General features: G+C 57.1%; 870 protein-coding genes, 18 tRNA genes, 7 pseudogenes and 3 riboswitches (2 of these 898 cut by a window edge). Of the genes and pseudogenes, 387 read left to right on the top strand and 508 right to left on the bottom strand.

All coding sequences use genetic code 11. The features are described 5' to 3' along the window. The 5 genes from H1Y61_RS09705 to H1Y61_RS09725 form a co-directional block, all read left to right on the top strand. On the top strand, positions 1-1,800 hold the 3' portion of the coding sequence (locus tag H1Y61_RS09705) for a methyl-accepting chemotaxis protein (RefSeq protein ID WP_180572478.1). Its footprint begins 168 nt before the window's first position; the window shows 1,800 of its 1,968 coding nt (coding positions 169-1,968); its start codon lies off the left edge, out of view; it ends in the stop codon at positions 1,798-1,800. A gap of 375 nt (positions 1,801-2,175) precedes the next feature. Beyond that, positions 2,176-2,958, top strand: coding sequence for a competence/damage-inducible protein A (locus tag H1Y61_RS09710; RefSeq protein WP_180572479.1), 783 nt, complete (start codon positions 2,176-2,178; stop codon positions 2,956-2,958). 224 nt (positions 2,959-3,182) lie between these two features. Beyond that, the gene (locus tag H1Y61_RS09715; protein WP_180572480.1) at positions 3,183-4,022 is read left to right on the top strand and encodes a universal stress protein; all 840 of its coding nucleotides are present in this window, start codon (positions 3,183-3,185) and stop codon (positions 4,020-4,022) included. A gap of 334 nt (positions 4,023-4,356) precedes the next feature. Further along, positions 4,357-4,854, top strand: a complete 498-nt coding sequence (gene gpt / locus H1Y61_RS09720; RefSeq protein WP_015916290.1) for a xanthine phosphoribosyltransferase — start codon at positions 4,357-4,359, stop codon at positions 4,852-4,854. Positions 4,855-4,953: 99 nt separating this feature from the next. Then, complete coding sequence (locus H1Y61_RS09725) at positions 4,954-5,532, top strand: hypothetical protein (protein ID WP_180572481.1); 579 nt, start codon at positions 4,954-4,956, stop codon at positions 5,530-5,532. A gap of 126 nt (positions 5,533-5,658) precedes the next feature. Here H1Y61_RS09725 and H1Y61_RS09730 read toward each other — a convergent pair whose 3' ends face one another. Continuing rightward, positions 5,659-7,560, bottom strand: a complete 1,902-nt coding sequence (locus H1Y61_RS09730) for a methyl-accepting chemotaxis protein (RefSeq protein WP_087728438.1) — start codon at positions 7,558-7,560, stop codon at positions 5,659-5,661. Positions 7,561-8,363: 803 nt separating this feature from the next. Here H1Y61_RS09730 and H1Y61_RS09735 point away from each other — a divergent pair. Beyond that, a complete protein-coding gene (locus H1Y61_RS09735; protein ID WP_180572482.1) occupies positions 8,364-12,134 on the top strand; it encodes a vitamin B12-dependent ribonucleotide reductase in 3,771 nt (1,256 codons plus the stop codon). 395 nt (positions 12,135-12,529) lie between these two features. Beyond that, positions 12,530-13,045 carry a hypothetical protein gene (locus H1Y61_RS09740; RefSeq protein WP_180572483.1) on the top strand — a complete coding sequence of 172 codons (516 nt, stop codon included), beginning with the start codon at positions 12,530-12,532 and terminating at the stop codon, positions 13,043-13,045. 240 nt (positions 13,046-13,285) lie between these two features. Here H1Y61_RS09740 and H1Y61_RS09745 read toward each other — a convergent pair whose 3' ends face one another. The 8 genes from H1Y61_RS09745 to H1Y61_RS09780 all read right to left on the bottom strand — a co-directional run bounded on the left by H1Y61_RS09745 (position 13,286) and on the right by H1Y61_RS09780 (position 20,117). Next, positions 13,286-13,981 (bottom strand): glycosyltransferase family protein, encoded by a 696-nt coding sequence (locus H1Y61_RS09745; RefSeq protein WP_180572484.1) that lies wholly within the window; start codon positions 13,979-13,981, stop codon positions 13,286-13,288. Positions 13,982-13,986: 5 nt separating this feature from the next. Next, positions 13,987-15,471 (bottom strand): glycosyltransferase family 2 protein, encoded by a 1,485-nt coding sequence (locus tag H1Y61_RS09750; RefSeq protein WP_180572485.1) that lies wholly within the window; start codon positions 15,469-15,471, stop codon positions 13,987-13,989. Beyond that, entirely contained in the window at positions 15,468-16,097 is a 630-nt protein-coding gene (locus tag H1Y61_RS09755) for an HAD family hydrolase (protein ID WP_015916283.1), read from the bottom strand. The genes H1Y61_RS09750 and H1Y61_RS09755 overlap by 4 nt, the downstream gene beginning before the upstream one ends. A 30-nt stretch (positions 16,098-16,127) precedes the next feature. Further along, the gene (locus H1Y61_RS09760; protein WP_235680679.1) at positions 16,128-16,748 is read right to left on the bottom strand and encodes a phosphatidylinositol-specific phospholipase C/glycerophosphodiester phosphodiesterase family protein; all 621 of its coding nucleotides are present in this window, start codon (positions 16,746-16,748) and stop codon (positions 16,128-16,130) included. Between the two features lie 62 nt (positions 16,749-16,810). Further along, positions 16,811-18,007, bottom strand: coding sequence for a hypothetical protein (locus H1Y61_RS09765; protein ID WP_180572487.1), 1,197 nt, complete (start codon positions 18,005-18,007; stop codon positions 16,811-16,813). 308 nt (positions 18,008-18,315) lie between these two features. Then, positions 18,316-19,329, bottom strand: a complete 1,014-nt coding sequence (locus H1Y61_RS09770) for a GlxA family transcriptional regulator (protein WP_015916280.1) — start codon at positions 19,327-19,329, stop codon at positions 18,316-18,318. A 253-nt stretch (positions 19,330-19,582) separates the two neighbouring features. Beyond that, complete coding sequence (locus H1Y61_RS09775) at positions 19,583-19,804, bottom strand: hypothetical protein (RefSeq protein ID WP_071205023.1); 222 nt, start codon at positions 19,802-19,804, stop codon at positions 19,583-19,585. Positions 19,805-19,883: 79 nt separating this feature from the next. Further along, positions 19,884-20,117 carry a hypothetical protein gene (locus H1Y61_RS09780; RefSeq protein WP_180572488.1) on the bottom strand — a complete coding sequence of 78 codons (234 nt, stop codon included), beginning with the start codon at positions 20,115-20,117 and terminating at the stop codon, positions 19,884-19,886. A gap of 116 nt (positions 20,118-20,233) precedes the next feature. On the opposite strand from H1Y61_RS09780, the gene H1Y61_RS09785 reads away from it, so the two are divergent. Together H1Y61_RS09785 and H1Y61_RS09790 are read left to right on the top strand one after the other, a co-directional pair. Continuing rightward, positions 20,234-21,172 (top strand): LysR family transcriptional regulator, encoded by a 939-nt coding sequence (locus tag H1Y61_RS09785; protein WP_235680680.1) that lies wholly within the window; start codon positions 20,234-20,236, stop codon positions 21,170-21,172. Positions 21,173-21,282: 110 nt separating this feature from the next. After that, positions 21,283-22,662 (top strand): cytochrome P450, encoded by a 1,380-nt coding sequence (locus H1Y61_RS09790; RefSeq protein WP_180572489.1) that lies wholly within the window; start codon positions 21,283-21,285, stop codon positions 22,660-22,662. Positions 22,663-22,678: 16 nt separating this feature from the next. On the opposite strand, the gene H1Y61_RS09795 is transcribed toward H1Y61_RS09790, so the two are convergent. Beyond that, positions 22,679-23,458, bottom strand: coding sequence for a formyl transferase (locus H1Y61_RS09795; RefSeq protein WP_235680681.1), 780 nt, complete (start codon positions 23,456-23,458; stop codon positions 22,679-22,681). Positions 23,459-23,674: 216 nt separating this feature from the next. Here H1Y61_RS09795 and H1Y61_RS09800 point away from each other — a divergent pair, with 216 nt between their 5' ends. From H1Y61_RS09800 to H1Y61_RS09810, 3 genes are all read left to right on the top strand, one after another. Further along, complete coding sequence (locus tag H1Y61_RS09800) at positions 23,675-23,833, top strand: entericidin domain-containing protein (protein ID WP_070165145.1); 159 nt, start codon at positions 23,675-23,677, stop codon at positions 23,831-23,833. An 82-nt stretch (positions 23,834-23,915) separates the two neighbouring features. Next, the gene (locus H1Y61_RS09805; RefSeq protein WP_180572490.1) at positions 23,916-24,068 is read left to right on the top strand and encodes a hypothetical protein; all 153 of its coding nucleotides are present in this window, start codon (positions 23,916-23,918) and stop codon (positions 24,066-24,068) included. 254 nt (positions 24,069-24,322) lie between these two features. Then, positions 24,323-24,985: a phosphodiester glycosidase family protein gene (locus H1Y61_RS09810; protein WP_180572491.1), complete on the top strand. Its 663-nt coding sequence runs from the start codon at positions 24,323-24,325 to the stop codon at positions 24,983-24,985. Positions 24,986-25,007: 22 nt separating this feature from the next. Here the strand turns inward: H1Y61_RS09810 and H1Y61_RS09815 are convergent, their stop codons facing one another. Together H1Y61_RS09815 and H1Y61_RS09820 are read right to left on the bottom strand one after the other, a co-directional pair. After that, positions 25,008-26,759, bottom strand: a complete 1,752-nt coding sequence (locus tag H1Y61_RS09815; protein ID WP_180572492.1) for an O-linked N-acetylglucosamine transferase, SPINDLY family protein — start codon at positions 26,757-26,759, stop codon at positions 25,008-25,010. Continuing rightward, positions 26,756-27,106, bottom strand: coding sequence for a hypothetical protein (locus H1Y61_RS09820; protein WP_409050044.1), 351 nt, complete (start codon positions 27,104-27,106; stop codon positions 26,756-26,758). Before H1Y61_RS09820 ends, H1Y61_RS09815 begins: the two co-directional genes overlap by 4 nt. Before the next feature lie 403 nt (positions 27,107-27,509). On the opposite strand from H1Y61_RS09820, the gene H1Y61_RS09825 reads away from it, so the two are divergent. Continuing rightward, positions 27,510-28,532: a glycosyltransferase family 2 protein gene (locus tag H1Y61_RS09825; protein WP_180572493.1), complete on the top strand. Its 1,023-nt coding sequence runs from the start codon at positions 27,510-27,512 to the stop codon at positions 28,530-28,532. A 95-nt stretch (positions 28,533-28,627) separates the two neighbouring features. Here H1Y61_RS09825 and H1Y61_RS09830 read toward each other — a convergent pair whose 3' ends face one another. From H1Y61_RS09830 to H1Y61_RS09840, 3 genes are all read right to left on the bottom strand, one after another. After that, positions 28,628-29,680, bottom strand: a complete 1,053-nt coding sequence (locus tag H1Y61_RS09830; protein ID WP_180572494.1) for a quaternary amine ABC transporter ATP-binding protein — start codon at positions 29,678-29,680, stop codon at positions 28,628-28,630. Further along, entirely contained in the window at positions 29,673-30,587 is a 915-nt protein-coding gene (locus tag H1Y61_RS09835) for an ABC transporter permease (protein ID WP_180572495.1), read from the bottom strand. The genes H1Y61_RS09830 and H1Y61_RS09835 overlap by 8 nt, the downstream gene beginning before the upstream one ends. A gap of 199 nt (positions 30,588-30,786) precedes the next feature. Next, the gene (locus H1Y61_RS09840; RefSeq protein ID WP_180572496.1) at positions 30,787-31,785 is read right to left on the bottom strand and encodes an ABC transporter substrate-binding protein; all 999 of its coding nucleotides are present in this window, start codon (positions 31,783-31,785) and stop codon (positions 30,787-30,789) included. A gap of 567 nt (positions 31,786-32,352) precedes the next feature. Here H1Y61_RS09840 and H1Y61_RS09845 point away from each other — a divergent pair. Further along, positions 32,353-33,807 carry a cobyric acid synthase gene (locus H1Y61_RS09845; protein ID WP_180572497.1) on the top strand — a complete coding sequence of 485 codons (1,455 nt, stop codon included), beginning with the start codon at positions 32,353-32,355 and terminating at the stop codon, positions 33,805-33,807. Here the strand turns inward: H1Y61_RS09845 and H1Y61_RS09850 are convergent, their stop codons facing one another. From H1Y61_RS09850 to gltA, 7 genes are all read right to left on the bottom strand, one after another. Next, entirely contained in the window at positions 33,808-34,512 is a 705-nt protein-coding gene (locus tag H1Y61_RS09850; RefSeq protein ID WP_234903336.1) for a phosphatase PAP2 family protein, read from the bottom strand. It abuts the gene before it with no gap. Positions 34,513-34,586: 74 nt separating this feature from the next. After that, positions 34,587-35,804, bottom strand: coding sequence for a molybdopterin molybdotransferase MoeA (locus tag H1Y61_RS09855; RefSeq protein WP_180572498.1), 1,218 nt, complete (start codon positions 35,802-35,804; stop codon positions 34,587-34,589). Continuing rightward, on the bottom strand, positions 35,804-36,289 hold the full coding sequence (gene moaC, locus H1Y61_RS09860) for a cyclic pyranopterin monophosphate synthase MoaC (protein WP_180572499.1): 486 nt from the start codon (positions 36,287-36,289) through the stop codon (positions 35,804-35,806). The genes H1Y61_RS09855 and moaC overlap by 1 nt, the downstream gene beginning before the upstream one ends. Next, positions 36,286-37,101, bottom strand: coding sequence for an indole-3-glycerol phosphate synthase TrpC (gene trpC, locus H1Y61_RS09865; protein WP_180572500.1), 816 nt, complete (start codon positions 37,099-37,101; stop codon positions 36,286-36,288). Before trpC ends, moaC begins: the two co-directional genes overlap by 4 nt. After that, positions 37,098-38,120, bottom strand: coding sequence for an anthranilate phosphoribosyltransferase (gene trpD, locus H1Y61_RS09870; protein WP_180572501.1), 1,023 nt, complete (start codon positions 38,118-38,120; stop codon positions 37,098-37,100). The genes trpC and trpD overlap by 4 nt, the downstream gene beginning before the upstream one ends. Before the next feature lie 21 nt (positions 38,121-38,141). After that, positions 38,142-40,031 (bottom strand): peptidylprolyl isomerase, encoded by a 1,890-nt coding sequence (locus H1Y61_RS09875; RefSeq protein WP_180572502.1) that lies wholly within the window; start codon positions 40,029-40,031, stop codon positions 38,142-38,144. Between the two features lie 197 nt (positions 40,032-40,228). Next, positions 40,229-41,518: a citrate synthase gene (gltA, locus tag H1Y61_RS09880; RefSeq protein ID WP_015916260.1), complete on the bottom strand. Its 1,290-nt coding sequence runs from the start codon at positions 41,516-41,518 to the stop codon at positions 40,229-40,231. A 307-nt stretch (positions 41,519-41,825) separates the two neighbouring features. On the opposite strand from gltA, the gene H1Y61_RS09885 reads away from it, so the two are divergent. Then, the gene (locus H1Y61_RS09885) at positions 41,826-44,891 is read left to right on the top strand and encodes a ComEC/Rec2 family competence protein (RefSeq protein ID WP_180572503.1); all 3,066 of its coding nucleotides are present in this window, start codon (positions 41,826-41,828) and stop codon (positions 44,889-44,891) included. On the opposite strand, the gene lexA is transcribed toward H1Y61_RS09885, so the two are convergent. From lexA to H1Y61_RS09900, 3 genes are all read right to left on the bottom strand, one after another. Next, positions 44,872-45,591 carry a transcriptional repressor LexA gene (lexA, locus tag H1Y61_RS09890; protein WP_060717064.1) on the bottom strand — a complete coding sequence of 240 codons (720 nt, stop codon included), beginning with the start codon at positions 45,589-45,591 and terminating at the stop codon, positions 44,872-44,874. The genes H1Y61_RS09885 and lexA overlap by 20 nt on opposite strands. A 390-nt stretch (positions 45,592-45,981) precedes the next feature. Then, on the bottom strand, positions 45,982-46,905 hold the full coding sequence (locus H1Y61_RS09895; protein ID WP_180572504.1) for a pseudouridine-5'-phosphate glycosidase: 924 nt from the start codon (positions 46,903-46,905) through the stop codon (positions 45,982-45,984). Continuing rightward, on the bottom strand, positions 46,902-47,867 hold the full coding sequence (locus H1Y61_RS09900; protein WP_087728387.1) for a carbohydrate kinase family protein: 966 nt from the start codon (positions 47,865-47,867) through the stop codon (positions 46,902-46,904). Before H1Y61_RS09900 ends, H1Y61_RS09895 begins: the two co-directional genes overlap by 4 nt. A 246-nt stretch (positions 47,868-48,113) precedes the next feature. Here H1Y61_RS09900 and recA point away from each other — a divergent pair, with 246 nt between their 5' ends. Then, positions 48,114-49,202, top strand: coding sequence for a recombinase RecA (gene recA, locus H1Y61_RS09905; protein ID WP_015916255.1), 1,089 nt, complete (start codon positions 48,114-48,116; stop codon positions 49,200-49,202). A 169-nt stretch (positions 49,203-49,371) separates the two neighbouring features. Further along, positions 49,372-52,035, top strand: a complete 2,664-nt coding sequence (gene alaS / locus H1Y61_RS09910; protein WP_180572505.1) for an alanine--tRNA ligase — start codon at positions 49,372-49,374, stop codon at positions 52,033-52,035. A 69-nt stretch (positions 52,036-52,104) separates the two neighbouring features. Here alaS and H1Y61_RS09915 read toward each other — a convergent pair. The 5 genes and pseudogenes from H1Y61_RS09915 to H1Y61_RS09935 form a co-directional block, all read right to left on the bottom strand. Further along, positions 52,105-52,754: pseudogene (locus H1Y61_RS09915) on the bottom strand (glutathione S-transferase family protein). 318 nt (positions 52,755-53,072) lie between these two features. Next, positions 53,073-53,843, bottom strand: a complete 771-nt coding sequence (locus H1Y61_RS09920) for an amino acid ABC transporter ATP-binding protein (RefSeq protein WP_070164915.1) — start codon at positions 53,841-53,843, stop codon at positions 53,073-53,075. Between the two features lie 111 nt (positions 53,844-53,954). Then, a complete protein-coding gene (locus H1Y61_RS09925) occupies positions 53,955-55,109 on the bottom strand; it encodes an amino acid ABC transporter permease (protein WP_174110945.1) in 1,155 nt (384 codons plus the stop codon). A gap of 4 nt (positions 55,110-55,113) precedes the next feature. Beyond that, the gene (locus H1Y61_RS09930; protein WP_174110944.1) at positions 55,114-56,310 is read right to left on the bottom strand and encodes an amino acid ABC transporter permease; all 1,197 of its coding nucleotides are present in this window, start codon (positions 56,308-56,310) and stop codon (positions 55,114-55,116) included. Positions 56,311-56,442: 132 nt separating this feature from the next. Next, positions 56,443-57,468 (bottom strand): amino acid ABC transporter substrate-binding protein, encoded by a 1,026-nt coding sequence (locus tag H1Y61_RS09935; protein ID WP_071204988.1) that lies wholly within the window; start codon positions 57,466-57,468, stop codon positions 56,443-56,445. A gap of 438 nt (positions 57,469-57,906) precedes the next feature. Between H1Y61_RS09935 and H1Y61_RS09940 the strand changes: the two genes are divergently transcribed. Then, positions 57,907-59,097, top strand: a complete 1,191-nt coding sequence (locus tag H1Y61_RS09940; protein WP_174110943.1) for a cystathionine beta-lyase — start codon at positions 57,907-57,909, stop codon at positions 59,095-59,097. A 24-nt stretch (positions 59,098-59,121) separates the two neighbouring features. Here the strand turns inward: H1Y61_RS09940 and H1Y61_RS09945 are convergent, their stop codons facing one another. Both H1Y61_RS09945 and H1Y61_RS09950 read right to left on the bottom strand, forming a co-directional pair. Continuing rightward, positions 59,122-60,318 carry an FAD-dependent monooxygenase gene (locus H1Y61_RS09945; protein ID WP_180572506.1) on the bottom strand — a complete coding sequence of 399 codons (1,197 nt, stop codon included), beginning with the start codon at positions 60,316-60,318 and terminating at the stop codon, positions 59,122-59,124. A 38-nt stretch (positions 60,319-60,356) separates the two neighbouring features. Beyond that, positions 60,357-60,602: a zinc-finger domain-containing protein gene (locus tag H1Y61_RS09950; protein WP_015916247.1), complete on the bottom strand. Its 246-nt coding sequence runs from the start codon at positions 60,600-60,602 to the stop codon at positions 60,357-60,359. Between the two features lie 326 nt (positions 60,603-60,928). Between H1Y61_RS09950 and H1Y61_RS09955 the strand changes: the two genes are divergently transcribed. Then, positions 60,929-61,714 (top strand): alpha/beta fold hydrolase, encoded by a 786-nt coding sequence (locus H1Y61_RS09955; protein ID WP_071205312.1) that lies wholly within the window; start codon positions 60,929-60,931, stop codon positions 61,712-61,714. 6 nt (positions 61,715-61,720) lie between these two features. Here the strand turns inward: H1Y61_RS09955 and H1Y61_RS09960 are convergent, their stop codons facing one another. Next, on the bottom strand, positions 61,721-62,524 hold the full coding sequence (locus H1Y61_RS09960; RefSeq protein WP_180572507.1) for an enoyl-CoA hydratase-related protein: 804 nt from the start codon (positions 62,522-62,524) through the stop codon (positions 61,721-61,723). A gap of 72 nt (positions 62,525-62,596) precedes the next feature. On the opposite strand from H1Y61_RS09960, the gene cysE reads away from it, so the two are divergent. The 7 genes from cysE to H1Y61_RS09995 all read left to right on the top strand — a co-directional run bounded on the left by cysE (position 62,597) and on the right by H1Y61_RS09995 (position 69,005). Beyond that, positions 62,597-63,421, top strand: coding sequence for a serine O-acetyltransferase (gene cysE, locus H1Y61_RS09965; protein ID WP_180572508.1), 825 nt, complete (start codon positions 62,597-62,599; stop codon positions 63,419-63,421). Positions 63,422-63,766: 345 nt separating this feature from the next. Then, positions 63,767-63,970 (top strand): DUF3126 family protein, encoded by a 204-nt coding sequence (locus H1Y61_RS09970; protein WP_041698049.1) that lies wholly within the window; start codon positions 63,767-63,769, stop codon positions 63,968-63,970. Between the two features lie 190 nt (positions 63,971-64,160). Next, positions 64,161-64,514: a phasin family protein gene (locus H1Y61_RS09975; RefSeq protein ID WP_156547621.1), complete on the top strand. Its 354-nt coding sequence runs from the start codon at positions 64,161-64,163 to the stop codon at positions 64,512-64,514. A gap of 411 nt (positions 64,515-64,925) precedes the next feature. Beyond that, positions 64,926-65,273: an ATP-dependent Clp protease adapter ClpS gene (gene clpS / locus H1Y61_RS09980; RefSeq protein WP_041698048.1), complete on the top strand. Its 348-nt coding sequence runs from the start codon at positions 64,926-64,928 to the stop codon at positions 65,271-65,273. A gap of 10 nt (positions 65,274-65,283) precedes the next feature. Further along, positions 65,284-67,770 (top strand): ATP-dependent Clp protease ATP-binding subunit ClpA, encoded by a 2,487-nt coding sequence (gene clpA / locus H1Y61_RS09985; RefSeq protein WP_087728373.1) that lies wholly within the window; start codon positions 65,284-65,286, stop codon positions 67,768-67,770. Between the two features lie 129 nt (positions 67,771-67,899). Continuing rightward, positions 67,900-68,676: an AzlC family ABC transporter permease gene (locus tag H1Y61_RS09990; RefSeq protein WP_071205220.1), complete on the top strand. Its 777-nt coding sequence runs from the start codon at positions 67,900-67,902 to the stop codon at positions 68,674-68,676. Continuing rightward, a complete protein-coding gene (locus H1Y61_RS09995; protein ID WP_015916238.1) occupies positions 68,673-69,005 on the top strand; it encodes an AzlD domain-containing protein in 333 nt (110 codons plus the stop codon). The genes H1Y61_RS09990 and H1Y61_RS09995 overlap by 4 nt, the downstream gene beginning before the upstream one ends. A 96-nt stretch (positions 69,006-69,101) precedes the next feature. Here the strand turns inward: H1Y61_RS09995 and H1Y61_RS10000 are convergent, their stop codons facing one another. Genes H1Y61_RS10000 through H1Y61_RS10015 form a run of 4 tightly spaced genes read right to left on the bottom strand, consistent with a single transcriptional unit; the run spans position 69,102 to position 72,001 of the window. After that, complete coding sequence (locus H1Y61_RS10000) at positions 69,102-69,527, bottom strand: HIT family protein (RefSeq protein WP_180574469.1); 426 nt, start codon at positions 69,525-69,527, stop codon at positions 69,102-69,104. 55 nt (positions 69,528-69,582) lie between these two features. Next, the gene (locus H1Y61_RS10005) at positions 69,583-70,791 is read right to left on the bottom strand and encodes a GNAT family N-acetyltransferase (RefSeq protein WP_180572509.1); all 1,209 of its coding nucleotides are present in this window, start codon (positions 70,789-70,791) and stop codon (positions 69,583-69,585) included. A gap of 17 nt (positions 70,792-70,808) precedes the next feature. Beyond that, on the bottom strand, positions 70,809-71,534 hold the full coding sequence (locus H1Y61_RS10010; protein WP_180572510.1) for a glycerophosphodiester phosphodiesterase: 726 nt from the start codon (positions 71,532-71,534) through the stop codon (positions 70,809-70,811). After that, the gene (locus H1Y61_RS10015) at positions 71,531-72,001 is read right to left on the bottom strand and encodes a RidA family protein (RefSeq protein WP_156619032.1); all 471 of its coding nucleotides are present in this window, start codon (positions 71,999-72,001) and stop codon (positions 71,531-71,533) included. Before H1Y61_RS10015 ends, H1Y61_RS10010 begins: the two co-directional genes overlap by 4 nt. Before the next feature lie 124 nt (positions 72,002-72,125). On the opposite strand from H1Y61_RS10015, the gene H1Y61_RS10020 reads away from it, so the two are divergent. The 14 genes from H1Y61_RS10020 to lpxB all read left to right on the top strand — a co-directional run bounded on the left by H1Y61_RS10020 (position 72,126) and on the right by lpxB (position 86,592). Further along, entirely contained in the window at positions 72,126-72,944 is an 819-nt protein-coding gene (locus H1Y61_RS10020) for a cell envelope integrity EipB family protein (protein WP_180572511.1), read from the top strand. A gap of 181 nt (positions 72,945-73,125) precedes the next feature. Further along, positions 73,126-73,893: a 30S ribosomal protein S2 gene (gene rpsB, locus H1Y61_RS10025; RefSeq protein ID WP_041696674.1), complete on the top strand. Its 768-nt coding sequence runs from the start codon at positions 73,126-73,128 to the stop codon at positions 73,891-73,893. A 292-nt stretch (positions 73,894-74,185) separates the two neighbouring features. Then, on the top strand, positions 74,186-75,112 hold the full coding sequence (gene tsf, locus H1Y61_RS10030; protein WP_174110930.1) for a translation elongation factor Ts: 927 nt from the start codon (positions 74,186-74,188) through the stop codon (positions 75,110-75,112). A gap of 218 nt (positions 75,113-75,330) precedes the next feature. Next, positions 75,331-76,053: a UMP kinase gene (gene pyrH / locus H1Y61_RS10035; protein ID WP_015916230.1), complete on the top strand. Its 723-nt coding sequence runs from the start codon at positions 75,331-75,333 to the stop codon at positions 76,051-76,053. 87 nt (positions 76,054-76,140) lie between these two features. Further along, entirely contained in the window at positions 76,141-76,701 is a 561-nt protein-coding gene (gene frr / locus H1Y61_RS10040; RefSeq protein WP_015916229.1) for a ribosome recycling factor, read from the top strand. 44 nt (positions 76,702-76,745) lie between these two features. Continuing rightward, on the top strand, positions 76,746-77,492 hold the full coding sequence (locus H1Y61_RS10045; protein WP_180572512.1) for an isoprenyl transferase: 747 nt from the start codon (positions 76,746-76,748) through the stop codon (positions 77,490-77,492). 6 nt (positions 77,493-77,498) lie between these two features. Further along, complete coding sequence (locus tag H1Y61_RS10050) at positions 77,499-78,341, top strand: phosphatidate cytidylyltransferase (RefSeq protein ID WP_174110929.1); 843 nt, start codon at positions 77,499-77,501, stop codon at positions 78,339-78,341. 111 nt (positions 78,342-78,452) lie between these two features. Then, on the top strand, positions 78,453-79,574 hold the full coding sequence (rseP, locus tag H1Y61_RS10055) for an RIP metalloprotease RseP (RefSeq protein WP_180572513.1): 1,122 nt from the start codon (positions 78,453-78,455) through the stop codon (positions 79,572-79,574). A gap of 194 nt (positions 79,575-79,768) precedes the next feature. Then, positions 79,769-82,105, top strand: a complete 2,337-nt coding sequence (gene bamA / locus H1Y61_RS10060; protein WP_180572514.1) for an outer membrane protein assembly factor BamA — start codon at positions 79,769-79,771, stop codon at positions 82,103-82,105. 51 nt (positions 82,106-82,156) lie between these two features. After that, the gene (lpxD, locus tag H1Y61_RS10065) at positions 82,157-83,221 is read left to right on the top strand and encodes a UDP-3-O-(3-hydroxymyristoyl)glucosamine N-acyltransferase (RefSeq protein WP_180572515.1); all 1,065 of its coding nucleotides are present in this window, start codon (positions 82,157-82,159) and stop codon (positions 83,219-83,221) included. Next, positions 83,218-83,682 (top strand): 3-hydroxyacyl-ACP dehydratase FabZ, encoded by a 465-nt coding sequence (gene fabZ, locus H1Y61_RS10070; RefSeq protein WP_015916223.1) that lies wholly within the window; start codon positions 83,218-83,220, stop codon positions 83,680-83,682. The genes lpxD and fabZ overlap by 4 nt, the downstream gene beginning before the upstream one ends. Next, positions 83,679-84,494: an acyl-ACP--UDP-N-acetylglucosamine O-acyltransferase gene (lpxA, locus tag H1Y61_RS10075; protein ID WP_156619037.1), complete on the top strand. Its 816-nt coding sequence runs from the start codon at positions 83,679-83,681 to the stop codon at positions 84,492-84,494. The genes fabZ and lpxA overlap by 4 nt, the downstream gene beginning before the upstream one ends. Before the next feature lie 3 nt (positions 84,495-84,497). Then, positions 84,498-85,370, top strand: a complete 873-nt coding sequence (locus H1Y61_RS10080; RefSeq protein WP_180572516.1) for an LpxI family protein — start codon at positions 84,498-84,500, stop codon at positions 85,368-85,370. A gap of 46 nt (positions 85,371-85,416) precedes the next feature. Then, entirely contained in the window at positions 85,417-86,592 is a 1,176-nt protein-coding gene (lpxB, locus tag H1Y61_RS10085) for a lipid-A-disaccharide synthase (RefSeq protein ID WP_180572517.1), read from the top strand. 111 nt (positions 86,593-86,703) lie between these two features. Here the strand turns inward: lpxB and fghA are convergent, their stop codons facing one another. The 15 genes from fghA to ilvA all read right to left on the bottom strand — a co-directional run bounded on the left by fghA (position 86,704) and on the right by ilvA (position 102,421). Beyond that, positions 86,704-87,534, bottom strand: a complete 831-nt coding sequence (fghA, locus tag H1Y61_RS10090) for an S-formylglutathione hydrolase (RefSeq protein WP_180572518.1) — start codon at positions 87,532-87,534, stop codon at positions 86,704-86,706. A 19-nt stretch (positions 87,535-87,553) separates the two neighbouring features. Continuing rightward, positions 87,554-88,225, bottom strand: a complete 672-nt coding sequence (locus H1Y61_RS10095) for a DUF1345 domain-containing protein (RefSeq protein WP_015916218.1) — start codon at positions 88,223-88,225, stop codon at positions 87,554-87,556. After that, positions 88,222-88,686, bottom strand: coding sequence for a YaiI/YqxD family protein (locus tag H1Y61_RS10100; protein ID WP_015916217.1), 465 nt, complete (start codon positions 88,684-88,686; stop codon positions 88,222-88,224). The genes H1Y61_RS10095 and H1Y61_RS10100 overlap by 4 nt, the downstream gene beginning before the upstream one ends. A 5-nt stretch (positions 88,687-88,691) precedes the next feature. After that, the gene (locus H1Y61_RS10105) at positions 88,692-89,165 is read right to left on the bottom strand and encodes a GNAT family N-acetyltransferase (RefSeq protein WP_180572519.1); all 474 of its coding nucleotides are present in this window, start codon (positions 89,163-89,165) and stop codon (positions 88,692-88,694) included. Continuing rightward, entirely contained in the window at positions 89,165-90,292 is a 1,128-nt protein-coding gene (locus H1Y61_RS10110; RefSeq protein ID WP_015916215.1) for an S-(hydroxymethyl)glutathione dehydrogenase/class III alcohol dehydrogenase, read from the bottom strand. Before H1Y61_RS10110 ends, H1Y61_RS10105 begins: the two co-directional genes overlap by 1 nt. 87 nt (positions 90,293-90,379) lie before the next feature. Next, a complete protein-coding gene (locus H1Y61_RS10115) occupies positions 90,380-90,787 on the bottom strand; it encodes a hypothetical protein (protein WP_180572520.1) in 408 nt (135 codons plus the stop codon). Between the two features lie 327 nt (positions 90,788-91,114). Next, complete coding sequence (locus tag H1Y61_RS10120; protein ID WP_180572521.1) at positions 91,115-92,053, bottom strand: DMT family transporter; 939 nt, start codon at positions 92,051-92,053, stop codon at positions 91,115-91,117. Between the two features lie 93 nt (positions 92,054-92,146). After that, positions 92,147-92,788 (bottom strand): RBBP9/YdeN family alpha/beta hydrolase, encoded by a 642-nt coding sequence (locus H1Y61_RS10125; RefSeq protein ID WP_174110917.1) that lies wholly within the window; start codon positions 92,786-92,788, stop codon positions 92,147-92,149. 203 nt (positions 92,789-92,991) lie between these two features. Continuing rightward, positions 92,992-96,525 carry an urea carboxylase gene (uca, locus tag H1Y61_RS10130; protein ID WP_180572522.1) on the bottom strand — a complete coding sequence of 1,178 codons (3,534 nt, stop codon included), beginning with the start codon at positions 96,523-96,525 and terminating at the stop codon, positions 92,992-92,994. A gap of 3 nt (positions 96,526-96,528) precedes the next feature. Next, positions 96,529-97,179: an urea amidolyase associated protein UAAP2 gene (locus H1Y61_RS10135; RefSeq protein WP_180572523.1), complete on the bottom strand. Its 651-nt coding sequence runs from the start codon at positions 97,177-97,179 to the stop codon at positions 96,529-96,531. An 11-nt stretch (positions 97,180-97,190) separates the two neighbouring features. Next, positions 97,191-98,021, bottom strand: coding sequence for an urea amidolyase associated protein UAAP1 (locus H1Y61_RS10140; RefSeq protein WP_180574470.1), 831 nt, complete (start codon positions 98,019-98,021; stop codon positions 97,191-97,193). A 7-nt stretch (positions 98,022-98,028) separates the two neighbouring features. Further along, positions 98,029-98,844: an ABC transporter ATP-binding protein gene (locus H1Y61_RS10145; protein ID WP_180572524.1), complete on the bottom strand. Its 816-nt coding sequence runs from the start codon at positions 98,842-98,844 to the stop codon at positions 98,029-98,031. After that, complete coding sequence (locus H1Y61_RS10150) at positions 98,841-99,659, bottom strand: ABC transporter permease (protein WP_180572525.1); 819 nt, start codon at positions 99,657-99,659, stop codon at positions 98,841-98,843. Before H1Y61_RS10150 ends, H1Y61_RS10145 begins: the two co-directional genes overlap by 4 nt. Before the next feature lie 73 nt (positions 99,660-99,732). Continuing rightward, on the bottom strand, positions 99,733-100,806 hold the full coding sequence (locus H1Y61_RS10155) for a putative urea ABC transporter substrate-binding protein (protein ID WP_180572526.1): 1,074 nt from the start codon (positions 100,804-100,806) through the stop codon (positions 99,733-99,735). A 70-nt stretch (positions 100,807-100,876) separates the two neighbouring features. Continuing rightward, a riboswitch (guanidine-I (ykkC/yxkD leader) is annotated at positions 100,877-100,985 on the bottom strand. A 185-nt stretch (positions 100,986-101,170) separates the two neighbouring features. Further along, positions 101,171-102,421 carry a threonine ammonia-lyase gene (gene ilvA, locus H1Y61_RS10160; protein WP_180572527.1) on the bottom strand — a complete coding sequence of 417 codons (1,251 nt, stop codon included), beginning with the start codon at positions 102,419-102,421 and terminating at the stop codon, positions 101,171-101,173. A gap of 690 nt (positions 102,422-103,111) precedes the next feature. Between ilvA and H1Y61_RS10165 the strand changes: the two genes are divergently transcribed. Both H1Y61_RS10165 and H1Y61_RS10170 read left to right on the top strand, forming a co-directional pair. Continuing rightward, positions 103,112-104,149 (top strand): glycosyltransferase family 2 protein, encoded by a 1,038-nt coding sequence (locus H1Y61_RS10165; RefSeq protein WP_180572528.1) that lies wholly within the window; start codon positions 103,112-103,114, stop codon positions 104,147-104,149. A 149-nt stretch (positions 104,150-104,298) separates the two neighbouring features. Then, positions 104,299-104,625, top strand: a complete 327-nt coding sequence (locus tag H1Y61_RS10170) for an HlyU family transcriptional regulator (protein WP_060717018.1) — start codon at positions 104,299-104,301, stop codon at positions 104,623-104,625. 76 nt (positions 104,626-104,701) lie between these two features. On the opposite strand, the gene H1Y61_RS10175 is transcribed toward H1Y61_RS10170, so the two are convergent. The 5 genes from H1Y61_RS10175 to H1Y61_RS26690 all read right to left on the bottom strand — a co-directional run bounded on the left by H1Y61_RS10175 (position 104,702) and on the right by H1Y61_RS26690 (position 109,948). Further along, positions 104,702-106,705, bottom strand: a complete 2,004-nt coding sequence (locus tag H1Y61_RS10175) for a bifunctional 2',3'-cyclic-nucleotide 2'-phosphodiesterase/3'-nucleotidase (protein WP_180572529.1) — start codon at positions 106,703-106,705, stop codon at positions 104,702-104,704. Positions 106,706-106,867: 162 nt separating this feature from the next. After that, positions 106,868-107,149, bottom strand: a complete 282-nt coding sequence (locus tag H1Y61_RS10180) for a PilZ domain-containing protein (protein ID WP_235680682.1) — start codon at positions 107,147-107,149, stop codon at positions 106,868-106,870. A gap of 203 nt (positions 107,150-107,352) precedes the next feature. After that, positions 107,353-108,966, bottom strand: a complete 1,614-nt coding sequence (locus H1Y61_RS10185) for an asparaginase domain-containing protein (protein ID WP_180572530.1) — start codon at positions 108,964-108,966, stop codon at positions 107,353-107,355. A gap of 20 nt (positions 108,967-108,986) precedes the next feature. After that, the gene (locus H1Y61_RS10190; RefSeq protein ID WP_174110907.1) at positions 108,987-109,496 is read right to left on the bottom strand and encodes a DUF1203 domain-containing protein; all 510 of its coding nucleotides are present in this window, start codon (positions 109,494-109,496) and stop codon (positions 108,987-108,989) included. A gap of 89 nt (positions 109,497-109,585) precedes the next feature. Continuing rightward, a complete protein-coding gene (locus H1Y61_RS26690) occupies positions 109,586-109,948 on the bottom strand; it encodes a lysozyme inhibitor LprI family protein (RefSeq protein ID WP_409363934.1) in 363 nt (120 codons plus the stop codon). Positions 109,949-110,203: 255 nt separating this feature from the next. Between H1Y61_RS26690 and H1Y61_RS10200 the strand changes: the two genes are divergently transcribed. From H1Y61_RS10200 to H1Y61_RS10210, 3 genes are read left to right on the top strand one after another with little or no spacing between them, the layout of a single operon-like run. Further along, positions 110,204-111,607 carry a DegQ family serine endoprotease gene (locus H1Y61_RS10200; RefSeq protein ID WP_174110905.1) on the top strand — a complete coding sequence of 468 codons (1,404 nt, stop codon included), beginning with the start codon at positions 110,204-110,206 and terminating at the stop codon, positions 111,605-111,607. Continuing rightward, positions 111,604-112,911 (top strand): replication-associated recombination protein A, encoded by a 1,308-nt coding sequence (locus H1Y61_RS10205; protein WP_180572531.1) that lies wholly within the window; start codon positions 111,604-111,606, stop codon positions 112,909-112,911. The genes H1Y61_RS10200 and H1Y61_RS10205 overlap by 4 nt, the downstream gene beginning before the upstream one ends. Position 112,912: 1 nt before the next feature. Continuing rightward, positions 112,913-113,452 carry an MOSC domain-containing protein gene (locus H1Y61_RS10210; protein WP_180572532.1) on the top strand — a complete coding sequence of 180 codons (540 nt, stop codon included), beginning with the start codon at positions 112,913-112,915 and terminating at the stop codon, positions 113,450-113,452. A 201-nt stretch (positions 113,453-113,653) separates the two neighbouring features. On the opposite strand, the gene H1Y61_RS10215 is transcribed toward H1Y61_RS10210, so the two are convergent. Beyond that, positions 113,654-113,803, bottom strand: coding sequence for a DUF1127 domain-containing protein (locus H1Y61_RS10215; protein ID WP_015916194.1), 150 nt, complete (start codon positions 113,801-113,803; stop codon positions 113,654-113,656). Positions 113,804-114,435: 632 nt separating this feature from the next. Here H1Y61_RS10215 and H1Y61_RS10220 point away from each other — a divergent pair. The 5 genes from H1Y61_RS10220 to H1Y61_RS10240 all read left to right on the top strand — a co-directional run bounded on the left by H1Y61_RS10220 (position 114,436) and on the right by H1Y61_RS10240 (position 119,141). Continuing rightward, positions 114,436-115,545 (top strand): DUF2157 domain-containing protein, encoded by a 1,110-nt coding sequence (locus tag H1Y61_RS10220; protein ID WP_180572533.1) that lies wholly within the window; start codon positions 114,436-114,438, stop codon positions 115,543-115,545. Then, positions 115,545-116,126 carry a GDYXXLXY domain-containing protein gene (locus tag H1Y61_RS10225; protein ID WP_180572534.1) on the top strand — a complete coding sequence of 194 codons (582 nt, stop codon included), beginning with the start codon at positions 115,545-115,547 and terminating at the stop codon, positions 116,124-116,126. Before H1Y61_RS10220 ends, H1Y61_RS10225 begins: the two co-directional genes overlap by 1 nt. Before the next feature lie 133 nt (positions 116,127-116,259). Then, a tRNA-Leu gene (locus H1Y61_RS10230) sits at positions 116,260-116,344 on the top strand. Between the two features lie 385 nt (positions 116,345-116,729). After that, a complete protein-coding gene (tig, locus tag H1Y61_RS10235; protein ID WP_015916191.1) occupies positions 116,730-118,211 on the top strand; it encodes a trigger factor in 1,482 nt (493 codons plus the stop codon). A gap of 177 nt (positions 118,212-118,388) precedes the next feature. Next, positions 118,389-119,141: an MBL fold metallo-hydrolase gene (locus H1Y61_RS10240; protein ID WP_180572535.1), complete on the top strand. Its 753-nt coding sequence runs from the start codon at positions 118,389-118,391 to the stop codon at positions 119,139-119,141. A 57-nt stretch (positions 119,142-119,198) separates the two neighbouring features. On the opposite strand, the gene sthA is transcribed toward H1Y61_RS10240, so the two are convergent. Next, complete coding sequence (gene sthA / locus H1Y61_RS10245) at positions 119,199-120,623, bottom strand: Si-specific NAD(P)(+) transhydrogenase (protein WP_180572536.1); 1,425 nt, start codon at positions 120,621-120,623, stop codon at positions 119,199-119,201. Positions 120,624-121,052: 429 nt separating this feature from the next. Here sthA and H1Y61_RS10250 point away from each other — a divergent pair, with 429 nt between their 5' ends. After that, the gene (locus tag H1Y61_RS10250; protein WP_180572537.1) at positions 121,053-122,234 is read left to right on the top strand and encodes an aminotransferase; all 1,182 of its coding nucleotides are present in this window, start codon (positions 121,053-121,055) and stop codon (positions 122,232-122,234) included. Between the two features lie 25 nt (positions 122,235-122,259). Further along, complete coding sequence (gene speB, locus H1Y61_RS10255) at positions 122,260-123,315, top strand: agmatinase (protein ID WP_180572538.1); 1,056 nt, start codon at positions 122,260-122,262, stop codon at positions 123,313-123,315. A 176-nt stretch (positions 123,316-123,491) separates the two neighbouring features. Here speB (H1Y61_RS10255) and H1Y61_RS10260 read toward each other — a convergent pair whose 3' ends face one another. The 4 genes from H1Y61_RS10260 to H1Y61_RS10275 form a co-directional block, all read right to left on the bottom strand. Beyond that, positions 123,492-124,040 carry a hypothetical protein gene (locus H1Y61_RS10260; RefSeq protein WP_180572539.1) on the bottom strand — a complete coding sequence of 183 codons (549 nt, stop codon included), beginning with the start codon at positions 124,038-124,040 and terminating at the stop codon, positions 123,492-123,494. A gap of 152 nt (positions 124,041-124,192) precedes the next feature. Further along, complete coding sequence (locus tag H1Y61_RS10265) at positions 124,193-125,290, bottom strand: YcjF family protein (protein WP_180572540.1); 1,098 nt, start codon at positions 125,288-125,290, stop codon at positions 124,193-124,195. Next, the gene (locus H1Y61_RS10270) at positions 125,287-126,756 is read right to left on the bottom strand and encodes a YcjX family GTP-binding protein (protein ID WP_180572541.1); all 1,470 of its coding nucleotides are present in this window, start codon (positions 126,754-126,756) and stop codon (positions 125,287-125,289) included. Before H1Y61_RS10270 ends, H1Y61_RS10265 begins: the two co-directional genes overlap by 4 nt. 135 nt (positions 126,757-126,891) lie before the next feature. Next, the gene (locus H1Y61_RS10275; protein WP_156597988.1) at positions 126,892-127,392 is read right to left on the bottom strand and encodes a SixA phosphatase family protein; all 501 of its coding nucleotides are present in this window, start codon (positions 127,390-127,392) and stop codon (positions 126,892-126,894) included. Between the two features lie 296 nt (positions 127,393-127,688). Between H1Y61_RS10275 and dksA the strand changes: the two genes are divergently transcribed. Continuing rightward, on the top strand, positions 127,689-128,108 hold the full coding sequence (gene dksA, locus H1Y61_RS10280) for an RNA polymerase-binding protein DksA (RefSeq protein WP_041696655.1): 420 nt from the start codon (positions 127,689-127,691) through the stop codon (positions 128,106-128,108). A gap of 521 nt (positions 128,109-128,629) precedes the next feature. On the opposite strand, the gene H1Y61_RS10285 is transcribed toward dksA, so the two are convergent. Then, positions 128,630-130,123, bottom strand: coding sequence for a flagellar biosynthetic protein FliO (locus tag H1Y61_RS10285; protein WP_210282106.1), 1,494 nt, complete (start codon positions 130,121-130,123; stop codon positions 128,630-128,632). A gap of 393 nt (positions 130,124-130,516) precedes the next feature. On the opposite strand from H1Y61_RS10285, the gene cckA reads away from it, so the two are divergent. Then, entirely contained in the window at positions 130,517-133,135 is a 2,619-nt protein-coding gene (gene cckA / locus H1Y61_RS10290; protein ID WP_180574472.1) for a cell cycle histidine kinase CckA, read from the top strand. Between the two features lie 284 nt (positions 133,136-133,419). Further along, a complete protein-coding gene (locus tag H1Y61_RS10295) occupies positions 133,420-134,292 on the top strand; it encodes a DUF3313 domain-containing protein (RefSeq protein ID WP_409363935.1) in 873 nt (290 codons plus the stop codon). A gap of 55 nt (positions 134,293-134,347) precedes the next feature. Here the strand turns inward: H1Y61_RS10295 and H1Y61_RS10300 are convergent, their stop codons facing one another. Next, positions 134,348-134,908: a TetR/AcrR family transcriptional regulator gene (locus tag H1Y61_RS10300; protein ID WP_180572543.1), complete on the bottom strand. Its 561-nt coding sequence runs from the start codon at positions 134,906-134,908 to the stop codon at positions 134,348-134,350. Positions 134,909-135,238: 330 nt separating this feature from the next. On the opposite strand from H1Y61_RS10300, the gene H1Y61_RS10305 reads away from it, so the two are divergent. From H1Y61_RS10305 to H1Y61_RS10320, 4 genes are all read left to right on the top strand, one after another. Next, entirely contained in the window at positions 135,239-135,712 is a 474-nt protein-coding gene (locus H1Y61_RS10305) for a (2Fe-2S)-binding protein (RefSeq protein WP_180572544.1), read from the top strand. Next, complete coding sequence (locus H1Y61_RS10310; protein WP_180574474.1) at positions 135,712-136,695, top strand: FAD binding domain-containing protein; 984 nt, start codon at positions 135,712-135,714, stop codon at positions 136,693-136,695. Before H1Y61_RS10305 ends, H1Y61_RS10310 begins: the two co-directional genes overlap by 1 nt. Further along, positions 136,692-138,983, top strand: coding sequence for a xanthine dehydrogenase family protein molybdopterin-binding subunit (locus H1Y61_RS10315; protein WP_180572545.1), 2,292 nt, complete (start codon positions 136,692-136,694; stop codon positions 138,981-138,983). Before H1Y61_RS10310 ends, H1Y61_RS10315 begins: the two co-directional genes overlap by 4 nt. 75 nt (positions 138,984-139,058) lie before the next feature. Continuing rightward, on the top strand, positions 139,059-139,991 hold the full coding sequence (locus H1Y61_RS10320) for an XdhC family protein (protein WP_180572546.1): 933 nt from the start codon (positions 139,059-139,061) through the stop codon (positions 139,989-139,991). Positions 139,992-140,130: 139 nt separating this feature from the next. Here the strand turns inward: H1Y61_RS10320 and H1Y61_RS10325 are convergent, their stop codons facing one another. Together H1Y61_RS10325 and H1Y61_RS10330 are read right to left on the bottom strand one after the other, a co-directional pair. Next, entirely contained in the window at positions 140,131-140,718 is a 588-nt protein-coding gene (locus tag H1Y61_RS10325) for a DUF1349 domain-containing protein (protein ID WP_180572547.1), read from the bottom strand. 100 nt (positions 140,719-140,818) lie between these two features. Further along, positions 140,819-141,574, bottom strand: a complete 756-nt coding sequence (locus H1Y61_RS10330) for a metallophosphoesterase (protein WP_180572548.1) — start codon at positions 141,572-141,574, stop codon at positions 140,819-140,821. Between the two features lie 338 nt (positions 141,575-141,912). Here H1Y61_RS10330 and H1Y61_RS10335 point away from each other — a divergent pair, with 338 nt between their 5' ends. Continuing rightward, entirely contained in the window at positions 141,913-142,200 is a 288-nt protein-coding gene (locus H1Y61_RS10335) for a hypothetical protein (RefSeq protein ID WP_235680683.1), read from the top strand. 13 nt (positions 142,201-142,213) lie between these two features. On the opposite strand, the gene tgt is transcribed toward H1Y61_RS10335, so the two are convergent. From tgt to coaD, 5 genes are all read right to left on the bottom strand, one after another. Then, a complete protein-coding gene (gene tgt, locus H1Y61_RS10340) occupies positions 142,214-143,344 on the bottom strand; it encodes a tRNA guanosine(34) transglycosylase Tgt (protein WP_070164716.1) in 1,131 nt (376 codons plus the stop codon). 2 nt (positions 143,345-143,346) lie between these two features. Next, positions 143,347-144,405 (bottom strand): tRNA preQ1(34) S-adenosylmethionine ribosyltransferase-isomerase QueA, encoded by a 1,059-nt coding sequence (gene queA / locus H1Y61_RS10345; RefSeq protein ID WP_180572549.1) that lies wholly within the window; start codon positions 144,403-144,405, stop codon positions 143,347-143,349. Between the two features lie 78 nt (positions 144,406-144,483). Then, complete coding sequence (locus H1Y61_RS10350; RefSeq protein WP_041696653.1) at positions 144,484-144,993, bottom strand: peptidylprolyl isomerase; 510 nt, start codon at positions 144,991-144,993, stop codon at positions 144,484-144,486. A gap of 100 nt (positions 144,994-145,093) precedes the next feature. Continuing rightward, positions 145,094-145,672 (bottom strand): peptidylprolyl isomerase, encoded by a 579-nt coding sequence (locus tag H1Y61_RS10355; RefSeq protein WP_180572550.1) that lies wholly within the window; start codon positions 145,670-145,672, stop codon positions 145,094-145,096. A 27-nt stretch (positions 145,673-145,699) separates the two neighbouring features. Continuing rightward, positions 145,700-146,194: a pantetheine-phosphate adenylyltransferase gene (gene coaD, locus H1Y61_RS10360; RefSeq protein ID WP_015916166.1), complete on the bottom strand. Its 495-nt coding sequence runs from the start codon at positions 146,192-146,194 to the stop codon at positions 145,700-145,702. A gap of 219 nt (positions 146,195-146,413) precedes the next feature. On the opposite strand from coaD, the gene H1Y61_RS26950 reads away from it, so the two are divergent. Both H1Y61_RS26950 and H1Y61_RS10365 read left to right on the top strand, forming a co-directional pair. Next, positions 146,414-146,539, top strand: a complete 126-nt coding sequence (locus H1Y61_RS26950; protein ID WP_267889559.1) for a hypothetical protein — start codon at positions 146,414-146,416, stop codon at positions 146,537-146,539. A gap of 122 nt (positions 146,540-146,661) precedes the next feature. Further along, a complete protein-coding gene (locus H1Y61_RS10365) occupies positions 146,662-146,814 on the top strand; it encodes a hypothetical protein (protein ID WP_156536474.1) in 153 nt (50 codons plus the stop codon). A gap of 285 nt (positions 146,815-147,099) precedes the next feature. Here the strand turns inward: H1Y61_RS10365 and sufA are convergent, their stop codons facing one another. The 9 genes from sufA to H1Y61_RS10410 all read right to left on the bottom strand — a co-directional run bounded on the left by sufA (position 147,100) and on the right by H1Y61_RS10410 (position 155,014). Further along, positions 147,100-147,486, bottom strand: coding sequence for a Fe-S cluster assembly scaffold SufA (gene sufA / locus H1Y61_RS10370; protein WP_015916165.1), 387 nt, complete (start codon positions 147,484-147,486; stop codon positions 147,100-147,102). A 141-nt stretch (positions 147,487-147,627) separates the two neighbouring features. Next, entirely contained in the window at positions 147,628-148,008 is a 381-nt protein-coding gene (locus tag H1Y61_RS10375) for an SUF system Fe-S cluster assembly protein (RefSeq protein ID WP_015916164.1), read from the bottom strand. A 26-nt stretch (positions 148,009-148,034) separates the two neighbouring features. Further along, positions 148,035-149,285 carry a cysteine desulfurase gene (locus H1Y61_RS10380; RefSeq protein WP_180572551.1) on the bottom strand — a complete coding sequence of 417 codons (1,251 nt, stop codon included), beginning with the start codon at positions 149,283-149,285 and terminating at the stop codon, positions 148,035-148,037. Then, positions 149,275-149,667, bottom strand: coding sequence for a VOC family protein (locus H1Y61_RS10385; RefSeq protein ID WP_180572552.1), 393 nt, complete (start codon positions 149,665-149,667; stop codon positions 149,275-149,277). The genes H1Y61_RS10380 and H1Y61_RS10385 overlap by 11 nt, the downstream gene beginning before the upstream one ends. Further along, positions 149,660-150,934, bottom strand: coding sequence for a Fe-S cluster assembly protein SufD (sufD, locus tag H1Y61_RS10390; RefSeq protein WP_180572553.1), 1,275 nt, complete (start codon positions 150,932-150,934; stop codon positions 149,660-149,662). The genes H1Y61_RS10385 and sufD overlap by 8 nt, the downstream gene beginning before the upstream one ends. A gap of 24 nt (positions 150,935-150,958) precedes the next feature. Then, positions 150,959-151,714, bottom strand: a complete 756-nt coding sequence (sufC, locus tag H1Y61_RS10395; RefSeq protein ID WP_015916160.1) for a Fe-S cluster assembly ATPase SufC — start codon at positions 151,712-151,714, stop codon at positions 150,959-150,961. 116 nt (positions 151,715-151,830) lie between these two features. Then, on the bottom strand, positions 151,831-152,172 hold the full coding sequence (locus tag H1Y61_RS10400) for a GIY-YIG nuclease family protein (RefSeq protein WP_180572554.1): 342 nt from the start codon (positions 152,170-152,172) through the stop codon (positions 151,831-151,833). Positions 152,173-152,236: 64 nt separating this feature from the next. Continuing rightward, positions 152,237-153,706, bottom strand: coding sequence for a Fe-S cluster assembly protein SufB (sufB, locus tag H1Y61_RS10405; protein WP_174110855.1), 1,470 nt, complete (start codon positions 153,704-153,706; stop codon positions 152,237-152,239). 144 nt (positions 153,707-153,850) lie between these two features. After that, complete coding sequence (locus tag H1Y61_RS10410; RefSeq protein WP_180572555.1) at positions 153,851-155,014, bottom strand: cysteine desulfurase family protein; 1,164 nt, start codon at positions 155,012-155,014, stop codon at positions 153,851-153,853. A 296-nt stretch (positions 155,015-155,310) separates the two neighbouring features. Here H1Y61_RS10410 and H1Y61_RS10415 point away from each other — a divergent pair, with 296 nt between their 5' ends. From H1Y61_RS10415 to H1Y61_RS10430, 4 genes are all read left to right on the top strand, one after another. Beyond that, complete coding sequence (locus H1Y61_RS10415; protein WP_015916157.1) at positions 155,311-155,988, top strand: alpha/beta hydrolase; 678 nt, start codon at positions 155,311-155,313, stop codon at positions 155,986-155,988. 132 nt (positions 155,989-156,120) lie between these two features. Continuing rightward, the gene (locus H1Y61_RS10420; protein ID WP_180572556.1) at positions 156,121-156,744 is read left to right on the top strand and encodes a LysE family translocator; all 624 of its coding nucleotides are present in this window, start codon (positions 156,121-156,123) and stop codon (positions 156,742-156,744) included. Between the two features lie 141 nt (positions 156,745-156,885). Further along, on the top strand, positions 156,886-158,460 hold the full coding sequence (locus H1Y61_RS10425) for a DEAD/DEAH box helicase (RefSeq protein ID WP_180572557.1): 1,575 nt from the start codon (positions 156,886-156,888) through the stop codon (positions 158,458-158,460). 1 nt (position 158,461) lies between these two features. Next, a complete protein-coding gene (locus tag H1Y61_RS10430) occupies positions 158,462-158,866 on the top strand; it encodes an NUDIX domain-containing protein (RefSeq protein ID WP_180572558.1) in 405 nt (134 codons plus the stop codon). Here H1Y61_RS10430 and H1Y61_RS10435 read toward each other — a convergent pair. The 4 genes from H1Y61_RS10435 to H1Y61_RS10450 all read right to left on the bottom strand — a co-directional run bounded on the left by H1Y61_RS10435 (position 158,858) and on the right by H1Y61_RS10450 (position 162,613). Next, the gene (locus H1Y61_RS10435; protein ID WP_180572559.1) at positions 158,858-159,703 is read right to left on the bottom strand and encodes a copper chaperone; all 846 of its coding nucleotides are present in this window, start codon (positions 159,701-159,703) and stop codon (positions 158,858-158,860) included. The genes H1Y61_RS10430 and H1Y61_RS10435 overlap by 9 nt on opposite strands. 5 nt (positions 159,704-159,708) lie before the next feature. Beyond that, complete coding sequence (locus tag H1Y61_RS10440; protein WP_180572560.1) at positions 159,709-161,229, bottom strand: DUF7868 domain-containing protein; 1,521 nt, start codon at positions 161,227-161,229, stop codon at positions 159,709-159,711. A 564-nt stretch (positions 161,230-161,793) separates the two neighbouring features. Then, positions 161,794-162,138: a TfoX/Sxy family protein gene (locus tag H1Y61_RS10445; RefSeq protein ID WP_180572561.1), complete on the bottom strand. Its 345-nt coding sequence runs from the start codon at positions 162,136-162,138 to the stop codon at positions 161,794-161,796. Positions 162,139-162,160: 22 nt separating this feature from the next. After that, the gene (locus tag H1Y61_RS10450; protein ID WP_180574475.1) at positions 162,161-162,613 is read right to left on the bottom strand and encodes a flavin reductase family protein; all 453 of its coding nucleotides are present in this window, start codon (positions 162,611-162,613) and stop codon (positions 162,161-162,163) included. A 203-nt stretch (positions 162,614-162,816) separates the two neighbouring features. Between H1Y61_RS10450 and H1Y61_RS10455 the strand changes: the two genes are divergently transcribed. Beyond that, positions 162,817-163,902: a branched-chain amino acid ABC transporter substrate-binding protein gene (locus tag H1Y61_RS10455; RefSeq protein ID WP_180574476.1), complete on the top strand. Its 1,086-nt coding sequence runs from the start codon at positions 162,817-162,819 to the stop codon at positions 163,900-163,902. Between the two features lie 10 nt (positions 163,903-163,912). Here the strand turns inward: H1Y61_RS10455 and H1Y61_RS10460 are convergent, their stop codons facing one another. Then, a complete protein-coding gene (locus tag H1Y61_RS10460; RefSeq protein WP_180572562.1) occupies positions 163,913-164,674 on the bottom strand; it encodes an SDR family NAD(P)-dependent oxidoreductase in 762 nt (253 codons plus the stop codon). A 193-nt stretch (positions 164,675-164,867) separates the two neighbouring features. Between H1Y61_RS10460 and rpe the strand changes: the two genes are divergently transcribed. The 3 genes from rpe to purB all read left to right on the top strand — a co-directional run bounded on the left by rpe (position 164,868) and on the right by purB (position 167,663). Next, positions 164,868-165,545 (top strand): ribulose-phosphate 3-epimerase, encoded by a 678-nt coding sequence (rpe, locus tag H1Y61_RS10465; protein WP_180572563.1) that lies wholly within the window; start codon positions 164,868-164,870, stop codon positions 165,543-165,545. Beyond that, positions 165,542-166,273: a DUF2259 domain-containing protein gene (locus tag H1Y61_RS10470; protein WP_180572564.1), complete on the top strand. Its 732-nt coding sequence runs from the start codon at positions 165,542-165,544 to the stop codon at positions 166,271-166,273. Before rpe ends, H1Y61_RS10470 begins: the two co-directional genes overlap by 4 nt. An 88-nt stretch (positions 166,274-166,361) precedes the next feature. After that, a complete protein-coding gene (purB, locus tag H1Y61_RS10475; protein WP_180572565.1) occupies positions 166,362-167,663 on the top strand; it encodes an adenylosuccinate lyase in 1,302 nt (433 codons plus the stop codon). 60 nt (positions 167,664-167,723) lie between these two features. Here purB and H1Y61_RS10480 read toward each other — a convergent pair whose 3' ends face one another. From H1Y61_RS10480 to H1Y61_RS10490, 3 genes are read right to left on the bottom strand one after another with little or no spacing between them, the layout of a single operon-like run. Then, on the bottom strand, positions 167,724-168,290 hold the full coding sequence (locus H1Y61_RS10480) for a hypothetical protein (RefSeq protein WP_180572566.1): 567 nt from the start codon (positions 168,288-168,290) through the stop codon (positions 167,724-167,726). Continuing rightward, entirely contained in the window at positions 168,277-168,645 is a 369-nt protein-coding gene (locus H1Y61_RS10485) for an STAS-like domain-containing protein (protein WP_180572567.1), read from the bottom strand. Before H1Y61_RS10485 ends, H1Y61_RS10480 begins: the two co-directional genes overlap by 14 nt. A gap of 11 nt (positions 168,646-168,656) precedes the next feature. After that, positions 168,657-169,517: an STAS domain-containing protein gene (locus tag H1Y61_RS10490; RefSeq protein ID WP_180572568.1), complete on the bottom strand. Its 861-nt coding sequence runs from the start codon at positions 169,515-169,517 to the stop codon at positions 168,657-168,659. 215 nt (positions 169,518-169,732) lie between these two features. On the opposite strand from H1Y61_RS10490, the gene H1Y61_RS10495 reads away from it, so the two are divergent. Next, positions 169,733-170,692: an Lnb N-terminal periplasmic domain-containing protein gene (locus H1Y61_RS10495; protein ID WP_180572569.1), complete on the top strand. Its 960-nt coding sequence runs from the start codon at positions 169,733-169,735 to the stop codon at positions 170,690-170,692. A gap of 15 nt (positions 170,693-170,707) precedes the next feature. On the opposite strand, the gene H1Y61_RS10500 is transcribed toward H1Y61_RS10495, so the two are convergent. Together H1Y61_RS10500 and ilvD are read right to left on the bottom strand one after the other, a co-directional pair. Next, entirely contained in the window at positions 170,708-171,307 is a 600-nt protein-coding gene (locus H1Y61_RS10500) for an HD domain-containing protein (RefSeq protein WP_180572570.1), read from the bottom strand. 98 nt (positions 171,308-171,405) lie between these two features. Then, positions 171,406-173,241: a dihydroxy-acid dehydratase gene (gene ilvD / locus H1Y61_RS10505; protein WP_156553358.1), complete on the bottom strand. Its 1,836-nt coding sequence runs from the start codon at positions 173,239-173,241 to the stop codon at positions 171,406-171,408. Between the two features lie 258 nt (positions 173,242-173,499). Here ilvD and msrP point away from each other — a divergent pair, with 258 nt between their 5' ends. From msrP to H1Y61_RS10525, 4 genes are all read left to right on the top strand, one after another. Continuing rightward, positions 173,500-174,447 (top strand): protein-methionine-sulfoxide reductase catalytic subunit MsrP, encoded by a 948-nt coding sequence (gene msrP, locus H1Y61_RS10510; protein ID WP_015916141.1) that lies wholly within the window; start codon positions 173,500-173,502, stop codon positions 174,445-174,447. Between the two features lie 2 nt (positions 174,448-174,449). Continuing rightward, complete coding sequence (gene msrQ, locus H1Y61_RS10515) at positions 174,450-175,097, top strand: protein-methionine-sulfoxide reductase heme-binding subunit MsrQ (RefSeq protein ID WP_180572571.1); 648 nt, start codon at positions 174,450-174,452, stop codon at positions 175,095-175,097. A gap of 142 nt (positions 175,098-175,239) precedes the next feature. Further along, positions 175,240-177,063 carry an O-linked N-acetylglucosamine transferase, SPINDLY family protein gene (locus H1Y61_RS10520; RefSeq protein WP_235680685.1) on the top strand — a complete coding sequence of 608 codons (1,824 nt, stop codon included), beginning with the start codon at positions 175,240-175,242 and terminating at the stop codon, positions 177,061-177,063. After that, the gene (locus H1Y61_RS10525; RefSeq protein ID WP_180572572.1) at positions 177,060-178,934 is read left to right on the top strand and encodes an O-linked N-acetylglucosamine transferase, SPINDLY family protein; all 1,875 of its coding nucleotides are present in this window, start codon (positions 177,060-177,062) and stop codon (positions 178,932-178,934) included. Before H1Y61_RS10520 ends, H1Y61_RS10525 begins: the two co-directional genes overlap by 4 nt. On the opposite strand, the gene H1Y61_RS10530 is transcribed toward H1Y61_RS10525, so the two are convergent. The 9 genes from H1Y61_RS10530 to H1Y61_RS10570 all read right to left on the bottom strand — a co-directional run bounded on the left by H1Y61_RS10530 (position 178,919) and on the right by H1Y61_RS10570 (position 190,826). Then, positions 178,919-180,544: a glycoside hydrolase family 43 protein gene (locus tag H1Y61_RS10530; RefSeq protein WP_180572573.1), complete on the bottom strand. Its 1,626-nt coding sequence runs from the start codon at positions 180,542-180,544 to the stop codon at positions 178,919-178,921. The genes H1Y61_RS10525 and H1Y61_RS10530 overlap by 16 nt on opposite strands. A gap of 259 nt (positions 180,545-180,803) precedes the next feature. Beyond that, positions 180,804-181,835 (bottom strand): L-glyceraldehyde 3-phosphate reductase, encoded by a 1,032-nt coding sequence (gene mgrA, locus H1Y61_RS10535; protein WP_180572574.1) that lies wholly within the window; start codon positions 181,833-181,835, stop codon positions 180,804-180,806. A gap of 56 nt (positions 181,836-181,891) precedes the next feature. After that, positions 181,892-183,025 (bottom strand): Gfo/Idh/MocA family protein, encoded by a 1,134-nt coding sequence (locus H1Y61_RS10540; RefSeq protein ID WP_180572575.1) that lies wholly within the window; start codon positions 183,023-183,025, stop codon positions 181,892-181,894. Between the two features lie 27 nt (positions 183,026-183,052). Continuing rightward, positions 183,053-183,814, bottom strand: a complete 762-nt coding sequence (locus H1Y61_RS10545; RefSeq protein WP_180572576.1) for a sugar phosphate isomerase/epimerase family protein — start codon at positions 183,812-183,814, stop codon at positions 183,053-183,055. Positions 183,815-183,878: 64 nt separating this feature from the next. Continuing rightward, complete coding sequence (locus H1Y61_RS10550) at positions 183,879-186,326, bottom strand: beta-mannosidase (protein ID WP_180572577.1); 2,448 nt, start codon at positions 186,324-186,326, stop codon at positions 183,879-183,881. A gap of 178 nt (positions 186,327-186,504) precedes the next feature. After that, on the bottom strand, positions 186,505-187,602 hold the full coding sequence (locus H1Y61_RS10555; RefSeq protein WP_322790767.1) for an ABC transporter ATP-binding protein: 1,098 nt from the start codon (positions 187,600-187,602) through the stop codon (positions 186,505-186,507). After that, on the bottom strand, positions 187,602-188,546 hold the full coding sequence (locus tag H1Y61_RS10560) for a carbohydrate ABC transporter permease (RefSeq protein WP_180572579.1): 945 nt from the start codon (positions 188,544-188,546) through the stop codon (positions 187,602-187,604). The genes H1Y61_RS10555 and H1Y61_RS10560 overlap by 1 nt, the downstream gene beginning before the upstream one ends. After that, positions 188,539-189,441 (bottom strand): carbohydrate ABC transporter permease, encoded by a 903-nt coding sequence (locus H1Y61_RS10565; protein WP_156536371.1) that lies wholly within the window; start codon positions 189,439-189,441, stop codon positions 188,539-188,541. The genes H1Y61_RS10560 and H1Y61_RS10565 overlap by 8 nt, the downstream gene beginning before the upstream one ends. 149 nt (positions 189,442-189,590) lie before the next feature. Beyond that, positions 189,591-190,826: an ABC transporter substrate-binding protein gene (locus H1Y61_RS10570; protein ID WP_180572580.1), complete on the bottom strand. Its 1,236-nt coding sequence runs from the start codon at positions 190,824-190,826 to the stop codon at positions 189,591-189,593. Between the two features lie 419 nt (positions 190,827-191,245). Between H1Y61_RS10570 and H1Y61_RS10575 the strand changes: the two genes are divergently transcribed. Continuing rightward, on the top strand, positions 191,246-192,295 hold the full coding sequence (locus H1Y61_RS10575; RefSeq protein ID WP_235680686.1) for a LacI family transcriptional regulator: 1,050 nt from the start codon (positions 191,246-191,248) through the stop codon (positions 192,293-192,295). A gap of 34 nt (positions 192,296-192,329) precedes the next feature. Here H1Y61_RS10575 and H1Y61_RS10580 read toward each other — a convergent pair whose 3' ends face one another. The 6 genes from H1Y61_RS10580 to ccoG all read right to left on the bottom strand — a co-directional run bounded on the left by H1Y61_RS10580 (position 192,330) and on the right by ccoG (position 199,532). Continuing rightward, a complete protein-coding gene (locus H1Y61_RS10580; protein ID WP_180572581.1) occupies positions 192,330-193,181 on the bottom strand; it encodes an MBL fold metallo-hydrolase in 852 nt (283 codons plus the stop codon). A 74-nt stretch (positions 193,182-193,255) separates the two neighbouring features. Beyond that, on the bottom strand, positions 193,256-194,686 hold the full coding sequence (gene gndA / locus H1Y61_RS10585) for an NADP-dependent phosphogluconate dehydrogenase (protein ID WP_180574479.1): 1,431 nt from the start codon (positions 194,684-194,686) through the stop codon (positions 193,256-193,258). A 262-nt stretch (positions 194,687-194,948) separates the two neighbouring features. Next, on the bottom strand, positions 194,949-195,098 hold the full coding sequence (gene ccoS, locus H1Y61_RS10590; RefSeq protein WP_180572582.1) for a cbb3-type cytochrome oxidase assembly protein CcoS: 150 nt from the start codon (positions 195,096-195,098) through the stop codon (positions 194,949-194,951). Further along, positions 195,095-197,458 (bottom strand): cation-translocating P-type ATPase, encoded by a 2,364-nt coding sequence (locus H1Y61_RS10595; RefSeq protein WP_180572583.1) that lies wholly within the window; start codon positions 197,456-197,458, stop codon positions 195,095-195,097. Before H1Y61_RS10595 ends, ccoS begins: the two co-directional genes overlap by 4 nt. Then, positions 197,455-197,949 (bottom strand): FixH family protein, encoded by a 495-nt coding sequence (locus H1Y61_RS10600; protein ID WP_174110827.1) that lies wholly within the window; start codon positions 197,947-197,949, stop codon positions 197,455-197,457. Before H1Y61_RS10600 ends, H1Y61_RS10595 begins: the two co-directional genes overlap by 4 nt. Then, positions 197,946-199,532, bottom strand: a complete 1,587-nt coding sequence (gene ccoG / locus H1Y61_RS10605) for a cytochrome c oxidase accessory protein CcoG (RefSeq protein ID WP_180572584.1) — start codon at positions 199,530-199,532, stop codon at positions 197,946-197,948. Before ccoG ends, H1Y61_RS10600 begins: the two co-directional genes overlap by 4 nt. Positions 199,533-199,738: 206 nt before the next feature. On the opposite strand from ccoG, the gene H1Y61_RS10610 reads away from it, so the two are divergent. Continuing rightward, a complete protein-coding gene (locus tag H1Y61_RS10610) occupies positions 199,739-202,198 on the top strand; it encodes a heavy metal translocating P-type ATPase (protein ID WP_180572585.1) in 2,460 nt (819 codons plus the stop codon). A 478-nt stretch (positions 202,199-202,676) separates the two neighbouring features. Here the strand turns inward: H1Y61_RS10610 and gyrA are convergent, their stop codons facing one another. Further along, entirely contained in the window at positions 202,677-205,469 is a 2,793-nt protein-coding gene (gene gyrA / locus H1Y61_RS10615; RefSeq protein WP_174110824.1) for a DNA gyrase subunit A, read from the bottom strand. Positions 205,470-205,747: 278 nt separating this feature from the next. On the opposite strand from gyrA, the gene H1Y61_RS10620 reads away from it, so the two are divergent. Continuing rightward, entirely contained in the window at positions 205,748-206,377 is a 630-nt protein-coding gene (locus H1Y61_RS10620; RefSeq protein WP_180572586.1) for a MarC family protein, read from the top strand. Positions 206,378-206,452: 75 nt separating this feature from the next. Here H1Y61_RS10620 and H1Y61_RS10625 read toward each other — a convergent pair whose 3' ends face one another. Both H1Y61_RS10625 and H1Y61_RS10630 read right to left on the bottom strand, forming a co-directional pair. Next, positions 206,453-206,707 carry an RDD family protein gene (locus H1Y61_RS10625; protein WP_180572587.1) on the bottom strand — a complete coding sequence of 85 codons (255 nt, stop codon included), beginning with the start codon at positions 206,705-206,707 and terminating at the stop codon, positions 206,453-206,455. A gap of 42 nt (positions 206,708-206,749) precedes the next feature. After that, positions 206,750-207,277: a single-stranded DNA-binding protein gene (locus H1Y61_RS10630; RefSeq protein ID WP_156547719.1), complete on the bottom strand. Its 528-nt coding sequence runs from the start codon at positions 207,275-207,277 to the stop codon at positions 206,750-206,752. 278 nt (positions 207,278-207,555) lie between these two features. Between H1Y61_RS10630 and uvrA the strand changes: the two genes are divergently transcribed. From uvrA to H1Y61_RS10645, 3 genes are read left to right on the top strand one after another with little or no spacing between them, the layout of a single operon-like run. Then, positions 207,556-210,477, top strand: a complete 2,922-nt coding sequence (gene uvrA, locus H1Y61_RS10635) for an excinuclease ABC subunit UvrA (RefSeq protein ID WP_180572588.1) — start codon at positions 207,556-207,558, stop codon at positions 210,475-210,477. Between the two features lie 21 nt (positions 210,478-210,498). Then, positions 210,499-211,302: a DUF72 domain-containing protein gene (locus H1Y61_RS10640; RefSeq protein ID WP_180572589.1), complete on the top strand. Its 804-nt coding sequence runs from the start codon at positions 210,499-210,501 to the stop codon at positions 211,300-211,302. A gap of 7 nt (positions 211,303-211,309) precedes the next feature. Then, positions 211,310-211,849 (top strand): GNAT family N-acetyltransferase, encoded by a 540-nt coding sequence (locus tag H1Y61_RS10645; RefSeq protein WP_174110881.1) that lies wholly within the window; start codon positions 211,310-211,312, stop codon positions 211,847-211,849. Here the strand turns inward: H1Y61_RS10645 and H1Y61_RS10650 are convergent. Further along, positions 211,846-213,327 (bottom strand): NAD(P)H-hydrate dehydratase, encoded by a 1,482-nt coding sequence (locus H1Y61_RS10650; protein ID WP_174110819.1) that lies wholly within the window; start codon positions 213,325-213,327, stop codon positions 211,846-211,848. The two genes, H1Y61_RS10645 and H1Y61_RS10650, sit on opposite strands and share 4 nt — an antisense overlap. 336 nt (positions 213,328-213,663) lie before the next feature. On the opposite strand from H1Y61_RS10650, the gene H1Y61_RS10655 reads away from it, so the two are divergent. The 3 genes from H1Y61_RS10655 (at position 213,664) to hspQ (ending at position 215,991) form a co-directional block, all read left to right on the top strand. Continuing rightward, on the top strand, positions 213,664-214,002 hold the full coding sequence (locus H1Y61_RS10655) for a P-II family nitrogen regulator (RefSeq protein ID WP_015916113.1): 339 nt from the start codon (positions 213,664-213,666) through the stop codon (positions 214,000-214,002). A 61-nt stretch (positions 214,003-214,063) separates the two neighbouring features. Continuing rightward, the gene (gene glnA / locus H1Y61_RS10660) at positions 214,064-215,473 is read left to right on the top strand and encodes a type I glutamate--ammonia ligase (protein WP_087728247.1); all 1,410 of its coding nucleotides are present in this window, start codon (positions 214,064-214,066) and stop codon (positions 215,471-215,473) included. Between the two features lie 188 nt (positions 215,474-215,661). Further along, entirely contained in the window at positions 215,662-215,991 is a 330-nt protein-coding gene (gene hspQ, locus H1Y61_RS10665; RefSeq protein ID WP_041697996.1) for a heat shock protein HspQ, read from the top strand. 81 nt (positions 215,992-216,072) lie between these two features. On the opposite strand, the gene H1Y61_RS10670 is transcribed toward hspQ, so the two are convergent. Next, positions 216,073-216,708, bottom strand: coding sequence for an invasion associated locus B family protein (locus H1Y61_RS10670; protein WP_015916110.1), 636 nt, complete (start codon positions 216,706-216,708; stop codon positions 216,073-216,075). A 350-nt stretch (positions 216,709-217,058) separates the two neighbouring features. Between H1Y61_RS10670 and H1Y61_RS10675 the strand changes: the two genes are divergently transcribed. From H1Y61_RS10675 to H1Y61_RS10690, 4 genes are all read left to right on the top strand, one after another. Further along, on the top strand, positions 217,059-218,879 hold the full coding sequence (locus H1Y61_RS10675; protein ID WP_409363936.1) for an extracellular solute-binding protein: 1,821 nt from the start codon (positions 217,059-217,061) through the stop codon (positions 218,877-218,879). Between the two features lie 75 nt (positions 218,880-218,954). Continuing rightward, positions 218,955-219,626: a DsbA family oxidoreductase gene (locus H1Y61_RS10680; protein ID WP_180572590.1), complete on the top strand. Its 672-nt coding sequence runs from the start codon at positions 218,955-218,957 to the stop codon at positions 219,624-219,626. A 92-nt stretch (positions 219,627-219,718) separates the two neighbouring features. Then, positions 219,719-220,642: a DMT family transporter gene (locus tag H1Y61_RS10685; RefSeq protein WP_174110818.1), complete on the top strand. Its 924-nt coding sequence runs from the start codon at positions 219,719-219,721 to the stop codon at positions 220,640-220,642. Then, positions 220,642-221,412, top strand: a complete 771-nt coding sequence (locus tag H1Y61_RS10690) for an alpha/beta hydrolase (RefSeq protein WP_180572591.1) — start codon at positions 220,642-220,644, stop codon at positions 221,410-221,412. Before H1Y61_RS10685 ends, H1Y61_RS10690 begins: the two co-directional genes overlap by 1 nt. A gap of 50 nt (positions 221,413-221,462) precedes the next feature. Here H1Y61_RS10690 and mfd read toward each other — a convergent pair whose 3' ends face one another. Both mfd and H1Y61_RS10700 read right to left on the bottom strand, forming a co-directional pair. Then, entirely contained in the window at positions 221,463-224,990 is a 3,528-nt protein-coding gene (gene mfd / locus H1Y61_RS10695; RefSeq protein WP_180572592.1) for a transcription-repair coupling factor, read from the bottom strand. Further along, complete coding sequence (locus H1Y61_RS10700; RefSeq protein ID WP_180572593.1) at positions 224,987-225,334, bottom strand: FAD assembly factor SdhE; 348 nt, start codon at positions 225,332-225,334, stop codon at positions 224,987-224,989. The genes mfd and H1Y61_RS10700 overlap by 4 nt, the downstream gene beginning before the upstream one ends. Before the next feature lie 411 nt (positions 225,335-225,745). On the opposite strand from H1Y61_RS10700, the gene recG reads away from it, so the two are divergent. From recG to H1Y61_RS10710, 3 genes are all read left to right on the top strand, one after another. Next, a complete protein-coding gene (gene recG, locus H1Y61_RS10705) occupies positions 225,746-227,851 on the top strand; it encodes an ATP-dependent DNA helicase RecG (protein ID WP_180574481.1) in 2,106 nt (701 codons plus the stop codon). A gap of 112 nt (positions 227,852-227,963) precedes the next feature. After that, positions 227,964-228,095 carry a hypothetical protein gene (locus H1Y61_RS26955; RefSeq protein ID WP_267889558.1) on the top strand — a complete coding sequence of 44 codons (132 nt, stop codon included), beginning with the start codon at positions 227,964-227,966 and terminating at the stop codon, positions 228,093-228,095. 233 nt (positions 228,096-228,328) lie between these two features. Beyond that, entirely contained in the window at positions 228,329-228,568 is a 240-nt protein-coding gene (locus H1Y61_RS10710) for a hypothetical protein (protein ID WP_180572594.1), read from the top strand. A gap of 167 nt (positions 228,569-228,735) precedes the next feature. On the opposite strand, the gene H1Y61_RS10715 is transcribed toward H1Y61_RS10710, so the two are convergent. The 5 genes from H1Y61_RS10715 to H1Y61_RS10735 all read right to left on the bottom strand — a co-directional run bounded on the left by H1Y61_RS10715 (position 228,736) and on the right by H1Y61_RS10735 (position 230,491). Beyond that, positions 228,736-228,812, bottom strand: a tRNA-Arg gene (locus H1Y61_RS10715). A 43-nt stretch (positions 228,813-228,855) separates the two neighbouring features. Continuing rightward, a complete protein-coding gene (locus H1Y61_RS10720; protein ID WP_015916058.1) occupies positions 228,856-229,161 on the bottom strand; it encodes an ETC complex I subunit in 306 nt (101 codons plus the stop codon). A gap of 85 nt (positions 229,162-229,246) precedes the next feature. Then, positions 229,247-229,323, bottom strand: a tRNA-Pro gene (locus H1Y61_RS10725). Between the two features lie 96 nt (positions 229,324-229,419). Continuing rightward, complete coding sequence (locus H1Y61_RS10730; protein ID WP_235680687.1) at positions 229,420-229,887, bottom strand: DUF192 domain-containing protein; 468 nt, start codon at positions 229,885-229,887, stop codon at positions 229,420-229,422. Between the two features lie 25 nt (positions 229,888-229,912). Then, the gene (locus tag H1Y61_RS10735; RefSeq protein WP_015916056.1) at positions 229,913-230,491 is read right to left on the bottom strand and encodes a cold-shock protein; all 579 of its coding nucleotides are present in this window, start codon (positions 230,489-230,491) and stop codon (positions 229,913-229,915) included. A gap of 308 nt (positions 230,492-230,799) precedes the next feature. On the opposite strand from H1Y61_RS10735, the gene gloA reads away from it, so the two are divergent. From gloA to H1Y61_RS10760, 5 genes are all read left to right on the top strand, one after another. Continuing rightward, positions 230,800-231,240 (top strand): lactoylglutathione lyase, encoded by a 441-nt coding sequence (gloA, locus tag H1Y61_RS10740; protein ID WP_180572596.1) that lies wholly within the window; start codon positions 230,800-230,802, stop codon positions 231,238-231,240. A gap of 163 nt (positions 231,241-231,403) precedes the next feature. After that, a complete protein-coding gene (locus H1Y61_RS10745) occupies positions 231,404-232,342 on the top strand; it encodes a hypothetical protein (protein ID WP_180572597.1) in 939 nt (312 codons plus the stop codon). Between the two features lie 102 nt (positions 232,343-232,444). Beyond that, positions 232,445-232,519 (top strand) — tRNA-Glu (locus H1Y61_RS10750). Between the two features lie 213 nt (positions 232,520-232,732). Then, positions 232,733-232,807 (top strand) — tRNA-Glu (locus tag H1Y61_RS10755). Positions 232,808-232,983: 176 nt separating this feature from the next. Beyond that, positions 232,984-233,058 (top strand) — tRNA-Glu (locus H1Y61_RS10760). Between the two features lie 103 nt (positions 233,059-233,161). Here H1Y61_RS10760 and recJ read toward each other — a convergent pair. From recJ to H1Y61_RS10780, 4 genes are all read right to left on the bottom strand, one after another. Beyond that, a complete protein-coding gene (gene recJ, locus H1Y61_RS10765) occupies positions 233,162-234,964 on the bottom strand; it encodes a single-stranded-DNA-specific exonuclease RecJ (protein WP_180572598.1) in 1,803 nt (600 codons plus the stop codon). Between the two features lie 40 nt (positions 234,965-235,004). Beyond that, the gene (locus H1Y61_RS10770) at positions 235,005-236,327 is read right to left on the bottom strand and encodes a homoserine dehydrogenase (protein WP_180572599.1); all 1,323 of its coding nucleotides are present in this window, start codon (positions 236,325-236,327) and stop codon (positions 235,005-235,007) included. 69 nt (positions 236,328-236,396) lie between these two features. Next, positions 236,397-237,614, bottom strand: coding sequence for an LL-diaminopimelate aminotransferase (locus tag H1Y61_RS10775; protein ID WP_015916051.1), 1,218 nt, complete (start codon positions 237,612-237,614; stop codon positions 236,397-236,399). 281 nt (positions 237,615-237,895) lie between these two features. Beyond that, a complete protein-coding gene (locus tag H1Y61_RS10780; RefSeq protein WP_174110810.1) occupies positions 237,896-238,273 on the bottom strand; it encodes a hypothetical protein in 378 nt (125 codons plus the stop codon). A gap of 433 nt (positions 238,274-238,706) precedes the next feature. Between H1Y61_RS10780 and H1Y61_RS10785 the strand changes: the two genes are divergently transcribed. Further along, the gene (locus H1Y61_RS10785) at positions 238,707-240,509 is read left to right on the top strand and encodes a PHA/PHB synthase family protein (protein WP_180574482.1); all 1,803 of its coding nucleotides are present in this window, start codon (positions 238,707-238,709) and stop codon (positions 240,507-240,509) included. A 24-nt stretch (positions 240,510-240,533) separates the two neighbouring features. Continuing rightward, entirely contained in the window at positions 240,534-241,241 is a 708-nt protein-coding gene (gene sfsA, locus H1Y61_RS10790) for a DNA/RNA nuclease SfsA (RefSeq protein WP_180572600.1), read from the top strand. Between the two features lie 16 nt (positions 241,242-241,257). Here the strand turns inward: sfsA and H1Y61_RS10795 are convergent, their stop codons facing one another. Then, positions 241,258-242,289: a YeiH family protein gene (locus H1Y61_RS10795; RefSeq protein WP_409363977.1), complete on the bottom strand. Its 1,032-nt coding sequence runs from the start codon at positions 242,287-242,289 to the stop codon at positions 241,258-241,260. A gap of 70 nt (positions 242,290-242,359) precedes the next feature. Here H1Y61_RS10795 and H1Y61_RS10800 point away from each other — a divergent pair, with 70 nt between their 5' ends. The 4 genes from H1Y61_RS10800 (at position 242,360) to H1Y61_RS10815 (ending at position 245,534) form a co-directional block, all read left to right on the top strand. Then, the gene (locus H1Y61_RS10800) at positions 242,360-243,274 is read left to right on the top strand and encodes a LysR family transcriptional regulator (protein WP_322790768.1); all 915 of its coding nucleotides are present in this window, start codon (positions 242,360-242,362) and stop codon (positions 243,272-243,274) included. Between the two features lie 125 nt (positions 243,275-243,399). Beyond that, positions 243,400-244,236, top strand: coding sequence for a type I methionyl aminopeptidase (gene map / locus H1Y61_RS10805; RefSeq protein ID WP_174110807.1), 837 nt, complete (start codon positions 243,400-243,402; stop codon positions 244,234-244,236). 3 nt (positions 244,237-244,239) lie between these two features. Continuing rightward, positions 244,240-245,076 (top strand): RadC family protein, encoded by an 837-nt coding sequence (gene radC, locus H1Y61_RS10810; RefSeq protein ID WP_235680688.1) that lies wholly within the window; start codon positions 244,240-244,242, stop codon positions 245,074-245,076. A gap of 131 nt (positions 245,077-245,207) precedes the next feature. Continuing rightward, on the top strand, positions 245,208-245,534 hold the full coding sequence (locus tag H1Y61_RS10815) for a flagellar basal body rod protein FlgC (protein WP_180572602.1): 327 nt from the start codon (positions 245,208-245,210) through the stop codon (positions 245,532-245,534). A gap of 122 nt (positions 245,535-245,656) precedes the next feature. Here H1Y61_RS10815 and H1Y61_RS10820 read toward each other — a convergent pair whose 3' ends face one another. Further along, on the bottom strand, positions 245,657-246,283 hold the full coding sequence (locus tag H1Y61_RS10820) for a LysE family translocator (RefSeq protein ID WP_015916042.1): 627 nt from the start codon (positions 246,281-246,283) through the stop codon (positions 245,657-245,659). A gap of 446 nt (positions 246,284-246,729) precedes the next feature. On the opposite strand from H1Y61_RS10820, the gene H1Y61_RS10825 reads away from it, so the two are divergent. Then, entirely contained in the window at positions 246,730-248,049 is a 1,320-nt protein-coding gene (locus tag H1Y61_RS10825) for an MFS transporter (RefSeq protein ID WP_180572603.1), read from the top strand. A 353-nt stretch (positions 248,050-248,402) separates the two neighbouring features. After that, the gene (locus tag H1Y61_RS10830; protein WP_174110803.1) at positions 248,403-248,708 is read left to right on the top strand and encodes a DUF1883 domain-containing protein; all 306 of its coding nucleotides are present in this window, start codon (positions 248,403-248,405) and stop codon (positions 248,706-248,708) included. Between the two features lie 19 nt (positions 248,709-248,727). Here H1Y61_RS10830 and H1Y61_RS10835 read toward each other — a convergent pair whose 3' ends face one another. The 4 genes from H1Y61_RS10835 to crcB form a co-directional block, all read right to left on the bottom strand. Continuing rightward, a complete protein-coding gene (locus H1Y61_RS10835; RefSeq protein WP_180572604.1) occupies positions 248,728-249,513 on the bottom strand; it encodes an ATP12 family chaperone protein in 786 nt (261 codons plus the stop codon). A 9-nt stretch (positions 249,514-249,522) separates the two neighbouring features. Beyond that, a complete protein-coding gene (locus H1Y61_RS10840) occupies positions 249,523-250,176 on the bottom strand; it encodes an HAD-IA family hydrolase (RefSeq protein WP_180572605.1) in 654 nt (217 codons plus the stop codon). Beyond that, the gene (locus H1Y61_RS10845) at positions 250,173-251,165 is read right to left on the bottom strand and encodes an RluA family pseudouridine synthase (RefSeq protein WP_015916037.1); all 993 of its coding nucleotides are present in this window, start codon (positions 251,163-251,165) and stop codon (positions 250,173-250,175) included. The genes H1Y61_RS10840 and H1Y61_RS10845 overlap by 4 nt, the downstream gene beginning before the upstream one ends. 130 nt (positions 251,166-251,295) lie before the next feature. Further along, positions 251,296-251,673 (bottom strand): fluoride efflux transporter CrcB, encoded by a 378-nt coding sequence (gene crcB, locus H1Y61_RS10850; RefSeq protein ID WP_156547744.1) that lies wholly within the window; start codon positions 251,671-251,673, stop codon positions 251,296-251,298. 217 nt (positions 251,674-251,890) lie between these two features. On the opposite strand from crcB, the gene H1Y61_RS10855 reads away from it, so the two are divergent. Continuing rightward, positions 251,891-252,187, top strand: a complete 297-nt coding sequence (locus H1Y61_RS10855) for a hypothetical protein (protein ID WP_041696588.1) — start codon at positions 251,891-251,893, stop codon at positions 252,185-252,187. Between the two features lie 208 nt (positions 252,188-252,395). Further along, positions 252,396-252,608: a hypothetical protein gene (locus tag H1Y61_RS10860; RefSeq protein ID WP_180572606.1), complete on the top strand. Its 213-nt coding sequence runs from the start codon at positions 252,396-252,398 to the stop codon at positions 252,606-252,608. Between the two features lie 99 nt (positions 252,609-252,707). Here H1Y61_RS10860 and H1Y61_RS10865 read toward each other — a convergent pair whose 3' ends face one another. Beyond that, positions 252,708-253,220: a copper chaperone PCu(A)C gene (locus tag H1Y61_RS10865; protein WP_180572607.1), complete on the bottom strand. Its 513-nt coding sequence runs from the start codon at positions 253,218-253,220 to the stop codon at positions 252,708-252,710. A gap of 264 nt (positions 253,221-253,484) precedes the next feature. Continuing rightward, positions 253,485-253,571, top strand: a riboswitch (glycine riboswitch). 151 nt (positions 253,572-253,722) lie between these two features. Between H1Y61_RS10865 and gcvT the strand changes: the two genes are divergently transcribed. Genes gcvT through gcvP form a run of 3 tightly spaced genes read left to right on the top strand, consistent with a single transcriptional unit; the run spans position 253,723 to position 258,102 of the window. Beyond that, positions 253,723-254,862: a glycine cleavage system aminomethyltransferase GcvT gene (gene gcvT / locus H1Y61_RS10870; RefSeq protein WP_180572608.1), complete on the top strand. Its 1,140-nt coding sequence runs from the start codon at positions 253,723-253,725 to the stop codon at positions 254,860-254,862. 16 nt (positions 254,863-254,878) lie between these two features. After that, positions 254,879-255,241 carry a glycine cleavage system protein GcvH gene (gene gcvH, locus H1Y61_RS10875; RefSeq protein ID WP_180572609.1) on the top strand — a complete coding sequence of 121 codons (363 nt, stop codon included), beginning with the start codon at positions 254,879-254,881 and terminating at the stop codon, positions 255,239-255,241. Continuing rightward, positions 255,238-258,102: an aminomethyl-transferring glycine dehydrogenase gene (gene gcvP, locus H1Y61_RS10880; protein WP_180572610.1), complete on the top strand. Its 2,865-nt coding sequence runs from the start codon at positions 255,238-255,240 to the stop codon at positions 258,100-258,102. The genes gcvH and gcvP overlap by 4 nt, the downstream gene beginning before the upstream one ends. 101 nt (positions 258,103-258,203) lie before the next feature. On the opposite strand, the gene H1Y61_RS10885 is transcribed toward gcvP, so the two are convergent. The 3 genes from H1Y61_RS10885 to H1Y61_RS10895 are packed head-to-tail and all read right to left on the bottom strand — an operon-like array spanning position 258,204 to position 260,633. After that, a complete protein-coding gene (locus tag H1Y61_RS10885; RefSeq protein WP_180572611.1) occupies positions 258,204-259,400 on the bottom strand; it encodes a M10 family metallopeptidase C-terminal domain-containing protein in 1,197 nt (398 codons plus the stop codon). Continuing rightward, positions 259,309-260,076 (bottom strand): calcium-binding protein, encoded by a 768-nt coding sequence (locus H1Y61_RS10890; protein ID WP_180572612.1) that lies wholly within the window; start codon positions 260,074-260,076, stop codon positions 259,309-259,311. Before H1Y61_RS10890 ends, H1Y61_RS10885 begins: the two co-directional genes overlap by 92 nt. A 44-nt stretch (positions 260,077-260,120) precedes the next feature. Beyond that, positions 260,121-260,633 (bottom strand): hypothetical protein, encoded by a 513-nt coding sequence (locus tag H1Y61_RS10895; RefSeq protein ID WP_180572613.1) that lies wholly within the window; start codon positions 260,631-260,633, stop codon positions 260,121-260,123. A 412-nt stretch (positions 260,634-261,045) separates the two neighbouring features. Between H1Y61_RS10895 and H1Y61_RS10900 the strand changes: the two genes are divergently transcribed. Further along, positions 261,046-261,333: a hypothetical protein gene (locus H1Y61_RS10900; RefSeq protein ID WP_180572614.1), complete on the top strand. Its 288-nt coding sequence runs from the start codon at positions 261,046-261,048 to the stop codon at positions 261,331-261,333. A 316-nt stretch (positions 261,334-261,649) separates the two neighbouring features. On the opposite strand, the gene folK is transcribed toward H1Y61_RS10900, so the two are convergent. From folK to folP, 3 genes are all read right to left on the bottom strand, one after another. Further along, a complete protein-coding gene (gene folK / locus H1Y61_RS10905) occupies positions 261,650-262,126 on the bottom strand; it encodes a 2-amino-4-hydroxy-6-hydroxymethyldihydropteridine diphosphokinase (RefSeq protein WP_235680891.1) in 477 nt (158 codons plus the stop codon). Positions 262,127-262,187: 61 nt separating this feature from the next. Beyond that, entirely contained in the window at positions 262,188-262,556 is a 369-nt protein-coding gene (gene folB / locus H1Y61_RS10910; RefSeq protein ID WP_060715509.1) for a dihydroneopterin aldolase, read from the bottom strand. Continuing rightward, a complete protein-coding gene (gene folP / locus H1Y61_RS10915) occupies positions 262,549-263,442 on the bottom strand; it encodes a dihydropteroate synthase (RefSeq protein ID WP_180572616.1) in 894 nt (297 codons plus the stop codon). Before folP ends, folB begins: the two co-directional genes overlap by 8 nt. Before the next feature lie 278 nt (positions 263,443-263,720). Here folP and H1Y61_RS10920 point away from each other — a divergent pair, with 278 nt between their 5' ends. Further along, complete coding sequence (locus H1Y61_RS10920) at positions 263,721-264,377, top strand: DUF922 domain-containing Zn-dependent protease (RefSeq protein ID WP_235680689.1); 657 nt, start codon at positions 263,721-263,723, stop codon at positions 264,375-264,377. A 72-nt stretch (positions 264,378-264,449) separates the two neighbouring features. On the opposite strand, the gene H1Y61_RS10925 is transcribed toward H1Y61_RS10920, so the two are convergent. Then, the gene (locus H1Y61_RS10925; RefSeq protein WP_015916026.1) at positions 264,450-264,770 is read right to left on the bottom strand and encodes a 2Fe-2S iron-sulfur cluster-binding protein; all 321 of its coding nucleotides are present in this window, start codon (positions 264,768-264,770) and stop codon (positions 264,450-264,452) included. Between the two features lie 215 nt (positions 264,771-264,985). Next, positions 264,986-265,354 carry an Hpt domain-containing protein gene (locus tag H1Y61_RS10930; protein WP_015916025.1) on the bottom strand — a complete coding sequence of 123 codons (369 nt, stop codon included), beginning with the start codon at positions 265,352-265,354 and terminating at the stop codon, positions 264,986-264,988. 493 nt (positions 265,355-265,847) lie between these two features. On the opposite strand from H1Y61_RS10930, the gene H1Y61_RS10935 reads away from it, so the two are divergent. Further along, positions 265,848-272,624: an apolipoprotein A-IV repeat region-like domain-containing protein gene (locus H1Y61_RS10935; protein WP_180572618.1), complete on the top strand. Its 6,777-nt coding sequence runs from the start codon at positions 265,848-265,850 to the stop codon at positions 272,622-272,624. A 94-nt stretch (positions 272,625-272,718) separates the two neighbouring features. Here H1Y61_RS10935 and H1Y61_RS10940 read toward each other — a convergent pair. From H1Y61_RS10940 to tpiA, 5 genes and pseudogenes are all read right to left on the bottom strand, one after another. Then, positions 272,719-273,630: pseudogene (locus tag H1Y61_RS10940) on the bottom strand (agmatinase). A gap of 23 nt (positions 273,631-273,653) precedes the next feature. Further along, a pseudogene (locus tag H1Y61_RS27085) lies at positions 273,654-274,666 on the bottom strand (serine hydrolase domain-containing protein). 189 nt (positions 274,667-274,855) lie between these two features. Beyond that, positions 274,856-276,493, bottom strand: a complete 1,638-nt coding sequence (locus H1Y61_RS10950; protein WP_322790769.1) for a CTP synthase — start codon at positions 276,491-276,493, stop codon at positions 274,856-274,858. 116 nt (positions 276,494-276,609) lie between these two features. Further along, positions 276,610-276,996, bottom strand: a complete 387-nt coding sequence (gene secG, locus H1Y61_RS10955; RefSeq protein WP_015916020.1) for a preprotein translocase subunit SecG — start codon at positions 276,994-276,996, stop codon at positions 276,610-276,612. A gap of 97 nt (positions 276,997-277,093) precedes the next feature. Continuing rightward, positions 277,094-277,864, bottom strand: a complete 771-nt coding sequence (tpiA, locus tag H1Y61_RS10960; RefSeq protein ID WP_174110785.1) for a triose-phosphate isomerase — start codon at positions 277,862-277,864, stop codon at positions 277,094-277,096. A 360-nt stretch (positions 277,865-278,224) separates the two neighbouring features. On the opposite strand from tpiA, the gene H1Y61_RS10965 reads away from it, so the two are divergent. Beyond that, positions 278,225-279,421, top strand: coding sequence for a GGDEF domain-containing protein (locus H1Y61_RS10965; protein WP_174110784.1), 1,197 nt, complete (start codon positions 278,225-278,227; stop codon positions 279,419-279,421). Positions 279,422-279,460: 39 nt separating this feature from the next. Here the strand turns inward: H1Y61_RS10965 and H1Y61_RS10970 are convergent, their stop codons facing one another. Further along, entirely contained in the window at positions 279,461-280,354 is an 894-nt protein-coding gene (locus H1Y61_RS10970; protein WP_180572620.1) for a dienelactone hydrolase family protein, read from the bottom strand. Positions 280,355-280,657: 303 nt separating this feature from the next. On the opposite strand from H1Y61_RS10970, the gene parE reads away from it, so the two are divergent. Then, entirely contained in the window at positions 280,658-282,781 is a 2,124-nt protein-coding gene (gene parE, locus H1Y61_RS10975) for a DNA topoisomerase IV subunit B (RefSeq protein ID WP_409363937.1), read from the top strand. A 242-nt stretch (positions 282,782-283,023) separates the two neighbouring features. Here parE and H1Y61_RS10980 read toward each other — a convergent pair. Then, positions 283,024-283,491, bottom strand: a pseudogene (locus tag H1Y61_RS10980) (GNAT family N-acetyltransferase); the annotation flags it as partial. Positions 283,492-283,624: 133 nt separating this feature from the next. On the opposite strand from H1Y61_RS10980, the gene H1Y61_RS10985 reads away from it, so the two are divergent. Then, positions 283,625-284,023 carry a hypothetical protein gene (locus H1Y61_RS10985; RefSeq protein ID WP_180572621.1) on the top strand — a complete coding sequence of 133 codons (399 nt, stop codon included), beginning with the start codon at positions 283,625-283,627 and terminating at the stop codon, positions 284,021-284,023. 37 nt (positions 284,024-284,060) lie between these two features. Here the strand turns inward: H1Y61_RS10985 and H1Y61_RS10990 are convergent, their stop codons facing one another. Continuing rightward, complete coding sequence (locus H1Y61_RS10990) at positions 284,061-285,197, bottom strand: DUF2336 domain-containing protein (RefSeq protein ID WP_235680695.1); 1,137 nt, start codon at positions 285,195-285,197, stop codon at positions 284,061-284,063. A gap of 74 nt (positions 285,198-285,271) precedes the next feature. On the opposite strand from H1Y61_RS10990, the gene H1Y61_RS10995 reads away from it, so the two are divergent. Next, entirely contained in the window at positions 285,272-286,012 is a 741-nt protein-coding gene (locus H1Y61_RS10995; RefSeq protein WP_180572623.1) for a hypothetical protein, read from the top strand. Here H1Y61_RS10995 and H1Y61_RS11000 read toward each other — a convergent pair. Together H1Y61_RS11000 and H1Y61_RS11005 are read right to left on the bottom strand one after the other, a co-directional pair. Further along, positions 285,985-286,590 carry a flavin reductase family protein gene (locus tag H1Y61_RS11000; RefSeq protein WP_180572624.1) on the bottom strand — a complete coding sequence of 202 codons (606 nt, stop codon included), beginning with the start codon at positions 286,588-286,590 and terminating at the stop codon, positions 285,985-285,987. The genes H1Y61_RS10995 and H1Y61_RS11000 overlap by 28 nt on opposite strands. After that, on the bottom strand, positions 286,590-287,174 hold the full coding sequence (locus H1Y61_RS11005) for a nitroreductase family protein (protein ID WP_174110779.1): 585 nt from the start codon (positions 287,172-287,174) through the stop codon (positions 286,590-286,592). Before H1Y61_RS11005 ends, H1Y61_RS11000 begins: the two co-directional genes overlap by 1 nt. 222 nt (positions 287,175-287,396) lie before the next feature. On the opposite strand from H1Y61_RS11005, the gene H1Y61_RS11010 reads away from it, so the two are divergent. Beyond that, positions 287,397-288,383 (top strand): hypothetical protein, encoded by a 987-nt coding sequence (locus tag H1Y61_RS11010; protein WP_180572625.1) that lies wholly within the window; start codon positions 287,397-287,399, stop codon positions 288,381-288,383. Positions 288,384-288,389: 6 nt separating this feature from the next. On the opposite strand, the gene nadC is transcribed toward H1Y61_RS11010, so the two are convergent. From nadC to H1Y61_RS11030, 4 genes are all read right to left on the bottom strand, one after another. Next, positions 288,390-289,247: a carboxylating nicotinate-nucleotide diphosphorylase gene (gene nadC / locus H1Y61_RS11015; protein WP_180572626.1), complete on the bottom strand. Its 858-nt coding sequence runs from the start codon at positions 289,245-289,247 to the stop codon at positions 288,390-288,392. Position 289,248: 1 nt separating this feature from the next. Then, positions 289,249-290,796, bottom strand: a complete 1,548-nt coding sequence (locus H1Y61_RS11020) for an L-aspartate oxidase (protein WP_180572627.1) — start codon at positions 290,794-290,796, stop codon at positions 289,249-289,251. Further along, positions 290,793-291,764 carry a quinolinate synthase NadA gene (gene nadA / locus H1Y61_RS11025; protein ID WP_180572628.1) on the bottom strand — a complete coding sequence of 324 codons (972 nt, stop codon included), beginning with the start codon at positions 291,762-291,764 and terminating at the stop codon, positions 290,793-290,795. Before nadA ends, H1Y61_RS11020 begins: the two co-directional genes overlap by 4 nt. 169 nt (positions 291,765-291,933) lie before the next feature. Further along, the gene (locus H1Y61_RS11030) at positions 291,934-292,830 is read right to left on the bottom strand and encodes an NUDIX hydrolase (protein WP_180572629.1); all 897 of its coding nucleotides are present in this window, start codon (positions 292,828-292,830) and stop codon (positions 291,934-291,936) included. Between the two features lie 334 nt (positions 292,831-293,164). Here H1Y61_RS11030 and H1Y61_RS11035 point away from each other — a divergent pair, with 334 nt between their 5' ends. After that, entirely contained in the window at positions 293,165-293,653 is a 489-nt protein-coding gene (locus H1Y61_RS11035) for a hypothetical protein (RefSeq protein ID WP_235680697.1), read from the top strand. A gap of 50 nt (positions 293,654-293,703) precedes the next feature. Here the strand turns inward: H1Y61_RS11035 and thrS are convergent, their stop codons facing one another. The 3 genes from thrS to H1Y61_RS11050 all read right to left on the bottom strand — a co-directional run bounded on the left by thrS (position 293,704) and on the right by H1Y61_RS11050 (position 296,735). After that, entirely contained in the window at positions 293,704-295,704 is a 2,001-nt protein-coding gene (gene thrS, locus H1Y61_RS11040) for a threonine--tRNA ligase (protein ID WP_180572631.1), read from the bottom strand. A gap of 189 nt (positions 295,705-295,893) precedes the next feature. Then, positions 295,894-296,280, bottom strand: a complete 387-nt coding sequence (gene yidD, locus H1Y61_RS11045) for a membrane protein insertion efficiency factor YidD (protein WP_180572632.1) — start codon at positions 296,278-296,280, stop codon at positions 295,894-295,896. An 11-nt stretch (positions 296,281-296,291) separates the two neighbouring features. Next, positions 296,292-296,735, bottom strand: coding sequence for an iron-sulfur cluster assembly scaffold protein (locus tag H1Y61_RS11050; RefSeq protein WP_180572633.1), 444 nt, complete (start codon positions 296,733-296,735; stop codon positions 296,292-296,294). Between the two features lie 272 nt (positions 296,736-297,007). Between H1Y61_RS11050 and folE the strand changes: the two genes are divergently transcribed. The 3 genes from folE (at position 297,008) to H1Y61_RS11065 (ending at position 299,423) form a co-directional block, all read left to right on the top strand. Further along, a complete protein-coding gene (folE, locus tag H1Y61_RS11055; protein ID WP_015916000.1) occupies positions 297,008-297,613 on the top strand; it encodes a GTP cyclohydrolase I FolE in 606 nt (201 codons plus the stop codon). A 98-nt stretch (positions 297,614-297,711) separates the two neighbouring features. Further along, positions 297,712-298,170 carry a phosphoribosyl-AMP cyclohydrolase gene (gene hisI, locus H1Y61_RS11060; RefSeq protein ID WP_180572634.1) on the top strand — a complete coding sequence of 153 codons (459 nt, stop codon included), beginning with the start codon at positions 297,712-297,714 and terminating at the stop codon, positions 298,168-298,170. 302 nt (positions 298,171-298,472) lie between these two features. Continuing rightward, complete coding sequence (locus H1Y61_RS11065; RefSeq protein ID WP_071206657.1) at positions 298,473-299,423, top strand: patatin-like phospholipase family protein; 951 nt, start codon at positions 298,473-298,475, stop codon at positions 299,421-299,423. Positions 299,424-299,595: 172 nt separating this feature from the next. Here H1Y61_RS11065 and H1Y61_RS11070 read toward each other — a convergent pair whose 3' ends face one another. Both H1Y61_RS11070 and H1Y61_RS11075 read right to left on the bottom strand, forming a co-directional pair. Then, positions 299,596-300,030 carry a CBS domain-containing protein gene (locus H1Y61_RS11070; protein WP_070164678.1) on the bottom strand — a complete coding sequence of 145 codons (435 nt, stop codon included), beginning with the start codon at positions 300,028-300,030 and terminating at the stop codon, positions 299,596-299,598. A 138-nt stretch (positions 300,031-300,168) separates the two neighbouring features. Further along, entirely contained in the window at positions 300,169-300,960 is a 792-nt protein-coding gene (locus H1Y61_RS11075) for a rhomboid family intramembrane serine protease (RefSeq protein WP_180572635.1), read from the bottom strand. Positions 300,961-301,287: 327 nt separating this feature from the next. On the opposite strand from H1Y61_RS11075, the gene H1Y61_RS11080 reads away from it, so the two are divergent. The 8 genes from H1Y61_RS11080 (at position 301,288) to H1Y61_RS11115 (ending at position 309,649) form a co-directional block, all read left to right on the top strand. Beyond that, the gene (locus H1Y61_RS11080) at positions 301,288-303,213 is read left to right on the top strand and encodes an acid phosphatase (protein WP_180572636.1); all 1,926 of its coding nucleotides are present in this window, start codon (positions 301,288-301,290) and stop codon (positions 303,211-303,213) included. A gap of 219 nt (positions 303,214-303,432) precedes the next feature. Continuing rightward, a complete protein-coding gene (locus tag H1Y61_RS11085) occupies positions 303,433-304,044 on the top strand; it encodes a PilZ domain-containing protein (protein WP_015915994.1) in 612 nt (203 codons plus the stop codon). Positions 304,045-304,662: 618 nt separating this feature from the next. Continuing rightward, a complete protein-coding gene (locus H1Y61_RS11090) occupies positions 304,663-305,277 on the top strand; it encodes a transglutaminase-like cysteine peptidase (RefSeq protein ID WP_180572637.1) in 615 nt (204 codons plus the stop codon). A gap of 285 nt (positions 305,278-305,562) precedes the next feature. Beyond that, the gene (locus H1Y61_RS11095; protein WP_180572638.1) at positions 305,563-306,318 is read left to right on the top strand and encodes a hypothetical protein; all 756 of its coding nucleotides are present in this window, start codon (positions 305,563-305,565) and stop codon (positions 306,316-306,318) included. 279 nt (positions 306,319-306,597) lie between these two features. After that, a complete protein-coding gene (locus tag H1Y61_RS11100; protein WP_234894365.1) occupies positions 306,598-308,022 on the top strand; it encodes a D-alanyl-D-alanine carboxypeptidase in 1,425 nt (474 codons plus the stop codon). Between the two features lie 87 nt (positions 308,023-308,109). Next, positions 308,110-308,409: a hypothetical protein gene (locus H1Y61_RS11105; protein WP_235680699.1), complete on the top strand. Its 300-nt coding sequence runs from the start codon at positions 308,110-308,112 to the stop codon at positions 308,407-308,409. A 183-nt stretch (positions 308,410-308,592) separates the two neighbouring features. After that, entirely contained in the window at positions 308,593-308,946 is a 354-nt protein-coding gene (locus H1Y61_RS11110; protein ID WP_180572639.1) for a hypothetical protein, read from the top strand. Positions 308,947-309,103: 157 nt separating this feature from the next. Further along, positions 309,104-309,649 (top strand): gamma carbonic anhydrase family protein, encoded by a 546-nt coding sequence (locus tag H1Y61_RS11115; protein WP_071206662.1) that lies wholly within the window; start codon positions 309,104-309,106, stop codon positions 309,647-309,649. 93 nt (positions 309,650-309,742) lie between these two features. Here H1Y61_RS11115 and H1Y61_RS11120 read toward each other — a convergent pair whose 3' ends face one another. The 3 genes from H1Y61_RS11120 to H1Y61_RS11130 are packed head-to-tail and all read right to left on the bottom strand — an operon-like array spanning position 309,743 to position 311,871. Further along, entirely contained in the window at positions 309,743-310,141 is a 399-nt protein-coding gene (locus H1Y61_RS11120; RefSeq protein WP_041696564.1) for a Fur family transcriptional regulator, read from the bottom strand. A gap of 7 nt (positions 310,142-310,148) precedes the next feature. Continuing rightward, entirely contained in the window at positions 310,149-310,961 is an 813-nt protein-coding gene (gene znuB / locus H1Y61_RS11125; protein ID WP_180572640.1) for a zinc ABC transporter permease subunit ZnuB, read from the bottom strand. After that, complete coding sequence (locus H1Y61_RS11130; RefSeq protein ID WP_180574486.1) at positions 310,951-311,871, bottom strand: ATP-binding cassette domain-containing protein; 921 nt, start codon at positions 311,869-311,871, stop codon at positions 310,951-310,953. Before H1Y61_RS11130 ends, znuB begins: the two co-directional genes overlap by 11 nt. Before the next feature lie 185 nt (positions 311,872-312,056). Between H1Y61_RS11130 and znuA the strand changes: the two genes are divergently transcribed. Together znuA and H1Y61_RS11140 are read left to right on the top strand one after the other, a co-directional pair. Continuing rightward, the gene (gene znuA, locus H1Y61_RS11135; RefSeq protein WP_322790783.1) at positions 312,057-312,989 is read left to right on the top strand and encodes a zinc ABC transporter substrate-binding protein ZnuA; all 933 of its coding nucleotides are present in this window, start codon (positions 312,057-312,059) and stop codon (positions 312,987-312,989) included. Between the two features lie 84 nt (positions 312,990-313,073). Next, complete coding sequence (locus tag H1Y61_RS11140; protein WP_180572641.1) at positions 313,074-314,288, top strand: GTP-binding protein; 1,215 nt, start codon at positions 313,074-313,076, stop codon at positions 314,286-314,288. A gap of 113 nt (positions 314,289-314,401) precedes the next feature. Here H1Y61_RS11140 and H1Y61_RS11145 read toward each other — a convergent pair whose 3' ends face one another. Continuing rightward, on the bottom strand, positions 314,402-315,550 hold the full coding sequence (locus H1Y61_RS11145) for an ROK family transcriptional regulator (protein ID WP_180572642.1): 1,149 nt from the start codon (positions 315,548-315,550) through the stop codon (positions 314,402-314,404). Positions 315,551-315,688: 138 nt separating this feature from the next. Here H1Y61_RS11145 and H1Y61_RS11150 point away from each other — a divergent pair, with 138 nt between their 5' ends. The 5 genes from H1Y61_RS11150 (at position 315,689) to H1Y61_RS11170 (ending at position 320,634) form a co-directional block, all read left to right on the top strand. Further along, complete coding sequence (locus tag H1Y61_RS11150; protein ID WP_180572643.1) at positions 315,689-316,918, top strand: extracellular solute-binding protein; 1,230 nt, start codon at positions 315,689-315,691, stop codon at positions 316,916-316,918. A 40-nt stretch (positions 316,919-316,958) separates the two neighbouring features. Further along, the gene (locus H1Y61_RS11155) at positions 316,959-317,999 is read left to right on the top strand and encodes an ABC transporter ATP-binding protein (RefSeq protein ID WP_180572644.1); all 1,041 of its coding nucleotides are present in this window, start codon (positions 316,959-316,961) and stop codon (positions 317,997-317,999) included. Next, on the top strand, positions 317,999-318,853 hold the full coding sequence (locus H1Y61_RS11160; RefSeq protein WP_180572645.1) for an ABC transporter permease: 855 nt from the start codon (positions 317,999-318,001) through the stop codon (positions 318,851-318,853). The genes H1Y61_RS11155 and H1Y61_RS11160 overlap by 1 nt, the downstream gene beginning before the upstream one ends. Next, positions 318,853-319,716, top strand: coding sequence for an ABC transporter permease (locus H1Y61_RS11165; RefSeq protein ID WP_180572646.1), 864 nt, complete (start codon positions 318,853-318,855; stop codon positions 319,714-319,716). The genes H1Y61_RS11160 and H1Y61_RS11165 overlap by 1 nt, the downstream gene beginning before the upstream one ends. Positions 319,717-319,818: 102 nt before the next feature. Beyond that, a complete protein-coding gene (locus H1Y61_RS11170) occupies positions 319,819-320,634 on the top strand; it encodes a glycerophosphodiester phosphodiesterase family protein (RefSeq protein ID WP_180574488.1) in 816 nt (271 codons plus the stop codon). A 255-nt stretch (positions 320,635-320,889) separates the two neighbouring features. On the opposite strand, the gene H1Y61_RS11175 is transcribed toward H1Y61_RS11170, so the two are convergent. The 9 genes from H1Y61_RS11175 to pcsA form a co-directional block, all read right to left on the bottom strand. Beyond that, complete coding sequence (locus tag H1Y61_RS11175; protein ID WP_180572647.1) at positions 320,890-322,365, bottom strand: esterase-like activity of phytase family protein; 1,476 nt, start codon at positions 322,363-322,365, stop codon at positions 320,890-320,892. 157 nt (positions 322,366-322,522) lie between these two features. After that, positions 322,523-323,230, bottom strand: coding sequence for a DUF502 domain-containing protein (locus tag H1Y61_RS11180; protein ID WP_015915975.1), 708 nt, complete (start codon positions 323,228-323,230; stop codon positions 322,523-322,525). Positions 323,231-323,346: 116 nt separating this feature from the next. Beyond that, positions 323,347-325,173 (bottom strand): glutamine--fructose-6-phosphate transaminase (isomerizing), encoded by a 1,827-nt coding sequence (glmS, locus tag H1Y61_RS11185; protein ID WP_180572648.1) that lies wholly within the window; start codon positions 325,171-325,173, stop codon positions 323,347-323,349. 176 nt (positions 325,174-325,349) lie between these two features. Next, positions 325,350-326,708 carry a bifunctional UDP-N-acetylglucosamine diphosphorylase/glucosamine-1-phosphate N-acetyltransferase GlmU gene (gene glmU, locus H1Y61_RS11190; RefSeq protein ID WP_180572649.1) on the bottom strand — a complete coding sequence of 453 codons (1,359 nt, stop codon included), beginning with the start codon at positions 326,706-326,708 and terminating at the stop codon, positions 325,350-325,352. A gap of 113 nt (positions 326,709-326,821) precedes the next feature. Continuing rightward, entirely contained in the window at positions 326,822-327,895 is a 1,074-nt protein-coding gene (locus H1Y61_RS11195) for a BMP family ABC transporter substrate-binding protein (protein ID WP_180572650.1), read from the bottom strand. Between the two features lie 53 nt (positions 327,896-327,948). Then, on the bottom strand, positions 327,949-328,866 hold the full coding sequence (locus tag H1Y61_RS11200; RefSeq protein WP_156636611.1) for an ABC transporter permease: 918 nt from the start codon (positions 328,864-328,866) through the stop codon (positions 327,949-327,951). Next, positions 328,863-329,960, bottom strand: coding sequence for an ABC transporter permease (locus tag H1Y61_RS11205; RefSeq protein ID WP_174082953.1), 1,098 nt, complete (start codon positions 329,958-329,960; stop codon positions 328,863-328,865). Before H1Y61_RS11205 ends, H1Y61_RS11200 begins: the two co-directional genes overlap by 4 nt. Continuing rightward, positions 329,950-331,548, bottom strand: coding sequence for an ABC transporter ATP-binding protein (locus H1Y61_RS11210; protein ID WP_235680704.1), 1,599 nt, complete (start codon positions 331,546-331,548; stop codon positions 329,950-329,952). Before H1Y61_RS11210 ends, H1Y61_RS11205 begins: the two co-directional genes overlap by 11 nt. 169 nt (positions 331,549-331,717) lie before the next feature. Continuing rightward, complete coding sequence (gene pcsA, locus H1Y61_RS11215; protein ID WP_180572652.1) at positions 331,718-332,443, bottom strand: phosphatidylcholine synthase; 726 nt, start codon at positions 332,441-332,443, stop codon at positions 331,718-331,720. Positions 332,444-332,640: 197 nt separating this feature from the next. Here pcsA and H1Y61_RS11220 point away from each other — a divergent pair, with 197 nt between their 5' ends. After that, on the top strand, positions 332,641-333,849 hold the full coding sequence (locus tag H1Y61_RS11220; RefSeq protein ID WP_180572653.1) for a UbiH/UbiF family hydroxylase: 1,209 nt from the start codon (positions 332,641-332,643) through the stop codon (positions 333,847-333,849). Between the two features lie 23 nt (positions 333,850-333,872). Here the strand turns inward: H1Y61_RS11220 and H1Y61_RS11225 are convergent, their stop codons facing one another. Beyond that, a complete protein-coding gene (locus tag H1Y61_RS11225) occupies positions 333,873-334,619 on the bottom strand; it encodes a cytochrome c biogenesis CcdA family protein (protein ID WP_174110750.1) in 747 nt (248 codons plus the stop codon). Between the two features lie 295 nt (positions 334,620-334,914). Here H1Y61_RS11225 and H1Y61_RS11230 point away from each other — a divergent pair. Then, positions 334,915-334,990: transfer RNA gene (locus tag H1Y61_RS11230), tRNA-Lys, on the top strand. A 44-nt stretch (positions 334,991-335,034) separates the two neighbouring features. Here H1Y61_RS11230 and H1Y61_RS11235 read toward each other — a convergent pair. From H1Y61_RS11235 to metG, 4 genes are read right to left on the bottom strand one after another with little or no spacing between them, the layout of a single operon-like run. After that, a complete protein-coding gene (locus tag H1Y61_RS11235) occupies positions 335,035-336,819 on the bottom strand; it encodes a chloride channel protein (protein ID WP_180572654.1) in 1,785 nt (594 codons plus the stop codon). Positions 336,820-336,853: 34 nt separating this feature from the next. Further along, positions 336,854-337,672, bottom strand: a complete 819-nt coding sequence (locus tag H1Y61_RS11240; protein WP_180572655.1) for an MBL fold metallo-hydrolase — start codon at positions 337,670-337,672, stop codon at positions 336,854-336,856. A 7-nt stretch (positions 337,673-337,679) separates the two neighbouring features. Further along, positions 337,680-338,462, bottom strand: a complete 783-nt coding sequence (locus H1Y61_RS11245; protein ID WP_180572656.1) for a TatD family hydrolase — start codon at positions 338,460-338,462, stop codon at positions 337,680-337,682. Positions 338,463-338,465: 3 nt separating this feature from the next. Further along, positions 338,466-340,043 carry a methionine--tRNA ligase gene (gene metG, locus H1Y61_RS11250; protein WP_180572657.1) on the bottom strand — a complete coding sequence of 526 codons (1,578 nt, stop codon included), beginning with the start codon at positions 340,041-340,043 and terminating at the stop codon, positions 338,466-338,468. Between the two features lie 211 nt (positions 340,044-340,254). Here metG and H1Y61_RS11255 point away from each other — a divergent pair, with 211 nt between their 5' ends. Beyond that, a complete protein-coding gene (locus H1Y61_RS11255) occupies positions 340,255-341,028 on the top strand; it encodes a sulfite exporter TauE/SafE family protein (RefSeq protein ID WP_180572658.1) in 774 nt (257 codons plus the stop codon). A 13-nt stretch (positions 341,029-341,041) separates the two neighbouring features. Here H1Y61_RS11255 and H1Y61_RS11260 read toward each other — a convergent pair whose 3' ends face one another. The 10 genes from H1Y61_RS11260 to cysG all read right to left on the bottom strand — a co-directional run bounded on the left by H1Y61_RS11260 (position 341,042) and on the right by cysG (position 351,656). Next, a complete protein-coding gene (locus H1Y61_RS11260; RefSeq protein ID WP_180572659.1) occupies positions 341,042-342,064 on the bottom strand; it encodes a DNA polymerase III subunit delta' in 1,023 nt (340 codons plus the stop codon). 1 nt (position 342,065) lies between these two features. Then, entirely contained in the window at positions 342,066-342,731 is a 666-nt protein-coding gene (gene tmk, locus H1Y61_RS11265; RefSeq protein WP_180572660.1) for a dTMP kinase, read from the bottom strand. A gap of 221 nt (positions 342,732-342,952) precedes the next feature. After that, on the bottom strand, positions 342,953-344,125 hold the full coding sequence (locus tag H1Y61_RS11270) for a D-alanyl-D-alanine carboxypeptidase family protein (RefSeq protein ID WP_235680706.1): 1,173 nt from the start codon (positions 344,123-344,125) through the stop codon (positions 342,953-342,955). Positions 344,126-344,331: 206 nt separating this feature from the next. Further along, positions 344,332-345,441, bottom strand: a complete 1,110-nt coding sequence (locus H1Y61_RS11275; protein ID WP_180572661.1) for a septal ring lytic transglycosylase RlpA family protein — start codon at positions 345,439-345,441, stop codon at positions 344,332-344,334. Positions 345,442-345,698: 257 nt separating this feature from the next. Next, positions 345,699-346,403 (bottom strand): SDR family oxidoreductase, encoded by a 705-nt coding sequence (locus tag H1Y61_RS11280; protein WP_180572662.1) that lies wholly within the window; start codon positions 346,401-346,403, stop codon positions 345,699-345,701. A 117-nt stretch (positions 346,404-346,520) separates the two neighbouring features. Next, entirely contained in the window at positions 346,521-347,333 is an 813-nt protein-coding gene (locus H1Y61_RS11285; RefSeq protein ID WP_180572663.1) for a ferredoxin--NADP reductase, read from the bottom strand. A gap of 240 nt (positions 347,334-347,573) precedes the next feature. Next, positions 347,574-348,080 carry a DUF934 domain-containing protein gene (locus H1Y61_RS11290; protein WP_174110738.1) on the bottom strand — a complete coding sequence of 169 codons (507 nt, stop codon included), beginning with the start codon at positions 348,078-348,080 and terminating at the stop codon, positions 347,574-347,576. An 11-nt stretch (positions 348,081-348,091) separates the two neighbouring features. Further along, positions 348,092-349,765 carry a nitrite/sulfite reductase gene (locus tag H1Y61_RS11295; RefSeq protein WP_180572664.1) on the bottom strand — a complete coding sequence of 558 codons (1,674 nt, stop codon included), beginning with the start codon at positions 349,763-349,765 and terminating at the stop codon, positions 348,092-348,094. Between the two features lie 116 nt (positions 349,766-349,881). Next, complete coding sequence (locus tag H1Y61_RS11300; protein ID WP_070164641.1) at positions 349,882-350,196, bottom strand: DUF2849 domain-containing protein; 315 nt, start codon at positions 350,194-350,196, stop codon at positions 349,882-349,884. A 2-nt stretch (positions 350,197-350,198) separates the two neighbouring features. After that, positions 350,199-351,656, bottom strand: a complete 1,458-nt coding sequence (gene cysG, locus H1Y61_RS11305) for a siroheme synthase CysG (protein WP_180572665.1) — start codon at positions 351,654-351,656, stop codon at positions 350,199-350,201. A 274-nt stretch (positions 351,657-351,930) separates the two neighbouring features. Here cysG and H1Y61_RS11310 point away from each other — a divergent pair, with 274 nt between their 5' ends. The 3 genes from H1Y61_RS11310 (at position 351,931) to H1Y61_RS11320 (ending at position 354,665) form a co-directional block, all read left to right on the top strand. After that, positions 351,931-352,518: a deaminase gene (locus tag H1Y61_RS11310; protein WP_156547807.1), complete on the top strand. Its 588-nt coding sequence runs from the start codon at positions 351,931-351,933 to the stop codon at positions 352,516-352,518. Between the two features lie 23 nt (positions 352,519-352,541). Continuing rightward, positions 352,542-353,384 (top strand): nucleoside triphosphate pyrophosphohydrolase, encoded by an 843-nt coding sequence (mazG, locus tag H1Y61_RS11315; RefSeq protein ID WP_180572666.1) that lies wholly within the window; start codon positions 352,542-352,544, stop codon positions 353,382-353,384. A gap of 210 nt (positions 353,385-353,594) precedes the next feature. Next, positions 353,595-354,665 (top strand): hypothetical protein, encoded by a 1,071-nt coding sequence (locus H1Y61_RS11320; protein ID WP_180572667.1) that lies wholly within the window; start codon positions 353,595-353,597, stop codon positions 354,663-354,665. 22 nt (positions 354,666-354,687) lie between these two features. Here the strand turns inward: H1Y61_RS11320 and hflX are convergent, their stop codons facing one another. The 7 genes from hflX to dusB all read right to left on the bottom strand — a co-directional run bounded on the left by hflX (position 354,688) and on the right by dusB (position 364,045). After that, positions 354,688-356,037 (bottom strand): GTPase HflX, encoded by a 1,350-nt coding sequence (gene hflX, locus H1Y61_RS11325; RefSeq protein WP_180574490.1) that lies wholly within the window; start codon positions 356,035-356,037, stop codon positions 354,688-354,690. A 142-nt stretch (positions 356,038-356,179) separates the two neighbouring features. Then, the gene (gene hfq, locus H1Y61_RS11330) at positions 356,180-356,422 is read right to left on the bottom strand and encodes an RNA chaperone Hfq (RefSeq protein ID WP_003539403.1); all 243 of its coding nucleotides are present in this window, start codon (positions 356,420-356,422) and stop codon (positions 356,180-356,182) included. A 193-nt stretch (positions 356,423-356,615) separates the two neighbouring features. Continuing rightward, entirely contained in the window at positions 356,616-357,980 is a 1,365-nt protein-coding gene (gene ntrX / locus H1Y61_RS11335; protein ID WP_180572668.1) for a nitrogen assimilation response regulator NtrX, read from the bottom strand. Further along, entirely contained in the window at positions 357,970-360,249 is a 2,280-nt protein-coding gene (locus H1Y61_RS11340) for a sensor histidine kinase NtrY-like (protein WP_180572669.1), read from the bottom strand. Before H1Y61_RS11340 ends, ntrX begins: the two co-directional genes overlap by 11 nt. A gap of 207 nt (positions 360,250-360,456) precedes the next feature. Further along, on the bottom strand, positions 360,457-361,908 hold the full coding sequence (ntrC, locus tag H1Y61_RS11345; RefSeq protein WP_174110731.1) for a nitrogen regulation protein NR(I): 1,452 nt from the start codon (positions 361,906-361,908) through the stop codon (positions 360,457-360,459). Then, a complete protein-coding gene (locus tag H1Y61_RS11350) occupies positions 361,905-363,050 on the bottom strand; it encodes a two-component system sensor histidine kinase NtrB (protein ID WP_174110730.1) in 1,146 nt (381 codons plus the stop codon). Before H1Y61_RS11350 ends, ntrC begins: the two co-directional genes overlap by 4 nt. After that, positions 363,047-364,045 carry a tRNA dihydrouridine synthase DusB gene (gene dusB / locus H1Y61_RS11355; protein WP_174110729.1) on the bottom strand — a complete coding sequence of 333 codons (999 nt, stop codon included), beginning with the start codon at positions 364,043-364,045 and terminating at the stop codon, positions 363,047-363,049. Before dusB ends, H1Y61_RS11350 begins: the two co-directional genes overlap by 4 nt. Before the next feature lie 165 nt (positions 364,046-364,210). On the opposite strand from dusB, the gene H1Y61_RS11360 reads away from it, so the two are divergent. From H1Y61_RS11360 to H1Y61_RS11370, 3 genes are all read left to right on the top strand, one after another. After that, positions 364,211-365,434 (top strand): bifunctional 2-C-methyl-D-erythritol 4-phosphate cytidylyltransferase/2-C-methyl-D-erythritol 2,4-cyclodiphosphate synthase, encoded by a 1,224-nt coding sequence (locus H1Y61_RS11360; RefSeq protein ID WP_180572670.1) that lies wholly within the window; start codon positions 364,211-364,213, stop codon positions 365,432-365,434. Next, positions 365,431-365,922: a CinA family protein gene (locus tag H1Y61_RS11365; protein WP_180572671.1), complete on the top strand. Its 492-nt coding sequence runs from the start codon at positions 365,431-365,433 to the stop codon at positions 365,920-365,922. Before H1Y61_RS11360 ends, H1Y61_RS11365 begins: the two co-directional genes overlap by 4 nt. 67 nt (positions 365,923-365,989) lie before the next feature. Beyond that, the gene (locus H1Y61_RS11370) at positions 365,990-366,778 is read left to right on the top strand and encodes a hypothetical protein (RefSeq protein WP_180572672.1); all 789 of its coding nucleotides are present in this window, start codon (positions 365,990-365,992) and stop codon (positions 366,776-366,778) included. 72 nt (positions 366,779-366,850) lie between these two features. Here the strand turns inward: H1Y61_RS11370 and H1Y61_RS11375 are convergent, their stop codons facing one another. After that, positions 366,851-367,303: a type II toxin-antitoxin system RatA family toxin gene (locus H1Y61_RS11375; protein WP_180572673.1), complete on the bottom strand. Its 453-nt coding sequence runs from the start codon at positions 367,301-367,303 to the stop codon at positions 366,851-366,853. Between the two features lie 243 nt (positions 367,304-367,546). Between H1Y61_RS11375 and H1Y61_RS11380 the strand changes: the two genes are divergently transcribed. After that, positions 367,547-368,872 carry an MFS transporter gene (locus tag H1Y61_RS11380; protein WP_180572674.1) on the top strand — a complete coding sequence of 442 codons (1,326 nt, stop codon included), beginning with the start codon at positions 367,547-367,549 and terminating at the stop codon, positions 368,870-368,872. A 17-nt stretch (positions 368,873-368,889) separates the two neighbouring features. Here H1Y61_RS11380 and H1Y61_RS11385 read toward each other — a convergent pair whose 3' ends face one another. The 19 genes from H1Y61_RS11385 to H1Y61_RS11475 all read right to left on the bottom strand — a co-directional run bounded on the left by H1Y61_RS11385 (position 368,890) and on the right by H1Y61_RS11475 (position 385,843). After that, positions 368,890-369,459, bottom strand: coding sequence for a P-loop NTPase family protein (locus H1Y61_RS11385; RefSeq protein ID WP_180572675.1), 570 nt, complete (start codon positions 369,457-369,459; stop codon positions 368,890-368,892). 14 nt (positions 369,460-369,473) lie between these two features. Further along, positions 369,474-370,037 carry a P-loop NTPase family protein gene (locus tag H1Y61_RS11390; protein WP_180572676.1) on the bottom strand — a complete coding sequence of 188 codons (564 nt, stop codon included), beginning with the start codon at positions 370,035-370,037 and terminating at the stop codon, positions 369,474-369,476. A gap of 10 nt (positions 370,038-370,047) precedes the next feature. Then, positions 370,048-370,464 carry a DUF4279 domain-containing protein gene (locus H1Y61_RS11395; RefSeq protein ID WP_235680893.1) on the bottom strand — a complete coding sequence of 139 codons (417 nt, stop codon included), beginning with the start codon at positions 370,462-370,464 and terminating at the stop codon, positions 370,048-370,050. Positions 370,465-370,500: 36 nt separating this feature from the next. Further along, on the bottom strand, positions 370,501-371,472 hold the full coding sequence (gene lipA, locus H1Y61_RS11400; protein ID WP_015915933.1) for a lipoyl synthase: 972 nt from the start codon (positions 371,470-371,472) through the stop codon (positions 370,501-370,503). A gap of 38 nt (positions 371,473-371,510) precedes the next feature. Then, positions 371,511-371,759 (bottom strand): GlsB/YeaQ/YmgE family stress response membrane protein, encoded by a 249-nt coding sequence (locus tag H1Y61_RS11405; RefSeq protein WP_015915932.1) that lies wholly within the window; start codon positions 371,757-371,759, stop codon positions 371,511-371,513. Positions 371,760-371,856: 97 nt separating this feature from the next. After that, positions 371,857-373,302, bottom strand: coding sequence for a dihydrolipoyl dehydrogenase (gene lpdA / locus H1Y61_RS11410; protein ID WP_087727988.1), 1,446 nt, complete (start codon positions 373,300-373,302; stop codon positions 371,857-371,859). A gap of 78 nt (positions 373,303-373,380) precedes the next feature. Continuing rightward, positions 373,381-373,647: a YdcH family protein gene (locus tag H1Y61_RS11415; RefSeq protein ID WP_180572677.1), complete on the bottom strand. Its 267-nt coding sequence runs from the start codon at positions 373,645-373,647 to the stop codon at positions 373,381-373,383. Between the two features lie 98 nt (positions 373,648-373,745). Then, the gene (locus tag H1Y61_RS11420; protein ID WP_087727986.1) at positions 373,746-374,384 is read right to left on the bottom strand and encodes an SGNH/GDSL hydrolase family protein; all 639 of its coding nucleotides are present in this window, start codon (positions 374,382-374,384) and stop codon (positions 373,746-373,748) included. Continuing rightward, positions 374,381-374,836, bottom strand: a complete 456-nt coding sequence (locus H1Y61_RS11425; protein WP_180572678.1) for a hypothetical protein — start codon at positions 374,834-374,836, stop codon at positions 374,381-374,383. Before H1Y61_RS11425 ends, H1Y61_RS11420 begins: the two co-directional genes overlap by 4 nt. A gap of 14 nt (positions 374,837-374,850) precedes the next feature. Continuing rightward, the gene (locus H1Y61_RS11430) at positions 374,851-376,200 is read right to left on the bottom strand and encodes a pyruvate dehydrogenase complex dihydrolipoamide acetyltransferase (RefSeq protein WP_180572679.1); all 1,350 of its coding nucleotides are present in this window, start codon (positions 376,198-376,200) and stop codon (positions 374,851-374,853) included. Between the two features lie 15 nt (positions 376,201-376,215). Then, positions 376,216-377,601 carry a pyruvate dehydrogenase complex E1 component subunit beta gene (locus tag H1Y61_RS11435; protein ID WP_180572680.1) on the bottom strand — a complete coding sequence of 462 codons (1,386 nt, stop codon included), beginning with the start codon at positions 377,599-377,601 and terminating at the stop codon, positions 376,216-376,218. A gap of 20 nt (positions 377,602-377,621) precedes the next feature. Then, positions 377,622-378,668, bottom strand: coding sequence for a pyruvate dehydrogenase (acetyl-transferring) E1 component subunit alpha (gene pdhA, locus H1Y61_RS11440; RefSeq protein WP_015915926.1), 1,047 nt, complete (start codon positions 378,666-378,668; stop codon positions 377,622-377,624). A 201-nt stretch (positions 378,669-378,869) separates the two neighbouring features. After that, entirely contained in the window at positions 378,870-379,181 is a 312-nt protein-coding gene (locus H1Y61_RS11445; protein WP_015915925.1) for an FtsB family cell division protein, read from the bottom strand. Positions 379,182-379,361: 180 nt separating this feature from the next. After that, the gene (gene eno / locus H1Y61_RS11450; RefSeq protein WP_174110717.1) at positions 379,362-380,636 is read right to left on the bottom strand and encodes a phosphopyruvate hydratase; all 1,275 of its coding nucleotides are present in this window, start codon (positions 380,634-380,636) and stop codon (positions 379,362-379,364) included. Positions 380,637-380,722: 86 nt separating this feature from the next. Continuing rightward, on the bottom strand, positions 380,723-381,577 hold the full coding sequence (gene kdsA / locus H1Y61_RS11455) for a 3-deoxy-8-phosphooctulonate synthase (protein ID WP_070150871.1): 855 nt from the start codon (positions 381,575-381,577) through the stop codon (positions 380,723-380,725). After that, the gene (locus H1Y61_RS11460) at positions 381,574-382,425 is read right to left on the bottom strand and encodes a VOC family protein (protein WP_180572681.1); all 852 of its coding nucleotides are present in this window, start codon (positions 382,423-382,425) and stop codon (positions 381,574-381,576) included. The genes kdsA and H1Y61_RS11460 overlap by 4 nt, the downstream gene beginning before the upstream one ends. Positions 382,426-382,547: 122 nt before the next feature. Continuing rightward, positions 382,548-383,228 (bottom strand): hypothetical protein, encoded by a 681-nt coding sequence (locus tag H1Y61_RS11465; protein ID WP_197971639.1) that lies wholly within the window; start codon positions 383,226-383,228, stop codon positions 382,548-382,550. A gap of 99 nt (positions 383,229-383,327) precedes the next feature. Beyond that, positions 383,328-384,548: an amidohydrolase family protein gene (locus H1Y61_RS11470; RefSeq protein WP_180572682.1), complete on the bottom strand. Its 1,221-nt coding sequence runs from the start codon at positions 384,546-384,548 to the stop codon at positions 383,328-383,330. 95 nt (positions 384,549-384,643) lie between these two features. Then, positions 384,644-385,843: an amidohydrolase gene (locus H1Y61_RS11475; protein WP_180572683.1), complete on the bottom strand. Its 1,200-nt coding sequence runs from the start codon at positions 385,841-385,843 to the stop codon at positions 384,644-384,646. Positions 385,844-386,090: 247 nt separating this feature from the next. Between H1Y61_RS11475 and H1Y61_RS11480 the strand changes: the two genes are divergently transcribed. Next, positions 386,091-387,650, top strand: a complete 1,560-nt coding sequence (locus H1Y61_RS11480; protein WP_180574492.1) for a gamma-glutamyltransferase family protein — start codon at positions 386,091-386,093, stop codon at positions 387,648-387,650. Between the two features lie 288 nt (positions 387,651-387,938). Here the strand turns inward: H1Y61_RS11480 and uvrB are convergent, their stop codons facing one another. Beyond that, positions 387,939-390,944, bottom strand: a complete 3,006-nt coding sequence (uvrB, locus tag H1Y61_RS11485; RefSeq protein WP_180572684.1) for an excinuclease ABC subunit UvrB — start codon at positions 390,942-390,944, stop codon at positions 387,939-387,941. A gap of 139 nt (positions 390,945-391,083) precedes the next feature. Beyond that, positions 391,084-393,021: a putative bifunctional diguanylate cyclase/phosphodiesterase gene (locus H1Y61_RS11490; RefSeq protein WP_180572685.1), complete on the bottom strand. Its 1,938-nt coding sequence runs from the start codon at positions 393,019-393,021 to the stop codon at positions 391,084-391,086. Positions 393,022-393,351: 330 nt separating this feature from the next. On the opposite strand from H1Y61_RS11490, the gene H1Y61_RS11495 reads away from it, so the two are divergent. Further along, positions 393,352-393,705 (top strand): VOC family protein, encoded by a 354-nt coding sequence (locus H1Y61_RS11495; protein WP_180572686.1) that lies wholly within the window; start codon positions 393,352-393,354, stop codon positions 393,703-393,705. Between the two features lie 118 nt (positions 393,706-393,823). Here H1Y61_RS11495 and ccoP read toward each other — a convergent pair whose 3' ends face one another. Genes ccoP through ccoN form a run of 4 tightly spaced genes read right to left on the bottom strand, consistent with a single transcriptional unit; the run spans position 393,824 to position 397,244 of the window. Further along, on the bottom strand, positions 393,824-394,687 hold the full coding sequence (ccoP, locus tag H1Y61_RS11500; RefSeq protein ID WP_070150881.1) for a cytochrome-c oxidase, cbb3-type subunit III: 864 nt from the start codon (positions 394,685-394,687) through the stop codon (positions 393,824-393,826). A 2-nt stretch (positions 394,688-394,689) separates the two neighbouring features. Beyond that, positions 394,690-394,851: a cbb3-type cytochrome c oxidase subunit 3 gene (locus tag H1Y61_RS11505; RefSeq protein ID WP_049777167.1), complete on the bottom strand. Its 162-nt coding sequence runs from the start codon at positions 394,849-394,851 to the stop codon at positions 394,690-394,692. A 10-nt stretch (positions 394,852-394,861) separates the two neighbouring features. Next, entirely contained in the window at positions 394,862-395,593 is a 732-nt protein-coding gene (gene ccoO, locus H1Y61_RS11510) for a cytochrome-c oxidase, cbb3-type subunit II (protein ID WP_070150883.1), read from the bottom strand. A gap of 10 nt (positions 395,594-395,603) precedes the next feature. Further along, positions 395,604-397,244 carry a cytochrome-c oxidase, cbb3-type subunit I gene (gene ccoN, locus H1Y61_RS11515; protein ID WP_041697930.1) on the bottom strand — a complete coding sequence of 547 codons (1,641 nt, stop codon included), beginning with the start codon at positions 397,242-397,244 and terminating at the stop codon, positions 395,604-395,606. A gap of 733 nt (positions 397,245-397,977) precedes the next feature. Here ccoN and H1Y61_RS11520 point away from each other — a divergent pair. After that, entirely contained in the window at positions 397,978-398,484 is a 507-nt protein-coding gene (locus H1Y61_RS11520; protein ID WP_180572687.1) for a hemerythrin domain-containing protein, read from the top strand. Positions 398,485-398,634: 150 nt separating this feature from the next. On the opposite strand, the gene H1Y61_RS11525 is transcribed toward H1Y61_RS11520, so the two are convergent. The 4 genes from H1Y61_RS11525 to rpiA all read right to left on the bottom strand — a co-directional run bounded on the left by H1Y61_RS11525 (position 398,635) and on the right by rpiA (position 403,255). Next, positions 398,635-400,011, bottom strand: coding sequence for a class II 3-deoxy-7-phosphoheptulonate synthase (locus tag H1Y61_RS11525; protein ID WP_174110705.1), 1,377 nt, complete (start codon positions 400,009-400,011; stop codon positions 398,635-398,637). 196 nt (positions 400,012-400,207) lie between these two features. Next, positions 400,208-401,596, bottom strand: coding sequence for a glutathione-disulfide reductase (gene gor, locus H1Y61_RS11530; RefSeq protein WP_180572688.1), 1,389 nt, complete (start codon positions 401,594-401,596; stop codon positions 400,208-400,210). A gap of 227 nt (positions 401,597-401,823) precedes the next feature. Beyond that, a complete protein-coding gene (locus H1Y61_RS11535) occupies positions 401,824-402,417 on the bottom strand; it encodes a DUF2059 domain-containing protein (protein WP_180572689.1) in 594 nt (197 codons plus the stop codon). A 139-nt stretch (positions 402,418-402,556) separates the two neighbouring features. Next, entirely contained in the window at positions 402,557-403,255 is a 699-nt protein-coding gene (rpiA, locus tag H1Y61_RS11540) for a ribose-5-phosphate isomerase RpiA (protein ID WP_180572690.1), read from the bottom strand. 221 nt (positions 403,256-403,476) lie between these two features. On the opposite strand from rpiA, the gene H1Y61_RS11545 reads away from it, so the two are divergent. Then, positions 403,477-404,190: an HAD family hydrolase gene (locus H1Y61_RS11545; protein ID WP_180572691.1), complete on the top strand. Its 714-nt coding sequence runs from the start codon at positions 403,477-403,479 to the stop codon at positions 404,188-404,190. Between the two features lie 65 nt (positions 404,191-404,255). Here H1Y61_RS11545 and H1Y61_RS11550 read toward each other — a convergent pair whose 3' ends face one another. After that, positions 404,256-406,100 (bottom strand): L,D-transpeptidase family protein, encoded by a 1,845-nt coding sequence (locus H1Y61_RS11550; RefSeq protein WP_180572692.1) that lies wholly within the window; start codon positions 406,098-406,100, stop codon positions 404,256-404,258. Positions 406,101-406,495: 395 nt separating this feature from the next. Here H1Y61_RS11550 and fumC point away from each other — a divergent pair, with 395 nt between their 5' ends. Then, complete coding sequence (gene fumC, locus H1Y61_RS11555; RefSeq protein WP_180572693.1) at positions 406,496-407,887, top strand: class II fumarate hydratase; 1,392 nt, start codon at positions 406,496-406,498, stop codon at positions 407,885-407,887. Here fumC and H1Y61_RS11560 read toward each other — a convergent pair whose 3' ends face one another. After that, the gene (locus H1Y61_RS11560) at positions 407,888-408,223 is read right to left on the bottom strand and encodes a hypothetical protein (protein ID WP_180572694.1); all 336 of its coding nucleotides are present in this window, start codon (positions 408,221-408,223) and stop codon (positions 407,888-407,890) included. Between the two features lie 211 nt (positions 408,224-408,434). Here H1Y61_RS11560 and H1Y61_RS11565 point away from each other — a divergent pair, with 211 nt between their 5' ends. Further along, a complete protein-coding gene (locus H1Y61_RS11565) occupies positions 408,435-410,039 on the top strand; it encodes a fumarate hydratase (protein ID WP_180572695.1) in 1,605 nt (534 codons plus the stop codon). Between the two features lie 183 nt (positions 410,040-410,222). Next, complete coding sequence (locus tag H1Y61_RS11570; protein ID WP_071206728.1) at positions 410,223-411,290, top strand: GGDEF domain-containing protein; 1,068 nt, start codon at positions 410,223-410,225, stop codon at positions 411,288-411,290. A 48-nt stretch (positions 411,291-411,338) separates the two neighbouring features. On the opposite strand, the gene H1Y61_RS11575 is transcribed toward H1Y61_RS11570, so the two are convergent. After that, positions 411,339-411,704 carry a gamma-butyrobetaine hydroxylase family protein gene (locus tag H1Y61_RS11575; protein ID WP_180572696.1) on the bottom strand — a complete coding sequence of 122 codons (366 nt, stop codon included), beginning with the start codon at positions 411,702-411,704 and terminating at the stop codon, positions 411,339-411,341. Positions 411,705-412,036: 332 nt separating this feature from the next. Here H1Y61_RS11575 and moaA point away from each other — a divergent pair, with 332 nt between their 5' ends. The 4 genes from moaA (at position 412,037) to mobB (ending at position 415,305) form a co-directional block, all read left to right on the top strand. Further along, positions 412,037-413,038, top strand: coding sequence for a GTP 3',8-cyclase MoaA (moaA, locus tag H1Y61_RS11580; protein ID WP_180574493.1), 1,002 nt, complete (start codon positions 412,037-412,039; stop codon positions 413,036-413,038). 102 nt (positions 413,039-413,140) lie between these two features. Further along, positions 413,141-414,034 carry a DMT family transporter gene (locus H1Y61_RS11585; protein WP_180572697.1) on the top strand — a complete coding sequence of 298 codons (894 nt, stop codon included), beginning with the start codon at positions 413,141-413,143 and terminating at the stop codon, positions 414,032-414,034. A 115-nt stretch (positions 414,035-414,149) separates the two neighbouring features. Next, entirely contained in the window at positions 414,150-414,791 is a 642-nt protein-coding gene (gene mobA / locus H1Y61_RS11590) for a molybdenum cofactor guanylyltransferase MobA (protein ID WP_180572698.1), read from the top strand. Then, positions 414,778-415,305 (top strand): molybdopterin-guanine dinucleotide biosynthesis protein B, encoded by a 528-nt coding sequence (mobB, locus tag H1Y61_RS11595; protein ID WP_180572699.1) that lies wholly within the window; start codon positions 414,778-414,780, stop codon positions 415,303-415,305. The genes mobA and mobB overlap by 14 nt, the downstream gene beginning before the upstream one ends. A 47-nt stretch (positions 415,306-415,352) precedes the next feature. Here the strand turns inward: mobB and H1Y61_RS11600 are convergent, their stop codons facing one another. Beyond that, positions 415,353-417,986: an OmpA family protein gene (locus tag H1Y61_RS11600; RefSeq protein ID WP_180572700.1), complete on the bottom strand. Its 2,634-nt coding sequence runs from the start codon at positions 417,984-417,986 to the stop codon at positions 415,353-415,355. Positions 417,987-418,274: 288 nt separating this feature from the next. Here H1Y61_RS11600 and H1Y61_RS11605 point away from each other — a divergent pair, with 288 nt between their 5' ends. From H1Y61_RS11605 to H1Y61_RS11635, 7 genes are all read left to right on the top strand, one after another. Then, positions 418,275-419,051, top strand: a complete 777-nt coding sequence (locus tag H1Y61_RS11605) for an ABC transporter substrate-binding protein (protein WP_180572701.1) — start codon at positions 418,275-418,277, stop codon at positions 419,049-419,051. Between the two features lie 94 nt (positions 419,052-419,145). Next, entirely contained in the window at positions 419,146-419,949 is an 804-nt protein-coding gene (locus H1Y61_RS11610; RefSeq protein ID WP_180572702.1) for an ABC transporter permease, read from the top strand. After that, the gene (locus tag H1Y61_RS11615) at positions 419,946-420,776 is read left to right on the top strand and encodes an ABC transporter permease (protein WP_180572703.1); all 831 of its coding nucleotides are present in this window, start codon (positions 419,946-419,948) and stop codon (positions 420,774-420,776) included. Before H1Y61_RS11610 ends, H1Y61_RS11615 begins: the two co-directional genes overlap by 4 nt. 233 nt (positions 420,777-421,009) lie before the next feature. Then, entirely contained in the window at positions 421,010-421,276 is a 267-nt protein-coding gene (locus H1Y61_RS11620; RefSeq protein WP_041696536.1) for an usg protein, read from the top strand. Between the two features lie 195 nt (positions 421,277-421,471). Next, complete coding sequence (locus H1Y61_RS11625; RefSeq protein ID WP_180572704.1) at positions 421,472-422,281, top strand: methyltransferase domain-containing protein; 810 nt, start codon at positions 421,472-421,474, stop codon at positions 422,279-422,281. A gap of 21 nt (positions 422,282-422,302) precedes the next feature. Next, positions 422,303-423,277, top strand: coding sequence for a prolyl aminopeptidase (pip, locus tag H1Y61_RS11630; protein ID WP_180572705.1), 975 nt, complete (start codon positions 422,303-422,305; stop codon positions 423,275-423,277). 106 nt (positions 423,278-423,383) lie between these two features. Next, on the top strand, positions 423,384-424,253 hold the full coding sequence (locus H1Y61_RS11635; protein WP_180572706.1) for an NAD(P)-dependent oxidoreductase: 870 nt from the start codon (positions 423,384-423,386) through the stop codon (positions 424,251-424,253). Between the two features lie 37 nt (positions 424,254-424,290). On the opposite strand, the gene H1Y61_RS11640 is transcribed toward H1Y61_RS11635, so the two are convergent. The 3 genes from H1Y61_RS11640 to H1Y61_RS11650 form a co-directional block, all read right to left on the bottom strand. Next, positions 424,291-424,779: an Lrp/AsnC family transcriptional regulator gene (locus tag H1Y61_RS11640; protein WP_015915887.1), complete on the bottom strand. Its 489-nt coding sequence runs from the start codon at positions 424,777-424,779 to the stop codon at positions 424,291-424,293. A gap of 65 nt (positions 424,780-424,844) precedes the next feature. Continuing rightward, positions 424,845-425,480: a uracil-DNA glycosylase family protein gene (locus tag H1Y61_RS11645; RefSeq protein WP_180572707.1), complete on the bottom strand. Its 636-nt coding sequence runs from the start codon at positions 425,478-425,480 to the stop codon at positions 424,845-424,847. After that, entirely contained in the window at positions 425,477-425,992 is a 516-nt protein-coding gene (locus tag H1Y61_RS11650) for a thermonuclease family protein (RefSeq protein ID WP_180572708.1), read from the bottom strand. The genes H1Y61_RS11645 and H1Y61_RS11650 overlap by 4 nt, the downstream gene beginning before the upstream one ends. A gap of 130 nt (positions 425,993-426,122) precedes the next feature. On the opposite strand from H1Y61_RS11650, the gene H1Y61_RS11655 reads away from it, so the two are divergent. After that, on the top strand, positions 426,123-427,658 hold the full coding sequence (locus tag H1Y61_RS11655) for a sensor histidine kinase (protein WP_180572709.1): 1,536 nt from the start codon (positions 426,123-426,125) through the stop codon (positions 427,656-427,658). Positions 427,659-427,688: 30 nt separating this feature from the next. Here H1Y61_RS11655 and H1Y61_RS11660 read toward each other — a convergent pair whose 3' ends face one another. Next, complete coding sequence (locus H1Y61_RS11660; protein WP_174110867.1) at positions 427,689-427,967, bottom strand: hypothetical protein; 279 nt, start codon at positions 427,965-427,967, stop codon at positions 427,689-427,691. A gap of 205 nt (positions 427,968-428,172) precedes the next feature. Here H1Y61_RS11660 and H1Y61_RS11665 point away from each other — a divergent pair. Further along, a tRNA-Asn gene (locus tag H1Y61_RS11665) sits at positions 428,173-428,247 on the top strand. Positions 428,248-428,329: 82 nt separating this feature from the next. Here H1Y61_RS11665 and H1Y61_RS11670 read toward each other — a convergent pair. The 3 genes and pseudogenes from H1Y61_RS11670 to H1Y61_RS11675 form a co-directional block, all read right to left on the bottom strand. Further along, positions 428,330-428,593 (bottom strand): hypothetical protein, encoded by a 264-nt coding sequence (locus H1Y61_RS11670; RefSeq protein WP_174110684.1) that lies wholly within the window; start codon positions 428,591-428,593, stop codon positions 428,330-428,332. A 123-nt stretch (positions 428,594-428,716) separates the two neighbouring features. Then, entirely contained in the window at positions 428,717-429,226 is a 510-nt protein-coding gene (locus tag H1Y61_RS26705; RefSeq protein WP_235680894.1) for a GNAT family N-acetyltransferase, read from the bottom strand. Positions 429,227-429,235: 9 nt separating this feature from the next. After that, positions 429,236-430,336, bottom strand: a pseudogene (locus H1Y61_RS11675) (anhydro-N-acetylmuramic acid kinase); the annotation flags it as partial. Between the two features lie 141 nt (positions 430,337-430,477). Between H1Y61_RS11675 and tyrS the strand changes: the two are divergent. From tyrS to H1Y61_RS11690, 3 genes are all read left to right on the top strand, one after another. Further along, complete coding sequence (gene tyrS / locus H1Y61_RS11680) at positions 430,478-431,734, top strand: tyrosine--tRNA ligase (RefSeq protein ID WP_180572710.1); 1,257 nt, start codon at positions 430,478-430,480, stop codon at positions 431,732-431,734. 139 nt (positions 431,735-431,873) lie between these two features. Then, positions 431,874-432,410, top strand: a complete 537-nt coding sequence (locus H1Y61_RS11685; protein WP_180572711.1) for a GNAT family N-acetyltransferase — start codon at positions 431,874-431,876, stop codon at positions 432,408-432,410. 51 nt (positions 432,411-432,461) lie between these two features. Beyond that, positions 432,462-433,262 carry an endonuclease/exonuclease/phosphatase family protein gene (locus H1Y61_RS11690; protein WP_180572712.1) on the top strand — a complete coding sequence of 267 codons (801 nt, stop codon included), beginning with the start codon at positions 432,462-432,464 and terminating at the stop codon, positions 433,260-433,262. Here H1Y61_RS11690 and bluB read toward each other — a convergent pair whose 3' ends face one another. The 3 genes from bluB to H1Y61_RS11705 all read right to left on the bottom strand — a co-directional run bounded on the left by bluB (position 433,263) and on the right by H1Y61_RS11705 (position 436,769). After that, complete coding sequence (gene bluB, locus H1Y61_RS11695; RefSeq protein ID WP_180572713.1) at positions 433,263-433,970, bottom strand: 5,6-dimethylbenzimidazole synthase; 708 nt, start codon at positions 433,968-433,970, stop codon at positions 433,263-433,265. It abuts the gene before it with no gap. A gap of 79 nt (positions 433,971-434,049) precedes the next feature. Further along, a riboswitch (cobalamin riboswitch) is annotated at positions 434,050-434,230 on the bottom strand. A gap of 18 nt (positions 434,231-434,248) precedes the next feature. Further along, positions 434,249-435,082 carry a TolB-like translocation protein gene (locus tag H1Y61_RS11700; protein ID WP_180572714.1) on the bottom strand — a complete coding sequence of 278 codons (834 nt, stop codon included), beginning with the start codon at positions 435,080-435,082 and terminating at the stop codon, positions 434,249-434,251. Positions 435,083-435,089: 7 nt separating this feature from the next. Continuing rightward, entirely contained in the window at positions 435,090-436,769 is a 1,680-nt protein-coding gene (locus H1Y61_RS11705; protein WP_180572715.1) for an NAD+ synthase, read from the bottom strand. Between the two features lie 841 nt (positions 436,770-437,610). Here H1Y61_RS11705 and H1Y61_RS11710 point away from each other — a divergent pair. Next, complete coding sequence (locus tag H1Y61_RS11710) at positions 437,611-438,417, top strand: hypothetical protein (protein ID WP_235680710.1); 807 nt, start codon at positions 437,611-437,613, stop codon at positions 438,415-438,417. Here H1Y61_RS11710 and H1Y61_RS11715 read toward each other — a convergent pair. From H1Y61_RS11715 to hemN, 7 genes are all read right to left on the bottom strand, one after another. Next, positions 438,401-439,333, bottom strand: coding sequence for a lipid A biosynthesis lauroyl acyltransferase (locus H1Y61_RS11715; protein WP_180572717.1), 933 nt, complete (start codon positions 439,331-439,333; stop codon positions 438,401-438,403). The two genes, H1Y61_RS11710 and H1Y61_RS11715, sit on opposite strands and share 17 nt — an antisense overlap. 2 nt (positions 439,334-439,335) lie before the next feature. Continuing rightward, positions 439,336-440,364, bottom strand: a complete 1,029-nt coding sequence (locus H1Y61_RS11720) for a zinc-binding dehydrogenase (RefSeq protein WP_180572718.1) — start codon at positions 440,362-440,364, stop codon at positions 439,336-439,338. Between the two features lie 76 nt (positions 440,365-440,440). Further along, complete coding sequence (locus H1Y61_RS11725) at positions 440,441-441,742, bottom strand: beta-ketoacyl-ACP synthase (RefSeq protein ID WP_015915870.1); 1,302 nt, start codon at positions 441,740-441,742, stop codon at positions 440,441-440,443. A gap of 10 nt (positions 441,743-441,752) precedes the next feature. Continuing rightward, positions 441,753-442,958 carry a beta-ketoacyl-ACP synthase gene (locus H1Y61_RS11730; protein ID WP_180572719.1) on the bottom strand — a complete coding sequence of 402 codons (1,206 nt, stop codon included), beginning with the start codon at positions 442,956-442,958 and terminating at the stop codon, positions 441,753-441,755. Between the two features lie 289 nt (positions 442,959-443,247). Further along, positions 443,248-443,721 carry a 3-hydroxyacyl-ACP dehydratase FabZ family protein gene (locus H1Y61_RS11735; RefSeq protein ID WP_174110674.1) on the bottom strand — a complete coding sequence of 158 codons (474 nt, stop codon included), beginning with the start codon at positions 443,719-443,721 and terminating at the stop codon, positions 443,248-443,250. Positions 443,722-443,762: 41 nt separating this feature from the next. Continuing rightward, positions 443,763-444,041 (bottom strand): acyl carrier protein, encoded by a 279-nt coding sequence (locus H1Y61_RS11740; protein ID WP_015915867.1) that lies wholly within the window; start codon positions 444,039-444,041, stop codon positions 443,763-443,765. A 107-nt stretch (positions 444,042-444,148) separates the two neighbouring features. Then, positions 444,149-445,501, bottom strand: a complete 1,353-nt coding sequence (hemN, locus tag H1Y61_RS11745; protein ID WP_180572720.1) for an oxygen-independent coproporphyrinogen III oxidase — start codon at positions 445,499-445,501, stop codon at positions 444,149-444,151. Positions 445,502-445,821: 320 nt separating this feature from the next. On the opposite strand from hemN, the gene H1Y61_RS11750 reads away from it, so the two are divergent. The 3 genes from H1Y61_RS11750 to H1Y61_RS11760 are packed head-to-tail and all read left to right on the top strand — an operon-like array spanning position 445,822 to position 447,681. Further along, complete coding sequence (locus H1Y61_RS11750) at positions 445,822-446,547, top strand: Crp/Fnr family transcriptional regulator (protein ID WP_156535114.1); 726 nt, start codon at positions 445,822-445,824, stop codon at positions 446,545-446,547. Between the two features lie 18 nt (positions 446,548-446,565). Then, a complete protein-coding gene (locus H1Y61_RS11755; protein WP_180572721.1) occupies positions 446,566-447,066 on the top strand; it encodes a peptide deformylase in 501 nt (166 codons plus the stop codon). A gap of 27 nt (positions 447,067-447,093) precedes the next feature. Then, positions 447,094-447,681 carry a BON domain-containing protein gene (locus H1Y61_RS11760; protein WP_174110671.1) on the top strand — a complete coding sequence of 196 codons (588 nt, stop codon included), beginning with the start codon at positions 447,094-447,096 and terminating at the stop codon, positions 447,679-447,681. A gap of 53 nt (positions 447,682-447,734) precedes the next feature. Here H1Y61_RS11760 and H1Y61_RS11765 read toward each other — a convergent pair whose 3' ends face one another. The 5 genes from H1Y61_RS11765 to cobT form a co-directional block, all read right to left on the bottom strand. Next, positions 447,735-449,168, bottom strand: a complete 1,434-nt coding sequence (locus H1Y61_RS11765) for a carbohydrate porin (RefSeq protein WP_174110670.1) — start codon at positions 449,166-449,168, stop codon at positions 447,735-447,737. 151 nt (positions 449,169-449,319) lie between these two features. Beyond that, complete coding sequence (locus H1Y61_RS11770) at positions 449,320-449,655, bottom strand: hypothetical protein (RefSeq protein ID WP_180572722.1); 336 nt, start codon at positions 449,653-449,655, stop codon at positions 449,320-449,322. A 269-nt stretch (positions 449,656-449,924) separates the two neighbouring features. Next, positions 449,925-450,167, bottom strand: coding sequence for a hypothetical protein (locus H1Y61_RS11775; RefSeq protein WP_015915860.1), 243 nt, complete (start codon positions 450,165-450,167; stop codon positions 449,925-449,927). Between the two features lie 32 nt (positions 450,168-450,199). After that, the gene (locus H1Y61_RS11780; RefSeq protein ID WP_180574495.1) at positions 450,200-450,589 is read right to left on the bottom strand and encodes a diacylglycerol kinase; all 390 of its coding nucleotides are present in this window, start codon (positions 450,587-450,589) and stop codon (positions 450,200-450,202) included. A gap of 43 nt (positions 450,590-450,632) precedes the next feature. After that, the gene (gene cobT / locus H1Y61_RS11785) at positions 450,633-451,655 is read right to left on the bottom strand and encodes a nicotinate-nucleotide--dimethylbenzimidazole phosphoribosyltransferase (protein ID WP_180572723.1); all 1,023 of its coding nucleotides are present in this window, start codon (positions 451,653-451,655) and stop codon (positions 450,633-450,635) included. A gap of 313 nt (positions 451,656-451,968) precedes the next feature. Here cobT and H1Y61_RS11790 point away from each other — a divergent pair, with 313 nt between their 5' ends. From H1Y61_RS11790 to H1Y61_RS27015, 7 genes are all read left to right on the top strand, one after another. Further along, positions 451,969-452,748 (top strand): adenosylcobinamide-GDP ribazoletransferase, encoded by a 780-nt coding sequence (locus H1Y61_RS11790; protein WP_180572724.1) that lies wholly within the window; start codon positions 451,969-451,971, stop codon positions 452,746-452,748. Positions 452,749-452,757: 9 nt separating this feature from the next. Further along, on the top strand, positions 452,758-452,955 hold the full coding sequence (locus H1Y61_RS11795; RefSeq protein WP_180572725.1) for a DUF1289 domain-containing protein: 198 nt from the start codon (positions 452,758-452,760) through the stop codon (positions 452,953-452,955). A 3-nt stretch (positions 452,956-452,958) separates the two neighbouring features. Continuing rightward, positions 452,959-453,666, top strand: a complete 708-nt coding sequence (locus H1Y61_RS11800) for a retropepsin-like aspartic protease family protein (RefSeq protein WP_180572726.1) — start codon at positions 452,959-452,961, stop codon at positions 453,664-453,666. Positions 453,667-454,092: 426 nt separating this feature from the next. Continuing rightward, positions 454,093-454,455, top strand: coding sequence for an IS66-like element accessory protein TnpA (gene tnpA, locus H1Y61_RS11805; RefSeq protein ID WP_180572727.1), 363 nt, complete (start codon positions 454,093-454,095; stop codon positions 454,453-454,455). Then, positions 454,452-454,799, top strand: coding sequence for an IS66 family insertion sequence element accessory protein TnpB (tnpB, locus tag H1Y61_RS11810; RefSeq protein WP_012478058.1), 348 nt, complete (start codon positions 454,452-454,454; stop codon positions 454,797-454,799). Before tnpA ends, tnpB begins: the two co-directional genes overlap by 4 nt. Before the next feature lie 72 nt (positions 454,800-454,871). After that, positions 454,872-456,437 carry an IS66 family transposase gene (gene tnpC, locus H1Y61_RS11815; protein ID WP_180572728.1) on the top strand — a complete coding sequence of 522 codons (1,566 nt, stop codon included), beginning with the start codon at positions 454,872-454,874 and terminating at the stop codon, positions 456,435-456,437. Continuing rightward, entirely contained in the window at positions 456,437-456,742 is a 306-nt protein-coding gene (locus H1Y61_RS27015; RefSeq protein ID WP_322277743.1) for a hypothetical protein, read from the top strand. The genes tnpC and H1Y61_RS27015 overlap by 1 nt, the downstream gene beginning before the upstream one ends. 45 nt (positions 456,743-456,787) lie before the next feature. Here H1Y61_RS27015 and H1Y61_RS11825 read toward each other — a convergent pair. Beyond that, positions 456,788-457,048 (bottom strand): annotated as a pseudogene (locus H1Y61_RS11825) (transposase); the annotation flags it as partial. A gap of 135 nt (positions 457,049-457,183) precedes the next feature. Between H1Y61_RS11825 and H1Y61_RS11830 the strand changes: the two are divergent. From H1Y61_RS11830 to H1Y61_RS11840, 3 genes are all read left to right on the top strand, one after another. After that, positions 457,184-458,134 carry an IS481 family transposase gene (locus H1Y61_RS11830; protein ID WP_180572729.1) on the top strand — a complete coding sequence of 317 codons (951 nt, stop codon included), beginning with the start codon at positions 457,184-457,186 and terminating at the stop codon, positions 458,132-458,134. A gap of 617 nt (positions 458,135-458,751) precedes the next feature. Beyond that, positions 458,752-461,166: a glycosyltransferase family 2 protein gene (locus tag H1Y61_RS11835; RefSeq protein ID WP_180572730.1), complete on the top strand. Its 2,415-nt coding sequence runs from the start codon at positions 458,752-458,754 to the stop codon at positions 461,164-461,166. Between the two features lie 54 nt (positions 461,167-461,220). Beyond that, positions 461,221-463,038, top strand: a complete 1,818-nt coding sequence (locus H1Y61_RS11840; RefSeq protein WP_174110659.1) for an HAD-IA family hydrolase — start codon at positions 461,221-461,223, stop codon at positions 463,036-463,038. Positions 463,039-463,142: 104 nt separating this feature from the next. Here H1Y61_RS11840 and H1Y61_RS11845 read toward each other — a convergent pair whose 3' ends face one another. Next, a complete protein-coding gene (locus H1Y61_RS11845; protein WP_174110658.1) occupies positions 463,143-464,180 on the bottom strand; it encodes a hypothetical protein in 1,038 nt (345 codons plus the stop codon). 397 nt (positions 464,181-464,577) lie between these two features. On the opposite strand from H1Y61_RS11845, the gene H1Y61_RS11850 reads away from it, so the two are divergent. From H1Y61_RS11850 to H1Y61_RS11870, 5 genes are read left to right on the top strand one after another with little or no spacing between them, the layout of a single operon-like run. Continuing rightward, on the top strand, positions 464,578-466,638 hold the full coding sequence (locus H1Y61_RS11850) for a hypothetical protein (protein WP_180572731.1): 2,061 nt from the start codon (positions 464,578-464,580) through the stop codon (positions 466,636-466,638). Between the two features lie 16 nt (positions 466,639-466,654). Continuing rightward, positions 466,655-467,344, top strand: a complete 690-nt coding sequence (locus H1Y61_RS11855; RefSeq protein WP_174110656.1) for a PI-PLC domain-containing protein — start codon at positions 466,655-466,657, stop codon at positions 467,342-467,344. Beyond that, complete coding sequence (locus H1Y61_RS11860) at positions 467,337-467,957, top strand: HAD family hydrolase (RefSeq protein ID WP_071205064.1); 621 nt, start codon at positions 467,337-467,339, stop codon at positions 467,955-467,957. Before H1Y61_RS11855 ends, H1Y61_RS11860 begins: the two co-directional genes overlap by 8 nt. 14 nt (positions 467,958-467,971) lie before the next feature. After that, positions 467,972-469,483 (top strand): glycosyltransferase family 2 protein, encoded by a 1,512-nt coding sequence (locus H1Y61_RS11865; protein ID WP_197971640.1) that lies wholly within the window; start codon positions 467,972-467,974, stop codon positions 469,481-469,483. Next, positions 469,480-470,172 carry a glycosyltransferase family protein gene (locus H1Y61_RS11870; RefSeq protein WP_174110655.1) on the top strand — a complete coding sequence of 231 codons (693 nt, stop codon included), beginning with the start codon at positions 469,480-469,482 and terminating at the stop codon, positions 470,170-470,172. Before H1Y61_RS11865 ends, H1Y61_RS11870 begins: the two co-directional genes overlap by 4 nt. A gap of 39 nt (positions 470,173-470,211) precedes the next feature. Here H1Y61_RS11870 and H1Y61_RS11875 read toward each other — a convergent pair whose 3' ends face one another. The 4 genes from H1Y61_RS11875 to H1Y61_RS11890 all read right to left on the bottom strand — a co-directional run bounded on the left by H1Y61_RS11875 (position 470,212) and on the right by H1Y61_RS11890 (position 472,160). After that, complete coding sequence (locus tag H1Y61_RS11875; RefSeq protein WP_174110654.1) at positions 470,212-470,535, bottom strand: phage holin family protein; 324 nt, start codon at positions 470,533-470,535, stop codon at positions 470,212-470,214. Positions 470,536-470,875: 340 nt separating this feature from the next. Further along, on the bottom strand, positions 470,876-471,316 hold the full coding sequence (locus tag H1Y61_RS11880; protein ID WP_180572732.1) for a secretion protein HylD: 441 nt from the start codon (positions 471,314-471,316) through the stop codon (positions 470,876-470,878). Beyond that, positions 471,313-471,555, bottom strand: a complete 243-nt coding sequence (locus H1Y61_RS11885; RefSeq protein ID WP_180572733.1) for a hypothetical protein — start codon at positions 471,553-471,555, stop codon at positions 471,313-471,315. The genes H1Y61_RS11880 and H1Y61_RS11885 overlap by 4 nt, the downstream gene beginning before the upstream one ends. Then, positions 471,552-472,160, bottom strand: a complete 609-nt coding sequence (locus H1Y61_RS11890; RefSeq protein ID WP_180572734.1) for a glycoside hydrolase family 19 protein — start codon at positions 472,158-472,160, stop codon at positions 471,552-471,554. The genes H1Y61_RS11885 and H1Y61_RS11890 overlap by 4 nt, the downstream gene beginning before the upstream one ends. 85 nt (positions 472,161-472,245) lie before the next feature. Between H1Y61_RS11890 and H1Y61_RS11895 the strand changes: the two genes are divergently transcribed. Next, positions 472,246-472,497, top strand: coding sequence for a type II toxin-antitoxin system RelE family toxin (locus H1Y61_RS11895; RefSeq protein WP_015915847.1), 252 nt, complete (start codon positions 472,246-472,248; stop codon positions 472,495-472,497). A 9-nt stretch (positions 472,498-472,506) separates the two neighbouring features. Further along, positions 472,507-472,860: a helix-turn-helix domain-containing protein gene (locus tag H1Y61_RS11900; protein ID WP_156556254.1), complete on the top strand. Its 354-nt coding sequence runs from the start codon at positions 472,507-472,509 to the stop codon at positions 472,858-472,860. A 4-nt stretch (positions 472,861-472,864) separates the two neighbouring features. On the opposite strand, the gene H1Y61_RS11905 is transcribed toward H1Y61_RS11900, so the two are convergent. Genes H1Y61_RS11905 through H1Y61_RS11950 form a run of 10 tightly spaced genes read right to left on the bottom strand, consistent with a single transcriptional unit; the run spans position 472,865 to position 484,154 of the window. Continuing rightward, entirely contained in the window at positions 472,865-473,104 is a 240-nt protein-coding gene (locus H1Y61_RS11905) for a hypothetical protein (protein ID WP_180572735.1), read from the bottom strand. A 3-nt stretch (positions 473,105-473,107) separates the two neighbouring features. Next, a complete protein-coding gene (locus H1Y61_RS11910; protein ID WP_180572736.1) occupies positions 473,108-473,713 on the bottom strand; it encodes a hypothetical protein in 606 nt (201 codons plus the stop codon). Between the two features lie 16 nt (positions 473,714-473,729). Beyond that, positions 473,730-474,092, bottom strand: a complete 363-nt coding sequence (locus H1Y61_RS11915) for a hypothetical protein (protein WP_180572737.1) — start codon at positions 474,090-474,092, stop codon at positions 473,730-473,732. Beyond that, positions 474,092-474,604 carry a hypothetical protein gene (locus H1Y61_RS11920; RefSeq protein ID WP_180572738.1) on the bottom strand — a complete coding sequence of 171 codons (513 nt, stop codon included), beginning with the start codon at positions 474,602-474,604 and terminating at the stop codon, positions 474,092-474,094. The genes H1Y61_RS11915 and H1Y61_RS11920 overlap by 1 nt, the downstream gene beginning before the upstream one ends. Beyond that, positions 474,601-475,071: a hypothetical protein gene (locus tag H1Y61_RS11925; protein WP_180572739.1), complete on the bottom strand. Its 471-nt coding sequence runs from the start codon at positions 475,069-475,071 to the stop codon at positions 474,601-474,603. The genes H1Y61_RS11920 and H1Y61_RS11925 overlap by 4 nt, the downstream gene beginning before the upstream one ends. Before the next feature lie 17 nt (positions 475,072-475,088). After that, positions 475,089-479,660, bottom strand: a complete 4,572-nt coding sequence (locus tag H1Y61_RS11930) for a phage tail protein (protein WP_180572740.1) — start codon at positions 479,658-479,660, stop codon at positions 475,089-475,091. A 13-nt stretch (positions 479,661-479,673) separates the two neighbouring features. Then, the gene (locus H1Y61_RS11935) at positions 479,674-480,105 is read right to left on the bottom strand and encodes a GNAT family N-acetyltransferase (protein ID WP_180572741.1); all 432 of its coding nucleotides are present in this window, start codon (positions 480,103-480,105) and stop codon (positions 479,674-479,676) included. Next, positions 480,098-480,784 (bottom strand): hypothetical protein, encoded by a 687-nt coding sequence (locus H1Y61_RS11940; protein WP_180572742.1) that lies wholly within the window; start codon positions 480,782-480,784, stop codon positions 480,098-480,100. The genes H1Y61_RS11935 and H1Y61_RS11940 overlap by 8 nt, the downstream gene beginning before the upstream one ends. Further along, positions 480,784-481,410, bottom strand: coding sequence for a hypothetical protein (locus tag H1Y61_RS11945; RefSeq protein WP_180572743.1), 627 nt, complete (start codon positions 481,408-481,410; stop codon positions 480,784-480,786). The genes H1Y61_RS11940 and H1Y61_RS11945 overlap by 1 nt, the downstream gene beginning before the upstream one ends. Next, positions 481,407-484,154, bottom strand: a complete 2,748-nt coding sequence (locus H1Y61_RS11950; protein ID WP_174110644.1) for a tape measure protein — start codon at positions 484,152-484,154, stop codon at positions 481,407-481,409. The genes H1Y61_RS11945 and H1Y61_RS11950 overlap by 4 nt, the downstream gene beginning before the upstream one ends. A 175-nt stretch (positions 484,155-484,329) precedes the next feature. Between H1Y61_RS11950 and rfbA (H1Y61_RS11955) the strand changes: the two genes are divergently transcribed. After that, positions 484,330-485,193 (top strand): glucose-1-phosphate thymidylyltransferase RfbA, encoded by an 864-nt coding sequence (gene rfbA / locus H1Y61_RS11955; RefSeq protein ID WP_174110643.1) that lies wholly within the window; start codon positions 484,330-484,332, stop codon positions 485,191-485,193. 177 nt (positions 485,194-485,370) lie between these two features. Here rfbA (H1Y61_RS11955) and H1Y61_RS11960 read toward each other — a convergent pair whose 3' ends face one another. From H1Y61_RS11960 to H1Y61_RS12065, 22 genes are all read right to left on the bottom strand, one after another. Then, positions 485,371-485,556 (bottom strand): hypothetical protein, encoded by a 186-nt coding sequence (locus H1Y61_RS11960; protein ID WP_174110605.1) that lies wholly within the window; start codon positions 485,554-485,556, stop codon positions 485,371-485,373. Continuing rightward, positions 485,553-485,936, bottom strand: coding sequence for a gene transfer agent family protein (locus H1Y61_RS11965; RefSeq protein ID WP_180572744.1), 384 nt, complete (start codon positions 485,934-485,936; stop codon positions 485,553-485,555). Before H1Y61_RS11965 ends, H1Y61_RS11960 begins: the two co-directional genes overlap by 4 nt. Next, positions 485,933-486,376 (bottom strand): phage tail tube protein, encoded by a 444-nt coding sequence (locus H1Y61_RS11970; protein WP_156538139.1) that lies wholly within the window; start codon positions 486,374-486,376, stop codon positions 485,933-485,935. The genes H1Y61_RS11965 and H1Y61_RS11970 overlap by 4 nt, the downstream gene beginning before the upstream one ends. A 26-nt stretch (positions 486,377-486,402) precedes the next feature. After that, complete coding sequence (locus H1Y61_RS11975; protein WP_180572745.1) at positions 486,403-486,810, bottom strand: DUF3168 domain-containing protein; 408 nt, start codon at positions 486,808-486,810, stop codon at positions 486,403-486,405. Further along, positions 486,807-487,268, bottom strand: a complete 462-nt coding sequence (locus H1Y61_RS11980) for an HK97 gp10 family phage protein (protein ID WP_180572746.1) — start codon at positions 487,266-487,268, stop codon at positions 486,807-486,809. Before H1Y61_RS11980 ends, H1Y61_RS11975 begins: the two co-directional genes overlap by 4 nt. After that, entirely contained in the window at positions 487,265-487,627 is a 363-nt protein-coding gene (locus H1Y61_RS11985) for a phage head closure protein (RefSeq protein ID WP_174110641.1), read from the bottom strand. Before H1Y61_RS11985 ends, H1Y61_RS11980 begins: the two co-directional genes overlap by 4 nt. Then, complete coding sequence (locus H1Y61_RS11990; RefSeq protein ID WP_174110640.1) at positions 487,602-487,799, bottom strand: hypothetical protein; 198 nt, start codon at positions 487,797-487,799, stop codon at positions 487,602-487,604. The genes H1Y61_RS11985 and H1Y61_RS11990 overlap by 26 nt, the downstream gene beginning before the upstream one ends. Continuing rightward, entirely contained in the window at positions 487,799-488,347 is a 549-nt protein-coding gene (locus tag H1Y61_RS11995; protein ID WP_180572747.1) for a head-tail connector protein, read from the bottom strand. The genes H1Y61_RS11990 and H1Y61_RS11995 overlap by 1 nt, the downstream gene beginning before the upstream one ends. Next, on the bottom strand, positions 488,344-488,625 hold the full coding sequence (locus H1Y61_RS12000) for a hypothetical protein (protein ID WP_180572748.1): 282 nt from the start codon (positions 488,623-488,625) through the stop codon (positions 488,344-488,346). The genes H1Y61_RS11995 and H1Y61_RS12000 overlap by 4 nt, the downstream gene beginning before the upstream one ends. Positions 488,626-488,685: 60 nt before the next feature. After that, a complete protein-coding gene (locus tag H1Y61_RS12005; protein ID WP_071204488.1) occupies positions 488,686-489,957 on the bottom strand; it encodes a phage major capsid protein in 1,272 nt (423 codons plus the stop codon). 40 nt (positions 489,958-489,997) lie between these two features. Then, entirely contained in the window at positions 489,998-490,594 is a 597-nt protein-coding gene (locus H1Y61_RS12010; protein WP_180572749.1) for an HK97 family phage prohead protease, read from the bottom strand. Next, complete coding sequence (locus H1Y61_RS12015) at positions 490,569-491,846, bottom strand: phage portal protein (protein ID WP_180572750.1); 1,278 nt, start codon at positions 491,844-491,846, stop codon at positions 490,569-490,571. The genes H1Y61_RS12010 and H1Y61_RS12015 overlap by 26 nt, the downstream gene beginning before the upstream one ends. 12 nt (positions 491,847-491,858) lie before the next feature. Further along, on the bottom strand, positions 491,859-493,673 hold the full coding sequence (locus H1Y61_RS12020; protein WP_180572751.1) for a terminase large subunit: 1,815 nt from the start codon (positions 493,671-493,673) through the stop codon (positions 491,859-491,861). Beyond that, complete coding sequence (locus tag H1Y61_RS12025) at positions 493,657-494,124, bottom strand: P27 family phage terminase small subunit (protein ID WP_180572752.1); 468 nt, start codon at positions 494,122-494,124, stop codon at positions 493,657-493,659. Before H1Y61_RS12025 ends, H1Y61_RS12020 begins: the two co-directional genes overlap by 17 nt. Positions 494,125-494,256: 132 nt before the next feature. Continuing rightward, positions 494,257-494,475 carry an HNH endonuclease gene (locus H1Y61_RS12030; protein ID WP_174082890.1) on the bottom strand — a complete coding sequence of 73 codons (219 nt, stop codon included), beginning with the start codon at positions 494,473-494,475 and terminating at the stop codon, positions 494,257-494,259. A 317-nt stretch (positions 494,476-494,792) separates the two neighbouring features. Beyond that, a complete protein-coding gene (locus H1Y61_RS12035; RefSeq protein ID WP_180572753.1) occupies positions 494,793-495,449 on the bottom strand; it encodes a transcription termination/antitermination NusG family protein in 657 nt (218 codons plus the stop codon). After that, positions 495,436-496,719, bottom strand: coding sequence for a helix-turn-helix domain-containing protein (locus H1Y61_RS12040; RefSeq protein WP_180572754.1), 1,284 nt, complete (start codon positions 496,717-496,719; stop codon positions 495,436-495,438). Before H1Y61_RS12040 ends, H1Y61_RS12035 begins: the two co-directional genes overlap by 14 nt. After that, a complete protein-coding gene (locus H1Y61_RS12045; RefSeq protein WP_174110631.1) occupies positions 496,716-497,009 on the bottom strand; it encodes a hypothetical protein in 294 nt (97 codons plus the stop codon). The genes H1Y61_RS12040 and H1Y61_RS12045 overlap by 4 nt, the downstream gene beginning before the upstream one ends. Then, positions 497,006-497,563, bottom strand: coding sequence for a hypothetical protein (locus H1Y61_RS12050; RefSeq protein WP_180572755.1), 558 nt, complete (start codon positions 497,561-497,563; stop codon positions 497,006-497,008). Before H1Y61_RS12050 ends, H1Y61_RS12045 begins: the two co-directional genes overlap by 4 nt. Before the next feature lie 85 nt (positions 497,564-497,648). Continuing rightward, positions 497,649-497,885 carry a hypothetical protein gene (locus tag H1Y61_RS12055; RefSeq protein WP_180572756.1) on the bottom strand — a complete coding sequence of 79 codons (237 nt, stop codon included), beginning with the start codon at positions 497,883-497,885 and terminating at the stop codon, positions 497,649-497,651. Beyond that, the gene (locus tag H1Y61_RS12060; RefSeq protein ID WP_180572757.1) at positions 497,882-498,379 is read right to left on the bottom strand and encodes a hypothetical protein; all 498 of its coding nucleotides are present in this window, start codon (positions 498,377-498,379) and stop codon (positions 497,882-497,884) included. Before H1Y61_RS12060 ends, H1Y61_RS12055 begins: the two co-directional genes overlap by 4 nt. Positions 498,380-498,469: 90 nt before the next feature. Then, positions 498,470-498,727 carry a Cro/CI family transcriptional regulator gene (locus H1Y61_RS12065; RefSeq protein ID WP_174110665.1) on the bottom strand — a complete coding sequence of 86 codons (258 nt, stop codon included), beginning with the start codon at positions 498,725-498,727 and terminating at the stop codon, positions 498,470-498,472. 65 nt (positions 498,728-498,792) lie between these two features. Here H1Y61_RS12065 and H1Y61_RS12070 point away from each other — a divergent pair, with 65 nt between their 5' ends. From H1Y61_RS12070 to H1Y61_RS12085, 4 genes are all read left to right on the top strand, one after another. Then, positions 498,793-499,608 (top strand): S24 family peptidase, encoded by an 816-nt coding sequence (locus H1Y61_RS12070; protein WP_234903313.1) that lies wholly within the window; start codon positions 498,793-498,795, stop codon positions 499,606-499,608. Between the two features lie 283 nt (positions 499,609-499,891). Then, positions 499,892-500,137 (top strand): hypothetical protein, encoded by a 246-nt coding sequence (locus tag H1Y61_RS12075; RefSeq protein ID WP_174110629.1) that lies wholly within the window; start codon positions 499,892-499,894, stop codon positions 500,135-500,137. Between the two features lies 1 nt (position 500,138). Further along, on the top strand, positions 500,139-500,345 hold the full coding sequence (locus tag H1Y61_RS12080; RefSeq protein ID WP_174110628.1) for a hypothetical protein: 207 nt from the start codon (positions 500,139-500,141) through the stop codon (positions 500,343-500,345). Between the two features lie 6 nt (positions 500,346-500,351). Continuing rightward, the gene (locus H1Y61_RS12085; RefSeq protein ID WP_234903312.1) at positions 500,352-501,419 is read left to right on the top strand and encodes a tyrosine-type recombinase/integrase; all 1,068 of its coding nucleotides are present in this window, start codon (positions 500,352-500,354) and stop codon (positions 501,417-501,419) included. A 29-nt stretch (positions 501,420-501,448) separates the two neighbouring features. Here H1Y61_RS12085 and H1Y61_RS12090 read toward each other — a convergent pair whose 3' ends face one another. The 3 genes from H1Y61_RS12090 to H1Y61_RS12100 form a co-directional block, all read right to left on the bottom strand. Beyond that, positions 501,449-502,279, bottom strand: a complete 831-nt coding sequence (locus H1Y61_RS12090) for an ABC transporter permease (protein WP_174110627.1) — start codon at positions 502,277-502,279, stop codon at positions 501,449-501,451. A gap of 255 nt (positions 502,280-502,534) precedes the next feature. After that, a tRNA-Leu gene (locus tag H1Y61_RS12095) sits at positions 502,535-502,619 on the bottom strand. After that, positions 502,584-502,832 (bottom strand): hypothetical protein, encoded by a 249-nt coding sequence (locus tag H1Y61_RS12100; RefSeq protein WP_180572758.1) that lies wholly within the window; start codon positions 502,830-502,832, stop codon positions 502,584-502,586. The genes H1Y61_RS12095 and H1Y61_RS12100 overlap by 36 nt, the downstream gene beginning before the upstream one ends. Before the next feature lie 283 nt (positions 502,833-503,115). On the opposite strand from H1Y61_RS12100, the gene lipB reads away from it, so the two are divergent. Next, a complete protein-coding gene (lipB, locus tag H1Y61_RS12105) occupies positions 503,116-503,847 on the top strand; it encodes a lipoyl(octanoyl) transferase LipB (protein ID WP_180572759.1) in 732 nt (243 codons plus the stop codon). Positions 503,848-503,868: 21 nt separating this feature from the next. Here lipB and H1Y61_RS12110 read toward each other — a convergent pair whose 3' ends face one another. Together H1Y61_RS12110 and H1Y61_RS12115 are read right to left on the bottom strand one after the other, a co-directional pair. Further along, positions 503,869-504,573 carry a hypothetical protein gene (locus tag H1Y61_RS12110; protein ID WP_180572760.1) on the bottom strand — a complete coding sequence of 235 codons (705 nt, stop codon included), beginning with the start codon at positions 504,571-504,573 and terminating at the stop codon, positions 503,869-503,871. Positions 504,574-505,083: 510 nt separating this feature from the next. Further along, positions 505,084-505,677 carry a DnaJ domain-containing protein gene (locus H1Y61_RS12115; RefSeq protein WP_085946625.1) on the bottom strand — a complete coding sequence of 198 codons (594 nt, stop codon included), beginning with the start codon at positions 505,675-505,677 and terminating at the stop codon, positions 505,084-505,086. A 365-nt stretch (positions 505,678-506,042) separates the two neighbouring features. Here H1Y61_RS12115 and purL point away from each other — a divergent pair, with 365 nt between their 5' ends. The 5 genes from purL to H1Y61_RS12140 all read left to right on the top strand — a co-directional run bounded on the left by purL (position 506,043) and on the right by H1Y61_RS12140 (position 510,671). After that, a complete protein-coding gene (gene purL / locus H1Y61_RS12120) occupies positions 506,043-508,280 on the top strand; it encodes a phosphoribosylformylglycinamidine synthase subunit PurL (RefSeq protein WP_180572761.1) in 2,238 nt (745 codons plus the stop codon). Between the two features lie 38 nt (positions 508,281-508,318). Beyond that, positions 508,319-508,555: a BolA/IbaG family iron-sulfur metabolism protein gene (locus tag H1Y61_RS12125; protein WP_015915812.1), complete on the top strand. Its 237-nt coding sequence runs from the start codon at positions 508,319-508,321 to the stop codon at positions 508,553-508,555. Positions 508,556-508,570: 15 nt separating this feature from the next. Next, positions 508,571-508,771, top strand: coding sequence for a hypothetical protein (locus H1Y61_RS12130; protein WP_071204469.1), 201 nt, complete (start codon positions 508,571-508,573; stop codon positions 508,769-508,771). A 101-nt stretch (positions 508,772-508,872) separates the two neighbouring features. Then, on the top strand, positions 508,873-509,208 hold the full coding sequence (grxD, locus tag H1Y61_RS12135) for a Grx4 family monothiol glutaredoxin (protein ID WP_015915811.1): 336 nt from the start codon (positions 508,873-508,875) through the stop codon (positions 509,206-509,208). 257 nt (positions 509,209-509,465) lie between these two features. After that, positions 509,466-510,671, top strand: a complete 1,206-nt coding sequence (locus H1Y61_RS12140; RefSeq protein ID WP_174110662.1) for a multidrug effflux MFS transporter — start codon at positions 509,466-509,468, stop codon at positions 510,669-510,671. Between the two features lie 75 nt (positions 510,672-510,746). On the opposite strand, the gene H1Y61_RS12145 is transcribed toward H1Y61_RS12140, so the two are convergent. The 6 genes from H1Y61_RS12145 to rpsD form a co-directional block, all read right to left on the bottom strand. Further along, the gene (locus tag H1Y61_RS12145) at positions 510,747-511,568 is read right to left on the bottom strand and encodes an inositol monophosphatase family protein (RefSeq protein WP_180572762.1); all 822 of its coding nucleotides are present in this window, start codon (positions 511,566-511,568) and stop codon (positions 510,747-510,749) included. Positions 511,569-511,595: 27 nt separating this feature from the next. Beyond that, complete coding sequence (locus H1Y61_RS12150; protein WP_174110624.1) at positions 511,596-512,432, bottom strand: inositol monophosphatase family protein; 837 nt, start codon at positions 512,430-512,432, stop codon at positions 511,596-511,598. Positions 512,433-512,475: 43 nt separating this feature from the next. Continuing rightward, positions 512,476-513,363, bottom strand: coding sequence for a tRNA 2-thiocytidine(32) synthetase TtcA (gene ttcA, locus H1Y61_RS12155; protein WP_180572763.1), 888 nt, complete (start codon positions 513,361-513,363; stop codon positions 512,476-512,478). 96 nt (positions 513,364-513,459) lie between these two features. Further along, positions 513,460-514,254, bottom strand: coding sequence for a ChbG/HpnK family deacetylase (locus H1Y61_RS12160; protein ID WP_235680895.1), 795 nt, complete (start codon positions 514,252-514,254; stop codon positions 513,460-513,462). A gap of 140 nt (positions 514,255-514,394) precedes the next feature. After that, complete coding sequence (locus tag H1Y61_RS12165) at positions 514,395-515,321, bottom strand: glutaminase (protein WP_070150317.1); 927 nt, start codon at positions 515,319-515,321, stop codon at positions 514,395-514,397. 155 nt (positions 515,322-515,476) lie between these two features. Next, the gene (gene rpsD, locus H1Y61_RS12170; protein WP_015915804.1) at positions 515,477-516,094 is read right to left on the bottom strand and encodes a 30S ribosomal protein S4; all 618 of its coding nucleotides are present in this window, start codon (positions 516,092-516,094) and stop codon (positions 515,477-515,479) included. A gap of 330 nt (positions 516,095-516,424) precedes the next feature. Here rpsD and H1Y61_RS12175 point away from each other — a divergent pair, with 330 nt between their 5' ends. Beyond that, complete coding sequence (locus tag H1Y61_RS12175; protein WP_180572765.1) at positions 516,425-517,414, top strand: TerC family protein; 990 nt, start codon at positions 516,425-516,427, stop codon at positions 517,412-517,414. 81 nt (positions 517,415-517,495) lie between these two features. Here H1Y61_RS12175 and H1Y61_RS12180 read toward each other — a convergent pair whose 3' ends face one another. Next, complete coding sequence (locus tag H1Y61_RS12180) at positions 517,496-519,022, bottom strand: SulP family inorganic anion transporter (RefSeq protein WP_180572766.1); 1,527 nt, start codon at positions 519,020-519,022, stop codon at positions 517,496-517,498. Between the two features lie 4 nt (positions 519,023-519,026). Continuing rightward, positions 519,027-519,731: a carbonic anhydrase gene (locus H1Y61_RS12185; protein WP_180572767.1), complete on the bottom strand. Its 705-nt coding sequence runs from the start codon at positions 519,729-519,731 to the stop codon at positions 519,027-519,029. A 797-nt stretch (positions 519,732-520,528) separates the two neighbouring features. Between H1Y61_RS12185 and pepT the strand changes: the two genes are divergently transcribed. Next, positions 520,529-521,764: a peptidase T gene (pepT, locus tag H1Y61_RS12190; RefSeq protein ID WP_180572768.1), complete on the top strand. Its 1,236-nt coding sequence runs from the start codon at positions 520,529-520,531 to the stop codon at positions 521,762-521,764. A 46-nt stretch (positions 521,765-521,810) separates the two neighbouring features. On the opposite strand, the gene H1Y61_RS12195 is transcribed toward pepT, so the two are convergent. The 3 genes from H1Y61_RS12195 to H1Y61_RS12205 all read right to left on the bottom strand — a co-directional run bounded on the left by H1Y61_RS12195 (position 521,811) and on the right by H1Y61_RS12205 (position 525,800). Next, positions 521,811-522,773 (bottom strand): alpha/beta hydrolase, encoded by a 963-nt coding sequence (locus H1Y61_RS12195; RefSeq protein ID WP_235680713.1) that lies wholly within the window; start codon positions 522,771-522,773, stop codon positions 521,811-521,813. A gap of 77 nt (positions 522,774-522,850) precedes the next feature. Next, complete coding sequence (locus H1Y61_RS12200) at positions 522,851-524,365, bottom strand: helicase HerA domain-containing protein (protein WP_174110617.1); 1,515 nt, start codon at positions 524,363-524,365, stop codon at positions 522,851-522,853. Positions 524,366-524,507: 142 nt separating this feature from the next. After that, positions 524,508-525,800, bottom strand: a complete 1,293-nt coding sequence (locus H1Y61_RS12205) for a hemolysin family protein (RefSeq protein WP_180572770.1) — start codon at positions 525,798-525,800, stop codon at positions 524,508-524,510. Between the two features lie 829 nt (positions 525,801-526,629). Between H1Y61_RS12205 and H1Y61_RS12210 the strand changes: the two genes are divergently transcribed. Further along, on the top strand, positions 526,630-527,091 hold the full coding sequence (locus H1Y61_RS12210; protein WP_180572771.1) for an SRPBCC family protein: 462 nt from the start codon (positions 526,630-526,632) through the stop codon (positions 527,089-527,091). Between the two features lie 30 nt (positions 527,092-527,121). Here H1Y61_RS12210 and murI read toward each other — a convergent pair whose 3' ends face one another. Next, complete coding sequence (gene murI / locus H1Y61_RS12215; RefSeq protein WP_180572772.1) at positions 527,122-527,931, bottom strand: glutamate racemase; 810 nt, start codon at positions 527,929-527,931, stop codon at positions 527,122-527,124. Continuing rightward, positions 527,912-528,772, bottom strand: a complete 861-nt coding sequence (locus H1Y61_RS12220) for an RNA methyltransferase (RefSeq protein ID WP_071585267.1) — start codon at positions 528,770-528,772, stop codon at positions 527,912-527,914. Before H1Y61_RS12220 ends, murI begins: the two co-directional genes overlap by 20 nt. A 221-nt stretch (positions 528,773-528,993) precedes the next feature. Here H1Y61_RS12220 and H1Y61_RS12225 point away from each other — a divergent pair, with 221 nt between their 5' ends. Both H1Y61_RS12225 and H1Y61_RS12230 read left to right on the top strand, forming a co-directional pair. Further along, positions 528,994-530,208: an NADP-dependent isocitrate dehydrogenase gene (locus tag H1Y61_RS12225; RefSeq protein WP_015915793.1), complete on the top strand. Its 1,215-nt coding sequence runs from the start codon at positions 528,994-528,996 to the stop codon at positions 530,206-530,208. Positions 530,209-530,410: 202 nt separating this feature from the next. Continuing rightward, positions 530,411-531,034, top strand: coding sequence for a glutathione S-transferase family protein (locus H1Y61_RS12230; RefSeq protein ID WP_180572773.1), 624 nt, complete (start codon positions 530,411-530,413; stop codon positions 531,032-531,034). A gap of 110 nt (positions 531,035-531,144) precedes the next feature. On the opposite strand, the gene H1Y61_RS12235 is transcribed toward H1Y61_RS12230, so the two are convergent. Next, positions 531,145-532,386 (bottom strand): GGDEF domain-containing protein, encoded by a 1,242-nt coding sequence (locus H1Y61_RS12235; RefSeq protein WP_180572774.1) that lies wholly within the window; start codon positions 532,384-532,386, stop codon positions 531,145-531,147. Positions 532,387-532,865: 479 nt separating this feature from the next. Next, positions 532,866-534,536 carry a tannase/feruloyl esterase family alpha/beta hydrolase gene (locus H1Y61_RS12240; protein ID WP_180572775.1) on the bottom strand — a complete coding sequence of 557 codons (1,671 nt, stop codon included), beginning with the start codon at positions 534,534-534,536 and terminating at the stop codon, positions 532,866-532,868. A 142-nt stretch (positions 534,537-534,678) separates the two neighbouring features. On the opposite strand from H1Y61_RS12240, the gene H1Y61_RS12245 reads away from it, so the two are divergent. From H1Y61_RS12245 to H1Y61_RS12270, 6 genes are all read left to right on the top strand, one after another. Next, positions 534,679-535,239, top strand: a complete 561-nt coding sequence (locus H1Y61_RS12245; protein WP_015915789.1) for an RBBP9/YdeN family alpha/beta hydrolase — start codon at positions 534,679-534,681, stop codon at positions 535,237-535,239. Positions 535,240-535,534: 295 nt separating this feature from the next. Continuing rightward, positions 535,535-536,299, top strand: a complete 765-nt coding sequence (purC, locus tag H1Y61_RS12250) for a phosphoribosylaminoimidazolesuccinocarboxamide synthase (RefSeq protein ID WP_015915788.1) — start codon at positions 535,535-535,537, stop codon at positions 536,297-536,299. Between the two features lie 16 nt (positions 536,300-536,315). After that, a complete protein-coding gene (gene purS, locus H1Y61_RS12255; RefSeq protein WP_015915787.1) occupies positions 536,316-536,558 on the top strand; it encodes a phosphoribosylformylglycinamidine synthase subunit PurS in 243 nt (80 codons plus the stop codon). A gap of 196 nt (positions 536,559-536,754) precedes the next feature. Next, positions 536,755-537,429, top strand: a complete 675-nt coding sequence (gene purQ / locus H1Y61_RS12260) for a phosphoribosylformylglycinamidine synthase subunit PurQ (protein ID WP_180572776.1) — start codon at positions 536,755-536,757, stop codon at positions 537,427-537,429. 44 nt (positions 537,430-537,473) lie between these two features. Continuing rightward, positions 537,474-537,860, top strand: a complete 387-nt coding sequence (locus H1Y61_RS12265; RefSeq protein ID WP_234903310.1) for a hypothetical protein — start codon at positions 537,474-537,476, stop codon at positions 537,858-537,860. A 149-nt stretch (positions 537,861-538,009) separates the two neighbouring features. Beyond that, entirely contained in the window at positions 538,010-538,567 is a 558-nt protein-coding gene (locus H1Y61_RS12270) for an acyloxyacyl hydrolase (RefSeq protein WP_174110610.1), read from the top strand. 25 nt (positions 538,568-538,592) lie between these two features. Here H1Y61_RS12270 and H1Y61_RS12275 read toward each other — a convergent pair whose 3' ends face one another. Continuing rightward, positions 538,593-538,922 (bottom strand): DUF1127 domain-containing protein, encoded by a 330-nt coding sequence (locus H1Y61_RS12275; RefSeq protein WP_180572777.1) that lies wholly within the window; start codon positions 538,920-538,922, stop codon positions 538,593-538,595. A 96-nt stretch (positions 538,923-539,018) separates the two neighbouring features. Here H1Y61_RS12275 and H1Y61_RS12280 point away from each other — a divergent pair, with 96 nt between their 5' ends. Further along, positions 539,019-540,443, top strand: coding sequence for an aminotransferase-like domain-containing protein (locus H1Y61_RS12280; RefSeq protein WP_180572778.1), 1,425 nt, complete (start codon positions 539,019-539,021; stop codon positions 540,441-540,443). A gap of 18 nt (positions 540,444-540,461) precedes the next feature. Here the strand turns inward: H1Y61_RS12280 and H1Y61_RS12285 are convergent, their stop codons facing one another. From H1Y61_RS12285 to H1Y61_RS12305, 5 genes are all read right to left on the bottom strand, one after another. Beyond that, positions 540,462-541,076, bottom strand: a complete 615-nt coding sequence (locus tag H1Y61_RS12285) for an ABC-type transport auxiliary lipoprotein family protein (protein ID WP_409363978.1) — start codon at positions 541,074-541,076, stop codon at positions 540,462-540,464. Positions 541,077-541,105: 29 nt separating this feature from the next. Then, positions 541,106-542,473 carry an MlaD family protein gene (locus H1Y61_RS12290; protein ID WP_015915781.1) on the bottom strand — a complete coding sequence of 456 codons (1,368 nt, stop codon included), beginning with the start codon at positions 542,471-542,473 and terminating at the stop codon, positions 541,106-541,108. A gap of 6 nt (positions 542,474-542,479) precedes the next feature. After that, a complete protein-coding gene (locus H1Y61_RS12295; RefSeq protein ID WP_015915780.1) occupies positions 542,480-543,340 on the bottom strand; it encodes an ABC transporter ATP-binding protein in 861 nt (286 codons plus the stop codon). Between the two features lie 24 nt (positions 543,341-543,364). Then, entirely contained in the window at positions 543,365-544,495 is a 1,131-nt protein-coding gene (locus H1Y61_RS12300) for an ABC transporter permease (protein WP_180572779.1), read from the bottom strand. A gap of 187 nt (positions 544,496-544,682) precedes the next feature. Continuing rightward, complete coding sequence (locus H1Y61_RS12305) at positions 544,683-545,543, bottom strand: UDP-2,3-diacylglucosamine diphosphatase (protein ID WP_180572780.1); 861 nt, start codon at positions 545,541-545,543, stop codon at positions 544,683-544,685. Positions 545,544-545,724: 181 nt separating this feature from the next. Here H1Y61_RS12305 and H1Y61_RS12310 point away from each other — a divergent pair, with 181 nt between their 5' ends. From H1Y61_RS12310 to H1Y61_RS12325, 4 genes are all read left to right on the top strand, one after another. Then, positions 545,725-548,031: an NADP-dependent malic enzyme gene (locus tag H1Y61_RS12310; RefSeq protein ID WP_180572781.1), complete on the top strand. Its 2,307-nt coding sequence runs from the start codon at positions 545,725-545,727 to the stop codon at positions 548,029-548,031. Between the two features lie 363 nt (positions 548,032-548,394). Continuing rightward, a complete protein-coding gene (locus tag H1Y61_RS12315; protein ID WP_015915776.1) occupies positions 548,395-549,135 on the top strand; it encodes a helix-turn-helix transcriptional regulator in 741 nt (246 codons plus the stop codon). A gap of 300 nt (positions 549,136-549,435) precedes the next feature. Next, positions 549,436-550,080 (top strand): acyl-homoserine-lactone synthase, encoded by a 645-nt coding sequence (locus tag H1Y61_RS12320; protein WP_087727812.1) that lies wholly within the window; start codon positions 549,436-549,438, stop codon positions 550,078-550,080. Positions 550,081-550,297: 217 nt separating this feature from the next. Beyond that, positions 550,298-551,470 carry a DUF2865 domain-containing protein gene (locus tag H1Y61_RS12325; protein WP_180572782.1) on the top strand — a complete coding sequence of 391 codons (1,173 nt, stop codon included), beginning with the start codon at positions 550,298-550,300 and terminating at the stop codon, positions 551,468-551,470. A 63-nt stretch (positions 551,471-551,533) separates the two neighbouring features. Here the strand turns inward: H1Y61_RS12325 and H1Y61_RS12330 are convergent, their stop codons facing one another. Next, on the bottom strand, positions 551,534-554,965 hold the full coding sequence (locus H1Y61_RS12330; RefSeq protein WP_180572783.1) for a YhdP family protein: 3,432 nt from the start codon (positions 554,963-554,965) through the stop codon (positions 551,534-551,536). A 220-nt stretch (positions 554,966-555,185) separates the two neighbouring features. Here H1Y61_RS12330 and bcp point away from each other — a divergent pair, with 220 nt between their 5' ends. The 8 genes from bcp to sseA all read left to right on the top strand — a co-directional run bounded on the left by bcp (position 555,186) and on the right by sseA (position 563,326). After that, positions 555,186-555,659 (top strand): thioredoxin-dependent thiol peroxidase, encoded by a 474-nt coding sequence (gene bcp, locus H1Y61_RS12335; RefSeq protein ID WP_180572784.1) that lies wholly within the window; start codon positions 555,186-555,188, stop codon positions 555,657-555,659. 101 nt (positions 555,660-555,760) lie between these two features. Further along, the gene (locus H1Y61_RS12340; protein ID WP_409065472.1) at positions 555,761-556,543 is read left to right on the top strand and encodes a ferritin-like domain-containing protein; all 783 of its coding nucleotides are present in this window, start codon (positions 555,761-555,763) and stop codon (positions 556,541-556,543) included. Between the two features lie 143 nt (positions 556,544-556,686). Continuing rightward, entirely contained in the window at positions 556,687-557,988 is a 1,302-nt protein-coding gene (locus H1Y61_RS12345) for a M23 family metallopeptidase (protein WP_409363979.1), read from the top strand. 167 nt (positions 557,989-558,155) lie between these two features. Further along, positions 558,156-558,380, top strand: a complete 225-nt coding sequence (locus tag H1Y61_RS12350) for a hypothetical protein (RefSeq protein ID WP_180572786.1) — start codon at positions 558,156-558,158, stop codon at positions 558,378-558,380. A gap of 119 nt (positions 558,381-558,499) precedes the next feature. Next, a complete protein-coding gene (locus H1Y61_RS12355; protein ID WP_180572787.1) occupies positions 558,500-559,951 on the top strand; it encodes a cryptochrome/photolyase family protein in 1,452 nt (483 codons plus the stop codon). A 143-nt stretch (positions 559,952-560,094) separates the two neighbouring features. Beyond that, positions 560,095-561,132: a cysteine synthase A gene (locus H1Y61_RS12360; protein WP_180572788.1), complete on the top strand. Its 1,038-nt coding sequence runs from the start codon at positions 560,095-560,097 to the stop codon at positions 561,130-561,132. 5 nt (positions 561,133-561,137) lie between these two features. Then, on the top strand, positions 561,138-561,875 hold the full coding sequence (locus tag H1Y61_RS12365; protein WP_180572789.1) for an alanyl-tRNA editing protein: 738 nt from the start codon (positions 561,138-561,140) through the stop codon (positions 561,873-561,875). A gap of 17 nt (positions 561,876-561,892) precedes the next feature. Then, a complete protein-coding gene (gene sseA / locus H1Y61_RS12370) occupies positions 561,893-563,326 on the top strand; it encodes a 3-mercaptopyruvate sulfurtransferase (RefSeq protein ID WP_180572790.1) in 1,434 nt (477 codons plus the stop codon). Positions 563,327-563,538: 212 nt separating this feature from the next. On the opposite strand, the gene H1Y61_RS12375 is transcribed toward sseA, so the two are convergent. The 33 genes from H1Y61_RS12375 to rpsL all read right to left on the bottom strand — a co-directional run bounded on the left by H1Y61_RS12375 (position 563,539) and on the right by rpsL (position 585,293). Further along, on the bottom strand, positions 563,539-564,051 hold the full coding sequence (locus tag H1Y61_RS12375; protein WP_180572791.1) for a P-loop NTPase family protein: 513 nt from the start codon (positions 564,049-564,051) through the stop codon (positions 563,539-563,541). A gap of 397 nt (positions 564,052-564,448) precedes the next feature. After that, positions 564,449-565,474 (bottom strand): purine-nucleoside phosphorylase, encoded by a 1,026-nt coding sequence (locus tag H1Y61_RS12380; protein ID WP_409363980.1) that lies wholly within the window; start codon positions 565,472-565,474, stop codon positions 564,449-564,451. A 279-nt stretch (positions 565,475-565,753) separates the two neighbouring features. Next, on the bottom strand, positions 565,754-566,179 hold the full coding sequence (gene rplQ / locus H1Y61_RS12385) for a 50S ribosomal protein L17 (protein WP_015915763.1): 426 nt from the start codon (positions 566,177-566,179) through the stop codon (positions 565,754-565,756). A 119-nt stretch (positions 566,180-566,298) separates the two neighbouring features. Continuing rightward, positions 566,299-567,309, bottom strand: coding sequence for a DNA-directed RNA polymerase subunit alpha (locus H1Y61_RS12390; protein ID WP_015915762.1), 1,011 nt, complete (start codon positions 567,307-567,309; stop codon positions 566,299-566,301). Between the two features lie 99 nt (positions 567,310-567,408). Then, on the bottom strand, positions 567,409-567,798 hold the full coding sequence (rpsK, locus tag H1Y61_RS12395; RefSeq protein WP_015915761.1) for a 30S ribosomal protein S11: 390 nt from the start codon (positions 567,796-567,798) through the stop codon (positions 567,409-567,411). 132 nt (positions 567,799-567,930) lie between these two features. Further along, positions 567,931-568,299, bottom strand: coding sequence for a 30S ribosomal protein S13 (gene rpsM, locus H1Y61_RS12400; protein ID WP_015915760.1), 369 nt, complete (start codon positions 568,297-568,299; stop codon positions 567,931-567,933). 229 nt (positions 568,300-568,528) lie between these two features. After that, positions 568,529-569,179, bottom strand: a complete 651-nt coding sequence (locus H1Y61_RS12405; protein WP_015915759.1) for an adenylate kinase — start codon at positions 569,177-569,179, stop codon at positions 568,529-568,531. Further along, positions 569,176-570,516, bottom strand: coding sequence for a preprotein translocase subunit SecY (gene secY / locus H1Y61_RS12410; RefSeq protein WP_015915758.1), 1,341 nt, complete (start codon positions 570,514-570,516; stop codon positions 569,176-569,178). The genes H1Y61_RS12405 and secY overlap by 4 nt, the downstream gene beginning before the upstream one ends. Before the next feature lie 341 nt (positions 570,517-570,857). Continuing rightward, a complete protein-coding gene (gene rplO / locus H1Y61_RS12415; protein WP_180572793.1) occupies positions 570,858-571,337 on the bottom strand; it encodes a 50S ribosomal protein L15 in 480 nt (159 codons plus the stop codon). A 16-nt stretch (positions 571,338-571,353) separates the two neighbouring features. Beyond that, a complete protein-coding gene (gene rpmD, locus H1Y61_RS12420) occupies positions 571,354-571,557 on the bottom strand; it encodes a 50S ribosomal protein L30 (protein ID WP_015915756.1) in 204 nt (67 codons plus the stop codon). 11 nt (positions 571,558-571,568) lie between these two features. Further along, on the bottom strand, positions 571,569-572,138 hold the full coding sequence (gene rpsE, locus H1Y61_RS12425) for a 30S ribosomal protein S5 (protein WP_015915755.1): 570 nt from the start codon (positions 572,136-572,138) through the stop codon (positions 571,569-571,571). A gap of 145 nt (positions 572,139-572,283) precedes the next feature. Continuing rightward, positions 572,284-572,646: a 50S ribosomal protein L18 gene (rplR, locus tag H1Y61_RS12430; protein ID WP_015915754.1), complete on the bottom strand. Its 363-nt coding sequence runs from the start codon at positions 572,644-572,646 to the stop codon at positions 572,284-572,286. Between the two features lie 12 nt (positions 572,647-572,658). Next, positions 572,659-573,192, bottom strand: coding sequence for a 50S ribosomal protein L6 (gene rplF / locus H1Y61_RS12435; RefSeq protein WP_015915753.1), 534 nt, complete (start codon positions 573,190-573,192; stop codon positions 572,659-572,661). 42 nt (positions 573,193-573,234) lie between these two features. Beyond that, positions 573,235-573,633: a 30S ribosomal protein S8 gene (gene rpsH, locus H1Y61_RS12440; protein WP_015915752.1), complete on the bottom strand. Its 399-nt coding sequence runs from the start codon at positions 573,631-573,633 to the stop codon at positions 573,235-573,237. 12 nt (positions 573,634-573,645) lie between these two features. Then, positions 573,646-573,951: a 30S ribosomal protein S14 gene (gene rpsN, locus H1Y61_RS12445; protein WP_015915751.1), complete on the bottom strand. Its 306-nt coding sequence runs from the start codon at positions 573,949-573,951 to the stop codon at positions 573,646-573,648. Between the two features lie 33 nt (positions 573,952-573,984). Beyond that, positions 573,985-574,542, bottom strand: coding sequence for a 50S ribosomal protein L5 (gene rplE / locus H1Y61_RS12450; protein WP_015915750.1), 558 nt, complete (start codon positions 574,540-574,542; stop codon positions 573,985-573,987). After that, on the bottom strand, positions 574,535-574,843 hold the full coding sequence (gene rplX, locus H1Y61_RS12455; protein WP_015915749.1) for a 50S ribosomal protein L24: 309 nt from the start codon (positions 574,841-574,843) through the stop codon (positions 574,535-574,537). The genes rplE and rplX overlap by 8 nt, the downstream gene beginning before the upstream one ends. A 15-nt stretch (positions 574,844-574,858) precedes the next feature. Beyond that, a complete protein-coding gene (gene rplN / locus H1Y61_RS12460; RefSeq protein WP_015915748.1) occupies positions 574,859-575,227 on the bottom strand; it encodes a 50S ribosomal protein L14 in 369 nt (122 codons plus the stop codon). A 233-nt stretch (positions 575,228-575,460) separates the two neighbouring features. After that, positions 575,461-575,697 carry a 30S ribosomal protein S17 gene (gene rpsQ / locus H1Y61_RS12465; RefSeq protein ID WP_015915747.1) on the bottom strand — a complete coding sequence of 79 codons (237 nt, stop codon included), beginning with the start codon at positions 575,695-575,697 and terminating at the stop codon, positions 575,461-575,463. Positions 575,698-575,712: 15 nt separating this feature from the next. Then, complete coding sequence (gene rpmC, locus H1Y61_RS12470; RefSeq protein ID WP_015915746.1) at positions 575,713-575,913, bottom strand: 50S ribosomal protein L29; 201 nt, start codon at positions 575,911-575,913, stop codon at positions 575,713-575,715. A gap of 10 nt (positions 575,914-575,923) precedes the next feature. Then, on the bottom strand, positions 575,924-576,337 hold the full coding sequence (gene rplP, locus H1Y61_RS12475; protein ID WP_015915745.1) for a 50S ribosomal protein L16: 414 nt from the start codon (positions 576,335-576,337) through the stop codon (positions 575,924-575,926). A gap of 37 nt (positions 576,338-576,374) precedes the next feature. After that, on the bottom strand, positions 576,375-577,088 hold the full coding sequence (gene rpsC, locus H1Y61_RS12480) for a 30S ribosomal protein S3 (protein ID WP_041696471.1): 714 nt from the start codon (positions 577,086-577,088) through the stop codon (positions 576,375-576,377). Beyond that, positions 577,088-577,477, bottom strand: a complete 390-nt coding sequence (gene rplV / locus H1Y61_RS12485; protein WP_015915743.1) for a 50S ribosomal protein L22 — start codon at positions 577,475-577,477, stop codon at positions 577,088-577,090. Before rplV ends, rpsC begins: the two co-directional genes overlap by 1 nt. Positions 577,478-577,479: 2 nt before the next feature. Beyond that, on the bottom strand, positions 577,480-577,758 hold the full coding sequence (gene rpsS, locus H1Y61_RS12490) for a 30S ribosomal protein S19 (protein WP_015915742.1): 279 nt from the start codon (positions 577,756-577,758) through the stop codon (positions 577,480-577,482). Positions 577,759-577,773: 15 nt separating this feature from the next. Beyond that, the gene (gene rplB, locus H1Y61_RS12495; protein ID WP_015915741.1) at positions 577,774-578,610 is read right to left on the bottom strand and encodes a 50S ribosomal protein L2; all 837 of its coding nucleotides are present in this window, start codon (positions 578,608-578,610) and stop codon (positions 577,774-577,776) included. Positions 578,611-578,621: 11 nt separating this feature from the next. Further along, complete coding sequence (locus H1Y61_RS12500) at positions 578,622-578,915, bottom strand: 50S ribosomal protein L23 (RefSeq protein ID WP_015915740.1); 294 nt, start codon at positions 578,913-578,915, stop codon at positions 578,622-578,624. Continuing rightward, positions 578,912-579,532, bottom strand: coding sequence for a 50S ribosomal protein L4 (gene rplD / locus H1Y61_RS12505; RefSeq protein WP_015915739.1), 621 nt, complete (start codon positions 579,530-579,532; stop codon positions 578,912-578,914). The genes H1Y61_RS12500 and rplD overlap by 4 nt, the downstream gene beginning before the upstream one ends. 12 nt (positions 579,533-579,544) lie before the next feature. Then, entirely contained in the window at positions 579,545-580,186 is a 642-nt protein-coding gene (gene rplC / locus H1Y61_RS12510; RefSeq protein ID WP_015915738.1) for a 50S ribosomal protein L3, read from the bottom strand. A gap of 171 nt (positions 580,187-580,357) precedes the next feature. After that, positions 580,358-580,666, bottom strand: coding sequence for a 30S ribosomal protein S10 (rpsJ, locus tag H1Y61_RS12515; RefSeq protein WP_006728688.1), 309 nt, complete (start codon positions 580,664-580,666; stop codon positions 580,358-580,360). A gap of 321 nt (positions 580,667-580,987) precedes the next feature. Continuing rightward, on the bottom strand, positions 580,988-582,163 hold the full coding sequence (gene tuf, locus H1Y61_RS12520) for an elongation factor Tu (RefSeq protein WP_015915721.1): 1,176 nt from the start codon (positions 582,161-582,163) through the stop codon (positions 580,988-580,990). Between the two features lie 71 nt (positions 582,164-582,234). After that, positions 582,235-584,334, bottom strand: coding sequence for an elongation factor G (gene fusA / locus H1Y61_RS12525; RefSeq protein ID WP_015915737.1), 2,100 nt, complete (start codon positions 584,332-584,334; stop codon positions 582,235-582,237). A 34-nt stretch (positions 584,335-584,368) separates the two neighbouring features. Then, entirely contained in the window at positions 584,369-584,839 is a 471-nt protein-coding gene (gene rpsG, locus H1Y61_RS12530; protein WP_015915736.1) for a 30S ribosomal protein S7, read from the bottom strand. An 82-nt stretch (positions 584,840-584,921) separates the two neighbouring features. Beyond that, positions 584,922-585,293 (bottom strand): 30S ribosomal protein S12, encoded by a 372-nt coding sequence (gene rpsL, locus H1Y61_RS12535; RefSeq protein WP_003507760.1) that lies wholly within the window; start codon positions 585,291-585,293, stop codon positions 584,922-584,924. 679 nt (positions 585,294-585,972) lie between these two features. On the opposite strand from rpsL, the gene H1Y61_RS12540 reads away from it, so the two are divergent. Beyond that, on the top strand, positions 585,973-586,266 hold the full coding sequence (locus H1Y61_RS12540) for a hypothetical protein (protein WP_015915734.1): 294 nt from the start codon (positions 585,973-585,975) through the stop codon (positions 586,264-586,266). Positions 586,267-586,276: 10 nt separating this feature from the next. Then, positions 586,277-586,711, top strand: a complete 435-nt coding sequence (locus tag H1Y61_RS12545; RefSeq protein ID WP_180572794.1) for an NUDIX hydrolase — start codon at positions 586,277-586,279, stop codon at positions 586,709-586,711. Positions 586,712-586,860: 149 nt separating this feature from the next. Here the strand turns inward: H1Y61_RS12545 and rpoC are convergent, their stop codons facing one another. From rpoC to H1Y61_RS12620, 15 genes are all read right to left on the bottom strand, one after another. Further along, positions 586,861-591,072, bottom strand: coding sequence for a DNA-directed RNA polymerase subunit beta' (gene rpoC / locus H1Y61_RS12550; RefSeq protein ID WP_015915732.1), 4,212 nt, complete (start codon positions 591,070-591,072; stop codon positions 586,861-586,863). Positions 591,073-591,256: 184 nt separating this feature from the next. Then, on the bottom strand, positions 591,257-595,396 hold the full coding sequence (gene rpoB / locus H1Y61_RS12555; protein WP_015915731.1) for a DNA-directed RNA polymerase subunit beta: 4,140 nt from the start codon (positions 595,394-595,396) through the stop codon (positions 591,257-591,259). 253 nt (positions 595,397-595,649) lie between these two features. Next, positions 595,650-596,024: a 50S ribosomal protein L7/L12 gene (rplL, locus tag H1Y61_RS12560; RefSeq protein WP_015915730.1), complete on the bottom strand. Its 375-nt coding sequence runs from the start codon at positions 596,022-596,024 to the stop codon at positions 595,650-595,652. Between the two features lie 69 nt (positions 596,025-596,093). Then, complete coding sequence (gene rplJ, locus H1Y61_RS12565; protein WP_015915729.1) at positions 596,094-596,612, bottom strand: 50S ribosomal protein L10; 519 nt, start codon at positions 596,610-596,612, stop codon at positions 596,094-596,096. 344 nt (positions 596,613-596,956) lie between these two features. Then, complete coding sequence (gene rplA, locus H1Y61_RS12570) at positions 596,957-597,652, bottom strand: 50S ribosomal protein L1 (protein WP_015915728.1); 696 nt, start codon at positions 597,650-597,652, stop codon at positions 596,957-596,959. Positions 597,653-597,654: 2 nt separating this feature from the next. Next, positions 597,655-598,086 carry a 50S ribosomal protein L11 gene (rplK, locus tag H1Y61_RS12575; RefSeq protein WP_070167176.1) on the bottom strand — a complete coding sequence of 144 codons (432 nt, stop codon included), beginning with the start codon at positions 598,084-598,086 and terminating at the stop codon, positions 597,655-597,657. Positions 598,087-598,232: 146 nt separating this feature from the next. After that, positions 598,233-598,763: a transcription termination/antitermination protein NusG gene (gene nusG, locus H1Y61_RS12580; protein WP_015915726.1), complete on the bottom strand. Its 531-nt coding sequence runs from the start codon at positions 598,761-598,763 to the stop codon at positions 598,233-598,235. Positions 598,764-598,779: 16 nt separating this feature from the next. Then, on the bottom strand, positions 598,780-598,980 hold the full coding sequence (gene secE / locus H1Y61_RS12585; RefSeq protein ID WP_015915725.1) for a preprotein translocase subunit SecE: 201 nt from the start codon (positions 598,978-598,980) through the stop codon (positions 598,780-598,782). Between the two features lie 182 nt (positions 598,981-599,162). Further along, positions 599,163-599,238: transfer RNA gene (locus H1Y61_RS12590), tRNA-Trp, on the bottom strand. A 121-nt stretch (positions 599,239-599,359) separates the two neighbouring features. Further along, the gene (locus H1Y61_RS12595; protein ID WP_180572795.1) at positions 599,360-600,013 is read right to left on the bottom strand and encodes a hypothetical protein; all 654 of its coding nucleotides are present in this window, start codon (positions 600,011-600,013) and stop codon (positions 599,360-599,362) included. A 137-nt stretch (positions 600,014-600,150) separates the two neighbouring features. Then, positions 600,151-601,008: a 3-deoxy-manno-octulosonate cytidylyltransferase gene (locus H1Y61_RS12600; RefSeq protein ID WP_235680718.1), complete on the bottom strand. Its 858-nt coding sequence runs from the start codon at positions 601,006-601,008 to the stop codon at positions 600,151-600,153. Between the two features lie 2 nt (positions 601,009-601,010). After that, positions 601,011-601,700, bottom strand: a complete 690-nt coding sequence (locus H1Y61_RS12605) for a glycosyltransferase family protein (RefSeq protein WP_180572796.1) — start codon at positions 601,698-601,700, stop codon at positions 601,011-601,013. A gap of 269 nt (positions 601,701-601,969) precedes the next feature. Beyond that, positions 601,970-603,145, bottom strand: coding sequence for an elongation factor Tu (gene tuf, locus H1Y61_RS12610; RefSeq protein WP_015915721.1), 1,176 nt, complete (start codon positions 603,143-603,145; stop codon positions 601,970-601,972). Positions 603,146-603,355: 210 nt separating this feature from the next. After that, a tRNA-Gly gene (locus H1Y61_RS12615) sits at positions 603,356-603,429 on the bottom strand. A 26-nt stretch (positions 603,430-603,455) separates the two neighbouring features. After that, a tRNA-Tyr gene (locus H1Y61_RS12620) sits at positions 603,456-603,540 on the bottom strand. A gap of 218 nt (positions 603,541-603,758) precedes the next feature. Between H1Y61_RS12620 and rlmB the strand changes: the two genes are divergently transcribed. The 3 genes from rlmB (at position 603,759) to H1Y61_RS12635 (ending at position 605,431) form a co-directional block, all read left to right on the top strand. Next, positions 603,759-604,640: a 23S rRNA (guanosine(2251)-2'-O)-methyltransferase RlmB gene (rlmB, locus tag H1Y61_RS12625; RefSeq protein ID WP_180572797.1), complete on the top strand. Its 882-nt coding sequence runs from the start codon at positions 603,759-603,761 to the stop codon at positions 604,638-604,640. 226 nt (positions 604,641-604,866) lie between these two features. Further along, positions 604,867-605,058, top strand: coding sequence for a hypothetical protein (locus H1Y61_RS12630; RefSeq protein ID WP_174110589.1), 192 nt, complete (start codon positions 604,867-604,869; stop codon positions 605,056-605,058). A gap of 223 nt (positions 605,059-605,281) precedes the next feature. After that, positions 605,282-605,431, top strand: a complete 150-nt coding sequence (locus H1Y61_RS12635; RefSeq protein WP_180572798.1) for a hypothetical protein — start codon at positions 605,282-605,284, stop codon at positions 605,429-605,431. A gap of 64 nt (positions 605,432-605,495) precedes the next feature. Here H1Y61_RS12635 and H1Y61_RS12640 read toward each other — a convergent pair. Next, positions 605,496-605,571, bottom strand: a tRNA-Thr gene (locus H1Y61_RS12640). A 241-nt stretch (positions 605,572-605,812) separates the two neighbouring features. Between H1Y61_RS12640 and H1Y61_RS12645 the strand changes: the two genes are divergently transcribed. Beyond that, positions 605,813-606,586: an NAD kinase gene (locus H1Y61_RS12645; RefSeq protein WP_041696464.1), complete on the top strand. Its 774-nt coding sequence runs from the start codon at positions 605,813-605,815 to the stop codon at positions 606,584-606,586. 42 nt (positions 606,587-606,628) lie between these two features. Continuing rightward, positions 606,629-607,174: a hypothetical protein gene (locus H1Y61_RS12650; protein ID WP_235680719.1), complete on the top strand. Its 546-nt coding sequence runs from the start codon at positions 606,629-606,631 to the stop codon at positions 607,172-607,174. Between the two features lie 6 nt (positions 607,175-607,180). On the opposite strand, the gene pyrF is transcribed toward H1Y61_RS12650, so the two are convergent. From pyrF to H1Y61_RS12670, 4 genes are all read right to left on the bottom strand, one after another. Then, positions 607,181-608,080, bottom strand: a complete 900-nt coding sequence (gene pyrF, locus H1Y61_RS12655) for an orotidine-5'-phosphate decarboxylase (RefSeq protein ID WP_180572799.1) — start codon at positions 608,078-608,080, stop codon at positions 607,181-607,183. Positions 608,081-608,209: 129 nt separating this feature from the next. Continuing rightward, positions 608,210-609,338, bottom strand: a protein-coding gene (gene prfB / locus H1Y61_RS12660; protein ID WP_174110585.1) for a peptide chain release factor 2 whose coding sequence is annotated in 2 segments (ribosomal slippage) — positions 608,210-609,268 and positions 609,270-609,338 — 1,128 coding nt in all. Because the reading frame shifts where the segments join, the coding sequence is not laid out codon by codon here. Between the two features lie 99 nt (positions 609,339-609,437). After that, positions 609,438-611,894, bottom strand: a complete 2,457-nt coding sequence (locus tag H1Y61_RS12665; protein WP_180572800.1) for a penicillin-binding protein 1A — start codon at positions 611,892-611,894, stop codon at positions 609,438-609,440. Between the two features lie 325 nt (positions 611,895-612,219). Then, a complete protein-coding gene (locus H1Y61_RS12670) occupies positions 612,220-613,464 on the bottom strand; it encodes an N-acetylmuramoyl-L-alanine amidase (RefSeq protein ID WP_409363981.1) in 1,245 nt (414 codons plus the stop codon). 716 nt (positions 613,465-614,180) lie between these two features. Here H1Y61_RS12670 and H1Y61_RS12675 point away from each other — a divergent pair. Further along, positions 614,181-617,258: an Rne/Rng family ribonuclease gene (locus H1Y61_RS12675; protein WP_180572802.1), complete on the top strand. Its 3,078-nt coding sequence runs from the start codon at positions 614,181-614,183 to the stop codon at positions 617,256-617,258. A gap of 105 nt (positions 617,259-617,363) precedes the next feature. On the opposite strand, the gene H1Y61_RS12680 is transcribed toward H1Y61_RS12675, so the two are convergent. Together H1Y61_RS12680 and H1Y61_RS12685 are read right to left on the bottom strand one after the other, a co-directional pair. Beyond that, positions 617,364-617,936, bottom strand: a complete 573-nt coding sequence (locus tag H1Y61_RS12680; protein WP_180572803.1) for a GNAT family N-acetyltransferase — start codon at positions 617,934-617,936, stop codon at positions 617,364-617,366. 123 nt (positions 617,937-618,059) lie between these two features. Next, positions 618,060-619,217, bottom strand: a complete 1,158-nt coding sequence (locus H1Y61_RS12685) for a pyridoxal phosphate-dependent aminotransferase (protein ID WP_180572804.1) — start codon at positions 619,215-619,217, stop codon at positions 618,060-618,062. Between the two features lie 312 nt (positions 619,218-619,529). Between H1Y61_RS12685 and H1Y61_RS12690 the strand changes: the two genes are divergently transcribed. From H1Y61_RS12690 to aat, 5 genes are all read left to right on the top strand, one after another. Then, positions 619,530-620,285: a DsbA family protein gene (locus H1Y61_RS12690; RefSeq protein ID WP_409363982.1), complete on the top strand. Its 756-nt coding sequence runs from the start codon at positions 619,530-619,532 to the stop codon at positions 620,283-620,285. A gap of 125 nt (positions 620,286-620,410) precedes the next feature. Then, a complete protein-coding gene (gene aroQ / locus H1Y61_RS12695) occupies positions 620,411-620,848 on the top strand; it encodes a type II 3-dehydroquinate dehydratase (protein WP_180572806.1) in 438 nt (145 codons plus the stop codon). Between the two features lie 25 nt (positions 620,849-620,873). Beyond that, positions 620,874-621,362, top strand: coding sequence for an acetyl-CoA carboxylase biotin carboxyl carrier protein (gene accB / locus H1Y61_RS12700; RefSeq protein ID WP_180572807.1), 489 nt, complete (start codon positions 620,874-620,876; stop codon positions 621,360-621,362). Positions 621,363-621,366: 4 nt separating this feature from the next. After that, the gene (gene accC / locus H1Y61_RS12705) at positions 621,367-622,719 is read left to right on the top strand and encodes an acetyl-CoA carboxylase biotin carboxylase subunit (protein ID WP_015915706.1); all 1,353 of its coding nucleotides are present in this window, start codon (positions 621,367-621,369) and stop codon (positions 622,717-622,719) included. Between the two features lie 9 nt (positions 622,720-622,728). Then, positions 622,729-623,367: a leucyl/phenylalanyl-tRNA--protein transferase gene (gene aat / locus H1Y61_RS12710; RefSeq protein ID WP_015915705.1), complete on the top strand. Its 639-nt coding sequence runs from the start codon at positions 622,729-622,731 to the stop codon at positions 623,365-623,367. A gap of 30 nt (positions 623,368-623,397) precedes the next feature. On the opposite strand, the gene H1Y61_RS12715 is transcribed toward aat, so the two are convergent. The 5 genes from H1Y61_RS12715 to gatB all read right to left on the bottom strand — a co-directional run bounded on the left by H1Y61_RS12715 (position 623,398) and on the right by gatB (position 627,177). Continuing rightward, entirely contained in the window at positions 623,398-623,754 is a 357-nt protein-coding gene (locus tag H1Y61_RS12715) for a DUF2155 domain-containing protein (protein WP_409363983.1), read from the bottom strand. Between the two features lie 290 nt (positions 623,755-624,044). Then, positions 624,045-624,443, bottom strand: a complete 399-nt coding sequence (locus H1Y61_RS12720) for an NADH:ubiquinone oxidoreductase subunit NDUFA12 (RefSeq protein ID WP_156597678.1) — start codon at positions 624,441-624,443, stop codon at positions 624,045-624,047. Positions 624,444-624,543: 100 nt separating this feature from the next. Continuing rightward, positions 624,544-625,005: a GNAT family N-acetyltransferase gene (locus H1Y61_RS12725; RefSeq protein ID WP_180572808.1), complete on the bottom strand. Its 462-nt coding sequence runs from the start codon at positions 625,003-625,005 to the stop codon at positions 624,544-624,546. Between the two features lie 144 nt (positions 625,006-625,149). Beyond that, positions 625,150-625,668, bottom strand: coding sequence for a GNAT family N-acetyltransferase (locus H1Y61_RS12730; RefSeq protein WP_156553493.1), 519 nt, complete (start codon positions 625,666-625,668; stop codon positions 625,150-625,152). A 6-nt stretch (positions 625,669-625,674) separates the two neighbouring features. Further along, positions 625,675-627,177, bottom strand: coding sequence for an Asp-tRNA(Asn)/Glu-tRNA(Gln) amidotransferase subunit GatB (gene gatB, locus H1Y61_RS12735; RefSeq protein ID WP_015915700.1), 1,503 nt, complete (start codon positions 627,175-627,177; stop codon positions 625,675-625,677). Between the two features lie 349 nt (positions 627,178-627,526). Here gatB and H1Y61_RS12740 point away from each other — a divergent pair, with 349 nt between their 5' ends. From H1Y61_RS12740 to H1Y61_RS12750, 3 genes are read left to right on the top strand one after another with little or no spacing between them, the layout of a single operon-like run. Then, positions 627,527-628,276, top strand: coding sequence for a glycosyltransferase family 2 protein (locus H1Y61_RS12740; protein WP_180572809.1), 750 nt, complete (start codon positions 627,527-627,529; stop codon positions 628,274-628,276). Further along, positions 628,269-628,592, top strand: a complete 324-nt coding sequence (locus H1Y61_RS12745; RefSeq protein WP_015915698.1) for a lipid-A-disaccharide synthase N-terminal domain-containing protein — start codon at positions 628,269-628,271, stop codon at positions 628,590-628,592. The genes H1Y61_RS12740 and H1Y61_RS12745 overlap by 8 nt, the downstream gene beginning before the upstream one ends. 15 nt (positions 628,593-628,607) lie before the next feature. After that, a complete protein-coding gene (locus tag H1Y61_RS12750; RefSeq protein ID WP_180572810.1) occupies positions 628,608-630,050 on the top strand; it encodes an ArnT family glycosyltransferase in 1,443 nt (480 codons plus the stop codon). Positions 630,051-630,186: 136 nt separating this feature from the next. On the opposite strand, the gene H1Y61_RS12755 is transcribed toward H1Y61_RS12750, so the two are convergent. From H1Y61_RS12755 to H1Y61_RS12775, 5 genes are all read right to left on the bottom strand, one after another. After that, a complete protein-coding gene (locus tag H1Y61_RS12755; protein ID WP_015915696.1) occupies positions 630,187-630,705 on the bottom strand; it encodes a GNAT family N-acetyltransferase in 519 nt (172 codons plus the stop codon). A gap of 96 nt (positions 630,706-630,801) precedes the next feature. Beyond that, the gene (locus tag H1Y61_RS12760; RefSeq protein WP_180572811.1) at positions 630,802-631,281 is read right to left on the bottom strand and encodes a GNAT family N-acetyltransferase; all 480 of its coding nucleotides are present in this window, start codon (positions 631,279-631,281) and stop codon (positions 630,802-630,804) included. A 4-nt stretch (positions 631,282-631,285) separates the two neighbouring features. Further along, positions 631,286-632,767 carry an Asp-tRNA(Asn)/Glu-tRNA(Gln) amidotransferase subunit GatA gene (gatA, locus tag H1Y61_RS12765; RefSeq protein WP_156553497.1) on the bottom strand — a complete coding sequence of 494 codons (1,482 nt, stop codon included), beginning with the start codon at positions 632,765-632,767 and terminating at the stop codon, positions 631,286-631,288. 71 nt (positions 632,768-632,838) lie between these two features. Further along, complete coding sequence (gene gatC / locus H1Y61_RS12770; RefSeq protein WP_015915693.1) at positions 632,839-633,126, bottom strand: Asp-tRNA(Asn)/Glu-tRNA(Gln) amidotransferase subunit GatC; 288 nt, start codon at positions 633,124-633,126, stop codon at positions 632,839-632,841. A gap of 163 nt (positions 633,127-633,289) precedes the next feature. Then, on the bottom strand, positions 633,290-633,994 hold the full coding sequence (locus H1Y61_RS12775; protein WP_180572812.1) for a metal-dependent hydrolase: 705 nt from the start codon (positions 633,992-633,994) through the stop codon (positions 633,290-633,292). 144 nt (positions 633,995-634,138) lie between these two features. Between H1Y61_RS12775 and ruvX the strand changes: the two genes are divergently transcribed. Then, positions 634,139-634,615 (top strand): Holliday junction resolvase RuvX, encoded by a 477-nt coding sequence (gene ruvX / locus H1Y61_RS12780; protein ID WP_015915691.1) that lies wholly within the window; start codon positions 634,139-634,141, stop codon positions 634,613-634,615. On the opposite strand, the gene H1Y61_RS12785 is transcribed toward ruvX, so the two are convergent. The 5 genes from H1Y61_RS12785 to H1Y61_RS12805 all read right to left on the bottom strand — a co-directional run bounded on the left by H1Y61_RS12785 (position 634,570) and on the right by H1Y61_RS12805 (position 637,789). Continuing rightward, positions 634,570-634,890: a DUF6105 family protein gene (locus H1Y61_RS12785; RefSeq protein WP_070150373.1), complete on the bottom strand. Its 321-nt coding sequence runs from the start codon at positions 634,888-634,890 to the stop codon at positions 634,570-634,572. The genes ruvX and H1Y61_RS12785 overlap by 46 nt on opposite strands. After that, positions 634,887-635,087, bottom strand: coding sequence for a hypothetical protein (locus tag H1Y61_RS12790; protein WP_180572813.1), 201 nt, complete (start codon positions 635,085-635,087; stop codon positions 634,887-634,889). Before H1Y61_RS12790 ends, H1Y61_RS12785 begins: the two co-directional genes overlap by 4 nt. 181 nt (positions 635,088-635,268) lie before the next feature. Next, a complete protein-coding gene (locus tag H1Y61_RS12795; RefSeq protein ID WP_180572814.1) occupies positions 635,269-635,523 on the bottom strand; it encodes a hypothetical protein in 255 nt (84 codons plus the stop codon). A gap of 92 nt (positions 635,524-635,615) precedes the next feature. Next, positions 635,616-636,098, bottom strand: coding sequence for a hypothetical protein (locus H1Y61_RS12800; RefSeq protein WP_180572815.1), 483 nt, complete (start codon positions 636,096-636,098; stop codon positions 635,616-635,618). A 47-nt stretch (positions 636,099-636,145) separates the two neighbouring features. Then, complete coding sequence (locus H1Y61_RS12805; protein WP_015915688.1) at positions 636,146-637,789, bottom strand: acyl-CoA dehydrogenase family protein; 1,644 nt, start codon at positions 637,787-637,789, stop codon at positions 636,146-636,148. A 307-nt stretch (positions 637,790-638,096) separates the two neighbouring features. Here H1Y61_RS12805 and H1Y61_RS12810 point away from each other — a divergent pair, with 307 nt between their 5' ends. The 4 genes from H1Y61_RS12810 to dprA are packed head-to-tail and all read left to right on the top strand — an operon-like array spanning position 638,097 to position 642,147. Next, positions 638,097-639,053 (top strand): aspartate carbamoyltransferase catalytic subunit, encoded by a 957-nt coding sequence (locus tag H1Y61_RS12810; protein ID WP_060715742.1) that lies wholly within the window; start codon positions 638,097-638,099, stop codon positions 639,051-639,053. Next, on the top strand, positions 639,050-640,339 hold the full coding sequence (locus H1Y61_RS12815; protein ID WP_180572816.1) for a dihydroorotase: 1,290 nt from the start codon (positions 639,050-639,052) through the stop codon (positions 640,337-640,339). Before H1Y61_RS12810 ends, H1Y61_RS12815 begins: the two co-directional genes overlap by 4 nt. A gap of 20 nt (positions 640,340-640,359) precedes the next feature. Further along, positions 640,360-640,989 (top strand): glycerol-3-phosphate 1-O-acyltransferase PlsY, encoded by a 630-nt coding sequence (plsY, locus tag H1Y61_RS12820; protein WP_015915685.1) that lies wholly within the window; start codon positions 640,360-640,362, stop codon positions 640,987-640,989. A 6-nt stretch (positions 640,990-640,995) separates the two neighbouring features. Continuing rightward, positions 640,996-642,147, top strand: coding sequence for a DNA-processing protein DprA (gene dprA, locus H1Y61_RS12825; protein ID WP_174110566.1), 1,152 nt, complete (start codon positions 640,996-640,998; stop codon positions 642,145-642,147). Between the two features lie 34 nt (positions 642,148-642,181). Here dprA and H1Y61_RS12830 read toward each other — a convergent pair whose 3' ends face one another. Beyond that, positions 642,182-642,388, bottom strand: a complete 207-nt coding sequence (locus tag H1Y61_RS12830) for a hypothetical protein (RefSeq protein WP_071204388.1) — start codon at positions 642,386-642,388, stop codon at positions 642,182-642,184. Positions 642,389-642,638: 250 nt separating this feature from the next. On the opposite strand from H1Y61_RS12830, the gene topA reads away from it, so the two are divergent. The 5 genes from topA to rpmG all read left to right on the top strand — a co-directional run bounded on the left by topA (position 642,639) and on the right by rpmG (position 650,029). Further along, positions 642,639-645,353 carry a type I DNA topoisomerase gene (gene topA, locus H1Y61_RS12835; RefSeq protein WP_180572817.1) on the top strand — a complete coding sequence of 905 codons (2,715 nt, stop codon included), beginning with the start codon at positions 642,639-642,641 and terminating at the stop codon, positions 645,351-645,353. A gap of 98 nt (positions 645,354-645,451) precedes the next feature. Then, the gene (rnr, locus tag H1Y61_RS12840; RefSeq protein WP_235680897.1) at positions 645,452-647,728 is read left to right on the top strand and encodes a ribonuclease R; all 2,277 of its coding nucleotides are present in this window, start codon (positions 645,452-645,454) and stop codon (positions 647,726-647,728) included. A 146-nt stretch (positions 647,729-647,874) separates the two neighbouring features. Next, a complete protein-coding gene (locus H1Y61_RS12845) occupies positions 647,875-648,330 on the top strand; it encodes a DUF983 domain-containing protein (RefSeq protein ID WP_180572818.1) in 456 nt (151 codons plus the stop codon). A 253-nt stretch (positions 648,331-648,583) separates the two neighbouring features. After that, positions 648,584-649,768: an MFS transporter gene (locus H1Y61_RS12850; RefSeq protein WP_060715750.1), complete on the top strand. Its 1,185-nt coding sequence runs from the start codon at positions 648,584-648,586 to the stop codon at positions 649,766-649,768. A 93-nt stretch (positions 649,769-649,861) separates the two neighbouring features. Beyond that, positions 649,862-650,029: a 50S ribosomal protein L33 gene (rpmG, locus tag H1Y61_RS12855; protein WP_015915679.1), complete on the top strand. Its 168-nt coding sequence runs from the start codon at positions 649,862-649,864 to the stop codon at positions 650,027-650,029. 1,025 nt (positions 650,030-651,054) lie between these two features. On the opposite strand, the gene H1Y61_RS12860 is transcribed toward rpmG, so the two are convergent. Next, the gene (locus tag H1Y61_RS12860; RefSeq protein WP_174110563.1) at positions 651,055-652,425 is read right to left on the bottom strand and encodes a PleD family two-component system response regulator; all 1,371 of its coding nucleotides are present in this window, start codon (positions 652,423-652,425) and stop codon (positions 651,055-651,057) included. A 187-nt stretch (positions 652,426-652,612) separates the two neighbouring features. Then, positions 652,613-652,984 (bottom strand): response regulator, encoded by a 372-nt coding sequence (locus H1Y61_RS12865; RefSeq protein ID WP_015915677.1) that lies wholly within the window; start codon positions 652,982-652,984, stop codon positions 652,613-652,615. 335 nt (positions 652,985-653,319) lie between these two features. Between H1Y61_RS12865 and H1Y61_RS12870 the strand changes: the two genes are divergently transcribed. From H1Y61_RS12870 to H1Y61_RS12885, 4 genes are all read left to right on the top strand, one after another. Continuing rightward, entirely contained in the window at positions 653,320-653,535 is a 216-nt protein-coding gene (locus H1Y61_RS12870) for a DUF3572 domain-containing protein (RefSeq protein ID WP_235680898.1), read from the top strand. Continuing rightward, positions 653,535-654,182: a hypothetical protein gene (locus tag H1Y61_RS12875; RefSeq protein ID WP_180572820.1), complete on the top strand. Its 648-nt coding sequence runs from the start codon at positions 653,535-653,537 to the stop codon at positions 654,180-654,182. The genes H1Y61_RS12870 and H1Y61_RS12875 overlap by 1 nt, the downstream gene beginning before the upstream one ends. Positions 654,183-654,290: 108 nt before the next feature. Continuing rightward, positions 654,291-655,577: a DNA polymerase IV gene (locus H1Y61_RS12880; RefSeq protein WP_180572821.1), complete on the top strand. Its 1,287-nt coding sequence runs from the start codon at positions 654,291-654,293 to the stop codon at positions 655,575-655,577. Between the two features lie 249 nt (positions 655,578-655,826). Continuing rightward, on the top strand, positions 655,827-657,062 hold the full coding sequence (locus tag H1Y61_RS12885) for a L,D-transpeptidase family protein (RefSeq protein WP_235680724.1): 1,236 nt from the start codon (positions 655,827-655,829) through the stop codon (positions 657,060-657,062). A 73-nt stretch (positions 657,063-657,135) separates the two neighbouring features. Here H1Y61_RS12885 and dnaE read toward each other — a convergent pair whose 3' ends face one another. The 5 genes from dnaE to H1Y61_RS12910 all read right to left on the bottom strand — a co-directional run bounded on the left by dnaE (position 657,136) and on the right by H1Y61_RS12910 (position 665,427). After that, positions 657,136-660,624, bottom strand: a complete 3,489-nt coding sequence (dnaE, locus tag H1Y61_RS12890; protein ID WP_180572822.1) for a DNA polymerase III subunit alpha — start codon at positions 660,622-660,624, stop codon at positions 657,136-657,138. Between the two features lie 581 nt (positions 660,625-661,205). Continuing rightward, positions 661,206-661,895, bottom strand: coding sequence for an ABC transporter ATP-binding protein (locus H1Y61_RS12895; protein WP_071585282.1), 690 nt, complete (start codon positions 661,893-661,895; stop codon positions 661,206-661,208). 14 nt (positions 661,896-661,909) lie between these two features. Further along, positions 661,910-663,217, bottom strand: a complete 1,308-nt coding sequence (locus H1Y61_RS12900) for a lipoprotein-releasing ABC transporter permease subunit (protein ID WP_180572823.1) — start codon at positions 663,215-663,217, stop codon at positions 661,910-661,912. 19 nt (positions 663,218-663,236) lie between these two features. Next, the gene (gene proS / locus H1Y61_RS12905; protein WP_174110557.1) at positions 663,237-664,559 is read right to left on the bottom strand and encodes a proline--tRNA ligase; all 1,323 of its coding nucleotides are present in this window, start codon (positions 664,557-664,559) and stop codon (positions 663,237-663,239) included. Between the two features lie 598 nt (positions 664,560-665,157). Continuing rightward, positions 665,158-665,427 carry a DUF1467 family protein gene (locus H1Y61_RS12910; RefSeq protein WP_174110556.1) on the bottom strand — a complete coding sequence of 90 codons (270 nt, stop codon included), beginning with the start codon at positions 665,425-665,427 and terminating at the stop codon, positions 665,158-665,160. 105 nt (positions 665,428-665,532) lie between these two features. Here H1Y61_RS12910 and H1Y61_RS12915 point away from each other — a divergent pair. Then, a pseudogene (locus H1Y61_RS12915) lies at positions 665,533-665,843 on the top strand (RidA family protein); the annotation flags it as partial. Between the two features lie 30 nt (positions 665,844-665,873). On the opposite strand, the gene mce reads toward H1Y61_RS12915, so the two are convergent. The 21 genes from mce to H1Y61_RS13020 form a co-directional block, all read right to left on the bottom strand. Further along, positions 665,874-666,278 carry a methylmalonyl-CoA epimerase gene (mce, locus tag H1Y61_RS12920; RefSeq protein WP_015915665.1) on the bottom strand — a complete coding sequence of 135 codons (405 nt, stop codon included), beginning with the start codon at positions 666,276-666,278 and terminating at the stop codon, positions 665,874-665,876. Positions 666,279-666,399: 121 nt separating this feature from the next. Then, positions 666,400-668,067: a ribonuclease J gene (locus tag H1Y61_RS12925; RefSeq protein WP_180572824.1), complete on the bottom strand. Its 1,668-nt coding sequence runs from the start codon at positions 668,065-668,067 to the stop codon at positions 666,400-666,402. Then, on the bottom strand, positions 668,064-668,852 hold the full coding sequence (locus tag H1Y61_RS12930; protein ID WP_180572825.1) for a biotin--[acetyl-CoA-carboxylase] ligase: 789 nt from the start codon (positions 668,850-668,852) through the stop codon (positions 668,064-668,066). Before H1Y61_RS12930 ends, H1Y61_RS12925 begins: the two co-directional genes overlap by 4 nt. Beyond that, the gene (gene nuoN / locus H1Y61_RS12935) at positions 668,849-670,288 is read right to left on the bottom strand and encodes an NADH-quinone oxidoreductase subunit NuoN (RefSeq protein WP_180572826.1); all 1,440 of its coding nucleotides are present in this window, start codon (positions 670,286-670,288) and stop codon (positions 668,849-668,851) included. Before nuoN ends, H1Y61_RS12930 begins: the two co-directional genes overlap by 4 nt. Before the next feature lie 17 nt (positions 670,289-670,305). Beyond that, positions 670,306-671,817, bottom strand: coding sequence for an NADH-quinone oxidoreductase subunit M (locus H1Y61_RS12940; protein WP_180572827.1), 1,512 nt, complete (start codon positions 671,815-671,817; stop codon positions 670,306-670,308). Continuing rightward, positions 671,817-673,808: an NADH-quinone oxidoreductase subunit L gene (nuoL, locus tag H1Y61_RS12945; protein ID WP_087727774.1), complete on the bottom strand. Its 1,992-nt coding sequence runs from the start codon at positions 673,806-673,808 to the stop codon at positions 671,817-671,819. Before nuoL ends, H1Y61_RS12940 begins: the two co-directional genes overlap by 1 nt. A gap of 7 nt (positions 673,809-673,815) precedes the next feature. After that, entirely contained in the window at positions 673,816-674,124 is a 309-nt protein-coding gene (nuoK, locus tag H1Y61_RS12950) for an NADH-quinone oxidoreductase subunit NuoK (RefSeq protein ID WP_015915659.1), read from the bottom strand. A 32-nt stretch (positions 674,125-674,156) separates the two neighbouring features. Then, on the bottom strand, positions 674,157-674,771 hold the full coding sequence (locus H1Y61_RS12955) for an NADH-quinone oxidoreductase subunit J (protein ID WP_015915658.1): 615 nt from the start codon (positions 674,769-674,771) through the stop codon (positions 674,157-674,159). 154 nt (positions 674,772-674,925) lie between these two features. Further along, positions 674,926-675,417 (bottom strand): NADH-quinone oxidoreductase subunit NuoI, encoded by a 492-nt coding sequence (gene nuoI / locus H1Y61_RS12960; RefSeq protein ID WP_015915657.1) that lies wholly within the window; start codon positions 675,415-675,417, stop codon positions 674,926-674,928. A gap of 40 nt (positions 675,418-675,457) precedes the next feature. Then, positions 675,458-676,501 carry an NADH-quinone oxidoreductase subunit NuoH gene (nuoH, locus tag H1Y61_RS12965; RefSeq protein ID WP_015915656.1) on the bottom strand — a complete coding sequence of 348 codons (1,044 nt, stop codon included), beginning with the start codon at positions 676,499-676,501 and terminating at the stop codon, positions 675,458-675,460. Between the two features lie 12 nt (positions 676,502-676,513). Further along, positions 676,514-678,595: an NADH-quinone oxidoreductase subunit NuoG gene (gene nuoG, locus H1Y61_RS12970; RefSeq protein WP_180572828.1), complete on the bottom strand. Its 2,082-nt coding sequence runs from the start codon at positions 678,593-678,595 to the stop codon at positions 676,514-676,516. A gap of 282 nt (positions 678,596-678,877) precedes the next feature. Then, entirely contained in the window at positions 678,878-679,615 is a 738-nt protein-coding gene (locus tag H1Y61_RS12975; protein ID WP_180572829.1) for a 5' DNA nuclease, read from the bottom strand. A 44-nt stretch (positions 679,616-679,659) separates the two neighbouring features. Further along, on the bottom strand, positions 679,660-680,964 hold the full coding sequence (nuoF, locus tag H1Y61_RS12980) for an NADH-quinone oxidoreductase subunit NuoF (RefSeq protein ID WP_015915653.1): 1,305 nt from the start codon (positions 680,962-680,964) through the stop codon (positions 679,660-679,662). Between the two features lie 3 nt (positions 680,965-680,967). Beyond that, positions 680,968-681,768: an NADH-quinone oxidoreductase subunit NuoE gene (gene nuoE, locus H1Y61_RS12985; RefSeq protein ID WP_180572830.1), complete on the bottom strand. Its 801-nt coding sequence runs from the start codon at positions 681,766-681,768 to the stop codon at positions 680,968-680,970. 18 nt (positions 681,769-681,786) lie between these two features. Then, positions 681,787-682,026 (bottom strand): hypothetical protein, encoded by a 240-nt coding sequence (locus tag H1Y61_RS12990; RefSeq protein ID WP_180572831.1) that lies wholly within the window; start codon positions 682,024-682,026, stop codon positions 681,787-681,789. Next, entirely contained in the window at positions 682,026-683,216 is a 1,191-nt protein-coding gene (locus H1Y61_RS12995) for an NADH-quinone oxidoreductase subunit D (RefSeq protein WP_180572832.1), read from the bottom strand. Before H1Y61_RS12995 ends, H1Y61_RS12990 begins: the two co-directional genes overlap by 1 nt. 19 nt (positions 683,217-683,235) lie before the next feature. Next, entirely contained in the window at positions 683,236-683,838 is a 603-nt protein-coding gene (locus H1Y61_RS13000) for an NADH-quinone oxidoreductase subunit C (protein WP_180572833.1), read from the bottom strand. 17 nt (positions 683,839-683,855) lie between these two features. Then, a complete protein-coding gene (locus tag H1Y61_RS13005) occupies positions 683,856-684,443 on the bottom strand; it encodes a NuoB/complex I 20 kDa subunit family protein (RefSeq protein ID WP_015915649.1) in 588 nt (195 codons plus the stop codon). After that, entirely contained in the window at positions 684,434-684,799 is a 366-nt protein-coding gene (locus tag H1Y61_RS13010; RefSeq protein WP_041697832.1) for an NADH-quinone oxidoreductase subunit A, read from the bottom strand. The genes H1Y61_RS13005 and H1Y61_RS13010 overlap by 10 nt, the downstream gene beginning before the upstream one ends. 225 nt (positions 684,800-685,024) lie before the next feature. Further along, positions 685,025-685,101, bottom strand: a tRNA-Asp gene (locus H1Y61_RS13015). Between the two features lie 62 nt (positions 685,102-685,163). Continuing rightward, positions 685,164-685,240, bottom strand: a tRNA-Asp gene (locus tag H1Y61_RS13020). A gap of 504 nt (positions 685,241-685,744) precedes the next feature. On the opposite strand from H1Y61_RS13020, the gene H1Y61_RS13025 reads away from it, so the two are divergent. Further along, positions 685,745-685,820: transfer RNA gene (locus H1Y61_RS13025), tRNA-Val, on the top strand. 157 nt (positions 685,821-685,977) lie between these two features. Here the strand turns inward: H1Y61_RS13025 and H1Y61_RS13030 are convergent. After that, a complete protein-coding gene (locus H1Y61_RS13030; protein ID WP_174110547.1) occupies positions 685,978-686,811 on the bottom strand; it encodes a p-hydroxycinnamoyl CoA hydratase/lyase in 834 nt (277 codons plus the stop codon). An 11-nt stretch (positions 686,812-686,822) separates the two neighbouring features. Further along, entirely contained in the window at positions 686,823-688,421 is a 1,599-nt protein-coding gene (locus H1Y61_RS13035; RefSeq protein ID WP_180572834.1) for an AMP-binding protein, read from the bottom strand. Between the two features lie 219 nt (positions 688,422-688,640). Here H1Y61_RS13035 and H1Y61_RS13040 point away from each other — a divergent pair, with 219 nt between their 5' ends. Beyond that, on the top strand, positions 688,641-689,159 hold the full coding sequence (locus H1Y61_RS13040; protein WP_071204612.1) for a MarR family winged helix-turn-helix transcriptional regulator: 519 nt from the start codon (positions 688,641-688,643) through the stop codon (positions 689,157-689,159). Here H1Y61_RS13040 and H1Y61_RS13045 read toward each other — a convergent pair whose 3' ends face one another. From H1Y61_RS13045 to clpP, 6 genes are all read right to left on the bottom strand, one after another. Further along, entirely contained in the window at positions 689,160-690,497 is a 1,338-nt protein-coding gene (locus H1Y61_RS13045; protein WP_087727765.1) for an MFS transporter, read from the bottom strand. After that, a complete protein-coding gene (locus H1Y61_RS13050) occupies positions 690,494-690,757 on the bottom strand; it encodes a DUF2256 domain-containing protein (RefSeq protein ID WP_409363938.1) in 264 nt (87 codons plus the stop codon). The genes H1Y61_RS13045 and H1Y61_RS13050 overlap by 4 nt, the downstream gene beginning before the upstream one ends. A gap of 115 nt (positions 690,758-690,872) precedes the next feature. Then, a complete protein-coding gene (hupB, locus tag H1Y61_RS13055) occupies positions 690,873-691,148 on the bottom strand; it encodes a DNA-binding protein HupB (RefSeq protein WP_015915641.1) in 276 nt (91 codons plus the stop codon). A gap of 327 nt (positions 691,149-691,475) precedes the next feature. Continuing rightward, positions 691,476-693,896, bottom strand: a complete 2,421-nt coding sequence (gene lon / locus H1Y61_RS13060) for an endopeptidase La (RefSeq protein WP_041696436.1) — start codon at positions 693,894-693,896, stop codon at positions 691,476-691,478. A gap of 586 nt (positions 693,897-694,482) precedes the next feature. Further along, positions 694,483-695,760 (bottom strand): ATP-dependent Clp protease ATP-binding subunit ClpX, encoded by a 1,278-nt coding sequence (clpX, locus tag H1Y61_RS13065; protein ID WP_015915639.1) that lies wholly within the window; start codon positions 695,758-695,760, stop codon positions 694,483-694,485. A gap of 289 nt (positions 695,761-696,049) precedes the next feature. After that, positions 696,050-696,682, bottom strand: a complete 633-nt coding sequence (gene clpP / locus H1Y61_RS13070) for an ATP-dependent Clp endopeptidase proteolytic subunit ClpP (protein WP_015915638.1) — start codon at positions 696,680-696,682, stop codon at positions 696,050-696,052. Between the two features lie 396 nt (positions 696,683-697,078). Here clpP and H1Y61_RS13075 point away from each other — a divergent pair, with 396 nt between their 5' ends. Both H1Y61_RS13075 and H1Y61_RS13080 read left to right on the top strand, forming a co-directional pair. After that, positions 697,079-698,314: a diguanylate cyclase gene (locus H1Y61_RS13075; protein ID WP_180572836.1), complete on the top strand. Its 1,236-nt coding sequence runs from the start codon at positions 697,079-697,081 to the stop codon at positions 698,312-698,314. 44 nt (positions 698,315-698,358) lie between these two features. Next, positions 698,359-699,603: a cytochrome P450 gene (locus tag H1Y61_RS13080; RefSeq protein ID WP_180572837.1), complete on the top strand. Its 1,245-nt coding sequence runs from the start codon at positions 698,359-698,361 to the stop codon at positions 699,601-699,603. A gap of 11 nt (positions 699,604-699,614) precedes the next feature. Here the strand turns inward: H1Y61_RS13080 and H1Y61_RS13085 are convergent, their stop codons facing one another. After that, positions 699,615-699,959, bottom strand: a complete 345-nt coding sequence (locus tag H1Y61_RS13085; RefSeq protein ID WP_180572838.1) for a cupin domain-containing protein — start codon at positions 699,957-699,959, stop codon at positions 699,615-699,617. Positions 699,960-700,347: 388 nt separating this feature from the next. On the opposite strand from H1Y61_RS13085, the gene H1Y61_RS13090 reads away from it, so the two are divergent. Next, complete coding sequence (locus H1Y61_RS13090; protein WP_180572839.1) at positions 700,348-701,478, top strand: metallophosphoesterase; 1,131 nt, start codon at positions 700,348-700,350, stop codon at positions 701,476-701,478. 65 nt (positions 701,479-701,543) lie between these two features. Here the strand turns inward: H1Y61_RS13090 and H1Y61_RS13095 are convergent, their stop codons facing one another. Both H1Y61_RS13095 and H1Y61_RS13100 read right to left on the bottom strand, forming a co-directional pair. Further along, the gene (locus tag H1Y61_RS13095) at positions 701,544-702,827 is read right to left on the bottom strand and encodes an O-acetylhomoserine aminocarboxypropyltransferase (protein WP_015915633.1); all 1,284 of its coding nucleotides are present in this window, start codon (positions 702,825-702,827) and stop codon (positions 701,544-701,546) included. A gap of 139 nt (positions 702,828-702,966) precedes the next feature. Then, a complete protein-coding gene (locus tag H1Y61_RS13100; protein ID WP_087727758.1) occupies positions 702,967-703,419 on the bottom strand; it encodes a CoA-binding protein in 453 nt (150 codons plus the stop codon). A gap of 242 nt (positions 703,420-703,661) precedes the next feature. Between H1Y61_RS13100 and H1Y61_RS13105 the strand changes: the two genes are divergently transcribed. Further along, entirely contained in the window at positions 703,662-704,006 is a 345-nt protein-coding gene (locus H1Y61_RS13105; RefSeq protein ID WP_322790770.1) for a hypothetical protein, read from the top strand. Between the two features lie 63 nt (positions 704,007-704,069). On the opposite strand, the gene H1Y61_RS13110 is transcribed toward H1Y61_RS13105, so the two are convergent. Then, the gene (locus tag H1Y61_RS13110) at positions 704,070-704,534 is read right to left on the bottom strand and encodes a CoA-binding protein (RefSeq protein WP_180572840.1); all 465 of its coding nucleotides are present in this window, start codon (positions 704,532-704,534) and stop codon (positions 704,070-704,072) included. A 1,307-nt stretch (positions 704,535-705,841) separates the two neighbouring features. Between H1Y61_RS13110 and rplM the strand changes: the two genes are divergently transcribed. From rplM to H1Y61_RS13155, 9 genes are all read left to right on the top strand, one after another. Next, complete coding sequence (gene rplM / locus H1Y61_RS13115; protein ID WP_015915628.1) at positions 705,842-706,306, top strand: 50S ribosomal protein L13; 465 nt, start codon at positions 705,842-705,844, stop codon at positions 706,304-706,306. Positions 706,307-706,308: 2 nt separating this feature from the next. Then, positions 706,309-706,776 carry a 30S ribosomal protein S9 gene (gene rpsI / locus H1Y61_RS13120; RefSeq protein WP_015915627.1) on the top strand — a complete coding sequence of 156 codons (468 nt, stop codon included), beginning with the start codon at positions 706,309-706,311 and terminating at the stop codon, positions 706,774-706,776. 146 nt (positions 706,777-706,922) lie between these two features. Then, entirely contained in the window at positions 706,923-707,255 is a 333-nt protein-coding gene (locus tag H1Y61_RS13125; RefSeq protein WP_235680726.1) for an antibiotic biosynthesis monooxygenase family protein, read from the top strand. A gap of 70 nt (positions 707,256-707,325) precedes the next feature. Further along, a complete protein-coding gene (locus tag H1Y61_RS13130; protein WP_180572842.1) occupies positions 707,326-708,171 on the top strand; it encodes a CgeB family protein in 846 nt (281 codons plus the stop codon). A gap of 118 nt (positions 708,172-708,289) precedes the next feature. After that, complete coding sequence (locus tag H1Y61_RS13135; protein WP_180572843.1) at positions 708,290-709,135, top strand: hypothetical protein; 846 nt, start codon at positions 708,290-708,292, stop codon at positions 709,133-709,135. Between the two features lie 58 nt (positions 709,136-709,193). Next, positions 709,194-710,147 carry an agmatinase gene (gene speB, locus H1Y61_RS13140; RefSeq protein ID WP_174110535.1) on the top strand — a complete coding sequence of 318 codons (954 nt, stop codon included), beginning with the start codon at positions 709,194-709,196 and terminating at the stop codon, positions 710,145-710,147. Positions 710,148-710,216: 69 nt separating this feature from the next. Next, positions 710,217-711,149, top strand: coding sequence for an N-acetyl-gamma-glutamyl-phosphate reductase (argC, locus tag H1Y61_RS13145; RefSeq protein ID WP_180572844.1), 933 nt, complete (start codon positions 710,217-710,219; stop codon positions 711,147-711,149). Positions 711,150-711,165: 16 nt separating this feature from the next. After that, positions 711,166-712,032: an aminoglycoside phosphotransferase family protein gene (locus tag H1Y61_RS13150; RefSeq protein WP_180572845.1), complete on the top strand. Its 867-nt coding sequence runs from the start codon at positions 711,166-711,168 to the stop codon at positions 712,030-712,032. A gap of 62 nt (positions 712,033-712,094) precedes the next feature. After that, a complete protein-coding gene (locus tag H1Y61_RS13155) occupies positions 712,095-712,922 on the top strand; it encodes a DODA-type extradiol aromatic ring-opening family dioxygenase (RefSeq protein WP_180572846.1) in 828 nt (275 codons plus the stop codon). On the opposite strand, the gene H1Y61_RS13160 is transcribed toward H1Y61_RS13155, so the two are convergent. Then, positions 712,902-713,996, bottom strand: a complete 1,095-nt coding sequence (locus tag H1Y61_RS13160) for a COX15/CtaA family protein (RefSeq protein WP_180572847.1) — start codon at positions 713,994-713,996, stop codon at positions 712,902-712,904. The genes H1Y61_RS13155 and H1Y61_RS13160 overlap by 21 nt on opposite strands. 155 nt (positions 713,997-714,151) lie before the next feature. Between H1Y61_RS13160 and H1Y61_RS13165 the strand changes: the two genes are divergently transcribed. Continuing rightward, positions 714,152-714,361, top strand: coding sequence for a DUF2842 domain-containing protein (locus H1Y61_RS13165; RefSeq protein WP_041696430.1), 210 nt, complete (start codon positions 714,152-714,154; stop codon positions 714,359-714,361). Positions 714,362-714,440: 79 nt separating this feature from the next. Then, the gene (locus H1Y61_RS13170; RefSeq protein ID WP_180574504.1) at positions 714,441-715,655 is read left to right on the top strand and encodes a GNAT family N-acetyltransferase; all 1,215 of its coding nucleotides are present in this window, start codon (positions 714,441-714,443) and stop codon (positions 715,653-715,655) included. Between the two features lie 51 nt (positions 715,656-715,706). Here H1Y61_RS13170 and H1Y61_RS13175 read toward each other — a convergent pair whose 3' ends face one another. Further along, positions 715,707-717,947, bottom strand: coding sequence for an exopolysaccharide transport family protein (locus H1Y61_RS13175; RefSeq protein WP_174110530.1), 2,241 nt, complete (start codon positions 717,945-717,947; stop codon positions 715,707-715,709). Between the two features lie 177 nt (positions 717,948-718,124). Here H1Y61_RS13175 and H1Y61_RS13180 point away from each other — a divergent pair, with 177 nt between their 5' ends. The 6 genes from H1Y61_RS13180 to H1Y61_RS13205 all read left to right on the top strand — a co-directional run bounded on the left by H1Y61_RS13180 (position 718,125) and on the right by H1Y61_RS13205 (position 724,251). Then, a complete protein-coding gene (locus tag H1Y61_RS13180) occupies positions 718,125-718,694 on the top strand; it encodes a polysaccharide biosynthesis/export family protein (protein ID WP_015915615.1) in 570 nt (189 codons plus the stop codon). Further along, positions 718,694-719,830, top strand: coding sequence for a glycosyltransferase family 4 protein (locus tag H1Y61_RS13185; protein ID WP_180572848.1), 1,137 nt, complete (start codon positions 718,694-718,696; stop codon positions 719,828-719,830). Before H1Y61_RS13180 ends, H1Y61_RS13185 begins: the two co-directional genes overlap by 1 nt. A 100-nt stretch (positions 719,831-719,930) precedes the next feature. Further along, complete coding sequence (locus tag H1Y61_RS13190; protein WP_174110528.1) at positions 719,931-721,481, top strand: undecaprenyl-phosphate glucose phosphotransferase; 1,551 nt, start codon at positions 719,931-719,933, stop codon at positions 721,479-721,481. Continuing rightward, positions 721,478-722,704, top strand: a complete 1,227-nt coding sequence (locus H1Y61_RS13195; RefSeq protein WP_180572849.1) for an O-antigen ligase family protein — start codon at positions 721,478-721,480, stop codon at positions 722,702-722,704. Before H1Y61_RS13190 ends, H1Y61_RS13195 begins: the two co-directional genes overlap by 4 nt. Before the next feature lie 31 nt (positions 722,705-722,735). After that, complete coding sequence (locus H1Y61_RS13200; RefSeq protein ID WP_180572850.1) at positions 722,736-723,995, top strand: glycosyltransferase; 1,260 nt, start codon at positions 722,736-722,738, stop codon at positions 723,993-723,995. A gap of 106 nt (positions 723,996-724,101) precedes the next feature. Continuing rightward, positions 724,102-724,251, top strand: a complete 150-nt coding sequence (locus H1Y61_RS13205) for a hypothetical protein (protein ID WP_015915610.1) — start codon at positions 724,102-724,104, stop codon at positions 724,249-724,251. Positions 724,252-724,450: 199 nt separating this feature from the next. Here H1Y61_RS13205 and H1Y61_RS13210 read toward each other — a convergent pair whose 3' ends face one another. The 5 genes from H1Y61_RS13210 to H1Y61_RS27020 all read right to left on the bottom strand — a co-directional run bounded on the left by H1Y61_RS13210 (position 724,451) and on the right by H1Y61_RS27020 (position 728,552). Beyond that, positions 724,451-725,479 (bottom strand): extracellular catalytic domain type 1 short-chain-length polyhydroxyalkanoate depolymerase, encoded by a 1,029-nt coding sequence (locus H1Y61_RS13210; RefSeq protein ID WP_180572851.1) that lies wholly within the window; start codon positions 725,477-725,479, stop codon positions 724,451-724,453. Between the two features lie 503 nt (positions 725,480-725,982). Continuing rightward, positions 725,983-726,059 (bottom strand) — tRNA-Pro (locus H1Y61_RS13215). Between the two features lie 101 nt (positions 726,060-726,160). Continuing rightward, complete coding sequence (locus H1Y61_RS13220) at positions 726,161-727,537, bottom strand: sensor histidine kinase (protein WP_174110494.1); 1,377 nt, start codon at positions 727,535-727,537, stop codon at positions 726,161-726,163. Positions 727,538-727,770: 233 nt separating this feature from the next. Beyond that, positions 727,771-728,298, bottom strand: coding sequence for a PRC-barrel domain-containing protein (locus H1Y61_RS13225; RefSeq protein ID WP_322790771.1), 528 nt, complete (start codon positions 728,296-728,298; stop codon positions 727,771-727,773). A 14-nt stretch (positions 728,299-728,312) separates the two neighbouring features. Continuing rightward, complete coding sequence (locus H1Y61_RS27020; RefSeq protein WP_322790772.1) at positions 728,313-728,552, bottom strand: hypothetical protein; 240 nt, start codon at positions 728,550-728,552, stop codon at positions 728,313-728,315. A gap of 306 nt (positions 728,553-728,858) precedes the next feature. Between H1Y61_RS27020 and H1Y61_RS13230 the strand changes: the two genes are divergently transcribed. Then, positions 728,859-729,122 carry a DUF982 domain-containing protein gene (locus H1Y61_RS13230; RefSeq protein ID WP_060715801.1) on the top strand — a complete coding sequence of 88 codons (264 nt, stop codon included), beginning with the start codon at positions 728,859-728,861 and terminating at the stop codon, positions 729,120-729,122. A 112-nt stretch (positions 729,123-729,234) separates the two neighbouring features. On the opposite strand, the gene H1Y61_RS13235 is transcribed toward H1Y61_RS13230, so the two are convergent. The 6 genes from H1Y61_RS13235 to H1Y61_RS13260 all read right to left on the bottom strand — a co-directional run bounded on the left by H1Y61_RS13235 (position 729,235) and on the right by H1Y61_RS13260 (position 733,693). Next, positions 729,235-729,780 carry a MerR family transcriptional regulator gene (locus H1Y61_RS13235; RefSeq protein WP_015915593.1) on the bottom strand — a complete coding sequence of 182 codons (546 nt, stop codon included), beginning with the start codon at positions 729,778-729,780 and terminating at the stop codon, positions 729,235-729,237. Positions 729,781-729,973: 193 nt separating this feature from the next. Then, positions 729,974-730,312, bottom strand: coding sequence for an integration host factor subunit alpha (locus H1Y61_RS13240; RefSeq protein WP_015915592.1), 339 nt, complete (start codon positions 730,310-730,312; stop codon positions 729,974-729,976). Positions 730,313-730,409: 97 nt separating this feature from the next. Then, positions 730,410-731,381: a beta-ketoacyl-ACP synthase III gene (locus H1Y61_RS13245; RefSeq protein ID WP_180572852.1), complete on the bottom strand. Its 972-nt coding sequence runs from the start codon at positions 731,379-731,381 to the stop codon at positions 730,410-730,412. 19 nt (positions 731,382-731,400) lie between these two features. Further along, on the bottom strand, positions 731,401-732,468 hold the full coding sequence (plsX, locus tag H1Y61_RS13250; protein WP_041696419.1) for a phosphate acyltransferase PlsX: 1,068 nt from the start codon (positions 732,466-732,468) through the stop codon (positions 731,401-731,403). A 110-nt stretch (positions 732,469-732,578) separates the two neighbouring features. Further along, complete coding sequence (locus tag H1Y61_RS13255; protein WP_180572853.1) at positions 732,579-733,142, bottom strand: YceD family protein; 564 nt, start codon at positions 733,140-733,142, stop codon at positions 732,579-732,581. Next, the gene (locus H1Y61_RS13260; RefSeq protein ID WP_180572854.1) at positions 733,139-733,693 is read right to left on the bottom strand and encodes a ubiquinol-cytochrome C chaperone family protein; all 555 of its coding nucleotides are present in this window, start codon (positions 733,691-733,693) and stop codon (positions 733,139-733,141) included. Before H1Y61_RS13260 ends, H1Y61_RS13255 begins: the two co-directional genes overlap by 4 nt. A 335-nt stretch (positions 733,694-734,028) precedes the next feature. Here H1Y61_RS13260 and H1Y61_RS13265 point away from each other — a divergent pair, with 335 nt between their 5' ends. Next, entirely contained in the window at positions 734,029-734,535 is a 507-nt protein-coding gene (locus H1Y61_RS13265) for an outer membrane protein assembly factor BamE (RefSeq protein ID WP_174110523.1), read from the top strand. Positions 734,536-734,612: 77 nt separating this feature from the next. Here H1Y61_RS13265 and H1Y61_RS13270 read toward each other — a convergent pair whose 3' ends face one another. The 5 genes from H1Y61_RS13270 to H1Y61_RS13290 form a co-directional block, all read right to left on the bottom strand. Further along, positions 734,613-736,751, bottom strand: coding sequence for a sodium-translocating pyrophosphatase (locus H1Y61_RS13270; protein ID WP_180572855.1), 2,139 nt, complete (start codon positions 736,749-736,751; stop codon positions 734,613-734,615). Between the two features lie 195 nt (positions 736,752-736,946). After that, positions 736,947-738,173 (bottom strand): MFS transporter, encoded by a 1,227-nt coding sequence (locus H1Y61_RS13275; protein ID WP_180572856.1) that lies wholly within the window; start codon positions 738,171-738,173, stop codon positions 736,947-736,949. A gap of 26 nt (positions 738,174-738,199) precedes the next feature. Further along, positions 738,200-738,682: a transcription antitermination factor NusB gene (nusB, locus tag H1Y61_RS13280; RefSeq protein ID WP_174110489.1), complete on the bottom strand. Its 483-nt coding sequence runs from the start codon at positions 738,680-738,682 to the stop codon at positions 738,200-738,202. Between the two features lie 4 nt (positions 738,683-738,686). Continuing rightward, positions 738,687-739,145 (bottom strand): 6,7-dimethyl-8-ribityllumazine synthase, encoded by a 459-nt coding sequence (gene ribH, locus H1Y61_RS13285; RefSeq protein WP_015915583.1) that lies wholly within the window; start codon positions 739,143-739,145, stop codon positions 738,687-738,689. Between the two features lie 230 nt (positions 739,146-739,375). After that, entirely contained in the window at positions 739,376-739,609 is a 234-nt protein-coding gene (locus H1Y61_RS13290; RefSeq protein ID WP_180572857.1) for a hypothetical protein, read from the bottom strand. 66 nt (positions 739,610-739,675) lie between these two features. Here H1Y61_RS13290 and H1Y61_RS13295 point away from each other — a divergent pair, with 66 nt between their 5' ends. Further along, positions 739,676-740,050: a hypothetical protein gene (locus H1Y61_RS13295; protein ID WP_180572858.1), complete on the top strand. Its 375-nt coding sequence runs from the start codon at positions 739,676-739,678 to the stop codon at positions 740,048-740,050. A gap of 61 nt (positions 740,051-740,111) precedes the next feature. Here H1Y61_RS13295 and H1Y61_RS13300 read toward each other — a convergent pair whose 3' ends face one another. From H1Y61_RS13300 to H1Y61_RS13330, 7 genes are all read right to left on the bottom strand, one after another. Next, positions 740,112-740,723 (bottom strand): riboflavin synthase, encoded by a 612-nt coding sequence (locus H1Y61_RS13300; protein ID WP_156553546.1) that lies wholly within the window; start codon positions 740,721-740,723, stop codon positions 740,112-740,114. Next, complete coding sequence (gene ribD / locus H1Y61_RS13305) at positions 740,723-741,823, bottom strand: bifunctional diaminohydroxyphosphoribosylaminopyrimidine deaminase/5-amino-6-(5-phosphoribosylamino)uracil reductase RibD (RefSeq protein WP_180572859.1); 1,101 nt, start codon at positions 741,821-741,823, stop codon at positions 740,723-740,725. Before ribD ends, H1Y61_RS13300 begins: the two co-directional genes overlap by 1 nt. Before the next feature lie 2 nt (positions 741,824-741,825). Beyond that, positions 741,826-742,302, bottom strand: coding sequence for a transcriptional regulator NrdR (gene nrdR / locus H1Y61_RS13310; protein ID WP_015915579.1), 477 nt, complete (start codon positions 742,300-742,302; stop codon positions 741,826-741,828). Positions 742,303-742,311: 9 nt separating this feature from the next. Further along, entirely contained in the window at positions 742,312-743,601 is a 1,290-nt protein-coding gene (gene glyA / locus H1Y61_RS13315) for a serine hydroxymethyltransferase (protein WP_060715809.1), read from the bottom strand. Between the two features lie 207 nt (positions 743,602-743,808). Next, the gene (locus tag H1Y61_RS13320) at positions 743,809-745,134 is read right to left on the bottom strand and encodes a L,D-transpeptidase family protein (protein WP_041696415.1); all 1,326 of its coding nucleotides are present in this window, start codon (positions 745,132-745,134) and stop codon (positions 743,809-743,811) included. A 414-nt stretch (positions 745,135-745,548) separates the two neighbouring features. Continuing rightward, positions 745,549-746,061, bottom strand: a complete 513-nt coding sequence (gene ldtR / locus H1Y61_RS13325) for a transcriptional regulator LdtR (RefSeq protein WP_015915576.1) — start codon at positions 746,059-746,061, stop codon at positions 745,549-745,551. Positions 746,062-746,209: 148 nt separating this feature from the next. Further along, a complete protein-coding gene (locus tag H1Y61_RS13330) occupies positions 746,210-746,629 on the bottom strand; it encodes a DUF6163 family protein (RefSeq protein WP_235680728.1) in 420 nt (139 codons plus the stop codon). Between the two features lie 209 nt (positions 746,630-746,838). Here H1Y61_RS13330 and hemB point away from each other — a divergent pair, with 209 nt between their 5' ends. The 3 genes from hemB (at position 746,839) to H1Y61_RS13345 (ending at position 749,531) form a co-directional block, all read left to right on the top strand. Beyond that, positions 746,839-747,852, top strand: a complete 1,014-nt coding sequence (gene hemB / locus H1Y61_RS13335; protein WP_071204651.1) for a porphobilinogen synthase — start codon at positions 746,839-746,841, stop codon at positions 747,850-747,852. A 122-nt stretch (positions 747,853-747,974) separates the two neighbouring features. After that, positions 747,975-748,433, top strand: a complete 459-nt coding sequence (locus H1Y61_RS13340) for an RDD family protein (protein WP_174110486.1) — start codon at positions 747,975-747,977, stop codon at positions 748,431-748,433. Positions 748,434-748,769: 336 nt separating this feature from the next. Further along, on the top strand, positions 748,770-749,531 hold the full coding sequence (locus H1Y61_RS13345; protein WP_015915572.1) for an arginyltransferase: 762 nt from the start codon (positions 748,770-748,772) through the stop codon (positions 749,529-749,531). A gap of 81 nt (positions 749,532-749,612) precedes the next feature. Here H1Y61_RS13345 and H1Y61_RS13350 read toward each other — a convergent pair whose 3' ends face one another. Together H1Y61_RS13350 and H1Y61_RS13355 are read right to left on the bottom strand one after the other, a co-directional pair. Next, positions 749,613-751,394: a sensor domain-containing phosphodiesterase gene (locus H1Y61_RS13350; protein WP_180572861.1), complete on the bottom strand. Its 1,782-nt coding sequence runs from the start codon at positions 751,392-751,394 to the stop codon at positions 749,613-749,615. Between the two features lie 471 nt (positions 751,395-751,865). Next, positions 751,866-752,912, bottom strand: coding sequence for a class I SAM-dependent methyltransferase (locus tag H1Y61_RS13355; RefSeq protein WP_180572862.1), 1,047 nt, complete (start codon positions 752,910-752,912; stop codon positions 751,866-751,868). Positions 752,913-753,229: 317 nt separating this feature from the next. Here H1Y61_RS13355 and H1Y61_RS13360 point away from each other — a divergent pair, with 317 nt between their 5' ends. After that, positions 753,230-755,254 (top strand): putative bifunctional diguanylate cyclase/phosphodiesterase, encoded by a 2,025-nt coding sequence (locus H1Y61_RS13360; RefSeq protein WP_180572863.1) that lies wholly within the window; start codon positions 753,230-753,232, stop codon positions 755,252-755,254. Positions 755,255-755,362: 108 nt separating this feature from the next. Here H1Y61_RS13360 and parC read toward each other — a convergent pair whose 3' ends face one another. Further along, positions 755,363-757,639: a DNA topoisomerase IV subunit A gene (parC, locus tag H1Y61_RS13365; protein WP_174110482.1), complete on the bottom strand. Its 2,277-nt coding sequence runs from the start codon at positions 757,637-757,639 to the stop codon at positions 755,363-755,365. A gap of 304 nt (positions 757,640-757,943) precedes the next feature. On the opposite strand from parC, the gene H1Y61_RS13370 reads away from it, so the two are divergent. Then, positions 757,944-759,167, top strand: coding sequence for an AsmA family protein (locus tag H1Y61_RS13370; protein WP_180572864.1), 1,224 nt, complete (start codon positions 757,944-757,946; stop codon positions 759,165-759,167). 80 nt (positions 759,168-759,247) lie between these two features. Here the strand turns inward: H1Y61_RS13370 and H1Y61_RS13375 are convergent, their stop codons facing one another. Together H1Y61_RS13375 and aspS are read right to left on the bottom strand one after the other, a co-directional pair. Continuing rightward, on the bottom strand, positions 759,248-759,778 hold the full coding sequence (locus H1Y61_RS13375) for an FUSC family protein (RefSeq protein ID WP_180572865.1): 531 nt from the start codon (positions 759,776-759,778) through the stop codon (positions 759,248-759,250). A gap of 4 nt (positions 759,779-759,782) precedes the next feature. Continuing rightward, complete coding sequence (gene aspS / locus H1Y61_RS13380; protein ID WP_180572866.1) at positions 759,783-761,588, bottom strand: aspartate--tRNA ligase; 1,806 nt, start codon at positions 761,586-761,588, stop codon at positions 759,783-759,785. Between the two features lie 219 nt (positions 761,589-761,807). Here aspS and H1Y61_RS13385 point away from each other — a divergent pair, with 219 nt between their 5' ends. The 6 genes from H1Y61_RS13385 (at position 761,808) to H1Y61_RS13410 (ending at position 768,479) form a co-directional block, all read left to right on the top strand. Then, positions 761,808-763,043 carry an MFS transporter gene (locus H1Y61_RS13385; protein WP_087727712.1) on the top strand — a complete coding sequence of 412 codons (1,236 nt, stop codon included), beginning with the start codon at positions 761,808-761,810 and terminating at the stop codon, positions 763,041-763,043. 87 nt (positions 763,044-763,130) lie between these two features. Then, complete coding sequence (locus H1Y61_RS13390; RefSeq protein WP_180572867.1) at positions 763,131-764,543, top strand: multicopper oxidase family protein; 1,413 nt, start codon at positions 763,131-763,133, stop codon at positions 764,541-764,543. Between the two features lie 235 nt (positions 764,544-764,778). Next, complete coding sequence (rnd, locus tag H1Y61_RS13395) at positions 764,779-765,933, top strand: ribonuclease D (protein WP_015915562.1); 1,155 nt, start codon at positions 764,779-764,781, stop codon at positions 765,931-765,933. Next, complete coding sequence (locus tag H1Y61_RS13400) at positions 765,933-766,427, top strand: GNAT family N-acetyltransferase (protein WP_180572868.1); 495 nt, start codon at positions 765,933-765,935, stop codon at positions 766,425-766,427. Before rnd ends, H1Y61_RS13400 begins: the two co-directional genes overlap by 1 nt. Positions 766,428-766,482: 55 nt before the next feature. After that, on the top strand, positions 766,483-767,460 hold the full coding sequence (locus H1Y61_RS13405; RefSeq protein ID WP_180572869.1) for a small ribosomal subunit Rsm22 family protein: 978 nt from the start codon (positions 766,483-766,485) through the stop codon (positions 767,458-767,460). Next, a complete protein-coding gene (locus H1Y61_RS13410) occupies positions 767,460-768,479 on the top strand; it encodes a DUF2891 domain-containing protein (protein WP_180572870.1) in 1,020 nt (339 codons plus the stop codon). Before H1Y61_RS13405 ends, H1Y61_RS13410 begins: the two co-directional genes overlap by 1 nt. Here the strand turns inward: H1Y61_RS13410 and H1Y61_RS13415 are convergent. Beyond that, positions 768,463-769,824, bottom strand: coding sequence for an Nramp family divalent metal transporter (locus H1Y61_RS13415; protein WP_174110472.1), 1,362 nt, complete (start codon positions 769,822-769,824; stop codon positions 768,463-768,465). The two genes, H1Y61_RS13410 and H1Y61_RS13415, sit on opposite strands and share 17 nt — an antisense overlap. A 234-nt stretch (positions 769,825-770,058) precedes the next feature. On the opposite strand from H1Y61_RS13415, the gene mntR reads away from it, so the two are divergent. After that, positions 770,059-770,592 (top strand): manganese-binding transcriptional regulator MntR, encoded by a 534-nt coding sequence (mntR, locus tag H1Y61_RS13420; protein WP_235680730.1) that lies wholly within the window; start codon positions 770,059-770,061, stop codon positions 770,590-770,592. A 17-nt stretch (positions 770,593-770,609) separates the two neighbouring features. On the opposite strand, the gene ppx is transcribed toward mntR, so the two are convergent. The 4 genes from ppx to H1Y61_RS13440 form a co-directional block, all read right to left on the bottom strand. Continuing rightward, positions 770,610-772,130, bottom strand: coding sequence for an exopolyphosphatase (gene ppx / locus H1Y61_RS13425; protein WP_174110471.1), 1,521 nt, complete (start codon positions 772,128-772,130; stop codon positions 770,610-770,612). 75 nt (positions 772,131-772,205) lie between these two features. After that, complete coding sequence (locus H1Y61_RS13430) at positions 772,206-774,410, bottom strand: RNA degradosome polyphosphate kinase (RefSeq protein ID WP_174110470.1); 2,205 nt, start codon at positions 774,408-774,410, stop codon at positions 772,206-772,208. 165 nt (positions 774,411-774,575) lie between these two features. After that, positions 774,576-775,298 carry a DnaA regulatory inactivator HdaA gene (gene hdaA / locus H1Y61_RS13435; RefSeq protein WP_180572871.1) on the bottom strand — a complete coding sequence of 241 codons (723 nt, stop codon included), beginning with the start codon at positions 775,296-775,298 and terminating at the stop codon, positions 774,576-774,578. After that, on the bottom strand, positions 775,299-776,438 hold the full coding sequence (locus H1Y61_RS13440; RefSeq protein ID WP_060715830.1) for an AI-2E family transporter: 1,140 nt from the start codon (positions 776,436-776,438) through the stop codon (positions 775,299-775,301). 270 nt (positions 776,439-776,708) lie between these two features. Here H1Y61_RS13440 and purM point away from each other — a divergent pair, with 270 nt between their 5' ends. Next, positions 776,709-777,782 (top strand): phosphoribosylformylglycinamidine cyclo-ligase, encoded by a 1,074-nt coding sequence (gene purM, locus H1Y61_RS13445; RefSeq protein WP_180572872.1) that lies wholly within the window; start codon positions 776,709-776,711, stop codon positions 777,780-777,782. Next, complete coding sequence (gene purN / locus H1Y61_RS13450) at positions 777,779-778,468, top strand: phosphoribosylglycinamide formyltransferase (RefSeq protein ID WP_180572873.1); 690 nt, start codon at positions 777,779-777,781, stop codon at positions 778,466-778,468. Before purM ends, purN begins: the two co-directional genes overlap by 4 nt. Here the strand turns inward: purN and H1Y61_RS13455 are convergent. The 7 genes from H1Y61_RS13455 to H1Y61_RS13485 form a co-directional block, all read right to left on the bottom strand. Then, positions 778,458-779,237, bottom strand: coding sequence for a sulfite exporter TauE/SafE family protein (locus H1Y61_RS13455; RefSeq protein WP_174110468.1), 780 nt, complete (start codon positions 779,235-779,237; stop codon positions 778,458-778,460). The genes purN and H1Y61_RS13455 overlap by 11 nt on opposite strands. Continuing rightward, positions 779,234-779,668 (bottom strand): YeeE/YedE family protein, encoded by a 435-nt coding sequence (locus H1Y61_RS13460; RefSeq protein ID WP_180572874.1) that lies wholly within the window; start codon positions 779,666-779,668, stop codon positions 779,234-779,236. The genes H1Y61_RS13455 and H1Y61_RS13460 overlap by 4 nt, the downstream gene beginning before the upstream one ends. Next, positions 779,665-780,072: a YeeE/YedE family protein gene (locus tag H1Y61_RS13465; protein ID WP_174110520.1), complete on the bottom strand. Its 408-nt coding sequence runs from the start codon at positions 780,070-780,072 to the stop codon at positions 779,665-779,667. Before H1Y61_RS13465 ends, H1Y61_RS13460 begins: the two co-directional genes overlap by 4 nt. After that, complete coding sequence (bigR, locus tag H1Y61_RS13470; RefSeq protein WP_174110466.1) at positions 780,072-780,416, bottom strand: sulfite-sensing transcriptional repressor BigR; 345 nt, start codon at positions 780,414-780,416, stop codon at positions 780,072-780,074. The genes H1Y61_RS13465 and bigR overlap by 1 nt, the downstream gene beginning before the upstream one ends. After that, complete coding sequence (blh, locus tag H1Y61_RS13475; protein ID WP_174110465.1) at positions 780,410-781,696, bottom strand: bifunctional sulfur transferase/dioxygenase Blh; 1,287 nt, start codon at positions 781,694-781,696, stop codon at positions 780,410-780,412. The genes bigR and blh overlap by 7 nt, the downstream gene beginning before the upstream one ends. A 149-nt stretch (positions 781,697-781,845) precedes the next feature. Next, a complete protein-coding gene (locus tag H1Y61_RS13480; protein WP_174110464.1) occupies positions 781,846-782,430 on the bottom strand; it encodes an NUDIX domain-containing protein in 585 nt (194 codons plus the stop codon). Further along, a complete protein-coding gene (locus H1Y61_RS13485) occupies positions 782,427-784,583 on the bottom strand; it encodes a molybdopterin-containing oxidoreductase family protein (protein WP_180572875.1) in 2,157 nt (718 codons plus the stop codon). The genes H1Y61_RS13480 and H1Y61_RS13485 overlap by 4 nt, the downstream gene beginning before the upstream one ends. Before the next feature lie 33 nt (positions 784,584-784,616). On the opposite strand from H1Y61_RS13485, the gene H1Y61_RS13490 reads away from it, so the two are divergent. Together H1Y61_RS13490 and H1Y61_RS13495 are read left to right on the top strand one after the other, a co-directional pair. Beyond that, entirely contained in the window at positions 784,617-785,468 is an 852-nt protein-coding gene (locus tag H1Y61_RS13490; RefSeq protein WP_180572876.1) for a 23S rRNA (adenine(2030)-N(6))-methyltransferase RlmJ, read from the top strand. 32 nt (positions 785,469-785,500) lie between these two features. Next, complete coding sequence (locus H1Y61_RS13495; protein WP_180572877.1) at positions 785,501-786,097, top strand: glutathione S-transferase; 597 nt, start codon at positions 785,501-785,503, stop codon at positions 786,095-786,097. A 69-nt stretch (positions 786,098-786,166) separates the two neighbouring features. Here the strand turns inward: H1Y61_RS13495 and H1Y61_RS13500 are convergent, their stop codons facing one another. Further along, positions 786,167-786,805: an outer membrane protein gene (locus H1Y61_RS13500; protein WP_174110461.1), complete on the bottom strand. Its 639-nt coding sequence runs from the start codon at positions 786,803-786,805 to the stop codon at positions 786,167-786,169. Positions 786,806-787,215: 410 nt separating this feature from the next. Here H1Y61_RS13500 and H1Y61_RS13505 point away from each other — a divergent pair, with 410 nt between their 5' ends. From H1Y61_RS13505 to H1Y61_RS13525, 5 genes are all read left to right on the top strand, one after another. Beyond that, complete coding sequence (locus H1Y61_RS13505) at positions 787,216-787,995, top strand: SDR family oxidoreductase (protein WP_180572878.1); 780 nt, start codon at positions 787,216-787,218, stop codon at positions 787,993-787,995. Next, positions 787,992-790,052, top strand: coding sequence for an excinuclease ABC subunit UvrC (uvrC, locus tag H1Y61_RS13510; RefSeq protein WP_180572879.1), 2,061 nt, complete (start codon positions 787,992-787,994; stop codon positions 790,050-790,052). Before H1Y61_RS13505 ends, uvrC begins: the two co-directional genes overlap by 4 nt. Positions 790,053-790,164: 112 nt before the next feature. Continuing rightward, positions 790,165-790,755: a CDP-diacylglycerol--glycerol-3-phosphate 3-phosphatidyltransferase gene (gene pgsA / locus H1Y61_RS13515; protein ID WP_174110458.1), complete on the top strand. Its 591-nt coding sequence runs from the start codon at positions 790,165-790,167 to the stop codon at positions 790,753-790,755. Next, complete coding sequence (gene moaD, locus H1Y61_RS13520) at positions 790,752-791,009, top strand: molybdopterin converting factor subunit 1 (RefSeq protein WP_180572880.1); 258 nt, start codon at positions 790,752-790,754, stop codon at positions 791,007-791,009. The genes pgsA and moaD overlap by 4 nt, the downstream gene beginning before the upstream one ends. A 4-nt stretch (positions 791,010-791,013) precedes the next feature. Beyond that, positions 791,014-791,472, top strand: a complete 459-nt coding sequence (locus tag H1Y61_RS13525) for a molybdenum cofactor biosynthesis protein MoaE (protein WP_180572881.1) — start codon at positions 791,014-791,016, stop codon at positions 791,470-791,472. Positions 791,473-791,542: 70 nt separating this feature from the next. Here H1Y61_RS13525 and ndk read toward each other — a convergent pair whose 3' ends face one another. The 4 genes from ndk to H1Y61_RS13545 all read right to left on the bottom strand — a co-directional run bounded on the left by ndk (position 791,543) and on the right by H1Y61_RS13545 (position 794,430). Further along, a complete protein-coding gene (gene ndk / locus H1Y61_RS13530) occupies positions 791,543-791,965 on the bottom strand; it encodes a nucleoside-diphosphate kinase (protein WP_041696404.1) in 423 nt (140 codons plus the stop codon). Positions 791,966-792,071: 106 nt separating this feature from the next. Further along, positions 792,072-792,752: a glutathione S-transferase family protein gene (locus H1Y61_RS13535; protein ID WP_180572882.1), complete on the bottom strand. Its 681-nt coding sequence runs from the start codon at positions 792,750-792,752 to the stop codon at positions 792,072-792,074. 77 nt (positions 792,753-792,829) lie between these two features. Next, positions 792,830-793,522 (bottom strand): hypothetical protein, encoded by a 693-nt coding sequence (locus H1Y61_RS13540; protein WP_180572883.1) that lies wholly within the window; start codon positions 793,520-793,522, stop codon positions 792,830-792,832. Between the two features lie 188 nt (positions 793,523-793,710). Continuing rightward, positions 793,711-794,430 (bottom strand): hypothetical protein, encoded by a 720-nt coding sequence (locus tag H1Y61_RS13545; protein ID WP_070167368.1) that lies wholly within the window; start codon positions 794,428-794,430, stop codon positions 793,711-793,713. Positions 794,431-794,651: 221 nt separating this feature from the next. Between H1Y61_RS13545 and H1Y61_RS13550 the strand changes: the two genes are divergently transcribed. Beyond that, the gene (locus tag H1Y61_RS13550; RefSeq protein WP_180572884.1) at positions 794,652-795,374 is read left to right on the top strand and encodes a Crp/Fnr family transcriptional regulator; all 723 of its coding nucleotides are present in this window, start codon (positions 794,652-794,654) and stop codon (positions 795,372-795,374) included. A 118-nt stretch (positions 795,375-795,492) separates the two neighbouring features. Here H1Y61_RS13550 and H1Y61_RS13555 read toward each other — a convergent pair whose 3' ends face one another. Then, a complete protein-coding gene (locus tag H1Y61_RS13555; protein WP_139190323.1) occupies positions 795,493-796,371 on the bottom strand; it encodes a hypothetical protein in 879 nt (292 codons plus the stop codon). 160 nt (positions 796,372-796,531) lie between these two features. Here H1Y61_RS13555 and H1Y61_RS13560 point away from each other — a divergent pair, with 160 nt between their 5' ends. From H1Y61_RS13560 to H1Y61_RS13570, 3 genes are all read left to right on the top strand, one after another. Next, positions 796,532-798,415: an ABC-F family ATP-binding cassette domain-containing protein gene (locus tag H1Y61_RS13560; RefSeq protein WP_174110454.1), complete on the top strand. Its 1,884-nt coding sequence runs from the start codon at positions 796,532-796,534 to the stop codon at positions 798,413-798,415. Positions 798,416-798,496: 81 nt separating this feature from the next. Then, positions 798,497-800,548, top strand: a complete 2,052-nt coding sequence (locus H1Y61_RS13565) for a prolyl oligopeptidase family serine peptidase (RefSeq protein WP_180572885.1) — start codon at positions 798,497-798,499, stop codon at positions 800,546-800,548. 105 nt (positions 800,549-800,653) lie between these two features. Next, the gene (locus tag H1Y61_RS13570; RefSeq protein WP_180572886.1) at positions 800,654-801,496 is read left to right on the top strand and encodes a polysaccharide deacetylase family protein; all 843 of its coding nucleotides are present in this window, start codon (positions 800,654-800,656) and stop codon (positions 801,494-801,496) included. 39 nt (positions 801,497-801,535) lie between these two features. On the opposite strand, the gene H1Y61_RS13575 is transcribed toward H1Y61_RS13570, so the two are convergent. Next, a complete protein-coding gene (locus H1Y61_RS13575) occupies positions 801,536-801,985 on the bottom strand; it encodes a DNA polymerase III subunit chi (RefSeq protein ID WP_180572887.1) in 450 nt (149 codons plus the stop codon). A gap of 14 nt (positions 801,986-801,999) precedes the next feature. Then, a complete protein-coding gene (locus H1Y61_RS13580; RefSeq protein ID WP_180572888.1) occupies positions 802,000-803,493 on the bottom strand; it encodes a leucyl aminopeptidase in 1,494 nt (497 codons plus the stop codon). Positions 803,494-803,861: 368 nt separating this feature from the next. Between H1Y61_RS13580 and H1Y61_RS13585 the strand changes: the two genes are divergently transcribed. From H1Y61_RS13585 to rsmA, 7 genes are all read left to right on the top strand, one after another. Next, a complete protein-coding gene (locus H1Y61_RS13585) occupies positions 803,862-804,668 on the top strand; it encodes a phosphatase PAP2 family protein (protein ID WP_180572889.1) in 807 nt (268 codons plus the stop codon). Between the two features lie 126 nt (positions 804,669-804,794). Then, positions 804,795-805,979 (top strand): LPS export ABC transporter permease LptF, encoded by a 1,185-nt coding sequence (gene lptF, locus H1Y61_RS13590; protein WP_174110449.1) that lies wholly within the window; start codon positions 804,795-804,797, stop codon positions 805,977-805,979. Then, complete coding sequence (lptG, locus tag H1Y61_RS13595) at positions 805,976-807,064, top strand: LPS export ABC transporter permease LptG (protein WP_174110448.1); 1,089 nt, start codon at positions 805,976-805,978, stop codon at positions 807,062-807,064. The genes lptF and lptG overlap by 4 nt, the downstream gene beginning before the upstream one ends. Further along, positions 807,064-809,397, top strand: a complete 2,334-nt coding sequence (locus H1Y61_RS13600) for an LPS-assembly protein LptD (RefSeq protein ID WP_180572890.1) — start codon at positions 807,064-807,066, stop codon at positions 809,395-809,397. The genes lptG and H1Y61_RS13600 overlap by 1 nt, the downstream gene beginning before the upstream one ends. A 553-nt stretch (positions 809,398-809,950) precedes the next feature. Next, positions 809,951-810,898 carry a SurA N-terminal domain-containing protein gene (locus tag H1Y61_RS13605; protein WP_180572891.1) on the top strand — a complete coding sequence of 316 codons (948 nt, stop codon included), beginning with the start codon at positions 809,951-809,953 and terminating at the stop codon, positions 810,896-810,898. A gap of 8 nt (positions 810,899-810,906) precedes the next feature. Then, positions 810,907-811,947 carry a 4-hydroxythreonine-4-phosphate dehydrogenase PdxA gene (gene pdxA / locus H1Y61_RS13610; protein WP_180572892.1) on the top strand — a complete coding sequence of 347 codons (1,041 nt, stop codon included), beginning with the start codon at positions 810,907-810,909 and terminating at the stop codon, positions 811,945-811,947. Then, positions 811,947-812,774: a 16S rRNA (adenine(1518)-N(6)/adenine(1519)-N(6))-dimethyltransferase RsmA gene (gene rsmA / locus H1Y61_RS13615; RefSeq protein ID WP_180572893.1), complete on the top strand. Its 828-nt coding sequence runs from the start codon at positions 811,947-811,949 to the stop codon at positions 812,772-812,774. Before pdxA ends, rsmA begins: the two co-directional genes overlap by 1 nt. 28 nt (positions 812,775-812,802) lie before the next feature. Here the strand turns inward: rsmA and H1Y61_RS13620 are convergent, their stop codons facing one another. The 8 genes from H1Y61_RS13620 to fabD all read right to left on the bottom strand — a co-directional run bounded on the left by H1Y61_RS13620 (position 812,803) and on the right by fabD (position 820,593). Beyond that, entirely contained in the window at positions 812,803-813,483 is a 681-nt protein-coding gene (locus tag H1Y61_RS13620; protein ID WP_235680734.1) for a class I SAM-dependent methyltransferase, read from the bottom strand. Between the two features lie 68 nt (positions 813,484-813,551). Next, a complete protein-coding gene (gmk, locus tag H1Y61_RS13625) occupies positions 813,552-814,214 on the bottom strand; it encodes a guanylate kinase (RefSeq protein WP_015915521.1) in 663 nt (220 codons plus the stop codon). A 3-nt stretch (positions 814,215-814,217) separates the two neighbouring features. Beyond that, entirely contained in the window at positions 814,218-815,108 is an 891-nt protein-coding gene (locus H1Y61_RS13630; protein WP_180572895.1) for a YicC/YloC family endoribonuclease, read from the bottom strand. Between the two features lie 55 nt (positions 815,109-815,163). Further along, positions 815,164-816,408, bottom strand: a complete 1,245-nt coding sequence (gene mltG / locus H1Y61_RS13635; RefSeq protein WP_409363939.1) for an endolytic transglycosylase MltG — start codon at positions 816,406-816,408, stop codon at positions 815,164-815,166. A 333-nt stretch (positions 816,409-816,741) separates the two neighbouring features. After that, positions 816,742-818,004: a beta-ketoacyl-ACP synthase II gene (gene fabF, locus H1Y61_RS13640; RefSeq protein WP_180572896.1), complete on the bottom strand. Its 1,263-nt coding sequence runs from the start codon at positions 818,002-818,004 to the stop codon at positions 816,742-816,744. Positions 818,005-818,247: 243 nt separating this feature from the next. Continuing rightward, entirely contained in the window at positions 818,248-818,484 is a 237-nt protein-coding gene (locus H1Y61_RS13645) for an acyl carrier protein (RefSeq protein ID WP_015915517.1), read from the bottom strand. 295 nt (positions 818,485-818,779) lie between these two features. Beyond that, positions 818,780-819,517, bottom strand: coding sequence for a 3-oxoacyl-[acyl-carrier-protein] reductase (gene fabG / locus H1Y61_RS13650; RefSeq protein ID WP_015915516.1), 738 nt, complete (start codon positions 819,515-819,517; stop codon positions 818,780-818,782). Between the two features lie 131 nt (positions 819,518-819,648). After that, positions 819,649-820,593 carry an ACP S-malonyltransferase gene (fabD, locus tag H1Y61_RS13655; RefSeq protein WP_180572897.1) on the bottom strand — a complete coding sequence of 315 codons (945 nt, stop codon included), beginning with the start codon at positions 820,591-820,593 and terminating at the stop codon, positions 819,649-819,651. Positions 820,594-820,800: 207 nt separating this feature from the next. On the opposite strand from fabD, the gene H1Y61_RS13660 reads away from it, so the two are divergent. From H1Y61_RS13660 to H1Y61_RS13755, 20 genes are all read left to right on the top strand, one after another. After that, positions 820,801-821,844 (top strand): aldo/keto reductase, encoded by a 1,044-nt coding sequence (locus H1Y61_RS13660; RefSeq protein ID WP_180572898.1) that lies wholly within the window; start codon positions 820,801-820,803, stop codon positions 821,842-821,844. Between the two features lie 168 nt (positions 821,845-822,012). Next, positions 822,013-822,918, top strand: a complete 906-nt coding sequence (locus tag H1Y61_RS13665; protein WP_180572899.1) for an RTX toxin — start codon at positions 822,013-822,015, stop codon at positions 822,916-822,918. Positions 822,919-823,073: 155 nt separating this feature from the next. Then, positions 823,074-824,117: a M4 family metallopeptidase gene (locus H1Y61_RS13670; protein WP_235680736.1), complete on the top strand. Its 1,044-nt coding sequence runs from the start codon at positions 823,074-823,076 to the stop codon at positions 824,115-824,117. A 54-nt stretch (positions 824,118-824,171) separates the two neighbouring features. Beyond that, positions 824,172-824,456 (top strand): protealysin inhibitor emfourin, encoded by a 285-nt coding sequence (locus H1Y61_RS13675; RefSeq protein ID WP_071204693.1) that lies wholly within the window; start codon positions 824,172-824,174, stop codon positions 824,454-824,456. A 307-nt stretch (positions 824,457-824,763) separates the two neighbouring features. Next, entirely contained in the window at positions 824,764-825,216 is a 453-nt protein-coding gene (rpsF, locus tag H1Y61_RS13680; RefSeq protein WP_180572901.1) for a 30S ribosomal protein S6, read from the top strand. Positions 825,217-825,228: 12 nt separating this feature from the next. Continuing rightward, positions 825,229-825,477, top strand: a complete 249-nt coding sequence (gene rpsR, locus H1Y61_RS13685; RefSeq protein WP_015915510.1) for a 30S ribosomal protein S18 — start codon at positions 825,229-825,231, stop codon at positions 825,475-825,477. A 147-nt stretch (positions 825,478-825,624) separates the two neighbouring features. Next, complete coding sequence (locus H1Y61_RS13690) at positions 825,625-826,644, top strand: DUF2232 domain-containing protein (protein ID WP_180572902.1); 1,020 nt, start codon at positions 825,625-825,627, stop codon at positions 826,642-826,644. A gap of 45 nt (positions 826,645-826,689) precedes the next feature. Then, positions 826,690-827,265, top strand: a complete 576-nt coding sequence (gene rplI / locus H1Y61_RS13695; RefSeq protein WP_174110436.1) for a 50S ribosomal protein L9 — start codon at positions 826,690-826,692, stop codon at positions 827,263-827,265. Between the two features lie 253 nt (positions 827,266-827,518). Then, positions 827,519-829,015 (top strand): replicative DNA helicase, encoded by a 1,497-nt coding sequence (locus H1Y61_RS13700; protein ID WP_174110435.1) that lies wholly within the window; start codon positions 827,519-827,521, stop codon positions 829,013-829,015. Positions 829,016-829,163: 148 nt separating this feature from the next. Then, positions 829,164-829,946: a transporter substrate-binding domain-containing protein gene (locus tag H1Y61_RS13705; protein WP_180572903.1), complete on the top strand. Its 783-nt coding sequence runs from the start codon at positions 829,164-829,166 to the stop codon at positions 829,944-829,946. A gap of 115 nt (positions 829,947-830,061) precedes the next feature. Continuing rightward, complete coding sequence (locus tag H1Y61_RS13710; RefSeq protein ID WP_180572904.1) at positions 830,062-830,733, top strand: amino acid ABC transporter permease; 672 nt, start codon at positions 830,062-830,064, stop codon at positions 830,731-830,733. Then, positions 830,730-831,389 (top strand): amino acid ABC transporter permease, encoded by a 660-nt coding sequence (locus H1Y61_RS13715; protein ID WP_180572905.1) that lies wholly within the window; start codon positions 830,730-830,732, stop codon positions 831,387-831,389. The genes H1Y61_RS13710 and H1Y61_RS13715 overlap by 4 nt, the downstream gene beginning before the upstream one ends. A 329-nt stretch (positions 831,390-831,718) precedes the next feature. Beyond that, positions 831,719-832,882, top strand: coding sequence for an alanine racemase (alr, locus tag H1Y61_RS13720; RefSeq protein WP_180572906.1), 1,164 nt, complete (start codon positions 831,719-831,721; stop codon positions 832,880-832,882). Between the two features lie 126 nt (positions 832,883-833,008). Next, a complete protein-coding gene (radA, locus tag H1Y61_RS13725) occupies positions 833,009-834,409 on the top strand; it encodes a DNA repair protein RadA (protein WP_180572907.1) in 1,401 nt (466 codons plus the stop codon). 135 nt (positions 834,410-834,544) lie between these two features. Continuing rightward, positions 834,545-835,570, top strand: coding sequence for a UDP-glucuronic acid decarboxylase family protein (locus tag H1Y61_RS13730; RefSeq protein WP_180572908.1), 1,026 nt, complete (start codon positions 834,545-834,547; stop codon positions 835,568-835,570). Beyond that, positions 835,567-836,541, top strand: coding sequence for a UDP-glucose 4-epimerase GalE (gene galE, locus H1Y61_RS13735; RefSeq protein WP_071204701.1), 975 nt, complete (start codon positions 835,567-835,569; stop codon positions 836,539-836,541). The genes H1Y61_RS13730 and galE overlap by 4 nt, the downstream gene beginning before the upstream one ends. Before the next feature lie 112 nt (positions 836,542-836,653). Next, complete coding sequence (locus H1Y61_RS13740) at positions 836,654-837,970, top strand: UDP-glucose dehydrogenase family protein (protein ID WP_180572909.1); 1,317 nt, start codon at positions 836,654-836,656, stop codon at positions 837,968-837,970. A gap of 190 nt (positions 837,971-838,160) precedes the next feature. Then, entirely contained in the window at positions 838,161-838,760 is a 600-nt protein-coding gene (locus H1Y61_RS13745) for a CvpA family protein (RefSeq protein WP_015915497.1), read from the top strand. 216 nt (positions 838,761-838,976) lie between these two features. Continuing rightward, entirely contained in the window at positions 838,977-840,467 is a 1,491-nt protein-coding gene (purF, locus tag H1Y61_RS13750; RefSeq protein WP_180574508.1) for an amidophosphoribosyltransferase, read from the top strand. Between the two features lie 44 nt (positions 840,468-840,511). Further along, positions 840,512-841,252 carry an SDR family NAD(P)-dependent oxidoreductase gene (locus H1Y61_RS13755; RefSeq protein WP_180572910.1) on the top strand — a complete coding sequence of 247 codons (741 nt, stop codon included), beginning with the start codon at positions 840,512-840,514 and terminating at the stop codon, positions 841,250-841,252. 56 nt (positions 841,253-841,308) lie between these two features. Here H1Y61_RS13755 and H1Y61_RS13760 read toward each other — a convergent pair whose 3' ends face one another. The 7 genes from H1Y61_RS13760 to H1Y61_RS13790 all read right to left on the bottom strand — a co-directional run bounded on the left by H1Y61_RS13760 (position 841,309) and on the right by H1Y61_RS13790 (position 849,904). Next, entirely contained in the window at positions 841,309-842,391 is a 1,083-nt protein-coding gene (locus tag H1Y61_RS13760) for a glycosyltransferase family protein (RefSeq protein WP_180572911.1), read from the bottom strand. Next, complete coding sequence (locus H1Y61_RS13765; protein ID WP_180572912.1) at positions 842,388-844,313, bottom strand: glycosyltransferase family 2 protein; 1,926 nt, start codon at positions 844,311-844,313, stop codon at positions 842,388-842,390. The genes H1Y61_RS13760 and H1Y61_RS13765 overlap by 4 nt, the downstream gene beginning before the upstream one ends. 253 nt (positions 844,314-844,566) lie before the next feature. Further along, positions 844,567-845,430: a glucose-1-phosphate thymidylyltransferase RfbA gene (rfbA, locus tag H1Y61_RS13770; protein ID WP_156637677.1), complete on the bottom strand. Its 864-nt coding sequence runs from the start codon at positions 845,428-845,430 to the stop codon at positions 844,567-844,569. 77 nt (positions 845,431-845,507) lie between these two features. Continuing rightward, positions 845,508-846,413 (bottom strand): dTDP-4-dehydrorhamnose reductase, encoded by a 906-nt coding sequence (gene rfbD, locus H1Y61_RS13775; RefSeq protein WP_180572913.1) that lies wholly within the window; start codon positions 846,411-846,413, stop codon positions 845,508-845,510. Next, on the bottom strand, positions 846,410-847,468 hold the full coding sequence (rfbB, locus tag H1Y61_RS13780) for a dTDP-glucose 4,6-dehydratase (RefSeq protein WP_174110425.1): 1,059 nt from the start codon (positions 847,466-847,468) through the stop codon (positions 846,410-846,412). The genes rfbD and rfbB overlap by 4 nt, the downstream gene beginning before the upstream one ends. 54 nt (positions 847,469-847,522) lie before the next feature. Next, on the bottom strand, positions 847,523-848,086 hold the full coding sequence (gene rfbC, locus H1Y61_RS13785) for a dTDP-4-dehydrorhamnose 3,5-epimerase (protein ID WP_180572914.1): 564 nt from the start codon (positions 848,084-848,086) through the stop codon (positions 847,523-847,525). A gap of 183 nt (positions 848,087-848,269) precedes the next feature. Continuing rightward, positions 848,270-849,904, bottom strand: a complete 1,635-nt coding sequence (locus tag H1Y61_RS13790; RefSeq protein ID WP_180572915.1) for a glycoside hydrolase family 28 protein — start codon at positions 849,902-849,904, stop codon at positions 848,270-848,272. Between the two features lie 345 nt (positions 849,905-850,249). Between H1Y61_RS13790 and cysS the strand changes: the two genes are divergently transcribed. From cysS to rarD, 10 genes are all read left to right on the top strand, one after another. Continuing rightward, on the top strand, positions 850,250-851,635 hold the full coding sequence (gene cysS / locus H1Y61_RS13795; RefSeq protein WP_180572916.1) for a cysteine--tRNA ligase: 1,386 nt from the start codon (positions 850,250-850,252) through the stop codon (positions 851,633-851,635). Positions 851,636-851,668: 33 nt separating this feature from the next. Next, positions 851,669-852,061 (top strand): VOC family protein, encoded by a 393-nt coding sequence (locus tag H1Y61_RS13800; protein ID WP_180572917.1) that lies wholly within the window; start codon positions 851,669-851,671, stop codon positions 852,059-852,061. An 81-nt stretch (positions 852,062-852,142) separates the two neighbouring features. Further along, positions 852,143-852,394, top strand: a complete 252-nt coding sequence (locus H1Y61_RS13805; RefSeq protein WP_322790773.1) for an antitoxin — start codon at positions 852,143-852,145, stop codon at positions 852,392-852,394. Then, entirely contained in the window at positions 852,391-852,816 is a 426-nt protein-coding gene (locus H1Y61_RS13810; RefSeq protein ID WP_015915484.1) for a type II toxin-antitoxin system VapC family toxin, read from the top strand. The genes H1Y61_RS13805 and H1Y61_RS13810 overlap by 4 nt, the downstream gene beginning before the upstream one ends. A gap of 3 nt (positions 852,817-852,819) precedes the next feature. Next, positions 852,820-853,308, top strand: a complete 489-nt coding sequence (locus H1Y61_RS13815; RefSeq protein ID WP_174110420.1) for a GFA family protein — start codon at positions 852,820-852,822, stop codon at positions 853,306-853,308. Continuing rightward, positions 853,305-853,772 (top strand): GFA family protein, encoded by a 468-nt coding sequence (locus H1Y61_RS13820; RefSeq protein WP_180572918.1) that lies wholly within the window; start codon positions 853,305-853,307, stop codon positions 853,770-853,772. Before H1Y61_RS13815 ends, H1Y61_RS13820 begins: the two co-directional genes overlap by 4 nt. After that, positions 853,769-854,281 (top strand): GFA family protein, encoded by a 513-nt coding sequence (locus H1Y61_RS13825; RefSeq protein ID WP_180572919.1) that lies wholly within the window; start codon positions 853,769-853,771, stop codon positions 854,279-854,281. Before H1Y61_RS13820 ends, H1Y61_RS13825 begins: the two co-directional genes overlap by 4 nt. After that, positions 854,274-855,239, top strand: a complete 966-nt coding sequence (gene pip, locus H1Y61_RS13830) for a prolyl aminopeptidase (RefSeq protein WP_174110418.1) — start codon at positions 854,274-854,276, stop codon at positions 855,237-855,239. The genes H1Y61_RS13825 and pip (H1Y61_RS13830) overlap by 8 nt, the downstream gene beginning before the upstream one ends. 23 nt (positions 855,240-855,262) lie before the next feature. Beyond that, on the top strand, positions 855,263-856,879 hold the full coding sequence (gene cimA / locus H1Y61_RS13835) for a citramalate synthase (RefSeq protein WP_180572920.1): 1,617 nt from the start codon (positions 855,263-855,265) through the stop codon (positions 856,877-856,879). A 147-nt stretch (positions 856,880-857,026) separates the two neighbouring features. Beyond that, complete coding sequence (gene rarD / locus H1Y61_RS13840) at positions 857,027-857,950, top strand: EamA family transporter RarD (RefSeq protein ID WP_180572921.1); 924 nt, start codon at positions 857,027-857,029, stop codon at positions 857,948-857,950. Here the strand turns inward: rarD and H1Y61_RS13845 are convergent. Then, a complete protein-coding gene (locus H1Y61_RS13845; RefSeq protein ID WP_180572922.1) occupies positions 857,939-858,559 on the bottom strand; it encodes an LOG family protein in 621 nt (206 codons plus the stop codon). The two genes, rarD and H1Y61_RS13845, sit on opposite strands and share 12 nt — an antisense overlap. A 349-nt stretch (positions 858,560-858,908) precedes the next feature. Here H1Y61_RS13845 and H1Y61_RS13850 point away from each other — a divergent pair, with 349 nt between their 5' ends. The 5 genes from H1Y61_RS13850 (at position 858,909) to H1Y61_RS13870 (ending at position 865,124) form a co-directional block, all read left to right on the top strand. After that, complete coding sequence (locus tag H1Y61_RS13850) at positions 858,909-860,891, top strand: Ig-like domain-containing protein (protein ID WP_180572923.1); 1,983 nt, start codon at positions 858,909-858,911, stop codon at positions 860,889-860,891. Between the two features lie 177 nt (positions 860,892-861,068). Beyond that, a complete protein-coding gene (locus tag H1Y61_RS13855) occupies positions 861,069-862,955 on the top strand; it encodes an ABCB family ABC transporter ATP-binding protein/permease (RefSeq protein ID WP_180572924.1) in 1,887 nt (628 codons plus the stop codon). Between the two features lie 121 nt (positions 862,956-863,076). Beyond that, positions 863,077-863,775, top strand: coding sequence for a phosphatidylserine decarboxylase (locus H1Y61_RS13860; RefSeq protein WP_015915474.1), 699 nt, complete (start codon positions 863,077-863,079; stop codon positions 863,773-863,775). A 37-nt stretch (positions 863,776-863,812) separates the two neighbouring features. Next, positions 863,813-864,721, top strand: coding sequence for a CDP-alcohol phosphatidyltransferase family protein (locus H1Y61_RS13865; protein ID WP_180572925.1), 909 nt, complete (start codon positions 863,813-863,815; stop codon positions 864,719-864,721). Between the two features lie 244 nt (positions 864,722-864,965). Continuing rightward, positions 864,966-865,124 carry a hypothetical protein gene (locus H1Y61_RS13870; protein WP_174110412.1) on the top strand — a complete coding sequence of 53 codons (159 nt, stop codon included), beginning with the start codon at positions 864,966-864,968 and terminating at the stop codon, positions 865,122-865,124. A 22-nt stretch (positions 865,125-865,146) separates the two neighbouring features. On the opposite strand, the gene H1Y61_RS13875 is transcribed toward H1Y61_RS13870, so the two are convergent. Next, positions 865,147-865,902, bottom strand: a complete 756-nt coding sequence (locus H1Y61_RS13875) for an SOS response-associated peptidase (RefSeq protein ID WP_180572926.1) — start codon at positions 865,900-865,902, stop codon at positions 865,147-865,149. Between the two features lie 95 nt (positions 865,903-865,997). Here H1Y61_RS13875 and H1Y61_RS13880 point away from each other — a divergent pair, with 95 nt between their 5' ends. The 7 genes from H1Y61_RS13880 to H1Y61_RS13910 all read left to right on the top strand — a co-directional run bounded on the left by H1Y61_RS13880 (position 865,998) and on the right by H1Y61_RS13910 (position 870,298). Beyond that, positions 865,998-866,438, top strand: coding sequence for an NUDIX hydrolase (locus H1Y61_RS13880; protein ID WP_180572927.1), 441 nt, complete (start codon positions 865,998-866,000; stop codon positions 866,436-866,438). A 69-nt stretch (positions 866,439-866,507) separates the two neighbouring features. Continuing rightward, positions 866,508-866,942, top strand: a complete 435-nt coding sequence (locus tag H1Y61_RS13885; protein ID WP_235680738.1) for a TIGR02301 family protein — start codon at positions 866,508-866,510, stop codon at positions 866,940-866,942. 99 nt (positions 866,943-867,041) lie between these two features. Then, positions 867,042-867,299, top strand: coding sequence for a hypothetical protein (locus H1Y61_RS13890; RefSeq protein WP_015915468.1), 258 nt, complete (start codon positions 867,042-867,044; stop codon positions 867,297-867,299). Positions 867,300-867,316: 17 nt separating this feature from the next. Further along, complete coding sequence (locus tag H1Y61_RS13895; RefSeq protein WP_174082351.1) at positions 867,317-868,093, top strand: hypothetical protein; 777 nt, start codon at positions 867,317-867,319, stop codon at positions 868,091-868,093. 177 nt (positions 868,094-868,270) lie between these two features. Beyond that, positions 868,271-869,110: a CAF17-like 4Fe-4S cluster assembly/insertion protein YgfZ gene (gene ygfZ, locus H1Y61_RS13900; protein WP_180572929.1), complete on the top strand. Its 840-nt coding sequence runs from the start codon at positions 868,271-868,273 to the stop codon at positions 869,108-869,110. A 1-nt stretch (position 869,111) separates the two neighbouring features. Beyond that, positions 869,112-869,759, top strand: coding sequence for a YfbR-like 5'-deoxynucleotidase (locus tag H1Y61_RS13905; protein WP_180572930.1), 648 nt, complete (start codon positions 869,112-869,114; stop codon positions 869,757-869,759). Further along, a complete protein-coding gene (locus H1Y61_RS13910) occupies positions 869,756-870,298 on the top strand; it encodes a tyrosine phosphatase family protein (RefSeq protein ID WP_180572931.1) in 543 nt (180 codons plus the stop codon). The genes H1Y61_RS13905 and H1Y61_RS13910 overlap by 4 nt, the downstream gene beginning before the upstream one ends. A 249-nt stretch (positions 870,299-870,547) precedes the next feature. On the opposite strand, the gene H1Y61_RS13915 is transcribed toward H1Y61_RS13910, so the two are convergent. Continuing rightward, positions 870,548-871,168, bottom strand: coding sequence for an EF-hand domain-containing protein (locus tag H1Y61_RS13915; RefSeq protein ID WP_060715901.1), 621 nt, complete (start codon positions 871,166-871,168; stop codon positions 870,548-870,550). 361 nt (positions 871,169-871,529) lie between these two features. Between H1Y61_RS13915 and H1Y61_RS13920 the strand changes: the two genes are divergently transcribed. The 3 genes from H1Y61_RS13920 to H1Y61_RS13930 all read left to right on the top strand — a co-directional run bounded on the left by H1Y61_RS13920 (position 871,530) and on the right by H1Y61_RS13930 (position 873,824). Then, positions 871,530-872,174: an HD domain-containing protein gene (locus tag H1Y61_RS13920; RefSeq protein ID WP_180572932.1), complete on the top strand. Its 645-nt coding sequence runs from the start codon at positions 871,530-871,532 to the stop codon at positions 872,172-872,174. 4 nt (positions 872,175-872,178) lie between these two features. After that, on the top strand, positions 872,179-873,030 hold the full coding sequence (locus tag H1Y61_RS13925) for an MOSC domain-containing protein (RefSeq protein ID WP_180572933.1): 852 nt from the start codon (positions 872,179-872,181) through the stop codon (positions 873,028-873,030). A gap of 530 nt (positions 873,031-873,560) precedes the next feature. Further along, positions 873,561-873,824, top strand: a complete 264-nt coding sequence (locus H1Y61_RS13930; protein ID WP_070167428.1) for a hypothetical protein — start codon at positions 873,561-873,563, stop codon at positions 873,822-873,824. Here the strand turns inward: H1Y61_RS13930 and recO are convergent. Beyond that, positions 873,743-874,537, bottom strand: a complete 795-nt coding sequence (gene recO / locus H1Y61_RS13935) for a DNA repair protein RecO (protein WP_180572934.1) — start codon at positions 874,535-874,537, stop codon at positions 873,743-873,745. The two genes, H1Y61_RS13930 and recO, sit on opposite strands and share 82 nt — an antisense overlap. A 255-nt stretch (positions 874,538-874,792) precedes the next feature. Between recO and H1Y61_RS13940 the strand changes: the two genes are divergently transcribed. After that, positions 874,793-875,884 carry an AbrB family transcriptional regulator gene (locus tag H1Y61_RS13940; RefSeq protein ID WP_409363984.1) on the top strand — a complete coding sequence of 364 codons (1,092 nt, stop codon included), beginning with the start codon at positions 874,793-874,795 and terminating at the stop codon, positions 875,882-875,884. Between the two features lie 12 nt (positions 875,885-875,896). Here H1Y61_RS13940 and era read toward each other — a convergent pair whose 3' ends face one another. The 6 genes from era to rpoZ all read right to left on the bottom strand — a co-directional run bounded on the left by era (position 875,897) and on the right by rpoZ (position 882,137). Continuing rightward, positions 875,897-876,880: a GTPase Era gene (gene era, locus H1Y61_RS13945; protein WP_071204731.1), complete on the bottom strand. Its 984-nt coding sequence runs from the start codon at positions 876,878-876,880 to the stop codon at positions 875,897-875,899. A gap of 10 nt (positions 876,881-876,890) precedes the next feature. After that, complete coding sequence (gene rnc, locus H1Y61_RS13950) at positions 876,891-877,610, bottom strand: ribonuclease III (RefSeq protein ID WP_156619643.1); 720 nt, start codon at positions 877,608-877,610, stop codon at positions 876,891-876,893. Beyond that, on the bottom strand, positions 877,607-878,350 hold the full coding sequence (gene lepB, locus H1Y61_RS13955; protein ID WP_087727723.1) for a signal peptidase I: 744 nt from the start codon (positions 878,348-878,350) through the stop codon (positions 877,607-877,609). Before lepB ends, rnc begins: the two co-directional genes overlap by 4 nt. A gap of 535 nt (positions 878,351-878,885) precedes the next feature. Continuing rightward, complete coding sequence (locus H1Y61_RS13960; RefSeq protein ID WP_015915454.1) at positions 878,886-879,038, bottom strand: DUF3563 family protein; 153 nt, start codon at positions 879,036-879,038, stop codon at positions 878,886-878,888. Positions 879,039-879,339: 301 nt separating this feature from the next. Next, a complete protein-coding gene (locus tag H1Y61_RS13965) occupies positions 879,340-881,580 on the bottom strand; it encodes a RelA/SpoT family protein (RefSeq protein WP_060715908.1) in 2,241 nt (746 codons plus the stop codon). A 158-nt stretch (positions 881,581-881,738) separates the two neighbouring features. Then, positions 881,739-882,137, bottom strand: coding sequence for a DNA-directed RNA polymerase subunit omega (rpoZ, locus tag H1Y61_RS13970; RefSeq protein ID WP_015915452.1), 399 nt, complete (start codon positions 882,135-882,137; stop codon positions 881,739-881,741). Between the two features lie 311 nt (positions 882,138-882,448). On the opposite strand from rpoZ, the gene H1Y61_RS13975 reads away from it, so the two are divergent. From H1Y61_RS13975 to H1Y61_RS13990, 4 genes are all read left to right on the top strand, one after another. Next, entirely contained in the window at positions 882,449-883,027 is a 579-nt protein-coding gene (locus H1Y61_RS13975) for a LabA-like NYN domain-containing protein (protein WP_015915451.1), read from the top strand. 651 nt (positions 883,028-883,678) lie between these two features. Then, positions 883,679-885,193, top strand: a complete 1,515-nt coding sequence (locus tag H1Y61_RS13980) for a methyl-accepting chemotaxis protein (protein WP_180572936.1) — start codon at positions 883,679-883,681, stop codon at positions 885,191-885,193. Between the two features lie 111 nt (positions 885,194-885,304). Then, complete coding sequence (locus H1Y61_RS13985; RefSeq protein WP_180572937.1) at positions 885,305-886,378, top strand: bifunctional transcriptional activator/DNA repair enzyme AdaA; 1,074 nt, start codon at positions 885,305-885,307, stop codon at positions 886,376-886,378. Positions 886,379-886,610: 232 nt separating this feature from the next. Continuing rightward, entirely contained in the window at positions 886,611-886,889 is a 279-nt protein-coding gene (locus H1Y61_RS13990) for a hypothetical protein (protein ID WP_156553616.1), read from the top strand. A gap of 162 nt (positions 886,890-887,051) precedes the next feature. Here H1Y61_RS13990 and smpB read toward each other — a convergent pair whose 3' ends face one another. Both smpB and dapA read right to left on the bottom strand, forming a co-directional pair. After that, positions 887,052-887,528 carry an SsrA-binding protein SmpB gene (smpB, locus tag H1Y61_RS13995; protein WP_015915448.1) on the bottom strand — a complete coding sequence of 159 codons (477 nt, stop codon included), beginning with the start codon at positions 887,526-887,528 and terminating at the stop codon, positions 887,052-887,054. Between the two features lie 152 nt (positions 887,529-887,680). Continuing rightward, on the bottom strand, positions 887,681-888,565 hold the full coding sequence (gene dapA / locus H1Y61_RS14000) for a 4-hydroxy-tetrahydrodipicolinate synthase (protein ID WP_180572938.1): 885 nt from the start codon (positions 888,563-888,565) through the stop codon (positions 887,681-887,683). Positions 888,566-888,788: 223 nt separating this feature from the next. On the opposite strand from dapA, the gene H1Y61_RS14005 reads away from it, so the two are divergent. After that, complete coding sequence (locus H1Y61_RS14005) at positions 888,789-890,888, top strand: lytic transglycosylase domain-containing protein (protein WP_235680742.1); 2,100 nt, start codon at positions 888,789-888,791, stop codon at positions 890,886-890,888. Between the two features lie 42 nt (positions 890,889-890,930). Beyond that, complete coding sequence (locus tag H1Y61_RS14010; protein ID WP_180572940.1) at positions 890,931-891,818, top strand: alpha/beta fold hydrolase; 888 nt, start codon at positions 890,931-890,933, stop codon at positions 891,816-891,818. Positions 891,819-891,890: 72 nt separating this feature from the next. On the opposite strand, the gene H1Y61_RS14015 is transcribed toward H1Y61_RS14010, so the two are convergent. Next, a tRNA-Ser gene (locus tag H1Y61_RS14015) sits at positions 891,891-891,980 on the bottom strand. Positions 891,981-892,755: 775 nt separating this feature from the next. Between H1Y61_RS14015 and H1Y61_RS14020 the strand changes: the two genes are divergently transcribed. Together H1Y61_RS14020 and H1Y61_RS14025 are read left to right on the top strand one after the other, a co-directional pair. After that, positions 892,756-893,802 (top strand): porin, encoded by a 1,047-nt coding sequence (locus H1Y61_RS14020; protein WP_174110397.1) that lies wholly within the window; start codon positions 892,756-892,758, stop codon positions 893,800-893,802. 136 nt (positions 893,803-893,938) lie between these two features. Continuing rightward, the gene (locus H1Y61_RS14025) at positions 893,939-894,973 is read left to right on the top strand and encodes a porin (RefSeq protein ID WP_174110396.1); all 1,035 of its coding nucleotides are present in this window, start codon (positions 893,939-893,941) and stop codon (positions 894,971-894,973) included. Between the two features lie 420 nt (positions 894,974-895,393). Here the strand turns inward: H1Y61_RS14025 and H1Y61_RS14030 are convergent, their stop codons facing one another. Together H1Y61_RS14030 and H1Y61_RS14035 are read right to left on the bottom strand one after the other, a co-directional pair. Next, positions 895,394-896,611, bottom strand: a complete 1,218-nt coding sequence (locus H1Y61_RS14030) for an NAD(P)/FAD-dependent oxidoreductase (protein ID WP_180572941.1) — start codon at positions 896,609-896,611, stop codon at positions 895,394-895,396. Continuing rightward, positions 896,593-896,766, bottom strand: a complete 174-nt coding sequence (locus H1Y61_RS14035; protein ID WP_174110394.1) for a hypothetical protein — start codon at positions 896,764-896,766, stop codon at positions 896,593-896,595. Before H1Y61_RS14035 ends, H1Y61_RS14030 begins: the two co-directional genes overlap by 19 nt. A gap of 134 nt (positions 896,767-896,900) precedes the next feature. Between H1Y61_RS14035 and H1Y61_RS14040 the strand changes: the two genes are divergently transcribed. From H1Y61_RS14040 to H1Y61_RS14050, 3 genes are all read left to right on the top strand, one after another. Next, the gene (locus H1Y61_RS14040; protein ID WP_060715919.1) at positions 896,901-897,254 is read left to right on the top strand and encodes a hypothetical protein; all 354 of its coding nucleotides are present in this window, start codon (positions 896,901-896,903) and stop codon (positions 897,252-897,254) included. A 170-nt stretch (positions 897,255-897,424) separates the two neighbouring features. Further along, positions 897,425-897,838, top strand: coding sequence for a PilZ domain-containing protein (locus H1Y61_RS14045; RefSeq protein ID WP_180572942.1), 414 nt, complete (start codon positions 897,425-897,427; stop codon positions 897,836-897,838). A gap of 157 nt (positions 897,839-897,995) precedes the next feature. After that, positions 897,996-899,114: a pyridoxal phosphate-dependent aminotransferase gene (locus tag H1Y61_RS14050; RefSeq protein WP_180572943.1), complete on the top strand. Its 1,119-nt coding sequence runs from the start codon at positions 897,996-897,998 to the stop codon at positions 899,112-899,114. 124 nt (positions 899,115-899,238) lie between these two features. On the opposite strand, the gene H1Y61_RS14055 is transcribed toward H1Y61_RS14050, so the two are convergent. Next, positions 899,239-899,505, bottom strand: a complete 267-nt coding sequence (locus tag H1Y61_RS14055) for an SEL1-like repeat protein (RefSeq protein WP_015915438.1) — start codon at positions 899,503-899,505, stop codon at positions 899,239-899,241. A gap of 531 nt (positions 899,506-900,036) precedes the next feature. Between H1Y61_RS14055 and H1Y61_RS14060 the strand changes: the two genes are divergently transcribed. Then, the gene (locus tag H1Y61_RS14060) at positions 900,037-900,375 is read left to right on the top strand and encodes a DUF2147 domain-containing protein (RefSeq protein WP_180572944.1); all 339 of its coding nucleotides are present in this window, start codon (positions 900,037-900,039) and stop codon (positions 900,373-900,375) included. A 57-nt stretch (positions 900,376-900,432) separates the two neighbouring features. On the opposite strand, the gene H1Y61_RS14065 is transcribed toward H1Y61_RS14060, so the two are convergent. Beyond that, entirely contained in the window at positions 900,433-901,125 is a 693-nt protein-coding gene (locus tag H1Y61_RS14065) for a glutathione S-transferase family protein (RefSeq protein ID WP_180572945.1), read from the bottom strand. Positions 901,126-901,285: 160 nt separating this feature from the next. On the opposite strand from H1Y61_RS14065, the gene H1Y61_RS14070 reads away from it, so the two are divergent. Together H1Y61_RS14070 and H1Y61_RS14075 are read left to right on the top strand one after the other, a co-directional pair. Further along, the gene (locus tag H1Y61_RS14070; RefSeq protein WP_041696379.1) at positions 901,286-901,480 is read left to right on the top strand and encodes a hypothetical protein; all 195 of its coding nucleotides are present in this window, start codon (positions 901,286-901,288) and stop codon (positions 901,478-901,480) included. A gap of 59 nt (positions 901,481-901,539) precedes the next feature. Beyond that, positions 901,540-903,054 (top strand): AMP nucleosidase, encoded by a 1,515-nt coding sequence (locus H1Y61_RS14075; protein ID WP_015915435.1) that lies wholly within the window; start codon positions 901,540-901,542, stop codon positions 903,052-903,054. A gap of 37 nt (positions 903,055-903,091) precedes the next feature. On the opposite strand, the gene H1Y61_RS14080 is transcribed toward H1Y61_RS14075, so the two are convergent. Continuing rightward, positions 903,092-904,063, bottom strand: coding sequence for a lysylphosphatidylglycerol synthase domain-containing protein (locus H1Y61_RS14080; protein ID WP_180572946.1), 972 nt, complete (start codon positions 904,061-904,063; stop codon positions 903,092-903,094). 176 nt (positions 904,064-904,239) lie between these two features. Between H1Y61_RS14080 and H1Y61_RS14085 the strand changes: the two genes are divergently transcribed. From H1Y61_RS14085 to H1Y61_RS14100, 4 genes are all read left to right on the top strand, one after another. Beyond that, positions 904,240-905,175 (top strand): glycosyltransferase family 2 protein, encoded by a 936-nt coding sequence (locus tag H1Y61_RS14085; RefSeq protein ID WP_235680899.1) that lies wholly within the window; start codon positions 904,240-904,242, stop codon positions 905,173-905,175. 1 nt (position 905,176) lies between these two features. Continuing rightward, positions 905,177-906,703 (top strand): glycosyltransferase family 39 protein, encoded by a 1,527-nt coding sequence (locus H1Y61_RS14090; RefSeq protein WP_180572947.1) that lies wholly within the window; start codon positions 905,177-905,179, stop codon positions 906,701-906,703. 89 nt (positions 906,704-906,792) lie between these two features. After that, positions 906,793-907,395, top strand: coding sequence for a PadR family transcriptional regulator (locus tag H1Y61_RS14095; protein WP_180572948.1), 603 nt, complete (start codon positions 906,793-906,795; stop codon positions 907,393-907,395). Between the two features lie 2 nt (positions 907,396-907,397). Next, positions 907,398-907,685, top strand: a complete 288-nt coding sequence (locus H1Y61_RS14100) for a DUF2218 domain-containing protein (protein WP_070149436.1) — start codon at positions 907,398-907,400, stop codon at positions 907,683-907,685. Positions 907,686-907,816: 131 nt separating this feature from the next. Here the strand turns inward: H1Y61_RS14100 and H1Y61_RS14105 are convergent, their stop codons facing one another. After that, positions 907,817-909,187: an aspartate aminotransferase family protein gene (locus H1Y61_RS14105; RefSeq protein WP_180572949.1), complete on the bottom strand. Its 1,371-nt coding sequence runs from the start codon at positions 909,185-909,187 to the stop codon at positions 907,817-907,819. Positions 909,188-909,312: 125 nt separating this feature from the next. On the opposite strand from H1Y61_RS14105, the gene H1Y61_RS14110 reads away from it, so the two are divergent. From H1Y61_RS14110 to H1Y61_RS14130, 5 genes are all read left to right on the top strand, one after another. Next, positions 909,313-910,668 (top strand): glutamine synthetase family protein, encoded by a 1,356-nt coding sequence (locus H1Y61_RS14110; protein ID WP_180572950.1) that lies wholly within the window; start codon positions 909,313-909,315, stop codon positions 910,666-910,668. Between the two features lie 304 nt (positions 910,669-910,972). Continuing rightward, the gene (locus tag H1Y61_RS14115; RefSeq protein ID WP_180572951.1) at positions 910,973-912,571 is read left to right on the top strand and encodes a peptide ABC transporter substrate-binding protein; all 1,599 of its coding nucleotides are present in this window, start codon (positions 910,973-910,975) and stop codon (positions 912,569-912,571) included. Between the two features lie 63 nt (positions 912,572-912,634). Then, complete coding sequence (gene oppB / locus H1Y61_RS14120) at positions 912,635-913,558, top strand: oligopeptide ABC transporter permease OppB (protein WP_015915426.1); 924 nt, start codon at positions 912,635-912,637, stop codon at positions 913,556-913,558. Next, positions 913,551-914,672: an ABC transporter permease gene (locus H1Y61_RS14125; RefSeq protein ID WP_087727626.1), complete on the top strand. Its 1,122-nt coding sequence runs from the start codon at positions 913,551-913,553 to the stop codon at positions 914,670-914,672. Before oppB ends, H1Y61_RS14125 begins: the two co-directional genes overlap by 8 nt. 2 nt (positions 914,673-914,674) lie before the next feature. Continuing rightward, a complete protein-coding gene (locus H1Y61_RS14130; RefSeq protein ID WP_180572952.1) occupies positions 914,675-916,279 on the top strand; it encodes an ABC transporter ATP-binding protein in 1,605 nt (534 codons plus the stop codon). A 63-nt stretch (positions 916,280-916,342) separates the two neighbouring features. On the opposite strand, the gene H1Y61_RS14135 is transcribed toward H1Y61_RS14130, so the two are convergent. Continuing rightward, entirely contained in the window at positions 916,343-917,251 is a 909-nt protein-coding gene (locus tag H1Y61_RS14135; protein ID WP_180572953.1) for a diacylglycerol/lipid kinase family protein, read from the bottom strand. A gap of 390 nt (positions 917,252-917,641) precedes the next feature. Between H1Y61_RS14135 and H1Y61_RS14140 the strand changes: the two genes are divergently transcribed. The 4 genes from H1Y61_RS14140 to H1Y61_RS14155 form a co-directional block, all read left to right on the top strand. Continuing rightward, positions 917,642-918,871 (top strand): MFS transporter, encoded by a 1,230-nt coding sequence (locus H1Y61_RS14140; protein WP_139191424.1) that lies wholly within the window; start codon positions 917,642-917,644, stop codon positions 918,869-918,871. 505 nt (positions 918,872-919,376) lie between these two features. After that, positions 919,377-920,753, top strand: coding sequence for a magnesium transporter (gene mgtE / locus H1Y61_RS14145; RefSeq protein ID WP_071204753.1), 1,377 nt, complete (start codon positions 919,377-919,379; stop codon positions 920,751-920,753). A gap of 233 nt (positions 920,754-920,986) precedes the next feature. Further along, positions 920,987-921,750 (top strand): IS5-like element IS869 family transposase gene (locus H1Y61_RS14150; RefSeq protein ID WP_139192301.1). Its coding sequence is split into 2 segments (ribosomal slippage): positions 920,987-921,302 and positions 921,302-921,750, totalling 765 coding nucleotides; the frame shifts between segments, so codons are not numbered across the junction. 263 nt (positions 921,751-922,013) lie between these two features. After that, positions 922,014-922,746, top strand: partial view of a hypothetical protein gene (locus tag H1Y61_RS14155; RefSeq protein ID WP_174110375.1) — the 5' portion only. It continues 188 nt past the right edge of the window; the window shows 733 of its 921 coding nt (coding positions 1-733); its start codon is at positions 922,014-922,016; its stop codon lies beyond the right edge, outside the window.

Raw genomic sequence — 922,746 nt, forward strand, 5'->3', positions numbered from 1 at the left:
AATCGGTCGATGCAGTCTGCACGAGCCTCTTTGGCCGATATCATGCTGTCGCGTACCGACGCGCTCAATCAAGCCGCGACAAAGGAATTCGAAAAGGCTCGAGATTCTTTCTTGACGTTCATGGATACAGCGGCAAAGGCTCTTCCTAATAATGCCGACATCGCAGGGCTTAAGGCGGATACCTTGAAAATTCTTGACCAGACCTGTGGCAATGCCATGCAGCTGGGGAAAGCCGCCACTACTGATGATGAGGTCGCTAGATCCCAGTCGGTTTTCCTGAGGGAATGCCAGCCTGAGTTTGCAAAGATTTCGCCGCGCTTTACCGAAGTCGTCACGACAATCAGCAAGGCTGCCGATACAGAAAGTAACGACCTTACTGATATGACCAATAGCACGGTGATGACGACTGTGCTTGGCGTGCTGGTAGGTTTGGTTCTGGTTCTGACAATTGGCTTTTTCGCCATCCGCGCCTGGCTGGTTGTGCCGATCCGCGAACTGGCCAGCAAGATGGGCATTCTGTCCGGCGGTGATCTCTCGGCATCGGTCGAGGGAACAGATCGTCGTGATGAAGTGGGGATCATGGCGCGTGCCGTGCAGATCTTCAAGGATAACGGCCTTGCCGCTCGCGAGCTGGAAAAACAGGCCGCTGCGGTTCGCGACATGAGCGAAGTGGAACGCCAGCGCGTTGCTGAGGCCGATGCCAAGCGCGCCTCTGAGATGGCCCAGGCGACCGCTGGACTTGCAGAGGGATTGAAGCGGCTTTCGGCTGGGGATCTCACGTTCCAGCTTACCCAGAATTTTGCTAGTGAATTCGAAGGTTTGCGGACTGACTTCAACAGCACGGTTGAGCAATTGCGTGACACGATGTCGTCCGTTGCCATCTCGACCAGCTCGATTGACAGTGGTTCGCGAGAAGTGAGCCAGAGCGCCAACGACCTGTCGAAGCGTACTGAACAACAGGCAGCTTCGCTGGAAGAAACCGCAGCGGCACTGGATCAGATCACCACCAATGTCTCCAATTCCTCCAAACGTGCGGAAGAGGCCCGGGCTATGGCCGTTCAGGCCAACCAGTCAGCCCGGCAGTCCGGCGAAGTGGTCTCGAATGCCGTCAACGCCATGCAGCGGATCGAGCAGTCGTCCAGCCAGATCTCCAACATTATCGGTGTGATCGACGAGATTGCCTTCCAGACCAATCTTCTGGCGCTGAATGCTGGTGTGGAAGCGGCGCGGGCAGGTGAGGCTGGTAAGGGCTTTGCCGTGGTCGCCCAGGAAGTGCGCGAACTTGCCCAGCGCTCTGCCCAGGCTGCCAAGGAAATCAAGGACCTGATCCGCAATTCTGCCAGCGAAGTTGAAAACGGTGTGAAGCTGGTGACGGCAACCGGTGAAGTTCTGAAGGTGATCGAAGGCCATGTCGTCGCCATCAATGGCCAGCTCGATGCCATCGCCATTTCGGCTCGCGAGCAGTCTGTCGGCCTCTCCGAGGTCAATATCGCCGTCAACCAGATGGACCAGGTCACCCAGCAGAATGCCGCCATGGTGGAAGAAGCCACCGCTGCCAGCTCATCGCTGGCCAATGAAGCGGAAAAGCTGCGCCATCTGGTCGGTCAGTTCCAGATTGGTTCTGGTTCATCAGGCTTAGTGGCCAATGCCGCCCCTTCTGGAGGCAGATCCGCTGGTCCTGTTCCAGCCAGCGCCGGGCAAAGGCCTGTCGCGTCACCCGCCCGCCGCATGGTCGGTCAGGTCGCCAAGGCACTCGGCATGAATACCGCAGCCAAGCAGGAAAGCTGGGAAGAGTTTTAAGACCAAGTGACAGCATCGGATTTTCCGAAAACCGGTGCTTATTTTTCTGCCCTATCGTCTCATTGCTCAAGCCGCCCTGCGTTTTCCCGCACGCAGGGCGGCTTGCTGTTTGGTGGATGGAGGGACAAGAGCCCGGGCGAGGGGCAAGGACGAAAAAATGGCGTAGCCGATAATTTCGTCTCTCTGTTTGGTCCAGTCTCGCAAAAATGACGTTACATCGATATGCATCGAATAAATGCACGAAAGCCGCCGCAAGATTTCCGATCCGTTGCCTGGTCGTCACCTTAAATCGGACCCGATTGAGGGAATTATGCGGTTAGCCAAAGATAGTTCCAGTTCGTCCCAGCTTGTCAAAGTCCGTTAGAAGGCCCTCCTATGTCCGATTCCACCGCCGCTTCCCCGTCTCAAGTCGTCACCGCCGCCATGCTTGCCATAGGTGATGAATTGCTGTCCGGCCGCACCAAGGACAAGAATATCGGCCATCTGGCCGATGTGCTGACCCTGGCCGGTATCGACCTCAAGGAAGTGCGGATTGTCGCCGATGAGGAAGAGGCAATCGTCGAGGCGCTGAATGCGCTGCGAAGCCGTTATAACCATGTGTTCACCTCGGGTGGCATTGGCCCGACCCATGACGATATCACCGCCGATGCCATCTCAAAGGCTTTCGGCCTGCCTTGCCTGCATGACGAAAAGGCCATGGCGCTGATGGCGGAAATGTATGCCCGCCGTGGCCTGGAATTTACCGAGGCGCGCCAACGGATGGCCCGCATGCCGCAAGGCGCGGAGCATATTGCCAATCCGGTTTCCACCGCGCCGGGATTCCGGGTGGAGAATGTCTATGTCATGGCCGGTGTCCCGCAGGTGTTTCAGGCCATGCTCGAAAATGTCGTCAAGACATTGCCCGGCGGCGTCCGTGTTCTGTCGCGGGCAATTGCCTGCCCCTATGGCGAGGGCGAGATCGGCACGGCGCTGGCCGCCGTTCAGAAGGCGCATCCGCAGACCAGTATCGGTTCTTATCCCCGCTATGACGGCGCCAAGGGGTTTCATACGGAACTCGTGGTGCGGGCGAGGGCCGAAGATGTTCTGAACGCCGCTGTTCTTGATGTCGAGGAGATGATTGCGGCAATTAGCGGCGGCAAGACCGTGCTGGAGGCCTGAGACTGTCCCGCGTGGCTGAGACTTGAGTGGGACTCCAGATCAGCCTTGAGCGAAATCCCAGTTCAGCCTTGAGCGAAATCAAGGAACCGGCGTGGTTTCGGCGCATTATCTTTTTCGGTGGTTGGGCGGGATGACGCAAGCGTGTCTTCCTGTCGCCCAGACCACGATGCAGTATGCTTTTGCTCGGACGGTGTTCGGTCGGAGCAATTTGCGGGGAGATGACAATGGCTTACAAGACAATTCTGAGCGTTCTCGACAACCGCCGTACGGCAGCGCAAGTTTCTGATTTTTCCATTGCACTGGCCGAACAGTTTGGGTCCCACGTCATCGGCGTTCATTGCGAAGCGGTCGCCGGCATGCCCTTGATCGCGCCGATGGAAATACCCGATCCGGTCGCGGTGCAAGCCATGCAGGATCTGGCCCATAAGGAAACCGGAGCCATCGAGGCGATCTTCGCCGAGGTGTCACGGCGCGAAGGGGTATCGACCGAATGGCGCAATTTCGTAACTTCCGTCGGCTCGACGGGTTCGTTTATCGACAGCGCCCGTTGCGCTGATCTGGTGGTGGTTGCTCAGGGCGAAAGTGGTTCGCTGTCAGACAATCGCAGCGAATTGGAAACAGCTTTGTTCGACAGTGGTCGGCCCGTGCTTCTCGTTCCTTACATCCTGAAGACGCCGCGGCCGATCAAGCGGGTGCTGATTGCCTGGAATGGGTCGCGTGAAGTGGCACGCGCCACATTTGATGCTCTCCCTTTCCTGAAACAGGCGGAAAGCGTTGAAATCTTCTCTGTGGTCGATAGCAGCGGTGACGATCTTTCACGCAGCCTGCCCGGCGCCGAAATCGCCGCGACGCTGAGCCGCCACGATATCAATGTCACCGTGACCCAGCAGGATCAGGAGCAATTGAAGGCGGCGGCACATATCGAAAACCGTTTGTCCGACCAGAGTATCGATCTTCTGGTCATGGGGGCCTATTCCCATAAACGCTGGTGGGAAGTGTTGTTTGGTGGTGTGACCCGCACCGTGCTGGATTCCATGACGGCACTGACTTTGCTGTCACGCTAAAAGACTTGGGTTTTTGGGCTGGGTTGAAAAATATGATGAGGCAAGGCATTCGGTATCGAGCCGGATGCCTTGCTGTTTCCGGCATCCTCTTTCCATCTCTTGCCTTCATGGGCAGATTGCCGCTATAGCACCGAGAAAGACAAGGAGCCGAAAGGGCTTTTGCGCAAGGTCTGCTGCGCCTATGGCTCTCCCAGCCAGGCGGTTTTCGGGTCGATGCGCAAGCTGAATGGCGTCACTGTCTTCGTTTTTGCTGCGATGACGCGGCGGGCGGTTGAAACGCGAAGCGCTTCGGTTGCCTTTCCTTCTGTCTTTTCTTGATGCGCGGAGCCCTTGCATGTCTCTTCCCGATAAAGCCTTTCCCGTTGCCTGGGATCAATTCCATCGTGATGCCAGGGCGCTTGCCTGGCGCCTGGCCGGGCTTGGGCAGGAGTTTCGCGCCATTGTCTGCATCACCCGTGGCGGTCTGGTTCCGGCGGCGATCATTTCGCGTGAGCTGAATATCCGCCTGATCGAGACGGTTTGCGTCGCCTCCTATCACGACTATGTCAACCAGGGCGAATTCAACCTGCTGAAGGGCATTACGCCTGAGCTGCTCACCAATGGCGGCGAAGGCGTGCTTGTTATCGATGACTTGACTGACACCGGCAAGACCGCCACCGAAGTGCGCTCGATCATCCCGAAGGCGCATTTTGCCTGCGTCTATGCCAAGCCGAAAGGCGTGCCGACGGTCGATACATTTGTCACCGAGGTCAGCCAGGATACGTGGATCTATTTCCCCTGGGATATGGGTTTCACCTATCAGGAACCAATCGCCAAGGGCCATAAGGGCTAAAAGCCTTGCAATCTATGGATCGGCGCAATTGATCGCTGTCAATGCGTCGGCCATGGTTCCCATGCAAAAGGCAATCTGTTGTTGATAATGGATTGACTGATGATGATTGCAACCTTTCTTCCCGCCGTCCTGGCGCTGCTTCTGGCGCCAGGGCCGACCAATACCTTGATGGGCGTTGCCGGTGCTCAAGGCGGTTTAGGGCGCGTGTTGCGTCTTGTGCCAGCAGAACTGGCGGGCTATCTCACGACCATCCTGCCGCTGGTTTATCTGGGAGATCAGCTGATGGCGCACTGGCCTGCCGCTGCCGTCCTGCTGAAAATCGCCGCGGCGATCTGGGTGATGGTCATCGCCTTCAAGCTTTGGCAGATGCCGGGGCAGGGCAATGCGCTCAATCCCATCACAGCGGGCCGGATCTATCTGACGACCGCGCTCAATCCCAAGGCATTGGTCTTCGGTCTCGTTCTTCTTCCCGCTCCTGGCAATCCGAATTTCCTGCCTTGTCTTGGCCTGTTCTGCCTGTTGGTTGCAGCAGTGGCCTTGCTTTGGGGCTCTGCCGGGCGATTGACCCAGGCAGGGCATGGCGGCCAGGGCAGATTGCATATCCTCCAGCGTGTCGCCGCTGTCTGGCTCACTTTCGTCTCGGTTTCTCTTATCGTTGGCGTTGTGACGACGGTTTAGTCAGCTAAATAGCCCCTTCCATCATTTGCCTGACCCAAAATGCCAAAAGCCCCTGCGCTTTTTCAAACGCAGGGGCTTTTTGATTTCGTGGCTTTTGGAGGAAGAATAAAAACTTCTGCGCCCTGATTACGCCACCGCGCGATACTCACCCCGTCTGTTATCCTCCAGCCGGAACCGTTCAAGCTGCACCAGCAGCTGTCGGGATTCACTGGCCAGGACCTGGCTGGCAGCCGTGGTTTCTTCGACCATGGCGGCGTTCTGCTGGGTCATCTGGTCCATGTGGTTGACGGATGTGTTTATTTCAGCAAGCGCTGCCGACTGTTCCTGAGCGGCGCGGGCGATGCTCGCCACATGGCCGTTGACATGATCAACCAGGCCGACGATTTCGTTAAGAGCTTCGCCGGTGGACAGAACCAGTGAGACGCCGCCCTTGACTTCATCGGCGGAGGTGTTGATCAGCGCCTTGATTTCGCGGGCCGCATTGGCGGAGCGCTGGGCCAGTTCGCGGACTTCCTGGGCAACAACGGCAAAGCCGCGTCCGGCCTCTCCGGCGCGGGCGGCTTCGACACCGGCATTCAGCGCCAGGAGATTGGTCTGGAAGGCGATTTCGTCGATCACCGAAATGATCTGGCTGATCTTTTGCGAGGATTGCTCGATCCGGCCCATCGCATCAATGGCGCTGCGGACGATCTCGCCGGATTTTCCGGCACTGTTGCGGGTCTGCTCCACCATCTGGTTGGCTTCATGGGCGCGTTCAGTGGAGGTGCGAACCGTCGTGGTGATTTCTTCAAGCGCTGCTGCTGTCTCTTCCAGGGCCGCAGCCTGCTGTTCGGTCCGGCGGGCCAATTGGTTGGCGGCTGAACTCAGTTCGCCGGAATTGTCGGTAATCGTACCCGAAGCGCCGCGAATGCTTTGCATGGCTTCGCGAAGCGTTGCCATCGCGTGGTTGACGTTGCTCTGCAATTCGGCGAAGGCGCCCTGGAAATTGCCGCGCATATCCTGGGTGAGATCGGAAGAGGAGAGGGCGGCAATCACCCGCCGCACTTCGGTGACGCCGAGATCGACATTGGCCACCAACTCGTTGACGCTGGAGGCGAAGCGTTGCAGGTCGGCATCCTCGTAGGATTTGGTAATGCGCTGCGAGAAATTACCCGCGGCTGCCGAGGCGACAATGCTGCTGATGCTGGATTGCAGATCCTTGCTCTGACTGTTGAGCGCGGCTTCCTGGGCTTCCATTTCCTGCATCTGCAATCTGTTGGCCCGGAAGATTTCCAGGGCGCGGGCCATCTCACCGATTTCGTCGCCGCGCTCTGTGCCCGGAATGGTGTCACCCAGGGCGCCTTTGGCAATCCGGTTCATGTTATCGGTCAAAAGGCGGATCGGATTGACGATGCCGCGACGGGCAATCAGCGTGCTGACCGCAACGCCGAGAACGATGCTGATCGCAGCGGTCGACAACAGCGCGATCATCGTCAGCTGCGAGTCGGCAATGGCATTGCTGCGGGCCGCAGACAGGGTTTTGGCGGAATAGGTACTGTAGACCTTGACCGCCGCCGTCACCGCTTTTTGTCCGTCAAGTGCCTTGGAAAGCTCCTTGGCCATCACGCCGGGTTCCTTGGCGGCGTCGGTACCGGCCACCTTCACCATCTGGCGGATCTGGTCGAAATAGGTGTTGAGTGTCGTGCGAACGTCCTGCAGTTGCTTCTGCTCGTTCTCATCGGCGGTGGCCGCGATCTTTGGCAGGCGCGCCAGCATTTCGCTGGAGCGCGTTTCGGTTTCCTTGGCGAAATCGGCGGCCTTTTCCGGCGCGAAAGCCAGCTGATAGGTCATGCGGCTGATGGCGATAATGTCGACGCGCAGGTCCATGGCCTCGCGGGCCACTTCTTCACGCTGTCCGGTGTTTTGAAGCGAGGCACCAAGCGAAGACAGGCCGAAGGCGCCAGCAGCGGCGATAGCGCCTGCCGCAACGCCCATCAGCACCACAAGAAGACTGACCTTCTTCAGGATAGACAGATTACTGATGGTCATGACCAAACCTTAAGCGCAGCCCGGCGCTCTCATAGCGACTGGCGCAGCATATCTAGGCATGGACATCATTCCAGACCCTGGTGCCGATATAGTTGTCCACAAACATTAATATCCCTTTAGTTCGTTTGGAAATTAGCAAGACCTATTCCCCGCGTATTAAAGGGTTTCCTGATGGAAGTGAGCACGGTCAGAGCGTTCTTGGGTACAAAAAACCTCCGATTCGTTTCGGGATACAGGCAGGCATGCGGCGGCAGGCCTCTGTCGTCTTGCTTGCGTGCCATGATGTGACGGTGGATAAAAAAAACCTTCACCCAGCGTTAATCATGAAGCTTTTCCGCCAAGCCTATGAATTCTCTAGGCTAGCCTCTTTCCCCGTTTTCCACAGATGCTGACCACAACATATAGGGTTCATATTTTCGATACAGACCAGCTCTTGCGCTTGCCCGCAGGCAGGGTTAATGAATTGATTGTTGCGGCGGCGGCTGAACCGAGATGTCTACGAGGTCGGTTCAAATCAGCGAACATCATCAGGTTTGAAACGGTCATGGCTTCCACGCTTTGACCGCACGGATATCCTTGTGAATTTTTCTGGCACGCTGCGGCCATTTGCTCTGGCATGAAAACGCTGTTGATACTATATTTAGTGTCTAGCGGATAAGGCTGGCGCAAGATACAGAGCGGACCATCATTATGATCGGCCTCGCTCCGAAGAGAGCGAACCAACGGCAAGCCGCTTGAACGTGGTGCCGTAAAACCTATTTTGCGCCCTTTTCCGGGTGCTTGGACCAACGAGGACTAGCCAGATGCGCATCGAACGCCGTTTCACCAAGCCCGGCCAGTCGCCCTATGCGGAGATTGAATTCCGCAAGGCGGTAAGCGAAATCAAGAACCCGGATGGCTCTGTCGTCTTCCGGCTGGCGGATATCGATGTGCCCGCGCAGTTCAGCCAGGTGGCGGCCGATATTCTGGCCCAGAAATATTTCCGCAAGGCTGGCGTGCCGAAGATCTTGAAAAAGGTCGAGGAAAACGATGTTCCGTCTTTCCTGTGGCGGTCGGTTGCCGATGAAAAGGCCATGAAGGATCTGCCTGAAGACGAGCGCTACGGTTCGGAAACCGATGCGCGTCAGGTCTTTTCGCGTCTGGCCGGCACCTGGGCCTATTGGGGTTGGAAGGGCAAATATTTCACCTCAGAAGAAGACGTACTCGCCTTCCGGGATGAACTGGCCTATATGCTCGCCACCCAGCGCGTTGCGCCGAATTCCCCGCAATGGTTCAACACTGGCCTGCATTGGGCCTATGGCATCGATGGTCCCGGCCAGGGCCATTTCTATATCGATCCTTTCACCGGCAAGCTCACCAAGTCCAAGTCGGCCTATGAACATCCGCAGCCGCATGCCTGCTTCATCCAGTCCGTCGAAGACGATCTCGTCAACGAAGGCGGCATCATGGATCTGTGGGTGCGTGAAGCGCGCCTGTTCAAATACGGCTCCGGCACCGGCTCGAACTTCTCCCATCTGCGCGGCGAGGGCGAAAAGCTGTCGGGCGGTGGTAAGTCGTCCGGCCTGATGAGCTTCCTGAAGATCGGCGACCGCGCCGCTGGTGCCATCAAGTCCGGCGGCACCACGCGCCGCGCCGCCAAGATGGTGGTTGTAGATATCGACCATCCTGATATCGAGAACTACATCGATTGGAAGGTGAAGGAAGAGCAGAAGGTTGCCGCTCTCGTCACCGGCTCCAAGATCGTCGCCAAGCATCTGAAGGCGATCATGAAGGCCTGCGTCAATTGCTCAGCCGATAACGACGCCTGCTTCGACCCCAATGAAAACCCGGCCCTGAAGCGCGAAATCCGTGCTGCCAAGAAGGATATGGTGCCGGAAAACTACGTCAAGCGCGTCATCCAGTTCGCCCAGCAGGGCTATAAGGATCTGGAATTCAAGACCTATGACACGGATTGGGATTCGGAAGCCTATCTGACTGTCTCGGGCCAGAATTCCAACAATTCCGTTTCGCTGCGGGATGACTTCCTGCGGGCTGTCGAAGACGATGGCAACTGGAACCTGACCGCCCGCCGCGATGGCCGGGTGATGAAGACCCTTAAGGCGCGTGATCTCTGGGAAAAGATTTCCTACGCCGCCTGGGCGTCTGCCGATCCGGGTCTGCATTTCAACACCACAATGAACGACTGGCACACCTGCCCGGCGGCTGGCCCGATCCGCGCTTCCAATCCGTGCTCGGAATATATGTTCCTGGACGACACCGCCTGCAATCTGGCGTCGCTGAACCTGTTGCAGTTCAAGGATGCCGATACAAAGAAGATCGACATTGCCGATTACGAACATGCCGTTCGTCTCTGGACGGTTGTGCTTGAAGTCTCCGTGATGATGGCGCAGTTCCCTTCACGCCAGATTGCCGAACTGTCCTATGAATACCGCACGCTCGGCCTCGGCTATGCCAACATTGGCGGCCTGTTGATGTCTACCGGCATTCCCTATGACTCGGCTGAAGGCCGCGCCATCTGCGGTGCGCTGAGCGCCATCATGACCGGCGTTTCCTATGCCACGTCAGCTGAAATCGCCTCCGAGCTTGGCCCGTTCCCGGGCTATGCACCAAACCGCGACAACATGCTGCGCGTTATCCGCAACCATCGCCGCGCTGCCCATGGCCTGTTTGAAGGCTATGAGGGTCTTGCTGTCGATCCCGTGCCGCTGGTCCATGCTGAATGCTCCGATCCGGCGCTGATTGCCCATGCCAAGGCGGCCTGGGACAAGGCGCTGGAACTGGGCGAACAGCATGGCTACCGCAATGCTCAGGTCTCCGTCGTTGCCCCAACCGGCACGATCGGTCTGGTCATGGATTGCGACACGACAGGTATCGAGCCGGATTTCGCCCTGGTGAAGTTCAAGAAGCTGGCTGGTGGCGGCTATTTCAAAATCATCAACCGCGCCGTTCCCGAAGCCCTGCGCACGCTTGGCTACACGGAAAGCCAGCTTGCCGAGATTGAGGCCTATGCTGTCGGCCACGGCAATCTCAACCAGGCACGGGGCGTCAATCCCGGCTCGCTGAAGGCCAAGGGCTTTACCGATGAGAAGATCGAGGCTGTCAACGCTGCGCTTGGCGCTGCCTTCGACATCAAGTTCGTCTTTAACCAATGGACCTTAGGCGCTGATTTCCTGAAGGAAACGCTTGGCGTCAGCGCTGAACAGCTGACCGACATGAGCTTCAACCTGCTGGAGCATCTGGGCTTTGCCAAGAAGGACATCGAGGCTGCCAATATCCATGTCTGCGGGGCGATGACGCTGGAAGGCGCGCCGTTCCTGAAGAAGGAACATCTGGCGGTCTTCGATTGCGCCAATCCTTGCGGCAAGATCGGCAAGCGGTATCTGTCTGTCGAAAGCCATATCCGCATGATGGCAGCGGCCCAGCCGTTCATCTCGGGTGCGATTTCCAAGACCATCAACATGCCAAACGAGGCAACGGTGGAAGATTGCGGCGCAGCTTACATGCTGTCCTGGAAACTGGCGCTGAAGGCCAATGCCCTGTACCGCGATGGCTCCAAGCTCAGCCAGCCACTGAATTCCTCGCTGATCGAGGATGAGGATGATGAGGACGCGGTTGAGGAACTGTTGGCCCAGCCGCAGGCTGCCCAGGCCGTGACCATTACCGAACGGATCGTTGAGCGCATTGTCGAGCGGATCGTCCGCGAACAGGAAAAGCTGCCGACCCGCCGCAAGGGCTATACCCAGAAGGCCAAGATCGGCGGTCACACCATCTTCCTGCGCACCGGCGAATATGATGATGGCCGTCTTGGTGAAATCTTCCTCGACATGAACAAGGAAGGCTCGGCTCTGCGCGCCTTCATCAACAACTTCGCGATTTCGGTATCGCTCGGCCTGCAATATGGCGTGCCGCTGGAAGAATATGTTGATGCCTTCACCTTCACCAAGTTCGAACCGGCGGGCATGGTAACCGGCAATGACGCCATCAAGAACGCCACGTCGATCCTCGACTATGTGTTCCGCGAACTGGCGATCTCCTACCTTGGCCGCAACGATCTGGCCCATGTCGATACGTCCGACTTCTCCACCACGGCGCTTGGCCGCGGCGTGAAGGAAGGCAAGGCTGATGTGGTCTCCAAGGGTCTGACCCGTGGCTACAAGCCGACCCTGGTCTCCAGCAGCCAGGCCGGAACCGCCGAACCTCGTGGCGCCGCAACCGGCACTCCGGCCAAGGCATCCGCGAATGTCACGTCGTTTTCCGGCAATGCAGCCCGCAAGCTGGAAGTGACGACAGCCATTTCCACCTCCGAAGTCGTGTCCTTCAAGCGCGATTACGAGGAACGGGCAGCTGAATTGGTCGAGGACGTCGCAACCGAAGCCCTGTTCTCCGACGCCGCCACCGACGAAGCCGAAGCCGCCAAGGCCGAAGCCAAGAAAGTCGAAGCTGCCCGCCGCATGCGCTCCATCGCCCAAGGCTATACCGGCAACATGTGCTCCGAGTGCCAGAACTTTACGATGGTACGGAATGGGACGTGTGAAAAGTGCGACACTTGCGGAAGCACGAGTGGGTGCAGCTGATTAATGCACTCATATGTGAAAATTAAATTTTGATTGCAATTTTTATGTAAAGCGAACCCGTTCCGATTGATTTCGGGGCGGGTTTATTTGTATAAATTTGCAAAATGCACAATGAGAAATTATTTTCTGATTTGAAGATAGTCTCAAGGAAACAAGATATAATTAATATTACTTATAAATCGACTTACATTTAATAATGCTTATAAAAAATTATTAATACTAGAGAGTTGGGCCAAAAATTGGGGACAGATTTTCGGATAAATCCGATGTGTAAGCAATAAATTAAAGTATCATGCTAATTCCAACTTTTTGTACGATGCAGTAAAGTTTGTTCTTGAATTGTTCTGAGGATGTGGCATCTAATATGTTTAGTATCTTAATGGTGGAGAAGCGATTTGAGCAATCTAGAGCTGAATGAATTTCACTCATTTCTTGAAGAACTTATTGAGAAGTCCTCGCGAGGCACTCGATTCAATGCTGACAAAATTATTGAAACAATCATGTCAAAGCATCCTAGTCGTTTGGAAAAGGTTCAAAATCAGGTGATGGTCCTCGGACTGAGAGCGCTGATCAAAAACAATAATCGCTCAAAGACCAGCAAGATAAGCGACGGCCCTGATTTGTTCGGTAACTATGGCATCTCAAAACGCATCTCTGTTCCCTACCGAGACGAGAAAGGGGGGCTACACTGGGATCAAAAAGGACGCGATGAGCTTTCGTTTGAAGACTTGGATGAGATCATAGCTCGGCTAGAAGATCGCGAAAAAAAACCATCGAAAAATCGGAAAAATATGGACGAAATTGTCAAAAAGGTCGCTCCATATCGTGATAAGGCAAAAACGGTTGCTGAGGCTCTAAAAATGGCGGAACGCGATAGCGTTTTAGATCCTATCGAAACCTCACACTCTTAGGGCATTGGTGTGCGAGCCTGAGCAACACGCACAAGCTTATCTGAAGGTCATTGCTGACGAACCGGAAGACCAGCAAAATGGCGGTTTGTAGAAGAACATTTCCATCTTACCTCTTCCCTTGCGGGAGAGGACAAAAAATCATGATCTTAGCGACCGCTACGATCATGATTTTTTAGGTGAGGGATGCACTCATTGATCCTTGAAAGATTTGAATCCGTCATCACCCATAGGTGAGCGACTCTATCGTTCGTGAAAAATCTTTCCCACGGGCCGGCAATTTTCAATAGTGGGTGCCAGCACGGTGTGGCCGTCAGCGATGACGCCGTTGACCATGGGGCAGATGAAAAGCACGCCTTTATAGCTCATGGTCTGGCGGTTGTTGATACTATGAACGGCTGCACTGAGGAATATCTGGATGTTTCGGAACATGTATACGCCTGCGGAGGCGTTTTCCGAGATCACCTGTTTTTCCCGCGCTTCAACCACCACGCCGTCGGTCATCTTCAAATAGCTGTAGCAGTTTTCCCTTGAGGTAAAGACCGGCACGACTGCGCCGCATCCTTCCGTCGAAAACAGTGTCTCCGGGTCGTCTGGTCCGCTCGTGAACAGGATGTCGGCCAGATCGATGATGACGGGCTCGTCTGGCGCAACGAGCGCCATTGCTGCGAGCACAGAGAACAAAGCCCCGCCGGTCAGGTCGGAGAGCGTCACGATGCGGCAGCCGGGCCATCTCAGGCGCAGGTATTCAACAAGCTCTGCGAGGTTCGCAACCTCGCGGAGGACGAAGATGTAATCCTCTGGCCGAAGCCGGTTCGCCCACACCCTGTCACCCAAGGCAGCGTCGATCAGCGGCTTTCCGCTGAGATCCACGAGCGGTCTAAAGCCATATTTTTGGGTCCACAAATCAGGCCCGGCAAGGGGTACGATGCATTTCATGCTTATCAAATCAGCCTAAGATAGGCCTCCAGATCGGGAGGCGTGCCTATACCGTGCATGGCGTCGGGAGCGACATGATAGACGCCGACCCTGGCTCCCTGCTTGATCAGGTAGTTGTAAACCGGGCAAACATAGAACTCGTTGTTGGACCGGTCATTGTGGGCAATCATATCGGTCGCGGCATCGATGAAATCGCGGGCGCGCCTGAAATAATAGATGCCAACGGTCGCGTTGTCGGAAATCGCCACCTTCTCCTTTACCTCATCGACCAGGCCGTCATCGTTCAAATGAGCGAACGACCATTTCGGGTCCCGATCCTTGTCCTTGAAGCAGAGAATTGAGCCATCCAGATCGCGCTCCAGTGCATCTTGAATGTAATCCGCGCATTCGAAATCGACGATCTGGTCGCAATTGGCAATCAATAATGGGGCATCGGGATCAAGATGTGTCCGCGCCGTCAAGACGGTGCAAGCAGCACCCTCGGTTACGAAGTTGATCGGCGAAAATGCGAGATCGCCATGAGCTTTCAAACCACTGACGACATCGGGTTCCGCATCCAGATGGTCCTGCCGGGCGATCAGGACGAAGCGCGCATGATCGAGGCGCAGATTGTCCATGACACGCTCGATCATCGTCTTGCCTTTCACATCAATGAACGGCTTTGGCTTGAGATAACCGACTTGCGCAAACCGGCTGCCAAGGCCCGCCATCGGAATGACGACCTGAACCTGCCGGGCTGGCTTGGTCATCGCGGCAACCTTGTCCCGGATCTCGTTCTGATAGAATTCGATGCGCTTGGGCGAATAGAACGAGATATAGCTGTCGGATGGAATCTCGTGTTGGACGATTTTGCCACCGGCGAGAATGACCTCGTTCAGAACCGGGGAAAGATAGTATTTTCCACCAAACGGGTCGGCTTTCAGCAAATAATTCTGGGCAAATTCCACAAATAGACTGCCGCTTCTAAAATAATAATATCCAGCAATCGCCTTGCGGCTCAGAACGCGCTTTTCCGCCGTTTCTATGACATATCCAGACTTATCCTCACGGATATAGGACCAGCGGGGGTGTACGGAATTGAAGGTCACGACACCGGCATCGGCCTGCGAGCGCGTAAAATCTCGTGCAATGCCCGCCAGATCCGCATCGATAATCTGGTCGCCATTGCAGATCACCAAAGGGTCGTCGTCCACAATATGATCGACGGCCATCAGAGCGGAGCAGACAGCGCCCATGGTCGGATTGTTCAGTTTGATGACAACGGTGCTTTCGCCAGCCAGTAATTTCAAAATTGAATCGAGACTGTATTCAAGTGCATCCTGATTAAGAACGATGAAGATGAACTTCGCGGATGCATCGCGGTTGCGGATACTGTTGACGACGAGCGAGATCATCGGCGAACCGTCGATTTCGATCAGAGGCTTGGGGAAATGAAACTCGTCCTTTGGGAAAAGATCATCCTTCGACGCGATGGGAATAAGATATCTCATGTGAGGGCCGACTCGATCTTGGTGATTTCGTTCATGATACGCTCATAGGTGACGTCGTTGGTCGATCCCACCACCAGGACATGGGCGCCTGAGGAGCGGGCGGCCTGTATGCCGTGATCGTTATCTTCCAGGATCAGGCATTCCTCCGGCTGCAATTGCAGTCGATCGATTGCCGTCAGGTAGATTTCGGGATCAGGCTTCGCCTTGCCGACATCCTGATTGGATAGAAAGAAATCCAGGTATTTCAACAGGTCAGCCTGGCGCATCATCGCTTCTACGCTCGACCTGACGGAGTTTGAGCAGACGACGATATGCTTTCCCTCCCGCTTCAGGCGCGCGAGGGCGTATTCGTGATGAAAGACCGGTTGGCATTTTTCGACGATGACCTGATAGGTCATCTTCTGTTTGAGCGTGTTGAGAAAATCGTGCAGCCTTGGCGGCAATCCCCGCGTCTTGGTCAGCATTTCCAGTTTTTTGCGTGTTGGCAGGCCGTCATAGACGGCGAGATGTTCGGTGCGGCTGATATTGAGCCCGAGAAGCGCCAGCGCGTCATTCAGCGTCTCGTAATGCCATTCCTTGGCATCAATCAGAACGCCGTCCATGTCGAAAAGCACTGCCTTGATCATAATGTCCTGTCCGTCTGGTTCATGGCTGGCTTATCCCCATTTCTCGGCGGCGAGGTGCGGCAAGTCGGTGCAGATTGAGATGTCGTCACCTGTCAGATCACCCCAAACATCCCATGCGGCGGCATGATCACGCCCGTGTAGTTCTGGAGAGACGAGCGCCACTTTCTTGCCGGCATCGAGATGCTTCTGGATGACATCTGAAGTGATCCAGTCAGAATAGAAGGCATCCAGCCACACGCCTTGGGCCTTGTCATAAAAGGGAGGCAGCGGTTCGAGTTCGGAATGGCGGGTATAGGTTATAAAGCCATTATTGAGATAGCCGATGGCATCAGGAACAGCCATATCGAAGCAGAACAGATCGGTTATCCCGGCACCCTCCAACGAGGCGCGGAGCGCCTTGTGCAGGCCGTCTGCCTTGATGTTCATGGCAATCGTGCCTGATCCGGCATAGCTGTTGTGCAGATCCAGAAAATAGTCGAGATCCATCACTTGGTCGCCGACGGGCATGTCATGCGCGATTTTCAGCACGCCATTCTGGTCGCGCGTGTCCGTCTCGACCCCGAATCCATTTTCAAAGGCACGCCTGAAAGCCGTTTCACTGTTTTTTTCGACAGGTTCCAGCCACCAGCCCCTGTGCGCGAGAATTTTCATCGCTCTTTCCATTCAAACGTTGCGAAATAGATGCTTCACCGGCCACTGCAAATTCCTGGGAATTAGCCGGGGTTGAATTGAGGAAAGCTCTTCCTGTCGATGTGATAGACGGCAAGATAGTTGTTCTCTCGGAAAAAGTTCGGGTTCTGGGTATAGGCAAAGGCATTCGTCCATCTCATTGGATGGATCTGTTGATGCACCTTGGAGACAATCCCGGCGTTGCAGAATTCCATCGCATGGGCGATGCCTTCGACCATCGTGAACGAGAAACCACCGTAAAGAGCCATGTAGAACTGGTAGGTGATATGGTCGAATACGCTGTGGACGAGCCGTTCCACAAATTGCAGGCTGGTGTCCCAGCCAATCCACTCCAGAAAGCCCGGTATGCTCTTGCCCGAATAGACCGGAATATCCCACCACCAGGTATAGATGCCCCAATTGCCGGAAATGGCCTGAATTTTTTCATGATCGACCGCCGGTGCCAGCATGATGGACGAGGCGTGCATGATCTGCCTTTCGGCCGAGTGGTTTGCAGTCAGAGTACCGCCGTACCAGCGTGCTGCGGAAACAACGCTTGCGGCGGCCTCGGTCCAGCCCGTTTTATTGAGAATGAAGGTCTCGGCATCGACGCACAGGAGATAGTCGTAAAGCTTATGGGCGAGAGAAAGCGCCAGGAATTTCTTGACCGTCGGCCAGGTTCTACCCTCAGCGACGACCGACAGCGCACTGCCTGAGAAATAATCCGACAGCACGATGGACGAGTAGTTCAGGAAAGGGGATGCCTGATGCATCTCTCTGAACTGCAGGCGATCGGCATCGGTGGAGAAGACGAAAATGATGTCGTAGTCGGCACCAATGCTCTGAAACAGCAGGTTGATGCCATAGATGAAATAGGCGTCGTGAATGGGCACGATAAGAGCGGTTCTGTTCCGCGGCTTCCGTGCCTCGCCGCATTCCGTCAAGAGATGAACGCCACGCTCTCCCGGCAGACGGAACTGTCCCTCCATTTCGATGCGTCCGTCGATAGACCTTACGGTATCGAATCGCGTGGTGACGGCAGCGTTCTGGTTCAGAAACTCGACCGCCCCGCCTTTCACGCGCCAGGAGTTTTCATTGGTATGGGAATATCCGCGCAGCCAACCGCCGCTCTCGAAGGATATCTGCGATGCAAAAACCTGTTCGGCGCCAGCTTTACCGAAGGTCCACACACGCTCCTTCATCAGTCGCTCAAGCGACAAATCATCAAGGCCGATCGTCATTGTTGCACTCCTATCCGCAGTTACAAGGCACGGTAGGAAGGCAAACTTGTATGAAGCTGTCGGTCTTCGTTTCACTTGCCTGAGTGGTTGAAGCCGACAAAGTTTATGCGGGACCCTATGCAACCAATAGCGAGCTACAGCTTAGCTTTGAGCATTTCCAGGAAAATTGGAAACTGGTTTTGCCACCCGGAAATGGGCAAAAACAAAGAGCGTTGCTGCGATTCCATGAAAATCAGAAACGCCCTCGTGTACCAAATATGGTGCACGAGGGCGTGTTGTAAAAACCGGTAGGCTGTGGCGAATTATACTTATGCGGCGACCGCCGCTTTTGCCGTTGCCAGTTTGCGTTCGGCGCGTTCCTGCTGGGGCGAGCGATTGTAGAATTCGCGGTAGCATTTGGAAAAATGCGAGGCGGAGACAAAGCCGCAGGCGACGGCGACTTCCACCACTGGCATCGAGGATTGCACCAGCAGATGCCGGGCGCGGTCAAGGCGGATTTCCAGATAGTAGCGCGCTGGCGAGCGGCCCATTTCCTGGCGGAACAGCCGTTCGATCTGGCGGCGTGACAGATCCACCTTGTCGGCGATATCAAGCAGGGACAAGGGCTCGGCCAGACTTGCCTCCATCAATTCGATGATCTGCAAGACCTTGTTGTTCTGCACGCCAAGGCGGGCGCGCAGCGGCAGGCGCTGGCGGTCTCCGGCAGCCCGGACGCGGTCGGTCAGATGCTGTTCGCAGACCCGGTTGACGAGGCCCTCGCCAAAATCCTGGCCAATCAGGTTGAGCATCATGTCAAGCGAAGCGGTACCGCCCGCGCAGGTATAGAGATTGCTATCGACTTCATAGAGATCGGCATAGACCTCGGCCTGGGGAAAGGCTTCGGAAAAGCCCGGCAGGTTTTCCCAGTGGATCGCGCAGCGCTTGCCGTTCAAAAGTCCGGCCTGGGCCAGCACGTGGGCGCCCGTGCAAAGGCTGCCGACCGCGACGTTGCGGTTATAGGCTTCCCGCAACCAGGCGTTGACGGATTTGTTGTTAAACTCTTCGACAAACACGCCGGAACAGACAATCGCCATATTGGGCCGGTTCTCACCGGCCAGGAAACGGCGCTCATCGGCAAGCGACGAATCAACCTCGATGCTGATGCCCGACGAAGACGACACCTTGTTGCCATCGACTGAACAGAGCCGCCACTCATAAGCCGCATAGCCCAGCATCCTGTTGGCAATGCGCAATGTTTCGATGGCGCCCGCAAACGGCAATAGCGTGAAATTCGGGACAAGAAAAAAGACGATATTGCGTTTTTTGACAGGCGTTTTGCTCATGATGCCACCGTGCTGAGGAGATCTGCTAGAATTGACAGTTTTTAATTCCGCCAATAGCTCAAAAACGACAATAGCACGATAGAAACCGACTACAACAATTTGACCTCGTTATTGCTAGATCATTTGTGGGTGTTTCATCAGCAAGGTATCACTGGGCACGGCGAGCAAGCGAAAGCATCAACTTATTGAAGAAAAACGATATTCTTATTAACGGCCCTCGGAAACAAGGCCTGAAACAGCCGTTTTAAGCCGTTTAAACCATGTCGCGTCGGGTCTGCCACGTGTCGTGTGCAGGCCAGCCAAGATCCTTGCGCATATCGAAAGGGGCTTCTGCCAGCGCCTTTTCCATGGCGCGGTGTTGCCGCCAGGATTCTAGCTGACTGAACCACGTGGCAATGGCATGAAAAGCCGACTCGGCGAGGATAATACTGCTGGTAAACAGCCGCGAAGGGCTGGAATGAGAAATGTAGGCCATGGAAAGTTCCTTTCGTTGATCTCGCCTAAGGACTTTCTGGTCCTGAGGCGGCAGAGACATCATCTGCCGTATTCATTGATCAATAAAGCGAATGTTTGTGATCTATCGCATCGCATATTGTGATCGGTTTGCTGTCCGGCTGTTCCGGCACGACGATGCCCACATCCGCCCGCAGGTATTCAGGCAAGCCATTAAGATGAGCCATCGCCTTTTCACGTGCCTGGCGTAGATGGCGTCTCTCCCGCCAGTGATGAAAGGCCAGCCAGAGCCGCAGCATGGGTGGAACGCGGCGGGGTGTTGTTTCGAAGACCATGCTTTTCACTCCTCCTGATGCCGATCGGCTTCGTTGCAAACAGTGTCAGGCGGAATTGACATTCAATCAAACGAAACGATATGATCTTTATGTTGAGAAAAATTGATGGTTGTCCAATGACCCTTTCCCAGTCTCCCTCCATGCCTTCCACCGTTCTGGCGGCGGCCAGTTTGCCGCTTCTGGATAATGATGTGCTGCGCACCTTCGTGGCGATTTCCGAGGTCGGCAGCTTTACCGCTGCCGCAGACATGGTGTTTCGCACCCCCTCGGCGGTATCGATGCAGATCAAGAAGCTGGAGGATCAACTGGGCGTTTCGCTGTTTCGCCGTGACGCTCGCTCCGTCACGCTGACTCCGCATGGGGCTTTGCTGCTCAGCTATGCCAAGCGCATTCTCGCCCTGAACAATGAGGCGGTGGCGCGGTTTTTGGCGCCCGAGATGAATGGTGTGGTGCGGCTGGGATCGCCTGATGATATCGGCGAACTGGTCCTGCCCGGTATTCTCACTCATCTGGCGCGCACATGGCCGCATCTGGCCATCGAGGTGACGATTGCCGGTTCTGTGGAGCTGCGCAAGGCGGTGAATGAGAAGCGGCTGGACGTAACACTGTTCAATTTTCTAAACGGCATCGCCGCCGATCCCACAATGACAGTGATGAGCGAAAAGCTGGTCTGGGCCGGAAAAAAACACGGTCAGGCCCATCTGAAAACGCCGCTGCCGCTGTCTGTCTGGGATGAGAGCTGTGTGTGGCGCAAGCGCGCCATGAGCGAATTGACCCGCCAGGGCAAGGAATTCCGCATCGCCTATTTCTGCGGTCACCACGTCGGGCAATATGCGGCGATCCGCGCCGATATCGCCGTCGCGCCGCTTGCCCGCTTCCTGTTGCAGGAGGATATGGTGGAACTGACTGAGCAGGATGGAATGCCGGATCTTGGCAGTTATGAGGTCGGTCTTGCCGTGTGTGAGGATGCGTCGCCGCCGGTCAAGGCTGTTGCCGATTACGTGCGTTGCGTGCTGGGAAATCGCGGCTGTGTCGGCACGGCGGTGGCCGCCTGAGCGGATAAAGGCTATTTAGCGACAGGGCTTGGAACCGCCTCGTTCGATCTCTACATCCTGAAGGTCGCCCCAAAAGGGTTATGCAAGGGTCTACGCAAAGGAGATGGCAGATGAACATGCCGGTCTTGTCCGCGACGAGTGAAGGTGTCGTTGCTAGCCGTCGTTCGCCGGTGCGGGTGATTGCTGATCTGATCCGCAATCCGCTGGATGCCCTGCCGCCGCAGATCTATGATCATAAGCTGGTCTATTCGCAGTTTGGCGATGAGGTGCGGCTGCATGTGATGGACCCTGAACTGATCCATGAGGCTCTGGTCAAAAATGCAGCTGTGCTTGGCAAGGGTGAAGACGTTCGCCGTGCGCTGGGTCCTGCCTTGGGGCAGGGGTTGTTGACCGCTGATGGCGCCCATTGGAAATGGCAGCGACAATCCGTTGCCGCCGGTTTTCAATGGGAAAAGCTGAGAGGCTTCCTGCCGGCGATGGTTGCCGCAGCCGAACGCCGCCGTGATTCCTGGCAGGCTGGCGAGACTGTCGATATCGGTCATGAAATGATGCAGACGACATTCGACATCATTGTTGAGACGATGATGACAGGGCGCGACAGGATCGATGTCGCGCGGGTCGAGCAGAGCGTTACCGATTACCTCGAACCGACGGGCTGGATGTTTGCACTTGGTATGTTGAAGGCGCCGGAATGGATACCCTATCCCGGCAAGGGAAAAGCAAGTCGCGCCGTGGACTATTTGCGGTCCGCTATGGCCACAATGATTGCCGAGCGGCGCGCTGAAGGCGTGGAACGTGCCGATCTGATCTCGATGTTGCTATCGGCTCACGATCCGGAAACAGACCGCGAAATGAACGACGAGCAGATCATCGACAACCTGCTGACCTTCATTTCCGCCGGGCATGAAACCACCGCCCTTGGGCTTGCCTGGACATTCCATCTGCTGGCAAAGCACCCGGCTATCGAGCAAAAGCTACTGGACGAGTTGGGCCGTGTGGTGGGGGATGGTCCGGTTCTGGCCGAGCATGTCGAGAAATTGACCTATACCAAACAGGTTTTCAACGAAGCCATGCGGCTCTATCCGCCAGCGCCGGTCATTACCCGGACCGCGAACGAGGCGTTTACGTTGGGCCAACACCATATCCAGGCGGGTACGATATTGCTGGTGCCAATCCATGCCATTCACCGCCATAGCCTGATCTGGGATAGGCCTGACGTGTTCGATCCCGACCGTTTTGCGCCCGAAGCGGTTAAAGCACGGCATCGTTACGCCTTTATGCCGTTTGGGGCAGGGCCGCGCATCTGTATCGGCAGTGCTTTTGCAACCATGGAGGCCGTTGCCATTCTGGCGGTGCTGGCCAAGACCTTTCGTCTGCGCAACAAGAGCGAGGTGACACCGGAGCCGACGATGCGCATTACCCTGCGGCCGAAGAAAAAACTGATCATGGAGATTGAGAACCGGCGGGAGGACGTGCCGGTTTCAAGCTGAACCAGAGTGCTCTTCGCTACCATATGCCTTTGGTGAGGCCCGTCCACAGCCAGCGCCAGAGGGTCGGCGGAAAATAGAGGGCGGACGGCCCGCTCGGCGCGATAGGGGTCAGCTTGCCTTCCAGGGCGTCGCCAACCGCCTGGCAGGCGATGGGAAGGGCTGCTGCGGTCAACAGCATTGGATAGGTGGAGATGAAATCGCCGGAGCTAGGCTGCGCACGCACTTGGTAGAGGACCGCGCCTGTATCGGTGCCCTGATCGACCAGATGCACCGTTGCGCCGAAATTGCCGCGATCGCCTTTTGCCAGCGCCCAATAGCCACCCATCTGACCGCGATAGGCCGGATTGATGCCAGCATGAAGATTAAGCACGGGGCAGGGCATGCTAGCCAGAACTTTTGCCGTCATCAGCCGGGTGCTGACCAACAGGATCACACCGGGAGAGAGCTGTTGGATCGCCTCCTGGGCCTCGGGACTGTTGATGCTGCGCACCGTAGTCACTGGGATCTGCGGATTGAAATGGGGATTGGCGGCAAAGTCCCGGCAGATCGTTTCTGTGCGTTTTTGGGCTGCCCGGCGCATGAATTTGCCGGCGGCCATGGTGGCGAGCTGACCAAGTGCTGCCACGGTTCCAACCCGCCGTTGACGGCGTCGAAAAATCTCCGCCTTGCTTTCCTGTTCTTCCAAGAGGACCTGCACGTCACCGAAACGGGCTTTCAGCGCGTTGACCACCATCCACGGGTTTGGCCCCCCGGCGGTCATCACCAGAATTGCGCCTTTGCCCTGCTGCTGCCCCATGATCAATCCCCTCAAGCGCTGCTTTAGCCCATGTTATCTATTGTGCTCGCGAGCAGGCTGAACCAAACTTTCATAGGCGCGGATATCAGTTGGCGTAAATGTTTGGTTAAAAACGCCGAAAACTTTGGGTGCGAATGAACTTTTTTCGAGTTGCCGCGTTCATGCCAATGCGAGGCACCTGTGGTGCCCGATTATCATAATAGGGGTTTATCCAATATGAACACGAAAAAGCTCGCTGCCGTTGCTGCTCTCTTTGTTGCCGCTGCCGCATTGTCGTCATGCGGTAACACGATCCGTGGTATGGGCAAAGATACAGCCAATACCGTGAACGCCACGCAGTCGGCGGGCAACAATGTCGCCAAGGCTGCTAAATAACGCAACCTAACAGCAGTTTTGCTTCACGCCCTTAAAGGGATGAAGCAAAGCTGCTTCGGGAGAGGGAAGAGGAGTTAGGTTCATGTCCATGCATCTGGTTGCCAAAGTGAGTGCTGCTTATATTCTGGCGGTTGTCGTTTCGGCCGCTGGGCATGTCGCCTTCCAGGGTCCGCCGATTCAATTTGCGGGCCAAACTCAGGAAGTGGGCGTTCTGACCGCTTCCGCCCAGCAGTAAGAGTGGCGTCAACGGCGGGATACAGCTAACTTTTTTGCTCTACTCCCTCGTGAAACTTGCGTATTGGTGTCCGTGCCAGAAGACGGACCAGAAGGGGTGCGCCTTCAAATATTTGATGTGAGAGTTCACTTTTGAGATTTTGCTCGGAAAACGCGCTCCGTTTGAAAATAGTCATTGGGCTTTTTGCGTTACTGTCTCCGCTTGTCGTTTCTCTAGAGCGCGCTGAGGCAGAAGAACAGAATTGTCGTGACCAGATGGAAAACGGCGTTGCTTATCGTGTCTGTCGATTTGATCCCGCCACGCGCACAATTCGCATCTTCAACCGTAATGCTGACGGCGTGATATATGGTGGGTTCGATGCGTTGCGAAACCAGCTTTGGCAGCAAAGACTGATCCTGACCTTCGCCGTCAATGGCGGTATGTATCACTCCGACCTCAGTCCCGTTGGCCTGTTCGTGGAATATGGCGTGATGCGCAAGCCAGCCGAAACCGCCGATGGCTGGGGCAATTTTTACCTGAAGCCGAATGGCGTGTTTTTTCTCAAAGACGGCCATGCTGGCGTGCTTGAGACCGGACAATTCGAAGCCCGGAAGATTGATGTGGATTTCGCCACTCAATCCGGCCCGATGCTGGTCATCGATGGTGTTCTTCACCCGAAGTTTCTCCCCGCCAGCGACAGTTTGAAAATCCGCAATGGTGTCGGTATCGATGCCAGCGGACAGGTGGTGTTTGTGTTGAGCAAAGACCCTGTGCGTTTCTACGATATGGCCGCGTTCTTTCGCGACCGATTGGGCGCGGCCAATGCACTTTATCTGGACGGGACGATTTCAAGCCTTGCCGAGCCGCTGGCTGGCCGAATCGACCGGGCCTATCCGCTCGGGCCGATCATTGCGGTGGTGGAACCGCGCCCCAACTGATACATGTGATGCTGATAGGGTGTCAGTCGGCATCCGGCCTGAACGGTTCCTGTCGCAGTGGCAGGGCTGGTACGTCGATGTGATCCGGTTCCAAGCCAGCCTTTTCTCGCTCCACCATCATCTCAAAAGCGCGTTCCAGATGGCGGGTGAAGCGTTGCGTATCAAACAGTGGCGCGCGCAGCCGGTTGTCGGCAATCGTCTGACTGAGTGCGGCGAGCCTGGAACGATCCTGCGCCAGATCTGCGGCCAGACGCACCATGTCGTCCGGCGTTTCGGCCACCAGTTGTGGAACGCCGAGCGCCGTCAGCAGGCTTTCAGAGACCCTTGATGCGAAATTGCTGCCCTTGAAAGTAATGACCGGCAGGCCCGCCCATAGCTTGTCCGAGGTCGTGGTGTGGCCATTATAGGGATAGGTATCAAGACCGAGATCGGCCGCCTGCATTCGGGCAATATGCGGGGCGTAGCTTTCGGCCCCAGTGAAATGAAGGCGTGAACGATCGATACCGCATCCGGCCATAAATGCGGCCAGCCGGTCGCGCTGCTCGCGCCCGGCGCAGAGAACCCAGAGAATGGATGAGGGAATGGCGTCCAGAATTCTTGCCCAGAGACGCGCGGTTTGCGGGGAAATCTTGCGAACCATGTTGAAGGAGGCCAGCACGAAGGCATCCTCCGGCAAATCGAGCACCGAGCGGGATGTGGCCGGTGGCAGCGGGCGATAGCGATTGTCATTTGCCTGATAGGTTTCCGGCAATCGACAGAGCCTCTCGTGATAATGGGGTTTGGATGAGTCGGGTGTGACGATCGGGTCGCCGATGACGTAATCGCAATCGATCCCATAGGCGGAGCCTGGAAAACCGAGATAGGCGACCTGCAATCTGGCCAGGCCACTGTTGATCAGATCGGCGCGGACATCTTTGGTATGGCCTTTGAGATCGACCAGAATATCAAGGTCAAAGCCGCGGATGAAATCGCGTGCCGTACCATCGTCCATGGACAGGATATCGTGAAGATTGGGGTAGGTCTGCCGCAGCCCGCGATCCAGCTGCCTGATATCCTCTGGCGTGTGACAGAAAAGGTGGATCTCGAAGCGGGCGGCGTCGTGGCCCAGCAGAACACTTTGCAACAGCCGCATGGTTGGATGCTGGTCGGAAAAATCCGACGAAAGATAACCGACACGGATTTTTTCCCCGAAACGATGGGGTAAGCTACGGCGTGCCTGGCGCGATTGCACCGTAAACGGCTTTCCGCTGGCCATGCGGGTCTGGCGTGCGTTGATCGCCTCGTCGTCACACCACAGCATATGCTGGTAGGGATCGTCGATGTTAAAGAATGCCGGATTGGTGCCCTCTCGCATCGCAGCCATCAGTGCGTTGTCGCTGGCTTCGATTTCCTCGAGGCACAATTGTCCTCGCAGCAGCCGCCGATAGGTTCTCTGCTCTTCCGGGTCGAGCGATGCGAGCTGTTGGGATGTTGGCACTTTGCGGATCAGCGAAAGCGCCTGCTCCCCCTGATCAATCTGCATATACAAACGCGCAGCCATCAGGAGAAACATCCGGCGATTTTGCGGCTGCACATCCGCCACCCGGGCGTAAAGCTCGGCAGCCTCGAGTTTTTCCTCCAGCTTTGCATGGCATTGCGCCGCCACCAGCAGCATATTGGCATCCGGCGGACGTTTTTTCAAAAGTGGATGCAGGCGGTTAAGGCAGGCGCGCAGATCGCCCTGCTTATAGGCCTGTAAAGCCTGGATGAAGGCTGGGGACGGACCCACGTTCACAGCGCTGATTTTGGATAGGCGCGTTCCAGGCCGCCGGAGCGTGTCAGCCCCTGGCGAAAGGCCAGGTAGGCGCCATGCTGGCTGGATTTGGCAATTTCCATCAAGCGGATCTGCATCCGGGCCGGGCAGCTATTGCCAAGCCATTCGCCACAGCGCTCCAGCTTCAAGGAGTTGAGGAAGCGTTGACCGGCGGATTGTTCAAGGTAGGCAAACAGGCCTTCGGCAAAGGTCTCGTCCTGCTTGGGGTTTTCCAGCATTAGGGCCAGGAAGGCCTTGTCGTCATCAGAGAATCCACCCAGCTTCATGGCGACGGTGTCTCGGTCGGTAACGGCGGTGGCGGACATGATGAAGGTCTCCTGCTGTCTTGGCTTTTGCCCGGCGTGTCTGTTGTGAGTCTCTACCGATATTATCTGCATTGGTTCTTAAACAATCGTCGCTGGAGCAGAGCTTGCGATTTTATCAACTGAATAATTCGCGGCAGTGTTTGGTGATCGACCATTTGACTCCGTTGAGCCTTGCGTGAGGCTTGCGGTCGGCTTCATCCGCTGGTTGACACAGGTGCCGCAACGTTTGACGGTAGGATATCGCTGTTCGTCAAAGGCGAACCAAATGCGGCAAAGCTTTGCGGATATTGTATAATTACCCATTTCGAGTCTGAGCTGGGAAAATTGTCTGAGAGCTGATCCCGCCTGAATGCTATTTTCTGCAATGGGGGCTTGTCATGGGCCCGCATTTTTCCGGAGTGTTTCTATGGCCGAACTGACTATCTGCATGCCCAGCCATCGCCCGCTCGACGGTTCGCGCGCTGCCATCGACAGTGCGCTTGCTTTTTGCGAGGCGCGGGACGCCCTGCTGGTGGTCAGCGACAATTCCGGCGATGCCGCCAAAAAAGCCTATTTGCAAGACCTTTCTCCCCGGTTGACCTATGTGGCAAGCGAGGCACAAACGGCCTTCGCCAATATGTTCAACGCTGTCGAGGCAGCCTCCACGCCCTTCATCATGCCGATGGGCGATGATGACGGCATCATTGCCGAGGCGGATCAGGCACCTTTCGATCTTGATGATCTGCCCTTTGATTACGTTGGCGTGCTGCCGGTAACCGAAAGCTTCCTCCAGCGATCCGAAACCGGTCCGGTTCAGGCCTTTGCCCTGGAAGAATATGATCCCGGCGAAAGAATGCTCGCCTATCTACAGAACAGCCCGACCAACAATGGCGGTTTCTATTCCATCCTGCGCCGCGAAGTCTGGCTTGCGACAATGGATCTGTTTCTGCGCTCCCATCCGACCAAGGCAGCGACATGCGATTGGGCCATTGCACTATCCCTGTTTGCGACTGGAAAAATGGCGCATGATCCGTCGATCCGCTATCGCTACAATGCCGCAAAATGGGCTGAAAAGGCGCAGATCGATGCGGAACGCAAGGTTATGCTGCTTGAAGCCGGACTGCCGGAGAGTGCGGTTCATTATGAAATGCTTCTGCTGTTTCTCGATGTTTTCGTGCTGATCAACCGGGTCGGCTCTCCGCTTTCCATTGATGAGCGCCAGCGTCTCGGCAAATTCACGGTCAACCGGTTTCTCGGCAGCTTTATCAAGGAGGTGGCCGATTCTCCTGAACTTTACGCCGAAGGCGTCACAGGCCTGGCGGAAATGGTGCTGGAAGAAACCGATAGTTTCACCCAATTCCAGATCGCCATGCTGATGGCCGAGCGGCTGCAACCGGGTCTCAAGGACAAATACGTTGCCTTCATTCAAGCTTCTATTGCTGGAGCGTAATAGCTGGCGATAGCAATGCTGACCCATGCGATTCTGAATTGAAGAACATGGCGGCAAGGCAGTGGGGACGATCTCCTGCTTGCCGCCAAGATTCTTTATTCCGCCGCTAGCGCCGGTTGGAGGCTGTGCGCGGGAGAGACCATGGCCGAAAGGATGATCGACAGGTCGATGGTGCCTATCTGGTGCCCTGCTTTATCGGTCACTTGCGCCTCTGTGACGCCTTGCTCGACCATGGCCCGGGCCGCCGTTTCCAGCGTCGTGCGGGCGGCGAGCTTGAAATGGCCGGACTGGCTGTGCGCTGGGGCCATCACCGTGCCGATGCGGATCACCCGACCGCGATTGACCTCGCGCACGAAGGCGGAGATGTAATCGTCCGCTGGACGCAGCACGATATCCTGGCCGCTGCCCTGCTGCACCACCTCGCCGTCCCGCAGAATGGCGATCTTGTCGCCCAGACGCAAAGCCTCGTCCAGATCGTGGGTGATGAACACCACTGTCTTTTGCAATTCCTGCTGCAAGTCGATCAGCATGGTCTGCATATCGACCCGGATCACCGGGTCCAGCGCGGAATAGGCCTCGTCCATCAAGAGGATATCGGCATCGGTTGCGAGGGCCCGCGCCAGACCGACACGCTGCTGCATGCCACCGGAAAGTTGGTTAGGATAATGGTTTTCAAAGCCCGGAAGCCCGACCCGCTCGATCCAGTAATGCCCCTTGGCAAGGCTTTCCTGCCGTGGCATGCCCTGAATATCGAGGCCGTAGAGAACGTTTTCCATCACGGTTCGATGTGGCAGCAGGCCGAACTTCTGAAAGACCATCGCGGTTTTCCGACGCCGGAAATCGCGCAGCTGCGCAGGTGACATGGCGCATATGTCGGTTCCGTCATAGAGCACTTCGCCCGCCGTCGGTTCGATCAACCGGTTGATATGGCGGATCAGCGTGGATTTGCCGGAGCCGGAAAGGCCCATGACCACGGTGATCTCGCCACCGGGCATGTCGATGCTGATGTCGCGCAGGCCGAGCACATGGTGATGCCTGTCATTCAACTCGGCCTTGGTGATGCCCTGGCGTACGGCGTCGATATGGGCTTTCTCATCGGGGCCGAAAATCTTGTAGAGATTGCGGATGTCTATGCCGTGACTAGCCATGCAGCACCTGTGTATGTTTCTGGAGGCGTTTGCCATAGGCTTGGCTTGCCCTGTCGAAAATGATGGCGATTGCCACAAGGGCAAAGCCGTTGAGCAGGCCGATGGTGAAGAACTGGTTGGTGATGGCCTGCAGGACGTTCTTGCCAAGCCCGCCAACACCGATCATCGAGGCGATTACCACCATGGCCAGCGACATCATGATCGTCTGGTTGATGCCCGCCATGATGTTGGGCAGCGCCAGCGGGATCTGCACATTGAACAGTTTCTGCCTCTCCGACGACCCGAAAGCATCTGCTGCTTCGATGGCCTCGCGGCTGACAAGGCGGATACCGAGATTGGTGAGCCGGATAATCGGCGCGATGGCATAGATCACCACCGCGATCAGGCCCGGCACCTTGCCGATCCCGAAAATCATCACCACGGGGATCAGGTAGACGAAGCTCGGCATGGTCTGCATCACGTCGAGCACCGGGTTGAAGACCGACTGCGCGCGGTCGGACCGCGCCATCCAGATGCCCAAGGGAATGCCGATGACGACGGCGCAAAGCGTGCAAACGGTCACCATGGCAAGCGTTATCATGGTATCCTGCCAGAGACCGGCCATGCCGATCAACACCATGGCAAGAACCGTGCCGAGCGTAATGCGCCAATTGCGGCTGACGCCATAGACTATGGCGGCCAGTGCGAAGATCATCACAATCCAGGGTGTATCAACGAACAGCGCCTGAAGCCAGTTCAGGAACCATTGCAGCGGCAGGGTCAATCCGTCGAGGAAATCGCCATAGGAGCGGACGAACGTCTTGAAGCCGGTATCGACGGTCTTTTTGAAACTCCGCATCAGAGTGTCATCGACCGCCGGAAACTGGCAGAGGAGGGTGGGGATATAGCTACAGATAGCGGATGCCATATGTGCTCCTTATCGTGCGGATCGAAGCCAATGCCGCTGTGTTCGGCTTTATCGATGTGGCCTGATCATTGTATTGCGGGGCGCGGTGGCATGGCCAAGCCGCTGCGTGGGTGACGGTAGAAACATGTCTACCGTCATGCGCGAGTGATTGAATTCATCACGGATGAGAGTTCGCGGAAAGGCAGCCTTCCGAGCTTTGTCAAAGAGCGGCCTTGACCTTTTCAGCGACGTCAGGCGAGACCCATTGTGTCCAGACATCGGGATAGGTCTTCAGGAAATATTCAGCCGCATCGGCATTGTCAGCCTGGTTTTCGCTCATCCAAGCCAGAACCTTGCCGATGGTTTCATTGTCCCACTGGCGTTTGCCGACATAGTCCATCGTCACGCCTGCCTTTTCGGCAAAGTTCTTGGTGACGACACTATAGACATCCGTGACCGGATAATCGTTGACACGGGGATCTGCACAATCGGCAACCGAGGTGCAGCGGTCCCATTCCGCCTTGTCGAAGGGAGTATCCATGCCAAGCTTGACCATATCATATTTGCCGAGAATGGCGGTCGGCGCCCAATAATAGCCAAGCCATCCCTGCTTCTTTTCAATGGCATTGGCAATCGAGCCGTCCAGCGCGGCAGACGAGCCGCTATCGACAAGCTGGAAGCCTGCATCGTCACCCTTCAGCGCCTTGTAGATATTCTCCGTGGTGACCTGGCAGGCCCAACCGGATGGGCAATTGGTAACAGCGCCCTTGGACGAATCTTCCGGGGCGGGAAAAAGCTCGGGATGTTTCAGCGCGTCCTGTACAGTCTTGATGTCGGGATGCTCATCGGTGATATATTTCGGAACCCACCAGCCCTCAACGCCACCATCCTTCAGAATGCGTGCGGCTTTCAGCAGGCGACCGTCCTTGACGGCGTCCGCTAGCGGCTTTTGAATCGTATTGACCCAAAGCTCAGGGGCCAGATCCGGCTCGCCTTTTTCATTCATCGAGGTAAAGGTCGGCATGGTGTCACCAGTCACCAGATTGACGGAACAACCATAACCGCTTTCCAGAATGATCTTGTCGACATTGGCCGCAACGCCGGCTGAGGCCCAGTTCATTTCCGCAATGGAGACCGAACCGCAATCGGCAGCCTCGGCAGAACCGGCCATGCCATACAATCCGGCGGCGAGTATCGTGGAAACGATCAATGTCCTCATATCGTGGAGTTCTCCGTTTTATTGGCGCATGTTTAGCGCATGGGCGTGATTGTTTCACGCATGACAGCCGATCCCGGTCGCATATTTCGCAACCCGGGTCGGGCATATTGGATGGAAGGACCGCTCGTCGGCGAGCCTGCCGGATTGTGAAGTCCGGGGTAGTCCCGAGGCAGTCCTTGTCTGTTTACGACAGCGACAAGGGTAGGGTCTTGGCCGTATTAATCAACCCCTTGCGGCTTTTTGTTCGAATAAATGTCGCATAAAAGCCATTAAGCATCGTGGAAACGCACATGCTCTCATGGGTAAATCCGAGCGCTCCAACATCCCAATGAGCCCTCAATGGATTGAAAAAAGGCAGGAATCCGGCGCTGTCAATTATGCCGGTTCCCGCTGGCTCTGTATCCTTTTCAGGAAAAACTGTGGAAAAGCCAATCTTTGACCGCCATTGCCTTCCGGCGGGCCGCAGGTCATACCACAAACCATCGACATGAGGTCTGGTAGAAAGACGCGCGGCCCATTCTGAACACGGTTGCGCTTTGAACCAAATTGGAGGAGCTGGCAAACGTCATGACACGGATGGTTATGCTCCAGGGCACCGGCTCGGATGTCGGCAAGACGGTGCTGGTGGCCGGCCTTTGCCGCCTGGCGAGGTTGCATGGGCGCGTCGTGCGTCCGTTCAAGCCGCAGAACATGTCAAACAATGCCGCCGTGGCTGATGATGGCGGGGAAATCGGCAGGGCGCAATGGCTCCAGGCCTTGGCCTGTGGCGTGCCATCTTCGGTGCATATGAACCCGGTTTTGCTGAAGCCGCAAAGTGAGACCGGCAGCCAGATCATCGTGCAGGGTCGCATGTTTGGCCAGGCGAAGGGACGCGATTACCAGCGGCTGAAACCGCAATTGCTGGGTGCCGTGCTTGATAGTTTCGAGGAGATAAAGGCCGGGGCTGATCTGGTGATTGTCGAGGGGGCGGGGTCGCCAGCCGAGATCAATCTGAGGGCTGGCGACATCGCCAATATGGGCTTTGCCACCCGCGCCAATGTACCGGTAGTGTTGGTTGGCGATATCGATCGCGGCGGGGTAATAGCCTCGCTGGTCGGCACCCATGCCATCCTGCCGGAGGAAGACCGCCGGATGATTTCTGGCTATATCATCAACAAGTTTCGCGGTGATCAAAGCCTGTTTGCCGATGGCATCGGAGCCATTACCCAATATACCGGCTGGCCGAGTTTCGGCATTGTGCCTTGGCTGAAGGCTGCTGGCCGCTTGCCACCGGAAGACAGCGTGGCACTGGAACGATTGAGCCGCAGTTCGACAGGCGCTTTGAAGATCGCCGTACCGGTTCTGTCGCGTATTGCCAATTTTGATGATTTCGATCCGCTTGCCTCGGAGCCTTCCGTTGATCTGGTCTATGTACGTCCCGGCGAACCCTTGCCCGCCGATGCGGCGCTGGTGATCCTGCCCGGCTCCAAGGCAACGATTGGTGATCTGGCGGACCTGTGCGCGCAGGGATGGGACAAGGACCTCATCCTCCATCGTCGGCGTGGCGGGCGGATCATCGGCATTTGTGGTGGCTATCAAATGCTTGGCAACAGTGTTGCCGATCCGCTGGGGCTGGAAGGTGCGCCATGCCGCGTTGAAGGCCTGGGTCTGCTTGAGATCGACACAGAGATGGCACCGGAAAAGACCGTGCGCAATAGTGCGGCCCATTCATTGGAATATGACATGGCCCTGAGCGGCTATGAAATCCACCTCGGTCAGACCGATGGCCCTGATTGCCAGCGTCCTGCCCTGACGATCCGTGGCCGCGCTGATGGGGCGGTTTCCGCTGATGGAAAGGTGATGGGTACCTATCTGCATGGTCTGTTTGCCAATGACGGCTACCGCGCTGCGCTGCTGCAAAGCTTCGGGATCAGCAATGGTACAGTAAACTACCGGCAAAGCGTCGAACAGGCGCTGGACGATCTGGCTCGTGAGCTGGAAAGCGTGCTGGACAAGGCTTGGTTGGACCGGCTGATCGGCTGATCACTGTTCCGGTTCAAGTGGTGTGCGGCGGCGGTTCAACGCATCGGCAATCATCCAGACGCACAGCGCCCAGGCGCCGCCGACCGTCCAGCCCGCGATGATATCCGTTGGCCAATGCACGCCGAGAAACACCCGGCTGATCCCGATCAGTAGCGTCAGGAACAGGCCAGCACCGAAGGTAAAATAGCGCAATTGCCATGTCGGCTGAGCGCGGGCCAGCATGGCACCAAGCGTCAGATAGGTAATGGCCGACATCATGGCGTGGCCGCTTGGAAAGCTCATGGTTTGCACGGTGACCAGATGCGGAACAACATCCGGCCTGGCACGGGAAAATAACAGTTTCAGACCAGATTCGGCTAAGGCTCCCAGCGAAATCGCCAGCCCGACAATCATGGCATTGCGGGTTTTGCCCGCCGCAAGCAGATAGAACACCGTCAGCACGGTGACGAGGGTAATCACCGTGAAGCCGCCAAGACTAGTAATGTCGCGCACTGAATTGACCAGCCAGGGCGGGCCGATTGTCAAGCCGGGATCGTCCTTGATCCGGAGCGCCAGCAATATAGCACGATCGAAGGCATGACTTTCCTGATCGAAGACGTCTTCTGCGATTTTTGCAAACAGCAACCCAAGACCGGCCAATACGGTCAGACTGGCGAGAAGGCGCGGCTCAATCCGGTCGCGCAGACGTTCAGGCAGAAATTTCAAGGCGTGCTCCGGGTTTGGTCGTCCGCTTTTCGTTTCAGTAGATAATGCGGCAGATGCCTTTCACCAAGAGGCGCTTACGGATGCAATAACAACACCATGCATTGGCCGCCTTCCCGCAGGGCCGACGCATGTGGTGGGCGCACGATTAATGCCCCGGCCTCGGCGAAAATTCGCATCATCGAGGAATCTTGCTTCGGAAAGGTCGTGACCCAAAGCCCATCCGCCGAATCGACCCGCAATTGGGCGCGCAGGTAGTCCTGTCGCTGATCGTTGGCAGCAAGTGCAGTTGCCGTGCGGGCGTGTCTGAGGCGCTGCGGCAAAGCGCGATGGCCGAGCTTGGCGATCAGCGGTTCGAGAAACAGCAGGCTACAGACCATGCTGGAGACAGGATTGCCGGGCAGGCCGAGCACATGCATCGGTCCGAGGTTGCCCACCATCAGCGGTTTGCCCGGGCGCATGGCGATTTTCCAGAAATCCAGCACCATGCCCGCATCAGTAAGCGCTGCCTGCACCAGGTCGTGATCGCCAACCGACGCGCCGCCGGTCGTCACCAGTACATCCGCACCTGCGGCCTCTGCCTTGCGGATGGCCGCGACGATGGCGTCATGATCATCAGGCACGATGCCGAGATCCAGCACATCCGCGCCCAGATTTTCGGCAAGGGCGGCAATGGCAAATGTGTTGGAGGCGATGATTTGGCTTGGCCCCGGCGCGGTGCCTGATATCACCAGTTCATCACCAGTTGCGAGAAGGGCGATGAGCGGCTTGCGATAGACCAGTGCATTTGCATGATTGCCGCTTGCGGCCAGCATCAGCTTGGCAAAATCCAAAGCCTTACCTGCCGGAATCAAAACCGTGCCTTCAGCAAAATCCTGGCCGCGAGGCCGGATATGGCGTCCCTGCACAGCGGCGAATGTGGTGCGGATACGAAGGCTCTTTTCCGCCGGTTCCGTATCTTCCTGAATGAGGACGCTATCGGCACCATCAGGCACAGGAGCACCGGTAAAGATCCGCACGCATTGCCCGGCGCCCACCCTGCCATCAAAGCCGTGCCCGGCCGCCGATTGGCCGATCACGGACAATTCGCTCCCCGGCGAGAGGGCATCTTCGGCCCGCAGCGCGTAGCCGTCCATGGCCGAGGCATCGAAAGGCGGCTGCGTCAGCCGAGCTGCCATATCCTCTGCGAGAATGCGGTTGCGGGCCTGCCGGAGCGGCAGAATTTCGGTGTCCTGCAATGGGGTCGCAGACGCCAGCAGTCTGGCTTGGGCCTCTTCCACGGGCAGCAGTGCCATTATCCGGCCTCCGGATGACGAAACGGGCCGGATTTTCCGCCAGTCTTTTCAACCACCCGAATTCTGCCGATCTCCATGGTCTTGTCGGCGGCTTTTGCCATGTCGTAAATCGTCAGGCAGGCAACTGAAACGGCAGTCAGCGCTTCCATCTCGACGCCGGTCTTGCCGGTTAGTTTGACGGTTGCTGTGACGCGCAGGCCGGGCAGGGCGGCGTCCTCGGTGATGTCAACACTGACCTTGGTCAACATCAACGGATGACAGAGCGGGATCAGGTCTGCCGTGCGCTTGGCGGCCATGATGCCGGCCAGCCGTGCCGTACCGATCACATCGCCCTTCTTGGCATTGCCGTCGCGGATCAACGCCAGCGTTCCCGGCGCCATGCGGATATGGCCTTCGGCTATAGCGACCCGTACGGTCTCGACCTTGTCGCCGACATCGACCATATGCGCTTCGCCCGCAGCACCGATATGGGTCAGGCCGCTCATTCGGCGGCTATGCGGTCGGATGCACCGGTCAAGAGCGCCTTGGTGGCACCAGCCACATCGTCCTTGCGCATCAAGCTTTCACCAACCAGGAAAGTTTCGATGCCGGATTTTTGCAGGCGAAGGCAGTCTTCATGAGTGAAAATTCCGCTTTCACCAACCAGCAACCGATCAGCGGGAACCATGGCGGCCAGCCTCTCGCTGACGGCAAGATCGACCTCGAAAGTCCGCAGATTGCGATTGTTGATGCCGATGAGCGGTGAGGCGAGTTTCAGCGCCCGCAGCATTTCCTCTTCATCATGCACCTCAATCAGCACGTCCATGCCGAGCGCCAGGGCTTCCCCTTCCAGATCCGAGGCCTCGGAATCTGACAGGGACGCCATGATCAGCAGGATGCAATCTGCGCCCCAGGCACGCGCTTCATGCACCTGATAGGCCTCGAACATGAAATCCTTGCGCAGCGCCGGAAGTGTGCAGGCCGCACGGGCCGCGACCAGAAACTCCGGCGCACCTTGAAAGCTTGGTGCGTCGGTCAGCACCGACAGACAGGCAGCCCCGCCCGTTTCATAGGCTTGAGCCAGCGCTGGTGGGTCGAAATCGGGACGGATCAGACCTTTGGACGGGCTGGCCTTCTTGATTTCAGCAATCAGTCCGAAATTGCCAGCCGCCTGCTTTGCCCGCAATGCATTATAGAAGCCACGTGCCGGTGGCTGGTCGGCGGCGCGGGCCTTGATCTCATCCAGCGGTACGGCATTCTTGGCTGCCGCGATTTCCTCGCGCTTATAGGCTTCGATCCTCTTCAGGATGTCACTCATGCCGAATGTCCTCCATTGGAGACGGTAATCAATGTCTCCAGCCGTTTCAGGGCAGCGCCGCTGTCCAGCGATTGCGCGCCGAGCGCCATGCCGTCCGCCAGTGTGGCGGCTTTTCCGGCAATGACCAGGGCCGCGGCGGCATTGCAGAGCGCCACTTCGCGATAGGCATTTTTCTCACCTTCAAGAACAGCGCGCAAGGCCTTGGCATTATATTCGCCGTCGCCACCCTTCAGGGCGGCCAGCTCAACCTGCTCCACGCCGAAGTCACCGGGCGTCAGCTCAAAACTACGGATATTACCGTGTTCAAGGGCCGCCACCTGCGTCGTTCCGGTCGTGGTGATTTCATCAAGGCCATTGCCATGCACGACCCAGATGTTCTCACTGCCCAGGTCACGCAGGGTCTCGGCCAGCGGTACCACCCATTCGGGCGCATAGACGCCGAGCAACTGCTTTTTAACGCCAGCCGGATTGGCGAGCGGTCCCAGAAGGTTGAAAATGGTGCGGGTGCCAAGCTCCACTCTCGCCGGGCTAACATGGCGCATGGCAGAGTGATGCAGCTGGGCAAACATGAAGCCGACGCCAGCCTCCGATATGCAGCGGCCAATGACGGCTGGATCGATATCCAGCTTAACGCCGAGCGCTGTTAGGCTATCGGCTGCACCGGATTTCGAGCTGAGTGCCTTGTTGCCGTGCTTGGCGACCGGAACACCGGCACCTGCAACAATCAGGGCTGCCAGCGTCGAGATATTATAGGTGCCGGTTCCATCTCCGCCCGTTCCGACGATGTCTATGGCATCCGCGGGTGCACTGACCGGCAGCATCTTTTGGCGCATGACGGTAACGGCGCCAACAATCTCCGGCACGGTTTCACCGCGCATGCGCAGGGCAATCAGGAAGCCGCCGATCTGGGCAGGCGTTGCCTCTCCCGACATCAGGATGTTGAAGGCGTCTGCCGCCTCATCCCGTGTCAGTGCTTGCCCGCTGGCGACTTTTGCGATGAATGGCTTCAGCCCGTTCATATGCTTCGCCCTCCCGGCGGTTCAGCGTGTGATGGCCTGCTGGGCCAGCGCCTGATTGATGGTGACGCCATATTTGGTCTGGAGCTGGTTGACCATCTGATCGAGAATATCGTCACCGGCGGATTTCGCCAGCGCGGTAATCTGGCTTTCCTGCTGGTCTACGACATCGCCGGTCGGCTGGGTGTTGACATCCGTAACCTTCAACAGGATCTGGGTCATCGGATCGGCACCAACCGCCGAGCCAATCGTGCCGGAAGGTCCACGGAATGCGGCCTGGACGGCGGCAGGGCCAAGCACCGGATCTTCGGTATCGCGGCGAAGACCGGCCTTGGTTTCGACGCCGATGGCCAGTTGCGTGGCCAGATCGGCGAGTGCCACTCCGGTATCGGCCTTGGCCTTCAACTGCTCAACCTTGGCGCCCAGCGCCTGTTTCTGCTGTTCGGTAGTCCAGTCGGAGATGGCCTTGTCCTTGACTTCGTCCAGCGTTCTCTCACGAGACGCATCGGTGGCCGTCACGTCGAACCACAGATAGCCATTGCGACCGATATTCAGCGGCAGGGGTTCCGCGCCCGCTTCGGTTTCAAAGACTGATTTCAACAGGTTGGCTTTTTCCGGCAGGTTTTCTACTGCCTTTCCGGTCTTATCCTGTCCCTGAGCATCGATTCCGTCAACCTTGATGGCTTTCAGGCCAGCTTTGGTGGCGGCTTCCTCAAGGCTGGAACCGGAGGCGCGCATATCCTCGAACCGGTCATGCACGTCATTGATCTGCTGGGCCGCGGCATTGGCAGCAAGATCAGCGCGAATCTGCTCCTTGACTTCGTCAAGCGTTTTCGTGCGGCTTGGCTTGATGTTGCTGACCCGCAGGATCACCGGTCCGAAGGCTCCTTCAACCACAGGTGTCGTATCGCTGTCTTTGGCGACGGCGAATGCGGCATCGGCCAGTTTCTGATCGGGAATATCTGCCCGGGTGAAATCACCCAGCAGCACATCTGTCGCCGTCTTGCCCTGGTCGGCCACCAACTGATCGAAGGTCTTGCCATTCTTCAGCGACTGAGCCGCGGTTTCGGCCAGTTCCTTGGTCGGGAAGGTCAATTGCTCCAGCGTCCGGGTGCCAGCCACTTCGAATTTCTTGAGGTTGGCGTCGTATTCCTGCTTCACCTGCTCGTCGGTCACGGCTTTCGGATCGGCGATATCGGCAGGCTCTAGTTTTACATAGGAAAAGCTGCGATATTCCGGCGCGCGGTAGCGCGATTTCATCGTGTTGAACCAGGTTTTCAGAACCGTTTCGTCCGGTGCCTTGATCGGGTCGATATTGGCAGTGGTCAGCAGCAGGTAGTCAATGCTGCGGCTTTCCTGGCGATAGAGTTTCAACGCATCGACCAGCACTTTCGGAGGCACGAACCCTTCCGCTGTCGCATCGACGATCTGGCTGCGAACCGCGACCTTGGAGCGCTCGGTGATATAATCTTGCTCGCGAATGCCGGAATTGCGCAGCCGTGAGGTGAACAATTGCCGGTCGAACTGGCCATTGGTGTTCTTGAAGGCCGGATCGTCACCGATCAGTTGGGCCAGGCGGTCCTGGGAAAGGCCGAGATTCATGTCCGAGGCCAGCTGATCGAGAGCGGCACCCGCTACAAGCTGCTGGTAGACCTGCGATTCGATGCCGAGCGAACGGGCCTGCTCGCTTGTCAATTGCGTGCCGAAACGGCGGCTGAGATCGGAGATCTGTCGCTGATAGGCGAGGCGGAATTCATTGGAATTGACGCTCTGGCTGCCGACCTTGATGACCTTGTCCGACGTGTCGCTCATGATCGAGCTGGAAATGCCCCAAATCGCGAAGGACGCGACAAGCAAAAGAAGAAGCCCTTTTGCCACCCAGGTGCCGGCAGCTTTTCTCAGGATCACGAGCATCGGAACGAAAACCTCATCAATATTCTTCGCCGGATGCGAAGCAGTCGCCGTTGCTTAAAGCAATCCCTGAACAAATTGAAGGCTTTCTTGATGGAAAACCCCAATGCCGTGGCATGAAACCTGTCATTGGCAGGCAGGCCCACGAAAAAGCCCGGCGAATTGATCGCCGGGCTTTGCATAAGACAGGGTATTGCCGATCAGCGCTTGGCGACGGGCAGGTAGTCGCGCTTGGGTGCGCCGGTGTAAAGCTGGCGCGGACGACCGATGCGCTGCTGCGGATCCTCGATCATTTCGTTCCACTGAGCAATCCAGCCGACGGTGCGGGCGAGAGCGAACAGAACGGTGAACATTTCCGTCGGGAATCCAAGGGCGCGAAGCGTAATGCCGGAATAGAAATCGACATTCGGATAGAGCTTCTTCTCGATGAAATATTCGTCGCTCAAGGCGATCTTTTCCAGCTCGAGCGCCACCTGCATCAGCGGATCGCCAGCATTGCCGGTGGCTTCCAGCACTTCATACATGGTCTTCTGCATGATCTTGGCACGCGGATCGTAGTTCTTGTAAACCCGGTGACCGAAGCCCATCAGGCGGAACGGATCGTTCTTGTCCTTGGCGCGGGCGATATATTCCGGAATCCGGTCAACCGTACCGATTTCGCGCAGCATGTTCAGGGCCGCTTCGTTGGCGCCGCCATGGGCAGGACCCCAGAGGCAGGCGATGCCAGCCGCGATGCAGGCAAACGGATTGGCACCCGAAGAGCCAGCCAGGCGCACCGTGGAGGTGGAAGCGTTCTGCTCATGATCGGCATGCAGGATGAAGATCCGGTCCATGGCGCGGGCCAGAACCGGGTTGACCTTGTATTCCTCGCAAGGCACGGCAAAGCACATGTTGAGGAAGTTTGCGGCGTAATCCAGATCGTTCTTGGGATAAACGAAGGGCTGGCCGATGTGATACTTATAAGCCATGGCGGCGATGGTCGGCATCTTGGCGATCATTCGCAGGCTGGCAACCATGCGCTGGTGCGGATCGGTAATGTCGGTCGAGTCGTGATAGAAAGCCGACAGAGCGCCGACAGTACCGACCATGACCGCCATCGGATGGGCGTCGCGACGGTAGCCTGAGAAGAATTTCGACATCTGCTCATGCACCATGGTGTGATGCGTGACGCGGTGATCGAAGTCCTTTTTCTGAGCGACTGTCGGCAGTTCGCCATAGAGCAGCAGGTAGCAGACTTCCAGGAAGTCGCCTTTTTCAGCCAGCTGTTCGATGGGGTAGCCGCGGTGCAGCAGCACGCCTTCGTCGCCATCGATATAGGTGATCTTCGATTCGCATGATGCCGTGGAGGTAAATCCGGGATCATAGGTAAACTTGCCGGTATGCTTATAAAGAGCGCCGATGTCGATAACATCGGGGCCGATCGTGCCGCTTCGCACGTCAAGATCGACGGCCTTGTCCTCAATCTTCAAGTTTGCGCTTTGTTCCGTCATGGTGATCCTCCGGATATAGGCGGGAGACGCAGCTTTCGCCTCGTCCCAGGTTAAGCGTTGCAATTAGCTATATGATCCAGAGGTTAATGCCAAGCTATCCAAAGGACAAAGTGTGCATTGCAATAAATCCTCACTTGCATTGCAGGCATGCGTTATTGCCAGAACTGCTTTTCTTGGTTTGCACCCCTTTCTCCTACAGCTTTTGATTGATAGTCTGCCGTTAGCGGCAAGGTAAGTTTTGTTGCCGAATTATCATAAAAGCAATTTTCAGGAGCCTCGCCGTTCGTTTTCAGCGCTTTGAAGGCGTGTGGCATTGCAAGGCACCGGGGCGACGGCAGGATCGATGCCGGATACGGCGGAATGGGAACTGGTCAGGCAAAAAGAGGCGCGTCCAGCGCGCGGCTTGCCATGGGATAGGGGCTCTTCCAAAACCCTGTTTGACGAGGTTCTGCGGCGTCCGGACATCGAGCCGGAGGACGAGGCGGCAACCCCTGATTTCGAGGGCCACTTTGGTGCGTCGCCGCTTCTGGTCTCCCGCTGGCAGCGCTTTCTGCGTGCTCTCCACCGGGATGCTCTACAGGAGCTTGCCTATGGGCGGACATTTCTGTTTTTACCCGTTCTGCTTGGGCTTAGTGCGATCTGGTGGTTTACCCGTCCGCAGGACCTTCCCCGTCTGCCGATCTTCCTGACTTTTTGTGCAGCCGGAGTGGTCTGGCTGCGGGTCCGTTACCGTCATCCTGTCCTGGCCGCCGTCTGCGGCATTGCAACTCTCGGTCTTGCTGGCATGTTGTTAGCTGATGTGCAAACCGCGCGTCTGGACACGATCATCATCGACAGTGCAGTGACGACGGTGGTGCGCGGCAAAGTGGTTTCGGTAGAACCAAATGCGGACGGCAATCAAAGATATGTGATTGCACTGCATCAAACGCGCTATCCTAGTCTAAAGCGTATGCCACAGCAGGTCGCGCTTCTGGCCCGCGGCAAGCATGTTCCCTTCAACCCCGGCGACTGGATTGAGGGCAGAGCGCGGCTCTCCCCGCCGTCCGGACCGGCTTTGCCGGGCTTGAACGATTTTGCCTTTGCCTCCTATTTTGCGGGCACCGGCGCGATCGGCTATTTTTATCAGCCACCCAAGCCATTTCTGCCGGGACCAGAGATAGCGCCACCGGATTTTTGGGAGCGTGCCGGAATCAAGCTGGATGAAACGACACAGGAATTGCGCAACGGCATTTCCGACCGTATCAGAGCCATCGTGCCGGGCGACGCGGGCGCGTTTGCCGTGGCGATTGTGACCGGCGAGCGGCGCGGCCTTTCGGAGGAGGCCAATAACGATCTTCGCGTTTCCGGCCTTGCCCATATCATCTCGATTTCCGGTCTGCATATGGCACTGGCCGGTGGGCTGTTCTTCGTGGGCATCCGGCGCCTGTTGAGCCTTGTCCCTGGCATGGCGGAGGCCCGCTCGATCAAGAAGATTGCCGCAGCAGGGGCGATAGCCACCACGACCGGCTATTTTCTCATTTCCGGCTACGACATTGCCGCCCAGCGCGCGTATCTGATGATGCTCATCATGCTGTCGGCGGCTTTCTTCGACCGACCTGTGCTTAGCCTGCGCAATGCCGCGCTGGCGGCTATCCTCGTGATTCTCCTCTCGCCGTCGCAGGTCATGGGACCGAGCTTGCAAATGTCCTTCGCAGCCACCTTTGCCCTGATCGCCGGATTCGACCTTTGGCGCCAACGCCCAAGAATGCCTCCCATCCTGCCGGCGATCCCCGTGCTGACAGTGATGAAGCCGTTGATGACGCTGGTCAGCGGCATTCTGATGACCTCAGCACTTGGCGGTTTTTCCACAGCGATGTTTTCAGCGGCGCATTTCCACCGGGTCGGATTGCATGGGTTGGAGGCAAATCTCCTGGCTGCTCCCCTTATGTCGATGCTTGTCATGCCAGCGGCGATGATCGGCGTGCTGCTCATGCCTTTCGGTCTGGACCAATGGCCGATCCAGTTGATGGGGCTTGGCCTTGAGGGCGTCTTGATGATTGCCAGCAAGGTCGCGAGCTGGGGGACTGGCTTCACCTTCGGCCGGTTCGTGTGGTGGTTTCTGCCGGTCTCGGCAACCGGCCTGCTGATACTGACCCTGATGAAGACGCGGCTCAGGCTGATTGGCGTGGCGATGATGCTGACGGCGTTTGGCTATGAGGCGATAAAAACCGATCCGCCACTGCCCGATCTCGCTATAACCGAAGATGGCCAACTGTTCGCTCTGTTTCGGACCGACAACCGCGATGTTTTGACCGTTGCCACCAACAAGAAGCGTCCGCCGGGTTTCGTTTTCAACCAATGGCGCTCAGTGCTCGACATCGCTGATCCGATTGCGCCTGAAATATTGCCCAAGCTGGCAGCCGTCGAAATGGAAACAAGCCAACAGGGCGCGGGGAAAAGCGAGGACAAGGCGCGGGAAACAACGCGGGCCGGTAAAACAAAAACAAAGACGGGCGGCCAAAAAACTAAGGGAAGAGAGCCGGTAGAGCCGCAACAGGCGATAGTGGAGATGACGACGGCAAAGGAGAAGGCCGATAAAAAACCTGATCTTTTCCATTGTCGCACTGATGCTTTTTGTCTCGCGAGGCTCAGCAATGGTTGGACAGTCAGCCTGGTGCAGAACCGCGACTATAGCGAGGCCGCCTGCGCCTTGTCCGACCTGATCGTCTCGACTGAGGCCAGTCGCGATGCCGTCTGTAAGGCGCCGATAGCATCCACTATTCCCGCAGAACATACCGAAGCCACCGTTATCCGGGAGCCTACGGAACACGCGACTGGGTTGGACGTTGAAAGTGAACGGATGATGGCCGATGGTGATGGGCTGGCGTCTGACAACAGCAGCCCGTCCGTTCGCTCCCAAACAATCAACCGAACGCAAGCGGGAGGCACTTCCGCAGCCAGTGAAAGCCCGGCACTACGGCAGGGCGTTGAATTGCCCATGGATAGCCACGTGACGGGCGGCACCTCAAACTCGGACCAGAATTCCCCGTCCCGAATAGAATCGGGCGAACCTCTCGCCTTCTTGCAAACCGAGAAGGCCGTTAACGCTGGAACGATGCTGTCACGTCCCCCGAAAGTCCTAACCCGTAACGATCTGCGGCGCTTCGGAGCGATGGAAATCACCCTCGGCGATCCCGCCACCCGAACTCTGCATATCGTTACGGCATTTCAAAATCAGTATCGGCCCTGGACTCGCCATCGTTATTTCGATTGGCGCAGCAATCGTTATGATCGACCGGATGGCTCGGCCCACGCCAATGTTCCATCTGCTGCCAGTAACGACGTCCAGTCAGGCGCTGGAGATGTCAGCGAGCTTAGTGATAGCGACGAATAAGACCGACAAGCTTGCCCTGGATTTTTACCCGGTCCGGTCCGAAAATCCGGGTTTCATAGGCCGGATTGGCAGCTTCCAGCGCGATGGACGCCCCACGGCGGCGGAAGCGTTTCAAGGTGGCTTCCTCATCGTCTACCAAAGCGACGACGATATCACCCGGATTGGCCGTGGTCGCATTGCGGATGATCACCGTGTCGCCATCGAGAATGCCAGCCTCGATCATCGAATCACCTTTGACCTCGAGGGCGTAATGTTCGCCACTGCCCAGCATTTCCATCGGTACGGAAATGTCATGGGTGTTGTTCTGGATGGCGGAGATCGGCACGCCTGCCGCGATACGGCCCATGACTGGTATGGATGAGGAATTGCGCACTTCCTCGACCGGCTTGGCCGGAGCGGATGGCACTGCCTGCAACTTGCCTCGACTGCCTTCAATGACGGATGGCGAAAATCCTGTACGTCGGGGCGGTATGCTGGAGGTCATGGCCTCCGGCAGCTTGATCACTTCCAGCGCTCGTGCGCGATTTGGCAAGCGACGGATGAAACCGCGCTCTTCCAAAGCGGTGATCAGCCGGTGAATGCCGGATTTTGAGGCGAGGTCCAGGGCATCCTTCATCTCATCGAAGGAGGGCGGTACCCCAGACTCCTTCATGCGCTCGTGTATAAACAGCAAAAGTTCCTGTTGCTTGCGAGTCAGCATTGGGACCTACCCTTTGAATTATGAAACAAATACAGAACATACGCTATCTGTTCCAGTTGTGTTCCGCAAGTCCTTCTTGCAAATTTCCTTCGATGACGCAGTGAGAGACGGCGTTGAAGAGGAGAGGAACGAGAAGCATGCTTTAAATACGGGAGGCTGAGAGGCTCGTATAAAAACAGAAAGCCTTTGCTTTCTTGTCCTGACGACGGTCGGTTGGGAATGGGCAGAAAGATAGAGAAAATCGATACTATCGAAGACGTGAAATTGCGGAATGAAAGTTGGTAGCAAGTTGTTTCAGTGCTGATGGCCAACGATAAATCGACAACAATAATCTGCCGCAGTGTCTGATCGGGGACATTATCACCCCCGATCCATTTTGATATCAGTGGCTTACAGCATCGCGACGGCAATTTCCGCGGCAAGACGCGCGTTGTTTTCCACCAACGCGATATTGGTGGTCAGGCTGCGGCCGTCGGTGAGGTGATAGATTGCGTCGAGCAGGAAAGGCGTGACGGCTTTGCCAATGATTTCCTCGCGTTCAGCCGCGGCCAGCGCCCGGCCAATATAGATTTCCATCTCCTCGCGCGCGATTTCCTCTGCTTCCGGCACAGGATTGGCGATCAACATGCCGCCATCAATGCCCAATTGGTCGCGTACCTTCTGGAAATTGGCAATTGCTGCCGGGCTTTCCAGTTTAAGTGGGCTTTTCAAGCCCGATTCCCGCGACCAGAAGGCTGGAAATTCGTCGCTGTCGTAAGTCACGACAGGTACGCCACGGGTTTCCAGGACTTCCAATGTCTTGGGAATATCAAGAATGGCTTTTGCTCCGGCGCAGACGACGATGACAGGGGTGCGGGCCAGTTCTTCCAGGTCCGCTGAAATGTCAAAGCTTTCTTCTGCGCCACGATGCACGCCGCCGATGCCGCCGGTGGCAAAAACCGAGATATTGGCGCGGGCGGCAGCGATCATCGTCGCGGCTACCGTGGTAGCGCCGGTGCGGCGTTCGGCAATGGCGTAGGCGAGATCGGCACGAGAGACCTTCAGGACATCAGTCATTTGCGCCAGTTTTTGCAACTGATCTTCTTCCAGCCCGATATGCAAAACGCCTTCAATCACGGCGATGGTCGCCGGGACAGCACCACCGTCGCGAATGATTGCCTCCACGCTTTGCGCCATCTCGACATTTTTCGGATAGGGCATGCCATGGGTGATAATGGTGGATTCCAGCGCGACAATAGGCGCATTGCGCGTCTTGGCCGCAGCCACTTCGCGGGCGTATACGATGGGCAGGAGCGGAGAAATCGAACGGGTCATGATCGGGAACTCGTTTGGCGGGAAAGGGCGCGCGGCTCGCCAACAAGGTCAAGGCGCGCGGCGAGGCGATCTGCGGTGAGGTCCTCGTCTGTTGCCCTGTCAGATAGCAGGGTCAGGCCAGCCAAGGCAACACCGTGGCGCAGCGCCAGCGGCAAGGAACTGTCATTCACTCTTTGCGAAAGCACCCCCGCACAAAGCGAATCGCCAGCTCCGGTCACATCGGCCAATGCGTCCAGTGGCGGCGGGGTCAAGGCATAGTCACCGCTTGGATCAAAGGCCACGACCGGTCCCGCACCATTGGTGACAACGCCGCCATGGAGGCCTTTGGCGCGAAGCAGATCCGGCCAATCAGAAGGATCATCCGGTTTTGTTCCCGCCAGAACCGCTGCTTCAGCGCTGTTTAGAAACAGCATATCGAATCTATCGAGGCAGTCGGCGTATCGCACCACTTTGGCCGGTGAAATGCCGATCCCGGCCAAAGGTTTGGCAAGCTCACGCGCCATGGCCGCAATCGCCTCCAGCGTCTCTTGCGGCAGGTTGGCATCAACCAGCAAAACGCGTGTGGCTTCGAAAGCTTCGCGAACGGCGCGTACTTTCAGCCGGCGTGGCGAGAACAAGCGGTAGAGCTCCATATCGGCCAAGCCGATCACCAGATTGCCGTCTTTTTCCAAAATAGCAGTGTAGCTTGGGGTGCTCCGATCCAAAAAGGTGAAGGGCCGGTCGTCGACGCCAGCCGCTTCGGCGGCGACCGCCACCCGTTGGCCAAGCGCATCGCCGCCGCGGGGGCTGATCATGGCAACATTCAATCCAAGTCGTGCCAGGGCGCGCGCCGCGTTGAAGCCACCGCCGCCCGGTTCTTCCAACCATCGCCCCGGATTGCTGGCGCCAGCAATGGTTTCCGCATCGATGCGTCCGCGCCGATCGATATGCGCGCCGCCCAGAACGAGAATGTCGAGACTCATACCTGCCAGCCTCCTGGAAACAGTGGAAATTCGAATCGCGAAGGCGTCATTCCGAAGGGTGCGATGGGCTGAAAACCAACTTCTCTTAACGGCCAATGCCATGGAAACATTAAGAGAACACCCGTCAGATTAAAAAATAAACACAAAGACTTGGGCAAGACTTGCAAAAATGGAACAAACCATGTACATAGTTCGTGTCTGCTGTTTCGTTGCCTACGCGGCTTCAATAACCTAAAGGTGGTTCAAATGTCACAAAATTCTTTGCGGCTCGTAGAGGACAAAACGGTGGATAAAAGCAAGGCATTGGAAGCGGCCCTGTCGCAGATCGAGCGATCGTTCGGCAAGGGCTCGATCATGAAGCTCGGCGCGAACGAGAAAATCGTGGAGGTTGAAACCGTATCGACAGGCTCTCTCAGCCTCGATATCGCGCTCGGCATTGGTGGTCTTCCCAAAGGCCGTATCATTGAAATTTATGGACCGGAAAGCTCCGGTAAAACCACGCTTGCGTTGCAAACCATTGCCGAGGCCCAGAAAAAGGGCGGCGTTTGCGCTTTTGTCGATGCCGAGCATGCGCTGGATCCGGTTTATGCCCGCAAACTGGGTGTTGATCTCCAAAATTTGCTGATCTCGCAGCCAGATACCGGCGAACAGGCACTGGAAATCACCGATACGCTGGTGCGTTCGGGGGCGATCGATGTGTTGGTGATCGACTCGGTTGCGGCCTTGACACCGAAAGCTGAAATCGAAGGCGAAATGGGTGACAGTCTGCCGGGCATGCAGGCACGGTTGATGAGCCAGGCGCTGCGCAAGCTGACGGGCTCGATCTCGCGTTCGAACTGCATGGTGGTTTTCATCAACCAGATTCGCATGAAGATTGGCGTGATGTTCGGTTCCCCGGAAACGACGACCGGTGGTAACGCGTTGAAATTCTACGCTTCGGTTCGTCTCGATATTCGCCGTATCGGCGCGGTCAAGGACCGGGAAGAGATCGTTGGCAACCAGACCCGCGTCAAAGTGGTCAAGAACAAGATGGCGCCGCCTTTCAAACAGGTGGAATTCGACATCATGTATGGCGAAGGCGTGTCTAAGACCGGTGAATTGGTCGATCTGGGCGTCAAGGCTGGGATTGTTGAGAAGGCCGGTGCGTGGTTTTCTTATAATAGCCAGCGCTTGGGGCAGGGCCGGGAAAACGCCAAGATCTTCCTGCGCGATAACCCTGCGGTTGCCGATGAAATCGAAACGGCGCTTCGTCAGAATGCCGGTCTGATCGCCGAGCGTTTTCTGGAAAATGGCGGTCCGGACGCCAATGACAGCGTCGGTCTTGACGACGCCTGATTGATCAGGTCCGCTTATTTGGCGGTTGGACCTGTTCATTGTTACGGGCTGGGGATTTACATCTCCGGCCCTTTTCTTTCGATAGGCTGGACAGGCGTCATGGCGGACGATAAAAGCCGTTGTTTTCTGACGTCTGTCCGGCAACGGACACTTATTCCAAGGGCATCCCATGAGCGGCGTAAATGACATTCGGTCGACCTTCCTCGATTACTTCAAGACCAATGGTCATGAAGTCGTTGCGTCGAGCCCGCTCGTGCCCCGCAATGATCCGACGTTGATGTTCACCAATGCCGGCATGGTGCAATTCAAGAATGTCTTCACCGGACTGGAACACCGGCCTTATTCCCGTGCGACCACGGCGCAAAAATGCGTTCGGGCCGGGGGCAAGCATAACGATCTTGACAATGTCGGTTACACGGCGCGCCATCACACGTTTTTCGAAATGCTGGGCAATTTTTCCTTCGGCGATTATTTCAAGGAAAATGCCATCGAACTGGCCTGGAGCCTGATTACCCGGGAATTCGGCATTGATCGCAACAAGCTTTGCGTCACCGTCTATCATACCGATGATGAAGCCTTTGGCTTGTGGAAGAAAATTGCTGGTCTGCCTGAAGAGAAGATCATCCGGATTGGCACCAGCGACAATTTCTGGGCAATGGGTGATACCGGTCCCTGCGGTCCGTGCTCCGAAATCTTTTATGACCACGGCGACCATATCTGGGGTGGACCTCCAGGTTCCGCCGATGAGGATGGCGACCGGTTCATCGAGATCTGGAACCTGGTTTTCATGCAATATGAACAGGTGACCAAGGAGCAACGGGTTGACCTGCCGCGTCCGTCCATTGATACCGGCATGGGCTTGGAGCGGGTTGCCGCCCTGTTGCAGGGCAAGCACGACAATTACGATATCGACCTGTTCCGCGCCCTGATCGATGCTTCCGTTGATCTCACCGGTGTTCCGGCTGAGGGCGAGCGTCGGGCCAGCCACCGGGTGATTGCCGATCATCTGCGGTCTTCTGCGTTCCTGATTGCAGACGGTGTATTGCCGTCGAACGAAGGCCGCGGCTATGTTCTGCGCCGGATCATGCGCCGCGCCATGCGACATGCGGAACTGCTCGGTTCTCGCGATCCGATGATTTACAAGCTTCTGCCTGTGCTTGTGCAGCAGATGGGGCGCGCCTACCCGGAACTGGTCCGCGCCGAGGCGTTGATTTCCGAAACCTTGAAACTCGAGGAAAACCGTTTCCGCAAGACGTTGGAGCGTGGCCTTTCGCTGCTGTCCGACGCCACGGCCACTCTGAACAAGGGCGATAGCATTGACGGCGAGACCGCGTTCAAGCTTTACGACACCTACGGTTTTCCGCTGGATCTGACGCAGGATGCGCTGCGCGCCCGTGGCATTGGCGTCGATATCACCGGCTTTAACGATGCCATGCAGCGTCAGAAGGCCGAAGCCCGTGCCAGTTGGTCCGGCTCCGGCGACAAGGCGACAGAAACTGTCTGGTTCGAGTTGAAGGACAAGCACGGCGCAACCGAGTTTCTCGGTTATTCCGCCGAAAGCGCCGAGGGCGAAATTCAGGCGCTGGTGCGTGATGGTGCGGTGATCGAGCAAGCTAAGGCGGGCGAGACTGTTCAGGTCGTGGTCAACCAGACGCCGTTCTATGGCGAATCTGGTGGCCAGGTTGGCGATACAGGTGAGATCGTTGGCGATGGGTTCGTTCTTGAGGTGCGCGATACCTTGAAGAAGGGCGAGGGGCTGTTTGTCCACGTTGCCACTGTTCGTGAAGGGACTGTTCGCGCCGGTACGGTCGTCGCGCTCAATGTTGATCATGCTCGTCGCTCCAGATTGCGGGCCAACCATTCCGCGACGCATCTCCTGCATGAGGCATTGCGTGATGTGCTGGGCAGCCATGTGGCACAGAAGGGCTCGCTGGTTGCGCCGGAGCGTCTTCGCTTCGATATTTCTCATCCAAAGCCTGTCACGGCGGAGGAGTTGAAGATCGTTGAAGACATGGCCAATGAAATCATTGTTCAGAATGCTGCTGTCACCACCCGCTTGATGGCGGTGGATGATGCGATTGCCGAGGGTGCCATGGCGCTGTTTGGCGAGAAATATGGCGATGAAGTGCGTGTCGTGTCGATGGGGACGGCGGTGCGCGGTCCCAAGGCGGGCAGGCCCTATTCCATTGAGCTTTGCGGTGGAACGCATGTCTCGGCGACAGGCGATATCGGCTTAGTACGGCTGGTGGCAGAAAGCGCTGTTGGTGCAGGCGTCCGCCGGATCGAGGCACTGACTGGCGAATCCGCCCGTGCCTATCTGGCCGAACAGGACGAGCGTGTCAAAGCGCTGGCATCCGCCTTGAAGGTCCAGCCCGTCGATGTCGTTTCTCGCGTCGAAGCTTTGGTGGACGAGCGCCGCAAGCTGGAACGCGAATTGGCTGATGCCAAGCGGAAGCTTGCCATGGGCGGCGGTTCAACCGGCGCTGCCGACGTGCCGCGCGACTTAGGCGGCATCAAGTTTATCGGCAAGCAACTCGCTGGGATCGATCCTAAGGATCTTAAGGGCATGGCCGACGACGCCAAATCTGTACTCGGGTCTGGCGTGATCCTTCTGATCGCAGTGGCTGAGGATGGCAAAGCCAGTGCTGTTGCGAGTGTGACGGCTGATTTGACGAGCAAGGTTTCCGCCGTCGATCTGGTCCGTATTGCCTCGTCCGCCCTTGGTGGCAAGGGCGGTGGTGGACGTCCCGATATGGCCCAGGCCGGCGGCCCTGATGGTGCCAAGGCCGACGATGCCATCGAGGCCGTAGCTAAGGCAATTGAAGCGGCCTGACTGTCTGCTGCGATTTAGAATTTGTCTGGCTCAATTTGAACCTGACAGTTTCTAAATTTGCTTCAATAATTAAGATGGTTTGGTTTTTGTCATCGACGGACGTGATGACATTCTTGCCCACCATTGCTTCAGGTTGGCGTAGGGTTCAATCATTTCTTTTCCGTCGGATGTCATGAGGAAATAGTCGAACACAGGGGCTGCGTAGAGATCGGCGAGTGTCAATTGCTCGCCGATAAACCAAGGACCATCTCCTATAAGACGCGATAGAGCGTTTAAGCAGATTTGGCCTTTCGTCAAAGCCTCCGTAAGCTTTTCTTCATTGCTTGCAACGCCCCTGCTTGGCTTTAATATTCTCTCAACATAAATTCCCCAGACGAAGTGTGGATAAGCATAATTATCGATGATGCTGATTGCTTGATTGCATCTTGCGCGGTCCGCAACGTTTTCTGGTTGCAGCTTCGGACCAACGAAAGCTTCATCAATATATCGAGCGATCGCGCCGGTTTCGTAAAGCGAAATTGATCGTGTTCCAAGGCGGGAAAGCGCCCAAACGGGTGTTTCTTCAAATACTCTGGTGAAGGGCCGCCGTCCGCAAAAATATCGAACGGAACAAGATCGTAGTCTACCGCCTTTTCAACAAAGCAAAGGCGGGCGATGCGGACATAGACGCTGTAATCACCACCAAAAAGCCGAGGCGTCTTGTCATCCGCGATCGTCATGCATTTGACCTATGGATTGAATTTTAGATCGTCAATATTGGTGATGTGTCGCGCAGCCGGTATGCACTCAAGAAAACCAGCTCGGAAGGCTTATGTGCTCTCTGTGATTAGGAAGTGCCGTTCGTTTTTTTCCGTAAGCCATGTGTCGGTCAAGCGCGGTGATACGAATTCGTCTCTGGCGCTTTGCCCGGTAATGTTAGTCTGTGAAATCAATGCTTCGTTAAACAAACTCAGGGCCTGCCGAGTTCAGATTGAACCAGACAGGCCGTAGTTTTTTGTCTTTTCAGGAAAACCGCGATCGGGGTTTCCGAGAATGTTCTAGTGCAGGATCTGGCTGAGGAACAGCTTGGTGCGCTCGTGCTGCGGGTTGTCGAAGAATTCGGCGGGCGCGTTCTGTTCGACGATCTGGCCCTGGTCCATGAAGATCACCCGGTCGGCAACCTGGCGGGCGAAGCCCATTTCATGGGTAACGCAGAGCATGGTCATACCTTCTTCCGCCAGACCCACCATGGTATCCAACACTTCCTTGACCATTTCCGGATCGAGCGCCGAGGTTGGCTCGTCGAACAGCATGATCTTCGGCTTCATGCAGAGCGCACGGGCGATGGCGACACGCTGCTGCTGGCCACCGGAGAGCTGGCCTGGATATTTATTGGCCTGTTCCGGGATCTTGACACGCTTCAGATAGTGCATCGCAACTTCTTCGGCTTCTTTCTTTGGCATCTTGCGGACCCAGATCGGCGCCAGTGTGCAATTTTCAAGGATGGTCAGATGCGGGAACAGATTGAAGTGCTGGAACACCATGCCGACTTCGCGGCGGACTTCATCGATCTTCTTGAGGTCGTTGGTCAACTCGATGTTATCGACGATAATCTGTCCGGTCTGGTGTTCCTCCAGCCGGTTAATGCAGCGGATCATCGTTGATTTGCCGGAGCCCGACGGACCTGCAATGACGATCCGCTCGCCGGTCGCGACCTTGAGGTTGATGTCACGAAGGACGTGAAATTCGCCATACCATTTGTTCATGGCAATCAATTCGATTGCGGTTTTGGTTGGGGCTTTCTCGATGGAGGTTTGAGCTTCAGCCATAATTGAGTTTCCTAGAAGTGGAGTTTGTCAGGAAAGCCGGACACCGATCTTGTCCTGACAAACGAACGAAAGAATGAAGCAACTGCCGGATCAGGTCGAAACCGACAGATGCTAGTGCTTGTGGCCCGTGTCGAGGTGCCGTTCCATGAAATACGAGTAGCGCGACATGCTGAAGCAGAACAGCCAGTAGATGAAGCCTGCAAAAACCAGACCGGTTACGGCTGTCTCAGGCGTTGCCCAGTTGGAGTCCGACAGGTTGAGGATGACGATGCCCAGGAGGTCGAACATGCCAATGATCGAGACCAGCGACGTATCCTTGAACAGCCCGATAAAGGTATTGACGATACCCGGAATGACCAGCTTGATCGCCTGCGGCAGGATGATCAGCCGGATTTTCTGCCAGTAGCTCAGGCCAAGCGAGTCGGCACCTTCGAACTGCCCCTTCGGGATCGCTTGCAGGCCGCCGCGAATGACTTCAGCCATATAGGCCGAAGAAAAGATCGAGACACCAACCAACGCGCGCAGCAACTTATCGAAACTCCAGCCATCGGGAAGGAATAACGGCAGCATGACGCTGGCCATGAACAGTACGGTGATCAAGGGGACGCCGCGCACCACTTCGATGAAGATCACGCAGAGCATCTTGATGACCGGCATGGTGGATCGGCGACCAAGCGCCAACATGATGCCAACCGGCAGCGACACCGCGATCCCAAAGAAGGACAGGATCAGGGTCACCATCAGGCCGCCCCAGCGTGCCGTTTCCACATGCTCGAGGCCAAAGCCGCCGGTGAGCAAAAAGAAGGAAACCACCGGCAGCACCAGAAACAACAGTAAGGCATTGGTGCCCTTGAACGGCGCCTTCGGGATCAGCATGGGTGCCAGCAGGACGGCGAACAGGACCATGACGGTCAACGGCCGCCAGATCTCTTCGCTCGGATAGCGCCCGAAGATGAATTGCTGGAATTTGGCGCCGACAAAGGCCCAGCAGGCTCCAGCGCTGCCATCGGGCAATGCCCCGCCCTGAGAGACGGTAAGGCAGGCGAGGCGGCCTGCTCCCGACCAGACAGCGTGGACGAACAGCCAGTTGATCAAGCCGGGCAGGATATAGGCCAGAAAGGCCAATGCCAGCAGGGTCAGCACAACGTCTTTCGGGGTTGCAATCAGGTTCTTGCGGACCCAGGCCGCCGTGCCGATCTGGCCAGCGGGAGCCGGAGAGGCGGACACCATCTCCGTGCGTACGAATACAGGGGTGTGTAATGCCATGATATTACCTCTCGACCAGCGCCATCTTGGCATTAAACCAGTTCATGAAGACCGCAGTGCTGATGCTGATCGTCAGGTAGACGGCCAGCCAGACGGCAACGATTTCGACGGCCTGTCCGGTCTGATTGAGAATTGTACCACCGACAGCGACGATATCGGCAAAGCCGATGGCAACAGCCAGGGAGGAGTTTTTCGCAAGGTTGAGATACTGGCTGGTCAGCGGCGGAATGATAATCCGCATCGCCTGTGGCACGACAATGAGCCGTGAGGTGTGGCTATGCTTGAGGCCGAGCGCGCTGGCCGCTTCCGTCTGTCCCTTGGAGACAGCCTTGATGCCGCCGCGAACGATTTCCGCTATGAAAGCGGCGGTGTAGAAGGACAACGCCAGAAACAGCGAGGTGAACTCGGGTCCGACGACCGAACCGCCCTGCATGTTGAACCGGCCAACAATTGGAAGATCGAAGGTCAGCGGCATGCCGATCGCCATAAACACCAGGACTGGAATGCCGACGATCAGCGCCAGCGACGACCATAGGATTGGAAATTGTTGGCCTGTCGCCATCTGGCGCTTGCGGGCCCATTTCCTGACGAGAATGGAAAGAAAAATCCCTATCGCGATGGCTGGCAACAGCAACCAGGCCTCGTCGCCGAAAATCGCCTTTGGAAAGGTGACGCCGCGATTGTTCAGGTAGATATCGAAAGGCAGCGCGATGGAATCGCGCGCCTGCGGCAGAATGGCGATGACCCCGCGATACCAGAAGAAGATAACCAGCAGCGGTGGAATATTGCGGAAAATCTCAACGTAGACCTGGCAGAGCTTGGCGATCAGCCAATTGTGTGACAGCCGTCCTAGACCGACCGCAAAGCCGATGATCGAGGCGGTGATGATGCCGGCGACCGCGACTTGCAGCGTATTGAGCAGGCCGACGACAAGCGCCCGGCCATAGGTCGAATCGCTGCTGTAGCTGATCAACTGCTGGCCGATGTCGAAGCCAGCGCGGCCTTGCAGGAAGCCGAATCCAGAGGTGATATTGGCTTTTTGAAGATTGTGAATGGTATTATTGGCGACTATCCAGATGAAGGCGACCAAAATTACCAAGGTAACCACCTGATAAAATATGCCACGGACCTTCGGGTCGTAGATGAGCGATGCCGCGCTGACCGATCCGGTTTTAGAGGAGCTCGAATCCTGTATTGCCATTGAGGCTTTTTCCCCCTTTTTCACCCGTGTTTTGGGCGCGCATGTCCTTGCCCTTTTGCAATGGGGAGGCGGTGCGGACACCGCCTCCCCAAAAAGGCTTGGTTTGGGTTGGTTATCGGACCCGGTTGCGGATCAGCGGATCGGCGGGCCGTACTGCAGGCCGCCCTTGGTCCACAAAGCGTTGCCACCGCGGGCAATTTTCAGTGGGCTACCAGCGCCGACATTGCGATCGAAGACTTCGCCGTAATTGCCGACAAGCTTGATGACATTATAGGCCCAGTCTTCCTTGAGACCGAGATCGGTACCCAGCTTGCTGCCGGATTCTGCACCCAGCATACGCTTGATGTCAGGGCTGCCGCTGCTCTTCATGTCATCGACATTCTTCGAGGTCACGCCAGCTTCTTCAGCGTTCACCATGGCATAGTGAACCCAACTGACCACGTCGAACCACTTGTCGTCGCCCTGACGCACAGCCGGTCCGAGCGGCTCCTTGGAAATGACTTCCGGCAGAACCATGTTGTCATCGGGGTTCTTCAACTTCAGGCGGATAGCATAGAGGCCGGATTGGTCGGTGGTGTAAACGTCGCAACGGCCAGCGTCGTAAGCCGAAGTTGCGTCGTCTTCCTTTTCGAACACGACCGGGTTGTATTTCAGGCCGTTGGCCTTGAAATAGTCGGCCAGGTTCAATTCGGTCGTGGTGCCGGTCTGAACGCAGACAGCAGCGCCGGACAGTTCCAGAGCCGATTTCACGTTAAGGCTCTTTTTAGCCATAAAGCCCTGGCCGTCATAATAGTTGACGGTGCGGAAGTTGAAGCCGAGCGAGGTGTCGCGGCTGATCGTCCAGGTGGTGTTACGCGTCAGCACATCGACTTCACCCGACTGCAGTGCGGGGAAGCGGTCTTTGCTGGACAGCGGCGTAAACTTGGCCTTGGAGGCGTCGCCGAAGACGGCGGCAGCAATGCCGCGGCAGTAATCGACATCCAGACCCGACCAGTCGCCCTTGTCATTCGGAGCGGAAAATCCCGGAATGCCCTGGCTGACGCCGCATTGAACAAAGCCTTTTGCCTTAACATCGCTCAGCGTGTCGGCCGAGGCTGCTGATGCGCCAAAACCAAATGCCGCAGCGCCAAGCGCAACTGACAGGAGCGTCTTTTTCATGTTTCCCAACCTTTTTTCTGTTTGTCTTCCCTCCGGCGCGTGACACGGCTCTTGCCCCTCTCCATGCACCGGTGCCCGGGTTGTGACCCTAGCAAGCCCATCACATTCATAAATGGGTTCATGGTCAAGTGTTGATGGGTGGAAAATGCGTCGAAAAGTGGCAATTCCATTTTTTTGCTCATAAAATAGGCCCACAACACAGGAAAGCCGCAGTTGATGATGAAAATTTAGTCTGAATGGCGCCGTTGAATTTCATTGTCCCGGTGACGCGGGAAGGCTTGACCATGCTTGGCTGGCCTGTTCAAAAAAAGAAGTGGAGACGCGGCGGGGATAAACCGATAACGAGGTGGATTGCGCCGCTATTTTCGATAGTCATAACTCTTGGCAAATTGCTCGATCGGGCAGGTGGCCAGCACGTGAAAAAGGCAGTTATAGCGGATGTCCGACAAAGAAGACTGGTTGACGAGCGCTGGCACCAATACGAAATTGTGCCACATCGGCCATGATCCCTCGAGCTACCATGGTTTTGTCAATCCGCCGATCGTCAAGGCATCGACGGTGTTGTTTCCGACTGCGGAAAGCATGGAAACACGGACGCAGAAATATACCTATGGCACCCGCGGCACACCGACAACGGACGCGCTCTGCGATGCGATCGACGTGCTGGAAGGGGCGGCTGGAACGATTATACTGCCCTCCGGCCTCGCTGCGATTACCGTCCCTTTCCTGGCTTTTCTGTCGCCGGGCGATCATGCGCTGATCGTTGATTCGGTTTATGATCCGGCCCGACATTTCTGCGATACGATGTTGACGCGGATGGGTGTGGAGGTCGAATATTACGACCCCGCCATCGGTGCGGGACTAGCATCGCTGATGCGTGCCAATACAAAGCTGGTTCACGCCGAGGCTCCCGGCAGTAACACATTCGAAATGCAGGATATTCGCCTTCTGGCTGACATTGCTCATAGCCATGGTGCCGTGGTCAGCATGGACAATACCTGGGCAACGCCGCTCTATTTCCGTCCGCTGGATTTCGGTGTCGATATCTCCATGCAAGCGGCGACCAAATATCCGGCGGGCCATTCCGACATCCTGATGGGGACGGTTTCGGCCAATGCGGCCTGCTGGCCGCGGCTCAAGGCTGCCAATGGTGCCATGGGCCTCTGCGGTTCGGCAGAGGATAGCTATATGGTTCTGCGTGGTCTTAGAACCATGGCGGTCAGGCTTGCTCATCACGATCGCAGTGCTCGTGCCGTGGCCGAATGGCTGGAGACGAGGGATGACGTTGCGCGGGTCTTGCATCCGGCCCTGCCCAGTTTTCCCGGTCATGACATCTGGAAACGCGATTTTAAAGGCGCTTCGGGGATATTTTCCTTTGTGCTGGCGGAAAGCGATCCGGCGCAGTTCAAGCGAAAGGCGCATGCCTTTCTCGATGCCTTGCAGATTTTCGGCCTTGGATGGTCCTGGGGTGGTTACGAAAGCCTGGCGGTACTGGCCAATGTCGGCGACCGTGTTGTCACAAAACCGCCAACCGACGGGCCTTTGATTCGTCTTCAGATCGGACTTGAAGATGTTGCCGACCTTCAAGCGGATCTGGAGAGAGGATTCGCAGCGGCAGCTACTGCCTGATCCGAAATCGATTCCGGGTCAAAGTTATCGGAACGTCTCTGGCCTACCGGACCTGGAAAAAGGCCGGTAGCCGTAGAGCCAGTCGAGATCGCGGGCGAAGCTATCGGAAGACCGCAAGGACAAGAGGACGTCGCGCCCGATTTGCAGCGGCCCCTTGGCGTGATAGGCGAATTTGTTGATTGCCCCGCGTTTGCGCACGGCGCTGACCCGTTTTTGCCGACTTGCCTCATAAGCTGCGAGCGCCTGGGGGATGGACCGGCTGGAGACGAGATCGGCCAGTTCGAAAGCGTCTTCAATGGCCATGGCGGCACCCTGGGCCGAGAAGGGGAGCATGGCGTGGGCCGCATCACCGATCAGCACCAGATCTTTGTCGTTGTGCCAACGGCCATTTCCAGCCTGAAACAGTGGCCAGAAGGTCATGTTACCCTTGGCATTCGCCAGCATGGTGCAGATCTCGCTATTCCACCCTTTGAAGGCCCGCTCCAGCAGCAGTGCTTGGGATTCTTGCGTTTGTGCCGCCCATCCTTCGCCGGGATCGACGCCCGCGCCGATGGCCACGATGTTGATACTGTCGGTATCGCGCAAGGGGTAGGTGACCATATGGGCATTCGGTCCCAGAAAAGCCGTTACGGACTGGCGGTCGAGAAAGGCAGGCGCTTCAGCCTGAGGCAGAGCGACGCGCCAGGCAATGCTGCCGCTGAAGGACACATCGGGGCCTCCGGCGACGAAATTGCGTAGCCGCGACCAGACACCATCGGCAGCGATCAGCAGGTCGGGACGTTCGCCGGTCTGCGGATCGCGCAGGATTTGGGCATCGGGGCTTTCAACCCTCTGGTCCAATGTCAGGGAGCAAAGCGGATTTTGCGCCACGGCCTCAAGAAGAGCCTGTTGCAGCGTTGCGCGATGCAACACGCCGTAAGGCGCCTGCCAACGGGATTTCGCGTGGGCGCCAACTGGTACGTTGCACAGGCGTTTCAAGCTGATGCCGGAGGCAAGCGCGACCACATCCGGCTCATGCCAGCGCGTGCGCAGGTTTTCGAGAACACCGAGTTCGTCGAGAATCCAGGTGACGTTTGGCGTCAGTTGCAGGCCGGCGCCGACCTCAAGCAATTGCGGGCTTTTCTCAAAAATCCGGCTCGCAATGCCCTGTCGGGCAAAGCAAAGGGAAGCGACGAGACCGGCTATGCCGCCGCCGACAATTGCCACGGTTTTCGTGGACATGGTGATAATCCGATCGCTGGCGCGTCGCTGAGCGCCGCTCAGGCCGCCTTGACGTGAAAGACGCAGCCTGCGGGGTTGGTCTCAGTTGCCTTCAGGCTGCTGTTATAACGATAAAGCGTTGAGCAGTAGGGGCAGACCTTCTCGGTGTCATGGCCAAGATCGATGAAGATATGGGGATGATCGAAAGGAACGGACGCGCCGGTGCACATGAATTCCTTGACGCCGATTTCGACAAGCCGATGTCCGCCGTCGTTCTGGAAATGAGGAATGGAATGACCGGCCATGTCTATGCTCCGAATGCCTTGTTGCCCAGCTTCCAAGGCCTGTAAGGTCCGGAAACTCAACTGAAGATGAAACGTTTATGGCGCGTTATCCGCATTTCTGCCGTCGCCATGCACCGCGATTGGGTTGGGACGGACATTAGCCGCCTTTTTTTGAAATGGGTAGAGCCAATGCAGGGCGCTGCTGATTGTTTTTACAGAATTGGCGGGGCTTTTGTTGGGGGCATGGGAAGATTAAAGTCTTGAACCTTGCAGGGGTTACGACTTATTCATCAGGGTCTATGGACCGCAGCCCTTGCCTTGATCGACTATCAACTGGACCGATTGTGATGAATTTGAACGCTCCCGCTTTTTCCCGCTTTCGCCATGACGGTCTGGAGATCGCCTATTTCGATGAGGGCGATCCGTCTGGCCCGGCAGTTCTGCTGATCCACGGGTTTGCCTCCAGCGCCCTGGTCAATTGGGTGCATCCTGGCTGGTTGAAAACGCTGGGCGATGCCGGTTACCGGGTCATTGCACTTGATAATCGTGGCCACGGTCAGAGCGACAAGCCGCATGAAGCGGAAGTCTATCACCCTGAAAACATGGCAGCGGATGCCGCAGCCTTGCTCGATCATCTTGGTGTGGCTGAAGCACATGTCATGGGATATTCGATGGGCGCGCGGATTTCGGCTTTTATGGCGCTGGATTTTCCGCAGCGGGTCCGCTCGCTGGTGTTTGGCGGGCTTGGCATCGGCATATCCACCGGGGTCGGCGACTGGGATCCGATTGCCGATGCGCTGCTGGCGCCTTCGCTTGATGATGTGACCCATGAGCGCGGACGGATGTTTCGCGCCTTTGCCGAGCAGACCCGCAGCGACAGGCTGGCGCTTGCCGCCTGTATTTCCACGTCGCGCGATCTGGTGTCCGCAGCCGAGCTTGCCACAATCACCATGCCTGTCCTGATCGGCGTCGGCACAGTGGATGATATTGCCGGATCACCCCAGGAATTGGCGGCGCTGATGCCCAATGCCCGCGCACTCGATATTCCCAAGCGCGACCATATGCTGGCGGTTGGTGACAGGGTGTTTAAACAGGCCGTCCTAGAATTCTACGCCGAGCTGGATGGAAGATAAAGGTTTTCACTCTCCGGTAAAGATCGGTTGGCGTTTTTCGCGAAAGGCCGTGCGGCCTTCGCGATAGTCGGCGCTTTCGAACGTGGTTGAGCCGAGAACAGCGGCCTCGCTCAGCAGGCTGTCGTCCTGGCTTTCTGTTGCCCGCAGCGCCAGCTTGGCAGCGTGGATAGACAGCGGCGCATTGGCAGCGATGGTTTCTGCTAGCGAAAAGGCAGCACCATCAAGTGCTTGGGGGGCGACGAGATCGCCCAGAAAGCCGCAGGTCAACAGAGCGGCGGCAGGGAATGCCTGGCTAGTAAACAGCGCCCGTCGGGCGATCTGGCTGCCCAGCGTTCTGCTGAGATCGGCTACGGCATCTGCGGGATAGGCCAGGCCAAGCCGGGCCGCAGGTATGGCGAAGATTGCGGTGTCGTCGGCGATCCTGAGATCGGCAGCGGCGGCAAGCCCGAAGGCTCCACCATAGCAAACCCCGCGCAGCGAAGCGATGACAGGCACCCGCGCTTCCCGAATGGCCGAGAAAGCCGCACTATTGTCTGCCTCGTAAATCCGGGCCTGACGGCTGTCATTGCGCACGGCGTCGAATTCGGAAATGTCGGCACCGGCGCTGAAATCCGTCTGGCCGCCGCCTGTCATGACGATGCAGTGAACCCCGGCCTCGGCAATCAGCCAGTCCAGTGCCGGTGGAATGGCGCGCCACATGGCTTGGGTAATCGCATTCTTGCGTGTCGGATTGTCGATAATCAGCGCGCCAATGCCATTTTGTCCGGCCACTCGAATGCCGTTATCCGCAAAGGTCCGCGCTTTTTTCATCTCATGCCCCCATCTGGTCTGATCGAGAGATCATCTATATAATGGAGGATGAACGCCAATGAGGAGATTGCAATGGCTGTCATGCACGATCTTGCTATGCGCGAGATGATCAAGCCTATGGACCCGATCTGGGACAGCATGCGCCAGGAGGCGCGCAGCGCCGCCGAGCATGATCCGCTTCTGGCGGCCTTCCTCTATTCCACCGTGCTGAACCACCGTTCGCTGGAGGACAGCGTCATCTACCGGATCTGTGAACGGCTTGATCATGCCGACCTGCAATCCAGTCTTTTGCGCCAGACCTTCGAGGAAATGCTGAGCGATTGGCCGGAATGGGGTACGGTGTTGCGCGTCGATATTCAGGCCTATTATGATCGAGACCCTGCCTGCCTGCGCTTTATCGAGCCCGTGCTGTATTTCAAAGGGTTTCACGCGATCCAGACCCATCGGCTGGCAAACTGGCTTTGGAACAAGGGCAGGCGCGATTTTGCCCTCTATTTGCAAAGCCGGTCCTCCAGTGTCTTTCAGACGGATATCAATCCGGCGGCGCACATCGGCAAGGGGATCTTTTTGGATCACGCAACAGGTCTGGTGGTCGGCGAGACAGCACGGATCGGCGATAATGTTTCTATATTGCACGGAGTGACCCTGGGCGGAACCGGCAAGGAAGGGGCAGATCGCCATCCCAAGATTGGCAATGGTGTTCTGATCGGCGCGGGCGCCAAGGTGCTGGGCAATATCGAGATCGGCTGCTGCTCACGCGTGGCCGCAGGTTCTGTGGTGCTGAAGCCCGTACCGGCTGGCAAGACCGTGGCTGGTGTGCCGGCCAGGGTGGTGGGCGAGGCGGGCTGTGCTGAACCGGCCCGCTCAATGAATCAGGTGGTGTCCGAGGAAGGCTGATGTCATGCGGCGTCCCAACACGGTCGCAACCGTCAATCGTTTTCTAGACGAGGTGCCTGGGCTCCGAACCAGACGACATCCGGGGCCGCTCCGGTTGGCTTTCACGATTTGACCAGTTGGATGATTTTTTAGTGAACCGATTCCGCTTCCAGCAATTATCCCTTAAAAGCAGAGGCGGATCGATATTCGCGGCTTTACACAGCTGTTTGGCCCATGCGACAAGCAGGCCGCCGAAGCATGGTTCGTGCGGTTTGTCAGTCACTGCCATGCTGGAATTTTGAGAGCGCTGCGGCATCATGGCCGGATCGAAGGTTCGTGCTGCGCAGACAATCCATGGAGATTTTTGTGAAAGCAGACGAAATCAAGAAGCTTGACGCTTATTTCAAGCGGACTTTCAACCCGACGATGGCTGTAAAGGCGCGCCCGCGCAAGGATGACTCGGCAGAAGTGTATGTGGGCGAAGAGTTTCTCGGTGTTGTCTTCAAGGATGACGAGGACGGCGATCTGTCCTACAATTTCTCGATGGCCATTCTGGATGTCGATCTTTGATCCTAGGTTGCATTCATAAGGGATGCATTTATTGATATTTGATAATGAAGGGCGACCGCGTATGGGGTCGCCCTTTTTTGTTATTGATAAAATACAACTTTTTGGCGATGACGCACTGCACAAATTGACTTGACCAATTTTAGCAATCTGTCCTATGGTTTGGGACAGCAGAGGAAAAAGGAGTGCTGTTATGTTGAATTTCGAAGACGTGAACAAAAAGAGCAAAGAAGCCGTCGATACGATGGTGAAGAATTATTCCGAGGTTGCCAAGGGCATGCAGTCGATCGCCGCTGAAGCCCAGGATTACTCGAAAAAGTCCTTCCAGGATCTGGCCGGTTTCATGGAGCAGCTGACCGCTGCCCGCAGCATCGAAACCGTTTTCGAGTTGCAGACGAAATATGCGAAGAGCTCCTACGAAACCTTCGTGTCGGAAGCCACCAAGATCACCGAAATGTATGCTGATCTGGCCAAGACCGCATATAAGCCTTATGAGGCTCCGATTGCCAAGGCTTCGAAAGCGGCGTCCGCCGCGACGGCTGCCTGATCATTTTTTATTGATGTCGCTGCAAACGGCCGTCCTGTGGGACGGCCGTTTTTCGTTGGTACTTCCCAAGCAGCCCAGGTTTGGCAGCGCATGTCCATGCTCAGTCTTGTGGTCAGCCTGGGGCATTGCTGGGGAGACAATATGATGATCTGGTGGTAATCTCAGCTGGAATTGAACGTGCTGCGATTGCTGGTCTGGAAAACGCGGGTAAGGCACTTATCTTTAGGCCTGTTGCGTCGGTATCGGGACTTGTCCGGGGTGCCTTTTTGAGGCCGGACACGCAATTCTCTTTGCAGTGCGTATCTATGGGCTTAAAATCGATGAGAAATGGACTACCTTAATGAATCTGTGAGGTCTGGCGGGATTCGCCTTTTGCGATGAAGCGGCCGGAACTCGGGAGAATGGATGGAAATGATCGCGCAACCGATCGTCATGCAAGCGCAGGGTAACAACGACGGACCAAACAGGGGCACGTCGGTTATCACGCGCACGAAGCCGAAAACCAAGAAGCCCAATTTATATCGCGTTCTGCTGCTAAATGATGACTATACGCCGATGGAGTTCGTCATCCATATTCTGGAGCGTTTCTTCCAAAAGGACAGGGAAGCGGCAACCCTCGTCATGCTGCACGTACACAACCACGGGGTAGGGGAATGCGGCGTCTTCACCTATGAAGTCGCCGAAACCAAGGTAAGCCAAGTTATGGACTTCGCGCGGCAGCACGAGCATCCGCTGCAATGCGTCATGGAAAAGAAATGAGGATCTGACCGTGCCAACATTTTCTCCGAGCCTGGAAAAGGCGCTGCATCAGGCACTGACTTTTGCCAATGAGCGCCACCACGAATACGCAACGCTTGAACATTTGCTGATGGCACTGATCGATGATGCCGATGCCGCCGCTGTGATGGGCGCCTGCAATGTGAACCTCGATACGCTGCGCAAGACCGTGAGCGATTACGTCGATAATGAGCTGGCCAATCTTGTGACCGGCTATGATGAGGATTCCAAACCCACCTCCGGCTTCCAGCGGGTCATCCAGCGGGCTGTCATCCATGTCCAGTCTTCCGGTCGGGAAGAAGTGACGGGTGCCAATGTTCTGGTGGCGATCTTTGCCGAGCGTGAAAGCCATGCGGCTTACTTCCTGCAAGAACAGGAAATGACCCGCTATGATGCCGTCAACTATATTTCCCACGGTATTGGCAAGCGGCCTGGCACGTCTCAACCTCGTCCACCGCGCGGTGTCGAGGAAGAGAGTGAAGCCAGCCAGAAGCCGCCGCGTGAGCAGGAGGAAGGTCCGGCCAAGAAGCAGCCGGAAGCCCTCAAGGCCTATTGCGTCAACCTCAATGAAAAGGCCAAGACCGGCCGCATCGATCCGCTGATCGGCCGTCACGACGAGGTCAACCGTACCATTCAGGTCCTGTGCCGCCGCTCAAAAAACAATCCGCTCTATGTCGGCGATCCCGGCGTCGGCAAGACGGCAATTGCCGAAGGCCTTGCCAAGCGGATCGTTGAAGGCAAGGTGCCTGAGGCACTGGCCGATGCGACGATCTTCTCGCTCGACATGGGCACGCTTCTGGCCGGTACTCGCTATCGCGGTGATTTCGAGGAACGCTTGAAGCAGGTGGTCAAGGAGCTGGAAGACTACCCGGGCGCCGTGCTGTTCATCGATGAAATTCATACGGTGATCGGAGCCGGGGCAACCTCCGGCGGGGCGATGGATGCTTCCAACCTGTTGAAGCCTGCCTTGTCGTCTGGCGCGATCCGCTGCATCGGTTCGACCACCTATAAGGAATATCGGCAGTTCTTCGAGAAGGATCGGGCGCTGGTGCGCCGGTTCCAGAAGATCGATGTCAACGAGCCGTCGATCGATGATGCCATCGAGATCATGAAGGGCTTGAAGCCCTATTTCGAGGAATATCACAAGCTGCGTTACACCAACGAGGCGATCAAGACGGCTGTCGAGCTTTCGGCCCGCTATATCAGCGATCGCAAGCTGCCGGACAAGGCCATCGACGTGATCGATGAGACGGGTGCCGCGCAAATGCTGCTGCCTGCCTCGCGTCGCCGCAAGCTGATCACCGAGAAGGAAATCGAAGTCACCATCGCGACGATGGCGCGGATTCCGGCCAAGACCGTGTCCAAGGACGATGAGTTGGTTCTTGCCAATCTCGACAAGGAACTGCGCTCGGTCGTTTACGGTCAGGACGATGCCATCGAAGCGCTATCGACGGCGATCAAGCTGGCCCGGGCAGGGCTGCGTGAACCCAATAAGCCGATTGGCTCCTACGTCTTCTCCGGTCCGACAGGCGTCGGCAAGACCGAGGTTGCCAAGCAATTGGCTGCGTCGCTTGGCGTGGAAATGCTGCGCTTCGATATGTCTGAATATATGGAGCGTCACACGGTGTCGCGTCTGCTGGGTGCCCCTCCCGGCTATGTCGGCTTCGATCAGGGTGGCCTGCTGACTGATGGTGTCGATCAGCATCCGCATTGCGTCGTGCTGCTGGACGAAATCGAAAAGGCCCATCCTGACATCTACAACATTCTGTTGCAGGTCATGGACCATGGCTCGCTGACCGACCATAACGGCAAGAAGATCGACTTCCGCAATGTGATCCTGATCATGACCACCAATGCGGGCGCATCGGAAATGGCCAAGTCGGCGATCGGCTTTGGATCTTCAAAGCGCAGCGGTGAGGATGAAGAGGCGATCAATCGTCTGTTCACCCCGGAATTCCGCAATCGTCTGGATGCGATCATTCCGTTCGCCCCGCTGCCAAGCGAAGTGATCCACAAGGTCGTGCAGAAGTTTGTCATGCAGCTGGAAGCCCAGCTTTCGGAACGTGGCATCACGTTCGACCTGTCGGAACCCGCTGTCGCCTGGTTGGCGACGCGTGGCTATGACGAGAAAATGGGCGCCCGGCCGCTTGGCCGCGTCATTCAGGAGCATATCAAGAAGCCATTGGCCAATGAGATCCTGTTTGGCAAGCTAAAGAAGGGCGGCATCGTTAAGGTCGGCACTGTCACCAAGGATGGCGAGGAGCAGCTATCCTTGGACTGCGTGGCCGATGTGGCGCCGGTCAAGCCGAAGAAGGAAGCCGAAATTGCCGCCGTTGTGCCTGACGATGGCGAGGTCATCGCCAAGCCGCGTTCCAAGGCAAAAAAAGTCGCCAAGGCTGAGCCGGAAGTCGAGGCCTTGAAGGAGACCAAGCCGGTGGCCAAGAAAACCACGGTTCCAAAGGTGCCGAAAAAGAAGTAATTCTTTTGGAAGAACGGTCAAATTTTTGACAGCATCAATGCCGGGCAGTTTGCCCGGCATTGTCATGAGCGGAAGCGCTGATTTTTCAACGCAATGCGCTGTAACGCTTCGACTTTTGCTGGAAATCTTATGTCATCTCTCCTCCTTGCCGACCGCAGCCAGTTGCGCTGGTTCTTCACGGGCATGCGCGGCCTTTTCAGCCTGCCGGCGATTATTCTCATGGTATCGTTTGTCGGCTTCAGCGCCTTCGCATTGCAAAGCGGCGTCAGCCGCAATGAAGCGATGTTCATGACCGTGATCATCTGGGCCTTGCCTGCCAAGATGATCCTGATCGGCATGATGTCGAGTGGAGCCAATCTGCTGGCCTGTTTTCTGGCCGTGTCGCTCTCCTCGATCCGGATGATGCCGATGGTTGCCTCGCTGGTGCCGGAAATGCGCAGCCAACGCACCCCGACCTGGCTCCTGCTGTTTCTGTCGCATTTCGTCGCCATTACCGCCTGGGTCTATGCGATGGGCAATCTGAAGACCGTGCCACGGGAAGGGCGGGTGGCGTTTTTCGCAGGATTCGGCCTGACTTTGGTGGCGGTCAACACCATTCTGGTCGGTGTGTGCTATGGCCTTGTCTCCAGCCTGCCGCCGCTTGTCGCCGGTCTGTTGTTTTTCCTCACCCCGGTCTATTTCGTCGCTTCGATCTGGGCGACGGGCAAGCAGCGGGTGGTGAAGATTGCCTTTGTGATCGGCATCGTCTCCGGGCCGCTGCTGGCACTGGCGGTCCCAGGTTTCGACATCCTGATTGCAGGCCTGGGTGGTGGCACGATTGCCTATCTGATCGACCGGCAAATCCGCCGCCGAAGCCATGAGCCCTCGGATATTCGGCCGGTTGAAAACCTGTCGGAGGAGCTATGATGGCGGAGTTCTGGCCCTATCTGGTTATCATCGTCGCGGGCTGGCTTGCGACCGATCTCTGGCGCTGGCTGGGCGTGCTGGCCGGAAACCGCCTTCAGGAAGGTTCCGAGCCGCTCTATTGGGTGAGGGCGGTTGCCACGGCCCTGGTCATGGCCGTGACGGCCAAGCTGATCGTCTTTCCAACCGGCACACTTGAACATTCGCCGCTCTGGCTGCGGCTGGCTGCGACCGGCCTCGGTTTTGCAGCATTCCTGCTTGCCGGTCAGCGGATCATCGTTGGGGTTCTGGTGTCGCTTGGTGTTTTAGCCGCAGGCCTGTTCGTCCTGTAGAGCATTTCCAGGAAAAGTGTGAAGCGGTTTTCCGTCCGGAAATGCATAAGAACAAAAATCTATAGCATCGTGCTGACTCCGGTGTTCTGCACGATGCTATAGTGCTGCGATAATTTTCGCGGCATTGGCCTTGAGCACATCGATATTTTCCATGCCACTCACATGCGGCTTCAACGGCTGCCCGTCATGGCGGGGAATGAGGTGGAAATGCAGATGAAACACGGTCTGGCCTGCGGCAGGCTCGTTGAATTGCGCAACATAGACACCGTCGGCATCGAAGGCCTGTTTGACTGCAACGGCCAATTTCTGCACGACCGGGATGAGTTTTGCCAGCACAGCCGGATCGGCATCCAGCAGATTGCGAGAGCCCTGCTTTGGAATCACCAGGCAATGGCCAGGCGCTTGCGGCATCACATCCATGAAGGCCAGCGCGTCGTCATCCTCATAGAGCTTGATCGAGGGGATGTCGCCCTTGAGGATCTTGGCGAAAATATTGTCTGGATCATAGGCCGAAATGCTCATCATCTGTCTCCGTTACCGGGTCTTGTCTATCCTGGTCGTAACCTGCCAATCAAGATCAGCCGTCGATTTCCTCGCCGTCGCGCGGCTGGCGCTCGCCCTTGCGAAACGGCGTATGTTCGCCGAGATAGGCGCCGATGTGCTCCACCTCTTCGCGTTCGCGTTCCAGATAATCTGCAATGGCCCGGCGTAAGCCCGGATGGGCGATGTAATGGGCGGAATGGGTGGTCACCGGCTGATAGCCGCGCGCCAGTTTATGCTCGCCCTGCGCGCCCGCTTCGACTTTTTTCAGCCCCTTGGCTAGGGCAAAGTCGATGGCCTGATGGTAGCAGACCTCGAAATGCAGGAAAGGGTGATCTTCGCTACAGCCCCAATGGCGACCGAACAGCGTCTCCTCGCCGATGAAGTTGATGGCACCCGCCACATAGCGGCCATCGCGTTTGGCCATCACCAGCAGAATGTCCTCGGCCATGCGCTCGCCAATCAGCGAGTAGAATTGCCGGGTCAGGTAGGGCTTGCCCCATTTGCGGCTGCCGGTATCCATGTAGAAGGTGAAAAATTGGTCCCACACCGCTTCCGTCAAGTCACTGCCGGTCAGCCAATCAATGGTGATGCCGTTTTCCAGCGCCGCCCGCCGCTCCTTCTTCAGGGCCTTGCGTTTGCGCGACGCTAGTGTTTCCAAAAAGGCGTCGTGATTGGCGTAGCCCTGGTTGATGAAGTGGAATTGCTGATCCAGACGGTGCAGGAAATCCGCATCCTTGAAATGCTCCAGCTCGTTTTCCGGCAGGAAGGTCGCATGGGCTGAAGACACGCCAAGCTTGCGGGATATTTCCGCAAAGCTGGCGGCCAGCGAGGCGCGGGCGCTTTCCGGTTCAACGCCATCTGCAACCATCAGCCTTGGGCCGGTTGCTGGCGTAAACGGGATGGAGGCCTGTAATTTCGGATAATATTGCCCGCCGGCCCGCTCAAATGCATCGGCCCAGCCCTGGTCGAACACATATTCGCCCCGGCTATGGTTTTTGAGATAACAGGGCATGGCACCAAGCAATTGCCCATCACCATCCTCCATCAGCAGATGATGGCCGAGCCAGCCGGTTTTGGCGGTGGCCGAGCCTGATTCTTCTAATGCCGAAAGATAGGCCCAGCTGTTGAAGGGATTATAGGCTTCGCCTCCCGATGCCTTGGCGGCACCGGAAAGCCTGTTCCATGCGTGTCTGTCGATCGCCTTGAAAGACTGCTCGACCCGGATGATGACCTCTTGTGTCATGCCACTCCACTATAAGGTTATGATGCCGCGGTCTCGCGCGGGTCAAAGCCTTCAAACGTCATTTGATCGGCATAAGTATAGGTGTGGGCGCGCATGATTTCATCCCGCACCGTCCAGGTGATCACTGGAATGTTTTTCTGCCGCTGCGCGTCGATGAAGCTGTTTGGCAGATGGGCGACGCAATAGGAGATGAAATCCAGACCCAGCTGCATGGCCTCGTCATGGACAAAGAAATTTTCCGGCTTGGCACCCTCGGCAGTCAACCCGACTGGGTAGGGGCAATCATTGGCCTTCAGCTCTTTCAAAAGATGATGGTCGAAACTCATCAGGGCGACTTTGCCCTGGTAGCCGTTGAGGATCTCCAGCACATCCTCAACAAAGCCCTCGTCGTCGCCAAGTCTGCCTTTCAGCTCGATGATCAACGGCACCTGGCCCTTGACCAGATCAAGCAATTGCCGCAGCGTCGGCACCTTGTCGGCTGTCCCGCCGACCGACATCATTTTCAGTTCCGCCGAGGTACGGGCGCGCACGTCGCCGGTCATGTTGCACAGGCGTTGCATGTCGTCATCGTGAAATACCACCGGTACGCTGTCCGTCGTATATTGCAGGTCGCATTCGATGGCAAAACCGGCCTCTATGGCGCGGGCGGCAGCCGACAGCGTATTTTCCCAGACAAGTTTGTTCTGGTCGTGAAAACCGCGATGGGCAACCGGGCGCTCCTTGATCCAGCTTGCATCCCTCACAGGCGGATCTCCAGGATGGCATCGATTTCCACGGCGGCATTCAGGGGCAGGGCGGCCATGCCAACGGCGGCGCGGGCGTGTTTGCCCGCCTCCCCCAGCACCGAGGCAATCAGGTTGGAAGCGCCGTTGATCACCAGATGCTGATCGGTAAAGCCGGGGCCTGAGGCCACGAAGCCGTTGAGCTTGATGACACGGGCAATGCGGGAAAGGTCGCCGTCCAGTGCCGATTTTGCCTGGGCCAGAATATTGATGGCGCACAGCTCTGCGGCGCGCTGGGCCGAAGCCAGGTCCACATCGCTGCCGACCAGGCCGGTCACGGCAATTTTGCCAGCTTCCATCGGCAATTGGCCAGAGAGATAAAGTAGGTTGCCGCTGATGACATAGGGTACATAATTGGCAGCAGGTGCTGCGGCCTGGGGCAAGGTAATGCCAAGGGCGGCAAGGCGGCTGTCGATAGTGTCGGACATGATCAAATCCCGGCTAGCATGAAAACGGAAACGTGGTGATAAACTCAGGCAAGTTGCGTAAGCGCCTCGCTTTTGACAACTCAGTTCTTATAGCATCAAGCCAGACCGCAACAGGAGAATATCGATGCCGCAACTGACCTTGGCCCTTGTTATGGCATTGACGGCAAACACCGCGGTGACATCCGTGAAGGTCGATCCGCAGGCTGTAGGCGATCTTGCGCCACATCGCGCCACCTATGATATCCAGCTGAAAAAGGCGACCGACCAGTCCGGCGTCGATAATATGAGCGGCCGGATGGTCTATGAGTTCAATGGATCGGCTTGCGATGGCTATTCCACCAGCTTCCGATTCGTCACCAAGATAGAGACCGGCGATCAGGTCAGTGTCACCGACCAGCAGGTTCGCACCTTCGAGGACATGGCCGCCAGACGATTCGACTTTGAGTCGAAAAGTTTTACCGACGACAAGCTGGACAAGGACGTCAAAGGAGCGGCTGCGGCGAAAACAGACGGTCTTCTCATCGAGTTGAAGGAACCGCAGAAAAAGGAGCTGGAACTGGCCTCGGCTCGTTTTCCGGCTCAACATATGATCGATATGATCGATAAGGCCAGGAAGGGTAATCGCTTCTTCGAGGCTCGCGTGTTTGATGGCACGGAAGACGGCGACAAAAGCTATTTGACCACGACGGTGCTGGGGGCATCGAAAAAGCTGACGGGCGATACCAAGGACCCCCTGTCGGGCCGTACCTATTGGCCGGTCGCCATCGCCTATTATGAGGACAAGTCGGATGGCGATCAATTGCCGGTCTATACCCAGTCCTTCGACCTCTATGATAATGGGGTGACGCGGGATCTGACGCTGGATTACGGTGATGTTGTCCTGACAGGCAAGCTTTCCAAGTTGGAATTGCTGCCACCGACGGCCTGCAAGGCGCAAAAGTAGCAATTGCAGGCTTTTTCTCGACCCTACACTTGCCTTGGCCGTCAAATCGTTCTATGCGACCGGCATTCCACACGTGAAGCTTGGGATAGGCCGGGAGACATCCGGTCCGTTCCGCCCGGTGGCGTTTTGAAAAAGACGCTGTTTGCTTCACGGGGGTTAAACCGGAAAAGGAGAACAAGGCATGGCATTGCCTGATTTTAGCATGCGTCAGCTTCTGGAAGCTGGCGTTCACTTCGGCCACCAGACACATCGCTGGAACCCGAAGATGAAGCCGTATATCTTCGGCGATCGTAACAACATCCACATCATCGATCTGGCTCAGACCGTACCGATGCTGTCGCGCGCCCTGCAGGTCGTATCTGACACGGTTGCCCGTGGCGGTCGCGTTCTGTTCGTCGGCACCAAGCGTCAGGCCTCTGACCTGATTGCCGATGCTGCAAAGCGCTCGGCCCAGTATTATGTCAATTCCCGCTGGCTCGGCGGCATGATGACCAACTGGAAGACCATTTCCAATTCGATCCAGCGTCTGCGCAAGCTCGACGAAATCCTCAATTCGGAAGCTCAGGGCTTCACGAAGAAGGAACGTCTGAACCTTGAGCGCGAGCGCGAAAAGCTTGACAAGGCTCTCGGCGGTATCCGCGACATGGGCGGCACCCCGGACCTGATGGTGATCGTTGACACCAACAAGGAAAAGATCGCTATCGATGAAGCCAAGCGCCTGGGCATTCCGGTCGTTGCCATCATCGACTCGAACTGCGATCCGGACCTGATCGATTACCCGATCCCGGGCAATGACGACGCTTCGCGCGCCATCGCTCTTTACTGCGACCTGATCTCGCGCGCTGCCATCGACGGCATCGCCCGTCAGCAGGGTTCGTCTGGCCGCGATATCGGCGCTTCGGTTGAAGCTCCAATCGAGCCTGCTCTGGAAGGCTCCGCTGAGGCTTGATGCCTTGACCGGATGAGGGCGGGTGTGACCCGCCCTTTGTAAAGGCCAGCCTTCTTTAGAGGCCTGCCTTTTCTACAGGATTGATGGGCCGCCCGTCAGCGTCAGGCTGTGCGGCGGCCCGCTCCTTTGAATAGGGTCTTATCCCCGGGCGCCATCTTACGGTTCCCCGCGCGCGTGATGACACTGATTTCATCACGCTGTAACATTTCCGGGTACAAGTCGTGCCCAATCCGGGCGCCGGTTGCAGGTTTCTGTCCTGCCGCCCGCCCCTGAACAGACAAAGAGGCAAACAATGACCGAGATCACTGCTGCAATGGTGAAGGAACTGCGCGAAAAGTCCGGCGCAGGCATGATGGACTGCAAAAAGGCGCTGGCTGAAAATGGCGGCGACATGGAAGCATCTATCGACTGGCTGCGCGCCAAGGGCATTGCCAAGGCCGACAAGAAGTCCGGTCGCACTGCAGCCGAAGGCCTGATCGGTATTGCTAGCTCCGGCACAACCGCCGTGGTCGTCGAAGTCAACTCCGAAACCGACTTCGTTGCCCGCAACGATGCCTTCCAGGACATGGTTCGCGGCATCTCCAACGTCGCTCTCTCCACCGACGGCACGGTTGATGCCATCAATGCCGCGACTTATGCCGCGACCGGCAAGTCGGTTTCCGACTCGATCAAGGACGCGATTGCGACCATTGGCGAGAACATGGCTCTGCGCCGCGCCACCCAGCTGAAGGTTGAGGACGGCGTTGTCGCAACTTACGTCCACAATGCTGTTGCTGACGGTCTCGGCAAGCTCGGCGTGCTGGTTGCCCTGAAGTCCACCGGCAACAAGGAAGCGCTCAACACGATCGGTCGCCAGATCGCCATGCATGTTGCTGCCACCAACCCGCTGGCTGTGCGCGCTGAAGAAGTGGATGCTGCCGTTGCCGAGCGCGAGCGTAATGTGTTCATTGAGCAGTCGCGCGAATCGGGCAAGCCGGAAAACATCATCGAAAAGATGGTTGAAGGCCGGATGCGCAAGTTCTTCGAAGACGTGGCCCTGCTGTCGCAGGCTTTCGTTATCAATCCTGACCTGACCGTTGCCGCCGCCCTCAAGGAAGCCGAAAAGGACGTTGGCGCACCGATCGAGATCACCGGCATCGCCCGCCTGCTGCTGGGTGAAGGCATCGAGAAGGAAGAGAGCGATTTCGCTGCCGAAGTGGCTGCTGTCGCCAAGGGCTGATCGGTCTTTACCGTAAAACATTCCAATCATGGGAAAAGTCAGGGCATCGCGTGACAACGCGATGCCCTTCGTGTATCCGGCATTGCTGGTGCCCGCGCTCATCGTCAGCTGCGGTCCATATCGTGACGTTTTTCACCATTGCGGCCTCTGTTCCACCGTCCGCCGGTCTTTCAGCTGGGGGTGTTCATCAGGCGGCAGGTTCCATTTCAGGAGAGACCATGACCTCCAAGCCCATCTATCAACGAGTTCTCCTCAAAGCCTCCGGTGAAGCCCTGATGGGCAGCCAGGGCTTCGGGATTGATGTCGCGGTCGCCGACCGGATCGCGGGCGATATTGCCGAGGCGCGCGCCATGGGCGTCGAAGTCGGCGTTGTGGTCGGCGGCGGCAATATCTTTCGCGGCGTGGCCGTTGCATCCAAGGGCGGTGATCGGGTAACCGGCGACCATATGGGCATGCTCGGCACGGTGATCAATGCGCTGGCGCTGGCGACCTCGCTGCGTAAGCTGGACATCGACACCGTGGTGCTTTCAGCCATTGCCATGCCGGAAATCTGTGAGAGTTTTTCGCAGCGCGTTGCGGTTCATCATCTGTCGCAGGGCAGGGTGGTGATTTTCGCTGGCGGCACCGGCAATCCATTCTTCACCACCGATTCTGCCGCTGCATTGCGGGCTGCCGAAATGGGTGCGCAGGCGATTTTCAAGGGCACCCAGGTGGATGGCATCTATTCCGCCGACCCGAAAAAAGACCCGACAGCCACCCGTTTCGACCATATTACCCATGCTGAAGTGCTCGAAAAAGGCTTGGCGGTGATGGATGTTACCGCCGTTGCCCTGGCGCGGGAAAACCGGATCCCGATCATCGTCTTCTCCATCCACGAAAAGGGTGGCTTCAGCGCCATCCTGCAAGGTGGCGGTGTGAAAACAGTCGTGAATGACGATTGACGGAGGCGAATGGCAGCCGGGACCGATTGACAGACGGATCGTTTCACGTTTTCAAGGCGTCACTGAAGAATTGTCGGAGACTGTAAGATGACAGCAGGTATTGATCTCAACGATATCAAGCGCCGCATGGATGGCGCCATTAACGCATTCAAGAGCGACCTCGCCTCGTTGCGCACCGGTCGCGCCTCGGCCAATATTCTCGACCCGGTCATGGTTGAAGCCTATGGTTCGCGCGTTGCGCTGAACACCGTGGCCAATATCACCGTGCCGGAACCGCGCATGCTGGGCGTCTCTATCTGGGACAAGAGCATGGTTGGCGCGGTAGACCGTGCGATCCGTGAATCCAATCTCGGCCTTAACCCGATTGTTGACGGTCAAAACCTGCGCATTCCGCTGCCGGAACTGAACGAAGAGCGCCGCAAGTCGCTGGTCAAAGTGGCGCATGGTTATGCCGAAAACTCGAAGGTCGCGATCCGCCATGTTCGCCGCGATGGCATGGACAGCCTGAAGAAGGCTGAAAAGGATGGCGAAATCGGCAAGGACGATGCGCGAAGCCTTTCGGAAAAGCTGCAAAAGATGACGGATGACACGATTTCCGATATCGATCGCTTGCTTGCCGAAAAGGAAAAGGAAATCATGCAGGTCTAGTCTGCTCCTTTTGCCTTCTCTGCGACGCCAATGCAGGACCTGATATGACGACTTTGGATATTTCCGCCGTTCCCGAGCACGTTGCCATCATTATGGATGGCAACGGACGCTGGGCCAATCAGCGCGGCATGCCGCGCGCTTATGGCCATCGGCAGGGAATGGAAGCCTTGCAGACAGTGGTTCGCACGGCAGGCGAAGTCGGCGTGCGCTATCTGACCCTGTTTGCGTTTTCATCGGAAAACTGGCGCAGGCCGGAAACCGAGATCACCGACCTGTTCGGTTTGCTCAAAACCTTCGTGCGCCGCGACCTTGCCGAGCTTCGTGCCAATAACGTACGGGTACGGATCATCGGTGAGCGCAGCACGCTGAAGAGCGATATTCTCAAGCTGCTGATCGAGGCAGAGGAGACCACCCGCACCAATACCGGCATGACTATGGTGATTGCCTTCAATTATGGTGCGCGCGATGAGATGACCAGGGCGGTTTTAGCTCTGGTGCGCGATGTGCAGGCAGGACTTTTACCTGCCAGCGCCATTACACAGGAGGCGATTTCCGCCAGATTGGATACGGCGGGAATACCTGATCCAGATCTGATCATCCGCACCAGCGGCGAGGAACGCCTGTCGAATTTCCTGCTCTGGCAGGCCGCCTATTCCGAATTGATCTTCGTGCCGGAATATTGGCCCGATTTTAGCCGCGAGAGCTTTCTGGCGACCTTGGAACTCTATGCCTCCCGCAGTCGGCGGTTCGGCGGTCTGGCACCAGCCGCCGCCGTTGTTGCCGGATCGTAGCCAGCCATGACCAGAGAACTCAGGCTCCGTATCTTGTCCTCCATCGTCATGGTCGCGGTGGTACTCGCCGCCACCTGGACCGGTGGCCTGCCTTTCCGGGGGCTCGCCGCTGTGATCGGCCTCGCCGTGTTCTGGGAATGGTCTACGATGACCCGGCTCGACGACGTCAGTATCCGTGGCCTTGCCATCGGCTGGCTTTCGGTTGCTGTCATTGCCGGCAATGTCGTGGCGGGCGATACCTCTTTGAGCCTACCCTTGCTGTCCGGCTTCACCCTCACGCTTGTTTTCCTTACATTTTTGCGTCGCTGGTCCTGGTGGCTTGCCGGTGGCGTATTTTATGCCGGAGCTTGTATCGTGACTTTGGCGGCCATTCGCGATGACGATGCCATCGGCTTTGTCGCCATGCTTTTTGTCTTCGTCATTGTCTGGAGCACGGATATTTTCGCCTATTTCGTTGGACGCACGCTCGGTGGCCCGAAGCTGGCGCCCCGCATATCGCCGGGCAAGACCTGGTCCGGTGCCATCGGTGGAACCGTGGCGGCCGTCATCGGCGGGTACGCGGTGACAGCATCCTATTTCACGGTCTATGGCTGGTGGATACCTGCGTTGGCTCTGGTCCTGTCCATCTGTAGCCAAATGGGAGACCTGTTCGAATCCTTCGTCAAGCGCCGCTGTGGCGCCAAGGATTCCAGTCATCTGATTCCCGGCCACGGCGGTGTGATGGATCGTGTTGACGGACTGGCGACCGCAAGCTTCGCGGCATTTCTGATTGCTATGATCGTTGCTGCCATCAACAACGGAGTGACCGATTCGGTTGGTGGGCTGTTGTTCGATTTCGCCGGTCACTGACGAACGGTTGACGACCAGTCAGTTTCTGCTGTTCACCAATGGTGATGTGTATCCTTTACGGCGGTGCCAATCTGGCGCATAGGTAAAGCGAGTGTTTGAGAAGGGCGTGCTATGGCTGTTATCGGTTTCCTGACGGGTTATATCATTCCCTTCGTTCTGGTCCTGTCGCTGATCGTTTTCGTGCATGAAATGGGCCATTATCTGGTTGGGCGCTGGTCGGGTATCAAGATTCTCGCATTCTCGTTGGGATTTGGCCCGGAATTGATCGGCTTCAATGACCGCCACGGCACGCGCTGGAAACTGAGCGCCATTCCGTTGGGTGGCTATGTGCGCTTCTTCGGTGATGCCGATGCGTCCAGCAAGACCGATACCGCGGAGTTTGAGGCGCTGAGCCCTGAGGATCGCGCCCGCACGCTGAATGGCGCTAAATTGTGGAAAAGGGCAGCCACTGTTGCCGCCGGGCCAATTGCAAATTTCCTGCTGGCAATTTTAATTTTCTCAGTAACATTCACCCTTTACGGAAAACCCGTTTCCGATCCTGTCGTGGCAGAGGTCAAGCCTGCGAGTGCGGCGGCTGAAGCCGGTGTGCAGCCCGGAGACATTCTGGTGGCGCTCGATGGCAGCAGCGTCAAGACCTTCGACGATGTGGTCCGCTATGTGAGCGTTCGCCCGCTTGTGCCAATCGTCGTCACGGTCAAGCGTGGTGAGTCCCAGATGGACCTATCGATGACGCCGCGCCGGACCGAAACCACCGACCGTTTCGGCAATAAGATGGAAGTCGGCCAAATTGGCATCATGACGACGGCTGCCAGCGGCAATTTTCGTGTGGAAAAACTTGGGCTTATCGAATCGGTTGGCGCCGGGGTCGATCAGACCTGGAATATCGTCACCGGCACTTATGATTACCTGGCAAACCTGTTTGCTGGCCGAATGAACGCCGATCAGCTGGGGGGACCTATCAGGGTAGCGCAGGCATCCGGTCAGGTTGCGACGCTCGGCGTTGTGGCTTTGCTGCAATTGGCGGCAGTTTTGTCGGTTTCTATTGGGTTACTGAACCTTATGCCGGTTCCGGTGCTTGATGGCGGCCATTTAATCCTCTATGCGCTAGAAGCAGTACGAGGAAAACCAGTCAGTGCCGGTGCGCAGGAAATCGCGTTCAAGGTGGGAATGGTCATGATTCTGTCGCTGATGGTGTTCGCTACATGGAACGACATCAGCAGGTTGATTGGCTGAGTGGTTCTTGCATTGATGATAAGGATTTGTTTACGATGTTTCAAATTGGTAGTGGCGAATACGCCACGTGTTGAAACGAAGTAAATGGAAATTAACCACTGGTCTTGCTTGTAGAGCAAAAGCGGTTAAAACCACCAACGGACCGGAGTCGGTTTAAAGACCGAGGGACAACGGAAAAAAGGTTAGAAGTTCACATGAAGGCTGGTTCAAAATTTTTGAACGCGGTGTCAGCGATTGCGCTGTCTGCTGGTGTAGTTTCGTTAAGTGCAGGCCTCGCCGTTGTGGCATCTGCCTCTGTTGCCAATGCGGCCTTGATCCAGCGGATCGATGTGCGTGGTGCGACGCGTGTCGGGACGGAGGCTGTTCGTTCCAACTTGACGATCCAGCCTGGAAAAGCCTTTTCCAATTCCGACATCGACGACTCGGTAAAGCGTCTTTACGCAACGGGTTATTTTTCCGATGTGAAGATTTCGGTTTCCGGCAGCGCCCTGGTGGTTACGGTCAACGAGAACCAATTGGTCAACCAGGTCGTGTTCAACGGCAACCGCAAGATCAAAGATGACAAGCTGACGACTGTTGTTCAGACGCAGCCACTTGGTCCTTATAGCCAGGAACTCATCCAGGCCGATATCACCCGCATCAAGCAGGCCTATGCAGCCATTGGCCGTAGTGAAGTTGAAGTGACGACGCAGACCGCGCCGGTTGGCCCCGGTCGCGTCAATCTCGCTTTCGTCATCAATGAAGGTGATCGCACGAAAATCGGCGCTATCAACTTCGTCGGTAATCATGCTTATGGCGATAGCCGCCTTGCGGCTGTTATCAGCACCAAGAAGTCCAATCCTTTGTCGTTCCTGACCCGTAAGGATGTCTATAACGACGACAAGTTGAAGGCTGACGAGGAAGCTCTGCGTCAGTTCTATTACAATCATGGTTATGCCGATTTCCGGATCACGTCTTCGGATGCATCGCTGAACGAGCAGACCAACGAATACACCGTCAACATCACGGTTGATGAAGGTCAGCGTTACAAGTTTTCCGATATTAATGTCGAAAGCTCTGTTGAAGGCGTGGACCCGACTGAGTTGAAGGGTCTGGTGACGACGTCGCCGGGCGGCGTCTACAGCGCCCGCGAAATCCAGAAATCGATGGAAGCCATCCAGCAGCGCGTTTCCGCCAAGGGTTATCCCTTTGCCCGCGTCGTTCCGCGCGGCAACCGCGATATGGGCAATGGCACGATCGGTGTCACCTATATGGTTGACCAGGGTGAGCGCGCCTATGTCGAGCGTATCGAAGTCAAGGGCAATACAAGGACACGCGATTACGTTATTCGTCGCGAATTCGACATCAGCGAAGGCGATGCTTTCAACCAGGAAGTCATTACCCGCGCCAAGCGTCGTCTTGAAGCTTTGGGCTACTTCAGCTCAGTCAATATCACGACGGCTCAGGGCAGCGCTCCGGACCGAGTCATCATTGTCGTCAATGTCGAAGATCAGTCTACTGGCTCCTTCGGTATTGGCGCTGGCTACTCCGTTGGTGGCGATGGCCTGATCCTGGAAGCTTCGGTGGAGGAAAAGAACTTCCTCGGTCGCGGTCAGTATATCCGTATTGCGGCTGGTGCCGGTACGGATGACAGCCAGACCTACAATCTGTCATTCACCGAGCCTTACTTCCTGGGCTATCGCCTTGCTGTCGGTTTCGATCTGTTCAAGAGCAGCACGAGCAGCAACGATTATTACGATTACAACGAACAGGGTGGCACCCTACGCGTCACAGCGCCGATTACTGAAAATCTGGCAACGACGTTCCGCTATACCTACAAGCAGATCAAGTATGAGGGTGTTGATGCCTGGGCGACTGCGCTTTCGGAGCCTTATAAGGATCTGATCAACGGCAGCCCGTGGGTTGTGTCTTCGGTTTCGCAGACTTTGACCTATAATTCGCTGGATGATAAAAATCTGCCGCATGAAGGCATTTACGCGACGTTCACCCAAGAGTTTGCGGGTCTCGGTGGCGATTCCGATTACTATAAGCTCTATGGTAAGGCCCGTATCTTCAAGAGCCTGTCGGATGAGCAGGATATTATCGGATCGCTGTCTTTCGGCGCCGGTCATGTCATGGCTACAGGTGATAACCTGAACGTCTTCGACCAATTCCAGATCGGCGGCAAGGAAATCCGCGGCTTTGAGAACAACGGTATTGGTGTTCGCATGCCGAACAGCAACGACGATTCCTTGGGTGGCACCACCTACTTCACCGCTTCCGCTGAAGCGAGCATGCCTATCCCGGGCGTTCCACAGGATGCAGGCTTCCGTATTGCTGTCTTCTCTGATGCCGGTACGCTTTACGGCAATGAAGTGAAGAACAGCGCTGGAGCGCAGGGCGTAGACATGGCTTGGCGTGCGTCTGTTGGTGCCGGTATCGTCTGGGCATCTCCTTTCGGTCCGCTGCGCTTCGATTACGCACAGCCTATCCTCAAGGAAGATTACGACAAGGTGCAGCAGTTCCGATTCTCCATTGCGAACCAGTTCTGATTTCTATAGTCCGAACCTCAGACAAACTCACTCGTCTGGGACATTGGTGTGATGGAGCATGAAACTTTTTATCCGCCCCACGCGGGCGTCAGTTTGAAAGAACTGGCGGACCGTCTTGGGGCGGAACTGTTACAGGATGATGCGGGTGACCGCGTCATTCGTTCGGTGGCGCCTGTCTATCGGGCAAAGCAGAGCGATATTTGCTATATCCTGTCGAGGCGCAACAAAGCCGAACTCGAAACCTGTGAGGCCGGGGCAATCCTTTGCGATTCTGCGCTGCGTTCGCTGATCCCGGAGCATATTCCGGTTCTGCTGATCAAAAACCCGCATGCGGCTTTTGCTATCGCAGGGCAGTTCCTGCATCCAGATGGCAAACAACCTTTGCCTGTGGCCCGGCCAGGCGCTGTCGACATTTCCCCTGCGGCCTTTGTCGATCCGAGTGCCCGTCTTGAAGATGGGGTTGTGGTCGAGCCGATGGCGGTGATTGGTGCGGATGTTGAAATCGGCGCTGGCAGTCTGATCGGCGCGGGCTCAGTGATTGGCCGTGGTGTCAAGATCGGCCGCGATTGTTCGATTGCCGCAGGCACCAGTATTATTGCTAGCTATATCGGCAATGGCGTTATCATCCATAACGGGGCACGCATCGGCCAGGACGGGTTTGGCTATGCGCCAGGCTCGCGGGGCATGGTGAAAATCGTGCAGATCGGCCGGGTGATTATCCAGGACAATGTGGAAATTGGCGCCAACACGACGATTGACCGTGGAACGATGGATGACACGGTGATCGGCGAAGGAACCAAGATCGACAATCAGGTCCAGATCGCTCACAACGTGCGCATCGGTCGCCATTGCGGCATCGTCGCCCAGGTCGGAATTGCCGGCAGCACGGTGATTGGCGATGGCGTATTGATTGGTGGTGGCTCTGGCGTTAACGGCCATATCAAGATAGGTGACGGTGTTCAGATAGCCGCGATGAGCGGTGTTGTTGGCGATCTTCCGCCGGGCGAGAAATTCGGTGGTATTCCGGCACGTCCGCTTGGGGATTTTCTCAGGGATTGCGCACAGATCATGGGACGGTCTGAAGGCAAGTCGAAGGTTGGAAAGGGGCAGAAATGACCGTTGAGCAGAAAGAGTTGGGACGCGCGGATATTCTGGAGATCATGAAGCTCCTGCCGCACCGCTATCCCTTCCTGCTGGTGGATCGCATCATCGACATCGATGGCGACAATGCAGCTATCGGTATCAAGAATGTAACTGCAAACGAACCGCAGTTTACCGGACATTTTCCCGAGCAGCCGATCATGCCAGGGGTGCTGCTGATCGAGGGGATGGCGCAGACGGCAGGGGCGATCTGTGCCCGCAAAGCCGGGACGGCTGGCGATCTCGTTTATTTCATGACGATCGACAATGCGAGGTTCCGCAAGCCTGTCGTGCCTGGCGACCGTGTGGAGTTCCACGTCACCAAGCAGAAGCAGCGCGGTAATGTCTGGAAGTTCCACTGCGATGCCAAGGTGGATGGCGCGCTTGTGGCAGAAGCTGATATCGGGGCAATGATCGTCAATAAGGAAGCGCAATGACCGTTATTCCAGCCAGTGCCCGCATTCATCCCTCCAGCGTCATCGAAGATGGCGCGGTGATCGGGGAGAATGTGACGATAGGACCGTTCTGTCATGTCGGTCCCAAGGTCGTGTTGGGCGACGGTGCTGAGTTTTTGTCGCATGTGGTGCTGACGGGAAAAACTATTGTCGGCAAGAATAGCCGGATATTTCCCAATGCGGTCATCGGTGGCGAGCCACAGAGCATCCATCATTCCGGCGAAGAGACAACCTTGACCATCGGCGACAATTGCACGATGCGTGAAGGCGTGACGATCAATTGCGGCACGGTGGAAGGCGGCGGACACACTGTGGTCGGCAGCAACAATCTGTTCCTGGCCAATTCGCATGTGGCGCATGATTGTCAGCTCGGCAATCATATCATTCTGTCCAACAATGTGATGTTGGCTGGGCATGTCAAAATCGGTGACCGGGCCATCCTTGGTGGCGGTTCCGCCGTTCACCAGTTCACGCGTATCGGACGGCAGGCGTTTATCGGTGGGCTGTCAGCTTGCAGCTACGATGTTATTCCTTATGGCATGCTGAACGGCAATCCCGGCCTTCTGGGTGGTTTGAACGTGGTCGGCATGACCCGGGCCGGGGTGGAACGCGCTACCATTCACCGCGTCCGCAAGGCCTATAAGGCATTGTTCGATGAAGAAGGCGCCATTCGTGAAAAGGCTGCGGCCATTCGCGAAGAGTTTGCCGATTGCGCCGAGGTGATTGAAATCCTGGATTTCATTGTTGCCGAAAGCGACCGGGCGCTCTCGTCGCCATTCCGCGGCAAGAGCTGAGGGATGAGCGGCCCGCACGGGCGTCTCGCCATCATTGCCGGCAGCGGTATGCTGCCGGTCTATGTCGCCGAAGCGGCGCGGGCGGCGGGTGAAGATCCCTTCATCCTGCCTCTGAAAGACGAAGCCGACCAAAGCTGGGAGGGTTTCCAGTCCTCCGTGATCGGGGTCGGTGATATGGCGGGCCTGTCGAGCCTGATAAAGCGACATGGCATCAAACGGGTGGTGATGTCTGGTGGTGTTAAAAAACGTCCAAATTTCAAAGAGATCCACGTTAATCTTCGTTTTTTGATGAAGCTGCCGTTTGCGGTCAAAACCCTGCTGTCGGGTGGTGATGATGCCGTGTTGAAAATGGTCATCCAACTGATCGAGTCGCAGGGTTGCCGGGTGGTTGGTGCGCATGAGATCGCGCCGCAATTGCTGGCGGAACTTGGGCCGCTCGGTGCGTCCCGACCAACGGATGATGACAGGCGTGACATTGCCGCAGCCGCCAAAGCCGCAGATGCCTTGGGCCGGTTGGATGTTGGTCAGGGCGCTGTCAGCGTCGGTGGTCGGATTGTCGCTCTGGAAGGGGTTGAAGGCACGGACCGGATGTTGCAGCGGGTCGCCGAGCTTCGCGCCGAAGGACGGATTTCGTCGCGGCGGCGCGGCGTGCTGGTCAAACTGTGCAAACCGCAGCAGGATATTCGCGCCGACCTGCCGACCATCGGGCAATCGACTATTGAAAATGCCGCCCGGGCCGGGCTTTCCGGCATTGCGGTTCAGGCGGGACGCGCCTTGCTTCTGCAGCGGCAGGAAACCTTGAGACAGGCAGACGCAGCAGGGATTTTTGTTTCCGGTATTGAATTGGGACCTGAGGGCGAAGCCCGATTAGACTAAATATGAGGGCGAAGCCCGATTGGGTCTGACCTGAGGGAGATGGATCATGGAAAACCGGCCCCTGAAGATCGCGGTCATTGCTGGAGAAGTGTCCGGTGACTTGCTGGGTGCTGATCTGATTTCTGCGCTGAAACGGCGCTACGGCGGCGACATTGCTCTTGTCGGTGTTGGTGGCCCGGCGCTGGAGGCGCAGGGGCTCTCATCTTTGTTTGATTTTTCAGAATTGTCCGTGATGGGCATTACCCAGGTTCTGGCAAAGCTACCGCATTTTCTGAAGTTGATCGGCACGACCGCCAAGGCGCTTATCACGGCTAAACCGGATTTGCTGCTGATTGTTGATAGTCCTGATTTCACGCATCGTGTTGCGAAAAAGGTGAGGGCGGCATGGCCGGACATGCCTGTGGTCAATTATGTTTGCCCCAGCGTCTGGGCCTGGAAGGAATATCGGGCGCAGGCCATGCTTCCCTATGTCGATGCCGTTCTGGCTGTCTTGCCTTTCGAACCTGCGGTCATGCAGCGCTTGGGTGGACCAGCAACGCATTTTGTCGGGCATCGGCTGGTGACGAGTCCGGCCATGTTAGCCTGCCGCTCTGAACGGTTGCTGCGTCCGCTTCCTGCCGCAGAGGAGCCGAAAACTATCATGCTGCTGCCGGGATCACGCGGCGCGGAAATCTCGGCCTTGGCACCGGTGTTTCGCGATGCGGCCCGGATTTTCGTCGAGCGCAATGGGCCGACGCGGTTTGTGCTGCCAACGGTACCACGGCGGGAGCGTCAGGTGCGTGAAGCTGTCGCCAATTGGGAAGAAAAGCCTGACGTGGTTGTTGGGGAGGACGCCAAGTGGCGAGCCTTTGCTGAGGCGGATGCGGCGATTGCAGCTTCCGGCACGGTGCTGCTGGAGCTTTGCCTGGCTGGTGTGCCTGTTGTCTCGACCTACAAGACCGATTGGTTGATCAAGCTCCTGCACAGTCGGATCAAGACCTGGACCGGTGCCTTGCCGAGCATCATCGCTGATTATGTCGTGGTGCCGGAATATCTGAACGAGCAATTGCGTGGCGCATCGTTGGCGCGCTGGATGGAGCGACTATCCACCGAGACGCGTGAGCGCCAAGCCATGGTGGAGGGCTTCGATCTGGTCTGGCAGAAAATGCAGACGGAAATCCCCGCCGGAGAGGCGGGGGCGAAGATCGTGCTGGATGTTTTGAAGACCCGCGCAATTATATGATTATTAGCCTACTGCATAATTCCTTAAATCGGAATCGATTTAAGGAGAAAATTATGCAGCAGATATAAAGCGCTACAGCGAACCTTTGTGCGCCATTTATGGCGCACGGCGCTAGAGCCGCTCGCCATGCCAGCGCAGGTGATCGTCCATGAATGTCGAGATGAAATAATAGGAATGGTCGTAGCGCTCATGCAGCCGCAGCGTCAGGCCGATATCGGTGTTTTTCACGGCCTCTTCCAGCAGCCAAGGCTGTAATCCGGTTTCCAGGAAACTGTCGGCCTTACCCTGGTCCACCAGGAATTCCGGGAAGCGCGCGCCGTCCTCGATCAGGGCGCAGGCGTCGTATTGCCGCCAGAGGGAACGGTCGGGGCCAAGATATTTCTCGAAGGCATCCTGCGTCCAATCGGCTTTTAGCGGGCTGACGATTGGGGCGAACGCAGAGCAGCTCTTGAAGCGGTCGGGATGTTTCAGCGCGATGGTCAATGCGCCATGGCCGCCCATAGAATGGCCGAAAATGCCCTGGCGGCTCATGTCGGCACGGAACTGTTCAGCAATCAACGCGGGCAATTCCTCGGTGATGTAGCTGTACATCTGGAAATGTTCGGCCCAGGGCGTTTCGGTGGCATTCAGATACATGCCAGCGCCCTTGCCCATTTTCCAGTTGGTCAACTCATCTGGCACGTCATTCCCGCGTGGGCTGGTGTCCGGGCAGACGATGATCAGGCCGAGTTCTGCGGCCAGCCGACGGTATTCGCCCTTTTCCATCACATTGGCATGGCTACAAGTCAGGCCGGACAGATACCACAGCACCGGGCGCTTTTCGGTGATGGCCTGGGGTGGCACGAAGACGGCAAAGGTCATTTCGCAACCGGTGACATCGGACTGGTGCGAAAACACGCCCTGCATGCCGCCAAAGGCGGTGTTTTGCGACAGAATATTCATGCGACAGGGCTCCTGCTGATCAATTGGCTATCGAGACGACGGCGTTGACGGCTGCCGCGACCAGGATGGTGTTGAAGAAGAAAGACACGATGGAATGGGCGAGATTGAGCCGCCGCATGGCCGTGCTGGTGATGGCGACATCGGATGTCTGGGCGGTCATGCCGATCACGAAGGCGAAATACAGGAATTCATAGCCACCTGGCTCCGGCGTGTCGGGAAAATCCAGACCGCCGGAAGGGCCGGGGTCGGGATTGCTTGTCAGATGACGCCAATAATCATGGGCGTAATGCATTGCAAACATGGTGTGAATGGTGAACCAGCCGCTGATGACCGACACAAACGCCAGCGACACTTCCAGCAGGCTGGGAGAACCGGCCCGGTTCAAGGCGTTGAACAGAGCGGCGACTGCGGCTACCACCGCCAACAGGCTGACCAGCGGGATGACGATGGTCGGGGCATCGTCGCGTTGCGGACTGGTTTTCAGGCGTTCAGCGGTGATGCCGGGGATGCGTTTTATCATCAAGGCGATATAGAGGACGAAAAACACGATGGCCGAGCATTCGACGGCCAAGGCGGGCTTGATCCACAGAAAGACCGGCAACGTCAAAAGTCCCAGCAGACCAGACGCATAGAACGGGCTGTGCCTATGGCGTCTCAATGCGTAGAAACGAGGCTTTTTCTTGGAGGTCATAATGGGGCCGTGTCCTGACGGAGGGATTTGCAGCGACGGCAAAGCCGATCCAGTGTTTCCAGAAACTGCGAGCGGTCGCGGGGGCTAAAGGCGCGGTTATAGCCCTTGCTTTCACCGGTCTCGCGCAAATGGGCGCCGAGATCGCGCATGGCGGTCGCCATGCCGATATTGGTCTCATCGAACATCCGTCCGGTCGGCCCGGTGACGAAAGCACCCGTAGCGACGCAGCGCCCGGCCAGCGGCACATCGGCGGTGATGACAATATCGCCTGGCCCGGCCCGTTCTGCGATCCAGTCGTCAGCGGCATCGAAACCATTGGAGACGATGACATTCGTCACCATCGGATCGCGAGACGGGCGCAGGCCGGAATTGGCAACGAAAGTCACTGGCATGTCGTGGCGTTCGGCCACCTTCAACACCTCGGCTTTAACCGGGCAGGCGTCGGCATCCACATAGATCATTGGCTTCAGGCCCTCCCGATCGAGACGACACGGACCATGTCGACATGGGCAATGCCGTCTTCCAGATATTCCGCCGAGACCGGAAGAAAGCCAAACGACTGATAAAAAAGTTGCAGATGGCTTTGGGCGGAAAGCGCAATCGGGCTTGAGGGAAAACGCTGTTCACAGGCGGCAATGGCTTCGCGCATCAAGGCATCGCCAAGCCGCTTGCCGCGATGGGAGGGCGAGACGACAACACGCCCGATCTTGACCGTGGACGAAGGCTCGTCCGGCGTTAAAATCCGGGCGCTTGCGATGAGATCGTCCCCGTCTGCCAGCCGCAGATGCAGGGCTTCGATATCCTTGCCATCAAGCTCCGGATAGGGACATTTCTGCTCGACGACAAACACATCGACGCGCATTTTCAGAAGATCATAAAGGTCGCGTGCGGAGAATGCATCCAGTCTCCGCACATCGACCCGATAAGGCATATTTGCCATCAATACAGAACCACGCTGCGGATGCTTGTCCCCGAATGCATCAGCTCGAAGCCTTTGTTGATGTCTTCGAGCGGCATGGTGTGGGTGATCATCGGGTCGATTAGGATCTTGCCTTCCATGTACCATTCAACAATCTTCGGCACATCGGTGCGGCCACGCGCACCGCCAAAGGCGGTACCCATCCAGTTGCGACCGGTGACGAGTTGAAACGGACGGGTGGAGATTTCCTGACCGGCACCCGCGACGCCAATGATGATCGATTTGCCCCAGCCGCGATGCGAGGATTCCAGCGCCTGGCGCATCACCTTGGTATTGCCGGTGCAGTCGAATGTGTAATCGGCACCGCCGATCAGGTCGCCATTGCGCTTCGTCAGGTTGACGAGATAGGCCACGATGTCACCATCGACTTCGGTCGGATTGACGAAATGCGTCATGCCGAATTTCTCGCCCCAGGCCTTGCGGTCATTGTTGATATCGACGCCGATAATCATATCGGCTCCCGCAAGCCGCAGGCCCTGAAGCACATTGAGACCGATGCCGCCCAGGCCAAAGACGATGGCGGTCGCGCCGATCTCGACCTTGGCGGTGTTGATCACCGCGCCGATGCCGGTGGTGACGCCGCAGCCGATGTAGCAGATCTTGTCAAAAGGCGCGTCCGGGTTGACCTTGGCGAGCGCGATTTCTGGAAGAACGGTGAAATTGGCGAAGGTCGAGCAGCCCATATAGTGATGGATCTTGTCCTTGCCGATGGAAAAGCGCGAAGTGCCATCTGGCATGACGCCCTGGCCCTGGGTGGAGCGGATCGCGGTACACAGATTGGTCTTGCGCGACAGGCAGGAATAGCATTCGCGGCATTCAGGCGTGTAAAGCGGAATGACGTGATCGCCCTTTTTCAGCGAAGTGACGCCCGGCCCGACATCGACGACTATGCCAGCCCCTTCATGGCCGAGAATGGCCGGAAACAGGCCTTCCGGATCAGCGCCGGACAAGGTGAAATCATCGGTATGGCAGATGCCTGTGGCCTTGACTTCAACCAGCACTTCGCCAGCCTTCGGGCCGTCCAGTTGCACGGTCATGATTTCAAGCGGCTTGCCTGCCTGGGTGGCAACGGCGGCACGAACATCCATAAAGAAGTCTCCCTTGGTTTCTTGTCGGCGGAGTTTTGCACTGACTTGCGCAAAGCCTCAAGATCCAGAAGGGGTTTTTCTCAAAACTCAGCCCAGCGCAAATCGTTTATTGCGCTGCTGAGGAGGCAAGGTCTTTTCCTCTTTGTGGCCGCGGTTTGAGATACGGCTGCGCAGCTCTCTTCCCTGTCTTTTCAGTGGATGAACGCTGCTGACGACTGTCTTTTCAGTGACATCAACCAGGTCCGGCGACTCAATGGGCCCATTCTGCAAGTCTGCCATCATCATGGAAATGTGTTGCAAAAGCCGCTGTTCGATTGGCGAGTTTGCCTTGCCATCGGTGGTGAAGGTGCTGATCAGCCATTGCAATTTATAGTGGTCGATGCGGTTTTCCGGTGGCCGTTTGCGCAAAATGTAGGACGCCATGGAGTCGATAAAATAGCCCTGCCATTCAGCGCATTTATCAGGACAGCATCCGTTCAGCACCAGAAGCGTCATTGCATCTTCATGGGTGCAAACCCCATGCGGCAGGCCGTATGTCTGGAGAAGAACCACGTCATGGTGGTCCAATCTCTGCTTGCCGGCGATAACACATGCCGGAAACGAGAGACGAAATTCCCTCATAGTCGAAACCTCGTTTCATCATGAAACCGTAGATTGATCTAAATGCCAATTCTTTCTTTCGCCATAACGAACGAAGTTTACAAAAGGTTACAATGAGCTGAAACGATACGTTATATGCGCTCCGATGCAGGTAAGCCCTGAAAATGCATGGGATTCGAATAGTAACAGACCAAATATGGATTTGCTCTTTTTTGGGTGTATTCAGGTCGCAGCCAGAGCCTTGTCGGCTGAGGCGCTGCGGTGTTCGCGCCATAGAATGAATAGGCCGGAGGCGACGATGATGCCGATGCCCAGCCATTTCGACGGCGACGGGAAATCATCAAACAGCACATAGCCGAGAATAGTCGCCGCAATGATCTCGAAATACTGGAACGGTGCGAGCACCGAAAGCGGTGCCATGCGAAAGGCCTTCACCACAAGAAGGTGTATATGGCCTGAGAGAACACCGAGCAGAACCAGCAGCAGCAGACCGGTCACGCTGGTGGGAAGCGAGGCTGTGAAATCGGCACTGCCTGCGGATTGGCCGATCAGCATCGCGCCGCCCATGAAAATTGTACCACCGACGCCTGACATGGTCTGCATGGTCATTGGCGAGTCGGCATTACCGATGGCGCGGTTGAGAAACATATAAAGCGCAAACAGGAAGGCGCAGAGTACCGGCAGCAGCGAGGTTGCGCCGAAAACCTCCCAGCTTGGCTGGATGACGATCATCGCGCCGCCAAAGCCAATCAGGATGGCAAGCCAGCGCCGCCATCCGACCTTGTCACCCAGAAACAGCGCCGACAGCGCTGTCAGGATGAACGGCTCGACGAAATAGATCGCGAACACATCGGCGAGCGGCATATATTTGACGGCGGCGAAAAAACACAGGCTTGCCGCGCCATGCAACGCGCCCCGCAGCAGGTTGAGAAACGGTCGCTTGGCGGTAAAGGCTTTGCTGCCTTGCAATGCGACCAGAAAGGGCAGGGTGCAGGCAAGCTGGAAGAAGAATCGGTAGAAGGTAACCTGCCCCGGCGACATGCCTTCGATATTGGCCATGTATTTGGCAATCGCGTCCATGCCCGGCAGCACAAGCATGCAGCCCGCCATCAGGGCCATACCGCGCAACGGATTGGAAAGAATGGGGGAGACAGGCGTCATCGGAATATCCAGGTTTCCCGATGATGACCATGAGGCGAGGCCTTAATCAAGGCTCGGCTTGCAAAGACAGGTTGAAAAAAATTGTACGTATGTTCAGGCGTGTGAATGCACGTGTGGCTCAGCCACGCTTATAGGTGCTGGTCTTGTAGACTTCGGGGGCTGGATTTCTCGGCGGCCCTCAACAGTGGTTTGCAGTTGCGAGAGCAGAGCATAACCTTCGCTCCACCGTCCAAACCCGCTTTGCGGGTTGATATGGCCGACGGGGCCGAGATTGACCAGCCGGCTGCCCCAGCAGGATGCGGTGCGCTGTAAAGTTTCGGCATCCATATAGGGATCGTTGCTGCTGCCGATCATCAATGAGGGAAAGGGCAGGCGCTGGCAGGGCATGTCACCGAATCGGATGACATCGGGATGTTGGTTCTCGGTGGTTTTCAGGTCGCAGGGTGCGACCAGCAGCGCGCCACGGATCAGATGACGAAGCGGACTATCGGCCATTTGGGCGGTCAGAAGGCAGCCCATGCTATGGGCGACGATCCAAGCGCCTGACCTACACAAGGAAAGCTGCTGTTCCAGCCGGGCTTTCCAGGCGCCAAGCTCTGGATGAGCCCAATCGTCCTGCTCGACCATGATGCTGGTGGGCTGGTCTTCAACCCAATGCCGTTGCCAATGCCCGGCGGCTGAACCGTTCAGTCCCGGAACGACAAGGGTATCGATGCTACAGGTCTGGCTTGGCATGACTGATCCTTTCCGCAACTGTCAGGACATCCGAACATGCCGATCCCACGTCGATCATGCTCCGATATCGGTGATTATCAGTCCGAATCTGGCTGAGGACGAGAAAGCTCCATCTATTCTCTGGTTTTTTAGTAGAAAATTTGACCGGATAAATGAAATTTCATTCCAGATATCCGGTCATTGAGGTGTTGTGGCAGGCTGTTTCAGGGGTTTTGCAGCACGGCGATCACGTCGCCCGCTTTGACCGTCTTTCCTGGGACGGCGCGCAATTCCCGCAGGATACCCGGCGCATGGGCCGTCACAGTGATCTCCATCTTCATCGATTCGATGATGGCAATCGTCTCTCCGGCGACAACGGATTGGCCTTCCTCCACCAGCAGTTTCCAGAGATTGCCGGGGACGGCGCTTTCCACGCCGAAGCAATTGTCTGGAATATCGCCGCCAGGACCGGGATGTTCGTCTTCATCGGCGGTGAAGCTGTCGAGGCCTTGGTCCTTCCAGCGCTGGCGTTCCGCCTCGAAGGCGGCTTGCTGCTGACGCTTGAACGTGCCGATGCTTTCGGCATTTTCAGCCAGCTCCGCCGCATAGCTTGCATAGGAGAATGTACCGTCCTCAATGCGGATTGGATAGCCGCCATGCGGGAAGGCGGCGCGGGCCTCCATCAGCTCATCGTGGCTGACGGGGAAGAAGCGGATCTGGTCGAAGAAATCCAGCAGCCAAGGCTTGTCGCGGGTAAAGACCGGCGTTTGCCGCCAGGTGTTCCACATCTGGATGGTACGGCCAAACAGCTGGTAGCCACCCGGACCTTCCATGCCGTAGATGCACATATAAGCGCCACCGATACCAACGGCATTTTCCGGCGTCCAGGTGCGGGCCGGATTGTATTTGGTGGTCACCAGCCGGTGGCGCGGATCGAGCGGTGTGGCAACCGGCGCGCCGAGATAGACATCGCCAAGACCCATCACCAGATAGCGGGCGTTGAAAATGGTGTCCTTCACGGCCTGCTCGTCGGCAAGGCCGTTTATGCGGCGGATGAACTCGATATTGGACGGGCACCAGGGGGCGTTGGGCCGCACCAGCTCCTGATATTTGCGCATCGCCAGTTCCGCCTCCGGGTCGTTCCAGGAGAGCGGCAGATAGACCGTACGGCTTGGCACCGTCACGTCCTGTGCCGGGGGCAGGCTGGTCTCGATTTCGCTGAGCAGGCCCAGCAGCCGGGTGCGCGACAGGCTGGCGCCATCATAATGGATTTGCAGCGACCGAATGCCGGGGGTGAGGTCGATCAGGCCCGGCAGCTTGGCCGCCTTGACCGCCTGCATCAGCAAGTGGACGCGCATGCGAATGGCGATGTCGAGCTGCATCTCGCCATATTCCACCAGCAGATTGTCGTCACCCTGACGGCGATAGACCACCGGCACCGGTCCGGCATCGCTTTTGCCGACAGTGGCCGAACCGGTATTGGCCACGTTTTTGACCACCGGGCCGGCCAGCGGGTCTTGCTTACGCTGGACAGGATGAAAGCGGATCGTATCGCCCGGCTTGAACTGGCCCATTTTCCACTGTTCATCCCTGGCAATCACCGCGGGGCAGACGAAACCGCCAAGGCTTGGACCGTCAGGACCAAGAATGATCGGCATATCTCCGGTAAAATCAATGGCCCCAATCGCATAAGGATTGTCATGCAAGTTGGAGGGATGCAGCCCGGCCTCGCCGCCATCCTGCCGCGCCCAAGTCGGCGCAGGGCCGATCAGCCGGACTCCCGTTCGGGCGCTATTGAAATGCACCTCATAATCCGTGGAAAACAGCGTTTCAATATCGCTGTCCAGAAAGAAATCCGGCGCGCCATGCGGGCCATAGACGACGCCGACCGACCATTCCCGCGTCAGCTCCGGTGGCTCATCGGCGGGCGTGGTGACGGGTTGTGGGCTGCGGGCCAGCCGCAGCACATGGCCTGCCTTAAGGGTCCCCGTGGCATTGCCGCCGAATTGGCCTAGGCCGAAGGTGGCGCGCGATCCAAGCACCACTGGTGCCGCGAAGCCGCCCGACACCGCCAGATAGGCGCGCTGGCCGGGACCGGAAATCCTGCCGATGGCGAGAACCTGTCCGGGTTTGACGGTGAAGGCCGTATTATGCGCGACCGGCGTGCCATCCAATGTCACCGCCATTTCGGCACCGGCCAGTGCAACGGTAACATCGGAGAAGAATTTCAGCATCGGCCCTGAGACAGTCAGCTCCAGTGCCGCCACATCGTCGCCATTGCCAACCAGCCGGTTGGCGTGGCGGAAGGAGCGGGCGTCCATCGGCCCGCTTGGCGGCACACCGACATGCCAGAGCCCCAGCCGCCCCGGCAATTCCTGAAGGCTGGATTGGGCACCGGGGGCGATGACCTCGACCACATCTGGCACGAAGGAAAAATCCTTCAGCGCCGTGGTTGCCACATCGCCGCTTAAAAACAGATCGGAGGCGGCGATAGCGCTGAGATAATCGAGATTGGTCTCAATGCCGGACAAGGACGTTGCCGATAGCGCCGATTGCAAAGCGGCAATCGCCGCGTCACGGTCTTTGCCTGACACGATCAGCTTGGCCAGCATCGGGTCGTAATAAGGTGTCACCTCCGTGCCGGTTTCGATCCAGCCATCGACGCGGGCCGTATTCGGAAACACCAAGTCTGTCAGCAGGCCTGCGCTGGGGCGAAAATCGGCATGGGGCATTTCGGCATAAATCCGGGCCTCGATGGCCGCCCCCTTCGGCACCAGATGTTCATTGCCGGTCAGCACATCCTCATCGGCGGCCTGGCGGATCATCCATTCCACCAGATCGATGCCGAACACCGCCTCTGTCACCGGATGCTCGACCTGAAGCCGTGTATTGACCTCCAGGAAGTAAAACTCTTGGCGGTCAGGGTCGTAGATGAACTCCACCGTGCCTGCCGAGCGGTAATGGACCGAGCGGCCAAGCGAGACGGCTGCCCCATACAGGCGCTGGCGAACTGCCTCCGACAGGCCGGGGGCCGGGGTTTCCTCGATGACTTTCTGGTTGCGGCGCTGGAGGGAGCAATCCCGTTCGCCAAGTGCAATGACTCTGCCCTGTCCATCGCCAAAGATCTGCACTTCAACATGCCGGGCCTTGGAAACGAAGCGTTCCAGATAGACCCGCGCATCGCCGAAACTGGCCTTGGCGGTGCGCTGGACCGTGTCGAAGGCCGCTTGCAGGCTTGTGGCGTTATGGCAGAGCTGCATGCCGATGCCGCCGCCGCCTGCAGTGGATTTCAGCATCACAGGGTAGCCGATCAATTCGGCTGCCGAAAGCGCGTCTTCGGCGCTGTCCAGCAAGCCGCTACCGGGCAGCAATGGCACGCCGCTGTCTGCCGCCAGTTGCCTTGCCGTGTGTTTCAGGCCAAAGCTGGCGATATTCTCCGGTGTCGGGCCGATAAAGGTGATGCCTTCGGCCTGTAGCCGCTCGGCAAAGCCGATATTTTCCGAGAGAAAGCCATAGCCGGGATGGACGGCTTCAGCCCCCGTTTCCTTGCAGGCGGCAATCACCGCCTCGACATTCAGATAGCTTTCGCTGGCTTGGGCCGGGCCAAGCCGGATGGCTTTATCGGCCTGCCGCACATGCAGCGCAAAGCGGTCGGCATCGGAATAGACGGCGACGGAGGCAATGCCCAGACGCCGCAATGTCTTGATGATCCGGACGGCGATTTCGCCCCGGTTGGCAATCAGAACCTTTTTGAACATCGATCAGGCCTCGCTATCCCAGACCAGAACCCGGGCAGGCGTCGGATCAAAACCGTTGCAGGGATTGTTGATCTGCGGGCAATTGGAAATCACCAGCAGCACATCCATTTCGGCTTGCAGTTCGACATAATCGCCGGGCGCGGAAATGCCATCGACAATGGTCATCTGGCCGCTCGGCTCAATCGGTACATTCATGAAGAAGTTGATATTGGCGGCCACGTCGCGCTTGCTCATGCCGTATTTCGCCACTTCCAGCACAAAATTATCGCGGCAGGCATGAAGATATTTGGTACCATGGCCAAAGCGCACCGTATTGCTTTCGCAGGAGCAGGCCCCGGCAGAGGTATCGTGCCGCCCGCAGCTGTCAGCGGTCATGGTGAGCATTACCCGGCCGTCATTGGAGATGATTTTGGTGCCGGTGGAAATATAGGCGGCACCCTGTTCGCGCATCGTATCCTGATTGGAATAGCGCTCGGAAAAATCCTTGGCATTGTAAAACAGCGTGTCGATGGCCTGCTGGCCATAACTGTCCTCGATCCGCAGAATCTGGCCTTTTTTGACCACCGTGGAAAATGGCGCTTCCGCCGCAATGACGTGATCCTGCACAGCGGTATCAGGCGTGCGAAGGGGAGATGTGGTGTTGAATTCAGACATGGTTTCCTCCCTTACAGCGCTGCAAACGCATTGTTTTCAAAGCCACGCACCGCTTCCGCTGTCGCCGTGCGGCAAAGATCGTCCGCTTGCGGCTGCCTGGCCTTTATCCGGCTAATGACAACGGGATTGGGTTGGTAGAGCGGATTGGGATCGAGCGGATGCGGGCAATTGGAAAAGCCGACAATCATCTCCATCTCGGCGCGAAGCTCGATATAATCTCCGGAATTGAGCAACTCCGGCTTCCAGTGAAAGCGTCCGTACGCATCGACCCGCACAGGGGCAAACAGAGCGAGCGCTGCTGGAATGTCGCGCTTGTCGAGGCCGAGCTTGCTTACCATGATCAGGAAATTGTCGCGGGTATTGCGCAGGCCCTGGCTGTTGGCGCTGGCATATTTGCGGGCGTTGGAGGCGGCTGTGGAGCCACCCATCAGGCAATCATGCGCGCCGCTGGTGTCTTCAGTGATCGAAAACATTACCTTGCCCATGTCGGAAAACATCACCCGGCCTTTGCCAAGCCCGGTGGTCCATTGCATCTTGACGGTATCGGGCAGGTTCAGCCGTTCGGACGGATCATCCGCGTTCCAGGCGACCAGTGTGACGGTTGAAAAACCGTGGGGCAGGGCGATCCGCAGCGTCTCATGGGTTTTTACCTGCGTGGACCAATACCAGCCGCCGGGGATGGTTTCCCTATGGATAAGGTCTGTCGCCTCGATGTCCGGTGCGGGCAGCGGGCTTTTGCCCGGCAAGGCCTTCGGGGAAAAGTCCAGGCCGTTTTTCTGGTGTTCCTCATAGCGCGCCCGGTTGGCGGCAATCTCTTCGGCAGAGCGTCGGATATGCATGATGGGTCTCCTATCGACGATGTGCCGGGTCGTCCCGGTGAAGCCCGATGGATGCGACCGGGCCGTCCCGGTCAGGGCGAAAGATGGAAGGGGTTCCCGCCTGGCGGGGTGGCCAGATGGAAATGTCCTTGGTGATGGTGGCGCCGTAGCGCTGTTTTTCCTCTGGCCGATCACGAGGCCGCTCAAAAGCGACGACGCGGCTGGCCAGCGTAAAGGCTTCCCGCATGTCATGCGTGACCATGACGACGGTCATCGGGTTTTCGTGCCAGAGCTTTTTCATCAGCGTGTGGATTTCGGCGCGAATGCCGGGATCGAGCGCCCCGAACGGCTCGTCCAGCAGCAGCACTTTCGGCTTCATGATCAGCGCCTGCGCTAAGGCCAGCCGCTGTTGCATGCCGCCCGAAAGCTGGGCTGGATACTTCGCCTCCGATCCGGCAAGGCCGACGGCGTCAATCATCGCGCGGGCCTCATCCACCGCATTGCGCCGAGCAGAGCCAAACAGACGACCGGCCAGCGGCGAGGCGGGCAATTCCTTACCCAGCAGCACATTGCCCAGCACGGTGAGGTGCGGAAACACCGAATAGCGCTGGAAGACGACGCCGCGATCTGGCCCTGGCTCCTTTGGCAGCGGCTTGCCATCCAGAAGAATGGTGCCTCGTGTTGGCTGTTCCTGCCCCAGCAGCATCCGCAGAAACGTGCTCTTGCCGCAGCCGGACGGACCGACTAGCGCCACGAACGCGCGAGATGCGACTGTCAGTGAGACATTTTCCAGCACGATCTGGTCGCCATATTCCTTCCAGATATTGTCGATCTTCAGCCCGCTCATGCGCCCTTCTCCAAGTTAGACCAGGGAAACAGCGCGATGCGCAATCGGTCGAGCAGGACATCGGCCACAACGGCAATCAGCGTGATCCACAACACGTAAGGAAAGATCACGTCCATGGACAGGTAGCGGCGCACCAGGAAGATCCGGTAGCCGAGACCGCTATCGGAGGAAATCGCTTCCGCTGCGATCAGAAACAGAAAGGCCGGGCCAAGCTGCAATCTGAGACAGGTGATCAGGCGCGGCAGGATCTGTGGTAGGACGACCCTGATGGCGATCTGCCAGGAGGAGCCACCTAGAGTCTCAGCCTTGATGATCTGTTCGCGCGGCAGGGCCAGGGCGGTGAGCGCCAGATCGCGGATCATGATCGGTGCGACACCGATGACGATCAGGGTGATTTTCGAGACCTCCCCCAGGCCCATGGCGATAAACAGTATGGGCAGCAGCGCCAGTGGTGGCACCATGGAAATCGCGGCGACGAACGGCGACATCAGCGCACGCAGATAGGGCAGCATCCCAATCGCCATGCCGATCGTCAGCGCGATCAGCAGTGAAATACCAAGCCCGGAGGAAAGCCGGGTCAGGCTGGCCAGCGTATCCGTCCAGAGAACATAGTCGCCGGTGCGGGCATCGGCGGTAAAGGCCATGCGGTTGATGGCATCGGCAAAGGCGACAAAGCCCGGCAGCAGCTTGTCATTGGCGTTTTCCGCCAGCCGTGCCGCCGAACCTGCGGCGTAGGCGAGCAGCACCAGCGCGAAGGGCAGGGTGGCGAGGCCTAGTTTCGCACCATTGCTCGGTTTATGATTGATCCAGCGCATCCTGTCGCTCCGAATTCTTAGGGAAGGTGGGGCGGGCGATCACCCGCCCCCGGATATGCGTCCCGGATAAGTTTCAGAGCGCGCCCTTGGCGGCGGCATCCATATAGGTGGTTGTGAAGCGGAACTTCACATTGGCCTTGTCGCCAAGCACCTTGCCATCGGGCATTTCAATGCCAATAATATCGGCAGAGGGAGCACCATTGCCGAGCAGGCCTTTTTCAAACAGGAAATTGCGCACCAGATCCATGGTTTTCGGCAGCACCGGCGAGGTGGTGAAGGCGCTGGCATCCGCTGCCTTATCGAACAGCTTGGTGGCGGCCAACTGGCTGTCAAAGCCCTTGAGATCTGTGCCGGACGCCTTGCCCATCTCTTCGCGGGCAGCTTTGCCCTCTGCGGTGTCGGCCATCATCAGCTTGACCGTGTCGTACCAGATTCCGGCCAGCGCCTTGCCGAAATCCGGATTGTCCTTGAGGACTTCTGTATTGGCGACCATCAAGTCCATGATTTCGCCGGGGATTTGCGAGCTGTCGAACACTTTTTTGGCGGTCGGGTCTTCGAGAATGGTCGAGACCAGCGGGTTCCAGGTGACGACTGAGGTCACGTCATCGGTCTTATAGGCGGCGACCATGTCGGCATCCGACGTGTTGACCACCTTCACGTCTTTTTCCGTCATTTTGAGGCTCTCCAGCGCCCGCACCAAGAGATAATGCGAGACGGAAAACTCAACCAGATTGACGTTCTGGCCTTTGATATCGGCAAGCTTGTCCTTACCCTTCAAGATGACCGCGTCATTGCCATTGGAAAAGTCGCCGACGATCACCGTCGTGGTATCGACTCCGCCGGCGGCGGGAATCGACAGACCGTCCATATTGGTCAGCGTCACCGCGTCGAAGGCACCGGCGGTATATTGGTTCATCGATTCCACGTAATCGTTGAACTGGGTGACATCGATCTTGATGCCGTATTTATCGGCCCATTTCTTGACGATGCCATGGTCGCTGGCATAGCCCCAGGGCATCCAGCCGACATAGATCGACCAGGCGACCTTGAACTCCTTCTTGGGCGCGGCATCGGCTGGTATAAGTCCGCCCAGCGACATGGCTACGGACAGTGTAGAAACAGAAATAAGTTTTGATAACAGGCGCATGAATTTCCCCTTTTGCTTTTTTCAAAAGGGATCGGCATAGACCAACGCCGCCAATCCCTTGGCTAACGAGGTCTCCCGGGCTTTTATCCCGCCGTGCACCCGACAGGGATGTCTCCCCCGCCGGTGGCTGCTCTCGGACCAGTCACGCTTCTCGCGCCGGAACCCTAGCTGCCAACTCTGGCTGTACAGAAGCAACTCTTGTGCCAGCTTGGCAATGGATCGAGCTTTTTTGGAGTTTTAGCTGTTTATCCTTTGTTTTCCGGCTATTTCTCCAAATCTACTGTTCTGTAATCTGCAATTGTTGTCCTGCAAATGCGGCAGGACATTAAATTTTAAGCAGGCAAAGGTGCAATTTTAAACATCGTCAGATGATCAGATTGGCCAGGATGTCGTTTTCGGTGATGTCTTCATAGCCGAGACCATTCTCTTCGAACCGCTGCAACAGGCCGGAAAAATTCGAGGCATCCGTCGTTTCAATGCCGATCAGGATCGAGCCGAAATTGCGGGCGGATTTCTTCAGATATTCAAACCGGGCGATATCGTCTTCCGGGCCAAGCAAATTGAGAAAATCGCGCAACGCGCCGGGCCGCTGCGGCAGGCGCAGAATGAAATATTTCTTCAAGCCAGCATAGCGCATGGCGCGTTCTTTCACGTCGGGCAGGCGCTCGAAATCGAAATTGCCACCGGAGACGACAAGCACCACGGTCTTGCCCTCGATGGATGAGTGCTCCAGCAGGCCGAGTGTGGCAATCGCCAAGGCACCCGCCGGTTCCAGCACCACGCCTTCGACATTCAGCATGTCAATGATCGTCCCGCAAATCGCATTTTCTGGCACCAGCATGACCTGAGCGGGCGGGAAGTGTTTCAGGGCCGCAAAATTGGCATCGCCGATTCGCGCCACGGCGGCACCGTCGACAAAATTATCGACCTTGGGCAGGGTGATGACTTCACCCGCTTCCAACGAGCGTTTCAGGCTTGGCGCGCCGACCGGCTCGGCAAACAGAAAGGCTGATGGCGGCAGGTCTTCGGCTAGATAGCCCGTCATGCCCGCACTCAAGCCGCCGCCACCGACGGGCATGACCACCAGATCGGGTGTGACCTCTTCCGGTAGTTGCTCCAGAATTTCGGCAGCAACGGTTGCCTGGCCTTCGATGATGTCGGCATGGTCGAAAGGCGGCACCATCAGGCCGTCGGCTTCCTCTACATAGTCGCGGGCGGCCTTGTAGCATTGGTCGAAGATATCGCCGATCAGCCTTATGGTAATGAACTCGGCACCGAACTTGCGGGTCTTGTCGATTTTCTGCTGCGGCGTGGTCACCGGCATGAACACCACGCCATGCACGCCGAAGTGACGGCAGGCGAAGGCGAAGCCTTGCGCATGATTGCCGGCTGAGGCGCAGACGAACATCTTGTCGATCTGCCCCAGGGCAATAACCTTGCGGAAGAAGTTATAGGCGCCGCGTACCTTATAGGAGCGCACCGGCGTCAGGTCCTCACGCTTCAGATAAATGTTGGCATTGAACAACGTGCTCAAGTGCTCGCTCAATTGCAGTGGTGTCGCGGGGAAAAGGTCGCGAAGGGCATGAACGGCATCTTGGACGGCAGTTTTTGTCATGGTCTGGTTTCCAGCATCGGCAATATCAGTGCTATCTGCTAACGCATCGATCCCGAAGTTGAAACTGCTTTAAGCAATCCTGCCGCAGATAGTGAAAAATACGGTTTTACCTCGGCAGGGTATAGGCGAACGACGTTGCTGACGCGCTCTACTGGAGCGAAAGCAGGAAGAGCAGGGTTCTAAGCACCACTGTAAAAGCCTCAGTCCATGTCTCGATATGGATCATAAGCCCTCGCTATCAAGAAATTTACCATAAGTTCCGTTTTTTACAGTCAAGCAGGTAATCATATTCGGTTGCATTGACTAGAATAGATCCACTTATGGTTTGTAAAAAATCCCCAACAATAAGGGGGGTGATACATATCAATTTACCAAAATGTTGATTTCGAATAGTTTTTCCTAATTTTACTGCTTTAACAGTGCTGTCCCAATTTGGGAAATCCCTTAAAATACATGTGTAACATAATGGTAATGCTGATTTCGTTCCCATGATTCTTAAAAAAATAGACCCAATAAATGACGTTCCTAGATGTTGCTGGCTCGACTAATGTTGTGTAGGCTTAACTTTGTATTAATGATTTTTCCGTGAACGCTGCGGCACCAGTGATGGTGTCCGAACAGATCTTGGCTGCACATGGCTTGAAAACCATGCGTGGCAAAGGGTGTCGTTGAAGCAACGTGAGGTGTATGATGAGTGTATCGGTTGCTGTCGTGATCCCCTTTTTCCAGAAAGAGAAGGGAATTTTATCCCGGGCTCTGGAATCGATTAAATCGCAGAAATTAGACAGTGACGTTGAGATAAGCGTTGTTATCGTTGACGATAGCTCGCCAATTTCCGCCAAAGAGGAACTTGCTGATTTCGAAGCCGGTCCCAATCTGTGCATCGTTCTGCTTGAAAAAGACAATGGTGGACCAGGCGAAGCGCGAAATATGGCGCTGGATTATCTTGAAGCCGATCCCGTCAACTATGTGGCCTTTCTCGATTCCGACGACGTCTGGCACGACGATCACATTCAGCGTGCCCTGGATGGGCTTGTCTTTGGTGATTTCTTCTTCTGCAACCATGTTCGCGGCAAGTATTATGCCGACTATTTCATTAGTCTTCCCGGCACGCGCCGTGCGCTTGCTTCCGATGAAGACTTGATTTGCGGCGACAATTACCATGCCTTCCGCAAGGGCCAGCTTGCGGAAGTGATGATCCGCGAGTGCCCCCCGCAGACATCGACCGTCGTTTACCGCTTCAAGAAAAATGCCGGTTTGCGTTTCAATGGCGCGCTGCGCAGTGCCGGCGAGGATCATGTTTTCTGGATCGAGCTTTGCCTGTTCAACGACACGGTGATCGATCCGAAGATCAATGTCAGCTGCCTGGAAGGCGTTAATCTCTACTGGTCCAACGTGTCCTGGGATAGCCCGAAATCCGTGGCGATCCAGGGCTGTCTGGCGCTTCAATATAATTATCTCAAGGATATGCCGGTTATTTTGCTTGCCGATCCGGAGACTGTTCTGTTCCGCCAGAAGCTTTATGAAGGCGCTTATACCTATGCCTTGTTGCGTGGCCTGGCCAAAGGCTACCTGCCGGATTTCAAGGTTCTGATGCGGCTGGTTGCTGCCTATCCCGGTTATCTGATGCGGGCGCCAACCAGTTTCCAGTTTTTCCTGCGCAACCGTCGTGTGATGACCAATGAAACCGCAGTGAAATCCATGCCTGCTGAGGATGCCGTTGCCTGATATCAGCGTTTTATCGCCGGTTCTGACAGACTGTGAGCAAAATCGCTTGATTTTATGACCATGCTTGCCGACAAACGACATTGGTCTTGGCCGGGATGCGTGAGTGTCCCTGCGCCATTATATTTGTTGGCAGGCAGAGGGCAGTTGCAATGGCATCCTTTCTTTCGAAGATTTTTTCGGCGTTTTCGGGTTCGTCATCATCAGATGAGACGAAGCAGTCCGTTTCCGCCGAGCCGCAATTGCATGGCGATTGTCGGATCTATGCCGAGCCGATCAAGGAAGGCAGCCAGTTGCGTTTGGCCGGGCGGATCGAAAAGGACGTCAATGGTGAAACGCTGACCCGCAGCTTCATTCGCGCCGACATGTTTACATCCAAAGAAGATGCGCTGGATTGCACCTTCCGTAAGGCCCGCCAGATTATCGACCAGAACGGACCTTCGCTGTTTGCCGATGGCGCCAAGGATCGCAGCGCTTAAAGATTTTAAGGATAATTTTTCATGCAAAACGCCCGGATTTGGTCCGGGCGTTTTGCGTTTCAGCTGGATCGTTGTTTTACAGAATCAGCCGGTAATTGGCAAAACCGTCCGCGCCGTCACCGGCATCCTCGATCTTCGCGCCCTTGACCTCAGCGGCAAACGCCCGGCCCTTGGGGCCTGTCTGGAAGCTGGCGGTCGTGTCGGGGATCGCGGCAAAGCGCCAATTGCCGTCAGCCGAGGGGTTGATGGTACCCTGGGCGACAATATAGCGGACGATGACATCGCGATTGGTATCCGGGCCGACGAAAATCACCTTGTCTGAGGCGAGATCAGGGAATTTTCCGCCGCCCCCAGCGCGGTAGTTGTTGGTGACGACCACAAATTGCTGCTCAAGATCAATAGGCTTGCCGTTAAAGCTCAGGTTTTTGATCCGGTTTGCATTCGGATTGATCGCTTTGCCATCCTTGTCATATTTCGTCGGTTGCGACAGGTCGATCTCATAGGTGACGCCGTCGATCACATCGTAATTGTAGGATGGGAAGTCGAGATTGAGCAGGGCCGCATCCTTCGATCCAGGCTTGATCTGGTTGAACATGCCAGCCGACATTTCCAGCCAGTTCTTGACCTGCGCGCCTGTTATCAGCACCGCCTGCACGGTGTTTGGATAGAGGTAGAGGTCCGAGACATTCTTGATGGCGATATCGCCTGCGGGAACATCGGTATAATAATCGGCGCCACCGCGGCCGCCAGCCTTGAACGGCGCTGCGGCTGACAAGACAGGATAATCCTTGTACTTCGTCTCCTTCAGCATGTCCTTGATATACCAGGTCTGGGCATTGGACACGATCTGCACCGATGGGTCGTCGGCCACCAGCGCGAAATAGGAGTAAAGCGGTGCGGATGTCTTGCCGACCGGGGTGCGCACGTAAGCCAGTGTCGCCTCGTGTTCGTCCTTTATGGCGGCCACGACGTTTTGGTTGTCCCTGACATCGGCAATGATTTTCTTGGCGTCATCGCGGTGATAGATCGGCCGTGCCTCAGCGGTGAAATCGACGATTTTCCAGCGATTGCCATCTTTTTCCAGCATGAAGTCGATCAGGCCCATATGTGAGCCCCAGAAGCCAGCCATGACCGCGGGCTTACCCATCAATGTTCCCCTGATCGGATCGGCACCCTGGACACCATCCCAGGTTTTTGGACCGGGAAAGACCAGATGTTGATGGCCGGTGAAAATCGCATCGATGCCCTCAACTGTGGCCAGGTAGAGCGAGGCATTTTCCATTCTTTCTGTCTGGCCGCTGCCATCGATACCGGAATGCGACAGCGCGATGACGATATCGGCACCTTGCTCCTTCATCACAGGTACCCACGCACGAGCCGCCTCGACGATGTCACGGGTCTGGGCCTTGCCCTCAAGGTTCTTGGCATCCCAGAGCATGATCTGCGGCGGAACGAACCCGATAAAGCCGACCTTGATCACACTCTCGGCACCCGCACCGTCCTTGATCGTCTTTTCAATGATCGTAAAAGGCTTGAAGAATAGCGCGTCGTTTTTCGGATCGGAGGCGAGCTGGCCCTTGGTCAGGTTGGCGCAGACAATAGGATATTTCGCCGCCGCCAGCGTGTTGAACATGAAGTCGAGGCCGTAATTGAATTCATGATTGCCAAGCGTGCCGCAATCATAGCCCAGCGTGTTCATGGCCTTCATGACGGGGTGCTGATCACCGGCCTTGATGCCCTTTTTATAGGCCATGTAATCGCCCATCGGGCTGCCTTGCAGCAAATCGCCATTGTCGATCAACATGGAGTTGCCAGCTTCGGCCCGGATCTCGTCGATCAGCGTCGCTGTGCGCGTCAGGCCCATCGTGTCATTGGGCTTGTCGGCATAATAGTCGTAGGGCATCAGGTTGACATGGATGTCGGTGGTTTCCATCAACCGCAAATGCGCCTGATTGGCTGCCGCCCGGGCGGCAAACGGATGAAGCACGACAAGGGCGCTGGCAGCGGCAAAACCTCCCAACAGCGAGCGGCGCGTAATAGGGTGCAGGTCGGTGGGGCGCAAGTGTGCGAGTGGCGACATGGGAAGGCTCCTGGCAAATGTCATCGTCGATGCGTGAGCATCGCAAACCAGTTGCCTTCATATCATGACAGGTTGATGATGATAATCTGAAATACCGTGCGCGCCAGAAATTGGCCGGTGACATTTAGCGCGAGCGATCAAAGCTGTGTGGAGCGATCGGGTCTATCGTTTCAGGACCGGGCGCACTTCCTGGTGGAAGTTGCGAAAGTAAGCGGCGACCTTCGCAATGGAATTGCTGTTCTGGCGAAACTGAATGCCCAGCCGTCCGCCCCGGTTCCAGCGGACCATGCCCTCCAGCAGACCAATTTCCTCATTTTCGATGAGGACGGTGCTGCCAGTTGCTGCGTGGAAGGCAGTGTAGAGTTCAAGTGCCAAGCCTGAGCGGGAAATATCGATGATCCGGCAATCGGCAACCTGGCGCATATAGCGCACGGCACTATCCATGCGGCAGCGACTTCGTGGGGCTGTGCGAATATCCATTTTAAGATTGTTTTGCATGTGAAAGTCTTTTTTCTAGGTTCCTTTCCATTTTAACGGCGATCATTGTAAATACTGTAAAAAATCTCGTTAAAATTCCCGCTTACATCAAGCGGATCAAAGCCGCCCACCACGTCAGACGAACGGCTGTTTTTTTGCGACGCTGTGGTTCACATCTTCGAGTCTTGATACCTGTCGGATGGAAGCAAAAAAGTCTTGCTCCAGAGCGTTTGGCGGTGGTTGTAATCATAAACGCTCAAGCACACGGTGTTTTCGTCTGGCTGTCCAAGACGTAATTGTGAAGAGGCGCCTTCCTCACCGGTCTCGCTCTGCCACAAGGGCTGATTGTTGCGGTTATAAAAAACCAGATTTCCATCGTCGCGCATCTGCAATCGGCCGGGCAGGGCGGTTTTTTCATCTTCGCCCAACATCGCCCCCAAAATCGACCAAAGCGTCTTGCCGGAGCTGTCTCGCAGTTGCGGGCCGAGCGCCGGGTCATTCACCAGACTGGCGCTACCATTGAACGTGGTCAGCGACTGGCCGGGGAAAAGCACCGCTTTGTTACGGCTGTCCAGTCGGGCAATATCGGCCATCTCACCAACCAGCGGGATCTGCATCAGATATTTGACATCGTCCAGTGACCAGCCATTTGCATCGCGGGCCGCCAGAAGCACGGTCAGCTTGGCGAAGGAGGCCATGACGGTCATATCCACCGGGTTCAATGCGCCAATGGCGGGCAGCCAGGCCCCTGCGGCATAGGTATTATAATCCACAGCGCCCTGCAGGACCTGGGTATTATCGACAATCACCACGCCCGCTCGGTTGGCCTCCTCCAAGGCCTTGTAGATAGCGCCCTGGTCCGGCTGCCGGGCATTTCCGCTTGGAAAATTGCCTGCGCCATAGGCTTGCAGCACCAGCCCGCCAATGCCCTGGGCCACGCAGGTGCGGATCATATCGGCCAGCAGCGCCTTACCTTGGGCGGCATCGTACCAGGCGGGAAAGGCCCCGAGAGTGATGACCGGAGCCTTGTTTATGTTGGAGGTGATGGCCTGCAATTGGGCCAGGGTTTCCGTCCTCGCGGCTTCATCATCCAGGCTGACAGCGGAGGATACGGGCGGCAGTGGGGCGAGGTCGGCATTGAGGCCGAGGGTGATGCCATATTGGCCGACAACCGGGAAATTCGGGCTGGAAAAGCCGCGAAACTGGCTTGCATCGGCTTTCACCACCCGCGAGCCGCGCATCAGCTGGCTATCGAAAAACACACTGACACCGGCAAGCCCAGTCTGTGCGGCGGCGACCGCGCCACAGACATTTTGAAAGGCGTCACTATTGAATGTCATGCCGGAAATCACCCCTGGGGTAGGGGAATGAAACAGCGGCACCTGCGAGCCGGTCAGGATCACCGGCTTGCTGAGTTGCGCCAAAACGGTGCCATCGGCACTAAAGCGCGACAGCAGCATGGCCAGCGCCGTGCCGCTGTAATCCATGGTATCCGTGCCATGCAATACGATCCAGCCGTCCACCGTGTCGTAGCGTTCCAGGATATGGCGGGCAATCAGGCACCAGTCGGAGGGTTGCAGATTGGTGCTGTCCAACATGCCGCTCTCGCTTTCTGGAAAGGCGAGGTCGGTCACATAGTCCAGCACCAGATCGGCATACTTCTGCTTCAGGATCGGGTCGAGATGGGACTGGCAGGCTGCCTTGAATTGGGCGCTGGTCATCGGAGCCAGCGGGTTTCCGACGCAGCTGATCGTGCCGCCGGTATTGATGACGCCAATTTTCAAGACATGTCTCCTTGCAGTGGTTAGGCGGTTTCCAATCCCTCCGGCAGATGTTCGCCCACCGGGGTCCGCTCGATCCTGCATTGAAAGCAGTTGTTGCGAGCCGACCGGACATGCACATAGGCGATTTTTTCGTCCTGGAGAAGCTCTTGCGCGCGCGCCGCAATCCGGGGTGTCTCGGTAACGGCGCCGGTGCCATAGACGATCCTGTCATCGTGGCCATAGCCGCGCACGATATAATCGGGGCTTTCGAAGATCGGCGGTAAGGTATCGCCATCATCATAAGCCGCGCATTCCTCGGCATGAAGAAAGATCGGTCCGGTCTCTGCATAGGGCTGTAGATGAGGGAAAGGCCGATAGGCCAGGGTCAGGTAAGGCGCACCTTCGGCAATCGGCGCCAGGCAATGGCGGCATTGATAGCTGCCACCAGGCGAGGTGCGGCGCTCCGGCACGCATCCATAGGCATCCGGCGCACCGCTCCGGTAGGCTTCGGCAAGGGTGGACGGCATGGGGGCAAAGCGGATGGTCTGCATTGTCTGGCTCCTGTTTGACGTGAATGCGCCAAACTCTTGCCTGGACGGTGGAGTGAAGCCACCCGGTTCTTGCCAACGCGCAAAGAAACTTAAAGTGGGCGTTCAATCTTGTCGTAAACGCTCTTCAATGCCTTCAACCGAGCATCATAGGCCTTGGTAATGCAGTCGCTATCGGCATTGCAGGACTGGCGGGTTTTAAGCCAAGCCGTCTGCTGGTCCTGCAATTCGCCGCGATTGCCCATGGGCAGCAGGCCGGAAATCAGCTCAAATGTGGTGACCATCTTCACGTCGAGATCGTTCAGAGCCCGATTGTCGCAAATCGCTTTTTCGTCTGCCTTCAGATCGGTCTTGGTACAATCGAAGCTCGCGGCATCGCCGTGGCGGGGCATCATGCCTGCAATCACCAGGGTGCTAATAAACAAAATCGAGGCGGTGGCAGATGCAGTTTTCATGGTCATGGCTTTCAGGTCATTCAGGGAGGCAGGCTTATTGCAGTTAAGGCTATTACAAATGCACTTCGCCAGCAAATGTTCCCCGGTTTGATGGGCCGTGGCGTCTCGGTTTTCATTATTGTCGTTGCACCGAACCTTCGGCGCTTGAAATGACGATGCTTTGCCACAATTTTCACCCAAGAGCCTATTTTGCTTTGCGAAAACCTCCCATAAGACTTGGCCGTCAAGTTTTGGGAGAATGAAGAGGAAACCCGTATGCGTGGCCTGAAATCGATGTCTCCCGCTGTCATCGTCCTTGCATGTCTGGCCGGTTCGCCGGTACTGGCGCAGGATGCGAAAAGCCTGCCCCAAAGCCGGGCGGATATGCAGATGTCCTTTGCCCCTCTGGTCAAGCAGACCCATGGGGCTGTCGTCAATGTCTATGCCGAGCGAATCGTCCAGAGCCGCGTCAATCCTTTTGCCGGCGATCCGTTTTTCCAGCAATTCTTTGGCCAGCGGTTTCCCAACCGCACGGAACGCCAGACCTCGCTGGGCTCCGGGGTGATTGTTGAGTCGAACGGCACGGTGATGACCAATTTTCACGTCATCGCAGGGGCAGACGATATCAAGGTGGCGCTGTCCGATGGCCGGGAATATCCGGTGAAAGTTGTTTTGAAGGATGAGCGGCTGGATTTGGCTGTCTTGAAAATCGACGCCAAGGAAAGCTTGCCGACGCTGAAAATCGCCGATTCGGATAAGATCGAGGTCGGCGATCTCGTGCTGGCAATCGGCAATCCCTTTGGTGTGGGCCAGACGGTAACCAGTGGCATTGTCTCCGGCCTGGCGCGCAACCAGGTATCGGAAGGCGATTTCGGCTTCTTCATCCAGACTGATGCGTCGATCAATCCCGGTAATTCCGGGGGCGCGCTGATGAATATGAATGGCGAGTTGATCGGCTTGAATACCGCGATCTTTTCCAAGGGCGGCGGCTCGAACGGCGTTGGTTTCGCAATTCCAGCCAATCTGGTCAAAGTGTTCCTGGAGGCCGCCGACAAGGGCGAATCCTCGTTCGAGCGGCCTTACGTTGGCGCCACATTCGAGCCGGTCACGTCAGATGTTGCCGATGCACTTGGTCTGAAACAGGTTTTAGGTGCGCTGGTCACCAAGACGGTGGAAGGCGGCCCGGCGGACAAGGCTGGTATCAAGGCCGGGCAGGTGATTACGGCGGTGGATGGGGTGATTGTTGAGCATCCCGATGCCCTAAACTACCGCCTGACGACAACAGGCCTTGGTAAGTCGGTCACTTTGAACGTGATTGACAATGGTAAGCCCAAGGACATTACCTTGACACTGGCCGGTGCACCGGAGACCCGTCCGCGCGACGAACAGGTGATAAAGGACAACAGTCCGTTTGAAGGGGCAACGGTCGGCAATCTGTCGCCACGTCTTGCTTATGAGCTGAAACTGAACACGCAGACGAGTGGCGTGGCGATTACCGCTGTAGCCGATGGTTCGGTTGCGCAGCGGCTTGGCTTCCAGCCCGGTGACATCATCGTCTCCATCAATGGCACCGAGGTTACCTCGTCGCGGGATATGGTGAAGATCGCGGCAGGCTCGCCCGCCTATTGGCGGATTGAGATCGATCGCAATGGCCAGCGGCTGCGGCAGATGTATCGATGAGTGATCTGTTTGCCCCGAAACTGGATGAGGACATGGCGGCCCGAAGGCCGCTGGCGGATCGGCTGCGGCCGAAAACGCTCTCTGATGTGACAGGGCAGGATCATCTGACCGGGCCGGACGGTGTTCTGGCCCGGATGATTGCGTCCGGCTCTCTGGGATCGATGATCTTTTGGGGGCCGCCTGGCACTGGCAAGACCACTGTTGCCCGGCTGCTGTCGGGGGAGGCAGATCTGGCCTTCGAGCAGATTTCGGCAATTTTTTCCGGCGTGGCGGATCTGAAACGGGTGTTTGAGGGCGCCCGCGCCCGGCGCATGTCTGGTCGCCAGACATTGTTGTTCGTCGATGAGATCCATCGCTTTAACCGCGCGCAACAGGATAGTTTCCTGCCGGTCATGGAGGATGGCACGGTCATTCTGGTCGGCGCCACCACGGAAAATCCGTCTTTCGAGTTGAATGCCGCGCTTTTGTCCCGCGCCCGCGTGCTGACCTTCAAGCCACATGACGAAGAGAGTATCGAGACGCTGCTGAAACGGGCGGAAGCGACCGAGGAAAAACCTTTGCCGCTGGATGAACCTGCCCGTACCAGCCTGATCCGCATGGCCGATGGTGATGGCCGGGCGGCCCTGACGCTGGCCGAGGAAGTCTGGCGGGCAGCGCGCGATGGAGAGGTATTCGATACCGAGGGGCTGACACGGATCGTGCAGCGGCGCGCCCCGGTCTATGATAAGGGGCAGGACGGCCACTACAATCTGATCTCGGCGCTGCATAAATCCGTGCGCGGCTCGGACCCGGATGCGGCGCTCTATTATCTCTGCCGGATGTTCGATGCCGGGGAAGATCCGCTTTATCTCGGTCGCAGGCTGGTGCGTATGGCCGTGGAGGATATTGGCCTTGCCGATCCGCAGGCGCTGGTGATCTGTAACGCCGCCAAGGATGCCTATGATTATCTCGGCTCACCGGAGGGAGAGTTGGCGCTGGCGCAGGCCTGCGTCTATCTCGCCACCGCGCCGAAATCCAACGCCGTTTATACCGCCTATAAGTCCGCTATGCGCGCCGCCAAGGAAAATGGCTCGCTGCTGCCGCCCAAGCACATTCTCAACGCCCCAACCAAGCTGATGAAGGGCGAGGGCTATGGGGACGGCTATCGCTATGACCACGACGAGCCGGATGCTTTTTCCGGGCAGGACTACTTTCCAGAGAAAATGGGCCGCCAGACGTTTTACGATCCGCCGGAACGCGGTTTCGAGCGGGATATCCGCAAGCGGCTGGACTGGTGGGCAAAGCTGAGGCGGGAGCGCAATTGAGATGATGAAGGTTGAGGCGGTCAGCCTTTCCAAAGATCACGTGTTCAGTAAGCAGGGGCGAGATAAGATCGTGCTTCTGGCGGGATTGGGTGTGGAAGGCGACGCTCATCTCGGCGTCACGGTCCAGCATCGATCCCGGGTTGCCGCCGATCCGAGCCAGCCGAACCTGCGCCAGGTTCATCTTATTCACGCGGAACTACTGAGAGAACTTGGAGATAAGGGTTTTTCGGTGCAGCCGGGAGATCTTGGCGAGAACATCACCACAGTTGGAGTCGATCTTCTTGCGTTGCAGCAAGGAAGCCGTTTGCATTTTGGCTCAGGTGCAGTGGTTGAGGTGACGGGTCTTCGCAATCCCTGCAAACAGATCAATAATTTTCAGCCGGGCTTGATGCAGGCGGTGCTGGACCGAGCCTCGGACGGTAGCCTGATCCGCAAGGCAGGCGTCATGGCAGTTGTCATTGAAGGTGGCGTGGTGCATCCGGGTGATAGTATCCGTGTCGAGCAACCCGGCGCTCCGCATCGGCCTCTGCTGCCGGTCTAACTTCGCCCCAAAACGAGTTGCGGGCTTTTGTGAGGATAAGGCGGCTTTTTGCTCCGCCGTCGCTCGCATTTTACCGATCCAGGTCTTCCTGGCGACGGAAGATCATCTCTCGCAGCATTATAAAAAAATAAAGCGCCGAACACCCGCAAGGGAATGTTCGACGCTTTATATATTCATTCAGACGATCACTTGACCGGTAGATCAGCCAGCCTTGACGGCATGGCGGGCAACGCGACGGATGTCGTCGCGGCCAATGCCGAGGTCGTGCAATTCGCGGTCCGACATGCGGCCAAGTTCAGTAATGGTCTGACGATATTTGCGCCAGTTGTTCAGCGAGCGAGTGATGTTCATGGTCTTGCCTCTTTTCAGCGTTCGCTGGCAAATCGGCCAGCCCTTCATGTATTGAGGAGAATATATGCGCTGCGGCATAACTTATGAAGTGCCATTCCAGCGGAGCACCTATGCTGTGATTGCATGGCACCTCAATGATTTGTTAAGAACTGTCTATTTCTCGAGCAGATTTGGCTCACAACGATCCCGCTGCTTGAAAATTTGCGTTTTAGCGGTTTCAGTCGTTCATGAACGGTGGAGGAGAGGAGGCTGAAAACAATAACGCCCACCGGGGGAGGAGATCCGGCGGGCGTCATTTGAAATGGGCGACAACTGGGAGGAGGAGGGTTGTCAGCCCGTTCGGCGCGCATTGGGAGGAGGAGTATGCTGCGCCGAAACTGAATTGCAGCTTGCGCTGCCTGCATCCGTAAACACTGATGTTCCCGTCTGCTGTTGGTATTTATCTAATCGTTTTTATGGGTTTTGTGCAGTGCGATATTGTCATGTGAGCTATGCGTTTTGCGCATGTGGTCATTATCGCTGGCTGAATACCCATGCCAACCTGATCGTTCTCGCTGCTGCGACGCTGAAATCGGGTTTTCGACATTGTTGAAAAGGCGCCTATATAGAGGACTGCCGCGACGGACGGAGCTATGATGTATCGGGCGAAACTGAAGAAAGATCTTGATCGCTGGACCGGCATGGGCCTGATCAGCAAACAGGCCGCCGAGGCGATGATCGAGGATCATGATGGTCGGGCGGGCAATTTCAATATCGGCGGCGTGTTGCTCATGCTGTCGGCAGTGCTGGTCTCTGCCGCCATCCTGCTGCTTGTGGCGGCCAATTGGCAGGCCATTCCGCGCCTGGTGAAGGTGTCTGGCCTGATTCTGCTGATCTGGGGCTTTCACGGCGGTGCGGCCTTCTGCCTCGCTCAAGGGCGGCAGGCGTCGGGTCATGCCCTTCTGGTGCTGGGAGCAGCCAGTTTCGGCGCAGAACTGTCGCTGGTGGGGCAACTGTATCACCTCTCGGGTGACCTTCTCGATCTGCTTTATCTGTGGATCGGTATGGCAAGCCTGTCCTGCCTATTGTTTCGCTCCGGTGCGATGGCGGCTTTCGTTGGTGTTCTGGCGCTGGGCTTGGCGGCAGCAACCCTTGACCAGTTCGACTTTTCCTGGACGCCAGAGACGGTGTGGACGCCGCCCCTCTCGGCTGCGCTGGTGGCCGGGCTGGCACTTTTCACAGGCAACATCCGGGTTCAGCATATATCCGGCCTGCTGTTTCTTGGCTGGCTTGCCTGGATCTATGCGCAGATCATGCAGCCAGGCCTTGCCATGGCCTATGTGGCTCTCGGCGTTGCCGCTTTTGCAGCGTCAGCCTTGCCGCTGCTTGCCCGGTATATGTCCGTGCAGATTGCCGGTTTTCATGCCTTGCTGCTGGCGGCAATGGGTCTTTTCATCCTCAATATTGAGTTTGATCACGGTTTGCCGCTGGCGCTGGTGGCCGTCACTGCGGTTGGAATTTCCATTGCGGCCCTTGTGCTTCGCGGGCGTCATGATGGTGTGGTGCGGGCGCTGGCCTATCTGATTTTCGCAGGCGAGATCCTCTATCTGTCCTTTACAACAATTGATTCTTTGTTGGGGACCTCGGGCTTTTTCCTGATTGCCGGTGTGATTGTCGCTTTGCTGGCCCTCGGCGTCAGCCAGATGGAAAAGCTGCTGGGCACGCGCAGGCGTCCGATGACGGCTGAAGGACGGGAGCGGTGATGATGCAGCGCAATCATATTTTTCGTCTGGTTTCCGCGGCGATTCTTCTGGCTGCCCTGCAAACGGCGGCGATCGGCTACCAGATTGGCGAGCGGGCCAATGTTTTGCGCAACGGCCAGGAGGTCCTGCTGCGGACCGAGGCGGTCGATCCGCGCGACCTGCTGCGCGGCGATTTTGTCGTGCTGAATTATCAGATTTCCCGCATTCCTGAAGAAAAGATCATTGGTCCTCGTCCATCAATCAGGCAGGATGTTCGTCTGCATGTTCGTGTCGTGCCTCAGGCCGATGGCTTTGCCACGGTCGAAGAGGCGTCGGTCGCCGATCTGCCGGCAAAGCCGGGAAGCGTCGTGCTGTTAAGCGAGCCGCTGTCCTTTCCATCGCCTCTGGCGCCCGGAGACAGTTTGACCGTGCATTACGGGATCGAGCGATTCTATGTCCCTGAAGGCGAGGGCCGCGATATCGAGGCACAGCGTAATCAAGGTGCGGTTTCAATCGCCATACGGGTGTCTCATGCGGGACGGGCGCAGATCCGGCAATTGTTCGTCGCGGGCCAGCCGGTTTATCGGGAACCGGATTTTTGACCGATGTCTGTCGGGATGTGATTTCACGCTGAGGACATGTCACTGTCATTTTTCCTTTGCGTGTTGAAAAACGGGTGTTATAGAGACCGCGCTCCGGCGGGGTCATGCAAAGTGCATGACGTTCTGATGGATCGCGGGTATGGTGAAATTGGTAGACACGCCAGATTTAGGTTCTGGTGCCGCAAGGCGTGGGAGTTCAAGTCTCTCTACCCGCACCAGAACGTAAGGCAGCAAGGCAGAGGGCGGGAATGCGTGCATTCCGGCCCATTGTTTGTATGTTAGGGGTCTATGTGATGGGGCCTGCACGCGTGGCCTGTGGAGCTGCTTTGCCTGGCAAGATGCTAAATGTTTGCCACACAGCCGCGTCTGAATCAGCAGATAGCGTGCTGGCTGCATAATTCCTTGAACCGGTCTTGGTTCAAGGAATTATGCAGCGAATTTAAAGTGTTACAGCGTCCCTTGTGCGTTTTATCAAACGCACGGCACTGTGGAAAACCACCGGCTGCCTCGCAGCCGAGACGATAAGAACCGGCTGTCCGGGCACGGGCGCCAACGAAACACATGGCTGTCCGAGCATGGCTGCCACGACACGAAGGTTAGAACATGCAGGTTATCGAAACGCTCGCTGAAGGGCTGAAGCGCGAACTCAAGGTCATCATTCCGGCCGCTGACATGGAAGCGCAGATGAATGAGCGCCTTGCCGACGTCAAGGACAAGGTTCGCATCAACGGTTTCCGTCCAGGCAAGGTACCGGCAGGTCACCTGAAGAAGATGTATGGCAAGTCGGTCATGGCCGAACTGGTCAACGAAATCGTCCGTGATCGTCCGTCCGCCATCCTGTCTGAACGCGGCGAAAAGTCCGCGACCCAGCCGGAAGTGGCGATGACCGAGGACGAGGCAGAAGCTGACAAGATCCTCAATGCGCAGGCCGATTTCGAATTCACGCTTGCCTATGAAGTCATTCCCGCTATCGAATTGAAGCCGGTCGACGGCATCAAGATCGTCCGCGAAGTCGTTGAAGTGTCGGAAGACGAAGTCAACGAGCAGATCATGAAGATCGCCGAAAGCGCGCGGACCTTCGCCACCAAGGACGGTGTTGCTGCTGATGGCGACCGCGTCACCATGGATTACCTTGGCAAGGTCGATGGCGTTCCCTTCGACGGTGGCAAGGACGAAGATGCAGAGCTGGTCATCGGCTCCAACCGCTTCATCCCCGGCTTTGAAGAGCAGCTCGTCGGCCTGAAGGCTGGCGACGAAAAGGTCATCAACGTGACCTTCCCGACCGAATATCCGGCTGCAAATCTGGCTGGCAAGGACGCTACCTTTGACATCACCGTCAAGGAAGTTGCGGCTCCTGCTGAAACCGAGATCAATGACGAGCTGGCCACCAAGCTCGGCCTGGAATCGGTTGATAAGCTGAAGGAAATCGTTCGCGGCCAGATCGAAAGCCAGTACGGCAATGTGACCCGCCAGAAGATCAAGCGTCAGATCCTTGATCAGTTGGACGAGATGTACAAGTTCGAAGCGCCTTCGCGTCTGGTTGATGCCGAATTCGACAATATCTGGCGCCAGATCAACACCGATCTGCAACAGTCCGGCAAGACCTTCGAAGATGAAGAAACGACGGAAGACGCCGCTCGCGAAGAATACCGCGCCCTGGCTGAACGTCGCGTTCGTCTCGGCCTGGTTCTCTCCGAAATCGGTGAAAAGGCCGCTATCGATGTGACCGAGGAAGAAATGCAGCGTGCGCTTTACGCTCAGTTGCAGCAGTTCCCAGGCCAGGAAAAGCAGATCATCGACTTCTTCCGTAACACGCCCGGCGCTTCCGCCTCGCTGCGTGCTCCGATCTTTGAAGAAAAGGTCATGGACAAGCTGATCTCCGAGGTCAATGTTACGGACAAGACCGTGACCAAGGAAGAACTGCTGGCTGAAGACGAAGACGGCGACGACACCAAGCCTGCCAAGAAGTCGGCCAAGAAGAAGGCTGCCAAGGCTGAAGACGCTTCCGCTGAAGGCGAAGAAGCCGCTCCAAAGAAGAAGGCTGCCGCGAAGAAGAAGGCCGCTGACGAAGGCGACGCTGAATAAGCGACCCTTCTACGACTTCGGTAATGATAAAACCGCCCTTCGGGGCGGTTTTTTTATGCTGATGAGCGCTGTTCTGAAAGGTAGTGTGGGGCTTGATGGGACAGGGGTGGTGCTTCCAGAGAATCAATTGTCTTTGATAGAAGGCTGTAGAAAAATCCGTGGGTGTTGGAGAGCGGCATGGAGATAGAATTGATCCGCAGTGCCACGCTGCGGTTAAAGATGGCCGGGCAAACACTGCTGATTGACCCTTGGCTGGCGGCAAAGGGGCAGGGCCGAAGCTATCGCGGGGCCTTGGCCTCGCCACTGGTCGATCTGCCAATCCCGGTCGAGCAGGTGATTTACGGCATTGACGCGGTGCTGGTTTCGCATCTTCACTCCGATCATTTCGACGCTGTTGCCAAACAGCTATTGCCACCTGACATCTCATTATTCTGCCACCCACGTGATGTGGCAGCGATCCGTGGTATGGGCTTTTCGCGGGTGATGGGGATTGAAAGTGCCACACAGCTTGGCGACGTGCGTCTGGAAACGACAGATGGCCAGCATGGGCCGCCTGAGGTTCTGGCGGATATGGGAGACGTCAGTGGCTTCCTGCTGCGTGCCACCGGTGAGCCGGTGCTTTACTGGGCTGGCGACACCATCCTGTGCGATGCGGTGCGGCAGGTGCTTGTTGATCACCGCCCGGATGTGATCGTCGTTCACGCCTGCGGTGCGGAATGGAACGGCTGTGGACCGCTGGTAATGGATGCCGCCATGGTGATGGAGGTCTTGCACCTTGCGCCGCAAGCCATGGTCATAGCTACTCATCTCGACGCCGTTGACCACGCCACTGTCAGTCGCGCCGATCTTGCCGCCGCCGCACAGAGGCAAGCGCCAGAGGTGAGAGCAAGGCTCTACATTCCCGCTGATGGCGCCAGCCTGGTTTTCTAGGCGATTCCCGCAAAAGTACTAAGCGGTTTAGCTCGGGCGAATGCCAGGTTTTCGAGCCTATTGCGCCGCATTTTTCACGGTTTTTTCGACCTTCAGTTCTCCCATCCGGTTCCAGGCGTCCAGTCCGGCGATTTTATAGGCCTCTGCCAGCGTCGGGTAATTGAAGGTGTTTTCGACGAAATATTCCACTGTTCCCTTCAGGTTCAGCACGGCCTGGCCGATATGGACCAGTTCGGTTGCGCCTTCGCCAACGATATGAACGCCGAGCAGGCGGCGGGTTTTCAGCGAGAAGATCATTTTCAACATGCCGCTATCGAGGCCCATGATATGGCCGCGTGAGGTCTCGCGGAAATGGGCAATGCCGCATTCATAGGGAATGGCGCGTTGCTTGACCTCTTCCTCGGTCAGTCCACAGGTGGAAATCTCGGGCACGGCATAAATCCCATAGGGGAAATATTGCGGCGGTTCGCCGGAAGGGGCGCCAACGGCATGGCGGGCGGCAATACGGCCCTGTTCCATCGATGTGGAGGCCAGACTCGGAAAACCAACCACGTCACCGGCCGCATAGATATTGGGGACATCGGTCTGGAACGTCTCCGGATTGACCTTCAACCGGCCACGGTTATCAGCTTCCAGCCCGCAGGCTGCAAGGTTCAGCGTATCGGTGGCGCCGACGCGGCCTGCGGCAAACAGCACCATTTCGGAATTCAGCACCCGGCCATTCTTCAGCGTCACCCGACATTTGCCATCTTCCTTTTCGACCTTTTCTGCCGATTGTCCGAAGATCAGCTTCATGTTGCGGTCACGGAGCTGGTAGGAAAAGTCCTCGACGATTTCCTTGTCAATGAAATCCAGCATGTTGTCGCGTGGCTCGACCACCGTCACCTGGGTATCCAGAGCGCTGAAGATCGTCGCATATTCGATGCCGATAACGCCCGCGCCGATCACCACCATGGAACGGGGCACGTCCTTGATATGAACGATGTCGTCGCTGTCGAGAATGCTGACTCCATCGAAGGCGATATGGGCAGGCCGGTGCGGGCGGGTGCCAACTGCCAGCAGGATTGCATTGGCGCTGACACGCTGCACTTCGCCGTCTTCCTTGGTGACCTCAAGCGTGTGTGCATCAAGGAAGATCGCGTGACCGCGCAATTGCTGCACGCGGTTACGGGAAAACTGATGTTCCAGCACATCGACTTCATGGTCGAGGGTGATCAGTAGGCGACGGCGAAGGTCATCGGCGCTGATTTCCTGCTTGACGCGGTAGGAGCGGCCATAGAATCCGCGCTCGCGCCAGCCGGTCAGGTTGAGAGCCGTTTCACGCAGCGTTTTGGAAGGGATGGTGCCGGTATGGACGGAGACCCCGCCGACATGACCGCCGCGCTCGATGACCAGGACCTTCTTGGAAAGCTTGGCGGCCTGAATGGCAGCCCGGCGTCCTGCGGGACCGCTGCCGATTACCACGAGATCATACTGGTACATATCCGTTCTTCCTGTTTGCTACCGGCCTGCTTTGACCGTTGCCTGGCTTGTCTCGCAACGCAATTGCGTATGCCAATCACGACAATGTAGCAGAGCATTCTAACTGTTTGGTTATCCCGCATTGCACTGCACACAAAAAATCCCCTTAAAAAACTGGGTCTTTGAGGGGCTCGTACGGCACGAGGAGCCGCGGCTAAAGAATCGGATTGTTCATGAAACGAATCCGGAAATGGTGCTATCAGCTTGATATGTCGAGTAGATGGCGATTTTCGGGGCTGCTGTGGAAGAATATCCAGCAATCCATAGAGAGCTACAGCGAACCTTTGTGCGCCATATAGGTCGCATGGCGTTGTAGTGGCTCAGTGATTGCGCCACCCGGTCGGGACAGCCTATATATTTGGTGTTCCTCCCGCCAATATGGATCTGCCCATGTCTCTTGCCCCCTTTAATCCGCGTGTCGCACGGCTCGCGACGCCGCCCATTCCCTCGGTTTTCGGTTGGGGACGCGCTTATGATGGAGCGGCTGGACCCTTGATCGATCTGTCACAGGCCGCACCGGGCCATCCACCGCATACCGATCTGCTGGGCTGGCTCGCACAAGCGGCGGGGTCTGCCGAAGCCTGCGGCTATGGGGCAATCGAAGGTGAACTGGTTCTCAGGCAGGCTTATTGCACGCATCTGTCCGATCTTTACGGTGCAGATTTTACGCCAGAGCAGATTCACATTACCGCTGGTGCAAACCAGGCCTTCATCTGTGCGGCTATGGCACTGGCGGGGGCGGGCGAAAGGATAGCGCTGACCGATCCCTTCTATTTCAACCACGATACGACGCTCGCCATGCTGGGCATCGAAACGGTTGCCTTGCCCTGCGACAGCGACAACGGTTTCCTGCCGGATCTTGACCGGGCGGAACAGGTGGTGAAAAGCGGCATCAAGGCGCTGGCGTTGGTAACGCCCAACAATCCGACCGGTGCGATCTATCCGAAGGAATTGCTTGCCGATCTCTACCGGCTCTGCCGCGCCCATGGCGTCTGGCTGATTGTCGATGAAACCTACCGCGATTTTCTCGATCCTGAATTCGGCAGGCCGCATGAGCTGTTTTCGCAGCCGGATTGGCCGGAAGGTCTGATCCAGATTTACAGTTTTTCGAAATCCTTCGCCATCCCCGGTCATCGTCTGGCGGCGATTTGCGCTGGCGGACCTGTGGTGGAGCAAGTCGCCAAGATTATGGATAATTTGCAGATCTGCGCGCCGCGCGCTGCCCAGATCGCGCTTGCCAAGGCTTTACCGGTTCTGGATGGCTGGCGGGCGGAAAACGCCGCCGAGATCGCCCGGCGAACGGCTGCGCTACGCCAAGCCTTCGACCTTTTACCAGAATGGCACTTGGCATCGATCGGCGCTTATTTTGCCTTTGCCCGTCATCCGTTCGCACATGCCGCCTCCATCGATGTCGCAGAGCAATTGGCGCGGCGGGCGGGCATTCTGACGGTTCCAGGCGGTTTTTTCGGGTCGCGGCAGGAGGGGTATCTGCGGCTTGCCTTCGCCAATGTCGGTTGCCCGACCATCGAGACATTGCCGGAGCGGTTGAGGACATTTACGTTGGCTGGTTGAACCCTGTCTGGAAAAGGTGACGATTATGGCCTTCGACAATGAAAAGCTCGACGCGCTGCGACGTAAATATGGCGGCGAAACCGGCGGGGAAGTGTTTGATCCCCGCTTCAAGCGGGTGGCGGAGAAGATCTTTGACAGTAAGGGGACAAGGCTTGCTCCTTATTCCGGCATTCCGACATTTCTATCGGCTTCCTATCGACAGGTCGAAGCGGACAATCCGGATTTTGGCGGTCTGGACGTGGGTATCATCGGTGTGCCGATGGATCTCGGCGTCACCAACCGTCCTGGTTCCCGCTTCGGGCCGCGTGCCTTGCGCACCATTGAGCGGATCGGACCGTATAATCATGTGCTGGATTGCGCGCCTGTGCATGAGTTGAAGGTGGCGGATGTCGGTGATGTGCCGTTTGCCAGCCGCTATCGACTGGAACAGAGCCATGTCGATATTGAACACCGTATCGGTCAGATGGTGACACAAGGAGTGGTGCCGCTTAGCGTCGGCGGCGATCACTCAATTACGCATCCGATCCTGAAGGCCGTCGGGAAAGACCGACCGGTCGGGCTTATTCATATCGACGCCCATTGCGACACCAGCGGCCAGTTTGATCAAACCAAATTTCACCATGGCGGCCCATTTCGCAATGCGGTGCTGGACGGCGTATTGGACCCGACGCGCACGGTGCAGATCGGCATTCGTGGACCGGCGGAATATCTCTGGGAATTCAGCTATGAAAGCGGCATGACGGTTATTCATGCCGAGGAGATTTCAGCGCTTGGTATTCCAGCGGTGATCGCCAAGGCTTTGCAGGTGGTCGGGGATGGTCCGATCTATCTGTCTTTTGATATCGACAGTCTCGATCCGGCCTTTGCGCCAGGAACCGGCACGCCCGAGGTCGGTGGCTTGACCACACGTGAGGTGCTGGAACTGCTGCGCGGTCTGAAAGGTGTCAACCTTGTCGGTGGCGATGTGGTGGAAGTCGCGCCGCAATATGACAGCACCACAAATACGGCACAGGCGGGGGCACAGGTGCTGTTCGAAATCCTCAGCCTGATGGTTTTCAGTCCGTCCATTGGCAAAGAATAGGCATTTCAAGACGTGGTAAGGATAAAGGCGGGGCGAGGGGGTGATTAGGTCTCTCACACCTTTTTATGAAGGAACTAAAACTCCCCCGAAGGTGGATGTCTATTTATTCAATAACTAAAAACCCGGCAATCTTTCAATGCCGGGTCTGGAAACTGTTACCACCATGGAAGGCCCGTTTATTTCTTGATCGAGCCGACGGCCAACTGGTCAACCTGGCGATTGAGCCGCAAACCAATGACCGGGATCATCCGGTCTTCGACCTTGACGGAAATGGTGACGTTCATGGCCTTATCGTCTTCGATGCTGGCGACCATGGCACCGTTCAGTTTGGCGCGGTTAATGCCCATGACTACTTTATCGCCATTCACCTGGCCGGAGATGATGTCGAGGCCTTTGCCTTCGGCACCGTCGAGGAACTGGCCGCTGTAGGCGCCGCCCTTCATTGAAATCACTGCATTCATCGGTTGGGAAAACACGCCGACCCGGCACGTCCCGCCCAGTTTGATGCCAGCCTCTGCACCTTCGACAGGCTCACCCGTCAGATTGCAGTTGAATTTTGTACCCTTGTACTTTCCAGCGACGATTTCGCCCGGTCCGCTCCAGACGCCGGAAACGGATTCGAAGAACTGGCGATCTTTCTGGGCTGCATCAGCAACGCCTGCCGGAAGGGCAATGGCGCAGGCAACGGCAAAACTGCCGAGTAGCAAAGAGAAACGGTGCGGCATCGGCTTTCCTTGGCGTAATCGACGAACACTTGTTGGCTGATTTATAGTGCAAGGATGGTTAATATTTCCTTAGTCGCCATGGTCTCAATGTGGTTTGCGCTCTTTATCCCACACGAGATGTCTTGAAAGATATTTTGCGAAATTTGTAATTTTTACAAGGCCTTGCCGTTGGGATTGATGGCCGGTTTCAGCGCTGGCATAAAGTCTCCAATGCCTGGACGTCTTAACGCTTTGAACTCCAAGGGTCGGCAGAGGTCCATGGCGGCAATACCGATTCTCGCCGTCATCAACCCGTTGATCACCCCTTCACCAAGCCTTGCTGACAGCCGGGAGGCAAGGCCGTGACCCAGAACTTGTTGGGCAAGGCCATCGCCAATGGCAATCGATCCGGTCACGGCCAGATGGGCAAAGACATCGCGCAAGAGCCGCAACATGCCGATGGAGCCGGGGCGGCCACCGTAGAGTTCCGCCATGGCGCGCACCAGGCGCACCACTTCAAACAGCACATAGGCAAGGTCCACAAGGGCGCGCGGGCTGACGGCTGTGACCACAGACACCCGCTTTGAGGCGTTGATAATCAGGCTGCGGGCTTTGGCATCCAGAGGTGCTAGCAATTCCCGCTCGGCCAAGGCAATCAGATGCGGTGCATCGATAATGTCGTTTTCGGCGGCTTTCAGCACGCTCCTACCCCGGGCGGTTTCCGCCCGGTGCTGGGTCAAGTTTTCGACCTCCTTGACCAGTTTACGTGCTTCGCTGGCCGTACCCTGCAAGGAAAGTGCGCTGGCGCGCTGTTTGATCGCCTGCACGGCATTCAGCCGGTAAATACCCGCCAGTTCCCGGATCACCACCACGGTCAGCGCCAGAAGGCCGATGCCCAGTAAGGTCAGCGCGGTATAGCCAAGCCAATCGGCGCGGGTGAAAAGGTCGCGGATCAGATCGTCGATCCAGAGACCGATTGCGAAGGAGGCAAGCGCGCCGAATGCTGCACCGGCAAGCTTGCCGAAGGAAAAGCGGCGCTTGGCGGGTCTTGCAATCGGGACGATGGCCTCGTCTTCGCTCAAGCCTGCCAGGAACGGGTCTTCAGCATCGGGCGTGATCGTCACGTTGGCGTCGAAGCTTTTCGGCGTGCGCCTTTGAGGCTCCGGCGCCTCGACAAAAGGCGGGCGGGCAGGGGAGGAAGATGGTTCCTCAAGCGAAAAGGCCGCAGGACGTCGTGGCATCGGGCGTTGATCTTCTGGGGTCTTGCTCATGCCAGACGGTCTCCGAGGAGAAATTGAAGGGCGCGGTCGAGCCTTATATGCGGAATAGACAGCTTTATGCCGCCGCCTGTTTCGTCCAGTTCCGGCGGACGAAACCGGATTATGTTGAGATCCGGCCCGGTGTCTTTTCCGGATTTTGGCGTTTGAAACAGGCTTTCGATATTATCCGGCAGGTCGCCAGGAAAGACGGCTGTCTTGCGGTTGCCATCGAATCGCTCACCGCCGATGGTTTCGCCCTGCATCGGCGTGCCGACCACGACCGGCAGCAGATGGCCATCCTGCTTGACGGTTGCTTCCCGCGTTGCCCGCACCGAGGCCAGGGCGACGACCTCGATACCCGCGCCCGCCATGCCGATGGAGGTGATGGCCCCATCCACCAGCCGCCTGGTGACGGCCTGCAATTGCTCATGACTTTCATGGTGCAGATGGTCGGCCTTGGTGGCGGCAACCAGAACCTTGTCGATCCGCCGTCCAAGCAGGCCCCGCAGCCAGCTGGAACTGCCGGGGCGAAAGCAGGTCAGCACATCGGCCAGCGCCCGCTCCAGGTCCTGCACCGCTTCCGGTCCGCGATTGATGGCCTGAAGCGCATCTACAAGAACGATTTGTCGATCGAGACGGGCGAAATGTTCACGAAAGAACGGTTTGACCACCACGCTTTTGTAGGATTCGAAACGCCGTTCCATCATGGCACGCAGCGAACCCCGGATGATCTTTGTGTCGGGCGTCAATGCCAGGGGCGCAAAGGTCAGCGCTGGCGATCCGTCAAGATCGCCCGGCATCAGGAATCGGCCAGGCGGCAGCGTCGAAAGCGACCGCTCGTCGGCCTTGCAGGCTTTCAGGTAGTCGGCAAAGGCTTCCGCCAATTGGCGGGCTGTGGTTTCGTCGGCGGGCGCATCTGGATCGACCCGGTTTGCCAATCCCAGCCAACGCGCCGACAATTCCTTGCGGATGCCGGTCTGGGCCAGTTCCACGGTGTTGCGGCTGAAGGTCTCATAACCCTGAGCGAGAAGCGGAAGATCCAACAGCCACTCGCCGGGATAATCGACGATGTCGATGGCCAGTTTACCGGAGGAAAATATCCGGCCCCAGCTGCTGGCACTTTGATACTCCACCACCAGCCGCAGTTCTGAAATGGCCCGGGTAGAGCCTGGCCAGACCCGATCGCGGACCAGGGCGCGAATATGGTCTTCATATTGAAAGCGCGGTACGGCGTCATCCGGCTGCGGTTCCAAGGTGACGCGGGAAATCCGGCCTGATTGCAGCGGCTCGAACAAGGGCAGGCGACCACCATTCAGCAGATTATGGACCAGTGAGGAGATGAACACGGTTTTGCCGGCCCGCGACAGGCCCGTGACCCCGAGACGGATCGTTGGATACAGCAGGTTCGAGGCCCGGTCGGCAAGATTGTCGAGCGCGATGCGGGTCTCGTCGGTAAAACTGGTCATGGATGGCGGCACTGGGCAATGGTCCTGTTGTTTGCCTGCATATAGGGTGTGCGCCAGCGGATTGAAGGCTTGGGTCTAAGACCATTGCGTCATGATCGCTTGCGCCCCTATGTGCGCCTTTGCCCCATCCGCTTTTGTAGCCGACCCTCAGGGCTGAAGAAAGTCCACCAACTGCCAACGGCTTGGGGTGTCTGCTGCGTCGATAATCGCCAGTCCGCCCGCCGGGTAACCCTGCGGAATGGTGCTGGCCAAAGCCTGTTCGCCGATCAGCACATGCAGACATTCCTCGATTGCCGGATTATGGCCGATCAGCATGATCGACCCCTGTTGGGAAGAGGAGCGAAGGATTTCCAGATAGGTCTCGGCGCCACCGTTATAAAGCGCATCGACATAGCGGATTTCCACATCCTCTGCGCACATGCTGCGGCGCACGGCATCCGCCGTCTGACGGCATCTGACGGCCGTCGAACAGATCACCAGATCGGGGCGGTAACCTTTGTCGGCAGCCATGCCGGTTATCATCTCGGCATGGGCGTAACCCGTATTGCTCAAGGGTCTGTCGAAATCCTTTTGCCCGGCCCCAGGCCAATCGGCGGCTGCATGCCGCATGAGATAGACCCGGAAAGGTTTGGAGACGGTGACGGTCATGCAGATGGTGTCCGTTGGATCGAAGCCTTACCTATCCCGCCAGTTCATGCGGCGTCAACAGGATGGGTTGTAGCGTCTGGAAGAGGTAAGTGACCCGGCTGGGGACTCTGGGTGTAAACCTTTGTCAAGGGGTTCTGCGACAAATAAGCAACAGAGGCGAAAAACGATGAAAAAATAGTCCTTTAGCTGATTTTTGTAACAGATTTAAAAATCAAGGAAAGCCTTGAGTAAGGCTTGAATGCGACCTTTTCAAAGTATATACGTCCGCCATTGAGATGTTCTTCAGGAGAATCGCGTTGAGTGAGAAGATCAATCTTAGCGACTATGTGCTCTCGGATGACGACGAGTTCATGAACGCGAACCAGCGAGCTTATTTTCGCGCCAAGTTGATCGCTTGGAAAAACGACATCCTGCGTGAGGCAAGGGAAACCCTCGGCCATCTCGCGGAAGAGAGTGCCAATCACCCTGACCTGGCAGACCGGGCATCTTCGGAAACCGACCGCGCAATCGAGCTTCGGGCGCGTGACCGGCAGCGCAAGCTGATCTCCAAGATCGATGCTGCATTGCAACGGATCGACGATGGCACCTACGGCTATTGTGAGGAAACCGGCGAGCCAATCGGCTTGAAGCGCCTCGACGCCCGCCCGATCGCGACCTTGTCGATCGAAGCGCAGGAACGCCACGAGCGACGCGAAAAAGTCTATCGCGACGAATAGAGCAAAAATAGTCAGCGCAGCGTTCAGAAGAAAAGGCACGCAGTGATTTTGCGTGCGTCTTCTGCGCAGAGAAGCATGACTAAGCGCAAGCGTACCGTAGCCGTAAGAGCGCGCTGAAACCCATAACGCCCGTCTATGCGGCTGTTTTTAGAACAGCGTCTTCCGTTTTGGTAGCCTGTTGAAGGTTTTCCAGATCATCGTCAATCGATGCAAAGCCTTTTGCATAAGTCAGTCCGCCGCCGTGGCCTGTTGAGGTACATGGCAGCGGAGTCGATTATGTATTGAATGCCCCTAGTGCACTGACGCATTCACTTCGTTCATGCTTTCGTGCACTCATTTTTTGTTTATGTATCGATTTTTCCAAACTCGGCTGAAGCCTCCGTTTGGATCGATGTACTAGGATATTATGCGTATTAACGCATATAAACGTTAGCCCCCTCTTTAGAGGGTGTCAGGGGCCAACTATCCCTTATGAGATTATCTTTCGGAAAAATTAGTTTTCACCTTTCGTAAGGCGAACTCTAATTCTTGCGCGGAGCGCCCATTTCACCGAAAATCCGGGCGATTTCGTCCTGCAAATTGCCTTCCTTCGGTGCGGGGTCGGATGTCACGGTGGCTTGAGGATTGGCACCGGGCGGCATTCTGATCGGCGCAATGGCACGGGCAACCGGTGGTTCAACGGTTGGTTTTGGACGCGCCGCTGGCTGGGTCAGAATTTCGCCGTCGAGGATCTTTTCAAATTCACTTTTCAGAGTGTCGAGGTCGGGCCCGGAATCTTCCTGCGGGGTTTTCTCGGCAGCAGGCTCAGGTGACAGGTCGATCTCTTCGGGCGGGGTCGGGCTCTTGTAGCGATCTGCGGAAAAAGGTTCGACCCGTGCTTTCAATACCCGTTCGCGCGCAGCATCCAGCAACAGGCTGGCCTCCTGCGGGGATGTCGTCGCTGGCGCAACCCGAGGCTCGGAAACCGGCATCGACACGTCGGCGGGCTTGCTCGCCATCATGGGCGGCTCAACGTCCGGTGCAGTTTCAGCCGGTGCCTCGTTGCGATCAATGCTCGATGGCGGGTTGATAACCGGCGCCGGTGACGGTGGTGGTGGCGAAACAGCGGTCGCAGGCTCGGTGGTGGTGGTCTCGGTTGACCGCGGCTCGGCTCTGACATTGGACGCCATCGGAATTTCCGGGGCCACTGCCGCAGTCAAAGGTTCGGGGGCCGCTTGTCGGTTCTCGTCCTGTGCTACCGCCTGGGTTTGAGTGACTGGAGCCTTTGTTGGTTGAGCATGGGGCGGTTGAACCTGCTGAGGTGCGCGTTCGACGCTCTGTGGACGCTGAATAGTGTCTTCAGGTTTGGACTTTAGCGCAGCGGGGGCTTGCATCGGTTTTTGCCCAAGAGGCTGTGGGGCAGGCGGTGCGGGCATTGCTTGGGCGGCAGTGGATACGGTCTCCTGAGACTGAGCCGTGGTAATCGGTCTCGCAACTGGTTTCTGAGGCGGTGCAGAGACTGGCTGCGGACGCGGCTCTTGTCGGGTCGGTTGGATATCCAGCCGCGATGGCGGGGTCTGCAACGCGGCTTGGGTCGTCGGTTCAGTTTCTTTGACTTGGCGTGAGGCCAGTGCTGCCAATTCCTGAGCCTTGAGGAGCTCCTGGTTCCTGACAAGTGCCTCATTGGCGGCAAGCTCCCCGGCCAGATAGGCCTTCGGCTCGCCAATGCCGCTTTCGACCACGATATCAGTCGGGCCGCCGATCAGGATGAGATGCTCGATATTGTCGCGGCGAATCAGCACCAGCCGGCGACGCGCATCCACGGCGGCGGCATCCAGCACCTGCAAGCGTGGTTGGCGATTGCGCCCACCACGCACGAAGGGCGACGGCGCCCGGTTTTTCAGGATCCACAATATCACGACCAGCACGGCGAGGGCGAGAAACACCCCGCCAGCGGCAATCAGGAAGCGGCTGCCATAGGCGTTGAGAATATCGTCCATCATGGTGGCTGTCTCCGTCCGAGTATCGGTGGTCATTCTACGCAATTTTCGACTTTGCCTTTGAAAAACGAGGCAAAGCTATACGGGCTCTATATGGCGCATCGCACCATGGCCAAGCAAGCTCCGGCATTTATTCCCTGCCTATTTATTGCGATTGCCCACGAAGTGAAGGGGTAAGGTGCCGAAGATCTGCACCAGATTGCGCATCAGAGTGTGGGATTGGCTGTGAATGGTCGGCAATGGTGGCCTTGCTGTGCTTTTTGCTGCCCATTCAAGTTGGTAAAGATGTTGCTAACCGTGATTCCCGGCAATGGCGACGGGACAGGCCGTGCGAGACCAGCTATCGTGGCGGCAATGCTGCCGGATGATAAGGTGCCGGGTGACAAGGCGCCGGATAACAAGGCAAATGAACGCCGAGATGAGGACCGAATGACAAACCAGCAGCAGACAGACGAAAGCGTAGGCCCGCTGGTGGATCGCAGGCCGAGTAGCGGGGCCGCGTTTCGCATCGTCATCCTGGCCTTTGTTCTGCTGGCCGCCGCCGCCGCATTCGTGGTCTTTAAAAACTCCCTGGATAACCAGATCGTGCTGGGTGTGCTCGGCGTACTGGCCATTGTTGGCATTTTCTTTCTGGTCTCGGCGATCATCGGGTTTATCGAAGTCATGCCGCAGACGCCTTCGGACGGTCTGGGCCGCGCCTTCCTTGACAGCCAGAGTGAGGGAACGCTGGTCACCGATCCGCGTGGACACATTATCTATGCCAATGCCGCCTATGGCCGGATGACTGGCGCACGCCGGGCGACAGATGTGCAGACATTGGAAGCGCTGTTGTCTCGCCATCGCGAGGCTGGTGAAGCACTTTACCGGCTGATCAACGGCTTGCGCGAGGACCGGGACGGGCAGGAGGAATTTCGGCTGCTGAAGCCGCTGGGGCCTTTTTCCGACAATGGCTCCGGCGCGCATTGGTACCGGTTGCGGGCTCGCCGTCTGATGGAGAAGGGGCCGCATAAAGGCCTTCAGATCTGGCAGATTGCCGACATTACCGCCGACCGCGACGACCAGGAACGGTTTTTCAAGGAATTACAGAACGCGATCGATTACCTCGATCATGCGCCAGCTGGCTTCTTTTCGGCTGGCCGCAAGGGCGAGATCTTCTATCTGAACGCCACCCTGTCGGAATGGCTCGGCATCGATCTCACGCAATTTTCGCCAGGCGCCATCTATCTCAAAGACCTGGTTGCGGGCGAGGGCATGGCGCTGATCCAGTCGGTACAGGCCGAACCCGGCCTGTCGAAGACCGCGACGCTTGATCTCGATCTGCGCCGAGCCGATGGCCGCAGTTTTCCCGCTCGTCTTGTCCATAGGGTCCGCTCGGCTCGCGATGGCGCGCCGGGGGAGAGCCGGACGATCGTGCTGGCCCGTCAGGAGGTCATTGCCGGTGACCGTTCGGATTCCTCGGCCTCCATGCGCTTTACCCGGTTTTTCAACAATACGCCGATGGCCATTGCCTCAGTGGACGGGCAGGGGCGCATCCTGCGCACCAATGCGCCTTTCCTGAAATTCTTTTCTGATGTCGTTTCCCGGGACGATATCGACCGCAAGATCCGGCTGGATGCCGTCCTGCATGATAACGAGCGTCCGGTTTTCGCCGAGGCGCTGTCGCAGGCGCGCGACCGGCAGGTGGACATTGCACCAATCGATTCGCGCCATCCGCTGGATGACATGCGTCATTTCCGGTTCTACGTGAACGCGGTCATCGACCAGAGCGACGAGGCGCCGGAAGAGGCGGCCATCGTTTACGCGGTTGACGTCACCGATCAGAAGGCGCTGGAAACCCAGATGGCCCAAACGCAGAAGATGAATGCCGTCGGCACGCTGGCCGGGGGTATCGCCCATGACTTCAACAATGTTCTGACCGCGATTCTTCTGTCTTCTGACCATCTGCTGCTTCAGGCGCGGCCTTCGGATTCGAGTTTTGCCGATCTGATGGAAATCAAGCGCAATGCCAATCGCGCCGCCGTTCTGGTGCGCCAATTGCTGGCCTTTTCGCGCAAGCAGACCATGCGCCCGACGGTGCTGAACCTGACCGATGTGATCGGCGACCTGCGCATGCTGGTCGACCGGCTGATTTCAGGCACCAATGTCAAGCTGCATGTGGATTACGGACGGGATCTTTGGCCGGTCAAGGCGGATCTTTCTCAATTCGAACAGGTGTTGATCAATCTCTGCGTCAATGCCCGCGATGCCATGCCGCAAGGCGGCAATATCACCATCAGCACCCGCAATGTCACCGGAGTCGAAGCGGCCGCCTATAATCACCGCGGCCTGCCGCATGAGGATTTCGTCCTGATCGAAGTGGCCGACAGGGGCACCGGTATCGCGCCTGAGATCCTCGACAAGATTTTCGAGCCCTTCTTTACCACCAAGGATGTCGGCAAGGGGACCGGGCTGGGACTTGCCATGGTCTATGGCATCGTCAAACAGTCCGGCGGCTATATCTACCTGGAATCGGAGGTTGGCGAAGGCACGACATTCCGGATTTTCCTGCCGCGCCATATTGTCGAGCCAGTGGTGATCGATGCGACCCTTGCACCTGGCGCGCAAGCCCAGCAGGGCAATGGCCGAGTTCTGGCTGCGTCCGAATCCGAAAGCTCCAAGGAGCCAGACGACCTGACAGGTAAATCCGCCGTGGTTCTGCTGGTAGAGGACGAGGACGCCGTGCGGCGCGGCGGCAAACGCATGCTGGAAACCAGGGGCTATACGGTCCACGAGGCCTGTTCCGGCGTCGAGGCGCTGGAAATCATGGAGGAACTGGAAGGCAAGGTCGATATTGTCGTCTCCGACGTGGTGATGCCGGAAATGGATGGCCCGTCGCTGTTGAAGGAATTGCGCAAGACCTATCCGGATATGAAATTCATCTTCGTTTCTGGCTATGCCGAGGATGCATTTGCGCGAAACCTGCCTGCGGATGCCAAGTTCGGATTCCTGCCTAAGCCCTTCTCCCTCAAGCAATTGGCCATCGCCGTTCGCGAAATGCTGGATGCCTGAACTGACTGTAGATTGAAAATAGGAAGATCAATCACGCGCTCGATGGGGCGCGTGATTGTGCGCGGATCGAGAGTTGAACGGCATATTTGGTGTGACTCTGTTGCTTTAATTGAAAACATTTATTCATGATAATTATATTCGTGCTTGCCACATAGAACACCGCGAAATTGCCTTGAATCGATTTCTATAGAAGGGGCCATTGACCTTGGCTTCGACATCTTTTTTGGATTTGCGAATCGATCACGACATATGGTGCCAAGGCTTGAAGAAAAGGTCGTTATTTTATGACATATATGCTTGCCTGCGCCCTTGCCCGTCGCGAGGCTAAACCTGCAAGTCGCCTGGGCTTGTCAGTGGTTTTTCCTTTGGCAGTGGCTCTTGGTCTTTCCGGCTGCGGATCAGTTCCATTGACGCAATCGGGCTCGCTCAAGTCCTATGACAAGCTGGGCCCTGTCGAGGGCAAGCTCAGCAAATCGCGGGTGTTTCTGGATGAACGGAGCCTTTTGACGGCCCGCTCAATCGCCATTTCACCGACGAAATTATCGCCGCTGGCGCGCGCGAAGCTCCATGAGCAAGGCAGCGACCGGCTGGTTTCCAACGCGCTGGATCGGGCATTGTGCATTGATCTCAGCGACAGGTTTCTTGTGGTTCGCCCCGGCGAACCTGCCGATTTGACCGTGCAAGCGGAGATTACCGACATTGTTCCGACCGGCAAGGTTGCCGCTGGTGTTTCCAAGGTGACAACGCTTGGAACATCCGCCGTCCTGCCGGTCGGTATTCCCCGTCTTCCGATCGGTCTTGGCGGTCTTGCCGTGGAAGCCGAAGCGCTTACCCCGCAGGGAACACAAGTCGCGGCAATCGTCTGGTCCAGGGGTGCGAACTCGATAACCAACGGTCCCCGCGTTTCCGAAGTCGGCGATGCCTATGGTCTGGCCTCAGCCTTTGCCGGCCAGTTTTCGCAGATGCTGCAAAAAGGCCAGAAACCTTCCGGCATCAACCTATCCTTGCCATCAGGGCAAAAGCTGAAATCGGGACTGGGCGGCGCACCCAAGAATGCCGCCTGCGAAGCCTTCGGCCGCGCGCCGGGCATTGGCGGAATGGTTGGAACCATGGTCGGCGCGCCGCCATCCTGGTCGGACAAAGCCGGCAAGCAGTAACGCATACTATCGAGCCTGGAAGCTGTTTTCAGTTTCCAGGTTTCGGTCCACGCCGTCAACTTTTGGATTGGCCTTTATGGCGCAATCCATCCATCAGCAATCCGATCAGCCGATGTGAACGGTCGCGCCATTCCGGGGTGTCGGGCATGGAATAGATACTGGACAAAGCGTGCAGCAGGTCAGCCTCTCCAATATCGTCGCGGATAAGCTGCTGTTCCTGCGCCTTTGTCATCAGCCGGGCTACCGCATCGCGGATTAGGCCAGACCCCTCCGCAAACAGGCTGGAATTGGAATTCATAAGAATTTTCAAACTATTGGCCATGCCGCGTTTGGTGGCGATATAGCCCACGAAACGCCGCATCCATTCCTCCAGCGCCATATCGGCGGGCAGCGTGGTCGCAAGCTCCGTCGCTGCTTCTGCCAGGCTTGACAATTCGCGCCGGTAAACCGCCTCAACGAGATGTTCGCGCGTCTGAAAATGACGGTACAGCGTGCCGATGCCGACACTTGCCTGCCGGGCGATATCCTCAAGCGAGGTTTCAACGCCTTTTTCAGCAAAGGCGAGGGCTGCCACCTCGACCAATTTCTCCCGGTTTCGCTGGGCATCCGCACGCATTTTGGGTGCCTTCGGCGAAGATGTGTTCGAGGCAGCCGATGCCAAAATTCTGCTCCGGGACAATTGGGGCTTGACGAAAGACGACAAACCTCTAGTTTAAACGGAGGCTCCTCCGGTTAGTGGAGCCTTCCAAGTCATAGTCCAGAAGAGGGGAGGATGTCATGTTAAAAATAGTGCGCATCTCCCGTCCTTCAAGTCGGCATCATTTCTGACAGCCAAGGCTGTCCACCATCGCCTTTGAAAATTTTTCGTCCGAGACGGCAAGCCCAATGCGTTTAAGCAAACGCATGGTGCCTATTCACTCTTTTAAGCGACAGCACGGAGCTTATCATGTCAGGAACACTTCATCTCAGCTTGACCATCAACGGCGCGGTTCACGAATGTGACGTTGAACCGCGCGTGACCTTGCTTGACGCGCTTCGCGAACATTTGTCTTTGACCGGCACCAAGAAGGGCTGCGACCAGGGGCAGTGCGGCGCCTGCACCTGCCATGTCGATGGCAAGCGGGTCCTGTCCTGCATGATGCTGGCAGCACAAGCGGAAGGCCATGCGATCACCACGATAGAAGGCGTTGCATCGCCAAATGGCGATTTGCACCCGGTTCAAACAGCGTTTTTGGAACAGGATGCCTTTCAATGCGGTTATTGTACACCCGGCCAGATCATGTCGGCTGTGGCGTGCATCCGCGAGAGTCATGCGGGCTCGGATGCGGAAATCCGCGAATATATGTCTGGAAACCTCTGTCGTTGCGGGGCTTATAACAGCATCGTGGCGGCGGTGCGTGACGCGGCGGAGGCTGCATGATGAAGAGCTTTTCCTATAGTCGAGCATCGTCCATACAAGCAGCGCGGGAGGCAATGCACCAACCAGAAACAGCGCTGCTGGCCGGTGGTACGAGCTTGCTCGACCTTGCTAAATCCGGTGTTGCTGAGCCGGATAATGTCCTCGATATCAGCCATCTGGCCGGACTTGGCACCATTACCGTGAACGAAACTGGAGCCACCATTGGCACCTTGGCCAGAATGTCCACCGTGGCCGATCACCCTGCCATAAAGACGCGCTATCCGGCTGTTGCGCAATCGCTTGCTCTCGCGGCGTCGCCCCAGTTGCGCAACATGGCGACGGTTGGCGGTAATCTCATGCAACGCACCCGCTGTTCCTACTTTCGTGATCCAGGCACATTTGCAGCCTGCAACAAGCGCGCACCGGGTTCCGGCTGTTCAGCCATCGGCGGCGTGACCCGCAACCATGCGGTATTGGGTACCAGCGATCTCTGCATTGCCAGCTACCCCGGCGATCTTGCCGTGGCGCTGACCGCCTTTGATGCCACGGTAGATTTGAGTGAGCGGCAGGTCGCTATCGACGATTTCTTTTTGCCCTATGGCGATGCCCCGCATCTCGAAACCCTGTTGAAGCCAGGGGAGATGATCCTCTCCATCACCATTCCTGCATCTGCTGCGGCGGTAAATTCCACCTATCTGAAAATCCGCGACCGTCAGTCTTATGAATTTGCAGCCGCCAGCGCTGCCGTTGGCCTTGAGCTGGAAGAGGATGGCCGCACGATCCGGGATATTCGCATCGCGCTTGGCGGCGTGGCCAGCAAGCCTTGGCGGGTTCGCGCCGTGGAACAGGCGCTGATCGGCAAGCTGCTGGAGCCGCAAACCGTTGAGCAAGCCAGCCGGCTTTCGATGGAAGGTGCGGTATCGCAGGGCGATAATCACTACAAGATTCAATTGGCGCCGCGCGTGATCGCCCGCGCCATCCTCACTCTGGGAGGTCTCGCATGACAATAGTGACAGCACGCAAGCACGGCGATGCCGCCGATGGTGCGGTCGGTGGCCGTCTTTCACGGTTCGAAGGACAGAGAAAAATCACTGGGGCTGCCACCTATGCGCTGGAATATCCGGTGGAAAACCCTGCCTATGCGGTGCTGGTGCAGAGCACGATTGCGTCCGGTCGGGTGGTGTCTGTTGATACATCCGCAGCGAGCGCTGCACCAGGCGTACTGATGGTGCTGACGCCGCAGGATGATCTCGGTCTGATCACTGCGTCTGATTGGTACGGAAATCGGCCCGATAACCAGCCCTATTATCCCTTGTCGAATACGGTGAGCTTTAATGGCCAATCGATTGCGGCCGTGATCGCTGAAAGCCGGGAGCAGGCAGCAGAAGCAGCCAAGCTGGTTCGTGTAGTCTATGAAGAATCCACTGCAATCAATGGACTAGACGATCCAAATGCTGGTTCAGGCAAGCTGATGGATAATCTGAATGTTTCGTGGGGTGATGCCGAGGCGGCGCTGGCAGCGTCCGCAGTGCGCATCGAGGCCGAATATCGGACCCCGCGCGAATACCATGTCGCTATGGAACCCCATGGCCTGACCGCCCAATGGGACGAGGACCGGTTGACGCTTTGGGAGCCGAGCCAATGGACCCACGGCATGGCACGCAGCTACGCTGAATGGTTCGGCCTGCCGCTGGAGAATGTCCGTATCGTCTCACCGTTTATTGGCGGCGGTTTCGGTTCCAAGGGCGGAGCGCTGGCCTATGGCGCGGTGGCAGCAGCAGCGGCGAAAAAGCTGGGCCGTCCCGTTAAACTGGCCGTCACCCGGCCCCAGAATTTCACCAGTTACGGCGGACGTGCCGCGACGCGCCAGACGATCGCCTTGGGCGCAACCCAGGACGGGATTTTACAGGCAATCCTTCATCGCGGTGCCAGTGAGACATCCACCTACATGGACTATCCTGAGCAGACCGGCGCTGCGACACCGATTCTTTACAAGGTGGAGAATTTCAGTTCTGAGCATCGCGTCGTGCCGGTTAATACAGTAACACCAGGCGCTTTGCGGGGGCCGGGCAAAAATCCCAGCGCCTTCGGCATTGAATGTGCCATGGACGAACTGGCCGCCGCCATCGGGATGGACCCACTGGAAATTCGCCTGAAAAACTATGCCGACCACGATTATCAATCGGGCAAGCCGTGGTCCACGCGCCAATTGCGCGAGGCCCTTACCCAGGGCGCCGAGGCCTTTGGCTGGGCGCGGCGTAGCGCTCAGCCCCGGTCCATGCGCGACGGACGCCAACTGATCGGCTGGGGTATCGGCTGCGGCACGTTTCCAGTCATCCGCGCGCCAAGCGAAGCGATGATCCGCATTTTGGCGAATGGGCGCGTTGAAGTGGTCAGCGGCGCCATAGACATGGGGCAGGGTACCTATACAATCCTTGCCCAAACCGCTTCTGATGCGCTTGGCATGCCAGTCGAGCAGATTGACGTTGTGCTTGGCGATTCCAGATTGCCCGGATCGGCTATTGCCGGTGGGTCGATGTTGGCCGGGTCGATCACTGGCGCTGTCCACAAGGCAGCATTGGCTGCTCGCGACGAAATTCTGGCGCTTGCCCTTAACGACGCCAATTCCCCTTTCCGCGAGACCGGCGCCAATATCCTGACACTGAGCGATGGCCGGATTGCCATGTCACGCGGCGAGGGGCCTTCGATCACCCTGCCCGAGCTGATGACAGCCCTGAACCGCGATGAGATTGAAGTGCGGCGCAATACGCTGCCCGATGATGCCCAAAGCGCCGCCGACCACAAGGGCGCCTGGACCAGCATGTCAAGAGTGCAAGGCCCGACCATGGGCGACTACTCCATGCACAGTTGGTGCGCTCACTTCGTTGAGGTTCGCGTGGATGAGGATTTTGGCACGGTTCGAGTCTCGCGCATGGTTTCCGCCTTTGATTGCGGACGGCTTTACAATCCGAAAATGGTGGAAAGTCAGTGGCGTGGTGGCATCATCATGGGTATCGGCCAGGCGTTGCTGGAGGAGGGGTTGGTGGATAGCCGCAATGGGCGTGTCGTCAACAATAATATGGCGGATTACCTCGTGCCGACCAATGCTGACATTCCCGATATCCAGGTAATTTCAGTGGGCATACCTGACTACGAAGCCTCTGCGCTTGGCGGCAAAGGCGTCGGCGAAGTCGGGATTGTCGGTGTCGCGCCCGCTATCGCCAATGCTGTCTTCCATGCCACCGGCAAGCGTGTCCGCGATCTGCCGATCACTCTGGAAAAGCTCATCTGAGGAAAGATTTCCCTTAAACACGGTCGGCGCTGCCTGTGCCGACGGTATGGCGAAGGGAAAGAAAGTGGTGCCTGAATGAACAATACATCCCAAACAGCCTTCAGGACCTTGGTACCTGAAAGGGCATTTTCGACCGATAGTGCCGCGGATATATTACGGTTCGCGATGGACTGTCTCGACGGCGGGGCAGGCGTCGCACTCGCCACTCTTATAGAGATCCGGGGTGGATCCGCGCGTGCGCTCGGCGCGCATATGGCGATCCGCGACGATGGCCGTTATTGCGGTTTCGTCTCCGGTGGCTGCGTCGAGGCAGCGTTGGCCAGTGAAGCGGTGGATGCTATTGGCGAAGGTGCGGATCGCCACGTATTGTTTGGCGAAGGATCGCCGTTTTTCGATATCGTGCTGCCCTGTGGCGGCGGCATCACCATTGCCATCCACGTTCTTCGCCACAGCGCGCCGATCCGCACCGTGCTTGATGGCCTTGAAAACAGGTCTCCAGCCGGTCTGCGCTACGAACCGTCGAAACAGGCCTTAACAGCAATCGAGGCGCCGAAACGCGCCGGTTGGCAATGCGAAAATTTCGTCACGGTCTACCGCCCAAGGGCGCGGGTTTTTCTGTCTGGCCGGTCTATCGAAGTCGATACGACCGCCAGGATCGCCGAGGCTGCGGGCTATGAAGTCTATCGTCACGATAACGCCAACCTTGAGCCGGATGCCAGCCGGATTGACGCAGATACGGCAGTGGCACTTCTGCACCATGATATCGATTTGGAAATACCGGTTCTTCAGGCAGCGCTTGGTGCTGAGCCTTTCTATCTCGGCGCTCTCGGCAGCGCCAGAACCCATGCGAGGCGGATGGAACGGCTGCGCGACATCGGATACAGTGAAGCCGACTTAGCCCGCATCAAATCACCCATCGGCATCTTCAATAGAGCTCGAGATGCCCAGTCCTTGGCATTGTCGGTGCTGGCTGATCTTGCCGCCACACGAGTTGCCCGGTTCGGGTAAATCTCACTCTTTGGATAGCAATTAGTTCCATAATCTATCTTATCTAACTTTTGTGTGTAACCGGGTGGGTTCTCTTTTCAAATACAGCTAAGGTCTAAAAACGGTTCCGATCGATAACGTGGAACGCTTGGCTGCACTGCTACGCTGTAAGGTCATGAAGATCGGTCGTTATCGCCGCGCCTATTGTGAACTCTGAGAACTGAACATCCAGTCCACCTCGTTCCGGCGTACACGCAGTCAAGCCGACGAGATAACGAGAAGCTTCTGGAAACGGAGCAAGACGAAGTAGCGGCCACACCCTGCCATCTGACGATGCCTGAATGCGCATCGCGCCTTCCTTCAGTGTCACCCGAATATAGAAATCCTCGAGGTCTTTGAAAGGCTGGGACACTGACCAGTCAGATTTCTCGTCGGTGATGACCGTACTCAGGAAGCGTTCTCCATCGGTGAATTCCACACCTGTCTTGACCCAACGATTTTCGTCAATGCGCACCATAAGGCCAGCTTGATCATAGAGTGACCGGAACTCCCCCTGGACGCGGACACACGCTGTGAAACCATCGTCAACGGAAGTACCGAGGAAATGCCCGCTATCGCGCGTAAATCCATAATGGGTCTTGCGCCAGAAATCAGTGTTCGCATCCGTTGTCAGAGTAAGACCAGTTTTTGTGGCCTGCCACACTGCTGGTTGATTGAGCCAGTTGGCCTCTTTGAGATTAACGTCCACGAGGTGTCCTCCTTAAATTGACCTTCGCCCTTCGGAAGCCATTGTGCTGGACCTGAGCGACCGGAAGATCCGCGCTCTGTGCGAACAGCACAAACGTCCCCTAGATATCACCCACATGCATCAGCATCCGTGCAGCAATATTGCGCTCCGAAGGATATCCGAAGGCGTTGTTGATGTAGGTGCGTCCGTCCTTGACGATACGGCGGTTGAGGTGGCTGTGGCCGTAGATATGCAGGTGAGAGCCAAGAGCCGCGATCCTGTCTTCCAGCCGACTGGAGCCAAGCACGGGATAAAGGAAGCGGTATTTTTCCGGCATCCGCTCCGGCATCAGGTCGATGCGTGGCAGGAAATGCGAGAAAGACAGGATCAATGAAAAACCTGACGTATCGGGCTCCGCATTGCCACTGTCGAAATATCGGCTGACCTCGTCATCGGAACCGCCTTCCCAATCACAGCGCCGATAATCCATCCAGGCCTGTTTGAGGATGGAGCCGGGCGGACCAAAGGAGTAATCGTACCAGCCAAACAGCGGGACGATCAGCGTGTTGTCAAATGCCAGTGGTTCCATGCCGATATCCAGATCGGCGCAGGCGACTTTCAGCCGCTGGAACTTGTCGAAGGATGAGCCCTGCCCTTCGGCATCAACCCATAGATCGTGATTGCCCGGCACATACAGAACCTTGAAAAATCGCTGGGCCAGGAGTTCCATGACCGTCTGAAACAGCGCCATGCCGTTTGCCACGTCTCCGGCAACGATCAGCACGTCCTGCCGGTAGTCACGCGTCGAGATCTGCCGGAGCCACTCCATGTTCTCCTGATGGTCTGCGTGAAAATCCGATCCGACAAAAATCCGCATATGCTCTCCAGCTCGATCTGCTGTTCGTTCTCATGTCATTTTTACCCGTTTGCTTCACCCATCATGCGTGAGGACGAAACCACAAGGGCTATCGAAATTCACAATTAAACCACGTCAGCTATTATTCTTGTCCGTCTGCCGGCAACTTTAAATAAAACAACTGTGTCAAATGCCCAACTTAGACTTGATAGCTCGAAAATACTCCCTGTAAATTTCAGGTATCTCACGAAAAAATCGGACTTAACGCGTTTTTATTTTTTAGCGAATCATAAGGTTTGTTATTCTGTTTTGGCGAATGAATCGCATTGATGACGGACATGTTTCCGGGGGCAAATGATATGTCGATTGAACACTTTCTCAGCAATGATTGGCTCAATAATGATTGGGAATCCTGGGCGCTGGAGCGCGCGCACAGGATCATGGTTCAGGAAGGCGCAAACCTTGTCAACGCGGCGCAATGGCTCGATAAGAAGCAGACGGTGAAAACATCGCATCAATTGCGTGATGCCATCCAGCAGTCCCTGATCGAGGCCCTGGCCTTTCGGGCATCGCAGACCGCGATCTCATCCGTCCATCTGTCTGCTGTTCTTGTGTCTGGCCCCAAATCTAACATGGCAGAGCACTGATCAGATCAAACCTTTACGCAGCCTCGATATCACCTCGCGCCCAGCATTCCATGGTCTCGGCCATGAAGTCTTCAAACCTGCCTTCGGCGATTGACTGGCGGATGCCCTGCATCAGTTCCTGATAATAGGATAGGTTGTTCCAGGACAACAGCATGCCGCCCAGCGCTTCGTTGGAACGCACCAGATGGTGCAGATAGGCCCGTGAATAATCCCGCGCCGCCGGGCAGGACGATTGTTCGTCCAGGGGGCGTTTATCCTCCGCGTGGCGAGCATTGCGGATATTGACCTTACCCCGCCGGGTGAAGGCGAGGCCATGACGGCCGGAGCGGGTCGGCATGACGCAATCGAACATATCGATGCCACGCGCGACCGATTTCAACATATCGTCCGGCGTGCCGACGCCCATCAGGTAGCGCGGCTTTTCTGTCGGCAGCACCGGCAGGGTGATGTCGAGCATGCTGAGCATCACCTCCTGCGGCTCACCGACCGCCAGCCCGCCCACGGCATAACCTTTCAGATCCAGTTGCTTCAGCCCTTCGGCCGAACGTATGCGTAAGCCCGGCTGATCACCGCCCTGCACGATGCCGAACATTGCCTTGCCGGGTTGTTCGCCAAAGGCAACGCGGCAGCGCTCCGCCCAGCGCAACGACATTTCCATGGCGCGCTCAATTTCACGCGGCTCAGCGGGCAAGGCGACGCATTCGTCCAATTGCATCTGGATATCGCTGTCTAAGAGGCCCTGGATTTCGATGGACCTTTCCGGCGACATGTGGTGCAGCGAACCGTCGATATGGCTCTTGAAGGTGACGCCCTGCTCATCCAGCTTGCGCAGGCCAGAGAGCGACATGACCTGAAATCCGCCGCTATCGGTCAGGATCGGCTGCGGCCAGCGGATAAGCTCGTGCAAACCGCCAAGCCTCGCGACGCGCTCAGCGCCGGGGCGCAGCATCAGGTGGTAGGTATTGCCCAGAATGATATCGGCACCCCCTTCCCGTACCTGATCAAGATACATGGCTTTGACCGTGCCGACCGTACCGACCGGCATGAAGGCAGGCGTACGGATCGTGCCGCGCGGCATAGTGATTTCGCCAAGCCGCGCCTTGCCGCTGGTGGCTTTCAGGGTAAACGTGAACTGCTCGCTCATTGTTATTTGTCTTTCCGGAAGAGCAGGCTGGAATCGCCGTAGGAGTAGAAACGGTAACCGTTCTCGATCGCATGGGCATAAGCGGCCCGCATGGTTTCAAGTCCGGCAAACGCCGAAACCAGCATGAATAGCGTGGATTTCGGCAGGTGAAAATTGGTCATCAGCACATCCACCGCCTTGAAGCGATAGCCCGGCGTGATGAAAATGCCTGTCGCATCTGACCAGGGCAGAAGACGGCCATCCTCGCTGGCAGCGCTTTCCAGCAGCCGCAATGATGTGGTGCCGACACTGACGATCCGCCCGCCCCGCGCCTTGACCGCGTTCAGGGCCTCCGCCGTCTCAGCCGAGACATGGCCGATTTCCTGATGCATCTTGTGGTCGTCGGTATCGTCGGCCTTGACCGGCAGGAAGGTGCCCGCGCCGACATGCAGCGTCACGAAATGACGCTCGATCCCGGCTTTATCCAGCGCCTCGAACAGGGCAGGCGTGAAGTGCAGACCGGCGGTTGGTGCGGCAACCGCCCCCTCTTCCCGGGCATAAATGGTCTGATAATCGGTGCGGTCCTGGCCGTCTTCCGGGCGTTTCGCGGCAATATAGGGCGGCAGTGGGATATGGCCGACACCCGCAATCGCCTGGTCGAGATCAGGACCGGAGGCGGCAAATTCCAAATCGATTTCGCCCGCCTCGCCTTTTTCTGTTACCCTCGCCAGCAGGCCGTCGAAATCAATGACATCGCCTTGCTTTATCCGTTTGCCCGGCCTTGCAAAGGCTTTCCAGCGATTGGCGGCAACGCGCATATGCAGCGTGCAGGACACCGGCGTGCGCTCGGCCCCTTCCCGGATGCGAACACCTTCCAACTGGGCTGGAATGACCTTGGTGTCGTTGAAGACAAGCGCATCCCCTGCCCTCAGGAAGGACGGTAACTCGAAAACCCGGCGATCTTCCAGCATTGGCACCCCAGCCGGGCGAACGACCAAAAACCGCGCCTGATCGCGCGGACTGGCCGGGCGCAGTGCGATATTTTCGTCTGGAAGGTCGAAATCGAACAGGTCTACACGCATGATACCGCAACAGGATTTGAAACGCGAAAACCCGCCCCGGCGCCGAAGCACCGGAGCGGGCTGACAGAAAAGCCGAAATCAGGCGTCGGCGGCGACTTTCATCGAGATGATCGAATCCGGATCGGTGACTGGCTCGCCCTTCTTGACGGCGTCGATGACATCCATACCTTCGATGACCTGGCCCCAAACGGAATATTGCTTGTTCAGCCAAGGCGCATCGGTGAAGCAGATGAAGAATTGCGAATTGGCAGAGTTCGGGCTTTGCGAACGGGCCATGGAGCAGGTGCCGCGCACATGTGGCGTGGCCGAAAATTCAGCCTTCAGGTCCGGCTTGTCGGAGCCGCCCATGCCAGCGCGGCCAGGGTTGAAGCTTTCGCCACCCTTCTTGCCGAATTTCACGTCGCCAGTCTGGGCCATGAAATCGGGAATGACACGGTGGAAAACCACGCCATCATAGGCGCCTTCGCGGGCCAATTCCTTGATGCGTGCGACATGGCCGGGGGCCAGATCAGGGAAAAGGCTGATAACGACCTTGCCCTTGGTGGTTTCCAGGATGACGGTATTTTCCGGATCTTTGATCTCGGCCATGATTTTCTCCTTGGTATTCCGATTTTCTCGGACTTTTAATGGTCATGCCCTCCTCGCCTGCCCGGACAGGCTGGCAAGAGGGGCGATGCGCGGTGGTAAATTACTTCTTTCCGAGGGTGACCTTGATCATCCGGTCGGGATCGCTGACCTCACCATTGCCGCCCTGGCCGCGCTTGATCTTATCGACAAATTCCATGCCGGAGACAACCTTGCCAACTGCGGTATATTGGCCGTTCAGGAAGCTGCCGTCACCGAACATGATGAAAAATTGCGAATTGGCAGAATTGGGATCCTGGGAACGGGCCATGCCGACTGTGCCACGCACAAAAGGTGTCTTGGAAAACTCAGCGGGAATATTCGGCAGCTTGGAAGCGCCGGTGCCTGCGCGGCTCTTGTCGAAGCCGGATTTCATATTGCCATATTGCACGTCGCCGGTCTGGGCCATGAAGCCCTCGATGACGCGGTGAAAGGCGACGTTGTCATATTGACCCTGGCTCACCAGCGTCTTGATCTGCGCCACATGCTTTGGTGCGACCTCCGGCATCAGTTGCACGACGACCGGGCCGTCCTTCAGCTGGATGGTCATGGTGTTATCACCAGAGGCGGCCTGGGCCATGGCGTTGGTGGCAAGGGAGGAAAGCGCGAGCAGGCCCGCGAAAGCAAGAGACACGAGTTTCATGAAGGCTCCGTAATTTCTCGGATCGGCTCAAGTCTTGAGCCGGGATTTCAATGCCCGCGACACCTGCGGGGGGACAAAGGCGCTGACATCACCGCCCATGGTGGCGATTTGCCGGACCAATGTGGCCGTTATGGGCCGCGACGCCGTGCCGGCTGGCAAGAAGACTGTTTGCAGATCTGGCGCCATCTGCCGGTTCATGCCCGCAAGTTGCATTTCATAGTCGAGATCTGACCCATCGCGCAGGCCGCGAACTAGCAAGGTCGCCCCGTGCTGGCGAGCGGCATCGACGGCCAGACCATCGAAAGCGATGACCGAAACATCCCCTGCCCGCAAAGGCACAGCCTCGCCAAGGCTGGTCGCAATCAGTTCTGCGCGCTCCTCGAAGCTGAACATCGGCACTTTACCAGGATGAATGCCGATTCCGACGACAACCTTGGGAACGACATTCAGCGCCTGAACCAGGACATCCAGGTGGCCATTGGTCATCGGGTCGAAAGAGCCCGGATAAAAGGCAATTGTCATCGGTCCGCCTCGATCTCTTTATGTCCGCCTTTTGTCACGGACAGGCTGGAACCGCAAGCGCCTACTGTCCCGGTTTTTACCCGTGTTTCGTTCATATTTGTGGCCAGATCGTTCCCTGCCTGCCCCATGAATGCCTGATGAACGGCACATTCAGGCTCGCTTCAAGGCCGGGTGTTTATACAGGGATCATGTTCAACGACAAGGCCAAGAGAGCAAACAATGCTTGTAGTTGTTTTGAGTATCGCAATTGCCAGCGCATTTGTTCTTGAAGCATTGGTTGCTTGGTTTGATGAACATGAAGACGACTGCTTCGCATTTCTGGCCGCTCAGATGAACGCCAGATGAACGGAGTGTTAAGGGCAGCTTCAGCACGGCTTTTGTAAAAAGAGTGCACTGCTCACAGGAACAAGACGCGGTTGCAGCCATTGTTGCTGCAACTGACCCCGTCAAAACGAAGGACGAAACCCATGCTTGATAAAGTGACGATGATTAATCTGGTTTGGACTGCCATGATCGGCGCTATGCTGGCAACGAGCATTGGTTTTCACATGAACGAAGACCGCGCCCCTTCCAATTTCCGTACGTCGATTTCGCAGCCTTACCACAGCGCCAGCCGCTGATTGGAACCTTGGTGCAGGATTTTCGTTGAGACTGGATAAGTGATGATCAGACACAAAGGAAAACAAGATGTTCTTGCTTCTCGGCGTGCTCTCGGCTGCTATCAGCGCGATGTTTGTCTACTCTGTCGTTTCGACGATCTCTGCGCTACGTCGTGAGCAAGATGATTTGCGATCCCTGTTGAAATAATTGAATTCTACCCGGATCTATGAGAAACGCCTCGCCTTTCATCTGAAAGCGAGGCGTTTCTTTTTGTGACATTATTTTATGGCAGAAATAGGCTCTGATCAGACGTGGACTGCCTGCCGCTGCTTGGCAAGTTCAGCCAAATCTGCGGCCTTCAACTCCACCGACTCGCCACAGCCACAGGCCGAGGTCTGGTTCGGATTGCGGAAGGTGAAGCCAGAGCGCAGGGTCGTGGTTTCGAAATCGATTTCCGTACCCAAAAGATAGAGCACAGCGGCAGGCTCCAGCCATACGGAGGCGCCGTCGCGGGCAATCAGGTCATCCCTCGGGTTAGGCTCCGTCACCAGGTCGATGGTATATTCCATCCCCGCACAGCCACCCTTCTTGATGCCGACACGAATGCCCTTGGCATCGGGGCCGGAATTCTCGACAATTTCCTTGACGCGGGCTGCTGCCGCATCGGTCATGGTCATCACCGCAAAGCCCATAGGCTTTCTCCTTTTCACAGCCGGGTTCAAGGCCCGGTGTTTTTTAAAAGTGGGTTCGGTTTCTTAACCGGAACAGTGCCAGACAAAACCGGCATGTTGACAATGTAATAGGCAGCTTGCCTTTCAGCAAGCCGCCTTTACTCAATACCAGCCGATCGAGACCTGCGCCTCTTCAGACATCCGGTCCGGTGTCCATGGTGGATCGAAGGTCATTTCCACCTGCACGCCGGAAACACCCTCCACCGAGCCAACCGCATTTTCCACCCAGCCTGGCATTTCGCCAGCCACCGGGCAGCCGGGTGCCGTCAGTGTCATCATGATTTTCACCATGCGGTCGTCTTCAATATCGACCTTGTAGATCAGGCCAAGCTCAAAAATATCCGCCGGAATTTCCGGGTCATAGACGGTTTTCAGCGCCGAAATGATATCGTCCGACAAGCGGGCGACTTCCTCCGGTGGGATGCTGGAATGAACGATGCCTTCGCGCGCATCCGGCTTCTCGTCATTTTTACTGGTATTCATATCGCTGACGCTCATGGTTTCAATCCTCAGCCGAAGAAGGTCTTGGCATAGTCAAGCGCTTCCACCAGCGCATCGATTTCTTCACGGGTATTATATAGGCCAAAAGAGGCCCGGCAGGTAGAGGTAACACCGAAACGCGACAGCAATGGCTGGGCGCAATGCGTGCCAGCCCGAACCGCCACACCGCGCCGGTCGATCAGCATCGATACGTCATGGGCGTGGATACCCTTGAGCTCAAAGGAGAAGATCGCGCCCTTGCCCGGTGCATTGCCGAAAATCCGCAGCGAATTGATCGCCGTCAGCCGCTCATGGGCATAGGCCGTCAAATCGGCTTCATGCGCGGCAATCGCCTCGCGGCCAAGACCCTCGATATAATCCAGCGCATGGCCAAGCCCAATGGCCTGAACAATTGGCGGCGTTCCTGCCTCAAACCGATGCGGCGGATCATTGTACGTCACCATATCCTCGGTGACATCGACAATCATTTCGCCGCCGCCCATGAAGGGCTGCATGGCGCGCAACCGGTCCATCTTGCCATAGAGCACGCCGATGCCGGACGGGCCGTAAAGCTTGTGGCCGGTCATCACATACCAGTCGCAGTCGATGTCTTGCACATCGACCGGCATATGCACCGCCGCCTGGCTACCATCGACCAGCACCGGAATGCCGCGCTCCCTGGCGATCCGGCAAATTTCCTTGACCGGAACCACGGTTCCGAGCGCATTGGACATATGGGTGACAGCAATTAGCTTGGTGCGGTTGGTCAGCCGCTTTTCGAATTCCTCGATGTGGAAGGCACCATCATCATCCACCGGCACCCAGACCAGCTTTGCCCCCTTGCGTTCCCGCAGGAAATGCCAGGGAACGATATTGGAGTGATGCTCCATAATGGTCAGGAGGATTTCATCGCCCTCGCCGATCTCTTTCATGCCATGGCCATAAGCCACCGTATTGATAGCTTCGGTTGAAGACTTGGTGAAAATCACCTCGTCCACCGATCCGGCATTCAGAAAGCGCCGCACTTTTTCGCGGGCCGCTTCATAAGCATCGGTCGCGGCATTGGACAGAAAATGCAGGCCGCGGTGCACATTGGCATATTCGTTGGAATAGGCATGGCTGATGGCATTGATCACCACCTGGGGTTTTTGCGCAGACGCACCGTTATCCAGGTAGACCAGCGGTTTATCGCCATGCACCAGCCGCGACAGGATCGGGAAATCCTTTCGGACGGCCTCGACATCATAGGTCGATGGAAGTTTCGCCAGATTAAGCGTCATAGCTTATAAACTCCATGAGCGAACCATCCGGATCGCGAAAATAGAGGCTTGTTCCCTCGCCCATAGCGCCGAAACGACGAACGGGTCCCAGTTCGATGTCTATCCCTTGGGCCTCGAGATGGGCCTTGGCATCGCTGATCTTTCCACGCCAGCGGAAGCAAAGATCGCTGTTTCCCGGAGCGACAGGAATGCGGGCCACCGGCGTGCCGATTGCGCCGGGGCCATGAACATTCAACTGCTGTGCACCAAGCCGAAAAACATATCCTCCGGCTGCCGTGGCGACCGCTTCAGCCTCGATCACGTTCGTGTAGAAATCGCGTGCCCGTTCCCAATCGGAAACATGGATCACGGCGTGATCAAGGTTGACGGGGAGATCAGCCATGGGTCTCCAGCCAGTCGGAGATCACCCCTTCCAGGGCCTCGACCAGTTCCTCATCTTCGAGCTCTTCCACCAATTCGGCGACGAAAGCCTTGATCAGCAGCCCACGGGCGACTTTTTGCGGGATGCCGCGCGCCATCAGGTAATAGAGGTGGTTGTGGTCGATATCGGCAACCGTTGCACCATGGGCGCATTGCACGTCATCGACAAAGATTTCCAGCTCCGGCTTTACCGAATATTCGGCATCGTCAGACATCAGCAGCGTGTTGCAGGCCATGCGTGCATCGGTCTTCTGGGCGTCGGGAGCAACCCGGATCTGGCCCTGGAAGACGCCACGCGCCCGGTCGAACACCACATTGCGGATCACTTCCGTCGAGGTGGTGTTCGGCACGTCATGACCAAGCGTCATGGTCACATCCGTATGGCTTTCGCCACCAAGAAGGTTGACAGCGCGGAGCGTGAAATCGGAGCCTTCGCCTGCCGTTCTGACATGGATTTCCTGGCGCACCAGCTTGCCGCCAGCGTTGATCACGAATAGCTTCAGCTTGGCATTGGTCCCCAGCACGACCTTGATCTGGCCGAGATGAGTGTCGGCAAGACCTTGGGTCTGCACGATGATCCACGTCACTTCGGCACCCTCGCCCAAGTCCAGGTCGCTGACGCTGGAGATCAAGCCAGCGGTTTCGCCGGAATTGCGATGGCGCTCGATCACCGTTGCCTTTGAGCCAGAGCCGAAGCTTGCCACGAACCGAGAATGGCTCTGACCGCCACCCTGATAGGCCTGCAACTCGATCAGCCTCTCGACCTCGACATTGTCCTCGACGCTCAGCCGATAGCCGTCACGCACGAAACTGCCATTGATCCGGCCGATAGCGTCGTCCTTGGAGAAGGCGACCAGATCGGCCGCCGCCGTTCCATCCAGCAGGCTTTCGCTATAGGCACGCACCTTCACGCCATCTGGCGCAGAAACGTCGCGGCTCAGGCCTTGGCGTAGTTCAAAGATACGAGCCGCCTCGACCAGCGGTGCCACCGCCTTTGAAGGCGTTAGCGTTGCAGCGTCGGGGATGGCCCGTAGCAGGGTTTTCAGATCCGTATAATGCCAGGCTTCAACGCGACGCGTTGGCAGACCAGCCCGCTTCAGGTCATCAAACAGGATATCCCGCGCGCCCAATACCGTCCCATCGCCCGGCAAATCGCCGAGCTGGGCCGTATAGGCTTCGACCAGCGCAGCCTCGGCCGCTGTGGACCGATTGGCAGCTTGAATGTTCATTGCAACACTCCCTCTCCCGACCAATCAGGCCGCTTCGCCGATGATATCAGCATAGCCATTGGCTTCCAGATCAAGCGCCAGGCTCTTATCGCCGGTCTTGATGATCTGGCCCTTGTAGAGAACATGGACTGTATCCGGCACGATGTAATCCAGCAGGCGCTGATAGTGGGTGATGACGATGGTGGCGCGATCCGGAGACTTCAATGCATTGACGCCATCGGCAACGATCTTCAGCGCGTCGATGTCGAGGCCGCTATCGGTTTCATCCAGAATGCAAAGCTGCGGCGCCAGCAGCGCCATTTGCAGGATTTCCGCGCGCTTCTTCTCACCACCGGAGAAGCCGACATTCAGCGGACGCTTCAGCATGTCGGGGTTAATCTTCAACTCGCCAGCCGCTTCCTTCACCCGTCGGATGAAATCGGGCGTCGTCAGTTCAGCCTCACCACGTGCTTTGCGCTGTTCATTCATAGCCACCTTCAAAAACTGCATGGTGGCAACGCCCGGAATTTCGACCGGGTATTGGAAGGCCAGGAAAATGCCCTTGGCAGCGCGTTCCGCCGGGTCAAGCTCCAGAATGCTCTCGCCATTATAGAGGATCTCGCCCTCGGTGACTTCATAGTCCGAGCGGCCCGACAGGATGTAGGACAGCGTCGATTTACCCGAGCCATTCGGCCCCATGATCGCCGCCACTTCGCCAGCCTTGACCGTCAGGTTGAGGCCACGAATGATCTCCGTGCCGTCTTCCGCGATCCGGGCGTGAAGGTTTCTGATTTCAAGCATGTTCCAATTCCCTCATATGGCGGGTTTCAAGGACCCACATATTCAATCTAGCTGGAGCCCGGACATTCACCGTGTGCTCCGTCATCCTCGGGCTTGTCCCGAGGATCTAAGCCGCGTCAGTTATAATCGGTCCACATTTTCGTCTTGGGATGTGGACTGTAAACATTTTCTATTTCGTCGAGCCGTTCAAAAAGGTCCATCCACGTTGGATTGAGCCCTTCTATCAACCGAATTTTCCATTCACGCAAATAGCGCTTGAGGGATTTTTCACGCTGAATCGCCAGCACTATATTCGGATGAATTTCAAACCAAACAAGGTTCTTCGCTTTGTACTTCGAAGTGTAACCTTCATGGACGTTGTTTCGGTGCTCCCATGCCCGCTTTGCCAAATCGCTCGTTACACCGGTGTAAATAACACCACGCGGCTTATCGGCCATCATATAGACAAAGGCAGTCATCTATCCATTCCTGACCCCTCGCAGATCCTCGGGACAAGCCCGAGGATGACGGCGTGGACATGTATCACCCTACGCTGCCTTCCAGCGAAATCCCGATCAGCTTCTGCGCTTCAACCGCAAATTCCATCGGCAATTCCTGGATGACTTCGCGCACGAAACCATTGACGATCAGGGCGATTGCGGCTTCCTGGGGAATGCCGCGTTGCAGGCAATAGAACAGCTGGTCTTCCGAGATTTTCGAAGTTGTCGCCTCATGCTCGAACTGAGCAGACGAGTTCTTCGCCTCGATATAGGGCACAGTATGCGCCCCGCATTTGTCGCCGATCAGCAGGCTGTCGCACTGGGTGAAGTTACGAGCATTTTCAGCCTTGCGATGCGCAGAAACCTGGCCGCGATAGGTATTGCTGGAGAAGCCCGCCGAAATGCCCTTGGAGATGATGCGGCTCGACGTATTCTTGCCGAGATGGATCATCTTGGTGCCGCTATCGACCTGCTGATAACCGTTGGAAACGGCAATCGAGTAGAACTCACCGCGGCTGTCATCGCCGCGCAGAATGCAGGATGGATATTTCCAGGTGATTGCCGATCCGGTTTCGACCTGCGTCCACGAGATTTTCGAGCGCGCGCCACGGCAATCGCCACGCTTGGTGACGAAATTATAGATGCCGCCCTTGCCGTCCTTGTCGCCCGGATACCAGTTCTGTACGGTGGAATATTTAATCTCGGCATCGTCAAGCGCCACCAGCTCGACCACGGCGGCATGCAGCTGGTTTTCATCACGCTGCGGGGCTGTGCAGCCTTCCAGATAAGAGACGTAAGCCCCCTCTTCGGCAATGATCAGCGTACGTTCGAACTGGCCGGTGTTTTTCTCGTTGATGCGGAAATAGGTGGACAATTCCATCGGGCAGCGAACGCCCTTGGGAATGAACACAAACGAGCCATCGGTAAACACAGCCGAATTCAGCGTTGCATAATAATTGTCGGTGACTGGCACGACCGTGCCGAGATATTTCTTCACCAGATCAGGATATTCGCGCACGGCTTCCGAAATCGACATGAAGATCACGCCTGCCTTCATCAGCTCGGCCTTGAAGGTGGTGACAACGGAAACCGAGTCAAACACCGCATCGACGGCGATTTTCGAGGTCTGGACGCCTGCCAGGATTTCCTGCTCACGCAGCGGAATGCCCAGCTTTTCGTAGACCTTCAAAAGCTCAGGATCGACATCGTCGATCGAAGTCGGGCCAGCCGTGCTTTTCGGCGCGGCATAGTAATAGATATCGTTGAAGTCGATCTTCGGATAGTGGACGCGCGCCCACTCTGGCTCTTCCATCGTCAGCCAGCGCTGATAAGCATCCAGACGCCATTGCAGCATCCAGTCCGGCTCGTTCTTCTTTGCGGAAATGAAACGGACGATGTCTTCCGACAGGCCCTTCGGGGCCTTATCGACTTCGATCATGGTTTCAAAACCATACTTGTACTGATCGACGTCGATCTGGCGGACCTGATCGATCGTTTCTTGTACGGCAGCCATTAGCGTTCTCCAATCTCGCCGGGTCCAAGGTCCGGCAGCTTGTCAACGTTTCAGCGGGGGATCCGCTCTCATATAGGGAATGGAGATGAGTTTTCACCCCCAAACCTGTGTTTATTCCGCCTCTTCAGGCACTCTTTTCGCGTCTCACGCCGCATGACCGGCAAGCTGGCGCCGCCCCGCAATCCTGGCGAAAACCGAGACGACCCTCTCGATATCCTCCGCCGTGGTGGCGGGACCGATCGACAGCCGCAAGCCGCCAATGCCAGCATCCAATCCCATCGCCGTCAAAACATGGCTCTGTCCAACCTTGCCGGACGAACAGGCCGCTCCCGCCGACAGCGCCACGCCTTCCAGATCAAAGGCGATCTGCCCAGTTTCCGCCTTAAGTCCTGGCAGCGTGAAAAAACTCGTATTGCCGATACGTGTCTGACCTGCGCCGTGGATCACCAGATCGGGCGCGATGCTGCGCATGCCTGTTTCCAAAGCATCTCGCAAGGCCGCAATCTGCAAATTGCGATTTATCAAGTCTTTTGTAGCATGGTCCGCAGCAGCGCCGAAGCCCGCAATTGCGCCAAGGTTCTCCGTGCCGCCGCGATGGCCCTTTTCCTGGCCGCCGCCGCGCACCAGCGGCTCCGGCATCAGCGCCTCGCCGCGAGCAACCACGGCGCCAGCCCCTTTGGGGCCGCCAAGTTTGTGAGCCGATAGAATCAGGAAATCCGCATCCAGGGCCGCAATATCCACCGGGATACGCCCAACCGCCTGAACCGCATCCACCAGCAGCAATCCGCCCTTGGCGTGAACCAGTTTCCCCACCGCTTCGACCGGCTGGATAACGCCGGTTTCATTGTTAGCCAGCATGACAGCCACCAGCGGCATGCCCTGATCGGCAGGGTGGTCGGCCAGCGCCCGTTCCAGGGCATCGAGATCGATCACGCCCTGCCGGGTCACCGGGATTTCTGTCACACAGTCAGGAGAAAACCGTCCGCCTTGCCGCACGGCAGGATGTTCGATGGCCGAGACATAGGCTCGTCCGACAGCCAGCGGTGAACGGCCCATTCTATAGCGTGGCGACAGAACAAAATTTGCCGCTTCCGTTGCGGTCGAGGTGAAGATGACATTGGCAGGCGCGGCAGCGACGAGATCCGCCACCTGGCGGCGCGCCTTTTCAACCAGAGCGCGGGCAGTCCGGCCTTCAGCATGAACAGAGGATGGATTGCCTGGCATGGCCAAAGCAGCCAGCATGGCATCACGCGCTTCATTCAGAAGCGGCGCGGTGGCATTCCAGTCCATGTAAATGCGTTCGGCCATGTTTTCTCTGATATGGTCCACTTTGTTGTGCCGCGATCTTGACCCGAAGGGCGCAAAACCTGTGTATTGTCTTAAATCATGCCCTGTTTTCGGAGAAAATCATGCATCAGCCTTAGAAGATGCATTTTTCTTGAAATTTTCACCCCGACTGTCCTATGACACATTCAATAACACAGCGACCCATAATTTCGAATGGTTCTAAACTGGGTTTTAGAAAAGCTGAGTGCCCCCGTCAAGTCATCTTCCGACCTGCCAAGGGTGCGAAGGCAAAAAAACACGCCAAGACCGGAGTATCCATGCCCGAAGTCATTTTCAACGGACCCGCAGGACGTCTAGAGGGCCGCTACCAGCCTTCTAAGGAAAAGAGCGCCCCGATTGCGATCATCCTGCATCCGCATCCGCAATTTGGCGGCACGATGAACAACCAGATCGTTTATCAGTTGTTCTACATGTTCCAGAAGCGTGGTTTTACCACCCTGCGCTTCAACTTCCGCAGCATTGGCCGCAGCCAGGGTGAATTCGACCACGGCGCCGGCGAGTTGTCCGACGCGGCCTCGGCGCTGGATTGGGTGCAGAGCCTGCATCCCGATTCGAAAAGCTGTTGGGTTGCCGGCTATTCCTTCGGCTCGTGGATCGGCATGCAGCTGTTGATGCGCCGCCCGGAAATTGAAGGGTTTATATCGGTTGCGCCGCAGCCGAATACCTATGATTTCTCCTTCCTCGCCCCCTGCCCTTCATCGGGTCTGATCATCCATGGCGACGCCGACAAGGTTGCACCGGAAAAGGACGTTCAAGGACTGGTAGACAAGCTGAAGACCCAGAAGGGTATTCTGATCACCCAGAAGACCTTGCCCGGCGCCAACCATTTCTTCAATGGCCAGGTCGAAACGCTGATGGGCGAATGCGAGGATTATCTCGACCGCCGCCTTGAAGGCGAATTGGTGCCGGAACCGGCTGCCAAGCGGCTGCGCTAATCAGCACATCTTTCCTTTCCAAATAAAAACGCCGGTTGTTTCAACCGGCGTTTTTTGTGGCATAGTCTATGCGTCAACATTTGCTTCCAGAAGCTCTGGGCCAGAAGCTCAGGGAAGGAAAAGGGGATTGTCATGGACCTGCATTCAATGATCACCTTTGCGCTGGCCTTTCTGGTGTTTGCCGCCAGTCCCGGTCCTGATAATGTGACGATCATGGCCCGCACCCTTTCCCATGGGCCAGCGTCGGGTCTTGCCTATGGCCTGGGTACGGTAACCGGCATCCTGATTTATTTGACGCTTGCGTTTTTCGGCCTGTCCGTGCTGGCGCAGGATATGGGCTGGTTGATGGAGCTTTTGCGCTATGGCGGTGCGGTTTATCTCATCTGGATGGGTGTCCGCCTCTGGATGGCAAAGCCGGTCCTGCCGCAGATGGTGCCTATGGAGCGCCGTGGATCACTGTTTCCCGTGTACCTGACAGGTTTTGCGCTCAATCTCGGCAATCCGAAAATGCCGCTTTTCTATCTGGCGCTGCTGCCGAATTTCGTACCCGCATCCTTCAATGCGTCGGCGTTGATCGACATTATCGGGATCATTCTTGCGGTCGAGACCGTGGTGATCGGTGGCCATATCTTTCTGGCGGAACGGGCCAGACGCCTCCTGAAAACACCCCGTAGCGTGGCGCTGATCAACCGCACGACCGGAGGTTTTTTGGGTGCTGCCGGGCTGGCTATTCTCGCATCGGGCCGCGGAAATTGAAGTTTCGTTAAGCTTTATGGCGCAGCGAAGGGCGTATTCCTTGACTTTGAGGCGTTTTCGGCCTATCCCGCGCTGGCGTTAACGCCTGTTCGCGGGCGATTCATCTTGAGTTCGCAAGAACGGAACGGAAAACATTTCCCTTTGACCACATTCGCTGACCTTGGCCTGAGCCAAAAAGTTCTTTCCGCTGTAACTGATGCCGGCTACACCGTGCCGACACCAATCCAGGCTGGCGCCATTCCGCCGGCCCTGATGCGCCGCGACATTTGCGGCATTGCCCAGACGGGCACAGGCAAGACGGCGTCCTTCGTACTGCCGATGCTGACATTGCTCGAAAAAGGCCGCGCACGCGCGCGCATGCCACGCACGCTGATTATGGAGCCGACGCGCGAACTTGCAGCCCAGGTGGCCGAGAATTTCGAAAAATACGGCAAGAATCACAAGCTCAACATTGCCCTGCTGATCGGCGGCGTTTCGTTCGATGAACAGGATCGCAAGCTGGAACGTGGCGCTGATGTGCTGATCTGCACGCCTGGCCGCCTGCTGGACCATTGCGAGCGCGGCAAGCTGCTGATGACCGGCGTCGAAATCCTCGTTATCGACGAAGCCGACCGCATGCTGGACATGGGCTTCATTCCCGATATCGAGCGCATCGCCAAGCTCATTCCCTTTACCCGTCAGACGCTGTTCTTCTCGGCTACCATGCCGCCGGAAATCCAGAAGCTGGCCGACAAGTTCCTGCAAAATCCGGAACGGATCGAGGTGGCTCCGCCATCTTCGACTGCCAAGACGGTGACGCAGCGGCTGGTGGCCTGCCAGAACAAGGATTATGAAAAGCGCTCCACCCTGCGCGACATTATCCGCGCCCAGGACGATCTGAAGAACGCCATCATCTTCTGTAACAGGAAGAAGGATGTGGCCGATCTGTTCCGCTCGCTGGAGCGTCATGGTTTCTCGGTCGGCGCCCTGCATGGCGACATGGACCAGCGTTCGCGCACAAATATGCTGGCCGGTTTCAAGGACAATCAGATCACGCTTCTGGTCGCTTCCGACGTTGCGGCCCGTGGCCTCGATATTCCCGATGTCAGCCACGTGTTCAATTTCGACGTGCCGATCCATGCGGAAGACTATGTCCACCGCATCGGTCGTACCGGTCGTGCCGGTCGCTCCGGTCGTGCATTCACGCTGGTGACCAAGTCCGACGCGAAATATCTCGACGCGATTGAGAAGCTAATCGGTGAGAAGCCCGAATGGCTGGACGGCGATGTGGCCTCGCTACCGCCGATGGCTGAAGGTGATCGTGATGAGCGCCGTGGCCGTGGCGGCAAGAATGCTCGTGACAAGAGCGGTAGTGACAGAAGCGGTAGTGACCGGGGCCGTGGCCGGGAGCGCTCCAGAGACGGTGCGCGTGACGGTGACCGTGAACATCGCAGCAGTCACAAGCCTGACACGACAGAAGAGCAGATTAGCACCGAAGCGGCTGTAGAAGTCGTCGCAACCAAGGTGGATAGCGTGAAGCAAGAGCGCAAGACAGACAGACGGCCAAGCCAGGGCAACCGCGATTATCGCAATAATCAGGCGCCCAACCCGGCCAATGACGACCAGCGCGAACGCCGCCGCCAGCATTACCGCGACCATGATGACGGCCCGACTCCTGTTGGCTTCGGCGATGATATTCCTGCTTTCATGCTGATCGTTGCCAGCGCCAAAGCCTGATATGGTTCCCGGATTAGATTTTCCGGGCGTCGGCGTTGGCCTTGCCATTGTCAGGGATGGCAAGCTTTTGCTGTATAAGCGAATGCGCCCACCCGAATCCGGTTTTTGGAGTATTGTCGGCGGCAAGGTCGATCTGCTTGAACCTGCGGAACAAGCAGCCCGGCGTGAGGCCGAAGAAGAAACCGGCCTGAACATCGGCTCCGTGGAATTTGTCAGCGTCAGCGAACAGATCATCGCAGCCGACCGCCAGCATTGGGTCTCTCTTCTCTATAAGACCAGCGACATCTCCGGCGAAGCGACGCTGACAGAGCCTGATAAGCTTTCAGACTTCGGCTGGTTTGCGTTAGATGATCTGCCGCAGCCTTTATCGGCTTTTACAAAGGCTATACTGCCGTTTTTACGCTGATTTTTCCGCGGTCCGTGATGGATCGCCACCATCAAAGCATCCTGGAACAGTGTTGGTTGTGCGGCGTAACCGATTAAGCGCTCCTTGATACACAAGGTCTGCTGGTCCTGCTATAGTCCAGCGAGCCGGACGTCCGGGACGCAGCCTCTCCGAGACCATGATTGCCGATGTGGCAGCCATAAACAGAAGATGGTAGTCATGCACGGCGAATGGTAACACCATCAGCGCCCAGCAGGTACCAACACAAAGTCCGCCCTCGCGCAGGCCGTAGCGCAGGCAATCGCGATCTGCGGACCAGCCAAAAGCGTTCAATCGCGGCGTCCAGTGACACTGGTTCAAGATACGTTGTTTCCAGGGTGTGATTTGCCAGAAGCCGACGAGGCCCAATGCCAGCATCAGGACAGGCAGATCGACAAGGCTGGCAGCCACCCGCAGCAGCATGCCGATCACCACAAGCAGTGGTGCGCAAACAGCCCAGAGACCGCAATAACTGACGAAGAACATGCCCAGCGAGCGTATTCGCCGCCTCTTGAGGCTACGGTTCCAGATATGTTTGATCGGGTCGCGCAAAATCAATGACATCATTGCGATCAGCATGATCATCAGAGACAAGGCAACGCCGGTCACGGACATCATCCATATTTGCACCTGGAAGGCACGCCAGCCCCGGTCCAGAAGAGCGCCAGAGACCGAAATGCAAAGATCCAGAGCATCATTGCCATGGCTTGTGAAAGCCATGGCGAGCCAGCCGAGGAGGCTGAAGGTAAGCAAGGTGGGCCATGGCGGCTCCTTGAGCAAGGAGACCACGGCCCTGAGCCGAGACAGAGTGGGAGCCATGCTGCTTAGCCCGGCTGACGGTAAAGGCTGATGCGTTCAACAGTCACCTTCGCGCCCTCTCCCAGAGCCTTACGGGGAACGAGATGGACGATCAAGCCGCTCTTGGCGATATTGCCGCTATGGATCAAGCCGGACAGGAGTCTTGTGATGTCAAGAACCTGCGTCACACCCCGTCCGCCATGGGAGCTGTCGGTTTTCGACGCATTGCGAACACCGAATAGGCCGACAGAGCCAGCACGAAGGTCCAGACGATGCGCATGATCGGCATCATCGGGCAGATTGAGATAGACATCGATCACGAAGCCATCCTGTTGTGCACGAATGTTTTCCAGATTGAGGAAATACCTGTCACGCGGGGCATCGCCACTGCGCAACCCCAAAGCCAACGTCTTCGGTGCAGCGAAAAGCGCCGACGAGGCATCGTCCAGACGAACCGCTGATGCCGTTTTTTCACCGGCTAGAGCAAGAACATCCGCATTCGCCCCGACCAGTTGGGCAGCTTTGGGTTCCGTCACTGCTTTTCCTCCGGTTGCGACAGCCGCTGCCAGAACAGGGGCTTGAGCGACAACGAACTGGTCATAGGTATAATCCAGTTTCGAGCTTGTGGTTTCCAGCATATCAGAGGGCTTGTAATAATATGGCGTTCCATCCGGGTTCGGCACGGCGAATTTACGGTCCTGAGGGCCGTCCAACCAGGCCGGATCGACAGGATTCTTATGCTGTGGGGACGCGGCATTCCATTGCGCCCAAAGCCGGTCGATATTGGCATGATGCAGCCAGAAGATCGGATCTAGTCCCGCCGTGTCCGGTATGGCCATTAGGCCTGGCAGGGCTTCATCGCCATTATATTCGCCGCCGATAGCAATATGGACCACATTGTGTGGCATGTGTTCCAACAGGCCGAATGTGTCGCTATCGTGGGAAAATCCCGTCTTGACGCCACCAAATCCGGGGCTACCGCCTGAGGACACACCTGTGAAAATAGGCCACTCCAGTGCCTCCAAGCTCACATCCTCGACAGGCACGATGATCGGTGGCGTTCCAGATCCGTAGCGCTGCTTGATGTAGAGCGGATTAGGACCACCTTCAAACTCTTCCTGCGCGAAGGCAGGTGGCATCATCCGTGCTTTGGGATTGGTCGTATCGCTATAGTTCCAATAGGGCATGGCCCAGTCCGCCGGACCTCCCAGCGCGACAATCTGCGCCCGCACAAGCGCTTCAATCGACCAGATATAGCCGCGATGCCAGGGCAGAAAATACCAGCTGCCGTGCTGGCATTGGTTCCAATAGAGATCCTGATCTGCTTGGGACGGCAGGGTCTCACCAGCCGTGTAATATCCATATTTCGTCCAGAGACTATCGGAATCATCGATATCAATCCCGTGGATCGCAGCCATAAAATTCCAGCTGGTGTTATCGGCCAATGCCTTTTGGCGCAGCTTGCCGACACCCTTGGCATACCAATAGAGAATTGGATCGCTGAAATCGCCGCCATTTGCCCATACACTTTTACGAACGTAAACCATGTTATCCCCCGGATATTTAAAGAAAAAACGATCAGAAATTATGGATTTTCCTCCCATAGGCCACAGCTTCGCCCCTCCCGATATCTCTCCATTGGAGAGGGAAGTGACGTCTTACGGTTGGTGAGGAAAAGGGCTTCAGCCGAATGGCTTGCCCTTATGAATTCGCAGAGAATGGCCTGGCCATTGAATGCGGACCCTTTGGCACATCGTCGGAAATCAGCATCATCATGATGCTTTGGTCTTCAGGTTGTCTGTTGAATTTGGGGAAATTCGAGCTCGATTTTCCCTCACAAAAACAGTGGTGAGTGAAATTATATGAATGATTCTTGCCTTCAAAACTCCCTGGATTTCGAAGAGCGATCGCGTAAATCCTCACGCAGTTAAATGCTTCTTTTGGTTGAATATAATAAAATTGCTACTATTGATTTAGATATCCGTCAAGTCGCCTAGCCTTCGCGAAGAGCCCTTTTTTGGGTGCTTTTTTGTGGCAACGCGATGGCGCGAGCGCCAATCTCCTGGCTGCGGCGTCCAGGCCGTCTTAAGCGACTGTTGCCGCGCCGAAGCTCAACTGCGGCGCCTTGAGGTTGAAGGCTTTTGTGTCCGGATACCTGCCTCATAGGCAAGCCGCGCCCAGCGCGCCATTTCGTCGGGATCATCAAACGCGTCTTCCGGCACAGACCAATAGGGCATGGCGACAGGATTCTTGCCGGGCCGCTGATAGACCCATTGCCGGGCGCCGGCGGCGGCAAACTCTGGTGCCGTCTGTGCGTCGGCTTTCAGCATGATCTCGTCGAAGAGATAAAGCGCGAAGATTATGCCGTGGTGATAGATACCCTTGCCACCGAACATGCGCCGGATACTGACGGGACCCAGCGATTGAAACATCTCTTCAATGTCGGCATTGTCCATGATTTGGATCCATGATCTGGCCTTATTCGACGGCATGGAAAGCTCTTTGCAGGTAAAGAAGTGTTGCAGCCTTTTCACCAAGCTTCAGCCCCACCACTTCGCCGAACAGGACAGTGTGTGTGGCGGTGATTTTCCGGTCTACGACCCGGCAATCATAGGCGGCGATGGCGCCGGTCAGCAGTGGCGCGCCGGTAATCATCCGCTCCCAGGTGCCAAGCGCGAAGCGCTCTTCGCTCGACAGCTTGCCGAAGCCAGCGAAAGCTCCAGCCAGGTCCTGATGATGAGCGGCAAGTGTGTTGAGGGCAAAGCAGTCGCTTTCAAAAAAAGGCTGGTTGCTTTCGTTCTGATTGTTGATGCAGGCCAGCACCATCGGCGGCTGATCGGAAACCGAGCAGGCGGCGGTGATGGTCGTGCCCCTGGCGACACCTTGAAATTCCGTGGTGACGATCTGCACATGGCCTGCGTAGCGGCTCATCGCTTCGCGATAGTCCAAAGGATCGATTGCCACGCCTGCACTCCTTGCCAATTTGCCTGTCAAGAATGGCTATAGAGCATGATGCGTAAAAGTGTGAAGCGGTTTTACGAAATCATTCTGTGCCTGCGCCTTCATGCGGTCGTGACAGAGACATTTTCATTTCCTTGCCGTGGCGAGGCCGCTAAGGTAACTGAAAATTCATGATGATCCGGATTGAAATGATATTACGCCTTCTGTCACTGCTTTTCGCCCTGGGCTACGCGTTCACAGCCCCGGGTGCGTTTGCCCTTACCATCGGGCTGGTTGCGCCGCAGGGCGGGCCTTATGCTGTTCTTGGCCAGCAGATACGGGCTGGGGCGGAAGCTGCTGCAAAGCAAAGCGGCGATACGCTGACGGTGATTGACGAACCCTGTGCCACGGACACCGGCCCAGCGCTTGCCGACAAGCTGGTGGCAGCAAAGGTCGATGCGGCGATCGGATTTCTGTGCAGCGAAAGCCTTGATGGTTTGCTAGCCAAGCTTGGCCCGGCCGGTATTCCGGCTGTGACGCTTTCTGTGCGCTGGCCCACTGTTATGGAAGATGCCTTGAAGAACCAATGGCCGCTCTTTCGGCTGGCACCCAGCACCAAAGCGGAAAGCGAAAAGCTGGTGGATGTGATCGTCAGCCAATGGGCGGGAACGGCTTTCGCGCTTCTCGATGACGGCACGATCCGCAGCCGTGAACTGGTGGAAGCCATCCGCGTGTCGCTGGAACAGCGCGGCATGAAACCGGTTTTCACCGATACTTACCGCCCGGCTCAAGAGCAACAGATTGCCCTGGTGCGGCGCTTGAAAAAGACGGGCGCGACCAACGTCTTCATCGGCGGTGACCGCAGCGACGTCTCAATCATCGCCCGCGATGCCAAGGCCGAGAATATTCCCCTGACGCTGATGGGCGGTGAGGCAATGAGGGCGGTAGATCGGCCCGTTCCACTGCAAGACGGGGTATTGGCCGTGATAACGCCGGATTATGCCAGAATGCCAAGCGCACAGAAGGCGGTTGATGCGCTACGAACACAGAGCAGCGCAGCGGATGGCTATGCCCTGCCCGCTTTTGCCAGCGTCCAGTTTCTGCATGCGGCGGCGGCATTGAACGAACCATCATTGGCTGAGGCCATCAGCAAGACCAAGGCTGAGACCGTCATCGGCTCGCTGTCCTTTACCGACGGCCACGAACTGAGCGACAATCCGTTTCAATTGCAGGAATGGCGTGACGGTAGTTTTCAGCCGCCGCGTCCACTCAGCGAATAACGCCTAGCGGCTATTCGTAAGGCCAGACTGGCCGTGTAAACAGGCCGCCATCGACCCAGAGCGTCTGACCGGTCACGAAGCCAGCCGCGTCACTGGCGAGATAGAGTACGGGACCGGCAATATCCTGCGGCGTCCCCACCCGGCGCAGCGGCGTGACCTTGCCCCAGACGTCGCCATAGTCGGGCGCTTCCTCATAGGTTCGTTCCGTGGCAATGGCACCGGGGGCAACGCAATTGACCCTGATGCCATGCGGCCCCAGTTCCACCGCAGCAACCTTGGTGAATTGCTCGACCCCGCCCTTGGAGGCGGTGTAATCAACCAGATTCGGGAAGGCGAGCTTGTTGCAGCCCGAGCCGATATTGACGATGGCGCCACCGTTACCAGCTGCCACCATCCGGCTTGCCGCCGCCTTGGTATTGAGAAACGTGCCGGTCAGATTGGTGCGGATCACCCGATTCCAGTCTTTTTCCGAGAGATCAAGTAGGCTGGACCAGGTCTGTACACCGGCATTGTTGACCAGCACAGCCGGACTTTCCTTGGCCCAGGCGCAGGCCTGGTTGAAGAATTGCTCGACGGCGTCTCCGTCGCCAACATCGGCGGAAAGGGCCAGCACGGTGCGGCCCTGTTGCTCCATCAGGGATACCAGGCTTTTGGCCGGGGCATCGTCGCCGAGATAGCTGAAGGCCACCGTATCGCCCAGATCGGCAAAAGCCTGGACCAGTTGGCGCCCTATGCCCGTGCTGCCACCGGTGATGATCACAAACCTGCCCATATTTCCTCCCATAGGTCATCTCCAAGCATTCATAACCCGGCTGTCGCACCTGTCCAAGGCCGGATCATGATCGCCCGCAAAGCGGCTGTAAAATCAACCGACTTTCGCAATCCGGGCCACAGGAAAGGTTGTCGCGCTAATGCGGGAATGCTATGAGCGGCACGACATCCGCTATTTCGAAAGAATGAGATAAATGACACCTCCGCTGCTGATCGCCCCTTCGATCCTCGCCGCCAATTTTTCCCGGCTGGGGGCTGAAGTTGCCGATGTTGTGGAGGCGGGTGCCGACTGGATTCATCTCGATGTGATGGATGGCCATTTCGTGCCGAATATCTCGTTCGGCCCGGCCGTTATCAAGGCGCTGCGGCCCCATACCAAAGCGGTATTCGACTGCCATCTGATGATTGCCTCTGCCGATCCGTTTCTGGCCGCCTTTGCCGATGCCGGATGTGATTATATCACCGTCCATGCCGAAGCCGGGCCGCATCTGCATCGTTCGCTGCAAACCATTCGCGCCCTCGGCAAGAAAGCTGGCGTATCGATTAATCCGGCCACACCGGTCTCCATGCTGGAAAATGTCATTGATGATGTGGATCTGATCCTGATCATGAGTGTCAATCCCGGCTTTGGCGGGCAGAGCTTTATCCCGGCTGCGGCGGGCAAGATCGCCCAGGCAAGGGCGCTGATTGGCGACAGGCCGATTGCACTGGAAGTCGATGGCGGCATCACCGTTGAAACGGCGCCGATTGCCACAAAGGCCGGTGCCAATGTGTTGGTGGCAGGATCTGCCATCTACAAGGGCCAGGGTGTCGATTCCTATCGCGAGACGGTGACGGCATTGCGCCATGCCGCTGAAGGAGGCCGGTCTTGAAACTTCACTGGCTTTCCGCAGCAATGGTTGCCGTGGGCAGCCTTGCCGCCCTGCCCGCTGCGGCAGGCGATATCGCCGCCGTTCGCCCCATCGGTTTTTCTGCCGACGGGTCTGTCTTTGCCTTCGAGGAATATGGCGTGCAGAGCGGCGTCAACACGCCCTATTCGAATATTTTTGCCATCGACCTCAACAACAATACTTTCCTGCCGGATACGCCGGTGCGCCTGCGCGGTGATGATGACAAGGCCAGCATGGCCGCCATTCGCAAGCAAAGCATGGATCAGGTAGCAAAAACCGTTCAGGACCGAGGACTGCTGGATCATCCTGGTGAAGTGGTTGCCTTCAATCCCCTAAGCGAGATCGGCACCGATCCGCATGTGCTCAGCTACCGCGTTCACGCCTCTCAGCCAACAGTGGGTGAGCCCAATACACTGACGCTGGAAGAGCTGGACGAAGGCGCCCCTGCCGCCTGCAAGGACCAGGTACAGACCATCAAGGGCTTTCGCCTGAAGATGACGCAGATCAACGGCGCCAAGCAGGACAAAGTTGTCTATGAAGACGGCCATGTGCCCGCCAGCCGCCGCTGTCCCACAGGCTACAGGCTGGGCGGCGGCGTCACCTATCAGGTTCCAGGCGGTAATGTGGTGCAGATCGCGCTGGTCCTTGTCATGAACCCCTCTTCCGAAGGCTCCGACGGGCGCTGGCTCGCCGTGCCGATCAAGCCCTGACACCACCTTTCGCGCCGTTGCCGTTGAGATCGGCTGCCATGTTTGCTATGGGGCGGCATAGGTTATTCATGCAAGAAAGATCAAGCCGATGATCCCGCGTTATTCCCGGCCAGAAATGGTCGCCATCTGGTCGCCCGAAACCAAATTCCGCATCTGGTTCGAGATCGAGGCCCATGCCTGCGACGCGCTGGCCGAGTTGGGTGTGATCCCGAAGGACGCCGCCAAAACCATCTGGGAAAAGGGTGGTGCTGCCGAGTTTAACGTGGCCCGCATCGACGAAATCGAAGCCGTCACCAAGCATGATGTCATCGCCTTCCTCACCCATCTGGCAGAGTTTATCGGCCCCGATAGTCGCTTTGTGCATCAGGGCATGACCTCCTCGGACGTGCTGGACACGACCTTCAACATCCAACTGGTTCGCGCTGCCGATCTGCTGCTGGCTGATATGGACCGCGTGCTGGCCGCGCTGAAAACCCGCGCCTTTGAGCACAAGGATTCGGTTCGCATTGGCCGCAGCCATGGCATTCACGCCGAACCCACCACCATGGGGCTGACCTTTGCCCGGTTCTACGCCGAAATGGAGCGCAACCGCGCCCGTCTCGTCAACGCGCGCGCTGAAATTGCCACGGGTGCCATTTCCGGCGCTGTTGGCACGTTTGCCAATATCGACCCGCGCGTGGAAGAACACGTCTGCGAAAAGCTCGGCCTCGTTCCAGAGCCGGTTTCCACGCAGGTCATCCCACGCGACCGCCACGCCATGTTCTTCGCCACATTGGGCGTGATTGCCTCGTCCATTGAAAACGTCGCTATCGAAATTCGCCACATGCAGCGCACTGAGGTGCTGGAAGCTGAAGAGTTTTTCTCTCCGGGCCAGAAGGGCTCATCGGCCATGCCGCACAAGCGCAACCCTGTGCTGACCGAAAACCTCACCGGCCTCGCCCGCCTCGTGCGCATGTCGGTCGTCCCCGCCATGGAAAACGTAGCCCTTTGGCACGAGCGCGACATCAGCCACTCCAGCGTTGAACGCGCCATCGGCCCCGACACCACCATCACGCTCGATTTCGCCCTGAACCGTTTGGCAGGCGTTGTTGAAAAGCTGGTGATCTACCCGGAAAATATGCTGAAAAACATGAACAAATTCCGCGGCCTCGTCATGAGCCAGCGCGTGCTGCTGGCGCTCACCCAAGCTGGCGTCTCCCGCGAAGACAGCTACCGTCTCGTGCAGCGCAACGCCATGAAGGTCTGGGAACAGGGCAAGGACTTCTTGGAAGAATTGTTGGCTGATGCCGAGGTGCGGGCCGCCCTCACCGAAGAGCAGATTCGTGAGAAGTTTGACCTTGGGTATCACACCAAGCATGTGGACACAATTTTCAAGCGTGTTTTTGGGTGAAATAGCCCGCAGAAAGCAATAAAAGTGAGCCGACAGTTGCGGCTCACTTATTACTTACTATTACAAAACTGACAGTTCATCGCGTCTCTTACTATTGCTTAAGATCCATTTATTATTAGTTATTATTTTCAAATCTCTGCAATAAAATGCATCGCCGTCGTCCGAAAAGAAATAAAAATTTCTATCAACGCACAATCGTGCTGACGTTACGTCACAATAATCTATAAGACCCGTCTTCACCTTTTCAAATGCCCGTCGAATATCTATACTTTCATAATTAGAAATAACGTTCATGTCACTCATGAAATTTACCGTTGCATCATAAATGCAATCCATAGAAGCCGAAAAATCGGATGACTTTCTATATTTTTTAAACCCCTCGATTTGAGGATTTTCTTTTTTATCCAAGTCATAGTAGAAATTTGTTAATTTATTAAAGAATTCACCCAAACATTTTTCACTGGTGTAGAATTCATTATTTTTCTTCAATTCAAAATATACATCAGAATAATTCCTTTCTTTTTTATCAAACGACAATGCCCCATCAACAAACAAAAGGATGTTCGTATCTACAAATATATTTTCGCCCCTAATATTCAGCGCAGTCTCGCCATCAATTATCATCATCCAAAGACACACCCAGCTTCGATTGAATAATTTCTACATACTTCCCCCTATCGGAGAAATACTGCTTCGCTCTATCATTCACCAACTTTAGCCTCGAAAGGTGCCAAGGCTCCGCATCTGCGGGGGGGAGCATTAACCTTCTGATGTCTTCCGGAGAAAACTCACCATAAAGCTGGCCAACAGCCGCATTTAAAAAGGCTGTGGTCAAACGAGTCACTCCGAAGAACGAAACCTTCACTCTGTTTCCAGATTTAAGTGCTTCGTATATTTTCTCATAGACACGTTGGCCATCTTGGCTCGTCACACATATACCTGAGCCAGCTAAACGTGCGATGCCCAATTCCACATCAGCCATTTTAAAACCTCTCACCAAAGATTCTGAGGATCAGGTGCTTTCAAATCATAGTTGTTCTGATCAGCCGTATTAACTTCAATAGTAACAACGGTTCCTGGGAACTCGTGTTTCATATAAACGCGCTGAACACGCCCATTCTGCTCCATCCAATACCCATTCCTAGAAACCACTATAAACCTTCCTGAGTTCAGGTGAATAAAGCTGCGTAAAATTTTTAAGCCCAAACCACCCGGTATATCTCCCTGTCGCGTAGTGTTGCCGTCAGCCATTGCCCAATCAATGGCTTCAACAGCGCTAATAGAGGAACCAAAAGCTTTTGAGTAAGCGCCATTTATCCCTATTCCGCCATCAGTAATCGAAAAATCGATTCGTTCATATTTCGGGAAAAATTGCCCACACGCAAAAATCGGCATTTCAGATCCAGCGTGAATCGAAGAGTTCATGAAGACCTCATCGAGACCTTCGTAAATTTTCAGCCGTAAAGGATCGGTCATTTTCGGCAACTTTAGTCGATCCAACTCACTCCTGATAAATTGGGAATAAGATACCCCCTCATCAACTTTAAAAGATGACAAAGGAATAACGGTCCCGCGATTATTGAGATTATTTGTGGAGAAAAAGCCATTTCTCCGTAAAATATCTTCGACCCTTGGAATTGCATTAACGAAATCGACAAAATTACCTTTTTGTCTTATCTTTTCGATAACAAGCATCATTGGCGCGGAAAGATGAGCGTCGATCCATTTGACATTTGAAAAATCAAATATAATGCGCTCTCCTTCAAACCCATGGCAAACTTTATAAAAGGACGATATTTTATCAAAGCTTTCAGGATCAGTATTCAAATCGGTAAGAAAGATAGATTTCGACATAATTGTGAGTCTTTATCGGAGATGCCTAAATAAAATTTAGACACATGCAATCGAGAAATCAATCAAAGATTGCAATTTTGTGCTAGCCATATGTAGTTTCACAGCATTGTCTTGTCAGCTTTCTAAAGACCATAACATTCAAAATTGCTGGACAAATAGTCATGTTCACGTAAAAAATAGATATGATATTTCTGCATCGCATCATCTGCGTATTTATGGCTACCATATTCATAATTGCAGCGCTGATCGTCACAGGTTGGATAAGCTTGGGGCTATGGTATCGCATTCCGGGCCCAGACCTCGTCCGTGGTGCAGCTTCCGGCTTGTGGCTGGTGTTTGTGCTGGCCATCCTTTCATTGGGTCGAAAAGCACCGCTTGCATCGGTCGGGCTGTTTCTATTGAGCTTGGTTTTCGTTGGCGTCTGGTGGCACTCGATCAAGCCAAGCCTTGATCGGGATTGGGCCGTGGATGTGTCCAGAACCGTGACGGGTACGGTCGATAACAACATTGTCACGCTCCAGAATGTGCGTAATTTCAACTGGATCAGCGATGCGGAGGCCGATGCCAAGTGGGAGACGCGGCAATATGATCTCAACAAGCTGAATGAGGCCGATATGGTCCTGTCCTATTGGGGCATGGATGCCATTGCCCATACGCTGATCAGCTTCGGGTTTGAGGATGGTCAGCGCGTGGTGTTCTCGGTGGAAACGCGGCGGGAGAAGACCGAATCCTACTCATCGATTGCAGGCTTTTTCAAAACCTATGAACTTGCTTTCCTCGCCGCCGATGAGCGGGATATTCTCTATCTTCGCACCAATATGCGCAAGGAAGACACCTATCTTTACCCGCTGGATATTCCCAAACAGGCCATGCGCGCCTTGTTTTTGAATTACGTGAACTCGGCAGATCAACTTGCCAAACAGCCAAAATTCTACGACACGATCACCACCAATTGCACCACAGTGGTGTTTGACCTTGCCCGCCAGATTGAACCCGGCATTCCCACAGATTACCGCGTTTTGCTTTCGGGCTACCTGCCCGGCTATCTGGCAGAGCATGGAGCCTCGGTCTGGAAGCTGCCGGAGCCGGAATTGCGCGCCCGCGCCGCTATCAGCGCCAAAGCACAGGCTGCGGGGAATTCACCGCCTGATTATTCCAGTGCGATCAGGCAGTAAAATTCACCGTGCAGGTCATTCGCTTCTTTTGCTTTCAAAATGCGCGCGTACCAATTCCTTTGCTTCGTGCCAAAGAATTGGTGATCCACCTTCAATGGTCGGACCATAGCGCTCCATTACCTGTTGTTCGGAAACACCGTTTTCAGCCCAGGTCCCGCCATCGGTCAGCGTATTTAGAAGCAGCGGCTCAAGGCGGTCCAAAGCTTTTGCAAAACGCGCATTGGGCGTTTTTCCTTCCTCAAACTCCAACCAAAGAGCAAGCATCTCTTGACCCTGAGCATCGGGTAAAAGACCAAAGATTCGCTTTGCGGCTGCGAATTCATGCTCGGCCAAAGCTGCCCGGTCTACCTGCTGATCATGTATCGGGGCATCGCCCGCGTCGATTTCAACCACATCATGTAGTAAAAGCAGTTTTACGATATGCAGTGGATCAACGTCCTCTGCGTGCTCAGACAGCGTTAGGGCGAATAAAGCCAAATGCCATGAATGTTCAGCGGAGTTTTCTCGGCGCGATTTATTGATCAGCAGTGATTGGCGCACAATGGATTTGAGTTTGTCCAGCTCAATCAAGAAAGCAAGTTGTTGGCGAAGGATCTCAAATTTAGTTTGCGGCATAAATTGCACTCCGCCGACAACGCCGAGCAATGACCGCAACGGCACAAATAGGACTCCGGCACAAAACAAAAATTTGTGCCGGAGTTTTTATCCAATCGTTATTCCGGCAATTTCCGCACAGCACCCAAATCCGCCGACGTCGCAAACGCAGCATAGGCTTTCAGCGCCGTTGTCACCTTGCGCTTGCGGTGCTCAGCAGGCTTCCAGCCAGCGGCATCCTGTGAGACGCGGCGGGCGGCGAGCTCGCCTTCGGACAGCATCAGTTCGATGGTACGGTTCGGGATGTCGATGGCAATCGTGTCACCGTTGCGCACTAGGCCGATGGTGCCGCCATTGGCAGCTTCTGGCGAGACGTGGCCGATGGACAGGCCCGATGTGCCGCCTGAGAAGCGGCCATCGGTGATCAGGGCGCAGACCTTGCCGAGGCCCTTGGATTTCAGGTAGCTGGTTGGGTACAGCATTTCCTGCATGCCAGGGCCGCCCTTTGGTCCCTCGTAGCGGATGACCACGACATCGCCTGCCACGACCTCATTGCTGAGAATGGCTTTTACCGCCGAATCCTGGCTTTCGTAGACCTTGGCCGGGCCGGTGAATTTCAGGATGCTTTCATCGACACCAGCGGTTTTGACGATGCAGCCATCCAAGGCGATATTGCCCTTCAACACCGCCAGGCCGCCATCCTTGGAGAATGGCTTTTCAACCGAGCGGATAACGCCATTTTCGCGGTCCATGTCCAGCTCATCCCAGCGAGACGACTGCGAAAACGCCACCTGCGTCGGTACACCGCCAGGCGCGGCGCGGAAGAACTCGCGCACACTCTCGGAATTGGTGCGGGTGATGTCCCAACGGTCAATGGCATCGCCCAGCGTTGGCGCATGAACAGTTGGGCAGTCGCGGTTGATCAAGCCACCGCGATCCAGCTCGCCCAGAATACGCATGATGCCGCCTGCACGGTGAACGTCTTCCATATGCACATCCTGCTTGGCAGGTGCCACCTTGGAAAGGCATGGTACGCGGCGCGAAAGCTGGTCAATGTCGTCGAGATTAAAGTCAATCTCGCCTTCATAGGCGGCAGCCAGAATATGCAGCACGGTATTGGTGGAACCGCCCATGGCAATGTCAAGCGCCATGGCGTTTTCAAACGCCTGCTTGGAGGCGATGTTGCGCGGCAGGACGTTTTCGTCGTCCTGCTCATAGTAGCGGCGGGTAATGTCAACGATCAGATGACCGGCCTCGACAAACAACCGCTTGCGATCCGAATGCGTGGCCAGCGTCGAGCCATTGCCGGGCAAGGACAGGCCGAGGGCTTCCGTGAGACAGTTCATGGAATTGGCGGTGAACATGCCAGAGCATGAGCCGCAGGTCGGACAGGCCGAGCGCTCGATGGTGGCCACATCTTCATCAGAAATCTTGTCGTCCGCGGCGGCGACCATGGCATCCACCAGATCAAGCGCCACCTTCTTGCCATGCATGACAACCTTGCCTGCTTCCATAGGCCCACCAGAGACGAACACGGTCGGGATGTTCAGGCGCAAGGAGGCCATCAACATGCCGGGGGTGATCTTGTCGCAGTTGGAAATGCAGACCATGGCGTCGGCGCAATGGGCATTGACCATATATTCCACCGAGTCCGCGATAATTTCGCGCGATGGCAGCGAATAGAGCATACCGTCGTGACCCATGGCGATACCGTCATCAACGGCAATGGTGTTGAATTCCTTGGCAACACCGCCAGCCGCTTCGATTTCGCGGGCCACGAGCTGGCCGAGATCCTTCAGATGCACGTGGCCGGGCACAAACTGCGTGAACGAGTTGACCACGGCAATAATCGGCTTGCCGAAATCGCCATCCTTCATGCCGGTTGCGCGCCAAAGGCCGCGCGCGCCTGCCATGTTGCGGCCATGGGTCGTGGTTCTTGAGCGATAGGCTGGCATGGATGTCACCTCGATACTATTTTATTGCGCCGGAAACGCGCCGAATTTTCCAATTTATCTACGGCAGTCGGGCCTTTGTGTCACTATCAGCATGGTCGAAAACGGTACGCTCCCGGAAAGCTGAATGAGCGAGATGGCAGCGGCGCACAAGATTGTGAAGTTAACTTCTCATCAAATCGATCTGTCCTTGTAACTTTTTCGATCTATTTGCCGTATTCAATCGTAGACTGATAATAATCGACAGGGAGCACGATGAACATGGCCGCGTTTCGCCCACCGCATATTCCAGCGTCCGAGATTACACCGCAGAGCATCTACCTGTCACGCCGCAGCCTGATCGGCGGTGCAGCGGGAACCTTGGCGCTGGCGGCGGCTGGTGACGTGCTGGCCGCGCCCCTTACCGCCAAGCCGTCGGATTATAAGGTGGATGACAAGCTGACGCCGAAAAAAGACGTCACCACCTATAATAATTTCTATGAATTTGGCACGGACAAGTCCGATCCCGCCGCCAATTCCGGCAAGTTCAAGCCGACCCCCTGGACAGTGGAGGTTGGCGGCCTGGTTTCCAAGCCGCAGAAGATCGCCATCGAGGACATCATGAAGTCCTTCACCATGGAAGAGCGGATCTACCGCATGCGCTGCGTTGAGGCCTGGTCCATGGTCATTCCCTGGGATGGTTTTCCGCTGTCGGCCTTGCTGGACCGGGTCGAGCCGCTGGCCAGCGCCAAGTATGTCGCCTTTGAAACCGTGGTACGGCCGGAAGAAATGCCGGGCCAGAGCGGTTTCTTCCAGTCGATCAATTGGCCCTATGTCGATGGCCTGCGGCTGGATGAAGCGCGTCATCCGCTGACGATTCTTGCTACCGGTCTTTACGGCGAAACGCTGCCAAACCAGAACGGCGCGCCTTTGCGGCTTGTCGTGCCATGGAAATACGGCTTCAAGGGCATTAAATCCATCGTCAAGATTACCCTCACAGAAAAGCAGCCGCCCTGCACCTGGAACATTCTGGCCGCCAATGAATATGGCTTCTATGCCAATGTGAACCCCAAGGTCGATCACCCCCGCTGGAGCCAAGCGACAGAGCGGCGCATCGGTGAAGGTGGTGGTCTGTTCGGCGGCTCACGCAAGGATACCCTGCCCTTCAACGGTTATGGGGAACAGGTCGCCAGCCTTTACGCTGGCATGGACCTGACCAAGAATTTCTGATCATGGCCTCTTTCAGTCTCTCCGCACGGCAAAAATCGCTCTCCATCTGGGCGCTTTATGCCTTTGGCCTCATGCCTGGCCTCTACGCTTTCTATCTCGGCATTTTCGGCGATCTCGGTGCCGATCCAGTGCGCGAATTCGAGCATCGTCTCGGGCTCTGGGCCTTGCGGTTCCTCTGTCTGGGGCTGGCGATAACGCCGCTGCGCGATCTGGCAAAGTACAATCTCATCGCCTATCGCCGGGCGCTTGGGCTTCTGGTGTTCTACTATGTTCTGGCCCATTTTGCCGTCTATCTGACGCTGGACAGAGGCCTGATTCTCTCGTCCATTCTCGGGGACATCCTGAAACGGCCCTATATCATGCTTGGCATGTTGGGTCTCATCCTGCTCATTCCGCTGGCGCTGACCTCCAATCGCTGGTCGATCCGCAAGCTTGGCAGCCGCTGGAACACGCTGCATAAGGCGAGCTATATCATTTTGGCCGCAGGGCTTTTGCATTTCGTCCTGTCGCGCAAGTCCTTCACGCTGGAGCCAGCGATCTATACCGGCATTGTCATCCTGCTGCTTGGTTACCGGCTGGTGCGTCCAAAGCTGATGGCGGCACGACGCAAAAAGGCGGCGCTGGCCAAGGCGGCAACGCGAACCGCTTAACGTTTAGGCTCAGGCAAGCCAGACTTCCTAGAGTTTTCCGGAGAAGACAAACGGAAACGTGAGTGTCCGGAGTCTGGCGGGTTTTCTCTGAACCTGACGGACTCTCGAATCGGTTTTCGGCCATGCAGGGAAACCAGAAACCGTGTTGAATGTTGCCGACCCCCTCCAGGAGGCGAAACGCCTTTATGATAGTGGCCAGTATCAGGCGGCATTGGAGGTGGTCTCCGGCCTGGTTGCCAGCCATCCCGGCCCGGATGCGCCTGGCCTGCTTGGGGACATCCTGCTGAAACTGGGTTCTGTAGAGGGTGCGGTCGAAGCCTTTGAATTTGCGGCAAGCCGCATGCCAGAGCCGGAAGCATCTCGGCTGCGCGCCCATGCCGCATTTCTGGCGCTGGATACAGAGACGAACTACCCGCCTGAGCGCATGAATGACTTACTCTCCACCCTAGTCGCCAGCGAGCGGCCCGAACATTGGCAAAAGGCCGGTGAAATCCTTTCGGCAGACAGCCGCAATCCGCTGACGCTGACCGTCTTGCAGAAACTGCGTCGCCTGAGACCGCACGACGATAACGTGTTGATGCTGTTGCTGCGGGTGGCGCGGGAGCAATGCTATTATCCGGTTTTGGTGGAAGAAGAGCCGCTGCTGCGGGAAAAATTGGCACGCGGCGAAATTGCGTGCCTTACCCAGGAGCCACCTCATGCCAGCCTGATGTGGGAAGATGATGAGCGGCTGAACCGTCTGGCCTCGATGATCAACGGCTTCCCGCCCGTCACTCCGGCCATGCAGGCTTTGCGGCATAGCCAACCGCATATCTGGGGCGAAAAGATCCGCATCGGCTATCTGAGCTGCGATTATTGGGACGATCACGCCACTATGCGGCTGCTGCGCTCGGTGCTGACGGCCCATGATGCCTCGCGCTTTGATGTCACGCTGTTTTGCTACACGCCCGACCAATTCCTGGCCTATGACAATGGCGGGCGTCAGCAATGGGGCCGGATCGTTTCGATCACCGATATGAGCGATGATCAGGCGGCGGCCAGGATTCGGGCGCATAATATCGATATTCTTGTCGATCTAAAGGGCCATACGCGCGGCAGTCGCTCTGCCCTGATGAACAGGCCGCTGGCGCCGGTGCATGTCCAATGGCTGGGCTTTCCCGGCACCTGTATCGAGATCGATTGCGATTATGCGATTGGCGACCGGTTCGTGTTGCCCGACAGTTTAAAGCCTTATTACCATGAGAAATTCTGCCGCCTGCCGGAATGCTACCAGCCAAACGACCCCATCTACCGTCCGCTGGCCGATGCCGCCAGCCGCATGGCGCTTGGCTTGCCGGCTGACCGCGTGGTGATTGGCGCGTTCAACAGCCAGCGCAAGAACTCCCTGCTCACCATGCGGCTTTGGGCGGAAGTGCTCAAGGCCAACCCGAAGGCACTGCTCTGGCTGATGGTGGACGGTAATGGTGCGCGTCAGGCAACAGCCGCCCATTTCAAGACGCTGGGCGTCAAGCAATCGCAATTGTTGTTTGCGCCGAAAATGGCCTATGCGGCGCATCTGGCCCGGGCGCAGGCGGCTGATTTCGCTATCGATACTTTCCCCTGCAATGGTCACACGACGACATCTGATATGCTTTGGGCCGGGTTGCCTGTGCTGACCATGCAGGGCCGTAATTTTGCGTCGCGCGTGTCGGAAAGCCTGCTAAACGCCATCGGCCTGCCGCAACTGGTGGCGAAGGACGAACAGGATTTCGTGGCGCTGGCAACCGCGCTCATCAATGATCCGCAAGCGATGCGCGCCTTGAAACAGCATCTGATTGATCAACGCTTCAAGACGCCGTTGTTTGATGCGACGCGCTTTTGCCGCCATTTGGAGACGGCGTATGACATGATGGCGGAACGCGCAAAAGCGGGATTGTCGCCGGACCATTTCGATGTTCCCCAGACAAAAGAAAGCCACATGCCATGAAGGTTCTGGTGGATGAGATGGGTTCGCAAGCCTCGGATCTCGACCTGAGGATTCGTGCGGCCAAAACTCTGGAATCGGCAGGCAACATAATTGATGCCGCACAAGCCTTCGTTGATCTCGCAGAGAGTGCCGCATCGTTTGATCCCTCCACTCAGGCTGGGTTTCTCGGCCATGCGGCGCGTCTCTATCTGGCGGCGGTGCAACAGGAGCAGGCTGTCGCTCTTGCCTTGCACAGCCTCGCTCTCGACCCAGCAACCGTGGACGCCGCCTATGTGGTGCTGAAATCTGGAACTGTTCCTCTGTCCAGCGCGGCAAAAGACGCCCTGATCGCCACGCTGGGGACAAGCAATGATATCGATGATCTGGTGCTTGCCGCCCTGTCGATCGGCAATGACATCCACCATCCACTCTGCCTGCCGATTTATACAAGGCTGCGGCAGTTGCGTCCGGACCTGCCGAAAGTGCGCATGGCGCTGGTGCAGATTGCCCGGATGCAATGCAATTACGACATCCTGACAGTCGAGGAGGCACTGCTTCACCGGGATATCGCGGCTGGCAAGGTGGATTTTCTCGCCATGGAATCGCCCCATGCCAATCTGATGTGGCTTGCCGATGAACGCCTGAACAGATTTGCCCGTTACTATACGATGACGCAGGCGATGACGGCGGCCTCACAGACAACACGGCGCAGTCTGCCGCATGTCTGGGGTGAAAAGCTGAGAATTGGCTATCTTTCCGGCGATTTCTGGGACAATCACGCCACAATGCGTTTGTTGCGCAGCGTATTGACCAGCCATGACACCAGCCGTTTCGAGATTTTTCTGTTTTGCCATACGCCTCGTAACCTGGTCGATATCGACACGGGCAGCCGTCAGCAATGGGGTGCGATCACCTCGATTGCCGACCAGACCGACGATGAGGCTGAAGCGACGATCCGGGCGATGAAGATCGACATCATGGTCGATCTGAAAGGTCATACGCGCGATAGCCGCTCCGGGCTGATGAACCGGCCTCTTGCACCGGTTCATGTCGCCTGGCTGGGCTTTCCCGGCAGTTGCTGCGATGTCGATTGCGATTACGTCATTGGCGACCATGTCGTGCTACCTGATAGTGCCAAGCCCCATTATCATGAGAAATTCTGCCGACTGCCGGAGAGCTATCAGCCGAACGATCCGGTTCACCGGCCCTTGCCGTCCGCCTCGTCCCGCATGGCGCTTGGCCTGCCAGCGGGCAGGGTGGTGATCGGCGCTTTCAACAGCCAGTCGAAAAACACGCCGGAAACCTTGCGGCTTTGGGCGCGTATTCTCAAGGCCAATCCAAAGGCTCTGCTCTGGATGATGATCGATGGCCATAGCGCGCGCCAATCCACCGCAGCCTTCTTCAAATCGCTTGGTGTCAAGCAGTCGCAACTGCTGTTTGCCCCGAAAATGCTGTATGAAAACCATATCGCCCGCGCCCAGGCTGCCGATTTTTCTATCGATAGTTTTCCATATAACGGCCACACGACCACCTCGGATATGCTGTGGGCGGGCCTGCCTGTTATAACGAAGCGGGGTACGAATTTCGCGTCTCGCGTCTCGGAAAGCCTGTTGAAAGCCATCGGTCTCGATGAGCTGGTGGCGCGAGACGAAGACGATTTCGTCGAGCTTGCCACGGCATTGATCAATGATCCCGCCAGGATTGCCCGCTTGAAGGCGCATATCGCCGAACAACGGTTCATAGCGCCCTTGTTCGATGCGACGCGGTTTTGCCACCATCTGGAGGCGGCTTATGACACCATGGCAGACTGCGCCAAGGCAGGCCTTGCACCGGATCATTTCGATGTCGTAGCCCTGCCCCGTGATGGTGCCAGTTTTCAGCGCGCCTCGTAGAGGAAACCGGAGAAATCGGCAGGTCTCGCCTGCCCCGTCAGGTCAAAGGCGAACAGGCCGGTAAAGGCGCCGGTGAAGGAGGCGTCAAAGCCGCGCCCGCCCTCATCGGAAATGACGCCCGCATCGAGGATCGGGCCAACCGATTGCCATGCCTCGCCGGAGCCATCCACGCTTGCGACCCATGGACGCCAGAGGAATTGCAGATCGTTATCCGTGACCTCCATCGCCAGATCAATGTCGCCATCCGGCAAAGACAATCCGGCGTCGATGGGAAAGACCAGCTTGCCGCCCGGATAGTCACCTGGGCAGGATAGGATCGTCAGCGCCCGGCCCAAAGTCTCGTGCCAAGTCACAGTCAGGGCGTAAAACTTGTAGCGGTTATAGTAGTGGGTCAGGCCCGCCGCTTGCTGATAGGTCTGCGGCGCAAAACTGATCCGGGTCTGCGCCCAAAAGCGATGGTGCTGCTGACGACGGGCGACAAGCGCTTGCTCGAACCAACTGCCAATGCTTTGCCGTCCAGAGAGTCGCAGAAATCCGGGTCTTGCCGAGAGGCTGAAAATCCGCTCCGGCTCTGGCGTCCGCAACCATTGAAAATCCATCGGCAGGCCGGATGGATCGAAACGGTACTCGGTAATCGCGGGCTTTTCCAAACGCTCTGCCGGTAAAGGCGGCTTCACGTAGACCGCAGGCACCTGATCGCCCTGCTCCAGATAGAGCCAATCGTCCTTCCATACGCATTTTTGCAAGGATGTCTCACGCCCCAGCGTGCAACGGCGATAGGGCGCCAGAGGGCGGCCGCACAAATGGGTGTGATAGGCCTGCCCGTCGGGCGTTTCCACATATTGTCCGTGACCGGCCTTTTGCAACTCTGCCTTGGAATCGTCTTTGGAGGTGATCAGATGCCGGTCAGGGTGTGTCTCATAAGGGCCTTCAATAGTGCGCGACCGTGCCATGGTGACCGCATGGTCATAGCCTGTACCACCTTCGGCAACCGTCAGGTAGTACCAGCCATTGCGCTTAAACAGATGCGGCCCCTCGACCAGTCCAAGTTCTGTTCCGGGATAGATATTGCGCACCGGACCTGTCAGCATTTTCGTCACCGGGTCCCATTCCTGCAACAGGATTCCGTCGAAGGCCGAATGCGGGCCAATGGTATTGAAGGCTTCCAGCCGATGGTTCCATTGCATGTTGACGAACCATTTACGGCCATCGTCATCGTGAAACAGCGAGGGGTCAAAGCCTGAAGAATTGACATAAACAGGATCGGACCATTCGCCCTCAATGCTTGGCGAGGTCACAATGTAATTGGGTGCATCCTTGAAGCTGCCGTCGAGGCGTTTCACGTCGGTATAGACCAGCCAGAACAGCCCATCGGCATAGGACAGACACGGCGCCCAGATGCCGCAGCTATCGGGATTGCCGCGCATGTCCAGCTGGCTTTGGCGCTCCAGCGGGCGGCGGATCAGTGTCCAGTTGACCAGATCGCGCGAATGATGGATCTGCACGCCCGGATACCATTCGAAGGTTGAGGTGGCGATATAATAATCTTCCCCCACCCGGCAGATGGACGGGTCCGGGTTGAAGCCCGGCAGGATTGGGTTGATGATCATGCTTCCTCCTCCACGAGAAACCCTCCTCGCCCTGAAAGGCGAAGAGACTGACTGCTGACAAAGCGCTCCAATCTCGACGTCATGCTCGGCCTTGTGCCGAGCATCTGCCACCGTTGAATGTATCAATCCACTTCAATGACATGGAGCCGGTGGTAGATCCTCGGGACAAGCCCGAAGATGACGAAATGCCGAGATCGACGCTTGCTTATAAACCGTATCTTCGCCTTAAAAGGCGAGGAAACTGATTGAAATGCCTTACCTAATCGCGCTCGGCGGATTTCGCCCAGAGATTGATATCGGCTTCCTTGGCATAGACGTTGATCTCGGCCAGTTCCGCCTCGGTAAAATCAGGCGCGTCCAGCGCCTTGACGCAATCCTCGATCTGCGACACGCGGCTGGCGCCGATCAGGGCAGACGTGACGCGACCACCGCGCAGCACCCAGGAAATCGCCATCCGCGCCAGCGTTTGGCCGCGCTTTTCGGCAATCGCGTTCAGCTTGCGGATGTTATCGATGATCTCAGGACGGATGAACTCGCGCTTCAGGAAGTGGTTCTGGGCTGCGCGGCTGTCCTCGGGAATGCCCTGAAGATATTTGGTGGTCAGCATGCCCTGCGCCAATGGCGAAAACACGATGGAGCCCATGCCGACATCCTCAAGCGTATCGAGCAGCTTGTCATCTTCCACCCAGCGATTGAGCATGGAATAGCTCGGCTGATGGATCAGCAGCGGCGTGCCAAGGCCCTTCATGATCTCGACCGCTTCGCGGGTTCGCTGCGAATTATAGGAGGAAATCCCGACATAGAGCGCCCGGCCCGAACGGACGATATGATCAAGCGCGCCACAGGTTTCCTCCAGTGGCGTATCGGGATCGAAACGGTGCGAATAGAAAATATCCACATAGTCCAGCCCCATGCGCTTCAGGCTCTGGTCGCAGGATGAGATCAGATATTTGCGGCTGCCCCATTCGCCGTAAGGTCCGGGCCACATAGTGTATCCGGCCTTTGACGAGACGATCAGCTCGTCCCGAAGCCCATGAAAATCCGTCTTGAGGATTTCGCCGAAGGCCAGTTCGGCAGCACCCGGCAGAGGACCGTAATTGTTGGCAAGGTCAAAATGGGTAATGCCTAGATCAAAGGCGCGGCGGCACATGTCCCGCTTCAACTGATGCGGCGTGTCATCGCCAAAATTATGCCAGAGACCAAGCGAGATCGCTGGCAATTTCAGCCCACTCTTGCCGCAACGATTATAGGTCATCCGCTCATAGCGGTTTTCAGCCGGTTGCCAGGTCATGATATGCTCCTTGAAATGGGCGACGGCATTACGCCGCCGCCTTTGTCTATTCAGCCTTACCGAAGCAAGGCCCTTGCCTCTTCTACGCCAAGAGCCGCCGGTTGGGTACAGGTGGTGGAGAGCGAGACAAATTCGCCTGTCTCTCCGGATTTCAGAATGGCTGTCATCACATCCACCCCATGCAAAACCCGGTCCAGCGAGCAACGCGCATCGCGTCCCTCAATGATCGCCAGGGCCATGTCGGCAAGACCGGCTGTGCGATAATTGGCGCGCGGCCCCTGGGCGCTTTCCTGGTTGTTGATGCCGAACGGATGGTCCCATTCCTCCAGCGGCTTGACCTCCTTGTTGCGGCCCGTGGCTTCCACCGCGCCACCGAAGAAATTCGGATCGGGGACGAACAACGACCCTTCCGTACCATAAAGCTCCATATTGGCATGGCGATGACACCAGACATCCCAACTGGCCGATAGCGTGATGGTCGCGCCATTGACGAATTCCAGCAGGGCGTGAATGTTGGTCGGTGTCTTGACCGGGATCACCTCGCCGTTGCGCGGTTCACTGGTAATGGTGCGGGTATCACTGGCCATCGAGGTCAAGGCCCCGACCCGTTTGACCGGGCCGATCAGGTTGATCAGGTTGGCAATGTAATAAGGCCCGAGATCGAGGATCGGACCGCCGCCCGGCAGGAAGAAGAAATCCGGGTTCGGGTGCCACATTTCCATGCCGGGGCTCATCACATGGCAGGTGCCTGATGTGACGCGGCCAATGCCACCTTCATCGATATGCTTGCGCGCCAGTTGATGCGCACCACCCAGGAAGGTATCAGGGGCGCAGCCGACTGAGAGACCCTTGTCTTTTGCGATCCGCCGCAGGCTCTCACCCTCTTCCAGGCTCAGCACCAGCGGCTTTTCCGAATAGACATGCTTGCCTGCTTCGAGGATCTGTTTGGAAACGGCATAATGGACCGCCGGAATGGTGAGGTTGACCACCACATCCACAGCCGAATTGGCCAGCAGCTCTTCCACCGTCTGGGCTTTGACGCCGAATTCCTCGGCGCGCAGCTCCGCTGCATTCATGTTGATATCGGCACAGGCCACCACCGTGATGCCTTTGAACAGCGGTGCAAGGGTGAAATAGGCCGAGGAAATATTGCCGCATCCGATAATGCCGACATTAAGTTCACGTGTCATCTTATCTTATCCTGACAAGTAACTGATTTAAAATGAATTAAAGGAGGAAATAGATCGAGTGATCAATCTGTCGATATCGTTCGGATTGTCATGCTCGACCACGTAATATTGCACGTTATAGCGCTCCAGAGCGGCCACCAGACCCTTCCAGTCTACCGTGCCGTGGCCAACATCGGCCCAGCCGTCTTCATCCTTGTTTTCACCTGCGGGCGCGATGTCCTTGACATGCACGGCGGTGATCCGCTTGCCATAGCTCTCGATCCAGGCGACGGGATCGGCATGGCCACGCACCACCCAGGCGAGATCGGCTTCCCAGGTCAGGCTTGGACCACCGGCAAAAATCTGCTCCTGCGGTGTTGAACCGTCAGGAAGTACCGCAAATTCGAAATCATGATTGTGCCAGCCAAACAGTAACCCGGCATCAACGAAAGGCTTGCCTGCCTTTTCCAGCCTTTGACCAAAAGCAAACCAGCCCGCTGCATCCGTTGGACGCAGGTCCGCAACGAGATGAGGGCAATAGACCGCCTTGACGCCCAAGGTCTTGGCAATAGAGAGCGCCTTGGCCGGATCGCTTTCCAACAGGTCCAGGCCGAAATGGCCGGTCGGCATGGTCAGGTCATTGGCGTCGAGATCGTCGCGCAGCGCTTTCAGTACCGCGTCATCGGCGCTGGCATACATCGCGCCATAGCCTTCGACATGCGTATAGCCTGCTGCCTTCAACTTCGGAAGGATAGCGGAAAATGGCTGGAAATTGCGGGCGCTGTAAAGCTGAAAACCGAGATCGGTCATGGTCATTTCCTCCTGAATGAATACACCGCGCCTCCCATGACGCGGATTGTCGGTTTGTGTCGGATTAGTCGGCGGTTTGGCAGGAATAGAGATCGTAAAGGGTGAAATCGGGCACTTCGCCCGGCGGCATTGGCGTGGCTGGCGTGAAGGTCACACGGCGGCTTTCACCGGCGGTCAGGTCGAAGGCGTTGTCACTGTAGCTCCCGTCTAGGCGGCTTTCGATCATCACGAACAGCGCAAGACCGGAGGCCGTGACCGTCAATTCGAAAGAACCATCGGCCTGCGGCATGGCCTTTAGCTCAAGACCCGATGGTTCCAGTTCCAGGCTTTTGTAAGCGCCGCCTGACACAAAATGGCCCTCGCCTTTCATGCCATTGGATGCCTTGAAATCCCATATTATCAGTCCATTACCTGGGACATCTGATAGTTCAATGGAAGTCAAAATCTCTGCCCGGTCGGGCGAACATGATTCTTTTGCCGTCGTCAGTGTCCGACGCTCACCAGACACTGACAGCGCAAACACGGACAGATCGATATCGACACTGTCAGCCGTGTCGTTGACCATCGAGAACTGCACGCGCTTGCCCGTTTCATCCGGGATGGCGGCAATGGCCACCGGCTGGAAGAAGCGCTTGACCATATAATGCATGGCCTTCCACCGCCCGCCATAATCCAGGCTCGCCCAGGAGGCGACAGGCCAGGTATCGTTGAGCTGCCAATAGAGCGTTCCCATGCAATGCGGTTTCAGCGAGCGCCAATAGTCCACTGCGGTCTTGATCGCCAAGCCCTGCTGGATCTGGCTCAGATAGACGAAATTGGCGAAATCCTTCGGGAAGCGGAAATAGCGGAACATGGTCCCTGCAATCCGCTCATTACCACCTGCATTCTTCTGGTGCAGCTCAATGACCGGCGAGGCGATATTCATGTCCTTTGCCTCGGCAAAGCTTTCGATGACGGGCAGCGACGTATAGGACTGGAATCCGAATTCCGAGCAGAAGCGCGGCTTGACGCTGCGGTAATTGTCAAAGCTCTTGTTCTCGTGCCAGACCGACCAGTAATGCATATCGCCGGAACCATCGGCATGCCAGGCATCGCCATAGTCGAGATAGCCGGAGGCGGGGCTGGAGGGCCACCAGATGGCTTGCGGAAAGGTCTTTTTGACCCCCTGCTCGATCACCCGGTTCAGCCGGTCATAGGCAACCAGATAGCGGTCACGATTATCACGGCTTTCGTCAAACCAGGTCAGCGCCCCCATCAATTCGTTGTCGCCGCACCAGAGCGCAATGGACGGATGCGATTGCAGGCGGCGGACCTGATAATCGACTTCAGCTGCGACATTATCGAGGAAATCATCGGTACAGGGATAGAGATTGCAGGCAAACATGAAGTCCTGCCAGACCAGCAGGCCAAGCTGGTCGCAGAGATCATAGAACCAGTCGGCCTCGTAAAAACCGCCACCCCAGACGCGGATCATGTTCATATGGGCCGCGACCGCCGAGTCCAGCAGGCCCTTGGTTTTTTCCGGCGACGAACGCGAAAACAGCGCATCGGCGGGAATCCAGTTGGCGCCCCGGCAGAAGATCTCCCGACCATTGACCTTGAACGCGAAGCGGCTGCCCGCCTCATCCGCATCGGTCAGCAGTTCGATGACCCGCAGGCCGATCAGCTTTTCGACCGTGTCTCCCGGCACGTCTACGCTTAAGGTGTAAAGCGCCTGTTCGCCGCTGCCCGCTGGCCACCATAGCCGCGGCTGCTCAATCTCGAACACATGGGTAATGACCGTTTCCCCGGCATTGACGCCGCAATCCAACCGCAGCCGCTCGTCCTCCAGCTGAAAATGCACCGGCACCACCGATGGGGTCTTGGCAAAGATCGTTGCCTTGACCGTCAGCTCCACCCGGCCATCGGCATGGTGCAGCTGGCTGGTTTCGACATGCTCGATTCGCGCCGGGTCCAGTTTGCGGATGGCAATGGTGCCATAGACGCCAAGCGGCGCGATGGCGATATTCCAGTCCCAGCCGAAATGGCATTGCGGCTTGCGCAGCATGTTACCGTGCGGAATCGGCGAATTGCCGGGATGGTAAGGCACGTAGAAGGGCTGGCGCGCCTGCCGCTCGGCCCCTGCCTTGATGCTGGAATGAATGACGATGCGAATGGTATTTTCGCCCGGCTGCAAGGCGGCGCTGACATCCGGGCGATAGCGGCGGAAGCAATTGTCGGCGGACAGTACCGGGATGTCATTGATAAACACCATGGCGACGGTATCGAGATTGTCGATGTCCAGATACCAGTCCGCATCGGCCACATCGAGATGGAAGCTGCGCACCAGCACCCAATCGCTTTCGGCCACCCATTGCACCTGTTCCTCATTCCTGGCGAAATAAGGATCGGCAATCATGCCTGCCGCATGAAGCGCGCTATGCACGTCGCCGGGCAAGGTGATGGTGCAGGCGTGCTCACCGTTTACGGTGGAAAGCTGCCAGTGGCCGGCAAGGTCGTGGATATCGGTCATGGTCACCTCGATAACTGCGGAGCGGATGATACCGCTCCTCTGGATAGGGGTGTCATACCAAGGGTCATTGAAAATGGCGGTTGGTATTCCGTTTGAAAATATCTCAAGCCGTTCAGGCATTTGAGATATTTGCAATGCCTTCAAGACGAGGATGCGTGAGCATCTTCGAGGCTTGGTATCAAAGACGCATCTCGGTCTCGGCGTCGAAAATCGATGCGACGGACATGTCGAAGGCGAGTTTAACCTCGCTGCCGGGCCGGTAGCGCCTCGTCCCGGCAATGCGCACCGACAGCACCTGTCCCGCCAGCTTCAGCCAGAGGAGGTTATCGGCGCCCATTGGCTCCTCAATATCAACGAGGGCCGGATGCGCCTCCTCGCCCGGACCGATATCGCCGTCCACGGCGATATGTTCGGGACGAGCACCGAGCACGACCTTGCGTCCGGGCAGGAGCGTGGCATCGGCCTGATAGCCGGTCAGGCCGAAATCGACGCCGCCGGAATGAAACACCACAGCACCATTCTTTTCGCGCAATTCGCCCTTGAAGAAATTCATCGACGGCGAGCCGATAAAGCCAGCCACGAACAGGTTCTTTGGCCGGTTATAGATGGTCATCGGATCATCCAGCTGCTGGATGACACCGCTTTTCATGATGGCGATCCGGTCAGCCAGCGTCAGCGCCTCGATCTGGTCATGGGTGACGTAGATCATCGTGTTTTTCAGCGATTGATGCAGCCGTTTGATCTCGACGCGCAGTTCGGCGCGCAGCTTGGCATCGAGATTGGACAGCGGTTCGTCAAACAGGAAGACATCGACATCGCGCACCAGCGCCCGGCCAATGGCCACACGCTGGCGCTGGCCACCGGAAAGCTCGGCCGGCTTGCGCTTCAACAGTGGACCGATTTGCAGGATCTCAGCGGCGCGCGCCACCCGCTTGTCGATTTCGGGCTTGGGCATTTTCGCCACCTGCAAGCCGAAGGACAGGTTTTTCTCCACGGTCATCTGCGGATACAGCGCATAGGACTGAAACACCATGCCGATGCCGCGATCCTTGGGTTCTTCCCAGGTAACGTTCTTGTCCTTGATGAAGATCTGCCCTTCCGAGACATCGAGAAGCCCGGCAATGCAGTTGAGCAACGTGGATTTGCCACAGCCGGATGAGCCAAGCAGCACCAGAAACTCGCCATCGGCAATATCGAGATTGAGATCCTTCAGCACCGTGACGGCGCCGAAATTGAGCGAGAGATCACGTATGGAAACACTTGTATTCATCGGCATTATCCCTTCACGGCGCCCGCGGCGATACCGCGCACGAACAGGCGTCCGGAGACAAAATAGATAAACAGCGGCACAGCGCCGGTTAAAATCGTTGCGGCCATGTTGACGTTGTATTCCTTCACGCCCTGAACCGAATTGACGATATTGTTGAGCTGCACCGTCATCGGGTAATATTCCGGGCGGGTGAAGACGACGCCGAACAGGAAGTCGTTCCAAATACCGGTCACTTGCAGGATCATCGCCACGACGAAGATCGGCAGCGACATCGGCAGCATGATCCGCAGATAGATCTGCCAGAACCCTGCCCCATCAATCCGGGCCGCCTTGAACAATTCCTCCGGTAGCGAGGCGAAATAATTGCGAAACAGCAGCGTCAGGATCGGCATGCCGAAAATCGTATGGACGATGATCAGGCCGGTCAGGCTGCCATAAATGCCGATTTCCCGAAGTACGATGACGATAGGATAGATCATCACTTGGTAGGGAATGAACGCGCCGATCACCAGAATGGAGAAGAACAGTTCCGCCCCCTTGAAGCGCCAGTTGGCCAGCGCATAGCCGCTGACAGAGGCAATGGCGATCGACACCACGGTCGAAGGCACCATGATGCGCACGGAGTTCCAGAATCCCCGCGACAGGCCATCGCAATTCAGCCCGGTACAGGCCTGGCTCCAGGCTTTCACCCAGGGCTCGAGGGTAATTTCCATCGGCGGCGAGAAGATATTGCCCATCCGAATTTCCGGCATGCCCTTCAGCGAGGTGACAACCATCACGTAAAGCGGCAGCAGGTAATAAGCGGCGGCCACGAACAGGATGCCGTAGAGCATGATATTGCGGCGCGACAGCATGGGCTTCGGCTTGGCACCCATCGGCCCTTCGCCGAGCCGCGACGATACAGGACGCACGGCTGAAGCCGAGGTATTGAGAGCGGAATGGTCAGCCACGTTTGCGCCCTCCAAATTCCAGATAGGCCCAGGGAATAATGATGATAGCGACGGTGACCAGCATCATCGTTGAAGCGGCAAAGCCCTGCCCCAGATTCTGCGCCTGGAACATATAGTCATAAACATATTTGGCGGGAACTTCGGACGCGATGCCAGGGCCGCCGCTGGTTTGCGCCACCACGAGGTCATAGACTTTGACGATACCGCTGGTGATAATCACCAGTGTGGTGATGAACACCGGTCGCATCATCGGAATGATAATTAGCAGATAGGTTTTCCAGGTCGGGATGCCATCGACCCGCGAGGCCTTCCAGATGTCTTCATCTATACCGCGTAAGCCAGCCAGCATCAGACACATCACCAGACCAGTGCCTTGCCACAGACCCGCGATCAGAATGCCATAGATCACCAGTTGCGGATTATAGAGCGGATCGAAGGTGAAGCTGGTAAAGCCCATGCTGCGCACCACCGATTGCACGCCGAATTCCGGGTTCAACACCCATTGCCAGACAAGTCCGGTGACAATGAAGGACAGCGCAAAGGGATAGAGAAAAATTGTGCGAAACAGGTTTTCGAAGCGGATCTTCTGATCCATCAGTGCCGCCAGCAGAAAGCCGATCACCAGGCTGAAGATCAGTGAGAAAAATCCGTAGACGGCCAGATTCTGGATCGAAATCAGCCAGCGCGCCGAAGACCACAGCCGGTCATACTGATCGAGGCCCACGAAATTCAGCCGGGGCAGAAGCTTGGAATTGGTAAAGGAATAGACCACCGTCCAGATGCTGCCGCCGAGAAAAATAACGACAGCAACCAGAATCATGGGAATAGAGGCAATCTTGGCGTTCAGATTGCGAAACAATCGAACCGGTCTTTTAGTTTGGCCCGTGGCCATCATCGAAATACCCTCCTCTGGTCACGCCCGTCCTCTCGACAGCTGGAAAACGCGAGTTGGCGGGGCCTTGGAACCGGAAGCCATGGCGAAGGGTGACCCGCCATGGCTTTGAGCCAGAAAATCCATAAAAACAGAGTGATGGAGCGAAAGGCTTAGTCCGCGTCGCTGATGATATCGGCGAAGCGCTTCTGTGCGGCCTCAGGTGTCATCGATGGATTGGCAAAGAATTCGGAGAACAGGTCCTCCTTCTGCTTTTGCGTATCGGCGGACATCAGTTGGTCGGTGCTGGCCAGGACATTGCCCTTGGCAAGAATTTCCAGCCCCTTCTTCATGCAGTCATTGGCTGTTCCCAGATCGACATCGCCGCGGATCGGCAGCGAGCCTTTCTTCAGGTTGAAGGCCACTTGGGTTTTCGGATTGACAATGGTCGAGGCCAGGACTTCCTGCGCCTTGGACTTATCCTTGTCCTTCAGCAGCGGGAAATAGAAAGCGTCGCCGCCCGCTGTCAGATAGCCGTTAAGGCCAAGACCCGGCAGGCAGCTATAATCCTTGCCCGCCACCTGTCCGGCCAGCTGGAATTCGCCTTGTGCCCAGTCGCCCATGATCTGGCCGCCAGCTTTGCCGGTAATCACCATATTCGTGGCCTGGTTCCAATCCTGGACATTGGTACCCTTGGACATTTTACGGGCATCATCCGCCGCCTTGAAAATAGCCGCGAACTCAGGACCGCTGATCGTCGCCTCGTCCTTGTCCTGGTAGACCTTGAGATAAAGATCCTTACCACCAAGCGAAATCAGCAGCGTATCGAACAACCCGCTGGTCTGCCATGGCTGCCCACCGAGTGCCAATGGCTGAATGCCGGCCTTCTGCAAGGCAGGTGCTGCGGCAACAAACTCATTCCAGTTTTTCGGGGTCTCGACACCGGCCTTCTTGAAGGCGGCATTGGATAGCCAGAGCCATTGCCAGGAATGAATATTGACCGGCGCGCAATAGATCTTGCCGTCAATGGTGCAGCTATCCAGCAGGCTTGCGGGCTTGATGACCTCTTTCCACTTTTCCTTGGTGGCCACATCCGTCAAATCGCGCATCAAACCGGCCTCCACCAGCTCCTGCGCCTGACGGCCATGGTTGAACTGGGTCGCCCCCATTGGGTCGCCACCGGTGATGCGGCTGATCATGATCGGCCGGGCGGTGCCGCCCGATCCGGCGATAGCGCCGTCGATCCATTTGTTGCCGGTCGCGTCAAAAGCCTTTGCCAGCTCCTTGACCGCAGCCGCCTCTCCCCCCGAAGTCCACCAATGGGTCACTTCCAGATCGGTCGCGCTGGCCATGCCAAGCGGCAAGGCCACAGTGGCTGCCAATGCAGCCGCAATGCACCGAATTATCATTGAGTCTCCTCCCTCACTGAAACGTTGCCGGAAAAACCTAAGTCAATCTTCTTGAGGACGCAACCGAGAATTAGAAATTTTTTATTCAAACTTTTTTGCACCTGAAATTGCGCCACCCATAAATCGGAAAAACATCCTGAAAATCAGTATTTATCGCAGCGCAGTCTGCTATTTTAGACTGTTTTTCCACAATAAATAGATTTTCCTTCGCAAATGCGAAATGAGTTGATCTGACTCAACACCTGCAATGATTGTAATTCATCTAAAAAAATATCCCGAATTAACGCTCGACATTTTTACTGTATCGTTTCAGAATTTAGAATGCATCGACCTTTCGTCCGGTGACGGTTCCCGTCACAGGCCTCCTTGCCGAAACTGAGTATTGGAGTGTAGGAATAGACTTTACTGGCGGACATTTCATGAATGATGAGCGAAGACCAGGTCTGAAAACGGCCTTACATGCAGGGGCCGTACATGAAGGGAAGGGCGAACGCCCTACCCTCAAGACCATTGCCTTCCTGACCGGGCTCGGCATTACCACGGTATCGCGCGCGTTGAAGGATGCGCCGGATATCGGTGCCGATACCAAGGAGCGGGTGCGCATGGTGGCGCGGCAATTGGGCTATCAGCCCAACCGTGCGGGGGTGCGCCTTCGCACCGGCAAGACCAATGTCATCGCCCTGGTCCTCAGCATCGATGAAGAAATCATGGGCTTCAGCAGCCAGATGGTTTTTGGCATTTCCGAAGTCTTGTCAGGCACACCTTACCATATCGTCGTCACCCCGCATTCCCATAGCAAGGACCCGATGCAGCCGGTGCGCTATATTCTCGATACCGGTTCGGCGGATGGGGTGATCATTTCACGCACAGAACCCGACGATGCCCGTATCAAGCTGCTGACAGAGCGCGGCATGCCGTTTGCCGCCCATGGCCGCACGGCATCAGGCCTCATCCATCCGTTTCACGATTTCGACAATGAGGCCTTCGCCGGCCAGGCGGTAAAGCGCCTCGCCGAGCGTCATCGGCGCAGGATCGCCTTGTTGCCGCCGACCGACAAGCTGACCTACTACCGCCATACCCGTGATGGCTTTGTGGCCGGCATCCATGAGGCCGGTGCCGAAGAAGTGCCGGTGTCCGTCAATATCGATGGATCGCTCGAGGAGATCCGCAACGCGATAGAAGCACTGATGCGCTCACCAGAGGCCCCAGACGGAATCATCTGCTCTTCCAGCAGCGCCGCGATCGCCGTCAATGCCGGGATTGATGCCGCTAACAAGAGGCTGGGCCTGGATGTTGATCTCGTTTCCAAGCAATCGGTGCCTATCCTCAAATGGATACGTCCTGAAATCATCACCGCCAATGAGGATGCGTTGATGGCCGGACGCGAACTCGCCAAGGCGGTGATTGCCAGCATCGATGGCGTGGAGCCGCATCTGCTGCAAAGCATCAGCCAGCCTGTGTGGTCCTGATCATTCACCCGTCAAAGGGAGCCTTGGCCGTTGATCAGAACGGGATACAAACCCCGTCCCGGGCGATGACCAATGGTCCATGCCAGATGGTAGAAAGTGCACGGCGCCAATCCGCCTCGCCAAACGCCGTATCATCGGCAGGAATGAGATGATTGAGCACGAGCTTTTTCACCCCCGCGGCACTCGCCAGCCGTCCGGCATCTTCGGCAAGCGTGTGCGACGCGTAGAGATGCTCCCGCAGGCGAGCACCATTGCCGGTTCGGGCAACGATGTTCTCCACGCCGTCCGGCAACATAGCCTCATGAACGAGAATGTCGGCGAGGGCTGCAAACTGTGCCAGCGGCGGAAAATAGGCAGTATCGGACGACAGCACGACCGTCTTTTCGCCGTAGGAAAACCGCAGGGCAAAGCATTCCGTCACCGGTGGATGGTCAACGCGCAGTGCCGACACCGTCAAGCCGTTTTCGACAAAAATCGGCCCTTCGCCATATTCGATGATGGTAATCAACTTCGCCGGATCCGGCCTGCCCTCATCTTCGATTCGCGTGCGGATGTCATAGTCAAGCGCGGCGAGGAACCCCTGCCATAGCTGCTGCGTGCCCAAAGGCCCATAGACGAGTACCGGTGTTGCAAGCCCAGTCGTCCAGGCCGTATGGAGAAGCCCACCAAGCTCCAATACATGATCAGAATGGAGGTGGGTAATGAATATAAGATCCAGTTCTTTCAACGACATGCCCGTCTCCACCACCCCGCGTGTTACGCCAAGGCCGCAATCGACAACAATGCGGCGTCCGCCGAGTGTGAGCAGCATCGATGTGGGATTGGGGCCGCCGGGGCGGATCGCCGGGCCGCCCTTGCTGCCCAGAATGACAAGATGATCGTTCATCGAAACAACGCCCTCAAAAAAGCCCCGCTGCGGTGAAGCAGCGAGGCATTGCTTTTATTGCAAAACCGTTGGGATCAGTAGATCGCTGCACCGCTGCCCCAGGGGCCGTGCGGATAATCCTTGCCGTCCACCCGCGCAAAACCGTGGGCGCCAAAGAAGTCGCGCTGCGCCTGGATGAGGTTGGCGGTGCCGCGACCGCGACGGTAGCTGTCAAAGTAGGACAGTGCCGAGGAAAGGGCCGGAACCGGCAGGCCGGAAAGGGCTGCGTAGGAAACGACGCGGCGAAGGGCTGCATCGCTATCCTTGACCATTTTCGAGAAGGCAGGTGTGACGATCAGGTTTGCCACGTCAGGGTCCTTGTTAAAGGCCGAGGTGATTTCGTCGAGGAATTGCGAGCGGATGATGCAGCCTTCCCGCCAGATTTTCGCAATCGTCGGCATCGGCAGCGACCAGCCGAATTCCTTGGAGGCCGCAGCCATCACCGCAAAACCCTGGGCATAGGCAGCGATTTTTGCCGCCAGCAATGCGCTTTCGAGATCGGCCAGGAAAGCCATGCCGTCATGGGGCTTTTCGATGGGTTTCGGCAGGCCGAAAATGGCTTCGGCTGCAACGCGCTCCTGCTTTTGCGACGACAGGACACGTCCCGCCACAGCAGCCTCGATGCCGGTCGCGGCAATGCCGAGATTCTGCGCTTCGATCACCGACCATTTGCCGGTGCCTTTTTGGCCCGCGGCATCGACGATGACGTCCACCATCGGATTGCCTGTAATCGGGTCCTTGGCCTTCAGCACCTTTTCGGAGATTTCGATCAGGTAGGAATTCAGGCGGCCCTTGTTCCACTGGCCGAATACATCGCCGATTTCGCTGGCCGACATCCCAAGCCCGTCGCGCAGGATGCCGTAGATTTCGGCAATCATCTGCATGTCGGCATATTCGATACCATTATGGATGGTCTTGACAAAATGACCGGCCCCATCATTGCCGAGCCAGGCCACACAGGGGTCACCATTGAACTTGGCGGAAATCGAGGTGAGAACCTTCTCGACCCGCTTCCAGCTTTCCTCCAGTCCGCCAACCATGATCGAAGGGCCGTGACGCGCGCCTTCCTCACCACCGGAAACGCCCATGCCGATAAAGGTCAGGCCGCTATCCTTCAGATTGTCGAAACGGCGGATCGTGTCGCGGAAATTGGCATTGCCCGCATCGATCATGATGTCATTGGCCGAAAGATGCGGCTTGAGCAATTCCATCTGCTGATCGACGGCGTCGCCAGCCTTGATCATGATGATGATCGGGCGCGGTGGGCGAATGGCGGCCACAAACTCCTCGATTGTGTCGCAGCCGATGATATTGCCGGCTAGGTCGCCTGCCTCACCGATGAATTCATGCGTGCGCGCCGGTGTCCGGTTGAAGACCGCGATGCGGTTGCCTTTCTCGGCAATATTGAGCGCCAGGTTCGATCCCATAACGCCAAGGCCGATCAGTCCGATTTCCGCCTGCTGCATAACCATGCTCCATTTCATTCAACCAAAAACGACAGCGCTGTTTTGGCACTCCTTTGGCAGGGGAGCAAGATGCAACATGAAATGGCACAGACAAGGATGTGTCACGGCAGATGCATAATACGAAGAGCCATTGAAAATGGCGATCGTATTCCATTTTCGAATATCTCAAGCCTTGGATGCATTTGAGATATTCGAATTTTTTGAAGGCGAGGATGCGTCAGCATCTTCGATGCCGTCGTAGAAATGTTTGGCAAATCAACGATCAAGGATGGTCGTCGTCGTCGGTGATCACCCGCCACGCCGCGCCATCCATATCCTCATATTGGCCGCTTTTCAGCGACCAGAGAAAGGCGACAAGCCCTATGCCACCCATCAGAAGGGCGATGGGAATGAGATAGATCAGCATGTTCATGCGGCTATTCCCAGCGGTTTGCGGTTTGATGCGGGTTGAAGGGCATGAGCGTCGGTCTTGCGGATAAATCCGCCCAACCCGTTCAGCCGCAACGCATTGGCCACCACGATGATCGAGGAGGTCGACATGGCGACGGCGGCAATCAGCGGTGTGGCATAGCCCAGCAGAGCGACCGGCACGGCCAGCACGTTATAGCCGATTGCCAGCACGAAATTCTCGCGGATCAACTGCCCTGCCCGGCGGGAGACGTTTATGGCGAAAGGCACGGCATCGAGCCCATCATGCATGAAGACAAAATCGGCGGCCTGGCGCCCGACATCGGCTGCCGTGGCTGGTGCCATGGAGACATAGGCAGCCGATAGCGCTGGCGCGTCATTGATGCCATCGCCCACCATCAGCAGATGCCTCCCAGCCTCGTCTGCTGACGCGCAGAATTTTGCCTTGCCGGATGGCGAGAGTTCGGCCTCTGCCGCGTCGACGCCAAGCCGTGCAGCGAGCGCCTTCACCACCGGCGTCCTGTCTCCCGACAGGATCGTGACCCTCATGCCCTCGGCCTGTAGCCCGGCAATAACCTCAGCTGCGCTGGGACGAAGGCTGTCTTCGAAGCGGAAACAGCCGAGACTGTAACCATTCAGCGAAAGAATGACTTCCGACAGAGCCGGACCATCGGCCTCACCCTCGCCTGAGCCGAGTGCAAAGCGGCGGTTTCCGAGCCGGTAGCGCCCTTCCGCCGCGTCGGCCTCAACGCCGCTACCCGGAATTTCCGTCACACCGGAGAAATTGCGGATTGCCCCGGCTGCGTAATTGGATGAGGCGCTGCGCCATAGAGACTGCGACAGCGGATGGCGGGAATGAGCGGCAAGCCCGGCGGCAATAGAGATCATGCCGGGGCTGGCCTGGTTGATATCGACGGGCATGGGGCGGCCAAGCGTCAGCGTGCCTGTCTTGTCGAACGCGACGGCATCCACCTTGGCCAGGCGCTCCATGGCCGAGCCGTCCTTGACCATGATGCCGCGCTGGAACAGTTTTCCGGCTGCCACCACCTGCACGACCGGCACGGCCAGGCCCAATGCGCAAGGGCAGGTAATGATCAGCACGGCAATCGCCACCATCAGGGCATGTTTCCAGTCGCCATCATAAAGCCCCCAGACGATGAAAGAGGTGAGAGCCAGCAGATGGACGACAGGCGCATAGAGCTGCGAGGCGCGGTCGGCGATGCGGCGGTAATGCGCCTTGCCACCTTCCGCCGCCTCCATCAGCCGGATGATTTCCGAAAGGAAGGAGTCACGTGCCTGCGCCGTCGCCCTGACCGTCAGCGATCCGGTGAGGCTCAGTGTTCCCGCCTGCACGGCATCGCCGGGTCCGACGGTTTGTGGTGCACTTTCACCATTGACGATGGAGACGTCGAGATCGCTGGTCCCGGCAATGACTGTGCCATCAAGCGCGATACGCTCGCCCGCGGAAATGGCGACATGTTCACCCACCTTGATATCATCCACCAGCCGGTATTCCCGGCTACCGTCTGCGCCGACAACGGTGGCGCCGCGCGGATTGAGCCGCGCCAGGCCACTGATCGCCGAACGGGCGCGGTCGCGCATCATATGGTCCAGCGCCCGACCGATCAGCAGGAAGAACAGCAGAGACGCCGTTGCATCGAAATAGGCATGTTCACCGTGATGAATGGTTTCCCACAGCGACGAAAAATAAGAAAGCGAGATGCCGATGGCAATCGGCACATCCATATTGGTGCGCCGGTGCCGAAGTGCCGTCCAGGCCGATTGATAGAAGAACCGCCCGCCATAGATCAGCGCCGGTGCGGCAATCAGTGCCGAAATCCAGTGAAACAGATCCCGCGTCGATGCATCCGCACCGGACCAGACGGAGACCGACAGCAGCATTATATTGGTAGCAGCGAAGCCTGTGACGGCGACGGCCCGGATCAATTGTTTCAAGAGCAGATCGGACGCCAGATCCTGAGGTGTGAACAAGTGACAACTATAGCCAGCAGACGCAATGGTGCGCGCAAGCTCCGCCGGATCGAACCCGCTATCGTGCGTAAATGGGCCTGCTTCCCGGTCGATGAACGGCCCTTCCTCTGCAACCCTTGTCCGCCAGACCACGCCGACGCGCCGAGTGGAGAGGTTGACGCGGGCGCGCTCGACAGCAGGCAGGCGCTTCAAGGCCGTCTCGATTTTGGTGATGCAGGCGCCGCAATAGACGCCGGGTACGCTGAAATCCACCTGGGTCAACCCCTCGCCCAGATCCCGGCTTGCCAGCCGGATTTCCTCCGAGGATGGCAGCAGCGCCACTGAGCGTTCCAGGTCGAGGGCCGCTTCCGAGCCCGCCGCGCAGCAACTCATTTTTCACCCCCGATGACAGCCATACGGTTGGCTTCATGCATGACCAGCTGCCCATCACGCGTTGCAATGGTCTCGACGATCCAATGGCCATCATCGACAGGATGATCGCCGGTGAAGTGTCCGGGACCGGCTGGCTTCAGCATGACGGTGAAATCCTGATGCTCGCCGACCGGGCGCTTGAAATTGGCAACCACCTGATCGGCAATCACAGGACCCTTGCCGGGAATGGCGAGATCATAGGCAATCGCCCCCTGCTTTATCGTCATCGTTCCCTGGATGCCGGTATCCAGCAGCTTGCGGATTTGCGCTGTCGTGTCGTTGAATTGCTGGCTGGCGACATAGGTGTTTTGCACCACCATACCGCTCCAGCTATGGCCCGCATACCAGGCCATTGTCAGGTTGACTGTGATGATCACCCCGAAGAAAGAGCAGATCGTCGCCAGCATATGCCAGCCTGTGAAAATAAAGGTCTTTGGGCTGTCAGCACTCATTTTTTCTCTCCAGATCCGTTGCCGGGACCGTTAAATGTGGCCTTATAGATGGCTTGCTCGTTGGAATTCGGATCACTGACGATAAAGCGGAATGGCTCGGAGGCCTCCGTCACGTCGCGACCGGCAAGCGTGACGTAGATCTTCAGCGTGGTCGCCTCATCCGGTTCCGCCGTGACCGTCATCGACCGGCTAGGCTGGTCCTGCATGCCGTTGACCTTCATGGTGGCGTCGGGAAGGCCGTCCAGCGTCACCGTCAGGTCGCGCGGTTGCGGGATCATGTTGAGCAGCCGCACCGTATAGCCGTTTCGGATAGCGCCATTGGATTCCAGCACATATTGCGGATTGCGGTCATGCAGCACGTTGATGTCCAGCCTGTCGCGGGTCATCAGTGCAAACAACAGGCCACCACCAACGGCTGACCAGACGGCTGTATAAAGCAACGTCCTGGGACGGAAAATCACCCTCCAATCGAAGTGCCTGATGGCATCGACAAAGCTGCCATCGGCCTTGCGGACCCGGTTGGGATCGATCGACTGGGTGCCGTTATCGGTCGCCAACGCCATATTGGATTGATATTCCTCCAATGTCGCATAGGCGATCAGCCCACGCGGCTTGGCAAGCTTATCCATCACCCCATCACAGGCATCGATACAGAGCGCGCAGGTGATGCATTCCAGCTGTTGGCCTTCGCGGATGTCGATACCCATCGGACAGACCACCACGCAGGCATTGCAATCGACACAATCGCCGACGCTCTCACCGGCTGCGGCGGCTTTCTTGGCGTGACGAGTCCGTGGCTCGCCGCGCCAGTCATTATAGGTCACGACCAGCGATTTTTCATCCAGCATAGCGCCCTGAATGCGCGGCCACGGGCACATATAGATGCAGACCTGCTCACGCATCAGCCCGCCAAACACATAGGTCGTGGCGGTGAGGATGGCGACAGTGACATAGGCAACGCCGGCGGCCTGACCGGTCACGAACTCCTTCAGCAGGCTCGGCGCGTCGGCGAAATAGAAGATCCACGCGCCGCCGGTCAGTACGCCGATGATGATCCAGGTGACATGCTTGGAAACCCGTTTCCAGATCTTGGACGGGCTCCACGGCGCGGCGTCCAGCTTGATACGCGCGTTGCGGTCGCCTTCCAGAAAGCGCTCGACCACCAGAAACAAATCAACCCAGACCGTCTGCGGACAGGTATAGCCGCACCAGGCGCGCCCGACCGCTGACGTGACCAGGAACAGGCCAAACCCCGCCATGACCAGCAGGCCCGCGACAAAGAAAAACTCCTGTGGCCAGATCTCGATGAAAAAGAAGTAGAAACGGCGATGCGCCAAATCGATCAACACCGCCTGATCCGGGGCATAGGCACCGCGATCCCAGCGCAGCCAGGGTGTGAGATAGTAAATCCCAAGCGTAATGGCCATGATCAGCCATTTGAACTGCCGGAAACGGCCCGAAGCGCGCTTTGGAAAGATCTTCTTGCGGGCTTCATAGAGCGGCCTGCGAATTTTGGCTGAATTCACAGGCTCGGCGGTGAAACGCTCAACATCCGGTCGTGTTTCTATCCCATTGCTAGTCATGACGGCACCTCTCGTTATCAGAGGTTTTTCACGTCACGCCCTTTGAAGCCTTGACTTAAGTCAAGCTGCGGCGATGCGCCTCAAACAGCAGACCAGAGCTTGCGCGTTGCCGATCTCGCAATCTTGAGATTTATTTAGATCACGTCTTGACCTTCCCATAATGGGAAGCCTTATCTATGGCTGGCAGCCGGATAGGAACCAGACCGATGAATGCCAGCAACACCCTTGAAACCACCATCGCTATCGATGGCATGAATTGCGCCTCTTGCGTGCGGCGGGTCGAAAAGGCGATTGCCGCCGTGCCGGGCGTATCGTCTGCCTCGGTCAATCTGGCCAGCGAAAAGGCGAGCGTGCAATTTTCGCAGCAGCCGGATCTCGCTGCCGTGTTGGCGGCCATTCAACAGGCCGGTTACGCGCCGCGTATTGAGACCCGCGAATTGGACATAGAAGGCATGAACTGCGCCTCTTGTGTACGGCGGGTCGAAAAGGCCTTGGCCGCCGTGCCGGGCGTCAGTTCGGCTGCGGTCAATCTAGCAACCGAACGCGCTACCGTGACTGTCACCGCAGACACGGATAGACAGACCCTCGTATCTGCCGTTGAACAGGCCGGTTATCACATTCGCAAACCCGCCAATCCGGAAGCGCCGTCCGACCCCCTGCCCGACCGGCGCGCCGATGAGACGCATCGCTTGACGCGGATGACTGTGATTGCCTTTCTCCTGACCCTACCGGTTTTTATCATCGAAATGGGTTCACACCTCATTCCCGCCCTGCATGTCTGGGTGATGAACACGCTCGGCATGCAGACCAGCTGGGTGCTTCAGGCCCTGCTGGCCGGGCTGGTGCTGTTTGGTCCTGGCCTGACATTCTTTCGCCGTGGCGTGCCGAACCTGATACGCCTTCATCCGGATATGAACTCGCTGGTGGTGCTGGGCGCATCTGCCGCCTATGGCTATTCGCTGGTCGCCACGTTCATGCCGGGGCTGATGCCGCAAGGCACCATCAATGTCTATTATGAGGCGGCAGCCGTTATCGTCACGCTGGTGCTGCTGGGCCGAACGCTGGAAAGCCGTGCCAAAGGCCGGACCAGCGATGCCATTAAACGGCTGATCGGTCTCAGCCCCAAAACCGCGCGGGTGATCCGGGAAGGCAAACCTGTTGAACTCGACATTACCGCCGTTATCGTCGGTGATATCTTGGACATCCGCCCCGGTGAAAGACTCCCTGTCGATGGCGTGGTGATCGAAGGCCGCTCCTTTATCGACGAATCGATGATCTCAGGCGAGCCGGTTCCGGTGGAAAAGGCAGACGGCGACACGGTGACCGGCGGCACGATCAACAAGAACGGTGCTTTCCGGTTTCGCGCCACTAAGGTCGGAGCCGACACGCTTCTTTCCCAGATCATCCGCATGGTGGAAACCGCGCAAGGCTCGAAACTCCCGATTCAAGGGATGGTGGACCGGATAACCGGCTGGTTCGTTCCAGCCGTGATCGCGGCGGCTCTGCTCACCTTCATTGTCTGGCTGTTGTTTGGCCCCACGCCTGCACTCAGCTATGCGCTGGTCAATGCTGTCGCGGTGTTGATCATCGCCTGCCCCTGCGCCATGGGGCTGGCCACACCGACCTCGATCATGGTTGGCACCGGCCGTGCCGCCGAGTTGGGCGTGCTGTTTCGCAAGGGCGAAGCCTTGCAAAGCCTGCGTGATGTGACGGTCGTTGCCCTCGACAAGACCGGCACGCTAACCGAAGGCAGGCCGGAACTGACCGATCTGGTCGCGGCAGACGGCTTTTCCCGTGCCGACATCCTGTCCTTTGCAGCCAGCCTTGAGGCGCGCTCGGAACACCCGATTGCCAAAGCCATTCTGGCCGCTGCCGAGGCTGAACAAGCGCCTCCCCAGATCGCAATCAATGTTGTCGCAGAGCCAGGCTACGGTATCAGCGGTATCATCTCCGGCCATCAGGTGCTTGTTGGTGCCGACCGGGCGCTGACCCGGCATGGCATCGACCTCTCCGCATTTGCCGAGGACGCGAAGCGTCTGGGTTTGGAAGCAAAAACGCCCCTCTATCTGGCGATTGATGGCAAAGCCGCAGCTCTGATGGCCGTCGCCGACCCGATCAAGGCAAGCACACCGGCGGCAATCCGCGCCTTGCACGACCTTGGCCTCAAAGTAGCGATGATCAGCGGCGATAACCGCCGCACCGCCGAGGCCATCGCCGCCCGACTCGGCATCGATACGGTGATTGCCGAAGTCCTGCCGGACGGTAAGGTTGCGGCAATTGCCGGTCTTCGCAAGGATGGAAGCAAACTAGCCTTCGTTGGCGATGGCATTAACGATGCCCCGGCCCTTTCCGCCGCCGATATCGGCATCGCAGTTGGCACTGGCTCCGACATCGCCATCGAAAGCGCCGACGTCGTGTTGATGTCCGGCGACCTGCAAGGCGTGGCACGGGCTATTACCATCAGCAAGGCGGTGATCCGCAATATCGGCCAGAACCTGTTCTGGGCCTTCGCCTACAATGTCCTGCTGATCCCGCTGGCGGCTGGTCTGCTCTACCCCGTCAATGGAACACTGCTATCGCCGATCTTCGCCGCCGGGGCAATGGGACTGTCCAGTGTCTTCGTACTGACCAACGCGCTCAGGTTGCGCAAGTTACGCCCGGCGTGAAGGTATATTGGACATAGTGCAGAAAATAGGACGGTAGAGTACACGACAATTTACCTTCGCGTGCGGGCTCCCCTCACCTCGCCAACACGTAAAACGGGGGCTCGGAGGCCCCTAATGCTGCGGTTCTTTCCCTCGTCTCCCCAGCGGGGAGAAGGTGGCGGCAGAGGCAAGAGGGGGTGGCGAAGCCGAGAAACGCCTGCGTCGTGTACTCTGATAGGAATCAGTACAATTCTCTAATACCAAGTCTCTGACATGCTGATGCATCCTCGACTTGAAAAATTGAAAATGTCTCAAATGCACCAGTCGCTTGAGATTTTTTCAAAAACAATACGATGAGCAATCTTCAATGGCTCTTCGTATAATGGGTGCCTGATCAATAATAGCGGCGCAGATGCTTGGCACAAAGATTATCAGAATGCAGAAGGCCATGGCGCGGGTAACGCCATGGCCTTCTGGTTTTTAACCTGAACGAGATCCCTTAGGTCGCGCTCTCATCCGGCGTCGCCGTATCGGTGGCGACACCCTCCTCGGCACTGGTCTCTGCACCGATCTCGCCATCCTCTTCGCCTTCCGGCTCATTGATGCGCTCGACCGATACAACCTTTTCATCCTTGGCGGTATTGAAGATCGTCACGCCCTTGGTGGCGCGGCTGGCGATGCGGATGCCATCGACCGGCACGCGGATCAACTGCCCACCATCTGAGACCAGCATGATCTGGTCCTTGTCTTCGACGGGGAAGGCCGCGACCAACTGGCCGATTTCCAATGTCTTTGACGTGTCGGTGGCCCGAATGCCCTTGCCGCCTCGACCCGACGTGCGGAAGTCATAGGAAGAAGAGCGTTTTCCGATACCGCGTTCGGAGATCGTCAGCACGAATTGTTCGCGGGCCTTCAGTTCCTGATAACGCTCTTCGGACAAATCACCGATTTCACCCACCTCTTCGCCAACCAACGCAATATCGTCCTCGTCCACGCCACTGGCGCGGCGCTCCGTAGCAGAACGCTTCAGATAGGCCGCACGCTGCCATGGCTCGGCATCGACATGGCTCAAGATGGTCATCGAGATTATCCGGTCATTTGGCTGCAATGAAATGCCGCGCACGCCGATGGAATTGCGACCGGCAAACACTCTGACTTCATCGACAGGGAAGCGGATCGCCTGACCCAAAGCCGTGGTCAGAAGCACATCGTCGTCAATCGTGCAGGTTTCGACGGAGAGGATTTCATCGCCCTCTTCCTCAAGCTTCATCGCAATTTTGCCATTGCGGTTGACCTGGACGAAATCGCTCAACTTGTTACGACGCACGGTACCCCGCGTTGTCGAGAACATCACGTCGAGATTATCCCAGCTTGCCTCATCCTCGGGCAGTGGCATAATCGTCGTGATCCGCTCACCCGGCTCCAGCGGTAGCATGTTGATCAGCGCCTTGCCGCGTGACTGCGGCGTGCCAATCGGCAGACGCCAGACCTTCTCCTTGTAGACGATTCCGCGCGACGAGAAGAACAGAACCGGCGTATGGGTATTGGCAACAAATAGCCGGGTAACGAAATCCTCGTCGCGGGTCGCCATGCCGGAGCGGCCCTTGCCGCCGCGACGCTGGGCGCGATAGGTGACCAGCGGAACACGCTTGATATAGCCAAGATGCGAAACCGTCACCACCATGTCTTCACGGGCGATGAGATCCTCATCGTCCATGTCAGGGCCGCCTTCCATGATCTGGCTGCGGCGTGGCGTGCCAAATTCATCGCGCACGGCGACAAGCTCATCGACAACGATGGTTTGAATCCGCGTGCGAGACGACAGAATATCGAGATAATCGGAGATTTCCGCCCCGATCTTGTTCAATTCCTCGTCGATTTCATCGCGGCCAAGTGCTGTCAGGCGGGCAAGACGCAATTCAAGGATAGCGCGGGCCTGCTCCTCCGACAGGTTATAGGTGTTGTCCTCGTTGATCCGATGGCGCGGATCATCGATCAGCCGGATCAGGCTTTCGACATCAGCTGCCGGCCAGCGCCGCTCCATCAACTGCTCGCGCGCTGTTTGTGGATCTGGCGCCTGGCGGATCAGCCGGATGACTTCATCGATATTGGCAACGGCAATGGCGAGGCCAACCAGCACATGGGCGCGGTCACGCGCCTTGCGCAAAAGATACTTCGTTCGCCGGCTAATAACCTCCTCGCGGAAGCTGACGAAAGCCCGCAGCATATCGAGCAGCGTCAACTGTTCCGGCTTGCCGCCATTCAGCGCCACCATGTTGCAGCCGAACGAGCTTTGCAGCGGCGTATAACGGTAGAGCTGGTTGAGGATCACGTCTGCATTGGCATCACGCTTCAACTCGACCACGACCCGGTAGCCCTGGCGGTCGGATTCGTCACGCAGGTCGGAAATGCCCTCGATGCGCTTGTCGCGCACCAATTCGGCCATTTTCTCGATCATCGTCGACTTATTCACCTGATAGGGAATCTCGGTGATGATGATCTGTTCGCGATCGCCACGCATCGGCTCGATCCGCGCCACGCCGCGCATGATCACCGAACCGCGTCCGGTCTCATAGGCCGAGCGAATGCCGCTACGGCCCAGAATCAGCGCGCCTGTCGGGAAGTCGGGACCGGGAATGATCTGCATCAGTTCCGGCAATTCGATAGCCGGGTTTTCAATCAGCGCGATACAGCCATTGATGACTTCGACCAGATTGTGCGGCGGAATATTCGTCGCCATGCCGACGGCAATACCGCCAGCGCCGTTGACGAGAAGATTGGGGAATTTCGCTGGCACGACCACAGGCTCGGACAGCGTGCCATCGTAGTTGTCACGAAAATCGACCGTATCTTTGTCCAGATCGTCCAGCAGCGAATGCGCCGCCTTTTGCAGGCGGCACTCGGTATAGCGTTCCGCCGCTGGCGGATCGCCATCGATGGAGCCGAAATTGCCCTGACCGTCGATCAGCGGCAGCCGCAGCGACCAATCCTGCGCCATACGGGCCAGCGCGTCATAAATCGCCGAATTGCCGTGCGGATGGAATTTACCCATCACGTCGCCGGTCACACGGGCGCATTTCACATATTTCTTGTTCCAGTCGATCCCCAGTTCGGACATGCCAAACAGAATACGACGATGAACGGGCTTCAAACCATCACGGACATCAGGAAGCGCGCGGCTGACGATAACGCTCATCGCGTAATCGAGATACGACCGCTGCATCTCCGTCATGATCGAAATGGGTTCGATATCGGACGGCATTTTGCCGCCGGGTGTGCTTTGCTCAGTCAAAACGGGTCACGCCTGTTAGAATCACTAGGGATTTTATAGCGGAAAGCCCCTTTCCGCGCCAATTAGCTGGGAGGTTTTGAACAGGCTTTTGCGGCTATGACAAGGCATTTCTTGAACCCTGAGGCGCTATCTGCCCGAATGACCATCACAGGCGGCTTAACGTTGTCTACACGCGCGGGAAATCACTCTCCAACGGCCCGGATATGGTAGAGGATTCTATCGCGCCACAGTTTCGCGCAATCTGTGGCCTTTATCCAAACCGAAACAGGAGAACATCCGTGACCAATGTCGAACTTCTCCTCAATGCCTTTACCACCCTGCTGGTGACGCTGGACCCTCCGGGCCTGGCACCGCTGTTTCTTGGCCTGACACGCGGCATGACAAGGCATCAACGCAAGCAAGTGGCATTGCGTGGCGCGGCCATCGCTTTTGGCATCCTGGTGGTCTTTGCTGTATTCGGCGCCAGCATACTCGAGGCGCTCGGCATTTCCATCGGCGCGTTCCGTATCGCAGGCGGGTTGATGCTGTTTGTCATCGCTTTCGAGATGATTTTCGAAAAACGCCAGGAGCGTAAGGAAAAGACCTCGGAAGACGCGATTACCCGCGATCATATGCACAATATCGCCGTTTTCCCGCTGGCTTTGCCGCTGATCGCTGGCCCTGGCGCCATTTCCGCCACCATCCTGCTAGCAGGCGCCTTGCCGGGCCCGGTAGAGCGCACGGAACTGATCCTGGTCATCGGCCTGTGCATTGGCGTCGTACTGCTGGCCCTGGTGATCGCCGACCGCCTCGACCGGTTTTTAGGTGTGACAGGCCGGGCAATCCTAACTCGCCTGCTCGGCGTCATCCTGGCCGCGCTCTCCGTGCAATTCGTCGTTGACGGCATCAAATCGGCATTTCACCTTTGAGGCCCATGCAATGGCGATGAAAGCATCGCCATTGCAAAATCGAAACCTTCCTAGGCGGTTTAGGACGGACATTTTCTAATGGTTCGCCCGCAATATCCGTTTCCAGATCGTACCGCCCAGAAATCGATTGAACACGACAAAATAGGCGACAACCAAAGCAAACATGATGAAGGCGGGTAAGCCGTTCAACTGAAAACCGTCTGGCGTCAAACCACCGCTCAGATAACCGACGATATAACCCAAGACGAAAAATGAACTGAACAGATCGAGTATGAAAGCAAGAATAATTCGCCATTGAGACGGTCTGCTTTTGGTTTCATCTTCAGGCATAGACCTCTCCGATCACATCAAAAATTTTGCTGACCCTGCCGATCAGAACGGAATATCGTCATCCATATCGCGCGAGAATCCGCCCGACGGCGCACTGGCACCGCGACCGCCGGACGACGCACCGCCGCTGCGGGCCGGGGCCGAGCCGTAGTCGTCGTAGCCACCGCCGCCGCCGAAATCGCTGCCGCCACGGGCAGCACCGCCGCCTGCCCCATCGCCACGACCGCCAAGCATGGTCAGGGTCGAATTGAAGCCCTGGAGGACGATTTCCGTCGAGTAACGGTCATTGCCGTTCTGGTCCTGCCATTTACGGGTCTGAAGCTGACCCTCGATATAAACGGTCGCGCCCTTCTTCAGATATTGTTCGGCCACCTTGCAGAGACCTTCGTTGAAGATCACCACGCTATGCCATTCGGTCTTTTCCTTGCGCTCACCGGAATTGCGGTCGCGCCAGGATTCGGACGTGGCGATGCGCAGGTTGGCAATCGGCTTACCGTCCTGGGTGCGGCGGATTTCCGGGTCAGCTCCCAGATTGCCGATCAAAATAACCTTGTTGACGCTTCCAGCCATGATACTCACCTCGCTGCCACCATGGGGCGGCTTACAAATCCAATCAATTTTAACCTTATCCTATCCCTGTCGATTAGGGGCAGCCAGATCACCTGTAATCCACAGCGAAGAATCCAGATCAAAAATGTTCTTTCTTTGTTCTAATAAATTTGTATGATGCAGTCAACTCTATCGGAATCCAACGCAGAATCGACCTACCCGTCTCGACAGGACGGCAGCAGTGACTAAATAAGGAGCGGCATTCCTGCCTGCGGCTCTCTCCCAAACCGAGTTTTGTTATGAGCGAATTGAAGACGATTTCCATCCGTGGTGCGCGCGAGCACAATCTCAAGGGCATCGACCTTGACCTGCCGCGCAACAGCCTGATCGTGATGACCGGCCTTTCCGGCTCGGGAAAGTCGTCGCTGGCCTTCGATACGATCTATGCCGAGGGCCAGCGCCGCTACGTCGAAAGCTTGTCGGCCTATGCCCGGCAATTCCTGGAGATGATGCAAAAACCCGATGTGGACCTGATTGAGGGCCTATCGCCAGCAATCTCCATCGAGCAAAAGACCACCTCGCGCAATCCGCGCTCGACGGTTGGGACCGTCACCGAAATCTACGATTATATGCGCCTGCTGTTTGCCCGCATCGGTGTACCCTATTCGCCAGCAACCGGCCTGCCGATCGAGAGCCAGACCGTTAGTCAGATGGTTGACCGCGTTCTGGCCTTCGAGGAAGGAACAAGGCTTTATATTCTTGCGCCGCTGATCCGGGGCCGCAAGGGCGAGTATAAGAAAGAACTCGCCGAATTGATGAAGAAAGGCTTCCAGCGCGTCAAGATTGATGGCCAATTCTACGAAATCGCCGAGGCGCCAACCCTCGACAAGAAATACAAGCACGATATCGACATCGTCGTTGACCGCGTCGTGGTACGGGCCGACATGGCCTCTCGGCTGGCCGACAGCCTGGAAACCTGCCTTCGCCTGGCCGATGGGTTGGCGGTTGCCGAATTTGCCGACAAGCCACTGCCGGCCAATGAAACTTCGGCTGGCGGTTCCGCCAACAAGTCGTTGAATGAGACCCATGAGCGGGTTCTGTTTTCGGAAAAATTTGCCTGCCCGGTCTCCGGCTTTACCATTCCGGAAATCGAGCCCCGGCTGTTTTCCTTCAACAATCCATTCGGTGCCTGCCCGACCTGCGACGGCCTTGGTTTCCAGCAGAAGATTGATGAAGCGCTGATCATTCCCGAAGCCGACAAGCGGTTGAAGGACGGTGCAATTGCCCCCTGGGCAAAATCCAGCTCTCCTTATTACGACCAGACCCTTGAAGGCCTCGGCAAAGCTTTTGGCTTCAAGTTGACCAGCAAATGGTCGGAGCTGAGCGCTGAGGCGCAGAAATCCATCCTGCACGGCACGGAAGAAAAGATCGAGTTTCACTACGCCGACGGTGCACGCTCCTATAGCGCGACAAAAACCTTCGAAGGCATCGTGCCAAATCTGGAGCGGCGCTGGAAGGAAACCGATAGTGCTTGGGCGCGGGAAGAAATCGAGCGCTACATGTCCGCCGCACCCTGCCCCGTCTGCAAGGGTTTCAGGCTGAAACCGGAAGCGCTGGCGGTGAAAATCAACGGCTTGCATATTGGCCAGGTGACGGAAATGTCGATCCGGGTTGCCGGTGGCTGGTTCGAGACCCTGCCTGGTCTGTTGACCGACAAGCAAAACGAGATCGCCGTTCGTATTCTCAAGGAAATCCGCGAACGCCTGAGCTTCCTCAACGATGTCGGGCTGGATTATCTCAGCCTGTCGCGCAATTCCGGCACCCTGTCTGGCGGTGAAAGCCAGCGCATCCGGCTTGCCTCGCAGATCGGCTCAGGGCTGACCGGTGTGCTTTATGTGCTGGATGAGCCGTCGATTGGCCTGCACCAGCGCGATAATGCCCGCCTTCTCGATACGCTGAAGCACCTGCGTGATATCGGCAATACGGTGATTGTCGTCGAGCATGACGAGGATGCCATTCTGGCCGCCGATTATGTGGTCGATATCGGCCCTGCGGCAGGCATTCATGGTGGCCAGGTGATCGCCAAAGGCAGTCCGCAAGACATCATGGCCAATGACAAATCGCTGACCGGTAAATATCTGACCGGCGAGCTTGGCGTTAAAGTGCCACCAGCGCGGCGTAAGCCCAAGAAAGGCCAGCAGATCAAGGTGATCGGCGCGCGGGGCAACAATCTGAAGAATGTCACGGCGGCCATTCCGCTTGGTGTGTTTACCGCCGTTACCGGCGTTTCCGGCGGTGGCAAATCGACCTTCCTGATCGAGACACTGTATAAGGCAGCAGCGAGACGGGTTATGGGCGCCCGGGAAAATCCGGCCGATCACGACCGGATCGATGGTTTCGAATTCATCGATAAGGTGATCGATATTGACCAGTCGCCGATTGGCCGCACGCCGCGCTCCAACCCAGCCACCTATACCGGCGCGTTTACGCCAATTCGAGACTGGTTTTCCGGTCTGCCGGAGGCCAAGGCGCGCGGTTATCAGCCCGGCCGCTTCTCCTTCAACGTCAAGGGCGGACGTTGTGAAGCCTGCCAGGGCGATGGCGTCATCAAGATTGAAATGCACTTCCTGCCGGATGTCTATGTCACTTGCGACGTCTGCCATGGCAAACGCTATAATCGCGAAACGCTTGATGTGACCTTCAAAACCAAATCGATCGCCGATGTGCTGGACATGACGGTCGAGGAAGGTGTGGAATTCTTCTCGGCTGTCCCTGCGGTGCGCGACAAGCTTCAAGCGCTGTTCGATGTCGGCCTCGGCTACATCAAGGTAGGGCAACAGGCCAATACGCTGTCGGGCGGCGAAGCCCAACGCATCAAGCTTGCCAAGGAACTCTCGAAGAAATCGACGGGTCGCACGCTTTATATTCTCGATGAACCGACCACCGGCCTGCATTTTCATGACGTCGCCAAGCTTTTGGAAATGCTTCAGGAACTGGTCGATCAGGGTAATTCGGTCGTGGTTATCGAGCACAATCTCGAAGTCATCAAGACTGCCGATCACATCATCGATTTTGGACCTGAAGGCGGCGATGGCGGCGGCGAGATCGTCGCCCAAGGCACGCCGGAAGAGATCGTCAAGGTCGAGGCGTCCTATACAGGCCATTTCCTGCGAGAATTGCTGGAGCGCCGTCCGATGAAGAAGCCGCAAGCCGCAGAATAGCGATCAACAAGGAGTGGGCAGATGACCTCAGGCACAATCCGTACCGGCATCGGCGGCTGGACGTTCGAGCCTTGGGAAGGCACGTTCTATCCTGAAAAGCTGCCGAAGAAACGGCAGATGGAACATGCCAGTCGCCAGCTCACGGCTATTGAGGTCAACGGCACCTATTATTCCAGCCAAAAGCCGGAGACTTTTGCCAAATGGGCCTCTGACGTGCCTGACGATTTCGTCTTTTCGTTGAAAGCCAGTCGTTATTGCACCAATCGTAAGATATTGGCGGAGGCCGGCCCGTCTATTGAGAAATTCCTGAACCAGGGTATTGCCGAACTTGGCAGCCACCTTGGCCCAATTCTCTGGCAATTCATGGCAACGAAAAAGTTCGAACCTGAGGATTTCGAGGGGTTTCTGTCGCTCCTGCCGAAAACCCTCAATGGTTTGACGCTGCGGCATGTGGTCGAGCCACGCCATCCCTCGTTCCAGACACCTGATTTCATCACCATGCTGGAGCGTCATGGCGTGGCCGCAGTCTGCGCTGATCACCACGATTACCCGATGTTTGCCGATGTCACCGCGGATTTCGTCTATGCCCGACTGCAAAAGGGAACGGATGAGGTCAAGACCTGCTATCCTGAAACCCAGGTGAAGGACTGGGCAAAACGGTTTTCTGCCTATGCCGATGGCGGGGTGCCGCAGGATTTGCCGCTGATCGCGCCGCACCGGATAGTGGATAAAAAACCACGCGATGTCTTTGCGTTTTTCATCACGGGCGGCAAGGTCAATGCGCCGAATGGCGCGCAAATGCTTCAGAAAGCGCTATCGAACTGAATTTCTCATGATGACGACATCTATCGGCGACACTCTCAGCACGATCCATATCGGTCCCGCTACGGCTCACCATTTTTGCAGTCTGCGCAAGGTGGAATTGGCCTCGTTCGAAACCCTTCGGGCTGCTGGGGCCGTAACAGGCGACCCTGTTGCAAGCAGCGACGAGGAATTGCAAGTGTATCTCGATGCCGGTCTGCTTCTGGCGGCTTTCGATGGAACTGAGAGTCCGGTCGGATATGCTGGGGGCTATATCAGCGAGGGATGGCTGCACATAGGAGAAGTGGATGTTCATCCTGAATGGCAGCGGCGGGGAATTGGACGGCACCTCATAAACGCTCTGCTCACTGAAGGACGGGCCAGACATCTCTTGGGTTCGACCCTGACAACGGATCGTTTCGCGCCTTTCAACGCGCCCTTTTATTCTTCTCTTGGGTTTCATGCCGTTGAGGGGGACGCCTGTCCCATGCGCTTGAAAGAGATTCTTGCCGCAGAAGTGGCGAAGGGCCTCAATCCACTTCGCCGTGTCGCCATGATGCTGATGTTTTAGTCTTGGCGAAAGGGCCGCACAGCCGCAGCCAGATCCTCTGCTGTCAACCCCTCGCCGAGCCTTGCGCCCGTTTCAGCATGGAGCCAGACACCTGCTGCCGCCGCCTCAAAGGCCGGAACGCCTTGCGCTCGTAGTCCGCCAATGATCCCGGCCAACACATCGCCGGAACCGGCTGTGGCAAGCCACGGCGGCGCATTTTCGTTGATCAGCGCCCGGCCATCGGGAGCGGCAATCACTGTGTCTGCACCTTTGTACACCACGGCTGCATTGGCTTTGCTGGCAGCGGCTTGGGCCTTTTCAACTTTACCCAACGTCTTGTCACCGGCAATATCGGCAAACAGACGAGCGAATTCGCCCTCATGCGGCGTCAGAACCAAGCGGGTTTCGCCGCCAGAAAATGCGTTGAATAGTTCGTCTGGTTGATCCCTAAAAGAGGAAATACCGTCAGCATCAAGAACCAGCTTGCGTTTGGACAGCGCAAGAGTGAATGCCCGTGCCTTTTTACCAATCCCGAAACCGGGTCCGAGCACAAAGGCGCTCATCCGTTGGTCGCTCAGATAGTCTTCAAGGGCCGTGAGATCATCGATGGTCTTCACCATCACGGCAGTGGTCTGAGCAGCATTGACAAGGACGGCACTGGCCGGTGAGGCTAGCGTCACCAGCCCGGCCCCGGCCTTCAATCCTGCTATAGCGGCGAGCCGTGCGGCGCCTGTTGCACTGGTGCGGCCGGAAAACACCGTGAGGTGGCCTCGGGTGAATTTATGGCTGGCGCCAGAGATTTTTGGTAGGACATGCGCCCAGAAATCGGGATGATTGACGGCAACCTCGCCTCGATGTCGTTCAACGATACGACGTGGAATACCGATGTCGTAGATCTCCACCGTTCCGCAAAGCGAACGTCCCGGCAGCAACACATGTCCCGGTTTTCTTGCCACGAATGTCACCGTATGGACCGCCTGAAACGCCACCGGACGGGGCTGGCCCGTTCGACCATCGACACCGGAGGGCAGATCGACCGCCAGAACAGCAGTACCGGCCTGGTTGATCCGCTTGATCAGTTCCGTGAGCGGCGAAGGCAGGTCGCGCGCCAGTCCGGCCCCAAACAACGCATCGACCACCAGATCCCCCTCCTGAGGATCATAGAGAGCTAGGGGTTCCACCTTGCCCTGGTAATCCGCAAAAGCCAGGGCGGCATCTCCATTCAGCTTTTCCGGTTCACCCAGACAAAAGACCTGAACAGAAACGCCTGATACCCGTAGCGCCTCGGCAGCGACATAGCCGTCACCGCCATTGTTTCCCGGCCCACACAGCACCGCGACCCTAAACGCCTGTGGGAAAAGCCGGAGTGCCGCTGCCGCCACGGCAGAACCGGCTTTGCGCATCAGCCCATAACTATCGATGCCCGAGTTGGCCGCGTCGTGGTCCACCATCGCCATGGAAGAGGGAGAAATCAGGTGATGAAAAGATGTTTGCATCATGCAAATATCAAATCGAAAGCCGAACCAAACGGCAATGGCGTTGAGGAAATTAATATTGGATATTTATTGTGCATATGCCTATCGAAATAGCATGAACTTATGCAAAAAATCTGCGCAATTCATAAAATCAGCAAAAAATTCAATCTGACTAATTCTCACAAAAAATAGGCACTTAGCTCTGGTGTTTTGCCCGGGTTTAGGCAAAACTGTTTCGGCAATGCGGGTGATTTTCTGTTTTTTTCGCAATTCGCGGACCAAATTGGCACGGTAAGTGCATCAACGCAGGGCAAACAGGTGTTACCTGCATCAATGAGGGAAGCGGAGAGAAATTTTCTCATGAAAAAGATCGAAGCGATCATAAAGCCTTTCAAGCTGGACGAAGTGAAGGAAGCCCTTCAGGAAGTAGGATTGCAAGGCATAACGGTCACGGAAGCCAAGGGATTTGGGCGGCAAAAGGGCCATACGGAACTGTATCGGGGGGCCGAATATGTGGTCGACTTCCTGCCGAAAGTGAAGGTGGAAGTCGTGCTGGCCGATGAAAACGTCGAGGCCGTCATCGACGCGATCCGCAATGCCGCGCAAACGGGGCGCATTGGCGATGGAAAGATTTTCGTTTCCAACGTCGAGGAAGTCGTCCGGATCAGAACCGGCGAAACCGGCGTCGACGCCATTTGAATGCGGCCCGGCTGAGGGAGGTCGGGTCTTATAATCGTCATCAAATCGAGGAACAAACCTAATGACGACCGCACAGGATATTCTTAAACAAATCAAAGACAACGACGTAAAATTTGTCGATCTCAGGTTCACCGACCCCAAGGGCAAGTTGCAGCATGTCACTATGGACATCGTCTGTGTCGATGAAGACATGTTCGCCGATGGCGTCATGTTCGACGGCTCCTCCATCGCCGGCTGGAAGGCGATCAACGAATCCGACATGGTACTGATGCCGGACGTGGAAACGGTGCATATGGACCCGTTCTTCGCGCAATCGACCATGGTCATTCTCTGCGACATTCTCGATCCGGTTTCCGGTGAAGCCTATAACCGCGATCCGCGCGGCACGGCCAAGAAGGCGGAAGCCTATCTCAAGGCCTCTGGCATCGGCGACACGGCATTTTTTGGCCCAGAAGCTGAATTCTTCATTTTCGATGACGTGAAATACAAGGCCGATCCTTACAATACCGGCTTCAAGCTCGATTCCACCGAATTGCCGTCCAACGACGATACCGATTATGAAACCGGCAATCTCGGGCACCGTCCGCGCGTCAAGGGCGGTTATTTCCCGGTTCCGCCAATCGACAGCTGCCAGGATATGCGCTCGGAAATGCTGACCGTGCTCTCCGAAATGGGCGTTGTCGTCGAAAAGCATCACCATGAAGTGGCTGCGGCCCAGCATGAGCTTGGCATCAAGTTCGACACGCTGGTGCGCAATGCCGACAAGATGCAGATCTACAAATATGTCGTGCATCAGGTTGCCAATGCCTATGGCAAAACTGCAACCTTCATGCCGAAGCCGATCTTTGGCGACAACGGCTCGGGCATGCACGTGCATCAGTCGATCTGGAAAGATGGCAAGCCGACCTTCGCCGGTGACGAATATGCCGGTCTGTCGGAAAGCTGCCTCTATTACATCGGCGGCATCATCAAGCATGCCAAGGCACTGAATGCCTTCACCAACCCCTCGACCAATTCCTACAAGCGCCTGGTACCTGGCTATGAAGCACCGGTTCTGCTGGCCTATTCCGCCCGCAACCGTTCCGCCTCCTGCCGCATTCCATTCGGCTCCAACCCGAAGGCAAAGCGCGTCGAAGTCCGCTTCCCTGACCCGACCGCCAACCCCTATCTCGGTTTTGCCGCCATGCTGATGGCTGGTCTCGATGGCATCAAGAACAAGATCCATCCTGGCAAGGCCATGGACAAGGATCTCTACGACCTGCCGCCGAAGGAATTGAAGAAGATCCCAACGGTTTGCGCCTCGTTGCGCGAAGCGCTGGAAAGCCTCGACAAGGATCGCAAGTTCCTGACAGCAGGCGGCGTCTTCGACGACGACCAGATCGATGCCTTCATCGATATCAAGATGCAGGAGGTCATGCGTTACGACATGACGCCTCATCCGGTGGAATACGACATGTACTACTCGGTCTGATCCGATCGACACCAAAGCCGGCAGCAACCCTGCCGGCTTTTTTATTGCAGTATCATTGGTATTTTTTGTAATTGCACATCTCGATAAACCGGGCGGCCATGCCTCAGCCGTTTTGTGACAAAACCATGTCGAGGCCCTTGATGTTCGTTGTCCCGTTTCCCAAATATTTGACGAAAGGAAACAAAGCCATGAAACAACGCAACGCAAAGTTTGGAATCGGTGACATTGTTCGTCACAAGGTATTTCCGTTTCGCGGCGTCGTTTTCGACGTCGATCCGGAATTCGCCAATACGGAAGAATGGTGGAACGCGATCCCCGCAGAATTGCGGCCCAGCAAGGATCAGCCCTTCTATCACCTGCTGGCTGAAAATGCCGAGACGGAATACGTCGCCTACGTCTCCGAGCAAAATCTGGAGACAGACGAAAGCGGCGAACCGCTGCGCAATCCGCATATCAACCAGATCTTCGTGGAAGAGCAGGCCGGTCATTACAAGCCGCGGATGAATTTGGCTCACTGATCGGCTGACATTATTTCCTATAAAAAAAGCCCCGGTCGTTTAGCGACCGGGGCTTTTTCAATGAAGCAAGGGAACAACCGATTATTTGGTTTCCTTGGCGGCCTTCTGGGCGTCTTCCAGGGCCTTCTGCGATTCTTCGTTCTTCTTCTGCATGGCTTCTTCCAGCAGACGCTGGCGCTCCTGCGCCTGGGACTGGGTGATAGCCGGGCCATCGTAGGAACCGGTAAAGCCATCCAGCGAAATCTTGATCGGGTTTGGAACGCGGCGGAAGTTCATCGACGTGAACACCACGTCATGGCCCTTCTTCAGGCTGGCAATCATCGCGTCCGTCAGCGGAATTTCAGCTGTGCAACGGTCCGGGAAGCAGACGGCGTAATCGATCTTCTGGCCCTTGCCGCCATCGATCTGCAAAACGACGCCCGGAGGGACGAGCCGTGCGGAAGGCACGGAAACCTGCATCAGCTTGCGGTTCATCTTGCCTTCGATGGAAATGATCGCCACGGCGATAATCATCTGGCGGTTCTGCGCGACCTGAATGTTCTGCACCGTGCAGATATCGTTGTCTTCCTGCTTGGCGCAGGTCTTGAACCAACCCTGCGGCGGCAAGCCGGCATCGCCAGCGGGCTGCTGCTGGGCAAAGGATGCGCCAGCAAAGCCAGTGGAGAGAACGAGAGCGGAGAGTGCCGCACGCGCGGTTTTGGCTGCTGTAAACGTCATAACGAGATCCGTCTCCTGAAAACTTTTGTCGAACCGAAGTTCTCACCCGATTAGATCGGCCTATTCGTTCATCCCCTGGGTTTTAAATGAGGCAAATAGATGACCCGATGTGTGTGGTGATCCTGTTACAGCGCATCGCTGCGAATATCCAGTGCTTCTTTGGTGTTTGGGAGAGATGGATCCAATTTGTGGAACGATTGAGCCCGCGCGACATTTGTTTTACTGGACAATTTCACCCAGTCACTTACATGGCGCTTCCATAGCAGGAATTGTGCCATAGCGGTTGGCTTTCCGGCAGTTCGTGATAATTTGCCGCGAAATTTAAAATAGTGATCTCGAGAGGAAATGGTTTGCGGCGTCTTTTGTCGACCCTGCTGGTCTTGCCGTTCTGCGGCGTGTTTGCCGCATCGGCTACCTTGGCCGAGCCCGTCAATGCCATATCCATGTATGGCAAGCCCACCCTGCCCGCCGATTACAAGCACATGCCTTACGTCAACCCTGACGTGAAAAAGGGTGGCCGGATTTCCTACGGCGTGGTCGGCACGTTCGACAGCTTCAACCCCTTTGTCATCAAGGGCATGCGCACAACGGCGCGCGGCATCTGGGACCCGGAATACGGCAACCTGTTCTACGAAACGCTGATGACACGCTCCGCCGGTGAGCCCTATACGCTCTACGGTCTTCTGGCGCAAAGCGTCGAGTGGGACGATGCCCGCAGCTTCATCCAGTTCAACCTCAACCCCAAGGCCCGCTGGCACGATGGCCAGCCAGTGACGCCGGATGACGTGATTTTCACGCTCCAGATCCTCCAGCAGAAAGGCCGTGCGCCTTTCGACAAGCGGTTGAACGGCGTTGCCAAGATGGAAAAGGTTGGCGAGCATAGTGTCCGCTTCACCTTCAATGACAAGGCGGACCGGGAAATTCCACTGCTTCTGGCTTATGCAACACCGATCCTGCCGAAGCATGCCATCGACCCGGACCTTTTCGAACAGTCGTCGCTGAATGTGCCTGTTGGCTCCGGCCCTTATAAGATCAAGGATATTCGCCCCGGCGAGCGGATTACCTATCAGCGCGACCCGAATTATTGGGGCAAGGATCTTCCCTCGAAGGTGGGTTTCGATAATTACGACGAAGTCAGCGTCACCTATTTTTTGCAGGACAGCACCCTGTTCGAAGCCTTCAAGAAGGGCGAGATCGATCTTTATCCTGATGGTGATTCGGCTCATTGGCTGCGGGCTTATAATTTTCCGGCAGCCGTGAATGGCGATGTTGTGCGCGAGACCTTTACCCCGCAAAAACCGACGGGCATGCTGGGATTCGTGTTCAACACCCGCCGCCCGATCTTTGCCGATGTGAAGGTGCGCGAGGCGCTGACGCTCGCCTTCGACTTCGAGTGGGTCAACAAAAACATCTACGGCAATGCGTTCAAGCGAATCCAGAGTTACTGGCAGAATTCGCCGCTCGGCGCCTTTGGCCATGCCGCCGACGACCGCGAACTGGCAATTCTCGGCAATGCGCGCAACACGATTGCCCCGGAAATCCTGGCGGGCACCTATACATTGCCGATTTCCGATGGTTCGGGCGCCGACCGTAATATTCTGCGCCAGGCCGTCGCGTTGCTCAGCCAGGCTGGATATTCGATCAATGATGGAAAAATGGTCGATGCCCAGGGCAAGCCACTATCTTTCGAGGTCATGACCCAGAATGCCGGCCAGGAGAAAATGGCGCTTGCCTATCAGCGTACCCTAAGGCTGATCGGCATCGGCATGACCATCCGCACGGTGGATGACGCGCAATATCAGGCGCGCTCAAACAGCTTCGATTATGACATGGTCGTCATGGCCTATCCTTCGACGCTGGCTCCCGGTATCGAACAATTCAACCGCTGGGGCTCCGTTGCCCGGGATCGGCAAAGCAGTTTCAATTATGCCGGTGTTGCCAATCCGGATATCGACCGCGTGCTGAACACCATGGTCAATGCCAGAGGCCTGGAGGACTATCAGGCCAGCGTCCGGGCCCTGGATCGCCTGCTGGTAGCCGGGCATTACGTGGTGCCACTCTATTATAATGGTGAGCAATGGCTGGCGCGCTGGAAGCGCATCGCAAGGCCGGACCAAGTGCCGATGCTGGGCTATCAACTCCCCACCTGGTGGGATGCCAGGGCGCAATGAATTCAACCACCGTGCGCTGATTGCGCACGGATCTGCGGCGTGTCATCGCTGCCGCATACCGATGGAGACCCTTTCATGCAACGCATTACCATCGATCTCGTGTCCGATGTCGTCTGCCCGTGGTGCTATCTGGGCAAGGCCCGGCTGGATCTGGCCATTGCCGAGGTGCAGGACACTGTTAGTATCGACGTCAACTGGCGCCCCTACCGGCTCAATCCGGACTATCCACCCGAAGGCGTTGATCAGCAGACCGAACTGGCCAAAAAATTTGGCGGCAAGGAAAACCTCGAGCGCGGCCATCAGCAATTGGCTGAGCTTGGCCGCGAGGTTGGTATTGCCTTCAATTTCGAAGCCATCAAGATCGGTCCCAATACGCTGGACGCGCATCGGCTGATCCATTGGGCAGGACTGGAAAGCCGTGAAGCGCAGGGTGCTGTGGTCTCAGGCCTGTTCAAGACATTTTTCGAGGATGGCCGCAATCTCGGCGACCATGCCGTCCTGCTGGATATTGCCCAGAACGCCGGGCTGGACCGCAAGGTCATGCAGGCCCTGCTGGCTGGCGATGCCGATAAGGACATGGTCATCGATGAAATCGACGCCGCCCAAAAAATGGGCGTCAATGGTGTGCCTTTCTTCATCATCGACCAGAAATATGCCGTGAGTGGCGCCCAGCCGACCGACGTTCTGGCCAATGCCCTGCGCGACATCGCCGCTGAAAAGGCAGTCGAACAGTCGAAACTGAATTGACGCAACGCAATATCGGCCATACTCACGAGAGGCCCCTGCCGGTGAAAACCTGATGACGGTTTTCCCCGGCCAAACTCCAGGACGACCCGCTCGTGACCTCCGATACGACACCTCGCGGCCTTGCGCTCGCTTTTGCGGCCTTTGCGGCCTTCGCCATTAGTGATGCATCGGTCAAACTCGTTGAAGGACGAATCAGTCCGTTCGAATCAGCCTTCTTCGGATCGCTGTTCGGTCTGGCTGCCCTGCCCTTTCTGCTGAAGCGCGGCGATTCGCTGACGGATGTGTTCAGGACCTCAAACCTGAAGCTCTGGCTGCTGCGGTTCGTCGCGTCAGGCACCAGTGCCATTGGGGCGGTGACAGCCTTCACGCATCTGTCGATGGCCGAGGCCTTCTGCCTGATTTTCCTTTTGCCCTGCTTCGTCACCATCATGTCGGTGGTGTTCCTCAAGGAACAGGTCGGCATGCGTCGCTGGAGCGCCGTCATCATCGGCTTTATCGGTGTGCTGGTGGTGCTGCGTCCGGGTTTCAGAGAACTATCGATCGGCCATCTCGGCGCGGTCATCGGCGGGTTGGGCGGGGCGATTTCCATCGTCGTCTACCGCGCCATCGGCCCGCGTGAAAAATCCACATCGCTCTACGGCGCCGGTGCCTTCGGCACCATCATCATTTCCGGTATTGCCATGCTGCCCGCCTTTTCCTGGCCGCAGGGAACGGACTGGCTTTTGCTGCTCAGCTACGGCCTGTTTGCCGCCCTTGCCACCGTGCTGATGATGCTGGCGACCCGCTTTGCGCCTGCGGCCGTGCTGGGACCTGCACAATATAGCCAGATGCTCTGGGCCATTCTGTTTGGCTACCTGATCTTCGGCGACCATGTCGATCTACCCATGCTGGTCGGCATCACCCTGATCATCGGCTCCGGCCTGATTACCCTGATGCGGGAGAGAACCAAGGGCGTCCCCCTCCCACCCGCCGTCGCCTCCGGCCCGCAGGCCAGCCTGGCGGTGGAAGACGAGTAATGCTGCATTGCTCTCGTTCTACCGCTTTTCTGCTGGCCACGACGGTATTTTGTCTGGCTTTCATCTCTTGCACCCCGACACGGGCAAACGCCCGTCAAACGGTAATAGTCAAGACCACGCAGGGCGACATCGCAATAGAGACGTTCGAAAGGCGCGCACCTCAGAAGCGCCCAGCCGTTATCATCCTGAGCGGTAGCAAAGGCTTTCGATCAGCAGCCTATGACGATCTTGCTCAAAGTCTCGATAAGGCAGGGCTTGATGCCTATCTGGTTCATGCCGTTTCAGACGCAGATTTGACTGCCATTGGCCATGCGAAGGGTGCGGCAGGCCGCATCCAATATTACACAAGCCACATGGCCCGATGGAGCCCTGCTGTCCGGGATGTTCTACTGTTTCTCAAGAGACAATCTCCAGAGGACCGGAAAATCGGCGTTCTCGGAATTTCGCTGGGCGCGCAAATCGCCATCACCGCAACGGTAAACCGGCAAGCTGCCAATGCCCTGGTGCTCGTGGACGGTGGCTTTCCCGCTGGTTATTCTCAATCCGTTCGCACGGCTCCTCCCCTCCTGGTCGTCTGGGGGAGCGAAGACCGTGTATTTCCTGTCTCGATGGCAAGAGCATTATCAGAACAGGCCAAATCCGTAGGAACCGAGACTGAACTCTCAATATTTGATGGCGGAAGCCATGACTTTTTTCTGAAACCAGAAACATCGCTGGCGAAACAAGCCCACGAACGGGCTGCCCATTTTCTTGCCGAGCGGTTGAAATAGACTCTGTTCGGGAAAGTAGTCTGGAGGCGGTCGATGGACCGCCTCTACTCTCACTTCACCTTGGCCAGTTCCGCCAATTGCGCCATGATGGTCGCCGCACCCGCTAGCCGTTTTTCAGGCGTTGGCAGATCGCGCGTCAGGAATACGCTGTGGTCTGGACGGATCTTGGCCATGCTGCCCTGTTTGGCGATGAAGCCGACCAAGGCTGCCGGGTTGGGGAACAGCTTGTTGCGGAACTGAACCACGACGCCCTTCGGACCGGCTTCCAGCTTTTCGACATTGGCCTTGCGGCACAGCGCCTTGACATAGACCACCTTCAACAGATTCTGCACTTCCGCTGGCAGCGGCCCGAACCGGTCGATCAACTCGGCGCCAAAGCCATCGATATCGTTCAATTCGGTCAATTCGCCCAAGCGGCGGTATAGGCCAAGACGCAGATGCAGGTCCGGCACGTATTCGTCGGGGATCATCACCGAGGTGCCGACCTGAATTTGCGGCGACCAGCCGCTATCGACGACCTCGTCCTCGCCCTTCACCTCGGCCACGGCCTCCTCCAGCATTTGCTGGTAAAGCTCAAAGCCGACTTCCTTGATATGGCCTGACTGTTCCTCGCCCAGCAGATTGCCAGCACCGCGAATATCGAGATCGTGGCTGGCAAGCTGGAAGCCCGCGCCCAGCGTATCCAGCGATTGCAGCACTTTCAGCCGCCGCTCGGCGCTGGTTGTCAGCACTTTGTTGACTGGCAGGGTCAGCAGCGCGAAGGCCCGCACCTTGGAGCGACCGACCCGGCCACGGATCTGGTAGAGCTGGGCCAGGCCGAACATATCGGCGCGGTGGACAATGAGAGTGTTTGCGGTCGGCACATCAAGACCGGATTCGACGATGGTGGTGGACAGCAGAACATCATAGCGGCCTTCATAAAAGGCGTTCATGATGTCTTCCAGCTCGCCCGCCGCCATCTGGCCATGGGCAATCGCCACTTTCAATTCCGGCACATCCGATTCCAGAAATGCCTTGATGTCGGCAAGATCCGCAAGACGCGGGCAGACATAAAAGCTCTGGCCGCCGCGATAATGTTCGCGCATCAGCGTTTCGCGGATCACCAAGGGATCGAAGGGCGAAATGAAGGTGCGCACCGCCATACGGTCCACCGGTGGGGTGGTGATCAGCGACAATTCGCGCACCCCGGTCATCGCCAGCTGCAACGTGCGCGGAATGGGCGTCGCCGAGAGCGTCAGCACATGCACGTCGCTCTTCAACTCTTTCAGCCGTTCCTTGTGCTTGACGCCGAAATGCTGCTCTTCATCAATCACCAGCAGGCCAAGATTGGCAAATTTAATGCCTGACCCCAGAAGAGCATGGGTGCCGACGACAATATCCGTCTTGCCCTCGGCCACTTCCTTCTTGACCAGGTTCAGCTCCTTAGTGCCCACCAGCCGCGAGGCTTGCTGGATGCGGATTGGCAGACCGCGAAACCGCTCGGAAAACGTCTTGAAATGCTGGCGCGCCAAAAGCGTAGTCGGCACCACGACCGCCACCTGAATACCGTTCATCGCGGCCACGAAGGCGGCGCGCAGCGCCACTTCCGTCTTGCCGAAGCCGACATCGCCGCAGATCAGCCGGTCCATTGGACGTCCGGCAGCCAGATCGCCGCGCACCGCCTCGATGGCATTCATCTGGTCCTCGGTTTCCTCATAGGGGAACCGGGCGGCAAATTCGTCGTAGAAGCCTTCAGTCGTGGCAAGCACCGGCGCAGACCGCATCATCCGCTCGGCAGCGATACGGATCAGCCCGCCTGCCATATCCAGCAGGCGTTTTTTCAGCTTGGCCTTGCGCATCTGCCAGGCACCGCCGCCCAGCTTGTCCAGCTGCGCTTCGCTGCCTTCCGAACCATAGCGTGACAGAAGCTCGATATTCTCGACCGGCAGGAACAGCTTGGCCTCATCGGCATATTGCAGTTCCAGACAGGCATGCTGACTGCCCGCCGCCTGAATGGTGCGTAATCCGATAAACCGGCCAATGCCATGCTCCGCATGGACAACGATAGAGCCTTCGTCCAGCCCGGCCACTTCGGAAATGAAATCGGCTGCCCGCTTGCGGCGCTTGGACCGGCGCACCATGCGGTCGCCGAGAATATCCTGCTCGCCGACCACCACGAGTTCGCCCGCCTCAAACCCGCCCTCCAGCGCCAGAACGGCGGTTGCCGCATGACCCTTGCCAAGCTGATCGAGATCCTTCAGGGCTGACACCGGCTTTAGCCGTTCCAGCCCGTGCTCGTTCAACACTTGCAACAGCCGGTCGAGCGAACCTTCCGACCAACCGGTAATCAGCACCTTGGAGCCGGAAGCCCGCTTGTCGGAAATATATTTTACTGCCTGGGTAAAGACATTGACCCGTTGCGCCTCGCCATCAGCCTTGGTCTCGCTGCTTTCCTGCGCAGCCAGCTTCGCCCAGCGCGGGCCGGAACGAGCCGAGAGTTCGACAATCTTGCGGCCCTCGCTATCCGGCTCGGCAAACGGTGTCAGACGGATCGGGTTCAGCGCTTCAAGCCTCTTGGCAAATTCCGCCGCCCCTAAATAGAGATATTCCGGCGGTATCGGTTTATAAGGCGTGCCCTGCGCCAAATGACCCTTGCCGGGCGTCGCGCTATTTAACCGCGCCTCGTAATAGTCGCGGATCAGCTTGCCGCGTTCTTCGGCGGATTCGCGCACCGTATGGTCGAGCACCACCCGGAAATCGGTGAGATAATCGAACACCGTCTCCAGCTTTTCATGAAACAGCGGCATCCAGTGTTCCATGCCCGCATAACGGCGGCCTTCGGACACGGCGGTGTACAGCGCATCGTCGCGGGTGGCCGCGCCAAACAGCGACAGGTAATTCTTGCGAAACCGGCTGATGCTTTCCGGCGTCAATGTCACTTCGCTCATCGGGTTGAGGTCCAGTGAGCGGACCTGACCGATGGTGCGCTGGCTGGCCGGATCGAAACTGCGGATGCTTTCCAGCGTATCGCCAAAGAAATCCAGCCGCACTGGCTCTTCAGAGCCCGGCACGAACACATCGAGAATACCGCCACGCACCGCAAATTCACCAACTTCGCGCACGGTATCGACGCGCTCAAAGCCGTTGCGCGACAAGCGGGCGGCAATGTCGTCCATCTTCACCTGATTGCCGGGGCGGGCCGAAAAAGACAGGCTTTCGATAACATCCGCCGGTGCCAGCTTTTGCAGCATGGCATTGGCAGTAACGAGAACAATGCCCGGATGCGGCTTTCGCGCATGGGCAATCAAACCCGACAGCGCCGAGAGCCTGCGGGCGGAAATATCGGCGCTGGGCGACACCCGGTCATAGGGCAGGCAATCCCAGGCAGGTAGGGTCAGCACCGGAATATCCGGCGCGCAGAAGCCGAGCATCTGCTCGATATCGTTCATCCGGCTGGAATCCGACAGAAGATAGGCGACAGGCCTGCCCTGCCGCGCCAGTTCCGCCACCAGAAAAGCGTCCATGCCATCAGGCACAGGCGAGAGGGTGACAGCGGACACAGCCGCTGCCGTCTTCTTTGCATCAAACAGGGAAATCATTTTTCGGTCACAGCACTCGCGTCAGGCCTGGCCGACAATGCAATGGCCGAACCATCGACAGGCGAAAAATCAGGTCGTGTGGCGGCAATGCGATCAAACAACGGGATCTGCATATGAACAGGCACAGGGGCTGCACCATTGATCCAGCTGATCAGGTCATTGTCTTCTTCCGCCATGATCAGTTCGAGATCATCCAGCTCAGCATCGTTGAGCGCACTGATTTCGGCTTCGGCAAACTGGCCAAGCATCAGGTCCATCTCCCTGATACCCCGATGCCAGCAGCGAAACAGAATACGCCTGCGGCGGGGATCGAGATCGGCGCTGCTGCGAACCAGACCAGTCATGTCATTCACCTTCCTGTTGATGCTGAACCTCTTGGCTTCGCATCGAATTTTCTCGTAGACCGGTTTTCACAAGCCATAACGGAGCAGGCAGTTCGTCACTCCCGCGCCTTCGCTCGGCGGTCCTCGCCTCACTGAAAACGCACCGCACCTGTCGGCTCCATCCCTCTTCTCCCCATCGGGGAGAAGGTGCCGGCAGGCGGATGAGGGGGCGGCAAAGCCGAGAACCCGGTGCTTCCTCACAACATCACCCTACCGAAAAACCGGTAGCCACTTTTCAGTCCGATGCTTTTCTCATCGCATCGGATATGCCCGAAAACCGGTAGCCACTTTTCGGTCCGATGCTGTATACCCGCTCACAATTGCCTTGTCAGCCTTGCAATGCGCCTCATCACACGGCATTTTGCCGCCATCATGCGTCCATCCTTGCTCGATCCCCTGTTTGCCTCCGTTTCCACCCTGCCGGGCGTTGGTCCGAAGCTGGCGCAATTGCTGGCGAGCCTGTTGGGCCGCGAAGACGCCGAGGATGCGCGCGTCGTCGATCTGCTTTTCTTAAGCCCGCATCGCCTGATCGACCGGCGAAACCAGCCAGGAATTGCCCGGGCCCCGCAAGGTGCCATTGTCACCGTGACGGGTCGGGTAGACCGCCACACGCCTGCGCCTAAGGAAAATCGCAACGCGCCCTACCGGGTTTTCCTGCATGACGAGACCGGTGAATTAGCGCTGACATTCTTTCGCGCCAAGGGCAATTGGCTGGAAAAAGCCTTGCCGGTCGATGAAATCATCACGGTTTCGGGAAAAATCGACTGGTTCAATGGCCGCCCCTCGATGGTCCACCCGGATTTTATGGTCAAGGCCAGCGAGGCGGCGACCATGCCGCTGGTCGAACCGGTCTACCCGCTGACGGCAGGCCTTTCGCCGAAAGTGCTGAAAAAGGCAATCGACCACGCGGTGGAGCGCCTGCCGGATTTTGCCGAATGGATCGATCCGGCACTGGTGACAAAACAGGAGTTCGACGCTGTCAAACCAAGTTTTGAGCGATTGCACAGCCCACGTGATGAAAAGGATGTGGACCCACAGGCCCCGGCCCGGCGCAGGCTGGCCTATGATGAATTTCTGGCGGGCCAGGTCTCTCTGGCACTGGTACGTCAACGGTTGCGCAAGGTGGCGGGAACACCGGTTCGCGCCACGGGCGAAATGAGCGGAAAAATCCTTGCCGCCCTGCCCTTTACCCCCACCAACAGCCAGAAGGACGCTGTTGCCGATATTTTGAAAGATATGGAAAGCGACAGCCGCATGTTGCGCCTGGTCCAGGGCGATGTCGGCGCGGGCAAGACGCTGGTGGCGCTGCTGGCAATGGCGGCTGTGGTGGAAAACGGCGGCCAGGCCGTGCTGATGGCGCCGACCGAAATTCTGGCGCGCCAGCATCATGCGACTCTATCAAAAATGGCGGGGGCTGCCGGAATTGCCGTCGATGTGCTGACTGGACGCACTAAGGGGCGCGAACGTGAAGCGGTGTTGGAGCGAATAGCATCCGGCCAAGCACAGATCGTTATCGGCACCCACGCACTGTTTCAGGATTCGGTCAATTACCACAATCTCATGCTGGCTGTAGTCGATGAGCAGCATCGCTTTGGTGTACACCAGCGGCTGCGGCTGACAGCCAAGGGCGTTTCGCCGCACATGCTGGTCATGACCGCCACGCCCATTCCGCGCACGCTGGTTCTGGCCGCCTTCGGTGATATGGATGTCTCCAAGCTCACCGAAAAACCGGCGGGCCGCAAACCGATCCAGACCGTGACCGTGCCGGTGGAGCGAGTCGGCGATATCGTTGACCGGCTCCAAGCGGCGATTGCTTCCGGTAAGAAAGCCTATTGGATCTGCCCGCTGGTTGAGGAAACCGAGGAATCGGAGCTGATGTCGGTTGAGGAACGATTCGAGGTGCTGAAGATGTGCCTCAAGGCCCCCATCGGCCTCGTGCATGGCCGCATGAAAGGCGAGGAAAAAGACGCCGCCATGCTGGCTTTCAAGAGCGGTGAAACACGGCTGCTGGTGGCAACCACAGTGGTGGAAGTCGGTGTAGACGTGCCGGACGCGACAATCATGGTGATCGAACATGCCGAACGCTTCGGCCTTGCGCAACTACACCAGTTGCGCGGCCGGGTTGGGCGCGGCGCAGAAGCCTCTTCCTGCATCCTTCTTTATAAAGGCCCACTGGGCGAAACCGGAAAGGCGCGGCTGTCGATACTGCGCGACAGCGAGGACGGCTTCCTGATTGCCGAAGAAGACCTGAAGCTGCGCGGCGAAGGCGAGCTACTCGGAACCCGCCAATCCGGCACGCCCGGCTTTCGCATCGCCAGTCTTGAACACCATGCCGACCTCCTGGAAATCGCCCGTAAGGACGCCGCCTATCTGCTGGAACGCGACCCCGACCTGACCTCGGCACGCGGCGAAGCGGTGCGCACATTGCTCTACCTGCACCGGCGCGATGAGGCCATCCGGTTCTTGCGGGCTGGATGAGGAATGACAAGGTAGGCAAACAGCTTTGAGGCACTGCTCATCCGTCGGATTTCGCTTGCTTTTCATCCGGCAATCGCGGCTAGCTGTCATTCTCAACACGGAGGAAACGACAATGGCTAAAGGTCAGGTACGCGGCAACAAGGAAACGCGAAAGCCGAAGAAGGACAAGACAGTTGATAAAGCCGTAGCGCCCACGCTCGGCTCACAGGTCAAGAACAGCGAATCCTCGACAAAAAAGAAATAAGTGCGGAAGGCTTAGCCAAAGCCCGGCGGGACGAACGCCAGTTCTTCGCAATTTATACGTTGCCTTCACCCAAGTTGGCCAGTCGCCGCGATATCCGTTTGCGGCGACTGGCTGGCCACAACTACCAATCTCGAAGAATTTTGCTCACCGCGTTTCAATGGACACGTGAAAAAACGGCATTGACTTTTCTCGAAAAAAGAACATAAAGAGAACAAAAGAGAGAGGATAGTATCATGTCTGACGCTGAAAAAATTATTGTCGTGCAGTTCAAAAAGAACCGCGCCGGTATTGTGCCGGGCGATATGCGCCAAGCTTCAAGCGTGGCTTCAGCAGAGAAAATTGCTGGTGCGATGGCCAATCGCTACATTGGCGTTGCCGCATACGCAGTCACAATCGATGAGGAAAATGGAAGCATGACGAACCCACGCCTGCTGGTATCGCACGGACAGATCTCCGACTTGATTCCAGACTGATCGAGCAGCGCATCAAACCAAATTTTCAAAAGATCGGAATGTCATTTGCGCTTTTAAGGACGCGAAACCTGGTCATTCCAGAAATCCAAGTCAAAGAAACGCGCCGCGATATGCCAAACTCAAATCGTCAATATATTTCAAACGATTATGACGAAATTCTGGAGGATTGGCGACCCCTGCAGGACTCGAACCTGCGACAACCTGCTTAGAAGGCAGGTGCTCTATCCAGCTGAGCTAAGGGGCCGGTGTTGGCCCGTATCACGGGCCAGAGGCAGCAGCAGATGGGATTAATGCGTCCAGGGCTGGAGGCGGCTGAAGCGGAAATTGTCTGTGTAGGAAACCGACTGGCGGCGTGGTTCCTTTGGCTGGATGACGCGGTAATCGATTCCATTACGCTGAGCGTAGGCTTCAGCCAATTCCTGTGTTTCAAACGTCAGCTTGACCTGCTGGAGCATGTCGCCGGAGCTGGTATAGCCCATCATCGGGTCGATCGTCCGAGGTTCGGATGCATCGAATTCAAGAACCCATAGATGGGTCTTGGCTTTTCCGGATTGCATGGCTGTTTTTGCAGGACGGTAAATCTTAGCGGACATAATTCCGATTCCTCATGAAAACGAAGAGACTATATCTCTTCCCTTCCTCGCCGTCATCTTCCAGCGAAAGGATTCGCCGGAAGAATGGTCGGAGTGGAGAGATTCGAACTCCCGACCCTCTGGTCCCAAACCAGATGCGCTACCAGACTGCGCTACACTCCGTGACCGCCGAATGATGGGGAGATACACGGTTCACTCTTTAATCGCAACAGGAAAAACTCAAAAAAAACCGTCTTTTCCATGATTTTGTTCGCAACGTTATGGAGGGGGTGCAATTCCCTGTATTACCATGCTGCCAGGACCGATCCCAAGCGCCTGTGTCCGCCCACCGTTCAATTCAATCACGTAGCGAACCGGACCCGGCGAAGGTATCAAGTCCTCGGAATAGGGTTTTGTACGCGCTGCAATCCCGGTCACCACGCCTTTTTCATCAATAAACAGCATATCCAGCGGTAAAGGCGTGTTTTTCATCCACATCACCACATTGCGGCTGGCGCCAAAATCGAAAACCATGCCATCATTCGGGCCAAGCTTGGTACGGCCCATCAGGCCCTGCTCGCGTTGTGCAACGGAGATCGCGTATTCCATCTTCAGACGAAGCTGCTGACCGGTCGGTGTCTGAATGACAGCTGGCCCTTTGAGAAATTGCTCAGCCAGAGCCGGGGATAGCGTGAGTGCAATATAGAAAAAAAGCGCCCAAAAGGCGCTTCTAGAAAAAACCAGCATTCCCATCACTCACAATACGGGACAATCAATGCGCCATAACATGCGGCGCAGGGTTATCCGGGTGAATTTCTGCCGCCATCAGGCCTTTGTCGCCATTGCCGAAGCGTACCAGCACTGTCTGTCCGGGCCGCAATTCTGTCAAGCCGAATCGACGCAGCGTTTCCATGTGAACGAAAATGTCCTCGGTGCCCTCGCCCCGTGTCAGGAAGCCGAAGCCTTTGGTGCGATTGAACCACTTGACCAACACCCGCTCCAACCCACTCGATGGCGTCACCTGAACGTGGGTCCGCACAGGCGGCATTTGTGAGGGATGCGTGGCCGTCGATTGGTCCATCGACAGTACCCGAAAGGCCTGATAACCGCGATCGCGCTTATGAATAAGCGCGACGATCCGCGTTCCTTCCAGGATCGTCTGGTAACCGTCCCGGCGCAGGCAGGTCACATGCAGCAAGACGTCCTGCATGCCATTATCCGGCACGATAAAGCCAAAACCCTTGGCAACGTCGAACCACTTCACCACACCGGTGATCTCGACAAGATCCAGGGGCTCTTCCGAGAGCCCGCTGAATTCCACGAACTCTTTCGCTGAAATTCTATCCGCCATCTCTAAACCGCCCCTCGACACGCCAAACATGGATAACGCTTACTGATTCCCGGAGGCTAGATTAACATTTTGTTAATACTGTTGCGCAAGCCCTAGTTTCAGTTATTCGCATCTGCTTTTTCGCGCCTGTAGCTTGTTCGAAACTGACGAGTGCAGATTCCTCGATTTCCCCTTTGTCTATTCAGTCAATTTTCTTCGGACCGGTCATTTTCTCTCATGAGGTCATTTTTTTCAGGCACGGCCATGACAATGCTTGAAGCCGTCGCCCGCAGGCGACATATGCGGCATGCAACAGGGAGAATTTCAAAATGCGCTATCTTCACACAATGGTCAGGGTCAAGGATGTCGATGCTTCCCTGAAATTCTATTGCGACTTGTTCGGCATGAGCGAAGTTCGCCGAATCGACAATGAAAAGGGCCGTTTCACGCTGATTTTCCTTGCCGCCGACGAAGACAAGGCCAAAGCCAGCCAGGACATGGCCCCATGTCTCGAACTGACCTATAATTGGGATGCGGAAGACTATGCCGGTGGACGCAATTTCGGCCATCTTGCCTATGAAGTGGATGACATCTACGCCATCTGCCAGAAGCTGATGGATAATGGTGTGACGATCAACCGCCCGCCTCGCGATGGCCATATGGCGTTCGTACGCTCACCAGACGGCATTTCCATCGAAATCCTCCAGAAAAATGGCGCATTGGCACCGTCAGAGCCTTGGCTCTCCATGCCCAATACCGGCACCTGGTAGCCGTACCCGCTGCACATCTTTCCGTGCGACACACTCATCTGCGATGCCGCCGTAATCGCGGCGGCATCATGCCTGACGCAAGCTCATTGTGTCACGATCGCTCCAACCATAGACACTGCCCGCCCCATCGACAGGTCCGGGCGGTCTCGTCAAGGAGAGCGACATGATGTCCCCAAACCGTCTGTTCGGGCAAAAGCCTTGGACTGCCAATTCCATGCTTTTCGAGTGTGCGCCCAGGCTTTTTAAGGGTGCGAATGGCAAGCCAGCGTCAACAAGTATTTCCGTCGTTTTCGGCCTTGCCCTACTAGCGGGCTGCGCGACCACGAAAACCCCACCTTCCGTCGTTGAACAAGGCGCGATTGGCGACGCAGATGTCGTGGAAACGGCTGCGCATCCAGCCAATGTTTCGCCGCAGCCCAATAAGGGTGGCCTATACCGCGATCCCCTCGTCAATACTGGGCATCGCAAGCCAATAACGGTGCCTGGCCCTACCGGAACTAATGGCAGCGCCAATCTCTCCTCCGGGCCGTCAGCTGAACAGGTCGTGGCGATGAACCAGTCCAGACCGGAGCAGGCTACATCGCAAAGCTCGTCCGGGCTCTATTCCGCACCCCATCCATCGGATGAAGGCGCTGCATCGGCCAATAGCCCCGCCAACAGTATTGTGCCGCCGAACATGCCTGTTCGTCCGTTCCAGGCCACGGTAAACAGCGTTTACAGCGTACAAAAGCCGATCGAACAGTCACAAACACAAACACAGCCTCAGATGCAGGCCAATCAACCGATAGAGCCTGTGGTCGTCCCTACCCCGGCCACTGAAGTTGTCAAGCAACGCCCGGCCTCAAAAGCGGAAATTCTCGCAGGTCTCGCCCCAAATCCGAAGAAGGTTCGTACGGCGCCAAGGGCGCAACAGGCTACCATGCCACAACAACAGATGTCACCGGTACCAGCGCAGTTGCAGACGAGCCTGCCGACCGCCGCACCCGGCATGGCCAATTCGGCGGGCGTGACCGAAATGGAAAAAATCGAGGGTGCGCCTGGGGCTCAGGGCATGACGAAGGACAGTTTCATCAAGAAATTCCTCGCCAAAATACGCAAATGACGGGCTGACTGGCTCGTTTTTCGGGCTGTCATTTTTCCGTTAAATTTTGAATTTCAGTGCTTGCCAGCCTCCAAACACGTGATTATAAGGGCGCCACAGCACGCGCCCTTCGTCTATCGGTTAGGACGTCAGATTTTCATTCTGAAAAGAGGGGTTCGACTCCCCTAGGGCGTGCCATTGCTTCATTTCCCAACATGCACCAAAATTAGGATCGTTTCAAAGATAACGATTGAAATGTTTGGATTCGACCGCCGCACATTACAGCGCCCTTTCGATGTAAGGCTGTCGTGCATTCGCGGTTCTCCACAGGCCGAGGAAAAAACGGCAGTAAAGCTGAAAAATTCACTTGCAGCTCCAGTCTGTTCGCACTAAGAGAGCCGCACGCAACACGCGCCCTTCGTCTATCGGTTAGGACGTCAGATTTTCATTCTGAAAAGAGGGGTTCGACTCCCCTAGGGCGTGCCACTGCGTTTCCCTCGAAAATTTGTTTCTGCATCCTGCTTATTGAAGCGGAAAAGACTGTGCGACCTTAGGTCATCCAGCTGATAGATCGCATGAAAAAAATCATTGAGCCTACGGAAAAAGCTCATTTTTTCGCTTGCCATGAATCATCCGCCTGCCTATAAGCAGCCCCACAGCACGCGCCCTTCGTCTATCGGTTAGGACGTCAGATTTTCATTCTGAAAAGAGGGGTTCGACTCCCCTAGGGCGTGCCACTGACCCTTCCCGATAGTGATGTTTATACCGTTACCAAGCCCAGCGTGAGATTTGCGTTCTCAGCTTAATCGAACCGCTCTGGCGTACTGTTGTTCGCCGCGCTCAAAACGCTGGTGCGGCATCCAGAATTCGGATCTGGATACGACGCGTGCCTTGCCAGAGTTCTGCCCCAAGGCAGCCAGCGACATGCACGGCGTCGCCTCGGCGACCAAGCAGGAGATCACCGAGTGGTGTTTCCTTGGCGCGAAAGGCAATGCCGTCGATTCGACTGCCATCCGCCGCTTCCAGTGTGACCTTGACGTGGCTGGTGCCAATCAGCCGAGAATCGCGAATGCGGTGGGCCGGGATGGCGAAGATCGGCTGAGAATGGCCAGAGCCATAGGGTCCGGCGGTTTCCAGGAGGTCGATTAACGCAAGCGTCGCACCGGATGCGCCAACCGCACCATCGATCTTCAAGGCCCTGATGGCGGAAAGCGCCATGACCTTTTCCTGCGCCTGTTCATCAAAAAACGCCCGCAACTTGCCGAGATTGCCGCGCTCTACCGTCAGCCCTGCGGCCATCGCATGGCCGCCGCCCTTAACCAGCAGGCCATTGTCCACCGCCGCACGCACCATCTTTCCCATGTCGAAACCGGCAATGGACCGGCCGGAGCCTGTCCCCTTACCTGATCCATCGAAGGCAATGGCAAAGGCAGGTCGCTGGAAACGTTCTTTCAGCCGGGCCGCCAGCAGCCCGACAATGCCAGGATGCCAGCCCTCCCGTGCGGTGAGAATCACGGCGGCATTCTCGCCGGTGCCATATTCCGCCATGGCCTCTGCTTCCGCCTCGGCCAGCATCTGCGCTTCCATCGCCTGACGTTGGCGGTTCAGGTCGTCCAGTTGGGCGGCAATTTCATCGGCTTCGGCAGCGTCGTCCAGCGTCAGCAACCGGCTGCCCAGCGCCGCATCGCCGATACGGCCACCGGCATTGATTCGTGGCCCAACCAGAAAACCGAAATGATAGGGCGTCACCGGGCCGCCAATCCCGGCGATCTTCAGAAGGGATGCAAGACCGGCATTTTGCTGGTGACGAGCAGCAATAAGGCCCTTCACTACATAGGCGCGGTTCAGCCCCTTCAGCGGCACGACATCGCAGACCGTCGCCAGCGCCACCAGATCCAGCCAGGCCAGCAGATCGAGCGAGCGTGCAGCACCGTGACCAGCCTCACGCAGCTTGCGCAGCGTTCCCACCAGCACCATGAACACCACGCCCGCCGCGCAGAGATGGCCCTGCCCTGACAGATCGTCGCTCCTGTTGGGATTGACCAATGCCAGACAGGCGGGCAAATCCTGGCCCATCTGGTGATGGTCTATCACCACCACATCCACGCCTCGGCGTCTGGCCTCCTCCAGTGCATCGTGGCTTGTCGAGCCGCAATCCACCGTGACGATCAATTGCGCGCCGCGCTCGATCAACTGGCCGATGGCACCAGCATTCGGGCCATAGCCTTCGAAAATTCGGTCAGGAATATAGATTTCGGCCTCAATACCGAAATGCGCGAGAAACCGCCACAAAAGCGCTGACGAGGCAGCCCCATCGACATCATAATCGCCAAAAATCGCCACGCGATCAGAGCGCATGATTGCTGCCACCAGCCGGTCCGCGGCCTTGTCACCATCGGTCAGGCTGGAGGGATCGGGCATCAAATCGCGGATGGTCGGATCGAGAAAGGCTTGCGCATCGGCAACCGGCACGCCCCGCCCGGCCAGAACCCGCGCCACCAAATCGGGAATGCCATGCACCTGCGCAATCGCCAGCGACCTGTTCAACCCAGCCTGATCCAGTCGAGACACCCAGCGCTGACCGCTAACCGAGGTCTCGACATTCAAAAAAGCGCGTTCGATCGGGTCGGCGGGTTCAAGCATAGAGGAAGCAACTCGGTTATCGCCGCTCCACAGTCAGGAGCTAAGCTGTTTTCGGCCGCTCGATGCGGATCACTTGCGGCTCACCCAGCAGATAGCCTTCCTCCTTGATGGCGGCAACGGCCTGGCGCACGGATTTTTCCAATGTAGCGTGGGTGACGAGAATGATTGTCTTGGTTTGGTCGGCGTCAGACGACGTCTGGGAGTGCTGGACAATCGATTCGAGCGAAATGTTATTTTCCGCCATCTGCGTCGCAATGCTGGCGAAAACACCGGTGCGATCGACCACGGTCAGGCGGATAAAGTAGCCGCCTTCATGCCGGGTCATCTCGGCCTGGACATAGGGCTCAAGCAGATGCGCCGGGCGGCCCAGAACCGGAACCATCTGCGCGCCAGGACGGCTTTTGGCGATATCGGTAATGTCACCCAGCACGGCGGATGCCGTGGCATTGCCACCGGCGCCGGGGCCGACCATCAGCAATTCACCAAGAATATCGGATTCCAGCGCCACCGCATTGGTCACGCCATCGACCTGGGCAATCACCGAATCGAGCGGCACCATGGTTGGATGGACGCGCTGTTCGATACCGGTAGCAGTCTTTTGCGCCACGCCAAGCAGCTTGATTCGGTAGCCGAGATCGCGGGCGGCGTTAATGTCATCGATGGAAATATTGCTGATGCCTTCGAGATAGATCTCGTCGGCAGCAATTTGGCTGCCGAAGGCCAGCGTGGTCAGGATCGACAGCTTGTGAGCGGTATCATTGCCCTCGATATCGAAGGTCGGATCGGCCTCGGCATAGCCGAGACGCTGGGCTTCCGCCAGGCAATCGGCAAAGCTCAGTCCTTCCTTTTCCATCCGGGTCAGGATGTAATTGCAGGTGCCGTTCATGATGCCGTAGATCCGCGAAAAATCATTTCCGGTCAGCGATTCGCGCAGCGTCTTGATAACCGGGATACCGCCCGCGACGGCAGCTTCATAGTTGATCAAAAGGCCCTTTTCTTCCGCCAGCTTGGCCAGTTCCACACCATGGCGGGCCAGCAGCGCCTTGTTGGCGGTGACCACATGCACGCCACGACCAAGGGCCGCGCGAACGGAGTGTTCGGATGGTCCTTCCGCACCGCCGATCAACTCGACGAATACATCGATATCAGCCTTTTCAGCCATCTCGACCGGGCTGTCGAACCAGGCGACACCGGAAAGATCGACGCCGCGATCGCGGGTCTTGTCGCGCGCCGAGACCGCAGAAATGGCAATGGGCCGACCGCAGGCGACGGTAAGCGCTTGGGTGCGGGTTTGCAAAATACGCGCCAGTGACGCACCAACGGTTCCGAGACCCGCAATGCCGATCTTAAGGGCATCAGCCATGAGACAATCCTGATATGCTTTTCAATATTCGGAAAAGAGCGGCCACGAATGGGCCGCTCCGATAAAAACTCAACGGTGAGCGTTGAGCGATACGACATTGTGCAGGGTGTCGTCCGCTGTCGACAGGAACCGCTTAAGATTGCGGGCGGCCTGGCGGATACGGTGCTCGTTTTCGACCAGCGCGATGCGGACGTAATCATCACCCTGCTCGCCAAAGCCAATGCCCGGCGCAACAGCCATATCGGCCTTTTCCACCAGCAGCTTGGAAAATTCCAGCGAACCGAGATGGCGGAATTTTTCGGGAATTTTTGCCCAGGCAAACATCGTTGCCGCCGGTGGCGGCACCTCGAAACCGGCCTTGCCGAAGCTTTCGACCAGCACGTCACGGCGGCGCTTGTAGATATTGCGCACTTCGGCAACATCCGTGCCATCGCCATTCAGCGCATGGGTAGCGGCCACCTGGATCGGCGTGAACGCACCGTAATCCAGGTAGGATTTCACACGGGCCAAGGCACTGATCAGCCGTTCATTGCCGACGGCAAAGCCCATGCGCCAGCCGGGCATGGAGAAGGTCTTCGACATCGAGGTGAACTCCACCGCGACATCCATGGCTCCAGGCACTTCCAATACCGATGGCGGCGGATTGCCATCGAAATAGATTTCCGAATAGGCGAGATCCGACAGCACGATCAGCTCATGCTTCTTGGCAAAGGCGATCACGTCCTTGTAGAAATCCAGCGAGGCGACCCGCGCCGTCGGATTGGACGGATAATTGATAATCAGTGCCAGAGGCTTCGGAATAGAGTGGCGCACCGCACGCTCCAGCGGCGGGAAGAAGGTTTCATCCGGCTCGACCGGGATGGAGCGAATCACGCCGCCGGTCATCAGGAAGCCAAAGGCATGAATCGGGTAAGTCGGATCGGGGCAAAGGATCACGTCGCCTGGCGCGGTGATCGCCTGCGCCATATTGGCAAAGCCTTCCTTCGATCCCAGCGTCGCGACAACCTGAGTTTCGGGGTTGAGCTTCACATTGAAACGGCGGGCATAATAGGCGGCCTGCGCCCGGCGCAGCCCCGGAATGCCCTTGGACGAGGAATAGCGATGGGTGCGCGGGTCCTGAACGGCCTCACACAGCTTATCGACAATGTTCTGCGGGGTCGGAAGATCGGGATTGCCCATGCCGAGATCGATGATATCAGCGCCACCGGCTCGCGCGCTTGCCTTCAAACGGTTGACCTGTTCGAAAACATAGGGCGGCAGACGCCGAACTTTGTGAAACTCTTCCATCTCAGACCTCGTTGAACCGCAGGCTCCCCGCCTTGCGGACGATCCGTTTTCCAATGCAGCATCCCCGAAAACGGATCTGGCAAATCGGGGTGCCGTGACAATACCGCAAATTGCAATGATTCGCGGTAGATTTTGGCCAGAAGCACCCTACCCTGTCTCTCCCGGTCATCGGTTCCGGGGCGCATTCGACACGGCAGAATGCAACTGTCACATTGCCTTTGCTTTGCGGCCAAATGCCCTGCAAGGCAAGGGCTATTTACAGACGGTCGGTACGGCTGGCTCTATTGACCCTGAACCTGCCCGTTGGTCTTGGCGAGCTTGCGCATTTCCTCGACGCGGCGCTCATATTCGGCCTGGCTGATCTGCCCGGTCTTGCGCAGATAAGAGAGCGAAGACAGGCGCTTACCCATGTCCTTCGCCTCGTCATTGCTCATCTGCACATTGGCAGCCGTCAAGGGCCGTGAAAAATCCGGATAACCATCCGGCGTGGTATAGGCCGCAGCGGTTGGATCGGTCTTGTCGGTCACCGTCACGTCAACATGGCCCGGGCGCACCGCAGACTGCGCAGCGGGCGTGCTATTGCAGCCCGCAAGCGCAAGCAGGCAGGCAACGCCAGATCCCACCGCACCGGCTTTCGCCAGGCGCAGAGCCGGATTCATACACGAAAATTGCCCAACCAAAGAGACGATCGAAACCATATTCAAACCCAACCAAATCCGCCCGGCACCGGGAAAACAGCAGCGCAAGCCGTGTGATTATTCTCACGATGCTTTTCACAACGCAAACGCGAATAACCTGCGACAAAACGCGCAAACCTTGTAAAACATGTGAGTCAAACCACACCCACACCTTTCATCTGTCTGGAACTTGTAGTCATTTTCAGGCAGGATAGGCAAATATAAAAAAGAGAAGAGCCAAGGGGAGATGGCATTGACCACAGCATCGAAGGACCAAGGTCGCGCCGGTCAATCCCGTCCCGCGTCCGACGCGTCAGAACGCGGGCCGGAAACCAGCCAAGACACCGGGCCGAAAACCAGCAAAACAGCAAACAACGCTGACGGTTCTGAATCCGAAAAGGCCGGTTTCAATCAAATGGGTTTCGACCCTTCCCTGATCGATCCCTATATCGTCAAGGACCCCGAAGCGCTGGCCGTCAATCTTGCCAAGGCGCTTGAAAACCTCGGCAAGGCGGCCTCCTCCTGGATCGCACCGCGTGAAAAGTCTGGTCTTGTCGATCCGGTGGCGGAACCCGCCGTCGAACTGGTCAAAACTCTGTCAGGCGTGGCGGAATACTGGATGACCGACCCTCAGCGCAGCCTGGAGGCGCAGACGCATCTGATGACTTCTCTGTTCGGCGTCTGGATGAAGAGCCTGAGTCGCCTCTCCATGCCCGCCCAAACACCTCCACCACCAGAACCGATCAAGGACAAGCGATTCGCGGATGCCGACTGGCAGCGCAACCCGTTCTTCGATTTTTTGCGCCAGGCCTATCTTGTCCTGTCCGACTGGGCTGAGAAACTAGTGGAGAATACCCAGGGCATGGACGAGCACGCGCGCCACAAGGCGCTGTTCTACGTCCGGCAGATGACGGCGGCGCTGTCGCCTGTCAATTTCGTGATGACCAATCCGCAGCTTTACCGCGAGACGGTTGCCACCAGCGGCGCCAATCTGGTCAAGGGCATGAAAATGTTTGCCGAGGACATGGCCGCCGGTCAGGGTGAATTGCGGATGCGCCAGACCGATACCAGCAAATTCGCGCTGGGCACCAATATGGCGCTGACGCCGGGCAAGGTCGTCGCCCAGAGCGATGTCTGCGAGGTCATTCAATACGAGCCAGCTACCGACAAGGTGCTGAAGCGGCCCCTGCTGATCTGCCCGCCCTGGATCAACAAATTCTATATTCTCGATCTCAACCCGGAAAAGAGCTTTATCAAGTATTGCGTTGATCAGGGTCACACGGTCTTCGTGATTTCCTGGGTCAATCCTGATCAACGCCATGCGGGCAAGGACTGGCTGTCCTATATTCGCGAAGGCGTGGATTTTGCCCTCGACACCGTTGAGAAAGCCACAGGCGAAAAGAAGGTCAATGCCATCGGCTATTGCGTTGGCGGCACTCTGCTGTCTGCTGCCATGGCGCTGCATGCCAAGGAAGGCACTAGCCGTATTGCCAGCGCCACATTGTTCACCACCCAGGTGGATTTCACCCATGCAGGCGACCTGAAAGTCTTCGTGGACGAGGAACAGGTGAGCGGGCTGGAAGAGAAGATGCGGCAGAAGGGCTATCTGGACGGCTCGAAAATGGCCTCGGCCTTCAACATGCTGCGTTCGTCCGAATTGATCTGGCCCTATTTCGTCAACAATTACCTGAAGGGTCAGGACCCGACCGCCTTCGATCTCTTGTACTGGAATGCTGATTCGACCCGGATGGCGGCGGCCAATCACTCCTTTTATCTGCGCAATTGCTATCTGGAAAACAATCTGGCGCGCGGCAAGATGCAGTTGGATGGCAAGACCCTGTCGCTGAAGGACGTGAAAATCCCGATCTACAATCTCGCCACCAAGGAAGACCATATTGCCCCGGCGAAATCGGTGTTTGTCGGATCGGCCTGCTTTGGCGGTCCCGTCACCTATGTGATGAGCGGGTCCGGCCATATCGCCGGCGTGGTCAATCCGCCCGACAAGCGTAAGTACCAGTTCTGGACCAATGGTAAGCCGGAGGGCGCATTCGAAGATTGGGTGGCTGGTGCTGAGGAAACCGCCGGCTCCTGGTGGCCGCATTGGCAGAAATGGATTGAAGGATTGGACAAACGCCGCGTGACGGCCCGCAAACCAGGCGGTACAGCGCTAAATGCCATAGGGGATGCGCCGGGCGCTTACGTGCTGGAGCGTGTCTAAGATTGGCCGGACGATAGAATCGCCATGATTTTCGATCCGCCACTGGTCGCGGCCACGCTTGTGCGACGCTACAAACGGTTTCTTTTCGACGCAGTGTTGGAAGACGGCCGCGAAATCACCGGCTTTTGCGCCAATACCGGCTCTATGCGCGGGCTGACCACGCCCGGCTCACGCATTTACCTGTCGCAAAGCGAAAAGCCGGGCCGGAAATATCGTTATGGGTTTGAGCTGATCGAAGCCGATTGCACTTTGGTCGGTGTCAATACCAGCCTTCCCAACCGTCTGGCTCACGAGGCGATCCGCGCCGGTCTGGTCAGCGATCTCTTACACTATCCGCAGATCCGCACCGAGCAGCGTTATGGCGAGAACTCCCGGATCGACCTTCTGTTGTCGGGTCCCGGCAAAGCGGATTGCTATGTCGAAGTGAAGAACGTCCATTTCATCAGGGAAACCGGACTGGCGGAATTTCCAGATAGCGTCACCACGAGAGGCGCGAAACATTTGACCGAAATGGCCAAGCTGGTGGCGGCAGGCAAGCGGGCGGCGATGCTCTATGTGATCCAGCGGCAGGATTGCGATGCCCTGGCGATCTGTGCCGATCTCGATCCCGTCTATGGCCGGGCCTTCACCGCCGCCATAAGCCAGGGCGTCGAAGCCTATGCGGTAAAATGCGCGATCACACCTAGAGGGATCATTCCGGCATGCGGCGTTCCCGTGCGCCTGACCGTTTAACCACATCATGATTTGACTATACCATGAAATGAATGGCCGTCAGCGCAATCGCCCCCAGAGCGAGGATCGAGAGGCTGCCCGCCGCCAGTACCCTGCCCCCCGACGCAAGCAGGCTGCGCAGATCAACCTGGAGTCCAAGCGCCGCCATGGACAGGGTGGTAAGAAATCCCGACAGATGCTGCGAAGGCTCCAACAGACCATGCGGCAGGACATCCAAGGATCGAGCCGCCATCAATGCCAGAAATCCAATGATGAACCAGGGCGCCAGATGGGCAAAGCCGATCTTGCGCTCGTTTGCACGCCCGGACCCCCTTTCCATGCCTCTGGCACTCATCCCCAGTCCGAGCAGGACTGGCCCCAGCATCATCACCCGGATCAGCTTGACCAGCGTACCGATTTGCAGGCTGACCAGCCCGAAGGACGCTGTGGCCGCAAGCACTTGCGGAACGGCATAGACCGTCATGCCCGCCAGAATTCCGTAATGGCGGGGGTCCAGACCGGCTTGAAAAGCCACCAGCGGCAGCAGAAGCACAACAAGAATGCCAAGCACCGCAGTAAAGGCAATGGACGACGCTACCTCGTCGGCATCGGCGCCGATCACCGGGGCTGCCGCCATGATCGCCGAATTTCCGCAAATCGAATTGCCGCAGGCAACCAGCAAAGCCAGCGGATGCGGCAATCCGATGACACGCCCGATCATATAACTGCTGACTAGGCCGCAACAGAGCACGGTAATGACCCAGGCTATCAAGGTGAACCCACTCCCGGCGATCTGGCTAATGCTGACCGATGCGCCCAAAAGGACAATGGCAAGTTCCAGCACGGTTTTTGCGCAGGCATGAATGCCTTTGTTCACGACCTGCGGCAGGACAAACAGGCTTTTGACCAGGGTGCCGAGTAAAATGCACCAGACCAGGGCATCGACAGGCGTCCGCCCCGTGACACGCTGAACCGTAAAGGCGAGAGCATAGCCTCCCAACGCGACAGCGCTGGACAGGGCAATCCCAGGTGCAAGCGAAACAACGGGGCGAAACAGGCGCATTTTCAGACCTTTCCATCGGTTGGCCTGTTTTGCATGGGAAATTCATTTCATTCCAGCGCATAATTGACTACAATTCATGCAGAATAATTTCACAATCGAGATCACCATGACCCTTGAGCAATTGACCATTTTCCTTGCCGTTGCCGAGCGTCAGCATGTCACTCGGGCGGCAGAGGCAATCGGCCTGACGCCGTCTGCCGTCAGCGCGGCTATCCGAGCCTTGGAGATCAATCACGATGTCCTGCTGTTCGACCGGGTTGGACGGGGTATAGAACTTACCCAGGCAGGCCGGATCTTCATTGATGAGGCCCGCGCAACGGTTGATGCAGCGAATCATGCCGCATTGGTTCTGGCCGAACTCGGCGGGTTGAGCCGGGGCAAGCTGACCATCCATGCCAGCCAGACGGTGGCCAGCCATTGGCTGCCACGCAAAATGATGCAGTTTCACGCCCTCCATCCGGATATCGAACTGGCGCTGACCATTGGCAATTCCGCCTCGGTCGCTGATGCCGTCGAGACGGGCAGAGCGGAACTGGGCTTTGTCGAGGCCGAAATACCCTCGGATACATTGAGGCATCTGGTGGTCGCCGAAGACGAGATGGTCATCGTCGTACCCTGTGGCCATCCGCTGGCAGATCCAGCCGTGGATATGCCAGCGGCGATTCTGGCCACGCCCTGGATTTTGCGTGAGCAGGGTTCGGGCACGCGTGCCTATTTCGAGCAGGCATTGAAGGCGATGGATATAGAACCGGCATCATTGACCGTGGCCTTGACCTTTCCATCCAATGAAGCGGTGCTATCGGCGCTTGGAGCGGGCGGCTGCGCCAGCGCGCTGTCTCGGTCGGCAGTGCAAGCGCTTGTGGCGAGCGGCATATTGCAGATTGCTCCGATCCCACTTCCGCCTCGTCATTTCACCGCCCTTAGCCACCGTGAGAGGCGCATCAGTGGCGCGGCCCGTGCCTTCCTGCAAGGAGCCACTGACTGCAATTGAAGGTGACCTGGGTATAGCAGGCCGGAAGCGGTTAAGAATTGATCGTGGCCTGCGGATCGTGATGGACGAACAACCTTTGCCTGCGGTATGTAAAAAACTGAAATTGAATGCGGGATGATAATGGAATGGTAAATTACATCGACGCGGCAACCGCGCCGCTTAAAAACACCGGTGCGATCCGTCTCTATGGCGCGGATGCTTTCGAAGCGATGCGCAAGGCCTGCCAGGTCACAGCCCGCTGCCTGGACGCCTTGGCCCCGATGGTAAAGCCCGGCGTGACCACCAATGAAATCGACAGGTTTGTCTTCGATTTTGGCATGGACAATGGCGTTCTGCCTGCAACCCTGAATTATCGCGGCTACCGGCATTCGGTCTGCACCTCGATCAACCATGTTGTCTGCCACGGTATTCCCGATGAAAAACCGTTGCGCGAAGGCGATATCGTCAATATCGACGTAACCTATGTGGTGGATGGCTGGCACGGCGATTCCAGCCGGATGTATCCGGTCGGCGAAATCAAGCGCGCCGCCGAACGTCTGCTCGAAGTCACCCATGAATGCCTGATGCGTGGCATAGAGGCCGTCAGGCCGGGAACGCGCACCGGCGCGATCGGTGCGGCCATCCAAAGCTTTGCCGAGGCGCAGCGCTGTTCCGTGGTGCGGGATTTCTGCGGCCACGGCGTTGGGCAACTGTTTCACGACAGCCCGAATATCCTGCATTACGGCCGTCCCGATGAAGGCCCGGAAATACGCGAGGGCATGATCTTCACCATCGAGCCGATGATCAATCTCGGCAAGCCGCATGTGAAGGTATTGGCTGATGGCTGGACGGCGGTGACCCGCGACCGGTCGTTGACGGCACAGTATGAACATACCGTCGGTGTTACCTCGTCCGGCTGCGAAATCTTCACATTGTCGCCTGCCGGGCTTGACCGTCCGGGCCTGCCTCCCTTGCAAGGCTGAGCAATGAACAAGCCTCCGCGCTTTAACGTCGATGAAACTGCCTCCTCTTCCTTCCTGCCGGAACAGGACGAGAGCTTCGATTACGAGCAGGACGAACGCGGCTTTTTTGCCGAACAGGTCCAGAAGCCGAAGGCGATGAAAAAGACGCCGGACACCAGTGCCAAGCAGCCAGAACATTACCATGGCCACCGTGAACGGCTGCGCCTGCGGTTCAAGGAAAAGGGCGACGAGGCGCTGGCCGATTACGAAGTACTGGAACTGCTGTTGTTCCGGCTGATTCCGAGGCGTGACACCAAACCGATTGCCAAGGCTCTGCTGGACCGGTTTGGCAGCCTTGCGGGCGTATTTGGCGCAAAACACACCCTGCTTCAGGAAGTAAAAGGCGTCGGCGAGGCCGTGGCGCTTGATCTGAAGCTGATTTCATCGGCAGCGCAGCGGATGTTGAAAAGCGAGTTGAAGGGCAAACAGATCCTATCCTCCTGGTCGAGCGTTATCGACTATTGCCACGCCGCCATGGCCTATGAAACCACCGAACAGTTCCGAATCTTGTTTCTCGACAAGCGCAATACGCTGATCGCCGATGAAGTACAGGGCCGTGGCACGGTAGACCACACGCCCGTCTATCCGCGTGAAGTTGTCAAACGTGCGCTCGAATTATCCGCCACGGCCATTATCCTCGTGCACAACCACCCAAGTGGTGATCCGACACCATCCCGCGCCGATATTGAGATGACCAAGACCATTATCGACACGGCCAAACCGCTCGGCATCACCGTGCATGACCATGTGATCATCGGCAAACAGGGCCATGCCAGCCTGAAGGGCCTTCGGCTGATCTGAGCTTGATGCTGCCTTAAGATCACAAACGTATCAGCTTGAGACAGCCGCTAGCCTTCCGTTAAGCCTGCCCCTTCAGCCTTCGGTAAATCGCTTCCGTTACACCTTGTTGTACCAAACCAAGGACGGATCAGATGAGCATTTCTGGTATTTTGAACACGGCAACATCCGGCATGCTGGCCCAGCAGACACGCCTGAGCAATGTAGCCAGCAATATCGCCAATGCCGATACGCCTGGATATCAGCGGCTGAACACCAATCTTTCGGCCAGTGGCGCAGGTGTTGCGGCAACCACAACCCGCTCCACGGATGCGCCCGCAACGCAAGACACCTCCAATGTCGATCCCTTGCGTGAGATAACCGACATGATCGGTGCCGAACACGGGCTTGCCGCCAATGCGAAAGTGTTCGAGACCGGTGCCGACATGTGGGACATGCTGATGAGCGTCAAACGCGACTAGCTCTGTGTTTTACGCATTTCCAGACGGAAAACCGCTTCACACTTTTCCTGGAAATGCTCTTGTTTTACGCATTTCCGAACGGAAAACCGCTTCACCCTTTTCCCGTAAACGCTGTAAGCCCCTCACCCACCCCAATATTGCCGGGCGGCAAGGCCGAGAGAAATTAGGCCGAAGCCGATCAGCAGCACGGCGGAGCCGCGTTGAACCCAGATCGTGAAATGGTCCGGCAATCGGCTTTTCAGCCAGACGACGGCGCCGCAGAGTGCAAACCACCAGATCAGCGAGCCGAGAAACACGCCTGCAACCAGAAAGAACGGGCTGACTTCGCCGGTATCGGCGAGACCCGCGCCTGCAAAGAGCGCTGCGAAACCGAAGATCGTCGCAGGATTGGTAATCGTCAGCCCGAAGGTGGACATGGTGGTGCGGATAAAATCGCTGGCCTTGATCTGTGCTGCCGGTCGCGGTGGCCGCGCTGCAAGCATGCGGATACCGATCAGCAAAATCAGCGTGCCACCGACCAGTTTTAGCGGCAGTGATATTTCAGCCAGCAGATCCTGCATGGCGGCAAAGCCCGCTGCGGCAGCAATGGCGAAGACCATGTCGCCGATGGCAGCTCCAAGCCCGGCGGAGACCCCATGCCAGAAACCGCGCTCCATGGTGCGGTTGATACAGAGCGTGCCGATTGGCCCAATGGGTGCGGCCACGGCAATGCCGAGCAACACGCCCTTGAGCAGCAGGATAATCAGCATGTTTTTCTCCGTCACAGAGGCCTTATCCGTGACGGATGAAAGCAGAAACAGTCATGTACCGGCAGTGCGGCGAGCCTTGACGAGGCATAACGTCGAGAACCCCATTCGGTTCGCAAATTATGCCGCGCCTGCACTGCAAAGGCCCAAGAGCACGGGCAAGGAGCACGGGCCAAAGACGCTGTACTGCATAATGCTTCAAACCGGAACCGATTAAAGGAAGAGATGGAACTGCAATACGAGCGCGGAACCACAATTTTAACGACCTCAAGTCTTGCGAGATGCCAGCCGACCGTGCAACGGTTTTGCCTGGTTAAAACATGTCTCCCGAAACAGTGCGACGGCTTCGGGAGAAAGATATGCGAAAACAAAATCCTATAGCATGTCAGATGAATCCATAATCATGTCGTCGCTATAGGAAACAGGATTGGCACAGGTGAGGAGGCAACATGGCAGAGAGACAAAGCGCACCACCAGCGGGCGAAAATAGCGGTGATATGGCGCGCCGACTGCGCTCCATTTTCAGCGGCTCCATCGGCAATATGGTCGAATATTACGATTTTTACGTCTATTCCGCCTTTTCGCTGTATTTCGCGCCCGCTTTTTTTCCCAATAGCGATCCGACTGCGCAATTGCTCAACAGTGCCGGTATCTTTGCCGTCGGCTTTATCATGCGGCCTGTCGGCGGTTGGTTTTTTGGGGTCTATGCCGATAGCAAAGGGCGTAAATCCGCGCTGACGCTTTCGGTCTTGCTGATGTGTTTCGGGTCTTTGCTGATCGCGGTGACGCCGGGCTTTGCGACGATCGGCTATGCCGCCCCCGCCATCCTGATGCTGGCCCGCATGTTGCAGGGCCTCAGCCTTGGCGGAGAATACGGCACCAGCGCCACCTATCTTTCCGAAATGGCGACGAAAGAGCGGCGCGGCTTCTATTCGAGCTTCCAATATGTGACGCTGATCAGCGGGCAGCTTTGCGCCATTCTGGTCCTGTTGCTGCTGCAAAAGCTGCTGCTAACGGGTGAGGAGCTGGAGGCCTGGGGCTGGCGCATTCCCTTCGTCATCGGCGGCGCACTGGCGATTATCGCCCTCTTCTTACGCCGCAACATGGCCGAAACCGAACAATTCCAGCGTGCGTCGGAAAAGGTGCGGACCAATCCACTGCGCGAACTGATGAAATATCCACGGCAGGTCTTCACGGTCATTGGCCTGACCCTGGGCGGCACTGTCGCCTTCTACACCTATACGACCTATATGCAGAAATTCCTTGTGAACACCGTGCATCTCAGCAAGGACGATTCGACACTGGTGTCGGCAGGCGCGCTGTTTTTCTACATGTGCCTTCAACCCCTCGTCGGATTGCTGTCCGACAAGATTGGCCGCAGACCGATCTTGATCGCCTTCGGCGTACTCGGCACGCTTTGCACCGTGCCGCTGCTAACCACGTTGAGCACGGCCTCCAATGCGCTGGAAGCCTTTTTCATCATCATAGCGGCGCTGGTCATCGTATCCGGCTATACCGCCATCAACGCGGTGGTGAAGGCCGAACTGTTTCCAACCGGGGTTCGGGCGCTGGGGGTTGGCCTGCCCTATGCACTCACCGTGTCGATCTTCGGTGGCACAGCCGAATATGTCGCATTATGGTTCAAGCAGGCTGGCCATGAAAGCTGGTTCTACTGGTATGTGTCGGGATGTATCGCGGTCTCGCTGATCGTCTATGCCGTGATGCCGGATACACAAAAAACCTCCCATATCGACAGAGAAGCAATGTGAGCGGCGGACTTCAAACCTCCAGGAATTGCCTGAAAGGCCATGAAAAACCCCGCCCGGCATAGCCTGGGCGGGGTAACCAGAGGTTGGGGGCCGACGATCCGGCTCCGATAGGGGGGGTCGAAACCCTCACATCAGCCCCACTCACGAACGAGTGGCGAACCGATAAGTTCCACCGCATTCATCTAGGATTTCCTTAATGATCCTGTTTTATTTTAGCAGAGCTTAAAAGCCACGGCTCTTTCGAGATTTTTGGATCGATTATACGATTTGAAATGATCGTAGTGACATGCAACCACGCTTCGCGCACCGGCCGCGATAACCACAATCATGCCTCGTGCGGGAGGAGGCCCATCATGACCAAACCGAGCTTTCGGTTCACCCATTACGACCTGAAGGAATTGCGGGCGGGCACTATTCTGGAAGTCCAGCTGAATGCCATCAACAATGTCCGGCTGATGACCGCCACCAATTTCCAGCGCTTCAAGGAAGGACTGGATTACAAATTTGCTGGTGGCGTCGCCAAGAAGGCTCCAGTCAAAATCGTCGTTCCCGAGCAAGCCCACTGGCACCTGATCGTCGATATGGAAGGTCATCATGGCCTGGCGGAATCCTCGGTAAAGATGGTCGCACCGCCAGTGAAATCCAAAAAGGCGAGCTGACACCGCTATAGCGTCGAACTCAAGCGCGCGCAGCCCTCAACACGTCATAGGCGGCCTGCATGTCTACGAAACGCGCCGCGCGGCGCGCTTCCGATTCCATGTCGCTGCCCCAGTGCTCATCCGTCCAGTTTTCATCCAGATGTGCGAGATCCCAGGCTTCAAACAGGCTCAGATGACCATCGGCCAGAGCTAGCGCCAGGATAGCGGACCCCGTCAGCGTCGTCATCACATGCAGGCTGGCGAGCGCCACACCATCGCTGTAGCGCTGCAATGCCCGCTCGAAAGCCTCGATTGCTTCTGATGGCTGCGGTTGATGAATGATGCCGCTGATCTGAATAACCCGTGCGCCATGCGTATCGGCAAGCCAGCCCAGCACCGGGTCCCATTTTGCACCCTGACGCTCCACCAGCTCCTGAGGCGCATCGGCTCGGTAGCACAGCATGTCATTGCCGCAGAACCGGACAATATCGTCCAACACCTCTTGCGTATTGGCGCTGACAGCATCAAGCGCCGTATTCACCAGCCGGGTAACCGGCATCGTTGCGGGATCGATGAACTCACCTTGCTCCTGCCATTCGCCAGCAACCAACGCAGCCAAAGGCTCGGTCGGCAGCACGAGGGCGTTGCGGGCTGGTGTCTTGACCGTCTTGCCATCCAGAAGCACTGCATGACCGTCCTGCCCCGCTGCAACGGTCACGTCTTTATAAAAGCGCTTCGGCAAGGGCTTTTTCATCTGGATCTGCGCCCGGCGTACCGGATCAGGATCGCTCAATTCAGGCGTCAGGCCCTCGAAAATATCACGCATGATGGTCACTCACAAAATATGGGCAAGAAGCTCGTCAGCCCGATCTACGACGAAATGCGCACCGCTGGCCTTCAATTGGTCGGTGCTGGCGCTGCCCCAACTGACGCCGATTGCCTTGACGCCAGCGCTTCTGGCCATTTGCATATCGTAGATCGCGTCACCGATCACCACGGTATCTTTCAAGTCCATCCCGGTTTCGTCGCAGCACTCCGTCACCATGGCCGGATGCGGTTTGGACGGACAATCGTCTGCCGTACGCGACACAGTGAAATAGGACTGAAAACCGTGGGCGTCGAGAACATAGTTCAAGCCGCGCCGGGATTTGCCGGTCACAGCACCGATCAGGATCTCGTCTTCCGCAGCCAGCCGCTCGATCAACGCGCGGATACCGTCAAACAGCGGTTCGCTATAGCCGGGTGCCTGGCGCACTTCGGTAAACAGCGATTTGTAATGGTCCCGCATGGCCACCGCTTCGTCATCGATATGCTGCTTGCCGTCGATACGGGCGATGGCGATGTCCAGCGTCAGACCCATGATGCTTTTGGTGGCGGCCAGCGTCGGTTCCGGCTTGCCGAAAGCAAGAAACGTCCGGCGCATGCTCTCGTGAATGGTCCCAGCGCTATCGATCAAGGTACCATCGCAATCGAACAGGACCAGTTTCATGCAAAGTCACCGCCATTTTCCATGTCCAGGCCGAGAAGATTCCAGGTCTGCACCATATGCGGCGGCAAGGGCGCGGTGATGCGCAGGCGACCGCCATCGGGATGGGGAATATCGATATGGCGGGCATGCAGATGCAGCCGCTTCTGGACGCCGCCCGGGAAATCCCAGTTGGGATCATCGATATAATATTTCGGGTCGCCGATGATCGGATGGCCGATATGCAGGGCGTGGAGGCGCAGCTGATGGGTACGGCCCGTATAGGGTTCCATTTCCAGCCAGGCGAGGCTTTGCGCCGCTGTTTCCAGCACACGATAATAGGAAACAGCGTGATCGGCACCGTCTTCGCCGTGGCGGGCGATGCGCATGCGGTCACCGTCTTCGGTCTGTTCCTTGACCACCCAGGTGGATATCTTGTCGTCATGCTTGCGCGGCACGCCCTTGACCAGCGCCCAATAGGTCTTCTTGGTGTCGCGTTCACGAAACGCTGCCGTCAGTTTCTGCGCGGCACCACGGGTGCGGGCCACTACGAGCACGCCTGATGTATCACGGTCAAGGCGGTGCACGAGACGCGGCTTTTCGCCCTTCTTGCTGGTCCAGGCTTCAAGCATCTGGTCGATATGGCGGTTGAGGCCGGAGCCACCCTGCACGGCCAGACCGGCGGGCTTGTTTAGCACGAAGACTTTTTCATCCTCATGCAGCAACATGCGCGCCAGCAATTCGCCATCGCCAGCGTGCTTCAAATCATGGGAGGCAATCGGCCCGGATTTCGGCGTCTTGGCATCGACATCCATCGGCGGCACACGCACCACCTGGCCGGGCTGCACACGGGCATCGGTTTTCACCCGGCCGCCATCAACACGGACCTGGCCGGAACGCATCAGCTTTTGCAAGGGGCCGAAGCCGAGGCCCGGATAATGGATCTTGAACCAGCGGTCGAGGCGCATGCCTGCCTCGTCTGGACCGACGGTAATATGTTCTATGCCTGCCATAAGGACGTCTTTCGTTCCTTTGGGCGCACGCGCGCCAAACCCTGTCAATTCTATTGTGGGCTGGCTTTAACCCATTTCTGCGCCCGTGTGAAATCGCGATTGTGAAAAAACGCCTGAAACAGACAGGCCATCAGAAAAGCCAACGTCCCACGGCAAGTCCCGCAAACACCGCGCCAACGCCAAAGCCGATACTGGCCGCCACATAAAAGGCCGGCCAGAGAAGGTCGCCGCGTTCCGCCAGGCTGACCGTATCCAGCATGAAGGCCGAAAACGTGGTGAAGCCGCCGAGAAGACCGGTGATCAGCAGCATGCGCAGATCGGCTGACGCATCAAACTTGCGGGCGATCATTTCGGCAAACAATCCGATGCAGAAAGACCCGATGATATTGACCGAAAACGTACCCCAGGGAAGAAACGGACCGAACAGCCTGATTGTGACGATGCCGATCCAATATCGCAAGACCGACCCGACCGCGCCACCAAGGGCAACATATATCACGTCCTTCATCGTTTTCCGGGCCTCGCTTGTTTCCTGCATCCCTTTGTGCGTCACCCGGCAGGACGGGCAAAGAAAAAATCAACGCAGTTTACAGCTTTCCCGGCATGTTTTTCTCAACACAAACCGCTGGAATTCGGTCGGTCTTTAAAATGCGATTCATTTATTTAAGTCACGATAGAATTTGTCGTGATGAAATGGCAACAGCTAAACAGATCATGTGAGTGCCATGGTTCAAGTTCTTTCGGTTTCGGCCACAACGGCCGGCTATATTTCGGATACGTTGAAGCCGGTGCAAAAGCCAGGCCGCTCAACCTATGTCGAACAGATCAACCGACAGATCAGCGTTAAAAAGGCAATTGCCAAGACGCAAGGCATCAACCGCACGGCCATCGAAACCCTGCGGGATAGCTCGGCCATCGGCTTGCACTTCATGAAGGCGGGTGAAAACAAGCAACCCCGCGCCAGCCTGGAAGAAACCAAACAGGCCTATCAGGAATCCGAGGATGCCGGCCTCAAAGCGTAATCAAGCCTGAAAGCATGATGCAGAGCCCAGCGTTCCGATTGTCGTAAGCCATTACCGGAACAACATCACACAGTCCGCGTTTGTCATCGACGCTGCATGCTGCTGCGCGAGTGCGCATAAGTTTCGCAGGATGCAACGTATAGACCTGGCGCATGATGCCCTCAACGGATCTCGTTAAAGGGATGATGCTGCATAAAGGAGGTTCGCGATGCATAAGGACGCTAAAGCCCGTAACGCTGTCGAACATACGGAAAAACCTATTCCTGCCGGAACGAAGTCTGGCAACACCGGACAAGCGGCTGGTAATCTTCCAGCCGGACCGCATTCCAAGGAACATTTGATCGACCGGGAGAAAACGCCCGGCAGCGGAACCCTGCCAGGGCAACAAGATGAGCCAAATGTCGATGCCGGAACCGGTTGATGTGAGCTTTCCGACAACGCAAGACGGCTGGTCTCGAATGATGACCGAAGTTGAACCATTATCGAAATGAACTGGCGCCGCGCCCATTGGCGCGGCGTTTTACTTGCCGCGTATCGTCACCACGGGCATCGCCAGTTCGAGCGTTCCGGCCTTCTCGAAGGTTAACGTTACCGGTATAGTCTGGTTCGCCTTGAATGGCATCTGCACACCCATGAACATCAGATGGTAACCGCCCGGTTCCATTTTCAATGTGGCGCCTGGGGCAATGGCAAAACCATCTGGTATTTTTCTCATTTTCATGATCGTGCCTTGCATGACCATTTCATGCAATTCCACCCGCATGGCACGCGGCGATGAGATTGCAATCAGCTTATCTTCCACGGAGCCGGTATTGTTGATCGTTACGAAACCACCGCCGACGGGCTGGCCCGGGATCATCGCTTTCAAATAGCCATCGCTGATCTTAAGCGATCCAAGTGTCGCGGTAATCACCTGCGCGGGCGCGGCCATATCGCCCTTTGCCGTCATGGCGGCATGATCCATTTCTTCTGACGCAGCCCCGCTGGCGGCAAGCATGATGACAATGGCTGAAGCTAAAAATGTCTTGGTCATTATTGTCTTCCTCTCTCCCAAGTCTGCCAGCGGCAATCTCCGTTGCGCCGAAAGCACTTATCTCGAACCTGAGCGAATTGGCGAGGGAAAGCAAGAGATCTCCGCGCCCGACACCCTATCCGCAGGCTGTATAATAATATTGCTTTATCACGGTCATTGAACGTGCACTTGCCCTGGATCAAACAGCGCGGCACTGCGACAAAAATTTGGCTGAGAACGACCGGTAGCACTTGCCAAGAGCCCCCCACTCCGGATAATTGCGCCATCACCTTGTAGGGAGAATCCGGTTTAATCCGGTGCCGAAGGAGCAACCGCCCCGGAAACTCTCAGGCAAACGGACCACAAGGCGTAAACTGCACTCTGGAGAGAGGCTTGATTGTAAAACCAAGCCGCGCCGAAGGGATAACAATCTCAGGCAAACGGACAGAGGGGGCTCATGAACCGGCACAGCTGTGCCTGAATTTGAGCCTATGCGCGATGCGCATGACAGTGGAGACGCCTCTTGGACGACCATCTCGCCCTCAAACGCACCCCCCTTTATGATCTTCACCTGTCGCTTGGTGCCCGCATGGTGCCATTTGCTGGCTATGATATGCCGGTGCAATATCCCGCCGGCGTGTTGAAAGAGCATTTGCACACCCGCGCCAACGCAGGCCTGTTTGATGTGTCCCACATGGGGCAAGTGCTGCTCAAGCCAAAATCCGGCAAGGTGGAAGATGCGGCGCTTGCGCTGGAAACGCTGGTTCCAGTCGATATTCTGGCCCTCAAAGAAGGTCGCCAGCGCTATGGCTTTTTTACCAATGCTGAAGGCGGCATTCTGGATGATCTGATGATCACCAATCGCGGCGATCATTTGTTTGTGGTGGTCAATGCGGCCTGCAAGGATGTCGATATTGCCCATATGCGGGCGCATCTTGCGGATAGCTGCACCATTGAGGTTCTGGAAGACCGCGCCCTTCTGGCGCTGCAAGGCCCGCGTGCGGAGGCGGTGTTGGGAGAGCTTTGGGCTGGCGTCTCCGGCATGAAGTTTATGGATGTGCGCGAAATTCCGCTTTTGGATACGCTCTGCATCGTCTCGCGCTCTGGCTATTCCGGTGAGGATGGCTTTGAAATCTCTGTGCCAGCGGATAAGGCCGAAGCGCTTGCCAAAGTGCTGCTGGATCATCCGGATTGTCAGCCGATTGGCCTTGGCGCCCGCGATTCCCTGCGGCTGGAAGCTGGCCTTTGCCTCTATGGCAACGACATCGATACCACCACCAGCCCGGTAGAAGGCGCGATTGAATGGGGCATTCAAAAGGCCCGCCGCGCTGACGGTGATCGCGAAGGTGGCTTTCCCGGCGCGGAGCGCATTTTGGCGGAATTGGCCAACGGAACCTCACGCCGTCGCGTTGGCCTGAAGCCCGAAGGCAAAGCCCCTGTGCGCGGCCATTCCAAACTGTTTGCTGATGCGGAAGGCAAGGTTGAGGTTGGCGAAGTCACCTCTGGTGGCTTTGGCCCCACGGTCGAAGGCCCCGTTGCCATGGGCTATGTCCTTGCAGACCATGCCAATGTTGGCACCCAGCTTTTTACAGAAGTGCGCGGCAAATATCTGCCTGTTGCTGTTGCCACCCTGCCCTTCATCACACCCACCTACAAACGCTAAATCTCCGGAGAGACCCATGTTGAAATTCACCTCTGAACATGAATGGCTGCAAATTGAAGGCGATATCGCCATTGTTGGCATTACCGCCCACGCCGCTGAACAGCTTGGCGATCTGGTGTTTGTAGAGCTGCCAGAAGTCGGTAGCACGTTTGCAAAAGACAGTCAGGCCGCAACCGTTGAAAGCGTTAAAGCAGCTTCTGACGTCTATTGTCCGCTGGATGGCGAAGTGACCGAGATCAATCAGGCGATTGTTGATGATCCATCGCTGGTTAATTCCGATCCGCGTGGTGCTGGCTGGTTCTTCAAGCTGAAGCTCGCCAACCCCAATGACGCCGCAGTCCTTCTGGATGAAGCCGCTTACAACGAGCTGATCGCATGACCACGCCCACAGAATTTCAGTTTACCGATTACCAGCCCTATGATTTTGCCAATCGTCGCCACATCGGCCCCTCTCCGGCTGAAATGGACGAGATGCTGAAGACCGTGGGTTATGACAGCCTCGACGGGCTGATTGCCGCTACCGTTCCCGCCTCAATCCGCCAATCCGCGCCGCTAGTGTGGGGCCAGGCCATGAGCGAGCGCGAAGCGCTGGACAAGCTGCGCGAAACCGCCAACAAAAACAAAGCACTGACCTCGCTGATCGGTCAGGGCTATTACGGCACCATCACGCCGCCCGTCATCCAGCGCAACATTCTGGAAAACCCGGCCTGGTACACCGCCTATACGCCTTACCAGCCGGAAATCTCCCAAGGACGCTTGGAAGCGCTGCTCAACTTCCAGACCATGATCTGCGATCTGACCGGGCTGGACGTGGCCAACGCATCCTTGCTGGATGAGGCAACCGCTGCTGCCGAAGCCATGGCGATGGCAGAACGCGTAGCAAAATCCAAGGCCAAGGCCTTCTTTGTCGATGCCAATTGCCATCCGCAGACCATTGCCGTGATCCAGACCCGCGCCGAGCCTTTGGGCTGGGGGGTGGTGATTGGCAATCCCTTCACCGATCTCAACCCCGGCGAAGTGTTTGGCGCATTGTTTCAATATCCCGGCACGCACGGCCATGTCAGCGATTTTACCCCGCTGATCAATGCGCTCCACAACGCCCAAGCCATTGCCGCTGTGGCCGCTGATCCGCTGGCTCTGCTCCTGCTGAAATCCCCCGGTGAAATGGGTGCCGATATTGCCATCGGTTCCAGCCAGCGCTTTGGCGTTCCCGTGGGTTATGGTGGACCACATGCTGCCTATATGGCGGTGAAGGATGCCATCAAGCGTTCCATGCCGGGCCGTCTTGTCGGCGTGTCGGTGGATTCACGCGGCAACCGCGCCTATCGCCTGTCGCTCCAGACGCGCGAGCAGCATATCCGCCGCGAAAAGGCCACCTCCAACATCTGCACGGCCCAAGTGCTGCTGGCGGTGATGGCCTCAATGTATGCGGTGTTCCATGGTCCGCAAGGCTTGAAGGCCATTGCCCAGCAGGTGCATCAGAAAACCGTTCTGCTGGCCAAAGGCTTGGAAAAGCTTGGCTTTACCATTGAGCCAGAAACCTTCTTCGACACCATCACGCTGGAAGTGGGCCATATGCAGGGCCTGATCCTACGGGCGGCAGTGGCTGAAGGCGTCAACTTGCGCAAAGTCGGCACGACAAAAATCGGCATCTCGCTGGATGAGCGCACCCGCCCTGCCACGCTGGAAGCCGTGTGGCGCGCCTTTGGCGGCAATTTCGCCGTGGGAGATTTCACACCCGATTATCGCCTGCCCACCAGCCTGCTGCGCACCAGCCAATATCTGACCCACCCGATCTTCCACATGAACCGCGCGGAAAGCGAAATGACACGCTACATCCGCCGTCTGTCAGACCGCGATCTGGCGCTTGACCGGGCGATGATTCCGCTTGGCTCCTGCACCATGAAGCTGAACGCCACAGCCGAAATGCTGCCGATCACTTGGCCGGAATTTTCCGACATCCACCCCTTTGCCCCAGCCGATCAGGCCTTGGGCTATAAGGAAATGATCGACGATCTCTCGGAAAAGCTCTGCGCCGTCACGGGTTATGATGCGATTTCGATGCAGCCAAACTCTGGCGCGCAAGGCGAATATGCGGGTCTTTTGACCATCCGCAACTATCACATTGCCAAGGGTGATACGCACCGCACCGTCTGCCTCATTCCAACATCGGCCCATGGCACCAACCCGGCATCCGCCCAGATGGCGGGGATGCTGGTTGTTCCGGTGAAGGCGCTGGACAATGGCGACGTGGATCTGGCCGATTTCCGCACTAAAGCAGAGCAGCACTCCGCAAACCTGTCTTGCTGCATGATCACCTACCCCTCCACCCACGGCGTGTTTGAAGAAACCGTGCGGGAAATCTGCGAGATCACCCACGCCCATGGCGGACAGGTCTATCTCGACGGCGCCAATATGAACGCCATGGTCGGCATTTCCCGCCCCGGCGATATTGGCTCGGACGTTTCCCACCTCAACCTGCACAAAACCTTCTGCATTCCGCACGGCGGCGGTGGTCCGGGCATGGGGCCGATTGGCGTCAAAGCCCATCTCACGCCTTACCTGCCCGGCCATGTGGAAACCGATGGTCGCCCCGGTGCTGTGTCAGCCGCCCCTTACGGCTCACCCTCGATTCTGCCAATCAGCTGGTCCTATTGCCTGATGATGGGTGGCGAAGGCCTGACACAAGCCACCAAGGTCGCCATCCTCAACGCCAACTACATCGCCGCCCGCCTGACCGGGGCCTATGATGTACTCTACACCTCGGCCTCAGGCCGGGTGGCGCACGAGTGCATCATCGACACCCGCCCGCTGGCCGACAGCGCTGGCGTAACCGTGGATGACGTTGCCAAACGCCTGATCGATTGCGGCTTCCACGCCCCCACCATGAGCTGGCCGGTGGCTGGCACGCTGATGATTGAGCCAACAGAATCGGAAACCAAAGCCGAACTGGACCGCTTCTGCACAGCCATGCTGGCAATCCGCGAAGAAGCCCGCGCCATTGAAGAAGGCCGGATGGACAAGACCAACAACCCGCTGAAAAATGCACCGCATACGGTGGAAGATCTGGTTGGCGAATGGGATCGTCCCTACAGCCGCGATCAGGCCTGTTACCCACCGGGCGCATTCCGCGTGGACAAATACTGGTCCTCCGTCAACCGCGTGGACAACGTCTACGGCGACCGCAATCTGGTCTGCACCTGCCCGCCGATGAGCGAGTATGCTGAGGCGGCTGAGTAAGCAGTAGATCAAGTATCGAAGTCTATCTTTATTGTCCTAAGAATAGTCCTCCCTGAATGGGGAGGCCTAGAATGAGTATTTCGCCTGTCAAAGTATCTGAATCAAGCCAACATGAAATCATTGGCTGAAAGACTATGTAGCGCAACATTTTGCAGGCGTATGGAATTCGTTTCATCGAACTTCAACCAAGTCGTTCCATCCAATTCCTCGGCAATTGCAATTACGTCAGAAAAATCGTCGAACGAGGTGATATCAGAAATATCAATACGATCCTCATTGACAGTGAAGTCTTCAATCCAGTCTGCGCCTTGAGCCGAAGAACTGAAAACGAAGATATCTGCGCCCGCGCCGCCGATCAGATAATCATCACCCGCTCCTCCGGCGAGGATATCATCACCTTCGGAGCCATTCAAAGTGTTAGCATCTTCTCCAGCAGTGATGGTATCGTTTCCACTTCCTCCAGTGATATTTTCAATGCTGAAAAGTTTGTCATCGTAGGTATAATAACTTTGATTTCCTCCCGACTGAGAGAATTCACCGTCACCACTCACTTTCCAAAATTTTTCCCCGCTTGAGGAAACAACTCCGGTAAAGGTAATGGTCAAATCTTGCGTTTCGCCACTATAATCAACGGTATCCTGACCGCCACCGCCATATACAATATCGTCACCAACGCTGTACAAGCCTAAGCGAAACATATCGTTCAAAGTGCCGCCATAAGCGAGATCCCATCCATTGCTGAGAGTGAAATCAGCCCCGGCAAAACTTTCTGCTGACCTACTTTCTGTAGCGTTGCCACCATTGATTGCGTTAGCATTATCGCCACTACCGTGCGAATCACTGGCGACAAAAACCCAGTCTTCGGTAGATGACGGATCATAAGTTATGAAATTTGTAACGCCGTACTGGGCGAAGGACGTCTTATAGTCATCTTCAACAGTAACAACAAGAACAGCTCCAATATCATCAAATACAAAATTATGAAAACCAATACTAGAAATCCAACTATCCGCATAGTCACCATTTACATAAAGAGAGGCGAATTCACGGTTAACTAAATCATCATCAATATCATTGGTTGCTTGCTCAAGCTCCGTTGCCGTGATGTTCGTGACGTAGGTTTCCGAACCATCTTCCGTAGAGCTTTGCGCGTAAACGGTAAAATTCTTGTCTGACCCATCAATGAGGTCAAGGGTCTTTATCGCTTCAGCACTCTCTCGAAACCCAATTCCTGTTAAGCTCATCTGCAAACCAAGTAGGATAAACAGCAATCGAGCCAGAAACCAGAAAAACGTCATCCCCTTCACCGCCATTGAGTATGTCACGTGCGCCGTCGTCCCATTCAGGATGGTAGATCTTTACATAATTCCCATCCTGAAGATCATCCGCCTTGAAGCCCTCGTGCACTGCCCCGCCAACTAATATGTCTGCACCGACGTCTCCAGCGATGTCGTCACGTCCTTGGCCACCAGCCAGAACGTCATCCCAGATACCGCCCCGAATGATATCGGCTGCGTCAGTTCCGCTAACCTGAAAAGCGATCTCCTGGTAAGCAACGTGGGCACCATCATTCGCATTCAAGCCCGGAAATCCATTGGTGACATTTGAGGGCGTTATGCTGTCAATATAAGAAGAAACGTTGATACCCACAGCATTTAGCATTGTATTTACATAGGTATTACTATTATTATCAGCCGTATAATCTATGATATAATCATCAATCGACGCCGATATTTGCTTTAAAAGCTCCCAAACGTCGTTGGCATTTCGCCCGCTTAGATCGAGTTCAGCGATTTTGTAATTCTCAGGCTCACCATACCCCGGAGTATTTTCAATATGAAGTTGACTCCCGTCACCATAGACAATCCAATTGGCGCCAGCTTGAACCTCCAATTCAAACAACTCGCCATTCTCGTCTTCCCCAACAATTTGTAAATGCCCCCCAGCCAGAAGGTGAAATTTGATTGGCCGCAACGTATAGCTTTACGATAGCTATAAATTTTCCCCGCACCAGAAAATCATAAGTAGGTGAAACCAATTCTGACTTTTATTTTTCTATCTGGCTCCTCACGTACATCTAGGGAAACTCGATATGCGAACCAAAATAAATAATCATCAAATAACGAATAACCATAATACGAAGGACTTGAAATGTTCATTGAATCTGACGATTTTAAAATCATAAAACCTTCACACGCCATCCAATATTTAACTTTTTTAAAATCATAAAATGAATCTATATATTTTTTATAAATAATATTTTCTATATTTTCTTTACTTTTATTATTCCACCAATAATCAAATTTATATTCAAATATTTCTTCTTTGCACTCTATGTAATTATCACGATCTACTTTACACCCCTTTATATCCGCCCCACCGCGTCGATTTTCTTGCTTTAAACGCATTTCAGCAATAATAAGATTTTTTGCTTTTGGCTCAGCATAAAGCTTGCACCAAGAGAAATATCCAATCAGCACGATACCCAAGGCTGCAATTGGTCTGAAGGACCTCTTGTTCATATTGCTCACAAGATCAAAACCTCCTTGGCACCTCTCCAAGCGCATCCCAAATCACGAGGGTGCGGCCTGATCCGATAAAACATAGGAAATTCACTCTCAGCGAAAACGCAGAGCATCCCTGAAACGCCCGTCGGAATACAAAATAACACCCCTGATTGGATCAAATATTCAAAGCACGCCATAGGTGTCAAGCGAATATGATTATGGCAGGTACGCTTGACGGAGCTAAAACCGATTTCGCGTTCTCCTGCCGAAGGCGGCCTCACAACCGATTATGAAAACGCACCGAAAATTATAATTTAAGGAATCAAATTAATGACAAAAATTTGTTATTGAAAATAATCAAACAAGAAGCTTGTCCTGTTATCATCCCTCTGATTGCACGGCAGCTTTTGTGTAACCAACAGAATAGGAAGATCCATTGACCCGTTTTCTCACCAGCCTTGCCCTTGCCTCTGCCCTGATCCTCTCTGCCCACCAGGGCTTTGCTCAGGCTCCTAACAGCGACCGTTGCGTCAAGGGCGGCATGAGCGATTGCCAATCGAAGCCTGGCAAACCAGCACAGAAGAAAGCCGTCACCCGCGAGCGAACGCATCAAAACAAGCTGCCTCCTCAAAAAGCGGCAAAACAGCATCGCGGCAAGTCGGTCGATCCGATGACGACCTGCGGCGTGGGGTCCAAGGCCCCCTGCAAGCCGCAGCGGCCATAAATTCAAGGCCTTCACCGAAAGTGGAGGTTTGAACCGCGACAGCGCCGTGCGTTAAAACGTACAAAGGACGCTGTAACACTTTAAACCTACTGCATAATTTTCTCCTCCCATTTAAGGAATGATGCAGTAGAAGCGGCTTTTCTATAAGCGAGTAGGCTCTATAAAGAGGTCGGCAAAGTCGGAAGCTTTGCCGACCTCTTCCTATGAAGGAATACCAAGCGCGCTCTTCGACGCCTCCAGAGTTTGTCAGGGAAAAGTGGAACCCGGTTTTCCTAAAAAAACAAACGAAAACAAAAGAATCTGGAGTTTGCCTGGTTCAGTGTGAACCTGACAGACTCCAGGTATCAGCCCTCTTCCACCAAAGCGGATCGGTATCGGCGACGACGATATCATGGGTGTCCGCTTGCCCCAGCCAATCGGCCACCATTCGGCCCTCTACCACAAGGGCGCTACCGATATCGCAGAGTGGCTGAAGAACGAAAGCCCGCTGCACCATGCGCGGATGCGGGATCGACAGGTGATCCTCCTCGATATTTTGTTCACCATAGAGCAGAATATCGATATCGAGCGTGCGCGGGCCCCAGCGCTCCCGACGCTCGCGTTTCATCACCCGCTCAAGTTCGAGACAGACCGAAAGCAGCGCGGAGGGCGGCAATGTGGTGCTGACCAGCGCGCAGCTATTGAAGAAATCCGCCTGATCCAGCTTTCCCCAGGGCGGTGTACGATAAAGGCGCGAGACGGCCAACACCGTGCAGTCCGGGCGCTCATCCAGGGCTTTCAATGCGGCTGCCATGGCATGCGCGGGATCGCCGATATTGCCACCCAGCCCGAGCGCTGCGATCACCGGGGCGCGCTTATCGATGATGGTCAACGGAAACCTCGACATAATCGAGCATGCCGGTAATCGGCGCGCTCGGCTTGCGCACAGTGATTTTCGCCCGCAGAATCTGTTCGAACCTCTCACATAGCGATTTGGCGATATCCAGCGCCAAAGCCTCGATCAGATAGCGCCGCTTGCCGGTGACGATCTCTTCAATGAGGTTGAAGGCCACGCCATAATCCACCGTTCCGGCCAATTCATCGGTTTCCAGAGCCGAGGAAAACCGCAGTTCCAGTTCGGCATCGATGAAAAACCGCTGGCCCAGAAACTTCTCCTGCTCATGCAGGCCGTGACGGGCGAAAAACCCGCAATTCTTTAGTGTTATTGTATAGGTCTCAGCCATCGATCCGTCCTTCCCGCAGCCGCGCCTGCGCGGCGGGCCCGTCATCGGGGGCCATGGTTAGCATTGCATCCGCCACTGCCAGGGCATCGCGATTTGTCCTTACATCATGTACTCTGAATATGGCAGCCCCCTGTAGTCTTAGCAGAACCGAGCTTGCCGCCGTTGCCGCATCACGCCCCGCGGCGTCGCGTCCGGTCAATGTGCCGAGGAAGCGCTTGCGCGACGTCCCCACCAACAGCGGATAGCCCAGATCGAGCAATTCATTGCAACGCGCCATCAGACCGATATTGGCCTCCACGGTTTCCTTGGCAAAGCCGAAGCCGGGATCGAGCACAATCGTCTCTGCTGCTACAGCTGCATTCCGGGCGATAGCAAGCGAGCGTTCGAAAAACAGCCGCTGATCGGCAATCGGATCGGCCAGCACGTCGCGGCCCCGACCGGTATGCATGATGCAGAGCCCTGCCCCGGCTGCGGCAGCCACATCGGCAATCTCCGGCTCGCGCTGCAAGCCATGCACATCGTTGATGATATGGGCACCGGCGGCCAGCGCCAGCCGCGCCGTCTCGGCCCGATAGGTATCCACCGAGATCAGCGCGTCGGTGTCGCGCGCCAGGGTTTCGATGACCGGCAGGATGCGGTCCTGCTCCTCAGCGGCGGAGACGGCCTCCGCCCCCGGCCTCGTCGATTCGCCACCGATATCGAGGATATCGGCGCCATCCTCGAGACATTGCAGCGCAAAGCGCAGGGCCTCGTCACGGCTGGAATGGGCGCCGCCATCGGAAAACGAATCCGGGGTGACGTTGACGATCGCCATCAGGCGGGCCTGAGACCCGAGCGTCAGGCTGCGGCCATGGGCCAGGCGCCATTGCTGAGTTGAGATCTTCACGCGGTTTCCTCATGCCTTGCAGAAAAGACCGTTGCCGAGACGGCGCAGGACGCCATATACAAGGCAACAAGACTGGCCGTAACACTTTATGCCAGCAGCATATTTCCTTAAATCCGGTCGGGTTCGGGAATTTATGCGGCCTTTCCTTGAAACGGCTGAAATTCGCAGTGAAGATCACCTTGAAAAACAAGGGTTGTTCAGAATGGCTGGCACATCAGGTCGATGTCGGCGCTGTATGCCCCAAACCGGGACCAAGTTCAATGTCGTGGATACGTTCAATGGCCAAAAGAAAAGGCACTCTGGTTTGTGCCGCGCTCGTCTCCCGCGTGATCGCCTCCGGCGTGGTACTCGTTGTCATCGGCACGGCAGGCATGGCGCAGGCGGAAACCATTGTCCGCAAATCAACCGTCTATTTCCCGATTGGCGGGCGGACAGCGACTGATCTCGACCACGAACTGGAGCGCAAAGGCCCGCACACAGTCAGCACCGGAACTCGCCACCCGGGCGCGACCCGCATCCGTTTTGGCGGCACCATGGACTATGTTCGTCATCGGGGCAGCTGTGCGATTGGCAACATCAAGGTGACGGTATCGATCAAGGTGATTGTGCCGCGCTGGAAAAACCGCGGATCGGCCAACCCGCAACTGGGATTGATCTGGGATACGCTATCGGCCGATATCAACCGCCATGAATCCCGCCATGCCGAAATCGCCGTGCAGCACGCCCGCGACCTCGATCAAAAGTTAAAGGCTCTACCCAGCGCCACCTCCTGCGAAGAGCTTCAGGAAGAGGTCTCGATGTTGACGGATCAGGTCACGCAGGAACACGACGCCGACCAGTTGCGGTTTGACCGCATCGAAGCGGTTAATTTCAACGACCGGATCATGAGGCTGCTGAAATATCGCTACACGAAGACGCAAGCCCATCACGACTGACAGAGCCAGCGTCTTCGACACATTCCTGTGAGATGTCGCGCGCTTTCCATAGCAGAAAAACGCATGCGTGGACTAGCCTTGGCGCTCCGGCACATGCACCACAAGACCGGCCAGCGCCGGGGCGATCTTGATCTGACAGGAAAGCCTGGAATTGGGCCGTACATCAGTGGCGAAATCCAGCATATCCTCTTCCATCGGCGCCGGACCACCCGTCTTTTCAACCCAGGCCTCATCCACATAGACATGACAGGTGGCGCAGGCGCAGGCGCCGCCGCATTCGGCATCAATACCGGGAACCGAATTGCGCACGGCATTTTCCATCACGGTCGAGCCATCGGCGGCATCAAGGTCAAAGCGGGTGCCATCAAAGGCGACAATGGTCAACTGGGTCATGGGATCTATCCGGGGCTTGAAGAGCACGCCGCGCGCAACAGTCAGCACATCGCGGCGATGAAGACAAAGACGACACTCTGACCGGATGAACAAGGCCGCTGATATCAGCGGCCGGCGCAGCCGTCAGGCGCGCAGTCTTCTGACAAATCCGCATACCAGTCAACCGGTGCATAGTAACCTGTAAGCCTCGACTGGCGCGGACACATCACGATGGTTCAGATACGGCAAAGCTTCAGAATGAAATGCTCGGCTTCAACCACAGTTGCGGTAATTGCCGCAATCCGGGCTGCATCGGGGCCTTTGCCTTCGACTTCGGCAGCCGCTTCTGCCACCTTGAAGGCGCCGACGGCGCTGGCCGCACCCTTCAGGCGATGGGCGATGGCAACCGGATCAGCGGACGCATTGGCGAGACCCTGCAGACAACTGCGCGCCTGCTTTGCAAACATCTGCAAAACCTCGATTTCCAAGGCCTTATCGCCCATGGTCTGCGTGGCAAGATGGACCAGATCGATCGGCCTTGCCTTGGACGGGCTCAGTCCGGATTGTACTTCTGGAGCTTCGAAAGCGATGTTGACGGCAGCCATGACCCTTAAGATCCTTTTTGTTATGATATGGTTCTCATATTCAGGATGGTTGTCAATCGTGGGATTGGGGTTAAATTCGGGCCAGACGGCTGCGGATATTTATCCTTATGGTTAATTTCCGTTAAAGGCCGTCAGATTATGTGTTTTTGCGGCCTGAGATCCTTTAAATTGTGTTAATAAGCCTGATATCTCTTTGGGATAAGCGGTGCCGTTAATTGTAACAGTATCTGGAATGTGTCACTACGGAACGGGTAGAAAGGCAGATGACCTCAAGGCTTTGCTGCTAGTCCCTGTAGTGCTATGGATGACCATTGCAGCCCAGGGAATTATGCGCAAATCCGGCGAGATCTGCCGAAATTCAGTCCGGATGGCCGGGAAAACCGGCCAAATGGGTGCGGGGACTGGATGATTAAGGTGTTAGCCGCGTTTGCCGGGCCTTATAAGCAATCCGGTCGGGCAAAGCGGCCTGAGTAGGCGTAAGCGAGGCGTACCTATGGCGACCAAAAAGACAAGCGAGTCGATTGACGATAGCGCTTTCCAGGCCCTCGAGGCAGCCCTGAGGATCGACTTCGAGGAAGAAGACGATACTCCAGTGCGTGGCCCCGCGCCTGTAGCGGCGGAGGCAAAAGTGTCCGACACACCGAGACAGACCAAGCCTGCACCACGGACTTCCGCGCCGCCAGCGGATACGACAGCCAATGAAAGAGAGCGGCTGCGGGCCGCGGCCCAGGCAAAAGCTGCCAAGGCACCAAAGCCTGCTTCCGCTACGACCGCCGATCCTGCGCCTAAGTCCCCTTCCCTTGCCCCTGCCAACGATGCGTCCCGCCGCAGCTCATCCGCCGTGTTGAAGTCGCTTGATGCCGGATCGATGGGCGGCGCGTTGCGCAATGCCACCATCGTTTCGCTGCTCTGGGGCGCCGGTGGCCTGGCTCTGTCGCAATTGCTCTATGGCTCCCAGATCTGGAGCGGCGGCGCTGCTGCGATATTTGCAAACCCTGGCATTATTGCCATTCTGGTCGGCACTATCCTGCCGATTTTCGTATTCTTCTCCTTTGCCATCATGATGTCGAGGGCGCAGGACATGCGTAACGCCGCCCGCTCCATGGCGGAAGTTGCCTTGCGCCTGTCCGAGCCGGAAACCGTCGCCTCCGAGCGTATCATGTCGGTTGGTCAGGCCGTACGCCGCGAAGTCTCGGCGATGAACGAGGGCATTGAGCGCACCATCGCCCGCGCCACCGAGCTGGAAACCCTGGTGCATTCCGAGGTGACCGCGCTGGAGCGCAGCTATACCGATAACGAGCTTCGGGTCCGCAGCCTGGTGCAGGAATTGTCGGCGGAGCGCGATGCCATCGTCAACCATGCCGACCGCATCCGCTCTTCCATCGTGGGTGCTCATGATCAGTTGAAGGAAGATCTGTCGCTGGCGACAGAGGAAATCGGCATTCGACTGGCGACATCAGGCGAGGCTTTTGCCTCGATGATCGATATGCGCGCCGCAACGATCATGGAGAAATCCAACACCGCCGCCACGACGCTCGGATCACTACTGACAGCCAAGACCGATGAAATGGTCCAGACGCTGGGCGCCGCCGGATTCTCGCTGTCGAGCGAATTTGATAACCGTTTGCAGGCCCTCACCGGCTCCATGTCTACTCATGGCGAAGAAATCCTGCGCCAGTTTGAAACTCGCGCCTCGACGCTTGACGCCAATACCGAAAAGCTCAATGCGGCACTGAACGATCGCGCTCGCCAGTTGAATGAAACGCTGGTCGCCCGCACTCGTGAAATCGCCCAGAGCTTCACCCAGGGCGAAGCGTCGATCACTGGTAGCCTGGACAGTGCGCTGACACGTCTCAACACCTCTCTTGAGGAAAAATCGGTTTCCTTCCGCCAGAGCCTGCAAACCAATGCCGAAGATGCGCTTGTTGATATCGACATCCGCTCCGGCCTGTTTGAAGACCGGATGCAGGCGACGATTGGCCAGATCAACGCCACGTTCGACGACCGGATGACCGAATTCGCCACTGCTTTCGATCAGCGTGCCGGCACGCTCGACAGCAAGCTGAACGAAAGCCTGCTGCGCATCAACGAAACCATGGCGGGCGGATCGGAAACGATTGATGGCATCCTGACCACCTCGATCGACCGCCTCGGCAATACGATGACCGATCAGTCTTTCGCATTGGCCGCAACCCTTGGCGGCAATCAGGAAGCGTTGACCGAAGCCCTTTCCAGCCATTCGCGGGAACTGGCGGACGCCCTCGAGCGGCGGCGCCGCGAACTGGACGAAACGATTTCCAACGCCCAGAGCCGCATCGACCAGATCATGGCCGAACGTGGCACAGCCTTGACCGAAGCCCTCAACACCAGCCAGACTCGTTTTGACGAAACGCTGGGCAGCCGCTCGGAAGCGGTGATCAACCAGCTCACCGGCAGCCATGATCGTATTTCCGACCTGCTGCAAAATGCCTCTTCCGGCATTGTCGAAGCTGTCACTTCCTCCGAGAGCCGTTTGGCAGACACGCTGGACCGCAAGGCACAGACGATAATTGAGGCCGCCGATGGTGCCGACGCCCGTATTGAGGCCGCCCTCAGTGACAAGGCCGATGCGATCCGCGCCGCCTATGAAACAAACCATGAGCGGTTGACATCGGTTCTCGATGCCAAGGTCGAGCAACTCGAACAGACGGCCCTGGCCGTCGATAGCCGTGTCGAGGCTGCTTTTGGCAACAAGGCGGATGCGATCCGTGCTGCCTATGAAGAAAGCGAAGCGCGCCTTACCCGTACGCTCGACGGCAAGGTTGACCAGATCACCGATGCAGCGACCGAGGCCGATATGCGCATCGAACTTGCGCTCGGCAACCGCATGGACACGATCCGCGCCGTCTACGAAGACAGCGAAAGCCGTTTGGCCAGCACAATCGATGCCAAGCTTGGCGCTCTGACCGAGACACTCGGTAATGCCGATAACCGCATTGAACAGGCGTTTGGCACCAAGGCTGATCAGGTTCTCTCCGCCTACGAGCAAAGCGAAGCGCGCCTTGCCCGCACACTCGACAGCAAGATTGAACAGATCAGCGACGCAGCCTCCGATGCCGATATGCGCATTGAACTGGCGCTCGGCAACCGGATGGACACGATCCGTGCCGTTTACGAAGACAGTGAAAGCCGCCTTTCCAGCACCATCGATGCCAAGCTCGGCGCTCTGACCGAGACACTGGGCAATGCAGACGTTCGCATCGAACAGGCGTTCGGCACCAAGGCCGATCAGGTTATCTCCGCCTATGAGCAAAGCGAAGCGCGCCTTGCCCGCACGCTCGACAGCAAGATCGAGCAAATCAGCGACGCTGCCTCCGATGCCGACATGCGCATTGAGCTGGCGCTCGGCAATCGCATGGACACGATCCGCGCCGTCTACGAGGAGAGCGAAACACGCCTTTCCGGCACAATCGATGCCAAGCTCGGCGCTCTGACCGAGACACTCGGAACTGCCGATAGCCGTATCGAGCAAGCCTTCGGCTCCAAGGCCGATCAACTCCGCGCCGTCTACGAAGAGGGCCAGGCCCGCCTTACACAGACCCTTGACAGCAAAGTCGACCAACTCAGCGATGTGGCGGCAGAAGCCGATATGCGCATCGAGTTTGCGCTGGGTAGCAAGGTCGATTCGATCCGCTCTGTCTATGAAGATAGCGAAGCGAGACTGGCTGGAACCATTGACGCCAAACTTGGCCAGTTGATCGAAACCGTCGGTTTTGCCGATAGCCGTGTGCAGCAAGCACTTGGATCCAAAGCCGACCAGATCCGTGAAGCCTATGAGGCAAATCACGGTCGTCTGGCCGAAATGCTCGACAGCCGTATCAATCAGGTCATGGATACCGCCACGGAAGCCGATCTGCGCATGGCGCTCGCCTTCGGCAACAAGGCTGATGATATCAGGGCCGCCTATGAAGAAAACCAGGGCCGTCTTGAACAGTCACTGGAAGCCCATTCCAACCGCTTGACCGAAACGCTTGGCCAATCCACAGACCGCGTCGAACAGGTCTTTGGCCGCTCGACCGACCGGGTTGAGCAGGTCTTGGGGTCTGGCGTCTCGCGGATCGAGAGTGACATTACCGGCAGTGTTTCGCGGCTGGAAACCACCTTTGAAGACAATCACAATCGCCTGCGCCAGACGCTGGACGAGCGTGGCAATGCTATCACCAATGCCTTGCAGAATGCCCGGAGCGGATTGGAAGAAACCCTCAACGAACAGGGCATGGCCATCGGCGCGTCGATCGCCGCCAGCGCTGGCATGCTGGAAATGTCTCTGGAAGAGCAGCAGGACAATCTGCGCGCCACCATCGACGCTTCAAGCCGTGATCTTCAGGACAGGCTGCGCGGTTCGGCTGGCGCCATCGCCGGAGAATTCGGTCAGGCTGCCCGCGAAATCAGCCGCACGGCGGAAGAGTTCTCCACACGGGTCGAAGGATCGCTGGACGGCGTCGCCAACCGGTTGTCCGAAACCGGCACCCGGATCGAGACCAGCCTCGGCAGTCTAGAACAGCGTATTCAGGGCAGCCTCGAAGGCGTTGATCTCAAAGTCAGCAATGCCGGTGACAATGTTGCCGCCAAACTCTCCGAAAAAGTCTCTGATCTGGAGCGCGTCACCACGGATGCAACCCAGCGTATCGAGCAGACACTCGGCGATGCCACGCAGCGTGTTGCCGACACATTTGATAGTCGCACGTCTGTTATCGATGAGCGCCTCTCGACCATGGACCGCGCGCTGAATATCGGCTTGCAGAATGTGAACAACACCATCGAGGGCAAGGCTGCGGGTCTCGCCTCATCGTTGCGCGAAGCTGTTATTGGTGCCACCCGTGAGATCGACAGCGAGGCGCAGAAATCCGCCGAGTTGCTGGGCCGGACAGGACAGGAATTCTCCGAGACCATGAATGCCCGCAATGAGGAATTCACCCGTTCGGTGCGCGAACAGGCGGAAGACCTCACACGTCGGATCTCCGACACCCAGAACCGGCTTGCCGGTCAGGGCGCTCAGATTGCACAGAGCTTCTCGGATGCTGGCGATGCCATCGTCAGCAAGGTTTCGGCAGCCGAAGCCACCATCACTGCCAAGGCGGGAGCCATCGCTGGTACGTTGACCGAGGCCGAAAAGGCCCTGGAAGAACGCGCCACGGCGATCCGCGCTGCACTGTCGGCAACGACCGGCGACATGACCGAGGCCCTTGACAGCGTTGACAAGGCACTGGACGCCCGTGGCAATGCCATCCGCACCACGTTGGACGAGCGCACCCGCGAGCTGAATTCGATGCTCTCAGGCCGCACGTCGGAACTGGCTCGCCTGATCGAGGAAAAAGCCAAGCCGACCGTCGAGCAATACGCCCAGGTTGGCCGCGATGCCGTCGAACGGATAGCCCAGGCCGCCGACCAGAGTGCCAACAGCTTGCGCCAGGAAAATGCCAAACTGGCCGATGCTCTGGCAGCCCGTGCCGCCGAAGCCGCCCGCCAGATGAATGTTGCGGAAAACAGCCTGACATCCAGCGCTGGCGAGATGATTGACCGCATCAGCGAAACCAACCAGACGCTGCACGCTGTCGTCGAACAGGCCGCCCAGTCCATGGCCAATGCCGACCGCCAGTTTGGCGCAACGACAGACCGACTGGCTGCGACGACCGAAAAGGCAGCCGATGTCTTGGCGACCTCCGGCCGGTTGCTGGAAAGCAATCTGGAGCGGCTGTCCAATGTCTCCAACCAGGCTCTGTCTCAGGTGACGAGCATTGTCGGCCGGTTCGGCGATCATGCGAAAGTGCTTGGCCAGGCGTCCGAATTGCTCGGCGCAGCGCAGTCCAACCTTGCAGGCACTCTTGACGAGCGTCAGCAGGCCCTGCGCGATCTTTCCATCGGCATCGTCAAGCGGTCGGAAGAGATCGAGAATACCATGAAGTCGCTGGCCGGCATGGTCGATGGCGCCTTCAGCCAGGCTGAGCAGCGCTCCAGCCAGGTAGCAGGAAACCTGCGTCAGGGGATTGAGACATCCTTTGCGGATATCGGCCAGATCCTCGGAGAGACCGAACAAAAAGCCAAGTCCGCCGCTGGCTCCATGCGTGACTCACTTCTTTCGGCTGGCGAAGACGCAACCCGCGCCATTGAGCGCACCTTGGGTGATGCAGAAAAGCGCTCCAGCGAGCTGGCAAACCGCCTGCGCGGTGGCCTGTCTTCATCGCTTGCCGATGTAGACCGTATCCTGGCAGAGGCCGGCCAGAAATCGGATGGCACAGCCAACCAGATGCGCGAAGCTGTGCGGTCGGCTGTCGAGGATGCCCTTGGCCGCTTCTCCGGTGCCACCGACGAGATCCGTCGCTCTGCTCAGGAAATCCGTCAGGAACTCGACCTGACCCGCACCGAACTGAAGCGCGGCGCCTTCGACCTGCCGGAAGAGGCCAAGGAAAGCGCCGGTGCCATGCGTCGTGCGGTTGCCGAGCAGATCAAGGCTTTGCAGGATATTTCACAACTGGTTGGCCGCAGCGCCCAGCAGCTGGAAATTTCCACGCCAGCGCCTCGCGCTGCCGCGCCTGCCCCTGCTGTTGTTCAGCCGCAACCGGTTCGCCCAGCGCCGACGGTTCAGGCCCAACCCCAGGCCCCGGCACCAGCCTCACAGGCCGCACCAGCTCCTGTCCCAGCCCGTCCGGCAATTTCGGCAGCGCCAGCCCCTCAGCAAACCACACGCCCTGCCGCCAGCCCGCTTGGCCTGCGTGGCAGCCTGCAAAGCGAACAGCCAGCACCCGCTGCAGGCGAAGGCTCTGGCGGTTGGATCAGCGACCTGTTGCGAGGCGCTTCGCGTGAGGAACAGACGATCACCTCGCCTGCCCGCGCCACTCGCCCAGTTGGGGAAGCACCGCGCAGCAATGACAGCCGCAACCCGCGCCATATGGTCGAATCACTGAATTCACTTTCGGTCGATATTGCCCGGGCCATCGATCACGATGCCTCGGTAGATCTGTGGCGCCGCTACCAGCGCGGCGAGCGCGACGTCTTTACCCGTCGCCTCTACACGCTGAAGGGCCAGCAGACCTTTGATGAAATCAAGCGTAAATACGACCGCGAGCCGGAATTCCGCACCGCCGTCGACCGCTATATCGCCGATTTCGAAAAGCTGTTGTCCGACGTGGCCCGCACCGACCGCGACAAGTCGATCACCCAGTCCTACCTGACGTCGGATACCGGTAAGGTTTATACCATGCTCGCGCATGCGGCGGGCCGGTTTAGCTGACAGCCATCGAATATCTGAATATGAACAAAACCCCGGAGCGCAACTCCGGGGTTTTGTGTTTGTAAAGTTCAATTTTGAGCGGCAGGCGCCGACTTCATCCCTGCCGAACGATGGCGCCAAGGACATTGACGACAAGACGTGCGGCGGTCAAAGCGGAGAGGTTATCAATGTCAGCGGGAGGATAGAGTTCGACGAGATCTTACCCGACAATTCTTCCCCGCTTGCCGATCCCAGCGATCAGGTCGGTGACCTGGGTATATGTAAGACCGCCCGGCGTTCGCGCCGCCACACCCGGCATGACCGAGGGATCAAGACCGTCGCAATCGAGAGTGATGATGGTATGCTCCCCCTCCGGGATGTGCTGGAGCACAGCTTCGATACCCCGATCGTGAACTGTGCGAGAGGTGATTATGCGACTGCCATAGTGCTGCGCCGCCTCAATTTCGGCAATACCTGCGCTGCCGACGCCGCGCATTCCCACTTGAACGATCCCGGCAACATGCGGCATTTCACTGATCCGGCGCATCGGGCTCGAATAGCCATATCGTTCGCCATCTTTGTCGTCGCGCCAATCAATGTGGGCATCGATTTGCAGGACCCAAACAGGTCCGTGCTGCGAAAAGCCTGAGACAAAGGGAATCGGAATAGAATCATCCCCGCCCAACACGACTGGAACAGCCGAAGACGCCAAGATTTCCCGTGTTTTCGCCTCGATTCTGGTTCGGTTGCCGAGATTATCGTGCATGATGGTCGAGATATTACCGACATCGATGCAGCAGGCCGGTTTGTTATCGAAAAGCGGGCCACCAAGATCGAAATCCCAATGGTCGATCAACCCCGCATCTTCCTGGCTGGCAACGCGGATAGCATCCGGAGCCAAGGCGTGACCGCTGCTATCTTGTCCGGCATAGGTACTGCCGTGACCAGCTCCGAAAATCACTATTTCGGGTTTACGCCCGCCGGAAAGCCATTCGGGAAAGCCAAGAAATGAAGGTCCATTGCTCATTTTCTAGATCCTGGTTCAATGCCCTAAGGAGCAGCCGTTGCGAGGATTTCCAACATTGCCACGAAATGGCTTGTTCGAATGCCTTTGGGATTTTGTGAAGTATCGACAACCTGGACAACAACCAAGCGCTTTTGAGGGATAATTGCTATAGCTTGACCGCCATAGCCGGATGCAAGAGCCGCTCCCTCGCCGAATACGGCAGGGTTCAATGTCCACCAGAGATAACCATAGCCCATGCTTCCCCGATCGGTTTGGGAGTAAGGCTTGGTTGAGTCCTTGACCCATGATGCAGGAATGACCTGTCTGCTGTTCCATCGACCGGCATCCAGATAAAGCTGACCAAAACGAGCAGCGTCCCTGGCGCTGAGACTGACCGGGAAAGCAGGATGCTCCGATTGAGCAACCTTTACATAATGGCCGTCACGCGTTGAGAAGTCCTCCATGCCGAGTGGCGCAGCGATGCGCTGCGCAAAGCTCTGGAAAATACCTCACCCGTCTGCTGGCGATAGATCGTGCCGAGGGCATTGAAATCCCAATTGTTGTACCACCAGAACGAGCCCGGCGCGTGGCTTCCACGCTCTGGCCGTTTGCGCCGCATCTCATCGGTTTCAGAGGCCGCACGATGATAAATTCCTGATCTCGCCATCAGCAAGTCACGCACCGTCGCTTGTTTTTCTGTCACGGTAAGGCCGGGAGGCTTGTCATCAATCTTCAGATTTTCAAGCGTATTCTCGAGGTTTATGTGGCCTTCGGATATCGCAATTCCGTAAAGCGCACTCAACAAGCTTTTGCGGATCGACGCCACGTTCACTTTGCGCGAAACGTCACCCCAACGCGCAATAGCCTTTCCATCCTGAACCACCATAATAGCGGTCGGTTTCAACCGAGTGGCATAATCCTGAGCGGCTTTCAGCCTATCGATATTCCATCCAACTAGTGCCGGATCAATACTCTGCCAGGGTTGAGCATGCGCACTTTCCAGGGAAAGCGACATAAACAGAGTCAATAAAGCTTGGAAAAGCAAACGTTTGAGCATCCAGATCAGCTTTCGCACTCATCGCGGAAATTCGATACGCATTTTGCTGTCAATGCTCAAATGCAGCATAGGATTTTGCAATGGAGCAAAGACAGTCTTCCAAGCCGATTTTTATCTTTTCCGCCATCAAAACGCAAAACCCGCCTTGCGGGCGGGTTTTGTCTACATTGCCTTGATGATCTGACGACCTCAAACGAGCCGGCTTTGCTCCAAAGCCGCTTCTACAAAGCTCTTGAACAATGGATGTGGGTCAAGCGGGCGGGACTTGAGTTCCGGGTGATACTGCACGCCAACGAACCATGGGTGATCGGGATATTCCACCGTCTCCGGCAGAAGACCGTCAGGCGACATGCCTGCAAAGACCAGACCGCAGTCTTCCAGCCGTTGCTTGTAATCGACATTCACTTCATAGCGATGGCGGTGACGCTCGGAAATCTCGGTAGAGCCGTAAATGTCGGCAATCCGCGAATCTTTCTTCAGAGCAGCCTTATAGGCGCCAAGACGCATGGTGCCGCCAAGATTACCAGCAGCAGACCGCTTCTCAAGCTCATTGCCCTTCATCCATTCGGTCATCAAGCCGACGACCGGCTCCGATGTCTGACCAAATTCAGTCGAGGAGGCATGCTCAATTCCGGCAAGATGCCTTGCAGCTTCCACCACGGCCATCTGCATACCAAAGCAGATGCCGAAGTAAGGAACCTTGCGCTCACGCGCAAACTGGGCAGCCAGAATCTTGCCTTCAGAGCCACGCTCGCCAAAGCCACCGGGCACCAGAATACCATGGACCTTTTCGAGGTAAGGAGCCGGGTCTTCCTTCTCGAACACCTCGGATTCAATCCACTCAAGCTTCACCTTCACCCGGTTGGCAATGCCGCCATGGTGAAGCGCTTCGATCAGCGACTTATAAGCATCCTTCAGGCCGGTATATTTGCCGACGATGGCAATGGTAACCTCGCCTTCCGGAGTGCGGATGCGGTTGGAAACCTCTTCCCAGGCATCAAGGCGTGGCTTGGGAGCCGGTTCGATGCCAAAGGCAGCCAGGACTTCATTGTCCAGCCCTTCCTTGTGGTAGGCCATGGGCACGTCATAGATATTGGCAACATCCAGCGCCTGAATAACCGCCGATGGGCGGACATTGCAAAACAGCGACAGCTTACGACGTTCCGGTTCCGGAATCTCACGATCCGCACGCACCAGCAGAATGTCAGGATGAATGCCAAGAGCCTGCAATTCCTTGACGGAATGCTGGGTCGGTTTGGTCTTCAACTCGCCAGCCGCTGGAATGTAAGGCATCAGCGTCAGATGCACATAGATCGCAGCGCCACGTGGCAGCTCGTTGCCCAGCTGACGAATGGCTTCCACAAAAGGCATCGCCTCGATGTCGCCCACTGTGCCGCCGATTTCGCAGATCACGAAATCATAATCGCTATTGCCCTCAACGATGAAGTCCTTGATCTCGTTGGTGACATGCGGAATGACCTGAACGGTTGCGCCGAGATAATCGCCGCGTCGCTCCTTGTCGATAATGTTTTTGTAGATCCGTCCGGTGGTGATGTTGTCGGTCTTGGTGGCCGAGCGCCCTGTGAAGCGTTCGTAATGGCCAAGATCAAGGTCCGTCTCTGCGCCGTCATCGGTCACGAAGACTTCACCGTGCTGAGTCGGGCTCATGGTGCCCGGGTCAACGTTGAGATAGGGGTCCAGTTTGCGCAGCCGCACACGATAACCACGTGCCTGCAACAAAGCCCCGAGTGCCGCAGCCGCTATTCCCTTACCAAGAGAGGAAACCACGCCGCCAGTGATGAATACATATCGCGCCATGGGCTTCACCGGATACCGTTTCGATTCTGATTCCGCCAGCGTTATTTTTCATGCCGGCGACAATACACACAAAGAAAAACCGGCGGACTGTTTAAGTCCGCCGGAGCGAAGATGAACGAGACCGATCAGTTGCCGGTCGGAACAGCGCCGGGCTGAGCCGGTGCGGGCGTTGTCGCAGCGCCGTTAGCAGGAGCCGGAGCGGTGGCAGGGGCACCAGGCAGCTGGTCAAGAATATTGCCTGATGGTGCCTGCTGGCCAGCCGGAATACGATTGAGAATATCGGTCGGCTTTGCCTCGAACCGCGACAGAATGCCAAGTCCGAGCGAGGTGATGAAAAACAGCGTCGCCAGAATAGCCGTCGTCCGGGTCAAAGCATTGGCCGCGCCGCGTGCCGACATGAAGCCTGAGCCGCCGCCGATCCCAAGCCCGCCGCCTTCGGACCGCTGGATCAGCACGACGCCGACAAGCGAAATCACGATTATGAGGTGAATGACGATCAGTACGGTCTGCATGGACGATCCATCCTGCCCACGTAGGGCCAAGTCAAAACAACATTCGGCGGCTCTCTACACGAGGAGCCGCCGCAAAGAAAGCCCTTTTCAACAAAGATCAGGCTGTCAAATCCGAATAGACACCGTATATGGCAAGGAAATCAGCGGCTTTCAAGCTTGCGCCACCAATCAGCGCACCATCCACATTGGCAACGCCCATCAGTTCCCGTGCATTAGAAGGCTTGACGGAACCGCCATAGAGGATTCGCATTTTCGCACCCTCATCGCCCAGCCTGCGCGTCAACTCGGCCCGCATGAAAGCGTGGGCCTCGGTCACGTCTGCGATAGTTGGCGTCACGCCGGTGCCGATCGCCCAGACGGGCTCATAGGCAATGACCGTATCTTCGGCGCGGGCTTCGTCCGGCACGGAACCGGAGAGCTGGCGCTTGAGAATATCCAGTGTCTGCCCTGCTTTGCGCTGATCCGCTGTCTCGCCGATGCAGATGATGGCCGTCAGTCCCGCCGCATGGGCCGCAACCGCTTTGGCGCGCACCAGATGGTCGGTTTCCGCGTGATCGGTACGGCGTTCGGAATGGCCGACAATGACATGGGTTCCGAAGCAATCAGCGACCATTTCCGCCGAAATATCGCCTGTATGGGCGCCAGATGCATTTTGATGGCAATCCTGCGCGCCGATCAGCAGCGGGCTGTCGTCGCAGAGCGCGGTTGCCACGTAAAGCAGCGTGGCCGGCGGGCAAATGAGACTGTCCACGGTCTCGCTGAGCGGCCCTTTCACGCCTTCGGCCATCGCCTTGATCTGATCAAGCGCGTCGCGGGTTCCATTCATCTTCCAATTGCCCGCAACAAGCGGACGTACATCTGGTGTCATATTGATTCAACCCACCCTTATTCCATGTTCCTGTTCAGCCGGAGGTCGCTTTTTTGCGCCTCAACCGACAGCCAGGAAACCATAAACAATACTCTTCCACATCTAGACACCCTATAAAAGGACGTGGCGGCAAAAAAGGCAAGTTGCAATGCAGCATGCCGTTAATTCATGCAGAGTACACTTTAACCCTGTAATTATAGGGATAACTACAGAAAGAGATTCGGGGCCACTGGCGGATCAGAATCGGTATTGGCAAAACTTTTAAATTGTTCGGATGTTTCTCGATAACGGCGCTTCTCCAAAGCACCGATTCGGCGTATGCGGAAAGCTTGTTTCCCCTTAGTCAACCGGAGAGCCGCAATGGCCACCGTATCTCTTGAAGCTATCGATCGGCAAATCGCCCGAGGCTTCAAGGCGTTGCGGTTCAGCCCCGCCGTAGAAGCGGAATTTCTTCAGGAATATGTCGCCAATCGGGTCAAGTTGACCCCATTCTGGGCGGTGGTCGGCACGCTTATCTACGACGCCGTTTTCATCGGTGATGCGACGATGATGGCCGATGTGTTCGACAAACTGCTGATCGTACGCTTCGGAATATTCACGCCTTTCGCAATTATCAGCGTGCTTGCCGTCCGGCGCTGGCGCACGGCCCTTAATTACGAACTTCTGTCGTTGGGAATAGGCACGCTCAGCATCCTCTTGCCGATGTCGGTCGCAATCTACAGCCAAAGCCCGTACATGTTCGTCTATCAGAACGGCAATGTGGCTGCTTTCCTGTTTTTCGTCATTGCGCTGCGGCCACGGTTTCATATCGTGGTGATTGGCCTGACGCTGATGTGCGGCGTGCTGTTGAAAACAGCAAAACTGAACGGCTCCTTCGACGATATCACCTATAGCGGGTTGGTCAGTTTCTACATCACGATCGCGATTTTCCTGGCGCTCGGTGCCTATTTTCTCGAACACGCCGATCGAATGAATTTTCTCAACAGGCTGCGTGCTGGCCTACTGCAAAAGCAGTTGGAGCATAACGCCGCCCGTGATGAACTGAGCGGCCTGCTGAACCGTCGCTCGCTGGTACAAGTCGCGACTGACATGTGGAAAGGCAGATCACCGGCAACACATGTTTGCGCCATCATGCTCGATATCGATGATTTCAAACTTTACAACGATGTCCACGGCCATCTGGAAGGGGATGAGTGTCTACGGACCGTCAGCCAGTGCATTCGCGACAATGCCGGTGAAAAAGGCTTCGCCTTCCGCTACGGCGGCGAGGAAATGCTCGTTTTGCTGCCGAATACGGATCTCGATGCCGCCTGTGCGATAGCAGAAACCATCCGCCGGGCAATCGAGTGCATGAACATCCCGCATTTAGGCAAAGGCAGGGGCCAGGTGACAACGGCCAGCCTGGGCGTGGCGGCTGGACTTACGGCAACGGTTTCGTTGGAAGACTTGCTGAACCGAGCCGACGCGGCCCTTTACGAGGCAAAGCGCAGCGGGCGCAATCGTGTCTGCGTGAGCGGGTCAACGCAGCTCGATCTGGAATTTGCCAGGGAAAATTAAAACCCTGCTTTCTCCAAATGACAGACCAAACAGCAATTTCTAGCGGATCAGCCAGTTGAGCACGGCGCGCCAATCGGTCATGCGCACCGGCGTCCCGTGAGAACCAGTCAGAAACAACGTGAAACGGGTTGGATAGCCGGTGCGGTGCAAACGTTCGTAAAGCGCGATCTGATCGCCGGCAGCATAGACGCTGTCGCGGCTGCCATGGGTAAACCACATCGGCAGCTTGCGTTTGAAGGCCGCACTCGCGGTAAAATCCGGATCGCTGGCTCCGCCGAGAATGGCCATGCCGGACAGTTTTGCAACGATTCGGTCGTCACGGGTCAGGCCCCAACAGATGAAACTGCCCATAGACGCACAAGACAGCACAATCGGACGGCCGCCGGAATGGGCCGAGGCATAATCGATCAGGGCGGCAATCTGCGTCACCCCCGATTGGTCGAAGGAGCGCACGGAAGGTGCGTAATAGGTGCCGCCATTGTCATTGGCGAGATTTTTCAGCCGATTGAAATTGCCACCGAATTTGTAGTCATCGGCCCCAAGGCGGCGGTCCCCGCCCCGGCCATGAATGAAAATCACCGTGAATGCCGCGCCGTCCGCAGGTCCGGTCCTCGTCACATCCAGCTTGCCGGCATCACCGAGATCCAGCGTCTCGTCCTTTTGCTGGTGACGCACACCGAGCGAGACGTAGGAGGCCTTGACCCGGCGCTCAGGAATTTCGTCGCGGCCGTTGATGTCGCGCATTTCCTGATAATCGATGGTCTGGAAATCACCCTTGTCGCGGCTTTCCAGCACGGTCTGGCCGGAAAACAGCTCGTCCTTGAACGGTTTGAGGCTAACGGCAGGCGCACTCTTTGCAGGCAAAGAGCTGGTGACCGAGCAGAGAGCGGCCAGAACCACGGGGGCGAACAAATGAACTGTGGACATCCGCATCGGGATCAGGTCTCCTTAACGGCGCAGCCTTGCCACGCCGTCACGAGAAACGCAAAAGTTTTCCTTGAAAATAAGGCTGAATGGACATGGTTTGACCAAGTGCGACATAATTCTCCCGCGTCCTTGCCGCAACAGGCAATAAAGGGAATGGGCGCGCATGGACACAATCGGTTGATTGTTGCCGAGAATATGCGCTAATCAGGAACAAACCGGAAACTGCGCTGCACGGGCCAGAGACGGACGGGCACATGCCCTATCGCAAGACAGAATTCTTCACGGCGCTCCGCTGAAGACCACAAGCAAATGACAGACAAGATCATGGACGATAACAACGACCTTTTCGCCGCCCTGCCGTCAACGCCTGCCAAGGCGGCGAAGACGCTGAAAGGTGCTGCCGATGTGACGGATGCTGGTACTGCGACTGTTACTGCCGCCCAACCGGAAACCCCGGCCAAGACAGTGGCTTTCGGCTCAGCCACGCCCGCCTCCACCGGCAATCCCGACGATTATGGCGCGTCCTCCATCCGTGTTCTGGAAGGGCTGGAGCCGGTGCGGATGCGTCCCGGCATGTATATCGGCGGCACGGACGAAAAGGCGTTGCACCATCTATTTGCCGAGGTGATCGACAATTCGATGGACGAGGCGGTGGCCGGCCATGCCAATTTCATCGATGTCCATCTGGATGCCGAAGGCTTCCTGACGGTTTCCGACAATGGTCGTGGTATTCCCGTCGAGCTGCATCCGCAGGTGCCAGGCAAATCCACCCTTGAAGTGATCATGACCAAGCTGCATGCGGGCGGCAAATTCGACGGTAAGGCCTATGAGACTTCGGGTGGTTTGCACGGCGTCGGCGTATCCGTCGTCAATGCGCTGTCTGATCTGCTGGAAGTGGAAGTGGCACGCAATCGCAAGCTCTATCGCCAGCGGTTTTCGCGTGGCGTGCCGCTGGGCGGGCTGGAAGAATTGGGCGATGTCCATAATCGGCGTGGGACGCGGGTGCGCTTTCACCCCGATCCGCAGATCTTCGGTGATCATGCGAAATTCGATCCGGGCCGGATTTTCCGCATGGCCCGCTCCAAGGCCTATCTGTTCGGTGGCGTGGAAATCCGCTGGTCCTGCGATCCGACGATTTTGATCACCGGCGGCGACATTCCGGATAAGGCGGTATTTCACTTCCCTGGCGGGTTGAAGGATTATTTGGCCGCAACACTCGGCAAGGAATTTACCGTCACCCGTGAAATTTTTGCCGGCAAGACCGAAAAGACCGGCGGCCATGGCGCGATGGAATGGGCCATTACCTGGTATGGTGGCGATCCACAGGTTCATTCCTATTGCAACACCATCCCGACGCCCGAAGGCGGCACCCACGAGGCCGGTTTGCGCATTGCGCTGACCAAAGGCTTGAAAAATTATGCCGAACTGACCCAGAACAAGCGCGCCCAGCAGATCAGCACTGATGACGTGATGATCTCGGCGGTCGGCATGCTGTCGGTTTTCATCCGCGAGCCGGAATTCGTCGGCCAGACCAAGGACAAGCTGGCGACGGTAGAAGCGCAGCGTCTGGTCGAAAATGCCCTGCGCGATCCTTTCGACCACTATCTGGCCGACAATCCGAATGAAGCCGCCAAGCTGCTAGACTGGGTGATCGAGCGGGCCGAGGAACGGCTGCGGCGGCGCAAGGAAAAGGAAGTCAATCGCAAGACAGCGGTGCGCAAGCTGCGCCTGCCCGGCAAGCTGGCAGATTGCGCCCAGAACACCGCCGAGGGCGCGGAACTGTTCATAGTCGAGGGTGATTCGGCTGGCGGCTCGGCCAAGCAGGCCCGTAATCGCTCCAACCAAGCCATTCTACCCTTGCGCGGCAAGATCCTCAATGTCGGCAGTGCCAGCCGTGAAAAGCTGATGGCCAACCAGCAGATCGCCGACCTGATCCAGGCACTCGGCTGTGGCACGCGGACGAAATATCGTGATGAAGACCTGCGCTATGAGCGTATCGTCATCATGACCGATGCCGATGTGGACGGCGCCCATATCGCTTCGCTGCTGATCACCTTTTTCTATCAGGAAATGCCGGAACTGATCCGGGGCAATCATCTCTATCTGGCCGTGCCACCGCTCTACGTGATCCGCCAGGGCGCAAAGACCGTCTATGCCCGCGATGACGCCCACCGCGCCGAACTGATGGAAACCACCTTCAAAGGCAAGAAAGTCGAAATCGGCCGCTTCAAAGGTCTCGGCGAAATGATGCCGGCGCAGTTGAAGGAAACCACCATGGACCCGGCCAAGCGGATGTTGCTGAAGGTCGAGATCGACGATGTCGATTTCGAAGGCACCCGCGATGCCGTGGATGCATTGATGGGGACTAAGCCGGAAGCCCGGTTCCGGTTTATTCAGGAGCGGGCCGCCTTTGCGGAAAATCTGGATATTTGAACGGTGACGAAGGGGATTCGCGCTTAGCGATTCAAACGACTGGATTTTCCAGACGTCAGACTGCTGACAACCCCCGCATTTTTCCTCGACGTCATGCTCGGCCTTGTGCCGGGCATCTAACCACGTTAATTTAATCCAACAATGTCAACGCCTTATTCAGCGCCGGCAGACCCTCGGGACAGGCCCAAGGGTGACGAAATGCCGAGATCGGGATTTGTCAACAAACTGACGCCTGGATTGTCCAGGCGTTTTTCCATGAACAGGCTGAGCGGATCGGGACGGTAAGAGCCGAACGGCGGGATTTCCTGGAAGCCTGCTCTTCGGTAAAGACCTATTGCCTCCGGCTGGCTAATACCCGTCTCGAGGCGCAACGCTTCAAGGCCAAGCTTTTTTGCCTGCTCTTCCAAGGTCGCCATCAGCTTTTTGCCGAGAGACAGACCTCTTGATCGGGGATCGACAAACATCCGCTTGATCTCTGCCGTGCCATCACCAGCCTCAACAATTGCGGCACAGCCCACCACCTGCCCTTCATGGCGCACCACGAAAAAATGGACATTCCGCTTTTCAAGGGATGAGACGTCCAACAGATGATTGCTTTCTGCTGGATAGAGTGCGGCCATATAAGCATCGGAGAGATCCAGCAGCCGGATTACGTCGGGCTGGCGGGGCGGTTCAATGGCGATTGCCAAAAGGGGAATGTTCACAGACATCTATCGATCCTGAAAAACCAACCGCACAAGACAGATTATGCATCATAATCTTTTGTCCGAGGGTTGATTGGCCTTGGTTGTGCCAATCTTGTTGCGTTACTGATAAAACTCTACTGACCGGAAGGACGAGCCGATGCAAGCCTCACTCGTGATCATGACCATTCTGGGATGCAATGACAGCGTCAGCCAATGCCAGTATATCGCCACTGCCGAACAGCGCTGGGTTTCGGTGGAATTGTGCAATCGCGACTCAGAAAATGTCCTGGGGCAATATTCCAATGTGAATTTCCCCAGCGTCGTTGCCTTTTGCCAGCAGCAGACGGTGACACCTCCCCAGACGACCGTGACAGCGGTTCCAGCAACGCCAACCGATCCGGTGCCGGAAGCTGAAAAGCGGTCTCTGGCGGATCGTGCCATCAACAGCATAAAACAGGTTCTGCCCGGCAAGGAGGATATCAAGATGGTGTTCACCACCCCGGTGCATGTGGTCACCGACACCTATGCCTGGGCGGCAAAAAAGCTGACCAAATAACCCGCATAGCAGCAATCAAATCGCCCGCCGGAACAGGTTAGGCAGCATCGACCACAAGATGTGCGGCATATTGGCGGGCCTGTCGGCGTTCGTCCTGATGAAGCATGATCTCCACCAGATCCAGCAATTGCCGCGCCGCCTCACAAGAGGCCAGCTTGCTACCCTTGGCGAGAAGCGGTTGGCAAATGCTGCCGATCTCACCATGGGTCGCCGTCTGCACGGCGTGACGCCAAAGCAGCACAGCCTCGACGAACAGCGGTGCGATTGTGTGGTCGAGACCGGCTGACAGAAGCAGCGCCCGCACAGCATGCATGCGGCCCGTAGCCAGAATCGAGCGCACCCGGCGCTCCTGTAAGCCACTCAGCGATTCAATGGCGCTGGCAAAGAAATCGACCTTGCCCCGGCATAGCAGTTCGATCAGCAAGGCGGGCGTCAATTGGCCATTGATGCGCATCTGCTCGACCAGATCGGGAATTTCATCGAAGCCGACCTCACCGGCAATCACCGCGGCTGCGCTGACGCCAATTTCGCGGTTCAGCCTTGTGAGTTTGCTTTCTCCAAGGGAAAACCGCAGCAGGCCGGAGGCAGCAAGCGCCTGACTGGCCTGTGAAACCAGCAGGTGCCTCGCCCGACTCGGCAAGTCCATGCGCTCCAGCAATACGCCCCTCACCGCCTCATGCGCGCCGTGGCGCTCGGCCAGTCGCAGCAGACTGAAAGGCGAAATAGCGGCAGTGGGGCTATCGAGCAGCACCAGGCATTCCGGCACGTCGCCAATCTCACTGAGGGCGGCGGCAACGGCAGAGGAAAGCTGTGGACGCGCCGCAATGAAGGCACGTGTCATACCGCTGCCTCGTCCAGCCAGATCGACCAGGTCACGGTCTTGCAAAACGGGCGAGCAAAGAATCACCCGCGAGGCGATCTCTGGCTGATCTTCACATAGGGATACCAGGATAGCGCGAGGCGCTTCAGCGGAACAGGCCAGAGCCTCGGCCAGCGCCAGCCGCACTTTGGGTGAGGGATCATCTAGAAGATAGGTCATGGCGATATAGGTGGAGCGCCGGTCGTCTTCGCTCATCGGTGAATGGAGATAGGCCCGGCCCAGCGCATTGGCGGCCTTCGCCCGGTCGCACGCCTTTGCGGTTTCAGACCAGCGAAAGAAAGCCTTTACAAGCACTGACAACCCCAATCAAAACAAAACCCGACCCATTGCAATTATGGTATGCGAGAAAAGTTTAAGATTGGTTCACCATGTCGATTAACCATGAAGTTCGGAAGGATCAGCGTTTGCTTTTCTTCAAGGAAAAACCTTGCCAGGCGCTATTGCTGATAGAGACAGAACAACAGACCTCACCTGCCGCGCCAGATGCATTGGTTTTTGGCGGCAACGAGCCCACTGCACTGTATGGTAGCTGGCGGCAAAAAGCGCCATCATCCACCCTGCCCGTACTGTTTGGTCTTTCCGCCCGGCTTGACCATGATGACTTCGCCGCCCGTCTCGCTCAGTTGATGGCGCTGAAGCCGGATGGGCTGATGTTGACGGATGCCGCAACCGCCGCCGACAGCCAGCGGCTGGATGCGCTCTTGCGGGTCGAAGAAGCGAGAGCCAGACTTGACGATGGCAGCACACCGTTCATTGCCCTTCTCGGCGGCGATCCTTCCGGCTTTTTTCAGGCATCGGCCATCGCAGCCAGTTCGGCACGGCTGATCGGCCTTGGCCTGGATGAAGGAGCGGTCGTCACCGCCATCCAGGCCGAGACGCCGCGCCATGCCCAGCCGGTTCTGGAAACCTGCCGCAGCCTCGTGCAACTGGCCGCCGCCAGCGCCAATCTGCCTGCCTTCATCCAGCCTTACAGCCCGGAAGATACAGATGCCGCAGGCGATCTGGTCAAGCGAGGCTTCAGCGCCCTGATGGGTGACAGCAGCACAGCGGTCACGATGATCCGTGCCGCCTTGCCGCAAAATCAGGCCTTTGAGGGCCGCACCATCTGAAACACTTCAGTCACCACCGCATAGTCCAGATAGCCCAGCCGTGACAGGGGTTGCACCAGCGTAACATCGAACCGGCCATCGCGCATGGCGCTATCGGCCAGATGAATGCCGACGACTTCGCCGAACACCACGAAATTCTCGCTGGGTTCGCCCGAAAGCGTCTTCGGAGAAATCACCTCGGTAACCTTGCATTCCAACACGGCATAGGCTTCGTCCACATAAGGTGCGTCCACCAACCGGGCCATGACGGGGGTCAGCCCGGCAAGCTCGAATTCGCTCGTGCCATAAGCTGCCGGTGCCGAGGACCGGTTCATGGCCTCGCCTAAGTCGCTGCTGACGAAATTGGCCGTGAAGCAGCCGGTTTCCTCCACATTGCGCAGGCTGTCCTTGCGCCCGGAGGAGGAAAACATCACCATTTTCGGCTTGTCGGAAATGGCGTTGAAAAACGAATAGGGCGCCAGATTGAACGATCCATCCCGGCCTTTCGATCCGATCCAACCGATAGGACGTGGCGAGACCACGGCCTTGAACGGATCATGCGCCATGCCATGGGCGTTGGTCTTGGTTTCGTAAAACATCAATCCGTGTCTCCCATCCAGCTGACCACGTCATCTATGCTCGGACGCGGGCGCTCGACAATCGGAAATGTCGTGGACCCCATGTGAATAAAGCCCGCCACCTTCTCGCCTGGCTTGATGCCCAGCAAAGGAAAGGCCTTTTCATCGAAGGCAAACCATTCGGAAAGCCAATTGGCCACATAGCCATGGGCATTGGCCGCCATCAACAGATTGAGGCACACGGCACCCGCCGACATGACCTGCTCCCATTCCGGCACCTTGGGATGCGGTCCCGCCGTGCTGATCACCCCTATCACCACTGGAGCGCGGGTAAAGCGGGCGCGCTCGACCTTGATCATCTCCTCATCCAGCTCCGGCTTTTTCTCCAGCGCCATGGCCAGCAGCGCCTCGCCGATTTCAACCCGCTTGTTGCCGCGATAGACAATAAAGCGCCAGGGGGCGATCTTGCCGTGGTCGGGGACGCGCACCGAAAGCTTTAGGATAGATTCAAGCTCTAGTCTGGAGGGACCGGGCTCGCACATCTGAAAAGCCGGAACGGAACGACGGGTGGCCAAATAATCGAGAAGGGTGATATGTTCGTACATGTTAACGTCTTTTCCTTGAAGATCGGCGGAGCCTTGAAGAAAGTCAGATCAGTCGTTGCGAAAGCCCGCCATGCGAAAGCGTCGGAATTCGGAGCCCGAACACTGAAAAACTGGAGTAGAAAATTCAGGAAATTGCAAGCCTTGAATTTGCCTTGGCGGTCGGATTGTAGTACCAGCCGATCAACACGCCAATCATCGCGGTTGAATCGGTCGGGCATTCATATGATATCTTTTTCCTGCCGTCTTCCCCTGATCCTCGCGGCCTCGCTGCTGGCGGCAAGCGCCGGACCCGGGATGGCCGAGGATGCGTTCAAATCGTTCAAGCAATTGGATAGCACGGTGAAAATGCCGAAGCTGAACGCGTTTTCCACGCCAATTGCCCCTGCCCCCCAGTCGCATTCCAAGCTCATCCGGTTTGAAGCAAAGCTCGACAATGACGGCCAGCCCTTGCAGCAAGGCCTGGAATGGCGGGTCTATAGCCCGATAGCCGGTAGCGACGGCAAATTGCCGATGGTTGCCAGCAGCCAGGGCGGCTCGGCGGAACTGCAATTGGCACCTGGGGATTATTTCGTCAACGTGTCCTTTGGACGGGCCGGGGTGACCCGCAAGCTCGATGTTCCCTCTGAAGGTGAGGTTCAAAAGCAGGTCATGGTGCTGGATGCCGGCGGCATGGTGTTGAATGCGGTTTCCGGCCCCGATACCCGGATCAAGCCATCGAAACTGAAATTCAAAATCTACGCAGGCGATGGGCCTGAGGACAATGATCGCGGCCTGATCATGGACAATATCGAGCCCAACACCCTCGTCAGCCTCAATTCCGGCACCTATCACGTCGTCTCGCAATATGGCGAGGTCAATGCACTGGTGCGCGCTGATATCAAGGTCGAGGCGGGCAAGATTACCGAGGCGACGCTTCAGCACCGCGCCGCCCAGATGAATTTCAAGCTGGTCTCGGAACCGGGCGGTGAAGCGATTGCCGATACCGCCTGGTCGATCCTGACCTCGTCCGGCGATGCCGTGGCCGAAAGCGTCAGCGCCTATCCGGTTCTGGTTCTGTCTGAGGGCAATTACACTGCTATTGCCCGCAACAAGGACCGGATCTACCAGAAGGAATTTCAGGTCAAGGCCGGTGTCAATGCCGATGTCGAATTGCTGCTGAAAGACAGCCAGCAGAATGTTCAGCAGCAAGCCGGATACGACACCAACTAAATCCCCTCATTCCGCCTCGACAAAATCCAGGCCAATATCCAGCACCGGCGCGCTATGGGTAATCCAGCCGACCGATAGTAGATCGACACCGCTTTGCGCCACGGCCCTCGCCGTTTGCGGTGTGATGCCGCCGGATGCCTCGGTGATCGAGCGGCCTGCGACAATCGCCACCGCTTCAAGCAATTGCTCCGGCGTCATATTGTCCAGAAGCACGGCATCCACACCGATCTCCATTGCTTCACGCAATTGCTCCAGCGTATCGACTTCCACCTCGATCTTGACCATATGCCCGACACCGGCCCGCGCCCGCCGGATGGCCTGGGTGACGCTGCCTGCAATGGCGACGTGATTGTCCTTGATCAGTACTGCATCGTAGAGCGCGAAGCGGTGGTTCATACCACCACCCATCCGCACTGCATATTTCTCCAGCGCCCGCAGGCCCGGCGTGGTTTTGCGCGTGCAGGCCACTGCCGCGTTGGTGCCGGAAACGGCATCAACGATTTGGCGCGTCACCGTGGCTATGCCTGAGAGATGGCCGAGAAAATTCAGGGCCACCCGCTCGCCGGTCAAAAGGCTGCGGGAGGAGCCGGAAATCGTTGCCAGAACATCCCCCGCCTTAACCGCCGCGCCGTCGCTGACATGGCAGGTCATGACCAGACCGGGATCGACCAGTTCGAAGGCGATGGCACTGACATCCAGTCCGGCAATCACCCCGTCCCGACGGCTGGCGATCTGCACCGTCGAACGGTGATCTGCCGGGATGACCGCCATGGAGGTGATATCGCCGGCCAATCCCAGGTCCTCCGAGAGAGCATTGCGCACCAACGGCTCAACGATGACGCGCGGCAGAGAATGAAGAAACATGTCAGGCGCTCCGGGCATAGGGCTGCAAGGCAGGGGAAACGATATCACGGGCAAGGAAAAGGGCCTCATCCAGCGTCATGCGCTGGCGCAGAGGGTCTGGGCAGGAATGGGGGAAATCGGTTCTCGCATGAGCGCCCGCGCAATGGCGTCGCGCATGGGCAAACACGGCGACCAGCAGCGCCACCACAGCCGGATCGCTGGCCGGACCGCCTGCTTCAACGAGTGGCAGAAAATCCGCCATTGCAGCCTGCAAGCCACACTCATTGCGCAAGACGCCAAGCTGGGCCGAGACAATCGCCCGGACCGGCGCAATATCGTCAGCGAGCGGCAAGGTTTTCGGCCTGGAAGGATTAGTCTGACGGAGTGCAACGCCCGCGACATCTTCTGCGACCCGCATACCCATCACCGCCGCTTCCAGCAGCGAATTGCTGGCCAGGCGGTTGGCGCCATGCAGACCGGTGCAGGCCACCTCGCCTGCCGCCCAGAGACCGGCAACCGAGGTTTTGCCGAAACAATCGGTCTCCACACCGCCCATGTGATAATGCGCCGCGGGGCGCACCGGGATTGGTTGCGATGACGGATCGATTCCAGCCGCTCGGCAGAGAGCGTCGATGGCGGGAAACCGGCTGGAAAAACCGTGGCCAAGCGCCTTTCGGGCATCGAGGGCAACCGTGCCTCCCCTGGCCCGTTCCGCGCTGATCGCCCGCGCCACCACGTCACGCGGCGCAAGTTCGGCTCCGGGGGTAGAGGCCATGAACCGCTCGCCGCGCTCATTGATCAGCACAGCGCCCTCGCCGCGCACGGCTTCGCTGACCAACGGCTGCGGATAGAGGGGAACATCCAGCGCCGTCGGGTGAAATTGCACAAACTCCATATCCGACAGAACAGCACCGGCGCGGGCGGCAAGCATGATGCCCTGTCCGTAATTGCCTGACGGATTGGTGGTGGCGTCGTAAAGCCCGCCAAGGCCGCCGGTGGCCAGCACCACCCGCGAAGCGGCAATCTGCACTGGTCCTGACGCCGAGGCACAGAGCAATCCGGTGATCCCGCCCGCATCGACCAGCAGGCGACGCACCTGAAGTCCACTCATCACGGAAATCGATGGCGTGGCCAACACCGCAGCCACAAGACTCCGAATAATTTCCGCGCCGGACCCGTCACCCCCGGCATGGACAATGCGACGACGGCCGTGGGCGGCTTCCAAGCCCAGCGCCAACGCACCCTCGCCATTCCGGTCGAAGCGGACGCGGAACCGTTCCAGCAGGGCAATCGCCGCAGGCGCAGCGGAGGTTATCATCTCGACGATATCAGGATCGCAAAGCCCATCGCCTGCCGCCAGCGTATCTGCCGCATGCAGGGCTGCATTGTCGTCAGCCCCCATGCTCGCGGCAATGCCGCCTTGCGCCCAGGCGCTGGAGGTTTCCGCACCGAGAGCAGCGCGGGTGACGATGGTGACAGGCTGCGGCGCAAGGCTGAGCGCCGTTACCAGACCGGCCAAGCCGCTGCCGATCACGATGATCCGATCCTCTCTGGTATTAAGCATGCTCATACCGCCAACATCCTTTCCACCGCCCGGCGCGCGGCATCGGCAATGGCGGGATCGACCGTCACTTCCTGACGGTTTTCCTCCAGTGCTTGGCGAATATTGGCCAGCGTAATCCGCTTCATATGCGGGCAGAGATTGCAGGGTCGCACGAAATCCACATCAGGATGATGGACAGCGACATTGTCGCTCATCGAGCATTCCGTCAGCAACACGACGCGGGCCGGTTTATGGCTGGCGACATAATCCGACATTACCGCCGTCGATCCGGCAAAATCGGCCGCCGCAACCACATCCGGCGGACATTCGGGATGGGCAAGCACGACGACACCGGGATTGGCCTCACGCAGCTCGGCAATATCGCCTGCGGTGAACAGCTCATGGACCTCGCAATGGCCGTGCCAGGCGATGATTTCGACATTGGTTTCACGCGCTACGTTGCGGGCCAGATATTCGTCCGGGATCATCAGCACTTTCGGCACACCAAGGCTTTCAACCACAGCCTTGGCATTGCCGGAGGTGCAGCAGATATCGGATGCCGCCTTCACTGCCGCGGACGTATTGACATAGGTGATCACAGGCACGCCGGGATGGGCGGCACGCAACAGGGCAATATCCTCAGGCGTGATCGAATCAGCCAGTGAACAGCCCGCTGCCATATCGGGAATCAACACGGTTTTTGTCGGATTAAGCAGCTTGGCGGTCTCGGCCATGAAATGCACACCCGCCAGCACAATCACATCCGCATCGACCTCCATGGCCTTACGGGCCAAGGCCAGACTATCGCCGACAATGTCGGCAACGCCATGGAAAATCTCCGGCGTCTGGTAGTTGTGAGCAAGGATAACGGCATTGCGGCGCTTCTTCAGCTCCAGGATCGCTGCGATATCATCCTCGAAAGACATCCACTCGGCCTTCGGGATAACGCGGGCGACCCGGTCATAGAGTGCTGACAGTGAAGGGGCGGTATTCATTGGCTTTCCCTTTTCTACTCATTTTGAGTATATCCTCAAGCCAAGAGTTATTCTCGATTGGAGTTTATGTCAATCGCGCGACAATTATTTTTATGGAAGAGACAAAACGACCCCTGATGCACATCCACACGGAAGATTGCACCGCATTAAATCTTTTAATATCAGTGATTTATGACCTAGACAGCGGCAGCTTCGAGCCGGACAAGGCGCGGGCTTCCAACACAGCGTGACGATAGCGGAAAAGTTTTGCCGGGCGTCCACCCGTCTCGCTTGCCATGTCGCCGGTCTCCTCGATCAGCTCTTGCTGATCGATCTGACGGCGGAAATTCGGTTTGTGAAGCGTGAGGCCAGCCAGCGCCTCGACACAGCGTTGCAGTTGGGAAAGCGTAAAGCTTTCCGGCATCAGTTCGAATACGACCGGCCGGTATTTGATCTTGGCGCGCAGGCGCGCAATGCCGGTCGCCAGGATGCGGCGATGATCGCCGACCATCGCACGGCCTGAGGCTTCCACTGCACCGGCCTCCTGCACCAGACCGGCCTCATACATCAGCTCATAGCGCTGCAAGACCAGATCCTCGTTCCAATCCATGCCATTCAGCCCGAAGGAAAAATCGAGCCGGCGCTGGCGATGTTCGCGCCGGCTGGTATCGGCCACCGCCCACGCCTGAAGAGCATCGAGAAGGCGGGCCAAACTCTCCGGTGGGCTGTTGCGACGGTCTTCCCAGGGGAAATATTCGTACCAGCCATGCCAGCCGGGCCGTCCGGCGCCGGGCGCGGCCTGTTCACGCACCAACCCCAGATAACTGATCGAAATCGTCCGTCCACCGCCGACATCCGTGTCACGATCCCGGTCAGCAAAGGTGTAAAGCTGCTCCAGGTAGCCAACCGGATGCCCGGTTTGATCCTCGATCCATTCCCGCAACCCGCCTTGCAGGCTACGATGACCAAGCTCGAATGGTCCGGACGGTAGTGCATCGCCACCCCGCACCGTCATGACCCGAGGTTCGTCCCCGGTCACAGCCGTCAAGACGGCAATCAGTTCGGCATGGGCAATGGCATTGAGCAAGGTGCTGGTCCTGCGTGGGATTGGCGAGGGAATAACGGCTACGATGTCGCTGGACAGGCTTACAGAAAATTCTCTTTCTTTTCAATTGATTGACTTCTGAATATCAAACCATTGACGTAGCCGCTCCTTTTTTCTCGATAAATTGGCAAGCAACCAACTCACAAACCAAACTATCTAAAAGCATTTTTTGAGATTCAAAGCTCGGCATTTTTCCCATCTATTATCCGATAACAAAATACCAGATCCTTATCGATGCAATTTTACAGTACAAATATTGGATTATTAAATGATAGAGAAATTTATATTTTTAATTTTTGTAATGACATCGGTTTTGATGTCATCAGTTGCAAGCCGGGCTGAAAATTGCCTAGCCGCAATCAACGAAGCAGACGTCCTACAGGCAGAGGAGAGATGGGGCAAAGGGTTGGTGGAAATTGGCGCCGCTGAAGACGCAAGAACGGCGGCAAAAAAATTCATAGCCGACACCTATGGCTATCAGGAAGGAACCGTCCTGTTCAAGCCGACCAAGGCTTCCGTGGTTGAGTTTCGAGATACACCGGAAGACGCGCTATCCTATTTCGTCACCGGAAGGCTGGCGGAAGACCACGGATTTGCGCTGACACCCTATACGAATGTGCGGTTTGAAAACCACGCCATCATCTACGACTGCAAAACAGCAATCTCCATGGGCAATTATTACTTCACCGCCAAGGACGGCTCAGTGACCAAAGCCGATTACACAATGGGCTTTATCAAAACCGCAGAGGGCCATCTGAAAATCAATATCCAGCATTCATCGCTGCCATACACGCCCAGTCATTGACGGGATCAGCAAGGGGCGAAAACACCCCGCCCCTTGCCTTGGAAAAACCCTTAAGCCAGTTTCCTGGCCGCCCGCTTGCGCTTTAGATCCGGTGGCGTGGCTTCATCGACCAGGCTGGCAATGGCCTCATCCAGCGTCATCGACACCTGATCCTGGCTGCCGAGACGGCGGATATTGACCGTGCGATCTTCCGCTTCGCGCTTGCCGCAAACGATGATCACAGGCACCTTGCCAACTGAGTGCTCACGAACCTTATAGTTGATCTTCTCGTTACGGAAATCGGTTTCCACTTCGAGACCGGCATCGCGCAATTGGTCGGCTACGTCGCGGCCATAGTCGTCAGCCTCGGAGGTAATGGTCGCCACCACCACCTGCAAGGGCGCAAACCACAGCGGCATGTGACCGGCGAAATTCTCGATCAGAATGCCAAGGAACCGCTCCATCGAACCACAAATGGCGCGGTGAATCATCACCGGCTGGGTCTTTTCCGAATGCTGGTCGATGTAGAAGGCGCCGAAGCGTTCTGGCAAGTTGAAGTCCACCTGCGTCGTGCCGCATTGCCATTCACGGCCAATCGCGTCCTTCAGCGTATATTCGAATTTCGGACCGTAGAACGCACCCTCGCCCGGCAGAATGCCGGTCTTGATCCGCCCACCGGACTGCTCTTCGATGGCCTTCAACACGTCGGTCATCACGCTTTCGGCGCGATCCCAAAGCTCGTCGGAGCCAACGCGCTTTTCCGGGCGGGTCGAAAGCTTGACCACGACTTCCTTGAAGCCAAAATCCTCATAGACCGACAGGATCAGATCGTTGATCCGCAGGCATTCCGCCGCCATCTGCTCTTCCGTGCAGAACACATGCGCGTCGTCCTGCGTAAAGCCGCGCACACGCATCAAGCCATGCAAAGCGCCCGACGCTTCATAGCGATGTACGAGGCCAAATTCCGCAAGACGAACAGGCAGTTCGCGGTAAGACTTCAACCCATGCTTGAAGATCTGCACGTGACCAGGGCAGTTCATGGGTTTGAGCGCAAACACACGTTGATCAGCTTCCGGATCGTTCGGGTTGGTAAAGGCATGGGCGGATTTCACCGCAAACATGTTTTCCTGATACCAGCCCCAGTGACCCGAGGTTTCCCAGAGCGACTTGTCCAGCACCTGCGGCGCGTTGACTTCCTGATAGGTATTGGCCAAGCGGCGGCGCATATAGGCGGTCAGCGACTGGAACATTTTCCAGCCCTTGCCATGCCAGAACACCACGCCCGGGCCTTCCTCCTGGAAATGGAACAGGTCCATTTCTCGGCCCAGCTTGCGGTGATCGCGCTTTTCGGCTTCCGCCAGGATATGCAGGTAATTGTCGAGCTGTTCCTGCTCGGCAAAGGCTGTCCCGTAGATGCGCGTCAGCATCGGATTGTTGCTGTCGCCGCGCCAATAGGCACCGGCCACCTTCATCAGTTTGAAGGCCGTGCCGATCTGTCCGGTGGAGGCCATATGCGGTCCACGGCAAGGATCGAACCAGTCGCCCTGATAATAGATCTTGATATCCTGATCTTCAGGAATGGCGTCGATCAACTCGACCTTGTAGGATTCGCCCTTGGCGGCAAACACCTCGCGCGCCATTTCACGCGACCAGACTTCCTTGCGGAACGGCTGATTGCGCTGAATGATTTCCTTCATCTTCTTTTCGATCTTCGGCAGATCTTCCGGCGTGAACGGCTCGTTTTTGGCAAAGTCGTAGTAGAAACCGTTTTCGATCACCGGACCGATGGTCACCTGCGTGCCCGGCCACATTTCCTGCACCGCTTCGGCGAGAACATGGGCGGTGTCGTGACGGATCAGTTCCAGCGCACGCGGATCGGCGCGGGTGACGATCTCGATTTTTCCATCGACAACCGGGTCGGCAAGGTCGCGCACAACGCCATCGAGCGCAATGGCCACGGCCTTCTTGGCCAGCGACTTGGAAATCGATTCGGCAACATCACGGCCGGTCGCGCCAGCCGCAAAGCTGCGCACGGAACCATCGGGAAATGTAAGGGAAACGGTGTCGGACATGTTTTAAAGGCTCCTGATCCAGTCCCGCCAACCAATGCGGGTGGTAAAAATGACCGGCGCAAATGGCCGGGATTGAAGCGGCTGAATACTGAAATTCGGCTTTTCAGTAAAGCTTATTTCGCAGGGATATCGAAGCGCCAAAACCTGAGCGTCGCGCGTGCGACGCCTGACGGTATTCTTCCGGTACCGTCATGAAACATGCCCTGAAGGATGCTTGCGTCCAAACGTCCACAGGCTCCAGACCTGCCAAAACCGAAAGCGAGTGCCAAGGGTCTGCGGCACATCATCCACGCCCCAGGTTCCGCCGGGGCCGCAGCGCCCGACCCGAAACAAGGTGAGCCAGCCGCCGCTCCACAGTCCATGGCGGGCGATGGCCTCATAGCCATATTCCGAGCACGTCGGGGAATGTCGGCAATGACTGCCGACCAGGCTGGAGAGCGTCAACTGGTAGAGTCGGATCAGCCCCATGCCCAACAACCGGTCCGGTGTCTTGCGAAAAGACCCGCGATAATTCCGGCCCCTGTGGCGCGGCCTTTCGTCCTCCTCGTCGTCGAGGTTTTCGCAGTACTGGCACATCGGCGAGACAACTAGCCAGCCAGCGCCGCTTGGCGGGCCTCGATCTGGTCGAGACAGTCGCAAAGTGCATCCAGAATCAGCATGGTCGAGGCATGGCGGGCCTTGTAGTCCCTCACAGGCATCAGGTAGCGCAGATCCTCAAACCGGCCCTGCGGCCCCTCGCCGCCTTCCTTCAACATATCAAGCATATCGGCCCGGGCCTTGCGAATCTCCATAAAGCTTGCGCCGACCACATGGCGCGCCGTGATCGACGCGGAGGCCTGACCCAGCGCGCAGGCACGCAACTCCTGCGAAAAATCAGTGACTTTTTCACCGTCCACGGTTACAAAAGCCTTGAGACGGGAACCACACAAGCGGGAGTGCTTTTCAGCCACGGCATCGGCATTGCTCAATGCGCCGACGCGGACGATATTGCCGGCAAATTCCAGGATTTTGGTATTGTAAATATCATCCATCGCCAAACTTTGCTCCAAATGCCCGCCCATACGCAAAAACCGACCTGTTGGATTATCCATATTTACGCAACACTGTGTCGCGTTTTGGCGTATGTCGTGACTGTGCGGGTTCTCTATATATCACATCGTATGTCGGTGTAGAAACATCAAGGCGAAAACTTTGAAACACGCCCACGAGGATTGGACTTGCCATCATGGCTCGAATTACGCAATTAAAGCCTGGATCGTCGAAAAGGGCTTCTGCCAGTATGAGTGACCGGGAGAGTAATGGCATGGATGCCACAGTGAAAAAAATGTCGCCTGAAACGTCCCGCCCCAGCCGCGAGGAAGCCGAAAACGCTGTGCGCACATTGCTGCGCTGGGCTGGTGACGATCCAAGCCGGGAAGGCTTGCTCGACACGCCAAAGCGTGTGGCCAAAGCTTATGGCGAACTGTTCGGTGGCTATAATGTCAATGTCGAGGACGTGCTGGGCACGACATTCGAAGAGGTTGGCGGCTATAACGACATCGTGCTCGTGCGAGACATCCCGTTTTTCTCTCATTGCGAGCATCACATGCTACCGGTAATCGGCAAGGCGCATGTCGCCTATCTGCCGAATGGCCGGGTCCTGGGCCTGTCGAAAATCGCCCGCGTCGTTGATCTCTTCGCCCGCCGCCTGCAAACCCAGGAAACCATGACGGCACAGATTGCCGATTCTCTCGTTCAGTATCTTCAGCCACGCGGCGTTGCGGTCATGGTTGATGCAGAACATATGTGCATGGCAATGCGCGGCATTCAGAAATCCGGCTCCACGACACTGACCACCACCTTTACCGGCGAGTTCAAAACCGATGTCCCTCAGCAGGTGCGGTTCATGACAATGGTCCAAAACCGCTGATCATCTCAGCGCTTGCTGCGAGACAGTTTTGATGGAATACAATAACGCACCGTGTCGCCACGGTGCGTTATTTTTTGCCTTTGTATTGGATAGACGGCATGATCAGCTTTGCAGCCCCTTCGACCGACAAGACCATTCTGGAAGGCGCTGGTGTGTTGACGCCGAAATTTGACGCCCATGGCTTGTTGACCGCCGTTGTGACCGATAACCGCGATGGCGAGTTGCTGATGGTTGCCCATATGAATGCCGAGGCCCTGGCGCTGACCATCGAAACCGGCCTTGCCCATTATTACAGCCGCTCGCGCAAAAGCCTCTGGAAAAAGGGCGAAAGCTCCGGCAACATGCAGAGCGTCAAGGAAATTCGCGTCGATTGCGATCAGGATGCGATTTGGCTGAAGGTCGAGGTGGCTGGCCATGACGCCACTTGCCATACCGGTCGCAGATCCTGTTTTTACCGCTCCGTTCAGCTTGCCGATGGCGAGGCGAAAATGGTGATTACTGACGACCACAGGCATTTCGATCCTTCGCAGGTTTATGCCGGCAAGGACCAAAAATAGACATTTGCTATTTTAAACATCAAAAAGTCTTTACAGAAACGCTTTGGTAAACAAGGCGGCGCAGACTACCCCGGAAATACCGCATTTGAAGGCAGAGTAAATCTGCTGCATGCTCTCAAAACAGAGTTGGTGGACATGTAAATGCGGGCGGGCGTTACGACGTCGACGGGCACTTGAAGCATGCCGTACATGGCAACGCCGTGCATCGGACGTGATGCACCACTGTATGGTTTCTGACCTGAGCCAACGGCGGCTTTATGCAATGCAGTTGGGGACTGTTCGGTCGAAAGGGTGTTCTGGAAATGTTGAACTGGAATTTAAGAGGTCAAGGGGCCGGTCGGTCCGCAAAGCCAGGAAACCCATCGGGCGGAAGCACTGTCGCCGAATTGCCGCCGCCGGTGGTCAAGCCTAAGATTGCACTTGCCCTTGGCGGCGGTGCTGCCCGTGGCTGGTCACATATCGGTGTGTTGCGCGCGCTGGACGAGGCTGGCATCGAAGTCGGCATGGTAGCGGGAACCTCTATTGGCGCGCTGGTCGGCGGCTGCTATCTGGCGGGAAAGCTGGATGAACTGGAGCAATTTGCGAGATCCCTGACCGTCCGGCGCATCGCGGCGCTTCTTGATCTGACCATTGGCGGCGGCGGCCTGTTGGGCGGCATGCGCCTGACGAAACGCATGCAGGAACATCTGGAAGGCCTGACCATCGAAGATCTGCCGCAGCCCTTCGTGGCGGTTGCCTCCGAACTGACAAGCGGCCATGAAGTCTGGATCGATGGCGGCAATCTTGTCACTGCGCTTCGCGCTTCCTATGCATTGCCCGGTATTTTCGAGCCGGTGCGTTGCAACAACCGGACGCTGGTCGATGGCGCATTGGTCAATCCCGTCCCAGTGTCGGTCTGCCGCTCATACGAGCAGCCGCTGGTGGTGGCGGTTAACCTCCACTACGATCTTTATGGTCGCTCCGCCGTGGTCAAGCACAAGGTCGGCCCAATTGGCCCGGATACCGGCGCGGTAAAGCAGCCGAATCGACTGGGGCTGACAGGCGTGATGGTGCAATCCTTTAACATCATTCAGGACCGGATTTCCCGCGCCCGGCTTGCAGGCGATCCGCCCGATCTGGCGCTGCATCCGCGTGTCAACGATATCGGCCTATCGGAATTCCACCGCGCTGGTGAATGCATTGCACGCGGCTATGAAGAAACCATCGCCCGCATCGCTGAAATCCGCCGGATGCAGGAAGCTGTGATGCGATAAAGCATAGGACCAAAACGTGGAAACCGGTTTGCGGTCCGAATCTGTCGGGTGGCATTCTCTCCACTCACATAAAAAAGCCTGCCCGGACGAACCAGGCAGACCAAATATTCACGCGGAAAACTGGCGCTTTATCGCGGAATGTTCGCACCAAAAACCAGGAACGACACCAGCATTATCCGGCGATATAGGCCTTGATATGCTCGGCCTCCAGCTCCACCTCACGGATGCGTTGCTTGACCACGTCACCGATCGAGACGATACCAATCAGCTTGCCGCCGTCTTCCACCGGTACGTGACGGAAGCGTTTGCTGCTCATCATTTCCATCAACTGGTTGACGGTGGTCTCTTCGCTACAGCGAAACACATTGGCGGTCATGGCTTTGGATACCGGCAAGGACAGAGCCTCGACGCCGCCTTTGCCGATGGCTGACGCCAGATCGCGCTCCGTGAAAATCCCGACGATCCGGCTTTCCATGCCGACAACCACCACCGCGCCGATCTTATTGTGATGCAAGACCTTGGCGGCCTCGGCCAGACTGACCGTCGGGCCGACCGTAATGACATCACGACCTTTTTCGCTGAGAATATTCCTTACTGTCACAGACATATGCACCTCCTCCTGGCAAATCTCCGGGCATGCAGGATTGGGTGTCTATCCTCCTCCTGGATCGACGCCCCCTGATCAGGAATGCTGCCTGCATTTACCGAAGAACGCAACCAATTGGATGCATCAGCGCAGCTTTTTTTAAATGTCCGACGATTTTTTCCCAATGGGGCGGCGGTCAAACAGCGCAAACCCCAGAAAACCTAGGGTGAAGCCACCGAGATGCGCATCCCAGGCGATGGCAGCGCCCGGATCGCCCACCAGCGGAATCCCAAATGCGATAATCAGATTGCCAGCTAGAAACATCACAATGAAGACAAGCACAGTGCGCTCGGACAGGCTGGCCAGCACGCTCAACCGGGGTGGAAATGCATCCTGTTCACGCAACCGCAGGCCGGAGCGTCCGGGGCCGAAGGCAAACCGGCAGGCAGCTCCCATCAGGCCAGAAATGACGCCGGAAGCGCCGATCAGCAGGCTTGCGTCCCCCCAGTTCAGGCAGACATGCGCAACAGCGCCAGCGGCTGACGTCGCCAGCCAGAACAACCAGAACCGCACTGCCCCAATACGGCGCCAGACCGGCGTGCCGAAGGCTGCGAGCCATAGGCCATTGAAGCCGAGATGCTCGATACTGCCATGCAGCAGTGAATAGGTGAAGGGTGTCCACAGCCAGGCCAGATCCTGGTTGGAAAAATCATAGACATAACGCACCGGCGAAAAGCCGAATTCCACCATGATCCAATTGGAGATTTCATCAGACAGAATCCAGCCGGTCAGGGCATAGATCATTACCAGCAGCATCAGCGCGAGAAGAATGCCGCCCGGCATGTTGAACACCGGTTCGCGTCCACTGGTCGCCGGATCGAGTCCCTCGTCCAGCGGGTCGTCCCCATCTTCAGGCTCGCGGTCCCATTGCCCCTTCGGCCTGTCGTCCATGCATCTCTATTCCTTGTGACCCGTAAGCATCAGCATATAGCGAGAGATCAGCAAAAGGAAATGCAGGAGATCGTCGCTGTCAGAAAACTGTTGCACACAGACCTTAAGCAATCGCCAGCAAGACGGCTTCAGTTCACTAGAACGACAATTGACACGGGAAATTCACAGCTATTAATCTACCACCTTGACGAATAACATCCGCGCTGCGCGCGCATCTGCGAAAGCCCAGAAAACAAAGCCAGAAAACTCGGCAGATCAGCAGCAAGCTCTCGTTATCGCAGGGTTTCCAAAGCCCCAAGAGCCAAAGCCCCAAGAGAAAGGCCATACATGAAAAAACTCTCTTCAATCGCCGCTTTCGCGGCTGCCCTTTCACTTGCAACAGCGCTGACGCCAGCCTTCGCCGATGGCCTCACCCTGCCCCCAGTTCCAGCCGGTGTCGGCCACGCCGATAGCGCGCCGCCACCGGCAGGCGTTATGGCCTATGTGGATACCGGCGCCACCAACCAGCGCGGCGATGCCTGCCATGCGACACCGCAAACCAATGCCGGTGTGCGGGTTCTGTCCGGTTTCCTGGAGCTTTGGACACCTCGCACGCCCTTTGTCGATGCCGATCAGGAAGCACCGGCCAAGGATGGCTGCCCGGCGATTGCCAAATCGGACTGGAGCGGCATTCCCGGCAGCCCAACCGATGGGGTCAAAAAGCTCCCGCACTTGCATGAGCAAAATATCGCCTATTCCATCCAGGTCACCGGCGAACATACGCCGGAACGCGATCTGGCCGCCTATCTGGACGACCGGCGGGGCAAGAATGTCAGCATTACCGATGGTCTTGGTCCCCTGGCCGATGCCTGGCGCCAGGGCGTGCGGCAAACAACGACCATCACCGGCATGCCTGCTGACGCGACAACCGTCAAATATGACGATAAGGGCAATAATCGCGGTGTCGGCTCCAAGGACAATACCGATCTCGGCAAGGCCGTCGATCTGATCGAGGCGGGCAGCGCCGATGGTTCAACTGAGCCTGCCAAGCGCTATTACAAATATGCCCGTCCCTACCGCGCCAGCGACAAGGTGCGGATCGTGCCGCAACTGGAACTGGCCAAGAGCGACAAACCGGCCTCCGATGGCGGCTTCCCCTCCGGCCATACCGCCGAAGGCTGGCGCGATGCGCTGGTGATGGCCTATCTGGTGCCGCAGCGTTACCAGGAAATGTTGACCCGTGCCGCCATGCTGGGCGAAAACCGCATTCGCGCCGGCATGCACCAAACCTTCGACGTGCTGGGTGGGCGGGTGTTGGCCACTGCCATCGTCGCCTATAATCTCAACCGCCCGGATTATACGCCACTGCGCAGTGAAGCCTATCAGCAGAGCCAGACCTGGCTGATGAAGCAAACCGGTGCAAAAGACGGCCAAGCGCTGCTGGCGGTGGCCCATGCTCTTCCGAAATCGACGGATGCCTATGCCGATTACGCCTGGAACAAGCAATTTTTCGAACCACGCCTGACCTATGGCTACAAGCAGATCGGCGATCCATCCTTGGCGCCCAGCGTGCCCAAGGGTGCCGAAGTGCTGCTGGAAACCCGCCTGCCCTATCTAAGTGCCGATCAGCGCCGGGTCGTCTTGAAAACCACGGAACTGGCCTCCGGCTATCCAATCATCAGTGATCCGGAAGGCTGGGGCCGTCTCGACCTGTTCCGGGCCGCCGATGGCTACGGAGCCTTCGACGGCGATGTTACCCTTGTGATGGACGCTACCAAAGGTGGATTCAACGCCGACGACACGTGGAAAAACCCGATTTCCGGCAAAGGCAAGCTGACCAAGCAGGGCAGCGGCACACTGACGCTGTCGGCAAAGAACAGCTGGACCGGCGGCACGGTGATCGAGGACGGTCGTCTTGTTGCGCAATCACCGACCGCCTTTGGCAAGGGCGACGTGTATCTTGCTGGCGGCACGATGGATATCGCCGCCGCGCCTCTGACCGTGACCGGCTCCCTGACACTGCGCAAGGATGCGACCATGGAAATCGCCTCCAGCAAATCCAAGAAAGTGCCAAGCCTTGTGGTCAGCAAGACGCTGTTTATCGACGGCGGAAAACTGGTGGTCAAACCCGACGGTCAATGGAAAGCCGGACAGACCATCAAGCTGATCACCGCTGCCAGAATTGCTGGCAAATTCGGTACCGTTGAAGTTGATGGCCATAAGGTCAAGCCTGTTTATGGCAAGAAAACCATCTCCCTGCGCATCGAAGGATAAGCCCAATAGCCGGTAGCCTGTCAGGTTCGGATAGAAACAGGCAGGCTACCGTTTCCTTTGTTTTCGCTTGCCTTTTCGAGAAGACCGTTTCATTTATCTCAAGTTATATCTTTAGCTTTAGCCCTGAAGATCTGTGGACAGATCGGTGAAGAGCAAAACACTCTGTTAACGCATAGCGCCTAATATTTCAGGCGACTCAAAGCGTTGAAGACTCGTTGCATGTATTCCTATAATCAGGCTCCCAATAGCGGTTCAGCACGCCCCCCGGTTCAGCGGGCGTTTCAGCGCGTCTCCGTGAGTCTTGAGGGTCGGCTGATGGTGCCGAGCGAGGATGAATATGTCTGCCTGACGGTGGATATGTCGCCGGGCGACGTCCGGGTGATCTGCGCTGCCCGCCCCGTGCCGGGCGAAAGGATCATTGCCTATATCGACCATATCGGCCGCATCGAAGGCACCGTGATCAAGACCACCGATGATGGCTTTGTCATCAGCATTGTTGCAACGGAGCGCAAACGCGAAAAGCTTGCTGCTCAATTGACCTGGATTGCCAACAAGCACGAACTGGGCCTGCCGGAAGATCGCCGTCACGACCGACTGACACCCAAGCAACCGCGCACCGAACTGGTCTTTGATGACGGACGTAAATATAGCTGCCGGATCATGGACCTGTCCCTTTCCGGTGCGGCGATCGATATCGATATTCGCCCACCTCTTGGCACTGCGGTGCGCCTGGGCAGCATGCGCGGCCGCGTCGTGCGCCACTTCCTTGAAGGCGTTGCCATCGAGTTCACCACCCTGCAATCCCGCGAGGCCCTGACAGAGTTTCTGTAGGACCCGTCAGGTTCATATTAAGCCGCACCGCCGCTTGATAGTGGCTGTCTTTTCGCGACATCGGGTTTCACTTCGCCCTGGCAGTTTCGAGCATGCGCAGAGGATAGCGCCCTCGGCTTTCTGTTGCCTCCCAAATCTCCTGCGTCATCTCGCTCATCCAGCCAAGGCGAAAACCGCTGTATATTTTCCAGCCTTATGCCTGATCCCAATCCCGTTCACCCATCATTCACCAAAACCCATGCATTTTTGGAGGAATTCGCGTATTTCCTGCGGTTTTTTGGCGACAAATCCCTTTTTGGGTCCACTCGACATCAACCTCCACTTAAACTCGCGGGACAATGATGCGCCCTTTCGGGACAACACGCCACACTTTTCCTGGCGTGCCTTTCTATAATTTTTTAATATTTTCAAATAGATAACAATCCTGTTTGCAATGCAGTCATAGTCATTCGCACCCGCCCGCCTTGTCAATTCCCATAGAAAACAGGAGTAAATTGCCTAAAATTTTATTTTAATTTTATACTTATTTTCCTCGATTTTGTACTTATTCCTACCTTCCAATTTTGCCAGACGGCAAAGTATCACTGTCATTGTACTCCCATAACGGGGAGACACCCAATGACGAACAAGAAGACGACAACAGGTTTCGCCATCATCGCCGCTATCGTGGCAATCGCCAGCGCACAAGCGGCTTTTGCCGGCCAGCCTTCGATGAAAATCAATGGCAGAGCCAGCCAGCCGATAGGCCATTACGAGTTCTGCCAGCGTTACGCCAGCGAATGCCGTCCCTCCGGCAGCGACAGAGGTCCGCAACAGCTGACGCCCGCGCTCTGGCAAGACATTCTTGCCGTGAACTACACCGTCAACACCACGATCAAGCCGGAAACCGATATGGATCTTTACGGTGTCGAGGAATGGTGGGAATACCCAACCGTTGCCGGCGACTGCGAAGATTACGCCCTGCTCAAGCGCCGTCAGTTGATTGCGAAAGGCGTAGACGAATCCAACCTGCTGATAACCGTGGTGCTGCAACCGAATGGCGATGGCCATGCCGTGTTGACCGTCCGCACCGATCGCGGTGATTTCATCCTCGACAACATGCGCAACCAGGTACAGCTCTGGTCGGATACGGAATATACATTCCTGAAACGCCAGTCCTCCGACAATCCGGGGCAATGGATGAAGATCCAGGATGGGCGCGCCGCAACGGTTGCCGCCCTTCCGAAAAACTGACTGCCAAGGCGAGGACGCGACCGCATCCACGACGTCTGGCAGATATTGGCCCCGGTCGTCCCCGCATCTCCGTCCGACCAAGGCCAAGAGCCGGCTCCGCTGCCACGGAGCCGGCTCACTTTTTTGGATATTGCAGGCGGGCGCAAGGGCGCCATTAACGCGCCATTAACCATGCCCTGACCATGCTTCTACGTGCGACTCGGGTCCCGTCTTCAGGTTGTTGGCCAGTGCCTCACCCATGATGACGTGGAAGGGTTGTACAGCCAAGAGAAGGCCAGTCAAAGCATGGACCACGCCGTCAAGTTACCCACAACCAACATTGAGAAGCCCCTGATTTCCACCAGGGCGCTGACGGTTTGTTTTGTGGGTCTCGCCCTTCTCCTGATCTTTTCCCTGGCGCTGTTTCTCGGCAGCGACTGGATTGGCCGGGCGTTGACAAGCGATCGGCGCAGCGAGAGCACGACACCACGGGCGATCACCATTGGCCTTGATCATCTGCGCATTGAAGACAACGCCATAAGGTTCCAACGCCAGCGCCACGATGGCGCTCTAGCCCGCGTGGATCTGGCCCTGACATGGCCGGAAATGCGCGGCTATAGTCAGGTTGACCGGCTTCGTTTCGACGACATCAGACAATCGAATGAATTGATTTTCCTCCAGATTTCCCAGAGCACCATGTCACGCGACATGTCCGGCCGGATCGAGCCGATCTACAAGCAATTGTTCGAAGGAGCGCCGCAGCCAGGCCCCTTTGGCCTGACCGGTCACCGCTTTCGGGCGGGCAGCGGCTATGACGGGGAAATTCTTTACACAGCCCCACGGCCGGGTCGCCCAGACTTCGCCATCCGTTGCCTTTCCCTCGATCAAGCCGGGCTGCAACAGGACGGCCCCGCCGTCGACACCTGCCAACGCGATCTCAACGCCGGTCACGATCTCAGTGTACTTTACCGGTTCTCACGCCAGAAATTGGCCGACTGGAGGCAAATTGATACCGCGGTCGAAGCATTCGTCGCTTCCCGGCTGACCGTGAAGAGTGAGTAGATCCGAACCTTGTCCAGACTTGGCGCAGATTTTTATGGGCATTGGCAAAATTTTAGAAAAATGCAGCAGGGACCGGCAACCTGTTGTTCATCATAAACCACTTGGTAACGCTGTGGTGTTAGCGTCAGGAAATATGTCGCTGCGGGGCGGCCAAAGCAGGAATTCATACGCATAGCACCAGATCGGGGATGTCGCCCCGACCCTATGCGTGATCAGGGCTGGAATTCAGGAAAGAGTGCAGTGGTGAATATGCGAGTTGCTAGCCTCCTTGGTCGAAACATGATTGTTCGGCCTGTCATGCGTGTCTCTCTCACCGTGGCTCTGGTCTGTGCCACGTTGGTGGCTCCGGCTCCCGAGGCTGCGGCTGCATCGCGCTATGCCGACATTGTCGTGGATGTGAATAACGGCAAGGTTTTGCGCGCCACCGATGCTGACAGCCTGCGTTATCCGGCATCGCTCACCAAGATGATGACCCTGTATCTGGTTTTCGAAGCGCTGGAGAAGGGCCGTATCCGGTTGAATTCCTCTGTTCCCGTGTCGGCCCATGCTGCCTCCGAGCCACCATCCAAGCTTGGCCTTAGGCCCGGCGGCAGCTTTACCGTAGAGCAAGGCATTCAGGCCCTCGTCACCCGCTCCGCCAATGACGCGGCCACTGCGTTCGGCGAATATCTCGGTGGCTCCGAGGCCCGATTTGCCCAGATGATGACATCCAAGGCGCGCGCACTTGGCATGTCCCGCACCACCTATCGCAATGCAAATGGCCTGCCGAACTCCGGCCAGATGACCACGGCCCGCGATCAGGCGCGGCTGGGCATGGCGCTCAGACAGCATTTTCCGCAATATTACGCTTACTTTTCCACCCGCAGCTTCACCTATGGTCGCCAGGTAATCGGTAATCACAATCGCCTCATCGGCTCGGTGCGCGGCGTGGACGGGATCAAGACCGGCTTTACCAATGCCTCCGGCTTCAACCTTGTGACATCCCTGCAGATCGATGGTAAATCCGTGGTTGGCGTGGTGCTGGGCGGTGCCTCAGGTGCAGCACGCGACAACCAGATGCGGAAGCTGATGGCAACCTATCTGCCGGAAGCCTCCCGTCGTGGTGGCGCAAGTCCGCTTATTGCCCGCCAAAGCACCGTGCCGGAGCCGATGGCGCCTGTTGCCCGCGAAACCGCCGTTGCACCGCAATTGCCTCAATCCGGTGTGCCCGTACCCGGCGGACGCTACGACACAGGTAGCCTAAGCGAAACAGCTTATGCCGGTGGAGGAGGCGCCAATGATGCGGTTGCCGCCCTTGCGAAGCAAGCGGAGGCAAGCCAGGCCCTGGAAACAGAATCGGCTCCCATGCCGCAGACCCGCAAAAGTGCGTCGCGCCATTCCAAATCATCTGGCCCCAAACCGCCAGCCGATGTCGACAACACAGTCACGTTCTCCACCAAGGCCCCAACTGCGGCACCTTCGGGCTGGACCGTCCAGATCGGTGTTTCGGATAGCCAGGAAGCTGCGATGGACCTGCTGAAAAGCGCCCGTGCCAAGAGCGGTATTTCCCTCAAGGGTGCGCGACCTTTCGCCATGGCCTATGGCGAAGGAGCATCTCAGGTCTATCGCGCCCGGTTTGTCGGCTTCGATGATCAGAAGTCTGCGGTCAATGCCTGCAATCGCTTGAAAAAGGCTGGCGTCAGCTGCTGGGCCGCAATGCAGTAATCACTCTGTCTTACCGAGGCCTGCGCAGGTGTTTGCGCAAGGTTCGGTCAGATCACCTCGAAATGTAATGCGTACGAGGATGTCATCATGGCAAGCAATGAAAACCACCTGAACACCGGCCAGGTCGTGGACCAGGCAACGGATCACGCGGTTGGCAGTGATCCGGCATTTCGCTTCAACCCGCGCGCTGGCCTCAATCCGCTGCATGAGGCGGCGATCCGGCTGGCCGATGGCATCAACAAGCCGCGTGCCAAGACGCGGGACCTGATGAACCTCCTCCTCTGCCACGGCGCGCGTGCGTGGCGCTATTCTCAGCCGGAAGCGAGTATTCACCTGCATCTGGACCCGCATTCCCGTCGGGTACCGGTAAAGCTAAGGTTGCGGTAAAAACCATAGGCCCCGAACGAGCAAGTTTGAGCAGACCGCATGTCCGCTGTCTCGGCGAACATGACCAAGAATTAATCCAATCTCACTCGCTGGTGAATTGGATTTGAACGGATTAAGCGCGAGGATCTCCTTCACCGGCTAACGAGTTTTTCTCGCCGGTTTTGTTCCTGGAGGAGTGAACCCATGTCTCGTATTGCCATGTCTCGCATTTCCAAAATTTCTCTTGCCGCCATTCTCGCAACCGCCGCCATGACTGGAATCAGCCATGCAGCCATGTCTGCCGCTGACAGGGCGCTGGCAACAGATCACAATCCCCGCTTCATGATCAGCACGCCGGATGAAATCGAAAAGCACGACACATTTCAGGATTTTCTCGGATCTCTGACGCCAACCAGCCCTGAGGCTCGCGAAGTCCAGGCCGCCATTCGCGAAAACCCGGTTCTGCGCAGGCAATTATTGTCGCAGAATGTTGAGCTCAAAAATGTGATTTACGCTGACGAAGCATCCGATGGCAGCTTCGTGCTCTATGTCCGCTGACATACCCGCCATGACAGGGGCCGGGCATATGCGCCCGGCCCAAAATATCATTACCATTAACCAGCAGATAAGCACGCCCTCCACGGGTTCAAAGCCCTTGCTTTTCTAAGGCCGATCCCGAAAGATCAGTGGCAGATCGATAAAAGGACCTGCAACCATGCCACTTTACGCCCTCGGGGATCTGAAACCGCACCTGCCTTCCGCCGACCGTTACTGGGTCGCGCCCAATGCGCAGGTCATCGGCAATGTGATCATCGGCGAGGATGTTGGCATATGGTTCGGTGCGGTGCTGCGGGGCGATAATGAGCCAATCACCATTGGCGCAGGCTCCAATGTGCAGGAAAACGTCACCATTCACACCGATATGGGCTTTCCGACAACCATCGGCCAAGGCTGCACAATCGGCCATAATGCCATCATTCACGGCTGCACTCTGGGCAATAACACGCTGGTGGGCATGGGGGCGACCGTGCTGAACGGTGCCAGGATCGGCAATAACTGCCTTATCGGTGCCAATGCGCTGATTACCGAGGGCAAGGAATTTCCCGACAACTCCCTGATTGTCGGCTCACCAGCCCGCGCCATACGCACTCTCGATGACAAGGCGGTGGAAGGCCTGAAGCGCTCCGCGCAAAACTACATCGCCAACTGGCAACGGTTTGCTAGAGACTGTCAGGTTCATATTGAACCAGACAGTCTCTAGATTCCTTTGTTTTCGTTTGTCATATCGGGAAAACCGGTTTCCACTTTTCCCTGACAAACTCTAGTGAACTGAAACCGCTCTGAAGGCGTGATTTCAGACGAGGCACTCTGCACAGACGCCGCGAATTTCGATTGTGGTTTTCTCGGCCTTGAAACCCTGGCCCTTCGACCAGTCTCCCAGCCGATGGTCGATGGAGTGATCGTGAAACTCCTTGACCTGCCCGCATTTGCTACAGATTGCGAAGGCCACGGTTCCATGGTCACAGCAATCATGCTGGAGGTGGGAGCAGACGACAAAGGCGTTAAGGCTTTCCAGCCGATGCACAAGGCCGAATTCCAGCAGCTTTTCCAGGGCGCGATATACCTGTAGCGGCGCGCGGAAACCACTATCGCGCAGCTTGTCGAGGATCGTATAGGCCGAAAGCGGGCCATCTGCCTTTTCGAGCGCCTGAAAGACCAGGCTTTGATTGCGGGTCAATTGCGGTGTGGACATCGAACGATCATCCTTTCTTCACGACAGCCGTTGAAAAACGGCGTATCGGCAGCAAGCTGAGAATAAACAGGACAAGGGCGGCCACCACGATGGACGGGCCAGAGGGCGTGTCATAGGTCAGTGAGCCAAACAGGCCGCCAACCACGGCAACCGCACCGATGACAGACGCCAGAACCGCCATGATTTCCGGCGTCATGGAAAACCGCCGGGCGGTGGCAGCCGGAATGATCAGCAGCGCGGTGATCAGCAGAATGCCGACGACTTTCATGGCAATGGCAATCACCACGGCCATCAGCAGCATGAAGATCAGCCTGGCCCGCGCTGGTCTCAAGCCTTCCGCCTCGGCGACGTCCTCGTTGACGGTGGCCGCCAGCAAGGGCCGCCACAACAGACAAAGGCACAGGATGACGCCGACCCCGCCAATCCAAACCGTGGCGATATCCTGCGGCGTCACGGCCAGAATATCCCCGAATAAATAAGCCATCAAATCGACCCGCACCCAGGTCATGAAGGCCACCAGAACAAGGCCAATCGCCAGCGTCGCGTGGCTGAGAATACCCAGCAGCGCATCGGCGGAAAGCCCGCGCCGGTTCTGCAATAACAACAGCAGCAGCGATACAATCGCAGCGACCAGAAACACGCTGAGCGTCAGATTGACGGAAAACAGCAGTGACAGCGCCACGCCCAACAACGAAGAATGTGCCATCGTATCCCCGAAATAGGCCATGCGCCGCCAGATGACGAAACACCCGAGCGGCCCAACCGTCAGCGCCAACCCGACACCCGCCAGCAATGCCCGAACGAAGAAATCATCCATCATGACGATCACCCCTCCCCGAAGTCACCGACGGCCCTTCGCCGTGGTGGTGATGATCGTGGTGGTTCTCTTCAAGCTCAAGCGAATCCTCATGATGATGATGGCGCTCCTCACCCCGGCCATGATGATGGCCGTCATCAGGATGGCAGTGATCTGTCACCGACCCATCGAGGTGCTGGACCCGGCCATCCGGCAGATGCGTGTGGTCATGGCGGTGATTATAGACCGCAAGCGTGCGCGCCGCAGCAGCCCCGAACAGCCGCTGATATTCCGGGCTTTGGCTGACGACATCCGGTGTGCCACGGCAGCAGATATGGCCGTTCAGGCAGACGACAATATCGGTCTCTGCCATCACCATATGCAGATCATGGGAAATCAGCAGCACACCGCAACCGGTCTTGTGCCTGATATCGGCGATCAATTCGTAAAGGGCGATTTCACCGGCAAAATCCACACCCTGCACCGGCTCATCCAGCACCAGCAGGTCCGGCTTGCGGGCAAGAGCGCGCGCCAGCAGCGCCCGCTGGAACTCGCCACCGGACAGATGCTGGACTTCGGCGCGTAGCAGATGGGCAATGCCGACAGCCTCTAAAGCAGCCTCAATTTCCGCCTTGGAGAGCTTGACGGTCAGGGTCATCAGCCGGTCAACTGTGAGCGGCATGGTCCAGTCGATGCTCAGTTTTTGCGGCACATAACCAACCGTAAACGCCCGCTCGCGCACCACCTCACCCTCGTCGGGCTTCAGCACGCCAAGCGCCATTTTCGCTGTCGTCGATTTTCCCGATCCGTTTGGACCGATCAGGGTGACAAGTTCGCCTTTGCGGATCGAAAGCTCAACGCCGCGCACCAGCCAGCGTGCGCCGCGCCTGATGCCGGCATTGCGCAGTGTCACCAATGGCTTTTCACCCAGCACCTTCAACACGGATACCGAAACTCCACAGATTGAGTGTTGCAACCGGCTATGACACACGTTATAGCGTTACGCAATCAATGTAATAACATTGCATATGCGATACAAGGAAGCATCCTTGCTTTCACTTAGATAAATTGGAGACCGCCTTGCCTGTGAAGACAATGCCCTTGCTCAGCCTTATCCCCATGCTTCTGCTCGCGCCCGGCATGGCCGACGCCGCCCCTGATGTGGTCGCCTCGATCAAGCCAGTCAATTCCATCGTCGCCGCGATCATGAAGGGTGCTGGCACGCCACATCTTCTGGTGGAAGGCGCAGGCTCCCCGCATGATTATAGCCTGAAGCCCTCCAAGGCCAAAGCACTGCAACAGGCCGATCTGATATTCTGGGTCGGGCCGGGGCTGGAAACCTTTCTCGACAAGCCGTTGGATGCGCTGGCAGGCAAGGCCAAAGTGGTGGCGCTGGCAGAGGCCAAGGGCGTGGAACTGCTGCCCTTGCGCGAGGGTGGGCCTTTCGAAGCCCATGACGATGGCGATGCGCACGAAGCCGGGCATGGACATGACCACGATAAAAACCACGGGCATGATCATGAAGACGAGCATGGCGCCCATGACATGCATATCTGGCTCGACCCTGATAATGCCAAGGCGATGGCCGCAGCCATAGCCGACGCCTTGAGCAACGAGGACAAGCCCAATGCAGCACTTTATGCCGAAAATCTTGCCCGCTTCCAGGCGCAGGTGGATACCATGGATAAGCAGATTGCCGCCATGCTGGCCCCGGTCAAGGACAAGCCCTTCATCGTCTTTCATGACGCCTATCAATATTTTGAGCACCGCTACCATGTGACGGTTGCCGGTTCCGTCACAGTCAGCCCGGAAACGGCTCCTGGGGCCGAACGAGTGGCCGCCATCCACGCCAAGGTCAAATCCCTGGACGCGGCCTGCATTTTTGCCGAGCCGCAATTTGCGCCGAAATTGATCAAGGTAGTGTCGGAAGGCAGCAATGCCCGCACCGGCACGCTCGACCCGCTTGGCACAGGGCTGGCCGATGGCCCTGACCTTTATCCCGCCCTGATGACGGACCTGGCAACCGCTATGACGACCTGCCTGAATGGCTGACAGACGCTACAACCAAAAAGGCGAGCGCCCTGCTCGCCTTTTTCAGAACCATCAATGTAATGTTATTACATTAAGGAGTTGAGGATGGACAACAAGCTTCCCGTGACTGTGCTGTCCGGCTTTCTCGGTGCCGGCAAAACCACGGTTCTCAATCATATTCTTGGCAACCGGGCCGGGCTGAAGGTCGCGGTGATTGTCAATGACATGAGCGAGGTGAATATCGATGCCGCCCTGGTGCGTGATGGCGGTGCCAATCTGTCGCGCACCGACGAGCAATTGGTGGAAATGAGCAATGGCTGCATCTGCTGCACCCTGCGCGAAGACCTGCTGACGGAAGTGCGGCAACTGGCCGATTCAGGCCGGTTCGACTATCTGCTGATCGAGGCGACCGGCATTGCCGAACCACTGCCAATTGCCAGCACGTTTGAGTTTCGTGACGAAGACGGCAACAGCCTCTCCGACATCGCGCGGCTGGATACGATGGTAACGGTGGTCGATGCCGCCAACCTGTTGCGTGATTACAGTTCAAGCGACTTCCTCTCCGACCGGGGCGAAACGGCGGGCGAAGACGATAACCGCACGCTCGTTGACCTTCTGGTCGAACAGATCGAGTTTGCCGATGTGGTCGTCCTCAACAAGGCCGAAACCGCAGGACCTGCCCGGCTGGATGCAGCCCGCAAGATCATCGTCGGCCTCAACCCGGATGCGCGGATCATTGAGACCGATTTCGGCCAGATCGAACCGAAGGACGTGCTGGGAACCGGGCGGTTCGACCTTGGCCGGGCGGAAACCCATCCTCTGTGGTTCAAGGAATTGCACGGCTTTAAGGACCATGTGCCTGAAACGGAAGAATATGGCATTCGCAGCTTTGTCTATCGCGCCCGCCGTCCCTTCGCTCCACTGAAATTCCAGGATTTCATTGACAGCGACTGGCCGGGCGTAATCCGCGCCAAGGGCTTTTTCTGGCTGGCCACCCGGCCACATCATGTTGGAGAACTGAGCCAGGCCGGACCGATGGTGCGCACCGGGCGCATGGGCCTGTGGTGGGCCTCTGTACCCAAGCAACAATGGCCGCAGGACAAGGGCTTTCTCAATGCCATGAAACCCTATCTCGACCCGATCTGGAGTGATCGACGCCAGGAACTCGTATTTATCGGCGCAGATCCCATGGATGAAGCCGAAATCCGCGTCCGGCTGGACGCTTGTCTGGTGCCTGCGGATCGCTTCACGCCCGGTGCTTGGCGCGACATGCAGGACCCGTTCCCCAACTGGGCGCCGCCGCAATTTGCGGAGGCTTGAGCCTGCTTCGGACTAGAGTCTGTCAGGTTCAGATTGAACCAGACAGACTCTAGCTTCTCTTATTTTCGTTTGTCTTTTCGGGAAAACCGGATTCCACTTTTCCCTGACAAACTCTAAATGAAGTAGCGCATCTTGAGCGGCAGAAGCGCTGCACCAATGACTGCTGCATCTCCCTTCACTTCGCTGAGCACCAGTCGGGCCTCCTTTGGCCCGACGCCGTAACGATGAACCCGCTGCGAGGGCATCGGGCATCTTTCGATCATCATCGCGCCCAGTGCTGGCGGCAATTGGCCGCCGAAAACGATGGCCTGCGGATCGATCACGGCGATCAATACCGCCACCAGCCGCTCGACCTGTGGCATGGTTGCTTCCAGCCAAGCCTCCACGCCTGGCCAACCTGGATCGAATGTCCGGTAAAGGGTATCGACGGAATCAATCTCGATGCCGTGGTCTTGAAGGCTCCGAAGCAAATATTGCAGGGCTGGACGCCGAGGTGCCTCGGTCGGGTCGTAAATCCCTGATAATTCAGCGGCATTGCCATGGAATCCGTAAAACGGCTGACCATTGAGGATCAGTCCGCCACCGAAACCATAGTTGAACGACAGATAGGCAAAGGTCTGGCACCATCGCCCCACACCTTGCAAGCTTTCGCCGATAGCACCTGTGGTCCCATTGTTCTCCTGCCAGACGGGAAGCTGAAACGTCTGTTCAAGGATCGGGCGAAGATCCGTCAGCGACCAGTCCTGCAAGGGTTCCGGCGCATTGAATATCCGGTCATCGGCAACAGAAAAGCCCGACATGGCAAATCCCAGCCCCAGCAGCCGCTCGCGCGGCAGATTATGGGCCTCAAGCATCTCATCCAGGGTCCGTGACAAGGCAGCAAGGGTGGCCTCACGGCTGAGCGGCAAGAGATTGAGTTTCTTCTGGCTAATCACGCCGCAGCTGAAATCCGCGAGGCAGATAATCGCCGAATCGGTGTTGATCGATATGCCCAGCGACGCCACGGACTCCACCGCAAGCTCGATGGTCGGGCTCGGCTGGCCGCGTGCGCCCTTCAGCGGCGCGCCGGTGCGCAGCAAACCGCGCTCGATCAGCCCCTCAATCAACCGATGCACCGATTGCTGCGTCAGGTTGGTGTGGGTGGTGATCACTGAGCGGGCAATGGGTCCGTGGCGGCGGACGATGTCCAGAATCAGACGTTCGTTCTCGCTGGCAAGCGGGTTTCTGTCAAAGCGAGAGGGCTGTTTGGCTTGGGTCGTCATGGTTGAACATCTATCCGGCGTCTCGCGGTCAGGCAATCGCAACTCGACTGCGGAACCAAATTTCGTGGCCTGTCACAAATATTACACCCAAAGTGTATTACTACATCTGCAATTGATCCAGCTCTGATGGAGACCCCAATGCAGATGAAATTCCTGGCCATCGCGGCCCTGACGCTCGCGGCTTCTGTCGCTCCGTGTTTGAGCGCCGAAACCAATATGAAAAATCTTGATTTCGATCTCTCCAAGGTCACAAGGGAGAATTTCTACGACATCGTCGTTCCCGCCGCCAAAGCCGAGGGAGCGGTGACCATGTATAATTTTGCTGGCAGCTTCGCTGGCACCTGGAAAAAGCTGACCGACAGTTTCACCGCCAAGTACGGCATCAAGGTCGTCTATAGCGACGTCAACGGCGATCAGGCCAACCAGCAGCTGATTGCCGTTCAGACGTCAGGGCAGGATGCGCCCGTCGATGCTTATTTCGCTGGCGGCGGCAGCTATCCGCTACTCTCGGCCAAAGGTGTCATCGGTAAAATTCCACTGACGCAAATCCTGCCGAACATGGCAACCTATGATCCGGTCCTGGCGCAGACATTGTTCGGACGCCAGCATGGCGGCACTTTTCCACTGGTGCATCTCAACCAAACGGCAATCGGCTATGACAGCGCCTTCGTCAAACCGAATGAGGTTCCCAAGAGTTTCGACGAACTGCTGGCCTGGGCGGAAAACCATCCCAAGCGCCTGGGCGTCACCTTGCCAGCCAAGGGCGGATCGGGTGGAGGCTTCATCTATTCCGTGGCGCTCAATTATCTGACTGGCGATTGCCGCACAGCCCTGACCGACTACAGCAAAACGCTTCAACAAGCTGAAGACTGGGCAATGACCTCCGAATGCCTGACACCTGTCTGGGACTATTACCGCCGCCTGCTGAAGGCTGCGGAACTGACCAATGGCAATGCCGATACGCTGAACCTGATCAACAACCAGCAGCTCTATATGGGGACGGTCTGGGAAGATCAGGTGATGAGCTTTCTCGGCAACAAGCAATTGCCCGAAACCTTCCGTCTGACGCTGCTGGAAAAGGGACAGGTCGGTTCCGGTGACGCGATGTTCGTCCCGGCCAATGCCAAGCATGTCGCCGCCGCCCTGCTGCTGATCGATATGGCCATGAGCAAGGAATTCCAGACCTTCAAGCTGGAAACCAAGGCATCGCGCTCGCCGCGCACCGATATCACCAACGATCTGATCCCGGCTGCCCTACAGGATCATGTTCTGCCGAAAAGTGTCTATCCCCGCCTGTCGGTTCCAGCCTTCTGGGACATGTCAACCGCCCTTGCCGAAGCGCTCGATGAGAAAGTCCTGAACCAGTAATGCTGGAAAAGCCTGATACACGACGAACAGGGGCAAAGACATGAGCGAGCTAGACATCAACGATATCACCAAGGACTTCGGATCAGCCCGTGTCCTCCATCCGGTTTCGCTTACCGTCGAAAAGGGTGAATTTGTCACCATTCTCGGTCCCTCCGGCTGCGGAAAATCGACGCTGCTGCGCATTCTGATGGGCATCAGCGAGGCATCCAGCGGCGAAATCCGGCTGGCAGGCAAGCGGATTGACGAACTCGCGCCCGAAGCCCGCGATATCGCCATGGTGTTCCAGTCCTATGCGCTGTTTCCGCATATGTCGGTCGCCAAAAACCTTGGCTTTGGCCTGAAGATGAAGAATGTGCCAAAGGACGAGCGGGCGCGGCGCATCGCCCATGTATTGGAGATCTGCAATCTTGGCGCGTTGGTTGATCGTATGCCCCGGCAATTGTCCGGCGGCCAGCAGCAGCGCGTGGCGCTGGCCCGCGCCATTGTCATGCAGCCAAGTCTTTTGCTGTTTGACGAACCGCTGTCTAATCTCGATGCCAAGCTGCGTGACAGCCTGCGCCACGAGCTGGTCGAACTGCATCGCCGCATCGGCGCAACAAGCCTATACGTCACCCATGACCAGGCCGAGGCCATGGCGATGTCCGACCGGATCGTGGTGATGAACGGCGGTCAGGTTGTCGAAATCGGCACGCCGCTGGAGCTGTACCGGTCGCCAAAAGCGGCCTTTACAGCCAGCTTCCTCGGCCAGACCAATCTTCTCTCCGTCAAGGCGTCCGGCATGGATGCGCTGCTGCCCTGGGGCCAGAAAGTGGTGCTGGATCGTCCCGCTTTGGGCTCCATGCAGATTTCAGTCCGCCCGGAAAATATTGGCGTCGAGCGCGACGAGAGCGGATCGGCAATCGTTACCTCCGTCTCCTTCATGGGCGCCAATATTCTTTACACCGCCGATATTGGTGCCATCAGGGTCAAGATCAGCCAGTCGGGCGGCGGAACACCGATAGAAATGGGCAGCCGGGTTTCACTGACATTCCACGACACCGTGCATGTCCTTGAAGACCAGCCGGTGATGGAGGCTGCGTGATGCGATCTCTGCTTCGCCGTCGCCCGGTTCAACTTTTCCTCCTGCTTCTGCCGGGGGTTGGCTACCTGCTATTCTTCTTCGGCCTGCCGCTGCTGTCGGCGCTGGTCGGCAGTTTCCGTCTGGAAGATGGCAGCTTTACGCTCAGCTGGTATCAGCGGATCTTTACACGGCCCTCCATGCTGCGCGGGCTGTCCACTTCAATCTATTACGGCGTCATGCCGGTTCTGGTGTCGCTGGCGCTGTCTGTGCCGCTGGCGCTTTTGCTGCGCAAAAGCTTTCTCGGACGCAAGCTATTCAGCGGGCTTTACAAGCTGCCGATGGCCGTTCCGAGCATTATCGTCGGGCTGATGATCATCGTCGTCTTCGAGCGCGGTGGCTTTTTCGACCGCCTGCTGGCACCACTCGGCTTTACCCTGCCAAAACTGGTCCGTGATGACCTGGGCGCGGGCGTCATCATCGCCAATTCCTGGAAGCAGATTCCATTCATGACGCTGATCATCACCAGCGCCTTTGCCGCCATTCCCGAAGATATCCGCTTTGCCGCCCGCACCCTTGGCGCGTCCCGGATTCGGACATTCTTGGCTGTAGACGTGCCGCTTGCCATGCCGGGCATTACCGCCGCCATTCTCCTGACCTTCATCGGCTCCATGGGCTCCTATGCCATTCCCGATATTGTCGGCCCCCCGACGGCGCGGCCACTCTCTGTCCTGATGGTGCAAGAGTTCAAACAGGGACGGTTCGAGCAGGTCTATGCGATGGGCATGGTGCTCAGCCTGTTCGCTGTCATCGTTCTCCTGACCTATTATGCCCTGACCAGCCGGATCGGTGCTGGCAATACGCGGGGGAATGCGTGATGGCTGTTCTTGAGCTCGCCCCACCTGTTACAGCACGACGCCGCATGTTCCGGCCCGAAGACCGCATTCTCGTTACTATTGGTTTGTTCGGTTCGCTAGCCCTTGCCATCGCCCTGCCGCTCGCCCTGATGTTTATCTGGAGCATTGCTGATGGCTGGCAGCCGCCGCATGTGCTGCCGCAGGTCTATACGGCCAGCCGCTGGGCCAGCGTGCTCAGCGATCAGGGATTGATCCAGGCCATGGCCACCAGCCTTGCCATTGCCTTCACGGTCACGTTCGCAACGGCAATCATCGCCTTGCCGACGGCCTGGGCCATGGCCCGTTTTCCCTTCCGGCTGAAACGGTTGGTGGAGATCTTCATTCTCGCGCCAGTCATCATTCCCGGCCTGGTGGTCGCGGTCGGCATCGGACAGGTGTTCCTGGCGCTGGGCCTTGCCTATTCGGTGGCTGGCGTCATCATTGTCCAGATCGTCGGCACCCTGCCGCTGATGATCCGGCTGATGACCGCAACGCTTGAGACCATTCCCGACGAGCTGATCCATGCGGCCCGCTCGCTCGGGGCCGGAACAGTTGGCATTGTCGCGCATATCATCCTGCCGCTGGCCGTACCCGGCCTGCTGGCGGGCGGGTTGATGTCCTTCATCGGCAGTTTTGAGGAATTCGACAAATCCTTCATTGTCGGCGCGCCTGTAGTCCAGACCCTGCCGATCAAGCTTTACATGTATCTCGACCCCTATTCGATGCAGCTACCGCTGGCCGCCATCGTTTCCTTCATCCTGCTTTTGCCAGCCCTCATCGTCTTCATCATCGCCGGTCGCATCCTGCGCGACGACCTGATGGCGGCAGGCATGGGCAAGATCTGATTTCTCCCAAACCCGTAACAGCCGAAAGTCCAATCCATGCCTGTCCAGAATTCTCCGCTTGCGCACCAGTCCGAGACCACCCGTCCTTGCTCGATTGCCGAAATGGCATCGCGCACCAATCCCACCATTCTGACCATCGCCCATCGCGGCCTGTGGAAGAGCACGGCGGAAAACTCGCTGGCCTCGATCCGGGCAGCAATTGCCCAAGGCGTGGATATGGTCGAAATCGACACCCAGTCCAGCGCCGATGGCCATCTTGTGGTTATTCACGATGCGACCCTGGACAGAACAACGACCGGCAGCGGCACGGTCAGCGAATTGCCATTCGATGTCATCCGTCGGGCAAAGTTGCGCAGCGGCGCGGGTGGCCCGGAGGCTGATATAACGGAGGAATGCGTTCCGACACTGGAGGAAATTCTTGAAGAGGCTCGCGGTCGGATTACCGTCAATATCGACACGAAGTTCACCCGTGATCTGCCGCAGGTGATGGAAACAGTGCTGCGGATGAACATTGCCGATCAGGTTCTGGTCAAGACCGACATCGATCCAGACGCTGACCATTTCACCATTATCGATGCCGACTGGTTCGGTAAGATTCCGCATATGCCGATGTTTCCCGTACGTCGGGGCCGGTTTGCCGAAGACCTGCGCCGCATCGAGAGCCTCAAGGCGCCGATGATCGAAGTGAAATTCACGGATCTCGCCGATATCGCCCATGCTCGCGCCGAACTGGAGCGTCAAAACATCCGCGTCTGGATCAACACGCTCGACGTCTCTCATTGCCTCGATTTCAACGATACCCGCGCCCTTTCCGATCCAGACGGCGTTTGGACCGTGCTGGCAGATGCAGGCGTCGGCGCCATCCAGACCGACGAGGTCGATGCATTCAAGGCTTGGCTGCACACCAGACAGGCGTAGGACAGAGCATCGGACCGAAATTTAAGAACAGGTTTTCGGTCCAATGCAGTAATTTGAGGTTCGGTGCTATCAACTCGGTCTCTTCTCCCCTGCGGGGAGAAGGTGGCGGCAGCCGGATGAGGGGGTGGCGAAGCCCCGAAATCTTTGCGTCGTGCACTGTGATTTCGGTTTTCTGTACGATGATCCAGAAATAGAAACGCCGTGCGTCCAATCTGGATGCATGGCGTTTTACTGTAGAGCAATTCTGAACGTAAATTACTTGGCAGTCATGCCCGGCAGGGTCACGCGGAACACCTGGAACATGGTATCAACATCGGCACCACCTTCGGCCTTGTAAGCCGCGCCAACCTGATAACCATCCTGGGTCAGGAAGTCGTTGTCATTGGCGACGAACAGGAAATAATCGTCCGGCGCGGCTGGATCGAGGGCCGAAGCAACCGACATCGCCTCCCATTTTTCGGAGAGATTGTTGGCATCGTTCGGCGCGCCATTGTGCAGGCCGAAGCGGGCGAGGTCCTTGTTGTCGTTGATGTCGATGAACGGCGTCACCGCTGCCACCTTGACGGAGGCATCCACCACGCCCTTTGGGGCCACCGGCTTCGCATCATCGAATTCGCTATTGGCAATGTCCGTGGCCGCTGACAGATCGACTAGATCAATCTTGCGATAGACCGATGTGTCGTTCTTCATGCCCTGCCCGCTATTGCTGTCTCGCGCCAGCATCAGGAAGGTCTTGTCTGACAAGGCCAGGATTTCGCTCTGGGCGGCCACGGCGACCTTGCCCTTGCTGTCGAAGGTCGGCAACGGCACGACATATTCATGCACCAGCTTCAGATGATCCATATCGGCAGCATCATAGACGAGAGCGCGGGTATTCATCCGGGTCGTGCTGCTATCGCCACCATCCTGGCGGGTCGCTGATTGCAGCAGCGCGATCAGGAACTTGCCATCCGGCGTCAGCGACATGCCTTCGAGGCCCTGGTTGTTCTGGCGACCGGTATCGGGATCCTTCGGGTCCGGCTTCTTACCGCCTTCACCGACATTGTTGGACGAGAAGTTCAGCTCACCCTTGCGCATCGGCAGCAGGGCTTTCGGCGACTGGGTGGCGGAAATCAGTTTTCCCAGCGCCGAGAAATGATAGATATAGGGGCCATATTCGTCGCTGATCATCATCGAGCCGTCCTTCAACAGGACCACGGCTTCCGGATCGAGCGAGATCTTGCCGGTGGTTGCTTGCGGCAAGGCTGGCAATGTCTTGGTCGCAGCGCGAACACCCGATTCCGGGTCCAGGCCAGTCAGGCTCTTGCCTTCCCCATCCGTCAGCAGGATCGTATCGGCAAGCTTTGCATCAAAGCCCTTCTGCTGCTTATCGGCTGGCAGAGTGGTTCCTGCCGGTGCTGGTGCCAGGGTAAAATCAATCTTGTTGATACGGGTGTTGTAATCAGTCGTGCCTTCGACATTGTAGCCACGATCCGGCAGGAGCCAAAGCGAACCGGAATAGGTCTCGCCCTGCTTTTTCCATTGGGTCAGATCGATAGCCATGCCGGAACCCGAACCGAAAGTTTCCTTGAACTTGTCGCGCTCGTTGGCCGGAATGCGGCCGATGGCGACAAGGCCCTTGTTGGCGATCGTCACTCCATTGGCGCTGACCGTTCCTTCCGCCAGAACGACACCAGCCGAGGAGACCAGAACAGTTGCAGCCAGAAGCAATGCCTTGCGTGAAAATACCATGATCCCGATCCTTTGCATCAACCGGGGCAGCGCTCAGCCTTGATGGGACACGGCATATCTGTCTGCCGTATCACTGCTCCCCCATCAGGGCCATTAGAAGCTTCCCGTGACAGGATCGTGACAAGGTCCTACAGGAAACGAGCGTTCTGCCGAAAGCCTAGAGCCCCGTTTTTCCCGTTGCAACATCCACGACGGGCGGCATGGCAATCGTGCCGGAAGCCGGTTTCCATGCGGGCATGACCAATCCCCCGGAAATCAGCAGTTTGGCGCCTTCTTCCGGCGTCATATCCAGCAATTTCAGGCGGCTGCGGGGAACGAACATCAGGAAGCCAGCCGTAGGCACCGGGGTCGGCGGCATGAAGACAGCAATCATCTCCTCGCCCTCCTCATTCAGCCGGGCAGCAATTTCGCCGGTCACTTCGGTGGCGATAAACACCATGGCCCAGGTGCCGGGAGCCGGGAACTCGATCAGCCCGACCTTCTTGAAGGAACTGGACTGTTCCTTCAGCACCGTTTCAAAAATCTGCTTCAGGCTTTTATAGAGGGTGCGGACCAGCGGCATCCGGTTGAGGATCGACTCCCCAAAATTGACGACAGATCGCCCGACGAGATTGCGCCCCAGAAAGCCGATCATGGTGATGCCGACCACCGCAATCACCAGGCCGGTGCCGGGAATGGCGATATTGAAGTAATATTCCGGATTGTAGCGCTGCGGAATATAGGGCGTGACCCAGCTATCCGCCCAATCGATGAAGGTAAAGGTCAGCCAGACGGTGATCGCCAAGGGCGCACAGATGATCATGCCGGTCAGGAAATTGGTCCTTAGCCGGCTGGCAAAAGAAATTCGTTCTGGTTTATCCGACATATGACCCGATTTTTAATGAAATGGCCTGCTTCGCCGCATAAACGCACACCGAAGCAGTCTGGTCAAACTGTGCGGCACCTTGCCCGCCAAGGCAAGGTGTGCAGTGCATAAATCGATCACTCAACCGTGACGGATTTCGCCAGATTGCGCGGCTGATCGACATCCGTGCCCATGAACACCGCCGTATGATAGGCGAGCAACTGGATCGGCAGTGAAAACACCATGGGCGCGATGATTTCCGCCACATCGGGCAGAACGATGGTCGCCATGGTTTCCAGCCTGGAGGATGCCGCGCCCTTCTCATCGGTGATGAAAATGATCCTGCCGCCGCGCGCCGCCACTTCCTGCATGTTCGAGACGGTCTTTTCAAAGAACCGGTCATGCGGAGCGATGACGATGACCGGCATGTTTTCATCGATCAGCGCAATCGGCCCATGCTTCAACTCACCCGCAGCATAGCCCTCGGCATGAATATAGGAAATTTCCTTGAGCTTCAGCGCCCCTTCCAAGGCCAGCGGATAGCTGGTGCCGCGACCGAGATAGAGCACGTCCTTGAATTTCGACAGGTCTCGCGACAGGCTTTCCATCTGAGGCTGGATCAGGTTAACCACCCAGCTCATGATGCGCGGCAGTTCGGACAGATGCCGCACCATCTCCTTTTCTTCTTGGTTGCCGATCAGGCCCCGCGCCTTCCCGGCGGCAATCGCCAGCGATGCCATGACGGCGAGTTGGCAGGTGAAGGCCTTGGTGGAGGCAACGCCGATCTCCGGCCCGGCCAAAATTGGAAAGACTGCATCGGCCTCGCGGGCAATTGTCGATTCCTGCACATTGACGACCGCACCGATTTTCAACCCCGCTTCCTTGCAATAGCGCAGCGAGGCCAGCGTATCGGCGGTTTCACCCGATTGCGAAATAAACAGCGCCGCCTGATCCGGCGACAGCGGCATTTCCCGATAACGAAATTCGGATGCGACATCGATTTCGACAGGCAGCCGGGCATAACGCTCGAACCAGTATTTGCCGATCAGACCCGCCAGATAGGCCGTCCCGCAGGCCGAAATCGCCAGACCACGCAAGCGGGCAAAATCCAGGCCGATCACATCGCTTTTCACCGTATGGGCAGCCAGATCGACATAATGCGCCAGCGCATGGGAGATCACCTCCGGCTGTTCATAGATTTCCTTCTCCATGAAATGGCGGTGATTGCCCTTATCGACCAGATAGGCGCTGCCCTGGGAGACCTGCTTGATTCGCTTGACCGGCTTGCCCGCGAAATCCATGATCTGGGCACTGCGATGGCCAATCACAGCGAAATCCCCATCGACCAGATAGGTAATCTGGTTGGTGAAAGGCGACAGGGCAATGGCGTCGGAGCCCAGGAACATTTCACCTTTGCCATGGCCGATGGCCAGCGGCGGGCCGAACCGGGCGGCAAAAAGCTGAGTCGGATCATCGGCAAACATCACCACCAGCGCATAGGCGCCGGTAATCCGGTTCAGCATCGCCAGCATCGCGCCCTTATGATCCAGCCCCTGACGGCGGAAACGGGCAAGAAGCTGGGCGACAACTTCGGTGTCGGTCTGGCTGGTGAACGTAGCGCCGTCAGCGACAAGTTCGTCGCGCAACTCGGAGAAATTCTCGATAATGCCGTTGTGAACGACCGCGACGCCTTCGACGAAATGCGGATGGGCATTGGCTTCGTTCGGCACGCCATGCGTGGCCCAGCGGGTATGGGCAATGCCGATTGTGCCTGGAAGCGGCTGTTGTGCCAGCTTGGTTTCTAGGTTGAACAGCTTGCCCTCGGCGCGGCGGCGATCCATCACCCCATGATCGAGCGTCGCGACACCTGCCGAATCATACCCCCGGTATTCCAGCCGCTTCATGGCGTCCACCAAACGTTCTGAGACCGGCCGATCACCGACAATTCCGACAATACCGCACATGCAATTCTCCTTCTCGCGCTTACGCGAGGCCAGTCCTACCAATTCCGGAGGATTTCTCAATTCCAGGAATGGTCAATTTGGATATCGTGACGTTACGAAAATATCCGTGATCACGAACCGGATTTTTTCATGGCTCTAAGTCCTTTGATTTACGCATTTCCGGACGCAAAACCGCTTCACACTTTTCCTGAAAATGCTTTGATCGCCATATTCCGCTCCCGGATCGCTTTTGCCCGCCCCGGTTTGATTTCCTGGCGCGCCCGGCCAAGTGCCAACGCATCGGCAGGCACATCATCCGTAATCACGCTGCCAGAGGCGATCAGCGCGCCATCGCCAATCGTCACCGGGGCGACCAGGGCGCTGTTGGAGCCGATAAAGGCATTCGCGCCAATCCGGGTCTCATGCTTGTTCACCCCATCGTAATTGCAGGTAATCGTACCTGCGCCAATGTTGGTTTCCGCGCCAATAAAGGCATCACCGATATAGGTGAGATGGTTGATCTTGGCGCCAGCGCCAATCTCGGCCTTTTTCACCTCGCAGAAATTGCCGACCTTGGAGCCCTCGCCCAGATTGGCACCGGGCCGCAGCCGCGCAAACGGGCCGACTGTCGCACCGGATGCCACATGCGCACCTTCCAGATGCGAAAAGGCATGGATCACCGCACCGCTTTCCACAGTCACGCCGGGACCGAACACCACATTCGGCTCGATCAGCACATCCTGCGCCAGAACAGTATCATAGGCCAGAAACACCGTTTCCGGGGCAATCATCGAGACGCCTGACAGCATCAATTCATGACGCCGACGCTCCTGCCAGAGCTTTTCGATCACCGCCAGTTCGGCGCGATTGTTGCAGCCCGCAAGCTCAGATTCCGGCGCATCGACAGCCACCGCCTTGCCGCCCAGCGAGCGGACGATTTCGACCAGATCGGTCAGGTAATATTCACCCTTGGCATTGGCATTGCCGATCCGCCCCAGAAGGTCCAACGCCTTGGCACCATTGATCGCCATCAAGCCACTATTGCACCACGTCACCTTGCGCTCTTCGTCGCTGGCATCCTTTTCTTCGCGGATGGCGACCAATTCACCGTCCTCGACCAGAAGACGGCCATAGCCGGTCGGCTTTTCAGTGTGAAAACCAATCACCGCAATGTCATTGCCGTCAGCCAGAGCCGCACGCGCTGCCAACAGCGGACCTGATGTAATCAGCGGTGCATCGCCATAGGCCACCAGAATATCGTCATAGCCTCGGGCAAACGCCTCACCCGCTGTCAAAACGGCATGGCCGGTGCCAAGCCGCTCGGTTTGCACGAAGGGGGTGACGGACAGGCCTTTGATGCTGGCGGCTTTTGTCACCTTATCCGCATCACGCCCGACGACCAGCGCTACATCGGCAATATCGCTGGCGGCAATCGCCTGCATCACATGGGCAATCATCGGCAGGCCCGCCACCGGATGCAGCACCTTGGACATCGCGGATTTCATTCGCGTGCTATCGCCTGCGGCGAGAATGACGGCAAGACAGGTGCGGCTCATCAGGTATCTCCGAAAGTCGGTCATTTTGGCGTGAGCTATCATGCCGTGACCTTGATCGGCAATGAAAAAGGGCGCCCGAAGACGCCCTCTCAATCATTCCACGCGTCTGAAGATTACTTCGGCAGCTTATCGTCCACGCCTTCGACATAGAAGTTCATACCGAGCAGGGTCTTGTCATCGGCCTTTTCGCCAGCCTTCAACCAAGCTGTGCCGTCCTGCTTGTTCACAGGACCGGTGAAGGGATGCAATTCGCCGGACTTGATCTTGGCTTCGGTGTCTTCGGCCAGCTTTTTCACATCGTCGGGCATGTTGGTGTAGGGCGCCATGGTCAGGATGCCGTCCTTCAGGCCGTCGAAGCTCTGCTCCGAGGTCCATTTTCCGTCCAGCAGGGCCTGGGTGCGCTTGATGTAATAGGCGCCCCAGGTGTCCTTGATGGCTGTTAGCTGCGAGGTCGGGCCAGCAGCGATCATGTCGGAGGCCTGGCCGAACGCCTTGATGCCGCGCTCCTGGGCGATCTGCATTGGAGCCGTGGTGTCGGTGTGCTGGGTCAGGATATCGACGCCCTGGTCCAGCAGCGCCTTGGCGGCATCGGCTTCCTTGCCGGGGTCGAACCAGGTATTGACCCAGATGACCTTCATCTTGAAATCCGGATTGACGGATTTCGCGCCAAGCTCGAACGCATTGATGCCCATCACCACTTCGGGAATCGGGAAGGAGGCGATGTAGCCGGCCTCACCCTTCTTCGACATCTTACCGGCAATCACGCCGGAAATGTAGCGGCCTTCGTAAAAGCGCGAATTGTAGGTCGCAACATTTTCAGCCGATTTGAAGCCGGTTGCATGTTCAAATTTCACCTTTGGGAATTTCTTGGCGACCTTGACGGTGGCATCCATGAAACCGAAGGAGGTAGTGAAGATCAGCTTGCAGTCTTCGCGGGCCAAACGCTCGATAGCGCGTTCAGCATCCGGTCCTTCAGGCACGTTTTCCAGGAAAGGCGTGTCGATCTTGTCGCCGAAATGCTTCTGCAATTCCTGGCGGCCCAGCTCATGAGCCTGGGTCCAACCGCCATCCGTCTTGCTGCCGACGTAAACGAAGCAGATCTTGGTCTTGTCGGCGGCGCTGGCGCTACCGGCAACGGAAAGCATCGTGGCGACGGAGGCCGCAAATGCGAGTGCGAGTTTTTTCATAGTTTCCCCTGATTGCATGAGAGTGAAGGTTTCATGAGAGTGAAGACGATGGGTCAGCGATCCGGAACGAAGGGCTTTCCCAGAGAAGCGGGTGTATTGATCAGCGTCGTGCGCCGATTATGCGAAATCGCGATCAAAACGACAATGGTCGCAGCATAAGGAAGTGCTGATAAAAACTGCGACGGCAATCCGATGCCGAATGCCTGCGCATGCAGCTGGCCGATGGTGACCGCCCCAAACAGATAGCCGCCCGCCAGCACCCGCCCCGGTCGCCAGGAGGCAAACACCACCAGCGCCAGCGCGATCCAGCCCCGCCCAGCCGACATGTTTTCCACCCATTGCGGCGTATAGACCAGCGACAATTGCGCCCCGGCCAGACCGGAACAGGCACCGCCGAACATCACCGCCAGATAGCGGGTGCGGATGACTTTCAGCCCCAATGTATGCGCAGACGCGGGACTATCGCCCACCGCCCGCAACATCAGCCCTGCCCGGCTTTTAAACAGGAACCAGTGGACGCCGATGACAAGGACAATCGCCAGATAAAAGATCAGATCCTGCCGAAACAGCAGAGGGCCGACGACGGGAATATCCGACAGGACCGGAAACTCAATGGCCTGAAGCTTGACGCCGGGCTTGCCGACAAAACTCTCGCCCAACTGGCCGGACACGCCAAGCCCCAGAATGGTCAGCGCCAACCCGGTAGCCACCTGGTTGGTGACGAGCGTCAGCGTCAAAAATCCAAACAGCAGCGAAAATCCTGCACCGGCGACAATGCCCGCCACCACGCCCAGCAGCGGTGATCCGGTGGAATAGGCAGTTGCAAAAGCGGCAACCGCGCCCATAACCATCATGCCTTCGACGCCGAGATTGAGCACACCGGCGCGCTCAGTGACAAGCTCGCCAAGGGCAGCGATAACCAGCGGGGTTGAGGCAGTGATAACCGTCAGAAGAATGGCTTCGAGGATCATTTCGCACCCTCTGCCACGGAGGAGCGGGTTTTGGAAAACACCAGCCTGATCCTATAATAAATCAACGTGTCGCAGGAGAGCACGAAGAACAGCAACAGCCCCTGAAACACCCGCGCCACCTTATCCGAAACGCCAATGGCCAGCTGCGCGCCCTCGCCGCCCAGATAGGTCAGCGCCAGAACCAAACCGGCAACAATGATACCGAGCGGATTGAGCCTGCCGAGAAACGCGACAATGATCGCCGTAAAGCCGTAGCCCGGCGAAATTGACGGCTGCAAGTGATTGATCGACCCAGACACCTCAGAAATCCCGGCAAGACCGGCCAGCGCCCCGGAAAACAGCATGGAAAACCAAACCATGCCCCTGGAGGAAAAACCGGCAAACCGCCCTGCCCGTTCCGATTGGCCAAGCACGACGATTTCAAAGCCCTTCAGCGTATAACGCATCATCAACCAGACGCCGACAGCCGCAACCAAGGCAAAGACAAAGCCCCAATGGGCGCGTCCTGAGTCTTCCCAGATGGCAGGCAGAATGCCCTCCGTGACGAATTCGCGGGTCTGGGGAAAATTGAAGCCTTGCGGGTCGCGCCAGGGACCGCGCACCAGGTAATCCAGAATGAACTGAGCAATATAGACCAGCATCAGGCTGGTGAGAATTTCATTGGTGTTGAAGCGGGTTTTCAACAGCGCCGGGATGGCGGCGTAAAGCGCACCACCAACCATGCCCATCACCATCATCAGCGGCAAAAGCAGCGGCGATTGCCATTCGTAAAAGATCACCGGAATGATCGAACCGCAAATCGCCCCTACCGTGAACTGGCCTTCCGCGCCAATATTCCAATTGTTCGAGCGATAACAGACAGACAGTCCGACAGCGATCAGGATCAGCGGTGCCGCCTTGATCGCCAGCTCATGCAGCGACCAGACCTCGGTGAGCGGCGCAATGAAAAAGCTGTAAAGCGCAAAGAACGGGTCCTTGCCCAGCGCTGCAAACATCAACCCGCCGAAAAACAGCGTCAAAGCCAGCGCCAGTAAGGGTGAGACCAGCGTAAACAGCCCGGACGCGCGGGCGCGCTTTTCCAGTTCAATGCGCATCGGCGCTCTCCAGACCATGCAAGCCGCCCATCAACAGACCGATCTTCTCGCGGTTCATCACGCCGCTTGGGTAGACTTTCGACAGCCTGCCCTCCGAAATTGCCGCAATCGATGTCGAGACTTCGAAAATCTCGTCCAGATCCTGGCTGATGATCACCACCGCCGAGCCTTGAGCCGCAAGATCGATAAGCGCCTGGCGAATGCGGCTGGCCGCACCCGCATCCACACCCCAGGTTGGCTGGTTGACGACCAGCACCGCCGGTTTGCGGTCCAGCTCACGCCCGACAATGAATTTTTGCAGGTTGCCGCCCGAAAGCGATCCGGCGGAAGGGTCCTCACCGCTCTTTCGCACATCCATCGCCTCGCAAATCTGTAGGGTGGACGACTTGATGGCGCTGTGGCGGATCAGGCCGAACAGACCTGAGACATAACGCCCACGATCAGAGCGATGCCGCGCCAAAAGCAGATTGTCCGACAGCGAAAGGCCGGTAACGGCGGCATGGCCATGGCGCTCTTCCGGCACGAAACCAGCTCCGATCAACCGACGCCGGTTGATACCGAAGCGCCCGACCGGCTGGCCGCATAGCTGGATGGCTTGATGGTCACGCACGGTATATTCGCCCGACAGCACATCAAACAATTCGCTCTGGCCATTACCGGCCACGCCCGCCAGTCCGAGGATTTCACCGGCACGAACAGTCAGCCACACATCCTTCAACGCCATGGAAAACGGCGTGCGTGCATCGACGCTGAGATTGCGAACAGTGAGTAGGTCCGCACCAACAGGAGCCGCAGCATCTGGCGTCACACCGATGACGTCCGCGCCTACCATCATTCGCGCCAGCGTGGACGGGGTTTCCTGACGCGGATCGCAGGTGCCTGTCACCTTACCGTGGCGCAAAACCGTGGCACGGTCGCAAATGCGCTGCACCTCTTCCAACCGATGGCTGATATAGAGCACTGAACGCCCTTCGGCCCGCAGCTTTTCCAGCGTTTCAAACAGCTTGTCGGCCTCCTGCGGGGTCAGCACCGAGGTCGGCTCGTCAAGAATGATTAGTTTCGGATTTTGCAACAATGCCCGGACGATTTCGATCCGCTGACGCTCGCCAACCGACAGATCCGCGACATGGGCCGAAGGATCGAGCGGCAAACCGTAAGACAGCGACAAGGTCCGCGCCTGTTCCGAAATTTCGCCAATCGAGACCGAACGATCCAAGGACAAGGCGATGTTCTCAGCCACAGTCAGCGCTTCAAACAGCGAAAAATGCTGGAAGACCATACCGATGCCAAGCCGACGGGCCTCCGCTGGAGACGCGACCTCGACGGGCCCTTGATGGTCCCAATGAATCTCGCCAGCGCTCGGGGTCAGCACGCCAAAGAGCATTTTGACGAGCGTTGATTTGCCAGCGCCATTTTCTCCAAGGAGGGCATGGATTTCGCCGGGAAGAATGTCGAGATCAATGCCATCGCAGGCGGCAAATGTGCCGAATCGCTTCGTCAGGCTGCGAACCGAAAGCAGCGGAGATGGCGCTACTTCTTTGCTATGCGACACTCGACCCCCTTGCTCCGCCTCGGTTGGGACGAACATCCACAACAAGGAGACGAAACGGATACCTAAACCATTTCAACACCTTCACGTCATGACCCTGCGTGAAGTATAGATTGCTGATCGTATTGATACCGGTTTTATTGCCGCTTACAACTACCGGAAAGGTTATTTTTTGGGTCTTGCCCGTTTTTAAGGCAGAGTATTATTTTCAACTACGGCCAAGCGACGGAAAAGCCTGGAGAATTCCACCAATCACATAGAGGTAAATGCCGCTAATAATGAAGGGGATGACCAGGAAAGACGGCGTTTGGAAATGCATCAGCAACGCCGCACCCCCCAATCCGCACCACAGGAAAAACACCGCCAGATTAAGTGGTCGCAGCCGCTTGACCCGGACGGGATGCAGAAAGCTGATCGGCAGGAAGGTCAGCGCCACGGAAATGCCGACCACGACCATCGCGGTCGTTGCCGAGGCATCGATGACGAACAGGGTAAAAACGATCATATTCCAAACGACTGGAAAGCCGGAGAAGAAATATTCGTCGGTCTTCATGCCCATATCGGCATAGTAGATGGCGCTGGACACTACGATCATTCCGGCAGCGACGAAAGAACAGGGCTGGCCGATCATACCGCTCTGGTAAAGCGCAAAAGCGGGTAGCAGGACATAGGTCACATAGTCGATAATGTTATCGAGCGTATCGCCTGACCAATTGGGCAGGACCTCCTTGACCTTGACCTTGCGGGCAATCGGTCCATCGATACCATCCACGGCCAGCGCCAGGCCAAGCCACCAGAACATATCGACAAAGCGATGTTCCGCCGCAGCGACGACGCCCAAAAATGCCAGGAACGAGCCGGAGGCTGTCAGAATATGCACGGAAAACGCGCGCATCTCTGCATAGGGTACGCGCTTATAGTTGAAAATCTTCATAATCCGCCGGTAAAAACCCCTTTGATCGGTTGGGGGATATTCTCCGAATCTGCCCCAAATGCAACCTTTCTTCCGGGCTTTACCCGATTTCCAGCGCCATGCCGCGACACAATGCCATTCGCTAGCGCCACGCAAGCCCATGGATTTTCAGCATCCGACACCCTATTTTGCACATGAACCTATGCAGGGAGAAAACGATGGAAACGGTCGATGTCACGGTAATTGGCGCAGGTCTGGCTGGGTCCGTCGCGGCACTGGCACTGGCCCGACGCGGGCGCAAGGTAACGTTGGTTGCCGGGGATACCCGCCCGAAAGATCGCCGCACCACGGCTCTGATGGATCAATCCATCCGCTTTCTCGACCGTCTCGGCCTATGGGAAGAGCTCAAATCCCAAGGTGAAGCGCTTTCGACCATGCAGATCATCGATGGCACAAAGCGACTGCTGCGCGCGCCGCCCGTCGCGTTTCGCAGTTCCGAAATCGGGCTGGCCGCCTTCGGCTATAATTTTCAAAACAGCGATCTTCTCGATGTGTTCGATGCTGCCCTGGCACGCGAATCCAACCTTACCGTTTTGCATCAACAGGCTGCGTCCATTGATTTCTCCCAGGAAAATGCTCGCGTAACACTTGCCGATAACACGGTTATCGAATGCGATCTGGTGGTCGGTGCCGATGGCCGGCACTCAATGACGCGCGGCGCGGCAGATGTGGCGGTGCGGACCTGGTCCTATCCGCAAACGGCCGTGGTGTTGAATTTCACCCACACCCTGCCCCACAACAATGTCTCGACCGAATTTCATACGGAAACCGGGCCGTTCACCCAGGTGCCGCTCAAAGGCAATCGTTCCAGCCTGGTCTGGGTGGTCGAGCCTGAGGAAGCGGAACGGCTGAAATCCTTGCCGCTCAACGATCTCAGCGCTCTGGTCGAAGCGCGCATGCAGTCGCTTCTGGGTCAAGTCACGGTCGAGGCACCAGCCCAGGTCTGGCCGCTTTCAGGCATGAGCGCTAACCGCTACGGCAAGGGCCGCGCCGTTTTCATTGGTGAGGCGGCACATGCCTTCCCGCCCATCGGCGCGCAAGGTCTTAATCTCAGCCTGCGCGACATCATGGTCCTGGAAGATCTTGTTGGGCATGAGCCGCAAAAGCCACTCGGCTCGACGCTGGGCGACCGCTTCGATCGCCGCCGCAAGGTGGATGTCTGGAGCCGCACTGCCAGCGTCGATCTTCTCAACAGGTCGCTGCTGTCGTCCTTCCTGCCGGTGCAAATGGTGCGCGCTGCCGGCATTCATCTTCTCTCAAACCTGTCACCGCTGCGCCATTTCGCCATGCGCGAGGGCGTTGCACCGGGCTGTGGCTTCGGCGCGTTTCCGCAGATGATCCGCGACAAGATCAAATCGCGATTTTGAACCGTGATTTAGAAAATTCCTGTTTATCCGATCCGCGACAGGATCGGAAAACTCTGCTGAAACCAGATCGCCAGATCGGACACAAAGCCGAATATGAAGGCAAGCCCGGTTGCCACCAGAAGCAGCCCCATGAGCTTTTCCACCAGACCGAGATGACGGCGAAACCGGGTGAGAAACCGCATGAATGCTCCTGAAAAGCCTGCGGCGATCCAGAACGGAATGGCAAGCCCCAGCGAATAGACCGCCAGCAGTACGGCCCCCTGCCCAACCGTATCGCGGGCCGCCGCAACCGCAAGGATCGCGCCCAGCACAGGGCCGATGCAGGGCGTCCAGCCAAAGGCAAAGGCTAGCCCCATCACATAGGCCCCTGTCAGGGTCGCGGGCTTGCCGCCACCTGCAAAGCGCATTTCGCGGGCCAGCAGGCCGATGCGAAACAGGCCTAGAAAATTCAACCCCATGACGATGATGATCAAGCCGCCGATCTTCGACAGGAGATCGAGATGCTGACGCAACATCATGCCAATGGAGGAAGCGCCTGCCCCGAGCGCCACGAAGACCGTGGCAAAGCCCAGGGTGAAACACAGGGCCGAAAAAATCACCGCCGAGCGCGCCCGCCGGTCAACCGCCACCGCCTCGCCGCGAAACTGCTCGACGCTGACCCCCGCCATATAGCAGAGGTAAGGCGGCACCAGCGGCAAAACACAGGGCGACAGAAAGGACAAGGTCCCGGCCACAAGCGCCGTCAGAAATGGAATGTCAGCAATCGTCACAATGTCCTCACCGCCCAGCACCAAATTCTAGAGCATCGTGCAGAAAATCGGAATCAGCACGATGCTCTCAATTTTAGTTTACGCATCGGAGTTGTCCGAAAACCGGTTCTTAACTTTCGGTTCGATGCTCTATCGGTGTGGTAGCCCCGATGGCAATGACGTGCCAATCACCTTTTTGCCAGAGCCATAAAAACCTCTGGTGAAAATGTGAAAAAAGCTGTTTTTTTGGGTTGACCGAAAACACCGCCCTGCATATGGTCCGCGCACTTCCAGAGGGGCATTTGCTCCGCTTCGGGAGCGCGTAGCTCAGCCGGTAGAGCAACTGACTTTTAATCAGTAGGTCCAGGGTTCGAATCCCTGCGCGCTCACCACTTTCCTAGAAGATCCCACCACATCATCTTGGCCCCCTAAGAGGTTAAAACTCGCCTGCAACCTCACGGCGTCTGAGGTCAAGTTCTTCGCTGTAGCGGCGAAGCGTGTGGCTTTCGGTCAGCAAGCCGATGGGACGGTTCTGCACACGATCATTCATGACGGCCAGTGCTTCGCTCTGGGTGGAATCAAAGATGGCGGCGGCCTGCTTGACGTTCATGGTCGGCAAAAGCACATCCTTGGTATAGCGCAGATAGGTTTCCAGGCTGCGGCTCTCATTCTCACGATCCATTGGATCGGCATAGATTTCCGGCAAAAGCACGATACCGGCATAGCGACCGTCGTCATTAACCATGATCACACGCTGGGTCGAACCTAGGGGAAATTGCTTGCAGAATTCCTCAAGCCCCATGGAGAGCTTGGCGGTGCGGACATCGGCGCGCATCATCTTGGCCACCGTCAGGTCGCGTATCCAGCCGACATCCTGGGCGCTGCGAATGGTTTCTCCGCGCAGGTGAAAACGCCATGTGGCGAAGGAATAGCCAAACGACACCCGCACCACCAGCGAGGTGGTGATAACGGAGGCAAGCACCAGCGCGGTGATGGGAAAGTCGCCGGTCAATTCCAGAGCCAGGAAGGTCATGGTCAGCGGTCCACCAATGACGGCGGCGGCAAAGGCGCTCATGCCAACCACCGCATAAATCACCGGCGTCAGCGTCACCGCTGGAAACAGCATGGCACCAAAGGCGAAGATCTTGCCAAGCAGCGCCCCCATGAACAGCGAGGCGAAAAACAGGCCACCACGAAAGCCGGAGCCGATGGAGATGGCGCTGGCAATGGATTTGAGCACGAACAGCAGAACCAGTGCATAAAGGCTGCTCTGGGTATTGAGGTTGATATGCAGCGCGCCGTGGCCACCGGCCAGAACCTGCGGGGAAACCAGCGCCAGAAGGCCGATAATGATTCCGCCAATCATCGGCCTGAATGGCTGCGAGATAAAGCTTTTGCGCGCCGTTTCCTCAATGAAGGAAACGGCCTGCATGAGGACGATGCCAACGCCCGCGCAGACGATGCCGAGCATGACGGCGGGCAGGTAATCGATTGGGGTGATGTTACCAACCGCACCGATATCGATGGACAGCCCCTGCCCGCCGATCTGGCTGGTAACGATTTTTGCCACCAGTGCCGAGACGATCACCGGGGCGAGCGTCACGACCGTATAGGAGCCAATGATCAGTTCAACCGCATAGAAGGCGCCGGTCAATGGCGCATCGAAAGCCGCGGCAATCGCACCGGCGGCCCCGCAGCCGACCAGCAGTCGTAAGTCGCCGCGCCGCAGCTTCAGCTTGACGCCAAGCTTGGAGGCAAAGCCGGAGGCGATCTGGGTGTAACCGGCCTCCAACCCGACCGAGGCCCCGAAGCCATTGGAAATGATGTTCTGCACACAAACGATGATGCTGTCGGTCAGCGACAACCGTCCACCATGCAACGCATTGGCCTCGATGGGGTCCACCATCGGTTTTTTACGGGTTTTGGACAGAATGAAGACAATGACGCCGAGGATGACGCCGCCGATAATAGGACCGCCCAGCACGATAGGCCCGGTAATGCCGCTGCCACTCAACGTGCCCTCAACGCCGAAGATTAGAAAATGCAGGCTAGCGCTCAGGAAGCTGACCAGCGACACCAGCAACCCCGCGAGTATGCCGATAATGGCGGCCAGCACCACCAGCCCCAGCTCGCCCCGCCGCAGCAGCGCCTGAAGCCGGGAGGCTTTCAGATTGTTGAGAAAGCTGGCCGTGCTGGGAGATTGAAAGGGCTTGTTCAACATCGTCTATCCTGGCCCGCGCCACGTTTTCAAGAAATCAGGCCGGCAGCGTGAGCTCAAATTGCATCTGGTCATACGCCGGCTCGACATGGTCAGGCGTTTCGCGCAGGACGGTCTCGTAATCGAGTGGAATATGCATATGGGTCAATATCGCCCGCTTCGGGGCAAGCGATTCGATCCAGGCTAGCGATTGCGACAGGGACAGATGGCTCGGATGCTCCCTGTATTGCAGGGCATCGATAACAAGCACATCCAGCCCGGCCAGACGCTGCACGGTTTTCTCTGGAAAATCGCTGACATCGCTGCAATAGGCGACATCACCAATGCGAAAGCCGAGTGAAATAATGTCGCCATGCTGCTGTTCCAGCGGCAAGAGCGCAATGCGTCCGCCTGCGCCATCGATCTCAACCGGCTGGTTCATGTCCTCGATGATATGGGGACGGACGATGGGTGGATAATTGCTACCATCAGGGGTCTTCAGGCAGTAGCCGAACCCCGTCTCTATCCGACGCATGGTCTCCGGCTCGGCATAGATCGGAATGCGTCCGCGCTGCATCAAGGAATAGCCGCGAAGATCATCGATGCCATGCAAGTGGTCGGCATGGGCGTGGCTGTAGACGACAGCGTCCAGCGACTGGACACCCGCACGGATCATCTGTTCACGAAAATCCGGACCGGTATCGACGAGAACCACGGTCTTGCCGCCATCCGGGCCGATCTGCTCGATCAGAAAAGACGCGCGTGTGCGCCTGTTCTTCGGGTTCGACGGATCGCAATCTCCCCAGTCACCATTGATCCGCGGCACGCCCGGCGAGGATGAACATCCCAGAATGGTGAAGCGGCGGAGATAGGTCATCGGTCACTCAAAGCCTTGGCATTTTCGAAAACAGTCGCAATGCATTATCCGTGGTGATCGCGGCGATTTCGGCGTAGCTGACGCCTTTGACCTCGGCCAGCACCTCCGCCGTATTGACGACATAGGAGGGCTCGTTGCGTTTTCCACGCCAGCGCTTTGGCGCAAGGTACGGCGCGTCTGTTTCCACCAAAAGGCGATCCAGAGGAATTTCCTTGGCGATATCGCGCAGCTCCTGCGATTTCGGAAAGGTCAGAATGCCGGAAAAGGAAATATAGCCGCCCAGCTCGACGCCGGTTTTCGCCAAAGCCTCGCCAGCCGAAAAGCAATGCAGAATGAAGGGAAACACACCCTTGGCCGTCTCGTCGCGCAGGATCTGCGCCATGTCGTCATCGGCGCTGCGGCTATGGATCACCAGTGGCAATTGCGTGCGGCGCGATGCCTCGATATGGCGCAGGAAGCCGGTCTTCTGGTCCTCAGGCGTCTGGGTATCGTAGAAATAGTCCAGGCCGCATTCGCCGATGGCAACGACTTTCTCATGCGTCTCGGCCAGCCGCACCAGATCGTCCGCAGCGATCTCCAGCTCTTCATTGGCATTGTTGGGATGGGTGCCGACCGAGCAGAATACCGAAGGGTAGCGCTCGGTCAGCGCCAAAAGCGCCGGAAGCTTGGCGACGCGGGTGGAGATCGTCACCATCTGCTTGACGCCTGCGTCATGGGCGCGCTTCACCAGCTCGTCGCGCTCTTCCTCGAAATCGGCGAAATCCAGGTGGCAATGGGTATCGATCAGCATCACTCAGGCCCTGTCTGCTGCTTTGTCTGCTGCTTTGTCTGCATCTGGGGCAATGTAGCGCGGGAAGACCGGTGAGACGGCAGGAAGCTCCGTGCCGGGCGTCAGGCGACCGGCTTGCCCCAACTTGGCGAACACCCGATCATCCGGCGCAATCGCCACGAGATCAAGCAGCTTCGCTGCACTATCAGGCATGATCGGCTGGAACAGGATGGCGATCTGCCGCACCACTTCCGCCGTCACATACAGCACGGTTTCCATACGCGGCACATCCGTCTTGCGCAGCACCCAAGGGGCCTGGGCGGCGAAATAACGGTCGGCTTCGTTGACGATGTTCATGATCGCGCCCACAGCCTTGTGGATCTGCTGGCGGGACATTTCCTCGCGGCAGATGGCAATCGCTTCATCCGCCGTGGCGAGAATAGCCTCGTCGGCATCGGTCAGAGGGCCGGGCTGCGGCACCTTGCCGTCGAGGTTCTTGGCGATCATCGACAGCGAACGGCTGGCGAGATTGCCGATGCCGTTGGCGAGATCGGCATTGATGCGAGTGGCGATCCCCTCTTCCGAATAGGAACCGTCCTGACCGAACGACACTTCCCGCAGGAAGAAGAACCGCACCTGATCCAGGCCGAAGTGATTGACCAGATTGACCGGGTCCACCACATTGCCGACAGATTTCGACATCTTCTCACCCTTGTTGAGAAGAAAGCCATGCGCATAGACCCGCTTGGGCAACGGCAGGCCAGCCGACATCAGAAAAGCCGGCCAGTAGACGGCGTGAAAGCGAATGATATCCTTGCCGATGATATGGGCGTCTGCTGGCCAGTATTTGGCGCGCGGGCCGTTTTCATCGGTCAGATAGCCGGTTGCGGTGACGTAATTGGTCAGCGCATCGACCCAGACATACATGACATGCTTGTCATCGCCGGGCACTTTGATGCCCCAATCGAAAGTGGTGCGCGAAATCGACAGGTCCTTGAGGCCGGACTTGACGAAGGACATCACCTCGTTGCGGCGCTCATTGGGGCCAATGAAATCCGGCTGATCCTCGTAGAGCTTCAGGAGCTTGTCTTCATAGGCCGCGAGCTTGAAGAAATAGCTTTCCTCCTCCACCCATTCCACCGGCGTTCCCTGTGGCCCATAGCGAACGCCATCGGCGCGAAGCTCGGTTTCGTCTTCGGCGTAATAGGCCTCGTCGCGTACCGAGTACCAGCCCGCATAGCTGTCCTTGTAGATATCGCCGTTCTTCTCCATCCGCTTCCAGATTTCCTGGCTGGCGGCGTGGTGACGCGGCTCAGTGGTACGGATGAAATCGTCGTTGGAGGCATTGAGCAACTTGCCCATAGCGCGGAATTCGCCGGAATTGCGCTCCGCCAGTTCCTCAGGTGCAATGCCTTCGTTGCGGGCGGTCTGCTGCATTTTCTGGCCATGTTCGTCGGTGCCGGTCAGGAAGAACACGTCCTTGCCATCCAGCCGCTGGAAGCGCGCCATCGCATCCGTGGCGATCAGCTCATAGGCATGGCCGATATGCGGCTTGCCGTTCGGATAGGAAATGGCGGTGGTGATGTAGAACGTATCTTTCATGGGTCGGCCCTTGCAGTCCGCTTTATCGATCAGGAATGTCCGCCGCTCTTAGCGCATGTCGCCGCGTTGCGAAACAACAAGTTTCTCGGCCACGCGCTTTGCGCATGAGGTCGCCGCCTTGACCGGCGTGCATTCCTTTCGCTAGATCGCTTCCATCGGCCCTGTCCGAATCCGAGGAGGCGACGTTCTGACCGATTTTTCATTCGATCCAATGGTTTCGCTTTCAGGCTTTTTCGTCGGGGCTCTGGTTGGTATTACCGGCGTTGGCGGCGCCTCGCTGATGACGCCATTGATGGTGCTGCTGTTCGGCATTCACCCGGCAACCGCGGTGGGAACCGACCTTCTCTATGCGGCAATCACCAAGATGGCGGGGGCTGCCGTGCATCATCGTCATGGGCATATCCGCTGGCGGCTGGTCGGCCTGCTGGCACTGGGCAGCATTCCGGCAACCTCAGTGACGCTCTGGCTGATGAGCGGCGTTGACAGGAAAAGCGCCCATTCCACTGATCTCCTGACCACCAGCCTCGGCATTATGCTGATGATCACTGCACTCATCCTGCTGTTTCGCGATCTGCTGATGCGCTATGAAATCAAATGGCTTCAAGCCCATCGCAGCCCAAGCCCACGCACCATTGCAATCGGCACCTTCGGTCTTGGCCTGGTGCTGGGTGCCGTGGTCACGCTGACTTCGGTTGGCGCTGGGGCCATCGGCGTGACCGTGCTGCTGTTTCTCTACCCACGCGCTGCCATCAACGATATCGTCGGCTCCGATATCGCACATGCCATTCCGCTGACGTTGATCGGCGGCATCGGCTACTGGGTGATCGGCGACGTCAATTGGGTGCTGCTGGGCTCGCTACTGATCGGCTCCATTCCCGGCATCGTCATGGGGAGTTACGCGGCACCACGTCTGCCGGAAAAAGCGGTGAGAATGATCCTGGCGGTTATTCTGGTCGTCGTCGCAGCAAAGCTGATCGCGCTATAGAACCCGGTCAAGCTTATACAGCCGCGACCTCGCCAAGAATTTCCAGCAGAGTCTGCTTACGGTCGAGGTTATAGGCCCCGGCCACGCCAAGCTTTTCGATAATAGCACTGGAGAGCCGCGACAGCCGCTCGGCCCGGGCAAGATCGCCCGCCATCGCCACCTGCCGCGCATTGTCCATCAAGAATTCGGACAGATGCTCGATGAAGAAATGGTAGATCACGTCGCTGTCCTTGGCTGAAAGTGCATCGGCCAGCTTGTGCATCTGTTTTCTTGCCGCCGGACCTTCACTGGCGAGGATCGCATTGAAGGCCGCGATGATTTCCATGCCGCCGTAATTGATCAGTTTCAACGCCTGCGACACACTGCCCTTGGAGAGATCAGAAAGCGCCGCCATCTGCTCTACAGGTGGTGAGACCCCCAGATGCGCCAGCGCGCTTGCCAAATCGTCCGCGCCAAGCGTTTGCAGTTTCAGCGGCATGCAACGTGAGCGGATGGTGGGCAAAAGCTTGCCCGGCGCATGGGACAGAACCAGAAACAGCGAGCGTTTCGGCGGCTCCTCCAGCACTTTCAAAATCGCATTGGCGGCATTGCGGTTCATGTCGTCGGCGGGATCGAGGATGACGATCCGCCAATTGCCACCACCTGAGGTCTGGGAAAAGAAATGACCAGCCTTGCGGATTTCCTCCACGGTAATCGAGGATTTTACCCTGCCGGTCTTCTCATCCACCGGCCGGGCAATATGCAGGAGATTATGCGAGGCCCCGGACGCAATCTGCCGCCCAACCAGCGAATTGGGGTCCGGGTCGGCGAGGACGAAGGGCGCGCTGGCGGGGTCGGGATGCGATAGAACATGATGAGCGAAACGGAAGGCCAGCGTTGCCTTGCCGATCCCCTCCGGCCCTTCGATCAGGATTGCATGATGCAGCTTGCCGGACTGGTAGGAACTGGCCAGAAACTGTTCCGCAGCGCCATGGCCAAACAGCCTGTCATTGGCAAAAGGCGCAATGGCGCCATCGAGAAGGCCGGGCTTTTCCATTCTAGCGCCTTCCATTGTTGTGAGGCAGGAGTGGTTTCACGGCAGCAAAAATTTCCTCGGCGATCTTCTCGATCCCGGCGCGCGCATCCACTACCTTGCAACGCCCAGGCTCGGCCCGCGCAATGGCCAGAAAAGCCTCGCGGCGGCGTTCGTGAATGGCGATTTCCTCTTTCTCGAAACGGTCCGGCGCATCTTCTCCCAAAGCCCCGGCCCGGTTTTTGGCCCGCGCCAATCCAATATTGGCTGGCAGATCGAGGATGATCGTCAGGTCCGGCACCACGCCATCAACGGCAATCGCTTGCAGCCGCTCGATAAAGGCTGAAGAGAGATTGCCGGTTGCGCCCTGATAGACCCGCGAGGAATCCATGAACCGATCACAAAGCACCACATCGCCCCGCAGCAGCGCCGGACGCAGCCGGGCTTCGACATGGTCATTGCGGGCAGCGGCAAACAGAATGGCCTCCATTTCCACCCCGAACGGCTCGGCGGCCCCCGACAGCAGCACATGTCGCAAGGCCTCGGCGCAGGGTGAGCCACCCGGTTCACGGCTGGTGACGACGGCAAAGCCGAGTGCCTCCAGCGCGTTCGCCAAACGCCTGATCTGGGTGGACTTGCCCGCCCCCTCGCCGCCTTCGAATGTTACGAATAATCCGCTGCCAACCGACACTGATCCGCTTTCTTTCCTGTTTAGAGTGTTTCCGGACGGGAAAACGGTCCCCACGTTTCGGTCCGATGCTCTAGAGTCTGTCAGATTCAGATTGAACCAGACAGACTCTAGCTACTCTTGTTTTCGTTTGTCTTTTCGGGAAAACCGGATTCCACTTTTCCCTGACAAACTCTAGAACCGCTGTGTAACGTAAGCTTGCGCCCTCGGAAACCTCTGTCGGTTCAAACCCAGGAAAACAGCAGTTCCACCAATGCGTCACGGGTACGTTTGACCAGCGAGCCCAGCGTCGATGGTGACGCGGCCTGAAGCGGCATGTCGCGCAGCAGCTTGTCGCCAAGCAACACCTTCAAATGTCCGACCTGCTGGCCCTGCGCAACGCCGGGACGCAATGGCCAGGGATAAATCACCTTGGCTTCCAGCTTATCGCTCGCGCCAACCGGCAGATAGACATCAACCGGCTGCGGCGACACCAGTGGCACTTGCGCCGGTTCACCGCCATAAACGCTGGCCTCACCGATCACTTGCCCCGCCTCGAACAGGCGGCGCTTCTCAAAAGCGGAAAAGCCCCAGGCGAGTGCCTTTGCCGCATCCTCCTGCCGGGTCTTGTCGCTTTCGCTGCCCGCCAGGCCCAGATAGAGCCGCACGCCGTTCTGCTGGGCGGACGCAACGATGGAATAACCTTCCCCCTCGGCAAACCCTGCCGCCAGGCCATCCACACCGGGTGACTGGCCGAGAAGCGGATTGCGATTACGCTGGAAGATCTTGTTCCATTCGAAATCCGGCTGGGCGTAGAGCGCATAGAGATCCGGGTAATTGGTCTTGAGCGCCTGCGCCAGCGTGATCATATCCCTCAGGCTGACTTTATTACCGGGGTCAGGAAGACCGGTTGCATTGGCAAAATGGCTGTCCTTCAGGCCAAGCGCCGCTGCCCGCTCATTCATAAGCTTGACGAAACCCTGCTCCGATCCAGCCATGCCTTCGGCAAGGATCAGGCAGGCATCATTGGCCATTTGCACCATGACGCCCTTCAGCAGCGCCTCCACGGGCACGCGCGAGCGCACAGCAGCAAACATCGTCGCCGTGCGCGACGGCGCGCCACCGGTGCGCCAGGCAAATTCGGAAACGGGAAAGTCCTGGGACAGCGTCAGACGACCGGATTTCAGCGCATCGAGCACCACTTCCGCAACCATCATCTTGGAGAGAGAGGCCGAGGTAAAGGGCTGATCGCTGTTCTTTTCAAACAGCACGCTGCCGGTTTCCGCCTCGATCAGCAGGACCTGCTTGGCCTCGGTGGCATAGACGGCGGGCGTTGCCGCGTCGGCTGCCGCTCCTTGCGCAAAGGCGCCGGTCTGAAGACTTACGCCGTAGAAAAGCGCCGCAAGCAGCACAAGCATCTTTCTATCGTATAATCCAGCATACGCCCAAAAGCGCTTTGTGACCGGCAAGCCGATATGCATCGCCATCCTTCACCAATAATAAGATGCCAGAGGGCGAGAATCGCCACCGGCATCTATAATGGATAGGTTTTATGGAGGAAGGCGTCTACCCTTGAAAACGGCGAGAGGAAGGCTCAAGCAAGCCTCACCAGCGCCAGTTGGGATCAGCCTTCATTGGGATTGGAATAGGCATTGGCTGTCACAGGAGCCGGGCCGACATGCCAGCCGGGCGGCAGGCCGCCACCAGACGGTGCCGCCACCGGCTTCTGACGGGTCGCAGTGGCACGAACCGGCTGCGGTGCGGCCACAGGCGCCATCTCCCGGCGAGCAACGCCGGTGCTGGCAGCATTGCGCGGCTGCGGCATCGGCTCAGCGGAGGCAATGGCCGGAGCCTGCCATTCGCGGGTCGGTTCAATGCGGGTCGGTTCTGGCCGCGATACGGCGACCGGCTGACGCTGGACCGGGCGCGGTGCATTGGCACTGGCGGAAACCGGATAGGAGTTGCTGCCGTAAGCCGAGGCTGACGCCGGCGCAATAACCGGTTTGGCCGTTTTCGGCTGCGGTGCAGACGCGCTGGCCGGGCCTGCGAAACGGCCGAAGAAATTCTGCTGCGGCGCATTCGACGCCACCATCACGCCACTGGCGATCTGGCCTCCACCGAAGGGATCGACGCCGGGAACGCGCTGGCCCTTGCGGACGTAAGACGCCATCAGATAGGGCATGTCATGTCCCGTCATGTCGGCTGGGCCAACATATTTGACCTTAACATGGGCCGTGCCATGGCCCTTAACGTCAAGAAGTTCGGCTGCCTTGTCGGAAAGGTCGATCAGGCGATTGGCGTGGAACGGGCCACGATCGTTGACGCGGACAATGACCGAACTGCCGGTATCGAGATTGGTGACACGAGCATAGCTGGGCAATGGCATTGTCGGATGGGCGGCGGAAATGCCGTATTGGTCATAGACTTCGCCATTGGCGGTGTAGCGACCATGGAAAGCCGAGCCATACCAGGAGGCAAGCCCGGAGGCTTCGTAATTTGGGTTTTCGCGCGGCTTATAGACCTTGCCTGCCACCACGTAGGGGTTCCCAACCAGACGGCGACCGCCGCCCTTCGGCACAGGACCATTTTCCACCACTCGCGGGCTAGCCTTCACGCCATAGGCGGATTCGGCAAAATATTCCTTGCTGCGTTTCTTGGTCGTGCTGACCTTGCTCACATCATGGTTTGCGCCACAGGACGTCACCGCCACGCCCGCCAGAACAACCCATGCCATCCGCAAACATCCGGAAACTGAACGCCGCTGCAAAACCATTTTTACCGTCATCGCACCGACACACCAATCAGGACCGCGACGCGGCCATTGCAAAGAATAAATGTCAAATTTTAGTCCCCCGAAGTGACACAGGACTGTGCCACAATAGAAATGGGGATAAAATGGCGAAAATGCGATTATGGTTAAGACGTTAGGGGGAATAGTTCGAGTTATGGTTAATGAAGGGTTAAGCGGAGACGGACATCCCCTCCAAACGGTCATACCGACCGGGTCAATCCACCATCCACTTTAAGATTTTGACCAGTGATATACCCTGCGCCCTCGGACGCCAGAAAAGCGACGGTCGCGGCGATCTCCGCGCTTGTGCCATATCGCTTCATTGGAACGGCATCCCGACGCTGTTCGGTTGCGGGCAGGCTGTCGATCCAGCCCGGCAGAACATTGTTCATGCGAATATTGTCCGCGGCATAGGTATCGGCGAAAATCTTCGTATAGGCGGCAAGACCGGCGCGAAACACTGCCGAGGTCGGAAACATCGACGAAGGCTCAAACGCCCAGGCGGTGGAAATATTGATGATAGCGCCCGATTTTTGCGCCTGCATGATGGGTGTGACGAGACGGACAGGACGGATGACGTTCAACAGGTAGACGTCCATGCCCATATGCCATTGCTCATCGGTGATCTCGATGATCTGGGCGCGCGGGCCATGACCGGCACTGTTGACCAGTACATCGATCCGCCCCCAGGCTTCCATGGTGATATCGGTCAGACGCGCCAGGTCGTCATTGGATTGATTGGACCCGGTTACGCCAATACCGCCAAGCTCAGTCGCCAGCGCCTCGCCCTTGCCGGAAGATGACAGGATGGCGACCTTGTAGCCATCACCGGCAAGACGTCTGGCGCATTCGGCTCCCATGCCGCTTCCGCCAGCCGTAACGACAGCAACTTTCTCTGCGGACATCATATCTCTCCCAAGGGCTAACCGGAAAATTATGCAGTAGCGCAGCCCGCCATAATGCGTTCGTGCGGCAGAAACACTGACGCACGAAACTCGGTCTCGACGATACAGCGCCGAAAATCAGCCAACGAACGCCCGCTCGATGACGAATTCAGCTGGCTTGTTGTTCGCACCTTCAGTCAGCCCGGCCTTTTCCAGCAGCGCTTTGGTGTCCTTCAGCATCGCTGTCGAGCCGCAGATCATTCCACGGTCAATGGCCGCGTCCAGCGCCGGGACGCCAAGGTCGGTAAACAGCTTGCCGTTTTCGATAAGGTCGGTGATCCGGCCCATGAAGGGGTAATCTTGGCGGGTGGCGGTGGCGTAATGCTTCAGCTTGTCGCCGACGATTTCGCTCAGCATCTCATCGGCCTTGATTTCAGAAATCAGGTCGAATCCGTATTTCAACTCAGCGACATCGCGGCAGGTATGCGTGAGGATGACTTCCTCGAATTTCTCATAGGTTTCCGGGTCGCGGATCAGGCTGGCGAAGGGCGCAATGCCGGTGCCGGTCGAGAACATATAAAGCCGCTTGCCGGGCGTCAGCGCGTCCAGCACCAGGGTGCCGGTCGGCTTCTTGCGCATCAGCACCCGATCGCCCGGCTTAATCCGCTGCAAATGCTGGGTCAGCGGTCCGTTCGGCACCTTGATCGAGAAGAATTCCAGTTCCTCGTCCCAGGACGGGCTGGCGATGGAATAGGCGCGGTAGAGCGGCTTGCCATCCACCATCAGGCCGATCATCGCGAACTCGCCCGAACGGAAACGAAAACCGGCAGGCCGGGTCATCCGGAAGCGGAACAGGTGGTCGGTATAATGCGTCACGCTCAGCACCGTTTCGGCATAGACGCCTTCCGGGACGATCAGTTCGGCATTATCGGTCTTTGCAGGAGCATTCATCAGCGTTCGAGTCCTTCAAATCGCATGTTGAACCGCCGCGCATCAGGGCGTATTCGGCCATGCATTATCCGCCTTGGCGGGCCTGTTACTGTAAAATCCCAAGCATGGCCAGAGGCCACACGCGGATGCGATCATAAACCGCAGCAGAGCACGCCTTCCGGATAACAGAAAGCGTGCAACCGACAGTGAGGCGAGACGCGCAGCAAGGCCATTACATCGTTCCTTATGAGTAGACCGGCGTCAAGAAGCCGACCGGCGGCGCCAGCTATAACCGCCAACCTCAGCAGCTGGCCGGGCAGTTGGCTGATAATGATTGGCAATCCCCGGCAGACGCCCCTCTTCCAGCCGTTTCAGCGCCACCGTATTGGTAACAGCAAAGCTGTTAAAGCCGGTGCGCAGCATCAGCGGCACCTGATCGATCAGCACGTCGCCCACCGCCCGCAATTCGCCCTGATAACCAAGCCGGTCGCGCAACAGCGAAGCATGGCTAAAGCCACGCCCGTCGTTATAGGCCGGGAATTTCACGGCAATGATGGCGATACGGTCGAGATAGGGTTTCAGCTTCGTCACGTCATCGGCTGGCGCGATTACCACGCCGAGATCGACGGCATTGCTGTCTTCAGCCGCAGCGATAAAGGCGTCCAGCGGCAGAAGCGCTTTCTGGCCCTCAGCCACCTTCAGCTCTTCGGTTTCCTCCAGCCAGATGTCCTGCGCGGTAAAACCGGTTTCGGTCCAGATACGGGTCATGATCGCGCTCCTCAGGCGGCTTCGGCGGATGCGCCGCCATACAGGGCTTCCTTGAAGGGCTTTGGCCCGACACGGCGATAAGCCTCAAGGAAGGTCTCCTTCGGATCAAGGCGTAGTGCCAGATAGGTATCGACCACCGTCTCCACCGCATCCGTCACCTTTTCCGGCTCGAAACCGCGACCGATGATTTCGCCGATGGACGAGTTTTCATCACCCGATCCGCCCAGCGTGATCTGGTAAAGCTCCGCACCCTTCTTTTCCACACCCAGCAGACCGATATGCCCAACATGGTGATGGCCGCAGGCATTGATACAGCCAGAAATCTTGATTTTCAGCTCACCGATTTCCGCCTGGCGCGCCTGGGAGCCGAAGCGCGAGGAAATTGCCTGCGCCACCGGAATGGCGCGGGCATTGGCCAGCGCGCAATAGTCCAGCCCGGGACAGGCAATAATGTCGGTGATCAGGCCCGCATTGGCGGTGCCAAGATTAGCACCGGACAGTGCCTGATAGAGCGCTGGCAGATCGGCCATCGCCACATGCGGCAGGATCAGGTTCTGTTCATGGCTGACGCGGATTTCGTCAAAGCCGTAGCGTTCGGCCAGATCCGCCACCAGATCCATCTGGGCATCGCTGGCATCGCCGGGAATGCCGCCGATCGGCTTCAGCGAAATCGTCACCATGCCGTAATCGGGATGCTTATGCGGCTGCACATTCTGCCCAAGCCAGGTAGCAAAGCCGTCATCGGCCTTTTTGGCTTTGGCCAGAACTTCCCAGCCTTCCGGGCGCTCAACCAGTTCAGGCAGGGCGAAATAGCTCTCGATGGCGCGAATATCGGCATCGGGCAGCTTCAGAACACTGTCCTTCAGGTTTGCGAATTCCGCATCGATCTGGCGGGTCAGTTCTTCCGTGCCGGTTTCATGCACGAGGATCTTGATCCGCGCCTTGTATTTGTTGTCGCGGCGACCATGCAGATTATAAACCCGCACAATGGCGGTGATATAGGACAGCATGTCTTCTTCGGGCAGGAAATCTTTGATCTTCTTGGCAATCATCGGCGTTCTGCCCTGACCGCCGCCGACATAGACGGCAAAGCCAAGATTTCCGCTCGCGTCCTTCTTCACATGCAAGCCGATATCATGCACCTGGATGGCGGCGCGGTCGCGCTCAGCCCCGGTCACGGCAATCTTGAACTTGCGCGGCAGGAAGGAAAACTCCGGGTGGACCGAAGACCATTGCCGCAGGATTTCAGCGTAGGGGCGTGGATCGGCAACCTCATCCTGCGCTGCACCGGCAAAATGGTCGGCGGTGACATTGCGGATACAGTTGCCGGAGGTCTGGATCGCGTGCATCTCGACGCTGGCCAGCTCTTGCAGAATATCCGGCGTATCCGACAGCTTCGGCCAGTTATACTGGATGTTCTGGCGTGTTGTGAAATGACCATAGCCGCGGTCATATTTGCGCGCCACATGGGCCAGCATCCGCATCTGCTTGGCGTTCAACGTGCCATAGGGAATGGCGACGCGCAGCATATAGGCATGCAGTTGCAGGTAAACGCCGTTCATCAACCGAAGCGGCTTGAACGCATCTTCCGCCAACTCGCCGGACAAGCGGCGACTTACCTGATCGCGAAACTGGTCCACGCGGGCCGCAACAAAGGCATGGTCAAATTCATCGTAACGATACATGTCTTTCCTCAGGCTCTAGAGTCGGTCAGGTTCAGATTGAACCAAACAGACTCTAGATCTTTTTTGTTTTCGTTTATCTTTCGGGAAAACCGGGTCCCACTTTTCCCTGATAAACTTTAGACGGCGACAAAATCAGGATCGGCATGCCCATGCCCATCCGCATAGGGAATGGTCGGACCTGCGGCGCGAATACGCTCACGCAGGCGCAGCGGCCAGAGCTTTCCATCCCGCTCTTCCACATCGACCACAGCGACGTCAACAACGAGATTATTGGTAAAGTCCCGTTTGCCGCTGGCTTCCAGCGCCGCGACAGCCTCTGCATGACGGGCAACCAGCGACGATTGCAGGTCTTCCACCCATTGGCCGGAGGCATCGAGCCAGACAGCGATGCCATCGCTCAAGCGGTTGGCGGTCAAGACTTTTTCTGCCATTGTCAAACCCTCGTCATCTGCTGTTGATCGACATTTGCCAGGGCAAGGCGCGCCTGCGCCAGCGGCATCGACCGCTCGAAATTCGCACCCGCCACCGCATCGCCGATAATGACCATAACCGGCCCAGTCAATTCCGTCATGCCTTCCAGACCCGGCAATTCCCTCAGTGTACCATGCAGCAGCCTGCGGTCACCGCGCCCGGCATTTTCCACCACGGCAACCGTCGTGTCCTGCGCCAGACCACCGGCAATCAGCCGTTCAGCCACGGATGCAGCCACCGTGCGGCCCATATAGACGGCCACGGTTGCACCTGATAGCGCCAACCGCGCCCAATCGGGCAAAACATCGCCAGTCAGGTCATGGCCGGTGGTAAAGACCAGCGAAGAGGATACGCCGCGCAAGGTCAAGGGCAATTCAAAATCGGCAGCCGCTGCCAGCGCAGAGGTAACACCGGGCACGATCTCATAGGCGATACCGGCATCGCGCAACGCCGCCATTTCCTCACCTGCCCGACCGAAGATCAAGGGATCACCGGATTTCAGCCGCACGACACGTTTTCCAGCTTGGCCAAGCGAAACGAGGAGATCATTGATCTCACTCTGTGACTTGGAATGACAGCCCTTGCGCTTGCCGACGGGAATGCGGTCCGCATCACGCCTTCCCATATCGACAACGGCTTGTGGCACCAGCGCATCATAAACAATGGCGTCGGCTTCCATCATCAGCCGATGGGCGCGAAGGGTCAACAGGTCCTCCGCCCCCGGCCCTGCCCCGACCAGAAAGATCCGACCTTCCGGCACGGTATTGGCCGCCGTCTTTAACAATTTTGTCGCGCGGCGACGTGCAGCCTTCACATCGCCACCTTCCATGGCATCAGCCACGTCGCCTTGAAAGAAAGAACGCCAGAACAAACGGCGTGCAACGCCGCGTGGCACCAATCTGTCAACGGCATGACGGTAGCTGTTGGCCAACCGACCCAACTTGCCGAGCGATCTCGGCAATTGCCGGTCGATCCCGGCACGGATCATCTGCGCCAGCACCGGCCCCACGCCTTCCGTGCCAATTGCCACCGCAATCGGCGCACGATTAACAAGAGCAGGTGTATAGAAATCACAATAGTCAGGCTGATCGACGGCATTGGCAGGAATTTTTTGCAGCCTTGCCGCTTCAACAATCATCCGATCCGCCGCGCCATCACCGGTCGCGGCAAAAACCATTTTCATCCCCGCCAGCAGATCAGGAGAAAACGGCGATGGATCGATTTCGATGGCTTTACGCTTCAGAAAGGCTGCATATGCAGGGGCTGGATCCCGAGTGAAGGCAATGATGGTCGCAGAGGTGTTGGCGATCAGTCTAGCCTTGGCAAACGCCTCGTCGCCATCGCCGAACACAGCCAATTTCGCGCCGGAAACGCGAAAAAATGCCGGAAAAACCGCCAGCTTGTCAGACTCGATGCTCAAAGACCCATTCCTTGTTATCTCGCCATTATCCGGGAAAACAACGCTCCTATGAAGAAACACGAATCTGCCTTCCCGACAGCATCGATATTTCTATCCTAACGCATTTGAAGATAAGAGCAAAACCAACCCGTCCCGGCAATTTTCAATCAATACGCAGAGGAAGGCTTTCCCTTGGCCCTTGCTTGCCGCTAAATGCGCTGCGAGTTTGTCCGGCAAAAGTGTCCACCGATTTTGCCGAAACGACAAAGACGAATTTCAAGGAGCGCCGCCCATCATGACCGATCAAAATCTCACCGCCAGATTGCTTGACGTGATCGAGCAGGACATCATCCCGCTGACGGAAAAAGGCGTGGCCGACGGCAACAAGATTTTCGGCGCGGCAATCTTGCGCAAATCGGACCTGTCGCTGGTGCTGGCGGAAACCAATAACGAGCTGGAAAATCCGCTCTGGCACGGCGAAGTTCATACACTGAAGCGCTTTTACGAACTGGGCGAGCGCCCACCGACATCAGAGCTGATTTTTCTCTCCACCCACGAACCCTGCACCATGTGCATGTCGGCAATCACCTGGGCCGGTTTCGACAATTTCTATTATTTCTTCAGCCATGAAGATAGCCGCGATGCCTTCGCCATTCCTCATGACCTGAAAATTCTGAAGGAAGTGTTCGGACTTGAGCCCGGCGGCTATCGCAAACAGAATGCCTTCTGGCACAGTTTCGCTATCAACGACATGATTGAAGTGGAAGACGATGCCATTCGTGGTGAACTGCTGACCCAGGCCCAGAAGATCCGTGGCCTCTATGGCAATCTGTCCGGCCAGTATCAATCGGCCAAAAGCGGCAACGACATTCCGCTAAACTGATCTTTCTTGAATAAGGAAAAACTATGCAGCCTTCAAAGGATATCGCCCGGCTGATCGAAATCATGGCGGCGCTTCGCGATCCGCAAACCGGCTGCCCCTGGGACATTGTCCAGACCTTCGAGACGATCAAGCCTTATACGCTGGAAGAAGCCTATGAAGTGGCCGACGCCATTGAGCGCAACGACCCGGACGATCTCTGCGAAGAATTGGGCGATCTTCTGCTGCAAGTGGTGTTTCATGCGCGGATTGCCGAGGAGGCCGGACTGTTTTCCTTCGGCGACGTGGTCGAGGCTGTGACCTCCAAGATGATCCGCCGTCATCCGCATGTGTTTGCCCGCTCAGAGGCCGATACGCCTGACGCCGTCAAGCTGCAATGGGATGCGATTAAAAAACAGGAAAAGCAGGAAAGAGCCGAACGCCGCGCAGCGCGTGGTGTGGCCGAGATGTTTAAAGACGGTCATCTCGGCTCAGTGCAGCGAACATTTCCGGCCCTGACGGAGGCCGTCAAGCTTCAGGAACAGGCTGCAAAGGTCGGGTTCGATTGGGCTGAGGCCGAACCCATTCTCGACAAGATCGAGGAAGAGATCGCTGAACTGCGTGAAGCGCTCCAAGCCGGGCAGCCAGACAAGATAAAGGACGAGTTGGGAGATCTGATTTTCGCTCTGGTCAATATTGGCCGACACACCGGCAGCGATCCCGAGCAAGCCCTGCGGGGAACGAATGTGAAATTCAGACGGCGTTTCGGCCATATCGAACAATCCTTGGCCGCCGAAAAATCATCGCTGGAAGATGCCAGCCTTGAGCGGATGGAGGAGCTTTGGCAGGCTGCAAAGCAGCTGGAACGCGGCGGCAAAACTGATGGCTAGCCAAATTCCAATCGCGGACATCAAGCCACGATTTTGATTTTAAATACTTTTTGGATTTTCTCAAAAGCGCAATCGTATCGGTGGATGCGATTGCGCACGTGATCGCAGAACTCCACTCTCGCACAAGTTATCAGTTATAATTATTTTTAATAAATATTATATCGACAACGCTTGCCTTTGAGCTGGCCAGTCGCTTGTGGAGCTCGCATCATGAACGTACATGTCAAGACCAGGCCGCCCGGACAATCACCGCAGCCCGAAGACATTGCCCACTTCATGCAGATTCTATCCTGTATCCCGGATGCGCAGACGGCATGTTGGATGGGAACGGAGTTCCTTTCTCAACTGGCGCCGCAGGACCTCCGTGAGGCAACGGTGGCGTTGTCGCATGTCCATCCCTTCTTCTTGCCCGATATCGACAACGATGGAGCAGAAAACCTCAAACTCTGCCTTGGTCGGTTTGCCGAGACGGTCCTTCAGGCGCGATTGACCGCTCATCGAGCGAATAATCTCAACCTGCTTGTGGCTGGCACGCCGGGATCGGCAGACAGTGTCGGACATGCTCTTCGCAGGCCGCTCGGGTTGCGCTCAGCCAATCTCGTCACCATGGCATATTCGGATTATTCCGCCTCCCTGTTTGGAGCCAATCTCAGCTCAAAAGAGCTGGACGAACTGGCCTTACAGCGCAATGGGCTGGACAGTGTCGGGTATGTGGCAGAGCATCCGGTGCTTTGCACACCCTATGTTGCCCGACAAATGGCGCTCTATGGGATCAGCCCGATTGTTACCACCCGCAATTTTTTCGTTTCCCTGATCTGCACAGATGACGCCCTGATGCAAGCAAGAGGCCTGCAAAACAGCATGGGTGAACGCTTTTTTGAGGATGGTCTACCCGCCTGCTACCAGGATCTACCCCTGGAAAAACGCCTGGATCTGTTGGTAGACGCACAAGCCGTCTGGTACGCGCAATTTGTCGCCAGTTGGCAGAAATGCGAGGCGAGTGGACAGGTGAAGCCGCTCTGGATTTCCTATGAAAAGGATATTCTCGGAGATGTGCACTCTCTGGCCGGGAAAATTGCCGATTTCATCGGTAATCATCAGGCTGACGCGACGGTCATTGCCCAGGCACTGACCGATGAGAAAGCTGCCAACACCACAATGGCTGATAAAAGCCTGGCATATCGGGCAAAGATCATACCGACAGCAATCCGAGCGCGCGCCATGACGATTTTTGAACGTTATGCGGGGGACGCTGATCTGAAAAACCTGATTGGAGAATAGGTCCGCCGATCATCCGCGCTGTTCAGTCCCAATCCTCGCTGCGAACCGGCTGGATCAGACCAAGCTTGCGCTCCAGCGCGCTGGCTTGTTGCTCTGAAAGCCGTAAATCGAGTGAAACCGAGCCATCATCTCGGTCCTCCCGGCTGTCCACCATGGTGTTCTCATAGACCCAGGAGATCAGGGAGAGCTTGTCTGGCGGCAAAATCACCGTGGTTTCCGTCACCACACCGGAAAGCCGCTGAGCGATCTCGGCCATCAGGGCGTCAACCCCCTCACCCGTAACTGCCGAAACAGCCATCACGTTTTGCCGGCCAGTTGCCTTTTCCGCGATAGCCTGATGCGCTTCCGGCTCCAGCCTGTCGATCTTATTCCAAACCTCGATAATGCGTTCGTCACGCTCTTTTTCATCAATGCCGAGGTCGGAGAGAATCCGCATAACATCACCCGCCTGCGCACCATTGTCCGGGTCGGCCATGTCACGCACATGCAGGATCAAGTCCGCTTCCAGCACTTCTTCAAGCGTAGCGCGAAAGGCTGCGACCAGATGGGTCGGCAGGTCCGAGATAAAGCCAACCGTATCCGAGAGAATGACGGTGCGGCCCTGTGGCAATTTCATGCGGCGCAGCGTCGGGTCCAGCGTGGCAAACAGCATATCTTCGGCCAGTACACCTGCCCCGGTAATCCGATTGAACAGTGTCGATTTTCCGGCATTGGTATAGCCGACAAGGGCAACGATCGGATGCGGCACCTTGCGGCGTTTGGCGCGGTGCAGTTGGCGGGTTCGCACCACCTGCTCCAACTCGCGTTCCAGCCGCACGATGCGATCCTGCAACATCCGCCGGTCGGCCTCGATCTGGGTTTCGCCGGGACCGCCCATGAAACCCGCACCACCGCGCTGACGCTCCAAGTGGGTCCAGCTACGGACCAGGCGACCCTTCTGGTAATTCAGATGGGCCAGATCGACCTGCAATGTGCCTTCCTTGGTGGAGGCGCGGCGGCCGAAGATTTCCAGGATCAGACCCGTGCGGTCGATGACCTTGGCGTTCCATTGCTTTTCCAGATTGCGCTGCTGAACCGGCGTCAATGGATGATCAACAATGACCAGACCGGCATCATGGCTATCGAGCAGCGCCTTGATTTCCTCGATCTTGCCGCTGCCGATAAGGGTCGCCGGACGCGGCTGGTTGACGGTAACGATCAGGCCTTGCACGATTGTCAGATCAATGGCACGGGCAAGGCCCATGGCCTCTTCCAATCGGCTCTCGTGGCTGCGGGTCGTGGTCGGACCAAGCTCAGCCGAGGCCTTTTCACTGGAACGGGCCTGCTTCAGCACTGGAACAAGAACCACGGCGCGCATGTCGTCGCGGTGCATTTCCTGTTCGGGAATAATGCTATCGGATGTGGTGTCTCGATTGGCTATAGCCGTTGTCCTGTTGTTAAACGCCAAAAATGGATTGTTCCGCCTGTCCAACGGAAATCAACCCATTCTGTTCCGGCAGGAAGTCTTGTCGAATTTATGATGCGGCTTCTTCGCTTTCGAACATCTGCATGGGCTGGCCCGGCATGATGGTCGAAATGGCGTGCTTGTAGACGAGCTGGGAATGCCCATCGCGACGCAACAGCACGCAGAAATTATCGAACGAGGTGACGACGCCGGTCAGCTTCACGCCGTTGATCAGAAAAATAGTGAGGGAAATCTTCTGCTTGCGAACCGTATTGAGAAATAGGTCCTGCAAATTCTGAGAACGTTCCGCCATGGCGCCGCTTCTTTCTATCTTGCCGGTCGGGGGTGCCGGTTGCAATTTTCTAATTTTTTTGGACAGGCTTCCCCAAATGCCCATCAGTCATGTTTGGTATCAAATCGGAAGTCGTTCCGCAATCGAGAAAACCCCAAGCAAATTCATTGTCGAATTGCAATGGTTTCCCTTTCCAGCCAATGCCCAGGCCAGCTCAAACACCCAGCGACTTCAACTTCCGATGTAGCGCCGATCGCTCCATGCCGACAAATTCCGCCGTCCGGGAAATATTGCCGCCAAAGCGGTTGATCTGGGCGATCAGATAATCGCGCTCGAACATTTCGCGGGCTTCGCGCAGCGGCAAAGTCATAATCTGGTAATCGCTGCGACCGGAGACTTTCGGCAGCATTTCGCCAAGATCCGTCGGCAGCATTTCGGCGCTGATCGGCACATCTGCCCCATCGTTCTGGGTCAAGATCAACAGCCGCTCGATATTGTTGCGCAATTGCCGGATATTGCCCGGCCAGTCATGGGCCTGCAACACTGCCATCGCGTCCTCGCCGATCTTGCGCTTTCGAATACCGGCCTGTTCGGCGATATGGCGCATCAGCATATCCACGAGGAAAGGAATATCTTCGCGCCGCTCAGCCAGTGGCGGAACCCGCACCGGCACCACCGCCAGACGGTGAAACAGATCCTCACGGAACCGGCCTTCAGCAATCAGGCTTTCAAGATTATAGGCGCTGGAGGAAATGATCCGCACATCGACCTTGACCCGCTTGTTGCCACCGACGCGCTCGAATTGCTGGTCAACCAGCACCCGCAGGATCTTGTTCTGGGTCTCGCGCGGCATTTCGCCGACTTCATCAAGATAGAGAATACCACGATGCGCCTCTTCCAACGCACCAATGCGCCGCGACTGGCCGGGACCGCCTTCAGTGCCGAACAGCGCCACTTCCATGCGGTCAGGGGTGATGGCCGCGGCATTCAGCGTCACGAACGGCCCCGCGGCGCGGGCCGAGCGCTTGTGGATCATCCGCGCCACCAACTCCTTGCCGCTGCCGGACGGGCCGACGATCATGATCCGGCTATTGGTCGGTGCGACTTTCTCGATGGTCTGGCGCAGTTGCGAAACTGCCACCGAACTGCCGATCAGCTCATTGGCATCGCCGGTGCGTCGTTTCAATTCGGTCACTTCACGTTTCAGCTTGGAATTTTCCAGCGCCCGCTCGGCAATCAGGATCAACCTGTCGGCCTTGAACGGCTTTTCGATGAAGTCGAAAGCGCCGCGCTTGATGGCCGAAACCGCCGTCTCGACATTGCCATGACCGGAAATCATCACCACCGGCAGGTCGGGATGCCGAGCCTTGATTTCATCCAGCAATGCCAGCCCGTCCAACCGACTGCCATGCATCCAGATATCGAGAAAGATCAGCCGGGGCGCCCGGTCGGAAATTGCCGCGAGCGCGCTGTCGGCATCGTGCGCCGTGCGGGTTTCATGTCCTTCGTCGCTCAAGATACCGGAGACGATGTCGCGGATGTCTTCCTCGTCGTCAACCACCAGGATGTCAGAGGCCATAAGCTGCTTCCTTATCATGTTCTTCAGTGGCGGCAGAGGCTGCTCCGGCCTGTCGCGGCAGCACAACGCGGATCATCGCGCCACGTCCGCCGTCGAACTCAGCCGGCGCATCATGCAATTCAAGCTGACCGCCATGCTCTTCAATGATTTTCTTGACGATGGCGAGGCCGAGGCCCGTGCCCTTCTCCCGCATCGTCATATAGGGCTCCAGAATGCGGTGGCGATTATCGACCGGCAGTCCCTTGCCATTGTCGATGATATCCACCACGAAACCGTCACGCCCCTCGTCCGTTGTCGCCCTGATCCACACCCGGCCCGGCAGTTTTTCAGCATCGGAGGGAACAGCCTCGATTGCTTCCACCGCATTCTTGATCAGATTGCCGAAGGCCTGGGCCAGCATCCGGGCATCGAACGAACCTTCAAGCGGAAGCTCGCCAACGTCGCGAATGAATTCACACTCGCTATGGCCCATTTCCCGCAGGAAGATTGCGTCCTTCAAGACGTCGCGCAGGTCAGCCGGCTGCTTGGTCGGCTTCGGCATCCGGGCAAAGGACGAGAACTCATCCACCATCCGGCCGATATCCTCGACCTGACGCACGATCGTATCTGTACACTGATCGAAAACCTGCCGATCCTCGCTGGCGATCTGCTTGCCGAAACGGCGCTTCAATCGCTCTGCCGAGAGCTGAATTGGGGTTAGCGGGTTCTTGATCTCATGGGCGATGCGGCGCGCCACATCGGCCCAGGCAGTCGAGCGCTGGGCAATGACCAGATCCGTGATGTCATCCAGCGTGATCACGTAGGATTCGGTGGCGTTGCGGGTTTCCTCGCGCGTCACCTGCACCGACAAAGTCCGCTCCTTGCCGCTGCGCACCAGATTGATCTGCTTGCGGAAATCACCGCGATGGCGAAGCCCAGCTTCGGCAAACACCGTGTTGATCTCCGGGGCAACCGTTTCCAGCTTCTCGCCCAGCAATTGATCGGCACCACGCGCCAGAAACAGTTCCGCCGAAGGATTGACGATGGTGATCCGGCCATCGTCCTCGACGCCAATCACCGCAGCCGTCACGCCCGACAGCACCGCTTCAATGAAGCGGCGGCGGTCATCGACCTCGTCCTTGGCCTCCAGGATTTCATCGCGCTGGGTGCGGATCTGGGAAATCATCTTGTTGAAGGTGCGCGACAGGCTGCCGACATCGCCATCGGCAACCCTGACAGGCACCACAACATTCATATTGCCTGACGCGACATTGTCGGCAGCGCCAATCAACAGCCGGATCGGCCGAACGATGCGGTCGGCAACGGCAATCGCCGTCCAGATGGCAGCCAGCAGCACGATCAATGCAAAGCCGAGATAGAGGACGGCAAAGGCGATTTGCAGCGTGGTGCGTCCCGCCTCCATCGATTTGTATTCGGCGGTATTGTCCTCCATCTCACGCATGGCCCGCATGACCTTCGGATCAACGGCGCGAATGGTGTAGAGATAGGCGCCGCTCAACGAATCCATCTTGATGATTCCGCCGACCAGATTGGTGACACCTGGTGGGATCAGCGTCGGCTGGCCGGCAGCAGCCTTGTCCAACGCATCCTGCGGAATAGCGGGTAGTGGCTTTTCAGTCGAAATATCCGCCTGAAGGATGGGGGTGCCGTCCTTGCGAACCAGAAAGGCCCCCAACAGTCCGCGTCCCTTGGCCTGGCGAGTCATCAACTCGATAAAACCGGTGCGGTCGAGGAAGAACAACGGGCGGTTTCGCTCCAGATCCGTCGCCATGGAAATCGTCTGACCCTGCAAATAGCTGGCATTTTCCAGCATATAGGCCTGGGCCACATTCATCGATGAATTAATGATGCCTTGAGTACGAATCGAAAACCAGCGATCCAGGCCGACATTGAGGGTAATACTGGCGAAAATCGCCACCAGGATCGCTGGCGTAATCGCCACGATCGAAAACAGCACGACGATGCGCACATGCAGCCTGGCCGCCGCCCGCCCCCGGCGCCGCGCTTTGACGAGACGGCTGACTTCTCGACCGATCAGAAACAGCAGGCCAAGCACGAAAAGCGTATTGATGACCACCGAGCCGATCAGCACATTCGAGGTCGGCGCAATCGGGGTGAGGCCTAGCAGGACCGGCAGGGTGAACATGGCACAGGCCAGCGCGCCCCCAGCCAGAATAAGGCCCGGCAAGGCAAAGGAGGACTTGCGCTCCTGCAGCAGTGTCAGTGCTGCTTCCTCTTCGGTCTGCCCTGCAGGCCGCCGCGTTTTCATCCAGTCTCGTCTCCGCAAACGGAAAGATGAGAGGCCGTTATCGGCAAACTAGGTCCCTGCTGCCTCTTGTCGATACAGGATGCAAACAGAGCCGCGTCCCACGACCGAAGGCGCAGGAACACGCAACCAAGCTTTACCGTTAAAGCTCTACACCGTTGCTATTGAGCAACGCATTGTGGCGAAATTGCAACGCTTGTCAGACGAATGTCAAGCACTACGAGAGCTTCTGTAAACTGAAACACCCAATTCGCGGATTTTCTTGCGCAGCGTATTTCGGTTCAAACCCAAAAGATCGGCGGCCTTGATCTGGTTTCCACGGGTGGCGGTCAGGGCCGCCAGGATCAGCGGATATTCCATTTCGGTCAAAACCCGATCGTAAAGGCCAGGCGGCGGAAGGTTATCACCGAAGGAAGCGAAATATGTGCGCATATTCTCTTCGACCGCCTGGGCAATAGTCATGTGACCGCCGCCAGAACCGGCTTTGGAAAGTGGGCTGTCGGTAATGTCGGAGCGCAGTTCCTGCTCGATGATTTCGCGGGTGATAACATCCTGTGGATAAAGCGCCATCAACCGGCGCACCAGGTTCTCCAGCTCACGAACATTGCCCGGCCAGGCATAGGATTTCATCACTTCGAGCGCTTCCTGCTCGAATCGCTTGGCATCCAGACCTTCCTTCTCGCCCTGCTGGATGAAATGGCGCACCAGATCGGCAATATCCTCGGCCCGGTCGCGCAACGGCGGCAGCCGCAATGGCACGACGTTCAGCCTGTAATAAAGGTCTTCGCGAAACAGGCCCTGGTTGATCGACTGTTTCAGATCTTTATTGGTGGCGGCAACGATACGCACATCGGTGCGGATCGGCGTGCGCCCGCCGACCGTGGTATATTCACCCTGCTGTAGAACACGCAGGAGCCGGGTCTGGGCATCCATCGGCATATCGCCAATCTCGTCCAGAAACAGCGTACCGCCCTCGGCCTGCTCGAAACGCCCGGTTGAGCGGTTCTGCGCACCGGTAAAGGCTCCCTTTTCATGGCCGAACAGTTCCGATTCGATCAGGTCACGCGGAATGGCCGCCATGTTGATCGCCACGAAGGGACCATTACGGCGTTTGCCATAATCATGCAGCGCCTTGGCGACCAATTCCTTGCCCGTACCGGATTCGCCAGTGATCATCAGCGTCAGATCGGTCTGCATTAGCCGGGCCAGAACCCGGTAGATTTCCTGCATGGCGGCGGAACGGCCAACCAGCGGCATGCCGTCCTGCATGTCATCGCCAAGCCTTGCCGGCTTTTTCTTCGGCTCGGCCAGCGCCCGGCCGATGATGGCGATCAGTTCGGTCAGGTCGAAGGGCTTGGGCAGGTAGTCATAGGCGCCCTTTTCCGAAGCGCGGATGGCGGTCATAAAGGTGTTCTGAGCGCTCATCACCAAAACGGGCAGGTCGGGCCGGGCCTTCTTGATGCGCGGCAGGAGATCGAAGGCGTTTTCGTCCGGCATGACCACGTCGGTGACGACAAGATCGCCCTCACCGGCTGAAATCCAGCGCCACAGGGTTGCGGCATTCGACGTGATGCGCACATCGTAACCAGCACGGCTCAGCGCCTGGTTCAAAACGGTGCGGATCGCAGCATCGTCATCGGCAACAAGGATAGTGGCTGTCATCTTGATCTTCCCACGGATTTCGCAAAGGGAGCGTCGTCATCAACCGTTTCCTTGGAAACCGGCATCAACACGCGGAATAGTGTCCGGTTGCCCTGACTGTCGCATTCAACAATACCGCCATGGCCGCCGATGATCTTCGCCACCAGGGCAAGGCCCAGGCCAGATCCGTTGGTCTTGGTGGTAATGAACGGATCAAACAGATGCGGCAGAAGGTCGGAAGGCACGCCCGGACCATTATCGGCAACGCAGAATTCCAGCGGCAGCGAGATCTTTTCCCGCGATCCGGCAACCGACAGCCTTATGCCGGGGCGATAGGCCGTGGTCAGCTGGATTTCGCCGTCGGCCCGGTCGCCCACCGCCTCGGCGGCATTCTTGATCAAGTTCAAAAACACCTGCACCAATTGATCCCGGTTGGCAAACACCGGCGGCAGCGACGGATCGTAGCTCTCGGTGATCTTCAGATGCCGGGCAAAGCCTGCCTGGGCAATGGCCTTCACATGGTCCAGCACCGAATGGATATTGATCGATGTGCGGTCCACAGGTCGTTCGTCGGAAAAGATCTCCATACGATCCACCAGCGAGACGATCCGGTCGGTCTCGTCGCAGATCAGCCGGGTCAGGCTGCGATCCTCTGGAGGCACGGAGCTTTCCAGCAATTGCGCAGCACCACGAATGCCTGACAGCGGGTTCTTGATTTCATGGGCTAGCATCGAGGCAAGGCCGGTAACGGACCGGGCTGCGGCGCGGTGGGTGAGCTGACGATCGATCTTGTCGGCCATCGAGCGTTCCTGAAACACCACAACGACAGCGCCCGGCTCGACAGTGACCGGTGCAACGTAGAGATCCACCAGCTTGTCCTGGCCAAGCCGGGGGGAACTGAGATCGACACGGTATTCATTGACCGGTGCCCGCCGCTCCCGCACCTGATCGATCAGTTCCAGCAGCGGGCTGCCGAACGGAATGAAGGTGGAAATCTTGTGGCGGGCGAGATGGCTGGCGCTGGCGCCGAAAAACGCCTCGGCCTCCCAATTGGCAAAAACGATATGTCCCTCGCCATTGACCATGACCACCGGGTTCTGGATGGCGTTGAGCACGGCCATGGCCAGTATGTTGCTATCGCCGGGTTTCGGTTCACTGCTCATGCGGCCTCCTCAAGCGGGTTTGGTGCCGCCCCAGCCAGCGCCGCAAACAGGCGGTCGGCGACATGGTCGGGATCTTTCGATGTCATAAGCGCAGTCTTTTCGGCAGGATCAAGCTGCACCCCATGCCGCTCCAGATACCAGCCGACATGCTTTCGCGCATGGCGAACGCCGACATGTGCGCCGTAATGATCCAGCATCGCGCGGTAATGGGCGACGGCAATCGCTGGAATATCGTCCGCGCTTGGCGGCGCGTGGCCAGCCAGCACACCCGCATGCCAGGGCCGGCCTTGGCAGGCGCGCCCCAGCATAATCGCATCGGCACCAGACCTACGCAGGATTTCCTGCGCATCGCCAAGGGTGTCGATATCACCATTGGCAATCAACGGAATGGAAATCGCATCACGCACAGCGGCAATCGCATCCCAATCGGCCCGGCCTTCGTAAAACTGCATACGGGTGCGACCATGCACAGTGATTGCCTGCACACCGGCATCCTGCGCGCGGCGCGACAGGTCCGGCGCGTTGATCGAATCGGAATCCCAGCCAAGCCGCATCTTGACGGTGACGGGTATGGAAACGGCCTTGACCGTCGCCTCAATCATTGCCAGCGCAATCTCCGGCTCGCGCATCAGCGCCGATCCCGCATAGCCGCCGATGACTTTCTTGGCGGGACAGCCCATATTGATGTCGATAATATCGGCGCCATTGGCCTCGGCAATTTTCGCGGCCTCCGCCATCCAATGCGGATCGCGCCCGGCCAATTGCACCATGTGTGGCGTGAGGCCCGCACCCTTCAGCCGCGACCAGCTTTCCGCCGCGTTAAACACAAGTTCGCGGCTGGCAACCATTTCCGTCACGACCAGCCCCGCCCCATGGCGAAAGGCCAATTGCCGAAATGGCAGGTCGGTGACGCCGGACATCGGCGCAAGCACGACGCGGTTGCGAATGGCAACCGAGGCAATGCTAAACCCTGTCTGGAGATCCGGTTGCTGCAAATGTCTAACTTTCGGGCAAGATACTAATTTGCCCGATTTTTAGACATAAAAAAGATCATTGCCAAGCTCTTTCCAAGCGATACCGACAATTTTTCGGGCAAATGCTGGAAAACTTTTGACCGCACCGATAGACAGGCGGAAATCTGTTTCAAACACTGGAATGACATGGTGCATATTCAAGCGGACGGGGCAAGGTCAACAGCGGTGATATTGGTCGCGGCAGGCCGGGGAGAGCGCGCTGGTGCCTCCAGCGAGGGACCGAAGCAATACCGGCGGATCGGCGGAAAGCCTGTTATTGTCCATAGCCTGCAAGGCTTCGCAGATCTTCTCCCGCAGGCGACCCTGATCGTCGTCATTCATCCCGATGACGAGGCCTTGCTGGCCAATGCCCTTGCCCCTTATCCGCAGCTCGATGCCTCGCTGACCATCACCCACGGCGGCAAAACCCGGCAGCAATCGGTTCTGGCTGGGTTGAAAGCCTTGCAGGATCAAAAGCCGGATTACGTGCTGATCCATGACGCGGTGCGACCGTTTTTCGATCAGCCAATGCTGCAACGGATTATCACCCGGCTTGACGACGGTGCCGATGCCGTCTTGCCCGCCATCCCGGTGACCGATACGCTTAAACGTGGCGATGAGGGTGCGCGAGTCGTTGGTACTGTGGCGCGCAGCGGACTTTTTGCAGCACAAACACCGCAGAGCTTCCACTTTGCTAAAATACTGGCTGCTCACGAAGACGCCGCAAGCGCTGGACGAGAGGATTTCACCGATGACGCCGCCATCGCCGAATGGGCTGGACTCACTGTCCATCTGGTGGAAGGCTCGCCTGACAATGTAAAACTGACCGTGAAACGGGATCTTGAAATGGCCGATGCCCGCCTCTCTCATAAAGCTTTGCCCGATGTGCGCACCGGCAATGGCTATGATGTCCACCAACTGGTGCCGGGCGATGGCGTGACGCTTTGCGGCATTTTCATTGCCCATGACCAGGCCTTGAGCGGCCATTCCGATGCCGATGTCGCCCTGCATGCGCTGACCGATGCGCTGCTGGCCACCTGCGGCGCCGGCGATATCGGCGACCACTTCCCGCCATCAGACCCGCAATGGCGCGGTGCCGCATCCCGGCTCTTTCTGGAACATGCCGCAAACATCGTGCGTGATGCGGGCGGCACAATCATGAATGCCGATATTTCGCTGATCGCTGAAGCACCGAAAATCGGCCCGCATCGCCAGATCATGCGCGAAAAACTCTCCGAGATTCTCGGCATTGCGCTGGACCGCTGCTCGGTCAAAGCCACGACCAACGAGAAAATCGGCTTTGTCGGCCGGGGCGAAGGTATTGCAGCCATTGCCACAGCGACTGTGGTTTTTCAGGGAAAGCCGCAATGAGCCTGTTTCCTGACGATCTGGAAACGGCCGCCCGGACCATCATTGAAGAGTTCGCGAAACGCGGCCTGACCATCGCCACCGCCGAATCCTGCACCGGCGGGCTGATCGCCGGTCTGCTGACCGAAATCGCCGGATCATCCGCCGTGGTAGATCGCGGCTACGTCACCTATTCCAACCAGGCGAAGATGGACATGCTGGGCGTGCCATCGCTAACGCTGGAAACCTATGGTGCCGTGTCGCGCCAAACGGCGCTCGCCATGGCCCACGGCGCCCTCTACCGTTCAGGCACCTCCGTTTCGGTTGCCGTGACCGGTATCGCTGGGCCGGGCGGTGGATCACTGGAAAAACCCGTAGGGCTTGTTCATCTCGCAGCTATGACGCGCACTGGCAAAATCCAGCATCTTGAGATGTGTTACACCGATATCGGACGGGAAAATATTCGCTTGGAGACCGCTAGAACGGCACTCGGCATGTTGTTTGAAATCTGAAAGAGTCCTACGCTTTTCTCAATACTAATGTTGTTGTATTTCACAACATTTCAACGGGAAACGATCGATGAAATCCTGGCGTATTTTCAAGCATTCGATAAAGCAATTGATCGGGAATTGGAAAACGGTGCTGCGCATTGTTCTCCCGGCGCTGCTACTCAGTTTGGCACTGGATGCGTTTGTATCGCGAGAAATCATCTTTCTTTCCGTCGATGACGTCAGACATCAGATTCAATGGATTGCATCGACCTATCACGGAGAAAAACTTCTGGAGATTTACGCCGCGGCTTTCATCAAACTAATCCTGGGCCTTTGGGTCGCCATTACTTGGCACCGTTATGTGTTGCTGAATGAGATTCCGAGTATTCCACCTAAATTTCGTGGCAAGCGAATATCAGCATATTTCTTAAAAGGCATTCTTGTCACTCTTCCTGCTTTTCTGTTGGTATTGCCGATTATTTTACCTATTATCATCCTCTCAATGTTATACAAATCACCAAACACAGAACCAGTTACACTGATTTTTATTCTTTTGGCACTGATCTTTATTGCAGCATTCATAATTATTTTACGGCTATCGACTCTCCTGCCAGGGGCCGCACTCGGAAAATCAACATCCATGCTCGAAACATGGCGAATCACCAGTGGCGAAACCAAAGTGTTTGCTGGACTAAGCGTTGTGATGATCCTGTTAACATTGGCTTTTAGTGCTGCAAATTACTTGATGCCGGATATTCCGTTTATCATTGCACTGGCTTGGCAAAACATTGCCGTTTATTTGCAGACCGTCATTATCCTGTCGATGCTGACGACACTTTATGGCCACTACATCGAAAGGCGCTCACTTATCGCATAGTGATGCGACTGAAAATCCAGCAAACGTCCGGCTTGATCCAAGCCTGGTAGTCTTCAGGATTAACGCTGACACTCAAGCGCTGCCATAAACCTTATTGGCCCGGGTCTCGAAGGCCTCGGAAAACATCCGGAACGCCCGGTCGAACATCGAGCCCATCAGGGCACCGAGAATCATGCTTTTGAACTCGTAATCGATGTAGAAATTCACCGCGCAGGTGCCATCGCCGAGGTCTTCGAAACGCCAGCGGTTGTCGAGATATTTGAACGGGCCTTCCAGATATTTGACATCGATAGCCCGCTCGTCCGGCTTCAGTAGCACTTGCGAAACGAAGGTTTCGCGGATCGCCTTGTAACCCACGGTCATATTGGCGATCAGCAAAGTCTTGCCATCGCGCTCCTTGCGCGATTGCACGGCAAGTTCCTCGCAAAGCGGCACGAATTCGGGATAGCGCTCGACATCGGCGACGAGCTCATACATGCGATCGGCTGAGTGCTGGACAATACGGCGGGTTTCAAACTTCGGCATAAGCCGCACTTAATCCTGCGCAACGGCAAGATCAAGAAGTCACGCCTGTGGTTTGGAAAATTTACAGGGAAATTCCTCAAAACCGCAGCGCGACATAACATCCTGATAAAAACTCACAGCAATTTGAAACCAAAATTTCCGGTTGCTGGCAAGGTCTCACCTGAGGTGCTAGCCTTCCCTCATTCAAAGTCAAAAAGTCGCTAAGCTGTTTTAGAATCGAATTATTTTAGCAAGGAACCGCCAATGGCCGCTCCCTCGACCAATGACAACACAGCCACCCCCAAGCCTCTTCAAGGCAAGGAACTGCGCAAGATCATGCTGGCCAGCGTGATCGGCACCACTATCGAGTGGTACGACCTGTTCATTTTCGCCACCGCCTCGGCTCTGGTGTTCAATAAAGTGTTCTTTCCCAGTGTCGATCCGCTGGGGGGTACGCTGCTGGCTTTCAGCACCTTCGCATCCGCCTATCTGTCACGCATGGTGGGAGCGGCGCTTTTCGGCCATTTCGGCGACAGGCTGGGGCGAAAATCGACATTGATGCTATCGTTGAGCCTGATGGGTCTTGCCACATTCGCCATCGGCCTGCTGCCCGGCTATCAAACCCTCGGGGTATGGGCACCTGTTCTCCTCGTCGTGCTGCGGCTTTTGCAAGGGCTGGCGCTGGGTGGCGAATGGGGTGGAGCCGTGCTTCTGGCGGTAGAGCATGCACCGCAAAACAAGCGTGGGCTTTACGGGTCCTGGGTGCAGATCGGCGTTCCCGCCGGTACGTTTCTGGCCAATTCCGCCTTCCTGGTCTTATCCTCGGTCCTCTCGGAACAGAGCTTCCTGCTCTGGGGTTGGCGAGTAGCGTTTTTGATCAGTATTGTGCTCGTCGCCATCGGGTTCTACGTGCGCATGTCGGTGAGCGAAACGCCAGCATTTGCCCGTCACAGACAGCAGGCAGAGACGCAGCGCCTGCCGCTCGCCGATCTGTTGCGGCGGCATTGGGCAAAGGTTCTGCTTGGCGGCTTCGCCACCCTATCCATCGGCTCGTCTTTCAATCTGATCGCGGTATTCGGCCTGTCCTACGGCACGCAGACGCTGCACTTTCCCAAACAGCAGGTCTTGGCGATGATCCTGATCGCCTGCGCGGTCTGTGTTGTGCTTCTGCCGATGTTTGGCGCACTTTCGGACCGGGTCGGCCGCCGGAATGTCATTCTCGCCGGGATCTTTGCGGAAATCCTGTTTGCCTTCCCCATGTTCTGGCTGATGGACCACGGTGGTTTGCCGGGCGTGCTTTTAGGCTTCCTGCTGATGATGACCGCCTTTGCCGCCAATTTCGGACCGATTGCCACCTTTCTGTCAGAACTGTTTGAGACCGGCATGCGCTATACCGGCCTGTCGATCTGCTACATGCTGGCTGGCGTGCTGGGCAGCGCAATGACCCCGATCATCACCTCTTGGCTGGTGGCAACGACCGGCAGCGCCGCGTCCGTAGCATGGTATATCATGGGAGCGTCCGCCGTTTCCGCCGTGACTTTGCTGATCCTCTCCAGCCGCAGGCAACCGGCGGCAGCGTTTGCGGCATAAAAATCGGAAGAAGCGCCCTAATCCGAAGCGCCGACGAGGTCGAGAAGACGCTTGACCTCTCGGCGGGATTTCAGCACCAGAACCGGAACGTCCGGGCCATGAAGGTCGAAATTGCGGATGAAGATCGGTGCGTGCTTGCGCTCGAAATTCCAGATGTAAGAAAGGAATTCCCGATCAGGCAACGGCTCTTCGCAGCCTTCGGCCATGGCAATGCGGACTTTGCCATAGTTACGCCAGACGCGCCCGGCGATGCCGCGAAGGCAAGCCACCCGAGACATTTTTACCCAGATCACCAGATCTGTCCGAGGTAATCGCAAATCGAACGTCGAGGGGCTACTTCCGTCCATGACCCAACGTTCATGTGAGACCAGTTCAGCAATAATGTCTCGCTGAGCCTGTCTGTCTCTTTCTCGCCAACCGGGAAGCCAACGGACATCGCGATCAATCGATTGATAGTCGAGATCAAAGCGAGACGCGAGCTTTTGCGACAACGTGGTTTTGCCACCTCCCGAACAACCGACGACCATGATCCTGTTGCTGCGGCCAAGAAGATCGGCGGCGGCGGACATATCCACGTAACGCACCATGTCTACCTCCGTTATTACCCGCCTAAAGCCGTTAAAAACTCGTTTGTCTGCCGGTGCGACCTGAGAACGACGACCGGCAGACCGGCCCGCGCATTTTCAAACTGTGTCTGAAATTGCGGTACTTCGCGCGCCTCAAAATTCCAGACATATTGAAGAAACGGCCAATCGATCTTTTCAGGACATCCCGGCGCCATCTCTGGCCTGACTGTCCCGCGATGTTTCAGCCAACGCGACAGAACACCGTAGATCGAAACACGGCGCGGCGGACGCATCCAGATGACCATATCGGCACGCGCCAGCCGAGCCGGAAGCGTGCCGGGGCTGTTGCCGTCGATAATCCACCGCTCACCGGCGACAAACTGTTGCATCAGTTCAATCGCTTCCGGCCTGGGCCGTAGCTTCCAACCAGGTAGCCAGAAGACGTCGCGATCCATGGAGATATAATCGAGGCCCAGCCGCTGACACAGAATTTGCGACAGCGTACTCTTGCCGCTGCCGGAGCAGCCGACCACGCAGATGCGCTTGGCATCCCGACACATAACAGCAGCAGCATTGAAATCTTCGACGTAAAAAACCATGCCGCCGCTCTCAGTTTCCCTCATCCGAGCCGGAAAAGGAGTAGATATCGAGATCAAGGGATATTTCATGCTGAGCCAACAGCTTCATGACAGCCGGCGATAGTCCCAAGCCTGCATTATACTCATCAAGAAAGAGACCGCAAAAAAGCTCTGTCTTGAACCTACACGCAAGCGTCCGAAACACGTCAGGAGTTACCGGTATTCTCGACAGGAGGTCGAAAATCGCCTCTTCAAAATCATCCGTTTCGAAGTCATCGACATGAAAAGTCCAAAGGCCGGTTCTGCCAATCAGCGGATTACCTTTCGGAGTTTTCCACTGATCTCCCTTACGATAGGCAAAACACGGCGCAACGCCCAGAAGGCTGCTGACTTCATCTGGATCAAGATCATCACCGGCAATCCTGAGCGAGATCCTGAACCGCCTCACGCTCGCCAAATGACCCATCCTTTACCCTGAGGCGTGTTACTCCGCAGCCGCCAGCAGCTTCTTTTCGCGGTTGGCCTTCAGCCGGGCAAAATCGTCACCGGCATGGTGGGAGGAGCGGGTGAGCGGGCTGGAAGCAACCATCAGGAAGCCCTTGGTATAGGCGATATCCTCATAGGACTTGAATTCTTCCGGCGTCACGAAGCGTTCCACCTTATGGTGCTTGCGGGTCGGCTGGAGATATTGGCCGATGGTCAGGAAATCCACATCCGCAGTGCGCAGGTCATCCATCAATTGCAGCACTTCGTTGCGCTCTTCGCCAAGGCCGACCATGATGCCGGATTTGGTGAACATTGTCGGATCGAGTTCCTTGACCCGCTGCAACAGCCGCACCGAGTGGAAGTAGCGGGCGCCCGGACGCACGGTCAGGTAATTGCCTGGAACGGTTTCCATATTGTGGTTGAAGACGTCTGGCTTTGCAGCAACGACACGCTCCAGCGCGCCGGGCTTTTTCAAAAAGTCAGGCGTCAGGATTTCGATGGTCGTGGCGGGCGAAGCTTCGCGGATCGCCCAGATCACCTGTTCGAAATGCTCAGCGCCGCCATCGGCCAGGTCGTCGCGGTCCACGGACGTGATGACCACATGCGACAAGCCCATCTGGCGCACGGCCTTGGCCACATTGGCAGGCTCTTCGCGGTCAAGCGCATTCGGCTTGCCGGTCGCCACATTGCAGAAGGCGCAGGCGCGGGTGCAAATCTCACCCATGATCATGAAGGTGGCGTGCTTCTTTTCCCAGCACTCGCCGATATTCGGGCAGCCGGCTTCTTCGCAAACAGTGACCAGCTTGTGGGAGCGCACCAGTTCGCGAGTTTCCTGATAGCCCTTGGAGGTCGGAGCCTTCACCCGGATCCATTCCGGCTTGCGCAGCACTTCGGTATCCGGCTTGTGAGCCTTTTCCGGGTGGCGGATACGCTTGTCGTCCGGCTTGGTTCTATCGAGGATGGTAACCATCGTGTTTCCTTTGCCGCCGATGAGCGGCTTTTAAGTATTTATTTCCGCACCAGCTTGGCAACGAACAGCAGAATGCAGGCACCGATAAAGCTGGTAATCAGATAGCCAACCCAATCGCTGGCGACGAAAATGTCAAAGCGCCGGAAGATGGCATTGGCGATGACCGAGCCGATAATGCCGATGACGATGTTCATGAAAATGCCAAAGCGCATGTCCATCAACTTGCCTGCCAGCCATCCGGCCAGACCACCCACGAAGATCGCCGTCAACCAGCCCACATTTTCCATCGTCTATCCTCTGTTGCCCGCCCCGCTAGCGGGCTCGCCCGGCCCCTATATAGCGAGCCGAGCAATATCTCGCAATGTCATGCCTTCTTTCCAAGGATTAGGCGTTCAGCACTTTGCCGTAGGCGTCGAGCACGCTTTCCTTCATCATTTCCGACAGGGTCGGATGCGGGAAGATGGTGTGCATCAGCTCTTCTTCTGTCGTCTCCAGGTTCATGGCGACCACGAAGCCCTGGATCAGTTCGGTCACTTCCGCGCCGACCATATGCGCGCCGATCAATTCGCCGGTCTTCTTGTCGAAGATCGTCTTGATCATGCCATTGTCTTCGCCAAGCGCGATGGCCTTGCCATTGGCGTTGAAATTGTAGCGACCAACGCGGATCTCGCGGCCCTCGGCCTTGGCCTTGGCTTCGGTGAGACCGACGGAGGCGACCTGCGGATTGCAATAGGTGCAGCCAGGGATCAGAGACTTGTTCATGGGATGAACATGCGGCAGACCGGCGATCTTCTCGATGCAAACAACGCCTTCATGTTCGGCCTTGTGGGCCAGCATTGGCGGACCGGCAACATCGCCGATGGCATAGAGGCCGGGCACATTGGTCTTGCCATAGCCGTCGATGACGATGCAACCGCGATCCGTCTTGACGCCCAAAGCTTCCAGACCGAGATTTTCGATATTGCCCTGCACGCCGACAGCCGAGATCAACCGGTCAGCAGTAATCTGCTGCACCTTGCCATCCTTGGTCTCGACATGAGCGGTGATGGAATTGGCACCCTTTTCGACCTTGGAAACCTTGGCCTCGGTGATGATCTTCAGCCCACGCTTTTCCAGCGCCTTGCGGGCGATGGTGGAGATTTCCACGTCCTCGACCGGCATGATATTGGCCATCAGCTCAACCACGGTGACATCGACACCCATCGAGCGATAGAAGGACGCAAATTCAATGCCGATAGCGCCCGAGCCCATAACGACGATGGATTTCGGCATGAAATCAGGCTTCATCGCCTCAAAATAGGTCCAGATCAGCTTGCCATCCGGCTCAATGCCCGGCAGCGCGCGGGGGCGTGCGCCAGTCGCAACGATGATATGCTTGGCCGTATACGTCCCCTCACCCAGCACACCCTTGGGAACCGGGTTTTGCGGCTGCACGGCGGGCTTGGACGATGCGCCGACAACGATTTCGTTTGGCTTGGTGAGCTTGGCTTCACCCCAGATCACATCGATCTTGTTCTTCTTCATCAGATAGGCAACGCCGCCGTTGAGGCGGGCCGATACGCCGCGCGACCGGGCAACAACGTCTTTCACATCGGCGGTCATGGTGCCGTTCAGCGTCAGGCCGTAGCTCTTGGCGTGATTGGCGTGATCGAGAATTTCCGCCGACCGCAGCAGCGCCTTGGTGGGGATACAGCCCCAATTGAGGCAGATGCCGCCAAGATGCTCGCGCTCGACAATGGCGATTTTCAGGCCAAGCTGGGCTGCACGGATCGCAGTCACATAGCCGCCAGGGCCGGACCCGATGATGATGACGTCATAAGCATTCGACATGGGCGCTTCCACTCCTCGGTTTCCTTGGGGTTGCGCCTCTCGGCCCAACCCTTGACGGGACTGGAAGCGCAACTGGCTTTATAATGCCGGTGTCTCGGCCTCCGGTTCGTGACGAACCAGCATCCCGTAAATTTCGTCCTTGAGCCGCATCCGCTTCTTCCTGAGGTCTTCCATATGGAAGTCGTCAAGCGGCTCTATATTTGTTTCAGCGCGGTGAACCTGCCGGTTGATCTCGTGATAGGCATCGAAAAGCCGGACGAAATGACCGTCCGTTTCCTTCAAATGCCGCATCAGAGTCACAAATTCCGGAAATTCCTCTGCCAGTTCATGTGGAGTGCTGGACATGATCTTTTCCCCCTTTCAAGGTTGCAAGATCATTTTAAACCCGCCACATGGTCATTCATTGATTCCAATCAACCCGTGTTACTGTCACCGCCTTACCCTCACAGGCCCAGCATCATCCGCACCACCGGCTCCAGACCGCGCCCGATGGCGCGGGTATTGTCAGCATCGAGATGAATGCCATCCAGCGGCGTGGTCTTGGCCACCGAACCGGCATCGAAAAAGCCGCAGCCCAACTCATCCGCCGCATCGCGGTACATGCTGGCCAGCATTCCACCTTCCTCGATGGAATGATTGAACATCGCTCCGAACATCACATTGGCGGTTTCGCGGATCGGCGGAGGCGAGACAATCAGCACATCCGGGCCTTCGAAATCAAAACCCCAGTCATGCTGATGGACCAGCTTGACCAACCGCTTGATGCCAGCCGTCGCCCCAATCGCCGTTCCCTGAATGCCCCGCTTCAAATCATTGGTACCCAACATCAGGATCACCAGATCCAGCGGCTTGTGGGTTTCAAGAATACTCGGCAACAGCCTCACGCCATTGCGGTCGCAATCCGCCAGATGATCATCATAGGCCGTCGTGCGCCCGTTCAAACCCTCGGCAATCACCCGAACGCCATGGCCAAGCGCCTTTTGCAACACGCTGGTCCAGCGGTCCTCATGGGCGTGACGGCCAAGGGCGACTGGGTCGTATCCCCAGGTCAGACTGTCGCCGTATGCGAGAACGGTTTTCATCTATTGAACCCTCCCTGACGGCCTTTGTAAGCGACAAAACCCCAGTGACTAAAAAGTAGTACCGTTCCGGAAATAAGCATTGCTAATAAATACGGAAGGTCTTCGCGGAAAGCTGCCGCCTCAAAAGATCCGAAAAGCAACGCAGTCAAACCAACAACAAACGCCACAAAAAGCACTGTCATCGAGAGATGAAAGACACCAATGCTAAAACGAAGCGACGCAAAAGATACGACATATGCAACAGCAGCCATTGGCAGCAAATTGAAACACACCAGAAACAGGTCCTGAGGGGGAGGAGGGTTACTACCTTCACCTCCCCTTGGAGATATGCTTCCCAAATAGAGAATGAAGGCGAGAAAACCTGAGATAACGCCAACAATCGTTGCATAGAAGCTTGTCCGTAGACACCTCTTCATCGACTGCCTTCGAGACATCAGGTTATCTGCCACCATCCTCTTGAGGCCTTTTACACCAGCATGCCCATCGGGTTTTCGATGTAGCGTTTGAACGCACCGAGAAGTTCGGCACCCAAGGCTCCATCGACTGCGCGGTGGTCGGTGGACAGCGTGACGGTCATGACATTGGCGATTTTCATTTCGCCCTTTTTCACGACAACGCGCTCTTCACCAGCGCCGACTGCCAGAATGGTCGCATGCGGCGGGTTGACCACGGCGGCGAAGTTCTTGACGCCCATCATGCCCATGTTGGAGACCGCTGTTGTGCCGCCCTGATATTCCTCAGGCTTCAGCTTGCGGCTCTTGGCGCGTGCGCCCAGATCCTTCATTTCGTTGGAAATGGCGGACAGGCTCTTCAGCTCCGCCTGACGGATGATCGGGGTGATCAGGCCGCCGGGGATCGACACAGCCACGCCGACATCGGCATGCTTGTGCTTGACCATGTTGGTGTCGGTCCAGGAAACGTTGGCATCCGGTACATCGCGCAGCGCCAGCGCCATGGCCTTGATGACCATATCGTTGACCGAGAGCTTGTAGACCGGCTTGCCATCTTTTTCGGGAGCGGCGGTGTTGAGCTGGGCGCGAAGGGCCAGCAGGGCATCCAATTCGCAATCCACGGAGACGTAGAAATGCGGAATGGTTTGCTTCGATTCCTGCAAGCGCTTGGCGATGGTCTTGCGCATGCCGTCATGCGGCACAAGCTCGTAGGAACCTTCGGCAAACAGCTTGAGCACGGCATCGTCAGACATGCCCTTGGCCAGCGCCGGAGCAGGGGCAGCGCCAGACGCCGCCGGAGCGGCAGCAGGCTTAGCACCACCGGTGCTGACAGCCTTTTCAACGTCGCTCTTGACCACCCGGCCCTTCGGACCGGTACCGGAAATCGCCTTGAGATCAAGGCCGGCTTCCTTGGCGAGACGACGGGCGAGCGGCGAGGAGAATACACGGTCGCCGGAGGCGGCTGTTGGAGCAGCGGACTGAGGGGCAGCAGCAGGAGCATCTGCCTTTGCAGCAGGTGCTTCAGCCTTCGGAGCGTCGGCCTTTGGAGCGTCGGCCTTGGGTGCCTCAGCCTTCGCCGGAGCGGCTGCACCGCCACCAGCCGCAGCAGCCGACACATCCTCGCCTTCAGCGGCGAGAATGGCGATCAGCGCATTGACCTTGACGCCTTCGGTGCCAGCGGCAACGACGATCTTGGCAACGACACCTTCATCGACCGCTTCCACTTCCATGGTTGCCTTATCGGTTTCAATCTCGGCGATCACGTCGCCGGACTTGACGGTATCGCCTTCCTTGACCAGCCACTTGGCCAGATTGCCCTCTTCCATCGTGGGAGAGAGGGCCGGCATGGTGATATTGATCGGCATATGCCTCGCCTCCCCTTATTTGTAGCAGACGGATTTAACGGCCTGGACCACTTCGCCGACATTCGGCAGAGCGAGCTTTTCAAGGTTGGCCGCGTAAGGCATCGGAACATCCTTGCCAGCAACCGTCACAACAGGCGCATCGAGGTAATCGAAGGCTTCGCGCTGAATGCGGTTGGCCACGAAATCGCCCACGGACGACTGCGGATAGCCTTCTTCCACCACGACCAGACGACCGGTCTTCTTGACCGATTCGATTACCGTCGGCAGATCCATCGGACGGATGGTGCGCAGGTCGATCAGTTCGACATCGATGCCAACCTTGGTGAGCTCTTCCACCGCCTTGGTCGCATAGGTCATGCCAATGCTCCAGGACACGACGGTGACATCCTTGCCGGACTTGTGAATGCGTGCCTTGCCAATCGGCAGCACGAAATCATCCAGCTTCGGCACATCAAAGCTGTGACCGTAGAGAATTTCGTTTTCGAGGAAGACCACCGGGTTCGGATCGCGGATCGCGGCTTTCAGCAGGCCCTTGGCATCGGCTGCCGTGTAAGGCGAAATCACCTTCAGGCCGGGGATCTGGCTATACCATGCAGCATAGTCCTGGCTGTGCTGGGCACCAACGCGGGCCGCAGCGCCGTTCGGGCCACGGAACACGATAGGCGCGCCCATCTGACCGCCGGACATGTAGAGCGTCTTGGCAGCCGAGTTAATGATCTGGTCAATCGCCTGCATGGCGAAATTGAAGGTCATGAACTCGACGATTGGACGCAGGCCTGCCATGGCGGCACCCACGGCCACACCGGCAAAACCATGCTCGGTGATCGGCGTATCGACCACGCGACGGTCGCCGAATTCGGCAAGCAGACCCTGGGTGATCTTGTAGGCACCCTGATATTCCGCCACTTCCTCACCAATGATGAACACATCGTCATTGGCGCGCATTTCTTCGGCCATGGCTTCGCGCAGCGCTTCACGCACTGTCATCGACACCATTTCCGTTCCGGCCGGAATGGACGGATCGCTGGCAGCGCTGGAAATCGGCTGGGCCGGAACAGGCGCAGAAGCAGAACCGGTCTCGGTCGGCTTTTCTTCCTGCGGCACGGCAGGTGCCGCTGCGCTTTCAGCCTTGGGAGCCGAAACGTCGGACGCGCTTTCGCCATCCTGCAACAGCACGGCAATCGGCGTGTTGACCTTGACATTCTGGGTTCCGGCTTCGATCAGCAGCTTGCCGATCACGCCTTCATCCACGGCTTCCACTTCCATGGTTGCCTTGTCGGTTTCGATTTCGGCGATCACATCGCCGGACTTGACGCTATCGCCTTCGGCTTTCAGCCATTTGGACAGCGTGCCTTCCTCCATTGTCGGAGACAGGGCGGGCATGAGAATATTGATTGGCATGGGCTAACCCTCCCTCTCGCTTACAACAGGATGTCGGTGTAGAGCTCGGATGCATCCGGCTCCGGATCGGCTTGGGCAAAATCGGCGCTGTCGGCGACGATATCGCGCACGTCCTTGTCGATCAGCTTGAGATCGTCTTCGCTGGCCCAACCCTTTTCCAGGAGACGCAGCCGGACCTGTTCGATCGGGTCATGCTCGGAGCGCATTTTCTGCACTTCATCCTTGGAGCGGTATTTGGCCGGGTCGGACATGGAGTGACCGCGGTAGCGATAGGTTTCCATTTCGAGGATGACCGGGCCCTTGCCGGCGCGGCAATGCTCGACCGCCTGCACGGCAGCCGCCTTGACGGCGCGCACATCCATGCCATCCACCTTGAAGCCAGGGATGTTGAAGGACACGCCGCGCTGGGAGAAATCCGTCTGCGCCGAGGCGCGGGCAACGGATGTCCCCATGGCATAACGGTTGTTCTCGATCACATAGATCACCGGCAGGTTCCACAGGCGCGCCATGTTGAAGCTCTCATAGACCTGGCCCTGGTTGGCCGCGCCATCGCCGAAATAGGCGAGAGAGACATTGTCATTGCCGCGATACTTGTTGGCGAAGGCCAGACCCGTGCCGAGCGACACCTGAGCACCGACGATGCCGTGGCCGCCGTAGAAATGCTTCTCCTTGGAGAACATGTGCATGGAGCCGCCCTTGCCCTTCGACAAGCCGCCGCGACGTCCGGTCAGTTCGGCCATCACACCGCGTGCGCTCATGCCGCAAGCCAGCATATGGCCGTGGTCACGATAACCGGTAATAACCTGGTCACCGAGCTTCAGCGCCATCTGCATGCCGACAACGACAGCTTCCTGGCCAATGTAGAGGTGACAGAAACCGCCGATGAAACCCATGCCGTAAAGCTGACCGGCCTTTTCCTCGAAGCGGCGGATCAGAAGCATTTCGCGATAGGCTTTCAGTTCCTTTTCGCGGTCGAATTCTTCAATCGTCCCCACAGCGAAATCACCTTTTACAGGCTTTGCTGCCGGTTTGCGGCCTGAAGCAGTCGCGTTTTTGCGCGGTGCCATTCATCCCTCCCTGAGTTGTGTAAGGGTTTTTGATTGGCACACACCATATGCAAGAATGGGACAGGCCGCAATGCATTAAATGCATGCCTTCCATTCCGTATAAACACCAGATTTTTAATAATTTTTTGCGATTAACTTGATTTCAGTTAATCAACAATCCCCTAAATATCACGGGCATTGTCTCCAAAGATGTGATCCACACTAGCGATTGAAAATCACGATCTCATCAGGACGAGACATATTCAGCTGATAGCGGGCTTTTTCATCGATCATATCGCGTTCAAGCGAGCCGTCGCTGAGCAGTTTTACTTGAGTTTCCAGCTTTTTGCGGTCGTGAATGAGCGCTGCCAGTTCCTTGCTGCGCTCGGCCCGCACCACATCGAAATGCTCACCGGCCTTCAATCCATAATCGCCATGAATGCTGTGATAGCCGAAATAGCCGATAAAGGCGATGGTAACGGCAGGAAGGACCAGGCGTCCAAATTTACGGTTCTTATGGTGACGTGTCCACATTCTCGATTTGGCCTTGCAACGCACAACATCTTTGCAGAGACATTAGAGCCATTTGCTTAACCGAGTATTGACCTTGTTACGAAAAAATTCGGCATCCCCTCAATGCAAAAAGCCCGCACCGTTTGCGCGGCGCGGGCTTGAGAGAAGGGGCTTGCGGAACGAGCGGTTCCGCCAGCCGGATCAGGCCTTCAGAATCGACGTACCGGCATAAGCGGCCTGCGGTCCCAGCAGTTCCTCAATGCGGATCAGCTGGTTGTACTTGGCCAGCCGGTCGGAACGCGACAGTGAGCCGGTCTTGATCTGCCCGCAATTGGTGGCAACCGAGAGGTCAGCAATAATCGAGTCTTCGGTTTCGCCGGAACGATGCGACATGACGGCGGTATAGGCAGCCTTGTGCGCGGTCTCAACGGCATCCAGCGTTTCCGACAGCGAACCGATCTGGTTGACCTTGACGAGGATCGAGTTAGCGACACCCATGCGGATACCGTCGCGCAGGCGGGCGGAATTGGTCACGAACAGATCGTCGCCGACCAGCTGGGTCGTCGCACCGATCTTGTCGGTCAGGTATTTCCAGCCGTCCCAATCGTCTTCGGCCATACCGTCTTCGATGGAGATGATCGGATATTTGGCAGCGAGTTCAGCCAGATACTCCGCCATGGCTTCCGGCTCCAGCGTCCGGCCTTCGCCTTCCAGAACATATTTGCCGTCCTTGAAGAATTCGGTCGAAGCGCAGTCGAGCGCCAGATACATGTCTTCGCCTGGGCGGTAGCCAGCCTTCTCAATCGATTTCATGATGAAATCAAGAGCTTCCGGTGCACTCTTCAAGCCAGGTGCGAAGCCACCTTCATCGCCGACATTGGTGTTGAAGCCCTGTGCCGAGAGTTCCTTCTTCAGCGTATGGAACACTTCAGAGCCCATGCGCACGGCGTCACGGATATTGTCCGCGCCGACAGGCATGATCATGAATTCCTGAAAGTCGATCGGGTTGTCGGCATGCGCGCCGCCATTGATGATGTTCATCATTGGCACAGGCAGGATGCGGGCATTCGGACCACCGACATAGCGATAGAGCGGCAGGCCGGAGGCTTCGGCTGCGGCCTTGGCAACGGCCAGTGACACGCCGAGAATGGCATTGGCGCCGAGGCGCGACTTGTTCGGCGTGCCGTCCAGTTCGCGCATGATCGTGTCGATCTGGATCTGGTTTTCAGCGTCATGGCCGCCAATGGCATCATAGATTTCGCTGTTGACGGCTTCGACCGCCTTTTCGACGCCCTTGCCCAGATAACGCTTGCCGCCATCGCGCAGTTCGACAGCTTCATGGGCGCCTGTGGAAGCACCTGATGGGACCGCGGCGCGGCCCATGCTGCCATCTTCCAGATAGACATCGACTTCGACGGTCGGATTGCCGCGGCTGTCGAGAATCTCGCGGGCAATAATGTCGGTAATAGCGGTCATGGTCACTCCCTGCTGTAAAGGCTGAACAAGGCTCTGTTCGCCCTGTCTTAGCCGATGAATTGAAAATTACAATGACATGGTCCAGGTCAGGCCGCCTTGGTGACGGCGTCGAACGCCAACAGCTTTTCCAGCAAACGCTCAAGGTCTTTCAGGTACACCATATTGGGACCGTCAGACGGTGCATTGTCCGGGTCCTGATGCGATTCGATAAAGAGGCCTGCCACACCAACGGCCACAGCGGCGCGTGCCAGCGTTTCCACGAATTCGCGCTGGCCACCGGTCGAGCCGCCCTGCCCGCCCGGTTGCTGTACCGAGTGCGTAGCATCGAAGATCACCGGCGCACCCATGCCTGCCATGATCGGCAGCGAGCGCATGTCGGAGACCAGCGTGTTATAACCGAAGGAAGCGCCGCGCTCGCAGAGCATCACATTGGGATTGCCCGAGAGGGTAATTTTTTCCATGACATTTTTCATGTCCCAGGGCGCCAGAAACTGCCCCTTCTTGACATTGATCGCCCTCCCGGTCTTCGCCGCAGCAATCAGAAGATCGGTCTGGCGGCACAGGAAGGCCGGGATTTGCAACACATCGACCACTTCAGCCACTTCGGCGCACTGGTCTTCGCTGTGAATATCGGTCAGCACAGGAAAGCCGAACTCTTTCTTCAAGTCGGCAAAGATCGCCAACCCCTGCTCGATGCCAATCCCGCGCCCAGCCTTCAGCGAGGTGCGGTTTGCCTTGTCAAAAGAGGATTTATAGACAAGGCCAATGCCGAGTTTGTCGCAAATTTCCTTAATCCCGCCCGCCATCATGAAAGCGTGCTCGCGGCTTTCCATCTGGCAGGGACCGCAGATCAGCGAAATTTTCGCACTGTTGGAGAAGGAGACCGTCTTGGCGCCTTCGCCAATGGTGACAGTTGCATTCGGCAGGGCGGAAGCGGTCATGGCGTATTCTCCTCAAACAGAAAGGCAACGCCCTGTCCGGGCGCAGCCGGGACGGTAATGCCGCCCGCTAGTCTCTCATGGGCAACGCCATTAGCAGCCAGAACCGCCGCTGTCACCTCAAGATCAGCAACCGTAAACACCAGGGCCTCCGCCACCAGGGCCTTGTTCTTCGTGTCGCCGGAAATGATTTCCATCGACAGGTTTGCGGCGTCGAACGCCAATCCATTGGTGTTTTCTCTGGCTGCTACGCCCAATATGGTTTGTAACCAACTGGCATAAAGCACTGGCTTCGGCGCATAGAAAAACACCCGCGTCAAACCGACGACGCCATTGGCATGGGTTTCGAGCGCTGTCCTGTCGGCGGGCAACGGATTGACCCGCTCGCATGCAAACAGAAAGAACGGCTCAACCTCCCGCGCTGAAAAGGCAAGGTGAAAGCGGGCAACAGTCTCGCTCCCATCCGGCAGCCGCATGGGCCTTGAAAATTCCAGCATGTCGCCACCTGTCATCCCGGCCGCGACAAAGGCCGCATGATCCGCCTTGGCGTCTTGCGATGCAGTGACAATCGCCGACAGACCTTGGCTATGCACCTGCCTGAAGGCACGATCACGCCCGACAAAGACATTGCCCGTCGCAATGGCTGCGTCCACAGCCTCATCGTCGCCGATTGCCAGCGGCTCCAGATAGATCCCATCGGCCAGAAAGATGCAGGCATTGACCGTGCCGAAGGGATGGTGCCCATCCGGTGCGACTGTAAAGCCAAGCGCGGTCAGGCGGCTTCGCGCCGCCTCCAGCGTTTCCACCGGAAGCACCAGATGATCGACATGACGGGCATTTGTATTCGACATGCTAAAAACTCACTGTGGAGCGGTGACATTAGAGTTTGTCCGGGAAAAGTGGAAACCGGTTTTCCCGAAAAGACAAACGAGACAAAAGAAGTTAGAGTTTGTCTGGTTCAACCTGACAAACTCTAGTTGGTATCGAGCTTCGGCGGCGTAAAATCAAGCAGGTCGCGACGATAGGTTTCCACCACCATGCTGATCGGCGTTCCATCTGGCATACTCAGCAATGCCTTGTGCTGAAGAACATATTCGGGCACCGACAAGGGATTGCTGCTGGCTGCTGGGACCACGCTGCCCATCTCCCATCCGGCTAGTAATGGCTTCCACAAAAGCTCGGCGGATATCGTGTGCCGCTGAAAATGCAAAGGCTGCACCACACGACCGAACGCACCGTCCGTCGTGTCGAGCACTTTATTCATGTCATCCGTCAGCCGGGCCGGCACATACCAGTTGTCGGCTTCAGACAGGATACGGTCGCCGCATTTCAATCGCACCCGGCGATAGCCGACCTTGTCACCATCCGCGACCTTGAGAGCAGCGCGAATCTCACCCGTGGCGGGCTTATCGACATCCTTTACCCGCTCTGCTGTGATTTTTGCTCCATCAGCCAGCTTATGGGTGCTGCACCAGCGGTCCAGCGTCAGCGTCGCACTGTCATGGCTCAGCAGATCGGCATTCAGCGTTTGCAATACGGCCAATGCCTGCAACCGCGACACAGGCGTATCCGGCCAGGAGGCGGGCGCGGCGGCAAGGCTCGGGCAAGAAACGGTCATGGCGGCAACCACAGCTGGCAGGAACAACAAACGCATGCAAACTCCTGAAATAGAAAGTAAATTCCCGATAGAAAATCGGGCGGACATCAGCACGCAAACATGACGGAGAGATGACCATGAGCAGATATTTCGACGTTACCGATAGAGCTGCGGCGGCTTGCGTTCGAACGTCTTCACACCGTTTTTCCAACCCGTCACCGCCGGTGCAATCGTCGCCACGGCCTCGGCACCGGAAACGGCATCAAACAGGACAAGATCAGCCGCAGTTCCGACCTTCAACTGTTCATCCAGCCCCATCAGGCGGGCTGGATAGCGGGTGATCATCTCGAAAACCTGGTTCAGATCCGCAGGCGTCGCCAGCTGGGCAACATTGGCGTAGAGATTAGCCATGCGCATCAGCGAGACATCGCCGAACGGTGTAAACGGGTTGAGAACATTATTGGTCGAGATGGTGACATTCACCCCCTGGCGGGCCAGAAGATGCGCCGGTGCGATGCCCCTTGGGCAAAGATGATCGATATCCCTGCCGGTCAGAAACAGATCCGTGGCGGGCAGCACCGTTACCGTAATACCCGCCTCGGCCAATTGCTTTGCCACCCGCTCGACTTCGTCTCGAGGAATAGCGGAAAGCTTGGTGACATGGCCGACGGACACCTTGCCTTGATAGCCACGCGCCAGCGTCTGGGCAATGACCGTCGGCAGGTTGGACCCGGAAGGATCGAGATCGAAATCAAGGTGAAAATCGACAGGCACATCGAAGCGCTGCGCGAGCTCGAAAATTCGGGAAATATGCTCGGCGGGCCTTGGATCGGTGTAAGGGCAGCCGCCAACCAGATCGGCCCCTTGCGACAGAGCGATCTCCAGCATCCGCTCGGTTTCCGGCTCATTGGTCAACCCCTCCTGGGCAAAGGCGCAGATTTCGATATCGACCAGATGGGCGTAATCGGTCTTCAGCTTGCGGATCGCCGAAAACGACCGGAAACCGGCGCGCGGATCGATTTCCACGAAGGTCCTGATCCGGGTCGTGCCTTGGACGATGGCCCGCTCGACGACATCGGCGGCGCGGGCATAGACATCCTCCTCGGTAAAGGCCTGCTTGGCTTTCGAGGTCTCTGATACTGCTTCCGCCAGCGTTCCGCTACACACCCGGCAGCGCCCGATGATCCCTGCCTTGTCAAGATGCAGATGGGTTTCGATCAAACCGGCGCAGACCAACCGGCCTGCCGCATCCTCCTGCGGCGCATCACAACGGAAATCCGCTTCCAGCGCAACGATCCGCCCCGCCTCAAAGGCGATGTCCAGCGGCTGCGCCGACAATGGCAGCCTGGCGCGGCGCAACACGAAATCAATCGCCATGCGTTTTCATTTTCCTTTCCGACTGACCCATCACCCGTCTCTGCTGCATGAAATTTATTACCACCCGCAACCAATATCCCATGCACGGATGACAGTCATGAGGCGACGAGATTGCCATTGCTGGCAACCAGCACACCTGCCTTGAACACCATGCGCTCCATCGGACGCGCCGCCACTGCTTCGGCAATCGAGGCAACCGGCAGAATGATGAAATCGGCGGGACACCCTTTGCCGAGTGTCGCATTGCTGCGTCCTAAAACCTCAGCCGAGAGGGTACTGACAAGCGCGAAAGCATGTTCAAGGTCGGCATCGGCGCGAAAGTTCTGCCGGTCGCAGAGAATGCTCGCCCGCTCCAAAAGATCGCCATTGCCGAGCGGCGACCAGGCATCGCGGATATTGTCATTGCCGGAAAACACCCGCACGCCCGCAGCTTTCAGCCGCTTGATCGGCGGCATGCTGGTATCGCCGGGGCCGGTGGTCATGATCGCCACATCGGCGCGTGTCAGCGCTTCTGCTGTGCGCCCGAAATCCATATCATCCAGCGCGCCCAGGCAATAGGCATGACTGACGGCGCATTTGCCTTGCAGTCCCTGCGCCAAAGCCCGCTTGGCGATCTGGCGGATTTCGAACGCGCCGAGCGGACCCGGATCGTGCAGATGCAGATCCACTCCGACGCCGTGACGTCCGGCGATGGCAAAAATGGCGTTCAAATGGCCGGTAATGTCATCGTCGATCCCGGCTGGATCAAGACCACCGATCAAGTCCGCACCCGCCTTGACCGCCTGCTCCAGCAGATCAGCAGTGCCGGGATCGGCCAAGACGCCAGACTGTGGAAACGCCACAGTCTGAATATCGATCAGATGGCCATGACTTTGCTTCAGGGACAATATGGCTTCCAGCCCTGCCAACCCGACTTCTGTATCGATATCGGCATGGCTGCGGCAGGCGACGGTGCCGTAAGCCGCCATTTTCTCCAGCAGCTTAGCCCCACGCACCTCGACCGGCAAGGGCAAGGAGCGGCGGAGCGCCTTTTCGGCCCGGATTCGCTCGGCGACCGTGCCTCCGGGAATATGGGGAATGAACGGCATGCCGATCAGCGTCTTATCCAGATGCACATGACCATCGACAAGGCCCGGCAGGGCCAGACCGCCACGCGCGTCGATCCGCGGCTTCTCCGTTGAAACGCCCTCACCCGCCGCCGGGCCGATAGCGGCAATTGTAGACCCGGCAATAACGATATCAACGGGATCACCAAGACCATTGCGGGCATTGAAAACGACGAGAGTGGCGCTCATGGAAGGATCGGCTTTCAGACAGATGGGCAATCGCACGGCCAAACAGACAGGTAAAATACGGGCCGGATCATGGCGTATTTCCTGGCCGGAGGCGAGGTTTAAAGCAAAGTCAGGATTGCGGTAATTTGGTGTTCCGTGTCAGGCTTGGAGTTGATTATTCCCCGCCTCTTGCCGGAACGTACCCATGCACTCTGCATCTCATACCATTTCCCCCACGACACACGCTGCTTCCGGCCCTCACTCTGGAATGGTCACCAGCCCGCATCCGCTGGCAAGCGCTGCCGGATTGGCTGTTCTGGAGCGCGGCGGCACGGCAGCGGAATCAGCCATCGCCATGGCCAGCACGATTGCCGTCGTCTACCCGCATTTCTGCGGCTTAGGCGGCGACTCAGTCTGGATTCTGGCCGACCGCCAGGGCCGCCAGACTTGTTTTATGGGGATCGGTCAGGCATCCGCAAAGCTACCGGAATTTACCGGCGACAGTATTCCGCTGCGTGGTCCGCTTTCGACCTTGACCACCGCCGCCACTGTTGATGCCTGGGAGACCGTTCACCGCTATTCCACTGAGTATTGGGGTGGCAAACAGGCGTTCGGCGATCTTTTGCAGAATGCCATTCATCATGCGCAACACGGGTTTCCAGTCACCCGCTCGCAAGGCTTTTGGCTCGATATGCGCAAGGACGTGCTGGCCGACTGGCCAGGCTTCATCAACCTGTTTTTCAACAATGGACAACCCTTTGCCACGGGAGAGATTTTTCGCCAGCCAGAGCTGACCCGCTCCCTGGAGGATATTGCCAGCCATGGTGCGCGCAGTTTTTACCAAGGCACCCTCGCCCAGCGTATCGCCGAGGGGCTTCGAGCAGTTGGGTCGCCAATCACCCTTGCCGATCTGGCAGCCACACGCACGCGGCAGGTGGAACCGGCGCGTCTATCCTATCGCGGGCTGGAGCTTCTCGCGCCGCCGCCGCCGACACAAGGGATCTCCACTCTTGCGATCATGGGCATTCTCCAGCATTTCGACCTGTCCGCCCTCACTCCGGGCAGCGCACAGCATCTGCATCTGGTCGTCGAGGCGGTGAAACAGGCTTTCCTGACCCGTGACCGGATCGCCGACCCGGACTTTGCCGATCAACCCGTGCGGGAATGGCTTTCGGCGGAACGATTGCAACAGGCAGCCAGGGCCATCAACCCAGACCGGGCGCTGGACTGGCCGCATCCCTACCGAACCGGGGACACGGTGTTCTTCGGCGCGACTGACGCTGCGGGACAAAGCGTCAGCACCTTGCAAAGCACTTATTTCGATTGGGGCAGCGGCGTTGTCGTCGGCGATACCGGCATTCTCTGGCAAAACCGGGGTGCGGCCTTCTCCCTCGATCCGAAAAGCCCCAATTTCCTGCAACCGGGAAAAAGACCGTTTTATACGCTCAACCCGGGACTTGCACTACGCGACAGCAAACCGGCACTGATCTACGGCACCCAAGGTGCAGACGGCCAGCCGCAGACCCTGGCCATGCTGCTGACGCGGCTGATTGATTATGCGCAACCTGCGGCGCAAGCCTTGGCCGGACCACGGTTCTTACTGGGCAAAACGTTTTCCGACAGCCGCGACAGTTTGAAAATCGAAGCCGATTGCGGCCAGCCCGTCCTCGATCGTCTCGCCGATCTCGGTCACCAGCTCGCACCCATTGAGCCGCAAAGTCCAATCGCGGGTCAGGCAGGCGTTATCGCCATCGCCCCAGATGGCAGCCTGGCAGGCGCTCACGACCCACGCGGAGAAGGTGTGGCGCTTACCCTCGGCGAGCGTTGACCAATTGCGTTGAGATAATCGACAAAGGTTTGGGACAGAATTTCGGAAACAACCGCCGCGCAAGCTAGATCCTATAGCATCGTACCGGCTTCGGTTTTTACACGATGCTATAGGATTCAACCGAAAGGGGGGCTTTTCGGTTGAATCCTGTTTTCATCTATCTGGAGATGTGTCAACGTTTTTTACGTTTTCTAACAAAATTTAGAGACCTTCAACGCCTCACGGAGCCACCGCGTTTCTCTATCTATTTGTTTTTACGAATTTTCGGGCCGAAAAATACAACTTAATTCACCGTCCCGGCTTGCCGGTTTTCCCCTTGGTGCGTGTCTTGCGCTTCTGATCCCCGGCGTCTTCATAGGAACCGGCGCCCGATTTGGCGCGGATGATCGGACGGGGATCGTCGATTTTGAAGTCGCCGATTTTTGGACCCGGCTTTTCAGGAAGCTTGCCGGGAACAGGCTTTTCCGTCCGACCAACCGTCATTTCATCCAGGCTGTTCTTGCGAAACAGTGGCTTGGCCGTGTCCGTACCAGGCCCCATGTCATCCAGGGATGGTTTGGCGAAATAGGAGCCGGACGAATCGGTCTCCTGACGGGAATCGACGGCTGCACCGCCAGCAGCCTGGCCTGTCCCGGCTTGTTCTTGAGCCCGGGCCGCTGCCTTTTCGCCGGGATCACCCATGCTGGCCAGCTCAACCTCTTTCAAACGCTTGATTTCGTCGCGTAAACGGGCTGCGGTTTCGAAATCGAGATCGGCGGCGGCATCGCGCATCTGCTTTTCCAGCGCCGAAAGATGGGCTTGGAGATTGTTGCCGACCAGATGACCGCCGGCGGCAAAGCCCTTGCCGCTTGCCCCGGAAATGTCGGCACGCACATGGTCGCGCTCATAGACCGAATCGAGAATGTCGGAAATTTTTGACTTGACCGATTCCGGCGTGATGCCGTGTTCGAGATTGTAAGCCACCTGTTTTTCACGGCGGCGCGACGTCTCGTCCATGGCGCGCCGCATGGAGCCGGTGATCTGATCGGCGTAGAGAATGACCTTGCCATCGACGTTACGCGCAGCACGGCCAATCGTCTGGATCAGCGAGGTCTCTGAGCGCAGGAAGCCTTCCTTGTCGGCATCGAGAATGGCGACGAAGCCGCATTCGGGAATGTCCAGCCCCTCGCGCAACAGGTTGATGCCAACCAGCACATCGAAGGCACCGAGCCTGAGATCGCGCAGGATTTCGATGCGTTCCAGCGTGTCGATATCCGAATGCATATAGCGCACCCGCACGCCCTGCTCATGCAGATATTCCGTCAGGTCTTCGGCCATGCGCTTGGTCAGCACCGTTACCAGCGTGCGATAGCCCTTCAGCGAGGTTTCCTTGATCTCGCCCAAGACATCATCGACCTGGGTCTTGGCGGAGCGCACTTCGACCGGCGGATCGATCAGGCCGGTTGGGCGAATGACCTGCTCTGCAAACACGCCGCCCGATTGTTCCAGTTCCCAACTGCCCGGGGTCGCCGAAACAGCAACGGTCGCCGGACGCATGGCGTCCCATTCCTCAAATCGCAATGGCCGGTTATCCATGCAGGAGGGCAGCCGGAAGCCGTATTCGGCCAGCGTTGCCTTGCGCCTGAAGTCGCCACGATACATGCCGCCGATCTGGCTGACGGACACATGGCTTTCATCAATGAACAGCAAGGCGTTATCAGGGATATATTCGAACAGGGTCGGCGGTGGTTCGCCCGGCGCACGGCCCGTCAGGTAGCGCGAATAGTTTTCAATGCCAGCGCAGGCGCCGGTCGCTTCCATCATTTCGATATCGTAGCGGGTGCGCTGCTCCAGCCTTTGCGCCTCCAGCAGACGCCCGCCCTTTTCCAGCTCGGCCAGCCGCTGTTTCAACTCCTCCTTGATCGCCTTGATCGCCCCATTCAGCGTCGGGCGCGGCGTGACATAGTGCGAATTGGCGTAGATCTTCACCGACTTCATATCGCCGGTCTTGTGGCCGGTCAGCGGATCGAATTCGGTAATTGCATCAATTTCATCGCCGAACATCGAAATGCGCCAGGCGGCATCCTCCAAGTGCGCGGGGAAGATTTCAATCGTATCGCCCCGCACCCGGAATGAGCCGCGCACGAAATTGATGTCCTGCCGCTTGTATTGCTGCGCCACGAGGTCTGCCAGCAATTGCCGCTGATCGATCCGGTCGCCGACCGACATTTGGAAGGTCATGGCCGTATAGGTTTCGACCGAGCCGATACCGTAGATGCAGGACACCGAGGCGACGATAATGCAATCGTCGCGCTCCAGGATGGCGCGGGTGGCGGCATGGCGCATACGGTCGATCTGCTCGTTGATCGAGCTTTCCTTCTCGATAAACGTATCCGAGCGCGGCACATAGGCTTCCGGCTGATAGTAATCGTAATAGGAAACGAAATATTCCACTGCATTGTCGGGGAAGAAATGTTTGAATTCCGAATAGAGCTGGGCCGCCAGCGTCTTGTTCGGCGCCAGAATCACCGCCGGCCGCTGGGTCGCCTCGATCACCTTGGCCATGGTGAAGGTCTTGCCGGAACCAGTCACCCCGAGCAGAACCTGACTGCGCTCCCCGGCATTGATGCCTTCCACCAGATCCTTGATTGCCGTCGGCTGATCGCCCGCCGGTTCGTAATCCGACACCATGCGGATCGGGATTCCCCCCTCGGACTTTTCCGGCCGGGCTGGGCGATGTGGTGCCCAGATCTTGCCGTCCTTGAACAGCGGATTGCCGCTTTCGATCAGCGCCGACAGCGCCTCCACGGTCGCCGTCACAGCGCCGGGAGCAAGGCTCTGCGCCTCTTCAAGCGACGTGTCCATACCAGAAACAGGATTAAGACCGGCAGCAGCGCGCGTGGCCGGATCGGAAGATGCGCCGATGGACACGCCGCGTGAGGTGCGCATGGCACTGCCTCCGTCTTCGCTCTTGGCCTTGGCAGTGCGACCGACCTTTACGGGCTCGGCGGCCTCAGTCTTGCGGCCCATGCTCTTCTCAAGCGCTATCTTTTCGGCATGCCTGCGCGCTTCGATTTCGATCTTCTTGCGGTGCTTACCAGCCTTGGAGGCGAGTTCCCGTTGGCTTTCAATCCCCCCGGCTTCCGCCTCCGCTTCCAGCTGCTTCACCCAATCTGCGACACTCCCGCTCAAGGGTGCTCCTTCAAAAGCTGCCTGCGGTGCCTCTTCAAACCCACCGGCATAAGGCGATCCTGCCTCATCCTGCGATGGGTTGTCATTGTTACGGACGGGAGATTTTTTCGGAGATCTGGCCATGGTTCGAATATGGATAAGACCGCAGGCAAAGTGAAGTGCGCCAGACGAAAATCAGAACAAAAAAGCAACAATTTCGCTAAAGTTTTTATCCCTTGGCATTCTCGGAAAAACCAAGGGTCATGTCCCTGACTGGCCTGCCTCAGGCCACGGCGCGCCGTGATTTTTTTTCACTCAGTTGCTTTTTTTTAAAGTCGAGCCATTTGGGCAGCATATCCGCGGGCATGGGCCGGGAGAAATAATAGCCCTGGCCAATCGTGCAACCGATTTCGGTCAATGTCCTGGCATCCGCCACCGTTTCTACGCCCTCCGCAACGATATCAACACCCAGTGCGCGGCCGAGACCAACCAGGGCGACAACAAGCGCCTTGTTCTTTGGGGAATTACTGATACCGGTGACGAAACTGCGATCGATCTTCAACCGGGTGATCTTCAGGCTGATCAGATAGGCCAAGGACGAGTATCCCATGCCGAAATCATCCACCGTCAGCTTATAGCCACTGTTTTCAAGCCGGGTCAGTTGTTCACCCGCGACCGCCGGATCCAGAATGGTTTCCTCGGTAATCTCCACTTCCAGAAGGTTGCGACTGACGCCATAGGCAGTGGTAATCCGGTCCAGCATGACAGATACGTCATAGAGCGCAAATTCACGCGGCGATACGTTCAAGGCGACAGCCGTCTCCGGCATGCCTAGCTCTTTCAGCCTGTTGAGCAGCTGGCAGATATTTTCTGTCACGAAACCGGTCAGCGCCTCACACATCTGCATGGCCTGTGCGGCGTTGACAATTTCAGGCGGAGCAATCGCTCCGAACTCCGGATGGAACCAGCGGATCAGCGCCTCGAAGCCAACGATCTTGCCCGTGGCAAGATCGACCTGCGGCTGGAACCAGGTCTCGAGCGCAGTGTCGCGAAGTGCTGCTGGCAGATCCTGCTCGATACGCCGTTGGCGATCGATGCGCTGTTTGATCTGATGATCGAATTCCCGCAATTGACCGCGACCGTCCTGCTTGGCATCCGATAAAGCCATGCTGGCACAGGTAAACAGCCCGTCACCATCATCAGCATGATCGGGATAGAACGCAATCCCGGCGCTCAAACCAGGACTGACCTGAGTGCCATGGACGGCAATCGGAACCATGGACGCGGCGATAACGGTCTCAGCAAGCGCTCGGCAATCCTGGCGCACGTCGCCGTTCCGCAACAGAATTGCAAATTCATCACCGCTGATCCGGGCTGTGACGGCATCACCACCGGCGGCATTTTTCAACCTCTGCCCCAGGATCGCCAGAAACTGGTCTCCACCGCGATGACCAAAAGCATCGTTGATCAGCTTGAACCGATCGACATTGACCAATAACAGGCCAATTTCCCGGTTTCCGACTTTGGCAGCGGCGATCTCCCCCGCGAGCCGTCCATTGAAGTAGATTCTGTTGAACAGCCCCGTCACGGGATCGCCGTTGGCAAGAACCTCCAGTCGCAAATTCTTGTGCTGAATATCCTCATTGGCAATGGTCAGCGATTGCGTCGCGGCCTGGTTGCTCAGCTTGGCCATTTCGCTTTCCATAAATGTCCTGTCCGCCTTCAACAGCAGATGCGACATGAATATGGCCAATACGATGAAATTAAACGTGGAGACGGTCGCAATGATGCCACCATGAATCGAGAAATTCCACAATATCGCTAAAATCATCGGAATACAGTAGCTGAAGGCGACCTGACTGGTGCCGGCCTGGCGGAACATGGCTGTCGCCACCAGACCGCCGATAACCACCAGAATAGGCGCATTGCGGCCCAGCAAGTCCATATCGACCACCGCTGTCGGCAAAAGAGCCCAGACGATCCCTTGCAGACAGGCCGTGATGCACATCAGCCGAAGCACGTCATCCGGATTGGAGCAGCCATAGTGACGGCGCTGCAGATGGCGCGACAATAGAAAGCGGAATACCGTGGCGAAAGCCAACACGATCATCCAGCCGATAACGACATTCACGTCATACCCCTCGGCCAGAAGCAGAATGGACGAGGATAGCCCAGCCATCACATTGTAAACTGCTGCTGTACCGCTACCATGCAATGCCATGGACGCCCGCGCCTTGTGGGCAGATGACAATAAAAATGCTTTTTGATCCGCGGTTTCTGAAAACAAGACAATCTCATTCTTAAAACTAGGCGCAACAACTGTGCTTTACGACAGCATCGTGCAGGAAAATGATTCCGGCACGGTGCTATATTTTTTGATTTTCGCATCGGGTTTGGCCGAAAACAGACTCTCACCTCCCAACCCGATGAAGGTTGGCGGTAAGATTGCGCGTTTTTGGTAAGAAATAATGAATAATGCAGTTAAAAATTGTGCATCGACTTATATTATGCTTTACTCACGAAATAACACTTCAACTGGAAATAGAACTGCATGACGCAACGGAACGATCAAATTGATTATATCGAATTCAACGTGCGCGACATTTCGGCTTCAAAACAATTCTATGCCACGGCCTTTGGCTGGTCCTTTACCGATTACGGACCGGATTATGCCGAATTCAATGATGGCCGTCTGAAGGGTGGGTTTACAACAACCGCCCCGGTTTCAGCAACTGGCGGGCCGCTCGTCATCCTGTTTGCCGATGATCTGGAAAAGGCCGTGGGCAGCGTGGAAAGCGCCGGTGGCATGATCACCCGCCCAATCTTTTCCTTTCCCGGCGGTCGGCGATTTCACTTCCGCGACCTGGATGGCTATGAACTGGCTGTCTGGTCGGACAGTCTCTAATATCGTACAGAAAGCTGAAACCGGTCTGATGCTGTAACCTGGCCTGCCTTCGCGCAACCAGTTTTCAGACAACAACTAAAGGGAGCCGCCGGAGCTGTTGAGCTCCGGCGGCTCCTTCTCACTCCCCGCCGCCGAGTGAGTGGACGTAGACGGTCAGTTCCTTGACGGTCGTATCACCTAGACGCGCTGACCATCCGGGCATGACGCCATGCTTGGGATGAGCCACCTGCTGGATGATCTCCTGCTCGCCTTTAACCTTCAGCCAAATGGCGTCGCCGAGATTGGGCGCACCGAGATCGCGGTTGCCCTCGGCCTTTTCACCGTGGCAGGCAACACAATTGTCCATGAAGACCTGCTTTCCAGGCGCAACCAATGCGTCGTTGGACGGCTTGCCCGTCAGGCTGACGACATAGGCGGAGACCTGGCGGATTTCCTCGGGCTTCAGGATGTCGGCGAAGGCCGGCATTTCCGACGCCCGGGTTTCCGGATCGCTCGTGTAGCGAATACCGTGTTGCAGCGTCGTGTAGATGGCATCCACACTGCCGCCCCATAGCCAGTCATCGTCGTTCAGGTTCGGATAGCCGGGGCCACCGGCCGCACCAGAACCGTGACAAGGGGTACAATTGACCTTGAAGGCCGCAGCACCGCCAGCCGTGGCAAATTCGGTCAGATCCTTATCGGCCAGGATATCCTTGATCGGCAGGGCGGCGATCTTGTCGGTGAACACCGATTGCGCTGCCTTGGCCTCTGCAAGCTCGGCGGTGACAGCTGCACGGTTGGTATAGCCGAACAGGCCCTTGGTATTGGTGGAGAGCATCGGCCAGGCCGGATAGACCACCGTATAGCCGATCGCCCAGACGATGGTAGCGTAGAAGGTATAGACCCACCAACGCGGCATCGGGTTGTTCAGCTCGCGGATGCCGTCCCATTCATGACCCGTGGTTTCGACACCGCTGATTTCGTCAATGTGTTTGTCAGACATGATCAGTCCTCCCGCAAGGGGATAGAGGCAGCATCTTCCGCCCGCTCTTTGGCGCCCGGACGAAAGACGAAGAGAATGGCGCCCGCGAAAAACAGCAGCATGGCGAGCATGCCCCAGCTGTCGGCGAAATGGCGCATGGCCGTATAGATTTCGGTTCCTTCCATGACGCCCTCCTCAACGGTAACCGGTTGCGTCGTCATATTTGGTGAAGTCCACCAAAGTGCCGATCATTTGCAGGTAAGCGATCAGCGCGTCCATTTCGGACAGAACCGCCGGGTTGCCGTCGAAATCACCGACTTTCGCCTTGGGATAGCGGGCCAGCAATGCCGTGGTATCGGCATTCGGGTCCGCCTGGGCAGCCAGATCGGCCTTGGCATTGTCGATCATGTCCTGGGTATAGGGTACGCCGACTTCGCTGTTAACCTTCAGGTCCATGGAGACATTGGTAATCTTCAGCGGCGTTTCTTTCAGGAACGCATATTTCGGCATGATCGATTCCGGCACGACCGAGCGCGGATCGCTCAGGTGCTGGACATGCCAATCGTTCGAGTAGCGATCCCCGACCCGGGCCAGATCCGGCCCGGTGCGCTTGGAACCCCATTGGAACGGATGGTCGTACATCGATTCCGCCGCCAGGGAGTAATGGCCGTAGCGTTCCACTTCGTCACGGAACGGACGGATCATCTGGCTGTGGCAGAGGTAACAGCCTTCGCGGATGTAGATGTCGCGACCGGCCAGTTCGAGCGGCGAGTAGGGCCGCATGCCCTCCACCTTTTCGATGGTGTTTTGCAGGTAGAACAGCGGCGCGATTTCGACGATACCGCCTATCGCAACCACCAGCAGCGAACCTAAAAGCAGCAGGCTGGCATTTTTTTCGATGATTTTGTGTTTATCGAGAATGGACATGGTGCCCTCCTTACTCCGCCGGTTGCAGGACAGGCGCCATGGCCGAACCTGCAAGAGGCGCCTCGTTGCGCTGGTGGCCGAGAATGGTCATGGTGATGTTCCAGGCCATGACCAGGCTGCCGGCGAGATAGAGCCCGCCGCCGACGGCGCGCATGACATAGTAGGGGAACATGGCCTTAACGGTTTCCGCGAAGGAATAGACCAGGAAGCCCTGCGCATCGTATTCGCGCCACATCAGACCCTGCTGGATACCGGCCACCCAGAGCACGGCGGCGTAGACGACGATGCCCAGCGTGGCGAGCCAGAAATGCCAGTTGACCATCCGCATCGAATAGAGGCGGTCGCGGTGCCAGAGCTTGGGCGTCAGGTAGTAGATCGCGCCGAAGGTGATCATGCCGACCCAGCCGAGTGCGCCGGAGTGAACGTGACCGATGGTCCATTCGGTATAGTGGCTGAGCGAATTGACCGTCTTGATCGACATCATCGGGCCTTCGAAGGTAGACATGCCGTAGAAGGCGATGGCCATAACCATCATCCGGATGATCGGATCGGTACGGATCTTGTCCCAGGCGCCCGAAAGCGTCATCAACCCGTTGATCATCCCACCCCAGGATGGCATCCACAGCATGATCGAGAACACCATGCCCAACGTCTGCGCCCAATCGGGCAGAGCTGTATAATGCAGGTGATGCGGACCGGCCCAGATATACATGAAGATCAGCGCCCAGAAGTGGATGATCGACAGCCGGTAGGAATAGACCGGGCGACCGGCCTGCTTGGGCACGAAATAGTACATCATGCCAAGGAAGCCCGCTGTCAGGAAGAAGCCGACGGCATTATGCCCGTACCACCATTGCGTCAGCGCATCCTGCACGCCGGAGAAGGCTGAATAGCTCTTGACGCCGAGGAAGGAGACCGGGATCGCCAGATTGTTGACGATATGCAGCATGGCAATGGTGACGATGAAGGCCAGGTAGAACCAGTTCGCCACATAAATATGCGGCTCCTTGCGGGTCAGGATCGTACCCAGGAAGGCAATGAGATAGGCGACCCAGACAATTGTCAGCCAGATATCGACATACCATTCGGGTTCGGCATATTCACGGCCCTGGGTGATACCGAGCAGGTAGCCGGTGGCAGCCATGACGATGAAGAAATTATAGCCCCAGAACACGAACCAGCCGAGCGTGCCGCCAAACAAGCGGCTGCGACACGTGCGCTGTACCACATAAAACGATGTAATGATCAGCGCATTGCCGCCAAAGGCAAAAATCACGGCAGACGTGTGCAATGGCCGCAGCCGCCCGAAATTCAGCCAGGGGCCGAAATTCAGATCGGGAAAGGCCAGTTGCAGGGCGATGACCAGCCCGACAAGAAAGCCGATCACACCCCAGAACACCGTGGCGATGACGCCATAGCGAATGACTTCGTCGAAATATTCAGACTTGGGCTGGGCCGCTGCACGACTCGACATGCCAGCCGTCACCGGCGCAAACCGGATATGGCGCAACATGACGACAGTCGCCCCCAGAAGCACGAAAAAGGCCACCCACATATGGGCAGCAAACAGGCTGTCATAGGCGAAACCCGCCCCGAGCAGCGCGGCAAAGGCCAGAATGGCCAAAACCATGGTTTCGAAAGTATAATTCATTGTTGGCATCCCCCAACGGCTTTGTGTCGGCACGGCCCCTCCTTAAGGGAAGGGTTCCGCCCTGATTTGTGGTTTGCGCAGTCGCTCCATGAGAAAAGCCATTCCGTTGCCGGAACGTTTTTCTGACAGCGCCAGAGTATTTCCAGCAAAAGTACGTAAAAACAGCGAGATAGAGCGTTTTGCATTTCGAGGAAAAGCAGTCTTGCTCGCCGCGCCATGCCGCCTGCCGGATGGATAGACTTCTGCGTCGAGTCTCTGTTTGACATTCCGCAGCCTCTGCAACCTTGATTCAAATCAAGGCAGTCCATGCAAAGCCGGCGATATATAAAGGACGGCAATGGCATTGTGTCGCAGGCATCGGACAAGCATCCGATGCGGAGACATTGCGAACCGGCAGTTGCGGCGGAGCAACGGATGGCCTGGAAAGGCTCTCTGGCGTTTCATGAGTGACCCTTTCAGTGCGCGTGATGCATTCTGATCGGGAAACGGTCATCAAGGCGGGATTTTTCGCGCCCTTGCACGATGCCGCATTGCCATGTTCAGCGCCCGGCGCTGCGACCGACGACCATGGCTCTTTTAAAAATGGCCCTGGCATTTCATTTCCGGACATCTCAAGCCTTTGATGCATTTGAGATATTCGGCATTCGTGCAGGGCGGAGATGTGGCTCACACCTTCGCGCTTGTCAATAACGCCCTACGCATGTGCCGGGCCGGCAATAGAAGGAGATGCGGAATGCAGAGCAATTTGGACAAGACGGATTTTCCGAAAACCAGAGACGCTCGGACCCTTGCTTTGCCGCCATGTGAGACCAGTCTGGAATGGCTGCATCATGCCCATGGGGAGCAAATGGCGCTGTGCGCCGAGCTGGAAGAGATCGCCGATTCGCTGCCGAACACTATCAATCGGCAGAAATGCATCTACGCGGCCAAGGCGCTGACCCCGCTGATCAAGGGCGTCCATCACTATGAGGAAAGCATCCTGTTTCCCTGGCTCGAAACATCGACACGCAGCAGCATCGGCATGCACGAGACGCTGAACCGGTTGCGCTTCGAGCATTGCGAAGATGAGTGTTTTGCCGAGGAACTGACGGATGCCCTGCTCAAACTCGGCAGCGGCCGCGAAGTCAACATGGAGGCCGTGGGCTATATGCTGCGTGGCTTCTTTGAAGGGCTACGACGCCATATCGCCTTCGAGAGAGAGCACATCCTCTGCCAGATCGGCGAAACCCAGCTATCCTGAAGGCTAAGCTTTTGCCGTTGATCCCAACGGTGACTGTGCCGCTCTCTTTGGACAATAAAAAACCCGTCCCTCCACGAACTGCCCCAGGTTAATATCCAACTTTCGGAGGTAGTTCGTGCAGTGACGGGTTTTTGGTTTGAGCCTAAACGATCAGGCCCCGACGGATCTCAGCCGCTTCTCGTCGCGTCCGCCCTTCATGCGCTCGGCCAGAAGGAAGGCCAATTCCAGCGCCTGGTCCGCATTGAGACGCGGGTCGCAATGGGTATGGTAGCGATCCTGCAAATCTTCAGCGGAAACGGCGCGTGCGCCACCGGTGCATTCGGTCACGTCGTTGCCGGTCATCTCGATATGGATGCCGCCTGGATGCGAGCCTTCGGCCCGGTGGATCTGGAAGAAGCTTTCCACTTCCGACAGGATCCGGTCAAAGGGCCGGGTCTTGTAGTGGTTGAGCGTGATGGTGTTGCCATGCATCGGATCGCAGGACCATACGACCTTGCGCCCTTCCCGCTCCACTGCGCGGATCAGGCGCGGCAGATGGTCAGCAACCTTGTCGTGGCCGAAGCGGCAGATCAGCGTCAGACGACCCGCTTCATTTTGCGGATTGAGAATGTCGATCAGGTTGAGAAGATCGTCAGCCTGAAGCGACGGGCCGCATTTGAGACCTAGCGGGTTCTTAATGCCGCGGCAGTATTCGATATGGGCGTGATCAGCCTGACGGGTACGGTCGCCGATCCAGATCATGTGGCCTGATGTGGCGTAATGATCGCCAGATGTCGAATCGACGCGGGTCAGCGCCTCTTCATAGCCGAGAAGCAGCGCTTCATGGCTGGTGAAGAAATCGGTTTCGCGCAGGCTGGCATTGGTTTCCGCCGTGATGCCGACCGCCTTCATGAAATCCATGGTCTCGGAAATCCGGTCGGCCAGCTTGCGGTAACGCTCTGCCTGCGGGCTGTCCTTGACGAAACCCAGCATCCATTGATGAACGTTTTCGAGATTGGCATAGCCACCCATTGCGAAAGCGCGCAACAGGTTCAGCGTCGCGGCTGACTGGCGATAGGCCATCAACTGACGATGCGGATCGGGAACGCGGGACTCTTCGGTGAAATCAATGCCATTGATGATATCGCCACGGTAGCTCGGCAACTCGACATCACCCTGACGCTCGAAATCCGACGAGCGCGGCTTGGCGAACTGGCCAGCGATGCGGCCAACCTTGACGACTGGAAGCTGGGCGCCAAAGGTCAGGACGACGGCCATCTGCAGGAAGGCGCGGAAGAAGTCGCGGATTGTGTCGGCGCCGTGTTCGGCAAAGCTTTCGGCACAATCGCCGCCCTGAAGCAGGAAGCCATTGCCATCAGCCACATTGGCAAGCGCCTTTTTCAACCGGCGCGCTTCACCTGCAAAGACCAGCGGCGGATAGGTGGCAAGCTTTTTCTCTGCTGCGGCCAATGCGGCCTGGTCCGGATAGGCCGGAGCCTGCTTGATCGGCTTCTGCCTCCAGCTTGTCGGGGTCCAATTCTGCGCCATCGTCTTCACCTAAACAAAACGCGGCCATGCCTGCGGGCCGCTCGGATTGGCGGCTTATAAACGCTTAATGGAAGCTTGAAAAGCAATACCTTGCTGTCAAATCGGCCTTCCATAGGTGAAAACCACGCTGCAAGGATTTTTGACAACAGGGAAGCAGTAACCTGCCTCCCTGTATCTTAAGGGGGATTGGTGATTTTTAAACCCGCTCGCCATTCCTGACCCGGTAGCTCGGGTTATACATGGTGACCAGCTCCTCAGACGCGGTCGGATGCACGGCCATCGTGCGATCAAAATCATCTTTGGTGCAGCCAGCCTTGAGGGTAATGCCGAGCAATTGCGCCATTTCACCAGCATCATGACCCAGAATATGGGCGCCGACCACTTTTCGGTCAGACGCATTGACGACCAGCTTCATGATCACTTTTTCGGTGCGTCCCGACAGGGTGGCCTTCATCGGCCGGAATTCGGCCTTGTAGATCTCGATCTCCGGGAACGTGCGGGCTGCCTCTTCCTCGGTCATGCCGACCGTGCCGATTTCCGGCTGCGAAAAGACCGCCGTGGCGATCAGGTCGTGATCCGGCGAGGTCGGATTGTCTTTGTATTCCGTCTCGATGAAACACATGGCCTCATGGATCGCCACCGGTGTCAGCTGCACCCGGTCCGTCACGTCACCCAATGCAAAAATGCCCGGCACGTTGGTGCGTGAGTATTGATCGACGATGATGGCGCCGCGCTCATTGACAGCAACGCCCGCCGTCTCAAGACCAAGCCCCTTGGTATAGGGATCGCGGCCCAAAGCCAGCATGACCGTTTCAGCCGAAATCACCCCATTGTTGCGGGTGCGGACGGAAAGGCCACCTGCGGCCATCTTCTCGACTTCCTCGATCACATCCGTGCAAAGAATGCGAATGCCCTTGGCTTCCATGGCCTGGTGCAGACCACGGCGGATATCCTGGTCGAAGCGCGACAGGATTTCCTTGCCGCGATAGATCAGCGTCGTATCGACGCCGAGACCATGGAAGATATTGGCAAATTCCACAGCGATATAACCGCCACCGGCAATCACGATCGAGCGGGGCAGCGTCTCCAGATGGAAGGCTTCATTGGAGGTGATGCATAGCTCGTGCCCCGGCAAGGAGGTATGCGCATTGGCAGAGCCGCCGACCGCTATGATGATCCGCTCGGCCGTCACTTCCCGTCCGGTCGCCAGCAGACGGACGCGATTGGGACCGGTCAGCTCCGCACGGCTCTCAATCAGTTCCGCACCGGCGCTGTTGAGACCCTTTCTGTACAGGCCTTCCAGACGTTCGATTTCCTGGTCCTTGGCCGCGATCAGCTTTTTCCAGTCGAAACGGCTTTCGCCCACCGTCCAGCCAAATCCCGCCGCATCCTCGAAATGCTCGTGGAACTGCGATGCATAGACGAACAGCTTTTTCGGCACGCAGCCCCTGATGACGCACGTGCCGCCAAATCGGTATTCCTCGGCAATCGCCACCCGCTTGCCCATGGATGCCGCAAGCCGGGCGCTGCGCACGCCGCCGGAGCCGCCGCCGATGACGAACAGATCATAATCGAATGATGACATGGAAAACTCCCGCAAGACGGACGGCCAAAGCGTCCCTCGAAAATTTCAGTAGATCGGCCGGACTGGCGAACAATGATGACCGCTGGCCAAAAACCATAAAATCATCCATCCCCTATATGGGAATGGATAATCACAACAACAACGGAATGCCGCCGGATCATTCCCGACCGGCCCAACGATAAAGCCCGGAACCAAGTCCGGGCTTTTCTTCAATCGGTATTATCAGATCAAGGCTTGGCGGCGGGTGCTGGAGCAGCCGGGGCCGCAGCCGGTTCGGAAGCAGGCATCTGCGCCTTCAACTGTGCACCGGCCACCTTGACCAGGGCATCATTGGTGTTCTTTTCGAGATCACGCGCCACACCGGCAGCCCAGATATCGGCGGACTTGCCAAGCTCACGATTGGCGACCGGTTGGTCCTTGATCAGCTTCTTGCCAGCCGGGCTGGAGAAGAATGCCGCAATCTGCTTCAACTCTTCCTGAGTAAACGACTTGGCATAAACCGTTGCCGCTTCCTTTTCGAGATCGCCACGGCGGGCAGCCAACGCGATGGCCTGCTGGTCAACAGTCTTGTCGATCTGGTCTTCAAGGTTTGGATAAGCCTGGATGAGCTGTGCCTTCAACCGAGCGGCGACATTCGGCAGGATATTGTCGAATACATTGGTAACGCCCAGCGCCGTGATGGCCTGACGGGCAGTATCGATCTGCGCATCCGTCACATCCTGCGCGCGAGCGGCCGGACCAGCCAGAAGCGAAGCTGCGATAACCGCACCGGCAACCATGTGACCGAGATTAAGGCGACCGAGACCCTGATATTTGCTCATAAAACTCATGCTCCTGTTTGTGTCCCCAGCGCTCGCCTCCAACGGCAGCGCCGAATTGTCATATTGGTATTATCGATGCACATGGCCGTGACGTGAACTTGCGCCAGACCATGACCATCCGGCTATCACGCCGTATCAATCACGCCACAGGCTCGATCACCCGCGCACCATCCAGGCCGGCCACGACGGCCAGCGATGCCATGCCGATGAACAGACCGTGCTCCACCACCCCGGGTATAGCATGCAATGCCTGAGAAAGGGCCACTGCATCAGGAATGCGGCCAAAAGAAGCATCGAGAATATAATGCCCACCATCTGTCATAAACAGATCGTCACCAGACATGCGCAGGCCAATCGTCCCCGACAGGCCCAGTTTGGCGGCAGCCTTTTCGATAGAGATCCGGGTTGCAATGCCACCGAATCCATTGATCTCGATGGGCAGCGGATAAGCGCCGAGTGTCTCCACCAGCTTTGTTTCGTCGGCAATGACGATCACCCGCGACGAGGCGGCAGCAACGATCTTTTCGCGCAGCAGCGCACCGCCGCCGCCCTTGATCAAGGTCAGGTGACGATCAAGCTCATCGGCGCCATCGACGGTTAGGTCCAGTTCCGGCAATTCATCGAGCGACATCAGCGGCACGCCCAGTTCCAGGCAAAGCCTTGCGGTGCGCTCCGACGTTGGCACGCCTTGAACCTTGAAACCGTCGGCGACCTTTTCAGCCAGCAACCGCACGAACTCCTCTGCGGTCGAACCGGTGCCGATGCCAAGCCGCATCCCATTTTCGACATAAGACAAAGCCAGCTCTGCGGCTTTGATCTTCATTTGACGAACGTCCATGCTGCCCGCAACTCCTCTTGCAACACTCGGCCAAGGCCTTTCGAAACTGCCGGTCAATGAAGCAAACCTTGTCGGTTTGCCAAGCATTCCGCAGAAAGTTCTCGCTGTTTACACGGGTCGCAAGCCAAACGAAAGCCCCTTTCGACGCCGTCCAATCTTGCATTCCGCCCTGAAAAACCTTAGCCCTGCCCCCCGAAACCCAAGGCTTTAAAGTGCAAATCATGGAAAGTCAGCCCGTGTCCCCAGCAATCAACGCCGCCCCCGCCACTCTTGTCTTCGACCTGGATGGAACCCTGATCGATACGGCCGAGGACCTCGTCGCCAGCCTCAACCATACCATCGCCGCTGCCGATCTGGCGCCGCTGGAGGCCGATGACCTCAACCATCTGGTCGGACACGGCGCGCGGGTGATGATCGAGCGGGCGTTCAGCCTGCGCGGCAGGCCGATTTCCGAAGATGCGTTCCAGCCCCTGCTTGAACGGTTCATCGACCATTACAAAGACAATATTCCCGGCAAAAGCCAGCCCTATCCCGGCCTGCTGGACGCCCTAGAGCGGCTCGACACGGCAGGCCACAGGCTGGCGGTCTGCACCAACAAGATGGAGGGCCTTGCCCGGCCATTGCTTGAGGGCTTGAACCTGACGGACCGGTTCGCCGCCATTACCGGCGGTGATACATTCGAGATGCGCAAGCCCGATGCCGGTCATCTGCTCGGCACGATCGCCAAGGCCGGTGGTGACCCGCGCCGGGCCATCATGATCGGCGATAGCCGCAACGACATTCTGGTGGCGCGCAATGCCGGCATCCCATCCATTGCCGTGCCTTTCGGCTATTCGGACGTGCCGGTCGCCGACCTCGATCCCGATGTGATCATCGCGCATTTCGATGAATTGACCTTGGATCTGGTCGACAGGCTCCTCAATAAGGCCAACTGAAATCCCAAAACACAAAAGGCCCGGATCAACCGGGCCTTTTGCTTATACGCTGTGCTTAAAGTTTATCAGCTCTGCACGCCGCGCGAGGTCGATGTCACGTCGAAGGCCTTGCGGGTCGCTTCATCGCGGCCATAGACGTCGTCGTAATAGCGAACCACTCCATCCTTATCCGGCCAGGCAGTGAAATAGGCGACATAAACAGGGAACTTCTGCGGCACCTGCACGGCGCGGTTCTGGCCGGAGGCAATCTGTGCATCGATGTCTTCAACTGTCGTACCCATCACGGCTGCGGCCATGACGCGGGGCTCGGCAAGACGCACACAGCCGTGGCTGAGCGCGCGCATGTCGCGCTTGAAGAAGCTCTTCGCCGGTGTGTCATGCATGTAGATGGCATGGGCATTCGGGAACAGGATCTTCAGGTCGCCCAATGCATTGTCGCTGCTTGGCGGCTGGCGCACATCAACATCGCTTGTTGTGTACCAATCGACTTGCGAAGAGGCCACCTTGCGGCCCTTGTAGCTGACTTCATAGCCGAGACGGTCGAGATAGCTCGGGTCCTGGCGCAACTTGGGCAGCATTTCATTGACAATGATCGACCGCGGAACGCCCCAGTAGGGGTTGAATTCCACCGTCTGAATCATGTTCTGGAAGAAGAAGGTCTGGTGCTGCGGCGCACCGACCACGACCTTCATGGCAATCTGCTGCTGGCGGTCGTTGAAATAATAGGCCTCGAAAGCCGGCTGGTTGATGAACACATAGCGCGGCCCCAGATCGGCAGGCAACCAGCGCAATTGCTCCATGGCAACCACGAGCTTTTCGATCTTCTCGGCATTCGAATGTCCGACCATGGTGCGGACCGTTGCCTGGCCAATGACGCCATCCGGTTTCAGACCGCGTTCCTTCTGGTAGCTCTCGACCAGCGCCACCAGTTCCGGCGTATATTCAGGCGTGCCAGTGTAGTCGGTCAGCGTCAGCGCATGCTCGGTCTTCAGCGCGTCGCTGCCATAGGTCTTGATGCCTTCGACGATATTGGCAAGCTCAGGATTGCTGCCGCCAGGCTTCAAAACGCCGGTCAGATTGATCTTGACGGGCTTGCTCTGCTGCTGATTGGCCTCTGCCACCAACTTGGCAAGCTCAGCCTTCAGCGCCTGGAACTGCGGGCTGGCCGGATCGCGGCCATGCAGATAGGCGGCGATATCCGGGCTCGAATGCACCAGATCCAGCACCGGATCGAGATTGACGGTCTTGCGCTTGAAATCGTGATAGCCTGAAATGCGGTTCGGATCGAGCCTGCCGCGTACTGTGTCCTGAACATAGGTCAGGATTTTGGCCGACAGGTTGAGTTCGAAGGCCATCAACGCCTGGCGACGGGCGTCTTCGGGCATTGTGTCGAGACCATCAGGCACTTTCACCGCATAATCGGCTGGCTCAAGCCCGGCAGTATCCGCCGTTGCCAGGGCGGCAATCGCCGACTTCGCCTTGTCGGTGATGGCGGTATCGCTGGCCCAGATCAGAGCGCCCTTGTTGTTATAATAGTTTTCCACAGCCTGCGCCACGTCGGGCGTGGCTTCGACCTTAACCTGCGACATGGCGAGATGGGCGACGGCCAGGGCATGGTCTTCACCGAAAACCGGGATCGGCATGTCCGGTGCCTTGATGGAGATCGCACGCTTGTTCTCGGCCTTATAGGCATAATAACGAGGTGCGGCGACCTTCTGGATCGGCTCTGGATCGCGCAATTGGGCCTGGGGAATGATTTCCGCCGGCGCTGGTTGGCGGCGTTCCTCCGACCTGCCACGCAGCAGATCCATCAGGGTGGTGGCGCTCGCCGTCTGCGGCAGGGCGGCCACAACCGTGGACGTGGTCAGGAGGACTGCAATCAGCGCCCGGTTCAGTGAAGGTTTCTGCAACTGCTTTCCCCATTCAGAAAGGTCAAGGTCGGGATTCGAAATCAATCCCCGAATATTAGCCGGTTCCCTAGCCGATTGCATCGGCTTTGGAAAGTTAACCATGCTAAAATGCTTGAAAAGCAGAGGGTCAACTTTAAGTGACCGATCAGCGCGCAGCCATGGTTAACACGACGTCAAGGTTAAGCCGGGAATTGGTTAAAATTCAGTAACCGGAGGTCCTTTCTTCCACCAAACTTTGATGACATTACCGCGACTGGACAACCGAACCTGTCTAAGACCGGTATGCTTTGACGCAGGCGCGAAAACATGTATCAAAGCGTCATGTTTTACGGCGACCGTCATCCTGCCGGTCAACGGAGCCATTGCCTATTCAGACCATCAGCTGGAGACACATCATGACTGCCACCCGTACCGAAACTGATACATTTGGCCCTATCGAGGTTGCCAGCGATCGATATTGGGGCGCGCAGGCGCAGCGTTCCCTGGGTAATTTCAAGATCGGCTGGGAAAAGCAGCCCCTGCCAGTGGTGCGTGCCCTCGGCATCGTCAAGCAGGCGGCGGCCCGTGCCAATATGGCGCTCGGCGGTCTGGACTCGACGCTTGGTGAAGCAATCATCAAGGCCGCGCAGGAAGTGATCGACGGCAAGCTCAACGATCATTTCCCACTGGTGGTCTGGCAGACCGGCTCCGGCACGCAATCCAACATGAACGCCAATGAAGTGATCTCCAACCGCGCCATTGAAATGCTGGGCGGGGTGATGGGTTCGAAAAAGCCTGTTCATCCCAATGACCACGTCAACATGAGCCAGTCGTCCAACGACACCTATCCGACCGCCATGCATATCGCGGCAGCCGAATATGTCGTGCACCATCTGATCCCGGGATTGAAGCATCTGCATGCGGCACTGGATGCCAAGGCCAAGGCCTTTGAGCACATCATCAAGATCGGCCGCACCCATACTCAGGACGCGACGCCGCTGACACTCGGACAGGAGTTTTCCGGCTATGCCGCACAGGTCGCCTCCTCCATCAAGCGGATCGAGCTGACGCTTCCCGGCCTTTATGAGCTGGCGCAAGGCGGCACCGCTGTCGGCACCGGGCTGAATGCCCCCATCGGCTTTGCCGAAAAGGTTGCCGAAGAGATTGCCGCGATTACCAGCCTACCCTTCGTCACCGCACCCAACAAGTTCGAGGCGCTGGCCGCCCATGACGCCATGGTGTTTGCCCATGGAGCGATCAATGCGGCGGCGGCTGCCTGCTTCAAGATCGCCAACGATATCCGCTTTCTTGGCTCCGGCCCGCGTGCTGGCCTTGGCGAACTGGCCCTTCCGGAAAACGAACCCGGCTCTTCGATCATGCCCGGTAAGGTCAATCCGACCCAGTCGGAAGCGATGACCCAGGTCTGCGCCCATATCTTCGGCAACAACGCGGCTCTTACCTTTGCAGGCAGCCAGGGCCATTTCGAGCTGAATGTCTATAACCCGATGATGGCCTATAACTTCCTGCAATCGGTGCAGCTGCTCGGCGACGCCGCCGTCTCCTTCACCGACAATTGCGTCGTTGGCATCGAGGCCCGCGAAGACAATATCAGGAAGGGCGTCGAAAACTCGCTTATGCTGGTGACGGCGCTGAACAGCAAGCTCGGCTACGACGCCTGCGCCAAGATTGCCAAGACCGCGCACAAGAACGGCACCACCCTGCGCGAGGAAGCTGTCGGCGGCGGCTATCTGACCAATGAGGAATTTGATCAGTATGTCCGGCCGGAATTGATGATCGGGCCGAAGTGATCAATCGTCGATTTTTTCGACATCAAATAAACGCGGCTCCCTCCGAGTCATTTTAAATTTTGGAGGGTGCCTCTTTTGCCATGGTGCAAAATTATTTTCGATCAGCCATTTTCCAATTTCTCGATGTATCAACTCTCGACAATCACCCCAAAAGGAGTTTTTGTCGATATTAACTTCGATAGGTTTTTCTCTTCCTTTCAGCTGCAACTGAACGAACCCGTCCGACCTTTCAAAATAATCATCCCTCGCATATTTGGGGATTTTCAAACCGAATCCATTGGGTTTTTTATAGTCGGAATTTCCGCCTTTATATCCCGTAGCAATAAAGCTGCTCATGGCTTCTTTCTCTCCTGACGTCAGGAAAACCCTAGCTCAAAACGAGCAATTTAAAATAACCAAAATTTAAACGCGCATTGAAAGTGGCTCTGGAATTTTAAATTCCAAACAAAATGTTGCGCCGCAACCTCCACTTTAGAATCGTTTGCAAACTGCGCGTCGCCGAACTAGACAAAATGCCGAAAATCCGTTTGGCAAAAAGGCTCCTTCGATGGCTGACGATCTCTTTCCCCTTGGCGAAGACACGACTCCCTACCGCAAACTGACCTCCGACTACGTCTCGGTCGAAACCTTCAAGGACCAGGACATTCTGGTGGTCGAACCGGAGGGCCTGCGGCTTCTGGCCGAAACCGCGCTTTCCGACATCAACCACCTGCTGCGTCCGGGCCATCTCAAGCAATTGGCCTCCATTCTCCAGGACCCGGAAGCGACCGACAATGACCGTTTCGTGGCCTATGACCTGCTGAAAAACGCCAATATCGCTGCAGGGGGCGTGCTGCCGATGTGCCAGGATACCGGCACGGCCATTGTCATGGGCAAGAAGGGCCGCCGCGTCTGGACGGATGGCGGCGATTATGAAGCCTTGGCCCATGGCGTGCGCGATGCTTATGAAAAGCGTAACCTGCGCTATTCGCAGTTGGCACCCTTGAAGATGTTTGAGGAAAAGAACACCAAGACCAACCTGCCCGCCCAGATCGACCTCTATGAAGAGGGCGAGGATACCTATAAATTCCTGTTCATGGCCAAGGGCGGCGGTTCGGCCAACAAGACCTTCCTTTATCAAGGCACGCCTTCGCTGCTGACCCATGACCGGATGATCGATTTTCTGAAGGACAAAATCCTGTCGCTCGGCACGGCAGCCTGTCCCCCCTACCATCTTGCGATCGTCATCGGCGGGCTTTCGGCGGAAATGAACCTGAAAACGGTCAAGCTCGCTTCGGCCCGTTACCTCGATGGCCTGCCCACCGAAGGCTCCGAAAGCGGCCATGCCTTCCGTGATATCGAGATGGAACAGGAAATCCACAAGCTGACGCAATCGCTCGGCGTCGGCGCCCAGTTCGGCGGCAAATATTTCTGTCATGACGTGCGGGTCATCCGCCTGCCGCGCCATGGCGCCTCGTTGCCGATTGGCCTCGGCGTCTCCTGTTCCGCCGACCGTCAGGCAATGGGCAAGATTACCCGCGACGGGATCTTTATCGAGCAGTTGGAAACCGATCCGTCGAAATACATGCCTGATATCGACGAGGCCGCCCTCTCCTCCTCCACGGTCAGCATCGACCTTAACCAGCCGATGAGCGCCATACTGGCCGAACTGACGAAGCATCCCGTCAAGACCCGGCTGTCGCTGACCGGCACGATCATCGTCGCCCGCGATCTGGCGCATTCCAAGATCCGCGAACGGCTCGAAAACGGCGAAGGCATGCCGGACTATATGAAAAACCATCCGGTCTATTATGCCGGTCCCGCCAAGACGCCGGAAGGCTTTGCCTCCGGTTCCTTCGGGCCAACCACGGCTGGCCGCATGGATAGCTATGTAGACCAGTTCCAGTCGTTTGGCGGTTCGATGGTCATGCTGGCCAAGGGCAACCGCTCACGCGCCGTACGTGAAGCCTGCAAGACCCATGGTGGTTTCTACCTCGGCTCCATCGGTGGCCCGGCAGCCCGGCTTGCCCAGGACTGTATCCGCCATGTTGAAGTGCTGGAATATCCGGAACTCGGCATGGAAGCCGTCTGGAAGATCGAGGTCGAAAACTTTCCGGCCTTCATCGTCACTGACGACAAGGGCAACGATTTCTTCCAGGAATTCAACCTCTGATCGTTTAATCCACGTGCAAAGGCAACAATTTGGCTTTGCACGTGGTCTACGATATTTTACTGTGGATTTTCATATAATAAATATCAATTTTACAATTACCGGCGTTCTTTACTTATTGTTTTAAATATTTGCTCACCATTCAGCCCTAATCCTGAGTGGGGATTATCGGATGGGGCTAGCAGGATGAACACCGCAACATTGGCGCGATCGCAGGGGCTCGATATCGCAACGCAAATTTCCTTTGCGATGCGCTCCATGGGCATTTCGCCGCTGCCAAGAAATTATGAGCTGTTCTATGAGGCCTATATCGGGTCCAACCCGGTTCTGACCCGCAGGGTCACCGCTCTTGGAAGCCGCGCCACCCAGGATGACCTCGACCGGATTGCCGAGGAATTTTTCGGCCATAATTCCAACCGCATTATCGAAAATGCCCATTCAAGGCTGGTTTCGGAACTGGACAATCTGCTGCGGCTGATGAAGCAGGAGCAAAGCTCGCTGGAGACCTATAACAAGCTGCTGGATGAGACCTGCTCCCGCATCAATGCCAAGAGCAGCGGCAGTGTCGAGTTGCTGCGCAATGCCATCGCACTCCTGACGCGGGCAACGGACGATACGCTGGCCCATGGCGAAAAGACGGCGGAAAGCTTTACCCAGAAATCCGTTGAAATGGATGCCGTGCGGCGTGAACTGGACGAATACAAGCGGATCGCCAATACCGATTCGTTGACCCGGCTTGCCAATCGCCGCGCCTTCGATGAGCGGATGGCCGGTCTGTTCAACTATCCCTCGACACTGACGACAACGTCGCTCATGCTGATCGATATCGACCATTTCAAGAAGATCAACGATACATTTGGCCATCCGGTTGGCGACAAGATCCTGGCAACCGTTGCTGGCGTCATCCGCGCCAATGCACCGCGTGATGCCTTCGTGGCACGGGCGGGTGGTGAGGAATTTGCCATCATCGTTGAGGGCATGCCGGATACCGAAGTCTTCGGGCTGTGCGAACGCATCCGCACCAATCTGGAAAACACCCTGTTTCGCAACTCCCGCACCGGCGTCAATTACGGTCCGGTCACGGTCTCCATCGGCTTTGCCCTGGCCGCCAATTGCCAGGACCCCGGCGAACTTTATAGCCGCAGCGATATCGCCCTTTACTGCGCAAAGAATGCCGGGCGCAATTGCAGCAGGCCGTTTGAACCGGGCATGCGCAAGGATTTCGCCAAGGGCTGGCTGATCTACAAGGGGTGAGTCTTTTTACGATTGATACGAAGGCTCGTATCAGCGTCTGAAGAGCACCTAAAGCTTGTCGCGCGACAGGCCCTTTGCCTCCATGTCGCGGAGATATTCCCCAAACTTCGTCTCACCGGTTTGCCCAAGCTCACGCAGATAGGCCCAGGTAAAGATGCCGGTATCATGGCCGTCGTCAAAACCGACCCGTACCGCATAATTGCCGGTCGGAATAAGCTTGGCAATCGCCACATTGCGCTTGCCGGGCACGGTGATCTTCTGCCCCGGCCCATGGCCCTGCACCTCTGCGGACGGTGAAAGCACCCGGAGCATTTCCGCCGCCAAACTGATGCTTTCCCCATTATCGAAAACCAGCGTCAAAAGCCGCCGATCCGGTGACACCCTGATTTCCTTCGGCCAAACTTCGCTCACCACATTCTCCCTGTCATATTTTAAAGTACCGCATGCAACACAATCCGAGCAAACCGCTTCGCACTTTTCGGTCTGATCATTTTCTTCTTCGCATCAGATGATCCGAAAACCGCTTCGCACTTTTCGGTCTGATGCTGTATCACCCGATTCAGTCCGATCCAACTTATTCCAGTCGTCCAGACTGTTGCCTTGCTTGACGGATCGCAATGCGCGCACCAGATTAGTGAGCAATCATGGAGGTTCGCTTGGATTATGCCCCCCGCCTGCACCAGCTGGCGCCAAACTTACAGGAAAATCAGGCCTTGCAGGCCCATACCGGTCTACAGCCAGTGCAGATGCCAGACAAAATGATCGATCCCTTCGGTCGGGCCGTCACCTATCTGCGGGTATCGGTGACGGACCGCTGCGATTTCCGCTGCACCTATTGCATGGCGGAAAACATGAGTTTTTTGCCGAAAAAGGACCTGCTGACACTGGAGGAGCTGGACCGACTCTGTAGTGCCTTCATCGCCAAGGGTGTGCGAAAGCTGCGTCTGACCGGTGGTGAACCGCTGGTGCGCAAGAACATCATGTTCCTGGTCCGCAACCTGTCACGCCACTTGCAAAGCGGCGCGCTTGAGGAATTGACGCTGACCACCAATGGGTCGCAACTCGCGCGCCACGCAGCCGAACTGGCCGATGCTGGCGTGCGCCGCATCAACGTTTCGCTGGATACGCTGGACGCGCAGAAATTCCATACCATCACCCGCTGGGGAGACCTCGCTCAGGTCATGAAAGGTATCGATGCGGCCCAGGCGGCGGGTATCCACATCAAAATCAATGCGGTCGCCCTGAAAGGTTTCAACGAGGAAGAACTTCCCGATCTGATGCGGTTTGCCCATGGCAGGGGTATGGATCTGACGCTGATCGAAACCATGCCGATGGGCGAAATCGACGAGGACCGCACCGACCGGTACTTGCCGCTTTCCGAGGTCCGTCAAGGATTGGCAGAGCATTTCACACTCGAAGATCTCGACTATCAGACTGGCGGCCCGGCCCGTTATCTGCATGTTGAGGAAACCGGTGGCAGGCTTGGGCTGATTACCCCCCTCACCCATAATTTCTGCGAGAGCTGCAACCGCGTTCGCCTCACCTGCACCGGCACGCTCTATATGTGTCTCGGGCAGAACGATGCGGCGGATCTTCGGGCCGCCTTGCGGGCCAGCGAGGATGACACGCTGCTGTCTGCGGCGATTGATGAGGCAATCCTGCGCAAGCCCAAGGGCCATGATTTCATCATCGACCGCACCACCCGTCGCCCTGCCGTGTCGCGCCATATGAGCGTCACCGGCGGTTAACAGGTATTTTCAAACCTTTGCATCTATTGGTTTTCTGGATAGAACACCGCATCTAACTCCGGGCAAAGTGGCCGGGTGGACTGTTTGGAAAGCTTTTACTCGATGGTGCTGACCCGAAATATGAAGGGCGCTATGTTCATGGCGGCGGCCATGGCTGGCTTCACCATCAACGACGCCCTGTCGAAATCGCTGACCGAGGTGATGAGCGTTGGACAGATCATGCTGGTGCGCGGCGCGCTGACCACGCTTCTGGTCTATTGCATCGCCCGTCAGGCCCGAGCCGTGATGTCCCCCAAATTGCTCGGCAATCCGCTGATCATGACCCGCGTGCTGTGTGAGATTCTGGCCTCGATCACCTATCTCACGGCCCTGTCTGCCATCCCGCTCGCCAATGCCGCCTCCATCCTGCAATCGCTGCCGCTGGCAGTCACGCTTGGTGCTGCGGTGTTTCTGCGCGAGCCGGTCGGCTGGCGACGCTGGCTTGCCATTATCGCTGGCTTTATCGGAGTGATGATCATCATCCGGCCCGGCCCGCAAGGCTTTACCCTGTCGGCGCTCTACGTGCTGGGCAGCGTGTTTTTCGCCGCCACCCGCGATCTGGTGACGACACGGATCGACAGGGCCACGCCCTCCATCGTCATTACCCTGATGACCGCTGCCGGAAACGGGCTGGCAGGCGCGGCGCTCATCCCGTTCCAGGGTGGCTGGCAGCCGCTATCCCTTCCGTCTTTCGGGATACTGGTCTGTGCCGCTATCTTGATGTTCATTGGCTATCAATGCATCATTCTCGCCATGCGCACCGCAGACATTTCATTCATCGCACCCTTCCGCTATTCGGGCCTGCTCTGGGCCATCGGCCTTGGCATTCTGGTGTTTCATGAATGGCCGGACCCCTGGATGCTGCTGGGCATGGCCGTTGTGGTCGGATCGGGCCTTTATACGTTCCACCGTGAACGGCTGCGGAAAATCCGCGATGCCAGCGCGCTAGTGCACTGACGCATTCACTTCGTTCATGCTTTCGTGCACTCATTTTTTGTTTATGCATCGATCCAAACTCGGCTGAAGCCTCCGTTTGGATCGATGCACTAGCGGTTTGAAACTAGGGGACGCCATGGGAGCCACGGCAACACCAACCGACCTTCCCGGCGTCATTTTGGCCGGTGGACTGTCGCGCCGCATGGGCGCGGATAAGGCAACCACTGTTATGGCAGGCCTTACTCTGCTGAACCATGTCGCCAACCGGCTGTCACCACAGGTCGGCAGTCTCGCCGTCAACAGCAACGACCCGACCCTCGCCACCCGCCTGCCCCGAATCGGCGACGCGATCAGCGGTTATGCCGGGCCATTGGCGGGCATTGCCAGCGCCATGCGGTTTGCCCGGCAAGTCTCATCCTCCAGCCATGTGCTGGTCGCCCCCATCGATACGCCCTTCCTTCCCGCCGACCTGACGCGGCGTCTACTGTCTATGGCAGCGAACGAACAAACCGTCGTGCTGGCGCGGTCGCTCGGACGTGTTCACCCGGTCGTCGGCCTCTGGCCGGTCGCGTTGAAGGAGACAATCGAGGATTGGTTGAACACGCCCGATAATCGCAAGCTCATGCACTTTGTTCAGGATCAACAGTGTATAGAGGTTGAGTTTCAAGCGATTGACACCACGCACGGCCCGCTTGATCCATTTTTCAACGTCAACAGCCCGGATGATCTAGCCCGGGCGGAAATCTATCTCAAGGCCCTGTCTCATGACATCAAATGATCGCGTTCCTCAAAGGGTATTCGGCATTTCCGGCTGGAAGAATTCAGGCAAGACGGGGCTGACCGAGCGGCTGGTTGCCGAATTCACGCAGCGTGGGTTCAGGATTTCCACGGTCAAACACGCCCATCATGATTTCGATATCGACAAGCCGGGTGCCGACAGCTACCGGCACCGTCAGGCCGGTGCGGCGGAAGTCGCCATTGTCTCAGGCACGCGTTTTGCCATCATGCATGAGCTGCGGGGAAGCCCCGAACCTTGTCTCAATGACATTTTGCACCGGCTGACACCCTGCGATCTGGTGTTGATCGAAGGCTATAAACGCGAGGCCATCCCGAAAATCGAGGCGCGACGCCTGGACGCAAAGAACGGCGCGCCACTTGCCCCTGATGATCCGCATATCGTCGCAATCGCTGCCGATCATCAGATCAACGGCACAGACCTGCCGGTCTTCGATCTCGACGACACAATGGCAATTGCCGATTTCATCGCCTCGGCTACCGGTCTTTGCAAATAAAAATGCCGCCGGATCGCTCCGGCGGCATCGATGATATCCGAGTGTGATCAGCGTGCCGCCTGCACCGGCCGCACCAGCGGAGTGACACGGCGGACGGTGACGCGCCGGTTCTGCTGTTCCGGCCCATAAGTCATCACCTTGAGGAACTGCTCGCCATAGCCCTGCGTGATCATGTTTTCCGGTGGAATACCGTAAACCTGGGTCAGGACATTGGCGACCGACTCAGCTCTGCGGTCTGACAGCACCAGGTTCGACTCAGCCGAACCGACGGCATCGGTATGGCCCTCGATCAGGAAGGTTTCGCCCGGATCGTCCTTCAGCACCCGTACAATGGCATCCGCAACCTTTTTCAAGGTGCCAGCCTGGTTCATGGAAATATCGGCGCTACCAGTCGCAAACGTCACGGTATCAAGGTCGATACGGCGCATCTTGTCGCGGATACGGGCGGAATTACGAACCTCATCAATCGTATAGACACGCTCGACAGGTTCCACCGGCGGCTGCTCCATGAACTTGTAATAATCGCGGTCGGGCGAACCGCCGACATCGATAATATAGTCATTGAGCGGCACCCGCAGGCGCATCGGGGGCAGATCCGCACCCGGATCGCGGTAGACAACGCGGCGGTCGTCGTCGGCGCTGTAGAGGTCCGGCGAATAGAACAGCACATATTCCTCGCCATTGGCATCGATGCGCGACCTCTGGATCAACTGACCATAGCGATTGCGCAGGCTGACAATCCGATCGCCGTTTTCCTTGAAGACGGTGATGCGGACACGCTGGTGATCCACCTGCTCATAGACCGGCGGGCGGCCATATTGGGCAAAGCGGCGGTTATCGTCGCTGCGGATAACGATCTGGCCACCGTAATCCATCACCTCACGGTCATCGTCGAAGCTACGCTCGACGCGGACATCGTCAGGGTAGATGAATTGCGGCTGATCGCGCAGACGGCGGCCCTGATATTGATCGATGGATTCGATCCGGATATCCGGGCGCGGACGGTTGCCGTAATAGTCCTGCTGGGCCTGCGCATCGCTTTCGGGAATTGCGTAGCGGTCCTGGTCATCGGCCTGCTGACGCAGACGGCGCAACTGATCATCGGACATGCCACGACGCCAGTTATTGTCCTTGTCGCTATCGAGCACGGGCGCACCGCGATCCACCGGCAGGATGATAGTTTCATCGGTCTGCGACGGCTTGTCAGCCAAAGCCCGCAGACGCTGCAATTCCTTCGGCGTAAACGGTGCCTGTTCCTGCGGTGGCAATTGCGGACGCAATTGCTGATCATTCACGGCATTATCAGGCGCTCCCGGACGACCGGGTTGTCCAGGCTGACCCGGCTGTCCATTTTGTCCAGCTTGACCACCCTGACCAGGAGCCCCGCCCTTTCCACCCTGACCGGGAAGACCACCCTGCTCACGAGACTGTGTGGCGTTCATTGGCGGCAACAGAGCAGGACGAGGCTTGCCAGCCTCATCATTGCCGGGACCGGGCGGTGGCGGCATGGGAGCATCGGCACGTGGTGCGGCAGGCGCGCCAGGCTGAACGGGCGGTTGCGGCGCCTTCGGTACGCCCGGTGCCTCGGCAGGCGTCTTCGGCCCACCCGGCAATGACGGTTCGGCAACCGGAGGCGCTGGAGGCTTGCCTGCTGGCGGATTGCCCGAAGGTGGCTCAGCGGGCGCGTTAGGCGCAACCGGCTTTACTTGAGGTTCAGGTGTCGTTTTGGGTTCGGGCTTGGCTTGCGGTTCCGGTTCGGCTGGCCGTGGAGCTTGCGGCTTTTGGCCTTCCTGTGGTTGGCCTTCCTGTGGTTGGCCTACCGGTGCTTGACCTACTGGGGCTTGACCTTCCGCTTGCGGATTTGGACGCTTCTGGCCTTCCGGGGCTTTTCCAGCCGGAACTTGTTCAGCCGGATTTTGAGCAGCAGGGTTCTGACCCGGCTTCTTGCCAGCCGGTCTCTGTTCTTCCGGTTTCACGGGCTGCGCTTCGCCCTTTGGCGTACCGGGCTGCGGCGTACCAGGCTGAGGTACGATGCTGCGATCACCAACGGGCGGCGTAGGTGCGCCTTTCGGCTCACCGGCAGGAGGCATGGGCGGCTGAGCTTCGCTCTTCTTCGGCTTCACCGGTTTTTCTTGCGGTTCAGCTGGAGGCTCGGCCATTTTCGGCGGCTCCATTTTCGGCGGCGGGGCAGCCTTTTGTGGCTCTATCGCTGGCTCCATCGGCTTTTCATGTTTTTTCTGTGGTGGCGGCTCGGCGGAAGGAGTCTCCATTCCCGCCGGAGGCTTTGGCCTGGTCTGTTGAGCAGGCGCTTCTTCTCTGGCAGGCGCTTCTACACGGGAAGGTGGGGCGGCCTCAGTACGGGCGGGCGGCGCCTCAGGGCGCTTCTCTTCCTTCGGCGGTTTCGTCGCCTCAGGCGGGCGTTCCTCACCCGGCTTGCCTTCTTCCGGCGGCCCCTTCTTTTTCTGCTTCGGCAGCTCTTCCGGCGGCGGCTCGGCCTGGGCCATCAGCACGATCCCGTGACCGTCAAGTGCTGTGCCAGCCGACATAGCCCGCATCCGGCCAGCAATATCCTGGCCTTCTACGAGAGTGTCGGAAGTATAAGAGGCGGCAAAGGATGGTGCGGCAACGAGATTTGCAAGTGCAATCAGCACCGATGCCGTTATCCTGGATTGTACTGCCATGGGTTTTCCTCGCAGTTGAGGCATTTTGCCTCGTTGTTCTTGAATTCGGTTCATAAACGACGTGCTTTTACACGCCGGATTCTAGGCAGGAAGATGGCTGGGTTGGAATGAACGAAGGGTGAATAGCATGTTCACGATATGAGGCGGGGAGTGGCTAGCATTAGCAGTTGCAATTTCCGCAAAAACGGAAAAACTGACGAAACGTTCCGGCGAAAATTCAAAGAAATGGCCGGCACCTGCGCCAGCGGGACACTCCCATCCCGCATGGCAACCAACAGAGAGGATCTCATGCGTATCTCTACCCGTTTTCTGGCCGCCGCCTCCCTTACTGCCCTGTCATTGTTTGCCGGTGGCGCCATGGCCGAAGAAAAGCTCGTTATTGGCACGGAAGGCGCCTATCCGCCCTTCAATAGCCTGGAAGCCGACGGTTCGCTGACCGGTTTCGACATCGATATCGCCAAGGCGCTTTGCGAAGAAATGAAGGTGACATGCACCTTCAAGACCAATGATTGGGATGGCATCATCCCCGCCTTGCAGGCGAAGAAATTCGACGCCATCGTCGCGTCGATGTCGATCACCCCCGAGCGTCTGGAAAAGGTGGATTTCTCCAAGAAATACTACAACACTCCTCCAGCCATCGCCGTACCGAAAGATTCGCCCGCCAAAAGCGTCGAAGACCTGAAGGGCAAGACCATCGGCGCGCAGAGCGCTACCACCCACGCCAATTATGCTGAAAAACATATGGCCGGTTCTGAGCTGAAGCTTTACCCGACAGCCGACGAATATAAGCTCGACATCACCAATGGCCGCATCGATGCTGTCATCGACGATGTCGTGGTGCTGACGCAATGGGTCAAAAGTGATGCGGGTGCCTGCTGCAAGATCCTGACGCCGCTGCCGATCGATGAAGCCATCAACGGTCCGGGTGCAGGCATTGCTGTTCGCAAGGGCGAAACCGCTCTGGCTGACCGCTTCACCAAGGCCATCGCCGCCATTCGTGCCAATGGCACCTACCAGAAGATCAATGCCAAATATTTCGATTTTGACGTTTACGGCGACAAATAAATCGGTTTAAGACGGCGTGATCCGGGTCTGCCCGGATCACGCACAACAGACAAAACAAAAACATGCGGCAAAGACCGCAAGGGGAATTGGCTAAATGGGCGGACTTGCTTCCGCGCTCGACGCCTTCTGGGCGCTCGTTTCGCAGATTTTCGATCCCTTTTGCGGCAGCGCCGGGATCTTCACCTGGTTTGCATCCGGGACTCTTCTGGCCTGCGGCGATGCGGGCTGGGGCGATGAAATCGGTTTCGGCTTCAAGGTAACAGTCACGCTGGCCGCAGCCACGCTGCCTTTCGGCCTGCTGATCGGCTTTCTGATTGCCCTTGCCACCCAAAGCAGCGAGCGCATGTTGCGTCAGGCAGCCGCGATCTACACGACGATCTTTCGCGGCCTGCCTGAACTCCTGACGCTGTTCATCGTCTATTACGGCTCGCAGATCCTGATCCAGTCCGTGCTCGCCTCCATGGGGTTTGAGGAACGGGTTGAAATCAACGCCTTTTTTGCAGGCATGATCGCGCTGGCTCTGGTGTTTTCCTCCTATTGCGCCGAGGTGTTGCAATCGGCATTCCGGGCCATTCCCTCCGGTCAATATGAGGCGGGCTTTGCCATCGGCCTGTCGCGCACCAAGACCATGTTGCTGGTGATCGTGCCGCAATTGATCCGCATCGCCCTGCCCGGCATTGTCAATCTTTGGATGAACCTTTTGAAGGATACCGCGCTGGTCTCGGTTATCGGCCTCTCCGACATTATCCGCCAGACCGGCATTGCCGCTCGTGTCACCAAGGAAGCCTTTCTGTTTTATACGATTGCCTGTGCGCTTTATCTGCTGCTGGCAATCCTATCCTCCATCGCCATCGGCTATATCGAAAACTGGACGAAACAGTCGGGGGCGAACAGATGAGCCACAGTCTCGAACTGATCCCACCGCGCCCTGCCCCGCCAAGACATGAGCATCGCGTCACCCCTGGCAGAGTATTGGGCGGATCTTTGCTGCTGGTTTGGGCTTTGCTCGGCCTTGGCCTGCTGGCGATGATGATCGGCAATTGGGACCAGGATAAATTCATCAAATACGGCCCGCGTTTTCTCTCTGGCCTTGGGACGACGCTCAGCATCGTCGTCATCTCGATTGCCGCAGGTGCGGTCCTCTCTATCCCGATCGCCTTTGGGCGGATGTCGAAAAACCGTCTGGCCAATGCCCTAACCTATGCCTATGTCTATGTCTTTCGCGGTACGCCGCTGCTGGCGCAGGTGTTTCTGGTCTATTACGGCCTGGGCGGGTTCCGGACGGAATTCGAGGCTGTTGGTCTCTGGTGGTTCTTCCGCGACGCCTGGTACTGCGGGTTGCTAGCACTGTCGCTGAACACGGCAGCCTATCAGGCAGAGATCCTGCGCGGCGCGATCCGCAGCGTTGGACGCGGCCAGCATGAAGGTGCCGCTTCGCTAGGTCTGCCGCGCACCGTCACCTTCTGGAAAATCATCCTGCCGCAGGCGCTGATCGTCGCGCTCCGGCCTTACGGCAATGAAATCATCCTGATGGTCAAGGGCTCAGCCATCCTGTCGATCATCACCGTTCTCGACATGATGGGCGAGACCCGCTACGCCTTCTCGCGCACCTTTGACTACCAGACCTATCTCTGGGCAGCGATCTTCTATCTCGCCATCGTCGAGATTCTGCGCCACGGCTGGGCCGCCATCGAGATACGGTTGACGCGCCATCTCAAACGATGACACATGTTGGCAGCACTCAGGGCAATACGCTGCTAACCATATGATTTTTATTTCGAAATGTCATTTATGACGGTTTTGTTAAGCCTCGATTAAGCCTCGCATGGAACCATTCTTGTATCGGACGAACCGATGCGCGACGGGCAGGGTGAACCTGTTCGCCGGGATCAGAATGGGAACGAAACGAGGTTGCCATGAACACTGACATCAGGAATGACGACACACCTAAATCTGGCATGACTTCCGATATGGAAATGATGCTGAAAGGCTATGGCATGACCACAGCGCAAATTCTCTACCGCATGCCTGATCACCAAAACCTGCTGCAAACCTTCATCTGGCAGAATTACGATCTGGCCCCGGATTTTCCGGAAATGCGCGGCTTTCTGAAATTCTGGCAGGAAAAGCTGGATGGGCCATTGCATTCGGTGCGCTATGTGCATCGGAAACTGATTGCCGCCAATGAATGGCGCGCTCTGAAAGGCGAATTCATCCTGCATTGACAGCCGATTACGGCGCGCAAGCTGGCAATATTGCCAAACGCGCCATGAGCCGGTAGACCCTCACGCCAAACGCCTGTTCATAAGCCTTGCCATTGACTTTCAATGCCGGGCCGAGATCATGCGGCTGGATTGAAATTTACGCCAGAGCCTGATGCGCCGGTCCGGTGCGCGGCGGCGTGATGTGAGGGTAACGCAATGGCGAAAATCGATGAAGAGAAGCTGTCTGAGGCCTATAACCGGGCCTTGGCGCTTGAAAAGGCTGGCGATATCGACGCTGCGGTGAAGGCCTATCACGAGGTTCTGGAAATCGACCCGGAAGACCATGGCGGTGCTGCCGTTCGCCTCGCCTCGCTTGGCCGTGGTGAAACGCCGCCGCGTGCCTCCGATGCCTATGTCGAGACGCTGTTTGACCAGCATGCCGAGGACTTCGAAGATATTCTTGTCGAACAGCTTGGCTACGCCGTGCCGGTTATCGTTCGCCAGCGCTTGCAGGAGTTGAAGCTTGGCCCGTTCAAGCGCTTGCTGGATCTCGGCTGCGGCACCGGCCTGACGGGCGGCACCCTGCGTGACATGGTGGACGATATTACCGGCATCGATCTTTCGGAAAACATGGTCGAGATCGCCCATGAAAAAGACCTTTACGACACGCTTTACGTGGCCGAAGTCGAGGATTTCCTTGAGGATAATGACGAGGACCTGTTCGACCTGATCACCGCCACCGATGTCCTGCCCTATCTCGGCGCACTTGAGCCGCTGTTTTTCGGCGTGTCGGAAAATCTGATGCTGGGCGGCTATTTCATCTTCTCCTCGGAAACCATGGGCGAGGATGTCCCCTACAAGGTCGGCCCGCATCAGCGCTTCGTCCATGCGCAGACCTATATCCGCGAACGATTGGCCGCCACCGGCTTTGAGGTCGTTGAAGTCACCGATATCAATGTGCGGATGCAGGATGGTGAGCCTTCTCCCGGCCATCTGGTGATCACACAGTTAAAAACCTTGAACTGACCTAAAAGCCGCGAGGGCGAGATGACAGGACCAGATCTTCATCCGCCCTTGCCGCCCTACCGAACTGGCCATCTGCCGGTCAGCGACGGCCACCAGATCTATTTCGAATGCAGCGGCGACCGTAAGGGCATCCCGGCCCTCATTCTGCATGGCGGCCCCGGTTCCGGCCTGTCCGAAACCACACGGCGATTCTTCGATCCCGCGCACTATCACATCATCCAGTTCGACCAGCGCCATTGCGGCCGCAGTCTTCCCTTTGCTGGCGATCCGGTGGTCGATCTTAGCACCAACACGCTGCCGCATCTGCTTGAGGATATCGAAGCGCTGCGCTTCCATCTTGGCATTGAGTACTGGCTGGTGATGGGTGGCTCCTGGGGATCGACGCTGGCGCTCGCCTATGCCCAAGCGCATCGGACACGGGTTCTCGGCCTGCTGCTGACCATGGTGGTCACGACAAGTGCTGTCGAAATCGAATGGATTACGCGCGGCGTCGGACAGTTTTTTCCGGCAGAACATGCGCGCTTTCTCGACCATCTTCCAGACGATCAACGAGACGGCGATCTCGCTACCGCCTATCACCGGCTGCTGATCAATCCTGACAAACAGATTCATGAAAAGGCCGCAAGTGCCTGGTGCGCATGGGAATCTGCCATTCTCGCCGTGAAACCGGGCTATAGTCCTCATCCCAGATGGTCGGATGCGCGTTTTCGGCTGTGTTTTGCCCGGCTCGTCACCCACTACTGGTCGCATCGTGCTTGGCTCGCTGACGGAGACATTCGTCAAGGAATCAAACTGTTGGACGGCATTCCTGCCATATTGATTCACGGTCGCCTCGATTTCGGCAGTCCTCTTAAGACCGCCTATGAGCTACACCTTGCCTGGCCGGGCAGTCGCCTGATTGTCGTTGAGGATGGCGAACACAATATCAGCGTTCCGGGCATGACGGCTAAGGTCATCGAGACCCTGAAATTCCTTGCCCGCGAATTGAAAGCCTGAGCCATCGCGCGGCCATCAGGACGGGGATCAGCCCAGAAATTACTTTTCCTGCATGGCGGGCTGCGATACCTCTGGCGGCGCGCAATAAGCAAAGGAGACTTAAGACATGGCCAAGGTGGCATTCATCGGATTGGGCGTCATGGGCTATCCCATGGCCGGACACCTGAAGGCGAAGGGCGGCCATGATGTGACGGTCTATAACCGCACCACGGCCAAGGCCGAAAGCTGGGTAGCCCAGCACGGCGGGTCGCTTGGCCTGACACCGGCAGCAGCTGCGAAAGATGCCGATTTCGTGTTCACCTGCGTCGGCAATGACGATGACCTGCGTGCCGTCACCATTGGCGCCGATGGCGTATTTGCCAGCATGAAACCCGGTGCGATCTTGATCGACAACACCACGGCCTCAGCGGACGTGGCCCGCGAACTCTATCAGGCTGCAAAGGCCAAAGGCTTTGACTTCATCGATGCGCCGGTGTCCGGCGGCCAGGCTGGAGCGGAAAATGGTGTGTTGACCGTGATGTGCGGCGGAGACGAGCCGGTCTTCGAGCAGGCCCGCCCGGTGATCGAAGCCTATGCACGAATGATCGGCCTGATGGGGCCAGCAGGTTCCGGCCAGTTGACCAAGATGATCAACCAAATCTGCATTGCCGGTATCGTGCAGGGCTTGGCAGAGGGCGTGCATTTCGGCAAGCGGGCCGGTCTCGACATCGAAAAAGTCATCGAGGTGATTTCCAAGGGCGCTGCCGGTTCCTGGCAGATGGAAAACCGCCACAAGACCATGGCCGTTGGCAAATATGATTTTGGCTTTGCCGTCGATTGGATGCGCAAGGATCTAGGCATCGTGCTGAACGAAGCCAAGACCAATGGCGCCACCCTACCGCTTACAGCTCTCGTCGATCAGTTCTATGGGGACGTGCAGAAGCTTGGAGGCAATCGCTGGGACACATCATCCCTGCTGGCCCGGCTGGAAAAGTGATAAGATTGGGGAGCCTGTCCATCAGGCTCCCCAGCCATTATTCCTCACCCGATTTGTTATTATCGAGCATCATGTAATCAAGCGGCAATTCGGTCGTATATTTGATCTGCTCCATGGCGAAGGCCGAGGATACGTCACGGATCTCAATCTTGGCAATCAACCGCTTGTAGAAGGCGTCATAGGCGCCGATATCAGGCACCACGACCCGCAGCAGGTAATCCACATCGCCGCTCATGCGATAGAATTCGACCACTTCGGGAAATTCAGCCACCACTTCGGAAAACCGCTTCAACCATTCAATCGAATGGGTATTGGTGCGCACCGAAACGAAGACCGTGACCTTGGTATTGACCTTGACCGGATCGAGCAGCGCTACACGACGCTTGATCACGCCATCTTCTTCCATTTTCTGGATACGCCGCCAACAGGGCGTGGTGGAAAGGCCGACCTTCTTGGCGAGGTCAGCAACGGCAAGAGTGGAATCCTCCTGCAAAATACGCAGAATTTTACGGTCCAGACGATCCATGAGCGACACCATTGAAATTTTTTTCCGGTATAGCGCAATTTGGAGCAAACGAAAGCAAAATGCTTTCACCGCAGACAGTGATCCACTTGCTTTTTCAAGACAGGTAGCAATTCTGCCTCAAACCACGGATTGCGGCGCAGCCAACCACTGTTTCGCCAACTGGGATGCGGCAGCGGCAAAATCTTCGGCCCGGGCCGGTTGGTAAAAAACGATTCGCGCCAGCTTTCCACCGTGGCATGCAAGGTTGGTTTTCGCAGGTTGCCCATGTGCCAGCGTTGCGCATATTGGCCGATGGCAAGCACCAGCTCCACCTGAGGCATGACAGCCATGGCCGCTTCCCGCCAATGGGGCGCGCATTCTCGCCGTGGCGGCAGGTCGTGACCGCTGGTGTCGTATCCCGGAAAGCAGAAGCCCATCGGCAGGATGGCAAAGTTGCGACTATCGTAAAACGCCTCTCGGTCCACGCCCAGCCATTGCCGCAGCCGGTCGCCGGAGGCATCGTTGAAGGGCAGTCCGGTTTCATGCACCCGCTTGCCCGGCGCCTGCCCGGCAATCAGAATGCGGGCAGTGGACGACAGGACCGCTACAGGCCTGGGCTCATGCGGCAGGACCGTTGGCTGCGTGGGACAATCTCGACAGATCCGGCAGGCGTGAATGGCGGCGCGCAATCCGTCGAGGTCAACAGGCAAGCTCACGGTCAATTTTCGTCCTGCCTGCGGATAATATCATTGCGAGGATGCAGCCTTCGCCATTCTTCCGGCCGGTCGAACGCGCCGGCCCAAAGCCCCACTTTGTCTGCCTGGGCCTGCTTTTCCTCACTTTCATAGCCGCCCGCATTCAAAACGAGACCGGAGCGAACCATCTCGGCGCCGACATCGCGGCCCATGACATTACAGGTCACAAGAATACGATCGTTGTCGATGCGGTCCGACCCCTGGCAGAGGACGCCAGCCTGAGCCATACGCTGGGCCAGACCGAATCGGGCCTGCGCACCGCAAAGCTGGACCACGCCATCCTCACCCCGGCACCGCTGACCAATTTCGGGTGAATCCAGGCCTTTGAGTTGCAGGCGTTGACCATTTGTCACCAATGTTTCACCATCGGCAATCACGAAAGGGCCATCGAAGGACGGCATCTTGCGGGGCCAGAAGGCGGCGGCAATCATCGTGCCGATAACCAGGCAGACGAAGGTGGCAGCAATGATCCGATGCATGCGTGACACAATCTGGCCCTTTTCAATAACAGCCGGTATCCGAGAATGGCAAATAAAACCTTTCCAGAAAGTAACTCTTAAGACTTCATGGCTAGTCTGAGACGGACCGCGGAAAAAATGCAACCACATCATGGGTAACGGCGTTTCAAACTCTACTGACAAGAATATTGTCGACCTATCGCGTAGCCACCGTAACAAGGCGACGGCAAAAGCCTTGCGCGTGACCAGAGAACGCCTGCATTCCACCCATGGCGGCACACCGGCTTTCGAAAAAGACCTGCTGTCCATGCATACCCAAGCCAGCCTGCAGGGCGCGGCCATTACACCCTTCATCACGATCCTGACGGCGGGTCTGACGGCCTACCTGTCGGGAAGCCCGATCTATATCCTCTGGGCGCTGCTGACGCTGAGTATTCACGCCCTGAACATTCTGCTCATCCGCAAGGCTGCCAAGCGCATTCCGGTCACCCATCGCCAGGAACATTGGCGCCATGTGCTGTTGGCCGGACATCTGGCCATGGGCTGCTGCTGGGCCGCCTTTACCTTCCAGACCTGCGACGCGTGCGGCCCAACAAGCGACCTGCTGCTGAAAGGCTCCGTGCTGCTGGTGGTGCTCTGCACCACGGCCATGACCAATATCCTGCTGCGTCAGGCTGTACTCTATGCGTTTACCCCACCGATCATCGCACTTTCCGCCCAGGCGTTTTTCTCGCAGCGCGTCGAAGACGCGACGCTGGCCCTGGCCTTTACCGTGTCCGTGCTGTTCTTCATCTATATCACCGGCAGGCTCTATGTCTCGAACCTCAAGCTAATCTCCTTCCAGAGCGAGAAGGACGACCTGATCGCCGAGCTGGAAGTGGCCAAATCCATGTCGGATGAGGCCCGACGCCGGGCGGAAGAAGCCAATATGGCGAAATCGCGTTTTCTCGCCTCGATGTCGCATGAGTTGCGTACACCATTGAATGCCATTCTTGGCTTTTCCGAGGTCATGGCCCAGGAAGTGCTGGGGCCGCTCAACAATCCGCTTTACCGGGAATATTCCGGCGATATTCACAGGTCCGGCCAGCACCTGCTCAATCTGATCAACGAAATCCTCGATCTGTCCCGAATCGAGGCTGGAAAATACGATCTTTCGGAAGAATCGATCTCGCTGCTTGAAGTCGCCGAGGACTGCGTCGGCATGGTGCAATTGCGCGCCAAGGCCAAGGACATCAAGATATCCCAGCAATATGAGATCAACCTGCCCGCCCTTTGGGCCGATGAAAAAGCGCTTCGGCAAGTGGTGCTAAACCTTTTGTCGAATGCCGTGAAATTCACGCCGCCGGGCGGAGAAATCCTCATCAAGGTCGGCTGGACAGTCGGCGGCGGGCAATATGTCTCCATAAAAGACAATGGTCCCGGCATCGCCGAAGAGGAAATCCCCGTGGTGCTCTCGGCCTTCGGCCAAGGCTCAATCGCTATCAAGAGCGCCGAACAGGGGACGGGCCTCGGCCTTCCCATCGTCCAAGCAATCCTTGCCAAGCATGGCGGCGAATTCAAGCTGAAATCAAAACTGCGCGAAGGGACGGAAGTGATTGCCATCCTGCCCGCCAAGCGCGTCCTGCAAACGATTCCCGCCGTACAGGGCACCCAGGCCGTGGAGCCGAAGCGGCGTTATTTCGCATAATAGACACCCAAATTCAGATTTCGGGTTCCATCAATGCATATGGGGCCGCCGTTTGCGCCCCAGCTTCCAGCCATTTTTTTGCGCCCTGGCAAACTTCAGCCCGGCCCTTCGGCGAAACCGCCGGACCGGCGCGACGTCATGGGACAGGACCAATACACCAAGCGGCACCATCCAGAAGCCAAGCACAGGCAGAAAGCCAAGACAGCCGCCAACCACCAGAAGACTGCCAACCGTGATCCGCCCGCCGCGAGACTGCGGAATAGGCAGGTTGAAACGCCCCAGATGCAGGCGTCCATTTTCGGTATCCATATGATAGCTCTTAGTTTTACTGGTCGTCACGATCGTCCTTCATGGCCGTGCGAGGCCGGTTTTCCACTCACCATCAGATGGGAAAGAGGGGAAAACAAAACAAGAGGCACTTTTTTTTCAAAAAGGGACTTGGCAAACCATCAAAGCCTGAGTAGAAGCCCACTCACACCAACGGACGCGGTTCACACCGCTTCAAACGGTACATTCCCTGGTAGCTCAGCGGTAGAGCATTCGACTGTTAATCGACAGGTCGCCGGTTCGAATCCGGCCCGGGGAGCCATATTCCAGCTAAATAGCTGACATTATAAAGCCGGATCATTTCTGATCCGGCTTTTTTTCTGTCGTCATGCAGGTTGGTTGGCTTAACGGCAAACCGTGGTGGTCTTGTAAACCCAGCGGCCATGATGACGGAACTTGACCTTCTTGGTCCGGCAGTTATCGCGGTAGGCGTGATGACGCCGCTCGAAATTGCGATGATGCGGACGACGATCGTCACGGCTGTAGTAGCGATCAGGATGATGACCGCGATCATACACCATAACCCTGACATCATCCGCCAGAGACGGCGCCGCCGTTGCTGTGATGCTTCCCAGACCGATCAGACATGCGACCAAAAATTTCTTCATCTTCTATCTCCTGATGCGTTTCACTGGAAACGATGGCTGGAGATTAAGCGAACCAAGATGAACGCAATCTGATCCTGTTGTTCATGTTGAGGACGGGTCTTTTCAGCGGTCACATGCCCACGATTACTCAGGAGCCAGGCATTCAAAAAATTGAAAAGGCCGACCTTTGTATTCGCGCTGATCCGTCTCCGTAAGGCCGATTTTGCGCAGCACGGCCAGCGAGGCGGCGTTGTCGATATGGGCGAAGGCGATGAAGGCGGTCCCGATTCCTTGCTCAAAGAACCAGTGCTTCAAACCGTCAGCGATTTCCGTTGCAAAGCCCTTGCCCCATTCACTCTGGCAGATGGAATAGCCCAGTTCGTAATGCCCACTGTCCTTCGACCATGAGAAACCGGCACGTCCGATGAAGCGGCCATCTTCGCGCGCAATCAGCTTGAGCTTGCCGATGCCGCCTGCCTCATAGTCATCCATCCAGCCACCGATGCGCTCAGCCGCATAGGACAGGCTCCATGGCTCTCCCGTGCTGACAAAGCGGCTGGTTTCCGGGGTGGAATGCAGGTCGGACAGCAATGTCTCGTCACCCGCCCGCCATGGGGTCAGCAAAAGCCGCTCCGTCTCGCAGACCAGCGGCATCTGATGGACACCGCCCGATACGACCTGACGCACGCCGGTCGTGCCGGGAAAGGTCAGTGGCAGACCTATCAATGATCGTACCGCCAGATAGGCCCAGGCCTCCGCCTCCATGGCATCACCATCAAGCGCCAGATCATCGGCATTGACGATGACCGCCCCCTCCCGCGTCGCCATGTCGCTCAAATCCGCCATGATAACCGCATTCAACCGACCACCGCCGCAAATCACATAGGTCTTCGGCTTTTGCGGCAAATGCCGCGCGGAGGCGAAAATCGATGCCGCCGCCACATGCGCCAGCGTGCGCGCGCCATCTTCAAGGCTGATATCGCCGGGCTCGGGCGGAGTGAAGTCATTGCGGTCCAGTGAGCGGCGCAGATTGGAGGTGAAAAACCCGTGGCCGAGATATCGGTCCGCCAACGCCTTCACCACCCTGCCCTTGGCAGCAATCCCGCCCCCGGCGTCGAAAGCAAGGCCGGTATGGGTCTCGACCCATTGGTCAATCAAGGTATTGCCGGGACCACTGTCAAAGGCGGCAATTTCGCCGTCAGCACCGATATAGGTCAGGTTGGAAATGCCGCCGATATTGACGAAACAGGCCGGAAGGCGTTCCGCCCCCAACCCGCCAGCCAGCGCGGCATGATAGGCAGGCACCAGCGGCGCACCCTGCCCTCCATGCACCATATCGTTGGCGCGCATATCATAGACAACATCAATACCGGTTTCGCGGGCCAGCAACGCGCCATCGCCAAGCTGCACTGTCAAAGCCTGATCCGGCCTGTGCAGCACCGTTTGGCCATGAAAGCCGATGACATCGATATCGCGGGCGCGAAGCCCTTTCTGCATCAGGAAGGCCTTGACCGCCTCCGTATGACGCAACGTCAACTCCCTCTCCAGCGCGGCGAGGCTTTCCGGGCGCTGACGGCGGTCGGTGATCGCCTTGGCATCCTCCAGCCCCTGCTTTAACCGCTGGCGAAACGCATCGTCATAAGTCACCGCCAGAAACGGCCCGCGTTCTACCACCGTCTCGCCATCCGTGGTGACCAGAGCAACATCGATGCCGTCCATGGAGGTGCCACTCATCAGGCCGATTGCTTGCAGCGTTTTGGTCACGACTCGATGTTCCTTTTGCGAGCGATCAGAAAGAGCGTCATTGATGGCTGAAATTGATGCACTTTTCAAAAAACAATGATAAAGCCGCCTCAAATTCCAAATTCACAAGACCAAAGTCCGATACCAGAAGGCGTGACCATCATGTCCAAGTTCAAGTCCGATTTCCTCCGTACAATGCATGAGCGCGGGTTTATTCATCAGATTTCCGATGAAACCGGCCTCGATGATCTGTTGTCCAAGGAAACCGTGACCGCCTATATCGGCTATGACCCCACCGCCTCCTCCCTGCATGCCGGCTCGCTGATCCAGATCATGATGTTGCACTGGTTTCAGGCAACCGGCCATCAGCCGATTTCCCTGATGGGCGGCGGAACCGGCATGGTGGGTGATCCATCCTTCAAGGAAGAAGCCCGTCAATTGATGACCGTGGACAAGATCGAGGACAACATTGCCTCGATCAAGCGTTGCTTCGCGCATTACCTCGATTACGATAACGGCCCCAAGGGCGGCGCATTGATGCTGAACAATGCCGAATGGCTGCGCGAATTGAACTACCTCGAATTTCTGCGCGACGTGGGCCGCCATTTCTCGGTCAACCGCATGCTGTCATTTGATAGCGTCAAGACGCGCCTCGACCGCGAACAGTCCTTGTCCTTCCTGGAATTCAACTACATGATTCTCCAGGCCTACGATTATGTCGAGCTGAATAAGCGCTACGGCTGCCGCCTGCAAATGGGTGGCTCTGACCAATGGGGCAATATCATCAACGGTATTGACCTTGGCCACCGCATGGGCACGCCCCAGCTCTACGCGCTGACCTCGCCACTGTTGACCACATCCTCCGGTGCCAAGATGGGCAAGTCAGCCACGGGCGCTGTGTGGCTGAATGCCGATCTGCTGTCGGCCTATGATTTCTGGCAATATTGGCGCAACACGGAAGATGCTGACGTCAGCCGCTTCCTAAAACTCTACACAACGCTGCCGATGGATGAGATCGCCAGATTGTCGGCGCTGGGTGGTGCGGAAATCAACGAGGTCAAGAAAATCCTCGCCACTGAAATCACTGCCATCCTGCACGGCCGCGCAGCCGCCGAAGAAGCAGCAGAAACCGCCCGCAAAACCTTTGAAGAAGGCGCACTGGCCGACAACCTGCCCTCCATCGAGGTCGCAAGCGCCGAGCTTGAATCCGGCATCGGCCTTCTGACCCTGATCGTCAAAGCCGGCCTCGCCGCCTCCAACGGCGAAGCCCGCCGCCATGTGCAAGGCGGAGCCGTGAAGATCAATGATCAGAGCGTTTCTGATGAGCGTATGAGCATTGGAGCGGGTGAGGTAACCGGTGATGGTGTGATTAAACTATCGCTGGGCAAGAAGAAGCATATTCTGGTGCGTCCTGTTTGAAACAAATATCGGACGCGGCTATAGTCCGCGTCTGACTGCGCTAAGGTGGCGTTCTATGTGGTAAGCCGCAAAGAACGCCATCCATTGTCTCGGTCGCAAAGAACTAAAGAACATTCCTATCAGAAGGATAGGTGAAGATATGTCTGCGACCCCACCCACTTCTATTCTCACATCCCGGCTTGCATTGCGCGCAGCACGACCGGAACATGCCGACGCTGTTTTTGAAAGATATACCAGCAACCTAGAGGCTTCACGCTACCTTCAACGCACAGCTCATGCTTCGGTGGCGAGAACGCGAGCCACCATGGAAGCATGGGGTGAGATGAACTGGCTGAAGACGAGCCGCTTCTTCTGGACAATCTTTAGCAACGACAAAACGGCAATTGGCCTGTTTCTTCTCTTCCTTGAAAACAATACCGCTGAAATCCATTATGGAATCGGGCCATCCTATTGGGGACAAGGTCTTGTTGCTGAAGCCGGAATAGCGGTGATGGATTGGGTTGTGAACACGTCTTCCTTCACAGAAGTGACGAGCTGCTGCGCTGCGGAACATCAAGCCAGCTTGAGAGTGCTCGAAAAAATCGGTCTTCAGCGCGCTCAATTTCGACCCGCCTCTCTCTTTCTCTCCGCCACGCAAACGCGCGAAGATGCATGGCTTTATCGATGGAAACGCTGAGGGACTGATGTAAAAACAGTAGCGTTGCGTAAAACCAAGGAGTGCGCTGATATGAAGATAATGTGCCTCAACGGCTGGGGCGGCAAATTACATAATGATTTGTTATCGTACCTAGGATTGGAAGCACCCGATATTTTATGCCTACAAGAGGTGGTGAATAGTCCCGAAGCGGAAAAGGACTGGTTAACTTATCGGGACAGAGACCATGTCCTGCCACAGCGCGCGAATTTCTTTCGAGACGTTGCCGACATCCTCCCTGATCATGCAGCCATATTTTGCGCGGCGGCCCAAGGCGTTCTCTGGGATGAAGGGCATCCCGTTCCTTCTCAATGGGGCTTGGCAACCTTCGTTCACAAATCATTGCCAATCATCGGGCAGGCTCAAGGTTTCGTCCACAAGGAATTTTCACCGCACGGGTATGGCGAGCATCCGAGATCCCGAATTGGTCACGCCATACGTGTCTACGATTTCCAACAAGATCGCACAATCTGTATAGCCCATATGCATGGGCTTCGCGATCTCAACGGAAAAGCCGACACCCCTGAAAGAGCGCTACAAGCCCATAAGTTGATGGAACTCGCCTCCTTTGTTGCCATGCAAGATGATGCGCTTATTGTATGCGGTGACTTCAACGTAGAACCGGATAGCGAGACGTTTAAAATACTGAAAAAGCTTGCACTCACCGATTTGGTGACGACCAGAGGATTCAAAGGAACTCGCACGTCGCATTATTTAAAGTCGGGAAAATTCGCTGATTATCTGCTGGTCAACGAAAATGTCAGAGTCCTGGACTTTTCAGTTGTAACAGAGCCAGAGGTCTCAGATCACTGCCCGCTTGTATTGACAATATGATCAAATTATCACGTCAGGTATGCTTCCCACTTTGCCCCACCCTTCCTCAAACACCAAATCTTCCAACGCCAGCCGCTTGCGCCAGCCCTTAACCTGCAATTCCGGCTCATCATACAGTTCCGCCACCTTGCCCAAGCACAGCCATCCCACAATCTCAATTCGCTCTGGAATATTGAGAATGGCGCGCAAATCGGCATCGTGGAAAATGCTGACCCAGCCGACGCCGATGCCTTCTGCGCGGGCGGCGAGCCAGAGGTTTTGGATGGCGCAGACGGTGGAATAACTGTCCATGCGGGGGTTATGGGTGCGGCCTAGCACCACAGGGCCTGCGCGGTCTGGGTCGCAGGTGACGCAGATGCCGAGGGGTGCTTTGAGAATGCCCTCAAGCTTCAAGTTTCGATAGAGCGTGGCTTTTTCGCCCTCAAACAGGCTGGCCGCTTCATCATTGGCCTTGGAGAAGGCTTGCCAGACGGCTTGACGGCGGGCGCTATCGCGCACCAGCACAAAGTTCCATGGCTGCATGAAGCCGACAGAGGGGGCGTGGTGGGCGGCGGTGAGGATGCGCCAGAGCGTGTCATTGTCGATTGGGTCGGGCAGAAATTCATCGCGCACGTCGCGGCGGGTCATGATGGCCCGGTAGACGGCGGCGCGGTCTTCGGCAGAAAAAGCTCCGGCAGACACCAGAGCATCGTTCACTAAGTCCTGCATCGTTTGGTCCCCAACAATGCGCCCTACGCGACCCTTTACGAATCGCGCACAAGCAAAACGCACCTGCCGTCCTCGCAGATGGCGTCTATCATGTCAGGCCGGTCTTCTGACTGGGTTTCATTTGGTTGCCGCACCTTCCCGGTTTTCACCAGTGGCAAAAGCAACAACCATCCACCTCACAGCGTTGGGCACGTTGCGGAATTTCACCGCATTCCCGATTCTCCCGCAAACATGCAGGCACCTGACAAAGGGCTGGTAATGATAGACTGCGGCGATGCTTAGGCGGTCGCCGGAAAATATCGCACATAGGCGAATTCCTGACCGTCCGGCGACCAGCTTGGCACATTGATCGTTCCCTGCCCACCAAACAGTTCGAACAGGGTTTCGACATTGCCGCCATCCATGTCCATCAGGCGCATACGCACATGGAGATCGCGTGGGTGGTCGAACACATCGGCGTCATAGGAAATGAACACCACCTTGCGTTTATTGGGGCATGGATGCGGAAACCAGTCGCCCTGCCCGTCATCGGTCAGACGCTGCACATCCCTGCCATCCGGGCGAATACGCCAGATCTGCATTGTACCGCTGCGACTGGAGTTGAAATAGATCCATTCCCCATTCGCCGACCAGTCCGGTCCGTCATTGCGGCCCTCGCCATGGGTCAGACGCTGCTCGTCGCTGCCGTCAACCGAGATCGTATAGATGTCGAAGACCTGATCGCGAATACTGCAGTAACACACCCTTCCGCCATCCGGCGACCAGCCATGCCAGTAGGAGGGCAGGTTCTCGGTGATCTGGATCGGCGTGCCGCCTTTGGCTGGCAGGATGTAGAGACAGGTTTTGCCGTGCTCCACCTTATCGCAGATCGCCAGCCATTGGCCATCCGGCGAAAGCCCGTGGTCATTGTTGCAGCGAGTGGCAAAGCCGGTGTCGATCTTTTCCGGCACCGGCTGCCCGACCAGAGGCAGGCGATACATCAACCCGTCATCATTGAGGATCAGGAACTGGCCATCACGCGACCAGTTCGGCGCCTCCACCAGCCGTTCCGTTTGCCAGAGAATGCGGCTCTGCCGGGTCTCGATATTGTAGATCTCCACAGAGCTTCGCATCAGCACTCTACCTATCTCGGAACCGATTGGTGATCGGATAACGGCGATCCCGGCCAAAGTTCTTCTTGGTGATCTTCACGCCCGGAGCCGACTGGCGGCGCTTGTATTCGGCCAAGTAAAGCAGGTGCTCGATGCGATGCACGGTGGCGATATCATGGCCGCGTGCCAAAATCTCGTCCACCGACATTTCCTTTTCCACCAGGCATTCCAGAATGTCATCCAGCACCGGATAGGGCGGCAGGCTGTCCTGGTCCTTCTGGTCGGGGCGCAGTTCGGCGGACGGCGCCTTGGCGATGATGTTTGCCGGAATGACCTCGCCTGCCGGGCCAAGCGCGCCAATTGGCACATGGGCATTGCGCCAGGCCGACAGGGCATAGACCTGCATCTTGTAGAGGTCCTTGATGGGGTTGAAGCCGCCATTCATGTCGCCATAGAGCGTCGCATAGCCCACCGACATTTCCGATTTATTGCCTGTTGTCACCACCATCGAGCCGAACTTGTTGGACACCGCCATCAGGATGGTGCCACGGGTGCGGCTTTGCAGGTTTTCCTCGGTAATGCCGCTTTCCGTACCTTCAAACATATCGGCGAGGCTGGCAAGAAAGCCCTCCACCGGCTCTGAAATCGGCACGATGTCATAATGGCAGCCGAGCGCCTTGGCACAATCGGCAGCATCCTTGAAGCTTTCCTCGGATGTATAGCGATAGGGCAGCATAATGGTGCGCACCCGCTCATGCCCCAGCGCATCGACGGCCATTGCCGCGCAAATCGCCGAATCAATGCCGCCGGACAGGCCGAGAACCACGCTCTTGAAACCGTTTTTGTTCACGTAATCGCGAAAGCCCAGCATGCAGGCGCGATAATCAGCCTCTTCGCCCTCGGGAATAGCTGAGACCTCGCCGGGCGCACAGCGCCAGCCATCGGCGTCCCGCGTCCAGGTGGTCAGCGCGATTTTTTCCTCGAACTGCGGCATCTGGAAGGCCAGCGTCTTGTCGGCATTGAAACAGAAACTGGCTCCGTCGAATACCAACTCATCCTGCCCACCAACCTGATTGGCGAAAACCAGCGGCAGACCGCTTTCGATCACCTGGCGCAGAACGACCTGATACCGAACCTCAAGCTTACCATGATAATAGGGCGACCCATTGGGAACCAGCAGAATTTCTGCACCGCTTTCGGCCAGCGTCTCGCAAACGCCGAGATCGTTCCAGATCTCCTCGCAGATCGGCACACCCAGCCGCACGCCCCGGAAGTTCACCGGTCCGGGCATGTCGCCTTCGACAAACACCCGCTTCTCATCGAATTCGCCGTAATTGGGCAGGTCGATCTTGTCGCGCAGGCCGATGATTTTGCCGCCGTCAATGATCGCCACCGAATTATGCCGGCCTTTTTCACCCTGGCGTGGAAAGCCGACGACGACACCTGGGCCGCCATCGGCGGTATCGGCGGCCAGTTCCTCCACAGCCGCCTTGCAGGCCTGAAGAAAGGCGGGCTTCAGCACCAGATCTTCCGGCGGATAGCCGGAAATGAACAGCTCGGACAGCAACAGAAGATCAGCCCCCAGCGAGGCCGCCTTGGCGCGGGCGGCGCGGGCAAGGCTTAGATTGCCCACCACATCGCCCACGGTCGGATTGAACTGAGCCACGGCAATGCGTAGCGTTTCGGGTCTTTGGACTATGTCGCTCATGGCTCAAGGTTTAACCCGGCCATCGGTGGACTGCAACGGCCCAAAACACCCTGCTGAAACGAAAAATCGTGCGTTCCTGTTTCCTCAAAAGAGCATGGAGGGCGCGGCTCCATTTCTGGCAATAAACCGAGAAGATGGATTTTCGCCGCACGCCCCACCTGATATAATTGACAGCAAGGGTCATCTTGCTCGCGTGAATGCCAATCAAATATGCTTGAAACTATTTTGAAATATTCAAGTTCTCGAGGGGCCGCACCGTCCCTGATATCGGCAGGAGAATACCAAAGACAGTTTGTTAAACAGGAATTTTTATTCCCATATATTTTATGGGACAAAGCACGTATGTTTTGAGCATGCTCGTTGCATCGGCACCGCAATGAAAATACAAGGTAGAACGATGATCTTGGATGAAGATTAACCGGAAGTTTCCTGGCTTACCGCTATTCTTGTTGCCATAGAGCGTTCACTAACAATCTGTTCAAGAATTGCTGCTGGCCTGGCGAAAATGGTGATTTCGAGAACCGGAACGGAGCGTATTTAATGTACGTGAGTACCGGAAGCGCAGAAAGTGCCATTTGCAGACGGCCAGCGGCAATTCTTGGATAGACTGTAAGACAGCCGTCAAAAAACACCTATTGCTCTTTCGTCATTGTCGGGTTCAACACAGATGTTGTCATCTCCGCGTTCACAAATCTCATCCCCATCCCTTCTAAGCCGAGAGGCAATCGCTGCTCATCCGGCTTTTCCGGAAATCGAGCGGGAAATCGCCCGGCACCTGATCGGGATACATCTTAAGACACCGCGCCTTTCACGCCTCAAGGCCTGTCACCGCAAATGGTTGATGTCGCATTCCATGTATGCACTCGCCTTGCAACGCGTGCCAGAAGATCCTCTGTCGGGCCTTACAGCCTCTCGCTTCATGGACGTGGCGATGCAATTGGGCGCCGCAAGCCGCAATACCGCAGCGTCATTTCTGGCCGAACTGTCCGCCTATAAATTCATCGAGGAAATAGAAAACCCAGCCGATCGGCGAATGCGTATCCTGGTGCCAACGGCAGCAACCGAGGCCGCGATGATCTCCTGGTTTCTGGGCCATTTGGACTGCCTTGACCGGCTGGACGACGGAGGCCGCCGCGCGCTGGCCGATGCCAATCCGCTTATTTTCAGGATTGCTCAGCCGATGATTGCCCAGGCTTTGGTGGTGGACCCCGATTGGCGCATGCCGCGTGAAACGATTGCTCCGTTTCTCAATTCGGACATGGGCGGCATGGTGCTGCATGGCATGATCAGCCAGATCCCGGATCATCCCGATGCCGATGGGCTCTATCGGCTGGGACCCATCAGCCTCGCCGCGCTTGGAGAGACCTATCTGATCTCGATCACCAACCTGAAGCGGATGTTCAAGAAGTCGCAGGAAGAAGAACTGCTGGGTTGGGAATTGCCCCGCCGCCGCGGCAATGTCTGGCTGTCACAGCGTTTTGTCGATGATTACTTCCATTGGCAATCGACCAAGTTCGAAGCCATCAACACCGCCTTTTGGAACGCTGCCGCACAGGTCAACGTTTTGACGCCGTATCAAACCGAACAAACGAGAGCTGAGTTGTCCCAAGCTGAAAAGGCCAGAGCAGACTTCAAAGTGTTTTCTTGATATTCCAGCGGTCGTGATACCAGAGCCATTGCTCTGGATATTCGCGCACCCAGCTCTCCACCTTGTCGTTCAGCATTTGCGCCGTGGCCTGCACATCGACACGGCCTTGACCATCCTTGGGTATGTCCACCTTCGGTTCGATTTCCAGCCGGTAGCGATTGCCTGGCAGACGAATGCAGCGGGCCGGATAGATATCGCAGCCGAACTGTCGCACCAGCTTGGCCAGTAGCGGATTGGTGCGCACTTCGCTACCAAAGAATGTCGTGGGCTGGCCCTTCTTGAACTTCTGATCGACCAGCACGCCGACCCCCTTGCCTGCTTCCAGCTGGCGGGCCAGATGAAAGGACGAACCGGCATGGGAGGGCACGAGATTGCCCATCCGCGCCCGGCGGAAATCGAACACCATGTCGGCGATATAGGGATTATTGGGCGGGCGAAACAGCACCGTCACATATAAGCCGAAGGCAGCGCCCGCCACCGGCAACATTTCAAAATTGCCGGTATGGCCGGTAAAAACGATGAACGGGCGCGGATTTTCCAACAGGTCCATAAAGATCGGAATGCCGGAAACCTCGACGCGGCCCTCTCCCTGCTTTTCAGGGTCGAAATCGAACAGCTCGTCCAGAAACACATATTCGGCGATCTGCCGGCCCATATGGCCCCAGGCTGCCAGCGCGATGGTCTCGATCTCCGCCTCGGATTTTTCCGGAAAGGCATTGCGCAGATTGGTCAGCATCAACCGGTGGCGCTTCAGCTTCGGCCCAATGAACCGCACCAGCCGATCAGCACCGTTCAAGGCTTTATCGGCAGGAAACAGTTTCAGCAGCGTCAGCAAGACCAGGATGAACTTGGCCACCAGCCATTGCGGAAATCTCCGCAGGCCCAGCACGACCTTTGTCAGAACCCGGCGGAGCATGATCAATCCATTTTCAGGATGATTTTGCCAAAGATCTGGCGGCTTTCCATCCGTGTCAGCGCCACATCGATGTCCTCGAATGTCACCTGCGTATCGATAACGGGATGAACGAGGCCACGGGCCATCTTCTGCATGGCATTGGCCATGTTTTCCATTCGGCAGCCAAACGAGCCGAGCAGTTTCAATTGCTGCTGGAACAACATCATCAGATTCAGGTCAGTCGAAACGCCGGAGGTCGAGCCACAGGTCACAAGGCGCCCACCGCGTTTCATGCACAGCATGGAGCCAGCCCAGGTATCCTTACCGACATGTTCGAATACAACATCAACGCCCTTCTTCTTGGTCAGCTTGCGCACCACGCCTTCAAACCGGTCCGTACGGTAGTTGATGACGTGATCGGCACCCAGCGCCCGCGCCCGCTCGATCTTGTCGTCCGAGCCAACCGTGGTGATCACCGTACAACCAATCTTCTTGGCCAGTTGAATGGCCGCCGAACCAATGCCGGAGCCGCCAGCATGGACGAGAATGGTTTCACCCGGCTCCAACCTGGCATTGTCGAACAGCATGTGTTCAACGGTGCCGAAAGTGACCGGTGCAAGCGCTGCGGCAATGGCATCGACGCCGGGAGGTGCCGGAACCAGCAGACGGGCCGGAATATTGATCTTTTCCTGTGCAAAGCCATCAAGGTGGAAACCATACACACCACCGACATGTTCGCAAAGATTGTCGCGACCTTCACGGCAGGGCTTGCAGAGGCCGCAGGTGCGCGCGCCATAGACCGCCGCCAGCTGGCCAGGCAGAATATTGCCGACGCCGGGGCCGATGGCTTCGACCACGCCGGAGGCTTCCGCCCCGATCACCAGCGGCATCTTGCGCTTGGCAAAGGCCATGCCACGCCAGCCCCAGACATCGATATGGTTCAGCGCCACCGCCTTGACCCGCAGCGTCACTTCACCGGGACCGGGCGCATCCGGCTCCGGCAGGTCGGTGATTTCAAGCTTACGGTCTTCGATCAATTGCAATGCGCGCATGGCTATCTTCCTTCGCCCGAGGGCTTATCTTCTTGTCTTTCCTGTCCCGGTCGTGGCCGGGCCGGGTGAAGCCTTATCAGGCAGGTTCAAGGGTCATGACAAGGCTGGCATTCTGCCCACCAAAGCCGAAACTATTGGACAGCACAGCCGAAACCTGTGCGTCGCGCTTGACGTTCGGCACCACATCCAGCTCCACAGTCGGATCGGGATTGGTATAGTTGATGGTTGGCGGCAGGGTACCAGTCAGCATGGTCTGGATCGAAAATACCGCCTCAACCGCGCCGGCTGCCGTCAGCGTGTGGCCAATCATCGACTTGTTGGACGAGACCGGGATCTGGTCCTTCAACCGCTCACCAAACACCGACAGCATGGCCCCATATTCCATCTTGTCGTTTTCCGGCGTCGATGTGCCATGGGCATTGATATAGCCGATGCCGTCATCGGAAAGACCTGCATCTTCAAGTGCTGCGCGGATGGTGGCAATGGCCGGGCCGCCATCCGGTGAGGAACGAGTGCGGTGGAAATGGTCGGCCTTTTCGCCACAGCCCTTCATGATGCCAAGCACCTTGGCGCCACGGGCAATGGCGGCTTCGAGCGATTCCAGCACCAGCGTTGCGGCACCTTCGGCGATGACGAAACCGTCGCGATCCTTGCTGAAGGGCTTGGACGCCTTTTCCGGCGGATCGTTCTGGGTGGACAGCGCCGAAAGCAGCGCAAACCGGATCAGCGCCTCGGCACCGACGGAACCATCGGTTGCCACCGTCAGCGCCCGGTCCGTGCGGCCCTGACGAATGGCCTCGACGCCAAGCTGAATGGCCGTCGCGCCCGAAGCACAGGCCGTGGACAAGGTCACTGGCAGGCCGCGTGTACCGAACCGGTCTGCAAGCCGCTCGGAAATCGAGCCGAACTGTACGGCCTCCAGAAACACCGGATCAGCCTCAGCACGCATGGCAGCCAGCAGCCGCTGATAGGCATGGCCCTCGGCGGTTTCGGCAGGCGCCCGTTCTGCAAGCGCAAAGCGATCATCCCATTCCGGCTCGACCGGAGGGGCAGCCAGAAACAACGGACCCTCGAAATCGCCGGACAGGCCAGCCTGGGCCAGCGCCTCGATGGTGGTTTCCCGTGCCATGGCATAGGAACGCTCTACGGCATTGATGGCCGGAATATCGATGAAGTCCACCGTGCCGCTGATGCGAGTGTTGAGGCCCTCAGTCGGAAACCGGGTGATCTTGTGGATGCCGGACACGCCACCGGTCAGCTTTGCCCAGTTGTCGGCAAGCCCTTGACCGAGCGAGGTGATGACGCCCATGCCGGTGACGGCGATGATCGGACGACCGAGATGATCCTTGAAACGGGACTCAAAACCGGATTGTGTCATGTCTCTCTCCTCACGCCTCAGCCGACAAATGGGCCATGCCTTCGCCACGAACATACCCGACCGTGGTGACAATCGCCTGGCGTGCCGGTTTGGTCATCGCCGCTTCGCCGGTAGGATCGAAAGCCGGAACAATGGTTTTTCCATCAAGCGCCAGCGCCGCCAGCGCCAGCCCGAGCGGAAACTGCGCTTCCAGCCCGTGGCCTGTTATGCCAGCGAAACCGCGAATGGCCGCACCTGGAAAGGCTTTTTCCAGTGCCGTCTTTTCCCGTGCAGAAATCTCATGCATGCCGCTTGCACCCGACAGGACCAGCGCATCTGCGCCAATATCCCTGCCGACAGAACCCGCCATGCGGCTCAAACGCTTTTCCAACCCGCCATTGGCACGCTGGCCACGGTCGCCTTCGATGGCGTCAAGCACGGCGTAGATATGCGCGCCTCGCGCCTCAGCGTAAGCACGCTGTTCCAGAACAAGAAACGCGCCGACCGTGCCGAGAATCATGCCACCGCCTTCGCCTGACTGGCGCTGCCAAAGTGGCTTCCAGGGGCCGGTCGTATGGGCCTGAATGCCCTCCACCAGCAGAAAAATATCATCACGATCAGCCACGAACGCACCGCCCACCAGCGAATGGGTGGATTGACCGGCGCGGATGCGCGCAAACGCCGTTTCGATGGCGGAAATCCCGGCCGCCTCTTCGCCCATAAAGGTACGCGAGGACCCCGTGACCTTGTGGACGATGGAAATATTACCCGCCATCAGGTTAGAGAGCTGGGCCAGAAACAGGGTCGGACGCAGCTCAGTCGTCAGCTTTTCATTGACCAGCTGGGCGCGGTCGTTGCGCTTCAAGCCTTCATTGACGATCAACGTATCGACATTGATGTCGCGCTCGCCGCCACCGGCGGCCACGATCATGTCCATCGTGGCGCAGGCCTGCACATCATCCTTCAGCCCGGCATCGTCGAGCGCCAGACCGGCGGCATAGACACCCAGCCGCTGCCAGTTTTCCATCTGCCGCTGGTCGCCGCGCTTGGCGATCTGGGTAGACCAGTCGATCTGCGGCATCGGATGAATAGGATAAGGCGCAAATTTTTCCACCTCGACCGGCGGCACAGCTGCCGTTCCCGCAGCCAGAAGCGCAAGATGCGGCTCCTTGCCGGTTCCGTGGCAGCTGACAATGCCAATGCCGGTGATCACCACATCGTTGGGCGTCTTATGCATGTCTATAACCTCTTCAGCAATGCCGGGCGCTCAGCGCCAGCACTGCGACATACCGTCCATTCCCAGGTCCGAGCCGGAAAGCTCCAAGGCCTGCAAGGGCCGCCATGCCCTACTCCGACAGACGGCTTTACGCAATAAGGCCGCGCACAAAAGCCGCGGCCTTATTGACGAAACTTTAAAGATCTCACTTAGAATCCGCCAGGTTCCTGTTGAACCAGACGGATTCTCACTCTCTTTGTTTGAGTTTGTCTTTTCAGGAAAACGGGAGTCCAAATTTACCTGATAAACCCTAGCTCGCAGCAGCAATGGCCGCCATCAAGCCAATCTGCTCAGCGCGGCTGCGGACGATATCGCCAAGCGGCACTTCGTCAAAAGACATGGTGCGCAGCTTCAACTGGCAATCCGCGACTTTCTTGCCGTCAGAGGTGATCTTTGCCTTGGTGACGGCAAAACCGGACCCTTCGTGCTCCAGATGCGCCTCGATATCCAGAACCGCGTTCGGTTCGACAAAGCTGCGCATCTTGGCACCGTCTACCGACATCAGGAATGGCATCGAGGCAAACTTCGTCACCGCCAGCACCAACAGGCCCGACGCCTGCGCCATGGTTTCGATCAACAGAACGCCGGGCACCAAAGGCATGCCCGGAAAATGCCCCTCGAACACGGGGCTATTTTCCGGCACCACCGATTGGGCCTTCAAGGTCAGGGCAGACAGATCCACCGTCTCAACCTTGTCGATCATCTGGAAATATTCCAGCAGCATTCACAGATCTCCTGGCAATGGCAGTGACAATCCTGAGAAGATCAAGCCTTGGCGGCCCTGAGTTCGTCGATCTTGGAGCAGAGGTTCTTCAGCACGAAATATTCTTCCGTGGAAACCTTGCCTTCATTAACGTCCTGGGTCCACTGCTCGAGTGGAATCTTGATGCCGAATTCCTTGTCGATCGCGAAAACGATGTCGAGGAAATCGAGGCTGTCGATTCCCAGGTCATCAATCGTATGGCTCTCAGGGGTGATGGTTTCCCGATCGATCTCGCTGGTCTCAGCAATAATGTCGGCAACTTTGTCAAATGTAGCGGTCACGCCAATTATCCTTCAGAATTTCAAATTCAGCGTCCCACATAGGCAAAACTCGGACAAAAGCCAATGGCCTGTTTTGTGCGCCCCTAGCAAAAATGCAGACCTATTCCTCAAACCGCAATGGAATGACGGGCCTTACCGCTGGAAAAGTAGCTGTCGAACGTGGCCGCAATGCTGCGGGCAAAGAGCCGCCCGGTGGGGGTCAGCGTAAAACACTCCCGGTCGATCCGACAGAGATCGTCACCGTTGGAAGCCGTGAATATCTTGGCTTCTGCGATCACATCCTCGGCGACATCTGGAAAAGCCTGGCGGATCTCGGCAAAGGAAAAGCCGAACTCGCACATGATCTGCTCGATGACGGCGGCACGCACCCGGTCATCGCCGCTCAGAGCAATACCTCGTGTCGCGGCAAGCCCGTTTTCGCTGACAAGACGCTGATATTCTCCAGTCGCGGGCATGTTCTGTACATAGCCTTGCGGCAGTTGGCTGATCGAAGAGGCGCCAAGTCCAATCAAGGCATCGGCGCCGTCAGTCGTATAACCCTGGAAATTACGCCGCAGCCGTTTCTGCCGTGCCGCGACAGCCAGACTATCCTCGGGCAATGCAAAATGATCGATGCCAATGGCATCATAGCCAGCCTGAACCAGCATGGCAGAGGCCCGCACCATCTGTTCATAGCGCATGACGATATCAGGCAAGGCGCTCTCGGGAATCAGCGTCTGATGCTTTTTCATCCAGGGAACATGGGCATAGCCGAATAATGCGATCCGATCCGGCTTCAACGACACGATATCGAGGACAGTTTTCTCCAGACTTTCGAGGGTCTGATAGGGAAGACCATAGAGAATATCGCAATTGACCGAGGTGGCGCCGCGCTTACGCACCTGTTCAACCACTGATTTAGTCTGTTCGAAGGTTTGGAGACGGTTGATCGCCTTCTGAACCACGGGATCGAAATCCTGAACTCCGAGACTTGCCCGCGTCAAACCAATGGACGCAAGCGCATCATATCGAGCTTCGTCGAGATCGTTCGGGTCCATCTCCACGCTGATTTCCGCATCATCGGCAAATGTGAAACTTGCCCGGAGCCGGTCCATCAGCGCCACCATGTCCTGCGGGCGCAGCATGGTGGGAGAGCCACCGCCAAGATGCACAGCCGTCACCACCGCTTCGCGACCGACGAGCCTGGCGGTATTTTCGACCTCGCTGAAAAGCGCTGTAAGATAAGCGGTTATCGGCTCATACTTTAGTGTATGTTTGGTATTGCAGGCGCAAAACCAGCAAAGCCTGTCGCAGTAGGGGATATGAATATAAAGAGAGATCGTCTGCCCCTGCCCCAGCAGCGATAGCCAGTGTGCATAATTGCCGCAGTCGATACCGGTATGAAAATGCGGCGCCGTCGGATAACTCGTGTAGCGCGGAACGGCGGCGGCATATTTCGGAAGAAGCGCTTTGGCGGGCATGAACTGAGGCCTTGTCGAGTGGCGGTTGGACTGAACAAATAATCGGTTTCAACGGAACGGACTTTGACTTCGATCAATTTCTTGATAGTCTCGTTCAGGTAGAAACTCCTCATGGGAGCGCGACGGAAAATTCGGCGGCTTTAAGATGCGTGTGTGCTGCATCACCGTTTCTGCGTGGCCTGTGTCGTTTTTGAACTTTTGTCGGCGCCCTACGGCGCGTAATTGCACAATGACGAACTGTTCGACCGAACCTGGGCGTCACAAGCACGCGCGACGCTACGTGTACGCGCGACTTCACATGTATGGGGCAGACAATGGACATGCATAGTCTTAAAAGCAGCACCAGCGGCGCGGAAACGCCTGCTGTTTGCAGTGAATGCGAAGCCAGGCATGGAGGAGTATGCGCCTCCCTTTCGATTCTTCAATTGATCGAGCTCAACCGTATCTCGACAAAGCGCCATATCGAAGCGGGCGGCGAAGTGATCGGCCAGGGAGAGCAGATCTCCAGCTATAGCAATATCGTCAAGGGCGTGGTCAAGCTGTCGAAAATGATGGCGGATGGCCGCCAACAGATCGTTGGCCTGCAATTTGCCCCGGATTTCATGGGGCGCCCCTTCCTGAAGGAAAGCAGTTTGACAGCTGAGGCTGCGACCGACGCGGAAATCTGCGCTTTTCCCCGTGCTGTCATCGACCGACTGGTGGCCGATGCCCCGGATTTCGAGCGTAAGCTGCACGAACAATCCCTGAAGGAGCTGGATGAAGCCCGCGAATGGATGCTGACGCTGGGCCGCAAAACGGCGCAGGAAAAAGTGGCAAGCTTTCTCCATCTGATCGCCACCCATATCGACCCGATGCAGCCGTTCAGCAAAAGCTTCGACCTGCCGCTGTCGCGCGCCGATATTGCCGATTTCCTCGGCCTGACCATTGAAACCGTCAGCCGGCAGATGACCAAACTGCGCAAGGAGGGCATTATCGTCATCGAGAACAACCGCCATGTTATTGTACCCGACCGTCGCAAGCTGCGCGAGGCGGCTGGCTCCGATTGAGCCGCCTATCGTTCTGTCATGGCCCTGAAAATCCTGCGCTACCCTCATCCACTGCTGGCGAAACCTTGCCAGACCGTGACGGCGTTTGACGATAACCTGATCAGTTTTGCCGATGCATTATACGATGCAATGCGCGCCGCACCCGGCGTCGGCATTACCGCTGCGCATGTTGGCGAGCTGATGCGGCTGGTCATCCTCGATCTGCCCGGATTGGGTGGACGACGTGATTACGTCAATCCTGAAATCCTCTCCTTTTCTCAAAACACTCTGGAGCATGATGAAGGGAGCGTCTGCATGCCGGGCGTAACCGAGATCGTGACACGACCGCGCCAGATCACCCTTCGCTACCAGTCGCTGGACGGCACGGTTCGCGAGGAAGAGCTTCAAGACTTCGCCGCCATCTGCATGCAGCATGAAATCGATCAGCTCGACGGCCTGTTCTGGATCCAACGGCTTTCCCGCCTGAAACGCGATCGGTTGCTTAAGAAATGGCAAAAGGCCGCATTGTCCCAAACATGATCGTCACATGCGGCGCATGACACTCGGATGGCCTGCACTCCCCAGCCTACCGGGGATGATATGAACCAAATCAATCCTGAAACGTTTATCCAAAAGAAAAAACCAGGAGAACGTGTGATGATTTATGCCAAGCATGGAAACGCTGCATCCACCGAAGACGAATTGCGGGACCTGGAAGAGCGCGATATCAACGACGGCTGGCCTTATTCCGATACACCGGCAGCAGCCTCGGACGCGCCGGAAAATCGTGCTTACGGAGAAACCGCTGGCAATTTCGACCGTGATACCAATGGTGGATACCGTATTGAGGACGTCGATGCTTCTGGAAAAGAAGAGGCGTTAAAGGATAGTTTGAGCCCCGCGACCATCGGTCGTGAAGACAGCGATGACATTGAAAGCCGTATTGCCGAGCGGTTCGAGGCAGTTGATGACATGGTGCTCGACAACATCGAAATCAGCGTCGATGGTCATACGGCAACGTTGAGCGGCATGGTTGATACCAATGAAGAACTGCGGATGGCGGCACGTTTGGCACTTAGTGTTCCCGGCGTTCGTCATGTCATCAACGAGATCGAAGCCATGGGGGTCGATGCCCATCAGCCCGATGAGGACTGATGGTGCTTGTTATGCGAGGGTCGAAAGCGCTCTTACATGATCGTAAGAGCGGCTTACGGCCCTATACGGGGCGACAGGCCCAAGCTGCCGCCGAGGTCGAACGCCAGCGCCACATAAAAGAAAAAGCCATCCTTCTGCTGTTTTGACGAAAAATCAGTCGGGACGATTGTGTTCGGATTGACGATATATGCGGCACCTGCGTTGAGAACCCCCCTGTTGAACAGTCCCGTTCTTGCATGCACATCAAACATGAACGTGTCCTTCGACTGCCGCTGATCAAGTCCTGCCATGACCCGCCGGGCATTTGTTTCATATTGCGCGCGCTCCTCGCTGAGGGCGATATAGTGGATCGACGCGCCAATCGTGGTGAGCGGATTTTCCGGCAGGAAGCCCGAATATTCGAAGCCGGCATAGGCTTCCCACGGATAGGCCTGGCCTTCGCCGAGCGTGTGGAAAACACCCCCATAGAACGCCAGATTCTTCGGAACCGGACCGCCGTTGGGATCACTCCAGAGGACTTTACGCACCTGCCCATAAAAACCGTTGGTGCCATTCTTATGGGTGATGACAGTCGGCGAAGCGGAGCTGAATGTCGGGTTTCCTGGCCCGTCATCATACAGTGCATCATTATAAGCGGCCGAGCGGCGATAGGCACCAATCTCGAATTTTAGAGGACGAGGGGTATCTATGAAACTCTCTGCATGAATGATGTTGGCAACCGCAATATACCCATCGGTACTGCCCTTTTCCCAATCCCAACCATCACCGTCCAGCCAGTTGTCAGTATTGTTTTCAACGATACCGAAGCCTGCCGTTGTGTTGGGCGTCATTTTATATGCCGCCCGTGCCCCCCAAACGGCAAGCCCCGCCTCAGGCAGATGGAGTGTTGCTCCTTGTGTGGAGTTAACGCAGGCGGGACCGTCGCAGAACCCCCTGGTCAGGAAATTTTCAACAAGTCCCATCCGGCCAGCCTCGATCAGGAGACGATCATCGAAAAAATCCGCCTGGAATGTTAAGCGGGTGAGATCCGTGTCTGACTTGTCGCGAACGGGCCCAACGAAGACATTCGCGTAGCCGCCGACATTGTGAGCCGGAAAATTAAACGTTTCCGTCAGCCTTAATCGAAAATCAGGCGACAGATGACCAGTCGCATCAAAGATTAACCCGCCATAAGCCGTCGAGCTAAATCCATATGTCGGGGAACTCTGGTAAATGTTGAAATAGTCCAACCTGAGGTCAATTCCGTTATCATGCAGAGCTTTTCCAACGGACGCCAAAGGGCCTTCGTAAACCGGATCGGGAAGATTTCCCAGGGCAGATGAAGGCACATCGGCAACCAAAGCAGGCTGGGCCGCCACTGGGACAGCAATTCCAAACAGCACGATGAACCACAATGTACAGAACAGTTTTGCTGCATGGATACTGTATTCGAGCCCTCTCTGCGTCTCCAGACTGGCGACCGCACACGTCCTCTTTCCCTGCTTCAAGGCATCCTCCTCCTCTGATAGATGGAGCGCGCGGCCTCCTACCGCGCGCTTCGGCTCAGTCAATTGACCGAGCCGTTCGATCAGGCCTGTCTTCCTCCAAACACCGGCCTTACAAACACTGGTCCCCAAAACATTGGGGAAAGGCACAAGCTCACCAAATACCGCCCCATAAAATGCTGCCCAAATCTCGATTGCAGGCTCGACCCCTGTCGTTCCACGCGATCCAAATCCGGGGCAGCCCAAGTCTGTAACGACGCCAGATCAGCGTCACGACAAGAGGCAAATTCAAGGGCAGTTGTTTGGCCATATCGCTACAGGTTTTCAGCGCATAAGGGAGCGATGCCGAAAAAGATGTGACATAAGCCCGATCTTCCTCCGTAAAAAGTTGCTCTTTGCGCAGAATAAATTTGGCAGGGAAGATCGCCGTCATCCCTATGACATGCCAGTCATCGATGATTTCCACCTGTTCAGATCGCAATACCATCATGGCTCAACGCTGCTTGTTGAATACCGATCGGTACGCTTTTGCGGTGGACTGTAAAAGTCACGGCAGGATACACATGCGATGTAACCATTATCTGCCGAACACAGGAGCAATTTACCCCCAATTTTATGGGAACGCGTGGTGAGCGCATGCCTCTCACATCCGTCTGGAAAAACACCAAAAAAAAGCGCTTCCGGTTTCCCGAAAGCGTTGAAAAATTCAGAAGATAGAGAGAGTTAAAGCAGGCCGGTTCAATTGCAACCGGGTGGACCCTAGCGCCATTGCTTCGGGTCGGTGGGGTTTTGGCAGCCATAAGGCGGCAACATGGTGCTAAAATTGGCTTGCAGCTTGGCGCAGCCCCATTTGTTGAACGGATCCGGCAGGCGGCTGTTGATGTCAATACCGACTTCCTGATACGGGGTCTCCGTATTGGTGACATAGGTATACCAACGCGAGCCGAAGAGCACGATGGCGGCGATTGCCATGATCAATATCAGTCGCAGCAGGCGTTTCATTCATTCATTCCTTGTTGTTTCGGTAGAGTGGCTCAGCCAGCGAAAAGCATTACCCAGCCAATATAGAGCCCGTTGGCAACCAACAGGCAGAACACTGCAAACGATCCTAAATCCTTCGCATTGCGGGCGACGATCGAAAATTCCGGTGAAATCCGGTCGATCACGTCTTCGATTGCGGTATTTAGAGCCTCGACGGCAAAAAGCACCAGCATCAACAACAAAAAGCCGAGATAATAGACGGGTGCTGCGCCCCTCAGCGCGAGGAGCAGCAGGCCAGCTCCGAACGCCAGCACTTCATGGCGAAACGCGGCCTCGCGCCACAAGCGGCGCGCGCCCTGCATGGAATAGCGAGTGGCAGCAAAAAGATGGGCAAACCCGGTCTTTTTCTCAAAGGGTGCGGGTTTATCGTCTTCTAAACTCATGTCTGAGGCCGTCTCAATACCAGGCTTTTCAACAGAAGATGCCTCAATGGGTGCCAGCATTGGTCACGCCGGCCTGTTCGAAGGTCGCCATGCCCGCATGGCATGCCGCAGCCGCCTTGACGATGCCAGCGGCAAGGGCGGCACCCGTCCCCTCACCCAGCCGCATGCCAAGCGCCAGAAGCGGCGTCTTGCCCAGCTTGTCGATCGCCTTCAAATGCCCTGGCTCCGCTGAGACATGGCCGATCAGGCAATGGTCGAGCGCCGAGGGATTAGCAGCTTTCAGCAGGGCAGCGGCAGCCGTCGCCACATAGCCGTCGATCAGCACCGGAATACGCTCCATTCGCGCTGCAAGAATGGCACCTGCCATGGCGGCGATTTCGCGTCCTCCCAGACGGCGCATCACTTCCAGCGGATCAGAAAGGTGATCGCGGTGAAACTCAACCGCCTGCTTGACCACAGCAATCTTGCGCTCCAGCATTTCGCCTTGCGAGCCGGTGCCAGGCCCGACCCAGTCCTCGGCCGAACCGCCGTAAAGCGCCAGGTTGATTGCTGCGGCAATGGTCGTATTGCCAATCCCCATTTCGCCTAGGCACAGCAGATCCGTGCCACCGGCGATCGCTTCCATGCCGAAGGCCATGGTGGCCGCACAATCACGCTCCGACAGAGCCGGCTCGACGGTAATATCGCCAGTCGGATAATCCAGCGCCAGATCGAAAATCTTCAATCCGAGATCATGGGCAACGCAGATCTGGTTGATCGCCGCCCCACCGGCTGCAAAATTCTCCACCATCTGCTGGGTAACGGAGGACGGAAACGGCGTAATACCATGCCGGGCCACGCCGTGATTGCCAGCAAAGATCGCCACCAGTGGACGGTTCACCGCTGGCGCACGGCCACTCCAGGCGGCAAGCCACATGGCGATTTCTTCCAACCGGCCAAGCGAGCCCGGCGGCTTGGTCAATTGACGGTCGCGGTCGCGGGCGGCCACAAGCGCCTGGCTGTCAGGCCCTGGCAAATCGCGCAGCAGCACTCGGAAATCCTCAAACGGCAGGCCGGTTACACTCATCAGGCAGGCTTTCTTGTCTTTTGCTCAGGCGAATTTCGCGCCTTTCTTAATGCATAAATTCCCAAATCGGAATCGATTCGCACAAAATTTTATCAATGAGCGAAAAAACCCTGATCTACCTGTTTTCACAAACATGACGAGAATACGATTTCGCGGAAAACGCGACCAATAGAACCAACCGTCGAGCCTTCGCTGCGGCTGGCAAATACCAATAGGCAAACTATATATCAAACCATGAAAAGAGCCGGATTCGGCACGGTTTCCCTCCAGGAAACGCGCGCAAATTCTTAGATATAAAGAGTGGACGACGTTGATGACCCTGACTGCATTTGTCGATGATCTCGCCCGCTCGCTCGGCTTCCTCAGTCGTCTGCCGATAGCGTCGCGATTTTTCCAAAACCATTCCGGCGAAATGAGCCGCACGCCCCGCGCCTTTCCGCTGGCCGGTGCGGTCATTGCCGCCCCGGCGGGCTTGTTGCTCGCCTTAATGCTAGGCCTCGGCGCCAGCAGTCTGGTCGCCGCTTTTGCCGCAATTGGTTTGCAAGTCCTGCTGACCGGCGCGCTGCATGAGGACGGTTTTGCCGACACAGCCGATGGCCTCGGGGGTGCCAGCCGCGAAAAAGCACTGGACATCATGAAGGACAGCCGGGTCGGCACTTTTGGAGTTTTGGCCCTGGTGTTCGGCGTGGGTCTGCGGGTCGCGGCGCTGGCTTCGCTGGTCAACAGCCTCTCTCCCATCAATGTTGCGCTGGTGATGATCGGCATTGCCGCCGTCAGCCGGGCGCTGATGGTTTGGCATTGGCATGCCCTGCCCTCTGCAAAACCCGATGGTGTCGCCGCATCGCTTGGCAAGCCGGAGGATAACACCCTGTATACAGCCCTGTTCCTCGGCTTGGCCGTCGCGGTTGTCACCATCGCGCCGGTTACCTCTTTTCATCCGCTAGCGGTCATGCTTGTCGCAAGTGGCGCGGCGGCCTTCGCGTCCAATCGGCTGGTCTCGCAGAGGCTAGGCGGCCAGACTGGCGATACCATAGGCGCTACCCAACAGATTTGTGAGATCGTCGCCCTGGTCAGTATCGCCATGGCCTTGTAGGACATCAGCATGACAAACGCTCAAGCCTCTTCGCCCTGCGCCACCTCGCCTTGCATTGGCATCTGCACTCTGAACGAGACCAGTGCCTTCTGCCTTGGTTGCGGGCGCAGCCTGGACGATATCGCCAATTGGTCGCGCTATAGCGAGCGGCAACGGACAGAAATCATGCTGAGCTTGCGAGGGTCTCTGCCGGTAGAACAGGATTAGACCATGAAACTCGGTGGGTTTGGCATTGTAATCGGCATCCTTCTCGCAGGAACTGCGGTTTTGATCATCAACCGCGATAGCGGCCAGAGCTTCGGCATGGATAATGACGACTTCGCCCGTGTCGTTACCCTTCTACCCTTTGCGCTCATGCTTTCGGCAGGCATTGTCGCCAGCCGCCAGAACCTGGGCCAGAACTTGCGATTTGCCGCCGCCTGGGTGCTCATCGCGCTCATCCTCGTCACCGGCTATATCTACCGTAACGATGCGGCTTCCGTCGCCGACCGGGTGCTGGCCGGACTGGTTCCGGGGCGTGCCGTCGTCACCACGACCGGCGATGGCCAGAACCAACTCGTCTTGCAAAGAGGCTCCTCCGGACATTTTTCGGCAACTGTCAGCATTAACGGTGTCGATATCCCGATGATGATCGATACCGGAGCCAGCGCCGTGGTGCTGCGAGCCGAAGATGCCGCGCGAATCGGCATCAATGTTGAGGACTTGAACTATAGCGTTCCCGTCAGCACCGCCAATGGCGAGGCGCTAGCCTCCCCCTTGCGCCTGCGGCAGGTGGCCATTGGCCCCGTAATCAGGGAAAATGTCCGCGCCCTGATTACCCAGCCGGGCCGAATGGACGGCAGCCTGCTTGGTATGAGTTTTCTCTCGACGCTAGACAGCATCCAGATCCGCGGCGACGAACTGCGCCTCACGGACTAATATGAAGAACCATTGAAGCTGGCAGCTCGTCTTCCGTTTTCGAATATCTCACGCTTTTGATGCATGAGAGTTTCTCCGACGAAAGTGGAAACCGGGTTTCCCCGAAGGACAAACAAAACATGAGAAATGAGTGCCTGTTTGGTTCAATCTGAACCTGGATAATTCTCGCCGAACCGTCACATCAAGTAGGATGCCCACGCTGCGAAATCATCGCTATTCCCAGCTATTCAAAAGCCAAAACAACACAGTCTGCAGCCACAAATCGAATGTTGGAAACTGGCGCCTGGAGCAGTTCAATACCTAAGTGACCTGCCTCTGGGATGTGAGCGTCCGGTGAGCGGATTTTGCCGATCGGGCAAATCGGGGGATGTTCTGGCATTAGAACCAGCATTAGTGCTGACATTAATACCAGAACGAAGAGGTTGCATGGCTCGCATGGAGATCATGTCCGGCAGTGAGCGTCGGCGGCGCTGGTCTGACGAGGCGAAACTGAGGATATTGGCGGAAGCGGATCAACCTGGTGTTCGCATTGGTGATGTGGCTCGCCGGCATGATATCTACCCATCCCAGATCCGTTTGTGGCGGCAGTCATTCAGTTATGTCGGTCAACCGGCGATGTTCCTTCCGGTTGAAATCACCGAGGAGGCAAGCGCTACCCAGGCACCTGACACGCCACCGACGCCAGCGCTCATCGAGATCTCGCTACGAAACGGTCGGTGCTTGAGGGTTCCGGCTGACATAGAGCTTAGGATGCTCGGGTCGTTGATCGCCTGCGTGGAGGCGGCATGATCGGGCCATCGGGAAATGTGCGGGTCTATCTGGCCTGCGGAGTGACGGATATGCGGCGCGGCATTGATGGCCTATCGGCGCTGGTCGAGACGGTCGTAAAGGAGGCCCCTGGCTCGGGCGCAATCTTCGGCTTCCGCGGAAAGCGCGCGGACCGGATCAAGCTTCTCTGGTGGGACGGTCAAGGGTTCTGCCTGTTCTACAAGATTTTGGAGCGCGGATACTTTCCTTGGCCGACGGCGAAAGAAGGTGTCGCGCACCTAACGCAGGCACAGCTTTCGATGCTCGTTGAGGGGATCGATTGGCGCCGCCCGGCGTGGACATCCGCCCCCGGTCGAACAGGATAAAAGCCATATTTTGCAGAGACATCCGAGGCATAAAACTGGCATGCCAACGGCAAATCGGCTAGATTTGCGGGTATGGAAACAGCGCCGCCGGACAGTCAGGACGAGCTCACTGCTTTGCGCGCGCTGGTCGCGGAACAGGCGGCGAAACTTGAGAGCCAGGAAGCCGAGGTCATCAAGCGTGACTCCATAATCGGACTTCTTCGCGCGCAACTGGAGCTGCTCCGACACCGGCAGCATGGCGCTTCCTCGGAAAAGATCGACCGGAAGATCGAGCAATTCGAACTGATGCTGGAGGAGATTGAGGCCTCCCGTGCCGAGGCTGAAATGCGTTCCGGGAAAACTCCTTTGCCGGAGTTGGACGACGCGCCGGACAAGCCGAAGCGCAAACCACTGCCCGATGGCCTTCCCAGCGAAGAGTTGGTCTATGCGGCCCCCTGCAATTGCCCGACCTGTGGTGGCACATCGTTCCTGAAGGCCGCCGACAGGGTGATCCAGATCTTGGAGCACGTGCCGGCGTCGGTCAAGATTGTCCGCCATGTCGAAAAGCGCATGATCTGCAGGGAGTGCGATACGACGGTGGCTGGCGAGATGCCGACCTTGCCGATCAAGCGCGGCAAACCCGGGCCGGGACTGCTCGCCCATATCATGATCGCCAAATTCGACGATCACATCCCCCTCTACCGCCTGTCCGAGATGTACGACCGGTTGGGGATAGACATCTCCCGATCCGTGATGGCCGACTGGGTCGGCCGCGTATCCGCTTTGCTGACACCACTCGTCTTGTTGATCAGGGCCCATATCGCAGCACTCGACCGAATCCATACGGACGATACCCCGGTCGATGTTCTCGACCCCGGGCGGGGCAAGACAAAAACCGGCAGGGTCTGGGTCTACGTGTTCGACGGCAGTGGCTATCAATCCGCCACTCCCGCAGCCATCGCCTATTACTACAGCCCTGACCGCAAGGGGGCGCATCCCGCTGACCATCTCGCAAGCTTCAGCGGCGTCATGCATGCCGACGGCTATGGGGGATACAAGAAGCTCTACGGCAACCAGATCGTTGAGGCCGCCTGCATGGCGCATGTGCGCCGCAAGGTCCATGATGTGATCAAACTCAAGCCGTCGCCGATCGCGGAGGAAGCGCTGTCGCGCATCGGCGCTCTCTACGATATCGAGAACCGTATCCGAGGCATGTCGGCTGACGAGCGGCGCACTCTGCGCCAACACCATGCCCGGCCCGCTCTGGATGAGCTGAAGGCCTGGATCGAAACCACGCTCTCAACTTTGCCGCAGAAGCAGAAGCTGGCCGAGGCAATGCGATATGCCCTCTCTCGATGGGCAGCCTTGAGCGTTTACATCGACGATGGCCGGGTCGAGATTGACAACAACATCGCTGAACGAGCCATGCGTCCGCTCGGAATCGGAAGGAAAAACTGGCTGTTTGCCGGCTCGGATAAGGGCGGTGAGCGCATCGCCAACATTCTGACCATCATCGAGACGGTCAAACTGCAAGGCCATAATCCGGAGGTCTATCTGACAGATGTCCTGACCCGGATCCAGGATCACCCCAAAGATCGAATTGAAGACCTGCTGCCCTGGAACTGGACACCAGCAAACGCTCGATGCGAGGCCGCCTGATGGCCCGCTCGAGGTTCATCTACACACTCAGCCAAGTCGCCGGCATGATCGGCGAGAACCTCGAACTGATCGAAGAAGTGACCGCAAACTCGGACAACCTCTCCGAGGGCGAACTGGTTTACGTCAGCGATGGCAGTGAAGATGGCACGAAGGGTCTGACCGAGAATGGCATCGACGAACTTCAAAGCCTACTTGCCGACATCAGGACTTGGGAGGGCGGTATCCGCGAGTTCCTCATCGACACACAGTGCGATCCTGAAATAATCGACCGCGTCATGGCCGATGAGATGAAACGCGGCCTGTAGATTCGGACAATCGAACGCGCGAAAATCCGCTCACCGGACGCTCACGTCGAAAGCCTTGGAAATCTCGCCCAGAACATGATCCCAGACACCCGCCTTTCGCCATCGCACGAACCGGTTGTAGCAGGTTGTATATGGGCCATATCGATCAGGAACGTCTACCCAGGGTGAGCCTGTCCGAAACCGCCACAAGATGCCGTTGATCACACGCCGGTCGTCAACACGTGGCACCCCACGCGGCTTGTTGGGCAACAAGGGCTGGATGACAGTCCATTCGAAATCGGTGAGATCAAACCGGCGACGGGTCATGAGAGGCCTCCAAATCAAGGCCTCAGTGAATCAAAATCAGGCCGATTTGCAAACCCGGTTTATGAGTGTGCGGCCTAAGTGTTTGATCCCGGACTTTAATGGTGCATTATTTTCCCTCGAATGGAAGGAAGCACTATGGGCCAGGTTCTACACGGTCGCGCCACAACGACAGAGGCAATCCGTCGAGCAATACAAAATAGTCAAGAGAGCCTGAGAGCGCTCTCAAAGCGGTATGGGATCAACCCGAAGACCGTTGCCAAGTGGAAGAAGCGCACATCGGTTGCCGATTTGGCGACCGGGCCGAAGGAACCGCATTCGACAGTCTTGAGCCTCGAGGAGGAGGCCGTGATTGTCGCCTTCCGCAGGCACACGCTTCTACCTTTGGATGATTGCCTTTATGCCCTTCAGCCAACAATCCCGCATCTGACGCGCTCGTCCTTACATCGATGCCTACAGCGCCATGACATTTCACGACTGCCGGAAGTCGAGGGCGACAAGGAGCCAAAAAAGAAGTTCAAGAGTTACCCCATTGGCTACTTTCACATCGATATCGCTGAAGTCCAGACCGCTGAGGGCAAGCTCTATCTGTTTGTGGCCATTGATAGAACGTCCAAGTTTGCCTTCGTCGAGCTTTACGCCAAAGCCGGAAAGATGAATGCAGCCCAATTCCTGCGCAATCTGGTCAAGGCTGTGCCCTATGCCATCCATACGGTTCTGACGGACAACGGCATTCAGTTCACCAATCGGGCCTGCGATCTCTACGCCTTCCATCACATCTTCGACCGGGTCTGTGACGAGAACGGCATTGAGCATCGTCTGACCAAGCTGAAGCACCCATGGACCAATGGGCAGGTCGAGCGGATGAACCGGACGATCAAGGAAGCGACCGTCAAGCGTTTCTACTACGACGATCACGACCAACTCAAAAGGCATCTCGCCGACTTCATTGATGCCTATAATTTCGGGCGAAGGCTCAAGACCCTAAAAGGCCTCACGCCCTACGAATTCATTTGTAAACGATGGACTTTGGAGCCGGATCGTTTCATCATTGATCCGATCCATCAAATGCCGGGACTAAACACCTAAGTGACCTGCCTCTGGGATGAGGCACGATTTAAAAACAAACTATTGACGTAAAAAAAGAAAAACCCGGCCTAAAGCCGGGTTCTTGGTGCGGTCGAGACGAGTGCAATATGCTGTAAAGGTGTTGGAATCATTACGATTGATGTCCCACGTAAAAGATGCTCGTATCTAAAAAAAACAATAACTTAGAAACTCGGTGTCCCACGCATTAGCATCCACAAAACGCCGACGATATTCACGTTATCGGAAAATTTCTATTTTTTTATCTAGAATAAATATTCACCACACATTAAAATGATGAAAGCTGACACTGTCCGCAAGCGATGGAACTGACGGATTATCTGACCTCCGCCAGACATCCATCAACAGCCCGCGCCTCAACCGCATGGTAGAAATTGCTGTTTAAAACCGATCCATCTTCTTTGCCCAGTCAAAAAAGCCCCCCTCACATTGTAAACAAGATTGCGTTGTAGCCGAAAAGAATCGAATCGATCAGCCTCAACTAACGTCCTCGCTTGGCGAGAAGATCATATTGAAATGAAGCTCGAAACAGCTCATTAATAATTGAGCCCAGAATTAACTCAGCATCACTGCAAGACAACAGTAAAATCGGAAGCCAGATGAAAAAAGAAGAGAAGATCGAATATATTCTTGCAGAATTTGAAAAAAATAAAAAAGAAATTGAAAATCTTCGGTCAAGGCTTGAAGAAAATCAAAATAATTTATCCATCTTAAAATCAAGATTGGAAAGAAATATACTTGATATCTTGAAAAAGCCAATTATTTTTTGTGTGGACACAATCAGATTTGGTCCGGCACCTCATCTATTTGACAAAAAATGGTATAAAAAAAATTACTCTGATGTGGAGTTTTCTGGCCTCAATCCTTGGTTTCACTTCAAGAAACACGGTGAAAAAGAAGGTCGCGATCCGAACGTACTGTTTTCAACGCGTTATTATCTCGAATCTTACCCAGACGTTAAGCAGAACGCAATTTCTCCCCTGACTCACTACATGAAATTTGGGTCAAAGGAGAACCGTAAGCCCCATTCGTTCTTCGATGGCGGTTGGTATCTCGACAAAAATCCTGATGTAAAGGAAAGTGGTGTCAACCCCCTTCTTCACTTCTTGACGCACGGGATCAACGAAGGCCGGATGCCAAACGGTATGTTTGATTCAGAATGGTACCTAAAGCTTCGGCCAGACGTAGCCGCGGCAAACATTTCTGCAATAAAGCATTACGTATATTACGGCATTAAAGAAGGCCAAGCGTGGCAGCCGCCAGCAAACTCGCGCCCAGACAGATACATTAACCTCAACGCTGAAAAAAACGCATACTTTATTTCACCCGAGCGCGCCCCTTACACATATATTCCTCTCCGCCCTAGCCATTCAGTGAAGCAGTTTATGCAAGCCCATTCGGACGCCACAAAATTCAGCGTTGTTGTTCCTGTATACAACACCCCCGAAGGACTATTGGATAAAGCATATGAAAGCGTCAACTCTCAGTGGTACGGCAACTGGGAACTAATATTCGTAAACGATCGGAGCACCGACGCGCACGTGACTGCTGACTTAGAGCGACTTAGCAAAAAGGATTCACGTGTACGTGTAATTGACACACCATCAAATAGTGGAATTGCTGGAGCAACGAATTTCGCAATCTCCGCAGCGAACGGGAACTATTTGGTGTTCCTCGACCATGATGACGAGCTCACCAGCGATTGCTTATACGAGTTAGCCAAACGAATTCACGAAACAAAAGCAGACTTTATTTACTCTGATGAAGACAAAATTGACGAACACGGTAATTTCGTACAGCCGTTCTTCAAGCCAGATTGGTCGCCCGACACGCTGATGGCAACAATGTACACCTGCCACGTTTCATGCGTGAAACGTTCATTGGCGATTAGCGTTGGACCGCTTGATTCCGCATTAGATGGTGCCCAAGACTGGGATTTCATTCTAAAGGTGACCGAGAAGGCTTCAAGAATTGAGCACATCGCGAAAGTTCTCTACCATTGGCGGATAATTCCAAATTCTACAGCTGCAGATCTAAATGCGAAACCCAAAGCCGTCGAAAGAGGAAGAACGGCACGGAACAATGCTCTTCGAAGAAGAAATCATTTGGCACTAATGCAGCCTGTGGAAGACCTCCCCAATCATTATGCGCCAGTTTACAGCCCCAAGCCTGGTACACGAGTGTCTATTATTATACCCACAAAAAACAACTTCAGGTATATTTCAAAATGCATATCTAGTATCATGGACAATACTATTTATAAGAAATATGAGATAATCATAATAGACAATGGCTCATCAGAAGAGACAACACTTAACTATCTTGACGACTTAAGAAAGAACGACGTAGTAACTGTATTGATACACGACAAACCTTTCAATTTTTCCGAACTTTGCAATCTTGGAGCATCCAAAGCTACCGGTGATGTTTATATATTTCTGAACGATGATACGGAAGTACTAAACAATAATTGGCTAGAACCTCTAGTTGGCCAAGCGCAAGTGGAGCACACCGGAGCCGTAGGTGCAAAGCTTATATATGGCTCAGAAAACTCGATACAACATAATGGCGTATTGAATATACATCCAGGACCCAGTCATGCTTTCTTAAGGCAGGACCCCAAATTTCCTGGTTATTTTGGTCGCGCAGTGCTGCCATATAACTGGATCGCCGTCACCGGCGCTTTGACGGCGATCGAGAAATCCAAATTCTGGCATGTAGGAGGTTTTGATGAAAACTTCCCGGTCGCCTACAACGATGTTGATTTGTGCTACCGATTAACAAAGGCTGGCTGGCACAATGTCAACCTCCCGTTTGTTCAGGTCATACACCATGAATCTGTTTCTCGCGGCAATGACCACGAGAAACCGGAGAAATTGGAGAGATTAAAGCAAGAGAAGCACAACCTTGATTGTAAGCATCCGTATTTCTTCCAGCGTGACCCATACTACAACGTGAACCTTCATCCGGTAGACATACAATTCGATTTGTCAACAAAATGGAGACAGTTTTGAAATAAAACCCGCGATGTAAGAAACGTTAAACGTCTAAGGCAGGAGAATGGAATTTTGAACGAGCGGCGCGACATCTATGATGAATACAAAAAATTGCAGCACAAAATAGATGCTGTTACGTTTGATTTCTTTGATACTCTATTTGTGCGTCCTCTTCGCGACCCTGAGGATCTATTCGATGGTATTGGCCAAAAGTGCCAAATAGAGAATTTTAGGGAACTTAGGCAGAATGCGCAGCAGCTTGGTTTCAAAAAAATGCACACCGAAAACAGAAAAGAAATTCTGTTCGATGATATATACTCGTGTTTTGACTTGCCGCTTATCACCAAGCAAAAAGCAATTAATTTAGAGATAGAACTGGAGGAGATGCTCCTATATCCAAACAAGGAAATCGTAGATTTTTATAATTTTTGTCGGAAGACGAAAAAAGTAGCCATTATTTCGGATATGTATTTGCCAAAAGAATTTTTTGAAAAGATCTTGAGTCGTCACAATTTAGACTTCGATGAAATCTTTGTCTCCTCAGAACTCAATGCCACCAAACGCGACGACGGTGAAATTTTTTTGATGGCAGCGCAAACATTGGGAATTGAACCTAGTCGTATCTTGCACATAGGCGATAATCTTAGATCAGATGTCGAGCGCGCCATGGAGAAATCGTTGAATACATTTCACTATGTCGAGTTACGCGACGAGCCCAAGACCCCTGCGCCGTTTTCTGAGTCGCTTGCGTTCTCTCTTTACAGAACTGCGGGGTGTGATTTCGAAGATAATTTTGAAGCTATTGGATTTAAGTATGGCGGTCCGGCGCTATCCGCTTTCCTTAGTTTTCTAGAAATAGAAACCAGGAAAGATAGAATTGAAAAACTCTTATTTATTTCCCGTGATGGTTATATATTAAATGAAGTTAGCAAGGAGATTTTTGAGAAAAGCGCGATAAAAACCGATTATTTCAAGGGTTCGATAACAGCCTTTAACATGAGCGCTATAACGGTCGAAAATTTTGACGACTTCTTACCGTTTTTGGTGTCGGGATGTTTTGGACTCAGCACACATGAAATTTTAGAGCGTATAGATGTCGAATGCCCATCTGCCGAGGTTTTTAATGATATTGGTCTTGGCGATGATGTGCCTGTTACTGAGGAAAATCTGGCCCAGGTTCTAGACTTTTTAATCTCATTTAAGTGGTCAATAATTAATCGTGCTGCGGAAAATCGAAAGGCGCTCTTCAACTACCTTTTAACTCTCGACGTCAAGCGAGGAATGAAGCTTGGGTTGGTTGATGTCGGCTGGTCGGGTACAACTCTCGAAGCGTTTTCACGCGCCTTGAAAGGCCTCTTTGATATCGAATTAACCGGATACTTTTTGTGTCTTGTGGATACGCCTGAGAGAATAGAACGCAGCAAAACTTTGCGTATGAAGAGCCTACTGAATGGCGAGGTCATTACTCAAAGCCAACTACAAAAAATATACGAAAATCGCGTAATTGCGGAACTAATGTTTACTGCTCCCCATGCGTCTGTAATTGGGTATGAATATGATTATTCAAAAACGGAAGTTAATTTTGTCGTTGATAATGGCCGTTCATTAACCGAAGTTCGGAACTTTGCGAGCCCGTCGCTGAGGCGCGGCATGGCTAAGTTTAACAAACAGTATCGTGAACTACATCAAAAGCTTGGGTTGACAATTCCACCAAAGGATGCCGTTAGGCCTTTTATAGAATATCTGGCAAGATCATCCCAAGAGCAATTATCGGAATTTCAGGACGTCAAAAATTTTGACGTCTGGGGAACCTCCAAGAATTTTGATTTATTTGCGACAAGTAGCGCAATTGCTTCTAAGCATGACCAACAAGAACATCGGCAGCCCTAATTGTTTAGGGCGCTCTGCTAGAATGAAATAATTGGCGAATTGCAGAATTTACGCAACTCTGACGTGCTCTCGCTGTTCTAAAATCGCGGAGCACGTCAAGCGCTTTAGGCAATCTCCATATTCCAAAATTTCCTTACAACATGTTGATATAGCTTTATATCCAGGCGGACACTCTCACGAATAACGTCGTTCACCTGAATGGAGTCAATAAACTCTCGTTCGACCATATCTGGGCTGACATTTTCTCTGACGTACGACAGGGGTAATCCGAAAATTCGGCTGAACGACTTAAAGGTTTCCCGAGGGCGCTCCGCCAATCCAATGAATGAAAAATGAGAATCAATATTGGAGATTGCCTTCTCAAGGTGTTCTTCCGTAACAGTCGAATCTTTATCCAGCCCAGAAATTGACCTCGTGTAATAATTGTCGAATTCTGAACATTTTACGCTACTTAAAGCTTCTAATATATTGGACGCCTGCAACATTTCTGCATCTTCTTGCACGTATTTCTTATAGAAATACAGCGATGAAACGAAATCATATGGATTTCGTAAGACAGTGAAGTACTTCGCTTGGCGCGCGAAGTGATCGTGGATGCCATAGGTGGTATGTCCGAATATCACGTCCACGCAATCCATTGAGGATGACGAGAGATTATTTATGATAGTGAAGTCGTGATAAAGGGGCAAGATAAAAAGCGCGCCCTGATGCTCCCCAAGCGCAGTGCGAAGGCTAGTTCCGCCTGTTTTCGGCATATGTAGAACGATCTTTAGGGGTAGCGATGATTCTGTAGAGCGATTTTTATACCGGAAATACTTACGTGCTATAATTTGCCCCCGAACACGTATCTCAAGCAGCAGAGCCTGTTCATTATCACGTGCGCTTGGCCCTACATCACACAGAGCGTTCCAACCAACGGCGGCCCAACCAACTCCCAACGCCTCCTCAACATCGCGCCTGGCGACAAAGCTCTGAATTTGAAGTTTCGCCCCATTTAGCCAGATTTCAAACTCCTCGCGGTGACCTTGAAAGGCCACCCATCCTTGAAACTCAACAATCGGCCAAATTAGAGCGTCCTGAGTAGTGTCTATCCACCCCTGAGCGGACCACCCGTTCACTCTATAACTCAAGATGTTTGCCATTTTGCCCCCCTTAAAACAAAAATTCCAACGTGCTTGACGCTACGAAACATTGATACTCTTTTAATTACAACCCCTAAAGCCTGATAGATAGCTCGCTACCCACCGTTTGCATTTTTTCATTTTAAAATCTATTGAGTTCCCTCACGTTTCGAGGCAACACCGTTTCTCCCTCTCGACCTCCGAAAAATCTCTTTTTTGCCCTATCGGCCTGCTAGGCGACGGTTTCGAACTTGCATATTGATCATGTATGCGACTTAGCGGTCGCCGCCGAATGGGAGATAGCGAGAATGGAGCACCTAATAAATGCAACGGTTCCCAGTGTTTACTTATGTTAAGCCTTCATCTAAATACCTCGCGGATTTGCCCGAACAATATGGTTTCTTTGGCGGAGAAGATTGTGGAATTGATTACTAAGCATATATTGGAAATGAAAAGGCGGATCGACGCACAACATTATGTTGAGGCATCCGAATACATATTACAAACAATCGATCGATATAAATTTTCAGATTCGAATATTAGTGATTTTATTCGCGCGTTCGTGACAAAATCTGTTGAGGTTAGAGATCAAGGAAAGCATCAACCTTCGTTAGAGATGATGATTCATGTGTGGGAAAGACAAAAACATGTCAATTTATGCTTGGAGATACTAGTTGTCCTTGTTAGCCTGACAAAAGATTGCCAAAGGTTTTTAGATTTCTCAAAAACTATACCTTCGGGATTTGCGAAAAATCCTCACATTTCTTTATTTCTAGCAGGAGGCTCGTTTCTTGCTGGAGATTTACGCCGTTCAACCGATTTTCTACAAAATGTTACACTAGAAACCGTACGAAATATTCCGTCATTTGCAATTTTTAGGCAGCAGCTCCTTTTTAAGTTAAGCGGCGCAGTCTCTGAACTATTGCTGCAGATCTCAACTGCCACAAACGATTCACGTACGCATGATATGTCGCACATGCTTCAGGTAAATCGATTCGCGATTTATCTGAAGGGTATAGAGGACTTCTCTGCCTTCGAGTTCGCGCTCATTTCGGGCATTCTTTATCCTGCGGCAGACGTTAAGATCCCAATAAATCTGATTGGCGATATTGCCGCGGAATTCAGCAGACAGGCTCCTGATGACGAGAGAAACGTTATACTTTTTCGCCTTTTAGTCGCGTTCAAGATTATCGAAAAAGCAAATTATCTTGGGGAGCTTTGGGTTGATTCTAAATTCGCTGATAATCCTGATTTCATAAAACAGCTATTCAAATTGTCCGAATTTGATGGCATGGAAAAATGGCGACCCATTGCCATTAGATTGGCAAGTGAGCTTGTTGGGCTTAATAATACTGAAGGGCATTGGCGACACCAAAATTCAGATGTTCAGTTCAAAGAGTTAAGCGCCAGGATATTGTTCTTAAAAAGCGCTCCGGATAGCGATTTTCAACGGCTTAATTTGCTGCCGAGAGCGCGCGCCGCCTTTAATGTTAACTCTACCGATCAAGAGCATGTGTTTATTGGAATGTTCGGACAGTGCAGGTTTTCGAACCATGTTTTTCCGTTGCTCATGGACAAACTGGCTAGCGAGACAGAAGCCCATGAAAGCCGAGGAATGAAATTTTCTTACGGTATCGCGACTTGGGACAAAGGTGGCTCAAGGGGCCTATTCGATCCGGACTCAATTCATTTCCTACTGCCGCACCTTCCAATCGAGATTCATGACGCTGTCTTGCAGCTTGGATGTCAATCAGTGGGAGAAGTGCGGCGCTATCTTCCTAATTTAATCAATTTCTGCGCTAGCGTGGCAGCGGCCGAGAGCGACATAACCACTGACTACTTAAAAAGCAAGCTTTCCACCGATTTTAAGATCGATATATGGAATGACAGCCAATTCAAGTCGCTGATCGGTAAACGTGTTTCGGATAGATTTTCTGGTAATGTCCACCTGGTTAATCAAGCTAGGATGTGGAACCGAATAGCCGCGCTACGTGAATTGGCAGAAAAAGCCGAGAGCGAGAAATCAGTGCCGATAACTCGTTACCTTATTTTGCGATCTGATTTGGTTTTCAGCGGCACCTCGTTACTTTCAAACCTATTCAATTTGACGCACGGCAGTCGGGATAACTTTTTAATCGGCGACCATGACCCACACGCTAACTTCATCGAGGGACTGGGCGACCGCATTATGCTGTGTGACAGGCAAGCGTTTGCGCGAATTACGTCGGGACAGGAACTGTTCTTGAATGTCATCGACGCACCCGGTTCGATGAAACCATATATGAGTCGCTGTCATGCACATCAGTTTTTGGAAACCATCCTTTTCGAGCAAGATACACGCTTGATCAGAGTGCCTTGGGACGAAACTCGTCATGAAATTTACCGGGGTCGACTGACAATGCAGCAGATTCTCCCGCATCTGGTCCTTGACCTTAACTCGGACAGCAAGTCCTTGGAACATCTCCGCGCATTTGTGTGAAATTTAGAGAGGTATCATGTCGTTGATAAGCTATCCGTCCGGTGAGACGTCATTTCGGGCACGAATTATCGCGCACAGGGGATTTTGGCTTGAAGCCTCAGAGAAAAACAGCTTGTCTGCTTTCGTTCGTGCGTTGACGCACGGATTCGGCATTGAAACTGATGTGCGGGATTTAGATGGTGAATTAGTTATTTCACACGATCCTCCCCGATCACGCGATAAGCCTATGAGTTTTTCAACTTTTCTGGAGATCTATAAATCCATCGGCACAGACGGCTGGCTAGCACTAAACATAAAATCGGACGGACTTTCCAATTTAGTCGATGATTTTTTAAAAAAACATGAGATCGAAAACGCTTTTGTGTTTGATATGTCTGTCCCAGACATGCGACATTACATAAATACGAAAATGAATGTATTTACACGAATGAGCGATATTGAACCTATCGCCTGTTGTGTTGAGCAGTGCGCGGGCGTCTGGCTTGATAGCTTCGATGAACCTTACACGAAGAGCAGTGTCATTGATAAGATAGCGGCCGAGGGTCGCTTCGCTTCGATAGTCTCTCCTGAACTTCACAAAAGAAACCATCTTGACGCTTGGTCTGATTGGGCATCGTCGTTTAATCTCAGCGAGAACGGCCGTTTGATGCTCTGCACCGATTTTCCTTCCAAGGCTCTGGAGTATTTTGGAGATAAAAATGATTAAAGCCGTGTTGTTTGATATGGATGGAGTGTTGATCGATGCCAAAGACTGGCACTACGACGCTTTAAATCGAGCATTGTCGCTGTTTGGTATGCCTATTGAAAGAGACGCTCACTTAAGTACATACGATGGCTTGCCAACGAAGCGTAAACTGGAAATTCTTAGCAAAACGCGGAGGCTTCCTAAACGGCTTCACCCGTTTATAAATTCATTAAAGCAGGATTTTACTGCGGAAATCGCTTACTCGAAATGTAAGCCAAACTTTTTACACCAACGTGCTTTGTCTTGCTTGAAATCTGAAGGTTTTAAACTTGCCGTCTGCTCTAATTCAATAAGAGCATCGGTTGACTTGATGATGAAGTTGTCAAAATTGGATATGTATTTAGACTTTTTCCTATCGAATGAAGACGTGAAACACGCCAAGCCAGACCCAGAGATATACGTCAAGGCTATAGAGCGAATGGGGTTGGCGCCTCATGAGGTTCTGATAGTTGAAGATAATGAGCACGGCTTAGCTGCTGCCCGAGCATCAGGGGCCCATGTGATGGCAGTAGCTGATGTGTCTGACGTATATTACGAGGCTATCAAACAAAAAATTTCGGCGCTGGCGGCCTAGTCGAGGGCAAGAGGATGAAACAGAAAATGCAAATTTTGATACCTATAGCTGCAACTTCGCCTTTTTTCGACCAGGAAGAATTCTACTTCCCCAAGCCATTAGTCGATCTTGGCGGAAAGACAATGATTGAGCATTCAATTAATGCTCTCCGCTCCGAGTTCGGCGACGCAAAATTTGTATTCCTAGTTCGGCAGGAAGACATCGATAGGTTTTCTATCGATACGGTAATCAAGCTTCGCGCCGGCAACGAAGTTGTTGTTATCCCGGTCAGCAGCGAAACAGAAGGTGCACTTTGTACATGTTTATTAGCGGTAGACCACCTGGATTTAGAGGCCCCGATTCTAATTGCTAATGGCGACCAAGTGATTACATCGCCAATTGCTGGGCTATTCGATGAAGTAAAAAAGAAAAATGCCGTAGCCGGGGTTGTGACTTTTCCTTCTGTGCATCCGCGTTGGTCTTATGTGCGGATCGGTGAAGATGGCTGCATTTCTCAATCCGCCGAAAAGAGAGTTATCAGCGAAAACGCAATTTCCGGCTTGTATTACTATGAAAGCGCCCAATTATTCATTGATGCCGCCATGAACTCGATCAGGTGCGAAGACCGACATGATGGAAAATACTTTATCTCCTCCACGTTAAACCAAATAATTATCGAAGGGAAATCAATTGCGAATTTCTCTATTGCTGCCAAACATTATCATAGCTTCTACACGCCTGAAAAATACAAAGAGTATGTTGAAAAGTTTTATGGCCGCGCCACCGAAAAACAAGAGGTTGTTCTCGTAGTTCCAGGCGCTGGTGAAGGAAGCCGGTTCGCAAAAGACGGGTGGCTTAAACCGAAGCCGTTTATTGACGTCGGCGGCAAACCAATGATCGAGCGTGTTTTAGAAAATGTTCGCCCGCGAAACAGCAAGGTAGTAGCACTTCTACGCTCTGATCATATTGAGAAAAATGTGTCCATCGTTGATCGGATCGGTAGAGTTGCAAGCGTACAATCTGTCGAAAAGCTCACCGAGGGAACACTGTGCACCGTTATGTTGGCGAGAAAGCATTTTAGTGATTCCGACATTATAATAGTCGCTAACTCTGACCAATTAATTGATTTTTCTGTCGATGACTTCGTCGATGACTGCGTAAACAGAAATCTGGATGGTTCTATCTTGGTGTTTAAAGATCCCGAATTGAATCCAAAATGGTCATTTGCAAAAGTAAATGAACATGGTCTCGTGGAGGAAGTAGCCGAGAAGAAAGCAATTTCAGAATATGCTACGGTTGGAGTTTACTTATTTAGGCGTGCGGATGCATTGATTAAGGCGACCGTGGACATGATCGCTAATAATGATAGAATAAACAACGAATTCTACACATGCCCTGTATATAACTATATGATTGATGAGGGCGCTCGTATTGGAATATACGAGGTAGAAAAAGAAGCTATGCATGGGCTCGGAACACCGGAGGACATGAGGGAATTTTTCGCTCTTAAAGGGATGCCAAATTCAAAAGATGAGCCGCTTCAATGAAGTCGATCATCCCCTTAGCCGGTCCTGGGTTTGTCAACCCTGACGGATCAGTTAAATCAGAAACGATTGTTGACGGATTACCCCTTCTCAGGCGCGCTCTTGAAAGCCGCCATTGGTGGTCTTCCGGGTTGGTAACTGATAAAGACCTAATATTCGTCCTTCGCGATGACCCTCAAAGTCACCGCTTTCACCAAGAAAAGCTAGCTGTTTGGTACCCTTTGTGTAGATGCGTGTTTTTATCTCACTACACCAAGGGGGCGGCTTTTTCAGTTTTAGGAGCGTGCGGCCTTCTGGAAAACTTGAGTGAAACGATTTGCTTCGATCTGGCGGACATATTATTTCAGTTTGATCAGAATCCAATGAATTATATTGACAAGGAGGACGTCGGTGCCCTTGCTTTAACATTTTATTCAAATAAGGAGATCTATTCCTATTTGCGTCGAGATGAGAGCAACCGGGTAGTTGAGGCTGCCGAGAAGAGAGTTATTTCTAACGAAGCTTCCGCAGGGGTATACTTCTTTAAGTCGATTTCAGTTTACTTAAAGGCACTTGCGATGGTTCTAGAATCGGGAGACCGATTTACTCATCGAGGACTTCATTTCATTTGTCCCGTTTTTAACGGCGTATTATCCCAGGGGCTTTCTGTCGAAGCAGTAAATGTGGATAATGTGCAGGACATTAAATTATAACACATAGGCCGAGGACTCGCGTCCTCGGTCTATTTTGTGTCAATGCTGCTTTTTCCCCATCCACCACTTCATAAATAGCACTTCTGCCCCACGCGGACCCAGATAAGCCAGCGCAGCAATGAGCCCCGTCGAAATCGGTTGCCCGAGGCCGAGCCACCCAGCTAGGCCTTCACCAATCAACGCCATGCCGATGGCGATCGGCAGTTCCCACAACAGTTCCGGGCCGAGGGGGCGGCGGTGGGCACGGCGAACTTCCTGTACATGCCACATTGCCCGCCCGATAATGGCGCCGATGATGGTTGTTCCGGCGCCGCCGAACCAGGCGTTCAGCACCTCGGCCACCGTTGAAATCTTCTCAGACATCCCCTGCCCCTTTATTGTTCTCCGGGTGCCAGACCGGCGGCGTTAAGCGCAGGGCCCTTGGTCCGATTGGCGCTCTTGCAATCGAGCGGCGCCAGCCGCTTGGCAGCCTACTGTTGATATTGCAACTCGGCGGCTTTGCCGCTGGTTCGTCCGTCACGTCCCGCCCCCTTGCAGTGCATTGATGGTGTCTGCCTTGGCAGCATTTGTGGCCCGGCAATCGGCAAGCGCTTTTCGGTCCCTACCCCACAGCCGATATTCAGCCGTCCGATCCGTGCCAGCGGGAATAAACACAGGTGCATCACAATCAACCATGATGCTGGCCGAGACGCTGGCCTTGCGGTCAGCGGTCGGTTGCGCCAATGGCGTTGAGAGCGTTTCGCACCCCGTCAGGCATAGCAATGCAGGTAGGAGCGGCACCCGCCCCAGCAGCCGCATTCGGTTTCGGATTATCCTTTTCCCTTTCCTCGGCAAGCGCTGCCTCAAGGGCTGCGACCTGCCCAACATGCGCGGCAATGGTGGTGACCAAAGCCGCATCGGCAGCATTGATTTGTTTCTGTTGGGCTTCGATCTTTGCGAGCTGAAGCAAGTCGGCCTTACGTTGGGCTTCGGCCCATTGCTGGCGGATCTCAGTCCGGCCAGCCTCTTTCAGCGACGACGCCCAGCGATGCAGGCCTAGCCCGCCGATAATGACGGCAACAATCAAGGCGATGCCGCGCCAGTCGAGCTTTTTTTCGCGGAGCGCCTTGAGAGCACTCCAGGCAGTCAGGGCGATAGCAATCATCGGCAATCACCATCGTGATCCGGGTCATGGGTCGGTTGCCAACCAACCGGAGGCTGGGGCCTCATCATCCCCGCAGGACCATCGCGCCAGGTGTTGATCAGGATCTTGGCAAGCCCCAACAATCCGACAATCTTCAAGGAAACCGCTTCGCTAAAGAACGGCGTCCAGTCGAACAACGCCAGCGCCGGGATCGCAGCAATGAGCGTGTTGATGATGTTATGGAGGAGGTTGGTGTTCATGCCGCACCCACCAGCGCCGCATGGAAGGCCTTGCCATAGCCAGCAACAACGCTGGCGCTTTCCGTGCTGTTGATAATGCGGCGGGCATTCATCCAATCGGACTTGGTGCCTTGGAAGTAGGTGGCCAGCTTGACGCCGGTGAACAGGCCGTCGCTCATGCCGATAAACATCACCTTCAGGGCTATATCTTCGCGCATCGCTAAAATTGGATTAGCCACCAAATCAACGCCAATGGCATTTCCCAACGTGTTGTAGTTGCCCTTGTGCGTGAGCTGGACATAGCCACGTCCAAGCCAGCTCTTGCCATCGGCTCCAATCCGCCAATAAGCCGACTTGACCCAAGGCATCGTGCCTTTCGCCCAAGAGCGATCCAAAATGGCGATAGCCTGTTTATCCGTCGCAGCGCGCGTTTCACGCACCGGCTGCATCGTCTGGGCGGTTTCGTGGAAGGCCGTGGCAAACATGTAAGCCAGCCACCGCAGATCGGTAATCGTGCTGGCCTGCCAGGTGTCGAGAATGGCCGTGATGCCATTCACCTGATTTTGCGTCAGCGCACCGCCAAACAGCGACGTCCGCACCGCCGCGAAGAATTTCGCGCGATCCATAATGATCATCCTTTTCTTGGATCTTTTGGCTGCAATCCTCTCGCAGCCCGTTGCAAATTAGTTCGCTATTTGCTATCATTAGTTAATGAAAAAAATCGCATATAGCAAATCATCATTAAAGGTTCTTCGCCGCTTGCCAACCAACGAGGCAAAGCGGATTGCCCAGAAGATCGAGCAATATGCGAGCGATCCGCAGTCCATGGCGAACAACGTGAAGGCACTGACCGGATCACCTTACATCCGGTTGCGGGTCGGTGATTGGCGGGTGATCATGGACGATCAAGGGAGCGTCCTTGAAATTCTCAAGATCGGCCCGCGTGGTAGCGTCTACGAATAGGAGATGACAATGCAGACCATCATTACCCCGAACGGCGAAACGCTGGTCGTGCTGCCCCTGGCAGAATACGAAAGCCTGATCGACCACAGCGACATTGCAGCAGCCGATAAGGTCAAGGCGGATATCGCCGCAGGTGACGACGAGCTTGTTCCCGCCGAAGTCGTCAACCAGCTTCTTGCCGGTGAAAATCCGGTCAAGGTCTGGCGAACCTTTCGGAAGATGACGGCGCGGGAATTGGCCGAACAGGCCGGTATCAGCGCGCCCTATGTTTCAGAGATCGAGAGCGGCAAGAAGGACGGAAGCTTTGCGACGATGAAGAAGATCGCAGAGGCTCTTCGTGTCGATCTGGACGATCTGGCGTAGCTCTCTATTCTTCGTGAACCGTAAGAGGCATCACAGATCCGCCATGGTCCTCGACAGGCAGAGTTGGCGTATCCGGCACCAAGTCCGGCGCTTCACCCCTGACATAATCAGGATCATGCGGAGCCAGCCGCCGCAGCGCCTCTGCCAACCGGTTCGACAGACTGTCCACCGCGCCCGCATATTGATCGGCCTGCTGTTCCAGCAGCTTGTTGCGCTCACGCAGCGCTGTTTCGAGAATGCTCATGGCTCAAGCCTCCGCGCTTTGGGCATCGGGCCAGGTGAAGGCCGGCAGCTCGGTGAGGAACTCGGCGATGGTGGGCATCGGCCGCTGTTTGGCGATCACCTTCTCCAGCTCGACCAGGGAATAGACCCAGACATCAGACCGCCAGTCCTTCAGCGCTGCGGCCTCGGTTGCAAAGGTCGCGTGCTTGTCGCCAACATATGTGACGGCGGTGGTCAGGCTGTCATAGCCGCGCTCACGCGCCTTGGAGTTCATGAACTGCTGGATGGCCAGTTGATAGCGAGCCTTCAGCGTCTCGTCGGAGATCGGCACGTTGACCCAGCCGTCGACCGTGCTGGCAACGAAGTCCGGGATAGCCGGCAGTTCGGTCGTGGATGACAGATAGGCCCGCTCATCACTCAATAGCTGATCTTGGATGGCCTGCTGCTCTTCCGAGTTCAGGTCGTTTGTCATATGAGCCGCGACGCCGTACCAGAAGGTGCGGGCATTGAGGATCTGCTGGCGACCAAGCCACCAGGCGGCCATGGCTACCCAGCGGCTGGAGCGGCCGGCCGTGACCTCGACAATGACGCCATCGACCATGGCCTCATACATGCTGCTGATATTGTACATGTCGGTTTTCCTTTCGTTACCAGTCGAGTTCGCGGAACACGCAGTATTTGATCACCATGCTGGCGCTGTAATTGTTCTTGAACGTGAGGGTTTTGCTGGAGAGGGTCAGGCGGGCGTAGTACCAATTGCCCGGCAGCTGATTGAGATTGTTGCGCAGCACGATGAACGGATAATAGGTGTAGGTGCCGGTCAGGGTGACGGTGACCGTCGCGCCTGATGCGACCGTGACGAGGCCCTGCTCGAATGGCACCAGCCCTGACAGATTTTCGTAAAAGGCAAGCTGCGTGGGGTCGGTGATGGCGGTCACGTCATAGCCCGCCTTGGACACCCGGATCTGATAGCTGTTGCCGTTCTGGCCGATGAAGATCCTGTTCGCCATCACGCGGCCCTGTTCTTGAAAATCATGTAACAGAACTGAAACCTGTTGGTGTCGTTCGAGGTGTCGAGAATGACCACCTTGGCCCGTAGCGTCGTGTTGTTGGCAAGCCAGGCCCCGGTGTAGCGCAGGATCGAGCTTTGCCCGTCGCTGGCGCTGAGTGCGTTCGCCATGTTGCTGCGCCGGTCGTTCTGCCCCCAGGTGGTCGGGTAAAAGCAACTGCCGACTGGTAGATCGGAAAGCCCGCTCAGGCGATTGTAAAACGAGGCATGGAAGATCGGCGTGTAGCCCAGATCCGGAAAGGTGATCTCACTGTAGTAGATCGTCGCTGTCAGCGTTGAGGTGTTGTAATAGGTGTTCTGCATATTGACGCTGCCCTTGACGTGCAGGTCCAGCGTCTCGAACCGCGTATCGAGCAAGCGGCTCTTGGTGGGTGCATAGACATCATCGCCGGGCTGGCTGATGAAAATACCGACTTCGCCGTTCAGGCTGCCAATGTGAATTCTGTTGGTCATTGGGAGATCGCAAACACGATGTAGCGGATGACGCCGGTAAAGCGCTCGTAATATCCGGCCGCCGCCAAGGCACGTCGAGGAATGGTGATCGATCCGTCCGCAATCGTCGGCGGTGTGCTGGCAAACTTGTTGCCGACCGGCTCCGTACACATCATGCCGACGCCGCCTTGGGACTGGAAACTGTTGGCAAGCGGTGTGTAGTCATTGAGGACATAGGCCGCAGGCGCATAGCCCACGGTCGGGAACGTGATGACAAGCGGCGCGCTCGTTGTTGTCGCATAGGCCTCTGACCCGGAACCATTGGCGGGCGCGGGGTCGGTGGTCTGCCCCCGCGCGATGATCAGGCCGGTAAAGCCCCAATTGCTGTCAAAGACCTTGTTTTGATCGGCGACGGAAAGATCCGCAGCGTCATAGCCTTCCTTGGTGACGATCATCCGTCCAGGCGTGATCGATAGCCTGTTGCTCATTACTGTCTCCAGTCTCGTTAATCGGTGATCAGGATCGTGCCGGCGTTGAGGGAAATGATCATCTTGCCGTTCGAGCTGCGGATCTCGCCGGCTGTCACGGTGCCAAGGTTTGCGGTGATGGCGGAGAGGCTGTTAACGGCAAGCTTGTCGGCGGTGATCGAGCCATCGACAATGAGTTCTGAGGCGTTGCGCTTGTTGACCACAAAGCCACCCACATAAACGTCACCTGTGGTCGCTGTGCGCCACACGTAAGCCGCCATCACAGCCTGAACTGCGCCAGCGGGCGCAGTCAGGTTGATGGTTGTCGTGACGACGCCCGATGACCTGTCGCCTGCCACAAAGTCGTTATAGCTTATGGTCCCACCAGAGCTGTTCAACCATTTGATCCGCAGCAAAGGGGAGTAATTGCCGGAAGGGCAAAGCGCTGTCCCTGTGACGCGATATTGCGCCCCTGGCGTCACTGAGAATGTTTTACCCAACAGCTCTTCGCTGTAGCCTGTGCGCCCGGCAACATATGGGTATCGAGCTTGCGAGCGAGAGGCCATGCCGCCAACGTATGGATCTGTCCACGACTGCCAATTGGCCCCAACCCAAGAGTTTCCGAAGTCTTGCATCTGATTGTCAGGGACAAGATTGGTAAAATCCGTCAGCACCAACTGCTTGGCGGTGACGGAATTGGCCGCAAGCTTATCTGTACCGATGGTTTCGGCGGCAATGTTGGCACCGGTAATCGTCGAGGCCGCAATACTGGTACCAACAACCGAACCAGCCGCAAGAGCAGGTGTGGTGATCGCACCAGCGGAGATCTTGGAAGCAACGACGGAATTGGCCGCTAGGCTGTCTGTATTCACCGATCCGGCAACGATATTACCGTTTTGGATAAGCACGACGCCGCTCGAAGACCATGGCGTCGGCTCGGACTGATTGGCTGTCGCCTCCCCGAAGAACGGCTTGTGGATCCACAGATAGCTATTCGCCTGACCGTTGATCGTGCCCTTATGCCGGAAAAACACATAAGCATACACAGAGCCAGCCGGTGCCTGCGCTTTAAACCAAGCACGTTGGTAATTGGACAGCTGCTTGCCCGGATCAATGTTTTGATTTGCAGGAAACACACCATTTGTCGCGCCGTTTGCATTTTCAGCATGGGCAAATTTCAAGACCCCGCCGTTCTTGTCGACAAACGCAATGTAAGGCTGAATGCCATTGCAACGGTGTCCGAGATAATAAACAGATAGTTCGTACTGCTTGCCCGCTTCGACAGACACAAAATCGTAAGCCGCGCCGTCTTTGCGATAGCTAACACCCATTTCAATCCCTTGGGTGCCATTGAGCTGCAACATTTCAAGTGCGCCCGGGGTTGGCGCAAATGTATCTGTGCGCAAATTTATTTGCCAATTCGCTGCAAAATCAGAGTTAGTGTATTCTAGCTGCCACCCGGTTATGCCCGCCGAGAAGTCAGAGTTCTTGATGAAGTTTGCACCTTGCCCAACCGCCAGCAGATTGGTGGTGATGGCACCGGACGCCACCTTTGCCGTCGTCACTGCACCGGCAACCAGTTGATCGGTATTGACAGCACCGGAGGCAATCTTGCCCGCTATGACCGAATTGGCCGCCAGCTTGTCCGTGGTCACAGACCCGACCGACAACATATTGGCGATGATGCTGCCGTCGATGACCAACTCGGCGGCATTGCGCTTTTGGACAACAAACCCGCCAACGTAAACATTGCTGTTCGTGGCGGTTCGCCACACATATGCACACATGCGTGCCTGTGTTGCGTTGGTCGGTGCTGTCAGATTGACAGTTGCTGTTCTGTAGCCAAACCCGCTATCCCCATACAGAAAATCATTATAGCTGATTTCCGCCCCTGCTGCCGTGTACCATTTTATGCGCAAAAGCGGCGATTGGTTCCCGTTCGAATAAGCCGAGCCTGTGACGCGATACTGCCCACCTTGCGTTACCGGAAAGATTTTGCCGGTTAGTTCAGGACTGTAGTTAGTTTGGCCCGCGACATAGCTGTAAACGGCCTGTGATCTGGACGCCATTCCGCCAAGATATGGGTCCGTCCAGGATGACCACCCCGCTCCAGACCAGGAACTGCCAAAATCCTGCATCTGGTTATCAGGCACCAGATTGGTAAAATCCGTCAGTACCAATTGCTTGGCCGTGACAGAATTCGCCGCCAGATTATTCGCGCCAATGGTGTCGGCGGCAAGCTTGGTCCCGGTGATAATGCCGTCGGCGATCTTGGAAGCGACAATCGCAAGGTCTGCGATCTGCGAGCCGATCAACTGCCCGGTCAGTTCAGCCGTGGCCACTGTCTTGACATAAGCCGCACCGTTCCAGCGATAGGCCTCGCCATTAAACGTGACATAGGCAGACACGCGGCTGGTCGGCAGCGCGCTGACAACGCGCACTGGTTCGATGCTGGCCGCAAACTTGGTCGCATCAACCGCCTGGGCAGCAAGCTTTGCACCCGTCACTGCTGCCTCGGCAAGCTTGTCGGCAATGACAGACTTTGCCGCCAGGATCTCTTGCGTCACCGCCTCGACCTGGAGCTTGGACGTGCCGACCGCCGCATCCGCCAGCTTCAGATTGGTGACCGCCTCATCCATGATCTTCGACGCCGTCACCGCAGCGTCGGCGATCTTCGATGACACAATCGAACCGTCGAGAACATCAGTTGATTCCGACAGATTCAGCGTAGTGACAGAAAGCCAGTCAGACGCCACGGTTTCCCGGCTGGACACCGGAACCAATTTGCCCTGCACCTCATATTCCGTCAGGGCCAAGCACCAGGCCCCAGACAGGGTCCAGGTCGCAGCGCCAGCATAAGGATGGGCATCGCTATCATAAACAACAACGCCCGTGGCTTTGACGCGCACCTTGACCCAAACCCGCGCCACGTCATCCAGATCGGCAGTGCAGGAAACGACAATAGCGGGTCTGCGATCCTGGCTGTCGCTATCGGTGACAGATCCCGCGACAACGCTCCAGCCTGTCGTGGACTGCGCAGCAGGCACGCCGCTGGACACACTGCCGGTGACCGGAGCCTGATAATCGCTCCCCTGATTCCAATCATAGTCAGCCGGATCGACTTCCGTGATATCGAGGACAACATCAAGGTTGGGCTGATCGAGAACACCATCGACCCGAAACCGCTTCTCGACATAACCATTGCGATTGCTGGAGGTGGCGACAATGTCACCCGGCTCCAATGCCCCGAACTTTGGCGGCATGGAAATGGTGTGACGGCGGGCGCGACGCGCTTCCTTCAGGGCCGATTGCATCAGCCGCTGCACCTGGGCAGCGTAAGGCACGAAGTCGAGGCTGACATCCGACAGCAGACGACGGTTGCCGTCTTCCACCTCATAATCGCCGTTATAGAGCGGCGGGGCTTCCGTCATGTTCCAGGCGTCGTCCGGCGATGGATAAGACGCGGAGATCCCGTTGATGGTGTCGGACAGGCCGAAGAATGGCGCAAAGCTCTGCTCTTCCGTGGATAGAATATCCGCATCGGTGAAGGTCATGACCGGTTCGTCCGACACGCCGATGAATGGCTTATAGGTGCCGCCGATCTCGGCAAGCCGCCCGTTGCAGGCGGTCAGCATCGCCTGTGCCGCATCCTGCAAGGCGGCACTGACCTGCACCTCAGCACCAGAGCGATAGGTGGCCTCCAGGCCATCAGCACCTTCAATCAGGGTGCGGCATTTTCCGATCTGGGCAATCCAGTGGCTGGCAGGCAAGCGCCGTTCGGTGACGGTCTGGAGGCCATAGAGCCATTGACCGTTCCAGCGGATACCGCGCATCAGGGCATAGAGCTGGACAACAGGCAGGCGGTCGCCATCGCCGCCCCAGGTCGAGGCGTCGCTCCAGCGCTGTGCACCATTGCCGCCAACCGAGCTATCCTTGGAGGGATCATAAAGCCGCATACCATCCAGCACGAACTTGAAGGATGGGAAGCCGGAAAACAGCTCCTGGTTCACGCGCGAGGTGGCAATCACATAGGCAACGCCATGGCCGACCCGGGTATTCTCGTAAGGGCGGGCCGTGGACGAGACGCGGTTGACCAGAAAGCTATCGGCTTCAGTCTGCGTGCCATCGTAAAATTTGAGCCAGAGGTAATCGGTATTGCCCTTGCGGTAATCGACAACCGGCCAGCCGTATTCGGCATGCGGATGATCGAAATCGATCTCGCAGGCGACGCCATTGACCACCGCCACCAGCAGCGACTTGATCGGCGCATCGGCCAGCGCAATGACCTGCGTGACATAGGCGTTGGGCGTCTTGCCCGCATTGCCCCAGGTATTGGCATAAACCAGAGAACCAGCCGTCGCCGTCATGCCAAAAATGATCGAACGCGGCACGGTGCCACCAGACTGCAATTGCCCATTGACGGCAAAGCTTGCCGTGGAAGCCTTGTTCTTGCCCGCCACAGCCGAGGCCAGATAGTTCAAACCAACGCCGACGGCGGCCTTCAGCAGCGTCGAGCCGATAACGCCCATACCGCCGATAAAGGTCGAGACCGCGCCAATAGCCGACGCCACGCCGCTGACAATGGCGGCGATGCCAGAAAAGATTGCCATGGATAGGATACCCTTAGAGGGGTTTGATAAAATGCGTCTCAGCGGGCGTATAGCCGCGCCGCGCGTAAAGGCTCGACACATCGTTGGTGGCAAGCGCCGCCATGCCGATGGAGATGCAGCCAATGGATTTGGCCCATGCCTCATAGGCATCGAGCATGTTAAGGCCGGAGCGACCCCGCGCCTCAGGTGCAATGAACCACACCGTTTCCTTGGCCATCAGACCCGCCCCGAATGGATGATCAAAGGCAGATGCCAGCAGCAGGCCGCACACGCTGCCATCGCGTTCCAGCAGCAACGCACAGGCCATGGGATTGTCGAGATGCAGGCGATACAGCGCATCGGCCCGCGCCGCCTCAAATCGGAAGGCATAGCCAGCCGCTGCATGACTGTCCCGCAGCAAGGCGATGACGGCAAACCGGTCGGCAATCGTGCCGGGCCTAACCATTTCTCGCCAAGGCCTTGGCCAGGAAATCCGCCATGCTGGTTGTTGTTGTGGTCGTGATCTTGCCTTGGGTCTGACCCCAGAACAGTTCCCAATCACCAACCACCGCCGCATCCTGATAGAAATTGTCGGTGGAGCTGCGCAACTTCTGGCTGGCATCCGACCGGGTGTCGGGATTGGAGCGGGTGATTTCCTGCATATGCGAGGCGCAGGTCAGTGTCACCGCGCCGGTATCGCCTTCGGCTGGGGTCTTGATCTCTATCGTGTCGATAAAGCCCAGGAACCGCAGTTCTGCCGGAGACACCAGCTTGCGGGTCTGCGGGGAAAACAGGCCGCGATAGATTTCCACGCGGGCCTGTTTGCAATCGTAGAGCCGCACGGCCTGCGCCACCATATCATCAATCTGGGACATGGTGATGGTAACATTCTGCGCCTCCAAGGTCGAAACCAGCGGGATTTCTGTGATGCTGATCAATGTGCCGGAGCCGTAAAAGCTCCTGATATCGGCGTTGCCGGTGTCAGGGTGGACCACCTCGGCAGAGACATTGCCGACATCTGACCAGAAGCCGACAGCAGCCGGGTTACCAGTGGTTCGGTCGCGGGCGATAATCCAGAGAAAATCACGCGCCACCAATTGCCGCGCCGCCAGCGCGTTGGTGATTGCAGCAGGATATAAGCGCATCAGCGCACCTCGATACCTTGGAAAGACACAGAGCCGCGCCCGGTGGACGCATCGGCTTCAGAGTAAATCGACCCCGGCACGATCATCATCGTGCAGGAGGGCCGCAGCAGCGTGACCGCAGACCCCGCAGCGGTCCCCGGCCACAGATGCGGGCGAAGCTCGAACGGCCCGGCAACACCCGACCCATTGGCAACCGCACCCTCGACAATGCGGTAAAGTCCGCTGCCTGCAATCTGGATCATGTCGCCAACCGAGACCACATAACCGGCACCCAGCCCGGAGAGTGTCACACTCTTATTGTCACCGCCGATGGCCGACAGCACCACGCCATTCTCCGGCACGGGCTTGCCGGTCGGAGAGGCAATGGGCCGGGACCGTGACAGGGAATATCCCCGGAAGTATTGCAGCCCGCCTTCCAGCGCCTCGATCCGCGCCCGCCAGGCGTCCAGGTCGTTCGGCTTCAACTGCTTTGTCTGATAGGCCGCCGACCACAGCGGCGACCCCAGATCCTTCACATAAGTCACCCCGCCAGCGGTGCGCGATTGCTCCTGGCGAGACAGCGGTTCGAACTTGGTCGACCAGCCGGGGAAATCCGCGAGCAGGTCGATGGGATAGACGATGGTCATACCTTCACGCCCCTTGCCCGCGCGCCTTTCACAATCCCGATCACTTTGGCTTCAAGGGTCTTGCGATCCTGGGTCATGGCATTCTGCAAGCGCGCCACTGCCTCAGCATCCGCCCCACGAGCGTCAATGACCGGCGAGTAATTGATCTGGGTCGCGGCAGCTTTGCTGGACGCCGCCCTGGACAGATCCGGCATGCGCGGCGCACTTGGCCCGACATAGCCGCCGCTGGAATAGCCCTTCAGCCGCTTGCGCATGGCGTCCAGGCCAGCCGGTCCACCAGCCTTTCGAACGGCATCCGCATCAAAGACATACTCGCCCTTGTGCACGACGCCCGCAGGTTCATATTTGCCCCCCGCCCCGGTATAGCCGCCATCGGCAAAGCCAATCGCCTTGGCAAAGCCGGTCAACCAGCCACCACTGCTGGTCGCGGACGATCCGCCGAACAGGCCGTCAAACGCGCTATTCAAGGCCAGCTCGCCAAGCTTCTTGAGAACGCCGGACAGGGCATCGCTAAAGCTTTCGGCCCCCATGATCACATCGGAAAAGGCTGACTTGGCGGTATCGTAAAACTCTTGTGCTGCCTGTTGCGACCGCTGCTGGGCTTCCTCGACCTTGCGCAGGATATCGGCCTGCTCGGCATAAGCTTCTGACGCAGCTTTGATCTTGGCGATCTGGTCGGGGGTTAGTTCGACCGTGCGCCAGTTCTCATCATTGTTGCGTCGCGCTTCTTCACGAACATCCTGGAGCGCCTGCTGTTCGAGATCGAGCGACATCCGACGCGCTTCCTGCTGACGGTAGGATTGCCCGACGACCGCCTGCTCTTCGACGAGGGCCGCCGTCCGATCCCGGATCGACTGAATATCCATATCCAGCCGGTCATCAGCCGTTACCCTCGGCACGGCAGTCTTTTTGCCGGTATCGGAGCGCCGCTCATCCGCTTTGACCTCCGCAATTGCCAAGGATGTGATTTTATCATCAGGCAAAACCCCGCCCGTTTTAGCGAGATCCGCCTTGATTTTAGCCCTCTTGCCTTCAATAGCCAGCTGCTCTTTCGAAAGCGCGTTCTGGCGTTGCGCCTCATCAGCGTAGGCCTTGCCGATCCGCAGCATCTCCTCGCCCTGTTTGCGCGATTGCGCATATTGCTTGTATCCGGCAACCTGTTCTGGAGACATGACCTTTGCAGCCTGGACGGCGGCGAGATCGCTTGCTGTTTGTTGTGCAGCGACGCTGATCGTCGTCAGTTTCTTGAGGATTGGGTCTATCGCGTCTGCGATCTGCTGAAAATTGTAGTCCGCAGTCGCCATCTTAGCCAGAGATTGCCGCGCATCGTCAGCCGAAACAGAGCCGGTCTTAATGCCGTCACGCAACCGTTCAAGTTCGGTCGCTTGCTCAGGCGTGATCAGGTTGGATTCACGCATTTTAGCAAAATACGATAGGAGGTTGATCGTCTCGTCACTGGTGCTTTTAAGAGACGAGGCCGCTACTTTGGCTTCCTGCGCCAACTGGTTTTCCTTAACGGCATTGTAGCTTTGGCGCGCCTTATCAACCTTTTCGGCCGATTCTTCGGCCGCCTCTCCGACACGCTTCAAACGCTCGGAAAACCGGTCAGCAGCTTGGCCTGCCTCACCCGATCCACTCGCAAACAGCGCCAAGGCACCCACAACCGTGCCGCCGATGATCAGCCCAAGCGGACCGGCAGCAGCCCCGATGCCACTGATGGCGGTCGCAATACCGGCCATGGACGATGCGGCCCGAACCGCCGCGATCAGCCGAAAAACTGCCGCTGTGGCGAGGCCAAGATTGGCAACCATCAAAGCAATCGACCGGCCAACCAGAGCGGCAGCAATGACAGAGGCGAGCTTCAGGACGACATCGGCCGTCTGTTCAAAATTATCCGCCAGAGCATTCAATCCAGCCACCAGGCGCTGGGATGCGCCGAGGCTTTCATCCGTCTGGCCGATATAACGGGTGAAAGCATTGTTAACCTTGGTCACGCCCTGTTCAATCGTCTGGGTGGCATTGGCCGCCATTCCCTGAATGGTTGGCAATCCCTTCAGGAACGACTGAAAGAATTCCTGGTTGGACACTTTGCCATCATTCACCAATTGCTTGAGCTTGCTGACAGAACCGCCCGTAGCACTGAGACCATTGGCAACGGCGATCAGGATAGGGCGCGCCCCTTCATTGACTGAGTTGAATTCCTCGGCCTGGACGCGGGTCGAGCCTAAAAGCTGGCCGAGCTGCGTCAGAGCACCCTGGGCTTCGGTGGCAGACTTACCCTCGATCTTCAGAGCCGTGCCGACACCATCGGTGAACTTCAGCAGATCGGCCTGAGACGCACCAAGCGCATCGCCGGATTGCGCCGCCTTGCCGAACAGATCGGCCATAGCACCTATGGGCGCGGCATTGCGCTGGGCCGAGTTGTAAATCTGGTCGAGGACGGCCACCTGATTACCCCCCACGACGCCGGCCACCGCCAGACTGTTCTTGGCGCTGGTCCAGGCATCGGCATAGTGGATGACGGAATCCACCGTCAGCGCGGCCGAGATCCCGGCCAGCGGTGCGATCAGCCCGCGCGCCATGGACGTGCCAAGCGCGGAGAACCGACCATCCATTTGCTTCAGGCGGTTTTCGATGGCGCGGGCCTGTGAACTGGTCACATTCGCGGCCTTCTGCATCTCGCGCTGATAGCCTTTAATGTCGGCCGAAAGCTGCACAACAAGCTTTTCTAGATCGGTTGCCATGGGCACCTCAAAATTTGGAAGGATTTAGTCGGCGAATAGGCTGGTTTGCGCTATACGCGTGCAATGGACCATTTCTTCCGGTATGCCGCTGAAAAGGCATGTTTGTGGGAAAGAAGGGGCTCTTTCGGTCAATACGTGACAGATAAACAGAATTGATGTGTCAGGAGTTTTATTAATGAAGGGTATCATTCTTGCCGGTGGCAGCGGAACACGTCTACATCCCATGACGCTTGTCACCTCCAAGCAGCTCATGCCGGTTTATGACAAGCCGATGATCTACTATCCGCTCTCGACGCTGATGCTGGCCGGGATTCGCGACATCCTGATCATTTCGACGCCGAAGGATCTGCCGAACTTTCAAAACCTGCTGGGTGATGGGTCGAAATGGGGTATTTCGTTGACCTATGCCGAGCAGCCGTCACCGGATGGCCTGGCCCAGGCCTATATTATCGGAGCGGATTTCGTCGGCTCCAACCCGTCCTGCCTCATTCTGGGTGACAATATCTTCTACGGTCATGGCATCAACGACCTGTTCAGAAGTGCTGTGGCGCGCAATGATGGGGCAACCGTGTTTGCCTATCACGTCAACGATCCAGAACGCTATGGCGTGGTGGAATTCGACAAGGACATGAAGGCGGTTTCGATCGAGGAAAAGCCTCAAGCTCCACGCTCGAGCTGGGCCGTGACCGGGCTTTACTTTTACGACAAGGATGTCGTTGATATCGCGGCAAACCTCAAGCCATCGGCCCGCGGCGAGCTGGAAATCACCGATGTCAACCGGGTCTATCTCGAACGGGGCCGGCTCAGTGTCGAAAAGATGAGCCGTGGTTATGCATGGCTGGATACCGGCACGCCCGACAGTCTGCTGGATGCCTCGGAATTCGTCGCCACGCTGGAACGCCGTCAGGGCTTCAAGATTTCCTGCCCGGAAGAGATCGCCTATCGACTCGGTTTCATCGACGCCCAGCAGTTGGAGGCGCTCGGCCTGCAATATGGCAAGAGCGCTTATGGGCAATATCTACTGAAAAAAGTGCTCTGACGCTTTCAATTCACATGCGCATCTGCGTTACAGCGACTTGCATGAAAGCGTGCGGGGCGCTGTAGCGGCTTATATATGCAACGTAATTCGATGTCGGACCGAAATAGCGGACAAAAATGCTTCATCCTCATTGCGCTGTAATATTCGATCTTTGCTCGACAACAGACCATCCCAACATCAGCGGCTAATAAACTCCCAAAGATCATCCCTTTCCCTTTCCGACAGCGCGTTTTCCTCCTCCGGCACATTCGCCTTCATCCAGCCGTCAACCGCCGCGAAAAACTGGAACATGGACATGGCGCGGACCTCTTGTGGGGAGAACGCCATGGCCGCGCCATTGCCGTAGATGGCGGCAAATCTCAACTTTCCGTTGGGAAGGTCGTCGAGGGCATTGCCCCCTTTTGATTTGCCGCGTCTGGCTCCCCCGGCTTTTCATCCGGTGCTCCGACGATGCCGGCAGTGAGGATCGCATGGGCAAACAGCAGATTTTCAGCGGGCGGGCGGGCCTCAACCCATTTGCGAACCAGGGTGAGCGCCTCGACCGGCGTCTTGCCGCCGCCGATCAGCCCGAAGCGGATCACATGGGCGATGTCCCCCACCCGCCAAGTGCTGGTCTGAAGCCGGTCGAGGATCACATACGGCCCGGCATCGCAGGCCTCTTGCAATCCTTCCAGTTCGCCCCAGCCGAGACGGAAGGTGTAATCCCCATCCGCCCAGGTCAATGTCAGCTCGGCATTCCTCATTTCGGGGTGACCACGCGGGTCATCTTACCGTCGCTCTGCATCGAGATGCTGGCCGTGGCGCGCTTGCCGTTGTCGCCAGCACCTTCGAACTTCTCGACATGCATGCGGCCGGTCCATGTGATGGTTTTGGCCGGGAACTCCCATTCGACCTTGACCGGAATGCTGTCGATGTCTTCCCAGGCATCGAGCCAGGTCTCAACGCTTTCCTGCGCCAGAACCCCCTCGCCTGAGATCGACATGGAGAGCGAGGAAGCATCACGGCCTACCCAATCGACGGTATCGGGATCATCGCAGTCAGGGATAGAGCTTTCCTCCAGACCCTTGTCGAGCGACACCGACCGCTGGGTAAAGCCGCAAGGTGCGGAATAGACGATAGGAGTGGCGGAATTTCCGAGCAGAACACGGATCTTCCCGCCACGCATGGTGGTTGCTTGTGCCATGATGGCCTCCTGATTTTGGAAAAGTGTCAGTGATTTTCGATAGCGGCGCGGAAGGTCAGCGCAATATGCGTGGTCAATCCATCCGGGTCGCGCAGATCGCGCCGGCTATCCAGTTCGAGATAGACAAGCGCATTGTCATTGAGGGACAGCATATCGCCGGACAGCGCCGCAACGATTGCCTTGGCAATCCGCCGCCCCTCGGCAAAGCCAGGATCATCCGACCAGACGCTGAGCTGAATCAACAGGTCGGACAGGTCCAGCCCATCGGCATCTTCGGGCAGCTCCTGGGTGGGGCCGAAGGACACATAAGGCAGGCTCACGCCCTGCGGCACCCGGTCATAGACGCGACCGGCGATTAAAGCCGTCACATCAGCATCGGCTTTCAGGCAGGTGACAATCGCCACCTGTAATTCGTGGGCCGCATCTTCGCTCATGAGGCCGCCACCTTTCGCGCTGCGGTTCGGACAGCTTTGCGCACCGCTCGCTTGGCTGACTTTTTGCTGGCCCGCCAGGACACATAGAAGAACGGCCGCGCCCTGGTGCCGGGATTTTCTGAGCCGGCATACATGCCGCCGTTCTTGTGGGGTGCCGTGCCATATTCCACCCAGCGGGCATAATAGGCCTCGGTGCTGCCGGCATAGATGGTGATGGAGAGATCATTGCCCATCTGCGATTCGACCGCGGCAACAATCCCCGACCCTTTCGGCACCTTGCCCCAGGTCCAGCCGATACTGTCGCGCAAGACACCGTCATCGATTGCAACGAGATTTTTCATCATGGCGACGATGCTGTCGGCTGCGGCTTCCATGCCCGCCTTGATGTCGGCTTTGGCCATGTCGGGCAGGCGCTTTAGTTTTCTGTCCAGTTTGGCGAGATTGAGGATCTTGCTCATCCAGCCACCCCGCCACTCTGGCAGAGGAAATCGATCCAGCGCCGGTCGTCGTCAGTCCATTCACCCTGGGTAATATCCCTGACATTGAAGGTAAGCTGGGTATCGAGATCGCGAATGCGCCAGTCGGTTTCGACTTCCCTCGCCTCACTGCAATCGCGCACAAAAATCACCTGCGAATGCTCGCCTTGCAGCCGATCCGCCATCACGGTCTCACCACCGCGAAGATGGACAAAACCCGCACGGCAACGATAGCGCTCAACCCACGATGCGACGGTGACACCATCGCCCCGGTCGATCTCTTCGCGCTGCTCGAAGACAATCCTGTGTTTCAAGTCACCCGTCGATCTCTTCCGCGCCATCGGACCCTCCTGCACTTTCGCGCGACGGCTTGGGCAGCTCGACCGCCTTTCCAGCCGCCACGGCCCGTTCGCCGCAGCGTTTCAGCACCGTCACTTCCATGCCGGCGCGGTAAGCAATCGTGGTGGCGCGGATGGGTTTGAAGTCAAAATCGTCCAGGAACCGCACCCGCATCACGCACCCCGCCGCCAATTGACCAGCAACCGGTCGAAGTCGGTCACCACATCCGCCGCGCTGCTTTCCGGCTTGCCGTAAATCTCAGCCACGCGCATGATGATGCCGAGGCGAAGATCAAAAGGCAGCTCAACAAACCCGACCTCATAGGTGACGGTCACAGGCGCTCCGCGATGCGCCTGCGGCCAGGATCGGATAGGAACCAGGCCGAGCGTCAGCCCATCGGATTTGAGCCGATACAGCGCGGGATCGAGGACAATTTCCCCACCATCCGGTGATGTATAGGTGATGATGGGCTTACTTCCCGGTTTCACCGGTCCATCCGGCAGGCGCTCCAGATCAGCCCAGCTATCGCATTGCGCCACCAGGGTTTTCGGGGAGACCGACAGATTGCAAGTCTGCTCGACCACCGCGACGACTTCCTCGATCATCATTTGTAGGATGGCGTCATCATGGGCGGTATCGATGCCACAGCGCTCTTTGACGGTCGCGACCGTGACTGGCAGATCTGCCGCTTTCGCCGTGACTGTCGCGGCATACCAGCTCACGCGCCACCGCCTTCTGCCGACTTGGTCGCCGCTGCCAGCGCTGCAACGGTTGCCGCATGCTTGGTGCGCAGGGTGTCCAGTTCGCTTTTCTGGGCGCGCAGCACCATGTTTTCGGCGCGAAGCTTGGCAAGTTCGCCGTCCTGCTCATCCGCGACGGCAACGGCAAGGCCTGCTTCGATCAACCGACGCGCTTGCGGGATCTCGTAGCGATCCGTCACCTCGCCTCGGTTCAAAACAAAGTCCGTCCCGGCAACGCCGGTCAGCATTTTGATTTTCATGGCTGTTCTCCAATCAGGAAACCGGCCGGCGCTGATTGCGCCGACCGTGACCAGGCGCGATCAGGCCGCCGTCTTCATGGCCTTGATGGCGTTGGCATCCCCCAGCTCACCGTCAAAACGGATCAGGCCGGCAATGCCGACCTTCGGCCAGAAGCGTTCGCGCAGCACGCCGATGACGGGCGAGCCGACCTTGCGGACATAATATTTGGAAAAGTCACCAAACAGCGCGATGCGCTTGTCGGCCGTCACTTCATCCATGTGCTGATTGATCGAATAGGCGCGACCGTTGAAGCTGGCCGGTGTTCCCTTCTGCACATCCCCCTGCTGCCAGAGATAATTGCCGTTGCCATCCTTCAGTTTGCGGGTGGCCAGCAGGAACTTGTCATGGAACATGTACCGGCATTTGGGCGAGCCTCGATAAGCCGGGTCAATGGAATGCTCCAGCTCCAGGATATTGTCGAAGGTGAAGGCATCCTTGGCCGCCGTGGTCACGCCGAGGCCTGCCGCATTCACCACGCCGTTCGGCTGGTTCTGGCCAGTTCCCGATGTCAGCTTGCGGTTGCCGATCCGGCCGAGGCGCTCACCGATCATGCCGCCGAGCAGCGATTCCATGTTGAACAGCGAATCCGCGTCCAGCTCGAAGGACCATTTGATGAACGGCGTGGCATAGACATAGGCGTTCAGCACCTTCTGCCCGAACTCGACATCGCCGCTACCGTCTTCCAGGAGATCGGCCGCCTCGGCCAGGGGATCGGCCTCATTGTCGGTATCGTCAACGGTCGGCACCAGCATTTCGTTGCCCTTCGACGTGGTGATGACAGTGCAGATGTTTTCGTCATAGAGCGGCCCCCAGGCTTTCATCGCCTGGATGATCGTGGCTTCCAGCTCGACCGGCACGGTATAGCCACCCGCAACGGCACTGGTCGTCACCTGATCGCGGGTCTCAAACGAGGCAACGCCGCGCTGAAGAACCGCGCGCTCTTCCTTGGTCAGATCGGACGGACTGACACCGCAGACCACCTTGGCAAACACGCTGCGATATTCGACCTTGCCACCCTGGGGCAGATCGTCGCCGCGCATCTCCGGGGTATCGCGCAACGGGCGCTGTTTGGCGCGGCGCTCTTCATCGCGCTTTTCCAGCTCGATCAGTTTTTCTTCCCGGTCGAGGATACCTTGCAGCCGATCATATTCGGCCATCGCCGTATCATGGGCGCTTTCCAGTTCCTTGGACCGAACCTCATCGGTGTCAGGCGTAATCGCCTCCAGCCGTTCGCGGGCCTCGGTAACAAGGCGCGCCTGCTTTTCGCGCAATTCTTTCAGTCTTTGCGACATAGTCATGCTCCTGATTGTGGGGGAAAGTTGGGACGCGGGGTTAAGCCCGTCGCGTCAGGTCGAGGCCGATTTTCAGGCGCAGGCGTGTGGCCAGTCCATGAGAACGGTTTTCGGCTCCACGGGCGCATCTAAGCGACCGCAGCGCAATCGAGGTGCCGGCATAGGCCGGGATGGAAACGATGGAGACTTCGAACAGATTGAGATCCGTCAGCGTCCGGCGCGGCATGGATCTGGAAAAATCCCATTCCTCGCCAACCGCCTCGAAGCCAAACGACATGCCGGAGACATCGCCCCGGGCAATCAGCGTGCGGACATCGCGCCCGACCGTGGTATCGGGAAGATCGATCTCGACAGCCAGGCCCTTGGCATCCTCTGACATCCGCAGCGTGCCCGCCCGGTTGCGACCCAGCACATGGGCCGTGTCATGGTCATAGAAGGCGCGGATATCATCAGACCGCAGCGACCGGGCAAAAGCGCCGGGTGCAATCGTCTCTTCAAACACACCGGAGATGGTGGTGACATCGCCAAAATTGGCGGCGTAGCCGGCCGCCGTCATTCGCTCGCCATCGCCCCGGGCTTCCACCGGCAGCACCAGCGAGCGGCGCTCACGCTCACCCGATTTCGGTTTCGGTGTCATCGGTCATCTGCCTTTCTGTGTCTGCTGCGGGATCATTGAGCGGCGGGTCGCTATTCTCGCCCATCGCGTTTGTGCCGATGGCGACGGTTGCGCCCTGGATGTAGAGTTGGTCGGCAGCCGGGTTCGGATCACGCGGACGGCCTTCAATCTCCCGGCCCTCGTTCGGGGTCAGCAGCGCCGAGTTGACGCCGGTTGCCAAGGCCTCCAGGCGACTCTTGAAGTCACCGCGCATCAGGCCGTCGAGGTTGTGGCGGACATAACGGCGGGTATTCATCCGCCCAAAAATCTTCAGGTTCATTTCCCCTTCCATCGCCGTCGCCCATTGGCTGACCAGATGCTTGACCAGATAGAGGTCGTTCTGCTCGACATTGGAGAAGGTTGCTCGGCTCAAGTCCTGAAGGAAGTTCGGCGGGATCTGATAGGCGCGGGCAATCTCTTGCACCTGGTAAAGCCGCGCCTCGGTCATCTGCCCCTTGGCCGGGTCGTAACCCACTTGGGTGAGTTTGTAGCCGACCGGCAACTGGATCAGCGGAAGCTGATCGTCCCGCGCCGCCTTCACCGCCCGCTTGATATCTTCACGCGCCCGCTGCATGGCCTTGTCATTGGCAGGCATCGGCCCTTCCAGCGCCAAGGGCGGAACGCCGCCGCCTGCAAAGAAGTTCGAGGCATAGTCGTTCATGGCCAGCGCCAACTGGATGGCCTTTTCCGCCATGGCAATCGGGCCGCGATGCTGGACCAGATTACGCTTCAGCATATAGGGGATGTCGATCACGTCGGTGGCTGGATATTCCCTGCCCTCGAAACTGTAGAACAGCCGCCCGCCACGCCGCCTGATCGAACAGCTGCCGGGATCAATCGGCCAAAGCGCCTCGATGCCAGCACCCTTGCGCTCGATCCAGGCCAGCCCCCGCCCGCCGGTAAACACCTGTTCCCAGAAGAAGCGCCGGAACTTTGAGGTGTCCATTTCGTCATTCGGGTTTTCCTCCAGAACGACAGCCAGCTTGCCGCCGAGCCGCACCGGTCCGCGTTCGCCCGTCCGGTAGACATGCAGCGGCAAGGTGGCAAGCGTCCGCGACAGAAACGATACCGCCGCCTGCACAGCCGGGACTTTCAGAGCCGTTTCAATATTGACCGTGGGCAGCGCCCCGCCGCCAAGCCCGAAGAACTCCATAAAATTGGTGGCGCTGACCGGCACGGTTTCGCTTTCGAGCGACGTCGAACGCCGCTCGGCCTTGCCCTTCTTGGATGCCATCAGGCCACCCCTTTATTGATGTATGGAGTAATCCGGGTCATCCCATGGGGATGCCTGGGAGGCACGAACACGGCACATCGCCATGCCCATCGACATGGCCAAAGACACCATGCCGTCGATGCGGCCAAAGGCATGTTCCTTGTCGAACATCCGATGGCCGGTGCGGTTTTCTGCAAAGACGGTGCTGGCCGCACAACTGTCCAGCATCGGGTTCGGGTCGATCTCGATGCGCGTCTCATAGAGCGCGTTCTCGAGCTTGTTGATGCTATGCGGCATCCAGAGATAGATATCCTGCTCACCATCCGGTGCGTCAGGATCGCGCTCCAGCACCCGGCGCTGGAAGCCCTGCGGGTGGATGGTCAGCGGTAGGGAAACACCCTGGTCTTCCAGATGCTCGGACAATTGCTCCAACCCGTACTGGTCGGCGCCGATCTCAATTGGTTCGAACTTTGCGCAGATCTCGGCCAGGGCTTCAGCCAACCACGGATATTTGAGCCGCTGGCCGGGCACCGCCTCGATAAAACCCTGGTCACGCCAGAGGTCATAGGGGGCCTGGTCGGTATTGGCCCGATCCTCCAGCGTATCGGCAGGTGTCCAGAACCATGTCTTTGACGCAAACCGCTCGGCATCCTTGGTACTGTCAAGCACCCAGATCAGGGTCAGCGCGGTAAAGTCACGGGTGCGCGACAGGTCGAGGCCGCCATAACAGGGAAAGCCCTCGGCGATCAGCCAGTCGAGATCGAGATCCTTCTGGCAGGCCATCCAGGCCTCGCGCTTGATCGCCGCATTGACCGATTGCGTCCATTCGCAAAAGTGCAGCCGGGCAATGCCGTTTCGTTTGCCGGGCATCATCCGCGCCTGGTCAACGACCCCATGCAGATAATCCGTGGTGATCGTCACATCCAGCAGCGGGTTTGCCTTCACCCAGCAGGACGGATCATTCTCCCAATCATCGCCCTCATCGAGCGAGCAGACAAAGGCGAATGTCGTGTCATCCTGGACAATGCCCGCTGCAACATTGACCGCATGCTGATGTTCTTCCCAGCAGATCGATTTGCGGTCCGACCCGGAATTGGTCGCCATCACCAGCAACGGCTGTTTGCGGAATTTAAAGCCGCGCTCCAGCATTTCGATGACATCGCGATTGGGATGTTCATGCACCTCATCGCACAGCGCACAGGACGGACGCGGACCCGATTGCGCCTTGTCGGCTGAGATCGGTTTGAAGAACCGCTTGTCGCCGCCCTTGCTGATGTAAGTCAGTTGCCAGACCGGGTTCTCGCCTGAGGTCGTGATCCGCCTCATCAGCTCCGGCGACTGGTCGCGCATGGCAACCGCATCACGAAACAGCACTTGCGCCTGGTCTTTCTTGGCCGCCGCCGCATAAATCTCGGCACGGGGTTCGCCATCGGCCACCATCATGCAGATGCCGATCCCGGCCAGCAAGGGCGATTTGCCGTTGCCCTTGCCCTCTTCGTCATAGAAGCGCCGGAACCGACGCAAGCCGGTATCGGCCCATTTCCAGCCGAACAGTGAACCAACCCGGAAGGCCTGGCTCGGATGCAGCCGAAACCGCCGTCCCTCGAACTGACCGCCATTCAGACGCAGCTTGGACCCGAACCACTTGATCCGCTTGTTCGAGGTCTCCAGATCCCAGACCAGGCCACGGGTCGGGCCGTCGATCAGATCGCGCAGGTGACGACGGCAGGCATTGCGAACATGGGGACCGGCAACAATATCGCCACGCACCACATCCGCCGCCCAGGCGGTCACCGGATCATCGTCATAGCTGACATCCGGGATCTCGACATCAATCGAATCCATCATCGGTCGGGAACTCAAATCCTAGCTGGCCGGTCGCCTGCAAGCCACGCTCGGCAGACGGCGTCATGCCAAAATCACTTGCCAGCGCCCGGATCTGCCGCCACGTCTCATTCAACTGGCTGACTTCCGGGCGGCTCTTCAACTGGGTGCCGTTGCGGGTTTGGCTCTCATAGGTTTCCCCGCCTTCCCGCACATCGAGCCGCAACCGCTCATGGCGGGCTATCGTCCAGCAGAGCTGTTCGAACATGTAGACGTTGACTTCATTGAGCCGGTTCTTGCGGGGATCACACAGCGGTGGTGCGATCCGGTCCCAGATGGCGCGCACATCGAACGGCAGGTCATCCGGCCGCAGCTCCCGCGCCTTGGCCGCCGCCCGCGCCTCGAAGTTCGCGCCCTGGCCGTCCTCGGCTTTGAGGGGCACGACGTTTTCGGAGGAAGGTTTGCGGCCTTTCATTGGGCAACCTCATCAAGAGTGGCTTTTTGTCTCCAATTTCCACTCACTACACAGAAATGACCAACGCCGGTGCGGGAGGCGGATCGGGTTCAAGGCCGACCCACCCCCTGCCCTCGACCCTCGGCCGAGGGGTCAGGTGCGGTTCGCCGGGTGTCTGGGATCGGTGGGCCAGCCATTCGCGCCCATGGCAGTCGAGAAACCACGATGCTCTTCCCGTTGCTTGGTCGCGTCGTGATGCTTCTTGCACAGGGTCTGGAAAGGTCCGTTCCAGAACTTCTCGGCGTTGCCGCTATGGCGCTCGATGTGGTCGCAGATGAAACCCTTCTTGAGCTTGCCTTGCTGCCGGCACATCCGGCAATACGGCTCCCGCTTCAGTTGGAGCGACCGGATGGCTCGCCACCTCGTGGTGTAATACCAAGAGCGCCAGCCCTTGGCCTCCTCTGATCTCTGATCTGTCGCCATATCCTTGAACGCAAAAAGGCGACCATCTGGCCGCCTCGTCATCATTCATCTGGGCATAGCTTACGCACTGGCCCTGAATCGCATCGCCTATTGGCTTGGATCAGAGCGAGGCCGGGGGAGAACATCAATCCCTAGGGAGCATCAGACGCCCCGGTCATCTCGATGGGAAAGGCGCTGTTCGCCTCTCCACGTTTCAAGCGATAATCTCAGTCAGAAATGAAGTCAATCCCCATCGTGATTTCACTCATACCGCCAAACATCGGCACATCAACGACCACTTGGCCACGCTTCGACAGCACCTTGCGCACCGTCACCACGAAGTCGGCAAACGGGCCGGAGCGGATCGTCACCTGCTTGCCCAGCACATCCGGCATCGGTGGAACGTCGCCCACATCCATATGTTTTCTTTCCGCTTTCTTGGCCGACAGCATTAGTTGGCGCATCAATGGTTCGGGCATCAGGTGCGGCTTTCCATCCTTGCCCATCAGCCCGCGCAGCTTGGAGGCAAGCATCAACCCGACGAAGGCTTCATTGTCCGGGATGACCTGCACGAACAGGTATCCCCGAAACACCGCCCGCTGGATTTCCACAGCTTGCTTACCCCGCCGAGGCGGCCACTTGTGACGTTCGCATGGGCACCAGCACTCGATTCCCTGCTGGTCGAGCGAATCCCGGATCACCTGTTCCATACCGCTCTTGCAGCTGGCTACCACCCAGCGCGCCAAACGGTCGAACTCGGGACGGTCACGCCTGGCCATAGCCACTTGGCGTTGCCGCTTGGCCTCCATGGCGTTGACGTAAGCCAAGCGTGAAAGACCCTCGTCCGAGACGCCATCCAGAAGTTTCCCGTTATGCTGCATCATGGGTGCGTCCCTCGCTCAGGCTGGTTTGGAAATGGTCGAGCGCCGCCTCGACCGCCGCGTCGAGATCGGGCTGATCCGGGTCAACGGGCGGGAAATAATTCCAGTCGCGCAGGCCCTCGACGAACATCCAGCCACGGCGTTCGTGCAGGCGCTTCCAGGCCGCAAACAGCGCACCGCTGCTTTCGACCCGCTCGAAGCTGGCAACCAGCGGCAGCAGGTCCACCGAGGTGACGAACGGCTCATTGCGACGGGCAAGATCGCGCATCCGGCTCACCAGCGGCCAGCCATGTTCCCGGCGCTTTTCCCACACCAGGGCTTCCCGGCTGATCGCGCCAGAAGCCAGCCGCCGATTATCGAACGCCGTGAACACGAACTGGCCTGTCGGCTCGCAAAGCAGCGTTTCCAAGCGCCGACCCATCCAGAGCTTGCCGCAAACCTTGGCCGTAGTGTGGGTTTGGACCGCTGGAGCAACCTCAGGCATCTTTTCCCAAGCCCGGTCTCGCAGGAACACAGCGGCGAAGGTGAATGTCCCTTTGCCGATCCACTGGATGTAGTCCGGTGTTTTCTCGATGCAGGCCGCTCGCTGATCAGCCGTCAGGGCAAACCACGCCTTCCTCGCAGCCGTGTCGCTGCTCTTGTCGTAATTCGGCCACGTCGGATACCAGCGCTTGAAGGCGAGATCGATCTTTCGCAATTCCTCTCTCGAAAATTCCCCCCGCCCCGCGCCTGCGGTGGGAGAGTTGTTTGGAGAGTTAGCTGGAAGAATCTTATCTTGGTGGAGCTGCTCCACCACCTTTGTGGAACCATTTCCACCACCTTCGGGCGCCATTTCCACCACCTTTTCCGCGCAAGGCGGTGGAGCTGCTCCACCACCTTCCGGCAAAATCTCGTCCTCAAAAGGTGGTGTATCTCCTCCACCAGCTTGCGCATTTGCGACAGAACCCGCAGCAGCATGGCCAGCCAGATCGCGGCCCGGCCAGCGGGCGATATACTCGTTTCGCTTCCACTTTTGCCCACGAAAGCCGTGTTGAGTGACTTCGATCCAGCCCGCCTGTTCTGCCAGATCCAGATGCTTCAGGATTGTTTTCTTATCGAGGCCAGACAGTTCGACCAGCTCGGAAACCGGCGGATAGCAAGAACCACCCGTTGCATCCATCTTCAGGCCGAGCGTGTGCAGCACCAGCCGCGTGATCGGCGGCAGGCCGGATTTGGCAACGGCATGACGCCAGGACCATGCCCGCGATGTTGCGCCGTGATCAGGCTCCATCATGCCGCACCGCCTTTGCGCGCCACGTCCAGCATCGCCGCTCTGGCCGCACCAATGGTCAGCAACACGCTATCGCGCCAGCAGCCCTGCCTGCTCCGCGTGGAATTGATCGCCGCAAACTCGGCATCGAGATAATCGACGCCAGCCAAAAACCCGACCGTCCGCAACACCATGCGGATCGAGGCATGGTCGCGGTAAATGACACCCTGCGGCACCCGCAGCAGCCAGTCGGCCCGTTCCGCATCCGTCTGGCAATCGCAAAGCTGCTCTACGATTGGAAGTAGCCCGGTCATCCTTCACCCCCGCCGCGCAGCCACGCCTCGTACTCGCCAAACAGCGAGAGCCAGGCCGCTCTGACACGGTCATCTTCATTGATCTGTTTTTTGCTGGTGATGCCGAGGCGGTCCTTGAGGGCCGCGTCGGCACTGTCTTTGTCGTCAACCACGCCGCCACCGCCGGTCTCGCTCAGAAACCGATGGAAGGCAGCGTGGGACAGCAGAATGGAGGCTTGCGCCGCGTGGTTCGGCTTGTGCTGTCGGGCCGCGGGCTGGCTATTGTGCGTCGCCAACTCACCCCGCAGATCGCGCACCGCAACCGCTGCCCGATCAACAAGACGGAGGAACAGGCGCAAATGATCGAGCGCCCCACAGATCAGGTCCCGTTCGTCATGCAAGGCGGCCGGGTGAATGGTGGCAATATGCACTTGCTCGCCCATCAGGCGATGCACGACCAGGCGCAACCCGCCCCGATCCGCTTCCAGCGTCCAGACATCATCATTCAGACGCTCAGCCGACCCCTTGAGCCGGTTCACCGTCGAGGCCTCACGTTGGCGGTTCACATCGTGCATGATGCGGCCACCTTGTTCGCTGAGAAAATAAGGGAAAGCCCGGCAGAACCGGGCTTGGGAAACTTGACTGACGCAAAACCGGCCATCAGTTCGCCCTCATCAGACGATCAAGATAGGCCTGACCGAGACCGGTCAGCAGCACCGTCTTGTGATCCTCGCGGATCAGCACATAGCCGCAGGCACGGCAATCATTCGCCAACAGCCGGTCAGGGCCATCAGGCACGATCAGTCGACCACCATGGATTTTGAGCTTGCGGAGGAAGCACCGAGCCCGCGCACTCAAGGGCCGCGCGAACAGCGGGGTCAAGGTTGCGTCGATCATGGCTGATCTCCCACAACCCGCAAGCCGAGCTTATCGCCGCCCCTAGCCTTCACACCGGCCAGCGCCTTGCGAAGTGCTGCAAGACCGACTTCCAATTCCGCTGCATCCCTGTCCATCTTGGTGGCTTCCGCAGGTGTCACCACCATGTCGGAGATCGCCACCGCGCCACCGGAAATCAGATCGCCAGCCCGGCGCACCATCTCCGAATAGGCAACGACGACACCCTGATCCACAGCCTTGTCGCTTGCCGGGTCGGTCAACCGCCGCCCGCTCAGTTCCGCCATCGCCGAGGTCACGACTGGAACCCCGCATTCGCTCTCCAGAGCATAGACAACCGAAATCGGCATCAGGTCCGTATCACGCGGATTGTTCATCCGGCCGATATGACTGGGGGAGACAGACGAGATCTCAGACGCCCGCTCGATACCGCCAACCAGCCTAATCAGGTCGCGTTGCGCCGCTTTGATGCGATGAAACCAAGCGCTTGTGTGCATAAGACAAAACCTTTCCCGCGCCGGGAAATCTCCGGCGTTTTTCCCGTGGTGGGAATTGATCAAAAATGTGAGGAATGGGCCGTCAGATACTCAGGGAGGACCGCATGCATGCAGCGAATGAACTGGCGATTTACCCTCTACCATCGCACCAATTTCGGGGAATGGACCATATATGTCAGGGCGCAGCTCATGGCGGCTTATACGGGTCACTTTTTCGACCAACAGGACACGTCTTGCCGGAACGCGGCGCCACTGAGAAACCGCCTGAGGGCTAATGCCCCCCAGCGCATGAGCCAGAAGTGTAGGACCACCACCCACAATTATTGCTTGTTTGCACACATCTTCCATACATAAATTGAAAGCATAGCTTTCATAAAAATGCAAGCATTTCTTTCGATGAAAGTTTCTCTTTCATGAGGCATATTCTCGATATGATGATGATCGCACGAAAAATCGACGAGGAACGCGGCCAACGCATCAAAGAGGTGCGGACCAAGATCCTGAAACTTCGCTCTCAGGAAGAGCTCGCGCAGCTTCTCAGTGAGCATGGGCGCCCGGTGACGCGTGGCGCAGTTGGAAATTGGGAGCGTGGCGCTGAGGTCGGGATAGAAAGTTTGAAAGCGCTGTGCGAGCTCGCGAACGTAGACCTTGATTGGCTGGCATTTAACCGCGCACCCAAAATAGGAAATCTGATCTCCTCCTTTGACCCAGACCAACACGAGCCGGCCGACGTCGGGTCGGAAAGCGACAGTCGCGAAAGCTGGATTCCCCAAATTGAGGGTGCAGTACCGGAGCTGGATGTACGTCTTGGGGCAGGTAACGGAACAATCGGAGAATTAATTAACGTGCCTTTCGCAAATGGTAGCGTTTCCGCGCACAAAGTAATTGCAGAGTGGGTGTTACCCGAAAACTATCTCAGGCACGAGGCGAAAGCCTCCCCCTCTCACACGGTCATTTTTGAGGTCATTGGGGACAGCATGCAGCCGTCTTTCCACCCTGGTGACCGAGTGCTTATCGATCTTTCGCAAAACCAATTTTCGGTTGATGCCGTATACGCAATCAGCGATGGCTTTGCGGAGCCACAAATTAAGAGATTGCAACGGGTACCATTTTCAAATCCCACTGAGGTACGAATCATATCTGACAACCCTGCGCTTGAAACATTCACAGTTCAGCTCGATCGCCTAACAATCATCGGGCGCGTTTGTGGGCACATCGCACGAAAATAGCTTCTGCGCTGATGTGCACCATCCAATATCAAGGCCCCTAAAGGGCCTTTTTCTATGTCCTTACAACGGACCGAACGAGCCAATAGCCGAACAGCTCAATATCAATCTTGACACAAAATGAAAGCATATCTTTCAAAACGCTTGCGCTGTTATGAAAGTTCTGCTTTCATATAACTCAGATTGGTTCTCTTCACCAAAAAATTTCAGACACCCCACACACAGCGCGACTTGGCAAAGCCGCGCAAGATCACCCGTGCCTTATGGCCGGAGGAAAGGAACAAGTATGAGCATCAAACAATCAAGGCGAACCGACGTAGATAGCAGCGTAAAAAACTGCAAGCCGAAGCCTTCTACCGTCCCCAGCCGCGCCACCGCCGAGACTATCCCGCGTTTTCGAATGCGCACCAAGAACGGTGTCATGATCACCGTGCCGCACGTCACCGCGCATGTGAAAATGATCGCACATGAACAGAGGCGCCGCAGAGTGATGGACTTCAAAAACGCACAGCCACAGACGCGGGAGAGATAAAATGCGGAAAGCTGATCAGACTCAGGGGATGCACCCCACTAAAAAGCGTGCCAGCGAGCACGCCATGGCGGCTGCCTTGAAGGCCGCCCGACGCGCAGGCCTCATGGTAGACCGCCTGCTTATCCAGGACGGCATGGTTGAGATACGATTTGGTGGCAGTGTTGAAAGCGATGCCGAACCAGCTTCTCTTGACCTCAAAGAATGGTAGGACGTCATGAAAGTCAGCTATCCCGGCCTTATCAAGGAAGATCTGCCTTCTGGCAATGTTCGTTACCGAGTCCGGGTGATTGGCAACCCGAAGCAGCGGATTCGCATTTTTTGCCTGCCAGGCGATGAAGACTTCAGCCGCCAATATACGCTTGCGCGCTATGGAGAACAGCCTGTGCCTTTGAAGAAGGCATCCGAGGTGGTCAAGCCCAGGTCTATTGGCTGGCTGGTGCACAGTTATTTTGAATACATGGAGCAAAGGGTAAAGGCCCGCCTCTCCAGCGCAAAAACGCTGAAGAAAAAACGAAACCTGCTGGCCCGGCTGATTGAGGACCCAGACCGGATCATGCTCATCCCGCAACCAAAGCTGATAGAAATGCAGGATAAAATGGCCAGTACGCCCGCCCAAGCGGACGCCTTCATCGAAGCAATCAGCGTCATGTATGAGTGGGCAATCAAGCGAGGCCACCTCAAAACCAATCCAGCCAAGGGAATTGACCGGATCTATAAAAAAGGCGACGGGGCAACGCCTTGGAAATCCGCTGATGTGAAACGCTTCTTTGCCCACCACAAGCTGGGCTCAAAGCCTTTCATTGCAATGTCCATTCTCCTTTGGACGGGTTGCCGCATCGAAGACCTCACTTTCCTAGGCCCAAGGCATGAGTGCATTTTGGACGGACTGGAAGCGCTACGATGGGTTCCAGCAAAGAAGGGCTCATCCGAAGTCACCATCCCATTGTTGAAACCATTGAAAGCAGCAATCCATAGCCAGGGAACAATAGCTGAAACCTACCTCGTGGCACGTGGTAACAGGCCCTTTGCCAGCGGTGATTCCATGTCAGCAATGTTCAAGCGCTGGTGCATTGACGCAGGTTTGAATCATCTCTCTGCTCACGGTGTGCGCAAAGGCCTGGCCGAGTTGCTGGCAGAACAGGGATGCAGCCAATATGAAATAATGGCCATTCTCGGCCACTCAGAAGCCAAGACAAGTGAGGTTTACACGCGCCGCGTCGAGCGCTGGAAGCTCGCGCAGCAGGCCATGGACCGGCTTGATGCATCCGAGGCTTGGCGGTAACTTCCTCCCTAATACGAATCCGCAATTACTCAACCTTCTAGCGCAAACTTGCGTGCCAAACGCTCAAGTATCAGGCCGAAACATACACTGCCGATAGCAAAACCAATGAGATATTGTTTATCAACATACTCAGTCGGATAACCTAGATAGTACGCCGATCTTACCCATTCAACCGCCTGAAAAACAGGATTCCATGAACACCCATATAGAGCCTGCTGTGGAAATGTATGGAGATAAATTGGCGCACCTGAAGTCAAATAAAATATTACCATTGAAAACCCATAAATCATTGGAAAAATGGGAACAATTGCAGAAATAACGCTCGCCGTTATTCCGAATCCAATTGATAAAATCACGGTAAAGAAGAAGGCAGTCAACGCCTCAGATGGGTAGGCCGGCACAGGATTAGTTCCTGTAAAAACCAAATAAAAATATATCAGCATAAACGCAATAACTATACCAATAAATTCAAGAAATGCACGGGCCAACACGATATCAAGCAGGCGCACAACAGGAAAAGCCATCATAGATTTATTTGCAACCAATGATATAGACATAAAGCGAGAAACATACATAAATGTCATAACGGGCAGCAGACCCGTCGCAAAGAACAACTGAAGATCATCGCCGAATTCAGAGGTTTTTCCAGTTACGTGATAAACACCCAGAAGCAAAAGAATATGTGCTACCGGAAATAGCGGCACAATCAAGAACCCTAAACCGTGGTTGAAGTAACGGCTTCGAATGTCGCGCATGATCACCGCGTGCATAACATTGAACTTTTCATTCAACGCGTGCTTGACCGTAATTTCAGAAGAAGCGTCTTTTTTCCTTAGGGCTCGAGCGGAAGTTTCTGTCACGGTCGCTTTCCAATTTTTCAATTGTCGATTTATAAATCAAAAATCCGGCTTTTCCGAGTCCGCGGCGTCGAACAGACAAAGTGCAAACGCAAGCACGCCGCAACCGAGATTTATATACCTTGGGGTAGAGCGCCGGAAGCCTGCACAATAAGCAATGGTCCGGCTTGATGTGTCCCACGCATGGTTTTGACGTGGGACACATCAAAACTTAACCCGTTGAACAAAAAAGAAAAACCCGGCCTAAAGCCGGGTTCTTGGTGCGGTCGAGAAGACTCGAACTTCCACGGGTTGCCCCACAGCGACCTCAACGCTGCGCGTCTACCAATTCCGCCACGACCGCATCGTGGTAGAGTGCCGACTTGCATCGACGGGCTGCATCTAGCAAATGCATCGGGGGTACACAAGGGCGGCTTGCAACATTTTTATGAAATCGCTCCACGGCATTGAATTGTCTGTTGAAAACTCGCTCCAGCAGGGCCAAATGCAGGGTGAAATGCGGCGCGCTGCTGGAATGAACCTTATAAGCAGAATGAACCTTATAAGATTGAGTCATTGGAGATCACCGCTCATGCTCCCTTGCCGGTATAATCAAGGCGAGAAGGCGCGCACATCTTCTCCTTAACCTTATCTGGTTCGCGCAACGGTCGAACGTCAGCATGTGCGCCGTTTAACGACGTTGCCGTTTCACCATTGCATAATTCTTTCAGCCGAAATCGGCGTAAGAAAATTATGCAACAAACTTAAAGTGTTATACCGCCGACCCATATATGAGGCGCGGCGCTATAAACCAACCACACGATGGCGACAGCCAATTGTACCCTTAAGGATAGTGTCTCATGCTTCGTTCCGATCTCGACAAGTCTATGCTTGCCAGCCCTGGCAATGCGCCGATCCGGTGGCGGGTCAGCGAGGGACTTGTAGGCTATGAGGATGCGTTGCGCGTGATGGAAGACGAAGTAGCAGCCATTGCCGACGGCACCACAGACGAGCTGATCTGGCTGCTGGAACATCCGCCGATCTACACGGCAGGCACCAGTGCCAATCCGAAGGATTTGATCGATACGCAACGCTTTCCGGTTTTCGCTACCGGACGTGGTGGTGAATATACCTATCACGGACCGGGCCAGCGTGTCGTCTATGTCATGCTGGATTTGAAGCGTCGCCGCCAGGACGTACGAGCCTATGTCGCCGCCCTTGAGGACGTTATTATCAAAACACTGGATATGATGAATATTCGCGGCGAGCGGCGAGAAGATCGGGTCGGGGTCTGGGTTCGCCGGCCAGATAAGGCACCTCTACCGGACGGTAGCGTTACTGAAGACAAAATCGCCGCTCTCGGCATTCGTCTGCGACGCTGGGTCAGTTTTCACGGCCTGTCTTTAAATGTCGAGCCAGACCTGTCTCATTTCAGCGGTATCGTACCCTGTGGCATCTCTGCCTATGGCGTCACTAGCCTTGTCGATCTCGGTCTGCCTGTGACGATGGCCGATGTCGATATTCATCTCAAAGAAGCATTTGAAACGGTGTTCGGCCCGACAGTGGCCGACCAGTATATAAAGCCGCGGTAATTGGCGCCTGAAAGGCACCCATCACCGGCTGGACCGCTGCTCCAAATCGCCAATCCTGCGGTGCAGGATTTCGATCATGCTGCCGGTTTCCTGATACATATGGGTCAAACGGTCAAGCTCGCGGCGCATGACTAAAAGCATGTCGTCCTCGGCATCGCCGCCATTGTCCTCTTCGTCTGGACCGCGCCCGTTGCCTGTCATCAGCCATTGGCGGCAAACGCCAAGACTATCGGCAACCAATCCAAGACTTCTGGCATCGGCTTCACTGCGATCCGCCTCCCATGAGCGCAATTTCGCAACCGGCACACCCGCGATCGAGGCCAAATCCGCGAGATCCATGCCTGCGCAATCCCGCGCAGTTGCAAGTCGCCCACCCAAGGTATCGTCATTCACATTCAGTAGCCGGTTAATATCGTAAAGCCCCATAATACGATCTCCGTGAAAAAAACGCCGATGATTCCCAGCCACCCGGCATTCCCTTGACCGCCTCTCGCCAAAGGCCCACGCCTTCGACAAATTTTTTACCCGGATGATTGCCAGCTTAAAATAGATCCAGATCGAAATCCGTCTGCAGCGCATCCGGGTTAAAAATACGCGCCCATCTGATTGCCACGCCGTTGAACCGTTTAAAACCGCAACAGAAATGTTCGCCATCTCAATTGGTTCCACGCCGCAGAAAAAATTATCCTGACGTCGCAAATTACGAAAATTGAAACTGTGCCGCAATGGCGCCTCACGACAAAATTCGTTTTCACGACTGTCATATTTAAATACCAGCCAGCAGACCCTCGGCCAAACGCTCGGTAATTCGACATTAATCCTTGAAAAAGACAATATTTTTCAATGGGAAAACAATGAATTGAATTCCATGGAGTAAACTGATCGGACCCGACGTATCCTTATCGGCTTCTGTCGACAGGACTTAAGGGTGCGTTAACGAACCAAATAAGCAACGCTCCAAAATGATCCATTTTTATCCTAATGGAAATTGAATGTCTTTTTTTGAGGCAGCCAAGCCAAGGCGAATCGACACCAACCAACAGACGCCTGCAACGCTTTTCTGTTTGGATTATTTTTGTGAATGATGGTGCGCACGATAAGCCGCTTCATACTTTTCGGGCCGATGGGTTCTTCCAAGCATCGGCTTATCCGAAAACCGCTCCACACTTTTCGGGCCGATGGCTTTTCCCAAGCATCGGCTTATCCGAAAACCGCTCCACACTTTTCGGGCCGATGCTATTCGGCCGCCTTCGGCAGATCCGGAACAGGATCGGACAGCGTCTCCACCAGTGGTTCCAGCTCATAGGAATAGCCCTCTAGCATGGAATAGGCACGCTCGATGGCGTCGATCTGGGTTTCGGCATTCTTGATCGCTTCGGCAATCGACTGGGTGCGGGCCCGCAACATCGAGCCGAGCACATCGGTTTCAGGTCGTCGGCCAATACGATCCACATGCTTGCGGATACGGGTGCGGTGACGCTCCAGTTCCAGAATATGAAACCGGGCTTTGAGGATATCGTCCGTCAACTTGCGGCGCAGGCCCGCGACCGGATCGAAACTGCCGGGCTCGCGCTCGTCAAGAATCATGTCGTTAATCAGCGATTCCAGCACCATCAAGCCCTTCAGGTCGGCAACATCGGCCAATTGCGGATCATAGCCGGTATCATCATAGACCTTACGGCGAACCGGATCCTTCAAGAGATCGTAGGACGTAGTGATCCTGCCAAACTCGTCCGGGTCGCCGCCCGCATCCGGATGGGCGCTCTTGGCCTTCTTGCGATACGCCGCCTTGACCGCCGCCTCATCGGCATCGCGCTCCAAACCCAACATGACATAAGGATCGATCACAAACGCACCTGTCTAGAATTCCAACCGGCCCGGCAAAGCGGGCAGACGTTTCGCATGGCTGTAACACAGGCTCATCCGCCTCGCTTACATCGCGCATAAGTTTACCGCAGGCCGGGGCGAAAATGTGAAAAGAAATGATCTATCCCCAAACAGATTGTCTGAGATGCTATAAACCGCGCTTTCACCAGCCCTGGAATTTGCGCAGATCCGGTCACAGATAAGCCATCGACATGCAAACCTTGGAAAGGCCGCATTTTACCCGCCGCAGCCACATTTTCCAGTCGCGCGAATGAATTGCCTGTTATAAAAGGGCGGCAAAATTCTCACTCCCAGTGCAAGAGAGAGCCATGACGATCCCGAATTCCCTCCCGATCACCCCGGAACTGGTAGCCTCCCACGGCCTGAAGCCGGAGGAATATGACCGGATTCTGCAATTGATCGGACGGGAGCCAACATTCACCGAGCTTGGTATTTTCTCGGCCATGTGGAACGAACATTGTTCCTACAAATCTTCCAAGCGCTGGCTGCGCACCCTGCCAACCACTGGCGCTCGCGTTATTCAAGGTCCGGGCGAAAATGCAGGCGTGGTTGATATCGATGACGGCGATTGCGTGGTCTTCAAGATGGAAAGCCACAACCATCCCTCTTATATCGAGCCTTATCAAGGCGCTGCAACCGGCGTCGGAGGCATCCTGCGCGACGTTTTCACCATGGGCGCGCGTCCAATCGCTGCCATGAACGCGCTGCGATTTGGCGCGCCGGATCATCCGAAAACACGGCATCTCGTCTCTGGCGTTGTGGCGGGTGTTGGCGGCTATGGCAATGCCTTTGGCGTTCCCACCGTAGGCGGCGAAGTGGAGTTCGACGAGCGCTATAACGGCAATATTCTGGTCAACGCCTTTGCCGCTGGCCTTGCAAAGTCGGACGCGATCTTCCTGTCCGAGGCCAAGGGCGTTGGCCTGCCGGTCGTCTATCTCGGCGCCAAGACTGGCCGCGATGGCGTAGGCGGTGCAACCATGGCATCGGCGGAATTCGACGAATCCATCGAGGAAAAACGCCCGACCGTACAGGTCGGCGATCCCTTCACCGAAAAATGCCTGCTGGAAGCCTGCCTTGAACTGATGAAGACCGGTGCGGTCATCGCCATTCAGGACATGGGCGCCGCCGGTCTCACCTGTTCGGCGGTGGAAATGGGTGCCAAGGGCGATCTCGGCATCGAGCTTGACCTCGACACCGTGCCGGTGCGCGAAGAAAACATGACCGCCTATGAAATGATGCTCTCGGAAAGCCAGGAGCGCATGCTGATGGTGCTGGAGCCTTCCAAGGAAGAGGTCGCCAAGGCGATCTTCGTCAAATGGGGCCTGGATTTCGCCATCGTCGGCAAAACCACCGACGACCTGCGCTTCCGCATCCTGCATCAAGGCGAAGAAGTCGCCAATCTGCCGATCAAGGATCTCGGCGATCAGGCACCCGAATATGACCGCCCATGGCGCGAATCAGACAAGCGCGGCCCCCTGCCCGCCAATCTGGTGGACGAGCCAGCCGATTACCGCGCCGCTATTCTGTCGCTGGTCGGTTCGGCCAACCAGTCCAGCCGCCGCTGGGTCTATGAACAATATGACACGCTGATCCAGGGCAATTCGCTTCAGCTTCCCGGCGGTGACGCGGGCGTTGTGCGGGTGGAAAATCATCCGACCAAGGCACTGGCCTTCTCCTCGGATGTCACGCCGCGTTATGTCGAAGCCGATCCGTTTGAAGGTGGCAAACAGGCCGTGGCTGAATGCTGGCGCAACATTACCGCGACCGGCGCCGAGCCGCTGGCTGCCACCGACAACCTCAATTTCGGCAATCCGGAAAAGCCGGAGATCATGGGCCAGCTGGTGGAAGCCATCAAGGGCATCGGCGAAGCCTGCCGGGCACTGGATTTCCCGATCGTCTCGGGCAATGTCTCGCTGTATAACGAGACCAATGGCGTCGCGATCCTGCCGACCCCGACCATTGCTGGCGTTGGCCTGCTGCCCGATTGGAGCCGGATGGCGAAAATTGGCGGCGCCCAGGACGGCGATCATGTCCTGCTGATCGGCACCGATGGCACGCATCTCGGCAGCTCGATCTATCTGCGTGACCTTCTTGGCCGCACCGATGGCCCAGCGCCCGAAGTGGACCTGCATGCCGAACGCCGCAATGGCGATTTCATCCGCTCGGCGATCCGCAATGGTCAGGTAACCGCCTGCCATGACATTTCCTCCGGTGGCCTCGGGATTGCTCTGGCCGAGATGGCGATGGCCTCGGCCAAGGGTCTTACCATCGACCTGTCGGAAAGCCGCGGTCCAGCCCACGCCCTGCTGTTTGGCGAAGACCAGGCTCGCTATGTCGTGACGGTTCCAGCTGACCTCGCCAATTTCATCTGCGCCAATGCCGAAGGCGCTGGCGTACCGTTCCGCCGTCTTGGCAAGGTGGGCGGCGATGCACTTGTCATCGACGGTGTGTGTACAATCGCTGTAGAGGAATTGCGCAACACGCATGAATCGTGGTTCCCTAATTTCATGGATGGCAAGGCTGAAACCCTGGCCGCCGCGCAGTAAAACCAGGCGCGCAAAAAGATCAGAATGGGAGCAGAACCATGGCTATGAAGCCCGGCGATATCGAAGACATGATCAAAGCGGGTATTCCCGGTGCCAAGGTCGTCATCCGCGATCTGGCGGGCGATGGCGATCACTACGCCGCTGAAGTCGTTGCCGAAGCCTTTCGCGGCAAGTCGCGCGTACAGCAGCACCAGATGGTCTACGATGCCCTGAAAGGCAATATGGGCGGGGTGCTGCATGCGCTCGCCCTGCAAACCTCCATCCCCGAAGCCTGACGGTATCACATCATCATGAGCAACCCGATTACCTCGTTTTTCTCCTCACTGATCAAATCGGTGAAAGCTGAAATGTCCGACCGAAAGAAATACAAGCAGGCCAAGCTGCAACGCTTGAATGCGCCGGCGTCCGACAAAAAGGTCGAGCCGACGCGGGCAAATAACCGCAACAAGGCTGCCCGTCAGGCCCGGCGCGTGACCCGCAACCGGGGCTGATGACCGTCTGTTTCCGTTTTGACTTTTGAAATTTCGGCAAAATGCGCCTATATAGGCAATGGAATACTGCGGCCTTGACCCGCATTTGAAAGGATAAATCCATGAGCGGTGTAAACGAATTCATTGATAATGCTGTCAAAAGCAATGATGTCGTGCTTTTCATGAAGGGCACGCCCCAGTTTCCGCAATGCGGATTTTCGGGCCAGGTCGTGCAGATGCTCGATTATCTCGGCATCGACTACAAGGGCATCAATGTGCTCGCCGACCAAGAAATTCGCGAAGGCATCAAGACCTATTCCAACTGGCCGACCATTCCGCAGCTTTATGTGAAGGGCGAATTCATCGGCGGATGCGATATCGTCCGGGAAATGTTCCAGGCCGGTGAATTGCAGTCTCATCTCGAGGAAAAGGGCATTGCCGTTCGCGGCGCCGCCTGACGCGAACTGGATAAAGCCCGGTGGTATTCCGGGCTTGTCCCCATCGACGCCCTTGCGCATATTGCGGTGCGGTAAATTTGACGCACACAGCGGTCAGCTACAAGCCTATCGACAGCACGGCTCTCATAATCGATTCCGATTGAGGGATTAATGCAGTATCTGATAAGGGCGTCGCGCCTTGCGACGCCTTTTGATTTTCCAGGACATGTTTTCCCATGACAGCTCCCATTCGTTCCGCTCCAGCTGCCTTGCAAGGCATGAGCAAGCTGGAATTCGTCTTTCTCTGCGCCGCATTGATGGCAATGAACGCGTTGGCGATCGACATCATGCTTCCTGCCTTGCAGCAGATCGGCGAAGCCCTCAATGTCGTCAATGAAAATCACCGGCAATATGTCGTGACGTCATACCTGATCGGGTTTGGCTGCGCGCAATTGATCTATGGCCCGCTGTCGGATCGGTTCGGGCGGCGCACGCCGATGTTGATCGGTCTTATCGTCTATGTTCTGGCGGCGCTGGCGATCACCATTGTGCCAAGCTTTGCCGGATTGCTGATCCTGCGCTTCATCCAGGGCGCTGGCTCGGCTGGCACCCGAGTGATCACCATTTCCATTGTGCGCGATATCTACGGTGGTCGCCAGATGGCGGAGGTGATGTCGCTGATCATGATGGTGTTCATGATCATCCCGGTCGTCGCCCCCGGAACCGGTCAGATCATCATGTTCTTCGGCAATTGGCACCTGATCTTCCTGTTCATTGCTGTTGGCGGCATTCTCACCAGCATCTGGATGCAGATGCGGCTACCGGAAACACTCGATCCGGAAAACCGCCGCGACTTCACCCCCAAGGTGATCTTCCAGGGCTTCAAGATCGTCCTGTCCAATCGCATTGCCCTGTTCTACACACTGGCAAGCACCTTCATCTTTGGGGCGCTGTTCGGCTTCATCAACTCTGCTCAACAGATCTACATGGGCATTTATGGTCTGGGCATCTGGTTTCCATTCGCCTTTGCTGCCGTGGCGATTTTCATGGCGCTGTCGTCCTATGTCAATTCGAAGCTGGTCGGGCGAATTGGTATGCGGCGGCTCTCTCATGGTTCGCTTCTCGGCTTCATCGCCATCAATGCCCTATGGTTGCTGGCCGAAACCTTCGGGCCAACACCATTGCCGTTCGTGGTGTTCATGACATTCTTTGCCGTCTCGATGTTCCAGTTCGGCTGGATCGGCGGCAATTTCCAGACGCTTGCCATCGAACCGCTCGGCCACGTCGCCGGAACGGCCTCTTCGGTCCTCGGCTTCATTTCCACCGTCGGCGGCTCGGTCATCGGCGCCGTGATCGGTCAAGCCTTCGACGGCACGGCACGCCCGCTGGTGGCCGGTTACTTCTTCCTCGGCGTTATCGGTTTGGTCTTCGTGCTGATTGCCGAAAAGGGCAAGCTGTTTCAGTCGCATAACCCCAAGGTCTAACAATCGGATATCCGAACCAAAAAGCCACGGCAGGTCACCTGCCGTGGCTTTTTTTTGATTGGATAAGCCGAGATTTCAAACGTTGAAAATCTTTTCCCGCAATTCGGTCCAGCTCTCCTTGTCGGGGGCGATCAACAGGCCGCCGCTGGTGTGGTGCGGCAGGTAGGCTGAGCCGTCGAAGCGGGCGGCATAGGCGCCTGCCTCCTGGGCCATCAGCGTGCCGGCCAAGTGATCCCAGGGCATCAGCTTGTTATACATGGCAAAATGCATATGGCCCTGGCAGAGAATGCGGTATTCGTGAGCAGCACAGCGATAGCTGGTGAACAGCCGCACCTCAGCCAGATTGACCAGCAGCTTGCGGCGCGCCTCCAGCTCGAAGAAGCCGACATTGGCAATGCCGATCATCTGGGCAAGATCGGGTGCCGGGCGCACCTCCATCTTTTCCTGGTTGCCATCGGGTTTGCAGAGCCACGCGCCACTGCCTTTTTCAACGATTGCCCAGTCGTTGCCCATCGGGTCGTAAATCAGGCCCGCAACCGTTTCGCCCTGACGCACGACGCTGAGCATGACCCCGAACAGCGGCAGGCCGGCCGCAAAATTGAAGGTACCATCGATGGGATCGACAACCACAGCAAGTTCGGCATCCGCCAGCTTGTCCAGCAGGGCCGGATCAGCGGCAACCGCTTCCTCACCAATGAAGACAGCTTCCGGCATCAACTCCTTGATACGGCTGTGGATCAACCGCTCCGCTGCTTCATCGGCCTCGGTGACCAGATCGATGGCCTCGGTTTTCATCCGTACATCGCCTTCGCCCAAATTGCGAAAACGCGGCAGGATTTCCGTGACTGCCGCTTCCTGCAGAAGATTGGCAAGGGCTGCAATGTCGATATCGGCCATGTCTGTTCCTTCTAGAGTGTGTCAGTCTTATTTCGCCTGGATCACTTCGCGTAGAATCATCTCCCAGCTGTCGCGATCCGGTGCCGTCAGGATGCCACCGGTGGTATCACCAGGACGATAGGGGCTGCCATCGAACCGGGCAGTCACACCGCCCGCTTCCTGATGGATCAACACACCGGCCAGATGGTCCCAGGGCATCAATTTGTAATGACCGATGAAATGGACCTTGCCCGTGGCAACCAGCCAATATTCGTAGGCCGAGCAATTGAAGGCAAAGGCCATCTTCGTTTTGGTGAGATTACCAGCAATCCGACGCTTTTCCTCACCGTTCAACTCGTTGATGGAAATCGTTCCAACCATGGCTGACAAATCGCACCCGGCAGCCACCTGAATGGCTGTCCGCTCACCATTGGCGCGCAGGAAATGTGCGCCCGCGCCGCGAGATGCCACCAGCGTATCACCAAGCACCGATTCGTGGATAATCCCCGCCACGGTCTCACCGCGCACCACAACGGCGAGATTGGTAGCATGCAAAGGCAGGCCAGCCTGAAAATTGAATGTTCCATCGACCGGATCAATGACGAATGCCAGCTCCGCATCCCTCAACGCGTCGATCACGCCTGGATTGGTTTCGCATGCTTCCTCACCGACGATCAAGGCACCGGGCCAGCGGGCCAGAAAAGCGTCCGTCATCTGCTTTTCCGACAGAAGATCGGCCTCTGTGACGAGATCGATAGAGGATTTCTTTTCGGAAATATCGGAAACGCCGAGACGGCGAAAACGAGGCACGATCTGGCTGGCGGCGGCGTCCTTGACGATTTGCAGGACGGCGTCGATATCACGATCTTGAAACACGGGAGGCACTTTCTTAAGGCTGGTGAAATGTCAAAAACTCGATGCGCCCGCCTTATGACGGCTTCGTGACAGTCAGCCCGGAAAAGTCAAATAGCGCCGGATCAAGCAGATGCGAGGGGTTCACATGCGACAATGCCCTCAGCATCGCATCCTTGCGGCCCGGCATCTTGGCTTCGATTCCAGCCAGCATGTCCTTCATGGCATTTCGCTGCAAACCGTCCTGCGAGCCGCAGAGATCGCAGGGAATGATTGGAAATTGCATGGCGGCAGCGAATTTGGCGAGGTCGTCTTCCGCCGCATAGGCCAGCGGCCTCAGCACGAACAGATCGCCCTCATCGTTCAACAACTTGGCCGGCATGGCCGCCAACCGGCCACCATGAAAAAAATTCATGAAGAAGGTTTCGAGAATATCTTCGCGGTGATGGCCGAGCACCAGCGCATCACAGCCTTCTTCGCGGGCGATGCGGTAGAGATTACCGCGCCGCAGCCGTGAGCAGAGCGAACAATAGGTGCCGCCCGCCGGGACCTTTTCCTTGACGATGGAATAGGTGTCTCGGTATTCGATGCGATGGGCAACGCCGATGGATTTCAGGTAATCCGGCAGGACATGTTTGGGAAAATTCGGTTGCCCCTGATCGAGATTGCAGGCGATCAGCTCGACTGGCAGCAGGCCGCGCCATTTCAAATCCATCAGAAGCGCCAGCAGACCATAGCTGTCCTTGCCACCGGAAAGCCCAATCAGCCAGCGCTTCTGGCCGTTCAGCATGCCGAAATCGTCCATTGCCTGGCGCACTTGGCGCAGCAACCGCTTGCGTAGCTTGTTGAAGGATACCGATTGTGGTGCGGCACTAAACAGGGGATGGCGAACATTCTCCTGCGCGTCTTCAGCCTCATCGGCCTCGGTGCGTTCCGTCGCGCTTCCCGCAAATGCAAGGTTCATGTTCGGATGCGCCCCTGTCCGCTAATTTGGCTAATACCGTCGATCCGTGAATTACCGCCAATGCCTATCGGACGGATCTTCTCTTACGATCTTCCCTTACTGGCGCATCAGCTCGGCAAATTCAACCTCGCGGGCCATCATCAGCCGGTCACGCGCCCGCAGGATCGCATCCGAATGGCCGGGATGACACATGACAACGGCGTCACGCGGCGCATGGCTGCGAAAATAGCGAAGCGCATCGGCAAAGCCGTTCGGCTTGCCGCGCTCGTAAAAACCGGTCAGCGGTCCCTTGATCGTATAGCCCGCCGCCTGCATTTCCGTGTTGAAACCGCGTGCCATGCGCTGCACCAGGCTGATCTTGGCCCGCTGGGCAAGGCTTGTCGCCAGCCGCGCATCCGGCTCACCGCGCAACCAGGGGCTATTGCCGCGCGGGCTGATCAGCAGATCACGCCGCGCCACCAGCCATTCTCGCACCACGGGCAGGAAATGAATGTGTTGATGGCCGTCGATATAATCAGGCACGCGGCCAATCACATCAATAAAAGCGTTGAGCTGCGCATCAAGCTCGCGTTGCAGCTTGCCCTTGTCGATACCGCCCATGAAGGACTGGGTCAGACGGCGTCGGAAAGAACACATGGGCTGCACCCCGCTCAAAGGCAGGAAATTGGTCAGCGTCAGGTGCAGGCCGATGGCGCCGCCGCATCTGTCGATCACGGGCAGCAACAGAGAAGCCTCGTCGCGCCAATCGGCAAACACGGTCATGCAGCCGGTGCCACGCACCTTGCCTTCGCTAAGCAGCGTCCTGATTGCCTGATTGACGCCCGGCGACAGGCCATAGCCATCGGCAACGATGCATAGCGGCGCCGCATTGATTTTCATATCCGAGATCACGTTCAAGACTTGTCCCACTCCTGCAGGCCTTTTGCCCGCTATATCATAGTCACGGCATGAATGCGCGCCGAACTTTATGCCAATCGACCCTGCATTCTCCAGGCATTGCTTTTCACCGAGAAGCAAAAACCGTTCTCACATCAATTTCCAAAAACCGACCAGCCGGTCCGGGTTGCCAGCAGTTCGAGCGCTTCCGATCCAAGCGCCGAATTGCCGACTTTGTTCAATCCCGGAGACCACACTGCAATAGAGGCCTTGCCCGGCGCTATCGCCAGGATGCCGCCGCCCACGCCGCTCTTGCCGGGCAGGCCGACATGATAGGCAAAATCCCCCGAGCCATCATAATGGCCGCAGGTCAGCATCAAGGCGTTGATGCGCCGCGCCCGCTTCGGCGAGACCACGGAAAAGCCACTAAGCGGATTTGTACCCCGGTTGGCAAGATACAGACCCGCATGGGAGAGTTGCACACAGCTCATCGCCAACGCGCATTGATGGAAATAAACACCGAGCACCATCTCCACCGCATGATCGAGATTGCCGAAGCCGCGCATGAAATTGGCCAGCGCGAAATTGCGATAGCCGGTCGTCTGCTCGGACTGCGCCACCTTCCGGTCAATGGTAATACCGTCGTCATCGGCCAGGAACTGCATGAAGCGCAGGAACTCACCGATGGCCTCGCGCGGCTTGTGTCCAGCCAGCACCATATCCGTCACAACGATGGCGCCCGCATTGATGAAGGGATTGCGCGGAATGCCATGCTCGTGTTCCAGCTGGACAATGGAGTTGAAGGACGAGCCGGAAGGTTCGCGCCCGACCCGCTTCCACACGCCTTCACCGGTTTTACCAAGCGCCAGCGTCAACATGAACACCTTGGAGATGCTTTGGATGGAAAACGGTACCGCCGCATCGCCTGCGGTGAAGGTCTGGCCATCGACGGTGGTGATGGCAATGCCGAATTGCTTTGGATCAATCGTCGCAAGTTCGGGAATATAGTCCGCGACCTTGCCTTCCCCAAGTCGGGGCTGCATCTCACCGACAATGTCGTCAACAATTGCCTGCAAATCCATCTGGTTTCCCCATGCCGAGCTGTTGCTCATCCCGGCAGATGCATGTCAGTCACGTTTTTCGTGCAGAAGCCGACAGGCATCATTATCGAATTTTGCTGCGCTGCAAACAGAAAAAGCCGCCCGTAAAGGCGGCTTTCTCGAATTTCAGATCGAAATCAACGCGAGTAGAATTCGACGACCAGCTGCGGTTCCATGATGACGGCATAAGGAACGTCCGACAGGGTTGGTACGCGAACGAAGGTTGCAACCATCTTGTTGTGATCAACTTCGATGTAATCGGGAACGTCACGCTCGGCGAGCTGAGTGGCTTCCAGAACGATGGCCAACTGCTTGGACTTCTGACGCACTTCAATAACGTCACCAGCCTTGCAGCGGTAAGAACCGATGTTGACCTTGACGCCATTGACCGAAACGTGGCCGTGGTTAACGAACTGGCGGGCAGCAAACACAGTCGGCACGAACTTGGCGCGGTAGACGATGGCGTCCAGACGCGATTCCAGCAGGCCAATCAGGTTTTCGGAGGTATCGCCCTTGCGACGGTTGGCTTCGTCGTAGGTGGCGCGGAACTGCTTTTCACGCAGGTCGCCGTAGTAGCCCTTCAGCTTCTGCTTGGCGCGCAGCTGCACACCGAAGTCGGAAAGCTTGCCCTTGCGGCGCTGACCGTGCTGGCCGGGACCGTATTCGCGACGGTTAACCGGGGACTTCGGGCGGCCCCAGATGTTTTCGCCCATACGGCGGTCGATTTTGTACTTGGAAGATGCGCGCTTGCTCATCGTATTTCCTCTTGTTGTTATTGGGCCTTTTAGAACCCATTTTGGGAAACACGCCCTCCTCTGGATCGCCTTTCGGCTTTCCTGACAGGCGGCTCACACTTGAAAAGCGGAGCCTCCACGGGACATGTCGTAAAAACACCGGGCGTTTCCACCCGGCGTTGGAGGGGTCTCTACGCAGAGCCGCTACAAATGTCAAGCACCGGCCTTGAACTCATGGCAAGCCCGCCACATTTACCGTTGTATCAGCAGTTCCGGGCCCCTCTGACGCGAGTGCCGGATACCCGTGATGTCGGAACTGCAACAAAAACCCTCCGGCAAAGGAAACCCTCGATGGATTTTCTTTGGGTCGATTTTATGGGCAAGCCCACTTGGATGTGGCTTTTCTTCCTTGCAATCGTTCTATTTCTTCTCGTTCTCGATCTCGGTGTTCTCCATAAGAACAGCAAGGAGATCGGCATGGCCGAAAGCTTCGCTTTCTCGGCCTTCTACATCACTCTGGGCGTACTGTTCGGCGGCTGGATATGGTGGCAATCGGGTCCGCAGGCCGGACTGGAATATCTGACGGGCTTTGTCATCGAAAAAAGTCTGGCGATGGACAATATCTTCGTCATCGCCATGATTTTCGGCTATTTCGCCATCCCTCGCGCCTATCAGCACCGAGTGCTGCTCTACGGTATCCTCGGCGTGATCATCCTGCGCGGCATCATGATTGCGGCAGGCGCGGCCATTGTCGAAAGCTACCACTGGGTTCTGTATTTCTTCGCCGCCTTCCTGGTGTTTACCGGCGTCAAAATGCTGCTATCAGCCGATAGCGAATATGATGTCGCCAACAACCCGGCTTTGAAGCTGGCGCGGCGCTACCTGCCTGTCACCGACAAGCTGGAAGGCGACCGTTTCGTGGTGCGTAAGCAAGACGAAACAACTGGTAAGCTTAAAACCTATATCACGCCGCTGCTTCTCGCACTGATCATGGTGGAATTCGTTGACCTGGTGTTTGCGGTTGATTCGATCCCGGCGATTTTTGCGATCACCACGGATCCCTATATCGTCTACACCTCGAACATCTTCGCCATCCTCGGCTTACGCGCCCTGTATTTCGCGCTGTCCGCCCTTATCCACCGCTTCGCTTACCTGAAATATGCGTTGTCGGTCGTTCTTATCTTCATCGGCTCGAAGATCTTTCTTGCCGACATGCTGGGTATCGCCAAGATCCCGCCGCTGCTGTCGCTAACCATCACGCTGGCTATCCTGGCGGCTGGTATCGTCGGATCGCTGTGGGCGACCCGCAAGGACGCGAAAAAGGATGTTATCGAAGGGTAACCTTCTCTCCAGCCAAGACAAAAGATGGGGCGGCTTTATGGGCCGCCCCTTTTCTGTGTCTGGATCTGTCGTGTCGTTTCCTTATGCAGGCTTGACGCAGAGCCGATCCACCATGGAAGCAACTTTCGGGGCAAGCTGACTGGACCTACTCACCTCAAGCGGCCGCCCTGCCCGTCTTTCGCGTGTCACCCATTCCGTCAGGGTTTCGGCATAGGTGTGATCAACATAATGCAGCCCTGCGGGCGTGATCAGCACCTTCTTTCCATCGGGCAGCGATTCCAGTGTGGCCAGCAATGCCGGAACGTCCCGGCAGGTGCCGACGCCTTTCAGTTTCAACTGGATCGATTCATCGTTCTCGTGGTGGTCGATATGCAGTTTACGGCGAAGGAACGGAATGATTTCCATGATCGACAGCAACAGGCCGACAGCCACGCCCACCAGAAGATCTTGGACGACGACAAGACTGACTGTCGTAGCCCAGACCGCCACCGGCACCCAGCCGTGATGATCGAACAGGTGACGCACATGCTGCAAGCTTACCAGTCGCCAGCCTGTCACCAAAAGCACCGCCGCCAGGGCAGTCAAAGGCACGACGCCCAGTAATTGCGGTAGAAGCGCCACCAGTGCCAGGATCCAGACTCCATGGAGAATAGTGGAACGACGTGTTGCAGCGCCTGCCTGGATATTGGCAGACGAGCGAACGATGACGCCGGTGACCGGCAGGGCGCCCAACAGGCCGCACAGGCTGTTGCCGACGCCCTGCGCCACCAGTTCCTTGTTGAAACGGGTGCGCTCACCGTCATGCATCCTATCGACGGCAGCAGCCGATAGCAGGGTTTCGGCGCTGGCAATCACCGCGATGATCAGCACGGTGGCGATCACTCCCGGTTGGGCAAGCCCGGCAAAGCTTTCCATCGTTGGTAAGCGAATGCCTTCCAACAGGGTGGCGGGAACCTGAACACGGGCAATCGGCAGGTCGAGGCCAACCGTCAGCAACGTCCCGGCAGCGACGCCGATCAACGCGCCGGGCACCAGCCGCAGCCGGGCTGGCCTCAGTTTTTCCCAGCCAACCATGGCCAGCAACGAGATCAGGCCGATCATCAGCGCCATGCTGTGACTGCTCAGGCTGCCGCTAAACACCTTGCCAATGGTTTCATCCATGGCCGCGACATTTTCAACGCCACCGGCGGCGGGCTTGGCATCCATCAACACATGGACCTGGCCGAGAACGATCAGGATACCGATTCCCGCCAGCATGCCATGCACGACGGCGGGGGAAATAGCGCGAAACCAGGAGCCGAGCTTTAGATAACCGGCCAGGACTTGCAAAAACCCGGCGACGATCAGCACAGGCCCCAGAAGAACAAGTCCATATTCCTCAACGAAGCCGAAAACGATCACCGCAAGGCCTGCCGCCGGGCCGGAGACCTGCAAGGGTGAACCGGCGATGACGCCGATAACGATACCGCCGACAATGCCGGAGACAAGGCCCATCGCCACCGGCACACCGGATGCGATAGCAATGCCGAGGCAAAGCGGGATGGCGACGAGAAAGACAACGATGGACGAGGCAATGTCCCGTGTCAGAGCAGAACTGGTTTTTTCCATCACCTCACTCCGCCGCCACTACTACGAGAGGATCGGCCATGATATGCGGCGTGGCACGCCCGGACACCGCTACTGGCAGCGCCTTTTCACCCTCGATCACCAGGAAGCGCTTCTCCGCGCCATCATAAACCTGCACCTCACCGGTCTCGATGTCGAAGAACCAGCCATGCAGGTTTATGTCATTTGTGGCGAGTTTGGCGGCGACCGAGGGGTGGGTCTTCAGGTGATCGATTTGAATGACCACATTTTCCATTGCCACAGCCCGCACCTTGTCCTTGTGCGGCAGATCATTAGGATAGGCCTCGCAGACGATGGAATAAGCGGCGTGGCTATGACGCAACCAGGCGGCCACATTGGGCATCGGCGCCAGGAGTTCGTGATTGCACAGACCCTTCATGGCGCCGCAATCGGAATGGCCGCACACGACAATGTCGCGCACGCCAAGCGCCACCACCGCATATTCGATGGCCGAGGAAACGCCGCCATTCATGGTCGAGAACGGCGGGACGATGTTGCCCGCATTGCGGCACACGAACAGTTCACCAGGGCCGGACTGGGTAATCACTTCCGGCATGACCCGGCTGTCGGCGCAGGAAATCATCAAGGCCTGGGGCTGCTGCCCTTCCCGGGCCAGTTTACGATAGAGACCCGAGTGGGTCGGAAATACGTCTTCACGAAAACTCGAAACGCGCTTCAAAAAATCACTCATTGCGAAAATCCTCCTGATAAATAGCTGGCTAGATATTGATGCCGGGATGCATTGCATCCGTGTTGTGAGCGACGCGGATATGACACAGCAATCCGGCTGGTTATCGTGCAAGGCTGGATCAAACTGATCCCTTTAACCATTCCCTGCCTACACAACCGAGAGTAATTTATTTGAAGGACGAAATTGTGGTTTTTGTTGCCATGCAGCAAAAACATGGATCACTTTTCTGTTATTGTTTCAAAAGTCCGCTTATCAATCGGTAAAAATTCAGGATTTTTTATATATGAATTACAACGATTTGAATGTTAGACTTGATAAAAATCATAGAAATTTAAAATATTGAAATTTTCAAATTTCGTTCAATTCCGCAAGTCCTTATTAAAGGAAAGCTATTTTTCCGCGCCGCAATATTAAATCAAAATACTCTCTTAGGATGCATAGAGAAAAATAAATATTATGACATTCTTTTAGTCTTGGCGAACAATAACGCGGCGGATGTCATGTCAAGGAACCGCGCGTCGAGAGGGTCATTTCCGACAGTGTTTGCTTGAGTATGGTCCGCTGCCAATGGTGAAAGATAAAAATGCGGATGCATTACAAATGGGTTGAGCAAACCTGCGTCTTGTGAAACGCTTACATTTACAGGATCTCTTTTGCGTCAACAATGTCGCAAATTGAATACTGTAGAATTGCAGGTGCCGTAGGTCGGCATCGCATATCCCGTGGATGGGCAAAGCCCGACCCCGCCCCAAACCGTGGCCACCAACCATAGCCACAAACCGTGATGGACCGCCCGCATGCCCGATACAATTCTCGACCGTTTTCTGCGCTATGTCGTCATCGACACACAATCAGACCCCGAATCAACCAGCCAGCCTTCCACGGAAAAACAGAAAAACCTCGGCCATGTGCTGGTGAGCGAATTGCTGGCCATGGGCCTGTCCGACGCGCATCTGGATGAGCACGGCAATGTCTATGCCACCATTCCGGCAAATGTCGAAAAGCCGGTTCCGGTGATCTGCTTCTGCTCGCATATGGATACGGCACCGGATTTCACCGGCACGAATGTGAAGCCCCAACTGCTGAAAAACTATCAGGGTGGGGATATCGTTCTGTCCGGCGATAACAATCAAATCATCCGCGTCAGCGAAAATCCGCAGCTCAACACGCAAATCGGCCATGACATTGTCACCACCGATGGCACCACGCTGCTGGGTGCCGACGACAAGGCTGGTATTGCCGAAATCATGACGGCGACGCAGTTTATCATCGACAATCCGCACATCCGGCATGGCGCCATTAAAATCCTTTTCACCACCGATGAGGAAATCGGACGCGGGGCAGACAAGGTCAACCTGAAAAAGCTAGGCGCAGCCTTTGGCTACACCATGGATGGCAGCACGATCGGTGAGATCGAGAACGAGACATTTTCGGCGGATGGCGTGGATATCACCATCACCGGTGTTGCCATCCATCCCGGCACGGCCAAGGACCGGATGGAAAACGCTATCAAGATCGCCAGCGCCATCATTGCCCGGCTGCCGAAGGACCAGACCCCGGAAACCACTGAGGGCCGCCAGGGCTTCATTCATCCCACCGACATCAGCGGCTCCATGGATGAAGCTCACCTGAAATTCATCATACGCGATTTCATCGATGCGGGACTCACGCAGAAGGAAGCACTGCTGGAAGAGATTACCCGCGATGTGATGCGCGACTATCCCGGATCGACCTACACATTCGAGGTCAAGCAGCAGTATCGCAATATGAAAGTGGTGCTCGACCAATATCCGATGGTGATGGATAATCTCGAGGAAGCGGTGCGCCGCGTTGGCCTCACCCCCGTGCTGCACAGCATTCGCGGCGGAACCGATGGCTCGCGCCTGTCCTTCATGGGGCTGCCCTGCCCCAACATCTATACTGGTGGTCATGCCTATCACTCGCCACTGGAATGGATAAGCGTTCAGGACATGGAAGTCGCCGTGAAAACCATTGTGGAACTGGCAAAGGTCTGGGAAGAACGGGCAAACTGACGCGCTATAGCATCGTACCGAAAACCGGTTTCGGTACGATGCTGGATCAAACCAGATTGTGGTCCCGCATCCATGCCTCAAGCGCCGGTGTCCAGACCACCGGCGGCCTGGGCGTTTTCCCCATGCTCCCTTCGCCCATGGCAAAGCCGTGACCGCCCTGCTCAAGTTCGACCAAATCGGCAGAAACACCGGCCTTGCGGCAAGCCGCCTGCATCATCCGGGAATGCTCGATATTGGCAACCGGATCGTCCTTGGCATGGGCCATAAAGACAGGCGGGCAAGTGGAACTGACATGGGTTTCCACCGACCAGGCCGCTACATCGGCATCGCTGGGATGTTTGCCGACCATCTCGACCCGGGTCCAGGTATGATTATAGGGAGCCTTCAGGGTAATCACCGGATAGGCCAGCAGGGTAAAATCCGGCCTTGCCGACAGCGTATCGGCATTATCCACCGGCGAATAGATCGGCTCAGCAAAGCGTGTCGATAGCATGCCCATCAAATGCCCACCGGCGGAAAATCCCATACTGCCAATTTTCTGAGGGTCGAGGCCAAGTGCATCACCCTGCGCCCGGATCAACCGCAAGGCCCGCTGGGCATCCTGCAATGGCGCGCGGGGACCGACAAACCAACCTTCGCCCGGAAGACGGTAGGTGAGAATGAAAGCGGTGACGCCACGGGCGGCGAGCCATTGCGCGGCGGCCTCGCCCTCCTTGCGTTCCTCAACGAAATGATAACCGCCGCCGGGTGCAATCAGCACGGCTGTCCCATTTGAGGTTTGCGGACGGACCATCCGCAGGGTTGGCGTAGCAATCCGCAGCAATGCCGCCTTGTGAATGGTCCGCCTGCCAAGCCGGGGACCGCCACCGCCCGGCGCCCGGCCCGGCCAAAGCGGCACTTCACCGGGTGCAAGAGATGCGGCTTGGCCGGATGTCAGAAAACCCAGGAAACTCAAAGAAGCAAGGCTCAGGACATGCCTCCGTCGGAGGGCTAGGGAAAACTTGGTCATCAGCCCATCATGGGCAGCCATTGCGGCACAACTTGGCCAGTCAGCAAGGCTCCATGTTCAAAACCGTGGCATAAGCTCTATTCCGCAGCACTGCGGCTATCCGGCATATCGGCTGCGTTCGGATCACCCGGCTTGGTTTCGGATTCCAGATCGGGGAAGGCCACGATGCGTTTTCCGGAAAAATCCGTATGCACCACGACCATGCCCTGCTCCTCGAAATATCCAAGCAGCCGGCGGGCGCGGCGGGCGGAATGAGTGCCGTAGGCTCGGGCAATCCGCAAATCGGAAGGGCAAGGCTCGGACCGGATGGCTGCCTTGGCAATTAGCAGGAAAACGCCCTGCAGGTCATCCGAAACCCGCGTTGACAAAGACAGCGCCTCTTGCCAGCGATCAGAGGATGCGGTCTCTTCATCGACATCAGCCCTCGCCACGGCGACGCGGCGGCGAAATTCACCCATCGCCATCGGTGGACCGCCGACCCGGCGCATGCGGGCTCGAACCAGGAACTCCTGATAGAGAACGGAATCGGTGCGATAGGCCGCCTGCGGATCGTCGAGAATTTCTGCCAGCACCGCAGCCATCCGCTCCTCGCGTTCCTCGGCGGTAATTTCCGGCTGTGACGATCTTTGCGGGGCGACATCCTCGACATTCACCGGCGTTGCTCGCGCCAGTTCGGCCAGAATATCGGTGGTCGGACGGGGAGCTGGCGGCGCACGGCGAACGAGCGGGCGGGTAAATTCTTCAGGATCGGGCGTGAAGATCAGATCCTCCACATCCTGCGGCGCATCGGGCAAGGGCATCAGTTTCGGACTGGAGGAGCGCGCTGAGGTTTCCACATCACCAATGATGATGGGCAAGGGACGGCGTGACAGCGCCGGGCCAAGGGCAACAAAATTGCCGCGCTTCAGGTCGCGGAACATTTCCGCCTGGCGGCGATCCATACCGAGAAGATCGGCGGCACGCGCCATATCGATATCGAGAAAGGTGCGACCCATCAGGAAGTTGGAGGCCTCAGCTGCGACATTCTTGGCAAGCTTTGCCAAACGCTGCGTAGCGATCACACCTGCCAAGCCACGCTTTCGGCCACGGCACATCAGATTGGTCATGGCGCCCAGCGACAGCTTGCGCGCGTCTTCCGAGACATCGCCGCCGACCGAGGGGGCAAACATCTGCGCCTCATCGACCACGACCAGCACCGGATACCAATACTCGCGCTCGGCATCAAACAGGCCGTTCAGAAACACACCGGCTGCGCGCATCTGCTGCTCAATATCCAACCCTTCCAGCGTCAGCACGCAGGAAACGCGGTGCTGGCGGATGCGGTTGGCAATCCCGATCAATTCGGCATCGCTGCGCTCCCCGTCTACGACCAGATGGCCGTATTTATCCGAGAGCGTGACAAAATCCCCTTCGGGATCGATGATCACCTGCTGAACCCATTGGGCAGATTGCTCCAGCAGACGCCGCAGAAGATGCGACTTGCCGGAGCCGGAATTGCCCTGCACAAGAAGACGGGTCGCCAATAGCTCCTCGATATCGAGCCTGGCAGGTTGGCCACCTGCCACTGTTCCCATATCGATCCCGACCTGCACCTTATATATTCCCTCACGATGGAATGATAACGCGTTCCTGCATCGCGATGCGGCCACGCTGTTCAATCCGCTTTTCCTAACAGAAAGTAAAAGAAGATGCCTGTGTCTTCTCGCAGAAACCCACAGGCAATCGCGGCTGCAATCAATCCGGATCGTCTGCCATAACCGGCGAGACCAGCAGCTTGTCGATGCGCCGACCATCCAGGTCGACGACTTCAAACTTCCAGCCGTTCTTGACGAAGCTTTCGCCTAGCGCCGGAATGCGTTTCAACTCATCCAGCACGTAGCCTGCGACCGTGGTAAAATCCGGGTCGTCATCCACAGGCACACGGATATGCTCGATAAACTCGTCAATGGGCGTCCAGCCGGCGACCAGATAGGAACCGTCCTCGCGCATCAGCAGGGCAGGCTCTTCCTCGCCCTCTTCCTGATAGGCGCCGGTAATTGCCTCCAGAATATCGCCTGACGTGATAATGCCTTCGAAATGGCCGTATTCGTCATAGACCAGCACCATATGCAGGACCGTCTTGCGAATCGACTGGATGATATCGATGGCACCCGCCAGATCCGATACGATCGGCACATCGCTGATAATCGAGCGGATATCGACCGTGCCGCCATTGGCCAAGGCATCGTAGAAGTTTTTCACCAGCATGACCCCGACGATTTCATCGGAATTGCCATTGCGCACCGGCAGACGGGAATGCTGGCTTTCACGCAGAGCCTGGCGGATTTCCTCAATCGTGTCATCGACGCTGATCAGTTCGACATCACGGCGCGGCGTCATAAGACCCCGTGCAGTGCGGTCCGCCAGGCGCATGACGCCGGAAATCATCTGTGATTCTTCCGATTCGATGACACCAGCACTTTGTGCTTCGGCCAAGACCGTCTTGATTTCCTCATCCGTCACCGTGCCAGATGATGCACCTTTCTGGCCGAGCAGCGACAGGACCGCGCGCCCCGAGCCATCCAGCAGCCAGACCAGCGGCAACGAAACTTTGGACAGGATCAGCATAGCGCCCGCCATGCGCGAGGCGACCATTTCAGGGTTTCGCAGCGCGATCTGCTTGGGCACCAGTTCACCAACAATCAACGACAAATAGGTAATGCCAACCACGACGCAGCCGACGCCGAGCGTATTGGCCAGAGCCTCTGACATGCCTTGCAGCAAAAGCCACTGCGTCAATCGAGCACCGAGAGTGGCTCCCGAAAATGCGCCGGACAAAACGCCGACAAGGGTAATACCGATCTGCACGGTTGACAGAAAACGACCGGGATTTTCAGCCAATCGGATGGCAACGGCAGAACCGCGATGACCGGCTTCGGCCAGAACTCTCAGACGCGCCGGACGGGCGGAGACGACCGCCAGTTCGGACATTGCCAATACGCCGTTCAAGATAGTGAGCAGGACAACAATGACGATTTCGGCAAACAAGCTGTTTCAAATCTCTTAGGAGCCGCATGAATGGCGGCGGGATAAAATCTGTAGCACAAGTCACCGCCGCATTCCAAATGACTCGCGACAATTTCAATGGATGGTGCTTGGCCATAAAAATACGGTCGCCCGCTTTACCGAAAAAGACAAATCACACGGGAAGACAAAGCATATCGGGCCCCAAAATCTCGACGCATCAGGGACTTAAAGTTTTTGCACCGTCTTGAGGGTGAGAATGCGCGAGCGTGTGGAACATCGATATAAAGCGGCAATTGAACCGGACAAAAATTCAAGACGCCACCAAAAGCCAACATCAGAAGACATTCATACAATATTTGCCGCGTATAACTGACATTTATCAAGAAAAACAACCTTAGGATGAGCCCTGCAAAGACCAGGTTGCCTGCCTTCGCTTGAAAACGATGAAGCATTTTTGGTGTTTTTCCGATAATGACATCGCGCTTTCTGTGTCGTTGTAGCACTCTAGATTTTCCAGATATTGGTGTTCTTCAAGCAGGTCCGATTTCATAAAAGTCACAATAACACGTTGAATGATCAATAGTTTTTATCTGGATAATGAAAGCCCACTTCTAAATAATTCAACTTCAGCGACTTAGCCTCGGCATTGCATTTCGCGTGAGACGAAATAACAAAAAAAAATAGTTTGAAATCTTTAGATAGTTGACCCTCGCATGGCGTCCTATAAAGATCGCCGCAACACCGGATGGGTGCTGTTTAAAGTGTATCCACTTCCAAAATGATGAAACAACCCTGAATATCTACTGTTTTTAAGAACACCTATAGCCCTATGGGCGCGAAAGGTCTCGGAATGGCATTTTCCATTCGCGTTGATAAACTCATCCAGGCTCAGATCAGTCGCGTCTATAAAGCGTTTCTTGACGAGCAGGCTGTTCTACAATGGATGCAGAGGAAGGACTTTACCTGCCAACCGCTTCATTTCGATGGACGCGAAGGTGGCGGTTACAGGATTCGTTTTAGCAGCACCACGTCAGATTTAAGCTACGTGATGATTGGCGAATTCGATGAATTGGTCCTCAATGAGCGCATTCGCTACACAGAAAGAATGGATGACCCGTTCTGGACTGCGCGGGTCGAGACCGTCATCCAGTTGAAACCGACAGCAAGAGGAACGGACCTGTCAATCGTTCAATCCGGTATTCCGGATACGGTATCGCAAGAGGGAGTCCGACTGGCCTGGGACGAATGTCTGCGACAGCTTGCCTGCCTGGTCGAACAGTTGACTGAGAGCCTCCACGCGCGAACGCGATAATTTATCTTTTGGCTATTTCCGTAACAAACGTCAGCCTGCTGCCACGCGCAGGCCGAAACCCTGCATCAGCCGATGGGTGGAAAATACCGGCTGGCCTGACGTGAAGACCGCGAAATCGTAGTCGTCCGAATGCGCGCACTCGTCCACAACAGGCACCAGACGCCGCGCCTGGCGGGCGATGGCTTCCGCTGGGTCAAGCCAATCCACCGGCCAGGGAGCCAGTTTGCGGAAAACGTTGGCAAGAAACGGATAATGGGTACAGGCGAGCACGACGATATCGGTCTTCGCGCCTTGTTTTTCGATGAAACACGGCGCGATCTCGGCATTCAGCACTGCCTCTTCCACCGGCTCACCGCGAATATAGGCTTCAGCCAGCCGGGCCAGATGTTGAGAGCCGACAAGGTTGACCTCGCACTGGCTGGCAAAGGACTGGATCAGATCGCGCGTATAGGCGCGCTTGACGGTGCCAGGGGTTGCCAGCACGGAAATCAGGCCGGACCGGCTGCGCTCGGCGGCTGGCTTGATGGCGGGGACGGTGCCGATAAAGCGCATGCCGGGAAAGGCTTCGCGCAGCGCGGCACCGGCCAGCGTGAAGGCCGTGCTACAGGCAACGATCACCGCCTCAGGATCATATTGCGCCAGAAGAGAGGCAAACAAGGAGACGATCCGCGCTTTGAGCGGCTCTTCCTCCCAATTGCCATAAGGGAAACCAGCGTCATCAGCGATATAGATAAAGCCGCGCTCCGGCATCAGCACCCGGGCTTCACGCAGGACGGTCAAGCCGCCAATACCGGAATCAAACACCAGAATCGGCTTTAGTTTAGTCCTGATCTCGTTCATGCCCGCTACCATCAGCTTCGTCCCTCTCAATGCCGTCCACTGCGTCGCCCTCCAAAGGCGCTCCAGCGCCGCGCGGATTGCGGCGGGAGAAGCGGTCGAGTGACGAGACGACGCCACGCATGACATTGATTTCCGGTGAAGTGAAACCACGTCGCGTCAGCACGGCGCGCAGATTGTCGATCATTCGTGCCTTTTTATGGATCGGGCGGAAATATCCCCTGGCATCGAGCGCATCCTCCATATGCTCGAACAGGCCGATAACTTCTTCCTTACTGGCAGGCAGTTGATCGACGCCCTGAAACGGCGTCTGGGTGACATCGTCCATGGTGGATTTCATCCACTCATAGGACATCAGCAGCACGGCCTGAGCAATATTCAGCGACGCAAAAGCGGGATTGACCGGAAAGGTGACAATTTCATCGGCCAAGGCCACATCCTCATTCTTCAGGCCGGATTTTTCACGCCCAAAAAGAATTCCGGTTTTTTCACCAGCCAGAAACCGGGTTCGCAAAGTTGAGGCCGCCGTCACCGGCGAGGCAACAGGCTTGAAATTGTCCCGTTGGCGAGCCGTGGTCGCATAGACGAAATTCAGATCGGCCAGTGCTTCTTCCAGCGTATCGTAAAGCTTGGCACCATCGATGACATGATCGGCCTTGGATGCGGCGGACCGGGCTTTTTCCGAGGGCCAGCCGTCACGGGGATTGACCAGACGCAGCTCCGCCAGCCCGAAATTCGCCATGGCACGGGCCACCATGCCGATATTTTCGCCCAATTGCGGTTCCACCAGAATAATCGCCGGTCCCTCGGCGATAAGCTCGCGCTCGCTGTTTGTGCCTGCCATGGCGCCTTTCCTGCAATTATTCACTAACCCTGCAAATTTACGCCTGCATGGGCATAAACAGCCCAAAATGCAAGAGGCGGAAGGCAAAGCGCACTCAAGCTAAAATGAAGTCCACACGCGGCTTCCTGTTTGCCTTGGCTTGCGAGAATGCTATAGGCAACTCCGGTCATATGGACAGAGACGCGGTCGAATTAAAGCCGCCCTATCGATGAGGAAGACTTATGCAAAAGATCAAGGTTGCCAACCCGGTCGTCGATCTCGACGGCGATGAAATGACCCGTATCATCTGGCAGTTCATCAAGGAAAAGCTGATCCTTCCCTATCTCGATCTCGAGATTGAATACTACGACCTCTCGGTAGAAAACCGCGATGCAACCAATGACCAGGTGACGATCGATTCAGCCCACGCCATCAAAAAGCACGGCGTCGGCATCAAATGCGCCACCATCACGCCAGACGAAGCCCGCGTGAAGGAATTCAACCTGAAGGAAATGTGGAAAAGCCCGAACGGCACGATCCGCAACATCCTCGGCGGCGTTATTTTCCGCGAGCCAATCATCTGCAAAAACGTACCCCGCCTCGTCCCCGGCTGGACCCAGCCGATCGTCGTCGGTCGTCACGCCTTCGGCGACCAGTACAAGGCAACCGACTTCAAATTCCCCGGCAAGGGCAAGCTGACCATCAAGTTCGTCGGCGAAGACGGCCAGGTCATCGAGAAGGACGTGTTCGACGCACCGTCGGCAGGTGTGGCCATGGCCATGTACAACCTGGATGATTCGATTCGTGATTTCGCCCGTGCTTCGATGAACTACGGCCTGATGCGCAAATGGCCGGTCTATCTGTCCACCAAGAACACCATTTTGAAGGCCTATGATGGTCGCTTCAAGGATATTTTCGAGGAAGTCTACCAGGCCGAATTCAAGGCTCAGTTCGACGCCGCCGGCATTACCTATGAGCATCGCCTGATCGACGACATGGTTGCCTCTGCACTGAAATGGTCCGGCGGCTATATCTGGGCCTGCAAGAACTATGACGGCGACGTGCAGTCGGATACGGTTGCGCAGGGCTTCGGCTCGCTCGGCCTGATGACCTCGGTTCTGCTGTCGCCGGATGGCCGCACGGTGGAAGCCGAAGCCGCCCACGGCACCGTGACCCGTCACTACCGCCAGCACCAGAAGGGCCAGGAAACCTCGACCAATTCCATCGCCTCGATCTTTGCCTGGACCCGTGGCCTCGCGCACCGCGCCAAGCTGGACGACAATGCCGAACTGGCCAAGTTCGCCCTCACCCTTGAAAAGGTCTGCGTTGACACTGTCGAAGCTGGCTACATGACCAAGGATCTGGCGCTGCTGATCGGTCCCGACCAGCCGTGGTTGTCGACCACCGCCTTCCTCGACAAGGTTGATGAAAACCTCCGGGCTGCCATGGCTGCCTGAGCCGTCACACGCTTTGCAAAACCCGGCCACCGCGCCGGGTTTTCGCGTTATAGGGAGAGCCATTGAAAATGACTTTCCGTATTTTACTGTCGAATATCTCAAGCCTTTCACACATTTGGGATATTCGAAATTCTTATCAGGCGAAGATCCTTGAGCGTCTTTGCGCCTTCGTATTCTATGATTTTTTGGGGAAGAGAGCACCATGACCGAGCAAGTCGTTTTATACACCAATCCCATGTCCAGAGGGCGCATCGTTCGCTGGATGCTGGAGGAAATAGGCCAACCCTATCAGACCGAACTGGTCGCCTATGGTCCCGCGATGAAGGCAGCGGCCTACACCGCCATCAACCCACTGGGCAAGATCCCGGCTATCCGCCACGGCAAAACCGTGGTGACGGAAACGCCAGCCATTCTTGCCTATCTGGCCGATGCTTTTCCTGAGGCGGGCCTTGCCCCTGATCTTGGCAACCGCGGCAGCTATTATCGCTGGCTGTTCTTCACTGCAGGTCCGGTGGAAGCAGCCGTCATTGGCCAGGCCTGTGGCTTCGCCGTCCCTGAAGAGCGCCGCGGCATGGTCGGCTACGGCAGCATTGATACCATGATGGATGTGGTTGCTTCGGCAATTGCCGCCGGCCCGTATATTGCTGGCGAAAACTTTAGTGCTGCCGATCTTTATCTTGCATCGCATCTGTCGTTCTCGCTGAGGGTCAACAGCGTGCCAGCACGTCCGGTCTTTACCGATTACATTGCCCGGATGACCGATCGCGATGCCTACCGCCGTGCGAGCGAAATCGACGCCGAAGCCCAGGCAGCCGCCACCGCATGACCGTGAGTTTCAGATCCGATTGAACACATCGGACCTCTGATGAAACAGAATGTGCCAAGCGCCCTCAAAGATGGCGCTTGGCATTCCCCTTACCAGCAATTTTCAACACGTCACGATAGTTCAGGTACCGCCGCTGGTTTTGCACCGGTAAGCGAGATGACGGCCGCCATCCCCTCCTCCGGTTTCTGCGCCACGGCTTCCTCCGCAGCGCTCAAAATACAACGATCCCGTCCCTGATTCTTAGCCTGGTAAAGCGCTGCATCCGCCCGGAGAGACACCGCATCCAGATCCGCGCCAGCTTTGACCACCTCATGCATGCCGATACTGATGGTCATGGTGATTGTCGCGTCACGCCAGGGTGTGGTGAGCCGGGCAACGGATTGCCGCAACCCATCGCAAAAGGCCAGCGCTTCACCACCTGTCATTTGCGGCATGAACAAAGCAAACTCTTCCCCGCCAAGCCGGCCAAACACCATGTTCGCATCGAGTTGCTCGATCATCGTTTTCCCGAAGGCACACAAGGCTGCGTCCCCTCCGGCATGTCCATGCGCATCGTTGATGTATTTGAAATGATCGAGGTCGATCAACGCCAGAACACCAGCATTCTTGTGCATTTGTGACTGGGCACGCTCATAAAAAGCGCGGCGATTGAGAACGCCGGTCAGCATGTCGATCTCGGAGGCGTGCTTATACTGCATCAGGCTTCGATGGCTGCTGAGCGCAAAAATGCCAATCCCCAACCCGAGGCTGTTGACATATAGAATAAAGGTAACAACCGGAACCCATGGCGTTTGGGCAACACCGCCAATCTCGGTGACCGGCCAGATCATCACCAGCGGAATGCGCATCAACATCACAAAGCCGTAGGACAGCAGCATGAAGATAATGACGAGGCGAACTGGAAAATGGTCACGCTTCCAGCCGGACCAAATCGAAGTGACCAAAGCGCTGAGCTGCGCAACGGTCAAAATTGTGTAGAGGACGATTCTGTAATCCGGATTGGCCGAAAAAATATTCACTCCAAAATAGCATAGGAGCCAAATCGCAGTTATTGCGACCACAAACCACCGGCAACGAGAAAATCCATCGAAGATCCTAAACCCAACCCAAACCAGCCCAGACCCTAAAAGCACCAGTGCTCCACCAACGCCGATACCAAGAGATTCAGGAACGATACCGCGCAAAGCCTGCAAGCATGTACCGATTGAAACACACCAAAAACCGATACTCCACATACCCAACTGGTTGGATTTACGGTCGAAAAACCAACTGATACTCATCAGGACAGAATTCAAGGTCCATCCGACCAGGAGGCAGATCATCAGCGTTGGAATATTGAAGAGTAAAACCAAGAGATGTTAACCCAAAAAACGGTTGCCTTGTCACGCCCCACTCCTGCGGAGAAGAAATATTTCTGCACCCAGCGGCCTTAAATAATATTTACAATTATCGCCTGTTGCTCACTAAAAATCCATCGGCGAATGATATTCGAGCCGATTTCTCTCATATAGAGAAAATTCGACTTAAAAATCGGCAATACAACTACAAAAATCACCTAAATTATAGATCCGTTATTCTCGTTATTGGTTCATTTAAAAAATAAACACCTAATGATTGCCCTTCTTTGCTCAACAGAAGACATAAGCAACATCAAGAAAAACTACCCATACGTGCAATGTCGGTCACGTCAAAGCTCGACCTAGACGGACGACTGCATGATTTAAAATCATAAAGGCATCGCGCATGTGAAAATGCGCGATGCCTTTATAACAAAACCGCTATCGGCCTGAAAAGGGGACAGCTGGCTCCCGGTCCGATGTTTTCATTTATCTTAGCGGCATTTGAAGTGGATGGAATCCGAGCCGGCAGCGGCTTGATCGTAATGAGCAGTCAGGGGATAGGGGCAGTAAATATAGCGACCCGGTGTAAGTGCTGCCCCCTCCTTGTTGTCCTTGGTGATCCCTGCGGATACCGGACCGGGTGCCGCGCCCTTTTCCACCCAGGCGACAAGCGGTGTGAAGAAATCAAAATCGTCGTATGAGGGGCCACCCGCCCCGTGCGGCATGCCGGGAATACGGTAGAATTTGACGAAATCACCCGCCTTGCGACCGTTATTACTGTCGAGTTTGCGATACCATTTGACCGTATCGAGCACTGAAAATACCGGATCGGCATTGCCATGAAAAACAATCATCTTATGGCCCGCCGCTTTAAATGCCTTCAAATGCGGATTGGCGCTATCGGGCGGTATCATGAAGTCTGCGGCGGATTCTGTGAACGGGCCAGATTTTGCAAAAATCTTCGGCGCATCCCGGTCGAAATCAAAGTCAAGCAAAAACTTTTGCAGATCCTCCGGCGTTCCATTAACCGGCACGGGCGGCGTGGTGAAGATCTGAGCCAGCGAACCAGCCCCCATCACAGCAATGATCGGTTTGCCGCCCCAAGCTGCAACAGGGCTCTGCAATTTCCAAAGACGCCAATTGGCAGACCCCATGCCCGGGTCCCAATCCCAATTGCTGTACAGCGCATGGCCCTTACTGTTTCTCGGGCCAGCATGGCTGGCACGAAGGGCGGCGATCTGGTCCTGGCTAAGACAATCCGGCTGTTTTTCAGCCTTGCAGGCTAGGGAGGCGAGATTGAAACGGCTCTGGCAGGCATCCGCATTGCCGACAACCCCATCGACCCGACCGTCCAAGGCATCGCAGGCGGAAAGAATGCCCTTGGCAAGAAGCGCCATGTCGGCGGGAGAAAAGGCTTTGGCGATATCCTGATCGACCTTGGCCCAGGACTGCACGTCCCATGCATGCTGAAGAGCGGCTTTAGGGAGATTAAAACCGGGATAACCGACCAGCAGACCATCGAACTGATCCGGCAGCCTTGTGGCGGCCATCAGCGCATGGCGGCCACCATTTGAACCGCCTATGCCGTAGCGAAAGGCAATCTTTTGTCCATAATACTGTTCCACCAATTGCATGGCCAAGGGGTTGAGCTTGGCGACGGCACTGTAGCCATAATCCTGGCGGGCAACCGGGTCGAAGCCAAAGGCAGCTGAACCGGCGAGCCCTTTATCGGAAAAAGCCGCCTCATCATGACCGGCATCGCTGGAGACCACCGCATAGCCACGGCTGAGCGCATTGTCCGCCTTGTTGCCGCCAAGCAACGGGCCGGTGGCGGCCAAAACCTTGCCGTCATTACCTCCGTTGAACTGATGGACGAAACGGCCATTCCAATCGTCCGGGAGCCGCATTTCGAAGTGGATGGCATAGGCTCTGCCGTCAATACCCTGATGAGCTGCCAGCTCCCCCTGGATCAGGCAATGGCTGCGTGGCATCTCGGCATTGCCAGGAACGGATTTTGCCTCAGTTATGGTCAGTTCGGGCGGATGCCCACCGCTATTGCTGATATCGCCGCATGTGCCAGCGGCATAGGCGCCAGCTGCATACATAAATGATGGAAACATCAGAGCCGCAAACACCGCGCTCCGCACAGCAAATATTGACATGAATTCCTCCCAGAATATGCCGAGCAAGGTAATCCCGTCAGCGGGCTGGCGTCAATATTGGTAGGCAAGACAAACCATTTTCTTTTTTCCTTGCCGCGCTCACACCCTTGACGCAAGGCGCTGCGGATCGCAGATAAGCGGCATGAAGGCATCGCAAGCAGAAATTTTGATCGTTCCCGGCTATACCAATTCCGGGCCGGACCATTGGCAAAGCCGTTGGGAGGGCAAATTGTCCACCGCGCGCCGCGTCGAGCAGGCCGAATGGGCAAAGCCTGTCCGGGAAGATTGGGTGAAGCGGCTGGTGGAAGAGGTCAACCGTGCCGAAAAACCTGTCGTGCTGGTGGGCCACTCGCTGGGTGTGCCAACGATCGTGCATGCCGTGCCGCATTTCCAACGCAAGGTGGCCGGTGCCTTTCTCGTGGCGCCGCCGGACGTAGCCAATTCGGCAATCCGGCCCCGCCACTTGATGACGTTCGGCCCCTATCCCCGTACGCCCCTGCCTTTTCCCACATTGATCGTCGCCAGCCGCAACGATCCTTTTGGCACCTATGACCATGCCGAGGATATTGCAAAGGCTTGGGGAGGCCTTGTCGTCGATGCAGGCGAGGCAGGCCATCTCAATGCCGAGTCCGGTCATGGTCCCTGGCCCGAAGGCACCATGGTTTTTGCCCAGTTTCTCAGCAAGCTTTCCGCCGAGGACTGACTTATCCATGGCTTTCTACGGCCATGGATTTCGTGGTTCGGCACCGCTGTGCTAAAGATAATATCCTGGGCTGCTGTGACGGATCGCGATTCTCCCTGGCCGATAATATCTGCATTGGGGATTGTTCGGGAGGAAGCAGGCAGCCTGTAGGGACGCACCCGAACAAGGGCGCGACCAGAAAAACAAGGAAGGGGCAAGAGCCGGATTGTGAAAAGCCGCGTTTTCCTTTATGGACCGCCTCAACCAGTGACACAGAGCGTCCCTTGTGCGACGCCAACAATAGAGACAAACCGTCATGAACCGTCGCCGCCGTATTTACGAAGGCAAGGCCAAGATCCTGTACGAGGGTCCTGAGCCGGGCACGCTGATCCAGTTTTTCAAGGATGATGCAACAGCCTTCAACAAGAAAAAGCATGATGTCATCGACGGCAAAGGCGTGTTGAACAATCGCATCTGCGAATATGTCTACACGCATCTGAACAAGATCGGCATTCCCACCCACTTCATCCGTCGCCTCAACATGCGTGAGCAGCTGATCAAGGAAGTGGAAATCATCCCGCTGGAAATCGTTGTGCGCAATGTCGCCGCCGGTTCCCTGTCCAAACGTCTCGGCATCGAGGAAGGCGTGGTTCTGCCGCGCTCCATCATCGAATTCTATTACAAGTCCGATGCGCTGGAAGATCCGATCGTCTCGGAAGAGCATATCACCGCGTTTGGCTGGGCCAATCCGGCTGAGCTGGACGATATCATGGCGCTGGCCATTCGCGTCAATGACTTCCTTTCCGGGCTTTTCCTCGGTATCGGCATTCAGCTGGTCGATTTCAAGATCGAATGCGGACGCCTCTACGAAGGCGACATGATGCGCATCGTTTTGGCCGACGAGATTTCGCCCGACAGCTGCCGCCTTTGGGACGTCGAAACCCACGAGAAACTGGACAAGGACCGCTTCCGCCACGATATGGGTGGGCTGCTGGAAGCCTATCAGGAAGTGGCGCGCCGTCTCGGCATCATCAATGAAAACGAACCCGTTCGCGGCACCGGCCCGGTTCTGGTCAAGTAGTTCTGGAGACACACTCGTGATTAAGGCTCGCGTCACCGTTACGTTGAAAAACGGCGTTCTGGACCCGCAAGGCAAGGCTATCGAAGGGGCGCTCGGCGCGCTTGGCTTCGGTGGCGTCAACCATGTCCGTCAGGGCAAGGTTTTCGACCTGTCGCTCGATACCGCCGACAAGGCCGCAGCAGAAGCGGAATTGAAAGCCATGTGCGAAAAGCTGCTGGCCAATACCGTGATCGAAAATTACGCGATCTCGATCGATTGAACGGACTGTTCCCGGTGACGGGGACGGCAAATCCGGAATGCGCTTAATAAGACGCATGATGCTTTAGGATTTACCTTGGGAAGAACGCAAGCCGATCTTTCCAAGGCAAATGACATCACAAGAGATCCAGAGGTCGTCTGGTTGAAACATCAACCCAGAAGTGTCTGGAGCAGACAGTCAAGTGGGAACCGACGCCATGAAATCCGCCGTTGTTCAACTGCCCGGCCTGAACCGTGACCGCGATATGATCGCGGCTCTGACCAAGATTTCCGGCACGGCTCCCGTCACAATCTGGCAGACGGAAACCGAAATCCCGGATGTCGACCTCATCGTCATCCCCGGCGGCTTTTCCTATGGCGACTATCTGCGTTGCGGCGCCATTGCCGCGCGCATGCCAGTTATGCAGGCCATCAAGGCCAAGGCCGATCAGGGCGTCAAGGTTCTCGGCGTCTGCAACGGTTTCCAGATCCTGCTGGAAGCCGGCATGCTGCCAGGCGCGCTGATGCGCAATGCATCGTTGAAATTCGTCTGTCGCGAAGTGAAGCTGGAAGTCGTCAATGACGATACGGATTTCTCCCGTGCCTATGCTGCAGGCCAGATCATCCGCTGCCCGGTCGCCCACCACGACGGCAATTATTTTGCTGACCCCGACACACTGCAATCCATCGAAGGCAATGGCCAGGTGGTGTTTCGCTACGCCGAAGGCACCAATCCAAATGGCTCTCTCAACAATATTGCCGGTGTTATCAACGCCAAGGGCAATGTGCTGGGCATGATGCCGCATCCGGAAAACCTGATCGAAGCCGCCCATGGCGGCAATGACGGTCGGGGCCTGTTTGCGTCCGCTCTCGACGTCGTCGCAGCAGCCTGAGACCGGTTGTTGATTTGAATTTAAAACCGGACTCGGATTCATCCATGCGCAAGCCACTTTTTATGATCGCCCTTACGGGTCTCGCCATGCTGAGTGCTTGCAAGCCGACGCCGCCTGCTGCCGTGAAGCCGCAAAGCGCCCTCGACGTGATGGAGCGGGTGATGGTCAGCGCCTCATCCTGCTGGTTCAAGTCCGGAGATCCGGCTTTCAAATCCTATCGCATGGATGCCGAACTGACCTCCTATTCAGGCCAGCCGCGCATTCTTCTGGTGCGCAAAGGCAGCGGCGACATCCGTCCGCTGCTGGTGGTCATGGCGCAAGGCACACCCGCCAAGCTTCAGGCCTTCGGTCCCGTCATGAACGAGCCTCTGTCAGGCCGTATTTCCGCCGACGTCAGACGTTGGGCAAACGGATCGTCCGCCTGCCATTAATTTTCGATGAAACATTGAAGCGTGCTACAGCGCCTTACCCGCTGCGATAAATGTCCAGCGTGGCGATTTTGACACTGCGTTTGCTTGGAAAAATTGGCAAATTAAACCTCGGCGAATCATCGGGATTCGAACGAGGAATTTGAATAATAATGATTGCGCTGTCTTCGATAAGAGCACCGGCCTTGGTCGGCCTTTTACTGTTTACGATCACCACCCAATCCGCATTTGCTGGCGACACTGTTTTTGATGAATTGCGTTTCGGGGCCGTCACCTCGATCCAGGGCCATGAACATGGCGGCGCCGGTGAAGTCACCATGTTGTTCGACCCATTCTCCCGCGATTCTGCCTCCGGTTTCCTTGACAGCCTCGCACGGCCAAGGGTTCATGTCGGCGGAGAAATCGGTGGCGACAGCCTCAATAATCAGATCTATGCCGGCTTCAGCTGGACCACCGACATCTTCTCCTCCAAAGCCTTTATCGAAGCAGGCTTTGGCGGCGTGATCCATGATGGCGCCATTGATGAGCAACACCGCAACGGCCCTGATCTTGGCTGCCGCGTGCTGTTTCGCGAATATGCGGCGCTCGGCTACCGCATCAACAAGACCTGGAGCATCATGGGGCAGATCGAGCACGCTTCAAACGCCGATCTCTGCGATCCGAATGATGGCATGACCCGGGCGGGCGTGATGGTCGGTTATAAATTCTGACGGCCGTGCTCAATGATCGGCTGGACTACAGCATGGGGAACTTGATCGGTGCATGATGATGCGGCGGCAAAAGTTCAGCCGTCCAGTGAAGATAAATAGACTTACGCATTTCCAAGCGGGCTTCGTCACGCGATATGCCGATATCGCGTAACAGACACGCATCCATATCCGTAAGGTCCTTTCGGGTCCGGCGCGTCACCTGCCACCGCTTCAGCCGTCCCCTCACCGTCCCGATATTTTTCAAGAGCCGCCATACAGGACCACGCAAAACACTGTCGTGATGATTGCTCGACTGGGCATTGCCAGCAACATCCGTGTCCCGCAAGATAATTGTATCTATTGTCACCATCACCATGATCCTGAAATCTCGTAATCTTCGATTGCGTCACTTGTTATCCGTGCATTTATAGATACAATCGCACTATTGAAGGTGACAATAAGGATAATTGTCATGGTAACACATTGGCTCCCCGACCTTTCGACAGCAGAGGGTCCGCTTTATATCAGGATTGCGGATCGGGCAGAGGCGGATATCAAGACCGGCAGGTTGTCGTCCGGCGCAAAGCTGCCGCCGCAGCGGGATCTTGCCTTTGATTTGAAGGTAACAATCGGGACAATTACCCGAGCCTATGCGCTGTTGCGGGAACGTGGGCTGGTGACCGGTGAAGTCGGGCGCGGCACTTACGTCCAATCAAGCTTGGCCGAGAGTGAAACCGATAGTCATCGCGACCCGGTTACTCTCACCTATGGCGGCACGCGAACGCTGTCGCCGCCACCGGGCAAACTGCGTTTTGACACCACCGCTGCCATCGATGTCGGCCAGGCGGACATTATCGGCCGTTTGATGACAGACATTGCCCGCGATCAACCGGACGAGATCGCCAGCTACACCCGGAACCTGCTACCCGACTGGCTGGAAGCGGGCCGCCGCTGGCTATCGAATGGCGACTGGAGCCCGGAGGCTGCCAATATCGTGCCGCAGATGGGTGTCCATGCCGGGGTCAATGCGGTGATCGCCGCCATCAGCGGCACCGGCGACCGGATCGTTTGCGAACATCTCACCTATTCGCAGATTGCCCGCAGCGCCTCGCTGATGGGTCGTCAAATTGCGTTGGTCGATTCCGACCATGATGGCATCCTGCCGGAGGACTTTGAACGGGTCTGCGCACGCGAGCACCCAAAAGCAGCCTTCATTATGTCATCGGGCCAGAACCCGACATTGTCCTGCCTTTCCCTGTCACGTCGGCTGGAGATCGTTGACATTGCTCGCCGTTATAATGTCTGGCTGATCGAGGATTACATTTATGGGGCGCTGGTTGGCGATGGCATTCCGCTGCTGGCCCAACTGGCGCCAGACCGGACATTTCTGCTCAACAGCCTGTCTAAATCCGTGGCGGCTGGAGTGCGCGGCGGCTGGGTTGCCTGCCCTGACCATATGAGCCAGCGGGTCCGCGTCACCCAGAAAATGGTCTGCGGCGGCCTGCCCTTCCTGCTGGCGGAACTATCGGCGCGCCTGGTTCTGTCGGGGGCTGCGGATGATATTCGCGGACGGGTGCTGGAAGAGCTTTCCGCTCGGGAACAGATTGTCCGGCAGTTGTTCGAAGGCTACGAATTCCGCTCGCATCCACGCCTGCCGTATTTCTGGCTGAAATTGCCGGAACCATGGCTATCGGGCACATTCAAGCAGGCGGCGCTAGACCAGGGCGTGTTGATCGACGATGAGGACGAGTTCAAACCGGCCCGTTCATCACGGGTCTTTCATCATATCCGCGCCGGTTTCAGCGAAGGACGGGATCGAAGCATTGCTGAAGGTGGCCTGATCGCGCTCAGGCGCATTCTCGACCAGATCCCGGTCGGCAGCAACGCCGTCATGTGACGGTGTCGCCTACAGAGATCAGATCGTCGTCAGCGTCCAGTTGACGATATCGCCGCTAACCTTGGCGAAAGCCTGCGACAGAGCGTTGACGAGCGCCTGATTGTCGCCGCCACGAGCGGGAACGCTGGCGGAAAACACCTTCTGAGAAATCACACTGCCATTGCGGTCATTGAGCAGCTTGACGGAAATCTCGACATTGGCCCGGCGGATACCGCCAGCCTCGACTTCGAACGTCCTGATGTCGGACAGCAATTGATAATCGATCGCCAGGCCCTGCCCGGGCTTGCCGACACCGCCGAGCTTACCGGTGTTTTCGAAAGCCTCGACCAGTTTTGACTGCACCATGCGCGGCAGCTTGTCGCTCCATTGCGACTTGGCCAAATATTGCATTTCCGTGCCGGACACCCGCACCACGATCATATCGCTGTCGAGCACTTTCAGCGCGGTCGGATCGGCAACCAGAACCTGCCGTTTCTGAGCGGATTGGGTGGTGGTGGCTGCACGGATGCTGGCCAGGTCATATGTATCGTTGGGCGTCGTGCCACAGCCCGCCAGCATGACGCCGAGAATGGACAGGGCGCAAGCGGCGCGCAAAGTCGCCATTGGACGCAGAACCGCTAAAGAATACCCCATCATCTGTCCCTTTTTCACGGAAAAACCTGTCACCGTCTTGTCCGCCCATCATATTGCTTGACGTTGTCGCCACCGAAGATCAGCCGTTGCGGATCGCGGTCAAAATTGCTGATCGTGTCATCCAGGTTCTTCACGGTGCTGCGCGTATCGTTGACCAGAGTCTGAATGTCCTTCAGGCCCGAAGACGAGAATTTCGACAGGTTGTCGGCAATCGGGCCGATCTTCTGGTTGAGATTGTCAGCCACGGCGCGAATGGACTGGAGCGTGCGCTTGGCCTCAGCCGAAAGCGAATTGGTATCGTCGGAGCCCAGCAGCGCATCGACCTTGGCCAGAATACCATCGACCCTGGTCGAGGCATTGTTCAACCGGTTGGAAAGCTGGGTAAAGTCGCTGATGGCCTGGTCGATATCCGGTTTACGATCCTTGAAAGTTTCCGTTACCGACTGGACATTGGCAGCCGCACTGCGGGCATCGGTTACGGCCACCGAAACATCATCCACGACACGCGAGACCTTCTGCGTATCGATCGCGGCAATCAGCGCGTTGACCTGTCCAAGCGTTCCCTCGGCCTTCACGCCGAAATCGTTGAAGGTCTTGGCGGTCGCCGAGAAATTATCGACGGCGACGCCGACCTTGTCGGAGGCATCGGCAATCTTGCCGGTGAAGGTTTCAGCATTGGTCAGAATCTGGTTGACCTTGTTGCGGTCCACTGCCTTTAGCAGGTCTTCGGCTGCGGCCAGCGTTGAATCAAGCCGCCCGGAGAGACCTGTAATCGTATCGGAAAGCGCGCTGACGCTCTTCAGGAAGGTGTCGATGCCATCGGCATTGTCAGCCAGAGCCTTGGAAAAGGTTTCAGCGTTGCGCATCGTGTTGGTCAGCGGCCCGCGCGCGTCAGCGACAAAGCCCTGAACGTTGGCAATGGCGTCATCGGCACGCTTCATGATCTTGTCAGCCGTTGCCAGAAGATTGGTCAGGCTGGACTGATCGGCCACCAGAACCGCCGTCTTGCCGGTCTCCTGGGCTTTCTTCAGCAAATCGTCGCCACCAACGCCACCCGACATTTCGACATAGGCCGCACCGGTCAGCCCCTGAACCTCAAGCGCCGCCTTGGTATTGGAGCGAATGGGCGCATCCTGCTGCACCTGTGTCTCAGCGATGGAAAAGGCCGGATCATCACGGTCGATGCTCAAGGAAACGACCGAGCCGATCTGGATGCCGTTGAAACGCACCGGCGAGCCGACGCTCAGACCATTGGCGGAGCCAGGGATGCGGATGGTCAGTGGTGACATTGGGCCACCACGGCCATATTCGGCCATCCAGTAGACAAAACCAAATGCCGCAAGGATCACAAGAAGCGTGAACAAGCCGACGATGGTGTAATTTGCTTTGGTTTCCATAGGATCTCAATCAATCGTGCCGGCAATCGCGCGGGTGCCGCGCATTTCCTGATGTTTGGGAATGGAGCGCGCCCGTTTGCCCCGGAAATAGGATTTGACCCAGTCATCGTCGCAGGCGAGCATATCCGTTAACGGTCCTTCAACCAAGACTCGTTTCTGTCCGAGCACAGCGATGCGATCGCAGACCGAAAACAGGCTGTCGAGGTCATGGGTCACCATATAGACGGTCAGCCCCAGCGTATCGCGCAGACGGGCAATCAAATCATCGAACTCGGCAGCGCCAATTGGGTCGAGGCCAGAGGTCGGTTCATCGAGAAACACCAGGTCCGGGTCCAGCGCCAGCGCACGCGCCAAAGCCGCCCGCTTGATCATGCCGCCGGACAATTCCGAGGGGTATTTGTCCCCGGCATCCGCAGAAAGGCCAACCATCTGGATTTTCAGATAGGCCAATTCGTCCATCAGCACTTGCGGAAGCTTCAGATATTCCCGCATCGGCAATTGGATGTTTTCCTTGACCGTCAGGGCGGAAAACAAGGCGCCATGCTGGAACAGCACACCGAGGCGTGTATCGAGATTGGAACGCTCCGCAGCGCTGACAGCATCGTAGTCTGCGCCCAGAATATGGATCTGACCGGCCTGGCGCGGCAAAAGCCTCAACACCGTGCGCATCAGCACCGATTTCCCCGCACCCGAAGCCCCGACAAAACCGAGAATTTCGCCGCGATAGACATCGAGATCGAGATTGTCCAGCACCAGTTTTTCACCGAAACCGACAGTCAGACCACGCACGGACAGCACCGCTTCGCGCCCTTCCTTGAGCGGCGGCACTTCCTGTGTCGGGTGATTGTCTCTGTCTTGATTGTTCAGGTCTTGCTGTTCCACGGCGGCCCCTTAAAAATTGATCGCTGCGTAGAATACGGCAAACAGCCCATCCATGAGGATGACGACGAAGATCGACTTCACCACCGAGGCGGTGACGTGCTGGCCGAGCGACTCGGCGCTACCACCAACCTTCATGCCCTCCACCGCCGCGACGATGCCGATCACCACAGCCATGAACGGCGCCTTGATCAGGCCGGCAGCGAAGGTGGCATAATCCACGGCGTCATGCAGACGGGTAACAAAGACCTGAAAGGTAATGCCGGAATAGGCAAAGGAAACGACCGCGGCACCGTAAAGCGCCGCAAAATTGGCGATAACCGTCAGAAGCGGCAGTGCAATGACCAGAGCGACGATACGCGGCAACACCAGAACGCCGATTGGGTTGAGGCCGATAACCTTCAACGCATCCACTTCCTCGCGCATCTTCATCGAGCCGATTTCAGCGGTGATAGCGCTGCCCGAACGGCCCGCGATCATGATGGCAGTCAAGAGAACGCCGATCTCGCGCAATTGCAGAATGCCGACCAGGTCAACCACGAAGACTTCGGCGCCGAAATAGCGAAGCTGGAATGCGCCCTGCTGGGCGATGATCGCCCCGATCAGGAAGGACATCAGCAGGATGATCGGCACCGCCCGCAGGCCCATATGGTCCAGCTGATTGACGATGGAAGCAATGGACGCCCGCCCGCCACGTCTTTCCTTGGATTGCGTGCCACGCACCGCCGAGCCGAGCACATAGCTCATGGCCAGCACGTCTTCAAACAGGCTCACACTCATCTTGCCAACCGGCTCTAACACCCGCTGGAAGAAGGGGCGGCGATCCACGACCTTTTCTGGCAAAGGTGGCTGTTCGGGCAGCGCGGAAATCAGCTCCCGCATCGCGTCGCTACCACCGACAATCTGCACATCACCCTGCTTGGAGGCGGCCAGCTCGATGCGGCGGATGATCCAAGCGCCAGATGTATCAAGACTTGAAATGCCGGTGATGTCGATCTCGACATGGCCGTTCAACGTTTCGCGCATTTCCAGCAGTTTTGGAATCACGGTATCAACCGTGGTATTGCGCCACGGACCGCTCAGGCGAAGCCGCTGCCCGGCCTCCCCTTCCAGCTGTTCGGCATCGACCGTGGTATTGTCCATCTGACCGGAACTCAAAACGTATACACTTTCAAAGCCATCACTCAGAGAGTGGGCAAGCCGCCATCGGCTTGATGCTGACGACTATATATCGTTCCCGCGCGACAATTCCACTGATCTTTGCGGGAAAAGTGTCGATCAACCTATGGGCAACACTTCGGTCCACAGGCTTTTGTCACCTATAACCATTTCAGGCGTTGCAGCGTGCCGCCTGCGTTTCTGTTCCAGCGGGGTTTTCCACCGGAAAAATGCGAATGGGCTCCGGCGGACCCAGCAGGCGCGGTTGATCAGCGGCATTATAGCGCGTACCCCATTCGATCAATTCAAAATGACCGTCATGATGTTCGGCCACCGCAGTGCAGCTTTCCACCCAATCGCCGGTATTGATGTAATGGATACCGCCGACATCCTGCATGACAGCATGATGGATATGGCCACAGATCACACCATGCACGTCGTTGCGGCGCGCTTCGTCGGCAACGACTTTCTGGAATTCTCCGATAAAATTGACCGCATGCTTGACCTGTAGCTTGGCCCAGGCAGAAAATGACCAATAGGGCATGCCCATCCGGCGGCGGACAGCCGCCAGAACCACGTTGATGGCAATCGCCATGTCATAAGCCCAGTCACCCATATAGGCGAGCAGGCGCGCATTGCGCACCACCACATCGAACTGGTCGCCATGCAGAATCAGATAGCGCTTGTTATCCGCCGTCTCGTGAATCATCCGGTCCAGCACTTCGATTCCCCCAAAATGGGTTCCGGGAAAACCCCGGAGGAATTCGTCGTGATTTCCGGGGATATAGACAATTCTTGTCCCCTTGCGCGCCTTGCGCAGCAATTTCTGCACCACATCATTACAGCCCTGAGGCCAATACCAGCTGCGTTTCAACCGCCAGCCATCGACGATATCGCCAACCAGAACGATGGTATCGGCATCGTAAACACGCAGGAAATCCAGCAAAAAATCAGTCTTTGCGGCCTTAGAGCCGAGATGCACATCCGAAATGAAGAGGGTTCTCACATGTCGCGTTTCGGTTTCGTCGCTCACGGGAATGGTCCTTTACGATCAGCTTTGGCATGCTCTCAAAATCAGACTCGTGTTTCAGGATGATGACACGGGCAACACACCGATGGGCTGCAATTGCCATGGCCACCAGAAATATGTTCTGGTCCGTGGAACGATTTGTTGTAAGAGATGGGAAGAGATGAACGATGAAGCGGCAAGAAGCATGACCGACGACAAAACCAAGACGAATTCGCCCGCCTCTGGCGATCTGGACGAACAGGCTCTGTTCTACCATTTGCATCCCCGCCCCGGCAAATTAGAGATCCAGGCAACCAAGCCGCTGGGCAACCAGCGCGACCTGGCGCTTGCCTATTCCCCGGGTGTTGCGGCTCCCTGCCTTGCCATTCGCGACAATCCACAAGCCGCCGACGATTACACGGCCCGCGCCAATCTGGTCGCGGTGATTTCCAACGGCACCGCCGTCCTCGGCCTCGGCAATATCGGCCCGCTGGCCTCAAAGCCGGTCATGGAAGGCAAAGCCGTCCTGTTCAAAAAATTCGCCGGTATCGATGTCTTCGACATCGAGGTCGATGCTATGACCGTCGATGCCATGGTCTCGACCGTCGCCTCGCTGGAGCCGACCTTTGGCGGTATCAACCTTGAAGATATCAAGGCGCCGGAATGCTTCGAAATCGAGCAGCAATTGCGCGACCGGATGAATATTCCGGTGTTTCACGATGACCAGCACGGCACCGCGATCATCGTCGCCGCAGCCATTCTGAACGGCCTTGAACTGGCCGGTAAAACCATCGGCGACGTCAAGATCGTCGCGTCAGGCGCAGGTGCTGCGGCTCTTGCCTGCCTCAACCTTCTGGTTGCACTTGGCGCGAAACGCGAAAATATCTGGGTCCATGACATTGAGGGGCTGGTCTACAAGGGCCGTAACGAGCTGATGGACCCCTGGAAAGAGGTCTATGCCCAGGAAAGCGACAAGCGGGTGCTTGCTGAAAGCATCGGCGGTGCAGATGTATTCCTCGGCCTGTCCGCTGCGGGAGTCTTGAAGCCGGAACTGCTGGAACAGATGGCGCCAAGCCCGCTGATCATGGCTCTGGCCAATCCAAAGCCCGAAATCATGCCGGAACTGGCGCGCACCGCCCGTCCCGACGCGATGATCTGCACCGGCCGGTCGGACTATCCCAACCAGGTCAATAACGTTCTCTGCTTCCCTTATATCTTCCGGGGCGCTCTGGATTGCGGCGCGACCACGATCAACGAAGAGATGAAGATGGCCGCTGTCAAAGCCATCGCAGCACTCGCCCGCGAAGAAGTCTCAGAGGTGGCGGCCAGGGCCTATACCGGCGACTCGCCGACTTTCGGACCTGAATATCTGATCCCCTCGCCTTTCGATCCACGCCTCATCCTGCGCATTGCGCCCGCCGTGGCAAAAGCCGCCGAAGAGAGTGGCGTCGCCCGCAGGCCGATTGCCGATTACGACAGCTATCTCGATACTCTGAGCCGTTTCGTGTTCCGCTCCGGCTTCATCATGAAGCCGATCTTTGCCAATGCAAAAGCGGCCGTGAAAAAGCGGGTGATCTTTGCCGAAGGCGAGGATGAACGGGTGTTGCGCGCTGCCCAGGTGCTGCTGGAAGACGGAATTGGTGAACCGATCCTGATCGGTCGTCCGCAGATTATCGAAACGCGCCTGAAACGCTTTGGCCTGCGCATCCGGCCCGGCATCGATTTTGCCATCGTCAATCCGGAAGACGATCCACGCTACCGAGACTATGTGGACGATTATGTAGCGCTGGTTGGACGGTCCGGTATCAATCCCGAAGCAGCAAGAACCATCGTGCGCACCAATACGACCGTGATCGGCGCGCTATCCTTGAAGCGCGGCGAAGCCGATGCGCTGATCTGTGGCGTTGAAGGCCGGTTTGACAGGCATGTTCACGATGTCGGTCAAATCCTCGGCAAAAAGCCGAATGTCCGGGACTTTTCCGGTCTCAGCCTGCTGATTTCCCAGCGTGGTGCGGTTTTCATGACCGATACATTCGTGACCGAAAATCCAACGGCGGAAGAAGTGGCGGAAATGACCATTCTGGCCGCCCAGGCCATTCGCCAGTTCGGCATCACGCCGAAAGCCGCACTTCTGTCTCATTCCAATTTCGGCTCGCGCAATTGCGAAAGCGCCCGCAAGATGCGCGCAGCGCTTGAGATCCTGCGCAAGGAAGCGCCTGAGCTGGAAGTCGATGGTGAAATGCAGGGCGGTTCGGCCCTGTCGGAGACTTTGCGTCGGCGCGCCATTCCCAACAGCACGCTGTCGGGCGATGCAAACCTGCTGGTGTTCCCCAACCTGGATTCCGCCAATATTTCGCTGGGTCTCGTTCGCACCTTTACCGATGCTTTGCATGTCGGCCCAATCCTTCTGGGAGCCGCCCAGCCAGCGCATGTTCTGTCAACGTCCGTCACCTCACGTGGCGTTGTCAATATGGCCGCTCTTGCCGTGGTGGAAGCCAACCAGCAGATCTGACCCCCACTTTGGGTCTTTCGTATTCTGTAATCACCCAGGTTCATTCCGAACCTGGGTGATTTTTTTTGCCTGCTTACGTTTCCTTTCAGGAAGATCGGGGCCCATTTTCCTGGCAAACGTCATGCCGAGCCGGGCGAAGATGATATTCTTCGGACACCATCTGTTTATCACCCTCTCAATTGCGCTGGCCCTCTTATGCTCTGTTTCCCTTGCTCTGCTTGCTTGGGAAACGGAGTTGGCGGTGTTCGAACCTGACACAGTTGTCTTCGCAAGACATAAAATCGCAGACCTGAAACCTTATTCAACACGTGGACATTTGCCCTCAAAGGTAGAAAATGAACCCTTAGAAATTGCGGGGCTTTCATGTTTGACGATGACATTTATTTTAATTTGCTCGATTGGCTGGAGACCGCCACCAGCGCGAAATGGACCGATTTCCTGAACCGTCTGCAAATCAGCTACAACCTGTCGGGCTGTCTTTACATGGACGCTTCCATCACCTCGGCTGGCGCTCTGGTATATCGATACGGGCATACATTCGATAAGCAGGCAAAAGACCCTATCCTCATGCTCGATGCGCCTGTTTTGCGTAACGTCTTGTCACAACTCAGCCGGGCCATGGAACCGGTGGATATGCATGACCTCGCGCAATTGAGCGAAGAGGGCCTTCTGTTGCGCAGCAAGCTGCGCGATCTGCCCTTGCCGAGGCAAGCCGTCAGTTATCCGCTGCTTTCGGTCGATGGCCGCGGCGCAATTCTCGCTATTGCAAGCAATGCATGTGAGGAGGAGTGGCGACGCTTTCGCCGCTGCCATGACCGCGACATCCATCTTCTGGCGGGAAAATTCCACGCAGGCCTAGTGAAACGCTGCGATGGTACCCGCCTCGGAGGTGTGCCCACCCTCACCCGACGGGAACAGGAAACCCTGCGGTGGACGGCTGCGGGCAAAAGCTATTGGGAAACCGCCGTGATCCTTGGAATCTCTGAACGGACCGTGCGGTATTTTATGGCCAATGCCCGCACCAAACTCGACGCCGTCTCCAACACTCAAGCGGTGGCAAAGGCCCTGCAACGCGGCCTGATTCCACCGGAAGCACCATTATAACAGGCCGCCGGCCTCCATATCTTATGTTAGCCAGACCTCTCGGCAGCTGAGGGATCCGAACTATCATGGATAGGTGGCGGCCCATATTGCCTATGCAAAAATTTCATGCCGCATGTGTGTTTTAAATATTTGCAACGCCTTCAAGACGGGGAGTGGTCCACATCTTCGATGCCTAGGTATGAGATGGTGAATCGGAGCAGTTTAACGGTCAATTCTTGTCAGTTAAACTGTCGCTACCGTCAGTTTTATTGGGATTTTTTTACACTCATATTGTGTCACCTTCCAATTAAGGAGACACGCATGCTCAAAATTCTGAACAGCCGACATAAGCAGACCCAACAGGCGGCATTGGCAGACATGTTTCGCCTGCGAAAAAAAGTATTTCATGATCTTTTGAAATGGGATGTCGTTGTACAGGGCGATTTCGAGATGGATCACTATGATGATGCCAATCCGATTTACGTTTTATCTTATGACGACAGGACAGGCCGGTTGCGCGGCTCGCTCCGCCTGCTGCCGACGCTTGGCCCGAATATGCTGGATGATACCTTTCCCATTCTATTGGACGGAAAGCCGGCCATTCGTGACATTGCCATGTGGGAATCGAGCCGGTTCTGCATCGACCCGGAAATTTCCCTGGACCGATCTTCCAACCAGGTCAGCATTGCCGCAGCCGAGCTGATGTGTGGTGTTGGTGAACTGGGCCTTGCATCGGGGCTTACGCATATCGTCACCGTGACAGATGTGTTTTTGGAGCGGATGTTTCGCCGCATGGGCTGCCCCGGCGAACGAATTGGCGCGCCGCATAAGATCGGCTCGGTTCATGCCGTGGCAATTGCCTGGGAGATCGATACCGGCATGCTCGATGCCATGAAAAACATTGCTGCCATCACCGGACGCCTGCTCGACACACCAATGTCGCTGGAACAGGCACGTGCCGCCTGACGTGGCGTCTCATATACGAAGAGCCGCCGACAATGGCTGTTCGCATGGTCGGCCTCTTGGCCCTGCCAGACGGGATTGCTAAAACAGGATTACGGGTTGGCGTTTGCGACGCCCTGCCCTATGTTCCCTTTCACTTGACTTAATGTCACTTGGCTTGATTAGTGTCCCGTCAACCGGCCCAATAGCATGGCCCCAATAGCATGGCTTATGGATCCGCATGCGCGCTATCGCTCTCATCGTTGTCGCGTCCTGTTGTTTCATTGCCCTCGGGCCAGTCGGTCCGGCGCGGGCCGCCCCAAGCTGCGAGGCCATTCGGGCCGAGCTTGCCCAGACACCTGTGGTGATTGGCAATTCTCAGGGCATGCGTGCCTATTCGGGAGCTGTGACCCGGCAGGATTTCGAGATCCGTAAATTGCAACGCACCCTGCAACAGGCCGGATGCTCCTCCAGTATCGCCATTCTCAACGGACATGGACAGGATCTCTGCGCGCCAATGCAGGAGAGCCTTGCCGTCATGCAGGAAAACAAGCGTCAACTTCTGATCGAACGCAACGCGGCGGGCATGAAGGGCGGCGTCAATCCCCGCCACGCGGAACTGACGGCTGCTTTGCAATCAAATGGCTGTGATCTCACCGAACCGGCCTCGGCACGCCAGGACACGGGTGACAGCGAGGAAACGGCCAGGCCCTTTGAGGCCCCGGTCTATCCGGATTATCCATTGCGCAACGAGGCGCCGATCTCGTCATCCAGTGACGGGCTTATGCTGCCGTCGGGACAGGGCGGATACAGAACGCTCTGCGTCCGAACCTGCGATGGCGGCTTTTTCCCGATCTCGCCCAGCACACCCGCCCGCGATTTTGGTCGCGATGCCGAAACATGCAACCGGCTTTGTCCAGGGACTGAAGCCGAACTCTATTATTCCCGCCTCACCGACGAGGCCAAGGATATGGTTTCAACCGTGACCGGCCAGCCTTATCGCGATATGCCCAATGCCTTCGCCTATCTCAGCCGGGTACCCGGGCAGCCGGGACAATGCAGTTGCAACAGGAGCAGCTCTGACGGCTTGCAGACCAATGCTCCAAAGCCTGGTTTAGGGACTGATTCTGGCGGGTCATCAGTCATTTCCATCACATCCAATGGATCCGCCGCCAGCACCAGACAGATGGATGCCCCGCCTGATGCGCAGGTCAAAACGTCGACCGACGAAAAGACGACGACTGGCATGGAAGCCACGAATAAGCCAGCCCCTGAACCTGAGGCGGTGAGCCGGCCCTATGATCCCGGACGCCAATCGGTACGCCGCGTTGGCCCAACGTTCCTGCCGTCCAACACCAGCCAGATTGACCTCGTTCATCCAGCGCTTCCAGGCGCACAACCGGTTCAGGAATAGGTTCTCCTTCAGCATCGTACCGATTCCGGTTTTTTACCCGATCTATGGAGCGGATAAAGCGGGCTATTGGAATTCGAAGATCTGGCGGAACATGCCGGGGGCGATGATCGATAGCGGGTTCACCACCAGATGCGGGGCATCAACCGGGCCTTTCAGCTTGAAGGTAATGCCCAAAAGGCCACGGTCCCGACCATTGCCAAGGATGGCACCGATAATCGGCACTTCCGCAAACAGCCGATTGAGACCGTAGGCGGGCATGAATGTCCCGGTCATTTCCATCTGGCCCCTGGTATCCTTGATGGTGCCCTGGAACGATGCGCCGACCTGTTCACCGCGGACGATGCCGTTATCGGTCCTGAGCACGCCGTCCTGATAGATCAGCCGGGCGAAGGCCCGTTGGAATTTTTCCGAACTGACATCCAGGTCACGTTTGACTGCCGTATTCAGGCTACGGCCATCATCGGTTGCCGGGGTCGTGACGATTTTCTGTAACCGATCCTCATTCTCGACCCGGAAATTGCGCAGATCAACATTGCCCATCCAGTTCTTGTTCAGATCGCCGCGGATTTTCACGTCCAGCATGCCACCGCGCATATGGCTATAGAGATCGACGAACCGCACCAAAGTACCTGCATCGCTGGAAATCAGCGATATCTCATTGCCATTTCCAGCCTTGGCTGACTGGACGACAACCGCCTGGCCGGTGTCGGTCACGGCACTCATTTTCAGCGCCGTTATGGCCCCGGATCGAGAACCATAGACCAGCCTGACGCCGGAAAGGGCTTCGTCATTGAAGCCAATCAGCTTATCGACATCGACATTTATATCGACATCGGTCGAACTGCTGGATGACCGGCCTTCGCCAGTCGCCCCATTAGGGTTGGACGAGCTACCGGATTTCAGCTTCTTCAGCAAAACACGGCCGTCAACGCTGCTACCACTGACCTTTGCGTTGATGACACCCTTGTTGACCTGAACCGAAAGGCCGAAATCATCGGCGGAGGCCAGTTTGACATGGTCGAGATCCGCCCCAACCAGCCCATTGGTTTTGGATACCACAAGCTTGCCCGTCGCCCCGAACCCGTCACCATCGAGATTGAACTTGTCAAGCATCAGCAGGCCGGACTTGTCCTGCAGTTCCATCGACACCTTGGCGGGAATACCGGAGCCCTTGGTCCAGCCGATAACCGGGATGTTCAAAGTCGCGCGCGACAGGTCGCTTTTCACCAGTTGGCGATTGTCATCAAGGCGCGACACTTCCAAATCAATGGTGCCACCAACAATGTCGCCAAGGCCCGGCACGAGCTTGGCGCGCTGGCTGTCGTTCAGCTGTCCTTTCACCGTCCAGCTAGGCGCTCTATTGGAACCGCGGTCGACCGGCTGAGAGAAGTCGATCTCCACCGGCACGCCATCGATCTGGGCGTCCCCTTGCAAGACGGCATTTTGCGGATCGACCACCAGCGTACCATCGAAGCCGGTGATCTTCTTGTCCATATAGGGCCGCTTGAGATCGACCCCCTTCATATCCAGCGAGGCCTTCCACACTTCCGGTGGAGGTTTCTGATCGGCGATGATGCCGCCATAGAGCTGAACATCGGCCTTAATCTCGCCTGCAAAATCCTCCGGCACGAATTCCGTGCGTTGCAAGGCTTGCATGGGCTTGAATGTCGCAAGTTCCGCCATGGCATCAGCCGGGCCGCTAACGGAAACGGCGATATTGGCCATCAACGGCTTCTTGTAGGTATTGGCGATTGCAAATGTGCCTTTATCCAACTTGACCTTGCGTCCCGAGGGGAAATAGGACGTGCCGCCATCGATACGCACTTCCAGATCCGGCCCTGTCAGGTCGAAATGCCCGGCAAGATCACGAATCGGTGGCAGGTCGCCTGTCACGTTCATTCGCGCACCGCTGATATCGAAAGCGATTTTCAGCTCGTCAGGCCCCAGATCCAGAGGTTGGGGTATAGGTTTCATCCGCCCGGCAGGAATGAGCACATCAATCGAGGCTTTGCTGATCGTGCCGCCGAAAAGATTGGCCTGTACCCAGGCGCGTGGCTTCATGGCCATCCAATAGGGCCAGAGCTGCTTGACCATGGCGGTGCGCATCTCGAACAGTTTGCCGTTGAAACGGATTTCCGGCGAGGCGTTGCCAAACTGAACATTGAGCGTGGCTTGCATGCTGCCATGCGGCGTCGATACCGCCAACTCGCTGAATGTCAAATGACGCTGGCTGGGAATGAACTGTCCAAAGGCCTTGAGAGAAAACGGAAACGGCTGCTCTCCCGACGATTCCACCGAGGCCGTGCCCTGATCAACCAATAGGTCGATGCCGATGCCCCGGGCATCGCCCGGCACTGACTGCAACCGGTCAAGATCGATGAACCCGCCGGAGAACGGCACATGGGTTGGGCCGAAATCCACCTCAGAGGGCCGGATTTCCGCCGTCAGCTTGTCAAAATCATAGGCGAGATTGATGTCAGCCCGCGTCAGGTCCTGCTTGTCGCCATCGACGTAGAGTATGCCGTTTTCCGTCCGCAATCGCGCCGAGAGAGCCGGTCTCTGGCTTTGTGACTGCCGCAAGGCGTAAAAATCGATATTGATGCTGGTATCGGCGCCGTCCCGCCAGACACCGGTGGGCGTGCGCTTGATCAGGAAGGGCGTGGCGATCAGATCCGTCACCGTTGCTGTCAACGACGTGGTGCGGGCTCCGTCAGTCATCGCCTCGGCGGAGATCATGCTGACCTTGCCGTTGATAGACGTCTCACCCTCGATGGCAAGCGAATCGTCCTTCCTGCGTGTCAATGTCAGATCGTTGACCTGCACATCAACCGGCTGACCAATTCCATTTTTGGCAGGCAAGGTAATGCCACCCAGGCGCAGCCGATCCAGACCTCCCCGGACAATGAAGCCATGTACATCGTCGAGATTGCCGAACATCGTCTCCATGAACGCCGGAAACTTGTCGATCCGCAGCGTAGCAAGATCCAGATCGCCGCCCTGCAACAGGCGTGAACTGTCGAAATCGATGCCGGTCACGTCGATTTCGGTCACGGAAACCCGCCCCATCAGCAGCGAGATCGGATCGATGACCAGTTTGACGTCGCCGGCTTTGGAGACCACCTGCTGGGTCTTCGGATCCGTCAGTGTGACATTCTGCGCGGCGACCGCCAGATGCAAATTCTTGGAAAGACGGATGGAGGTCTGGTCGATATCGGCTTTCAGGTCGTCGCCAATCGCGGATTGAAAAGCGGCGCGCGCACCGGTCGATAGGGCCTGGTCCAGCGTACCGGTTTCAATCGCAATGGCCGCCGCCCCCAGCATGGCCATAAGCGACAGGACGACATAGGCGCCAAACCGCATTAATCTGGTCAGAGGGCCACGTCGGCGCGGGCAATGCACAATCAAGGGATCATCGACCTGCGAGGACGGCAAGGTCTCGAGGGCAACAATGTCGCCTTTGCGAAAACGGATTTTCTCGCCCCGGATTTCTCCCATGCCTTGGCCTGTATCTCCGATATTTCCTGAAGTTCGACGGGCTGTTAGCGCACCGGCAACCTTATGATTCCAATGAATGACCGAATTCGACATCGGCCTTGACTGCACGCAGCAAACAGAATTCTGATGGCAAATTCATTACACTGGACGCGCGTCATCTGCGCTATATATCCGTCCCGGCCTTATATTTCCACAAACCGGGCAAAAGAAAGGTATCAGCATGGCGGAATTGTCGATTGGGGACATGGCTCCGGATTTCACGCTACCGCGCGATGGCGGCGGCACGGTGCGCCTCTCTTCCTTCAAGGGCAAGCAGGTGGTTGTCTATTTTTATCCCAAGGACGATACCAGCGGCTGCACCGTAGAAGCCACGTCCTTCACATCCCTGACACCGGAATTCGAGAGTTCCGGTGCTGTCATCATCGGTATTTCCCCCGACTCTGTGAAAAGCCACGATAAATTCGTCGCCAAACACGACCTCGCCGTCATGCTCGGCTCGGACGAGGAGAAGACCACGCTGGAAGCCTACGGCGTGTGGAAGGAAAAAAGCATGTATGGCAAGACCTATATGGGGGTCGAGCGCAGCACTTTCCTGATCGATGCCGATGGCCGGATCGCAGGCGTCTGGCGCAAGGTGAAAGTCCCCGGTCATGCTGAGGCGGTGCTGCAAGCCGTAAAAGACAAAGCAGCGTAGCTGGAATATTTCGCCCGAAATCGATAGAGATTTCAGAAATTATGCAATAAATGCCAAGCATGTCTCATAGCATGATAAAATCCCTGAGAGCGGGTGCGACGATGGCAATCGCCGCAACCGACCTTGATGAAAAAACTGGTCTTGCGCAGGAAACCGCCCGCCGCTGGCATGGCCGGACTCTATCGCTGCGCTCGCCGCTCGATCCGCCGCTGCCGGATCGTCCAGGGCGTCCCGCCAATCCAGTTCTGGTGCCACCGAAAGCCACGGAAAAACGGTCGCTGCACACGCTGAAGGGCCGGATCGCCATGCTGCATTCGCTCGCCCATATCGAGTTGAATGCCGTGGATCTGGCGCTGGATATTGTTGCCCGCTTTGCCAGCGAACCAGTGCCACATTCGTTTTTCGACGGCTGGATGCAGGTGGCCTTTGAGGAAGCCAAGCATTTCGGTCTGGTGCGCGACCGGCTTCGGGCGCTCGGGGCCGATTATGGCGATATGCCAGCCCATGACGGCCTTTGGCAGGCAGCCCATAGCACCCGCACCGATCTGACAGCCCGGCTAGCCGTGGTGCCGCTGATTCTTGAGGCGCGCGGACTGGATGTGACCCCTTCCCTTCAGGAAAAAATGCGCGAGACCGGCGATATCGAGAGCGCGGACGTCTTGAAGGTGATTTATGACGATGAGAAAGGCCATGTCGCCGTCGGCGCCAAATGGTTTCGCTTTCTCTGCGCCCGCGAAAAACGCGATCCTGCCAAAACCTTCCAGCAATTGGTGCGCGCCAATTTCCGGGGGGCGCTGAAAGCACCCTTCAACGACATTGCCCGGGCTGAAGCCGGGCTGACACCTTCCTTTTATCGGGTGCTTTCCTCCATCAGCCACGCTTGAAACATCTCGGCCATAAGCAACATTTTGTTAACCTTAACAGGATGTAATCACCTCGACAGAATCGGGTCTGCAATCTGGATCAGAAGTTACAGTCTGGCCATGCGCCACACGCAGCGACTGTAACGATGCACGAGGTCGGCATGATGAAGACACGCAGCCGCAAGGGCTTCAGCAAGCGTCAGCGCCAACAGCATGTCCTTATCCTCGCGTCTGGGGAAACCATTCGCCATATGACCCTGCGTCCGTGGATGGCAGGTGCAGGTCTTTGCCTGGTGGTGGCCGGTATAGTCGGCTACCTCGGCGCGACCTCTTATCTCATCATGCGCGATAATCTGATCGGCGCGTCCATGGCACGCCAGGCGCATTTGCAGCACGATTACGAAGACCGGATCTCCGCCTTGCGCGCGCAGGTCGACCGGGTCACGTCCCGGCAATTGCTGGACCAGCAGGTGGTGGAGGAAAAGCTTCAAACCCTGCTCGAAAAGCAGATGGCGCTTTCTGCCCGTTCCGGCAAGCTTGGATCACTTCTGGACCGTGCAGAGGAATCCGGCCTGACGCCGAATGAGCCTTTAGCGCCTGTGGCACCAGATAAATCCGCGTCTGTGGCCCCTGCGGCAGCCCCTGTGGGCAAGGGTAATGCACTGGCCGCCCTGAATCGGATGCTCCATACCGGACCCGCAGACACACAGGAAAGCGATGGCCCGGCATTGGGCTTTATGCCTGCCCATGAAAGCGGCGCCGACCGGGCGGACCGGGTTTTCCGTAACGTGACGCTGTCGCTGAAATCCATCGAACAACAACAGAAATCAAGCATCCATGCACTGACCGCCGAGGCGCGCGACAAGGCCAACACCATCGAGCAGGTCTTGACCGACAATGGCATCCGGATCGACACGCCTGATGCTGGCAAGGACGGAATGGGTGGCCCTCTGGTCGATGCCGACCCGAAACTCGGAATCGATACCAGTCTCGACGGATTGGATAGCGCCCTCAATCGCCTGGATGCCGCCCGCGAAACGGCGAAAGACATGCCTTTTTCAAACCCTGCCGCCACCCGTGAAATCACCAGCCCGTTCGGCAACCGCCCTGACCCGCTGCTTGGACGGCTGGCCATGCATACCGGCATAGATTTCCGCGCAACAAATGGTTCTCCTGTCAAAAGTGCCGGTGCTGGAACCGTCATTACCGCCGGACCGACGGGCGGCTATGGAAATATGGTGGAAATCGACCATGGCCAGGGACTGTCCACCCGTTACGGCCATATGTCGAAAATCCTCGTTCGTCCGGGCGAAAAGATCGAGGTTGGCCAGGTAATCGGCCTGTCCGGATCGACCGGACGCTCCACCGGGCCACACCTGCATTACGAAATTCGCAAGAACGGCAACCCTATCAATCCGATGAGCTTTCTGGCTTCCGGAATGACACTGAAGCCATTTATTCAGTAGGTACCTCACATCAGGAGGACTCTCGTAACGGGCTATGAGATTGGCAGGACTTACCAAGGCAACCCGTTATTCATAAATGTCTGTTACTGCATATCTGCAGATACAAGAATCAGTCAGGGGACCGAGTTGCAAACAAAGCAGCTCAACAGACAAAGCGGAACGGTACTATGTGGCTTGAACTGCATGACGGCGACGGGTTTCCGTTCTTCGTCAATATGGACAATGTCGTTGATTTTCGCTGGTATGAACGAGAAAAATATACCAGCTTGCTGACCACGGCGCCTGTGGCGGAAAAACTCCATATGCTTTACGTGCGCGAAAGCGCGACCCAGATCATGCAGATGATCCGCCAGGAGCAAAACCGGCAGGCCGGCAAAGCGGGTGGCGCCTAAAGCATCGGCGGCGAAAGGCGAACCGGTTTTCTGAACGATGCTCTAAACATAGCAAAGATTGATCCAACACCTTTCGCCCAGCGTAATGGTATAGGTTACTCCTGCCTTAGCGAGCTGCCATGCCAAATGCACACCCTAGTCCAACCATCCTGTGGTTCCGCAAGGATCTGCGTCTCGATGACAACAGGGCGCTTCTGGCGGCATTGCAGACCTCTGGACCGGTCATCCCTCTCTACATTCGCGAGCCTGAGGAAATGGGTACCGGCCCGCTCGGTCCGGCACAGGCATGGTGGCTGCATCACTCCCTCGTCAGCCTCGACCGGTCGCTTCAATCCTACGGCAGCCGATTGGTTCTTCGCCACGGCCCACCGGGCCAGGTCCTGCGCCATCTGATCGAGGAGACCGGCGCCAAAGCCGTCCACTGGAATCGCCGTTACGATCCGTCCGGCATGGCCATCGATGCGGAGCTGAAAGCCGTTCTGCGCAGCGACGGGCTTGAAGCCACCAGCCATGCCGGCTTCCTGCTGCATGAACCATCGAAGGTGAAAACCGGGAGCGGCGGGCCTTTCCGTGTCTACACACCCTTCTGGCGAGCTCTTGAAAAGCAAGGCGATCCACCGCCGCCCGTCGAGAGACCCAAGACCTTGCACAACCCTGCCCATTGGCCGGATAGCGACCGGTTGGAAGACTGGCAACTGCTGCCGACCAAGCCGGATTGGGCAAAGGAGTTTTCCGAAATCTGGACTCCGGGAGAGCCCGGCGCTCAGGACAAACTGAGCCAGTTTATCGATCATGGCCTCAAGGGTTACCGCACGCAGCGGGATTTCCCAGCCCTGCCCCATACATCCGGCCTGTCGCCGCATCTGGCGCTCGGGGAGATTTCTCCGGCGCGTATCTGGCACGCAACCATCGGCCTTGGCGATGATGTGTCCACCGACGACTATGTGCATTTTCGAAAAGAGCTGGTCTGGCGGGAATTTTCCTACCATCTGCTGTTTCACTTTGCCGAGCTTGCCAGCCAGAACTGGAACGACCGCTTCAATGAGTTCCCCTGGCAAAAGAACGCGGCATTTCTATCCGCCTGGCAGCGGGGCCAGACTGGCTATCCGATTGTCGATGCCGGGATGCGCCAGCTTTGGCGGCACGGTATCATGCACAATCGTGTGCGGATGATCGTCGCCTCCTTTCTGATCAAAGATCTGATGATCGACTGGCGGGAGGGAGAAGCCTGGTTTCGCCACACATTGGTCGATGCCGATCCAGCTTCCAACGCCGCCAGCTGGCAATGGGTGGCTGGCTCCGGCGCCGACGCCTCGCCGTTTTTCCGGATTTTCAACCCGGTCACCCAGAGTGAGAAATTCGATCCGGACGGCGACTATATCCGCCAATTCGTGCCGGAGCTGGCAAAACTGCCAAACAACCTGATCCATCGCCCCTTCGAAGCCCCCGCACCCCTGCTGGAAAAGGCGGGGATTACGCTTGGCAAAACCTATCCGGTGCCACTGGTGGATCACAAACAAGCCAGGGCCGTGGCGCTTGAGGCTTATAAATCAACCGGCTCGCCGGACTGAATAACAGGTGCATGGACGCTTCCCCACATACTGAGGCAAGGTTTTCCGGGTTGATGCCACAGCAAGAAATTGCATTTCTTGTCATACAGGGCTTGTAGACCGAAAACACACTTTCTATTGTTCGGGAAACAGAAAGTGCGCTCATGGCATTCCACCCCTCCGTTCTAGACGCCATCGGCAACACGCCGCTGATCCGGCTGAAAGCCGCTTCGCAGGCAACCGGCTGCACCATTCTGGGCAAGGCCGAGTTTCTCAATCCCGGCCAGTCCGTCAAGGACCGTGCCGCGCTCTACATTATCCGCGATGCCGAACGGCGCGGATTGCTGCGGCCTGGAGGCGTCATCGTCGAGGGCACGGCCGGTAATACCGGTATCGGCCTGACCCTGGTCGCCAAGGCGCTTGGCTACCGCACCGTGATCGTCATTCCGGAAACCCAGAGCCAGGAAAAGAAGGACGCATTGCGGCTGCTGGGTGCTGAACTGGTCGAGGTTCCCGCCGTTCCCTACAAAAACCCGAATAATTATGTGAAGCTTTCCGGACGGCTTGCGGCCCAGCTGGCGAAAACCGAACCGAACGGCGCGATCTGGGCCAATCAGTTTGACAATACCGCCAATCGCGACGCTCATATCGAGACAACAGCCCGGGAGATATTTGAGGATACCGGTGGTGCTGTTGATGGTTTCATCTGCGCGGTTGGCTCCGGTGGCACACTGGCCGGCACGGGGATCGGACTGCGAAACCTGAAGCCTGGCGTCAAAATCGGCCTTGCCGATCCCGAAGGAGCCGCGCTCTATGAATTCTACCGGAATGGCGAATTGAAATCCTCTGGTTCCTCAATCAGCGAAGGCATTGGCCAAGGCCGGATTACCGCCAATCTGGAAGGATTTACGCCTGATTTCTCTTACCTCATCCCCGACAGCGAAGCCCTACCGATCATTTTCGATCTGGTCGAACAGGAAGGCCTTTGCCTCGGCGGCTCGTCCGGCATCAATATCGCTGGCGCCGTCCGGCTGGCGCGCGAGCTGGGGCCGGGTCATACCATCGTGACCATCCTGTGCGATTATGGCAATCGCTACCAGTCGAAGCTCTATAATCCGGCCTTCCTCAAGGAAAAGGGCCTGCCACAGCCCACATGGCTGGGCGGCAAACCTGACATTTCCATTCCCTTCGAACCTGTCTGAGCCCCATGCCAACATTGCCTCTGTTTCGTGACGACTTTTACCTTTCGACGGCAGAGGCAGTGGTGACAGCCGTGCATGACGACAGCTCAATCGAGCTTGACCAGACCTGCTTTTACGCCACATCCGGCGGCCAGCCAGGCGATACGGGCTTTCTTGAACGCGCCGATGGCTCGACCATCCAGCTCGGGGCAACCCGCCACGGGGCAGACAAGAGCATCATTCTGCATCAGCCGCTGGAGGGCCAGCCAAGTCCTGACCTTGGCGAAAAACTGGTCCTGCATGTGGACTGGCCACGTCGTTATAAGCTGATGCGGATGCATACCGCCTGCCATCTGCTGTCGGTGGTCTGCCCGTTTCCCATTACCGGTGCTGCGGTCGGCGAGGATGAAAGCCGGGTGGATTTCGACATGAGCGACGCCATCGACCGCGAAACGGTGACGGCGGATCTGATGCGGTTGGTGGAGCAAAACCATCCGGTTTACCTGGAATGGATCACCGACGCGCAACTGGCAGCCAATCCGGATATCGTCAAATCCAAGAATGTGCGCCCACCGATGGGTTTGGGTCGCGTTAGCCTTGTTTGCATCGGAGAGAATTCATCCGTTGACAGCCAGCCCTGCGGCGGCACACATGTTTCCGAGACCCAGGAGGTCGGTGCGATTCACATCGCCAAGATCGAGAAAAAGGGCAAGGAGAACCGGCGCTTCCGTATTCGCTTCGGTACGCTGGAACCCTCTGCCTGACAAGCATGGAGAGAAGCATGTCTGCGGAGAAAAGCCGTTTCGTCGTATCGGCCGAGTGGGTACAGAAGCAATTGGGCGCACCTCAATTCAAGGTCGTCGATGCATCGGTGTATTTGCCAGTTCACAACCGTAATGCGGCAGACGAATATGCCAGCGGCCACATTCCTGGCGCTGTGTTTTTCGATCAAGACCAAATCGCAGATCATTCCACCTCTTTGCCCCACACCTTGCCCTCACCAGAGAGATTTTCCGAGGCTGTTGGCAAGCTCGGCATTGCCGACACCGACACTATTGTTGTCTATGACGGACCCGGAGTTTATTCCGCACCGCGCGTCTGGTGGATGCTGCGTGTGATGGGTGCGCGCGATGTGTTTGTTCTCGATGGTGGTCTGGATGGCTGGAAGCAGCAGGGCCTGCCTTTGGAAACCGACTTACCCGAGCCTGCACCCGCAACATTCAATGCAACATTCAACGAAGCCCAGGTAACATCCTTCGCCGAGATGCGCACAATTGTCGATGATGGCTTGAAGCAGGTGGCAGACGCTCGCCCCGCAGGACGCTTCACCGGTCAGGATGCCGAACCAAGGGCCGGCATGCGCTCTGGCCATATGCCGGGGGCACGGTCTGTGCCTGCCTCGATTTTGAGCGAGAATGGGCGGTTAAAAGATCTCTCCGCGCTACGGGAGATTTTCACCGAAGCGGGCATCGACCTGACCCGCCCCGTTGTTACCAGCTGCGGCTCAGGCGTTACGGCTGCGGTGGTCACCCTAGCGCTACAATCGCTCGGCCATCATGACAATACGCTCTATGACGGCTCCTGGTCAGAATGGGGCTCTCGCAAGGACACTCCGGTGGTAACCGGACCACCAGATGCGATTGAAGGCGAGTTACCCGTGCTTCTAACCGCCCATGTTACCAAGCTGGAAATGAGCGCGCCCCCGAAATCCAGCTTGCCAGTGCCGATCAATATCCAGACGGCAATCATCCGTGCCACTGAAATGCCCCTACCCTATTACCGCTTCCTCTATCGGCAGGTCGGCTCCCGCTGGCACTGGTACAAGCGTCTGCAGATGAGCGATGCCGAGCTGAAGGCGACCATCCATAGCCCGGATGTGTCAATCTGTGTGCTTTACGTCAATGGCGCCCCAGCGGGCTTCTTTGAGCTGACCCAGCAACAGGACAATACGGTCGAGCTGTCCTATTTCGGCCTGTTCGAACATGCACTAGGACTTGGAATCGGCAAATGGTTCCTGCTTCAGGCCCTTTATGCCGCCTGGTCGACCGCACCAACCAAAATCTCGGTGATGACAAATACACTCGACCATCCCCGCGCCCTGCAACTCTACCAGCAATTCGGCTTTTCACCGGTTGAAACGTGGAACGAGTTGGTGGAGCCACCCTCGGAATCCAGTTTGCTGGACATTTTAAAGCGGGATTACAACATTCAGTGATCAGCTGTGACGCCGGTCAATTCGTCTTCAAGCCTGTCAGGTTTAGATTGAACCCGACAGGCTTTATGCCGATTCCGAAGACCGACATACAAGGCTCGAAAAACACGCCGCGCCCTTGCTCCAGCCCTAACTTAAATGTGGAATACTTTCTGCCTCCAATATCTCTCGCGAAACCCAGGCAGGGATTCCGCGTAAATCGCGACGCATCCGGATCAGATATCATTTGCGAATGCATTCAGCTCGTCTAAGCTGCTGAGCTGCACCAGCGGTTTGCCTTGGAGTTTAGCCTCAGCGCAAAGCTCTCGAATTGTCGGCATCCATCCCTGATCGACATCCCAAATCGTACGGAAAAGCTCTCGCGTGGGTGGCATAGCAGAAAAACCGCCTGGGGCATGTTCGAGTTTCCCAGCCATCCATGCCATCTGCCGTTCTGCCGCAAGCCAGAAATGCATCCATAACGCCATGTCGATGAGGATGATTTCCGTTGCCCGCGCAACGCGGGACGGGATCGAGTCCAGGCTGCCTAGCCCGTCGATCACCCAGGCATCTTCAGAAATAATTTTCTCATGCTTGAGTGCATAGACGTCAGGCGGGGTTAGAATCCAACCTTCTTGCCAAAGAAAGCGGTCGATTTCGACATGCGGTAAACCTCGCTTCTCGCCAAGCTTGCGAGCGAGAGTAGATTTTCCACCACCAGCGTTACCGAGAATGACGATCCGCGACATCGGCTATTGGCCTGAAATTTCCCAATTAAAACGACAGACTTGAACTGAATTTTCTAACGTTGCAAAACAAATGCCTCACAACAGGTGAGTGCGCAGAATGTTTCGCGAAGATATCTCCAGCAAGACAAACCGCCCGACACACGCACCGCAAGGCGACTCGGCACCAGTATCCACTTGGATGCCACATTTCGGTTAGGGGCTGACGTCCTTAATGGCTTATTTTTTTATAAAACCATAAAACGCATAATACGAAGAGTCATTAAAAATGACTCTTCGTATTCCTTTTGCAAATAACACAAGTCTCCGATGCATTGGAGATATTTACAATCTCTTCAAGGCGAACAGGCGTTAGCATATTCGCCTTGGTATAGGGCACTCACGACACTCGCTGTATGGTCTATTTCCAACCCTCCCCTTCCTTCCACGTTTTCCAGTCCGCGATAACAGCATCGGCGAACAGACTCCCCACCCTATAAGCATTTGTGACTGATGGCATGAAGCCGCCGGACTTCGACGTCAGCGATTCGATCGCAGTGCGGCCAAACGGCTCACGGTCAAAATTGGAAGCCGTGCGCAACACCAGAATACGGTTGAAATCGAGGCGCCTGGCCTCCGACGCCCGCTTCAAAGCTGTCAGCGTCGCATTATCCTCCATCTGGGTGGTGCAGTAATGGGCTTTCCCATCGGTGACCAATGCCGCAAACCGTTCCGTGGCTTCAGCATCCTTTACCCCATGCCAGTAGGTATCGCCTGAGACCGTGTCGCAAATCTTCACAGACGGGGCAGCCTTGGCTGCCGGCGCGGCATAGGCGGCGCGATAAGTCTTGGCGGCATCGCTGTCCATCAGTTCGACGGAGCCAGTCAGCGCCATGGCCTTTTGGACCAGCGCCTCGTTCAGCGCGTAGACCTCCGTCCCCGCTGCCCAGGTTGGTTTGGCGGCCGGACTTGCCGCACCCAGCGGCACCTGCCCGTCCGGCCAATCCTTCTCGATCTGGCGGGCATCGATATCATGCCGCAATCCGCCATCCACCACATATCTGGCCCAGAGCGCAGATCCCAGAGTTCCTTCCTTCGGATTGACGCCCGCAATGCCTGCAATCAACACATAGGTGTTGCGAAGGTCAAACCGACGATCGAACGCCACCGCCATGGTCGAACTCGCCGCATTGGCATAGCCCATTGCAGTGGTCATCACGCAGAGGCCCTGACGATCGCAAGCGACCTCAGGATATTCCTTGGAAAGGCCTGGCACTTTAACTTTTGTCGTCAGCTTGCGCCCCGCCAGCCAAGGCTTGGTCTCTTCGCCAAACATGGTGATAACAAGAACTTTCGGAGCGATTGTTTTCACTCCCCGGCTGGAAGCAGAGGACGCGGCATGACTGGCAATGGCGCTGGACGCCACCGTCAAGGCCGTGACAATCATCGCAGTGGCGAATGCAGGCAATCTTGGCATCATAGGATAGATCTCTTTATCGAAATGCAATGGTACCATTGCAGGGAGGAGATCTCCTTCTTAGCCCGGACAGAATTTCAGGTCAAAACCATAGGCCAAAGGCCTAATCAATCCTGCAGATTAACTGACATTCGAGCGACGCCTGAACATGACTCCTTCGAAAATTTTCCGGCTGCAAGCAAAGAAACAGAAAAAGGCCGGATGGTTTCCCATCCGGCCCTGAAAAAACGACTTAACGTCGCTTATGGCTTATGCAGCTTCAGCGGTTTCTGCTTCAGCAGCAACGCGAGCCTTATCAGCTGCACCCTTGGCATCGACATCGCGCTCAACGAACTCGATAACGGCCAGAGGAGCATTGTCGCCCTGACGGAAACCAGCCTTCATGATACGCAGGTAGCCGCCGTTACGGCTAGCGTAACGAGTAGCAATCGCATCGAACAGCTTGCGAACAGCATCCTGATCGCGGATCTGCGAAATGGCCTGACGACGAGCGTGCAGGTCACCGCGCTTGCCGAGCGTGACAAGCCGTTCTACGATCGGGCGAATTTCCTTCGCCTTTGGCAGGGTCGTGACAATCTGCTCATGGGTGATGAGCGAAGCCGCCATATTGGCAAACATTGCCTTACGGTGGCTGGCGGTACGGTTCAGCTTGCGGCCGGCTTTCTGATGGCGCATGGCTATTCTCCTTCAATGCAGGTTCCCGCGCTTGTTGCGGCCCTGCCGTTTCCTGACACATACGGATCAAGATCCGCAGTTTGACTGGAAAGGCAGAGTTCAACCTGCCTTATCTAAGATTAATATTGGTCTTCGTAACGCTTGGCGAGATCTTCAATGTTTTCCGGCGGCCAGGCAGGAACTTCCATACCCAGATGCAGGCCCATGGAAGCCAGAACTTCCTTGATCTCGTTCAGCGACTTGCGACCAAAGTTCGGCGTGCGCAACATTTCGGCTTCGGTCTTCTGGATCAGATCGCCAATATACACGATATTGTCGTTCTTCAGGCAGTTGGCCGAACGGACCGAAAGTTCGAGTTCGTCAACCTTCTTCAACAGCGCCGGATTGAAAGCCAGTTCGGTAACGGCTTCTTCTTCAGCTTCACGCTGAGGCTCATCGAAGTTGACGAAGACAGACAGTTGGTCCTGGAGAATACGAGCAGCGAAAGCCACCGCATCTTCACCCGAAACAGACCCATCGGTCTCGATCGTCATGGTCAGCTTGTCGTAGTCAAGAACTTGGCCTTCGCGGGTGTTTTCCACCTTGTAGGACACTTTCTTGACCGGCGAATAAAGGCTATCGACCGGGATAAGCCCAATCGGAGCATCTTCTGCCCGGTTACGATCAGCCGGGACATAGCCCTTGCCGTTGTTGACCGTGAATTCCATCCGGATTTCCGCGCCTTCATCCAGCGTGCAGATGACGTGGTGCGGATTGAGGATCTCGATATCGCCAACCGTCTGGATATCTCCAGCGGTCACGACGCCTGGACCCTGCTTGCGGACAACCATGCGCTTGGCATCGTCGCCGTCCATCTTGATGGCAATTTCCTTGATGTTCAAAACGATGTCGGTGACATCTTCGCGAACACCCGGGATCGACGAGAATTCATGCAGAACACCGTCGATCTGGACAGCCGTCACGGCAGCACCGCGCAGCGACGACAGCAAAACGCGACGAAGCGCGTTGCCGAGCGTCAGACCGAAGCCCCGCTCAAGCGGTTCGGCAACCAGGGTTGCCTTGGTGCGACCGCTGGAGGAGAACTCAACCTTGTTCGGCTTGATCAGTTCCTGCCAATTCTTCTGAATCATATGTTTACCTTCCGTTCGTCGCCACTATTCAATCGTGACGACCGAGCATGAGAAGAACCGGGACCGCATGTACGCATATCCCGGCCGGACGAAGAATGATCAGACGCGGCGCTTCTTGCGAGGACGGCAGCCATTGTGCGGGATCGGGGTCACATCGCGGATCGAGGTGATCATGAAGCCCGCAGCCTGCAAAGCGCGCAGAGCCGACTCACGGCCAGAACCCGGACCGCAAACTTCGACTTCGAGCGACTTCATGCCGTGTTCCTGAGCCTTCTTGGCGCAATCTTCAGCAGCGATCTGAGCGGCAAACGGGGTCGACTTACGCGAACCCTTGAAGCCCTTGGCACCAGCAGACGACCAAGCAATTGCATTGCCCTGCGCATCAGTGATGGTGATCATCGTGTTGTTGAATGTCGAGTTGACGTGCGCAACACCCGACGAAATATTTTTGCGCTCTCTACGGCGAACGCGTGTGGCTTCCTTGGCCATTCAATTCCCTTTCATTGATCTCGACACCGCCGTAACACCAGCGGCTCCACCGGAAAGGACAACGTGCCCTTTCCAAAACTGCAACAAGGCCGGCACTGACGTGCCAGCCTCAAGCTCGCCATACAGCGAAACTTACTTCTTCTTACCAGCAATAGCCTTTGCCGGACCCTTGCGAGTACGAGCATTGGTATGTGTACGCTGACCGCGAACAGGCAGACCGCGACGATGACGAAGACCGCGGTAGCAGCCCAGATCCATCAAACGCTTGATGTTCATTGCGGTGTCGCGACGCAGGTCGCCTTCGACCTGGTAATCGCGGTCGATGGTTTCACGGATAGCCAGAACTTCAGCATCTGTCAGCTGATGAACGCGGCGGTCGGCTGAAAGGCCAACCTTTTCCATGATTTCCTGTGCGAACTTCGGACCAATCCCATGAATATAGGTCAGCGCGATAACTACGCGCTTTGCCGTTGGGATGTTGACGCCAGCGATACGTGCCACGCCTATTCTCCTTGCGTTCCAGTTGCCATCCGGCAAGTGGTGTGTCGTTTGACAGCCGTGACAAGGCCGCCGATTGATTTTTGGGTTCTCAACAAGTCAAAACGAACGAACCCGTCTTCCTCCGTAGGAAGAACGCGCCGACCGTTGATCTTTAGCGAGTTGGCGCGCTATCTAGCGGAATCAGTGACGAAAAGCAACCGTTCCGCTAAAGAATTTCATGGATATCCGGTCAGAGACCGGACAAGACCGTCTCGATTTCCGCCGTAACCTGGTCGATTTCGGCCATACCGTCGACAGAATGGAGCTTTCCCTTGGCGTAGTAATAGCCAATCAGAGGAGAAGTCTCCTTATAATAGGCCTGCAGACGGGTCTTTACCGTATCGCGATTGTCATCGGGACGACGTTTGAAGTGAGTCGATCCGCATTTATCGCAAACCCCCTCCACCTTCGGCTTGAGATTTTCATCATGATAACCCGTCCCGCAATTGGCACAGGTATAACGGCCAGCGATTCGATCCGCCAGGATTTCATCTTCGACCCTGATTTCAACCACAGCAGAAAGCTCAAGGCCCTTAACCGCAAGCATCTTTTCCGTAGCATCCGCCTGGATCAGCGTCCGCGGAAACCCATCGAGAATGAAGCCATTGCTGCAATCATCCTGATCGATGCGCTCGGATACAATCGCGATGACGATATCGTCCGAGACAAGCTTTCCGGCATCCATCACCGCCTTGGCGCGCTTACCGACCTCAGTCTGAGCCGACACAGCCGCCCGCAGCATATCCCCCGTCGATAGTTGCGGAATACCGTACTTGTCGACGATCCTCTGGGCCTGCGTGCCTTTACCCGCACCCGGAGGCCCCAATAGAATTAACCTCATCGTCCCCTCTTTCCTCCACGCAACTTCGATTTCTTGATCAGCCCCTCATATTGCTGAGCAATCAGGTGACCCTGTACCTGTGCTACCGTATCCAGGGTAACGCTGACAACAATCAAAAGCGACGTACCACCAAGGGATAAGGGCACCCCGGTCTGAGAAACCAAAATTTCGGGAAGGATACAGACGAAGACAAGGTAAATAGCGCCAACAACGGTGATTCGCGTCAGCACATAATCGATATATTCAGCCGTGCGCTCGCCGGGACGAATCCCTGGAATGAAGCCGCCATGCTTTTTAAGATTGTCGGCCGTGTCCTTCGGATTGAAAACAATGGCCGTATAGAAGAATGCAAAGAAACCGATCAGCAGCGCATAGAGCACCATATAGGCAGGCTGGCCATGGCCAAGCGCGCTGATGATGGTGGTCGCCCAGGCCGGCAGCGTTGAGCCACCGGTGAAGCCAGCGGCAGTCGCCGGCAGCAGCAAAAGCGACGACGCGAAGATCGCGGGAATTACACCCGAGGTGTTCAGCTTCAGTGGCAGATGCGAGGTGTCGCCCTGGAACATCCGATTGCCGACCTGACGCTTCGGATACTGGATCAACAAGCGGCGCTGGGCGCGCTCGAAGAACACGATGAGCGCAATCACGCCAATCGCCACCAGAATCACCGTCAGGATCAAAGCTGTGGACAAAGCCCCGGTGCGGCCAAGCTCCAACGTACCAGCAAGAGCAGTCGGCAGACCAGCGGCAATACCCGCGAAGATAATCAGCGAAATACCGTTACCAATACCGCGCGAGGTGATCTGCTCGCCGAGCCACATCAGGAACATCGTGCCGCCCAGCAGCGTTACGACGGTAGACAGCCGGAAGAACAAGCCAGGATCGGTCACCAAGCCATTGCCGTGCTCCAGCCCAACCGCAATGCCATAGGCTTGAAGCGTGCCGAGCAGAACAGTGCCGTAGCGGGTATATTGATTGATGATCTTGCGCCCCTGCTCACCTTCCTTCTTGAGGTTTTCAAGCGAGGGAACAACTGATGTCATCAGCTGGACGATAATCGAAGCGGAAATATAGGGCATGATCCCGAGGGCGAAAATAGCCATGCGCTGCACCGCGCCACCGGAAAACATGTTGAACAGTCCCAGAATACCACCGGACTGGCCTTTAAAGGCAGCCGCATAGGCCTCGGGGTTGAGGCCAGGCAGCGGAATATGGGTACCTAGACGATAGACAAGAAGGGCGGCCAGCGTGAACCAGATGCGCTTTTTCAAATCCTCTGCCTTCGCAAAGGTTGAAAAGTTCAGGTTCGAGGCCAATTGTTCCGCTGCAGAAGCCATAAAATTCTCCGCGTCACCATATACGGCGGCTTGACGATGGACAGCCTGCCGAAGGTAAAGTTCGTTCTCTCTCGCAGAAAACCGGGGGCGGAGCGATTGCAGTGCAACCAGATGCCTCTCCCTCTGTTTCCGAAATTCCCGGAAGACGGAACATAAAGCGCTGTGCATTTTTTCAAACACACGAAAGCTGCTTTATCACTCAAAAAGTGCTGTGTCGCTTTCTCCCCAAACCAAGATGATTTGGGGAGAAAGCGACACAGGAGCCGCCAATGGGTCGCGAGGCACACATATGGTAGAAAAATCGCCCGGTGTGAAGCACCCCGGGCGATAATATTAATCGATTATTCCGACTTTTCCGCAGTAGCTGACAGCTGCTTGATCGTGCCGCCCGCCTTTTCGATCTTTTCGACCGCTGGCTTGGAAGCGCCGGCAACTTCAATCGTTACCTTCGTCGTCAATTCACCGTCACCGAGGACGCGAACACCGTCTTTAAGGCGGCGAATCACGCCAGCAGCCTTGAGAGCTGCTGCATCGATGGTGGCGGAAGCGTCGAGCTTGCCGGCATCGATCGCTGTCTGAATCCGACCGAGCGAAACGGTCGTGAATTCGGAAGCGAAGATGTTGTTGAAGCCACGCTTCGGCAGGCGGCGATAGATCGGCATCTGGCCGCCTTCGAAGCCATTGACGGCAACGCCCGAACGCGCCTTCTGACCCTTGACGCCACGGCCACCGGTCTTGCCCTTGCCGGAACCGATACCGCGACCAACGCGGATACGGTCCTTACTGGAGCCTTCATTGTCTTTGATTTCATTCAGTTTCATGACAGTTTCCTCCGTCTCACTTCTCGTCGACGACGCGAACGAGATGCTGGACAGCACGGATCATGCCACGAACCGAAGGCGTATCTTCCAACGTGCGGACCCGATGCATCTTGTTGAGACCCAGGCCGATAAGCGTCTGGCGCTGTACAGCCGGGCGGCGAATAGGCGAACCGATCTGCTCGACCGTGATCGTCTTCTGGGCTTCAGTGTTCTTGGCCATTGTCCAGCTCCTTATTCTTCAGAACCGTTGCCGGACGCGGCACGACGAGCCTGCAAGGTCGCATACTTCAGGCCACGCTGTGCAGCGACGTCCTTCGGATGAACCTGGTGCTTCAGCGCATCGAACGTTGCACGAACCATGTTGTAAGGGTTCGACGAACCGGTCGACTTAGCAACCACGTCATGCATGCCGAGCGTTTCGAAAACGGCGCGCATCGGACCACCAGCGATGATACCGGTACCAGCCTTAGCAGACCGCAGAAGCACCTTGCCGGCGCCGTGACGACCATGAACGTCATGATGCAGCGTACGGCCATCACGCAGCGGTACGAAAATCAGGTCGCGCTTGGCAGATTCGGTTGCCTTGCGGATCGCTTCCGGCACTTCTCGTGCCTTGCCATGACCGAAGCCAACGCGACCCTTCTGGTCGCCGACGACGACGAGAGCAGCGAAACCAAAACGACGGCCGCCCTTGACGACCTTAGCGACGCGATTGATGGCGACCAGCTTGTCGACAAATTCGCTATCGCGCTCTTCACGGTTCTGACGGTCGTCCCGCGAACCACGCTTTTCTTGTGCCATTGTCCTTTTCCTTTTTTCTTTTCCGGGTGCAATCGGCAGATTACAATCTTGAATAAGACCCTCTCCTAACGGGTCAGGCTCTTTCCGGTCTATGCGGCAAAGCCGCGAAACCGCCCGGATACACACGCATCCGGGCGGCTATTCCTTAGAACGACAGACCACCTTCGCGGGCGGCTTCTGCCAGTGCCTTGATGCGGCCATGATAGATGAAGGCGCCGCGATCGAACACGACTTCCTTCACACCAGCGGCAACAGCACGCTCGGCGACCAGCTTGCCAACAGCAGCGGCTGCTGCTGTGTCGGCGCCGGTCTTCAGCGAAGAGCGCAGGCTGCCATCGAGGGTCGATGCAGCAGCCAGCGTGCGGCCGGCCACGTCGTCGATAACCTGGACGTAGATGTTCTTCGAAGAGCGATGTACCGACAGACGCGGACGGCCATTGGCCACCGCCTTGATCTGACGCCGTACGCGGTTGGCACGACGTACAAGTGCTTCTTTTCTGCTTGCCATTTCGCGCGTTCCTTACTTCTTCTTGCCTTCTTTGCGGACGATCCGCTCTTCGGCATACTTGACGCCCTTGCCCTTATAGGGCTCGGGGCCGCGATATTCGCGGATCTCGGCAGCGACCTGACCGACCTGCTGCTTGTTGATCCCGGAAACCACGATTTCCGTCGGCTTCGGAACGGCGATAGTGATGCCCTGCGGCGGCTCATACACAACGTCGTGGCTAAAACCGAGCGCCAGCTGCAGGTTCTTGCCCTGCAAAGATGCGCGGTAACCAACGCCGTTGATTTCGAGCTTGCGCTCGTAGCCGTCCTTGACACCCTTCAGGATGTTTTCGATCATCGTGCGGGACATGCCCCACTTTGAACGCGCATCCTTGGAGTCGTTGACTGGCTTGACGACAATTGCATTGTCCTCAAGCGCAACCGAGATTTCGTCATTTGCGACGAAGAAGAGTTCGCCCTTCGGGCCCTTGGCAGTTACTTTCTGGCCATCAACCGAGGCCGTGATCCCTGCAGGAACCTGAACGGGCTTTTTACCGATACGAGACATGTGATTATCCTGTCTGTTCGCTAGGGAGATCTCTGCGCTGTCTTAGAAGACAGAGCAGAGAACCTCGCCACCAACATTCTGTTCGCGAGCCTGGTGATCGGCCATTACGCCCTTCGGAGTCGAAAGGATGGTAATGCCGAGACCGTTCGCGACCTGCGGAATGGACTTAACCGAGACATAGACTCGGCGGCCCGGCTTGGACACGCGGCCGATCTCACGGATCACCGACGCGCCTTCATAATATTTCAGTTCGATCGTGATCTCGGCCTTGCCGTTACCATGGTCGATTTCAGAATAGCCACGAATGTAGCCTTCAGCCTGAAGAACATCCAGAACGCGCGCACGCAGCTTGGAAGCCGGAGTAACCACCGAAGCCTTACGGCGGGCAGCACCATTCCGGATACGGGTGAGCATATCGCCCAACGGATCAGTCATCGTCATTTGCCCGTCTCCTTACCAGCTCGACTTTACAATACCCGGCACCTTGCCGGAATTGCCAAGCTCACGAAGTGCGATACGCGACATCTTGAGCTTGCGATAAAATGCACGCGGACGACCGGTGACTTCGCAACGGTTACGGATGCGGGTCTTGGAGCCATCACGCGGCATTTCGGCCAGCTTCAGGGTTGCCTTGAAACGGTCCTCGATCGACAGGGACTGGTTCATGATGATTGCCTTCAGCTCAGCGCGCTTGGCGGATTGCTGGGCAACTGTCTTGCGGCGGCGCTTGTTCTTTTCAACTGCGCTTGTCTTCGCCATATTGAAGTTCCTCTTCTACGCTCGTCGTTACGGTTATTGACGGAAGGGGAAGTTGAACTCTTTTAGAAGAGCCCGTGCTTCGTCATCCGTGGGAGCCGTCGTGCAAACGATGATGTCCATGCCCCACATCTGATCAACCTTGTCGTAGTTGATCTCTGGGAACACAATGTGTTCCTTGATGCCCATGGCGAAGTTGCCACGGCCGTCAAAGCTCTTCGGGTTCAAGCCCCGAAAGTCGCGAACGCGCGGAAGCGCGATGTTGATCAGACGGTCCATGAACTCATACATGCGAGCGCCGCGCAGGGTAACCTTTGCGCCAATCGGCATGTCTTCGCGGACCTTGAAACCAGCGATAGAGTTACGAGCCCGGGTGATGACCGGCTTCTGACCAGCAATCGCCGCCAGATCCGCGGCAGCAACCGTGGGCTTCTTGGAGTCGGCAGTTGCCTCGCCCACGCCCATGTTGATGACGATCTTGTCAAGCTTCGGGATCTGCATTTCGTTGGCGTAGGAAAACTGTTCCCGAAGCGCCTGACGAATGCGGCTTACATATTCTGCCTTGAGCCGTGGCTCATACTTGGTCTCAGCCATCGATCACTTCCCCCGAACGCTTGGCAACGCGAACCTTCTTGCCATCGACAACGGAGAAACCAACGCGAGTCGGCTTGCCGTCCTTGTCTGCAATAGCAAGGTTGGAAAGGTGCACAGAGGCTTCCTTGTTGATGATACCGGCTTCCTGGGTCTGCGTCTGGCGCTGGTGGCGCTTTACGACGTTGATCCCCTGAACGACCGCACGGTCTTCCTTCGGCATCACTTGAATGACTTCACCAGAACGACCCTTGTCCTTGCCGGTGAGTACGACGACCTTGTCGCCCTTACGAATCTTTTGCATCGTCAATCGCTCCCCTTAAAGAACTTCAGGAGCCAGCGAGATGATCTTCATGTGGTTCTTAGCGCGAAGTTCGCGCGGAACCGGTCCGAAGATACGGCTGCCGATTGGCTCTTTCTTGTTGTCGATAAGAACGGCTGCGTTGTTATCGAAGCGGATGACGCTGCCGTCGGCGCGACGGATGTCCTTGGCGGTGCGAACCACCACGGCCTTCATCACATCACCCTTTTTCACGCGGCCGCGCGGAATAGCTTCCTTGATCGAAACGACGATAATGTCGCCGACCGAAGCGTATTTGCGCTTAGAACCGCCCAGCACTTTGATGCACATGACACGACGCGCGCCGGAATTATCGGCAACGTCGAGGTTAGTCTGCATCTGAATCATGTCAGGTCGCCTTCTCGTTATACCGGAACGGTTGGGCGATGCCCCCTATTCCGGCTTATGGATCTTTATGTCTTTTCGAGCGGAGGAGGATCTTGCCAAGGTGGTTTCCTTAAAAAGGACCTTCCCTGCGCTCAAAGCAAAAGAACGCTCTCGATGGAGCGTTCTTGCGCCGTTGCGGTGCTTCTACAGATTTTTGGGAAAGGCGCAAGTGGCCTCCCCCATTTCTCTGCAAATTAAGCCTGGGCGGAAACGACCGTCCAGCACTTGTCCTTGGAAATCGGTGCGCATTCCTCAATGGAAACCACGTCACCAATCTTATACTGGTTGCTCTCGTCGTGAGCCTTGTATTTCTTCGAGCGACGAACGGTCTTCTGAAGCAGCGGGTGAGCGAATCGACGCTCAACCCGAACTACAACGGTCTTCTCGTTCTTGTCGCTGACCACGACGCCCTGCAGAATGCGTTTCGGCATTGTTCTTCTGGTCCTTTAGGCCTTGGCTTCTGCCGCCTTCTGGCGGGCAATGGTTTTCACGCGGGCGATGTCCTTGCGGACTTCGTTGATGCGCGAGGACTTTTCAAGCTGGCCAGTTGCCTTCTGGAAGCGCAGGTTAAACTGCTCTTTCTTCAGGTTGCCCAACTCATCCTTCAACTGATCAGCGCTCATGGCGCGTGCATCTGCGGCTTTCATGGCTTGATCCTTACTCTGCAATGCGCTGTACGAAGCGCGTTTTCACCGAGAGCTTGGCCGAGCCGAGACGCAGCGCCTCGCGGGCGATTTCCTCGGACACACCGTCGATCTCGAACATCATACGGCCGGGCTTGACCTTGCATGCCCAGTATTCAACAGAGCCCTTACCCTTACCCATACGGACTTCGGTAGGCTTTGCCGTTACCGGCACATCGGGGAATACCCGGATCCACACACGACCTGCGCGCTTCATGTAGCGCGTGATCGCGCGGCGAGCCGCTTCGATCTCGCGTGCATTCACGCGGTTGGGCTCAAGAGCCTTCAGGCCGAATTCACCGAACGCCAGGTCGAAACCGCCCTTGGCAACGCCCTTGATGCGTCCCTTGAACTGCTTGCGGTACTTGGTACGCTTTGGCTGCAACATTTATCTATTCTCCGAACTTTTCTCCGGGCGCGCCTAATCAGGCGTTCTCGCGACGACGGTTGTTGTTGTTGCCGCCTTGGGCGTCGCTTTCCAGCGCCCGGCGCTCGGAGGCCATTGGATCATGCTCAAGGATTTCGCCCTTGAAGATCCAGACCTTGATGCCGCAAATACCATAAGCGGTTGTAGCTTCCGCTACACCGTAATCGATATCGGCACGCAGCGTATGAAGCGGCACGCGACCTTCGCGGTACCATTCCGTACGAGCGATTTCGGCACCACCGAGACGGCCAGCGCAGGTGATCTTGATGCCTTCGGCACCCAGACGCATGGCGGACTGTACGGCGCGCTTCATCGCACGACGGAACGCGATACGGCGCTCGAGCTGCTGGGCGATCGACTGAGCGACCAGCGTTGCATCGACTTCCGGCTTGCGCACTTCAACAATGTTGAGGTGCGTTTCGGAATTGGTCATCTCGGAAAGCTTCTTGCGAAGCTTTTCGATGTCTGCACCCTTCTTGCCGATGATCAGGCCCGGACGCGCCGAGTGGATCGTGACGCGGCACTTCTTGTGCGGACGCTCGATAACCACCTTGGCGATACCGGCCTGCTTCAGCTCATCCATCAAATAGGCGCGGATCTTCAGGTCTTCATGAAGAAGCTTGCCATATTCAGCGTTGTCGGCGAACCAACGGCTATCCCAGGTCCTGTTAATGCCCAGGCGGAAACCGATTGGATTGATTTTCTGACCCATTATGCGGCCTCCCCTTTGGCTTCGACTTCGCGCACGACAATCGTCAGATGCGAGAATGGCTTTTCAATGCGCGATGCGCGGCCACGGCCACGAGCGTGGAAACGCTTCATGGTGATCGATTTACCAACATAGGCTTCGGCGACGATCAACTGATCGACGTCGAGGTCGTGGTTGTTCTCAGCGTTTGCAATAGCTGATTCCAGTGTCTTCTTCACTGTATCTGCAATGCGCTTGCGCGAGAATGTCAGGTCGGCCAGAGCGCGGTCAACCTTCTTGCCACGGATCAAAGCTGCAACCAGGTTGAGCTTCTGAGGGCTGACGCGGAGCGTGCGCGCAACGGCCTGCGCCTCGTTATCCTTCAGCCGGCGTTCGGCTTTTGCCTTGCCCATCGTTACTTCCTCTTCGCTTTCTTGTCCGCACCGTGACCGTAATAGGTCCGGGTCGGAGCGAATTCACCGAATTTATGGCCAACCATGTCTTCGTTGACGCTGACCGGGATATGCTTGCTGCCGTTATAGACGCCGAACGTCAAACCGACAAACTGGGGCAAGATCGTGGACCGACGGGTCCACATCTTGATCACTTCGCTACGACCGCTTTCGCGAACTTTTTCAGCCTTCTTAAGAAGGTAGCCGTCAACGAAGGGGCCTTTCCATACTGAACGAGCCATCTCTGACTACCTCTCTTACTTCTTCTTCTGGTGGCGGGAACGCATGATGAACTTGTCTGTGGACTTGTTCGACCGCGTACGCTTGCCCTTGGTCGGCTTACCCCAAGGGGAAACCGGATGACGGCCACCGGAGGTGCGGCCTTCACCACCGCCGTGCGGGTGGTCAACTGGGTTCATGACGACACCGCGAACGTGCGGGCGCTTACCGCGCCAACGCGAACGACCAGCCTTGCCGTCATTGATGTTGCCGTGGTCGGAGTTCGACACGGCGCCGACCGTTGCAAGGCAAGTGCCATGCACCAGGCGCTGTTCACCCGAGCTGAGGCGCAGGATAGCCATGCCGGCATCGCGGCCGACCAGCTGAACGTAAGCACCAGCGGACCGGGCAACCTGACCACCCTTGCCGGGCTTCAGCTCGACATTGTGAACGATAGAGCCGACAGGGACGTATTGCAGCGGCATAGCGTTGCCGGGCTTGACGTCGACAGCCTTATCCGATGCGATCACCTTGTCACCAGCTGCCAAACGCTGCGGAGCCAGGATATAGGCCTGCTCGCCATCTGCATAGGTGATGAGCGCGATGAACGCCGTACGGTTCGGGTCGTATTCCAGACGCTCGACAGTGCCTTCTACGTCAAACTTGCGACGCTTGAAGTCCACCAGACGATAGGTGCGCTTGTGACCGCCGCCCTGAAAGCGAACGGTGATGCGACCGAGATTGTTGCGACCGCCCTTCGAAGACAGACCCTCGGTCAGCGACTTGACAGGCTTGCCCTTGTAGAGGCCCGACCGGTCAACGATGACCAGCTGACGCTGGCTCGGGGTTGTCGGATTGAAATTTTTCAATGCCATTTTTCTGTTCCTCAGAGACCGGTGGAGACGTCGATGGACTGACCCTCGGCGAGCGTAACGATCGCCTTCTTCACATCCTTCTGCTTACCGGCGAAGCCGCGGAAACGCTTAGTCTTGCCCTTGCGGAGCAGCGTATTCACAGCTGTGACCTTGACACCGAACAGTGCTTCGACGGCAGCCTTGATTTCAGGCTTGGAAGCAGTCCGGGCGACGTTGAAGACCACCTGGTTAAAATCGGAAACCAGCGTGGACTTTTCGGTGATCGATGGAGATACGATCACGTCGTAGTGGCGAAGATCAGTCATTTGAACCGCTCCTCCAGAGCTTCAACCGCAGCCTTGGAAAGCACGAGCTTACCGCGACGCAGAATGTCATAAACGTTGATGCCCTGAACCGGCAGAACATCGATATTCGGGATGTTCGCGGCAGCGAGCTTGAAATTGACGTCGAGTTCGACGCCACCGATCACCAGCGCATTCTTCAGCCCGAGAGCTTCGAACACGCCAACGGCGGCCTTGGTCTTGGCATCGGCAGCGACAAGCTGATCGACGATGATCAGTTCGTCAGCCTTGAACTTGGCAGACAGAGCGTGACGCAGGGCGAGCGCGCGAACCTTCTTGGGAAGATCATGCTCGTGGCTGCGAACAACCGGGCCATGGGCCTTGCCGCCGCCGCGGAACTGCGGAGCGCGAGCCGAATGGTGACGAGCGCGGCCCGTACCCTTCTGCTTGTACATCTTGGCACCGGTGCGCGATACTTCGGCACGGGTCTTGGTCTTGTGTGTGCCCTGCTGCTTCTTGGCAAGCTGCCAACGCACCATGCGAGCAATGATATCTTGACGAGGTTCGAGGCCGAAAATGGCGTCGGACAGGGAAACCGTACCGGCATCCGTCCCCTCGAGGGTTTTGACGTTGAGTTCCATGGTTTGGCTCCCTTACTTCGCTGCCGACTTGACGGCGTCGCGCACGATGATCCAGGAACCCTTGGAACCGGGCACAGCGCCCTTCACCAGGATAAGGCCACGATCTTCATCGGTCGAAACGACTTCCAGATTCTGGGTGGTGACGCGGGTCTGACCCATGTGACCGGCCATACGCTTGCCCTTCCACACCTTACCCGGATCCTGGTTGGAACCGGTCGAACCGTGTGAACGGTGTGAGACGGACACGCCGTGGGTTGCACGAAGACCACCGAAATTGTGGCGCTTCATGGCACCGGCAAACCCCTTACCGATCGTGGTACCGGTCACGTCAACCAACTGACCGGCTTCAAAATGACCAGCCTTCAGCTCGGAGCCGACATCCATGAGGTTGTCTTCGGAAACGCGAAATTCGACGAGCTTAGCCTTGGGCTCGACGTTTGCAGCGGCAAAATTGCCGCGCATTGCCTTGGATGTATTCTTGACCTTGGCCTGACCGGCGCCGAGCTGAACGGCAGTGTAGCCGTGCTTATCGACAGTCCGCTGAGCCAGGACCTGGCAGTTATCCAAGCGTAGTACTGTTACCGGGACATGCTCGCCGGCGTCATTATAGACCCGGGTCATTCCCACTTTCTGTGCAATCACACCTGAACGCATCGGTTCATTCCTCTTGAGAGTAAAACAAGGGCCCTACGGCCCTTGCCCGCCTCTTTGTTTAAGGATTCCTTTCCAGTCCTTCCAGACTTTCAGGTTTCCCGTTTCGAGAAGTCGTTGGCAGGTCTTGCCACGTACCTTCCTTGTTATTTCGGCTCTCGCCGGAATTGGTTTTTAAAGCTTGATTTCGACGTCTACGCCAGCTGCCAGGTCGAGCTTCATCAAAGCATCGACGGTCTGCGGAGTCGGATCAACGATGTCCAGCAGACGCTTATGCGTGCGCATTTCAAACTGTTCGCGGCTCTTTTTGTCGACGTGAGGCGAACGGTTGACGGTGAATTTTTCAATACGGGTCGGAAGCGGAACCGGGCCGCGGACGCTTGCACCGGTGCGCTTGGCGGTAGAAACGATCTCCCGCGTAGAGGCATCGAGAACCCGGTGATCAAACGCCTTCAGGCGGATACGGATATTCTGGCCGTTCATTCGACGTGTCCTTATTCGTTTTTCTTAAACGTCCCCGCTCACGCAAAGACAGTGAATTACCAATTTCTGGCCGGCCCCGTATTGTCAAAAATCACAAGGACGGTTCGACGTCCATGTCACCTTACTGCATCAGGGGCCCTACCAGTGCAACCCAAGATCGGGTCGCGAAACTTAGCAGAGCCAGAGGAAAGAGGAGCGATACGCTGCTCTTCCTTGTTCGTGGCGGGGGCATACAACGTCCCCGTCAATTCGTCAACTGATTCCCGGAAATAAAGAAGCGCGGCATTGAATGCCGCGCTTCTTCCTCTGTATGAAGACGTCTTATTCGATGATCGAAGCGACGATGCCGGCGCCGACGGTGCGGCCACCTTCGCGGATCGCGAAGCGCAGCTTTTCTTCCATGGCGATCGGAACGATCAGTTCAACCTGAACCGTCACGTTGTCACCAGGCATAACCATTTCCGTGCCTTCCGGCAGAGAAACAATACCGGTAACGTCCGTCGTGCGGAAGTAGAACTGCGGACGGTAGTTGGTGAAGAACGGTGTATGACGGCCGCCTTCTTCCTTCGTCAGGATGTAGGCTTCTGCCATGAACTTCTTGTGCGGCTTAACCGAACCGGGCTTGCACAGGATCTGGCCACGCTCAACGCCATCGCGCTGTACGCCGCGAACCAGGGCACCAATGTTGTCGCCAGCCTGGCCCTGATCGAGCAGCTTGCGGAACATTTCAACGCCGGTAACGGTCGTCTTCGAGGTCGCGCGGATGCCGACGATTTCGACTTCTTCGCCAACCTTAACGATACCACGCTCAACGCGACCCGTCACAACCGTACCACGGCCAGAGATCGAGAACACGTCTTCGATTGGCATCAGGAACGGCTGGTCAATCGGGCGCTCAGGCGTCGGAATGTAGGAGTCAACTGCCGCCATCAGTTCGCGAATCGCGTCTTCGCCGATCTTCTTGTTGCTGTCTTCCAGAGCAGCAAGAGCCGAACCCTTGACAATCGGAATATCGTCGCCCGGGAAGTCGTAGGACGACAGAAGTTCGCGCACTTCCAGTTCGACCAGCTCCAGAAGCTCTTCGTCGTCAACCTGGTCAACCTTGTTCAGGAACACGACGATGGCGGGAACGCCAACCTGGCGCGCCAGAAGAATGTGCTCGCGGGTCTGCGGCATCGGGCCGTCAGCTGCCGAGCAAACCAGGATCGCGCCGTCCATCTGCGCTGCACCGGTGATCATGTTCTTGACGTAGTCGGCGTGGCCGGGGCAGTCAACGTGAGCGTAGTGACGGGCAGGCGTTTCATATTCGACGTGCGCCGTCGAAATGGTGATCCCACGGGCCTTTTCTTCCGGAGCGGCGTCGATCTGGTCATACGCCTTGTATTCACCGAAATACTTCGTAATTGCTGCCGTCAGCGACGTCTTGCCGTGGTCAACGTGGCCGATCGTGCCGATGTTAACGTGCGGCTTGTTGCGCTCAAACTTACTCTTTGCCATTTTCGGCTCTCCATTATCTCATCCCCATGAAGGGGGAAATTCCTGTTATCAGTTCCGGCGGGTTACCCCGATCATTTCTGACCGGAGTACTTTGCCTGAATTTCGGCAGCGACATTGCTCGGAACGGGCGAATAGTGGTCGAACACCATCGAGTACTGAGCGCGACCCTGGCTCATGGAGCGCAGGTTGTCGACGTATTTGAACATGTTGGCCAGCGGCACATGCGCGTTGATGACAACGGCGATACCACGGCTTTCCTGGCCCTGGATCTGACCACGGCGGGAGTTCAGGTCGCCGATCACGTCACCGACGTAATCTTCCGGCGTTACGACTTCCACCTTCATCATCGGCTCAAGCAGCTGAGCACCAGCCTTCTTGGCTGCTTCACGGAAGCAAGCCCGCGAGGCGATTTCGAAGGCCAGAACCGACGAGTCGACATCGTGGTAAGCACCGTCGATGAGCGTCGCCTTGACGCCGAGCATCGGGAAGCCAGCCAGCGGGCCGGACGACAGAACGCTTTCGATGCCCTTCTGAACGCCAGGGATGTATTCCTTGGGAACAGAGCCACCGACGATCTTCGAATCGAACTTGAACTCATCACCTTCAGGATTGGGTTCGAAGATGATCTTGACGCGGGCGAACTGACCCGTACCACCAGACTGCTTCTTGTGAGTGTAGTCTTCTTCGTGCTGACGCGTAATGGTTTCGCGATAGGCAACCTGCGGCGCGCCGACAGTTGCTTCTACCTTGAACTCACGACGCATACGGTCAACGATGATGTCGAGGTGAAGTTCACCCATGCCTGCGATGATCGTCTGGCCAGATTCCTGGTCAGTCTTGACGCGGAAGGACGGATCCTCAGCAGCAAGACGGTTGAGCGCGAGGCCCATCTTTTCCTGGTCGCCCTTGGTCTTCGGCTCGATGGCGATCTGAATGACCGGCTCGGGGAATTCCATGCGCTCCAGGATAACCTGATTCAGGGGATCGCAGAGCGTATCGCCCGTGGTGCTTTCCTTCAGGCCAGCCAGGGCAACGATGTCGCCTGCAAAGGCTTCTTCGATGTCTTCACGGCTGTTGGAATGCATCTGGAGCATACGGCCAACGCGTTCGCGCTTTTCCTTGACCGTGTTCATGACCGACGCGCCCTTTTCGAGCTTGCCGGAGTAGATACGGCAGAATGTCAGCGAACCGACGAAGGGGTCGTTCATGATCTTGAACGCCAGCATCGACAAAGGCTCGGCGTCATCAGGATGACGTTCGATTTCACCGTCAGTCTTAACATCGATACCCTTGATAGCAGGGATATCGAGCGGAGAAGGAAGATACTCGCAAACAGCGTCGAGCAAAGGCTGAACGCCCTTGTTCTTGAAGGCAGTACCGCAGAACATCGGATGGAACTTGACTTCAATCGTACCCTGACGAACGAGAGCGCGGATCTTGTCATTATCAGGCATGATGCCGTTCAGGTAGTCTTCCATCGCCTGTTCGTCGATCTCGACAACGGTCTCGATCAGCTTTTCGCGATATTCAACGGCCTTTTCCTTCAGGTCATCAGGGATTTCAGTAACGTCCCAAGCCGCGCCCAGAGATTCATCGCGCCAAACGAGAGCGTTCATCTCGATCAGGTCAACAACGCCCTTGAACTCTGTCTCAGCGCCGATTGGCAACTGCATAACAACAGCGGTGGCACCGAGACGCGTCTTGATCATTTCTACCGAACGGTAAAAGTCAGCGCCGGTCTTGTCCATCTTGTTGCAAAAGATCATCCGCGGAACGTTGTACTTTTCAGCCTGACGCCAAACAGTTTCCGTCTGCGGCTCAACGCCTGCGTTGGCATCGAGGAGCGCGATAGCGCCGTCGAGAACCCGAAGCGAACGTTCTACTTCAATCGTGAAGTCAACGTGGCCGGGGGTGTCGATGATGTTGAAACGGCGCATCTTGCCATCGCGACCCTTCCAGTAGGTCGTGGTCGCAGCAGAGGTGATGGTGATACCACGCTCCTGCTCCTGCTCCATCCAGTCCATCGTGGCTGCGCCATCATGAACTTCGCCGATCTTGTGCGACTTGCCGGTGTAGTAGAGAATCCGCTCAGTCGTCGTGGTCTTGCCGGCGTCGATATGCGCCATGATCCCGAAATTGCGGTAGTCTTCGATTTTATATTCGCGAGCCATAGTGGACTGCCTTTCGATATTCGATCGTCTAAGATTACCAGCGGTAATGCGAGAAGGCGCGGTTAGCGTCGGCCATCTTGTGCGTGTCTTCACGCTTCTTGACAGCGCTGCCGCGATTGTTGGACGCATCAAGCAATTCGCCTGACAAACGATCGACCATGGTGGTCTCGTTGCGCTTGCGGGCGGCGATGATCAGCCAGCGAATGGCGAGCGCCTGACGGCGCTCCGGACGGACGTCGACGGGGACCTGGTATGTTGCACCACCAACGCGGCGCGAGCGGACTTCAACATGCGGGGCAACATTTTCAAGCGCCTGATGGAAGATTGCGATCGGCTCTGCCTTGGACTTGGCTTCAACGACATCGAAGGCACCGTAGACGATGCTTTCAGCAACGGACTTCTTGCCGTGCAACATGATGGCGTTCATGAACTTGGTGACGACCAGATCACCGAACTTTGGGTCCGGGTTGATCTCACGCTTTTCTGCTTTATGGCGACGGGACATTTTACTTCGTCTCTCAACGGTTAGAACGCTTTATCACGCGGAGAACCTCGCGCAGCGCTGAATTTCAAAGAAGGCTTCCGACTTACTTCGGACGCTTTGCACCATACTTGGAACGGCGCTGCTTACGGTTCTTGACACCCTGGGTATCGAGAACACCACGGATGATGTGGTAACGAACGCCCGGCAAGTCCTTGACGCGGCCGCCACGGATCATGACGACAGAGTGTTCCTGCAGGTTGTGGCCTTCACCCGGAATGTAGCCAATGACTTCGAAGCCATTGGTCAAACGGATCTTGGCAACCTTACGCAGAGCCGAGTTCGGCTTCTTCGGGGTCGTTGTATAAACGCGGGTGCAAACGCCGCGCTTCTGTGGATTTTCCTGCAAGGCAGGAACCTTGTTGCGCTTTACCTGCGCCTGACGCGGCTTGCGGATCAGCTGATTTACGGTAGGCATAGAACCATCCCTTATAATTCTTGTCACTTGAGCCTTTTCAGGCCCGTTTGTGCCGTTTCCGGCGGCGCTCGCACAATTTTCGCCATGCGCGAATGTGGCCCGATCCGGACTTCCGGATGGACCACAAAAAGCAGAGGACGCATGCGACTGCGTCATGCGTGCAGCATTCATGTCTTCAAAGTGCGTTTGGATCCTAAGCCTGGGGCAAACTTCAGAACAATATGTCCTGAAAATCATAACCGTGCATTGGCTCCGATGCGGGGCGTACTACTGTTTTCACCCCGTTCCGTCAAGCCATGGCGCAAAATTAATAGCTCTCCAAAGCCCTGTGGCCGCTTTGGTCCCGGCCTATTTGCGGTTATGACGGGTTTCGGTCGATTATGCAATTGTCATCGGCCAATTCCGACCTTGGCGATGCCGATTTTCATCCTGCGATAGAAGAATCGTTTTCATAGCTGCCAAACGGCGGGTTTTGCACATGAAGCTAGGTGTTTTGGGATTTCCATCCAGCCTTCAGCTTGACGGCGGCGGATCGCTCTATAACGATGAAATTATCGATTAGGTTATTGTGCCGAAACGATTCCCGGCTACAAGGCTTTCTAACCGTTGCTATCGCGGTCACCTGGCGGCTCGCCTGTCTCGAGCCAGAAGAAAGGCGACCCGTCATAAGGACCGACTGATGATTTCGACCCCTGACAATGACAATAATTCGGACGGACCGATGGTCTTCATCATCATTGCCAAGGCCTATGAAGAAACGGGCACCGAAGGCATTGACCTGCATATTCTTCTGAGCGCACCCGATGACGATTCCGCCGTGCGCGAGGCTTTGAATGCACTGGCCGAGGAAGGCTTTCTGGAAGCCGACCTGGACCAGATCGGAATGGTGACCGAGCCTCCGTCAGACGAGCCGCATGCCTCGGCATATCAGGGCGCACTCGAAGGCGAAGTGGCAATCATCCGCTTCAACTGAGTGAGCATGAATGACAGGACATGTCATTGAAAAGGTCCTTGTCTATGCCGCCGACCGCGACCGGCTCTTGGTCTTCGATGAGCCGGATTTTCCACATATTCTACCGCAGGTGCCAGGTGGCACCGTTGAACACGGTGAAAGCCCCAGCGCTGCGGCTTGTCGTGAATTCGAAGAGGAGACGGGCTTTGCCTGTCTCTCGCCTCCCCGCTTTCTGACTTCTGTCTGTTATCGGGATGTTCGAGATGGCGTTTCCATTCACCACAAGCGCCATTTTTTCCACCTGCCTTTGCTTCACACTCTCTATCCGCAGAGCTGGTTTCACAGCGAAACAACGCCTCACGGCGGTGATGCTCCGGTGCGTTTTTCCTTCTTCTGGTTAACCCGAGATGAGGCGAGCCAGCGGCTAGGCTATGAGCATGGCGCCGCCCTGCCCCTGCTTCCTTAGATCTGTACGGTTCTCATTGAGCCAAGCACCGGATTACGTTTCCCACTGATAAGCCCAAACGAACTCCGACCTTCGCTAGGCAACTTCATAAAAAGGAAAAGCCGCCCGGATCGCTCCGGACGGCTTTTTTATTTCGATTGGTGCACCGATTATTCGGCAGCAGGAGCACCCTCGCCTGCCATGTCACGCAGCATCGGGGTTGCAAGATCCGCGCCGGTGCCCTTGCGACGTTCCTCGAGAATGAGGTCGTCACGCGAGGTAGCGATACGACGGATCTGGGTCATGGTACCACCGGTACCGGCCGGGATCAGACGACCGACGATGACGTTTTCCTTCAGGCCCTGCAACGTATCGGTCTTGCCGGCAATTGCCGCTTCCGTGAGAACCTTGGTGGTTTCCTGGAAGGACGCAGCCGAGATGAAGGACGGCGTTTGCAGCGAGGCCTTGGTGATACCGAGCAATACCGGATCGCCAAAGGCTGGCTTCTTGCCTTCTTCAACCAGACGTTCGTTGGCTTCGTCCAACTCGATACGGTCGACATTGTCGCCAACGATATACTGGCTGTCGCCGCTGTCGGTGATTTCGACCTTCTGCAGCATCTGGCGAACAATCACCTCGATGTGCTTGTCGTTGATCACAACGCCCTGCAAGCGATAGACTTCCTGGATTTCGTTGACTAGGTAGCTTGCGAGCGCCTCGACACCCTTGATCGCCAGAATATCGTGCGGAGCCGGATTACCGTCGAGGATATAGTCACCCTTCTCGATATAGTCGCCTTCCTGAAGATGGAAGGGCTTGCCCTTCGGGATCAGGTATTCGACTGGCTCGACACCGTCTTCCGCCGGCTCGATGATAACACGACGTTTGTTCTTGTAATCGCGGCCCAGACGGATGGTACCATCGATCTCAGCGATGATGGCGTGATCCTTCGGACGACGGGCTTCGAACAGTTCGGCAACACGCGGCAGACCACCGGTGATGTCCTTGGTCTTGGCGCTTTCCATTGGCGAACGAGCAAGAACGTCACCCTGGGAGACGCGCTGGCCGGGTTCAACCGACAGGATTGCATCAACCGACAGCTGGAACCGAGCTTCACCACCACGCGGAACCTTGAGCACATTGCCCTGAGTATCCTTGATGACAATTGCCGGCTTCAGATCGGCGCCACGCGGCGTCGAACGCCAGTCGATAACCTGACGCTTGGTGATACCAGTGGATTCGTCGGTGGCTTCCAGAACGGAGATACCGTCGACCAGATCCTCAAAATGAACGACACCTTCCACTTCGGTCATCATCGGGCGTGTGTATGGGTCCCACTCAGCCAGACGCTGACCGCGCTTGACCTTGTCGCCATCGTCGACAAACAACTTGGAACCATAGGCAACACGCTGCGAGGAGCGCTCAACACCGCGTTCGTCCAGGATCGTCACCGCGATGCTACGGCCCATGGCGACATAAATGCCGTCAGAGTTGCGCAGCATGTTGCGGTTCTTGATCTGGATAGTCCCCTCATAGGAGGCTTCCAGGAACGATTGGTCAACCACGTTGGCCGTACCGCCCAAGTGGAACGTACGCATGGTCAGCTGGGTACCTGGCTCACCGATGGACTGCGCAGCGATAACACCCACAGCTTCACCCATGTTCACAGGTGTACCACGGGCAAGGTCACGACCGTAGCAGATCGAGCAGACGCCGGTCTGAACTTCACAGGTCAGAGCCGAACGAATACGGATCGACTGAATACCAGCCTTTTCGATTTCGATGACATCGGCTTCAAGGATCATGCGACCAGCGTCAACGATCCGCTCACCCGTGACCGGATGATCGATATCATCAAGCGCCGTACGACCGAGAACACGCACGCCAATCGAAGCCACAACCTGACCGGCGTCAACAATCGCCGTCATGGTCAGGCCCTTGTCTGTACCGCAATCGACCAGATTAACGATGCAATCTTGGGCTACGTCAACCAGACGACGGGTCAGGTAACCCGAGTTCGCGGTCTTCAAGGCCGTGTCTGCAAGACCCTTACGGGCACCGTGGGTTGAGTTGAAGTACTCGTTAACGGTCAGACCTTCCTTAAAGTTCGAAATGATCGGAGTTTCAATGATTTCGCCCGATGGCTTGGCCATAAGACCACGCATACCACCCAGCTGACGCATCTGGTTCGGAGAACCACGCGCTCCGGAGTGAGACATCATGTAAATCGCGTTCATCGGCTTTTGGCGGCCAGTTTCCGGATCGAACTCAACAGCCTTAATGCGGGCCATCATGTCTTCCGCAACCTTTTCAGTCGCCTTACCCCAAGCGTCAACGACCTTGTTATACTTCTCACCCTGAGTGATCAGACCGTCGTTGTACTGCTGTTCGTATTCCTTCACCAAGGATTCGGTGTCGCCTACGATCTTCACCTTGGAGTCTGGAATGACCATGTCATCCTTACCGAAGGAAATGCCAGCCTTACAGGCGTGGCGGAAGCCAAGCTGCATGATCCGGTCGCAGAAAATCACCGTGTCCTTCTGGCCGCAATGACGATAAACCGTGTCGATCATCTTGGAGATGTTCTTCTTGGTCATTTCCTGATTGCAGGTGTCAAACGGCACGTTGACGTTCTTCGGCAGAAGTTCGCCAATCAGCATACGGCCCGGAGTGGTTTCGAAAATCTTCGAAACTGGCTTGCCGTCCGCATCCACGGTCTTGAAACGACCACGGATCTTGGAATGCAGCGTCACCACCTTGTTTTCAAGGGCGTGATGCAATTCACCGATGTCGGAGAACACCATGCCTTCGCCCGGCTCATTCTGGTTCATGATCGACAAATAGTAGAGACCGAGAACCATGTCCTGCGAAGGAACGATAATCGGCGCACCGTTTGCCGGATGCAGAATGTTGTTGGTGGACATCATCAACACGCGGGCTTCCAGCTGGGCTTCCAGCGAAAGCGGAACGTGAACAGCCATCTGGTCGCCGTCGAAGTCGGCGTTAAAGGCCGTGCAGACGAGCGGATGCAGCTGAATGGCCTTGCCTTCAACCAGAATAGGCTCGAACGCCTGAATGCCCAGACGGTGAAGCGTCGGTGCGCGGTTCAGCAGAACGGGATGTTCGCGGATAACCTCGTCGAGAATATCCCAAACTTCCGGCTTTTCCTTTTCAACCAGCTTCTTGGCCTGCTTGACGGTCGAGGAATAACCCTTGGCGTCGAGACGGGCGTAGATGAAAGGCTTGAACAGTTCGAGCGCCATTTTCTTTGGCAGACCGCACTGGTGCAGCTTCAGTTCCGGACCGGTCACGATAACCGAACGACCAGAATAGTCGACGCGCTTGCCGAGAAGGTTCTGGCGGAAGCGACCCTGCTTGCCCTTGAGCATATCGGACAGCGACTTCAGCGGACGCTTGTTGGCACCGGTGATGACGCGGCCACGGCGGCCGTTGTCGAACAGCGCATCTACAGATTCCTGCAACATGCGCTTTTCGTTACGGATGATGATGCCCGGAGCGCGCAGCTCGATCAAACGCTTCAAACGGTTGTTACGGTTGATGACGCGACGATAGAGATCGTTCAGGTCGGAGGTCGCAAAACGGCCACCATCCAGCGGAACCAACGGACGCAGGTCCGGCGGAATCACGGGAACAACCTTCATGATCATCCATTCAGGACGATTGCCCGATTCCATGAAGTTCTCAACTATCTTGAGACGCTTCATCAGCTTCTTCTGCTTCAGGTCCGACGTGGTGTCGGCAAGGTCCTGACGCAATTCGCCGGCGATGCGCTCGAGATTCATCGAGGCCAGCATTTCAAAGATGGCTTCAGCACCGATCATGGCGGTGAACTGGTCTTCACCATATTCATCGACCGCCATCATGTATTCTTCTTCGGACAGAAGCTGGTTCTGCTTAAGGGCCGTCAGGCCCGGCTCCGTGACAATGTAGTTTTCGAAGTAGAGAACGCGCTCCACGTCCTTCAACGTCATGTCGAGAAGGGTCGAAATGCGTGAAGGCAGCGACTTCAGGAACCAGATATGGGCAACCGGAGCGGCAAGCTCGATATGACCCATGCGCTCACGGCGAACGCGCGACAGGGTGACTTCCACGCCGCACTTTTCGCAGATGATGCCCTTGTACTTCATGCGCTTGTACTTGCCGCACAGGCACTCGTAATCCTTGATGGGACCAAAGATACGGGCGCAGAACAGACCGTCGCGCTCCGGCTTGAAAGTGCGGTAGTTGATGGTCTCAGGCTTTTTGATTTCGCCATACGACCAGGACAGGATCTTCTCCGGCGAGGCAATCGAAATCCGGATGGAATCGAAATGCTGCGCAGGGACCTGCGGGTTGAAAAGGTTCATGACCTCTTGGTTCATGCCTATCTCCTTGTGGGGCCAGGGGCCCTCAGCTTGGCGACGGATGCGGCCCTTCCCGGGAAGCCACACCGCGCCTTAAAACGACAATAACCGCTGAATGCGGCAAAAGTCCCCACGCCGGTTGATGTTTACAACTGGCGGAGGACGGCGCGCGCATCGAAACGCGCACGCCCCACTGTCACTGTTATTCCGCAGCGTCCGGCAACGGGTTGACGGTATCGGCCGTCTCGAGTTTGGAATTCTCCAACTCGACCGACAGACCAAGCGATCGCATTTCCTTGACGAGAACGTTGAAGCTCTCTGGAATACCGGCTTCGAACGTGTCGTCGCCCCGCACGATTGCTTCGTAGACTTTGGTACGTCCGGCCACGTCGTCCGACTTCACCGTCAGCATTTCCTGCAGGGTGTAGGCAGCGCCGTAAGCTTCCAGAGCCCAGACTTCCATTTCCCCGAAACGCTGACCGCCGAACTGTGCCTTGCCGCCCAAAGGCTGCTGGGTGACGAGCGAGTAAGGACCGATGGAACGTGCATGGATCTTGTCGTCAACCAAGTGGTTGAGCTTGATCATGTACATGTAACCAACGGTGACCTTGCGGTCGAAGGTTTCACCCGTCCGTCCATCATAGAGAACTGACTGGCCGGACGTGTGCAGACCGGCGCGGGTCAACATTTCCGAAACGTCGCTTTCATGCGCACCGTCGAAAACCGGCGTGGCGATGGAAAGCCCGCTCTTGGCCTGATCAGCAAGCCGCAGAAGAGACTCGTCGTCGAATCTGGCGACTTCGTCATGCGATTCACTGGCGTAGAGATCGACCAGTTCGGTCCTGAGCTCGGTGATGTCGAGATGCTTCTGGTAATCCTCAAGCATCTGCCCAATCTTGCGACCCATGCCAGCGCAAGCCCAGGCAAGGTGGGTTTCAAGAATCTGGCCGACATTCATACGCGACGGCACGCCCAGCGGGTTCAGAACGATATCGACATGCGTACCGTCTTCCAGGAACGGCATGTCTTCGACCGGAACGATGCGCGACACGACGCCCTTGTTACCATGACGGCCGGCCATCTTGTCGCCTGGCTGGATCTTGCGCTTCACAGCAACAAAGACCTTGACCATCTTCATGACGCCCGGAGGCATTTCATCACCGCGCTGGACCTTTTCGACCTTGTCCATGAAGCGCTGCTCAAGGCGCGACTTGGATTCGTCGTACTGACCACGAAGCGCTTCCAGCTCGCTTTGAACCTTCTCGTCTTCAACGGCAAACATCCACCATTGCGAACGCGGGTATTCAGAAATGACGGCGTTGTTCAGTTCGACGCCTTTCTTGAAACCCTTCGGACCGGCAATCGAAACCTGACCGCGCAGCGTGTCGAGCAAACGACCATAGACGTTGCGGTCCAGGATTGCCTGTTCGTCGTCGCGGTCCTTGGCAAGACGTTCGATTTCTTCTCGCTCGATGGCCATGGCGCGCTCGTCCTTTTCAACGCCGTGGCGGTTGAAAACACGAACTTCAACAATGGTCCCGAACGTGCCCGGAGGCATGCGCATCGAGGTATCGCGGACGTCAGAGGCCTTTTCACCGAAAATGGCGCGCAGAAGCTTTTCTTCAGGCGTCATCGGGCTTTCGCCCTTCGGAGTGATCTTGCCGACCAGGATATCGCCCGGCTGCACTTCTGCACCGATATAGACGATACCGGCTTCATCGAGGTTGCGCAGCGCTTCTTCCGAGACGTTCGGAATATCGCGGGTGATTTCTTCCGGTCCAAGCTTGGTATCGCGGGCCATGACTTCAAATTCCTCGATATGAATCGAGGTGAAGACATCTTCCGAAACGATACGCTCCGACATGAGGATGGAGTCCTCATAGTTGTAGCCGTTCCAAGGCATGAACGCGACAAGCGCGTTACGGCCAAGCGCCAAGTCGCCGAGGTCGGTCGACGGACCGTCCGCGATGATATCGCCCTTGTTCAGAATATCGCCGACGGCGACCAGCGGACGCTGGTTGACGCAGGTATTCTGGTTGGAACGCTGGAACTTCTGCAGGCGGTAGATATCAACACCGGACTTGCCGGCATCGAGATCTTCCGTGGCGCGGATAACGATACGCGTCGCATCCACCTGATCGACCACGCCGCCACGACGGGCGCCGATAGCCGCACCGGAGTCACGCGCCACGATCGGCTCCATGCCGGTCCCGACAAACGGGGCTTCAGCCCGCAGCAGAGGAACAGCCTGACGCTGCATGTTGGAGCCCATCAGAGCGCGGTTGGCGTCGTCGTTTTCCAGGAACGGAATAAGAGCCGCGGCAACGGACACGAGCTGCTTCGGCGAAACGTCCATCAAGTTGATGGTGTCGCGCGGCGACAGCATCACTTCTCCGGCATGACGGCAAACGACAAATTCCTCGACGAATTTGCCTTCAGCGTTCAGCTCGGCATTGGCCTGGGCAACGTAATACTTGGCCTCTTCCATGGCGGAGAGGTAGATAACGTCCTTGGTCACCACGCCGTCGATGATCTTACGATACGGGCTTTCGATGAAGCCGTATTTGTTGACACGAGCGAACGTGGCAAGCGAGTTGATCAGACCGATATTCGGGCCTTCCGGCGTCTCAATCGGGCAGATACGGCCGTAATGGGTCGGATGCACGTCGCGCACTTCAAAGCCGGCGCGCTCGCGGGTCAGACCACCCGGTCCAAGAGCCGAAAGACGGCGCTTGTGGGTGATTTCCGACAGCGGGTTGACCTGGTCCATGAACTGGCTGAGCTGGGACGAACCGAAGAACTCGCGCACAGCAGCAGCGGCAGGCTTGGCGTTGATCAGATCCTGCGGCATGACAGTATCGATTTCGATCGACGACATACGTTCCTTGATGGCGCGCTCCATGCGCAGCAGACCCAGGCGATACTGGTTCTCCATCAATTCACCGACGGAACGAACACGGCGGTTGCCGAGGTTGTCGATATCGTCGATTTCGCCCTTGCCGTCGCGCAACTCGACCAGCATCTTGACCACGGCCAGGATGTCTTCCTTGCGCAGAACGCGCACGGTGTCGGCCACTTCGAGATCGAGACGCATGTTCATCTTGACGCGGCCAACAGCCGACAGGTCATAGCGCTCGCTATCGAAGAACAGCGAGTTGAACATGGCTTCAGCCGAATCCATGGTTGGCGGCTCACCCGGACGCATGACGCGGTAGATGTCGAACAGCGCATCCTGGCGGTTTTCGTTCTTATCGGCAGCCAGCGTGTTGCGGATATAGGCGCCGACATTGATGTGATCGATGCCCAGAACCGGGATCTCTTCAAAGCCCGCATCAAGAATGATCGGCAGGGTCTTTTCGTCGATTTCGTCACCAGCTTCGAGATAGATCTCACCGGTTGCGAAATTGACGATATCTTCGGCCAGATAATTTCCGTAGAGGTCCTCGTCAGTCGCCTTCAGCGCTTTCAGACCCTTGTCCTGCAACTGGCGCAGAAGACGCGGGGTGAGCTTCTTGCCGGCTTCGACAACGACTTCGCCGCTATCGGCATCGACCATGTCTACGAGGGTCTTGGAGCCCTTCAGCGTTTCCGCCTGGAACGGCACGCGCCAGCCCTTGCCATCGCGCTTGTAGTCGGACTTCGAATAGAAGGTCGAGAGAATTTCTTCGCCGTCCATGCCCAGCGCCATCAGCAGCGAGGTCACGGGGATCTTGCGGCGGCGGTCGATACGGGCGTGGACAATGTCCTTGGCGTCGAATTCGATGTCGAGCCAGGAACCACGATAAGGAATGACGCGGGCGGCAAACAACAGCTTGCCGGAGGAATGGCTCTTGCCCTTGTCGTGGTCGAAGAACACGCCCGGCGAACGGTGCATCTGCGAGACGATAACGCGCTCGGTGCCGTTGACGATGAACGTACCGTTATTGGTCATCAAGGGCATGTCGCCCATGTAGACCGACTGTTCCTTGATGTCCTTGATCGAGCGGGCGCCCGTATCTTCATCAATATCGAACACGATCAGGCGCAAAGTAACCTTGAGCGGTGCCGCATAGGTCAGGTCGCGCTGGCGGCATTCATCGACGTCGAACTTCGGCGGCTCGAATTCGTAGGACACGAATTCCAACATCGAGGCACCGGAAAAATCGGTGATCGGGAAGACGGACTTGAAAACGGTTTGAAGTCCCTCGTCGGGACGACCACCTTCGGGCTCGTCAACCATGAGGAACTGATCGTAAGATGCCTTCTGAACCTCGATGAGGTTCGGCATTTCTGCGACTTCTGGAATTTTTCCGAAAAACTTGCGTACGCGCCTGCGACCGTTAAAGGAAAGGGTCTGAGCCATCGTCGCTCCTTGTCAGTTTGCACCCGGGCCTGCAACAGACGAACACCGCTGGCCAGGCGGCTCCGTCAATCATGGATCATCAATCTCGTTCCAGTTCAGGCGGAAAGGCCGGTTTGCCTTGAGCGCCTGATCGGAACCATCCTCTTGAGAACCCATTACCCAAAAGCCGTTTTACCGGCTTTTGGGTAATAATTTCCGTCAGGAGAACGGCTCCGGAGAGAGTTTGCACCCTCGCCGGAGCCGAAAGTATGAATTACTTGACGTCAACCTTGGCGCCAGCGTCTTCAAGCTTCTTCTTCAGGTCAGCAGCTTCAGCCTTGGAAACGGCTTCCTTGACAGCCTTCGGAGCGCCTTCAACGAGGTCCTTGGCTTCCTTCAGGCCGAGACCTGTGATCGCGCGAACTTCCTTGATGACGTTGATCTTGTTTGCGCCGGCATCCGTCAGGATAACGTCGAATTCAGTCTTTTCTTCTTCAACAACGGCGGCAGCACCACCGCCGGCAGCAGCAACAGCCACAGGAGCAGCTGCAGATACGCCCCACTTTTCTTCGAGCAGCTTGGAAAGCTCAGCAGCTTCCAGAACGGTCAAAGAGGAGAGGTCTTCTACGATCTTAGCGAGATCAGCCATTTTACTAGTCCTTTATCAGTGTTCGGTTCGAAACGAACTGGTTTTGGGTATGAACAGCGAAAAACCGCCTTACGCGGCTTCGTCCTTCTTGGCATAAGCCGCAAACACGCGAGCAAGCTGAGCTGCCGGTGCCTGAACAACGCCTGCGATGCGAGTAGCCGGGGTCTGAATCATGCCGACCAGCTTTGCACGCAGCTCGTCCAGCGAAGGCAGGGTCGCAAGCGACTTGACTGCATCCACGGAGAGCGTGGTTGTTCCCATGGAACCACCGAGAACAACGAGCTTGTCGTTGGTCTTGGCAAAATCCATGACGACTTTCGGAGCCGTGATTGGGTCAACGCTGTAAGCAATCAGCGTCTGGCCCTTGAAGAGATCTGTCATCCCTTCCGACTCCGTGCCCTGAAGAGCGATCTTGGCCAGACGGTTCTTCGCGACTTTGACGGTGCCGCCAGCCGCGCGCATTTTTGAACGGAAGTCGTTCATCTGCGCAACTGTGACACCAGCATAGTGGGCCACAACAACCGAACCAGAAGCCTTGAAGACTTCGTTCAGTTCTGTGACGAATTCGCGTTTTTCCGCTCTTTCCACTGTCTGTCTCCAGTAGACGGGACCGCAATCCTGCAGGCCCCATCGGGTTTGCCTTTGCCTCAAGGGATCTAAACTCGTCAGATCCCAAGCGACGCTTGAGGATCCTGCCCCCCCGCACTGTCACCCGAAGGCGTCAGGCACAAGGCACACAAGGCTCGAACCGACACTTCCGTAACGCCTTGGCGTCCGTGAAGAATTTCGGGTCTTACCCGTCTCATGCAGGCTGGATATTAAGGCCTTGCGACCGCCCACAATCTCGGACAGGAAATCCGGTTATAAAACCGGACATTCCCGGCCCCGAAGGACCGGGAATTCTTGAATACGGGGTGGAACACCCCGAAAAATTAAGCTGTGACCGACGAAGGGTCGATCTTGACGCCAGGACCCATGGTCGAGGAGATCGCTACGCGCTTGACGTAGTTACCCTTGGCGCCAGCAGGCTTTGCCTTGATGACGGCGTCAGCGAAAGCCTTGATGTTTTCTTCAAGAGCCTTGGCTTCGAACGAGGCCTTGCCGATACCGGCATGGATGATACCAGCCTTTTCAACGCGAAACTCGACAGCGCCGCCCTTGGATGCCTTAACAGCGCCAGCGACGTCCATGGTCACAGTACCAACCTTCGGGTTCGGCATCATGCCACGCGGGCCGAGAACCTTGCCGAGACGGCCGACCAGCGGCATCATGTCAGGCGTTGCGATGCAGCGGTCGAAGTCGATCTTGCCACCCTGGACGATTTCAACCAGGTCTTCGGCGCCAACGACTTCTGCGCCAGCTGCGCGGGCTTCATCAGCCTTTGCGCCACGAGCGAAGACGGCAACGCGAACGTCGCGGCCAGTGCCGTTTGGCAGGTTGACAACGCCACGGACCATCTGGTCGGCGTGACGTGGGTCAACGCCAAGGTTCATGGCGATTTCGATGGTTTCATCGAACTTGGCAACGGCACGTTCCTTGACCATCGAAATGGCGTCGGACAGAGCAACCAGCTTGGTGGGATCAACGCCTTCGCGGATCTTCTGAATACGCTTTGCAAGCTTTGCCATGATCAACCTACCACTTCCAGGCCCATGGAGCGGGCAGAGCCCTCGACCATTGCCATAGCGCCGTCAACGTCGGCAGCATTCAGATCCTTCATCTTGGCTTCGGCGATCGTACGGACCTGGGCCTTGGTGATGGTACCAACCTTTGCGCCCTTGCCCGGAGTCTTAGAACCGGACTGGATCTTAGCTTCCTTCTTCAACCAGTAAGTCACTGGCGGCTGTTTCATGATGAAGGTGAAGGACTTGTCCTGGTAATAGGTAATGACGACCGGGATCGGCATGCCCTTTTCCATTTCCTGCGTAGCGGCATTGAACGCCTTGCAGAATTCCATGATATTTACACCACGCTGACCAAGCGCAGGACCGATTGGCGGGGACGGGTTAGCCGATCCTGCCTTGACCTGAAGCTTGAGCTGGCCTGCAACTTTCTTAGCCATTTCTCTCTGCCTTTCTATCAGACCGGTTGCCCGGCCCACTCATGCCGGACATGCCGGCGGCTGCGGTTGCGTGGTGCGTATGAACGGTCCGGCTTAAGAGACCGCCGCACTCCCACGCGAAACGGGAGGTTTCCCTCCCGCAGCAATCAGACCTTTTCGACCTGACTGTATTCAAGCTCGACCGGTGTAGCGCGGCCGAAGATCGACACTTCGACCTTAAGGCGCGACCGCTCTTCATCGACATCCTGAACAACACCGTTGAAGGATGCAAAAGGACCGTCGGAAACGCGAACCTGCTCGCCGATCTCGAAGGACAGCGAGGACTTGGGACGCTCGACACCCTCCTGAACCTGGCCGAGAATCCGATCAGCCTCATAGTCAGGAATCGGAACCGGCTTATTGTCGGAACCCAGGAAGCCCGTGACCTTCGGGGTATTCTTGATCAGGTGGTAGACCTCATCGGTCAAATTCGCCCGCACCAGCACATAGCCGGGGAAGAATTTGCGCTCACTGTCCACCTTGCGGCCCCGGCGAACCTCGACGACCTTCTCGGTCGGAACGAGAATCTTTTCAAAGAGATGTCCAAGACCCTTCTGACGAGCCTTCTCTTCGATCGATTCCGCAACCTTCTTTTCAAAATTCGAATATGCGTGGACGATATACCAACGTGCAGCCATGTTCGTTCCCGTCCTGTTAATTGCCAAGATTCAGGACAAGGCTCAAAACCCAGCCAATAACCTGATCCGCCGCAAAGAAAAACAGCGAGGCAAAAATCACCATGGCCAACACCATCAGCGTCGAGATCACAGTCTCGCGGCGCGACGGCCAGGTGACTTTGGACGTTTCGGAGCGAACCTGCTGCAAAAACGCAAATGGATTAGTCTTCGATGCCATCTAATGCCCACGCATTTACGGCACGTAAAGCTGAAAAGATCAGCCCCACGCACCGCGTGTCTGTTTGAGTGTTACATAAACGCCGATTCTCACTTTAACAAGGGCAAAACCGACATTTAAACAAATTCTACAACGCCAAAACTCACAAGCCGAAAAAATCAATTCCAACACTGTGTGAAAAATGGCAGGGGCAGTAAGGCTCGAACTTACGACCTGCGGTTTTGGAGACCGCCGCTCTACCAACTGAGCTATACCCCTATCTGCACGTCCGAGTGATGCGCCGATGGCCATCCCGTCCGTTGCTTGGCGCTCCGTTTAAGACGGTCGGTGACGATTGGCAAGAGGGTTTTTTGCACATTCAGGACAAAATACCATTTTCCTACCAGTGACGACTATAGCTTGCCCGGAAGGTCGTCGAAGGTGCATCGAGCAGATTGGTCATCGCGGCGGAAAGACCAACATCGCCGAAAACCTTTTTCTCAATACCGACAGATCCCGTCGTCGTCGCATCAAGCTGATCGATACCCGCTTCGCTGTAAAGCGACGCTGACCAATCCGGCATGGACAAATCCAGCCGCTGGCTTGCCGATAGCCCCGCCCCGTCACCACTGACCCGGCGCACCTCGATAATGCGCGTCGAGCCAAGCGTGAAATCAGGCGTCAGTGTCCAGTTCCAGGCGCGTTCCATCGACAGGCTGGATGCACCCGTTGCGGGCGTGAAACTGGTATTGAGGTAGGTCGCAGGCCCATTCGTTTTGTCGCTCCCTTCCAGCCGCACCCGCCCCCAAAGCCGCAAAGGCAGTGTGGATTGATCCACCTGCCCGCTCTTGGTGGCGATAACAGAGGTATCGACACCTATTTTCGGTTCAAAGGCATTGCGCAACTGAACGCCGGTTTGAATGGCAACGCCGCTCGTGCCGTTGCGTGAGACGTTCCAGATCAGCGGTCGGCCAAAGTCGGCAGCCTGGCCAACCCAGGCAAATGGTAGAATCAAAAAAGGCGCAATCGCAACCGCGCACATCAGACGAATCATAGACGCATCTTTATGTGTTTAGGGTGGGCTCGGCCCCAAGCAAAGCGGGACGGTGTAGATAGTTATATCACTATGTTACAGGGCAGTTATCGCAGCCGCAAGTCACGTTTTTGCGTTGCAACATGACAAGGCTTTGATCAACTCTTCGCCTTTTTGGCGTTCAATCGCTGTTTTCTGGTTTTCGGCTTCAGCTTTTTGGAGAGCTGATAAAACCAGCGCAGGATCTTGGTGATGGAAATCAGCTTATCGATTTCCTTGTTTGACCCTTCAAGGCGGCTAGCCAGCACGTCAGCAGCAGACAGCGCAACCGCCCCCTCGCTCAAGTCCGGAAATCGTTGCAGTAACGCAGCGTAAGCATTTTTCTCGGCTGCCCCTGGCGCGACCAGTTTGCCGGAATGGATGAACAATCGCAGCACGACCTGTTCGAATGTCCAGTCATGTAGATGAAAGACTTTCCACTTCTCACTGCGCCGCGCTGAAAATCCATCCAACAGGATGGTCTTTTCGGGCAGGTGTTCGCTCAGCCACAAGGCCAAGGCAAAACCGCTGGTCGGAATATGATCATCAGGGTAAAAACTGGAAAAATGGCTGGAGAGATCCAGATGGCCGACCGCAGCCCCTTCGAATTTTGTGGCATCACTGAACAATTCGCCAGGATGGGCCCTGACATTCATCACGCCCAGAAATTCATCGCCCGGAAAATAGCCAAGCACATTCTTGACTTCCTTGCGGTAAACGATGTTGGCGCCGACCGAACCACTGCGCGCCACCAGCAGAGACGGGCGATCGAACGGCTTGTCGAGAATCTTGTAGACCTTATTGAAAAAAACGAACAAGGCAGTTTGTGGCAGTTCGCGCCGCAGCCTGTCCACATTGGCCTCCTCGCTGTTGGCGACGAGGACAATGTGAGTGAAACGGCCGAGCAACGCCTGCCAGTCCGCAAAGGCCTGGATGCTGGCGGTCGTGGGGGGCGCGCTGCCGTTCTGGACTGTCATGGTCACAGGCTCTGTGTGACGTGCAGCATGCGTTCGCGGGCAGCAAACCACTCTTCTGCATAATCGTCATTCTTGTATTGTTCGAAATAAGGGCCGCCATCGGTGAAATGGACGATCTTGGCGGCCGGGTCATGGTCATATTCGTTGACCAGATAATTCCAATGCAGCGGCAGCCCACCGATCAGGTCATCGCTTTCAAGCCATTTGAACTGGTGCAGTTGCAGACCGGTTGCGGTGTTGACGTAATCCTTGGTCAGCGCCGTGCATTTGGCGTTGTTGAACAGCATGATGCTCGACCAGTTCTTCTTTTCGTATTTGGTCTGAGTCTGACCGAGAAACTTGGTTTCCACCTTTGGCTGATAGTCATGCTTGACACACATCACGGCGTAGCGGTCGTCACGCAATGCCCAAAGTTCGGCGAGATCGGCGCGCGCCAGCATGTCGCAATCCATGAACATGCTCCAGCCCTGGTAATCGCTCAGATAAGGCACGAGAAACCGGGAGAAGGAAAACTCCGTCGATTGCAGTGGATTGCGCTCGCGCGTGAAAATACTGGCCAGATTGTCGAGGACGATGGGTGTGAAGGCGACGGGAATGGACGAATGTTCAAGAATGCTCTGCGCGAGCACATGATAGGCCACGACTTCCTTTGTATCGAAGCCAATGAAAATCTGAAGCTTGTTGTCCAACACCGTTCACTCCTGAAATCGTAAGTCTGGTTTGTCTTAAATGATAGGCGCCGGTGGAGACAAGGGAACGAGACCCTTAAGTGCCATCATCTTGAGAAATTTGCAGCGCGGTTTGTCGCATCGCAGATTTTCTCTCTGTCTCGAATGCAATCGCGTCCAATTTGAGGACGATGGGCATAATCAACACCATCTGCGAAGAGGACTCGAGGGCACATACAAAAAACCCCGCTGTTGCCAGCGGGGTCCAATCTCATATCTCTAAAGAGATGCAATTATTCGATGATCGAAGCGACGATGCCGGCGCCGACGGTGCGGCCACCTTCGCGGATCGCGAAGCGCAGCTTTTCTTCCATGGCGATCGGAACGATCAGTTCAACCTGAACCGTGACGTTGTCACCAGGCATAACCATTTCCGTGCCTTCCGGCAGAGAAACAATACCGGTAACGTCCGTCGTGCGGAAGTAGAACTGCGGACGGTAGTTGGTGAAGAACGGTGTATGACGGCCGCCTTCTTCCTTCGTCAGGATGTAGGCTTCTGCCATGAACTTCTTGTGCGGCTTAACCGAACCGGGCTTGCACAGGATCTGACCGCGCTCAACGCCATCGCGCTGTACGCCGCGAACCAGGGCACCAATGTTGTCGCCAGCCTGGCCCTGATCGAGCAGCTTGCGGAACATTTCAACGCCGGTAACGGTCGTCTTCGAGGTCGCGCGGATGCCGACGATTTCGACTTCTTCGCCAACCTTAACGATACCACGCTCAACGCGACCCGTCACAACCGTACCACGGCCAGAGATCGAGAACACGTCTTCGATTGGCATCAGGAACGGCTGGTCAATCGGGCGCTCAGGCGTCGGAATGTAGGAGTCAACTGCCGCCATCAGTTCGCGAATCGCGTCTTCGCCGATCTTCTTGTTGCTGTCTTCCAGAGCAGCAAGAGCCGAACCCTTGACAATCGGAATATCGTCGCCCGGGAAGTCGTAGGACGACAGAAGTTCGCGCACTTCCAGTTCGACCAGCTCCAGAAGCTCTTCGTCGTCAACCTGGTCAACCTTGTTCAGGAACACGACGATGGCGGGAACGCCAACCTGGCGAGCCAGAAGAATGTGCTCGCGGGTCTGCGGCATCGGGCCGTCAGCTGCCGAGCAAACCAGGATCGCGCCGTCCATCTGCGCTGCACCGGTGATCATGTTCTTGACGTAGTCGGCGTGGCCGGGGCAGTCAACGTGAGCGTAGTGACGGGCAGGCGTTTCATATTCGACGTGCGCCGTCGAAATGGTGATGCCGCGGGCCTTTTCTTCCGGAGCGGCGTCGATCTGGTCATACGCCTTGTATTCACCGAAATACTTCGTAATTGCTGCCGTCAGCGACGTCTTGCCGTGGTCAACGTGGCCGATCGTGCCGATGTTAACGTGCGGCTTGTTGCGCTCAAACTTACTCTTTGCCATTTGAATGCTTCCTGTGAACGTAAAAGGTTGACGCGGCGAACCGGTTTAGTGCCGCCGTTTAAGGCTTTCGGTCCGATTGCGCAAGCCATAAATGCGCATGGCCCAAAGCAGGTGCTTTGCGGGGGTGTCCAGCAGCGCAATTCCTGCAAATGCGCGTGATAACGGCACAGATCGCATATGGGGAAACAGTTGTGAGAGATTATTGAAAGCTGGAGCGGGTAGCGGGAATCGAACCCGCGTATTCAGCTTGGAAGGCTGCTGCTCTACCATTGAGCTATACCCGCGGCGGTTTTAGATCCAGGTGTCGAAATGGTGGAGGGAGTTGGATTTGAACCAACGTAGGCTGAGCCAACGGATTTACAGTCCGTCCCCTTTAACCACTCGGGCATCCCTCCAGTATTTCGACCGGATCAAGCAACCAAGCTTACTATCCCGGAGCGTCGAACTTCGCTTTCAAGCTTGGCTCACCGCGTTCCGTGGCGGCTATATGACGGCCCGAAACGGAGATGTCAACACGCCTTAGACGGAAAATTTTCATGTTTTTTCCTCGTTCAGGCATCCCGGCAAACCCGGGGTCTCTATCCCCTGGCACGCAAGCCCGCTATAAGGCGCCATGAGCAAAGATAACCCAAACGACACGTCCGACCGCGACAGCCACTATGCAACTTTGCGCCGTCAGGTGCGGGATGCAAAGCGTGAGCGCGGCGAGATTCCCACCCCGCAACCGCAAAAACGGCGCAAGTCCAACGCCGATTGGACACCGCCGCCGATCGCCCCCGACCAGGTATTTTTATATGGCCTGCACACGGTGCGCGCCGCCCTCAACAATCCCGAACGCAAGCCGATCAAGCTGTCGCTGACCCAGAATGCGCTTGTACGGCTGGAAATCGGCCCGGTCGATGCCCTGCCCTTTCCTGTGGAAATCGTCACGCCGCAGGATCTCGACAAGCATCTGGGGCCGGAAGCCATTCATCAGGGCGTCATGCTGGAGACCCGGCCACTGCCGCCTCGCCGTCTTGAAGCGCTGAAGGAAAGCCCGCTGTTGCTGGTGCTCGACCAGGTGACTGATCCGCATAATGTCGGGGCAATCATGCGCACCGCCGTCGCCTTCGGTGCTGGCGCGGTGATCACCACTATGCGCCACAGCCCGACCGAATCGGGTGTACTCGCGAAATCAGCCTCCGGTGCGCTGGAATTGATCCCCTATATCCAGATCACCAATCTCGCCGAGGCGCTGGGCGAATTGCATAAGCTCGGTTTCGTGTCCATCGGGCTCGATTCGGAAGGGCCGCGCCCGCTGGAAGAGACATTCAGTGGTGACAAGCTGGCGTTGGTGCTTGGTTCCGAAGGCAAGGGCCTGCGCCAGAAAACCCGTGACACGGTCAATGCGCTGGCCCGGCTCGACATGCCCGGCGAGATCAAATCGCTGAACGTGTCGAATGCGGCGGCTATCGCCTTGTATGCGTCACGCCAATTCCTGCTGCGCAAAAGCTGACATCAAAGAGCCGGTTCCCATGTCCTCGACCTCGGAACCGGCGTCTACCAAGGCTTTCCAGGAATCCAGCCTCTGAGGCATCGCTCGTCATTTCTGCCCAGTCAGGCTCAAATATTGCTTGCTGATAGCATCGCGGTAGGTTCGACATTTTGGCGCGACGTCACAATCTTCGGAACCAATGTTCAGTCCTATGGTTGTCCTTATGAACACAAGAAGGAGGACAACCATGCCGACCACACTTCCTGAAAGACCAGAGAATGCGCCACGGGGGCCACAAGGCACACCTGGTATTCCCGACCGCAAGCAGGATGGCGCGGTAAAACCGCCAATCCAGGATCAGGGCGACACCAAAAATCCGAATGATCCGGTGCCGAGCCCGCCTTTGCTGCCAATCGGTGACCCTGCCGGAATGGCCTGACAAATATCTTTGAATAGTCCCCGGCGCATTTTAAAGCGGCGGGGATTTCTTTGTATCCGTGGCCAGGCGATACTATCCCGTTCATGGCCGTCACCGACTGTCACATCCATCGATTCCCGGTCCGCTGATTTTCTGGCTCATCGTAACCATGCCGCAAGCTTTGCGTGAAATAAATGCCGCCGATCATGCATGGCTGAATCATAGCCCATGAGAGGAGGCACTGATGAGCGACAATGTCATAAAATTCAGAAAACCCGTACCGCCGAAGCAACCGCGCCCAGGATTGCGCAAACTGGTTGTCGCTCTTTGTGTTGTCGCAGCTTTTGCACTCGCCTGGGCGTATTTTGCGTTTATCCCACCCGGCGGGCTTTGAAGAAAGCCGCAGCTGCGCCGATCCTAGAATCGGCAGTTCAAACGATAGAATTGATGTGAAAGAATGGTGCCCCCGGCAGGATTCGAACCCGCGACCCCCTGATTACAAATCAGGTGCTCTACCAACTGAGCTACAAGGGCAGTGGCGTCTGACTACCAGATTTTTCCGCGCTGTAAAGAGGCTATGATGAAAAAGCGTGATGCAGGATGGCTCAAGCCGGATCTGGCTGGGTCTGGTTTTAAACTGCTACGCCTCCTCAAGGAGATCCATCGCGTTCCCCGTCCGCAACCCGGATTTCCAGGGTTTTAACAACGCGAAAAAACTTGGCGCAGGGCGAGTTTATCATGTACGAAGAAGGCCCTTTCCAACAGGTTTTTTCGCATGGCGCGTTCCTTCCGGTCGCTTTCTTTCGTCGCAACGAACACTCCGGAGGCGCTTGCATCCCGCGAAGAGCTGATTCGCACCTACGGATACACGCCACCCGAAGAGGCTGATGTGCTGGTCGTGCTGGGCGGCGATGGCTTCATGCTGCAAAACCTGCATGACACGATGAATTCTGGGCGGCTGATCTATGGCATGAACCGGGGCAGCGTCGGCTTCCTGATGAATGATTACCGGGTGGAAGACCTGCCGGAGCGAATCGCCATCGCTACCGAGAATGATTTTCATCCCCTGAAAATGACCGCGCTCAGCGAAGACGGCACGCAAACCGTCGCGCTTGCCATCAATGAGGTGTCGTTGCTGCGGCAATCCTATCAGGCGGCGAAACTGAGGGTGCTGATCGACGGCCAGGAGCGCCTTGATGAGCTGATCTGCGATGGGTTGATGGTGGCGACGCCGGTCGGCTCCACCGCCTATAATCTTTCTGCCCATGGCCCGATTCTGCCGCTTGATGCGCCTCTCCTGGCACTTACCCCCGTCTGCCCGTTTCGGCCCCGGCGCTGGCGTGGCGCCTTGCTTCCCGACCGGGTCACAGTGATGATCGAGGTGTTGGAGGAGCGAAAGCGACCGGTGAATGCCGTCGCCGACAATATCGAGGTCAAGTCGGTGCTCACCGTCCAGATCGAACAGGCCAAGGATATTACCGCGCGGATATTGTCAGATCCCGATCATTCCTGGTCGGAGCGAATCCTCGCCGAGCAATTTGCCAATTGAAACATATTGTGCAGCACAAAGGGCGTAAGCCGGAGTGAACCGATGCAGATGAAGGGACGCCTGGATTTTTCAGCATCCGCCACCGCTTTTGCCGTGGCACTGATGGTCTGCACCCTCCCCTTTTCGTTCACGAACACCGCCGCCTTGGCACAGGAAGCCGAAACGGTGCCGCCAGCCGTGACATTCCTGATCAGCGGTGGCTATTGGGAGGATCCCGGCACGGCAAACAGCACCGGCATCGTCAAAAGCCCTGGCGTCATCGACGCAAGTAAGGATGGGACACGGCGCGGCTATTACCGGCTCTACGCCCTGCGCCAGCCAGATCGCACCGCCAAGGTTTTCCTCAGCCAGATTTCCGTTACCGATCAAGGGCCACAGATTATCGACACCGTTGAATTGCAGGAAATCACCGATCTGCATCCCTATGTCACCGATATTCGCAGCGAAGATCCCTCCGGGGTTAATCGCGGCTTCGGCCTTTCGGCCACTGTCTATCTGAAGCAAGACGCCCGCTCGAACGATCCGGAGAGCTGGACGGTGGTTGTCGATGAATTCGGCGAAATCCAGGTCGAGCGTGAAAGCCACTGAGCGCAATCAGACCGCTCTGCTCCTTGGCCGGCTGTAATCATAGGCAATGGACTGCTTGAAACTGTCCAGCCTGCCGAGGATCAACTCGGCATACGCGCCCAGGGAAAGGCTTCTGTCTTCAACCCTCGTCAGGCCACGAGACACGGGGACCAGCAAGTCACCGGGTATGGTTCCACGCAAGGAGTGGATGGCCAGCGGATCAGCGCCTTGCGCACCCAATCCCGGTGCAAGAATGATCGAACGGGGCATAAATTGTCTGAGGCGGCGGCCTTCGGCGGGAACCGTAGCACCGATGACCGCCCCAATGGCACTGAGATCACCGTCCTCAATCGTGTCAGGCATAAAACCGCCGATCAGCCCCGCGAGCCGGTCCGAAATAAGCTGGTTGCCCGTCATTTTGTCCTGTAGCCAGCCTGCGCCCGGATTGGACGTGCGACAGAGGACGAACAGGCCTTTGCCATGCGCCTGCGCCGCCTCGACAAAGGGCGCAAGCGTGTCGGGTCCCATCAGCGGATTGACGGTCAGGCAATCTGCCTCGAAGTCACCGCTTCCCCCTTCAGCGCCAGGAACCAGATAAGCCCTCGCATAGGCTGACGCCGTTGCGCCGATATCGCCGCGCTTGGCATCGAGGATAACGCCAATGCCCGACGCCCGTGCTCGTGCCATGCCCATTGACAGAGCCTTCAAGCCTTTAAGGCCGCAAGCCTCGAAATAAGCCGACTGGAACTTGACGAAGCCGACATGCCCCGCGATCGTCTCGAGGAGGAAATCGACATAGTCTTCGATCCAGCATCCATCCTCATTCTCGAAAATCGCAGGCACATCGCCAAGCGATGGATCAATTCCAGCGACCAGACCACCATAGCGCTCGACATTGGCTTTGACGATTTCAGTCCATGTCGGCATAGGATGCTTTCCTTTTCTCACGATCCGACAATCATTATACAAAAAAACCGCCTGAACAGAAGCTCAGACGGTTTGCATTTCACTGCGTGCAAGAGGCGCGGCATAAGAATCGCCGAACATGGCCCGACATCAGTCGATATCGGACACCGTATCCGCGCTGCCGCTGATACGGTGGGCGAGAGCGGCCTCCATGAAGGGGCTGATGTCGCCGTTCAAGACGTCGTCGGGCGCTGTGCTTTCGACACCAGTGCGCAGATCCTTGACCAGCTGATAAGGCTGCAACACGTAGGAACGAATCTGGTGGCCCCAGCCGATATCGGTCTTGGAGGCAGCCTCGGCATTGGCCGCTTCCTCGCGTTTCTTCAGCTCGACTTCGTAGAGACGGGCGCGCAACATGTCCCAGGCCTTGGCCTTGTTCTTATGCTGCGACCGTTCCTGCTGGCAGGAGACCGCGATCCCACTTGGAATATGGGTGATACGCACTGCCGAGTCGGTGGTGTTGACGTGCTGGCCACCCGCACCGGAGGAGCGGTAGGTATCGATACGGCAATCGCTTTCGTTGATGTCGATCTGGATCGAATCATCCACCACCGGATAGACCCAGATGGAGGAAAACGATGTATGGCGCCGTGCATTGCTGTCATAAGGCGAAATGCGCACCAGGCGATGCACGCCCGATTCGGTCTTCATCCAGCCATAGGCATTATGGCCTTTGACCAGAATGGTCGCTGACTTGATGCCAGCTTCTTCGCCGTCATGCACTTCCAGCAATTCCACCTTGAAGCCACTGCGCTCGGCCCAGCGGGTATACATGCGCAACAGCATGTTGGCCCAGTCCTGGCTTTCCGTGCCGCCAGCCCCCGAATGCACTTCGACATAGGTGTCATTGCCATCAGCTTCACCCGACAGCATCGCTTCGACCTGCAATTTACCGGATTCGGCCTTGAGGGCTTTCAGGCCTTCCTCGGCCTCCTTGACGATGCTCTCGTCGCCCTCTTCCTCACCCATCTCGATCAGCTCGATATTGTCTTTCATCTGCTGTTCGAGACGGCGCACGCCGGCAATGCTGTCTTCCAGCTGCTGACGCTCGCGCATCAGCTTCTGGGCCTCGGCCGCGTCGTTCCAGAGGTTGGGGTCCTCTGCCTTGTTGTTCAACCAGTCCAGTCGTCTTACCGCCTGATCCCAGTCAAAGATGCCTCCTCAGCAGGCTTATGGCCTGCTTGATTTCGTCGACGACATTTTCGATTTCGTTGCGCATGGATCCTTTTCCGGAATCTTGTTTTTACGGTGTCCGGTCCATAATAGCCGATGCCCCGGAAGTAAAGTCCGGGGCATCGCTACAAGCTTGATCGTTCTGTTAAAACAGGCCGGGCGTTCCCGACTGAACGGCCTGATTGACCTGGGGAGAGCTTTTCATGATCTCATCCGGCTGCATATTGCTGTCCATGCCAATAACCGAGAGGCTGTCAGCTGGGCCGGTGCCGGGCTTGAACGCCTCGACAATCGTATCCGGATCACCCACGACCGCCGCCATGCCGGTCTTACGGTTGACGGCAATCATCTGCATACCGTCAGGCACCTTGAACTTGCTGGGCGGTGTGCCCTTCACTGCGGTCTGCATGAATTCATTAAATACAGGTGCTGACATCGAGCCCCCCGTCGCGCCCCGGCCCATCGGGGTCGGATTGTCGTAACCGATATAAACACCGGCGACGATATTCGGGGTGAAGCCGACGAACCATGTATCTTTGGCGTCGTTGGTGGTGCCGGTCTTGCCTGCCACGTCGCGGTCCAGTTTGATCTTGCCATAGGCCGTGCCGCGCTGGATGACTCCCTGCATCATCGAGGTGATCTGATAGGAGGTCATCGGATCAAGCACTTGCAACCGGTTATCGGCAAGCACCGGCTCATCCTGATTATGCCATTCGTCGGCATTGCAGCCTTCGCAAATCCGCTCTTCATGCTTGAAGATCGTCTTGCCGTAGCGATCCTGAATCCGGTCGATCAGAGTCGGCTTGATCTGCTTGCCGCCATTGGCGATCACCGCATAGGCGGAGACCATGCGCATGACAGTGGTTTCCCCTGCTCCGAGCGACATCGACAACACGGGTTGCATATGATCGTAAATGCCGAAGCGTTCGGCATATTCGGCCACGAGATTCATGCCCATGTCATTGGCCAGGCGCACCGTCATCAGATTGCGCGAATGCTCGATGGCAAACCGCAGCGTCGCCGGACCGATGGAACCGCCGCCATCGTTCTGCGGCCGCCAGACTTCGCCGCCGGACACAAATTCCACGGGCGCATCCAGCACCACGGAAGCTGGCGTATAGCCGCTATCCAGCGCCGCCGCATAAACAAAGGGCTTGAAGGACGACCCCGGCTGACGCATGGCCTGCGTCGCGCGGTTGAATTCCGACTGGGCATAGGAGAAACCGCCAACCAGCGCCAGAACGCGACCCGTATGCGGGTCCATGGCAACGAAACCACCCTGTACTTTCGGCGGCTGCCGCAGGCGATAATTGGTGGAGGTATCAGCGCCGATCTTCTCGGCATAAACCACGTCACCGGGCTGCAAGACACCGTCAGGCGATTTCGCCGTCTTGCGGTCGCCCCGTCCCGACCGATAGGCCCAATCCATTGCATCGGCCTTGATCGTGCCGGTCAGACGCTCCGGCACGACTTTGCCCGCGCCATCACGATCCGGTTTCAGGCCGATCTGTACCTCGGTCTTGGAGGTCGAAAGCACCACCGCGACTTCCCATTCAGGAACGTCGGCAAGACTTGCGACATCGGCCAGCGGCACGCCCCAGTCCGAACCCATTTCAATATGGGTGATCGGGCCGCGATAACCGCGCCGTTCGTCATAGCTCAGCAAACCATCCTGAAGCGCCTTGCGGGCGGCGACCTGTAGCTCCGGATCGAGCGAGGTGCGCACGGAAAGCCCGCCTTCATAAAGGGACTTGGTGCCGTATTTATCGATAATCTGACGGCGGACTTCTTCGGAGAAATAATCCGAGGCAAACACATTGCCGCCGCCGCGCCTCAGGTTGACGCCCAGATCTTCCTTCTTGGCGGTGTCGCCATCGGCCTGGCTGACGAAGCCGTTTTCCACCAGCCGGTCGATAACCCAATTGCGGCGCTCGATAGCGGCCTGGGTATGGCGATATGGATGGTAATTGGCCGGACCTTTAGGCAGAGAAGCAAGGTAAGCGGTTTCGGCAATGGTCAGTTCGGTGACCGGCTTGTCGAAATAGGTGAGTGCCGCCGCAGCGATACCATAGGAATTCAGGCCGAAGAAAATCTCGTTCAGATAAAGCTCAAGGATCTTGTCCTTGGAATAGGCCTGCTCGATGCGGAAGGAGAGAATGGCCTCCTTGATCTTGCGGTCCATGGTCTGGTCGGACGACAGAAGAAAATTCTTGGCGACCTGCTGGGTGATGGTCGAAGCGCCGACGGGACGGCGACCGGAGCCGAAATTCTGCAAGTTCACCAGGATGGCGCGGCCAAGACCCCAGATATCGACACCGGGATGAGTGTAGAAATTCTTGTCTTCCGCCGACAAGAAAGCCGCCTTCACACGATCGGGAATGGCCTGGATCGGCATGAACAGCCGCCGTTCATGGGCATATTCGGCAATCAGCGCGCCGTTACCGGCATGGACGCGGGTCATCACCGGCGGCGCATACCGGCTCAATACCTCGTAATCAGGTAGATCCTTGGTAATGGTCGTCAGATAGATGGCAGCAGCGGCTGCCGCGGCAAGCGCGGCAACGGAAGCCAATCCGAAGAGATATCCAATCAGTCTTATCATCGTGAAGCTACCGGCAATCGCTTTCGGTTCGCATACGCCTGTATGTCAAGCATCGCTTATATCGTGGCGTTTTGCATACGACGCCACCAATTACAAGTCGGGAGGCGTATTGAACACCACCGCCCGGGTGTTTCCTGGTGTTGTTGTGACAATGTGCGTAAAATAGGGCCTCGCCCCTGTTACACACAGCCATCGCGATCAACTTTCATGTTTCCGCATTATTCTTCGATAGGTCGGCACACGCAGAGGCATTCACAGTAAACACCGAGGCTTTGCCTTTAGAGCATTTCCAGCCAAAATGTATCGCGGTTTGGTGTCCCGAGCCTCAACCACCTTTGGCAAGAAGCGGCTGACGATATTTCTTCACCGCCTCGGCGATCAGTTTCACCACTTTGACGCGCCAGGCCGGATCGAGCAAGAGCTTCTCGTCCTCCTTGTTGGACAGAAACCCCAATTCGAGCAGCACGGACGGCACATCCTGGGCCTGCAACACTCGGAAGCCGGCAAAGCGATGCGGATTGTTGATCAGGTTGATCTGCCCGTCGAACGACGTCACCACCGATTTGGCCATAGCGATGGAAAAGGCCTGGGTCTCGCGCCGGGTGAGATCAGCCAGGATATCGGAGACTTCCTGCGGTTCGGCGCTCGCATCCACACCGCCAACCTCGTCCGATTGGTTTTCACGCGCCGCCGCCGCTTCGGCGAGATGGTCGGATGCCTTATCGGAAATGGTATAAACGGTCGCGCCGCGAATATTGGCCTGGCCCAGCATATCGGCATGCAGCGAAATAAACAGGTTTGCGCCCTTCTGCCGCGCAAGCGTCACGCGCTGCGACAGAGACAGGAACGTATCGCCATCGCGGGTCAGGAAGGCCTTGACGCCCTTTTGCCTGTTAAGCTCGACAGCCAGCGCCCGGGCAAAGCCCAGTGTCACGGTTTTTTCCGGCGTATTGGTGGTCTTGCCTGTGGCCCCGGTATCGATACCGCCATGGCCGGCATCGACGGCAATCAGAAACTCGCCATCCGGCGCCGGCGCCGCCTGTTCTATGCGCGGGCTCTTGACATTGCTGTAGGCATCGGCCTCCCAGGCCTGGGAGGCGACCAGTTTGGAAAATGTGTCATTATCGGTCATCTCCGCATCGAGAATCAGTCGAAATCCCTGCCCCTCGTCATTTTTACGAATGTCGGTGAGGACGAGTTTGGCAGGCCGCGCCGTGGTCAGCACGATACGCGAATGGGTAGCGTCGATGGAGCCGAAACGGATATCACGAAACAGGCCACGGGCCACCAGTGCCTCGGCTGGAAAGCCAAAGACGGTGGCTGGAAGATCGACGACGATGCGATCAGGATTGCCGATATAGCGCACGGTCGTTTCCGGCTTCTGGTCGAAATCCATGACGATACGGGTGCGGGCATCGTCACCGGCGATACGGGCTGCAAACGCGGCGAGACGATCCGCCGAAAAGGCGTTTGCAGGCGCCAAGCCCGCGATAATACAGGCCAATAGCCACAGGATCGCCACGCCAGGCCGCTTGCCTTGCCTCATGCTGACCATCGCTGAACGCACCATCCGTCCATGCCGTGACACCATATCGATCACGCTTTGAAAGTCCCGATCATTCACACCCATCCTCCAACCCTGACCAAACGAACGACCCGATTGGCAACTGGAAATTACAACCATCGGCGGCACAGGATGCGATCCTAACCATAAACCGGAGCGCGCATACCGACTATCCATCATTCCTCATCGCCGCGCGCAAGTGCAACAATTCTAATCTATTGGTCTTATCAATATTATGGCAGGGCAGGCTTTGCCGCTTGCCAATGTGACACAGACGACATACAACAGAAATAAGGGTTAAAATTGTCGACGGGATAGAGTCATCCGACGGCTGCCAACCAAAACGGACCTGGCGCCATTTGTCTGATTTTTCATCCGCCGCCAAGGCATTTTTGTCCCGAAACTGAATCGTCCAGCTGGAATCTCCGGCAAAATAACAGGGCGGGAAACCGCCAAACGCTCTTTTGAGCATTCATTGGGCCTTATCAAGAGGCCTTTGTCATTGTCGCTTTTGTTTTGGTATTTGATGTCGTTGCAGCAGCCTTTGTCCAATGTTGTCCGCCTTGGGGCCTTTGATGCCCTGAACGCTGACGGACTGCTGCCAGGAAAGATACCGCAGACGAGAGCACCGATATCCGGCGCATCGCTCACGAGATCAGCCCCGCTTGGCACCAGGCCTGCGGCATTGCTCGCCACCGGTCGCGCCGAGGAGCAGAGCTTACATGGCAGACAAAATGCTAATCGATGCGTCTCACGAAGAAGAGACGCGCGTCGTAGTTGTTCGCGGTAACAGGATCGAAGAATTCGATTTTGAATCCCAGCATAAGAAACAGATCCGCGGCAACATCTATCTGGCCAAAGTCACACGGGTCGAGCCTTCCTTGCAGGCCGCCTTCGTCGATTACGGCGGCAATCGCCACGGCTTCCTGGCTTTTGCAGAAATCCATCCCGATTATTATCAGATTCCGCTTGCCGACCGTCAGGCCCTTTTGAAGGCCGAAGCCGAAGAGCATGGCCGTCACGACGACGGCGATTTCGAGCCGGTGCGCAGCAGAGATCCCGGCGAACGCGACCAGCCAGTGATTGCCGATCCGGCTGAATTCGCCAATGAAGCCGAAGAAGTCGCTGGTCTCGCCGTCAACCAGGCGGATGACGATCACGCGCAAACCACAGCCGAGCAGCCGGCAGATGCGCCGCAAGCCGAGGCGTCCCAGACTGACGCAGTGCAGGCCGACGCAGTACCGGCTGAGCCGCAAGCGGACGAGGCAGCCCCCGAGGCCGCAGCAAAGCCCAAGGCACGCCGTCCGCGCAAACCCCGCAAGAAGGCAGGCGATGTTGAAGCCAGCGCCGATGAAGCCTCCGCAGAACCGGTCGCCGTCGAAAGCGACGAGACACCGGACGACGGATCGAGCAATGGCAGCATGGCCGCCATGGTTGACACGGACTCCATCTCTGAAGAAACCGATAGCCGCCATCGTCATGACGATGACGACGACGATGATGATGACGGCGAGAAGGAAGAAATCGAATCCGTTGGTGCCGAAGACGCCATGGAAGAGGTTCCCGACCGGGTGCGCCGCACGCCGCGCAAGCAATATCGCATCCAGGAAGTTATCAAGCGCCGCCAGATCCTGCTGGTGCAGGTCGCCAAGGAAGAACGCGGCAACAAGGGTGCTGCGCTAACCACCTACCTGTCTCTGGCAGGCCGCTATTCTGTTCTGATGCCGAATACCGCGCGCGGCGGTGGCATTTCCCGCAAGATCACCAACCCCGCCGACCGCAAGCGGTTGAAGGAAGTGGCCCGCGATCTGGAAGTGCCGCTGGGCATGGGCGTTATCCTGCGCACCGCAGGTGCCAATCGCACCAAGGTCGAGGTCAAGCGCGATTTCGAATATCTGATGCGTCTCTGGGAAAACGTTCGCACTCTGACGCTGAACTCCACCGCACCTTGCCTCGTCTATGAGGAAGGCTCACTGATCAAGCGCTCGATCCGCGACCTTTACAACAAGGATATCAGCGAGATCGTGGTGTCAGGCGAAGAAGGCTATCGTGAAGCGAAAGACTTCATGAAAATGCTGATGCCGAGCCACGCCAAAGTGGTTCAGCCCTACCGCGATATTCACCCGATCTTCTCGCGCTCCGGCATCGAGGCGCAGTTGGACCGGATGTTGCAGCCGCAGGTGACGCTGAAGTCCGGTGGTTATATTATCATCAACCAGACCGAAGCACTGGTGTCCATCGATGTGAACTCGGGTCGTTCGACCCGCGAATATTCCATCGAAGACACCGCCCTGCAAACCAATCTGGAAGCAGCGGAAGAAGTGGCCCGCCAGTTGCGCCTGCGCGACCTTGCAGGTCTGATCGTCATCGACTTCATCGACATGGAAGAGAAGCGCAACAACCGCTCCGTCGAGAAGAAGCTGAAGGATTGCCTGAAAAACGACCGCGCCCGTATTCAGGTCGGACGTATTTCGCATTTCGGTCTGCTGGAAATGTCGCGTCAGCGCATTCGCGCCAGCGTGTTGGAATCGACCACCCAGGTCTGCCAGCATTGCTCCGGCACAGGCCTGATCCGTTCGCAGTCCTCCGTTGCCCTGCATGTGCTGCGCGGCGTCGAGGAATATCTGCTGAAAAGCACCACGCACGACATTACCGTGCGTACCCTGCCGGAAACGGCGCTTTACCTGCTCAACCACAAGCGCGGCTCGATTGTCGATTATGAAAACCGCTTCGGCGTGTCGATCATCATCGACTCGGATGCCAGCGTCGGTCACCAGCATTTCGCCATCGACAAGGGCGAGCCGGTTGCCAATCCCGTCCGCATCGAAAGCTTGCTGCCGCTGATCAGTGAGCCGGAAGAGGACGATCCGATCATCGAGATCGAGGAAGAGGATGACGAGGACGTCGTTGAGGCTCCAGTTCAGGCACAGCCCGCATCAAGTGGCAATGCGGCAGCAAACGCCGCCGAAGACGGCAACCGCAAGCGCAAGCGCCGCCGCCGCCGCCGTGGCAAGAATGGCAATGGCCATGCCGATGGACAGCAGAATGCTGCCGGCAGTGACGAAGGCGACGATGACAGCGAAGGCGATGACGACGCCGAAGATACGTCAGAAGACCGCGATGATAGTGTCGAGGCCTCTGACGCGTCTGAAGACGGCAACAGCGAAAGCCAGCGCCGCAAGCGCCGCCGTCGCGGCAAACGCGGTGGGCGTCGCGGTCGCGATGAAAATGGCGTCAGCGCCGATACCGAAGGCAATGACACTGCTGAAGATGACGACTCTGCTGAAGAGTCGGCGGAAGCCGACACCGATCAGGTTGTCGCCGTTGTTGCAGCTCCGTCCGAAGCAGTCGCCGACAGTGTTGAGGTCAATGTCCCAGCGACAGAAGCCGTGAAAGCTGATGAGCCAGTGGCTGCCAAGCCACGCCGGGCTCGCAAGCCGAAAGCGTCAGCCAAAACTGAAGCCGCCGACAGCGTGGAAACGGTAACGGAACCTGCTGCCGTGCCTGAGGCTGTGGTTGTCGAAGCACCGGCTGCTGCTGCCGAGCCTGTGGCCACCTCCCCGGTCTCGGAAGAGCCGGTAGCAACGGCACCTGTTCAGGACGTCTCTGCGCCAAACCCTGCATCTGAATCCACAAGCGAGCCAGAGGCCGTAAGCGATGCCAGTGCTGAAAAGCCGGTGCGCGCCAATCGGTCGTCCAATGTCAGCACATCCGAACCGGTCGTCACCTCGGTGACCAATGGCGACGAAGCTCCGAAGCCCAAGAAGGGCGGATGGTGGCAGAAGCGTGGCTTCCTCTAGGAGGGACTTGCGTTTCAAACATTCAAAAACGGCCACGCCCCTAGCGTGGCCGTTTTCGTTTAATAGCAAGCGTTCATGAGCCTTACGGTCTGTGAAACGGCGTGATCAACCGAAATCTGGCGCCGACACCGATGATGGCCTCATGCGGTTCATGACCAGCGTCGGTCTGCCCATATAGGTCACCTCACCCTTACGAATATAACCGCTTTTCTCCGCAACCCGGATCGACGCCTGGTGCTGTGGATCGAAAAGGCAGACCGTTTCTTCATGGGCAAAATGCCGATCACCCCAGCCAAGCGCGGCGGCGACGGCTTCGGTGGCAATGCCCCGGCCATGGGCATCGGCAATCAGCACCCAGCCAATTTCCGGCACCTCGTCCAAGGGCGGGGTGATATCGCGCTTGTAATTGGCAAAGCCGACTTCGCCGAGATAATCTCCGCTGGTCCGGTCTTCGACAACCCAATAGCCGAAAGATAGTGCCTGCCAATGGCCGATATAGCGCAGCAGTCGCGACCAGCTGTCGGAGCGGCTCGATGGCTTCCCGCTGATATAGCGCACCACTCTCTCGTCCGCCCACATCCGGGCAGATGCCTCGAAATCCTCAAGGCAATGGCCGCGCAATCGCAGCCTTTCGGTTTCAAGAACAGGCACGCGCGACACCATTGGCTCATCCGGCATTTGGCATCCCCTGCTGCTTCTGAAGTGATCCTGACAAACAGAATCAATCCTTTCACAGATTGATTCAAGAGCTTGCGACATTGAGTCTGAAATCGACCTCAAGCCATTGAAATCTCGGAAAATTCACGCAAGCCAGTTGGCGATGCGGTCGGTGGCATCGGTCAGCTCGGCCAGTGTTCCCGCATAGGAAATCCGCAAGGCCCGATGACCTTCCAACGGGTCGAAATCCAGACCAGGCGTTGCCGCCACATGGGTTTGCGCCAGCAATCTGCGGGCAAATTCCATGCTGTCATTGGTGAAGCGGCTGACATCGACATAGGCATAGAAGGCGCCATCCATGGGAGACAGCAGCGGCATGCCCAGCGCCGGCAGTCGAGCCTGGAGAAAATCACGATTGGCGCGGCAACCGGCCCGGTACTCTTCCAATTCATCGCCTGCCTCAAGCGCAGCCATGGCGGCAATCTGCGATAATTCGGGTGCCGAAATATAGAGGCTCTGGGCGACGCATTCCACGCCACGCACCAATGCGGGGGGCAGGACCATCCAGCCGATCCGCCAACCGGTCATCCGATAATATTTGGAGAAGGAATTGATGACGACGGCGTCAGGCGCAAATTCCACCGCGCTCGCTTCCTCCACGCCATAGGTCAGGCCGTGATAGATCTCGTCGGAGATGAAGCTGACGCCGTTGTCATCGCACCACAGCGCCAGACGCTGTAACGCAGCCCGGCCTGTGACCGTGCCGGTGGGATTGGCGGGGCTGGCCAGAAGCACGCCTTTCAATCGCACGCCAGCCGCCCTCGCTGCACGCTCCAGGCTGTCCGGTGTCAGGGTATATTCCGTTTCCGGACCGACCGGCACTTCAATCACCACCAGTCCCAGCGCCTTCAGGATGTTGCGATAGGCGGGATAGCCGGGCCGGGCGATGGCAACGGCGTCCCCGGCCTCAAACAGCGTCAGGAATGCCAGGTTGAAACCCGCCGACGAGCCGGTCGTCACCATGATCCGCTCCGCCGCGACCTCCGTGCCGTGGCGACGACGGTAATAATCGGCAAGCCCCTGACGCAGGTCGGCACGGCCGAGAGCGTCGGTATAGCCGATCTGGCCCGCCCGCAAAGCCACTTCCGCCGCCCGGATCGCCCGCTCGGGCGCTGGCGCGCCAGGCTGGCCGACTGCCAGAGAAATCACCTTATGGCCTGCGGCCTTCAACCGGTTGGCCTCGGCCAGAATATCCATGGCGTGAAACGGTTCGACGGCACTGCGGGTGGAAAGCATAACCAAGATGGATCTCTTTCTATTCTATAGGAGGCTGAAACAGAAATGCGCCTGACATTTGCCGCATTGCGCACCCTATCACAATGGTGAGAGCCATGCCGGAATGTGTTTTCCCGCTTTTCCCGGCCATTGAATTGGTTACGGTCGCACTTCCAATTCGAGGTGGACTGACCGTGAAAATAACCGGATAGACTGGACCGCCAGCGCTATGGGTGACACAAAGCCGGAGGACCGCCAGAGCGGATAAGCATGCAGCCTGAAATAATGGCCGAAGACGGTGGTCAAACGCGATGGCCAAACATGAGGAATGACATGAAGATACGATTTTTTCGCACTGCCGTTTTGGCAACGCTCATTGCCTCAACCGGCCTTGGCGCTCCGGCTTACGCGCTGGATGACAAGCAGAAGCAAGAAATCGGCGACTTCATCAAGGAATATCTGATCGCCCATCCGGAAATTATGCTGGATGTGCAGGACGCCTTGCAAAAGAAGCAGGATGCTGCCCGTGCCAGCCAGGCCTCCAGCGGCATTGAACGCAACAAGGCGGAGATCTTCAATTCGAAGGATGATATCGTCCTTGGCAATCCGAAGGGCGATGTGACCATCGTCGAGTTCTTCGACTATAATTGTGGCTATTGCCGACACGCACTGGCCGACATGGATACCATCCTGAAGACCGATAAGAATGTGCGGTTCGTCTTGAAGGAATTCCCGATTCTTGGGCCAGATTCGGTCGCCGCACACCGCGTTGCGGACGCATTCCGCAAGCTGGCACCGGAAAAATACAGCGACTTCCACCATGCCCTGCTTGGCAGTGAAGGTCGCGCCACGCAGGAAAGCGCCATCGATGCGGGTGTGATGCTGGGGGTTTCGGAAGCAGCCCTTCGTAAGGAAATGACTGACAGCCCCAATGACACATCCGTCAAAAAGGTCTATCAACTGGCTCAGGACCTGGGCATCAACGGCACACCCGCCTATGTGATCGGCAATGAACTGGTTTCTGGTGCCATCGGTGCCGATGCTCTCCAGGAGAAGCTGACGAATGTTCGCACCTGCGGCAAATCAACCTGCTGAATCCACCAGATAGTCGCGATATCCAGCTGATTTTACAGTGAAGCCATAGGGAGAAAAGCGCAAAGGGCTTTTCCTTCAACGGATGCCGGTTTATAGGAGGCAGTCGAAAACGCGACGGAACAGCAATGAGCAGAACAATTTTCGTGCTGAACGGCCCCAATCTGAATGCGCTTGGCAAGCGGGAGCCCGGGATTTACGGCGGCAAGACATTGGCCGACATCGAAGCGGATTGCGTTCGGTTTGGTGAGCAGCTCGGCATTGCCATAGACTGCCGTCAGAGCAATCATGAGGGCGATCTGGTGGATTGGCTGCATGAAGCGGGCGATAAAGCTGTCGGTGTCGCGCTCAATGCCGGTGCCTATACGCATACATCGATCGCACTGCATGACGCCATGCGGGCGATTGCTGTTCCGGTCGTTGAAGTTCATATTTCGAATGTCCACGCGCGGGAAGAATTCCGCCACACCTCGATGATAGCGCCCGCCGCCAAGGGAGTTATTTGCGGCTTCGGACCGCATTCCTACCTCCTGGCGCTGCAAGCGCTTGATAACCTCACACGATAGAACAAGAAATTCAGGGACAACCTCCATGGCAGAGAAGAAAACCGGCATCGATCAGGCGCTTATCCGCGAGCTGGCGAATATCTTGAACGAAACCGATCTGAGCGAGATCGAAGTGGAACAGGATGCGCTGAGAATTCGCGTTTCCCGTGCCGCGCCGCAAATGGTTGCTCCGCAGATGATGGCAATGCCGCAGATGCAGTATGGCGCGCCTTATGGTGCCCCGGCACCTGCCGCGGCGCCTGCTCCGGTCCCGGTAGCGGCTCCTGCTGCCCGCGATCTGTCCAAAGCCGTAACGGCTCCCATGGTCGGCACGGTCTATATGTCCCCCGCCCCCGGTTCAAAGCCCTTCATCGAAGTCGGCTCGACGGTCAAGGAAGGCCAGACGCTGCTGATCATCGAAGCCATGAAGACCATGAACCAGATCCCTTCGCCTCGTTCCGGCAAGGTCGTCGAAATCCTCATCGACGATGCAAGCCCGGTCGAATATGGCGAAGCCATGGTCATCATCGAGTAAGCCGATGCCAGTCATCTCAAAAATACTCATCGCCAATCGCGGCGAAATCGCCCTTCGCGTCCTGCGCGCCTGCAAGGAGCTTGGCATTGCCTCCGTTGCCGTGCATTCCACAGCAGATGCCGACGCCATGCATGTGCGGCTGGCTGACGAAAGCGTCTGCATCGGCCCACCGCCCTCGCGTGACAGCTATCTGAACATTCACCAGATCGTTGCCGCCTGCGAAATCACCGGGGCAGACGCTGTCCATCCCGGCTACGGCTTCCTCTCGGAAAATTCCAAGTTTGCCGATATTCTCGATGCCCATGGCATTACCTTCATCGGACCGACCGCCGATCATATCAGGCTGATGGGCGATAAGATTACCGCCAAGGAAACCGCTAAATCCCTCGGCATTCCCGTGGTTCCGGGTTCCGCCGGCGAAGTGAAGCCGGAAACAGCGCTGGAGATCGCCCGTGAAATCGGCTTTCCGGTGCTGATCAAGGCAACGGCAGGCGGCGGCGGACGCGGGATGAAAGTCGCTAACACCGAAGCAGAGCTGGAAGAAGCCGTTTCCACAGCCCGTTCGGAAGCCGCTGCTGCTTTCGGTAACGACGCCGTTTATATGGAAAAATATCTCGGTACGCCCCGGCATATCGAAATCCAGGTATTCGGCGATGGTGAAGGCAATGCCATTCATCTGGGCGAACGCGATTGCTCGCTTCAGCGCCGTCACCAGAAGGTTTGGGAAGAGGCCAATTCGCCTGCCCTCACCCAGGAACAGCGGATGAAGATCGGCCAGATCTGCGCCGACGCCATGAAGAAGCTGAAATATCGCGGCGCTGGCACGATCGAGTTCCTCTATGAAAACGGTGAGTTCTATTTCATTGAAATGAACACCCGTTTGCAGGTGGAGCATCCAGTGACGGAAGCCATTACCGGCATCGACCTGGTCTATGAACAGATCCGCGTTGCATCGGGCGCTGGGCTTTCCGTAACGCAGGAAGAAGTGGAATTCCGTGGCCATGCCATCGAATGCCGCATCAATGCCGAAGACCCGCGCACCTTCACGCCGTCTCCGGGCACCATCACCCATTTCCACGCTCCTGGTGGTCTTGGGGTGCGGGTGGATTCCGGCGCCTATGCTGGCTACAAGATCCCGCCTTACTATGACAGCCTGATCGGCAAGCTGATCGTGCATGGTCGCACCCGCGAAGAATGCATGATGCGCCTGCGCCGGGTTCTCGATGAATTTGTCATTGACGGGATCAAGACGACCCTGCCATTGTTCCAGGATCTGATCAACAATCCGGATATTGCCAAGGGCGATTACGACATCCATTGGCTGGAGCACTATCTGGCCAAGACGTCCACGAAATAAGGACAAAGAATGGGGCGACGCAGCAGCAAGGATAGAAGTATAACGCCCGATATCCTGTTGCGCGCCTATTCCATCGGCCTGTTTCCCATGGCCGAATCCAGCGACGACCCGGAACTGTTCTGGGTCGAGCCGGACCTGCGGGGCATCATTCCCCTCGACAGCTTTCACTATTCCAAAAGCCTCGCCAAGATTATCCGGCAAAAGCCGTTTGATATCCGCTTCGATACGGCTTTTGCAGCGGTTCTGGACAAATGCGCCGAGCCCGCACCGGACCGGCCCAGCACCTGGATCAACCAGACAATCCGCGATCTATACACAGCCCTGTTTCAGATGGGCCACGCCCATAGCGTCGAAGCCTTTGAAGGTGATGAGCTGGTCGGCGGCCTTTACGGCGTGTCCCTGGGGGCGGCCTTCTTCGGCGAAAGCATGTTTTCCCGCCGTTCCAACGCATCGAAAATCTGTCTTGTGCATCTGGTCGAAAGGCTACGGGCGCAGGGTTTCGTGCTTCTCGACACCCAGTTTACCACCGAGCATCTGAAAACCTTCGGGGCGATAGATGTGGCGAAAGACGAGTACAGCAAGATGCTGGAAGAGGCCGTAACTATGGCCAATGTGCCGTTTTTATTGCCGGAAGAAATAAGTCCGTAACAAACAGCTTTCCAACATACAGCTCTGGGCTTATTTCGCCGGTTTCGGCACGTCGGAGGTCTGCTTGCAATCCTTCAGCCAGACATCGTAGATCGGGTGCTCAATGGCGTTCAGCGCCGGGCTATCGGCAAACATCCAGCCTGAAAAGATCTGGCGAATGCGACGGTCCAGGGTGATTTCGTCGACCTGCACGAAGGCGTCGACATGCTGCGCCTCGGTTTCATCGCGGGAGTAACAGGCCTTGGGCGTCACCTGCAAGGCGCCGAACTGGACTGTCTCATTGAGATAGACATCGAATTCGGTAATTCGTCCGGTGATCTTGTCCAATCCCGAAAAAACCGCGACGGCGTTGGAAATGCGGGCGGCATCGGCTGGAACAGTGGCCATTATCGAGAACGCTACGGTGAGGCTGGTTGCTGCCAGAACCGCTCTCAACACCCTTTTCGTCTGTTTCACAGATCGTATTCCTGTCGTTTCCGGCCGTCGTCGCTCAGATGGGCCAATTTTCAAATGCGCCAGCAGTCGGACCGGCGGTCCGTATTGCAGACACGTCCACCCTATGCGCAAAAACAAATATCAGCAGGAAAACGCTGACAAACCCATGTACCGGAAATTTGTGGCCAAAACCGGAAGAGCGCATAACGCGTTAACACCGTCATGCGCTCACAAAATCTCTGTTAGTTGCCGGGCGTCCAGGCGTCATAGTCACCGGTCACGCGCGGACGAGCACCGGTTGCAGCAATCGAGCCCTGCGGACGATAGGCTTTGGCGGTGCCGGTCAGGTTCGCCTCATGCGGCTTTTCCCATTCCTTCGGCACGTAATTGTCCTTGGTGGGCGGGACATCGGTGCGGTGATGCATCCAGCCATGCCAGCCGGGCGGAATGGCAGAGGCGTCAGCATAGCCGTTGTAAATCACCCAGCGACGTTGCAAGCCGAAGCTGCTCATGCCGCCTTCATAGTAGACATTGCCCGCTTCGTCTTCGCCAACGCGCTTGCCTTCACGCCAGGTGAAGAAACGGGTTCCGACGGTCTGGCCACTCCACCAGGTGAAAATCTGCAACAAAAGCTGCTTCATGTCTTTTCCTCGGCTCCGCCACGGTCCGGCGGCTTTCAATGATGATCTGCTTATGACGCCTTGACGGTCGCTTGTCCAGAGATTCGGGTCAAAGCCCTGTTCATTTCAGTTTGAACTTGAAGCCAAAATGGCTCTTGCTAAAGCCCAACCGCTCGTAAAATCGATGCGCGTCGAGCCTCACTGCGTTCGAAGACAACTGCACCAGGCGTAGACCTTCAGCCCTTGCCCGTTCCAGGCAGAATTCGATCATTTGCGCACCAATCCCCTGCCCTCGGCAATCGGCCCGTGTTTGCACGGCCTCGACGATCATCGAAGAGGAACCGCGCCCGGTGAGGGTCGTGGTGACCATGGTCTGGAAGGTGCCAACCACCGCGCCATCACGCTCCGCAACATACAGAACTTCGTTGCTAGACTCGGCGATGCGCCGAAAGGCTGCAAGATAGTCCGGCAGGGCATCGGGGTCTGTGGTATCGCCGTGGCCACCAAGATCGTCAGCGGCAAATAGCGCAACAATGGCGACAATATCATTTTCTTGCGCCGGACGAATAATCAAGGGGAGCATGATGATCCTGAAGGTTTCGGGCTGACAGCTATAAATGCCCTAGTGCACTGACGCATTCACTTCGTTCATGCTTTCGTGCACTCATTTTTTGTTTATGCATCGATTTTTCCAAACTCGGCTGAAGCGCCCGTTTGGATCGATGCACTAGAATGGCCCGGATAAAACATTGACCAGCGGCTTTTCCATGACCAGGCCTTCAATGCCGCTACCCGCCACCCCGCAGTTCTGGGTGCGATCGACCTCCACAAAGCCGTGAGTGGTGTAAAAAGCCACTGCACCTGTATTCTTCGGCTCCACGTCCAGACGCAGGATCTCGGCGTCCGGGAAGCAGGTTTCCAGTTCGGCCAGAATGTCTGTGCCAATGCCCTGGCGGTGAAAGCTGGGATGGACGTACAGCTGATGCAGAATGGCAGTCTTGGCCATATTATCAGCCATGGCGGCAAAACCCATCCCACCAAGGCGCTTGCCATCGTCAGCCACCAGAAATTCGCCGCCTTTTTTCGCCAGCCGCGCCTTCAACGCGGCAGCCGAATGCCAAGTATCGATAATTTTCTGCACCTTGGCCACGCCATAGATGCCGTCATAGGTGGCATGCCAGGTTTCCGACAGCAGCACCCGCACCTTTTCCAGATCCCGGTCATTGGCGGTGCGGATGAAGAACATCGGACTTTACTCCTCCAGGCCGAGTTTGGCCTTGACCAGCGCCTGCACCGCCTGTGGATTGGCTTTGCCACCGGTCGCCTTCATAACCTGACCGACAAACCAGCCGGCCAGCGTCGGCTTGGCCAGCACCTTGGCAACCTGATCGGGATTGGCGGCGATGATTTCATCCACAGCCTTTTCGATGGCGCCGGTGTCGGTCACCTGTTTCATGCCACGGCTCTCAACAATATCGGCCGGGTCACCGCCTTCGTTGAAGACGATTTCAAACAGGTCCTTGGCGATCTTGCCGGAAATGGTTTCCGCCTTGATCAGGTCGATAATGCCGCCGAGCTGGGCAGGCGAAACCGGAGTCTCTTCAATGCCTTTGCCTGCTTTGTTCAAGGCACCCAGCAAGTCGTTGATAACCCAGTTGGCGGCAATCTTGCCGTCGCGACCCGCAGCCACGGCTTCGTAATAATCGGCAATCGCCTTTTCAGACACCAGCACCGAAGCATCATAGACGGAAAGGCCCAGGGAGGCGACAAAACGCGCCTTCTTGTCGTCTGGCAATTCCGGCAGATCCTTCTTCAAGGCCTGCACGAAGGCATCGTCGAATTCCAGCGGCAACAGGTCGGGATCGGGGAAATAACGATAATCATGCGCATCCTCCTTGGAGCGCATCGAGCGGGTCTCGCCCTTGCCCGGATCAAACAGCCGGGTTTCCTGATCAATCGAGCCGCCATCCTCCAGAATAGCGATCTGGCGACGAGCCTCATATTCGATGGCCTGACCGATGAAGCGGATGGAGTTGACGTTCTTGATTTCGCAGCGCGTGCCGAATTCACCGCCCGGCTTACGCACGGAGACATTGACGTCGGCGCGCATCGAGCCTTCGTCCATATTCCCGTCGCAGGTGCCGAGATAGCGCACGATCGAGCGCAGCTTGGTCATATAGGCCTTGGCTTCGTCAGATGAGCGCATGTCGGGCTTGGAGACGATTTCCATCAGCGCCACGCCGGAGCGGTTCAGATCGACATAGGACATGGTCGGATGCTGGTCATGCATCGACTTGCCGGCATCCTGTTCCAGATGCAGCCGCTCGATGCCGATTTCGATATCCTCGAAATTCCCCTGGCGATCCGGCCCGAGCGAAATGATGATCTTGCCTTCGCCGACAATCGGGTCTTTGAACTGCGAGATCTGGTAGCCCTGCGGCAGGTCGGGATAGAAATAGTTCTTGCGGTCGAAAATCGAGCGCTTGTTGATTTTCGCCTTCAGGCCAAGCCCGGTGCGCACCGCCTGGCGAACGCATTCTTCGTTGATAACAGGCAGCATACCGGGCATGGCCGCATCGACCAGCGACACATTGTCGTTCGGCGCATTGCCAAATGTGGTCGAGGCCCCGGAAAACAGCTTGGACTGGCTCAACACCTGGGCATGAACTTCCATGCCGATAACGATTTCCCAATCGCCGGTCGCGCCGGGAATCAGGCGTTTCGGGTCGGGGGTGCGCGTATCGACAAGGGTCATGACATGCTCTTTTCAGACCAATTCCGGCAAAAACACGAGAGGTTTCGCCTGAGGAATTGCACAAACAGAAAGAAGCCGGAGCGGTCGGCAATCGGGAAAAAACAGCAATGCTCCGACAGGTGATTTTCACCTTCCCGGTTAGAACAAATGCGCGGAACGCGCAAGACGAAGCAGCACTCTCAGCCGTCAAGGAACGGCCTGGCGCCACTGAAAATAGCTGATGACGTGGCAAAATTAGCGATTGCTCGCAAAATGCGGGGCAAAGCAGTCTCAACAGCCTTTCAAGGCGGATGACGCGCCGTGGAAAACAGGCTATGGGGGCGGCGGAGAACAGCCCTTGGAAACAGACATGACCGCCCAATTGCCCCGCTTTGCCGTTGTCGTCCCCATGAAGAATGAGGAGGATAACATCGACCTGCTGATCGGCGAGATCGAAACGGCCTGTCAGGGTGAGAATTTCGAGGCGATTTTTGTGGATGACGGCTCTACCGATGCCACGCTTGCCCGGTTAAGACAGGCATCTAGCCTCAAGCCATGGGTGCGGGTGCTGCATCACCCCACCTCAGGCGGCCAATCGGCGGCGGTTCATTCCGGCGTCATGGCGGCAAGGGCGCCAATCATCTGCACCATGGATGGCGACGGCCAGAACCCGCCCTCGGAAATTCCCCGTCTTGTCGCCCCCCTTCTCACGACAAGTGTCGATAGCGACCTTGGCCTGGTCGCCGGGCAACGCGCCAGACGGCAGGACACGCTGTCGAAGAAGGTTGCCTCACGTCTGGCCAATGGCATCCGCCAGAGCATCTTGCAGGACAAGACCCGCGACACGGGCTGCGGGCTAAAAGCCTTTCGGCGCGATGCGTTTCTGGACCTGCCGTTTTTCAATCACATGCACCGCTATCTGCCGGCGCTGTTTTCCGCCTATGGCTGGCGGGTGGCGCATGTGGATGTCGGCCATCGGCACCGCCATGCCGGAACCTCCAATTACAACAATCTTCAGCGCGCGCTGGTCGGCATTCATGACCTGATCGGCGTCAGCTGGCTGATCAAACGCCGCAAGACCGTGCGCCCGCAGGATATCGGACCATCACCCCATGAATGATCTTCTCGCCTATTTCAAAATCCACGATACCGCCGACCTGATCTGGCTGGGGTTGGGTGTGCTGGCCCAGCTGATGTTTTCGCTGCGCTTCATCATCCAGTGGCTGGTGTCTGAAAAGCAGAAACGCTCGGTCATTCCCGCCGCCTTCTGGTGGTTTTCGGTGATCGGTGGCATCATGCTGCTGGCCTATGGAATCCACCGCGGCGAACCGATCATCATGCTCGGCCAGGGGCTTGGCATTATCGTCTATATCCGCAACCTGATGCTGCTGCATCAGGGCCGCAAGACCGATCTGCCCTCCGAATCCAAATCCTGAACCCGGCGGTCCCAGATGCGCATCACTCTTCGCACCAGCGTCTTCCTCATCCTCGCGATTACGCTTTACCGCATCGTGATGCTGCATTTCGACGGTACAGACCTGTTTGTGGACGAGGCGCAATACTGGCTGTGGTCCACCCATCTCGACTTCGGCTATTATTCCAAGCCACCGATGATCGCCTGGGTGATCCATCTGTTCACATTGATCGGTGGCAGCCAGGATATTTTCTCGGTCCGCGTGGCAAGCCCGCTATTCCATATGGCAACGGCGTTGCTGCTAATCCCGGCAACGGCCCGATTGACCGGCTCTGAAAAAGCCGGGCTGTGGACAGGACTAAGCTATGCGACCCTGCCGGGCGTGGCGCTGTCATCCGTGTTCATGTCTACGGACACGATCCTGTTTCCCTTCCTGGCGCTGACATTGTTGTGTTATTCGCATCTAATCGAGCGCCGTTCGGCTGGCTATGCGGTTCTGATGGGCATCGCCATTGGCTGCGGCACGCTGTCGAAATACGCGATGCTGTATTTCGCGGCGACCGCGATCATAGCCGCCATCGCCCTGCCCAAGGCGCGCATCGCACTGAGAGACACCCTGCTTGCCATCTTCGCGGCAGCGGTGGTTATCGCTCCAAATATCTGGTGGAACAGCACCCATGGCGGCGCCACGCTGAAGCACACTTCGGAAAATGCCGATTGGCACGGGCTGAACTTCAAGATCGGCAAGGCGGCAGAGTTTCTCGGCAGTCAGTTCGGCGTGGTCGGACCGGTGCTGTTTGCCGCCCTGCTGATTGTGTTCTACCGGCTGCTACGGGGCCGTGCCTCCACGACCGAAAAACATTTGTTCATCCTCTCTTGGCCGATCATTCTTGCCATCGTTTTCCAGGCATTGATGTCGCGCGCCTATGCCAATTGGGCAGCCACCGCTTACGCTGCCGGAACCATGCTGGCGGTCTGGTATCTGCTCCAGTCCTCGCCACGGGCGCTGAAAATCTCGCTGGCGATCAATGGCATCATCGCCATCGCCTTTCCGCTGCTGACAGCCTTTCCTCAGGACGTCACGACACCAAAAGGCCAATCGGTGCTGGCGCGTTATCTGGGACGAACCGATCTGAGCTGGGCGATTGCTACGACGGCCGCCAGGACCGGCACCGCGACCATCGTCGCTGATAACCGCGATATTCTTGCCGATCTGTTTCACACGCTGCGCGACGAACCCTTCGCCATCAAGGCCCGGACCGCCGGTGGGTTTCCGCGCAATTATTATGAACAGGAATTTCCGCTGACCTCGGCGCTCGGCACAGAAACCGTGCTGTATGTGACCGGAGCCAATGTCACCTGCCACGGCGCGGTGGTCGATCCTGTGGCAGACCTGACGCCCAAGGACGGCTATCTCATGGGACGCAAGTTGAAAGCCTACGCCATTTCCGCCAGTTGCCTGACCAACCAGCTGACATAATACCAAGAATCATTGAAATGATTCTTGGTATTCCTTTTTCGAATATCTCAAGCTCTTGATGCATTTGAGATATTCGAAACTCATTCAAGGCGAGGATGCGTGAGCATCTTCGAGACTTGTATAAATGCATTGCGCCCTATTCGAACCCACCGCCGGGGCCATAGGTAAAACTGCGCTTTTCAACGAGACGCTTCGACATGCCGACCGTTTCCACATCCCGGTCCAGCTTCGGATTATAGACCACCGACAGCCAGTGGACACTATAGCCGTGGTGTTCAAAAAAACCGACGGCCTGACGGTTGCGGGCATGGGTTTCCAGATGTGCTTCCTCAAAGCCCAAGTGAACGATATCCTCCTCGATGGAGGCAAGCAGCGCCTTGCTATAGCCGCGCCGCTGGTAATCGGGATCGATCCAGAAATCGGAGATCTTGTCATCGAGATTTTCGCGCGCCGCCCAGCCGACGGGGTGGCCTGCATGTTCGACCACGGACATGGTGATCAGGTTCGAGCGGGCGAAATTGGTAAATGCGCTGCGGGCAGTATCGACCATCGTCCGCGTTTCACCGACGGGAATCATCGCCTGTTCCCAGGCGCGAAAGCCGATATCGGCCAAAACCCCTGCTTCGTCGGAATGCGCGCTGCGAATCGTCGACATCGGCTCCTCACATGGATGATCGGTCGAGTAGATCACCGGGAATGCAACAGCGCCAGTGGCGTTAAGGTTTTATGAACACTTTGATGAGGAGGTGCTTCAGTAAAGCCGCCGCCGTAGCCGGACCTTGGGAATTTCCAGCTCCATGACTGCGTCGCGCTCCATACCCTGCCAGACTGTCTCGAAACCGCAGCTTTTATAAAGGGCCTGGGCAGCAAAATTGTTCTGGTGGGTGGAAATTCGGGCCTGTTTTACCCCTTCGCACCGCATTGTCTCGCAAAAGTGCAGCACCAGCGACCGGCCAATGCCACGCCGCTGATGGTCAGGCGAGATCCAGATATCGGACATCACATCCCGCTCCGCCTCACGCGCGCCCCAACCGGCAATCGTCCCTTCGACCTCGGCGACAATGACATCCAGCGCAGGCTCAAAAGGGAAGCGCAAAAACGCTTCCTTGACCTTTTGCGCAATAGCCGGATCGGTCATGGTGCGATCCAGCGGTCCGGTGGAGCGCCAGCTGTCCCAGCCGATGTAGCCAACCATCTGCCGGTCAGCCTCCATCATCGGCCTTAGGATCATCAGCCTACCACCACTGAGCGGGCGTGAACTTTCCGGCGGCCTGTTCGATGACATGGGCGGTTTTGAAAAGGGTTTCTTCCTCGAAGGGCTTGCCGATCAGTTGCAGGCCAAGCGGCAGACCCTTGGCGTCGAGACCAGCAGGAACGGACAGGCCCGGCAGACCCGCCATGTTTAGCGTCACCGAGAAGATGTCGTTGAGATACATTTTCACCGGATCGGCGGCCAGATCCTTATCGCCAATGGCGAAGGCCGAGGACGGAGTGATCGGCGTCAGGATCGCATCGACACCATCTGCAAACACCTGTTCGAAATCGCGCTTTATCAGCGTGCGGACCTTCTGGGCACGCAGGTAATAGGCATCGTAGTAGCCAGCCGAAAGCACATAGGTGCCCATCAGGATACGGCGCTGCACTTCCTTGCCGAAGCCCGCCGCGCGGCTCTTTTCATACATGTCGGCAATATCCTTGCCATCAACACGCAAGCCATAGCGCACACCGTCATAGCGGGCGAGATTGGACGAGGCTTCGGCTGAGGCGACAATGTAATAGGCTGGCAAGGCGTATTTGGTATGCGGCAGGGAAATATCGACAATCTCGGCACCGGCCTCCTTCAACCAGGCCATGCCCTTCTGCCAGAGGGCTTCGATCTCTTCCGGCATGCCATCGACGCGGTACTCCCGGGGAATGCCGATTTTCATCCCCTTAACGGACTGGCCGATAGCCGCCTCATAGTTCGGTGCCAGAAGATCAACCGAGGTCGTGTCCTTCTCGTCAATGCTGGCCATGGATTTCAAAAGGATGGCGGCGTCGCGCACGTCGCGGGCAATAGGACCGGCCTGATCGAGCGACGAGGCATAAGCAACAATACCCCAACGCGAGCAACGGCCATAGGTGGGCTTGATGCCGACAGTCCCGGTGAAAGCTGCCGGCTGGCGGATGGAGCCACCGGTATCGGAAGCAGTGGCACCCGCGCAAAGCCGTGCAGCCACAGCCGCCGCCGAACCGCCGGATGAACCGCCCGGCACCAGCTTTTCCTCAGATCCCGTGGCGCGCCATGGATTGACCACCGGACCATAGAAGGAGTTTTCGTTGGACGAACCCATGGCGAATTCGTCCATGTTCAGCTTGCCCAGCATCACGGCACCCTCGTTCCAGAGGTTCTGCGTAACGGTCGATTCGTATTTTGGCTTGAAGCCGTCGAGAATGTTCGAGCAGGCCTGGGTATGGACGTCGCGGGTGGCGAACAGGTCCTTGACGCCAAGCGGAATGCCCTCCAGCGCGCCAGCCTTGCCGGTGGCCAGCCGCGCATCCGAGGCCTTGGCCATATCGCGGGCAATCTCCGGCGTCACCGTCACATAGGCATTGATGGCACCATTGGCAGCCTCGATGGCGCCCAGATAGGCATCCGTCAGCTCAACGGCGGTGATATCCTTGGAAACCAGCTTTTCGCGGGCTTCGGCAATGGTGAGGCTGGTGAGTTCGCTCATGAATACGGTCACTTTATAGTTGGCGCGGCTACGTCGAGAGTGTCGATGGAACGGTGGATAACCGGACCAGCTTATTCGACAACCTTGGGCACCAGGAAGAAATGGCGGTCGGTTTCCGGCGCATTGGCAACGATGTCATCGGCCTTGCCACCATCAGTGACAGCGTCCTTGCGCTTGCGCATCGCCATTGGCATGACAGACGTCATCGGCTCGACGCCATCGACATTCACTTCCGACAATTGCTCGACAAAGCCGAGAATGCCATTCAACTCTCCCATGACCCGCTCGGCCTCGTCTTCGGGCAGAGCAATACGGGCAAGCTTGGCAACACGCTTGACGGTGGCGAGATCAACGGACATCGGCATTCTCCAGATCGATTATCAGACCCGCTATAATCGCCGAACCGCGCCCGCGCAACGGGCAGGCTTTTGCCACCCTCGAATTTTCACCCCTGGCCTCGCATTTTCGCCCCTAGAGAGAATGATCCAGGGGCGAAAACAACGATTTCAGCAAGGCATTATTTCAAAGCGACAGCGTTTCGCCCGGCTTGGGTGCCTTGACCTCGGTTTTCGAACCTTCCATGCCGCCCACGAATTTTTCCGGGGTCTGGTCGATGATCGGGAAGGTGCCGTAATGGGCGGGGATCGCGGTCTTGAAGTTGAAGAATCGCTGGCAGGCAAGTGCTGCAACCGCACCACCCATGGTGAAACGGTCACCAATCGGCACGATGCCGATATCGGGCTGATGCAATTCGTTGATCAGCGCCATATCCGAGAAAATATCGGTATCGCCCATATGCAGCAGCGATGCCTCATCCTGGAAATGCAGCATCAACCCATTGGCATTGCCGAGCGCATGAGACACGCCATCCTCGGTGATCTGCGCGGAAGAATGCAGCGCATTGGTAAAGGTCGCGGTAAAGCCGCCGAGATCGATCGTGCCACCGGTATTGCCCATCTCGATTTTCTGGACACCCTTGGCACCAAGCCAGGCAGCGAGATCGGCATTGGCCAGCACGGTTGCGCCGGTATCCTTGGCAATCGCCACCGTATCGCCGACATGGTCACCATGGCCGTGGGTCAGTAGAATATGCGTGACGCCCTTGGTCATATCCTTCATATCCAGCCCGGAAAAGCTGGCATTGTGGGTCAGGAACGGGTCGATCAGAATGGTGGCCTTGGCGGTTTCGAGACGAAAGGCCGAATGGCCGAGCCAGGTGAGTTTCATGGAATATCCTCTATGGATGAATGAAAATGGTTTGCCCGCCAAGACATATGGCATAAGCAGCGCAAGAAAAGACCAAACCACAAGGATATCCCCGTATCCCCACGGTTTGGCATGAACACACTATTCACATTTTGAGAAACAGTTATGGCGACCCTGGAAATCGAAGAACTGGCGCAAAGCCTGCAACCGGGTCAGGCCGTGGCGGGGCTTGATCTCGGCACCAAGACCATCGGCCTTGCCATGTCGGATCTCGGACGCCGGTTCGCTTCGCCGCGCACGGTGATCAAGCGGACGAAATTTACCAAAGACGCCGAGGTTCTGCTGGCTTTTGCCGCCAAGGAAAAAGTCGCAGCCTTCGTCATCGGCCTGCCGATCAACATGGATGGCTCTTCCGGGCCGCGTGTCCAGGCCACCCGCGCCTTTGTGCGCGCTATGGCCGAGAAGACCGACATTCCCTTCGTCTACTGGGATGAGCGGCTATCAACAGTCGCGGCAACGCGCGCGTTGCTGGAAATGGACGTTTCGCGGGCCAAGCGGGCCGAACGGATTGATTCGGCAGCCGCCAGCTTCATTCTTCAAGGGGCGCTGGACAGGCTGTCTGGCCTTGCATCGACGCTTTGAAGCTGACGCGCTTTCCACCAGGCGGCAATCTGCTTACGGCGACGAAAAGCAACTAGGCTGAACAGCACAGTGCTATCGACGACGATGGCACGCATGACCAACGGCGGAATGCTTTCTGGCGCGATGCCCAGAACATTGCCATAGATGGTAAAGACCAGATCATGGGTCTGGCGGGTCAGCATGAAAAAGCCGAAGCTCATGTCGTTAAGCGACAGATAATACCAGCTTCCCAAAAGCAGGATTGGCCCAGCCCAGAAGATCAGCAGATATTTCATGCCAGCCTCCCCTTAACCGAGACGGATAGACGCGGCAGGAGATGGTCGAAAAGATCATCCGGTGCCTTCAGCACCAGCCAATTGATCGCCGCCATGGTGCACAGCACCAATGCTGGCACCGCAATATCCAATGCCAAAACGGCAAAAAACGCCATCATGACGCCCAGTGCCACATATTTCCGAAGGCCAGTCATCATTACCCGCCCCTATTGGTTGCATTCACCAGCAGAGTTAACGGTTAATGAATGCCGCACAACGTAAACCTTTTATTAAGGTTAATTTTGGGGGGATGGGGCTGTGGATAGATTGGCGGCGGGCCTGCGTCAAAAGAGCGATTCATCCAAGCTTTGCTATCCCACTTTCAAAAGCTGGGTCATGTCACTCGTAAACGATGACAAACAAGGCGTCGTGATCGGCTTCATCCCATAAATATCGAAGCAAAAGATCAGCATCAGATGACCAGTCACGGGTTTCATAACTTGTCATCGTGAAATCGACTATATTTGTGTTATCCAAAACAAGATCAGCGCCACGCTTATAGAGCTGCTCCATCCCCAATATTATAGCGGACTTTCGCTTGCAATCATTGACGAAATTGATTGCCTCTCGATGGGGCAAAGGTACTGTTTCCATGACCCACCGCGAAGAAAGGGTGACGATCTTCCTGCTTGCCGGAATTGAAATTTCAACGCCTTAGAATAAGTGGATATCATTGATCCCGTCGATTAAGTCGGGCCGATTTTTTCATAGCAATATTCATTTAGCGCAAATTCCGGAACAAGCTGCAACGTTTTAAATCTTTCACCGATCAGAGCCACGGAATAAGGGTAGTCGCCAGACACAATATAGAACTCTTCTCCGTCCAGACTTTCAAACTTCAATCCGCATTCGGCCCTGCCCCAGTCACCGACGTAAACCATCTTAGAACAAGCCCCGATTAATAATCTATCAAAATGAAATATGCAGGACCTTGTTTCAAGACATCCGCCTGCAATATGGCGCTCAATAAAAATATTCCCTACCTCATACCTCTCTCGAACATGGTTCATTTTTATAGATATGATTATTGAATTCTCATTTTCATGAAATAATTCGATATATAGAGGCTTATATGTCGTACCATATACAACCTTAATCGAAAAAATGGGTTGTATTAATTCCTGCTCCACATTGATATCTTCGTCCACGACGAAAGGAAAATTCAGCATGAGCGGCCTCCTTCGGGCTTCTCACCGTGCAGGCGATCACATCCGTCTCAATCCACCGCCGGATACAGCAAATCAATCAGATACCGGCTGTCGAATCGGGCATCAAGCACGCCGTAGGTATTGCGCCAGCCGCCTGTCAGGCGTGTCTCAAGAAAGGCATCAGCGATCTTGCCCGCCCCCATGCGGTAAAGCTCAGCGGCGGCGGCGGCGAGTGCCATTTGCTCGACCAGCAGGCGGGCAGCACCCTCGTCGCGTTCGCAAAGCGCCATAGCCGCGCGCAGCACTTCGACGGTCTTGCGGCCTGACGGGCCGAGATCGCGTTCCAGCTCGGCAAACACCATTTCGAACAGGTCTTTACCACGGGCCAGCACGCGCAACACGTCCAGCGCCATGACGTTGCCGGAGCCTTCCCAGATGGCGTTAACAGGGGCCTCGCGGTAATGGCGGGCAATGGCGCGTTCTTCCACATAGCCGCTGCCACCGATGCATTCCATCGCTTCATAGATCAGCGGCGGCGCCATCTTGCAGACCCAGTATTTCACCACCGGCGTCATCACCCGTGCGTAAGCCGCATCGGCGGGATTATCACGGGCGCGGTCGAAGGCCTCAGCCAGCCGGAAGGACAGCGCCGTGGCCGCCGCCACATCCAGCGCCATATCGGCAAGAACCCTGGTCATGATCGGCTGATCGACCAGCTTTTTGCCAAACACCGAGCGGCCCCGCACATGGTGGACAGCTTCCGCCATCGAAGCGCGCATGATACCCGCAGACGCCAGTGCGCAATCGAGCCGGGTCAGGGTTACCATTTCCAGGATGGTGCGAATGCCGCCGCCCTGCTCGCCCAGCAAAAAGCCGAAGGCATCGGTAAATTCGACCTCGGAGGAGGCATTGGAGCGATTGCCGATCTTGTCCTTCAGCCGCTGGAACTGCAAACCATTGGCCGAACCGTCTTCCAACAGGCGCGGCACCAGAAAACAGCCGACTCCCTCAGGCATTTGCGCCAGCATGACGAAACCATCGCTCATCGGTGCCGACATGAACCATTTGTGGCCGGAGAGCCGGTAGATCCCCTCACCCACCCGTGTGGCGGTGGAGATATTGGCGCGCACATCGGTGCCGCCCTGTTTCTCCGTCATGCCCATGCCAATGGTAATGGCCGATTTCTGCATGGCGGGGCGGTTGGAACTGTCATATTTACGCGACAGAATCTTCGGTGCCCATTCCTTCTGCACCCGGGGCGAGCCCATCAGGGCGGCGACCGAGGCGCTGGTCATGGTCAGCGGGCAGAGATGGCCGCATTCAAGCTGGGCGGTGAGATAGAATCGCACGGCGCGGGCCTTGTGGTCCTGCCCGCGTGCATCCGCTAAGTTTTCCCAGACGGAGGAATGCAGGCCGGTTGCCATGGAACGGCGCATCAGCGCGTGCCAGGCCGGATGAAACTCCACCACATCCAGCCGCTCGCCGCGTGGCCCGTGAGTGCGCAGTTCCGGCGGATTGTGGTTGGCCATACGGGCCAGTTCCTGCGCCTCATGCGAGGTCACATAGCGGCCAAGCGTATCATATTCATCGCGCAGGTTGCGGCTGAGGCCATTGGTAATATCGACCACCAGCGGATCGGTGCGAAAGGCGTTCACGCCGGACCAGGGCCTTGGCTGATTGAGTTCCAGCAATTTGTCTTCCGTACGGCTCATCCGCGTTCCAATTTTTATCTTTGTCTTACAGCAATGCCGCAAATCGATCTTTGTCGATGGTCTTTAACACGTTTGCGCGCATTTGCGACAGCATGGGTCAGGTCAACCGTCCAAAACGGGGGACAAAGGCTTGCACGCCTCAAGCAGGCTTGCTCCTGATCATCGCAGTCTTTATAGACCGCGCGACCCCTTCGGAGTCTCATGCTTTCACCACGAAGCGGAGAGACTCCAAAGCCTTTCGTTGTCGTTTGTCCTGTCGGAAAATCGGGCTCCATTTTTCCCTGACGAACTCTAGGAGAACATGCGCATGGTCTTCTTTCCCCATCGCCATCTGATTGGCATCAAGGGCCTTACCGAAACCGATATTACCTATCTGCTCGATAAAGCTGACGAAGCGGTAAAAATCAGCCGCCAGCGTGAAAAAAAGACCTCGACCCTGCGCGGTCTGACCCAGATCAACCTGTTTTTCGAGGCGTCCACCCGCACCCAGTCATCCTTCGAGCTGGCGGGCAAGCGGCTCGGTGCCGATGTGATGAACATGTCGGTCGGCAATTCGTCGGTCAAGAAAGGCGAAACGCTGATCGATACGGCGATGACGCTGAACGCCATGCACCCGGACGTGCTGGTGGTGCGCCATGCCTCAGCCGGTGCGGCAGCACTTCTCTCGCAAAAGGTCGCCTGCGCGGTGATCAATGCCGGCGATGGCCAGCATGAACATCCAACCCAGGCGCTGCTCGACGCGCTGACCATCCGGCGCGCCAAGGGCAAGCTGTCTCGGATCATTGTCGCCATCTGCGGCGACGTGCTGCATTCGCGCGTCGCCCGCTCCAATATTCTGCTGCTCAATGCCATGGGCGCGCGGGTCCGGGTCGTGGCCCCCGCCACGCTGCTGCCTTCGGGCATTGCCGATATGAGCGTCGAAGTCTTCCACGATATGAAGGAAGGCCTGAAAGGCGCCGATGTGGTGATGATGCTGCGCTTGCAGCGCGAGCGCATGGCAGGGTCGTTTGTCCCGTCTATCCGCGAATATTTCCACTTCTACGGGCTTGATGCTGAAAAGCTGAAAGCCGCCAAGGAAGACGCCCTGGTCATGCATCCCGGGCCAATGAACCGCGGGGTGGAAATAGCCTCCGATGTGGCCGATGGGCCGCAAAGCGTCATCGAAAGCCAGGTCGAGATGGGCGTCGCCGTGCGCATGGCCGTGATGGAATCGCTGCTGATCTCTGACAATAACGGCCCGCGTAGCGAAGGAGTTGGCGCATGAACAAGCCGCTTGTCTTCACCAATGCCCGCATTATCGACCCGTCGCGTTCGCTGGATGAGGTTGGCAGCATTATCGTCTCCGCCGATGGCCGCATTCTGGCCGCCGGTGCGGATGCTCGCAATCAGGGCGCACCCGAGGGTGCCGAGGTCAGGGACTGCAAAGGACTTGTCGCGGCACCGGGTCTGGTGGATGCGCAGGTGTTTGTCGGCGAACCCGGTGGTGAGCACCGCGAAACACTGGCCTCGGCTGGCAAGGCCGCAGCGGCTGGCGGCGTAACTTCCTTCGTGATGATGCCGGATACCGATCCTGTCATCGATGACATCGCCCTGGTGGAATTCATCAAAAACGCGGCGCGGGAAAAATCACCGGTCAATATCTATCCGGCAGCGGCCCTGACCCGTCGGTTGCGCGGCGAGGAAATGACCGAATTCGGCCTGTTGCAACAGGCGGGCGCGGTCTGCTTCACCAATGGCCGCCATGGGCTGGACGATACGCTGGTGCTGCGCCGGGCGATGACCTATGCGCGGGAATTCGGCGCGGTGATTTCGCTGGAACTGCACGAAAAATATCTCGGTAATGGGGTGATGAACGAGGGTCTGTTTGCCAGCTGGCTGGGCTTGTCCGGCGTGCCGAAGGAAGCCGAAATCATTCCGCTGGAACGCGACCTGCGCATTGCCGGGCTGACGCGGGCAAAATATCATGCCGCCAAGATTTCGGTGCCAGGCTCGGTGGAGGCCATCAAACTTGCCCGCTCACGCGGCGCGAACGTCACCTGCGGCATTTCCATCAACAATCTGTCGCTGAACGAAAACGATATCGGTGAATACCGGACCTTCTTCAAGCTGGCCCCGCCGCTGCGGGCCGAGGATGATCGGGTGGCGATGGTCGAGGCCTTGGCAAGTGGCGATATCGACATCATCGTTTCAGCCCATGATCCGCAGGATGTCGATACCAAGCGCCTGCCGTTTGCCGATGCCGCCGATGGCGCGGTCGGCCTGGAAACCTTACTGGCAGCAGCTCTCAGGCTGCATCATGCCGGTCAGGTACCGCTGATGCGGCTGATCGATGCGATGTCCACCCGGCCTGCCGAAATTTTCGGGCTGGATGCAGGCACATTGAAGCCGGGCGCAAAGGCCGATATCGTGTTGATCGATCTGGACGAGCCATGGTTGGTTGCCAAGGAGACTCTGTTGTCGCGCTCCAAGAATACCCCGTTCGAGGACGCCCGCTTTTCCGGTCGCGCCGTCGCCACCTATGTGGCTGGCCATCAGGTGTTTTCTCTTTAATTGGATTACAGGAGCCGACCATGCCCAGCCTCGATTACAGTCAGGTGACGATCACCGCCCTTATCGCCTCGCTGGCGATTGGCTATCTGCTCGGCTCCATTCCTTTCGGACTGCTGCTCACCCGGATGGCGGGCCTGGGCGACGTTCGCAATATCGGTTCCGGCAATATTGGCGCCACCAATGTTCTGCGCACCGGCAATAAAAAGCTGGCCGCAGCCACACTGCTGCTGGATGCCTTGAAGGCAACAGCGGCAGCACTGATCGCCCAGAAACTGTTCGGCTCCGATACGGTGCATCTGCCAGGCCTGCTTGGCGGCTTTGCCGCGTTTATCGGCCACCTGTTCCCGGTCTGGCTGGGCTTCAAGGGCGGCAAGGGCGTGGCCACCTATATCGGCACATTGCTCGGCATTTTCCCGTTGATGGTGCTGGTCTTTGCCATCGTCTGGCTATCGATTGCTTTTCTCAGCCGCTATTCCTCGCTATCAGCACTGGTTGCAACCCTTGTTATTCCGGTTGCATTGTGGATACTTGGTCAGCCGGAAGCTGCCATGATCACCTCGGCGATGACCGTGATCACCTGGGGCAAGCACAAGGCGAATATTGAACGATTGATTTCAGGCACCGAGAGCAAGATCGGTAAAAAAGGATAGCACACCATGTCGGCAGGCGGTTCGGGACGCTCAGGTATCGCCCTGACGGAAAAACAACGAACCGCCTGGCTAAGGCTGATCCGCTCCGACAATGTCGGCCCGGCCACTTTTCGCGACCTGATCAACAATTTCGGCACTGCTGAACGCGCCTTGGACATGCTGCCCGAATTGTCGCAGCGCGGCGGCGCTACCCGCTCCATCCGAATCGCTACAGTGGCCGAGGCCGAACGCGAGCTGGAATTTGCCCGCAAATTCGGCGCGCGATTCGTCGGGATCGGCGAGCCGGACTATCCTCCTGCGCTGCGCCAGATCGACGCGGCACCACCGCTTCTGGCCATGAAGGGCTTGGGCAGTACCGCCATCCGCCCCTCGATCGGCATTGTTGGCTCTCGCAATGCCTCGATCAGCGGCGTGAAAATGGCAGCCATGCTGGCACGCGATTGCGGTATAACCGGCTACACCATCACCTCAGGTCTGGCGCGCGGCATCGATGCGGGCGCGCATCGGGCAAGCCTGGAGACCGGCACGATGGCCGCCCTGGCCGGTGGGCTCGACCGGCCCTACCCGCCTGAGAATGTCGATCTGCTGAAAGACATCTGGGATGGCAAGGGTGTGGCGATCAGCGAAATGCCATTTGGCTGGGAGCCTCGCGCCCGCGATTTTCCAAGACGCAACCGCTTGATTGCCGGGACATCCCTTGGGGTTGTGGTGATAGAAGCCGCCAGTCGTTCCGGCTCACTGATTACCGCGCGGCTGGCTGCCGATTTCGGACGGCTGGTGTTTGCCGTGCCGGGCTCGCCTCTCGATCCGCGCTGTCATGGGACCAACGGACTGTTGAAAAACGGTGCGACGATCACCACCGAGGCCCGGGATATTCTCGAGGCGCTATCCCCGCTCAGCAGTATTGACTTGTTTTCCCAGCCGCAGGTGGAGGAGCCGGTCTATGAAGAAAGCGAGACCTTCAACCAGCCACCCGGCGAACAGGATCGCAGCCGGATCATCGACGCGTTGGGCATAACGCCGGTCGAGGTCGATGATATCATTCGCCACACGCAATTACCGCCGTCCGCCGTCTATCTGGTGATGCTGGAACTGGATATCGCCGGGCGCCTGCACCGCCATCCTGGTGGACTGGTTTCGATTGCACCGCTGGATTAAAGTTGGACTTCGCGCATTCGCGCCTTGAAAGATTTCAAAGCGTTCTTTTGGCGTTTGAGATCATTCTTGGCGCTTTGTGGCGGCGTTGAAGGTCGCCGGCCTCTTCAAAAGCCATCTCGATCAGGTAGCACAGCATTTGCGCGCCCTCCTTTTCGGCAACCAGCCGCAATTCGCCCAGCATCTGGCGCACATAGGCTATGCTTTCCCGGCTATGAAGTTCCGCTGCGCCACTGCCCGTCATTACGTGTTCCCGTCGTGGAAATACAACCTTAATATGTATAATTGCTACCTATGCAACATATGATACAGAATTGATTTATGATTGCAATACCATTTTCATAAACTTTTGGTTGTGCAAACGTGTGATGGATAAAATGCATGAGGGGACTTGACCCCGGCGCAATCCCTGTCCATGTCGAACCATCGATGCTTGAACCCTCGCCAGAATCGACGCCATATGCAACAAACGGGGCCATGTTCAGAGAAACAGAATGAATGTAGTCGTTGTCGAATCCCCTGCCAAAGCCAAGACGATCAACAAATATCTCGGACCGGGATATAAGGTGCTCGCCTCCTTCGGCCATGTCCGCGACCTGCCTGCCAAGGACGGCTCGGTCCTGCCGGATCAGGATTTCGAAATGCTATGGGAAGTGGACACCGCCTCTGCCAAACGCATGAAGGACATTGCCGATGCGATGAAGGGGGCCGATGCCTTGTTTCTCGCAACCGACCCGGATCGTGAGGGTGAAGCGATTTCCTGGCACGTGCTGGATCTCTTGAAAAAGAAGAAGGTGATCGGCGACAAGCCGGTGAAGCGCGTGGTTTTCAACGCCATCACCAAGAAGGCCGTGCTCGACGCCATGGCTGCCCCGCGTGATATCGATGGCGATCTGGTCGATGCCTATCTGGCGCGCCGTGCGATGGACTATCTGGTCGGCTTCAATCTGTCGCCGGTTCTGTGGCGCAAGCTGCCGGGTGCCCGTTCGGCAGGCCGCGTCCAATCGGTGGCCCTGCGGCTGGTTTGCGACCGGGAAAATGAGATTGAGCGATTCGTCTCGGAAGAATACTGGAACCTGTCAGCGCTTCTAAAAACGCCACGCGGCGATGAATTCCTGGCCCGCCTGGTCTCCGCCGATGGCAAGCGCTTGCAAGCCCGCAGCGTTGGCAATGGCGACATGGCCAACCGGCTGAAAGACCTGCTCGACGGCGCAAACTATGTGGTGGAATCGATTGAGGCCAAGCCCGTCAAACGCAACCCATCGCCGCCGTTTACAACTTCTACGCTACAACAGGCTGCCTCCTCCAAGCTCGGTTTCTCCGCCTCACGCACCATGCAGGTGGCGCAGAAGCTTTATGAGGGTGTCGATATTGGCGGCGAGACCGTCGGCCTGATCACCTATATGCGTACCGATGGCGTCCAGATGGCCCCTGAAGCCATTGAGGCCGCCCGCTCCGCGATCACAGAGCAATTTGGCCCGCGCTATATGCCGGAAAAGCCGCGCTTCTATTCCACCAAGGCGAAAAACGCCCAGGAAGCGCATGAAGCCATCCGTCCGACCGATTTTACCCGGACGCCGGATCAGGTGCGCCGCTATCTCGATGCTGACCAGTTGCGCCTCTACGATCTGGTCTGGAAGCGAGGCATTGCCAGCCAGATGGCATCGGCCGAAATTGAGCGGACCACCGCTGAAATCCTCGCTGACAAGGCGGGCGAAAAAGCCGGTCTGCGCGCCGTTGGCTCGGTCATCCGCTTCGACGGCTTTATCGCCGCCTATACCGACCATCGTGAGGAAGGTGAAAAGAGCGACGACGACGATGAAGATGGCCGCCTGCCGGAGATCAATGCCCGCGAGGCGCTGGCCAAGCAAAAGGTCAACGCCACCCAGCATTTCACCGAACCGCCGCCGCGCTATTCGGAAGCGACCCTGATCAAGAAGATGGAAGAGCTTGGCATTGGCCGACCCTCCACCTATGCCGCGACGCTGAAGACGCTTAGCGACCGCGAATATGTTGTTATCGACAAGCGTAAGCTGATCCCCGAAGCCAAGGGCCGTTTGGTGACGGCATTCCTGGAAAGCTTCTTCACCCGCTATGTCGAATATGATTTCACCGCCGATCTTGAAGAAAAGCTCGACAAGATTTCCGCCGGTGAGCTGAACTGGAAGGACGTGCTGCGCGAATTCTGGCAGAATTTCTTTGCCCAGATCGAAGGCACCAAGGAATTGCGCGTCACCAACGTGCTCGATGCACTGAACGAAGCCTTGGCTCCGCTGGTGTTCCCGAAGCGCGAAGATGGCTCAGACCCGCGCATTTGCCAGGTTTGTGGCACCGGCAATCTGTCGCTGAAGCTCGGTAAATACGGCGCTTTTGTCGGCTGCTCCAATTATCCGGAATGCAATTTCACCCGCCAATTGTCCGCCGATGGCGGCACGGAAGCGGAAGCCGTCGGCAATGAACCGAAAGCGCTGGGTGAAGATCCGACAACCGGTGAACAGATCACGCTTCGCAGTGGCCGTTTCGGCCCTTACGTCCAGCGTGGCGATGGCAAGGAAGCCAAGCGCTCGTCGCTCCCTAAGGGTTGGTCGCCGACCGATGTGGACTTCGACAAGGCGCTGTCGCTGCTGTCGCTGCCGCGCGAAGTCGGCCTTCACCCGGAGACCGGCAAGATGATGACCGCGGGGCTTGGCCGCTATGGACCTTTCGTGCTGCACGATGGCACCTATGCCAATCTCGATGGTATCGAGGATGTGCTAACCATCGGCCTCAACCGCGCCGTCACGGTTCTGGCTGAAAAGCAGGCCAACCCCGGTGGCCGTGGCCGCGCAGCACCTGCCGCCCTGAAAGAGATCGGCGATCATCCGGATGGCGGCGCGATTACCGTGCGCGATGGCCGCTATGGTCCCTACGTGAATTGGGGTAAGATTAATGCGACCATTCCCAAAGGCATGGACCCGCAAGCCGTGACCATGGAAGAGGCGATTGCCCTGATCGTTGAGCGCGCCGCCAAGGAAGGCAGCGGCAAGACCAAGGCGAAACCTGCGGCCAAATCCGCAGCCACCAAGAAAGCGCCTGCGAAAAAACCGGCTGCGAAAGCAGCCAAGGCCGATGCGAATGACACCGCCGACGCCAAACCAAAGAAAGCAGCTGCCAAACCTAAGGCGACAAAGCCCAAGGCAAAGCCCGCCGCAAAAACAGAGAAAGCCTGACCTTGAGCAAATCCCCGCGTCCCGACACCCGCAGCCTCACCAACAGAACGCGGAAGGCGGAGCTTGCGGCGAAAAAGGCAGCGGATAAGAATGAAACGGTGATCATTCACGGGGCGGTGCCGCCCCGTGAAATCCTGATGCAGTTCATCACCGACAACCCCGACCGGGCCTCCAAGCGCGAAATCGCCAAGGCTTTCGGCCTGAAGGGCGAAGCCCGTATTGAATTGAAGGAAGCCCTGCGGGCTTTGGAAGAAGACGGGCTGGTCAACAAGAACCGCAAGTCGCTGAGCCGACCCGGTGCGCTACCGCCCGTGACCGTTCTCGACATCACCACCCGTGACAAGGATGGCGACCTGATCGGGCGTCCCGCCGAATGGCCGGATGAACTGGGCGCTGCCCCCGCTGTCTCCATCCGCCAGTCCAGTGCGGACCGCGCCAAGGGCAAGACGCCGGTCGGCGGGCTTGGCGACCGGGTTCTGGCGAAGATTTTCCCCTCCAAGGACCGCGCCGGTCCAGCCTATACCGCCAGGATCATCAAGGTGATCGACAAGCGACGCGGCGCGCTTTTGGGCGTCTACCGCGAAATGGCCGGTGATACCGGTGGCAGGCTGATGCCGATCGAGCGGCGCGGCGAGGAAATGGTCATCGAGGCCGCCGATGTCGGCGACGCCCGCGACGGCGATCTGGTCGAAGTGGAAGTCGGGCGGCTCTCCAGCCGTCTGGGCCTTGCCCGCGCCAAGGTGCTGTCGGTGATCGGCTCTGTGGCCTCGGAAAAAGCGATCTCGATGATCGCCATCCACGCCCATGGCATTCCGCATATCTTCCCGCAATCGGTGCTGGACGAGGCCGATGCCGCCAAACCGGCCAGCATGGCGCATCGGGAGGACTGGCGCAGCTTACCGCTGGTCACCATCGACCCGCATGACGCCAAGGACCATGACGACGCTGTTCATGCCGAGCCAGACCCCTCGCCTGACAATCCGGGTGGCGTGATCGTTACCGTAGCGATTGCCGATGTCTCCTATTATATCCGCGGTAAATCGGCGCTGGATCGCGAGGCGCTAAAGCGCGGCAATTCGGTGTATTTCCCCGACCGGGTCGTGCCGATGCTGCCGGAGCGGATTTCCAACGATCTTTGCTCGCTCCGCGAGAGCGTTGACCGGCCAGCACTGGCCGTGCGCATGGTGTTTTCCCATGAAGGCCGCAAAGCAGGCCATACCTTTCATCGCATCATGATGAAGAGTGCGGCCAAATTGTCCTACCAACAGGCGCAGGCCGCCATTGACGGCAACCCGGACGACAAGGCCGGGCCGTTGCTGGAGCCGATCCTAAAGCCACTCTGGGCCGCCTATGCGATCCTGAAGCGTGGCCGCGACCGACGCCAGCCACTGGAACTGGACATGCCGGAGCGCAAGATCATCCTCAAACCAGACGGCACAGTGGATCGGGTCTTCGTACCCGAACGGCTGGACGCCCATAAGCTGATCGAGGAAATGATGATCCAAGCCAATGTGGCCGCTGCCGAGACGCTGGAGAAGAAAAAACAACCGCTGGTCTACCGTATCCACGACACGCCGACATTGGCCAAGCAGGAAGTGCTGCGTGAGTTCCTTGCCACCATCGGCTTTTCGCTGGCCAAGGGCGGCAATCTGCGCTCCAATTCGTTCAATGGCATCCTCGCCAAGGCGCAAGACACGCCGCACCAGACCATCGTCAACGAAATGGTGCTGCGCTCGCAGAGCCAGGCGGTCTATAGCCCCGAGAATATCGGCCATTTCGGCTTGAACCTGCTGAAATACGCGCATTTCACCTCCCCCATCCGCCGCTACGCCGACCTGATCGTGCATCGGGCGCTGGTCGGCACGCTGGGGCTGGGCGAAGGCGGCATTACATCCGATGAAGAAGCGGCACTTGCCGATGTTGCGGCGGAAATCTCCACCTTCGAGCGCCGCGCCATGGCGGCTGAACGTGATACAATCAACCGGCTGATCGCCCATCACCTGGCAACCCGGATCGGCGACGAATTCGACGGGCAGGTTTCCGGCGTCACCAAATCCGGCCTGTTCATCTCGCTTCCCCAATATGGTGCTGACGGCTTCATTCCCGTCTCGACGCTTGGCCGCGACTATTTCATCTACGATGAGGCGCATCAGGCGCTGACCGGTGAAAAGACCGGGCTGGGCTATCAATTGGGTGACAGCGTCAGCGTCAAGCTGGTGGAAGCCGTGCCACTTGCCGGTGCCTTGCGGTTTGAAATCCTCAGCGAAGGCAAGAAAATGCCGACTGGCATCCGCTCCTTCCACAAGGCAACGCGGCGCGGACGGCCTGGTCCCGGCAAGACACCGGGAACAAGACCACCGCGTGGCAGGCGTTGAAACTACGCGCCGAGTTCGTATATCTGGGCTTCGTAAATGAAGCCAGTCGAAGCGCTTGTGCGCAAATGCCGCGATGAAATATCAACTTTCATGCCCCATCTTTGATCAAAGCCTATAGGATTTGATAGAAGTTCAGGAGGAACCGCATGTCTGTCAGCCAGTCTCCCCCCGTTATCCGCTTCGGCGGCGGCAAGGATGCGGTTCGTCCGCTTGGACGCTCCATCCTGCGCGGTCTGATGTGTACCTGTCCGGCCTGCGGCTCCGGTCGCCTGTTCAAGGCCTTCCTGAAACCGGTAGACACATGTGCGGCCTGCGGCGAAGATCTCTCCCACCAGAGAGCCGACGACCTGCCGCCCTATATCGTCATCATGATCGTCGGCCATGTGCTGCTGGGCGGCTATATGATGACCGATCTGGTCTTCGTGCTGTCAACCTGGACGCATCTGGCGATCTGGACGCCGATTGCCGTCATCGTCTCTCTGTTGATCATCCAGCCCATCAAGGGCGGCGTGGTCGGGCTGCAATGGGCGCTGCGCATGCATGGTTTCGGGGACGAGCCTGAGGTGATCGAGGACTACGACGAGCGCTATCCGCCAAAGTGACGGTTTCAACGAGCCATATCGGATGGATCAGCCAGGCCAAACCAACCCAGGTCGGGCGGCGTATTAAGACAATCAAATAAGTAGTTTTCTGCATGTTGGCTTAAACCGGTTTCGATTTTTGCCATTATGGAGTAAAGCCCCGGAGGATCGCTGGCATATTATGAGATGTAATCGGCCTTTGTTGCCCTGGCATGACGCCTTGCGCTGTTATCCTTCACCGCGCATTGCGTGCATTTTCTTCTAAGGACCTTCCATGTCTGACACCAGAGACCCTGTTACCGGACATCGTGAAGAGATCCACTGGCCATCGCTGATTGCCGCAGTCTCATCGATTTCCGCTGTGGGCATTGCCATCGGGCTTGGATTGCCGCTGCTCAGTATCATTCTGGAAAAACGCGGTATTCCCTCCACCCTGATCGGGCTGAATTCAGCCATGGCAGGCGTTGCGGCGATGATTGCCGCGCCAATCACCACCAGGCTCGCGCATCGTTTCGGGGTGGCACAGACCATGATCTGGGCGGTGCTGCTGGCAGCGCTCAGTTCGCTCGGCTTCTATTACGCCGAAGCCTTCTGGATGTGGTTTCCCCTGCGACTGGTGTTTCATGGCGCCACGACGACATTGTTCATCCTGTCGGAATTCTGGATCAATGCCGCCGCCCCACCGTCGCGGCGCGGGCTGGTGCTCGGCATTTATGCCACGGTCTTATCGGTCGGTTTTGCCGCAGGCCCCTTGCTGTTTTCGATTGTCGGCAGTGAAGGCGTATTGCCCTTTGCCATCGGTGCGGTTGCCATCCTGATGGCAGCGGTGCCGATCTTCGTTGCCCGCAACGAAAGCCCGGCGCTGGATGAAAAGCCAGAGATGCATTTCTTCCGCTATATCTTCCTGGTGCCAACCGCCACAGCAGCCGTCTTCGTGTTCGGCGCGGTGGAAGTCGGTGGACTGTCACTGATGCCCGTCTATGCCACCCGTATCGGCTTCACAGAGGCCCAGTCAGCCTTGCTGCTCACTGTGATGGGGGTTGGCAACATGGTGTTCCAGATCCCGCTTGGCATGCTCTCCGACAAGCTTAGGGATCGCCGGTTGCTGCTCGGCGCCCTGGCGACGGTCGGCCTGATCGGATCTTTGCTGCTGCCGCTGATTTCCCATAGCTGGATGGCGATGGCCGTCATCCTGCTATTCTGGGGCGGCTGCGTCTCCGGCCTGTACACTATCGGTCTTAGTCATCTCGGCTCCCGACTCACAGGCTCAGACCTTGCCGCCGCCAATGCCGCCTTCGTTTTTTGCTACGCCGTTGGCACGGTGGCCGGACCACAAGTCGTGGGTGCAGCGATTGACATGGGCGGAAATGCCGGTTTTGCCTGGTCGATTGCCGGCTTCTTTGCGTTATATGTGGTTCTTTCCGTCGCACGATTGTTTTTCAAGGGTGCGCGGGGTTGACTTTTCGGTGGCGATTTGTAGTTTTCGCCCAGATTTGCCGTGGGCCCTGAAGGTCGTCACGGCTTTGTGTTATTCATGTAAGGCAGGACGACCATGGCCAAGGCTACAACCATCAAGATCAAGCTGCTGTCGACAGCCGATACGGGTTTCTTCTACGTCACCACCAAGAACAGCCGTACGATGACGGACAAGATGACGAAGACCAAATACGACCCGATCGCTCGCAAGCATGTCGAGTTCAAGGAAACCAAGATCAAGTGATCCTGGTTCTTCGTGAGAAGATTGAAAAGCGCGCTCCATCCGGCGCGCTTTTTTTATGCCATTTTGAGGATGGGCCAGCACGTCACGCAGACCGACTCTAAAAACCGAGCTCGATCCTGCCTGTGGCAATAGGCGCAAGGACGCTGTCGGCGCGAGGACAGTGACCCCACGCATAGAGAGGGGCGCTGGATAGAATGCATCGGAAACCGTCCTGACCGCGAAACGCAAAACGCCGCCTCCGGACACGGAAGCGGCGTTGGAATGGGGGTCGGCGGGCATGCAATAACGGCACGAGGAACCGCTTGATAATCGCACACCTGCCGACCAACCCCACGACCCAGGAGATGCGGCGGACCTGAGCACCATGGGGTATTGGTTAAACCTGTTATTCGTCAATTTTTACTGCGTAATTCCTCAGATCCACAAGGATCGATGGATATCTCTAAGCAGCTTATAAAAACGGCATTTATTAAGAACCACAGCACACGTTAAAGCACAGCTTGCTATGGATGCATCGTAGTTGTCCCAACTATGCGCATATGAAATAAAAAATCAACATTTTCTTAACCGTTTCATCTTTTCGATGTCGAGATGGTTAAATTCTGCTCATTTCCGCTTCGTAAAAACAAATAGAATTAACACTCTGAAGAGGCAAGTATTTTCTGTGAAAAACTCTCGGAATTGACGAAAAATTGTCGTTATCAACAATTCGAAAAACATAATTTTCTATTGTTTCTCCATTTCCAACCAGAACAGAGTAAAAAAATAAAACTATACCCTTATTTATTTATGGTATATTTTTATTTTTTATAAAAGAAAATAGACATATATCGAGCACACGTACAACTCCCGGAAAAGTCCGGGCAAACACGGCTTTCCATGTGAGGAGCAAATTTTTGCCAAGCCGGATCATTGAACACGCGCATGAATGTAACGGAAAATCACGGCAGATGAATTTTTGAAGACGCGGGAGAGCGGGCTCAACGTGACCCCAAACACAAAGGCGCACCTGTGCTAAAATTACTTTAGGCCGCCGCCGACACGACCCTGTTACGGCCTTCGGTTTTGGCTTGATAGAGCGCGCGGTCAGCCTGTCTTAACAATTGTTCTGGACTTGCGACCTCATCTCCCGAAGTAGCGATGCCAAGCGATGCCGTAACATTCAGTTCGCCACCAGATTGCAACCGAAATGGCGTTTTCTCTACCATCTCGCGCAGGCGCTCGGCCACCGTACCAGCCATCTCTTGCGACGTATCCGGCATCACGACGACGAATTCCTCACCTCCATAGCGGCAGGCAAGATCGGCGCCGCGCACTGTGGCGCGAATACGAGCAGCAAACTCCCGCAGCACGTCATCGCCTGCCTCATGGCCATAGGTGTCATTAACCAGCTTGAACCGATCGATATCTACGAGACATACCGAAAGCGGCTTCTTGCGAAGGCTGGACCGCTCGAACAATACTTTAATGTGGGTATCGAGATAGCGCCGATTGTGAAGCCCGGTAAGATCATCGGTCACCGCCAGTTCAATGGTTTGCTGCACACTGCTGCGCAACCTGTCATTATACCGCTTACGGCGTAACTGGGTCAGCGTGCGCGCCAGCAACTCATTGGTGTCGACCGGTCGGACAATGTAATCGTTGACACCCAGATCCAACGCCCGCACGATCAAGTATTCCTCGCCTTGGTCGGCAATCAGCAAAATCGGAATGAAGCGGGTGCGGTCCAGCGACCGCAGCTGCGAACACAGGCGCAGCGGATCGTAATCCTCCAGCGTACCATTGACGATAACCAGGTCGAAATTGCTTTCCGCCGCTTCAAACAGCGCGGCCTGGGCGTCGGACATCGCAACAACATCAGCCACAGGCTTCAACGCCTTGATGATGCGCTCCTGCGAACTGGCGCGGCTATCGACCAGTAAGACCTGGCCAACCTCGTCCATACGTCCGTCGCCGAGATGAATGTTGCTGTCTATGCCCATTTTCTGCGCCGTCTCGGCGCGGATGCGCAATTCATCGGAGAGGGTTTTCAGACGCACCAGACTTTTAACCCGGGAGATCAGTTGCAGATCGTTGACCGGCTTGGTCAGAAAATCGTCAGCGCCAGCCTTCAATCCCCTCACCCGGTCCGATGGCTGGTCCAGTGCTGTGACCATCACCACGGGAATATGGGCCGTGCGCGGGCTGGATTTCAGCCGCTCGCACACTTCAAAGCCGTCAATGCCCGGCATCATCACATCAAGAAGGACGACGTCCACCTGGGTGCGATCGCAGATATCCAGCGCCTTCAGCCCGTCTTCCGCCGTCAATACCTCGAAATATTCCGCCAGCAGCCGCGCTTCCAAAAGCTTCACATTGGCAGGAACATCATCAACAACCAGAATACGGGCTGTCATCAGCCATCACCCCTTGAAGCATGCCTGGCGCACACGCGCTACCGGCTCTGCATGGACATTGCGCCAACCCGACAGATTGGCGCTTCAGATAGAATTCATAACTTCCAGAGCGCCGCGGTCCGTCAGGCATTTGACCCGATCTCACGGCGATCGCCTATGGGTTTGAGAACCCCGCGCTGCCTGCGCCTCAGGCGTCTCCCAGATAGGTCTTGATCGTTTCCAGGAATTTTGGCACGGAAATCGGCTTCGACACATAGGCCTCGCACCCACCCTGGCGAATACGCTCCTCATCGCCCTTCATGGCAAAGGCAGTCACCGCAATCACGGGAATGACGTGCAACTCGCTATCCTGCTTCAGCCATTTGGTCACTTCCAGGCCGGAAACTTCCGGTAGCTGTATATCCATCAGGATCAGATCGGGATGATGTTTGCGGGCCAATTCCAGCGCTTCCATGCCGTTACGGGTCTGGATGGTCGCATAGCCCGACGCTTCGATCAGATCACGAAACAGTTTCATGTTCAGCTCGTTATCTTCAACGATCATCACCTTTTTCGGCATTTTCAATCCTTGCTTTCCCGCCCTCCATGGTGGATGACAGGCGTAACAGACATAAAGATTCATTCTTTTGTGAAATAGAATTTAGCGCGATTTGGTTGAGAAATAGGTAATTCCCCGGCACATTGCGACACAAGTCAGTCAAGACAATTTAACCGTGATAAACTGAAAATAACAACCGGTTTAAGCGAGTTGGCCGGATAGAACGAACTGCCGGACGAAACAAACTGAAATGGGCATAGACTGTGCGAGACAAAGTGACGATCAAGACGGTTTCAGCAGAGCATGCCGAACAAACGGCGATTGCCGTGCTCGGTTGGCTGGCGAGTGAGCCGGACATGCTGGGACGCTTTCTGTCCCTGACCGGCCTGGAGCCTCAGCAATTGCGCCTGGCCATCAATGACCCGGAATTTCTGGCCGGACTTCTGGAATTTCTCATGCAGCATGAACCAACCTTGCTGGAATTCTGCTCCGCCACACAGACCCGACCGGAAGATGTTATTGCAGCCTATCACGTGTATGTTCGGCCTGCACTTGATTCCGGTGAAATCTGATGGGCGAGATTGTTGACTTCAACCACGTTCAATTGGCGGACCGGCCATTGCTGATCAGCGACGTCGATGACGTCGTGCTGGAATTCCTGGTGCCCTTCGAGGCCTATCTCGACAGCCTGGGCCATCGTCTCTTGCCGAAATCCTTTCGACTGCATGGCAATATCGTTTCGGCCAAGAACCAGCTTGCGCTGGAAGATCAGATCGTCACGGATCTCCTGCTGACGTTTTTCGAAAAGCAGGAGGAATGGCAGACGCCGTTTGGCGATGCCGTGGCCGTGCTGCAACGCATCGGCAAGATTGCCGATATTGTGTTTCTGACCGCCATGCCCCCCGCCTTTACCGCCCAGCGGCGCCGTCTGCTGGATCGGCTGGGGCTGGATTTCCCACTCCTGGCCACGGAAAGCCCAAAGGGACCCGTCGTGAAAGCCCTGCATGGCGACCGGCCCCTGCCCTTCGCCTTCATGGACGACATGGCCCACAATCTCCATTCCGTGGGAGAGCATGCACCGGATTGTCTACTGGTGCAGATCGGGCCGCAATCAGAAATTCATCGCCACGCGCCGCCGCCCGGTCCCCATGTATTGCGTGCCGACGATTGGCACGATGCCAGCGAGCGAGTTCTCCGCCATTTCCAGGCGCGGGTCTGATCCACTTCCGTCTTTTACTTTTTCAGGTCATGGGGATTAGCAAGGGTTCCCCTTGCAGGCACTGAAAACCCGGCTTATGGTGGCGATGTTCAACTTATGTTCTCGCCCATGTCTGATGCGCCGCCCCTCCATTCCGGCTTTTGTCGTGATTGCCTTTCCCTACAGGCGGAAGGCAAGCGGAGATGCACGGCTTGCGGCAGCCCTCGCCTTGTCTATCACCCGGAACTGTTTAAGCTGACATTGGCCCATATCGATTGCGACGCCTTTTATGCCTCGGTTGAAAAGCGCGACAATCCAGACCTGATCGACAAGCCATTGATCATTGGCGGTGGTAAGCGCGGTGTGGTTTCCACCGCCTGTTACGTGGCCCGCATCCACGGTGTGCGCTCGGCCATGCCGATGTTCAAGGCGCTGGAAGCTTGCCCTGACGCCGTGGTCATTCCGCCGAATATGGAAAAATATTCCCGCGTCGGGCGGCAGGTCCGGGCAATGATGGAGGAACTGACCCCTCTGGTGCAACCCCTGTCCATTGATGAGGCCTTTCTGGAGTTGAAAGGCACAGAAACCCTGCATCACGCGCCACCCGCGCTTGTGCTGGCACGGCTTGCGCGGCGTATTGAAAGCGAGATCGGCATCACCGTTTCTGTTGGTCTATCCTATTGTAAATTTCTGGCGAAAGTGGCGTCCGACCTGCAAAAACCCCGGGGATTTTCGGTCGTCGGCGAGGCCGAAGCGCTGGACTTTCTGGCGCCCCGCCCTGTCACCACGATCTGGGGCGTCGGCAAGGCCTTCGCCAGCACCTTGGAAAAAGACGGCATCCGCACCATCGGACAATTGCAAACCATGGAGGAAAGCGACCTGATCCGCCGCTATGGCAGCATGGGCCAACGACTGGCACGGCTATCGAAAGGCATAGACGACCGGGACGTCCATACCAATGACCCGGCCAAAAGCGTCTCCGCCGAAACCACGTTCTTTGACGATATTTCCCGCCGGGAAGACCTTGTCCCCCATCTGCGCAAGCTCTCGGAGAAAGTCGCCTGGCGCTTGAAAAAGCAGGAACTGGCTGGACACACCGTTATCTTGAAGCTGAAGAGCGCCGATTTCAAATTACGCACCCGCAACCGGCGCTTGGACGATCCCACTCAACTTGCCGACCGGATCTTTCGCACGGGCCTGCAAATGTTGGAAAAGGAAGCCGATGGCACGAAATTTCGGCTAATCGGTATCGGCATCAGCGATTTTGCCGACCCAAGCCTGGCCGACCCCCCGGATCTGGTCGATCCGGATGCCGCCCGCCGCGCCAAGGCGGAAGCCGCCATGGACCAATTGCGGATAAAATTCGGCAAGGGCATGGTCGAAACCGGCTTCACCTTCGACAGCAATAAAAAATAGCCACTATCAAAGCGCCGTTGTCAAAGCATTGCCCGTCAACTTTGTGTGAGCGGCCATGCCGGGTAAGCAATCGTTAAAGATCGACGTTTATTTTAGGATTCAGCCTGCACGCGGCTGCATCCTTTGTGCATTTTATAAAACGCACGGCGGTATAGGCGTTTATCAACTGATTTCTCGGCACATCGTTGCTCATAGGATCAGGCGACCTTTTGAAGGCCCAGTTTTCCCGGTTTACATAATGAGGGCACCATGATGGTCCGCACCATGTTTCGTTCGATGTTCCTGTCCGCTTCCCTGCTCGCGTTGAGCGCAGGCCTTTCGCAGGCCTCCGCCAAAGACGGCAGCGGATTGCAAATCATCGTGTCGAAACAGACGCAATCTCTCACGGTCTATGATGGAGACCGGATCATCGCCACTTCGAAGGTTTCTACTGGTAAGGAAGGTCATACGACGCCCTCCGGAATCTTCTCGATCATCCAAAAGACGAAATATCACGAATCCAACCTTTATTCGAATGCGCCCATGCCCTGGATGCAACGAATCACCTGGTCTGGCGTTGCCTTGCATGAATCGAACAGCGTGCCAAACCGGCCAGCCTCGCATGGCTGCGTGCGTCTGCCCGGCCAATTTGCGCGTGAGCTCTACGGCATGACCCGGCTGGGTGCTCATGTGCTGATCAGCGATGCTCCGGTCGCACCGGCTCCCATTCAACACCCGTTCCTGTTCACCCCGACGCAACAACAGCAAGGCCCGCAAATCCTGTCCGACGCCCGACTGCGCGGTACGGCTGGCACCAGCAGCACAGAACCGGTGGAAGTGGCAATGGCCGATCTGCCCCGCCCCAAACCCCAGGCCACAATGACCGGACAACCACCTTTGAGCCTGTTGATCACGTTTCGCGGTGAAACCGAAACCATCCATGACGCCCAACTTCTGTTGCAGGACATGGGGTTTGAGACGGGCGGCCATGACGGTCATGCAGGCCCCCTGACCCGCACGGCCATCCAGGGCTTCAAACGATGGAAAGGTCTGCCCCTGAAGGGTCCGCTCATTACGCCGACGTTCCTGAGCGCTCTCTATCAAACGGCTGGCAAGCCGATGCCACCCGTTGGCCAAATCTATGCACGCCAGGCATTCAAGCCGGTCTTCGATGCGCCTATTGTCATCGACCAGCCGGAAAAACCACTCGGTACGCATTTTTTCGCAGCGAACCTGGAGAGTGCCGGTAGGAAGGCTCATTGGCAGGTGACCAGCCTTGAGCCAGCTTCCACGGTCTCAAATTCGTCGATTGTCACCATTGGCAAGGTGCAGCCAAACGTCCTCAATGGGTTGGATACGGTTTTCAATCGGATTCACATCCCGGACGACATCCGCGAGCGCATTGAAACGACCATGACGACAGGAACCGTGATGACGATTACCGACCACGGACTAAGCCCGGATACGGTTGATGGCACAGACTTCATCACCTACCTGCCGGGATAACGGCAAGACCGAAATAATCCATATGGCCTGAGCCCGTGCAGCAGTTTTGCGAAAGCGACACCACAAAAAGTGCCTATACCAATTCAACATCCACCACACCCGGCGCGGACCGCATGGCTGCGGCAATTTCCGGGGTGATTCGGAAACGTTGATTGAGTTCGACCTCGATTTCGCGGCGGCCATCCTCCTTGATCACCACGAAGGAAACCAGTCCATCGCCCTTGGTATTGAGATGGGCGGCGAGCGCACGTAGGGGACTGGAATCGCGCAGGTATACACGCAACGTCTTTTGCATCTGCAAGGATTTTTCTTCCAGAGACTGCGCCGTCTGAATGCGAAGGCCTATCCCTTCAGGACGCTCCTCCGCAGCAACCGTGATCACCAGCGACTTGCCCGATTCGAGCAGGTCGCGATACTGGTTCAAGCCTTCCGAAAACAGCACAGCCTCGAACTGGCCAGTGGCATCCGAGAAGGTCACGATGCCCATTTTGTTGCCGGTTCGCGTCTTGCGCTCCTGCTTTGAGATCACCGTGCCAGCCAGCCGACCCGCCGTCGCGCCCTGGCGCACAGCCCCGGAAAAGTCAGCGAAATTCTGCACGCGCATCTTTTCCAGCAGCGGTTTATAGGTGTCGAGCGGATGGGCCGAGAGATAGAAACCCAGAACCTGAAACTCCCGCATCAGCTTTTCGGATGGCAACCAGGGCGTATAGGTCGGAAAAGAAATCCGCTCCGGCCCGGTGGCACCACCAGAGCCGAACATGTCCGACTGGCCGCTGACGGCATTTTCCTGGGCGCGTTGCGCATAACCGATAATCCGGTCCATGCCAGCCAATAGTTCGGGACGGTCGCGGCCAAAACAATCGAAGGCACCGGCAAAAATCAGGCTTTCAAACACCCGGCGATTGATCTGCTTCGGGTCGATCCGTAGACAAAAATCCTCGAGATCGGCAAATGGCGTCTCGGCGCGGACCGTTACGATATGCTCGACGGCTGCATCGCCGACGCCCTTCAAGGCAGCCAGCGAATAGTAAATCCTGTTCGGCCCCGTCTGGAAGTGCCGGAAAGATGTCTGAACCGACGGTGGCACGACCTCAATACCGAGACGCCCGGCATCCTGGCGGAAATCCACCAGTTTTTCGGTATTGGCCATATCGAGTGTCATCGACGCTGCCAGAAACTCCACCGGATAGTGGGCCTTCATATAGGCGGTCTGGTAGGAGACAATCGCGTAGGCTGCGGCGTGGGATTTGTTGAAGCCGTAATTGGCAAACTTCGCCAGCAGGTCGAAAATGTTGTCGGCCTGGGGCTTTGAGACACCATTCTTCACCGCGCCATCGACAAAACGGGCGCGCTGCTTGTCCATTTCCTCCTTGATCTTCTTACCCATGGCGCGGCGCAGAAGATCCGCTTCACCGAGCGAATAGCCCGACAGAACCTGGGCCACCTGCATGACCTGTTCCTGATAGACGATAACCCCCTGGGTTTCCTTCAGCAGGTAATCGATGGTCGGATGGATCGATTCGATCTCCTCCTCGCCATGCTTACGGGCATTGTAGACCGGAATATTCTCCATCGGCCCCGGACGATAGAGCGCCACCAGCGCGATAATATCCTCGATACAGTCGGGCCGCATACCGATCAGTGCCTTGCGCATGCCGGCACTTTCCACCTGAAACACACCGACAGTCTCGCCGCGCGACAGCATTTGATAGGTTTTTTCGTCGTTCAGCGGAATGGTTGCCAGATCGATCTCGATATCGCGCAACCGGCAGAAATCCACGGCGGTTTTCAACACGGTCAGCGTCTTCAATCCGAGAAAGTCGAACTTGACCAGCCCAGCCTGCTCCACCCACTTCATGTTGAACTGGGTGACCGGCATATCCGAGCGCGGATCGCGATACATCGGTACCAGCTTGGACAGCGGGCGGTCACCGATGACAATACCAGCGGCATGGGTGGAGGCGTGGCGATAAAGCCCCTCGATCTTCTGGGCGATATCCAGCAGACGAGCAACGACAGGCTCCTTCTCCGCCTCCTCCTGAAACTTCGGCTCTTCTTCGATGGCCTTGGACAAGGGGGTCGGATTGGCCGGATTGTTCGGCACCAGCTTACAGATCCTGTCAACCTGCCCATAGGGCATTTCCAGCACACGGCCAACGTCACGCAAGGCTGCACGGGCCTGGAGCGACCCGAAGGTGATGATCTGCGCCACCTGCTCGCGTCCGTATTTACGCTGCACATAACGGATCACCTCTTCACGGCGATCCTGGCAGAAGTCGATGTCGAAGTCGGGCATCGAGACGCGCTCAGGATTGAGGAAACGTTCGAACAGCAAGGAGAACCGCAGCGGATCGACATCGGTAATGGTCAAGGCATAGGCGACCAGCGAACCCGCACCGGAACCACGGCCAGGGCCAACAGGAATATCCTGGCTCTTGGCCCATTTGATGAAGTCGGCAACGATCAGGAAGTAGCCGGGAAACTTCATCCGCTCGATGACGCCGAGCTCAAAATCCAACCGATCTCGATATTCCTTCTCATCATAGCCTGGTGCCATGCCAAGCTTGGCCAACCGGTCATCCAATCCCTCGATAGCCTGGCGGCGCAACTCCCCAGCCTCGGCGCGCTCGGCCTCTTCCGGATCGTCGCTACCGCCGGTAAAGCGCGGCAGTATAGGGTTGCGGGTGTCGAGAACGAAAGAACAGCGGCTGGCAATCTCCACCGTGTTTTCAAGCGCTTCCGGCAGGTCCCTAAACAAGGTCTGCATTTCCTTGCGGCTTTTCAAATAATGATCCGGGGTCAGGCGAAACCGCCGGTCGTCGGAGACGATCGCATTATGGGCAACCGCCATCAGTGCATCATGGGCATCATAATCGTCACGGCTCGGAAAGAAGGCCTCATTGGTGGCAACCAATGGAATATCATGATCATAAGCGAGCGCGATCATCCGGCTTTCATGCACACGGTCATAACCTTGGTGGCGCTGCAATTCGATATAAAGCCGATCCCCGAACAGGGATTTGAGCGTCTGAAGCCGCGACAGCGCCTGGGCGTGATGGCCGTCCTTCACCGACAGATCGACCGGGCCGCCTGTTGCACCCGTCAGGGCGATCAGGCCATCCGTGCCGATCTCTTCCAACCAGGAGGCTGTGATATGCACAGACTGAGTATTATCGCCCTGCAGATAGGCACGGCTGACCAAGTCTACCAGCCGCTCATAACCCGCCGGATCGGCGGCGAGAAGCACAATGGCCGGATATTTGGCAAGAGAGCTATTGCCCCGCTTTTCCTCATTGGCGTCTTCCATGTCGATGGACAATTGGCAGCCAATGATCGGCTGCAAGCCGTCGCCGAGCGCCTTCTGGGAAAACTCGAGCGCTATGAACAGGTTATTGGTATCGGTAATGGCAATGGCCGGTTGCTGATCAGAGGCAACCTTGCTCAAGATCTTCTTCAGCGGCAGCGCACCTTCCAGCAGGGAATAAGCCGAATGCACTCTTAAATGGACGAAACCTGGACCCGCATTCACTACAGCTTGTCCGCTTGCGCCCATATCACTCATTGCATCCATCCTGCCTGCTTGTCGCCGCTGTGCACTGAAAATCGCCGCCATAAAACTTTCTCCTTAAACTGGAATCAGCCCACGGAAAAAGGAATGCAGCAGATGTAGAGTGTTACCGCGTCCAATGTGCATTTAACAAAACGCACAGCGCTGTATGAGGGTTATTGTCCTAGGTTTAGTCCGCCATGTCCAGAAGACATGCAGCCTAACCGCGACCTATCCCCTTAAAGCGACAGGCGCCTTTGGCAGACCCATTCAGGTCGGGCCGCGCCAAGACGATGCCCGGCATTTCAAAAAGCCATCGCCAGAACAGACAAGCTGGCGATAAAAACAGCCAGCGATGCGAATGCGGCGATGTCATGCAGAATGTCACTCATAGCTCACTCCTGTCTGGTTATGTATCCATTTTGTTCTCCTTTTGTTTGTTCGTCAACAGATATTTTTTCCCGGAGTTTGTCTAGCAAAACCTGTTTGCATTTTTCTCTGACAAACTCTAAGCGCCATACGAAAAACCCGCCGATCAGATGATCGACGGGTTTTGATTTCGTTGATGTAAAGGCTCTTTCCAAATCCGTGGGCGATTACAAATCGAAATCGACGATTCTGCCGTCCTGGAGAGTGACGCAGCGGTCCATCCGCCGGGCTAGTTCGTGATTATGGGTCGCGATCAACGCCGCAAGACCGGACTGGCGCACCAGCGCTTCCAACGCGGAAAACACATAAGCTGCGGTTTCCGGATCGAGATTGCCGGTCGGCTCGTCCGCCAACAGCAACAGCGGCGCATTGGCGACAGCACGGGCAATGGCCACGCGCTGCTGTTCGCCGCCAGAAAGCTCGGCGGGACGGTGATCACCGCGATGGCCGATGCGCATGTAATCAAGCAAAGCCTTGGCACGCTTGCTAGCTTCCGGAATGCTCAGGCCCGCAATCATCTGCGGCATCATGATGTTTTCGAGCGCCGAAAACTCCGGCAACAGGTGATGGAACTGATAGACGAAACCAATGCTGCTGCGGCGCATGGCCGTGCGGCCTTCCTCTGACAATTCATTGCAACGGGTGCCGCCAATCAGCACGTCGCCATCCGTCGGATGTTCCAGCAGACCAGCAATATGCAGCAGGGTGGACTTGCCCGTGCCCGACGGAGCAACGAGAGCGACTGTTTCGCCTTCGTATAATTTTAGTCCGGCGCCTTTCAGAATGGAAAGCTTGGTTTCGCCCTCCCCATAGGTGCGCGAGACCTCCGAAATTTCGAGAACAGGGTTGTTCGCCATGGATCCGCTGTTCCTTATTCGTAACGCAGGGCTTGCACGGGATCGAGCCGGGCCGCCCGCCATGCCGGAAAGATGGTGGCGATAAAGGATAGGGTGAGCGACATAATAATCACCGAAACCGTTTCACCGAAGCTCATATCCGCCGGCAATTTGCTGAGGAAGTAGAGTTGCGGATCAAACAACACCGTACCGGAGACCCAGGAGAAGAAATTCCGGATCGATTCGATGTTCAGACAGACCAGCACGCCCAGTCCAACGCCAGCGAACGTGCCGGCGATGCCGATGGCCGCACCCGTCATGAAGAAGATCCGAAGGATCGAGCTTGAACTGGCGCCCATGGTCTTCAGAATGGCGATATCGCTGCTCTTATCCTTCACCAGCATGATCAGGCCGGAAATGATGTTCAAGGCCGCGACGATGACGATCAATGTCAGGATCATGAACATCACATTACGCTCCACCTGCAAGGCGGAGAAGAAGGTCTGGTTACGCTGGCGCCAATCGCTGATGAATACCTGACGGCCCGCTGCCGCCTCGACTTTGGGGCGCAGATCGTCGATGTCGTCAGGATTGGTGACGAACAATTCGATGGATTGCACCACGCCTTCCGCGTTGAAATAGAGCTGCGATTCTTCAAGCGGCATGTAAATGATCGAGGAATCATATTCCGACATGCCGATCTCGAAAGTACCGGAAATCTTGTAGGATTTGACCCGCGGGTTGACGCCCATCGGGGTCACGTCCCCCTCTGGCGAGACCAGAGTAATGGAATCGCCCGCCTGCAAACCGAGATCGTTGGCCATGCGCGAACCGATCAGCACGCCTTGGCCGGATGTGAAGCCAACCATGTCGCCGGTCTTGATATTCGCAGCCACTTCCTTGAGCTTCAACAGGTCGTCGGGGCGGATGCCACGCACCAGAGCGCCCGTCCCAGCCCCACCCTTGCCAGAGGCCAGTGTCTGGCCCTCGACCAGCGGCAGCGCCATGGTAACACCGGGCACGGCGGAGAATTTCTTGGCAAGATCGGCAAAGTCGGTGAAGGGACTGTCGACCGGCTGAACGATCATGTGCCCGTTTATGCCGAGGATACGAGAAATCAACTCGGTTCGAAAACCATTCATGACAGCCATGACGATAATCAGGGTCGCAACCCCCAGCATGATGCCGACAAAGGAAAAGCCGGCAATGACCGAAATCACCGCCTCTTTACGCCGAGCACGCAGGTAGCGCCAAGCCACCATGCGCTCGAATGCGGAAAACGGCTTTGCGGATGACGGCACTGCGGGATCGCCTGCCGCAGAGCTTCCGGTTTCACTGCTCAATCTTGCCTCCTGGCGTCGCTCAACCGGCAAGACGGTTGATGGCGGCCTCGATGGTCATGGTTTCACGCTCGCCGGTTTTACGGTTCTTCAGCTCGACTTCGCCATTGGCGACCGACCTCGGACCGACGATCACCTGGTAGGGAACGCCGATCAGATCCGCCAGCGCGAATTTCGCACCGGCGCGATCATCGGTATCGTCGAGAAGAACATCCTTGCCGGCCTTGGTCAGCGCCCCGTACACGGTGTCGCAAGCGCCATCGCAACCGGCATCCCCAGCCTTCATGTTGATGATGATGGCATCGAAAGGCGCGACGGAAGCCGGCCAGATAATGCCATTTTCATCATGGGAAGCTTCGATAATGGCCGGAACAAGGCGGGTCGGCCCAATACCATAGGATCCCATGTGGACAAGATGTTCCTTACCATCAGGTCCCTGCACCTTGGCGCCCATCGGTTCGGAATATTTGGTGCCGAAATAGAAGATATGACCGACCTCGATACCACGAGCGGAAATTTTCGCGTCATCCGGCATGGCACCATAAGCCGCCTCATCATGCATTTCAGAGGTGGCGGCATAGTGCGACGTCCAGTCGTCAAAAATCGCCTGAAGGCCAGCAACATCATCAAAATCGGTATCGGCAGGCGGAATGGCGCGATCCAGGAAGCTCTTGTGGCAAAAGACTTCCGATTCACCGGTATCGGCGAGAATGATGAATTCATGGCTGTGATTGCCACCGATCGGGCCGGTATCGGCGCGCATTGGAATGGCGCGCAGACCAAGCCGGTCAAACGTCCGAAGATAGGCGGCAAACATCTTGTTATAGGAGTGAATGGCGCTTTCCTTCGTCAAATCGAAGGAATAAGCGTCTTTCATCAGAAATTCGCGCGACCGCATCGTGCCGAAGCGCGGCCTGATCTCATCACGGAATTTCAATTGTATGTGATAGAGGTTCAGCGGCAGGCTCTTGTAGGATTTCACATAGGACCGGAAGATGTCCGTGATCATTTCCTCATTGGTGGGACCGTACAGCATGGGCCGGTCCTGCCGATCCTTGATCCGCAGCATTTCCTTGCCATAGTCGTCGTAGCGACCGCTTTCCTGCCAAAGCTCCGCCGATTGCAGGGTCGGCATCAGCAATTCCACTGCCCCTGCCCGGTTCTGCTCCTGACGAATGATCGCATTGACCTTGTCCAGCACGCGTTTGCCCAGCGGCAGCCAGGAATAGATGCCCTGCGACTGCTGACGGATCATGCCGGTGCGCAGCATAAGCCGGTGAGAAACGATTTCCGCTTCCTTGGGATTTTCCTTCAGGATGGGCAAAAAATAACGGGAGAGACGCATACCGACTTCCATTGGTGAGGCGAGCCGCATTTCGTGCGGAATCAGCCGTATATCTGGTTTTTCTTGAAGCCTTCTAACCGTTTCGCACACGGAAGAAAACCCGCCCCATCCTTTTGTTCACGGCGGCGAAGGATAACAAGGCCCTGCGGCCAAATCTGCCTCACGCAGAGACATCTTAACGATCGGCTTGTTTTGGCTGGCTCATGACTGAACACCTGGCAAAAATACTGAGATTCAGATCCAAAACCGGAGCAAATCACTTAACGCCTGAGCATTCGCTCGCGGCTCAACCATGTCAAAATATTGACAAATCAGCAAAAATTTCCAGTTCAATTTCTTTTTTTAGAAAGCTGTAACAAAAATGCAAAAAGTTGATGACAAGTCTGCCTTGTTGAGCTAGTTTACGCTCACAAAACAGGCAGAAAGCTTAAATTTCTGCCGATTTCGCGGTTAAAGTCTTGGGAGGATCAGATCTTAGGCGCGGTCATTCGCAGCCCCTTAATTGGTGAAAGGTCACGCGACATTTCAATAACAAGGTCTTCGGGCCTTGTTTTTTTTTGCCCATACGGTGTGTCCACTTACAGGACGCACCCATTGTTTAGCGAATATCGGGCATGACGTGCGGCAGATCGGAAAAACTGAAACCGAAATAGCCGGACACAAAATTCCAACCAAAAAAGATGACGGCGGCAACAATCGTCGTGGTGCCCATCACCCGCCAGAACCGGAAGCCTGCTGGGGCGCTGGCCACGGTGCCAGGAACGATGGCACTTTCTTCGTCCTGAGTCCGCACTCCAAAGGGCAGAACGGCAAACAGCGTAACCCACCAGAGAATGAAATAGATCGCTCCACCGGTAACCCAGGACATCACTCTTCCTCCCCGAAATGCACCCGAACGCAGTAACAAGCGTGCAATTTACAGCATCAGGCCGAAAAGTGGAAACCGGTTTTGAGGAAAACCCGAGCCTAAACACTGTTGTTTGTCTCAGGTCAGGGGGGAGCCGTGGCGATGGAACACCTGAGCCGGATTTCAAGCGTCAAGTCCAACTGGCTTTCGAAAATTTCAAGGACGTCTTGAGTGCTGCGGGATGTGGCTTGGAGGATATCGTCGATGTAACGACGTTTCACACAGATCCAGAACAGCAGTTTCCAATCATAATGCCAGTCAAGCAGGAGATCTTTCACAGCGCACCCTATCCGAACTGGACGGCCGTTGGGGTCACCTGGCTAGCTGGCTTCGATTTTGAAATAAAGGTCATTGCCCGTATTCCGAAAATTCATTGAAACCGAACCGCCATAAGGATCCAGCATGAGCTAAAGTTGCTCGAGTTCGATCAATGTCCCATTAAAATCCTTGGGATGCAGAAAAACCACCGGCTTGCCATGCGCGCCGATTTTCGGCTCACCATCTCCCAAAACGCGGGCACCTTTGGAGATCAGGCGGTCCCGCGCAGCGTAAATGTCATCCACCTCATAGCAAATATGGTGCATGCCACCATTGGGCGATTTCTCGAGAAAGGCTTTGATCGGGGAATGATCGCCCAGCGGCGCCAGCAGTTCGACCTTGGTGTTTGGGAGTTCGACAAAAACCACCGTCACACCATGCTCCGGCAAGGCTTGAGCTTCGGAAACCGTCGCGCCAAGCGTGTCAGCATAAGTCTCAACCGCAGAGCTAAGATCTGGCACGGCGATGGCGATATGATTGACCCGACCCAGCATACGCTTCTCCCATGTCTGCGCACATAGAGCGCCATCATCACAAGATGACTGGCGCTCTATGCATTGCTTATAGCTGACGTATTCCAGATTAAGAAATATCCCTTGCCAGCGACCCCGGCAATCAGACCTTGGTCACAAAAACCGTAACGACCGGCTTCTTACCCCAGCACTCATTGGCCGTAGAGCGCACAGCACGACGGATACTTTCACGCAAGGCGCCAAGATCCTTGCGCCGGGTGCGCGGAATGCTCTCGACGGCGCTCAGCACGGCGTCATAGAGAATATCCTCCATGTCATCGCCTTCCAGATCTTCCGCTGGTAGGCCATGGGCAACCACTTCCGGATCGTCGCGGAACTCAAAGCGTTCGTCCAGAAGGACACTGACAGAGACATGGCCTGCAAAAGACAGCTTACGCCGCTCACCAATGCCCATCTGCTCGAAATCGCCCAGCAGTTTGCCGTCCTTGAAGACCCGGCCATACGGCGCTTCACCGATGACTTCGGCAGGACCAGGCGCCAGCCGCAGGATGTCGCCATTTCGCACTTTCGGCACCTGCCCAATCCCCGCCTCCAGAGCAAGTTTCTGCTGCGCCGTGAGATGGGCCGCCTCGCCATGAACAGGGACAAGAATTTGCGGGCGCGTCCATTGGTACATCTGCAAAAGCTCGTTGCGACGTGGATGACCGGAGACATGCACCAGCGCGTCGCTATCGGTAACGATGGTTACGCCCTGCTCGATCAGACCATTCTTGATATCGTTGATCGGCTTTTCATTGCCGGGAATAGCGCGAGACGAAAAAACAACTGTGTCGCCTTTGGTCAGCGCCACGTTGCGCATTTCATCGCGCGACAGCTTGGCAAGCGCCGCGCGCGACTCACCTTGGCTACCTGTCAGGATCACCACGACCTTATCGCGGGGAATGTACCCATATTCGTCCTCGGCGATAAAGGGCTGCACGCCTTCCATCAGCCCGACATCGCGCGCCACACCGACGACCCGTTTCAGCGAACTGCCCAACAGCAGGACTTCCCGCCCCGCAGCCTCGGCCGCTTTGGCGATCGAGCGGATACGTCCGACATTGGAGGAAAACGTGGTAATTGCCACGCGCCCTTCCGCCGTCTTAATGATCTTGCGCAGTCCTTCCGAGACTTCCTGCTCGGAGGGCGAAACGCCCTCCCGCATCGCGTTGGTGCTATCGCACATCACCGCCAGAACGCCCTCGTCGCCAAGAGCGCGGAACCGCGCCTCATCGGTCAGCGGGCCAAGCGACGGCGCATGGTCAATCTTCCAGTCTCCGGTATGGATGACATTGCCAAGCGGTGTGCGAATAATCAGCGACATCGGTTCGGGAATCGAATGGTTGACATCCGAAGCCTCAACAACGAAGGGGCCGACATGGACCTTGTCGCCTGGCTTGAAGGGCGTTACCGGAATTTCAGCCCGGGTTCCCTCATAATTGCGCTTGGCTTCCAGCATGCCAGCGGTAAAACCTGAGGCATAAACAGGCACATTCAGACCCGGCCAAATATCGTTCAGCCCGCCGTAATGATCTTCATGCGCGTGAGTGATGAAGATCGCCTTCAGTCTGTTTTTCTGCGAGAGAACGAAGCGGATGTCCGGTAGCACCAGATCCACGCCGGGCAGATCGGGACCAGGGAAAGTCACACCGCAATCCACCATGATCCATTCCCGGTTCTTCGGCGGGCCAAAGCCGTAAAGCGCCAGGTTCATGCCGATTTCACCTACGCCGCCCAGCGGCAGAAATACCAGTTCGTCTGTCTTTGTCATTCTTTCCTTGGCCCATTCGGCTCGAAAAACACATCTCCCGCCGCAACTGGCGTGATGCCTAGCGAGCCCCGGTCGAGCAATAATATCCCTTTATCATCGATTCCTGAAAACACACCGGAAATCGACCGATCCGGGAGATTGACGGTGATTTTCTCGCCGATCCCACAAGCCACTTGCCGCCAGCGCCGCATCACGGCCTTGACGCCGCGACCCCGATCCCAGAGCGCCAGTGCATCGGCCATGGCGGCGAAAAGATGCGTGAAAAGCTCGTCAGGCGTAACGGTCGCGCCATGCTCGGCGAGCGAAGCGGTGGGATATAGCGTTTCAGTGGGTTTGAAACGAAGATTGATGCCGATGCCGATAACCAGGGCATTGCGACCCTCCGGCGTCCGCTCCGCTTCCAGCAGAATGCCGGAGGTCTTGGCACGACCAATCAGCACATCATTCGGCCATTTGATTTCCAAAGGCGGTGCGCCCGACGGCAACACGACGCCAATCGCATCATGCACAGCCACGGCCACGGCTAGGGGAAGCGAAGCCAAATCGGCCAAAGGCGCCGGATCGATCAATAAAAGAGAGCTGTAGAGATTGCCGGGCTCCGAGGCCCAAGGCCTTCCACGACGCCCCCGACCGCCTGTCTGACGGTTGGCCGTGATCCAGAGATCTCCCGGATCACCGTCACGGGCTCTGATCAAGCATTGCTGGTTGGTGGAATCCACCTCGTCCAGCGCAATATGTCGGAAGGCGTCGAGCGCCTTCCGACGATGGGTGGAATAGTCGCTCAACGGAACAGGGTCGCTGCCGCTGCCGATGCCGCACTGCCAATCGGTCCGCCGATCAACACATAGGCAATGACGAACAGACCGGACAGGCCAAAGACCACCCGCAACGTGCCAGACGTCGCGGCAAACTCAATCTTGGCATCATCGAACCACATGACCTTGACGAGGCGCAGGTAGTAGTAGGCGCCGATAACCGAGGCCAGAACACCGATGATCGCCAGGGCATAAAGATGTGCCTCGATAGCAGCCAGGAAGACGAAATACTTCCCGAAGAAGCCAGCGAGCGGCGGAATACCGGCCAGCGAGAACATCAGTGCCGTCAGAACAAAGGCCATGAACGGACGGGTCTGCGACAGGCCGGCCAGATCATCCACTGTTTCAAGAGCTTCACCCTCCTTGGTCCGCATCGCCATGATGCAGGCAAAGGTACCGAGGTTCATGATCAGGTAGATCAGCATATAGAGCAGAACGCCCTCGATGCCCTGCTTGGAGCCAGCGGCCAGGCCGACCAGAGCGTAACCCATATGACCAATGGAGGAATAGGCCATCAGGCGCTTAATATTGCGCTGGCCGATGGCGGCAACCGAACCCAGAACCATGGAGGCGATCGCAATAAACACGACGATCTGCTGCCATTCAGCGGTGATCGGCTGGAAGGCATCGATGACAATGCGCACCAGGATCGCCATGGCGCCAACCTTTGGGGCTGCGGCAAGAAAGGCTGTGACAGGGGTCGGCGCGCCTTCGTAAACATCTGGTGTCCACATATGAAATGGCACAGCGGAGATCTTGAAAGCAAGACCGGCCAGCACGAAGACCAGACCAAAAATAAGTCCAAGATTGGTGTGACCAGCGGCCAGGACAGCGGCGATCTTGTCGAACTCGACATTGCCGGTAAAGCCATAGACCAGAGACATGCCGTAGAGCAACATGCCCGACGACAGAGCGCCGAGCACGAAATATTTCAGGCCTGCTTCCGAAGACCGTGCGCTGTCGCGGTTCATGGCAGCGATGACGTAGAGCGCCAGAGACTGGAGTTCCAGCGACATATAAAGAGAGATCAGGCTATTGGCCGAGATCATCAACAGAATGCCCAGCGTCGCCAGCACCAGCAAGACCGGAAACTCGAACTTGTCGAGATCGTTGGCTCGCGCCTGACCGACCGCCATCACCATAGTGGTGATGGAACCGATCAGGGCCAGGACCTTCATGAAACGGGCATAACCGTCGGAGATATAGGCACCGCCGAAGGCGACACCGTCGGCGGGCATCAACAGGATCCACGCGCAGGCGACGGCCAGAAGCGCCACCGCCAGGCCCGTCACCAACGAGGTCTTGTTGGTGAACACGCCGATCATCAGCAATACCAGCGCGCCAACCGCAAGCAGAAGCTCCGGCGTGACGAGATGCAGGCTTGCAAGGAGAGTTTCAGCATTCATGTCCAATGATCCTGTCGTCAGTTCACCAGGAGCGCAACATTTTGCGCAGCCTGCAGAGCAGCGGTGTAGTTATTCAAAAGCGCATCCACCGAGGCCGTCGTCACGTCGAAGATCGGGGCCGGATAGACACCGAACAGGATGGTGAGCGCGATCAACGGATAAAGCGTGACTTTTTCGCGGAACGACAGATCGAGAAGCGCTTTCAGGCTCTCCTTGTCCAGTGCTCCGAAAACGACCCGGCGATAGAGCCAGAGCGCATAGGCAGCCGACAGGATCACGCCGGTGGCAGCAAACAATGCTACCCAGCTATTGGCCCGGAACGCACCGATCAGCGTCAGGAATTCGCCGATAAAGCCCGAAGTACCAGGCAGGCCAACATTGGCCATGGTGAAGATCATGAAGGCCAGCGCGTATTTCGGCATGTTGTTGGCGAGACCGCCATAGGCGACGATTTCGCGGGTATGCATGCGATCATAGATCACGCCGACGCAGAGAAACAACGCGCCTGACACGAAACCGTGGCTGATCATCTGGAAAACCGCACCCTGAAGACCTTGGGTATTGGCAGCAAAGATACCCATCGTCACATAGCCCATATGGGCAATGGAGGAATAGGCAATCAGCTTTTTCATATCCTCCTGCATCAGCGCCACAAGCGAGGTGTAGATGATGGCGATAACGGAAAGCGCAAAGACCGCCGGTGCAAAATAGTCGGAGGCAAGCGGGAACATTGCCAGCGAAAAGCGAATGAACCCATAACCACCGAGCTTCAGCATGATCCCCGCCAGAATGACCGAACCAGCGGTCGGCGCCTGGACGTGGGCATCGGGAAGCCATGTGTGAACAGGCCACATCGGCATCTTTACCGCAAACGAGGCGAAGAACGCCAGCCACAACACCGTCTGCAAATGCGGCGAGAATTTATGAGCCAGAAGCGCTGCGATGTCGGTCGTGCCGGCATCCCAGTACATTGCCATAATCGCCAGCATCATCAGCACCGAGCCGAGCAGCGTATAGAGGAAGAACTTGTAGGAGGCGTAGACGCGATCCTTGCCACCCCAGACACCGATGATAATGAACATCGGGATCAGGCCAGCTTCGAAGAACACGTAGAACAGTACGATATCGAGCGACACGAATACGCCGATCATCATCACTTCAAGGATGAGGAAGGCGATCATGTATTCCTTGATCCGCTTCTGGACCGACGTCCAGCTGGCGAGCACGCAGAACGGCATGAGGAAGGCCGTCAACACCACGAACAGCATGGAAATGCCATCGACGCCGAGGTGATAAGCGATGCCTGTACCAAGCCAGGGATGATTTTCCACCATCTGGAAGCCTGGATTGGCGTTATCGAAGCCGATCCAGATGAAGAGAGAGACAATAAAGGTCGCAACCGTCGTCAACAGCGAAATATTGAGAACGTTCCGGCGTCCGGATGGGGTGTCGCCATTCATCAGCAGCAGCAGGGCAACCCCGACCAGCGGCAGAAAGGTGACCGTTGAAAGAATTGGCCAATCGGTCATCAGATCGAACTCCCGAGCATCATCCAAGTAATAAGCGCTGCAATTCCGAGCAGCATTGCGAACGCATAGTGGTAGAGATAGCCGGATTGCAGCCGGACAACCCGCTGCGTCAGACCTGCGACCCCGGCAGCAACGCCATTCGGGCCATAGGCATCGATCGTGGCAACATCGCCCTTCTTCCACAGGAACCGGCCAAGCGCCTTGGCGGACCGTACGAAAAGGAAGTCATAAAGCTCGTCGAAATACCACTTGTTGAGCAGGAATTGGTAGAGAAGCCACTGGCTTTGTGCCAGCTTCTTCGGCGTTTCCGGCGACTTGATATACATGTACCAGGCGGTGACCAAGCCGACGAGCATAGCAACAAACGGGCTGAGCTTCACCCAGGTCGGAACGTGATGGACCTCTTGGAGCACTTCATTATGCGCACCGGTAAACAGCGCGCCCTTCCAGAACTCGGCATAGGCTTCGCCGAAGAAATAGTCATGGAAGATGAAACCAGCAAACAAGGCACCCGCCGTCAACAGGTAAAGCGGCACCAGCATGACCTGAGGCGATTCATGCACATGATGCATCACCTCATGCGAGGCGCGCGGTTTGCCGAAGAAGGTCATGAACGCCAGACGCCAGGAATAAAAGCTGGTGAACAGGGCGGCAATGACCAGAAGCACGAAGGCAAAGGTTGAAACGCCTGTGCCAGCAGCAAAGGAGGATTCGATAATCGCATCCTTGGAGAAGAAGCCTGCGGTACCGATCATCGTTCCGGGAATACCAACACCCGTCAGTGCCAGATTGCCGATGGTCATCGCCCAGAAGGTCACGGGGATATGCTTGCGTAAGCCCCCCATGTGACGCATGTCCTGTTCGCCATCCACAGCATGAATGACCGAACCGGCACCAAGGAACAACAGGGCCTTGAAGAAAGCGTGCGTGAACAGGTGGAAAATGGCCGCGCCATAGGCGCCGACGCCGAGTGCCACGAACATGTAGCCGAGCTGCGAGCAGGTCGAATAGGCAATTACCCGCTTGATGTCGTTCTGCACGAGACCAACAGTAGCCGCGAAGAATGCTGTGATCGCACCGACAATGGTGACGACCGTCAGGGCGTCTGGCGACAGTTCAAAGACCGGCGACATGCGAGCAACGAGGAAGACACCGGCGGTGACCATGGTTGCCGCGTGGATCAGAGCCGAAACCGGTGTCGGCCCCTCCATCGCGTCCGGCAGCCAGGTATGCAGCAGGAACTGCGCCGACTTGCCCATGGCGCCCATGAACAGCAGCAGGCAGGCCGCGGTGACCGCATGGCCTTTGTCGAGATGCATACCGAACAGATTGATGACAGCGTCACCGGCAGGTGCGCCTTCGGCTGGCAGATATGTCTGGGCCGAAGCGAAGATCGTCTCGAAATTGATCGACCCGAACAGCACGAACAGCGTGGCTATGCCGAGAATAAAGCCGAAGTCGCCGACGCGGTTGACGATGAAGGCCTTCATGGCCGCAGCCGTTGCCGACGGTTTCTTGAACCAGAAGCCGATCAGCAGATAGGACGCCAGACCGACGCCTTCCCAGCCGAAGAACATCTGCAGGAGATTGTCTGACGTGACCAGCATCAACATTGCGAAGGTAAACAGCGACAGATAGCTGAAGAAGCGCGGGCGATGCGGATCATGATGCATGTAGCCGATGGAATAGAGATGCACCAGCGTCGAGACGCTGTTAACCACGACCAGCATGACTGCCGTCAGCGTGTCGATCCTGAGCGCCCATTCCACGTCGATGCCGCCGACCTGAATCCAGCGCAGCACGGGGACCTTGATCAATTCCGAATGACCGAAACCCACCGAAATGAACACGTACCAGGACAAGGCCGCAGTCAGCACCATGAAGCCGGTGGTGATGAATTCCGACGCCTTGGCGCCGATCTGGCGACCGAACAGGCCGGCGATCAGCGCGCCAAGCAGCGGAAGAAAGACGATTGTCTTATACAATAGCATAGCCGTATCAGCCCTTCATCATGTTGACGTCTTCAACGGCGATCGATCCGCGGTTGCGGTAGAAGACAACGAGGATAGCAAGGCCGATCGCAGCTTCCGCAGCTGCGACGGTCAGGATGAACAGCGCGAAAACCTGGCCGACGATATCATTGAGGAATGACGAGAAGGCCACCATGTTGACGTTTACCGCCAGAAGAATGAGTTCCACCGACATCAGAATAACGATGATGTTCTTTCGGTTGAGGAAGATACCGAAGACGCCCAGCATGAACAGGATCGCGCTGACGGTGAGATAATGGGAAAGTCCGATTTCCATTGTTCGTTTCCTTGAGATCCCTTGCCTTCAGCTCAGATGCCCTGGCCGGGCTTGACCTTGACCACCTTGATGGCGGTCGCCGGTCCACGTGCAACCTGGTGTGCAATATTCTGCCGCTTGATATGCTGGCGGTGACGCAGCGTCAGCACGATAGCGCCGATCATGGCCACCAGCAGCACAAGGCCGGCAATTTGGAAGAAGAAGACATAATTGGTATAGAGCACATCACCGAGTGCCGCCGTGTTCTGACGGTCCGCCAGTGCCGGGATCGGCATGGTGATCGCCTGCTTGGCAGCAGGGGAAATCGCCGAGCCGCCGATGACGAAGATCAGTTCAGCCGCAACGATGGCACCGATCAAGGCCGCCAAGGGACCATATTTCGAGGCCCCTGCCCTCAACTCCGTGAAGTCGATGTCCAGCATCATCACCACGAACAGGAAGAGCACTGCAACCGCGCCGACATAGACCACCAGCAGGATCATCGCCAGGAACTCGGCGCCCGTCAGCATGAACAGACCAGCCGCGTTGACGAAGGTAAGGATGAGGAACAAAACCGAATGAACCGGATTGCGTGACGAAATAACCATGAACGCCGACGCAACCGCGACAAAGGCGAAAAGGTAGAAAAAGATTGCCTGAAGACCCATGATGGTGCCTTTTCATCTTCCTCAGGAGCGCGGCGCGGCCGTGTCCCATGAAATGCCAGTGGCCCGGGCGGGACCAGCCATACATTTCGTTTCAATTTCAAACCGGGACAGGCAGATCTTGCCCAACCGCCGCCGGTTTCCTCAAAAGACGATCTCAGCGGTAAGGGGCATCCTGCGCAAGATTGCGCGCGATCTCCCGCTCCCACCGATCTCCATTGGCCAAAAGCTTGGCTTTGTCGAAATAGAGTTCTTCGCGTGACTCCGTCGAGAATTCGAAATTCGGACCTTCGACGATCGCATCGACCGGGCAGGCTTCCTGGCAGAAGCCGCAGTAGATGCATTTTACCATGTCAATATCGTAACGAACCGTGCGGCGCGTGCCATCGTTGCGGCGCGGGCCGGCTTCGATGGTGATCGCCTGGGCCGGACAGATCGCCTCGCATAATTTGCAGGCAATGCAACGTTCCTCGCCATTGGGATAGCGGCGCAACGCATGCTCGCCGCGAAAGCGCGGGCTGACAGGGCCTTTCTCAAACGGATAGTTCACAGTCGCCTTCTGCTTGAAAAAGTAACGCATCGACAGGAAAAATGCGTTGACGAACTCTTTCAGAAACAGCGAGCGGACAGCCTGGGAAACACTTGCCATCTTCAAACTCCAATTCTGCCGAAATCTGCGGGGTGAAGGCTCATGCCCAGCCCCCAAGCTTCAGCACGAATGCAACAATAACCACCATGGCCAGCGACAGCGGCAGGAACACTTTCCAACCCAGGCGCATCAACTGGTCATAACGGTAGCGCGGAACGATCGCCTTGGTGATGCCGAACATGAAGAACACCAGCGTCGCCTTGAGGATGAACCAGATAATACCCGGCACCCAGTTGAGTACGGCAATGTCCAACGGCGGCAGCCAGCCACCCAAGAACAGGATGGTCGTCAACGCGCACATCAGCACGATGGCCGCATACTCACCCAGCATGAACATCATATAAGGGGTCGAGCCGTATTCGACCATGAAGCCGGCGACCAGTTCGGATTCAGCCTCAGGCAGGTCGAAGGGAGGACGATTGGTTTCCGCCAGCGCCGAGATGAAGAAGATCACAAACATCGGAAACAGCGACAACCAGTGCCAGTCCAGCAGCGAGGCCGGCATTCCCATCATCGTGCCGAGACCATGGTTCTGGGAATTGACGATGTCGGTGAGGTTCAGAGATCCAGCACACAGCAGAACCGTGACGATAACGAAGCCGATCGACACTTCGTAGGAAACCATCTGAGCCGCAGAACGCAAAGCACCAAGGAACGGGTATTTCGAATTGGACGCCCAGCCTCCCATGATGATGCCGTAGACTTCCAGCGAGGAAATAGCAAACACATAGAGAATACCGACATTGATATTGGCAATCACCCAGCCCTGGTTGAGCGGAATAACCGCCCAGGTCGCCAGAGCAAGCGTCACGGCCACCAGCGGAGCCAGCAGGAAAACGGCTTTATTGGCGCCAGCCGGAATGATCGGTTCTTTGAACACGAATTTCAAAAGGTCGGCGAAGGACTGGAAAAGCCCCCAGGGACCCACCACATTCGGACCACGGCGCAATTGCACCGCCGCCCAGATCTTGCGGTCTGCCAACAGGATATAGGCAATGAACACCAGCAGGCAGACCAGCAGCAGCAGGGACTGGCCGATCATGATGGCCGCCGGCCACACATAGGTAGAAACGAAACTGTCCATGGTCCCTTGCCCTTACTCTGCCGCAGCCTTGAAATTGTTGCGGGCCAATGCCGAGCACTCGGCCATCACCGCAGACGCGCGTGCAATCGGGTTTGTCAAATAGAAGTCTTTGATCGGAGACGCAAACCCGGATTGGGTCATGTTCCCGCCTTTTTTCGCCAAGGCGTCGATTTCCGCCGGATTGCCTATTGCAATCTCGTCAAGCGCGGCAAAATGAGGATAGGCCTGATAGAGCTTCTGGCGCAGTTGGCCAAGCGAATCGAACGGCAGCTTCTTGCCGAGCACGTCCGAAAGCGCGCGCAGCACAGCCCAGTCTTCGCGAGCCTCACCCGGCGCGAAACCAGCGCGATTGCCAAGCTGGACGCGACCTTCCGTATTCACCCAAGTGCCCGACTTTTCTGTATAGGCGGCAGCCGGCAAGATAACATCGGCATTCTGGGCGCCGTTATCGCCATGCGAACCAATATAGACAGTCAGCTTTGCGGTCTTGGCCGACAGATCCAGTTCATCGGCGCCGAGCAGGAAGAGGACATCCATTGCACCAGGCATTTCTGCCGCCGTCTTGCCCCCCTGCCCCGGCACGAAACCGAGATCGAGGCCACCGACGCGCGACGCTGCGGTATGCAGAACACCGAAGCCATTCCAGCTCTCGCCGACCGCACCAACGGCAACAGCAAGCGCAGCGACCTGAGCCATCACGGCAGCGCCGTCACCATGGGTCAAGGCGCCCTGGCCAATGATGATCAAAGGCTTGGCAGCCGCCTTCAATGCGTCAAAGAAGCTGTTCTTGCCAGCAACCAGATCGGACAGCGTATCAGTACCCGCACCCAGATAGCTATAATCATAACGCAGGTCGGCGTTTTCGCCGATTACGCCGATCGGGAAGCCCCCACGACGCCACCGCTTGCGGATACGCGCATTCATGACCGCCGCTTCAATGCGTGGATTACAACCGATCAACAACAGCGCGTCGGCATCCTCGATACCCTCGATGGTGGAGTTGAGGATATAGGACGAACGGCCGAGAACAGGATCGAGCGCCGTGCCGTCCTGGCGACAATCGTAGCTGGTGGAACCAAGCGAAGTCAGCAGTTCCTTCAGTGCATACATTTCCTCGACGGATGCCAGATCACCAGCAATCGCGCCGATCTTCGAGCCGTTGGTAGCCGAAACGGCAGTCTTGATCTCGGCAAAGGCTTCCGGCCAGGTTGCTGGCTGGAGACGTCCATTGCGCCGCACATAAGGCCGGTCCAGACGCTGGGTCTTCAATCCGTCCCAGATGAAGCGGCTCTTGTCGGAAATCCACTCTTCATTGATGCTGTCATTGACGCGCGGCATGACACGCATCACTTCACGACCGCGCGTATCGACGCGGATCGCCGAACCCAGCGCATCCATCACATCGACCGATTCGGTCTTGCCCAATTCCCATGGACGGGCCGTGAAGGCGAAGGGCTTGGAGGTCAGCGCACCGACCGGGCAGAGATCAACGACATTGCCCTGCAATTCCGAGGTCATCGCCTGTTCGAGATAGGTGGTGATTTCGGCATCCTCGCCACGACCAATCAGGCCGAGTTCAGCAATGCCGGCCACTTCAGTGGTGAAGCGGACGCAGCGCGTGCAGTGAATGCAACGGTTCATCACCGTCTTGACCAGCGGTCCGATATATTTGTCTTCGACGGCGCGCTTGTCCTCGCCATAGCGGGAACTGTCGATACCGAAGGCCATGGCCTGGTCCTGCAAGTCGCATTCGCCGCCCTGGTCACAGATTGGACAATCGAGCGGGTGGTTGATGAGGAGGAACTCCATCACCCCTTCACGCGCCTTCTTGACCATTGGCGTATTGGTATAGACTTCCGGCAACTCGCCATTCGGGCCACCGCGGATATCGCGCACGCCCATGGCGCAGGAGGCTGCCGGCTTTGGCGGGCCGCCCTTCACCTCGACAAGGCACATACGGCAATTGCCAGCGACCGAAAGCCGCTCGTGGAAACAAAAACGTGGAACTTCTGCACCCGCTTCCTCGCACGCCTGAAGCAGCGTGAAATGATCGGGAACCTCGATCTCCTTACCGTCGACTTTCAGCTTTGCCATATTCGCCTTCCTGTCTCACGTCCATCGCAGCCGCCGCTTCTTCAGTCCGGCCAGGAAAATCGCACAGGATTTTCCGCTACGCATGTCTCAGTTCTCGACCGCTCGCCTGCTTTGCATCCCATCAGTCAAGGTGGGATGCATGGCGGCAGAGCGCCCTCAATTCATCCAATAGGCCTTCGCCCATCTTTTCCGTGCAGTGCTTCATACATGAGACACAAAACACGTCGTAACACATTCTATATCAATCACAATTCCTAAACAGACGCCGTCACACCCGCCTAATCAAGCACCGGTCAGCTTGCGGGCCTGTCCGATCCAGTCATCACGCAGGATGCGACCGTCGAGACCAAGCTCCGCATCAATCCGTGCCGCATCTTCGGGCGTCCAGGTGGCGATATCATCAAGGCCATGAACACCCAGTTTACTGAGCAGTTCCTGAACCTTCGGCCCGACACCGCCGATTGCCTTAAGATCAACCTTCTTGCCGCGCCGCCGGGCGGGCTTGACGGCAACAGGCGCCGCCTTCACTTCGGGCTCCTCTACAGGTGTCAGAGGCGCGACTGTCGGTTTTTTGGCCGAACGCACTACCGGGCTTTTTACCGGCTTGGCAGCCTGCGGCTTGCTCTTCGCTTTTGCGACGGGACGGCGCGCAGGGGCCACTTTGGGCAGAGCCACAGCATCCGAAACCGGAGCATCAACTGACTTCGGCGCCTCCGTTTCAGGCTTCAGGCTGACCTCAGAAGCACCCGATTGGGGAACAACCCCATCCTCAGGCTTATCATCCGGCCCATCATCCTTCGTCCGACGGGCCGGCTTGTCCATCATCGTTTGCATGGAACCGAGCATCACACCGGTCATCTGGGTGGCAAAACCGAAACCAAGCACCGTGGCAGCCGCAAAGGCAGCCATCGGGTTGGCCATCAGAGCATGCAGCGACGATCCGGCCATCTCAGCGCCGCGGCTAGCGTCAGCCGGCTTTGCCGATGCATCCGTTCCCGTCCGTTTCGAAGCCTCAACCATCGCATCACCTTTGTTACTCGGCACCACTGTAACCGGAGCCTTCGTTACTCAGCCGCTTCCATGACCGCGCCATGGTCCATGGCCTTGCGGGTATAGTCATCAATCCTGGCCTCGATCTCAGGCCGGAAATTACGGATCAGACCCTGGATTGGCCAAGCAGCCGCATCGCCAAGCGCGCAGATCGTATGACCTTCGATCTGCTTGGTGACCTGGAACAGCATGTCGATTTCGCGCTTCTGGGCATTGCCCTTCACCATGCGCTCCATCACCCTCCACATCCAGCCGGTCCCTTCACGGCAAGGCGTGCATTGGCCGCAGCTCTCATGCTTGAAGAACTGCGACAGCCTGGCAATCGCCTTGATGATATCGGTGGACTTGTCCATGACGATAATCGCTGCGGTACCGAACGAGGATTTCACATCACGCAGCCCATCGAAATCCATGGGGACGTCAATAATATCTTCCGCCTTGACCACCGGACAGGACGCACCGCCGGGAATGACAGCCAGAAGATTGTCCCAACCGCCGCGAATGCCGCCGGCATGCCGCTCGATCAGTTCGCGGAACGTGATCCCCATGGTCTCTTCAACCGTGCAGGGCTTGTTGACATGACCGGAGATCATGAACAGCTTGGTGCCAACATTGTTCGGGCGGCCAAAGGACGAGAACCAGCCAGCGCCACGACGAAGGATGGTGGGCGCCACCGCGATCGACTCGACATTGTTGACCGTCGTCGGGCAGCCATAGAGACCCATATTGGCCGGGAACGGCGGCTTCAGGCGTGGCTGACCCTTCTTGCCTTCAAGGCTTTCGAGCAAAGCCGTTTCCTCGCCGCAGATATAAGCCCCTGCGCCATGATGAACGTAAATGTCATAATCCCAGCCGAGCTTGTTGTTTTTGCCCAGCAATCCGTATTCGTAGCACTCGTCGATCGCAGCCTGAAGCGCTTCGCGTTCGCGCATGTATTCGCCGCGCACATAAATATAGGCAGCGTGGGCACCCATGGCGAAACCGGCGATGACACAGCCTTCCAGCAGCGTATGCGGATCATGACGCATGATTTCCCGGTCCTTGCAGGTGCCGGGCTCAGATTCATCGGCATTCACGACCAGATAATGTGGGCGACCGTCGCTTTCCTTCGGCATGAAGGACCACTTAAGACCCGTTGGAAAGCCTGCGCCGCCACGGCCGCGAAGACCGGAGGCCTTCATTTCATTGATAATCCAGTCGCGCCCCTTTTCCAGGATCTGCTTGGTCCCGTCCCAGTGGCCGCGGCTCATCGCGCCTTTCAGGGACTTATCCTTGAGGCCGTAGATATTGGTGAAAATGCGGTCCTTATCCTGTAACATCTCTCACCCCTTGGCCTTGTCGGCAGTGTCGCCGGAGACTTTCGCATTCTCGCTCGCTGCCGGTTTGTCGGTAGCAGGCGTCTTCAGCTTCGGATCGGTAACCGGCGTATCGGTGACCGGGCGGGCCGCGTTGGATGGAGGAACCGTTGCCTCATCCTGCCCGGATTGCGCCTCGCCCCAACGGACCGGGGTGATCTCTTCCGTCAGGCTGGTCAACCCGCCTTCAGGCGCAGAAAACACCCGCTCGATCTGCGGGCCTGTCTTGACCTCTGCACCCTTGCCAGCTTCGAAGGCGTCGATGATTTCTTCGAGACGCTCAGGTGTCAGGTCCTCATAAGCGTCCTTGAAAATGATCACCATCGGCGCGTTGACGCAGGCACCCTGACACTCGACTTCTTCCCAGGACAATGTCCCGGTCGCATTACGCTCCAGAGGCTCTGGATGGATCTTTTTCTTACAGATTTTCATCAGCTCTTCCGAGCCGCGCAGCATACAGGGCGTGGTACCGCAGACCTGAATATGGGCTTTGGTGCCGACCGGCTTCAACTGGAACTGAGTATAGAAGGTCGCCACTTCGAGCACGCGGATATAGGGCATGTCGAGCTTGTCCGCGACGAATTCGATCGTCGCCTTGGTAACCCAGCCATCCTGCTCCTGCGCCCGCATCAACAGCGGGATGACAGCGGATTGCTGACGACCCTCCGGATATTTGCGGATGGTGGCTTCGGCCCAAACGGCATTTTCCTCGCTAAAAGCAAAGGATGCTGGCTGGAATTGATCTTCGGCTAAACGACGAACGGACATACTTCCTCACGCCTTATCTCAGTTTTTGAACAGAAGACCTTGATGCGTCGCCATGACAGCATCGTGGCCTGCGTTCAGATTGTCCTTCTCGCGGACGCTGACGAGCAATGCGGCAGAAAGCCCGATTGCCGCCTGCAAAGCAGACGGCCTGGCGGGACAGTGCCGGTCGGTCCCAACGGATTGCAATGGGTAGCGCCAACCTGCAACCGACGTTGCAAGACGAGCACCACACTGCCGATCCGAAAGGATAAGCTGCATCAACGATCCACCTCACCAAACACGATGTCGAGAGACCCCAGCACCGCCGTTACGTCAGCAAGCTGATGACCGCGCGACATGAAGTCCATGGCTTGCAAATGCACGAATCCAGGAGCGCGGATCTTGCAGCGATACGGCTTGTTTGTGCCGTCCGCCACCAGATAGACCCCGAATTCACCCTTCGGCGCCTCGACGGCCGCATAAACTTCGCCAGCCGGTACGTGGAAACCTTCGGTGTAAAGCTTGAAGTGATGGATGAGCGCTTCCATCGACCGCTTCATCTCACCCCGTTTCGGCGGCACGACCTTGCCATCCACAGACGAAACCGGGCCAACGCGCGCATCGCCGAGCAGGCGATTGACGCATTGCTTCATGATCTTCACCGATTCGCGCATTTCCATCATGCGGATCAGATAGCGGTCGTAGCAGTCGCCATTCTTACCGACCGGAATATCGAATTCCATATCGGAATAGCATTCGTAAGGCTGCGAGCGGCGCAAATCCCAGGCTGCACCCGAACCGCGTACCATCACACCGGAGAAACCCCATTTCCAGGCATCTTCCAGGCTGACGACGCCGATATCGACATTGCGCTGCTTGAAAATCCGGTTCTCGGTCAACAGACCTTCGATATCATCGAGAACTTTCAGGAAAGGATCGCACCATGCACCGATATCCTCGACCAGCTGGACCGGAATATCCTGGTGAATGCCACCGGGGCGAAAATAAGCAGCATGCATGCGCGCGCCGGAGGCACGCTCATAAAATACCATCAGTTTTTCGCGCTCTTCGAAGCCCCAGACCGGTGGCGTCATCGCACCGACGTCCATCGCCTGCGTGGTGACGTTCATGATATGCGACAGGATACGGCCAATTTCGGAATAGAGAACCCGGATCAGCTGGCCGCGGATCGGAATTTCCAGGCCGAGGAGCTTTTCCACCGCCAAGCAATAGGCATGTTCCTGGTTCATCGGCGCGACATAGTCCAGCCGATCAAAATAGGGCAATGCCTGCAAGTAGGTCTTGGCTTCAATCAGCTTTTCAGTGCCACGGTGCAAGAGGCCGATATGCGGATCGACACGCTCGACGATTTCGCCGTCCAGCTCCAGCACAAGACGCAAAACGCCGTGCGCGGAGGGATGTTCAGGGCCGAAATTGATCGTGAAGTTACGGACGGAATGTTCAGTCATGATCTCGCCTTCCGTTCCCTTACTTCGCGGCTTTTTCATCGCCGGGCAGCACGTAATCCGTGCCTTCCCAAGGCGAGAGAAAGTCGAAACTACGGAATTCCTGCTTCAACTCAACCGGCTCATAAACCACCCGCTTGACCGTGTCATCATAGCGGACTTCAACAAAGCCTGTCAGCGGAAAATCCTTGCGCAGCGGATGGCCTTCAAAACCGTAATCGGTCAGCAGACGACGCAGATCCGGATGACCGGTAAACATCACGCCATAGAGATCCCAGGCCTCGCGCTCAAACCAATCGGCGCCCGGAAAAAGCGGACAGATCGATGGAACCGGCTTATCTTCGCTGGTGGACAGCTTGACGCGGATGCGCTGGTTCTGCTTCGGCGCCAGGAAATGATAGACAACCTCGAAACGCTCGACGCGCTCGGGATAATCCACACCGCATATGTCGATAATATTGATGAAGCCGCAACGGGCGTCGTCACGCAGGAAAGTCACCAGCGCATAGATATTTTCGACGGTCGTGGTGACCGTCAGTTCACCAAAGGCAACGGCGCTCGACAAAGCAAGACCACCGCTGTTTTCGGTGATGTGGGATGCCAGCACTTGCAGGGCTTCACTCATCTTGTCGGTCCCTCGCCTTAGCGCTCGATCGTGCCGGTGCGGCGGATTTTCTTTTGAAGCAGCAGAACGCCATAGAGCAGCGCCTCTGCCGTGGGGGGACAGCCCGGCACATAGATATCGACAGGCACAACACGGTCACAGCCCCGAACCACGGAGTAGGAATAATGGTAGTAGCCGCCGCCATTGGCGCAGGAGCCCATAGAGATTACATAGCGCGGCTCCGGCATCTGGTCATAGACCTTGCGCAAGGCGGGCGCCATCTTGTTGGTCAGGGTTCCAGCGACAATCATCACGTCCGACTGGCGCGGAGATGCACGCGGCGCGACGCCGAAGCGCTCCATGTCGTAACGCGGGCCAGACGCCTGCATCAGGCCTTCGACGGCGCAGCAGGCCAAACCAAACTGCATCCACATCAAGGAGCCGGTACGCGCCCAGGTGATCAGAGCCTGGGTTGAGGTGACCAGAAACCCCTTGTCAGCCAGTTCATCATTGATCTCGCCGAAAAAAGTGCTGTCGTTGCCAACCGGCTTGCCAGTGGCAGGGTCAAGAATACCCTTCGGCTGCGGCGCAACCAGGGTCTGGTGATCGCTTTGGCTCACTCCCATTCCAGGGCTCCCTTTTTCCATTCATAGATAAATCCGACGGTCAGCACGCCGAGAAACACCATCATCGACCAGAAGCCGAACCAGCCGATCGCACCGAAGGACACAGCCCAAGGAAACAGGAAGGCAACTTCAAGATCGAAGATGATGAAGAGAATCGACACGAGGTAGAATCGGATATCGAACTTGATGCGGGCATCGTCAAAGGCGTTGAAGCCGCATTCATAAGCCGAAAGCTTTTCCGAGTCGGGCGCCTTGAATGCCACGGCAAACGGCGTCACCAAAAGGGCAATGCCGATAACCATCGCAATTCCGACGAAAACCACGATCGGAAGGTAGGAACTGAGGAGTTCAGTCATCGTATCCATCCTTGCTTGTCAAAACGCCGGGCGACGTTCACGGCAGAATGCCGACAAGCCAAAAAGACTGTTGCAACGAGCCGTTGGTTAGCGCAGCCAGCGCCCGTGCGCAAGTGCGCTTCCCGCATTTCGCACATGCACACAAAGACTTTAACACCAAGAGCGAAGGCCGGTATAGAGCACTTCGCAATTCACACAAAATAACAGCTTGGAAAGATAAAGAAATGGCGCGAGTGACGGGGCTCGAACCCGCGACCTCCGGCGTGACAGGCCGGCACTCTAACCGACTGAGCTACACCCGCGCATTGACGATGCCGTGTCAAGGGCATCTGAATGGAAAGCCATTCACTTTTTAGTACCAGGATGGCGCGAGTGACGGGGCTCGAACCCGCGACCTCCGGCGTGACAGGCCGGCACTCTAACCAACTGAGCTACACCCGCAATTTCCTGGTGGGAAGCTTGCTTCCCCGCTTACCGATCGTCATGTGCCGTTCGATGAGCGGCTAACTAAGTGGTTCCTTGGTGGGTGTCAAGCAGCATTGAAAACAAAAACGTGACAGAATGATTTTTCGCTGTTGATGGATAAAAAACACCGGCGATTGTGCAGCGGCACACTGATCGAAGCAGACAGGAAGAAACCGCAGATCAAACAGCGCTGTCCTTATCCATCACCTGCTTTAGCCCTGCGGCGCGCAGACTGTCCTGGGCTTAACATTCTTTCTCAGCCGCCAGTCCAGACATGAGGCCAAACACCAAGTCACCGCAGAAGCCCCTAGCCTGTTGACAACAGAAGACCCCTTAAGCCCGGAATTGCAGGATTTTTTACCCAACCGTCATCTTGCCGTCGCAAAAAAAGAAAAAAAAGCAAAAAACCCTCTTGCGGTTTTTTCAGCGACCGAATAGATCACAGCCACCGACGCGGCGGGCACGACCCGATGACGCGAAGGGCGATTAGCTCAGTTGGTAGAGCGCCTCGTTTACACCGAGGATGTCGGGAGTTCGAGTCTCTCATCGCCCACCATTTTTTCCTCAATGATATTCAATATTTGTCTAGTGTTTTTGACATACCCAACTCTGTTGCTCGTTTCTTTTGGACGAGTTTCGCTCTATTTGGCAAAAAAACCCGCAGTTAGCCCGCGGGTTTTTCATGGCTACGAATTACTGATGCATCCGTAAGCTTATTTCCGTTTGTAAGCGCCAAGGCCAGGGCGATAGGTCTTGTCATCCAGGAATTGCTTCAGACCCTCGTCACGGCCGCGGGTCTTGTCCAACAGCAGCATTTGCTCCAGCTTGGCATAGATATAGTCGTCGGCCAGTTCCCAGGGCATGTTGCGCACGCGCTTGAACGTGTCCTTGGCGGCTTTCATTGTCACAGGATTTTTCTCGAGCAGGCTGGCGCAGAGTTTGCGAACACGGGTTTCCAGCTCTTCCAGCGGCACCGATTCGTTGACCAGGCCCATATCCCGGGCCTTTTCGCCACCAAAGGGCTCGCCGGTCATGATGTAATACAGCGAATCACGGTGATTCATCACCTCGGCAACAGCCCTGGTCACATTGCCACCCGGCAGAATGCCCCAGTTGATTTCCGAGAGTCCGAAAGTAGCCTCATTGGCGGCAATCGCCAGATCGCAGGCCACCAGAGGATTGAAGGCTCCGCCGAAGCACCAGCCATTGACCATAGCGATGGTCGGCTTTTCGAAATAGGTCAGGCGCTGCCACCACCCGCCCGATTGGCGGCGGCTTTTCAATGTCGCATGGCGGGGCTTGTCGTCATTGTCACGGAAATATTGCTGAAGATCCATGCCGGCAGACCATGAGGTTCCTGCACCACGCAGGACAAGCACACCGCAACGGTCGTCGGCTTCCAGTTCCTCAAGGACTTCCGCCATGCGGATATTTAGAGCCGGGTTCATCGCATTGCGTTTTTCAGGCCGATTGAAGGTCACGAAGGCGATTCGGTCTTCAATGTTGACCAACACGGTGTCTGCGTCGGATTTTTCTGCAACTGTCATGGTATGTCTCCTTATGCGCCGGGCTGTCCGGACGCCGGTGTCGAACTGGATGAAAGGTGAGTGTAGGATTGGCGCAAAATGTGCTTCTGCACCTTGCCGGAAGCCGAACGGGGAATGGCATCCACAAACACCACGTGTTTGGGCCGTTTGAAGCTGGCAAGCCGATCAGCGCAATGGCGTAGGATATCGTGATCACGTAGGCCGTCGTTGCCAGCGACGACCAGTGCCAGGCCGACCTCACCCCATTCGGCATGGGCAAGGCCCATGACTGCGACATCGGCAACGCCGGGATGGGCGGCAATAGCCGCTTCAACCTCAGCTGGATAGACGTTTTCACCGCCGCTGATATACATGTCCTTCAGGCGATCAGCGAGATAGACGACACCGTCCTGGACCCGCGCCATATCGCCGCTGCGAAACCAGCCATCGGTGAAGGCAGCCTCGGTCAGGTCCGGACGGTTCCAATAGCCCTCTGTGACGCTTGGTCCTCGTAGCCAGATTTCACCGATCCCGCCATCGGTGACATCGGCACCGTCGAAATCAACAACCCGCGTTTCAAGCAAGGGGGCCGCAAAACCGATGCTACCCGGATGACGGGCGATGAGTTGGCGGTCGAGCGGCATATGATAAGCCGTGCCGGTTTCGCTCATCCCATAGCCATTGACCAGGGCAATGCCGTCCTCGAGAAAACGCTCGATCAGCACCGGTGGCAAAGGCGCGCCACCCAGAAAAATCGCCTTCAGACCCTGCAAGGCAGCCGGGTTCCAATTCGGCGAGTTCCGCAACGTACTGGCCATTTGCGGCACACCACAATAGTGGCTGACGCCGATTTGGGTGTCCGCCATGGTGGCAATCGTGCGTTCGGCGATGAAGCGATCAGAAATGACCAGCCGGGCACCCATCACCATTGCGGTGCGTGCCAGGGCCACCAAACCGATCGTGTGGAAAAACGGCAAGTCGCAGAGCACGACCGATTCCGGCGTCACCTCACCGACGAAAGCAAAATTCAAGGCGGAGAAAAACAAATTGCGGGCATTAAGCAGCACGCCCTTTGGCACGCCTGTCGTCCCGGATGTGTAGAGAATCACGCAAGTACGGTCGGCAGATGAATAGCGAGGTGCGATTGGCTCCAAAACCGAGGCCTTGTCCAGAAAGCCTCCCTTGCCGGACACATCAAGGCTTTTGACCTCGAAACTGCTACCGGCTTCGGCAAATTCCGCGTCGTACAGCAACAGCGTCGGTTCGCAGTCGGCAAGAATCAGCGAAATTTCTCGGGCGCTCAAGCGCCAGTTCAAAGGCACGAAGATCGCACCAATCCGCTGGCAGGCAAAACAAACCGCGAATTGGGCAGTGGAATTGCGTCCGAGATAGGCAATACGGGCTGGGCTGCCCTGCCCCGTCCCTGCCCTTGCGATCACATCGTCAAGAGCGGCGGCGCATCGCCCGATCAGCGTATCGAATTCAGAAAATGTCAATGATTGCCCGGTTGCCAGCTCCATGACGGCTGGCCGATCTGGACCGCTATTGGCGCGGAACCGGACCGGATCCTCCGCGACCATGCCAGCAAACGCCGAAGTTTCGCGCAAACCTGCGCTACCATAGTACGACATATATCCTCCCTGGCCAGTTCTCCCGACGGCCATTTAGTATGTATTACATATTATATTATCTTTCTCGAGGCACAAGTGAAATCTGCGGGATGCACAGGTCAAATATGGCGCTTTGCCTTTTGGGCTTATGGGTTTATCACCGGATAGAGCCGTATCTTATCAGGCTGGAGATGCTACACATCCTCAACCTGAAGGCATTATCGAACATGGATTGAGCGCATGGACGGACCGGAACAGCCGACTGACGATTTCGAAACCCCGGAATTTTCCGGAACTGTGGCCTTCGGCGACCTGGAAAAAGTTCTTGGCTTTCATTTGCGGTTGGCCAATGTGGCGGTGTTCCAGGATTTTCAGGCGACCATGTCGGGGCTGGCTTTAACCCCGAAGCAATTTGCCGTGCTGGAATTGATCGACAACAATGCTGGGGCCAGCCAGATCGATTTTGCCCAAAGCCTGCGCATGGACAAGGCGACCATGATGGCGCTGATCAACAAGCTTGAAGGCCGGGGCGCCGTCGAGCGCCGGCCCTCCCAGGTGGATCGACGACGCCAGGAACTCTTCGTGACCGAGGAAGGCCAGCGTGTTCTGGCGGCGGCGAAAGAGCTTCGCCATGGCCATGAAGCCCGTTTTACCGAGCGGTTTTCGAAAGACGAGCTTGCCCAACTACTGTCTTTTCTGCGGCGCATCTATCAGGATGGTCGCGCCCTGCCCAAGCCATCCATGACGCCACAGACCTGATCATGATGGGTTTGATATTTCCCTCTGGCGCTGCTCGATTTTCTGTCGAGTGGCTTGCTGGTGCGTGCTGTCGATGGAAAACCGCCACATAAGAGCGATGGCGAAAAGCTTGAACAGGATCGGCAAGAAAGCATAAAGCGCCGACAAGACCGAAAGCGCCTGCCCGCTTTGGGCGCCGCCTTCCGGCTGGAAGCCCGCCAAAGCCAGTAGCGGAAAGACAATACCGGAAGAGAGCGCCAATGCCAGCTTGGTGACGAAACTCCAGGCGGCGAAATATAGCCCGGATCGCTGTTCTCCCGAAGCCAATGTGTCCTGATCGATCACATCGGCCTGAATGGCTGGCGGCAGCGCCAGATCGAAGCCGAGCAAGACACCGGTCACCACGCAGATGCCGAGAAACAACCAGGCGTCTCCCGGCCCCAGCAGGCCGGCCAAGGCAAAGATCGCACAGCTGAGCAGCATGGCCCAGCACCAGGCCCTGTGCTTGCCCAGCCGCCGCGCCACGAAAACCGCAAGTGGCACGCCGGCGACCGCCGATAGGAAATAAGCAAACAGCAAAGGCCCCTGAAGCTCCGGCGCCTCCAACCGTGCCGCGACGAAATAGAGAAACAGCGAAGCGGGGATGGCATTGGCCAGCGAGTTCATCAAGAAGGCCATGGCCAGCCGCAGAAAGGCGCTATTGGCCAGCAGAAAGCCCGCTCCTGCCTTCAGAGAAAGCCGGGTTTTCGAAAAATCCACCGGTTCCGCCACGCGCCATACCGCAATGGCACCAAAGATTGGCAAGAGCACCGCCACCATAACAGCAATCGCATTCAGGTCCGGCTGGGCGCCTGCCGTGGATGCCTGCCCCAAGAAAGGCAGGGAAATAGCCAGCAGCGTGCCGAGTAGCGTCGTACCCTCACGCCAGGCCGAAAGCCTGACCCGGCCATCGTAGGAGGTCTCGAGTTCGGCACCCCAGGCGGTATAAGGCAGGCTTGTCCAGGTACTGCCGATCGACAGAAGACAGCCCCAAACCACCAGATGCGCAAGCCCTGCCCCTTCCGGTGGGTTGAACAGCATGAAAGCGGAGACCGCCGTCAGCGGCAAAGACAATAGAAAGAACAGACGGCGGCGACCATACCGACCGGGAATCCGGTCCGCGAGCCAACCGATCAGCGGATCGGTGATCGCATCCAGACAGCGAATGGCCAGCAAAGCGGCACCAATAGCCGACAGAGCAATACCAAACCGCCCGGCATAAACGGACGGAACGATGATATAGAGCGGCAAAGCAATGGCCGCCAAAGGCAGGGCCGGAAGCGCGTAAAGGAGCAAAGTCAGATTTGGTAGTTGTTTCATGAGGTGTGCGACACTCTCGAACGGGCCACTTCAAATTCATGGCACGATACCCTGCGGTTACGGCAGCGCTCAGAACAGAACCGAACTTCCTCCCAGCAGCGCGCCCACTTTTTACGCCACGCGAAAGGCCTGTGACAGGCCACGCAGAGCTTGGTCGGGAGATCGGCTTTCTTCGTGACCACGGGCGCCTCTCTGATGGACCATTGGCAGCTCGTTTGCGGCTGCCATTTTGTATTGAACTCAATGCTATTTCGAAGCACCGACCATCTTGGATCAGTGAAACGGCAACGAGATGCCTCCTTCCTGCAAAAAGACAAAAAACCCGGCTTGAGAGCCGGGTTTTCGGTAGAACTGGTATGTTTGCCGTTGGCAGGATCAGCTGTTAACAGCGTCCTTCAGGCCTTTGCCGGCCGTGAACTTCGGAACGTTACGGGCCGGAATATCAACTTCCGCGCCAGTCGAAGGATTGCGGCCCTTCGAGGCTTCGCGATGGGAAACCGTGAAGGCGCCAAAACCGGCGAGGCGAATGTCGCCACCATTCTTCAATTCCGCCTGGACGGTGTCGAAGACGGCGTCCACGGCGGAAGCTGCGTCGGCCTTGCTGAGACCGGCCTTATCGGCAACTGCGTTTACGAGTTCGGACTTGTTCATGTTTCCACCCTTTCTGTATGACATGAATATCAAAGCGGCGAAGATGCTAACGCATCCCCGCATCAAGGAACCGCGACCACCGCAAAGCGCCAGGCGCCCGAGAGGATCACAAAGGAATACCGACCGCCATTTTCGATGGCCTCCGGCATGACTCAAAAATTCCAAGTCGGGCGGACAATACTCATGCCCATGCCCGTCGCAAGCCAAAAGCACCGCAATCGCCTGAAAAACAAGGCTTCTGGTGATGTTTGCACAAAAAAGGCTGGCCCGAAGGCCAGCCTTTTCGAAGTTTTTCCGCCAATTGGGCAGGATCGTGGCAAAGACGGCTCAATGCGCCACGGTTGCGCCTGAATCATCGACACCTTCGACAGTGCCGACGGCAGGCGTTTCCACGGTGCCGTCCCACTCGATCGGCTCCGGTATACGTACCAGCGCATGAGCAATCACCTCACCCATCCGGGCGACCGGGACGATCTCAAGATTGTTCTTCACATTGTCTGGAATATCCGCCAGATCCTTGGCGTTTTCTTCCGGGATCAGAACCTTCTTGATACCACCGCGAAGAGCGGCCAGCAGCTTTTCCTTCAAGCCGCCAATCGGCAAGACGCGACCGCGCAGGGTGATCTCACCCGTCATCGCCACGTCCTTGTTGACCGGAATGCCCGTCATGATCGAAACAATGGCGGTTGCCATTGCCACGCCAGCCGACGGACCGTCCTTAGGTGTCGCACCTTCCGGCACGTGGACGTGAATGTCCGACTTGTCGAAGCGCGGAGGCTCAATTCCGAAATCGACGGCGCGCGAGCGGACATAGGATGCCGCCGCCGAAATCGATTCCTTCATCACTTCCTTCAGATTGCCGGTCACCGTCATGCGGCCCTTACCCGGCATCATCACACCTTCAATGGTCAGCAATTCGCCGCCCACTTCCGTCCAGGCAAGACCGGTGACGATACCAACCTGATCCTCGCCTTCGGCCTCACCATGACGATAGCGCGGCACACCGAGATAATCGTTGATGCTGGCCGCCGTGACGGCCACAGAGGTAGACTTGCCCTTGATGATCTCGGTCACAGCCTTGCGGGCGACCTTCATCAATTCACGCTCGAGACTACGCACACCGGCCTCGCGGGTATATTGCTGAATGATTGAGACGATCGCATCATCCGCCAGCGAGAACTCTTCCGGGCGCAGCGCATGTTCCTTGATCGCCTTTGGCAGAAGATGCCGCTTGGCAATCTGGAGCTTTTCGTCCTCTGTGTAACCGGCAATACGGATGATTTCCATGCGGTCCATCAGCGGGCCGGGGATATTCAGCGTATTGGCTGTCGTAATGAACATCACGTTGGACAGATCGTATTCGACCTCCAGGTAATGGTCCATGAAGGTCGCGTTCTGTTCCGGATCCAGCACCTCAAGCAGCGCCGATGACGGATCGCCACGGAAATCCTGGCCCATCTTGTCGATTTCGTCGAGCAGGAACAGCGGGTTGGACCGTTTAGCCTTCTTCATCGACTGCACGACCTTGCCGGGCATGGAGCCAATGTAGGTCCGGCGGTGACCGCGGATCTCGGCCTCATCACGCACACCGCCCAGCGCCATGCGGACATATTCACGTCCTGTGGCCTTGGCAATCGAGCGGGCGAGCGAGGTCTTGCCGACGCCCGGAGGACCAACGAGGCACAGGATCGGACCTTTGAGCTTGGTGGCACGGGCCTGCACAGCCAGATATTCGACGATCCGTTCCTTGACCTTATCGAGACCGAAATGATCCTCATCGAGGATTTTTTCAGCCGCGTTGAGGTCGATCCGCACCTTGGACTTCTTGTTCCAGGGCAAACCGAGCAGCCAGTCGAGGTAGTTACGCACGACTGTGGCTTCCGCCGACATCGGGCTCATATGCTTGAGCTTTTTCAGCTCCGCATCAGCCTTGTCCTTGGCTTCCTTGGACAGCTTGGTCTTGGCAATGCGCTCTTCCAGTTCGGCCATCTCGTCGCGGCCTTCCTCGCCGTCGCCGAGTTCCTTCTGGATCGCCTTCATCTGCTCATTCAGGTAATATTCGCGCTGGGTCTTTTCCATCTGGCGCTTGACGCGCGAGCGAATACGCTTCTCCACCTGGAGAACGGAAATTTCGCCCTCCATGAAGCCAAGCGCCTTTTCAAGCCGGGTCTTGATGCTCACCGTTTCCAGCATTTCCTGCTTTTCGGTGATCTTGATCGACAGATGTGAGGCAACCGTATCGGCCAGCTTCGAATAGTCTTCGATCTGGCTGGCAGCCCCCACCACTTCCGGCGAGATCTTCTTGTTGAGCTTGACGTAATTTTCAAACTCCGACACCACAGACCGGCTCAGAGCCTCGACTTCAACCGGATCTTCGGCGGGTTCGGGCAACAGATCGGCATGGGCCTCGTAGAAGTCCTCACGTCCGGTATAGCCAGAGATCCGGGCGCGCGCCTTGCCTTCGATCAGTACCTTGACCGTGCCGTCAGGCAATTTCAAAAGCTGCAATACATTGGCGACAGTGCCAACCTCATAGATGGCATCGGCCGATGGATCGTCATCGCTCGCATTGATCTGGGTGGCCAGCATGATCTGCTTGTCGGAGCCCATGACTTCTTCGAGGGCACGAATAGACTTCTCGCGCCCTACGAAGAGCGGCACGATCATGTGCGGGAACACCACGATGTCACGCAGCGGCAATACCGGATAGGTATTGGTTTCGCCGGTGACAGAGGTCACTTTAGTCATTCCAGTTCCTTTCATCGTCCCGTTGCCGGGACCCAAATCCGCGCTCAAAAGCCGCGGGGGACATGGTCCTGTCTCACCGGTTAAAGTGGAGACCCAAGAGCTAAAATTCAAGCCTTTGCGCCCTGTGCCACCACCGTGGCGCAACAGCTTGAGGCCTGCTGCATGATTCCGGCTCAGACCCATCAGGGTCGAGCCCATCATGCTGAAACACAATACAAACGGTTGATTGACGCGAGAGCAAGCAACAACAAAACGCACCGGCGCTGCCCAACCACGGCGACCGAAGCCGCCCTACCCTGATGCGCGCGCCAGGCATTCCAGCATCCGAAGAGATCAAACACTCGCCTGGGGCAAACCTGCCTTCGACCGAATCTGCCACATCGCGCGAAGCACCTTGTAATAGTCATAAACTATTCAAAAACGCCCTGCAAACGACTTAGAGTTTGGCAGGGAAAAGTGGGACCCGGTTTTCCCGAAAAGACAAACGACGAGAAACATAGATCCAAGCACCGATACGGTCCAAACCCGTAGAAACGCCGAAGCCCGCACGCGGCGGGCTTCAAAGCTCTTCAGAGATTGCGGAGGTTCACGCCGAAGCGTTGGCCTTTTCTTCCTGGCGATCCGCATAGATGTAGAGCGGACGGGCGGCACCGCGCACCACTTCATCGGAAATCACCACTTCGCGCACGCCTTCAAGCTCAGGCAGTTCGAACATCGTGTCGAGCAGGATCTTTTCCATGATCGAGCGCAGGCCGCGAGCGCCGGTCTTGCGGGTAATAGCCTTGCGAGCGATTTCGCGCAGCGCGTCCTCGTGGAAGGACAATTCGACGTCCTCCATTTCGAACAGGCGCTGATACTGCTTGACCAGTGCATTCTTTGGCTCGGACAGGATCTGGATCAGCGCGTCCTCGTCCAGGTCTTCCAGCGTCGCCAGAACCGGCAGACGACCGATGAATTCCGGGATCAGGCCGAACTTGACCAGATCTTCCGGCTCCAGTTCGCGCAGCACTTCGCCGACGCGACGATCTTCCGGCGACACAACCGTCGCACCGAAGCCGATCGAGGTCTTTTCGCCACGAGCCGAGATGATCTTGTCGAGACCGGCAAAAGCACCACCGCAGATGAACAGGATATTGGTCGTATCCACCTGCAGGAATTCCTGCTGCGGATGCTTGCGGCCACCCTGGGGCGGAACAGAAGCGACAGTGCCTTCCATGATCTTCAACAGTGCCTGCTGCACGCCTTCGCCAGACACGTCGCGGGTAATCGACGGATTGTCGGACTTGCGGCTGATCTTATCGACTTCGTCGATATAGACGATGCCGCGTTGGGCGCGCTCGACATTGTAATCGGCCGATTGCAGCAGCTTCAGGATGATGTTTTCAACGTCTTCACCGACATAGCCGGCTTCCGTCAGCGTTGTCGCATCCGCCATGGTGAAGGGCACATCGATGATGCGCGCCAACGTCTGAGCAAGATAGGTCTTGCCGCAACCGGTTGGCCCGACCAGCAGGATGTTTGACTTCGCCAGCTCCACATCGCCACCCTTGGAGGCATGCGAAAGGCGCTTGTAATGGTTGTGGACAGCAACGGACAGGATCTTCTTGGCCTGTCTCTGGCCGATCACATATTCGTCGAGGATCTTGATGATGTCCTGCGGTGTCGGCACGCCATCGCGCGACTTGACCATCGAACTCTTGTTTTCCTCGCGGATAATATCCATGCAGAGTTCGACGCATTCATCGCAGATGAAAACCGTCGGGCCGGCAATCAGTTTCCGGACCTCGTGCTGGCTCTTGCCGCAGAACGAACAATACAGGGTATTCTTCGAGTCACCGCCGTTGCTTCCGCTGACCTTGCTCATAACTTTTTCCTTCCAGCACGCCGCACCGCCATTTACCGGCTCGCGGTCTAGTCATGTCGCCCGATACCGCACACCCGGCCATCCGGGCGAAATTCGGTTCAGAGGTACTATTTCAGCTCTCAAAAGTCACATTCATGAGCTGACGGCAACGCGAACCTCTGAGAATATTCAGGCTATGTCATAAAAGCTCAACATAGCCTTAATAACTATTAGCGCTTTCGGCGGCAGTTTAAACCCCCTGGATGGATCCGGCCTTGCGTTTCCATCGAAAGCCCACCGCCAAAAGACATCAAGAAGGCGTTACCCCTTCAATTTCGGAGCGCGTCGTCAGGATCTTGTCGATCAGACCCCAATCCTTGGCTTCCGTGGATTCCATGAAGTGGTCGCGGTCAAGCGTGTGCTCGACTTCTTCCAGCGTGCGGCCAGTGTGCTTGACATAAACCTCGTTCAAGCGACGCTTCATCTTAATGATGTCGCGGGCATGACGCTCGATATCGGAAGCCTGACCCTGGAAACCGCCGGACGGCTGATGCACCATGATGCGAGCGTTGGGGGTCGCAAAGCGCATGCCCTTTTCGCCGGCAGCCAGCAGCAGCGACCCCATCGAGGCGGCCTGGCCGACGCAGAGCGTCGAGACGGCCGGACGGATGAACTGCATCGTATCGTAGATCGCCATGCCGGCCGTCACGACACCGCCGGGAGAATTGATGTAGATCGCGATTTCCTTCTTCGGATTTTCCGCTTCCAGAAACAGCAGCTGGGCGCAGACAAGCGACGCCATATGATCCTCGACCGGTCCGGTCAGGAAAATGATGCGCTCCTTCAACAGACGCGAGTAGATGTCGTAGGACCGTTCGCCGCGATTGGTCTGCTCCACAACCATAGGCACCAGAGCCATGGCGGTATCAACTGGATTTCTCATGTCCGTCCTTTTCAACCCATTCCCGAAGCCTGTCAGGCCCGATGCCGATCCGGGCTGAGGGAATCAATTCAAATGCTGTCAATCCCTACATAGAGTGTTCGCCCCCAACACTTCAAGACGCGAGCACACGATATCCTTAATCGCTTGCATGGATTGGTTCTCGCATTCTCGCTGTTTTACCGAAAGCGGCCCGTGGGCGGTGGCTTGCCCGGCCAAGCCATACACAGAAAATCGACAACATGGTGAATAGGGCGTGATAGGTCCAATCGGAATTTGCAACCAAAAGAAAAAATCGATTATGATCGCCGAGAGACCATCCCGGCTTTCGTTCGGAAGCATAAAACCAGAGAGTGACGAGGGCCGACCGCCTTGCTCGACATCAAGACAGCTTTTTTGATGTGGGGGACCCAGGCAATCACGCTGGCGGTCCTGCTGATCACCATATGGCTGCGCGCCCCACGGCATCGCTCTTATGGTTACATGGCCATCGGGTTTGCCTGTCACGGCATTGGCGCAATGCTGATCGCGCTTCGCAACGACCTGCCGCTGCCACTGGCAATTTACGGCGGCAATGCCATCGTGCTGTGCGGCTTCTGTTTCTGGATCTGCGCGCTACGGCTGTTTGACGGGCGCAAGCCCGGCTGGTGGATCGCGGCACCGCTGCTGCTCTGGGGCCTCGTCCTGATCCATCCGGTCATACGGGATACCTACGCCTATCGTCTGGCGACCCATCAATTTGCCAGCATGCTTTGTTTCGTGATGCTCGCGGTCACGGCCATGACGTCGCGCATGACAGCACGGAAATATCGTCGGATGCTTGCGGCCTTGTGGACCCTGCAAGCGCTGTCATGTGCGGTGATCGGTTCCGCTAGCCTGATCGGCAGGCCGGAAGGACCGCACGAGGTTGCCCTCAGCGATTATATCGGCCTGTTCGTCATTGTCTGCCTGGTATCGGCCATGGTGCTTCTGGCCCGAATCGTCATGGACCGGAACGAACGGGAACTGAAGCAATTGTCGCGCACCGATCCCCTCACAGGTATATTGAACCGGCGTGGTCTGATCGAGACCTTAGGCGAGCTGAAACATACTGTCGCCAGAGACCGGCTTCTGGCACTTCTGGTGTTCGATCTCGATTATTTCAAACATATCAATGATACATTCGGCCATCAGGCGGGCGATACGGTTTTGTCAAGCTTCGCGCAGATGACAGGTGACGCGCTTGGCAATGACGCGATTTTCGCCCGCTCCGGCGGCGAGGAATTCTGCGCCGTCATGCCTGTTGCGGACCTGCGCCAAGCTGCTGGCGTTGCCGAGCGGATCCGCTACATGATTGCTTCAACACCGATCACCACCGAACAGGGCGTTGTCAGGCTGACCACAAGCATTGGCCTCTCAGCGGCCACTGTCGAGGCCTTTGACTTCGATACAGCGATGCGTCAGGCCGATCACGGCCTCTATACGGCCAAAGCAGATGGCCGTAACAGAACTGCCGTGGCACGCGGGGAAACCGTTTTTTGCCTGACGCCCAACGAGGAACGCGGCACACCGGCGGCAATCGACAATGAAGCAGACCGTCAGGTCGCAGCCCTGCGCCGTCTCAGCCAGCGTTCGACACAGCAACATCTCGAGTGAGGAGGCTCTTTCAGCCTCATCAAGAAAGCATCCACGAACCGATCATGCCGCATTCCTCGTTTTTCTCCGTCGATCCCCACCAGAGATCGGTCAGTCTCAACGCTGGTCATCCCGGTTTTTTCGAAGCCCCGAATGCGGTCTATGCCATGCTGCATGCGCAGGCGCCGACATTTTACTGGCGTGAGCAGCAGCAATGGTTTTTCACGGGTTACGATTTGGTCAATGGTTTGCTGCGCGACAAGCGGTTCGGTCGGCAGATCCTGCAGATCGCCAGCCGTGAAGAGCTGGGCTGGCCGGAGCCTGCCGCCCATACGAGAGCCTTCGATGCTGCCGAGGCATGGTCACTGCTGGAATTGGAGCCACCGGAACATACGCGGCTGCGCACGCTGGTTAACCGCGCGTTCGTGTCCCGCCATGTCGAGAAAATGACGCCGGATATTCTCGCGCTCGCCAACAGGTTGATCGATGATTTCGAAGCGCAAGGCAAAACGGAATTGCTGTCTTCCTTCGCCGAAATCATTCCGGTGACGATGATTGCCCGGATGATCGGCATTCCCGACGAGATGGGGCCGCAATTGCTGGCCTGGAGCCATGATTATGTCGGCATGTATGTGTTCAACCGTACCCGCGCCCATGAGGATGCCGCCGAGCGCGCGGCCCGGGAGTTTTCCGATTATCTGCGCGGTGTCATTGCCGAGCGCCGCAGCGAGCCGCGTGACGATCTGCTCAGCCACATGATCCATACTGAGCATAAGGGCCAGTATCTCACCGATGACGAGCTGATCTCAACGACCGTGGTCCTGCTCAATGCCGGGCATGAAGCAACCGTCCACCAGATCGGCAATGCGGTGCGGATCATTCTCGAAAGCGGGCTGGACCCAACAGGATTGTTTGGCGATACAGCCGCCACCGAGCGGACGGTCGAGGAATGTCTGCGGATCTGCGCGCCGGTGCATATTTTCCAGCGCTATTGCCTGGAGCCCTGCGAGATCGATGGTGTCTCCTTCAGCCAAGGCGACAAGATTGGCCTGATCCTGGCCGCGGCCAATCTCGACCCACGTAAATTTCCAGATCCTCTGACCTTCAAGCCGCAACGCAATGACGGTGCCAATCTTTCTTTCGGCGCTGGCATTCATTTCTGCATCGGTGCGCCGCTCGCCCGGCTGGAACTGTCACTGGTGCTGCCGGTTCTATTCCAGCGTCTGCCGGGTCTGGCGCTGGCAGGCACCCCAAAAGTCAAGGATCTCTATCATTTCCACGGGTTGGAAAAGCTCGATCTCGTCTGGTAACGGCAGCCGCCTCAAAACCGAACGACGTAATCCTTCGTCGTGGTTTCCACCACTTCCCAAAGTCCCGTGAAGCCGGGCCGCAGAATCATCCTGTCGCCCTTGCGCAGATGCATTGGCTCACCACCGTCTTCCGTGATGATGGAATAGCCTTCCAAAACGGAAAAATATTCCCATTCGTCGTAGACGATTCGCCACGTGCCGGGTGTGGATTGCCAGACCCCGGCATAGAGCCCTTGACCGGGCTCATCGATACTCCAGGTCAGGAAGCGCGGATCTCCGGCGATCAGCCTGTCTGGGGCGGGAGCGCCCTCTTCCGGCTGAACGGCGGGTAAATCAAAGCGAAGCGATGTCATCATGATCTCTGTCTCGCACATCCATTAAATGGGGTTCATCAATGCCATCGATTGTCGGCAATGCTGATTTGATTGGAGAATAGACTTGGCAGCGCCAAATGTCTCCACCAAGGCAGCGACTTCCGCATCTGTACGGCAGCAAGCTGCATGATTTTCTTTTTTAGCCGTAACTCGTTTAAAGAATCATGCAGCAGCATCACTGATCCAGATCGGCGTTTGCGCCGTTGTAGCCGATGAACTCTTGTCTAACGCACGTGTGCGAACAACATTCAAGGCCTTGACCAAATCAAGTCGCTACATGCTGCGACATCCGACCTCGACAATGAAGAAGCCGGAAAAACAGCACGGAACAGGTCGCGTGGCCCGTCTACACCCCGAAAGAATACAATTGATGTTTCATCTCATTTTTGGACTTCCCTGGCTGATCGTCGTCATCCGTTTTATCCAGCCTTTGCCCTGGATCTGGTCGGCGAAGGTGGCGCTGGCAGTTCTTCTGTTGATCGCCTCGCAATATCATTTCTTCAGCCGCCTTTCGTCCGGTTCGGTGTTTTCGCCTGAATTCCCGCGCCCGCTGATTATCGCGTTCAATCTCCTGTTTGGCGCAATCGTCCTGCTCGCCGTGTTCCAGATCGTGCTGGATGTTATTTCCCTTGTGATCATGCTGTTCAGGGGCAATTTCCCGTCCATTCCGGCCAGTCTGCGGTATGCCCTTGGAGGCGTAGCGCTGTGCCTTTCCGCATACGCGGTCAGCCAGGCAATCCGGGTGCCGCCGTTAAAGGACATCGAAATTCCAATTACAGGACTACCACCGGCATTTGACGGCTACCGCATCGTGCAACTGACCGACCTCCACATCAGCCGCCTGTTCCCTGCCCGCTGGACCGAGGAAGTCGTATCGAAAACCAACGGGCTCGATGCCGACCTTATCGTCATTACTGGAGACTTTATCGACGGTGACGTTGCCAGCCGGCAGGATGATGTCGCACCGCTTGCAAAGTTGCGGGCGCGCGACGGCGTCTACGCCATTCCTGGCAACCACGAATACTTCTTCAATTTCCAGGGCTGGATGGCCCATCTCGCGACCTTGAAGATGAACATGCTCTCGAACGCCCATGCTGTAATCACAAAAGGCGATGCAAAAATCGCCTTGGCAGGCGTGACGGATCGCTCTGCCGCCGCGCACGGAGCACCAGCCCCAGACCTCGTAGCGGCACTCCAGGGAGCACCTGCAGATGCGCCAATCATTCTCCTCGACCATCAGCCGATGTCGGCAGCCAAGGCGGCGGCATCAGGGGTTGCGCTTCAACTGTCGGGTCATACGCATGGTGGCATGGTTCTGGGCCTTGACCGGCTAGTCGCCCGGGCCAATAACGGCTTTGTTTCGGGCCGCTATATCATCGGCGGCATGACGCTCTATGTGAACAATGGCACGGCACTCTGGCCCGGCTTTGCACTTCGGCTCGGCGTGCCGTCAGAACTGACCAGGATTACCCTGAGAGCGAAGACGCCTGGCGGGATCTAGAGCATTTCAGCGTTTCCATGGAAACGCTGAAATGCTCTGAAAGCACCCATCGTCAGCAAGCCCCATCAGAGTTTTGACAAGGCCTGGTGAAGATCCGCGATGATATCGTCCGGGTCCTCGATGCCGATGGACAGACGCACGACCTCCGGCCCGGCGCCTGCCGCTACCTGCTGCTCCGGGGTCAATTGGGCATGGGTGGTCGAGGCAGGATGAATGACCAGCGAGCGGGTATCGCCGATATTGGCAAGATGGGAAAACAGCTGCAATCCTTCCACCAGCGTCTTGCCCGCCTCATAGCCGCCTTTCAGCCCGAAGGTGAAAACGGCGCCAGCGCCTCTCGGCGCGTAGCGCTGTTGCAGCGCATGGTTCGGATCGTCAGGCAGGCCCGCATAATGCACCCAGGAGACTTTGGCATGGGCCTTCAGCCAGTGGGCAACCTTCAAAGCGTTGTCGCAGTGACGCTGCATGCGCAGCGGCAGGGTTTCGATGCCGGTCAGGATGAGGAAGGCATTCATCGGCGCAATCGCCGGTCCGAGGTCACGCAGACCGAGCACCCGGCAGGCAATGGCAAATGCCATATTGCCGAAGGCGTCATGCAGAACCACATCGCCATATTCGCTGCGCGGCTGCGACAGGCTCGGAAACTTGTCCGATTGCGACCAGTCGAACGTGCCGCCATCGACGATCACGCCGCCCATGGAATTGCCATGGCCGCCGAGAAATTTGGTGGCGGAATGCACGACGATATCGGCACCGTATTCCAGAGGCCGGACCAGATAAGGGCTGGCCATGGTATTATCGACGATCAGCGGTAGGCCGTGGCGTCGTGCAACATCGGCAATCGCGGCAATATCGACGAATGTACCACCGGGATTGGCAAGGCTTTCGATGAAGATCGCCTTGGTTCGCTCGTCGATCTGCGCCTCAAAGCTTGCGGGATTGTCGGTATCGGCCCAGCGCACCTGCCAGCCGAAATTCTGGAAGGCGTGACCGAACTGGTTGATCGATCCGCCATAGAGCTTTTTGGCGGCAACAAAATTATCGCCTGGCTGCATCAGAGTATGAAAGACCAGCATCTGCGCGGCATGTCCCGATGCCACCGCCAATGCCGCCGTGCCACCTTCCAGAGCAGCGACCCGCTCTTCCAGCACGCCCTGGGTCGGGTTCATGATCCTTGTATAGATATTGCCGAATTGCTTGAGGCCAAACAAGGCGGCGGCGTGATCGGTATTTTCAAACACAAAGGCCGTCGTCTGGTAGATCGGCGTCGTACGTGCGCCGGTCGCCGGGTCCGGCTGCGCACCGGCATGTACGGCCAGCGTCGCAAAGCCCGGATTGTTGTTTGCCATGGTTATCCTCCCTGAAATAGTGCGGCAGAGCATTACACCGATGCCGATGAAACGCTACCTCATGCCCTGTTTGAACGTCCTGGCTTTTTTGGAAAATTGGACAATCGTTTGATGCCTATAGATTTCTTATCCGATCAGCCTAATGCCTGTCCGGCTCCAGTGTCCCTTGAAAAATTCTGGGATATTCGATGGCCGGGCAGCGGTTCATCACCACCTTGATCCCGGCGGCCTCGGCGCGTGCGGCGGCCTGATCGTCGCGCACGCCAAGCTGAGCCCAGATCACCTTCGGTAAATGCTTGAGTCCCAAGGCTTCATCCACCACTGCGGGCAGATATTCGGAGGCGCGGAACACATCGATCATATCGACTGGCTCGGGAATGTCCGCAAGCGACGCAAAAACAGTCTGCCCCAGAATGTCCTTTCCCGCCTGCCCCGGATTGACCGGAATAACGCGGTAGCCATGGTTCAGCAGGAAATGCATGACCCCATGGCTTGGCCGCGCCGGATTGGGCGAAGCCCCGGTCAGAGCAATGATCTTGACCGTTTCCAGAATGGTCCTGAGATAATCGCTCTCATAAACGTCATGCTGCATGTCATTCTCCCCAAGGCGCTACTGCATGAGTAGCTCCTGTGATCCTTTGGAACTGCGCCCTGTCTTGATCGTAAGCGAAAGCGCCCCAGTTAAGAAGAGGATATACAGCACGTCACCCGAAAGTGTGCGGCGGTTTTGAGAAAAAGACATGCGAAAACAAAAACCTATAACGTGCCGGGTGAATCCGGAATCACGCGACATGCTATAGGCATTGGCAAATGCTTTTTGATGGAGATATTCCAATGACCCCAATGATACGGTTAAGCTTTTTCGTTGCCATTTCTTTATGGGGTAGCAGTGCGCTGGCGATTGAGCGTTACAACTCGACCACGCTTGCCTGCGAAAATGTTCGGCAAATCCTGCGAGACCAGGGGGCTGCCGTTCTACGCTATCCCTCGAAGCGGGTGCCGGGCATGGCGCTTTACGATCGCTACGTTCGCAACACCAATTCCTGTTCGCCAGGCGAGTATGCCGAACGCGCCACAGTACCGACACGCGACAACCCTGCCTGCCCGGTGCTGAACTGCAAACCGGTGGAAAACCTGCAGGACGGCTTTATCCGCTTCGTTCCGCATTACTCCCTCTGAGCGACAAGCAGGACCGCGAATAACCGCGCAAGGCAACGCGGTTATCGCTGGTATAGCTTGGTATCAGGCGGCGGTGGGGGAGCGATGGGCAATATGACTGGCTTGGTAGACCAGCGGATATTCCGCGACCAGTGCTCGGTTCATCACGACTTCAATGCCTGCCGCCTCGGCTTTTGCCGCAGCTTCATCGTCGCGCACACCCAATTGACCCCAAATCGCTTTTGGTCGTCTCTCCAGCGCCAGGGCTTCATCCACCACCTCACTGAGGGATTCCGAGCGACGAAACACGTCGATGAGATCGATCGGCACCCCTATATCGGCAAGGCGTGCATGCACAGGGCGACCAAGAATCGTAGTGTCAGCAAGCGCCGGATTAACAGGAAAGACCTGATAGCCCTTGCCGAGCAGAAAACCGAGCACCCAATGGCTAGGCCGGTCATCGCGTGCGGACGCTCCAACCAGCGCGACGGTGTGGGTGCGCGCCAGAATCTTGCAGAGATAGTCATCGGAATAATGGTCGTGGTTCATGGCTTATCCTTCCCGGCTTGGCAGCCGTTTCTCCAGACAATCCGTCCCTAAAACCTGTCGCTTAAAAGTGGGCAGCGGTTTTGCGATGACGACATGCAGCAAAAAAAATTCAAAGCATGAAAAGCTACCCTGAAGATATGCTTTGCTCTCGTGCTGTCGTTTGTCTTTTCAGGAAAACCGGGCTCCACTCTTCCTAAGGCAAACTCTAGGTCCCGGCCGCAGGATAGCAAATTTGGCTTAACTGTTTGCAAAGACGTAAAGTCCCGCAATGACACATTACGCACTCCCATTCGCGCCATCATTTCCCGATTAAGTAACCTTTCTTTGCACAACCACCCCTCTGCCGACCCAGAATCGGAAACGCCGAATACAACCCTTGAGATAAAGACGCACCAATACTCCCTCCATCTCCAGAGGAGACAGTGAAGCGGTCGTCATGTTATCGCTATCATTAGTATGCTCTTTTTAAGGGAGTTTTCAAGCTTGATGTGATAACCATCACATCAATGAAGTCTAATGCCTTTATGTTCACTTAATATTCTTTTTTTGTTCACGTGCATTTTAGCACTCTCAAACATTGAATTCCCTAATGATTACAAGTAGTTTTAGGCAAAAATTATTTCACTTATAATGCCGTTAGACGCACTAGAATTTAAATCGATTTGATTGCCGATCAACCCACTTGCGTAAGCCTGCGTTAACGCAATAGCCTCGGGTTACGCATGTCAGAGTTAAGTTCATACTACTCTTGATTGAACATTAATCATCTAGAAACAAGGGGAAACAACAGAGTGGTTTGTCTCAAAACGAAGCAACCACCTCATGTCTTCTCCAGGAACCATTAGGCATCAAACACGGAGCTCCCCGCCCTCGTCCGAGAGGAAAAAGACAAGCGCGCCTCATAGCGTCATAGAGCAGTTGGCGAGCGCTCTCAAATGTGGGTTTCTCCGCCATCGTGATCTCAAACCGGGTGCGATGGGATAAGCGTTCTCGCCGCAAACCTGTCAAGTTCAGCATGACTGCCCCGCCGATTGCACCACGGAAAAGGCCGAAATCCAGACAAGACGGCAAAGTATTTTGCGGTAAAATAATACCACACATCTAATCATCTGTTTTTTATGGACTTTTCGAACTCCGCCATCAAGCGACCATCCTTGACCGAACCCGGCACCGCGACTATAAAGCCGCCAGCTTGCGGCCCTATGGACCGCATTCTTTTTGTGCGTGTGAAAGCGCACAAGACAAGCAACAAGAAACGCCCGACCGGCCGTTAACGGCTGAAAGGGTCCAAAAGAAAGTTGAACCTCATGTCTACCTTCGTTCAGAAGCCTGCAGAGGTGGAGAAGAAGTGGGTTATCATCGATGCCGAAGGGCTCGTTGTTGGTCGCCTCGCCACCGTGATCGCCACCTATCTGCGTGGCAAGCACAAGGTCACGTACACTCCCCACGTCGATGATGGCGACAATGTCATCGTCATCAATGCCGAAAAGGTCGTCCTGACCGGCAAGAAATACACCGACAAGACCTATTATTGGCACACCGGCTATCCGGGTGGCATCAAGGAACGCACGGCGCGCCAGATCATCGAAGGCCGTTTTCCGGAGCGCGTTCTTGAAAAGGCTGTCGAGCGCATGATTCCCCGCGGTCCGCTTGGCCGTCGCCAGATGAAGAACCTGCGCGTTTACGCCGGGTCCGCCCACCCCCACGAAGCCCAGCAGCCTGTCGCTCTCGACGTGGCCAAGCTGAACAGCAAGAACGTAAGGAGCGCCTAAGTATGGCTGACCTCTCTTCCCTGAAGGATCTCGGCACGGCGCAGGAAGCTTCGGCTCCCGTTCACGTCCGTAAGGTCGACGCTCAAGGCCGCGCCTACGCGACTGGCAAGCGCAAGAACGCAATTGCCCGCGTTTGGGTCAAGCCCGGCACTGGCAAGATCACGGTCAATGGCCGCGATTTCCCGGTTTACTTCGCCCGTCCGGTTCTGCAGATGATTCTGCAGCAGCCTGTCGTTGCTGCTGCTCGCACCGGTCAGTTCGACGTTATCGCCACCGTGACCGGTGGTGGTCTGTCCGGCCAGGCTGGCGCTGTGCGTCACGGCATTTCCAAGGCGCTCACCTACTTCGAACCAGGCCTGCGCTCGGTTCTGAAGAAGGGTGGCTTCCTGACCCGCGACAGTCGCGTTGTTGAACGTAAGAAGTACGGTAAGGCAAAAGCTCGCCGGTCCTTCCAGTTCTCCAAGCGCTAATTGCGCTTCTGGAATTTTGCATTGGAAAAGCGGGGCTTCGGCTCCGCTTTTTTATTTGTCCGATCACCAATTTGAATTGGTCTACTTCGACTGAAGGAGCACACTGGCAGCATGCCATGCCTCATCCCAACAGAGAGTCGCTAGTGATGTCCGGTTTTACCAAGCTGCCTTCTCCCCCCTATTATGTCGTCTGTTTTTCCTCGCTCAGAACCGAAGTCAGCAATGGCTACGATGACATGGCCGAGGCCATGGTGACGCTTGCCAGCCAGCAGCCAGGCTTTCTCGGTGTGGAATCCGCCCGCGATGCCTCCGGGTTCGGCATAACCAATTCCTACTGGAGCGATGAAGCCTCGATCCGCGCCTGGAAAAAAGTCGTGGATCATCTGGCAGCGCAAAACCAAGGCCGTGCGGAATGGTACAGCCGCTACGAGGTACGCGTGGCAAAAGTGGAGCGGGCCTACAGCTTTGCGAAAGCCTGACACAGCAAGGATTGCCGATTGCCACTGGCTTCAGTTTGACCGGTGACGCAGACAAACCTTGGAATTGAAGATGATAAAACGGCCTTACAATATTTGCATCGTGGAGCCGAAAGGCTTCGGTCACTCGAAAGCCTTTGAGGAAGTCGCAGAGGCCCTCGACTATTCCTTGAAAGAATTGGGGTATCCGACGGCCCTTTCAGTCAACAGAGTGACCGACGACGCCGTCAACATCATCTTCGGGGCACATCTCCTCCCCTTGCAGGACCTTCACAGCCTTCATCCGAGCACGATCATCGTCAATGCCGAACCTTTGTCGGTAACCTCCGAAAGGACACGTGACCGGGTTCTCATCTGCCTCAACGCTGGCTTGGAAATCTGGGATTACAGTCTGGCGAATATCGAGATCCTTAACCGAATCGGTGGGCGGCCAGCCAAATATCTGCAATTGGGCTTTCAGAAAGAACTGGACCGGATAGCGCCTGCACCGGTGCGGGATATCGACGTGCTTTTTTATGGCTCGATGAATGAACGTCGCGCAGAGATTCTCTACGGCTTGCAAGCCAGAGGGCTGATCATTGAGCATCTGTTCGATGTGTATGGACGCAAGCGCGACGCCTGGATCGCCAGGTCCAAAGTGGTTTTGAACATGCATCTGCTGGAATCGCAGATTTTCGAAGTCGTGCGCGTGTTCTATCTGCTCATCAATGGCGTGGCCGTCGTCGGCGAAGTCAATGGGCCGGAAACGCTGATCGATGACCGGTTTGCGCAGGGCATCGTCGCCGCACCCTATGGTGATCTGATCGACGTTACGGAACAGCTGGTGCGCGATGCTGCCAGGCTCGAGAAACAACGCACTCTAGCCCGCGACGCCATCAAGCGCTATCCGCAAGTCGCCTTCACCCAACAGCTTCTTTGATGTCTGATGGTAGAAATGGACGGACTACAGGTTTGCGAAAGCCAACTGCGCCATGGTCACAGCCATTACCGTCATGCACCGAGCGTGCAGCACGGCCTCGTAACAGCTGGTCGGCGACATGAGTTCTGAAAAATACAATATCTGCATCGTGGAGCCCGACGGCTTCGAACATTCCATGGCGTTTCTGGAAATCGCGGAGGCGCTGGGCTATTCATTGAGAGCACTGGGGCATCAGGCTGCAGTGAATTTCAACGCCTTCGCGCATGACGCAATCAATATCATTTTCGGCGCCCATCTGATGACCCCACAGGATATCGCCGATTTCAAGCCGAACACGATCATCGTCAATGCCGAACCGCTCTCGGCGATTGACGCGCCCGTGCGGGAGCGCATTCTCACCTGGTTTGAAACCGGACTGGAAATCTGGGATTACAGCCGGGCCAATATCGAGATCCTGAGCCAGATCGGCGGACGGCCAGCCAAATATCTACAATTGGGCTTCCAGAAGGAACTGGATCGCATTACGCACGCGCCGCGCCAAGATATCGACGTCCTGTTTTATGGCTCGATGAATGAGCGGCGCGCCGCCATCATTGATGGTCTGCGCGACCGGGGCCTTGCCGTTAAGCGCCTGTTCAACGTCTATGGACGCGACCGAGACGCCTGGATCGCCCGTTCCAAAACCGTCTTAAACATTCATTTTTTCGACGCGCAAATTTTTGAGGTCGTGCGGGTCTTCTATCTGCTCAACAATGGCGTGCCTGTTGTCGGTGAGGTCAATGGACAGGCAACGCAAATCGAGGAGCGGTTTGCCCAAGGCATCGTGGCTACCCCCTATGACGATCTTATCGACGTCACGGAAAAGCTGGTGCGCGATCCCGAACGACTTGCACGGCAGCGCGCAATCGCCCGCGACGCCATCACGCCCTATCCGCAAACGGTATTTACGCAAATGCTGCTTTGACACAGGCCGAGGCCTCTATAGGATTGCTGCATCGAATACCGGATGCGGATCAAATACCTTGGCAGATAAATCCATAGACCACGCCTTCACGGCAAACGATCTCACATCGGCGGCCACCGACCCGACCTATGCCGGCGTGCTCTCCTTCATGCGCAGGCGCTATACCAAGGTGCTGGATGGAGTGGACACGGCGGTCTGGGGCATTCCCTTCGATGCCGCCACCTCCAACCGGCCCGGTGCCCGGTTCGGGCCGCAGGCGATTCGACGTGCCTCGGCCATTTTCGACAATGACCCGCAATATCCGTTCGAGCGCGACCTGTTCGCGGCCATGCCGACCGTGGATTACGGTGATTGCCGTCTGGACTATGGCAATCATTGGGAGACACCCGCTACGATTGAAAAGGAAGCGGCCGATATTCTCTCTAAGGCGAACTTCCTGCTGACGCTTGGCGGCGACCATTTCATCACCTGGCCGCTGCTGAAGGCCCATGTCGCCAAACATGGCCCTCTGGCGCTGGTGCAATTCGATGCCCATCAGGATACCTGGTTCGATGACGGAAACCGGATCGACCATGGCTCCTTTGTCGGGCGGGCGGTGCGCGAAGGCCTGATTGTCCCCTCAAGGTCAATCCAGGTCGGCATCCGCACTCATGCGCCTGACGATTGCGGCATCCGCATCCTCTACGGTCACCAAGTGGAGGACATGCGTGCCGGCGAGATCGCCGCGCTGATTGTCGAGCATACGGCGGGCCAACCCGCCTATCTCACCTTCGACATCGATTGCCTCGACCCTGCCTTTGCCCCCGGCACCGGCACGCCGGTCGCAGGTGGACCATCCAGCGCAAAAATCCTCTCAGTTCTGCAAAACCTTCATCCGCTCGACATAAGAGGAGCCGATATAGTCGAGGTAGCGCCCGCCTATGACCATGCCGATATCACCGCCATTGCAGGGGCAACGGTGGCGATGTATATGCTGGGGCTGCGCGCTGAAAAGCTGGCGCGCTCCAGTTGATAAAATGATTCAAGCAATTCGGGATTTGAATCCGCAAAAGCGGGCAATTCCCTGAAAAGAGAGGGTAAAATGACAGCGAAAATCTTCATTGACGGCGAACACGGCACCACCGGCCTGCAAATCCGCAGCCGCATGGCCGACCGCCGCGATGTGGAATTGCTGTCGATCCCCCAAGAGCAGCGCCGCAATGCCGCCCTGCGCGAGGACATGCTTAACAGCGCCGATATCGCCATTCTGTGCCTGCCCGACGATGCCTCGAAAGAGGCTGTGTCGATGCTGGCTGGCAACAACAACGTGCGGATCATCGATACGTCCACCGCCTTCCGCGTCGCGAAGGATTGGACCTACGGTTTTGCCGAAATGGACAAAGCCCAGGGCGACAAGATCCGCTCGGCCCGCTGCGTTGCCAATCCCGGTTGCTACCCGACGGGCGCTATTGCGCTGATCCGGCCGCTTCGGGCTGCGGGCATCCTGCCGGACGGCTACCCGGTTTCGGTCAATGCCGTTTCCGGCTATAGTGGCGGCGGCAAGCAGTTGATCGCGCAGATGGAAGACGAGAGCCATCCCGAGCATCTGACCGTCAACAACTATGTCTATGGCCTGAACCTCAAGCACAAGCATGTGCCGGAAATGCAGGCCCATGGCCTGCTGGATCGCGCACCTCTGTTTTCACCATCGGTCGGACGGTTCCCGCAGGGCATGATCGTGCAGGTTCCGTTGTTCCTGGAGGATCTGGCCGATGGCGCGACCGTAGAAAGCATCCATGCGGCGCTTTCCGCCCATTATGCCGGGCAGGACATCGTCAAGGTCGTCGCCCTGGAAGACAGCGCCAAGCTCGGTCGCGTCGATGCCGAGGAACTGGTGGGCCAGGACACGATGAAGCTCTTCGTGTTCGGCAATCCGGGCTCCGGCCATGTCAATCTCGTCGCCGTTCTGGACAATCTCGGCAAGGGTGCGTCCGGTGCAGCGGTCCAGAACATGGACTTGATGCTGTCGGCGTGATCGTTTGAAAAGCTCTTTGAAAGCCCCCATCTTTCCTCCATCTCTGATGGAGACATGGGGGCTTTCGCATCTCCGGCAGATCGCCGATACCCCTAGCAGCCTCATTTACCGTGCCACACAGGACGAACGCCCCGTCGTTGTCAAAGCCCTGAAGCCGGAGGGTAGCGGCGAGCGACCCGGCCTTGTTTTTTTGCGCTGGCGGGCTGGCATCGGTGCCATCAAGCTCATTGATCAGGCTGGCGACATCGCCCTGCTGGACGATGCGGGCGACCTGTTGCTGCGCCATCATCTTGGCAAGGTCGGAGACCCGGCAGCAACGGAGATCATTGTCAATGTCCTGGCGCGCCTGCATGCGCCCTCGCCCGACCCTGTTCCCGATGCGTTGACGCCGTTAAAGGCCCATTTCAACGCCCTGTTTGCGCTCGAAAAAACCATTTCGGACCCTGCTATCGCCGAGATCATCCATTGGACGGCAGCACTTGCCCGCAGCCTGCTTGCGGAGCAACAGGATATCAAGCCGCTACACGGCGACCTGCACCACGATAATGTCATCAGCGATGACGGTGGCAATTGGCTGGCCATAGATCCGCAGGGCCTGCTGGGCGATCCGGCCTATGATGTCGCCAATGTATTCGGCAATCCTCTCCACGCCCCAGATCTCGTTCTCGATCCCCGGCGCGCGAGGGACCTCAGCCAGCGGTTTTCGGTGGCGCTGGGCTGTTCGCCGCGCAAAATCCTCAGCTATGCCGCGGCTCATGCGGGTCTCTCCTGCGCCTGGACACTGAACCGTCCGCTGACCGCATCCGGCAATGCCAATCTTACTGAGCGGCTTGGCTTTGCACGACTGGCACGGTCCATACTTGCTGAACAGTTTGTTGACTGATCCGCCTATCGTGCGGGTTGCCACGACGACGTATATTCCGGCCATATGTTCAGGAGCAAACCATGACCAATAGCCGTCTCCCCGTTTATTTTATCCCCCATGGCGGCGGGCCATGGCCCTTCATGGATTTTCCGAAGGACGAGCAGGGCAAAGGCCCCTGGGACGATCTCGCGGCCTTTCTGCAAGGCCTGCCCGACGATCTCGGCGTCACGCCGAAAGCCATTCTCATCGTCTCCGGCCATTGGGAAAAGGAACCGCAGGTCACCGTCAGCACAGCAGCAGCCCCCGGCATGCTCTATGATTATTATGGCTTTCCCGCCCATACCTATGAGATAACCTATCCCGCCAAGGGCGATCCGGCACTGGCGGCCCATGTGCGCGACCTGCTGCAACAGGCAGGCATCGCTTCAGCGGAAGACGATTCGCGCGGCTTCGATCACGGTGTCTTCGTTCCGCTGATGGTCGCCTATCCGGATGCGAATGTGCCCGTCGTGATGCTGTCGCTGAAAAATACGCTGGATGCGGAAAGCCATCTGGAGATCGGCAAGGCCTTGCAGTCGCTTCGCGATGACAATGTGCTGATCATCGCATCCGGCATGAGCTACCATAATATGCCGATGTTTCGCCGCCGCGATGCCGACCACGAAGCCGTTGCCAAACGGTTCGATGACTGGCTGACGGCAGCGGTCGAACTGCCCGACCCGGATGCCCGTGCAGCCAAGCTCAGCCTCTGGGATCAAAACCCGGATGCACTTGCCTGCCATGTGCCGGACCATGACCATCTTGTGCCGTTGTTTGTGGCCGCGGGGGCTGCGGGCACCGACAAGGGCGTGCGGACGTTCAACGGTCTGGCGCTGGGCAAGGCCTATTCAGGCTATCGGTTTGGGTAGCGGATAGGCACCATAGAAGCCGCGCAGATGCGCGACCGTAAAGCCGAGCAGGATCAGCGCACCGCCCTGATGGGCGAGCGCTGCATCCAGTGGCACCTGCAACAGCAGTGCAGAAATTCCCAGCGCTGCCTGACAGCAGACGATGACAAACAGCACGACGCTGCGGCGCGCATGAGTCGTTCCCGGTGCGGCCCGCAGCGACGAGACCATGTGATAGAGCGCCACCAGCAACACGGTATAGGCACCGATGCGGTGCACGAACTGCACCGTCTTCGGGTTTTCGAAGAAATTCAGCCAGACCGGCTGCTGAACCAGAAGATCGCCGGGGATCAGCGCCCCATCCATCAGCGGCCAGGTATTGTAGGACATGCCAGCATCCAGCCCTGCCACCAGCGCGCCAAGATAGATCTGGAACAGCACAAGGCACAGTAGCGCTATCGCCCAATGCTTCGAATGCGCGGTTGGGGCCGGATCGGCGCTATGGCGGGCAAGGCCACGCATCACCCAGACACAGGATGAAAAGATCAGACAGGCTGTAACCAAATGAGTTGCCAAGCGGTATTGGCTGACCTCGGTGCGTTCCGATAGCCCTGATGAAACCATCCACCAGCCAATAAAACCCTGAAAGCCACCGAGCGCCAGAATGCCCACCAGCGGCCAGCGCAGACGCTTCTCGATGCGTCCTGTGACCCAGAAAAACACCAGCGGCAGGGCAAAGATCACGCCGATGCTGCGGGCCAGGAAGCGATGCGCCCATTCCCACCAGAAAATCGTCTTGAACGCCTCGACCGTCATGCCCTTGTTGACCAGCTCATATTGCGGGATCTGCTGGTAGAGCTTGAACTCTTCCTCCCATTCCGCCGCGTTCAACGGGGGAATGACACCGTGGATCGGCTTCCACTGGGTAATCGACAAGCCCGAATTGGTCAGCCGGGTCGCGCCCCCAACCAACACCAGGGCAAACAGCGCGAGAATCACCAGGCCCAGCCAAAGACGAATTGCGCGGCGGTTGCGGCTCTGCTGGTCGAGGGCGGCAGCTGCCGGGACGGGCGAAGCGGTGCTGGCGATGGTCATCGGTCCAATCTCTCCATTCTACAGCATAATCCCGGTCCGAACGCTGTCTTGCGGGCGGAACGGGTGCATTCCAGTTGATTTGCATCAGCACCCGGTGCAAAACAAGGGCGGAAGGTTTGCGACATCGCGTCGCGTCCTGCAATCAGGGTCATAGCATGCCGGTCAGACTGCGCAAATTCATCGGGACGATTCTGATCGTCGTGCTTGTCATGCTTTACGCGGTGCTGGCCACCACCATTGCCACACTGACATTGGCACAGTCGCCCTGGTGGGTACATCTCACCTATTTCCTGCTGTCGGGCGTGGTCTGGATTCTGCCAGCCATGGCGATCATCAAATGGATGGCGGGTCCGGTTCGCAAATAATCCGCGCATTGCATAATCCTTAAATACAAACCGGATAAACTGGTGCTGCTTCGACAGGACCGGAGAATGCAGCGTGGCGATGATCGATCCGAAACGGCTGACTGAAACGGCCAGCGGTCAAACTTTTGTGGCAGATATCGTCGTGGACGTTCTGCCCGTGATGGAGCCGCTGGAGGCCGACTGGCGCTGTCTGGAGCGCAACAACCATCTGTCGCTGCATCAAGGTTACGACTGGTGCCGCGCCTGGGTGAAAACCCACGGCAACCCGCTGGCCATCCTGCATGGCAACAGCAACGGACGCAGCCTGTTCATCCTACCGCTGGAAATCACCCGTCACGCCATGGTCCGCAAGGCCAGCTTCATCGCCACCCGCTTCACCAATATCAATACCGGCCTGTTCGACCCGGCTTTTTTCCAGCAAATCGAGCAGGACACGGCCAAACAGTTGGGAAAGCAGATTGTCCAGGCGATGACCGGGCATGCCGATCTCGTTCACCTCGGCAATATTCCACTTTCCTGGCGTGGATTGTCTCATCCTCTGGCCAGCCTACCAGCTGTCGAACATCATAACCATGCCTTCCAATTGCCGCTTCTAGGCGACTTCGAACAGACACTCTCCCAGATCAACGCCAAGCGGCGGCGCAAGAAATACCGCAATCAGGTCCGCAAGCTGGAAGCAAGCGGCGGCTTTGAGCATATTATTGCGTGTGGTGAGGAGCAGAAAGCCTGGTTGCTGGATCTGTTCTTCCGGCAAAAAGCCGTCCGCTTCGAAACCCTCGGTCTGCCGGACGTGTTTCAGGAGCCGGAGACACAGGCATTCTTCCAGTTGCTGCTGCAAAGCGAGGCAGGTGGATTGAACGTGCCACTGGAACTGCATGCACTGCGGTTGTCGGGCAGCCATCATAACGGCAAGATTGCCGCCATCGCCGGTCTTTCACGCAAGGGCGATCACGTTATCTGCCAGTTCGGCTCGATAGATGAAAGCATCGCCCCGGAGACCAGCCCAGGCGAATTGCTGTTCTGGCTGATGATTGAACAATGCAGCGCCGAGGGGGCCGCCCTGTTCGACTTCGGCCTCGGCGACCAGATCTACAAGCGAAGCTGGTGCCCTATGGAAACCGTGCAACACGATATTTTGCTGCCCGTGACCCCTCTGGGGCACCTCGCAGCCACAGCCGAGCGCAGCCTGATCCGCTCGAAGGCGTTCATCAAGGGGCATCCCCAACTCTATAGCGCGCTGCAAAAACTCCGCGCTCGTAGCGATGCGCAGGCACATGATCAGGGTAAGGAATGAAACCTGGAACCCGTCAGAGAAACCCGGGTTCAACCTTTCCTAAGGCAAAGTCTAAGCCACCCGCCGGTCCCCATCATCCGGTGGCACCGCATTGTCGTCGCTCATCAACACCAGGTCACTATAGCCCACAGCTTCGAAGGCGGCCATGATCTGTGCCAATTGCTTGCGGTCCGGATTGGGTGCGGAGAGAATGACTTCATGGTCCTGGGCCTTGCACAGGCCAACGACATTATCGGCGCTGGCCGGACCGCATTCGATCAGGACCAGATCATAGACATCAGCAAGCGCTTCGACCACCATGGACAGGCGCTCGATGCCGCGCAGCGCCTGACGGATATCGCTATTGCCCTTCGGCACGATATGGGCGTTTGACAATCTGTCGGAATGGATGGTTTCGCCAAAGGTAACGTCGCCGCAGAGCAGATCGGTCACGCCGGGCAGATCGTTTCGCTCGGCCATCAGCGCTGTCGGATAGCCGGAGCCAGTCATGTCGATCAAGATCACCGTGCGTTCGGCTTTGGCCACGGCGCGTGCCAAAAGCACGGTTGCCGCTGATCCGTCATCGCCGGAAGGCGAGATGACCACCGCTTTGGAAATGCCATGCCGCGTCAGGTAACGCGCCACCGAGGCAACTGAAAACTCATGATCGGCATCGGTCGCCGCGTGATAGTGATCGCTATCAGTTTCAGCATCTGCCGGTGCGATGGGCGGAGTTTCTTTTTCGATTCGTTCGGCCGCTGCCGTCGCCGCGACAGCGGCAGCCGCCGTATCCAGTCTTGGCTTCTGCCTTGCAGGCGCTGATACCGATTCGTTAAAAGCAGGTTCACCGGTCCGACGACGAGGATATTCCTCCGCAAACCGCCCGCTGCGGTCTGGATCAACAGGGCCGACAGGCTTCAGCGCCCGGCCGCTGAACAGCTCCGCCAACATGATGACGATCACGCTCAACACCAGAGCCGCCATGGCGGCCACCAAGGTGATCGGCAGAACCTTAGGGAAATTCGGTTCACTCGGCTCGGACGCACGGGAAATCACCCTGGCATCAGCAGGGCTGGCATTGCTATCCAGCCGGCTGGTGGCTTCGCGGTAGCGGGCAAGATAGGTTTCCAGCAATTGCCGCTGGGCGCTCGCTTCCCGCTCCAACGCGGCAAGCCCAACCTGGCTGTCCCCGGCCTTGGCACTTTGTGCCTTAAGGGTGGTCAGCTGCCGGTCAAGCTCCGCTTCACGCATCCGAGCGACATTGGCCTCGGTTTCCAGGCTGGAAACGACTTTTCTGGTCTCTTCGGCCAGTTGCTGGCGCAGATTTGCCAATTGTGCCCGCAGCGCCTTGATGCGCGGATGGCCGTCTAGAAGACTGGTGGAGAGGTCGGAAATCTGCGCCTGCACGGCGGCCTCCGCCTGTTTCAATTGTTGCACGGCGGGAGAGGCCATGACGATATCGAGATTGTCGGTCGATCGCCCGGCCTTCAGCGACGCCTTGGCGTTTTCGGCCCGTGCCTGCGCACTGGCCCGGTCGGTGCGCACCCGCGCCAATTCCGTGGATATATCATTGAGCTGCTTGGAGGCGAATGTACCGCCCTCGCCGGTCGATAGCAGATCGGCGCTGCGGCGATAATCCGCAACTTTCTTTTCGGCGTCGGAAACCTTCTGACGTAGATTGGAAATTTCCGGCTCCAGCCAGCGGGCCGCGTCCTCATTGCTATCAAGCTTGGCACCGCTCTGAATTGCCAGATAGACCTTGACCATTTCATTGGGAATGGCGGCGGCGAGCCGTGCATCCTTGGAGGAAAACTCGATGCCGATAACCCGCGACTTCTCCACCTGATAGACCTGGAGTTTTTCCAGGAAGGTGCGGATCACCCGGTCTTCGGGCGCCAGATCGAGCGGGTTCTTTTTCAGATGCAGCATCACCATCAGATCCGACAGGGCGGATGGATGCAGATCAGGATCGAATTCGGTCAATTCGTAGAGCTTGAGATCCCTCACCACCTGGCGGATCAGATCCACCGAGCGGAACAATTGCACCTGACTGGCAATATTCAGCTCGTCCAGCACCGGTTCTGAGGCCGCCGATTTGGCGTTTTCCGCATCGTAATTGGGCGCGCGTGGCTCGATCAGCACCGTGGTTTCGGCGCGGTAGGTTGGACGGATCATGCTGGCCCCGGCGAAGGCAACGCCCGCGGCCAGGCAGGTGATGAGCAACACCCTGCCCTTTCGCTGCCAGACGGCGCGAAACAGCTGCAAGAGATCGATATCCACGTCCTGATGGGCGGCGACCGGCTGACCCGACATTCCATCCCTCCTTCAAATCTGTCCGGAGCGTAAACGAACATAGTAACTCAAGCGTTAACCGTCTGTGCTCATTACGGTCATTGCGAGATAAACTAGCCGGACTTGCGCTGCGATCTTTACACTCCCTTAACCATACTGGCCGATAAGAACATGATTATCTTCTATGGGAGCGTGCGCATGGTCACCGCCAAACAGATCTTGCTGGCTGTTGCCGTCACCCTGCTGGCGGTGCTGTCCAGCTGCGCCACCTATAAGCCAGCTTCGAAAGTCTTCCAGGAAGCGACGATCCAGCCCTACCGGCTGGATAGCGGCGACCGGTTGCGCATTACCGTGTTCGATCAGGCCAATCTAAGCAATACCTATACCGTCGATCAGGCCGGTTATATCGCCTTTCCGCTGATCGGTCAGGTCGCGGCGCGCGGCACCACCATGCCGCAGCTGGAAGGCACCATTGCCCAGCGGCTACGCAAGGGCTATCTGCGCGATCCCGACGTCAGCATCGAGATTGATCGCTACCGCTCGATCTTTGTCATGGGCGAAGTCGGCCAGCCGGGGCAATATTCCTATGTACCGGGCATGACGGTGCAAAATGCCATCGCCGTTGCTGGCGGGTTCACCAGCCGCGCCAACGAGCGCGACGTGGATGTCACCCGCAAGGTCAATGGCACCATCGCCACCGGCCGGGTGCCGATCACCGATCCGATCATTGCCGGTGACACGGTTTATGTGCGCGAACGGCTGTTCTGATGCCGGATGAAGACGGGCTGCGGATCATTCATTGCTTCCGCTCGCCAATTGGCGGCATTTTCCGGCATGTGCGCGATCTCGTTGAGAATCATGACGCGCTTGGCCATTCTGTCGGCATCATCTGCGACAGCAGCACGGGTGGCGCCCATGAGGACGCCCTGTTTGCGGAATTGCAGCCCCGCCTGAAACTCGGTCTTATTCGCCAGCCGATCCGGCGTGCCATTGGATTTGACGATATCAGCGCGGTGCGCTCCTGCTACCGGCATATAAAGAGCCTGAAACCCGACGTGCTGCATGGTCACGGCGCCAAGGGCGGCGCGCTCGCCCGCATTATTGGCACGGCCCTTCGCATGCAGGGATCCAAGGTTGTCCGCCTCTATTCACCGCATGGCGGCAGCCTGCATTATCGCCGCAACAGGCCAGTTGGCAGACTGATCTTTGCTCTGGAAAAGCTACTGGAACGCCAGACCGAAGCCATCGCCTTTGTCTGCGGCTTCGAGCAATGGTCCTACGGGCAAAAGGTGGGAAAACCGAGCTGCGACTCCCGGCTGATTTTGAATGGGATCAGCGAAAGCGAATTTCGACCTGTGCCACTCCGTGACAAAGCGGTGGATTTCGTCTTCATCGGCATGTTGCGGGATCTGAAAGGCCCTGATGTCTTCATCAACGCCGTGCTGGAGGCTGAAAGGCTGCTGGGTCGCCCGCTGACCGCCGCGGTCATCGGTGACGGCCCGGACCGTGACAGATACGAGCAGCAGATCCACCAGCGCGGCCTTGGCCTTCGCATGCAATTGCTGCCCGCCATGCGGGTCTCGGAAGCCTTTACCTTCAGCAATATTGTCGTCGTCCCCTCCAGGGCCGAATCCATGCCCTATATCGTGCTGGAGGCGATCGCCGCCGGAAAATCGGTGATTGCCAGCGCCGTTGGCGGCATTCCGGAGGCGCTCGGCAAAACCAGCGCCGCACTTGTTGCGCCCGACAATGTCGAGGAACTGGCCGCGACCATGGTGCAGGCCCTGACCCAGCCGGACTGGAAACAGGTTGTCATGCCGGACCCAACGCTCTTCCATGCGCGATTTTCAGCCTCTGCCATGGCCGCGCAAATGCTGGCGCTCTACCGCGATCATTCGGTTTGACAGCCGCCACGACCTGCATCATCGTGGGACGGGTCCTGCCAAAGCTAAAGATTTTTTAGCACATTTGCGGTAATCCAACATTGCAAAATGAATTGCCGCGATGAGGACGCTAGAGACTTTGGATGTAGCAAAGCTCCGTCAAAAACTGAAGGAAGAGGCTGAACAGACCCGCGCAAGCGGCTCTTCATCGTCTCCAACGGTCGAATTGTCGCCACTCGCCAGCCGGGTGGCGGAGCAATTACGCCGTGCCAATCGCTCGCCAAGCATCATGCTCGGGCAGTTCGGCCTGCTGGAATTTTCCTGGCTGATCGCCACCAGCCTGATTTCCGGCTGGCTGACGATGGACGGACCGATTGACACTGTCCTGCACATTGGTGCCTTTGGCGCACTTGGTGCGGTGGTTTTTATCCTGTTCACGCAATTTGCCGATGGCTACCAGATATACACACTCCGCCGTCCGTTCCGCTCGGTGAAACGGGCCCTGACCAGCTGGTGTTTGGTTGTCGCCTTGATGGTCGGCATCCATTTCGCCTGGAATGCCCAGCTGTTTAGCGCCAGCTGGCTGGCGATCTGGGCAGCACTCTCCGCACTGTTTCTCCTGCTGGAACGCTATGGCATGGCATTGGCCATTCGCAGCTGGACCCGCAACGGCATCATCGAGCGACGCGCCGTGGTGGTCGGCGGAGGGGAGCCTGCCAAACAGTTGATCCGCACGTTGGAAAGCCAGCAGGATAACGATATCCGTATCTGCGGTATTTTTGATGATCGTCAAGGCGACCGATCCCCTAACATCGTCGCGGGCTATCCCAAGCTCGGCACCGTTGCCGAACTGGTGGCTTTTGCGCGCGAAACACGGATCGACATGCTGATCATCGCCCTGCCGATCAGCGCAGAAGCACGTATTCTGGAATTGCTGAAACTACTTTGGGTCCTGCCGGTGGATATTCGGCTGGCGGCCCATTCCAACAGCCTGAGATTCAGGCCCCGCGCCTATTCCCATGTCGGCGACCTGCCGATGCTGGATCTGGTCGACAAGCCGATCCGTGACTGGGACCAGGTTGCCAAACGTGCCTTCGACATCATTTTCAGTCTGGCGGCACTCGCCGTCTTCTGGCCGGTCATGGTTCTGGCTGCCATCGCCATCAAATCCACGTCGAAAGGGCCGGTTCTGTTCGTGCAGAAGCGCCACGGTTTCAACAATGAGGTCATCAACGTCCTGAAATTCCGCTCGATGTATACGGAAATGAGCGATCCGACCGCCAAACTGGCCGTCACCAAGAACGATCCGCGTGTGACGCCCGTCGGCCGCTGGCTGCGCAAATCGTCGATGGATGAATTGCCGCAATTGTTCAATGTATTGCGCGGCGATCTTTCGCTGGTCGGGCCGCGCCCGCATGCGGTCATGGCTCAAACCCGCAACCGCCATTACAGCGAAATCGTCGAGAGCTATTTCGCCCGCCACCGGGTCAAGCCCGGTGTCACCGGCTGGGCGCAGATCAAGGGATGGCGTGGTGAAATCGACACCGACGACAAGATCAAGGGCAGAACCGCCCATGACCTCTACTATATCGAAAACTGGTCGCTGCTGTTTGACCTGAAAATCCTGTTGATGACGCCGATCAGCCTGTTCAACACGGAAAATGCTTATTGAGCGCGGTCAGCCACCATAGCAGCCCGCCGTTTCGGCCAGGCTTTGCAGCCATAACCCTGACGGGATCGGCGCTGGTCGGTTTTGGCGTCTTTCTGCTCGGCTTCGTGTTCATGGAGCCAGCCCCTTACGAATTGTTCATGGCGGCGCAGATTCCCCTGTGGTTCCTGCTCGGTCTGAAAATTTCCCGCAGCGTCGCACCGCTTCTGGCGCTGATGCTCACCTTCAATGTCGGCGGCATGATCTCGCTGACAACAATGACGGACCTCAATGAAGGCCCCCTCTATGTTGCCGTCTCGACCTTCCTGGCCGTGACCTCGGTGTTTTATGCGGCCATCGTCGAGGAGCGGCATGAACGGCTGCGGTTGATTTTCAATGCCTGGGTTCTTGCCGCAGTCACCACGTCCCTTCTGGGCATCCTGGGCTATTTCCACGCTTTCCCCGGCGCCGAGATGTTTACGCGCTATGACCGGGCCATGGGGGCTTTTCAGGACCCCAATGTGTTTGGTCCGTTTCTGATCGCTCCGTCGCTCTATCTCATCCATGGGCTTTTGACTGGCCGGCTGCTGGACGCACCGTGGAAGATCCTTTGCTTGCTGATCCTCGCACTTGGCGTGTTCCTGTCGTTTTCACGGGCGGCCTGGGCGCTTTTTCTGTTTAGCGCCATTGCCATGGTGCTGATCCTGCTGATCAAGGAGCGCAGCAGTGCCTTCCGCCTGAAGATTGTGCTGCTGGCACTGACGGCAGCCATCGCCCTCATTGTGGCGCTGACCGTCGCTCTGCAATTCCAGCAGGTGCGCGACCTGTTTTCCAGCCGCACCCAGCTTGTGCAGGACTATGATGGTGGCCATCTCGGTCGCTTCGAGCGTCACAAGATCGGCTTTCTGATGTCGATGGAAAAGCCACTCGGGATCGGGCCGATGGTGTTCAGCAAGATCTTTCCAGAGGATGAGCACAATATCTGGCTGAAAACCCTGACATCCTATGGGTGGCTCGGCTTTGTCTGTTTTATCACCATGCTGGTTTGGAGCATTTGCTTCGGCTTCAAATGTCTGCTCTATGACCGCCCTTGGCAACCCTATCTGATGATTGCCTGGATCGTGCTGATCGGCCACGCCCTGATCGGCAATGTCATCGATATCGATCACTGGCGACATGTGTACCTGCTGTTCGGAATACTTTGGGGATGCAGAGCACTGGAAATCAATTGGCAAAGACACAGATGAACATCGGGGGGAGCGTTTGGTGGAGGAAAACGTGACGGTTGGCCAGGAAATTGCCGGTGGGCAGCGTCTGCGAATCTTGCAGGTCTTGGAGCCGAGCGGCGGTGGCTCCGGCCGTCATTTCATCGATCTTTGTGCGGGCCTCGCTGCCTGCGACCAGACGGTGACCGCTGTCTACTCTCCGTTGAGAGCCGAAAGCCGGTTCGTTGCCGAATTGCTGGCGCTGCCGCTGCACGAGATCATCGCGCTCGACATGCATCGTGCGGTCGGCCCTTGGGATCTCGCCTCCTATCGGGCGCTGCGGCGGTTGATCCGCGACAAAGGCCCATTCGACATCGTGCATGGCCACAGTTCCAAGGCAGGCGCGCTGACTCGGCTGGCAACCCTGCCCGGGCGCAATCCACCGGTGCTTTACACGCCACATGCCTTCCGCACCATGGACCCGACACTCGGCTCCAAAGGCCGCCTGGTCTATGGCGGCGTAGAACGGCTGCTTGGACGATTTTTCAGTGATCGGGTGATTTGCGTTTCGCCGGACGAATATCATCATGCCGTGGCGCTGGGCATTCCAGCCCGAACACTCCGCATTGTCGCCAATGGCGTCAAATATCCGCCCGGCGACGCGCGCTCGGAAACACGCAAACGCTTCGGCATTACGCATGAGCAACTGGTTTTCGGTTTCATCGGCAGGCTCGTGGCCCAGAAAGCCCCGGAGCGGCTGATCCGCGCTTTTGCCAGCATTGCAGACCTTATGCCCCATGCCCGGCTGGTGATGATCGGCAGCGGCGAGCGGGAAGCAGAACTGCGCGCCATGATCCAAACTCTTGGCCTTGACGGCAAGGCCCAGATCCGCAGCGACATGAGCGGGCATGACGCCATCCAGGCCTTCGACATCCTGGTCGCTCCAAGCCGCTACGAGGCCATGTCCTATGCGATGCTGGAGGCCGCAGCCGGTGGCCTTCCCCTCGTGTTGACCGCAGTAGGCGGAACGAGCGTCGTGCTGGAGGATGGCGTCAACGGCTTTGCTGTACCCAATAGCGACGAGATCAAGCCGCTTGCAGACGCCATGGCCGCTTTTCGCGATCCCCTGACACGGGCAAAGCTTACAGCCGGCGCCTTGAGCCGCCGCAACAATTACCGGCTTGAAAAAATGGTGGCCGAAACCCTGGCGATCTACCGGAACCTTCTTCCGCAGGCGACGCCAAGCGCGCTGTTAACCTCAGCGGCTCGAACCGAGCAGGTTGCAGACGACGAACAGCGGACCTTGCTACTTGCCAAGCGCGCCGTCGTCTAATCCCGCCGATTGAGAATTTTTTCACGCCAGTGGAACATTTTCCCTTCTGTCGCGTTTTGAGCGCGTTCAGCCGAAACAGTTGGCGCACGGACAGAAGAGGGACAGCATGAACCGCACAAACGGTCTTTATTTGATCATCGGCGCATTGGTCGTCATCGTGGTTGGCCTCGGGGCCTATGCCTATCACGAGGAAACCAAGCCCAAGGGCGTTGAACTCAGCATTGGCAAAGACGGCGTCGCCGTCGAACAGAAATAATCTCCAGCCGCTTGGAGCCCGTCACGTTCAGCTAGAACCAGACAGGTTCTCACGTCTCTTGTTTCCGTTTGTCTTTTTAGGAAAATCGCAACCCACTTTTCCTAAAGCAAACATTAGAGTTTTTCTTACAGCTCCATGCGTTAGCTCGCATGGAGCTGTAAGACTTTATAGCTGCGGTATCATTTCAAGTGCAGGCAAATCACGCCACCTTGCGTTTGCCTTCTGTCCCGTCAAGACCCCAGCTTTCCACCAGTAGGGATGGCAAATGCAGGTCGCCAGGTAGCATATAGGGCATTGCCTGCCCCTCACCCGCCTTGATCGGCAGACCATGTCCCAGGCCATCCATTACGGCATATTCCACCTTGATCGCACCGTCTTCGTCATGCCAGACATAGCCGTCGTTCCGACCATAGGCCACGGGCTTTGCCTTGCCGTCCAGCAGGCCATGCACGGCAAGCCATTGGATGACCAGCGCATCGGCATTCTTCTGATGGACGACATTGTCATCCCTACCCTGCCAGATCGAAATCCTTGGCCAGTCCCGACCTTCGGGCGCGGCCTGATAGACCAGTTGCGCCCATTCATCCGGGGCTTTGGCCACACCGTTATGCATGATGTTCAAGGCATTCATTGCATCGCGCGCACCACCAACCGGCAACCCGGCAACCACCGCACCCGCCTTGAAGATATCGGGATAAGCGGCAAGAGCCGCAGCAGCCAGCGCCCCACCGGCCGACAGGCCCATGATGAAAACATTGTCGGTGCCGAGGCCATGAGCCTCGACCATGGTGTCAATCATCTGGCGGATCGAGCCAGTCTCGCCGCGATCACGGGCAACAGCACTCGGGCGAAACCAGTTAAAACACCCATTCGGATTGTTGGAGCTGCGCTGTTCGGGGTAAAGCAGCGCGAAACCATGCTGACGCGCCAGACGGCTCCAGCCGCTGCCATCATCGAAATCCTTGGCCGTCTGCCCACAACCGTGCAGCACGACCACCAGCGGCGCGCGCGGCGGCAAGCCGGGAGGCACATAGGTCATCATCCGCAAATGTCCGGGATTACTGCCGAAGCTGGTGTTTTCAACAAGGCGTGGCTGGGCGGGCTTTCTTGGTTTCGGCGCGACCTTTTCGCGCGGCGTGGCACTCTCAACCAGATCCACAAATGCCTTTTGTAATTTTTTTTGGCGGCGAACCATGGCGGCCACCGATTTTGGAACATTCAATCGCATCGCATCTGCCTTCCTGACGGCTGCATTCTCTCGTCTGCTTCACAAGCCGCCAATACTTCTGGCCCTCAGAAACTCATGGTGAATATCGTCTCATGCTAATCTCGAAGGTTATGAGGACCAACGACAAGGCATATTGCTGCACTGCACCCAATATAAGGCAGAGACCGGACTTTATCGATACCAGTGCAGCACCATTCGGCGCTTTTGCAGCCTGTTCAGTCTCTTCAAAGCCCAGAAAATCTGAGAATAGCCCTTAGAATATAGATGGTTACAGAAAAAATCTGCCTATTATGTGCACCGCAAAAAAAGCATTATACATTATAAACATAAAACTCTTGAGATTAGCTTACGCCCTGACTGGAATACGCGAGCACAAAGCCGCAGCCTCTCCCCAAAATAAAAGGGCTTCAGCAAACCTGAGTGGAAGGCGCTGTAACGCTGAAAATAGACATATGGTTTGAAGAGAGACAATCACCCAAACTTGGGGGAGTGATTGAAATAAATGGTCGGGACGGCAGGATTTGAACCTGCGACCCCTTGACCCCCAGTCAAGTGCGCTACCGGGCTGCGCTACGCCCCGACCCGCTCCTAAGAGCAAGGTTCACTTAAAGTTTTTGACTTTCGGGCGCAAGCGGAATTTTGCCTGAACAGATCAAAAACGCGCAAAACACACCTCAAAGCTCATTCCGCCAAGATCGACGGTGGAAGCCTGACGGTATACGTCGTGCCACTGGAGCTTGTCGCGCTGGCCAGGGAACCGCCGAGTTGCTTGACGAAAGCTTTGACGAACTGGGTGCCAAGTCCCGATCCCTCCGATTTGCCACTGAGGCCGATCCCGTTATCGCTGACGGTCAGCGCGACCTCCCCCTCCCGGCGCTGAAAGCCGAGGACAACCTCGCCCTGCCCCGATGGAAAGGCATATTTCACGGCATTGGTGGCGAGTTCATTGACGATCAAGCCGATCGATACGGCATGATCGGGGAGAATGCTTAACGGCTCGGTCTTCGTGCTGATCGTGATGTTCGAATTCGGGCTTAGAAGGCTCTTGCGGATCGTGTTGTTGATGCCTCTCAGATAGGTTTCCATATTGACAGGACCAAACGCGCTGGATTGAGCAATGACGTCGTAAAGCTCGGCAACGGCCCTGATCCGCGCCTGCATTGCCTTATATCCTTCGGCACAAGGCTCTGCGGCGCGGCGAATCTCATGGGACACAAAAGAGGAGATGATTTGCAGGCTGTTCTTGATACGATGGGCCAGTTCCGCCGCCAATATATCCCTGTGCCTGTCGAGCAGCACGGCCTCCGTCGCATCCTCGAACACCACGAGCATGCGGGTGACATGATTGCCCGGCCGAAATATTTTCCTGGCATTGATCTTGAACACACGCCGTCCCAAACCGGGAAAGTCGTCCTCCAGCAGCAAGCCATCGACATGCTCGTCGCGGGGGAGAACGCGTTCCAAAAGATCGTTGAGCGCCGCCACATTCCACTGGCCGTCGCCCAACGTTTTCAACTGCTGGCCGATCACTTGCGTGGATTGAACACCGAAGAGCTTCAGGAAGGAACGGCTGGCAAACACAACGCTCATGTCGTGCTCCAGCACCAGCAGTGGATCGCGGACCGTATCAACAATATTCTGCGCAAGAATCCAGCTGCGCTCGGCCTCCACGCTGGCAAGACGCGCTTCGGTGACGTCATCAATTGACATCAAAAAAAGGCTCGCTGAATCACACGCGCTTTGAACCCGACGCACATTGACCATCATGATCCTATGGCCCAGATCCGGGAAAACCACGTCAACTTCATGAGCATTGACGACGGTGTCCTGCGGAACGAGTTGCTCCAAAAGCAATCGAAGCCCGGGAATATTCCAATGGCCGCCCTTCAGATCATAAAGTTGCCGCCCAAGCGTCTGTTCCGAAGCAATCTGGAAGTTCGCGTAAAAGGCTTGATTGGCGGCAAGCACAGTCAGATCCTGACTCAGAATCAGGACTGCGTCACGGGATGTATCGATGATGTCCTGAGGCAGAATTTCGTTGAGCGGAAGATTGGTCAAGGGGTGTCGCTTTTCTAAGATGAGATAGGCTGTTTCCAGGTGCGGCTAGGCCGCGCGTGAAATAGGTGAGCTATACCACGGTCCAAAGATACCAATGCATCACTGGCTTGAGCTGTAGACAAGTGAAATAGCAAACATCGTTTTTCATGAGTGTTCGTGTTGGACGATTGAAACGGCATGTATGGCAACCCGTGCCTCATGGTAAGCCATCAGGGCTATCTTTGGTTGACCGCTTATTTGGTGGCAGTGTCTCCCGAAATTTTCGCGGGTTGATCATGCCCGGGGCCTGCAATCAAACTCTCGAAAATCGCATCATTTGTCTTGCGCCATGTCTCATCGGTCAACCACTGATAATCCTGATCCGGCATCAAGGGAACAGCCTTCACCTGCGCATTAGAAATCCGCAGAAAAAAGCTCTTCCTTTCTCGATCGACAAGCAGGTAGCGAAGCGGAACAACGAGACTATCCTTGCCCGGGACAAAGAACCCGCCAGCCGCAACAATGGCGTAGTCCTGCCGGTCCCTGGTGCCGATGACCACATTGCGAACCTCGCCAACGATCTTGTCATCGGCGGTCCGAACCTCGGCGCCGACAATTTCATTGACCAGCAAGCCAGGATCGAGATCGTTGATGCTGATCAATGCCCCCTCATTCGCTGCGCCACGGCTTCCCTTGACCTGGCCCAGCCTGTGCCATTGCGGCTCGCCGGCTGCCAATTGCTGGTCGGTCGCGTCTTCGTCATTCGTACCCAACCGCGCCATAAAAGGGGATGCGATCAATTCACGAATATTGCCCAGCAACCGCTCGCAATCTTTTTCCAGCCCGTAATTCCAAAGAAGAAAGGCCGCATCGGCAGCTTGCGCAGGTCATGCACGAGATAACGGTTTTGAGGGTCCCGAAATTCAGGCTTTTCCAGAATGGCTTCTTCAAGCCTTGCATCGGAAATATTGCAGGCGGCGAGCGCTGGCGTGCCACAAAATGCAAGCACAAGCGCTCCAGCCGCGGCTGATTTCATAAACGTCATTCCTAGTCCGATCGGCGGGTTTTGCTATGACTTCGTGTTGCCCAGCACACTGATCGGAAGGAGGCGCACCGCATGACGCTATTCTTCACCAAGCGTAACGCGCGCCATCCTGATTTGTTCCGAATTTAAGAAAATATTCCTTTTATCGTTCTTTTCTTATTGCTGAAACACACGCCAGACACGTCTTGCCGTCGATTCCACAGCCCGTGATATACGGTCAAAATTTATTATTCACATCGGATTTTTTCTGCGGAACCAATGGTTAACCGTGGCGTTATGAGCCGCGGAGAACATGACATGACATTAGACAGAGACTTTCAGCGGCCGGTCGCCTTGGTCATTGCCGGAACCACCCACATGGTAAGATCGATTCGTGAAGCAGCCTGGCTGCTCGCTGATCAATGGCCGGATTTTTCCTGCGAATATTTTCGCAAGGCCTTGTCGGCCTGCGCAGCCGCCCTGGAAGGACGGCGTTCCGCCACCTATGCGCGGCGCGCGCTGATCCTTGCCGCGCATCGCGCCAATGTGGCGATTGCGCCTGAGCAAACTCAGGCGGCGTGAGGGTGGTGTTTTAGCGCATCGGACCGAAAAGCGGGAACCGGCTTTCGGATAAATCCGATTAGCAAACAAAAACTTAGAGCATCGTTCTGGTTCCGATTTTCTGTACGATGCTCTAGCGGACCTGATCCAATAGCCGCTTGCATTCCAACAGATCAAACAGGGTTTCCTGAAGCAGCGCCCGATCTTCCTTGCCAACGGAACCACGGCCAGCGGAAATGTCGAGAGCGCTGTCGTCGCCACCGCCGAAGTTAAAGAACCGGCTGCTGGTACGCGACTTTGCATGACCGACGACCTGATCGTCGTCGCTGCCGAGTTTGGGATCGTCATTACTGGATTGGCCAGCAGCAACCAGGGCTTCCATGGTCGCCAGATCGCCGGAAGCGACAGCCATGACAAATTTATTGCCATTGGTTTTCAGAAGCTTCTGCACGCCTTTGATCGTATATCCGTGATCATAGAGCAGATGACGAATACCCTTCAGCAGTTCGATATCGTCAGGACGGTAGTAGCGCCGTCCGCCGCCACGTTTCAGCGGCTTGATCTGCGGAAACCGGGTTTCCCAGAATCGCAGCACATGCTGCGGTAAATCGAGATCGTCCGCCACTTCGCTGATCGTACGGAAAGCATCAGGGCTCTTATCCAAGACGGGCTCCATCATGTCACTCTCAACGACAGCATGTCTCTTATCGGAAACGGAGGCTGTATCATCTTGTCTCACAGACAGTGCTGCGAAGATTCGGCAGTAAGCTATCCATCCAGATGGCCACTCGAAAACGTCGCTCGCAAACAATAAAGACCGACACAATCAAGCGAATAACATTGCCGGAAGCGCTGACTTGGCCGCAAGGCTGTTAAGCAGCCGGATTGGCCGGTTTCTGCTTGGCTTTGCGGGCCAGATGCGAGCGCAGGATACGCTGTTTCAACACGTTGGAGGCTTTGAACGTCATCACCTTGCGGGGCGAAATCGGTACTTCTTCGCCGGTCTTCGGGTTGCGGCCGATCCGCTCATTCTTGGCGCGCACCTGAAAGGTGGCGAAAGAGGAAAGCTTGACCATTTCGCCACGCACGATGGCATTGCAAATCTCATCGATAACAGTTTCGACAAGCTCGGCGGATTCTGTCCGGGAGAGACCAACCTTGCGGAAGACCGACTCAGCCAAATCCGCGCGTGTTACCGTTTTGCCAGCCATAGCACCCCGTCCATCATCAGTTCTGATCGTTATACTCAGAGACTATTGATATGAACGCAATCGGTCAAGCGCCGTTAACAACTTGTTTTTGCGGCAACTACCAGCGTAGCAGCAGCGCGCCCCAGGTAAATCCGCCGCCCATGGCTTCCAACAGCACCAGGTCGCCTTGCTTGATCCGGCCATCGGCGACCGCAACCGAAATCGCCAGTGGAATCGAGGCGGCAGATGTATTGCCGTGCTGATCGACGGTGATGACAACTTTTTCCAGGGGAATATCCAGTTTTTTCGCCGCACCGTCGATAATGCGGCGATTGGCCTGATGCGGCACCAGCCAATCAACATCCTCGGCTGTCAGGCCCGACGCCGCAAAGGACTGCTCGATCACATCGGCGATCATGCCGACGGCATGTTTGAAGACTTCACGGCCTTCCATGCGCAAATGGCCGACGGTGCCTGTCGTGGAAGGACCGCCATCCACATAAAGCTTGTCCTTGTGCGAGCCGTCCGAGCGCAGATGCGCCGTCAGCACACCGCGATCGGCAATGGTTCCCTGCCCTTCGACCGCTTCCAACACCAGAGCGCCAGCGCCGTCGCCGAACAGTACACAGGTGGTACGGTCCTGCCAGTCGAGAATACGCGAAAAGGTCTCTGCGCCGATGACCAGCACCCGCTTTGCCAGTCCGCCACGAATATAGGCATCCGCCGTCGTCATCGCATAGACGAACCCGGTGCAGACGGCCTGAACGTCAAAGGCAAACCCATGGGTCATGCCAAGCCGGTTCTGGATATTCACAGCAGCCGACGGAAAGGTGTTGTCGGGCGTCGATGTGGCGCAGATGATCATATCGATATCGGCAGGCGTGAGACCGGCGGCCTCAAGCGCCTTCAAGGCAGCCTCAGCGCCAAGCGAAGCGGTGGTCTCCCCCTCGCCGGCGATATAGCGCTGCCGGATGCCGGTGCGTTGAACGATCCAGTCGTCCGACGTGTCGACCAGGGTTTCCATTTCGCGGTTACTCAATAGCCGCTTGGGCAAAGCCGAGCCAACACCGCGAACAACTGAACGAATCATTTTATATTTATCCTGTCCTTCACGCTGCTTCCGGCCCGGCGCTGGAGGAACCAGCCCTGGACGTCGATGGAAAGCGAGTGTGATAAAGTTTCAAATCATTTTCAATTTTCTGGGTCAAACCATTGCGCGCCATGTCATAGCCAACCTCGATGGCTGAACCGAAACCTTCCGCGTCCGTACCGCCATGGCTCTTGATGACAATGCCGTTCAGACCGAGAAAGACGCCGCCATTCACCTTGCGCGGGTCCATCTTGTCCTTCAGCGCATCAAACGCCCCCTTGGCGAAGAAATAGCCGATCTTCGACATCAGGCTGCGCGACATGGCTGCCCTCAGATAGGTGGCAATCTGGCGCGCCGTGCCTTCGGCAGCCTTCAGGGCGATATTGCCGGTGAAGCCTTCCGTGACGACGACATCGACCGTGCCCTTGCCGAGATCGTCTCCCTCGACGAAACCGGCATAGTTTAGGGTGTCCAGACCTGCCTCACGCAACATGCGGCCCGCTTCGCGCACTTCTTCCTGACCCTTGATTTCCTCGACGCCGACATTCAACAAGCCAATCGAAGGACGATCAATCTGGAATAAAGCCCGGGCCATAGCGCCGCCCATGACGGCGAAATCCAGCAGTTGTTGCGCATCGGCACCAATGGTGGCGCCGATATCAAGCACAATGCTTTCCCCCTTCAGGGTCGGCCAGATCCCGGCAATCGCCGGGCGCTCCACATTGGCCATGGTGCGCAGGCAGAACTTGGACATGGCCATCAGTGCGCCGGTATTGCCGGCAGACACGACGACATCCGCCTCGCCCGTCTTCACAGCCTCAATAGAACGCCACATGCTGGAGACATAGCGGCCACGACGCAGCGCCTGGCTTGGCTTTTCGTCCATGGCGATTGCCACTTCGCAATCGTGGAAGACGGATTTTGCTTTCAATTTTGGATATTTGGCAAGAAAAGGCTCGCACTTTTCCCGCTGGCCAAACAGGATGAATGTAATCTCCGGATGGCGCTCCAGCGCCCGGGCGGCGCCCGGAATAACGACTTCGGGACCGAAATCGCCCCCCATGACGTCGAGAGAAATTTTGACCACGCGTCTTAATCCCTTCTTTTTCACCCCCAGGTGAAATTTTCGGCCAAAATACCGGTTTTGGTCTGGCGTACAACTTATTTGTGGTTCATCGTCAAGGCCCGACTGTCAATCTAGTCCTTTTTCCAGTCTTTAAGGGCGGCAAAGGGCGATGGGCGAATGATCTGCGCGCCTGTATCCTCGTTATGACCTGAAAACTCAGCGCCCGGCTTGCGCGGATATGGATCGATTGCCATGGCGGCAAACTCGGCGACCAGCGCGCCTGCATCGATCGTGTCACCGACAAAGGGTTCCGGCGCGTCCGGTCCATCCGGGTCCAACACCATTTCGCCCTGGCCGTCCAGCACGATGCGGGCAAGCTTGGAACCCTCAGGCACGAAGACCTGTTCCACCTGCTCGCTAATCTGCGTCAGCACCGGCTCCAGCGTCACGACGCAGGCCTGCTCGATCTCGCCTTCCACCACGCCCTTGATGCGCACACCGTCGCGCTTCCAGCGACTGATCTGAAGTTCAGCCTTCAGGGAACGGACAGCCAGCACTTTCCACAGTTGCGCCAAGCCCTGCCGCTCGGCGTCATTGGCCTCAAGGCGCACCCGCACGGCATTGGCGGAGACATGTCCGACCTTGACGTGATAGGAAAAAGGCGTGTTTGCCGGGGTCTGGCCTTGCGATTTCATCGATGAACCTGCTGCTCTGGAAGAGGAAATGCCAGCGATCCGGTGATCACGGCCTCTTCCGTCGTTTGTAAAAGATATGTTTCTGATGTGATGGCCCAATGGGCCAAATCCGTCATGGCCGGACGAGCGGCTTCCGGCACGTCTGGATGGATATTGCGCCGAAAGCCGGCGGCAAGCGCACTTTCATCCTTCAAATCGAGTGCCTTGCCGTAGGTTTCAAGGCGGCCATAGAACATTCCTGCCAATTTTTTCATCCGTTTGGGTACGGTCTGGTCGCCAACCCCCAATTCCCGGATGGAATGATCGACATCCTGAAAAAACGCGTCGATGATTTCCTGCGCCACTTCCTGGCCGCTGCGCTCAGATTTCGCCGTGCGGCGCAGATAGAGAATCAGCACCAGCGACAGCATTTCAAAGCGGCCCATCACGGTATCCGGCACATCGAGCGCCTCGTAAAACAGCGGTACACGGGCGGCTTCCATCAGCACGGCATATTGGCGGTCGATAATCTGGCGGTTGTTCCGGCGGGTCTTGAACAGGGTAAAAATCATCGCAGCGCCTATTTTACGTGTTGCCGGCTATTCGTCCGATCCCTGGAGAAAGAGGCGCGACGGCCCGACCGATGTTGCATGATGGCTAAAGCTGGTTTACCGAAGCAGTGATGAATTGCAATGCCGTTTTACCGGACCGGCCCTTGCCGATGGCAATCGCATCGGGCAAAGCGAGTTGGAGCTTGAAACATATCGTTGCTCTGTCTTTTCGGTTTCCCCGGAAAGGCCACAATGATATGGGCAAGACGCAAGCGGATAAGCACAAGAAGCGACTGGCGCAAGAAATGGCTGGCGCAAGAACGAACCTGGCCTGCAGGCGGGCAGAAGAGAGCATGATGGGAGATGCATCATTGAAGAGACGGTATTTCCGGCCCGACGCCAGGGCAATCGGCCTGGCCGCGATGACTTTGCTGATCGCAACCGGCGGCTTGACCGGCTGCACGACCGGCGAAGTTTTCCATAACGGCTATATTGTGGACCCGAAGGCGCTCGATCTGGTGCCAGTCGGTGCCAGCCGTGAACAGGTCCTGCTATCGCTCGGCACGCCGTCCACCACGGCGACCTTCGATGGCGAGGTATTCTATTATATCTCCCAGACCCGTAAGCGCCCCGTAGCCTTTATGAAGCAACAGCTGGTCGATCAGCAGGTCTTGGCGATTTACTTCGACAAGAACGGCACCGTGGCCCGGCGCGCCAACTACAGCATGAAGGACGGCAAGGTCTTCGACATGGTGTCGCGCACCACGCCAACCGGCGGCAAGGACCTCAGCTTCCTGCAACAGATTCTGTCGGGCGGCAACGGCGCTACCAACAGCATCAAGAACATGCTCGGCTTCCAATAAGCAGAGCCTCGATATCAAAACAAAACCCGCGGCCTCACGGTCGCGGGTTTTTCTGTATTGCGTTGTATCAAACACCCTCAGCCGGCCAGAATGGCCAGCAGCAACAGGGCAACGATATTGGTGATCTTGATGGCCGGATTGACAGCAGGACCTGCCGTATCCTTGTAGGGATCACCAACCGTATCGCCGGTGACGGACGCCTTATGGGCGTCTGACCCTTTCAGATGCGTTGTGCCATCCTTGTCAACAAAACCGTCCTCAAAGCTCTTCTTGGCATTGTCCCAGGCGCCACCGCCCGATGTCATGGAAATTGCCACGAACAGGCCGTTGACGATCACGCCCAGCAAGGATGCACCCAGCGCCGCGAAGGCCGAGGCCTTGGAGCCGGACACCAGCAGCACACCGAAATAGACGACGATGGGCGCCAGCACCGGCAACAACGACGGCACGATCATTTCGCGGATTGCCGCCTTGGTGAGGATATCCACGGCGCGGCCATAATCCGGTTTCTCGGTGCCCTGCATGATGCCGGGCTTTTCACGAAACTGGCGACGCACTTCCTCCACGATGGAGCCAGCGGCCCGGCCCACCGCCGTCATGGCGATACCGCCAAACAGATAGGGAATGAGACCGCCGAAGATCAGCCCGGCCACCACATACGGATTGGAGAGGCTGAAGGAAATGTCGCCGATCCCGGCAAAATAGGGATATTGATCACCATTCGCAGCGAAATATTGCAGATCGTTGGAATAGGCGGCAAACAGTACCAGCGCGCCCAGCCCGGCTGAGCCGATGGCATAGCCTTTGGTGACGGCCTTGGTTGTATTGCCAACAGCGTCCAGCGCATCGGTCACTTTGCGCACCTCCGGCGGCAGATGCGCCATTTCGGCGATGCCACCGGCATTGTCGGTGACGGGGCCGAACGCATCGAGCGCGACGATCATCCCCGCCAGCCCCAGCATGGTGGTGACGGCGATGGCGGTGCCGAACAGACCGGCCAACTGATAAGTGGAGATGATGCCGCCGATAATCACCAGCGCCGGAAGCGCGGTTGACTCAAGGGAAACCGCCAGCCCCTGGATAACATTGGTACCGTGACCGGTCACCGACGCCTGGGCGATGGAATTGACCGGGCGTTTGTTGGTTCCGGTATAGTATTCGGTGATGACAACGATCAGCGCGGTCACGACCAGGCCGAGAAGGCCGCAGATGAACAGGTTGACGCCGGTAATCGCTTGGCCCGCAACGCTCCCGACCGTACCCCAGCCGATTGTAAGTTGCGTTGCCACGGCAAGCCCGACGATAGACAGCAGACCGGTAACAATCAGGCCCTTGTAGAGCGCGCCCATGATCGAGCCGTTGACGCCGAGCTTGACGAAAAACGTACCGGCAATCGAGGTCAGGATGCAGGTGCCGCAAATCGCCAGCGGATAGATCATGGCGCTTTCCAGTATCGCGCTGCCTGCGAAGAAAATTGCCGCCAACACCATGGTGGCGACCACGGAGACCGCATAGGTCTCGAACAGGTCGGCGGCCATGCCAGCGCAATCCCCGACATTATCCCCGACATTATCGGCAATGGTTGCCGGGTTGCGCGGATCGTCCTCGGGAATGCCCGCCTCGACCTTGCCGACGAGATCGCCACCGACATCAGCGCCCTTGGTGAAGATACCGCCGCCAAGCCGGGCGAAGATCGAGATCAGCGAAGCGCCGAAGCCGAGTGCCACCAACGCATCGATCACATCGCGCGAGCCGCTGGCATGACCGAGTCCATAGGTCAGGACGCAATAATAGACGGAGACGCCGAGAAGGGCGAGACCTGCCACCAACATGCCGGTAATGGCCCCGGATTTGAAGGCAATGTCGAGACCGGCGGTCAGGCTCTGAGCCGAGGCCTGCGCGGTGCGGACATTGGCGCGCACCGACACATGCATACCGATAAAGCCTGCGGCACCGGAGAGAACCGCGCCGATCAGAAAGCCGATGGCGGCCTCTCCCGACAGCAAGTACCAGACGCCTGCAAACACCACGGCACCGACGATAGCGATAGTCAGATATTGTCGGGCCAGATAGGCCTGCGCCCCTTCGCGGATATAGCCTGCGATTTCCTGCATACGCGGCGTGCCCTGGTCGGCAGCCAATACCGCCTGCGTTGCCCAGACCGCATAGGCCACGGAAATCAAGCCACATAAAATTACGCCTAACAGAACTGCCATTCCAACGCCTCCCTGTTGGACACCGCCCTCTCCTCCAAGGACGTTGCCTGTTTCTAAGGCAGAGTGCGCTTCTCCCGCTCCAAAGGTCAAGAGTGTGCAACCGGATTTCAAAGCGCCCTGCCATGCCTGAACGCAATCGAGAACCGATGGAAAATGTTCCACCGTGAAGGGCTTTGTTGGGGCGATCGGGAGCCGTCAGGCCTTGGCGCGATGCTCGGCAAGCAATTGCAGCGCAATCAGCGCGAGGCACAGCACGGTCACCGGCCAGATCACCAGGTTCATCACCGACCAGCCATAGGCAGTAAACACCTTGCCGGAAGAAAAGGACGAGAGGGCAACCGTGCTGAACAGGATGATGTCATGGAAACCCTGGACCTTATCGGCTTCCTGCGGTCGATAGGAGGAGGCGACGATGGCTGTCGCACCGATGAAGCCGAAATTCCAGCCGATGCCGAGCAGCACCAGCGCACCCCAGAAGTTCCAGAGTTCAACGCCCATGTGAGCAACGACGGCGCAGCCCATTAAGATCAGCAGACCGGCGGCAACGATCTTTTCCGCCCCGAACCGGCGGATCAGCCGTCCGGTGAAAAAGCTTGGCGCAAACATGGCGATGACATGCCATTGAATGCCGAGTGTTGCCTGATCGGAGGTAAAGCCGCAGCCGATCACCATGGCGAGCGGCGCACCGGTCATCATGAAAGTCATCAGTGCATAGGTGCAGATGCCGCAGATCATCCCGGTGATGAACCGTTGCGTCAGCACGATCTCGCGCAGCGAGCGAGCGGGCTTGGCGCTGTCATCGTGGTGGCCGAGCGGCTGTCCTAGATGAACGAAGCTGAGAATCCCAATGGCCAGCAGCATCAGCGGTGCCAGCGCCAGGAAGGCACCGGCAAACAACACCGGCTCGAACAGATCTTTCAGCCAGATCGCCAATTGCGGACCAAGGATCGCCGAAACGATACCGCCGGCAAGAATCCAGGAGATAGCCTCGCCCTTGAAATAGCTGGGCGAACTGTCGGCGGCGGCAAAGCGGATCTTCTGGGTAAAGCCGCTGGACAGGCCGATCAGCAGCAGGCCGAAGGCAAACAGCCAGAAATCGATCTTAAATAGCGCCAGCGTGGCGACCAGTCCGCCAATCGCCGCCGAACCTGCCCCGATGATGAATGCAGCCTTGCGGCCAAACAACCGGGAGGCAATGGCAATGGCCACAGCGCCAAGGGCCACGCCAATGTTGAAGCCGGTGAGTGGCGCTGTCGCCAGCGATTTGTCGGCACCGAGCATTTGATAACCGGCAAGCCCGCCCAGGGAAAAGGACAGCGGGGCAACAGAGCCCAGAACCGCCTGGGCAGCGGTCAGAATAGCAACGGTGCGCTTGGCACCTCGCAACTGATGTTCAAGGCCAGTGCCACTTTCCACTGCCATGTCCCTGCCCCTCCCCCGAAGGGCTGTTACTTGACTGCGGGAACCCGGACCTGCTTGGCAATCCGGTCCAGCACCGCATTGACCAGCTTAGGCTCGTCTTCCTGGAAAAAGGCGTGGGCAATCTCGACATATTCCGTGACGATCACCGCAACGGGTACGTCCTTGCGCTCCAGCAATTCGAATGTGCCAGCGCGTAGAATGGCCCGCACCGTGCTATCCACCCGCGCCAGCGACCAATCGTCCTGCAACGCCTGGCGAATCAGCGGGTCAATCTTGGTCTGGTCGCGCACCACGCCTGCCACGATGGAGCGGAACCAGGAGGCATCGGCCTTCAGATAGGTTTCGCCGTCGATTTCCTGACCGAGACGATGGGTTTCGTATTCAGCAACGACTTCGAGAACGCCGGTGCCGCCGATATCCATCTGGTAAAGCGCCTGCACGGCGGCAAGCCGTGCCGCGCCGCGCTGGTTGGCGGTCTTTACCGGTGGTTTGTTATTTTCGGTCGTCATCGGTTCAGCCACCAAATTTCTGCTTCAGGGCAATCATTGTCAAAGCGGCGCGAGCGGCAAAGCCACCCTTGTCCTTGTCCGTCCGCTTGACGCGGGCCCAGGCCTGCTCGTCATTCTCTACCGTCAGGATGCCGTTGCCGATGGCAAGCGATTCGGACACGGAAAGATCCATCAGGGCGCGGGAGGATTCGTTGGCGACGATATCGAAGTGATAGGTCTCACCCCTGATAACCATGCCGAGAGCCACATAGCCATCGTATACCACGCCGCCATTGTCGGCACCGTCGAGCGCCATGGAAATAGCCGCGGGAACTTCGAGCGCGCCCATGACGGTGACGATGTCGTAGCTGGCGCCTGCCTCATCCAGCACCGCCTTGGCGCCGTCCAGCAGCGCATCGGCCATGTCGTCGTAGAAACGGGCCTCGACAATAAGAAGGTGCGGTGCGGAATACTGGTCAGACATAAGCGGTCACCCCGGAACGGATGGAGAAAATGGCAATGATTGGATGCGGGGTCAAACCATGCCCTACCCCGAATGGCAAGTGTTTTTCCGAAAAACCCGCCGAAATGCCGCTAAAGCCTGGCAATACCGCTCCCTTGGCCCGCCACCGCCAGCGCTATCGCACATTATTGTGACCAAGCCCGGAAAGTATCGGTTTTGCGCCGGTAGGAGAGATTTTACTGACTCGCTGGTCATTGGATGGCGCGCCAGTGATACAGCCTCAACAAACGACGTCCTTCGTCAGACCGCTGATAAATATCAGTAATTTTGCGAAAATCCGGACCAGAAAAACGGTAGCGGCAAGTGGCCAGCGACGACACTTTCGCCCGCGCTAAACATGGCGATTTGATGAAAATCAAGATGACGGATTTGTAACCCATCAAGGCAGTTTGCGGGCTGGAAATCGCCTTTGTTGCGACGCACATCAGTCATCACCGGCGAGCGTTTAAGACGAGATAAGCCGGGGGATAATTTGGATCAGGAGATTACCGATGAACCGTATCGGACATGTATTCAGTGCTTCCACCGTTGCTGCCATCTCTTTCGGTGGTGTATCCCAGGCTGCCGTTGAGATGGCCTCTGAAGATGGTCGGCCCCAATCCGTACAAGCCCCGCAATCCGTACAACCCGTTGTCGGCAAGCGGTTGACAGTCGTGCCGTTGCGTGGCCTTCAGACATCCGACCCGATGCGCCAGGCGCTGGATGCCCAGGACCCACATTCCGCCCAGGCGCGAAAGTTGCAGGCCGCTATTATTGCCAATCCGAAACTGATGCGTCAGCTCGATGGCCAGGGCGTCGATGTCACGACCATTGTCGGCATGATCACGGTCGATGACGGCAGCATCTCGGTGTTTACCTCGGCTTGATGGATATGTGCGGAAGGGGCTGACCGGCCCTTCCGCCTTTTCTCACAAAGCGCGTAAGTTTTTACGCCTTTGGAAATTCCGCGAGCCTTGCCGCATAGCGCGCCATGGTATCGACTTCGAAATTGACGAAATCGCCGACTTGCCGGTCGCCCCAGGTGGTGACCTCAAGCGTGTGGCGGATCAGCAGGATGTCGAAGTCGCACCCCTCGACACCATTGACCGTCAGCGAGGTTCCGTCCAGCGCAACTGAGCCCTTCGGGGCGACGAAACGGGCCAGGTTCTCAGGCACCCGCAGTGTGAAGCGGGTCGCATCGCCTTCGGCTTTGATCGCCAGGATCTCGGCCTTGCCATCGACATGGCCCGAGACGATATGCCCGCCCAGCTCATCGCCGATTTTCAACGAGCGCTCCAGGTTGATGCGCGTGCCTTTTTGCCAGCTACCGATGGTGGTCAACCGCAGGGCTTCTTCCCAGGCTTCCACTTCAAACCACCGCGCATTGCTGCCCGCCTCTGGCAGACCGGTGACTGTCAGGCAGGTGCCGGAATGCGCGATGGAAGCGCCCATGTCGATTGTATCAGGATCATAGGCTGTGACGATGCGCAGCTTTACGCCTTCCTTCAGAGGCACGATGTCTTCCACGGTGCCGATATCGGTGACAATGCCTGTAAACATCAGAAATCCTGCTCATATTCATCAAAACGATCCGCGCCGAAAGTGACACTGCGCAGATGACGAAAATTCTCCGGTATATTGGCAGGCGTGAGCGGCGATGCAAGTCCACTACCGCCGATTTCATCTGGTCCCTGGTAAAGATGGATGCGATCCACCAGGCCCGCGTTCAGGAAGGCCTTTGCCGCAGCAGCCCCACCTTCGACCAGCAGGGAAGACATCCCCTGCACAGCCAGTTGACGCAGCAGATCATCAAGATCGGCCACCGGCCAGACATGGACACCCGCAGCCTGCAATGCCGTGCGGCTTTCCTCAAAACTTTCCGTACAGGCAAAGGTGGAAGGCTCACCGCAGGCGCAAAGCGTCGGCACTTGCCCCGCCGTTTGCACCAGTTTCGAACCGAGGGTCAGTTCCAGCCGCCGGTCGAGCACGATGCGCAGCGGCGACCGATGGGTCTGTCCAGCCAGCCGCACCGTCAGATCTGGATCATCAGCCTTTGCCGTGCCGATCCCGACCAGAATGGCATCACTCTCGGCGCGCAGCAATTGGACCTGGGCACGGGCCAGCGCCCCGGTAATCGCCACCTGCCCCTCGCCCGCCCGGCCAATCATGCCGTCACGCGACAGCGCCAGTTTCAGCGTCACATGCGGGCGCTGTTTCGTCTGCCGGGTCAGATAGGCAGCGAGCCCATAGCGCGCTTCACGCTCCAGCACGCCGGTTACCACCTCGATCCCCGCATCCGTCAGGATGGACAGGCCACGGCCTGAAACGCGCGGGTCTGGGTCGGTGACGGCAACCACAACCCGCGCTACGCCAGCCTCGACCAGCGCATCGGCGCAAGGCGGGGTCTTGCCATGATGGGAACAGGGTTCAAGCGTCACATAGGCCGTAGCACCGCGGGCCTTTTCGCCGGCCACGGCAATGGCCTGACGCTCGGCATGGGGGCGTCCGCCAATCGCTGTGACAGCGGAGCCGACAATGGTTCCGTCGGCAACAATCACACAGCCGACCGACGGGTTGGTCAGAGTTTGTCCCAGATGACTGCGACCAAGCCTAATCGCCGCTGCCATGAACCGCTGATCATCAGGCTGTTCGCACACCATGTTTACCCCGGTTCGTGGTCCTGGGAAATCTTGGCGGTAATTTCAGAAATGACCTGCTCGAAATCCTCGGCATGGGAAAAATCGCGATAGACCGAGGCGTAACGCACAAAAGCAACATCATCGAGGCTTTTCAGCGCTTCCAGCACCTGCAAACCGATCTGCTCGGAGGAAATTTCCGTCTCGCCGGAGCTTTCCAGCCGCCGTACGATGCCCGAAACCGCCCTTTCGATCCGGTCCCGATCGACGGGACGTTTGCGAAGGGCGATCTCGAAAGACCGCACCAGCTTGTTGCGATCAAAAGGCGCCTTACGGCCCGTCTTTTTCAACACGGTCAGCTCGCGCAGCTGCACGCGCTCGAACGTGGTGAAGCGGCCGCCGCAATCCGGGCAGATCCGGCGCCGGCGAATGGCGCTATTGTCCTCCGCCGGGCGTGAATCCTTGACCTGCGTATCGTCCGAACCGCAAAACGGGCACCGCATCTCTTCTCCTTACAGGTAAGGATACATCGGGAAACGACCCGTCAGGCCAACGACCTTATCGCGCACGCTTGCCTCGACGGCGCTATTGCCCTCGTCGGAATTGGCAACCTTCAGACCGTCGAGAACCTCAACGATCAGATTACCGATTTCGATAAATTCGGCCTCCTTGAAGCCACGGGTCGTGCCAGCTGGCGTGCCAAGGCGAACACCAGACGTGACGAAGGGCTTTTCAGGATCGAATGGAATGCCGTTCTTGTTGCAGGTGACATAGGCGCGGCCAAGGGCTGCCTCGGCGCGCTTGCCGGTAGCGTTCTTCTTGCGCAGATCGACCAGCATCAAATGGTTGTCAGTACCGCCGGAGACGATATCGAGGCCACCCTTGACCAGGGTTTCGGACAGGGCCTTGGCGTTCTTGACCACCTGAGCGGCATAATCCTGGAATTCCGGCTGCAAGGCCTCACCGAAGGCAACCGCCTTGGCGGCAATCACATGCATCAGCGGGCCGCCCTGGAGGCCAGGGAAGACAGCCGAATTGAACTTCTTGGCCAGATCCTCGTCATTGGTGAGGATCATGCCGCCACGGGGGCCACGCAGCGACTTGTGGGTCGTGGTGGTGGCGACGTGGCAATGCGGGAACGGCGACGGATGCTGGTTACCGGCCACCAGACCGGCGATATGGGCCATATCAACCATCAGATAGGCGCCGACTTCGTCGGCGATCTCGCGGAAGCGCTTCCAGTCCCAGATCCGCGAATAGGCTGTGCCACCGGCGATGATCAGCTTGGGCTTGTGTTTGCGGGCCGATTCAGCCACCGCATCCATGTCCAGCAGATTATCGTCCTGACGCACGCCATAGGAGACGACGTTGAACCACTTGCCGGACATGTTGACCGGCGAACCGTGGGTCAGATGGCCCCCGGAATTCAGGTCGAGACCCATGAAAGTATCGCCGGGCTGCAACAGTGCCAGGAACACGGCCTGGTTCATCTGCGAACCGGAATTGGGCTGAACATTGGCAAAATTGACGCCAAACAGCTTCTTGGCGCGCTCAATCGCCAATTCCTCGGCAATATCCACGAACTGACAGCCACCGTAATAGCGCTTGCCCGGATAGCCCTCGGCATATTTGTTGGTCATGATCGAGCCTTGCGCTTCCAGCACGGCGCGCGAGACGATGTTTTCAGACGCAATCAGCTCGATTTCATGGCGTTGACGACCGAGCTCCTTTTCAATCGCACCAAAAATATCCGGGTCGGTTTCGGCAAGCGGACGGGAAAAGAAAGCATCGGTATTGGCCATGATCGCAGTCTCCTGAAAGCGTTGATGCGTGCGCGTCTTAACGTCCTCGCGCCCCAAGAGCAAGACAACAGAGCGACATTTGCACGCCAATGCGCGGAACGGAAGAAGATGCTTATTCTTGTATCACACGGACTGCTGTCCGCGTAAAAACACAAAAGGCCGCGCAACTTGAGCGCGGCCCTTGGTACGAATGCCTGGTGCCAAGACTTACTGCGGCAAATTGTCGTCCTCAATCCGGCCCGGATTTTGCTCCACGCCAATGTTGGTTTGCAGCGCCAACTGGGCATCGCCATCACGCTTGTAGATATCGTCACGGAACTGCACGACATTGTCCTTGGCAGACCACGCCGTGATGTAAACGATATAGACGGGGACTTCCTGCGAAAGCTTGATCACATTGTTCTGGCGCGTGGAGATGACCCGCTCGATTTCCTGACGGTTCCAGCCGGGCGTATCCCTCAGCAACCATGTGATCAGATCACGGACGTTCTGGACGCGCATGCAGCCGGAGGATTCAAAGCGCATCAGTTTGTTGAACAGGCCCTGCTGCGGCGTATCGTGAAGATATTCATTGTTGGGATTGTGAAAGTTGATCTTCGTCGAGGCCATGGCGTTGATCTTGCCAGGGTCCTGACGGAACATCAGGTTCGGAGCCTTTGGCGCGTTCCAATCCACAGTCTCCGGGGCCACTTCCTGGCCTTTGCCATCGAAGAGACGGATATTGTTGCGCGTCAGATAAGTGGGGTCCTTGCGCATCAGCGGCACGATGTCCTTTTCGACGATCGAGCGCGGCGCAGTCCAGTAGGGATTCAGGATGACTTCATAGATCTTGGAATTGATGGAATGGGTCGGGCGGTCGATACGTCCAACAACGGCATTGGTACGCAATGCAACGCGATCATTTTCGACAGCCTCGATAGACATCGAGGGAATGTTGACCATGACATACCGGTTGCCCAGATCACCGGACATTGCCTGCAGGCGCACCAGATTGGTATTGAGCTGGTTAAGACGCACATCGGCAGAAATATTCATCGCTTTCAGCGTATATTCGCCAAGCGCACCATCTGTGGGTAGACCGTGACGAGCCTGAAAACGCTTCACGGCACCATCAACATAGGTATCGAAAGAATTGGACATGCCCGCTTCCTGCCCAAGATCGCCTGAGATCATCAGGCGTTGGCGCAGTTGCTGCACAACCGGATCAATAGAGCCGAGTTTCAATTTCACCGAGGGGTTAACTTGCGGCCAACCGCCCTGGGCGACGATCTGCTGATAGGCGGAAATGGCCAATTGCAGGTTCGGCAGGTTGGTGGCACTCAACATCGGCGAATTTGACGTCACCGAGGCGACCGCACGTGACGTTTGGGCATCGAACTGGTCGTCCCAATTGCCCCGCGAGCGAGCATTTATCAGCTCATCGACGGCAGATTGCGCCATGGCGGTCCCGGCCAGCGTGGATGCTCCCACCAATGCCGCGCCTCTCAGCAACGCTCTGCGAGAGACCGAAACCAGTTTAATCTTGTCCGCCATAGTCTTCTATTTCCCTACCGATCCACCGATCCCGAAACGCTTTAGCCCATGGGAGATGATCATGTCCCATGAAGGCATTGTGCTTAATAAAGCCGGAGGCGTTCCGCAATCATTGTTTTCATCGCCGGAAACGTTTGCCGCTATCGCTTGTTCCAAAAGCCCTCTGCCCTAAAGAGTTTCTTTTGAACCCGGGCGAAGGCGAGGCTTCAGCGCGGGTCGAACAACCAGCTTATTCCACAGTCTGGCGGTCCCATATCAATATGGCCAAAGCTTGTCAGGCCCGACGCGCTCACAACACTGTGTTGAATAAGCATGCGCGCATCAAAACAAAGCGAGGCGATATCGACCTGCCGGGATTGAATGACCGCTACCGGTCCATCAAGGCAGCAAAGCCAGACATTGCAGCCGGTTGGCCTACATGCGATAGGCGATCGTGTCGTTCCAGAAGCGATCGAGACGCTGCAACAACCTGTTCATCTGGTTGAATTCGTCCGGACCGATGCCGCCGACCTTCTGGATGGAGCCGACGTGGCGCTCATAGAGCTTGGCGACGGTTTCGGCGATATCCTGGCCTTCCGGTGTCAGCGAAATACGAACCGAACGGCGATCGACACGCGAGCGGGAATGATTGATGAAACCAAGGTCCACCAGCTTCTTGACGTTATAGGAAACGTTAGAGCCGAGGTAGTAGCCGCGAGACCGCAATTCACCGGCCGTCAGCTCGGAATTGCCGATGTTAAACAGCAGCAAAGCCTGAACAGCATTGACGTCGTTGCGGCCCTGACGGTCGAATTCGTCCTTGATGACGTCGAGCAGGCGGCGGTGCAAGCGCTCCACCAGATGCAGGGAATCAAGATAGAGAGAACGGATGGTCTGCTCTTCGTGATCGATAGCGGACACCTGCGGTTTGATCTTTGTCGTGGTCATATCGTCTGCCTCACTGTTTGGGTGGCGGCCTTGTTGGTTTCCAACCGCCTTGTGAGTGACAATATCGAATGCAGATAAAATTCTATTTAAAATGCAGGCTTAACAGAGGCTTACCATTCAGCCTGCTTGTATCAGGGTAAACCATTCCTTATGCCGTGACGCGCTGGCGCTTTTGCAACAGGATCGCCAGGCGGAAAGCGATATAAACGACGGCGACAATCAGATGGAATGCGACGATCAACGGATCGCGTCCGAAAATGCCCGGCCATACGGCATGCATCAGGATCTGGCCACTGGCGGCAATGACCCAGATGACTGGCCCCCAGGAGACCGTCATCCACAACCCAACCCCTGCCACCGGCAGCATCACGGCAAGCCCGCAGCTGGCAATGCGCCAAGGCACATTCATCAGGTCGAACCGCCCAAGGCCGTTACCTGCAAAGCCCACCAGAAGCCCCCAGAATTGCAAGCCCAGCCAAAGGCAGGCAAGCGCAACAACGCGCAGGAAGAGCACAAACAACAGGTCTACCAGGCTGGGTTTTGGCGTATGGACGACATCATCAATCATGGTGCGACGATATCGCATAATTGATCGGACCGGTATCGGCGACAGGTGAAATTTATGGGGAGATAAACAATCCACAGACGGTTTTATTCGAGCATCGCTATGCCCGGGGGGGCCGGAGGTGGGGCCGGTCAGGTTGCCGCAGTGGGCAAACATCCCAGTGCATGATAAACGGCATCGTAAGAGAGCAGGCCTGAAGACTGGAGACCGCGATGACCAACAAGACCCACCTCGTTGACGATATTACCGGCCACCGGCGCATGCGCCGCAACCGCAAGGCGGACTGGACGCGCAGGCTGGTACAGGAAAGCCGGTTGACGGTGGATGATCTGATCTGGCCGATCTTCCTCGTACCCGGTAGCGGCATCGTCGAGCCGATCGCCGCCATGCCGGGGGTCAACAGGATGAGTGTCGACAAAGCCGTCGAGGCGGTGAAGGAAGCCGCAGATCTTGGCATTCCGGCCATTGCCACCTTTCCGAACATCGAGATGAACCTGCGTGACCAGACGGGTTCCCATATCCTGGAAGCCAATAACCTGCTCAACCAGGCGACGGCGGCCATCAAGAAAGCCGTCGCCAACATCGGCGTGATTACCGATGTAGCGCTGGACCCGTTTACCAGCCATGGGCATGACGGTATTTTGCGCGGCGATGATATCGTCAATGACGAAACGGTTGATCAGGTGGTCAAGGCAGCCATCCTGCAGGCCGATGCCGGCTCCGACATTATCGCGCCCTCCGAAATGATGGACGGACGAATCGGCGCGATCCGCCGGGGGCTTGACGCTGCTGGTCATCAGTCGGTCGGCATCATGTCCTATGCGACGAAATTCTCCTCCGGCTATTATGGCCCCTATCGCGAGGCGATTTCCACCGCAGGCCTGCTGAAGGGCGACAAGAACAGCTATTACATCAGTCCGGCCAACGGCACCGAAGCAGTGCGCGATGCTGCCATGGATGTTGAGGAAGGGGCGGATATGCTGATGGTCAAGCCCGGCCTGCCCTATCTGGATATCTGCTGGCGCCTCAAGGAAGCCTTCAGCCTGCCGGTCTTTTCCTATCAGGTGTCAGGCGAATATGCGCAGATCAAGGCTGCGGGTCTGAATGGCTGGATTGATGAAGAGCGAGTGATGATGGAAACACTGCTCTGCTTCAAAAGGGCCGGATGTGATGGCATTCTCAGTTATTTCGCCGTGGAAGCGGCAAAGCGGCTCGCCAGAAGCTGAGTTTTCGGCACTGCCATTTGCAGCACGCCAGCCGCGATTCCTGGCTAGACTGTAAAGATGTCAGGCAATTGTATTTCGGAGCGGGGCTTCCCATATCATCGTCATCGACCAAGGAGACGATCATGAGCTTCGATCCGAATATGACCACCGTGGCTCCGACCGACTGGCGCGCCTATAGCGGCGTGCTGTCGCGCCGGGTCTTTGCCTTCATCATCGACTATGTCCTGGTCGGGCTCCTGTGGGTTCCCGCCGCCGTCGTGGTGTTCTTTCTCGGCGTCATCACGCTTGGCCTCGGATGGCTCCTTTATCCAATTCTGTTTTTCATCGTCGCTGGCCTTTATTTCGGTCTGTCGCTGGCCGGCCGCTCTCAGGCGACGCCTGGCATGCGGGCCATGGGAATTGCCATGATTCGCCTGGATGGCACCAAGATTGATTTCGTCACAGCCATTGCCCATCTGGCACTGTTCTGGATCCTCAATTCCGTGTTGACGCCCCTGATTCTGCTGGCAGGCCTGTTTACTGATCGCTCGCGACTGGTCCATGACTTGCTGCTCGGTACGGCTGCGCTTCGCGCTGGCTGAGTGAAAGTCGGCACCCACTAAAAATTAGTAGCTGCGACAGGAATGTTTACAATTTCACGTTGAGCAGCCGAATCGTGAAATGAAAGAGTTGACCTTTTAAAATCTTGAGCCATGCTAGACATGAACTTGAAGGTCATGGGCAATACCGGGAATCATTGAAAGTGACTTTTGGTATTGCACTTTCGAATATCTCAAGCGCTTGATGCATTTGAGATATTCGACATTCCTGCAAGGTGAGGATGCGTTAGCACCTTCGATGTCTTGGTGTAATGTGCATTCCCGGCCAATGAAGCAAGCGCGCTTTTCCGGGTGCCTGAGAGGACGCATAGACAAAGCATGAACACGCAGGCTGCTACGTCTCCGCAGTTTTATCTGACAGCGCCCGCGCCCTGCCCTTACTTGGCGGGGGAAATGGAGCGGAAAGTCTTCACGCACCTTGTGGGACCACGCGCGCCGGAAATGAACGATCTTCTGACACAGGGCGGCTTTCGCCGATCGCAGAATATCGCCTACCGTCCAGCCTGCGAAACCTGCCGCGCCTGCATTTCCGTGCGGATCGTCGCCCGGGAATTCCAGCCGAACCGGACCATGCGGCGTGTGGCGGGCGTCAATGCCGATCTCACCAGCAGCGTCTTTGCCGCCCAGCCTTCGACCGAACAATTCTCACTGTTTCGAACCTATCTCGATCATCGCCACCAACAGGGCGGCATGTCGGACATGTCGGCGCTCGATTTTGCAATCATGGTGGAAGACAGCCATGTCAAAACCAAGGTGATCGAATATCGCCTGCCGAAAGTGGACGAGGACAGCGACCGCCCCGGCGAACTGGTGGCCGTGGCGCTATCCGATATCCTCAGCGACGGATTGTCGATGGTCTATTCCTTCTTCAATCCGGCCATGGAAAAACGGTCTCTCGGCACATTCATGGTTCTCGACCATATCCGCCGTGCCAACGAGATGGGCCTACCCCATGTCTATCTGGGTTATTGGGTGAACGGCTCCCGTAAAATGGGATATAAAATCCGCTTCCTGCCGCAAGAACATCTGCTCAGCCAGGGCTGGACCCGTTATGAGCCAGAAAGCGGCGTAGAAGAGTAATAAACATTACTCTTCGTATGCCTTTGGCAGCCTCCTCAAAAGGAGGATACCTCAGCATCTTACGAGACTTGGTAGAGTGGATCAGGCGACCCGAGCCGCCTGATCGGCAGCCTCACGACGATGGCGCAGCCATTCCGGCAGGACTTCCGCCGCCATGGGACGCGACAGCCAGAAGCCCTGAATCTCATCGCAACCCATCGCTTGCAGGAGATCGGCGGCCTCAAGCGTTTCGACGCCTTCCGCCACCACTTCATAGCCTAGACTGTGCGAAAGGTTGATCATCGATCGCACCAACACGCGCTCGCGATTGCCTTTTGCCATATCAGCGACGAAAGAACGGTCGATTTTCACAACATCAGCAGGCAATTTCTGCATATAGGCCAGGCTGCTATAGCCAGTGCCGAAGTCATCAATCGCCAGCCGGACACCATGGGCGCTCAGCGCGTGCAGAAGGTCGAGTGACTTTTCGGTCTCCCTCATCATCGCCGTTTCCGTCAGTTCAAATTCAATCTGACCCGGCAGAACATCGTATTTCGCCAGCTTTTCCTTCAGCAGTTCCAGAAATTCCGGCTCATTCAGATTGAGAGCCGAAATATTGATCGACAATCGCATATCGATGCCTTGACCTCGCAGAACGGCCAGATGCGACAGCGCCTTGTCAATCACCCAGGCGCTCATGGCGCGTACCAGATCGGAGGCTTCGATAACTGGCACGAATTCGGCGGGTGAAATCGACCCCAGTTCAGGATGGTTCCAGCGCAGCAATGCTTCGGCGCATTCCGCCTGACCGGTCTTCAAAGACAGCCTCGGCTGGAAAACCAGATGCAATTGATCCTGCGACGCCAGAGCGACAGGAAAATCCTGCAACAGGCGGAAGTTACGGCGATGCAGCAGATCATGATCGTCGGAGAAAAAGGCAATGCCGGTTTCGCTATCACGCGCGTCTTGAACCGCACTTTGCAGCGACCGCAGCACGTTTTCCGGCTCCATTGCGCCCGGATTGAACCAGGTCACCCCAAGCGAGGGTGTCATCGTCAAACGAAGATTGGCTACCTCACCGACATCGAACAGCAAGCTTTTCAAGACAGGAAGCAGGCTTTCGGACGTGGCGTCCTCTGGGGGGATCAAGGCGAACTGCATCGGGCCGATATGATAGGCGGGTGTATGATCGCCTATCGAACTCTGCAGAAACTGCGCAACGGAACGGATGACACTATCCAGATGCGATGGACCCATGACACGCGACAACCGGTCGAACTGCATGGTGCGAGCAAGGTCAAGAACGACGATCAATCGCTCCTTGCCACCGTGCTTGCCAATATCGGCAAGGTCGCTCACCAACTGGAAACGATTGGGCAGGCCGCTGGCGGCTTCGATACGGCCAACGGCATGCTGCATTTCTATCTGCGCCATGACCATGGCCGCCATATCGGACAACACGGACATCTCCCTGTCGCCGACCGTGTGAGGTTCATTATCAAGAACGCAGAGAGCGCCCAGCGAATACCCATCCGGCGTCATCAGCGGCACACCGGCATAGAAGCGCACGCCAGCCTGACCGAGGGGACTATCAACATAAAAAGCGTCATTGTGAAAATCGTTGACAATCAGTGGTCGACAGGTTTCCGCGACTTCAGCGCAGGGCGCCTTGAACCGTGGAATTTGGTTATGCTCGATTCCCACTTTGGACTTGAACCACTGGCGATCGACATCTGTCAGCGACACCGCCGCGACCGGCAATCCGAAAAATTGCGATACGATTCGCGTAATCCGATCGAAGCTTTCGCTTGGCAGGGTATCGAGTATTTTCAGGTTGCGTAGGCTGGTCAGTCTTGCCAGTTCGCGCTCTTGATCCACAGTCATCGCCTTCTTGGTAGGGCTCGAAGCATCTGATTATCATGCCGAAAGCCGGCCACGCAGAAACGCGGTTCCGAAAGGCGCAGCCAGGCAAAAAACTCTTCCGGCTTGCGTATTGAGCACGGTTCAATTTTTTTTGAGCGCACTTGCACAGCCTTTGTTCCATATGGAGCAGAAGTGATTAAAACCAAGTGACGATATTAACTGCAAAAAGTTTGAATTTATCTATGGTTATAGCATCGTGAATCATTGTTTTCATGCAAAACAAAACCCAGAATTCCGAAGAATTCTGGGCTTGGGGAACCACAACCAGTCATTTGGGAGATATGCTGGCTGCAAAATAACTGAAATCGATTTGCTTTAACGAGCCGCGCACCTGAAATGCAACGCGCAGGCTAGCGTAATGCCTCGGAAATTCTGGGCAAAGCCGAAAATATAATATATTCACGGATTTACACAGTAAACTCATAGTTAATCCTAGCCGATTTTGCGGATAAACCCGTAGACAATATTGCGGTTGGCGCCGAAACGAACCTGGGCGTCGATATCACCTTCCGGTGTGCTTGCATGAATAACGCGCCACATGTCCTGCTCGCTGCGCAGCAGCAGCGCCCAATTCATGAAGGTTTCCATATAGCCGTCGACGACAATATCTTCCGCAAAATTGGCGAACATAAAGACACCATTCGGCTTCAGCATGGAAAGGCACTTCTTCGTCAGCTTTACGGCAACCTTGTCGTTAAGGTAATCATAAAGGCCCGACGCATAGACGAAATCGAAAGTTCCAAGGTCATGCTGATTGGTCAAGAGGCTACGGACTGATCCATCGATAGGCTCTATGCAGGTGTTTGCAAAATCCCGGCGGATGGAACCGACACTCACAGGGTCCTGATCCAGCGCGATCCAGCGCTTGATTCTGCCCTCTTTCAGAGCGACTGAACGGTTGGCCTCGCGCAGATGGCCTGCGGCAATGGTCAGGATTTCAGCATCCGGCCCGCGTGACGTGGCAATTTCATCGACATGCTGGGTCAGGAGATCGCGGCGCTCCCGTACAGCGACAGATGACGACGCATCCTTGGTGTAATCATACAGCGCCAGCCCGAGAGGCGAAGCAGCGGCAATTTCATTCGCAACGCTTTCATGGCCGTAAATAAAGTCAAGTAATTGAGCATCCCCTGAATAACCGCGCGGCTTGACGCAAGACCAGCGCGTGAAAGGATCCTCAAGAAAATACTTAGATACTTTATGATTTTGCACCATCGGTATCAATGACTGCCATAAGGCAGGAGAAACCTTGTTGCGGAGATTATGAAGCGCTCCAGCCATCATTGCAATGATAGCAGCGGGATCTCTACCGTGCTCAAATTGCTGATAGGCAATATTGAGTGCCAGGCCCAATTCGGATTCCGCTAAAACCCGCTCACGATCATCGATTTTCTTGCCTTTTGGCGAAAAAACCTCTGCTGCAATTGCATCTGGAGTGACCAAGCTTTCGCCGTCCAAGACAGTTTCTATATACTGCATATCCGATCTACCTCTAATGTTTTATCGACAAAATTAAATGTTTGATAACTATAAAGTCTGATTCTAACTATGACGACTGGTGATTTAGGCAATTTTCTATTAAGGTTAATAGATGAGAGTGCGTCATATTCAGCTTGGTACAGAGGTTTGACGCTTGTCTAAATTTCAATTAAATTTAAGGGTAATTGTGCGCTGTATTACATGAGGGATTCGGGTTTAAAATAAAATGTGTACCGTGCTGAGTGTGTGAATAGCGCGCATGAAGGAATAGCTTGCATTCCTGTTCACGACGGTAAAACTCAGTGGAACAATCCAGCATGAAGCACCCCGGGTCGGACCCAGTGAAAACCGGTCTGCGTGGCACCCCTGACAGAAAGCGAACTGCAGAAGTCGTGAAGCTGTATCGAGACCAGACCGAATCCGAGCGTATTGCCGCAGCACGCCATGGCCTTTGGATCGCTGTGATCGTCTATCTGATGTTTTCAGGGATGGATTACATCCTCATTCCTGACGTTGCATCAACCTTGCTGATCAGCCGTTTTGCGGTTGGCGCTTTGTCTCTCATCATTTTGGAAGCCCAGATCTTCCTTGGCCCGAGAGCCAATATGATAGACTTGACCTGCGCCCTGGCGCTCATCATCGGTTATGGTGGCTGGCTTTTTCCGGCATCAATGACCGATTCGGTTGAGAATTTTCGCTATTACATGGTGTTTGGCGCGATTTTCATGATGGGTGCCAACCTGTTTTTCGGCCTGTATTTCCTGTTGTCGATTATCACCTCTGCTTCAGTACTTGCCTTGTTTCTCTGGGTTGTTACGAGTGTATTTGGCCGAGAAACGTCTTACATCATTGCTTTCGCTACGTTTTATGTCCTGTGCTTCGTCTTCACCAGCTATGTCAACTGGCGACTGAACAAGGAGCGCTACCATGTTTTCCTCAATGCGCTGGAGGCACGCAAGCAACATCGGGAAGCGATCGAACGCGGCAAAGCGCTGCTGCGCCTTTCCAACACAGACTATCTGACCGGCGTTGAAAACCGGCGTGCCATCGATCAGCGATTGCGAGACAATTGGGCTGAATGGCAAAGTTCAGGAACCGGATTTGCCGCAATTCTGGTCGATGTCGATTTTTTCAAGAAATACAACGACTATTACGGCCATCAGGCTGGCGACCACTGTCTGGTTCTGGTCGCCAATGCTCTGAAGACAGCCCTCCTGCCCTTCAATGCCTCCATCGGCCGTTATGGCGGCGAGGAATTTATCGTTCTGGCTCCAGCCGCTAGCCATGACGATGTTGGGCTGCTGGCTGAGATGATTCGCAATACCGTGGAAAAAATGTCGCTGGTCCATGATCAGCGCAAGGATGGCATCAACGTCGTCACGGTCAGCGTCGGCGCGGCCTTTACACGCCCTCATTTCGGTCCACGGCTGGAAAAGATCATTACCGAGGCGGACCGGGCGCTCTATTCGGCCAAGGCCAATGGTCGTAATTGCGTGCGGCTGTTTGACCCGAACGACCCGCAAAGCAGCGACGATAGCGAACACATTGCCGCTCTGTTGCGGGTGGCTGTGGCCAATAACCTTGTTTCCCTCGTCTATCAGCCGATCCTCAACCTCACGACCGGCAAGATCGACGCTGCGGAAGCCCTGATGCGGCTGAAACTGCTGGACGGGACGCCTGTCACACCCTCGGTGTTCATCCCGATTGCCGAGCGGACAGGTTCGATTCTCGATCTCGGCCTGTGGACGCTTCGCCAGGCCTGCACCGAAATCCTCGTTCCCGGCCACGCGCCGGTCGTTAGTATCAATGTCTCTCCCATTCAATTGAAAACCCGCGGCTTTGCCGCCGCCGTCGCTGAAATCCTGATCGATACCGGCGTCGATGGGCAGCATGTTGCCTTCGAAATCACCGAAGGCATCAATATGGATCGTCAATCCGACATCCTGCGCTGCATCAAGGACCTTGAAAATATGGGCATACGCATCTGGCTGGATGATTTTGGCACCGGTTTCGCCGGACTGTCCTGGCTGCGGCTCTTCAATTTTGACACGGTGAAGATCGACAGATCCTTCCTTCAGGACAGCGATACGCCGAAGGGACGCTCCATGCTGCGCGACATCATCGCGCTGGTCCGCAATCGTGGCCACCGCATTCTTGTCGAGGGCATCGAGACCGAGGAACAGCTGGAGCTAATGCGGCAGTTCGACATCGATCATGTGCAGGGATTCTACATCGGCCGCCCGGCCACGCTGGATGTCTTCAAGTCCAAACCCCTGAACCATTTTAGCCCAGCTGAGATGGAAAGCACAGGCGCGCCGATGATTACCCATTTCATCAGCTAGGGTATTCAATGTTTCTCGGGAATACAGAAATACGCTACAGCCTGAGCCATTGGCAAAACAGAACCGGCGTCCCTGCGCACTGCATGGTGCGCAGGGCGAAACGGGCAATCAGCCGCTGAATTTGCCGCTGCGCGGGAAGCCCTTGGGAACCGTGCGTCCGGCTCCGGCCCGGTCGCCCAGCCATTCCAACAGTTCGTCCTTGCTGCGGGTGAAGCTCCGGCCCGCACTGTCTTCCCAGGACAGCCCGTCTGCGAGGGTAAAGCACTTGATGTCGGAGACACCGCCGTCCTTATAACGTTGCAGGCGCACGCCCTTGCCGCGGCTCATTTCCGGGACCTGTGCCAGCGGGAAGACCACCATTTTGCGGTTTTCACCGACGACGGCCACATGGTCGCCGGAAATCGGCACGACCAGCTTGGTTTCATCTGGCATGCCGACATTCATCACCTGCTTACCCTTGCGGGTATTGGCGGTGATGTCGCTTTCCGCGACGATGAAGCCATTGCCACCCGTGGAGGCGATGAGCAGCTTGCGGGCTGGATCGTGGACGAAAGCCGTCAGCACATCCTGATCGTTTTCCATATCGACCATGATGCGGATCGGCTCGCCATGGCCGCGCCCGCCGGGCAGCTTGTCGCCGCCAAGCGTATAGACCTTGCCACCGGTGGTCACCAGCAGGATCTTATCTGTGGTCTGGGCCGGGAACGCCACGCGCAACCCATCGCCTTCCTTGAAGGTCAGGCTGGCCTTGTCGTAGCTGTGGCCCTTCAGCGCCCGTATCCAGCCCTTTTCAGAGATGACGACAGTGATCGGCTCTTTCTCGATCATCGCCTGCTGAATAGCATCGACATCGGCGTCCGGCGCATTGGCAAACAGTGTGCGACGGCGGCCAATGTCGGTGGCCTTGGCGTATTTCTTCTTCACCTCACCGATTTCCGAGGCGACAGTCCCCCATTGCAGGTCGTCGGAGGCCAGCAATGTCTCGATCTCTGCCTTTTCCTTGGAGAGCGCATCGTGTTCCTTGCGGATCTCGAATTCCTCGAGCTTGCGCAAATTGCGCAACCGCATGTTCAAGATGGCCTCGGCCTGGTTGTCCGTCAGCTCGAAACGGGCGATCAGCGCGTCCTTGGCCTCGTCTTCCTCGCGGATGATGCGGATCACCTCGTCGAGATTGAGATAAGCGATCAGCAAGCCACCGAGAATTTCCAGCCGCCGGTCAATGGCCGCCAGCCGGAAGCGCGACCGGCGCACCAGCACGTCCTTGCGGTGGTCCAGCCATTCCAGCAGCACCTCGTTCAGCGCCATCACCTTCGGTACTTTACCTTGGGAGAGGACGTTCATGTTCAGCGGAATGCGGCTTTCCAGCTCAGACAGCTTGAACAGCGATTCCATCAGGATGGTCGGATCAACCGTGCGGCTCTTCGGCACCAGCACGACGCGAACGTCTTCGGCTGACTCATCGCGAATGTCTTCCAGCAACGGCAGGCGCTTGGCGATCAGCAATTCGGCGATCTTTTCGATCAACCGTGATTTCTGCACCTGGAACGGGATCTGGGTGATGACGATCTGATAGCCGCCGCGCCCGAGGTCTTCCGTCTCCCATTTGGCCCGTACCCGGAAACCGCCGCGTCCGGTGCGATAGGTTTCCAGCATGCTTTCGCGGCTTTCGATGACAATGCCACCAGTCGGGAAATCCGGTCCCTCTATGCCGCCGCGCTGCGGATGAGCCGGATCGGCAAACAGCTCTTCGACAGAAGCGCTACGGTTCTTGATCAGATAAAGCGCCGCATCACACAGCTCATGGGCATTGTGCGGCGGTATAGAGGTTGCCATGCCGACCGCGATGCCGGAGGCGCCATTGGCGAGCAGATTGGGGAAAGCGCCGGGCAACACGACCGGCTCGTCGTCTTCCTCGTTATAGGTCGGACGAAAATCCACCGCATCCTGTTCGATACCCTCAAGCAGAAGCCCGGCAACGTCGGTCATCCGTGCTTCGGTATATCGGTAGGCAGCCGCCGAATCGCCGTCGATATTGCCGAAATTGCCCTGACCATCGACAACGGGATAGCGCTGGGAAAAATCCTGGGCCAGCCGCACCAGCGCATCATAGACCGACTGGTCGCCATGCGGGTGAAATTTACCGATGACATCGCCGACGATACGGGCGCATTTCTTGAAGGCGGAATTGGGCCTGATGCCCATTTCGCTCATCGCATGGATGATGCGCCGATGCACCGGCTTCAGCCCATCGCGCACGTCAGGCAGCGCCCGATGCATGATGGTAGACAGCGCATAGGCCAGGTAGCGCTCTTCCAGCGCGTATTTCAGATCGATCGGTGTGACGTTATCGCCACCGTCGCCAGGCGGTATAAGACTTTTTCCCATGCCCCTTGCGTAGCCGAGAACCCCTTGCACGGCAAGGATTCCGGGGGATGCACCTGTGGATTATCCGATCCGGGCGTTTACGGTCTATGAGACAAAATCAAACTACAGCGCCGTGCGCCCTATATGGCGCACAAAGGTTCGCTGTAGCTCTTTATATCTGCTGCATAATTTTCTCCTTAAATCGAATCCGATTTAAGGAATTATGCAGTAGTACGACAAAAAGCATGGCGGATTTCCGCACTGTCTTATAAAGGATCATCACCGCGCAATCGCGCATATCCTTTTGTTCTTAGAGGGAATTGTTATGACGACGCATAAATCCGCCGGGCCTGCCCTGCGCCGTATCCTCTCGGTCAGTGCCGCCATTCTCGTGCTTCCCACGGCAGCTTTTGCGCTGGATGGCCAGGATTTGCTCGCCAAGATCAATAAATCCTATACCGGGGGCAATGCGGCCATTACCGCCAGTTCCATCGATATCAACGGCGATGTCGTGACGCTGCGCGGCACCAAGCTGAAGCCAGCCAAGGCTTCGGATACAGGCCCGGATTCGACGCCAGTCTCCATCGGCGACGTGAAGATGAGTGGTGTTATCGAAAACCAGGACGGCTCCTACGAGATCGACCGGGTTGATTTCCAGCCGCTCAATCTGGTTGAAAAAAACTCAACCGTCACCGCCTCCGATCTCTATCTGTCCGGCGTCACCGTTCCGGCCAAGACCGATGGCGGCGATCTCGCCTCCATGCTGTTCTATGAAAAGGCCCATAGCGGCCCGGTCAGCGTCAAGGCGGATGGCAAGGAAGTGCTGTCCATGGCCGAGGCCGAAGCGACAACGGCAATCGAGGACGATGGAGCCAGCCTCGCTTTCGAAGGGACTGTCAAAGGCTTCAAACTCGACCTGTCCACCGTCGATGATCCAAAGAGCCGCGATGCAATCGAAAAGCTCGGAATCAGCATGCTGGATGGCGGCATGACCATGAAAGGCAGCTGGGAACTGCAATCGGGAACGATTGACGTTCAAAACTACACGCTCGATTTCAAGAATGTTGGTAAGCTGACGGTGGCGCTCGGCCTGTCCGGTTATACGCTGGACCTGGTCAAGCAACTTCAGGAAACCGCCCGGGCCATGGAAACCAATGCCAAGGACCCGCAGGCGCAGCAGGCCTCCGGCATTGCCATTCTCGGCCTGATGCAGCAAATGTCCTTCCTGGGCGCCGATATCCGCTTCGACGATGCCGGCATTACCGAGCGGGCACTGGCCTATAGCGGCAGCCAACAGGGCGTTTCGGGCAAGGATATGGGCCAGATGGTCAAGGCCATGATGCCTCTGATGCTGGCCCAGGCCAAGCTTGGCGATTTCCAGAATGTCGTCACGTCAGCCGTCAATGCCTATATCGACAATCCGAAAAGCCTGACGATCTCCGCGGAACCGCAGAACCCGGTCCCCTTCCCGATGATCGTCGGCGCCGCCATGGGCGCACCGGAAACGCTGCCCAAGGTTCTGGGCGCGAAGGTAACGTCTAACGACTAAGGGTCATCGAACTCGAACATAGACGATAAAAGCCGCCAGACTGGCGGCTTTTTTTGTGGAATGCGTTATTGCAGATTGCGCTATTTTTCCTGCGGCCCCTGCCCTGCATCCTTGCTGGGCGTGGTCGCCGTGTCATGCAGTGTCGTCGCATTGCGAAACAGGATGAGCGCGAAGACAAGTCCGGTGGAGACGCCGATGATGACATCGAGAAAGCGCACCAGCCCACCGGTCGCAGGGCCAAGCAGGATGACCAGAAGTGCTGAGGCGCCAGCCTGGATAGGCGTGACGGGTGCCAGATTGGCCAACGCGCCCAGAAACATCGCGGCGAATATGGCCAGCGAAATCTGCACGCCGAGCACACTTATCGGCAGGAGAAAGATCAGCTCGCCGACCGCGATGCCGATGGTCACGCCAATGACAACATTGATACCTTGGCGCAGGTGATTGGGAATGCCCGGAGCCAGACAGATGATCGCGGCTATGGCGGCAAAGATCGGCTGCTGATGGCCGAACAGCCAGTGGGCACCATAAAACGCGAACGCCGCAGCTATGGCTGCGGCGGTCGCATGGCTGAAGGCATCCCGGATATGGCTAGCAAACCGGGACCACATCGGTTCAGTCTTTCTTCGGCGTCGGCACCACGCGCAGCGCCAATTCGCGCAGCTGGGTCGGCGTTGCCGGAGCCGGTGCGCCCATCAACAGATCCTGCGCCTGCTGGTTCATCGGGAACAGCGAGATTTCGCGCAGGTTCTTGGCACCCACCAGCAGCATGACCACGCGGTCGATACCGAATGCGCAGCCGCCATGCGGCGGTGCGCCGTATTGGAAGGCGCGGTAGAGGCCGCCGAAGCGTTCTTCCACGTCCGTCTGGCTGAGACCAACCTTCTCGAACGCCTTGACCATCAGTTCTGGCGACTGGTTACGGATCGAGCCGGAGGCGATTTCAAAGCCGTTACAGACGGCGTCATACTGGTAAGCCTTGAGTGTCAGCGGGTCTTGGCTGTCGAAGGCTTCCGGGCCACCCTGCGGCATGGAGAACGGGTTGTGGGCGAAGTCGATCTTCTTTTCTTCCTCGCTCCATTCGTAGAACGGGAAGTCGACAATCCAGCACATTTCAAACCGGTCGCGGTCAATCAAGTTTAGCTCTTCGCCTGCACGGGTGCGGGCTTCGCCAGCGAACTTATAGAACTTGGCCGGATCACCGGCGACGAAGAAGCAGGCATCGCCAGCGCCAAGGCCAAGCTGGGCGGCAATGGCGGCTGTGCGTTCTTCGCCAATGTTCTTGGCCAAGGGACCGGAGCCGGCAACCTTGCCGTCTTCTTCCTTCCAGAAGATGTAGCCAAGGCCCGGCTGGCCGGTAGATTGCGCCCAGGCATTCATGCGATCGCAGACGGCGCGGCCAATCGCGCCTGTTGCTTCCGTGTGCTTGACCGGGATCGCCCAGACCTCAACCTTCGGGTTGGAGGCAATCATGCTTGCAAAAATCTTGAAGCCTGAATCAGCGAAATGCTCGGTCACGGCCTGCATGACAACAGGGTTACGCAGGTCTGGCTTGTCGGAGCCGTATTTGCGGATCGCTTCATCATAGGGAATGCGTGGCCATTGCTTCGTCACAGGCTTGCCTTCGGCAAACTGCTCGAACACCTTGGTCATCATCGGTTCCATCGTGGTCCAGACATCTTCCTGGGTCACGAAGCTCATTTCCACGTCGAGCTGGTAGAACTCGCCGGGCAGACGGTCAGCGCGCGGGTCTTCATCGCGGAAGCAAGGGGCAATCTGGAAGTAGCGGTCGAAACCAGCCACCATCAACAGCTGCTTATACTGCTGCGGAGCCTGCGGCAGGGCGAAGAACTGGCCTTCGTGGATACGGCTTGGCACCAGAAAGTCACGCGCACCTTCGGGCGAAGAGGCGGTCAGGATGGGCGTGGTGTATTCGGCAAAGCCAAGCTCACTCATGCCGTTGCGCATGGATGAAATAATCTGGGTGCGCTTGACGATGTTCTTGTGCAGAGTCTCGCGGCGAAGGTCGATGAAGCGATACTTCAGGCGCACATCTTCCGGATATTCCGGCTCGCCAAACACTGGCAGCGGCAATTCCTTGGCCACGGCGAGAATTTCGATTTCCTGCGCATACAGCTCGATTTCGCCGGTCTGCATGGCCTTGTTGACCGTCTCATCGGCGCGGGCCTTGACCACGCCATCGATGCGGATCACCCATTCGCCGCGCACGGTCTCGGCCAGCTTGAAAGCCGGGCTATCGGGATCGGCCACCACCTGCGTGATGCCGTAATGGTCACGAAGGTCGATGAAGAGAACGCCGCCGTGGTCGCGGACGCGGTGGACCCAGCCGGAAAGGCGCACGGTGGCACCAACATCGGACTTGCGGAGAGCGGCACAGGTGTGGCTGCGATAACGATGCATTTCGAACGATCCTGGACATGTGTAAAAGGTCAGCACGGACGCAAGGAATGCGCGCTTGGCTGGCATGGAAAATCGGGCGGAAAAGCGCATGGCCGGCCCGATTTGTCAAGGCTACAGGCTTTTACGCTTTGGATTTACGCTATATCGGCATCTCCTGCCGGGGTAAACGTCGCATGCTGTTATAGCCCGACTCACCTGCATTTGAAAATCCGGCCCATCATGAACGATATACGTCCGCTTTTGCCCCTGCTCGTCACCGCCGGTATTCTGATCGGCGGCAATGGCTTGCAGGGCACGTTCATTTCGCTGCGTGCCCTTGAAGAAGGGTTCTCGACGACGATGATCGGCGTGGTCGGCACCGGCTATAATATCGGCTTTGCCATCGGCTGCATCTATGTGACGAGGCTGATCCGGGAAATCGGCCATATCCGCGCCTTTGCCGGGCTGGCGGCGATTGCCTCTGCCGCCTCCATCGCCATGCTGATCTTCATTCACCCTGCCGCATGGTTTTCGATGCGGCTCATCCAGGGCGTCTGCTTTGCCGGGCTGTTTGCCGTGGTGGAAAGCTGGCTCAATGCCCGCGTCACCAATGAGACACGGGCGCGCACCTTGTCGATCTATCGCTTCGTCGATCTCGGCTCAGTGACGGTCGCGCAATATATCATTCCGGCGGTCGGGATTTCCGGTGTGGATCTGTTTGCGCTGATCGCCATGGCGCTGTCTCTGTCGCTGGTGCCGATTTCCTTTGCCGACCGCACCAGCCCTGCCCCGCCCAGGCATGTGGAGTTTAACATCAAGGCCCTGTGGGGCATTTCGCCGCTGGCGACCATCGGCTGTATTGTGGTGGGGCTGACCAATTCCAGTTTCCGGTCGCTCGGACCGATCTATGCAGAAGGCATCGGCATGTCGGTCACGGCCATCGTCACCTTCATGAGCATCGGGATTTTTGCTGGTGTCGTGCTACAATATCCACTCGGCCATTATTCCGACAAGCTGGATCGGCGCACCATCATTCTGGTAGCCGCCGGCGGTGCCATGCTAGCCGGGCTATTCCTGACCTTCGTGGCGGGAACAAGCGAGATCCTCAATTTCATCGGGATTTTCCTGTTCGGCGCCTTTGCCATGCCGCTCTATTCGCTGTGCTCGGCCCATGCCAATGACCATGCCGCCCCCGGCCAGCATGCGCTGGTCTCGGCAGGAACGTTGTTTTTCTGGTCCTGCGGGGCCGTGGTCGGGCCAATGTTTGCCTCCGTCCTACTCGACCATTTCGGACCAAGGGCGCTGTTTAGCTATATGGTCGTCGTGCTGGCGCTGTTCATCCTCTACACCCTGCTGCGGATGCGGGCGCGCGAAGCGGTCCCGACGGAGGAGCGACGCTATCCCTTCCGGGCGCTGCTGCGCACCTCGGCCTTTTTCAGCAAGCTCGCTGCACCTGTGCGAACGAAGCGGAAATAGGCTCGGCGGCATAGGCCTGGGATATTGCTGATTTCCACAATCAACTTTAAAAGACCAACGTCCCGTCCGACGCTGGAACCGCCCATCATGCCCATTCTCTCCCGCCGCACCCTGTTGAAAGCCTCCGCTGTTGCCACTGCCTATGGCGCAGGGCTCGGCATTGCCAGCCGCTTCCAGGGCACGCGCATGGCCTTTGCCGCCCCCAAACCGTTGGAAATCGAGGCGCGGTTTACCTCAGCCACCCTCGACGGCAGCCATGAGACGAAAAAGCTGATGAGCTTTGCTCTGCCGGGCCAGACGGCGGCAATGCCACCCACCATCCGCATGCGCCGGGGCGAGCCTTTCGCCGCAAAACTGATAAACCATATCGATGATGCCACCACCATTCACTGGCATGGCTTGCGGATTCCAAACGCCATGGACGGCGTGCCCTTCCTGACCCAGCCCTATGTCTATCAGGGCGACAGCTTCGATTATGCCTTCACGCCGCCGGATGCCGGTACGTTCTGGTATCACCCGCATTGCAACACGCTGACCCAGATGGCGACGGGCATGACCGGAATGATCGTGGTAGAAGACCCCGACGACCCGGCCTTCGACGCGGAAATCGATCTCAATCTGCGCGACTGGCGGCTGGGCGACGATGGCCAGTTCATCGCGCTATTTAAGCCACGCGACACCGCCCGCGCCGGAACATTCGGCACCGTGCGCACCGCCAATTGGCAGGTGGAGCCGCGCTACGATGCGCCCAGCGGCGGTTTGACCCGGGTTCGGATCGTCAATACCGACGTGACGCGGATCTATACGCTGAAACTGGAAGGCGCGGAGGCGGTGATCGTCGCACTGGACGGTCAGCCGGTGCCGGCGATCCTGCCGATGCAGCTTGCCATCGTCGCACCCGGCCAGCGCATGGACATCATCCTGAAAATGCCCGACAGCGAAGGCAGCGAGGCGCGGCTGACCGATATTCGCCCCAGCACCCCGAAAACCGTCGTCAGCTTCCGCGCCACCGGAGCATCCTTGAAACGCGCCCTGAAGGACGTGCCGCCACTGCGGCCCAATCTCTTCGACAAGCCCGATCTCTCATCCGCCCAGCATATTCCGCTGGTGCTTTCCGCCACGGCGGAAAATGGCGCGAAAGAGTCAATCTGCGGCACGCTCGGTTATTCCTTCTGGGCAATCAACAAGGTGACATGGCCGGGCGACACACCGGACCCGACCGCGCCGCTGGCCGAATTGAAGCTGGGTAAGAGCTACATCTTCGACCTGGTGAACGACACGCCCCATGCTCACCCCATCCATCTGCACGGCATGAACTTCCAGGTGATTGCCTCCAACAACCGTCCTGCCGTACCGCTGATCTCCGATACCTATCTGGTCATGCCCGATGAAAAGGTGCAACTCGCTTTGGTGGCCGACAATCCCGGCGACTGGGTTTTGCATTGCCACATCATTGAGCATCAGAAGACCGGCATGACCAGCTATGTCAGGGTCTCGTGACCGGAGGCATTCTCATTCGGCATTCGTGCTTCATGCCCAGGTAGAAAACCGTCCCGAACCCGCTGCCGCCGAGGCCTTGGACAGGCACCGTGTCCTCCAGGTCACATTGGCGTCACGATCCGTTAAAAACCGGGGAGTTTTGGCCATAGACGGCCTCAAACCTTGTCATCAACTTGACAATAAGGACGCAAGGGGGAAGGAAAGAAATGAATTCGAAGAGATATGCCGGGGCCCAATGATTTCTACAACTCAAGATTTAGAAGCCGCTTGCGAAAAACTGGCCAAATCTGAATTTATCACCATTGATACTGAATTCCTGCGTGAAACCACCTTCTGGCCGGAGCTGTGCCTGATCCAGATGGCCAGTCCCGATCTAGAGGTCATTGTCGATCCGCTGGCCGAGGGGCTCGACCTTGCACCCTTTTTCAAGTTGATGGCCAATGGCGATGTGATCAAGGTGTTTCACGCCGCGCGCCAGGACATCGAAATCATTTTTCACCTGGGCAATCTCATTCCCCATCCAATCTTCGACACCCAGGTGGCGGCCATGGTCTGCGGCTTTGGCGACAGCGTGTCCTATGACCAGCTGGTCCAGAAGATCAAGAATATCCATATCGATAAAAGCTCGCGCTTTACCGACTGGAGCCGCCGTCCGCTTTCGGAAAAGCAGCTGGATTACGCGCTCGCCGATGTCACCCATCTGCGCGATGTCTACCTGACTCTGAACGCAGAACTGGAACGTGAGGGCCGCGCCAGCTGGCTCAGCGAAGAAATGGCCATTCTTGAATCCCGCGACACCTATGACCTGCATCCCGACGACGCCTGGCAGCGCCTGAAGATGCGGCTGAGAAAACCGCAGGAACTGATGGTGATGAAAGCCGTCACCGCCTGGCGTGAGCGTGAGGCCCGCGCCCGCAACGTGCCCCGCTCACGGGTGATCAAGGACGACGCCATTTTCGAAATCGCCCAGCAGCAGCCCAGGGATGTCGAGGCGCTCGGACGGCTGAGGACCATTCCGAAGGGCTGGGAGCGCTCGGCACCGGGCGGCGCGATCATCGACGCGGTCAATGCGGCCCTGGCGATCCCCAAGGCCGAATGGCCGCAGGTCCAGCGCCAGAACCATGTGCCGGAAGGCACGGCACCGGCGGTGGAACTGCTCAAGGTGCTGCTGCGTCTGACCTGCGAACAGCATGGCGTCGCCGCCAAGATGATCGCCAATACCGACGACCTGGAAAAGATTGCCGTCGAGGGCGAACAGGCCGATGTGCAGGCCATGCGTGGCTGGCGGCGTGATCTGTTCGGCGAATCGGCGCTGAAGCTGATCAATGGCGGGGTTGCCCTCCGCTTCGTCGGCAAGAAGATCGAAGCCGTCGAATTTATCGAACCTTGATGGTGTCGCTGCGCGCGGCCACAGAGGCAGATATCGGGTTCATGATGTCGGCAGAGCGCCAACCCGGCTACGACCTGCTGGTCGGTCGGTTCAGCGCGGCGGAACATCTTGCCAATCTCAATGATCCCGCGAAGGCCTATCGGATCGCCGTGTCGCCGGATGGCGAGCCGCTCGGCTTCGTGTTGTTCCGCGACATCAATGATCCGCAGGATAATCTCTATATCAAGCGCGTCGTGGTTGCCGCTCCCGAAAAGGGAACCGGCACGGCGATGATGCGGCTTGCGCTGGATTGGGCATTCACCACCACCTCCGCCTATCGGATCTGGCTAACCCACATACCGAATAACCGGCGCGCCCACGCACTTTACAGCAAGCTCGGCTTTCAACAGGAAGGCGTGCTGCGCGGAGCCTATGGCCACCGTCAGGACCAACGCGGTGACCTCGTGCAGATGTCACTGCTGAAACCGGAATGGGACAGCGTAACGTCCGGCTGATAAGATCGCCCTCGCAGCACTGTTTCCCAATTCTTCAACCCGCCGGACCGTTACCTTGGAACTCCCCTCACCCCTGAAAAGCACCGTTGAGCGCCTGCTGGAACATCAACCGCTTGCGCCCTTGATGAAAGCCGCCGAACGCCTGTCCCAGCGTTACCGCAAGGAAGTACGCGACGGGCAGTTGCATATCAGCGACGATCTGGCCGCACGCGCTTATCTCGCCGCTCGCCTGCCCGCCACCTTCGCCGCCGTCAGGGCGGCGATGGACATGGTGGCCGAGGTACAGGCGGATTTTGCACCCAGAACTTTGAGCGATTTCGGCTCCGGCCCCGGCACCGCGCTTTGGGCCGCCGCCGATTGCTGGCCGCAGTTACAACAGGCGACGTTGATCGAGGCCAGCCCTGCCATTCGCGCCATCGGCAAAAGCCTGTCGCAGGCGCTGCCCTTTGCCTGCGACTGGCAGGCAGGCGATCTCACCAAAACCCTGCCACCGCTTGAGCCAGCCGATCTGGTGACGCTTGCTTATGTGCTCGATGAGTTACCGATCGATGCGGTGGCAAGCATGACGGCAAAGCTCTGGTCCTTGACCGCTGGCACGATCATCATTGTCGAGCCCGGCACGCCGGCAGGCTGGCAGCGGATCGTCACGGCACGGCAGGCGCTTCTCGATGCGGGCGCCCATCTGCTTGCACCCTGCCCTCACCAGCAGCTCTGTCCCATTGTCAGCCCGGACTGGTGTCATTTTTCAAGGCGCGTTGCCCGGTCCCGCCTGCATCGGCAGGTGAAACAAGGCGAAGTGCCGTGGGAAGACGAGAAATACATTTTCATCGCCGCCTCGCGTCAGCCTGTGGCCTTATCCGGTGCACGGGTCTTGTTGCCGCCCCGGCTTGCCAGCGGCATGGTGAAGCTGAAATTGTGCCAAGGCAATGGAACGGCAGAGGAAACCACGCTCAGCCGCCGTGATGGCGCGCTCTTCAAGGCGGCGCGCCGAGCCGATTGGGGTGACTTGCTGGTCGCCGAGGAGGAAGATTGATGGCCATGCCACAGAGGATTCTGGATATCGCGACGGCACATGGCTTTGCTGAAATTGCCCTTGGCCACGTTACCAGGGAATATCCCAATCACATCATGCATGTGTTCGATGGTGCTGAGACTGAAGTGACGCCCTCGGCCCTGCATCCGGTGTTCTACGGCAGTTTCGACTGGCATTCCTGCGTGCATGGCTATTGGATGCTGGCGCGATTGCTCAGGCTTTTTCCCAGCATGCCATCGGCACCGGCCATCCGCGACCTGTTCAATACCATGCTGGTGGCGGAAAACATCGCCGGAGAATGCCGCTATTTCGACAGGCCGTCATCCCGTGGCTATGAAAGGCCTTACGGCTGGGGCTGGCTTCTGGCGCTTGCAGCCGAATTGGCGGGTCACGAAAGGCCGGATTGGGCGCAAGCCTTGCTGCCGCTCACCCAACGGATCGTCGCACGCTTTGAGGCATTTTTACCGCTGGCGACCTATCCAGTTCGGGTCGGCACCCATTACAATACCGCTTTTGCCCTGCGGCTGGCCGCAGACTATGGGCAAGTGTCGGGCAATTCCGCATTCCTGACACTTCTTGAGCAAACGGCCCGGCGCTGGTATGGCGACGACCACACTTGCACCGCCTGGGGAGAACCCTCCGGCGACGAATTCCTGTCTTCGTCGCTGATCGAGGCCGAATGCATGCGCCGGCTTCTGCCACGTGGGGAATTTTCCAACTGGCTGTCACGTTTCCTGCCGGATCTCGCCCGGGGCGAGCCTGCGCATCTGATGCAGCCAGCCAATGTTTCCGATCGCAGCGATGGCAAGATCGCCCATCTGGACGGGCTGAACCTCAGCCGCGCCTGGTGCTTTTATGCGCTGGCAGCGGCGCTGACGGATCAGAATACCGCCAACCTGGTGCTCACCCAAGCCGCTGAGCGGCATCTGGATGCTGCACTCGCCCATGTCACGGGCGAATACATGGGCGAGCACTGGCTGGCAAGTTTTGCCGTGCTGGCGCTTACACAGCCCCGCTGAAGACGTCCCAGAGCAGTTTGAGATTGAGCGCGATGATGATCGAGGCGATCACCCAGGCCAGGGCAGCCGTCCAGCGGGAAATGACGAACGAACCCATCTTGCGCTTGTCGCTGACGAATTGCACCAGCGGCACGACGGCAAAGGGCAATTGCATAGACAAGATGACCTGGCTCAGCACCAGCAGTTCCGCCGTTCCCTTGTTGCCGTAAAGCCAGGTGACGATCACGACCGGAATGATCGCCAGACAGCGGGTCAGCAGGCGGCGCGCCCAATTGGGGATGGTCAGCCGCAGGAACCCTTCCATGACGATCTGTCCGGCCAGCGTTGCCGTGACAGTGGAATTGATGCCGGAGGCCAGCAGCGCCACGGCAAACAGGGTGGAGGCAAGGCCGAAGCCCAGGAGCGGTGACAGCAATTGATGCGCCTGCTCGATTTCCGCCACATCGGTGCGGCCATTGGCATGAAACACCACCGCAGCGATGATCAGGATCGAGGCATTGACGAACAGCGCCAGCATCAGCGCAATCGTGCTGTCCAGCGTCGCCCATTTGATCGCATCCTTGCGGCCCCGGTCATTGCGCTCATAGGCGCGGGTCTGGACGATGGACGAATGCAGGTAGAGATTATGCGGCATGACCGTCGCGCCGATAATACCGATGGCGACGTAGAGCATTTCGCGATTGGTGATCACTTCCGTTGACGGAATAAAGCCCGACAGAATCTCGGCGACCGGCGGTTGGGCGGCGATGATCTGCGCCAGGAAACACAGGGCGATAATGGTCAGCATTGACACAACGAAGGCTTCCAGGAAGCGAAAACCCTTGTTCATCAACAGCAACAGCAAAAACGTATCGAGCGCGGTGATCAGCGCGCCGCCGATCAGCGGAATGCCGAACAGCAATTGCAGCGCAATGGCCGTGCCGATCACTTCCGCCAGATCGCAGGCGATGATCGCCAGTTCGCAGGCCAGCCACAGACAGATGCGCACCGGCGGAGAATAATGATCGCGGCAGGCCTGGGCGAGATCCCGCCCGGTGGCAATACCGAGCCGGGCTGACAGCGCCTGCAACAGGATCGCCATCAGGTTGGAAATCATGATGACCGACAAAAGCGTATAGCCAAATTGCGACCCGCCAGCGATATCCGTCGCCCAGTTACCGGGGTCCATATAGCCAACCGAAATCATATAACCCGGCCCGGCAAAGGCCATCAGCTTACGCATCCAGGAGCCGATCTTCGGCACATGAACCGAGGCATGCACCTCCGGCAGACTGGCGCGGTCATCGCCCGGCCGCGCAAAACTCCAGGCCCCTTTCGAGGCGGGACTGGTTTCCAATTTCGACATAAGTACCCGTAGCCTGTTTTTATTGCGATTAATTCGCAACAATCTGCGCCGGTTTTTTTAATTATGCAATAGGCTATATTCTATTGCTTTGGCTTTATTCGAAGACTCTGCCTCTGGGCCGCATCCCGCAATCCCGCTGTTTTTCGAAAGCCGCCGGAGGCTGGTCATCAAGGCCAAGACTTGCTACTGCATTGTTTCGCCTGGGCCAGGCCACAGCGCACGGTTGCGTCGAAAATGGTGCAAGGCGAGTACCCCACTCAATACGAGGACCAGCATTTGGCGCGCACGTCACCTTCAAAGCCCCGGACCGGTTCCCTGCCGGATGCCGACGCCCATTCTGAAGGCTTTCGGCAGGCGCGCGAGGCGCAACGCAGCGCGCTGGTGGAGGATTATGTCGAACTGATCGCAGATCTGATTGCCGAAGGTCAGGAGGCCCGTCAGGTTGATATCGCCCAACGGCTCGGCGTCGCCCAACCGACCGTGGCCAAGATGCTGGCCCGGCTGACCGAGGGCGGTCTGATTTCCCGCAAGCCCTATCGCGGAGTCTTCCTGACTGAGGCCGGAGAAAAACTGGCTCAGGAAAGCCGGGAGCGGCATGAGACTGTTGAGGATTTTCTGAAAATGCTCGGCGTCTGCGAAAAGACCGCGCGGATCGACGCCGAAGGAATCGAGCACTATGTCAGCGCCGAAACGCTCGCGGCCTTTCGTAAAGCGCTGACTGAGGGACTTGCCGGATCACGGGCAGATGAGATCAACGATCACCCATAACAACAGTAGCAATCAGCTCACTCAAACCGAAAGGCCAGCCGCTTGCCTGTCAGTTTCGACAGTTGCTGCAAACGGCCATCCAAGCGCTCCCCGGCAAAATCGTGATATTCTTTCGGTATCACGAATTCGAGGTCGAGATCCGACCGCTTCGAGCGTTCGAAGGTCAGGTTATGGACCACGCCCGGCATCGAGGCAGAAAACAGATAGACCACGCGCAGCAGCCCACCCAATAGCTTTGCCCGATCCAGCAGTCTCTGCGTGGCAATGGTGGCGAGCGGACCGGTCTGCCCATCGTCATGCAGGCCTTCGAACCGGTAGTAATTGCTGAGCGCGATAAAAGCCCGGCCCGGATGGCTGATGCCGACAAAGGAGGAGTGGGCAATCAGGTTCAGCGCCTGCAATCCGCGATAATCGGGATGAGCGCGCCAGCTCAGATCAGCCAGAAGGCAAGCGGCCTGACGATAACGCGCCTCTTCCTCCGTCTCCACGACATCGAAAAATGGCATCATCGCGCCGGACCATTGCGCAAGCTCACGCGCATGTTCCGGCGAGCGGGCGCGCAGGATGGCCAATTCGTCGGCGGCTTCCAGCAATGGGTCCAGCGCGCGGATCTCGTCTGAAAGCTTGGAGTAGAGATAGCCCTCACGTACGCCTTGTGCGGAAAAGCAGACCCGGGCAGGCTGCATGGCCTCCAGCACTTCGCGAAGAGCGACTGCGCCGAAAGGAATCAATGTGCGGCGGCTCTTGGAAACAGTCTGCCAAGCCGGTGCGCGGGCGCTAACACCGGTAATGATCTCATCGAGAAACTGCATCATCTCGGCTGTGGAAACTTCATAGCCCTGCATCATGTGCAAGGGATAATTGCGGATTTCCATATGCAGCTTGGCAATATTGCGCCATGTGCCACCGACCGCATAAAAGGTCCGGCCCTGGCCATTTTTCAAAAGGCTGGCGGAACGCACCTGTTTGCGGGTAAAATTAGCCGCCTTTTCAAGGGACCCCTCTGACTGTTCCGATAGCCGCAAGCCGCCAAGTGGCAGGGTAATTCCCTTGCCAATCGCCCGCCCCTTGACATCGACCAGCTCGAGCGAACCGCCGCCCAGATCACCTGCAATGCCATCGGGGTCGTGAAAACCGCTGATGATACCATAAGCGGAATAAAGCGCCTCTTCCTCGCCAGACAGCACTTCGATTTTATGGTCGAGAATTGCTTCGGCCTCGGCAATGAACGCGGGGCCGTTCTGCGCCTCTCGCGCCGCCGCCGTTGCCAGAACGTGCATGGAGACCGCACGGGCCTGCTGCGACAAGGCGTGAAAACGCCTCAGCGCCAAAAGCGCGCGCCTGACACCCTCTTCATCCATCCTGCCGGTCTTGGCGAGGCCCTTGCCCAAGCCGCACAGCACTTTCTCATTAAAGAGAATGGCAGGCGCCCGCGACAGTCCCTCATAAATGACAAGACGAATGGAATTCGAGCCGATATCGACGACGGAAACAGGGGAAATTCCGGGGAGACGCCCCTGCGCTTCGGATTGGGTCATGCGTATCCAGTTTGGCTTTCACTTGCTTTGCAGGTTTATCTCCGAAAACCGGTCGTCGCCTTTCGGAAACCCTGCTTAGCTTTTTCGACCGGAAACAACCCCGGCGATCAGCTTCGGCGCGCTCGATTTCAAAGCTTCTCCCCGCCCGGACAGACTGGGATTGGTCATGAAATACTGTTGCGCGTTAAAAGGTTCCTCGCCTGCACGCACATCGATGCGCCTCGACGTTCCATCGGGCAATATCTCGTAGCTCTGCTGGTTGTCAATCAGATTGCCCAGCATGATCTGCGACAGAACCTGTTCATGCACGGTTGGGTTGACCAACGGCACCAAGGTTTCGACACGCCGATCCAGATTGCGCGGCATCATATCAGCTGAGCCGATATAGACCAGCGCCTTTTCGGAGGGCAGTCGATGGCCATTACCGAAGCAGAAAATCCGGCTGTGCTCGAGGAACCGTCCGATAATCGATTTAACCCGGATATTTTCAGAGAGACCCGCCACCTGCGGCCGCAGGCAGCAAATGCCGCGAATGACCAGATCCACCTCAACGCCGGCCCGGCTGGCACGGTAAAGCGCATCGATGATCTCAGGATCGACCAGCGAGTTCATCTTCATCCAGATGCCGGACGGCTTACCGTCCTTGGCATTGCTGGTTTCTTCCTCGATATGGCGCAGGATGCGCGAGCGCATCGTGTAGGGAGACACCGCCAGCTTCATGTTTTCCTCCGGCTCTCCATAGCCGGTGATGAAATTGAAGACATTGGCCATGTCATGGGCAATCTTCGGATTGCAGGTGAAGAACGACAGGTCAGTATAGATCTTCGCGGTAATCGGATGATAGTTACCGGTGCCAAGATGGCAATAGGTCCTGAGCTTGCCGTCCTCACGGCGAACCACCATGGACATCTTGGCATGGGTCTTCAGCTCGATAAAGCCGAACACCACCTGCACGCCAGCCCGTTCCAGGTCGCGTGCCCAGCGGATATTGGCCTCTTCATCAAACCGGGCCTTCAACTCCACCAGCGCCGTCACCGATTTTCCGGCATCGGCGGCATCAATCAGGGCGCGGACAATCGGGCTATCGTTGGACGTGCGGTAAAGCGTCTGCTTGATGGCCAGCACGTCGGGATCGCGGGCGGCCTGAAGCAGGAACTGCACCACGACATCGAAGCTTTCATAGGGGTGGTGAACCACCATGTCCTTCTCGCGGATGGCCGCCAGGCAATCGCCCATATGCTCACGAACCCGCTCCGGGAAACGGGCATTGTAAGGCTCAAACCGCAAATCGTCGCGCGGGGCCTTGGTGATTTCGGATATGGTATTCAGCGCCAACAGCCCCGGCAGAACCGCGACCCGGTTATCCGGCACATTCAGCTCCTGCACCACGAACTGGCGCAGCGCCGCTGGCATTTCCGAATCGGTCTCGATGCGGATCACCTTGCCGCGGCGACGGCGTTTCAGAGCCGTTTCGAAAAACCGGACCAGATCTTCGGCTTCTTCCTCGACCTCGATATCGCTGTCGCGGATGATGCGGAACGTACCGTAACCTTTGACGTCATAACCGGGATAGAGCCGGTGGATGAACATGCCAACAACATCTTCGAGGGTGATATAGCGGATAGTGTTCTTGTCGTCGGGCAAGCGAATGAAGCGGTCCAGCGCGGTCGGCAGGCGCAGCAGTGCCGTCATCGGCTCCTTGCCGTGCAGGCTTTCCAGTTGCAGGCCCATGGAAAAGCCGAGATTGGGAATGAAGGGAAACGGATGGGCCGGATCGATGGACAGTGGCGTCAGGACAGGAAAGATCGACTGCTCGAATTCAGTGCCAAGCCAGGTGCGGTCTTCCTCGGAAAGAGCGGAGGGCCGGACGATCAGAATGTCTTCCTTGGCGAGATATTGCTGCAAGACGGCCAGCGAGGCCTGCTGTTCCATTTGCAGATTGTCGATTTCCTTGAGGATATCTTCCAGTTGCTCAACCGGCGTGCGTCCATCAGGGCTCTTGATAACAATACCCTGGCGCACCTGGCCTTCCAGCCCGGCAACACGCACCATGAAAAACTCATCCAGGTTGGCGGCGGAAATCGACAGGAAGCGCACACGCTCCAGCAACGGATGGGCGGTGTTCAGGGTTTCCTCAAGCACTCGCCGATTGAATTGCAGCCAGGAAAATTCGCGGTTGATGAAGCGATGCGGGCTGGAGAGCAATTCCTCGCGCGCGACCTCTTCTCCCGCCAGGATAACCGTTTCCTGAGATACCGCCGATTCCGTTACCGATTCCATTGTTCCCGCCTTCGTTTTCAATGCCTTCAGGCATGTGAGGTCACAGCTTCATGCAAAAGGCAATCCAAGCCTGACACATCCGTAAACTGTAGATCACCCTGAAACGATTTCCGAGTCAGAGACTTGCCCAACTATACCAGCAACACGACGTTCCTGTGACAGGCTTTAGCGATCGTGCGCCAAGACCGCGTCCAGAACCTCTGCCGCCAGCGCACGCGAAATTTTTGCCCGCCGTGCCAGTGCCAACCGGTCCAATTGCTCAACCACGGCCTGGGCGGCAGCCAGCGACCGTTCCATACGCTGAACGATATAATCAACGACCCGCTCGTCAATCGCCAATTGGCGGTCGGCAAACAGCTTGACGATCACCTGCGACAGCAAGGCCTCGTCCGGCTCGCCGATTTCAACCAGTGTCGCGGCCTTCAGCCGGGAACGCAGGTCTGCAAGCTTAACCGGCCAGGACAAAGGCCAGGTGCGCGAAGTGATCAGCAGGGTCGTCCCATGCTGCTTGACGCTATTGATCACATGAAACAACTCGACCTCGTCGAAATCCGCCCGGTCAGCGTCCTCAAACAGCACCGCCCCCTTGGATGCGGTCATCGAGGCATCCGCCCCGGACACAGGCAGAATATCAACAGCCCCACTTTGCGTCCGCCAGATTTCCGCCAGATGCGATTTACCGGAGCCTTGTGGCCCCGACAGGATCACCACCGGTGACGGCCAGTTGGGCCAGGCATCGACAACAGACACGGCAGCCGCCAGCCGGCCAGAGACAAGCAGGTCATCACGGCCCGATGCCGGCCTGTGGCCCAAGGCGAGCGGCAATTGTTCGCCCGTTTTGCCGTCATATGCTTGGCGTCGGGCCGCTGTCTTGTCGATGTCACGCATTTACGTCTCTGAAATGACGGGAGGGCGGACGTCCTTGATCACGGTCGCCTCCTCACCATAGTATAGATCGCTGTCAAGATACCGCCGCACTGCAAAGCGAACAAGCACGCCAACTGCCGCCGCGCAGGGAACCGCGACCAGAACCCCCAGAAAACCGAAGAGCGAGCCGAAGGCGAACATCGCAAACATCAGCCAAACCGGGTGCAGGCCGACGCTGGAGCCGACCAGCTTGGGCTGAAGGACATTGCCTTCCAGGAACTGGCCAGTGAAGAAGAATACGCCCGTTATGACCACCCAGAGATAGTCCGGCCAGAATTGCACCGCCGCCATGCCCAGCGCCAGAATTAGCCCGACGGATGAGCCGACATAGGGAATGAAACTGATCATGCCGGTGAAAAAGCCGATCAGCAGGCCGAAATTCAAACCGATCAGCGACAGGCCGACCGCATAGTAAATGCCGAGGATGAGGCAGAGCGAGCCCTGGCCACGCACGAAACCGGCAATGGTCCGGTTCATTTCGCGGGCGATTTCCCGCACGGCGCCAACCTGATTGCGTGGAATGAGGCTATCCAGCTTGGCCATCATCCGGTCCCAGTCGAGCAGAAGATAGAAGGCGACGACCGGGGTCACCACCAACAGGGAGATGATATCAAGCAGCGCCTTGCCGGAATTCCACAGTTGCGACAGAAGCGTGCCGATAAAGCCTGCCCCTTCCGCCAGATAGCGGGAAAAATTGCCCTTGATCGCCGCCATCTGGGTGCTCACCTGACCATTCAGCCATTTCGGTACCCAGGAGGCGTTGGATTTGGCAATAAGCGCCTGCAACTGGCTGACATAATCGGGGATATTGGTGATGAAGTCGTTGAGCTGGGTGACGAGGACCGGAATGATGATCACCAGCGACAAGACGAAAATCACCACGAAAGACACCAGGATCAGCACCGTGGCCATCATCCGTGACAGGCCCAGCCGCTCCAGCCGGTCGGCGACCGGATCGAGAAAATAGGCGAGCGCCATGCCAGCTACAAACGGCAGCAGAATGGAGCTGAAGGTCAGCAAAAAGGCGATGACCACCGCCAGCGTGCCGATGCCGAAAAGAACCTGCCGCCAGAAAACGGGGCCGCTGACGCGCTTGATCATGATTTATGTCCTTCCCGGCGGATTGCCTTTTGCAAACTGGATAGGGCTGGCCGCAACAGGCCATCCTAGCATCGTGCCGATGAACATGAGATAGGATGGTGTTTCGTCAAGGGTCAAGGTGGCGCGACCGCAATTCGCATATGCAGCCACCACAGACCTTGGAAAACGACGAAAAAGCGGGAGTTTCCGGCCCTTGCGCTTGCATCGCGGCCCCACCCATGCCATGGCGGGCGAAACGTGCCAACCCTGCCAACCAGCGGAGACGAACGGATGAGCCAGTCGGGGAAAAACGGTCTGACCTATAGCGATGCAGGCGTCGATATCGATGCGGGCAATCTTCTGGTCGAAAAGATCAAGCCTGCGGTTCGCTCCACCCGCCGCCCCGGCGCCGATGGCGAGATTGGCGGCTTCGGCGGATTGTTCGACCTGAAAGCGGCAGGCTTTACCGATCCGATCCTGGTGGCGGCCAATGACGGCGTCGGCACCAAGCTGAAGATTGCCATTGATGCAGGCCTGCATGACACTGTCGGCATCGACCTCGTTGCCATGTGCGTCAACGATCTCGTGGTGCAGGGTGCCGAACCCCTGCTGTTTCTGGATTATTACGCCACCGGCAAGCTCGATCCCGACCAGGGTGCTGCCATCGTCGGCGGTATTGCGGCGGGTTGCCGCGAGGCAGGCTGCGCGCTGATTGGCGGCGAGACCGCTGAAATGCCCGGCATGTATTCCGGCGGCGATTACGATCTGGCCGGTTTTGCGGTCGGCGCCGCCGAGCGCGGTGAGCTTCTGCCTGCGGGCGATATTGCCGAGGGCGATGTCATTCTGGGGCTTGCCTCTTCCGGCGTCCATTCCAACGGTTTTTCGCTGGTCCGCAAGATTGTCGAGCTTTCCGGCCTTGGCTGGGACGCACCGGCACCGTTTGCAGAAGGTGCAACACTTGGCGCGGCCCTGCTGACCCCGACCCGCATCTATGTGAAGCCGCTGCTGAAGGCGATCCGCGAGACAAAATCCTTGAAAGCACTGGCGCATATTACTGGCGGTGGTTTTCCCGAAAATATTCCGCGCGTCCTGCCCAAGCATCTGGCCGCCGAAATCGACCTCTCTTCGATCACGGTTCCCGCGGTGTTTTCGTGGCTGTCGAAAACCGGTGGCGTGGCGCAGAATGAAATGTTGCGCACTTTCAACTGCGGCGTCGGCATGATTATCGTGGCCGCTGCCGAAAACGCCGATGCGGTTGCTGCGGCTCTGGAAGCCGAAGGCGAAACCGTCGCCCGTCTTGGCCGAATGATTTCCCGTGAGGAAGGCGCGCCCGGTACTGTGTATAAGGGAACGCTCGGCTTATGAGTTCGGCACCTTCATCGGCGGTCGAAAGGCCATCTCACGCCAAAAAGCGTGTCGCCGTGCTGGTTTCCGGCAGCGGCTCCAATATGGTGGCGCTGGCCAAGGCCTGCGAAGCGGCGGATTACCCGGCGGAAATCGTTGCGGTATTCTCCGACAAGCCGGAGGCTGGCGGTTTAGTCAAGGCCCGCGATCTCGGCATTTTCGCTGCCGCCTTTCCCCGTAAGGATTATGCCAGCAAGGCTGACCACGAAGCCGCCATTCTCGCAGCGCTGGATCAGGTGCAACCCGACCTGATCTGTCTTGCCGGTTATATGCGCCTGCTGTCAGGCGATTTCATCCGCCGCTACCAGGGCCATATTCTCAACATTCACCCGTCGCTTCTGCCGCTGTTTCCAGGCCTGCACACCCACCAGCGGGCGCTGGATGCCGGGATGAAGATTGCCGGCTGCACCGTGCATTTCGTCACCGAAGGCATGGACGAAGGCCCAATCGTCGCCCAGGCCGCTGTACCCGTATTGCCAACCGATACCGCTGATGCGCTGGCCGCCCGCACCCTGACGGTCGAGCATCGCATCTATCCGGTCGCCTTGCAGCTGGTGGCAGGCGGCACCGTCACCATGCTGGAAGACGGGCGTATCGCGCGCTCCGGCTTTGTCGCGGATGCTGAGGCGCGGCTGCTCAGCGCGTAATGATCGCGCCGGAGCTTTTGTAGATCACATAGAAGGCGACCAGAAAAATCATCGCCGCAAACATCTGGTTGAGGGTGTTTTTATGCGCACCGAGCCGGGTTGCCGCCAGAGTGCCGACAATACCGCCCAGCAGCCCACCCAGAATGAACTCCGCCGCCAAAGCCCAGTCCACCAAACCTGACAATGCGTAATTCACAGCCGTGGCCAGCCCGAAGGCCGTGACGGCCATAAGCGATGTGCCAACTGCATTGATCATTGGCATGCCCGTCGCAAGGATCAGCCCCGGAACGATCAGAAAGCCGCCGCCAATCCCGAAAAAGCCGGAGGCGGCACCCGATAGCAGCGCCACAAGCGCCGTCGTCAGGCACATGCGAAGATCCACCGGCCTCGGAGCAGCAGTCACCGCCTTTCTGGGCCGTAGCATCCACACCCCGACAACAAGCATGACGATTCCGAACAGCAGCAGAAGCCTCGTGCCATCCATCGCCTTGCCAAGCGAGGACCCGGCCAGCGCGCCAAGCACACCCAAAGCCGCAAACACCGCACCGCAGCGCCAGCGGACATTGCCTTTCAGGGCATGGCTGGCAAAATTGATAAGGGCATTGGCTGAGACCGCCAGGGCGCCGGTGCCGATGGCCACATGCGGTTGCGATACGCCAACCACATAGAGCAGCAGCGGGGTCGCAAGGATAGAGCCGCCTCCCCCAAGCAGTCCAAGCGTGAAACCGACCAGCCCGCCGGAGCCGATAGCCGCAATAAGCGTGTTCATCGGCTGCGTCCCGCAAAGAACCGGTCATGCACGACAATACCGATCACCATGGCAGCGACGAAGATCAGGCTTTCACCATAGCCGAGCGGCAAAGCCGCCAGCGCCGGACCGGGGCAAAAACCGCCCAGGCCCCAACCGATCCCGAATAAGGCCGAGCCTGCCACCAGCCGCCAATCGATGCGGGTCGCGGTCGGCATGGCGAAACGATCCGCCAGCACCGGGCGGGCCATACGGCGCACCAGCACCATGCCAACAAAAGCCGTCACCACGGCCCCGCCCAGCACGAAGATCAGACTCGGGTCCCAGGCGCCGAAAATATCGAGAAAGCCCTGGACACGGGCCGGGTCCAACATGCCGGACAAGGACAGGCCGAAACCGAACAGAAGGCCGGATAGTAGCGCGGCGGCGGCTTGCAGCGAGATCGTTTTCATAGGCTGCCCCTCATCATTGTCACGGTGAGAACGCCAGTGAAAAGAAAGGTGACGACCGCAACGAAGGAGCGCGGCGACAGTCTCGCCAGGCCCAGAACGCCATGGCCGCTGGTGCAGCCGGACCCCATGCGGGAGCCGAAACCGACCAGCAGGCCAGCAACAACCGCCAGCGGCAGGCTGGCCGTCATCGTCACCTGCGGCCAGGCCCCGAACAGGGCGAGAAACAGGATGGGGCCAAGCATCAATCCGACCACGAACGCCCCGTTGATTGGCAGGCTAACCCCCTGCGCCAAGCGCCCGACAATGCCGCTGATCCCGGCAATCCGGCCTGTCATCACCAGAAACAGGATGGCGGAGGAGCCAATCATCACGCCGCCGACGAGCGAAGGAAGATAGGTCTGAATCATGCCTCATCCTCCGCACAGAAAATCGTGAACAGGGCGGCAATCAGCCGCTGCGTCTTCGCCTCTGTCAGTCGGTAGAAAATCTGCTTGCCCTCACGCCGGGTCTCGACGATCCGGGCCTCCCGGAGCACGGTGAGTTGCTGCGACAGGGTCGGCTGGTGAATATCCAGCTTTTCCTCCAGTTCGCCCACCGACCATTCACCCTCGACCAGCGTGCAGACCAGCATGAGGCGCACCGGATGAGTGAGCGTTTTCAAATGCCCGGCCACCTCGTCGGCGCGCTCTTCCATCGCCTTCGGCGTCATGCCGACCCGGCGCTTGATCTCAACAAACGGATCTACCATGCGGCCCCCTCCAGAACATCAAGTGGAATTTTCAGGTAGCGGCGGCCATTGTCTTCCGGTTCCGGCAAGCGTCCGCCGCGAACATTGACCTGCAAGGCATGCAGAATCAGTTTCGGCATTGCCAAGGTGCGGTCGCGAGCCTGACGCAGGGTGACGAACCCGGCCTCATCCGTCCCGGCCAGATGCGGATTGGCGGCCTTCTGCGCTGCAACAGTGCTTTCCCAACGCGGATTGCGCCCGCCCGGCTGATAGTCATGGCCGGTGAAAATCCTGGTGTCGTCAGGCAGCGCCAGAATATCCTGCATGGATTGCCACAGCATATGGGCATCGCCACCGGGAAAATCAGCCCGCGCCGTGCCGCTGTCAGGCATGAACATCGTGTCATGCACAAAAGCCGCATCGCCAATGACATAGGTGACGGAGGCCAGCGTATGCCCCGGCGAAAACATCACCGTCGCATCAATGGAGCCGAGCTTGAAGGTCTCACCATGGCTGAATAGCCGGTCCCACTGCGACCCATCGGTTTTCAGTTCCGGCCAATTGTAGATGCCCTTCCAAAGCCTCTGTACATCGGTGACATGAGCGCCAATCGCAGTCGGCGCGCCGGTCTTGCCCTTCAGATAGTCGGCAGCAGAAAAATGATCGGCATGGGGATGGGTGTCGAGAATCCAGGCGACCGTCAGCCCCTGGTCCTCGATATGGCGAAGGATGCGATCGGCATTCACGGTCAAGGTCTGGCCGGATTTCTCATCGTAATCCAGCACCGGATCGATGATGACGCAGACTTTCGTTGCGGGGTCTGAGACCACATATTGAACACTCCAGGTCCTAGGATCAAAGAAGCCCTTGACCTGCGGGCGGCGCGTGGCCCGGCGGTGGAGCCAGGCGACGGCGGCGCTCAGATCCATGCCATGAGCAGAACCGAAAGCCGCAACCTCATCTACGCTCATCTCACCATTCAACACTGCGCTCAGAACATGCAGGGTCAGTGCCCGCAAGCCGCTGCGGCAATGGGCAAAGACTTTCGTGTCACCTTGGGTGACTGCCCTGAATGCCTCAACATCGGCATCGGTAAAATCGGCCATCGTGACCGGGATGAAATGATAGTCCAGCCCGGCCTTTTGCGCGGCCTCACGCTCGGCTTTTGTGCCGGGGGCCCCTTCTTCAGCATCAGGGCGTAGATTGACGAGCGTGGTAAACCCGTCGGCCGCGAGTGCGGCAATCTCGGCCATGGAGGGTTGGCTGGAAATGGTAAACGTATCGGAGATGTGGTTCGGCATGGTGGTTTGCCTTCTATTAATATACAATATCATATAATGTATATTGATAGAAGGCGCAAGAGCCGGAATGACGCAGGCCATGCGTCCTCCCGGCCTCTCAAAACGATCAGTGAATTGCCTTGGTCGGAACAGTTCCCCGACCGCGCCCCTCAGGCCAGATTGAGCGCCGCCCATTGCAGCAGCATGATGGTCTTGCCATCGACGATGTCGCCCCGCTCGATCATCGAAATCGCATCCTTAAGCGGCACTTCGACCAGTTCCAGATCTTCGTGTTCGGCTTCCAGCCCGCCGCCGAGCGACAGTTTTTGCGCCTCGTCGATGGGTGAGTAGAAGAAGTGGATCTTTTCCGTCACCGCTCCCGGCGACATATAGGCGGTGAACAGGAAACGCGGCGCGACAATGTGATAGCCGGTCTCCTCTTCAACTTCGCGGATCACTGCCTTTTCGGCGTCCTCGCCATCGGTCATGCCCGCCGGTACTTCCAGCAGAAAGGGCTTATCGCCCATCATATAGGCGGGAATGCGAAACTGCCGCACCAGCAGCAAGGTCTTCTTTGAGGGGTCATGCAGCAGGATTGCCACGGCATGGCCGCGATCGAAAACTTCCCAGCTGAGGCGTTGGGTGGCGCCATCCGGTTTTGCATAATCGAACACCATCTTGCGCAGATGGCTCCAGCCCTTCCACAGCGTCTTGTCCTCGACAATGGTAATGCCGGTCGTGTCGAACTTGCTCATGATGCCCGAACCCAAACCTTGTTATCGTGAAACGCAGCCCCACCATGCGGGGCCGGAGCGTCGGCACCGGTCAGCACGTTGATGCCCTCACCGTCCAGATGTGCCTTGTTCGGCCAAAGACCTTCCGCCACCAGCACGCCGGGCTTGACCGCATCGGTGATGTTGACGTGGATACGCAAGCTTCCCCGCCGATTGCCGATCTGCACCACATCACCATGGCCGATACCCAGTGCCGCCGCGTCAGCCGGATTGACCATCACCTCCGGCCTGCCTTCCTTATCGCGCGAGGTCTTGGTCTCGGCGAATGTCGAGTTGAGAAAATTGCGGGCAGGAGATGTTGCCAGCCGGAACGGATGCTCGCTATCCGCTGTCTCGATCACATCCATCTGATCGGGGAAAACCGGAAGCGCGGCCACCGGCCCCAGAGACCCCATCGCCCGTGGCGGCTTATTGGGCGCGGGCGTGCCTTCCCAATCCGGCCTAAAGCGGAACCTGCCATCGGGGTGGGCAAAGCCTTTGAGATAATGCGCGTCTTCGAACAGCGGCTGGCAATCCAGCCATTTGTCCTGCTCGAAACTGGCAAAATCCGGCTTGCCGCTGGCCGCCAGGATATGGTCGATATGCTCGCGCTCGCTGAGGCCGAAGCCCGGAAGATCCGCTAGACCGAGACGTTTGGCCAGTTCCTCGATGACGAAGAGATTGGTGCGCACCGTGTCCGGCGGCTCGACCAGTTTAGGGCCAAGCAGGATATGGCTCTGGCCACCGCCGCGATAGAGATCGTCATGCTCAACGAACATCGTTGCCGGCAGGACCAGATCAGCAAGCTCTGCTGTTTCGGTCATGAAATGCTCGTGCACAGCCACAAACAGATCATCCCGCAGAAAGCCCTGTTTTACCAGCCTTTGTTCCGGCGCAACATTGACCGGATTGGTGTTCTGGATCAGCATCGCCGTCACCGGACCGCGCTGGCGCAGCGCCTCCGCATCGCCGGTCAGCACCCGGCCAACCTGCGACTGGTCCAACATGCGAATGTCAGGATCGACAAACGCCGTCCCCATCAACTCGGCTTTGTTGAGCTTGAAAATATCGCTGTTGGAATGAAACGCGCCGCCGCCTTCATATTGCCAGCTGCCCAGCACGGTCGAAAGCGAAAGGGCGGCATGCATGGAGACAGCACCGTTGCGGCTGCGGGTAAAACCATAGCCGAGGCGGAAGAATGTCTTTTTGGTCTCGCCGACCAATCTGGCGAAGCCTTCGATCTCTTCAACCGAAAGACCGGTGACGCTGGCGGCCCATTCCGGCGTCTTGTCCTTCAGATGCGCTTCCAGCCCGGCGGGATCATCGGCATAGTCAGCCATATACTCCCGGTCGGCATAACCGTCACGAAAGGCGATATGCATGGCGGCACAGGCCAGCGCCGCATCGGTGCCGGGGCGTAGAATCAGGCCCATATCGGCCTGTTTCATGGTCGGATTGTCATAGATATCGATGACGACAATTTTCGCGCCGCGATTTTTACGCGCTGCCACCGCATGGGTCATGACATTGACCTGGGTCGCCACCGCATTGGTGCCCCAGATCACCACGCAATCGGCAACCGCCATTTCGCGCGGGTCCGGGCCGCGCAGCGTGCCGGTGCCCATCACATAGCCAGTCCAGGCCAGATTGGTGCAGATCGAGCCGAAAAAGCCGGAATATTTCTTGGCGTGGCGCAGCCGCTCTATCGAATCGCGCTGCACCTGCCCCATCGTCCCGGCATAGAAATAGGGCCAGACGGCCTCGCTGCCATGCAGTTGCTCGGCTTTGACGAACGCATTGGCGATCTCGTCCAGCGCCGCATCCCAGGAAATTTCCTGCCAGCTGCCCGCCCCTTTTGCACCTTTCCGACGCTGCGGCACCATCAACCGATCAGGGTGATAGAGCCGCTCGGTATAGCGCGCCACCTTGGCGCAGATCACGCCTGCGGTATAGCTATTGTCGCGCGCGCCGCGCATTCGCCCGATCCTGCCGTCCGGGGTCAGATCGACCTCAAGCGCGCAGGTGGATGGACAGTCATGCGGACAGGCCGTATGACCAACGGATGTTTTCAAGGCGGGGCTGATGATGTTCATGGCAAAGTTATAGGCCAAGCCCGCAAGGCTCAAAAGCCCCATTCCAAAATTTCACCAGACCCATCGGAAAAGCGCATGAATTACCGCCACATCTACCACGCAGGCAATTTCGCGGACGTGTTGAAGCATGCCGTGCTGGCGCGGCTGGTCATTTATCTCCAGCAGAAGGACAAGGCGTTCCGGGTGCTGGATACTCATGCTGGTATCGGTCTTTACGATCTGTCCTCCGACGAATCGCAAAAAACCGGTGAATGGCTCGGCGGGATCGGCAAATTGCTGGAGGCCGAGCTGACACCCGCAGCGGCACAAGTGCTGCAACCCTATCTGGACGTGGTGCGGGCGCTGAACCCGCAGGGCAGTCTGACCCGCTATCCCGGCTCGCCGAAGCTGGCGCGCGACCTGTTTCGCCCGCAGGACCGATTGTCGGCCATGGAACTGCATCCGGACGATTGCCGCACACTTTCCCGGCTGTTCGAAGGCGATTACCAGGCGCGGATCACCGAACTGGATGGCTGGCTGGCGCTGGGCGCTCATCTGCCGCCCAAGGAAAAACGCGGCATCGTGCTGGTTGATCCGCCCTTCGAGTTGGACGGCGAATATGAGCGGCTGGTCGATGGATTGGCGCGGGCCTACCGCCGGTTTTCCGCCGGGGTCTATTGTCTCTGGTATCCCATCAAGAAGGGCGCCCCGATTGCCGCTTTCCACGAGACCTTGAAAGAAACGGGCATCCCCAAAATGCTCTGCGCCGAGCTTTCCGTGAAAAGCGACCGCGATTTGACCGGCCTGTCTGGTTCCGGCCTGATCGTCGTCAACCCGCCCTTCACCCTCAAGGATGAACTGCATGCGCTGCTGCCCGAATTGAAGCGGGTGCTGGCGCAGGACCGCTATGCCTCGCAGCGCTGCTTCTGGCTGCGCGGCGAAGAGTAAACTTCACCTGACACGCAAACAGGACCAAACCGATGAAGCTGCTTTATGCTCCCGCCTCGCCCTATTCCTCCAAGGTCAGGATGGCCGCCCGTGCCACCGGCATTACGCTTGAGGAAATCAAGGTCGATACCAATGCCAATCCGTCCGAACTGATCGACAACAATCCGCTGGGCAAAATCCCGACGCTGATTACCGATGAAGGCCAGGCGATTTACGATAGCCGTGCCATCATGCAATATCTGAACCGTATCTCGGACAGTGGGCTTTATCCCAAAAAGGACGAGAAGCGCACCGAGGCCGAGGTGCTGGAAGCGCTGTGCGATGGCATCACCGATTGCCTTCTGGCGATCGTCTATGAGAAGCGCCTGCATCCGCCGGAAAAGATCCACCAGCCCTATATCGACCGGCAATGGGAAAAGGTCACACGCGGCCTGGACTATCTCGAAGCCCATATGCCGAAGATGGGCAAGAAGCTGAACGGCGGCCATTTTTCCATGGCGGGCCTGCTCGGCTACCTGATGCTGCGCTTTCCCGGCGAATGGGAAAATGGTCATGTGGCGCTGACCGAATGGCCGGTGCTGTTTGCCAAGAAATTCGATGGGTATCAGTTGCTGCGACCGCAGGCCTGAAAGCTTCCCAGAATCAAGAAGCCCGGCGCAAACGCCGGGCTTCTTTCAAACGCACACTGATCGGACAGATCAGAACTTCATGCCGATACCAACCTTGACGCTCTGGTCGTCAAAGCCGCGCGACACCTTGGAACCACCGATGTCATAGTCCTTGTTCTGGTAATCGGTGTAGCGGTATTCGATACGAGTGGTGATGTTGTTGGTCACCATGGCTTCAACACCTGCACCGACCGTGTAGCCAAGAGCAGCCTTGCTGTCGGACCCAGCTGCACCGGAAATCTTGGTGTCAGCAGCAGCCACACCGGCCGTACCGTAAACCATGAAGGGGTTGAGGTCGTAACCGACGCGACCGCGGATAGAGCCGTTTACGCCCTGCTTACCGGTCAGGCCAGCGCCGGAGCGGCTACCATTGCCGTCATAACCGATGTCAGCTTCACCACCGTAAACGATCTTGTCGTTCTGCATGTTGTAGCCACCATAGACCTGACCACCGAAGGCACGGGCGCTAAACTTGCTGCCGTGCGAACGACCCATTGTATAGGTGCCTGCACCACCGACATAAGCACCGGCCCAGTTGCTGACCGGAGCCGGCATATCGACGGCTGCGGGTGCTTCCGGCACCGACATGACGGCATCGGCAGCGTGAGCGCCGGTGACGAGGGAAAGACCAGCAGACGATGCCAGCAAAATCATAACGAGAGTACGCATACCAAATTCTCCTTTATAAAACGAACCGATGGCGATCATGTCGTCTCTTACGGTTCGAATACTTGCACGGATGTCCCTGCCCGCTTCAGTGTTGAAAATGGCCCTCAATTGCGGAATTGGAAGAGCCGAATTGTGAAATATTTTAGGCAAACACTAGGCAAAATTTAGACGTTGCTTTCGTGCAACAGGTGATTTGTTAACCCTAATAAATCGTCAACAAGATATTACTTTGCGCTCACCGCGTTTTACTTTCGTAAATGCAGCGTGATACAGAGATTCAAGATGAAGAAAACGAAGATCGCTGACCTTCAATAAGTCGCGCCATGACATATATCTGGAACGACAATAATGGTGCGCCTTGAGCGTCCGGCCTATCCATACAAAGCCGATTATAACAAAAGGTGAAGAGCATGCCCGCCCCTCGTCCAAAAACTGCCCCAAGAGCAGCACTTGTCACCGCGTCAGCCAAACGTATTGGCCGGGCCATCGCGCAGGATCTGGCAGACAATGGTTTTGCCGTTGCCATCCATACCCATGCGTCTCTTGACGAAGCTGAAACTCTGGCGCAGCAGATAAGTTCCAAGGGCGGCAAGGCGGTGGCCTTGAAAGCGGATCTGCGTGACATTGGCGAGACACAAGCGCTGATTTCAAAGGCGACGCAGGCGCTTGGTCCTCTGGACCTTTTGGTCAACAATGCCTCGGTGTTTCTGGACGACAAGGCAGACCAGTTCGATGCGGAGCATTTCGCCGCCCATTTCGATATTCATGTCCGTGCGCCTGCCATTCTGTCCGCTGAATTTCATCGGCAGGTACCGGAGAATGGCTCGGGCCTGATCGTCAACATCATCGATCAGCGGGTGCTGGCCCTGAAACCAACGTTCTTTTCCTATACATTGTCGAAATCCACCATGTGGACGGCGACGAGAACCCTGGCGCAGGCCTTTGCCCCACAGATCCGGGTCAATGCCATCGGCCCCGGCCCGACGCTGAAAAGCGAGCGGCAGGAGCAGAAGGATTTCCAGGCGCAGATCGACAGCCTGCCGCTGAAGCAGGGCGCGGGCCTTGAAGAATTCGGTCGCACCATCCGCTTTCTTTTTGACACGCCATCGATCACCGGCCAAATGTTTGCCCTCGATGGCGGGCAACATCTGATTTGGCCCGGCGCAAACGGCACGGAGATTGCGGAATGACCCCAGGGAAGCAGCCGGAAGGCGGCATTCTCTATGACGGCACAGAAGACGACGAGGATGACGTTGCGACAGACGGCGCAATCGATCCCGCGGTCGCAGCCGTTCTGCCGCCGATCGACTGGAACGAGGGTGCCCTGCATGGCAGCGGCCTGACCGGTGCCGACCTGATTGCGGAATTCGTCAAGAAGCTGCCCAACAATCCCGGCGTCTACCGGATGATGAATGGCGACGGCGATGTGCTCTATGTCGGCAAGGCCCGCAGCCTGAAGAAGCGCGTCAGCAATTACGCGCAAGGCCGCCTGCATTCCAACCGCCTGACCCGCATGGTGCGCGAAACCGCCCATATGGAATTCGTCACGACCCGCACCGAGGTCGAGGCGCTGCTGCTCGAAGCCAACCTCATCAAGCGTTTGCGGCCGCGCTATAACGTGCTGTTGCGCGACGACAAGAGCTTTCCATATATCCTGATTACCGGCGATGGCCGCGCACCCGCCATTTACAAGCACCGCGGTGCGCGCGCCCGCAAGGGCGATTATTTCGGCCCCTTCGCCTCGGCGGGCGCTGTCGGGCGCACCATCAATTCGCTGCAACGGGCCTTTCTGTTGCGTACCTGCACTGACAGCGTGTTCGAAAGCCGCACGCGGCCCTGCCTGCTTTATCAAATCAAGCGCTGCTCCGGCCCCTGCACCCATGAAATCAGCGATGCCGATTACGGCGTGCTGGTGAAGGAAGCCAAGGATTTCTTGTCCGGCAAGAGCCAGAACGTCAAGGAAGCCATGGCGCGGACAATGAACGAGGCGGCGGAAACCCTGGATTTCGAACGCGCCGCCGTGTTCCGCGATCGGCTTGCGGGCCTCTCCCATGTGCAGAGCCACCAGGGCATCAACCCGGCGGGCGTCGAGGAAGCCGATATTTTCGCCATCCATCACGAGGGCGGACTGACCTGCATTCAGGTGTTCTTTTTCAGGACCGGACAGAACTGGGGCAACCGCGCCTACTTCCCGAAGGCCGATCCGCAAATGACTGGCGCGGAAGTGTTGAGCGCCTTTCTGGCACAGTTCTACGACGACAAGCCCTGTCCCCGGCAAGTGCTGCTGTCGGAGGGGATTGACGAACAGGATCTCTTGAGTCTCGCGCTCTCCGAAAAGGCGGGATACAAGGTGACGATCCTGGTGCCGCAGCGCGGCGAGAAGAAGGATCTGGTCGAGCATGTGCATGGCAATGCCCGCGAAGCGCATGGCCGCAAGCTGGCGGAAACAGCCTCGCAAGAACGCTTGCTGAAAGGCTTTGCCGAGACATTCGCACTCGCCTACGTGCCGCGCCGCATCGAGATCTACGACAATTCCCATATCATGGGCACCAATGCGGTGGGCGGCATGGTGGTGGCCGGGCCGGAAGGCTTCGTGCGCAACCAGTATCGCAAGTTCAACATCAAATCGACCGACATCACCCCCGGCGACGATTTCGGCATGATGCGCGAAGTGATGACACGGCGCTTTTCGCGTCTGCTGAAGGAAGAAGGCAAGCCGGACCGCAACACTATCACCGAGGAAGGCGCGGATGCGGTTTTCCCGGCCTGGCCCGACGTGATCCTGATCGATGGTGGCCAGGGCCAGATGACCGCCGTCAGGGCGATCCTGAAGGAATTGGACATTACTGATTGCGTCACCGCCATCGGCGTCGCCAAGGGCGTGGATCGCGATGCGGGGCGCGAGCGTTTCTTTGCTGAGGGCAAGCCGGACTTCACCTTACCCCCGCGCGATCCGGTGCTGTATTTCATCCAGAGGCTGCGCGATGAGGCACATCGCTTTGCCATCGGCTCGCACCGGGCGCGGCGCAAGAAGGAAATGGTCAAGAATCCCCTGGATGAAATCGGCGGCATCGGACCGACCCGCAAGCGGGCGCTGTTACAACATTTCGGCACGGCCAAGGCGGTCTCGAGAGCTGCAATGAACGATCTGATGGCGGTGGATGGCATTTCGGAAGCCGTCGCACGACAAATTTACAATCATTTTCATGAAAATTCTGGTCATTCTCACGAAAACAGCAGGGAATAGCGAGATTGGGCATAAAATGGCCGTTTCGCCCCCGGAAAAACCTTAGAACCGGCTTGACGATCGATCTTACCAAGCGCCATCTTCCAGCGCTTCATAACAAAGACAGGGCATCATGGCTTCGCGTACCTACAGCATCCCCAACCTGTTGACATATGGCCGTATTCTGGCCGTGCCGTTGATCGTTCTGTGCTTCTATCTGGAAGGCAAGCTGCAAAGCACCGACTTTGCCCGCTGGGCGGCTCTGGCGATCTTTGTTATCGCCTCGATCACTGATTTCTTCGACGGCTATCTGGCCCGGATCTGGAACCAGACCTCCAATATCGGCCGGATGCTGGACCCGATTGCCGACAAACTGCTGGTCGCCACCTGCCTGTTGCTGATGGCTGCCGATACGGAAAAAACCATTGCCGGCTGGTCGCTCTGGGCCGCGATCATCATCCTGTGCCGCGAAATCCTGGTCTCTGGCCTGCGGGAATATCTGGCCGAGCTGAAGGTCAGCGTGCCGGTGACGCGGATCGCCAAGTGGAAAACCACCGTGCAGATGGTGGCGCTGGCCTTTCTGCTGGCCGGTCCGGCAGGCGACAAGGTTCTGCCCTACACCACCCAGATCGGCATCGGCCTGCTGTGGGTCGCCGCCGCTTTGACCATGTATACCGGCTATGACTATTTCAAAGCCGGCGTGAAACATATGGTGGACGAATGACCGTCAAGCTCGTCTATTTCGCCTGGGTGCGTGAAAAGATCGGCCTCGATGAGGAAGAGCTTGCGCTGCCCGAACAGGTGAAGACCGGCACCGACCTGATCGCCTTTCTGACCGAGCGGGGCGAGAATTACGCCGAGGCGCTGCAATTTCCAAACGCCATTCGTATTGCTGTCAATCAGGAACATGTCGAGCATGACGAGCTTTTGGCCGGTGCGCGCGAAATCGGCCTGTTTCCGCCGATGACCGGTGGTTGAGGCCATGGTGTCGCCTGTCATCCGGGTCCAACGGGATAATTTCGATGTTTCGGCAGAGACGGCATTCATAACGGATGGCCGCACGGATATCGGTGCGCTGGTGTCCTTCGTCGGACTTTGCCGTGACGAACAAGGCAGGCTCGATGCGCTGGAGCTGGAACATTACCCCGGCATGGCAGAAGCAGAGATGAGCCGGATTGCCACGCTTGCCATCGAGCGCTTCAACCTGATGGCGCTGACCGTGCTGCATCGCTACGGCAAGATTGCTGCTGGCGAACAGATCGTGCTTGTCATTGCCGCCTCAAGCCACCGGCAGGCAGCCTTCGATGGTGCCAATTTCGTGATGGATTTCCTGAAAACCGCCGCCCCCTTCTGGAAGAAGGAACACGCCAAGGATGGCACGTCAGGCGGCTGGGTCGCCGCCCGCGACGCCGACGACGCGGCCCGCGACAGGTGGACATAAAAAAACCGGAGCCTCACGGCCCCGGTCTTTTTATTTCGAATATTCTTTAAGCCAAGAGCCCCGAAGAGGCTTAGCCAACGATTTCGGTCGCTGCGAACCAGTAAGCGATTTCTTCAGCAGCGGTTTCCGGAGCGTCGGAGCCGTGAACGGAATTTTCGCCAATGGAGAGAGCGAACTGCTTGCGGATCGTGCCTTCGGCAGCCTGGGCAGGGTTGGTCGCGCCCATGATTTCGCGGTTCTTGAGGATGGCGCCTTCGCCTTCCAGAACCTGAACCACGGTTGGGCCGGACGTCATGCCTTCAACCAGTTCGCCGAAGAAAGGGCGTTCCTTGTGAACGGCGTAGAAGCCTTCAGCTTCGCGCGTGCTCATCCAGACGCGCTTCGAAGCAACAACGCGCAGGCCGTTGTCTTCAAAAACCTTGGTGATCGCGCCCGTCAGGTTACGCTTGGTTGCATCCGGCTTGATCATCGAAAAGGTGCGTTCAATCGCCATCGTCTCGTCCTTTGTGTGTAGGGAAAGTGGGCGGTTTCTACCTGCCCCGATTCGCGAAGACAAGGGGGAGACGCGAATTTCACGCCACCGTCACATGACAAGGCCTTTATGCCGCGTCAGCCTGCACCAAGCCAAGGGCCGCGCAGCGCTCGAACCATTGCGCTGCCGGATCATCTTCGGGCAGGAAGATCGAGCCTGTGACGATCTTCAACCACTGGAATGCGCCAAACACGATGTAATCAGCAAACAACGGCTTTTCCCCGCCGATAAAGGGCTGCGACCGCAGCATATGTCGCAAGGGCTGGAGTTTCGCCGGAAAAGCCGCAATCGCACCGTCGCGATCCGGGAAAATCTCTTCCAGCACCTTGCCGAACAGCGCTTCGCGGGTTTTGCGAAAATGCGTCTGATCAGATGGAGAGATCATATTATAAATGTCCATCAGGATGATGGCACTGATGGCCGGATGGATGGTGGATTGCGAATAGCCTTCCACAAACCGTGCCAGAGCCTTGCCGCCCTCGCCGCGAAACAGGCTGGGTCGATCAGGATAGGCCTCTTCCAGATAAAGCGCGATCTGGAAACTGTCCGCGACCACGGTATCGCCATCGCGCAGGATCGGTACGATTTTCGAGACCCCCTCCTCTACCTTCGGAATTTCGGTAAAGGCCAGCGGCTTTTCCTCAAAGCTCAACCCCTTGTGGCGCAGCGCCAGGATGATCTTCCAGCAATGCGGTGAAAACGGACGAGTGAGATCCGTGCCTGCAAGTGAGTAGAGAAGTCGGGTCATCGGTGGTGGCCTCCGGTCGAAACGATCCGGCTATCGGATGTCAATTGCCCCAAGTATTCAAATCAAAAATGCTTATATCAGCCATCAACATCAAGACTGAAGGGCTTGCCCGCTGCCGGCTGCACACCGTCATCTTGAAACTCCGTGTCATAGGCAGCGCTGGAAATGGCTGTGTCAATCACCTGCCCTTGCACAAAGGAGCCGGCGATAATGTAGTAGGTCGGATTTGGATTGAACTGGTACGTCAAGTTCGGCTTCAACTGAACAGCAATTGCCGATTTCCCGGCCATGGCAAGGCCGACATTCAGAGATACGTTCTCGCTGTGCCGGACGGCCACGGTCGGTAACGCATCGTCGGCATTGATATCGGTCACGGCCTGGGTATCGTCGACGGGCTCGTTGGGCAAGCCGGTTACCCCATCAGAAAACTGCCCCTGATAGTTAGCACCCACCGTATTGGCAGAGTTGATGCGAACACCCATCTGGCTGATCGTCTCGAAGCTGCGCGGCGGGGTCGTCGTACCAATTTCTTGAATGGAGCCAACAGGTGCCGCATAGTCGACAGTCAAATTGAACTGCGGCTGGCTCGGATTGCCCGGCGCGCCCACAGAAGCTCCGCCCACCATCCAGGCGAGCGAGAATGGATCATAGGATGATGCACTCGGCACCTTCTGAAATATCACGAACTGTTGAAATTTTGTATTCTCGTTGAGAATCGTCAGTGTATATTCCTGTTTGTTGGATAGGTTCTTTGTCTCCTCACTGCCCAAGACTTTCCTCCTTCAAAATGAACAGGACCGCGGGCGTCCAAAACCCCTTGCAGCTCGTCGCAGTCTGTGAAGAATCATCATAACAATAATTTTCAAACCCCACACTCAAAAGATGAAAACAACAAAAGACCCGATGCGTTTCCGCACCGGGTCCAGTTTGCTTTTGGGTCGCTCTGCGGCTGGGTCAATCAGGCGGGTTCAAACTGGTTTTGCTGGGTAAAGCGAACCGTCATATTGGTCACGCCCTGGAACTTTACTTCGTAGGCAGCGCTGGAAATGGCTGTGTCAATCACCTGCCCTTGCACGAAGGAGCCGGCGATAATGTAATAGGTCGGCTTTGGCGTGAACTGGTAGGTCAGGTTCGGCTCCAACTGCACAGCAATTGCCGATTTCCCTGCCATGGCAAGACCGACATTCACAGATACTTTCTCGCTGCGCTGGACAGCCACGGTCGGGAACGAGTTGTCGGACTTAATGACGATCACCCCTTGGGTGCCGTTGACGGGTTCGTTGGGGAAACCGGGCGCGCCATAGGGAAACTGCCCCTGGTAGGTAACGCCTACCGTGTTGGCGGAGTTGATGAGAACCCCCACCTGGCTGGCTGTCTGGAAGCTGCGCGGCTGGGTCGTCGTACCAAGATCCTGAATGTAGCCAGCAGTTGCAGCATAGTCGATGGTCCAGCTGAACTGCGACTGGCTCGGATTGTCCGGCGCTCCCCCGGCAGCTCCGCCCACCATCCAGGCAAGCGAGATCGGATCAAAGGATGAGCCGATCACCTTCGGGATCGTTTGATAGAGCGCGAATTGCTGGAATTTCGTGTTTTCATTCAGTATCTTAAGCGAATAAGGCTGACCAGCTTCAACCTTTGCCTGTGATTCAATCGCATTTCTTCCCATCCAAATCGTCATATCATTCTCCAAGTCGCGTTAATCGGCAGTCAGCGCACCATGCACTGTCCCGCCTGTCGGCCAACCACCTTGATGGGCCAACAACGGTCGTAACCAACCGTGAATGCAACTATAGATAAATATTTCCTCCAATCATGTTCCTTACGTTACAGTTGAATCCTTATTTTTCGCAATCATGACTGGCACTCTGTGGTATTCCTCTCAACGGACATTTTCAGACCATGCCATTTCAGCCTTATATTCCTATCGTCAGCAATTTGCGGTCTCATGAACCCTTTGCCTTGCTTGATCCAAAAGTCCTGGCAGAGCATGAACGGGCATTTCGCATTCGGAAATACTTAAATGGACAGACAATATTCCAGGCGGGGGATGCCTGTCATGCCGTCTGCATCATTCTCTCCGGCGGCGTACACCTGTCCTTCCAGTCGATCTCGGGCCATGAGGTGATCTTCAGAGAGTTGCGTGCTGGCGAGATGATTGGCGACAGTGAATTGGCCCTGGGTAGCACCTATGGCACGAGCGCCACGGCAACTGAGGAAACTCGCCTGGTGGAAATTGAAGGCGCAACCTTCACCAAGCTGGCACAGCTGCCACCGGTCGCGCATTTCTGGCTGCACAGTAATGCCCGAAAACTTCAGGCCGCCTTGCAATTTGCCGAGGGCCTGGCACTGCAATCCCTGGAAACCCGCCTGGCGCGCGTTCTGCTGGAACTGGCAGACCGCCATGGCCGCACCACCCCTGCTGGCACACTGATTGACAGAGTGATACCCCAGCACCTGCTAGGGCAATTGATCAACGCCAGTCGCCCCAAGGTCAATATTCAATTGCAGATCTGGAAATCGCGGGAGGTCATTCAGATGCAACAGCACCGTATTCTGATCGTCAAGCCGGAGCTTTTGCGGAGCAAGGCGGGATGGTCAATCGTCGCACCCCAGCGGCGGTGAGGCAAGACGGAATGCAAGGCGTCCTATGCGACGTCTCCTCGTCTGAACGATTTTCTACCCCGCCGAGGAGGAGTTCAGAGAAGCATGGCCGCCGCCACGACGGCCATGCTTGTCCAGCCTATTTGCAGCCGCCCTTCACGTAGGCGATCATATCCGTCGTGTCATCCGTGAAGACCGGACCTCGGACATAGTCGCTTGTCCCCGAGGCGACGACGCTTACCGCCTTGAAGGACCCTGAATCTCCGATGAACCAAGCCCCACCGCTTGCACCGCCACCAGACATTGGATGAGGTCTCGCTTCGAAAGAGGTTCCTGCCTGAGCAAGGATTGTCGCGCCTTCCCGATACATATAGTTGCCATCCTCCAGTCGACCTGGATAGCCAGTAATGGTCACGGCGGCATTCACTTTTGCAGTGCCGAGATCATAGCGCCCAACTGCGCTAGCCGTCTTTGTGCGCATGACGGAATAGTCATATTGGGATTTTTTCGCGCTTGGATCCTCGCCCGCGACCTTCGTCCATTCGGTCAGCACCGCGGCCTGATCGATGTCGTAGCGGGTCCCGCCGCCGCCATTATAACCTTGCATGAAGCGGATGTTGGTTGCCTCCTTACCTCCATACCACAGACTGTGCGCGGCGCCGATGACGATATTGTCTTGCGCAACGAACTGGGCGCTTGCTTTGTAGTCCTTGCCTCCACGAGTGTAGAAGAGCTTACCGCCAAATTTGTAAGGCGCTTCATTGATGGGAGCACGCTCGGCATCGCCAAGCGCCTGTGGCGACGCGGAGCCAGAGCCTTTCTGGTCCGAGGGCAGTTCCAGCGGCTCGGATATGGCTTTGTGCATCCGCTCCTCCGTCCAATAATCGGCGGGTGCCACTGCCAACTCTTTGGTATTCAGCCCCCAGCAAGTGACTTTATCATTGGCAAGCAGTGGCGCTGGCATGGCGGTCATGGCGCCCGCAAGGGCAAGCATCAGGTGTCGGAATGAAGGGCTCATTGAGTTCTCCTTTGTAAACGAGGGACACGCCGCACAGTTGCAGCGCAAGAAGAACGTTAGTCCTCCCTTTGGTCTTTGGCTGTTCCGGCGGGGACAACCGCTCTGCCTTCCCATCGTCGCCCTCTTGCTTTCCCAGCCATCATCCGCCAAAACGCCAGCCATGATTACCATCAATGACGTCTCCGCCCGTATTGCAGGCCGCCTGCTGATTGACCACGCCAGCATTTCGCTGCCCACGGGTACGAAAGCGGGCCTTGTCGGTCGCAATGGTGCCGGAAAATCCACCCTGTTCAGGGTGATCACAGGCGACCTGGGAGCCGAAAGCGGCTCGGTCTCCATTCCCAAGAATGCCAAGATCGGTCAGGTGGCGCAGGAAGCCCCCGGCACCGAGGACAGCCTGATCGAAATCGTGTTGGCTGCCGACAAGGAGCGCACCGCGCTGATGGCGGAGGCCGAGACGGCCACCGACCCGAACAGGATCGCCGACATCCAGATGCGGCTGGTGGATATCGATGCCCATTCGGCGGAAGCGCGCGCCTCCAGCATTCTTGCCGGTCTCGGCTTCGACCAGGAAGCACAGTTGCGCCCGGCCTCGGCCTTTTCCGGCGGTTGGCGGATGCGCGTGGCGCTGGCCTCGGTACTGTTTGCCGAGCCTGACCTGCTGCTGCTGGACGAGCCGACCAACTATCTCGACCTTGAAGGTACGCTCTGGCTGGAGGATTATATCCGCCGCTACCCGCACACCGTCATCATCATCAGCCATGACCGCGACCTTCTCAACAATGCGGTCAATGCCATCGTCCATCTCGACCAGAAAAAGCTGACCTTCTATCGCGGCGGCTATGACCAGTTCGAGCGCCAGAAGGCCGAGAACGACGAATTGCAGATGAAGTCGAAGGCCAAGAGTGATGCGGCGCGCAAGCATCTTCAGGCTTTCATCGACCGGTTCAAGGCCAAGGCCTCCAAGGCCAAACAGGCCCAGAGCCGCGTCAAAGCGCTTGAGCGCATGGGCACGGTTTCAGCGGTTATTGAAGATCATGTCCAGCCGATCACCTTCCCTGAGCCGGAAAAACAGCCGGCATCGCCGATCATCGCCATCAATGGCGGTTCCGTGGGTTACGAACCCGGCAAGCCGATCCTGAAAAACCTCAACCTGCGGATTGATGCGGATGACCGCATCGCGCTGCTGGGATCGAACGGCAACGGTAAGTCCACCTTCGCCAAATTCATTTCCGGTCGTCTTCCTCCCGAAAGTGGCGATCTGCGGCTGGCGCCGAGCCTGAAGATCGGCTTCTTCGCCCAGCATCAGTTGGACGATCTGGTGCCGGAGGATACGCCAGTCGAGCATGTGCGCAGGCTGATGCCGCAGGCACCAGAAGCCAAGGTACGCGCCCGCGTCGCGCAAATGGGACTGGCCACCGAAAAGATGGCAACCGCCGCCAAGGATTTGTCCGGTGGCGAAAAGGCTCGCTTGCTGATGGGCCTTGCTGCCTTTCATGCCCCCAACCTGCTGATCCTCGATGAGCCGACCAACCATCTCGATATCGACAGCCGCCGCGCGCTGATCGAAGCGCTGAACGATTATGACGGCGCGGTCATCCTGATCTCCCATGATCGCCACCTGATCGAGGCCACCGTGGACCGGCTCTGGCTGGTCAATAACGGCACCGTCACCACATTCGAAGGTGACATGGAAGAATATCGCGACCTGATTGTCTCTTCGGGTAAAAAAAAAGAAGAAAAAATTGACGTAACCGTCGAGGCCGGGAAAAAAGCCGACCAGCGCAAGGCCAATGCCGAAAAGCGGGCCGCGTTGGCACCGCTGAAGAAAAAAATCAACGAAATCGAATCTTTGACCAAGAAGCTGGAGACAGTGATTCAAGGTCTTGATGCAGAACTTGCAGATCCGGTTCTCTACGAAAAGCATCCCGCCAAGGCGGCGGAAAAGGTTAAGCAGCGTGGTGAGGCCGCCGCCAAGTTGAGCGCTGCCGAGGAGCAATGGCTGGAGCTTTCAACCGAATATGAAGAAGCGATGGCGGGCTGATAGTCGCCTCTTTTTCCGAGTTTTCGTTTGTCAGACTGGCTTTCCCGATCTAGCTTGCCCCGCCCCAAGGAGGACAAGTCTATGGATATCACCCTCGAAAATGATTCCGATCCGCAAACGCTGGCGTTTGTCGCGGATCGAAATGCAGCCTCCATGGCGCAGCTTTCCTCCCCCCAGTTTGAAGCGGATCGCGATGCGATCAAAGCCGTGATGGAACGCGACGACCGGCTGATTATTCCGTCGCGGCGCGGCAAATGGCTGTTTGATTTTCACCGCAACAAAGACAATCCTCTTGGCATCTGGCGGCGTCTGCCTGCCGACCAGGAGGCGGTGGCGACGGCCCCTTGGGAAACCGTGTTCGATCTCGATGCGTTTTGCGCCGAGGAAGGCAAGCGCTGGATTTTCAGCGGGTCTGTGACCTGCCCATGGGAACCGACCCTGGTATTGCTGTGCCTGTCCGATGGCGGCTCCGATCTGACACGGTTGCTGGAGTTTGACACCGAGGTAAAAGCGATTGTCGAGGGTGGGTTCGACACGCCCGCCGTTCGCGCCCATGCCACCTGGCTGAGCCGCGACGAAATCTGCTATTTCGGCTCGATCGATACCCATTCGGCGACGCGCTCCGGCTGGCCCCGGATCGGGCGGCGGTTGCGGCGCGGGCAGCGGGTGGAGGACGCGCTGCCTCTGTACGAAGCTGGCGAAAGCGACGTGACGGGCTATTCGCTGCTCATCGATCCGCAATACTGGAACGGATCTGCGGATGAACACCCTATCCGGCTGTTTGTAGCGGCCCATGAAATCGGGCGCCTGAGCGCATTTGCCGAGGACAGTCATGGGGATCTGCGCCGCCTGGATCTGCCGAAAGACATCAGCTTTTCGATCAATCACGACCATTGCCTATGGCACGCCAAGACGGATGAACGGTTTCCCGCCGGCAGCCTGATCCTGCAAGGCTTTACTCCCTATGGACATGAGGTGTTACAGAAGCCCGAGCGGGTTCTCTTTTCTCCCGAGGATGGCCAATCCATCGGGCAGTTCACCCTGCTGCGGGAATGGGCGGTGTTTATCGTCAAAAACCGGCTGCAATCCCATCTGTATCTGCTGGATCTGAAAGCAGCCGAAAGCCAGCCCTTTGAAATCGCTCTGCCGCCGGAAATCCAGTCGATCCAATACCGGCTTCTCGACGCCGATCTGACCTTGGGTGAAGAGATCCTGCAAGTCATCGGTCAAGGCTTTCTCAAGCCATCGACCCGCTACCTTCTGCCGCTTAATGTTGCGGACCGACAGCCGAAATTGCAGTTCATCAGCGAAGCGCCCGCCTATTTCGATGCCGACGGCATGACGTGCGAACTGTTGGAAGCCGTATCGGAAGATGGCACGAGCATCCCTTACCACATCGTTTTTCCAAAGCACTGGGAACAAGGTGCGCTGCCTGCCCTGGTCTATGGCTATGGTGGTTTCGAGGTTGCTCTTTCCCCTTATTATTCCGGCGTGAATGGCGTTTGGCTGCAACAGGGCGGCGCCTTTGTACAAGCCTATATTCGCGGCGGCGGCGAGCTTGGGCCTGATTGGCATAGAGTGGCCAAGGGCCATGGCCGCCATAAGGCGTTTGAGGATTTCGTCGCTGTTGCCCGCGACCTGGTCAAACGTGGCTATTCGCGCCCTGACATCATTGCCTGCACCGGCGGCAGCAATGGCGGACTTCTGACGGGCGTGATGTTGACCCGTTATCCCGACGATTTCGGGGCGGTCTGGTGCCGCGTGCCGGTGATCGACATGACCCGCTTTCACCTCTTTCCAGCGGGCAAGGCGTGGATGGATGAATATGGCGACCCGGACAAGCCGGAGGATCGCGCGTACCTGCTTAGCTATTCACCCCTGCACACCATCAAGCCAGCACCCGAGATCAGCTATCCGCCGATCTATATCGAAAGCTCGACCAATGATGATCGGGTGCATCCCTCTCATGCCCGGCGGTTTGCATTTCAGTTGGAAGCCGAGGGGCATAAACCATTGTTTCACGAATATGGCTCCGGCGGCCATGGCGGCAGTGGCGACACGACGGAACAAGCGACCCGCACCGCCATGGGCTATAGTTTCCTGCGGCAGACAATCGTCAATCCGTCTAAATAAAAGGAATATGCAGAAAGCATTATGAACGAAACAGGGTGCCAATCAACGAACGGTTAACCATAAACTGGCTAGGTGATTCTATCGTCTTTCACGCAGAATCACATCATGATCTTACGTCTGCTCGCCAGCATTTCATTGGCGCTGTGCCTCGTCGGCTGCGCCAGCAGCAAGCAAACCACACAAGCTGGGGTGCCAGTCGCATTTGCACCCGTCACCAAACGGCCGGAACCGCTGAAAGCCGATGACCCGGTCTCCATGGAGCCGAAGAACTGGTCGGCAAATGGCAAAGACAGCCAGCTGGCCGGGCGCACGCTGACCGTCTCCAACATTGGCGATATCAAGCTTGCTCCCAAGGAAGTGATCCTGACCTTTGACGACGGCCCGGCCCTGACGAAAACCGAAACCATTCTCGATACGCTGGACCACTATAACGTCAAAGCCACCTTCATGATGGTGGGTGAAATGGCCAAGGCCCATCCGGAGATTGCCCAGGAAGTCCTGCGCCGCGGTCATTCCATCGGCAGCCACACCTATCGCCATCCAGACCTCAAGGGCATGGCTTTCGACCAAGCCATGAACGAGATCATGCGTGGAGAAAACGCGGTGAAAGTGGCCGCCCATGTCGATACTGTCGGCTTTTTTCGATTCCCCTATCTCTCCGATACCCATAGGCTCAGATCGGCGCTCGCCGCTCGTGGAACCGTGATTCTAGACGTCGATATCGACACCAAAGACTATTACAAGGACACGCCGAACGCCGTGGTAGATCGGACCATGGTGGCGTTTGGCGCCCATCAGGGCGGCATTATCCTGATGCATGACATTCATAAGAGAACAGTGACCATGCTACCGCGCTTGCTGGATCGCCTGAGCGCAGAGGGCTATAAAGTGGTGACCCTTCACTATAACCGCATACCCACACAGCTTATGGCCGCGCGGTCTGAATGAAGGACAGGACCATCCTCTGGGTCCTGTCGAGATCCTCTATCAAGCCTTCTTTTCCCATCGGCCCTGGTTGTTCTGTTGCCAATAGGTGAGCGCGTGGCCCTCGCCCTTCAGCCGTTTCCATTCACCTCTCGCCGTTTCCAACTCGCCCTGATCATGGCCGTCGAAGACGAAGACGATCCGGTCGTAGACAAGCGGAAGGTCCGGCACGGCACCGTCGATATAAAAGCGCACCGTCGCTCCATTGGGATTGTCAGACGACAGGCAGAGAAGGATCGGTTGTGCCTGCGCCTGCTCGCCGGTGCTGATGCCATGCGCCAGAAAACTGTCGTCGCGAAAGGTCCATAAATGCTGATCAAGCCGGTCGCATCGCTCTGGATCGCGCATTTCCACCCCAACCTTCCAGCCGCGCTCGACGCTTTTTTCCAAAAGCGCCGGAAGCGCATCTTCCAGCCGGGTTTCGGTCAGGTGATAGAACAATACCTCGGTCAAGGCCGGGCTATCCCTTACGCTTCATAGGCATCACGCACCAACTGGTCGAGCAGGCGCACACCAAAGCCCGACGCCCAGGACTGGTTGATCTCGTCCTTCGGAGAAGCCATCGCCGTACCGGCAATGTCGAGATGCGCCCAGGGCGTGTCGCCAACGAAGCGCTTCAGGAACTGCGCCGCCGTGATCGCGCCGCCATGCCGTCCGCCGGTGTTCTTCATGTCGGCGAATTTGCTGTCGATCAGCTTGTCGTAATCCTTGCCGAGCGGCATGCGCCACAGACGCTCATTGGTGGAGAGGCCAGCCTTCAGCAGGTTTTCGGCCAGCGTGTCATCATTCGAAAACAGCCCAGCATGCAGATTGGCAAGCGCCACCAGGATAGCGCCAGTCAGCGTCGCCAGATTAATCATCAAGGCAGGCTTGAAACGGTCGTTGCAATACCAGAGCGCGTCGCACAGCACGAGACGGCCTTCAGCATCGGTATTGATCACTTCGATGGTCTGGCCGGACATCGAGGTGACGATATCGCCAGGGCGCTGTGCATTACCATCAGGCATGTTTTCGACAAGGCCGAGAATGCCGATGGCATTGACCTTGGCCTTGCGGGCCGCCAGCGTATGCATCAAGCCGATGACGGCGGCAGCACCGCCCATATCGCCCTTCATGTCTTCCATGCCGCCAGCAGGCTTGATGGAAATGCCGCCGGTGTCGAACACCACGCCCTTGCCGATGAAGGCAATCGGCTGTCCTTCAGGCGCGCCGCCCTTCCACTGCATGACCGCAAGGCGTGGCGGGCGGACCGAGCCCTGGGCCACACCCAGAAGCGCGCCCATGCCAAGGCTGGCCATTTCGGTTTCGGTGAGGATTTCCACCTCGACGCCTAGCGCTTCCAGCGCCTTGGCACGGTCGGCAAATTCCACCGGACCCAAAACATTGGCCGGCAAGTTGACGAGGTTACGCGCCAGAAGAACACCATCGACAACCGCCCTGCCCTCAGCGGCAAACAACCGTTCCGCGGCGTCGGCCACAGCGGTTACCAGGGTGATCTGGACGGCGGACGGCGCCTTATCGTCATCGTCTTTCTTCTTCGTCTTGTAATCATCGAAGGAATAGGCGCGCAGCAACATGCCGATGGCAAAATCCCGCACTCCCTCGGCCGTTGTCGTCAACCCGTCAGCATCGAGAAAGACCGTCGCAGCCTCCGTGCCCTTCAGGTTTGCCGCCGCCACACCGCCCAGACGCAGCCAGTCATGATCGACAAGATCGGCTGCCTTGCCAGTCCCGATGACGATCAGCCGATCTGCCTGCGAACCGGTGGGCGCGATAATGTCGAGAACAGACATGGCCTTGGCCTTGAACTTCGCCGTTGCGGCTGCCTTCGTGAAAATCCCGGACGGATCGACCGTGGCCGCCCCGGCTGGCAACGTTGCTTCAGCCTCCTTCAAGCTGAGGACCAGGCCCGCCTCAATTAAGGCGGATGGGGCAAAGGAAATTTCCAGCTTCATGGACATGGCTTACTCCGGCACTCTATGTTTGATCGCGATTGTCACGATTTGCTCTGGGCGCCGATCATGTCGGTTTTGCGCATGATTGCAACAGGGCTCGCCTCCTTGTCCTCATCCCTTCTCCTCACTCCGGATCAAAGACGCGCTTTGCCAACGCCACGCCTGTCGACAGCGATCACAATCCCACATGCCCGATAGACCCTAATTTGGCCGTTACAGACCCATGAACACAGTAAAGATTTGTAATGCGTGGCCTGCCTGCAACTGGTCTTTGTCTTATAACATCTATAAGCATTCGCTATGATGCAAATCAGCACCGGGGCGCACGAGGACCGGGGCAAGCCCGAGTTGTGACGAGCCTCAAGAGTTTGACGATGAAGACCAGTGCCCGCAACCCCCAGCTGACCGTCACGGATATATTTGGACGGCACTGTCGTATTCCCGATCTCACCCGGTCCTCCTTTACGACCGCGGCCTTGCTATCCACCGTCTGGGTGATGCTGCTGGTGGTGTTCTATTCAGCGCCCGGCCTCGATATCGCGGTGTCTGAACTGTTCTTTCGCGCCGGCAATTGCACAGCGCATGAGGCAAACACGATCTGCGGCGACTTTCCCATTGCGCGCGAGCCCCTCCTGAAGGCGTTCAGGCAAATCCTGTTCTACATGCCGCATGTGGTTGGCGTCGGCGTGCTCGTGGCGCTGATCGTCAAACTGTGTCAGCCGCGCGCTGCCTGGCAGCAGGAACAGATTATCAAGCTGGTTCTCTCGCTGCTGGCAACAGCCATCGGCCCCTATCTGCTGGTCAATGTGTTTCTGAAGGACATGTCCGGCCGGCCACGTCCCAATCAGACAATGTTCTTCGGCGGCCCCTATGGGTTTGAACCGGCGGGCAGTTTTGCCGGTGCCTGTGATCAGAACTGTTCCTTCATTTCCGGCGAAGCCGCAGGTGCGGGCTGGATCATCTGCATCGTTCCCCTCCTGCCTGCTCCCTGGCGTCGGCGCATCGGCTGGCCGCTGGTCTTCGCATCGCTTGCCTCGCCCCTGCTGCGGCTGGCTTTCGGGGCGCATTACCTGTCCGACGTGGTTCTGGGCTGGCTGTCTTCGCCGGTGATCTTCGCCATTGTCTTTGCCGTGGCAAACGGCTGCGGGCTTTTGCGGGCCAGAAACCAGCCCCATCTTTAAATGAGGCACATAAATTTGCCTGTTGCTGAGAAGCATCATTAAAAAGTCCTGCACAGATGATTGAAGCATCGGCTCTTGTGTTTTGCCCTGACGATGGGCAAATAGGCGCTATTGGCAGGATCCGGCATGAAGCTTCTTGAGTCCTATATATTGCGGCGTGTCGCGCAGATGTTCCTGACGGCACTTCTGCCCGTGCTGGCGATCATCTGGACGACACAGGTCCTGGCACGCATCAATCTCGTGACCGATACCGGGCAGTCGATCGGCTCTTTTGCCACGCTCGCCACCCTCATCCTGCCCACCATCATTCCCATCGTCATGCCGTTTGCGCTGGTTATTGGCATTACCCAGAGCCTGACGGCGATGAACAACGATTCCGAGCTGGCCGTCATCGACGCCGCCGGTGCGTCTCGTGCGGTTATTCTGCGACCGATCCTGCTGTTTGCGCTGGCCATTAGCGTCATAACGCTTGTTATCACCAATGAAGTGCAGCCAAAAGTGAAAGTGGCGGCGCGTCAGATGATTGCCAATGCCTATGCCGACCTTCTCTCGACAGTGATCGAGGAAAAAACCTTCCGCAAGGTGGAAGACGGCCTTTATGTGCAGATTTCCCAGCGGCTGGCGGGACGCGTGCTGAAAGGCCTGTTCGTCGCCGATTACCGCGACCCGGCCTATTCGCTGATCTATTATGCCCGCGAAGGCGCCGTGGATGAGACGGGGACCGCCCTGATCATGCATGACGGCGAGGTCCAGCGCAAAGCACCGGGTGGCACGGTTTCGATCGTTCGCTTTGATTCCTATGCCTTCGACCTGTCCGACCTTACGGAAACCCGTGGCAAGGCAAAGATGCGGCCGAGCGACCGCAGCCTGAGCTTCCTGCTCAATCCTGATACGAATGACGACGATTACAAGGATCACCCAGGCGAATACCGGGCGGAACTGCATAAGCGCATGACGGAATGGCTCCTGCCCTTTGCTTTAGCGCTGATTTCGCTGGCCATCGCCGGCGATGCGCGCTCCCACCGAGAGGCACGGCTGCATCCTATGGTCTCGGCATTGACCCTTGCGCTTGTTTTGCGCTGGCTGACATTCTATGCCGCCAACAAGTCCGAATCGAATGCCGCCTTCATCGTGTTGATGTATGCGACACCGCTCGCCAGCGCGGCGATTGCCACCCTGATACTGATGCGACAGAAGAAATCGCAATTGCCCGCCCCCTTGCGTCGTATGATCGACACGACACGATTGGCCTTTCAGCGGCGCTTTACCTCCAATAGCGCGAGCGGCCAGGACAATGGAGGCAGCGCATGATGCTCAACACGCTCAGCCGCTATTTTCTCAAACGCTATGCGATTACCGTGTTCTGGTTCGTGATTGGTGTCGCGGCGATCATTTTCCTGATCGACTTCAGCGAGGTCAGTGGCCGGTTCTCCGACAACGAACAATCCTCGCTGTTCGGCGTCTTTCTGCTGACGCTGATGCGCTTGCCGCTGCTGCTCCAGCAAACCGTACCGTTCATCGCGCTGTTTTCTGGAATGGTCACCCTGATCACCCTGAACAGGCGCTCCGAATTGGTGATTGCGCGTGCAGCGGGGATTTCCGTCTGGCAGTTTATGTTCCCCTTCCTGCTGGGGGCTTTCCTGCTCGGCTGCGCCACATCCCTGCTGATCAATCCGCTTGCCGCTTTCGGACAGAAACAGGCTGCGACACTGGAGGCCGAATACAGCGACCCCGGCAAGGCCAGCAACAACAAAAACTCCGTGCCATGGATGCGACAGATCACCGGCAAGGAAGACACGATCATCGGCGCGACCTCGGTTCTGGAAGACGGTACTCTGCTGATGCAGGCGGTGTTTATCCACTTCGACGGCCAGGGTCGAATCACCTCCCGTCAGGATGCACGCACAGCGAAGTTGCAAGATGGTTACTGGTTGCTTAAGGATGTCGTCGAGACCAAGCCTGGCGAAACACCCAGGCGCGAGTCATCGGCACAAGTTAGCACCAATTTGAAACAGGAATTTGTACAGGAGCGTCTCGCACAGCCGGATACTGTTGCTTTTTATGAACTTTCTCAGAAAATCGCAGTTGCCAAATCCTATGGCGTCTCAACGAAGAATTTGGAAACGCAGTTTCATACGCTGCTCTCCACTCCCTTCCTTTTCGTTGCGATGACCCTGATTGCCGCAACTGTTTCTCTCAAATTCAGCCGGTTCAACCAGTCACGCTCCGTGATTCTGGGTGGAATCATTTCGGGCTTCGTGCTTTATGTGGCGACAGTGCTCGTGAAGGCGTTCGGAAGCAGTGGCGTTGTGCCTCCGTTCGTTGCGACCTGGGTTCCTGTCATTGTTGCGACAGCGCTCGGGGCGACGATCCTGCTTCATCAGGAGGATGGTTAGTGGCGGCAATTGACCGCGGAAATATAAAACGGCTTTTCACAGCCCTGCTGGCAGGTGTCGCCTTTAGTGCGCCCCTCGTTCCTGTGCCTTTTTCTTATGCACAGACTGCCACCAGCAATGGTTTGGTGTCACCGAAAATTCCCGCCGATGCGAAGCTCATGCTCGCAGCGAATGAAATGATATATAACAAGGACGCCCAGAAGGTGACTGCGGTCGGCGGCGTCCAGATCAATTACGCCGGCTACCAGATGGTATCCAAGCGCGTCGAATACGACCAGAAGACCGGTCGGATGATGGCCTATGGCAATATCGAACTGATAGAGCCTGATGGTAACCGCATCTATGCCGACAAAATGGACGTCACCGATGATTTCGCCAACGGCTTCGTCAACAGCCTACGGGTGGAGACGACGGACAATACCCGCATCGCCGCACAGAAGGGCGAACGGGTCAATGGCGACCAGATGATCCTCTACAAGGGTGTCTACACCGCCTGTCTGCCTTGTGCGGAACAGGGACGTGCGCCCTTCTGGCAGATCAAGGCGGAACGGGTCATCCAGAATGGCAAGACCCATACGATACGCCTTGAAAACGCGCGTTTCCAGCTATTCGGCAAATCGATTGCGCTGATCCCGTCAATCGAGGTTCCCGACAATACCGTCAAGCGTAAGTCGGGCTTCCTGTTTCCCGAATTCAGCACGACCCAGAAACTCGGGTTCGGAGTGATCGTTCCTTATTACTGGGCCATTTCTCCACAGACCGACGCCACGATCAAACTCGGCGGCTTTACCAGCCAGGGCGTGCTGCTTGATGCAGAAGTGCGCCATCAGTTCGAAGATGGATTGGCAACCTTGCGAATCGCTGGCATCGACCAGCTGAATCCGGGCAAATTCGATAGCGGCACCACCGACGCCGAAAAGACCTTCCGGGGAATGGTCGGCTCGACCGGCAAATTCGACATCAATCCAAACTGGAGCTTCGGCTGGGATGTGATGTTGGAGAGCGACAACAATTTCGCCCGCACCTACGATCTAGAGGGTTTCAACCAGAAAACCCATACAAATCAGGTCTATCTGACCGGTCTTGGAGATCGTAATTCCTTCGATATGCACGCCTATTACTTCGACATCCAAGATGCCGACAGTAAGGATGTGGCCGAGCGCAAGCAGCCGATTGTCACCCCGACCATCGACTACAGCTATTATGCGCCGGAACCGTTCATGGGCGGCGAATTGTCAGCAACCATTAACTTCACGGCTCTGACACGCTATAACAGCGATATTCTAAACCTGAACAATGGCACTCAACGCTTCAGCGGGCTGAAGGGTAACACGACCCGTCTGACCGGTGAGTTGGAATGGAAACGCACCTTCGACACCCCGGAAGGCGTGTTGCTGACACCGATCCTTGCTGCGCGTGGCGATGCCTTTGGCAATAACATGGATTCGCCCGGGACAAGCTATTCCGGCAACTATAACGACGCTGCTGGCGTGACCCGTTCGATGGTAACGGCAGGGCTTGAGGTTCGCTATCCTTGGCTGATCAGCGCACCAGGTAGCACACATGTGATCGAGCCGATTGCTCAGATCTTCGTGCGGCCCGACGAACAACAGGCTGGCAGGCTTCCGAATGAAGACGCCCAAAGCTTCGTCTTTGACGCCAGCAACCTGTTCGAACGCGACAAGTTCTCCGGCTATGACCGGGTCGAAGGCGGCACACGCGCCAATGTCGGCCTGCGCTACACCGGCTCGTTCGACAGTGGCTATACATTGCGCAGTATCTTCGGGCAGTCCTATCAACTGGCCGGCAAGAACTCCTTCGCCTCCTCTGACCTGGTCGCGGCAGGAAACGAATCGGGTCTGGAAACCGCAGTGTCCGATTATGTCGGCATGGTCGGGCTGGATACGCCCTACGGCATTTCCACTTCGGTCAATGCGCGGTTTGATGAAAAGACCTTCGAGGTCAAACGGACAGATTCGGCCATTGGTTATCACAATGATCGGCTGCAAACGAATTTCATCTACACCCAGATCGCGGCACAGCCCAATTACTTCTATGATTACGATCGCGAGGAGATACAAAACGCCAGTTCGGTCAAAATTGGCGATTTCTGGTCGGTCTTCGGTTCGGTTACCTGGGATGTGAAGAAGGACAACGTCAACCGCTATGGAATCGGCGTGTCCTATGCCGACGATTGCACGATCTTCTCCATCGTCTACAAGAACAAGGACGACGACGAATCCGCCAATGACTGGTCCATCGGCGCCCGACTGACATTCCGCACACTGGGCGATGTCAAAGTCGGCGATACCGACGTCACCGGGTTCAATTGATCTGTCTCGCCTTTTAAAAGCCCGCTGTTTTCCCTGGAAAGCGGCGGGCCACATTCCTATTGATCCAAAATATCAATAGCATCGCGCGGAGACTGGAATCGGCACGATGCTATTGGTTTTTATTTTCGCATCGGATTTTTCAAGATCCGGTTCCCGGCTTTTCGGTCTGATGCCGTAGAACAGATGAATTTTTATAAGAAACGCTGCCACACCGTTGGTTGAAGCGCCGTTTCTTACGGAAAAGCCATTGTTTCGCCGCAGGGTTTGTGCAATCGATCCTGCAATAAAGCATTTTCAGCTAAAGTGCGGTGCGGCTTTGTGATGGAAATGCCTGGAAGTAAAAAGGGAGCATTCTGCGATTCATTTGGAAGCGGGAATTCTCCAATATGCTGTGCCCGCTGCATAATTCTTTGAATCAATGCCGATTTAAGAAATTATGCAGCAGAGTTTACCGGGAAAAAACATGCGTGTTTTTAACGGTAGACCCAGAACACGATCATTCAGAGGGTGCCGCGCGCCATTGGATCGCTGCGGCACGGGAAAAGGACAGGTGATGACCTTGAGCAATAAAACTTTGCGCGCCGCTGTTGTTGCAACGGTGGCTTTGGTTTGCGTGACAGGCTTTGCGCCAGCAACGATCACTCCAGCTCTGGCCGATACCGGCGTGGCTGTCGTCGTCAATAAAACCGCGATTACCAATACCGATTTGGCACGGCGGATTGCTTTCCTCAAACTTCGCCACGAGACCGGTGACGTCGCTAAAAAAGCCCGTCAGGAATTGATTGACGAGCAGCTGAAACGCCAGGAAATCGCCCGGGTTGGAATGTCCGTCAGCACCATGGATGTCGATCAGGCTTTTGGGCGGTTCGCCGCTTCCAACAAGCTGTCCACGCAGCAGATGGGCCAGATCCTTGACAAGGCCGGCGTCGGCGTCGAGCACTTCAAAGCCTATATTGCCGTGCAGATGAGTTGGCCACGGCTGGTGAACGCACGCTATGCGTCCCGCTCGAAGATGAGCACTCAGGACATGGTTACCCGTCTGCTTGAAAACAAACAGAAGCCGGTTACAACGGAATACACCCTGAAACAGGTTATTTTCGTTGTTCCTGTCGCCAAACGCGCCACCTTGACCGCCAAGCGCAAGGCAGAGGCCGAAGCGTCCCGCGCCAAGTTTCCCGGCTGCGACCAGGCCATGGATTTTGCCAAAAACTACCTCGATGTGTCGATCCGCGACCTCGGTCGGGTGATGAAGCCTGAATTGCCGGACGATTGGAAGCCTTTGATCGAGGGCGCGAACGGCACCACCACGGGTACGCGCGTCACCGAACGCGGGGTTGAATATCTGGCAATCTGCAATCAGAAGCAAGTCTCCGACGATCTGGCCGCCGAAGCGGTTTTCAAGGCCGAAGATATCGGCAAGGAAGACAAGTCCAAGGGCGATCCGAACTCCGAAAAATACCTGACCGAACTGCGCTCCAAGGCCCAGATCATCAATCGTTGAGCATCATCATGTCGGATACCAGCCAGTGTCTTCCCCTCGCCTTGACCCAAGGCGATCCAGCGGGGATCGGCCCGGATATCGCCTTGGTGGCATGGACGAAGCGCAAGGCGCTCGACCTGCCACCATTCCTGTTTCTGGGCGATCCAGCCGTGCTGAAAAGCCGTGCCAGACTGCTGGGGCTGGACATTGCCTTCAAGGAAACCGGGGCCGAGGATGCGGCAGAGGTTTTCGAAACCGAGTTTCCGGTTCTGCCGATCCCTGTTGGTATCGATGTCGTGGCTGGCGAGCCGCATGTTGCAACCGCGCGCGCGACGATAACAGCCATTGAAATGGCGGTCGATCTTTGCCTGAAAGGCCAGGCTGGCGCGGTCGTGACCAATCCCGTCGCCAAATCCGTGCTCTATGAGGGCGGATTTGGTTTTCCAGGTCATACCGAGTTTTTGGCCGCTCTTGCCGAAAAGGCCACGGGCCACCCCGTCATGCCGGTAATGATGCTGGCCGGAGCGCAATTGCGGGCAATTCCCGTCACAATCCACATGCCGCTAAACGTTGTGGCATCAGCGCTAAGCGAAGACCTGATCATTCGCACCTGTCGCATAACCCATGCCGACCTGCGCGACAAATTCGGCATTGCCGAGCCTCGGCTCGCCGTTGCGGGCCTCAATCCGCATGCTGGCGAAGGCGGTGCCATGGGCCGCGAAGACGAAGAGATCATCGCACCGGCCCTCAAGATCCTCCGCGCGGAAGGGATCGATGCTTTTGGACCGCTGCCTGCCGACACCATGTTTCATGAGGAAGCGCGCCGCCGCTACGATGTCGCTGTCTGCATGTATCACGATCAGGCGCTGATACCGGTGAAGACCCTGGATTTCGACGGGTCGGTCAACGTCACGCTCGGCCTGCCCTTCGTGCGCACCTCGCCCGACCATGGCACCGCGTTCGGCCTTGCTGGCCAGGGCATTGCCCGCGAAAACAGCCTGGTCGCGGCGCTACGCCTGGCGGTGGATATCAGCCGCAAGGCCGCCCTCACCCACGCATTGGCCGTCTGATGGCCGCTCTGGACGGATTGCCGCCATTGCGCGACGTTATCCAGCGCCATGGGCTGGATGCAAAGAAAGCGCTCGGCCAGAATTTTCTGCTGGACCTCAATATCACCCAGAAAGTCGCCCGCACCGCCGGTGACCTGACGAATGCGACGGTATTCGAGGTCGGCCCAGGCCCAGGCGGTCTCACACGGGCCTTGCTGGCGCTGGGCGCCAAGAAGGTTATCGCCATAGAGCGCGACAGCCGCTGCCTGCCGGCGCTGTCCGAGATTTCCGACCATTATCCGGGCCGCCTTGAGGTGATTGAGGGCGATGCGCTGAAGACCGATTTTGAAGCTATGGCCCCGGATGGTCCGGTGAAAATCGTCGCCAACCTGCCCTATAATGTCGGCACGCAATTGCTGATCAACTGGCTGATGCCACGCCAATGGCCGCCCTTCTGGGATTCGTTGACCCTGATGTTCCAGAAGGAAGTCGGCCAGCGTATCGTGGCACAAGCCGATGACGACCATTATGGCCGACTCGGTGTACTCTGCGGCTGGCGGACTGAGGCCCATATGGCGTTCGACCTGTCACCACAGGCCTTCACACCACCGCCAAAAGTGACATCCACCGTGGTGCATCTGACGCCGCGCCCTGCCCCCATTGCGTGCGAGATCGCCAAGCTGGAAAAACTGACCCAGGCCGCTTTTGGTCAGCGGCGCAAGATGCTGCGTGCCAGCCTGAAGCCCCTGGGTGGTGAAGCGCTTCTAAACCGCGCCGAGATTGATCCATCGCGCCGGGCAGAGACCCTGTCGGTCGAGGAATTCTGCCGGATTGCCAATCTGCTGTAGCCACGACTCAATCAAACGTGCGAACCTGTTACGCCTTCGGGACGCGCAGGGTAAACAGGGCGACCCGGCCATGACGCCGGACGTCCACATCCTGAAAATGCGCACTGAGCGTTTCCGCAAGGCCCTCCTGCGTGTCGTGGCGATTGCCGAAAACACCCTTCGCATTGTAGACCGCCATCAGTCGTCGGCCATAGTGGTTATGGCCAGCGCTCTCGCCGAGGATTGTCGCCCCGTATATCACCCCGCCAGGTTCCAGATAGGGCGACAGATGGGCGATGGAAGCTGACTTTTCCGCCATGCTGCCCGGCAGGCAGTGATAGAGATAGAACAGCGAAATTGACGAAAAACGGCAATCCGTCGGCAACGGCTGCGGTCGCATCACGTCACCGACATAGGTTTTGCAGGGACGGCCCAAAGACCGGCCCAGGCGCGCCTCGGCCGCCTTCAGGCTGTTCGGGTTGAGGTCGAGCAGGCTGACCTTCTGATGCGGGCCGATCCCCGCCTCCGCAAGGTAATAGCCCGTGCCAACGCCGACATCGAGATGATTGTCGCTGAGATGCGCCTTGAAGAACGGGAGTAGCACCTTGCGGGTCGGGCATGTCCAAGCGAAGCGGTTGGAAAAACCGAGCACAACGAGATCATAAAGCTTCAGGGTCAGCGGCGAATAGATCGCCGCACCCGAGCTGCTATCGAGACCATTCTCCACCATTGGCATCTCTCTCCTCATGCCACCAGGAACAGGCTATTTGGTTCGGACCCTCCAGTCCTGACCCTATGTTAAAGCTTTGGCTCTTCCGTAATCAGGTTATTGACGAAATCGAACAGGCCCGGGCGGCGGTCGCGGCGCAGGCGCTCGGCCTTGACGATTGACTGCACAGCATCGAAGGCCGAATTCAGGTCGTCATTGACGATGACATAGTCATATTCACGCCAATGCTCGATCTCGGAGCGGGAATTGGCCAGCCGGGTCTGGATCACCTCTTCGGAATCCTCGGCGCGGCGGTGCAGGCGCGATTGCAGCTCGGTCATGGTTGGCGGCAGGATGAAGACCGAGACGACATCGGCGGCCATCTTCTCCTGCAATTGCTGGGCGCCCTGCCAGTCGATGTCGAACAGCATGTCGCGTCCCTCTGACATCGCCACCTCGACCGGCTCGCGTGGCGTACCATAGAAATTGCCATGCACTTCCGCCCATTCCAGCAGCGCATCCGAGGCCTTGAGCCGCTCGAATTCGCGCTGCGAAATGAAGTGGTAATGCACGCCCTCGATTTCACTCGGACGGCGCTGGCGCGTCGTGACGCTGACCGACATGCCGATCTGCTTGTCGATATCCATCAGCGTGCGTGAAATGGTCGATTTACCCGCCCCCGAGGGTGAGGAAATCACCAGCATCAGGCCGCGCCTGGGAATGGTGGCGTTTTTGGACGCTGCGATGGACATGTTTCACTCCAGATTTTGGACCTGCTCGCGGAACTGGTCGATGACGACCTTCAATTCGATCCCGGCCGCCGTAACCGCGGCGGAATTGGATTTGGAGCAGATGGTATTCGATTCGCGATTAAATTCCTGCGCCAGAAAATCGAGCTTGCGCCCGACCGGACCGCCAGCGCGCAGCAGCGTCCGAGCCGCAGCCACATGCGCCTTCAACCGGTCGATCTCCTCGCGCAGATCGGCCTTGGTGGCCATCAAGGCAGCCTCGGCATAGAGCCTGTCCTTGTCCAGAACAGGCGCGGACGCCAGCAATGCGCTGATCTGCGTGGCGAGCCGCCGAGCGATCTCGTCCGGGCTGCGGGATGGATCAGCCTCGATGACCAAGGCCAGTCGCTCGATTTCATCGATATGTGCGAGCAGGACCGCCTGCAAGGCAAGGCCCTCGTGCGACCGCATCTCGGCGAGGGCGGCGATGGCGGTTTGCAGCTCTCCCAGCAGCATTTGCCGCCGTGCAGCCAGTTGTGTGCCGTCCTCCTGCGCCTCGCGCAGATCGACAAGGCCACGGATGGACAAAAGCGTGTCGAGCGACAATGGTTCGGCAGAGACGATGCCCGGCCCCAATTGAGCACGCAGCTCTAGCACGGCATCAAGGGCATCGCGATTGACCACCGCTTCCATGCGGTTGTCGCTGGCCGTCAGGCTCAGGCCAACCTGCACATTGCCACGAGATAGCAGCAAGGCGACCGCCGCCTTGACCTCGGTTTCCATGTCTTCCAGGCCCGGCGGCAGACGAAGCCGCACATCCAGCCCCTTGCCATTGACCGAACGCAGCTCCCAGGCGAAACGATAGCGGCCGATCTGGCCTTCATTGCGGGCGAACCCGGTCATGGATTGCAATGTCATCGTGTGTCTTCCATCGCAGCTACGTTTGACCGATCATCCAGCCAGCCGCGTCACGTTATTTTTTCTTCACCGGTTTCGGAGCTTGGTCAGGGTCCGCCTCGGGCTGCCCATCGACGGCCTGGCCGGGGTCTGCACCCCGATCCGCCTCCAGCTTGCGCCAGCGCCTGACATTGGCGTTATGCTCATCCAGGGTCGATGCAAAGACGTGACCGCCGGTGCCATCTGCGACGAAATAGAGGTCGGAGGTGCGCCAGGGATTGGCAACCGCCTCCAGCGCCGCTCGGCCCGGATTGGCAATCGGTCCCGGCGGCAGGCCCTTGATCACATAAGTATTATAGGGCGTCTGCTTCTGCAGGTCCGACTGGTAGATCGGCCGGTCGGCAGGTTTGCCATCACCGCCGAACAACCCATAGACGATGGTCGGGTCCGATTGCAGCCGCATGCCCTTCTGCAGCCGGTTGAGGAACACCGAGGCCACATGGGCCCGCTCGTCATCCTTGCCGGTTTCCTTTTCGACAATGGAGGCCAGAACCACGAATTGCTCCTTGGTCTTCAAGGACAGGTCGGGGGAACGATTGGCCCAGATCTGATCGACAAGACGTTTCTGTCCGTCGAGCATTTGGTCGACGACCTCCTGCCGCTTGGTGCCCCGGGTGAATTTATAGGTATCCGGGCGCAGGCTTCCCTCTGGCGGCAGCGCCTTGGGTAGATCGCCTTCCAGCGTCTCATCCTTTGCCAGCCGGTCGAACATCTGCTTGACCGTCAACCCCTCCGGCAGCGTCACCGAATAGAGAATGGATTTGCCCGACCGCAGCAGCTCGAGAATATCCTTCATCGAAGCGCCGGCCTTGATCTCGTATTCGCCAGCCTTCAACGTATCGCCGTCATGCAGATAGGTCGATGTCATGTAACGGAAAATCCGCGCATCGGAAATCATGCCATTGCGCTCAAGGCTGGTGGAGATCTCGGAGACGCCCGCACCGTTGCGAACCAGAAAATTGGCGTTGGTCGGGAGCGGACCGGGGTCCTGAAACGCCGAGACCACGTAATAGAAGGCAGCAACTGCGGCAATGCAGGCAAAGACCAGCAAGGTCATCACGAAATTCAGGAACACCACCACCTGGCTGCGCGCGCGCCGCGAACGACGCGGCGGTTGCGGCACCCGCTCCGGCCTCAGGGCTTCCGAGGGCGATTTGGGGATGAAAGGCCCTTTTGCCGCCTGGTTTTGATTTTGGGGCTGCTGTTCGCCACCATTGCTGGAACGGTTGGCTTCCTGGTCGACGCGATCGCTCACCGGCACTCCTCTTCTGTTCGGTCATGGTGCTTTTGGGCAAGCATTACGGCAAAAGCGGGTTCCGGAGACATGTCTTCCGGCGTTGTAGCGACGGCAGGGGTTGAAACCAGACCTTCAAGCCCATCCTCTGCCCTTACCACGAAACAGCATCGGCCCGGCAGAGCTTCATACTCTACCCCTGCCCTTCAGAAAAGGCAGGGGATCTATTTTTCCGACTGGTCGAGATTGAGAGCATGACCAAGGCCTGAATCACAGAAGCACAAGCGTTTGGCCCGTCGCTCACGAAGCTGCCGTTAGTCTTTTCGGGAAAACCGGTCTCCGCTTTTCCTCAGGCAAACTCTAGCCTTCGAAGCGGCGCAGCACCAGCGATGCATTGGTGCCACCGAACCCGAAGGAATTCGACAACGCCACACGCACATCGCGCTTACGAGCCTTATGCGGCACCAGGTCGATGGCACTGTCCACATCCGGCGTATCGAGATTCAGCGTCGGTGGAACGATGCCGTCCCGAATGGTAAGCGCCGAGAAGATCGCTTCGACGGCACCGGCTGCCCCCAGAAGATGCCCGATCGCCGATTTGGTCGAGGACATCGAAATCTTCGAGGCGGACGCACCGACCAGCCGCTCGACAGCGCCAAGCTCGATCGTATCGGCCATGGTCGATGTGCCATGGGCATTGATATAGTCGATATCGGCAGCCGTCATCCCAGCGCGCTTCAGTGCCATGGTCATGCATCGAAATGCGCCATCGCCATCTTCCGCAGGTGCCGTGATATGGAATGCATCGCCGGACAGGCCATAGCCCACCACTTCGGCATAGATCTTGGCACCACGCGCCTTGGCATGTTCCAACTCCTCAAGCACCACGATCCCGGCGCCCTCGCCCATCACGAAACCGTCGCGGTCTCTGTCATAGGGGCGCGAGGCCTTTTGCGGATCGTCGTTATGCTGGGTGGACAGGGCCTTGCAGGCGGCAAAACCGGCCAGCGAAATCCGGCTGATCGGCGATTCAGCACCACCGGCCACCATCACGTCGGCATCGCCAAAGGCGATGAACCGGCTGGCATCTCCGATGGCATGGGCACCCGTCGAACAGGCGGTGACCACCGAATGGTTTGGACCGCGCAGCTTGTGGCGGATGGAAACATGACCGGAGGCCAAGTTGATCAGACGGCCAGGAATGAAGAAGGGGGAAATGCGACGCGGACCTTTGTCGCGCAGCGTATAGCCGGCTTCGACAATGCCTTCGATGCCACCAATACCCGAACCGATCAGCACGCCGGTAGCAATCTGATCCTCGTCGGTCTGGGGTTTCCAGTCAGCATCGGCCAATGCCATTTCAGCAGCGGCCATCGCATAAACGATAAACGGATCGACCTTGCGCTGTTCCTTGGGCTCCATCCAGTCATCGGCATTGAAGGTGCCGTCTGTACCGTCGCCAAAGGGAAGGCGGCACGCGATCTTGGCCGGAAGATCCTCGACCTCGAATTCGGTTACCTTGCGGGCAGCGTTCTGGCCGGCAAGAAGCCGCGTCCAGGTGACGTCCGTACCGCAGCCAAGAGGAGATACCATGCCGGTACCGGTGATAACGACACGTCTCATTCGCCCGTTCACCCCACTCAAACAATCAAATGCTAACGCATGCCCCCTCAATCCGCCTCGATTGAAGGTGAAAACATGCAACGGATTAGAGATTTCCAGCCCGATTGCCCGTCATCCAGGATGCGGTACGACTGTGAAACCTGAAAACAACGTCAAAACAAACAGAACCGCAGGTGCATGATTTGCTTGCAGGTCCTTTGAAGGGGGCGGACAGGCGCCCGCCCCTCTCAGGAAGATCAAGGATCAAGCCTGAGCCTTTTCGATGAACTTGACAGCGTCGCCAACCGTGAGGATGGAGTCAGCTGCATCGTCGGGGATCTCGACGCCGAATTCTTCTTCGAACGCCATGACCAGTTCGACCGTGTCGAGCGAGTCTGCACCGAGATCGTCGATGAAGCTTGCGCCTTCTACGACCTTGTCGGCTTCAACGCCCAGATGGTCAATAACAATTTTCTTTACGCGTTCTGCGATATCGCTCATGTCGGTTTCCTCGACCTCTAATATAAAAGGGAATGCCGTGATGACGTTCCCACCCTGTTTTGCGCCCGCGGGTCCGAAGACGTCGCCGGCATTTGCGTTGAACCCGCTCTGCACACGTTCGTTCCGTGCTCACGGTCAGGCGCAAGACCTTCCATTTCGTGGCCATTTTCTGGCCATTTCCGGGACGACTGCTCACAGTCCCCGCCCGATTAACATGGTTTAAGTCTGCCGGAAAGCCCGAAAATCGATGCCCTCTGGTTGTTCCCAGACCAATTAACCGGGTTTTGGCTTGTCTTCAGATCATTGCCATGCCACCATTCACATGCAGTGTCTGGCCGGTGACATAGCTCGCTTCCGAAGAGGCCAGGTAGAGAACGGCAGACGCAATCTCGGCTCCCGTTCCCATGCGTTTCATGGGGATTGCCCCCATAATGGTGTCTTTCTGCTTATCGTTCAGCTTGCCAGTCATGGCACTTTCGATAAAGCCCGGCGCAATACAGTTGACCGTGACGTTGCGCGCGGCAATTTCCTGGGCCAGCGACTTGGAAAAGCCGATCATGCCAGCCTTGGAGGCACAGTAATTGGCCTGGCCGGGATTGCCGGTCACGCCGACAATCGAGGTGATGTTGATGATCCGGCCATAGCGGCGGCGCATCATCGGATGGGTAAGCTCGCGCGTCAGGCGGAATGTCGAGGTCAGATTGACCTCCAGCACGCTGTCCCAATCGGCATCCGACATACGCACGAACAAGCCGTCCTTGGTGATACCGGCATTGTTGACGAGAATATCGACGCCTTCCAGTTCTGCTTCGGCCTTTTCGCCCAGCGCCTTCACTTCATCGCGGTCGGCGAGATTGGCGGGAAAAATCTTCACACGCTCGCCGAGATCGGCGGCCAGCGCCTCCAGCTTTTCGACGCGGGTGCCATGCAGACCGACGATTGCGCCTTGCGCATGCAGCATGCGGGCGATTTCCTCGCCAATGCCGCCGGTTGCGCCGGTTACCAGGGCCTTGCGGCCGGTCAAATCGAACATGTTCAATCCTTGTTGCTTGAAACCCGGTTCCGCCCTGCGAAACGCCAGCCTCATGTTAGAAACTTCTGCATTGTGCATTCATAAGCGACCGGCATAAGCTACCAGCCCCGGCAGGCCGCAAACCAGATGGCTTAAGACATCAACGCGGTCAGGGCCGCTTCGATATCAGCTGGTGAACCGACCGCTGTGCCGGTGATATTCTTGTCGATGCGACGCACCAGGCCGCTCAGTACCTTGCCCGCGCCAATCTCATAGAGAACCGAGACGGCATTGTGGCTGAACCACTCCACCGTTTCACGCCAGCGCACCTGTCCCGTCACCTGCTCCACCAACAAGCGGCGGATCTCGTTCGGGTCGCTTACCGGAACGGCGACGACATTGGCGATCAACGGCACGACAGGCGCCTTGATCTCGACCGTCGCCAAAGCCTGGGCCATGGCATCGGCTGCCGGCCCCATCAGCGTCGAATGGAATGGCGCCGAGACTGGCAGCATGATGGCGCGCTTGGCGCCTTTTTCCGTCGCAAGCACTGATGCCTTTTCCACAGCAGCCTTCGCGCCGGAAATCACCAGCTGGCCGCCGCCATTGTCATTGGCAATCTGCACCGGGCCGTCGCTGCTGGCCGCCTTGCAGACCTTTTCGACGTCGCCGTGTTCAAGACCCAGGATTGCCGCCATGGCTCCGGCACCAACAGGAACTGCGGCCTGCATGGCATTGCCACGAATGCGCAACAGGCGAGCGGTATCGGCAAGGCTGAAGGTGCCGGCGGCACAGAGCGCCGAATATTCGCCGAGCGAGTGGCCCGCGACATAGGACACTTTGCGCGCCAGCGAAAAACCACGCGCTTCCATGACCCGCAGCACCGCAATGGACACAGCCATCAGCGCCGGCTGGGCATTGGCCGTCAAGGTCAGATCCTCAGCGGACCCGTTCCACATCACGTCCGACAGTTTCTGGCCGAGTGCATCGTCCACTTCGTCAAAAACCGTGCGGGCTTCCGGAAAAGCCTCAGCCAGATCCTTGCCCATTCCGACGACCTGGCTGCCCTGGCCCGGAAATGTAAATGCGACACCCATGCGGTACTCCCTGCTAATTTCCTTCTCCAATTCACAAACTATCCTGGAGAGTCAACCCTTCGAGGCTGTATCGACGCCTCAACCCCGGTGAAGTCACAGGCTTTGGAGGTGCATTGGCGGGTCTTGCGGATCGGAAAATTCCCTCTACATTCCGCCTCGATCCCTCCCTGCTCGCAAAGAGCTTTTTCAAAACCGAGACCATAGACCATGAAATATAACAGGCTTGGCCGCACGGATATCTCCGTCTCCGCAATCTGCCTCGGCACCATGACCTGGGGAAGCCAGAACACCAAGGAAGACGCTTTCGCACAAATGGACTATGCCCTTGATAAGGGTGTGAATTTCTTTGACACCGCCGAGCTTTATCCCACCACGCCACTCTCTGCCGAAACCTATACGGACACCGAGAAATTGATCGGCCTGTGGTTTGAAAAAACCGGAAAACGCAAGGATGTGGTCCTGGCGACCAAGGTTGCAGGGGCCGGGCGGCCCTATATCCGGGGTGGTGCGCCGATCAATGCCGACACGATCCGTGAGGCGGTCGATGCCAGCCTGATGCGGCTGAAAACCGATTATATCGACCTCTATCAAATTCATTGGCCTAATCGGGGTCATTATCATTTCCGTGGTGTCTGGGGCTATGATCCATCCAACCAGAACCGCGCCCAGGTGCTGGCCGAAATCACCGAAAAGCTTGAGGCGCTCCAGGATTGCGTCACCGCTGGCAAGATCCGCGCCATCGGCCTGTCGAACGAAACCACCTGGGGGACGCAGAAATTTCTATCGATTGCCGAAGAAAAAGGCCTTCCTCGCGTCGCCAGCGTGCAGAACGAATATAACCTGCTTTACCGTCCGCACGATCTCGACATGGCGGAACTGTCCCATCATGAACAGGTCGGGCTGCTGTCCTATTCGCCGCTGGCAGGTGGTATCCTGAGCGGCAAATACCTGGATGGTGCAAAGCCCGCCGGATCACGCGGCTCAATCAACGGCGATATCGGTGGCCGTCTGACACCCCATCAGGAACCCGCCACCCGCGCCTATCTGGAACTGGCGAAGCAGCATGGTCTCGACCCGTCGCAAATGGCGCTGGCCTTCTGCCTGACACGTCCCTTCATGGCCTCGGTTATTATTGGCGCGACCAGCATGGAGCAGCTGAAAACCAATATCGGCGCTGCGGACGTCACCCTGTCCGATGAGGTGATGAAGGGTATTGGCGCGATTTATCGGCAGTATCCCATGCCGATCTGACCGTTTTTTGGCGAGCAAAGCCAAGAATAACCATAGGGGTGGGAGATATCCCGCCCCTTTTTTCGTTAACCGTTTGCTCACCGCATTTGCAGGCAGGAGTGGCTTTACGTATCTTTATATATAAGTGTGCTCTTATCTTGTGGCTCGCACCGGGCACGGAAAGCGCAAATGAGCACGATCAACAGTTTCTACCGCGACCCCAATGCCGTGGCCTATGCAAGCCAGCTGTTTTCCGGCAGCAGCCCGGCCAAACCCACAACAACGACAAACACCGGCCATAGCCCATCGGATCGTGGGACAGTTTCCGACAGCGCCGGGCAAAGGGCATTGGCCCGCATCATCGAAATTCTCAGCCTTGGCGATGGCGGCAGCGCCGACCAGGCTGATGTCAGCGAAAGCCTTGGCTATATTACAAGTGTCAGCGGCACGGACGGTAATGACAGCCTGACCTTTACCGGTCGCGGCGTTTATCAGGTCGAGACCGGCAATGGCGATGACAGCCTGGTGGCCAAAAGCGCCGCCATGGCGGGTATCTCACTTGGCGACGGCAAGGACAGCCTGAAGGCCAGTGCCACCCTGCTCTCGGAGATCGACGGCGGAGCCGGTGATGACGATATCCAGTTAACCGGATCGCTGATCATGACGGTAACGGGCGGCGACGGGAACGACACGATCAAAGCCTCCGGCGACACGCTTGCCAATATCGATGGCGGTGCTGGCGACGATATAATGTATCTCGAAGGCAGCCGATTTTTCGCCTCCGGCGGCACCGGCAATGATAAGGTGACCATCCACCAAAAACCCGGCAGCAATAGCGTGGCCGAATATGCCTTTGCCGCTGGCGACGGTCAGGACACCATCACCACGGATGGGCCACTCTCCCTGCAACTGGGTGGATTTCAGCAGGGCGATATCACTGTCACCGCCAGCACCAATAGCCTGATCCTGACCTTTGCAGGATCGTCCGACAAGATGACCGTGACCTTTGACGGCGCGGCGGCTAAAGGCTCAACCCCGAGCTTTGCATTTGCCAATCAGGATGGCTACCTGACCCTCCAGATCAAACCGGCCTGATCGCTCTTTCAAAAACCGCGTGATGTCCTTGGCGTGCCCGCGACTTTGTCTGGCACGGCATGGAACCTGCTGGCATCTTGATCGTTTTCCCGAATAAATTTTAACGACACTTTATACTCCCCTCGGTGGAAATCTGATCAATCATGGAGGTTACCATGTGCCGCTATTGCCAAATCATTCCCGAAAAAGTGCTGATTGCCCTGTCGCATGACCAGGATTTTCCAGCCGCCGTCCGCGAGCGGTTACAGGAAACCATGCATCACGACCATCAACTGCGCCAGTTTCGAGACAGCGCCAGGCAACTGACTATTGCCAAGCGGCCTTTCCGGGCATTTTCCGTTATCGTGGCCCAAGCGCCTGATATCCCGGTCTATACCTGCAATAACGGCATGACCCTTCCCGGCGTGCAGATCGTCAATCCCGGCTCTTCAACGGATGCCCAGGTGAAAACCACATTCGACACCACAACCGGGGTGGAGCAATTTTATAGCAGCGTTTTAAAGCGCAACTCCATCGACGGCAATGGCATGACCATCCTGTCTTCGGTGCATTATGGCAGGGATTACAACAACGCCTTCTGGAACGGCTCACAAATGGCCTATGGCGATGGCGACGGGGAGATTTTCACCCCCTTTTGTGAAAGCGCCGATGTGGTCGGCCATGAACTGACCCATGGCATCACCCAATATACCCTGGGCCTCGACTATGAAAACCAACCGGGCGGGCTGAATGAAAGCCTCTCGGATGTGTTCGGCAGCATGTTCAAGCAATGGACGAAAGATCAGAATGCCGATGAGGCCGACTGGCTGATCGGCAATGACATTCTCGGCCCGACGGCCCGGCAGAAATATACTTGCTTGCGCGACATGGCCAATCCTGAAGCATCCCATTGCATGGCCGAGCAGATCAGCCATTTCAGCGATTATCGCGATGGCATGGACCCACATGAGAGCAGCGGCATCGCCAACCGCGCCTTTTATCTGACCGCCACCCGCATCGGCGGCAAAAGCTGGGACAAGGCCGGACAAATATGGTATGATGCACTCACAAAGAATGGTAGCAACCCGGACATGACCATGGCGGAATTTGCCGATGCGACCCGGGCCGGAGCTGCCAGGCTTTATCCAGGAGATGGATCGCTCGCAGAGGTGCTCAATACCGCCTGGAGCGAAGTGGGTTTGCAAAGTGCTTCGGTCTGATGCGTTTGCCAGGATCACGGCGGCATCGATCAGGGCCGTAAAGGTCAAGAACGTATGGATGAACTCATTCTTGAAAAAATGGGCGGCTTTGCTGGCTTCGGCGGAGCAAGATCGGCATTGCGCAGCGATGGGGTCTGCGCCGTCGAAAAACTGAGCGCGGCCGAAAAACAGCTGATCGAAGAGTTTTTCCGGCATTCGGTGCCTCAAACAGCAGCCGTAGCGGATGGATTTCGCTACCGCATCGTCTGGCCGTCGCGTTTCGGCGACCAGTCCGTGGACGTGCCTGAAAGTCTGGTGCCGGATGAAATCAAGGCCGCCGTCAAGGATCGGCTTAGGTAAGAGCCCCATCTTATAATATTACCTCGGCGCACAACCGTTACGTTTCCCCAGCTTTTTGCTTGCTTTCCGGCTGAAACCAGCTATAAGCCCGCTGTTCGCAACACCCGGTCTTTTGGCTGGTGGCTGAACGGAGGGCCGGCAGACTTGTTTTGCCGTCAGAAACGAAAAGCGTTTCGGCCTCCCGTGTCTCCGCTCTCGACCGTCTCGTACAACGCTTTTCTTGCCCCGGGCCTTGCCCGATCAGGAGCAGTCGTTGAGGCTTAGCGCCGATCCGGGTGATGATCACAGCAAGAAAGGCAAAGCTATCATGGCTCTTTATGAACATGTATTCCTTGCCCGGCAGGATATGTCCGCACAGCAGGTTGATGCCCTCGTAGAACAGTACAAGGGTGTTATCGAAGCAAATGGCGGCAAAGTCGGGCGCGTAGAAAACTGGGGCCTGAAGTCCCTGACCTACCGCATCAACAAGAACCGCAAGGCTCACTACGCTCTGATGGACATCGATGCACCGGCTGCTGCCGTGCACGAAGTCGAGCGTCAGATGCGCATCAACGAAGACGTTCTTCGTTACATGACCATCGCCGTTGAAGCCCACGAAGAAGGCCCGTCTGCCATGATGCAGAAGCGCGACCGCGACGACCGTCCGCGCCGCGATGGCGACCGTCCTGATCGTGGCGACCGCGGTGATCGTGGTCCCCGTGAAGGTGGCCGTGAAAGCTTTGGTGATCGTCCGCGCCGTCCGCGCGAAGATCGCGCATAAGGAGATTTGACTATGGCTGAAGTTTCCTCTTCCACGGTTCGTCGTCCGTTCCATCGCCGTCGCAAGACCTGCCCTTTCTCCGGCGCCAACGCTCCGAAGATCGACTACAAGGACGTACGTCTGTTGCAGCGCTACATTTCCGAGCGCGGCAAGATCGTTCCTTCGCGGATCACGGCTGTTTCGCAGAAGAAGCAGCGCGAGCTGGCCAAGGCCATCAAGCGCGCCCGCTTCCTCGGCCTGCTGCCTTACGTTGTCGCTTAATATTAAGCTGACGTGACTTTTGCGGCTCCCGTTTTCGGGGGCCGTCTCCCTTCCGCGATGGGCGTGGATCGGAACGGATAAATCCCATGTTGAGGTGCAGGCCGCTTGACGGTATCGCCCTCTAACTGCCAGGCGCAGGACAGCGACGTGAAACAATTGGACGGAAAATTGCTGCTGACCGGCTTTCTCGCCGGCGTGACCGCCATCTTTCTGGTGCTGGCGGCCAATGCACAACCGTCTTTTTCGTCTGTTTTCTATGCGGCATCTGCCCTGCCCGTGATGATTGTCGGCCTGCGCTGGGGCAATGTCCCCGCCATCGTCGCCATCGTTACCGCGGCCTTTGCTGGCGCGCTGGCGGTCTCGCCACTGTTTGCCTGCGCCATGGCGGTGTTTACCCTGCTGCCAGCTGGCTGGATCAGCCATCTCGCCAATCTCGCCCGCCCGGCGTCTGAAATCGGTGGCCCGGACAAGCTGCTCGCCTGGTATCCCTTGTCGGATATCCTCATGCATCTCTGCGGGTTGGTCTGCATCGGCGTGATCTTCCTTGGCGTGATGATCGGCTATGATGCTGAACTGGTCAGCAACATGATCGATGCGCTGATGCAATCGCTGACCGAGCGCGATCCGACCGTTGCCGCCACCATGGGCAGCACAGCTGGGATCAAGTCCACCATGCTGTTGACCCTGCCGATCGTGCAGGGCGGCATGTGGGTCATCATGCTGTTTGCCGCTTACTATCTGGCAAGTCGGATTGTGGCGGCATCAGGCAATGCGTTGCGTCCGCGCGAGGATATTCCCTCGGCGCTGCGCATGAACCGCAATGCGCCGTTCATCTTCCTGGCTGGTATTGTCGCCTGCTTTATTGGCGGCGTTCCGGCCCTGATCGGCGCAACTGTCTGTGGCACGTTTGGGGCAGGCTTCCTGCTCGGCGGCTTCGCATCGCTGCATCAACGCACCCGTGGCAAGGAATGGCGTATCCCGGCGCTGATCCTCACCTATATGGCGTCTCTCCTCGCCTTTCCGGCCTTCTTCATCGTCATTCTCGGCCTTATCGACACACGACGGACCGTTGCCCTCACCCCTCCAAGGACAACAGGAAAAACCGATGCGGGTAGCAAACCTGATTCAGACAGCAAGTCCGATGACGGTAACACACCCGAAACATGAGCTTCCAAACTTGAATTGCCCAACTTGAATTGAAAGGAACATAGCATGCAAGTCATTCTTCTCGAGCGCATCGCCAAGCTTGGCCAGATGGGCGAAGTGGTCAAGGTTCGCGACGGCTTTGCCCGTAACTACCTGCTGCCAACCGGCAAGGCGCTGCGCGCCAATGCCGCCAACAAGGCCCGTTTCGACGCCGAACGCGCCACCCTCGAAGCCCGCAACCTGGAGCGCAAGTCCGAAGCCCAGACCGTTGCTGACGTTCTGAACGGCAAGTCGTTCATCGTCGTCCGTTCGGCTGGCGAAACCGGCCAGCTCTACGGTTCGGTTGCGGCTCGCGACATCATCGAAGCTCTGGCTGCCGAAGGCTTTACCGTTTCGCGCAACCAGGTCGAGCTGAACAACCCGATCAAGACCATCGGCCTGCACAACGTGACCATGCACCTGCATGCCGAAGTTGAAATCGCTATCGAAATCAACGTTGCCCGTTCTGCTGAAGAAGCCGAGCGTCAGGCCAAGGGCGAAAGCCTCACCTCCGCCGACGCCATCTACGGCGTGGACGAAGACGCGCTGCGTCCGGAAGACTTCTTCGATCCGGATGCCGACCGCGATGGCGACGACGAATAAGATATTCGTCCTTATCGATTGAAGAGACGCCCGGATTTTCCGGGCGTTTTTTTGTGCGGATCGGGTTAAAATAGGCACCTAAAGAACTGAGTCGCGCCATGCCACAGTCAATGGAAAAAGCGGGTTCAGCTTGTTTTTTTCTGCCCTGGCGCATCAGGCCTGTGAACTACTGTGTTTATCGCAATGCGCCCTTTAACCGCCCCACAGGATCGATAGGAATGCAGCTTCCAGCGAGAGAGAACGGATAAAGCCCATGAACGATGTTGCGCGCAGGTTAAATCCTGCCCAGCCGGCAGAGCCCCATTACCGGGAAGCCCCGAACAATATCGAGGCCGAACAGGCTTTGCTTGGCGCCATTCTGGTCAATAACGATGCCTATTATCGTGTCTCGGATTTTCTCAAACCCCCGCATTTTCATGAGGGACTGCACCGGAAGATCTACGAGGTCGCCTCCGACATTATCCGCATGGGCAAGACCGCCAATCCGGTGACGATCAAGACCTTCCTGCCCTCAGACCAGAAAATCGGCGATTTCACCATTGCCCAATATCTGGCGCGGCTGGCGTCGGAAGCCGTGTCGATCATCAATGCCGAGGACTATGGCCGGGCGATCTACGATCTGGCCCTGCGCCGCGCGCTGATCACCATCGGCGAAGACATGGTCAATATCGCCTTCGACGCGCCGCTCGACATGCCGCCGCAGGCGCAGATCGAAGATACCGAGCGACGGCTGTTCGATCTCGCCGAAAACGGCCGCTATGACGGCGGCTTCCAGTCCTTCAACGATGCGGTAGCCCAGGCGGTCGATATGGCCGGTGCCGCGTTTGAGCGCGATGGTCATTTGTCCGGCATTTCCACCGGCATCCATTCGCTTGATAGCAAAATGGGCGGTTTACAGCGCTCCGACTTGATCGTGCTGGCCGGACGTCCCGGCATGGGTAAGACCTCGCTTGCCACCAATATCGCCTGGAACATCGCCGCCTCTTACGAGCCGGAAGTGCAGCCGGATGGCTCCTTCAAAGCCAAAAACGGCGGTGTGGTTGGCTTCTATTCGCTTGAAATGTCGTCCGAACAGCTCGCCACCCGTATCATGTCCGAGCAGACCGAAGTGTCCTCCTCGAAAATCCGCCGCGGCGATATTACCGAGCAGGATTTTGAAAAGCTGGTTGGCTTTTCCCAAACCATGCAGAAAGTCCCGCTGTTCATCGACCAGACCGGTGGTATTTCTATCGCCCAGCTTTCCGCCCGGGCACGCCGCCTGAAGCGCCAGCGCGGCCTCGATTGTCTTGTCGTGGACTATATTCAGCTGATGACCGGCTCAGGCAAGTCAGGGGAAAACCGCGTCCAGGAAATCACCCAGATCACCACCGGCCTGAAAGCGCTCGGCAAGGAGTTGAACGTGCCGATCATCGCGCTGTCGCAGCTGTCGCGTCAGGTGGAAAGCCGCGACGACAAGCGTCCTCAGCTCTCCGACCTTCGTGAATCAGGTTCGATCGAGCAGGACGCCGACGTGGTGATGTTCGTGTTCCGTGAGGAATATTATGTGCAGAACCTCGAACCCCGCGACCAGGGCGACCCCAAATATCCCGAATGGGAAGCCCAGATGGAAAAAGTGCGCGGCACGGCGGACGTGATCATCGCCAAGCAGCGTCATGGACCGACCGGCACCGTCAAACTGGCCTTCCAGGCGCAGTTTACCCGCTTTGCCGATCTCGCTGATCCAAGTTTCACGCCTTACGAGGAGACGTGATTACCCATTGGCCGGATATTGCCCAAATTTTGCGCAAATGCACGCAGCCAATTCAGACCCGATCCAGAGCCGCCCTTACCGGGCGGCTTTTTGCATAGTGGCATAGCAATTGCTTCAAGTTGTGCATCATATCAATCCGGAGCATCCTATGCATCGTCGTACCCTGCTTGCCCTTGGCCTTTCCCTTGCCACCTTTGCCGCCGTCCTGCCGGCCCATGCCGATGCGCTGAGCGACATTACCAAGCGGGGTACGCTGAAAGTGGCGGTGCCGCAGGACTTTCCGCCATTTGGCAGCGTCGGCACCGATATGCAGCCCGTCGGATATGACATCGATACCGCAGCGCTGATTGCCAAGAAATTGGGCGTCAAGCTGGAACTGGTGCCGGTCACCAGCGCCAACCGCATTCCCTATTTGCAGACCAACAAGGTTGATCTGGTCATTTCAAGCCTCGGCAAGAATCCAGACCGTGAAAAGGTCGTGGACTTCTCCACCGCCTATGCGCCTTTCTATAATGGCGTGTTTGCGCCCGCGGATACCGCCATCAAGTCCGCTGCCGATCTGTCGGGCAAGTCGGTCGGCGTTACCCGTGGCGCGGTCGAGGATCTGGAACTGACCAAGGTTGCGCCGTCCGACGCCGTCATCAAGCGCTATGAGGACAATAACGGCACGATTTCCGCCTTTCTCTCCGGCCAGGTCGATGCGGTTGCCACCGGCAATGTCGTCGCTGCCGCTATTCTCGCCAAGAACCCGCCGAAGCGTCCGGAGCCGAAGTTCCTGATCAAGAACTCGCCCTGCTTTATCGGCTTCAACAAGAACGAACCGGCGCTGACGGAAAAGATCAATACCATTATCGCCGAGGCCAAGGCCGATGGCTCGCTGAGCAAGATTTCCGAAAAATGGCTGGGCGCGCCGCTTCCCGCCGATCTCTGATCAGGACGAAACATCCATTTGCTGCACAATCACCCGCAGCCGTGTGGCTGAGGTGATTGTGCAGAATAGACATGGCAGCAAAGCAGAATAACCCGCTTTGCCAGCAGGTTTCATCATGCATTATATTTTCGATTTCAGCTGGTTTGGGGAATACTACCCGATCATCCTCAAAGGGATCGGGGTAACGGTCGAGTTGACCCTGGTCGGTGGTGTCGTCGGCATTGCCTTCGGCATCGCCTGCGCCTGGGCGCGGGCCTTGGGACCGAAATGGATCAAACCTCCGGTTGCCGCCTATGTGGAGTTGATCCGCAATACGCCGTTCCTGATCCAGCTGTTCTTCATCTTTTTCGGCCTACCCTCGACCGGACTGAAGCTTTCCGAGATGGAAGCCGCCAATCTGGCGATGATCATCAATCTCGGCGCCTATAGCTGCGAAATCATCCGGGCCGGGATCGAGGCAACACCGAAGGGCCAGTTCGAGGCCGGGACCGCGCTGGCGCTCAGGCCGCTGCAAACCTTCCGGCTGATCATTCTGGTTCCGGCTCTGCAACGAATCTGGCCGGCGCTATCGTCTCAATTGGTCATCGTCATGCTCGGTTCCGCCGTCGTGTCGCAGATTGCCGCCGAAGACCTGACTTTTGCCGCCAATTTCATCCAGTCGCGCACCTTCCGAGCCTTTGAAGCCTACATGATCTCCACCGCTGTATATCTGTTGCTGGCCATCGGCCTTCGGCAATTGCTGGCGCTGCTCGGTAGGCAGATCTTCCCGAAAGGGGCGACACGATGATTGAGTTCACCCTCTGGGATATTGCCCGCAATCTGTTGCTGGCTGCCCGCTGGACCCTGGTTCTGTCACTGGTGTCCTTCATCTGTGGCGGAGCGCTGGGACTGGTGCTGTTGATGCTGCGCATTGCCAAACAGCGCATGTCCAGGATCTTCGCGCGCGGCTTCATCGAGTTTTTTCAGGGTACGCCGCTGCTGATGCAGCTGTTCATCGCCTTTTTCGGTCTCGGCCTGTTCGGCATTGACGTTCCCGCCTGGCTGGCCGCGGGTGTGGCGCTGACCTGCTGGACCGCCGCGTTTCTGACCGAGATCTGGCGCGGCTGCGTCGAAGCCATGCCGAAAGGCCAGTGGGAGGCAGGCACCAGCCTGGCCCTCACCTATCGCCAGCAGATGCGGCTGATCATCCTACCGCAGGCCATGCGGATCGCCATTGCCCCGACCGCTGGTTTTTCAGTTCAGGTGGTCAAAGGCACGGCCCTGACCTCGATCATCGGCTTTGTCGAGTTGTCGAAGGCCGGAACCATCGTCACCAACGCAACCTTCCAACCCTTCACCGTTTATGGATTGGTCGCGCTGTTCTATTTCGCCATCTGCTACCCGCTGTCGCGCTATTCCAAATATCTGGAACGCCGGTTCAGCGCGGCACCAGTGGGCCATTAGAGTCTGTCAGGTTCAGATTGAACCAGACAGACTCTAGCTTCTCTTGTTTTCGTTTGTCTTTTCGGGAAAACCGGTTTCCACTTTTCCCTGATAAACTCTAAAGGCGCATGGTGCCGATGGATGAACATCCCTGTCCTGGATAGAGTGCGCCCTCCAGAATGAGAGCATCGCTAAGCCAATCAATAAATTCAATTTCAGATTGAAGACTCCATGCAAAACCCAAACCGCAATTCTTCCTCTTCTTAAGACATTACTGCGTTCCCACCTCATTCCAGTCTTGAAGAAAAGTGATAGGGTCCGGCCATCGTTCCTTTGCGAAAAGTTGTTTCATGTCTGCTTCTTCCTTTTCCATTCCCCCTTCCGATGAATTCCTGAAGGCACCGCTGCGCGTCACCATCGACCTGCAAGCGCTGGCCGACAATTGGCGCGAGATGGCGAAGCGATCCGGCAGAGCGCGGGCGGGCGCCGTGGTGAAGGCCGATGGCTACGGCATCGGCATCGAGGATGCAGGCCAGACGTTTTACAATGCCGGTGCGCGGGATTTTTTCGTGGCGCTGCCATCGGAAGGCGCGACCTTGCGGACCTATGCGCCGGACGCCCGGATTTTCGTGCTGTCAGGGATCTGGGAGGGAATGGAACCGCTGTTTTTCGAGCATGATCTGGTGCCGGTGATTGCCAGTGAGGAACAGCTGGCATTCTGGATGCGGACCGTGACTGACCATGGCGATCATCCTTGCGCCCTGCATGTCGATACCGGCTTCAACCGGCTGGGCCTCAGCATGGAGGACGCCTTGTTCCTGGCGGCTGACGTTTCGCGCCCGGCCAGCTTTTCGCCCGTGCTGATTTTGAGCCATCTCGCCTGCGCAGACGACCCATCCTCGCCGATGAACCAGAAGCAATTGCAAGCTTTTCATCAGGTTAGCGCGGCTTTCGAGGGAATTGAATCAAGCCTTTCAGCCTCTGCTGGAACTTTACTCGGCCCCGATTACCACTTTGACCTCACCCGCCCCGGCATCGCGCTTTATGGCGGCGAAGCGGTCACGGGCCTGCCAAACCCGATGCGCCCAGTGGTGAAGGCCGAGGCCCGCATTCTCCAGATTCGACAAGCCAGGAACGGAGAAACCGTCAGCTATGGCGCCACCTGCCAGTTGCGGCGCGATAGCCGTCTGGCCATTGCCTCCGTCGGCTATGCCGATGGCTACCTGCGCAATCTCTCAGGCCACGGCACGGCATTGCGCAATACCGGATTGCCGGGCGCCTATGGCTCTATCGCCGGATACCAGGTGCCAGTGGTTGGCCGCATCACCATGGACATGACGATCTTCGACGTCAGCGACGTGCCGGAAAAAGCGATTGCCGCTGGCGATTATATCGAGCTGTTCGGGACGAACATGCCTATCGATGACGTCGCCCGGGCGGCAGGTACGATCGGCTATGAAATGCTGACCGGGCTTGGCCTGCGCTACGAGCGGCATTATCTGGAGGCCGAATAAGTCGTTAGCCCTCTTGCATAGGCCCGGCATTTCTCTTAGTTGATAGCACGTATTCACTTTTTGTTCTCACCCTGCTGCGCGCATCGCGGTGCTGGGATGGTGCAATCCTCGTGCGAAAGGCAATGCATGGCCAAGGCCAAAACCCAATTCATCTGCCAGAACTGCGGCACGGTTCACAGCCGTTGGGCTGGCAAATGCGATGGTTGCGCACAGTGGAATACCATTGTCGAGGAAGACCCGATGAGTGGAATCGGCTCTGGTCCCGGCAAGGTGCCGAAGAAAGGCCGGGCGGTAACGCTGACCTCGCTGTCGGGCGAAATCGAGGAAGCGCCACGCATTCCGACCGGCCTGTCGGAACTGGACCGGGCGACCGGCGGCGGTTTCGTGCGCGGCTCCGCCGTGCTGATCGGCGGCGATCCGGGCATCGGTAAATCCACCCTGCTGATGCAGGCCGCCGCCGCCTTGTCGCGGCAGGGTCATCGCGTCGTCTATGTCTCGGGCGAAGAGGCCGTGGCCCAGGTGCGGCTGCGCGCCCAGCGCCTGAATGCCGCCGATACCGATGTGCTGCTGGCAGCAGAAACCAATGTCGAGGATATTCTGGCGACAATTTCCGAAGGCAAACGGCCCGATCTTGTCATCATCGATTCGATCCAGACTCTATGGAGCGATACCGCCGATTCTGCCCCCGGCACGGTCACGCAGGTGCGCACCGGCGTGCAGGCGATGATTCGTTTTGCCAAGCAGACCGGCGCCACCATGGTTCTGGTCGGCCATGTCACCAAGGAAGGCCAGATCGCCGGTCCCCGCGTCGTCGAGCACATGGTGGATGCGGTGCTGTATTTCGAAGGCGACAGGGGCCACCATTACCGCATCCTGCGCACCGTCAAAAACCGTTTCGGCCCGACCGACGAGATCGGCGTGTTCGAAATGTCGGACCGGGGCCTGCGCGAAGTCGCCAATCCCTCGGAACTGTTTCTGGGCGAGCGCAATGAAAAAGCGCCAGGCGCTGCGGTGTTTGCCGGCATGGAAGGCACACGGCCGGTGCTGGTCGAAGTGCAGGCGCTGGTGGCCGCCACAGCACTTGGCACGCCGCGCAGGGCCGTGGTCGGCTGGGATTCAAGCCGTCTGGCGATGATTCTCGCCGTGCTGGAAGCCCATTGCGGCGTCAGGCTTGGCCAGCACGATGTCTATCTCAATGTGGCGGGCGGCTACCGAATCACCGAACCCGCCGCCGACATGGCAATTGCCTCGGCCCTGGTCTCATCACTGGCTGGCGTCGCCCTGCCTGCGGATTGCGTCTACTTTGGCGAAATCAGCCTTTCAGGCGCGGTGCGACCCGTGTCGCATACGGCGCAGCGATTGAAAGAGGCCGAAAAGCTTGGCTTTTCCTCCGCCGTGCTGCCCGCCTCCTCCGTCGATCTGCCGAAACGCACCGGCAAATGGGGCGAAATCGAAAGCCTGCCGGATCTGGTGGCACGCATTGCCGGATCGAAACTGAAATCGCGCCAGCAAGGCAATGAGGATTGATTCCGGGCTCGGTCGCACTACCAACGGGCAGGTTGCGACCCTTGTCGCTCATAACGGTTGATTGCTTGTGGCCTGGAATTGACAGGGCCGGACCCCTTCCCCTACATGAACGGCAACGGACTGCAAGAGGACGCTATGGGAAAGACACGGACGGCATTGGTGACCGGCGGCGCTGGATTTCTCGGTTCCCACGTCTGCGCACGTTTGCTTGACGAAGGCTGTGATGTGGTCTGCCTGGACAATCTCCAGACCGGGCGGCGCAAAAATATCGAACCTCTGCTGACCAATCCCAAACTGTCCTTCATCAAAGCCGATGTCCGCGATCCCTTGCCGCAAGGCAATTACGACGAGATTTGGAATCTCGCCTGCCCCGCCTCGCCGCCGCAATATCAGATCGATCCTGTTGGCACGATGCTGATCAATGTGCTTGGCATGAAAAACGTGCTGGACCTTGCTGTTGCCTGCGGCGCACGGGTGTTTCAGGCATCGACCAGCGAGATCTATGGCGATCCGCAGGTTCATCCGCAGACGGAAAGCTATCGTGGCGCGGTCAACACGATAGGGCCTCGCGCCTGCTATGACGAAGGCAAGCGCGCCGCCGAAACCCTGTGTTTCGATTATCACCGCCAGCACGGCGTTGAAATCAAGGTGGTTCGGATCTTCAACACCTATGGTCCCAACATGGACCCGCAGGACGGACGTGTGGTCTCCAACTTCATCGTTCGCGCCCTGGAAGAGGCTCCGCTCGAGCTGTATGGCGGCGGCACGCAGACCCGGTCCTTCTGCTATGTCGATGACTTGATCGAAGGGTTTTTCAGGCTGATGCGCTCCGACGCCTCGATCACCGGGCCTGTGAATATCGGCGACCCCGGAGAGTTTACGGTGCGGGAATTGGCCGACATCATTCTGGAAATGACTGGAAGCCGGTCGGTTATCATCGACAGGCCGCTGCCAAAGGACGATCCGCTGCTGCGGCGTCCCGACATCACCCTGGCCGGGCAATTGCTGGGCTGGACGCCGAAAGTGCGGCTGCGCGAAGGACTGGAGCGATCGATCCCGTATTTCGCAGCGGAAACGGGGCGCACCGTCAATATAAGGGCTGCCAACGCTGGAACTGTCAACACTAGAGCTGCCAACATCAATCTGGATACATTGTCATGAAAAATATCCTTGTTGTCGGCGGTGCCGGCTATATCGGAAGCCATGCCTGCAAGGCCTTGTCCAAGGCGGGCTACACGCCTGTTGTTTATGACAATCTGGTCCACGGCCATGCGGATTCGGTCAAATGGGGACCGTTCGAGCAAGGCGACATTGCCGATGGCGCAAGGCTTGATGCGGTTCTCAGCAAATACAAGCCGGAATGCGTGATGCATTTCGCCGCCTTCGCGGCTGTTGGCGAATCGGTGACGGACCCGGCAAAATATTACAATAACAACATCCATGGTTCGGTCTGCCTGCTGGACGCCATGCGCCGCAACGGCGTTGACACCATCGTGTTTTCCTCGACCTGCGCCACCTATGGCGAGGTTAAAAGCCTGCCAATCGTTGAGGAAGCCCCGCAGAGCCCGGTCAATCCCTATGGCTTTTCCAAGCTGGTGATCGAGCAGGCGCTGAAGGATTACGGCCATGCCTATGGATTGAAATGGGTGGCCATGCGCTATTTCAACGCCGCCGGTCTCGATCCGGAAGGCGATCTTGGCGAACGTCACGATCCGGAAACTCATGCCATTCCACTGGCGGTTCTGGCGGCCATGCGCCAGACCGAATTCAATGTGTTCGGCACAGATTACGATACGCCTGACGGCACCGCCGTGCGTGACTATATCCATGTCTGCGATCTTGCCGATGCCCATGTCCTGGCGATCGATTACCTGCAAAAGGGCGGCGAAAGCGGTGCCTTCAATCTTGCAACAGGCAAGGGGACATCGGTCAAGGACTTGCTGGAAGCGGTGTCTGAGGCCGTCGGCGCGCAGGTGCCAATCAAATATGCGCCGAGGCGGGCTGGCGATGCGCCAGCTCTTTACGCCTCCGGCGACAAGGCCCGCAGCCTGTTGGGCTGGACGCCGCGCTATACCGATATCAACCTGATCGTGAAAACCGCGGCGGACTGGTTCAAGGCCCACCGCAACTAAGGTCGATATAACCAGAGATCGTCGATATGGTTCGACAGGAACCACAGGGCAATCCGGCCCATTGCACACCCCCGCCCATCCCACACCCTTTGACAGGAAAGCGGCAGAATTCATGAACGTTCGCATTACCATGGTAGGCACCGGCTATGTGGGCCTGGTCAGCGGTGCATGCTTTGCCGAGCTGGGCCATGACGTCATCTGCGTCGATAAGGACCCGCGCAAGATCGAAATGCTGCATCAAGGCAAGATGCCGATCTATGAGCCGGGTTTGGATGAACTGGTTCAGCGCAATGTGGCAGCCGGGCGCATCACCTTCACCACCGACCTTGCCGCAAGCGTCAAGGACCGTGATGCCGTGTTCATTGCCGTCGGCACGCCAACCGAGGCGGGTTCGGACCGGGCCGATCTGAAATATGTGTTTGCCGCCGCCACCGAAATTGCCAAGGCCGTGACCGGCTTTACCGTCATTGTCACCAAATCGACGGTGCCGGTTGGCACCAACCGTCAGGTCTTCGAAATTGCCAAGGCCAATGCCGCACCGGATGTGCGGATCGCGGTTGCGTCCAATCCCGAATTTCTGCGCGAAGGCGCCGCCATCAAGGATTTCCTGGAGCCGGACCGGATCGTCGTTGGCGTCGATACACCCCAGTCTGGCGAGGTTATGGAGCGGATTTACGCACCACTGCTGTTAAACGGCAACGTTCCCTTCTTCAGCACCGGGATTGAGACGGCTGAATTGATCAAATATGCCGCCAATGCCTTTCTCGCCGTCAAGATCAGCTTCATCAATGAAATGGCCAATCTGTGTGAAGCGGTTGGTGCCACGGTTGAGGATGTGGCCCATGGCATCGGGCTCGACAAGCGGATCGGCCGGGCCTTTCTCAATACCGGCCCTGGCTGGGGCGGCTCCTGCTTTCCCAAGGATACCCGCGCGCTCCTGGCAACCGCCGCCGATGCTGGAATCGACTCACGGGTCGTCTCTTCGGCGGTCGATGCCAACAACCAGCGCAAGGCCGATATGGTCACCAAGGTGATTGAGGCCGCGGGCGGTGATGTCGAGGGCAAGAAAATCGCCGTATTGGGCGTGACCTTCAAAGGCCAGACCGACGATATGCGCGAAAGCACCAGCCTGGTGATGCTGCCTGCCTTGCAGGCGAAAGGCGCAAAGGTCGCCGCTTTCGATCCGTCAAGCCCGCATGACGCCGCAAGCCAGTTGCCGGGCGTCGAAATGACCAAGACAGCCAAGGAGGCCGCGACCGGCGCCGATGTTCTGGTCATCCTGACCGACTGGATGGTCTTCAAGACCTATAACTTCAAGGAAATCGCCAGTGTCATGGCCTCTCCTGTTCTTGTTGATCTGCGCAATATGTTCAATGCCAATGAAGCGCAGAAGAACGGCTTTTCTCACTATGTCTCGCTGGGACGGTGAGGTAGCTCCCAGGAACAGGCCGTTCGGAAGGATTTTTGGCGTAAAGTCACATTTGTGTAACAAACTCGGCAAGGATTGATCCTTCCACTGCGTGACATCGTGGTGTAAGGAGAGGCCGCCGGAACAGCCGGACCGGAAAGATCAAGAAACCTGGCGACCCCTTCGCGGCCTAGTCCTGGAGTTGAACGGAATGCCCATTACGATTTTCGACGGTATTGTCATCGGTGTCGTGCTGTTTTCAGCCGTGCTGGCGATGATCCGCGGCTTTTCACGCGAGATCCTGTCGATTGCCAGTTGGGTGGGCGCCATTGCGGCGGCCTATTATCTTTATCCTTTCATTCTTCCCTATGTGAAGAATTATACCAACGACCAGCGGATCGCCGTTGCCGCCTCTGCCGGTGGCGTCTTCCTGCTTGCCTTGATCCTGATCTCGTTTATCACCTCGCGCATTGCCGACTTCATCATCGACAGCCGGATCGGCGCATTGGACCGTACCCTCGGCTTCCTGTTCGGAGCGGCGCGCGGCATCCTGCTGCTGGTGGTAGCCGTGGCCTTCTGGAACTGGCTGATCGATGCCAAGCAGCGGCCTGACTGGGTCAACAATGCCAAGTCGAAACCGTTCCTCGATGCGCTGGTGGTCAAGCTGGAAGCGGTGCTGCCCGACGATATCGAACCGCAACTGCGCGCCCGCATCCTCGGCAAACAACAGACAGCACCGGCTGAAGGCCAGGCGCCTGCAGACGATGCGCCAGCCCAGACACCAGGTCAGACACCCGCGCCAGCCAATTGATATCGTCCGCCTTCTGGACGTTGATAGCAGGCGCGCTTATATAGAGCTGGCCTGTCCGAATTGCTCAAGACCATCAGACCCTGCCAGGGATTGAGCCCAGGGATTGAGCAGAGACAAAGAATGAGCGCCACCCGTGATGGAAATCGGCGCTCCTCACTGCATTTCGTCACCCGTGCCCCGTATCGGCGCGCATGTATCGAGCAAAGGCTTGCTGCAATGAAACAGTCTATTTCCTCGACTTTCCTTGAAGACCTCGATGGCGACACGCTGCATGAAGAATGCGGCGTGTTCGGCATTCTGGGCCATCAGGATGCCGCAACGCTGACCGCTCTCGGACTGCATGCGCTTCAGCATCGTGGCCAGGAGGCAGCCGGACTGGTTTCCTTTGACGGCAAGCAGTTTCACACCGAAAAGCATATGGGCCTTGTCGGCGACCACTATACCAATCCAGTGACGCTCGCAAAATTGCCGGGTTCCGCCGCCATCGGCCATACCCGCTATTCCACCACTGGCGAAGTGGCGTTGCGCAATGTGCAGCCACTGTTTGCTGAATTGGAGGAAGGCGGCATCGCCATTGCCCATAACGGCAACTTCACCAATGGCCTGACGCTGCGCCGCCAGATCATTGCCACCGGGGCCATCTGTCAATCGACTTCGGATACGGAAGTCGTGCTGCACCTAATCGCACGCTCCCGTCACAGCTCCACCGCCGACCGCTTCATCGATGCCATCAGGCAGATGGAAGGCGGCTATTCGATGCTGGCCATGACCCGCACCAAGTTGATCGCCGCCCGCGACCCGATCGGCATCCGGCCTCTGGTGATGGGCGATCTCGACGGTAAGCCGATTTTCTGCTCGGAAACCTGTGCGCTGGACATTATCGGCGCGAAATTCGTGCGTGATGTTGAAAATGGCGAAGTGATCATCTGCGAGATCCAGCCGGATGGCTCGATCACCATCGACAGCCGCCGCCCGGCGCGTCCCCAGGCCGAGCGTCCCTGCCTGTTCGAATATGTCTATTTCGCCCGCCCCGATTCGGTCGTCAGCGGTCGCAACGTCTATCAGACCCGCAAGGCCATGGGCATGAACCTGGCGAAGGAAGCCCCTTGCGATGGCGATGTCGTGGTGCCTGTTCCCGATGGCGGCACACCGGCGGCACTTGGCTATGCCCAGGCCAGCGGTATTCCCTTCGAATACGGCATCATCCGCAATCACTATGTCGGGCGCACCTTTATCGAGCCGACACAGCAGATCCGCGCCTTCGGCGTCAAGCTGAAGCATTCGGCCAACCGGGCGATGATCGAGGGTAAGCGGGTTGTCCTGGTGGACGATTCCATCGTGCGCGGCACGACATCGCTGAAGATCGTCCAGATGATCCGCGATGCCGGAGCCAAGGAAGTGCATATCCGTGTTGCCAGCCCGATGATCTACCATCCGGATTTCTACGGCATCGACACGCCGGATGCCGAAAAGCTGCTCGCCAATCAATATGCGGGCGCCGAAGCCATGGCGAAATTTATCGGCGCCGATTCGCTTGCCTTCCTGTCCATCGATGGGCTGTACATGGCCGTCGGCGGCGAGGCCCGCAATGCCGCCAATCCGCAATTTACCGATCACTATTTCACTGGCGACTACCCGACCCGTCTCCTGGACAAGGAAGGCGAGAAAATGGGCCGCAAGGTATCGGTTATGTCTATCAACGGCTGAGGCCGATTCTTGGCGTTGCATGAGATGATGAGGGGGAAGCGGACATGACGGTTGATCTCAAGGGACGGATCGCGCTTGTCACCGGCGCGTCACGAGGCATCGGCTATTTCACCGCGCTGGAACTGGCAAAGGCAGGCGCGCATGTGATTGCCTGCGCCCGCACCGTCGGGGGTCTGGAAGACCTTGACGACGCCATTACCTCGGCAGGTGGTAGCGCGACCCTGGTGCCGTTCGATCTCGCCGACATGGGCGCCATCGATGCGCTGGGTGGATCGATTTTCGAGCGCTGGGGCAAGCTCGATATTCTGGTTGCCAATGCTGGCGTGCTCGGGACGATTTCGCCCGTGGCCCATGTCGAGGCCAAGGTGTTCGAAAAGGTCATGACCATCAATGTCACGGCCACCTGGCGGCTGATCCGATCGATTGATCCGCTGATCACCAAATCCGACCAGGGCCGCGCCCTGATCCTGTCCTCCGCCGCACCGCATAAATGCAAGCCTTTCTGGGGCCCCTATTCCGCATCCAAGGCTGCGGTTGAAGCCTTAGCCCGCACCTGGGCTGCCGAAAATCAGCGCCTGCCGCTCCGCGTCCTCTCCATTGACCCAGGCGCCACCCGCACGGCGATGCGCGCCCAGGCCATGCCGGGCGAAGACCCCGACACGCTGCCGCATCCCTCAGAGGTCGCCAAAGCCCTGTTGCCACTGGTCGGGCCGCAACAGACGGAAACAGGCAAGCTGTTTATCGTCCGGGAACAGAAGATCATCGATTATCCGCCCTACGGCTGATCACGATTGCGGACAGCCTGGACGGCTGCGATCTTCAAAAATATTGAAATAGATTTTTACGGTAATAGCGGCTCGAAAGTCGTCCCCATCAGGGCCACTTTGCTGCGAATCCGCTCGGCTCCCTCGGCTCGTTCCGCCGGGTTATCGATCAAGCGGATGATTTCTGCGATCCAGGCAGCCTGATCATAGGGCAATCGAGGTTGCGCATCATCAGCCTCGGCGCCATAGGCGAGGCCTTCTGAGAACAGCCCTGCCGCACCCAGCCGGGCGACATCGATGAATTTGGTGCAGGCCCGGCTGTCATTCGCCTCGGACGGCGCCAAAGGCACCAGCATGATATCAACCTGCGCCCTTCCCGCGTAAACCAGATATTGTGGCCAGGACACTGGTGCCTTCACCGTTACGCGGTTCATGTCTTTCCAGATCGCGCGCGCCTTCTTGCCCGCAAACACTTCGAACACCGCCTGGGGGCGTTGTTCCAGCACGGTCCGGATAACCGGCTTCAAGAAGTGATGTTCCGCCACATGCACGCCCGTGGCGTGATAGGCAACCACCACCTTATCATGGCTGGCCGCGTCATCCGCTCTGCCATCGGCGTGCAGCCGGCGCTCCCAAAGGCTGATGGGAGGCGCTGGCGGCAGGATACGGGCCTTCGGTTCGCCAATCGCCTGGAACAATTGCGGTGTGGACAGCCAGAGAATGTCGAGATGGCGGTTCAGGCGCCGCAGCGGATAAAGCGCCCTAAACCACAGGAACAGGCTATAGGCGATATCGGCGTCACGGCTGGATATGACGGCATTGATGTCGTCATCCAGTAGCAGACCGACGCCGGCGAGCTTGTCGGCATGGGTTTCGATCCAGCGCAGCAAGGGCCGTGATGCATAGCGACAGATCACCACAAATGCGCCATCGGGGTCGAGTGCGCCCCCGTCAAGCTTTCTGATATCGTGAACCTGATAGGGAGGCATGCCCTCTGCACTCAAGCGGACGGGCAGATAATAGTCGAACGTGGGGTTTGGAACGCGACCGAAGACCAGAACCGATTTGACTGGACGGCGCGGCTTTCCATCCGCTTGGTCCCGCAGGCGGGGTCGCGGCAAAACCTGCTCCAGAACCGGCCAGTACCAGCGTTTTTTCATCGGATACGGCCACTCCTTGCCGACAGGTCACGCGGTGCCGCTTCCAGCACGAAATCACCAGCGCTCAGCGAACAATTCGGATTGTAGCAGGGATCGTTGTCGATCACGTCGGACCAGCGTTCAAACATTACCTTCTCCTCTCCGGCAAAGCGCAGCCGCTTTTCGACGGTATCGTCCCGCCCACGCGATACGGATTCACGATGAACAAGGCGTGCATGAGGCGTCCAGACGATATCGAGACCAGCGCGGCGCAGCTTTAGGCAGTAATCGACATCGTTGAAGGCGACCGGTAAATTCGCTTCGTCCATGCCACCCACCTGTAACCAATGGCTTTTGCGGGTCAAGAGGCAGGCCGCCGTGACGGCGGAAACATGGCGGCGCTGCGCCAACAGGCCATGATCCTCGCCACCGTCAGGATCATGAAAATGGAAACTGTGGCGGGCGATGGACCCCGCCCCCAGCGTGACACCGGCATGTTGCACAAAACCATCGGGATAGAGCAACAGGGCACCGACAGCCCCGACTTGAGGATCATCCAACTCGGCATTCATCTCGCCAAGCCAGTCGCGCTCCAGCGGCTCGACATCGTTGTTGAGCAGCAGAATCCGGTCATGCCGGGCCTGATCGACGCCGAGATTGCAGGCTCTGGAAAAATTGAAGGTGCCGGGCATCGGCAAGCGCCGCACATGACCCTCCGCCTCGATCCTGTCGAGAAGAATGCGCGTCGCATCCTCCTTGCTGTCATTGTCGATGACGATAATGTCCAATTCGCCATGATCGGTGCGACCCAGCAGGCCATCAAGACAGGCTGAGAGAAGATCCGCCCGGTCCCGGGTTGGAATGATCACGGTGACAGGCGGGCGAGAGCTTCCCGGTCGCAAAAAGGGCCGCGATAGCGTGAGAGCCGGTCGCGGAGAGGACCGGTGAACCAGAACGCGGGGCAGATGAAGAATGTCCCCCGCTGCTGCTGCCTGGATGGCGAGTTGGTTCGCATCGAAACTGGTGATATCGACAGGTTGCGGCAGACAGGCAGGACGCAAGAGAACGCAGTCCATCGGCAGCCAGCCGGTTTGCACCAAGGGCAGGTTCCAGGCTGGTTTGAACAACGGCACAGCTGGCCCGCCCTTGCGGCAAGCCTGGTCCTCGTCGCAATAAACCCCTGCCGCCAGCGGATTCTGGATCAGGCAGTCGGTCATCCATTGCAGCGCCGATGGCGACAAGGTGACGCCGGCCGGCACCAGCAGCCAGAACAGATCCTTCTCTGTCGCGCGGCTTGCCAGGCCAGCGGCCAGGTCGTCCAGATCCACAAATTCAACTTGGCGATAAGTCTGCCGATCAAGGCTGTTGCGCGTGACCGATCGCCCCTCACCCGCTCCCATAACACTGACCAAAACGAGAGGCGCCGAGCTGCTAGAAATGGCAGGTGGCCTGTCCACCTCATCGCGTAGCCGAAGCCAATCCTGATAGCGGGGAGACGACAAAGCCTCGAAATGCCGGAGGAACCGGAACGTCGCACCTTTGACGTTTCGCGCCGCCAACAAGCGGAGCAAGGTCCGCGCGGTATGGGGCCAGCGGATCAGCACCCGCAGGACAGCTTCGGCGATGGACAGCGTGCGGATCGTGACGGTCGGTTGCCGAACTGCGTTGACCCGGTCCTTTGCCGGTGTCGCGACGACGGCAATCGAGTCCAGATCGTCGGGCATCCATCCCAGGAAGCGGCCAGAGTTTTTCACGATCAGCGAACGCTTGAGAATGGCTGGAACCCGACCGGGACGATGAAGGAAGAGACGCGGCGAAGGCCCAAGGTAGCCGTCGGGATCATGGACTGAAATCATCACCGGCTTATCGGCCAGACGGCGGGCAGCCGGACCCTGTGCGGCGCATACCTGCGCCAGCTCGGTCGAATCCTGTCCATCACGCACACTGGTCTTCAACGCATCACACCACCGATAAGACCATTGGATGCGCTCCACAGCCGATACAATATTTCACCGGGCCTCACTTTTGAAACGCCAACACCGACCGCAACGAGACCTCTGCCCGCGTTTTACCGCATAAACCTTAAATCAAAGTCGATTTGAGGAAAAAATTATGCAGCATATATAAACTGTTACAGCGCCACACCCTCTCAGGTGCGTGGCGCTGTATTGCAGATACGCGTCCGGTTTAAAAGCGTTAGAGCACTTTTTTCAGCAGATATTGCCCATAAGCGCTCTTGCCATATTGCAGGCCGAGCGCCTCCAACTGCTGAGCGTCGATGAAACCGAGCCGATAGGCGATCTCTTCCGGGCAGGAAATCTTGAAGCCCTGACGGCGTTCCAGCGTGGCGACGAATTCCGAGGCATCCAATAGACTGTCGGGCGTGCCGGTATCCAGCCACGCATAGCCGCGGCCCATCTTCACCACGTTCAGCCGACCGCGTTCTAGATACACGCGGTTGACGTCGGTGATCTCCAGCTCGCCACGCGCCGATGGCTTCAGGTTTGCAGCGATATCAACGACATCCTTGTCGTAGAAATAAAGCCCAGTCACGGCCCAGCTCGAGCGCGGCGCCTGCGGCTTTTCCTCGATGGAGATGGCCTTCAAATCCTTGTCGAATTCGACGACGCCGTACCGCTCGGGATCATTGACGTGATAGGCAAATACGGTTGCCCCGTCATTGCCGGCAACTGCACTTCTGAACAGGTCGTTGACACCATGGCCATAGAAAATATTGTCCCCGAGGATCAAGCAGGACGGATTAGAGCCGACGAAATCCGCGCCGATAATATAGGCCTGCGCCAGGCCATCCGGCGTTGGCTGCTCGGCATAGGTCAGCGAAATCCCCCATTTCGACCCATCACCCAGCAGGCTTTGAAAGTTCGGCAGATCCTTCGGTGTCGAAATGATCAGGATATCGCGAATCCCGGCCAGCATCAGCGTCGAGAGCGGATAATAGATCATCGGCTTGTCATAGACAGGCATGAGCTGCTTGGAGGTGACTAGCGTCATGGGATGCAGGCGGGTGCCGCTGCCACCGGCTAGAATGATACCCTTCATTGATAAAACTCCTGACACGTCATTTGTGTTCGTTGTCTTTTGAGGAAAGCTGGCGACCAGTTTTCCCTAGACAAACTCTAAACTGCGGCTGGTCGGCGTAACCGGTCGATGACCAGTTGCGTCGATACGCGCCAATCGGGGATATCGATAGCATGAACTCTGGCCAGTTTGGCGCAATCCAGCCGGGAGTTCGCAGGCCGTTTGGCGGGCGTCGGGTAGGCGCTGGCCGGGATTGGATTGACTTTGGCCGAAGGGCCGTTTTGCTCAGCCGACAGCCTGAAGATCTCCGTTGCAAACTCTGCCCAGCTCGCCTCGCCCATTCCCGTCATATGGAACGTGCCACGCAGATCGCCGTTCTTGGACGACAGCAGGTTATCAGCCACCTTCAACACCGCATCGGCAATATCGAGCGCCGAGGTCGGATTGCCGATCTGGTCGGCGACCACGCCCAGTTCATCGCGGGTATCAGCCAGCCGCAACATGGTCAGCAGAAAGTTCTTGCCGAACGGGCTATAGACCCAGGCGGTGCGCAGGATCGCGTGATTGTCGGTTTCGGCTGTCACCCGGCGTTCGCCTTCCAGCTTGCTGCGGCCATAGACGCCAAGCGGCGCAACCGGATCGGCCTCGTTATAGGGCGAAGCCTTGCTGCCATCGAAGACATAATCGGTCGAGATATGAATGATCGGGATATCCAGCGCCTTGGCAACCCGCGCCAATTCCCCCGGACCTTCGCCATTGACCGTGAAGGCCGCGGCCTCGTCGGTTTCGGCCTGATCGACTGCGGTATAAGCGGCAGCCGAAATAATCAGGTTGGGTTTTGCGGCCAGCACAGCCGCTTCAATCGTCGCGGGATCGGCCAGATCAAGCTGTGGCCGACCCAGGGCGACCAGGTCGATATCCTTGCGATCGCTGGCTTTCTCAAGCAGTGATTGAACGACCTGTCCGGCCAGGCCCGTCACCAGATAGCGCTTCACGCCGCTCATTTGCTCGCGGCTTTCAACAGGCCAAGACGGCTACCGTCATAGCCCTGGCGCAACGGCTCCCACCACCAGCGGTTTTCGAGATACCATTTCACGGTTTTCTCAATGCCGGTCTCGAAATTTTCCTGGGCCTTCCAGCCGAGTTCGGTTTCCAGCCGCGTCGCGTCGATGGCATAACGGGCGTCGTGGCCGGGACGGTCGGTCACGTATTGGATCAGCTTCTCATGCGGCGTATCCGACGGATGCAGGCCATCCATCAGCGCGCAGACGCGGGTAACGACGTCGATATTGCGTCGCTCATTGCGTCCGCCGACATTATAGGTTTCGCCAATCTGTCCACGCTCGGCGATGATATCCAGCGCCCTTGCATGGTCTTCGACGTAAAGCCAATCGCGGATATTGGCGCCATTGCCGTAGACCGGCAGAGGCTTGCCTTCCATCGCGTTGATAATCATCAGCGGAATGAGCTTTTCCGGGAAATGGAAGGGGCCGTAATTGTTAGAGCAATTCGACACCACCACCGGCAGGCCATAGGTGCGCGCCCAGGCCTTGGCGAGATGGTCGGAAGCGGCTTTCGAGGCGGAATAGGGGGAGCTTGGATCATAAGGGGTGGTTTCGGTAAACAGACCTTCATCGCCCAGCGAACCATAAACTTCGTCGGTCGAGACATGCAGGAAGCGAAAACCGTCCTTGCTCGCACCTTCCAGCCCCTGCCAATAGGCGCGGGCGCATTCCAGCATGGTGAACGTGCCGAGCACATTGGTCTCGACGAAATCCTTGGCGCCGGTAATTGAGCGGTCTACATGGCTTTCGGCGGCCAGATGCATGACGCGGTCCGGCTTGAAGCTTGTAAAAGCCGAGGCAATCGCCTGGCCGTCGCAGATATCGGCCTGAAGGAACCTGTAAAGCGGATTTGCCTCAACCGATTTCAGCGAGGTCAAGGTACCCGCATAGGTCAGCTTATCGACATTCAGGACGTCATAGCCTTTTTCAAGCACCAGATGGCGAACAACGGCCGATCCGATAAAGCCGGCACCGCCGGTTACAAGTACGCGCATGATTTTCGATATCCCCTAGCGTTCATAGAGCAGACTGGCACCAAGCAGAGGCGCTTAAGGCTTATAGACGAAATTCGTCTCAAGCTCGCTCAGCTTCGGCTGCTTCTTGTCCTTGTCAGACAGGATGGCGTTGTCTTCCGTCACCGGCCAATCGATCGCCAGCGCCGGATCGTTCCACAACAGGCCCCGGTCATGATCTGGGCTGTAATAATCCGTCACCTTGTAGCTGATCACGGTATTGGGCTGCAATGTGCAGAAGCCATGCGCAAAACCCGGCGGCACCCAAAGCTGGCAGCCGTTTTCGGCAGTCAGTTCGGCTTTCACCATCTGGCCATAGGTCGGCGAGCCCTGGCGAATATCGACAGCGACGTCCAGCAAAGCGCCAGCCGCACAAGAAACAAGCTTGCCCTGCGCCCTCGGGTTCAACTGGAAATGCAGGCCGCGCACCGTACCGACCTCGGCCGAAAACGACTTGTTGTCCTGAACGAAGGTGAAAGATCCCACTTCGCTTTCAAACAGGCTGGCGCGGAAGGTTTCCATGAAATAGCCCCGCGCGTCCCCAAACCGCTTTGGAGTGATCAGGAAAACGCCCGACAGCTTCGTTTCTTCAAACTGCATTCTTATCCCTTTGAATTAAGCCCCTCGCGCAGTTAACAATCTCGGTCCATCAGAGCAAGTAAAATGCTAGGTGCCCACCGTCTTAACCGGAAGATTATGACGTTATTCGGACAGTCCCTGTGACCAGCTGCCACCATTGCAGGCAAGCGTTTGCCATTTATGTCTCTTTACGACACCATCCGCTCAAAACGGCGCCCCCTCCAAAAAGCTCGAGAACGGTACGAAGGCCGACGAGCAATCGAGCGGCGGAACCGGATCTTCTTCACTGGCATCCACGAGATTGACTGTTTTCACCCGGCGCGCTGGATCTGCCTTCAGAAGGTCGGCAAAGCTGACCGGACCAGGCCCCAGCGTGACATGCGCATTGAGCGGCGGATCTTTTGCGGCCGGATCGGCAGAGCCGACCAGGAGCGGTTGGGACCCGTCGAACTGAATGGTATCCAGGAAAAGGCCAATCGGCTGATAATGCGCATCATCCCTGATGCCACGCAGGACCACATGACCACCGCTGCCGGTCGTGCTGCCCGTGTAGCGCAGGTTGCGCACCGTGATGCCGGAAAAATCAGGGATGCGGTCGCCGGTTTTGTCCGAGTAGCGGGTATCGAACACCAAAGGGAAGGCGACATTGCGCATGCAGACATCTTCATACAGCACATTGGTGACCTTGCCGCCGCGCGATGTGTCCGATTTTATCCGCAGGCCATTGCCATTCGGGCTGTCATGGCCGTCCATCACCAAATCGTAGACATGGATACCGTCCACGCCGGCATCGGTCTCGGAGCCAATCGACATCCCGTGACCGTAATAGAACCGGTTATGGGCAAAGGTCATCCGCGTCGATGGCCTGTCACCACCGGCCTTGATCGCCACATGATCGTCTCCGGTGCTGATGGCGCTGTAGGCAAGCACGACTTTCGAGGACTGGCCCGGGTCGAAACCATCGGTATTCTTGACCGTATCGGGCGTGAAACAGGTGGCAGGCGTCAGCTTGTCAGGCGTGGTCTCCGGTGGGCAAGCGTAATCCGGGCGGGTATAGACGGCACTGGGGCTGAGGATCTTTATTCCCCAAGCCGTCAGGCCCGTCACACCATTGCTCACCACATGAAAATTCGGGCTGTTCAACAACGTGATCCGGTGAAGGGTAAAATTCTCGCCGCCATCGATTTCCACCAACCGGAACACATGCTGGATCAGCCCCTGCTTGGATTGCCACGCCACATCCCACCAGGATCGCCTACCGGCATTGTCGCCGGACAGCAGCAGCGAACCGCCGCGTCCATCGATGCGCCCCTCACCGACGATGCCAGCGCCTTTGGTGTCCTTGGCGATAATCAGCGGCTTGCAGGTCTTGGCGGATGCGGTATTGGCCGTACCGCAATCACCAGCACCGCTGTCGTAATCCTTGGGATCGCGGGAGGCAAACAACGTCACGCCCTTGTCGATCCACAGCACGACACCGCTCTTCAGGGTCAGCGGTCCGCTCAAAAATGCATCCTGCCCCTCAGCGCCGGGTACAAGCTTGACGGCACCGCCCGCGCAGCCGTCAATGGCAGCCTGCAAGCGCATCTGGTCTGGATGGGGGGATTTGCCATCGACATCGGCATGGTCGAGGGAACCGTCCTTGGCCGTCAGGCCAGCCGTCAATGTCGCGCAGAGATTTAAGGGAGCCTCCGGCGCGGTCACCGACCCCCATTGGGTGGCAACAGCCGGCTCCGCCGCCCAGACAGTAACCGGCGACAGGGCGCAAATGGCGACCGCGCCAAGCATCCGACCTAAAGCAGACCGTTGAAACAATCGGGCAAAAACAGGTCCGGGCATAGGCTTATCCTTCGGCGGCGGCATGTAAAACAACAGTTCGCGCCCATCTTCAAACGGGTGAATGGCCCGAAATCAAGGCCGCAGCGTGCGCTTGTCGATGGGATAAAGCAAAAATTTTTCACGACGACGTAAAAACCGGCAGAGACCGACCAGAAGGCGCAAAAATCCGTTGACCAAAAACCGGGGTCGGGTCATAAAGCCAGCCATGAAAACGAGCACCTGCATTATCTGCTGGATCATTATTCGCTAGCGCATTCGCTGGCCCGGCCGTTTTCGTCTCTTGTAAAAGTCCCAGATGACAAACGCTTCGGTCCAGCCGGGTTTATACACGTCTGGGAGACTGACATGGCCGAGGGCCTCAAGCTTTACAATACACTGACGCGCAGCAAGGTCGATTTCACCCCGATCGACCCCAAAAACGTGCGCATGTATGTCTGCGGCCCAACGGTTTATGATTTTGCCCATATCGGCAATGCCCGGCCCGTGATTGTCTTTGACGTGCTCTACCGGCTGCTGCGGCATATTTACGGCGAAAACCACGTCACCTATGCCCGCAACATCACCGACGTCGATGACAAGATCAATGCACGGGCGCTCAGGGATTTTCCCGACCTGCCGCTGAATGAGGCGATTGCCAAGGTGACGCAAAAGACGGCGGATCAGTTCCACGCCGATGTGGCGGCACTCGGTAACTTGCCACCGACCATCGAGCCCCGCGCCACCGACAATATCAGCCAGATGATCGACATCATCAGCACACTGATCGCCAAGGGCCATGCCTATGTGGCCGAAGGCGAAGTGCTGTTCGATACCCGGTCCATGGCGGCTTATGGTCAGCTCTCCAAGCGCAATCTGGATGAGCAACAGGCAGGTATCCGCATTGCTGTCGAGGCCCATAAAAAGCATCCCGGTGATTTCGTGCTGTGGAAGCTCTCGAGCGATCACGAACCCGGCTGGGACAGCCCTTGGGGTCGTGGCCGTCCCGGGTGGCATATCGAATGCTCGGCCATGTCGAAGCGCTATCTAGGCGAGGTTTTCGACATTCACGGCGGCGGGCTGGACCTGATCTTCCCCCACCACGAAAACGAAATCGCCCAATCCTGCTGCGCCAACGACACCAGCGTGATGGCCAATATGTGGATGCATAATGGCTTCGTGCAGGTGGAAGGCCGCAAGATGTCGAAATCCGATGGCAACTTCTTCACCATCAACGAATTGCTGGACACAGAGAATTTCGGCGGTCGGAAATGGCCGGGCGAAGTGCTGCGGCTGGCGATGCTGATGACGCATTACCGCGAGCCGATTGATTTTTCGGTGAAGCGATTGGAAGAAGCGGAGCGGCTGATTGCCAAATGGCCAACTGGTGAGGCAGGTGATGCTGCACCAGATCAAAGCGTGCTGGATGCACTGACGGATGACCTGAACACGGTGGCCGCCGTGCAGGCCCTTCATGCGCTTGCATCTGCGGCCAATAGCGACCCATCCAGGCTTCCGGCCTTCGTTGCCAGCGCCGCTTTGCTTGGGCTCACGGCAAAGAAGGCGGAGGTCAATGAGGATCTCTCTGCCGCCATCGACGCCCTTGTCGAGATGCGCCTCGAAATGCTGAAGACCAAGAACTTTGCCGAGGCCGACAAGATCCGCGATGATCTTTTGGCAAAGGGCATTCAGTTGAAAGACGGAAAGAGCAAGGACACCGGTGAGCGCGTGACCACTTGGGAGGTCAAGCGGTAACGCAAACAGAGCAGCGAGGCGGGAGCGACATCCATGATCGATCACATGAATATCAAGGTTGCCGATTTTGAACGTGCAAAGGCTTTCTATGACGCGGCCTTTGCGCCGCTTGGCGCGTCGCTGCTCTACATGGTGCCGGCGGAATATTCCAACGGCGTGAAAATGGGCGGCTATGGGCGTGAAAGACCCGTCTACTGGCTTCATGAAGGAACGCCGCCCGCTGCCTATCATCAGCACATTGCGTTTACGGCCAATAGCCGGGCGGAAGTGGATGCGTTTTACAGCGCCGCAATTGCCGCCGGCGGAAAAGACAACGGCCCGCCCGGCCTGCGCCCGCACTACCATCCAGACTATTATGGGGCCTTTGTGTTTGATCTGGATGGCAACAATATCGAGGCCGTTTGTCACAAAAGCGAAGATGCGTGACCACGAGGGAGGTCAAGCGCTGATTTGCATGGAGCACTCGATTGGCATATGCTAAGGCCTATGCCAGTGATGGAGGCAAATATGAGTATGGAGCAGGAAAGACATGTGCGGGTGTTCAAGAACGGTCGCAATCGCGCCGTCCGCATCCCCGTGGAATTCGAATTTCCGGGCGATGAAGTGATCATGCGCAAGGAAGGCGACCGGATCATTATTGAGCCTGTCAACGACAAGAAGCAAAACCTGATCGAGTGGCTGCGTAGTCAGCCGCCTATCGAGGAGGATTTTCCCGATTTTGATCTGATTGAACCACCGCCGAGACCAGTCGATTTATGATAACCGCGCGCTACATGCTCGACACCAATATTATCTCTGATGTGGTGCGAAATCCTATGGGCAGGGCGGCAGACGTTATGCATGGCCTCAACCGTGACGATATTTGCCTGAGTTCAATTGTTCTGTCGGAAATCCTGTTTGGCATACAGCGCAAAGGCTCCGAGCGGCTTACTCGTTTGGTTGAAGGGGTCTTGGAAAGGATCGCTGTCATTGCCTATGATGATTTGGCGGGCCGTCATTATGCTGAGATTCGCACCGCCTTGGAAAAACAGGGAACACCTATCGGCGCAACCGACCTGTTCATCGCCGCCCATGCGCTGTCGCTGGATATGGTTCTGGTCACCAACAATACCCGTGAATTTGCCCGCGTACCCGGGCTGAAACTGGAAAACTGGCTCGAAACCGCACATGAGGGGCAATAGGCCATGGCAGAGACAATCCACACCGGCGGTTGCCAATGCGGAGCCATCCGGTTTCGCGTCAACGGCGTTCTGAAAGACTCATCGATCTGCCATTGCCGCATGTGCCAGAAGGCGTTCGGGGCCTATTATGCACCGCTGGTCTCGGTGCGAGGGGTAGACTTTCAGTGGACACGGGGCGAGCGCAAGATGTTCCGCTCCAGCAATGTCGTGTCGCGCGGCTTCTGCGGCGATTGCGGCACACCCCTGACCTATGAGGCCCCGGATGGCATGGCGGTTGCGGCAGGCGCTTTCGATGATCCATCCACCCTGCCCCCGGTGCAGCAATTCGGGACAGAAGGGAAAATAGGCTTCGTCGATCACCTGCATGAATTGCCGGGCAATCCGACAGAAGAAGACCTTGATGAGTTTCCATTCCTCGATGGCCTCGTCTCCTACCAGCACCCCGACCACGATACCGACACCTGGCCAACCGAAAGCGGAGCAAAGCCATGAGCGAGATTTTTTCCGGTGGCTGCCAGTGTGGCGCGGTGCGGTTTCAAGCGGCCAAGCTGGGGCGGCCTTCCATCTGTCATTGCCGCATGTGCCAAAAGCAATTCGGTGGCTTTTTTGGCGCTTTTGTTACCGCCGATCAGGCCCATCTGACCTGGACGCGCGGCCAGCCAAAATTGTTTCGCTCGTCTGCCAAGGTCAAGCGTGGCTTTTGTGAAAAATGCGGCACGCCGCTAACCTACCAGCATCCCACCGGGGTAGAGATCGCCATCGGTGCGTTTGACAATCCCGCCGCCTTTGAGCCTGCCATTCAGGTCAATCACCACAAGCGCCTGCCGTGGATCGATACGCTGCTTGAAAAGCCGGTCTATAACAGCCCGGAATACGAGGCGTTTTTCGACTCCATCGAATCCTGGCAGCACCCGGATTTCGACACGCAAGTCTGGCCAGTGGAGGATGACGCATGAAAGTTCAACCCCTACATGGCGGTTGCCAATGCGGCGCGGTGCGCTATACCGTGAAACCGTCGATGAGCAGCAAACCGCCAATCGGCAATCCGCATATCTGCCATTGCCGCATGTGCCAGAAGGCTTCGGGCAATTATTTCCTGCCGCTCGGCTCGGTCAGCCGTGACCTGTTTCAGCTGACCCGCGGTACCCCGCAGTGGTTTCAGTCATCCGATCTGGTACGGCGCGGCTTTTGCGCCGCTTGCGGCACGCCGCTGTTTTTCGATATTCCTGAGGCCGATTTCATCAACATCACGCTCGGCTCACTGGACGATCCAGCCAGCGTCAAGCCCGTCGAACAGGCCAATCTGGATAGCAAAATGCCATGGTTTGCAGCCCTCGACACCCTACCGGTCGAGGCCAGCGAAGCCAATGCCGACTGGCTGGCGAAAGTGGCAGGCGCCACCCACCAACACCCGGACCATGACACCAGCGAGTGGCCAACCCATATGGGATCGCCCCATGACTGAGTTGCGCACCCTCTACCCTGAGATCGAACCTTTCGAGACCGGCTTTCTCGATGTCGGCGATGGCCACGTCATCCATTGGGAGCGGGTCGGCACCAGGGGCGCCAAGCCTGCGGTGTTTCTGCATGGCGGACCGGGTGGCGGCATCACTCCCAACCAGAGAAGGGTGTTCGATCCCGCTCTTTATGATGTGATCCTGTTTGATCAGCGCGGCTGCGGCAAATCCACGCCGCATGCCCATCTGGAGGCCAATACCACCTGGCATCTGGTCGCCGATATCGAGCGCTTGCGTGACATGATCGGTGTTGAACAATGGCTGGTGTTTGGTGGCTCCTGGGGCTCGACGCTGGCACTGGCCTATGCGCAGACCCATCCCGAGCGGGTTAGCGAATTGGTGCTGCGCGGCATCTACACGCTGACCAAGGCGGAACTTGACTGGTATTATCAGTTCGGCGTCTCCGAGATGTATCCGGACCGTTGGGAGCACTTCATCGCGCCAATCCCTGTCGAAGAGCGCCATGACATGATTTCCGCCTATCACCGCCGTCTGACCGGGGATGACAAGGAAGTGCAACTCGCCTGCGCCCGCGCCTGGAGCCAGTGGGAAGGCGCGACGATTTCGCTGATCCCTAATATCCAGCAGATCGAAAATTTCGGCGAGGACCATTACGCCATCGCCTTTGCCCGTCTGGAAAACCATTTTTTCATGAACCGGATCTGGATGGAAGACGGACAATTGCTGCGCGATGCCCATAAGCTGAAAGGCATTCCGGGCGTGATCGTGCACGGTCGCTATGACATGCCCTGCCCGCTACGCTATGCATGGGAATTGTCCAAACTCTGGCCGGATGCCGATTTGCACATTGTCGAGGCCGCAGGCCATGCCATGAGCGAACCTGATATTCTCGACCAATTGATCCGCGCCACCGACCGTTTTGCCGGAAAAATCCAAAACACATAAGAATTGGCCTTTGGGAGGCACTCATGAGCCGCGAAAAAATCACCCTGTTCGACACCACGCTGCGTGATGGGCAGCAGACGCCCGGCATCGATTTTTCCGTGGAAGACAAGATTGCCATTGCCGCCATGCTGGATAATTTCGGGCTGGACTATGTCGAAGGCGGCTATCCCGGCGCCAATCCGACCGACACGGCGTTTTTCTCAAAGAAACGCACCAGCCGCGCCCGCTTCACGGCGTTTGGCATGACCAAACGCGCCGGAATTTCCGCTTCCAACGATCCGGGCCTGAGCCAGCTTTTGCAATCGAAAAGCGATGCCATCTGTCTGGTGGCGAAAAGCTGGGATTACCATGTGGCAGTGGCGCTTGGCTGCACCAATGAGGAAAACCTCGACTCGATCCGCGACAGCGTCAAGGCCGTGATGGCTGCGGGCAAGGAAGCGCTGGTGGATTGCGAGCATTTCTTCGACGGCTACAAGGCTAATCCCGATTATGCGGTGGCCTGTGCCAAAACCGCCTATGAGGCCGGTGCGCGCTGGGTGGTGCTGTGCGACACCAATGGCGGCACCCAGCCGCCGGAAATCCGCACGATCATTGCCAGTCTGATCGAGGCAGGTGTTCCCGGCACGTCGCTGGGTATTCACGCCCATAATGATACCGGCCAGGCCGTTGCCAATTCGCTGGCCGCCGTGGAGGCTGGTGTGCGCCAGATTCAAGGCACCCTGAACGGCATTGGCGAGCGCTGCGGCAATGCCGATCTCACCACCATCATTCCAACGCTCTGTCTGAAGAAGACCTATGCCGACCGGTTCGAGACGGCCATCGACCTCGAAAAGCTGGTGGAATTGACCCGCCTCTCGCATGCCTTCGATGAGCTGTTGAACCGCTCTCCCAACCATCAGGCTCCCTATGTCGGCGCTTCGGCCTTCGCCACCAAGGCTGGCATCCATGCCTCGGCGCTGTTGAAGGACCCGAAAACCTATGAGCACGTGGAGCCGGGTCTGGTGGGCAATTTCCGCAAGGTCATGGTCTCCGATCAGGGCGGCAAGGCCAATTTCATCAACGAGTTGAAACGCCGCGGCATCACGGTTGCCAAGGACGACCCGAAGCTGGACCGGCTGATCGAGATCGTCAAGCAGCGCGAAGCGACAGGCTATGCCTATGAAGGGGCCGATGGCAGTTTCGAACTTTTGGCGCATCGCACCCTCGGCACCGTGCCGGAGTTTTTCGCCGTCGAGAGCTTCCGGGTGATGATCGAGCGCCGGTTTGACAGCAATGGCAATTTGAAAACCGTGTCAGAAGCCGTGGTGAAAATGGTGATCGACGGGCAGACGGTGATGTCGGTCGCCGAAGGTGACGGCCCGGTCAACGCATTGGACATTGCTCTTCGCAAGGATCTCGGCAAATTCCAAAGCGAAATAAAAGATCTGGAACTGGCCGATTTCAAGGTCCGTATCCTCAATGGCGGCACCGAAGCCATTACCCGCGTGCTGATCGAATCCACCGATGCCAGCGGCGCCCGCTGGTGGACGGTAGGCGTATCGGAAAACATCATCGACGCCTCGTTCCAGGCCTTGATGGACGCCATTGTCTATAAGCTGATGAAAAACCGCCAATTGGCCGGGCGGATTGCGGCGGAATAAGCCAAAACCGTCTTGATCTGCTTTCCAGTTTTCGAACATTGACATGGTCGCATTCACCAAACTCACTGATCCTTCAATGGAATGAATTTGCCGTTTGCGTCCTGAAGGCGTATCGGCAGGAAAAACAGCAATGGGATCGGACACATCATGAGCGAGGTTGCAGCGCCAGCGGGCGAAAACCGCGATAGCCTGCGGGGCTTTCTTTTTGCGCTTTCAGCCTATCTACTCTGGGGTTTTCTGCCCCTTTACATGAAGGCAGTCGCACATATTCCGCCCATGGAAGTGATCGCCCATCGGGTGCTCTGGTCCATTCCGGTCGCCGGTCTCGTTCTTCTGGTGCTGCGGCGCACCGATGACCTGAAGCGAGCGCTGCGCAATCCGAAAATGATCGGCATGGCGGCAATCACCGCCTGCCTGATCAGCATCAACTGGGGCATTTATGTCTGGGCCATTGGTGCAGGCCATGCGCTGGATACGGCGCTTGGCTATTTCATCAATCCGCTGTTTTCCATTCTGCTTGGTGCCGTGCTGCTGAAGGAAAAACTGAAACCGGCGCAAATGGCGGCGCTGGCTTTGGTGGTGGTCGCCGTCGTTATCCTGACGGTCGATGCCGGACGCCTGCCGCTGATCGCCCTCAGCCTTACCTTTTCCTGGGGTTTTTATGCGTTTTTCCGCAAGACGCTGCCGATTGGCCCCAATCAGGGCTTTCTGCTGGAAGTGCTGCTGCTGTCACCTTTCGCCCTGGCCTACCTGATCTATCTCGGCGTGACCGGACAGTCGCATTTCCTGGGGTCGCCGGATGCCAGCATGTTCAACAATACCGTGCTACCGGCCTTGAGCGGGTTGGTCACGGCCGTGCCGCTGATCCTCTACGCCAATGGTGCCAAGCTCCTGCGTCTCTCCACCATCGGCATCATGCAATATATCGCCCCGACGATGATTTTCCTGATCGCCGTCTTCCTGTTTCGCGAGGAATTCAGCACCGCCAAGGCCATTGCCTTCCCGCTGATCTGGGTGGCACTGGTCATCTATACCTTACCGATGCTGAAACGGCGCCGATCAGAGCTTTGACAACATCTCAGCATCGCCGGAGATGCGACCGAGTTCTTCCCAGCGATCGACAATCGTCGGCACGATGGCCTCGATCTCGTCAATCACCAGCGGCTGGACCTTATGGCCGGTATGGACGAAGCCCTCCTGGCGCATGTGCGTGATCAGCTCCAGCATCGGGTCCCAGAAACCGTTGACATTGGCAAAGACCATCGGCTTTTCATGGCGGCCAAGCTGGCCCCAGGTCATGATCTCGACGATTTCCTCTAGCGTACCGATACCGCCCGGCAAGGTGACGAAGGCATCGGCGCGCTCGAACATCTTGTGCTTGCGCTGATGCATATCCTCGGTGATGATCAATTCGTTCAACTGACCAAGAGAATGGCGTGTGGCTTCCATATCGACCAGAAATTCGGGTATGATGCCCGTCACTTGGCCACCCGCATCCAGCACGCCGCTGGCAACGGCACCCATGATGCCCTTGGTGCCGCCACCATAGACGAGGCGCAGGCCATGAGCGGCAATCGAGTGGCCAAGTGTGCGGCCCGCAGCCATGTAATCGGGATCGCGCCCGGGCCGTGAGCCACAATAAACGCAGATGGATCGAATCGAAGAATGGTTTTCTGTCATACGTTTAGAATGGCCATCGCGGCCCGCTGACGTCAATAAAATTAACGAAAACTCCAGGAAGCCTATGAACAAACCGGGTTCATCGCTTGTGCAGCGATTAAGGAAACGTTACTGCATAAACTCTTAAATCCCAATGGATGTAAGAGATCGGACCAAAATGCGGGACGCGATTTTTGGAAAATCCGATGGAAATGCCAAATCCGTAGTACCGCAGCGGTCTGCGGTTTTGAGCATGGGCCATGCAGTGGGGACAGAACTTTTGAGCGTCCTTCATGGGGTATTCATACCCCATGGCGCTCTATCAGTTTCAAGGGATATGGCGGAATAATCCGCCCGGAGACGTTGGACTATGAAAAACCGTGCCGGTTGGCTGGCTCTCGGCGTGCTTGCCATTGCGACAGTATTGATGGTGTTTTTCGTGCTTCCGCAAATTGGCGGCACAAAGAAGACAGCAGAAACACCTGCTGCCCCGGCTGAACAGGCGGCGACGCCCGAAGCGTCCGGGCCGTCCTCACCCACGCCTGCCCCCGATGGCCAGGCCGCCGCCAAGATGCAGCGTCTGACCAAGGCCGCAGAGCAATCGGTGGCCGCTTTGGAAAATCTGTTTGCCGATCAGAAAACCCCGGCACCCGAACTTTACGCCACAGCCCGTATTGCTGCATTGACAGCCCTGAAAGCCCTATCGGATGCCGATCTTCCCGCCGGAATCGAAGCAGGCCTTGTAAACAGTCTCACCAAGGCCAAGGCCTCGGCAGCCCATGCCTTGCAATTGATCGCCAAACTGCCCGCCTCCCCGCAGGATGCCGCCGCCATGATCGCCAATATCGGTCGGGCCATGCGCGGCGAACCGGAAGTGGCTATCGATCCAGACATGCCGCGTTTTGACGTGCTGCGTGTTGAAAAAGACGGCTCGACTGTCATCGCCGGCAGTGCGGCACCGGGTGCCAAGGTCGAGGTCCATGACGGCTCCAACAATATTGCCAGTGCCACCGCCTCTCCAAACGGTGACTTCGCCATCGTGCTCGACAAGCCCTTGTCACCCGGCGATCATTCTCTGGATTTGAAAGCCACGACCAAGGAAGGCAAGACCATCGGGTCTGAGGAGCAAGCCACGGTTTCCGTCCCGGCCGACCCATCCGGTGACGTGCTGGCCATGGTGACCAAGCCCGGCGAAGCCAGCCGGCTGATCAGTGGCCCGCAACAGGATCAAGTCCCGCCAAAGGATCAGGGCCAGCCACAGGCTGCGGAACAGATCAATGGTGTAGACAAACAGGGGCGCGTCGCCGCTGCTACGCCCACAACGACGCCTGGATCTGCGTCCACCCCATCCTTGTCCGCTGCCGATTTACAGATCACCGCGGTCGAGCTTGAAGGCGACAAAATTTTCGTAGCAGGCAATGCCCAGAAGGGCCGCACCGTGACCGCCTATGCCGATGGCAAGCAGATCGGCTCGGCGGATGTCGACCAGAAGGGGCATTTCGTGGTCGAAGGCCAGATGCCGCTTTCCGTCGGCCAGCATATCATCAGCGTCGATCTGAAGGATGCCAATGGCAGGGTCACACTGCGCGCGTCCGTGCCGTTCAACCGACCGGAAGGCGATCAGGTTGCGGTTGTCGCACCGGAAGCCCAGCCCGGCGCCGCCAGCAGCACCGTCAGCCCGGCCACCGTCGATAGCAACCTGTTCGACCGGCAGCGCGATACACTCGCGAAGTCCTTCACGCTGCTCAGCAACCTGTTTGCCGATGGCAAGACACCGACGCTGGAAAGCCTGGCGGCATCGCGTTCGGCGCTGGAATTTGCTCTGAAGGCGGTTGCGGATTTCCGCCCGACCCCCAGCACTGACCAGACCGCCAGCGCCTTCATGGCGCGCATGGCAGACCAGGCTGACAAGGCTCTGGTGGTCCTCAAACAAGTGCCGACCGCTTCGGTCACGGCGATGGCCAATGCCTTGCCGACCCTCAAGTCGCTTGTCGATGCGGCGCTGGAACCCATGCCGGCCAAAATTGCCGCAGCGCAAGCCGCAGCGACGCAAAACCCGGCACCAGCCCTCGCACCAACCGATGGCACATCGCCGCCAGTGCTGAGCCAGGCACCGCTGACCGAAAGCAAGAATGCGGTGATCATCCGCCGGGGCGATACGCTCTGGCAGATTTCCCGGCGGGTCTATGGCCAGGGCGTACGCTACACGACGATCTATGTCGCCAATGCCGAACAGATCAGTAATCCCGACCTGATCGAGCCCGGCCAGACCTTCACCGTGCCGGATCAATCCATGCCGGATGACGAGGCCGAGAAAATCCACCGCAAATGGATGCGGGAGCACAAGCGATAGGCTGAAACACCGTCAAGGACTGGGCTGAACACGTCCAGTCCTTGCCTCTCTCGCTCATATTGCCTATATCAGCGACGACCAAAGGCGGCCCCAGGGTCGCCTTTTTTGTGCCGCCTCTCAGGGTGGCTCTCCGGAAACCGACCGCGCTTCCACCAGCCCGCGCGCAGGACATAGAGCATGCATCAGAAAGTCAAAACGGTTTCGGCCGAAAGCAGCAATCCGTGGCGCACCATCGTCAATCTCTGGCCCTATATGTGGCCAGCCGAGCGCCTCGATCTGAAAATGCGGGTGGTCTGGGCAAGCCTGTTCCTGGTGATCGCCAAGCTGGTCCTGATGCTGGTGCCCTATTATTTCAAATGGGCCACTGATGCGCTCAATGGCAAGATGGATGCGACGGGCGTGCTGCCTGCCTTCATGCTGTCGGCGGTGATGCTGGTGATTGCCTATAATCTGGCCCGCATCGTGCAGATGGGCATCAACCAGTTCCGCGACGCGCTGTTTGCCAGCGTCGGCCAATATGCCGTGCGGCGGCTGGCGCATATAACCTTTCTGCACATGCACCAATTGTCGCTGCGCTTCCACCTGGAGCGCAAGACCGGTGGCTTGTCGCGGATCATCGAGCGCGGCACCAAGGGCATCGAGACCATCGTCCGCTTCACCATTCTCAACTCCATCCCGACGCTGATCGAATTTGCCCTGACGGCGGTGATTTTCTGGTGGGGCTACGGGTTTTCCTATCTGGCGATCACCGCCGTCACCGTCGCCGTCTATGTCTGGTTCACCGTCAAGGCTTCGGACTGGCGCATCGCCATCCGCCGCTCGATGAATGACAGCGATACCGACGCCAATGTCAAAGCCATCGACTCGCTGTTGAATTTCGAAACGGTCAAATATTTCGGCAACGAAGACATGGAGGCCCGCCGCTTCGATGCCTCCATGGCCCGCTATGAAAAGGCTGCCACCCAGGTCTGGACCTCTCTCGGCTGGCTGAACTTCGGCCAGGGGCTGATTTTCGGTGTGGGCATGACGGTGATGCTGGTGTTTTCGGCGCTGGCCGTACAGCGCGGCGAGCAGACCATCGGCGACTTCGTCTTCGTCAACGCGCTGCTGTTGCAGCTTTCCGTGCCGCTGAATTTCATTGGCATGCTCTACCGCGAAATCCGCCAGGGCCTGACCGATATCGAACAGATGTTCGATCTTCTGGCGGTAGAGCCGGAAGTGCGCGACGCGCCTGATGCGAAGCCGCTTGCCATCGCCAAGGGCGCTATCACCTTCGAAAACGTGCATTTCTCCTATGACCCGGCAAGGCCGATCCTGAAGGGAATTTCCTTCACCGTGCCGGAGGGCAAGACAGTGGCCGTCGTCGGCCCATCGGGCGCTGGCAAATCGACAATTTCACGGCTGCTCTACCGGTTTTACGATGTGCAGCAGGGCGCGATCCGCATCGACGGGCAGGATGTCCGCGATATCACGCAGACGTCGCTGCGCGCCGCCATCGGCATGGTGCCGCAGGATACGGTGCTGTTTAACGATACCATCGCCTATAATATCCGTTATGGCAGGCCTGAGGCCAGCGACGCCGAGATGGAAGCCGCCGCCGACATTGCCCAGATCAGCCGCTCGATCCGTGAACTGCCGCAGGGCTACAAGACCATGGTCGGTGAGCGCGGCCTGAAACTGTCGGGCGGCGAAAAGCAGCGCGTCGCCATCGCCCGCACCGTGCTGAAATCCCCGCCTATCCTCATTCTCGATGAGGCGACCTCGGCGCTCGACACCACGACCGAGCAGGATATCCAGGCTGCCCTAGACATTGTATCGCAAAATCGCACCACTTTGGTTATCGCCCACCGGCTATCGACCGTGATCGGCGCCGACGAAATCATCGTTTTGAAAGCGGGCGAAATCGCCGAGCGTGGCACCCACGCGGAACTTCTCGCCCAAAACGGCCTTTACGCCTCGATGTGGAACCGGCAGCGGGAGGCGACCCAGGCAGAAGAGCATCTGCGCCAGGTGCGCGAAAGCGACGATCTCGGTGTGGTCACGCGCCTGCCGCCTGCTGTGTGATCGGCATGTATAAAAGTGCGGCGGCTTTCCCGTGCGGGACCTCAATAAGGCCCGGCATTGCCCCTGAACACGTTTCGCGGTAGTCACGTCATCAATAGAGTTTTCAGGAGAAGTCCTACCGATGTCCTTGTTCGATACGATCCGCAATACCCTCGTCCCCGTGCATAAGGAAGGCTATATTTTTGTCGGCGCTTTCTTCGTCGGGTCGCTGGTGCTCGGATGGATCTGGGAGCCGCTGTTCTGGGTCGGCCTGCTGCTGACACTATGGTGCGCCTATTTCTTCCGCGACCCGGAGCGCCTCACCCCGCAGGATGACGATCTGGTGGTCAGCCCAGCCGATGGCCGCGTGTCGATGATCCAGATGGTCATCCCGCCGGAAGAGTTGCAGCTGTCGAGCGACCCGATGTTACGCATCTCGATCTTCATGAATGTCTTCGATGTCCATATCAATCGCGCCCCGGTACGCGGCGCAATCCGCCAGGTTGTCTACCGCGAAGGCAGTTTCCTGAATGCCGAACTGGACAAGGCCAGCACCGACAATGAGCGCAACTCGCTGGTCATCGACGGCCCGCGCGGCGCCATCGGCGTGGTGCAGATCGCAGGCCTCGTGGCCCGCCGCATCCTGTGCTGGTCGGTGCCGGGCCAGGCGCTCGGGGTTGGCGAACGTTTCGGTCTGATCCGATTTGGTTCGCGACTGGATGTCTACCTCCCAGCCGGCGCCGAGCCCCGCGTCGCGGTTGGCCAGCGTTCGATTGGTGGTGAAACCGTGATCGCAGAATATGGTTCGGCAAAGGGCCCAGTCATCAGCCGCCGCAGCTGAGACGATTTTTGCAAGCCATAACGGAGACAGGTCAGCCATGAACAGCGACACGCCGCAGCATCAGGCACACCCTTCGCAAGAGCATGAGGGACCGAAAACACAGGCGGATGAGAATCAGCCGGGCCAGCAGGAGGTCAACGAGGCTTCACGCGGGCCTCGGCTGCGGGAAATTCCCCTGCGGCTGATGATTCCGAACCTGATTACCGTTTTGGCCATATGCGCCGGTCTGACCGGCGTCCGCCTGGCCTTCGAAGGACGTTTCGAGCTTGCGGTCGGCATGGTGCTGGTCGCCGCTTTTCTCGATGGCATCGACGGACGCATCGCCCGCCTGATGAAAGCCACATCGAAATTCGGCGCACAGATGGACTCGCTTGCCGATATCGTCAATTTCGGCGTGGCGCCCGGTCTGGTTCTGTATGTCTATATTCTGGATCAGGCCCGATCCTTCGGCTGGATCGCCGCGCTGATCTTTGCGATATCAGCAGGCCTGCGGCTTGCCCGCTTCAACGTGATGGACGAGCGCGCCATCAAAGCCCCTTGGCAAAACGCCTATTTCGTCGGCGTTCCGGCACCGGCTGGCGCGCTTCTGGTCATGCTGCCGATCTACCTCGGCTTTCTGGGTGTGGAAGCGACGCCCGGATTTGCCTTTGCGTCCTCAGCCTATACGATGCTGATCGCCTTCCTGCTGATCAGCCGCTTGCCAGTCTGGTCCGGCAAATCTGAAAAAAAGGTCCGCCGCGATCTGGTTCTGCCCCTGACGATCGCCGTGGTGCTTTATGTCGCCCTGCTGATGAGCTTCACCTGGGAAGTGCTGTCGGTGACGGTCATTGTCTATCTCCTCTCCCTGCCCTTCGGCGCCCGTGCCTGGAAGCGGAAATACGGAACCTTGACCGTCATGGAAGACCACGACGACCATCACGGCGCCGGAATGGATCGAGGCCTTTAAAACCGGAAATTGTAAAACAGACTCACGAAAAGTAGCAGTCTTTGATTTAAATTAATTTGCATTGTTCACGAAAGTGTCATGATCTCTAAACCTGAGCAGCCCAAAAAGGACTGTTCTGGAGTTTGTCACGGGAAAAACGCAATCCGATTTTCTCGATAAGGACAGACTGAAACAAGGGAAATGCGTATCCCTCAGGTTGCAAGCAAACCTGACAGGCCGCAATGGAAACACTTTGGAGAACATCATGCCCGCCCCCCTGCAAACCCCCGCGCTCCTGCAAGCCAAAGAAGCCCCGCAACCGGCCAAACCGGAATTGAGCGACAATTACCGCCCAATCGGTTTGAAAGCGGTGATTGCCGCCGCTCTGATGTTGAAGCGAGCGCCGATCAAGAAAGTCGCTTGAGGACGTCCTTTTCCAATACCGTTCAAAACAGTGATAGCTGTTCAGAAGGCGGCTTAGGCTCGGCTTTCGGCATCGGGTTTTCGACGCGGACCTGCACATCCGGGCCGGTATTGGCGACCTTGTTGACCTTGTCGGAAACCGGAATGGCTTCGAACACGTCCTCGCCTGCCGGTTTCAACAGGTCAGCCACGTGGCGTGGCTCCTGGCGCTTGCAATCCAGCCAACGCTCGAAATCCTCCGGGCCGATCACGACAGGCATGCGGTCATGGATCGCTCGAATGGAGCGATTGGCACTGGTGGTCAGGATGGCGCCGGTATCGATTTCAGATCCATCAGCGGCGGCAAAGGTTTCGACCAGACCACCGAACGCGACAATACCGCCCTGGGTGGGGCGGATCCAGTAAGCCTGCGGTTTTTCACCGCTTTCCTTTGCTGGCCGATACCATTCGTAAAAGCCGGAGGCCGGGATCAAAACACGGCGATGGCGCATGGCACCGCGAAACGACACCTTCTTTTCCGCCGTCTCAGAACGCGCGTTGATCAGCAGTGGAAAATCATTCGGGTCTTTCACCCAGCCGGGCAGAAAACCCCAGCGCACCAGCAGCGCCCGCCTGCTCGGCAGGTTGCTGCCCACCACCGGCATCTCCCCATTACCAATCGTCAAGATCGGCTGGGTTGGAGCAATATTGAACCTCGGCGGAAAAGCCTCGAGTTCGTGTAGACCGAAGGCCTCCACGATCTCGTCAGGTGTCACGGTCAGGGCAAAACGTCCACACATGGTCTTGTCTTCGCAGTCACAGAGCCTATCGTCAAGCGACCTTGTAACCGCAGTCTGCCTGATGCATCGGGTCAGCAAAGAGAACGAGTAGCCGTATGACCGAGCAACCCGCCCCGGCTTTTTTCGCCCCCGCCTCTTCCGTCATCGTCATCCGCCAGGGCCAGTTGCTGCTGGTCAAGCGGTCAAAGCCACCAGCCGCCGATCTCTATGCCTTTCCTGGCGGACGGGGCGAACCTGGCGAAACACCGGAAGAGACCGCCTTGCGCGAACTGAAGGAGGAGACCGGACTATCGGCCCATGCGCCCAGTCTGTTTGCCAGCTACGACCTCTACCCGGACCCGGGCGGTCCCAGTCATCATCACTTCCGGCTTTCTGTTTTCCTCGTCACCCTGGACGATCCAGCGGCGGCAGCGGTCGCCCAAAGCGACGCCGCTGCGCTGGGCTGGTATAGCCCGGCAGAAATCCTGGATCTGCCCGCGCCACCCAGCGTGCGCGACTGCGTGGAAAAGCTGGTGGTGTGCGGTAAAGCAGCGTAAACGAAGGCGGGAATCGTGATAAGGTTGACGTTAATCCCGGCGAACCCGCCGGATATGCCACGGACATGTATGACCCGACCAATCCTGCTTTTTCCTGCCCTCTGTACCGTGTCCGTCCTTATGGCGGGACTTGCGGCGGCGGCAAGTGTTACGCCTCCAGCAAAGCTGCCCGGGGAGACTGCAACGCCTGCGCAAGAGGCAACGCCCTATGACGGACAGTTGAACCGGCTCTCGGAAATCCTGGGGACCGTGACCTATCTGCGCAATCTCTGCGCGGGCCAGCCGGAGCAGGAATGGCGGGCTGCGGCCGAAAAGCTCATCGCACTCGATGCAGGCACTGAACCGGCCCGCAAACAGATGCTGACAGCCGCCTATAACCGTGGTTATCGGGCCTTTGCCGCAGTGCATCCCTCTTGCACTTCTGCCGCTCGGGTGGCAGAAAGCCAGTATCGTGCTGAAGGCGCAACACTTGTTCGGGAAATGACGGCGCGCTTTGGAAATTAACCAATAATTCATCCGATTTAGCATTCGCCCGTGTCGTTTTGATAAAACACTGATAGAGTCGTTAACAGCTGAGTAAGTATCGCTTCGAGGACATGCAGAATGGAACCACGCCGCAACGAGATTGACGACATGATCGTTCATGAAAAGATGCAGGCTGCCCTCGAATATCAGAACGAGGCCTGGGCCGATGGCATGGCTGACGGCATCGAACCGGAAATCATTGCCGATGCGGCCATTGCACTTGCCATGCGCGAAACCATCCGCATTCATGGTGAAGATGGTGCGGAAGCCATGTTGGAGTCTTTGCGCGCCCGCATGCTGGCCGGTGAGTTTTCTCCCAAGCGAAGTGTTCAGTAAGTTTCAGAGGCAATAAGATGCGCAAGGCATGCCAGACCGGAGCAAAAGCAACCGGTCTCAAGAACAATGTAAAAACAATGTTGGTCTGCGGCTGGATGGCAAGCATTGCCGTTGTCGCTCTTCCCGGCAGCAGTTTCGCTCTGTCGGAATTACAGGGCGGCGCGAAGGATGCGGCGCAGCAGGGGCAGCAACCGCAAACCGGTCAGCAGCCGGGCCTGCCAACCGATAGCACCTCCGACCCGAAGAGCGCCCCCAGCGCCGAACCACAGCAGGCCACACCCGCCGACAAGGCGAAGGGTGCGGCTGCCGAAGCGGCCCCGCACACGCCTGTTGAGGTGATCTACGATATCAGCAAGGCGCCTGAACCGGTGCGCAAACTGCGCGAAAAGCTGGTTGAAGCCGCAGCCTCTGGCGATCCGGAACGGTTGCGCGCGCTTCTGGCGGGCGGCAACGATCCGACGGCTCTGGCGCTTGGCAATGACAATGGCGACCCGATCCAGACGATCAAGAGTGTTTCCGGCGATCCCGATGGCCTTGAAGTTCTGGCCATTATGCTGGACGTGCTGTCGACCGGCTTCGTCCATGTCAATGCCGGCACCCCGGAGGAAGCCTATGTCTGGCCCTATTTCGCCGAAAAGCCGCTGACAACGCTGACCCCACCGGAAAAGGTGGAATTGCTGCGGCTGGTGACAGCGGGCGATTTTGAAAACATGCTGGAAGTTGGCAATTACAATTTCTTCCGCATCGGCATTGCACCCGACGGCAAATGGAAATTCTTCACGGCAGGCGATTGATGGCCGAATGTTTGCCTTAAAGTTGTCAGGGAAAAGCCCAACCCGCTTTTCCCGACAAGGCAAACGGCGTCAAGGTATCTCACCTCGCGGCAATCGATTTTGCTGACGAGAAAAATGTGCAATCCACGGCTTCGCCCAATGCCGTCGTGGTTTCGTAAGATGTGATTGGATCGTCTCATGCCAGCCGTTTTTCTTGAAAACCGGGCTTTTCTAAAGGTCGCTGGAGCAGAGGCCGCGCATTTTCTCAACAATTTGCTGACAGCGGATCTCGGCCTTATCGAACCTGGGCAAGCCGCACCCTCGGCGTTGCTGACACCCCAGGGCAAGATCCTGTTTGACATGCTGGTTTATCCGCTGGCCGATGGTTATCTGCTGGAGGTGGCATCTGACGAGCAGGAGGCCCTGCTGCGCCGCCTGACGCTCTACAAGTTGCGCGCCGCCGTGACCCTAACCCCCGCTGAATTTTCCGGAGTAACGGTTATCTGGGACAACGTGCCGGCCGGAGCTTTTCAGGATCGTCGTTTCGCTGCTGCTGGTGAAACGGTCTGGCGCGTGCCGGGTCGCGTCAACTCGGCTGTGGATGATATCAGGCTTTATACAGCGTTGCGAATCAAGGCCGGGGTGGCCGAAGCGGGGCTCGACTATCCGCTTCAGGATGCCTATCCGCACGACGTATTGTTTGACCTCAATGGCGGCGTCTCCTTCAAGAAAGGCTGCTATGTCGGGCAGGAAGTGGTGTCGCGTATGCATCACCGCAAGATGGCCCGCCGCCGGATCGCCATCGTTTCTGCTGACACAGCCCTGCCTGCAACCGGCACCGAGCTTCGTGCAGATGGTAAGCCACTCGGCACACTCGGCACGGTTTTGGACACCATCGGATTGGCGATCCTGCGTATTGACCGCGCTGGCGATGCGATGGCAAACGGCACGCCTATTCTGGCCGGTGATCAAGCCGTGCGTCTGCACCTGCCCGCCTGGACCGGCCTGGATTTTCCTGCCGCGTCAGACGAGGACTGACATGCCCGCCGCCCCTCCTCCGATATCGGCGCGGGCTTGGCAGCGGATGCTGTCGGGCCGTCGCCTCGATCTTCTCGATCCTTCGCCGCTTGATGTCGAGCTCTCCGATATTGCCCATGGCCTGGCCCGCGTCGCCCGCTGGAATGGCCAGACGGTTGGCGACCATGCCTTTTCCGTGGCCCAGCACAGCCTTGTGGTTGAAGAGATTTTTCGCCGCTGCAATAGCAAATACAATGCCAACGACCTGCAAATGGCCTTGCTGCACGATGCCCCGGAATATGTGATCGGCGACATGATCTCGCCCTTCAAGGCGGTGGTGGGCGGCGGCTATAAGCTGGTCGAAAAGCGGCTGGAGGCGGCCATCCATCTGCGGTTTGGGTTGCCCTCGCATCCCACGGCCAGCCTGAAAAGCCTGATCAAGAAAGCCGATAGCATCGCCGCCTATTTCGAGGCCACCGAGCTTGCCGGATTTACCAGCGCGGAAGCCGTGCGGATCTTCGGCCAGCCGCGCCATATAACCGCCGACATGCTGCCGCTCAGCCCTATGCCAGCCATTGAAGCGCAGCGGCAATTCGCGGATCGTTTTGACGCCATCGAGCGGCTGCGTGAGGCAGAAAAACACAAAAAATCCGGTCCGGGTGCGCCATGACCTATTTCATCGTCAGTCCGCTGGCCCGCCTTGCCGAGATGGCGGTGCGCCATAAGGCGAAAGAAATGATCAGCCTGCTGGCCAAGGGGCAGGATTTTCATCGCCCCGCAGTGATTTCACCGGGCCGGCACCTGACGCTTGCGCTGAACGATATTACCTTTGCCGGTAGAGGCGACCTCATCGCTCCGCAAGATGTGCATGTGGAACAGATCATTCATTTTGTGAAGGATTGGAACCAGACTGCGCCGCTGCTGATCCATTGCTGGATGGGGGTATCACGCTCTCCAGCCGCGGCCTTGATTGCCAGCCTCGCGCTGCATCCCGAACAGGACGAAGAAGCGCTGGCGCTAGGCTTGCGGGCCGCGTCGCCGTTTGCAACGCCCAATATCAGGATGGTGGAGATTGCCGATACCTTGCTTTCACGCGGGGGGCGCTTCGTTGCGGCGATGAAAAAACTAGGCCGTGGCCAGGATGCCGATGGCAATGCGCCGTTTGTGCTGCCAATTCTAGCAGCCGATCCAGTTTCCAGCTCTGCTTGATACGGATGAGCGCTCGATCCGAGGGATCTATAAATCAGCGTTGAGGGGAATAAAGAAGAAATAGATTTGTAAAGCCCGAAATGGGTTCAATCGGCATAGGCATCATGTCTCCATGCCGTTTGTTTGCAAGTAGCGGCCCTCCTGGGCAGCATTCAGCCTCATGGCTGCTATAACGATTTCCCAGTCTCAAGCATAGAACGATCAGTCCCAAAGCCTTGTACCGGGATGGCCGGGTGCGATAGTGACCCGTCAGGCAGCGGCGGTTTGTCCGGTCGTATCGGTTTCGTCGGCAGTGCCGCCAGCGGAACGATAGGCATTAATGACCGAGCTCATCTGGCTGAACACATCATCCATGGACATGCTGTCTTCACTACCACTGCTGTCACCGGACATCATGCTGCTAAGGCTCTGCATGTCGCCCATACCACCCATACCGCCCATCATCATCGGAGGGGGCATTTTACCGTCAGGCTGCATCTGGTCTTCGGTCACATAGCCAGCATCTTCCGAGTCAATGGCCTCGAACATCTTGGTCGAATCTTCCTCAGACACATCCTCCGGACGTGCATTGACAAATTCTTCCTTGGTTACTTTTCCATCGCTATCAGTGTCGATGGACTTGGTTGCATTCTGGTCGGTGGACGTCGTGTCGCCACGGGACAGTTCCATCGCCATAAGGTCACTGGAAAGCTGCGAGGATGTGCTGTTGGCGGCACTGTCGCTCAGAACGGTCGGATCCTGAGTTCTGGTAGAGCCTGAAGATTGTTCTTCCGCAGAAACGACACCATCGCCATTGGTGTCCAGGCTGGATGTCGATCCTACATTGTAAGACGATACGGAAGAAAGAGACGCTGAAGAAACGCTCGTCATTGAAAACCCCTGTCTAGGTTGTTTCTATTTTTATAGCGCCATTTACACGCAAGACAGGAAGGCGCTGAGCGTTGACTATCGTGATTTGGGGCCTTTCGTCAAAAGGCATTTGTTATAGGTGATAATTTGTATGAGCTCAAGAATACCCCCATGAATACCGGGGGTTCCGAAGGTTGGATTGAAAAACGCTCAGGCATAGCCCCGCAGGATCAGGAAAAATTGCGTCCTTGCTTGCTGTTTTACCCATCGCGGAGGCCAGGGCAAAATCATGCGATTTTGAGGGTGGATTTATCCTTCAATCTCAGTGGATTTGGGCAATGATACAGCAGAGCCGACTGATTCCCTGCGAGAAGATGCCCCGATGATCACCACAGCCTTCGCCCCTCATGACGATCTTGCCAAATGGCTCCTGCCGCATGCCATTGAGGGCAATGACGGCTCGCATGACGCTGCCCATATTTTGCGCGTGTTCAAAAACGCCATGCGCATTCACGCGATCGAAGGCGGCGACAGTCAGGTTCTTGTCGCTGCCGTGCTGCTGCATGATTGCGTCCCCATGGAAAAGAACGCACCCAACCGTGCGGATGCGTCCCGCCTTGCCGCAAAGAAAGCTGAAACAATCCTGGCTGACGACAGACAATGGCCAGCGAGCAGCATCCAAGCGGTATCCCACGCAATCCTCACCCATAGTTTTTCAGCCAATCTTGCACCCGAAACACTGGAAGCAAAAATCCTGCAAGATGCCGACCGGCTGGATGCCATCGGGGTAGTCGGGGCGGCGCGCTGTTTCTACATTGCCGGGCGGCTAGGCTCCGGCCTTTACGATCCAGCCGATCCGAAGGCCTTACAACGCCCGCTGGACGACAAGCGCTTTGCCATCGACCATTTTCAGACCAAGCTTTTCAAGCTGGCGGATGGCTTCCAGACCCCGACCGGGCAACATATGGCGCACGAGCGCCATACCCGCCTACAGGCAATTTTCAGCGATTTTCTTGAGGAGATCTGATTCGATGTTTCTCTCCGACCTTTGCATCTATCCTCTAAAAAGCGCGCGCGGCATTGCCCTGGGCCAAGCCGACATTCGTCCCGAGGGTCTTTGCCGCGACCGCCAGTTGATGCTGGTGGAGCCCTCAGGGCATTTCGTCACCCAACGAGAGCTGCCGGAACTGGCCCGGCTGGATGTGCGTCTGGATGGGGAGTTTTTACAACTGCAACTCGATGACGGTCGCAGCATTAGCCTGTCACTGAAAAGTTTTACCAGCCGCAAATCGGTCACGGTCTGGCGGTCATTGGTTGATTCGGCCCTGGCTGATCCCGCCGTCAACGACACCTTGTCGCAATGGTTCGGCAGGCCGCTCGAACTAGTTCTGTTCGATGAACGGGCCTCGCGCCTGGCCAATGCAGACTGGGCCGGACCGGACACGCCCGTCACCTTTGCCGATGGCTATCAGGTGTTGATCACCACGATAGCCTCGCTCGACGCGCTGAATGCCGATATGGAATCCCATGGGGAAGGCATGGTTGCCATGGACCGCTTCCGGCCCAATATCGTCATCGACGGCGCACTGCCCTGGGAGGAAGACCAATGGGCCAGCATCGCCATCGGCGGATTACGCTTCGATCTCGTCAAGCCCTGCACCCGCTGTATCATGACAACACAAGATCAAAAGACTGGATCGCGCTCCGGCCCCTCGCCGCTTGCTGCCATGGGACGGCTTCGAATGTCAGGCGATAAGCGCGTTCCCGGTCCGCTGTTCGGCTGGAACGCTGTTCCCCGCGCCATCGGCACACTGCGCCTTGGCGATACTGTCGAGGTGCTGGAGAGGCGACCGGAAGGCATCGAACTTAGGAAACGCCGGTAAACCGTTCTCTTAACCGACAGATATTTTGCATAAAAGTCCAATATTTCAATTTTAACGGGAATTTTTTCTGGCTTTTTGCGACTGCGCAGATTTTGCCGCAATGCGAACGCTATTTTCCGAAATGGGGCATGTGGGATTCATTTTGCCATGAAACCTTCATATTCAATCGATCACAAAAATATATTTTGTTTTTGATTGGAGCGCCATTGACGGATCGACCCATTGATCTTACCTTCAACGCTGTCGAGAAGGTGGCGCTACACGCTACCAGGATCTGTCAATCGGACAGGAAATCCACCGACACGTGTTCAATCTAGAGCCGGTTCCATAACCGGCTCCCTGGCAAGGAGGTAAAGCATATGCGCAGACTATCGCACCATGCGGCGCGCTCCTCGCATCTATGCCCGCTTGGCGTGAGAGGCGTTATGATGATGTCTTTCATTTGCTGTCGAATGTGACGCGTTCTTAAAACAAGACACCACAATTGATCGACTATTGGCCTGCGTATCAAAGCGGGCGGGGATATGACTATGGAAAAACAAGTTATCGAATATGCCGGTGTGCCGGTTGGAATCAGCGTCCCGGAAGGCAACCGGGTCAAGTTCATCGCCGTGAAATTTCCAGTCATCGATCTGGACGGCGGCGTTTACAGCAATGTCACCGAACTGCAACGCGCCATCCGCACGCATATGAAAAAATCCGACGAGAATGCCTATGGCACCCTCACCGGTTTCGGGGCAGCTCCACCCAGCGCAATCTCATCCGGCGTCTCCAAGGCTTTCAGCGCCGCCTGACAGAAACCATCGCGCGCGGCTCCAGCCGTGAGCCCGCGCGGTTCATACACATGTCTTTGTAGAAAATAACCGGTGAGCCGGAAGGCCTGTTGCAGGGCCTGCGCATCGGCCTGTTTGTTTTTGCCGACGAACGGCTCCGGTTGCAGGAAAACCGGAAGAGTAAGAAGGCGATCCGCATAGGGCAGACCGGCGGCGTAGGAAACCGCCCTTCCCGTTTTCGGCGAGACGAAAACCAGATCCTGACGCCCACCGGTGGCTGCGCAGGCCGTCAGGTCCAAGCCGAAACCAAGATCGTTCAGGATTGCCAGTTCAAAGCGGATGAACAATTCGCCTGCCGACGCTGGCTCATGCAGGTGATCGAGAATAATATTCATCGCTTCATACAAATGCCCATGCGGCTCGCGCTCCGGCAGCAGCCGCAGCAGAGACGCAAGCGCCTGCACACCATAGACCGCCGTGGCCGAACTCATCAGATGACCAGCCCGCAACTGCAATGGTTCGACGCGGAAATCTCCTAGATGTTCTTCCAGCCGCGCCCGCCAGGTAACTTCCACAACATTGCCCGGCTGCAACACCGGCTGCATGGTGCGTGATCGCCCGCCCCGCACCAGACCGAGATGGCGGCCCCGCGCCAATGTCATCATTTCGGCAATGACGCTGGTTTCGCCATGCCTGCGTACACCCAACACTATTGCCTGATCGGTCCATTCCATGGATTGTTTTTATACCAGAGCGATAATTTTCGCCCATAAAAAATCAACATCCGTCCATCGATCCCGCTGCAAGCCAGCTACGCGCTTGGCCGCCGGCAGCATAGCAGCCATGCGAGAGCCTTCGCGCCAGAATTTCGCATGGCGTTGACGAGAAGATCACCCTATACAACAACCCGGCCTTTCAACCTGCGGCAGACTTCACTTCAACGCCGTATCCCTGGTTCAAATCCCGCAAGACGGCATGACATGACCCCAATGGACACGAAAAACACCGAACCCGCCTTGGGCGATGGCCGGCTGACAACGCTTCCGTCCGCGCTTAAATGGATGCTACTACTGCTCTTGTCACTGCTGGTGGCTGGGGCTTTGGAATATGTCCGCTTCCCGGCAGCGCTTCTGCTAGGGCCGATGATCGCCGCTATCGTGTTTGCCACCAATGGCGCAAGACTTTCCCTCCCGCGCCCACCCTATATTGCCGCCCAGGCGCTGGTGGGCTGCATGATCGCCGAATCGCTGAATGGCGATATCTTGCGGCGGTTCTTGCAGGATTGGCCGCTGTTTATCGGCGCGACGCTGTCGGTGATCGCACTCAGTTCACTGCTCGGCTATATCATGGCGAAGCGCCAGGTTCTGCCGGGAACCACGGCAGTCTGGGGCAGTTCCGCCGGAGCGGCCTCGGCCATGGTGCTGATGGCGGAAGCTTACGGCGCAGATACGCGGCTGGTTGCCTTCATGCAATATCTGCGGGTGGTCTGCGTGGCCTCGGCGGCGGCGGCCATGGCGGCCTTCGTTTTCAATATCGCCGGAGCGGAGCCGCCACCCCTGGTGTTTTTTCCTGAAATTGATTGGCAAGCGCTGGCCCTGACGCTGGCAATTACCGCTGCGGCCACTGCCGCTGGTCACTATCTGAAAATCCCGGCAGGCACGATGCTGGTGCCCATGCTGGTTATGGCCGTGCTGAATTCTTTCGGGCTGGTGAAGATCGAACTGCCGCTCTGGCTGCTGGCCGTGGCCTATGCCATGGTCGGATGGCGCATCGGGCTGGCCTTCAGCCGCCGTCTTTTGCTACATGCCGCCAAGGCTGCACCCCAGGTTGCCCTGTCGATCCTGATCCTGATTTCCTTTGGCGGCTGTCTGGCTTTTCTGCTGTGGTATCTGCTCGGCGTCGATCCGCTGACCGCCTATCTCGCTACCAGCCCGGGCGGGTTGGATTCGGTGGCGATCATTGCCGCCACCACCCATGTGGACCTGCCCTTCGTGCTGGCCCTGCAAACCGCACGCTTTCTGATGATCCTGGCGCTCGGCCCGTCGATTTCAAAGTTTATCGCCAACCGGATCAAGGGATAGAGCGAAAAGCGTTTAGTCCCTCGGAAATTCCAGGCCCATCTCGCGGAACCGTTCGGGATCGTTGCCCCAGTTTTCACGAACTTTCACGAACAGGAACAGGTGAACCGTCTGTTCGAGAATTTCCGACATTTCCTTGCGCGAACTGGTGGAGATCGACTTGATGGCATCGCCATTCTTGCCAAGCACGATCTTCTTCTGGCTGTCGCGCTCGACATAGATCACCTGCTCGATCCTGACCGAGCCATCCTTGCGCTCTTCCCATTTCTCGGTTTCGACATGAGAAGAATAGGGCAATTCCTGATGCAGGCGCAGGAAGAGTTTTTCACGGGTGATTTCCGCCGCCAGTTGGCGCATCGGCAGGTCGGAAATCTGATCCTCAGGATAATACCAGGGGCCTTCCGGCAGGTAATCGGCCAGATAATCCATCACGTCCTGGCAACCGGAACCGTTGGTGGCTGAGATCATGAAGGTACGCTCAAACTTCACCGCCTCGTTGGCGGTGGAGGCCAATTTCAACAGGTCTTCATGACGAACCTGGTCGATCTTGTTCAGCACCAGGATTTTCGGCTGATGCACATCTTTCAATGCTTCCAGAATGGCTTCGCCATCGCCGCGCAATCCGCGTTCACTGTCGATCAGCAACAGGATCACGTCAGCATCCTTGGCCCCGCCCCAGGCGGATGTCACCATGGCGCGGTCCAGCTTGCGGCGTGGCTTGAAAATGCCGGGCGTGTCCATGAAGACAATCTGCGCATTGTTATGGATGGCGATGCCGCGCATGACGGCGCGCGTCGTCTGCACCTTGTGGCTGACGATCGACACCTTGGCACCCACAAACCGGTTTACCAGGGTTGACTTGCCGGCATTGGTGGGACCGATCAAGGCAACGAAGCCAGAATGGGTTGGCCGAACAACAGCTGCATCTTCGGCCACGGTGCCAGCGACGGTGTCTGCGATCTGGCCATCGCCAGCCGGTTGGTTTTCATGCTCGGTCATTGTCATCCAATCAATCTGAGGCGGCGGATCTCGTCCACACGCCTTCTCTTTCCAGCAACCGGGTCGCCGCCGCCTGTTCTGCGGCGCGCTTCGACCGGTCAATTCCGGTTTCCGGCTCCAGCTTGCCGATTTCCACCGTGACCGTGAAGCTCGGATCATGATCTGGTCCAGAGCGGTCCGCAACCCGATAGACCGGTGTCACGGCAAATTTCGCGTGTGCCCATTCCTGTAGCTCGGTCTTTGCGTCACGCCGACCGGCATCCTGCCTTGAGGCACGCTCAGCCCAGAACTTCAACACGAAGGCGCGCGCCGCTTCCAGCCCGGCATCAAGATAAATGGCGGCAATCAGGCTTTCCACCACATCGGCCCGCACATTCAGCATATTCTTGTCTGTCAGCTTTTTGACGTCGGCACCGGTGCGGATATAGCGATGCAGCTGAATTTCATCGGCCACCGCCGCACAGGTCTCCGCGCTGACCAATTGATTCAACCGCACCGACAACTCGCCTTCTGTGGCAGCGCGAAACACCTTGAACAAATGCTCGGCCACGCAAAGGCCAAGCACCCGGTCGCCCAGGAATTCCAGGCGCTCATAATCGCTACCTTTAGCGGGCCTCGCACTGGAATGGGTCAGCGCCTTATCCAGCCGCTCCTTGCCGATAAAGTGGTAGCCGATCACGGCCTCCACTTTTTCGCGTTCCTCAGCAGTCAGGGCCTTGGGAGCCTTCATTGAACAACCTTGAACAAACGGTCCCACCGCATATTGGACGGCCATTTCCAAATTTCGCGGAAGGACGTGTTGTTGCCAAGCGAGAAGAAGATCACCGACGCACGGCCAATGAGGTTTTCAGCCGGAACGAAGCCGACATCAAAACGGCTATCTGCGGAATTATCGCGGTTATCGCCCATCATGAAGTAATGACCGGCGGGAACGGTGAATTCACGGGTATTATCGCCAGCCGAATTCTGGATTTCATCCAGCGTGTCGTAATTGACGCCATTATCCAGCGTTTCGCGGAAGACCGGCACGTCGCGCCCAGCATCCATCCGGTAATCGGAGGTGAAGGTTCCGTCCGGCACTTTCGGTATCGGCTTGCCGTTTACCAGCAACACGCCATCGGTCACCTGGATACGGTCGCCCGGCAGGCCGACAAGGCGCTTGATATAATCGATGTCAGGATTGGGCGGAAAGCGGAAGACAACGACATCGCCGCGCTTGGGCTCACTCGCCAGAATACGGCCAGAGAACAGATCGAGGGAAAAAGGCAGCGAATATTTCGAATAGCCGTAGGAGAACTTGTTGACGAAGATATAATCACCCACCAGCAGCGTCGGCATCATCGAGCCGGACGGAATGGTGAAAGGCTGGAACAGCACGGTGCGAATCACCATGGCAAGCACCAGCGCCTGAATGATGACCTTGATGTTCTCCCAAAGGGCATTCTGCTTCTTTTCGACTTTATCCGTCACGCCGGTCTCTTTCATAATTCGTCAGTCTGACGTTTCTCTAGTCGTTTCAGGCCGAACCGGCAACGGCAAAACCGTTGCATCACGCGCTTGCGTCCCGATAACACGACAGAAGCGCACACGGATCAGACAATTATCGTTGAGAAACGAGCCTTACGAGAAAAAGGCGGCATAGGTCGGGGTCGTCGGTCTTCATCACAATGCTGCCGATGCGCAGCCGATAAACCAAGCAATCCAAGTTAAACACTTGGCCAAGATATATAACGGTTACGGAGGCTAGCTTATTCCCGGAAAAACATCAGGAATAAAAATTTAATATGAGCTGATTTGATATCAAGCAGCACCCGAACGCATCTCGTTCGTCGGCGAGACCACCCAAAGATGATGGTCCCGTATCAGGAAACACGACGTGGCTGGATTTGCCTCGTCTTTCATTCACAAGCCCCGGCAAGACCGCGACCATCTTTTTCATCATCCAATTCCGCTTCACCCGGCATAGCTGATTTCACAGGTCAGCCATGCGCCCGGCGTATAGCGATTAACGGATGCGACGGAACAGGCCACCATCGATTTCGCGCTGGCGATATTCCAGGTCGAGGCGGTCATGGGCAGCGTTCAGGTAAGCCATTTCACGTTCCTGGGCAGTCGGGACGCGCAGGGCGCGGGCAAATTTGCGAATAGGACCAAACATTGTCTTATCTCTCTGTATTTGTTTCGATGACCTCAATATACGAGTGCACTGCACAAAGAACCAGAGACAAGGCGCGTTGCCAGCCATGCGCATAATGCATGGCATCATTAAAAACCGCGGAATTTAGCCAGAAACTGCACGAAATTTGATCAGAAACACGGCTCCGATGTCGAAACATTGGCGGCACCGACGAAGCGGACAGTGATCATTTACAGCGCCGTGCACGCTATAAAACACACCTATGACGCTGTAACGCTTTGTATCGGCAGCATAATTTCAATCGAAATTGGCAATCCAAGCCTCAATCATAAACCCGCTTGGCGGTTGCCACGCAATCCAGCTCCTTCAGCTGGGACAAAAGCTGGTTGAGTTGACGCAGATCCCAGACATCCAGATCGAAGGCCATTTCGGTAAAATCGGCAGCGACGCGCATCATGGACAGAAGCCGGATATTGATGTCCAGCCCGGCAATCAGTTGCGCCACCTTGGCCAGCGTACCCGGCTCGTTGATGGCGTTGATCAGGATGCGGGAATGGAAGCGCGACTTGTTGGCCTCATCCAGATCCCAGCGGACGTCGATCCAGCGTTCCGGCTCGTCATCGTATTTCTGCAAGGCAGACGCCTGGATCGGATAGATGATGATCCCCTTGCCGTCTTCCATGATGCCGACAATCCGGTCACCGGGAACGGCACCGGCTGCGGAGAAATGCACTTCGAGATTCCCAGCCAGCCCTCGGATCGGCAGTGGATCCAGCTCCTCCGCAAGACTGCCATCGGCAGGCTTTGCGGCGTCAGACGCCTTCTTGCCTTGCGGCAGCTTGAACATCATGCCGCTGGCCGAGCGCATATTGAACCAGCCATCGTCCATGGCAGGCTTTACGGTAACGCGCTCGTCCTGGTAATCAGGGAATACGGCGCGCAGCACATCAAGCGATGACACTTCGCCGCGACCGACTGCCGCGATGGCATCCTCGACATCCTTATGGCCCAGCCGGTGCAGAACCGGTTTCAGGATCTCGCGGGAAAAGGTCTTGGCGGCGCGCTCGAACGTGCGCTCGAGGATTCGGTAGCCGAGGCCGGAATATTGCTTGCGGATCGCCATACGGGTGGCCCGGCGGATGGCGGCGCGGGCCTTGCCGGTGACGACGATCTCTTCCCAGGCCGCCGGCGGCACCTGCACGCCGGAGCGAATGATCTCCACCTCGTCGCCATTGGCCAGGCGGGTGACCAGCGGCATGATCCGGCCATTGATCTTGGCGCCAACAGTGGTATCGCCGATATTGGTATGAACGGCATAGGCAAAGTCGATCGGCGTGGCGCCGCGCGGCAGGGCGATCAACTTGCCCTTCGGAGTGAAACAGAAGACCTGGTCCTGGAACAGTTCCAGCTTGGTGTGCTCAAGAAACTCTTCCGGATTGTTGGCTTCCGCCAGAGCCTCGATGGTATGACGCAGCCAGGAATAAGCATTGCTTTCGCGCGACAGCAACTCGCCTTCGCCACCGCCCTCCCCATCCTTGTAGAGCGCGTGGGCGGCGATGCCGTACTCGGCAATTTCATGCATGCGGTGGGTGCGGATCTGCAACTCGATACGCTGGCGCGACGGGCCGACGATGGTGGTGTGCAGCGACCGGTAATCATTCTGCTTCGGCGTCGAGATATAGTCCTTGAACCGGCCAGGCACCACCCGCCAGCGGGTATGGACAATGCCAAGCGCCCGATAGCAGGCCGCAACGCCATCGACCAGGATGCGAAAACCGTAGACATCCGAAAGCTGCTCGAAGGACAGCGATTTGGACTGCATCTTGCGAAACACCGAATAGGGTTTCTTCTGGCGCCCCTTCACCGAGGCCTGGAGCAAACCGTTGGCGACCAGAAGATCGCTCAATTCGTCTTCAATCTTCTTGATCAGCCCTTCATTGCGCCGGGAAAGCTCTTCCAGCCGCTTGGTAACAGTCTCGTAAGCTTCGGGATTGATATAGCGGAAGGACAGATCCTCCAGCTCGTCGCGCATGTCCTGCATGCCCATGCGGCCAGCCAGCGGCGCATAGATTTCCATGGTTTCCTCGGAAATCCGGGCGCGTTTGTCGGGGCGCATATGCTCCAGCGTGCGCATATTGTGCAGTCGATCAGCCAGCTTGACCAGCAGAACCCGCACATCGTCTGAAATCGCCAGCAGCAGCTTGCGCAGGTTTTCGGCCTGCTTGGCTTTCTTGGTAACGAGGTCGAGTTTCTTCAGCTTGGTGAGGCCTTCGACGAGCCGGCCGATATCCTCGCCGAACAATTCGTCGATTTCGGCCCTAGTCGCCGTGGTATCCTCGATCGTGTCATGCAGCAGGGCAACCGCGATAGTCGACTCGTCCAGATGCATTTCGGTGAGGATGGCGGCCACTTCCAGCGGATGTGAAATATAGGGATCGCCGCTGGCTCGCTTCTGCTGGCCATGTTTCTGCATGGCGTAGACATAGGCCTTGTTGAGCAATGCTTCGTTGGCGTCGGGCTTGTACTTCTGTACCCGCTCCACGAGCTCATACTGCCGCATCATGCCAAGGCTACTCCATCAATCGAAAATCAGGCCACAACAACGCTGGTCGAAGACGCACTCTCAAAAGAAAAAGCGCGCCAACCTTCCGATTGACGCACAGAGAGTTTGAAAGATCGGACCACCTCAAGACCGGTACGCCGATCTTGAGACTTCGGCAATCAGTAATCGTCGCTCTTTTCCGGCGGGACAAGGCCCTCGATGCCGGCCAGCAGCTCTTCTTCCGACATCTGGTCGAAGGCTACGGTTTCCGGCATTTCGTCCTCGTCTTGCGAGCCGCTGGTCAGCTGGCCTTCGGCAATGGAGGCAGCATCCTGTTCCGGCTCGTCGACTTCGACATGCTTTTGCAGGGAATGGATCAGATCTTCCTTCAGATCATCAGGCGACAGGGTCTCGTCAGCAATTTCGCGCAGGGCAACGACAGGATTCTTGTCATTGTCGCGGTCGATGGTGATCTGGGCTCCCTGGGAGATCTGACGGGCGCGATGGCTTGCCAGCAGAACCAGTTCGAAACGGTTATCGACCTTGTCGATGCAATCTTCCACGGTGACGCGTGCCATGGTCTGTCCTTCTTTTTACTATTTAGTCCTGGGGCTTTTAATATTTATTCCTGAGGGATTGACAGACCGGATACATGTATTATCGCCGGAGTTCAAGTTTTTCCTGAGCGTCGTTTCAGCCGGACTCAACCTAGAAATTGTAAAAAAAATTGGAAACTCATAAAGATTCAATCAACAGTCGGTTGGAATATGCTCTATCGCTGGATACACAATTCATATATGATTAAATCATAATACATTGAGTCGGGTTGGAACCCGAGGCTGGCCATACATGATGCCGCGCTAATGTATATAACAAAGGATGTTGAAGGATGTTTGATCCGAGAGAAAAAATAGCGCTTTTCATAGATGGCGCAAATTTATATGCGGCTTCCAAAAGCCTTGGTTTCGATATCGACTACCGCAAGCTGCTCAAAGCATTTCAGAAGCGTGGCTATCTGCTGCGCGCTTACTATTACACCGCGTTGATCGAAGACCAGGAATATTCGTCGATCCGTCCGCTGATCGATTGGCTGGACTATAACGGCTACAAGGTCATTACCAAGCCGGCCAAGGAATTCACCGATTCCATGGGCCGCCGCAAGGTCAAGGGGAATATGGATATCGAACTGGCCATCGATGCGATGGAACAGTCCGAAACTGTGGATCATCTGGTGATCTTCTCCGGCGACGGCGATTTTACCACGCTCGTCGAAGCCCTTCAGCGCAAGGGCCGCAAGGTTTCCGTGGTTTCGACTATGTCGACCCAGCCGCCGATGATTGCCGACGACCTTCGCCGCCAAGCCGATCATTTCATCGATCTCGTATCGTTGAAGGCTGAAATCGGTCGCGATCCAAGCGAACGGCCGATGCGCCAAGTCGAACCCATGCTCGCCGAGCCGCAGATCTGATCGCCGATAGCGCCGAGCCAAATATGGCGCACTCATTTCCGCTGTAGCGCTTTTATTTGTTGCACAATGAGACGACCCTGGGTCAGCCAGGGTCCCCTCTACCATGGTCGGGCACATGTCTTTCCCGCATTATTCAGGGACATAAACTGATGGTTGCCACGCAACCGCCCTGCCGTTTGCTTTCTTGATAAAAAATATTTCGGCTCAAATAAGATGCGACACACGCATAGCGGATCGCGACACGACTGTATCTATTAAATATTCAGCAACGTAAGCTCTGCATATTTTAAGGGTTTTTGCGATAATATCTTGGTTTACCCGCTCCTGCGGATAGACGCTGGCGACCGCCTTATTATCCTATTGTTAAATTTCTGGGCGTTAACATTTCCATGCGAGGTGAGATCCTAACAGATCCACAACCGTGAGAATGATGACCAACAACACAACCATAGCGCGTCTCTGGGCTGAGTATTTTCCTCGGATAGCGACAGAAGGCTCGAGGCACCACCTCTTGCATCCTGTCTTCAACACCTTGGACAAAATGGGATGTAGCGGAGACCTCGCGTTATGGCAAAGCGCAGCGCCGATCTCCGTGTTGAATGGCTGACGATCGTGCATTTTTAAAACAGGATAAGTGAACCAGGGTGTTTCATGACTAATGCAACCGATGACAATGGCGAACTTCACAAGCGAATGGCTTTCCTCAAGCTGACGGCAAGCGATCTGCAGGTCGTCGCCGGCTTGCAGCCGATCATTGCCCATTCCATCGGTCCGACGCTGGACATCTTCTACCAAACCGCCAAACAGCATCCGGAAGCGGCGAAGTTCTTTTCCAGCGACAGCCATATTGAACATGCCAAACAGAAACAGATCAAGCATTGGAGCCATTTGCTTTCCGGCCATCTGGATGGTGCTTATGTTGCCTCGGCAACCACGATTGGCCGCACCCATGCAAAGCTGGGCCTTGAGCCGCGCTGGTATATCGACGGCTATGGCCTGATTCTCTCAGGCCTGGTCACCGGCGTGCTGGAAGCAGAGATGCGCGGAACGCTGTTTGGCAGCCGATTGAAAGGCGCCATTCCAAAAATCTCCGCGCTGATCCGCGCCACGATGCTGGATATGGATTTCGCCATTTCCACCTATGGTGAAGCATTGAGCGAGGAGCGCAGCAAAATTGCCGCGGAGCGCGCCAGAATCGAAGAAGAACAGCAACAGGCTCTGAGCGCCCTGGACAATGCATTGGCAGCACTCAGCAACGGCAATTTGACGGCACAGATCACCACACCGCTTGCGCCACAATACGAGGCCTTGCGCGGCAATTTCAACAAGGCCGTGGCCACCCTGGCGGGCGCTTTCGACGAAATCAGCCACGAGGCAGGCCAGGTCAATGCCAATACCCGTGAACTGACCCGGGCGACCGACGACATGGCCAAGCGGACGGAACAACAGGCCGCCGCCCTTGAAGAGACGGCTGCGGCGCTGGAGGAAATCAGCGTGATTGCCAAGCAATCGGCGCTGCGCAGCCGCGAAGCCCAGACGGTGGCCAGCCATGCCGCAGAGGCCGCCGGCAAATCCGGCGAGATCGTCGGCAATGCGGTCGCGGCCATGAGCGCCATCGAGGACAGCTCGACAAAGATTTCCTCGATCATCAGCGTCATCGACGAAATTTCCTTCCAGACCAACCTGCTGGCGCTGAATGCCGGGGTAGAAGCCGCACGGGCGGGCGAGGCAGGCAAGGGTTTCGCAGTCGTGGCCCAGGAAGTGCGTGAACTGGCACAGCGCTCCGCCAATGCCGCCAAGGAAATCAAAACGCTGATCGACCGCTCGTCGAAAGACGTCGCCAATGGCGTGGCCCTGGTCAACCAGACCGGCGACGTCTTGCGCACCATCAGCGATCAGGTTCGTGAAGTGGACGGACATATTGCAGCCATAGCCCAGGCCGCCCAGGAACAGGCATCCGGCATGAATGAAATCAATGCCGCTATTTCCAGCATGGACCAGTTGACCCAGCAGAATGCCTCGATGGTGGAGGAAACCAACGCCTCAACCCATACGCTGCAAGGTGTATCCGACCACCTGGCATCGCTGCTGGCCCGTTTCCAGACGCGAGGGACGAAGGCGCATACGCCACGGTCCGGGGCCTATCACCAGAGCTACGCCGCCTGACGACCGGATAAAAATAAAATTGGTTATCCAGCCAGAATATTTTTTGAGAGCGGGCATATCCATGCCCGTTTTTCGGCGTCGGCATCCGGTAAAATGACGTAAAACCTGTTCATGCTGTTCAAACAACCTTCCGAAGATATCCTTTACGCCGCGCTGGTCGCCAAAGATGCGTCCTATGACGGCTTCGCCTATGTCTGCGTCACCTCGACACGGATTTTCTGCCGATTCACCTGTACGGCGCGCAAACCCAAACCGGAAAATTGCCGGTTCACAGACACCATCGCCGCCTGTCTTGAAGGCGGCTTTCGCCCTTGCAAGCGCTGCCGCCCGCTTCTTGCCTATGGTCACGCCGATCCGCTGGTAAAAGCCTTACTCGACCGGCTGGACGCCGATCCTGGCCGCCGCTGGCAGGAATCAGACGTCATTGCACTCGGTCATGATCCATCCACGGTCCGGCGCGCGTTCAAACGGCGGTTCGGAGTGAGCTTCATCGAAATGGCGCGATTGCGCCGGATCAGCCTTGGCACAGAAGTCCTTGCCGCTGGCGAGACTGTGATCGAAGCGCAGATGGAAGCCGGATATGAATCCGGCAGCGGCTTTCGTGCCGCCATCACCCAATTGCTCGGCAATGCTCCGGCAAGGATGAAGGACCTCAACCTGCTCAAGGCTGACTGGATCGACACGCCGGTCGGGCCGATGCTGGCGATTGCCGACGATCACGCGCTGCATCTGCTCGAATTTGCCGACCGGCCTGCCCTGTCCACGGAACTGAACCGTCTGAAGGAACGACAAGGCTGCGGAGTAACAATTGGGCGAACCGCCGTGACCGAACAGATTGCGGCAGAACTGGCACGCTATTTCAGCGGCGATCCCAATGGATTCGAAACCCGGGGATTCCAAACCCGGCTGGCCGGACATGGAACGCCATTCGAGCGCGATGTGTGGCAAGCGCTGCGGCACATTCCGGTGGGGGAGACCTGTAGCTATTCAGAGCTGGCGACATCCCTTGGTCGTCCAAGCGCCGTGCGGGCGGTGGCGCGGGCAAATGGAGCAAACCAGATCGCTATCGTCATACCCTGCCACCGCATCATTGGCGCGGATGGCAGCCTCACCGGCTATGGCGGAGGGCTGTGGCGCAAACAGTGGTTGCTCAATCACGAACGGCGCATAAAACACAACCCATAAGCGTTGCTGATCGTTGTCATTCAAAACATTCGCTGGACGATTTGACGCATCTCGGTCATTTTTCGCGCGTCCACTGGCAGCCAGAGTATTTCCAGGAAAAGGGAAAACCTCCCTGTTTCCATGATGGATAACAAGGTTCTCGGCCTGCCACCTTTTCACCCCTCACCCATCGCTTGTCTGCGTCGTCGAGACGTAGGCTCCTGTCCTCGTGCCCGCTTGAAAGGAAAAGATCATGCGCACGACAGAACCGACGAAAAACAGTGTTGTCCTGGCCCCCAGAGGCGGTTTCACCCGTCGCTTTGCGATGGCCTATCGCTGGATCGCTTCGGGACTGGCGCGCTGTGCCTTACGCCGCGGCAATGGAAAGCCGAGCAACCACATAAGTGAGTTGAATGCGCATCAATTGCGCGATATCGGCCTCGACCACCGGGACATCTCGTCCCGGGAGGAGCAGGAGCGGCACGCCCGGCTGGCGGCCTATGCTTTCCTGATTGGTATGCACGGGCGGTAAAATTCATGCCATGCCTGTCAAAGCGCCGTACGAGAGTCTGTCAGGTTCAAATTGAACCAGACAGACTCTAGATTCTTTTGTTTTCGTTTGTCTTTTCGGGAAAACCGGGTTCCACTTTTCCCTGACAAACTCTATGCGGCGCTTTGACAACTTACACGCATCTCAGCCCGTTTTCAGCAACCGGCTTTTCTGCCGGTTCCAGTCGCGTTCCTTCTCGGTCTCGCGCTTGTCATGCAATTTTTTGCCCTTGGCCAAGGCCAGTTCCAGCTTGGCGCGGCCTTTTTCGTTGAAATAGATTTTCAACGGCACCAGCGTCATGCCTTCGCGATTGATGGCCACGCGCAGCCGGTTGATCTCGCGCTTGTTGAGCAGCAATTTGCGACGACGGCGCGGTTCATGGTTGAAACGGTTGGCCTGAAGATATTCCGGCAGATGCGAATTGATCAGCCAGATTTCCTCACCCTCGTCCGACGCATAGGATTCGGCAATATTGGCCTTGCCTTCACGCAGAGACTTGACCTCCGTGCCGGTCAGCATGATGCCAGCCTCGTAGGTATCGATGATCTCATAGTTAAACCGCGCCTTGCGGTTTTCCGCGACGATCTTGTTTACGGTGCGCTGGCTGCCTCTGGGTGCCATGAACTCTGTCCAATCCGACCTATGCTTTTTGTTTTTTCTTACCGCCGGCGGGTTAATGCTCCGGTCTGTCCGGCCTTATGTAATACAGCAGTACCCGTAATGGAAGAAGCCGGAGCCAATGTGTACTCCGGCCCAGCCGTCCATCGATGATCTCAGTTTATCAGGCCCGCATGCTGAAGGGCGGCATCGATGGCCGCTTCCGTCGAGGCCTCCAGCGTCGATAGCAGCGGCAGGCGGGCGGTCCGACCCATCCGGCCGAGCCGCGACAGGGCATATTTCGCCCCGCAAAGACCTGGCTCCAGGAAGATCGCCTTGTGCAGCGGCATCAGTCGGTCCTGGTAATCAAGCGCCTTGGCGAAATCCCCGGCCAGCGTCGCAGCCTGGAACTCGGCGCACAGGCGCGGCGCGACATTGGCCGTCACCGAAATGCAGCCAACCCCACCATGGGCGTTGAAGCCCAGCGCAGTCGCGTCCTCGCCGGACAATTGGATGAACTCACGCCCGCAGGTGATCCGCTGTTCGGATACCCGCTCCAGCTTGCCGGTGGCGTCCTTGACGCCAACGATGGTTTTATGGGCCTGGGCCAGTTTTCCCATGGTTTCCGGGCTCATGTCGATCACCGAGCGCGGCGGAATATTGTAGATGATGATCGGCAGGGAGACCGCCTGCGCAATCGCCGAGAAATGCGCGATCAGCCCCTTTTGGGTCGGCTTGTTATAATAGGGTGTCACCACCAGAACGGCATCGGCCCCGGCCTTTTCAGCGTGCTGGGCAAGATCGATGGCTTCCATCGTATTATTGGAGCCAGCGCCGGCAATCACCGGAACCCGCCTGGCGGCCACTTCGATGCACAGCTCCACCACCCGTTTGTGCTCGGCATGGGTCAGGGTTGGCGATTCGCCTGTGGTGCCGACCGGCACTAGGCCGGAACTGCCTTCGGCGATCTGCCATTCGACATGAGCGGCAAAGGCTTTCTCGTCAATCGCCCCGGTTTCGGTGAACGGCGTGACAAGCGCGGGCATGGAACCCTGGAACATGCATAGAACTCCCAACAGCCGCCAATCCCTGGTCAGCCGTAAATGTGCAATCAAACGCGGGCACATTACTGCTAGGCCCGCACCGGTACAAGCACGGTTCGGCCGGTTTTATGACAGTTTTTCAATGCAGAATTTTCGTCGCATTGACGCCATTTCATTAAGCATTCATTAATCGGGGTCAGAGTTAATGGGAGCTATGCGCATTTTCCGGACGAGTTTGCCGATGAAACGGACCATTTTGCTCAAGCTAGCCCTGTCCATAGGTGTGACGGCGCTGGCCCCTGCCGCTGTGTCCTGGTCCCAGCCGCTCCTGGGTGGCGGGGATGTACCAGCGCCCGCCAACCGCCCGGCAGCGCTTTCGGCCTCTTCCGCATCCTCTGTTTCTTCATCCTCTATTTCTGGCGACATTACCGGCTCCATCCCGGTTGTCACGCCCATGCCGGTCGAACGGTCGCCGCTGAAATCCGGCCTCGACGCGCTGTCGGACCGCAACGGGGCGCTGGCGCTGTCGATTCGCGATGCCATGCCTCAAGGGCTGGACCGTCATATGCTGACATGGTCGATTGCCATGTCCGGCCTTGCCGGTATCCCTTCCTCAGAAATTGCCAATGCCCAACGCGAGCTGAAAGGCTGGCCGGGGCTTTCCGCGTTCCGCGCCAATTCGGAAAAAGCGCTGCTGCGCGAAAACCCACCAGCGTCGGATGTATTGGCAGCCTTCGGAGAGACCAAGCCGGAAACGGCGGAAGGCACGATCATCCTGACCCGAGCCCTGGTGGCAAGCGGCAATCGCAGCCGCGCCGTTTTTATCCTGAAAGACCTGTGGCGCAGCCAGCCGCTGGAAATTGCCACCGAAGACCGCATCCTGAGCGAATTCGGCGGTTTGTTGACCCGCGCCGATCACAAGCTGCGGATGGATTATCTGATGTATCGCGGCCGCACCGCCCAGGCCAAGCGATTCGCGTCGCTTGGCGATGCGCAGGCTCTTTATGTCGCCTGGATGGCCGTCAACAGTCGTTCGCCCAAGGCCGTAGCACTGATCCAGGCCGCCAGCGCACGGTTTGGCAATGACCCCGCATTGCTGTTCGTCAAGATCGAGTATCAGCGCCGTCAGGACAATTACCAGGACGCGGCAAAACTGCTGGCGCTTGTGCCCAGAGACGCGTCACGATTGGTCAATCCGGGCGAATGGTGGAATGAGCGGCGTATTGTGGCGCGCGGCCTTGCCGATGACGGCAAATACCGGCTGGCCTATCAGGTTGCCGCTGGCTATACCGCCACCGACCCGGTCGATATCGTCGATGCCGAGTTTCATGCCGGCTGGTATGCCCTGCGCGGCCTCAATGATCCAAAAACCGCAGCCCAGCATTTTCGCCGGATTGTCGAGGCATCGAACCGGCCTTTGTCGGCTTCACGCGCCTATTATTGGCTGGGGCGTGCCGATGAAGCGCAAGGCAATCCGACCGCAGCCAGGCAGGATTTCGTCCGGGCCGCCGACTATCCCGGCACCTTCTATGGACAATTGGCAGGCGCCCGCCTGAAGCAAACGCGACTCGACATTCGCTATCCCACACCGACGGACGAAGACCGCCGCCGTTTCGCCAGCCGGGAAGCCATTATCGCTATCGATCGCTACAAGGCCGCCGGCCACGAATGGCGCGGCGCAAGCCTTTACCGGGCCTTGGCCGAACAATTGCAAAGCCCTGGAGAATTGGCACTTCTCGCCTCCAAGGCCGAGCGCGCTGGCAATCACCAATTGTCGTTGCAAGTGGGCAAGACCGCCTATGGCCGTGGCATAAACGTGCCTGCCCTGGCCTTTCCCATCGGCGTCATTCCGGCTTCCGCCAATATCGCCGGCTCCGGCAAGGCTCTGGCCTATGCGATTGCGCGCCAGGAAAGCGCATTCAACCCGGCAGCCGTGTCCGCCGCCAATGCCAAAGGCTTGCTGCAACTGATGCCCGCCACGGCAAAGGCCGTCGCCAAACGTCATGACATGGCATTTTCACCGGACCGGTTGACCCAGGACGCCGCTTATAACGCCACACTCGGCGCCCATTATCTGGGTGAACAGATCGATGCTTTCGGCGGCTCCTATATATTGACGTTCATTGCCTATAATGCCGGACCGAAGCGGGTGCCGGAATGGATCAACCGCTACGGCGATCCCCGTGGCATGCCAATCGATGACGTGGTCGACTGGATCGAGCGCATCCCCTTCCCCGAAACGCGCGGCTATGTACAGCGCGTCATGGAAAACTACCAGATCTACAAGACCCGGCTGGGGCAGACCGCAGATATCGAGCACGATCTTCGATATGGCCGCTGACGGCTGATAGTGGATAAGGTGACGACAACAGGAGTTCACGGCATGCAACACCTGGAGAATGGGACCTTTCAAGACCGGACGGTTACAGCCGCCGACGGTATCCAACTGTTCGTGCGCGATTACCAAGCCAGCGGTGATACGGCTCTGGCCTCCCTGCCCCCGATCGTCTGCCTGCCCGGCCTGACCCGCAATCACCGTGATTTCACGCCCCTGGCGCAACGGCTTGCTGCGGGCGGAAGACGGGTAATCTGCATCGATTCGCGCGGTCGTGGCGGCTCCGGGCGAGATCCGGACCCGAAGAACTACAATCTTTTGACGGAAATGGCCGATGTGGTCGCAGTGCTGGATGAACTGGCCATCGCTCAGGCGGATTTTATCGGCACATCCAGAGGCGGACTTCTGCTGCATTTCCTGGCCGTCATGCATTCCAGCCGTATTCGCCGCGTGATTCTCAACGATGTGGGACCGGTTCTCGAAAAAGAGGGCCTGATCGCCATCCGGGATTACTTGGGCAGTGGTGGCGGACCAAAGACCTGGTCCGATTGCCCCGCCTATCTCAAATCCGTGCATGGCTCGACGTTTCCGGTGCTGGAACAGCAGGACTGGGAAGACATGGCGCAGGCACTCTACCGGGACGAAAAAGGTATTCCCGTCGCCGACTACGATCCCGCGATTGCCGCGCAAATCTCCAGCATCGATTTCAGCAAGCCCATCCCGGATCTATGGGTGCAATACGAGGCGCTGGCCCCCTTCCCCCTGCTGATCATTCGCGGTGAGCATTCGCAACTGCTATCGAAGCAGGCAAGCGAAGCAATGGTCGCTCGCCATCCATCAGCCAGCCTGTTCATCGCCAAGGGCCAGGGCCACGCGCCCTTGCTGCACCTCATGCCGCTTGCAGACGAGATCGAGCGGTTCCTGAGCGGAAGGTAAACGATCACGCGTTCAACGACGACAGCGCGCCGTTGCGATTGTTATGACATGACTGAATGGAAGTTTGTTTGATGGCGGAGAGGATGGGATTCGAACCCACGATACCATCTCTGGTATACTCCCTTAGCAGGGGAGCGCCTTCGACCACTCGGCCACCTCTCCGGTGCGGTCTGATTATGTCGTCGTAGATTCGATTGCAAGCGCTTTTCGCCAACTTCCACGATAAAGGCGCCATTTCCTCATGACAAACAAAGCAAACCGCGCACCACTGTGCCTGCCTGGACAATTCCGGCATGCTCGTCTCGTGCGGCCACGCTGCTCTGTCTCGTTTTGATTGCCTTTAATTGCCCTTATAAGAAGACGGGCATACTCTCCCTGTAAGAAATGGACTCATGCGCGAACCTCGTCAGGTAAAGAGCGACACCGCGATTGGATGAGAGAATCGCTAGGCTCTAAAATAGAATCGCTACCGATTCTGGCTGTCCTCAGTCCGATTTTGCTACACTGCCTGCCGGAGAGGCTGTTGAAAACATCGTCTCACCTTGAAGCGACTCTGCTGCAGATCGGCTTCAAATAGCACCCGTGGGCATCGAATCGCCCGAATTTGCCGCATTTCGGATGAGGTCGGAATTCAAGCCGGTTTTCAGGTGGTTGGCGTTAGCCTTTGTTTTTCAAAGCGTTTCTTAACAAAGAGTAAACAAATGCCCCGGTTCAGCCATAGCTTTGTGTCCTTTCAGCAACATCAAACGGGGAAGGCTATGGCGAAACCGCCCCGTTTGCCGTTTGTCGATTGCAAGCGCGGCAGCGTTTTGTATTTTCAAATCCAGAAGCGAGGCGGTGGATCGTCCGTTTCATACGTTAACGGGAATGGGGGCAGGAAATGCTGTCCTTCAGCCAAACAAGCCCAGACCCTAATGAAACTTGACTGGAGGTCATTATGAACATCAAGAGCCTTCTTCTCGGCTCCGCTGCGGCTCTCGCAGCAGTATCCGGCGCCCAGGCAGCAGACGCTATCGTTGCTGCTGCTCCGGAACCAGCTGAATACGTCCGCGTTTGCGACGCCTTCGGCACTGGCTACTTCTACATCCCCGGCACCGAAACCTGCCTTCGCGTTAAGGGCTATGTCCGTTTCGAAGTTCAGGGCAACAGCAACGACAGCGAATCGTCCTGGTCGGGTAACCGCGACTGGAACGCTCGTACTCGTGGCCTCGTCACTTTCGACGCCAAGAACGACTCAGAACTCGGCACGATCGGTTCCACCATCACGGTCCGCACCTGGGCTGATGAAAGCGGCGGCAGCCTCGAACTCGACGAAGCCTTCATCACTGTTGCTGGCTTCCAGATCGGTGAATTCTACAACTACTTCGATACGGGCCTCTCCGGCGAAACCGATGACCTCGGCTCCAACCGTCTGAACTCGATCGCTTACAACTACAAGTCTGACACCTTCTTCGCTGGTATCGCTGTTGACGAACTGACCGGCTACTACAGCCGTTCGCGTGACCTTAGCCAGGCTGATGCTTACGGCCAGAACAAGCGCGTTGGCATTGAAGGCCAGGTTGGCGGTTCTTTCGGTCCAGTAACAGCAACCCTGCTCGGTGGCTGGGACGCAGTTGCTAACGACGGCGCTGTTCGTCTGCTCGCAACCGCTAACCTTGGCCCTGGCGTCCTCGGCGTCGCTGGCTTGTACTCGACCGGCGTTTCCGCTTACTACGACAAGGCTGAGTGGACAATTGCTGCTGAATACGCAGCAAAGATCACTGACAAGCTGACCCTGACTCCTGGCGTTCAGTATTTCGCTAACACCGAGGTTGACGGTAGCGGCGATTACACCGGCCGTGACATCTGGAAGGGTGGCTTGACGCTGGACTATAAGTTGGCTGAAGGCTTGACCACCAAGGTTTCCGCTCAGTACCAGGATCATGGCTGGACAAGCAGCGACGAAGTCTGGTCTGGTTTCGTTCGCTTGCAGCGTTCGTTCTAATTATCTCTTAGGAGATAAGACTAAGACTAGGCCTCGTTGGAATACGGGGCCTAGTCAGTATGCCGGGGGGCAAACAACAAGAGCGGTTCATAGAGACAATATCTCTATTTCCTAAACGACAAACTGGAGATCAAAAATGAATATTAAGGGCCTTCTTCTCGGCTCCGCTGCGGCTCTCGCAGCAGTATCTGGCGCACAGGCTGCCGACGCCATTGTTGCCGCTGCCCCTGAACCTGCTGAATACGTCCGCGTTTGCGATGCTTTCGGCACTGGCTACTTCTACATCCCCGGCACTGAAACCTGCTTGAAAATGAGCGGCTACGTTCGTTTTGAAGTTCAGGGCGCAAGCAACAACAGCCTGGGCGATGATCGTAACTGGAATGCTCGTACACGTGGTCTCGTCACGTTCGACGCCAAGAACGACTCCGAACTCGGCACGATCGGCTCCACCATCACGGTCCGCACCTGGGCTGATGAAAACGGCGGCAGCCTCGAACTCGACGAAGCCTTCATCACTGTTGCTGGCTTCCAGGTTGGTTCGTTCTACAATCCTTGGGATAGCGATCTGTCCGGCGAAACCGACGATATCGGTTCGAACCGTCTGAACTCGATTGCTTACAAGTACAAGGCTGACAATTTCTTCGTATACGGTTCGGTTGACGAACTGACAGGTTACTACAGCCGTACTCCGGCTGCTGGTTCGGATCCTTACAGCAAGAACAACCGCGTTGGTCTTGAAGCTCAGATCGGCACGACCTACGGTCCGGTTACTGCAAACCTGCTCGGTTCTTGGGACTTCGCAACCAGCAACGGTGCTGTTCGTGGCTTGGCAACAGCTGAAGTTGGTCCTGGCGAATTCGGTATCGCTGCGATCTACTCGACCGGCGCAAGCACCTATTACGACCTCGGCAAATGGACTGTTGCTGCTCAGTACGCTGCAAAGATCACCGACAAGCTGAGCCTGACTCCTGGCGTTCAGTACTGGGGCGAAACTCAGGTTGACACCGATGGCGATTACTTCGGTCGCGACATCTGGAGAGCTGGTCTGACGGTTGACTACAAGCTGGCTGAAGGCCTGACCACCAAGGTTTCGGCTCAGTACCAGGACCACGACTGGGATGGCAACGACGACGTTTGGACGGGCTTTGTTCGTCTGGAACGCAAGTTCTGATCTGATTGTTGATCTTCAGTTGACAATTGCCTCCGGGTTTACGCCCGGAGGTTTTTTATTGCCTTGATGCGAGGCGCAATCTCGCAAGCAGTGTTGGATATAAAGCGCGATTGCGCTTATTGCCCATAATCCTCTCTTATAGGACTGGGTTCTAAGGATTGGGTTCTAGGATTGTTTGGGGTCTTTCGGCTTCGATTGAACCATACAAACTCTCCCGTCTTGTGTTGTCGTTTGTCTTTTCGGGAAAACCGGGTTTCGCTCTTCCCAAGGCAACCTCTCACTCTGAAAGAATCTGGCTGGCCTAATATCAAGGCGCGGATACTCACGCATTGTCGCTTTGAACGAGATGCTGATGCTTCCATGTGTCATGAGCCTGAGGGGCGTTAAAATGGCCCCGAGAGCTATTTTGTCAGCGCTGGATCAGGCCAGCAATTGCTTTAAATCTTCCTGCGGATTGCCAATGATCGCCTTATCGGCAGACCGGCCGGCTTCCAGAAGCTTTTTGGCCGTGACATAGGCCTTGGCATCATTGATGGCATCGACCGCAAGGAAACGGTCCTGGCGATAATACCAGACGGACAGGCTGCCCTCGCGCATGCCCGGTCTTATAATCGTCTCGTCATAGCCCAAGTTAAGCCCGGCGATTTGCAGTTTCAGATCGTATTGATCCGACCAGAACCATGGTTTTGGCGTGTAGGGCGTTGTCCCAGCTGCGAGCACCATGGCGATAGCTTCCCCTTGATCGACGGCATTCTGAACTGATTCCAGCCGGACAGCCCCCTCACTCCAGGGAAGCAGAGCACAATCGCCAGCAGCGAAGATGTCAGGATCGGATGTCCGGGCATAGCTGTCAACGATAACGCCATTCTGTACATTCAGTCCAGCGTTGCGTGCCAATCCGTCATTGGCGGTCGCGCCGATACCGACGATCACCAGATCGACATCGAGCGTGCTGCCATCTGATAGCTCGGCAGCGGTCACGACACCATCCTTACCCAGAAGGCGTTTCAAGCCCATGCTTTCGCGAATCATCACGCCATGGCTCTGGTGAACGGCACGTATGAAATCGGCAGTCTCCTTTGCAGCAACACGCGCTAGAATGCGGTCGGCCATTTCGATCACCGTGACCTCAAGGCCGAGATGGCGCGCCACAGCAGCAGCCTCCAGGCCAATATAGCCGCCCCCTATGATCAACAGCCGCCGCCCTGGTTTCATCACCTCAGCCAGGCGGTCAGCATCCACCTTGTTGCGGATCGTGTAGACACCAGCCAGATTGCCGCCAATTTCCTGCGGCAATTCTCGCGGTGTCGAACCGGTGGCAAGCACGAGTTTGTCATAGGAAAGTGATGAGCCGTCCTGAATCCGAAGCAGCTTTTGTGACCTGTCGATTTCCTCCACCCAACTGGAAAGGCGCAGTGTGATCGCGTTTTCATCGTACCATTGGGAGGGCCGCAACAGCAGTCGATCAAAACTCATTTCACCGATCAGATATTTTTTTGAAAGCGGTGGGCGCTGATAGGGTAATTCCGGCGCAAGGCCAATCATGGTAATCGGTCGTTGGTCGTTCAGTGCCCGTAGTTTTGACGCAACAGAAAAACCGGCCTGCCCTGCGCCGACAATCACCAATGAATTTTCCACGCCATGCCTCCAGAAAAATCGCGAACTCTCTGCCGAAAAAATGCGTCAGTCAGCGCGATAACCATTCTCATCAACGGGTAAATACCGGATGCCAACCCGTCAAGTTCGGCGGCCGCGCCTGGATGTAATAATGCCGGATTCAGACGTTCGGCCATATCCTCACCTAGGGACGGATCAGAAGAGAGTTCGCAGCTCGTCAGGCTCGACAATTTTACCGATAAGATGAGGCAAACAATTAGGAAAACTGCGCTAAACTGGGATACCAAGAAGGAGAAGAAGGACTGGTGTCATGCCCCTGCAGAACATTCCCGATGCAAAAAAGGACATTCCGCGGGACCTTGTCTATAAAAAGTTCGGCATTGACCGACCTGGCAAAATCATCTTTGTGGGCCATCATCTCAGCACCAAAACCACGGTACGCTGCCTGATCCGCAAAATCTCTCTGCAAGGTGCGGAACTCGAAGTCAGCCGCATGCTACCCGTGCCGAAAAACTTCTTTCTGGAAATTCTAGGCATTCGCGACGAGATCGGCTGCACCTTGATGCGCAGGGAGCAAGAGACGGCAGTGGTGAGCTTCAACATGCTGATCGATCCCGAATTCCTTCATCACGTCGTAAAGCTCTCCTTCGAATTTGGACCGTAATGGCACAGACTAACATAGGTTGAATTTGGGATTGAGTTGCGTTTCTTTATGTATTCTCGTTTTGGTTTTAAAATTAGTCCAATCGCTCAAATTTGATGGAATAGATTCAACTGTCTGAAATGCCATTGCGGCAAACTTCTCCTGACAACAAGGACAACCGAGGAGAGATCATGCTGCAAGGAACCCATCTAGCGTCCGTCACTTCAGAAATGTATGAGCGGCGCTGGGACCGTTATCAGGTTCGCCGACCCGCTCGCATCATGGCGGTCCGCGCTGGTTTGAGCGGCGTGACCATGCGCAGCGCCACGGTGCTGGATATTTCCCGCGGTGGCGCCGGTATAGAATTGGATACCGGGATCGGCCTTGGCAGTCACTATTATCTGGAGGTTTTGGGGATTGCCACACGTATCGGCTGTGCCGAAGCTTATCGAAACGGCACAAGGGCTGGCGTCAAATTCCTGATGCCGATTTCAGAAGTCTTGTTGCAACGGATTATCCGTACCGACTTCGTCATGAGCGCCGACCGCACCAGGGACAATGCTGGAAAGACCGTTGAGCCAGGAACAGGCAGACTTGCCCGGTGAGCAAGCGCTCAAACCTCGTCGCGCACCATTTATTTTCAATCAACTACCTTCGGCTGCAATAAAGAGGGCTAGCCGCTGTTGTTTGATCTAACGCCCCTTGGCGGCTCCTTACAGCCTTTCTATTCTCAGCGAAACCGATTCGCCAGGAATAGCGTTCATGTCATCCTTTTCGCGGTTTACGCCGCTTATCTCCCGCCTGCCCGCCACCGTTCCCTTTGTCGGCCCCGAGGCTATCGAGCGCCAGCGTAGTCTGCCGGTCAAGGCCAGGATCGGCGCCAATGAAAGCGGCTTCGGCCCCTCGCCCAAAGTTCACTTGGCGTTGCAGGCTGCCTCATCCGACATTTGGAAATATGCCGATCCCGAAAATTTCGATCTGAAGGCCGCCCTGGCTGCCCATTATGGCCTTGCCGCCGAAAATTTTGCGGTTGGCGAAGGCGTCGATGATCTTCTAGGTCTGACCGTGCGGCTGGTGATTGAACAGGGTTTGCCAGTCGTCACTTCGCTTGGCGGTTATCCGACCTTCAATTTTCACGTCAACGGCTTTGGCGGGCAACTGGTGACGGTGCCCTATCGGCAGGACCGCGAGGACCTCGACGGTTTGCTGGAGGCCGTGCGCCGCGAAAATGCGCCGCTGGCCTATCTCGCCAATCCCGACAATCCGATGGGAAGCTGGCATGAGAGCCACGACGTCGTTGCCTTTGCCCGTACCCTGCCGGAGACGTGTCTGCTCATTCTGGACGAAGCCTATAGCGAAACTGCCCCGGTTGGCAGCATCCCTGCTATGAATGCGCTGATCGATCTGCCGAATGTGCTGCGGATGCGGACATTTTCCAAGGCTTATGGCCTGGCTGGGGCACGGATCGGCTATGCGATCGGCACGCCTGGAACGGTGTCTGCCTTCGACAAGATTCGCAATCATTTCGGCATGGTGCGAACATCCGTCGCCGCAGCTCTTGCCGCCCTCGCCGACCAGGATTATCTCACTGCGACCGTCGCGCGGATCATCGCGGCGCGGGAGAGAATTTCGTCGATTGCGCGCCAGAATGGCCTGCGGCCGCTGGTCTCAGCGACCAATTTCGTGGCGGTGGATTGCGGCCGCGACCCGGCCTATGCCCGCGCTATTGTCGATGGATTGATGCAGCATGGCGTGTTTATCCGCATGCCGGGCGTGGCGCCGCTCAATCGCTGTATCCGCATCAGCGCTGGCTTGCCGGAGGATCTCGATTTGCTGGAACAGGCGCTGCCGATGGTTTTGCGCGACCTCGAGTCGCGCTGACGGCGCTGTAGAACTTTTTATCTGCTGGAAAAACAAAAACCGCGCCGGCCTTGTTCCTGCCGGTCGCGGTTGAATGGTTTTGTATTACCCTGTTTCGTTGATGCCCTGTTTGGATGGCGGTGGATCAGTGGGAGGTCATCCATTCACGGGCGTCACGCAGCGCTTCGGCCAACTGGCTTTTGGTCATGGTCGAGGCCAGATCGGAGCGGAGGCCGACGGAGCGGTCACAGCCTTTGATCGCGGCGATATTCAGCCATTTATGGGCAGACACCAGATCCTGCTCGCAGCCACGACCGGTGGCATACATCAGGCCCATGATCCGAAAGATATCAGCCTGGGGCTGGCCACCAATCGTGGCCATATCGTCTGCCTGCATATCGAAACGTGCCATGGTCTAGTCCCTGTCCAATTTGGTTTCAGTTGGTCTTTTTTCAGTGTCATGGCGGGTTTCCGGCTTATCATTGCGCCGGAATACCCCGCCAGGCTAAGTCCCTGTTTTTATGTCTGAACCGTCCACATCCCTGGCGATCTAGCGTCGCTTTTCGGTGTGTGCGGTGCGGCGGGTTTTCCCTGCTCGTTTGATGGGTTCATTATGTCGGACGGGTTTCAAAATGCGCTTAAAATGCTTGCTTAACGGGTGGCAAACGGGCTCGAAACCCTTTGTCAACTTGTCTTTCCGTTAAGCATTACAGGGGCTGATTTACCGGCAAATAGAGGTTAATTTTACCGATTTTTCACGGTTGTGATTTTACTCTTTGTTCATCATGATCAAGAGAGGCGCAGAAATGTTTCGAAAAGTCAGCCTCGTCATGGCGCCCTTCACATCGCATCCGAGCCCTATTTACGTTTACGTGCGCGTCATTTAATTTGATGGTCTTGCTACCCGAAACCATATCGGGGGCGGAGGATCGTGGAGGAACGGATGAAAACTATTCTACTCGCAGCCGGATTACTGGCCTTGAGCCTGACAAGCGTCAGCGCGGCAGAGCCGATCGAAGGCAAATGGAAGACGGCGAGCGGTGAAACTGCCGAGATCGCCAGCTGTGGCACAGCCTTTTGCATCACCCTGAAGACGGGCAAGCATGCAGGCAAACAAATCGGCAAGCTGAGTGGCGCAGGTGCCAGCTATACCGGCGAAGTCACCGATCCGGATAATGACAAGACCTATTCCGGCTCAGCAAATGTCCAGGGCAAATCCCTCAACTTGAAGGGCTGCGTGCTGGCCGTGCTGTGCAAGAGCCAGACCTGGACCAGACTGTAATATTTCGCCGCGCCGGATCATACCGGCGCGGTATTACCAGATTTTGAGGACGTCCGCTTATCGAGCCTTTTGGCCAAACAGGACTTTCTTGGCTTCCTCATCGGTGGCGACATTGCTGCGCCGCTCGGCGCCAACAGCGATACCGGCCTTGACCGCCGGGCGTTCCATCATCGTCTCAAACCAGCGCTTCAGATGGGGGAAATCGTTGAGGTCCTGTCCCTGATTGGCATGGGGTACGACCCAGCCGATGCAGGCCATGTCGGCAATGGAATAATCGCCCGCCAGAAACTCCCGATCCGCCAGCCGCTTGTTCATCACACCATAGAGACGGTTGACTTCATTGGTATAGCGGTTGATGCCGTATTCGATCTTTTCCGGCGCATATTGGCGGAAATGATGCGCTTGTCCGGCCATCGGACCGAGGCCGCCCATCTGCCAGAACAGCCATTGATCCACCTCTACGCGGGCGCGCTCATCCTTGGGATAAAATTTGCCGGTCTTGCGTCCGAGATATTGCAGGATCGCACCGGATTCGAACACGGATATCGGCTCCCCGCCAGGACCATCCGGATCGATGATCGCTGGCATACGGTTATTGGGCGAAATCTTCAGGAAATCCGGCGCGAATTGCTCGCCCTTGCCGATATTGATGTAGGTCACCTCATAGGGCAAGCCGAGTTCTTCCAGCAGAATGGAAATCTTCCAGCCATTCGGGGTAGGCCAGTAAAAAAGCTCGATAGGCGCTGTCATGGGCTCTCTCCTTTGAAGCATCACGCAATGTCTGCCTGCCCCTGAGGTAAAGATCATGGCGCCAAGTTCAAGGGACAAACGCAAAAGCGTCAGCCAGAATTCCAGCCTCGCGATAGCTTGATCGTTTCATATCAAAACCATCAAGCTATCGGGGGATATCATGAGAGACATTACACTACGGCTGACGGCAGTGACGGTTATCATGGCGGTGTTCGCGGCGCTGTTTTCCATACTGGTCATCAATTCTACCCGGATACCGCAAAACCTGCGCACGGGCCTGACGGGAGAGCGGCTCTATTCGCTGCAAAACGGGTCGGCGCCGACCATCCAAAGCATCGCGGCGCGCAGGGGATAAATTCAGCGGAAATGCATGGCTGTCGTTTGCTTGTTATTCAGACCGATATATAACGTCTCATGAGCAATAGAATCGTCAATTCCATCCCTGGGCCTATCCCTGTCACCATCATCAGCCCACCCGCTTACGAGGCAAGGCTGTTTGCCGACGCCCGCGAGGCCGTCGATGCGATTACAGAGATTTATGAGCGCAATACGGCGTTTCTCATCGATGCGTTTACAGCCCTTGCCAATGGCGCACCGATAGAGGGCCGTTATCGGGCCTTCTATCCGCAGGTCAGTATCGAGACCAATAGTTTCGGCCATCTGGATACCCGTCTCTCCTACGGCCATGTCACCTCGCCGGGCATCTATACGACGACGCTGACCAATCCGAAATTGTTTCGCCATTACCTGAAGGAACAGCTGTCCCTGCTGATGCGCAATCATCAGGTTCCGGTCAAGGTCAGTGAATCGACAACGCCGATCCCGTTGCATTTTGCCTTCGGCGAAGGCGCCCATGTCGAGGCCTCGGCTACCGGCTTTTCCGATATCCAGTTGCGCGATATTTTCGACACGCCTGACCTTTCGACCACGGACGACGAAATCGCCAATGGCGAATATGAGCCGCCAGCCGGTGAACCGTTTCCACTGGCGCCGTTCACGGCGCAGCGCATCGATTATTCACTGGCGCGGCTTTCGCATTATACCGCGACCAGCGCCAAGCATTTTCAGAATTTCGTGCTGTTCACCAATTATCAATTCTATGTGGATGAATTCTGCGCCTATGCCCGCACCCTGATGGCCAATGGCGGCGAAGGCTATACGGCCTTTGTCGAGCCGGGCAATATCACTACTCTGGCCGGGGAAAACGCACCCTCCTCCGGCGCGCCGCTTGGCCGCCTGCCGCAAATGCCAGCCTATCACCTGAAAATGAAGGGGCATGCCGGTATTACCATGGTCAATATCGGCGTTGGCCCGTCCAACGCCAAGACAATCACCGACCACGTGGCCGTGCTGCGCCCACATGCCTGGCTGATGCTTGGCCACTGCGCCGGTCTGCGCAACAGCCAGCGGCTGGGTGATTATGTGCTGGCCCATGCCTATATGCGTGAAGACCACGTGCTGGACGACGACCTTCCGGTCTGGGTACCGATCCCGGCGCTGGCCGAAGTGCAGCTGGCACTGGAAGATGCCGTAGAGGAAATCACCGGTTATGAGGGCTTCGAGCTGAAGCGCATCATGCGCACCGGCACGGTGGCCACCATCGACAATCGCAATTGGGAACTGCGCGACCAGCGCGGTCCAGTGAAGCGCCTGTCACAATCGCGCGCCATTGCGCTCGACATGGAATCGGCAACGATTGCCGCCAATGGCTTCCGCTTCCGCGTTCCCTACGGCACCTTGCTCTGCGTGTCCGACAAGCCGCTGCATGGCGAATTGAAACTGCCGGGCATGGCGACGGCCTTCTACAAGACCCAGGTCAGCCAGCATTTGCAGATCGGTATTCGTGCCTTGCAGAAGCTCGGTGCGATGCCGACAGAAAAGCTGCATTCGCGCAAGCTGAGAAGCTTTTTCGAGACGGCCTTCCAGTAAGGCATCTTTGATGCCTTGCCGTTGATGCCTTGTCGTTTCAGGGCTTTCGCACGGGCGAAGGGAAAACCGCGTGCAGCGCCAGCGAGAGCGCTGCACTGAGCAAAGCCGAGACAATGACGATCAGATGTAGATTGACGGCGGCCTTGGCCAATCCGTCCATATCCTGCACGGCCGCTCCCAGAGCGGCTGCACCGGCGACGATGCCAGCCGGATAGGTGCCGACGCCAGCGGGCGCGTGAAAGGGCAGGACCGAAGACAGCTCTCCGCCCAGTGCTCCGCCAAAAGCCGCCGATAGCGGCGTCACCTGCATCAGGCTCAACACCCAGGCAAACACCAGAACCTTGGTCCCCCAGGTGACGATGGTCATGGCCCAGGCCCGGAAAAAGGCCGCCTTATGCGCAGGCAGGCCTGCCTCCACGCCTTCGACCATCTTGAGCAACCTGCCGGAAAACCGCGCCTTGGCAAACAGGATTGCCGGGCGTTTCAAGGCAAAACCGATCAGCGGCAGGACCAGAAACAGCAGCCAGCCAAACGCCCAGCCCCAAGGCTGCGGCTTTCCCAGCACCAGGCCGAGACCGGCGGCAGCCAGAAGCGCATGCAGATCCAGGAGCCGCATCACCAGCAGCGCCGAGGTACCTGACAGTAGCGGCACGGAAAATTCCGAGCGCATCAGCAGCGGAAAGCTGGTCTCACCACTTCGAAACGGCAAAAGAATATTGAGGAGATTATGGACCTGTGCCAGATGAAACAGCGCGGTGAACCAGCCCGAGGTTTGGCGTGGGAAATAATCGTAGATCCGCCATGCCCGCACCAGAGAGGTGGACACCAACAGGCCCAGCGCCAGCAGCACTGTTGAAAGGCCCAGTGCCTGCCACTCTTGCAGCACCATGGACCAGCCCCAGACGGCTTCGACAAAAACCACATAAGCGGCAATGGCGATAAAGGCGATGAGTGAAACGCCATGGCGCTTTATCCACGATTTGCGGTGACTTTGATCGATTGAGGTCATTGCCCTGACAGTTCCGAATTGCGTGGCCGCGCCGGTTCCTATAACACCCGGACTTATAAAGGCCAGCAATTTTCGGAGTTCCTCCCTTGCCGACAGACCGTTTCGCCGCCGTGACCGGCCCTGCTTCCTCTGATAATGCCGCATCCGCGATTGAACTGTCGGTCGTCGTGCCATTCATGAACGAAGAAGACAATATTGGTCGCATGATCGAGCGGGTGATGGAAGCGCTGAAGGATTTCGGCAAGCCCTGGGAACTAATCGTCATCGATGACGGCTCCACCGACCGGACATTGAGCCGGGCGCAGGCCTATATCGGTCGGGAGGGCCTGGACCTGAAAATCATCGAATTTCAGCGCAATTTCGGCCAGGCAGCGGGCCTTCAGGCCGGTTTCGACGCCGCACGCGGACGGCTGATCGCCTCGCTGGACGGCGACCTGCAAAACGATCCGCACGATATTCCCGGCATGATCGACGAGCTGGAAAGCCGTGATCTCGACCTGCTCTGCGGCTGGCGCAAGGCCAGGCAGGATACGCTGGTGCTGCGCAAGATCCCCTCCTGGTGCGCCAACCGGCTAATCGGCAAGGTGACTGGCGTGCGCATCCATGATTATGGCTGCGGGCTGAAGCTGTACCGCGCCCATATCATCAAACAGATCAGCATCATGGGCGGCATGCACCGCTTCATCCCGGCCTGGGTCGCCAGCGTCATTCCATCGTCGCGGATCGGCGAAACTGTGGTCAATCACCATGCCCGCCAGTTCGGCAGCTCGAAATACGGTATTTCCCGCACCGCCCGCGTCGTGCTCGATCTGCTGGCCGTGCTGTTCTTCATGCGGTTTCGCCAGAGGCCCGGCCATTTCTTCGGGATGATCGGATTTTTCATCGGCACGATCAGCGCGCTGATCCTGTTCTATCTGTTCGTCATCAAGCTGATGGGCGAGGATATCGGCACACGGCCGCTGCTGCTGGTTGGCGTCATGCTGTTCCTCGCCTCGATCCAGATGATCACGACAGGCATTGTCGCGGAAATGCTGACCCGTTCCTACGATACACCCCGTGCCTATGTGATCCGCAAGACCTACGACCAGGCACCGGATACCAAGGATATCTGAGATGATTTCGACGCTCCGGCAGAAGCCCGCTTCGCTCTTCCTTCTCCTGGGCGTCTATTTCATCGTTCAGGTGCTGGTGCGTCTGGCCTTACCCGCTTCGCTGGAACTGGACGAAGGCCAGCAGCTCTATTATGCGCAATGGCTTTCAATCGGCTACGACAGCCAGCCGCCGTTCTACAACTGGATCCAGTATGGCGTGGTGGAGCTACTCGGCCCCAACCGGTTGGCGCTGGCGCTGTTGAAAAACCTGATGCTGTTTGCCAGCTACGCACTGATTGCGCTGGCCGCAGCGCAGGTGCTGAAAAGCAGGGATCTCGTCATCATCGCCTGCCTTAGCCTGTTGACCATGCCGCAGATCAGCTTTGAGGCACAGCGAGACCTGACCCATACCGTCGCGCTGATTTTCTGCACCGCGCTCTTGTTGTTCGGGGTGTTGCGGACCCTGAAATCTCCTAGTCTCTGGAGCTACGCCCTGACCGGAGCTGCCATCGGCTGCGGATTTATTTCCAAATACAACTTCGTCCTACTGGTCAGCGCCGCCTTCCTCGCCATCCTGGCGGAGCCGAAGTTTCGCCGCCGCGTACTGGACTGGCGCATCCTGCTGACGGCTGGGGTGGCGCTGGCCATCGCATTGCCACACGCCCTGTGGTTTTTCCAGCATATGCAGGAAGCGACCCGCAATACGCTGGGTAAAATGACCGATGATAATATTACCAGCCTGCCACAGCAGATCTTCAAGGGGCTGACCTCGCTCAGCACAGCGGTTCTGGCCAGCGCCGCGCCCACCATCGCGCTGCTATTAATACCCTTCGCTCGGACCTTGCCCTTCCCGCATCTGCCTCGTCCAGCCGCCTCTGTTTTGACCGCCAGCAATGAATGGACCCGGCTGCTGGGCCGGATGATGCTGCTGGTGGTCGCGGTTTTGGCACTGATGGTGATCTTCGGCGGGGTCAGCGCCATCAAGGACCGCTGGCTTGCGCCCTGTTTTCTGATGCTGCCGCTCTATCTCTGCCTGAAAGTCGAGGCGGCGGGCCTTAACGAAGAAGGACAGTTGCGCCGCTTTCTGGTCGTCGCGCTTACCATCATGGTGCTTGTGCCGGTCATCCTCTATGGTCGCGTAGTCGGCGCCGGCATTATCGGCCATTATCAGAAGCAGAATGTACCCTATGGCCAGGCCGTTGCCACAGCACTGGCCTCTGCGCCAAGCCGCCCGGTTCTGGTGCTGACCAGCGATCAGCAGATGGCTGGCAACATTCGCCTGCATGCACCCGATATTGCCGTTACCGTCCCCCCGACAAGCGGCGTACCTGTACCGGCGCGTTTCGATGCGCAGCATCCGCTGCTGGTGATCTGGCGCAATTTCGGCAGGCCCAATCCGGAAATGCCAAAGGCGATGAAGGACTGGATCGCCACCTATCCCGGCCTACAGGCGCAATCGGTCGGCGAGATCGCCCTGCCCTTCCTGCATGGACGCCCCCATTCGCTCTATTCCTTCGGCTACGCCCTCTATTATTCCACCACACCCTGACATTTCGATTTGAAAAAACGCACCAGGCCTCTTGATAGATTTTATCTAAGATATATCTTAGACTCATAAAAACTTATCGGAGATACACAATGCGGTTTTCTCATTCACATGAATACCAGGGCGAACACGGTGGCAGACGCGGTCATCCGCTAGCCGACCTGATGCATGCGATGCGCGGCGGTCCCTTTGGACACAAGGGACCAGGCGGCAAGCACGGACGCGATGGCGAACGCCGCCGGATGTTTGAGACCGGCGAATTGCGGCTGGTGCTGCTGAAGCTGATTTCGGAACTGCCGCGCCATGGCTATGACCTGATCCGCGAGATCGAGCGGCTCTCAGGCGGTGCCTATGCGCCCAGCCCTGGCGTGATCTACCCGACCATGACCCTGTTGCTGGATATGGGCTTGGCCGAGGAACAACAGACCGAGGGCGCCCGCAAATTGCTGGGTATTACCGAGGCTGGAAAAATCCACCTCGATGACAATGCTGAAGCCGTAGAGATTGCCATCGCCCGGCTGACCGCCCTTGCCAAATTGACCGAACGCACCGATGCCGGGCCAGTGCGCCGGGCAATCCATAATCTGCGCGCCGTGATCCATGACCGGCTCGCCCAGGACGACGTGTCGCGCGAGACGCAATTGGACGTCGCGCGCATTCTCGATGAAGCAGCCAGCAAGATTGAAAGGCTTTGACCATGACCAAAACCATTGCCACCGTCCCCACTGAACACGGCTGGAAATATGTCCAGCAGCTCTGCAAGCATTGGAGCCACAAGCTGACCGTCGAGCTTGGCGAAAACCAAGGCACAGTGACCTTCGACACGGCCACCGCCGTGATGACCTGCGACGAGGCAGGACTGACGGTCACCATCGAAGCGGAAAACGACGAGTTGCTGGAGCGCTACAAAGGCGTGGTTTCCAGCCATCTCGACCGTTTCGCCTTCCGCGAAGCGCCCCTGCCCTTTGATTGGAAACCTGCCTGATACCAAGGTCATTGAAAATGAGCTTGGTATTCCCTTTGCAAATATCTCAAGCCATGTAAGCATTTGAGATATTTGCAATGCCTTCAAGGCGAGGATGCATGAGCATGTCAGAGACTTGGCAATAAAGTGACTTATTCGCGATAGTGATCGCGCAGCCAGTCCAGCGCCTTGCCCAAAACCTCCACCGCCTGATCGACCTCGACGCGGGAGATAATAAACGGCGGCGAAAACAGCATGCGGTCGCCGGTGGCGCGGACAATCACGCCACCCGCAACGCATTGATTGCGCACTTGCGCGCCAACATCGTCGGGCTTGGCGAAGCGACAGCGCGACGCCTTGTCCGCCGTCAATTGCACCGCGCCGATCAGCCCAAGGCTGACCACCTCGCCCACCATCTGATGGTCGGCAAGCGACGCCAGCGCTTTGGCGAAATAGGGGCCGATATCGTCGCGCACCCGCTCCACCAGTTTTTCCTCTTCGAGGATACGGATGTTTTCCAATGCCGCAGCCGCACAGACCGGATGGCCGGAATAGGTATAACCGTGATTGAAATCGCCGACCTCGTTGATCAGCACCTCGGCCACCCGATCCGACACCAGCACGCCACCGACCGGCAGATAACCGGAGGACAAGCCTTTGGCAATCGGAGCCAGATCCGGCTCAAAACCGAAATGCTGATAGCCGAACCAACTGCCCAACCGGCCAAAGCCGCAGATCACTTCATCCGAGACCAGCAGCACATCATAATGCTGGCAAATGCGGACGATCTCCGGCCAATAGGTCTGCGGCGGAATGATTACGCCGCCCGCCCCTTGCACCGGCTCGGCGACGAAAGCCGCAACGTTTTCGGCACCCAATTCCAAAATTTTCGCTTCCAGCTCCTGCGCGGCCTTCAGGCCAAACTCGTCAGGTGACAGGGTGCCGCCCTCGCCATACCAATAGGGCTGGTTGATGTGGTGAATACCCTCAATCGGCAGATTGCCCTGTTCATGCATGTATTTCATGCCGCCCAGCGAAGCGCCCGCAACGGTCGAGCCATGATAGCCATTCTTGCGGGCAATCACCTGGGTCTTGGTGGGGTGGCCGAGCGCCTTCCAATAGACCCGCGCCAGGCGAAACCATGTATCGGTGGCCTCGGAACCCGAATTGGTGAAGAACACATGGTTCATCTGCGGCCCGGCCAGGCTGGTAACCTTCTGGGCCAGCAGCGTCGCCGGTGGCGTGGTGGAGCCGAAAAACGTGTTGTAGTAGGGTAGTTCCTGCATTTGCGCATAGGCCGCATCGGCAATCGACTTGCGACCATAGCCGACATTGACGCACCACAACCCGCCAAACGCATCCAGATATTTCTTGCCCGTCGCATCCCAGATATGGACGCCTTCAGCGCGCTCAATAATGCGCACACCTGCCTCATTCAGCTTTTTGGTATCGTTGAACGGGTGCAGATGATGGGCGGCATCGATGGCGGCAAGATTGGAAAGGACGGCAGTTTTCTCGTTCATGGCAGGCATCCTAAGGCGGCGGTGTCGCATTGAAAGGCGGCAATTTATCCGCTACGACCATGACGATATGCACCAGCTTTGGCAAGAACCGCCAAGGGCTGGCAGACCTCTTTCGAAAGCCCGCCATGACCCAGATCGACGCCTCCACCAGCACCGCTCCCGACCCGCAGGCCCGGATCGAAATCCTGCTGGTGGGCATGAATGGCGATCTGCGCGGCAAGATGATCCCGCTGAACGCCGAGGACAAGGTCTGGAAAAACAGCGTCCGCCTGCCCGCCTCCACCCAGTCGCTGGATATCTGGGGTGATGACAATGACGACCTGACCGGCATTTCGCTGACCTTGGGCGATCCAGATGGCCTGTGCATTCCCGACAAGCGTTCGCTTAGCCCCATGCCCTGGGCACCATCAGGCTCCAAACAGGTGCTGGCCACTATGCATACACTTGAGGGCCAGCCGCACTTCGTCTGCCCGCGCGCCATTTTGGCCCGGGTGCTGGAGCGGTTTTCGGCCTTGGGCCTGACACCTGTAGTGGCAACCGAGCTGGAATTTTACGTGATGGAAGATGATTGGCGCGAAACTGGTCGCCCCATGCCGCCCAAGGCGCTGACCTATCGCGGCGAGCCGAACGGCTTTCAGCTGTATGACATGCGGGCAACCGGGGCGATGGAGGATTATCTCGCCACCGTGCGCGCCTATGCCGATGCCATGGGCCTGCCTGCCGATGCGACGACGGCGGAATTCGGCCCCGGCCAGTTCGAGGTCAATCTTCTGCACCGGCCCGATGCCATGGCAGCGGCGGATGACTGTATCTACCTGAAGCGCGTCGCCGAATTTGCCGCCCGCCGCCACGGGCTGAAATCCACCTGCATGGCCAAGCCCTATGGCGACCAGGCAGGCTCCGGCCTGCATGTGCATGTCAGCATTATCGATGCCGAGGGCCGCAATATTCTCGATGCCAAGGGCGGCGAACCGGTCAAACTGAAATCGGTAACGGCGGGCTTGTTGCAGACCATGCGGGAAGCGCAGCTGATTTTTGCGCCCTTTGCCAATTCCTATCGCCGTTTCCAGCCCGGCTCCTTTGCACCCGACCGGATCGACTGGGGTTTCGGCCATCGCGGCACCGCGATCCGTATTCCCGACAAAGATGGCCCGGCAGCACGGATCGAGCACCGGGTGGCGGGGGCCGACGCCAATCCGCATCTGCTGCTCGCCGCCATTCTCGGCGGCATGTTAAAGGGGCTGGAGGCCGATCTCGATCCCGGCCCAGTGACAACGCCTGATGCGCCAGCCAGCAGCCCGGACCTGCTAACCCATGACTTCCTGACCGCCGTCGATGCCTTCCGCACGTCTGATTTCATCGCTGATGTTTTCGGAAAACAATATCGCCAGCTCTACGGTGATACCAAGCGCAAGGAAGCGATCACCTATCTGCGCACCGTGTCGGATTTCGATTATCGGACCTATCTGCCGCGCTTGTAAACGCGCCTGCCATGTCCAGAAATGCCGGACCATGAAAACTGTTCAGCGGAATGTGATCCCATGCCGATCGCAATCTGAACAATAAAATACTAAAATAACGCCGACAGACAGAATGGAGCACCAACTTCCCCTGAAATGATGGGGAGGCCGGGCCAGACTGTGGAAAACATTTTGCCTTTTGAGCACAAAGTGCCTCTGGTCAGAAACCGACAATGTTTTTTTGAAGGCAGGGCTTGTTTTTTGGGCAGTTTTACCATTTGGTCAACAACCGAACGAATTCCCCACGGGCGCGGAGACAACAAGAATGACCCAGATGAAAATCAGACTGGCAACGGCAGTGCTGGCAGGTTCCCTGCTGTTTGGTGCAAGCAGTGCATTGGCGGAAGCGGTGTTGAACCGCGGCAATGCAGGCGAACCGAAATCGCTCGATCCGGCGCATATCTCGATCGACATCGAAGGCTTTGTCATTCACGACATGTTCGAAGGCCTGACGACGCATGACGCAAATGGTAAGATCGTGCCTGGCGCCGCCGAAAGCTGGAAAGTCTCCGACGATGGCACTGTCTACACCTTTAAGATCCGCGATAATGCCAAATGGTCGGATGGTTCGCCGGTAACCGCGGAAGACTTCCAGTTCGCCATGCGCCGCCTGGAAGACCCAAAGACCGCCGCCGAATATGCCAACCTGCTCTATCCGATCAAGAATGCGGAAGCCGTAAACACAGGCAAGGCGCCCGTCGATCAGCTCGGCATCAAGATCGTCGACGCCAAGACGCTGGAAATCACCCTGGAGCGCTCAACGCCCTATTTTCTGCAACTGATGGCCCATTATACGTCCTTGCCAATCAGCAAGGCCAATTACGAAAAATTCGGCGACCAGTTCGTCAAGCCCGGCAATATGGTCAATAACGGCGCCTTCAAGCTGGAATCGCATGTGCCGAACGACAAGCTGGTTGTCGCCAAGAACGACCAATATTGGGATGCCAAGAATGTCAAACTCGACAAGGTGATATTCTACCCAATTGAAGATGACGCCGCCGCCGTTCGCCGTTACGAAGCTGGTGAACTTGATGTCGTCTACAATTTCTCCGCCGACCAGTTGAAGCGGTTGCGCGCTGCCTATAACAGCCAGGTCCATGTCGATCCGGGTCTGGCAACCTATTATTACACATTTGACATGCGCCAGGAGCCTATGAGCGACGTGCGCGTTCGCAAAGCTCTGTCTATGGCCGTAGACCGAGATTTCCTGTCGAGCGAAATCTATTCCGGTGCGCAATTGCCGCTCTATTCCATGGTGCCTCCGGGCATGGAAGGCTATGAAAAGCCGGCCGCGCCCGATTTTGCCTCGCTGTCGCAAATCGACCGCGAAGACAAGGCCGTGGAATTGATGAAGGAGGCCGGTTACGGCCAAGGCGGCAAGCCGCTCAACCTCGAAATCCGCTACAACACCAATACCAACCACGAGCGCGTGGCGACCGCCATTGCCGATATGTGGAAGACCACCTTCGGTGCCAAAGTATCGCTCGTCAATCTAGACGTGGCCTCGCACTATTCTTACCTCAAGGAAGGCGGCAAATACAGCGTCGCCCGTGCTGGCTGGGGGGCAGATTATGCCGACCCGGAAAACTTCCTGGCGCTGACGATCAGCACCAACACGACCTTCAACTACAGCCACTGGAACAATCCGGAATTCGACGCGCTGATGAAGAAGTCCTATGACGAAAAGGACCAGAAGGTGCGGATGGACCTGATGCATAAGGCTGAACAGATCCTGGTGGATCAGCAGCCAGTGGCTCCGCTGATGAACACGGCCAATCTTTGGCTGGTATCCAGCAAAGTTTCCGGTTGGGGCGACAATGCCGTCAACGAGCATTATTCCAAGTATCTCAACGTATCCAAGTAACGTCGAACAGGAGAATGACGCGCGATGGGCCAATCCGGTCCGTCGCGCGTCGGCTATTTGACCATGATCAATTTCGTCCTGCGCCGACTGATGAGCGCCGTGCCAACGGTGTTCGTCGTCATCACCATATCCTTCTTCCTGATGCGCTTTGCGCCGGGCGGGCCGTTCGACCTCGAGCGCCCGTTGCCGCCTGATATCATGGCCAACCTGATGAAGACCTATCAGTTGGACCAGCCGATCTGGCAGCAATATATCACCTATCTCGGCAATGCCCTGCGCGGTGATTTCGGTCCAAGTTTCATCTACAAAGACAATACCGTTGCCCAGTTGATTGCCCAGGCCCTGCCCTATTCGGTTCAGCTTGGTGCTACCGCCCTGCTGATCGCGCTGATCGGCGGCGTCATCCTCGGGACTATCGCCGCGTTGCGTCAGAATGGCCTGATCGATTTCGTCGTGATGACCTTCGCGACAGTGGGCGTCACAATTCCGAATTTCGTCATGGGACCAGTGCTGACGCTGATTTTTGCCCTGATGCTGTCCCTTCTACCTGCGGGCGGATGGGGTGACGGCTCGCCCTATTATCTCGCCCTGCCGATCACCGTTCTGGCCCTGCCGCAAATCGCCATCATCGCGCGGCTGACGCGCGGCTCAATGATCGAGGCCTTGCATACCGACCATATCCGCACGGCCCGCGCCTATGGCCTGCCGTCGCGCACCATCGTCATCACCCATGCCTTGCGTGGTGCGATGCTGCCGGTCGTGTCCTATCTGGCGCCAGCGGCAGCCGCCCTCCTGACCGGCTCGGCTGTTGTCGAGAGCATCTTCACCATTCCGGGCGTCGGCCGCTTCTTCGTCATCGGTGCGCTGAACCGGGACTATCCCTTGGTCATGGCCACCGTGGTTCTCGTTGCGGTATTCGTGATCGTTTTCAACCTGATCGTCGACATCGCCTACGGCCTGCTCGACCCGAGGGTTCGCCATGACTGATATTTCCATTACCTCTCCGGCGGTCGAAGGCCGCAGCCTTGGCCAGCTGGCCCTCCTGCGCTTTCGCCGCAACAGAGCGGCCATGGGCGGCTGCTTCGTTTTGCTGCTCATCACCCTCTTTGCTTTCGCAGGCCCGCTTTTCGTGCCGCATAACTACGATCAGGTATTTCCATCCTATGTTTCGGTACCGCCGAGCCTCAAGCCCTTCCCGGATCCGGCCACACTTCAACAGGTTGCCGAGGGCGCGGCCAATCGAGCGCGGCTGAAGATCAGCGCATTCGCCGTGGAAAACGGCAGCTTCACTGCCACGATCACGTCAGACAAACCGATCGATCCACGCACTGTCCGCTATTTCGACCGGGTCAACGAGTTCAAGGAAACACGAGTCGCCCAGACCACCCCAGACCAGCTCAGCATGGTATTGACCGGTCGCGTTTCTCAGGAATATTTTCCGTTCGGAACCGATAGCAATGGCCGCGATCTTCTGGTGCGTGTCATGCTGGGCGGTCAGATTTCGATTGCGGTCGGCCTTGCCGCCAGTCTCGTATCACTCGGAATCGGCGTGATCTACGGGGCCACTTCCGGCTATCTGGGCGGGCGGGTTGACAATGTGATGATGCGCATCGTCGAAATCCTCTATTCGCTGCCCTTCGTGTTTCTAGTCGTGGTCATGGTGGTATTTTTCGGCCGCTCCATCTGGCTGATCTTCATCGTCATCGGCGCGGTGCAATGGCTGGAAATGGCCAGGATCGTGCGCGGCCAAACCCTGTCCTTGAAGCGTCGCGAATTCGTCGGCGCTGCGGAAGCACTGGGGCTCAATGACTGGCAGATCATCCGCCGTCATATCATTCCCAACACGATCGGCCCGGTCATCGTCTTCGTCACCGTCGTGGTGCCGCAGGTGATCCTCACCGAAAGCTTCCTCTCTTTCCTCGGGCTTGGCGTGCAGGCGCCGCTGGCCAGTTGGGGAACGCTGATTTCCGAAGGGGCGAAAAACATGCAGAACGCGCCGTGGCTGCTGATCTTCCCCGCCTTTTTCTTTGTGCTGACCCTGTTTTCGCTCAATTTCGTGGGCGACGGGCTGCGCGATGCGCTTGATCCCAAGGACCGATAAGCATGGACAAGACCGAAAACCAGACGGTGCTGACCGTCAAGGACCTGAAGGTCACATTCACCACGCCCGATGGCGAGGTGAATGCCGTCAAGGGCATTTCCTTCGAGGTCAAGAAAGGTGAGACGCTGGCCATCGTCGGTGAATCCGGCTCCGGCAAAAGCCAGACGATGATGGGCATTATGGGGCTGCTGGCCTCGAATGGACAGGTGGCAGGCTCGGCCCGCTACGGCGAAACCGAACTGGCAGGCGCCAGCATCTCGACGCTGAACGACGTACGCGGCTCGAAGATCACCATGATCTTTCAGGAGCCGATGACCTCGCTCGATCCGCTCTACACCGTCGGCAAGCAGATTTCCGAGCCGTTGATTTTTCACCGCCGCATGAGCAGGTCGAAGGCGCGCGCCCGCGTGCTGGAATTGCTCAAGCTGGTCGGCATCCCGGAACCGGAGCGGCGGATCGACAGCTACCCGCATGAATTGTCCGGCGGCCAGCGCCAGCGCGTGATGATCGCCATGGCGCTCGCCAACGAGCCGGACCTGCTGATCGCCGACGAGCCGACTACGGCGCTGGACGTGACGATCCAGGCGCAGATCCTCGATCTTCTCGCCGATCTGCAAAAGCGCTTCGGCATGGCCATCGTGCTGATCACCCACGACCTCGGTGTGGTCAAGCATGTTGCCGACCGTGTGGCGGTCATGCGGCGCGGCGAGATAGTCGAACAGGGCAGCCGCGACGATATTTTTGAGCGCCCACAGGCCGATTACACCAAGATGCTGCTGGCCGCCGAACCATCAGGTTCCAAGGCCGCACCGCCCTCCGATGCACCGGTTATCCTCGAAGGCCGCAATGTCGTGGTGGATTTCAACATCAGCTCCGGCATTCTGTTCAAAGGCAATCGAAAGTTCCGGGCCGTCGATCATGTCAATCTGAAGCTCCGAAAGGGCCAGACCATCGGTATCGTCGGCGAATCTGGTTCGGGCAAATCCACGCTGGGACGGGCGCTGCTGAAGCTGCTCTCCGCCGATGGCCGGTTCAGCTTCGAGACCACGGATATTTCCGGCCTCGACCGCGCCGGGATGCGTCCCTTCCGCCGTCAGTTACAGCTGGTGTTTCAGGACCCCTACGGCTCGCTCTCGCCACGCCAGACGGTTGGCGAGATCATCACCGAAGGGCTTTACGTGCATGAGCCTGATCTTAGCAAGGCGGAGCGCGACAAGCGCGCCATTGCCGCCTTGAAAGAAGTCGGCCTCGATCCGGCCTCGCGCAATCGCTATCCGCATGAATTTTCCGGCGGCCAGCGTCAGCGTATCGCCATCGCCCGCTCAATGATCCTCAAGCCGAAAGTGGTAATCCTCGATGAACCGACCTCGGCCCTGGACCGTTCGGTGCAGCGGCAGGTGATTGAGCTGCTGCGCGACCTGCAACAGAAACACGACCTGTCCTACGTGTTCATCAGCCACGATCTGTCGGTGATCAAGGCGATTTCCGACCATGTGATCGTGATGAAAAACGGAAAGATCGTTGAAGAAGGGCCGACGGAAGACATTTTCGAAAGCCCCGCCGAGGACTATACCAAGGCCCTGATTGCGGCTGCGTTTACGCATTGAAGCTTTTCGGAAAAATGTCACAGTTTAAACGCCCGGCTCGTCCGGGCGTTTTCATGAGATGGACTATGCCGAAAGGGCGGGCGCCAAGACTTTTAATTCGCCTGGATGGATTTTGATCTCCACATCTCGCGGCATCCGCAGCAGTTCTCCATCAATCACGCAGGCAACGCCGTGGCGATGTTTTGGGAAATGCAGCTTGACGATTTGTGAGGTGGCCGACGTGACGGCCTGGTTTTCCGTGAGCTTGCCGCGCAGAATATCAATCGCCAACCCTGCCAATCCGACCGAATCGAGTGGGGCTGCAAGATAGATCCCGAGTTGGCCGGTGGTAATATCATCGGCATAAAACAACGGGTTGGTTCCAACCGGGTTGTTGCAAACCGAAACGGCTGACACTTCCTTGCTGTCCTGCCGTCCATCGGCGTCGATATCGAAAATGACGTCGAAGCGAGGCGGATTGAACATCACGCTGATCGCAGCGCTGGTGCTGGCCCGCATCTTGCCAAAGCGCGAAGCATAGTCCATCCGGTTGCGCAGACGGACCATCCGGGCGTGCAGGCCAGCGGAAAACTGGTGCACATAGGGCTGACCATTGGCAGTGGCGATGTCAACAGACTGGATCTCCGCCGATGCCAGCACGTCCAGAACCTGCCAGATATCGAGCGGCAGTTTCAGCGAGCGTGCAAACAGGTTCATCGTCCCGGCGGGGACGACGCCGAGCGGCAGACAGGCTTTCCAGGCAATGCCGGCGGCTGTCGATATGGTCCCGTCGCCGCCACCGGCGATCAGCGCATCATACCCTTGCTTTGCAGCGGCCTCGAGGGTCTTGACGATATCACGGCCATCAACAGCCATGGTTTCGATCTCATGGCCAGCATCGCGGAAGATTTGCTCGGCACGTGCGCAATAGGCATCCATGTCGGTGGTGCGAAAGGTCCCGCCCTCCCGGTTGAAAACGGCCATGATTTTCATTCCCGCGCTGCTCCTTTTGACCGCCGCCCAGCTCCAGGCTGGTGTGCCTTACGTTGAAACCGCACGACAACGCATTTTAACGATCCACCACCGATTATGTTGCATGCGTCTGCTGCAAATCGGGTTTGCAGCCGAAAAGATCAAGATCATCATTATCGTTCTACCGCAACGCACACATGCATGCTAAGGGTAACGGCATCACGTTTGACCATCCCCATCCGCAGGTTTGCGACTTTGACTGTCTTGCCTTGCGCATGACCACATAAGGTTAGCGGCGGCATTGTGGATGCACCAAATGGGTTATTTCGCGATTCAGCTGCGTCGAGCAGTCTTCCCTGCTGCCTTTTCTATTGAACAGCACCAGCCTTGCTCCGGTGCCGGGATGATTTTATGAACGATACGATCCGCTTCGCACCCTCGCCCGTCAGACCCAGTTCAGACCGGATCGAAGCCGCCCTGTCGCCGCGCACCGTCCTGTTGATTGAATTTGCGCTGGCCGTCGGTGGGTTTGGCATCGGCACCGGCGAATTCGCCATCATGGGCCTGTTGCCGGAGGTGGCGCAGACCTATTCCGTCAGCGTACCCGAGGCGGGGCGCGTGATCAGTGCCTATGCATTGGGCGTGGTCGTCGGAGCGCCGATCATTGCCGCGTTGGCGGCAAAGCTGCCACGCAAGACATTGCTGCTGATGCTGATGGGCCTGTTTGCTCTTGGCAATATCACAAGTGCCATGGCCCCAGGCTTTCTGAGTTTCACCGTCCTGCGCTTCATCACCGGTCTGCCACATGGCGCCTATTTCGGGGTCGCCGCCCTGGTGGCCGCATCGATGGTCGAGCCGCACAAGCGGGCACGCGCCGTTGGCCGCGTCATGCTAGGCCTGACCATTGCGACGCTGATCGGCACACCATTTGCCACCTTCCTTGGCCAGATGATGAGCTGGCGGGCCGCTTTCATGCTGGTCGGGGCAATTGCCGCGCTGACGGCGGTGCTGATTGCGTTCAACCTGCGTAAGGACACGGTAGCAGAAGGCGCCAGCATTCGCCGCGAGCTCGGCGCTTTCGGCCGGTTACAAGTGTGGTTGGCGCTTGCCGTGGCTGCGGTCGGCTTTGGCGGCATGTTCTCAATCTTCAGCTATATCGCCAAGACCACCACCGACACCGCCGGGATGCCCGCCTCGATGATTGCCGTGGTGCTAGCGCTGTTCGGCATCGGCATGAATGTCGGCAATGTCGTTGGCTCACGCATGGCCGATTACTCGCTGAACGGCACCATCGGCGGCATGCTGGCCTTTAACGTTGTGCTGATGACGATCTTTTCGCTGACTGCCGCCAATCCGGTCATGCTGTGTATCTGCGTCTTCCTGACCGGCTGCGGTTTCGCCGCCTGTCCCGCCGTGCAGACGAGACTGATGGATGTCGCAGCCGACGCCCAGACGCTGGCTGCCGCTTCCAATCATTCAGCCTTCAACATTGCCAATGCGCTCGGTGCCTGGCTGGGTGGCATGGTGATTTCCGCGGGCTATGGCTATGGCGCGACGGGCTATGTCGGTGCAGTCCTGTCGCTCCTCGGCCTCGTGGTCTTCCTGATCTCGGTTGCGCTACAGCGCCGATCAGCATCCTGAGCGGTCCTTAAACAAGCAAAAAAACACGTTACCGGCCCGCGCCAGCAGCGGACCTTGAGTGTGTTTTGTATGCATGGTTAACCGACCGTGAGTGCTGCCCCGCCGTTTTGCCACCTTTCCGACCGAGAAAGCGGCTGTGGAGTTTATTGAGCAAGTCCTTGCATACTCTCGGAAATTTCTGCGCGCGCCGGACAACGGGATAGCAAAATAACCATCGAGATGAGGCCTACATCCAGACAGAGCCCGCATTCACCGATTTGTGTAGTGCGCTGCACGCTTTCGCCCTGGTTTGAGCCACCATACCCCTCTTGACTTTACGCAGGCAGAGGCGCAGCTAATATGAACGGGCGGGAGATTTCCGCACGGATATCAACGGAGTCATCGATAAGATGCCAAGCGACAGTAGCAGTCGATTGTCCATGCCGTACGCGGTCGCCCTGCTCTGACGGTTCCGTCAGCTTGCCGGTCGGTTGCGTTACGGCGGATCGACGGAAAGGCAAGCATAATGAACATCCAACGCCTTCCTCTGCGGGCCGGTCATGCTGCCCGCCACCTTCTCAACGACAGCCTCAATGTCGTTACCGTTACGGACCGGATCGAACAGCTAAATGCGCTGGACACCTCCGAGGCCGCCGCCATGCTGGCAAGCCTGCCGCAGCCAAAGGCGCTGCGCGTCATTGCCCGCCCCGAACTGGTGCATGCTGCCGACATCATCGCGGCTCTTCCGGTCGATACAGCCGTGCGCCTGCTGAAAGCCACTGCCCACGACCGGGTCGCCGACATTTTTCAGGCGATGGACGACCGCTGCCGGATGGTGATTTTTTCGCGGCTCGATGCGGCCACGGCCCATGCCGTCGAACACCTGATGGCCTATCCGCAGCGCACCGCCGGATCGATCATGACGACAGAATTCGTCAGCGTGCCCGATGATTTCACCGTGGCCGAAACACTGGCCCATGTGCGGATGGTGGAAAACGCCAGCGAGACCGTCTATGCGATTTATGTGCTGGACCGTATCACCCGGACGCTTATTGCCGTGGTCACGCTGCGGCGGCTGATCACCGTAGAGCCGGAGGCATCCATCCTTTCCGTTGCCCAATGTCATGGCGTCGTGCATGCAAGCCCGTTGATGACACAGGAAGAAGTGGCTCGTCTGATCCGCCGCAACAATCTGCTCGCCCTGCCCGTCACCAACGATACCGGTCAGATGCTAGGCATTGTCACGGTCGATGACGTGATCGACACAATGATTGCCGACACGACTGAAGACGCCCAGAAATTCGGCGGCATGGAAGCGTTGGGCAAGCCCTATATGCAGATCGGCTTTGCCGGCATGATCAAGAAGCGGGCCGGCTGGCTCGCCGCCCTGTTCCTCGGCGAAATGCTGACCGCCAGCGCCATGCAATATTTTGAAGGCGAGCTGGAAAAGGCCGTGGTGCTGACCCTGTTCATTCCGCTGATCATGAGTTCCGGCGGCAATTCCGGCTCGCAGGCCACCTCGTTGATCATTCGGGCGCTGGCGGTGGGAGAATTGAAGCTCTCGGACTGGTGGCGCGTTGCCATCCGTGAATTGCCCACGGGCATGACGCTGGGGACCATTCTCGGCCTGGTTGGTTTCGTTCGCATCGCGCTGTGGCAGCATATGGGTCTCTATAATTACGGCGACCATTGGTTGCTGGTTGGCTTCACCGTGTTTGCCGCCCTGATCGGCATCGTCACCTTCGGCTCGATGGCAGGCTCGATGCTGCCCTTCCTGCTGCAACGCCTGCGCCTCGACCCCGCCAGTGCCTCGGCCCCGGCCGTGGCGACGCTGGTGGATGTGTCAGGGCTGGTGATCTATTTTACGGTTGCGCTGGTGATCTTGAGCGGGACGCTGTTGTAGGGAGTGATTTGGGAGGAGGCCGCCCGCGGATTGGCTAGGGCGGCTTCGCGCGTCATTGCATGCTCGTTGGGGTTTGAGGCAACCCGAGTGGTCTGATTTTGACATTTGATCCTCGAGGGCCCGGCAAATGGGTATCAAGTGTTAAATTCATTTCACTAGGCCGCACACTCATAAACCGGGTTTGCAAATCGGCCTGATTTTGATTCACTGAGGGCTTGATTTGGAGGCCTCTCATGACCCGTCGCCGGTTTGATCTCACCGATTTCGAATGGACTGTCATCCAGCCCTTGTTACCCAACAAGCCGCGTGGGGTGCCACGGGTTGACGACCGGCGGGTGATCAACGGCATCTTGTGGCGGTTTCGGACAGGTTCACCCTGGGCAGACGTTCCTGATCGATATGGCCCATATACAACCTGCTACAACCGGTTCGTGCGATGGCGAAAGGCGGGTGTCTGGGATCATGTTCTGGGCGAGATTTCCAAGGCTTTCGACGGCGATATCGTTATGATCGACAGCTCCTGTGTCCGTGTTCATCAACATGCGGCCACGGGAAAAAGGGGGATCAACACGATGGCTGCATGGGACGTTCCCGTGGCGGCTTGACCACCAAAATCCACGCCGTTGTCGATGCCGATGGCCGACCGATCCGTCTCGCACTCACAGCCGGTCAAGCCCATGATGGTCGCATGGCAGAACCATTGTTACAGACAATCTCCAAGGGTGCGATCCTGCTGGCGGACAAGGCCTACGATACCAACGCGATCAGAGCATTTGCAAAGCAAAGGCAGGCATGGGCCAATATTCCTGCCAAGAGCAATCGGAAGGGAAGCTTCCCTTTCAGCCAATGGGTTTACCGACAGCGCAATCTCGTTGAGCGTTTCTTCAGCAAACTCAAACAGTTCAGAGGCATCGCAACCCGTTACGACAAAGACCCATTGAACTTTCTCGCCGCTGTCAAATTGGCAGCAGCAAGAATTTGGATCAGATCGTTATGAGTCTACGGCCTAGAGCATCGTGCCGAAAATCGGAATCGACACGATGCTCTAGAATGTTGTTTTAGCATCAGATTTTCCGAAAACCGGTTCCCACTTTTCGGTCCGATGCTCTAAGAAAACACAATCCATACATAAATCATTTCTTCCATAGGTCCGCCTATTAGGTTGTATTAACTATTTTTTTTCTATAAAAAGTTGTATTGCACGTACCTCTACGTGCAAATTACAAAATCAGACAATAGAAAAATATTGAGGTAATAAACATGGCCATTTATGATATGAAATCAACTAGCTCCAGAGTTTTTGCAAACGGATCGCATCCGACAATAACAATGAACGGTGATTTAGTTATTGTTGCTGGGTGGAGTTCAACAGCCAGTAGCAATCTATACTACTGCGTAGGAAATTGTTATGATACAGATATTCCTACCATAGGCTGGGGGGAGCAGCTAACATACGACGATGGAGACCAAGCCACCATTTCTATCAATGATAGCGGATATGCAGTATCCGTTCATAGATCTACCACAGATAGCAACAACTTATTCTATAGAGTTGGAAAAATTGACAAAGAGAAATATATTATCAATTGGGGTGAAAGCATTAAATTCAACGCTGGAACAGATCCCTTTTTATCGATAAACGAAAAAGTCGCGGTTGCTGTATGGTCCTCTACGGAAAGTACAAATTTATATTATAGCATTGGAACAATAGATACAGATAAACTCACAATAAAATGGAGTTCTGGCGTTAAATATGATGCAGGATTACATCCTACCGTTAGCATCAATAAAGAGAATGACGTCATACTTGGACACGCGTCAGGGAGTAGCACAAACCTTTACTACCAGTACGGAAGTGTCACCGCTGATCTTACGCAATTGAAACTTGTTCATAATAACAATTACGACAAAGGCGATTCCAATGATCTTACAATCACTGATGGTGGTGTCATCTGGGAGTCGCATAAGAGCAGCAATGACGACGATGCTTTTT

Source organism: Agrobacterium vitis, from assembly GCF_013426735.1.
Lineage (GTDB): Bacteria > Pseudomonadota > Alphaproteobacteria > Rhizobiales > Rhizobiaceae > Allorhizobium > Allorhizobium vitis_D.

Coding starts and splice junctions, on each gene's coding strand:
- H1Y61_RS11865 (WP_197971640.1), top strand. CDS start 467,972: ATGAAACAGAAAATGCAAATTTTGATACCTATAGCTGCAACTTCGCCT.
- H1Y61_RS10500 (WP_180572570.1), bottom strand. CDS start 171,307: ATGCCGCAAACTAAATTTGAGATCCTTCGCCAACAACTTGCTTTCTTG.
- nadA (WP_180572628.1), bottom strand. CDS start 291,764: ATGAATACCGCCCCTTCACTGTCAGCACTCTATGACCGGGTCGCCCGC.
- H1Y61_RS11835 (WP_180572730.1), top strand. CDS start 458,752: ATGAAAAAAGAAGAGAAGATCGAATATATTCTTGCAGAATTTGAAAAA.
- H1Y61_RS12300 (WP_180572779.1), bottom strand. CDS start 544,495: ATGGACAATACCACGGTCGATGCCGAACAGCTGGAAGGGGAGGCCGGG.
- H1Y61_RS13930 (WP_070167428.1), top strand. CDS start 873,561: ATGGAAAAACAAGTTATCGAATATGCCGGTGTGCCGGTTGGAATCAGC.
- H1Y61_RS10450 (WP_180574475.1), bottom strand. CDS start 162,613: ATGAGCCGCTACGCAGGCCATGTGCAGATCGTCACCACGGAATTTCAA.
- glnA (WP_087728247.1), top strand. CDS start 214,064: ATGACGACCGCACAGGATATTCTTAAACAAATCAAAGACAACGACGTA.
- H1Y61_RS12230 (WP_180572773.1), top strand. CDS start 530,411: ATGACCGAGCAAGTCGTTTTATACACCAATCCCATGTCCAGAGGGCGC.
- H1Y61_RS13500 (WP_174110461.1), bottom strand. CDS start 786,805: ATGCGTACTCTCGTTATGATTTTGCTGGCATCGTCTGCTGGTCTTTCC.
- H1Y61_RS11535 (WP_180572689.1), bottom strand. CDS start 402,417: ATGAGCAAATATCAGGGTCTCGGTCGCCTTAATCTCGGTCACATGGTT.
- H1Y61_RS10840 (WP_180572605.1), bottom strand. CDS start 250,176: ATGAAACTGGTCCTGTTCGATTGCGATGGTACCTTGATCGATAGCGCT.
- nuoH (WP_015915656.1), bottom strand. CDS start 676,501: ATGGACAGTTTCGTTTCTACCTATGTGTGGCCGGCGGCCATCATGATC.
- yidD (WP_180572632.1), bottom strand. CDS start 296,280: ATGTGCCAGTACTGCGAAAACCTCGACGACGAGGAGGACGAAAGGCCG.
- rplR (WP_015915754.1), bottom strand. CDS start 572,646: ATGGCAAGCAGAAAAGAAGCACTTGTACGTCGTGCCAACCGCGTACGG.
- H1Y61_RS11140 (WP_180572641.1), top strand. CDS start 313,074: ATGGACAACAAGCTTCCCGTGACTGTGCTGTCCGGCTTTCTCGGTGCC.
- purQ (WP_180572776.1), top strand. CDS start 536,755: ATGAAATCCGCCGTTGTTCAACTGCCCGGCCTGAACCGTGACCGCGAT.
- H1Y61_RS12650 (WP_235680719.1), top strand. CDS start 606,629: ATGCAGATGAAGGGACGCCTGGATTTTTCAGCATCCGCCACCGCTTTT.
- H1Y61_RS12245 (WP_015915789.1), top strand. CDS start 534,679: ATGAAGGCATCGCAAGCAGAAATTTTGATCGTTCCCGGCTATACCAAT.
- H1Y61_RS13980 (WP_180572936.1), top strand. CDS start 883,679: ATGACTAATGCAACCGATGACAATGGCGAACTTCACAAGCGAATGGCT.
- H1Y61_RS12760 (WP_180572811.1), bottom strand. CDS start 631,281: ATGATCCTAAGGCCGATGATGGAGGCTGACCGGCAGATGGTTGGCTAC.
- H1Y61_RS10170 (WP_060717018.1), top strand. CDS start 104,299: ATGGCATCCTTTCTTTCGAAGATTTTTTCGGCGTTTTCGGGTTCGTCA.
- nuoN (WP_180572826.1), bottom strand. CDS start 670,288: ATGAATGCTGAAACTCTCCTTGCAAGCCTGCATCTCGTCACGCCGGAG.
- sufA (WP_015916165.1), bottom strand. CDS start 147,486: ATGGGCTTTGCGGTGATGACCATGACCGATGCGGCAGCAGCCCGCGTC.
- rpoB (WP_015915731.1), bottom strand. CDS start 595,396: ATGGCTCAGACCCTTTCCTTTAACGGTCGCAGGCGCGTACGCAAGTTT.
- H1Y61_RS13040 (WP_071204612.1), top strand. CDS start 688,641: ATGGACGGACCGGAACAGCCGACTGACGATTTCGAAACCCCGGAATTT.
- glmS (WP_180572648.1), bottom strand. CDS start 325,173: ATGTGCGGTATTGTCGGAATTGTCGGTGATCGGCCGGTCTCAGAACGT.
- H1Y61_RS13755 (WP_180572910.1), top strand. CDS start 840,512: ATGACGGTTGATCTCAAGGGACGGATCGCGCTTGTCACCGGCGCGTCA.
- ntrX (WP_180572668.1), bottom strand. CDS start 357,980: ATGGCCTCTGACATCCTGGTGGTTGACGACGAGGAAGACATCCGCGAC.
- cysE (WP_180572508.1), top strand. CDS start 62,597: ATGGCTGTCATGCACGATCTTGCTATGCGCGAGATGATCAAGCCTATG.
- rpmC (WP_015915746.1), bottom strand. CDS start 575,913: ATGAAAGCCGCAGATGCACGCGCCATGAGCGCTGATCAGTTGAAGGAT.
- H1Y61_RS13355 (WP_180572862.1), bottom strand. CDS start 752,912: ATGCAGTATATAGAAACTGTCTTGGACGGCGAAAGCTTGGTCACTCCA.
- H1Y61_RS12085 (WP_234903312.1), top strand. CDS start 500,352: ATGAAAGTCAGCTATCCCGGCCTTATCAAGGAAGATCTGCCTTCTGGC.
- H1Y61_RS13080 (WP_180572837.1), top strand. CDS start 698,359: ATGCCGCATTCCTCGTTTTTCTCCGTCGATCCCCACCAGAGATCGGTC.
- H1Y61_RS13360 (WP_180572863.1), top strand. CDS start 753,230: ATGAAGCACCCCGGGTCGGACCCAGTGAAAACCGGTCTGCGTGGCACC.
- H1Y61_RS11660 (WP_174110867.1), bottom strand. CDS start 427,967: ATGGATACCGAAAATGGACGCCTGCATCTGGGGCGTTTCAACCTGCCT.
- H1Y61_RS12645 (WP_041696464.1), top strand. CDS start 605,813: ATGGCGCGTTCCTTCCGGTCGCTTTCTTTCGTCGCAACGAACACTCCG.
- H1Y61_RS10815 (WP_180572602.1), top strand. CDS start 245,208: ATGAGCATTTCTGGTATTTTGAACACGGCAACATCCGGCATGCTGGCC.
- H1Y61_RS09805 (WP_180572490.1), top strand. CDS start 23,916: ATGTCCATGCATCTGGTTGCCAAAGTGAGTGCTGCTTATATTCTGGCG.
- secE (WP_015915725.1), bottom strand. CDS start 598,980: ATGGCATCGAAGACTAATCCATTTGCGTTTTTGCAGCAGGTTCGCTCC.
- H1Y61_RS14095 (WP_180572948.1), top strand. CDS start 906,793: ATGCGGTTTTCTCATTCACATGAATACCAGGGCGAACACGGTGGCAGA.
- proS (WP_174110557.1), bottom strand. CDS start 664,559: ATGCGTCTCTCCCGTTATTTTTTGCCCATCCTGAAGGAAAATCCCAAG.
- recG (WP_180574481.1), top strand. CDS start 225,746: ATGCGTCCATCCTTGCTCGATCCCCTGTTTGCCTCCGTTTCCACCCTG.
- rnc (WP_156619643.1), bottom strand. CDS start 877,610: ATGAAGGCTCCCAAGGCCCTGACTGCTGAGGAACGCGAAAAAGTGGAG.
- rpsQ (WP_015915747.1), bottom strand. CDS start 575,697: ATGCCGAAACGCATTCTGCAGGGCGTCGTGGTCAGCGACAAGAACGAG.
- H1Y61_RS12270 (WP_174110610.1), top strand. CDS start 538,010: ATGATTGCGCTGTCTTCGATAAGAGCACCGGCCTTGGTCGGCCTTTTA.
- H1Y61_RS11800 (WP_180572726.1), top strand. CDS start 452,959: ATGAAACTCGGTGGGTTTGGCATTGTAATCGGCATCCTTCTCGCAGGA.
- H1Y61_RS13175 (WP_174110530.1), bottom strand. CDS start 717,947: ATGTCGGGTCAGCCGGTCGCCGCCCATCAGGACGTGGATATCGATCTC.
- H1Y61_RS12720 (WP_156597678.1), bottom strand. CDS start 624,443: ATGAAGCAGCTTTTGTTGCAGATTTTCACCTGGTGGAGTGGCCAGACC.
- H1Y61_RS11620 (WP_041696536.1), top strand. CDS start 421,010: ATGACTTCCGATATGGAAATGATGCTGAAAGGCTATGGCATGACCACA.
- H1Y61_RS14025 (WP_174110396.1), top strand. CDS start 893,939: ATGAATATTAAGGGCCTTCTTCTCGGCTCCGCTGCGGCTCTCGCAGCA.
- H1Y61_RS11525 (WP_174110705.1), bottom strand. CDS start 400,011: ATGGCGCAGAATTGGACCCCGACAAGCTGGAGGCAGAAGCCGATCAAG.
- H1Y61_RS11110 (WP_180572639.1), top strand. CDS start 308,593: ATGTCTCGTATTGCCATGTCTCGCATTTCCAAAATTTCTCTTGCCGCC.
- mfd (WP_180572592.1), bottom strand. CDS start 224,990: ATGATTTCCCTGTTTGATGCAAAGAAGACGGCAGCGGCTGTGTCCGCT.
- H1Y61_RS12080 (WP_174110628.1), top strand. CDS start 500,139: ATGCGGAAAGCTGATCAGACTCAGGGGATGCACCCCACTAAAAAGCGT.
- rplK (WP_070167176.1), bottom strand. CDS start 598,086: ATGGCTAAGAAAGTTGCAGGCCAGCTCAAGCTTCAGGTCAAGGCAGGA.
- gltA (WP_015916260.1), bottom strand. CDS start 41,518: ATGACGGAACAAAGCGCAAACTTGAAGATTGAGGACAAGGCCGTCGAT.
- H1Y61_RS11780 (WP_180574495.1), bottom strand. CDS start 450,589: ATGAGTTTAGAAGACGATAAACCCGCACCCTTTGAGAAAAAGACCGGG.
- H1Y61_RS11085 (WP_015915994.1), top strand. CDS start 303,433: ATGTATTCCTATAATCAGGCTCCCAATAGCGGTTCAGCACGCCCCCCG.
- hdaA (WP_180572871.1), bottom strand. CDS start 775,298: ATGCGTGACATCGACAAGACAGCGGCCCGACGCCAAGCATATGACGGC.
- H1Y61_RS10165 (WP_180572528.1), top strand. CDS start 103,112: ATGAGTGTATCGGTTGCTGTCGTGATCCCCTTTTTCCAGAAAGAGAAG.
- H1Y61_RS10770 (WP_180572599.1), bottom strand. CDS start 236,327: ATGGCTGATGCCCTTAAGATCGGCATTGCGGGTCTCGGAACCGTTGGT.
- pcsA (WP_180572652.1), bottom strand. CDS start 332,443: ATGAAGATTTTCAACTATAAGCGCGTACCCTATGCAGAGATGCGCGCG.
- H1Y61_RS09945 (WP_180572506.1), bottom strand. CDS start 60,318: ATGTCCACGAAAACCGTGGCAATTGTCGGCGGCGGCATAGCCGGTCTC.
- rnd (WP_015915562.1), top strand. CDS start 764,779: ATGATTTCTACAACTCAAGATTTAGAAGCCGCTTGCGAAAAACTGGCC.
- fghA (WP_180572518.1), bottom strand. CDS start 87,534: ATGAATATTCTGTCGCAAAACACCGCCTTTGGCGGCATGCAGGGCGTG.
- H1Y61_RS11900 (WP_156556254.1), top strand. CDS start 472,507: ATGCAGACCATCATTACCCCGAACGGCGAAACGCTGGTCGTGCTGCCC.
- H1Y61_RS14035 (WP_174110394.1), bottom strand. CDS start 896,766: ATGGCCGAACGTCTGAATCCGGCATTATTACATCCAGGCGCGGCCGCC.
- H1Y61_RS13915 (WP_060715901.1), bottom strand. CDS start 871,168: ATGACGAGCGTTTCTTCAGCGTCTCTTTCTTCCGTATCGTCTTACAAT.
- purM (WP_180572872.1), top strand. CDS start 776,709: ATGAGCCAGTCGGGGAAAAACGGTCTGACCTATAGCGATGCAGGCGTC.
- H1Y61_RS13045 (WP_087727765.1), bottom strand. CDS start 690,497: ATGAAACAACTACCAAATCTGACTTTGCTCCTTTACGCGCTTCCGGCC.
- H1Y61_RS12715 (WP_409363983.1), bottom strand. CDS start 623,754: ATGGCCACTGTTCCAGCCGATGCCGCCCGCATTTCCAACGCCGTCGCG.
- H1Y61_RS12140 (WP_174110662.1), top strand. CDS start 509,466: ATGAGCAAGCTGGAATTCGTCTTTCTCTGCGCCGCATTGATGGCAATG.
- H1Y61_RS10780 (WP_174110810.1), bottom strand. CDS start 238,273: ATGAATCCGGCTCTGCGCCTGGCGAAAGCCGGTGCGGTGGGATCTGGC.
- trpD (WP_180572501.1), bottom strand. CDS start 38,120: ATGAACGGGCTGAAGCCATTCATCGCAAAAGTCGCCAGCGGGCAAGCA.
- gcvP (WP_180572610.1), top strand. CDS start 255,238: ATGACCACGCCCACAGAATTTCAGTTTACCGATTACCAGCCCTATGAT.
- H1Y61_RS10265 (WP_180572540.1), bottom strand. CDS start 125,290: ATGAGCAAGACCCCAGAAGATCAACGCCCGATGCCACGACGTCCTGCG.
- H1Y61_RS13345 (WP_015915572.1), top strand. CDS start 748,770: ATGAACACGCAGGCTGCTACGTCTCCGCAGTTTTATCTGACAGCGCCC.
- nadC (WP_180572626.1), bottom strand. CDS start 289,247: ATGTTTCTTCATTCTCTGCCGCGCGTCATCGTTGAGCCGTTGGTGCGC.
- H1Y61_RS12600 (WP_235680718.1), bottom strand. CDS start 601,008: ATGACAGTCCAGAACGGCAGCGCGCCCCCCACGACCGCCAGCATCCAG.
- H1Y61_RS13925 (WP_180572933.1), top strand. CDS start 872,179: ATGTTTCTCTCCGACCTTTGCATCTATCCTCTAAAAAGCGCGCGCGGC.
- uca (WP_180572522.1), bottom strand. CDS start 96,525: ATGTTCAAAAAGGTTCTGATTGCCAACCGGGGCGAAATCGCCGTCCGG.
- H1Y61_RS11470 (WP_180572682.1), bottom strand. CDS start 384,548: ATGGCGATTGATTTCGTGTTGCGCCGCGCCAGGCTGCCATTGTCGGCG.
- H1Y61_RS09920 (WP_070164915.1), bottom strand. CDS start 53,843: ATGGCTGAAGCTCAAACCTCCATCGAGAAAGCCCCAACCAAAACCGCA.
- H1Y61_RS13860 (WP_015915474.1), top strand. CDS start 863,077: ATGTCCTTGTTCGATACGATCCGCAATACCCTCGTCCCCGTGCATAAG.
- speB (WP_180572538.1), top strand. CDS start 122,260: ATGGCCTTCGACAATGAAAAGCTCGACGCGCTGCGACGTAAATATGGC.
- rpsI (WP_015915627.1), top strand. CDS start 706,309: ATGGCTGACCTCTCTTCCCTGAAGGATCTCGGCACGGCGCAGGAAGCT.
- H1Y61_RS12995 (WP_180572832.1), bottom strand. CDS start 683,216: ATGACTGAACATTCCGTCCGTAACTTCACGATCAATTTCGGCCCTGAA.
- H1Y61_RS09960 (WP_180572507.1), bottom strand. CDS start 62,524: ATGAAAAAAGCGCGGACCTTTGCGGATAACGGCATTCGAGTGGCCGGA.
- hflX (WP_180574490.1), bottom strand. CDS start 356,037: ATGCACCGCGACGACATGCGCGCCGTGGTTCTTGTTCCAGTGCTGAAG.
- H1Y61_RS11795 (WP_180572725.1), top strand. CDS start 452,758: ATGACAAACGCTCAAGCCTCTTCGCCCTGCGCCACCTCGCCTTGCATT.
- H1Y61_RS12015 (WP_180572750.1), bottom strand. CDS start 491,846: ATGGCATCCAAGAAGGGCAAGGCCGAGCGGCGTTCGACGTCGCTCGAA.
- rpsG (WP_015915736.1), bottom strand. CDS start 584,839: ATGTCCCGTCGCCATAAAGCAGAAAAGCGTGAGATCAACCCGGACCCA.
- H1Y61_RS09895 (WP_180572504.1), bottom strand. CDS start 46,905: ATGACCCGTTCGATTTCTCCGCTCCTGCCCATCGTATACGCCCGCGAA.
- H1Y61_RS11980 (WP_180572746.1), bottom strand. CDS start 487,268: ATGAGCAAGATCCTCAATCTCGCCAAACTGGACAGAAAACTAAAGCGC.
- H1Y61_RS11610 (WP_180572702.1), top strand. CDS start 419,146: ATGGGCGGACTTGCTTCCGCGCTCGACGCCTTCTGGGCGCTCGTTTCG.
- folE (WP_015916000.1), top strand. CDS start 297,008: ATGGATGCCACAGTGAAAAAAATGTCGCCTGAAACGTCCCGCCCCAGC.
- H1Y61_RS10570 (WP_180572580.1), bottom strand. CDS start 190,826: ATGATAATTCGGTGCATTGCGGCTGCATTGGCAGCCACTGTGGCCTTG.
- H1Y61_RS10640 (WP_180572589.1), top strand. CDS start 210,499: ATGACCTCAGGCACAATCCGTACCGGCATCGGCGGCTGGACGTTCGAG.
- H1Y61_RS11930 (WP_180572740.1), bottom strand. CDS start 479,660: ATGGCAATCTTTTCTGGCATCGCCGCCATTGTCAGCGGCGTGGCGTCG.
- rpsR (WP_015915510.1), top strand. CDS start 825,229: ATGGCTGAAGTTTCCTCTTCCACGGTTCGTCGTCCGTTCCATCGCCGT.
- H1Y61_RS11925 (WP_180572739.1), bottom strand. CDS start 475,071: ATGAGCAACAGGCTATCGATCACGCCTGGACGGATGATCGTCACCAAG.
- H1Y61_RS13630 (WP_180572895.1), bottom strand. CDS start 815,108: ATGACATTGCAATCCATGACCGGGTTCGCCCGCAATGAAGGCCAGATC.
- H1Y61_RS13340 (WP_174110486.1), top strand. CDS start 747,975: ATGAGCTTCGATCCGAATATGACCACCGTGGCTCCGACCGACTGGCGC.
- H1Y61_RS11080 (WP_180572636.1), top strand. CDS start 301,288: ATGAAAAAACTCTCTTCAATCGCCGCTTTCGCGGCTGCCCTTTCACTT.
- H1Y61_RS12895 (WP_071585282.1), bottom strand. CDS start 661,895: ATGGCGAACAACCCTGTTCTCGAAATTTCGGAGGTCTCGCGCACCTAT.
- H1Y61_RS14005 (WP_235680742.1), top strand. CDS start 888,789: ATGAAACGGACCATTTTGCTCAAGCTAGCCCTGTCCATAGGTGTGACG.
- H1Y61_RS13825 (WP_180572919.1), top strand. CDS start 853,769: ATGAAAGTTCAACCCCTACATGGCGGTTGCCAATGCGGCGCGGTGCGC.
- H1Y61_RS13675 (WP_071204693.1), top strand. CDS start 824,172: ATGGATGAACTCATTCTTGAAAAAATGGGCGGCTTTGCTGGCTTCGGC.
- lptG (WP_174110448.1), top strand. CDS start 805,976: ATGATGCTCAACACGCTCAGCCGCTATTTTCTCAAACGCTATGCGATT.
- tnpC (WP_180572728.1), top strand. CDS start 454,872: ATGGAAACAGCGCCGCCGGACAGTCAGGACGAGCTCACTGCTTTGCGC.
- H1Y61_RS11245 (WP_180572656.1), bottom strand. CDS start 338,462: ATGCTGATCGATACCCATTGCCACCTGGATTTCGCCGATTTCGAGGAA.
- H1Y61_RS10100 (WP_015916217.1), bottom strand. CDS start 88,686: ATGATCTATGTGGATGCCGACGCCTGCCCGGTTAAAGCCGAGGTGTTG.
- H1Y61_RS13255 (WP_180572853.1), bottom strand. CDS start 733,142: ATGAAATCGCAAGGCCAGACCCCGGCAAACACGCCTTTTTCCTATCAC.
- H1Y61_RS14090 (WP_180572947.1), top strand. CDS start 905,177: ATGATTTCGACGCTCCGGCAGAAGCCCGCTTCGCTCTTCCTTCTCCTG.
- H1Y61_RS13350 (WP_180572861.1), bottom strand. CDS start 751,394: ATGACTGTGGATCAAGAGCGCGAACTGGCAAGACTGACCAGCCTACGC.
- H1Y61_RS11005 (WP_174110779.1), bottom strand. CDS start 287,174: ATGTACGAACATATCACCCTTCTCGATTATTTGGCCACCCGTCGTTCC.
- topA (WP_180572817.1), top strand. CDS start 642,639: ATGAATGTAGTCGTTGTCGAATCCCCTGCCAAAGCCAAGACGATCAAC.
- dprA (WP_174110566.1), top strand. CDS start 640,996: ATGTCGGCAGGCGGTTCGGGACGCTCAGGTATCGCCCTGACGGAAAAA.
- H1Y61_RS12360 (WP_180572788.1), top strand. CDS start 560,095: ATGGCATTCCACCCCTCCGTTCTAGACGCCATCGGCAACACGCCGCTG.
- H1Y61_RS12030 (WP_174082890.1), bottom strand. CDS start 494,475: ATGTGCCGGCAGCAAGGCAAGCTCAAGAAGGGTTTCATCTGCGACCAC.
- H1Y61_RS09845 (WP_180572497.1), top strand. CDS start 32,353: ATGACACGGATGGTTATGCTCCAGGGCACCGGCTCGGATGTCGGCAAG.
- gor (WP_180572688.1), bottom strand. CDS start 401,596: ATGTCATCATTCGATTATGATCTGTTCGTCATCGGCGGCGGCTCCGGC.
- H1Y61_RS11790 (WP_180572724.1), top strand. CDS start 451,969: ATGACCCTGACTGCATTTGTCGATGATCTCGCCCGCTCGCTCGGCTTC.
- H1Y61_RS10180 (WP_235680682.1), bottom strand. CDS start 107,149: ATGGATAGTGCCGTGCGCTATATGCGCCAGGTTGCCGATTGCCGGATC.
- H1Y61_RS13670 (WP_235680736.1), top strand. CDS start 823,074: ATGTGCCGCTATTGCCAAATCATTCCCGAAAAAGTGCTGATTGCCCTG.
- secY (WP_015915758.1), bottom strand. CDS start 570,516: ATGGCTTCTGCAGCGGAACAATTGGCCTCGAACCTGAACTTTTCAACC.
- H1Y61_RS12040 (WP_180572754.1), bottom strand. CDS start 496,719: ATGATGGAGCCTGATCACGGCGCAACATCGCGGGCATGGTCCTGGCGT.
- H1Y61_RS14050 (WP_180572943.1), top strand. CDS start 897,996: ATGTCATCCTTTTCGCGGTTTACGCCGCTTATCTCCCGCCTGCCCGCC.
- H1Y61_RS09760 (WP_235680679.1), bottom strand. CDS start 16,748: ATGAAAATTCTCGCGCACAGGGGCTGGTGGCTGGAACCTGTCGAAAAA.
- rpsN (WP_015915751.1), bottom strand. CDS start 573,951: ATGGCGAAGACAAGCGCAGTTGAAAAGAACAAGCGCCGCCGCAAGACA.
- H1Y61_RS11875 (WP_174110654.1), bottom strand. CDS start 470,535: ATGTCTGAGAAGATTTCAACGGTGGCCGAGGTGCTGAACGCCTGGTTC.
- H1Y61_RS10540 (WP_180572575.1), bottom strand. CDS start 183,025: ATGACACGTGAACTTAATGTCGGCATTATCGGATGCGGCAATATTTCC.
- H1Y61_RS10115 (WP_180572520.1), bottom strand. CDS start 90,787: ATGACGCTTCTGGTGCTGAACGGATGCTGTCCTGATAAATGCGCTGAA.
- ribD (WP_180572859.1), bottom strand. CDS start 741,823: ATGGTGTGCGAACAGCCTGATGATCAGCGGTTCATGGCAGCGGCGATT.
- purB (WP_180572565.1), top strand. CDS start 166,362: ATGATCCCGCGTTATTCCCGGCCAGAAATGGTCGCCATCTGGTCGCCC.
- H1Y61_RS10595 (WP_180572583.1), bottom strand. CDS start 197,458: ATGAGTTGCTGCGCGGCGGGCTCGGAAGCGGCCCTCGACCTGGAACGC.
- H1Y61_RS11490 (WP_180572685.1), bottom strand. CDS start 393,021: ATGGCATTGCATGGTAGCGGTACAGCAGCAGTTTACAATGTGATGGCT.
- H1Y61_RS11880 (WP_180572732.1), bottom strand. CDS start 471,316: ATGATTGCTATCGCCCTGACTGCCTGGAGTGCTCTCAAGGCGCTCCGC.
- H1Y61_RS11975 (WP_180572745.1), bottom strand. CDS start 486,810: ATGAGCGAAGATGCGGCCCACGAATTACAGGTGGCGATTGTCACCTGC.
- H1Y61_RS12045 (WP_174110631.1), bottom strand. CDS start 497,009: ATGACCGGGCTACTTCCAATCGTAGAGCAGCTTTGCGATTGCCAGACG.
- H1Y61_RS14065 (WP_180572945.1), bottom strand. CDS start 901,125: ATGACAGCGCCTATCGAGCTTTTTTACTGGCCTACCCCGAATGGCTGG.
- murI (WP_180572772.1), bottom strand. CDS start 527,931: ATGAACGAGATCAGGACTAAACTAAAGCCGATTCTGGTGTTTGATTCC.
- H1Y61_RS10225 (WP_180572534.1), top strand. CDS start 115,545: ATGATGCAGCGCAATCATATTTTTCGTCTGGTTTCCGCGGCGATTCTT.
- H1Y61_RS12815 (WP_180572816.1), top strand. CDS start 639,050: ATGAACAAGCCGCTTGTCTTCACCAATGCCCGCATTATCGACCCGTCG.
- H1Y61_RS13505 (WP_180572878.1), top strand. CDS start 787,216: ATGCCCGCCCCTCGTCCAAAAACTGCCCCAAGAGCAGCACTTGTCACC.
- H1Y61_RS13415 (WP_174110472.1), bottom strand. CDS start 769,824: ATGTCGAAATTGGAAACCAGTCCCGCCTCGAAAGGGGCCTGGAGTTTT.
- H1Y61_RS11505 (WP_049777167.1), bottom strand. CDS start 394,851: ATGGAAGGAACCGAAATCTATACGGCCATGCGCCATTTCGCCGACAGC.
- H1Y61_RS10190 (WP_174110907.1), bottom strand. CDS start 109,496: ATGCAGACCATCCGCTTTGCCCCCATGCCGTCCACCCTTGCCGAAGCC.
- rpsK (WP_015915761.1), bottom strand. CDS start 567,798: ATGGCCAAGGAAGCCACACGCGTTCGCCGTAGAGAGCGCAAAAATATT.
- H1Y61_RS10020 (WP_180572511.1), top strand. CDS start 72,126: ATGCCGCAACTGACCTTGGCCCTTGTTATGGCATTGACGGCAAACACC.
- tyrS (WP_180572710.1), top strand. CDS start 430,478: ATGTCCAAGTTCAAGTCCGATTTCCTCCGTACAATGCATGAGCGCGGG.
- H1Y61_RS10005 (WP_180572509.1), bottom strand. CDS start 70,791: ATGACACAAGAGGTCATCATCCGGGTCGAGCAGTCTTTCAAGGCGATC.
- rpe (WP_180572563.1), top strand. CDS start 164,868: ATGACACCTCCGCTGCTGATCGCCCCTTCGATCCTCGCCGCCAATTTT.
- H1Y61_RS11830 (WP_180572729.1), top strand. CDS start 457,184: ATGGGCCAGGTTCTACACGGTCGCGCCACAACGACAGAGGCAATCCGT.
- H1Y61_RS11560 (WP_180572694.1), bottom strand. CDS start 408,223: ATGAGCAGCTTTATTGCTACGGGATATAAAGGCGGAAATTCCGACTAT.
- moaA (WP_180574493.1), top strand. CDS start 412,037: ATGCCAGACAAAATGATCGATCCCTTCGGTCGGGCCGTCACCTATCTG.
- H1Y61_RS13705 (WP_180572903.1), top strand. CDS start 829,164: ATGCATCGTCGTACCCTGCTTGCCCTTGGCCTTTCCCTTGCCACCTTT.
- H1Y61_RS11150 (WP_180572643.1), top strand. CDS start 315,689: ATGCAGATGAAATTCCTGGCCATCGCGGCCCTGACGCTCGCGGCTTCT.
- rplF (WP_015915753.1), bottom strand. CDS start 573,192: ATGTCTCGTATCGGTAAAAAGCCCGTTCAGGTTCCTGCAGGGATCACG.
- H1Y61_RS12320 (WP_087727812.1), top strand. CDS start 549,436: ATGCTCAAAATTCTGAACAGCCGACATAAGCAGACCCAACAGGCGGCA.
- grxD (WP_015915811.1), top strand. CDS start 508,873: ATGAGCGGTGTAAACGAATTCATTGATAATGCTGTCAAAAGCAATGAT.
- tsf (WP_174110930.1), top strand. CDS start 74,186: ATGACCGAGATCACTGCTGCAATGGTGAAGGAACTGCGCGAAAAGTCC.
- H1Y61_RS13985 (WP_180572937.1), top strand. CDS start 885,305: ATGCTGTTCAAACAACCTTCCGAAGATATCCTTTACGCCGCGCTGGTC.
- ygfZ (WP_180572929.1), top strand. CDS start 868,271: ATGCCAGCCGTTTTTCTTGAAAACCGGGCTTTTCTAAAGGTCGCTGGA.
- H1Y61_RS13480 (WP_174110464.1), bottom strand. CDS start 782,430: ATGAGCAAGTTCGACACGACCGGCATTACCATTGTCGAGGACAAGACG.
- H1Y61_RS10495 (WP_180572569.1), top strand. CDS start 169,733: ATGGCTACCATATTCATAATTGCAGCGCTGATCGTCACAGGTTGGATA.
- H1Y61_RS12925 (WP_180572824.1), bottom strand. CDS start 668,067: ATGACAAAGACAGACGAACTGGTATTTCTGCCGCTGGGCGGCGTAGGT.
- parC (WP_174110482.1), bottom strand. CDS start 757,639: ATGGGAAAAAGTCTTATACCGCCTGGCGACGGTGGCGATAACGTCACA.
- H1Y61_RS11090 (WP_180572637.1), top strand. CDS start 304,663: ATGACGAACAAGAAGACGACAACAGGTTTCGCCATCATCGCCGCTATC.
- H1Y61_RS13555 (WP_139190323.1), bottom strand. CDS start 796,371: ATGAGCCCTTCATTCCGACACCTGATGCTTGCCCTTGCGGGCGCCATG.
- H1Y61_RS11155 (WP_180572644.1), top strand. CDS start 316,959: ATGAGCGAGCTAGACATCAACGATATCACCAAGGACTTCGGATCAGCC.
- H1Y61_RS10385 (WP_180572552.1), bottom strand. CDS start 149,667: ATGGCTGATCTCCCCGTCAACCTTGATCACGCCGTGATCCATGTTTCC.
- argC (WP_180572844.1), top strand. CDS start 710,217: ATGACAGCGAAAATCTTCATTGACGGCGAACACGGCACCACCGGCCTG.
- H1Y61_RS12795 (WP_180572814.1), bottom strand. CDS start 635,523: ATGGAAACAGTACCTTTGCCCCATCGAGAGGCAATCAATTTCGTCAAT.
- H1Y61_RS14075 (WP_015915435.1), top strand. CDS start 901,540: ATGAGCAATAGAATCGTCAATTCCATCCCTGGGCCTATCCCTGTCACC.
- H1Y61_RS10105 (WP_180572519.1), bottom strand. CDS start 89,165: ATGGCAAATATGCCTTATCGGGTCGATGTGCGGAGACTGGATGCATTC.
- mgtE (WP_071204753.1), top strand. CDS start 919,377: ATGAACATCCAACGCCTTCCTCTGCGGGCCGGTCATGCTGCCCGCCAC.
- H1Y61_RS11715 (WP_180572717.1), bottom strand. CDS start 439,333: ATGCTCCGCCGGGTTCTGACAAAGGTCGTGCTGGGCCTGCGGAGATTT.
- H1Y61_RS12225 (WP_015915793.1), top strand. CDS start 528,994: ATGCAAAAGATCAAGGTTGCCAACCCGGTCGTCGATCTCGACGGCGAT.
- tpiA (WP_174110785.1), bottom strand. CDS start 277,864: ATGACACCAGATGTACGTCCGCTTGTTGCGGGCAATTGGAAGATGAAT.
- znuA (WP_322790783.1), top strand. CDS start 312,057: ATGCTTCTGCTCGCGCCCGGCATGGCCGACGCCGCCCCTGATGTGGTC.
- pdhA (WP_015915926.1), bottom strand. CDS start 378,668: ATGGCACCGCGCAAAAACGCGACTGCTTCAGGCCGCAAACCGGCAGCA.
- H1Y61_RS11285 (WP_180572663.1), bottom strand. CDS start 347,333: ATGAATGCTCCTGCAAAGACCGATAATGCCGAACTGATCGTCCCGGAA.
- H1Y61_RS10485 (WP_180572567.1), bottom strand. CDS start 168,645: ATGGCTGATGTGGAATTGGGCATCGCACGTTTAGCTGGCTCAGGTATA.
- H1Y61_RS14100 (WP_070149436.1), top strand. CDS start 907,398: ATGACCAAAACCATTGCCACCGTCCCCACTGAACACGGCTGGAAATAT.
- aat (WP_015915705.1), top strand. CDS start 622,729: ATGGGGCGACGCAGCAGCAAGGATAGAAGTATAACGCCCGATATCCTG.
- H1Y61_RS10095 (WP_015916218.1), bottom strand. CDS start 88,225: ATGACCTCCAAGAAAAAGCCTCGTTTCTACGCATTGAGACGCCATAGG.
- lon (WP_041696436.1), bottom strand. CDS start 693,896: ATGACTAAAGTGACCTCTGTCACCGGCGAAACCAATACCTATCCGGTA.
- H1Y61_RS13430 (WP_174110470.1), bottom strand. CDS start 774,410: ATGGAATCGGTAACGGAATCGGCGGTATCTCAGGAAACGGTTATCCTG.
- sfsA (WP_180572600.1), top strand. CDS start 240,534: ATGATTTTCGATCCGCCACTGGTCGCGGCCACGCTTGTGCGACGCTAC.
- H1Y61_RS09990 (WP_071205220.1), top strand. CDS start 67,900: ATGTCATCTCTCCTCCTTGCCGACCGCAGCCAGTTGCGCTGGTTCTTC.
- H1Y61_RS13920 (WP_180572932.1), top strand. CDS start 871,530: ATGATCACCACAGCCTTCGCCCCTCATGACGATCTTGCCAAATGGCTC.
- sufD (WP_180572553.1), bottom strand. CDS start 150,934: ATGAACATTCAAGCTGCCAATCGGTCCACAGCGGCCGAGGCTGCGCTG.
- purF (WP_180574508.1), top strand. CDS start 838,977: ATGAAACAGTCTATTTCCTCGACTTTCCTTGAAGACCTCGATGGCGAC.
- H1Y61_RS11860 (WP_071205064.1), top strand. CDS start 467,337: ATGATTAAAGCCGTGTTGTTTGATATGGATGGAGTGTTGATCGATGCC.
- H1Y61_RS12125 (WP_015915812.1), top strand. CDS start 508,319: ATGGCTATGAAGCCCGGCGATATCGAAGACATGATCAAAGCGGGTATT.
- ttcA (WP_180572763.1), bottom strand. CDS start 513,363: ATGAACCTTGCATTTGCGGGAAGCGCGACGGAACGCACCGAGGCCGAT.
- H1Y61_RS13300 (WP_156553546.1), bottom strand. CDS start 740,723: ATGTTTACAGGCATTGTCACCGATATCGGCACCGTGGAAGACATCGTG.
- H1Y61_RS13235 (WP_015915593.1), bottom strand. CDS start 729,780: ATGATGGAGCCCGTCTTGGATAAGAGCCCTGATGCTTTCCGTACGATC.
- H1Y61_RS09710 (WP_180572479.1), top strand. CDS start 2,176: ATGTCCGATTCCACCGCCGCTTCCCCGTCTCAAGTCGTCACCGCCGCC.
- H1Y61_RS11520 (WP_180572687.1), top strand. CDS start 397,978: ATGCAGAGCAATTTGGACAAGACGGATTTTCCGAAAACCAGAGACGCT.
- H1Y61_RS10700 (WP_180572593.1), bottom strand. CDS start 225,334: ATGACTGGTCTGGTTCGCAGCAGCGCCGATCTCGATCCCCGCCGCAGG.
- H1Y61_RS10415 (WP_015916157.1), top strand. CDS start 155,311: ATGCCCGAAGTCATTTTCAACGGACCCGCAGGACGTCTAGAGGGCCGC.
- eno (WP_174110717.1), bottom strand. CDS start 380,636: ATGACCGCTATTACCGACATTATTGCCCGCGAGATTCTCGACAGCCGC.
- H1Y61_RS12325 (WP_180572782.1), top strand. CDS start 550,298: ATGCGCGCTATCGCTCTCATCGTTGTCGCGTCCTGTTGTTTCATTGCC.
- nuoK (WP_015915659.1), bottom strand. CDS start 674,124: ATGGAAATCGGACTTTCCCATTATCTCACCGTCAGCGCGATCCTGTTC.
- rpsD (WP_015915804.1), bottom strand. CDS start 516,094: ATGAGCAAGCGCGCATCTTCCAAGTACAAAATCGACCGCCGTATGGGC.
- H1Y61_RS13460 (WP_180572874.1), bottom strand. CDS start 779,668: ATGAAAACGATCTCGCTGCAAGCCGCCGCCGCGCTACTATCCGGCCTT.
- H1Y61_RS10930 (WP_015916025.1), bottom strand. CDS start 265,354: ATGGCTGCCGTCAACATCGCTTTCGAAGCTCCAGAAGTACAATCCGGA.
- recA (WP_015916255.1), top strand. CDS start 48,114: ATGTCACAAAATTCTTTGCGGCTCGTAGAGGACAAAACGGTGGATAAA.
- H1Y61_RS13740 (WP_180572909.1), top strand. CDS start 836,654: ATGAACGTTCGCATTACCATGGTAGGCACCGGCTATGTGGGCCTGGTC.
- H1Y61_RS13320 (WP_041696415.1), bottom strand. CDS start 745,134: ATGGCGGACAAGATTAAACTGGTTTCGGTCTCTCGCAGAGCGTTGCTG.
- H1Y61_RS09725 (WP_180572481.1), top strand. CDS start 4,954: ATGATGATTGCAACCTTTCTTCCCGCCGTCCTGGCGCTGCTTCTGGCG.
- znuB (WP_180572640.1), bottom strand. CDS start 310,961: ATGATGGATGATTTCTTCGTTCGGGCATTGCTGGCGGGTGTCGGGTTG.
- H1Y61_RS13905 (WP_180572930.1), top strand. CDS start 869,112: ATGCCCGCCGCCCCTCCTCCGATATCGGCGCGGGCTTGGCAGCGGATG.
- rplP (WP_015915745.1), bottom strand. CDS start 576,337: ATGTTGCAGCCAAAGCGTACCAAGTACCGCAAGCAGTTCAAGGGACGC.
- H1Y61_RS10460 (WP_180572562.1), bottom strand. CDS start 164,674: ATGGGCAGGTTTGTGATCATCACCGGTGGCAGCACGGGCATAGGGCGC.
- H1Y61_RS14045 (WP_180572942.1), top strand. CDS start 897,425: ATGCTGCAAGGAACCCATCTAGCGTCCGTCACTTCAGAAATGTATGAG.
- H1Y61_RS12595 (WP_180572795.1), bottom strand. CDS start 600,013: ATGATTCGTCTGATGTGCGCGGTTGCGATTGCGCCTTTTTTGATTCTA.
- H1Y61_RS10455 (WP_180574476.1), top strand. CDS start 162,817: ATGATCCGGATTGAAATGATATTACGCCTTCTGTCACTGCTTTTCGCC.
- H1Y61_RS10210 (WP_180572532.1), top strand. CDS start 112,913: ATGATGAAGGTTGAGGCGGTCAGCCTTTCCAAAGATCACGTGTTCAGT.
- H1Y61_RS11965 (WP_180572744.1), bottom strand. CDS start 485,936: ATGAGGAATGCCGAGCTGACATTGACCTGGGCGGATGGGGATTACACC.
- H1Y61_RS13180 (WP_015915615.1), top strand. CDS start 718,125: ATGGTCACCGCCAAACAGATCTTGCTGGCTGTTGCCGTCACCCTGCTG.
- H1Y61_RS10335 (WP_235680683.1), top strand. CDS start 141,913: ATGTCGATTGAACACTTTCTCAGCAATGATTGGCTCAATAATGATTGG.
- lptF (WP_174110449.1), top strand. CDS start 804,795: ATGAAGCTTCTTGAGTCCTATATATTGCGGCGTGTCGCGCAGATGTTC.
- H1Y61_RS12060 (WP_180572757.1), bottom strand. CDS start 498,379: ATGCACACAAGCGCTTGGTTTCATCGCATCAAAGCGGCGCAACGCGAC.
- rfbD (WP_180572913.1), bottom strand. CDS start 846,413: ATGAGCGGCGTGAAGCGCTATCTGGTGACGGGCCTGGCCGGACAGGTC.
- cimA (WP_180572920.1), top strand. CDS start 855,263: ATGAGCCGCGAAAAAATCACCCTGTTCGACACCACGCTGCGTGATGGG.
- H1Y61_RS10300 (WP_180572543.1), bottom strand. CDS start 134,908: ATGCGTGCGGATGCCCAGCGAAACCGGGAGAAATTGGTCGAGGTGGCA.
- uvrC (WP_180572879.1), top strand. CDS start 787,992: ATGACCCCAGGGAAGCAGCCGGAAGGCGGCATTCTCTATGACGGCACA.
- H1Y61_RS10925 (WP_015916026.1), bottom strand. CDS start 264,770: ATGACCCAGTTGACCATTGTCGCCTTTGATGGCACCCGCTTTGACCTT.
- H1Y61_RS13030 (WP_174110547.1), bottom strand. CDS start 686,811: ATGACAGTTGCAGAAAAATCCGACGCAGACACCGTGTTGGTCAACATT.
- nuoF (WP_015915653.1), bottom strand. CDS start 680,964: ATGTTACAGGATAAGGACCGCATTTTCACCAATATCTACGGCCTCAAG.
- lipA (WP_015915933.1), bottom strand. CDS start 371,472: ATGGTTACCATCCTCGATAGAACCAAGCCGGACGACAAGCGTATCCGC.
- H1Y61_RS12860 (WP_174110563.1), bottom strand. CDS start 652,425: ATGACAGCCCGTATTCTGGTTGTTGATGATGTTCCTGCCAATGTGAAG.
- H1Y61_RS11640 (WP_015915887.1), bottom strand. CDS start 424,779: ATGGATCGTCTGGACCGTAAAATTCTGCGTATTTTGCAGGAGGATTCC.
- H1Y61_RS11365 (WP_180572671.1), top strand. CDS start 365,431: ATGAGCCTGTTTCCTGACGATCTGGAAACGGCCGCCCGGACCATCATT.
- ccoS (WP_180572582.1), bottom strand. CDS start 195,098: ATGAACATGCTGATCTATCTCATTCCCATCGCCCTTCTGATGGGTGGC.
- H1Y61_RS11035 (WP_235680697.1), top strand. CDS start 293,165: ATGTCATCAGTTGCAAGCCGGGCTGAAAATTGCCTAGCCGCAATCAAC.
- H1Y61_RS09780 (WP_180572488.1), bottom strand. CDS start 20,117: ATGGTCTTCGAAACAACACCCCGCCGCGTTCCACCCATGCTGCGGCTC.
- H1Y61_RS13975 (WP_015915451.1), top strand. CDS start 882,449: ATGTTTGATCCGAGAGAAAAAATAGCGCTTTTCATAGATGGCGCAAAT.
- H1Y61_RS10440 (WP_180572560.1), bottom strand. CDS start 161,229: ATGGTTTACGTTCGTAAAAGTGTATGGGCAAATGGCGGCGATTTCAGC.
- H1Y61_RS12775 (WP_180572812.1), bottom strand. CDS start 633,994: ATGAAACTCACCTGGCTCGGCCATTCGGCCTTTCGTCTCGAAACCGCC.
- rpsJ (WP_006728688.1), bottom strand. CDS start 580,666: ATGAACGGCCAGAATATCCGTATCCGCCTGAAGGCGTTTGATCACCGG.
- rlmB (WP_180572797.1), top strand. CDS start 603,759: ATGAGCAAAGATAACCCAAACGACACGTCCGACCGCGACAGCCACTAT.
- H1Y61_RS11385 (WP_180572675.1), bottom strand. CDS start 369,459: ATGGTGCGTTACGTGGATATGTCCGCCGCCGCCGATCTTCTTGGCCGC.
- tgt (WP_070164716.1), bottom strand. CDS start 143,344: ATGAGCGAGCAGTTCACGTTTACCCTGAAAGCCACCAGCGGCAAGGCG.
- recJ (WP_180572598.1), bottom strand. CDS start 234,964: ATGCTTGAACCCGCCGACCCGATCGAACGCGCTTTTTTGAATGTCGAG.
- H1Y61_RS11010 (WP_180572625.1), top strand. CDS start 287,397: ATGATATCTTTTTCCTGCCGTCTTCCCCTGATCCTCGCGGCCTCGCTG.
- H1Y61_RS27020 (WP_322790772.1), bottom strand. CDS start 728,552: ATGAAATCAGCCGCGGCTGGAGCGCTTGTGCTTGCATTTTGTGGCACG.
- H1Y61_RS12070 (WP_234903313.1), top strand. CDS start 498,793: ATGAGGCATATTCTCGATATGATGATGATCGCACGAAAAATCGACGAG.
- H1Y61_RS12185 (WP_180572767.1), bottom strand. CDS start 519,731: ATGAGTGATTTTTTGAAGCGCGTTTCGAGTTTTCGTGAAGACGTATTT.
- H1Y61_RS13135 (WP_180572843.1), top strand. CDS start 708,290: ATGAGTTCTGAAAAATACAATATCTGCATCGTGGAGCCCGACGGCTTC.
- H1Y61_RS13125 (WP_235680726.1), top strand. CDS start 706,923: ATGTCCGGTTTTACCAAGCTGCCTTCTCCCCCCTATTATGTCGTCTGT.
- H1Y61_RS10310 (WP_180574474.1), top strand. CDS start 135,712: ATGAAGAGCTTTTCCTATAGTCGAGCATCGTCCATACAAGCAGCGCGG.
- H1Y61_RS11360 (WP_180572670.1), top strand. CDS start 364,211: ATGGTGCATATTCAAGCGGACGGGGCAAGGTCAACAGCGGTGATATTG.
- bigR (WP_174110466.1), bottom strand. CDS start 780,416: ATGGTAGATCCGTTTGTTGAGATCAAGCGCCGGGTCGGCATGACGCCG.
- H1Y61_RS13850 (WP_180572923.1), top strand. CDS start 858,909: ATGAAAAACCGTGCCGGTTGGCTGGCTCTCGGCGTGCTTGCCATTGCG.
- rplX (WP_015915749.1), bottom strand. CDS start 574,843: ATGCAAAAGATTCGTAAGGGCGACAAGGTCGTCGTACTCACCGGCAAG.
- H1Y61_RS11465 (WP_197971639.1), bottom strand. CDS start 383,228: ATGCGTTTGTTGTTCCTGCCAGCTGTGGTTGCCGCCATGACCGTTTCT.
- H1Y61_RS11625 (WP_180572704.1), top strand. CDS start 421,472: ATGGCGAAAATCGATGAAGAGAAGCTGTCTGAGGCCTATAACCGGGCC.
- lpxD (WP_180572515.1), top strand. CDS start 82,157: ATGGAGCATGAAACTTTTTATCCGCCCCACGCGGGCGTCAGTTTGAAA.
- H1Y61_RS11120 (WP_041696564.1), bottom strand. CDS start 310,141: ATGTCCACACCGCAATTGACCCGCAATCAAAGCCTGGTCTTTCAGGCG.
- H1Y61_RS11770 (WP_180572722.1), bottom strand. CDS start 449,655: ATGATGGTATTGCGATCTGAACAGGTGGAAATCATCGATGACTGGCAT.
- H1Y61_RS10175 (WP_180572529.1), bottom strand. CDS start 106,705: ATGTCGCCACTCGCACACTTGCGCCCCACCGACCTGCACCCTATTACG.
- bcp (WP_180572784.1), top strand. CDS start 555,186: ATGGCGGAATTGTCGATTGGGGACATGGCTCCGGATTTCACGCTACCG.
- H1Y61_RS13105 (WP_322790770.1), top strand. CDS start 703,662: ATGACCCCAATGATACGGTTAAGCTTTTTCGTTGCCATTTCTTTATGG.
- H1Y61_RS14055 (WP_015915438.1), bottom strand. CDS start 899,505: ATGGCACGTTTCGATATGCAGGCAGACGATATGGCCACGATTGGTGGC.
- H1Y61_RS12730 (WP_156553493.1), bottom strand. CDS start 625,668: ATGTTCTTCATCCGCACCGCCAATGACCGGGATCTGGAAAAGGTGCGG.
- hspQ (WP_041697996.1), top strand. CDS start 215,662: ATGAAACAACGCAACGCAAAGTTTGGAATCGGTGACATTGTTCGTCAC.
- H1Y61_RS11075 (WP_180572635.1), bottom strand. CDS start 300,960: ATGGACGACAGGCCGAAGGGGCAATGGGACCGCGAGCCTGAAGATGGG.
- nuoL (WP_087727774.1), bottom strand. CDS start 673,808: ATGCTATTGTATAAGACAATCGTCTTTCTTCCGCTGCTTGGCGCGCTG.
- gndA (WP_180574479.1), bottom strand. CDS start 194,686: ATGCAGCAGGCGGAAATCGGACTGATCGGCCTTGGCGTTATGGGATCG.
- H1Y61_RS13370 (WP_180572864.1), top strand. CDS start 757,944: ATGACGACGCATAAATCCGCCGGGCCTGCCCTGCGCCGTATCCTCTCG.
- H1Y61_RS14115 (WP_180572951.1), top strand. CDS start 910,973: ATGACCCAGATGAAAATCAGACTGGCAACGGCAGTGCTGGCAGGTTCC.
- H1Y61_RS10120 (WP_180572521.1), bottom strand. CDS start 92,053: ATGACGCCTGTCTCCCCCATTCTTTCCAATCCGTTGCGCGGTATGGCC.
- H1Y61_RS13855 (WP_180572924.1), top strand. CDS start 861,069: ATGCATCAGAAAGTCAAAACGGTTTCGGCCGAAAGCAGCAATCCGTGG.
- H1Y61_RS13245 (WP_180572852.1), bottom strand. CDS start 731,381: ATGATTCGTTCAGTTGTTCGCGGTGTTGGCTCGGCTTTGCCCAAGCGG.
- H1Y61_RS11750 (WP_156535114.1), top strand. CDS start 445,822: ATGCATAGTCTTAAAAGCAGCACCAGCGGCGCGGAAACGCCTGCTGTT.
- nusG (WP_015915726.1), bottom strand. CDS start 598,763: ATGGCTGCACGTTGGTATATCGTCCACGCATATTCGAATTTTGAAAAG.
- H1Y61_RS13560 (WP_174110454.1), top strand. CDS start 796,532: ATGATTACCATCAATGACGTCTCCGCCCGTATTGCAGGCCGCCTGCTG.
- H1Y61_RS11755 (WP_180572721.1), top strand. CDS start 446,566: ATGGCCCTGAAAATCCTGCGCTACCCTCATCCACTGCTGGCGAAACCT.
- H1Y61_RS11375 (WP_180572673.1), bottom strand. CDS start 367,303: ATGCCGAAGTTTGAAACCCGCCGTATTGTCCAGCACTCAGCCGATCGC.
- H1Y61_RS10855 (WP_041696588.1), top strand. CDS start 251,891: ATGGTTCAAGTTCTTTCGGTTTCGGCCACAACGGCCGGCTATATTTCG.
- H1Y61_RS14130 (WP_180572952.1), top strand. CDS start 914,675: ATGGACAAGACCGAAAACCAGACGGTGCTGACCGTCAAGGACCTGAAG.
- H1Y61_RS14040 (WP_060715919.1), top strand. CDS start 896,901: ATGCCCCTGCAGAACATTCCCGATGCAAAAAAGGACATTCCGCGGGAC.
- H1Y61_RS12405 (WP_015915759.1), bottom strand. CDS start 569,179: ATGAGGTTAATTCTATTGGGGCCTCCGGGTGCGGGTAAAGGCACGCAG.
- H1Y61_RS12670 (WP_409363981.1), bottom strand. CDS start 613,464: ATGGTGCGTTCAGCGATGGTCAGCATGAGGCAAGGCAAGCGGCCTGGC.
- H1Y61_RS13230 (WP_060715801.1), top strand. CDS start 728,859: ATGACATTAGACAGAGACTTTCAGCGGCCGGTCGCCTTGGTCATTGCC.
- H1Y61_RS12165 (WP_070150317.1), bottom strand. CDS start 515,321: ATGGATTTGCAGGCAATTGTTGACGACATTGTCGGTGAGATGCAGCCC.
- H1Y61_RS12315 (WP_015915776.1), top strand. CDS start 548,395: ATGTTTGACGATGACATTTATTTTAATTTGCTCGATTGGCTGGAGACC.
- H1Y61_RS13160 (WP_180572847.1), bottom strand. CDS start 713,996: ATGACCATCGCCAGCACCGCTTCGCCCGTCCCGGCAGCTGCCGCCCTC.
- H1Y61_RS12755 (WP_015915696.1), bottom strand. CDS start 630,705: ATGTCGACGATTCGCAGCGCGCATTCCGACGAAGCAGGGGTTTTGGCC.
- H1Y61_RS13940 (WP_409363984.1), top strand. CDS start 874,793: ATGGACACGAAAAACACCGAACCCGCCTTGGGCGATGGCCGGCTGACA.
- rplM (WP_015915628.1), top strand. CDS start 705,842: ATGTCTACCTTCGTTCAGAAGCCTGCAGAGGTGGAGAAGAAGTGGGTT.
- lpxB (WP_180572517.1), top strand. CDS start 85,417: ATGGAAAACCGGCCCCTGAAGATCGCGGTCATTGCTGGAGAAGTGTCC.
- tig (WP_015916191.1), top strand. CDS start 116,730: ATGCAGGTTATCGAAACGCTCGCTGAAGGGCTGAAGCGCGAACTCAAG.
- H1Y61_RS13535 (WP_180572882.1), bottom strand. CDS start 792,752: ATGACCCGACTTCTCTACTCACTTGCAGGCACGGATCTCACTCGTCCG.
- H1Y61_RS10575 (WP_235680686.1), top strand. CDS start 191,246: ATGAATGATGAGCGAAGACCAGGTCTGAAAACGGCCTTACATGCAGGG.
- H1Y61_RS13815 (WP_174110420.1), top strand. CDS start 852,820: ATGGCAGAGACAATCCACACCGGCGGTTGCCAATGCGGAGCCATCCGG.
- H1Y61_RS11460 (WP_180572681.1), bottom strand. CDS start 382,425: ATGTCGAATACAAATGCCCGTCATGTCGATCATCTGGTGCTTCCGGTG.
- rpsL (WP_003507760.1), bottom strand. CDS start 585,293: ATGCCTACCGTAAATCAGCTGATCCGCAAGCCGCGTCAGGCGCAGGTA.
- nusB (WP_174110489.1), bottom strand. CDS start 738,682: ATGACGACCGAAAATAACAAACCACCGGTAAAGACCGCCAACCAGCGC.
- H1Y61_RS13205 (WP_015915610.1), top strand. CDS start 724,102: ATGAACCGCACAAACGGTCTTTATTTGATCATCGGCGCATTGGTCGTC.
- purC (WP_015915788.1), top strand. CDS start 535,535: ATGAACCGTCGCCGCCGTATTTACGAAGGCAAGGCCAAGATCCTGTAC.
- H1Y61_RS10885 (WP_180572611.1), bottom strand. CDS start 259,400: ATGACGTTTTTCTGGTTTCTGGCTCGATTGCTGTTTATCCTACTTGGT.
- H1Y61_RS11685 (WP_180572711.1), top strand. CDS start 431,874: ATGTCTGCGACCCCACCCACTTCTATTCTCACATCCCGGCTTGCATTG.
- H1Y61_RS11845 (WP_174110658.1), bottom strand. CDS start 464,180: ATGGCAAACATCTTGAGTTATAGAGTGAACGGGTGGTCCGCTCAGGGG.
- H1Y61_RS13095 (WP_015915633.1), bottom strand. CDS start 702,827: ATGGCAAACAACAATCCGGGCTTTGCGACGCTGGCCGTACATGCCGGT.
- kdsA (WP_070150871.1), bottom strand. CDS start 381,577: ATGACCGCTTCCGCCCTGCCGAATGCAACTGTCACCATTGGCGAAGGC.
- H1Y61_RS09830 (WP_180572494.1), bottom strand. CDS start 29,680: ATGGCTAGTCACGGCATAGACATCCGCAATCTCTACAAGATTTTCGGC.
- sufC (WP_015916160.1), bottom strand. CDS start 151,714: ATGCTTGAAATCAGAAACCTTCACGCCCGGATCGCGGAAGACGGCACG.
- H1Y61_RS11915 (WP_180572737.1), bottom strand. CDS start 474,092: ATGGCGAACAGGATCTTCATCGGCCAGAACGGCAACAGCTATCAGATC.
- rfbA (WP_174110643.1), top strand. CDS start 484,330: ATGAAGGGTATCATTCTTGCCGGTGGCAGCGGAACACGTCTACATCCC.
- H1Y61_RS09955 (WP_071205312.1), top strand. CDS start 60,929: ATGAATTTGAACGCTCCCGCTTTTTCCCGCTTTCGCCATGACGGTCTG.
- H1Y61_RS11650 (WP_180572708.1), bottom strand. CDS start 425,992: ATGCATCGGATCATTGCTGCCACCTTCGTCTGCCTGGTTATCGGCACG.
- H1Y61_RS13490 (WP_180572876.1), top strand. CDS start 784,617: ATGAATTACCGCCACATCTACCACGCAGGCAATTTCGCGGACGTGTTG.
- H1Y61_RS11920 (WP_180572738.1), bottom strand. CDS start 474,604: ATGACCAACAGAATTCACATTGGCAGCCTGAACGGCGAAGTCGGTATT.
- H1Y61_RS11065 (WP_071206657.1), top strand. CDS start 298,473: ATGTTGAACTGGAATTTAAGAGGTCAAGGGGCCGGTCGGTCCGCAAAG.
- H1Y61_RS14110 (WP_180572950.1), top strand. CDS start 909,313: ATGACCCAGATCGACGCCTCCACCAGCACCGCTCCCGACCCGCAGGCC.
- accC (WP_015915706.1), top strand. CDS start 621,367: ATGCCAGTCATCTCAAAAATACTCATCGCCAATCGCGGCGAAATCGCC.
- rplV (WP_015915743.1), bottom strand. CDS start 577,477: ATGGGCAAGGCAAAAGCCGAACGCCGGCTGAAGGATAACGAGGCGCAG.
- H1Y61_RS11895 (WP_015915847.1), top strand. CDS start 472,246: ATGAAAAAAATCGCATATAGCAAATCATCATTAAAGGTTCTTCGCCGC.
- H1Y61_RS13875 (WP_180572926.1), bottom strand. CDS start 865,902: ATGTGTGGACGTTTTGCCCTGACCGTGACACCTGACGAGATCGTGGAG.
- H1Y61_RS11280 (WP_180572662.1), bottom strand. CDS start 346,403: ATGTCCGCAGAGAAAGTTGCTGTCGTTACGGCTGGCGGAAGCGGCATG.
- H1Y61_RS09930 (WP_174110944.1), bottom strand. CDS start 56,310: ATGGCAATACAGGATTCGAGCTCCTCTAAAACCGGATCGGTCAGCGCG.
- rplI (WP_174110436.1), top strand. CDS start 826,690: ATGCAAGTCATTCTTCTCGAGCGCATCGCCAAGCTTGGCCAGATGGGC.
- H1Y61_RS12065 (WP_174110665.1), bottom strand. CDS start 498,727: ATGGAAGATGTGTGCAAACAAGCAATAATTGTGGGTGGTGGTCCTACA.
- H1Y61_RS12750 (WP_180572810.1), top strand. CDS start 628,608: ATGCGCATCACTCTTCGCACCAGCGTCTTCCTCATCCTCGCGATTACG.
- H1Y61_RS09840 (WP_180572496.1), bottom strand. CDS start 31,785: ATGAGGACATTGATCGTTTCCACGATACTCGCCGCCGGATTGTATGGC.
- rpmD (WP_015915756.1), bottom strand. CDS start 571,557: ATGGCCAAGAACACTGAAGCCCAGAAGACGATCACGGTCGAGCAGATC.
- H1Y61_RS10250 (WP_180572537.1), top strand. CDS start 121,053: ATGTCTCTTGCCCCCTTTAATCCGCGTGTCGCACGGCTCGCGACGCCG.
- H1Y61_RS12955 (WP_015915658.1), bottom strand. CDS start 674,771: ATGGGTCTTCAGGCAATCTTTTTCTACCTTTTCGCCTTTGTCGCGGTT.
- H1Y61_RS10645 (WP_174110881.1), top strand. CDS start 211,310: ATGATGACGACATCTATCGGCGACACTCTCAGCACGATCCATATCGGT.
- H1Y61_RS12940 (WP_180572827.1), bottom strand. CDS start 671,817: ATGACCGATTGGCCAATTCTTTCAACGGTCACCTTTCTGCCGCTGGTC.
- rplD (WP_015915739.1), bottom strand. CDS start 579,532: ATGGAACTCAACGTCAAAACCCTCGAGGGGACGGATGCCGGTACGGTT.
- rplE (WP_015915750.1), bottom strand. CDS start 574,542: ATGGCTGAGACCAAGTATGAGCCACGGCTCAAGGCAGAATATGTAAGC.
- H1Y61_RS11115 (WP_071206662.1), top strand. CDS start 309,104: ATGCCACTTTACGCCCTCGGGGATCTGAAACCGCACCTGCCTTCCGCC.
- ilvD (WP_156553358.1), bottom strand. CDS start 173,241: ATGCCAGCCTATCGCTCAAGAACCACGACCCATGGCCGCAACATGGCA.
- H1Y61_RS11295 (WP_180572664.1), bottom strand. CDS start 349,765: ATGTATCGTTACGATGAATTTGACCATGCCTTTGTTGCGGCCCGCGTG.
- H1Y61_RS11300 (WP_070164641.1), bottom strand. CDS start 350,196: ATGGCAGAAAAAGTCTTGACCGCCAACCGCTTGAGCGATGGCATCGCT.
- H1Y61_RS13035 (WP_180572834.1), bottom strand. CDS start 688,421: ATGTCGTACTATGGTAGCGCAGGTTTGCGCGAAACTTCGGCGTTTGCT.
- rplA (WP_015915728.1), bottom strand. CDS start 597,652: ATGGCAAAGCTTGCAAAGCGTATTCAGAAGATCCGCGAAGGCGTTGAT.
- H1Y61_RS10825 (WP_180572603.1), top strand. CDS start 246,730: ATGGCAGAGAGACAAAGCGCACCACCAGCGGGCGAAAATAGCGGTGAT.
- ntrC (WP_174110731.1), bottom strand. CDS start 361,908: ATGACAGCCACTATCCTTGTTGCCGATGACGATGCTGCGATCCGCACC.
- H1Y61_RS10670 (WP_015916110.1), bottom strand. CDS start 216,708: ATGACGTTTACAGCAGCCAAAACCGCGCGTGCGGCACTCTCCGCTCTC.
- queA (WP_180572549.1), bottom strand. CDS start 144,405: ATGCGTGTAGACCTGTTCGATTTCGACCTTCCAGACGAAAATATCGCA.
- H1Y61_RS10445 (WP_180572561.1), bottom strand. CDS start 162,138: ATGGACAATGCCGACATTGAAGAGATGTTTCAATCGCTGGGTCCCGTC.
- H1Y61_RS12375 (WP_180572791.1), bottom strand. CDS start 564,051: ATGTCGCGGATCGTCATTCTCGGTAACGCTGGTGGTGGAAAATCTACT.
- oppB (WP_015915426.1), top strand. CDS start 912,635: ATGATCAATTTCGTCCTGCGCCGACTGATGAGCGCCGTGCCAACGGTG.
- H1Y61_RS13960 (WP_015915454.1), bottom strand. CDS start 879,038: ATGTTTGGTCCTATTCGCAAATTTGCCCGCGCCCTGCGCGTCCCGACT.
- H1Y61_RS10490 (WP_180572568.1), bottom strand. CDS start 169,517: ATGTCGAAATCTATCTTTCTTACCGATTTGAATACTGATCCTGAAAGC.
- H1Y61_RS10745 (WP_180572597.1), top strand. CDS start 231,404: ATGATGTCCCCAAACCGTCTGTTCGGGCAAAAGCCTTGGACTGCCAAT.
- radC (WP_235680688.1), top strand. CDS start 244,240: ATGAACAAGCCTCCGCGCTTTAACGTCGATGAAACTGCCTCCTCTTCC.
- H1Y61_RS13485 (WP_180572875.1), bottom strand. CDS start 784,583: ATGGGGCTTTTGAGCCTTGCGGGCTTGGCCTATAACTTTGCCATGAAC.
- H1Y61_RS11475 (WP_180572683.1), bottom strand. CDS start 385,843: ATGAGCGCCACTCTCGTCGTTTTCAATGCCCGCAATGGTCTTGGTGAT.
- ldtR (WP_015915576.1), bottom strand. CDS start 746,061: ATGACCACGACAAAGATCAAACCGCAGGTGTCCGCTATCGATCACGAA.
- hemB (WP_071204651.1), top strand. CDS start 746,839: ATGACCAACAAGACCCACCTCGTTGACGATATTACCGGCCACCGGCGC.
- H1Y61_RS12130 (WP_071204469.1), top strand. CDS start 508,571: ATGAGCAACCCGATTACCTCGTTTTTCTCCTCACTGATCAAATCGGTG.
- H1Y61_RS12020 (WP_180572751.1), bottom strand. CDS start 493,673: ATGATGGATTCGATTGATGTCGAGATCCCGGATGTCAGCTATGACGAT.
- H1Y61_RS10200 (WP_174110905.1), top strand. CDS start 110,204: ATGCGTGGCCTGAAATCGATGTCTCCCGCTGTCATCGTCCTTGCATGT.
- H1Y61_RS11710 (WP_235680710.1), top strand. CDS start 437,611: ATGTCGCATTCCATGTATGCACTCGCCTTGCAACGCGTGCCAGAAGAT.
- H1Y61_RS09810 (WP_180572491.1), top strand. CDS start 24,323: ATGGAAAACGGCGTTGCTTATCGTGTCTGTCGATTTGATCCCGCCACG.
- tnpB (WP_012478058.1), top strand. CDS start 454,452: ATGATCGGGCCATCGGGAAATGTGCGGGTCTATCTGGCCTGCGGAGTG.
- H1Y61_RS13290 (WP_180572857.1), bottom strand. CDS start 739,609: ATGTGCGTCGCAACAAAGGCGATTTCCAGCCCGCAAACTGCCTTGATG.
- H1Y61_RS10315 (WP_180572545.1), top strand. CDS start 136,692: ATGACAATAGTGACAGCACGCAAGCACGGCGATGCCGCCGATGGTGCG.
- H1Y61_RS11890 (WP_180572734.1), bottom strand. CDS start 472,160: ATGGATCGCGCGAAATTCTTCGCGGCGGTGCGGACGTCGCTGTTTGGC.
- H1Y61_RS14125 (WP_087727626.1), top strand. CDS start 913,551: ATGACTGATATTTCCATTACCTCTCCGGCGGTCGAAGGCCGCAGCCTT.
- H1Y61_RS11730 (WP_180572719.1), bottom strand. CDS start 442,958: ATGCATAAGACGCCCAACGATGTGGTGATCACCGGCATTGGCATTGTC.
- H1Y61_RS11735 (WP_174110674.1), bottom strand. CDS start 443,721: ATGCTGCTGGAATATTTCCAGATGATCGACAAGGTTGAGACGGTGGAT.
- H1Y61_RS13700 (WP_174110435.1), top strand. CDS start 827,519: ATGAACGATGTTGCGCGCAGGTTAAATCCTGCCCAGCCGGCAGAGCCC.
- H1Y61_RS11425 (WP_180572678.1), bottom strand. CDS start 374,836: ATGGTGGCAGATAACCTGATGTCTCGAAGGCAGTCGATGAAGAGGTGT.
- tuf (WP_015915721.1), bottom strand. CDS start 603,145: ATGGCAAAGAGTAAGTTTGAGCGCAACAAGCCGCACGTTAACATCGGC.
- H1Y61_RS11240 (WP_180572655.1), bottom strand. CDS start 337,672: ATGACCTATCTCCGCCGCTTCACCATTCTGGGATGTTCATCCTCGCCG.
- H1Y61_RS13090 (WP_180572839.1), top strand. CDS start 700,348: ATGTTTCATCTCATTTTTGGACTTCCCTGGCTGATCGTCGTCATCCGT.
- H1Y61_RS13190 (WP_174110528.1), top strand. CDS start 719,931: ATGAGGACGCTAGAGACTTTGGATGTAGCAAAGCTCCGTCAAAAACTG.
- cckA (WP_180574472.1), top strand. CDS start 130,517: ATGACAAACCAGCAGCAGACAGACGAAAGCGTAGGCCCGCTGGTGGAT.
- H1Y61_RS12870 (WP_235680898.1), top strand. CDS start 653,320: ATGCTGGGACGCTTTCTGTCCCTGACCGGCCTGGAGCCTCAGCAATTG.
- H1Y61_RS13570 (WP_180572886.1), top strand. CDS start 800,654: ATGATCTTACGTCTGCTCGCCAGCATTTCATTGGCGCTGTGCCTCGTC.
- H1Y61_RS09935 (WP_071204988.1), bottom strand. CDS start 57,468: ATGAAAAAGACGCTCCTGTCAGTTGCGCTTGGCGCTGCGGCATTTGGT.
- H1Y61_RS11175 (WP_180572647.1), bottom strand. CDS start 322,365: ATGGTATTTTCACGCAAGGCATTGCTTCTGGCTGCAACTGTTCTGGTC.
- H1Y61_RS09775 (WP_071205023.1), bottom strand. CDS start 19,804: ATGGCCTACATTTCTCATTCCAGCCCTTCGCGGCTGTTTACCAGCAGT.
- rfbA (WP_156637677.1), bottom strand. CDS start 845,430: ATGAAGGGTATCATTCTAGCCGGTGGCAGCGGCACCCGCCTGCATCCC.
- H1Y61_RS13790 (WP_180572915.1), bottom strand. CDS start 849,904: ATGCCCGGACCTGTTTTTGCCCGATTGTTTCAACGGTCTGCTTTAGGT.
- H1Y61_RS10545 (WP_180572576.1), bottom strand. CDS start 183,814: ATGACCGATCTCGGTTTTCAGCTTTACAGCGCCCGCAATTTCCAGCCA.
- H1Y61_RS13880 (WP_180572927.1), top strand. CDS start 865,998: ATGACCGAGCAACCCGCCCCGGCTTTTTTCGCCCCCGCCTCTTCCGTC.
- H1Y61_RS12240 (WP_180572775.1), bottom strand. CDS start 534,536: ATGTCAATATTTGCTGTGCGGAGCGCGGTGTTTGCGGCTCTGATGTTT.
- pdxA (WP_180572892.1), top strand. CDS start 810,907: ATGTCGGATACCAGCCAGTGTCTTCCCCTCGCCTTGACCCAAGGCGAT.
- lpxA (WP_156619037.1), top strand. CDS start 83,679: ATGACCGTTATTCCAGCCAGTGCCCGCATTCATCCCTCCAGCGTCATC.
- H1Y61_RS14080 (WP_180572946.1), bottom strand. CDS start 904,063: ATGACCTCAATCGATCAAAGTCACCGCAAATCGTGGATAAAGCGCCAT.
- bamA (WP_180572514.1), top strand. CDS start 79,769: ATGAAGGCTGGTTCAAAATTTTTGAACGCGGTGTCAGCGATTGCGCTG.
- H1Y61_RS10785 (WP_180574482.1), top strand. CDS start 238,707: ATGGGTTTCGACCCTTCCCTGATCGATCCCTATATCGTCAAGGACCCC.
- secG (WP_015916020.1), bottom strand. CDS start 276,996: ATGCAGACCGTACTGATCGTCATTCACCTCATAATCGTGATTTCGCTT.
- H1Y61_RS13565 (WP_180572885.1), top strand. CDS start 798,497: ATGGATATCACCCTCGAAAATGATTCCGATCCGCAAACGCTGGCGTTT.
- H1Y61_RS13580 (WP_180572888.1), bottom strand. CDS start 803,493: ATGTCCATGAAGCTGGAAATTTCCTTTGCCCCATCCGCCTTAATTGAG.
- H1Y61_RS13375 (WP_180572865.1), bottom strand. CDS start 759,778: ATGTGGTCCCGGTTTGCTAGCCATATCCGGGATGCCTTCAGCCATGCG.
- H1Y61_RS11020 (WP_180572627.1), bottom strand. CDS start 290,796: ATGAGCATGCTTAATACCAGAGAGGATCGGATCATCGTGATCGGCAGC.
- H1Y61_RS11495 (WP_180572686.1), top strand. CDS start 393,352: ATGACGCAACGGAACGATCAAATTGATTATATCGAATTCAACGTGCGC.
- rpsH (WP_015915752.1), bottom strand. CDS start 573,633: ATGACGATGACTGATCCGTTGGGCGATATGCTCACCCGTATCCGGAAT.
- H1Y61_RS10375 (WP_015916164.1), bottom strand. CDS start 148,008: ATGAATACCAGTAAAAATGACGAGAAGCCGGATGCGCGCGAAGGCATC.
- aroQ (WP_180572806.1), top strand. CDS start 620,411: ATGAGCAGAACAATTTTCGTGCTGAACGGCCCCAATCTGAATGCGCTT.
- H1Y61_RS11205 (WP_174082953.1), bottom strand. CDS start 329,960: ATGCGCATTGAACTGGAAAAGCGCGCCCGCGCGTCCGGGCTGTTTACG.
- uvrB (WP_180572684.1), bottom strand. CDS start 390,944: ATGGCCAGATCTCCGAAAAAATCTCCCGTCCGTAACAATGACAACCCA.
- H1Y61_RS13170 (WP_180574504.1), top strand. CDS start 714,441: ATGATCGATCCGAAACGGCTGACTGAAACGGCCAGCGGTCAAACTTTT.
- H1Y61_RS11430 (WP_180572679.1), bottom strand. CDS start 376,200: ATGCCGATCAATATCACCATGCCGGCCCTCTCTCCCACGATGGAAGAG.
- H1Y61_RS13545 (WP_070167368.1), bottom strand. CDS start 794,430: ATGACGATTTGGATGGGAAGAAATGCGATTGAATCACAGGCAAAGGTT.
- H1Y61_RS13110 (WP_180572840.1), bottom strand. CDS start 704,534: ATGAACCACGACCATTATTCCGATGACTATCTCTGCAAGATTCTGGCG.
- H1Y61_RS10400 (WP_180572554.1), bottom strand. CDS start 152,172: ATGACTGCCTTTGTCTATATGATGGCCGATAAGCCGCGTGGTGTTATT.
- purL (WP_180572761.1), top strand. CDS start 506,043: ATGACGATCCCGAATTCCCTCCCGATCACCCCGGAACTGGTAGCCTCC.
- H1Y61_RS10380 (WP_180572551.1), bottom strand. CDS start 149,285: ATGACGCTTAATCTGGCGAAACTTCCATCGACCTATGATGTCGAGGCC.
- H1Y61_RS12850 (WP_060715750.1), top strand. CDS start 648,584: ATGTCTGACACCAGAGACCCTGTTACCGGACATCGTGAAGAGATCCAC.
- H1Y61_RS09790 (WP_180572489.1), top strand. CDS start 21,283: ATGAACATGCCGGTCTTGTCCGCGACGAGTGAAGGTGTCGTTGCTAGC.
- H1Y61_RS09950 (WP_015916247.1), bottom strand. CDS start 60,602: ATGGCCGGTCATTCCATTCCTCATTTCCAGAACGACGGCGGACATCGG.
- H1Y61_RS13455 (WP_174110468.1), bottom strand. CDS start 779,237: ATGAACACGCTTATTGCGGCTATCGGCTCCGGCGGGCTGGTCGGTTTC.
- H1Y61_RS13385 (WP_087727712.1), top strand. CDS start 761,808: ATGAACGATATACGTCCGCTTTTGCCCCTGCTCGTCACCGCCGGTATT.
- H1Y61_RS10835 (WP_180572604.1), bottom strand. CDS start 249,513: ATGCGTGATATTTTCGAGGGCCTGACGCCTGAATTGAGCGATCCTGAT.
- H1Y61_RS10320 (WP_180572546.1), top strand. CDS start 139,059: ATGAACAATACATCCCAAACAGCCTTCAGGACCTTGGTACCTGAAAGG.
- recO (WP_180572934.1), bottom strand. CDS start 874,537: ATGGAATGGACCGATCAGGCAATAGTGTTGGGTGTACGCAGGCATGGC.
- H1Y61_RS10710 (WP_180572594.1), top strand. CDS start 228,329: ATGTCTGACGCTGAAAAAATTATTGTCGTGCAGTTCAAAAAGAACCGC.
- gatB (WP_015915700.1), bottom strand. CDS start 627,177: ATGACCCTTGTCGATACGCGCACCCCCGACCCGAAACGCCTGATTCCC.
- H1Y61_RS10135 (WP_180572523.1), bottom strand. CDS start 97,179: ATGTCTGAATTCAACACCACATCTCCCCTTCGCACGCCTGATACCGCT.
- H1Y61_RS10240 (WP_180572535.1), top strand. CDS start 118,389: ATGGAGATAGAATTGATCCGCAGTGCCACGCTGCGGTTAAAGATGGCC.
- rpsE (WP_015915755.1), bottom strand. CDS start 572,138: ATGGCACAAGAAAAGCGTGGTTCGCGGGACGACCGTCAGAACCGTGAA.
- mobA (WP_180572698.1), top strand. CDS start 414,150: ATGGGAGCCACGGCAACACCAACCGACCTTCCCGGCGTCATTTTGGCC.
- H1Y61_RS10865 (WP_180572607.1), bottom strand. CDS start 253,220: ATGACCAAGACATTTTTAGCTTCAGCCATTGTCATCATGCTTGCCGCC.
- gloA (WP_180572596.1), top strand. CDS start 230,800: ATGCGCTATCTTCACACAATGGTCAGGGTCAAGGATGTCGATGCTTCC.
- H1Y61_RS12665 (WP_180572800.1), bottom strand. CDS start 611,894: ATGATAAGACTGATTGGATATCTCTTCGGATTGGCTTCCGTTGCCGCG.
- H1Y61_RS11340 (WP_180572669.1), bottom strand. CDS start 360,249: ATGAAAACGCGGCGGCCTGCAGGGCAGACCGAAGAGGAAGCAGCACTG.
- H1Y61_RS11705 (WP_180572715.1), bottom strand. CDS start 436,769: ATGAGCGACATAGTCCAAAGACCCGAAACGCTACGCATTGCCGTGGCT.
- H1Y61_RS10435 (WP_180572559.1), bottom strand. CDS start 159,703: ATGGCTCCCACTCTGTCTCGGCTCAGGGCCGTGGTCTCCTTGCTCAAG.
- mgrA (WP_180572574.1), bottom strand. CDS start 181,835: ATGACCTGGCAACCGGCTGAAAACCGCTATGAGCGGATGACCTATAAT.
- H1Y61_RS10580 (WP_180572581.1), bottom strand. CDS start 193,181: ATGAACGATCATCTTGTCATTCTGGGCAGCAAGGGCGGCCCGGCGATC.
- H1Y61_RS10600 (WP_174110827.1), bottom strand. CDS start 197,949: ATGAGTGCTGACAGCCCAAAGACCTTTATTTTCACAGGCTGGCATATG.
- smpB (WP_015915448.1), bottom strand. CDS start 887,528: ATGGCACCCAGAGGCAGCCAGCGCACCGTAAACAAGATCGTCGCGGAA.
- H1Y61_RS12680 (WP_180572803.1), bottom strand. CDS start 617,936: ATGCCGGATGAGCCAATGGTGTCGCGCGTGCCTGTTCTTGAAACCGAA.
- H1Y61_RS09875 (WP_180572502.1), bottom strand. CDS start 40,031: ATGCTCGTGATCCTGAGAAAAGCTGCCGGCACCTGGGTGGCAAAAGGG.
- rpiA (WP_180572690.1), bottom strand. CDS start 403,255: ATGGACGTTCGTCAAATGAAGATCAAAGCCGCAGAGCTGGCTTTGTCT.
- H1Y61_RS12050 (WP_180572755.1), bottom strand. CDS start 497,563: ATGCACGATGTGAACCGCCAACGTGAGGCCTCGACGGTGAACCGGCTC.
- H1Y61_RS11565 (WP_180572695.1), top strand. CDS start 408,435: ATGGCTGACGATCTCTTTCCCCTTGGCGAAGACACGACTCCCTACCGC.
- H1Y61_RS11435 (WP_180572680.1), bottom strand. CDS start 377,601: ATGCCAATCAATATTCTCATGCCCGCCCTGTCTCCGACAATGGAGGAA.
- H1Y61_RS12000 (WP_180572748.1), bottom strand. CDS start 488,625: ATGAAAATCAAAATGCTGACCGGCGTTGCCGGGACGGACTTTGTTTTG.
- clpP (WP_015915638.1), bottom strand. CDS start 696,682: ATGAGAAATCCAGTTGATACCGCCATGGCTCTGGTGCCTATGGTTGTG.
- H1Y61_RS12290 (WP_015915781.1), bottom strand. CDS start 542,473: ATGGAAACCAAAGCAAATTACACCATCGTCGGCTTGTTCACGCTTCTT.
- hfq (WP_003539403.1), bottom strand. CDS start 356,422: ATGGCGGAACGTTCTCAGAATTTGCAGGACCTATTTCTCAATACGGTT.
- gmk (WP_015915521.1), bottom strand. CDS start 814,214: ATGTCCATCGCAGCGTCCAAAAACGCCACCATTCCCAGGCGCGGCCTG.
- H1Y61_RS13585 (WP_180572889.1), top strand. CDS start 803,862: ATGAAGACCAGTGCCCGCAACCCCCAGCTGACCGTCACGGATATATTT.
- H1Y61_RS13225 (WP_322790771.1), bottom strand. CDS start 728,298: ATGGCGCGGTTGGGTACGAATGACGAAGACGCGACCGACCAGCAATTG.
- coaD (WP_015916166.1), bottom strand. CDS start 146,194: ATGACAATTGCCTTTTATCCGGGCTCTTTCGACCCGATGACCAATGGC.
- H1Y61_RS12740 (WP_180572809.1), top strand. CDS start 627,527: ATGACCGCCCAATTGCCCCGCTTTGCCGTTGTCGTCCCCATGAAGAAT.
- pip (WP_174110418.1), top strand. CDS start 854,274: ATGACTGAGTTGCGCACCCTCTACCCTGAGATCGAACCTTTCGAGACC.
- H1Y61_RS14105 (WP_180572949.1), bottom strand. CDS start 909,187: ATGAACGAGAAAACTGCCGTCCTTTCCAATCTTGCCGCCATCGATGCC.
- hupB (WP_015915641.1), bottom strand. CDS start 691,148: ATGAACAAGTCCGAACTCGTAAACGCAGTTGCCGATAAGGCCGGTCTC.
- H1Y61_RS11940 (WP_180572742.1), bottom strand. CDS start 480,784: ATGCGCTTATATCCTGCTGCAATCACCAACGCGCTGGCGGCGCGGCAA.
- gatC (WP_015915693.1), bottom strand. CDS start 633,126: ATGTCCGTTGATCTCGCCACCGTCAAGCGTGTTGCCAAGCTTGCCCGT.
- H1Y61_RS11415 (WP_180572677.1), bottom strand. CDS start 373,647: ATGTCCAGCACTCCACATGAACTGGCAGAGGAATTTCCGGAATTTGTG.
- H1Y61_RS10690 (WP_180572591.1), top strand. CDS start 220,642: ATGCTGCATTGCTCTCGTTCTACCGCTTTTCTGCTGGCCACGACGGTA.
- H1Y61_RS11935 (WP_180572741.1), bottom strand. CDS start 480,105: ATGGTTAGGCCCGGCACGATTGCCGACCGGTTTGCCGTCATCGCCTTG.
- H1Y61_RS09715 (WP_180572480.1), top strand. CDS start 3,183: ATGGCTTACAAGACAATTCTGAGCGTTCTCGACAACCGCCGTACGGCA.
- H1Y61_RS13210 (WP_180572851.1), bottom strand. CDS start 725,479: ATGCGATTGAATGTTCCAAAATCGGTGGCCGCCATGGTTCGCCGCCAA.
- rplO (WP_180572793.1), bottom strand. CDS start 571,337: ATGAAACTGAATGAAATCAAAGACAATGAAGGCTCCAGTAAGGACCGT.
- H1Y61_RS12745 (WP_015915698.1), top strand. CDS start 628,269: ATGAATGATCTTCTCGCCTATTTCAAAATCCACGATACCGCCGACCTG.
- H1Y61_RS10735 (WP_015916056.1), bottom strand. CDS start 230,491: ATGGCGGATAGAATTTCAGCGAAAGAGTTCGTGGAATTCAGCGGGCTC.
- H1Y61_RS12275 (WP_180572777.1), bottom strand. CDS start 538,922: ATGGTGATGGTGACAATAGATACAATTATCTTGCGGGACACGGATGTT.
- H1Y61_RS11885 (WP_180572733.1), bottom strand. CDS start 471,555: ATGAACACCAACCTCCTCCATAACATCATCAACACGCTCATTGCTGCG.
- H1Y61_RS11220 (WP_180572653.1), top strand. CDS start 332,641: ATGGAAACGGTCGATGTCACGGTAATTGGCGCAGGTCTGGCTGGGTCC.
- rsmA (WP_180572893.1), top strand. CDS start 811,947: ATGGCCGCTCTGGACGGATTGCCGCCATTGCGCGACGTTATCCAGCGC.
- H1Y61_RS10285 (WP_210282106.1), bottom strand. CDS start 130,123: ATGACCACCGATACTCGGACGGAGACAGCCACCATGATGGACGATATT.
- H1Y61_RS12800 (WP_180572815.1), bottom strand. CDS start 636,098: ATGCTGAATTTTCCTTTCGTCGTGGACGAAGATATCAATGTGGAGCAG.
- H1Y61_RS13295 (WP_180572858.1), top strand. CDS start 739,676: ATGAACCGTATCGGACATGTATTCAGTGCTTCCACCGTTGCTGCCATC.
- trpC (WP_180572500.1), bottom strand. CDS start 37,101: ATGAGTGACATCCTGAAGAGGATCGAAGCCTATAAGCGCGAGGAAATC.
- gatA (WP_156553497.1), bottom strand. CDS start 632,767: ATGAGCGAACTCACCAGCCTCACCATTGCCGAAGCCCGCGAAAAGCTG.
- H1Y61_RS10110 (WP_015916215.1), bottom strand. CDS start 90,292: ATGGATGTTCGTGCCGCCGTTGCCACCCAGGCAGGCAAGCCGCTTGAA.
- H1Y61_RS13805 (WP_322790773.1), top strand. CDS start 852,143: ATGAGTATGGAGCAGGAAAGACATGTGCGGGTGTTCAAGAACGGTCGC.
- fabF (WP_180572896.1), bottom strand. CDS start 818,004: ATGAGACGTGTCGTTATCACCGGTACCGGCATGGTATCTCCTCTTGGC.
- nuoI (WP_015915657.1), bottom strand. CDS start 675,417: ATGGCAAGTGTTTCCCAGGCTGTCCGCTCGCTGTTTCTGAAAGAGTTC.
- H1Y61_RS11445 (WP_015915925.1), bottom strand. CDS start 379,181: ATGTGGACACGTCACCATAAGAACCGTAAATTTGGACGCCTGGTCCTT.
- dapA (WP_180572938.1), bottom strand. CDS start 888,565: ATGTTCCAGGGTTCCATGCCCGCGCTTGTCACGCCGTTCACCGAAACC.
- rpoC (WP_015915732.1), bottom strand. CDS start 591,072: ATGAACCAAGAGGTCATGAACCTTTTCAACCCGCAGGTCCCTGCGCAG.
- H1Y61_RS11545 (WP_180572691.1), top strand. CDS start 403,477: ATGGAAAGTCAGCCCGTGTCCCCAGCAATCAACGCCGCCCCCGCCACT.
- rfbC (WP_180572914.1), bottom strand. CDS start 848,086: ATGCAGTTTGAAGAAACGAAGCTGTCGGGCGTTTTCCTGATCACTCCA.
- H1Y61_RS10730 (WP_235680687.1), bottom strand. CDS start 229,887: ATGCTGGTTTTTTCTAGAAGCGCCTTTTGGGCGCTTTTTTTCTATATT.
- accB (WP_180572807.1), top strand. CDS start 620,874: ATGGCAGAGAAGAAAACCGGCATCGATCAGGCGCTTATCCGCGAGCTG.
- H1Y61_RS10350 (WP_041696653.1), bottom strand. CDS start 144,993: ATGGCCGAGATCAAAGATCCGGAAAATACCGTCATCCTGGAAACCACC.
- H1Y61_RS13745 (WP_015915497.1), top strand. CDS start 838,161: ATGCCCATTACGATTTTCGACGGTATTGTCATCGGTGTCGTGCTGTTT.
- H1Y61_RS14140 (WP_139191424.1), top strand. CDS start 917,642: ATGAACGATACGATCCGCTTCGCACCCTCGCCCGTCAGACCCAGTTCA.
- H1Y61_RS13185 (WP_180572848.1), top strand. CDS start 718,694: ATGCCGGATGAAGACGGGCTGCGGATCATTCATTGCTTCCGCTCGCCA.
- H1Y61_RS12310 (WP_180572781.1), top strand. CDS start 545,725: ATGACCGACGACAAAACCAAGACGAATTCGCCCGCCTCTGGCGATCTG.
- H1Y61_RS11210 (WP_235680704.1), bottom strand. CDS start 331,548: ATGTTCGTCCCAACCGAGGCGGAGCAAGGGGGTCGAGTGTCGCATAGC.
- H1Y61_RS09855 (WP_180572498.1), bottom strand. CDS start 35,804: ATGGCACTGCTGCCCGTGGAAGAGGCCCAAGCCAGACTGCTGGCGTCT.
- H1Y61_RS10650 (WP_174110819.1), bottom strand. CDS start 213,327: ATGATGCAAACATCTTTTCATCACCTGATTTCTCCCTCTTCCATGGCG.
- H1Y61_RS09800 (WP_070165145.1), top strand. CDS start 23,675: ATGAACACGAAAAAGCTCGCTGCCGTTGCTGCTCTCTTTGTTGCCGCT.
- H1Y61_RS12175 (WP_180572765.1), top strand. CDS start 516,425: ATGGATTTTCTTTGGGTCGATTTTATGGGCAAGCCCACTTGGATGTGG.
- glyA (WP_060715809.1), bottom strand. CDS start 743,601: ATGGCCAATACCGATGCTTTCTTTTCCCGTCCGCTTGCCGAAACCGAC.
- msrQ (WP_180572571.1), top strand. CDS start 174,450: ATGGCCTCTTTCAGTCTCTCCGCACGGCAAAAATCGCTCTCCATCTGG.
- H1Y61_RS12075 (WP_174110629.1), top strand. CDS start 499,892: ATGAGCATCAAACAATCAAGGCGAACCGACGTAGATAGCAGCGTAAAA.
- H1Y61_RS14070 (WP_041696379.1), top strand. CDS start 901,286: ATGAGAGACATTACACTACGGCTGACGGCAGTGACGGTTATCATGGCG.
- crcB (WP_156547744.1), bottom strand. CDS start 251,673: ATGAAGGACGTGATATATGTTGCCCTTGGTGGCGCGGTCGGGTCGGTC.
- rplC (WP_015915738.1), bottom strand. CDS start 580,186: ATGCGTTCAGGTGTGATTGCACAGAAAGTGGGAATGACCCGGGTCTAT.
- H1Y61_RS10820 (WP_015916042.1), bottom strand. CDS start 246,283: ATGCTGATTATCCTGCTGCTCAAGGGCGTGTTGCTCGGCATTGCCGTG.
- H1Y61_RS10045 (WP_180572512.1), top strand. CDS start 76,746: ATGACGACTTTGGATATTTCCGCCGTTCCCGAGCACGTTGCCATCATT.
- H1Y61_RS10295 (WP_409363935.1), top strand. CDS start 133,420: ATGACATATATGCTTGCCTGCGCCCTTGCCCGTCGCGAGGCTAAACCT.
- H1Y61_RS13715 (WP_180572905.1), top strand. CDS start 830,730: ATGATTGAGTTCACCCTCTGGGATATTGCCCGCAATCTGTTGCTGGCT.
- H1Y61_RS10970 (WP_180572620.1), bottom strand. CDS start 280,354: ATGCGGATGTCCACAGTTCATTTGTTCGCCCCCGTGGTTCTGGCCGCT.
- alr (WP_180572906.1), top strand. CDS start 831,719: ATGTCTGCTTCTTCCTTTTCCATTCCCCCTTCCGATGAATTCCTGAAG.
- clpS (WP_041698048.1), top strand. CDS start 64,926: ATGATCGCGCAACCGATCGTCATGCAAGCGCAGGGTAACAACGACGGA.
- H1Y61_RS10680 (WP_180572590.1), top strand. CDS start 218,955: ATGCAACGCATTACCATCGATCTCGTGTCCGATGTCGTCTGCCCGTGG.
- pepT (WP_180572768.1), top strand. CDS start 520,529: ATGCCCGATACAATTCTCGACCGTTTTCTGCGCTATGTCGTCATCGAC.
- H1Y61_RS13800 (WP_180572917.1), top strand. CDS start 851,669: ATGATCGATCACATGAATATCAAGGTTGCCGATTTTGAACGTGCAAAG.
- H1Y61_RS13845 (WP_180572922.1), bottom strand. CDS start 858,559: ATGACAGAAAACCATTCTTCGATTCGATCCATCTGCGTTTATTGTGGC.
- fusA (WP_015915737.1), bottom strand. CDS start 584,334: ATGGCTCGCGAATATAAAATCGAAGACTACCGCAATTTCGGGATCATG.
- fabZ (WP_015916223.1), top strand. CDS start 83,218: ATGACCGTTGAGCAGAAAGAGTTGGGACGCGCGGATATTCTGGAGATC.
- H1Y61_RS13400 (WP_180572868.1), top strand. CDS start 765,933: ATGGTGTCGCTGCGCGCGGCCACAGAGGCAGATATCGGGTTCATGATG.
- H1Y61_RS13155 (WP_180572846.1), top strand. CDS start 712,095: ATGACCAATAGCCGTCTCCCCGTTTATTTTATCCCCCATGGCGGCGGG.
- H1Y61_RS12880 (WP_180572821.1), top strand. CDS start 654,291: ATGTCTGATGCGCCGCCCCTCCATTCCGGCTTTTGTCGTGATTGCCTT.
- H1Y61_RS13275 (WP_180572856.1), bottom strand. CDS start 738,173: ATGGCAGTGGAAAGTGGCACTGGCCTTGAACATCAGTTGCGAGGTGCC.
- H1Y61_RS12330 (WP_180572783.1), bottom strand. CDS start 554,965: ATGGGAGAAATCCGGGGCGAGAAAATCCGTTTTCGCAAAGGCGACATT.
- H1Y61_RS11275 (WP_180572661.1), bottom strand. CDS start 345,441: ATGGCATGGGTTGTTCTGGCGGGCGTGGCGGTGACGTCCTGTGGCGCA.
- H1Y61_RS12280 (WP_180572778.1), top strand. CDS start 539,019: ATGGTAACACATTGGCTCCCCGACCTTTCGACAGCAGAGGGTCCGCTT.
- H1Y61_RS10530 (WP_180572573.1), bottom strand. CDS start 180,544: ATGATCATCAACCCAATCCTGCCGGGCTTCAACCCGGACCCGTCCATC.
- H1Y61_RS12990 (WP_180572831.1), bottom strand. CDS start 682,026: ATGCAGCTTATCCTTTCGGATCGGCAGTGTGGTGCTCGTCTTGCAACG.
- H1Y61_RS13000 (WP_180572833.1), bottom strand. CDS start 683,838: ATGAGTGAAGCCCTGCAAGTGCTGGCATCCCACATCACCGAAAACAGC.
- H1Y61_RS10565 (WP_156536371.1), bottom strand. CDS start 189,441: ATGATGGCCACGGGCCAAACTAAAAGACCGGTTCGATTGTTTCGCAAT.
- H1Y61_RS13965 (WP_060715908.1), bottom strand. CDS start 881,580: ATGATGCGGCAGTATGAGCTCGTGGAGCGGGTACAGAAGTACAAGCCC.
- H1Y61_RS12115 (WP_085946625.1), bottom strand. CDS start 505,677: ATGTTGGGTTTGGAGCGCGATGCCGATGAGGCGGCGGTCAAGGCGGCG.
- H1Y61_RS10965 (WP_174110784.1), top strand. CDS start 278,225: ATGGCCACCGTATCTCTTGAAGCTATCGATCGGCAAATCGCCCGAGGC.
- H1Y61_RS13005 (WP_015915649.1), bottom strand. CDS start 684,443: ATGGGAGTGAGCCAAAGCGATCACCAGACCCTGGTTGCGCCGCAGCCG.
- H1Y61_RS13330 (WP_235680728.1), bottom strand. CDS start 746,629: ATGATTGATGATGTCGTCCATACGCCAAAACCCAGCCTGGTAGACCTG.
- blh (WP_174110465.1), bottom strand. CDS start 781,696: ATGCCGAACCACATCTCCGATACGTTTACCATTTCCAGCCAACCCTCC.
- H1Y61_RS12545 (WP_180572794.1), top strand. CDS start 586,277: ATGACAGGACATGTCATTGAAAAGGTCCTTGTCTATGCCGCCGACCGC.
- ribH (WP_015915583.1), bottom strand. CDS start 739,145: ATGTCTGACCAGTATTCCGCACCGCACCTTCTTATTGTCGAGGCCCGT.
- frr (WP_015916229.1), top strand. CDS start 76,141: ATGACAGCAGGTATTGATCTCAACGATATCAAGCGCCGCATGGATGGC.
- H1Y61_RS10260 (WP_180572539.1), bottom strand. CDS start 124,040: ATGCCGCACCGTTTCTCTTTGCTACTCGGCAGTTTTGCCGTTGCCTGC.
- H1Y61_RS11870 (WP_174110655.1), top strand. CDS start 469,480: ATGAAGTCGATCATCCCCTTAGCCGGTCCTGGGTTTGTCAACCCTGAC.
- H1Y61_RS10015 (WP_156619032.1), bottom strand. CDS start 72,001: ATGTCCGACACTATCGACAGCCGCCTTGCCGCCCTTGGCATTACCTTG.
- H1Y61_RS14010 (WP_180572940.1), top strand. CDS start 890,931: ATGCAACACCTGGAGAATGGGACCTTTCAAGACCGGACGGTTACAGCC.
- H1Y61_RS11380 (WP_180572674.1), top strand. CDS start 367,547: ATGGCCGCTCCCTCGACCAATGACAACACAGCCACCCCCAAGCCTCTT.
- H1Y61_RS12540 (WP_015915734.1), top strand. CDS start 585,973: ATGATTTCGACCCCTGACAATGACAATAATTCGGACGGACCGATGGTC.
- H1Y61_RS10150 (WP_180572525.1), bottom strand. CDS start 99,659: ATGCGCTGGATCAATCATAAACCGAGCAATGGTGCGAAACTAGGCCTC.
- H1Y61_RS13885 (WP_235680738.1), top strand. CDS start 866,508: ATGACCCGACCAATCCTGCTTTTTCCTGCCCTCTGTACCGTGTCCGTC.
- H1Y61_RS11420 (WP_087727986.1), bottom strand. CDS start 374,384: ATGAAAACCGTTCTCGCATACGGCGACAGTCTGACCTGGGGATACGAC.
- H1Y61_RS10555 (WP_322790767.1), bottom strand. CDS start 187,602: ATGCCGATGAATACAAGTGTTTCCATACGTGATCTCTCGCTCAATTTC.
- cobT (WP_180572723.1), bottom strand. CDS start 451,655: ATGAGTGTAACCGGCCTGCCGTTTGAGGATTTCCGAGTGCTGCTGCGC.
- H1Y61_RS11690 (WP_180572712.1), top strand. CDS start 432,462: ATGAAGATAATGTGCCTCAACGGCTGGGGCGGCAAATTACATAATGAT.
- H1Y61_RS12725 (WP_180572808.1), bottom strand. CDS start 625,005: ATGCTCCCCTTGATTATTCGTCCGGCGCAAGAAAATGATATTGTCGCC.
- H1Y61_RS14060 (WP_180572944.1), top strand. CDS start 900,037: ATGAAAACTATTCTACTCGCAGCCGGATTACTGGCCTTGAGCCTGACA.
- H1Y61_RS12500 (WP_015915740.1), bottom strand. CDS start 578,915: ATGACTGATCTTCGCCACTACGACGTGATCGTATCTCCATCGATCACC.
- map (WP_174110807.1), top strand. CDS start 243,400: ATGGTAAATTACATCGACGCGGCAACCGCGCCGCTTAAAAACACCGGT.
- H1Y61_RS09785 (WP_235680680.1), top strand. CDS start 20,234: ATGACCCTTTCCCAGTCTCCCTCCATGCCTTCCACCGTTCTGGCGGCG.
- H1Y61_RS14020 (WP_174110397.1), top strand. CDS start 892,756: ATGAACATCAAGAGCCTTCTTCTCGGCTCCGCTGCGGCTCTCGCAGCA.
- rpoZ (WP_015915452.1), bottom strand. CDS start 882,137: ATGGCACGCGTCACCGTGGAAGATTGCATCGACAAGGTCGATAACCGT.
- H1Y61_RS12805 (WP_015915688.1), bottom strand. CDS start 637,789: ATGAGCCGTACGGAAGACAAATTGCTGGAACTCAATCAGCCAAGGCCC.
- H1Y61_RS10830 (WP_174110803.1), top strand. CDS start 248,403: ATGACCAAACCGAGCTTTCGGTTCACCCATTACGACCTGAAGGAATTG.
- folB (WP_060715509.1), bottom strand. CDS start 262,556: ATGGCTGAGACCTATACAATAACACTAAAGAATTGCGGGTTTTTCGCC.
- H1Y61_RS11235 (WP_180572654.1), bottom strand. CDS start 336,819: ATGTTGAACAAGCCCTTTCAATCTCCCAGCACGGCCAGCTTTCTCAAC.
- H1Y61_RS09825 (WP_180572493.1), top strand. CDS start 27,510: ATGGCCGAACTGACTATCTGCATGCCCAGCCATCGCCCGCTCGACGGT.
- H1Y61_RS11635 (WP_180572706.1), top strand. CDS start 423,384: ATGGCCAAGGTGGCATTCATCGGATTGGGCGTCATGGGCTATCCCATG.
- H1Y61_RS10275 (WP_156597988.1), bottom strand. CDS start 127,392: ATGACCGTCACCGTCTCCAAACCTTTCCGGGTCTATCTCATGCGGCAT.
- H1Y61_RS13495 (WP_180572877.1), top strand. CDS start 785,501: ATGAAGCTGCTTTATGCTCCCGCCTCGCCCTATTCCTCCAAGGTCAGG.
- H1Y61_RS12005 (WP_071204488.1), bottom strand. CDS start 489,957: ATGTCGCAAAGACTGAAAGAATTGCGCGAAAAGCAGGCGCGCCTTGTT.
- H1Y61_RS10355 (WP_180572550.1), bottom strand. CDS start 145,672: ATGAAACTCGTGTCTCTTGCTTTCGCGGGCCTGCTCGCGCTTTCCTCC.
- H1Y61_RS09835 (WP_180572495.1), bottom strand. CDS start 30,587: ATGGCATCCGCTATCTGTAGCTATATCCCCACCCTCCTCTGCCAGTTT.
- gcvH (WP_180572609.1), top strand. CDS start 254,879: ATGTTGAAATTCACCTCTGAACATGAATGGCTGCAAATTGAAGGCGAT.
- H1Y61_RS10480 (WP_180572566.1), bottom strand. CDS start 168,290: ATGATGATAATTGATGGCGAGACTGCGCTGAATATTAGGGGCGAAAAT.
- H1Y61_RS13270 (WP_180572855.1), bottom strand. CDS start 736,751: ATGGCAGTTCTGTTAGGCGTAATTTTATGTGGCTTGATTTCCGTGGCC.
- H1Y61_RS12145 (WP_180572762.1), bottom strand. CDS start 511,568: ATGGCCGATATCGACATTGCAGCCCTTGCCAATCTTCTGCAGGAAGCG.
- tuf (WP_015915721.1), bottom strand. CDS start 582,163: ATGGCAAAGAGTAAGTTTGAGCGCAACAAGCCGCACGTTAACATCGGC.
- H1Y61_RS10125 (WP_174110917.1), bottom strand. CDS start 92,788: ATGCCAAGCCAGACCTGTAGCATCGATACCCTTGTCGTTCCGGGACTG.
- H1Y61_RS13660 (WP_180572898.1), top strand. CDS start 820,801: ATGAAATATAACAGGCTTGGCCGCACGGATATCTCCGTCTCCGCAATC.
- H1Y61_RS26690 (WP_409363934.1), bottom strand. CDS start 109,948: ATGAAAACTGCATCTGCCACCGCCTCGATTTTGTTTATTAGCACCCTG.
- H1Y61_RS10365 (WP_156536474.1), top strand. CDS start 146,662: ATGCTTGATAAAGTGACGATGATTAATCTGGTTTGGACTGCCATGATC.
- H1Y61_RS27015 (WP_322277743.1), top strand. CDS start 456,437: ATGGCCCGCTCGAGGTTCATCTACACACTCAGCCAAGTCGCCGGCATG.
- H1Y61_RS10995 (WP_180572623.1), top strand. CDS start 285,272: ATGTCGATTAACCATGAAGTTCGGAAGGATCAGCGTTTGCTTTTCTTC.
- H1Y61_RS12830 (WP_071204388.1), bottom strand. CDS start 642,388: ATGACGGGCAGTGGCGCAGCGGAACTTCATAGCCGGGAAAGCATAGCC.
- H1Y61_RS12380 (WP_409363980.1), bottom strand. CDS start 565,474: ATGATTGTCACGGCCTTGACGGTGGCGTCCAGCGCCATTGCCAGTCAT.
- rseP (WP_180572513.1), top strand. CDS start 78,453: ATGGCTGTTATCGGTTTCCTGACGGGTTATATCATTCCCTTCGTTCTG.
- H1Y61_RS11700 (WP_180572714.1), bottom strand. CDS start 435,082: ATGCGAAGCTCTGTGGAGATCTACAATATCGAGACCCGGCAGAGCCGC.
- galE (WP_071204701.1), top strand. CDS start 835,567: ATGAAAAATATCCTTGTTGTCGGCGGTGCCGGCTATATCGGAAGCCAT.
- H1Y61_RS11585 (WP_180572697.1), top strand. CDS start 413,141: ATGGTGCTGACCCGAAATATGAAGGGCGCTATGTTCATGGCGGCGGCC.
- H1Y61_RS13865 (WP_180572925.1), top strand. CDS start 863,813: ATGAACAGCGACACGCCGCAGCATCAGGCACACCCTTCGCAAGAGCAT.
- sseA (WP_180572790.1), top strand. CDS start 561,893: ATGTCTGCGGAGAAAAGCCGTTTCGTCGTATCGGCCGAGTGGGTACAG.
- H1Y61_RS12180 (WP_180572766.1), bottom strand. CDS start 519,022: ATGGAAAAAACCAGTTCTGCTCTGACACGGGACATTGCCTCGTCCATC.
- H1Y61_RS10800 (WP_322790768.1), top strand. CDS start 242,360: ATGCAGAATAATTTCACAATCGAGATCACCATGACCCTTGAGCAATTG.
- aspS (WP_180572866.1), bottom strand. CDS start 761,588: ATGCATCGTTATCGCAGCCACACCTGTGCCGCTCTCCGCAAGTCCGAT.
- H1Y61_RS12010 (WP_180572749.1), bottom strand. CDS start 490,594: ATGACACCGAAACCGAAATCGGGTGAGCGTGAGCGCCGCTCGCTGGTG.
- H1Y61_RS12845 (WP_180572818.1), top strand. CDS start 647,875: ATGTCTGTCAGCCAGTCTCCCCCCGTTATCCGCTTCGGCGGCGGCAAG.
- H1Y61_RS11720 (WP_180572718.1), bottom strand. CDS start 440,364: ATGCGCGCATTGCAATTGATCGAAGACCGTAAGCTTGAAATCACCGAC.
- H1Y61_RS12785 (WP_070150373.1), bottom strand. CDS start 634,890: ATGAAATATCTGCTGATCTTCTGGGCTGGGCCAATCCTGCTTTTGGGA.
- H1Y61_RS13130 (WP_180572842.1), top strand. CDS start 707,326: ATGATAAAACGGCCTTACAATATTTGCATCGTGGAGCCGAAAGGCTTC.
- thrS (WP_180572631.1), bottom strand. CDS start 295,704: ATGTCCGACACCGTTTCCCTTACATTTCCCGATGGTTCCGTGCGCAGC.
- H1Y61_RS12100 (WP_180572758.1), bottom strand. CDS start 502,832: ATGACTCAATCTTATAAGGTTCATTCTGCTTATAAGGTTCATTCCAGC.
- H1Y61_RS12340 (WP_409065472.1), top strand. CDS start 555,761: ATGGCAATCGCCGCAACCGACCTTGATGAAAAAACTGGTCTTGCGCAG.
- H1Y61_RS13730 (WP_180572908.1), top strand. CDS start 834,545: ATGGGAAAGACACGGACGGCATTGGTGACCGGCGGCGCTGGATTTCTC.
- H1Y61_RS13870 (WP_174110412.1), top strand. CDS start 864,966: ATGCCCGCCCCCCTGCAAACCCCCGCGCTCCTGCAAGCCAAAGAAGCC.
- nuoG (WP_180572828.1), bottom strand. CDS start 678,595: ATGGCAAAGCTGAAAGTCGACGGTAAGGAGATCGAGGTTCCCGATCAT.
- H1Y61_RS12675 (WP_180572802.1), top strand. CDS start 614,181: ATGGCAGACAAAATGCTAATCGATGCGTCTCACGAAGAAGAGACGCGC.
- rplQ (WP_015915763.1), bottom strand. CDS start 566,179: ATGCGCCATCAGAAAGCCGGCCGCAAGCTGAACCGTACCGCCAGCCAC.
- rpsC (WP_041696471.1), bottom strand. CDS start 577,088: ATGGGTCAGAAAATCAATCCAATCGGTTTCCGCCTGGGCATTAACAGG.
- H1Y61_RS26950 (WP_267889559.1), top strand. CDS start 146,414: ATGCTTGTAGTTGTTTTGAGTATCGCAATTGCCAGCGCATTTGTTCTT.
- H1Y61_RS13100 (WP_087727758.1), bottom strand. CDS start 703,419: ATGCAGCATGACGTTTATGAGAGCGATTATCTCAGGACCATTCTGGAA.
- ilvA (WP_180572527.1), bottom strand. CDS start 102,421: ATGACAAAAACTGCCGTCCAAGATGCCGTTCATGCCCTTCGCGACCTT.
- H1Y61_RS09765 (WP_180572487.1), bottom strand. CDS start 18,007: ATGACGATCGGCCTTGATGATTTGTCGCTTGAGCGACTGATGAAGGAG.
- glmU (WP_180572649.1), bottom strand. CDS start 326,708: ATGAGCCGCACCTGTCTTGCCGTCATTCTCGCCGCAGGCGATAGCACG.
- H1Y61_RS12285 (WP_409363978.1), bottom strand. CDS start 541,076: ATGGGGTATTCTTTAGCGGTTCTGCGTCCAATGGCGACTTTGCGCGCC.
- H1Y61_RS11370 (WP_180572672.1), top strand. CDS start 365,990: ATGAAATCCTGGCGTATTTTCAAGCATTCGATAAAGCAATTGATCGGG.
- msrP (WP_015916141.1), top strand. CDS start 173,500: ATGGCCGCGTTTCGCCCACCGCATATTCCAGCGTCCGAGATTACACCG.
- gpt (WP_015916290.1), top strand. CDS start 4,357: ATGTCTCTTCCCGATAAAGCCTTTCCCGTTGCCTGGGATCAATTCCAT.
- H1Y61_RS13665 (WP_180572899.1), top strand. CDS start 822,013: ATGAGCACGATCAACAGTTTCTACCGCGACCCCAATGCCGTGGCCTAT.
- ccoP (WP_070150881.1), bottom strand. CDS start 394,687: ATGTCTGACAAACACATTGACGAAATCAGCGGTGTCGAAACCACGGGT.
- rplL (WP_015915730.1), bottom strand. CDS start 596,024: ATGGCTGATCTCGCTAAGATCGTAGAAGACCTCTCCTCTTTGACCGTT.
- H1Y61_RS11255 (WP_180572658.1), top strand. CDS start 340,255: ATGGTTTCGCTTTCAGGCTTTTTCGTCGGGGCTCTGGTTGGTATTACC.
- era (WP_071204731.1), bottom strand. CDS start 876,880: ATGACCGAGCATGAAAACCAACCGGCTGGCGATGGCCAGATCGCAGAC.
- alaS (WP_180572505.1), top strand. CDS start 49,372: ATGAGCGGCGTAAATGACATTCGGTCGACCTTCCTCGATTACTTCAAG.
- H1Y61_RS10330 (WP_180572548.1), bottom strand. CDS start 141,574: ATGCGGATTTTTGTCGGATCGGATTTTCACGCAGACCATCAGGAGAAC.
- H1Y61_RS10305 (WP_180572544.1), top strand. CDS start 135,239: ATGTCAGGAACACTTCATCTCAGCTTGACCATCAACGGCGCGGTTCAC.
- H1Y61_RS12355 (WP_180572787.1), top strand. CDS start 558,500: ATGCCAAATGCACACCCTAGTCCAACCATCCTGTGGTTCCGCAAGGAT.
- H1Y61_RS09940 (WP_174110943.1), top strand. CDS start 57,907: ATGTCCGACAAAGAAGACTGGTTGACGAGCGCTGGCACCAATACGAAA.
- H1Y61_RS11970 (WP_156538139.1), bottom strand. CDS start 486,376: ATGGCACAAGCAACCACCATGCGTGGCGGGAAGATCCGTGTTCTGCTC.
- H1Y61_RS09975 (WP_156547621.1), top strand. CDS start 64,161: ATGTTGAATTTCGAAGACGTGAACAAAAAGAGCAAAGAAGCCGTCGAT.
- H1Y61_RS11855 (WP_174110656.1), top strand. CDS start 466,655: ATGTCGTTGATAAGCTATCCGTCCGGTGAGACGTCATTTCGGGCACGA.
- H1Y61_RS10610 (WP_180572585.1), top strand. CDS start 199,739: ATGAATGCCAGCAACACCCTTGAAACCACCATCGCTATCGATGGCATG.
- H1Y61_RS11985 (WP_174110641.1), bottom strand. CDS start 487,627: ATGGCGCGGAAGAGATCGACGGGTGACTTGAAACACAGGATTGTCTTC.
- metG (WP_180572657.1), bottom strand. CDS start 340,043: ATGAAAGATACGTTCTACATCACCACCGCCATTTCCTATCCGAACGGC.
- H1Y61_RS11480 (WP_180574492.1), top strand. CDS start 386,091: ATGGTCACCAGCCCGCATCCGCTGGCAAGCGCTGCCGGATTGGCTGTT.
- H1Y61_RS12975 (WP_180572829.1), bottom strand. CDS start 679,615: ATGGTTGAGGCTTCGAAACGGACGGGAACGGATGCATCGGCAAAGCCG.
- ruvX (WP_015915691.1), top strand. CDS start 634,139: ATGGCGACCCTGGAAATCGAAGAACTGGCGCAAAGCCTGCAACCGGGT.
- H1Y61_RS13075 (WP_180572836.1), top strand. CDS start 697,079: ATGTGGGGGACCCAGGCAATCACGCTGGCGGTCCTGCTGATCACCATA.
- sthA (WP_180572536.1), bottom strand. CDS start 120,623: ATGTACCAGTATGATCTCGTGGTAATCGGCAGCGGTCCCGCAGGACGC.
- H1Y61_RS11670 (WP_174110684.1), bottom strand. CDS start 428,593: ATGAAGAAATTTTTGGTCGCATGTCTGATCGGTCTGGGAAGCATCACA.
- H1Y61_RS12635 (WP_180572798.1), top strand. CDS start 605,282: ATGAGCGACAATGTCATAAAATTCAGAAAACCCGTACCGCCGAAGCAA.
- H1Y61_RS12265 (WP_234903310.1), top strand. CDS start 537,474: ATGCGCAAGCCACTTTTTATGATCGCCCTTACGGGTCTCGCCATGCTG.
- H1Y61_RS13085 (WP_180572838.1), bottom strand. CDS start 699,959: ATGATGACATCGCTTCGCTTTGATTTACCCGCCGTTCAGCCGGAAGAG.
- H1Y61_RS13620 (WP_235680734.1), bottom strand. CDS start 813,483: ATGGTGGAGAATGGTCTCGATAGCAGCTCGGGTGCGGCGATCTATTCG.
- H1Y61_RS11195 (WP_180572650.1), bottom strand. CDS start 327,895: ATGAAAAAACTCGCACTCGCATTTGCGGCCTCCGTCGCCACGATGCTT.
- H1Y61_RS13890 (WP_015915468.1), top strand. CDS start 867,042: ATGGAACCACGCCGCAACGAGATTGACGACATGATCGTTCATGAAAAG.
- H1Y61_RS13165 (WP_041696430.1), top strand. CDS start 714,152: ATGCCGGTCAGACTGCGCAAATTCATCGGGACGATTCTGATCGTCGTG.
- H1Y61_RS11775 (WP_015915860.1), bottom strand. CDS start 450,167: ATGAAACGCCTGCTGCGACTGATATTGATCATGGCAATCGCCGCCATC.
- H1Y61_RS11180 (WP_015915975.1), bottom strand. CDS start 323,230: ATGTCGGATAAACCAGAACGAATTTCTTTTGCCAGCCGGCTAAGGACC.
- H1Y61_RS10000 (WP_180574469.1), bottom strand. CDS start 69,527: ATGAGCATTTCGGCCTATGATCCAGACAATATTTTCGCCAAGATCCTC.
- H1Y61_RS11655 (WP_180572709.1), top strand. CDS start 426,123: ATGGGTAACGGCGTTTCAAACTCTACTGACAAGAATATTGTCGACCTA.
- fabG (WP_015915516.1), bottom strand. CDS start 819,517: ATGTTCGATTTGACCGGCCGCAAGGCCCTGGTAACCGGCGCAACCGGC.
- H1Y61_RS12910 (WP_174110556.1), bottom strand. CDS start 665,427: ATGTCCTGGGTTACCGGTGGAGCGATCTATTTCATTCTCTGGTGGGTT.
- H1Y61_RS10625 (WP_180572587.1), bottom strand. CDS start 206,707: ATGCCTGAAGATGAAACCAAAAGCAGACCGTCTCAATGGCGAATTATT.
- H1Y61_RS10935 (WP_180572618.1), top strand. CDS start 265,848: ATGGCGACCAAAAAGACAAGCGAGTCGATTGACGATAGCGCTTTCCAG.
- parE (WP_409363937.1), top strand. CDS start 280,658: ATGACAGACAAGATCATGGACGATAACAACGACCTTTTCGCCGCCCTG.
- rfbB (WP_174110425.1), bottom strand. CDS start 847,468: ATGCGCGTACTTGTAACCGGCGGTGCCGGCTTTATCGGATCGGCCGTT.
- H1Y61_RS13440 (WP_060715830.1), bottom strand. CDS start 776,438: ATGATCAAGCGCGTCAGCGGCCCCGTTTTCTGGCGGCAGGTTCTTTTC.
- H1Y61_RS14135 (WP_180572953.1), bottom strand. CDS start 917,251: ATGAAAATCATGGCCGTTTTCAACCGGGAGGGCGGGACCTTTCGCACC.
- H1Y61_RS12025 (WP_180572752.1), bottom strand. CDS start 494,124: ATGAAAGGCCGCAAACCTTCCTCCGAAAACGTCGTGCCCCTCAAAGCC.
- rarD (WP_180572921.1), top strand. CDS start 857,027: ATGAGCGAGGTTGCAGCGCCAGCGGGCGAAAACCGCGATAGCCTGCGG.
- H1Y61_RS13550 (WP_180572884.1), top strand. CDS start 794,652: ATGCCATTTCAGCCTTATATTCCTATCGTCAGCAATTTGCGGTCTCAT.
- H1Y61_RS11310 (WP_156547807.1), top strand. CDS start 351,931: ATGACCGATCAAAATCTCACCGCCAGATTGCTTGACGTGATCGAGCAG.
- H1Y61_RS11170 (WP_180574488.1), top strand. CDS start 319,819: ATGGCATCGCGCACCAATCCCACCATTCTGACCATCGCCCATCGCGGC.
- H1Y61_RS13645 (WP_015915517.1), bottom strand. CDS start 818,484: ATGAGCGATATCGCAGAACGCGTAAAGAAAATTGTTATTGACCATCTG.
- rpsB (WP_041696674.1), top strand. CDS start 73,126: ATGGCATTGCCTGATTTTAGCATGCGTCAGCTTCTGGAAGCTGGCGTT.
- H1Y61_RS13910 (WP_180572931.1), top strand. CDS start 869,756: ATGACCTATTTCATCGTCAGTCCGCTGGCCCGCCTTGCCGAGATGGCG.
- sufB (WP_174110855.1), bottom strand. CDS start 153,706: ATGGCTGCCGTACAAGAAACGATCGATCAGGTCCGCCAGATCGACGTC.
- cysS (WP_180572916.1), top strand. CDS start 850,250: ATGGCCGAGGGCCTCAAGCTTTACAATACACTGACGCGCAGCAAGGTC.
- moaC (WP_180572499.1), bottom strand. CDS start 36,289: ATGAGCGGCCTGACCCATATCGGTGCTGCGGGCGAAGCGCATATGGTC.
- H1Y61_RS09730 (WP_087728438.1), bottom strand. CDS start 7,560: ATGACCATCAGTAATCTGTCTATCCTGAAGAAGGTCAGTCTTCTTGTG.
- H1Y61_RS11160 (WP_180572645.1), top strand. CDS start 317,999: ATGCGATCTCTGCTTCGCCGTCGCCCGGTTCAACTTTTCCTCCTGCTT.
- H1Y61_RS11165 (WP_180572646.1), top strand. CDS start 318,853: ATGGCTGTTCTTGAGCTCGCCCCACCTGTTACAGCACGACGCCGCATG.
- H1Y61_RS10985 (WP_180572621.1), top strand. CDS start 283,625: ATGCAAGCCTCACTCGTGATCATGACCATTCTGGGATGCAATGACAGC.
- lipB (WP_180572759.1), top strand. CDS start 503,116: ATGCTTCGTTCCGATCTCGACAAGTCTATGCTTGCCAGCCCTGGCAAT.
- H1Y61_RS12365 (WP_180572789.1), top strand. CDS start 561,138: ATGCCAACATTGCCTCTGTTTCGTGACGACTTTTACCTTTCGACGGCA.
- H1Y61_RS12195 (WP_235680713.1), bottom strand. CDS start 522,773: ATGACCAAGTTTTCCCTAGCCCTCCGACGGAGGCATGTCCTGAGCCTT.
- rpsS (WP_015915742.1), bottom strand. CDS start 577,758: ATGGCTCGTTCAGTATGGAAAGGCCCCTTCGTTGACGGCTACCTTCTT.
- H1Y61_RS10775 (WP_015916051.1), bottom strand. CDS start 237,614: ATGGAAGAGTTTCACAAAGTTCGGCGTCTGCCGCCCTATGTTTTCGAA.
- moaD (WP_180572880.1), top strand. CDS start 790,752: ATGACCGTCAAGCTCGTCTATTTCGCCTGGGTGCGTGAAAAGATCGGC.
- ccoO (WP_070150883.1), bottom strand. CDS start 395,593: ATGTCCATTCTCGATAAACACAAAATCATCGAAAAAAATGCCAGCCTG.
- purN (WP_180572873.1), top strand. CDS start 777,779: ATGAGTTCGGCACCTTCATCGGCGGTCGAAAGGCCATCTCACGCCAAA.
- H1Y61_RS26705 (WP_235680894.1), bottom strand. CDS start 429,226: ATGCCGCTGGTCTGCGAGACGGAGCGGCTTTTGCTGACCCCATGGCGG.
- H1Y61_RS11950 (WP_174110644.1), bottom strand. CDS start 484,154: ATGGCAACCGATCTAGAAAAGCTTGTTGTGCAGCTTTCGGCCGACATT.
- H1Y61_RS10525 (WP_180572572.1), top strand. CDS start 177,060: ATGAAGGTTCTGGTGGATGAGATGGGTTCGCAAGCCTCGGATCTCGAC.
- rplN (WP_015915748.1), bottom strand. CDS start 575,227: ATGATTCAGATGCAGACTAACCTCGACGTTGCCGATAATTCCGGCGCG.
- H1Y61_RS11000 (WP_180572624.1), bottom strand. CDS start 286,590: ATGTTTTACGAAACCAAGACCAACGCCCATGGCATGGCGCATGATCCG.
- H1Y61_RS12035 (WP_180572753.1), bottom strand. CDS start 495,449: ATGATGCAGCATAACGGGAAACTTCTGGATGGCGTCTCGGACGAGGGT.
- H1Y61_RS13895 (WP_174082351.1), top strand. CDS start 867,317: ATGCGCAAGGCATGCCAGACCGGAGCAAAAGCAACCGGTCTCAAGAAC.
- H1Y61_RS11100 (WP_234894365.1), top strand. CDS start 306,598: ATGATTGTTCGGCCTGTCATGCGTGTCTCTCTCACCGTGGCTCTGGTC.
- H1Y61_RS10920 (WP_235680689.1), top strand. CDS start 263,721: ATGGCCAAAAGAAAAGGCACTCTGGTTTGTGCCGCGCTCGTCTCCCGC.
- dnaE (WP_180572822.1), bottom strand. CDS start 660,624: ATGAGTGATATGGGCGCAAGCGGACAAGCTGTAGTGAATGCGGGTCCA.
- H1Y61_RS14085 (WP_235680899.1), top strand. CDS start 904,240: ATGAACGAAGAAGACAATATTGGTCGCATGATCGAGCGGGTGATGGAA.
- H1Y61_RS13810 (WP_015915484.1), top strand. CDS start 852,391: ATGATAACCGCGCGCTACATGCTCGACACCAATATTATCTCTGATGTG.
- H1Y61_RS10155 (WP_180572526.1), bottom strand. CDS start 100,806: ATGCGCCTGTTATCAAAACTTATTTCTGTTTCTACACTGTCCGTAGCC.
- H1Y61_RS09900 (WP_087728387.1), bottom strand. CDS start 47,867: ATGAGTCTCGACATTCTCGTTCTGGGCGGCGCGCATATCGATCGGCGC.
- H1Y61_RS11390 (WP_180572676.1), bottom strand. CDS start 370,037: ATGGTTTTTTACGTCGAAGATTTCAATGCTGCTGCTGTTATGTGTCGG.
- H1Y61_RS12210 (WP_180572771.1), top strand. CDS start 526,630: ATGGCATTTTCCATTCGCGTTGATAAACTCATCCAGGCTCAGATCAGT.
- H1Y61_RS11105 (WP_235680699.1), top strand. CDS start 308,110: ATGGCAAGCAATGAAAACCACCTGAACACCGGCCAGGTCGTGGACCAG.
- H1Y61_RS09750 (WP_180572485.1), bottom strand. CDS start 15,471: ATGAGATATCTTATTCCCATCGCGTCGAAGGATGATCTTTTCCCAAAG.
- ppx (WP_174110471.1), bottom strand. CDS start 772,130: ATGACCCAATCCGAAGCGCAGGGGCGTCTCCCCGGAATTTCCCCTGTT.
- H1Y61_RS13240 (WP_015915592.1), bottom strand. CDS start 730,312: ATGGCTGGCAAAACGGTAACACGCGCGGATTTGGCTGAGTCGGTCTTC.
- H1Y61_RS13260 (WP_180572854.1), bottom strand. CDS start 733,693: ATGATTTTTACCCTGTTCAAGACCCGCCGGAACAACCGCCAGATTATC.
- H1Y61_RS10550 (WP_180572577.1), bottom strand. CDS start 186,326: ATGACCGATATCCACGACCTTGCCGGCCACTGGCAGCTTTCCACCGTA.
- H1Y61_RS12865 (WP_015915677.1), bottom strand. CDS start 652,984: ATGCCGAAAAAGGTGATGATCGTTGAAGATAACGAGCTGAACATGAAA.
- H1Y61_RS10145 (WP_180572524.1), bottom strand. CDS start 98,844: ATGAGCGGGCTGAAGATCGACAATATCTGGAAGGAATATGGCGACCAG.
- H1Y61_RS11990 (WP_174110640.1), bottom strand. CDS start 487,799: ATGCGGGTGCGGTTCCTGGACGATTTTGACTTCAAACCCATCCGCGCC.
- H1Y61_RS12390 (WP_015915762.1), bottom strand. CDS start 567,309: ATGATTCAGAAGAATTGGCAGGAACTGATCAAGCCGAACAAGGTTGAG.
- H1Y61_RS13760 (WP_180572911.1), bottom strand. CDS start 842,391: ATGAAAAAACGCTGGTACTGGCCGGTTCTGGAGCAGGTTTTGCCGCGA.
- H1Y61_RS10630 (WP_156547719.1), bottom strand. CDS start 207,277: ATGGCTGGAAGCGTCAACAAGGTTATTTTGATCGGCAATCTGGGAGCT.
- H1Y61_RS12630 (WP_174110589.1), top strand. CDS start 604,867: ATGCCGACCACACTTCCTGAAAGACCAGAGAATGCGCCACGGGGGCCA.
- radA (WP_180572907.1), top strand. CDS start 833,009: ATGGCCAAGGCCAAAACCCAATTCATCTGCCAGAACTGCGGCACGGTT.
- lexA (WP_060717064.1), bottom strand. CDS start 45,591: ATGCTGACTCGCAAGCAACAGGAACTTTTGCTGTTTATACACGAGCGC.
- H1Y61_RS12220 (WP_071585267.1), bottom strand. CDS start 528,772: ATGGCAGGCACAAACAGCGAGCGCGAGCTTATCGCCGAGGGACCGGCG.
- tnpA (WP_180572727.1), top strand. CDS start 454,093: ATGGCTCGCATGGAGATCATGTCCGGCAGTGAGCGTCGGCGGCGCTGG.
- H1Y61_RS13820 (WP_180572918.1), top strand. CDS start 853,305: ATGAGCGAGATTTTTTCCGGTGGCTGCCAGTGTGGCGCGGTGCGGTTT.
- clpX (WP_015915639.1), bottom strand. CDS start 695,760: ATGAGCAAGGTCAGCGGAAGCAACGGCGGTGACTCGAAGAATACCCTG.
- mce (WP_015915665.1), bottom strand. CDS start 666,278: ATGCTGGGTCGGGTCAATCATATCGCCATCGCCGTGCCAGATCTTAGC.
- H1Y61_RS09770 (WP_015916280.1), bottom strand. CDS start 19,329: ATGAGCAAAACGCCTGTCAAAAAACGCAATATCGTCTTTTTTCTTGTC.
- H1Y61_RS13710 (WP_180572904.1), top strand. CDS start 830,062: ATGCATTATATTTTCGATTTCAGCTGGTTTGGGGAATACTACCCGATC.
- H1Y61_RS11910 (WP_180572736.1), bottom strand. CDS start 473,713: ATGTACAATATCAGCAGCATGTATGAGGCCATGGTCGATGGCGTCATT.
- H1Y61_RS12055 (WP_180572756.1), bottom strand. CDS start 497,885: ATGATCGACGCAACCTTGACCCCGCTGTTCGCGCGGCCCTTGAGTGCG.
- H1Y61_RS11725 (WP_015915870.1), bottom strand. CDS start 441,742: ATGACACAATCCGGTTTTGAGTCCCGTTTCAAGGATCATCTCGGTCGT.
- H1Y61_RS12875 (WP_180572820.1), top strand. CDS start 653,535: ATGGGCGAGATTGTTGACTTCAACCACGTTCAATTGGCGGACCGGCCA.
- H1Y61_RS09735 (WP_180572482.1), top strand. CDS start 8,364: ATGCGCATCGAACGCCGTTTCACCAAGCCCGGCCAGTCGCCCTATGCG.
- rplB (WP_015915741.1), bottom strand. CDS start 578,610: ATGGCATTGAAAAATTTCAATCCGACAACCCCGAGCCAGCGTCAGCTG.
- H1Y61_RS10720 (WP_015916058.1), bottom strand. CDS start 229,161: ATGTCCGCTAAGATTTACCGTCCTGCAAAAACAGCCATGCAATCCGGA.
- H1Y61_RS13010 (WP_041697832.1), bottom strand. CDS start 684,799: ATGACTGAACTCCTCAGTTCCTACCTTCCGATCGTGGTTTTCGTCGGA.
- H1Y61_RS09745 (WP_180572484.1), bottom strand. CDS start 13,981: ATGAAATGCATCGTACCCCTTGCCGGGCCTGATTTGTGGACCCAAAAA.
- rpmG (WP_015915679.1), top strand. CDS start 649,862: ATGGCCAAGGCTACAACCATCAAGATCAAGCTGCTGTCGACAGCCGAT.
- fumC (WP_180572693.1), top strand. CDS start 406,496: ATGACTGCCACCCGTACCGAAACTGATACATTTGGCCCTATCGAGGTT.
- H1Y61_RS12885 (WP_235680724.1), top strand. CDS start 655,827: ATGATGGTCCGCACCATGTTTCGTTCGATGTTCCTGTCCGCTTCCCTG.
- H1Y61_RS11290 (WP_174110738.1), bottom strand. CDS start 348,080: ATGACCCGTATCTGGACCGAAACCGGTTTTACCGCGCAGGACATCTGG.
- H1Y61_RS11145 (WP_180572642.1), bottom strand. CDS start 315,550: ATGACGACCCAAGCCAAACAGCCCTCTCGCTTTGACAGAAACCCGCTT.
- H1Y61_RS11320 (WP_180572667.1), top strand. CDS start 353,595: ATGAACGTACATGTCAAGACCAGGCCGCCCGGACAATCACCGCAGCCC.
- fabD (WP_180572897.1), bottom strand. CDS start 820,593: ATGGGTGTCGCATTTACATTTCCGGGCCAGGGCAGCCAGGTCGTCGGA.
- H1Y61_RS10845 (WP_015916037.1), bottom strand. CDS start 251,165: ATGGCAGGCATAGAACATATTACCGTCGGTCCAGACGAGGCAGGCATG.
- H1Y61_RS10430 (WP_180572558.1), top strand. CDS start 158,462: ATGGTTCCCGGATTAGATTTTCCGGGCGTCGGCGTTGGCCTTGCCATT.
- H1Y61_RS13990 (WP_156553616.1), top strand. CDS start 886,611: ATGCGCACGACAGAACCGACGAAAAACAGTGTTGTCCTGGCCCCCAGA.
- H1Y61_RS10205 (WP_180572531.1), top strand. CDS start 111,604: ATGAGTGATCTGTTTGCCCCGAAACTGGATGAGGACATGGCGGCCCGA.
- H1Y61_RS10410 (WP_180572555.1), bottom strand. CDS start 155,014: ATGGCCGAACGCATTTACATGGACTGGAATGCCACCGCGCCGCTTCTG.
- H1Y61_RS11095 (WP_180572638.1), top strand. CDS start 305,563: ATGGACCACGCCGTCAAGTTACCCACAACCAACATTGAGAAGCCCCTG.
- pyrH (WP_015916230.1), top strand. CDS start 75,331: ATGACCTCCAAGCCCATCTATCAACGAGTTCTCCTCAAAGCCTCCGGT.
- H1Y61_RS13525 (WP_180572881.1), top strand. CDS start 791,014: ATGGTGTCGCCTGTCATCCGGGTCCAACGGGATAATTTCGATGTTTCG.
- hisI (WP_180572634.1), top strand. CDS start 297,712: ATGATCAGCTTTGCAGCCCCTTCGACCGACAAGACCATTCTGGAAGGC.
- mntR (WP_235680730.1), top strand. CDS start 770,059: ATGGTGCAAGGCGAGTACCCCACTCAATACGAGGACCAGCATTTGGCG.
- plsY (WP_015915685.1), top strand. CDS start 640,360: ATGCCCAGCCTCGATTACAGTCAGGTGACGATCACCGCCCTTATCGCC.
- bluB (WP_180572713.1), bottom strand. CDS start 433,970: ATGCAGGACTTAGTGAACGATGCTCTGGTGTCTGCCGGAGCTTTTTCT.
- H1Y61_RS11070 (WP_070164678.1), bottom strand. CDS start 300,030: ATGTCTGTGACAGTAAGGAATATTCTCAGCGAAAAAGGTCGTGATGTC.
- nrdR (WP_015915579.1), bottom strand. CDS start 742,302: ATGCGGTGCCCGTTTTGCGGTTCGGACGATACGCAGGTCAAGGATTCA.
- H1Y61_RS13410 (WP_180572870.1), top strand. CDS start 767,460: ATGGCCATGCCACAGAGGATTCTGGATATCGCGACGGCACATGGCTTT.
- H1Y61_RS13605 (WP_180572891.1), top strand. CDS start 809,951: ATGACCTTGAGCAATAAAACTTTGCGCGCCGCTGTTGTTGCAACGGTG.
- H1Y61_RS11050 (WP_180572633.1), bottom strand. CDS start 296,735: ATGGATGATATTTACAATACCAAAATCCTGGAATTTGCCGGCAATATC.
- H1Y61_RS26955 (WP_267889558.1), top strand. CDS start 227,964: ATGGCTAAAGGTCAGGTACGCGGCAACAAGGAAACGCGAAAGCCGAAG.
- H1Y61_RS10050 (WP_174110929.1), top strand. CDS start 77,499: ATGACCAGAGAACTCAGGCTCCGTATCTTGTCCTCCATCGTCATGGTC.
- H1Y61_RS11905 (WP_180572735.1), bottom strand. CDS start 473,104: ATGAGCATTCTCGAAACAGCGCTGCGTGAGCGCAACAAGCTGCTGGAA.
- mobB (WP_180572699.1), top strand. CDS start 414,778: ATGACATCAAATGATCGCGTTCCTCAAAGGGTATTCGGCATTTCCGGC.
- H1Y61_RS11945 (WP_180572743.1), bottom strand. CDS start 481,410: ATGACCATCGTCTATCCCATCGACCTGCTCGCGGATTTCCCCGGCTGG.
- H1Y61_RS10420 (WP_180572556.1), top strand. CDS start 156,121: ATGGACCTGCATTCAATGATCACCTTTGCGCTGGCCTTTCTGGTGTTT.
- H1Y61_RS09795 (WP_235680681.1), bottom strand. CDS start 23,458: ATGGGGCAGCAGCAGGGCAAAGGCGCAATTCTGGTGATGACCGCCGGG.
- H1Y61_RS11200 (WP_156636611.1), bottom strand. CDS start 328,866: ATGATCCTCGAAGCCATTCTTCTGACGGTTATCACTGCCTCAACCCCG.
- H1Y61_RS11600 (WP_180572700.1), bottom strand. CDS start 417,986: ATGGCAGTACAATCCAGGATAACGGCATCGGTGCTGATTGCACTTGCA.
- H1Y61_RS12810 (WP_060715742.1), top strand. CDS start 638,097: ATGGTCTTCTTTCCCCATCGCCATCTGATTGGCATCAAGGGCCTTACC.
- H1Y61_RS11760 (WP_174110671.1), top strand. CDS start 447,094: ATGGCCTGCACTCCCCAGCCTACCGGGGATGATATGAACCAAATCAAT.
- H1Y61_RS12350 (WP_180572786.1), top strand. CDS start 558,156: ATGTGGCTTGAACTGCATGACGGCGACGGGTTTCCGTTCTTCGTCAAT.
- H1Y61_RS13265 (WP_174110523.1), top strand. CDS start 734,029: ATGGGAGATGCATCATTGAAGAGACGGTATTTCCGGCCCGACGCCAGG.
- H1Y61_RS11270 (WP_235680706.1), bottom strand. CDS start 344,125: ATGCTTGTGCTGCTTGCGGCGCTTTTCTACGGCGTAAGTCTTCAGACC.
- pyrF (WP_180572799.1), bottom strand. CDS start 608,080: ATGCCGACATGGACTGAAATCGTCAAAGCCAATGTCGAGCGCTATGGT.
- H1Y61_RS10655 (WP_015916113.1), top strand. CDS start 213,664: ATGAAAAAGATCGAAGCGATCATAAAGCCTTTCAAGCTGGACGAAGTG.
- folK (WP_235680891.1), bottom strand. CDS start 262,126: ATGGCAGCCGCATTGAAAGCCCTGGATGAGCGCCCGGACTGCACGGTG.
- lpdA (WP_087727988.1), bottom strand. CDS start 373,302: ATGTCGAATGCTTATGACGTCATCATCATCGGGTCCGGCCCTGGCGGC.
- pgsA (WP_174110458.1), top strand. CDS start 790,165: ATGGCTTCGCGTACCTACAGCATCCCCAACCTGTTGACATATGGCCGT.
- H1Y61_RS11605 (WP_180572701.1), top strand. CDS start 418,275: ATGCGTATCTCTACCCGTTTTCTGGCCGCCGCCTCCCTTACTGCCCTG.
- H1Y61_RS11615 (WP_180572703.1), top strand. CDS start 419,946: ATGAGCCACAGTCTCGAACTGATCCCACCGCGCCCTGCCCCGCCAAGA.
- uvrA (WP_180572588.1), top strand. CDS start 207,556: ATGAGCGAATTGAAGACGATTTCCATCCGTGGTGCGCGCGAGCACAAT.
- rpsF (WP_180572901.1), top strand. CDS start 824,764: ATGGCTCTTTATGAACATGTATTCCTTGCCCGGCAGGATATGTCCGCA.
- H1Y61_RS10860 (WP_180572606.1), top strand. CDS start 252,396: ATGCATAAGGACGCTAAAGCCCGTAACGCTGTCGAACATACGGAAAAA.
- H1Y61_RS10220 (WP_180572533.1), top strand. CDS start 114,436: ATGATGTATCGGGCGAAACTGAAGAAAGATCTTGATCGCTGGACCGGC.
- H1Y61_RS11260 (WP_180572659.1), bottom strand. CDS start 342,064: ATGGAAAAGCCCGGCCTTCTCGATGGCGCCATTGCGCCTTTTGCCAAT.
- hemN (WP_180572720.1), bottom strand. CDS start 445,501: ATGCCCGCCAAAGCGCTTCTTCCGAAATATGCCGCCGCCGTTCCGCGC.
- ccoN (WP_041697930.1), bottom strand. CDS start 397,244: ATGAATTATACTTTCGAAACCATGGTTTTGGCCATTCTGGCCTTTGCC.
- H1Y61_RS10080 (WP_180572516.1), top strand. CDS start 84,498: ATGAGCGGCCCGCACGGGCGTCTCGCCATCATTGCCGGCAGCGGTATG.
- H1Y61_RS09925 (WP_174110945.1), bottom strand. CDS start 55,109: ATGGCATTACACACCCCTGTATTCGTACGCACGGAGATGGTGTCCGCC.
- H1Y61_RS10215 (WP_015916194.1), bottom strand. CDS start 113,803: ATGAACATCACTCGCTCGCTGAACAACTGGCGCAAATATCGTCAGACC.
- ndk (WP_041696404.1), bottom strand. CDS start 791,965: ATGGCGATTGAACGCACCTTTTCGATGATCAAGCCGGATGCAACCAAG.
- H1Y61_RS11405 (WP_015915932.1), bottom strand. CDS start 371,759: ATGGAAAATGTGGGCTGGTTGACGGCGATCTTCGTGGGTGGTCTGGCC.
- ccoG (WP_180572584.1), bottom strand. CDS start 199,532: ATGACTAGCAATGGGATAGAAACACGACCGGATGTTGAGCGTTTCACC.
- H1Y61_RS13390 (WP_180572867.1), top strand. CDS start 763,131: ATGCCCATTCTCTCCCGCCGCACCCTGTTGAAAGCCTCCGCTGTTGCC.
- H1Y61_RS11570 (WP_071206728.1), top strand. CDS start 410,223: ATGAACACCGCAACATTGGCGCGATCGCAGGGGCTCGATATCGCAACG.
- pip (WP_180572705.1), top strand. CDS start 422,303: ATGACAGGACCAGATCTTCATCCGCCCTTGCCGCCCTACCGAACTGGC.
- mazG (WP_180572666.1), top strand. CDS start 352,542: ATGCAGCCTTCAAAGGATATCGCCCGGCTGATCGAAATCATGGCGGCG.
- H1Y61_RS09995 (WP_015916238.1), top strand. CDS start 68,673: ATGATGGCGGAGTTCTGGCCCTATCTGGTTATCATCGTCGCGGGCTGG.
- H1Y61_RS12345 (WP_409363979.1), top strand. CDS start 556,687: ATGAAGACACGCAGCCGCAAGGGCTTCAGCAAGCGTCAGCGCCAACAG.
- H1Y61_RS12790 (WP_180572813.1), bottom strand. CDS start 635,087: ATGATGACTGGCCTTCGGAAATATGTGGCACTGGGCGTCATGATGGCG.
- H1Y61_RS11350 (WP_174110730.1), bottom strand. CDS start 363,050: ATGAGCAGTGAACCGAAACCCGGCGATAGCAACATACTGGCCATGGCC.
- H1Y61_RS09755 (WP_015916283.1), bottom strand. CDS start 16,097: ATGATCAAGGCAGTGCTTTTCGACATGGACGGCGTTCTGATTGATGCC.
- nuoE (WP_180572830.1), bottom strand. CDS start 681,768: ATGTCCGTTCGTCGTTTAGCCGAAGATCAATTCCAGCCAGCATCCTTT.